We start from the raw sequence: 922746 nt of genomic DNA, 5'->3' as shown, positions 1-922746 counted from the left end.
CGAGGCCGGCCTTGCGGGTTCGCGCGAAGTCGAGCGCGGCCGACAGATCCTCGATCGATGATGTGATCCGGCCTGCAACCAGATGGGACAGGCCGCGGCTGGCCTGGGCGTAGACGCGCAGATATGGATTGCCGCTTTTGACCGCGAGCGCGAAGGCGCGATCGGCGTGGTGCTGGGCCAGTCCGACGTCGCCTTCGGACCAGGCGAGGTCGACATAGGCGAGGCTCGGAATGACGTAGTGAATGGCATCGACCTGGCTGCCATCCAGTTGCAGCACGCGATCGAGCAGCGGCCGGGCCTCGGACCCGCGCCCCAGCATCACGAGTGTTTGCCCGCGCATGGCGGTCAGCCAGATCTCGACGTCGAATCCAAGCGTCTCCCGGTCCGACTTCACGATTTCCGAGGCGCGCGCCGCCGCCTCCATGTTCATCTGCAGCGCCTCCGACATCCGGCCCGAGAGCCGGAGCGCGTGGCAGAGAATGGCCTTCAGCGTGACCTGGACGCTGGTGTCGGTGCCGGTGTCGGCAAGCGCCTTGGCTTCCAGCACTCGCTGGACATACTCGTCGGCCGAGCCGCCATTCGCCAAGATCCGGCCGTAGGCAGCGTGAATCAGCGTGTTGGCGCGCAGATCCCCCATCGCGAGCGCGAGGCCGCGAGCTTCCTCGAAATAGACCTGCGCATCGGCGGCCGAAATTCCCTCGCGCCAGCCGAAATTCACGATCTGGCCGCAGGCCATCATCTTCAGATAGTCGGTCATTTGCGACGGGGGCTGGTGCATCAGGAGTTCACGCACCTTCTTCCAGCTTCGCAAAGCCTGACTGGGATCGTTCGCGCCGACCCAGACCGCCGCGCGCATGTGCTGCTGCGCCGCCTTCAAATGTTCGCCGGCATGCTCCCAGTGGTAGGCGAGAAGCGATGCCCGTTCCTCGGCGCGATCCTTGAACAGCTTCTCGATCGCCTGCGCGACGGCGGCGTGAAGCTCGCGGCGCCGTTCGTGCAACAGCGACAGATAGGCGACTTCCTGGATCAGCGGGTGACGAAACGCGATCAGCCGCTGCTCAAAGGGAGGCACGTCGTAGAGCAGTTCGGCGCGTCGCAAATGTCCTACGGCTTCCAGCAGTTCAGGCTTCGCCAGTCCGGCAACGGCGTCGAGAACGGGTAGCGAAATTTCGCGCCCGGCTACCGATGCGACCTCGAGGGCTCGTTTCGCGTGTTCGTCGAGGCGATCGATGCGCGCCGCGACCACCGCCTGCACGGTCGTCGGAAGCGGGATTGTGTCGATGCCGCCCTTCAGCCGGTACGCGCCCTTCTCGCCCTCGAAGTCGCCGCGCTCGACAAGGGCGCTCATGAGCTCTTCCAGGAAGAACGGATTGCCGTGCGCGCGCTCGACGATGTTCCTGCTCAACAGCGCCAGCGACGGGTCGGTACCAAAATGATCGCGCAAAATCGATTGCGCCTCCGCCGGCCCAAGCGGAGCCATGTTGATCTGGCGATAATGCGATCGCTGCATCAGCGGCGCGGTCAATCCGGCCCTGAAATTGACCAGGAGCATCGTCGTGGTTCCGACCACGGCGTCGGCAAGTGCCTCGACGAACTCCTCGCTCGCCGGATCGATCCAGTGCAGATCGTCGATCAGGACGACCGTCACATTGTCACGAGGTGCGGCGCGCACCAGTTCGCCGACGAAATCGAGCAATTGGGCCTTGCGGGCCTTGGGATCCAGTTTCGGCGCGGGCCGGTGCGGGTCCGCCAGGCCGAGGAATTCCAGCAACACGGGTGCCAGATGATCGGAGACGGGCATTGCCGCCAACCGGTCGAAGACACGGCGGCGCGAAACGTCCGGCGGTTCTTCCTTGATGCGAAGGCCGAAAATATCCCGAAGCAGCGCCAGCACCGGCTGAAACGGCGTTGCGCGGCCATGCGCGAGCACACGCGCCTCAAAGACGCGGATGCCCTTGCTGCGACAACTCTCGGCAAATTCAAAGCAAAGGCGACTCTTTCCAATGCCGGCTTCGCCCACGACGCCGATCACCCGGCCATCTCCCTTGCGGGTGTTCTCGAGCTCGGCCGTCAGCGTCGCAAACTCGTCGGCGCGGCCGGTCAAGGGGCTCAACCGTCGTCCGGTCCGGAATACACCGCTCGACGGCGCATGCTGCAGGCCCCTCAGCCTGAGCACCTCGACGGGGGCCGCGAGCCCCCGAATGGCCTGCTCGCCGAGTGCCTCCACCTCCACGAACTGTTTCGCGACAGCGTAGGTTTCCCTCGAGACCAGAATGGTGCCGGGCTCGGCAAGGTGCTCCAGTCGACTGGCGAGGTGCACGTTCGCGCCCGCGGCGTCATAGGTTTGATAGATGCCGTGCTCGATGGCCTGGAAGACGACCTCACCGGTGTGGACGCCGACGCGAATTTGCAGATCGACGTCATGCAGCCGCTTGACGTCATCCTGCATCGCCAACGCCGCGAGACAGCCCCGAACGGCGTGATCCTCATGAGGCTGCGGGGCGCCGAACATCGCCATGACGCCGTCGCCCTGGGCCTTGTTGACGACGCCGCCGTAGCGGTGAACCGCCTCGTTCATCAGGTCGAGCACCGGCTGCAAACGCCGCATGCCCAGTTCGGGGTCTCCGAGGCTATCGATGATGCCCGTCGAGTTGCTGATATCGGCGAAAAGAATCGTGAGGCGCTTCCGCTCCCCGCCCTTGGCATGCAGGCTCCTCAGGGAATGCTCGTGCGACGGCTGAGCCTGGGTCGCGTCAATCGCCGTCGTCAGCGCAGCGCCGCACTTTCCGCAAAATCGGCTGCTCGATCCGTTGAGGTGGCCGCAAGCTCCACACGTAGTTCCGAGAGAGGCGCCGCACCCTTCGCAATACTCATTGGTCGCCCTGTTCTGACAACCGCAACGCAAACATTGCATCGTAGGCCTCTTGAAGAGAGCTGCAGACGCAGGCAACCGCAACAAGTCTTAAAAACAACGCGACAATAATCCACAATCGGGTATCGCTGTGAAGCTTAGCAAAGCCGCCTGCACCTGTCGTGCCATTTTATGGCGCACGTGCAGATTGCGCCACAATGGCAGCCGACGCGCATCCGATCACAAGTTGCGCGGCTGCTGGCGTCGAGCACACAGGTTGTATTGGCTAGGTCTGCAACGCGTGGCTCTCATGACCGAAATAGGCGCGCTCGAGCCGGTGCGCGAGGTCGCTCTCTCCGGTCGGCGCCTCCAGCGCGATCGCGCCCTGCACCAGCGCGTAGACGCGATCGGCACAGGCGAGCGCCTTCTCCAGCAGCTGCTCGACCAGCAGCACGGAGGTGCCCTGCTCGCGCAGCCGGCCGATGACGTTGAGGACCCGATCGACCAGCACCGGCGACAGCCCCGCGGACGGCTCGTCGAGCATCAACAGCCGCGGTCGGCGGACCAGGCCCTGCGCCACCGTCAGCATCTGCTGCTGGCCGCCCGACAGCGCGCCGCCGCGTTCATGCCGCTTCTCGGCGATCTCGGGAAAGAACGCCAACGCCTCCTCGATGCGCACGGCGCGCTCGGCGCGAGGCAGGTCATAGCCTGCGAGCAGCAAATTGTCGGTCACGGAAATCTGCGTGAACACGCGATGTCCCTCGATCACATGCACCAGCCCGGCCCGCGCGGCATCGCGCGGCGTCGCGTTGGTCATGTCGCGGTCGCCGAACCGGACCTGCCCGGCAGTGACGGGCAACAGTCCTGACATCGCGCGCAGCAGCGTGGTCTTGCCGGCACCGTTGGGCCCAAGCAGCGCCACGACCTCGCCGGCGGCAATCGTGACGTCGATGCCGTGCAGCACACGGATCTTGCCGTAGCCGGACTCCAGCCCATTGACCGCGAGCAACGGTTCAGCCGCCGAGATAGGCACTGACGACCTCCTTGTGGACGCGAATCTCCGCCGGGGTTCCCGCCGCCAGCGTCCGGCCCAGATTGAGCACGGTGACCTGGTGGCAGATGTCGAAGATCAGATCGGCATGGTGCTCGACCAGCAGCACGCCGGTGCCGCGGCCGCAGACCGCCTTGATCAGGCTGGCGAGCCGCTCGATCTCGTCGTTGGAAAGACCCGCTGCGGGCTCGTCGAGCAGCAGGAAGTCCGGATCGAGCATCAGCGCCCGCGCGATCTCGATGAAGCGCAGCTCGCTGTGCTGCAGGCGATCGGCGCGTATGTCGGCGAGCGCCTCGAGGCCGACGACGCCGAGCAGCGCGTGCGCCTTGGCGGCGAGCAGACGCTCGTCGGCGCCGTTGCGCGGCAGTGCGAGCATCGCCTCGACGAAATTGGCCCGGCCCTCGATCGAGCCGCCGATCATGACGTTCTCCAGCACCGAGGCTTCGCCGATCACCCGCGGCGTCTGGAAGGTGCGCGCGATGCCGCACGCGGCGCGCTTGACCGGTTGGCCCGCGGCCAGGACTTCGCCGCCAAGCGTCATGGTGCCGGCTTTGGCGGCATAATAGCCCGAGATCACGTTCAGCGTCGTGGTCTTGCCGCTGCCGTTCGGTCCGATCAGCCCGTGGATCGCGCCGGGCGCGATATCGAGATCGAGACCGTCGATCGCCTTCACATTGCCGAAGCTCAGCGCGATGCCGCGCAGTTGCAGCGTCTTGCCGCCGTCCCTGCGGCGCACGATGTCGGCGAGTGCAGCCGGGCGCGGAACGATGGCGCGGTTGCTGGCGAGCGGACGGCGGTTGCGGAAATCGAGCAACGCCGCGATGCCGCCCGGCATCACCAGCACGATCACGAGCAGCAGCACCGCGTAGAGGAAGGTCGACCAAGCCGCCAGCGGCGCCGCGATCTCGGGCAGGATGGTCAGGATGATGGTGCCGAGCATCGGGCCGAGGATCGAGCCGCGGCCGCCGATCAGGATCGCGATGAAGAACAGCACCGAGAGATCGAAGGTGAAGGCATCGGGCGTGATGTAGGTCTGCAGGGTCGCGAACAATCCGCCGGCGATCGCCGCCAGCGCGCCGGCGAACAGGAAGATCGCGATCAGCATTTTCGGCTTGGAGATGCCGCTGGCCTCGGCGGCGACCTCGGCGTCGCGCACCGCGATCAGGGCGCGGCCGAACCGGCTGCGCGCGAGATTGGCGCTCATCCAGGTGGTCAACGCGGCGAAGGCGATGCAGAGGGCGTAGAAGCCCCACGGCGTGTTGAACGGCGCCGGGAATTCCGGACCGGCAATGCCGATGCCGCCGCCGGTCACGCTCTGCCAGGCCAGCGCGATCTGGGTCACGATGGTCGCAAAGCCGAGCGTCGACATGGCGAAGTAGAAGGTGCGCAGGCGGAGGGCGGGCAGACCGACGACCACACCGAAGATCGCGCCGATCAGGCCGGCTATCGGCAAGGCGACGAACACCGGAATCGCCGGCATCACGTTGCCGGCAACCAGCACGCTCGTCGTGTAGGCGCCGAGCGTCAGCAGCGCGACATATCCGATCGCAAGATGGCCGGCAAAGCCGACCACCAGATTGAGGCCCGACACCAGCACCCAGTAGATCGCCATGCGGGTGCCGATCAGCACCCAGTAATCGTTGCTGACGAACGGCAGCAGCACCGCCGCCACCAGAATGCCGAGGAACGGCAGGACGTGCGGCAGCGCGGCGCGCCATGCGCCGCTGTCGGTTCGGGACGGAGCGGCGGCGACCGTGGTCATCACACCCTCCGCGCGGTCGAAGCGCCGAACAGCCCTTGCGGCGCGGCGAGCAGCACCACGATGAACAGCGTGAACACCGCGACCGAGGAGAAGATGCCGCCGACCAGGAAGTTCGCGGCCTGCTGGAACAGACCAAGCGCCAGCCCGCCGATGATCGCGCCTCTGTTGTTGCCGAGCCCGCCCAGCGCCACCGGCACGAAGCCGTAGAAGTTGAGCAGCGCGCCATTGGCGAAGAAGGCGAGCAGCAACTGGCCGCCGGAAAATCCGGCGATGCCGCCGACCACGCCGGCGAGCGCGTAGCTTGCGACGCGCAGATTGCGCTCGGGCAGGCCGAGCGCCCGCGCCGCAAAATTATCCTCCGCGATGGCGAGGAACGCGCGGCCGACCAGGGTGCGGCGGTAGAGCCATTCGAGGCCGATGATGGTGACGGCGCAGGCGAGGACCGGCAGCCAGAACTTCTCATCGAGAACGCCCTCGCCGAATCCTGCGATGCGCGGGAACGGCTGCGGCTCGGTGCCCCATTTGATCGCGGTGATCTGCTGGATCATCAGCGCGACCGCGAGGGTCGAGAGCACGTAGAGATGCTGGTCGAGGCTCTTGAGCACCGGCCGCACCGCGACGAATTCGGTGATGATTCCGATCACCGCGCAGCAGAGCAGCGTCAGCACGAAGCCGACGGCAATGGGCAGGCCGAGCTTCAGCGTGAACATCGAGCCGAACACGCCGCCCAGCATCGCGAGCTGTCCGGCGGTGAAGCTCATCACCCGCGAGGTCGAGAACATCGTGTTGTAGGTGACGCCGACGAGCGCGTAGATCGCGCCCGCCGCGAGACCGGATGCAAGGATCGAGGCCAGCATCGGCTGCGCCCCCCGCCCTTCTATGTATACCCCGGCGCCAGCGCGAAGGTGCCGTCCTTGGCGGTAGAGGCTTCCGACATCACGATCTCTTCGGTCAAATAGCCGTTGTGCTCGGTCGGCGAGAAGCGGTAATTGCCGAAATAGCCGGGATAGGTCGACAGCGTGTTCCAGTACTTGATGATGCCGGCGCTGTCGGTGGAGCCGCTTTCGGCGACCGCCTTGGCGATCAGCTCGATGCAATCGATGCCGCCCGCGACCCACCACAACAGCGTGTCGTTCAGCGCGATGTTGGCCTTGGTCAGGCGCGCGACCAGGTCCGCGCTCTTCGGCGGCAGCTTGCCGGCGCCGTCATAGCTGCAGCTCTTGTAGCCGATCGCGTAGACCTTCTTCCAGTTCTCCGGCTTGGCGACCAGGCTCGCAAGCTCGCCCGACGCCATCGAGGGATGCCCGACAAAGGGCACGTCCCAGTTCATCGCGGCGCGGGTGTTGAACATGCGCGCCTCCATGCCGGTCGAGACGCTCCACACCACGATCGCTTCCGCGCCGGCATTCTTGGCGCGCAGCATGTCCGGCGTCATGTCGGGCTGCGTGGCGTCGATATTGGCCTGATAGGCCACCTCGGCGCCGTCCTTCTTGAACGCCGCGACGGAGGCGCCGACCGCGGTGACGCCATAGCCGGTCGTATCGCCGATCACGGCGACCTTCTTCACCTTGAGGATCTTGAGACAGTAATTGCGCACGGCGTCGTCCCATTGGTTGTTCGACGGCGCGATGCGGAACGCGTTGGGGAACTTGACCGGGTCGATCAGGGTCTCGACCACGCAGGGATGCAGATCCGGCATCTTGGCGCGCGCCATGATCGGCGTTGTGGCCAGCGCCTCGCCCGAGTTCAGCGGGCCCCAGATCGCGTGCACCTTGGCCTGGCTGATCAGCTCCTGCGTGGCGTTCACCGCCTTGGTCGGATCGCCCTGGGTGTCGCGCATCACGAGCTCGATCTTGCGGCCCTTCACCCCGCCGGCGCCGTTGATGGCGTCGACCGCGAAGTTGACGCCGCGGTTGAAGCCGACGGTCGGCGCCGAGCTCGGACCGGTGATCGCCGCGAGACAGCCGATCTTGATCGGTTCTGACTGTGCGATGGCTGGCGCCGGGAAGGAAAATGATGCGGCGCCCAATGCACCGGCGCTGCCCAACAAAACGTCACGGCGTGAAATAGCCATGTGATGCCTCCCTGTTCCCTCTCGGCGCCCGTCGTTTGTTGCGGGACCGTTCATTGATTGTCCGCGCGCTCAGGGGCCGCGGTTATGCGGGCCAAGTCTGGGCCGGATGCGAAGCTCTTGTCCAGCCCCGCGGGCGACATTGGGCTTCGCCAAACTTTCATGGCCGAGGCCGCCGCGTCCAGTGGCCGGCATTGGCCGCGCCGACGGGTATCTCGCCGGCAACGATCTTCGCGACCTGGCGTACCGTCTCCGATGACTGATGCTCGATCGCCTGCGGCGTGAGGCCGCCGACATGCGGCGTTGCGATCACATTATGCAGCTTCGCAAGCTCGGGCGTCGGCATCTGGTCCGGCGCGCGGCCGACATCCATCGCGGCACCCGCGATACGGCCGTCGCGCAGCGCGGCCGACAGTGCCGCCTCGTCGACCAGGTTTCCGCGCGAAAGGTTGATGAAGAATGCGTGCTTCGGCATTCGCGCCAGTGCGGCCTGACCGATCAGGTTCTCGGTCTGCGCGTTGGCGATCGCGAGACAGACAACGTAGTCGGCGCGCGCCAGCAGATCGTCGAGCGTCAGATGCCGGATCGCCGCATCATCGATCGTTACGTAGGGATCGGCGACCAGCACATTCATGCCGAGCACTTTTGCGATCGCGGCAAGATAGCGCCCGATGCTGCCATAGCCGATGATGCCGATCGTGCTTCCCGCAAGCTGGCGGCCCATCACGACCTCGGGCGCCTTGCCCGCATGATAGTCTGCGGTTGCCCGTGAGACGCCGCGCGACAGATCGACCATGAAGCCGAGCGCAAGCTCGGCGACCGACTGGACGAAGCCGGCGCTCGCCTGCGTCACCAGCACGCCGGCGGCGGAGGCCGCGGCGACGTCGATCTTGCGGATGTCGACCGCGCAGCGCACGAAGGCGCGCAGCATCGGCAGCTGCGGGAAGATCTCCCCTCGCCCCTGCGTCATGCGGTCGGCGACGATGATGTCGACATCGGCCGCGGCCCTGACCAGTGCGGCCGCGTCGAGCGCCTCCTCGCCCTCGTGCAGCTTGACGTCGGCGACCGCGCGCAGGCCGTTCAGGCTGCGCTCGCCGTAATAATCGCGGCGCATCTGCGGGGTATGGGCGAGCAGCACCTTCACGTTTCCATTCCCCTAATAGCCGAGCGCATGCGGCAAGGCCGTGCTGATCGCCGGCACGAAGGCGATCACCAGCAGGCACAGCAACAGCAGGCCGAGATAGCCCGCGATCGGCTTGATGGTCTGTTCGATCGGCACGTTGCCGATCAGGCAGGCGCCGTAGAGCCCAAGGCCAAGTGGCGGAGCAAAGAGCCCGAGCCCCATCGCGATCACAAGCACGACGCCGAAATGCAGCGGATCGATGCCGAGCTTGACGGCAACCGGCAGCAGCAGCGGGCCGAAGATGATCAGCGCCGCGGCGCCTTCGAGCACCGAGCCCATCACCACCAGCACCAGGATCGACAGCAGCATGAACAGCCAGACCCCGTGGCTGCCGGAGATCGCCAGCATGAGGTCGCCGACGGCATGCGGCACCTGCTGCAGCGTCAGGATGAAGGCCAGCGACTGCGCCGCGGCGACAATGAACAGCACCAGCCCCGAACGCACAGCCGACTGCACGAAGCAGTGCGCGAGGCTCTTCACACCGAGCTCGCGAAACAGCAGGCTGCCGACGGCGATGGCATAGACCGCGGCGAAGGCGGAGATTTCGGTCGCGGTGGCAAAGCCGCTCTTGAAGCCGAAGAAGATCATGAAGATCAGCCCGAACGAGGCGATCGCACCGGTCCAGAGCCCCGATACCGCGGCGCGCGGCTCGGCTTCCACGTTCGCGGCGGGACGCTTGCCGAAGATGATCGACACCGCAATCAGCGCCAGCGCCATCAGCGCGGCCGGCAACATGCCGGCGACGAACAGTCCGCCGATCGAGAGGTTGGCGACGAAGCCGAGGATGATCAGGTTGATGCAGGGCGGAATGGTCTCCGCCATGACAGCGGAGGCGGCGAGCAGCGCCACGGCCCCGCCCGGGCTCTGCCGCGAGCGCCGCGCCGCCGGGATCAGCACCGAGCCGACCGCGGCGACGTCGGCCATCTTGGAGCCCGAGATGCCGGAGAACAGCACCATCGACATCACCATGACGACGTTGAGCCCGCCGCGCATCCGTCCGACCGCACGCTGCAACAGCTCGATCAGCCGGACCGACATGCCGTTGGCTTCCATCAGGTAGCCGACCAGGATGAAGAACGGGATCGCCAGCAGCACGAAATTGTCGATGCCGCGCGCCATCTGCTGGGCGAAGATCACGCCGGGCAGCGTGCCCTCGACCCAGATGAAGATCAGCGCCGCCAGCGCCAGCGCAAAGCCGATCGGCAGTCCGCCGAACAGCGTGAGGAAGAATCCGATCAGCATCAACGCCTGCGACGACGGCACGGACGATGGTGCGAATGCATCCCAGGCCAGATAAAGGCCGACGATGACGGCGGGCGCGACGATGGCTGCCGCCATGTCGCGCAGCGGCCGGCCACAGAACGTCTCGAACGCGAAGACCGTCATGAACGCCGCGCCGATCCCCATCGGATAGAACGTCCATTCCAGCGGCAGGCCGGAGCCGGAGGTCTGGCCGGTGGTCAGCCAGCCCATCTTGACGGCGTTGAACGCGACATAGCCGGCGATGATGGTGACGAGCAGCGCACCGACCGCGTCGACCATCCGCCGCAGGGCGTGCGGCAACATGTTGACGAAGAAGGCGACGCCGAGATTCTCGCTGCGCGCGAGCGCGCTCGCCGCGCCGAAGAAGCTCGACCCGACCATCAGGCCGCGGGCGACGTCGTCGGACCATTCGACCGGCGCGTTGAACAGGAAGCGGGCCAGCACCGAGACGCAGACCACCACGAGATCGGCGGCAAGCAGGAGCGCGGCGATCGCGTCACTGACCGCGAGCAGCGGCGCCGTGATCCGATCAGCGCTGCTTCTCGCCTCGACTGCGGCGACTGACATGCGCCGACCTCAGGCCTGCGTGGCGCGGATCAGGTCGACGACGGCCTTGGCCTCGGGCCGCGCCTTGATGAAATTGTCGGTCTGCGGCAGCACGCGCTTGCGGAACGCCTCCTTGTCGCATTCGACGACGGTGACGCCCTTCTCCACCAGCGCCGCCAGCGCCTCCTTCTCCACCGCAAGGCCGTGCGCGCGGGTGTCGGTCGCGGCCTTGTTCGCCGCGTCGAGGAAGCCTTCGCGCAGCTTGGGCGCCATGCGGTTGAAGCTGGTGTCGCTGAAATAGACCGCGAGCGGCGAGAAGATGTGCTGGGTCAGCGCATAATGCTTCGCCGTCTCGTAGAACTTGCTCGCCAGGATGGTCGGCGGATCGTGTTCGAGGCCGTCGAGCACGCCGGCCTGCAGCGCCGTGTAGATCTCGCCGAACGCCAGCGGCGTTGCGGCGGCCCCCATCAGCCGCAGGCACTCGGTGATGATCGGATTGGGCAAGGTGCGGATTTTCAGGCCGGCGAGATCCTCCGGCGTCTTCACCGGCTTCTTCGCCAGCACGCTGCGCGCGCCGAAATTATAGGCCCAGCCGATGATGTGAATGCCGGCGCCCTTGAGCAGCGCAGCCTCGATCGGCTTCGCCGCGCCGGCGTCGAACGCCTTGGTCTGCTGCTGGAAGCTGGTGAAGAGGTAACCGAGGTCGAAGGTGCCGACCAGCGGCACGAGATTCGCCGAGATCGACGAGCCCGACACCATCAGGTCGATCACCCCGAGCTTCACCGAGTTGATGACGTCGATCTCCTGGCCGAGCTGGTTGTCGGGAAAGAAGGTGACCTCGATCTGCTCGCCGAGCCCGTTCGCCTTCAGGCTCTTGACCAGATTGTCGTAGTAGACGCGGCCATTGGCATATTTCGGATCGTTCGGAAGCGACGACGAGCATCGCATCTTCATCACCGCGGCCTCGGCGCGGCCGATGATGGCGGGCGCGGCGGCAAGCCACGCGGTCGCGGCGACCGACGACTGCAGCACAATGCGGCGGCTCACGCGATTCGACGTCATGATGGAGCTCCTCCCGGGAACGGATCTTTATTGTGTTGGCCGCCCGCCTGACGGCGTGAGCTTGGCAGCCCATTTGTCATAATGTATGACAAATCGGATACGGTTGTGCAAGGGCGCGGCTCGGCGGCGGCGCAGGCTGCAACCGCAGCGAGGCCCTCGATGTTCCAGACATCCAACGCGTTGCGTCGGAGCGTGCACAGCCAGGTCACCGACCGCGTCGGCAGCAGCATCGTGCGCGGCGAGATCGGCGTCGGCGAAACGCTGCCGCCGGAAATCCGGATCTGCGAGATGATGGACGTCAGCCGTACCGTGGTGCGCGAGGCGATCCGAACGCTGACCGGCAAGGGCCTGATCGAATCCCGACCCAAGAGCGGCACGCGGGTCCGGCCGCCCGAGCAGTGGAATCAGCTCGATCCCGACGTGCTGCGCTGGCACCTCGAGAGCGCGGAGATCGACCGTTATCTCGCCAAGCTGTTCCAGCTGCGCGCCGCGGTCGAGCCGGCCGCGGCAGCGCTCGCGGCGACCCATGCCGAGGAGGTCGACGTCGCCCGCATCCGCGCCGGATGCGACGGCATGGACGCGGCAAAGACCAACGAGGAGTTCGTCGCCGCCGACATCGCGTTCCACCAGGCGATCTATTTCGCCACCCGCAACGAATTCTTCTGGCCGATCGCGCAGATGTTCGAGATCACGCTGCGCCAGAGTTTTACGATCGCAGCGCCGGGCTCGCACCGTCCGCGGGCGCTGCGCGAGCACCGCGCGGTGCTGGACGCGATCGCCGCCGGAGATGCGGAGACGGCGCGCGCGGCTACCGTCGTGCTGCTGACGAATTCCGCCGACGATCTGGTGCGCATTCGCGGCCGGGAGTTCGAGACGCCGGCGAGCCGACCCGCGCGCAAGCGGTAGCGAGCGGGCAGCTCCCTCCCCGTCGTCGTCCCGGCGAAGGCCGGGACCCATGCGCCGCAGCCGCAACGATGTGCAGCGGTGGTCATGGGTCCCGGCCTCCCGCACACGACCCTGTGACCATAGTTGAAGGCTGCGACGACGAAACTTCTGGATTGTTGGCGGCGTAGACGCCAAGACAGGAGCGCTATTCTGCGAAGGTTTCATTGATGCACGACGTCTCGATCCCGGCGGCCCTGATCGCCGGTCTGGTCAGCTTCCTGTCGCCCTGCGTGCTGCCGCTGGTGCCGCCCTATCTGATCTATCTGACCGGCGCGACCATCGAGCAGGTCAACCAGGACGGCGCCACCGCGGCCTCCAAGCGCGCGGTGATGACGGCGGCGCTGATGTTCGTGCTCGGCTTCTCCACCGTGTTCGTCGCGCTCGGCGCCAGCGCGTCCTTCGTCGGCGGGCTGGTGCGCGCCTGGTCGGCCGAGCTCTCGATCCTGGCCGGCATCGTCATCATCATCATGGGCCTGCACTTCCTCGGCGTGACCCGGATCGGCCTGCTGATGCGCGAGGGACGGCTGACCGCGCCGAAACCGGTCGGGCTGTGGGGCGCCTATGTCATGGGCCTGGCCTTCGCCTTCGGCTGGACGCCATGCATCGGGCCGATCCTGGCCGCGATCCTCTCGATCGCGGCCGCGGAGGCCACGGTGACGAAAGGCGCCGGCCTGCTCGCGGTCTATTCCGCCGGGCTCGGCATCCCGTTCCTGCTTGCGGCCTTCATGGTCAAGCAGTTCTCCTCGCTGTTCGCGCGGATGAAGCGCCATCTCGACACGGTCGAGCGGGTGATGGGCGTGCTGATGGTGGTCACCGGCATCGGCTTCCTGACCGGCGCAGTGTCCAGCGTCAGCGTCTGGCTGCTGGAAACCTTCCCGGCGCTGCAAAATATCGGCTAGGTCTTCGCGCCGACGCAGGCTGCCGTCCGCTGGATTTTGGCCGCGCGATGTCGGACTATTGCGGAATTGCGGCAATCCTCATGAGACACCGATGGGCCAGGATCGTCAGACCCACGCCAGCTGGCCGATCTTCCGTTCGCTCAGGGCGTTCCGGCCAAGCGACCTGCCGGGCGACCTGATCGCCGGGCTGACGCTCGCCGCGATCGCGATCCCCGAGCAGATGGCGACCGCGCGGCTTGGCGGCTTCTCGCCGCAGATCGGCTTCTTCGCCTTCATGGCCGGCTCGCTCGGCTTTGCGATGTTCGGCGCCAACCGCTTCCTGTCCTGCGGCGCCGACTCCACGATCACGCCGATCTTCGCCGGCGGCCTCGCGCTGATGGCGACCGCCGGCTCGCCGGACTATCAGGCGCTGGCAATGGCGCTGGCGCTGATGGTCGGCGCGATCATGATCGCCGGCAGCCTGTTCAAGCTCGGCTGGATCGCCAATTTGCTGTCGACGCCGGTGACGGTGGGCTTCCTCGCCGGCATCTCGGTCCACATCCTGGTCTCGCAATTGCCCGGCGTGCTCGGCCTGACCACGCCGGACGGCCCGACGCTCTACAAGCTCGGGCTGCTCACTGAAGAGATCGGCCGAACCAATCTCTACACGCTGGCGATCGGCCTCGGCGTGCTGGCGCTGGTCGCCGGATCGGAGAAGATCAGCGCACGCATTCCGGGCGCGCTGATCGGCCTTGTCGTGGCCACCGTCGCCGTGATCGCCGGCCATCTCGAAAGCAAGGGCGTCAAGGCGGTCGGCACCGTGCCCGGGACGCTGCCGACGCCATCGTTTCCGGACATCGCGCCGGAGCGCTGGATCAAGCTGTTGTCGCTGGCGATCCTGATCGCGGTCGTCGTCATGGTGCAGACCGCCGCGACGACGCGCTCGTTCCTGTCCGATCCGGACAAGCCGGCCGACGTCGATCGCGACTTCCTCGGCGCCGGTGCCGGCAGCGTGCTGTCCGGGCTATTCGGCGCCTTTCCCGTCAACGCCAGCCCGCCGCGGACCGGCATCGTGTCGGAGACCGGCGGACGCACGCAGCTCTCGGGGCTGTTCGCCGCGGCCATCGTGCTCGCGCTGCTCGCGTTCGGCGCGACGCTGCTGCGGCACGTGCCCGACGCGGCACTCGGCGGCGTCCTGCTGTTCGTGGCGCTGCGCATCATCCGCGTGAAGCAGATCGTCGCGATCTTCCGTCAGTCGTTCTATGAATTCCTGCTGGTGGTGGCGACCGCGGCCGCGATCATCGTGCTGCCGATCGAGCAAGGCGTCGCCGTCGGCATCGCTTTGTCGCTGCTGCACGGCATCTGGACCACGACGCGCGGCCAGCTTGCCGAATTCGTCCATGTGCCCGGCACCACGATCTGGTGGCCGACGGGCCCGCACGTCACAGGCGAGCGCACGCCCGGCATTGCCGTCGTCGGCCTGCAAGCCCCGCTGTCGTTCCTCAACGCGGAAAGTTTCCACAGCGGCGTGCTCGAGGCCATCAGCGGGGCGACACCCAAGCCGCGGCTGCTGGTGATCGAGGCCAGCGGCATGATCGAGATCGATTTCACGGCGGCGCAGGCGCTGCGCGATCTGTTCCGCGAATGCTGCGATGACGGCGTGACGGTGGCGGTGGCGCGGCTCGAATCCGAGCGCGCGCAGGACGCCTTCGAGCGCTTCGGTCTCTACGAGGTGTTGCCGCGGGACCACGTCTTCCGCAGCGTCGACGAAGCGGTCCGCACGCTCGGCGGGCAGGCGTAGAGATTGATGGGATCGGTCCGTAGCCCGGGTGAGCGAAGCGATACCCGGGAAACCGTTCCCGCATATCGCTTCGCTCATGCGGGCTACGCACTATCCTCCGTCATTGCGAGCAAAGCGAACCAATCCATCGTGTAGCATGCGGAAGCATGGATTGCTTCGTCGCTATCGCTCCTCGCAATGACGGAGCTACAAATTTGGGGCGACTCAGCTGCGTAGCCCGGATGAAGCGAAGCGCAATCCGGGATCTTCTCGCGCGTTGATGAACCGTCCTGGATTTCGCTTGCGCTTCATCCGGGCTACGGGCACTCGCCTCGCCCCGACGACCTCAGGCCTGCTCGCCCTCGAGCGTCGGATGCTCCCTCAAAACTTCCGCCTTGATCGAGCCGGCGTGGATGGCACGAAACAGCGCCCGCCCCGTCTTGATGTTATTGGCCTTCATGCAGAGACCGACGATCTCGCGCACCGCGGAATCCCGCACCAGCTCGTCGGAGATCTTCATCGCGGTCTCCATCGCGACCTTGGCGGCACGCTCGTAGCGATCACGCTCGATCTGCTGCTTGTTCGGAGGACGCTTGTCGGGCGAGCCGACCGCCTCGGCACAGCCGGCGGCATCGCGGCAGATCGCACGAATCCGCTGCGCAGCCTCGATGTCGCCGAGCGGACGCTCGACGGGATCGTCCCAGATATCCTTGCGCCCGGCCTTGTTGAACCACCACATCGCCGCACCTTGAAAAAAGCACGGCAAGCATAGCTGGCTTAGGCGCAACCTGTGAACCGCGGAGGCCACTCGGTGCCGAGCAAGAGGTGCACACTATGGCCCGGCGGCCACACCGGCCGCCGATCCCCGCGCGAATCGATGTCGAATTCATGGAATAAAGCCCGTTTCGGTTCTGATTGCGTCAGAGCCGAGACTGCTGGACTCTCGCTTGCCGCGTTTTCGCGCGAACCGACAGCACTCTACGCAGATCGTTTCGGCCCGATCGCCTCGAACTGCGCCTTTTGCTCATCGCTGAGCGTGGCATAGAAATTCTCAAGCGCGGCGCGGACATCCTTGACCGCCTGCAGCATGACGTCGAGCCGCTTGGCAACGAAGGCAAGACGTGCGGGCGGGGTCATCGCCTCGTTGGTCTGGCACGCGGCCTTCAGCTTCCGCGCGGCGTCGGCGCTGGCGTCCTGCAGCACCTGAAGCGCACCGCGCTGGGTGTCGCTCAGCTGCAGCCGCGCGTCGATCTCGCCCGTCGGCCATTCCTGCATCGCGGGCTGCGCGGCGCCGCAGCTCTGGGCGACCGTCGCGTTCGGATCACGGGCCGCGGCTTCCTTGCGCTGGTTCTCGGCGAGCGCGTTGAGCCGCGCTTTCTGCTCGTCATCGAGCAGGCCGTAGAATTTCTCCAGCGGAGGCTTCACGATTCCGACCGCGGTGACCATCGCTTCGATCCGCTGCTGCATGGCGGCGAGGCGGTTCGGCGCCGTCAACACCACCTGCGCTGGACATGCCGCGCGAATGACCTGGGCAGCCGCGAGCGACGCGTTGCCGAGCTCGCCGAGCGCCGCCGATTGCGCTTCGGTCGGCTGCACCGTATCCGCGATCTGATCCACCGGCAGGCCGGCGACCGAACGGCTGTCATTGCCGCACATCTGCTCGATGCGCCCGCCGCCGCGGTAACGGCGGCCCGTCCGGCGCTCCGGTAGATAGCCCCTGAGATCGTCATATCCATAGGGCCCGAAGATGCCGGCATAGATGTCCGGATAGCCGTAGCCCCAGAATCCGATGTCGTCGCCCCAGATCGCGTAGTCGTAGATGTCGTTGTACGCGAACGGCCAGAACAGCGGACCGACCCAGCCATAGCCGCCGCCGGGATGCTGCCACCAGCCGTTGGCCACCGCCCCGCCGTGCCAGCCGGCGAGCGCCGCGGCCGCGGCGATCTGCGCGCGCGCCGCCGGGTTGCTCAACAGCCGGCCGTTGCGCAATGCGCCGCTGCGCGACAGCGAGTTGAACGTATTGCGCATATGGCCTGGTACGATCGCGGCATTGCGCATCCGGCCGAAATTGCCACCCCCGCGCGATGCGAAGGCGCCGTGGCCGGCGAAGCCTGATCGCGAGATCGCATGCGAGCGGCCGAACCCGCCATGATGGCCGCCGCCGAAATGCATGTGGCCGAAGCCATGCCCGCCACGTCCATGGCCACCACCGTGCCCATGGCCACCGCCATGTCCATGGCCGCCGCCATGCCCTCCGCCATGGCCGCCGCCTCGGGCAATCGCGTCGCCCGACAGCGCCATCGCAAGCACCACGACCGCAATTCCGATTGCCCGTCCGATCACAGCGTTTTCCCTCCGCGCACCGCACACATCGCGGCAATGCAAGAGAGACGCCGGGCGGGCGAAAAAGTTCCACGCACAACGCGCGCCGCGCGGGCGTTCGCGGCCCCTGCGCGGCGTGACGACGCCTCAGGCGGCCGGGACGATCTTTCCGGGATTGAAGATGTTCTGCGGGTCGAGCGCATGCTTCAGCGCCCGCATCGCGTCGAGCGCCTCCGGCCCGAGCTCGGCCTGCAAATATTTCTGCTTACCCTGCCCGATGCCGTGCTCGCCGGTGCAGGTGCCGTCCATGGCCTGGGCGCGTTCGACCAGGCGGTGCATGAACTCCTCGCCGCGCGCCATCTCGTCCTTGTCGTTGACATCGCAGAGCAGCGAGCAGTGGAAATTACCGTCGCCGACATGACCGACGATCGGCGACAGCAGATTGAGCCGCTTGAGATCGTCCTCGGTCTCGGTGACGCAGTCGGCAAGCCGCGAGATCGGCACGCAGACATCGGTCGCGACGACGCCGATGCTATCGCCGGGACGCAGCGCCTTGACGGACCAGTAGGCGTCGTGCCGGGCCTGCCACAGCTTGGTGCGGTCCTCCGGCTTGGTGGTCCAGGTGAAGTCGCCGCCGCCGCATTCGGCGGCGATGTCGCGGAAATTCTTCGACTGCTCGGCGACCTCGACCTCGCTGCCGTGGAATTCCAGCAGCAGCAGCGGCGTCTCGGGCAGCGACAGCTTGGAGTAGCTGTTGCAGGCTTTCACCTGCGCGGCATTGAGCAGCTCGATCCGGGCGACCGGAATGCCGGTCTGGATCGCGAGGATCGTGGCCTGGCAGGCGCCACGCACCGTGTCGAACGAACAGGCCGCCGCAGCGATCGTGTCGGGAATGCCGCGCAGGCGGATGGTCAGTTCGGAGATGATGCCGAGCGTGCCTTCGGCGCCGACGAACAGATGCGTCAGGTCGTAGCCGGCCGACGACTTCTTGGCGCGCGTGCCTGTCGTGATGATCTCGCCGTCGCCGCGCACCACCTTCAGCGCCAGCACGTTCTCGCGCATGGTGCCATAGCGCACCGCGTTGGTGCCGGAGGCGCGGGTCGAGGTCATGCCGCCGAGCGAGGCATCGGCGCCGGGATCGATCGGAAAGAACAGGCCCTGGTCGCGCAGATGCTCGTTGAGCGCCTTTCGCGTCACGCCGGGCTGGATCACGCAGTCGAGGTCCTCGGCATGCACCTCGAGCACCTTGTTCATGTCGCGCAGATCGATGCAGATGCCGCCCGCGGGCGCGTTGACCTGGCCCTCGAGCGAGGTTCCGGTGCCGAAGGCGATGACCGGCACGCGATTGGCGGCGCAGATTCGCACCACGTCCTGGATGTCGGCGGTTTCCTGCGCCATCACGACCGCGTCCGGCGGCTGGGTCGGCAGCCATGTGGTGGTATGGGCGTGCTGTTCGCGCACCGCCTGCGACGTGACGAGCCGGTTGCCGAACCGCGCCGCCAGCGCGTCGATCGCGCGCTTCAGGGCCTGCGGCTCAGGTCGCGTCACAGTGCTCGAAATCGTTGTCGCCACGTCAAATTTCCTCCCACCTTTAGCCGACCGTGGCAAAGCTTGTATAAGGGGTCAAGAGAGCCTGACTTGAAAAAGTGGACGCCGGAGTCACAGAAAAGCTCATGCTCGAACGCCAACGAACCGGGGATGGATCATGACTTCAGCGACTGCCACCAGCGAGATGCCGCTTCCATCGGCCCCGTTCGGATCCTCGGTGATGCAGATCGAGCCGCAATGGATCGACTACAACGGCCATCTCAACATGGCCTACTACAATGTCATGTTCGACCGCGCCATCGACGAGATGTGGCTGCAGCTCGGGATCGGACCGGCCTACATGAAGACGCGGCACTGCTCGACCTTCACCGCCGAGTGCCACGTTCGCTACCTCCGAGAGATTCATCTCGGCGATCCCGTGCAGGTCCAGGTCTATCTTCTCGGCGCCGACGAAAAGCGGCTGCACACCTTCGAGGAGCTGCGTCATGCCACCGAAGGCTGGCTCTCCGCGACCTCGGAAAACCTCACGCTGCACATCGACATGGAAGCGCGCAAGGTGGCACCGTTTCCGCCCGATATCCGCGCCCGCGCTCGCGCGATCGTCGACAGCTATGCGGGTGTACCACGTCCCGAGGGCATCGGCCGCAACGTGGCGATGCCCTCGAAGTAGGCTGTTTGGAGTAGATCTCGCCGCGGACTCTTCACCTCTCCCAGAGGGAGAGGTTTGCGCTGTCACTGCGGCAGGCACGCAACCGATTGCCTCGCTAGACCCTTGTGCGGCCGCGCACCAATCCGACCACCGCCGACACCAGGAATAGAATGACAGCGATGAAGAAGATCGCCTTGGCGATTTCGACGGATGCGCCGGCGATGCCGCCAAAGCCCAAAATGCCCGCGATCAGGGCGATGACCAGGAACGTGACGACCCAGCTCAGCATGATCAAAACTCCGCTTCGTTTCCCTGCTGTTTCCTTGGCGCGGACCTCCGTCCGGCGCGCACCTGTTGAAACAATCCGGCCGGGAAACGCATGTTCCTGAGCGTGAAACCGCGAAATTTTCGCCGATTTCCGGAACCAGGATTGAGTGTGGGCTGCTGCCAAAAGCGTTCCCGTCAGCCGCGATAAAACCTGTCAAAACGGCCGATCAGGCCCTATATGGCCTTCAATCCCTGTTAAGAAGGCTCCCCTTCACCGTCCCGCGGTGCCATCGTGGGGCCGAGACGATTCGCCAATGACCGAGCCGAGCAAATTGCCCCATCACGGCGTTCCCGAGCACCAGCCGGCGGCTGGCGGCATCGCCGCGCGTGCGCGTGCGCGGGCGGCGGCAGGCGGCCCGCAATATCTGAACGGCCTCAATCCGGAGCAGCGCGAGGCGGTGGAGACGCTCGACGGCCCCGTGCTGGTGCTTGCCGGCGCCGGCACCGGCAAGACACGCGTGCTGACGACGCGGATCGCGCATATCCTGAGCCAGGGCCGCGCGCGGCCGCACGAAATCCTGTCGGTGACCTTCACCAACAAGGCGGCGCGCGAGATGAAGCTGCGGCTCGGCCAGATGCTCGGCCAGGCGGTCGAGGGCATGCCGTGGCTCGGCACCTTCCACTCGATCGGCGGCCGCATCCTGCGCATCCATGCCGAACTGGTGCAGCTCAAATCCAACTTCACGGTGCTCGACGTCGACGACCAGGTGCGGCTGCTGAAGCAATTGCTGCAGGCCGAGAACATCGACGACAAGCGCTGGCCGGCGCGGATGCTGGCCGGCCTGATCGACGGCTGGAAGAACCGCGGCCTGTCGCCGTCGCAGGTGCCGGCGGGCGAAGCCGCCTCGTTCGGCAACGGCAAGGGCGGCAAGATCTACGCGACCTATCAGGAGCGGTTGAAGATCCTCAACGCGGCCGATTTCGGCGACCTGCTGCTCGAGAACATCCGGCTGTTCCGCGAAAATCCCGACGTGCTGCGGCAGTACCAGAGCCGCTTCAAGTTCATCCTGGTCGACGAATATCAGGACACCAACGTCGCGCAGTATCTGTGGCTGCGGCTGCTGTCGCAGGCGCCGTCGCGGCCGGGCCAGCCACTCTCGGCGGTGATCCCGGGCGAGCTTACCTCGCCCCGCTTGCGGGGAGAGGTCGGCGCGCAAGGCGCGCCGGGTGAGGGGGACTCTCCGCGGGCTGAGCTCGAGGATAGAGCCCCTCACCCCGACCCTCTCCCCGTGAAGGACGGGGAGAGGGAGCAGACCGCTCTCAAGAACATCTGCTGCGTCGGCGACGACGACCAGTCGATCTACGGCTGGCGCGGCGCCGAGGTCGACAACATCCTGCGCTTCGAGCACGACTTCCCCGGCGCCAAGGTCATCCGCCTCGAGCGCAATTATCGCTCCACCGGCCACATCCTCGCCGCGGCCTCGCATCTGATCGCGCATAATGAAGGCCGGCTCGGCAAGACGCTGCGCACCGAGGATGTCGACGGCGAGAAGGTCACCGTCACCGGCTCCTGGGATTCGGAGGAGGAAGCGCGCGCGATCGGCGAGGAGCTCGAGGAGCTGCAGCGCGCGGGTGAAAACCTCAACGACGTCGCCATCCTGGTGCGCGCCTCGTTCCAGATGCGCGAGTTCGAAGACCGCTTCGTCACGCTCGGCCTGCCCTACCGCGTGATCGGCGGCCCCCGATTCTACGAGCGCGCCGAAATCCGCGATGCGCTGGCCTATTTGCGCACCATCAATTCGCCGGCCGACGATCTCGCCTTCGAGCGCATCGTCAATGTGCCCAAACGGGGGCTCGGCGACGCCACCGTGCAGCTGCTGCACGACCATGCCCGCAAGCGCCGCATTCCGCTGTTCGAGGCGGCGCGCGCCGTGGTCGAGACCGACGAGCTGAAGCCGAAGGCGCGCGGCTCCTTGCGCGATCTCGTCATGCAGTTCGACCGCTGGCGCGCCCAGCGCGAGGTCACCTCGCATACCGAGCTCGCCGAGATCGTGCTCGACGAGAGCGGCTACACCGAGATGTGGCAGAAGGACCGCTCGGCTGATGCCGCTGGCCGGCTGGAGAACCTCAAGGAGCTGGTGCGTTCGATGGAGGAATTCGAGAACCTGCAAGGGTTTCTCGAACATATTTCGCTGGTGATGGACCGCGACGGCGAGGCCGGCGACGAAGCGGTGTCGCTGATGACGCTGCATTCGGCGAAGGGGCTGGAATTCGACAACGTGTTCCTGCCGGGCTGGGAGGAAGGCCTGTTCCCGAGCCAGCGCACGCTGGACGAACAGGGCCGCGCCGGGCTCGAGGAGGAGCGCCGCCTTGCCCATGTCGGGCTGACCAGGGCGCGCCGCCGCGCAAAAATCTATTTCGCCACCAACCGCCGCATCCATGGCACCTGGTCGACCACGATCCCCTCGCGCTTCCTGGACGAGCTGCCGGCGCACAATGTCGAGATCACCGAATCCAAGGGCGGATCGGGCTGGGGCGGCAGCGGCGGCTATGGCGCATCGCGCTTCGACAACCTCGAATCATTCGGCTCGAGCTATTCGACCCCGGGCTGGCAGCGCGCCCAGGCCAACCGCAACCGCGGCGGCGGGGGCCGCGGCGGCAGCGGCTTCGAGGAGCGGCAATCGTCCTTTTCCTCCGAAAGCTTCAATCGCAGCAAGCGCGGCCCTGTCGTGATCGAGGGCGAGCTGGTGGCGAAGTCCACCGGCACGACGTCGGATTTTTCGCTGGATGACCGGGTGTTTCACCAGAAATTCGGCTACGGCCATGTGGTGAAGATCGACGGCAACAAGCTGACCATCGCCTTCGAAAAGGCCGGCGAGAAGAAGGTGGTCGACAGCTTTGTGGAACGGGTGTGACACAGCGACCTTCTTTGGCGGTCTTCTCTGTTGGTAGCCCTTGACCCCGGTTGAATTCACGGGTTGAGATGGCCCCATGGTCCGGGGGAGGTTTTTCTTTTTTGTCATCGCGCTCACCGCGCCGTCGCTGGCGGTCGCGGAGACGATGAGCTTTGGCGATTCTGCAGCGCAACTGGCCAAGGCCTGCGGCGCCGACATCACCGCCAACTGCCGCGGCGTCAATCTCGACTCCAACCGCCTCAAGGAATGCCTGTCGCGCAACCGCGACGTGATATCGCCGCAGTGCAAGGAGAGCTACTTCTCTACCCTCGATGCGATCCAGAAGCGGATCGCGGCGCGCGTCACCGTTGCGAATGCCTGCACCCGCGAGATCGTCAAGGTCTGCGGCGGCTCGACCAAGGAGACCAGCAAGTCGGTGCCCTGCCTCGTCAGCGCCAAGGGCCTCAGCCGCAACTGCACCCAGGCGATCAATGACGCGGGGTATCAATGATGCGGCTGTCGGCACGAGGCACGCGCGAGATCAGTCTGTCGGGTTTGCTCGGCGCGCTGCTCGTGCTGGCGATGCCGCTCTCGCCGATGCAGGCGCAGACCGCCGTCACGCGCGACGACATCATCGCCAAGCTCAATCATTTCGAGACCGACGCCGCGATCGATGTCCCGGCGTTGCGCCTGCAGACGCTGGAACGATCGAAGTCGCGATCGAGGAACGAGCCACCGCCCTCGAGCCGGCCGCCGATCGCCCCCGACCTGACCAAACTGCCGGCGTTCAATGTCGATGTCAGGTTCGACGTCGACACGCCGATCGTGATGCCGGAGTCCTATGCGACCGTCGGACGGATCGCCGACGCGCTGACGCATTCCGCGCTGCTGCCCTACACTTTCCTGATCGTCGGCCACATCGAATCGGGCGGACGGCGCGACAACAACGTGCTGCTGAGCCAGCGGCGCGCCGACGCGATCCGCGACATCCTGGTCAACACCTACAAGATCGCGCCGAAACGCCTGCAGTCGATCGGGCTCGGCGAAGAGCAGTTGCTCGACCCCGCCCGTCCCAACGCGCCGGTCAACAGCCAGGTGCAGATCATGCTGGTCGCGAAGCTCGCCGACGCCGAGCCGCCCGCGCACCCCGCCCCGGCGGCCGCCGCCAAGAAGCCGGCGAAATCGGCGAAGAAGCACTAGCCGGATCCCGCTCACTTAACGCGGTATGATTCGGACCATCATGTCCGGATTGCTTGGTTCTCGGAATTGCCATGTTGACCAACAGCCGCGATATCATTCGGCGCCTGAAGCGAGAGGGATGGAGCCTTGTCCGGGTTGCCGGTTCTCACCACGTCTTCAAGAATCCCCGGTCGGGCGAAACGCTGGTCGTTCCGCACCCCAAGAAGGACTTGGGAAAAGGCTTGGTGCGTGCCATTTATAAGGGAGCGGGTTGGAAACCCGATTGAGGCAGACCTTGGCTCACTACGTTGCCATCATTGAGGACGCCGGACCGGACTACGCCGTAGGCGTCTGGTTTCCGGACCTGCCCGGCTGCACGTCCGCGGGCGATGATATCGACGAGGCTTTGCGCAATGCCCCTGAGGCGCTGAAGCTCTATGCCGAGGGCCTAAGGGACGATGGACAGGAACTGCCCCGCCCCCGGACATTGACCGAGTTGAAGGCAGACCCCGAAGTCGCCGACGACCTGAAAACCTACATGGTCGCATTGGTCGAACTGCCCGTCAGAGCGCACGCCGCGGAATAAGTTTCTGCCCCGGCGGGTGATTGCAGAACGGATCATGCGTCCCTATCTGCGCTTGACCCGCCATCGCCCGGCCCCCAATCCGCGCGCCCCCTCCCTCACGCTTCCGACTCTTCATGTCGCCGATCATCTCCGTATCCAATCTTTCGAAGACCTATGGCTCCGGCTTCAAGGCGCTGAAAGGCATCAATCTCGATATCGTCAAGGGCGAGATCTTCGCGCTGCTCGGGCCGAACGGGGCCGGCAAGACCACGCTGATCAGCATCATCTGCGGCATCGCCAATCCGAGCGAGGGCCGCATCACGATCGGCGGGCACGACATCATCGCCGACTATCGCGCGGCGCGGTCGATGATCGGGCTGGTTCCGCAGGAACTGCACACCGACGCGTTCGAGTCGGTGTGGGCGACCGTCAGCTTCAGCCGCGGCCTGTTCGGCAAGCCGAAGAACCCCGCCCATATCGAGAAGGTGCTGCGCGACCTGTCGCTGTGGGACAAGAAGGACGACAAGATCATCACGCTGTCCGGCGGCATGAAGCGCCGCGTGATGATCGCCAAGGCGCTGTCGCACGAGCCGCAGATCCTGTTCCTCGACGAGCCGACCGCCGGGGTCGACGTCGAATTGCGCAAGGGCATGTGGGAGGTGGTCCGCACGCTGCAGGCTTCCGGCGTCACCATCATCCTGACCACGCACTACATCGAGGAAGCCGAGGAGATGGCCGACCGCATCGGCGTCATCAACAAGGGCGAGATCATCCTGATCGAGGACAAGGCGACCTTGATGCAGAAGCTCGGCAAGAAGGAGCTGACGCTGCAATTGCAGAACAAGCTCGAGGCCATTCCCGATGTTCTGTCCGCCTACAATCTCGAATTGTCCGACGACGGCCGCACCGTGACCTATGACTACGATACCAAGGGCGACCGCACCGGCATCACCAGCCTGCTCAACGATCTGCGCAATGCCGGCATCCGCATCTCGGACCTCGATACGAAACAAAGCTCCCTCGAAGACATCTTCGTCAGCCTCGTGAGGGCGCCATGAATTATCGCGCAATCCGGGCCATCTATCTGTTCGAAATGGCGCGCACCTGGCGCACGCTGCTGCAGAGCATCGTCTCGCCCGTGGTGTCGACCTCGCTGTATTTCGTGGTGTTCGGCGCCGCGATCGGCTCGCGCATCACCGAGGTCGAGGGCGTCAGCTACGGCACCTTCATCGTGCCGGGCCTCGTGATGCTGTCGGTGCTGACCCAAAGCATCTCCAACGCCTCGTTCGGCATCTACTTCCCGAAATTCGTTGGCACGGTCTACGAGATCCTGTCGGCGCCGATCTCCTATTTCGAGATCGTCATCGGCTATGTCGGCGCCGCCGCCACCAAGTCGATCATCCTCGGCCTGATCATCCTGGCGACGGCCGGGCTTTTCGTGCCTTTGCATATCCAGCATCCGGTGTGGATGCTGACATTCCTGGTGCTGACGGCGGTCACCTTCAGCCTGTTCGGCTTCATCATCGGCATCTGGGCCGACGGCTTCGAGAAGCTGCAGATGATCCCGATGCTGGTGGTGACGCCGCTGACCTTCCTCGGCGGCAGCTTCTATTCGGTGAACATGCTGCCGTCGGGCTGGCGCACCATCACGCTGCTCAATCCTGTGGTCTACCTGATCTCCGGCTTCCGCTGGAGCTTCTACGAGATCGCCGATGTCAGCGTGCCGCTGAGCCTCGGCATGACCGTGGGATTCCTGGTGGCCTGCATGGCCATCGTGGCGTGGATCTTCAGGACCGGCTACCGGCTGAAGAACTGAAAAAGCTTCAGTGGCCCGGATGGAGCGAAGCGCAATCCGGGACCCTATCGCCAAACCTGCAGAACCCGGATTTCGCGGAGCCTGTCATCGGGCGCGCGTTCGCGCGACCCGTTGGCTCCATCCGGGCTACAGGTTCTTCAACGATCAATAGCAATGGAAATGGCCGTGGCGGTAATAGCCGCGGCAGCGGTGGCCACGGCGGTAGCCGCGATCCGGGATGCCGAACACGCCCTTGACCGCGCCCATGGCGCCACCGACACCGGCGCCGACGGCGCCGCCGACCACGCCGCCCACCGGCCCAGCAACCCGGTTGCCTTCATAGGCGCCCTCATGCGCGCCGCGGACGATGCCCTGGGCATGGCCGGCATGGGGGACTGCGACCAGCGTCAAAGCGAGGGCTGCGGCCGCAAGCAGGAGCCGCGCGGAGAGGCCGGCTGGGACGACGGCCGCGGTCTTCACCTTGGTGTTGTTCATCTGGATTCCTTGATGCGCGGAGCGAACGCGCCGCCAAGCGGGGAATTTGTTAAACGCCCATGCGGCCAAATGGTTGCGTGTCGGAGACCAATTGGGCCGCCGTCGCGGCCTGCTCGCGAAAAAGTCAGCCCGCCGTGACAGGGCAGGCCCGGCTTCGGCCTTGTTTGCGCCGCGCGCGGGATTAACCATGGCGATGATCACGGCCTTGGCCCGCCACTGGAACCAAGTTCGGATTCCGTGCATATTGTTGCCGGGGACGGAGAGCCGCGGCTTCGCGAGCAGGCCTGGAGGCCAAAGGTAAAATGCGTTCGTTCCTCATTGCGCTCACGTCCGTGATGCTCTTCACCGCCGGCGCCGCACAGGCCAAGGTCGATATCACCATCGACAAGGACAACCAGCAGATGACCGTCGCGGTCGACGGCGTCGCGCGCTATCACTGGCCGGTCTCGACCGGCATCCCGTCGCGCGAAACGCCGAACGGCAGCTTCCGCGCCTTCCGCATGGAAGAGGATCACTATTCCAAGGAATTCGACGACGCGCCGATGCCGCACTCGATCTTCTTCACCAAGATCGGGCACGCGATTCACGGCACCGACTCGGTGAACCGCCTCGGCTCGCCGGCCTCGCATGGCTGCGTGCGGCTGTCGCGCGACAACGCAACCACGCTCTACGCGCTGGTCCAGAAGGAAGGCGTGCTCAACACCACCGTGACGCTGACGGGTTCGTCGCAGGTCGCGCTGGCGCGCAATCCGCGTGGGCGCAATGGTACCGCCGTCGCCCGCCGCGCGCCGCAGCAAGACGAGCAGTACGGCACCGCCGCCGCCGGCGACCCGGTCGTGCTGACGCCGCAGCCGCGCGACTATCCGGCGCAGGCCCGCGCCGACGACGGCTACATCTATCCGGCCGACGGCAGCTCGACCGATCGCCGCTATCCGGCACCGCCGTCGAGCCGCCGCGTCTACGACGCGCAGGCCTATGGCCAGCAGCAGCAGTACTACGGCAATCAGGGCTACGCGCCGGCGCCGCAGGGCTACTACCAGCCGCGCCCCGCCTATCAGCCGCGCGGCTTTTACGGCAACACCTATCAGGACTGAGACGCTCTCGTGGTCCAATGACGGCGCCGCAGGCAGCGCGCCGTCAGTTCACGCTCCCCTCACCCGCTTGTGACCGTCGCAAACGGCGCGCGTCATCGTGCGCCGGGGCCCGTCGTCGCGTCGTCATCTGATTGTAAAACTAGCCCGATATTCGGCGGCACAAGCGCCCGCCTGGCCCCTGGAGGCCGATGCACGCGGCATGCCCGATGAAATCAGGGCGAGAAGCGCGGGTCACGTAGGCAAGATCAGAGGTCGACATGAAACGGGGCATCATTGTCCTTTGCCTGTGCATCGTGGCGATGGCCGCCTATTTCACGACGGACAGATGGGCCATCCGTCACACGACGCTGACGTTCCACGACGTTCTGCGCGACGACCGCAACGTCACGGTCGAGGTCGCGGTGCGCCGCGACCGGCAAATGCAGGCGATGGCCGAGATGATCGAGCTGCCGGTCGCGATCCTGAGCCACGGCAACACCGTCAAGAACACCGAGTACTCGTTCCTTACCAATTTGTTCGCGTCGCGCGGCTACCTCGTGATCAGCATTCAGCATGATCTCGACACCGACGCGCCGATGGTCACCAAGGTCGGCGAGGAATATGTCGGCCGCCGCATGCAGTACAATCGCGGCGTCTTCAACATCATGTATGCGGTCGACGAGCTCAAGAAGCTCTATCCGAACGCAAACTATCGCCAGCTGACGTTGATCGGCCATTCCAACGGCGGCGACATCTCGATGTTCTTCGCCAAGCAGCATCCCGACCTGGTCAAGAAGGTCGTCACGCTGGACAATCTGCGCGTTCCCTTCATCACCGACGGCAAGATCAAGATCCTCTCGTTCCGCTCCAGAGATCCGGTGTTCAAGGCCGATCCGGGCGTCGTGCCCGACGACGAGACCTGCGCGAGACTCGGCATCAAGGTGGTCAGAACCGAATTCCAGCACAACGATCTCAGCGACCGCGGCCCGGGCAGCGCGAAGTCGTCGATCCAGGCCGGCGTGGAGCAATTCCTCGACGAGGACGCCGGCGAGAGCACGCCGACGATGCCGCTGCTCGCCGCCTCGACGCCCGCCTCCGCGAGTGCAGCGCCGCCAGAGAACAAATAGTCGCGTCGCGCGGAAGGCGAGCTCGCGCTCTCCGGTGCTGCCGGACAGCTCTCCGAACGGAGCCCTGGCTTCTCGCTTTGACCCTAAGCGCGCGCGTGGCGATAGCCGGCGGCTACGAGCCAGATTGCGGAAAGCAGGAAATAGAACGCGCCGAAGCCCGCATAGGGAGCGACGTCGAGAATGGTCGGCGCAACGGTGCCGATGGACTGGCTGATCATGTAGCCGCCGGCGAGTGCCGACTGTGCGCCACTCAGGATCATCGCCCATTGCGCGCCGTAATGACGCCAGCGCCTGACGCCGGTGGACAATTGCAGCACGCCCGCGAGAATCGCCCAAGCCCCGAACACGGCCAGGACGGCATAGCTGCTGTGGTTGAGCGCCGCGATCACTGCGAGCGTCGTGATCGCGCTGACCGCGACATTCAGAGCCTGGGACGGATTGGCCTTCAGGCCGCCATTGACCCGGGCGTCGGCCAGATTGGCGATGCCGTCCCACGCCGGGTAGATCACGAGCAGAAGCGCGGCAGGGCCGGCTTGGCCGCTGAACAGAACGGCGGCGGCGACCCAGGCGACCGAGAAGATGGCGCGCCCGAGATAATAGGATCGCAGCCAGGCGGATTGGGTCGAAAGGTGGCTTTGCATTGACAGGCTCCTGTTGGTCTTCCTACTAGTAGGTAGATGACAAATCCGAGTCAACCTGGCCGTCCGACGTGCTGTGAGGAGAGGAAGGTCTTGATTTGCCTCTGGAATTTACCTACTGGAAGGTAGGTATGACGTGAACGTGATGATCTCGACTTCTGAAAAAATTCTCGCCGTCGCTCAGCCCCTCATCGTCGCCGGCGGCTACAATGGGTTTAGCTATGCCGACATCTCGGATGCCATCGGCATCCGGAAGGCCAGCATCCACCATCACTTCCCGACCAAGGCCGAGCTGGTTTCGACGCTGGTGGATCGCTACCGGCAGCAGACTGAGCTGGGCCTGAAGTCGCTTCAGGAGCAGTTCGCAAGCCCGGCCGACCAACTGCAGGCTTACGTGAACTTCTGGCAGGCGTGCATCGGCGATGCCTCGCTGCCGTTCTGCGTCTGCGCGATGCTTGCCGGCGAGATGCCGATGTTGCCGGACGAGGTCGCATCGCGCGTCCGCGCCCACTTCCACCACCTTGCGGAATGGCTCGCCTCGGTGCTGCAGGCCGGCGCGGAACAGCATCTGTTCCGGCTGGACCAGCGGCCGCACGAGGAGGCCCAGATGCTGATGGCATCGGTTCACGGGGCAATGCTCTCGGCGAGGGCTTTCGACGATCCCGGAGTGTTTGCCGCGATCGTCAAGCCCCAGTTCGCCAGACTGCTGGTGGCCGATCGCTAGAGAATTATCGCGCGGAAGCCGCCGCGATTGGCTCGGCTTGCAGGTCCTATTGCTCGCCGTCGCGCAGGCGGCGGTACACCGCGCCCAGCACGTTCGAATAGTCGTCTGTCCAGACCCGCTGCTTCTCATCGGCTTCGGTCTCGGTCCAGACATCAGACGATGCGAGCTTGCCGACGTCCTCCTCCTCGCGCGCGGAGACGACGACCGAGGTCGAGAAGATGTACTCGTTGTCGCGGCCGGAATCCTCGCTGTAGACCCAGCTCTTCATGTCGTTGGCATCCGCAATGCCGACCACGACGCTGGCGAGTTCGAGATGCCGGTTGGAGACGTGCATCACGACCGCGCCCTGCGGCGCCAGCTTCTCCTTGTAGATCGCCATCGCCTCCTCGGTCGCGAGATGGATCGGGATCGCGTCCGACGAATAGGCGTCGACGATGATGAGATCGTAGGCGCCGTCCGGCTCCTTGGCGAAGGTCAGCCGCGCGTCGCCGATCACGGGCTTGAGGTTCGGCTCGCAGTTCTGGATGTAGGTGAAGTATTTCGGATCGCGCGCGGTATCGACCATCGACTGGTCGATCTCGAAGAAGCGCCAGTCCTCGCCGGGGGCCGACGCGCAGGTCAGCGTCCCCGAACCGAGTCCGATCACCGCCACCTTCAGCGGCGCGCCCTTACGCTCGCGAATCGCTGATATCGCCCGCCCGATGCCGCCGTCCTTGTGATAATAGCTGATCGGCTCGGGCGTTCCGGCGACCGGCGTGCCGTCATCGTTCTTGAACTTCTCGGCGCCATGGATCGTGGTGCCGTGCATCAGCACGTGATACTGCCCGTTCGCCGTCACCACGATCTTGTGCACGCCGAAGAAGCTGCGCACTGTTTCGACGCGGCCGTCGTCGGATGGATAGGCGCGCAGCACCACCAGCGCGACCACGACGGTGGCGAAGATCTTCCAGCGATTGGCGTTGAGCGCGAGCGCCAGCAGCGCCGAGAGCACGCCGACCGCGCCGATCACCCAGACCCGGTGCACGTCGAACCAGTTGAAGATGTCGCCGGCCGAATAGCTCGGCGCGATCAGCGCCACCGCCAGCACCGCGAGGAACGGCCAGTACCAGGCGCTCCAGCGCGGCAGCCGCTCCGCGCCGCCGGGCGGACGGCACAGCGCCGCGAGCGCCAGCAGGATCGGATATTCGGCGACCCATGAGAAGGTAAAAGGCGCGATCAGCCCCGCGAACAGGCCGCCGACCATGCCGCCGAACGACAGCGCGACGTAGAAGCCGGTGAGATATTTCGCCGCCGGGCGGGTGCGCGCGAGCTCGCCATGACAGGCCATCGCGATGATGAAGAAGCAGAGCTGATGGCCGCCGAGCGTGAGCAGCAGGTTCTGCTCGCCGCCGACCGCAAGCAGGATCACGACGCCGGCAATCGCCAGCGGCTGCGCCCGCAGCATCCATTTGTGCGGCAAGAGCGGCCGCGACTGGAACACCAGCACCCAGGTCAAGAGATACAGCGACAGCGGCAGCACCCACAGCAAAGGCGCGGCGGCAACGTCGGTCGAGATGTGCGCCGTCACCGCGATCAAGAGGCCGGACGGCACCGCGGCGAGGAAGATCCAGCGCGCCCGCAGCGGCGAGGACGGCGCCGGCGCATTGGCGTCATCGACCTGCATGTTGAGTGCGGCGGCATTGGCCGGCGACCGCAACAGCAGCACGCCGCACCCCGCGATCAGCACGATCAGCAGACCATAGCCACCGGTCCAGATCAGGTTCTGGGTGCGCAACGTGAACATCGGCTCGAGCAGCACCGGATAGGACAATAGCGCGAGGAAGCTGCCGATGTTCGAGGATGCGTAGAGAAAATACGGGTCGGGCCCGTTGGGATGTCCGGTGCGCACGAACCAGGCCTGCAGCAGCGGATTGTTGGCGGCGAGCGCGAAGAACGGCAGGCCGATCGAGACCGCGAACAGGCCGAGCAGCCAGACCGCATAGCCGGACGTCGGCGGCTCGCCCCAGCCGCTCCTGATCGCCAGCGGCAAGGTCACGAGCGCGACGACGAGCAGCACCAGATGCACCACGACCGGCACGATGCGGCCGTTCAGCTTCATCAAGAGATGCGCATAGGCGTAGCCGCCGAGCAGCAGCGACTGGAAGAACACCATCGCCACCGACCACACCGCCGGCGAGCCGCCGAGCCGCGGCAGCACCATCTTGGTGAACAGCGGCTGCACCGAGAACAGCAACAGGGCGCTGACGAAGATCGCGGCGGTGTAGACAACCAGCACCAGCCGGTTGCGCGAGGCGGTCGGCTCAGACGTCATGAAAGCTCCGGCATGGACCCGGCGGGCGCCGGAGGCGGACAGTCCGGTGGCACCCCACCGGAGGATTTCAGTTGAGCATACGGCACTATCACGGACAAGAAACGGCGGTCACGCGGACTTGACGACGCGGCGCTGCGGCGCCACAGCACATGCTCTAATCACTGCTTCTTGAAGCGGACATGAACGAAACAGACGTCGTCATCATCGGTGCGGGGCACAACGGCCTCACCTGCGCGGCCTATCTTGCGATGGCCGGGCTGCGGGTGAAGGTCGTGGAACGCCGCAAGGTGGTCGGCGGCGCCGCGGTCACCGAAGAATTTTGCCCGGGCTTCCGCAACTCCGTCGCCGCCTACACGGTGAGCCTGCTCAATCCGCAGATCATGTCTGACCTGAAACTTGCCGATCACGGCCTCAGGATCGTCGAGCGGCGCGCGCAGAATTTCCTGCCCTCGCCCGACGGCAGCTATCTTTTGACCGGCGAAGGCCGAACCCGGGCGTCGGTCGAAAAACTCAGCCGCCAGGATGCGGCCGCAATCGACGCGTTCTCAGGGGAACTCGAAGCCATCGCCGACGTGCTGCGGCAATTGGTGCTACGCGCGCCGCCGAACCTCGTCGAGGGTTTTGGCATCGGCGCGATCAGCGAGGCCTTCAACGCGCTCGGCACCGCCAACATCCTGCGCCGGCTGTCGCTGGAACAGCAGCGCAATCTGCTCGACCTGTTCACGCGATCGGCCGGCGAGATGCTCGACGAGCGCTTCGAGAACGATCTCGTCAAGACGCTGTTCGGGTTCGATGCCATCGTCGGCAATTATGCCAGCCCCTACGCGCCGGGCTCGGCCTATGTGATGCTGCATCATGCGTTCGGCGAGGTGAACGGCAAGAAAGGCGTCTGGGGCCACGCGATCGGCGGCATGGGTGCGATCACGCAGGCGATGGCGCGTGCCGCGCGCAGCCATGGCGTCGAGATCGAAACCGATGCTGCCGTCCGTGAGGTGATCGTCGAGAAGGAGCGCGCCGTCGGCGTCATCCTCGACAATGGCAAGACCGTGCGCGCCAAATACGTCGTCTCGAACGTCAATCCGAAGCTGCTGTACACGCGCCTGGTGCCGGAAGGCGCATTGGCGCCCGCGTTTCGCGCGCGCATCTCACGATGGCAGAACGGGTCCGGCACGTTCAGGATGAATGTGGCGCTCAGCGCCCTGCCCTCGTTCAGCGCGCTGCCCGGCCTGGGGGATCACCTCACGGCGGGCATCATCATCGCCCCGAGCCTCGGCTACATGGATCGCGCCTGGCACGATGCGCGCGAATTCGGCTGGAGCCGCGCGCCGGTCGTCGAGGTGCTGATCCCCTCGACGCTCGACGACAGCCTGAGCCCGCCGGGCCAGCATGTCGCGAGCCTGTTCTGCCAGCACGTCGCGCCGCAACTGCCCGACGGCAGATCGTGGGACGATCATCGCGAAGAGGTCGCCGATCTGATGATCGCAACCGTCGACCACTACGCCCCCGGGTTCGCAGGCACCGTGATCGGCCGCCAGGTCCTGTCGCCGCTCGACCTCGAGCGGGAGTTCGGCCTGCTCGGCGGCGACATCTTTCACGGCGCGCTGACACTGAACCAATTGTTCTCGGCGCGGCCGATGCTCGGCCATGCCGACTACCGCGGACCTCTGAAGGGTCTCTACCATTGCGGTTCCGGCGCCCATCCCGGCGGCGGCGTCACCGGCGCCCCCGGCCACAATGCCGCGCGGGCGATTTTGGCCGACCATCGGGCGCTGTTCTCGTAGCGCGGACGAGACACCACGCGCCGCGCTCATCGCACGGCAAGCTGTGGACAGGCGTGTTGAGAAGCTGTGGGTCCGCGGTGGACAGCGGCCTTGTCCAGGGACGGGATAACCGGTGGACGGTGCTGTGGACCGGCTGTGCGACGGACGCTGACAATCCCGGGAAAACGCAGTTGACGTCTTGTCGACAAGCTGCGTGTGGCTCTGTGGACAACCGGTCAAAAAGAAAACACCGGGCGACATGTCGCCCGGTGCTTCCCTGAGAACGCCGTTCGAGAGATTACTTCAGCGAGCCGCTGATCGAGTTGAAGGTCCCGCTCAGTGCCGTGCCGACGCCATTCACCGCAGCGATGATGGCGATGGCGATGCCGGTCGCGATCAGTCCGTATTCGATGGCGGTCGCGCCGGATTCATTCCGCAAAAACTTAACGATAAAAGCCTTCATTGCAGCCCTGCCCTTGGTTGTGATGCCTTGGAACGAAGGGTGTTCCCAGTTCCGCCACCGTACTAGTACGGCAACATCTAAGGTTGTCTGAACCGGGAACCTCTCAATTCTCGCGATATTCGATTGAATCCGGCTTGAAATTTTAACAAAAACCGCGCTACCGGCCTGCGATGACCCCATCCACACACCGCGCCAGCGTTACCCTTCCAGATGAATCGACCGCAAAGCGCGTGGTAGACGCGCTTTCCGAGCTGTTTTTCGAGGATCAGACGGCGTTTGCGGCCTTCGAGCGGCCGGATGGCCGCTGGGACGTCACCGTCCATTTTGCCGAGCCGCCGGACCAAAATTTACTCCGCGAACTGGTTGGCCAAGTGGTGCGGCAGGATGTCGCATCAACTTTAGTTTTTGATACCGTGGAGGCCAAGGACTGGGTCAAGGCCAGCCTGGAGGACCTTGTCCCGGTCGCGGCCGGCCGCTTTATCGTCCACGGGCAGCATGACCGGCACCGGATACCCCCCAACAAGCTCGGGATCGAGATCGAGGCGGCGCTGGCCTTCGGCACCGGCCATCACGGCACCACGCGCGGCTGCCTGCTGCTGCTCGACCACGTGCTGAAGGCGTATCAGCCCCGCCGCGTGCTGGATCTCGGCACCGGGACCGGCGTGCTGGCGATCGCCGCCGCCAAGGCGCTGCACGGCAAGGTGCTGGCGAGCGATATCGACCCGCCATCGGTCAGTGTCGCCGAGGAGAACGCCCGGCTGAACTGCACAGGCGATCTGGTGGACGTGATCCGCGCCACCGGCTTTGCCGCACCGCGCTTTGCCGAGGACGGTCCGTTCGACCTGGTGCTCGCCAACATCCTCGCCAATCCGCTGCGGCAGCTGGCCGGCCCGATGGCGCGCCACCTTGCCTCGTCGGCGCAGGTCATTCTCTCGGGCCTGCTGACGCACCAGGCGCCGGCGGTCATCGCCGCCTACCGTGCCCGCGGGCTGGTGCCGCTGCGGCATCTGAAGATCGAGGGCTGGAGCAGCCTGCTGCTGCGCTCCGTGAAGTGACGACGACCGGCAGACAGTGCGGCGACTGCACGCTCTGCTGCAAGGTGATGGCGATCGAGGAACTGGCAAAGCCCGCCAATACGTGGTGCCCGCATTGCGAGCCGGGGCGCGGCTGCCGGACCTATCGGAGCCGGCCGGCGGAATGCCGCTCGTTCAGCTGCGTCTGGCTCGCGAACGAGCTGCTGGAGGAGCACTGGAAGCCTTCCAGGTCGAAGCTCGTCCTGACCACGTCCGAAGATGGTCTTGAGGTCAGATGCGATCCGGGCTTCCCCGACGCCTGGCGCAAAGAGCCGTTTCGCAACGAGCTCAGGGAATGGGCGATCTCCGGCGAGACGCTCGACATGACCGTCGTCGTGATCGCCGGCCAGCGCATGACGCTGCTGACGCCCGATCGCGAATTCGATCTCGGCATCGTCGGCCCCGATGAGCGAATCGTGCGCGAGCTCGAGGACGGCAAGGTCGTCAGTGTGACAGTGGCGAAGGCGTCGGATCTGGAACGGTAGCCGATCCGTGGATTAGCTATTCGGGTGTTGGAGAATCGCTGCGGATAGTCTCGACCTTGTCCTGGCCGGCCGCACGCCTGGCGCGCGCCTCCACCAGACGGTCCAGCATCTGGACGATGACGCCGCGCTGCTTCTGTTCGACCGGCGCAATCGGGCCGCGGCGGACCGGCGGCGAGATCTTCTCAAACGTGAATGCAGGCATCGTGCATCTCCTCACCGTTGAGTTGAGACACTCCTGGACACTCCCCATACGCTTGACCGTTGACGTGCAGTGGACATCGTCCGGTCAATTCCACTATGCCATATTCAAGCATAAGTTATGCCAAAAATATGGTCATGCTTGACCGCGCTCGCGCGACGGTCATGCTTCCATCCGAAGAGAGTGCGACGGCGATGTTCGAAGCCCATTTCCAGACGTTCGAAGAGCCCGAAGGCGGCGTGGCGCTGACCGCGCGCTTGAGCGCGCTGCGCGAGGAGCTGGCGCGGCGCAAGCTGACCGGATTCGTGGTTCCGCGCGCCGACCAGCAGCAGAATGAATATGTCGCAGCCTCCGAGGAGCGGCTCGCCTGGCTGACCGGCTTCACCGGATCGGCCGGGCTCGCGATCGTGCTGAGCAAGGAAGCGGCCCTGTTCGTCGACGGCCGCTACACGCTGCAGGCCGCCAAGCAGGTCGACCGCAAGGCCTGGCAGGTCGAGCCGCTGGTCGAGCCGCCGCCGGAGCACTGGCTGACCCGGCATCTGGCGGCCGGCGACCGCCTGGGATTTGACCCCTGGCTGCACACTTCTGCGGCAGCCGAACGGCTGGCAGCGGCCTGCGCCAAGGCCGGCGCGGAACTGGTCGCCGTCGACAGCAATCCGGTCGATGCGATCTGGCACGAGCGGCCAGCACCGCCGCTCGGCCCGGTCACGATCCACGGCGCGCAGTTTTCCGGAGAGATCGAAGCCGACAAGCTCAAGCGCATCCGGCTCGAGATCAACAGGCTCGGCGTCGACGCGCTGGTGCTGTCCGACAGCCACGCGGTGGCCTGGACCTTCAACATCCGCGGCGCCGACGTCTCGCATACGCCGCTGCCGCTGTCTTATGCGCTGGTGCCGAAGGAAGGCCGGCCGCTGGTGTTCATCGATCAGCGCAAGCTGTCCAACTCGACGCGCGACCATCTCGAGCAATCCGCCGATGTCGAGCAGCCGGCGGCGCTGGCGGCAAAACTCACCGAGCTCGCCAGGCGCGGCGCCTCGATCGCGCTCGACAGCGCGACCGCAGCCGACGCCTTGAGCCGCCTGATCGCGGGTGCCGGCGGCAAGCCGGTGCGCGGCAGCGATCCGGTCAGCCTCTTGAAGGCGGTCAAGAACATCACCGAGATCGAGGGCACGCGCACGGCGCATCAGCGCGATGCGGTGGCGCTGGTGCGTTTCCTCGCCTGGATCGACCGCGAGGCACCCTCGGGCAGCCTCACCGAGATCGACACCGTCGAGGCGCTGGAGACGTTCCGCCGCCAGACCGGCGCGCTGAAGGACGTCTCGTTCCCGACCATCGCCGGCACCGGGCCGAACGGCGCCATCGTGCACTACCGCGTGACGCGTAAGAGCAACCGCCGCATCGAGCCCGGCGACCTCCTGCTGATTGATTCCGGCGCGCAATATGAGGACGGCACCACCGACGTCACCCGCACCATCGCGATCGGCAAGCCGACCGACGAGATGCGCGACCGCTTCACCCGCGTGCTGCGCGGCCATATCGCGATCGCCCGCGCGATCTTCCCCGACGGCACCACCGGTGCGCAGCTCGACACGCTGGCGCGGCAATATCTCTGGCAGGCCGGGATCGATTTCGAGCACGGCACCGGCCACGGCGTCGGCAGCTATCTCAGCGTCCATGAAGGGCCGGCCCGGATTTCCAAGCTCGGCACCACGCCGCTGAAGCGCGGCATGATCCTGTCCAACGAGCCCGGCTACTACAAGACCGACGCCTTCGGCATAAGGATCGAGAACCTCGAGCTCGTGATCGGCACCGACATTGCCGGCGCCGAGAAGCCGGTCAACGCCTTCGAGACGCTGACACTGGCGCCGATCGATCGCCGCCTGATCGAGGTCAGCATGCTGAGCCCGGACGAACTGGCCTGGCTCAACGACTACCACGCCCGCGTCGCGCAGGTGGTGCGCCCGCATCTCGACGACAACGCGACGAAGCTGTGGCTGGATGAGGCGACGGCGGCGCTGAGATAGCGGCGCCGAGTTTACCGTCATCCTCTCCTCGCACTCGCTGTCATCCCCCGCGAAAGCGGGGGATCCAGTACGCCGCAGCCTATCAATTCAAATACGCCTGCCTCTGGAATACTGGGTCCCCCGCTTTCGCGGAGGACGACAGCGGAATTCGGCTGACGACAGTGTGTTTATTGCGCGAGACGAAACATCGTCGCTGCGTCTCCTGAAATCGCATGGGCGTATGCCGAAACACCCGTATTCCGCGCGGACGGGCACGCTACAGTCTTTCCACAATGCTGGATCGGACCTGAATGCACGGCGTGATGGGCAAGCCGCCCGGCGCGGCCAAGGACAACATCGCGACATCGAAGGTCATGCTGCTGATGCTCGTCGTGATGACGGGCGTGGCGCCGATCTCGCTCTACATGCTGGTGCCGGCGCTACCGGTGCTGGCGACCACCTTCGGCCGCGACATCTCCATCGCGCAGATGACGGTGTCGCTCTACATGGTCGGCATCGCGCTTTCACAGCTGATCATGGGGCCGCTGTCCGACAGGTTCGGCCGCCGGCCGGTGCTGCTCGCAGGGCTCGGCCTGATGGTCGTGGCCGGCGTCGGCTCGGTGTTCGCCGAGACCCTGCCGCAACTGATCGCGGCGCGCTTCTTCCAGGCGCTCGGCGGCGCCAGCGGCATGGTGATCAGCCGTGCCATCATCCGCGACCTCTATCCGCGCGAGCGGGTCGGCGCCATGATCAGCCTCGTCGTCGCCGCGCTGATGATCGCGCAGATGGTGAGCCCGCTGACCGGCGGCCTGCTGGAGACCACATTCGGCTGGCGCGCGATCCTCTATCTCATCACCGCGGCGTCGCTGAGCACCACGATCTTCATCGCGCTGGCGCTGCCGGAAACCCGCCGTGACCGCGCCGACAGCTCCAGCTTTCGCGGCGACCTCGGCAAGCTGATGACGAGCCGCGCCTTCGTCGGCTACCTCTTGTGCCAGGTGCTGGCGTCGCAGATCATCTTCGCCTTCGCCGGCGGCGGCCCCTACATCGTGGTGACCCAGATGGGCCGGACCAGTGCCGAATATGGCGCGTGGTTCGCGATGACGGGGTTCGGCTACTTCGTCGGCAATCTCTTGTGCGTGCGCTTCGCGCCGCGGCACTCGCTGGAGAAACTGATCTGGTTCGGCCTCGCGCTGCAGGTCGGCGGCAGCCTGTTGAACCTGGTCTGCAGTTTTGCCGGAGTAAACCAGGCGCCGCTCTGGCTGTTCGGCACCCAGATGATCGTGATGATCGCCAACGCCTTCGTGATGGCCAATTCCGCCGCCGGCGCCATCAGCATTCGTCCCGAAGCCGCCGGCACCGCCTCGGGTGCCATGGGCTTCCTGCAGCAGGGCATCGGCTCGCTGATCTCGCAGTTCGGCGCCTATCTCGGCGGCCACTCCACCACGACGCTGCCGTTGACCTCGGCGATCTTCGCGATCTCGATCGCCTGCGCCTGCACCATGATCTTCGTCGTGCCGCGGCGGCAGGTGGTGGTGAGCGAGGAACTGATCGCGCAGGCCGAGGAGGATGAGCAGGGGATGATGTGAGGCGCGGCGCTGGCGCCACACCTCAGCTCGTCATCCCCGAGCATGCGGGGATCCAGCACGCCGCGGCCCATCCGCTCAACAATGACTGTCTCTGGAATACTGGGTCCCCCGCTTTCGCGGAGGACGACAGTGGAGAACGCGGCGCGCCTACTCCCCGATCAGCTTCAGCCACTCGTCCTCGGTCAGCACCTGGACGCCGTGCTTCTGCGCTTCGGCAAGCTTCGAGCCGGCGCCCGGCCCCGCGACGACATAGTCGGTCTTCTTCGACACCGAGCCGGCCGCCTTGGCGCCCAGCCGCTCGGCCGTCGCCTTGGCCTCGTCGCGCGTCATCTTTTCCAGCGATCCGGTGAACACCACGGTCTTGCCGGCCACCGCCGAATTGCTCTTCGGCTTCTCGGCGTCGATGATCTCGTCGAGCTCCCCGGTCAGCCGCTCGACGATGCCGCGATTGTGGCTCTCGCCGAAATAGTCGGCGATGCTCTTGATCACGGTGTCGCCGATCTGGTCGAGCGCATCCATCTCCGCCATCGCTTCCTCGTCGCCCTTGGCGACCTTGAGGCAGGCATCGTGGAACGCGTCCCACGAGCCATAGCCGCGCGCCAGCGCCAGCGCGGTGGTCTCGCCGACATGGCGCATGCCGAGCGCGTAGATGAAGCGCTCCAGGCCAATCCTGCGCCGGCTGTCGATCGCGGCGAACAGATTGCGCACCGAGGTCTCGCCGTAGCCTTCGATGTCCTCCAGCTTCAGCTTCGCGTTGCGCTTTTGCAGCGTGAAGATATCGGCCGGCTCCTTGACCCATCCCTCGTCGAAGAAATATTGCAACTGCTTCACGCCGAGACCGTCGATGTCGAAGGCGCGGCGCGACACGAACAGAATGAGGTGCTCGACCTTCTGGAACGGACAGGCGAACTCGCCGGTGCAGCGGGCGCGCGAGCCCTCCTCGCCGGCCGCGGTCTCCTCGCGCACCACGTCGGTGTGCAGCGGGCACGGGCATTTCTTCGGGAAGTGGAATTCCTTCGCGCTCTTCGGCCGCTTGTCGATCACGACGTCGACGACCTGCGGGATCACGTCGCCGGCGCGCTGGATCACCACGGTGTCGCCGATCCTGATGTCGCGCCCCTCGCGCAGCACCTCGCCCTTGTTGCCGATGCCCTTGATGTAGTCCTCGTTGTGCAGCGTGACGTTCTGCACGATCACGCCGCCGACACCGACCGGCTCGAGCTTGCCGACCGGCGTGAATGAGCCGGTGCGCCCGACCTGGATCTCGATGTCGCGCAGCACCGTCATGGCGCGCTCGGCCGGGAATTTGTGCGCGATCGCCCAGCGCGGCGTGCGCGACACGAAGCCGAGCCGCTCCTGCCAGTCGATGCGATCGACCTTGTAGACGACGCCGTCGATGTCGTAGTCGAGCTCGGCGCGCTGCTCCTCGATCTTGCGATGGAACGCGATCAGCTCCTCGACCGAGTGGCACAGCTTGGTCAATGGATTGGTCTTGAAACCACACCGCTCGAACCAGTGGATCATGCCGGTCTGGGTATCCGCGGGCATGGCGCTCATCTCGCCCCAGGCATAGGCGAAGAAGCCGAGCGGCCGCGAAGCGGTGATGGTGGGATCCTTCTGCCGCAGCGAGCCGGCCGCCGAATTGCGCGGATTGGCGAAGATGGTGTCGCCGGCCGCCTTCTGCCGCTCGTTGAGCGCGAGGAACGCCTTCTTGGTCATGTAGACCTCGCCGCGCACCTCGCAGATGTCGGGCACGTTGCGGCCCTTCAGCTTCTGCGGCACGTCCTCGAGCGTGCGGATGTTGGCGGTGACGTCCTCGCCCTCGGCGCCGTCGCCGCGGGTTGCCGCAGTGACGAGCTCGCCGCCCTCGTAGCGCAGCGACATCGAGAGCCCATCGATCTTCGGCTCGGCCGAGAAATCGATCTTGTCATCCGGCAGCTTGAGGAAGCGCGTGATGCGTCCGACGAAATCGACCACGTCGGCTTCCGCAAACGCGTTGTCGAGCGACAGCATCGGCAGCGAATGCCGGACCTTCCTGAAGCGCCCCGACGGCGCGGCGCCGACCTTCTGCGACGGCGATTCCGCGGTGACGAATTCAGGGAAGCGCTTCTCGATCGCATTGTAACGCTGCCGCAGCGCGTCGTATTCGGCATCGGTGACGCTGGGCGCGTCGTCCTGATAGTAGCGCTTGTCGTGGCCCTCGAGCTCGAGCGCAAGCCGGGTCAGCTCGACCCTCGCCTGGGCCTTGGTGAGCTTGTCGACGTCGACCAGCGCTTTCTTGGCTTTGGTGGCCATCGGCGAACTAACTCGCCGCCCGGAGCAGGCGTTCCGCCGCCGCCCTCGCCTCCGCGGTGATCTCGGCGCCGGCCAGCATGCGCGCGATCTCTTCGCGGCGGTGGTCGGCGGCGAGCGCGTTGACGCGGGTGGCGACCCGCTTGCCCTTGTCGAGCGCGTCCTTGGAGATCAGGAGATGCTGGCTGGCGCGGGCCGCGACCTGCGGCGCGTGCGTCACCGCCATCACCTGCACCTTGCCGGCAAGGCGCGCCAGCCGCGAGCCGATCGCATCGGCCACCGCGCCGCCGACGCCGGTGTCGATTTCGTCGAACACCAAAGTCGGCGCCGAGCCGCGATCGGCCAGCACGACCTTCAGCGCCAGCAGGAAGCGCGACAGCTCGCCGCCGGAGGCGACCTTCATCATCGGCCCCGGCTTGGTGCCCGGATTGGTCTGCACCCAGAACTCGACACGGTCGATGCCCTGCGGCCCCGGCGCGGCCGCGTTGCTCTCGACCTGGGTCATGAACTTCGCGCGCTCGAGCTTGAGCGGCGCAAGCTCGGCGTTGACGGCCTTGTTGAGCTTCTCGGCGGCCTTGGTGCGCGCCGCCGACAGTTTGGCGGCAGCCGTCGCATAGCGCTTGTCGGCTTCAGCAGCGGTCGCTTCCAGCTTCTTCAACTGGTCGGCGCCGGCATCGATCAGCGCGACGTCGCCGGCGTATTGCGCCGCCAGCGCGGCCAGCAGATCGACCGGCGTCGAATATTTACGCGAGGCGGCGCGCAGCGCGAACAGCCGCTCCTCGATGCGCTCCAGCTCGGCCGGATCGAAATCGGTCGCCGCCAGCGCGGCGTTGAGATGCTGGTCGGCCTCTTCCAGCGCGTTGATCGCAATATCGATCGCCTTGACCGCTGGCTCGATCAGCGCAGGCGCATTGGCCGCGCGCCGCTCCAGCCGCCGGACCGCGGCCGACAGCGACGCCACCGGCGAATGCGAGCCGCCGATCGCCTCCTGCGCCTCGCGCAGATCGGTTGCGATCTTCTCGCCCTGCATCATGGTGGTGCGGCGACCCGCGAGCTCGGTCTCCTCGCCTTCCTTCGGCGCCAGCGTCTTCAATTCCTGCGAGGCGTGGCGCAGATAGTCCGCCTCGCGCGCGGCGCGCTCCATGCCGGCGCGATGCTCGTCGAGATCAGCATTGGCGGTCCGCCTGATATCCCACAGCGCTTCCAGCGCCGCGACGTCCTTCTCGTGTCCGGCGAAGGCGTCGAGCAGCTGGCGATGGGTGGAGGCATCGACCAGCGCGCGCTCGTCATGCTGGCCGTGGATTTCGACCAGCGCGGCACCGACCGCCTTCAGGGTCTGCACGCTGATCGCCTGATCGTTGATGAAGGCGCGGGTGCGGCCGTCGGCGAGCTGCACGCGGCGCAGGATCATCTCACCGGTGTCGTCGAGGCCGTTCTCGGCCAGGATCCCGGCCGCCGGATGCCCCTTCGGGACATCGAACATGGCGGTGACCTGCCCCTGTTCGGCGCCGTGGCGCACCAGTCCGGCATCGCCGCGGCCGCCGAGCGCCAGCGCAAAGGCATCGAGCAGGATGGATTTGCCTGCGCCGGTTTCGCCGGTCAGCACCGCGAGGCCACGGGAAAATTCGATATCGAGCCGTTCGATCAGGACGATGTCACGGATCGACAGACGCGCCAGCATGCGAGGACAATTCCTAGCCGAGACCTATCTTCTTGAAGGTCCTGCTGATCCAGGAACCCTGATTCTCGCTCGGCTCGAGACCGCCGGACTTTACTAGATTATATGCGTCCTTGTACCAGCGGCTGTCTGGAAAATTGTGGCCGAGCACCGCGGCTGCGGTCTGCGCCTCGCCGGCGATGCCGATCGCCATGTAGGCCTCGGTGAGGCGGAAGAGCGCCTCCTCGACGTGACGCGTGGTCTGGTACTGCGTGACCACGGTCTTGAAGCGGTTGATCGCGGCGGTGAAGTCGCGCTTGCCCATGTAATAGCGCCCGACCGCCATTTCCTTGCCGGCGAGCTGGTCGCGCGCAGCCTGGATCTTGGACTTGGCCTGGGTGGCGTATTCCGAGGTCGGATATTTGCGGACCACCTCTTCGAGCGCCGCGATCGCCTTCTCGGTGCGGCTCTGGTCGCGCGAGATGTCCGGGATCTGGTCGAAATGCGATGCCGCGATCAGGTACTGGGCGTAGGACGCGTCCGGGCTGCCGGGATGCAGCGTGACGTAGCGGGTGGCGGAGCCGATGCAGCTGTCGTAGTCGCCCGCCTGGTAGAACGAATAGGCCGACATCAAGAGCGACTTGCGCGCCCAGTCGGAATAGGGATGCTGACGGTCGACTTCCTCGAACTTCTTCGAGGCGGCCTTCAGGTCCTTCTTCTCGTTCATCATGTACAAGCCCTCATTGTAGAGCTTGTCCGCGGGCTCATCGACGAACGTGTCGTCCTTGGCCATGAACTTGTCCCACAGCGCGCCGGTGCCGCAGCCGCTGAGCGGCATGGCCAGCACAATCAGGCCCGCCGCAAAACGCAGCGTGCGCGCGGCCTTGGTCAGGCCGGAGACGTCAGAAGAATTGCGTGATTCGAGCGCCATACGCATTGCCGACATGAATTTTAGAACCTGACGCCTTTGATGCGGTTAACGGCGACCCCACTCCACCCATGAACCGCGGTCATGGATGCAATATTTCCAGTGCCTTGACTGCCGTTACTCGCAACCGCAGGCCTGCTTAGCCGAAAAATGACCGTGGACCAACCGAATACGGAGCCATTCCGCCGGGAATAAGGCGACCCGACGAAGCTCACAGCCTGCTGTGGTTATTACGGAAATTGGGCCCGACCGGCCAAGCGATCAGGACTTGGGCGATCAGGACACGTCCGGGCCATAGGCCGGGGCGACGAGGCCGCCCACGGTGCCTGCACCGGCTTCGAGATGGCCACGGAGCGGCCGCCGAGCGGTGTCCGATTCGACCACCCGCCAGGCGCTGCGGTCGGCGAGCAGCGCCTTCAGCACCGCGTTGTTGAGCTTGTGGCCGCCCCGTACCGAACGGTAGCTGCCGAGCAGCGGCAGGCCGGCCAGCGCCAGATCGCCGATCACGTCGAGCACCTTGTGGCGGGCGCATTCGTCGGCGTAGCGCAGGCCCTCGGCATTGAGCAGACGGGCCTCGTCGAACACCACGGTGTTGTCGAAGGACGCGCCGAGCGCGAAGCCTGCACCCCACAGCCGCGCCACGTCGCTCATGCAGCCGAACGTGCGGGCCCGCGCGACCTCGCGGCGGAAACCTTCCGGCGACAGATCGAAGGAGAAGGTCTGGCGGCCAATCACCTGGTTGGTGAAATCGATCTCGACTTCGGTGCGGAACCCGCCGGCGAACGGACGCAGCTCGCCAACCGATTCGCCGATCTTGACGTGCACCGGCTTCAAAACCTGGATGAAGCGGCGGACGCCGGGCTGGGTCACAATGCCGGCCTGATCGATGGCCGCGACGAACGCTGCAGCGCTGCCGTCCATGATCGGAACTTCGGCGCCATCGACTTCGATGGTGGCGTTGTCGACGCCCATGCCGCGCAGCGCCGCGAGCACGTGCTCGGCGGTGGAAACCAGCGGCCCTTCGCGGTCACCCAGCACCGTCGCGAACTCGGTCGCGATCACCGCATCGGCGGTGGCCACGACTTCGCGGTCGGAACCGTCGAGACCGGTGCGGACAAAAATAAAACCCGCATCAACAGGTGCAGGTCCCATGGTGAGACTGACAGGAAGACCGGAATGAACGCCTACGCCAGTCACGGTGGCTTGCGACCGAAGCGTTGTTTGACGGCTGAACTTCATTCGATAATGCCCACTACCCGACTTCACTCAATTCAAGTGGCCAAATTTCCCCAAGGCCGACTCGCTTGAGCTCCCCAAGTCACGGCAGACCATAGTGATTGCCCTAAACTGCGCCAACTCACGCTTGTTTACCGATTGTTACCCCACCTCTGCCGCATTCGCGCCCAAGGTTAACCAAATTGCGGCAGCGAAAACGGCCCTCGGCAAGCCGCCATCTGATCACCGAAAGAATAATTAATCATTTAAAATCAGTTGCTTGTTTGTCCGGCGCAATCGCCCGCGCGCGCCAAGGAAAAGGCCCCGGCGGTTCCCCGCCGAGGCCTTCTTCGTCGCCAATGTTGTAACAAACTTCAGTTTGCCTGCCGGCGCAGGAAGGCCGGGATATCAAGATGGTCGTCGCCCTGTGGCGTTGGGGCAACAGGTGCCTGGCGGCCATGAGCGTCCAACCCCTGCGGCGCAGGGCGCTTTGCATATTCCGATACCGGCGATTCGTTCGCCGAGATCTGCTGGGCGACGCTGCGGGCCGGCTTGCGCTCGGGCAGCGGCGGCATCGTCGGCATGGCCGGACCGGAAGCACGGGCCGCGATCGGCGGCTCGGTCTCTTCGTCGCGGCGGCCGAGGCCGACATTGGCCAGCCGCTGCAGCAGCGACAGGCGGGTCTTCTGCGGGTGTTCCGGTTCGCCCTCACCGCTGGCCTGGCGGATTTCGGCCTGCGCCGGCATCGGCAGATCCTCGAACTTCGGCATCCGCGGAGCACGGACCGGCGACCGTTCCGCCGCTTGGGGGATGAAGGTCTCGGGCGGCATCGGCTCGTGCTGCTCGGCCCGGGCGGCCTCGTGGTCCGGGAACAGCGAGGGCTTCTGGGCAATCGGCCGCACGGTGACGTCACCGTAGGAGGCCGGCTGCATCGGCGCCTGGGCAGAAGGCGAGCCGTCGGGAGCAACCGCGGCGGCGATCGCCGCGAGCGCAGCGCGCTCGACGGCCGGACGCTGCTGCGGTGCGGCGGCGGGAGCCGCGATCGGAGCGACCGTCACGCCGGTCGCCGGTTCCAGCTTCTGGGCACGCTCGGCCATGCGCTGATTGTCGGCACGCAGGCGGGCGGTCAGATCGGCCAGCCGGCTCTCCGGCGAACCGCCCGACTGCTGCGCGGCCGGAGCCTGGGCGCGGGAGGCGATGGCGGCCTGCTCGATACCGGTTGCGACCACGGAGACGCGAATGACGCCGTCGAGCGATTCGTCGAAGGTGGCGCCGACGATGATGTTGGCGTCGGCGTCGACCTCTTCGCGGATGCGGGTGGCGGCTTCGTCGACCTCGAACAGGGTCAGGTCCTTGCCGCCCGTGATCGAGATCAGGAGGCCGCGGGCGCCCTTCATCGAGCTGTCGTCGATCAGCGGGTTGGCGATCGCGGCTTCCGCGGCGGTCAGCGCGCGCTTCTCGCCGGTGGCTTCGCCGGTGCCCATCATCGCCTTGCCCATTTCACGCATCACGGCGCGGACGTCGGCGAAGTCGAGGTTGATCAGGCCTTCCTTGACCATCAGGTCGGTGATGCAGGCGACGCCCGAGTACAGCACCTGGTCGGCCATCGCGAAGGCGTCGGCGAAGGTGGTCTTCTCGTTGGCGACCCGGAACAGGTTCTGGTTCGGGATGATCAGCAGCGTGTCGACCACCTTGTGCAGCTCGGCGATGCCGTGCTCGGCGGTGCGCATGCGGCGCTGACCTTCGAAGTGGAACGGCTTGGTCACCACGCCGACAGTGAGGATTCCCATCTCGCGCGCGGCCTTGGCGATCACGGGTGCAGCCCCGGTGCCGGTGCCGCCGCCCATGCCGGCGGTGACGAACACCATGTTGGCGCCGGTGAGGTGATCGCGCAGCTCGTCCATCACCTCCTGCGCGGCCGCAGCGCCGACGTCGGGCTGCGAACCGGCGCCGAGGCCTTGGGTGACCTGGGTGCCCATCTGCACGATGCGCTGCGCCTTCGACATGGTCAGCGCCTGCGCGTCGGTGTTGGCGACGACGAAGTCGACGCCCTGCAACCCGGCGGTGATCATGTTGTTGACGGCATTACCACCCGCGCCGCCGACGCCGAAGACGGTGATCCGCGGTTTCAGCTCGCTGATGTCAGGGGGTGTCAGATTGAGTGCCATGGTTGCCTCTCTCGATTATGCGCGCGTTGGTTCGTCCCGGCCGCTGGCCGCCGGAGCTGGTGAAAATGCTGTGAGCCGGGGTGCGGTCATCAGAAGCCCTCGCGAAGCCATCGTCCGACCTTTCCGAAGTAACCGTCTGTCCCTGTCCTGAGCTGCCGCGTGCGCCGCGGTTCGACATGTTCAAGATGTGCGTATTGCGGATAGACCAGGAGGCCCGTCGGCACCGAGAACGAGGCGCCCTTCGCCTCGTTCGGCAGCCGGCCGAAGCCGAGCGGACGGCCGATGCGGACCTGACGGTTCAGGATGCGGGTGGCAAGCTCGACGGTGCCGGTGAGCTGCGAGGCGCCGCCGCTCAACACGACGCGCGCCCTCGGCTCTGCCGCAAAGGGGGAATCCGCGAGCCGGTCACGGACCATTTCGAAAATCTCCTCGGCGCGATGCCGGACAATGTTCGCAATCGTGGCGCGGGACACGATTTGCGGTGTGTCCCGATCATCGCCTGCAGTGGGAACGGACATCAGCTCGCGCGAGTCCGAACCGCCGGTCAGCACCGTGCCGTATAAGGTCTTGATTCGCTCGGCATCCGCAATGCACGCGCCGATGCCGCGCGCAAGATCCATCGTGATGTGTTGCCCGCCGAGCGCGAATCCGGATGCGTGCACGAGACGTCCGCCGGAGTATGTCGCGATCGTGGTCGATCCCGCGCCCATCTCGACGACGGCAGCGCCGAGATCGGCTTCGTCGTCGGTCAGCACCGAGAGGCCCGCGACATAGGGGCTCGATGCCATGGCTTCGACGTTGAGATGGCAGCGCTCGACCACCAGCATCAGGTTCTTGGCGACCGTCGCGTCCGACGTCACCACGTTCATGTCGACGCCGAACTGTCGCGCCACCATGCCTCTGGGATCGCGGATGCCCTTGACGCCGTCGAGCGCGTAGCCGACCGGCAGCGCGTGCAGCACGGTGCGGCCTGCGCCTGCGGCGTGGCGCATGCCGGCTGAGGTGACGCGGCTGATATCGTCCGAGGTGACCGAGCCGCCGCGGATATCGGCCGCGGCTTCGACCAGCTGGCCATGCTGCCGGCCGCCGGAGACCGAGAGCAGAACGGATTCGACACGGACCTTGGCCATGCGTTCGGCCAGCGCCACCGCGTGGCGCACCGCCTTCTCGCATTCGGCGAGATCGACGACGGAGCCGGCCTTGACGCCGCGCGACTGGATCTGGCTGTAGCCGATCAATTCAACCGCATGGGTGCGCCCGCGCAGCGCCTCGTTCGGCGGCGACGGCCTCAGCCGCGCGATCATGCAGGCGATCTTGCTGGAGCCGACATCGAGCGAAGCCACCATCGCGGTGCGCTTCTGCATCGGGCGGGTCTTCGGGGTCAAATTGCGATCGAGGCCGGTCATGCGGAGTCACCGGCCTTCTTCTTGGACTTCTTGTCCTTGAACAGTTCGTCGCGCGCCTTGCCGGCATCCTCGGACAATTGCACGATCAGCCGATCGGGCAGGCGCATGTCGACGGCGACAATGTCGCGCGAGAACAGCTTCTCGTCCTTGTCGAGCCTGGAGAGCGCAGCGAGCGCGTTGCCGACGTCGTTCTCCGGCAGGCGGACGTCGAGACCGTCCTTGAGGCGCAGGTTCCAGCGCCGCTCACCGACGAAGATCGCGGCCTTGGTCACCGAACGGACCTGCGGGTAACGGTCCAGCAGCGCCAGGAAGTCGTGGGCTCTGACGTCGGCGCCCTTGCCGACCACCAGCGGCAGATTGAGGAAGCGGCGCGAGACGTAGGGCTCGAGCACTGCGCCGTCGGAGGCGATCACCGACAGGCGGCCGTTCTGCTGCCACAGCGCGAACGCCGTGCGCTCGACGATGTCGATCTGCAGTCGGCCCGGATAGAGCTTCAGGATCGTGGCATCCGCGATCCAGGGATTGGCCTTCAGCTTGGCGCGCACGGTGTCGGCGTCGAGGAACAGCAGCGAGGAGCGGCCATTGACGCCGCCGATCGCGAGCACCTCGTCCTGGCTGAGCTGCTTGCGGCCGTTGATGCCGACGGTGGTGATGCGGAAGCCGGCGGTGTTGGCCAGCGCGTTGCGGGTGTCGCTGAGCGCGGCGGTGAATTCCTCGACATGGCCGCCTTTGACGATGCCGAGGCCCAGGCTGCCGAACAGGATCGCGAGCGTCGCAACCAGCCCGATGCGGCGCGGCAGATAGCGTTCGACCATCAGGATGTAGCGGTTCGGCGGCTCGCGATCGATGATGACTTGCGGCCGCTTGGCGGGACGCCGCCTGCGGCGCGCGAGATGGGCGCCGACACACTCGCGCAGCAGCACCGCCGCTCCAATAGCGGCTGCTCTCAGGTCAGCTTGAGGCCCCAGCGATCGCAGCGATCGGGTGAGGCGTCCTGCACCATCCATTGCACGAGCTCGTCACATGTTGTGCCCGCAAACCGCGCGGGTCCCGGCACAAATCACGTCTCGGCTAGACCGGTGGGATTAGAGTGGCCCCCTGTTCCCTGGTTGCGATCCTCGAAGCGGTAATCCGCGACAGCTCACGCCCCGGCAGCCAAGCGCTACATGCGCCGCCAGCGTTAACCTTCGGGCTTCCTGGTAAACAAACGGTAAACGACTTCGGCCTGGAGCGTGTTTTGATCAACGCTCTGAGTACTTTGCCGCGAACTCGTTAGCATTTTAGCAACAGCGCCCGGGTTCCATCCGGCCGACCAGGCGGGTTCCCGCCCGGCCGGGCATTAACGTCGGACGCGGCGGCGGGCGAGCTCGATCTGGTCGTTAAGGAAGTCGGCAAAGGCGATGCCCTGTGCTTTCAAGGCCTTAGGGTACAGTGATGCCGCGGTGAGCCCCGGCAGGGTGTTGGTCTCGAGGTAGACCGGGCCATTGGCCGAGACGATGAAATCGCTGCGCGAGTAGCCGGCGCAGGACAGCGCGCGGTGCGCCCGCAGCGCATGGTCCATGATCGCGGCGCTGACCTCGGGCGCGAAGCGGCCGGGACAGATCTCCTGGGTCGACTTCAAAAGGTATTTGGCTGTGTAGTCGAAGGTTCCCTCCCCCGGCACGATCTCGATCGGCGGCAGCGCGAACACGGAGCCGTCGGACTGCTCGAGCACGCCGCAGGTCGCCTCCACGCCCGACACGAACGGCTCGATCAGATATTCTTCATGCTTCGCGGCATTGCGGACCGCGACGAGGTCCTGCTTCGCGTTGACGAAGATCAGCCCGTAGCTCGATCCGTCCTTGGCGGGCTTTGCAATCAGTCTGCCGTGTTTCGCGAAGGCCTCGTCGATCTGCTCGACGGTGATGCCCTGCGGCGCGTTGAGGCCTGCGATCGCGGCGAAACGCTTCGCCGACGGCTTGTCGAACGCCAGATGCGACGACGCCGAGCCGGAGCCGGTGAACGCGACGCCGCGCAGCTCGCACATCGCCTGCAATTCGCCATTCTCGGCGCGGCCGCCATGCAAACCGAACACCAGCACACGCTGCTCGGCGCTCGCCTTGTCGAGCGCCTGGTCGAGCGCGATGCCGCGACCATCAGGCTTGAAATCGACCTCGAACGGCCGCGTGTGGCCGAGCAGTTTTTCCGACGTCACCGCGTGCACGGTGTCGTCGACATCCCAGAACCAGAGATCCGCGTCGGGCAGCGCGCGGTGCAGCGCCTGCGTGCTCGCCACCGAGACCAGCCGCTCCTTGTTGGTGCCGCCGAACAGAATGGTCACCTGCATCAGCTTTTCCCGATCCGCTTGATTTCCCAGTGTAGCTCGATTCCGCTGCTTTGCCTGACCCGTTCGCGCACCGTCTCGCCGAGCGTCTCGATGTCGTGCCCGGTGGCGTTGCCGGTGTTGATCAGGAAATTGCAGTGCATCTCCGACACCTGCGCGCCGCCGATTTTGAGGCCGCGGCAGCCGGCGGCGTCGATCAGCTTCCAGGCGCTGTTGCCGGGCGGATTCTTGAAGGTCGAGCCGCCGGTCTTCTCGCGGATCGGCTGCGCGGTCTCGCGATGGGTCTGCACCTCGTTCATGCGGGCGCGGATCGCCTCGGCATCGGTGATCTTGCCGCGGAAGCGCGCCGAGGTGAAGACGATGGACGGATCGACGCCGCTGTTGCGGTAGACGAACTTCATGTCGGCATTGCCGAACGTATGCTTCGTGCCGTCGCGGCCGATGCCGGTGGCCTCGATCAGCACGTCCCTGGTCTCGCCGCCATTGGCGCCGGCATTCATGCGCAGCGCGCCGCCGACCGTGCCGGGAATGCCGAAGAAGAATTCCATGCCGCCGATATCAGCGGCCGCCGCCGTCTCGGCGACGCGCTTGTCGAGCGCCGCAGCACCAGCGGTGACGACGTCGCCGGCCGCGCTGGTCTCTCCGAAGGCGCGCGGCGCGAGCCGGATCACGACGCCGGGCATGCCGCCATCGCGCACGATCAGATTGGAGCCGACACCGACGACGTAGACCGGCAGCTCCGGCGGCAGGCGCTTCAGGAAATAGGCGAGGTCATCTTCATCGGCCGGCGTGAACAGCACCTGCGCCGGCCCGCCGACGCGAAACCATGTCAGCTCCGCCAGCCGTTGGTTCGCCAGCAGCCGCCCGCGCAGCTCCGGCATCGCGGCTTTCAGGTCGGACGTGATGTCGGGGAAGGTCATGGGCGACCTCTCCATCCGTCATGGCCGGGCTTGTCCCGGCCATCCACGTCTTGCAGTATCCCCACATGGCAGGGGGATACGTCTATTTTCTGACCAACCGTCCGAACGGCGTGCTCTACGTCGGGGTAACGAGCGATCTCGTCCGCCGGATATTCGAGCACCGTTCCGGCTTCGTCGATGGCTTCACCAAGCGATACGGACTGAAGCGACTCGTCTACTTTGAGCACTTTGACGACATCCGTACAGCCATCCAGCGCGAACACACCATCAAGCATTGGCCGCGCGCTTGGAAGATCCGCAAGATCATCGCAGCGAACCCGAACTGGGACGACCTGTACGACACGATAGTGCAGTGAAGACGTGGATGGCCGGGACAAGCCCGGCCATGACGTGGATGGATACGAGGCCATCATCACCCCAGCGCCTTCAATTCGCCGGGCAGCGCGTAGGCCCATTGCGTGATGTTGCCGGCGCCGAGGCAGACGACGAGGTCGCCGGGCTTGGCAAGGCCGTGCACGATCTTCGCGAGCTCGCCCGCGTTCGGCAGCGGGACAACGTTGCGATGGCCGTGGGCGCGCAGGCCGGCGGCGAAATGGTCGCGATCGATGCCGGCGATCGGCGCCTCGCCGGCCGGATAGACCTCCGCAACCACGACCGCATCGGCATCGTTGAAGCAGGTGCAGAATTCCTCGAACAAGGATTGCAGGCGGGTGTAGCGATGCGGCTGCACCACGGCGACGATCTTGCCGTTGACGGATTCCCGCGCCGCCTTCAGCACCGCTGCGATCTCGACCGGATGATGACCGTAATCGTCGATCACGGTGATGCCGTTGGTCTCGCCGGTCTTGGTGAAGCGCCGCTTGACGCCGCCGAAGCCGGACATCGCCTGGCGGATGACGTCGTCGGACACGCCGAGCTGGTGCGCGACCGCGATCGCCGCCGTCGCATTCGATGCGTTGTGGCGCCCCGGCATCGGCAGCATGATATCGGCGATCTCGTGGACCGCGCCGGACTTGCGATCGCGGATCGCGACCGAGAATTTCGAGCCGCCGCCCGTCGGCGTCAGATCCTTGAGCTGCGCGTCGGCCTGCGGATTCTGGCCGTAGGTGATGATGCGGCGATCTTCGATCTTGCCGACGAGAGCTTGCACCACGGGGTGATCGGTGCACATCACGGCAAAGCCGTAGAACGGGACGTTCTCGACGAAATTGCGGAACGCGTCCTGAATCGCCTCGAAGGTCTTGAAGTGATCGAGATGCTCGGGGTCGATATTGGTGACGATGACGACATCGGACGGCAGCTTCAGGAAGGTGCCGTCGCTCTCGTCGGCTTCGACCACCATCCAGTCGCCGGCACCGAGCCGCGCGTTGGAGCCATAGGCATTGATGATGCCGCCATTGATCACGGTCGGATCGAGCCCGCCGGCGTCGAGCAGGGTCGCCACCATCGTCGTCGTGGTGGTCTTGCCATGGGTGCCGGCGATCGCGACGCAGCTCTTCAGCCGCATCAGTTCCGCCAGCATCTCGGCGCGCCGCACCACCGGAATGCGCCGCGCGCGGGCCGCCATCAGTTCGGGATTGTCGCGCTTGATCGCAGTCGAGACCACGACGACATCGGCGCCGTCGACATTCTCGGCGGCGTGGCCGACCGAGACCTTGGCGCCCTTCTTGCGCAAGCGGTCGAGGTTGTAGTTGTCCGAAGCATCGGAACCCTGCACGGTGTAGCCGAGATTGATCAGCACCTCGGCGATGCCGCTCATGCCGATGCCGCCGATCCCGACGAAGTGAATGGGTCCGATCTCGCGCGGCAGTCTCATGACGATAGCACCTTCATCGTGTCCGGCCTCATCCGGGGATTCACCGACTTATGAAAGACTGATATGGCCGGGACAAGCCCGGCTATGACGTCTCACGGCCTAAAATTCCTCGCAACGGCCTAAATTCCAGCCACTTTCGCAACCAGATCGGCCAGCCGCTCGGCGGCATCGAGCCGGCCGACGCCGCGCGCCGACGCCGCCATCGCGGTCAATTTCGCGGGCTCGGCGGCGAAGGCCGAAATTTCAGCGGCCAGCCGCTCGGGCGTGAAGTCGCTCTGCGCGATGCGCAGCGCGCCGCTCGCCTGCGACAGCACGCCGGCATTGGCGAACTGGTCCTGATCGATCGCGCCCGGCAGCGGCACCAGGATCGAGGGCCGGCCGATCGCGGCGAGCTCGGCGACGGTCCCCGCGCCGGAACGCGAGATCACCAGCTGGCTCGAGGCGAGGCGCGCCGGCAGGTCGGCGAAGAACGGCGCGAGCTCGGCGTTGATCTCGAGCCGGTCGTAGACCGCGCGCACCCGATTCATGTCCTCTTCGCGCACCTGCTGGGTGATGACCAGGCGGCTCCACAGCGCGGGCGCGAGCTGCTCGATCGCCGGCGGCACGATATCGCTCATCACCCGCGCGCCCTGGCTGCCGCCGACGACAAGCAGGCGCAGCGGCCCGTTCGCCTCGGGTGCCGTGTATTTCACCGCGGCCGCGGCGAGGATCGCCGGACGCATCGGCGTGCCGACGGTGGTCGCCTTGCCCGCGAGCGCGGGATCGCGATCGAGCACGCCGGGCAGCGAGGTCGCGATCGCGTTGACGCGGCCGGAGAGGAAACGGTTGGCGCGGCCGAGCACCGCATTGGCGTCGTGGATGATGCCGGGGACGCCGAGCAGCCGCGCCGCCATCAGCGGCGGCAAGGTCGGATAACCGCCGAAGCCGACCACGGCCGCGGGCTTCAGCCGCCGCACCAGATTGGCGGCGACCAGCGTGCCGTAGCCGAGCATCAACGCGGTCCGCGCCAGCGAGATCGGGTTGCGGCTGCGCACGGTCGCGCTCGGCACGAGGTCGATGCTCTCCCGGCCGAACAGGCCGGAATAGCGCAGCGCGCGGCCGTCGGTGGCGAGCCGGACGCGCAGGCCACGCCTGATCAGTTCCACGGCGAGCGCTTCGGCCGGGAACAGATGGCCGCCGGTGCCACCGGCCGCCAGCAGAATCAGGGGCGCGTTGTCCATGGTTTCCAGATAACCGACACGACCGTCACAGTCACCTACGCGTAGGCGCGCTGAGCGCTGGCGCCTTCCATCGATTCGATTTCGGTGCGCGGCCGCTGCCGCGTCAGCGCCAGCATCATGCCGACGCCATAGGCAAGCGACACGAACGAGGAACCGCCGTAGGAGATGAACGGCAGCGTCATGCCCTTGGCCGGGATCAGTTGCAGATTGACCGCCATGTTGATCGTCGCCTGCACGCCGAACAGGATCGCAAGCCCCGACGCCGCAAAGCGCGAGAACATGTCCTCGGTGGCATAGGCGCGGGTCAGCGTGCGGATCACGATGAAACCGAACAGCGCGACCAGCATCAGACAGAGAATGATGCCGAACTCTTCCGCCGCGACCGCGAACACGAAGTCGGTGTGGCTGTCCGGCAGGCTGCGCTTGGCGATGCCCTCGCCCGGCCCCAGCCCGAACCAGCCGCCGTTCCAGAACGCCTCCATCGCGGTGTCGACCTGGAAGGTGTCGCCGGAGGCGGGGTTCATGAAGCGCTTGATGCGGCCGGCGACGTGCGGCACCAGAAGATAGGCGCCGAACAGGCCCGCGCCCGCCGCGCCGGCGAGCCCGAACACCCAGATCATCCGCATGCCCGCGATGAAGAACAGCGCGCCCCAGACGGTGAGGATCAGCATGGTCTGACCGAAGTCGGGCTCCATCACCAGCAGCGTCACCAGCGTCAGCAACAGCACCAGCGCCATCGAGGTCGCCGGCATCTCCGGCCGCTTGGTCGATTCCGCGAACAGCCAGGCCGCGACGATGACGAAGGAGGGTTTTGCGGCTTCCGAGGCCTGGATGTTGACGCCGAGCAGCGTGATCCAGCGCCGCGAGCCCTTGACCTCGGGCCCGACCAGCAGCGTCAGCACGATCAGCGCGATCGAGACCGCGAACACGATCAGCGCGGTGCGCCGGATCTGCCGCGGCGTCATGAACGAGACGCCGATCAGCACCATCAGCGACGGCACCAGGAACATGACGTGGCGGTTGAAGAAGTGGAATGGATCGAGCCCGATCCGCGTCGCCACCGGCGGGCTCGCCGCCAGCGACAGGATGACGCCGGCCAGCATCAACGCCGCGATCGCGACAAGCAGCAGCTTGTCGACGGTCCACCACCAGTCCGAGAACGGGGTGCGTTGGTCACGGGCGAGCATGGGCGTCCCCAGATGGCAGAGATAACGTCCATTCGTGGCGCAGGATGGTTTCCAAGGGGTTAACGGGACGGGTAACTTTTGAGGGAGGTGGATGAGCCCCCATCCCGACGTCGTCCTGGCGAAAGCCAGGACCCATAACCACCGCACTTGATAATGGACGCTACCGCGGCCCCAGCGTCGCGCAACGATTGAGATTTGGGGTAATGGGTCCTGGCTTTCGCCAGGACGACGATGAGGATGGTTCTCGCGCGATACGACGCACCGTCACTGCGTACTTCATCTCGGTGTCATCGCCCGGCACCGAACGGCGGATTACGCTGTGCCAATCCGCCCTACACTGCCTCGTCACACCACCGGCTTGACGCCGGGCAGCGCCTGGACGATGTCGCGAAACGCCGTGCCGCGGATTTCGAAATTGCGGTACTGGTCGAACGAGGCGCAGGCCGGCGACAGCAGCACGACGGCCTCCGCGAGCCCCGACGCCTCGGCATCGCGCGCGGCGCTGGCGATCGCGACGTCGAGCGTGCCGGACATCTCATGCGCGACGCGCTCGCCGAGCGTGCCGGAGAATTCGGCCGCCGCCTCGCCGATCAGATAGGCCTTGCGGATGCGCGGGAAATATTCGGTCAGGCTGGTGATGCCGCCGGCCTTCGGCTTGCCGCCGGCGATCCAGTAGATGTCGGCGAACGACGACAGCGCATGCGCGGCCGCATCCGCGTTGGTGCCCTTGGAGTCGTTGACGAACAGCACGTTGCCGCGGCGACCGACCTGCTCCATGCGATGCGCGAGACCCGGGAAGCTGCGCAGGCCGTTCTGCAGCACGTCGGTCGCGATTCCCATCGCCAGCGCACAGGCCGAGGCGCAGGCGGCGTTCTGCGCATTGTGCAGGCCGCGCAGCGAGCCGATGCCCCCTAACCGCGCGATCTCGCTGCGCGCCGCGCCAGATGCGCGCAGGATGGTCTCGTGCTCGACATAGAGACCGTCGGGCAGCGGGTTCCTCACCGAGATGCGGACCACGCGCTTGCCGGCGCGATCGAGCCGGTCGGCGATGTTGCGGCTCCAGCCATCGTCAACGCCGACGATCGACGTGCCGCCCTGCTGCACGCCGGCGACCAGCCGCTCCTTGACCGCGGCGTAATGCTCGAGCGTGCCGTGGCGATCGATGTGATCCTCGCTGATGTTGATCAGGATGCCGACCGACGGATCGAGCGACGGTGCGAGGTCGATCTGGTAGGACGACATCTCGATCACATGGACACGCCCCATGCGCGGCGGCTCCAGCGACAGGATCGCGGTGCCGATATTGCCGCCCATCTGGGTATCGTAGCCGGCAACCTTCATCAGATGCGCGATCAGCGCGGTGGTGGTCGATTTGCCGTTGGTGCCGGTGATGGCGACGAACGGCGCGTTCGGCGCGTGACGGCGCCGCTCGCGGCAGAACAGTTCGACGTCGCCGATCACCTCGACACCCGCCTCGCGCGCCTTCAGCACGCTCCAGTGCGGCGCCGGATGGGTCAGCGGCGCGCCGGGGGTCAGGATCAGCGCGGCGAAATTCGTCCACGACACGGTGCGCAGATCAGCGGTGGTAAAGCCGGCCTGCGCCGCCTTGGCGACGTTGTCGGCATTGTCGTCGGCGGCGATCACCTCCGCGCCACCGGCCTTCAGCGCGTGGCAGCTCGCGAGCCCGGAGCCGCCGAGCCCGAACACCGCGACCGTCTTGCCGGAGAAGGAGGTGACCGGGATCATGATGGCGCTCAGCGCAGCTTGAGGGTGGAGAGGCCGGCGAGCGCCAGCATCACCGAGATGATCCAGAACCGGATCACGATCTGCGGCTCGGTCCAGCCCTTCTGCTCGAAATGATGGTGTAGCGGCGCCATCCGGAACACGCGCTTGCCGGTGAGCTTGAACGAGGTGACCTGGACGATGACCGAGACCGCCTCCAGCACGAACAGGCCGCCGATCACGGCGAGCACGATCTCGTGCTTCACCGCAACCGCCGTCGCGCCGAGCATGCCGCCGAGCGCCAGCGAGCCGGTGTCGCCCATGAAGATCGAGGCCGGCGGCGCGTTGAACCAGAGGAAGCCGAGGCCTGCGCCAAGCACCGCGCCGCACAGCACCGCCAGTTCGCCGGTGCCGGCGACGTAATTGATCTGCAGGTAATCCGAGAACACCGCGTTGCCGGTCAGGTACGAGATCATGCCGAAGCTTGCGGCGGCAATCATCACGGGCACGATCGCAAGACCGTCGAGACCGTCGGTGAGATTGACAGCATTGCCGGCGCCCACCATCACGAAGGCGCCGAAGATCACGAAGAACCAGCCGAAATTGATCACGAGGTCCTTGAAGAAGGGAATCACGAGCGAGGTCGAGGACACGTCGCGCCCGAGCCGGACCAGCGCGTAGGTGGCGGCGAGCCCGATCGCCGCCTCGATCAGCAGGCGGAGCTTGCCGGCGAAGCCGCTGTGCGATTGCTTGGTGACCTTCAAATAATCGTCATAGAAGCCGACGAAGCCGAAGCCGAGCGTCACCGCCAGCACGATCCAGACATAGGGATTGAGCGGATTGGCCCAGAGCAGCGTCGACACCACGAGCCCGGACAGGATCATCAGCCCGCCCATGGTGGGCGTGCCCTTCTTGGAGATCAGATGCGACTGCGGGCCATCGGTGCGGATCGGCTGGCCCTTGCCCTGCCGCAGCCGCAGGTGATCGATGATCCAGGGCCCGAACAGGAACACGAACAATGCGCCGGTCACCATCGCGCCGCCGGTGCGGAAGGTGATGTAGCGGAACACGTTCAAAGCGCTGCGGAACGCCCCAAACCCCGGAACGGTGTTGGACAGTTCGATCAACCAGTAGAACATTCAAGGAGTCCTATACCGCTTCTTCGTGCGCGGCCTTGTCGGGGAAGCGTTTTTCCAGCGCGCTGACGATAAGCTTCATCTTCGATCCCAGCGAGCCCTTCACCATGATCACGTCACCGGCACGGACCGCGGCGACCGCCTGCGCTTCGAGCGCCGCCGAGCTCTCGGCATAGCCTCCCCGCTTGCCGGTGGAAAGGGCATCCCACAGATTCCGCATCAGCGGACCACAACAATATACGAGGTCGATGCGGTTGGCGGTCACGGCCTCGTTGAGGCCGCGGTGCAATTCGGGCCCGGTCGGCCCGAGTTCGAGCATGTCGCCGAGCACGGCGATGCGCCGGCCATGCGGCCCGGTCCGGGCCTGGCCGAGCACGTTGAGCGCGGCGCCCATCGAGGCCGGATTGGCGTTGTAGCTCTCGTCGATCAGCATCGCCTCGCCATGGCCGACCTCGAGGGTGCGGCGGAAGCCGCGGCCGGTCGGCGCCTCGAGCTGCGACAGCGACAGCGCCGCGCGCGCGATATCGGCGCCGAGCAGCGAAGCGCCGGCAAGCACCGCCAGCGAGTTCATCGCCATGTGCCGGCCGGGCATGCCGATCTTGTAGGTGATGTCATGATCCAGAATATCGGCATGCACCGCCGAGCAGGTCGCGTGCAGCGACAGGTCGAGCAGCCGCGCCTCGGCGCGCTTGTCGGTGCCGAACGAGACGATGCGCGAGATGCCGGCCTGCCTGGCCTGCTTTTGCAGCCGCGCGAATTGTCCGTTGTCGCGGTTGAGCACGACGGCGCCATCGGGCTCGAGCCCTGCGAAGATCTCCGCCTTGGCGTCGGCGATCGCCTCGATGCCGGCGAAAAATTCCAGATGCACCGGCTCGATCGTGGTGATGATTGCGACGTGCGGGCGCACCATCTTCACCAGCGGCGTGATCTCGCCTGCATGGTTCATGCCGATCTCGAACACCGCAAAGCGCGTGCTGGCCGGGCAGCGCGCCAGCGACAGCGGCACGCCCCAGTGATTGTTGAACGACGCCACCGACGCATGGGTCTCGCCCTGCGCCGACAGCACGCGGCGCAGCGCCTCTTTCGTCGAGGTCTTGCCGACCGAGCCGGTCACCGCGATGATCTGCGCGTTGAGCCGCGCGCGCGAGGCATGGGCGAGCTCGACGAGGCCGGCGAGCACGTCGTCGACCACCAGCAGCGGCGCATCAGTGGGAAACTTTGCGCGCTGCGCGGTCTCGACCACCGCGAGCCCGGCGCCGGCCTTCAGCGCCGCCTCGACAAAGGCATGGCCGTCGTGGACGTCGCCCTTGATCGCGAAATACGCCTCGCCAGGCGCGATGGTGCGGCTGTCGATCGAGAGACCGGTGACGCCGTCCGGCAGCGTGCCTTGCGTGGCGGCGCGCATCGCCGTCGCCATCGCATCCGAGGTCCACAACATCGTGCTCATGCGCCCTCCGCAGCCAGTGCACTGGCGACCGCTTCATGGTCGCTGAACGGCAGCGTCGTGTTGCCGACGATCTGCCCGACCTCGTGGCCCTTGCCGGCAACGACCAGCGCATCGCCCGGCGCGAGGCCGGCAATTCCGGCGCGGATCGCCGCGGCGCGGTCGCCGATCTCGCGCGCGCCCTTCGCCGTCGCCATGATCGCGGCGCGGATCGCCTCCGGCTTCTCGCTGCGCGGATTGTCGTCGGTGACGATGACCTGATCGGCATTTTCGGCCGCGATCGCGCCCATGATCGGACGCTTGCCGGCGTCGCGGTCGCCGCCGGCGCCGAAGATCACGACCAGCTTGCGCCTGGCATAGGGCCGCAGCGCCTGCAGCGCCTTGGCGAGCGCGTCGGGCTTGTGGGCGTAGTCGACGAAGATCGGCGCGCCATTGTGCTCGCCGACGAATTCCAGCCGGCCCTTGGCGCCTTCGAGATGCTCGAGGCAGCCGAACACGTCGTCGGCGGCGCTGCCGGTGCCGATCGCAAGGCCCGCCGCGACCAGCGCGTTCTCGATCTGGAATTCGCCGACCAGCGGCAGCCGGATCGCGTGCTTGCGCCCGCGGTGCTCGATCAGGAGCCTTTGGGCAAAGCCTTCGATGGCGGCATCGAGGAGCTTGATGCCATCGCCTGCATCGGCGTTGCGCCCGACCGCGATGATACGCAGGCCGCGCGAGCGCGCCGCATCGATCACCTCGCCCGAACAGTCATGGTCGGCCGAGATCACCGCGGCGCCGCCTGGCGCGACGAGATCGCGGAACAGCCGGAGTTTTGCGTTGAGGTAATGCGCGACATCGGGATGATAATCCATGTGGTCGCGCGACAGATTGGTGAAGCCGCCAGCGGCGATGCGCACGCCGTCGAGACGATACTGGTCGAGGCCGTGCGAGGACGCCTCGAACGCCAGGTGCGTGACGCCGTCGCTCACGATCTCGTCGAGCTGGCGATGCAGCGCGATCGGATCCGGCGTGGTCAGCGAGCCGTAGACCGTGCGCTTGTCCGAGACGAGGCCGATGGTGCCGATGCTGGCGGAGGAATGACCGAGCCGCTGCCAGATCTGGCGTGTGAACGCTGCGACCGAGGTCTTGCCGCTGGTGCCGGTCACCGCCGCGATCGTCGCCGGCTGGCGGGGAAAGAATTTGGCCGCGGCGCGCGCCAGCGCGCGGCGCGGATTGGGCGTGATGACGAAGGGGGCGCGAGCGTGACCTTGCGGCAGATGGTCGCTGGCGACCGCGACCGCGCCGGCGGCGATCGCCGCATCGACGAAGCGCGCGCCGTCGGTCCTGCTGCCGGCAAGTGCGAAGAACAGGTCGCCCGGCTTCACCGCCCGGCTGTCGACCGCAAGCCCTCCGACGACGATGGTGTCGGCACTTGGATCGATCGTGGCATCGGCGTCGAAGAGGTCGCGAAGTCTCATGATCTTCCAGTCTGGCCGGCGCTGTTCTGGCACCGTCGCTTGAGCATGATCTATCCGGAAAGCCGCTTCACACCTTTCCGGATCATGCTGTGAATATACGCCTTACTGGGTTGTTCTGGATGCCGCAAGAATAAGGCGGTCGGACGGCGGCAGGTCGAATCGCGGTTCAACGCCCAAAAGCGGCGCAATTCGGGCGATCACATTGCCGCCGGTCGGCACCGCATTCCAGCCCGAGGTGATGAACCCGTAGGTCTCCTTCAGGGGCTGCGGCTCGTCGAGCATGATCAGGAGCTGGTATTTCGGATTGTCGGCGGGCAGGATCGCGGTGAAGGCGTTGAGCACGCGCTTCTTGGCGTAGCGGCCGTTGATCACCTTCTCCGCGGTGCCGGTCTTGCCGCCGATATAGTAGCCCTTGACGTCGGCCTTCTTCGCGGTGCCGATCTCGGCATTGAGCCGCATCAGATAGCGCATCTTGTCCGAGGTCTCCGGCTTGATGACGCGCCTGGCGAGCGCCATCGCCTCCTGCTCGGTGCGCTTCAGGAAGGTCGGCGGAATCAGGTAGCCGCCATTGACCAGCGCGTCGATGCCCATCACCGCCTGCAGCGGCGCCACCGCGATGCCGTGACCGAACGAGATGGTGACGGTGTTCAACTCGCCCCACTTCTTCGGCACGATCGGCGACGCGCTCTCCGGCAGTTCGGTGCGCAGCCGCTCGAGCTGCCCCATCTTGCGCAGGAAGGCCTTGTGCGCGTCGACGCCCATCGCCAGCGCAATGCGCCCGGCGCCGATGTTGGAGGAATAGTAGAACACCTCCTTCATGTTGATCATGCGGCCCATGTTGTGATCGTCATGGATCGCGAACTTGCCGTAGTGCAGCGGGCCGCGCGCATCCCACATCGAGTTGAGATCGAACCGGCCGCTATCCAGCGCCATCGCCAGCGTGAACGCCTTGAAGGTCGAGCCCATCTCGTAGACGCCGGTGGTCAGGCGGTTGATGCGATCGGGATCGTGCGCCTCCTTCGGATTGTTCGGATCGAAATCCGGCAGCGACACCATCGCCACGATCTCGCCGGTGCGCACGTTGGAGACGAGGCCGGAGGCGGCCTTGGCCTTGAACTTCTCTTTCGCCTTGAGCAATTCGTCGCGCAGCGCGTGCTCGACGCGCAGGTCGACCGACAGCTCCACCGGCTTCTGCAGCCGGTCGGTGGCGAAGCCCGCGCGATGCAGATCGGCCAGACCGTTGCTGTCCAGCCACTTCTCCATGCCGGCGATGCCCTGGTTGTCGATGTTGACGAGGCCGATCAGGTGGGCGACCTCGTTGCCGGTCGGATAGACGCGCTTGTTCTCGCGCAGGAAGCCGACGCCGGGAAGGCCGAGGCGATGGATGTCGCTCTGCTGCTTCGGCGTGATCTCGCGCTTCAGCCAGACGAAGCCCTTGCGCGACGACAGGCGGTCGCGCACCTCGCTGGTGTCGAGATCGGGCAAGGCGCCGGTCAACAACTCGATCGCCTCGTCCTTGTCGATCAGGCGGCGCGGCTCGGCGAACAGGCTCGGCGCCTTGACGTCGGTCGCGAGGATTTCGCCGTTGCGGTCGGTGATGTCGGGCCTCGCGGTCGCGATGGCATCCTGCGAGGCGGTGCGGCGCGCGCCATGGCTGTCGGCGCCGACGGCGAACAGCACCAGCCTCCCCGCCAGCACGCAATAGACCGCGGCGAAAGCGAGGATGGCGAGGCCAACGCGCGCGCGCGCCTTGGCGGCGCGGTCGACATTGCTGCCATACAGCAGCGTGCGGATCAGCCGCTGGTTCCAGGGCTCGGCGGGTTTTGCGGCCGGCGTGTTGGCGGGTGCCGGATCGGTCATGGCTGGTCCCGTCATTGCTGGTCTCCCCCGCCCTGCCCGGAGTCATCGAGCGCAGGCTGGTCGGCGGCCGGCTGGTCGGTCGCCGCCTTGTCGATCGATCCGGTCGTGCTGTCGGGCGCCGCCGCGGCCTCGATGGTGTCGATCATCGCGCCGATCGGATCGCGCGAACCGGGCCGCGTGAAGCTCGGCGGCCGCTCCGGCAGGTTCTTCAGGGAATCGTACTGGTTGGCGTTGATCGGCTTCAGCGGCAGATGGCGCTCGGCAAGCCCCTGCAACCGGAGCGGCGCGTCGAGCTTGGCCCATTCGGCGCGCAGCCCGGCGATCGCGTTGCGCTGCTCGCGGATCTCGGCATTGAGCTGCAGCACGCGTTCGACGCGCGCGGTCGATTCCATCTTGATGCGGTAGACATAGGACGCCGCGAAGATCAGCATGCCGATGACGAGGAGATGGAGAAGGCGCATCGTCACCCTCCCCGCTTCAGGTCGGACAGGCGCGGCCATGACGGCAGGTCGTCGTCGGCGTGCACCGGCGCCGCGGTGCGTTCGGCGGCACGCAGCTTGGCCGATCGCGCGCGCGGATTGGCGGCAAGCTCGGCCTCATCAGGCGTCACCGGACGCTTGGTCAGGATCTGAAAGCTCGGCGCCGAGTGCGCTACCTCGGGCAAATGCCGCGAGCCGGCGGAGACCTTGCCGCGCAGGCTGAGGAAATTCTTGACGATGCGGTCTTCCAGCGAATGGAACGAAACCACGACCAGCCGGCCGCCCGGCTTCAGCACGCGCTCGGCGGCTGCGAGCGCCAGATAGAGCTCATCGAGCTCTTCATTGACGAAGATGCGCAGCGCCTGAAAGGTCCGCGTCGCCGGATGGATCTCGTTCGGCTTGGCGCGCACGACTTTCGCGACGATATCGGCAAGCGCGTCGGTCGTGGTGATCGGCGCGTCCTTGCGCGCGGCGACGATGGCGCGGGCAACGCCGCGCGAATGGCGCTCCTCGCCGAAGACATAGATGATGTCGGCGAGTTGTTTCTCGGAAGCCGCCGCGACCACATCGGCCGCGGTCGGGCCGCTCTGGGCCATCCGCATGTCGAGCGGACCGCCGAGGCGGAACGAGAAGCCGCGCTCGGCCTGGTCGAGCTGCATCGAGGAGACGCCGACATCCATTACGACGCCGTCGACCGCACCCACCCCCTGCGACGCGCAGACCTCGGCGAGATTGGAGAAGCGATCCTCGACCAGCGTCAGCCGACCGCCCGCGCCGTCGACCAGATCGAAGCCGCCGGTTATCGCGGTGCGGTCGCGGTCGATGCCGATCACGCGGGTCTCGGCGACATCGAGGATCGCCCGGCTGTAGCCGCCGGCACCGAAGGTCGCGTCGACATAGATGCCGCCGGCGCGCGGATCGAGATACGCGACCGCCTCGCGTCCCAGCACCGAAATGTGACGCGGCGCACGCTCGCTCATGCGCGGCCCCCGGGCGGGGCCGCGTAACTGGCATACAAGCTGGGTGCGCGCCGACTCATTGCGCCTCGAATCCTCGCGCCCAGAGCCTTCTTCGTTCCGATTGGATCGGAACGGAGCTCCGGATTCCTGTCTTGACGCGCTTTCTTCACGCGAACCGGTATCCACTTCGCTCGAAAACGCGTGAAAAAGCCGCTGCGTGACGCCAGCGCCAACTCCCGTCCTCGGCCGCAAATCCTGATATCCGACCGGAATTGGGAGGGTTTCCATGGGATTTCGCGCAAACAGCGGGGCTCAGCGTCCTTTGGCCGTCCCCCGAAACCGGTTCGGCACTTCACCTCTCAGTAACGGCACTTAACGTTAAGAAAACGTTGATGATCGGTTAGCGGAACCGCGCGCCTTTGAGCCGCATTCGAGTGATACCCTTAAGACTCACTCCAGGCATAATGACGCGGCGCATCGTGCGGATCGCGGAACCGGCAGCGGTCATTGCGCGGCCCGCACGGTAAAGGAATAGTAAACGCCTATTTGTTTATCCATATGTCAAAATGCTTTCTCCTGGTTCGGGTTTGAGTGATTCGTATGGCTTCAAGTTCGTCTTCGTCCGGCAACGCTGATCCGAAGCGTCAGCGCGCCCTCCCTGTTCCAAAGGGGGTGGCGGACGCGAAGACGTTCACGCCGGATTCCTCGATCGCCTCCGACGTGATCCCGTCGGCGAACTTCGGCGATCGCGCCAATGGCCGGCAACCCGACATGATCGTGCTGCACTACACCGGCATGCCCGACGTCGAAGGTGCGATCACCCAGCTCTGCACGGCCGGCACCGAGGTCTCGGCGCACTACATCGTGCTCGAGGACGGCCGCATCGTGCAGTGCGTGCCGGAGAGCAAGCGCGCCTGGCACGCCGGCGTATCGGCGTGGGCCGGCGATGACGACATCAACTCCTGCTCGATCGGCGTCGAGATCGTCAATCGCGGTCACGATTGGGGCTATCCGGACTTTCCACTGCGCCAGATCGCGGCCGTCATCGCGCTGTGCCGCGGCATCATGCTTCGCCGCAAGATCGTCTCGCATCGCGTGCTCGGCCATTCCGACGTGGCGCCGGCGCGCAAGAAGGATCCCGGCGAGAAATTCCCATGGCACTCGCTGGCCAATTCCGGCGTCGGGCACTGGGTGCAGCCGGCGCCGATCGTGCGCGGCGACGCGCTGCAGCTCGGTGCGATCAGCGACAGCGTCTCCAACATGCAGGCCGCGTTCCGGCGCTACGGCTACAACATCCCGACCAACGGCAAGTTCGACGGCCCGACCATGGAGGTCGTCACCGCCTTCCAGCGCCACTTCCGCCCGGAGCGCATCGACGGGATCGCCGACCGCTCCACCATGGCGACGCTGCATGCGCTGCTCGAGAGCCTGCCGCCGGATGCGGCGACGGCGGTCGCGTCGAGCTAGGCTCGCCTCCGTCGGTCACTGCGAGGAGCCGTGCATTTTCCGGCCAAGTGTGCATGCACGTTGGAACTTTTCGGCATATGCGGTCTTTGTAGCTGGGGCGGTCCGAGTGGAGATTCGTCCATGTTCAAAGCACTGATCGCAGGAGCTGCCGCCGTCGGCCTCATTGTCGCTCCGGCAGCCGCTGGCGCTATGTCGACCCAAAGCAAGACGATGTCGTCGACCCATCACAAGACCCAGAAGGTCCATCACGCGCAGAAGAAGATGGCACCCGGCACGACGACCGGCATGTCGAAGGGGACGACGACCGGGCAATCGAGCACCGGCGCCAAGGCAAAGACAGGGTACTGAGCACGCTCAACGCCGCACGGCGCGCTAACCATCGTGGATGAATCGCGCGCCGCCACTGGCCACGCACGAGACGGGGTGCGTCACCCCATCTCGGCGATCCGCCGCGCATAGAGCCGCCGCAGCGGTTCGAGTTGCGTGGCTGCCGTCGCGGCGAGATAGGCCTGCCGCGCTTCGTCCTTGCGGCCGAGGCGGCGCAGCAAATCGGCGCGGACCGCGGGCAGCTGGTCATATCCCTTCAATGTGCCGCGCGCGTCCAGCGCGTCGATCAGGTCGAGCGCGCGCGCCGGGCCGTCGACCATCGACACCGCGGCGGCATGATTGAGTTCGATCACCGGCGACGGGCTGATGCGCAGCAGCACCTCATAGAGACCGGCGATCTGCGGCCAGTCGGTGTCCTTGTAACTCGGCGCCCGCGCGTGCAGCGCGGCGATCGCGGCCTGCACGGCGTAGGACTGCGGCCGGCCCGGCATCCGCAGAGCCTCCTCGACCAGTTCGAGGCCTTCGGCGATCTGCCGGAAATCCCACAGCGAACGGTCCTGCTCCTCGAGCAGCACGATATCGCCGCCGGCGGTCTGGCGGCCGGCGCGGCGCGCATCATGCAGCAGCATCAGCGCCAGCAGCCCCTTGATCTCGCCGCGTGCCGGGATCAGCGCATCGATCAGCCGCGCCAGCCGGATCGCCTCGCGCGCAAGATCGGGCCGCATCAGATCCTCGCCGGCGGTCGCCGCATAACCTTCGGTGAAGACGAGGTAGATCACCGCGAGCACGCCGGTGAGGCGCGGCTCCAGCGCCTCACGCTCCGGCACCTCATAGGGAATGCCGGCGAGTTTTATCTTTTGCTTGGCGCGCAAGAGGCGCTGCGCCATGGCGTCCTCGCTCACCAGGAAGGCGCGCGCGACCTCGACAGTCGTCAGCCCGCACACCGTGCGCAAGGTCAGCGCGACCTGGACCTCGGCGGCAAACGACGGATGGCAGCAGGTGAAGATCAGCCGCAGCATGTCGTCGTCGAGCGTTGCGTCGGCCGGCTCGGGCGAGGACTCCGCATCGAGCAGGATTTGATGCGTCAGCTCCTGCTGCTTGCCGCGAAACGTCGCCGCGCGGCGGACGCGGTCGATCGCCTTGTTGCGGCCGACATTGACCAGCCAGGCACGCGGATTGGAGGGGAATTCGCCGATCGGCCAGCGCTGCAGCGCCACCGCAAAAGCATCCTGAAGCGCATCCTCGGCCAGGTCGAAATCGCCGACGAGACGGATCAACGTTGCGAGCGCCCGGCCCGCCTCGTCGCGAAACACTTTTTCGATCTGGCTCGGGGTCATGACGATCGATCGTTGCTCAGCGGCCGCGCCAGGCGACGCGGCCGCTACATCCATCTGGCGATGATGCCGCTATCGCGGGTTGTCGTAGATCATCACCGGCCTGACTTCGATCGAGCCGGTCTTGGCGCCGGGAATCCGCGCCGCGAGGCCGAGCGCCGTGTCGAGATCCTTGGCATCGACGAGATAGTAGCCGCCGAGCTGTTCGCGGGTTTCCGCAAACGGCCCGTCGGTCGTCAGCGTCTTGCCGTCGCGCACCCGCACGGTGGTCGCGGTCGACACCGGCTGCAGCCCGTCTCCCGCCTTGAAGTGTCCGCTCTGGATGATGGACTGGGTGTAGACCGCATATTCCGCCGACAGGGCCTTGCGGTCGTCGGCATTCATACGGCCATACTCCGCGTCGCTTCGGTAGATCAGCAACAGATATTGCATCTTATGGACTCCTCTTGATCGGCTGGATCGCCGACCCCCAGTCGAACGGGCGACACGCAGGACGACATCGTCAGGATAAATTATTTTGGCCGCCCGGCGTGAATGCCTCGCCTGCCCGGCGGGGGTCGCGGGCTTATATCGGATTGCCCGATAGTAACCGCCATTATTATTCGTTTGTTAAATTCATGGCAGCGCGTAGCCTTGGGTGGCGATAACCTGGAGGGCTTCGCAATGACACCACTGCCGCAAACAGGACCGCGCCTTTCCCGGTTGCTGCTGTCGATGCTGTACCGGATCCTGCGCAGCCGGATCGTGGCGAAGCCGCGCCACCACGCCAGTCAGGTCGCCTCCACCATCGCCGCGGGCGGCAATCCGCTCGGCGTGTGAGCAGGCAATGCAACGGGGCACCACGCGCCTGAAGGCGCTGCGTCAGCTGATCGCCGACGAAGGGCTGACCATCGCGATCCTTGCGACGGTCGCCGCAGCGACGGTGGTCGCATTTGGTTTCGGTGCGGAAGCCGACATCGTCGCCTCGCTGCTGATCATCGGCCTCGTGACCGCGCTGGCGGAAACCCGCATGCGATCGGGAAAGTAGCGGTCATCCCACCGCCGGCGTCATGACGATGTCCCGGCCTGCTGCGCGGCGCGGCGCCGCAACTCCTTGAGCTCCTCGAAACGCCTGGTCACGTCGCGCATCACGGCGACGGTGCCGGCGACCTTGTGCGCCGCATCGTGCAGCATCGCGATGGTGAATTCGACGGAGATGCGCGTGCCGTGCCTGGTCAGCGCCGGCACCGACAGCAGATCGCCCTGACCGTAGCGGCTCGTCCCGGTCGCCATCGTGTGCCGGAAGCCGGCCCAGTGACGCGCGCGCAGATTCTCCGGAATGATCAAATCGAGCGATTGTCCGATCGCCTCCTCGGCGCTGAAACCGAACAACCTGACCGCGCCGGGATTCCACAAGGTGATGCGGCCTTCGGCATCGGTCGCAACGATCGCGTCGGAGGCGCCCTTGAGCAACGCGTCTCCCACTTCTGCCGCAATATCCATCGTTTGACCTCCCGCTGACGCCATCCTGCTGTGAACGCGGATGTCTGCGCTGACAAGCGAAGAAAGCCGATGGAACTGATCGGTGATGCCGATAGCAATCGCGGTCAGCGTCGCCGCCGCGTGGCGGGCCTCGGCCGCGGGAGGTCCGCGCTCGTATTCACATGCGACGCGGCGAGCCGATGCATGGTCTCGACCGCGCGCGCCAGATGATCGTCCTGGCTGTCAGCCGGATAGGCGACATAGGCCGGCATCGCAAAGCCAGGTGCGCCGGCGACGGCGTGCAGCCGCCGCGCCTTCAGGAGCGGCTCCACGATACGGCGCGCAAAGAATCCGGAGCCGCCATTCTCCAAGAGATGCTGCAATCCGAGCCAGCCGATGTTCACCGTCAGCGCGGGGCCGGCGAAATTCGGAAACAGCGTGGCGTGGCGCGCGTAGAATTCGGGTCCCCAATCGACATAGACATAGCCCGGCCCCGGCTCCGGCGCGCTCTTCGGATCGGTCGACACCAGGATGAGCTGCTCCTCGAACAGCTGCTCGACCTTGAGGCCGGGGCGGCTCTGCGGCGTGTACATCACGCCGATATCGATGCGTCCCTCGACCAGCCCCTGCATCAGCTCGGGCTCGAGCGCGCTCTCGGCGCGGATCGAGATGTCGGGATGCGCGCGCGTCATCAGCGGCAGCCAGCGCAGCAGATACTCTTCCCAAAGGCCGATGCGGCCGCCGACCACCAGCGTCGCGGAAAATCCCTTGGGGATTCCGACGTCATGGCGCGCCTGCTCGACGGTGCGGACCAGCACCGAGGCGTGGCGCTGAAACTGCCGGCCCGCCGGCGTCAGCGTGGTGCCGGCCTTGTTGCGCACGAACAGCACGCAGCCGAGCTGCTGCTCGAGCGTGTGGATGCGGGTGCTGACGGTCGACTGGCTGACATGGAGCCGCTCCGCCGCGGTGATGAAGTTGCCGGCGCTCACCACCGTCAGGAACGTCCGGGCCAGTTCGGTATCCATGGCGCCTCGAGCTTTGGATCGATCAAATCGATATCAAAGGCCTCTCCTCCGCGAATGTCAAAATCGAGAGCCAGCGGGCGCCAGGCCAAGGTTAACCATCGCAATCGCTTGACGCGGGCGGCCAAAGCCCGCATGCGTACGCCGTCAGTCGGCCGGACGGCCGCTCCCGCAAGCGCCGAAAGGCCGCGGGGGAGGAAAGTCCGGGCTCCATCGACATGCGGTGCCGGATAACATCCGGCGGGGGCGACCCCAGGGAAAGTGCCACAGAGAACGAACCGCTCCCTCCTCGGAGGAAGTAAGGGTGAAAAGGTGCGGTAAGAGCGCACCGCGTTTCCGGCAACGGAGACGGCATGGCAAACCACACCGGGAGCAAAACCGAATAGGGACGGCAACGCGGTTAGTTCGCGCTTGCGCGATAACACCGCAGGGCGATGTCAGGCCCGCTGTCCGGGTAGGTTGCCCGAGGCAAGGTGCGAACCTTGTCCCAGAGGAATGGCCGTCGCGCATCATTCGCAAGAATGGTGCCCTACAGAACCCGGCTTACAGGCCGGCTGATATTCTAAAGCGTTTTCGAGCGAAGTGGAGTTCCGGTTCACATCAAGAAAACGCGTCTTGCTTAGATGGACCATGAGGGGCTCGGCGCAACACGCCGGGCCCCTCGCCATTTTCAGGTGACCGTCATTCCAGCCAGGCTCGCCTTGCGGCCAGCAGAGCAGACCCATCACCCTTGCGTCAGAACGACCCGAAAGCGGTGCCGATCGCAATCACCGCTACGAGCGCGATAACTGAACTCGCAATGCCGACCATGACAATGTCGAGATAGCTTTCGCGATGCTTGAGCCCACAGATCGCAAGCAGGCTGACGACCGCGCCGTTGTGAGGCAAAATGTCCAGTGTTCCCGAGCCGATCACCGCGACGCGATGCAAGAGGCCGGGGTCGATACCCGCCTCCGCGGCAAGGTGCATATAAGTCTGGCCCAACGCATCGAGCGCGATCGTCAAGCCGCCGGAAGCCGACCCCGTCAGCGCGGCAAGGATGTTCGTCGCGACCGCGAGCGACACCAATGGGCCGCCCTCAATTTGTAATACCCAGTCCCGCACCACGCCGAAAGCGGGAAGCGAGGCGATAACGGCGCCAAATCCGACAAGGCTTGCGACGCTCAGCGCCGGCAGGACCGACGCGTTGGCACCCGCATCCATGGTTCGTCGGAGTGCGGGCAGCCGCGTCCAGTTGCAGAGGATGACCGTCACGATCGCTCCCGCCAACGCCACGACAACCGACCAGACACCGGCCACGGCAGCCAGCGATGTATTGCCCCACCGCTGTTCGGCCAGGAACGAGAAATCAAGCCGAGGCAGCACAACCAGCGACATCACCAGATTGACGGCGACGACGACGATCAGGGGAAGGATGGCGTTGAAAATCGGGACGGCGGCGCTGCTGTGATGTCCGTGGCGGAGCTCCGCCGGGTCGAATTCTCGCGCCGTCGTAGCCCGCTCGCGCAACAGCTCATCGTCGGCGGCATCCGCCGGAACCGGCGGCTCGTCGCCATAACCCTCTTTTGCCCGATGCGCTGCCTTCTCCGCGCGAAGAAGCCACCACAGCCCGACGCCCAGCATGATGATCGATGCGACAACGCCGAGGCCCGGTGCGGCAAAGGGGGTCGTGCCGAAGAAAGGCATCGGTATCGCATTCTGTATCGACGGCGTGCCCGGCAGCGCCGACATGGTGAAGGTCGAAGTCCCGAGAATGACTGCCGCCGGTACCAGACGACGTGGAATCCCCGCGCTGCGAAACAGCGACTGCGCCATCGGAACGATGACAAAGAAGGCGACGAACAGGCTGACGCCGCCGTAGGTGACCAGCGCGCCTGCGAGCACGACCGCGAGGATGATCCGGCGTTCGCCCAGGCACCGGGAGATGAAGCCCGCGACCGCAGCGACCGCGCCGCTGTCGTCCATGAGCTTTCCGAACACGGCGCCGAGCAGAAAAATAGGAAAGAACTGCGCGAGAAACTCCGACGCACTACCCATGAAGGTCTGCGTCCAGTTGGCAAGCAGTGGCTCGCCACCGAAGGCTGCGGCCACCAGCGCACAGAGCGGCGCGAGCAGCAGCACGCTCCAGCCGCGGAAGGCGAGACAGACCAGCAGTCCAAGCCCGACGAGAATGCCGAGAAGACCCATCGTCTCAGCACTCCGCCAGCAGAATATCGAGATCTGCCGTCGAACGCTCACCGAGATCGGCGCCATGCGCGTCGAGGAATTCGCCGGCGGCTCGCCGCCCCTCCTCGTGCAGCTTGGCCACGAACGCCCATTCGGCATTAAGCTTGGATGACGAACCGAACGTCGCAAGCATGTCGCTCTTGATCCGGTGCGTCTTCATCTGCGCCCAGCGGGCGCCCTCCCCGGTACCGGGGTCGGCGACCTGGCGAAGCAACGCGATCATCCGCAGCTCCTTTGCCAGCGGCGAGTTGAATGAGATCTCGTTAAGCCGGTTGAGAATGTCAGCGGCCGTGCGCGGCTGCTCTGGACGCTCGGTCGGGTTGATCTGGACGACGACGGTGTCGCGCGCGTCGGTCTCGCGAACGAGCGGCGTAATCGTGGGATTACCGGCATAGCCGCCGTCCCAATAGGGCTCGCCATCGATCTCGATCGCGCGAAACATCGTTGGCAGGCAAGCCGACGCAAGCAGGACATCCGCGGTAATCTCCGCGTTGCGAAAAATCCGTCCGCGGCCGGTACGCACGCGTGTCGCGGTGATGAAGAGCTTGATCGGCGCGCGTGCAAGACGCTCGAAATCGATGCTGTCGTTCAATATGTCGCGGAGCGGATTGAAGCCAAGGGGATTGAGGTCGTAGGGTGAAAGCATCCGCGACATCAAATCGGTGAAGAGATAGGCCGGGGAGCTGTCAAGCGACCAGCGTCCCATCAGGCGGTCGAGCGGCGACCGTTGCAACGGACTGAATGCGGCGGCGCGCGAGACGCTTCGCCAATATTTTTCAAGCGCTTCGCGTGCGCCGGCAGCGCCGCCCGCGGTCCAACCATCCGCCAGCACGGCTGCGTTCATCGCTCCGGCCGATGTCCCGGATATGCCCGCAATCTGAAACCATGGCTCTTCGAGAAGCCGATCCAGGACACCCCACGTGAACGCACCGTGCGATCCCCCACCTTGAAGCGCCAAGTCTACGAGCACGGGGCTGCGGTTCATGAATCCATGCTCACCAGCACGCGAGACATGAATTATGTCGCAGTTTAACCGAACATGCGAGACAAAATTGCGGTCGCAGCCCAGTTCCGATGGCGAACTTCGAACGAAATTGTCTCAACTCGGAGCGAAGCCAACCGATCGCTTCAGTGCAGCCGCAGGCTCGCATTTCTTGGAAGGCGACATGCATGGGTGGCGGGCGTAGAGTATGTCCCTCGCGGAGGAGCACAAATGGACCTTCAGAAGATCATGGCGAAGGCAAGGGACATCGCCAGGAGCAGCGGCACGATCACAACCGAGCAACTGAACGGGATGTGTCCCAACAGTATGGAGCCTGAAGATATCGCGGCTCTCTTTGCGGCTCTGCGGACTGAGGGGATTCGTCTCAAGGACGACGAAGCAGAAAAGTAGCAGCCACTGTGCTTTGACGCCATAGCAAGGCAATCGATCGCTGCGATCGAAGCGCTGGCCGAGTTTGCATAGTGGCGGATTAGCCATCCGGCGGCATTGCAGCTATGATCCGCCAGAGCCGGACGTGTCCTTCTGCCCCGAGATTCAAGAAGATCAAAAGGAGGAATAGGAATGTCGGTCGCCTGCAAGTTCGAACGCAGCATCCTCAGCCATGAAGAATATGAGGCGATCCGCCTGACGCATCATCCCGCCATCTACAGCGTCGAGGTGGCTGAGCTCGAGGCCATGCGACCCCGCTTGCGCAAGATGCGCGACAAGGAGCGAACGGTCGGCCGCCAAAAGCAACGAGAGAGCCGCGGAAAGGCCGAGGCTCGCGGCACGAGCTTTCCGGGAACCGCCAAGCATGCTTCGGAGCGTAAGCAGGTGTTCGCGGCAGCGCTGAAACGGGTCAACACGGAGCTCCGGCGTCAGCACAATTTGGCAGCCCGGACGGCACATGTCGAAGCGGCTCGAAAGGCCCTCGCACTGCACCGGGCCGCGAACTTCACGACGCGTCCCCCGGCTGGAGCCACCGCGAGCGAAGGCATGGCGTCGAAGCCGAGCGAACGCCGACGAAAGATCGTTGCAGGCGCGAAGATCGGACGCGTATCGCAGGCGACAAAGGTCGCTCAGGCCGTGCGCGACGCGCGCGGTGCATGACCCGGGCAACAACCGCGTCTGATTGATTTCGACGCGGCGTCGGCATCGGCGGGATGCGCCAGCTGTCGCGGTTGCGCGCGGCCTCCCGCATGCTGAAACGGACGCGCGGCGCGGCATTTCGCCGGCATTGGTCAATGCCGCTGACCTGGCCGGGATCAGCCCAATCTCCACCCGCGCTTTCCCGGGCTTGACTTAGATCAATGTTGCAACGGCGTAATAAGTGACGCTGCCCATATTTTTTGAATTGGGAGCGTCACCATGCATTGCCCGAAAGCTGTGTCGGCTCTTACCCTTGGATTGCTCATCTCCACTTCGGCGCTAGCCCAGCAAAACACCGCTGCACCCGGCTCGCCCAGCGCCACGGCAGCGATCGACGGAAGGCAGCTTCCGCCACCCGATCCCAAGTTCGGCGGCGTTATCAAGGACGGCGCCCTGCAATCGAAGCCCTGGTGGCCGCCGCGTGTCGCCCCGCCCAAGGACGCACCGAACGTGCTCCTGATCATCACCGACGACGCCGGCTTCGGCGTGCCGAGCACCTTTGGCGGCGTCATCCCGACGCCGACGATGGACCGCATCGCCAATGAGGGCCTGCGCTACAACCGCGTCTTCTCCACCGCACTTTGCTCGCCGACCCGCGCGGCGCTGATCACCGGACGCAATCACCATTCCGCCGGCTTCGGCGTGATCTCGGAGCAGTCGACCGGCTTCCCCGGTTACAACAGCATCATTGGCAAGGACAAGGCGACGATCGGACGGATCCTGCTCGACAATGGCTACGGCACGTCCTGGTTCGGCAAGGACCACAACACGCCGGTCTACACGGCGAGCCAGGTCGGCCCGTTCGACCAGTGGCCGATCGGCATGGGCTTCGAGTATTTCTACGGCTTCGTCGGAGGCGACGCCAACCAGTGGGAGCCCAATCTCTTCCGCAACACGACGCAGATCTATCCGTTCCAGGGCAAGCCCCCGGGCACCTGGAACCTCGTCACCGCGATGGCGGACGACGCCATCGATTGGATGACACGGATGCACCAGACCGATCCGTCGAAGCCGCTCTTCATCAAATATGCGCCGGGCGCGACGCATGCGCCGCATCACCCGACCAAGGATTGGGTGGACAAGATCAGCGCGATGCACCTGTTCGACGACGGCTACGAGAAGGTGCGCGAGCGCATCCTGGAGAACCAGAAGCGGCTCGGCGTGGTTCCGAAGGACACCAAGCTGGCACCATGGCCCAAGGAAATGCTGAAGCCGTGGGACCAGCTTAGCGCCGATGAGAAGAAACTCTTCATCCGCCAGGTCGAGGTCTTTGCCGCCTACGCCGCTTACAGCGACCACGAGATTGGCCGCGTGATCCAGCAATTCCAGGACCTCGGCAGGCTCGACAACACGCTCGTCATCTACATCAACGGCGACAACGGCACCAGCGCGGAAGGCGGACCGCTCGGCACGCCAAACGAAGTTGCGTTCTTCAACGGCTTGAATGAACTCCCGGTCGATGTACAGATGAAGTTCTACGACGTCTGGGGCACCGAACAGACCTACAACCACATGTCGGCCGGCTGGTCATGGGCATTTGATACCCCGTTCGACTGGTTCAAGCAGAACGCTTCCAGGCTCGGCGGCATCAACCAGAACATGGTGGTGTCATGGCCGGCACGCATCAAGGACAAGGGAGCCTTGCGCGAGCAGTTCGTGCATGTGATCGACGTCGTGCCGACGATCCTCGAGGCCGCCAGTATCCGACCGCCGGAAATGGTGGACGGCATCAAGCAGGCGCCAATCGAAGGCACGAGCTTTGCCTACACCTTCGACAAGGCGAACGCCAAGATCGCGTCCCGCCACAAGACCCAGTACTTCGAGATGATGGGCCAGTGGGCGCTCTATGACGACGGTTGGATGCTGTCCACCAAGGTCAACCGTGCGCCGTGGGAGGCGTTCGGTCCGGCGAACCCGGATCCGCTCAACAACCAGGTCTTCCAGCTCTACAACCTGAACAAGGACTTCAGCCAGACCGACGACATCGCGGCGCAGAACCCGCAAAAGGTAAAGGAGATGCGGCAGAAGTTCGTTGCGGAAGCCAAGAAGTACCAGGTCTTCCCGCTCGATGCTTCCGTCGCGGCCCGCATCGTGGCACCGCGCCCGAACATCACCGCCGGTCGCAAGGAATTCGTGTACACGCGGCCGATGACGGGATTGCCGCAGGGTGACTCGCCCCTGCTGCTCAACGCCTCCTACACGATCACCGCCGACATCGACGTGCCGCAAGGCGGCGCCGAGGGCATGATCCTGACCTCCGGAGGCCGCTTCGCCGGCTATGGCTTCTACCTGCTGCAGGGCAAGCCTGTGTTCCTATGGAACATGGTCGACCTCGAACGCATCAAATGGGAAGGTCCGGATGCACTGTCGCCAGGCCGACATACGGTCGAGTTTGATTTCAAATACGAAGGCATCGGTGCTGGCACGCTGCAGTACAACAACTTCAGCGGCCTGGCACAGCCCGGCACCGGCACGCTGAAGGTAGACGGCAAGGAAGTCGCCACGAAGCGAATGCAGAAGACCCTGCCGATGATCCTGCAGTGGGATGAGAGCTTCGACGTCGGCTCCGACACGCTCACGGGCGTGAACGATGCAGACTACAAGCCCCCATTCCCGTTGACGGCCAAGCTCAACAAACTCACGATCGAGGTCGACCGGCCGCAACTCACGCCCGCGGACATCAAAAAACTGCAGGCGGCGATGCAGGAAAAGGCCAGCGCCGACTGATCTCACAGCATGCGTGCGGGCCGCGCCACCCGGCGGAGAGCCCGCACCTGCGGTCCATCGCGCGGCGGCGTTTTCAAGAGCAATGCGCCGCCGACTAGGCGGCAATCTCCATGAGCATCGCCATCAGCGCCTCCGGCGCGGTGACGTTCGGCGAATGGCTGGCGTCGATCTCGAAATAACGCCAGCCGGCTTCGTTCTTGATGCGGTTGGCGAACTGGCGGAACGTGTCGGCCTGCGTGGCGCGGGTGGCGTAGATGTAGCTGCGTGGCAGGCTCGTCTCGCCGTGCTTCAACCTCAATTTCTGCTCGAAGCATTTGATCGGCATGTCGACGCGCCGCGCGGTCAGCCATTCGACGTCGGCGGCGGACGTGTCCGGCGGCACCGGCATCGGCGGAATACGCCAGCCGTCGCCATCGCTCGCGAACTCACGCATGGTCTCGATGGCCGATTCGTTGAGATCGAACAGCGACTGGCCGTCGCGCGGCACGAAGGCGTCGATATAGATCATCTGCGCGATGCGCTCGCGCACCCGGTCGGCGACGCCGGTCGCGACCATGCCGCCATAGGAGTGCCCGATCAGCACGATGTCGTGCAGGTCCTCGTAACTGATGACGCTGAGCACATCCTGGATATGCGCTTCGAGGTCGAGCCCTTGATGCGCAAGGTGCGCGCGCTCACCGAGCCCGGTGTAGCTCGGCGTGACCAGCCGATGCCCGGCGGCCTGCATTAGGGAATGCATCTTCTTCCATGCCCAGCCTGCCGACCAGGCGCCGTGACAGACCAGAAAGGTTTTTTGCGAATTCGCAGTCATGGGATGCTTCCGTTCCGATTATCGTTGATGAGCCGCGATTTTGAAGTGTACCCACAGCTTGCGTCGTGTAAACGTCCCGGCAACGATCATAAGAACGAGATGAGGATGACTCCGGCAAGCTATGCGATCCTGTTCTTCGGCGCGCTTGCCGGCGGTTTCGTCTCCGGCCTTGCCGGCTTCGGCACCGCGCTGATGGCGCTCGGCATCTGGCTCTATGTGCTGCCGCCGACGCTCGCGGTGCCGCTGGTGCTGGTCTGCTCGGTCATCGCGCAACTCTCGACGCTGCCGTCGATCTGGAAGAGCATCGATTTCCGTCTGGTCTGGCCGTTCGTCATCGCAGGCCTCGCGGGCGTGCCGATCGGCATCCTGCTGATCGCGCGGGCCGATCCTGAAGTCTTCAAGCTGACCATCGGCGTCTTCCTGCTGGTGTTCCCGACCGCGTTGTTCCTGCAGCGCAAGCCGATGTCGATCGCCTTCGGCGGCAAATGGGCCGACGGCGCGATCGGATTTGCCGGCGGCATCCTCGGCGGCCTCGCCGGACTGTCCGGCCCGCTGCCGATCCTGTGGGCCAGCGTGCGCGGCTGGGGCAAGCAGCAGCGCCGCGGCGTGTTCCAGATCTTCAACTTCACGATCCTGGCGGCCGCGCTTTGCGTGCAGATCGCCAGCGGCCTCGTGAAGCCCGAGCTCATCTGGCTGGTGGCGTGCGCGTTTCCGGGGACGCTGCTCGGCGCCTGGCTCGGCGCGCGGCTCTATCACGCGCTCAGCGACCGCAATTTCTCCGACGTCGTGCTGCTGCTGCTGTTCCTGTCCGGCGTCGCGCTGGTGTGGAACGGACTGGCGCCGAAATAATGCATTCGCGCGTGGCTGAAGGACAAATGTCCATCAGCCACGCGCTTTCGCTCACTCAGCCGCGGCCTGACCGAACTCGGTCGCCTGGCGCTCGAACAGGCCGCGATAGATGCCGCCGGGACGCGCGGCCAGCACCTCATGCGTGCCCTGCTCGACGATCTCGCCGCGGTCGAACACCAGGATGCGATCCATGCTGCGCACCGTGGAGAGACGGTGCGCGATCACGATCGAGGTGCGGCCCTTCATCAGCCGTTCCATCGCCTGCTGGATCAGCGCCTCGGATTCCGAATCGAGGCTCGAGGTCGCCTCGTCCAGGATCAGTATCGGCGCATCCGCCAGGAAGGCGCGCGCCAGCGCCACGCGCTGCCGCTCGCCGCCCGACAACTTGACGCCGCGCTCGCCCACCAGCGTGCCGTAGCCCTTCGGCAGCCGCATGATGAAGTCGTGCGCATTGGCAAGCCGCGCCGCCTGCTCGATCGCCTCCATGCCGGCGCCCGGCCGGCCATAGGCGATGTTCTCCGCCAGCGTGCGGTGGAACAGGATCGGCTCCTGCTGCACGATCGCGATCTGGCTGCGCAGCGATTGCTGCGTCGCCTTGGCGATGTCCTGACCGTCGATCAGGATCCGGCCAGCGGAGACGTCGTAGAGCCGCTGCACCAGCTTGACGAAGGTCGTCTTGCCGGAGCCGGAGCGCCCGACCAGGCCGACCCGCTCGCCGGCGTCGATGTCGACCGAAAGCCCGTCATAGAGCGGCCGGCGATGGCCGCCATAGTGGAACGTGACGTCGTCGAACACGATTCGGCCGCCCTGGATGTCGATCGTCCCGGCGTCATCCGCATCGACGATGCCGAGCGGCTCGCCATGGATCTGCACCAGTTCCTCCATGTCGTTGACCGAACGCTGCAGATTGTTGATGTGCATGCCGACATCCCGCAAGTACGCGTGGATGATGTAGTAGCTGGTCAGCACATAGGTGACGTCGCCCGGCGTGGCGCGGCCCTGCGCCCACAGCAGGATCGCACCGCCGATCACCGAGGCGCGGAAGCACAGCAGCACCACGAGCTGCGCCGTCGAGGTGTGGTTGTAGCGGAACCAGGTCCGCCGCACCCGCCGGCGCCAGCGGCTGATGACGCCATCGAGCCTGATGTCCTCGCGCGTCTCCGCGCCGAACGACTTCACCACCGCGTTGCAGGTCAAGGCGTCGGCCAGCGTGCCGCCGACCTTGGTGTCCCACGCATTGGAGACCCGCGCGGCCGGCGCGACGTAGCGCACCTGGAACACCATGGTCATCGCGACATAGATCACCGAGCCGACCGCGATCACCGCGCCGAGCTGCGGCCAATGCACGCCGAGCAGGATCATCGAGCCGACCAGCACCACGACCGACGGCAGCAGCGCCATCAGGATGGTGTCGTTCAGCAAATCGAGCGCCCACATGCCGCGCGTGATCTTGCGCACGGTGGAGCCGGCGAACGAATTGGCGTGCCAGTCGGTCGAGAAGCGCTGCACCCGCATGAAGGCCTGCTGCCCGACATCGGACATCGTCTTCAGCGTGAATGGCACGATGGTCTGGATGCCGACCAGCCGCAGCACCAGCGACAGCGCGCCGAGGCCGACGATGGCGCCGAACGCCAGCATCGCCGCATGGCGCGCGGCCGCATCAGTGGCGCCCGCGGTCAGCGCGTCGACCAGATGGCCGGAAAACACCGGCATGAACAGGTCGGCCGCGGTTGCGCCGAGAAATCCCGCCGTCACCGCGGAGGCACGGAGCGGCTGTTCCAGCCAATGGCGGAAGACAAAGGGAAGCACGATCCGGATCGCGGCCGGCCGCTTGGTCGTCAGAGAGGTCATGGCACATTCCGGCCGCGCCTTTGCAGCGCGAGCCGGCTCCATCTGAGGCGACGTGCGGGCGGAATCCGACCGCGAGCGCCGCTGGAAATTGTCGATAGATTGTTGGGAAGTTTTGCTGATCGGGGATCAGGCCCGATCAGCGCCGGGAGCTAACGCGTAAAAGCGTCCAGCACCGTCGAACGCGGGCGCGCGATCTGCGAAATAGGCGACTTCATGCGCATCTCCCCGGTTCGAGTAAGGAAGCGCTGCTTATAAATGCATCACGCGCGATTGGCAAGGTAACATCGGCGTGAGTGCGTCAATGTGTCGACGATATCAGCTATTCACGCGACCGGGCGCAGCCCGCGGCCGATGCGATGCACTCAACCCGGCGACATCGGCACACTTTCGTAGCCCGGATGAGCGAAGCGATATCCGGGGCCGCGTCACGTTCGGTGATGAACTGCTGAGATCGGTCCCGCATGTCGCTTCGCTCATGCGGGCTACGAAAACAGATGACACCACCTAATGCGCGTCGCCGCCGCTCGCGGTCATCGACGGCGGCTTGTTGACGAACAGCACCAGAAGGCTGAGCGCGACATAGAACAGCGACAGCATGAAGAAGGCGTCGCCATAGCCCATCACCGCGGCCTGGCGGTGCACGATCTGCGAGAGCTGCTTCATCGCCATGACGGCGGAATCGCCCATGCCCTGCATGCGCTGGGCGAACATGTTGAGGGTCTCGACCGCGGTGGTGTTGCCCCAGGTCACGCGGTCATGCAGCCGCGAGATGTGCAGGTCGGTGCGGTCGTTGAGCACCTCGTTGATGACGGCGAGCCCGACCGCGCCGCCGAGATTGCGCATCAAATTGAACAGGCCGGAGGCGTTCTTGACGCGATCCTGCGGCAATGTGGCGAGCGCGATGTTGTTGGTCGGCACCATCGCGCACATCATGCCGATGCCGCGCAGGATCTGCGGCAGCAGCAGCTCGTAGAAATCATAGTCGCGGGTGATCCAGGTCATCTGCCAGGAGCCGAGCGCGAAGGTCACGAGGCCGAAGGCGATGATGTAGCGCAAATCGACCTTCTGCATCAGCCGTCCGACCACGGGCGCCATGAAGAACATGGTGACGCCGGAGACGAACATGGTCTCGCCGATCATCAGCGCGCTGTAGCCGCGGATCTCGGCGAGATAGCGCGGATAGACATAAGTCAAGCCATAGAGCCCGATGCCGATGCAGAACTGCAGCACGCAGCCGACCGCGAAGTTGCGGTTGGAGAAGGCGTAGAGATCGACGATCGGCTCCTCCGCGGTCAAGACGCGCCAGAAGAACGCGACCGCCGAGACGAAGCCGACCGCGGCGCAGATCGCGACCGAAGTGTCCTGCAGCCACTCATACTGCGGACCCTCCTCCAGCACATATTCGAGCGAGCCGAGGAAGCCGCCCATGAAGATCAGGCCCCACCAGTCGAAGCGCTCGAGCAGCGCGAAATTCGGCTGATCGAAATCGACCAGCGCCAGCACGCCTGCCGTGATGATGACGCCGGGCACGATGTTGATGAAGAACAGCCAGTGCCACGACATCAGGTCGGTGATGTAGCCGCCGACGGTTGGGCCAACGGTCGGCGCCAGCGTCGCGACGAGGCCGATGATCGGCGCCACGATGTGGAATTTGGTGCGCGGGAAGATCGTGTAGGCCGAGGCGAACACCGTCGGGATCATGCCGGCGCCGAGAAAGCCCTGCAGCGCGCGCCACAGGATCATCTGCTCGATCGAGGAGGCGAAGCCGCAGAGCAGGCTCGAGGCGGTGAAGCCGAACGCCGAGATCGCAAACAACAGCCTTGTGCCGAGCGCGCGCGACAGGAATCCGGACAAGGGAATCGCGATCACTTCGGCGATCAGATAGGCGGTCTGCACCCACGACACTTCGGTCGAAGAGGCCGACAGGCCGGCCTGGATCTCGGACAGCGAGGCCGAGACGATCTGGATGTCCAGGATCGACATGAACATGCCGAACACCATGATGATGAAGGCAACCAGCCGCTTCGGCTGGATGCGCTCGGACTCCGGGGCGCCGGTCATCATTGAGGGCGAAGCAGTGGTCGTATCAGCCATGGGCTATGAGCTCGCTGCTTCCTAACACCTCTCCCCGTTGGGGAGAGGTCGCGCCGAAGGCGCGGGTGAGGGGTCGCAGGTCCCACGAGAGGCCGGAACCCCTCACCCGGATTGCATCTGGCGATGCAACGTAGCCGAAGCTTCGCTTCGGCGTTCTTGGAGACGGCCGCCAAAGGCGGCCTATGCCTCTCCCACAAGGGGAGAGGTGGACAGTTGATGCGGCAATTCTCCGATCAGACGTCATATGCCGCCTGCTCTCAAGACATCACTGCGGATGGATCATCATCGGCGCGTCGAGATCGGTTTCGGCATCGGCGTCCGCCGCGCCCTCGCGGGTGTCGACGGTGGTGTAGACCGACATGCCGGCGCGCAAGAGGCCCTGCTTGGCGACGCTGGCAGGCACGCGGATGCGGACCGGCAGGCGCTGCACGATCTTGGTGAAGTTGCCGGTGGCGTTGTCGGGCGGCAGCAGCGTGAACACCGAGCCCGCCGCCGGCGAAATGCTGTCGACGAGGCCGGTGAACTTGCGGAAGCCGTAGGCGTCGACCTTGATCGTCACGCGCTGCCCGGTGCGGATGCGCTTGAGCTGGGTCTCTTTATAGTTGGCGTCGATGTAGACGCCGTCGAGCGGCACCACATTGCCGAGCCGCTGGCCGACGTTGATATAGTCGCCGGTGTTGACCAGGCGGTTGGAGAAGGTGCCGTCGACCGGCGCGCGGACGTTGGTGAATTCGAGATCGCGCTCGGCCTTGGCGAGCTGGGTCTGCAATTCGGCGAGCTGGGCACGGGCCTCGGCCTGCTGCGCCTTGGTCACCTCGACATTGTCCTTGGCGGCATCATAGGCCGCCTGCGCGGATCGCACGCTGGCCGCGCCCTGATCGCGGCCGGCCTCCGAGACTTCAAACGTCGCACGCGAGGCAAAACCCTTGGTGCTGAGCGCCTGCTGGCGGTCGAAATCGAGATCGGCGCGCTTCAGGCCGGCCTGCGCCGACACGAGCTGGGCCTGCGCCTGCTCGACCGAACTCACCGCCGCCGCAACCTGGCGGCCGATGCGCTCGATCGTCGCCTGCTGGGTGGCGATCCGGGTGCGCGCGGCGTCGACCGCAATGCGGTAGTCGCCGTCATCGATCCGGAAGATCACGTCGCCCGCGCGCACCAGCGCGTTGTCGCCGGGCAGGATCGCCGCGATATGGCCCGCGACGCGCGCGCCGAGCATGGAGTTGTTGGCGCGGACATAGGCATCGTCGGTCGAGACGTAGAAGCGCCCAACCATCAGGTAATAGGCGGCATAGCTTGCTGCGGCGAGCGCGAGCAGGCCGACCACGCCCATCATCACGAATTTGCGTTTGCCGGATTTCGGCGCCGGCGCCGCAGCGGACGAAGCCGCCGGCTGCTCGGGCGCAGAAGCGGGCGGCGCCTCTGCGGGACGCTTGGCTTCATCAGCACGGCCCTGCTCGCCGAGATCGGCGGATGCATCGCGCGCGATCGCGTCCTCGGCCATCTCGGGCCCGGAACGAACAATGCGTGCAGCCTGATCCCGTGCTGCGGCCATAGCCGAGGCTCCCCAAAAAAATCTCGACGCGCGCGATGGCGGAATAAGGGCCGTGCGGCGCATCGTCACTCCCAAGATACCATTGACCGAACGGTTCGGTCAATCTATATTCCCATCTGCCAGATTATAAGGCTTCGATTCTTCCCTTTCCTACTATGGGTTGAGTTCTTTCCCGAGAAGCTAAATCAATGGTTGCAGCGCCCCAAACCTCCCTCCAGTCCGTCGGCGAGGAGGAATCGTCGAAACGCCGCCAGATCCTGGACGGCGCCCGCAAGGTGTTCCTGGAGCTCGGCTTTGACGGCGCGAGCATGGGCGAGATCGCGCGCGCTGCCGGCGTCTCCAAGGGCACGCTCTATGTCTATTTCCCCGACAAGGCCGGGCTGTTCGCGGCGATCGTCGAGGAGGAAAAACTCGAGCAGGGCCAGGTCGCCTTCAATTTCGATCCGGCGCGCGACGTCGACACCACCCTCCCCGAGTTCGGCCGCGCCTATGTCGCGGTGTTGTGCCGGCCCGGCGGCGGCTCGGCGATCCGCACCGTGATGGCGATCGCCGAGCGGATGCCCGAGCTCGGCAGCCGGTTCTACACCCACGTCATCGCCCACACTGTCGACCGCTTCGCCGCCTATCTCGAGGCGCGCGCCGCGCTCGGCGAGCTCGTGATCGACGACTACCAGCTCGCGGCCTGGCAATTCATGCAGATGTGCCAGGCGACGCTGTTCCAGGCGTTCATCTTCCAGGCCAAGCCGTCGCCCTCGCCGGAGCGGATCGCAACCGTCGTCGACAGCGCGACGCGCGTGTTCTTCGCGGCGTACCGGCCGAAGCAGGCGAGCTGATCGCGCACCGTCATTGCGAGGCGCTCGCGACAAAATTGCAAAGCATTTTTGCGCTGAAGCGACGAAGCAATCTATTCTTCTTTCTTGCGGCCCGATGGATTGCTTCGCCTCGCTCGCCATGACGAGGAGACAGCGGCGCGCTACCATGGCAAATCGAAGGTAATCATCCGCCATGAATGACCTCAGCATCCGACACATGCGGCCGGACGAGATCGCGCTCGCGGTGGACTGGGCCGCGGCGGAGGGATGGAATCCGGGTCTCGCCGATGCGCCCTGCTTTGCCGCCGAGGACCCGCAGGGTTTCTCCATCGGCGAGCTCGATGGCGCGCCTGCCGCGGTGATCTCCTGCGTCAATTACGGCGCGCAATTTTCCTTCCTGGGCTTCTACATCGTGCGCCCGGACCTGCGCGGCCGCGGCCACGGCCTGAAGATCTGGAATGCGGCCATCGCACATGCGCGCCCGCGCGTGATCGGGCTCGATGGCGTGGTGGCGCAGCAGGCGAACTACCAGAAGTCCGGCTTCGCGCTTGCCTACGCCAATGTGCGCTATGGCGGCACCGTCGCCGCACCATCTGCGCCGAAAGCCCGCATCGTCGCGCTGAGCGATGTGCCTATGGCGCTGATCGAAGCCGATGACGCCACGGTGTTTCCGGCCCCGCGCCCCGCCTTCCTGCGCAGCTGGATCAATACGCCGGGACATGTCGGGCGCGCGCTGATGCGCGACGGCAGGCTGGCCGGCTGGGGCGTGATCCGCCCCTGCCGGACCGGCCGCAAGATCGGCCCGCTCATCGCCGATGACCGCGCCGGCGCCGAGGCCATCCTGTCGGCATTGCTCGCGAGCGCAGGCGGCGGCGAGATCTTCCTCGACGTCCCCGCGATCAACCGCGACGCCGTCGCGCTGGCGCAAGACCTCGGGCTGTTACCGGTGTTCGAGACCGCACGGATGTATACCGGCGCGATCCCGCCATTGCGGATCGATCGCGTGTTCGGCGTCACGACGTTCGAGCTCGGCTAGGGCATGACGCGACGACGTCGCACGGCAAGGATGCGGCATTCCGGCGCGTCCGCATAGATTTCGGAATATTGGAAATATGCCCCTGAGTTGCCCGACGTGTCAAGTCGCCTGGTCGAGCGCCAGCCGCCGCCGGCTACTTTGCATGGGGTTGTTTTCGATATTTTGGCGGAACGCCCCCGCGACAACAGGTGGATGCCCGGGACAAGCCCGGGCATGACGCGCCACCTGATCACATTCCCGCACTAGTTCGCCGCCGCGTTGACCTCCGGCGTCGCAACGTTGTCCTGCTCGATCTCCTCGGGCAGGCCGGCGAAGCGCCGCAGCGCCTTCGCCATCTTCACGCGGCCGCTGACGCCGGTGATGATGACGTCGACCATCACGAACGACGAGTGGAAGTGGCCCTGCGCCTTGAGCTGCTCGACCTTGACGCCAGCCTTGGCGAGCGCGTCGCCATAGGCGATGCCCTCGTCGCGCAGCGGGTCGAACTCGCTGGTCGCGATGAACGCCGGCGGCAGGCCTTCGAGCTTGCCGCGCAGCGGCGCGACGCGCGGGTCGGTGCGGTCGGCCGGCGAGCAGTACAGGTCCCAGAACCAGTACATCAGCCCGCGGGTCAGGAAATAGCCGGTCGCGTTGTCGACATAGGACGGCCGGTCGAATGTGGAGTCGGTGACCGGACAGATCAGGAGCTGGCCCGCGATCTCGGGCCCGCCGCGATCGCGCGCGAGCTGGCAGGTGACGGCCGCGATGTTGCCGCCGGCGCTCCAGCCGGCGACCAGCAGCGGCCCTGCCCTGCCGCCGAGCTCGGCGGTGTGGGCCGCGATCCAGCGCGCCGCTGCATAGCCGTCCTCGGCCGCGGCCGGGAAGCGATGCTCGGGCGCGTGGCGATAGCCGACGCTGACGATGATCATGCCGGTGCGACGGCACAGGTCGCGGCAGAACGGATCGTCCGACATCTCGTCGCCGAGCACCCAGCCGCCGCCGTGGAAATACACCGCGATCGGATGCGGCCCCGGCGTCGCCGGCCGGTAGAGCTTGTACGGCAGCGGACCGTCCGCGCCCTGCAGCATGCCGCTGCCGACCTCGCCGACCGGGCGGCCGGCAGGACGCCCCTTGTTGAACTCGGTGAGGAAGTCGCGCGTGCCCTGCGCCCCCATCGTCTCGAGCGGCGGCAGATTCATCTCGCCGAGCAGGTTCAGCACCAGCCGCACATCCGGCTGCAAGCGCACGACCTCGCCGTCATTGCATTGCTCGGCAACGCCGGGACCCGAGAGCTTGAAGCCGAGCATGCCGCGGCCGACCACCTCGTTGCAGATGCTGCGATACGGACCGACGCCGCCCGTATAAGGCATCACGCCTTGCGGCTTGCCGGGTACGTTGGCGCCCGTGTACCAGGTATTGGCGAGCCGGTGCAGCGTCAGCGTCGCGCAGTCGGCCATGTGCCGTTCCCAGCCGGCTTGCGCGGTCTCTGTCGCTTCCATCGTGGTGAAGCCGGCGTCGCGAAGCGCGGCGATCCGTTCCACCACCCAATCGACATGCTGCTCGATCGAGACAGCCATGTTCGACAGCACCGACGGGCTGCCGGGACCGGTGATCATGAACAGATTGGGGAAGCCCGCGACGGTGACGCCGAGATAGGTCTGCGGTCCATGCGCCCAGACGTCCGACAGCGACTTGCCGCCACGGCCGGAGATCGGATGCACCGCCATGATGGCGCCGGTCATCGCGTCGAAACCGGTGGCGAACACGATGACGTCGACATCGAAGCTGCGCTTGTCGGTCGAGATGCCGCTGGCGGTGATCGCCTTGATCGGCTCCTGCCGCAAATTCACCAGCGTCACGTTCGGACGGTTGTAGGTCGCGTAGTAATTGGTATCGAGGCACGGACGCTTGGCGCCGAACGGATGATCATGCGGGGCAAGCGCCGCCGCCGTCTCCGGATCCTTGACCACGGCGCCGATCTTCTCGCGGATCAGATCGGCGACCAGTCTGTTGCCGTCGACATCGACGGCCTGGTCGGCCCAGAGCTGGGTCAGGATGTGGACAAGGTCGCCCGCCGCCCACGCCTTCTCGAACCGCTCGCGGCGTTCGGCATCGCTCAGTTGCCAGCTCACCACGGTCTGCTGCGGATAGGGCACGCCGGCCATCGACCAGCGCGCCTGCTCGCGATAGGCGGCGCGGTCGCTCTCGAAATAGGTCTTGCGATCCTCCGGCGCCGGGCCGTTGCCCGCAGGCAGCGCGAAGTTCGGCGTGCGCTGGAACACGGTGAGTTGCGCGGCCTGCTCGGCGATCAAGGGAATCGACTGAATGCCCGACGATCCGGTGCCGATCACGGCAACGCGCTTGCCCTTGAGATCGACGCCCTGATGCGGCCAGCGGCCGGTGAAATAGATCTCGCCCTTGAAGTCCTTGACGCCGTCGATCTCCGGCGGCTTCGGCGACGACAGGCAGCCCGTCGCCATGATGTAGTAGCGGCACGAGACGTTGGCGCCGTTGTTGGTCGCGATCTGCCAGCGTCCGGTCGCATCGTTCCAGGTCGCCTGCGTGACTTTGGTGCCGAACCTGATGTCGCGACGCAGATCGTAGCGGTCGGCGACGAAGCCGAGATAGCGCAGGATTTCCGGCTGGGTGGCGTATTTCTCCGACCAGGTCCAGGCCTGATCGAGCTCGGGATCGAACGTGTAGCTGTAGTCGATGGTCTGGATGTCGCAGCGTGCGCCGGGATAGCGATTCCAGTACCAGGTGCCGCCGACGTCGGCGCCCTCTTCGAGCGCAACCGCCGAGAAACCCGCCTTGCGCAACCGATGCAGCAGGTAAAGTCCGGCGAAGCCGGCGCCGACCACCGCAACGTCGACCTGCTGCGTGGTTCCGCTCTGCGTGGAGTCTGAAGCGCGTGCTGCAACTGCTGCGTCTGGCATGCCATTCCTCCCGTATGTTTTGATTTGACGGAAGGCTAGCCCTGCGCTTTCAGTTTGTCATCACGACAAACGCAATCAGAGGTCGCCGCAATTGTGACGCCCGCGGCCTGGAGCGCGCCGCGCAGCGCGTAGACGCAAGTGGTGACGTACGTTGTGGCGACGCAACGGGTACGAACGGCGCCGCACACTTTGATGTCGTCCCGGCGAACATTTGGTGCCGCTTGTGAGTCACAAACTCACTTGCCTTGAAGATGACGGGTTTACCAGTTGCCTCAAATCGACCGCATCAAACCGCCGTCGACGCGGATGTTCTGGCCGGTGATGTAGCCCGCTCCGTCGGAGACGAGGAAGCTGATGGTTGCGGCGATCTCTTCCGCCTTGCCATAGCGCTTCATCGGCACGCTGTCGCGCCGCTCGTCGGTTGCCGGCAGGCTGTCGATCCAGCCCGGCAGCACGTTGTTCATGCGCACATTGCTGGCGGCGTAGCTGTCGGTGAACAGTTTTGTGAACGCGGCGAGCCCGGCGCGGAACACCGCCGAGGTCGGAAACATCGCGCTCGGCTCGAACGCCCAGGCGGTGGAGATGTTGACGATCGCCCCCGACTTCTGCGCCTGCATGTGAGGCGCGACGAGACGCGTCGGGCGGATCACGTTCATCAGATAGACGTCGAGACCGGTGTGCCACTGCTCGTCGGTCAGTTCGAGCACACCCGCGCGCGGGCCGTGGCCGGCGCTGTTGACCAACGCATCGATGCGGCCCCAGCGCGCCACCACGCCGTCGACGGCGCGCTTCAGATCATCGTTGGAACGGTTCGAACCAGTGAAGCCGAGGCCGCCGAGCTCCTTCGCCAGCGCCTCGCCCTTGCCCGACGACGACAGGATCGCAACGCGGAAACCATCGGCCGCGAGGCGCCGCGCCGCCGCCGCTCCCATGCCGCTGCCGCCCGCGGTAACTAGCGCGACCTTCTCTGCTGCCATGATCCGATATCCCTTCTTATTGCTTCGTTCGGGGCGACCCTAGCACCGCCAATCGCAGCGCGCGACATCGCGCCTGCTTTGCGTCACCGGACGAAATGCGGCAAGGTGACCGACATCATTCTCCGATAAGCAGCATTCACATGGCATCGTTCGTTCGAAACCTCCTGATCGCCGCCGCGCTGTTGTTCGCCGGCCCGACGCTCGCGCAGACCCGGTCCATCATCGTGGCCTCGACGACATCGACCGAGCAGTCCGGCCTGTTCGGCTATCTGCTGCCGCGCTTCTCGGAGGCCTCGGGCATTGCCGTGAAGGTGGTCGCGGTCGGCACCGGACAGGCGCTCGACATCGGACGGCGCGGCGATGCCGATGTCGTGTTCGTGCATGATCGTGTGGCCGAAGAGAAGTTCCTGGCCGAGGGCTTTGCGACCAGGCGATATGACGTGATGTACAACGACTTCGTCATCGTCGGCCCGAAGGCGGCCGATCCGGCGCATATCGCCGGCGACAAGGACGTCGCGGACGCCCTGCGTAAGATCGCCGCGACCAAATCGGCCTTCATCTCGCGCGGCGACCACTCCGGCACGCACGAGGCCGAGCTGCGGCTCTGGAAAGCGGCCGGCGTCAATCTCGGCTCAGCGAAGGGCCAGTGGTATCGCGAGATCGGCCAGGGCATGGGTCCGGCGCTCAACATGGCATCCGCGTCGAATGCCTATGTGCTGTCCGACCGCGGCACCTGGCTGTCGTTCAAGAACCGCGGCGAACTCGCCGTGCTGACCGAAGGCGACCGGCGGCTGTTCAACCAGTACGGCGTGATGCTGGTCAATCCGGCGAAGCATCCGACGGTGAAGGCCGCGGACGGCCAGGCCTTCATCGACTGGCTGATCTCGCAGGCCGGGCAGTCGGCCATCGCCGGCTACAAGGTCGGCGGCGAGCAGCTATTTTTCCCCAACGCCGCGCACTAGCAGAAACGCGATCGTGCTGACGCTGACGCTCAGCGCAAGCAGGATGACGCCGAGCCCGAGGCCGAGCGCCAGCTCGCCCTTGCTGGTCTCGAGCGCGATCGCGGTCGTCATCGTTCGCGTATAGCCGCTGATATTGCCGCCCACGATGATGATGGCGCCGACCTCCGCGATGGCGCGGCCGAACGCGGCGAGGAACGCGGTGAGCAGCGAGGCGCGGCCGAGCGAGAACACCAGCGCAAGGCTGCGCAGGCGGGACAGGCCGTCGGTGCGGATCAGGTCGGCATATTCCGCCCACAGCAGCGCGACCGGACGATGCACCAGCGCAACCACGATCGGCGTCGCCAGGATGACCTGCGCCACCACCATCGCCGTCGGCGTGAACAACAGCCCGGCGAAGCCCAACGGTCCGGATCGCGACAGCAGGAGATAAAGCCCGAGGCCGACCACGACCGGCGGCAGGCCGAGACAGGCATTGGCGAGCACGATCACCACCTGCCGTCCGCGAAACCTCGATATCGCAAGCCAGCCGCCGATCGGCGCGCCGATCAACAGCGCGAGCAGGCTCGCCAGCAGGCTGACACGCAACGACAATGCGACGATCCCGAGCAGGACCGGATCGCGACCGGCTATCAGGGAAGCTGCCGCCGTGATCGACTGTGCGAAGTCATTCATGCCGGCCTGGAAAACACGTTTGCCCCGTCCAACGTCCGCATCGCCGATTTCGCGCGGGCGATCAATCGCTGAGGCCTACGCGGCATTCTCGAGCAGCTTCGCCACGGCCGCAACCAGTTCATCGGGCGAGAACGGCTTGTTCAGCAGCACGCTGTCCGGCACGCCCCTGGTCGGCCACTCGTCGCCGCCGCCGCCGGTGATGTAGAGCACCGGGAATGACGGATCGATCTCGCGCGCGCCGCGCGCCACACGCCAGCCGTCGAGCCGGCCGAGCAGGCGAATGTCGGTGACCAGTGCACTGTATTTGGTGCGGAACGCCTTCAGCAGCGTCAGGGCTTCCTCGCCCGAACCTGCGATCGCCGGCTCATAGCCGCCGTCTCTCAGGGCGTCCTCCACCATCATCTGAAGATCACGATCGTCTTCGATGACGAGAATGATCGGCGCGTCTTGCAAAGCTATCCCCCAAACAATCAGCCGGGTGCGCCCGACTCAGCGAGCATATGCAACAAAAGTGGCTACCGTTTGCACGGTGTCACCCAGTAAAAATACGGGTATCAGACGCGCCCCTATTCGTCGGCGAATTCGTCTTCTTCGTTGACCCCCGCCTTACCCCGCGGGGCCGGCTTTCTGCCGCCGAGCGATCCTGTGACATAAGGTTCGCGCGTTGCATAGGGGTTACGGCCGCCGGCACGCGCCGCGACCTCCTCGCCCGAGACGGCGGCGGGCTGGCAGATCAGGCGCCGGCTGGCCCGGCGCATCAGATCCACATGGATGTGGTCGTAGTGATAGACGTTGGACCCCGGCGCCAGCACCGTGGTGAATTGCTGGCAGGCGGCGGCCTGGACATCGCGCAGAAAGCCCTGCTCTTCCGGCAGGCCCTTCCAGCCATCCTTCACGGTGATGCGGCGACCGTCAGCCAGCGTAAAGGCTGCGATGTCGAGCGCATTGCCGAAGGCGTGCTCGGAAATATGCGCGTGCGAATTGCCGTTCATGCCGCGGCAGGAATAGGCCGAGATCTGCTTGATCTCGACGACACGCGCGCCGAACCAGCGCTGCGCCGCAGGCTGCACGGAATCGGCGAGCCAGCGCTCGAGCACCGAGACGATCGGGCACGCCAGCGTTGCCGCCGGCTTCACTGCGACCGGGCCGACCGTCACCACCGCATTGCCGCTCGAGGGACCGAGCCGCGGCGGCGGTGGCGCGCCGGGCGGCTGCTGGGAATACGGTGCCGGTGAATAGGGCGCGGCCGCGCTGTCGCGCTGCGGATTGGAGGGCAGGCCCGGATAATAAGGTCGCTCGCCCCTGGCGTCGGGCGAGCCATCCGGCGGCAAATCGATCTCGTCCTGCTGCGGCGGAACGCCGGGCGCCGACAGCGAGACCGGCCCATTCTGACGGTTGCCATAGCTCGGCTCATTGCCATAGCTCGGCTGGCCGACGGCCTGATTGGAATACGGCGCCTGCGCGGGCGGCGGAGACGGCTGGCGGTTGATCGGCCAGCGCGGCTGGTTGCCGACTGATGCCGGCGGACGCAGGCTGTCGTCGGCAAATCCGTAAGCTGAACTGGCTTCACCGAGCGCGGCGACCTTGAGCGGGAACTCGGCGCCGCAGACGCCGGGACCGGAGATCGGATCAATGCGGACGAGATCGGCGCTCTCCTTGACCGCGCCCGACTTCAGGCATGCGGCCTCGGCCTCGGCCCGCCACGGTTCGCGCTCGGCAGTCTGAAACAGACCGCGACCGCAACCAGCAAGCGACACAAGGACAAGGGAGCCGACGAGATACAAACGAACTCCACGCGTCATGGCGCGGAGGTTCTGCGAATTTGATTAAAGACTCTTCAACGCATTTCGATGCGTTGTTTTCAGCTGTCCTTAACCATGCGGCGGAACCCGGCAGGGTGACGCGCGCCCTGCCGAGAATGATCGTCATCACCACGTGTAGCGAACGACACCCTTGCCGCCATAGGACGACGTGACATCGGAGAACTCGCCTTCGAAGGTGAGCGCCGCCGACCAGCCGCTGGTCCAGTTCATCGCCGCGCTCGCGGTGGTGAGCACCGCATCGCTCGCCGGCGCCGCGCCGTTGACCACGAAGGACGCGCCCGGCAGCGTCTGGAATGTCGCGGCAACGCTGCGATCGGTGTTGTAGTCGTGCGCCCAGGCAAGGCGGCCGCGCAGGCTGAGAATGCCATCCTGCAACGCGATCGAGCGATCGCTGCGGACGCCGAGTTCGCTGCGCGTGGCGGTAACGGTCTTGGCGCCATAGGCCACCGCGAACGCGCTCGATCCCGACAGCACCAGCTCGGCATAGGACGGCAGATCGTAGGTCGTGAACTGTCCGGCGGCATAGGGCGTCAACGCCAGCGACCACGGCGTGATGAAGCGATAGCCGCCTTCGATCCGGCCAGAGAGCGCATTGGCGTTGAACTGCGCGCGCAGCCGGTCGATGCCGGCGATCGTCACGGTGCGATCGGTGGTGACGTCCTGCCAGCCATAGGCCAGCGCGCCCAACAGATAGGCCGGCCCGAATCCATGACGGATGAAGGCGCCGGTCTGGAACAGGTCGGAGCGTCCGCCGCCGAGTGCATTGGCCACGGTGAAATTGGTACCGCCGCCGGCGAGCGCAAGGCCCGCGATCGTGTCGGGCGAGATCCGGTAGTCGGCGCCGACGGCGACACCGAAAATGCGGCTCGTCGTCGAATTCGATCCGACGGCGGTGCCGCCATCGGTGCTCTGCCCGCCGCCGAAACCCGCCGCCCAGACGCTCCAGCGCTGCTCGAACGTCTGTTGCGGCGGCGCCTTGCGATAGATCGCGGCATAGGCATCGCGCGCGGCCTTCGCACGCGACATCCCGGTCGATGCGTAGCTCATGGTGTCGCCGGCGAATTGCGACGCGCCGCCATTTGCAGACATGCCGCCGCGCCCTTCGGTGAAGGAATCCGTCATGACGCCGAGGAACATGTTCATGGCATCGAAGGTGGTCTGCTGCGAGCCGGTGCCGAGTTCGCCCGACGCCTGCGTCAGCCCGGCCGGAGTCAGCACGCCGAATGCGGCGGTAACGCTGCCGGTGCTGTTGAACGAGTTGGTGATCGCATTGCCGACCGCGGCCTGATTGCCGCTGAGCTTTCCGGTTGCGGCAAAATTCAGCGCCAAATTGAGATAGACGTTGTTGGCGTCATAGCTCAGGCTGGAGATGAGGTTCGATGGCAAATTGCTGTTGACCGGCCCGGCAAAGCTGCCGCTGACACCGCCGGCCGCGTTGAGGATGGTGTACTGCTTCTGGAACGTGGTGCCGGTGAAGGACGCGTTGACCGCGGCGCCGCCGAGCGTTGCCGCGCCTGTCACGTTGGTGCGATCGGACGCCGCGGCCGACACTTCGACCAGATAGGTGGATGCGGTGGTGAAGGTCAGGCTGCCCTGCACCGTGAGCGTCCCGATCGAATTGCCCGGTGACAGCGTGCCGCCATCGACCAGGACATTGCCGACGCTGCCATTGCCGCCGAGCGTGCCGCCGGCATTGACGGTCACGGCATTGCCAAGCGAGCCATTGACCAGCAGCGTCGCGCCAGAACCGATGGTGGCGCCGTTCTGGTAGCTCTGCGCGTCGGTCACGGTCCAGACGCCGCCCTGCACGTTGAGCACCTCGAAATTGATCACGTTCGAGAGCGTGCCCGTGCCCGGACCGAACAGATTGAGCGTATCGGCGCCGACCCCACCATCAATCCGCCCGGTGATGGTCGAGCCGCCATAGAGATTGAGCGTGTCGTCGCCGCCTTCCATGCTGATCGCGCGGCCGGTATTGCCGATGATGGTGCCGTAGTTCGACAGCACGTCGGCGCCCTCGCCGGTCTGGATCGCTGCGCCGTCGCCGCGGATGAAGCGGGTCGAGCCGGTACCGGTATAGGTCACGCCGTTCAGCGTACCGACCGAGCCGGTATCGGGCGTGCCGTTCTGCAGCAGCGTAACGCCATTGGGATCGGGAATCGTGCCGTTGCCGATGATGGTGCCGTAGTTGACGATCCTGTCGTTGTCGACGGCGGCATTGCCGGTCTTGTTCTCGGAGCGGATCGCATAGCTGTTGTTGCCGACGATGGTGGCGCCGGCATAGTTGATCAGGTCGAGCGCCACCGATCCGCTGCGCGAATGGTCCGGATTTGAATCGTTGTTGACGACGATGCCCGCCGCGGCGCCGCTGATGGTGCCGTAGTTGCGGATGGTGCCGCCGCCGATCGCAAGGCCTTCGCTGTTGTTGAAGCGGCCGCCGTCGTCGGCGCCGGTCGCGCCGGTGCCCTGCACGATGCCGTAATTGGTCAGCGTCAGGACATTGTCGATATCAATGCCGTCGCCATCGCTGCGCGTCGACACGCCGTCGATCGCCCCGGTGATGGTGCCGTAATTGGTGACAATGGCGTTGCCGCCGCCGACGCCCGCACCGTTGCGGCCGATGATGGTTGCGCCGGCAAAATTGTTGACCGTGATGGTGCCGGCGTCGCCCGCGGTGCCGTTCTTGGCACCCGAGATCAGGCCGCCGGCATAGTTGTTGACGGTGCCGTTGTGGCCGCCCTGAAGATCGATCGCATCGGCGCTGGGCCGGCCGGTTGCCGGATCGATCGTGCCATTGGCGATGATCTGGCCGTAATTGTCGATCGTGAAGTTCTCGCCCGGACGGATCGCATCCGCATTGGCCGCGGTGATCAGGCCGGTCGCACGGTTGGTGATGTGAAGGCTCGCGGCGGTCGAGGTGAGATTGTCGAAGTCGATCGCCTGGCCGGTCGCCGATTTGATGGTGCCGGCATTGTCGACCGAGAACCTGGCCGCCGTCGTGCTGTTGCTGCCCGACGCGCCGTTGATCTGGATGGCGTCGTCCGCCGACTGGATCGTCGCGCCCGCATTGTTGACGACCGACAGCGAGATCACGTTGTTGAGATTGGTGGTGGCGCGGATCGCGCGAGACCCGGCCGTATTGGTCGCGTCGATCAGGCCGGAATTGGTAATCGTGGTGGTTCCGCCGCCGATCCGCATCACGTCGCTGCCTGATGACCTGATGGTGCCGCCGCTCTGGTTGGTGATCGAGAACACGGTGGTGTTCGACGTCGCGTTGACGAAGTCGAAGACGCGGCCGTTGCCCGTCGACTGGACGGTGCCGGCATTGTCGACGGTGACCGACCCGCTGCTCAGGCCGCCATTGATCCGGAATGCATCGTTGGACGCGGCGAAGACCGCGCCGGCATTGTTGATCAGCGTGAGATTGCCGCTGATGGCGCTGCTCGAGGTGTCGATGCCGCGCGAGGTCGCCGAGATGGTGCCATTGTTGGTGATGACGACGCCGGGCGACGACAGGCCGGTGATCCAGGTGATCGCGGTGCCCGTCACCGACAGGCTGCTGCCGGCGGCGACCGCGCCGGTGTCATTATTAGAGACGGTCTGCGCCGTCGTGCTGTTCGGAGGAGTGCTGAAGCTTGCGGCCAGTGCCGGAGAGGAGAACCCCAACGAAGTCGCAGAAATAGCCAGCGCAAGCCGGCTTGCGCGGCTCAGAAACTCAGATTTCACGTAACGCCCCCAAATACGTTACCGGGGGTGAGCCCCGGTCATTCCGGCGGCAATCTGGGTATGGTTTGTGACAGGCGCACAACAAATGACGATGCTGCCTTGCGGCGCAACGACACAGGCTCACGATGCGTACGGCAGAAGCGAGAGCAACCGACGGACATCCGAACGGTACCGTTATCCGGCGCCTGGAACCGGCACCGCCGCCGAATATATTTGCGGCGCGTCAACGCCTTGATTCGGCGGCTATTTGAGCCGCGCATCGCAATGCGGCATTGCCGCGAATAGCGGGCCTGACAACAAGACTGACTTTTTCGGCCTGGAACCCCTTGCTAACTTTGACGTTAATCGGGCAGCGTTGTGAACCGAGGGAGTTTCCCCAATGGATTTCGCGAGTCCTCTGCTGAGCAAGCTGAGCATTGTGGCCGCGTACATCGCGTTAGCCTTCGTCGGCGCCATTATTCTCGGCGTGTTCTAGAACATTCGACCAGGCATGAGTTCAGCGCCCGGCGGCCGCTCCCGCCGGGCGCTTTACTTTTTTGCGTTCACTCCGGCCGCAACCACGACGCGACGATCGCGATGAGAGGGCTCGCATGCGATGCGCGCGCAGGGCCGCGCCTTCAGTGGCGTGTTCTGCATTGGTCAGACCTGGAAGCGGCCGGCTCGCCCGCGAGTACGACCTGATGTCCGCTGCTGTGCAACGGCCGGGCGGACATCGAGTTTGGCGAGTCGCCTCCAGGTAATGGCTTGTATCTGCCCGGCGGTCGCTTCATGTGGGTCGCCGGACCCGCTATAAGAGCCGCATTGTCGAAAATGAATTGAACCTGCGGGCGATTGGCAATCAATGAAGCACTTCCTCACCGCGGCAAGGCTGTTGGCCCTCGATCTCGCCTCGACGCTTGTCTTTCTGGTGCTGTTCCTGCTGACGCACAACACCGCGCTTGCGGTCGGCCTCGGCGTCGCATTCGGCGTCGTGCAGATCGGCGTCCAGATGGTGCGCGGCAAGCGGATCGACACCATGGAGTGGCTCAGCCTGTTCCTGGTCGTCGCCGCCGGCACCGCCACGTTGCTGACCCATGACCCGCGCTTCGTGCTGTTCAAGCCGAGCGTGATCTACGCCATCGTCGGCATCGTGATGCTCAAACCCTGCTGGCTCAACCGCTACCTGCCCGAGATCGCGCAGAAAGTCGTGCCCGATGTCGCAGTCAGGGTCGGCTATGCCTGGGTCGCCCTGATGTTCGTCTCCGCCGGTGTGAACGCCTTCGTCGCGCTGACCTGCGAGATCACGACATGGGCTGTCGTGATGCCTATCTTCGGCATCGTGAGCAAGATCGTGGTGTTCCTCGGCGGCTTTGCCGCGCTCCGCCTCACCGCGAGGCGCCGCATCCGCGCCATGCCGGAGGCCCAGCGCGAGGCCGTGCTCGCGCTCGAAGGGGCAGCGGCGCCCGCGGCGCCGTAACCCCCGATCGGGGTGTGGTTGACGAAACAAACGGCCCGCGCGACGAAACCATTTTGCCCTGGCGACGAAGAATTGCCGAAACCAAGCCTGCCTAGTGATGGCTTCGACAACGCGCTGCTTCGGCGCGATCACAAGGGGGACATGATGGCTTTCACCGCTTCCGCGCTTCGTCACGGCAAATTGCTGGCGGCAACCGCGCTCACGCTCGGTCTGCTGACCTCGGCGTCCTTTGCCTACACCGACGAGCAGCAGCAGATGTGCACCAGCGACGCCATGCGGCTGTGCAGCTCGGAAATCCCCGATGTCGATCGCGTCACCGCCTGCATGATCCGCCAGCGCGCGCTGCTCAGCGACGGCTGCAAGGCGGTGTTCCACCACGTGCCGCCGGCGGCTGCGCAACCCGCGAGTTATGCGCCCGCGACCAAGCCGGCGAAACCGCTCAATCTCACTCCTCACAAGCGCGGCTAACCAAAACCCCAACAGCGACCAGGCACCGCGCTTCCGGCAAAGGAGCGCGGTGCTTGATCGTTTCGGTCCGCCATGACAACAAGGCGGGATCGTTCATCCGGCATTCAGCCTGACGCGGCTCAATTGCCGTCCCCACTGCCTCCCCGGGAATCGATGGTGATGCGCCGCACCTTTCTCTTCGCGCTGCTGCTTGGCGCCGGCGTCACGATCGGTTGGCAACCAACGGCCAATGCCGCGCCGGACCTGACGCGGCTCGCACAAGCGCAGCCTGCACAGGCGCCCGCCCCGGCGCCGAGTCCGACGCCGGCAACACCTGCTCCTGCTACGCCCGCTCCTGCAACGCCGGCGCCGGCCGCGAATGCGCAGCCCGCGGCGCCGGAGCCGATCGGCAACGTGGCAACACTGACAGGAACCGCGACCGTCACGCGCAAAAACACCGCGACGCCGCTGCAGATCCGCGACGACATCTTTGCCAATGACGAGGTCGCGACATCGGCGACCTCCTCGCTCGGCATCACCTTCAACGACGGCACCACCTTCAACCTGCGCGCCAATGCCAGGATCACGATCGACAATTATTTCTATGAGGACGGCGGCCAGCAGAACAGCGCGCTGTTCAACGTCACCAAGGGAACGGCGGCCTTCGTCGCCGCCGCGGTCGCCAAGACCGGCGACATGAAGATCTCGACCCCGACCGCGACGCTCGGCATCCGCGGCACCACCGGCCTCGTCGAAGTGCCCGAAGGCGCCACCGCGACCAGCAGGAATGTCGGCATCAAGCTCTATCCCGACGCCGACGGACATGTCGGCCGCATCGAGGTCAACGACCGCAGTGGCGCTTCGCTCGGCGTGCTGACGCGCGGCGCGAGCGGCTTTGCGATTCGTCCGGGCACCGGCGGCGCCCGCTTCGCAGCGGTGCCGCTGACGATCTCGCCGCAACAGATCACGCGCGACCAGGGCTTTGTGCGCCAGGTCCATAGCGCGCAGACACTGGGCCGTCAGGTCGTGACCGAGCAGCGCGACTTCCGCCGCGCCAATCCCGACTTCCGCAGGGCGAATCCGGCCGCGCCCTATCCGAACCGCGGCCAGCCGGTGCAGCCGAACCCGCAGCGGCAGAACGGCCTGCCGGGCCAGAACCGCAACGCCCCGCAGCAGCCGGGTCAGCAGAACCGTCCCGGCCAGCAACCGGGCACGCCTGGCCGGCAAGGCTCGCAGCAGCCCGGCACGCAGCAGCAAGGCGGCGCACAGCATGCGCTGCCCGGCCAACCCGGCGGCGCGACGCTGCCGCACGCGACCGGCGTCCAGACGCCAGCCGGACAACAGCCGGCGGGACAACAGCCCGCGCGCCAAGGCGGCGCGACGCAACCCGGCGGACAACAATCGCCGGCACGGCCGGGCGGCCTGCAGCCCGGCCGCACACAGGCGCCGGGCGGCGTGCGCCAGCCAGGATCACCAGCGGCCCAGCCGGGTCAATCGGGCGCACCGCGACAAGGCACCGCACAGCCCGTGCCGCAGGCGCCCGGCCAGATGCGACCCGGCGTCCAGCAGGCCGTACCGGGCGTGCGTCCGGGCATGCAACGGCCCGCCGTGCAGGCGCGTCCAGGCTTCCAGCAACGGCGCGCGCCGCCTCCGCCGCGCGGCGCGAAGCCTCCGCCCAGGGACAAGCGTCAGTAACCGAGCGATCGCATCAATGTCGATCAAACGTGCGAATGGCGCCGGCGAGAACGCCGGCGCCACGCGCAGATCGACCGATGGCGAGCGGCAGATCAGCCCCGCCTGGTGATCACAGCCTCCAGATACTCACCCGGGATCACCAGCGTGCCGTCCCTGGCGATATTGAACTGGTCCATCAGGCCGAACATGTCGGCGGCGAGCAATTGCTGCTTGACCGGATCGATCGCCCCGAACGCCTTCAGCACCGGACCGTAATAGGTGCGAAAGATCTCGAGGAAATGCTCGCGCGACCTGTAACGGAAATTGAAGTGCCTGCGCTTGGCATCAAGCCTCGCCTGCGGGCCGAACAAGGCGCCGAGATGCGCCTCGGTGCCCCACAGCGCGGGAGACTTCACGCCCGGCGCCGGCGGCACATATTTGCCGATGGTCTTGAACACCTGGCCGATGAACCCTTCCGGCGTCCAGCTCGCAAGGCCGATCTTGCCACCGATGCGGCAGACGCGGCGCAGTTCATTCGCCGCTTGCTGCTGATCGGCGGTGAACATGACACCGAAGGTCGACAGCACGACATCAAAGCTGGCGTCGGCAAACGGCAACTTCTCCGCGTCCGCTTCCTGGAACGTGACGGGCAGACGCTCCGCGGCTGCCCGCTCGCGGCCGCGCTCGAGCAACGCTGCGACGTAGTCGGTCGAGACCACGTCGGCAAAGCGCCGCGCCGCGGCCAGCGTCGCATTGCCGTTGCCGGCGGCGACGTCGAGCACCATTTGATTGCTGCGCAGGTCGACTGCCTCGCAGAGCATCTCGCCGACGATCTGGAGCGTGGTGCCGACCATCGCGTAGTCGCCCGAACTCCAGGTGGCTTGCTGGCGCGCCTTGACGGCGGCGAGATCGACAGTCGGCATTTCGGTCTGAACGTTCATGTGCATCTCCTTTGAAAATGTGATGCGGCTCGTGGCGAGGCCGCCGGCTTCGCCGAAAGTCCGCGAGTTGCGCCAAAACGGCGTCGAGCAGTGCAATGACTTCAAATGTGCTGCGCGCTACGTGCGGCGGTCGAGCAGGACCGGGATGGTCGATGCGGCGACGATGCTCCAGTCCGAGCGATGCCTGCAGCCGTGGCTGCTACGCTGAGTCGAGGCCTCCTGCTGCGCCGGAACTGCACGATGCTCCCGAGCGACAGGTTCCTCCGCTCTGGTGAACACGGGTGAGGACAAACCCGCGATCACGAGCCCGAGCAGTGCGCTTCGGCCGACCGGCCGCGAGCAGCGGCTGCCGGCGCCCTTCGACTGACGGCCGCCGGCCTCGCGCGGCATCAGGCGACTGGCTTGCCGCTCGCGATGTGCGAGCATGCCTGCGACCGATTGATTGACGATCCGGCGGATACGCAAAAGCAGGAAGGAAAAATACCTTCGTACCGGACTTGAAATGGATTCCATGAATGAAATCGACATAATCGTTTCCTTGATCGAAGTGTGATGGCGCCCCGGATCAGGTTTGGCCGGGATACGCCATGCGACGCCGCGCAGGCGTCATTCGGCTGCAATGGGCGGTTGGACCGGATCACCACGCACCACCACGGTTGCCGCGACCTTGTAGAATTCCTCGCCCGGCATGCCGACGCAGCGCGCATGCTCCCGGATCGAGTCACCGTCACGCGCCTCGTATATGCAGAATGTGCCGATGCGACCGTCCGCCTCATGCACCACATAACTGCGGATCCAGCGGACGCGGTCCGGCATCTGCTCGTCGCCGATCCTGGCGGATGTTGCGCCGGCGAGTTCCAGCTCGCCCATGTTCGCCCAGGCGCTCGGGCGGCGAATGACATAGAGTTCCATCGAAATCTCCTCGGTTGCGACCGTTGAACGGCAGGCTGCGCTCATGGCGAGCCATGATGAGCTATAGACGCCGTCGATGCCGACTGTCCTTACCGCGGACTGATCATTGCCTGATCTTTGTCTGATCTTTGCCTGAACCTTTTCCGCCGAGCCCGAACTCATACACATGGCATTCTCATTCGGACTGTTCGAGCTTGATGAAGCTGGACGCGTGCTGCTGTGCGCGCGCCAAGAGGTCCCATTGCAGCCGCGTGTGTTCGATCTGCTGATCTATCTGGTTCGACACCGCGAGCGGGTCATCTCCAAGGAAGAACTCCTCGAAGCCGTCTGGCCGGATGTGACGGTCACCGACAACTCGCTGCAGCGGGCGGTGAGTGCGTTGCGCGCCGCGCTCCGCAACGGCGGCATGGACGGCGCGATCCGAAATCTGCCGGGCAAAGGCTATCGCTTTTTCCTCGAGTCCGAGATCAGGCAGCCGGAACGCATCGACCCCAAGCAAGTCGATGGCACCGTCGGTGCGATCGGTCTCGCCCGCCGCGCAGCGGCCGGACAATTGTGGTTGCAGGCAGCGACGCTGTTCGCGAGCGCGGATGAAGGCAGCCAGCTCAACGCTGAAGATTTCCACGATTGGGCGCTTGCCCTGCAGTGCCTCGGCAGGGCCACGGCAGCGATCCCGATTCTGGTTCGCGCGGTCGCCGCACGCAGCCAGGCCGGTGACGCGGCAGGCGCCACGGTCGACGCGATAGCACTCTCGGCCCTGCATTTCGAAAGCGGCCAGGCCGCGATCGGAAAGGGCTGGCTCGCGCGGGCGGAGGATTGGGCTTCAACGCTCGACGATCCCCCGACGACGGCCCTGGTGTTATGGATGAAGTCGAAACTGGCTGCTTTCGATGGCGAGCCGGAACAGGCACTCGCGTTGGCCGACGCCGCCTACACCGCCGTCAGATACAAGGACGCGATCAATATCGAAGCGCTGAGCCTGGCCTATCGCGGCTTCTATCGGCTATGCCTCGGCGACACACACGGAGGACTGTCCGATCAGGACCATGCCGCCGCAGTTGCCCTGTCCAGCAATAATCTGGACCCGATCATGGGCGGCAACCTCTATTGCAACATCCTCTGGGCGGCCCGGATGTTCGGAGATTGGGCACGCGCCGACCAGTGGACGCGGAGCTACCAGAATTTCTGCTCGGGCAGCGGCATGGAGTTGACGGGCTCATGCCAGCTGCACCGCTCCGAGGTGCTCGGCATCAGGGGCTCGCTCGACGAAGCGCTGGCGCGCATTCAGGATGCGCTCGCGCGCCTGACCAGCGATGCGCCCTGGTCGCTGGGCGATGCCAACCGGGTGCTGGGCGATATTCAGGCGGCGATCGGCAATGACGACGCAGCGCTCGAAGCCTATGACAGGGCTTACACGCTGGGCTGGTGCCCGGAACCGGGCCGCGCCATGCTGCTGCTCGCAAGAGGCGAAGCGGAAGCCGCCTATGCCAGCCTCGAGCGGAGCCTGATCGGCAAGACCTGGTGGACGCTGCAGCGGCGCGGAATCCTGCTCGCGCATCTGGCGCTGGTTGCCGCACACACGCATCGGACCGCTCGAGCGAAGGCATTGATCTGCGAACTTTCGGGAAGTCCGGATCGCTGGCCGATGCCCTCGATCCGTGCGCTGACCAACGAAGCGCAGGCGATCCTCGCGATTTCCCGGCAGGATCATGAAACAGCCATGCGGCATCTCCATCTCGCTCGCCAGCTGTGGTCCAGCATCGAAGGGCGGGTTCAGATCGTGCGGCTGAGGCTTCAGATCTCCAGCCTCCAGCTGCAGCATGGCGACGTTCGCGGCGCCATTGCCGAAGTTCATGCGGCACAGCTTCTGGCGCGCGACCTGGGTTCACCCAAGCGGCTTGCCGAGTGTCTTGCCTTGCAGCGCGACATCGACGCCTGGCAGCCAACGGCGCGACGTCAGATGTGCGGATGATCACGCCGCGCGACGCAGCCAGTCGCGCACGCGTTCGATCAGATTCTTGCGCGGCGCGGGCTGAGGTGCCGCGCCGGCCGGCGCGACCTCGTGCATCAATGGCGGCGCTTGTTCAGGGATCACCGTCTCGGCGCCCCGCTCGGTCTCGGCAGCTGCATCGGGTGCGGCCACCGGAACGTCGTGCGGCGCCATGGCCGGCGGATCGGGTTCGCCTTGCGCCAGCGGCGGCTGATCGATGGCCGGCGCCTCTGCCGGGGCGGCCGCATCGGCAACATCCGGCGCGTCGGCAACCTCCTGCTCGTCGATGACCTGTGGCACTGCGGCTTCGCGACTCCGCCGGCGCTCTGCGGCCACGGCCCTTGCCCGCGCGCGCCGCTCGCGCTCGGCGAGCGCCGCGGCCTGCAACGCGATCGGTCCGACATTCTCCAGAAACGCGCGCTCATAGCCGCGCGACAGACGCTCGAGCGCCGCGTCGAGCGGCAGCCAGTCCACTTCGCGGATGTCGTTCATCAGCGCCCGCACCGGCTTGCCGCCGGCATCCATGCGCCAGTAGTGCACCACCTTGGAACGGCCGCCTGAATCATAGACCAGCGTGCCGAGGAATTCGTGCACGTCGACGTCGTGGCCGGTTTCCTCGAGCACCTCGCGCTCGGCGGCGGCGCGCGGCGTCTCGCCGTCGTCGAGCTTGCCCTTCGGCAACACCCACTCATTGCGCTTGCGCAGGCGCACGACGGCAAAGCGCGGCGGTGTCTCCCGCCGCAGCACAATGCCTCCCGCCGCCAGAACAGGCGTCCGCGCCATCTCGTGTCCATCAGGTTTGCGATTTAGGATCGTCGCACGACGATCCTGACTATTCTAAGCATGATCTCGAAAAGTGGAAGCCGGTTTCATGCTCAAACGATGAGCGCGATGGAAACAAGGCTATAAAGGCTTTCGCAGCAACGGTTCGCCGCATTTGATCCGCGTTCCCTCCGCGACATTGTCGCAGAATTCGAAATTGCCGGGCGCCAGCACGATAATGGTCGAGCCGTGCTCGAACCAGCCGAGCTCATCGCCCTTCTTCACATGCGCGTCACAGGAGAAATCCACCGGGCCTCGCGACTGCGCGTTCAGCGTGATATCGAGGAAATGCAGGCGGAGGCTCGCCACCAGGATGGCGGCGACCGGAACCAGCGTCAGTGCTTCGCCGGTTGGAAGCTTCGCGCGCAGCACCGCGCGCTCGTTCTTGCAGAACAGCCGCTCGATCCGCTTCAGCGCGATCGGATTGACGTTCCAGACGTCGCCATGAATGAACGTCACCTTGTCGATGGCAAGATCATAGGGCGCGTGGAAACGGTGATACATGCTCGAGGTCAGCCGCAGCGTGACGAAGCTGCCGTTCCGGTGCTGCTCCACCAGCGCCGGATCGCCGACCAGATCGAGCAGAGAATAGGGCGCGCCCTTGACCTGGAACAATTGCCCGTCCTCGATCCGCCCATGCGCGCCGATGATCGCATCCGACGGGCTCGCGATGATGGCCGGATCGGCCGCCGCCGGACGCAGGCCGGGCTTGAGCTCGCGGGTGAAGCAATCGTGCAGGCTCCTGAACTCCGTCTTCTTGGCCTCCGACAGATCGAGGTCGGAGAACAGCTTCCAGCAGGCGATCGAGGCGTCGCGCACCAGGGGGTTCTCGACCTTGGAGAACCAGCCCATGAAGCGGGTCAGCGCGGCCCGCGGAATCCGGTTGGTTAGCAGGAAATTGAGGTCTTCCTGCTGGGTGAACGCCGAGATCAGGCCCTTGACTGTCATGAATCTGTTAGGTGCTGAGGCTAGCGCTTCTGTCATGGAAACATCCCTTCCGATTCTCTCGCTGTCCGCCGCCGCGCTTGCCGGCGCCGCCGCAGCTTTCCCCAAAATTCAGGCCCGCATCGCGCTGTCGCGCGCCAAGCACCGCTCGCTGACCGGACATTCCAAGATGTCCAAGATGGTCGCGCGGATGGTCCCGCACTACGAATTCGACATCGACGACTTCTTCCGCTCCGACGGTGCGCCGAAGGACATCGCGATGCAGCGCCAGGACGGCTTCTTCCGCCTCGCCGGCCTCTACGGGGATCGCTACCCCAAGGGCCGCGCGCTGACCGCCGAGGTGACGGAGCGCATCTCCGATCTGCGGTTCACCGAAACCTACCGCGTGCCGTTCCAGTACAGCCGCCTCGTGCGCGAGCATCTCGGCACCTCGGCGTTCGTCGAGGCTTCCAGCGGCGTCACTGTCACAGACGTCGACGGCAATGTGTTCTACGACCTGACCGGCTCCTACGGTGTCAACATCTTCGGCAACGACTTCTACAAGGAGTGCATCGCCGAGGGTGAGAAGCGCGCCCACGCGCTTGGCCCCGTGCTCGGCCCCTATCACCCGGTCATTGCCGACAACGTCAAACGGCTCTGCGAGCTGTCCGGCCTCGACGAGGTCTCGTTCCACATGTCCGGCACCGAGGCCGTGATGCAGGCGGTGCGGCTCGCGCGCTACCACACCAAGCGCACGCACCTGGTCCGTTTCGCAGGCAGCTATCACGGCTGGTGGGGCGAGGTGCAGCCCGGCGTCGGCAATCCGGTGTCGCCGCACGAGACCTTCACGCTCGCCGACATGTCGGAGAAGACGCTGCACGTGCTGCGGACGCGCAATGACATCGCCTGTGTGCTGGTCAACCCGCTGCAGGCGCTGCATCCGAATTCCAACGCGCCCGGCGATTCCGCGCTGGTCGACTCCTCGCGTTCCTCCAAATACGACCGCGCCGCCTACACCGAATGGCTGAAGAAGCTGCGCGAGGTCTGCACCGAGCGCGGCATCGTCCTGATCTTCGACGAGGTGTTCGTCGGCTTCCGCCTCGCCGCCGGCGGCGCCCAGGAATATTTCGGCGTCAAGGCCGACATGGCGACCTACGGCAAGAGCCTGGCCGGCGGGCTTCCGGTCGGCGTGGTGTGCGGCCGCAAGGACCTGATGCGCCGCTTCCGCGACGACCGTCCGGCCGACATCTGCTTTGCCCGCGGCACCTTCAACTCGCATCCCTATGTGATGACGGCGATGGACGAGTTCCTGAGCCGGCTCGCCAGCCCGAACTTCCGCTCGATTTACAACGGGCTGGACGAGACCTGGAACGGCCGCGCCAGGGCGCTCAACGAGCGGCTCAAAGCCGCGGGCCTTCCGGTTCGCGTCGGCAACATCTCGTCGATCTGGACCGTCTATTACACCGAGCCGTCCCGCTACAACTGGATGCTGCAATACTATCTGCGGGCCGAGGGACTGGCGCTGAGCTGGGTCGGCACCGGCCGCCTGATCTTCACCCTCAACTACACCGACAACGACTTTGCCGAGGTCAGCGACCGCTTCGTCGCGGCGGCCGAGAAGATGAAGCGCGACGGCTGGTGGTGGCACAAGGCCGGCCTTACCAACAAGAACATCAAGCGGCAGATCCTGAAGGAGATGGTCGCCGTGAGGTTCGGCCGCTGAGCCAACGCGCCGTTCCTCCGCCCCCTCGCCCCGCTCTTGCCTCTTCGCCTCTCCCGCTTGCGGGGGAGGCCAGATCGCATCGCAAGATGCGATCTGGGTGGGGGCTCTCTCCACGCAAAGGTTCCGACTCGCGGCAACCCCCTCACCCCAGCCCTCCCCCGCAGGCGGGAGAGGGAGCGTAGTCCGGTTGTGGCCAGCAGCGCGGCGTAAAATCTTCACGAGAATCCTAAGAACGTAGATGCCCGGGACAAGCCCGGGCATGACGCAGTTTGAAGACGCTGGGAGCAACGATCAGGCGTGCTTGACGTGCTTCTCGAGACCCGGATCGATCAGTTCGCCCTTCATCAGGAACAGCGGCGCCTTGTGATAGAGCTTCAGGTCGTTGAAGGGGTCGGTGATGATCTTGGTCATCCAGACGAGGCCGGTCTCGACGTCGCGAATGAAGAACAAATGGATGGTGCGGAACAGGAGGCCGCCGACGCCGACCACGAGCCAGATCTTGGCCACCTGGCGGGTGAAGTCGCCCATCGTGACCCAGGGCTTGAACAGGCCGAACAGGGTCGGATCGAAGTACAGCACCATCGGCGACAGCGCCCAGATCGCCATCAGCACGACCTTGCGCTGCAGATTGTAGCCGACCTTGATGTCTTCCTTGTGCTCGTGGGTCGCCTGGTTGACGTGGTCGTAACCCTTCGGCTCGAAGAAGAAATGACCGGCCTGGCGCGAGGTCATCGAGACCAGCCAGCCGACCAGTGCCGATACGACCGGATCGAAGAACAGCATCACATAGGCGAACAGGAAGCTCAGCGCGCTGACGAAGTGCAGGCTCTGGTTGATCCGGCTGTGATGATAGAAGCGATGGTCATCCCAGCGCTGGGTACGCAGCTCTTGCAGGAAATTCTTGATCATTGGTTCCCCCAACATCTTTCGGGACAGGATTTACAGGGATTCGATGTATCGCGTGTGACATCATCATAATGACATATGACAATGCGGAGCGACGCCTTGACGCAACCGGAGCAGGGTTTTGCCTCATCCCGACGAAGTCTGCGGGGATAAGGCGAAGGAGATCGTAGCCTCCCGGTTCGGGATGCGCTGTGCGCTACCTCAGCCGGGAGGAGCGGCGGGCTGGGCCGCCTGGCCGGGCCGCCTCAGGCGGCTTTGGCGACATCCGCCTTGCGGAAGCGGACCAGCGAGAAATGGCCGAGCGGCGGAATCAGGCGGCGCTCCGCGAGCTCCATGCCGCGCGCGCCCGCGAGCCATTTGGTGTAGCGCGACCAGGCGAATTCGGCGGTCCGGAACCCGAGCGGGCGCACCACCGGCTGCAGCTTCTGCTCGATGAAGCGGCGGACGCCGGCGTCGGCGCTGACGCGGGTCAGGATGATCAGTTCGCCGCCCGGACGCACCACGCGGGCGAACTCGTCGAGCGCGGCTTCCGGGTTCGGCACCGCCGACAGCACATACTGCGCCATCACCACGTCGAACGAATTGTCGGAGAACTCGAGCTTCTCGGCGTCCATCACCGCGAGGCCCTCGACATTCTTCAGGCCCTGCTCCGCAACCCGCTTCTTGGCTTTCTCCAGCATCGCTTCCGAGATATCGGTGCCAAAGATGCGGACGTTCTGGCTGTAGAGCGGCAGCGAGATGCCGGTGCCGACGCCGACCTCGAGCACCCGGCCACCGATCTTGTTGGTGGCCTGGATCGCGGCCTGCCGGCCCTTGCTGAACACACCGCCGAACACGAGGTCGTAGATCGGCGCCCAGCGGTCATAGGCCTGCTCGACCGTCTCGCGGTCGAAATCCATGGAACGGTCGGCACCCAGCTTGATGATTTCAGCCATAGATCGTCTCTCGTCTCTCGTTCGATTGAGCTGTTAATTCGGAACCGCACTGCGGCCGGCAACGCGGCGGGCGTGCCGCGGCGCGCGGCTCGGCTGCAGCGTGGCCAGATTGCCGATGAACTGACGCGCACTGTTTTCCCAGGAACGCTCCAACGCAAAATTGCGGCAGTCCGTGCGCGACATCGTCAGCGCGCGCAGGCAGGCGTTGCGCAGGTCGTTGTCGATCGCGCCGATGGGATGGTTGGCGATGACATCCTTCGGGCCGGTGACCGGGAATGCCGCGACCGGCGTGCCGCAGGCCAGCGCCTCGAGCTGCACGACACCGAAGGTGTCGGTCAGGCTCGGGAACACGAAGACGTCGGCGGCGGCAAGGTGCGAGGTCAAATCCTGCCCCTTCTTCTCGCCGAGAAAAATCGCGTCTGGATATTTCTGTTCCAATGCCGCCCTTTGCGGGCCGTCGCCGACCACGACCTTGGAGCCCGGCAGGTCCAGCGACAGGAAGGCGTCGAGGTTCTTCTCCACCGCGACGCGGCCCATGGTCATGAAGATCGGCCGCGGCAGATCGAGCAGCGCCGGCTGGTCCGGATTGAAGATCCTGGTGTCGACGCCGCGGGTCCAGAAGCCGAGCCTGCGGAAGCCGCGCTCGGCGAGCTCTAACCGCAGCGAGTCGGTCGCGACCATCGTCATCGAGCCGGCGGCGTGGAAGTGGCGCAGCACCGCATAGCCGACACTGTCGGGAATGCCGGTACGAACAGAAACATATTCCGGGAAGCGCGTTGTATAGGATGTGGTGAAGGCCAGCTTGTTGCGCCGGCAATAGCCGCGCACCGCCCAGCCGATCGGCCCTTCGGTCGCGATGTGGATCGCCTCAGGCGCAGCCTCCTCGATCCGGCGCGCGATCTCGCGGCGGTTCGGCAGCGCCACGCGCAGGCCCGGATAGGTCGGCACGCCGACCGAACGGAAACCGTCGGGAGTGAGGAATTCGATCTCGGCGCCGAGTCCGGCTGCGCTGCGCGCAAGCGACGTCAGCGTCCGGACCACGCCGTTGACTTGCGGATGCCAGGCATCGGTCGCAACGAGTATGCGCATTGCAGGAGATCCAAATCGTTAATCTTGATTCTGCTCGCACGACGTTCTGACATGGATGTTTCAAACGTATGACGTCATCGAAATGTTAGGTTGTTTTTCCCGGCAAACGGCCGGTTTTTCGTGTAACGTGACAGTCAGATGTCAGAGCAGAGTGAAAATCCCGGCGCCAAGCGCCGCAGGCTCAGGCGACGAAATTCGTCGCTGCTGATCCTTGCGGCCGGCATGCTTGTGTTCGGTCTCGCCGCCGGCGCGCTGTATTACGCGCTGCGTCCGGTGACGCTCGCGATCGCGGTCGGCCCGACCGGCAGCGAGGACGTCAAGCTGATCCAGGGCTTCGCCCAGGCCTTTACGCACGACGGCAGCTCGGTGCGGCTGAAGCCGGTCACGACGCAGGGGTCCGCCGAGAGCATCGCGCTGTTCACGGCAAACAAGGTCGACCTCGCGGTGGTGCGCGGCGACCTCGATCTGCCCGCGAGCGCCGAGTCGGTTGCGATCCTGCGCAAGAATGTCGTCGTGCTGTGGGCGCCCTCGGGCGCCAAGGGCAAGCGGCGGTCCGCGAAGATCAAGAGCATCGATGACCTCGCCGGCCACAAGGTCGGCGTGGTCGGCAGCACGCAGGCCAACGTCACGCTGCTGCGCGTGATCCTGACCGAGTCCGGCGTCAACCCCGACAAGGTCGCGGTCAGCCAGTTCGCCGTCAACAAGATCGCCGACCTCGCGCGCGATCCCTCGCTCGATGCCTACATGACCGTCGGCCCGCTCGACAGCAAGGTGACGGCGGAAGCGATTACGGCGACGGCGGCGGCGCGCGGCGAGCCGGTCTTCCTCCCGGTCGACGTCTCGGAAGCGATGGCACAGAAACATCCGCGCTATGAGTCCGAGGAGATCGCCGGCAGCATCTTCTCCTCGTCGCCGGCGCGGCCCGAGGACAAGGTCGAGACCGTCAGCGTCAATCACCTCATCATCGCGCAACATGCGCTGAGCGAGGCGACTGTCGGCGCGCTCGACCGGCAGCTGTTCACGCTGCGCCTCCAGGTCGCGCGCGATCTGCCGGCGGCGGCCAAGATCGAAAAGCCCGACACCGACAAGGACGCCGCGCTGCCGGCGCATCAAGGGGCGGCCGCCTATATCGACGGTACCGAGCGCACCTTCCTCGAAAAATACTCCGATTACATCTGGGGCGGCATCCTGCTGCTTTCCGGCCTCGGCTCGGCGGCCGCCTGGCTGCGCCACTACATGAAGCGCGACGAGCGCGAGCACTACGTCACCCATCGCGACAATCTGCTGACACTGATCTCGCGGGTGCGCGGCGCCGAGACGCCGGAAGAACTCGCAGCGATGCAGGCAGATGCGGACGGGCTGTTGCGCGAGGCGCTCGATTGCTACGACGACGGCGCGATCGAGGACGGCGATCTCTCGGCGATCGGGCTGACGCTCGAGCAATTCCATCACGCCGTCTCCGATCGCCGCGCCGTGATCAATGGCGACAAGCCGGGCCTGCCGCGGATGCGCGCCGGCTAGGCCGCGTGCACGCCGAATTGCACCGAGAGCAATGTGCACCGAGAGCAATGTTTCGATTGCGCGTACAGGCGCGCGTGGCCATGTTGAGTACCACCACAACGCCTCGCACGACACCATGATCACGTCCATCGTCGCTGACCTGCCCGCGCCGTTTGTGCTCGCGGTCGCGCTGGCCGGCGTCTTCCTGATCGCCTTCATGAAGGGCGCGTTCGGCGGCGGCTTTGCCATCGTCGGCATCCCGCTGCTGTCGCTGGCGATGGACCCGATCGCGGCGGGCGCGCTGCTGGCGCCGTTGTTCATCGTCATGGACGTCACCGCGCTGCGGTTCTGGCGCCCGAGCACATGGTCGCGCATCGACCTCGCGATGCTGCTGCCGGCGCTCGTCGTCGGCATCGGCCTCGGCTACTTCGTGCTGCGCGATCTCGACCGGCATGCCGTCGAGATCGTGATGGGCGTGGTGACGCTGGTGTTCGCCGCGCTGTGGTTTCTCGGCGGCGGCGAGATCAAGCCGCGTCCGCGCTCCGCGTTCAAGGCGACGTTCGCCGGCTTGTCCTCCGGCGTCACCACGATGGTGGCGCATTCGGGCGGGCCGCCGCTTGCGATCTATCTGCTGCCGCTCGGCATGCCGAAGGCGCTTTACGCCGGCACCACCAGCCTGTTCTTCACGGTCGGCAACCTCTTGAAGGCAGGCCCGTGGCTCGTGCTCGCCACACCGTCACACAGCCTGTGGATGCTGATGGCGCTTTGCGTGCCGGCGGTGCCGGTCGGCGTCTGGGCCGGATGGCGGCTGCACGAACGTCTCGACCAGCGCGCGCTGTACCGCGCCTGCTACGCCATTCTGGTCATCACCGCCGCCAAGCTGCTGTGGGACGGATTGGCCGGATATCTCAGCTCCTGAACCGCGAGAGTGCTGGCTCCTCGTCAGGAGGACTGCCTGCTTCGGACGGCGTTCGCGGCAACGGCAAGCGGCGCAATGTCCTGGCGCGTCCCGGCCGCGTCGTCCGGCGCAAGGCGCTGGCGCGCCACGAACGAGAAGCGGCTGCGCAGTTTCAGGATCGGCTTCTCGATCCAGTGCCAGGAGAACGCGGCGAACAGCGTGATCAGCAGCAGTGCGATCGCGAACTGAACGATCACGGGCGCGTGCGGCAGCCATACCCGCACCACCTGCTGCACCGGAAATCCGTAGAGATAGATGCCGTAGGAATAGTCGCCGCGCGAGACCAGCGGCAGCCGCGGCAGCTTCGAGACGCCGAGATATGCGGTAATGTAGACCAGCGCCGGGGCGATCAGGAGATTGAGCACCGGCTGGCTCATCCAGTCCGCCGGACCGAGCAGCGCGGCGCCCGCGCAGAGCGCGCAGCACGCGGCGAGAAGCCATCCGTTGTAGGGAATGCGGTCACGATAGAGATAGATCGCGATGCCGAGCATGAACGCGACCGGCAGCTTCGCGCCGCGTCCGAGGAACGGCGCCGTGCTGAAGATCCTGTCATGCAGCGTGCCGGCGACGCCGGCGGGCAGTTGCGACGATTGCGCGCTATGCCCGGTGAGTGCGAGCGCAAGGCCGATGCCGACCAGCACGAGCGCACCGAGCACGATGAGCGGCGGCTTGCGCAACAGGCCGAACAGGATGAACACCGTCATCAGCGCGTAGCAGCCATATTCGAACGGCACCGTCCACAGCGAGCTGTTGACCTCCGGCGCGGGATTGCCGCTGAACACGCCGGGCAGGACGTAGTTCACGAGGCCGATGATGTTGGTGAAGTATTTGTAAGTGCCGAAGTTGGTGAAATAATCCGACAGCGGCAGCGCGGTGAAGATCGGCCCGAGGATCAGCGCCGACAGCACGATCTCGACCGCAAGCGCCGGAATGATCCGCATGCCGCGATTGGTGAGAAATTCCTTCAGGGAAAGCCGCAGGCCGCTCGCCGCGATCAGAAAGCCGCTCAGCGCGAAAAACATCACGAGAATGGCGTAGTGCGGAAACCAGGAGATCCACGCCTGCTCGCCGTCGCCACTACCGCTCGCGACATAGGGCGCGTGGGCGGCGACGACGGAAATCGCAAGTGCAATGCGGAGGAAATCGAACCCGGGGCCAAAGCCCTTCTGCCGATCCAGCATGCTGCCGATCGTGTGCCCCAGCATCATTTCCACTCCATTCCGAAACAATGCGCTGGGACAGCAAGCGCCGTGCCAGGAAGACTGTCTTGCGGCGGTACACCCCCTTCCCGGCAACTTGGCCTTAACCGTGCGACGAAACACGCACGAAACAATTCCCTAACGGCACGAAACCATTTTGGCGATTTCGTGCAAACGTCCTGAAACGCCTCACCTGTACTGCTTTGACCCAACGACGCGCCGGAACTGGCGCGCAGGGCGCAAACAACAGGGGTCGACAATGTTCAATTCCATCAAGCTGAACTCGCGTCTCGCTGCCGCCGCCTTCGGTGCGCTGGCGATTGGCACCGTCGCATTCGTAAATACCGCCGCGGCCGCTCCGCTGCCGATCTTCCCCTTCATCCTGACGCCGCCGACCGAGGCCGTGCAGCCCCCGGTGCAGTCGATGCCGCAGGCGCAGGAGGAAGACCGTTCGGTCGAATTGCCCGCCCGCCTGCGCCGCCAGGTCGTCGCCTATCCGACGCGCGAGGCGCCCGGCACCATCATCATCGACACCCCGCACACCTATCTCTATCTCGTGCTCGGCAACGGCCAAGCCATGCGTTACGGCATCGGCATCGGCCGCGACGGTTTCACCTGGTCGGGCACCCAGACCATCACCAAGAAGGCGGAGTGGCCGGATTGGACGCCCCCGCCGGAAATGATCGCCCGCCAGCCCTATCTGCCGCGCCACATGGCCGGCGGCCCCGGCAATCCGCTCGGCGCCCGCGCCATGTATCTCGGCGGCACCATCTACCGCATCCACGGCACCAACGCGCCGGAGACGATCGGCACCCGCGTGTCCTCCGGTTGCCTGCGCCTGACCAATGCAGATGTCTCCGACCTCTATTCGCGGGTCAGCGTCGGCACCAAGGTGATCGTGCTGCCGATGACCGACCGCCGCGCCGATCTCGGCTCGGCCGTCCGCTAAGCCCCTCCCCTCCAAGGCGTCCTTCGTAAAGGCGTCCTCGACGACGGCTCCGGCACTTCGTGCCGGGGCCGTTGCCGCGTTCATCAACCTTAACGCCTTCCGCCCCTGAAGCAGCTTGATCCCGCCACACTGGCGCCCTCGTCGGGGGGCCTGTACAACCCGTCAAGTTGATTTTCATCCGGGGGAATGATGCGTCTACCGATGCATCCAAGGACGATAGCGCTCGGGACCGCGGTGGTGCTGGTCTCGTTCGTGATCAGCCTCAAGGCAATGGACTGGCTCGCGCCGAGCGTCACCGTACAGAAGCCGAAGCTCGCAGAGCTGCCGCCGCTGCCGCAGGCGCCGCGTTCCTCGACGATCGTGGCGCAGGTCTCGGTCGCGCTGTCGGCGATCCGCGACGCTGCCGAACGTGGCGCGCCGAAGACCTTCGGCGGCAAGGCCGACAACCCGGTCCAGCAAATCCTGCAAAATGCCGACATCGGCTGGACCGCATCGCGCGGGCCGATCGCGGCCACCGGCGCGCAGGACGTGCTGACGCTGACCACCCCGATCAACGGGACGCTCAAGGTTACCGGCGCGCTATCCGCCAAGGCAACCGGCGCGGTCAGCGACGCGCTCGGCAGCCTGCTCGGCGGCAATGTCGCCAAGCAGATCGGCGCCGTGAACATCAAGAACATCAACGCCAACGCCGAGATCAAGGGCAACGTCACCCTCACTGCGCGGCCGAAGCTCGGCGCGTCGTGGCGGATCGAGCCGAACCTGCAGGCACAGGTCAATCTCGGCGACACCAGCCTGTCGACGGCCGGCGTCCGCATCAGCGTGCCGGCCCAGGTCAAGCCTGTCATCGACAAGGCGGTCGCCGACCAGATTTCCGTGGTCGAGGCCCGCTTGCACGACGACCCGGTGTTCCAGAACAACGCCCGCGCGCAATGGGCCAAGGCCTGCCGCTCGATCCCGCTGCAAGGCACCGGCGGCACCACCTCGATGCCGCCGATGTGGCTCGAGCTGCGACCGACCCGCGCGATCGCCGCGCAGCCGAAGGTCGATGCGTCCTCGCTGATCCTGACGATGGGGATCGAGGCCGAAACGCGGATCACGGAGGCGCAGACCACTCCGAACTGCCCATTCCCCGAAAAACTCTCGATCGTGCCGCCGATGGCGAGCCAGGTCGCGATCGGCCTGCCGGTCGACCTGTCCTTCACCACGCTGAGCCAGCTGGTCGAGGCACAGCTCAAGGGCAAGACCTTCCCCGAGGACGGCTCCGGTCCGGTCGACGTGACCGTCAAGAGCGCGAGCATCGCCGCCTCCGGCGACCGGCTCCTGATCTCGCTCCTGGTGCACGCCAAGGAGAAGGCCAGCTGGTTCGGCCTGGGCGCCGAGGCGACCGTGCACATCTGGGGCCGGCCGCGGCTCGACCAGCCGTCGCAGACGCTGCGGCTGACCGACGTCGAGCTGGCGGTGGAATCCGAGGCCGCGTTCGGCCTGCTCGGCGCCGCCGCGCGCGCCGCGATCCCGCACATGCAGCAGACCCTCAACGACCGGCTGGTGGTCGACCTGAAGCCATTCGCGACCAACGCGCAGCGCAAGGTCGCCGCCGCCATCGCCGACCTGCAGAAGAACGAAGAAGGCATCCGCGTCGACGCCGAGGTCAACAGCATCCGGCTGGCCGGGATCGACTTCGATTCCAAGACGTTGCGGGTGATCGTGGAAACCGACGGCACCATCAAGGCCGCCGTCACCGCCTTACCGGCGCTCTGACCGCCGCAGCAGGACCTGTACCCTCACCCGGATTGCCTCGTAATCCGACCTCTCTGCGCGAGCGGGGCGAGGTAAAAGCGCGCCGGCGATCAAGCCGGGTTCCGGCGCATGCTCAAAAAGTCGTCTTTGCGACAGCTTGTCGCAGCGGCTAGAACGCCCCGGTGGAAGCAACCCTCAATGAAAAAGTCAGGGAGAAAAACACGATGAAAACACTCTTGGCCGCAGCGGCGGCCGGCCTCGCGCTCACGGTTTCAGCGACCGCGGCGAACGCCCAGATCTCCGACGACGTCGTCAAGATCGGCGTGCTCACCGACATGTCGAGCCTCTATGCGGACGCCACCGGCAAGGGCTCGGTCGCCGCCGTCGAGATGGCGGTCGCCGATTACGGCGGCAAGGTGAAAGGCAAGCCGGTGCAGGTGATCGCAGCGGATCACCAGAACAAGCCCGACGTCGGCGTCAACATCGCACGCAACTGGTACGACAACGACAAGGTCGACGCGATCCTCGACGTGCCGACCTCGTCGGTCGCATTGCCGATCTCGGCGCTGACGCGCGAGAAGAACAGAATCCACATCAATTCCGGCGGCGGCTCCTCCGATATCACTGGCACCGCCTGCTCGCCCAACACGGTGCACTGGACCTACGACACCTATGCGCTGTCGAACGTCGCCGGCAAGGCGATGGTCAAGCGCGGCGAGGACACCTGGTTCTTCGTCACCGCCGACTACGCCTTCGGCATGGCGCTGGAACGCGATGCCGCCAATGTGGTCAAGGAAAGCGGCGGCAAGGTGCTCGGCGACGTGCGTCATCCGCTCAACTCGTCGGACTTCTCGTCCTTCCTGCTGCAGGCGCAGGCCTCCAAGGCCAAGGTCGTGGCGCTGGCGAACGCCGGCGGCGACACCACCAACGCGCTGAAGCAGGCTTCCGAATTCGGCCTGACCCAGGGCGGCCAGAAGATGATCGCGCTGCTCCAGGAGATCACCGACACCCATTCGCTCGGCATCAAGGCGACCCAGGGCCTGATCGTCACCGACGCCTTCTACTGGGACATGAACGACGAGACCCGCGCCTTCTCGAAGCGCTTCAACGAGAAGGTCGGCCACATGCCGACCATGATCCAGGCCGGCCTCTACTCGGCGACCATGCATTACCTGAAGGCGATCGAGGCCATCGGCACCGACGAGGCGCCGAAGGTGATGGCCCAGATGCGCGCCACGCCGGTCAACGACTTCTTCGCCAAGAACGGCCATATCCGGATCGACGGCCGCATGGTGCACGACATGTATCTGTTCGAGGTCAAGAAGCCCGAGGAATCCAAGGGCGAGTGGGATCTCTACAAGCTGATCGCCACCGTGCCCGGCGACGAGGCGTTCCGCCCGCTCGACAAGGGCGGCTGTCCGCTGGTGAAGTCGAACTGACGGCTAAAGCGCGATGTGATTAGGTTGAATCGTCATCGCGCTTTAGCTCCTTGTTTGAGCATGATCTCCGCGCAAACGCGTCCCGCGTTTGTCGCGAGGGAAAACCGCTTCGCACTTTTCCGGATCATGCTTTAGTCCACACCGGATCGCGTCCAGCGATGCGATCCGGCCTCCGGGCGGGGCGAAAGTTCACTGCAAGCATTACGCCTGGAAGATCCGCAGCGTTGCGATCTGGAATGGACGCAGCGCCAGGCGGTACCGCCGACCCTCGGTTGCCAGGGCCTCGATGCGGTCTTCCAGGGTGTTGCTCATCCACACCGACGCGATGTCGACGCCGAAATCGAGCGTCGCGGCGGCGCGAATGCCTGCGCTCTCGTAGAGCCGCACCACCCAGCCGTCGCCATCCTCGGCGGGCTTGATCGTATCGACGATCACGTTGGCCGGCGACGCCGTCAAAAGCGAGTGTCGCAACGGCGCGCGCGGTTTTCCCTTCGTCCACAGCACCGGACGCTCGAACCGCAAGGCGCGCCCGACCGTGTCCGCGCGGCGCCAGTCGCCGTGATGGGGATAGATCGCATAGCGCATCCGGTGCCGCCTGATATCGGCCTGCGGATCAGGCAATTCGGAGCCGCGCAGCAGCGTCAGCGCGAGCTGGCTGCCGAACGCCGAATAGCCGTGACGGCAGTCGCTGAACAGCGACACGCCGAAATCCGGCTCGGCGAGATCGGCCCAGCGATGGCCGGGCACCTCGTACTTGGCCGCATCGGCATCCGTGTTGGCATGCGTCGGTCGCTCGGTTGCGCCGAACATGGTTTCATAGGTTGCGTTGGATGCACGGCACGCGACGGGGAACATGACCTTCAGCGCCGTCTTGCGCTCCTGCCAATCGACCGTGGTTTCGAATTCGAGATGATCGGCGCCGGCATCGAGGCGGATCACCTGCGCGAGCCGGCTCGCGCGTCCGAGCCCGCGCTCGAAACGGACCTCGCCGCGCAGTCCGCCATCCGACAGCACGGCGCAGCTCACCTCCCCTGCCACCTCGCGCGCGGTCTCCAGCGCGAACGGATCGATATCCCATGCCTCGAAATCGAGCGGCCGGTCATCGAGCAGCAGCAGCCGGGCTGCCGGTGATGCGAAGGTCTCGCGGCCGCTCGCAACATGCAGCAGCGACCGAACAAGCCCGCTGCGATCAGTGCGCGCTTCGAGCCGCGCGTTCGACAGCACGAAGCCGTCCGCATCGGCGGCGACCACGACGCGATCGTCGGTCGTCGTCGTTTCGCCCGCCGCAAACGGCGCGGCGACGATGTGACGAAGCTCGCCGTCGGGGTCGGACGCGACCTCGGCGCGCGCGCAGCCCAGCGTGTTGATGGCTGTCCAAGTGCCGTCTTCGGGATCGCACAGTGTCTCCAGCACGGCTTGCGTGCGGCGCCCGGCCTCCTCCGCCACGCCGGCGAGTTCGACCTCCGCACGTTCATAGACCTCGCGAATGCTGCTGCCGGGAATGATGTCGTGGAACTGGTTGACCAGCAGCGTGCGCCACAGCGCTTCGATCTCCTGTGCGGATGGTGCCGGTTGCCGGCAGGCAGCCGCGACAGTGGTCACGAATTCGAGCGCCTGAAGGCCGGCCTCGCAAGCGCGGTTGAGGCGCTTGGTCTCGGCCTGGGTGGTGTAGGTGCCACGATGATATTCGAGATAGAGCTCGCCTTCGATCGTCGCCAGATCCGGCGTCGATATCGCCAGGCGGTCGAAGAACTCGTCGACGGAGCGAATCTGGATCCGCGGCAGCCCCTGCAAGTCCCTTGCGCGCTGCAACGTCTCGAGCATCGTCTCGTCGGCACCGCCGCCGCCGTCGCCATAGCCGAACAGATAGAGTGCGTCGGACGAACGGTCGGCGTCCTTGTAATTGGCGGCGTGATAGCGGAGCTCCGCGACCTGCGCCGATCCGTTGTAGGTGTCCGCCGGCGGGAAATGCGCCAGCACCGTGCTGCCGTCCAGTCCGCGCCAGTGGAAGCTGTGATGCGGCGGTGAGGTGAACTTGTTCCACGACAGCTTCTGGGTCAGGAAGCGCGACATCCCCGCCTGCTGCATCAGCTGCGGCAGCTGGGCGTCGTAGCCGAACACGTCTGGATTCCAGAACACGCTGGAGCGCGCGCCGAACGTCTGCTCGAAATAGCGCTGACCATAGAGGAACTGACGGCAGATCGACTCGCCCCACGGCAGATTGCAGTCCGGCTCGATCCAGCTGCCGCCGACCGGAATCCATTGGCCGGCGGCGGCCTTGGCGCGAATTCGGGCGAACAGGTCAGGGTCATTCTGTTCGATGACGGCATACTGATAGGCCTGCGAGCAGGCGAACTTGAAATCGGGATAGCGCTCCATCAGCGCCACCGCCGTGGAGAAGCTGCGTTGCGCCTTGCGGCGGGTTTCCACCAGCGGCCACAGCCATGCCGTGTCGAGATGGGCGTGGCCGATCGCCGACATCTCGTGGGTGATGCTGCCGTTTCGTGCCGCGAGCAGGCCGTCGAGGATCGCCCGCGCCGCCGGCCATGTCGCGCGATCGTCGGGGTCGGTGATGTTGCAGATGCGGTTGAGATCGTGCAGCAGGCGCCCCGCCCAGGTCCGATCCAGCGCCGGCTGCGCCGTCTCTCCGACAGCTCCGTATGACCTCGGCTTTGTCGTGGGATCGCGGTCAGCCTCGAGCTGGCGCAGCACTTCGTAGTCGAAATAGAATGCCGAGGCCTCGGGATCGAAGCGGCGCAGCTCGCAGGCGACCAGCGCGTAGGCCTGCGGATCGCTCCAGAAGGCACCGAACAGGCCGTTGCAGGCCACCTCCACATGGAAGCTGATCGTCTCCCCGCCGCTCGCCGACTGAACGAGCGGCGCGGTGTGGCGGCCGGGATTGAGACCCTGCGAGGAACATCCGTTGAGCCAAAGCAACGCTTCCGAGCGGCTGTCCCAATACAGATCCACGCGCGAGCCGGCCCAGGCCTGCGGCACCTCGGCCATGACGTGCACCCAATAGGTCGCCCATAGCGGTCCCAGCGTCTCGCCCAATGGGGCCGGCCGATAATCGAGCTTGAGCGCGTCCTCGAGGCTGATTCGCTCGGTGGGACCGGCAAGCGCGAGCGAGGTGACCGGCACGCGGTCGGCATGAATCTTCTGTTGCAGCCGCTCCGCAAAGCCTTGCAACCGGCGCCGCGTGTATTGCGGGTAGCGGCCGCGAATCCGGGCTACCGCGGGATCGCCGCTCTCGCGGTCCTTGTCATTCATCAGGTTCAGCCATTTGAAGAATGATTGCGTAAGCTCAATCGGTTGATGATGATTGAAACGGGTCGCTTCGCGGACCTCACCTCTCCAATGCCTGGAGACGCGCTGTCCGAACTGGATTGCCCGACCTGATCCTTACACTCTTCCCGGATTTTATCCATCGGCCAGCAAGAAGCGCGCCCGGCAGCAGCCGGACGCGCTTTTTTCCTGCAGGTCGCGATATGCCTTAGTCGGTCGAGTACTTGAACTCAGGCATCGCCTTCAGCTCATCCTTGGACGCGTTGAACACGGCGTGATCCGGATACCAGGGATTCGGCTTCGCCGCCGCCGCCGGGGCTGCGCCCGTGGTGGTGTTCGTCTTGGCGGTGCCGCCGGTACCGTTGGACGCGCCGGTATAGGCGATCGGCTCGCTGACGAACTTCACCTTGTCGAGCGGCACGGCGACCAGATGCTCGCCGACGCCAAGGAAGCCGCCGACACCGATCACGACCGCCTTGATCGTACCGCTCTTGTCCATCAGCAGATCGTTGATCGACCCGACGCTCTCGTTCTTGTCGTTATAGACGCTGAGTCCGGCGACCTTCGACGCACGCCAGTTGCCCTTGAACTCGGTCGGCGACGTCGCTGACGTCGATGCCGCTGGAGCCGGCGACGTGGCCGCAGGAGACATCTTGTCGCCCTTGTCGGTTGGCGTCTGCGCAACGGCGACGGTTGCAAGCAGCGCGGTGCCGGCGAGGCCGGCGATGATGGATTTGACCAACATTGATGGCTCTCCTCTCGCAAAATCGATGCTGGGAAAACCCGTCATCTTCGCAACCGTTCCTAACGGACCTGCGATCAAAAGCCGCTTGGATGCCGAGGAACACGATAAGGCGATGCGGCCGACTGGAGCGGGGCTTTTCAGCGCATGGAACGCTGAGCCGCTTGACGGAAGCGATCGTGATCTCTCAACTAAGCTTGCGGTTGAGCCTTACGACTGCGCCGGACGCGCAGTCCATGATGTGACGATGTTTGGCTCACTAAGTCGTCCCGGCGAACCGCGCTGCACACGCCGCGTGCTCGTCCCAGCGACCGCATCATCGATCGACGTGCGCTGTCATTCGCGCATGTTGCCGCGCGATCAGAAGCCGCCCCAATAGGGCGGCACGCCGTAGAAGCGATGCAGCTCGACTTCCTGCGAGCGATCGCCCCAATCGAAATCCTTGTCGGCACGGAACGACGGCGCGCGCTTCAGCTCCTCGTCCTCGATGTCGAGCTCATAGGCCTCGAACGTCGGGTTGTAGTGCAGCCGGCCCCAGGGCAGCGGGATCAAATTGGTTCCGATGCCCAGGAAGCCGCCGAAGCTCAACACCGCGTACGATACCTTGCCCGAGATCTTGTCGATCATCAGCCGCTCGATATGGCCGATCATGTCGCCATTGGCCCGGCGCACCGCCGTCCCCTCGACCCGGTCGCTTGCAATGAGCTGATGCGGCCTGGTCTCGACCTCGACAGCCATCTCACCCTCCCTGACTTGAAAGGGAAATAACGCGTCGCAAGGGGGACGGGTTCCGCCCCTGGATATGACAGCCGCCCTGCCCTTCCTCGGGCTGCGATGGCGACCAGGGACCGGTGCGCTGTCCCGGGATGGTTCTGCCTGCATTTCAGGGCATCAGGATTGATGACAGAACGATAACTTTTCTCCCTGCCGCCGACCTGTTAACCGGGATAGCCGGGCAAGATTTCAGACACATACTGAAACAAGATTCCTGAGCCGCTTTCCCCGAATCACGGACAAAAGATCGGTATGACCCAGGCTGCGCCCAATATCCTTGTCGTCGAGGACGACCGCGAGACGCGGTCCCTTATCGCAAAATATCTCCGTACCAATTCCTGTCATGTCACGACCGCCTCCGACGGCCGCGAGATGGCCAAGGCGATGACCGACCACCGAGTGGATCTCCTGGTGCTCGACGTCATGCTGCCCGGCGAGGACGGCCTCAGCCTGTGCCGCAAGGTGCGGGCGGAATCGCAGACGCCGATCATCATGCTGACCGCGCGCGGCGAGGACGTCGACCGCATCCTCGGCCTCGAGATGGGCGCCGACGATTACCTGGCAAAGCCGTTCAACCCGCGCGAGCTGCTGGCGCGGATCAACGCGGTGCTGCGCCGGCAGGCCGCCGCGCGCAACGCCAGCGCGATCGAGGGCGCGACCACGCTGACCTTCCTCGGCTGGCGTATCGACATCCGCCTGCGCGAGCTACGCAACCCCGAAGGCGCGCGCGTCGCCATGACCAGCGCCGAGTTCGACCTGCTGCGCACCTTCTGCGAGCGGCCCGGCCGCGTGCTGTCGCGCGACAGCCTGCTCGACCTGACCCAGGGCCGCAGCGCCGGCTCGTTCGAACGTTCGATCGACGTGCTGGTCAGCCGCATCCGCCGCAAGATCGAGCCCGATCCGCAGGAAGCCACCATGATCAAGACGGTGCGTTCCGGCGGCTATGTGTTCACGCCGAGGGTGGAGGCGGTTGCCGCCACGAACAACTGACCATGAAGCTGCTGCGCGTGCTGAGTCTGCGGGGAATCGGCGCCCAGATGGCGGCGCTGGTCGTCGTTTCAATCGTCGCGCTGCATTTGATCATCACCGCCACCTTCCTGATCCATCGCCCTGATCGGCTGGAGCCTTCGGACCGCTGGCACACCCAGCTCGCCGCGGCCGCGCAGCTGCTCGGGCATGCCCCGGCGTCGGAGCGGCCGCGGCTCGTGGCCGACGTCGCCCGTGCCTTCCCGCAACTTGCGATCGGCGACCTGCCGGCCGATGCCGGCGCGCTCACCGAAACCGACACGCCGAGCCTGCACGCGCTGCGCCGGCTCGGCGCCGGCTATCGCATCTTCCTGCTGCCGCGCGAGGCCGGCGGCACGCCGCATGACGGCGAAATTCGCCGCGTCGCGATCCGCCTGCCCGATGGCGCCATGTTCGCCGCCAACCTGACGCCGGATCAGCACATGCGGCCGTTCTGGGGCGGACCGTGGATGATGACGGTGCTGTTCGCCGTCATCAGCGTTACCCTGCTCGGCCTGTGGGCGGCATGGGCGCTGACCGCGCCGCTGTCGTCCTTCGTCAAGGCCGCCGAGACCTTCAGCCTCAACGGCGCAGCCGCGCCGCTGCCCGAGCGCGGTCCGGAGGAGATCCGTTCGCTGGCCCGGGCGCTGAACCGGATGCGCGAGCGCATCACCGCATTGATCGACGATCGCACCAAGATGCTGGCCGCGATCAGCCATGATCTGCGCACGCCGATCACGCGGATGCGGCTGCGCGCCGAATTCATCGAGGACGAGACCCATCGCCACCGCATGCTGCGCGACCTCGACCAGATGCGCTCGATGCTGGAATCGGTGCTGTCGTTCCTGCGCAACGACCGCAAGCTCGAGGAGATGACGCTGGTCGACATCGCGAGCACGCTGCACCTCGTCATCGATCAGTTCGCCGACATGGGACACAAGGTCAGCTACGCGGGCCCACAGCACGCGATGGCGACCGCGCGGCCGGCCGACCTGCATCGCTGCATCACCAATCTGGTGGACAATGCCGTGCGGTTCGGCCGCGAAGTTGCCGTCCGCCTCGACGTCAAGCCCGACCGCCTCGTCGTCGACATCGAGGATGACGGGCCCGGCATTTCGGATGCGCACAAGGCGAGTGTGCTGCAGCCGTTCGTGCGCGGCGACCAGGCGCGCAACATGGATGAGGCCGAAGGCTTCGGCCTTGGTCTGTCGATCGCCAACGCCATTGTGCTCGCGCACGCCGGCACGCTGTCGCTGCACGATCGCAAGCCGCACGGGCTCGTGGTCCGGATCGAATTGCCGACGCGGCAGCAACAGTTGCAGCCGCGGCAGAAATCCGCGGCCTGATCAGCCGAAGCTGATGCGATGAGGAGACGTCAGGCGGCGAGCGGTGTAATAAGCTCCGCTTCTTCGTAGATCGCGATGGCCTCGAAGCGGTAATTGCAGGCGCGGCAATTCCACAGGAATGACGTACGGCCTTCGCTGTGCTCCACCCAGTCGGGGCGGGCGATCGGCTTGCCGCATTGCGCGCAGGGATTTTCGCGAGGCAAATAGCCGGTGTCCTGACGGACCATGGCGCATCTCCCGAATGTTGTTTCTTGCGTGCTTGCAATGGACAGAGCCGCTGATTGAACGCTCGCACGCTCTGTCGTGGATTAAAGTCTAGACCCTCATTGATTCGTTTGCACGACAAACTGCTGTGGATAGCGTGCGGCAAAATTAGTCAGGAAAATTGCGAGGAAATTGCAGGCCAAGACAATTTTCGGCTGAGACGGTTGAAGCGAACAATTTGAAGCATCATTCGCGCAATCGTCGGCCGGCCCACCGGCATCCGGACAATCACGGACGCATAACGTTCGCTGATGCGAAGGTTTTGCCACATTCCTGCCCGGTCGCCGTACCAATGAGACCGCAGAACCGACGCGCATCTGAAGGCCCCGAGCGACCGAGATGAAGACCGTACAAGCCCTTGGCTGCCTTGCCGCGATCGCGGTGCTGGCGTCCTGCGCGAGCGCGCAGGCGCAATCGCGCGCGCAATATGAGGCGATGGTAGCGGCCGAGGCCCAGGCGAACCTCGTGCCGGAAGAGCTGGTGCATCGCGTCATCGTGCGTGAGAGCAAGTACCATCCGCAGCTGATCGGACGTGGCGGCACCATCGGGCTGATGCAGATCAAGCTCGGCACTGCACGCGGCCTCGGCTACACCGGTACCGCCGAGGGTCTGCGCGATCCGCAGACCAACCTCAAATACGGCATCAAGTACCTCGCCGGCGCCTATCGCGCCGCCAATGGCAATCACGATCGAGCCGTGCGTTATTTCGCGGGCGGGTATTACTACATCGCAAAGCGCCAGCGCGGCGATCGCCTGAAGGAAGCGAAGCATGGCGGCGCGGGTGCACCGCCGAAGGAACTCGCCAAGTCGGAGCAAATGACGACCGATACCGTCGAGCCGAAGCCGGAACAGGCCGAAAAATAGCGCCACATAGCGTGGCCGGCCTCCTCGACATCGCCTCTCAACGCAGATCGCGCGATCGTTCCGCTAGCACCTGATGTGAAGAGGTGCGGCACCGCAGGGCGCCCGCGTCTGGCATACAAGTTGACACACAAGCCTATCCGCCTACATTAGGGGCGTTCCGAGGGGTGCTCCGAAGGAGGAGCTGAGATACCGCAAGCTTGGACTAGCCAGTAGGCGAATAGTCCGGGACCGCGGTGACCCTTTGAACCTGATCCGGGTCATGCCGGCGAAGGGACAGGGATGTATCAGACGTCAAGACTGCGGGGGGATTCCCCTGTCACCATCATCGGCGCAGGCATAGCCGGCGCCTGGCATGCGCTGTTGCTCGCAGAGGCCGGACGTGCCGTCACCCTGCATGAGCGCAGTGACGCCGCGATGACGGAATCCACAAGCTACTTCGCCGGCGGGATGCTGGCGCCGTGGTGCGAGGCGGAGGCCTCCGAGCCCGTGATCTCCCGGCTCGGCATCCGCTCGCTCGAGCTCTGGCGGCAGCACGTCCCGGAAACCCCGTTCAACGGCTCGCTGGTGGTGGCGCATCCGCGCGATCGCGCCGATTTCGAGCGCTTTGCCCGCCTCACGTCAGGCCATCGCCGGCTCGACGCCGAGGGCGTTCGCGCGCTCGAGCCGTCGCTCGAGGGCCGTTTCCGTGACGCCCTGTTCTACCCCGACGAGGGCCATGTCGAGCCGCGCCGCGTGCTGCCGCGGCTGCATGCCGCGATCGCCAAGGCCGGCGGCGCCATCAAGTTCGGCAGCGACGCCGAGGCAACCGATCTCGACGGCCTCGTGATCGACTGCCGCGGCTTTGCCGCGCACGACCGCGAGCCGAGCTTGCGCGGCGTCAAGGGCGAAATGATCATCATCGAGACCTCCGAGGTCGAATTGGCGCGTCCCGTGCGGCTGATCCATCCGCGCTGGCCGCTTTACGTGATCCCGCGCGGCGACGGCCGCTTCATGCTGGGCGCGACCTCGATCGAGGCCGAGGACAACGGCGTCAGCGTGCGCTCCGCGCTGGAGCTGTTGGGCGCGGCCTATGTCGTGCATCCGGCGTTTGCCGAGGCGCGCATCGTCGAATTCGGCGCCGGGCTCAGGCCCGCCTTTCCCGACAATCTGCCGAAAATCAGGATCGAGCAGGAACGCATCACGGTGAATGGACTCTACCGTCATGGTTTCCTGCTGGCGCCGGCGCTGGCCGAGCTGACGCTCGCCTATCTCGCGCGCGGCGAAATCGACAATGAGGTGATGCAATGCGCGTGATCGTCAACGGCGAGCAGCGGGAGATCAGCGCGGGCAGCGTCGATGCGCTGCTGGCCGAACTCGACTACGAGGGCACGCATTTCGCGATCGCGCTGAACTACGACGTGGTGCCGAAGGGCCGCTGGGCCGACACCGCGCTGAAAGCCGGCGACGAGATCGAGATCATCACCCCGCGGCAGGGAGGGTGATGATGGCTGGCGCACACACTCTCCCCATGTCGTCCCGGCCGAGTGCGCGCTTGCGCACGGAGCCGGGACCCATACGCCGCGGCCCTTCATTGATGCACGCGGGGCGACGTCCCATCCGACAATTTTCGGTCGTGGTTATGGGTCCCGGCCTTCGCCGGGACGACGGCATAGTTTGAGGAGACACATGGTCACCTTCTACGGCAAATCCTTCTCGTCCCGCCTGCTGATCGGCACGGCGCTGTATCCCTCGCCTGCGATCATGCAGAACGCGATCCGCGCCTCGGGCGCCAGCATCGTCACGGTGTCGCTGCGGCGCGAGGCGGCGGGCGGCAAGACCGGCGATGCGTTCTGGTCGCTGATCCGCGAGCTCGGCGTCACCGTGCTGCCGAACACCGCGGGCTGCCGCAGCGTCAAGGAGGCGGTGACCACCGCCAAGCTCGCGCGCGAATTGTTCGGCACGCCGTGGATCAAGCTGGAAGTGATCGCGGACAATGACACGCTGCAGCCCGACGTGGTCGGCCTGGTCGAGGCGGCCGGCATCCTGATCAAAGACGGCTTTGAGGTGTTCCCCTATTGCACCGAGGATTTCTCGGTCGCCTCGCGGCTGGTCGACGCCGGCTGCAAGGTGGTGATGCCGTGGGCCGCGCCGATCGGCAGCGCCAAGGGCATCACCAACCGCGACGCGCTGAAGCTGTTGCGCGACCGCCTGCCTGACATCACCCTGGTGGTCGACGCCGGCCTGGGCGCGCCGTCGCATGCCGCCGAAGCGCTCGAGCTCGGCTATGACGCGGTGCTGCTCAACACTGCGGTCGCCAAAGCCGCCGATCCCGTTGCGATGGCCAATGCCTTCCGCCTCGGCGTCGAGGCCGGCCGCACCGCCTATGAAGCCGGGCTGATGGAAGCCCGCGACTTCGCCTCCCCCTCCACCCCTGTCGTTGGGACCCCGTTCTGGCATGCCGTATCCTGATCCGTTCTATCCCGTCGTCGACAGCATCAAGTGGGTCGAACGACTGACCAAACTCGGCGTCGGCACCATCCAGCTGCGCGCCAAGGAGCTCGACGATGCCGGGGCGCTGCAGATCGTCAGCGACGCGCTGGCGGTGACCAAGGGCACGCCGACCAAGCTCGTCGTCAACGATTACTGGCGCGCGGCGATCGTCGCCGGCGCCGAGCATCTGCATCTCGGCCAGGAAGACCTCGCTGAGGCCGACCTCGCCGAGATCCGCAAAGCGAAATTGACGCTCGGCATCTCCACCCATGACGACGCCGAGCTCGCCACCGCGCTCGCGGCAAAGCCCGACTATGTCGCGCTCGGCCCGATCTTCTTCACCACGCTCAAATCGATGCGGTTCGAGCCGCAGGGCATTCCGAAGATCACCGAGTGGAAGAAGCGGATCGGCGCGATCCCCCTTGTCGCGATCGGCGGCATCAAGTTCGAGCACGCGGCCGAGATCTTCGCCGCCGGCGCCGATTCGATCGCCGTCGTCAGTGACGTCACCCAGAACCCCGACCCCGACGCGCGCGTGCGGCAATGGCTCGGCCTCAGCGCGGAGGCCGCGTGATGCACACAATACCCTGCCCATTCCGTCACCCTGAGGAGCGCGGCACGCGCGTCTCGAAGGGTCGACGGCCCGGCTCGTTCATCCTTCGAGACGCGCTTCGCGCTCCTCAGGATGACGAGGTCAACATTTCGCACACGAATTAAAACGGAGGATCCCTCATGAACATCCGCTCCAATCCCGACACCACCCGTCCCGCCGTCACCACCGGCGCGCTGCCCGCCTCGCGCAAGATCTTTGCGACGCCGGAGGCCGCGCCCGATCTGCGCGTGCCGCTGCGCGAGATCATGCTGTCGGAGGGCGCCGGCGAGCCGAACCTGCCGGTCTACGACACCTCGGGCCCCTACACCGACCCGAACGTGACGATCGACGTCAACGCCGGCCTGCCGCGCAATCGCCTCGCCTGGATCAAGGAGCGCGGCGGCGTCGAGGAATATGAGGGCCGCACCATCAAGCCGGAGGACAACGGCAATGTCGGCGCCGCGCACGCAGCCAAGGCGTTCACCGCGCACCACGCGCCGCTGCGCGGGCTCGACGGCCACAAGATCACGCAGCTCGAGTTCGCCCGCGCCGGCATCATCACCAAGGAGATGATCTACGTCGCCGAGCGCGAGAATCTCGGCCGCAAGCAGCAGCTCGAGCGCGCCGAGGCCGCGCTTGCCGACGGCGAAAGCTTCGGCGCTGCGGTGCCCGCTTTCATCACGCCGGAATTCGTCCGAGACGAGATCGCGCGCGGCCGCGCCATCATTCCCTCCAACATCAACCATGCCGAGCTCGAGCCGATGATCATCGGCCGCAACTTCCTGACCAAGATCAACGCCAATATCGGCAACTCGGCGGTGACCTCGTCGGTCGAGGAAGAGGTCGACAAGATGGTGTGGGCGATCCGCTGGGGCGCCGACACCGTTATGGATCTCTCGACCGGGCGCAACATCCACACCACCCGCGAATGGATTTTGCGCAACTCGCCGGTGCCGATCGGCACCGTGCCGATCTACCAGGCGCTGGAGAAGTGCGACGGCGATCCGGTCAAGCTGACCTGGGAGCTCTACAAGGACACCCTGATCGAGCAGTGCGAACAGGGCGTCGACTATTTCACGATCCACGCCGGCGTGCGCCTCTCTTACATCCACCTCACCGCCAACCGCGTCACCGGCATCGTGTCGCGCGGCGGTTCGATCATGGCGAAGTGGTGCCTCGCGCATCACAAGGAGAGCTTCCTCTACACGCATTTCGACGAGATCTGCGATCTGATGCGCAAGTACGACGTCTCGTTCTCGCTCGGCGACGGCCTGCGTCCCGGCTCGATCGCCGACGCCAACGACCGCGCGCAGTTCGCGGAGCTGGAAACGCTCGGCGAATTGACAAAAATCGCGTGGGACAAGGGCTGCCAGGTCATGATCGAGGGCCCCGGCCACGTGCCGATGCACAAGATCAAGATCAACATGGACAAGCAGCTCAAGGAGTGCGGCGAGGCGCCGTTCTACACTCTCGGGCCGCTGACGACCGACATCGCGCCGGGCTACGACCACATCACCTCGGGCATTGGCGCGGCGATGATCGGCTGGTTCGGCTGCGCGATGCTGTGCTACGTGACGCCGAAGGAGCATCTCGGCCTGCCCGACCGCAACGACGTCAAGACCGGCGTCATCACCTACAAGATCGCGGCCCACGCCTCTGATCTGGCCAAGGGCCACCCCGCCGCGCAGCTGCGCGACGATGCGCTCAGCCGCGCCCGGTTCGACTTCCGCTGGGAGGACCAGTTCAACCTCGGCCTCGATCCCGACACCGCGAAGAACTTCCACGACGAGACCCTGCCGAAGGAAGCCCACAAGGTCGCGCATTTCTGCTCGATGTGCGGCCCGAAATTCTGCTCGATGAAGATCACCCAGGACGTCCGCGACTACGCCGCGACGCTCAACGACCCGACGGGCGTTGGGATGTCGGTGTCAGCCACCATCGAGGACGGCATGGCGACGATGAGCGCCAAGTTCAAGGAGATGGGATCTAGCGTGTATCTCGATGCGGACAAGGTGAAGGAAAGCAATCGGGTGTTGTGAGGGCTCGCCCTCACCGCTTGTCGTGCCGGGCAACAGTGCGAAGCACGTCTTCGCGCGAGATGACCCGGGCATCCATCGAAAAACGAAAGGCCGGGTGAAAGCCCGGCCTTTTTGCGTCTGGAGCGTTTTCGAGCGAAGTGGATACCGGTCGCGTGAAGAAAACGCGTCAAAACAAGAATCTAGAGCCCCGTTCCGATTCCATCGGAATGGGAAAAGCTCTGGACCATTCACTTGTAAATCCAAGTGCGTGTGTGCGGCTTGTAGAGGGGCCGGTCACGACAGCAACCGGCCCAGGACGCCAAGCGTTTTGAAGAAACCATTGACTTGGATCAACGAAAAATCCGCGATCTCATCGCTTGCTATGACGCTCAAAAGCGATAAAGGTCGCGTCGGGGATATTACCCCTGCCCTCAAATAGACGATTGAGCGCCAATTCCACATTCGCTTCGCAGAGGGTCCAGTAGCTTAGTGACCATTTAATTGGAGAGTTTCATGAGAACCTTCAATGCAGTGCTATTCATACTTCTCGTTGCACAAGCGGCCTCGACTCAGGCTGCGGATTTGAACGGAGCCTGGACGATCGACGCCTCGGCTTGCAACCAGGTCTTCACCAAGGAGAACAACAAGCTCGCGTTCAGGAAAGATGCCGATTTCAACGCGGGTGGCTTGATCGTCCAGGGCAAGCAAATCACCGGCACGTTTCAAAAATGCACTGTTAAATCGTTGCATGATGACGGGCAGAATGTCCGCGTGATTGCGGCGTGCTCGGACGGCGTCGCGGTTTCGGACGTGGCATTCGACATAAAGCTCTCTGGAGAGAACAAGATCATACTCAGCTCAAAGGAACCGGTGCCGGTGGAGACGCCGTATGTTCGCTGCTCGATGTGATAGCGGTGCCGACAGCCTGAGAGCAACGCGGATGATCGGCTAGCGAAGGTCCGACGCCGCGCTTTGCGTGGACCCGTCGGCTAACCCTACCCTATGACGCCGTCGCGCCAACGGTCGCTTGCGCGCCACCCCGCGCCCCCACCCCAAACTCAATCTCCCGATACCCCTCCGCCGCCACCCCGTTGATGATCCCCAAAAACTTCGGCGTACCGCCGTTGTAGACGAAGTAGCGCACGGTGCCCTCCTCGTGGCCGGCGACGTTGGAGTTGTAGCCGGTGAACCACGACTTGGCTTTGCGCATCAGCATGATCTCGTACATCTTGACGACATGCGCGGTCCAGCGCTGCTGCGCCTCCAGCGTGGCGTCGGCGCGGGTGAGGCCGCGGTCCCACATGTATTGCAGCAGATTGGTGCACCAGTTGACGCCGTTCTCGATGCCGCGCGGGAAGTTCGTCGACGCGGAGGCGCTTTGCGGGCCGGTCGGCATCAACAGGTTCGGGAAGCCGTGCACGAGCATGCCGAGGAAGGTCGACGGCGCGTGCTTCCATTTGTCGGCGAGGCGCTCGCCGCCGATGCCCCTGATATCGATCAGGTCGTAGGCGCCGGTGATGGCGTCGAAGCCGGTGGCGTAGACGATGATATCGAAGTCGTAGTCGCGCGCCGTGGTGCGCAGGCCTTTCTCGGTGACGCGGACCAGCGGCGTCTCGGAGAGATCGACGAGCTGCACGTTGTCGCGATTGTACGCCTCGAAATACCGGGTCTCCAGCGGCAGGCGCTGCACGCCGAAGCCGTGATCCCGCGGAATCAGCTTCTCGGCGACATCGGGATCGTTCACGCGTTGGCGGATGCGGCCCGCGATATATTCCGAGAGCTCGGCATTGGCGGCTTCATCCATGAAGATCTCGCGGAAGTTCGCGAGCCAGATGCCGAAGCCGGGCTCGTCGTAGAGCTTGTCCCACAGGTTGAGGCGCTCCTCGCGGCTCACCTCGTAGAAGCCGCGCTTGTCGGGGCCATGGACAAAACTGCCCGGCGTCAGCGCGCAGGCAGCAAAAATCTCGTCATAGCGGGCGCGGATGTCGGCCATCTCCTGGTCGGAGATCGCGGAGTTGTTGAGCGGCGCGCTCCAGTTCGGCCGGCGCTGAAACACCGTGAGCTCGCCGACCTTGTCGGCGATCTCGCCGATCAATTGGATGCCGGTCGCGCCGGTACCGATCACCGCGACCTTCTTGCCGGCGAGATCGACCGGCTCATGCGGCCAGTAGTAGGTGTGGAACGAACGGCCCTTGAAGTCATCGATGCCGGGCACGCGCGGCATGGTCGGCGCCGACAGCAGCCCGATCGCGAGCACCACGAAGCGGCAGGTCAGTTCGCGGCCGTCACCGATCCTCAATTGCCAGAGATCGCGCGTCTCGTCGAACTGCATGGTCTCGACCTTGCAATTGAACTGCATGTGCTTGCGCAGGTCGAACTTGTCGGCGACGTAGTTGAGGTAGCGCAAATTCTCCGGCTGGCCGGAGAAGCGCTCCTTCCAGTGCCATTCGTCGAGCAGTTCGCGCGAGAACGAGAAGCCGTAGGTGTAGCTCTCGGAATCGAAGCGGCAGCCCGGATAGCGGTTCCAGTACCAGGTGCCGCCGAGATCGGGCGCGGCTTCGAGCACGGTGGCGTCGATGCCGAGATCGGCCAGCCGCTTGATCTGGTAGATGCCCGCGACGCCGGCGCCGACCACGATCACCTCATAATGGGTTTTCGCCTCTCCCGTCATGTCCGCTCCGAATTCTTCTTGATCTGTTTGGCTGGATTACAGACCCTTTTGCACCTGCAGGCAACCGCGCGCGAGCGGGCGCGACTTGCGTTGAGGCGCTGCCTGCACCACATCGATCACTGCAATTCACCAAACGCAGTCCGGGCAAGCGACATGACCGACAATCTCACCGGCGTCTGGGACGGCAGCTATGTTCAGCCGAGCGGCATGGTCACGTTCCTGGCGACGCTGATCGACGCCGGCGGCGCGCTCGGCGGCAGCGTGACCGAACCTTGCGTGACGCCGGGCTGTCCGATCAGCACGCACAACGCCTCGCTCGCGGGCCATCGCTCCGGCAGCGCTGTTACGTTCGTCAAACGCTACGAGCCGCCGGGCTACGGCTATGACACCGTGCACTATGAAGGCGCGGTCAATGCCGACGCGACCGAGATCGACGGCCGCTGGAGCATCCGCGGCACGGCGTTCTCGGGCACGTTCCTGATGGTGCGCGCGACCGGACCGTCGCAAGCGGTCACGACGGAAGAAAAGATCAAGGAGCCGGTACGCTAGCCCGTGACGAAGTTTGGTTGAATGGGTCTTGCGGAGAGAGCCGCCACCCCAGCCCTCCCCGCGGAGAGGGAGCGCAGCTCGTTCGCGGCTGCTACTCAACTCTGTCTCATCAATGCTCTATTGGCCCTTCCGAGATGCCCGATCACAACCGCCACCGCCTCCCCGACCAGCTCCGCGCCAATCTGCGCCTGGTGTTCGTCGGCACCGCGGCGAGCACGCGGTCAGCCGCCGTCGGGCACTACTATGCGCATCCTGGCAACCGGTTCTGGCGCGCGCTGCATGAGGCCGGCATCACGCCGCGACGCTATCGGCCGGACGAATTCGCCGCGCTGCTCGCGCTCGGCATCGGCTTCACCGATCTCTCCAAGACCGGCGCCGGGATGGATCACGAAATCAGCAGGCAGTCGTTCGACGTCGTCGGCTTCAGGGCGAAGATCGCGACCTACCGGCCGAAGACTGTCGCCTTCACCAGCAGGAAGGCGGCGAGCCTGTTTTACAGCAGGCCGACCACCGCGCTCGTGCCCGGCCGGCAGCCATCAATGAACGGCTTTCCCGAAGTGTTCGTGCTGCCGTCGCCATCAGGCGCGGCCTCGGGGCATTGGACCTTAAAGCCGTGGCGCGAGCTCGCCGAGTGGATCACGGAATCGGATGGGTAGAGCCCGCGGACGAAGCCCGCGCCCCCTACTCCTTCAACGTGATCGCAAGCCCGCTGAGGTCGACATTGGCCATCAGGCCGACCTGCTTGCCGCTCAGCTCGAGCACCGCGCCGTTCGGGTTGGTCAAGAGGATGCCGCGCACGCCGGCGCCGAGCGCAACGCCCATGCCCGCCGCGGCATAGACGCCGTTGATGTCCTGCGGACGGCGGATATTGCGCACCCGGCCCTGCAACGTGGTCTGCGAGCCGCCGAACACGAGGCCATAGTCCAGCCCGCCGGCCGTGAGCCCGTAGGTCTGGCCGTGGAAGGTCATGACGCCCTTGCCGGCGGAGCCGCCGAACACCCAGCCGCCCTTGAAGATCACGAGCGTCACCGCGCCCTCGTCAGCCAGGGCGGCGGACGTTCCGGTGAGCATCGCCAGCGCGAGCAGCGCGGCGCGGGCGACGGATGGCAATCTCATGGGAGTTCTCCGGACGAAGTGAGAGCGAATCGCGGCAACCCAACCGACCGGCGGCACCACTGAAATGCCGCGAAACATGCGGGATTGCGCTTGTTCCTGATGGCGCGGAGTCTATCATCGCCTCCGCAGCCGCGCGACCACTGGCGCATGCGCGCCCACCGCTTTGCCGGTTCGCTGAGGAGTTTGCGCAACAGGGATCTGCATCGATGCACGATTTCACCCCACTTTCCGGCCTTGCCGGCGGCGCGCTGATCGGGCTTGCCGCCGCGCTCTTGATGCTGCTGACCGGGCGAATCGCCGGGGTCACCGGCATCGTCGGCGGCGCGCTGCAGGCCGATACCGCCGACCGCGCCTGGCGCATTGCGTTCATCGCGGGACTGATCGGAGCGCCCCTGATTGCGGCGCTGTTCGGCGCGCCGCTGCCGCGGCCGGCGATCAACGCGAGCCTTGTGGTGGTCGCGATCGCGGGACTGCTGGTCGGGTTCGGGACAAGGATGGGCAATGGCTGCACCTCGGGCCACGGCGTCTGCGGCTTTGCGCGGCTGTCCGGCCGCTCGATCGTGGCAACATGCATCTTCATGCTGACGGCGATCGCAACGGTCGCATTCGTCAGGCACGGGATCGGAGGCTAGCGATGGCACCTCTCGTAAGCTTTATTTGCGGCCTGATCTTCGGCGCGGGGCTTCTGATCTCCGGCATGACCGATCCGCAGAAGGTGCTCGGCTTCCTCGATCTGTTCGGCGCGTGGGACGCGACGCTCGCCTTCGTGATGGCGGGCGCGGTTGCGGTCGCAGCAACCGGCTTTGCGATCGCGCGGCGGCGCACGACACCCGCCTTCTCGGCGCGCTTCCTCTGGCCCGACCGCAACGACATCGATGCGCCGCTGGTTGCCGGCGCGGTGCTGTTCGGCATCGGCTGGGGCCTCGTCGGCATCTGCCCCGGGCCGGCACTGGTCAATCTCGCCGGCCTCTCGCTGCCGATCGTGGTCTACGTCGTCGCGATGCTCGCAGGCATGATCGGCCAGAATCTCTTCGGCAGGAACCTTTGGCGCCGGCGTGCAGCGGCGCCGCGCGCCATCGAAACTTCTCCCCTTCCATCTCGCGCAGACGGGTGACCCAATGACTGAAAAGACCGCAATCAAGCACTTCCCTCCTCCGCCCGGCATCCAGGCGCCGCCACTCTCGTTCGGCGCCCGCGTCGGCGATTTGTTGTTCATCTCCGGCATTCCCGGCTTTGACGCCAATCGCGAGCTGCCCGACGGCTTCGAGGCGCAATTCGCCAATGTCGTGACCAATTTCAAGCGCGTGCTGAATGAAGCGGGCGCGACGATGCGCGATCTCGTCAAGGTCAACGTGCTGCTGACGCGCGCCAGCGACGTCGCGACGATGAACGCGCTGTATGCCGGCGCGTTCGGCCCCGCGCCCTACCCCGCGCGCACCACCTGCGTGGTGATGGCGCTGCCCAATCCGAAGATGCTGATCGAGATCGAGGGCGTGGCGTCGGTGAAGGGGTGATCTCTGGCTCTGTCATGCCGGAGCGTGCCACTTGGCGCGAGCCCTCAGGTGCGCAATTGCGCACCGGTTGAATCGAGGTCCATCTTCATCGTCGTCCTGGCGAAGGCCAGGACCCATTACCCCAAATCTCAATTGTCGCGCGACGCTGGGGCCGCGTTCCCGTTCACAAGCAAATTCGGTGGTTATGGGTCCTGGCCTTCGCCAGGACGACGATGGGGAGAGAGCTGACGCAAATCCGCGCTGCATCACGCCGGTTCAGTGAGCCCTCAAAACAACGATCCCTGCCCGTCGTCCTCGCGCATAGTCGGCTTTCTTGGCGCGGCCTTCTTCTGCTGCGGCGCGTCCTCCGCGGCGATCTCCTCCGCGGTCATCGGCAGCAGCAATTGCGCATCGTCGTTGGCGACGGCGTTGACGCGCATCGTCACCTGGTGCCAGGCGAACTCGCCGACCTCGGGGCCCTTCAGCATCGGCATCACGTCGTCGACATCGTTCGGCAGGCAGTCGAGCCAGCGCGCGAATTGCTCGGGCCTGATCGTGACCGGCACGCGGTGATGCAGCTGCGCGAGGTCGGGGCTCGCGGGCGCGGTGACGATCGCAACCGTGTCCTGCTCCTCGCCGTTCGGTCCCATCCAGGTCTCGGCGAGCGCGGCGAAGGCGAGCGGATGGCCGTCGCGGCGATGGATGAAGAACGGCCGCTTGCGGCCGCCGGCGTCCTGCCATTCGTAGTAGCCGTCGGCCGGGATCAGCGCGCGGCGCCGCTTGATCGCGTTCTTGAATGCGGGCTTCTCGCGCACCGTCTCGGAGCGCGCGTTGATCAGGAGCGAGAAGGTCCTGGGGTCCTTGACCCAGGACGGGATCAGGCCCCAGCGCATCAATTGAAAATGCCGGCCGCCATTCTGCAGCAGCACCACCGGGATCGGCTGGGTCGGCGCAACATTATACCGCGGCGGAAAATTCGGCTGCTCGATATAGCCGAACATTTCGCGCAAGGCCGCCGGCGGCGAGGTAATGACAAAGCGTCCGCACATTTGCCGTCCAGAGTGGTATCCGTTTATTCTGCCTTAACTTGGACCGTTAAAGACTGCGATCAATGACCTCAACGGCCGCCATAGCGGGCTCTTCCCCGCGACCGACGTATCCCGACGAGGCGCGGGCGGCGCTGTTGCGCGCCGCCAACATCAATCCCCGCACCGGGCTTGCCACCGACTACCTCAATCACTTCAACGAAGCCATCATGCTGCTGGAGATGGTTCCGGACCTGCCGGAATGCGCCAGCGATTTCCTCGAATGGCAGCCGCTGTCCTATGCCGAGCATTTCACCGCGTCCAATTTCCGGGCACGCGATCTCGCGATCGAGGCCTATGAGACCGCGGATACCGCAATCCGGGCCGAATTCGACCAGCTCACCGACAGCATGACGAAGATCCTGACCGAGGTCGGGGTGGCGATGCGGCAATTGCAGCAGGACAAGAGTCGGGTCGCGCTCGCCGAGCAGGCGATCGTCTGGGTCAAGCCGCTGGTGATGCTGACCGCCGGTATCATCAACGGCGCCGCAGAGGCCGATGTCGACAGCATCATGGCGGGCGCCTGAGATATCGGGCATGATGGCCTTCACAACCGGCTGCCAATCACCTTGACCTCTCCCGAACCTCCGATCCGCCCGCAGCTCGCCGTGTCCGGCGTGATTTTCCGTGACGGCAAGGTGCTGCTGGTGCGCCGCGCCCGCTCGCCGGGCAAGGGCTTCTATTCGCTGCCCGGCGGCCGGGTCGAGTTCGGCGAGACGCTGCACACCGCCCTGCACCGGGAGATCGACGAGGAGACCGGCCTGAAGGTCGAGATCCTCGGCCTCGCCGGCTGGCGCGAGGTGCTGCCGGCCGGCCCCGGAGGCGGGCACTATCTGATCATGACCTTCGCCGCGCGCTGGGCATCCCGCGAGCCTCACCTGAACGACGAGCACGACGATTTCAAATGGCTGGCGCCGGAGGAGATCGGCGACCTCAAGGTCACCGGCGGCCTGCATGAGGTCATTGCGGCCGCCCGGCGGCTGGTTTGAGGCCGTTTTGGCGGCTTTGGCGGATCCTGCCGCCTTGCCTCGGGCGCATTGAGGGGGCATACCACCGCCATTCCGGAACCCCTGATGATCAGAGCCTTTCTCGCCGTTGTGATCCTGATGTCGGCATGCCTTTTGACGCCCGCCCGGGCGCAGGACGCGGCTGCGCCGTTCGACGGCGATTTGCAGCGGCTGGCCGAGATCCTCGGCGCCCTGCACTATCTGCGCGGCATCTGCGGCTCCAACGAGGGCGCCAAATGGCGCAACGAGATGCAGGCGCTGATCGATGCCGAGACCCCCTCCGGCGACCGCCGCGCCCGCATGATCGCGGGCTTCAACCGCGGCTACAACGGCTTCCAGCAGACCTACCGGACCTGCACGCCCGCGGCCACCGTGGCGATCCGCCGCTACATCGAGGAGGGCTCGAAAATCTCCCGCGACCTGACGGCCCGCTATGCCAACTGAACGGGCCATCTTCTTCGACCTCGACGGCACCCTGACCGACCCGAAGCCCGGCATCACCGGCTCGATCCAGTACGCGCTGGAAAAGCTCGGCCGTCCGGTTCCCTCGCAGGATGACCTGACCTGGTGCATCGGGCCGCCCTTGCGGGCGAGCTTTGCGATGCTGCTCGGCGGCGAGGAGCTCGCCGACCGCGCGGTCGCGCTGTACCGCGAAAGATTCGGCGATGTCGGGCTGTTCGAGAACGCGGTCTATCCCGATATCGCGGAGGTTCTGGCGGCGCTGCGCCAGCGGCCGGGCCAGATGTTCGTGGCGACCTCGAAGCCGCATGTGTTCGCGACGCGGATCATCGCGCATTTCGGCCTCGGCGGCTATTTCGACCACGTGTTCGGCTCGGAGTTCGACGGAACCCGGGTCAACAAGGTCGACCTGCTCGCCTATGCGCTGGCGCAGACCGGGGCCGATCCGGCCGAATCCCTGATGATCGGCGATCGCAGCCACGACGTGATCGGGGCGAATCGAAACGGCATCCGGGCGGTCGGCGTCACCTATGGCTACGGCACGCCGGAGGAGCTGACTGAGGCCGGCGCCAGCCATCTGTGCGCCACGCCGCGCGCGGTGCTGGACCATATCCACAGCTCATTCGGCTGATCGCGGCCCGGCTATCCGGAATTCCCCTTTAAATGCCGGGTTGGCCGTTAACCTTTTCGAAAGATGTGGGCTAGGCGGTACCCGCATGCGTGATACATCTCGCACGTCGCAGTGGTTCGCTCCTCGGACCGCGCGCAGTCAATTTTGCAGAGTTTCATGCGCCATCCAGCGTCCTTCCCCCATCACCAAGACCCGCGACCCGACCACGAGCAGAAGCAGGCCGCGCTGGGCTACCTGAACGAGGCCTGGGCTGAAGCACGTCACGACGGCGTCGATGGCGACTGCCTCGCGCAGGCGAGCCTGTTCGCGGCGCTGGCCGAGCTCGTCGGCACCTATGGCGAGGACGCGGTGGCGACATTCGCCGAGGGCCTCGCCGCGCGCGTGCGCAACGGCGAGTTCTCGCTGGCATTGGCCAAGCAGTAAAACGATAGCGTTTTCGAGCGAAGTGGGCCGCCGGTTCGCGTCAAGAAAACGCGTCAAACGCGAACCTACTGCTTCAGCGTCTCGAGGAACCGGACCGGTTCACCGGTGGACGGTGTCGTGACTTCGCCCTGCCACATCACCCGCCTGCCGCGCACGAAGGTGCCGACCGGCCAGCCCTGCACCCGCACGCCGTCATAGGGCGTCCAGGCGGCGCGCGAGGCGATCCATTTGTTGGTGATGGTCTCGCTGCGCTTCAGATCGACGATGGTGAAGTCGGCATCGTAACCCGCCGCGATGCGACCCTTGCAGGCGATGTTGAACAGGCGCGCGGGCCCCGCGCTGGTGAGATCGACGAAGCGCTGTAGCGACAGCCGCCCGGCATTGACGTGATCGAGCATCAGCGGCACCAGCGTCTGCACGCCGGTCATGCCCGACGGCGAGGCCGGATAGCTCTTGGCCTTCTCCTCCAGCGTATGCGGCGCGTGGTCCGAGCCGAGCACGTCGATGATGCCCTGCTCGATGCCGTACCAGATGCCGGCGCGATGATCGGCCGAGCGCACCGGCGGGTTCATCTGGGCCAGCGTGCCGAGCCGCTCGTAGCACTCCGGCGCGGCCATGGTGAGATGGTGCGGCGTCGCCTCGCAGGACGCGACATCCTTGTGGTCGCGCAGGTACAGAATCTCTTCCTTGGTCGAGATGTGCAGCACGTGGATGCGCTTGCCGGTCTCACGCGCCAGATTGACCAGGCGCTCGGTCGCCATCAGCGCCGCGGTCTCGTCACGCCACACCGGATGCGAGCGCGAATCGCCCTCGATCCGCCGCGGCTTGCGCTCGTTGAGGCGATATTCGTCCTCGGCATGGAACGCGGCGCGGCGCCGGATCACCTGGAAGATCCGGCGCAAGCTTTCGTCGTCCTCGACCAGCAGAGCGCCGGTGGAGGAGCCGATGAACACCTTGACGCCGGCGCAGCCCGGCGCGCGCTCGAGCTCCGGCAGGTCCTGCACGTTCTCGCGGGTGCCGCCGATGAAGAACGCGAAATCGCAATGCATGCGATGGCGGCCGCGCTTGATCTTGTCGGTGAACGCCTCTTCGGTGACCGTCAGCGGATTGGTGTTCGGCATCTCGAACACGGCGGTGACCCCGCCCATCACGGCGCTGCGCGAGCCGGTCTCGAGGTCTTCCTTCTGGGTCAACCCGGGCTCGCGGAAATGCACCTGGGTGTCCATCACGCCGGGCAGGATGTGCAGGCCCTTGCAGTCGATCACCTCGCCGGCCGAAGCCTGACCGAGCGAGCCGATCGCGGCGATGCGGCCGCCCGCGATACCGATATCGCGCACGCCCTCGCCGTCCTGATTGACCACGGTGCCGGATTTTAGAATGGTGTCAAAATGCTGATTCATCGGTCCTCGACGCCCGCTTTCGGCTGTCGCCCGGGCCTTGTTCGGCGCACTCTAGCGCCTTAGCTTGGCAGGGGATATCGCGGCCTGCGCGTTTCCCAAGGAACTTGGAAAAAGAGCCAATTTTGCGAATGAAAGCAGCGTTTCTTCCAGATCGGGGCGTAGTCAAGGTCTCCGGCGAGGACGCCCGCAACTTCCTCAACGGCCTCATCACCGCCGACATCGCCGAGTTGCGCGCGGGACAGGCCCGGTTTGGCGCGCTGCTGACGCCGCAGGGCAAGATCATCGTCGATTTCCTGATCACCGAGATACCTGCCGGCCATGGTGGCGGCTTCCTGATCGACGCGCCGCGCGCGCTCGCCAAGGGCCTCGCCGACAAGCTCGGCTTCTACAAGCTGCGCGCCAAGGTCGTGGTCGAGAACCTTTCCGACAGCCTCGGTGTGCTGGCAGCCTGGGATGGCGAGCCGGTGGCGACACCGGATCTCGCGTTCGCCGATCCGCGCACCCCCACGCTCGGCTGGCGCATCCTGATCCCGGAAGATTTGAAGCAGAAGCTCGCTGAGCTGATCGGCGCCGATCTCGTCGACCCTGGCGCCTATGAGGCCCATCGGATCGCCACCGGCGTGCCGCGCGGCGGGCTCGACTTCATGTATGGCGACGCCTTCCCGCACGAGACCAATATGGATCGCCTGAGCGGCGTCGATTTCGACAAGGGCTGCTATGTCGGCCAGGAGGTGGTGTCGCGCATGCAGCACCGCGGCACGGCGCGCACTCGCACGGTGAAGATCATTCTCGATGGCCCCGCGCCAGAGGCTGGCGCAACGATCCTGGCCGGCGACAAGCAGGTCGGCACCATCGGCTCGACCGCCGGCGAGAAGGGTCTCGCGCTGGTGCGCATCGACCGCGTCGCCGACGCGCTCGACGCTGGCCTCGCGCTGACCGCGGGCGGGCTGTCGCTTCACCTCGCCGAACCTGACGCCGTCCGCATCACACCCAAGCAGACCGTCGCATGAGCCGTACCGCGCAACTGCACCCCGACGGCAAGACACGCTGCCCCTGGCCGGGCGAGGATGCGTTCTACGTCGCCTATCACGACAATGAATGGGGCGTGCCGGAATATGATGACCGCGCACTCTATGAAAAGCTGATCCTCGACGGCTTCCAGGCCGGCCTGTCCTGGATCACGATCCTGCGCAAGCGCGAGAATTTCCGCAAAGCCTTCGACGATTTCCAGCCCGAGAAGATCGCGCGCTACAACGACAAGAAGGTGCACGCGCTGATGAATGACGCCGGCATCGTCCGCAACCGCGCCAAGATCGAAGGCGCGGTGGCGAGTGCGAAGGGTTATCTGGAGATCATGGAGAAAGGCCCGGGCTTCTCGAAATTCCTCTGGGACTTCGTCGACGGCAAGCCGAAGGTCAATCAATTCAAGACCACCGCGAGTGTGCCGGCCTCGACGCCGGTCTCGATCAAGGTCTCCAAGGAGCTCGGCGCGCGCGGCTTCAAATTCGTCGGCCCCACCATCGTCTACGCCTTCATGCAGGCGACCGGCATGGTCAACGACCACCTCGTCACCTGCTTCTGCCACGAAGCCTGCAGCGGCAAGCTCCGCACGCCGCGGCTCAAGAAAAAATGACGGCGCGCAAATCGACGGAGGCAACCCGCGCCTGGCAGCGGATGTTGTCCGGACGCCGGCTGGACCTGCTCGATCCGTCACCGCTCGATATCGAGATCGTCGACATCGCGCACGGGCTGGCGCGGGTCGCGCGCTGGAACGGCCAGACCAGCGGCGCGCACATCTTCTCGGTGGCGCAGCATACGTTGCTGGTCGAGGCGGTGATGCGCCAGCAGATGCCACGCGTCGATATCAGCCATCGTCTCGCCGCACTGCTGCATGACGCACCCGAATATGTCATCGGCGACATGATCTCGCCGTTCAAGGCGGTGCTGTCAGGCGAATACAAGACGGTGGAGAAGCGGCTGTTGTCGGCGATCCATGTCCGCTTCGGCCTGCCCGCGGTGCTGGCGGACGAGATCACCCAGCAGATCAAGGCCGCCGATCGCGGCGCCGCGTATCTGGAGGCGACGCATCTGGCGGGATTTTCGCAAGCCGAGGCCAAGCGGCTGTTCGGCCGCGATCCGGAACTGCCCGAAGCGACCGAACGCGACTATCTGACGCCGTGGACCGCAGCGCGGGCCGAAAAGCAGTTTCTCGAGCGCTTCAAGGCATTGCACGCGTCATAGGAGCGGCACACGTGCCGCCGGTTGCGCCGCAAAACGCAGAATCGGCATAGCACCCCCACCTTTGCCCGTTCGGGAGCAGCCGTTATAATCCGGCGTACCCGATAGAAGGACCATCATGCTTCACGTCTGCTCGCTTGCCGCACTCTCCGACACGGTTCGCGCCACCGGCGCCAGCCATGTGCTGACCGTGATGGCCAATGTCGACCAGGTTCAGCGGCCGCCCTCCGTGCTGCCGGCCAACCACCTGAAAGTGTCGATGGACGACATCATCGAACAGATGGACGGGTTCGTTGCGCCCAACGAGACGCATATCGAGAAGGTGCTGAGCTTCGTGCGCGGCTGGGATCGCCAAGCACCGATGGTGGTGCATTGCTACGCCGGCATCAGCCGCTCGACCGCGAGCGCATTTGCCACGGTCTGCGCGCTCAACCCGCACCGCGACGAAATGTCCATCGCCCGGATGATCCGCGAGGCCTCGCCGATCGCGGCCCCCAACCGGCTGATCGTCAGCCTCGCCGACAAGGCGCTGGGGCGCGAGGGCCGGATGCTGCGCGCACTCGACGCGATGGGTCCCGGCAGCATGAGCGTCGAAGGGCGGCCTTTCCACATCGATCTGGACTAAGCGCGGCCGGTGACGGCCGATCGCTTGAACTTCCGGTCCTCCTTACTGCACTACTAGGTTGCGACGGGCCGCCGGCTGGCCAAGTCCGGCGCGTCCTGCCGGAGGCCCGATGTTCGATTCGCCGTTCGACTTCCTGACGCTCGTCCTCGCCATCGTCGCGATCATTTTCGCGCGCAAGGCGCTGGGCCGGATCGACCTGCTGCAGCGACGGCTGGATGCGATCGAGGCCGCGGGCGGCGCCGCCGCGCGGACGGCCGTGCCGCCGCCGCTGGCCCCTATGCAGGCGTTCGAGCAGACGCTGCCGACGGCGCCTTCCATCACGCCGCCACCGCTCCCGGAGGCCGCTCCCGGCGAGCCAGCCGCGCAGAGCGAGCCAGCCGCGGACGCTGTAGGCGCCGCACCGCCGCCCCTGCCGGAACCGCCGGCGCCGCCGCAGCCGGCGCCTGGCTTCGAGGAGACGCTCGGCACGCGCTGGGTGGTTTGGATCGGCGGCCTGACGCTCGCGCTCGGCGGCTTCTTCATGGTGCGCTATTCGATCGAGGCGGGGTTGCTCGGCCCCGGCGTTCGCACGATGATCGGCGGATTGTTTGCGCTGGCGCTGCTCGGCGCCGGTGAATGGACCAGGCGCCAGGAAGGCATCTCCAATATCGCGGCGCTGCCGATCGCCAACATCCCGGCGATCCTCACCGCGGCCGGCACCGCCGTGGCATTCGCCACCGTCTACGCCGCCTACGCGCTGTACGACTTCCTCGCGCCCGCAACCGCTTTCATCCTGCTCGGCATGGTCGCGCTCGGCACGCTGGCCGCCGCGCTGCTGCACGGACCTGCGCTGGCCGGGCTCGGCATCGTCGGCGCCTTCGTCACGCCGCTGCTGGTGTCGTCAGACAAACCCGACTTCTGGTCGCTCTACATTTACCTCGCCATCGTCACGGCGGCAGCCTTCGCACTTGCCCGCATCCGGCTGTGGCGCTGGCTCGCGGTCACGACGATCGCCTTCGCGCTGCTGTGGACCTTCCCATGCCTGGCGTGCGGGCCCGAGATGATCGTGCCGCACGTCTTCCACGTGATCGCAGGCTTCGTGCTGGCGGCGCTGCTCGTGGTCTGCGGCTTCATGTTCGGCCCCGACGGCGATGGTGAGGAGATCGAGCCGATTTCATCTAGCTCGCTCGCCGCCTATCTGCTTGGCGCGATGCTGATCGTGCTCAACAGCGCCCATGCCGACACCGCGATGATCGGCTTTGCGCTGCTGACGGCGGGCAGCCTTTTTGTTGCCTGGCGCGCGCCCGCCGCAGCAGCAGCGATCGGCGCCGCGTCGATCTTCGTGTTCATTGTGTTCGGCGAATGGGCCGTCCGCCGCAACGTCGACATGCTGGTGCTGCCGGGCGGCGCGATCCCCGGCATCGGTCCGTCCGCGACTGATGGCTCGGTCTCGCTGCATCTCGTCACCGCGGCGCTGTTCGCAGCCGCCTTCGGCATCGCCGGCTTCCTCGCGCAATTCCGTTTTGCCACGACGAAGGTCACGGTGACCTGGGCCGCGGCGGCGGTGTTCACGCCGGTCGCGCTGCTGGTCGCGCTCTATGCACGCATCGCGCATCTCGACCGTTCGATCCCGTTCGCGATCCTCGCCGTGCTGCTGGCGGCGGCCTACGCAGCCGCGACCGAGGCGCTGACCCGGCGCGGCGAGCGGCCGGAGCTGTCGCCGTCGATTGCGTTGTCCGCCACCGGAGCCCTCGCCTCGCTGGCGCTGGCGCTGACCTTCGCACTCGACAAGGGCTGGCTCACCATCGCGCTCGCGCTGGTGTCGATGGGCACGGCGTGGCTGTCGGTGCGGCGGCCGATTCCGTTCCTGCGCTGGCTTGCCGCGATCCTGGCCGGCATCGTGATGCTGCGCATCGGCTATGAGCCGCGGATCGCGGGCGACGCTGTCGGCACCACGCCGATCTTCAACTGGCTGCTGTGGGGCTATGGCGTGCCGGCGCTGTCATTCTGGGCGGCAAGCCATTTCCTGCGCCGCAGCGGCGACGACGTCCCGCTGCGCATCGTCGAGGCCGCCGCGATCCTGTTCACGGTGCTGCTCGCCTTCATGGAGATCCGCCACGCGGTCAACAGCGGCGATGTCTATTACGCCAGCGCCGGGCTGACCGAGGTCGCACTGCAGATCGGCGTGACGCTTGCGATGGCGATCGGACTGGAGCGGCTGCGCCTGCGTAGCGGCAGCATCGTGCACAATGTCGGCGCGATCCTGCTGACCGCGTTCGCCGGGCTTGCCAGCCTGTTCGGGCTGCTGGCGCTGGAGAACCCGATGCTGTGGTGGCAGGACGTCGGCGGCAGCTTCATCAACCTGCTGCTGCTCGGTTACGCGCTGCCGGCGGTGCTGGCGCTGCTGCTGTCCTATGCGGTGGCGCGCCACCGTCCTGCCGGCTATGCCAACACGATCGCCGCCGGCGCGCTGGTGCTTGCGCTCGCTTACGTCACGTTCGAAATCCGCAGGCTCTACCATGGACCGGTGCTGACGCGCGGCGAGACCACGGGCGCGGAGCAATACACCTATTCGATCGCCTGGCTGATGTTCGGCGTCGCGCTGCTCGGCATCGGCGTCATGGTCAACTCGCAGCGGGCGCGCCTCGCGTCTGCTGCGGTGATCGGGCTGACGATCCTGAAGGCGTTCCTGATCGACATGTCGACGCTCACGGGTGTCTACCGCGCGCTGTCGTTCATGTGCCTTGGCATCGTGCTGGTCGCGATCGGCTGGTTGTATCAGCGGATCCTGTTTCGCAGGCGAACCGCTCCGCCGCTCGCGGAGGCTGAGGGTTAGGACCTGCCGTCCCGAAAGACAGCCTTCAGTCGACGGACTCGGCGACCAGTCGAATCCTGAACACGGGTTTTCTGCCCTCGTCGAGCAGCTCCATGTGCCATTCGCTGTTCTGCTTCAGATTGCGCGAAATGCTGCCGAGAAAATTTCCGCAGACCTTGGTCATCTCGGCCCAGGCCACGTCGCGGCTTTCAAACTCCGTCGCGTGGTCGGATGCACCAGCGTAATCGCCGTCACTGATTCGAAAAAAATATTGCGCCATATGACTACTCAAAATCAGAGTCCCCAATGTCCCGCCTCGCGGCGAACGCCAGGTATTGAGTAGCGAGCAAGGCGTGGCGACCGCCATCCGTATGACTACGGCTTGGCGGCGCTATTCCCGCTAGCGCGCAGATGAAAGGTTAGTCGGTGGAGCGGCGCAATTCCGGCGCGCTCTCGACCTTGGCGGGCTCGGCCTTGACCGGCTCGAGCTTCGCGCTTCCGACCTGCGGCGTCTCAACGCGCGACACTTCGGTCTGCGAGGCATCCGCGGATCGGGTGCGCGGATGCAGCGAGCGCGGCCGCGCCGCCGCGCGCGCCATCAGCATCTGCTGGCCGCCCTGGTGATGGAAATCGCAATAAGCAAAGCCCATACCGGAGACCGAGCCGCGGAACGAGCGGTCGTCCTGCTTGTCGAGATTGAAGCACGGTTCGAACGGAATGCCCTTCAGCGACGCGCAAACGCTCTGACCGCGGATCTGCAGCGTGTTGCCGGGCAGGCGCAGGTGACGGATCGGCCCCGAGCCGGAGAACTGGACCGAGCCTGCCGCGCCCAGATCGTCGAGGATGCGGCCGGCACCGCGGGTGCCATCGAAACAGGTGAACGCGAACACCTTGCCGGCGACGAACCTGCGGGCCTCATCGGCGTTCATCTGGCCCGCGAATGCCGGCACGACCATCGCTCCGGCCGTGACGGCCCCCAACACCAAACGCGCAAGCATGAGCTACTCCACTGACGAGCGCGGGCACTCGCTCCTTGTTGCGCATGACCCCCGCACCAACGCTTTTCGGCGTCTGCGCGAGGAAACCCGGCCCCCCGGGATCATGCCGCAAGTCTCTTTACCCGCTGCTTACCATACCAACAGTGGCAACATTGGAGCAGCTTGGTTGGTAAAGTCTGAACGTCCTCAGACTATTTTGACCACGATGCGGCCGCGGACCTGGCCACCGAGGATTTTCGCGCCAAAGCCCATGACTTCGTCCAGGGCGATTTCGTGAGTGATATCAGCCAGTTTCGCCTTATCCAGGTCGCTGGCAAGACGGCGCCAGGCAGTCCTCCGCAGCTCGATCGGACACATCACTGAATCGATACCGAGAAGGCACACACCCCGCAAAATGAAGGGCGCGACCGACGACGGCAGATCCATACCGGCCGCCAGACCGCAGGCCGCGATGGCTCCGCCGTACTTGGTCATCGACAGCAGGTTGGCGAGCGTGGTCGACCCGACGCTGTCGACGCCGCCGGCCCAGCGCTCCTTCGCCAGGGCCTTGGGCGCACCTGACAGTTCGGCGCGGTCGATCACCTCGGTGGCGCCGAGACCCTTGAGATAATCGGTCTCCGACATCCGCCCGGTCGACGCGATGACGTGGTAGCCGAGCTTCGACAGCACGGCGATCGCCACCGAGCCGACGCCGCCTGCGGCACCCGTGACCACCACCGGGCCGCTCTTCGGGGTCAGACCGTGCTTCTCCAGCGCCAGCACCGAGAGCATCGCGGTATAGCCGGCGGTACCGACCGCCATCGCATCGCGGGCCGAGATGCCGTCGGGCAGCCGCACCAGCCAGTCGCCCTTGACGCGGGCCTTTTCGGCGTAGGCGCCGAGATGGGTCTCGCCCATGCCCCAGCCGTTGCAGACGACCTTGTCGCCCGCCTTCCAGTCCGGATGGCTGGATTGCTCGACCGTGCCGGCGAAATCGATGCCGGCGATCATCGGGAACCGGCGCACCACCGGCGCCTTGCCGGTCAGTGCGAGGCCGTCCTTGTAGTTCAGCGTCGACCACTCGACGCGGACGGTGACGTCGCCGTCCATCAGTTCGGCTTCGTCGAATTGGGTGAGCGCGGCGGTGGTACCCTTGTCCGCCTTGTCGATCCTGATTGCCTTGAACGTTGCCACGATGTGCACTCCCCGTAATCTTGGTTTCGGGGAATGGTTTACCCCATCAGGCAGGCTGCGCAACCGGGCGGACGACGGGCTTTTCGACGATCGGCAGGTTGATCAGCGCCGACAGCACGCCAAACAGCACCGACAGCCACCAGATCGGGGTGTAGGAGCCATACTGCTCGAATACGATGCCGCCGAGCCAGACTCCGAGGAAGCCGCCAACCTGATGGCTGACGAAGGCGAAGCCGTACAGCGTCGCAAACCAGCGCGTGCCGAACATCAGCGCCACCAGCGCCGAGGTCGGCGGCACCGTGGAGAGCCAGGTCAGGCCGGAGATCGCGCCGAACGCAATCGCCGAGAAGGTCGTGATCGGGAACGAGATGAAGGCGATGATCGACAGCGCGCGGGTGAAGTAGATCACCGACAGAATGTAGCGCTTCGGGAAAACGTTCTGCAGCCAGCCGACGCTGAGCGAGCCCACGATGTTGAACAGGCCGATCGCCGCGATCACCCAGCCGCCGGTCGATGCCGGAATGCCGCGGTCGGCGAGATAGGCCGGCAGATGCACGGTGATGAAGGCGAGTTGGAAGCCGCAGGTGAAGAAGCCGAGCACCAGCAGCACGTAGGAGCGATGGCCGAACGCCTCCGCCAGCGCGGTCTTGAACGACTGCTGATCGGCCGGCGCGTCGTCATTCGTCTCCGCCGGCGGCGTCGAGAGCGCCAGCGACAGCGGCAGGATCAGCAGCATCAGCGCGCCAAACACGAGGAGCGCGGTCTGCCAGCCGAAATTGTCGATCATCGCGACGCCGAACGGCGCGAACAGGAATTGGCCGAACGAGCCCGCGGCGGTGCCGGCGCCGAGCGCGATGCCGCGCTGCGCGGGCGGCAACAGCTTGCTGAATGCCGACAGCACCAGGTTGAACGAGGAGCCCGACAGGCCGAAACCGATCAGGACGCCGGCGCCGATATCGAGCGACAGCGGCGTCGTCGAATAGCGCATCAGCAACAGACCCGCGGCGTAAAGCAGTGCGCCGACGACCATGACGCGCAGCAGGCCGAAGCGGTCGGCAATCGCACCGGCGATCGGCTGGCCGAGCCCCCACAGCAGGTTCTGCAGCGCCAGCGCGAGGCCGAACACGTCGCGGCCCCAGGTGAATTCATGGCTCATCGGCTGCACGAAGAAGCCGAGGCTGGAGCGCGGGCCGAAGCTCAGCAGCGCAATCGCGCAGCCGCAGACGATGATGACAAGCGGCGTGCGCCACGTGCCCGACGTCGGTCGAAGATCCCCGGTGGTAGCGGCCATCTTGTCTTCCCCCGCAACTGCTGCGCGGGGAGCCGCCCCGCCGAACGTTACGGGGAGTTAATGCAGGTGCATGAAAACCCCAAGAGGGGCCGGAGAAAAATATTCGCCTGCAGGGCTGCTCTGCAGAATCGGAGAGGATGATGACCGTCATTCCGGGGCACGTCCTGCGGACCATCCCGGAACGACGTCGTGAGGTTGCGACGCGTCCGCCCCGAATATCGCGACGGCTCAGGCCGAATGGCGGGAAACGTTGCCTCCTCCTTCCCCCTGAAAGGGGGAAGGTCGGGATGGGGGTCAGCCACGAGCATCGCCGCTCGTGGAGGGACCAGATCCCCACCCGCTTTGCTCTGACGAGCAAAGCGACCTCCCCTTTTCAAGGGGAGGTTAGGTTGACAGCCCTATCGCCGGGCGCTGGCCTGCTCGGCCGAGCTCTGGGCGGCCTCGGCGAGTTGCGCCGAGATCTTGGCGGTCTCGGCCGGGTTGCCCCAGCTCGGCGCGTCGCTGCCGTCGCCCCAGGCGCGCGGGCGATAGAAGGTATGGACGCCGAACTTGTACATCTTCTTCATCTCGCTGACCCAGGACGGCCGCACCCAGTAGGCGTGGTAGTGGGTCGAGCGGTTGACTTCCGGCAGCCACAATTCGCCGTCGAGCATCGCCTTCGCGATCTTCCTGGCGCGATCCCACATGTCGGGCTCGCGGACGACGTCGGGGATGTTGTCGCAGGCGAAAGTGAACTGACAGGCGTAGTGGCGGTTCTTGTTCTGGTAGACCACGCCGCACACCGTCTCCGGATATTTGCCGGAGAAGGCGCGGTTCAGCACCACCTGGGCGACCGCGATCTGGCCACGCACCGCTTCGCCGCGGGCTTCGAAATAGACCGCCTCGGCGAGGCACTTCTCCGACTTGGCGCGCGACTTCTCGTCGAACAGGCCGAGCCGCTCCGCCGGCGTCTTGGTGTGCTGGTCGTCGGCATTGACCTCGCCCTTCGGCGCGATGCTCTCGCCCATCTCGCCGGCCTTGACCGGACCATCGGCATCGACCGGCAACGATGCCATCACCTTCATGTCGGGATCGGACGTTGCTGCCGGCGTCACGACAACCGGCGCCTCGCCTGGCTGCCAGCGCTCGAGAGTCTCCGGCGTGCCGAGCGACGAGCCGAAGAACAGGCTGGCGGTCTGGAATGCGAACGGGTCGCGCTCGCGCGCCGCGTCGGCGGGCGCAGCCGCGGGCTTCGCGGGCGCGGGCTTCAGATCGTCGAGCGGATTGGCCTCGAGCGAGAGCGACACGTCGTCCTGCTGCGGCGACGGCTTAGCATATTGCGGCAAGGGCGGCGCGCGCAGCGCCTCCTGCAATTCAGGATCGAGCGGCGCGCTGTCGGCGGGCGCGGTCGCGGTCTTCATGCCCTTGACCGACGAATTCGATGTCGCGGGATCTTCGTTCGCCGGCGCCGTATTTGCAGGCTCCGCCGGTTCGACCTGATCGGGCCGCCGGACGACGAGGCGATCGCCCTTGAGGGTGCGATCGACCTTGGGAAAATCGGATGCCTGGTAGCGCGGCGGCGGGGCTGCGATCGGATTGCGCGTCACCGTTCCGGTAATGTCGAGGTTCGAACTGTCCAGTCTGGCGAGCAGGATTTGCGGGGCTTGCGGCGCGGACGTGCCGATCGGACGGCCGAAGCTGTAGGTCGCGACCTGGATGGAGCCGACGGCGGAGGCGAAGACGCGCTTCTGCCAGCGCTCGGCGACGCCGGGCTGCCGGGCCAGGAGCGAGGCAATATCCTGATATCCGATCTCGGTCGGCATCAGTGCGAAGATGCCAAGACCGAGACCGAAGAGCGCAAGACGTGCGCCCTTCGGCTGGTTACGCGACACAAACATCGTACGCTCACGCAACGCTTACTGAGTGCAATCGAACGCGGTACATCCGCGCAATTCGACCTTTCTCGTTGCTAAACCGTTTAGGTTGCCGCGGAGTTAATCGGCGTTGCTCGCGCGCTACACTCAAGCGATCGCGCATCTTTCGCATGTTGCATTGCGCGCTTTGGTAAACGCGCGGCGCATGAAAGTCGTAAACGACAGGTCAACGAAGATGGTGAACAAGGTGTTACGCGCCACCGTCGCTGCGTGCCGACGACAGCGCACGCAAGAAGCAAAAATGGCCGGGACTTGGTCCCGGCCATTGCACTTCTTTGAACTACATAATCGCTCACGCCTGGCTGGCGATCTCCTTGCCGAGCGCGGCCTGCGCTGCGGCGAGACGCGCGATCGGCACGCGATAGGGCGAGCACGAGACGTAGTCGAGCCCGACCTCGTGGCAGAACGCGACCGACGCGGGATCGCCGCCGTGCTCGCCGCAGATGCCGACCTTGAGGCTCGGCCGCGTCTTGCGGCCGCGGGTGACGCCGATCCTGACGAGTTCGCCGACGCCGTCGCGATCGACCGAGATGAACGGATCGATCTCGAGAATGCCCTTGGCGACATAGGTGCCGAGGAAGCTCGCGGCGTCGTCGCGACTGATGCCGTAGGTGGTCTGCGTCAGGTCGTTGGTGCCGAAGGAGAAGAACTCCGCGGTCTCGGCCACCTCGCCCGCCATCAGGCAGGCGCGCGGCAGCTCGATCATGGTGCCGACCTGGTAGCTCAGCTTGACGCCGGTTTCCTTCATCACCGCATTGGCGGTCGCATCGATCCGCGCCTTGACCAGATCGAACTCGGCCTTGGTCGCGATCAGTGGCACCATCACCTCGAGACCGACCGGCTTGCCGGTGCGCTTGCCGGCCTCGACGGCGGCCTCGAAGATCGCGCGCGCCTGCATCTCGGCGATCTCCGGATAGGCGATCGCAAGACGGCAGCCGCGGAAACCGAGCATCGGGTTGAACTCGGAGAGTTCGCGGGCGCGGTCGGCGAGCTTGCGCGGATCGGTGTTCATGGCGCGCGCCACTTCCTCGATCTCGGCCTGGGTGTGCGGCAGGAACTCGTGCAGCGGCGGATCGAGCAGGCGGATCGTGACCGGCAGGCCCTGCATGATCTCGAACAGCTCGACGAAGTCGGCGCGCTGCATCGGCAGCAGCTTCGACAGCGCGGCGCGGCGCGACTGCTCGTCCTCGGAGAGGATCATCTCGCGCACGGTGCGGATGCGGGTCTCTTCGAAGAACATGTGCTCGGTGCGGCAGAGGCCGATGCCTTCGGCGCCGAACTTCACCGCGGTGCGCGCGTCATCGGGCGTATCGCCGTTGACGCGAACGCCGAGCTTGCGGACCTCGTCGGCCCAGCCCATCAGCGTGCCGAACTCGCCGGACAGCTCCGGCTCGATCATCGGCATGCGGCCGGCCAGCACCTGGCCGACCGAGCCGTCGATCGTGATGACGTCGCCGGTCTTGAAGGTGCGCGAGCCCACGCTCATGGTGCCGCGGCCGTAATCGACGCGGATGGTGCCGCAGCCGGAGACGCAGGGCTTGCCCATGCCGCGCGCGACCACCGCCGCGTGCGAGGTCATGCCGCCGCGGGTGGTGAGGATGCCTTCCGCGGCGTGCATGCCGTGGATGTCTTCCGGGCTGGTCTCGATGCGGACCAAAATCACCTTGCGTCCGTCGGCCTGCAGCTTGGCCGCTTCGTCCGACGAGAACACGATCTCGCCGGAGGCAGCGCCGGGCGAGGCCGGCAGGCCGGTCGCGATCACGTCGCGCTTGGCGGCCGGATCGATGGTCGGGTGCAGCAGCTGGTCGAGCGAGGCCGGATCAATCCGCGTCACCGCGTCCTTGCGCGAGATCAGGCCTTCATTGGCGAGCTCGACCGCGATGCGCAGCGCCGCCTTCGCGGTGCGCTTGCCGCCGCGGGTCTGCAGCATCCACAGCTTGCCCTGCTCGACCGTGAACTCCATGTCCTGCATGTCGCGGTAATGCTTCTCGAGCAGCGTATAGATCCGCGTCAGCTCCTTGAACGCGACCGGCATCGCGGCTTCCATCGACAGCTTGTCGGAGCCGGATTCCTGGCGCGCTTCCTCGGTGATGTCCTGCGGCGTGCGGATGCCGGCAACGACGTCCTCGCCCTGCGCGTTGATCAGGAACTCGCCGTAGAGCTTGCTTTCGCCGGTCGAGGGGTTGCGGGTGAACGCGACGCCGGTGGCCGAGGTCTCGCCCATGTTGCCAAACACCATCGCCTGCACGTTGACGGCGGTGCCCCAGGATTCCGGAATGTCATGCAGCTTGCGATAGGTCACCGCGCGGGCGTTCATCCAGGATGAGAACACCGCGCCGATCGCGCCCCACAGCTGGTCGTGCGGATCCTGCGGGAAGTCGTGGCCGGTCTCCTTGGCGACCGCCTCCTTGTACTTGCCGACCAGTTCGACCCAGTCGTCGCCGGTGAGGTCGGTGTCGAGCGAATAGCCCTGGCCGTCCTTGAAGGTATCGAGGATGTCCTCGAAGTGATGATGCTCGAAGCCGAGCACCACGTCCGAATACATCGTGATGAAGCGGCGATAGCTGTCATAGGCGAAGCGGCGGTCACCGGAGAGTTCGGCGAGCGCCTCGACGGTGCGGTCGTTGAGGCCGAGGTTGAGCACGGTGTCCATCATGCCCGGCATCGAGGCGCGCGCGCCCGAGCGGACCGAGACCAGCAGCGGGTTCTTGGCGTCGCCGAACGTCTTGCCGGTCAGCTTGCCGACATAGTCGAGCGCCTTCTCAACCTGTGCTTTCAATTCCTTCGGATACGTCTTGTCGTGCTCGTAGAAATAGGTGCAGACCGAGGTCGGAATGGTGAAGCCGGGAGGCACCGGCAGGCCGAGATTGGCCATTTCCGCCAGGTTGGCGCCCTTGCCGCCGAGCAGATTGCGCAAGGTCGCCTGGCCCTCGGCCTTGCCGTCGCCGAACGTATAGACCCACTTGCCGGCCTTGATCGCAGCCGGGGCCGCCTTCTTCGCAACGGCCTTCGCCGGCGCCTTGCTGGCGGGCTTTGCGGCCGGCTTTGCAGCCGATTTGGGGACGGCTTTCGGCGCCGCCTTCGGGGCGCTCTTCTTCAGCGCCTTGCGCGCTGGTGCGGCCTTGCGGGCTGCGGCGGAGGGCTTTGATTTCGCTGCTGTTTTCTCGGCAGTTTTCTTGGACTTCGCGACGGCTTTGGCCATGTCAGACAACAATCCGAAAAGAGGGGTCGAAGATGCGCGCCTTACACCATTTTGAGGGGTTCCGCGCAAGCCGCGAAACCCTGCTTTCCCGCTAGAGGTGCAGCCAGCGCAGCAGACCCATCCCCACGAGCCCGACGAAGATCAGATAGATCGCGACGATGTAATTCAGGAGCCGCGGCATGATCAGGATCAGGACGCCTGCGATCAGAGCCACGATAGCAGGCAGATGCCCAGCGGTGATGGTCATTGAAGTTTTCTCCGGGGGTTTCTTGGAAGAGCGAATCGAGCGGCAGTTTATCCGCTGAGGGGGTTCCCACATCAAGACGCCCGCACGGCCTGAGAGTTCCCGCAACTCACGAAAATTGCTCCAAATTGCCGCGTATATGGCGGCGGTTTTCCGGAACATCACCGCAGCCGATGCATTGGCTCGCCGTGCGCATCGGCGAAGGCTGGCGCGCACCGAAAAAGAATGGAGCGAGCCATGCGAAACAGAATACTTGCCGTTGCAGCGGTTGCTGCTGCGATCACGGTGCCGGCTGTTGCCGCACAGGCCCAGACCGTTGGCGTCGTCCGCGGTGGCCCGCCGGTTGCAGTCGATGATGACGAGGGCATTGCTGTCGAGCAGCGTCCGGCCTTCCGTGAGTACATCGTACGCGAGCGCGTGCCGAACTACACGGTTCCGGATCGCATCGTGGTCGGCACCGTGCTGCCGGACGCCGGCGTGACCACTTACGACGTGCCGCAGCGGTTCGGCGCGACGCCCTATCGTTACACCGTCGTGAACGGTGAGACCGTTCTGGTCGAGCCGCGTTCGCGACGGATCGTTCAGGTGGTCGACTAGATCAACGTCAGCACGATCGCCTGAACGACAGTCCGGGCGCCGCGCAAGCGGATGTGCGCGAGGATCGACCGGACCAGAAAGCCCCGTCCGGTCTCCCCTCCGGGCGGGGCTCTTCCGTTCTAAAGCATGATGTCATGTTGAATCGGTGTTGCGGCGGACTGGCTCACCTCTCCCGCTTGCGGGGGAGGTCGCCTCGCATCGAAGATGCGATGATGCGGATGGGGGCTCTCTCCGCGATGTGACTCGCGTGTTCAACCGGCATGATTCCCGACATTTTGGGCCGGCATGATCCCCGACAGTTTGGGTTAAGCGGTCTGTTCACCCGGTTCGCGCAGCCCCTCACGCGGCGGAGCGAACCGGGTGAACAGGCCGCGGCGGTCGATGAGACCGACGTCGAGGTCGCAGAAGCGGACGACGTGGTCACCGGTATCGAGTTCGGCGATGCCGACAAGTTCGTTCACCAGCGCCTGACCGATAAAGACGAACTTGCCTTTCCATTTGATCTCCCCGTTGCCGCGAACACGGCGGGCCTGGTGATTGGCGTCATACCAGGGGTCTTGCTCGCGATCCGGCATGGTGCGTTGAGATGCTCGATAGGCGTCTTCCGGCGGCCGTTGGCCCAGCGCTTCGTGAGGACGTTCCCTATTGTAATGCTCTCGGAAGGCGTCAAAGCGGGCCTGTTGCTCCGACGCATTATCTGCCGGCGGGCTCGATGTTTGCGCCTTCAAGGTGCGATGCATGCGCTCATGGCGACCGTTCTCCTGCGGCGAGGCCGGACGGATGAAGTGCGGCGTAATGCCGAGCTTCAGCCACCAGACCGACAATGTGGTGAGACCGCCGGCACCGCGCGAGCCGAACGGCGAACCATTGTCGCAGCGGATTGCCCGCGGCAGGCCATGCTCGCGGAAAGCCCTCTCGAAGCGGGGGCGGACGCCCTCGGTCGTCGGTGCGACGATCTGCAGTTCGATCAGGAAGCGGCTGTGGCTGTCGGCCACTGTCAGGGGATCGACCCGGCACTGGTCGCGGGTGCGAAACCAGCCCTTGAAGTCCACGCTCCACTCGTCGTTCGGCTCCTGCACCGGCGTGCAGGGACGCCGCTGGTCGAGCGGACGGCGACGGCGCTTCACCGGCGAGATCAGCCCCGCGCGCTTGAGAATGCTCCCAATCGTCGACGCCGCCGGCCAATCGATCTCCGGCGCCTGGCGGTCGAGCAAGGCGAGCAGCTTGCGCGGTCCCAGATAGGGAAAGCGCTGCCGAGCCGCGATCACCTTCTCTGCAATCGCCGCATCGGTCGTTTGTCGGCATTGCTGCGGCGCGTGCGAACGGTCCCTGAACCACTCCGGATCGCCGCTCTGCTTCCGCTGGCGCCATGCGTAAAACGTGTCGCGGCAGATACCGTGACGGCGGCACAACTCCGACACGCTCCAGTTCCCGCTCTCGTACTCCATAAACATCCGGATACGCTCTTCCATCCGACTGGTCTCTCTGAACGGCATCGTCGGGCCCTCCCGCCGATGCTTCTAGAAACCTGTCGGCAATCATGCCGGTCTAAACTGTCGGGTATCTATCCGGTCTGTACCGCGGAGAGAGCCCCCACCCCCACCCTCCCCCGCAAGCGGGAGAGGGAGCGAACCGCCTTCGCGGTGCTATTCGATCTAATCTTATCTCGTCTCGATCTACGACTTCAGGATCGAGAGCAACGTCGAGGTCGACTTGTAGCTCTTGATCGCTGCGTCTTGGAAATCCTGCGTCCAGTTGGCCGCCTGGCGCTCCTCGGCGCTCATCGAGGAGTATTGCTTGAGGATGCCGAGGCTGAACTGGCGCGGATCGCCGGCGGTCTGGCTCTGCTTCAGCGCGTCGAGCACGGCGAGACGCGTCCGCGTGTTGAGTTCCTGCTTGGCCGCGAAGATCTCCTCGGTGGAGAACTTCTTGTCCTGGTTCAGCGAGATCGCCGAGAGCGAGCGGTTGTCGAGCGAGGACAGGTCGGCGAGCTGTCCGGTCTTGCGGCGGGAATCGTAGACCAGCTCCTTGCCGCTCTTCGCCGCCTCGCCCTTCTGCCGATCGAGGAAGGCGCGCACGTCGCTGGCGATGCTGCTGATGTCGCGCGTGGTGCTCTTCGTGGGAGGCGCCGTCCCCGCCAGCGCGGCCGCGACCGGATCGCCGGAAATTCCCGATGGCGCCGTGTTGGGATCCTGCTGCGTCGTCTGAACACCCTTCAGCACCGCGGCGCGCTGGCTGGCCCAGGTTGCGGTGGCCTTCTCCTCATCGCTCGCACCATCGAGATAATCGAGCGCGGCCTTGTAGCTGACGCTGTAGTCGCCGGTCAGGCGCGTGGTCGCCAGCGACGGTTCCAACGCCTTGTCGAAGCGCTGCTTCAGTTCGGTGGCGGCAACCGCCTGCTCGTCCGGCGTGAACTTGCCGCCATTGTTGGTCGAGATCGCAAACAGCGAGCGACGGTCCAGCGTCGAGAGATCGATGGTAGTCTTGCCGTCGACGATTGGTGCCTTGACGCCGGCGACCGTGTAGAGCCGGTCGAGCGTGATGCGTGCATCGCTGGTGACGGTGGCAAAATCCGGCAGCGGCGCCTTGGCGAGCCGCGCGCGGGCGGCGTCCGACAGCGTGAGGTTGGTTGCGGCGTTGGACGTCGAGGACGCCGACAGATCGCCGGCGGTGCCGTCGCCCGACAAGGTCGCCGCCAGCGAGGGCGTCGCTGCTGCCCGCGCATAGGCCGAACCATATTGGGCGTAGGGATTGGGCGTGGTGCCGATCGAGGTCATCGGGCGGTCCCTGCATTGGCGCGAGGGGCGATGTCTTAAGAAATCGTTGCTTCGTCAGGACCTTCGCAGGGCATGGTTAACAAATCGCAAATCGTGTCGAAATATTTCAGCAGGCCGGATCAGTCCCGTCTTCGCGCGATGATGCGGTGAATAACCTTGCCGGACGAGGCGCTGACGACCTCGGCATCAAGCAGCAATTGGGCCGCGGCCAGTTCGGTCCGCACCAGTGCGGCATCGAACGCCGCATAGAGCCGGCCATGCGCATCGCGCGCATCGTCACCTCTGGTGACGCGCCAGCTCAGATAGAACACGCCGCCGGGCTTCACGAGTTCGAACATGCGACGCACCGACGGCGCGATCAGCGCGTGATCGAGATGCATGATCACGGTCTCGCAGAGCACATTGTCGAAGCTGCCGGTAGCGATGCCGGACAGGTCAGGCAGCTCGGCGCGCGCAAAGCGCGGCATCGGATAGCGAGCGCGGGCCTCCGCGAGCAGGCCCTCGGAGGCGTCATAGCCTTCGGCCGGAAAGCCGTGGGCATTCAGCCAGGCCACCTCGCGGCCGCTGCCGCAGCCGATATCGGCGGTCGCGCCGCCCCTGATGAAGAAACGCGCGACGATGTCGTGCAGATCGACCGGGGCCGGCTGGTCGTGCCAGTCCTGCGCAAACGCCGCCGCATCCTTGTCGTAAGCGGCGAGCGTCGCGCGGTCCATCGATCAGCCCTCGATCCGGGAGAAATCCGCCACCGCGCGCGTCGCGGCACGGATCTCGTTGAGCAGCTTCAGGCGGTTTTCGCGCACCTTCGGATCGTCGTCATTGACCTTGACCTTGTCGAAGAACGCATCGACCGCCGGGCGCAGCTTCGCCATCGCGCTCATCGCGGCGGCGAAGTCTTCCTTGGCGACGGCGGCGGAGGCCTCGGCCTTCACTTGGTCGATCGCCACAGCCAGCGCCTTCTCTTCGTCGAGCCTGTAGAGCGCGGCGTCTGGCGCGCCATCGAAGGTCCGCTTGTCCTTCTTCTCCTCGATGCTGAGGATGTTGCCGGCGCGTTTGGTGCCCGCGAGCAGATTCTTGCCGTCGTCGCTGTCGAGGAATTTGCCGAGCGCCTCGACGCGTCGAACGACGAGCAAGAGATCGTCCTGGCCGCCGAGCGAGAACACCGCATCGACGAGATCGTGCCGCGCGCCCTGGTCGCGGAGCTGAACCTTCAGGCGGTCGGCGAAGAAGGCAAGCAGATCTTTCGGCAGTGTTTCGGCATCGGCCTTGACCGACAGTCCGACCAACGCGGATTTGGCCGTCCTCAGGATCGGCAGGCGCAGCGTGTTCTCGACGATCAGCCTGATCGCGCCGAGCGCCGCCCGGCGCAGCGCGAACGGGTCCTTCGAACCCGTCGGCTTCTCATCGATCGCCCAGAATCCCGCGAGCGTATCCATCTTATCCGCCAGCGCCACCGCGACGCTGACCGGATCGGTCGGCACCCGATCGGTCGGCCCCTGCGGCTTCCAATGTTCCTCGCTTGCAGCCGCAACGGCCGCGTCTTCACCCTGCGCCAGTGCGTAATACTTGCCCATCAGGCCCTGCAACTCGGGGAATTCGCCGACGACTTCGGTCAGCAAATCCGCCTTGGCGAGGCGCGCGGCGCGCCTGGTCTTCTCGACGTCGGCGCCGACCAGCGGCGCGATCTCGGCGGCGAGCCTCTCGATGCGCTTGATCCGTTCCGCCTGGGTGCCGAGCTTCTCATGGAACACGATCTGCTCGAACTTCGGCAGCCGGTCCTCGAGCTTGGTCTTCAGATCGGTCTCGTAGAAGAACTTCGCGTCCGACAGCCGCGGACGGATCACGCGCTCATTGCCGGCGACGATGGTCTTGCCGCCGTCGGGCGCCTCGATGTTGGCGGTCAGCACGAACTTGTTGGTCAGCTTGCCCGTCTTGGGGTCCCTGACCACGAAGCACTTCTGGTTGTTGCGGATGGTGGCGCGGATCACCTCATCCGGGATCGACAGGTATTGCTCCTCGAACGATCCCATCATCACGACCGGCCATTCGACGAGGCCCGAGACCTCGTCGAGCAGCACCTGATCCTCGACCAGTTCGAGGCCCTGCGCGAAGGCCAACTGCTTGGCGTCGGTCAGGATCGTATCCTTGCGGCGGTCGGGGTCGAGCACGACCTTGGCGTCGAGCAGCTTGGCCTCGTAATCCTCGAAGCGGCGCACCGAAATCGGACCCGGCGCCATGAAGCGATGGCCATAGGTGGTCTGCCCGGTCTCGATGCCGTCGACGGAGAACTTGACGATGTCAGGCTCCTCGGTCTCCAGACCGAAGGTCGCGGTGATGGCGTGCAGCGGGCGCACCCAGGTGAGCGAGCCTGATTTGGCCGAGCGCGCGCCCCAGCGCATCGATTTCGGCCAGGGGAAGGTGCGGATGATCACCGGCAGCATTTCCGCGATCACGTCGATCGCGGCGCGGCCGGGCTTTTCGATCAGCGCGATGTAGAAGTCGCCCTTCTTGTCGTGCTGGATCTTTGCCTCGCTGATTGAGGACAGGCCCGTGGCCTTCAAAAATCCCTGGATCGCGGGCTCGGGCCCGCCGACGCGCGGGCCGCGGCGCTCGTCCTTCAAATCGGGCTGGCGCGCGGGAATACCGTGCACGGTCAGCGCAAGGCGGCGCGGGGTCGCGAACGCCTTGGCGCCCTCATAGACGAGGCCTTCGGCGACGAGCCTGTCAGTCACCATGCGGCGCAGATCGTCCGCCGCCTTGGCCTGCATGCGGGCGGGAATTTCTTCGGAGAACAGTTCGAGGAGAAGATCGGGCATCAGATCGCCCTGCCCGTTTCAGTGTGGATCCATGCCTCGCCGCAGGCCTTCGCCAGGTCGCGCACGCGGGCGATGTAGCTCTGCCGCTCGGTCACCGAGATGACGCCGCGGGCATCGAGCAGGTTGAAAACGTGGCTCGCCTTGATGCACTGGTCGTAGGCCGGCAAGGCCATCAGATGTTCCTTACTGTTGCCACCCTCGCGCCAGCCGGCGGCGAGATACTTGCGGCAGGCCTCTTCCGCCATCCTGAATTGCTCGAACAGCATCGCGGTGTCGGCAACTTCGAAATTGTGCCGCGAATATTCCTGCTCGGCCTGCAGGAAGACGTCGCCATAGGTCACCTTCTCGGCTCCCTGGCGGCCGTTGAAGTTGAGGTCGTAGACGCGGTCGACGCCCTGCACATACATCGCCAGCCGCTCGAGCCCGTAGGTGAGTTCGCCCGCGACCGGTGCGCATTCGACGCCGGCGACCTGCTGGAAGTAGGTGAACTGCGACACCTCCATGCCGTCGCACCAGCATTCCCAGCCGAGGCCCCAGGCGCCGAGCGTCGGGCTCTCCCAGTCGTCCTCGACGAAGCGGATGTCATGGACGGCGGCGTCGATCCCGATCGCGGCCAGCGACTTCAGGTACAGGTCCTGAAGGTTCGCCGGCGACGGCTTCATGATCACCTGGAACTGGTAGTAGTGCTGCAGGCGGTTGGGGTTTTCGCCGTAGCGGCCGTCCTTCGGCCGCCGCGAGGGCTGCACATAGGCCGCGTTCCAGGGCTTTGGCCCCAGCGCACGCAGCGTGGTCGCGGGATGGAAGGTGCCGGCGCCCATTTCCATGTCGTAGGGCTGCAGGATGACGCAACCCTGCTCGGCCCAGAACCGCTGAAGGGCCAGGATGAAGCCCTGGAACGAACGTTCCGGGCGCATGTGGTCAGGCAGGGCGTCCATCGTTGGAATCGATCTCGCGAGGGGGTGTGAGGCGCGCGGGACCGTATCGGCGGCAGCCAATGGAATCAAGGCGATGCCGGAAAGGAATCAAGGCGATGCCGGAAATCCGGCACCGCCATTTTGCGGATTCTAGAGCTGGTTAGCCCGGGCGATAGGCCCCGGTCACGGGGTCGCGGCGCAGGGTCTTGATTTCGCCCGCGCGGGTGGCCTCGGCCACACGGGACAATCGCGCCTCTTCGAGTTCCTGGTTGATCCGGACGGCCGTCTTGTACGCCCAGCGGACCACGGCCAGGCTTCCCAAGACGCCTGCGAATGCAATCAGCGGCGGCATCGGTCGATCCTTGTCGTTCACGTCTGTCAGGCCCCCAATGACAGGCATTCTCGCGCAAGGCGGCCTGCGCCGCAATCGCGGTTTTGGGACTAAATGGCGCGCTCACATCCCTGTGTTCACAGCCCGAATCTGGCCCAAATTGCACGGGTTTCCAGCGCCGAGATCACCTCGTCCGGCAGCGCGGCCAGCCCATCCAGCGCCGCCATCGACCCCGCCCCCGGCGCCCGCCGGCCGAGCAGGCCGGACAGCAAGCCGCTGGCCGGCGCAATCACCGGGGTCAGCACCTTGTCGCCATAGCGGGCCCGCAGCGTGGAGCGGATGTCGCCGATGCCATCGGCGAGCCCGAGACCGATCGAGGTATCGCCGGCCCAGTATTCACCGGTGAACAGCACGTCGTCGGCGCCCTTGAGACGGCTGCCGCGGCTCTGCTTGACCAGCGCGATGAAGATCGCATGGATCTCGCGCTGGATCGCCTTCAGCCGGGCGACGTCGTCGGGGTTCTCGGGAAGGAAGGGGTCGAGCATCGCCTTGTGGTTGCCCGCCGTATAGAGCCGGCGCTCGACCCCGATCTTCTTGATCAGCCCCTCCAGGCCAAAGCTGCCGCCGACCACGCCGATCGAGCCGAGGATCGAGGACGGGTCGCAATAGATCTCATCGCCCGCGCAGGCGATCATGTAGCCGCCGGAGGCCGCGACGTCCTCGACGAACACCAATACCGGCAGCTTCTTCTCGGCGGCGAGTTGCCGGATGCGCAAATAGATCTGCCGCGACTGCACCGGCGATCCGCCCGGCGAATTGATCACCAGCGCCACCGCCTTGGCATTCCGCGTGCCAAAAGCGCGCTCCAGCATCTTGGCGACGCCGGAGAGTGTCATGCCGGGCCGCAACGGCGTCACCGCGCCGATCACGCCTGCCAGCCGCACCACCGGCACGACGGCCGCGCCGCGCCTGAAGCGCGCCGGCAATACTGCCTGCACGCGTTCGAGCAGTCCCGAACGTCCAGCGTGATCACTTATTTGTTCACTCATGCCGTTACCTCGAATTAACCACTTTTTATCACGCCACTGTCATTGGAATCCGTGGAACGCGTTTTGCATTTTGTCATTGGGGCTGCAATGCGCGGGCGGAGAGGGACTCATGAAAATCTATCTGCTGATTTTGCTGATCGGTACACTCCTGGCGGCGATCCACTTCACGTCCACGCCGGACCGCCAGTCGGAAACGGCTTCGCAGTGATTTAGTGCCTCTGACGACGTGGGCAGCGCCCTGCCCGCTAGCGCCGCGCCAGCGGCAATTCCCCCTTCCCAGCCAACACCTCCTGCACCCATTTATTGGGCACGCCTGACTCTTCATTGAGCAGCAGTGCGGCATGCAGCCGCGTCGGTGCCCGGCCGCCCTTGGTCGCCCGCACCAGGATTCGGATCGCCGGCGACGTCCCGTCGCCGTGAACCGGCAGGATCTCGAGACTGCCAAAACCGCGGTCCAGCGCGGCCAGCACCTCGGCAATGCCGTCGGCCCGCCAGATCAGCGCAAGCTGCCCGTTCGACTTGAGAATCCGCCGCGCCGCGTGAACCCAGCCGGCCAGCGTGGTCGCGGTCGCGACATGGGCGCGCTCGCGCACACCGTCCGGCGAGGCGCGGTGCCGCGACGGATCGTTGAACGGCGGGTTCATCAGCACGACGTCAGCGCTATCGGGCCCGAGGCCGGAATCATCGAAGGCCGCGGCGCCGGCTTCGACATCAAGCACGATCACCTCCGCCATGATCGCGTTGGTGCCGGCATTATTCCGCGCAAGCTCGGCCAGGGCCGGGTCGATTTCGACCAGAACGAGATCGATCCCCCTCACCCGCCGCGCCACCGCCAGTCCGGCCGCGCCGACACCGGCGCCGAGATCGACGACGCGGTCACCGGGGCGTGCCGGCGTCGCCGCGGCGAGCAGGATCGCGTCATGGCCGGCGCGGTGGCCGCTGCGGGGTTGCCGCAGGCGCAATTGGCCGCCGAGAAATCCGTCTTCGGTGATCCCGGCGGCCGGAGACTCCTTTTTTGACGCGTTTTCTTCACGCGAACCGGGGTCCACTTCGCTTGAAAACGCTCTAGTCATCGGCCCGCAATTCGTGGCCGAGGCCGGCATCGGTCAGGAGCTGGCGGGCCTCGTGGTTGTCGTCCTCATGCACCAGGATCCGCCGCGGCAGCACGCCGAGCGAGCCCTCGATGATGCTCATGTTCTGGTCCAGCACCAGATGGTGGATGTTAGCGCTGTCGAGCAGCGCGCCGATGGCGGAGACCAGCACCATGTCATTGGTCCGTACCAATTCCCGCAAAATACGCTCTCCTGTCGCCCCGCCTGTGCGGCACTTGCGCCACATGTCAATAACTTGATGGCCTTGCCGCTGCACCGCGCAGTTTCTATTGTTATAGCTGAGCATAGTGCGTATTCGGCAAAATTGGAGACCAGCGTGGCGGTTATTGTACCCTTCGAAAGCCCGTCCAATGCTTCGATCGACGGGCTGGTGGGACTTGTCGCCGCCGACATGGAGCGCGTCAACGCGACGATCCTTTCGCGGACCGGCTCCGAGGTCACCATGATCCCCGAGGTCGCCAACCACCTGATCTCCTCCGGGGGCAAGCGGTTGCGCCCGATGCTGACGCTGGCGATGGCCCAGCTCGCCGACTATTCCGGCGACGGCCATATCAAGCTCGCCGCCGCGGTCGAGTTCATGCACACCGCGACCCTGCTGCATGACGACGTGGTCGACGAGAGCGAGTTGCGCCGCGGCAAATTGTCCGCGCGGATGCTGTGGGGCAACGAGGCCAGCGTGCTGGTCGGCGACTTCCTGCTCGGCCAGGCGTTCCGGATGATGGTCGAGGTCGGCTCGCTGCGCGCGCTCGACATCCTCTCCGCCGCCGCCGCCACCATCGCCGAGGGCGAGGTGATGCAGCTTGCCGCCGCCAAGAACACCGCGACCACCGAGGACGAATATCTCGCCGTGATCCGCGGCAAGACGGCGGAGCTGTTTGCCGCGGCCTGCGAGGTCGGCCCTGTGATCGCCAACCGTCCGAAGGCCGAGCAGACCGCGTGCCGCTCGGTCGGCATGAATCTCGGCATCGCCTTCCAGCTCGTCGACGACGTGCTCGACTATGGCGGCAAATCCGCAAAACTCGGCAAGAATGTCGGCGACGATTTCCGCGAGGGCAAGATCACGCTCCCGGTGGTGCTCGCCTTCCGCCGCGGCAACGACACCGAGCGCAAGTTCTGGATCCGCGCGCTGGAGCGCGGCGAGATCGGATCCGCCGACCTCGACCACGCCATCGGGCTGATGACCAAGCACCGCGCCCTCGAAGACACCATCAGCCGCGCCCAGCACTACGGCGCGATGGCCGTCGACGCGCTGGCGCTGTTCCCGCCCTCGCCGATGAAGACGGCGCTGGAAGAGGTCGTCGCGTTCTGCCTGGCGCGCTCGCATTGATCTTGGCACTCGCGAGCAACAGAGGCGATGTCGTCGCTGCGAAAGCAGGGACCCATACTTTGCGGCCGAAGTTGTGACGCGGACTCGTCGTTCCAACATCGCACAAGCAGCATCGGTGGTTATGGGTCCCTGCTTTCGCAGCGACGACACCAGGGTTTGCTGCACCGGCGCCCGCTACTCCTTCACCGGCACCCAGATCTCCAGCCCGCCATTGCCGGTGCTCGCGTCGAACTTCTCGTCGTAGCGCTCGAAGTTCGGCGCGTCCGCGACCTTCATGCCGGATTGCGGCAGCCAGCGATTCCAGATCGTGTTGACGGTGCGGCGGATGGTCGAGATGTGGTCGGCGTGGGTGAACACGACGTATTTCTGCTCGGGTATCCGGACGCGCGCGAACTCGCGCGGCAGGTCGGAGAAATCGCCGACCTCGACGCCGGCGATGTAGTCGAAATTGCCGGCATCGTCGCCGTTGCAGCAGACGCCATAGGCGATGTTGCCGACCTGACGGGGGATGTGCGCGCATTGCTGGTGGAAACTCTGCCACTGCTTCGGAATGCCGGCACCCCTGCCATTGTCGTGGTTGTAACGCTCGCCGATGCCGGCGACGAGGAACGCCTTTCCGGTGGCAATGCGCGGCGGATCGATGTGATCGAGAGCTGTCGAGATCATGGTGATCGGCTCCTGGAGATTGAGCGTCGTCAGGCACGTTGTCGCGCGCACCGTCTCGGGCGTGACGCCGAAATGGTCGCGAAACGCGCGGGTGAATGCTTCGTGGGAGCCGTAATCCGCATCCAGCGCGAGGCTGAGAATATCGGGCGCACCGGCCGCGAGCTCGCGCGCGGCTTCGCTGAGCCGGCGCGCCCGCACATAACGCATCACCGAGAACCCGGTCGCCTCCGCGAACGCCCGCACCAGATGGAAGCGCGAGACGCCCGCAATGGCGGCAATCTCGTCGAGCGTCAGCGGCGCGCCGAGATGGCTTTCGATGTACCAGAGCGCCTTCTGGGCTGGATTCATGGATCACGGCTTTCCTGCAAAGCTCGGCCATCATGCACGGCTGCCGCGCGCGGCATTTGACAGTCCTTGCTGCCCGGCGGCGAAACCGTGGTTCCGCTCCACGGAAATTTACCCGCAAAGCCGTCGCTGGCAACAATGTTGCAATCGTGCATACTCGCCGACGCATCGATCCGACGGCTCATCAAGCTGCCCGATAATCAAGACTGCAAGAGCCGCGGCCAGCATGTCAGGGAGGACAATGATGCACCACCAACGCTTGAGCTATGCCAACTGCGTCAAGTCCGCGGCGCTTGCGGGGCTTTTGACGATCGCCGTCGCAAGCGCAGCCAACGCGCAGAAGAAATACGATCCGGGCGCAACCGATGCCGAGATCAAGGTCGGCAACATCATGCCCTATTCCGGTCCGGCGTCCGCCTACGCCACGATCGGCAAGACCGAAGCCGCCTATTTCAACAAGCTCAACAGCGAAGGCGGCATCAACGGCCGCAAGGTCAACTTCATCTCCTACGACGACGCCTACTCGCCGCCGAAGATGGTCGAGCAGGCCCGCAAGCTGGTCGAGAGCGACGAGGTGCTCCTGATCTTCAATCCGCTGGGCACGCCGGGCAATACCGCGATCCAGAAATACATGAACGCCAAGAAGGTGCCGCAGCTGTTCGTCTCCACCGGCGCGGCCAAGTGGAACGATCCGAAGAACTTCCCGTGGACCATGGGCTGGCAGCCGAGCTACCAGGTCGAAGCGCGCATCTATGCCAAGTACATTCTGCAGAATTATCCGGGCAAGACCATCGGCGTGCTTTATCAGAACGACGATTTCGGCAAGGACTATCTGATCGGCCTCCACGACGGGCTCGGCGACCAGGCCAAGAAGCTGATTGTCGTCGAATCCTCCTACGAGACCTCGTCACCGACGGTGGATTCGCAGATCGTGCAGATCAAGGGCGCCAACCCCGACATCTTCGTCAACATTGCAACGCCGAAATTCGCGGCGCAGGCGATCAAGAAAGCCGCCGAGCTCGACTGGCATCCGGTGCAGTTCCTGACCAACGTCTCCGGCTCGATCGGCGGCGTGATGAAGCCGGCCGGCTATGAAGCGAGCCAGGGCGTGCTGTCCACGGCGTATCTCAAGGATCCCAAGGATACCGAGTGGAAGAACGATCCGGCGATGACCGAGTGGCGCGCCTTCATGACCAAGTGGTATCCCGAAGGCGACCTCGACGACGCCGCGACCGTATTCGGCTATGGTGTCGCCAAGGGGCTCGAGCAGGTGCTGCGGCAATGCGGCGACAATCTTACCCGCGAGAACCTGATGAAGCAGGCGGCCAGCCTCAACTTCGAGATCGGCATCTATCTGCCCGGCACCAAGATCAAGACCGGGCCGGACGACTATGCGCCGATCGAGCAGCTGCAGATGATGCGCTTCAAGGGCGAGAGCTGGGAGCGGTTCGGCCCCATCATGAGCGGCGAGAAGAGCAGTTGAGGGCTTTCCTCCACAACTTTGCGGTTCGTGATGCCCGGCCGCGCGCCGGGCATCCACGTCTTCGACATGATTCACGAGCAAGATTTGTCGCAAGCAAGACTCGTTACAAGCAAGATTTGCGATGGCCGGAACCCAGACCAGCCGAAGCGACGTCGTTCTTCAGGCTCAAGTGTCCGGCCACCACGAATTCCAGGCACATCCTGCGATCGGAAGGACAACAACAATGAAAATCACCGACGTCCGCGCCCACCATATCCGCATTCCCTTTGACGCCGGGCCCGCGAGCTTCCGCCAGGGAGCCTCCGCGATCTCGGCGCTCGACATGGTGCTGGTCGAGGTTTCGACCGATGCCGGCTTCACCGGCTGGGGCGACGCCTTCGCCTATGTCTGCCCGAAGACGAGTTGCACGGCGGTGGCCGAGATGATCGCGCCGCAGGCCCGCGGCCTCGAGGTGCCTGACGCCGCCAGCATCCCCGCCGCGATGGAGCAGATCCAGCGCAACCTGCATCTGTTCGGCCGCTACGGCATCACGATGTTTGCGATCTCGGCGCTCGACATCGCGCTGTGGGATCTCGCCGGCAAGGTGAAGGGCGTACCGCTGCATCAACTGATCGGCGGCGCGAAGCGGAGCACGATCCCGGCCTATGCGAGCCTGATGCGGATCGGCAATCCGGCGCATATCGCCGCCGAATGCAAGAAGGCGATCAAGCTGGGCTATTCCGCGATCAAGCTGCACGAGACCACCGTGCCTGCGGTGGCCGCCGCGCGCGAGGCGATCGGCCCCGGCGTGCCGCTGATGGTCGACATGAACTGCCCGCTGGACGGACCCGCGGCGATCCAGTTCGCGCGCGACTGCAAGCAGGCCGCGCCGCTGTTCCTGGAGGAGCCGGTCTGGCCGCCGGAGGATTTTGCGACACTCGCCGAGGTGCGCAGAGAAGGCCGGCTCGATATCGCGGCCGGCGAGAACGCCTGCACCGTGCATCAATTCCGCCAGATGATGACCGCGGGCGCGGTCAGTCACGCGCAGCCCTCGGTGATCAAGGTCGGCGGCATCACCGAATTCCTGAGAGTGGCCGTCCTCGCCGACGAGTTCGGCGTCCAGGTGATTCCGCACTCGCCCTATTTCGGGCCGGGCTTCCTTGCCACGCTGCATCTGATGGCGATCCGCGACGCGGGGCTGATCGAGGTGTTCTTCATGAAGCGTCCCGCCTGCCTGTGGGGCGACCGCATCGACGTCGACGCCAACGGCCATGTCGCCGTGCCGCAGGGCCCCGGCCTCGGCTACGAGCCGGATCGCAACGTGATGGAGCAGTATCGGGTGGCGTGAGTCGAGCCGCGCCGCGAAGGCAGTGCACCCCCTCTCCCGCTTGCGTTGGGCAATCGCATCTGGGAGCTTGAGGCGATCGATGTTCGCGCAAACTCATGCCCGGGCTTGTCCCGGGCATGACGGTGCGGAAAAATCATATGCGATTGCCCTGCCCCGCAAGCGGGAGAGGCGAGACAATTCGCAGATCGACCTTTGCTACTTCGTCCCGTCCTTCGCGGCGGGCGCGGCATCCTTCGCCGGCGGCGCGTCGGCCTTCTTCTTCATATCCTCGGTCAGCTTGACCTGCTCGGCCCGCAGATCGGTGACGAGCTTCTGCAAGCTCGCGATCTGTCGGTTGGCGGCGTCGAGCTTCTGCTGATGATCCGATGTGAGCTTGTTGATCGTCTTCTGCAGGAAATCGACATTGCTCTGCAGACAGCTCGTGCGCCGCTCCATGGTTTTCTCGACGGTGCAGATCTCGATGCCGGGAACGTCCTGCGCATGCGCGGTTGCGGCGACGCCGAGTGCAAGCGGCGCCAGCAAGGCGAGAACAAAACGAGCGGTCATCGGCGTCTCCAGGCAAGTGCGTCATTCACAGTTTTGTGCTCGCGACGCTGAAAGCAAGGCAGACATACCACACTGAAACCGCATTCGAGCGGTGTGCTTCACCCATTACGGGGACTACTCGTGGGGACGGGGGCCTTCGGAACTTGTTTGGTTCGATCCCTTTTGGCTCGACCTTGGGCAGTGGAGACAGATCGCATGGCAACGCGCGAAAAACGGTTGGCGCAATTCGATGGCAATGGCGAACCTGCGCCGGAACAGCGCGTGGAAGTGCTTTGTGAGGATCATAGCGGAACGTATCAGCTGCCGTTCGCCTGCCGCTTCGTCAACGGCCAGTGGCGCAATGACACCACCGGCGGCGCGCTGGAAGCCAACGTCATCGCCTGGCGGATGCCGCGCGAGAAGCAGGCGGGCATCGCCTGAGGCCGGCATCGGCGCGCGCTGTCTCAAAACGCGACGCGCGCGCGCCGTGTCTTAAGATTTGGAACGCGGGTGGAACGAACCGCGTCCGAATCATTGATCGAGCAGCGTACTGCGTTGTTCACGGCTAGATGTGGTCATCAGCCCGAGGCTGCGCACCACATACAGAAGCATGACGATCGGCCGCAGCCAGCGGCCGATAACAAAGGTTAACTCCTCCGCAGACGACATCGCGATCCCTCCTCTCTGTCCCCCTGACGATCATTTCCAAGGCGTGATCGGCGGCACCGTTTCGGTCGCCGGAGGCACATCCACGGTCTTGAAATCGGCGGGGCTGACGATCTCGAGGTATTCCATGTCCTTCGAGTAATCGAACAGGTAGTGGGTGATGCCGGGACGCTGATGGATGACGTCGCCGGCCTCGACCAGCGTCTCCTTGTCCTCGTACATGAAGCGCGCCCAGCCCTTGGTCATGATGACGATCTGAAAATCGCACAGATGCTTGTGCCAGCCGGTGCCCTGCTCCGGCGGCATGTCGGGATTGGCCTTGACCAGATGGCAGATCACCTGCCCGCTGGTGGCATCGGCGATGCCAAGATCGCGATACAGGAAGAAGTCGCGCAGACCTCCGCCCTTGAACTCGGTGTCACCGGGTTTGACGTGGGAGAATTTGCTGACGACGGCGTGCTGGTTCATTTCAAGCCTCCACGGTTCTCGTGTTCGCGAGATCGCGGCGCGGCTCAGCGTCCAAATTTTCGGCAGCGTCGCATCGTCGCGGTCACAGCTCGGTCATTGCCATGCGAAATCCTTGCCAGCCGGGTTGGGCTGCGGCGAACCGTCTCGCCCTGCGCTGATATCGCCGCGGAAGCATTTGGAGCGAGGCGCGAATTTGCGCCTCAGTGGCTGTCGCGCGCGTTCGTCGCGCATGGCCGGAGCCCGGTGCCGACGGCACGTCCATTGAGCAAGGCTTGCCTCGTGCTTGAGCCGCCGATGCAGGCAGGCCGGGCCGGGCGCTGCCTAATATTCGACCTCGAGCTCCTCGACGTCGGCCGGCTCCGCCTTCGCGGCCTCGATCCATTCCTGCATCTCGGGCATCGTCATGATGGTGCTGGCATACACCGCAAGCGCAGGCTCGAGCTTGACGTCATAGGTCATGAAGCGGGTCACGACCGGCGCATACATCGCGTCCGCCATGGTGCGGCGTTCGCCGAACAGGAACGGACCGCCCGACGTGCCGAGGCAATCGCGCCAGATGGTGCAGACGCGATCGATGTCGGCCTGCGCCCGCGACCAGATCTTGAAGCCGGGGAAATGGCCCTTGAGATTGACCGGCAGCGACGACCGCAGCGTGGTGAAGCCGGAATGGATTTCGCCCGAGATCGAACGGCAATGCGCGCGCCGGATCCGGTCTTCCGGCAACAACCCGGCATGCGGCATGAGCTCGTTGAGATACTCGCCGATCGCCAGCGTGTCCCAGACCGTCGCACCGTCGTGGCGCAGGCACGGCACCAGGATCGAGGACGACAGCAGCAGTAGCTCGGCGCGGGCGGACGGGTCGTCGGGCGCGGTGACCACCTCCTCGAACTCGAGCCCGGCGAACTTGGCCAGCAGCCAGCCGCGCAGCGACCAGGAGGAGTAATTCTTGCTGCTGATGGTGAGTGTCGCTTTCGCCATATCGGTCCCTCACGCCTGAACGCGTCCTCAGCTCCCGGACATCGCGCGCCGGTTCAGCCGCCGCGCACCCGGCGCCATCGGTTTTTGCAGCAAGCCACGTGCCAATTTGCCGGGCGGCCAGCCCCGCCTCTGGCGTCGATATTGCATGGCAAGCCCGGCCACGGGTGGATGCGTATGATGTCAATGCTGTACCAGGCCTATCAGAACCATATGGACCTCACGGCGCCGTGGCGGACCGGCGCCGCCGCGGCATTGCGTTATCTCAATCTGGTGCCGCGCGGCGCGTCGGACCGGACGTTCGGCCGGCTCGCGGCCGCGCTCGAGCTGATCTCGCGCTCCAGCCTGAGCTATGCCCGCCCCGACTACGGCATCGGCAGCGTGACCGTCGGCAACAGGGAATTGGAGGTGACCGAGGAGGTCGCCTATGCCACGCCGTTCGGCTCGCTGCTGCATTTCAGGAAGGTGGACGGCCCGGAGCAGCCGCGGCTGTTGCTGGTGGCGCCGATGTCCGGGCATTTTGCCACGCTGCTGCGCGGCACCGTGAAGACGCTGCTGCAGGACCACGACGTCTACATCACCGACTGGCACAACCCGCGCGACATCCCGCGCAGCAAGGGCCGGTTCGGGCTCGAGGACTACACCGACCATCTGATCGACTTTCTCGGCCAGCTCGGCCCGCGCGCGCATATGGTGGCGATCTGCCAGCCCTCGGTGTCGGCGCTGGCCGCCGCCGCGATCATGTCGGAAGACAATCATCCGGCGCGGCCGGCCTCGCTGACCTTGATGGCCGGGCCGATCGACACCAGGATCCAGCCGACCAAGGTGAACGAATTCGCCAAGAGCAAGCCGATCAAATGGTTCGAGGACAATCTGATCAACTACGTGCCGATGCAGTGCAAGGGTGCGTTGCGTCAGGTCTATCCCGGCTTCGTGCAGCTCACGGCGTTCGTGTCTATGAACCTGGAGCGGCACATCAAGCAGCATATCGATCTCGCCGACCATCTCGCCAAGGGCGAGACCGCCAAGGCCGAGGTGATCAAGACCTTCTACGACGAATATTTCGCGGTCATGGACCTGCCGGCGGAGTTTTACATCGAGACGGTGCGCGATGTGTTCCAGGAGCATCTGTTGCCACAGGGCATGCTGATGCATCGCGGCCGCCCGGTGAACCCGGCGGCAATCCGGCGCATGGGGTTGATGACGGTGGAAGGCGAGAAGGACGACATCTGCTCGATCGGCCAGACGCTCGCCGCGCAAGACCTCTGCACCGGGGTCCGCACCTATCGCAAGGTGCATCACATGCAGGCCGGCGTCGGCCATTACGGCGTGTTTTCCGGCAAGCGCTGGAGCAACGAGATCTACCCGCTGCTGCGCGATTTCGTGCATGTGAATTCGTGAGAGATTCCCCGTAGCCCGGATGAAGCGAAGCTCAATCCGGGAAGGTGTTTCCGCGGAGAAGCCGGTCCCGGATTTCGCTCCGCTTCATCCGGGCTACGAAGTCTCGCCTTCCGACACTGCTCCATCTGCATCGTTGCGCACCTCGCAAAGACGCTGCGGCTAGCCACGCATCCCCTCAAGCAGTAGTCTCCCCGGCCACGACGACCCGCTTCCGAAGAATCGTCCAGGGAGAAACTCCATGCGAGCCGCCACCGCCTTCCGTGCCCTCACGCTCGCCGTCATCGGCGCCCTCGCCTTCACCTCAGCCATATCCGCCGCCGAAGTCCATGTCATGATCTCGGGCGGGCTGACAGCAGCCTACAAGGCGCTGGTGCCGGAGTTCGAGCGCAAGACCGGGCACAAGGTGGTGACCGCCTTCGGGCCGTCGATGGGCACCACGACCAATGCCATTCCGGTACGGCTGGAGCGCGGCGAGCCGGCCGACGTGCTGATCATGGTCGGCTATGCGCTCGGCGATCTCATCAAGCAGGGCAAGATGGTGGCTGATAGCCGCGTCGACCTCGTGAAGTCGCCGATCGGGATCGCGGTGAAATCCGGCGCGGCGAAGCCGGACATCGGCTCGGCCGCCAGCGTCAAGCAGGCGCTGCTGGCGGCGAAATCGGTCGCCTATTCCGACAGCGCCAGCGGCGTCTATGTCTCGACCGAGATGTTCGCAAAGCTCGGCATCGCCGATCAGATGAAGGACAAGGCGCGGATGATCCCGGCGACCCCGGTCGGCGAGATCGTGGCCAAGGGCGAGGCCGAGATCGGCCTGCAGCAGATCTCCGAGCTGAAGCCGGTGACCGGGATCGACATCGTCGGCCCATTGCCGGAGCCGTTGCAGAAGATCACGGTGTTTTCCGCCGGGATCGCGACGGTTTCTAAGGAGCGTGATGCCGGCAAGGCGCTGATCAGCTTCCTCGCCTCATCAGATGCGCGCGACGCGCTGGTCAGGAGCGGGCTCGATCCGATCGCCGCCGGCGCGACGCATTAGCGAGGCATCGCCAACTCTATCTCCGTCATCCTGAGGAGCGCGTAGCGCGTCTCGAAGGATGCACGGCGCGGCTGGTGGCCGTCGCCCCTTCGAGACGCGCGCAAGAGCGCGCTCCTCAGGGTGACGGGCACAGGCCGGCGGATTTGGTTTTCCCTACCGCAAATGATGCGCGCCGTAGGCGAGCAGCAGTACCACGACCAGCGCCAGCAGCAGCGTGGTCGACTTCCAGAACAGCACCGGGTTGCGCTCGATCAGCGGGGTCGATGACGTCGTCAGATATTTCGCGTTGGGATTGCGCAGGTCGAACAAGAACTCCGAAAAGCTCTCGTAGCGCTTGAGCGGATTGGCGTGCACGGCCCGCTCCAGCGCGCCGTCGACCCAGGTCGGGACGTCGCGACCGCCATGCGCGGCCGGTCGGTAGACCAGCCGGTTGAAATCGGATCGCGTCCGTGCGCGCGCGATCTGCGCGCCATAGGGCAAGCGCCCCGTCAGCATCTGGTAGGTAACGACGCCGAGCGAGAACAGATCGGAGCGCGCGGTGCCGCCCTCGCCCAAAAAACACTCCGGTGCGGTGTATTGCTGGGTGCCCAGAATATCCTCGACGCCCGCCGGCACCGCCTCGGCGACACCCGAGATCCGCGTCGAGCCGAAATCGATGATCTTCACCGTGCCGGTCCTGTCGATCATGATGTTGTCGGGCCTGACGTCCTGATGCAGCATCTCCTTGCGGTGGAAGGCGCGCAGCCCTTTTGCAATTTGCTCGGTGATGTCGCGCACCGTCTCCAGCGCCGGTGCGGGATTGTCCGTGATCCACTGCGTCAGGGTCTGACCGTCGATATATTCCATCGTGACGTAGAGGAAGTTGCGCTTGCGCTGCGGCAGAAACGGCTTCAGCACATGCGGGCTGTCGATCCGCCGAGCGACCCACTCCTCCATCACAAAGCGCTTCAGATAGGCCGGATCGTCGCGCAGGTCGATCGAGGGGATCTTGATCGCGACCGTGGTGGCGCTGTCCTCGTCGACAGCGAGATAGATGTGGCTGCGGTGCGACGCGTGCAGCTCGCGCACGATGCGATAGCCGTCGAACAGCATCCGCGCCTCGAGCAGCGGCGGCAGCGGCAATTCGGTCGGCTGGCCGAACACCTCGCTGGCATCGCCGTCGGGCAATTCGTCGATCCGGACGATCTGCACGGTGAGATTGTCCGGGCTGCCGTTCTCATAGGCCTGCTCGACGATCGACTTCGCGGCAACATCGAGATCGGCGGCGCCGTCTTTGATGGTCTTCGCCAGCTGCCGCGCCGGGACATGCTCGTAGATCCCGTCGGTCACCAGCAGGAAGACGTCGCCGCGCTCCAGCGGGAGAGCCTGGTAGTCGATCTCGAGCTGCGGGTTCACGCCGAGCGCGCGGCCGAGATAGCTCTGCTGCGAGGAGATCACGACGCGGTGGTCGTTGGTCAGTTGTTCGAGGCTGTTGCCGGCGACGCGGTAGATTCTCGAGTCGCCGACATGGAACAGATGCGCGGTGTTCGACCGGACGACCAGGGCGCTCAGCGTGCAGACGTAACCCTTGTCCTTGTCGTAGGGATTCTGGCTGCGCCTTGTCTGCGCGTGCAGCCAGGAATTGGTCGCCTCCAGCACGCGCTGCGCCGAGCTCTTCACCGACCAGGATTCCGAGGTGCAGTAATAGTCGATCAGGAAGCTCTTGACCGCGGACTCGGCGGCGACCCGGCCGACGCTGCTCGAGGAGATGCCGTCGGCGAGCACCACGGCGATCCCCTTCAGGCCGAGCAGCGGCTCGTCGGGGATCAAGACGCCGTGGAAGTCCTGATTGGCGTCCTTGCGGCCCTGATCAGAGAATTGTCCGACCGATATTTTCAGCGCGCGCGGCATCGACCGTCCCAAAGCGAATGGGGCCCTCCACGACAGGAGAGCCCAACCAAAGCGCGATGAGATTATGTTGAATCGTCATCGCGCTTTGGCTTCTTGTCTGAGCATGATCTCCGCGCAAACGCTGCGCGTTTGTCGCGAGGGAAAACCGCTTCACACTTTTCCGGATCATGCTCTAGCCGGCCAGGATCAAGCCGCGAGGCGCTGGCGCTTCGGCGCCGTCTTCACATGCGTCGTGTAGAGCGTGAGCCCGGTGAAGGCGAGGCCGCCGGCGAGGTTGCCCAGCACGGTCGGGATCTCGTTCCAGATCAGGTAATCCATGATCGAAAACTTCGCATGCAGCATCAGTCCCGACGGGAACAGGAACATGTTCACCACCGAATGCTCGAATACCATGTAGAAGAACACCAGGATCGGCATCCACATCGCGATCACCTTGCCGGGCACCGTGGTGGAGATCATGGCGCCGACGACGCCGGTCGAGACCATCCAGTTGCAGAGCATGCCGCGGATGAACAGCGTGGCCATGCCCGCCGCGCCATGCGCCGCGTAGCCCAGCGTCCGCCCCTCACCGATGTTGCCGATGGTCATGCCGACCTTGTCGGGCTCCTGCGTGAAGCCGAACGTCGTCACGAACGCCATCATGAACGCGACCGTGAGCGCGCCGGCGAAATTGCCGATGAAGACGAGAGCCCAGTTGCGCAGCACGCCGCCGAGCGTGACGCCGGGACGCTTGTCGAGCAGCGCAAGCGGCGAGAGCACGAACACGCCGGTCAGTAGATCGAAGCCCAGCAGATAGAGCATGACGAAACCGACCGGAAACAGCAATGCTCCGACAAGCGGCTGACCCGTATTGACGTTGATCGTCACGGCGAACCAGGCCGCCAGCGCGAGGATCGCGCCCGCCATATAGGCGCGGATCACGGTGTCGCGCGTCGACATGAAGATCTTGGATTCGCCGGCATCCACCATCTTGGTGACGAATTCGGACGGAGCGAGATAGGCCATTCGTAAAATCCCCTTGCGCAATTCGGCCGCGCCGGTTGCCTGCCGGAAGCGACGCGGGTTGGTTGAAATGCTCGTCCGGGGAAATGGGGCTGCAACGATTGCACGAGACGCCCGGGCCGGGCGCCTTGATCCCCTCGCCTCGGCCAGCACTGGCCTCCGCAATCCGGAGAACGGCAGTCGTCATTGACTGGTGCAATCACAAGCAATGCATATGCCAACCGGAGACGCTGGCATCATGCCTGAAATTCGTTTTAATACAATGAGTTAGACAGCCAGCACAGGAACCGCGCGGCGCGATGGCGCGGAATTATGCAGCATGCCCAGATGTCGCCCAGAGGATGCGCCGCCCCTCCATGACGGAGAAAGAGTCGATACGCGCGCTACTTCACTTCACCTCGGTGCGGACCGGCGAGCCCTTCAGCCCGTTGTTGTCATAGGCCTTGCGCAACGTGCCGTTGGCGACCGCCTCGGTCATGAACCCGGTGGCAAAGGCCGCGGCGAGCGGATGGTTGAGCGGCACCGCGACCGCGGTGACGGTCTGCTTGAAGGTCTCGTCCAGCACGTGCGTGCCCGGGATCTTCTTCGCCATCGCATTGAGCTGATCGCGCGACAATGCGAAGGCGTCGATCTCGCCGCTCTTCAGCAGATTGAATATCTCGTCATAGGTCTGATAGCCCGTGACCTTGGCGTGCTTGAGATGGGCGATCGCGCCGCGCATCGTGGTGGTGGCATTGACGGCGGCGACCTTGACGCCGTCCTGGTCGAGTGTGGCGAAATTCGTGATCGTCGAGCCGGGCTTGACGATATAGGTGGCGTCGGCAACCTCATAGATCGGCCCGAACGTCATCTTGGTCTCGCGCTCGGGATCCTTGGGCAAGAAGGTGATGTCCCAGGTGTTCTTGGCCGCCGCGTCGGTGATCTGGCCGGAATTCTGATGCACGACATATTCGACCGGGATGCCGAGTTGCGCTGCCATCTCGCGGCCGAGATCGACGGGAACGCCCGCATAGCCGTTCTCGGTCTTGGTCGACCAGAACGCGCCGCCAGCCGGGCTGATCGCGATCGCGACCCGGAGCTTTCCGGTCGGCGCGATCTGATCCTTCAAGGCGTCGGCATCCGCTGATGTGGCCATGACAATCACTCCCAGAACGAGGCCAGCCAGACGCAGCAGTCGAGACGACATCGGACGTCCTCCACGCCGAATCTCGCTGTCCGGCAGGCGCGCAACAAACCGCACGGCGCGGCCTTGTGCAAGCGCCGGTTCTCGCAAGGGAGCTATCCGTATCAGCCTATCTGACCCGGATGGTGATCTTTTCGGAGACGACCGGCGGGCTGAATGGATAGTGCTTGGCGTCGCCCAGCACCAGCTGCAGGGTGTGCTTGCCGGGCGCCAGATCGAGCTGCGTCTCGGTCTGGCCCGCACCGAAGTGCAGATGAGACTTGTCCGACGGAATCGGCTCATTCGGGTTCAACGGCTCATTCACGTCGATCAGAAGATGGTGATGGCCGCTGTTCGGGTAGTCGTCGCCGGCATGGGTGACGCCCATGTTGCGCAACCCAAAGCGGCACCAGAACGGGCTCTTGAGCTTGGCGCCGTCACGCGGCCAGATGAAATACAGCTTGGTGTCCTTGCCGGCCGGCTTGTTCTGCGCGACGGCCGGGGCGGCGAACAGCGTCAGTGCCGCAGCGAGCATGATCAAGCCTGCAGTTTTCATAGCCCCTCCATGAAGCCCGGCGATCAGGGATGACCGCTCAGGGAGACAGCGCGACCCGGAAACCGTGGGTCGGATAACGAACATTGGTGTCGTAATTATCGCGATTGGCCGGACGCACATAGCGTGCGTCATTCTTCCACGAGCCGGAGCGGATCACATGCGAGGCGCAGTCGCCGGCGGACCAGACCACACCGTCGGTCGGCGCGCCCTGGTAATTCCTGTGCCAGCAATCCTCGACCCACTGATCGACCCCGCCGCCCATGTCGTAGAGGCCGAACGGATTCGGCTTGTAGCTGCCGACCTTGACCGGCTGCTCGGCCGCACTGTCGCCGCCGCAATCCTTGCACCCGGCGTGACCCGATTGCATCTGGTCGCCCCACCAGTACTTCGATTGCGTCCCGCCGCGCGCCGCATATTCCCACTCGGCTTCGCTCGGAAGCCGGTAGGGCTTCTTGGTGCGCTCGGCGAGCCAGGTCACATATTGCTTCGCATCGCTCCAGCTCACATTGGTGACCGGAACGTCGTCCTTGCCGCTGGCCGTGAAGCCACAGGCTTTGGCCGCCGCGCAGGCATTCCATTCGCGGATCGTCACCGGATATTTGCCCATGGCAAACGGCTTGACCGTTACCCGGCGGATCGGCCGCTCGGAAGGATCGTCATTGCTTCCCATCGAGAAGCTGCCAGCTTGAAGCAAGACCAGTTCGGGTTCCGGCAGGTCCGGGGTGGGGCTCGCGGAGGGCGCGGGTTGAGGCGACGCTTGCTGCGTCGGTGCCGCCGGGGTCGGACTTGCGGTTTGCGTCGGAGCCGGGCTTGGTGCCGGCGGCTGGACGGCAGGCGATGCCGTCGGTGACGGAGGCGCCTGTGCCACGTCGGCCGGCTTGCCGCGCGGTTGGGCGAGCAGATACCACAGCACGCCACCCGCGATGATCGCGATCGCCAATCCGAGCAGCGTGAGCAGAATGGACTCGCGGCGCCTGCGTGTCCTCTGATACGCGGCGGCGTCCGGCAGCACGCGATAAACCCGGACCGGATCGGTGATATTCTTGACCTTGCGGTCGCCGAGCGATTCGTATCCGCAGACCATCTTGTGCTTGATCTGCTCGTAGATGCCGCCGGAGATGAAGACTTCACCCGGCGCTGCGATCCCTTCCAGGCGCGAAGCCACGTTGACGCCGTCGCCATAGATATCATCGGCCTCGATGATGACGTCGCCGAGGTTGACGCCGATCCGGTACTCGATCCAGCGATCTCTCGCGATCGCCGCGTTGCGGCCGATCATGTTCTGCTGAATCACGATGCTGCACCGTACGGCTTCGACCGGACTGTCGAATATCGCGATAAAGCCATCGCCGGTGGTCTTGACCAGCTTGCCATGGTGCTCGGCAATGGTGGGCTCGATCAGATCGCGCTCGGCCCGCTTGACGCGGGTATGCGTACCCTCTTCATCGAGTTGCATCAGCCGGCTGTAGCCGGCGATATCGCCGACAACGATCGCCGCCAGGCGCCGCGGCATCGAAGTGCCGGGCGGCTGTGTATTGTCGGACTGTGACCGGCCTGACTTGAAGTCGCGAATTTCGCCCATGGCGCTCTGGCTGCTCCACAATCACGTGTTCGCGGCGCAATCGGCGCCTTCGTCCCCGAGGCCCGCTTGAACTTACCACACCTTCGGGTTGGAACAAAGTTGGCGAACCGTGACCAGGTCACGGTTTGCCGGCGATGCCCAAGCGGCGCACCGCAGGTCGGCGCACGCATTGCCTCAACGGCAGATAGCGCAAAACGCCCCGTGTCAGCCCGCCTGCGTCGCTGGCGTCCGGATCTCGCGCGGCAGGATGATCGCGGCCGCGATCGCCAGCAGGCAGAGTGCCGCGAACGCGCGCAGCATCATCGAGAAGCCGCCCTGGTCGTACAGCCAGGCCACCAGGCCGACGGAAGCGCCGGCCGCGGTGAAGCCGACGAAATAGCGCACCGCATAGGCGCGCGAGCGCCATTCCTCGGTGGTGTACTTGCCGACCATGGCATCGTTCACCGTGACCTGGCCGAACGCGCCCATCACGATGCCGATCGAGACCACGATCAGCGGCAGGTTGGACAGGCTCGCCGCCAGATAAAGGAACGGCGCCAGCAGGAACGACAGCGGCAGCGCCACCGTCTTCAGCGAATATCTGTCGAGCAGCTTGCCGATGGTGTACTGCGTCATCGCGCCGAACACATAGACCCCGGCCGCGATCACGCCGAGCAGCGCCGGGCTCCTGGTCAGATCGGCGAGCCGTTCGGCGAACAGCTTCGGCAGCGCCACCGTCACCGCGTTGAAGGTGGTGGAGATCGCGATCACCACGATCAGCAGCGACAGCACCACCCGCCACATGTCCTCCTTGGCGACCCGCACCTGGGCTGCGGCCTGCCTGGAGCCCTTGCGGTCCTCATGCACCACCGTCATCGCAAAGACGATGCCGATCAGCACGGTGACCGTGCCGGGCACGATGAACGCCCAGCGCCAGCCGAGATACTGGCCGATCACGCCGGTGACCAGCGCCGAGGAGGCGACGCCGAGATTGCCCCAGACGCCGTTGATCCCCATCTGGGCGCCGAGCTTCTCGGCATAGGAGACGATCATCGCGGTGCCGACCGGATGATAGATCGAGGCGAAGATGCCGATCGCCAGCAGCGCGGCGCCGAGCTGCAGCGGCGTCTGCACGAAGCCGACCGAGATCATCGACAGGCCGATGCCGACGAAGAAGATCACCATCATGTGGCGGCGGCTCCAGCGGTCGCCGAGCCAGCCCGTGACCAGCGAGCCGGCGCCGAAGGCGATGAAGCCCGGGGTCGCATAGGGCAGCAGTTCCGAATAGGCCATGCCGAGCGCCGGGCCCATGATGATGACGGCGGCCGCGAAAATCAGCATCGCGTAGTGATCGATGAAATGGGCCGCGTTGACGAAGGTGATCACCCGGCTGGGACTGTTGCTTGGACCGTTCATCGGCACGTCTCTCACGCGATTCTTCAATTGCTCGAAAATAGGTTATAGGTGCTTGTCCTGACGGGATGTCGCCAATGACTATCGCTGAGCCGCCAATAAGAGCCCTCCACCAGGACCGGCGCGTCACCGGGGACGGCGTGCATCTGGTGGCGCGCAGCTACCGCAAGGGCGTCCGGCTCGACCCGCACATGCACCGCGAGGCACAGCTGGTCTATGCCGCCAGCGGCACCATGCAGGTGACGACGCCCAAGGGGCGCTGGCTGGTGCCGCCGGACCGCGCGGTGTGGGTCCCTGCCCTGCTCCCGCACGCGATCGACGTGCTCGCCGACATCGAGATGCGCACGCTGTATTTCGACCAGGCCTGGCTTGCGCGCGAAAAGCGCAGCGACAGCCTCGACCACGAATTCGTGGTGCGGGTGTCACCGCTGGTGCACCAGGCGATCCTGGCACTGTTCGACGCCTCATGCGGACGCGAGCGCACCGCTCTGTTGATCCGCCTCGTGATGCTGGAGCTGCACCAGGCCGAGGATTCCGCGACCTTCATCCCGCTGCCGCAGGAGCCGCGCTGCCGCCGCGCCGCCGACATCGTGCTGGCCGATCCGACGAAGGACCACGACATCGATGCACTGGCGCGCACGGTCGGCACCTCGGCGCGGACGCTGTCGCGGCTGTTCTCGGCGGAGACGCAGCTCTCGTTCAAGAGCTGGTGCCAGCGCGCTCGCATCGCGGCCGCCATCGAGCGCCTGTCGAGCACCGCGAACGTTTCGGTCAAGCAAGTCGCCTCCGACCTCGGCTATGCCAGCGTGCCGGCATTTTCCCACGCATTCCGCCAGGTTACCGGCAGGACACCGACCGCGTTCGCGGAGAAAACGTGAACGGGATTTGCCACCGGGCGCAGCGACGACGAATTATACCGCTGTCGCGCTGCGACATATTTCCGTACGATCCATGCGCTTGATTGCAGTGCTCCCGACCTTAAATCCCGTGTAAGGTCCGGCTTCACTGGATACGACCTGCTGGATACGACCTGCTCATGGCCAATGCCTTCTTCTCCGATCTGCTCTCGACGATTTCCGAACGCGGCCGCGTCCTGCTCGGCCGCGCCAGCCCGGCCAACGACAAGCAGGATGCTTCCGAACTGCTGGAATTGTGCGAGGCGCTGCTGTCCGGCCGGGGCGAAGCCTCCGGCACCGCGATGGCACGCGAAGTGCTCGACCGCTACCACCACCTCGATGCCGCCGGGCGGCTGTCGTTCTTCCAGACGCTGGCCCGCGATTTCGGCCCCGATCGCGCCAAGCTGGCGCAGGCGATCGAAAGCTGGCGCGCCAAAGCCAATGGCGACGACGCCAGCGACCTGCATTTCGCCTCCGAGCCGCGCCGCCAGGAATTGATCCGCCGGCTCAACCGCGCGCCGGGCGGCACCGGCGAGCTGGTGTCGATCCGCTCGGATCTGCTTTCACTGATGAAGGGCAACAAGGACCTTGCCGCGCTCGATCGCGACGTGGTGCATCTGCTCTCGTCCTGGTTCAACAGGGGATTCCTCGTGCTGCGCAGGATAGACTGGTCGTCTCCGGCCAATATTCTGGAGAAGATCATCCGTTATGAGGCCGTGCACGAGATCCGCGATTGGGACGATCTGCGCCGCCGCATCGATCCGATCGATCGCCGCTGCTACGCCTTCTTCCATCCGGCGCTGGCCGACGAGCCGCTGATCTTCGTCGAGGTCGCACTGACCGAAACCATCCCGGGCGCAATCGCGCCGCTGCTTGCGGAAGAGCGCGAGCCGGTTCCGGTCGAGCGCGCCCGCACTGCGGTGTTCTATTCGATCTCCAATACCCAGCGCGGCCTTGGCGGCATCTCCTTCGGCAGCTTCCTGATCAAGCAGGTGGTCGAGGAGCTGCGCCGCGAATTGCCGAAGCTCGACAACTTCGTGACGTTGTCGCCGGTGCCGGGCTTCATGCAGTGGGTTAAGCAGGCCGACGACGTGCCGCTCACCGATGAGGACCGCCAGCTGCTGGAAAGCCTCGGCAAGCCCGACTGGTTGGAGAACGCCGAGCTCGCCACCCAGCTGCGCGCCGTGCTGGAGCCGCTTGCCGCCTACTATTTCCTGAAGGCGCGCACGCCGAAGGGACGACTGATCGATTCAGTCGCGCGCTTCCATCTCGGCAACGGCGCACGGCTGGAGCGGATCAACTGGCTCGGCGACCTCTCGCCCAAGGGCCTGCGCGAATCCGCAGGCATCATGGTCAACTACCTCTATCGCCTCGACGACATCGAGAAGAACCACGAAGCCTACGCCAACAACGGCGAGGTGATCGCCTCGAGCGCGGTGAAGAAGCTGTTGAAGGGCGAAGGCCGGCGGCTGCTGGACATGCGGTTGGGGTAGGCAAGCCGAACTCCATCCCCGTCATTGCGAGCGCACCTCTCTATCGTTGTCATGGCCGGGCTTGTCCCGGCCATCCACGTCTTTCTTGTAGGCCGCGGCAAAGACGTGGATGCCCGGGACAAGCCCGGGCATGACGGTGAAAGCTAGAACCTCGCCCTTGCCATCAGCCGCACCGTGCGCCCCTGTCCCGGCGAGATGTTGTTGTTGCCGTCGGCCGACGCCCAATAGCCCTTGTCGAAGATGTTCTCGACGTTGAGTTGGGCGCTCCAGGTCTCGTCGATCTTGGCGTAGACCGCGGCATCGAAGCGCACGAAGCCCGGCAGCCGCACCGTGTCGTCGGACGAGGCGAAGGAATCGCCGAAATAGATCACGCCGAGCGCGGCCGCCCACGTCGGCGTGAACTGATACTTGTTCCACCAGGCAAACTGATTGTACGGCACCAGCTGGACGCGGTTGCCGGGCACGACGGTCGTCGAGGTCGCACCGGTGATCTTCGCGTCGGTGTAAGCATAGGCCAGCGACGACTGCCATTGCTCGGTGACATAGCCGGTCAGGCTTGCCTCGACGCCTCGCGTGAGCGTGCTGCCGGAGGGGAAGAAGAAGCCGGGATTGTTGCCGTCGGCGATCGGCTGGTTGGTGCGGTTCAGATTGTAGACCGCGGTCGAGAAGAGCAGCTTCGGATTGATGTTCCACTTCATGCCGAGCTCGACATTCTCGAAGCGCTGCGGCTGCAGGATCAGGGTGCCGTCGTTCAGCGCGCTGAACTGGTCGCCCGAGGCCGGCAGGAAGGAGATGCTGTAGGCAGTGTAGACCGACATCGAATCGATCGGCTTGATGATCAGGGCGCCCTGCGGCGACACCAGATTGTCGACGCGATTGCGATTGATGTTGGTGTTCATGTCGGTGGCCGACATGTCGTAGCGATCGAACCGCGCGCCGGCGATGATCTGCACGGCGCGCGAAATCTCGATGGTGTCCCTGAGATAGCCGGACTGGATGTTCAGCGCGTAGCGGCTGTTCGAATCGGGCGTGGTGACGCCGTCGCTGTTGGTGCCGGTGAAATGGTGAAGAAACGTCACCGGGCCGAAATAGGTCGGCGCGAACGGGTTCTGCACGATGGTGTTGGTGCCGTTCGGAAACACGCCGGTGTTGCGGATGTCGACGCCGGTCTGCCGGCCGAACTCGGTGCCGAAGCCCACCGTGTGAAACAGCGGCCCGGTCCAGGTCTTGTAGGTGAAATCGGTCTGGTTGAAGACATTGTCGCGGTTCGTCGTGTGCTGATAGGCGCCGAGATTGACCGCGGTGTCGGCTGGATTGACCGCGCCCGCGAGCGGGCCGCCGGTCGGATAGACGTTCTGATAGAACTTCTGGTAGTCGGCGGCGATGGTGCCGTTGCGCACCGTCACCCCGTTCTCGAAATCGTGCTCGATGATGGCCATGCCGGTCTGCACCGTCGCCTGCGCGGTGTTCAGGCTGGGGCTGCCGAAGAAGGTCGACAAGTCGCCGCTCGGCGCGAACGGCGTCGTCGGGTTGAAACGGGTCGCGCCACCCGGCAGCCCCTGCGAGGGATTGCCGCGATCGGCGGTGCGCTCGTCTTGGAAATATTCGTAGCTCAGTTTGATTTTGGTGTTGTCGTCGGGCTTCAGCGTCACCGTTGGATTGATGCCGTAGCGCTCCAGGTGATTGAAATCGCGGAAGGCATCGGCGCCTTCGTAGAACACGTTGAGCCTTGCTGCGACGTTGTCGTTGATCGCCTGTCCGGCATCGAGGCTGACGCGGCGATCGCCCCACGAGCCGGCCTGCGCCGTCGCCTCGTAGACACGGTTGCCGTCGGCCTCCTTCAGCGTGCGGTTGAGCAGGCCGCCGCCGGCGCCGCGGCCGAAGGTCAGCGCGCTCGGCCCCTTCAGCACCTCGATGCTCTGGGCGTTGTACATGTCGCGGAAATACTGCACGTCGTCACGAAAGCCGTTGACGAAGAAGTTGGCGCTGGAATCGACGCCGCGGATCACGAGCTCGTCGCGATTGCCCTCGCCCTGGTGCACGGCAACGCCGGGGACATAGCGGGTGACGTCGGTGAGGCCCTGGTAGTTCTGGTCGCGGATCTGCTCCCGTGTGATCACGTTGAGCGATTGCGGGATGTTGACGATGGCGGTGTTGGTCCTGGTCGCAACTGACGTACTGTTGGTGAAATAGCCTGAAGTGCCCGTGCGCGCGTCCTGCGATTCCGCGAAGGGTTTTGCCGCTGCCGCGGGCGCGATCCGCCGTGCCGTCTGGGTGCGGCGGCCTCGTGCCACGGCGGTGTTGTGCGACGTTGATGGCGCGCTGCGGCGACGTCGCGTGGCCGGCGGCGTGACGGTCACCGGCGGCAGCGACGAGGCGCCGGCCTGCGCCGACTGCGCCTGTGCGGCAGATGTTGCGAGCGGAACGCCCAGCGCGAGATAGCTCGCCGTAAGCAGCGACAGCTTCGCAAGCAAGGCAATGCGACGATGGGCTTGTGTTCTTGATGTCATGACGTCGTCCCCAAGCAACTCTCGCCTTCGCTGAAGGCGATGCGCCGTCCTCTAGTGAGGTGAGGCGCTGTGCGTCCAGACGACGGGCGCGAGAAAATTTTTGCGTGACGACGGAATAAAATCGCGACGAATGGACGCGGATACACCTCGCGGCGAGCGCAGGGTTGGAAAAGTCAAGGATGCGAATGGTTTCTGTCGGCTTCCGGATTGGCGTCTGGAAACGAAGAGCGGCGCTTGCGCGCCGCACTTCTTGTAGCGATTCCAGATTGTAGCGGTTCTAAAACGATCGGGACGTCGCGGTCACGCGGGTGCGGACCGCGGCCGCAACCCCGCCGGCAGATGCGCGTCGATCCAGCCGGTGATCGCACGCTCGTTGCGATGGTAGAGCAGGCCTGCGGCGATCACGGCAATGCCGATCAGCGACAGCGAGAACGGAAACCACAGCGAGTCCTTGAACACGACGTCGGCGAGATGGCCGAGATAGAGGCAGATACCGAACGCGCCGAACACCGCATAGGCGCGCCGCGACAGGATCACAGCGATCGCGATCAGGCCGACATTGAGCAGGCAGTAGACCGCTTTGCCCAGTTCGGTCGCGCCTTCGGACGCGGTGATTCCGCCCCAGAACGCCATCAGGCCGAACAGATGCAGCCAGAACGCAAAGTCGCCGTTGCGGCTGCGATAGTCCACGATCCACGCCACCGCGAGCACGGCCAGCCCGAACCAGATCGACACCCTGCGGCGCATCTCGAAATCGGCGTGAGCCATGCCGCTGAACCACGGCGCCAGGTCCATCGACATGAACCACAGCGCGACCGAGATGATCGCAACGATGAACGCGAAGCGGTAGTAATGCAGCGCGACGATGCCGGCGGCGACGGTCGCAATCTCCATGAATATCCAACTGCCCTTCACCCAGACGTAGAAGTCCTGCACGGTTCCCGGCTTGCCGAACTTGCCCCACCAGCCAAGCTCGTCCTGGATGCCGTAGACCGCGAGCGGCGCCATCGAGACCGCGATCGCGATCAGCAGGCCGCCAGGAACCCGCAGATTCTTCCGGTGCCAAAGATGGTGTCCTGCGAAGGTGAAACCGGTGGCGTAGGCCATCGCACAGATCGTCAGCGCCCGGCCGCCCATCTGGGTGAAGGCCAGGGTCGAGAACAGGCCCATGGCGCCGATCACAATGAGCGCGCCGGCGAACCAGAGCACATGCGCTGCATCGAACTTGGCGGCGGGACTTGCATCGCCCGCCGGACCCTGCCCCCCGCTGCTCGCCAGGAACGTGAGCAACCGTTCCAGATCAGCCGGGCTGATCACCCCGGCATCGGCGGCTTCCCGGAGATCCTTCGCTGAATATGGCATGAGCACTCCTCGCCGCCGGTTCCGCGCCTGCTCCCGATCATCCGGGAGAAAGACGCTCTGTTCTCATGAGTATATCCAGAAATGAGCAACGTTCAATAATTTCTTGAGCGTCGCTCACAAAATTTTGCAAGCGAACTCAAGCCCGCCCCGCACCGAGGGGATCGCGGTCGCTGGCCGGACTTAGTCCGCCAGCGCCTTCATCTCCTTGTAGAGATCCGACTTGCCCTCGAAGCCGATGCCGGGAAGGTCGGGCATCACGATGTGGCCACCCTCGACGCGCACGCCGTCCGGGAAGCCGCCATAGGGCTGGAACAGGTCGGGGTAGCTCTCATTGCCGCCGAGGCCGAGGCCGGCCGCGATGTTCAGCGACATCTGGTGGCCGCCATGCGGGATGCAGCGGCTCGGCGACCAGCCGTGGGTCTTCAGCACCTCGAGCGTCCGCTGATACTCGCAGAGCCCGTAGGACAGCGCGCAATCGAATTGCAGCCAGTCGCGGTCCGGCCGCATGCCGCCGTAGCGGATCAGGTTCCGCGCATCCTGGTGGCTGAACAGGTTCTCGCCGGTCGCCATCGCACCCGGATAGAACTCGGCCAGCGCGGCCTGCAGCGCGTAGTCGAGCGGATCGCCGGCCTCCTCGTACCAGAACAGCGGGTACTCGCGCAGCATCTTGGCGTAGGCGATCGCGGTCTCCAGATCGAAGCGGCCGTTGGCGTCGACCGCAAGCTGCGCCGCGCTGCCGATCTCCTTCAGCACCGCCTCGATGCGCTCGCGGTCCTCGGCGAGCGGCGCGCCGCCGATCTTCATCTTCACGACGTTGTAGCCGCGGTCGAGATAGCCGCGCATCTCCTTGCGCAGCGCGCCGAGATCCTTGCCAGGATAGTAATAGCCGCCGGCCGCATAGACGAAGACGCGCGGATTGGCTGATAGCCCGTGGCGCTCGGCGAGCAGCCGGAACAGCGGCTTGCCCGCGATCTTCGCCACCGCGTCCCACACGGCCATGTCGATGGTGCCGACCGCGACCGAGCGCTCGCCATGGCCGCCCGGCTTCTCGTTCGACATCAGCGTCGACCAGACCTTGTCCGGATCGAGATTGCCGCCATCGGCATCGAGCAGCGATTTCGGATCGGCTTCCTTGAGGCGCGGCGCAAAGCGCTCACGGATCAGACCGCCCTGCCCGTAGCGGCCGTTGGAATTGAAGCCGTAGCCGACCACCCGCTTGCCGTCGCGCACCACGTCGGTGACCACGGCCACCAGGCTCGAGGTCATCTTGGTGAAGTCGATATAGGCGTTGCGGATCGGCGAGGAGATCGGTTTTGTGACCTCGCGGACGTCGACGATGCGGGCGGACATGGTGTTTTGGTCCTTGATGTTCGTCATGGCCGGGCTTGTCCCGGCCATCCACGTCTTACTTCTGTTGTACCGTCAAGACGTGGATGCCCGGGACAAGCCCGGGCATGACGGTGTTTGATGCGTGAAGTGCGCCCGAGTCAGGACTTCGCCTTATCCCGGAAATACGGCTCGACCGGCCCGTGCACCTTGATGGTGAGCGGATTGCCGTAACGGTCCTTGGCGTTGCCCGCGGTGACGCGGACCCAGCCTTCGCTGATGCAGTACTCCTCGACATTGGTCTTCTCGGCACCCTTGAATCGGATGCCGACATCGCGGGCGAGAATATCCGCATTGTAGTACGGGCTGTTCGGATCGACCGAGAGGCGGTCGGGGAATTGGTCGTTGGTGTCGTTGTCGTCGCTCATAGCAGCGCCTCGATTTCCTTCCTCAATCCTTCGGGCCGGGCGGTCGGCGCATGCCGCGCCACGACCTTGCCGACGCGGTCGACCAGGAACTTGGTGAAGTTCCATTTGATCGCGGGCCCAAGCAGGCCCGACTTCTCACGTTTCAGGTGTTCGTACAATGGATGCGCGCCGCTGCCATTGACGTCGATCTTGGCGAACATTGGAAACGTCACGGCGTAGTTGGTCTCGCAGAACGCGGCGATCTGCTTCGCATCGCCCGGCTCCTGCGCGCCGAACTGGTTGCAGGGAAAGCCGAGCACGGCAAAGCCGCGCGCCGAGAGGCCGGCGTGCAGCTCCTGCAGGCCCTTGTATTGCGGCGTGAACCCGCAGGCGCTCGCGGTGTTCACGATCAGCAGCACCCGGCCCTCGAACTGCCGCAGCGGCATGTCCTCGCCGGCGAGCGATTTTGCGGTGAAATCGTAGACCGTCGCCATGTTAGACCACCGGATCGATCGGCGACGACGGCGTGCCGCCGGCCTCGACCGCCTCGCCGGCGGCAAGGCAAAGATCCTCGCGGTAGCGTCCGGCCACCAGCTGCACGCCGACCGGGATCCGTCCCACGAGACCGGTGGAGACCACGAGCCCGGGAAGCCCCATGAACGGGATCGCGATCTGCGGCAGCTGTGCGTGCCACACCCGCGCGAACGACGCCTCGTCCTTGCGATCGAGATGGTCGGGGAACGGCAGCTCGCCGGACACCGGCATCAGCAGCACTGGATATTTCTCGAAGAAGGCGAACCATTCGCGCGTCAAGGTCGCGCGGCGGGTCAATGCCTGCGACAGGTCGAACGGATGCACCCGGGCGCGGACGCCGCGCAGGCAGGCCAGCGCGCCGGGATCGCCCTCGCGTTCGGCGAAGGCGAGCTGGGCCTCATAGCCGTCGCCGAGCCAGAGCCGGGTCTGGATCTCGGCCGCCTCGCGCAAGGACGGCGTGTCGGCGATCTCCTCGACGATCCAGCCGGCCTTCTGCAATCGCTTGCCGGCGTCGGCCACCGCGGCGACCACTTCCGGCACCGGGTTGAGACCATCGGGATTGAGGCACATCGCAACGCGCTTCTCGCGCGGCGGTCCTTCGAGCGGCACCGGCGCATACCAGGGGTCGCGATAGTCCGGCGCCGACATCGCCGCGAGCGAGATGCGCAGGTCGTTGACGGTGCGCGCCAGCGGGCCCGACACCGCGCTGATCTGCGGGCCGATCGGACGCTCCGGCAAAGCCGAATTGAAGGCCGGGATGCGGCCCATGCTCGGCCGCAGGCCATGCACGCCGCAGGCATAGGCCGGATAGCGGACCGAGCCGGCGATATCGGTGCCGTGAGCGATGTGGCCGATGCCGGCCGCGACCGCCGAGCCCGCGCCGCCGGACGAGCCGCCCGGCGTGATGCCGCCATCGCGCGGGTTCTTGGTGTCGCCGTGAATGAGGTTGGTGGTGAACCAGCGATAGGAGACCGCCGGACAATTGGTGCGGCCGAGCAGCACCGCGCCGGCCTTGCGCAGATTGGCGACCACCGGATTGTCGACCTTGGCGATGACGTCGCGCTGCGCCTTCAACCCGTTGGTGGTGGCGTAGCCCTCCTGGTCGACATTGACCTTGATGGTGACCGGCACGCCGGCGAGCGGCCCGACCGCCGCGCCGCGCGCAATGGCCGCATCGACCTTGGCGGCCTGCGCCAGCACGTCGTCCGGCCGGTGGTCAACCACCGCGTTGAGCTTCGGGTTGACCGCGTCGAGCCGGGCGAGCCCGGCCTCCGCCGCCTCCTTCGCCGACACCTTCTTCGATTTGATGAGGCTGGCGAGCTCGGCCGCCGACAGACGCCAAATATCCTGCATGTGCAACTCCGTGTGACGCTGCGTTTTAGCGCCGCGCGGAGAACATGACCAGCGGCCCGCCGCCCGATGTTTCAGCGGACATGCGCGATGTAATAGGCAAGATCGCCGATCTGCTCCTTGGTGACCGTCTGCATCACGTCGGCCATGGTGGCGTCATAGCCGTGGCGGCTGTTGTCCTTGTATTCGGCCAGCGTCTTGGCGAGGTAGTCCTCGCGCTGGTTGGCGATGCGCGGGACGTTGTCCTTGCCGGAGAAATCGGTGTTGTGGCAGCTGTTGCAGCGGTTCTGCTGCGCCAGCGCCTGGCCACGCGCCATCCGCGCGGGATCGCCGGCGTCAGCTGGCGGCGTGGGCTTCGGCAAGGTCGCGATGAAATCCGAGAAGGCGCGCAAATCGTCGTCGGTCAGCGGCTTCGCCATCTCGTTCATCGGGTCGAACACCCGCAGCTTCTCGCGGAACATGAAGAGCTGGATCAGCGCATAGGGCGCCGTCTGGCCGCCGAGCGACGGCGTGTTCTCGGTCTCCGACGTGCCATGCTCGCCATGGCAGGCAAAGCACGCCGCGGCGCGCTCCTGGATGGTCTCGGCATTTGCGGAGAAGCTGAGAGCGGCGAGCGCCGCGACGAGTGCGAACTTACGCATCGGTCCATCCTTACATGTACTTCAAAAGAAAATCGGGGGCAGCGGACGCTGCCCCCGATCCGTGGCTGCAACTTACTGATTGGCGACCTTCGGCTTGCCGTAGCTGACGCGATAGACCGCGCCGTTCCAGTCGTCGGAGACCAGCAGCGAGCCGTCCTTCAGCAGCATGACGTCGACCGGGCGGCCGACATACTTGTTGTCCTCGAGGAAGCCGGTCAGGAACGGCTCCATCGACTTCACCGTGCCGTCCTTGTTCAGCCTGACGGCGACCACGTCACCACCCTGCTTCTGCGACTTGTTCCAGGAGCCGTGACGCGCGACAAAGATGACGTTCTTGTAGCTCTTCGGGAACATGCTGCCGGTGTAGAAGCGCATGCCGAGCGACGCGGTATGCGGGCCCATCAGGCCGACCGGCGCGGTGTAGTCCTTGCAGTTCTTGCCCCAGCCGAGCTCCTGGTCGATGATGTTGCCCTGGTAGCAGTACGGCGCGCCGAAATCCTCGCCCGCCTTGGTGATGCGGTTGAGCTCGTCTTCCGGCACCGTCTCCGACAGCCAGTCGCGGCCGTTGTCGGTGAAGTACATCTGCTTGTTCTCGGGATTCCAGTCGAAGCCGACCGTGTTGCGCACGCCGAGCGCGTAGACCTCGGCGCCGGAGCCATCGAGATTCATGCGGCGGATCTGGCCGTGGTCGGCGTCATGCAGCACGTTGTTGCCGGGCTGGCCGACCGGAACATAAAGCTTGTTGTCGGGACCGATGGCGATGAACTTCCAGCCATGCGCCTCGTCCTTCGGCAGCTTGTCGTAGATGACGGTGGGCTTCGGCGGGTTGTCGAGATTGTCCTCGATCTTGTCGATCTTGGAGACCTTCGAGAGCTCGGCGATGTAGAGCGTGCCGTCCTTGAAGGCGACGCCGTTCGGGCGGTAGAGGCCGGAGGCGATCACCTTGACCGAGCGCTTGCCGTCCTTGTTGACGATCGCATAAACCTTGTCGACGAGCCGGCTGCCGACGAACACCGTGCCCTTGTCGCCGAGCGCCAGCGAGCGCGCATTGGGCATGCCGGCCGCATAGACCTCGACATTGAAGCCGGCCGGCGCCTTGAGCTTGGCGAGCGGCAGCTTGTCGGTCGCGGACGGCAGCGGCGGCGGCGCCACCGGCGCGAGCTTGGCGGCGGCCTCATTGTCCGGACGCCCGATCAAGGGCGAGCCCGGCGGCAGCGGCTGGGCGGCGGGGGTGGCACCTGGCGCCGGCGCGACCGGCTGCTGCGCCGCAGCAGAGAGCGTGAACGCCCCGAGCATGGCCCCCGCGAGCAGCAAGCTGCGCGCTGCGAACGAATGTTTTTTCATGAAGATCTCCCCTGGGTGGAAGCCGTTGTTGATTGCGCCATTGATGTCGCCCGGCGCCGTTCGGCTTTCCGTTCATAGTCTTGTGAATTTGTCCGGACAATTGCAATCGGAAACATGCTGGCATCGGCCAACGCATGGTTGTGACCACGCGGGCGGGCCAGCGCGCGTCAGTGCCTTGTCATCGAGCGGTCCGGGCGGTCGAGGATCGCCTCCGTGAATGGAAACTCCAGCACGATCTCGCCCTCGTCGTCGGTCACCTCGATCACGGCGCTGAGCAGCGCGCCGTCGGCGCCCTCGGTCTTGAGCAGTTCGCGAATCATCGCGCGCGCCATCTCCCACGCGCGATCGGGATCCCGCAGGATTTCGCCGTCGGGATCGGAGATCAGCTCGTCGCCGATACGGGTGTTGAAGAAATAGCGTGGCATCGGCTGAACTCGGCTCGGTTAGTCGCCTCCCATCACGGGGAGGCGCAGGATCGTCACAGGACCTTCGGAGGACCACAGGGCCCTGTCTACTTATTCCAAGATCACCATTCACCGTGTGGCGAACAACAGGAAAAAGGTCTGATGCCACGGGCTTTTGACGGGAAACGCGCGCACAAATTTGTGAGTGGGCAGAACTTGCCTGCCGCAGTGCAGCATGCCCTTCGAGGCGGCACCTTACAGAAAATTTAACTGGCGAACTTTTCCAACCACAGTACTTTACTCTGCAGGGCGGAAAGTTCGTCCGGTTGCAACAAGGAGAGCCAAATGGCCTGGAAAGCACCGAAGATCGTGGAAGTGTCGGTCGGCATGGAAATCAACATGTATATGTGCGCAACCCGCAAGTAAGCGGCAGCGCCCCATACACGTTTAGCGTTTTAGCGCAGGTGGACATCCGGGCGTAACGCGCTCCCGAGAGAGGGAGTGTGTTTCAAATCCGGGGTCCACCTCGTAACGTTTTTGGGTCCACAAACTTCTCCAGGGCCAAGCTTCTCCAGGGGACGGATCATGCTTCGTGTCGTCGTCCTGGGTGCCGCGGCGGGTGGCGGCGTTCCGCAGTGGAACTGCGGCTGTGCCGTCTGCAGGACGGCGCGAAGCGGCCACCCCGAACTGCAGAGCACGCAAGCCTCGATCGCCGTCAGCGGCGACGGCGTGCACTGGTTCCTGGTCAATGCGTCCCCGGATCTGCGCCAGCAGTTGATTGCCACGCCGCAGCTGCATCCGAAGCACGGCGCACTGCGCCATAGCCCGATCGCGGGCGTCATCCTCACCAATGGCGAGATCGACGCGGTCGCCGGGCTGTTGTCGATGCGTGAGGGTTCGCCGTTCACGATCTACGCGCATGAGCGGGTGCTTGCGATCCTGCGCTCCAACAGCATCTTCAACGTGCTCAGCGACAAGAACGTCGACCGCCGGCCGATCGCGGTCGACCAGGCCTTCGAACCGGCCCTGCCCGACGGATCGCCGTCCGGGCTTGAGGTGCTGCCGTTCGAGGTTCCCGGCAAGGGCGCGTGGTATCTCGAGGGCAAGGCGCATCCGGCGGGCGCCGACGGCGTCGGCGATACGCTCGGCCTGCGTATTGCGGACAGGCGCAGCGGCAAATATTTCTATTTCCTGGCCGCCTGCGCACGGGTGACCGACGACCTGAAAGTGCGGCTCAAGGGCGCCCCGCTGGTGTTTTTCGACGGCACGGTGTGGCGCGACGACGAGCTGATCGCGGCGGGCCTTGGCAATAAGACCGGCCAGGGCATGGGCCATATCGCGATGTCGGGCGATCAGGGTGCGATCGCCAGCCTCGCCGGGCTCGACATCGGACGAAAAGTGTTTTTGCATATCAACAACTCCAACCCGGCGCTGCTTGGGACCTCGGCCGAACGCAAGGCGGCCGAACAGGCGGGTTGGCAGATTCCCGCCGACGGAACGGAGATCGTGCTGTGAATGTCGTGCCTACCACCGGAATGACCGCGCTCTCGATCGGCAAGGGCATCACGCTCGACAGTGCCGAGGAGATGGAGGCGACGCTGCGCACGATCGGTGCCACGCGCTATCACAGCCTGCACCCGTTCCACCGCCTGCTGCACGGCGGCAAGCTCAACAAGGGCCAGGTCCAGGCCTGGGCGCTGAACCGCTACTACTACCAGAGCACGATCCCTCTGAAGGACGCGATGGTGATGACACGCTTCCGCGACCGCATGACGCGGGTCGAGTGGCGACACCGCATCGAGGACCATGACGGCGATCTCGGCAGTGAGGGCGGCATCGAGCGCTGGCTGAAGCTGACCGAAGGGCTCGGCCTCGATACCGCCTATGTGGAATCGACTGAAGGCATCCTGCCGGCGACGCGCTTTGCCGTGGAAGCCTATGTGCATTTCTGCCGCGACCGCACGCCGCTGGAGGCGATCGCCTCCTCGCTCACCGAATTGTTCGCGCCGAACCTGCACGAGGAGCGCATCTCCGGGATGCTGAAGCACTACGACTTCGTCAACCCCGACATCATGAGCTATTTCAGCCGCCGCCTGACCCAGGCGCCGCGCGACGCCGGCTTCGCGCTCGACTACGTCAAGCAGCATGCGAAGACGCCGGCCGAACGCGAGGCGGTCTGCAACGCGCTGATCTTCAAGACCAACGTGCTGTGGGTGCAGCTCGATGCGCTCTATCACGCCTATGTCGACGGCCAGATTCCGCCCGGCGCCTTCGTGCCGAAGACAGGCTAGGGACAAGATCATGGCCAGCCGCAACATCAGCGTCAGCGAGACCAGCCGGCCAAAACTGCCGCGCCATACCAAGCTGAAATTCGACGAGACGCGGCAGGTCTGGGTGATCCTGGCGCCGGAGCGCGTACTGGCACCGGATGACATCGCGGTCGAGGTGCTGCAACTCTGCGACGGTGTGCGCAGCGTCGCCGCAATGGTGGACCAGCTTGCGGAGAAATATGCCGCCCCGCGCGAGGCGATCGCGACCGACGTGATCGCCATGTTGCAGGATCTGGCCGACAAGGGCTTTCTCACCGAAGCGCGCGAGAGCACAGCATGAGTGACACGCTCGCCGACAACAAGACGACGACAGCAGGCCCAACCGACGGGCTCGCGGTGCTCGAGCAAACGCGCTCGGCGGCTGAGACCTACGGCATTCCCCTTGCGGTGCTGCTCGAGATCACCCACCGCTGCCCGCTGCAATGTCCCTATTGCTCCAACCCGGTCGAGCTCGACCGCGGCTCGACCGAGCTCACCACCGAGGAATGGAAGAAGGTGCTGAGCGAGCTCGCCGAGCTCGGCGTGCTGCAGGTCCATTTCTCCGGCGGCGAGCCGACCGCGCGCAAGGACATCGTCGAGCTGGTGCAGCGCGCGTCCGATGTCGGGCTGTATTCCAACCTGATCACCTCGGCGGTGCTGCTGACGAAAGACAAGCTTTCGGCGCTGGCCGACGCCGGCCTCAGCCATGTGCAGATCAGCTTCCAGGGTAATGAGCCCGTTGTGGCGGACCGCGTCGCAGGTCTGAAGGATGCGCATCGCAAGAAGCTCGAAGTCGCGAAATGGACGCGCGAGCTCGACATGCCGCTCACAGTGAATGCGGTGATGCACCGGCAGAACCTGCATCAGCTGCCGGACATCATCCAGATGGCGGTCGACCTCGACGCCGACCGGCTCGAGGTCGCCAACGTGCAGTATTACGGCTGGGCGTTGAAGAACCGCGCCGCGCTGATGCCGACGATCGAGCAGATCGAGGAGACCAGCCGCATCGTCGAGGAAGCCCAGGTGCGCCTGAAGGGCACGCTCGCGATCGACTATGTGGTGCCGGATTACTACGCGCTGCGGCCGAAGAAATGCATGGGCGGCTGGGGCCGCCAGTTCTTCAACATCTCGCCGGCCGGCAAGGTGCTGCCGTGCCACGCCGCCGAAAGCATCACCGGGCTCGAATTCGAATCGGTGCGCTCGAACCATTCGATCGCCTGGATCTGGCAGAACTCCGAGGCCTTCAACCGCTATCGCGGCACCGGCTGGATGCCGGAGCCGTGCAAGAGCTGCGAATTCCGCGAGGTCGATTACGGCGGCTGCCGCTGCCAGGCCTTTGCGCTGACCGGCGATGCCGGCAACACCGACCCGGCCTGCGCGCTGTCGCCGCGACACGAGGAGATCTTCAAGCAGGCCGAGCGGGAATCCGCCGGCACGCAGAACCGCTTCCTGTATCGTAACTTCGCCGGCGGCACGCTGGAGACGGACGAACCCCGGAGCGAATCCCAGGACAAGCGCAATGGCGCCTGACGCCGATGTCGGCAAGGTCGCGAGGCGTGCCGATCCCTTTGCGCCGCTGACGTCGGAATGGCTCGACGTCGGCGATGGCCACGATCTCCATGTCGAGAGCGTCGGGCGCGAGGGCGGCATTCCCGCGGTCTATCTGCATGGCGGCCCCGGCAGCGGCTGCCAGCCCGATCATCGCCGGCTGTTCGATCCCGAGCGCTTTCACGCCGTGCTGTTCGACCAGCGCGGCTGCGGCCGCAGCCGGCCGAAGGGCAGCCGCGACAACAACACGACGCAGCACCTGATCGCGGACATGGAGAAAGTCCGCGAGCGGTTCGGCTTCGCGCGCTGGATGGTGGTCGGCGGCTCCTGGGGCGCGACGCTGGCGCTGGCCTATGCGCAGGCCCATCCCGAGCGGGTCAGCGGGCTGGTGCTGCGCGCGACGTTTCTCGGCACCGCGGAGGAGCTGGACGACGTTTTCCTGCGCGCCTTGCCACGCTTCTATCCCGCCCTCTCCGAGGACTTCCTCAACTTCCTGCCCGAGAGCGAGCGTGCAGCGCCGCTTGCGGCCTATTATCGCCGCATCCTCGATCCCGACGCCGCCGTGCATGCGCCGGCCGCGCGGGCCTGGCACGACACCGAACGCGCGTTGTCGGAGCATACGCCGAAGCAGACGCGGCTCGACCTCAAAGCCTCAGGCGCCCTGCCCTCGACGCCGTTCATGGAGGCGCACTACTTCGCCAACAATTGCTTCATGCGGCCGCATCAGTTGATGGACGAAGCCGGCAAGCTCGCCGGCATTCCCGGCATCCTGGTGCAAGGCCGCTACGATCTGTTGTGCCCGCCCGCGACATCGCACGCGCTCGCTGCGCGCTGGCCGGGCAGCGAGGTCCGCATCATCGATGGCGCGGGCCACATCCTCTACGACCCCGGCATCCGCAACGCCGTGATGAAGGCGATCGCCGACCTCGCGGCCAAGCGCTAAGGCCTGATTGTGAGATTGGGGTGAATCGGCTTGCCGCGATTTCGATCCACCTCTCCCCACCGGGGAGAGGTCGGATTGCGAAGCAATCCGGGTTGAGGGCTCTTGTTCTCTCGATAGACCGTAACCCCTCTCCCGATTTGCTGCGCAAATCGACCTCTCCCAAGGGAGAGGTGAACCTTCGATGCCGCTCCAGCTCAACCTGATCTCATCGCGCTTTAGACCGCCGCGGAACACCCTCGACATCAGGAGCCGGTGAAGAACTCGACCGGCTCCCTTGCTTCCCTCAATGTTTGCACTTGCCCGGAGGACAAGCCGGCGCTGCCCGTGGCGCGGGCGCGGGCCTTGGCGGCGCCGCCATTCGCGGCGGCGGTGCTGCGCGTTGCACCTGCATCGCCGGCCGTGGCGGCGGCGCAACGTGCGGAGCCGGTGCCGGTGCAGGACGCGGCGCGATGGCGGCGGCGCGCGGCGGCGGAGCAACCGGCCGCGGCGGCGGAGCTGCGGCCCGCACCGGCGGAGCTGCCGCATGCGCCGGCGCGGGCCGGGAGACCGGCGGCGGCGACACCGCGGCGCGGGCGGGTGCCGGGCGCGCGGCCGGCGGCGGCCGTGTCGACATCGCGCGGTTCGCCGGTGAAGGTACCGCCGAGGGCTTCACGTTTGCGGTCGGAGTGGTCGCGGCATGCGGGAGCGGTTGCGCGCCCGGCTTGCCGGCGGCCGTGGGTGAGGCGGGCGCGTTTGTCGCCGGGGCGGCACCGGGCTTGGCCGGAGGAGCAGGCTGCGCATTGGCAGGCGCCATGGCAGTCGCCGGCTTGCCCGGCACCACCGTATTCGGCTTTGCCCCAGGTTGCGCGGCGCCGGGTTGTGCGGCTCCCGGCGGCACAGCGCCATGCTGCATGGCATTGGCCGGTGCGGTCGCCGACTGCGGCAGCGGCGGTCCATTTTTCGCGCCCGGCAGGGTATGGGCACCCGGTGTGCCCGGCGCGCCCATCGCATTCGGAGCGGCGGCAGCATTCGGAGTGGCAGCAGCGTTCGGTGCCGCGGCCGCGTTTGGTGCGGCGCGTGGAGCTCCCATCGCCGCACCTTGCGCGGGCGTCACGCCTTGCGGAGCGCCCGGCAGGTTGGCGCGCTGCATCGCCGCAGCCGGCAGTCGCGGTGCCGCCGTCACCGGCGCGCCGCCCATCGCCGCCGTCACCCCGGCCGCATGGAGCTGCGCCGGCGTCGGGTTGGGATTGTTGATGACCGTGTTGATGACGGTGGTGTTGTGGATGTTGTTGAACACGATGTTGTTCTGCGGCGGCACGACATAGGCCGGTGCGGCGACATAGGCCGGCATCGCCACGAACATCGGCGTCGGCAGCACGTACAGGCCGATCGGCGGCGGCGGTGGCGGCAGCACGACGAAGTCCGGCGGCGGCGGCGGCAGGAAGACCACCGGCGGCGGCGGGGGCGGCGCGAAGTCGAACACCGGATCGCTGTAGTACAGCACCGGACGGTCGACATAGACGACCTCGTCGGGCGGCGGCGGCGGCACGTCATAGTCGAGCGCGGTGAACTGCGGCGGCGGCTCGAGCGCGGCCGACAGATAGGCCAGCCGGCGCCGGGCGTCGTATGCATGCGGCCCGCGCGGATAACGCCGCAGGTACGACCAGTACGCATCAGGCGTGTCGGCGTTGTAGGTGCGCCGCCAGGTGATGGCCTCGCGCCGCGCCGCCACGATCGCGCGCACGCGCCTCGCCAGCGGATCGTTCGGATAGGCCTGCAGGTAGTCCTCATAGCCCTGCAGCGTGTCGCGCTCGAGCGCCGCGGCGTAGGCATCCTGCGCCGAGAAATCGCGGATCGGCTTGGTGCGCAGCCCGGCATCGACCTGCTGCGGCGGCGCGTCCGGCTTGCGTTCGAAGAACATGAAGGGCGCGTCGACCTTGTGCGCATCCCACGGGATCTCGGCGCCCTTGGTCATCTCGTTGACGCGCAGGCGGACGCGGTCGAACACCTCGGGCAAGGTCAAGCCGCCGGTGCGGATCATTTCCGCCAGCGCTTGCGCGTAAGGCCCGTAAGGCGGCGCCCCGTCGGGGGCGACGGTGCCGGGCGCGGAGTTGAAGGCGATCAGCAGCTTCGGATCGGGGTCGACCAGCGCAAGACCGCCGGCCAGCGGCTGGCCTTCCTTGGCGAAGGGATTGCTGCGCGCCGCATCGAGCACGATCACGCCGGCCTTGATCGGCAGCGCCGAGAGCTGATGGCTGTAGTCGGAGATACGGATCGCCTCGACCGGCACGTCGGTGTCGCGGGCGATCTTGGCGTCGACCGGCACGAAGTAGTTCTCGCCGGTGAGCTGCACGCCGTAGCCGGCGAGATAGACGAAGGCGACGGCATTGGGCCCCGCCTCCTGCACCTTCTGGATGAAATCACGGAACGATTTGCGCAGCGTCTCGCCGTCGAGATCGCGTGCGCCGATCACGTCGAAGCCGGCGGCCTGCAAGGTCTGCGCGATCAGGCCGGCATCGTTCGCGGCGGTCTGCAACGCGCCGGCCTCATAGGCGCCGTTGCCGATGACGAGTGCGAGGCGCTTCTCCTGATCCTGCGCGTGGACGGGAAGCGATGCGAGCGACAGCATCCCGACGATCAATGCCCACAGAATGCGCGCCATGGCGGCCGTTCCTTTTCTTCTCGAGAGTTGGCGAAACGAATGAAATGCTACCTCTGTGAACCGGTGCTGAACAGGCTTGCAGCAATTGTGGCAATCCTTGGTCTACGGTGCCGGGAACCGGCTTCCCTGGTCCGCGCGATCAGGCGATATTGCTCGGATAAAACAGGCAAAAAAGGAGCACTCGATGCCAATCGCCGGACAAGGCATGCTGCTGACCTCGATGGATATCGACAGCTTGCACGAAGCTGAATTCAATCGCTGGTACGACCGCGAGCATCTCGAGGAACGGGTCGCCATCGACGGCTTCCTCGAAGCCCGCCGCTACGTCGCCCATGACGGCAAGCCGAAATATCTCAGCCTCTACTCGACCGCGACCTTCGATGTGCTCGACAGCCCGGCCTATCGCAAGGCGCTCGCCAACCAGACCGACTGGTCGAAGGCCAATATCGCGCGCTTTCAGAACATGATCCGCGGAGTCGCGCGGATCACGATCAGCCGCGGCGTCGGCAGGGGCGCAGCGCTCGGCATCATCCGCCTGCGCCCGCCTGCCGAAGGCGCGGACAAGCTTCGCGCTGCATTGCGGGAGCAACTCGATCCAGCGTCGCGCGACGGCATCATCTCGATGCACCTCCTGGAGAACGACGCTGACCTGTCGAAACCGCTCACGCCGGATGCGCAGAAACCCGATCCCGGCGCCGGCGACTGGTTCGTGCTGATCGACGCCACCGACGTCAGCGTAGTCCCCAACGCCGCTGCAGGCATCACCGGTAACGCAGCCCTGAAGCCGCTCGTGGTCAGCAGCGGCGTCTACAGGCTGTTGTGGGATATCGCGAAGAGCGACCTTCCGCGCCCATAAAGCATGATCCGGAAACGTGCGAAGCGGTTTCCCGAAAACATATTCTCAAGCAAGCGTGGCGTGCAGATCATGCTGCACCGCCACATAACGCAATCGAGATTAACGCTACACGCGCATCAGCCGCGCGAAAGCTGATGATCGGACAATTTAGCCTTTGCCTTCTCTGGAACGGCTCTAATAAGATAAGCCTATGATCCAATTCAAAAACCAGAACAACGCCACGTGAGCGTTCGTCGTCAACGATAAGGCCGCGCGGGTCTGGCATTTTCGCGCGGGTCAAAGGTAGGAATGAAACCGACTGATATCTCGGCGCCGGATTACTTTCATAAAGTAGTCGATTGCCAATGGGCCTGTCCCGCACACACCCCTGTTCCCGAGTACATCCGGTTGATTGCTGAGGGGCGTTACAGCGACGCCTACATGATCAATTGGAAGTCCAACGTGTTCCCCGGCATTCTCGGGCGCACCTGCGACCGTCCATGCGAGCCGGCATGCCGCCGCGGCCGTGTCGAGGACAATCCGGTCGCGATCTGCCGCCTGAAGCGTGTCGCCGCGGACTTCAAGGACGACATCAAGCATCGCCTGCCGAAGCCCGGGCCGAAGAACGGCAAGCGCATCGCGCTGGTCGGCGGCGGCCCTGCCTCGCTCACCGTGGCGCGCGATCTCGCGCCGCTCGGCTATCACTGCACCGTGTTCGACGGCGATCCCAAGGCCGGCGGCATGATGCGCAGCCAGATTCCGAAATTCCGCCTGCCCGACAGCGTGATCGACGAGGAGACCGACTACATCCTGGGTCTCGGTGTCGAGTTCAGGGGCGGCCAGCGCGTCGACAGCCTGAAGCAGCTGCTCGCCGAGAACTATGACGCGATCTTTGTCGGCAGCGGCGCGCCGCGCGGCCGCGAGCTCGACATCCCCGGCCGCAAGGAGGCCGCCGCCAACATCCATATCGGCATCGAGTGGCTGGCCAACGTGTCGTTCGGCCACGTCGACAAGATCGGCCGCCGCGTCATCGTGCTCGGCGGCGGCAACACCGCGATGGATTGCTGCCGCACCGCGCGCCGCCTCGGCGGCGAAAGCGTCAAGGTGATCGTCCGCTCTGGCTTCGAGGAAATGAAGGCCTCGCCGTGGGAGAAGGAAGACGCGCTTCACGAGGACATCCCGATCCTCAACTACATGGTGCCGGTGGCATTCAAGCATGTGGCCGGCAAGCTGATCGGCGTCACCTTCCAGAAGGTGAAGGCGGAGTATGACGCCAAGGGCCGCCGCAATCTCGTGCCCTCGGGCGAGCCTGACGAGACCGTGCCCTGCGACGATGTGCTCGTTGCGGTCGGCCAGGAGAACGCGTTCCCCTGGATCGAAGCCGATTGCGGCATCGAATTCGACAAGTGGCACATGCCGAAGGTCGATCCCAAGACGTTCGTCTCGACCAATCCGAAGGTGTTCTTCGGCGGCGATGCGGCGTTCGGGCCGAAGAACATCATCTGGGCGGTGGCGCATGGCCACGACGCCGCGCTCTCCATCCACCGCATGCTGTCCGGCGAGGACATCAACGAGCGCCCGCTGCCCGAGGTGCACGTCTCCTCGCAGAAGATGGGCATCCACGAGTGGAGCTACGACAACGACATCTCCGCCGACAAGCGCTTCAAGGTGCCGCATCGCGACAAGGTGGTCGCGCTGAAGGACATCCGCGCCGAGGTCGAGCTCGGTTACGACCTCAAGCTCGCGCTCGGCGAGGCGCAGCGCTGCCTGAATTGCGACGTGCAGACGGTGTTTTCCGCGCCGCTCTGCATCGAGTGCGACGCCTGCGTCGACATCTGTCCGATGGACTGCATCAGCTTCACCGAGAACGGCGAGGAGGATGATTTGCGGCAGCGGCTGAAAGCGCCCTCGCCGCATCACGACCAGGCGCTCTATGTCTCCGGCGACCTCAAGACCGGCCGCGTCATGGTGAAGGACGAAGACGTCTGCCTGCATTGCGGGCTGTGTGCCGAGCGCTGCCCGACCGGCGCCTGGGACATGCAGAAGTACCTCATCGATATGGTTCAAGCGGGATCAACATGTCAGTCCAAAGCCCGATCAGCAGCGTAAACGACTTCGTCGTCCGCTTCGCCAACGTCAACGGTTCGGGCTCGGCTTCCGCCAACGAACTGTTCGCGCGCTCGATCCTGCGCCACGGCGTGCCGGTCTCGCCACGCAACATCTTCCCGTCCAACATCCAGGGCCTGCCGACCTGGTATGAGGTGCGCGTCACCGAGGACGGCCATCTCGGCGCCCGCGGCGGCGTCGACTTGATGGTGGCGATGAACCCGCAGACCTGGGACAAGGACGTCGCCTCGATCGAGCCCGGCGGCTATCTGTTCTACGATTCGACCAAGCCGATGCCGTCGTCGAAATTCCGCGAGGACATCACCGTCATCGGCGTGCCGCTGACCGCGATCACCAACTCGACCTACACCGATCCCAGGCAGCGCCAGCTGTTCAAGAACATCATCTATCTCGGCGCGCTCTGCGCGCTGCTCGACCTCGATCCCAAGCTGGTCGAGCAGCTGATCGGCGAGCAGTATAAGGGCAAGGAGAAGCTGCTCTCCTCCAACGTCCATGCGCTGCATCTCGGCCGCGACTGGGCGCTGCAGAACCTGAAATGCCCGCTCGGGCTGCGGGTGAAAAAGTCCGACAAGGTCGGCGACCGCATCTTCGTCGAAGGCAACAGCGCGGCCGCGCTCGGCGCCGTCTATGGCGGCGCCACCGTATGCGCCTGGTATCCGATCACCCCGTCATCGTCGGTGGCGGAAGCCTTCACCAGCCACTGCAAGAAGTATCGCCACGATCCCGAGACCGGCAAGGCGAAGTACGCCATCGTGCAGGGCGAGGACGAACTCGCCTCGATCGGCATCGTGATCGGCGCCTCCTGGAACGGCGCACGGGCCTTCACCGCGACCTCGGGTCCCGGCATCTCGCTGATGACCGAGTTCATCGGCCTGTCCTATTTCGCCGAGATCCCGGCCGTGATCATGAACATCCAGCGCGCCGGCCCCTCGACGGGCATGCCGACCCGCACCCAGCAATGCGACGTGATCGCCTGCGCCTATGCCTCGCACGGTGATACCAAGCACGTGCTGCTGTTCCCGGAGGATCCGGCGGAGGCGTTCGAGTTCGCAGCGGCCGCCTTCGACCTCGCCGAACGGCTGCAGACCACGATCTTCCTGATGCTCGATCTCGACATCGGCATGAACCACCGGCTGTGCCGCCCGCTGAAGTGGGACGACGCCAAGCAATACGACCGCGGCAAGGTGATGACTGCGGAGATGCTCGAGGAAGGCCGCGACTTCGGCCGCTATCTCGACGTCGACGGCGACGGAATCCCCTATCGCACCTATCCCGGCACGCATCCAACCAAGGGTTCCTACTTCACCCGCGGCACCTCGCGCGACCGCTACGCGCGCTATTCCGAGGAAGGCGCGGTCTACGCCGACAACATGCAGCGCCTGGTGCGCAAGTTCGAGACCGCGCAGGACATGGTGCCGCGGCCGCTGCAGGCCAATGCGGCGAAGCCGACCAAATACGGCGTGATCTATTTCGGATCGACCTCGCCCGCGATGGACGAGGCGATCGGGATTCTGGAGGCGCGCGGCCATCAGCTCGACCGCATGCGCATCCGCGCCTTCCCGTTCCACTCCAGCGTCGCGAGCTTCATCGCCGACCACGACTTCGTCTACGTGGTCGAGCAGAACCGCGACGCGCAGCTTCGCCAGCTGATCGTCAACGAGAACGGCATCGACCCCGTCAGGCTGGTGCCGATCCTGCACTATGACGGCACGCCGATCACCGCGCGCTTCATCGCGGGCGCGATCGGCGACCACCAGGATCATCTCAAGGTGACCCCTCTCCGCAAGGCCGTGACATGATCGATCAGTTGACCTCTCCGGCGTCATGCCCGGCCTTGTGCCGGGTATCCAAGACTTCCTTTCTCCTGGCCAAGACGTGGATGGCCGGGACAAGCCCGGCCATGACGTCGTCGGGATCGCAGGTGCAGTCATGACCTACATTGCAAAGCCGAAGTTTCATCATCCCGGCCTGAAGAAGAACGAGCTGGGCTATACCCACCGCGACTACGAGGGGAAGATCTCGACCCTGTGCGCCGGCTGCGGCCACGATTCGATCACCGCCTCGATCATCGAGGCCTGCTACGAGCTCTCGATCGAGCCGCATCGGGTGGCGAAGATTTCCGGCATCGGCTGCTCGTCGAAGACGCCGGACTACTTCCTCGGCAATTCGCACGGCTTCAACTCGGTGCACGGCCGCATGCCGTCGGTCCTGACCGGCGCCAACCTCGCCAACCGCGACCTGATCTATCTCGGCGTCTCCGGCGACGGCGATTCCGCCTCGATCGGCTTCGGCCAGTTCGCGCATTCGATCCGGCGCGCCGTCAACATGACCTATATCGTCGAGAACAACGGCGTCTACGGCCTGACCAAGGGCCAGTTCTCCGCCACCGCCGACCGCGGCTCGAAGTCGAAAAAGGGCGTCACCAACACCGACAATGCGATCGACCTGGTCGCGATCGCGCTGCAACTCGGTGCCACCTTCGTGGCGCGCAGCTTCTCCGGCGACAAGACCCAGCTGGTGCCGCTGATCGCCGCCGCGATCCGCCACAAGGGGGCGTCCTTCATCGACGTGATCAGCCCTTGCATCGCCTTCAACAACCACGCCGGCTCGACCAAGAGTTTTGACTATGTCCGCGAGCACAATGACGCGGTGAACCGCCTCGACGTGCTGGTCGGCCGCGATCCGATCAGCGTCGACTATGCGCCGGGCAGCGTGCAGGTAGTCGAGCAGCATGACGGCTCTCGGCTCGCGCTGCGCAAGCTCGACGCCGACTACGATCCGCACGATCGGCTCGGCGCGATGACCTTCCTGCAGAAGCACGCGGCCAAGGGCCAGATCGTCACCGGGCTGCTTTACGTCGATCCCGACGCCGAGGATCTGCACACCCATCTCGACACCGTCGAGACGCCGCTCAACACGCTGGACGAACAGGCGCTGTGCCCTGGCTCAGCGGTGCTCGACAAGATCAACGCGAGCCTGCGCTGAGCACTCATTCTCGCCGTCACAATGACGTGGCGAGGACGTGCAACGAACTCTATGTCGTCCCTGCGAAAAGCAGGGACCCATAACCACCGATGCAGATTGTCTAACTACGCTGGGACGACGAGTCCCGTTCACAAAAGAAGGCGCGGCGGCGGATGGGTCCCTGCTCCCGTGCGCAATTGCGCACTAGGGGCAGGGACCACAGCGGAGTTGGTGACCGCTACTTGTCGCTCAGCACGTCGCCGAACAGCGCCCAGGACTTGCCGTCGAACCGCGCCATCTGGATCTGGCGGATCGGCGTCACGTTGTCGGGCTCGGTCTGCACCTTGATGCCCGGCAGCAGCATCGGCAGTTCGAGCGCCTTCAGATTGGTCGCCTGCTTGATGATGTTGTCGCGGCTGTAATCGCCGTTGCAGTTCTTCAGCACCGCCGTCATGACCTGCGCCACCGTGTAGCCCTGCACGTTGAAGAGGTCGCCCGGGCTCGCATTCGGCTGGTACTTCTTCATCCAGGCCGCAAACTCCTGCTGCGCGGGATCGTCGGCCCAGCGCGGATCGGTCGGATCCTTCAGATAGAGCCCGGTCACGACGCCGATCACGTTCTCGAGGCCGGCCGGTTCAAGCACCGCGGAGACGGAATTGGAGACGGTCGGCAGGATGGTCAGCGGCTTCCAGCCCATGCTCGCCGCCTTGCGCAGCGCCTGGGCCGCGAATTTCGGCGTCGCCTCGGCGAAGAACACGTCCGCGCCGGACTCGCGCATCGTCACCATCTGGGAATCGATGGTAGGATCGGTCGTCAGATACGTGGTCTCCGCGACGATCTGGCCGACATGCTCGCCAAGCCCGTCCTTGAAACCCCTGAGATAGTCCTTGCCGGCGTCCTCGTTCGGCGTGATGACGGCGATCTTCGCATCCGGCTTGGTCTTCAGGATGTATTTTGCGTAGAGCCGGCCTTCGAGCTCGTAGGTCGGATTGAAGCCGACCGTCCACGGGAACTGCTTTGGATCGTTCCAGCGCGTCGCGCCGGAGGACACGAACAGCTGCGGCACGCGCTTGATGTTGAGGTACTTCTGCACCGAGATGTTCGGCGCGGTGCCGACCGCGCTGAAGACCGCGAGCACCTCGTCCTGCTCGACGAGCTTGCGGGTCTGCTCGACGGTCTTCGACGGCGAATAGGCGTCGTCGAGGCTCTCGAAATCGATCTTGCGGCCGTTGATGCCGCCCTGGTCGTTGAGCATCTGGAAATACGCGGCTTCGGCGCGCGCGATCGTGCCGTAGGCCGACGCCGGGCCGCTATAGGGCGCGGTGTTTCCTATCTTGATCGCGGTGTCGGCTGCAACGGACGGCGAGATCGAGGAGGCCGTCAGCGCGGTGAAGGCGAGAAAGCCCGCCAGGCGGGAGCGAGTTGACAAGAGCGCATCCTTTTCTTGGTTTTCTTGACGCGGCGCACATTATCCATCGCGTCCGCGCAGGCAACACCAAGAACGTCTCGCGAGATTTCCGCATGCCGGCAATCGCGTTCGCGCATAGAACGCCATGCGCTTTCAGAGTCGGAATGTTGCCGGGATGTTCATGATGTGAGCCTTCGATAGTCACGAAGGTTCACCGAGCAAGACTCGCATTCCGCACGGCGGTGTGCGCCGCGCTCATGTCAGCGAGAGCGTGATCCTCACGCCGCGACCGCAGCCGCGCGCGGGCTGACGACGTATTCCTTCAGCACCTTGTCGCTGCCGTCGATTTCGGTCAGCGCGACGTCGTAGGACCACAGATCGGCGAGGTGTTGCAGCACGCGCCGCGCGTCGGTCTCGTTGAGTTGCGCGCCCTTCACGGTGGTGTGACGCAGCATCAGGCGGCGATCGCCGTCGAGATCGACATCCACGACCTCGATATTGGCGTCGACGAAGCCGACGTCGTATTGCCGCGCCAGCTCGCGGCGGACCCGGCGGTAGCCGCGCTCGTCGTGGATCGCGTCGACCTTGATCCCCTGGCTTTCCGCGGGGTCGTCGTGCAAATGGAACATGCGGAAGCGCCGGATCAGCGCCGGGCTGAGGAACTGGTTGATGAAGCTCTCGTCGCGGTAGTTGCCCCAGATCTCGCGCAGCACGCCCTCGACGTCGCCCTTGCCGGCGATGTCGGGGAACCACTCGCGGTCCTCGTCCTCCGGATTTTTCACGATCCGCTCGATGTCCTGCATCATGGCGAAGCCGAGCGCGTAGGGATTGAAGCCGGAATAGCGGCGGTCGTCGAACTCGGGCTGGAACACCACGTTGGTGTGCGACTGCAGGAATTCGAGGAAATTGCCGTCGGTGATCCGGCCCTGCTGATGCAGCCGGCTCATGATCCGGTAATGGACGTAGGTCGCGGTGCCCTCGTTCATCACCTTGGTCTGGCCCTGCGGGTAGAAATACTGCGCGATGTGGCGAACGATGCGGATGAGCTCGCGCTGCCAGGGTGCAAGGCGCGGCGCGGTCTTCTCGAGGAAATAGAGGATGTTCTCCTGCGGCAAGCCGAGCAGCGCGCGGCGGCGCTCGGCCGTGAGCGCAGCCTTGCTCTTGGCCTTGGTGTTCGGCACCGTCCGCCACAAATCGTTGAACACGCTTTCCTCGTGCTGCCGGCGCTCGCCGGCCCGCTTCTCCTCGGCACGCAAATCGAGCGTCTTCTTTCCGGGATAGCGGTCGACGCCATGCGACATCAGCGCATGCGCGGCATCGAGCGTTCGCTCCACCGTCTCGCGGCCATGGCGGTCCTCGCAGACCGAGATGTAGCCCTTGGCGAATTCCAGATAGTCGAGAATGCCGTCGGCATCGGTCCACTGCTTGAACAGATAGTTGTTCTTGAAGAAGTGATTGTGCCCGAACGCCGCGTGCGCGATCACCAGCGTCTGCATCGTCGCCGTGTTCTCCTCCATCAGATAGGAGATGCACGGCGAGGAATTGATCACGATCTCATAGGCGAGGCCCATCAGGCCCTTGCGATAGGACGCTTCCTGGAACGCGAACTGCTTGCCGAACGACCAGTGCTTGTAGAACAGCGGCATGCCGACCGAGGAATAGGCGTCGAGCATCTGCTCGGCGGTGATCACCTCGATCTGGTTGGGATAGACGTCGAGCCCGAGCTCGGTGCGCGCGATCTTCTCGCAGGCGTCGTGGACCCGCTGCAAGGTCTGGAAATCCCAATCGGCGCCCTCGAACAGCCGTTCCCCGGAAGAACCCATCACGCTACACCCTTTCCTGCTTGCTGCGGCGCTTGAACAGGTCCTGGAACACCGGAAAGATCTCGCCGCGCTCGCTCACCTTGCGCATCGACAGCGGCGCGCCCTCGTTGCGCAGACGCTCATAGAGCGTCCAGAGCGAGGAGTCCGGCATGTCGAAGGTGTAGTTGGCGGCTTCACCGACCTCGAGATAGGCGAAGAACTGGCAGACCGGCAGGATCTTGTCGGTCAGGAGGTGACCGGTCAGCGCGCTGTCGGAGGTCATGTTGTCGCCGTCCGAGGCCTGGGCGGCGTAGATGTTCCAGTCGGCCGGACGGAAGCGGGTGCGGACGATATCGTTCATCGCGACCAGTGCGCTCGACACCAGCGTGCCGCCGGAAGCCGGTCCGTGGAAGAAGGTGTCTTCGTCGACCTCCTCGGCGCGGTCGGTATGGCGGATAAACACGATCTCGACGTGCTTGTAGCGCCGCTTCAGGAACACGTAGAGCAGCATGTAGAACCGCTTCGCCAGATCCTTCATGTGCTCGGACATCGAGCCCGAGACGTCCATCAGGCAGAACATCACGGCCTGCGCCACCGGCTTCGGCACCGTCTCGAAGCGGCGGTAGCGGATGTCGATCGGATCGATAAAGGGAATCCGTTTGGCCTTCGCCCTCAGCGCTTCGAGCAGCGCCAGCAGCTCGCGGCGGCGCGTGGCGTCGTCGCATTCCGCAAGCTCGGCCTCGAGCGCCTCGATCTCTTCCTTGCGCGGCCTGCGCAGCGCCACGCGTCGCGCAAGCGCCCGGCTCACCGTGCGGCTGATCGAGATGTTGGCGGGCGATCCCGAGGTCGCATAGCCGGCGCGCTGGATGCCCTCGCTCTCGGTCTCCGCCAGCTTGCGCTTGGCAAGATCGGGCAGTTCGAGGTCGTCGAGGAAGAGGTCGACGAATTCCTCGCGGCTGAGCACGAAGCGGAAGGCGTCCTCGCTGTCGCCCTCGCCTGCGCCGGAGCCCTTGGCGCCGCTTTGGTTCGGGCGCTGCAGCCAGTCGCCCTCGACGAATTTCTTGTTGCCGGGCAGCACCATGTCACGCGTGCCGCCCTCGCGCCGGAACCGCGGCTCGTCCATGCCGTCCAGCGGGATTGTCACTTCGCCGCCCTCCAGGACATCCTTGATGTCCCGGTCCTGTGACGACTTCTTGACGGCTCCCTGCACCAGCGCCTTGGCGCGCCGCAGGAAGCGCTGGCGGTTCTCCAGGCTCTTGCTACCCGGATTCAACCGCCGATCGACGATATGCATGACCACGTTGCATCTGCCTCACGCCGGATGCGATCATGACCAGTCGCATCACATTTTTCTTGGACGAGACGGGACGGGACGAAACGGAAAGCCGGAGCCGGCTTTCCGGATCGCGCGTTAGCCGGCCTGCTTCACCCGCATGTACCACTCGACGAGCCGGCGGACCTGGCGCTCGGTATAACCGCGCTCCACCATCCGCTCGACGAACTCGCCGTGCTTCTTCTCGGTCTCGCCGTCCTTCTTGGAGCCGAACGAGATGACCGGAAGCAGATCCTCGACCTGCGAGAATATCCGCTTCTCGATCACGTCGCGAACCTTTTCGTAGGAGGTCCAGCTCGGATTCTTGCCGCCATTGTGCGCCCGCGAGCGCAGCGAGAACTTGACGACCTCGTTGCGGAAGTCCTTCGGATTGGCAATGCCGGCCGGCTTCTCGATCTTGGTCAGCTCCTGGTTCAGGAGCTCGCGGTTCATCAGCTGGCCGGTGTCAGGATCCTTGAAGTCCTGATCCTCGATCCAGGCGTCGGCGTAGTCGACATAGCGGTCGAACAGGTTCTGGCCGTAGTCGGCGTAGGATTCCAGATAGGCCTTCTGGATCTCGTTGCCGATGAACTCGGCATAGCGCGGTGCGAGGTCGGCCTTGATGAATTCGAGATAGCGCTTCTCGGTCTCGTCAGGCAGCTGCTCGCGGCGGATCGCCATCTCCAAGACATACATCAGATGCACCGCATCGGCGCCGACCTCTGTCGTGTCGTGGTTGAAGGTCGAGGCCAGCACCTTGAAGGCAAAGCGGGTGGAGACGCCGTCCATGCCCTCGTCGACGCCGGCCGCGTCCTTGTATTCCTGCACGCTGCGCGCCTTGGGATCGGATTCCTTGAGGCTCTCGCCGTCGTAGACCCGCATCTTGCCGAACAGCGTCGAGTTCTCGTGCTTGCGCAGGCGCGACATCACCGAGAAGCGGGCCAGCGTCTCCAGCGTCGCGGGCGCGCACGGCGCGGCGGCGAGCTCCGAGCTCTGGATCAGCTTCTCGTAGATCTTCTGCTCCTCTGTGACCCGCAGGCAGTACGGGACCTTGATGACGCAGATGCGGTCGATGAAGGCCTCGTTGTTCTTGTTGGTCTTGAAGCTCTGCCACTCGGCTTCGTTCGAGTGCGCCAGGATGATGCCGGTGAACGGGATCGCGCCGATATTCTCGGTGCCGATATAGTTGCCTTCCTGCGTCGCGGTCAGCAGCGGGTGCAGCATCTTGATCGGCGCCTTGAACATCTCGACGAATTCGAGCACGCCCTGGTTGGCGCGGTTGAGGCCGCCGGAATAGCTGTAGGCGTCGGGATCGTTCTGGGCGTAGGTCTCGAGCTTGCGGATGTCGACCTTGCCGACCAGCGAGGAGATGTCCTGGTTGTTCTCGTCACCGGGTTCGGTCTTGGCGACCGCGATCTGGCGCAGCCGCGAGGGCTGGATGCGCGCAACGCGGAATTGCGAGATGTCGCCGCCGAAAGCCTCGAGCCGCTTGTAGGCCCAGGGCGACATCAGCCCGCTCAGCCGGCGGCGCGGAATGCCGTACTTCTCCTCGATCATCGGCCCGAGTTGCTCCGGATCGAACAGCCCGAGCGGGCTCTCGAACACCGGCGAGAGCTCGTCGCCCGCCTTCAGCACGTAGATCGGATGAATTTCCATCAGCGCCTTGATGCGCTCGGCGAGCGATGACTTGCCGCCGCCGACCGGCCCGAGCAGGTAGAGGATCTGCTTGCGCTCTTCGAGGCCCTGCGCGGCGTGACGGAAGAAGCCGACGAGGCGCTCGATCGTATCCTCCATGCCGTAGAAGCCGGCGAAGGCCGGATACGACCTGATCGTACGGTTCAAAAAGATACGGCCAAGGCGTGGGTCCTTGGCCGTGTCGATCATCTGGGGCTCACCGATTGCCGCCAATAACCGCTCGGCTGCATTTGCATATCGCATCGGATCGCCTCGACACGACTCCAGATACTCGGCCATCGACATGTCGGTCTGGCTTCGCGCTTCAAACGACCTTGCGAAGGCGTTGAACAAAGAATCGTTGTACATGATCCCTCTCTCCACGATATGTATCGCCGCACGACTGACACGAGTCGTAACAAGAGCGTCCTAGGATCGAATCAGCGTCGGCACGCTGGGTCTATTGGACACTCGACCGACTCAGTTCGGCAATGCACGGCGCGTGCAGCCTCTGCCTTATCAACAGGCAGGAAGCTTAATGGTTCATCAATATCCCCTTGTTTTTGGTGGCTGTAACCCCCTCGCCACATCCGTGGTTTACCGGGGCCCAGGCCTCCGAAGCGGACATCCGGAGCGGGGCAACTTCCCGTCCGGCGATGGACGTTGGGCTTCCCTGAAAAAGTGTGACCGTTCAGCCGTGACGTCAAGATGCACGCGCAACAGACTCGCATGAACAAACGTTCAGCCGCCGTTGAACGTGCCTCCTTGTCGCCGCGACTAAGGCAACGAGCCCGCGCAGTTCCGCGCGGCACCATTGCCGCGCTTTAAAGATGACACCTTGGAGGCGCCGGCTATTCCCGAGCCGGTCATGAAGCAGGCGCTCCTTGTTGTCGCACTCGCAGCCGCCGCCTATGCCGGCGCGCCGTTAACCGTTCAGGCGCAGGAGGGCGTCGACAAGGCCGCGGCGGCCGCCTTCGACAACCGGATGTTCGCGGGCCCGCCCGGCGCGAAAGCCTATGCCTGCTTTGTGCGGCGCTACGATGCAAATCATCTGGCGCAGCATCCGAAGCAGAAGGTCAGCGCGATGAAGCTGCTGGTGTCAGCGGAAGACGCTCCGGAGGACAAGGCTACCAACTATTCGTTCCGGCTCGGCGTCGCGTATCGCCACCGCCCTGGCAATTTCGACTCCAGCGGCTACTGCAATCATGCCATCGCGGCCGAATCCGGCCGCGAAATGCGCTTCGAATGCGGCGTGGATTGCGAGGGCGGCGGGATCACCGTGGCGTTGTCCAAGGACAATAAATCCGCGATTGCGCGCCTTGGCCGCATCATGGTGTGGAATCGCAACAAGCCCGACGACGATGCGGGCGAAGCGCTGTCCGCCGGCGCCGACGACAAGATCTTTCGCGTCGATCGCGCGGACTTGGGCGAATGCGCCGAACTTGTGACCGACCGCAAGGAACTCGCTGCGCTCCGCCACAAATGATAGGTTTGCCCAAAGGGACAACACTGGATCAACAATAATTGCGCGAGAGACGCCATGCGCCGACGCAGCATCCTCTGGGGCACGCTTTCAGCGATCGGCGCCGTCTTGGCAGCGTCCCGGGGCCGGCGCCGCCACCGAAGCACCGCCGCAAAAGCTGAAGGTGGTCTATCACCTTGATGACCTCGACAAGGTCAATTTCGTGGTCGGCAACATCCAGAACCATCTCGACGGCGTCGGCGGCCCCGGCAATGTGACGATTGCGCTGGTGGTGCACGGCCGGGCGCTGAAGGCATTTCATTCAGCAGCCGCCAATCCCGAGCTGTCAAAACATGTCGCGCGGTTCACCAAGGATGGGATCGAGTTCGCCGCCTGCGGCAACACCATGAAATCGCAGAACATCGGCCTCGCCGACTTGCTCCCCGGCTTCGTTGCCGCCGAGCGCGGCGGGGTGGTCCGCCTCGCCGAGCTGCAATCCCAAGGTTACCTCTACCTGCGGCCCTGACGCGCGGTCCTGCGCCGCAACGCGTCATAAAAATGTGCTGAGATGGGGGTCTGCTCGCAGCTGCGTCCGAGGGGATCGAACTGTTGTGAATGGCGTTATCCCTTGGAAATGCTGATATTCCGCCCGGGGCTCCCGCCATGTTGACAATCCCCCTCCGCCCCCGAAAGCTGCCCGGGAACCCAAAAATCGACCCTCGACCGAACGAGAACAGGCACCCATGAACCCCGTCAAAGCACTCGAAAATCACCGCCAGGCCGTCTGGCTGGACTTCCTCGCCCGCGGCTTCGTCGCCAACGGCGACCTGAAGCGGCTGATCGAGACCGACGGCGTCAAAGGCGTGACATCCAACCCCTCGATCTTCGAGAAGGCGATCGGCAGCTCCGACGAATATGACGGGGCGATCGGCAAGGCCCTCAAGAGCGGCGACCGCTCGGTCGCCGACCTGTTCGAGCACCTTGCGGTCGAGGACATCCAGCGCGCCGCCGACGTGCTGCGCCCGGTCTACGACCACAGCCACGGCGGCGACGGCTTCGTCAGCCTCGAGGTGTCGCCCTATCTCGCGATGGACACCAAGGGCACGATCGCGGAGGCCGAACGGCTCTGGAAAGACGTCCACCGCAAGAACCTGATGGTCAAGGTGCCGGCGACGCCGGAGGGCCTGCCGGCGATCGAGTACCTGATCGGCGAAGGCATCAGCATCAACATCACGCTGCTGTTCTCGCAGAAGGTCTATCGCCAGGTCGCCGAGGCCTATCTCAAGGGCCTGGAGAAATACGTCGGCAAGGGCGGCGATCCCTCCCACGTCGCGAGCGTCGCGAGCTTCTTCGTCAGCCGCATCGATACCGCCGTCGACAAGCAACTCGACGAGAAGATCGCGAAGGCCAACGATCCGCACGAAAAGGAGCGGCTCGCCGCCTTGAAGGGCAAGGTCGCGATCGCCAATGCAAAGCTCGCCTATCAGGACTACAAGCACCTGTTCGCAGGCAGCCGCTGGGACAAGCTGACGGCCAAGGGCGCCAAGCCGCAGCGGCTGTTGTGGGCTTCGACCGGTACCAAGAACAAGGACTATAGCGACGTGCTCTATGTCGAGGAGCTGATCGGCCCCGACACCGTCAACACCGTGCCGCCGGCAACGCTCGATGCCTTCCGCGACCACGGCAAGGTCCGCGACAGCCTCGAGGAGAATGTCGAGGACGCCCGCCATGTGCTGGAGGAGCTGGAGAAGTCCGGCATCTCGCTCGATGCGATCACCGAGGAGCTGGTCAAGGACGGCGTCAAGCTGTTCGCCGACGCGGCCGACAAGCTCTACGGCGCGGTCGCCCACAAGCGCGCCACCTCGCTCGGCGGCGGCATCGACCGCCAGAAGCTCGCGCTCGGCGCCGCCATCGAGAAGGCGGTCGAGAGGAGCACCGAGGAATGGCGCGCCTCGGCCAGGATCCGAAGGCTCTGGCACAAGGACAAATCGGTCTGGACCGGCGACGACGAGGACAAATGGCTGGGCTGGCTCACCAGCGCGGCCACCGCGAACGTCGCCGACTACGAGGACTTCGCCCAGCGCGTGAAGGGGCAGAACTTCACCGACGCCGTCGTGCTCGGCATGGGCGGGTCGAGCCTCGGGCCGGAGGTCTTGGCCCAGACCTTCCCGCACCGGTCCGGTTTCCCGCGGCTGCACGTGCTCGACTCCACCGATCCGGCGCAGGTGCGCGCGATGGAGGAGTATGTCGACATCGCAAGGACGCTGTTCATCGTCTCCTCCAAATCCGGCGGCACCACCGAGCCGAACGTGATGAAGGACTACTTCTTCGATCGGGTGGCGAAGGCGATCGGCAAGGACAAGGCCGGCCACCGCTTCATCGCGGTGACCGATCCCGGCTCATCGCTGCAGAAGGTCGCGATCAAGCAGGGTTTTGCCCGCATCTTCTACGGCGACCCTGCGATCGGCGGCCGCTATTCCGTGCTGTCGCCGTTCGGTCTGGTGCCGGCGGCCGCTGCCGGCATCGACGTCCGCAGCCTGCTCGGCCATACGCTCGCCATGGTGCGCTCCTGCGGTGCCGACGTGCCGCCGCAGGAGAACCCGGGCGTGCAGCTCGGGCTCGCGATGGGCATCGCCGGGCTCGAAGGCCGCGACAAGGTGACGATCTTCGCCTCGCCGGACGTTGCCGATTTCGGCGCCTGGGCCGAGCAGCTGATCGCGGAATCGACCGGCAAGGACGGCAAGGGCCTGATCCCGATCGAGGGCGAGACGATTGGCGAGGCGGCGGTCTACGGCAACGACCGCTTCTTCATCGACCTGCGTACCGATAGCGAGAACGACGCCGCGCATGAGGCCAAACTCGCGGCGCTCGAGGCCGCCGGCCATCCTGTGGTTCGGATCGTGATGCAGTCGATCGACCATATCGGCCAGGAGTTCTTCCGCTTCGAGATCGCGACCGCGGTGGCCGGCTCGATCCTCGGCATCAACCCCTTCAACCAGCCCGACGTCGAGGCCGCCAAGATCAAGACCCGCGAGCTGACGGCCGCGTTCGAGAAGACCGGATCGCTGCCGGCCGAACAGCCGGTGGTATCGGCGGACGGGGTCGATCTCTACACCGACGCGCAGAACGCCGAGGAGCTGCGCAAGGCCGGTGCGAACGGCGATCTCAACTCCTGGATAAGAGCGCACCTCTCGCGCTCCGGCCGCGGCGACTATGTCGCCCTGCTCGCCTATATCGAGCGCGACGGCGACACCATCGACGCCATGCAGGCGATGCGGCTGAAGCTGCGCGACGCAAAGCACCTTGCGACCTGCGCCGAGTTCGGTCCGCGCTTCCTGCATTCGACCGGGCAGGCCTACAAGGGCGGGCCCGACAGCGGCGTGTTCCTGCAGGTCACGACCGACGATACGCAGGACCTGCCGGTGCCCGGCCAGAAGGCGAGCTTCGGCGTGATCAAGGCGGCGCAGGCCCGCGGCGATTTCGACGTGCTCACCGAGCGCGGTCGGCGGGCGCTGCGCGTGCATCTCAAGGGCGATCTCACCTCCGGGCTCGCGGCGCTCGATGCCGCGATCTCGGCTGCACTGAACTGACGGAGGCGAGGGATGCAACTCGGCATGATCGGCCTCGGGCGGATGGGCGGCAACATCGTGCGCCGCCTGATGACCCAGGGCCACACCACCGTGGTCTACGACAAGGACCCGAAGGCCGTCGCGGCGCTCGTCGCCGACAATGCCACCGGGTCCTCGTCGCTGGAGGATTTCGTCCTCAAGCTGGAGGCGCCGCGCACCGCCTGGGTGATGCTGCCGGCCGGCAAGATCACCGAAGCCACCATCGAGGCGCTGTCGAAGCTGATGCAGCCGGGCGACGTCATCATCGACGGCGGCAACACCTTCTGGCAGGACGACGTCCGCCGCGGCAAGGCGCTCAGGGAGCGCGGGCTGCACTATGTCGATGTCGGCACCAGCGGCGGCATCTGGGGCATCGAGCGCGGCTACTGCATGATGATCGGCGGCGACAAGAAAGTCGTCGACCGGCTCGACCCGATCTTCAAGACGCTGGCGCCAGGGATCGGCGACATTCCGCGCACCTCCGGCCGCGAGGGCCGCGATCCGCGCATCGAACAGGGCTACATCCACGCCGGCCCGATCGGCGCCGGGCATTTCGTCAAGATGATCCATAACGGCATCGAATACGGCCTGATGCAGGCCTATGCCGAAGGCTTCGACATCCTGAAGAACGCCAATATCGAGGCGCTGCCGGCCGAGCATCGCTTCGACCTCGACATCGCCGACATCGCGGAGGTCTGGCGGCGCGGCAGCGTGATCCCGTCCTGGCTGCTCGACCTCACCGCATCGGCGCTGGCGCAGAACCACACGCTCGACAACTATTCCGGCTTTGTCGAGGATTCCGGCGAAGGCCGCTGGACCGTCAATGCCGCGGTCGACGAAGCCGTGCCGGCCGAGGTGCTGACGGCCGCACTCTACACGCGCTTCCGCTCGCGCAAGGATCACACCTTCGCGGAGAAGATCCTCTCGGCGATGCGCGCAGGTTTCGGCGGCCACAAGGAGCCGCCGAAAAAGGCATAAAGCGTTTTCAAGCGAAGTGGGCACCGGTTCGCGTGAAGAAAACGCGTCAAACAAGAATCGAGAGCTCGGTTCCGATACAATCGGAACGGAGCTCTAGAGAGAACCGCGGAAGGTCACGTGCAGAAGAAACCCGATCCTTGCTCCTTCATCATCTTCGGCGCCACCGGTGATCTGACGCACCGGCTGGTCATCCCGGCGCTCTACAATCTCGCCGCCGGAAATCTGCTCCCGGACAGATTCTGCGTCGTCGGCATCGCCCGCAAGGGCATGTCGAGCGACCAGATGAAGGACAGCCTGATGCAAGGGCTGCGCAAATTCGCGACCCGGCCGCTCGATGAGGCGGTTGTCACGCGGCTGTTCGAATGCGTCACCTCGATCGAGGCCGATCCGAGCGATCCGCCCTCCTTCGATGCCATGAACGAACGGCTCGACAAGCTCGAGACGGCGCGCGGCACCGGGGGCAACCGGCTGTTCTATCTCGCGACCCCGCCGCGAGCGTTCCTGCCGATCAGCCAGCAGCTCGGGCGCACCGGCATGCTGGAGGAGAACGGCGCCTGGCGCCGGCTGATCGTCGAGAAGCCGTTCGGCACCGATCTGGCATCGGCCAAGGCGCTGAATTCAGCGCTGCTGAAGCTGATGGACGAGCACCAGATCTACCGGATCGATCACTATCTCGGCAAGGAAACCGTCCAGAACATCCTGGTGCTGCGCTTCGCCAACGGCATGTTCGAGCCGATCTGGAATCGCAACCACATCGACCACATCCAGATCACCGTGGACGAGAAGCTCGGCGTCGGTCATCGCGGCAGCTTCTACGACGCCACCGGCGCGCTGCGCGACATGGTGCCGAACCATCTGTTCCAGCTGCTGTCGCTGGTGACGATGGAGCCGCCGGCGCGGTTCGACGCCCACGCGGTGCGCTCCGAAAAGGCCGAGGTGCTGAGCGCGATCCAGACCCAGAGCGAACAGGAGGCGCTGCACAATTCGGTGCGCGGCCAGTATCGCGCCGGCCGGATCGGCGACACCGAAATCGAGGACTTTCTCAAGACGCTCGACGTCAGGCCCGACAGCTCGACCGAGACCTATGCCGCGCTGAAGCTGACCATCGACAATTGGCGCTGGGCCGGCGTGCCGTTCTACCTGCGCACCGGCAAGGCGCTGACCACCAAGCGCACCGAGATCGCGATCAAGTTCAAGCAGGCGCCGTTCGCCATGTTCCGCGACACGTCGGTCGATCGCCTGTCGCAGAACTACCTCGTCATCTCCACTGAGCCGACCGAGGGCATCGAGCTGCAGTTCAACACCAAGGTACCCGGCCCGACCATCAATATCGACGGCGTCGAGATGAAGTTCCGCTACAAGGACTACTTCAAGGCCGAGCCGTCGACCGGCTACGAGACGCTGATCTATGACTGCATGATCGGCGACAACATCCTGTTTCAGCGTGCCGACAGCGTCGAGGCCGGGTGGCAGGCGGTGCAGCCTTTCCTCGACGCCTGGAAGAGCGCCGGCGGACGCGGTTTGCAACCCTACAAGGCCGGCAGCGAAGGCCCGGAGGCCGCCAACGCGCTGCTGACGCGCGACGGCCGCAGCTGGCGGAAGCTGGGCTGACATGACCGCGACCGGCGAGCGCAGGATCATCACGGTCGCCGATCCGGCGGCACTGGCGCAGGCGGCCGCCGAGCGGGTGATCGCCAGGACCGACCAGAACAGCGGCCGGATCGCCGTGTGCCTCACCGGCGGCTCCAGCCCCAAGGCGCTCTATCAGTTGCTGGCGACGCCCGACTATCGCCAAAGGATTCCGTGGGACCGCGTCGACTGGTTCATCGGCGACGAGCGCCTGGTGCCGCGCAAGGACCCGCTGCACAACATGAGCATGGCGCGTCAGGCCTTCCTCGACCGCTGTGCGCCGGCCGCGAATGTCCATCCGATTGCGACCGACACCGCCGATCTCAGGGATCCCGACGTCAGCGCGGCGCTGTATGAGAATGAGTTGATGGCGTTCTACGGCGCCGAACAGCTCGATCCGAAGCGTCCGCTATTCGACCTGGTGCTGATGGGCATCGGCCCCGACGGCCACACCGCTTCGCTGTTTCCGGGTTATCCCGCGGTCGAGGAAACCCAGCGCTGGGTGGTCGGGGTGCCCAAGGCCAATGTCGAGCCGTTCGTGCCGCGCGTGTCGCTGACCTTGCCCGCCCTCGCCTCGTGCCGCGAGATGCTGTTCGAGGTGGCGGGCGAGAACAAGCGCGCGATCTTGACGCGCCTGTTCGCAGGCGAGAACCTGCCGGCAAACCGCGCGCGATCGCAGGGCGAGACCGTCTGGCTGATCGATCAGGCCGCGCTGCCGGAGGACTTTCGTGGGTGACGAACAAAACCCCTGCGCACTGGTCGTGATGGGCGTCTCCGGCTCGGGCAAGAGCACCATCGCCGACCGCCTGGCGATCAGGATCGGCTGGCGCTTCGAGGACGGCGACAGTTTTCATCCGCCTGGCAATGTCGCCAAAATGCATTCCGGCCAGCCGCTCACCGACGAGGATCGCTGGCCCTGGCTGCACGCGATCGCCGACGAGATCGACCGCACCTGCGGCGTCCGCGAACGCGCCGTCATCGCCTGCTCCGCGCTGAAGCGTGCCTATCGCGACATCCTGGTGCATGGCCGGGACGATATCCGCATCGTCTTCCTCGACGGCTCGCAGGAGTTGATCGCCACGCGGCTCGGCGCGCGCAAGGGCCATTTCATGCCGCCGGGGCTGCTCGCCAGCCAGTTCAAGACGTTGGAGCCGCCGACACCGGAGGAACGCCCGATCACGGTTGCGATCGACCGTCCGGTCGAAATCATCGTCGAAGACATCGTCACTCAACTGAAGCTGGACCGCCCATGACCCGCATCGCCCTTGTCGTATCCGATGTCGACGGCACGCTGCTCACCAAGGACAAGACCTTGACCGACGGCGCCAGGGCGGCAGTGCGCAGGCTGCATGAGGCCGGCATCGGCTTCACCATCGTGTCCAGCCGGCCGACGATCGGGATGGGTTTCCTGATTGCGCCGCTTGCGATCACGCAGCCAATTGGTGCCTTCAACGGCTCCTCGATCGTCGATCCGCAGCTCAAGCCCCTCGAGCAGCATTTGATCCCGGCAGCGGTCGCAAAACGCTGCATCGACATGCTGCACGAGCGCGGCGTCGATATCTGGCTGTTTACCAACGATCGCTGGCTGACCCGGAATCCTGACGGCGAGTACACCGCTCACGAGCAGCACACGATCAAGCATGATCCGACCATCGTCGGCGACTTCACTCCCTATCTCGACCAGGCCTGCAAGATCGTCGGCGCCAGCTCGGATGCAGCCCTGCTGCGGCGCTGCGAGGTGGAGATGCAGCAGATGGTCGGACGCGATGCCACGGCGGTCCGCTCGCAGACCTACTATCTCGACGTCACCCCGCCCGGTCACGACAAGGGCACCTTCATCGAGGGCATCGCGAAGCGCCTTGGCGTGCCGCTGGAGAATGTCGCCACGATTGGCGACATGCAGAACGATTTGCCGATGTTCGCGCGAAGCGGCGTCTCCTTCGCGATGGGCAATGCCAGCGATGACGTGAAGGCGCGCGCCACGCATGTCACCGAAACCAACGAGCAGGACGGTTTCGCGCGCGCGATGGACACGGTGTTGCAGCTTCGCTGAGGTGTGCGGACGTTCGCCCCACCCGTGATCGAGCGCGGGCCGCAGCGTGATCGTCGCCCGCACAATTTCTGATTATTGGAAATATACTCCTGATTTGCCCGACATGTCAAGTTGACTTGTCGAACGCCGGCAGCTGCCGGCTCCTTTGCATGGGGTTGTTTTCGATATTTTGGCAGCGCGCACCTGCGGCGGTCCGCAAGCGGAAGACGGAGGGCGGCATCGCCGCGGTGGTTTAAGTCGAACGCTGCACCGCGGGCTTCTCGGCGTCGGCCCTGGCAGCGCTGAGATTGTGCGCGGTGTTGATCAACGCGATATGGGTCAGCGCCTGCGGGAAATTGCCGGTCTGCCGGCCGGCGCCGGAATCGAACTCCTCGGCCAACAGTCCGAGATCATTGGCGACCGCGACCACGCGGTCGAACATGGTCTGCGCCTTGCCGACATCTCCCGCCAGCACATGGGCGTCGGCCAGCCACAGGCTGCAGGCCAGGAACGCGCCCTCGATCGGCTGGATCTCATCGGAGACCTCGCGCGGATCGTGGCGCAGCACGAAACCGTCGGGCATCATGTGCCGCTCGACCGCCTCGATCGTGCCGCGGATACGCGGATCGGCGGACGGCAGGAAGCCGACCGACGGCAGCAGCAGCAGGCTGGCGTCGAGCAGCTTTGAGCCATAGCTCTCGACGAAGCTGTTGAGGGTGGGATCGAAGCCGCGATGGCAAACGTCGCGATGGATGGCGTCGCGCAGCACCCGCCATTTGACCAGCGGTCCCTTGAAGCCCAGCCGTTCCGCGCTCTTGATGGCGCGGTCGAAGGCGACCCAGCACATCACCTTGGAGAACACGTAGTGTCTTGGCGTGCCGCGGCGCTCCCAGATGCCGTGATCCGGCTGATCCCAGACATCGGCGAGATGGGCGACGACGGTGCATTCGAGCGACCAGTTCTCCTTGTCGAGCTTCAGCTTGGCCATGCGGGACTGGTGGAAGGCATCGATCAGCTCGCCATAGACGTCGAGTTGCAGCTGCGCATGCGCGGCGTTGCCGACACGCACCGGCTGCGCCCCTTCATAGCCGGGCAGCCATCCGGCCTCCCATTCCAGCAGGCGCCGCTGGCCCAGGATGCCGTACATGATCTGCATGTTGGCCGGCGCGCCGGCTGCGGCTCGCAGCAGCCAGTTGTGCCAGGCCGCCGCTTCCTCGGTGTAGCCCGAATTCATCAGAGCCAGCAGCGTAAAGGTGGCGTCGCGCAGCCAGCAGAACCGGTAGTCCCAATTGCGCGCGCCGCCGAGCTTTTCCGGCAACGACGTGGTGGGTGCCGCGACGATGCCGCCGGTCGGCCTGAAAGTCAGCGCCTTCAGCGTGATCAGCGAGCGCATCACGAGGGCGCGTTGATAGCTGCCGTCATAGGTCGAACGGCTGCACCATTCCCGCCAGTATTCCTCGGTGTCCTTCAGCGCAGCCTCAGGGTCGATCGGCTCCGGCACCGGGTGATAGGACGGTCCATAGGTCAGGACGAACGGCACCGTGTCGCCCTCGCCGACCTCGAAATCGGCGATCGTGGTCAGATCCTTGCCGCGGGTTTCGACCGGCGTGCGCAGCACGGTCATGTCCTGCCCGCTGATCGCCAGAAGTCCGTCGCCATCCGGATTCTTCCTCACCCAGGGGACATCGACACCGAAGCCGAAGCGGATCACCAGCTCCATGCGCATCTTGACGCGGCCGCTGATGCCGCGAACGAGGCGGACCACATCGGAGGCGTTGCCGCGCGGCGGCATGAAGTCGATCAGCGCGACCGCGCCGCCTTCGGTCTCGAACCGGGTCTCCAGGATCAGCGTATCGTCCCAGTAGCGCCGCGCGGTCTGCTTGATCTCGCCTGTGGGCGCCAGCAGCCAGCGACCATTCCTCGACGTGCCAAGCAGCGCCGCGAAGCAGGGGTCGGAATCGAACGCGGGCCAACACAACCAGTCGATCGAGCCGTCGCGGCCGACCAGGGCTGCGGTCTCGCAATCTCCGATCAGTCCATAGTCTTCGATACGAGAGGCCACGCGCTGCGCTCCGCGTTACCCGGTGTGGGAGCGCTCGCGGGTCGCGCGCTTGAGCGCGTCGACGTCGATCGCCGACGCGAGATGCTCGATCGAGACCGGGAGCCGCCGCTTCCAGTTCGGATGCTCGTAGACGGTGCCGGGGATGTTCGGCTGCTCGACAATGCCGAGCAGGTCCTCCATCGACACCGCCATCATCCGCGACCGCGTCCGTGCCAGCAAGTTCGCCACCGAATAGAAATCGTTCGCATGGATGTCGTGCCGGCGCAGCACGTCGTCGAGTTGGCCGAGCGCGTGCCAGCGCCCCTCTTCGGTCTCGCCAGGATCGATCCCGAGCGCACGCTTGGTCTTGAGGTCGCTGAACGAGCGCCAGCCCGCATAGGTCGAGAGGTCGTGGGTGTTGAAGGTCACCAGCGCATCCGGCAAATAGTAGTCGGCGTTGCGGAAGACGCCCCGGTCGTCGGTCTCGAACATCATCACGAGATAGGACCAGATGCCCCAGCCGTTCATCTGCTCGCGGAACCCCGGAGGTACGGTGCCGAGGTCTTCGCCGATCACGACGCAGCGGCTCGCCACGCTCTCCTGCGCGGTCGCCGCCAGCAGCGCCTCGAACGGCATCAGCACATAGGCGCCATTGGCCGGGCCGAAGCCGCGCGGCACCAGATAGAGCCGCTTCAGCCCGAACGCGTGGTCGAGCCTGATTGCGCCGGCGTGGTGCATCGAGGCGCGCAGCATCTGCCTGAACGGCTCGAACGAGCGCTGTTCAAGGCCCGCGGCATTGAAGCCGGCAAGCCCCCAGTCCTGGCCCGCCGTGTTGAGCGGGTCCGGCGGCGCGCCGACGCCGAGATGGCGCGAGATCGCGGTCTGCTCATTCCAGGCGTCGAAACCGTCCGACTGCACGCCGACGGCAACGTCGAGATAAAGCCCGACCCGCATGCCGAGCTTGTGCGCAAGCGCCTGGCAGGCGCCGAGTTGACGGTCTGCGGTCCATTGCACGAATTCGACGAACTCGACCTCGGCGGCAGAGTCGCGCGCACGGCGCAATCTGGCGCAAGCTGCATCGCTCGGCTGCCGCCATTCGTCCGGCCATTCCCACCACGGCGTGTTGAATTTGTGCCGCATCACCTCGAAGCAGGCGAAGCGCGACAGCAGCGTGCCCTGCTCGTTGCGATAGGCCTCGAAATCCTGCCAGCGGCCGAGGCCCGGGTTGGCCTTGAAGGCTGCGAACGCCGCGCGCAGCGCGGGCCATTTCTGCGCCGCGACGCCGACATAGTCGACCATGTCGTGGCTGCGGAGCTGCGCCAACGTGGCCTTGGTCTCGGCATCGGTGCGGAATTCGGGAATCTGCTCGACGTCGATGTAGAGCCCATTGAGGAACAGCCGGCTGTTCGGTGAGTACGGACTGCAATCGCCGGGCCGATCGTCGAACAGCGCATGCAGCGGATTGAGCCCGACGCCGTCGGCGCCGAGCCGGTGGGCGAATTCGAGCAGGTGCTGCAGGTCGGTGAAGTCGCCGATGCCCCAGTTGCGCGCCGACCGCACGCCGTAGAGTTGCACCGCGATCACCCAGCAGCGGTCGAACTCGCCGCCGAACGCGCCCTGCGGCGCCACCAGCAGCGGCAGCTCCTCACTGCCCGATGCGTCCGACAGCTGCAGCCGATGCACGCCTTCGGGCAGACCGGACGGCCACGTCACACTGCGCTCACGCGCCTCGCCCTGCGCGAGCACCCCGGTGCCATTCGCAAGCTTCCATTGCACCGGAAGCCGCGCCGCCTCGGAGAGCCGCGTTTGCGCAGCCTGGCCGCCTCGGATCACCACGGGATCGGCGATGATCCGACGGGGCGCCTGCGGCGGCAGCGCGTCGAGGATCGCCGTGAGCGCCTCGGGGGTTGTCACACGGCGGTGACCGCTGCCATCGATATACTCGGTCTGGATTCCCAGGGTCTGGGCTTTGGCGTAAAGGTCCATTCGGCACGCTGCCTGCTCGCAACGGTAGGTGGATCGTTGCTAAATTGTACAGATACGGGAAAGGGATAGTTGATGTTCAACGCTCTACCCTATCCGGCGTTCCCACCGGGAACCATTGCCCGGCGAGCGGCTTTCTATATGGGTCTGGCGCGCCTCCTTCCCGGCGCCGGGACGTCATTTGCATTTTTAATGGCGGCATCACCGTGAACAAAACCCTCCGGCCTGTCGAGAGTGCCAATGGCACTTTTCATATCACCGATGTCTATCCGTCGGTTGATGGCGGCCGCTTTCCAGTCAAGCGCATTGTGGGCGAACCTGTCGAGGTGTGGGCCGACATCTACCGTGCCGGACATGACGTGATGTCGGCGGCATTGGTGTGGCGGCGCGAGGGCGACGACGAATGGCAGGTCGCGCCGATGACGCCGCACAGCGATGACCGCTGGGGCGGCGCCTTCGTGCCCGACCGGCCCGGCCGCTACGCCTTCGCGATCGAGGCCTGGACCGATGAATTTGCCAGTTGGCGGCATCGCTTCGAGCAGAAGCCGCACGATGGCAGCGACCGCACGCTGGACGCGCTCGAAGGCGCGGGCATGCTGACCCGGGCGCAGGCCGGCAGCCCGTCGGCGGCGGCCGTCATCATCAGGCAGTGCGAAATCTTTCTGCAGACCGGCGAACCAGGTGCGCTGCTCGCGCCCGAATTGCGGGAGGCGATGGCCGGCAGCCAGTTTCGCCGCGATCTGATGCGATCGCAACTCTACCCGCTCACCGCGGACCGCCCGCGGGCACGCAGCAGTGCGTGGTACCAGATGTTTCCGCGCAGCCAGGGCAAGACGCCGGGCATGCATGCAACCTTCAACGACTGCATCGCGCGACTTCCCGACATCGCCGCGATGGGCTTTGACGTCGTCCTGCTCGCGCCGATCCATCCGATCGGCCGGCAGCATCGCAAGGGCCGCAACAATGCCGCGATCGCACAGGCGGGCGATCCCGGCAGCCCTTACGCGATCGGCGCAGCCGAGGGCGGCCACGACGCCGTGCATCCGGAACTCGGCACGCTCGACGACTTCCGCGCCTTCGTGGCGGCAAGCCAGGCGCATGGCCTCGAGGTCGCGCTCGATTTCGCCGTGCAGTGCTCCCCCGATCATCCCTGGCTGAACGAGCATCCGGAGTGGTTCAAGCGGCGCCCGGACGGATCGATGCGCACGGCCGAGCATCCACCGCAGCGCTGGGATGATGTCGTCAATCCGGATTTCGGGTCCGAAGACGCCGGCGCGTTGTGGCGCGCGCTGCGCGACGTCGTGCTGTTCTGGATCGAACAGGGCGTCAGGATCTTCCGGGTCGACAATCCGCACACCAAGCCGCTGGCGTTCTGGGAGTGGCTGATCCGCGAGGTGCGGGACCGCGACGCGGACGTGCTGTTCCTTGCGGAAGCCTTCGCGCGCCGGAAACTGATGAAGGGCCTCGCCAAACTCGGCTTCACGCAATCCTACAGCTATTTCACCTGGCGGACGCAGCGCTTCGAGCTCGAACAATATCTCGGCGAATTGACCTCCTATCCCGAGCGTGACTTCTTTCGGCCGAATTTCTTCGTCAACACACCGGACATCCTGCCCTTCCACCTGCAAAGCGGCGAATCCTGGATGTTCAAGTCGCGTCTCGCGCTGGCCGCGACGCTTTCAAGCAGCTATGGCATCTACAGCGGCTTCGAATTGCTCGAACACACGCCCATCCCCGGCCGCGAGGAATATCTCAACTCCGAGAAGTACGAGATCAAGGTTCGCAACTGGGAGCAGCCGGGGAACATCAAGCCCTATATCGCAGCCCTCAACCGGATCAGACGCGGCAATCCGGCCCTGCAACAATTCGCCAATTTGCGCTTTATCAGTGTCGATGACGGCGGCGTGATCGGCTTCATCAAGGAGGCGGCCGATCAGGGCAATGTGATCGCGGCCGCGATTGCATTGTCAGCCGAGCCGCGTGAGGTCTGGCTGCCGCTCGGCGACGTCATGGTCGGCCGTGGCGATGCCCACCGCCCCGTCTCGGCAGTGGAAGACCTTGTCACCGGAGAGCGCCACGCGCTCGAATGGGGAGGCATCCGTCTACGTCTAGATCCTGCGCGCGATCCCGCGTTGCTGCTGCGCTGTGTCGCCTGAAGGAGCCGTCATGAACGTATTCTCCTCCGTCAATACCCAGGAGAAGGTCGCAACCGAGACTGCGGACCAGCTGTGGTACAAGGACGCGATCATTTACCAGCTGCATGTCAAGGCATTTGCCGACAGCAACAATGACGGCATCGGCGACTTCGCGGGGCTGACGGAGAAACTCGGCTATCTGCAGGAGCTCGGCGTCACCGCGCTGTGGCTGTTGCCGTTCTATCCCTCGCCCGGCCGCGACGACGGCTACGACATCGGCGACTATGGCGACATCAATCCCGATTTCGGGACGATGAAGGACTTCAAGCGCTTCATCCAGGAGGCCAAGAAGCGCGGCCTGCGCGTCATCACCGAGCTGGTCGTCAACCACACCTCGGACCAGCATGCGTGGTTCAAGCGCGCGCGCCGCAGCCCGCCGAATTCGAGCGCGCGAAGCTGGTACGTCTGGAGCGACACCGACCAGAAATACCTCGATACAAGGATTATTTTTACGGATACGGAGAAGTCGAACTGGACCTGGGATCCGGAGGCGGGTCAGTTCTACTGGCATCGCTTCTTCTCGCACCAGCCGGACCTGAATTTCGACAATCCGCGCGTGGTGCGCGCCATCGTGCAGGTGATGAAGCGCTGGCTCGACACCGGCGTCGACGGCTTCCGGCTCGACGCCATTCCCTATCTGTGCGAGCGCGACGGCACCAACAACGAGAACCTGCCGGAGACGCATGCCATCATCAAACGGCTGCGCCAGGAGCTCGACGCCTATGCCAAGGGCAAGATCCTGCTGGCCGAAGCCAATCAATGGCCGGAGGACGTGCAGGAATATTTCGGCCATGGCGACGAATGCCACATGGCCTATCACTTCCCGCTGATGCCGCGCATCTACATGGCGATCGCCCAGGAAGACCGCTTTCCGATCACCGACATCCTGCGGCAGACGCCCGACATTCCCGCCGCTGCGCAGTGGGCGCTGTTCCTGCGCAATCACGACGAGCTGACGCTGGAAATGGTCACCGACGTCGAGCGCGACTATCTGTGGTCGACCTACGCCAACGACCCGCGCGCCCGCATCAATGTCGGCATCCGCCGCCGCCTTGCGCCGCTGATGGACAACGACCGGCGCAAGATCGAGCTGATGAACTCGCTGCTGCTGTCGTTCCCGGGCACGCCGATCATCTATTACGGCGACGAGATCGGCATGGGCGACAACATCTATCTCGGCGACCGCAACGGCGTGCGGACGCCGATGCAGTGGTCGCCGGACCGCAACGGCGGCTTCTCGCGCGCCGACCCGGCGCGGCTCTACGCGCCGATGATCATGGATCCGGTCTACGGCTATGAATCGGTCAATGTCGAGGCGCAGTCGCGCAGCCTGTCCTCGCTGCTTTCGGCGACCAAGCGGCTGATCGCAGTGCGCAAGTCGACGCTCGCCTTCGGGCGCGGCACCATGACCTTCATCCGCCCGGAGAACCGCTCGGTGCTGGCCTATGTGCGCCAGTACCAGGGTGAAGCGATCCTGTGCGTGGCCAATCTGTCGCGGTCGGCGCAGGCCACCGAGCTCGATCTGTCCGCCTTCAAGGACCGCATTCCGCTCGAGATGCTCGGGCGCACGCGGTTTCCGGCGATCGGCGAGCTGCCCTACATGATCACGCTCGCGCCGTACGGCTTCTACTGGTTCCAGCTGCAGGAGCGCGACAAGTCCGAGCCGGTGACGCCGCGCGCGGTGCCGGAATTCGAGACGCTGGTGGTGCCGCTGAATTCGACCTGGATGTCGTTGGCACGCACCCGCGGCGTGTTCGAGCACGACGTGCTGCCCGGCCACCTCGCCCGCACGCGCTGGTATCCGGAGCGCTCGGCCAGCGCGATCCAGCCGATGCTGGTCTCTGCGATCCCGTTCTGCGACATCGGCGACAACCGGCCGTGGCTTGCCTTCTTCGAGACCACGCAACGCGGCACCACCAGCCGCTACGTGCTGCCGATGCAGATCGAGTGGGTGCGCTTCGACCGCGAGCGCTACAACCCGCGCGCGTTCGCCGCCGTGCGCCAGGGCGCGCGCGAGGGCACCTTGCTCGATGTCGCCACCGACCAGATCTTCACCGGTCTGTTCCTGCGCAACTTGCGGGAAAACCTCACGGTCGACGAAGGCGAGCAAGGCCTCAAGCTCGAATTCCGGCCGACCAGCCGCTTCTCCGACCGGCCGGTGCGGCAGCCCGAGCGCATCCGGGTGTTCGAGAACGATCAGCCGCATTCGACCGCGCTGGTCGACAACGAATATGTCACCAAGATCTACCGCAAGCTCGAGGTCGGCATCAATCCGGAGATCGAGATGGGCCGCTTCCTCACCGAAGTGGTCAATTTTCCGAACACTCCTGCCCTGCTCGGCACCGCCGAGCTGATCGAAGGCGACAAGCGCAGCGCCATCGCCGTCCTGCATGCGATGGTCGTCAACCAGGGCGACCTCTGGACCATCGCAGGCGCACACCTCGACCGCCTGGTGGAACGGCAGCGCCTGCTCACGGTGAGCGAGCACCCCGTGGAGAACGGCGACCAGGCGACCTATCTGCGCCACATGTCGCATAGCGGGAAGCGGCTCGCCGAGCTGCATATGGCGCTCGCCAGCAACCGCGACCTGCCGGACTTCGCGCCCGAGCCGACCAAGCCCGACGACCTGCAGCGCTGGGCCGACGAGATCATGGCGCGGGCCGAGCGCGTGTTCGATACGCTGAAGCAGCGGCGCGGCTCGCTGAAGGAGGCCGACCGGCTGCTGGCCGATCAGTTGCAGGCCCAGCACGACACGCTGCCGGAGCGGCTCAAGGCACTGCTGCCGCGCGAGACCGACGGCTTCAACATCCGCCATCACGGCGACCTGCATCTCGGTCAGCTGCTGGTGGTCAAGGACGACGTCTTCATCATCGATTTCGACGGCGGACCGGGCCGCACCATCGCCGAGCGGCGGCGCAAGGCACCGCCGGCGCGCGACGTCGCCGGCCTGATCCGTTCGATCGACTATGCGGCGACCGCCGCGCTGGAACGCACGCTCAAGGTCTCCCCCGACGAGAGCGGCCGGCTGAGCCTCGCCCTGGCCGAATGGCGCGACCAGGCCGCGGATACCCTGCTGGCGGCCTATCGTGAGACGATGGCCGGCCAGCGGCTGTGGCCCGCCGACGCCAAGACGGCCGATCGCCTGCTCAATTTTTTCCTGCTTGAGAAAGCCTTCTATGAGATCGAGTATGAGCTGGCCAACCGGCCGGATTGGCTGCGGGTGCCGCTCACCGGCCTGCTGAGGATCCTGGCGCAACAGCCGCATGAGGTTGCATGAGCAAACTGCCCGCCGAGGCCTATGCCATCATCGAGGGCCGCCACTCCGACCCCTTCCACTATCTCGGGCTTCACCCCGAGGGGGACCGCAACGTCGTGCGCGCCTTCCTGCCCGATGCCAGCAATGTCGAGGCGATCGGCGAGCATGGCGAGACGGCGCCGCTGGCGCGGATCCATGACGCCGGCCTGTTCGCAGGTCCCCTGCCGAACGGCTCGACGCGCTACCAGCTCCGCGCCCGCTTCGGCGACAACGTCGTCGAGCTGGAGGATGCCTACCGGTTTCCGCCGATCCTGAGCGATTTCGATCTCTATCTGCTCGGCGAGGGCACGCATCAGCGCGTCTACGACACGCTCGGCGCGCATCCGATGACGCTCGACGGTGTCGACGGTATCGGCTTCGTGGTGCTGGCGCCGAATGCGCGCCGGGTCAGCGTGGTCGGCGACTTCAATTTCTGGGACGGACGGCGCCATCCGATGCGCGTGCGCGGCCCTGGCTACTGGGAACTGTTCATCCCGCGTGCACGGGTCGGCGACCACTACAAGTTCGAGATCATCGGGCGCAACGGCCAGCATTTGCCGCTGAAGTCCGATCCCCTGGCGTTCGCCGCCGAGGTGCGCCCGAAGACCGCCTCGATCGTGATCGACGAGCGCAGGATCCCGCATCCGCGCCCGGCGCCGGATCGCGCCAATGCGCTGAGCTCGCCGATGTCGATCTACGAGGTCCATCTCGGCTCGTGGCGGCGCAAGGGCCGCAACGAGTGGCTGACCTATCGCGAGATGGCGGAGCAGCTGCCGGCCTATGCCAGCGACATGGGCTTTACCCATGTCGAATTCCTGCCCATCACCGAGCATCCGTTCGACGGCTCCTGGGGCTACCAGCCGACCGGCATGTTCGCGCCGACCAGCCGGTTCGGCTCGCCGGACGATTTCGCCGCGCTGATCGACGCCTGCCACGGCGCCGGGCTCGCCGTGCTGCTCGACTGGGTGCCCGGGCATTTCCCCGACGATCCGCACGGGCTCGGCAATTTCGACGGCACCGCGCTCTACGAGCACGCCAATCCGCTGCAGGGCCGGCACCTCGATTGGGGCACGCTGATCTACAATTACGGGCGCACCGAGGTCACCAACTTCCTGGTGTCGAACGCGCTGTTCTGGCTCGATCGCTACGGCATCGACGGGCTGCGCGTCGATGCCGTCGCCTCCATGCTCTATCTCGACTACAGCCGTCCCGCCGGTGGCTGGATTCCGAACAAATATGGCGGCCGGGAAAACATCGAGGCGATCGACTTCCTGCGCCGCTTCAACACCGAATTGTTCGCGCACTTCCCGCAGGCGACGACGGCGGCGGAAGAATCCACGGCGTGGCCGCAGGTGTCGCGTCCGGTCGAATATGGCGGGCTCGGCTTCGGCTACAAGTGGAACATGGGCTGGATGCACGACACGCTGAAATATATCGGCAAGGATCCGATCCACCGCAAATACCATCACGGCGACATCCTGTTCGGCCTGCACTACGCCTTCTCGGAAAATTTCATTCTGCCGCTGTCCCATGACGAGGTCGTGCACGGCAAGCGTTCGATCCTCGGCCGCATGCCCGGCGACGACTGGCAGCGCTTTGCCAATCTGCGCGCCTATTACAGCTTCATGTTCGGCCACCCCGGCAAGAAGCTGATGTTCATGGGCTGCGAGTTCGGCCAGGAACGCGAGTGGAATCACGACTACTCGATCGATTGGCATCTGCTGCAACAGCCGAGGCACAGCGGCATCCAGAACCTGGTCCGCGACCTCAACCGGCTCTATCGCGCGCTGCCGGCGCTGCACGAGCTCGATTGCGACCAGGCCGGCTTCGAGTGGGTCATCACCGACGACGCCAACAGCAATGTGTTCGGCTGGATTCGCAAGGGCAATGCTGAGCGCGCACGCTGCCTCGTCGTCGCGAATTTCTCGCCCAACATCTACCGCGACTATCGCGTCCGGGTGCCGTTCGCGGGCAAGTGGCACGAGGTGTTCAACTCGGATTCCGCGCATTACGGCGGCACCAATGTCGGCAATGTCGGCGAGGTGCGCGCATCGGAGGGCCCCACGCCCGAACTGAGCCTGACCATTCCGCCGCTGGCTGCGATCTTCCTCGTACCGGAAAGCTGATTGATGCGACTGACCGGGGGTACGTCCGCACGGCTCGGTGCAAGCTGGGACGGCAGAGGCACCAATTTTGCGCTGTTCTCGGCGAATGCGGAGAAGGTCGAGCTGTGCCTGTTCGACGGCCAGGGCCGCCGCGAGCTCGAGCGGATCGAGATGCCGGAGCGCACCGAAGACGTCTGGCACTGCTACCTCAACGACGTCTCGCCGGGCCAGCTCTACGGCTATCGCGTTTACGGGCCCTACGCGCCGGAGCGCGGCCACCGCTTCAACGCCAACAAGCTGCTGCTCGATCCCTACGCCAAGCGGCTCGCCGGTCGGCTGGTGTGGAGCGATGCGCATTTCGCCTATCGCACCGGCAGCGCGCGCGAGGACCTCTCCTTCGACCGCCGCGACAATGCCCGCGGCATGCCGAAGGCGGTGGTGGTCGACGAGAGCTTCAACTGGGGCCGCCGCGAGATCCGGCCGCACATTCCCTGGGAAGACACCATTATCTACGAGGCCCACGTCAAGGGCCTGACGCAGAGGCGCGAGGACGTGCCGCCGAATCTCCGCGGCACCTATGGCGGCCTGTCGTCGCCGGCGATGATCGACCATCTCAAGCGGCTCGGCGTCACCACCATCGAGCTGTTGCCGATCCACGGCCTGATCGACGACCGCATCCTGGTCGAGAAGAAGCTGGCGAACTACTGGGGCTACAACACCATCGCCTTCTTCGCGCCGGAGGCACGCTACGCCCAGGACAATGCGCTCGATTCCTTCCGCACCACGGTGGCGCGGCTGCACGATGCCGGCATCGAGGTGCTGCTCGACGTCGTCTACAACCACACCGCCGAGGGCAACCATATGGGCCCGACGCTGTGCTTCCGCGGCATCGACAATGCCTCCTATTACTGGCTGAACCGAGAGAACCCGCGCTTCTACGACGACTTCACCGGCTGCGGCAGCTCGGTCAACCTCACCCATCCGCGCGTGCTGCAGATGGTGATGGATTCGCTGCGCTACTGGGTCGAGGTCTGCCATGTCGACGGCTTCCGCTTCGATCTCGCCACGACCCTGGCGCGCGGGCCGAACGGGTTCGACCGCAACCACCCCTTCCTCACCGCGATCCGCCAGGACCCGGTGCTGGCGACCGCCAAGATGGTCGCCGAACCCTGGGACCTCGGTCTCGGCGGCTACCAGGTCGGTGCGTTTCCATCGCAATGGTCGGAATGGAATGACCGCTATCGCAGCGCGATGCGGCGCTACTGGAGCGGCGAAGGCAGCCTGATCGGCGATATCTCGGGCCGCATGACCGCGTCCTCGGATCTGTTTCACCACGACAACCGCGCGACCCGCGCCAGCGTCAACCACATCACGGTGCATGACGGTTTCACGCTCGCCGATCTCTTCAGCTACAACGAGAAGCACAACGAGGCCAACGGCGAGGACAATCGCGACGGCTCCAACGACAATCACAGCAACAATTGCGGCCATGAGGGCCCGACCGACGATCCTGCCATCATCGCGCTGCGCCGCCAGCTCAGGAAGAATGCGCTGGCCTGCCTGCTGCTGGCGCAAGGCACGCCGCTGATCCTCGCCGGCGACGAGGTCGCGAACACGCAAGACGGCAACAACAACGCCTATTGCCAGGACAACGAGACCGGCTGGATCGGCTGGGAGAACCTCGGCACGGACGATAACGCCATCGATTTCATCGGCCACCTCACCGCGCTGCGCCAGCGCTTCGGCCAGATCCGCTGCCAGCGCTGGCTCGACGGCCGCCGCACCGACGGCAGCTACGGCGTGCTCTGGCTGACGCCCGCGGCGGAAGAGATGAAGGAATCCGACTGGAAATTCCCCGAGAGCCGATTCCTCGCCTATGTGCTGGGACCGATGGAACCAGGACAGGCGCCGATCTTTATCGTTCTCAATGCCGCACCGCAGGAGATCGTGTTCAGGATGCCGAGGATGGCGGAATACAAGAACTGGCAGCAGGTCCTGAACACGACCAAAGCCGAGCAAACGGCTGAGCAATTCGCATCCGGCGCCGATACCACGGCACCCCCGCGCTCCGTGCTGGCATTTGCAGGCTCCGCATGAACAGACAACATTTCGGCGCCGAGCTGACACCTGACGGCACGCGCTTCCGGCTCTGGGCGCCGGCGGCCAAGCGCGTCGACCTCTTGATCGACGACCCGCATACGCGAAGCCGCGATGCGCACGCGCTCACGCGCGACGCCGCCGGCTGGTACGTCGCCGAAATCGCAGGCGCGCGCGCCGGCACGCGTTACAAATTCCGCGTCGATGACGAAGTCGGTGTGCCGGATCCCGCCTCCGCATTCCAGCCGGACGACGTGTTCGGCCCGAGCGAGGTGATCGATCACGCCGCCTTCAAATGGCGCGCCAACGAGTGGCGCGGCCGTCCCTGGCACGAGGCCGTCGTTCTCGAAGCCCATGTCGGCACCTTCACGCCGGAGGGCACCTACCGCGCCATGATCGACAAGCTCGATCATCTCGTGGCGACCGGCATCACCGCGCTCGAGCTGATGCCGCTGGCGGATTTCGCCGGCAAGCGCAACTGGGGCTATGACGGCGTGCTGTGGTACGCGCCCGACAGCGCCTATGGCCGGCCCGACGACCTCAAGACCCTGATCGACGAAGCGCATCTGCGCGGGCTGATGGTGATGCTCGACGTGGTCTATAACCATTTCGGCCCCGAGGGGAATTATCTCGGCCGCTATGCGCCCTCGTTCTTCAGCGATGCCCATACGCCGTGGGGCAGCGCGATCGACTATCGCGTGCCCGAGGTGCGCGCGTTTGCGATCGGCAGCGTCGTGAGCTGGCTGCGCGACTATCGGTTCGACGGGCTGCGCTTCGACGCGGTCAACACCATCGTCGAGGCCGGCGAGATCTCCGTCCTGCATGATTTCAGCAGGGCCGCCGGCAAGCTCGCCACCGAGACCGGCCGCGACATCAACCTCGTGCTCGAGAACGGCGACAACATTGCAAGCCTGCTCGATGCCACCGAGGATCCGCCGCACGGCAAATTCCGCGGCCAGTGGAACGACGACTATCATCACGCCTGGCACGTGCTGCTGACCGGCGAGACGCAGGGCTATTATGGCGACTACCGGGCGCCGAAGCAGGACCTCGCACGCGCGCTGTCGTCCGGCTACATCTACCAGGGCGAAATCTCGGACTTCTGGGGCGGCAAGGCCCGCGGCGAGCCAAGCGGCGCACTGTCGCCGACCTGCTTCATCAACTTCCTGCAGAACCATGACCAGATCGGCAACCGGCCGCTCGGCGATCGTCTGGTCAGCATTGCAAAGCCACAGGCGGTCGCGGCGGCGCTGGCGGTGACGCTGATCGCGCCGACCACGCCGATGCTGTTCATGGGCGAGGAATGGGGCGCGACGACGCCCTTCCCGTTCTTCTGCGATTTCAAGGGCGACCTCGCCAACGCGGTCCGCGCCGGACGGCGCAAGGAATTCGCCTGGGCCTATGCCAAATATGGCGACGACATTCCCGACCCGCTTGCCGACGAAACGGTGCGGTCGGCCGTGCTCGACTGGGCGGCGCTCGGCCATGATCCGGCGCGCGCACGGCTTGCGCTGGTGCGCGGCCTGCTCGCCGTACGCCGGCAGGAGATCATGCCGCGGCTCAGAGGGTGCCGCTTCGGCGATGCCGTCGTGACAGGCGACCTGTTGACGGCGCATTGGCAGATGGGCGACGGCGGCACGCTGCGGCTGACCGCCAATTTGTCCGATCGCGACATCGCCGATGGACCGGAGTCGAAGGGAACTGCGATCTGGGGCGGCGCGTTGTCGAGCCGCCTCCCCGGCTGGGCGGTGCGCTGGCACATCGGATAGCACAATGCCTCCGGCGATCCCGATCGCGACCTACCGTCTGCAACTCACTGCCGATTTCGACTTCGATGCCGCCGCCGGCGTGGCGCCGTATCTGAAGGCGCTCGGCATCAGCCATGTCTATGCGTCGCCCTTCATGAAGGCGCGCAAGGGCTCGACCCACGGCTATGACGTCGTCGACCACACCAAATTCAACCCGGAACTCGGGGGCGAAGAGGGCTTTGCGCGGCTGAGCGACGCATTGAAGCGCCATGATCTCGGCCTGATCCTGGATTTCGTGCCGAACCATGTCGGCGTTCATTTCGCCGACAATCCGTGGTGGCTCGACGTGCTGGAATGGGGACCGGCGTCGCCGCACGCGGTCTCCTTCGACATCGACTGGGACCAGCTGCCCTATCGCGCACGCGGCGGCGTGCTGCTGCCGATCCTCGGCTCGTCCTATGGCCAGGCGCTGGAGCGCGGCGACATCGAGCTGCGCTATGACGCGAACGAGGGCAGCTTCTCGGCCTGGTATTTCGAGCACCGCCTGCCGATCGCGCCGGAGCGCTATGGCGAGGTGCTGCGCACCACCGTCCGCGAGGCCGCCGCCGAACAGAGCACCGCCGGACGTGCGATGCTCGAGCTCGCCGCGCAATACCGGGGGCTGCGTCACCCCAACCGCCTCGAGGCGCCGGCGCTGAAGGCGGCGATCAAGGCGATCGAGGGCGGCGCCGACATCATCGCAGGCGGTATCGATGCCTATCGCGCCGGCGAGGACCGCCCGACCCAGACGCTGGCGCTGCATCATTTGCTGGAACGCCAGCACTACAAGCTCGGCCACTGGCGGCTGGCGTCCAGCGACATCAACTATCGCCGCTTCTTCGACGTCAACACGCTGGCCGGCCTCAGGGTCGAGGACGCCGCCACCTTCGAGGCGAGCCATGGCCTCGTCAAGCGGCTGATCGCCGAAGACCGGCTGCAGGGCCTGCGGCTCGACCATATCGACGGCCTGCGCGATCCCGCGCAGTACTTCCAGCGGCTGCGCCGCCTGATCCGCTCCGCGCAGGGCGCGAAGGCCAGACCGTTCTACATGGTGATCGAGAAGATCCTCGGCGAGGACGAGAAGCTGCCGAGATTCAGCGGCGTTCACGGCACCACCGGCTATGAATGGATGAACACGATCAGTCAGGCACTGGTCGACGGTCGCGGCCTCGATCCGCTCAACGAGATCTGGCGCCAGATCAGCAACCAGTCGCCGAACCTGACGCCGGTGTTGCGCGAGGCCAAGCAGCGCGTGCTGGAGACGCTGCTCACCAGCGAATTCACCGTGCTGGCGCGGCTGCTCGCGCGCATTGCCAGCGGACACTACTCGACCCGCGACTTCTCCGGCGACAGTCTGCGGCAGGCGCTCGAGCTCTATGTGCTGCACTTTCCGGTCTATCGCACCTATCTCACCGCCTCGGGACCGGCCGCACATGACCGCGCGCTGATCAGCGAGACCATCGAGCGCGCCCGCGCCGACTGGTTCGCCGCCGACGAGGGTATCTTCGATTTCCTGCGCGATGCCTTGACCATGGACCTTTTGCAGCCCGGCCGGCCGCCGCATGGCGCGCCGCGAGTCCGGCGCTTCGCGCTGAAGGTGCAGCAATTCACCGGGCCGATGATGGCGAAGTCGCTGGAGGACACCGCCTTCTACCGCTATCACCGGTTGCTGGCGCTCAACGAGGTCGGCGGCGATCCGGCGGCGAGCGCGATCGCGCCCGAGACCTTCCACGCCATGATGACCGCCCGCGCCCGCGAATGGCCGCACGGCATGACGGCGACCGCGACCCATGACACCAAGCGCGGCGAGGACGCCCGCGCCCGCATCATGGCGCTTGCGGAGATCCCCGGCGAATGGACCAGCGCGGTGGCGCGCTGGAAGGTGCTGAATGCGCCGCATCTCGTGCTCGACCGCGAGATGCGCGCGCCGTCGGCGACGTTCGAATACATGCTGTATCAGGCCCTGCTCGGCGCCTGGGATCCCGATGATGCGTCGCTCGTCGGTCGCATCCAGGCCTACGCGTTGAAGGCGGCGCGCGAGGGCAAGCAGGAAACCAGCTGGCTCAATCCGCACGAGCCTTACGAAGCCGGCGTGAAAGCCTTTATCGAGCGCATCCTCGATCGCAAGACCTCGCCGGAATTCCTCGATGCGCTGGGGACGCTGGCGCAGCGCACCGCGTTGATCGGCGCGCTGAATTCGCTCAGCCAGATCACGCTGAAGGCAACCATGCCTGGCGTGCCGGATTTCTACCAGGGCACCGAACGCTGGGATCTTTCGCTGGTCGATCCGGACAACCGCCGCCCGGTCGACTTCGCCGAACGGGCGGGAATGCTCGCCGCCCTGGACACGCCGGATTGGGACGCACTGGCGCAAAACTGGCGCGACGGCCGTCTCAAATTCGCATGGACTCGGCATCTGCTACGGCTCCGTAACGAGATGGCCGATGTGTTCACCAGCGGCGACTACGTGCCGCTCGCGGTCAGCGGCCCGCACCGCGATCACGTTATTGCCTTCGCGCGGCGCCATGGCCGCGAGGCGGCCATCGTTGCGGTGGCAAGATCATTCGCCCCGTTTACGCAGGGCGGCCGCAACTGGCCGCGCCCCGAAGCTTTTGAGGGTGAGATCGACGTGACGGGATATGCACTGCCGGATGGAGCCACCAGGATTCAGCTCCCGGCGCTGTTCGCCAATCTTCCGGTCGCGGTGCTAAAGGCCAAGGCCGCAACGGCGTCGAAACCAACCTCAAAACGAGCGCGCTCGCACGCCTGACGTCCTGCATCAGCGCTTGGTCAGCAGCAACTTCCCGCGCTTCTGGATCGCCACCTGCGCGACCTCGGCGAACCGTTGCAGCAGCCACGGCAGCGTCACCTCGACGCGCACATGGGCATCCTCGACATCGACATGCCCGGCCGCGACCTGTCCCAGCGCGCGGACGCGAAAACTCATGCGGTTGTCGTCCCAGCGCTCCTCGTCGACGCTCAGCACCGGCAGGTTCGCCGTCGCGCGCGACAGGCCCGTTTTCAAGCGGCGCATCGCCTCGTCGCGGCCGAGGCTATGGGGTATCGAAACGATCAGCGGCGCCGACATTGCGATGCACTCCTCTGTGGATTTCGTTGATGTAGTTCTGTTCCAAGGCAAACGGAAGAACCACACAGTTTTATCGCACCGCCAACTCCGGAACCTTCACAGTTACGGGTTGTTTTCCTTCCCGAAGGGCAGAAACGAGACGAGCCCGCGGGGCTGAGGAGACGCTAGATGTCAATTGGAACGATCCTTCTCATCATTCTGATCATTGCGCTGCTTGGTGGCTTCAGCGGCATCGGCGGCGGACCGTTTTACGGCACCGGTTATTACGGCGGCGGCGGGCTCGGTCTGGTCATCGTGATCCTGCTGATCCTGCTCCTGATGGGACGACTGTAGCGCGTGGCGGCACTGTACCCGATCCACCATCAACGACTGTCATCACCCGCGAAAGCGGGTGATCCAGTATTCCAGAGACGCTTGCGATTGAACCGATAAGCCGCGGCATACCGGATACCCCGCTTCCGCGGGGTATGACGAACCAAGCCCGGCGGCACGAGCTTGCCCAACAGTTTCTACTGCGCCGCGAGCTTCTTCATCGCCGACTTGATCGACGACGCTGCGTCCTCGTAGCCATCCCAGGCTTTCGTCTTGGCGAGCAAGGCCGGCACGGTGCGTAGCGTGAATTTCTTCGGATCGAGATCACCGCGCAGCTGCGGCCAGGTCAACGGCATCGACACCGTCGCTCCCGGACGCGCCCGCGGCGACAACACCGCGACCGCCGTCGACATCCTGTCGTTGCGCAAATAGTCGAGGAAGATCTTTCCCGTGCGCTTGGCCTTGGACATGTTGATCAGATAGCGCTCGGGATCGTCCTGGGCCATCCACTGGCAGACCGCCTGCGCGAACGCCTTGGCCTCCTTCCACGTCACCTTGTCCCTGCTGCCTGCGAGCAGCGGTGCGACGACGTGCAGCCCCTTGCCGCCGGTGGTCTTGCAGAAGCTTTCGAGGCCGACCGCGGTCAGCCGCTGCCGCATGTCCTTGGCGGCGTCGATCACGTCGGCGAACGCGACATCGGGCGCGGGATCGAGATCGAACACCAGCCGGCCCGGCGTGTCATAGGCATCGGGCGCGCAATTCCAGGGATGCAGTTCGAGGCCGCCGGCCTGCGCAACCGCCGCCAGGCCCTCGACCTGGTCGATCTGCAGATAGGGTTTGCGGTCGCCCGAGACCTTCGCAAGCTTGAGCAGTTTCGACGTGCCGGCCATCGCATGACGCTGGAAGAAGGTCTCGCCCTTGATGCCGTCGGGCGCACGCACGATCGAGCACGGCCGACCTTTGAGATAGGAGATCATCCATTCGCCGACCGCCTCGAAATAGTTGGCGAGGTCGAGCTTGGTCACCGGCTCGCCATCGCCCGCATCAGGCCACAGCGCCTTGTCCGGATGCGAGATGACGACGCCCATCACCTCGCTGGACGCCTTCCCGGTGCCCTTCTTCGCCACGCCCTTGGCCATCGGCTTCACCACTTTGGTTACAACCGGCCGCTCGGCCACGACCTCGTGCGCCGGCTTGTCCTGGCGCAGGCCCTTGAAGGCGGCCTGGCGGATATTTCCGGCATCGGTCCAGCCGGCGAATTCGATTTCGGCGACCAGCTCCGGCTTCAGCCAGTGCACGTCGCGGATCTTCTTCGGCGCGTCCTTGCCGCCGAACGGGCTCTTGTCCGCCTCCGCCGCCTTCAGCGCCGGCATGATGCGGCGGACCGTGTCCTGGCCGAAGCCCGTGCCGACGATGCCGACAAACGCCAGATGATCGCCGCGATAGACGCCCGCCATCAGCGAGCGGAATTTGCCGTTGGTGGTCTTCCAGCCGCCGAGCACCACCTCATGGCCGGCGCGAACCTTCGCCTTGGTCCAATCATCCGACCGGCCGGAGCGGTAGGGCCTGTCCAGCCGCTTGGAGACGATGCCTTCGAGGTCGAGCTTGCGGGCCGAATCCAGCACGGTCTCGCCGCTTTCCTCGAAATGCTCGACGTAGCGGATCAAAGGGTTATTCTTGCGCACGGCGAGCAGCTTCTTCAGCCGCGCCTTGCGCTCGATGAGCGGCAGCGGGCGAAGATCTTCGGTACCGGCGAACAGCAGGTCGAACGCGTAGAAGATCAGCCGATCCGTCTGGCCGTCGGAGAGCGCGGCCTGCAGAGTCGAAAAATGCGGCGTGCCGTACTTGTCGAGCGCGACGATCTCGCCATCGATCAGCGCGTTGGGCAGCTTCTCCGCCTCCTTCACGATCGCGCCGAACTTGGCGGTCCAGTCGAGCCCCTTGCGCGTCTTCAGCACGGCCTCGCCGTCTTCGACACGGAGCTGCACGCGGTAGCCGTCGAACTTGATCTCATGGCACCAGCCGGCGCCGCCGGGCGGCGCTTCGACGGCCCGGCACAGCTGTGGCGCGACGAAATCAGGCATCTCCGATACCTGCTTCGGTTTCGCCTGCCGCGCCACTTTCAGCCGCTCCTTGGGCGCAGGCGCCTTGGTCCTGGCACGCGCGTCCGCGGCCATGCCGTGGTTGGACTGCCAGACCGCGTCAGCTTTGGCCTTGCCGTTGCCCTTGGCCAGCATGAACGGCTTCGGCGCCCGGCCCTTGCCGGCCGCGATCTGCGCCATCGAGCGTCCGGAGGCGACCGAACGGTCGTCGTCGAGGATCTCCTCGCCGTTGCCGTCAACGGCATATTCGTCGCGGTGCTTGATCAGGAGCCAGTTGGTGCGCTTGCCGCCGAAACGGTCCCCCTTCATCCGCACCAGCACCCAGCTGCCGTGCAGCTTGTCGCCCTCGAGCGTGAACTTCAGGTCGCCCTTTCTGAAGCCGCGCTCGGGATCGTCCGATTCCCAGGTGCCGCGATCCCACAGCTGCACCGTGCCGCCGCCATACTGGCCTTCGGGAATGGTGCCTTCGAAATCGCCATAGTCGAGCGGATGATCCTCGACCTCGACCGCCAGCCGCTTGTCATGCGGATCGAGCGACGGCCCGCGCGTCACCGCCCAGGACTTGAAGACGCCGTCGAATTCGAGCCGCAGATCGTAATGCAGCCGCGTCGCGTCGTGCTTCTGGATGACGAAGCGCCGCTGCTTGCTGGGTGCGACCTTGACGTCGCCCGACGGCTCGCTGGTCTTCTCGAAGTCGCGCTTCTTGCGATAGGTGGACAGGTTTCTCAGCGACACAACAAACCTCGGAAAACCCTCGGCGCAAACGACGGCCGCCGCCTCCGTGCGGCCATCAGGAACCAAAACCCACGGTATCCGTTCAAGTTCCAAACTCAAGCTGTTTGGAGGCGATCATGGCCGCTCCCCGCGCCTACTGGAAAGGCACGCTCAAGCTCTCGCTGGTGTCATGCCCGGTGGCGCTCTACCCGGCCTCGACCGCGGTCGAGAAGACCCGCTTCCACATGATCAACCGGGAGACCGGCAACCGGCTGAAGCAGCAGATGGTCGATACCGAGACCGGCGACGTTGTCGAGGGCGACCAGAAGGGCCGCGGCTACGAGGTCAGCAAGGGCAAATATGTCGAGATCGAGAAGGACGAACTCGAAGCGGTCCAGATCGAGAGCAACCATACCATCGACATCGACAGCTTCGTGCCCGAGGGCGAGATCGACAAGCGCTATCTCGACCATCCCTATTACATCAGGCCCGACGGCAAGGCCGGCGTCGACGCGTTCGCGGTGATCCGCGATGCCATGAAGGATCAGGACCGCGTCGCGCTGGCGCGGATCGTGCTGACCAACCGCGAGCATGTGATCGCGATCGAGCCGCTCGACAAGGGTATGCTCGGCACCACCTTGCGCTACCCCTACGAGCTGCGCGATGCCGACGATTATTTCGACGACATCAAGAGCCCGAAGGTCACGAAAGACATGATCGAGCTCGCCGGCCATATCCTCGACAGCAAGGCTGCGCATTTCGATCCGTGGAAATTCAAGGACGAGTATGAGACCGCGCTGAAGGCCCTGGTCCGCCGCAAGGCGGCCGGCAAGCCGATCAAGGCCGCCGAGCGCGAGGAGAAGCCAAGCAACGTCGTGAGCCTGATGGACGCGCTGCAGCAGAGCCTGAAAGGCGGCAAGAGCGGCGCAAGGCGCTCGCGCTCCACCGCACGCCGCCCGACCGCGCATCGCCGCGCCGCCAAGAAGGCGCACCGGTCAAGCGCGCGGCGACGCAAGGCGGGGTGAGATCTCTCGTCCTTGCGAGCGCAGCGAAGCAATCCATCTCTCCACATACGCGGAGGGATGGATTGCTTCGTCGCTACGCTCCTCGCAATGACGGATGGATGCAACTCGTCCGCTACTTCTTCTTCGAGCTCTTCCGCTTCTTGGCAGTCTTGCGCTTCTTCGCCGTCTTCTTCTTGGACGCCTTCTTCGGCACCTTCCGCCCCTTGGCACGCGCCTCGGATAGCCCGATCGCGATCGCCTGCTTGCGGCTCTTCACCTTCTTCTTGGACCGGCCGCTGCGCAGCGTGCCGGCCTTGCGTTTCTTCATCGCGCGCTCGACATCGCGCGATGCCTTCCGCGAATACTTCCTTGCCATGGGTTGTCTCCCGCTAACGGAAAACAAGCCTCGATGGCAGCGAAAGTTCCGTTTGGTGTCGTCGGGCGACGGCACCAACGTAGCCCGCATGAGCGCAGCGACATGCGGGAGATGCCCCGGATATCGCTTCGCTCATCCGGGCTACATGTCAGTCCGCCGCGCGCAGCCGATAGCCGATGCCGGTCTCGGTCAGCACGAATTGCGGACGCTCGGGGTCGGCCTCGATCTTCTGGCGAAGCTGGCGCACATAGACCCGCAGATATTGCGCGTCGGTCAGCTCGTCCCACAATTCCTTCAAGAGGAAGCGGTGGGTCAGCACCTTGCCGGCATGCTGCACCAGCACGCGCAACAGGTCATATTCCTTCGGCGACAGCTTGATCTCCCTGTCGCCGACCTTGACGATCCGGCGCACCAGGTCGACCGAGAGATCGCCGGAGCGGAACACCGGCCGCTCGCCCTGCACCTGCAACTGGTGCCGCAGCGCCGCGCGCAACCGCGCCAGCAATTCGTCCATGCCGAACGGCTTGGTCAGATAATCGTCGGCGCCGAGGTCGAGCGCCTGCACCTTGCCGGCCTCGTCGCCGCGGCTCGACAGCACCACGATCGGCACGCTCTCGTTGCGGCCGCGGATCATGCGCAGGAGATCGTGGCCCTGGATGTCGGGTAAGCCGAGGTCGAGGATGATCAGCGCCGGCCCCTCGGCCAGCATCTCCAGCGCCAGCTTGCCGTTGGATGCCTCGAGAATGTCGTAGCCCTGCGTGCTCAGTCCCATCCGCAGCAGCTTGCGGATCGGCGGCTCGTCGTCGATGATCAGGACCTTGATCGGCGTGGCGTTCATGCAGCAGTGTCCAGCGCGTTGGTGTCGGCGGGGATCGGCAGGCGGATGGTGATGACGGCGCCGCTGCGGTCGGCGCGGTTGGCCGCCGCGATCGTGCCGCGCATCGCCTCGACGAAGCCGCGCGAGATCGCAAGCCCGAGGCCGGTGCCGGGGCGGACATGGTCGCCCTTTTCGGCGCGATAGAACTTGTCGAACACGCTTTCGAGCTCGGCGGCCGGAATGCCGTTGCCTTCATCGAGGACCTGCAGTGCGATCGTGTCGCGGTCGCGGGCGCCGCGGATCGAGATCGTGGTGTCCGCTGGGGCGTATTTGGCGGCGTTGTCGAGCAGGTTGAACAGCACCTGCTCGAACAGCACGGCGTCGAGCTCCAGCATCGGCAGGTCGGCCGCGAGCTCCAGCGACACCCGGTGATGCACCAGGATCTTGCTCGCCCGGCGCAGCGCGCTGCCGACGATCTCGCCGACATCGTGCCGCGCCGTGTTGGGCACGATCGCGCCGGATTCCAGCTTGGTCATGTCGAGCAGATTGGCGATGAACCGATTCAGCCGCTCGGACTCGTCGATCACGGTGGCGAGCAGATCGTGCTTCTGCGCATCGCTCAGGTTGGCGCCGAGGTCGCGCAGCGCCGAGGCCGAGCCGAGCACCGAGGCCAACGGCGTCTTGAGGTCGTGCGAGATCGAGGTCAGGAGCGCGCCGCGCAGCCGGTCGGATTCCACCGTGCGCTTGACGCGGTCCATGTCCTCGACCAGCAGCACCCGCTCGATCGCGAGCGCGCCCTGGTCGACCAGCGCATCGAGCAGCCGGCGCTGGTCCGGCGTCAGCAAGGGCCCGGTGCGGTCGTCGTCGATGCCGATCACCCCGATCGGGCCGCGGCCGGTGCGCATCGGCAGGAACAGCCGTTTTCCCCCGGGCAGCGTGTCGGAGCCGCGGCCGGCCGGGCGATCGTTGCCCCAGGCCCAGTTGGCGGCGGCGAGATCGGCCTGATCGAGCTGATCCTCCGGCGGATAGCCGCTCTTGACGGTCAGCATCCCATCCTCCGGCAGCAGCAGCACCACGCGCACCTTGAGCATCAGCGCGATCTGGTAGGCGGTCGCCCACAACACGTCGTCCAGCGTCGCGGTGCCGGCGAGCTTGCGGCTGAAGGCATAGAGCGATTCGGTGGTGCGGACGCGGCTGATCGCGGTGTCGGCCTGGGTGCGCACCCGCGCCGCGACATTGGAGACCAGAAGCGCGATCAGCATGAAGAAGAAGAACGCCGCGACATTGGTCGGGTCGGTGATGGTGAAGGTATAGACCGGCGGCAGAAAGAAGAAGTTGTAGCACAGCGAGGCCGCGACGCTCGCCAGCAGCGACGGCCCGAGGCCGTAGCGCGCCGCGGCGCCGACCACGGCGGTGAGGAAGACGAGGTCGACATTCTCGATGCCGAAAAACGGCTGGATCAGCTTGGCCGCGCCGAGCCCGAGCGCCGCCAGCAGCAGCGCCATCAGATAGGGCCGCGGATTGAACGGCTCCTGCCGCTGCGCGGTCTGCACCGCCGCCTTGCCGACCGGCAACTCGTCGCCGGCGATCACGTTGACGCTGATATTGCCGGCGCGCCGCACCAGATCGTGCACCACGGATCCATGCGTCAGCTCGAACCAGCGCGAGCGCGTCGACTTGCCGATGATGATCTGGGTGACGTTGTTGGCCTGGGCGAAATCGATGACGTCGTCGGCGATGCGGCGGCCGACGCCGGGAAGCGTCAGCGCCTCGCCGCCGAGCGATTCCGCGAGCCGCATGGTGTCGGCCAGCCGGTCGCGCTGCTCGTCGCTCAGCTGCAGGCTGCGCCGCGTCTCGATGCTGACCGCGGTCCATTGCGCATGCAGCCGGTCGGCGAGGCGCTTGGTGTAGCGCACGAGGCCGGCCGCGCGCGGATCCTCGCTCAGGCACACCAGGATGCGCTCGCCGGCGGCCCAGGGCCCTTGGATCGCATTGGCCTGCATGTGGTTGAGCAGCTGCTCGTCGACCCGCTCGGCGGTGCGGCGCAGCGCCAGCTCGCGCAGCGCGGTCAGATTGCCCGGCGAGAAATAGTGTTCCAGCGCCCGTTCGGCCTGCTTGGGCACATAGACCTTGCCCTCCTTGAGCCGCTGGATCAGATCGTCGGGCGTCAGGTCGATCAGCTCGATCGCATCGGCGCGATCGACCACCGAGTCGGGCACCGTCTCGCGCACCCGCACATGGGTGATCTGCGCGACGACGTCGTTGAGGCTCTCGATGTGCTGGATGTTGATCGCGGTGTAGACGTCGATGCCGTGCGACAGCAACTCCTCGACGTCGAGATAGCGCTTGGGATGCCGGCTGCCCGGCGCATTGGTATGGGCGAGCTCGTCGACCAGCGCGAGCTGCGGCCGTCGCGCGATCAATGCATCGAGGTCCATCTCTTCGAGCGTCTGGTCGCGATAAGCCAGCCGCTTGCGCGGTATCACTTCGAGGCCCTTGAGCAGGGCCTCCGTCTCCGCCCGTCCGTGGGTTTCGACGACGCCGACCACGACGTCGACGCCCGCCTTGAGGCGGGCGTGGGCGCTCGAGAGCATCTCGTAGGTCTTGCCGACGCCGGGGGCGGCGCCGATGAAGATCTTCAACCGGCCCGATCGATCGGTCTCCCGGCGCGCCGCCTCCAGCAGCGCATCCGGCGAGGGTCGTTTGTCAGGGTCGCGCTGATTGGCCATACCGCAATATAGTCATCCTGCGAGAGACAGCCTACTCCCCTATTTTGCGTTTGCCGCGTCGAGCGCCAGGTTGAGCGCAAGAACGTTAACGCGGGGCTCGCCGATGACGCCGGCGAAGCGGCCTTGCGTGTTCTGCGTCACCAGCTCGCGCACCGCGTCCTCGGACATGCTGCGCGCCTTGGCGACCCGCGGCACCTGGAACAGCGCGGCGTCCGGCGAGATATCCGGATCGAGCCCGCTGCCCGACGTGGTGACGAGATCGACCGGCACGCTGGCGGACGGGTTCTCCGCCTTCAGCTTCTCGACATCCTCCTTGACCCGGTCGTTCAGCGCCTTGCTGGTCGGACCGAGGTTGGAGCCGCCGGAATTGGCCGCGTTATAAGGCGCCGGCACGGTCTTCGTGGAGTCGTTCGGATCGGGCGCGACCGTTGCCGACGGCCGGCCGTGAAAGTATTTGTCTTCCTTGAATTCCTGCCCGATTAGGGTGGAGCCGATCACCTTGCCGTCCTGCTCGATCAGGCTGCCTTGTGCCTGCCGCGGGAAGATGACGCCGGCGATCCCGGTGATGGCGAGCGGATAGGCAAGGCCCGTGATCGCGCTCAGCAGGACCAGCACGAGGATGGCGGGGCGGATTTCTTTCAGCATGATTGCGGCTCCTTAAGCCAGGCCCAAAGCGGCGACGACGAGGTCGATCGCCTTGATGCCGATGAACGGGATGATGATGCCACCCACGCCGTAGATCATCAGGTTGCGGCTGAGCAACGCGCCGGCACCGACCGCGCGGTACTTGACGCCCTTCAGCGCCAGCGGGATCAGCGCAATGATGATCAGCGCGTTGAAGATGATCGCCGACAGGATCGCGCTCTGCGGGCTCACCAGATGCATGACGTTCAGCACCTGAAGCTGCGGATAGAACGCGAGGAACATCGCCGGGATGATCGCAAAATACTTCGCGACGTCGTTGGCGATCGAGAACGTGGTCAGCGCGCCGCGGGTCATCAGCAGCTGCTTGCCGATCTCGACCACCTCGATCAGCTTGGTCGGGTTGGAATCGAGGTCGACCATGTTGCCGGCTTCGCGGGCGGCCTGCGTGCCGGTGTTCATGGCGACGCCGACATCGGCCTGCGCCAGCGCCGGCGCGTCGTTGGTGCCGTCGCCGCACATCGCGACCAGCTTGCCCTTGGACTGCTCGTCGCGGATCAGCTTGAGCTTGTCCTCGGGGGTTGCCTGCGCCAGGAAGTCGTCGACGCCGGCCTCGGCCGCGATCGCAGCCGCGGTCATCGGGTTGTCGCCGGTGATCATCACGGTGCGGATGCCCATACGACGCAATTCGGCGAAGCGCTCGCGGATACCGCCCTTGACGATATCCTTGAGGTGGATCACGCCGAGCAGGCGGCCGTCCTTGGCGACCGCCAACGGTGTGCCGCCGGCCTTGGCGATCTCATCGGATATCGCCTGCAACTCGCGTGCGGCATCCGTGTTGACATTCGCCTGGATGGCACGAACGGTGCTGCCCTCGGTCGTTGTCGATGCGCTGCCACCGTTGATGTGGTTCAGGATGGCGTCCACCGCGCCCTTGCGGACCGAAGATGAGCCGGCATCGATACCGCTCATGCGGGTCTGCGCCGTGAACGGCACGAAGGTCGCGGCAAGCTCGTGCATGTCGCGGCCGCGGATGCCGTACTTCTCCTTGGCGAGCACCACAATCGAGCGGCCCTCCGGCGTTTCGTCGGCGAGCGAGGCAAGCTGCGCCGCGTCAGCCAGCTCCTGTTCGGAGACGCCGCGGATCGGACGAAACGCGGTCGCCTGGCGGTTGCCGAGCGTGATGGTGCCGGTCTTGTCCAGCAGCAGCGTATCGACGTCGCCGGCGGCCTCCACCGCGCGACCGGACATCGCCAGCACGTTGAAGCGCACCAGGCGGTCCATGCCGGCGATGCCGATCGCCGACAATAGCGCGCCGATCGTGGTCGGGATCAGCGTGACGAACAGCGCGACCAGCACCACGACCGAGATCGAGCCGCCGGCATAGGCCGCATAGCTCGGAATCGTCACCGTGGCGAACACGAAGATGATGGTGAGACCCGCCAGCAGGATGTTGAGCGCAATCTCGTTCGGCGTCTTCTGCCGCTCGGCGCCCTCCACCAGCTTGATCATGCGGTCGATGAAGGTCGAGCCTTGCGCCGCGGTGATGCGGACGCGGATCCAGTCCGACAGCACCTGGGTGCCGCCGGTGACCGCGGAACGATCGCCGCCGGACTCACGGATCACAGGCGCGGATTCACCCGTGATCGCGGCTTCATTGACCGAGGCCACGCCTTCGATCACCTCGCCGTCGGAGGGGATGTTGTCGCCGGCCTCGACCAGCACGATGTCGCCGACCTTCAGCGAAGTGCCGGGCACCATGCGATAGGTCCGGTCGGTGCCGGTCAACAGCTTGGCCTGGCTCTCGGTACGGGTCTTCTTCAGCGACTCCGCCTGCGCCTTGCCACGGCCTTCGGCGACGGCCTCGGCGAAGTTGGCGAACAGCACCGTGAACCAGAGCCAGAGGATGATCTGGAAGGTGAAGCCCAGGCTGGCGCCGCCGGTGACGAGATCGCGCACGAAGATGACGGTGGTCAACGCGGCGACGATCTCGACCACGAACATGACGGGGTTCTTCACCATCAGCCTCGGATCGAGCTTGACGAAGGCCGACGAGATCGCCGGCACCAGGATCTTCGGGTCGAGCATGGTCGACGCCTTCACCTGCTTCTGCAGTTTCATGGTTTCCATGGATGTCACTCCAATCTAATTCGATCAGAACAGGTTGTTGGCGTTCATCGCGAGGTGCTCGACGATCGGTCCGAGCGCCAGCGCCGGGAAGAAGGTCAGACCGCCGATGATCAGGATGACGCCGACGACCAGGCCGACGAACAGCCCGCCAGTCGTCGGGAACGTCCCTGCCGACGGCGGATGGGTCTTCTTCTCCGCCAACGATCCCGCGATGGCCATGGCCGGTACGATCATGAAGAAGCGGCCGACGAACATCGCGCATGCGCCGGCGAGATTGTAGAAGAGAATATTGCCGGTGAGGCCGGCGAAAGCCGAACCGTTGTTGGCGGTCTGCGAGGTGAAGGCGTAGAGTACCTCGCTGAAGCCGTGAGGGCCGGCATTGGCCATCGATGCGACTGCGGTCGGGTACACCACGCCAACGGCGGTCCAGCCGAGATACATCAAGGGCAACACCAGGATCGCGAGCATCGCCATCTTGACTTCGCGCGCCTCGATCTTCTTGCCAACGTATTCCGGGGTGCGGCCGACCATCAGGCCGGCGACGAAGATCGCCAGCACGACGAACAGCAGCATCCCGTAGAGGCCGGCGCCGACGCCGCCGACGATGATCTCGCCGAGCTGCATGTTGATCAGCGGGATCATGCCGCCGAGCGCGGTGAAGCTGTCATGCATCGCATTGACCGCGCCGCAGGAGGCGGCGGTGGTGATCACGGCAAACAGCGAGGACGCGACGATGCCGAAGCGGACCTCCTTGCCCTCCATGTTGCCCCCGGTGAGGCCGAGCGCGTGCAGCGCCGAGGTGCCGTTGGCCTCCGCCCAATAGGTGACGGTGACGCCGGCGACGAACAGGATGCCCATCACGGCGAAGATCGCCCAACCCTGGCGCTCGTTACCGACCATGCGGCCGAACACGTTGGTCATGGCGGCGCCGAGCGCGAAGATCGAGACCATCTGCACGAGGTTCGACAGCCCGGTCGGGTTCTCGAAGGGATGCGCGGCGTTGGCGTTGAAGAAGCCGCCACCATTGGTGCCGAGCATCTTGATCGCAACCTGCGAGGCGACAGGCCCGAGCGCGATGGTCTGCTTGCCGCCCTCCAGCGTGGTGGCGTCGATATAGGCGTGAAGCGTCTGCGGCATACCCTGCCAAACCAGGAACAGCGCATAGACGATGCAGATCGGCAGCAGCACATAGAGCGTGCAGCGGGTGACATCGACCCAGAAATTGCCGACGGTGCGCATCGACGAGCGGGTGAAGCCGCGGATCAGCGCCATCGCCAGCGCGATGCCGGTAGCGGCCGACAGGAAGTTCTGGTGGGTCAGGCCCAGCATCTGGACCAGATAGGACAGCGTGCTCTCGCCGCCGTAGTTCTGCCAGTTGGTGTTGGTGATGAAGGAGATCGCGGTGTTGAAGGAGAGGTCCTCGGCAACCGCCGACTGCCCGGCCGGATTGAACGGCAGCACCGCCTGCAGCCGCATCAGGCCGTAGATGATGGCGAAGCCGCCGACATGGAACAGCAGCATGGCGACCGTATAGGTCAGCCAGTGCTGCTCGCGCCGCTCGTCGACGCCGCCGACCCAGTAGATGCCGAGCTCGACCGGGCGCAGCACGGGCGACAGGAAGGTGCGCTCGCCATTGAACACGCGGGTCATGTACCAGCCGAGCGGTTTGACCAGCGCGGCAACGATCGCGCAAAACAGAATAATTTGAATCCAGCCGATGACGGTCATTGCGTCAAACCTTTCGAATGGGAGCGAAGCGCAGCATCGACGCGAACACGCCGAGCAACAGCCCGGTCAGCACCGCGTCGGCCAACAGAATTGTGCAAAGCGCAAGCATCGCCGACCGCCTAGAAGCGTTCGGGCCGCAGCAATGCGTAGGTGAGGTAGAACAGCAGGCCGAGCGAGACGAGGCCGGCGAGCGAATAATCGAAGATCATCGCCGCCTCCGTTACAGTCGTTCACAGGCGTAGGCGTAGCCGATGCCGGCCGCGAAGAAGCCGATCGCGAGCGCCGCCATGAGAATGTCCATCATGAGAGACTCCTATGCATCCGAGGGGGCGCGGGGCGATCGTATAAGCGCTCGCGCCGGATGGCCGTGAGGTGCCATCCGGGGCATAGGTTTTCGAGAGGTGGCGAATAAGGACGTTATAGGAATCGTATAAGTGCCACGACCTGCGCAGCCGTCGTCCCGGGGAAGGCCGGGACGACGTGTCTTTATGGAATCCCTATATCTCCGCCCCTCCCCTCATCTCGTTTTCAAATGGCACTCCGGCCATTTTGAGCCTGCGGCCAATGCCTTGAGCTTGGCTTTCTTGGGCCGCGCAAGACGAGATGACGCCATGTCAGTGCTTTCCCAAAACACCTCGACCGATCTCGGCGAACGGCTGCGCGATGCCTATGCGGTGACAGCCGAATTCATGGCCGACATCATCACCCAGACCTGCCGGCGCTTTCCCTCGGTCGGACAGAGCGGCAAGACCCGCCGGATCGAGCGCCTGATCCAGTCAGGCGCCTGGACCGACGCCGCGATCGCGCTGCTCGATCTCGAACTGCCGCAATGGCAGATCCGCCGTCTGGTCTATGACGAGGGCGAGTGGCACTGCGCGTTGTCGCGCGAACGCGAGCTGCCGGACTGGCTCGACCAGTCGATCGAGTCCCGCCATGCCGATCTTGCGCTCGCGATCCTCAGCGCCTTCGTCGAGGCGCAACGGATCTCGACGCCCGATAGCCGAACCAGCGTGCCGACCGTCCGTCGCGACACGCGCGCGCTATACGAGCCGCTGTTCGTCGACAATATCGGCTGAAGGCGGCGCCGCCGTGGACACCAAACAACTGCCGCGACAGCTGCAGTCGGTCCAGGTCATGGTCCGGTTCGGCTTCCGGCTTGCCATCATGATCGGCTTTGCCGTGTTCGCCGGTGCCGGGTTCGGCAAGGGCCTCGTCACGCTGTTGTGGATGTCGGCCGTGATCTGCGCCTTTGCCGGGATCGCCAGGCGCGAAATGCCGTTTGCCGCAAACCTCAACCACTGGGATGAGATGACCGCCTACGTCGCGCTGTGCGCGCTCGGTACCGGCATCGTCCAGCGCCTCTGAAATCACCCCACAAATCCTATGCCGCTCCTATGACGTCGCTGCTTGTACGCGCTCGATTTCATATCCGGCAAATCAGACATTGATCGCGTGACTTCCACTGTAGCGTTTTCGAGCGAAGTGGATACCGGTTCGCGTGAAGAAAACGCGTCAAAAATAAGAGAAGGACTACCACCGTGAAATTCGTCGAGCCTCCCTCGTGTAGCGCAGCGTCCACCATCGTCTTCATCGGCCGCAATCATCGCGGCCAGTGGGTCGCCCAGCAACAGAACGGCCTCTATGGCGGCCTGTTCGTCAACCGCGCCCAGGCCGTCAAGTACGCGCTGTTCGAGAACGGCCAGCATCCCGAAATGATCGTCGAGCTGTCGCGTGAGATCGAGCTCGATATGCGCGGCGAGACCGCGAGCCTCCCCGCAAGCCGCGTGGCGTGAGCCGCCCATGACCTGGCAAACGGCTGCGAAAGCCGACACGGCCGCATGGCTGTCGGGCTTCATCCCCGATCTTCCGACCCCCTTCAGCCTTCGGGGCGAAATCGACGCGGACGCGTTCGGCCGGCTGTGCGAGCGCCAGATCGCGGCGGGTGCCACCGCGCTGGTGGTCGGCGAGACCGCCGGTGAAAGCGCGACGCTCGAGACCGCGGAACGCGCGCAGCTCGTGCGCATCGCCGCAAGCGTCGCGCGCAAGCGGGTTCGCATCATCGCCGGCGCCGGATCGAATGCGACCGATCATGCCGTCACGCTGGCCCGGGCCGTGGAAGCGGCCGGCGCCGACGCCGTCATGTCGGTCGTGCCGTATTACAACAAACCGATGCCACGGGGCACGGCGGCGCATTTCCGCGCCGTCGCCGCGGCCACCACGCTGCCTGTCATCCTGCACGACATTCCGTCGCGCACGCTGAAGGGCCTTGCCGACGAGACGCTGCTCGAGCTCGCCGCATCGCCGCGCTTCGTGGGGTTGCGCGACGGCAGCGGTGACGTTGCCCGGCTGGCGCGCCTGCGCTCGCGCCTGCCGGCGACATTCCGGATGCTGACCGGCGACGACGCCTCCTCGCTGGCCTGGCTCGCCGCCGGTGGCGATGGCTGCATCTCGGCCGTGACGAACGTCGCGCCCGATCTGTTTGCGGCCGTTCACAGGCATTTCCGCGAGGGACGGGTGTATCAGGCGCGGGAGTTGCACCAGCGGCTGGTGCCGCTTGCGACTCTGCTGGAGCGCGAGCATCCCGCCGCATTGAAGTTCGCGCTGGCGCTGCTGGGATTCATGCAGCCGGCGACGCGGCTGCCGATCGTGCAATTGAACGGGTCGGCAAAGGCCGAGGTCTCGCAGGCGATGGCTGAGCTTGCCGACGAGTACCTCGCAGCCGCGCATTGAGATTTGCTGACCCGACATAAGCCATCGCAATGCACAATGCGATCAGCACACGGTGCCCGTGACACCGCGCCAACTTGAGGTTCCGAAACGGCGCCCCATATCCACGGCAAGGGAGTGCTTGCCGTGCACACCACCTTCAAGGCGGCCCTCGTTGTTGCGACCATCCTGGTCGCTCTGGTTGTCTCCATCCGTCCCGGTCCGGCCGCGGACAACAGCCATCTTGCCCTGACCATTTCAATTGACGGGGCAATCGGGCCGGCAGCGGCCAGCTATGTCAAGGACGGCCTGGCCAAGGCCGCCGAGCGCCACGCCGAAATTGTCATCCTGCGTTTGAATACGCCGGGCGGCCTCAGCACCAGCATGCGCGAGATCATCGCCGACGTGCTGGCCTCGCCCGTTCCCGTGGTCGGCTATGTTGCGCCCTCCGGCGCCCATGCCGCGAGCGCCGGGACCTATATCCTCTATGCGACTCATCTCGCGGCCATGGCGCCCGGCACCAATATCGGCGCCGCGACGCCGGTGCAGATTGGCGGCCCGATACCGGGGCTGCCGGGCAGCACCCCGGACAAGGGCGGCAAGGACCAGAAGGACGGCGGTCATCCGTCCGAAACCAAGGATGCCATGACGGCGAAGGTGACGAATGATGCCGTTGCCTTCATCCGCAGCCTCGCCGAATTGCGTGGCCGCAATGCCGACTGGGCCGAGAAGGCGGTGCGCGATGCCGCTACCCTCTCCGCCAACGCTGCGCTGCAAGCCAACGTCATTGATCTCACCGCGCGTGATCCGGCCGACCTGCTCAGGCAGGTCGATGGCCGGACCATCGAGCTGCCCGGCGGCAAGACGCAACGCCTGGCGACCAGGGACGCCGCGATCGAGGCCATCGATCCCACCTGGATCGCGCGCGCGCTTGCGGTCATCACCGACCCCAACATCGCATTCATTCTCCTGATGGTCGGCATCTACGGCCTGATCTTCGAGTTCATGTCGCCCGGTGCCGTGGCGCCGGGGGTTGTCGGGACGATCTGCCTGCTGCTCGGTCTCTACGCGCTCAACATGTTGCCGATCAACTACGCCGGCTTCGCCCTGATGCTGGTCGGGATCGCGCTGCTCGCAATCGAAGCCTTCAATCCGACCGTCGTGATCGGCCTCGGAGGAATAGTCGCTTTCGTGCTTGGAGCCGCCATGCTGTTTCGGATCGAGGCGCCCGGATACCGGCTGTCATGGCCGGTCATCGGCATCGTCGCCGCGATGTTCACGGGGCTCATTCTCGTCGTGCTCGGCGCGCTCCGCCGCGCGCGCAAGGGCCCGGTGCGGATCGGTGCGCAAGCCATGCGCGGGCTATCGGCCGAGGTGCTCGACTGGTCCGAGACCACGGGTCACGTCTTCACCAACGGCGAACGCTGGCAAGCGCGCAGCACCGAGACATTCACGGCGGGAGACACGGTCGAGGTCGCCAACATCATCGATTTGACGCTGGTCGTGCGGCGTGCGCCGGCATCCGCCGGCGAAGGAGGTACAGCATGATGCTTGATTATTTCACCTATGCGGCGATCGCGCTGCTGGTCGTCATCTTCCTGACCCAGGCGGTGCGCGTGCTGCGCGAATACGAGCGTGGCGTCATCTTCACGCTCGGCCGTTTCACCGGGGTGAAGGGCCCGGGGCTCATCATCCTGATTCCGGTGGTGCAGCAGCTGGTGAAGGTCGATCTCAGGGTGGTGGTGCAGGTGGTACCGCCGCAGGACGTGATTTCGCGCGACAACGTCTCGGTCAAGGTCAACGCCGTGCTGTACTTCCGCATCGTCGATCCCGAGCGCGCCATCATCAAGGTCAGCGACTACATGGCCGCGACCAGCCAGCTTGCGCAGACCACGCTGCGCTCGGTGCTCGGCAAGCACGAGCTCGACGAGATGCTGGCGGAACGCGACCGGCTCAACGCCGATATCCAGGAGACCCTCGACAAGCAGACCGACGTCTGGGGCATCAAGGTCACCGCGGTCGAGATCAAGGATATCGATATCAACGAGACGATGGTGCGGGCGATCGCCAAGCAGGCCGAGGCGGAACGGCTGCGGCGCGCCAAGGTGATCAACGCGATGGGCGAGCAGCAGGCCGCCGAGAAGCTGGTCGAGGCCGGCCGGATCCTCGCCCAGGAGCCGCAGGCGATGCAGCTGCGCTACTTCGCGGCGCTGCACGACATTGCCGGCGAGCGCTCCTCGACCGTGGTCTTCCCGCTCCCGATGAACCTGCTCGATCATCTGGCGCCGCGACGCGAAGCGACATGAGCTGGTTTGCCAAAGCTTGATGAGATTGGGCTGTGCAGCGACTACGACGGCACCGCGCTCCCTCTCCCCGCGCTTGCGGGGAGAGGGTTGGGGTGAGGGGCCGTCTCCGCTTACACAGTGATAGCTGCGTTTGCGGGGGCTCCCCCTCACCCGGAACGCATCTAACGATGCGTTCCGACCTCTCCCCGCACGCGGGGCGAGGTGAAGCGGAGTCCGTCGCCGATTCCGAGTAAAGTCATCTCGTTCTAATCTAACTCCCGGGATGCTTGGCCCGCCACGCGGGTCCCGGACCGCGCATGTAATGCGCCTCCGGCCGGTAGCCGCCGATCGGCTCTTCGCCGATCCAGGCGAGGAATGTGAGCAGCCCTTCAGCGGCGCGGCGCGGCAGGGCAGCGATGAACGAAACTGCGCGCATCTCAGTAGTCCCACTTCTCGCCGAGCACGACCGGCGCCCGCGGATATCTCTCGGCGGCGCCGCCGAGCATGCCGACATTGAGATGGATCCGCGCCCAATCCTGCTGGCCGCGATGCAGCAGCAGCTCATTGCGCAGCCGATGAATCTTGGCGGCGGCGACCGCGCGGTGAACAGTCCTGAAGACGAGGCCGATCCGCCTGACGGTCCGCCGCAGCATCAAGGGCATCGCGCCGGCCGAACCGTGCGGCCGGGCATCGTGGTAATGGAGCAAGGTCATGTGCCACCTTCCCGTTTGGCAGCGCGCGCGAGCGCACCGCATCACGGCAAAAGATGCTGGGAAGGCCGTAGGAATTCGAGAGCAGCCGCAGCCCTGTCACATAGCCGCGGCATAAGCGTCCGGACGCGGTCGGTGCATCGCGACCATGCCGCAAATCGCGAGATTTCGGACAGTTTTACCCCCGATCAGCGGCGCAAGGGGCCGGTTTACGGTCGGCAGCAAGACCGGTAACCTCGCCTCCCAATGCGACGTGGAGAGTGCCCATGCGGCCCAAGGATCAGATCAACTGGATGCTGTCGGATGCGATCGAGGCGCTCGCCCGCGCCGAACGGTTGCACCAGAGCTTCCTCAATTTGCACCCGCGCGCGGGAAGCAGCGAGCCGAGCTGGGAACCGCCGACCGACGTGATCGAGACCGAGGATGAAATCCTGATCCTGGTGGCGTTGCCGGGGGTCGATCCCGACGAGGTCGAGGCCGCGCTCGACGGCGGCACGCTGGTGATCTCCGGCCGCCGCACCCTGCCCCCTGAACTCCGCAACGCCCGCATCCTGCGCCTCGAACTGCCGCAGGGCCGGTTCGAGCGCCGCATCGCGCTGCCGACCGGCCGCTACACCATCAGCCGTTTTGCCGCGCATGGCTGCGTCGGCCTGCGGCTCGGAAAGTCGAGCTAAAGGATTTCGACATGGCTACCTCAGACGTTTCAAGCCCAGCGTCGACTTCGACGCCGATCCCGAGCGACGCGCTGATCATCGTCCCGGTGCGCAACACCGTGCTGTTTCCGGATGTCATCATTCCGATCACGATCGCCCGCGCGACGTCGATTGCCGCGGCCCAGCAGGCGGTGCGCGAGCAGCGGCCGATCGGCATCCTGCTGCAGCGCGATCCCGAGACCAACGATCCCGGTCCGGACGGGCTGTACCGCGTCGGCACCGTCGCCAACATCGTGCGCTACATCACCGGCGCCGACGACACTCATCACCTGGTCTGCCAGGGCGTGCAGCGCATGCGCGTGCTCGACTATCTGCCCGGCACGCCGTTCCTCGCGGCCCGCGTGCTGCAGATCCCGGAGCCGACCACCACCTCGCCCGAGATCGAGGCGCGCTTCCTCAATCTGCAGCGCCAGGCGCTGGAGGCCGCACAATTGCTACCGCAAGTGCCGCAGGAGCTGATCGCAGCGCTGCAGGGCACCACCTCGCCGGCAACCCTCGCCGACCTTGCGACCTCCTACATGGACATCAAGCCGTCGGAGAAGCAGGACATCCTGGAAACCATCGATCTCGTGGCGCGGATGGACAAGGTGTCGCGTCACCTCGCCGAGCGCATCGAGGTGCTGAGGCTGAGCCAGGAGATCGGGCAGAAGACCAAGGCCGTGTTCGACGAGCGGCAGCGCGAGGCGATCCTGCGCGAGCAGATGGCGACGATCCAGCGCCAGCTCGGCGAAGGCGACGGCAAGGCCGCGGAAGTCGCCGAACTGACCAAGGCGATTGCAGAAGCCAAGATGCCGCCAGAGGCCGAAAGCCAGGCGCAGAAGGAACTGCGCCGCTACGAGCGGATGCCGGAGGCCGCGGCCGAGTCCGGCATGGTGCGCAGCTATCTCGACTGGCTGATCGAGCTGCCCTGGAGCCTGCCGGAGGAAAAGCCGATCGACATCGCGGAGGCACGCAAGATCCTCGACCAGGACCATTATGGCCTCGAGAAGATCAAGAGCCGCATCATCGAATATCTGGCGGTGCGCAAGCTCGCGCCCGGCGGCAAGGCGCCGATCCTGTGCTTCCTCGGCCCGCCCGGCGTCGGCAAGACCTCGCTCGGCCAATCGATCGCACGCGCGATGTCGCGGCCGTTCGTCCGCGTCTCGCTCGGCGGTGTGCATGACGAGGCCGAGATTCGCGGCCATCGCCGCACCTATATCGGCGCGCTGCCCGGCAACATCATCCAGGGGATCAAGAAGGCCGGCGCGCGCAATTGCGTCATGATGCTGGACGAGATCGACAAGATGGGCCGCGGCATCCAGGGCGATCCGTCGGCCGCGATGCTCGAGGTGCTCGACCCCGAACAGAACTCGACCTTCCGCGACAATTATCTCGGCGTGCCGTTCGACCTCTCGCGCGTCGTGTTCATCGCTACCGCCAACATGCTCGACGGCGTTCCCGGGCCACTGCTCGACCGCATGGAGCTGATCAGCCTCGCCGGCTACACCGAGGACGAGAAGCTCGAGATCGCCAAGCGGTATCTGGTGCGGCGCCAGCTCGAGGCCAACGGGATCAAGGCCGAGCAGGTCGAGATCGATCCGGATGCGCTGCGGCTGATCATCCGCAGCTACACCCGCGAGGCCGGCGTGCGCAACCTGGAGCGCGAGATCGGCAAGGTGCTGCGCAACGTCGCGGTGCAGATCGCCGAAGGCAGCACGAGCCACGTCACCATCGCGCCGAAGGAGATCGTGTCGCTGCTCGGCCAGCCGAGGTTCGAGAACGAGATCGCGATGCGCACCAGCATCCCGGGCGTTGCCACCGGACTCGCCTGGACGCCGGTCGGCGGCGACATCCTGTTCATCGAGGCGTCGCGCACCCCGGGCCGCGGCGCGCTGATCCTCACCGGCCAGCTCGGCGAGGTGATGCGCGAGAGCGTGCAGGCCGCGCTGACCTTGGTGAAGAGCCGGGCGTCCCAGCTCGGCATCGATCCCGGCGTGTTCGAGAAGAGCGACATCCACGTCCACGTTCCCGCCGGCGCGACGCCGAAGGACGGCCCGAGCGCAGGCGTTGCGATGTTCACCGCCCTCACCTCGCTGTTGACCGACCGCACGGTGCGCAGCGACACCGCGATGACCGGCGAGATCTCGCTGCGCGGCCTCGTGCTGCCGGTCGGCGGCATCAAGGAGAAGGTGGTTGCGGCCGCGGCCGCCGGCCTGACCCGTGTGATGCTGCCGGCGCGCAACAGGCGCGACTTCGACGACATCCCCGCCGGCGCCCGCGCCAAGCTGGAGTTCATCTGGCTCGAACGGGTCGACGAGGCGATCGCAGCGGCGCTGGAGCCCGCCAAGACGACGCCCGCCGCCGCAGAGTGATCGCGTCCCAAACCCAACAAGAGGGCGTGACGGCGATCGCCGTCACGCCCTCTTGCGTTGCAGATGGCGGAGCGATGCCGCTCAGCTCTTGCCCATGCATTCTTCGATGTAGAACCAGCGGTCGTCGCCGGTCAGGCCCTTCGACTTCACCTCGGCGCGGCAGACCTTCAGCTTGGGCTTGTTGGCCTTCCACTGCGCCTTCATGTCCTTCAGCTTCTGCATGGTGAGCTTGACCTTCGACGGCTTGGCCTCGGTCGTCTGGGCTGACGCGGTGTGCAGCGAGCCGGCGAGAAGCAACGCGGCCACAAGACAGCTTGCGGTACGAAACATGACTGAAATGTCCTTGATTATCTGTTGAATTGAACGGCGTAGAGCTTCTTGTTTGACGCGTTTTCTTCACGCGAACCGGCATCCAATTCGCTGGAAAACGCTGCAGGCCGCGTGCGGGATGCCAGATGTCCCGCGCGCGGCCCGGTCTGCGATCAGAGGATTTTGACCGCGCTGAGCAGCGTCATGTAGACGCCCCACGCCAGCGGAATGCCGACGAACAGCCAGAACAGCGCCGCCTTGGCGTCGAGCCCGCCAAACCCGATCCCGTAGGAACCGTGCGGTCCGGCCGCCGCGGCGCTGGCGCTCGCATCCTGCAGCTTGGCGACCTCGGCGTCGCTCATATGCCATTTCGGATCGACCGGCTTGATCAAATAGTTGCAGATCAGGCCCGCGATCAGCATGGCGCACAGGATGTACATCGTGGTGTTGTAGAGCTGGTCGCGCGGCACGCCGGCGGCCAACTGGAACTCGCGGATGTAGTTCACCACGACGGGACCGATGATGCCGGCGGTCGACCACGCCGTCAGCAGACGGCCGTGGATGGCGCCGACGAACTGGGTGCCGAACATGTCGGCGAGATAGGCCGGCACGGTGGCGAAGCCGCCGCCATACATCGACAGGATGATGCCGAAGCCGAGCACGAACAGAAGCTTCGATCCCATCGCGGCGAAGGTCGGCGCCAGCGCGTAGAGCGCGATGCCGAGGATGAAGAACGTGTAGTAGGTGTTCTTGCGGCCGATCTTGTCCGACAGCGACGCCCAGAAGAAGCGGCCGCCGATGTTGAACAGCGACAGCAATCCGGCAAAGCCGGCCGCGATCGCCGCGATCTGCGCCTTCTGTCCGGCATCGAGCTGGTTGAAGCCGACATTGGGCAGGCCGATCAGCTTGCCCGCGAAGATCTCCTGCAACATCGGCGAGGCCATGCCGATCACGCCGATGCCCGCGGACACGTTCAGGCAGAGCACCCACCAGATCAGCCAGAATTGCGGCGTCTTATGCGCGTTGTCGAGATGGACGTGCTTGCTCGAGATCATCGCGTTGGCCTTCGCCGGCGGCGTCCAGCCCTCGGGCTGCCAGCCGGCCGGCGGAATGCGATAGCGGAACGCGCCGATCATCATGAACACGAAGTAGATCGCGCCCATGGCGAGGAAGGTCTCCCAGACGCCGACCGAGGTCGGGGTCTTGAAGTAGTTCATCAGCTTGTCGGCGAGCGGGGCGCCGATCATCGCGCCGCCGCCGAAGCCCATGATCGCCATGCCGGTCGCCATGCCGCGCCGGTCGGGGAACCATTTCACCAGCGTCGACACCGGCGAGATGTAGCCGAGGCCGAGGCCGACACCGCCGATCACGCCGGAGCCGAGCCACATCAGCCAGAGCTGGTGCGTATAGACGCCGAGCGCGCCGATCACGAGACCGCCGGCCCAGCACAGCGCCGCGACGAAGCCGGCCTTGCGCGGACCGACCTTCTCAAGCCAGCCGCCCCAGATCGCGGCGGAGACGCCGAGCAGCACGAAGAACAGCGTGTACATCCACCCGAGGCTCGCGACCTTCCAGTCGCAGGTGGTGGTGAACAGCTCCTGCACCAGCGAGATGTCGGGGCACGCCTTCGGCGCGGTCAGGCCGATCGCGCGCGACAGCGGCAGCCAGAACACCGAGAAGCCGTAGGCCATGCCGATGCACAGATGGATGCAGAGCGCGGCCGGCGGCACCAGCCAGCGGTTGAAGCCGGCGGTCGCGATTGTATGTTCCTTGTCGAGGAAACCTGCACCTGACGCAGATACGCGTCCGGCGCTGCTCACTGTGGTCATTGACACCTCCCCTGCAGCCGCCATTACGACAGGCGCATCTGCGTCTTCGATCCCGTCTCAGCCCATTGCGGCCAGCGTCAGCCGGCAGCTCCGCACATTTCCTCAATGCGCCGGGACCAACCACGCACATTCCGGAAATGCTAACCCCCAATACGACCGGATATGCCCGGCCGTGCAGCCCGTGATCTGGACACAGGCCCAGTCGTTGTCCGTCGCTGCGCCCACGCTCGAGCACAACTCCAGCACCACAACCCGGCGGACATTATCAATTCGCGCAGAATGGAAAATAGGTGTCGATAGGCAAAAGGTAGATATCAAGCTGCATCTAGCGCGTACGCGGCAACGCAGCATTTGAGTTATCTATCGCTCCATTGGTCTTCTCGATCAAGAATACGATCCTTGCATCGCTTCGTTCGGTGATCTCGACCTTGTCGCCGGTCTCCTGGATCAGGGCCGGGATATCGATCACCGAAAGCGGATCGGTGCAATGCACCTCGAGGAAATCTCCCGCCGTCACGCTCCTGAGGGCCTTGCGCGTCTTCAGCGCCGGCAGCGGGCATTTCAGGCCGGTGAGATCGAGCTTCGTCGTTGTCATGGTTCGACCATGGCGAAGCCGTCCTGCATCGTCAACGCCGCCTCCTCATCCACTTCAGCCTTCGGCCGGAGCCGACGCGAGCACGTCGTCGACGGGGATCGCGGCGCGCAGCATCAATTTGGCAACGTCCTCGATGTCGTCGAGATGCGCGACCGGCAGCGTGGTTGCAACGGCGACGTCGCTGGCGATCCCGACCACGCGCGGGTCGTCGGGAAACAGCAGCGGCTTGCCGTTGGCGGCGCGGTACACCTCGATCTTGTTGACCGGCTCACGCTTGAAGCCTTCGACCACGACCAGATCGACCTGCGCCATCTTGGCGAGCAGCTCCGGCAGCCGCGGCTCGTCGGCGCCGCGCAGCTCGTGCATCAGCGCCCAGCGCCGCGTCGAGGACACCAGCACCTCGGTCGCACCGGACTGCCGGTGCACCCAGGAGTCCTTGCCGGGCACGTCGACATCGAATTCATGGTGGGCGTGCTTGATCACAGAGACGCGCAGGCCGCGGCCCAGCAGGCAGGGGATCACCCGCGACAGCAGGGTGGTCTTGCCGGCACCGCTCCAGCCCGCGAGGCCAATCACTTTCATACGCGTCTCCGAAGACATACCGATCGTTAGGGCATCGACGCCTGCGGTTCCGCCCGACATGGCCGGGACCAGCCGTGACGACGGAAAGCCGCGACTTGCGCCCAACGCTGCTTATATCAGCCTTGGAGCAATGTCATGCCAGGCTTGCCGGCGGACGAGGATCGACTGGCTCGCTAGAGGACGGCCCTCGGTAACTCCTGCAGCAGCTGTGCCCACAGCACCGCGAACGCGATCACGCCACAGACCCCAAGCGCCGCGGTGAATCTCGGCAATCGGCCGATGGCGACGAGCAGCCAGGCCGGCAGGAAGAACAGTCCGAACACCATGCCGAGCGGAAACACCGCCAGCCACTGGAAGCCGGTGCCGTCGCCAGGCGGCACGTGGGCGATGGCGTAGAAGGTGTAGAGCCAGAACAAGGTGCCGGCCGCTGCGATGAGCGCGGCGATCCTGCGAAAATTGACGGTGTCGAGTGCCATGATGGGTTGGTCGCCGCGATCGGCGAACCCGTTCACGGGCCACCGCGCAACTCGGGCTCGGCGCGCTATTCCGCAGGGTCAGTCGGTCCGTTGACTGACCGGCCGCCCCGGCTTGGCAAGCCTTGCCGATCGGCTCTCTCTCGGGGGCTGGTCACGCATCCGCAGCCTCTTCCGCGGCCGCTGCGTATCGACTGCCAGCACTTCTTCCAGCGTTGTATTCCTAAAACGAAGCCTTCTTAACATCGCTCCGCTCCTCGAGCGGGTGGGAGCCCCATCGGTCGCTCAACCACCGACATCCACAACAGGGCCCATGTCGGTGACAAGAGATAACCAGCGACGGGACGGTTTGCTCCAATGCATGTTGCAGCCCCCGCTCACGTCACGCGCGATCCCGCTATCCAGCGGATATACCTCGAAATTTCCAATACGCAGGGCGAACGGAACACGATAATGTGCACCATGGAGGACTATGTATGCCTCGCTCGCCTTCGATTGTGCCGCATTCAATCGATCACGACACCTATCTGGTGCTGAACGATTTTGGCCGACTGGGCCGCGCCTGGAGCGAAACCGACGAAGAAGGCACCGACCGGAAAACGCTGATCCGGCGCCTGCTGGATGACCAGTACAGCCGTCCGGTCCGCATCGTGGCCTTCAATACCAACGAAGGATGGTCGCGCGACGTCACCACCGACATTGCCGACGAGCTTCGGCGCCGTTTCGTCGAATACGAAGAGGTCCCGCGCTCCGTGCTGGAGTTCGTGGAGACGGCCATGCGGCACTGAGCCGGATCCGCAACGCACAGGCCCTCTCACAGCGCGATCGTCGGCCCCGGCAAGCATCCGCCAAACGACAATTTTCCTAGCAATCTCAATGCGATTCGGCTGCCGCGCAGCGCCGCTCCGCCATAAGGCAATAATATAAGAGCATTTGCCTTACCTGTTCTCCCGTTCAACGGGAGACCGGTCCAGTGCGCAATCGTGATGGCGTTCGAGACGCCGTAAGCCTGAAAAACCGGGTTCTGGTCACGGCGATCTTTTGGCGTCGGGCGCGGCATCGCTGATCCTGCAGGTTCTCTGGTTCAAGCAACTGCAATTCGTGCTGGGAAGCGCGACCGTCTCCGTCAGCGTCACGGTGGCAAGCTTCTTTTTCGGTCTCTCGCTGGGCAGCGCCTTGGGAGGCCGGATCGCACTATCCCATTCTGCTGCACCAGGGCCCGGTTGAAACGGCTGTCGTCATTTGCATCGGGACCGGAACCACGGTGGGAGCGGTCAGCACCCATGAGGAATTGCAATCCATCGACGCGGTCGATCTGGCGTCGACGGTTTTCGAATTCGCGCCCCACTTCGTGCCGATCAACAAGCAGTTCTATCAAAACCCCAAAGTCCATCAGATCGTCGCGGACGGGCGCCACTTCCTGCTGGGGACCAAGGAGACATTTGACGTCATCACGCTCGAGCCTCCGCCGACTCATGATGCCGGCGTCATCAACCTCTACACGGAGAAATTCTATGCGTTGGCAAAGCAGAAGATGCGTCCCGGCGGCGTTCTCGCGCAATGGGTGCCGCTGGATTTCAACCGCGGCATTCTTCCGAAGATGATACTCAAGGCCATGATGGGCCAGTTCAGGCATGTCTCGCTGTGGCTGCCGTCCAGAATGGAAGGCGTGGCGATCGCCTCTGATGAACCGTTGAACATCGATCCGCGCGAGCTCGCCATGCGCATCTTCGCCTGGCCGTCAAACTGGACCCGGACAATTCCTACGTCGACTTCCTGGACCGCAAGCTGAGCGAGTGATCAGGGTGCCTCCGGCAGGACAATTCATGTCGCGAGAATGCGGATGTGTGACCCTCTGGCCGCGCAACGCATTCAGTGTCGTCCCTGCCTAATGCGCAATTGCGCACGGGAGCAGGGACCCATAACCACAAATGCAAATTGTTACGCGATGCTGGGACGACGAGTCCCGTTTCTCAAAACCCGCCGCGGCGTATGGGTCCCTGCTTTCGCACTAGGGCATGCACATATTTGGTGCGGCGGATTGACTCGGGATGGAGACAGGGGATTCCAGAATCGGCGATCCGTGTGATTTCTATTGCGACGCTCCAGGTTGGACGGGGGTGTCGGGTGTTGTTACGAATTGACTGGACGTTAGGACGGTTCGGGGATCGTCGTCTCGATAAAGGGGGGCGGCGCTCGTCGAACGCATGGTTGCGGGCAAGACGGTCTGCCTGCGGCGGCTTTCCAGGGGTGATCGTGCGCTGGAGGTGCGGTTCAACCGCTTTCTCGGCCACGACAAGGTGACGGCGGAGCGGATCATCGAAAGCTGGGGCGACAGCACGGTTGCCGCGGTAGAGGGCCGCCATGTGCTGGCGATCCAGGACACCAGCGAGATCCACTTCAACACCACGCCGCAACGCCGGCGCGGGCTCGGCGAAATCGGCAAGGGCAATAACCACGGCGTGCTGCTGCATCCGCTGCTGGCCGTGGATGCCGACGATGGCAGCTGTCTTGGACTTTTGAGTGGGCAGGTATGGACGCGCCAGGGGCGTCGCACCACGACGCATGACGCACGTGACTTGTCTGACAAGGAATCGCAACGCTGGATATCCACCGCCATTGCGGCCAAGCCGCTGCTCACCGCTGCCGGAACGGTGACGGTCCTCGGTGATCGCGAGAGCGATATCTTTGCCCTTTATGCCAGCTCGGCCGAGCAGCACTTCCATGTCATCGCGCGCAGCATGCATGATCGCAAGCTTGCCGACCGCACCGGCCTGTATGAGGCCACCGACGCCATGCCTGTGGTGGATCGGAGGGCGATCCAACTGCCTGCGCGCGCGGCGCGACCGGCACGTCAGGCCCATCTCGAACTCCGCTTTGGCGCAATCGAGCTTGCCCGCCCGCAGAGCAAGTTCCTGCGCCATTTGCCGAAAAGCTTGCCGCTGGCGGTGGTCGACGTGTGCGAGATCAATGCCGGGCCCGGCGCAGAGCCGCTGCACTGGCGTCTGATCACCTCTCACGAGATCGCCACCGTCGACGACGCCTGGCGTATCGTCGAATGGTACAAGCAGCGCTGGATCATCGAGCAGTTCTTCCGCGTCCTGAAGACGCAAGGCCTCAAGCTCGAAGACAGCCAGATCGGAACCGCCGATCGTCTCCTCAAACTGGTCGCTATCGCCGCCAAGGCAGCCGTCATCACCATCCAGCTTCTGCAAGCGCGCGATGGCGGTCAGCAGCCCATTCGCGTTGCCTTCAACGACAACGAGATCAACGCGCTTGCCGCCCTCAACCGGAAACTCGAGGCCAGGAGCAAGCGACTGAAAAACCCACATCCGCCCGACAGCCTCACCTGGGCAGCCTGGATCATCGGCCGCCTTGGCGGTTGGGACGGCTACCCGTCGTCTAAACCTCCAGGCCCCATCACCTTCAAAAATGGCCTCGAATACTTCCTGGCCGTCGCAGCAGGATGGAGCCTCAGAGATATGTGCATGCCCTAGTGCTTTCGCAGGGACGACAGCTGTGATGGTGCGGCAGAGCGGCACACCGGCTACGCCGGCCTGAACCCCGCCTTCGTCAATGCAGCCCGCCCTTCGTCCGACGTCAGCGCATCGAGAAAGGCCCGCACTGCCGGCCGCTGCTTGCGCGCCGTCACCAATGCGAAGTCATAATGCTCTTCGGCAAGCGGTATGAAGCCGAGTCCCGACGCATCGGCGACCGGTGCGATGGTCATGCCCCAGTCGGCGCGGTGCTGCGCCACCGCGGCCGCAACCGCATTGTGCGAGCGCGGCTGATTCCAGTAACCGTCGGGCCGGCTGCCCGCGAGCAAGCGATCGATCAGGATGCGGGTGCCGGCGCCCTGGTTGCGGTTGACCATGATGCAGGCGGGATCGGCGAGCGCGGCGCGCACCGCCTGCTCTGCGCTCAGGCCGGCAAAGCGTGTGTCGTCCCTGCGAAACACGATGCCCTGCATGCGCCGCCAGCCCGGCACCAGCTCGAGCCCGTCGGCCAGATACGGCGTGTTGTAGGTCTCGGTCTTGTCGTCGAACAGATGGATCGGGGCGAGATCGCATTCGCCGCGCTTGGCGGCAGCGAGCCCGCCGAGGCTGCCGACCGCGATCGAACGCACTACAAGCCCGGCATGCGCCAGCGGCGCGGTGACGAGATCGAGCCCGGTGCAATGGCTGCCGACGATGACGAGATCGGGCACCCGCACATGCGGCGTGAACAGCGTCACCTCGGCCTCGCTGCCGGCCGGCAGCTGGTCGGCGAGCGCCTCGATCTTCAGGAAGCCGTCGGCCTGCGCGAACGAGGTGATCGCGCCCGAACCCTTGCCGCTGGGGTAGGCGATCAGCCCGTCGGCGCCCTCGACCAGCGACACCATAACGAACTCGGTACGCCCGAGTTCGGAGGCGATGCGCACCGGCACCTTCGCCGCCACCGTGGCATCCGATCGCGGCGGCAGCCCGGCCATCCGGCGCAGCGCCGGCACGATCATGTCGTGGAAGGTGAACATCGCCGAGGTCGGAAAGCCCGGCAGGATGACCACCGGCTTGCCGTCGCACACCGCAAGGCACAGCGGCTTGCCGGGCTTCAGCGCCACGCCATGCGCGATGATGCCGGGCTTGCCGAGGCGAGTGATGATCCGGTGCGAGACGTCGCCCGCGCCCTTGGAGGTGCCGCCCGACAGCACCAGCATGTCGCTGTCCGCCAGCGCCTTGCGCATCGCGGCCTCGAGCATCGCCTCGTTGTCGGCGATCGCGCCAAGGAACGCCGCGTCACCGCCGTTCTCGGCAATCGCCGCGGCGACGATCGCACCATTGGTGTCGTAGATCGCTGCCGGCCGCAGCGTCTCACCCGGCTGCACCAGTTCGTCGCCGGTCGAGAGGATTGCGACGCGCGGACGACGCACCACCTGAGCGTCGGCGATGCCGCAGGCCGCGAGCATGCCGATCTCGCGCGACCCGATCATCGTTCCCGCGCGCAGCAGGGCCTCGCCGCGCGCGATGTCGGAGCCGGCATAGGACACGAACTGGCCGGGCGACGCCGCACGCCGGACCTCGATGGTGCCGTGGCCAGCAGGCTGAGTGTGCTCGACCATCACGATGGCATCCGCGCCGCGCGGCACCGGACCGCCGGTCGCAATCGCAGTTGCAGTACCCGGGAGCACCGGCAGGGTGGGCGCAGTCCCGCACGAAATCGTCTCGTCGTTCAGCGCGAGTTGCACCGGCGCGGCCTCGCCGGCGCACGCCAGATTGGCCGAGCGCACCGCAAAGCCGTCGACATTGGAGCGATCGAATGGCGGCACGTCGATCGGCGCCACCACGTCCTCCGCCAGTGTACGGCCGAGCACATCGGCGAGCAGCCGTCTCTCGAACGGCAATTGACGCGGGAACAGCGCCGCCTCGAAGCGTTCGAGCGCCTCCTCGCGCGACAGAATGGTCAGGAACTGGTCCTGCTCGACGGATGGATTGGGTTTCGGCGTGAAACTGTTGCTCATCTCGGGAACTCACTCCCGCAATATATAGGCATCGACCACCGTGCCCGCAGCGAAGCCCTCGGCGGCGCCGGGCACGATCAGCAGGGCTTCGGCGCGCGCGATGGCATCGAGCGACAGGTCGCCGGTCGCAAGTGCCGCCCAGGAACCTTGCTCGCGTATCAGCAGCACGACCTCGGCAACGCCGACGCCGGAGGCGATCTTGCGTTCCAGCGGCAGCGCCAGCGTTTTGCGCGAGCGCCGGCCCGACAGGCGGTCGAGCAGGGGAAGCGCAATCGCCCACCAGGCCGCGAAGGCCTGATCCGGCGCGCCAGGCAGGGCGACCACCGGAGTGGTATGGATCCGTCCGATCGCCGTGGTGCGCCCGGGCTGCAGCGCGATGCCGTGCGCGATCAGCGTGCCGCGCGTTGCCAGCGCATTCGCCACAGCATCGGTGTGACCGACGCCGGTGCCGCCGATCGTGACCATCAGATCGCAGCCGTCGGTATCGAGTGCGTTTGCAATCGCCGCCACATCGGGTGCCGACTCGATGACGACGACCGCAGCACCGGCGAGGCGCGCGGTGTCAGCGATCAGTTGTGCGGTCAGCTCACCATTGGCGACGTTGACGATGCGGAGTCGCGGCCGTCGCACACGCAACACCTGCAGTCCGGCCGCGCGCGCGAGCAGCTGGCCGCGCGGCAGCAGCGGCTCGCCTGCTGCGATCACGGTGCGCCCAACGGCGATGTCGCTGCCGGCACGCCTGACGCCCTGCCCCGGGATTGCTTCGGCGAGCACCTGCGGAAGCGGACCGGAGGTATCGACGGCATCCGCATCGACCACGCAGTCGGTGCCTTCAGGCATCGCGGCGCCTGCCGCGACCCAGACCGGAGGTTCGGCCAGCGGAAACGGCGCATAGGACGACGCGCCGACCAGGTCATTGGCGCGCATCGCCCACCCGTCGCTGACCGCGACATCGTGCGGCGGGTAGGCGCGCAAGGCCGGCATCTCGGCTGCAATGCAGCGCAAGGCGTCGGCCGGCGGCAACACGATCGGCTGGACCGGTCCGACGTCGCGCAGCACGGCAGCCAGTGCCGCATCGAGCGGGATGAGCGAAGGCGGAAGGCGCTGGGCGGTGACCATGGCCCGCTATGGACTGAATCGGCCCCGAAAGAAACTGCCTCTCGCCACACCGGGGCTGCGTCATTAGACCGATGGCGCGTTGACGCGGTCCCCAATATAGTTGCAAAAGAAACCAATATGACCGGTCCCCGAAGGCCCGGCACAACCAATAATGGCCAATGCGCCAATTCAGGAGGGAGACAGAATGAAGGCCACCAGACTAGCCATGTTCGGGACGTTCGCAGCCGCGCTGCTGGCCTCCCCGACCGTATCGGCGCAGGTATCCGACGACACCATCAAGATCGGCGTGCTGACCGACATGAACGGCCCCGCCTCGACGCCGACCGGCCAGGGCTCGGTCACCGCCGCGCAGATGGCGGTCGACGATTTCGGCGGCAAGGTGCTCGGCAAGCCAATCTCGGTGATCGTCGGCGATCACCAGCTCAAGCCCGATATCGGCGCGACCATCGCGCGACGCTGGTATGACGTCGATCAGGTCGACCTCATCGTCGACGTGCCGGTCTCGGCGGTCGGGCTCGCGGTGCAGAACATCGCGAACGAGAAGAAGAAGCTGTTCATCACGCACTCGACCGGCGCGACCGATTTCCACGGCAAGTTCTGCTCGCCCTATGCGATACAGTGGGTATTCGACACCAGGGCGCTCGCGGTCGGCACCGCGCAGGAGGTGGTGAAGCGCGGCGGCGACAGCTGGTTCTTCATCACCGACGATTATGCGTTCGGCCACTCGCTGGAGAAGGACGCCTCCGCGATCGTGACCAAGAACGGCGGCAAGGTGCTCGGCGCGGTGCGGCCGCCGTTTGCGACGCCCGATCTGTCGTCCTTCATCCTGCAGGCGCAGGCCTCGAAGGCCAAGATCATCGGCATTGCCGGCGGACCGCCCAACAACACCAACGAGATCAAGACCGCCGCCGAGTTCGGCGTCTTCGCCGGCGGGCAGCAGATGGCGGCGCTGCTGGCGCTGATCACCGACATCCACTCGATCGGGCTGTCGGCCGCGCAGGGCCTGCTGCTGACCACCTCGTTCTACTGGGACATGGACGACAAGACCCGCGAATGGTCGAAGCGCTATTTCGCCAAGATGAACCGGATGCCGACGATGTGGCAGGCCGGCGTTTACTCCTCCGTGACCGCCTATCTGAACGCGATCAAGGATGCCGGCACCGACGATCCGCTCAAGGTCGCGGCCAAGATGCGCGAGAAGCCGGTCGAGGATTTCTTCGCCCGCAACGGCAAGCTGCGCGAGGACAATCTGATGGTGCACGACCTCTGGCTGGTGCAGGTCAAGACCCCGGCCGAGTCGAAATATCCGTGGGACTACTACAAAATCCTGGCCAAGATCTCCGGCGAAGACGCGTTCGGCCCGCCGGACCCGGCCTGCGCGATGGCGAAGAAATAGGATAGGCGAATGGCGAATAGAGAGTAGCGATGGCGATAGATCGGAATTTCCATTCGCCATTCGCTACTGGCTATTCGTCCTCATCATTTCGCCACATCAATCTCGCGGAAATATCTCAGCACGCCGGGGTGGATCAGGTTGATATCAGGCGCGGCGGCGACGGTGTTCGCCGCCGTGGTCTCGCACGCCTGGGCCAGCTGGTTGCAGAAGGTCGCCTCGATACCGTGCAGCGTCTTCGCCAGCCGGTAGGCGACGACGTCGGGCAAGGTCTCGCGCACCAGGATGTAGCTCCAGGAGCCGACCGAAGAGATGGCTGCGGTCTGGTTAGGATAGCTGCCGGCGGGGATCGTCAGAGGCTTGAGGAAAGTGTGCTTGGCGCGGATGCGGGCGATCTCGTCCGTGGTCGGCGCGATGAAGCGCGCGCCGGTGGCGCTCTCGGCCATCTTGGTGAAGCCGGGCCAGCCGATGCCGGCGCCCCACAATGCGGCGGCGCGGCCGTCCTCGACCATCGCCGGCCCGTCGCCGGCGCGATCGAGATAGATCGACTTGAAGTCCTCGTCCTGCTTCAGCCCGATGCCGTCGAGGATGTAGCGCGACAGGATCGGCAGGCCGGAACCCTTGGCGCCGAACGCGACGGGCTGGCCGACGAGATCCTGGATCGTCTTGTACGGGCTGTCCGCCCGCACCACGAACATGCCCGGGCTCGAATACATCGCGGTGAGGATCTTGAGCTTCGTGGCCTTCGGCCGGCCGATGCCCATGAAAGCTTCGTAGGACGGCTCGCCGGCGACGGTTGCGATATCGATGTCGCCGGCCTCGAGCAGCGGGATGTTCTCATTGGAGCCCTTGGTGTTGCGCGGCTCGATCGATAGCGTCGGGTCGGCCGCATTCATCACCTCGGCGAAGGCATTGCCATACAGCGGAAACCCGCCACCCGGCGTCGCCGTGGCGAAACTGATCGTGGTTCTGGAAATGGTCTTGCTCCCCTCCTGCGCCGCCACCCCGCCCGCGAGCAGCAGCGCGCCGGCGCACACCATAACAGCGAATTTCATCCCGAGCCTCAAGCATTCCACACGAGCCCGACTATCGTCGCACGAGCGACGTCGTAGGCAAAGCCAGCGTTTTGTGAAACCATGCCGGCAACAGTCACAAGAAAATGACGGGAGAGACGATGATCCGGTTCGTGCGTGCTGCCTTGCTTGGTTTGATTTGCTGCCTCGCCTCGATTGCCCCCTCATCCGCATCCGACTATCCGAACCGCCCGGTGCGCTGGGTGATCGGGTTTGCCGCCGGCGGCCCGGTCGACATCGTCGCCCGCATCATGAGCCAGTGGCTGTCGGATCGTTTCGGCCAGCAATTCATCGTCGAGAACCGCACCGGCTCGGGCGGCAACATCGCCGCCGCCGCCGCGATCAACTCGCCGGCTGACGGCTATACGCTGTTGTTCGTCGCGCCCAACAACGCGATCTCGACCTCGCTCTACAAGAAGCTGCCGTTCGACTTCCTGCGCGACACCACTCCGGTCGCGAGCATCATGCAGCTCACCAACATGCTGGTGGTCTCGAACGCGATGCCGGTGAAGACCGTCCAGGAGTTCATCGACTACTGCAAGGCCAATCCCGGCAAGATCTCCTATGCCTCTTCGGGCAACGGCACCTCGGTGCACATGTCGGCCGAGCTGTTCAAGGCGATGACCAAGTGCGACATGCTGCATGTGCCGTATCGGGGATCCGCGATCGCCTTCCCCGACATCATCTCCAACAAGGTACAGCTGATCTTCGACAATCTGCCGTCTGCGCTGGAGCAGGCCCGCGGCGGCAACGTCCGCGCGCTCGGCGTCACCTCGCCGAAGCGCTGGGCGGGCGTGCCCGACGTGCCGGCGATCGCCGAGACCGTGCCGGGATTCGAGGCGGTCGGCTTCTACGGCATCTCGGCGCCGAAGGGCACCCCGCCGGAGATCGTCGATGCGCTCAATGCGGCGGTCGGCGAAGCCTTGAAGGATCCCAAGCTCGTGGCGCGACTTGCCGAAGTCGGCGGCATCCCGAAGCCGATGGCCCCGGCCGAATTCGGCAAGCTGGTGGCCGACGAAACCGAGAAATGGCGCAAAGTCGTCGAGTTTGCCGGCGTCTCGGTGGATTGAGGCGCCGGTCGCCAGCGAGACGGAGGCCTAGGCAAGATGGCTGCCCGGCCGCTGTTCCAGCATGCCGGCCGCAAGACGTGGCTGGCCCGGCGGCGACGGCACAGGGACGCGGGGGCAGCATTGCCGAAACCGCAGTCACCCTGTAAACGGAGCCCGCACCGTTGCCGGCCGCGCCCCGCGGCCCGCAAGGCGGCGGGGCCTGTAGCTCAATGGTTAGAGCCGGCCGCTCATAACGGTCTGGTTGCAGGTTCGAGTCCTGCCGGGCCCACCAATGAGATCAATATCTTACGGGGTTCTCATTGCCCCTAGCGCGACGACTGCACCAGAAACCGCACCAGATACGTGCTGTTTTCGTTCACACGAAAGTTCGCAACGACGCCAGGCAAGCTCACCTGCTGATGAGTGGACGCGACAGTGCCATCCACGATCGTCGCCTTCGGCCGACGCAGAGGCACAGACAGAAGGAGTCTCTCCCTTTGGCGGTGAAGTCGGCTGCTCCGGCAAAGCGGAAGTCAGCCATAACGCCAATCAAGTCCGCTAAGGGCCCAGTAGCGGACCTTCGGCTTCTACTGGGCCATGGTTCGCGCGGACTGGCTGATTTGAGCTGAATCAAGGCAGAATTTCAGGCTGGCCATATTCTTGCCGACGTGGCGATAAGTCCGCAAAGTGTGCGGAGCTCTGCCTATCCTTGCTCTGGACTACGAGAACGCAAGGAGATCGCTTATGATTGAGCCCCGCAATCGAGTTGTTCAAGTCAGGAGCTTCGGTGATCCCGAGACGCTGGAGGTCGTCGACGCTCCCCTGCCGTCCGCCGGACTGGGCGAGGTGCGGGTTCGTGTACTCGCGTCGAGCCTCAACTACACTGAGGTGTTGATCAGGCGCCACTTATACCCTCAAACGATGCGCCTCAGGCCGCCGTTCGTGATGGGCTACGACGTCGTCGGGGAAATCGATCAGCTCGGCGAAGGCGTGCGCAACCTTCAGATTGGCAACCGCGTGGCCGACATGACGGTGGTCGGATCCAACGCCGACTATCGTACGCTCCGGGCAAACGACGTGGCCCGCGTGCCGGAGGGTCTCGACGCGGCGGAAGCGGCCACGCTGATCTTGAGCTGGACGACCGCATACCAGCTTCTGCACCGTGCCGCCCGGGTGCGGCGAGGCCAGCGCGTGCTCGTGCATGGCGCTGCCGGCGCCGTCGGGCAGGCGCTGCTCGTGCTCGGGAGGCTGGCCGGCCTCGAGCTGTGGGGCACCGCTCGCGGCGAACACACAGCGCTCGTCCGCGAGCTAGGCGCAACGCCGATCGACTACCGGCGCGAGGACTTCACGCGCGTGCTGCCGGGCGGGTTCGACATCATCGTCGACGGCGTTGGCGAAGACGGCTATCGCCGCTCATACGCGGCGCTCAAGCGCGGCGGTCTGCTCTGCGCCATTGGCTTCTCCGCGAGCGTGCAGGCACAGCGTCGCATGCTTCCTATCGTGATGGAGATTGCGCGCCTGTACCTGTGGAGGCTGTTGCCTGGTGGCAAGCGTGCCCGCTTTTACTCAGTCAATGCGATGCGAGCGCGACATCCCACCTGGTTCAAGGAGGACTTGCAGCGATTATTCGAGCTTCTGGCAACGGGTGCCATCCGGCCGCGCGTTGCCGGGCGGATCTCCTTCGACCAGGTCGCCGAGGCTCACCGTCGCCTCGAAGCAGGCGGTCTTGAGGGCAAGCTCGTCCTTTGTCCTGACCTCCCATCACGGAGCCATCGAGCGCCTCGGCAGGAAACGCCCACAGCTTCCTCAAACGAGGGGCCGCATCCGACGGTGCAAAGAGTATCGCAAGGCCCCACCTATTTCGGAGTCGCGCGTTACTTTCGCTACCGGCATGCTAGGACTCTGCCGTGCTAAGCACGCGCGTAGCGGCGCAGCGAAGTCTGCATGTCCGAGTTGGGTCACAAGCGGACCGCGACGCCCGCTCGACCTTGGTCGGCTTTCCTCCCGACAGCGGACATAGCGGCATTCTGAGCAAGCATCGGCTGAGGGCAAGAAGCAGTCATTCAATCGCCTCGTCCATCCTGCGCAGCGAGCTATTCGGGCAATCCGGCTTTCCGAAGACCCTCAACAAACCGTTTTGAGTGTTTGGGGACCTGGGCGATCCACGCCGATACTGTAAAGGCGGGATCGATCTCAAGCACGCGCGCCGCCGCCTCGTGCGCCTCAGCGTCGCGTCCTAGCTGGGCGAAGGCGGACGCGAGGCCGCGGTAAGCTGGCATGAAGGAGGGATTGTGCCGAAGCGCTTTCTTAAATGCTACGATCGCCTCGTCAAGGCGGCGAAGCCTCATAAGGGCATTCCCAATGCCGATAAACGTCATGTGCAGCAGCGGGTCCACGGGGCTCATGCGAATGGCGCGTTCAAAGCTTCGCATTGCTTCCTCTGGAAGTCCCGCCAATACATAGACCCAGCCTCTGTTATTCCAAGTGCGCCATGAGTTTGGGTTGAGCGCGACCGCCCGGTCAGCCATTTCGATCTCGGCTTCGCTATCGCCGACCGTGCCCGCCAAGATTACGGCAATCCTTGACAGCGTGTCCGGATCACCATCATCGATCCTCAATGCCAAACGAGCGAGCCGCACTGCCTCCTCGCGGTCGAACTGGGGATCGTTGGCATAGCCTAGAGCGACGTTGCTCGCATGACAGTCACCTGCCAAAGCCGCCGCAAAGCCGAACCTCGGGTCTAGCTCCAAAGCGCGATGAGCCAGCTTGATCGCCTCGGCCAAACTTTCGCGGGTCGTCAGGTGGTATTGGTGCATGGCTCGGAGAAAACAGTCATAGGCAGTGAGGTTCTCCGGTCGCCGCCGCGTCGCCATTGCAATTTCTGTTTGAAGCATCTTTGGCTGAATAGCCGAGACGACGGCGATGGTAACTTCGTCTTGAAGAGAGAAGACGTCGATCAGGTCACGCTCAAACCGGTCCGCCCATAGATGCGCGCCAGTAACCGCATCGATCAACTGTCCTGTGATGCGAACTTTCCCCGACGCCTTCCGCACAGCCCCCCCGAGGACATACCGCACGCCGAGCCTTCGCCCGACTTCCTTGATATCGACCGCCCGGCCCTTGAAGGTAAAGCTCGAATTGCGCGCGATGACGAACAGCGACTTGAAGCGCGAGAGCGCAGTGATGATCTCTTCCACCATGCCTTCGGCGAAGAATTCATGCTCTGGATCGCCGCTCATGTTCTCAAATGGCAGCACAGCGATGGAGGGTTTGTCGGGGAGCGCAAGGTCGGGTTGTTGAAGTTCTACCTGCCGGTTTTCGGTAACTTGCTGCGTCCCCAACGGGTCCAGCGCTTCCTGGACTGCTCCGACGAAACGGAAGCCCTTGCGCGGCAGTGTCTTGATGAAGCGCTGTTCCTCGCCGGAATCGCCGATCGCAATCCGGGCGGCATTCAGGCGGGTTGTCAGAGCCGCGTCGGATACGCTGCGCCCATTCCAAATGGCTTTGATGAGGTCGTCTTTGCTGACAACTCGTTCCCGGTTGCGGAGTAGGTAATTGATCAGATCAAAAACCTGGGGCGCGACGGAGACGATGTCTGCCCCACGATGTACCTCGCGCCGGTCGACGTCGAATGCGTACTCCCCGAAAAGATAGCGCACTGCCAATCCCTTTAGGCGGTCTACGGTCATCGAACCCTAGCAACACTTGGAGCACGAAGAATAAGCCGCCGGTAAGGAAAGTAAAAGCAACACATCAAGTGTGCTCGCCGGGTCCTGGTGGTCGACGGTCTGAGTTGGACACGGCCAGCCGCGTCGTAGCACAGATGCCGGCTTCCGGTATGGGTCAAAAGCGACAGTGTCCGACCAAGGGCGGTTGTCCCCTATCGCTCGATATGCAGACATGTAGCTTGGCACTCAGTCCCTTTTCACCGTCGCTCAGACGTATCAAGCGGCCACATCTCGGGCGTAATTCTGAGCCGAATGTTCGGCCGGTGTGAAGCCCATTAGCGGCAACGTATCTGCGCTTTGGATTATGGCGCGCTCGGAGGGCGGACGCTTTTGCCGTGATTTCAAAGAGTTACGGCGAAGGGCAAAGAGTTTTGGTGCATTTCACCCGAAGGTGCCTTTGGCCGAACCGCTGAGGAAGAGCCCTGCCCTATTCGAGGTCAGGTTAGCTCCCGCCGCTCAACCAAAACGCAGTTTGCGCAAAACTTACCTGCCGACAGCAGACGCTGAATCGCAACAAGTGTAGCAATCCGACATCCATGTTCATTGCGCGTGTCCATGAGGCCTATAGCGAAGCAGCAGCACCTTGCATAGGATCAGAATCGGTGCAGCGCCGAGAAATAATAGGGCGACCGCAAGGAAACACTCGTTGAACGATAGTGTCGCAACCTGCTGCGAAAGATGCTGCTGGATGATGGCGACGGCAGCTTCTGCGACACTTTCCGGGTTGAATCCTCTCGCGATCAGCGTCGCCTCAATGGCGTCCCGGTGCTGAATGAAAGCCGGATTGGCCGCATCGATGTGCTGAGACAGGACCGTGCGATTCAGCGCGTTCTGATGATCTAGGTACGTTCCAAGCCAGGCGATGCCGATTTGCCCGCCCAGTTGACGAGCCATATTGAACACGGCAATGCCATGGGCGAGCGCAACGCCGCTGAGTCCGTTCAACGTCACGAGCGTAAGGGATACGAACAGGAGACCGAGACCAAAACCGCGTAGGAGAAGGTCAGGTACGAGATCGGGCAAGCCGCTTTGGGACGTCGATCCCGACATCATCCACATCGCCACCATGAAGCACAGAATGCCGATCGGTATCGGCCGCGTCGGATCAAGCGAGAAGAATTGAATGGTCGAGCCGGCAAGGAGTAGGCCGCTGCATACGAGCAATCCGCTCGGCAAGAGCAGAAGGCCTGCGTAGGTTGGAGACATCGCCAAGACGTTCGTCGCGAAGGCCGGAATGATAGAAGCACTACCGAACAGCGCGCATCCGGCAACGAAACTCACGAGGAAGCCGAAACTGAAGTGTTCGTCGCGGAATGGTGCAAATTTAATCAGGGAACCACGGTGCTGTAATGCAAATAACCATCCAATGAAGGCGGTCATTGCGATCGCCCCGGCGATGGTGACCTTTACGATTTCCGGCTCGTCAAACCAATTGTGTCGACTGCCCTCTTGGGTGACAAACACGATGGCGGTCATTCCAGCCGCCAGGAGACATACGCCCATCCAGTCAAATGGCTCCTTTTGATCGTCGGCTACCCGATCGGATGGCAATAGCAGCGGAGCGGCCAAGCCGCACAATCCGAGCGGAATATTCGCGAGGAAGATCCAGGACCAGTCTCCTGTATCGACGGCCCAGCCCTGCAGTACAGGTGTCAACGTCGTGGGAGCCATAATGACGCTGAACGCAAAGAGCGCTTGGACGACGCCTTGCTGTCGCCGCGTGAACAGTTGGAAAAGGAGGAGTTGGCTACAGACAAGAAGGAGCGCACCAGCGAGCCCCTGGATGATGCGCCACACGATGAGTGTGCCGAGATGCTCGGTCAACGCACAGCCCACGGACGCAGCTAGTAAGACTGAAGTCGCGGCAAGAATTTGAGCGCCCGAAGAAACGCGTAAGCATATCCATGCAGCAACGGGAAATCCGGTGAGTTTTGACGCGAGGTAGGCCATATTGACCCATGCGACCTCATCGGGCGTAGCGTGAGCGGTACCCATGATGTGGCCGCGAGCTATCACCAGCACCGAGCTGTTGATCGCGTCCATCGCGGTGGCGAGGGTCAGTAGAAAAAGTACGATCCAAGCCTGGGCGGAGCCTTTAGCTAGCGGCACGACGCCGACGGTTCTGCTCGTACTGCTCATCGCTAGTTCGCCCCGCGAAAGAGCGATACCACAGGATCTTGAGCCGTCCGCTCCACAGATGCTCGCGCCGGCAGCTCCACCGTTACATCGACAGACATCCCCGGTACGAGCCGGCCGAGAAGGGCATTCTCTCGATCAAGACGGATCTTGACTGGGACGCGCTGAACAACTCGAACGAAATTTCCGGTCGCATTATCTGGCGGAATAAGACTGAAGGCCGCACCACTGCCTGGCGAGAGACTGTCGATCGTGCCGCGAACCCTTGCGCCCGGATAGCCGTCGACTGTGACTTCGGCCTGCTGCCCAACACGCATGCGCGAAATCTGCGTTTCCTTGAAGTTCGCAACGACCCAGACGCTATCCACCGGCACAATCGAAACTAGGCCTCCTCCAGGGCGCACGAACTCACCAACCCTCACGCGGCGATTGCCAACCACGCCTGCGATGGGCGCGCGAATGACGGTCTCGGAAAGAGCAATTTCGGAGAGAGCAAGGCCGGCTCGCGCTTCGGCCAGCCGCGCTGAGAGCTGACCAGATTCCGATTCTAGGACGGTCTGCTGCTCGCGGGCGGCTGTGATGGCGGCCTGGCTGCGTGTCAGCGCGGCTCTCGCTCTGCTCTGACCGGCGACGGCGGCGTCATGTACACTTTCGGACGTTGCGCCTGTTTGCATGAGGCGGCTCGTTCGCCCGAACTGGCGGTCCGCAAGCTCAAAGTCCGCCTGCGCCATCTGTGATGAGGCCTCGGCTTCTCGAACGACGGCGCGCTGCAGCGCTTTGCGCCGCGCAAGGTTCTCGATCGCTGCCTCGACCTGAGCGACTGCGGCGGCGGCGCGATCCCGCTGCGTGCGATAATCCCTGTCGTCGATGCGGACAAGTATGGCTCCCGCCGCGATGGACTGATTATCCTCGACGAGAACCTCGGAGACATAGCCTGAGACCTTTGGGGCGATCGCAGTAATATCTCCATGGACATAGGCGTTGTCGGTGCTCTCCCGGGAACGCGCGTTTTCCCACCGAACCCAACCAAAGCCAGCCGCAACCGCAAATGCGGTCGCTCCCATTGCAATCTGGCGCTTTCCCATTCGGGCCATCCGAGGCTTCCTTGCTTTTGTCATCAGATATGCTACGGTACGGTACCGTACCTAACCGATGAAACACGGTCAAGTTAAGATCGATATGGTTCGAAGTTCGAGCTGCGAGTCAGAGGCGGGGTAGAAAGGTGTACGATTTTGACTGAAGTTGATGGTCCTCAGAGTGCTTCCGGGAAAAAGGACGCGCGGCGCGCGGAGTTTCTCGAAGCCGCAACGGAAGTCTTCTTCCGCTCTGGCTTTGCCGGAGCGAGCATTGACGAGGTCATTACGAAGGTCGGAGGGTCCAAGCGGACGATCTATAGCTATTTTGGCAACAAGGAGCAGCTGTTCGCGACGATAGTGGAGGAGATCACGGCTCGCGCCATGGCACCGCTAGCGGAGGGAAGCTTCCGTCGGCACGACCTTGCATCGACTCTTTACGAGGTCGGCAGCCGGTACATTGACGTTGTGATGTCTCCTGAAGCGCTTCAGCTCTATCGCACCGTGGTGGGCGAAGGCGCGCGTTTTCCAGGACTCGGTAAGACCTTCTTCGTTGCGGGGCCAGGGCGGGCGAGCGCAAGGCTTGGAGCTGTCCTTCGCGAGAACGCGAAGAAATGGGGGCTGGTGGAGGGCGAGTGCGAGAGGCTTGCTGAGCACTTCCTCGGGATGATCCGCGACGACCTCCATCTTCAGGTAGTGTTAGGATTGCGGTCTCGTCCCACTCCCGCCGAAGCCGACGCGGCTGTGCGCTCTGCTGTCAGCATTTTCATGGACGGTGCGCGGCGCGATGAGCGAGCTTCGTGAGGATCGGTCTCGACCATTTCTTGCGCTTGCCAAGTGTTCAAAAAGTAGCGGCCGGCCATGATCGGCGCAAGCTTAGCTTGCGCTCACGCGGAGCACCGTGTCGCGGTCATTGCGCTTCTGTCAACGATCAACCAAATGTCAGGACGAGTTTTCCAATGTGCCCGCCCCGTCGCAAGCTATCCATCGCCTCCCCGTGGTTCTGGACAGGAAAACGCTGCGCGACCAACGGATGAATTTCTTCCAGCTCGAGTACCCTAACGAGCGCCTCGAAGCTTGCTCGGCTGCCCGCTGCGGCGACAAGGAATTTCGCAGCTCTGCGAATAGCCTCGAAGATGTCGAATGTGATTATCTTGCCGGAGGCGTATCCGACGAGGTGAATTGTCGCTGCGCCAGAAGCGGCCAGCAGACTTTTAGACACTGTCTCCCCACCTGCCACATTGACGATGACGTTGGCGCCGATGCCGCTCGTGAGCTCAAATACTTGGCGATGCCAATTTGGGTTTCCGGAAAGCAGCACGTCCGACGCTCCGAGGCATTGCAGGGCTTCCCGGTGCTTTTCGTTTCGAACAACCGAAATGATCCGCGCGCCGGCCGATCGCGCCAGCTGGATCGCTGCAATCGAGACGCCGCCAGTCCCCTGCACAAGTACGTTGTCACCAGGCTTCACTGATCCATTCACAAACAAGGACTGCCAGGCGGTCACCGAAGAAACCGGAAGCGTTGCGGCCTCTTCGAACGAAAGATGCCGGGGCGCCATGACGAAGTCCTCCTCGGACGCGCACATCAGCTCTCGCAGAACACCGCTGCTGGGTCCCCCTAGCCGCCGGGCTGCCGCCTCTCGCCGGATCGGACCATCCTTCCAGTCCGGAAGATAGGCGGCACACACCCTGTCCCCGACGCGGAAGCGCCGGACGGATTTGCCGACCGCAACGACTTCGCCGGCGCCATCCGACACTGGAATGAGCGGCGGCCGCACTTCGATGTGATAGTCGCCGTCGGCGATGGCGAGGTCGCGATAGTTCAAGGCCGCAGCCTTCATCGCGACCACAATGTCGAACTCGCCAGGCGCGGGATCCGGCTGATCAATCTCAACCAGGCTTTCGAGCGCAATGCGGTCGACGTAGGCGTAAGCTTTCATGTTTGCCTCACACGTGCCCAGTCAGGCGGTCGCGGCTTCGACAAGCAGCTCGGCCGTTTCCTTCGGCCTCACGACCATGGTGTCATGACCGCAATCAATGGATCGGAACCGCCAATCGCCTCCGCGCTTTGCGCGTTCGGCCTGTCTCGGATAACCCATGATCTCGGCGGCCGGGTTCGTCGCCAGGATATAGGTTTTCGGAATCCCTGCGGCCCCTCCGTTCCGCAGCCGTACCGGTTGCAACCACGTCGCAACCGGATGCGGCGTCAACATCCGCTTCAGCCAATCGACGTCGGTCGGCTCGCTGACGCCGGCCAGGTTGGGATCGGGCGGCCCGATCCACACGCCGTCTTTGGCAAGTGACATGAACCACTCGCGCTTCTTCGCGGCCTCTTCCGCCGTTGTTCCAGGAGCATGTGATGCGAAGTCATCCCCTTCTTCTGGTACCGCAGCATCGAGATAGACGATGTGCTTTAGGCGTGGACCAAGGAAATCCGCAACCCCTGTCACTACCATGCCGGCATAAGAATGGCCGACCAGGACCACGTCGTGCAAATCATTGTAGGTGATTACACGAACAATGTCCTCGATATGGGTATCCAAGGTGGGTATCGGCGATGTCAGATGCCCCCGTTCGCCCAGACCAGTCAGCGTTGGCGCAAACACTGCAAATTCGTTGTATGGATTCAAGCAGTCGACGGTTCGGCTCCAGCACCACCCGCCATGCCAGGCGCCGTGCACAAGAACAAAGTTCTGCTTACGCATGTCGCTCTCCTGTGATGACCGATAGAGCCAGGTTCACCTTGATTCGATGGCAAGCGCCAACTGCATTGCGGGCAGCGATTCCACCCGATGATGAAAATCCTTCAAAGCCGGGCTGAGCGGGATGCGAAGCAATCCGACCCATCTCGTGAAGACAAACAGGTAGAAGTCGATGGCCGTCCTGCGATCCAGAACCCAATCACGTTGCGCCAAATGGCTTTCGATCACCACAAGAACGCGGAGAAGGTATTGCCGCGTCTGCGCCCGCGCGCTCCCCTGATCCTGCTCCTCGTTGCCGATGAACCGGTCAGGCCTGAACAACAGCCTGAAGAGCGGATGCACTGTTCCGCCCAGAAACCCGATCCAGTGCAGCGCGGCGATCCGCTCGTCAGCCGTTCGCGCGAAGCACGCTGAGCCCCTGTGCTGGAGTGAGAGGTACTCAAAGATCGCTCCAGTCTCTCGCACGACGGTAGCCCCGGCATGAAGAACCGGCACCTGTCGAAGCGGACTGAGAGCGGCAAAGCTCTCCTCGCCCGCGCCTTCCGCGGTCATCTGCAGTCGAACCGGCTCGAAAACATGCTGACACTCGATCAATAGCGCCAGTGACGCAATCGAGCACGAGAAGCTGGTGAAATAGAACCTGTCCATCGACCCGCTCAGCCGCACTGGTTCAGGCGAAGAAGGCGGAAGACTGGTCCGCAAATTCCGTGACGGTTCGCCGAAACACCCGTCTGACATATTCGAACGGCCAGGGACCAAGGCTTACCCTCGAGACACCCGCAGATGCGAGTTCGGCTACGGACGGGCCGCCCGGCATCATCATGATGTTCAAGGGCAGGTCGATCGAGCGGGCAAGCCTTTGGATGAGCGGTAGCTCTGTCAATCCGGGTACGAAAAGTCCGCTTGCGCCTGCCGTCTGATAAAGCCTGGCGCGCCTGATCGCTTCATTAATCAGGGTGTCTGTCTGCTTCTTTTCGAGCAAGACTCCATCAAAGCGAGCGTTGATGAACAAGGGTAGACCGCGCTGGTTGGCCGCGGCTAGCGCCTGCGCGATCTTTTCACAGTGCTGTTCGGCGTTCACCAGAACGCGTTCGCCTCGTGACAGTCCGTCCTCGATATTGATACCGATCGCCCCCGCTTCGATTACGCGCCCCACGGCATCACCGATCTGCTGCGGCGTATCACCGAAGCCCGCCTCGAAATCGACCGTTATCGGAACCGATACCGAGCGGCTGATCGTCTCGACAGCGGCGAGCAGCAGTGCAAGTGGTACATTCTGTCCATCCTTGAACCCTAGTGATTCCGCAATCGAGAAGCTGCTCGTCGCAACCGCCTGATGGCCCGCGGCCTCACAGACATTCGCTGACCAGGCATCCCAGGCATTCACCAGAACCAGCGGATTGCTCCCCCGATGCAGTTGCGCGAACCTCTCGGCCAGGCTCCTCGCGTCCTTTGTCTTCATTTTTCGCCCCCTTGCTTCCTATCGATAGAGATCAGTTTCCATAAGAGAACCGGCCGCCGGTTCACCAGAGCGGCTGCATTGCTGAAGCAGTCTCGCGAATGCGTCAGCAGTCTCGTTCAAGGCCTGGCACGAGGCACCCGCGCGCGCCTCCACAGCCAGCCAGTAAATCATGCCGATACACACGTTGGTGAGGATTGCGGCCGTCGCCTTGGAGTTTGCAGCGCGCATGCGCAGCGTTACCGCATCACGAATCTCAAGCTGCACTTTTGCAATTGCAGCGCCCACCGTTGGATTTCGGCCGCCAACTACCGGCATGAGGACGACAAGCAGACACCCGGCTGCCTTTCCCTCCGACAAGTAAATCGACACAAACCGTCGGAACATGGCTTGTACCGCTCCCTCCAGCGACGCCCCGGAAAGCTGGCGTAGGGCTGCGTGAATCCTGCATCGATACTGCTCGACGGCAGCACAAGCGAGGCTTTCTTTGGCTCCGAAGGCGAGACGTAAGCTCGGCCGATTGATACCTGACGCCCGGCTCAACTCGGCCATAGTGGCTCCTTCGAGGCCGCTCGTCAGGAACACATCGATGGTACGGTCCAGAACCTGCGCACGATCATACTGACGCGGTCGCCCACGCGCGCGCTTCGCGGACCACTCATCTGCCGTGAAGTTAGTTGGTGCCATGGTTATCGATTGACTCGGATCGTGGTTGTCTTGCGTTGAGCCGGCAGAACCTATGGAGCCACGCCAGCACAAGCCAGATTTCGGCTCCGTCAGTTTCGAGCACGCTGCTATCATTCAAACGGTCAGCACGACCTTTCCGGTCGACCGCCGTCCAGCGACTCGCTCCATGGCTTCGACTGCGTTCTCCAGCGGATAGCTCGCGGTCACTTCGACCCTCAGTGAACCTTGCTCGGCCATTTGCGCCAGCGCTTCCAAACCGACATGGTTAGGCTCGACAAGATACCAGGAGGTTCTGACCCCAAGCTTCTCGGCTTCGTTCTTGAGCTGCGGCGCCCACGCCGACTGCGCGCTGATAAGCAGCCCGCCGCTGCGCAGCGTCTTGAGCATCTGCAGGCAGATTTCACCCCCGACGAGCTCGATTACCACGTCAGCATCATCGACGTGATCGGAAACCGCGCCGGTCGTGTAGTCGATCGTTGCATCAGCTCCAAGCTCTCGAAGAAACCCATGCTTTGCGCCACTTGCCACGGCGACGACGTGAGCGCCCCGCGCTTTGGCGATCTGAACCGCGAGATGACCTACGCCGCCTCCTGCGCCATTGATCAGCACCCTGTCGCCACGTCCGACGTTGGCAATGTCAACCAACATTTCCCATGCCGTGAGCCCGGCAAGCGGAAGTGCGGCGGCCTGCTCGAAGCTGAGCTGCTTCGGTTTGAGCGCAAGATGCCGAGCCGGTGCTACCAGATATTCGGCGTATGCGCTTGCTGCCCGCGGAAACCAGGGCATCCCAAAAACTTCATCGCCGACCTTGAAGCGGGTGGTGCCGTATCCCACCTGCTCGACAATACCGGCGACGTCCCACCCGGGAACGTAGGGAAGATTGAGCGCGCGCATGTAGGCCTTGCCTTGCGCGGTGTAGACGTCGACTGGATTGATTCCCGCCGCCTTCACCTTGACCAACACCTCTGTCGGCAAAGGGATGGGGCGAGACATTTCGACAAGTTTCAGCCGGTCCACACCTCCCCACTCATTCTGCTGGATGGCGTGCATCATCAACTGGGTCTCGGGCAAGGTACTACTCCATGTTCGGTTATTGACAACGATACGGACCTGTCTGTATCGTTGTCAAGTGCAACCTTGGAGGAACATCCATGCTGACGACCACACCGATGACTATCGATCACCAACCGAGTACTCCGACCATCGATGAAATGAAGCGGATTGTTTCGGAGCTCGCGCGAGTGAAAAGCGAGCAAGATATTGAGGCGGCGCTCGCGATCTACCACCCGGAGGGGATTCTTCAATCGCCGCCCATGGGCGCCCGTTCTCGGGGAGCCGACGAACTCCGCCGCAGTCTCGAGATCTTTTTCAAGTTTGCGCCGGACTATTCGGTGCAGCTGACCGGACAGGCAGCAGACGGCGATACGCTCTGCAGCTGGGGCACGATCAGCTTCACGCCTGCCTACACCTTTCGCGGGGAGAAGCCGAACGGCGCCCGCGTGACCACGCCAGTCTTTATCCTGTTCCGGTTCAAGGATCGAAAGATTGTGTGGGAGTCTTTCCACTTCGATCTGGCGGATGTGGCTCACCAGGCGAGTGTCCCCGCTGAAGCTTACCGGCGGTCGTAACCGGATGACGGCCAGTCCCAAAGACTGGCCGTTGCCCGCCGTTGATAGGTTGCGAGCGAGGCGGCAAGCGATTAACACATTCGCAGCAGAATGACGGATTGAGCAACATGTCATCTCCCCAGAAGCGCGGGCTTGCGGTTCGCGACAAGATCCTGAATACCGCCGATGAGCTGTTTTACCGCGAGGGCATTCGCGCGATCGGCGTCGATACCATCGTTGAGAGATCGGGAGTGGCGAAGACCAGCCTTTACCGCTGGTTTCCGACCAAGGACGACCTAATCGCCGCCTTTCTGCAGCGACGAGATACGCTGTTTTGGGCGCAATGGGACAAGAGCGCTGAGAAACATCAAGGCGACCCGAGGGCAGAACTGCTGGCGCAGCTGCGGTGGATCAGTCAATACGTCGCCAACCCGGGGTACCGCGGCTGCCCGTTCCAGATCGCCGCGACGGAATTCCCGGACCTCGGCCATGCCAGCCGGGCGATCTGCATCGGCAACAAGCAGGAACTCAGACGACGATTGATCGACCTTGTGCGGAAAATTGGCGTCGATGAACCTGGAACGGTCGCCGATCAGCTCCTTCTGCTTATCGATGGCGCTTTCATCAATACCCTGCTGTTTGCCAAATCGGGGCCGGCGAAGCATCTCGTCAAGGCAGGCGAGCACTTGATCGGCGCTTCCGCGTGATGGAGCAATTCCGATTCATTTTGGACGTATCGGATTCCCCGCGATCTGCAGGCTCGTAAACCAGCCGGCGATTGAGCCCAAGAATTCCGAAGACGAGAAAATTTCAGCCGATGTGACGACACCGCCGCCTCCAGTTTGAAGCCGAAGCAGACGATCGACCGTTTCTCCCACGATAGGCGCCGTGACTCCATAGATATCGCGGCCGGTCGCCACCGCGCGCTTTGTGACCGTGGCGCCTGCCACTTCTGCCTCAATCAGAAAATCAGTACTGTCGAAGCCCTCGCGCTCCGACTTGCTATTAGCAAAAGTTGCTGCACTCATCACAGCCTTGACCTCCTGCACGCCCAAATGCCGCGGCAACAGGATGATCTCCGGGGCCGGATAGTGATCGATAACCGAGACATCCCCCACCGCCGCAGGAAAAGAATGGCGTGACATCACCGGCGGACCTTCAGTCTTGATGACTTCGCCTTGCTCAAACCGGAATTGCCGCCCGCGAAGCCCTGCGGCAGCGAGCCCGGAGCCGCGCGTCATCTTCCAGGAACTCAGATAATAGGCGATCTTGACCCGTTCTGCGTCAGGCACTGCTCCCAGAGCGGCAGTTGCAAGGAGGTCCGGAAGCGCGCCGAAAAAACCGGTTGCCGGGATGATGTAGCTATTGGCAGCAATTGCGGAGTCATGCAGCTCTTTGCAGAGGTCCTCAATCACTGGCGGCTCACCGGTTATGTCGACGTAATGAATTCCCCGCTGCACAGCCGCTCCGGCAAGGACTGGCGCTGTCGCTCCAAATGGCCCGGCACAATTAACGAGAACTTCAACCCCTTCCAGAAAAGACGTTAGACCCGCCTCGTTCGACAGATCAAACACGACAAATTCATAGCTCAACGTAGTTGCAGATCCAGCATTCGCCGCGCGCGCGCCCAGTCGGGCCCGTATCCCGCGCCGGTGGAGATCACGGGCAATCAGCTGGGCCGTATGTCCGGAAGCTCCATAGATTGCGACGACTGCTGGTTTCCTCACGTTGAACATCTCCTAGACATGTAACGCCAGAAACGATACAGACCTGTCTGTCTTTATGTCAACCATGATTATTATCAATGACCCATCTCACGCTCTATAGTCATCCACAATCCGGCCACGCGCACAGGGTAGAACTCCTGCTTTCGATGCTAGACTTGAGCTACCGACTGCGTGACGTCGATCTGGCCAAACGCGCCCATCGCACTCCGGAATTCCTACGATTGAATCCTCTTGGCGAGGTGCCCGTGTTGGTAGACGGCGAGCGGCCACTCGCCGAGTCCAATTCGATCCTGATCTATCTAGCACGGCGAGAGAACAGGACTGATTGGCTTCCCCTTGATCCGGTCGGCTTGGCAAGTGTCGCGACCTGGCTCAGCCGTGCCGCAGACAAGCTTGCTTCCGGAATAGCAAAGGCGCGCAGCATCAAGCTGTTCGGCTTGCAATCCGATTTGTCGGAGGCCCAGAGGCTCGGAGTCCGACTCCTTAAGTCCATTGACGCCCATCTAAGAACCCAGCCCTATTTGGCGGGCGCGAACCCGACGATAGGAGATCTTGCTATCTACAGCTACGCTGCGCTTTCAGACGAAGCCGGCATAGAGCTGTCCAATTTCCGGCGCGTTGTGGACTGGATAACTCGGATTGAGTCCCTACCGAAATTCGTTCCGCTGCGACGCGCAGCTTTCGTTCCGTGGTCCGGATAGTCGAACTTGACGTGGTACCAGTCGGCATTCCGTTTCGCGATCTGGAGGCGAACCACGGAGTTGCCCCGGCAGTCACCCAGTCGGTCACCTACTACGCGGACGATAGCTCGGACTTTGCTCGTAAGGCCGAGGAACGGCTCAACGACCAGTTCTGTGCCCGCCATGGCAATCTCACGAGCTCACGGATTGCAAAGGTCATCGCCGATCTGGAAGGCGCGGAAGCCGGCATGATGTTCGGCTGCCGGTGTCGATCGCTGAGCCGGCAATTCTCGGGCGATCAAAGATTTCGATCACACTGGCTCCGGCTGGACATGTCGAAGTAGCGGCTGGCGGGTTGGCCGCGAACGAACCGATCGACGATCTGGTTGCTCGAATGGTCACTCAAGCAAATCTTCGTATGGAAGAGGCGACGGCCTCGGATTTGGAGTCCTTCCTGCACCGTCTTGAGCGGTCACATTCCCTTGTGCGGGAAGCAATCGCACGGATGCCAACGTCCTCCTAAAAGGGCTTCGGAAAGATCGGCCCTAGACCAGTATTTGCGCTGATCGAATGTGTTCTGTGCTCCAGCCAGTTGGAGGCGATAGCAGCAAGGGCATGCATCGGGCCTCTTTCGGACTCGCGAAGAGTACTGCCAACCCCTTCGTCCATCTGACCTAGCGGATAGTATCTGCTGGGTACGGATCGACGCCAGAGGAGCAAGTACATCATGACCATCCGTAAGACCGTCACTCTCATCGAGGAGATCCACAGCGAGTACGGCGCGCCCGCCACTCCTCCGCTGCGACGCATTGCGATTGCCGCGGTGTTCGATAACCCGCTCGCTGGCGCGTCGGCCGGTGCCGATCTCAAGCCCCTGATCGAATACTCGCTCGAGCTTGGGGCTTCGCTCGCCAGGACGGCGCTGGCGACACTTGGCGCGAGCCCAGCGCAGTTGCGCGCCTACACCAAGGCGGCGCTGATAGGCATCGGAGGAGATCTCGAGCATGGCGCCGCGATGATACATCCGAGGCTCGGCATGGCGATGCGTCGCGCGATCAAACGCGGTCGCGTTAATATTCCAGGCCACGCCAAAGTAGGTCTGCCGGGCACGAGCGTCGATCTGATCTATGGGCCCTTGGACGAGGGTTGGGACCTCGATGCCTTTGACTCGACCCCGGTGCTCATCCACGACGCGCCGCGGCCGCACGAGATCGTACTATGGATCGGCTACGCCACCGGTCCGCGCGTCAACGCTCGCTGCAAGGGTCCGGATCAGAGGGAAGTCGACAAACTCGTCGCATCCTTCGGCAGCAACCTATAGCATCCCAGTCTACTCGCCCGCAACGATTGCGCTCCATCGTTCACCGGACCACGAGTATCGTCGACCGCCGGCCCCGCGGTTCAGACCGGAGAGGTGCAGCATGCCTTGGAAGTCAAACACGCTTCTCGAGGCCCGTAGCGAATTCGTGCAACTGGCGCTCGCCCCGGATGCCAACGTTCCGAGCCTCTGTCGGCGCTTCAATATCAGCCGGCAGACGGGCTATCGAACGCTGGAACGTTATCGGATAGCCGGCGCGAGAGGCCTGGAGAGCCAATCACGACGGCCGCACCATACGCCCCATCGCTGTCCGGAGGCTATCGAAACGGCCGTTCTAACCGTGCGCGCCGACCACCCAACCTGGGGCGGACGAAAAATAGCATCCCATCTTCGATAAGTGGGCTGCGCCGGAGTGCCCGCGGCATCAACCATTACGGCGATCTTGGCCCGCCATAACCAATTGAGAGCCTCTCTCGACCCAGGCAGGTTTTTGGGTCTGCTCAGGCAGTTGCACCCCCCCTAAGTGAACAAGATCTGCCGGCTTCTCTTGAAAGTCATCCCGATCTCACGATCCTAGTCGAGAAGCTCGAAAATGGCCGCCCCGTTGAGCGGCGTCGCGCACTCGCAGTAGTCGCGTCACGGAGTGGGCTGCGGACAAGCGTGGCTTGCCGCATTCTCAAGCAGAGCCGGTCAAGCTACGCACGTTCGGTTCGTCTGTTCGAGGAAGGGGGAGCCGAACGCCTGTTCGCCCCTCGCATTAACCCCCATCGCAAGTTCGACAGCGAGCAAGTCAAAAAGGGCGTTGTTCAGCATCCTGCACCAGCCGCCAGCCAATTTCGGCGTCAACCGTACAACTTGGAAAATGGCTGATCTGGTGCATGCGATGCGCGAGAAAGGGCAGCCAACCTGCGAAGATGTAATCCGCGCGATCGTGAAAGGTGCCGGCTACCGCTGGCGCAAGGCGCGGATCGTTCTGACCTCCAACGATCCCGATTTCTCGCAGAAGCTCCAACGTATCCGTTCCATCCTCGCCGATCTCAAGGCCAGGGAAGCCTTCTTCTCGATAGACGAATTCGGCCCCTTTGCGGTCAAGGCACAACCTGGACGCATGCTGATCGGTCCCGGCGAACAACATTTTGTAGCGCAATGGCAGCAATCGAAGGGCTCAATCATTGTCACCGCCGCCATTGAGTTGGCATCCAACCAGGTCACCCATTTCTACAGCCTAAAGAAGAACACCGACGAAATGATCCGCATGCTGGACGCACTCGTTGCCAAGTACGGCGATCGCACCAAGCTTTATCTTTCTTGGGATGCTGCCTCCTGGCACGTCTCTAAGAGGCTGTTCGAACATATCGATGCCCATAACGCCAGTATTGGGAGCAACGGCCCACAGATTGACACGGCACCGCTTCCGGCCCGCGCGCAGTTTCTCAACGTGATCGAGTCGGTCTTCAGCGGCATGGCTCGGGCCATCATTCACAACAGCAACTATGGATCGATCGACGAGGCTAAAGCGGCTATCGACCGATACTTTTGCGAACGCAATGCTCACTTCAAGGGCAATCCACGGCGCGCGGGCGGCAAGCTCTGGGGCAAGGAACGGGAGCCGACCGAGTTCTCTCCTTCAAACAACTGCAAAGACCCTCGGTTTGGATAAACGGTGGCGGTACTCCCTTGGTCAAGGCGCCACGGCATTTAGGAAAGGTCGCCTCGGTAAGACGGAAGGCGGCCTCTACCGACGACATGGCCACGATTGGCCCTTAGCGTGAGCCTCCGTCATGGCCGTTCCGCGATGCATGCCCCCACCGTGTCTTCAGAGGGGCTCGGGAGATTCATACTGGCGCGCCACCGCGACAACGACGTCGTGCGACTTCTCTCGGCCAAACGGGCGGTTCGGGGACGGGCGGAGCAGGTCTGCTTGGGTTTCCGAACATCAACGCGTTCGATAAGAAACCATGGTCTGCTTTCGTGTTGGCGACGATGCTTCCGAGCAGCACGAAATTCCTCAGCAATGTTTCGCGCGCTCCTTCCGATGCGCTCGCAACGCTTAGAATCTCCCGCGATCCGATGCAGACGTTATTCTTCAGCGAGACAAGGCGTTTAGCAGTTTGTAGCGACACCATGACCACAGCTATCTCCAACTCTTGGATGTGCAGACAACCACTTAGCCAGCCTTCGGCGACAGTGCTTTTATCTTGCCCTACACCTTACCCTGCTCTGTCCTCATGCCTGATTGGACCGGCTTTGCTCAAATCGCCAGGTCGACCCGTCGCGTGTTCGATCGAAGCAGTCTGAAACAGCGTCCTTTCGCTCAACAAACTGACGGCAATTGAAGCTCCAGGAGCACGCGCGGAGACGTCATTTGTCCTCGCGAAACCGGCACAATTTCACGCCTGCCGATCGAAATTCGAAGCTCACTCCGACGCGAATTCCCGTTCGCCGAGCCTAAAACACCGCGCCAAAATCCGTCGAACCGATCGCATTTTCGGCCCGCGGCGAAGCCCGTTTCCGAACTCAAAATGCTTTTGGGCTCTCATCAGAGCGACGCAAGAAACGCAAAAAAAGCCCCGCCTCCGAAGAGGCGGGGCCGATGATTCCGGATGATCAGTCGCCGTTGCGGCGCGACCAGATCAGGCTGAATCCTTCCTCGCCTTCGACCTTCACCAGCGAGGCGTAGATCGGGGCCGGGAAGCTCGGATCGTCGAGCTTGAGCGAGAGATATTCGCGCTCGCTGTCGCGGGCGGTCTTCTTCCAGGCCGCGCCGAACTCGGTTGCGCCCGCGAAGATGCGGTAGTCGGGAGCCTTGTCGTTGTCCTTCTCGGCTGCGACGAGCTTGGCCTTGATGTTGAGCGTCAGCGTCTTGATCGAACCGGTGTAGCCGGTGTCGGAAGCGGTGAAAGTGCCGATGGTCGCCATGATGATCTCCGTCTGTTTTGCTCGGGCCGCGTCCATCGCAGCCTCGATGGCGATCCCTGGCCCGGGGAGCGATCGGCCCGCAGCCTTTAAGGCCCGAAGCGCCAGCGAAGGACGGCGAAAGCCTGCTTTTTTGTCTTCCCGCGAGGAATGCCGCCCCCCTTTGCGGCAGGGGAAAAAAGCAGGCGTGAGCTGTTGCGGGAAGGCGATCGAGGCCCTTGCCGGCCCCCGGGCTTGATCAGCCCAATCGTGACTGCGTTGGACGCGAGCCCATGACCGAACTGGCGGAGATTTTCATGACGACCGCCCACGTCACAGCATCGAACAAGGCCGGATCGGTGGAAGATAAGCCGATGTCCGTGCACCAATCACGGAGAGGACGAACCCGGATCAACGCAAGGAAACTGGGCAACATGTACGCACAGGACACCGTCGCGCCGTCAGAATTATCCGCCCCAATGCGCGCTGGATGCGCGCGGTCAAGCCCAGGATCCATGCTTCCCGGCCCCGGCCTATGCCTCGCTGGTCAAGATCGAACGAGGTGCAATACGGCCACCCTGGGTACAGCAATCGGCGTTGATCGAACGAATCATGCCCTCGATCGGAGTGGGCGTTTGCGTAGCGGAATCGCGGCTTTGCATACATGGAATCGGCCGCGCACCATCAGGTGCGCGGCCGCAATTTTGTGGCTCGCCGGGGCCGCCTAAGCGGCCCCGACGTTGGCTTCACTCTGCAGCTACCGCATGAGGCTCGCCACCTTGCGTCTCGCTTTGGAGATCGGTTTGCGCGTGCAGCGCAGCCATCCGCAGCAGCGACGGCAGCTCGTCGCTCGTGGCCTCGTCGTCCTCGCCATCCAGCGCCCCCTCCTCGCCGTCCCGGTCCTCTTCATCTCGCGCGTCGGCGTCGCTGTCAGGCCCGGTTTCGGCCTCGGGCTTCTCGTCCTCCGGGCGGATGAAACCCCGCTCGATCCGCACCGTGCCATCGTGATTGAGGACCACGAACGCGCCGCCGCGCGCGACGTCGGCGGGATCGTAGGCCTGCCGTTTCGCCTCCAACCGCTCGATTTCGGCCTCCAGCTCGCCGAACCGCGCGTCCACCTCGTCAGGCAGTTCCTCGGCCGTCTGGTGCTGCTCGGTCAGCCGGTCGAACTCGGTCTGAACCGCCTGAAGCGCGGCCTGATCTCCGCCGAAAGCTCGACCGGATGCGGGTAGACGCGGCGCATGCCGTGGGCATGCGGAAAGTCGAGATGGGCTTCCGTCCACTTCCATCCCTCGGCCGCCCGCAGCGTATCCGCCTCGCGGCCGAGCCTTGCGGTCACCAAGAGATCGAGCAGCGAGACGTCTTCCAGATAGCCGCCGCGATCCTCGGTGAAGAGGTCGCGCAGGATAGTGCCGCCCGCTTCCGCATAGGCCTCTAGCCCGACAAAACGCGCGCGGCGATCCGTGGCGGCGACATGGGTTTCGGTGAGCAGACGGCGGATGGTCGAGGCATCCGGATCGAAGGGCAGGCGCTCATAGACAGCTTCCTGCCGGGCCGGATCATCCGTGATGGCAAATGCCATCAGTTGCTCAAGGGTCAGCTCGCCGTCGCGATAAAGCTGTACCAGTTTGGGCGAAACCGATCCCAGCCGCAGCCGCTGCCGCACCACATGCGCGGTGACGCCGAAACGCGCCGCGATCTCCTCCGCGCCGAACCCTCGCTCGTCTGCAAGCTTCTTGAAGGCCTCGAACTCGTCTGCCGGATGCATCTTCTCCCGGGTGACGTTCTCGTCGAGACTGATCTCGTGCGGATCGTTCGCGGTATCGACGATGCAGCGGATCGGCTCGTTTTTCTTGATCTCCTTGCGCTTGACCCGCAGCAGCTGGGCCAGCCGCCTGCCCTCGCCGATGGTCACACAAAAAATCCCCGTGGCCGCCCCCTCGCCATCGACCTCCGGTTCAACGACCAGATTCTGCAGCATGCCCTTGGCTGCAATGCTCGCCGCCAGGGCCTCAATCGCCGCATCGCTGTGCGGCGTCTTGCGGGCATTCCTGGGGGACTTCTTGAGCTTGCCGAGCGGAATGAGAACCTCCGTTCCGTTCAGTTGTTCAACTGACTTGGCCGACATGATCGATCTCCTTTTTGGCTTCATGGGTGCAAGGCGCACTCCGCGCCTGCGCCCCCTGCCCGTCGGCGAGACCGGGGCTAGCAAGTGCCAGGGCGACCCGAGTGGAGGGGGTTCGCCCGCCCGATCAGGGCCGCTTCACGAGAAGCGGGTCTGCACAAGCGCGTCCCAATTCGTCCAAGGTCGGCAAATGAGCGAAGCGCGGAAGACCGGGGAGACCGCTCGGGTCGGTGCCGGCTCCAGCCGGCGCTTTACCCTGGCGCGCGCGAGGGGCAGCGCCCCGTAGCTCTCGACGATGAGAACGCTGAGCAACCCGGAAGAAGTGAAATCAAACCAAGAGTGACAAGATCAAAGAGGCAGCCGCCGACAGGGCAGTGATAGCGACGCGGGCATGCAATGCCCGCGGGCACCGAGGCGACTGCAGTCGCGAGACCGGTTAACAAGGCACCCGAACGCGGGACAGCGATAGCGACGCCGGCATGCAATGACGGCGGGGCCCGCGGGCGAGTGCCTCCGGCGAGCGACACATTATATATAGCGACATGTTGCATATATAGCGAACCGATCGCGCTCATTAAAGCCTTGGATGGCGCCACCGGATTGCGCTGGTTGGTATTGAGGCCTGCCCTTTGTCAGAATGGCTCTACGGTGCTCTGGTCGAGAGCGGCTTTCAGATCGTTTGCGTGGAAGCGCGCCAGCGTTTTCTGTCCTCTCGGCCCAACAAGTGATGCGCACGGCATTGCCGAGATGATGCGACTTGGCCACTACCGGGAGGTACACGTCAAGAGCAAAGGCCTCGCAGATTCTACGGACGATCTTGATTGCTCGTAGGAAGTTCGTTGATCACATGCTGGCGATCGAAGACACCATTCGCGGCTTGTTAAAGGTGCATGGCCTCAAGCTGGGCTTGTGCATCGTGCCCGCTTCGCCACCAAGGTCGAAGCCTTGCTCGCGCACGCACCAGAGTTACGATTGGCAATCGAACCCTTACTCGACGTGCGTAACGCTATGCGAGTGAAGAAGGCTTTATTGGACCGGCAGCTTTCGCAAATGGCGCGTAAGGATGAGGTCTGCAGGCGTTTGATGACAGTCTCGGGCGTGGGCACAATCGTGAGCCGGTCCTTCAAGGCGACGATTGACGATCATGCACGGTTCAAGGACCCGAGGGCCGCGGCGCACTTGGGACTGACGCCTCGCGCCTATCAGTCTGGCGAGATCGACCCATCCGGCAATATCTGCAAGTGCGGTGATAAGCTGATGCGCCACGCTCTCTACGAAGCTGCGAACTCGCATCTTCGGATCGCGAAGAAGTGGTCCGTTCTGCGCGCATAGGGCATAAAGCTCGCCAAACGCGTAGGGGCGAAGAAAGCATGCGTAGCAGTAGCCAGGAAGCTGGCGATCATCATGCACCGTATGTGGGTGGCTGGTACAGACTTCCGTTTCGGTCAGCCGTCAGCTTCGAGCGCGACTTAAGGATCGTTCCGGCGTAGCCATCTGCTCTGCCGAGGACGTGGGGAAGGTCAGTCCGTTTCGATCCCTGTGCGTTTCAGCAGGTGCTGTGAGCTTGGACGACCTCGCCTCGCCGGACCCCATCATGGAGCGAACTTTTTGGGTCGACTCCGAACAGAGGAGCGGACCAGGCAGAAGCGATAGGCGGCAACCATCGTGACTCAAGGGGCGGAGACGCATTGCGACTGCGGTCGCGGGCGCATGCCCGCGGGTAGAGCGTGACACGAACGGCGGGCGGCCAAGGCAATGTACGTCTTCATCTGGCTCAAAAGGCGACATTGGCCAGCAAGCCACGGATGGCCGCGATGGGCCAGAAGCAGCCATAACGGCTTGCGTAGCAGACCGCGATGGTTTCCGCGCATTGCACTAGCGAGGTTGGGTGCGTGTTTCTGAGAGGTGCTTGTCCCAATGTGGGTGGATCTGGCCGTCCACTGTTGGCAGGCATTGGACCCATTCGGCTCGTATGCCTCGCGGGTCGATATCTCTGTTCGATACGACGTAGTCAATCTCGCCTCGCGTCGTGCCAATATCCATCAGCTCGCGGTCCGTCAGGCGGCATAATTCCGTTTGCAGCCTCCGGCGTTTGCGCCACTCCTGAAATGCCTTCCAATATGCTTCGAGCGGACTATAGACCGGCCGGTCGGTAGTTGCTCTGTGCTGCAACTTGGTGATCTCTTGGACTGTGCTCATTGCCGTGTGTCCTGTCGACTTTTCACAGGACGAACATGCTGTACGACGAGCCACCGCGCCTGACATCCGGCTTACATTTTCCTTACCAGCGGCTTATTCTTTGCGTTCGAGGGCGTTAAAGCCTGAAAATCGAAGGCCCTAAGGGATCGTCAGATGCGCTATTTCTTCGAGGAGTACGCATTCGATACTGACCGTCGCGAGCTACATCGCGGAACCATCCCTGTTTCCATCACGCCGCAGGTCTTCGATCTACTAGACTATTTGATCCGGCACAGGGAGCGCGTCGTCAGCAAGGACGAAGTCATAAGCGCGGTTTGGAACGGACGCATAGTCTCAGATGCCGCGTTGACGACCCGCTTGAATGCCGCTCGCGCCGCAATCGGTGACGATGGTGACAAGCAGTGCCTAATCAAAACGTTGCCGCGCAAAGGCTTTCGCTTCGTTGGCGTAGTGCACGAAGGGCAGAGGCCCGAAACTGCGTCGGCAAGTTCGGCGGCGCAGAACGACGGCACGGCACAAAGGTCGCTTTCACCGCCTCGCCTCTCCATCGTTGTGTTGCCCTTCGCCAACCTCAGCGGCGACCCAGAGCACGACTATTTCGTCGATGGTGTGACGGAAAGCCTCACTACGGACTTGTCGCGGATCAGCGGCTCATTGGTGATCGGGCGACACACCGCATTCACCTACAAGGGCAAAGCGGCTGACCTCAAGCAAATCGGTCGCGAGTTGAACATCCGGTATGTGCTAGAAGGCTCCGTACAGCGCCACGAAAGCCGACTTCGCGTCAGCGTGCAGCTGGTAGACGCTGAAACCGGCACGCATTTATGGGCGGACCGCTTTGACAAACCCGTCACCCATTTGTTCGATATGCAGGACGAGATCATATCTAGGCTAGCTAACTCCTTAGACGCGCAGCTCGTCGCAGCCGAGGCCGTGAGAGCACAACGTTCGGCGCATCCCAATTCAATGGAGTTGTACTTCCAGGGCAGAGCTAAGCTCAATATGGGGTTGACTCCCGAATATATCTTGCAGGCGCGCCACTTTTTCGAGCGCGCCCTGACGCTTGATCCCGGCAATATCGAAGCGCGTCTGGGCTTAGCGCATGTTGATGGCATTGTTGGTGCCGGCTACATGACCGACAATCGGATAAAGTACCTTACCATAGCGGAAGCGGCCGTTATGCATGTCCTGACCCTCGCGCCGAACCACGCCTTGGCTCACTTACATTTGGGAACAGCAAAAATTTTCACGAACCGCGTGTCCGAGGGCATTGACGAACTACAACACGCTTTGGCGTTGGACCGAAATCTGGCCCATGCGCACGGGTTAATCGGTCAAGCCAAGATTTTCCTCGGTCGCGGCGGGGACACTGAGGCGCATGTCTTAGAGGCACTCCGCCTGTCTCCCCGCGACATTCATGCCTTCATGTGGATGCAGTATGTCGGTTTCGCTAAGTTGCAACTTAGTGCCGATAGGGAAGCCGTCTGTTGGCTCCGCAGGAGCATCGACGCCAACCGAAATTATCCGTTTGCGCATCTTGGGCTCGCCGCTGCTCTAGCACTGCTTGGAACACTCGATGACGCGCGGGCCGCTGCGCAAGCGGGGCTCGCGCTTCAACCTAATTTCAGCATCCGCCGCTTCCGCGCCAGCCCGTCGACCGATAATCCAGCTTACCTCGCCAAACGTGAGCGCATTTATGAGGGCATGCGATTGGCAGGAGTACCGGAGGGGTAATGTCGCAGATGGGTCAGAGACGCCGTTCTGGCAGTCAGTCGGGTACTTCCGGTCTACCCCAATGAACGGACATCTTCAGAGCTGGTCGCCATATCTCAAAGGTGCCACTTACAGGATTCGCAGCACGCCTCAGAAGTAGACGTTCGCGTTATCCGGATCGGCCGTAACACCACCTGTTGCCAGGCCCTGCCGCAGCGCTACTCACGATGAACATGCTGCCGCTCGGCGGCCCGCGCTTGAACTCCTAAGCCGTCCCTGCCGGCCAGGCTGGAGACCCAGCTTGCGCACTTTCAAGATTCCAGCCTACACTCTTAGACAGTATCGACTCGATAAAGTATCCACAAGTTGTGCACCGCAATTAACGGGACATTGACCTGCGGCTCAAGCGCGTACCGTGGCTTTGTCGGACAGGAGTGGACCAGCCCCATGTGGAAAGACCCCATCAAGAGCACGCCTTCGATCATCCAGACCGATTTCGGGCCCTTCGGGCAGAGCCTGCCCGGGGACGGTGAAGCCTATTGCGGCCCGACGTCGATGGTCATGGGCCTTTACTGGCTGTCGGCAAACGGCTTCACGCAGGTTGCTCCTGTGGTCTACAACGGCGAGGACGACCCCGTGGCAATCAACCTGGAAAGGGTGGTCGCGGGCTTGATGCGGACGTCGAGCGAGAGCGGCAGCTTCGTGGACGGTATGACGAACGGGATGGCCGACTATCTGTCGGCCTGCGGAATCGGGCCTGATCTCTATAATTTGACGAGCACTTCTAATCCGGACCTCGCGTGGCTCGCCGATCAGTTGGCCCCGAACGTGTCCGAGAGTCCGCAGACGATCGTCTTGGCCAATTTCGCGGTTGGCTGGTATTCCGTTTCCCAGACGACGAAGGGATACATGGAGAATTACGGCGGCCATGTCCTCGCACCGCTCACGGTGAACCTGACGGGCGGCACGATCACCATCAACAACGCTTTCCCCGCCTCGTTCGAGAACGTACCCAACCTCCCGTCTAGCAATCCGCAGACCGTCCAGATCGCGCAGATGCCCAGCGGATGGACGCTGGAAAATCTGCCGCAGCCTTCCGAAGACTACAGCCAGGTCGTCACCGACGCGCTCACCGGGTGGGGCGTCTACGCCGTGCTCTGGCAGGGGCAAGCTTGGGCGATCTCGCAGTCGGCGCTGCCCTCGACATCCGGATATGAACCCAGCACATGGACGATCAACCAGCCTAAGGTCATCAACACGAACGGCGGCACGCTGACCGTCGTCGCGCCGATCTCCGGGCTGGGCGGCCTGCACAAATACGGCGAAGGCACGCTCCTGCTCACCAACACGAACCAGCTGATAGGACACAACACCGTAGGCGCGGGGACGCTGGCAAGTACCCGGACATCGGGCACACCATTTGGCAGCTTCAGGGTGACGGTGACGAACGGCGGAATACTCGAGCTTCGTTCGGACGGCGCGACGGTCGATGTGCAGATCGCCTCGGGATCTCTGGCGACGTTCGTCATCGGCTCTACGGGAGGCGCCTTGCAGCTTTCCGGAAGCGGCAACTATCGCGTCGTAATCGGGGGCAATGACGACGGTACCCTGACGAACATTGTCCGCAACTCCGGCGGAACGCTTGTTATCGTGCCGGGCGGCGGCATGGCCCAGCTTGGGCTGACGCAACAGGTGTTCGTGGCAGGAACGGGAGCAAACCTGCCCATCGTCATGAATGGGATCGTCGCTCCCTACATTCTCGGAGAGGACGACGACGCGGCCAGCTCGGGCAAGTTCCTGACCTATTCGCCCTCCGGGGGCTTCGCGAGCGCGGCCACCGTGTCGTCGACGGATGTCAGCATCAACGACGTTCCGGCCGATGCCGTCTACGAGGTCGTCGACAGCCAGGCGGTCGAGAGCGGCGGTGTGCCGCAGGTGGCGGCGCTCGAAGTGAACGGCGGAGCGATTACGGGCGGCGATGCGAGCATTCTGGTCGGAAGCCAGGCGAGCGGCGACGCCGCGGGCCTCATCATGAACGGCGGCAGCATCGCTACTGCGAGGCTTTCGTTCGGCGCGGCAGAAGGCCTGATCTACACCAATGCTAGCGGCGGTAGTTCGCAGATCACAGCCGCCATCGAGGGATCGGCGGGCCTGACGATCTTCGGTCCCGGCACGCTGACCTTGAGTGCAGACAGCAGCGGTACGCTTTCCGGTCTGGTCAGAATCAATGGGGGTACGCTGATTGCCGGCGGTACCGGTGGATCAGCAACGGGTGCCGGCGAGGTGCTGGTATCCTACGCGGCGACGCTGGAGGTCGCCGGCACGGTGACCGGCGCGGTTGTTGTCGGCGAGTCGGGTACACTGTTCATGAACGGTGGGACGGTCTCGGGCCCGGTCACCATTGCAGCGACCGGCACCGATTCGCCTGCTCCCGGCGGCATACTACAAGGGAGCGGAACAATCAGCGGGACCACCTCGATCAGCGGCATCATCCAGTCAGGCCCGCAGGCTGGCCTGATCACGTTCACCGGCGAGACCACTATGACCGGCGACGCGAGCTTCTATTGGCAGCTGCAGAAGCTCGTGGACGATGCTGATCCCCGAGCCGGACCTGGGATCTACTGGAACGCGCTTCAGTTCAACTCGCCGGATACGAACCTCGGCGCCAAGAATGCGCCTCTCTGGCTCTTCCTCGACTTCAGCGCCCTCGACGGGGACCCGGACGGTGGCAACGCGTTCTGGAAGAAGCCCCATACCTGGACGCTCTTTACCTACGCAGCCGATGCCGGCTACTTTTGGCTGGCGGGCGAGAACTTCTCGTACCAGTCCGGGAGCTTCAACACGGTCTTCGACAACTGGGTCGTGTCCCTGGAGTGGAAACCGGCCGCCTCGCCGCAGAGCCTCCCGGAGCGATGGCGCGCGAACGCTCGTGCGAGAAGCCGGTAACCGAGCCGCGGCAACTGGATAGCTGTGCCAGTCTGCGCCCAAGATTGTGCGCGCCGGAGGACTTCCGCTTTCCCCCGATAGCGGCCACAGCGTGCAACGAGCGCATCGGACGTCATCATTGAGTTCGGATCGTCGCAAATCCCAGCCATGTGCTAGGAGGGGAACGAATTGCGGGCAGAGCGATTCGTCTGTCAGGAGCGATTTCAGTGCTGATGACGAGGGAACGAAGGCCGGCGATAAGGACGCTGCGCGGATGGGCGATCCATGTGCTTCAGGAAGCGGGTGCGATCCGCGAGTGCGAGGAGCACGGCTGGATGCAGGATCGCGCCGATCCGCATGCGCGGGATCGGGCCTTCGATATCGCCCATAACGACCGACCGGTAGGCATCTCCACTGATGAAGCGGTGGCCGAGATTCGAGAGGTGCTGGATTCGATCGGCGATACCTGCCCCGAATGCCCCTGATCAGGAAACGCGGGCTATTTGAGGGTGCGGGACATTCGTCGCATGGCCCCGTTCTCGAGATACACAACACCATCGTGGGCCGCGCTATCCACGAACTCCGCGACAAAGGCGCGAGCGATATCGTCCTGCTCGATCACGCCAAACCGCCCCGGAATCAAGCGGTCGAGCCAAGTGACATAGCTCGGCGTATGAACATTGCCCGCGATGATTCCCGGCCGAAAAATCGCGAGGCGTTGGAAGCCGACCGCTTCAACCGTCTCTTCCTTGAGCCCCATGATCCGGACATAGCGGATTCTGCTTTTCGAAGTGCTTCCCACGGCCGACAGCAGAGCAAACCGTGTGATACCTGCGGCGCGGCAACCGCGGGCAAAGCCGCCGACCACGCCGATCTCAAGCGCCTTCAGCTCCTCCTCGCTCCATTTCAGGCTACCTTGACCGACACCGACACAGCATGCCGCAAAGACGGGATCGCCCTGCGCAATCAAGCTCCGGGCAAGCTTGGTTACCTCTGACAGAAATTCGGCAGCTGCGGTATTCAGGACCACCTGCCGCACTCGGGGATCAGCGGTCAGAGCAATCGCCCGGCGATTGACCATCACGACTTCGGCGCAGGACGGCTCCGCCGCCAGGGCACGCACCACCGCAGCGCCCACCTGCCCCGTGCCGCCGATGATCAAGACACGGAATGCCATGCCATCACTATATCAGCCCGGATCAGCCGGACCTAGGCTGACTTCCGCTGCGGCCTTGCTGCCGGCTTCTTTGCCGCAGCTTCCTTCGCGGGTTTCTTGCCGGCGATCGGCATCAGCATTTCCTTTTGACCGCTTGCGGCCTTGCGCGGCTTCCTGGCCGGCTTGGCTGCTTGTGCGGCCTTTTCGCCGCCAATGCTCTTGCGCAGCGCGTCCATCAGATCGACGACGTTCTCGCCACGCGGCCGCGCTTTCGCGGTGATGGGCTTGCCGGCGCGTTTCCTGTTGATGAGATCGATCAGGGCGGTTTCGTACTGGTCTTCGAACTTCTCAGGTTCGAAGTGACCCGACTTTTGATTGACGATGTGCCTGGCGAGATCGAGCATGTCCTTGGTGACTTTGACATCCTGGATGTCGTCGAAATACTCGGCAGCTGAACGCACCTCGTAAGGATAGCGCAGCAGCGTTCCCATCAGACCCTTGTCCATGGCATCGAGCGCGATGATGTGCTCGCGGTTGGTCAGCACCACGCGCCCGATCGCGACCTTGTTCATCTCGCGGATGGTTTCGCGGATCACGGCGAACGCATCGTGCCCGACCTTGCCGTCAGGACACAGATAGTAGGGCCGGATCAGATATCGCGGATCGATCTCGCTCCGATCGACGAACTCGTCGATCTCGATGGTTCGCGTCGATTCCAGTGCGACGTTCTCGAGCTCCTCCCTGGTCACCTCGATGAAGGTGTCGTCGTCGACCTTGTAACCCTTGACGATGTCCTCATTGGCGACCTCTTCGCCGGTGTCGGCGTCGACCTTGGCGTATTTGATCCGGTGGCCGGTCTTGCGGTTGAGCTGGTTGAACGAGACCTTCTCGGATTCGGACGTTGCCGGATACAGCGCGACCGGACAGGTGACGAGCGAGAGCCGCAGGAAGCCTTTCCAGTTAGCGCGGGGGGCCATGGGAACTCCGATACTGATGCCGGATTCAAGACGATCCGCAGGCCCTGGTTCCGACAGCACCGCCTCCCCAACAGGACAATTTTTTCTCCGTCACTGCCCGGGGCGACTCGACATTTGTTCTTGTTATGTTCTAATTCGGCATGACCGACCGACCCGCGAGCTGGCGCAAGCCGACCCCGAAGCAGATGGAAAAACTGGCCGCCGAGGCCGTCCACAGGCCGGCTCCGCCCGCCGCGGCTCCGGATGCACCGCTTCCCGCCGAATACTGGGAATCGGTGCTCAAGGATCCTCGCGCCGATACGACCGACGTCCAGATACGGCAACGGCGTCTGTCTGACATTCGGCGTCACGTCCTTCGCGTATCGTGCCGCCGCTGCGAGCGGATCGTCGAAATCCAGACAGCCGATGCAGTCCGATTGTATGGCCGCAACGCAATCTGGAAGGACGTCGCGCAGCGGCTGCTCGACAATACCTGCCGGCAACGAACCGGCAGGCATGAGGAAGACGGTTGCTGGCCGGCGTTCGAAACGCCGTAGCGAGCTCCAGGTCGCCGACCCGATCTCTTTGTACCGGGATGTCTGGATGGCCCCAAAATACCACCCTACACCCTTGTCAGGCAGCGGCCGCAAGGCACTGACGAAGGAGCTCGGCAAGGCGCGCGCAATGGCCAGCATCCTGGCCGCCCGATCCGCGGAGTTGCGGACAAAGGGGGAAGCACTCATCCGACAGGCAAACAAGCTGCTGTGCGAGAGCTGGAACGAACGCATGTGGTCCGACGGAGAGCCGATCGCCCCGTCCCCGGCGATCGACCAGGCCGTGAATGGAGGCTTCCCCTGGCTCGAGATCATGTGCGAACGTTGCAAGACGTCGAGTGACGTCAACCTCGCGGCGTTCAAGCATCCGCGAACCCACTTCGTGCATGATCTCGCCACCCGGCTGCGCTGCCGAAAATGCACCAACGCGAGCGGGCGTCCCTCCACGACTTTGTTACAACTGGCCGGGCAGCCGCGCCACCCTCGGACCGGACCCTGACCGATGTGCAATCTCTACTCGATCACGACCAACCAGGCCGCCATCAGCGCGCTGTTCCGCGTCGTCAACCGCTATGTTGGCAATCTTGCGCCGATGCCGGGGGTCTTTCCCGATTACAAGGCACCGATCGTGCGCAATGGGCCCGGCGGCCGCGAACTCACGACGGCCCGGTGGGGAATGCCGTCATCGCAGCACGCCCTGATGGAGGCGACCAAAAAGCGCGCAGCAAAGCTCGAGGCGAAAGGCAAGGCGGTCGATTTCAAGGAGCTGCTGCGGATGGAGCCGGACGGCGGCACGACCAACATCCGCAACGTGAAGAGCAAGCACTGGACGAAATGGCTCGGCGTCGAAAACCGCTGCGTGGTGCCGTTCAACTCCTTCAGCGAGTTCAACAAAGCCGAAGGCGGTGATATCTGGTTCGCGCTCGACGAGAGCCGTCCCCTCGCCTGCTTCGCCGGCATCTGCGCCAGCTGGACGTCCGTTCGGAAGGTCAAGGAAGGCGAGACAACCAACGACCTCTACGCGTTCCTCACAACGGAGCCGAACGCCGAGGTCGGCGCCATCCACCCGAAGGCGATGCCGGTGATCCTGACATCGCCGGACGAGGTAGAAACCTGGATGACGGCACCTCCCGATGAGGCCCTGAAACTACAGCGGCCGCTCGCCGACGAAACGCTCAAGATCGTTGCCCGCGGCGTCAAGGAAGATACGGCTGGGCTAGCGCCGTGACCATCGAGAACGATGACGAACCAGGCAACTGCGTCGGTTCAGTAACACCGGATCATCCAGATCGATATGGACGCCCTCGATGCGTCCGTTAAGCGGCGGGACAAGCCGTCGTGGCCATGCGCAACGACAATCGACCGCTGTCCTCCCTGGTGACAAGAAAGGCTCCCGCGCGCAGCGCGGGAGCCCAATATCCCGGCCTAGTCTCCCGGATTCCAGATCAGGAAGAAGCCGTTGTCATCGCCCAGGCCGGCGGCTCGGCCGAGATTGGCGTAGAGCTTGCGAGACCCAAGTTCGGGTGCTGCGAGTGACAGGCTGACGTAGTCCTTGCCGCTGCTCTCCCCGCGCCGGATCCAGCCGGCGCCGATCTCAACTCCCTGGGCGATGATGCGGAAATCCGGCTGAGCCTCAGTCGACTTGCCGCTATTGGGAACGATGTCGATGTGGGCGCGGATCGACAAGGTCTTGAGCTCGCCCCTGTAGCCGCCGTTGTCCGTGCGGGTGACGAATCCGATTGCAGTCATGTGGTCTGTCTCCTTCGCTGCCGCAGGGCCGATCCCCTGCGTTGGCGAGACCGTCATGGGAAGCGAGACGGCATTGAACCCGCCGGGGCGAAGCGCAGCGGCGCACCCGAGACAGCACCTTTTTTGCAGCGGAGCGATCGCGAGGAGACGGCTTGCCGGCGGGGAAAAAAGGAGCCGGCGAGGGTTTCGGATGGCGTCTCGCTTCCCATAGGTCGTCACGTCCACAAGCAGGGAAGTCGTCCGCGGAAGGAGCCAAGGATGAACACTGATCGCATCGAAGACTCCGAACCGAGCGTCTCAGGCGGCGCGGCAGGCCAATGCACAACCTGTCAGATCTGCCAGTATCGGCGAGACACCCAGCCCGGTAAAATCGTTCGAGGCATATCGAGCAGCCGACGCGAGCAGCCGACGAAAGTCATTGAGCGGTGAGGACGGTCGGTCAGTGAGGGAGTCGACCGCCTCGCTTAAGCCAGCCGACTTCGCGCACGTGATAAAGGAGGAGCAAGCGTCACCCAGTCAAAGCTGAACTGGCCCAAAGCAGATGGAGCATATCGCAAAAGTGATCGACATCCGCATCTAGGACAATGTTGGCGCGCCTGCCCCGAGCCTTCTTCGCAGCCGCCCTAGCCTGCCCAAACTGCCGCTTGTCGCAATTGAGCTGCCGTCCACGAGCCGATTGTATGTGCCGATGGGCACCGATGACCTCGAGACGTCTAGCTCGCGTGGAAGAACGCCTCCTGGCGATTGCGCTGAGGGGCGCGGTACTCCCGATCATTGCGGGCGAGTACCAGCTCCTCCGATCCTCGTCCGGCAATTCAGGCCAAGCACAAGCTTCAGGGGACCAGAAAAAAAACAACGGCGTCCGCGTGAAATTCGATCACAGTTAGTGCTTCGCAGATCGCGATTTCGCTAACATGGCCGACCTCTCAAATCGCCGGGAGAACATTGGCCCGAACGAGCCTCTCCGGCTTTCTGTGGCGGCGGCCGTGGCATTCCCGGATGGTTCGATGACCGCTTCCGGATTGCGCCGAGAGAACGCTCGCGGGCGACTCATCATCGAACGCATCGCGGGCAAGGACTACACGACACTTTTTCATATTGAGCGAATGAGGGAATTATGCCGCGTCGAAGCAAGGGGGCCAGGCTCCAGCTCAAAGCCGCCCGACGAGACAAGAGCGGCAAGATCACCCACAGAGCAACCTGGATCATCCGGGACAACGGCCGGGATATCGGCACAGGCTGCGTTGCAGATGAAATTACGGCCGCCGAGCAGGCGCTGAAGGATTACATTGCGTCGAAATACATCCCCAAGCGTAAGGCCCAGGACATTGAATCGATCCCCATCGGGGATGTGCTCTCGATCTACCTTGACGCCGAGCTCGCCAAGCTCCGCGATCAATTCAAGGTCGCTGAAGATCAGGAAGAGACGATTCCCGGCATACGCAAGTTCAAGAAGCGCATCGGACGGCTGAACGATTGGTGGGGCGCCAAGATGCTCGCCGATGTCGATGGCGAGCAGTGCCGTCAATTCGCAAAAGAGCGCGGCAACAAAGGAGGCTCACGGCGCGACCTCGAAGACCTGCGCGCGGCCATCAATCATCACGCTGCAGAGGGCTATCATCGAGGGATCGTCAAGATCACGCTGCCCGCCAAGGGCGAGCCGCGCGATAGATGGCTCACGAGATCCGACGCCGCCAAGCTGATCTGGACGTGCTGGCGCTACCGCGAGATGCAGAAAATGTTCCGGGGTCCGCTCAAAGGCCAAAAGGTCGCGACCGGGAAGCGGCCCTTACGCCATCTCGCACGGTTCATTCTGATCGGCGTCTACAGCGGATCCCGAGCCGGCGCGATCGCAGCAGCCTCACCCATTCCGGCGGTCGGCCGCGCTTTCGTCGATCTGGATCGCGGCATCTACTACCGACGCCGCCAGGGCGACGCAAAGACCAACAAGCGGCAACCGCCGGTGCCGATCCCGCCGCGCCTGCTTGCCCATCTTAAGCGGTGGCATCAGATCGACCATCACGCAAAGCACTTCGTGGAATTCAACGGAAAACCCGTCACCTCGGTAAAGACGGCTTTCAAGACCGCCGTCGGACTGGCCGGTCTCGGCGCGGGCGTCTCGCCTCACACACTCCGGCATACGGCAGCAACCTGGCTGATGCAGCGCGGCGCCGATCCGTGGCAGGCGGCGGGCTATTTGGGCATGTCGCTTGACGTTCTGCTCAATACCTACGGTCATCATCACCCGGATTATCTTGCGGACGCTGTCGAGAAGATTGCCAAGCGAGACAGAAAGGCCGAAGGAAATCGGGACAGTTTCGGGTCGGTCCTGCCATTGCGTAGATAGAAGACGCAGCTGAATTTGGATTGTTAGCGCGGGTTATGACTACCAAGTTCACCTGAAGTCCCAGGAGCTTCCTTTTGCGGCGGAGAGAGTGTCAGTCAATCACTATTGAATGATAACGCACTTTCGAGCTTTCTAACCAAAACCCACCGTTGGAGCTACGGCCGAAAGGGGGTTGTGTCCGACAAAACTCAATTCCATACCCACCGCTCCGAACCTCACGAGGTCGTGTCCAAAGCTCTCACGGATCGGTAGGATTGGCGGACGTGACGTCGCTTGGCACGCGTCGGGCGCCTCAGGGAGAAGGAATCGGGGGTTTGAGTCAGGGGTCCGTTACTCCGCTAAATCGCTGCTTAGCCGGCTTTCAGTCCACAGCCTGTTGGCGACCGCGCCGGAAATACCTCTCTTCGTTGCTCTGGACCGCTCGACTTTCTCGTCAGCCCTCTCGGCGAACGCGCCAACCACGCGGACGTTCGCCGCTTGCGGCATTTGAGGAACTCACCTGAGAGCCCTTGGGGTTGCCCTCGAACGGCTCGTATGCGCGTCGTCCGTAAGACTAGGCCGACTGCATCGCGACGCCGACGGATCATACGGCAGGGCCCGACGTCTCCGGCAGCGTTTCGAGATGACACGCCACCCATTGACCGCCGCCAGCCGATCGAAGTGTCGGCTCCTCTGATTTGCAGCGATCGAAGACGAACGGGCACCGGGTGTTGAAACGGCAACCGCTCGGCGGATTGATCGGGCTTGGGACGTCGCCCTTCAGGACGATTGGGTTTCGGACCGCGCCGGGCTTCGGCACCGGCACCGCCGAGAGCAAAGCCCTGGTGTAGGGATGCGCCGGCGAGGCGAAGATCTTGTGGCTCGGCGCCATTTCGACGATCTTGCCAAGATACATCACAGCGACACGGTGCGTCATGTGCTCGACAACAGCCAGATCATGGCTGATGAACAGCAACGCAAGCCCGAACTGCTGCTGCAGATCCTGCAGCAGATTGACGATCTGCGCCTTGACCGAGACGTCGAGCGCCGAAACCGCCTCGTCGCAGACGATCAGATCCGGCTCCGCCGCAAGCGCGCGGGCGATGCCGATGCGCTGGCGCTGACCGCCCGAGAATTCATGGGGCCGCCGGTTCAGCGCGTCATGCGGCAGGCGCACGGTGTCCATCAGTTCCGCGACCCGCGCCTCGAGATCGGCGGCGGATTTGGCGAGACCGAAATTGCGGATCGGCTCGGCCAGGATGTCGCGCACCCGCATCCGCGGATTGAGGCTGGAGAACGGATCCTGGAACACCACCTGCAAACGACGGCGAATGGCATGCAGCCCGCCGGGCGAGAGATCGTCGATGCGCTGGCCATCGAGCACGACCTGGCCGGCGGTGATGTCGAACAGCCGCAGGATGGCGCGGCCGACCGTCGACTTGCCGCAGCCGGATTCGCCGACCAGCGAGAGGGTCTCGCCGCGTCCGACCTCAAAGGACACGCCATCCACGGCGTGGACCGCGCCGGAGCTGCGGCCGAACAAGCCGCCGCGAACCGGAAAATGCTTCTTGAGGTCGTTGACCTGGAGCAGCGGAGCACTCATGCCGCGGCCGCCTCCTTGGCAGAATAATGGCAGGCGGCGATGTGGCGGGGCCCCTTCTCTTCGAGGCCCGGCGCGACCTGACGGCAGAGATCGGTTGCAAGCGCGCACCGCCCGGCAAAGGCGCAGCCCACGATCGCCTGCTTGAGGTTGGGCACTTGCCCGGGAATTTCGGCAAGCCGTCGCGCCGCGCCGGTGAGGGACGAGCCGAGCCTGGGCACCGCGCCGAGCAGGCCCTGCGTATACGGATGACGCGGAGATCGGAACAGCGCGGCCACCGGCGCTTCCTCGACCTTGCGGCCGGCATACATCACCATGACGCGCTCGGCGATCTCGGCGACCACACCGAGATCATGGGTGATCAGCACGATCGCCGCGCCGACGCTACGCTTGAGCTCCAGCATCAGTTGCAAGATCTGGGCCTGGATCGTCACATCAAGCGCCGTGGTCGGCTCGTCGGCGATCAGGAGCTTTGGATTGCAGGCCAGCGCCATCGCGATCATCACGCGCTGGCGCATGCCTCCCGAAAGTTGATGCGGATATTCGCGCACGCGCCGTGCCGGCTCCGGGATGCCGACCAGATTGAGCATCTCGACGGCGCGCGCCTCCGCGGCCTGCTTGTCCAGTCCTTGATGCAGCCGCAACGTCTCGCCGATCTGGCGACCGACGGTCAGCACCGGATTGAGGCTCGACATCGGCTCCTGGAAGATCATCGAAATGTCATTGCCGCGAATGCCGCGCATCTCGCGCTCGGACAGTTGCAGCAGGTCCCTGCCCTGGAAACGGACAGCGCCCGCGATCCTGCCCGGCAGCTCCGGAATCAGCCGCATCAGCGACATCGAGGTGACCGACTTGCCGCAGCCGGATTCACCGACGATGGCCAGCGTCTCGCCTTCGGCGACCTGGAAGGACACGCCGTCGACGGCGCGGTTGATCCCGTCGGGAGTGCGGAAATGGGTCTGCAGATTCTCGACTTCGAGCAGTGCCATCGGATCGAAACCTCGTCTGTCCTACAGGCTCTTGGCCAGGCGTGGATCGAGCGCATCACGCAGACCGTCACCGAGCAGGTTGACGGCGAGGACGGTGACGGAGAGGAACGCTGCGGGAAAGAACACGATGTAAGGCTTGACCTGCCACAGCGCCCTGCCCTCGGCCATGATGTTGCCCCAGGACGGAATCGTCGGCGGCGTGCCGGCGCCGATGAAGGAGAGGATGGACTCCACGATCATGGCGCTGGCGCAGATGTAGGTGGCCTGGACCAGCATCGATGCCAGCGTGTTCGGCAGGATGTGGCGCAGGATGATCATCGGCGTTCGCGTGCCGGATGCGACGGCGGCGTCAACATAGGGCTGCTCTCGCAGCGACAGCACGACGCCGCGCACCAGACGCGTCACGCGCGGAATTTCGGCAACGGTGATGGCCAGGACGACGTTGCCGACGCTGCCGCGCGTCAACGCCATCAGCGCGACCGCGAGCAGGATCGGCGGTATCGACATCAACCCGTCGATGAACCGCATCAGGATGCCGTCCGCCCATCGCACGAAGCCCGAGACGAGGCCGATGGCAAGGCCGGCGAGCGAGGCGAGAGCCGCCACCGAAAGGCCGACGGTGAGCGAGACCCGCGCCCCGTAAAGAACGCGCGAGTAGATGTCGCGGCCCAGCATGTCGGTGCCGAACCAGAAGTGCGCCGAGGGCGCGCGGGTCCGCTTGGCGGGCGCCAGCGCGGTCGGGTCGACGGTTCCGAGATAGGGCGCGAAGATCGCGATCAGGATCAGGCACAGCAGCAATGCGCCGCCGATCGCAACCGTCGGATGACCGCGGAGAAAACCGATCAGACCGTGCCGGATCTTCACCGGCCGCAGCAGTTCAGGCAGTTGCGGCGCGATAACCAGGCCCGGTGGCAGGGCCGCAGTGCTGGTGGTGGATATGGTCAATAGCGGATCCTCGGATCAACCAGGGTGTAGACGACGTCAACCATCAGATTGACCAGCACGTAGAGGAAGCTGAACAGCAGCACGATGCCCTGAATCACCGGGTAGTCGCGCCGCAGGATCGCATCGATCGTCAGTCGGCCGAGGCCCGGAATCGCGAACACGCTTTCAGTCACCACCGCGCCGCCGATCAAGAGGGCGATGCCGATACCGATTACAGTCACAATCGGAACGGCGGCATTCTTCAGCGCATGAACGAACAGGATGTTGCGCATTCCAAGGCCCTTGGCGCGGGCGGTACGGATATAGTCCTGCTGCAGCACTTCGAGCATGGAGGCACGAGTAATGCGCGCAATCAGCGCGATGTAGACGCAGCCGAGCGCGACCGCCGGCAGGATCAGATTCTGCAGCCACGGCCAGAAGCCTTCGCTGAGCGGCGTGTAGCCCTGCACGGGAAGCCACTCGAACTTGAGCGCGAACACGTAGGCGAGCACGTATCCGACGACGAAGACGGGAAGCGAGAAGCCGAACACGGCAAACGTCATGATGGTGCGATCCAACCAGCTTCCCGCCTTCCACGCCGCCACCACGCCAAGCGGGACTGCGACCAGGATCGTCAGCAGCAGAGTGAGCACCATCAGCGAGAGTGTCGGTTCGATGCGCTGCGCAATCAGCGTCGAGACCGGCAGGCTCGTGAAGATCGAGGTGCCGAGATCGCCGTGGAGGATGTGCCAGAGCCAGGACCCGAACTGCACCAGGAACGGCCGGTCGAGGCCGAGGGTCTGGCGTATCCGTTCGACGTCGGCGGGGCTCGCCTGATCGCCGGCGATTACCACCGCAGGGTCGCCGGGCGCAATGTAGAGCAGGCTGAAGACGAACAGCGCGACGATCGCCATCACGGGCAACGTCGCGAGAATCCGCCGCAGGATATACGAGACCATGTCGGTTTACCGTGCCGTCATGCGGTCTTCGACACGCCCCAGAAGAACGGCAGCGGCCCCTTCACGATTCCGGAGACGTTCTTGCGCCACGCCGTATAGCCGAGGAAGAAACCGGTCGGCGCATAGACCACGTCGTCGAGTGCCGCCTTGTTCAGGCGATTGATCGCCGCCTTCTCTTCATCGAGATTCTTGGCTCCGAACCATTCCACGACTTCCTTTTCCGCGGCATCGCTCGAAGGCCAGCCGAACCACGCCTTGTCACCATTGGCGCGAATGGCGTTGTAGGGGGCGGGGTTAATGCAGTCGGCGCCGGCGTGCCAGGTGTGGAACATCTGCCAGCCGCCCTGCCCCGGAGGCGTCTTCTGGGCGCGACGGGAACCGACCGTGCCCCAATCGGTCGCGACGAAGTCGACATTCATGCCGAGTTTCTTCAACAAATCCGCCGTGACGTCGCCCTGCGCCTTGGTGATCGGTTGATCTTGCGCCACCAGGCAAGTCACCGGCTGGCCCGAATAACCGCTCTCGGCCAGCAGCTTCTTGGCCGCGTCGAGATCGCGCTTGCCCTTGAGTATCTCGCCGCCCGCCTCCGAATAGAGTGGCGTACCCGGCGTGAAGAAGCCCGGCAGCGGCTTCCAAAGCGAGGTGTCATCCCCCACCAGCGCCCGCATGTAATCTTCCTGGCTCATCGCCATCAGCACCGCACGCCGCGCTCTCACGTCGTTGAAGGGCGGGTAAAGGTGGTTCATCCTGAACGAACCCACGTTGCCAAGCGGATCGGCGATGTCGACGCTGATGTTGCGGTTGCTCTTGAGCACCGGCACGAGATCGGTGATCGGGCTCTCCCACCAATCGACCTCGCCGTTCTGCAGCGCCGCCGCCGCCGTGGCCGGATCCGGGATCACCACCCATTCCAGACGATCGATCAGCATCTGCTTGCCGCCGGCGAGCCAGGACGCCTTCTCCTGCCGCGGCACGTAGTCGGTGAATTTCTCGAACACCGCCTTGGCGCCGGGCACCCATTCGGCCTTCGCGAACTTCATCGGTCCCGAGCCGACATAGTCCGTGATCTGCTTGAACGGATCGGTCTGCGCGATACGCTCCGGCATGATGAAGGCGATCGGCGTATTGTTCTTGCCCAGTGCGTAGAGCAGCTTCGAGTAAGGCTGCTTCAAGACCAGTTTGAAGGTCCTGTCGTCGACGGCGGTCAGTTCCTGCTGAAGCGCCTTGATCATGAGCCCCATCGGATCGCGGGCCGCCCAGCGCGTGATGCTCGCGATCACGTCCTTGCTGCGCACCGGCTCGCCGTCGTGGAACTTCAGCCCCGACCGGAGCCGAAAGGTCCAGGTCAGGCCGTCATCGGTGACCTCCTCGGACTCAACCATCTGGCGCTGCGGCTGCAGCATCGCGTCGACGCCGTAGAGGGTGTCCCACACCAGTGCGGCGGCATTGCGCACCACGTACTGGGTCCCCCAGATCGGATCGAAATTCGCGAGATTGGCCTGAGGCACGAAGCGCAAGGTGCGCGCCGCCGCGCCTTGGGAAAGGGCCGGCATCGAAACACCGCCGGTCGCCGCCAGGGCGCCTGCCCCGGCCAATCCTTTCAACAGAGTCCTGCGATCCATGAAGTTCTCCAAGCGTCGGGGTGTTGCGGCGACTCCGCCCTGCTTCGGCGGCGGGTTTCGGTACAGGTGAGGTCAAACCGGCGGTCGGACCGATGATGAGTGATTATTTTGCGTGCAAATGGTATGCCAGCGCAGTCCACCTGAGTTGGGACCGGATCGGATAGCAGCGGCTTTCGGACAGACGCATTTTCAACGTGAATCACAACCGGCTTGCGGGCGCCGGTCAGGTACCTGCCAAGAATTTCGACATGGTCGTGATGTCGATGCGGGCGTTATCCGCAAGGATCGACGCTGACGACGCCGTCGATCAGATTGAGGCCGAGCAAAAATTCAGGGCTGAGATGCACACGCAATAGCCGCTCGGCGACAATGCCCCGCGCCAGCGCGGGCCTCTTGGCGACGCGCAGCGACCGCTTCCTCGATCGATACCGCCTCGAAGCGGAACGTCGTTCCGGGCCTCGCCTGGGCCAGCCGACCGAGATCGGGACCGATGACGGTGGCGATCTTCGGATAGCCGCCGGTTGATTGACGATCGGCCATCAGAACGATCGGACGGCCGTCCCCCGGCACCTGGATCGCACCCATCGCGATGCCGAGATCGTAGGAATTGTTGATGATGTCGGCAGCCGTTTCGCTGATGCCGGCCGTGCTCTGCTTCAATCTGCTGGGCGACGGGATCCGCGGGCACGGCGACGTCGATTGACGGCAGCGTGGCCCCCGTCGCCTCCACTTCGCTGCTGCCAGCGGGAAAATCGACCGCGCAGTCGTTCAGACGTTGAAGAAGCTGAACGGCGCGGCATTGACCTTGCCGTTGTCGTCAAGCGTCGTGACCAGCGCAATCGGCCTCGGTACGACGATCCCGCACAACAGCTTGTATCGGGCCTGCGGATCAAGCGCGTTGAAGGCGATGCCCGACATTCAGTTTTCCGGAGGCGGCTGTGCGCCGGTACGACTGGTGATGAGGCCGTAATGCTCGATGCGGCGATGTTGGGCGAAGTTGAAGATCGTGCTCTTGCCGAAGGCGGTGGCGTCGAGATCGCAGGAGTGAACCAGCAGTTCGTCCTCCTCGGTCTTGGCTTCGACCACGATCTCGCCGTCGGGATTGACGATCAGCGTGCCGCCGATCAAGGGGTGACCATCCTCGACGCCGGCCTTGGCGACACATACGACCCATGTGGAATTCTGATAGGCGCCTGCCTGCACGGAGAGGCGGTTGTGGAACAGCCGCTTCGCGGGTCCCTCCTCGCTCTTTTCGGCGTTCACCGAGGGGGTGTTGTAGCCGATCATCACCATCTCGACGCCCTGCAGACCCATCACGCGATAGGTCTCCGGCCAGCGCCGGTCGTTGCAGATCGCCATGCCGAGGATCCCGTCAAGCTCACGCCAGACGTTGAAGCCGAGATCGCCGGGCTCGAAGTAGCGTTTCTCCAAATGCTGAAAGGCGCGCTCGGCATCGAACTCCGCATGACCGGGCAGATGAACCTTGCGGTACTTGCCGACGATCCGGGCGGACTTGTCCGTCAGGATGCTGGTGTTGAAATGGTGTCCGTCCGGCGTCAGTTCAGCGTAGCCGAAGTTCATCGCGATCTGGTGGAGGGCCGCGCGCTCGAACAGCGGCATGGTCGCCGCATTGGGCATCTCGCGCTCAAACCAGCGGTCGACTTCGGACTGGTCCGTCATGTACCAGCGCGGGAAGAATGTGGTGAGCGCCAGCTCGGGGTAGACGATCAGGTCGGCGCCGCGCGCCTTGGCTTGATCCATCAGCGCGATCATGCGCTTGACGACCGCCTCGCGACTGTCGGCCTTCTGGATCGGACCCATCTGGGCGGCGGCAACATTGATGACGCGCATGAGTTTTCCCTGGTTGTTTGACCTGGTGTTGCGTTGGAGCATCGTCGAAGCCTAGGTGCCGGCGCGACGGCCGCTGCCCGCAACAGTGAACCACGGTAACAAGCGCTCCTGGCGGCCCGGCGGAGGCACACATCGGGGATCGGCTATCGTCCTCGTGCTTCCGAAAGATTCGTCGCGATCGCACTGAGCGCGGTCGGCTCGATAACACCAGCGCGTTCAGTGATGACGGAGTACTGCTCGGGCCGTCGATGAGTGGCAAAATTGAACATCTTGTCCTTGCCCTGGCGACAAAGGTCGAGATCGAGGTCAGCGACGACGACTTCATCCGCCAGCGTCTCCGCTTCGGCGACGATGCGGCCATTCGGATCGACGATGCAGGAGCCGCCGATCAATCCGGAACCATCCTCGTCACCGGCCTTGGCAACCGCGATTGCCCAAGTCGCGTTCATGTAGGCATTGGCCTGCGTCACCGGCTTTGAATGGAAGGTGCGCAGCGCGGCATCTTCCGTGGCGCCGCCGTTGAGGTCGTAGGCCGCCGAATTGTAGCCGACGCAGACCAACTCGACACCCTGCAAGCCCAGCACGCGCCAAGCCTCGGGCCACCGGCGATCGTTGCAAATCATCATGCCGATGATCGCGTGACGCCAATCCGCTCCGGCGCGGAAAGCCGGAAATCCAAGGTCGCCATACGTGATGTTGCGCTTTTCAAGCTGCTGGTAGCGCGCGCCGGCGCGCGGTTCAACTGAACCCGGCAGATGCACCTTGCGATAGCGACCAAGGATCTTACCGTCACAATCGACCAGGATCGAGCAGTTGTAGCGTCGTTCATCAGGAGTCTGTTCGGCGTAGCCGATATAAAATCCGACGCAAAGCGCCCGAGCACGATCAAACAGGCGCTGCACGGCCGGATTGGGCATGCCGCGCTCGAAATACTGGTACAGCGCGCCGTCTTCGAGGTACCACGGCGGGAAGAAGGTGGTGAAGGCCAACTCGGGAAATACGATTAGACTCGCGTCGCGCGCGGCAGCCGTCTCCAGAAGCTCCAGCATCCGGCCAAGCGTATGCTCTCGCGAATCCGCTTTCTGCGTCTGCCCCATCTGGGCGGCCGCGGCGCGGAGTATGCGTGCCAATACTGCCTCCAATCTGTGCGAATTGCTTATGCGGGAGGCGGAGGGCCCACTCTGTCAGCGCTCCGCTGTGTCGTTGATTAGGTGAAAACGGCCCACAAATTGCAATCACCCGTGCTATGATATTTCGGGTGAGACCATAATCGGCACTTATATGAACCTTCGCCAGTTGGAGATCTTGCGTGCAGTCATCCGCCATCGAACCACAGTCGCGGCGGCGGACGAACTGGCGCTGTCGCAGCCCGCGGTCAGCAATGCGCTGAAGGCAATGGAGGCGCAGGCCGGCTTTTCCCTGTTCGAACGGGTCAACAACCGCCTGTTCCCGACATCAGAGGCTATGGCGCTTTACAAGGAGAGCGAGGCGATCTTTGCGCTTCACGCCAAACTTGAAAATCGGGTGCGCGACCTGCGTGAATGCCGTTCGGGACTCCTGTCGATCGTGGCGACCCCGCCGCTCGCCTACGGCATTATTCCGCCCGCACTATCGGACTTCCTGCGTCAGCGGCGGCAGACCAGGGTCTTCTTCGACGTCCGTCGCTATGAAGGAATTATCGAAGGGGTGACGAGCCGGGTCGCCGAACTTGGCTTCGTGCTCGGCCTGTCGCATCATCCAGGCATCGCGCATGAGGTGGTCCACACCGGCGAAATGGTTTGCGTAATGCCGCCGAAGCATCCGCTGGCCGAACGTCCCGTGATTTCCGCCTCCGATCTGGTCGGCCTGCCCTTCATCGGGCTGGAGCGTGGAACACGATTGGGCGAAGCCATACGCGAGAGCTTTGCCCAGGCCGGGGCGCCGTTCCAGCCGACCGTGGAAGTGCGATACTGCAAAACTGCCTGCGTGCTCGCGGCTGCCGGCGTCGGCGCTGCCGTCGTCGATCCGTTCTCTCCGCGCCAGGGCGGCAGCCACGACCTCGTTATCAAGCCTTTCACACCCAGGACGCCGGCAGTAGCCCACATGCTTTGGTCGGAGGCCGAACCACTGTCACGCCTGGCGGAGGCGTTCCTGGACGAAGTTCGGCAGGCGAGCCGGGCGCTCGGCCCGGCCGAAGCGGGCCGTGCGCAGATTTCTTGACATCTTCTCGATGCCCAGCAGGCTGGAACGCGCCCCAGGAATTCTGACACGTTGTTGAGCCTGAAGTCGGCTTGCGTGCGCACAGCGCCATTGTCCACCCGAAGGGCCCATGGCAAGGCTTCGAGGTGGAATTGAAGGGAAGTTCGCCGCGCTCGTGAGCAGAGGGTCTTTCCGGATTCTCTCCGCGTCGATTGACTGATGTGGGCGAACGCCGCCGTGTACGAGGACGGCCGCGTTCATTCAATTCGGCACGTGTCCGATCCGGCACACTCATGTGCGGTCTCAATGACGGCCATTTTCTGAGAACCACCAGCCTCGCGATGAAGCCCGGGCGAGCGCCCTATATTGTTAGCGATGTTGCTTAGCGCCTCGCCGCCGGAAGAGGCCGCCACGATCGACGCATGATCAGTCGGCGAACTCTGTCGTAGGAAATCGTAGTTTGGCCTGCAAAAAGTTCTGTGCGTCAAGTTCAGCAAAATTGATCATGGGGTCCGGCCGAGCCATCCCCTCGGAGCCGCCGTCGCTCGCTTGCCCAAAAGCGCAGCGCTGGCGAGCGACGGCGGCGGAGAGGGGTGGCGTCCATCCCCTTGGTGGGCCTGAGCATCGTCAGGCCGCCTGGCGTAACGCCTCCTTCTTGTGCTCCTTCAACAGATCCATGTTGAGATAGCGATGGTCCTCGAGCCAGGCCTCGTGACGCTCGACGGTCAGCGCCCGCACCAGCCTTAGGCAGCTCTCGGCGTTGGGAAAGATTCGCACCACGTAGGTGCGCCGCCGGATCTCCTCATTGAGACGCTCCAGCATGTTGGTCGACTTCAAGTGCTTGCGGTGCGCCAGCGGCAGCCGGAAGTAGGTCAAGGTCTCCTCGATGTTGTCCTCGACCCAGCCGGTGAGCTTGGGGTACTTGCCGCCCCATTTGGCAAGCCACGCCGCCAGATCGCGCCGCACCTCGCCAAGATCGCGCCGGTCGTACATCCAGCGCAGCTCGAGCAGGCAATCGTCATCGACCTTGCGCGGCACATAGTCGAGCGCGTTGCGCAGGAAGTGCACGTAACAGCGCTGCCAGAACACCCCGGTGAGGACCTCCGGTATCGCCTTCTTCAAGCCGGGATGATCATCGGAGACGACGAACTCCACGCCATGCAGGCCGCGGGCCTTCAACCCTTCCAAAAACTCTTTCCAGCTCGATCGGCTCTCCCGGTTGGCGAGTTCGACCGCGAGCACCTGACGTCGGCCCTCCCAGTCAACCCCAATCGCGATCAGCACCGCCTGGCTTGCGATGATGCCATCGTCCCTGATGCGCTCATAGCGCGCGTCAAGGATTAGATAAGGGAACGGCTCCTTGAGCTTGCGTTCGCAGAACGCCTTCAGCGACGCATCCAGCCGCTTGTTGATCGCGCTGATCGCCGAGGCCGAGAAGGCATGGCCCACCAGTTCCTCGGTGACCTGCTTGACCTTCCGCGTCGAGACGCCTTGCACGTACATCTCGGCCAAGGCCGCAACCAGCGCCTTCTCCGAGCGCTGATAGCGCTCGAACAGCTCGGTCGAGAATCGCCCCTGCCGGTCCTGCGGCACCTTCAGCTCGATTTTGCCGACCCGGGTGATCAGCGAGCGGGGATAGTAGCCGGAGCGATAGCCAAGCCGGCCCTCGCTGCGTTCCCCTTTCTCCGCACCCAGCGTCTCCGTCATCTCGGCTTCGAGAATGTCCTGCACCGCACTCTGGATCAGCGGCTTCAGGAACTCCTTGTCCGACCTCAACAACTCTTTGACTGCAGAGACATCCGTCCTAATCTTTGTCACGGTCATGGCGGGTCCAAGCTCCTCTACGAGCGGTGATCTTCGCAATCACCGGACTTACCATGACCGCTTCAGCCTCTCAGCTTTTGCAGAACCTCCCGCACACTACCCTGCAAAATCGTGCAAATGGCGGAGAGAGTGTCAGTCAATCTGCATTGACGTACAAGCAGTTTTTCATCTCAGCAAGTGGGCACCTACGGTCCTCGCTACCAGTAATTGGCTCATCAGTGCGCCCGCTTGCTGCCTCAAGCATCTGTAGGATCGCGTAAGAATTAGTGAGAAGGCATAGCAGAAGTCTGCAACTTCGCTTAGTCCGCTATGGATTTACTCACCGGCGGGCGGACGCATTAGGCATGAATGCAGCACACCGCCTAGCCGGAAGCATTTCAGCAACCGCGGCAGATATTCTTTATCTTGGCAGCTGTCCGAGCTTCTTCTGCTGCAAACGGGTCTTTGTATGAAGGTCGCCCTGCGTCGCTTTCAACGATTGCTGGTTTTTCCAATTTCGGAGGATAGGCCGCGTCGTAGCAGGCCAGGCGTGCGGTCGCGCCTCCGATGGCGCGACAGTCCGGCCCCTTAGCGATGGCGCTTTGCACACATGTAAACAAAGCCAACGCTGCAATAATTCTTCGCATCGAATTTCCCTTTTTTACGCATATGGTCGATTGGTGCATAGTTACGAAACCAAGATCTACTTCCAGGAAGGCCACTCCCATCCGACACTTTCCGAGAAGATCCAACGGGCAAAAAATGTCACTTGTCCCGTCCTAGTCTCCTGCACTGATCGTTGCGCCAGCGTCTCGCTGAAATCGAGAGTTTGCTGCCATGGCCCGATCTTTCGGCTCGGCCGCAATTGTCTTGATCTTTCAGGCAGAATGCCCGCCAGTCTTCATTGCTAAAAACGCAGTGAGGCAAAATAGATATCAAGGCATTGAGTCGAATTCAGCAGGCACCCTACCCGCTCGAAAGAACACAGTGGGCTGGTCGTCGTAGTCGCCCGTCTCGGTATCCGAGTTTGTCGAGAAGGCAACGACGCCTGCCTTGCTCATGGCAAGCCTTTCGGCAGTTCGACGCGCACTTTCCTCGCTCCGGCACGCAATTGGCGCATCGGCCTTTAACTGATCGCCTTTCGCAGGGTCAAAGGACTGAACGAGAAAGTGCGTCTGGCGCGACATCGTGACCGCTCTTCAGGACCGTCGTCCATATTCTACCGACCAGCTATGCATGTCCTGACGCGCAGTCTCGATCCGACCAATTGAGCTCAGATTGACGCACCTGCGGTTCGTCACGTTTCGGCTTCATCGGTTGCCGTCGCGGGTGCCTCCGCTTCGTTGGCGCACAGAACCGAGCCGGCGTCATCCGCACCTCATGAGGCACGAATGGCAATCTCGGGTCGCGCAATCCTTGACCCGGCTTGCTGGTACGCTCGTCAACTCTTTGTCGCTGCGTTTGCGAGCTCCGTTTCGATCCCGGTGGCACAAGCCTTTGCGAACGAGTAATCCATGCTCGTGGACGCCACATTCTTCACGAATTCGCTGACGACGCCTTCTTTGGAATAAGCGCTTGCCGCCTTGAATTTAGCGAGAGCGCCGTCGGCGGCTGTGAACTGAGCGACGCAAAGCGGTACCAGAACAGACATCCGGCCGCTGGTCTCCGCCGTGGTGCGCATGATTCTGGCGCTCTCCCCCGTGACCCAACCGCCCCAGATAAATCCAATCGCCATGGTTGTCACCGCGCCGAACGCAATTCCTTGAAGGAAGTGGGTCCGTGCCTCACCTTGCAAGATTGCAGGAAGCTTCATGAAGGTCGCCTTTGTTGAGCGCGCGCGGACACGCATCTGCGACGCTGACGCGCTGTGATAAAACACAATGTTATGATTGCGCCTTCCGATGGCACGTGAGCTGCTGCTACGACGACTGGCGGCGACTTCGGAAGTCGCTACTTCATGAGCAGCTTCGAGGTGAGCATTTTGCTAACCTGTACACCGACGCTATATGGCTAGCTTGATGGTGTAAAGGGCGTTCTGCTCTGCGGCGGGCTACGCACGCAGATTGTCGCTCGTTTCGTGAACGCTACTGGAGAGGGATTGCGACAGTTGGCTACTTCCACTGCTTATCGGATAAAGTCCTCGACGATTGGCCCGCTTTGCGAAGCGCGATGTGGCATGCCCCGTCACCGCCGGTCAGCGCGACGACCAACCCGACGAAACAATCCTCCGCAGTGTGCAATTCGCGAAGAATAGCGATGGCCCGCTTGTCGCTCATTCGCGGCAGCAACATCACGGTATTAGCACCTGACATTTCGAGCACTGAAAGCTGCTGGTCTCCGGATCAATGCAGGCAAACCCGGCCGGCACATGATCGGCGCGTGTAGCGGTGTCGCCCCTCACATAAGCGTAGCCATCGGCCTGTGAGAGCCGTGCCACGTCCAGCATCCCACAACGTGGACACTCAAGGTCTACGGTCCATTCGTCGCGCGTGGTCATTCGCTGCTTTTCGGGACGGAACCACGCGACCCCAGCTCATCGGCCTGGCCAGAATCAATGAATTCCTGGGCCTCCGTCTCAGTAGCGAAGGTGATGAGTCCATTACCGACTACGCCACCATCGAGGAGTTCAGCCACTGCGTATGCGCCGCCAATGGAGAGGCACGTCGTCCAACCGATGCGGTTCTTCATTCATTGAGTATGCGCCGTGGCCGGTCAACATGCCAGCCCAAACCTCACCACAATCGAACTGGCTCATTGTCTAAGTTTGAGGAATGTTTGGAAGTCGGCTAGCTTGGCACCATCACCGATCCGATCTGGGCATTTTCCGGTGACAGAGAGACGCTACAGCGCTCCCGCCTAATTCGGGAGCAATTGCATGCGTAGGTACTTTTTCGATCAGCGCGAAGGTGACGAGATGATTCCCGACGAACAGGGGATAGATCTCGTTTCGCTGGAGGCTATGCAGCACGAAGCAACCTTGGCGCTGGCACACTTGGCCAAGGATGAAGTTCGACGCTGCACTGTCGATGCTCCCGCACGCCGTCTTGCAACCAACGTTCGTGACGAAGATGGACCGGTTTTACGGGCGACGTTCACCTTCGAGATCAGACGTTTCCAGTGAGGGCCATATTCGCCTCGCTCGGCGCGAGAGGTCGCCAACGCCCGATGCGCCCGCAATAGAGCCATCACAGTAATCAAAAGCAGGAGAAACAGTGGAGCACCCCACCGGCGGCACAATACAGTCGACCAGGCCAAGCTAGGAAATGGAAAGCTCCTCGCTTTTGGCGGAAGCGCACTTAACTCTCAGTGACCGATAGATGCCGACGAATGGGCGGTTATCGGGCATCATCATGCGTTCGCCGGGCGGAACAGGGATCGCTTGAGGCGCCCCGGCCGCGACAACGGACCGCGAGAAAGCGGTAGCTAATGCGGTCGAAAGAGCGCATGGTGGCTTATGGGCGAGCCGACATCGGCGCCCGAGCATTGGCAAAGGGCGGGCGTACATGAAAACTCGCTCGCGACGGGAAGTCGTCACCTTCAAGCATTCGTTCCAGATCAGAGGCATCGATCACCCTCTCCCTGCCGGGCGCTACGAGGTCATCACTGACGAGGAGATGATCGAAGGACTTTCCTTCGCGTCTTATCGCCGTGTTGCGACCATGATGATCGTGCCGGCAGCCTCGCACGGCGCCAGGATGGAGATGTTTTCCATCGGCCCGGTCGATCTGGCGGACGCCCAACGGATCGACGCGAGCATGCCGGATGAGTGACGAACCGCTCGATCTGGACAAACATCGCGGAATTGCAGCGCAGAAGGCGACCGAAATCCGCCGCGCAATGACGGATGTCGAGAGCCGTGCGCGGGAGTTGCGCGAGCGGCAAAGCGTGCTGGAAAGCGGACTAATGTCGGTCGCCGCGACCTCTTGGCCGGAAGCCGCCGCCAAGGCGCGGTACGTGCTGAATATCTACGCTGCGAGCCTGTCGCCTGACGACACACGGCATCGCGATCTCGTCGCGGCTATTCTGGCGGATTTTGCCCGGCTCGATGGGCAGGGCTGAAACTGTGCCGGCTTCGGCCAACGGAAACGGATTAGTCGCATGGCACTTGAACAAGCCTGTTTCACCAGTTTCGAGTACGACCGCATGATCGTCCAATTCTCGATGCGCGACGGCGCGAAGGTCATCCCGTGCGCGATCTCGACCTCCGCAATGGATGAGCTGGAAGGTGCGGGACGCGCAGCATCGAGCGAGCGCGAAGCACAGTTCATGCGACTCCGGGCGCGCATTGAAGCCCGCGCCACCGTCAAATACACGGCGGGCGAGTTCGAAGGTGTGCCCGCCGGGATCATCCTGAGAAGCATCGACTTCAGGACGCCGCGATAGTCGCACACCACTAAGGTAGTCCAAAACCAGGGAGGTCACGCTTGAAGGGCGACATAGTCAACAGTGATGGCGTGCACGTCGCCGTGGTGATCGATTCCGCTATTTTCGACCTTAAGGGCCGGAAGCTTTACGATCTGAAGGGCAGCAGGATTTATCGGCTCTCCGGTGAACTGGTGGGTCACCTCGACGAAGCCGGTGGCTCCTTGAGACGGCTCGACAAGTCGGCGGACAGTTTGTTCTAGCAACTTCAGCACGGAAGCACTGTCGCGAGGAACCGGAATGACACCAGGACGTTTCGCGAAGGCGGCGCGAGGTCATGAATCGCAAGACCGCCGCCAGCAGCGGACGAACAACACGAGGCCTAACCCGAAGTCGTGTCTCCCGAGACCCGCCTCTTAACTTAGGGAGGATCGAGTGCCAGGGATGATCAGAGACCGAACCCTCAGCCGCCAGGGCACAACGGCCGCGGCGCGAGAAGCCAACAAGATGTTCCGAAAAGTGGAGGCAGCGCCGAGCGAGCATGCCAAAGCCGACAAAGCGTTCCAGGCCAACCGCGAGCGTCTCAAGGCCGAGCGATTGGCGCGAGAATCCAAGAATCCCGTCGAACCGACAAGAAAGCCCGCTAGATGACGTCGCATGATCGCGAAGCGAGGCAGGCGATCGTTCGCGAATGGGACCACTGGATCAAGACGCAGCCGCTTGATGGAGAAGCCTGCGCACGCGACGCGCGGCGATTTTTCCTCGAAATCAAAGCCAGACGCGAGCCAACACTACTGGATTTTCGGTCAGGCGCCGAGGACAAATGGGAGATCGTACATCAATGGCTCATGGCGGAGCGGCGGATCTCATGCTAGCCAATTGTGTCGAGGCGGAGAACCGAAAGCGAGAAAGGCCGACAGCTGCAGCGCCGTTACTGCTTTGTCTCGCTTCTGTCGAAAATGAGAGCGGCTTGGAATACGCGTCCAACAACGGTTCTCACCTCAACCGAGAGGTCCGGTCGATCGTCCAGAGTGGCAAGGTCACGCGCTAGGCCTGCCAACGATTCTGCTGCCTCGACTTCAGCTTCACGCTGCGTTGCAAACTCCATCCCTTCCTCATCGGGATAAATTCCGCTGTGTTCTCTGATGTCGAAGTCGTAGCGGATCATCCGCGGTTCCTTTCGGCGGCAGCAGATGGAAGGCGGATTTCGTTCCTCGTACTGACACGCTCCTCCCTCGCAATGCCATTTTCAATGGATCTGGCGTGCTGGTCGGGATCCTGGACGCTTGTCGGTCATTTGACAGCGCCCACAGAGAGCATAGTGAATAGAGCGTCATCACCCTCAATCTGCGCTGTTTCTCGGCTGGTCGCGTACCCGTGGGCCAGCTCAACGTTTGCTTCGGAAACGTGCCATCTCCAGCGCGTCGGCGCTTGAGGCGTCACGGTGACCTCTAGCAAGCGAGGTGTGAAATAGGTTTTCATTTCCTCAATATGAGCCCTAACCCATCCGATTCCTAGGTATATCCAGCTGCCACAATCTAACTAGGCAAATTGAAAGCTCTGCGTCCGCTGAAACCATCCGGCTTCGATAAAGTTTCACGCGACATTCAGACCCGTCGCTTTCCCTCAGCCGAGTCAAACCGGCCGATATTCTTGCTAGGTGACGGAGATCTGCGGCAAAGGCGGCTTGCGCTCTGGCAGCTTTTTCTTAGGAGGCGCCGGCAGCAATCCTTCGCGGATCGCCTGCTTCCGAGCGAGCTTGCGTGCCCGACGAATGGCCTCCGATCTTTCACGCGTCTTTCTTTCCGAAGGCTTCTCATAGGCGCGGCGTTGCTTCATCTCCCGGAAGACGCCTTCGCGCTGCATCTTTTTCTTCAGGACTCGAAGTGCTTGGTCGATATTGTTGTCGCGAACAAGGACCTGCATCAAAACTCCTCGGTGGCTGCGAACTTGAACAGTCCTGCACGCAGCCTTCGCGCAGGGGAGGTTCACCAATGTGAGGATGAGAGTGACGGCGAAATTCTTCGCCGGCTTCGAATAAGCCAGCCTACTCGCCACGCCGATACGTTGGTAAAATAAGCGGATCACTACCGCACGGCCGTGTCAATCGATTAGGCTTCCCTCGGTGGGCCAATTCGAAGCTTTCGATCGGCGGTGGAGGCCGTCTGAAACAAATCAGCACTCTCCCTTGTATATGGGCCGCACATAGCGTACATATGAACTGCATTCGATTAGCCGCTGTGCCTTGTTGAACGTGCCCGCGGGCTCCTTTTCCAAAGACATCGACAAAGTTGAAATCACCGCGTGACTGTCACGCGGCACGCGCTCGTGCGCTTTGGAGAACAAGATGACGACAGGTACTGTTAAGTGGTTCAATAGCCAAAAGGGCTTCGGTTTTATCCAGCCAGTAGACGGCAGCAGCGATGTGTTCGTTCACATCAGCGCGGTCGAACGGGCCGGTCTTTCGAATCTCGCGGAGGGCCAAAAGGTCCGCTACGAGGTCAAGACCGACAGGATGCGAGGCAAAGTCAGCGCCGAGAGCCTCTTGCTGGCGTGAGTTTCGCCTGGTCGTTTCACGGATGTACTGAAACGACCATGCTGCCCGCTCGATCTCCGGATTGAGCGGGTTTTGCCCGTTGAGCGGTGGTGAGCATGAGCGTCAAGAAGCCGGCAGAACTATCACCGGAAAGCATCGCGCGTGCCAACCGAAAGCGATTGGCCGCTGAAGAAGGAGCGCGCGCGATGGTGGATGTCGGAAGGCACGCCATCGAGGTTCGCAAGAACATGGCGCGACTTCGAGAACTCCGCGAGACCAGGGAAGCCGCCGCTGCAATGCGTCTGGCACCGTTGCCGGCGCCTTCGCCAAAGAAGCGCACCAGGAAGTTGCCGCGATAGTCAACTTCGGCAGTGGTCGACGATTGTGTCGAGGACCAAGCCTCACCAAGCCGGAGCATGCAGATCATGCGTAGAGCCAAGTCACTCGGCGACGGAACAATAACGTTCTCTCTTGCGCTCGGCGCAGCTCGACAGGTGTGCCGGCTCACGACGACATTTCAGACGGACAAGCAAGCCCTTAGTTATCTTCATAAATACCGGACGGAACTGGAGCAGATGGCGCGGGCGCGCCTTGCGTCGGGGCAGCTTGAAGACGGGATCGTGGTGCTCTCGATGCTCTAGCTTTGGCCGGCACCGCGATGCGACGCTATCTTTCCTATCCTCCCAGAGGAAGACGCCTAGCCCTTTAGTTGAACGAATTTCATCATGGTACGTTGTTCTCCATCACCGGCTGAGGCTTTGCCCCTGGGCGTCGGTGCCTGTACGGAGCACTCATGTGCAAGCAGTGCGACGAGCTCCAGATGCAGATCGACATGTTTCGACGCGCACTCGGTCAGCGTTTTGACCCGCTCACCACCGACCGCCTCAAGGTTGGCCTTGCTGAGATAGAAGCGAAGAAGGCTGCGCTGCATCCGGAGACGACGGGCGTCGATTGGGAAAATCATAGAGCACCTTGAATCTGACATTGAGCTTCGTTCGAAATGCTTGCTTCGCTGTGCTCCAGAGGTGGCGACGCAGCCAACCCGGTACAAGGCTTTCACGGTGGGCAAGACAACGGGATGAATTCATTACTGTGCGATCAGGACTACATGACGCAGCGTTTGTTCCAGGTCTTCGCTGCGCACTGACTTTAGCATCGCTACCGGCACACGGCGTTTTAGTGCTCGCTATTGGCCAGCCACAGGCGTACGGTGGTACGCATCACCGTATCATCAACGGCATCGACCGGTGACTGAGGGTCACGTGCGCTCCCGCCAATGAACTAGCAGGAGCGTTCGATGTCGCGTTTTCGTGCCTCGGAGTGGATCGTCCCGCCCGTGATCGTGCCGCTGTTTCTTCTGCTTCTCGTATGTGCGGCGGCCATCCTCAACGGCTAGCACGGTTCTGTTGGTCTGCTCGGTCACAGGGAGAACCTATCACGTAGACGCCACTTTCGGCGCGGCGCGGAAAAGCGGTCATGATGCGCCTTGCTCGAACTCGGCACGAGGGCAACATGGGCGTCCGCATCGTTATGTCGCCCGCAACGCATATTCCAGCCGAGACTGGAAGAACTCAGACCCCAATTGGAGATAGACATCATGGCCAAGGGACAGCAACGCGGCAATCGCGAAGCCAAGAAACCGAAGAAGGAAAAGGCAAAGGTGATCGCAGCGGCGCCGAGCCGCAAAGAGGCCGCCTGGCAGCCGGACTTCGGTCCTGCAAAGAAGAAGTAAGCAGAGGTTGAAGCTTTAGCTCTATGACTTCCAACATCCCGAGCGAATGGCGCTGGAATCAGTTCGTCGATTCCCTTTATCGATCCCGGATAGTCATTTTCGTCATCACGAGCGGCACAACGCCGCCAGGCGTTGAAGCGATCGCTGAAGGCACTGAGCTTCTCCTTGATGAATATCGACGGCCGCACTGAGGACGACAGGCGCTCGCGCCTTCTAGCCGGAGACTCTCCATGTGCGAGAAGTGCATCGAACTCGACAGGAGAATTGAGCATTACCAAAAGCTCTCAGGCTACGTAACCGACCAAACCGCGCAAGAGGGACTCCGATTTCTTATTGCAAAGTACTGCGCGGACAAGAAAGCAATCCATCCGGAGCAGGGATAAGGCCGGCTTCAACTGCCGACGAGGCCGTGTCCTCCGCGCTGCATAATTTTGCGACCGAAGGCTGACGGCCGAGCGATCGAAGAGCATCCGGCCGCCTCCCACGATGCCGTCTTCGCCGCGGCGGAAGCCCGAAAAGCGGAGGCCACAGCGGTGGCGCAAAACGCTCGGCGTTCGTTCGCCATTGAGGGCTCGAAATCGTGGTTTGGCGTACAAAATCGTGCAAATGGCGGAGAGAGTGGAAGTCGAACCTACGAGCCAGGCCGTTCAGCGGTCGGGATCGAAAGCCAGGCCAACCGCACCAGTTTCGCACCAGAAACGATCCCTCCAAGAGCGATAAACGCGGTCAAACATCACGAAAAATGCTGAAAAATCAACGACCGCATCCCTTGTCCCGCCGCTCATAACGGTCTGGTTGCAGGTTCGAGTCCTGCCGGGCCCACCAAAGGAAATCAAATACTTATAGGTCATTGTCCTCAGTGCTAAAGCCTACCCCGAAACTGCAACGGTCTGCTCACACGTTGAATTGAGGGAATCCGTTGTGCGTGTCACGCGACCGAAAGAATCAATCTTTGCGTCTAAGCGAGCGCATCACTTCGCCCGTGATCCCGGACATTCGAGCAGCGCACCGTTGAGTCAGGTACGGACCAAGAACGGGAAGTCGCTCAGGCTGCAATGAAGCTAAGCGACCGCTCGATTAGCCAGAAGCCTGCGATCATGCCGATCCCGTAGGTGACGACCTGTCGGGCCCTGAGGAGGATTGGTTCACCATGCGGGATTCGCTGAACGATGTGGGCTCCGCCCAGTAGCGCGGCAATGAAGATGAGTTGTCCGCATTCGACACCGACGTTGAAGGCGAACAGGGCCAGGGGCACGTCCTGTTGAGGCAGACCGGTGTCCAGTAATGCGCCAGCGAAGCCGAGCCCATGCAGGAGTCCGAAGGGGAAGACGACCGCCCACGGGTAGCGGACAGTGATCCCGATTTCACCTCGAGACATTTTGACCACCTCGGTGGCGACGATCATGATGCTCAGCGCAATCATGGCCTCGATCGGCGGCCGCGGCAGGTTCACGACGCCCAGCGACGCCAGCGCCAGCGTGATGGAGTGCGCAACGGTGAACGCAGTAATCGTGCCAATCAGACGGCGCAAGCCGGGTACGATCATCATTATCCCAAACAGGAACAGCAGATGGTCGTAGCCGGTCAAGATATGCTCGATACCCATTCCGACATAAGTCATTGCGATGGTCAGAGCAGTTTGGCGCGGCTCAAGCTGGAAGGCGGGCCGCGCTGGCGTGAGGCGCACGACCTGGCTGCCTCCGCCGCTCCACTCGATGCGGACGAGGGCATCCGTCAACGTGGATTGCAGGCCGGAGATTGCGATGGTTTTGCCAGCGAGCAAGCCAGGGTGGCTAACTTGCCAGCGGGTGACAAATGAATTGTTGGCAAAGGTCGAGCGTGGTTCAGTCACCACGACGGTGTCGTCAGGCAGTTCGACATCAAGCGCTAATCGAAGTTGATCGCCGAGAGCCGGCACTTTCCAGAGAATGTCAAAGACGTCATTCCCGCTCTGTCTGATTTCGAGATATGCAGGGCGCAGCTCGTGCGCGCTGCCCGAAAGGCACATCCAGCCAAGCAGGATAGCGATGGCGCAAACCAGACGCATCATGGTTACTGTCTACGTGACGGCTCGGAAGCCTGTTCAATGACGATGCGATAGCGGCCGCGAAGCCGGGCGAACGCCTCCGCATTGGCCTTGATACGTTCGCGTTCATTCCATTCGCGCAGGAGTTTTTCTCTCGCTTCGTTGAGCGAAGGAAGCCGCGCTTGATCCCGGCCTGTCAGTCGGATGAAATGGAGCCCGTAGGAGGACTGAATCGGCCCCTCCCAGGAGCCCAGCGGGATTTGGGCAAGTTGTTCCGGAAAATCCTCACCGAACAAACGGCTCAGCTCATTGGCCGGCACATCGGCAAACGATTGGCCGAGCAGGAAACGGTCGCCGAACTGGGATGGATCGAGGCCCTCATCAGGTTCCTTGAGCGCTTTCCGCAGAGTGCTCTGCTGGTCTGCCAGATCGTCGCGATGACGGCCGGGATCCAGAAAGACATGCGAGAAAGAATAGCGGCCGTCGGTTCTGAACCGCTCGGGTTCGCTCTGCAGCAGTCGGTTCAGCTCGTCATCGGTTGGTGCGCGCTGTGTCGCGACGTTTTCGGCCAGGAATTCGAGTTTTTGGCGAAGTCGTCTCCGGATTACGGGGTCGTCGTTGTCGAGTCCCATCGCCTTGGCTTCGCGATAGAGGACTTCCTCGTGGACATAGTCATTGACCAGCTCGTTGAGTTCGTCCGGATTCGGCTCGCGGCGCCAGCTGCGGCTGAACATACTTGCCAGATGTGTGATACGGCTCCGCGAGACGATGATGTCCTGGACGGGCGCACTCCCACTCCGGGTCACGCCGGCATGAACGGCGAACAGGATTGTGCCGAGAATGACGAAGTGAAGCAGGGGTTCGCGAAGAATCCGCCGCATGACTGAACTCTCGCGCTATTTCTTCGGCGTGTACCAAATCGGGGATGTATACGCCCGCTCCGTCACGGTCATGGTCGTCCCCGGCAGCGGGGTGACGCTGAACCGCTTCGCGTCATAGGCCGTCCACCGCGGAGTTGGAATCTCGATGACCCGACCGTAATAGAAGGCTCGCAGCGCCGGATCGAACTCAGGGTCCTTCCAGACCGTAATCAACTCTGGCGCCCCGATCGTGTTGGTCCAAGTAGCGTTGGCAAGATCGACCGTGCTGCCCACCGAAGGCAACTTGCCGATCTTAGCGTCGGGCTTGCGGTCGCCCGCCCAAGTGACGTCATACACCTTCTCTTGAGCATTGCCGTCCTTGTCGAGCCATCCCTTGACGATCTGGTAGCGGTCCAGATTGGCGCCGATCGGATCCTTCAGCGCCGCGACAAGGAACGTCGGGGCCTTGCCTTGCGGCGCGGCAGCGAGGTCGCCGCCCATCGGCACCCCCTTGGTGTAGCCGATATTGGCCGGCAGGCGATTGTCGGCATCACCCGGCGCGAAATCCCAGCCGCCGAAAAAGCGAACGATCATACGCGAGCCAGTGGTCGCGTATGTCTCCTTGCGCTCCATCGCGTCCCACAATGAAGCCCGCGTATTCTCCTTGGCCCAGACCGCCGCGTAGCCGGAGGCCGACACCTCCCAGTCCATGACGTTTATGCCGGTCTCCTTGTTGTCAATGAAGGTCGACAGCATCCGCTTGGGGCTCGGCTCTTGGGGTGCAGTCTTGCCGAAGAAGTTCTCTTCCTCGATCGCGACGAGGCCCGTGTGAGCATCGGTGCTTCCGACCATTCCAAACTTGTACGGATTGACGCCCAGTGACTGCTCCAGTTTGAGGCCGTTCTTGAGAGCCGACCGGGCATATTCAAACTCGAGCATTTCCTTCTTCTTGGCGACGCTCCCGTCAAGGTTGCCCTTGTCCCATCGTTCAAAATTCGCGAATTCGTCGTTCGGCGACAGGAAGGGGTGCGTTTCGCTATCACCTTTGGTCTGAGTGGTCTCGTAGAGTCGCTCCCACTTCGCGCGGGTCTCGGCATAGTCTCGGTCAACCTTCTTGCCGAATGTCTCGACGGTTGGGAACATCAGACCGTTGCTGAGATTGCCGTTATGGCTGATGGCGAGCACACTGCCACCAGTCTTCTTCTCGTAGTTGTCCATCCACTTCCAGAGCTCGGCGGGATTGTCGCTGCCGAACGGAGGCGTCACCGTGAACGGATCGACCTGACTCGCCTTGTCACCATTGTCACGGAAGATGACGTTGCGGTGCAGGTTGTTTCCGCCGGTGTTGGAGGTCCACTCGTAACCGATGAAAGCCGTGAAGCGCCCAGGATCATTGTACTGTTCTGCCGCGGCGATATTGTCGAGCCAGGTATTGTGATAGGCCCGGGTACCCGGGAAATAGATGAGGTCCTTTGGAAAAGTTCCGTGAGAGAAGGCGATAATGATCTCGATGGCCGCCTCGTCGCCCTTGCCAGACTGGATCATGTCGTACCAGCGTCGCCCAGTCGGATCGGCCAGGATTTCCGGTTTGCCCGCCATCATGTCAGTGAAGAAACCCATGTTGTCGGAATGGTCGGCGACGACGAGAAAATCGAGCGGACGCGATAGCTTCACGGGTTGTCCGCTATTGGATGTGATTTGTTCGCCCCGTGCAAAGCGGTAGGCATCCCGCGGCTTCAGGCGAGCGCCGAATGCACCGGCATCAAAGGATATCGCCGTGTGCAGATGGGTATCCCCGAAGAACGGTCGAGTAGGGAAATCGCGATCAGCGTAAGGGGAGTAGTTGGCAGGCTTCTTGAAGACTGCTTCCGCTTTGTCCTTGGTGAGAGAACCCGTATCGTCCGCGGTCGCAGGCAAGATCGTCCCTAGCATCAGGGTCGACACCAATGCGTACATCACGCTTCGAGACGTCATGACAATCTCCCCCTCAATCCCCATGCAGATTCAGTAATCTTGGCGATCAATCAACAACCATATGATTGAGAGCGTCCAAAACCCTTGATCCAGCTCAAAGCGTAGGTCTGCTTCCGGCCATTGCCGACATGGCGTCTAGGGACGGCATAATGGACCTTGGCCCAACAGCGCGCTTTGCGCGCTCGGGGAGCCATGCGAGATCTATGCTGATCCGCCGCCCACCAGAAATCCCACAGAAACCCCGTGAACGAACGTGCATGAAAACGAACAAATGAGCACGAAAATCGTTGAAAACGTTCAGATTTGCCGGATGCGCGCTGCGCTCATAACGGTCTGGTTGCAGGTTCGAGTCCTGCCGGGCCCACCAAGAGGATCAATATCTTACTGAGTTCTCGTTGCTCCTAGGGCCACTGCCGCACCAGATACGTGCAATTTTCGTTCGTGAGCAGGCTCGCACACCATGATCATTTGACGGCGTCAGACAGATAGCTGATTTGGCACTCGAGATTTCCACATGCCGCTCACTTCGAGACAATTGCAGTGACGTTTTCGCCCGACGGATAGTCCGTTTGGGCCATGATCCTTTGGCCACGGAGGGTGCAGACTTCGAGCCGTCAGGATTTTGCATCACCTTCCTGGGCCTGGAGCCAATGGCCGCCCGCACGCATTTTAAGCGGGCCCCGCTGTGCTGACGAACCAACGGCCCGTTGCAGCATCCCGCTCCCGCGCACGGAGGGCCGGGCCGTCATGGACAGACAGCCGATACCCATCGGTGAACAAATCATCACCATCGTCTTGCTGGTGATCTTCGCGCTCGTGATTTGGTACGGCGCCATGATCTGAGACTCGGGCGCATTTTTATTCACGGGGTTCGCATTCGCGCCCGGCCGGCCGTATCGAACAGCGCTTCATTCAAAGGTGCCTTGGTGACCATGGGTATATTGCACCGGCTTTCCCACTTCGAAGTCACCACGGTTGTGCCCCGACCTTTCCATCTCGGCACTGAGGCCGAGACACCGCCCTGTTCGGTCCCAGCCGATTAGGACGGGATTCCGGATCTGGAAGTCTGGAATCGCCGCTCACGAGGCTAACCACCTGCCTTCCAGCAGTTCGGCGCGCTGCTGTCTCTGTGCCTCGCGTTCGGCTTCGGAACCAAAAATGCCCTGCCCGGCTAGCCACCGCAACAAAAACACCAAGGCGGGCAATGGCGCCATTCAGACGGCTTATCCAATGCACATCATTGAATTCGCTCAAGATATCCCTCCTGCCGGGATCGCCGCGTCATTTCCCGCTGCAGTGTTTTCAATGTGTTAAGCCTCAATTTGGCTCGCTGGGTGAGAAGATGAGCCAACAGCGGAAGGACTTTCAGCTCGGGGATATTCGGTAGGAAGGCCCAGCTTGTGCAGAACGAGCAGCCTCATGAAGACTGGACCAAAGCAAAGCGTCGAAAGCTGAGAGAGCCAGTGAGCCGTCCGTTGCCGCGCATTCGCGCCGCCTCATGCGCACGGCTCGGCCAGCCCTTCATGTGCACGTCAACATGAAAACACCGAGCCTCCTCAAGCACCACATCCGCTCGGCGCGTGAGTGGCAAGTCATCGCCTGTGGTCGCGCTCTTTCCGGATCACGGACGGACCCAAGGTTTGACGATCATTGTGAGCCACCCCACAGCTCGCATGCCACCAAAGTGATAAAAGGCATTTTAGACATAAAGGCATAGTGTCGAGCAATTGGACAAGACCGCTGACGGTCTCCCGGCGGTCCGCGAGCCGCTTGGTTTGTTGATTTTCTCTCCAAGACAGGGTTCCATTCCGGCTCCATTGAGCCGAGGTCGTGCAATGCCTGCCGGAGCTGTCGCAAGGGAGCAAGCCGCCCACACGCCAAAATGGGTGAATGCACGCCTCCAGTCTCAGGACTGGTCAAACAACCCTCGCGCGGAAGCCCGGACCGCGGCAGTACTGCTTATCGACATTGCTGGCTTCACGGCGAAGACCGACCGCGCTGCCGGCGACGGCGCCGAAAGCCTTACCTACTTCATCAACGATTGCTTTGCGATACTGGCCGACGTGATCGATTCAGAGGGAGGCGACATCGTCGCTTTCGCCGGCGACGCCATTCTCGCGATTTGGGTCGATCCGGACGCTGCAGTCGCTACCGCGCAGGCCGTACGCTGCGGCCTTGCGCTGCGACAGGCCATGACCGCCGGGCCGGGCCGAGAAGCGATCAATGCGCGTACGGCAGTAGAAACCGGCGAAGTGTTCTTCTGCAGGCTCGGCGGTTGGCAGGACAAATGGCACTATGTTGCAGCCGGTGCCCCCTTCTACAGCATCGGCCTCGCTTATCAGAAGGCCGAGATCGGCGACATCGCGTTGTGTGCAAACGCCGCGCGGCTGTTGGCGGGCTCGGGCTCGTGCGAACTCGAACCCATGCCCTATGGGGCGCGGCTCCTTGGAATGAACTCGCCTAGTGCCATGGCACCGATAAACGGCACTATCTTCGGAAGCCACACGGACAAGGCCGACGCCAGCGACTGGGTCGGCGAGTTTCGCACGCTCACAGTGGCGCGGGTCGGCCTTCCCGATTTCATTTTCGATGATGATTTCTTGACGAGACTGCAGGCCTTCGTCGTTGACGTCCAGCAAATCGCCGAACGGCTCGAGGGAACCGTTCATCAGGTCCTGATGGACGACAAGGGCCTGACTCTCACGCTCGTCTTCGGATTGGCTCCGCTTGCCCACGAAGACGATCCCTTCAGAGCCGTCGAGGCGTGTCTGCGCCTCCGTCGCCAGCTGGAAGCGAAGGCCATTCCTATTTCTGTCGGCATGGCGACGGGCCGCCTGTTCTGCAGCAATTATGGCGGCCTCCATCAAAGGACGTTCGGGATTTTTGGGCAGGCGATCAATGTGGCCGCGCATTTCGCCGAGGCCGCACAGGGCGACATCGTCTGCGACGCCACGACGGCCCAGGCCGTCGGGCGCAGGATCGTGTTCAACCTGCTGCCACATCTCCAGGTCAAGGGGACGGGCGCATCGATGTTGGCGTTCAGCCCGGCGGCAGTGTCCGACGATTTCCATGCTCCGCCCCGGCGCACCATCATTGACCGCGTCAGCGAAGCCGCGATGCTCAGGAGCTGCCTCGACGGTCTGAAGACGGGAACCGGTAAGCTCGTCCTCATTGCAGGTGAAGCCGGCATCGGAAAATCGCGCCTGCTCGAAGACTTCATCGGATCGGCGCAGGCCGACAATCACGCCGTCCTGATCGCAAATGCCACGGCCATCGAAAGATCGACGCCCTATTTCGTGTGGCGCGCCGTGTTGCGGCAGATCTTGCAGTTTGAAGGACCGGGCGACGGACTGCGGGTCCGACGCGAATTGTCGGAAGCGCTGCTCGAAAACGAGCCGCTGCTGAATTGGCTTCCGCTGCTCGAAGAAGTCATTCCACTGGGATTTTCCGAATTCGCCTTCACCGAACAGATCGTCGGCTCGGCTCGCGCGAGCGCGATCGAAGAACTCGTGATCTTCATCCTACGCCGATCGAGCGTTCGCATCCTCCTGATGGAGGACGTCCACTGGTTCGACGGCCCCTCGATCGAACTGCTCGGCGCCGTCGCGCGCCGGCTTTCTGACTTCCTGATCGTGGTTACCCAGCGGACCCAGACGACTACGATCGCAGAGCAGCGCCTTGCCGTCGAACTCGCCTCGTCGCTGCAGCTGCGGCTCGACCGGCTGTCGCGCGACGACGTGCGGCTGCTGGTGAAGCGGCGCCTGAGATCGTCCGAGGTTCCGCCGGAATTGGTGCGATATGTCTACGGTCATGCCAGCGGAAATCCGTTCTTCAGCGAGGAGCTCGCGCTCGCGCTCAGGGATACCGGAAAGATTTGGAGTTGTCCGCTGCCACCAAGGCGGAATGCATCCGCCGACTGATCGACTCCGACTTCCTGCAACTCGATCGCGAGACGAATCCACTGTCCTTTGTGTTTAGGCACTCCATAACGATGGAGGTTGCCTATCATGTCTTGTCTGTTGCGCAGCGAAGGACCCTCCATCGGCGGATTGCCGGCTTCATCGAGCAGCATCACGCCGAGGAGCTGCAACCGAATTATGCGCGCCTGGCAAGGCATCTCGAGCTTGGCGGTGAGCCGTTGCGGGCGATCACTTACCTCGAGCTTGCGGCGCAACAGTCGCGCAACAACTCGGCAAATCGCGAAGCGATCCGTTACGTGGAGAAGCTATTCGATCTCACGCAGCGCGAAGCGATCCAGATCGGAAGCAGCCGCAAGGCGGCTTGGGAGGTCATCCTCGGCGATGCCTGTCACGAATTGTCGGACTACGAGAGCTCGGCCAACCACTACCAACGCGCGATGGAGTTGCTTGGTCATCGTCTTCCGGCGAGCAAGACCGAACGAATCGGCGCGCTTGTTCGCAACGCCGCAACCCAGTTGAGGTTACGATTTACCTCGTCGAAACAAGTGGACCTGGCTGAGCAGGACAGGTCCGACATGCAGCGCGTCGCTCATATGCACGAATTTCTGTCGGAGCAGTATTTTTACCAGAACGACTCGCTGGCCGTGCTCAACGGAACCCTGGCCTCGTTGAACCTAGCCGAAAAATGCGGCGCGACCCCAGAGACGATTCGAGGATACAGCGCGCTGGCCCTCGGAATGGGGATGTCCGGCATGGTGGGGATCGGCCGCACCTACGGAGCGCGCGCGATCCAATTGGCGGAAGATTACGGCTCGCTGCCAGAGATCGCGCGGGTCCGACTCGTTCTCGGCGTTCTCTCTTATGGCCTCGCCGAATGGGACAATGCCGAGGCGCATGGCGAACATGCAAGACGTTGTTACGAGCGCTTGGGAGACCGAAAGCGTGCGCAGAACAGCGAGACGATGTTGATCTTCATCGCGCTGTTGCGGGGATATATTTCGCTCGCCGACGAGCGGCTTGCCAGGCTGTTCGCGGAACTCTCCGACGATTCCCCGCCGCAGATCCGCGCTTGGAGTCTTTCCTTGCGGGCATTGATCGACATCACCCGGGGCGGGGCCGATAACGGATGCCTCGACAAACTGAAAGCGCTGGCGGGTCAGCGGTTGATCCGCACGGAACAATTGCTTTGCACGGGCGTGGCCGCTGCCGGCTATCTCGAGCGCGGCGAGGTCGCAGTCGCCCTTGAGCTTGCGGAACGGGGACTTCCGATCTTGCGCGAATGCGGCGTTGTGTGGGGCGGATATGCCTTCGGACCGGCAGGAATCGCCGATGTCTTACTGAGCCATTGGGAGCCAGCTTCCGGCTCGGTCTCTCCGAACATTCAAAGCCAGGCGAAGCTGGCGTGCCGGGAGCTTTCCCGGCTCGCTCGAACATCGCCGATCTGCCGTCTCTACAGTCTGTTAATGAACGGCCGATTGCGCTTCCTGACCGGTCAACCGGCGCGGGCGCTCGAGAATTGGAAGCGCGCCGCCAAAATGGCCGAGCTGCTGCAAACCCCCCGCGAGCAGGCGCAGGCGATCTATCGAACCGGCCTTGCGATCAGCGCGAGCGATCCTGAGCGTGAGTCTCGCCTGCGGCAGGCGGCTGACATCTTTGAACGCCTCGGCGCCGCCAAGGAACTCGCCGAACTGAAACGTGTCCATCCATCGCTGTCGTCGCAATGGAGACAGACTTGAGTCAACGCCGCATCATCATCGTGGGCGGCGGAATGGCGGGACTTTCCGCCGCCTATCAGCTCAGCCTTACCCCGGAATTGCGCAAGCAGTATCACGTCACGGTCTACCAGCTGGGATGGCGGCTCGGAGGCAAGTGCGCCAGCGGGCGCGATGCGCAGGGCCGCAACATCGAGCATGGCCTGCATATCTGGTTCGGCCACTACCTGAACGCTTTCCAGATGTTGGCTGAGGTTTACCGAAACTTGCCGCGGAAGGGAGCGAAAGTCGATTTGAACACCTTGATTCTCCCACAGGCTTACACGCCGATCGGCGATCCCGATGGGGCCAAGCCGACCGTGTATGACGTCAACTTCCCGACATCGAAGAAAGTCGGTATACCCGGCAGAGAACCGGCTGACCTCAGCATCGCCAATTGTCTGTCGCACGCGATAGGGCTGTTGATCGACTTCCACGACTATGCGCTCGGGTCAGACTCGCCGATCGTCAAGCTCGACGAAGTTTCGATCGAAACGATAAAAATGCGCGACGACCCGCGGTTTCCTCCCTCAAGACTGCTCGGTGTGGTGACGGCAAGGACCTGTCTGGAGATTGCCTCGGCATGGCTGTTGCATCTCGACGAAGACATGATCTCGTTTGGCCCCGCGGACATGGAATTAGTCCGCCGGGTGCTTCAGGGCGCTGCTGGCGCCAGTTGTCATATGACCTTTGCGAATACCGCAGCCGGTCACTTGTTCGACCAGGCCTTGCGACTAGCGTGGCCGCTGGTGGACGGCATTTTCGACGACATCGTGATTGAGCAACGATCCATCCAGCAGATGGACGGCGAGGACTTTCGCCGCTGGTTGGTTCGTCATGGCGCCGAGCCCTTACTGGTCAAGCAGTCGCCAATGGTGAGAGCGCTCTACGACACAATGTTTCAGTATCCGGACGGAGACATCGCCAACGCGAGCTACGGCGCAGGAACCGCGGTGCAGGTCCTGCTTCGAGCACTCGGAACCTATCAGGGAGCCGTGGCGTGGGAGCTGCAGGCCGGTGCAGGCGAAGTGATCGTCGCTCCCCTGTTCGAGATACTCAAGCAGCGAGACGTCGAGTTTCGGTTCTTTCACAAACTGACCGATATCAGGGTCTCGTCGGACGGGCGATCTGTCGATTCACTGCACTTTGACGTGCAGGCGATACCGAAGTCCGGCTATGAATGGACCGTGCCGATTGGCGATGGACTGTCCGGCTGGAGCAGCCAACCCGACTGGCTTCACCTCGACGTGCCCCCGAACGGCTGCGTTGATTTTGAATCGTTCTGGTGCAACGAGCGGGTCGGCACCGACGTAAAGACACGAGTCGACGATTTCGACGATGTCGTCCTGGCGATACCGCTCGGCGCTTTCAAGAAGTTCACGGGTAACAAAAGTGTCGAGCGACCGCCCGGACCGGGCCTATCTAGCATTGAAGCAAAGCACGAGCCGTTCGACGACCTTTACAACCACAGCACCGGCTTCTGGAATATGGCGGCAAAGCTTCGCCTGGTGCCCAGCATCGCAGTTCAGCTCTGGAGCACGCGCTCGCTTGCCGACCTCGGCTGGTCCGGACAAAAGCCCGCGCTGGTGTCAGGCCCCAATCCTCTCGACATCTGGGCGGACATGTTCCAGCTCCTGCGGTATGAGCGCCGCGACCCTCCCTACTCGCTTCACTACCTCTGTGACGTCTTCCCTTCGAAATTGTACGCAGCGCCGCAGACAAGCCGGCATGCCCAGGAGGTGGCAAATCTGCTCGCCTATCTCAAGACGTTGGATTGGCTCGAGCACAAGGCCAAATTCATCTGGCCGAAGGTGATGACGAATGGTGCGTTTGACTGGACCGTGCTTTACGACGATCAGGATCGCCACGGCTATCGCCGGATCAGGGCTCAGCACGTCAAAGCCAATGTCAGTCCCTGGGATTGCTGTGTCGCGACGGCGGCCGGCACCAGCGCCTGGCGCCTGAAGACCGACGAGTCCGGCTTCAAGCACCTGTACCTCGCCGGAACCTGGATCGACACCGGCTTCAACACCGAATGCGTTGAAACAGCCGTGATCTCGGGAATGCAGGCGGCGCGCGCGATCACCGGCGCAGAGCTCGAAATTCCCGGCGAGCGTTTTCTTCACGCGACCCGACAATATCTGTCTCTCTGTGATGTTATGCGCAGCTGCGCGACCGCTCCCGCTGAATGAGGATTGGCTGCATGGCGCGCAGAAAGATTGCAATCCTGGGAGGCGGTGTCGCGGCGCTCAGCGCGGCGTTCGAGCTGACGGAGCAGGATCCCCTGCATCAACTGTTCGACATCACCGTCTACACGATCGGCTGGCGGCTTGGCGGCAAGGGAGCGGTCGGCCGCGACAAGGAAAAAGGGTATCGCGCCGAGGAACACGGACTTCATGTCTGGACCGGCTTTTACGATAACGCATTCGAACTGGTCGACCGGCTTTATGCCGCGATGAACGATCTCGATCTCAGCCCGCCGTTCGGATCACGCGAGAACGCCTTCGAGGGCCTCGATCGATCCGTGCTCATGGAGCCGTTCAATTCCGGTTGGGCTTCATGGACTATCGACATTCCACCCCATGAAGGAATTCCGGGCACACCGCGTCCCGCATTCTCGCTCGTCGATTTTCTGCGCTCACTGCTCGAATGCTCGGTGCAGCAGAGCCAGTCGATCGCTGGCTTCACGGACCAATGGCCGGAGGGGACCCAGCACTCCGCTGTGGCGGCCGGAGCAACCGACGGTCCTTTCAGAACGGCGCGGGCGAAGGTCGATATCCTGCCGCAGAATCCCAGGGCGGTCAGCCCAAGTGACGCCGCCGAACTACAGACGATACTAAGGCATGCGCGGACTCAGCTCTGCGGCAAGCCGGCGTCGGCCGCCATGTCTCGCGACCCGCGCGAGGTCGTGGCGGAGGTCGCGCTGACGATCGCGATCGGCATGTTGAGCGACGGCGTGCTGTGGCAGGGCTTCGACTGCATCGACCATCAGGAGTGGACCGATTGGATGAGGTCGAACGGCTGCTCGGATTCGGCGCTGGATTCCGCCATCGTCCGTGGCTGCTATGATTATGTGTTCGGGTTCTTCGGTAGCCACACGGATGAACGCGGGAATGTCATTCCCTGCAGGAATGTGGCGGCTGGCACCGGCACCCGCATCCTATTGAAGCTGCTCTTCACATATCGCGGGTCGTTCTTCTACCTTCTCAAGGCGACCATGGGCGAGCTGCTGTTCGCTCCGCTCTACCAGGTTCTCACGAAACGCCACGTCAAGTTCGAATTCTTTACCAAGGTCGAGCACATCGGACTGTCTCAAGACAAAGCTTCGATCGAATTCATCGACACCACCGTTCAGGCGACCACCCACTCCGGCAATTCTTACGATCCGCTGATCTGGATCGGCGCAGATGGCACAATCCCGAGCTGGCCTTCCCATCCAGACTACCGTCAGCTGGTCCAAGGGCAGGATCTGCGAGACCAAAGAATAGACCTGGAATCGGCGTGGACGAAGTGGCCCGGCGTCGACCCTCCCCGGAAGCTGCTGCGAGGGAGGGACTTCGACGATGTCGTGCTCGGCATCGGCATCGGCGCATTCCGCACGATATGCAAGGACCTGATCTGCCACATGCCCGGCTGGCGAGAGATGGTCGATGCCATCAAGACGACGGCGACGGTAGCCTTTCAAGCATGGACAAACGTCGGCATGCGAGAGCTCGGTTGCAAGCAGGATCGAACGGCCCTTTCGGGATTCGTATTGCCGCTCGATACCTGGGCCGACCTGAGCCTGATGTTGCCGCTGGAAAAATGGCCTCAACCGCCTCCCAAGGGGTTGGCATATTTCGTCGGCTCCCTGGTCGACGATCCCGCGGATCCGCCGCCCCCGTTCTGCGAACACAGCTATCCGGCCAGGATGCTCGCGCGGCAGAGGCGAAGGATGCTGCACTGGGTCGAGAACAACCTTCACTTCTTGTGGCCCGGAATTGAAGGCCCCGGCCATGCCATTCGTTGGGAGCGATTCTTCGACTATCGTGCTTATTGCCCCCCGACTCGAAGGCGGTTCTTCGCGCAATATCCGCGGGTGAACATCAATCCCTCGGACCGATATGTGCTATCAGTTCCCGGCAGCGTGTTCAAACGCATGGAGGCCGGCAATTCGGGGGTCGATAATCTCTTTCTCGCCGGCGACTGGGTTCGTACCGGTATTAATGCGGGTTGTATTGAAGCATCGGTCATGGCGGGCCGCTCTGCGGCAGCCGCAATTGCAGGAGTAGATATTGCCATGCCAAACGCCAACGACTTCGACGACGTTTCGCTACCAACCGCCTTATTGCCGGCATTGGACCTGCTGCGCAAGCTTGCCACAAACGCCGTCGCCGGCACCGGCGAAATCGAGGCGTTCTGCGTCGTCCAACAACGGTCGCGCTCCGAACTCGAGAAAATGCTACCCGATGGGCTGACACTCCTCGAACCTCCAGCGCCCCACAGCACGATCAAGACAGCGCATTACGGCGCGTCGCCCGATGCAGAGGGCAACACGGAAGAGACACCGGAGCATATCCCCGAGCCACCGCATCATGTCGTCCTGATCTTTGCCCGGCAACGCAACGTGCGTCCGGGACCACTACCCTTCGGCGGCGCGCACTACCTGGAAATAGCCCAGCTGATTCCCGACGTTATCCATAAGAACGCACCTTCATTGCAGAACGTCCTGTTCAGCTACATGCCGCATTTGTTCGTGAGCTCGCTGGCAGCCACGTTGATCGGCCAGAATCTTTACGGCTTCAACAAACAGGTCGCACGAATCCAGGATGACAATGACTCCTTCTCCATGCGAAGCTCATCCGGCACCATAAGAACCTGGTTCGAGCGCGACGGCGTGCCCGGTGGCATCGACAGCTATCTCGTCATCAAGCAAATCCGCGACAAACTGGATCAGCCTCTGGTCGGCGTCCAGCCGGATGGCAATTTCATCTACTCGATGCTGAAATACGGTCTTGGCGGTGCGGTCGTTCAACCCATCAAAGGCAAGATCGCGCTATCCTCGCCTTTCGCCCATAAGGCAGAGGAGATCGAACTCGCACCGATCTCAAAGCCGCCGCAAAAGGACGACGCTTGGGGATTCCGGTTCATCGCGCCTTGGACGCTCAGCCTGCCCTTCAACTTTCCGGCCGGGCGGCCGAGTTCGAGCGCAAGAAATCTGGCGAGGGCCACCGGCGAGTACAGCACGACATTGCTGGGCCGTATCTTGGTACGACGCTGACGGCCTGGAAGCCTGGCGCCACTAATTCGCTCAATGGTCGCCAAGACACCGCGCTCGTACGAAGCTCTTAGGATGACGACCGCCATCAAAACGGCGAGAGTCGACCAGCTTTGGTCGTGGCTGTACCTGCCGCTCGTACTCGAACGAGGTCTCTCCCGACCTCAGCACCTTCCGGACCGTGTTCCGCGACACCTTCAGGTCGCGGACGATCTCCTTGATCGTCTTGCCCTTGATGAAGTGCTCACGCCGTATCCGCGCAATCGTCTCCACGACCAGCATCCCCGACCACCTGCTTCATTCCAAAGCAGGCAGCGCAACAGCCCGACCTTAGGGAGGCTGCTTCGGAGCAGGGCAGCGCAGGATGATGCCGCACGACACGTGATCGCGCGAGCCGTTACCATTTCAATAGGCGCGCGCGAAGTCGCCCTCCTGTTTGATATCGGTGAATACAGGAAAGCGCGCCTTCCACGGCGTGCCCTTGGCCGTCGTCAGCTTGTTGAGCCGCTCAAGCACGCCGAGGCCATCCTTGCGCAGGCTCGCCGAAACCGCCGTAAGGTCCGGGAAATTCTTCAGGACGGCATCGAGCCAGATGGTGCGGCCCGCGAGGAAACCGCCCGCGCCCGCGGCATAGGCGAAGTCGAGGACGCGCTCGAATTTTTCCGGCGCGGCGCCGCCCGACAACAAGACCCAGGGAATGCTCCGCTCACGGCAGATATCGCCGATCGCATCGAATTCCTTCTGCGCGGCCCGGGCTTCGGTGCTGCCGTCACGGGCCGGCAGGCTGTTGGCCGCGAGAGGGCTCTCAAGCTTCAGCAGATCGACGCCGTATTCGGGCTTGGCAAACTCGCGCACGCTGTCGATGACGAGGCCCGGGAGCTTGCCAGGCGATTCCACATAATCGGCGGTGTGATTGGCGCTACCAAGGAACGGATAGACCAGCAGTTCAAGAACATAGGGAACGTCGTGGCGGGCGCACTCCTCGCCAATCTCGCGCACGAAGCGCTTCTGATGCTGGTTGACCGCGGCGTCCGCATCCGGCCGATACCAGGCCAGCACCTTGACGGCGTCGCCGCCCATGGCGCGAATCTTCTCCACACTCCAGTTGGCGATCGCGCGCGACTTGCGACCGCCCGCGGTCTCCTCGACGCGATGCTCCTCCAGCGTCATGATCAGGCCGCAGCGCGGCGGCAACAGATCGATCGCGGCGGGCACGGCAAAATTCGGGTCGAACAGCATCGAACTGCAATGCGGCGCGAGGTTTTCCACGAGGAGCCGCTTGGCCGCAGTGACGTCGGAATATTCGACCTGATCCCGCGTGATGCCCTTCGCCTTCGCAATGGCATCGAACAGCGGCGGCCGCTGATCCAGCGCGACCATGCGAAAGTGGCCTTCCGCGTCAGCAAGGCGTCCCAGCCCGCGGTTCTTTCCAATCGTCCTCATGGCTTCGTCCTCATGAATGCAAGACAGTCGTTGATGGTGGGGATTCCGTTGCGGCCACCGGCGTGGCGACATTTCATCGCGGCCGTGGCTGCAGAAAACGCCATGGCGTTGCGCACATCGAGGCCGACGCCGATCGCAAGGGCATAAGCGCCGTGGAAGACGTCGCCGGCACCGGTGGTATCGACGACATCGACGGCATAGGCGGCGCGCCGGTGCAGCTGGCCATTCTCGTACCAACTGACGCCACCCTCGCCGCGCGTGACGGCGATGACGCTGCAGCGGAAGCGCGCCAGTGCTGCGAGAGATTCGTCTTTGGCAGATCCGGCGAACGAAGCGAGCGCGGGCTCGGAGAAGATCGCGTGGTCGGTCAGCGGCAGCAGTCTCTCGAATACCTCGGCATCAGCCATGTCGCCGTCGAGCACCGTCGGTATGCCGCGCGCACGCGCCTCGCGAAACAGCGTCGCGGCGCCCTCCACCCAGCGCGGATCGGCCAGCACCGAGGATGCGCGAGCGACGGCTTCAAGCGGAAGCCAATCGGCCGCTTCCGGAAAGAGACCACGGAAGTTCACGATCTGCCGCTCGCCCGAACTGTCGACAATGATCCCTGAGACCGAAGAACGGCCATCGGGAAACAGCCGAAAATTCTCGACCTCGACACCTTCGGCAGCAAAAGCCGACCGCATCTCGTGCCCGGCGGCATCGTCCCCTGCCCGCCCCCAGAACGCGACGGAGGCACCGAGCCGTGCGACCGCGACCGCGGCATTGGCGGCCATTCCGCCGCCAAGGGTACCGTAGTCGATGGCCTTTATCTTCTCGCTGTTGCCCGCAAAGAGCCGATCGACGCGCCAGACCTGATCGAGCGCGGATAGCCCAAGGCAGATTACCTGGACACACCTGGCTCCGGACGCCACATCCGCGAGCGCCGAAAGATCTTCGATATTCGCCGATGCGCTCACCGCAAGACCTGCCCGTTCGCTGCATCGAACAAATGCGTCTTGCCCGGCTGCGGCCGAAGGCTGAGGCGATCGCCGAGCTTGGGCCGCAACGACGGATCGACCCTTGCAATCGCGGAGACGCCGGCGAGATCGAAATGAATCAGGGTGTCCGAGCCGAGCGGCTCGACGAGCTTGACGTTGATCGCAACGCTATCGGCCGTATCAGTGGCCGCGACGAAATGCTCGGGACGAACGCCGAGGATCGCGCTGCCGGCCCGGCGCAGGTGGCTTGCGGTCTCGCCGTCCAGCGGCACCGCGGTTGCGCCTTGCGAAAGGATCGCGCGCTCCTCACGCCATTCGACCGGGAAGAAGTTCATGGCGGGCGAGCCGATGAAGCCAGCAACGAACTGGTTGGCCGGCCGCTCGTAGACCGTCTCCGGCGTGTCGTATTGCTGGATCGTCCCGCCCTGGAGCACCACGATCCGGTCGGCCATCGTCATGGCCTCGATCTGGTCATGGGTCACGAAGACCATGGTGGTCTTGAGCTCCTGCGATAGCGCCTTGATCTCGGCCCGCACCTGCCCGCGCAGTTTTGCGTCGAGGTTGGACAACGGCTCGTCGAACAGAAACGCCTTGGGATTGCGCACAATCGCACGGCCCATGGCGACGCGCTGGCGCTGTCCGCCGGAGAGCTCCTTCGGCTTGCGACCGAGATAGGGCTCGATGTGCAGGAGCGCGGCGGCACGCTTCACGCGCGCATCGATCTCCGCCTTCGGCGTTCCCCGCAACTCCAATGCGAACGACATGTTGTCGTAGACGCGCATGTGCGGATAGAGCGCGTAGTCCTGGAACACCATCGCGATGTCGCGCTGTGCCGCTTGCACGCCGTTGACGCGCTTGTCGCCGATGTAGAGGTCCCCGGACGTGATCGGCTCGAGACCCGCGATGATTCGTAGCAGTGTCGACTTGCCACATCCGGATGGCCCCACAAAGACGACGAATTCATGGTCCGCGATCTCCAGATTGAGATCGGGGATCACGGTGAAACTGCCGTAGCGCTTGACGAGGTTGCGAATCGAGATCGAGGCCATGATCGCTTAATCCAGCGCCAGTACCGGCTTGATCAGCTCGCCCCTGGCAAAGCGGGCGAAATTCTGAGGCAGGGCCGACAGGCCGAACTCGCCGTCGACGAGGACGCGGTATTCGTCCTTGAACTTGCGCAGCAGCTCGATGTTCGGCTCGAAATCCGAGACCGGGAAGTAGAAGGTCCGGATCATGTAGAAGTCCTTGCGGCGGAACACTTTGCCTTCCTCGATGGTCCAGGGCGCGGCGTTCTCGCCGACCAGCACCAGCGCACCGCGCGGCAGGACAAGCTCGATGCCGAGATTGCGCGCCGCATGCGCACCGGAGCATTCCATGATGAGAGCGAAACGCTGCGATGTGTCGCCGACGGGATGCGCCTTCGCTCCGAAGGATTGCGCGATCGTCAACCGCGTCGCATTGGGGTCGGCGACGTGGATGTCGTTGTAGCCGAGCGCGCGGAGCGCCAGCACGACGCCGAGACCCACTGGCCCGGCGCCCATGACAAGAACAGGTCCGGCCTCACCCGGCGGCACCACGCGGCTGACGAAGCGGACGGCGTGGCCCGACGTGCCGATGGTGTCGAGCAGCAGCGGCGCGAGGCTGTCCTCGATATCGTCAGGCACCGGCAGCAAACAGTTTTCCGGCACCGGAACATATTCGGCATAGCCGCCCGGCCGGTTCCAGCCGATCAGGCTCGAGACCTCCAGGCACATCTGGGTGTCGCCGCGCTTGCAGGCGGCGCAGTGGCCGCAATGCAAGGGAATATAGACGGCACAGCGCCGACCATGCAGCCGGTGACCGGGCTGCTCGACGACGCCAAAGATTTCGTGTCCGGCAGTGAACTCTGCGCCCTTGTGCCAGAGCTTGAAGTCCGAACCACACAGCGCGGTGCGCGAAACGCGCACGAGCACTTCACCCGTGCCGACGTCGGGCATTGCCACGCGCTCGATGGTGATGCGGTCGTTGCCGTGGAAGACCGCGGCCTGCATGATCGAATTCGGACGGGGTGACACGTTCATCAGATACTAACCTTTCACCGCGCCGAGCGTCAGTCCGGACACCAGCCAGCGCTGCACCAGAGCCGCCAACACCAGCGGCGGCAGCGCGATCAGCGTCGCCGCGGCCATGAGGGCGCCCCATTGCGTCGAGCCTTCGCCGATGAAGTTGAAGGCCGCCGCGATCAGCGTCTTGGTGTCGCCGTTGGAGAGCACCAGCGCAAACAGGAAGTAGTTCCACGAGAAGACGAAGGCGAGGATCGCCGAGACGGCGACGCCGGACGCCACCAGCGGCAGCGCGATGCGCCAGAGGATGCGCGTGACGCTGCACCCGTCGACCTGCGCCGCCTCGAAGACGCTGCGCGGGATGCCGTCGAAGGATGGCAGCAGCACCCAAATCACGATCGGCAGCGTGATGACTGCGTGGCTCAGGATCAGCGCGGTGTAGGAGCCGATCATGCCGATTTGCCGGAACATGACGTACCACGGCAGCAGGAACAGCGTGCCCGGCGCCATGCGCGCGGCGAGCGTCAGGATCGCCGGCCACGAGATCCGTGTCCAGGACACGGCGAAAGCAGCCGGGATGCCGAACAGCAGGCCGAGCGCTGTCGAGCCGACGGTGACGATGAGGCTGTTGAGCGCATAGCTGAGGAACGGCGTGGTCTTCGTCAGCTCGACATAATTGTCGAGCGTGGGCGTGAAGATCAGCGTCGGCGGATAGGCCGTCACCTCGAACGACGGCTTGAACGAGGACAGCACCATCCAGACGGTCGGGGCCATGATGAGCACGCCGGCCACCACGAGCTGCGCGGTGTTGAGCCAGCGGATCCAGCGGTCGGTGTTGGCGGCATCCGTCATGACATCACCACGCCACGGCGCCGCGCAGGCGGTTGAAGGCGAGCACGGCGCCGAACACGATCGCCGTCAGCGTCAGCATCAGGGCGCTGGCATAGCCGATGTTGAAGAACTCGAAACCCACCCGGAAGCCGTAGATGTTGAGCGTGTTCGAGGCGTTGGCGGGGCCGCCCTGGGTCGTGATGTAGATGATGTCGAAGAAACGCAGGAGATCGACGCTGCGCAGGATGGCCGCGGTGACGATGGTCGGCAGGAGCAGCGGCAGAGTGATGCGCTGGAAGGTCTTGAACGGCGAAGCCCCGTCGATCTGCGCGGCCTCGTAGACGCTCGGCGGCAGGGATTGCAGGCCGCCCAGCACGATCAAGGCGACGTATGGCGTCCACTGCCAGCTGTCGATCAGAGCGACGGTCGGAATGACCCAGGTCGGCGACGCCAGCCAGTCCGACGGCGGCAGGCCGAACGACTGGAGGATGTAATTGGTCGCCCCCAGCGAGGGATCGAGGATCACCAGCCACATCATGCCCGCCACCACCGGCGGCATCATGAACGGTGAGATGAACAGCGAACGCACGATTCCCGGCAGGCGCTTGGCGTGAAACAACACCAGAGCCAGCCACACGCCGAAGACGAGCTGGAGCACCAACGACAGCACATAGAGCGCTATGGTGACCCACAGCCCGTGCCAAAACTCGTAATCGGAGATCAGCTTTGAGTAATTGGCGAGACCCGCGAAGGACTGCTTGCCGGTCGAGGAGAAATTCTGGAAGCCGAGCCAGATCGTATAGACGACCGGAAACGCGATCATCGCGACCGTGAAGATCACCGCCGGCGCCGAGAGCGCCGACATCTCCAGCCTCTGCCGATCCTGCGTGAGTGTCGCAGCCGTATCCGACATGCGTCCATGTCCTTGATCGAATGAGATGCCGACCGGCGCGAAGCCGGCCTCGGACCTTTACTTCTGCGCGATCAGCGCATCGAGCGCCTTGTCTGCGTCGGCACAGGCCTGATCGACGCTCTTCTGCTTCAGGATCAGATCTTGTACCGCCTGACCGATGAATTCGCGCGATTCCGGATTGGCAATGATGGGATAGCCGACTTCCGATGAACCCTTGGTCGCGAGCACGTCGAGTGCGCCCTGCCATTCCTTGCGCACCGGCTCCTCGTCGATCCACTTGCGATACTCGGGATCCTTGGCAACCGACGGCCGCGGCGGGGCAATGCCCTGGAGCGCCATTTTCTTCTGCACCCCGGGGCTGGTCGCCCACTGCACGAAGTACCAGGCCGCGTCCGGCTGCTTGCTGTGCGAGGACACCGCCATGCCCCAGCCGATCGTGGTCGGCACCTGGCCGGCCTCGCCTGCCGGGAACGGCAACAGGCCGGTGTCTTTGAGCCGCGCGCCGCCCTCCATCACAGTGCGCAACTCATTCGAGGATTCGAACGCCATCGCGGCGCGGCCGCTGCGGTAGAGCGCCGAAATCTGCTGGAAGCTGTAGTTGACCACACCCGGCGGACCGAAGTCGCGCAGCAGCCGGCTGTAGGTGTCGAGTGCTTCCTTGCCCTTGGCCGAGCAGAGGTTCGACTTGCCGCCTGCGATGTAGCTGCCTCCGATGTTGTGCAGCATGTTGCTGAAGGTGTAGGTGACCGCGGGCTTGAGGCCACGCGAGACGAAGGGCGTGACGGCGCTGTCGCAGGTCTTGATCTTCTCGGCGGCCGCCTCGACATCCTTGATGGTCTTTGGCGCCTCAATGCCGCACTTCTTGAAGATGTCGGTGCGGTAATAGAAGATCGGACCTTCGATGTTCATCGGCATGCTGGTCAGCTTGCCGCCGAAGGTCGCGGCCTTGAGCAGGGCCTGGCTCAAGCCGGCCGGGTCGTATTCCTTGGCCACCTCGTTCTTGGCCATCGCAGTGAGATCGCCGTACCAGCCGGCCGCGGCGAACTGCTCGCCCTCGCGCGAAGGCAGCGTCATGAACACGTCAACCTCGTCGCTGTTCGCATTCATGACGGTGACCAGACGCTGGCGCATCTGCTGTTCCTGATAGCCGTCGACCTTCAGGGTCATGCCGGTCAGCTTCTCGAAATCGGCCTTGTAGGTCAGCAGCGCCTGCGCGACCGGATTGTTGTTGGCGAGAAAGGTGACGGTCCTGCCCTTGAACTTCATCCAGTCGAAATCGGCCGCATGAGCCTGCGCGCTGACGGCGACAATCGCGAGAGCGGGCAACGCGACGTGCGTCGCGAGCATCCTGGCCTTCATCGAACTCTCCTCCCGGCTGGCCGCCTTAAGCTGGCGGGCCATTTGAACGCGGCTTGAAAACGGTTACAATTTAGACCTGACATCGGTCGTGTCAAGCAATGGACAAACTGCATATTCTGCGGCAAATTTACAAGATTACCGCTACCATGCGGTTTGCCTCATCGAATGTAACGTTACTTTGATGCGATTGACCAACGCCAAATCCCTGAAACAGGGCATCCGCGCCGTCGCAGCCCGCGCCGGCGTCTCCACGGCCTCGGTGTCGCGCGCACTCAACAATCCCGATGCGGTAAGCCCTTCCTTGCGGGCGCGCATCGAACAGGCCATCGACGCGCTCGGCTACATCCCGCATGCGCCGGCGCGCATCCTGTCGTCACGGCGCTCGCGCACGCTCGGCGCGATCGTTCCGACAATCGACAATACGATGTTCGCGCGCGGCATCGCCTCGCTCCAGCAGTACCTCTCCTCGGTCGGATACATGCTGTTTCTCACCACGAGCGGTTACGATCTCGACGTCGAATTGCAGCAAGCGCGCAATTTGATCAGCCGCGGCGTCGATGGACTTGTGCTGCGCGGCGATTGCCATCACGACGGACTGCGCAAGTTGCTTGCGGACAATGCGGTTCCCTTCATCAATGTCGGCATCTACCAGCCTGATCGACCCCACCCTTGCGTCGGAACTAACAACGAAGCGGCCGCCCATCGCGCCGCCGCGCACGTCATCGAACTTGGCCACCGCCGCATCGGGATCGTCTCGGCGCTCCAGCGCAACAACGACCGCGCCAGCGCTCGCGTCGCCGGCTTTCGTCGCGCCCTCACCGAGAACGGCCTGGAGCTTCCTCCACAATGGCATGTCGAGGTACCCTACACGCTGGACGACGCGCGCGAAGCGGCCCGCTATCTCCTCAACCTGAAGGATCGTCCGACCGCCGTCGTCTGCGGCAACGATGTGATCGCCTACGGCGTGTTGCTCGAGGCGGAGCGCGACGGATTTTCGGTGCCGCGCGACCTGTCGGTGGTCGGCTTCGACGATCTCGACTGGAGCCGCCATTTGCGGCCGAGCCTGACCACGATCCACGTACCGACCGGAGAAACCTGGCAGCGCGCCGGGGAATATCTGGTGCGCAGCCTCGCCGGCGAGCAGACCATCATGCATCGCGAGATCGACTTCTCCCTGGTGGTCCGTGAATCGACGGCTCCCCCTCTCAAATCCTGAAGCGAGACCTATCCGATGCGCTCAAATTTCTCTCTTGCGCCCGACTTCCATGCCGTGGTGATCGGCGGCGCCGGAGACATCGGCGCCGCAATCAGCAATCAGTTTTGCGACCTCGGCGCGACGGTGACCGCAACGGCGGCCAACGAGACCGATCTGGCGCGCACTTTGCTGAAATCGCGCGCCAGCCTCACACTCGCAACGCTCGACGTCACGAACGACGACGCTGTCGCCTCTTTCGCCCGACAGCAAAAGCGCGTCGATGCGCTGGTCAACTGCGCGGGAATCCTTGCCCGCGACAAGGAATACGAGATCGAAACCTTCATGAAGGTTCTCGACGTCAATCTCACGGGCACCTTTCGAACCTGCATGGCGTTCCGTCCGCTTCTCGCCGAGAGCAAGGGCTCGATCGTCAATCTTGCCTCGATGAACGCGACATTGGCGCTGCCGCGAATCCCGGCCTATTGCGCCAGCAAGGGCGGTGTCGTGATGCTGACCAAGGCGCTCGCCCTGGCATGGGCCGAGCAAGGCATCCGGGTCAATGCGGTTGCCCCCGGCTATATCGAAACGGCGATCAATGCAGCCGGCCGCACCGATCGCGCGCACTATCAGCGCATCGCCGATCGCACCGCGTTCAAGCGCTGGGGTCAGCCGGAGGACATTGCGGGAGCCGTCGCGTTCCTCTGCATGCCGGCATCACAATATGCTACCGGCACCGTCGTCGCGGTGGATGGCGGGTTTCTTGCCGGATGAGCCAGGAAAGCAACGGATACGGCCTGCATAATGTCGCCGGAAATGTTTGGGAATGGTACGAGGACCGCCTCGCACCGTCGGGAGTCCCCTTGAATCGCGAGCCTGCACCGAACCGCTCGACGCGCGATGGATCCTTCCTCAGCGACGAGTCCTGCGGCAGCCGCCGCTTCGCAGCGCGATGCCCGAACGCGTCGGTCGGCCCGTCGAGCAAGATCGGCTTCCCTGTCGTGCGCACCGAGCAGCTACAGGATCCGGCATAGGATGACGCTGGCGACAAATGCCGCGAAGCCGGCCGCTGCTCCCGGCACCCGTCTGTTGCCGCAGTTCTTGCGCAATTTCGTGCGCAATCGCGAGACTGGCCTCGTGCTGGTCGGCATTGTCGTCGGGTTGCTGAGCGGCGTCCTCGTTGCGGCGATCTCGGGCCTCAGCCAGGCCTCGCACGCGCTGCTGTTCGACATTCCCCTCGACGCACATCTCAGCGCCACCGGCGTGATTTCCTGGCAGCGCACCCTGCTGATCCCGGCAGTTGGCGGCCTGGTCCTGGCGCTGATCGGGCTGTACTTCGCGCGACGCGTGAAGGGACAGCAGCTCGCTGACGCCATCGAAGCCAACGCGCTCTATGGCGGCCGGGTGTCCTTCCGCGGCAGCCTGCTGATCTCGATCCAGACGCTGTTGTCCAACGGGTTCGGTGGGTCGGTCGGACTGGAAGCGGGATACACGCAGATCTGCTCGATGTTTGGCTCCCATGTCGGCCAGCGCCTCGCCGCCCGCCGCAACGACATGCGGCTGTTGGTGGCCTGCGGCGCGGCGGGGGCGATCAGCGCAGCGTTTTCGGCTCCGCTGGCCGGCGCCTTCTATGCCTTCGAGGTCGTGCTGGGAGCCTACACCTCGGCCGCTCTCGTGCCCGTCATCGCCAGCGCCGTCACGGCCTGGCTGGTGGCACGGGAGTTGACGCATCAGTCGTTTCTGATGGTGCCTGGCTTCCCATCGCCCGTGTCCGTCGAGATGATCGGACAGACCGTTCTGATCGGCATCATTTGCGCATTCGTCAGCATCCTCGTCATGCTCGCGGTCGCATTCTCAGAACGTTGCTTTCAGCGCGTCAGCCTTTTCAGCGGCTTCATGCGTCCGATCCTTGGCGGCCTGCTCCTCGGCGGCCTCGCCCTGCTGACGCCGACCGTGCTCGGCGCCGGCCATGGCGCAATGCAGATCCTGCTGGTCAGCAATCCGACCTGGCTCCTGCTCACGACGACCATCGTGCTCAAGATCCTGGCATCGGCCGTCTCGCTCGGCTCCGGCTTTCGCGGCGGCCTGTTCTTTGCCTCGCTGCTACTTGGCGCGCTGATCGGCCAGCTCTACAGCGTCGTGCTGACCGGCCCCTTCCCCACACTCGCGCTTCAGCCCGGCACCGCCGCCATCGCGGCTCTTGCCGCGCTCGGAACCGGCGTGCTGGGCGCACCGTTCAGCATGGTTTGTCTCGCACTCGAGATCACCGGCGATTTCTCCGTGACCGTCGGGGCGGTGGTCGCATCATCGGTCTGCGCGCTGATCGTCCGCGAGTTGTTCGGCTACAGCTTTGCGACATGGCGCTTCCACCTGCGCGGCGAGGTGATCCGCGGTCCGCAGGACATCGGCTGGGTCCGTCAAATGAGCGCAGCCTCCCTGATGCGTGCCGACTTCGAGAATGCGCTGACCACAATGCCGATCGGCGAGGCGCAGAAGCTGTTTTCGCCGGCGCAGGTCCGGCAGGTCGTGCTGCACGATCCGAACGGCAGCTATGCCGGCATCGTTGCGTCGGCGACGCTGCATTCCGTCACCAATCGGGACGACGATCCGCTCGGGTCGCTGGCCCAGCAGCAGGATGAGTACCTGCTTCCGACCACGTCGGTTCGCGAGATCCTGAAGGCCTTTGAACGGAGCGAAGCCGACGTTCTCGCGGTCATTGACCGTGCCGACCATCGCGTCACGATCGGCACCTTAAGCGAATCCCATGTGCTGCGCACCTATGGGGAAGAGCTCGAACGCCGGAACCAGGAGCTGTTTTCGCGGTGATACTTGCGCGCTATGGCCTTAGATCCATATCGATCCGCACAAAATCGCCGCGATAGGTGACTTCACCGAGATAGATCACGGTGCGATCGCTCGCCGTGAAGACACGGCGGACTTCGGCAACCGGCGAGTTCAAAGGCACGCGCAGCAGCCGCGCGGCCTCGATGTCTGCGGTTCCGATGGTCAATGTCTGGCGTGCGCTGGCAATCGCCGGATCCCTGAGATCGTTGAGGATCGGTATCACCGTCTCGTTGCGAAAGCGCTTTGGAGACCTGCGAAAGATCTTCTCATCGAGATAGATGGAAATGACGCAGTAAGGCTGCTTCTGGCGCGAGTGCAGACGGCGCATGAAGACATATTTCTCGGCCGGCTTGCCGTCTTCGGGAAGCAGCGGCGCATCGCTCCGGCTTTCCGAGATGTTGATGATCTCCGGAGAGGTGTCGCGGTACATGTCCGCGAGATCGGCCAGGGTGGTCTCGACCTTGAGCCAGCGGTCCTGCCGTACGGTCCCGGTGACGAAGGTGCCGCGGCCCTGCTGCGCCTCGATGACACCGTCGCGGGCGAGCAGTTCGACGGCCTGCCTGATGGTGACGCGCGAGACGCCGAACTCGGCCGCCAGCTCCTCATTGGCCGGCAGGCGAAAACCTTGACTCCAGACACCGCGCGCGATCCGCTGGCGAAAAATATCGGCAATCTGCGCATATTTGGGGACGTGACTGTCGGAACTCAATTCCATCTCGCCCTCCGGAAATCAAGCGGCCCAATCACGGCATCACAAGGGCTGCACCGCGTTCGCCGATCATCAGGCTCGTCGCATTGGTGTTGGCCGAGGTGATCTGCGGCATCACCGAGGCGTCGATCACGCGCAGCCGCTCGACGCCGCGCACCCGCAGCTGCGGATCGAGTACCGCCCGCGCGTCGCTACCCATGCGGCAGGTCCCGACGCAGTGAAACACCGTGCCGCCGGTGTTGCGCGCGAAATCCCACAGCCCGGCATCATTGCTTGCGGCCTCGCCCGGCACCATCTCGACATCCCAGAGCGGGCGGAACGCGTTTTGCTGATAGATCTCGCGCAAGATCTTGAGGCCGGCAACAATGGTCTTGCGGTCGATCTCCTCGGCGAAATAGTTGGGCGCGATCAGCGGCTGCTCGAACGGATCGGCCGAGCGGATCGCGAGCTGTCCGCGCGACCGGCCGTGGCATTGCCAGACCGAGGCCGTGAAGCCGGAATAGCTGTGGAGGGGTTCGCCGGGCTTGTCGACGGACAGCGGCATCACGTTGAACTGCACGTCCGGACGCCCACCGACCGCATATTCGCTACAGGCCGCTCCGCCCACCTGTCCCGCCCCCACCGTCAACGGCCCCCGCCCGGCCAGCATCCATTGCAACCCCATCTTCGCGAGCTCGACAGGATGGCGGACCTGGTCATTGAGCGAGATCCGCTCCTTCAGGCGCACGATCAGCCGTCCCTGGTAATGGTCCTGCAGATTGGAGCCGACTTCGGGCGAGTCGGTGACGACGGGAATACCGTGCTTGCGAAGCAGGTCGGCCGGACCGATCCCGGAAAGCTGGAGGATTTGCGGCGATTGCAGCGCGCCGCCGGACAGGATGACCTCGCGATCGGCTGTCGCGCGATGAACCTGCCCCTTGCTGATCCACTCGACGCCGGTCGCGACGCGGCCGTTGAAAGTGACTTTGCTCACCTGTGCATGCGTGATGACAGTCAGGTTGGGCCGGTCGGCAATCGGTCGAAGAAAGGCGGATGCCGAGCTGGTCCGCCAATGCCGCCCGATGCCGAGCTGATAGGACCCGACGCCAAGCGTCGTCGCGCCGTTGAAGTCGGGATTGCGCGGCAGGCCAAACTGCACGCCCGCCTCCACCCAGGCCCTCGTCGCCGGATTGTCGTTCCGCAGGTCGGAGACCTCGAACTCTCCGAGGCCGCCGTGAAACTGGCTCTCGCCGCCGCGATAGCGCTCGTAGCGCCGGAAGTAGGGCAGGACGTCGCGATAGCTCCAGCCGGCGGCGCCGAGACGTTCCCAGTCGTCAAAATCCTCGTGCTGGCCGCGGATGAAGATCAGGCCGTTGATCGACGACGATCCGCCGAGCACGCGGCCGCGCGGCCAGACGATGGCGCGGCCGCCGCTTCCTTCCGACGGCTCGGTCCTGAACAGGCGCGAGAAGCGCTCGTTGTAGATGGTCCGGTAATAGCCGACCGGCAGCTTGAGCCAGAAATTCCGGTCCGATCCGCCGGCTTCGAGCAGCAGCACGCGGCAGGCAGGATCAGCCGACAGTCTGTTTGCGACCACACAGCCGGCCGACCCCGCACCGACAATGATGTAGTCGTAGCCAAGTCCCGACATCAGGCGGTCCGGTATCGTTCGATCGAGGCAAGATCGGGCGTGATGCCGAGACCCGCCCCGTCGCCGAGCTCGATCATGCCATCGCTGACGTCCAGCACGGGGCCGCAAAATTGATCCCGCAGCGGGTTCTCATTGCTGTCGACCTCCAGCAGTCCCTCGCCGCCGACGCCCGCCAGCAGATGCGCCGACGCCAAGAGGCCGATGCCGGCGCCGAGATAGTGCGGACAGAACATCTTGCCTGACGCCAGGATGTCACGGGCGATGCCGGCGCAAGCCGAGAGCCCGCCCCACTTGGCGATGTCGGGCTGGACGATACCGAGAACCGGCTCGCTCAGCACCTCGGCAAAGCCGGCGTGGCTCGCGATGTTCTCACCGGCCGCGAGCGGAAAACGGATCGTCTCGTGCAGCTGCTTCCATTCCCGCCGCGGACGGTCCGCGCGGATGGGCTCCTCGAGCCAGGCAAGGCCGAACGGCTCGAGCTGCGGCGCACGCTCGAGCGCCTGCGCGATGGTCCAACCCTGGTTGACGTCGGCTGCAAGCATGCCATCGCCGACGAGGCGGCGCAGCGCGGCGAGATTGGCCCGGTCGTCTGCCGGATCGAAACCGATCTTCAGCTTCAAGGCGCGATAGCCGCGGCCGAGGGCTGCTTCCGCCGCCCGCTCCGATCCGACTGGATTGATGCCGCTGGCATAGACCTTGATCCGCTTCCGCGATCCGCCGAGCAGTTTCCACAACGCAACGTTCCGGCGGCGCGCATGGAGATCCCAGACGGCGAGATCGATGCCGGCGATCGATTGCGCGAACGGGCCTGCTTCGCCGGATTGCAACGCGAGCACCGAAGTTCCCCGCGTCAATCGCTCGAATGCGGCATCAGGTTCGCTTGCCCTGAATCCGACAAGCGCCGGTGCCAGAACCTCGTTGACCAGCCGAACACGATGCTCGGCACCCGGCGAGGGAAAGTTGCACCAGACCTCGCCCCAGCCCGCGTAACCGTCCGTGTCCTCGACCCGAACGAACACGGCAGGCCGGTCCCCCATGCGCCCGAACGAGGTGATGACCGGTGTCGTCAGCGGATAGCGGAAGCCAAAGGCCTGGACGCTCCGGATAGTGAAAGGCGGCGATGTCATGCGCGGAAAAGCCTGCGGCGCCTGCGACCAAGGCGGCGCTTGTATGGTCATCCTATTTATAATATGACTTGGCCAAACATCAACTGCAATCTGGGTGGATGCGTCGAATGGACGGAGCTGGCGTGAGACGCCTTGGTCTCGGATTGATACCTTGGGTCGGTGCGATCCTGCTCTGGTATGCCGTGCGCTGGAGCGGCTTCGTCAACGCATCGCTGATCCCCGCCCCGCATCAGGTCGCCGCGAAGTTCGTCGAGCTTCTCACCAAGGAAGGCCTTTTGATCGACATCTTCGCCTCGACCAGGCGCGTCTTTTTCGGCGTCTCGCTTGGAATTCTCGTCGCGGTGCCGGTCGGCTTTCTGCTCGGATGGTATCGCCCGGCCCGCACCTTCGCCGACCCCATGATCAACTTCTTCCGCGCGCTGCCGCCGATCGCGCTGATCCCGCTTGTCATCGTCTATTTCGGCGTGGACGAGCTCGCAAAGCTCGTCATCCTGTTCTACGCCTCGTTCTTCTCCGGCGTGATCGTCATGTATGAGGGTGTCTCGCAGATCACGCCGCTCTATATCCGCGTGGCGCAGACCCTCGGCGCCAATCAGGCGGAAATCTTTCGCAAGGTCATCATTCCTCTCACCGTTCCGCACATCCTCACCGCGCTGCGGGTCGCGCTTGGGGTAGCCTGGGCGACGCTGGTGGCATCCGAACTGATCGCGGCCCAGCGCGGGCTTGGCGCCATGATCCAGAATGCGTCGACCTACTTCCTGCTCGACGTCATCTATGTCGGCATCATCTGCATCGGCCTGATCGCGCTGATCATGGACATGATCCTTCGCAAGATCACGGCCCGGTTGCTGGTCTGGCAGGATCGGGCCATCGCATGACCACGCGCGCACGGTTCGACAAGGTTTCGCTTGCCTTCGAGACCCCGAAGGGACGCCTCAACGTCGTCGAGGATGTCAGCTACGATATCAACGATGGCGATTTCATCGCGGTGATCGGGCCTTCAGGCTGCGGCAAGACCACGATGATGAGCATGCTCGCCGGCTTCCAGAAGCCGACGACCGGAAGCGTGCTGTTCGACGGACAGCCCGTCACCGGTCCCGGTCCCGAGCGCGGCGTCATCTTCCAGGAATATGGCGTCTTCCCGTGGCTGACGGTGAAACAGAACATCGCTTTCGGCCTGACGCTCCGGGCCAATCACGTCGCCGCCGGCGAGCGCGATTCGATCTGCGATCACTATCTCGGCCTGATGGGGCTGTCCGACTTCGCCAACTCCTATCCGAAGCATTTGTCCGGCGGCATGCGGCAGCGGCTCGCGATCGCGCGGGCTTACGCCGTCAAGCCGCAGTTCCTGCTGATGGACGAGCCGTTCGGTGCGCTCGACGCCCAGACCCGTTCCAACATGCAGAACCTGCTGCTCAAGGTGCTCCAGACCGAAGGCAAGACGGTCATGCTGATCACCCATTCCGTGGAGGAGGCGATCTATCTCGCGTCCCGCATCGTGGTGGTGACCGCGCGGCCGGCGCGGATCAGGCAGATCATCGACGTGCCGTTCGCCTATCCGCGCGACGAATCGATCCAGGAGCGGCCCGAATTCGGCGAGTTGCGAAGCCATATCAAGCATCTGGTGATGGACGAGTATCGCGCCCAGCAGGCGCAGATGCGTCCGGTCTCATTCTCGGAATAACAACACAGCGGAGGACGACCTATGGATCGGCGACAATTTCTGACCACGACGGCCGGGCTTGCCCTGGGGTCCTTCACCGCCGCAGCGCCTGCGATTGCGCAGGCAAAAACAAAAGTTCGTGTCGGCTATCTGCACACCGTTGCCGTCGACGGCCAGATCTGGACCGGCATGGACCGCGGCTCCTTCGAAAAGCAGGGACTGGATCTCGAGCTGCGGCAGTTCAATACCGGCCTCGAAATCTTCCAGGCGCTGATCGGCGGCAGCCTCGACGTGCTGGCGACGGGCGCCGTGCTCTCGAACTTCCCCGCCCGCGGCCAGGGCAAGGTCTTCCTGATCAACGACATCGAGGTCGCGACCGCGCAGCTCTGGGTGCGCGGCGATCAGGGCATCAAGTCATTCGAGGATCTGAAGGGCAAGCGGATCGCAACTGCGACCGGCACCACCGCGCATGTGTTCCTGGACACCGCGCTACGCGCGAACAAGGTCGATCCCAAAGAGGTCGAACTCGTCAACCAGACCATGCCTGCCGCCGTAACGGCCTTCATTTCAGGCGCGGTGCCTGCCGTTGCGCTCTGGGTGCCCTTCAACGTGACGGTTCGCGACAAGGTGCCGGGCGCGGTCAAGCTCGCCGACGCCTCAGCCTATTATCCAAAGGCCGCGATCATCGGCGGCTGGGCCGCGGCCAACGACTATTACGAGCCCAACAGGGAAACGCTGGCGAAGCTGATCCGTGGCTGGGCCGATGCCAATGACTACATCATCGCGAACAGCACCGAAGCGATGGAAAAGCTGCACAAGGGCCACTACAGCCAGACGCCGATGGCCGACATCGACGAATCGTTCAAGGCGCAGAAGATGTTCTCGTCGCGGGACTGGAAGCGGATGTATTCCGACGGCACGGTCACCAACTGGCTGCAGCAATCGACCGACTTCTTCATGGCCAATGCCGGCATCAAGGACTTTACGCCGGCAAGCAAGTATTTCGATCCGAGCCTGTATTTGAAAACGATTGCGTGACGCATCTGGATGCGGATGCCGTCCTAGAGAAAGCTCTCGAACGCGAGGCGCTGCGCCGGCGTCAAATGCAGGCCGTGCTTGGTGCGCCGGTCCAGGAAGTCGGCAGGCTTCCTGGCCCACTCCTTCTCGCGAAGATAGACCGCTTCGCATTCATAGAACTCACCGCCGAAATGACAGCCGAGGTCGACGGCGCTGCGGACCGGACCCAGCAGTTGGCGCGCGCGCGTCCCATAGAGACGGGCATAGTGATGGATGAGCGTTCGCGGCAAATCGGGATAGTCGCGTGCCAGCCCATTTGCGAATTCGTCGAAGCTGCCGCTGATGTCGCCACCCGGCAGCGGCCGATGCGCGGTCCAGGCCGACGACAGCTTCGGAAACCACGGCGCGAGGCGCTGCAGCGCCTGCTCCGCCAGCCGGCGGTAGGTCGTGATCTTGCCGCCGAAGATCGAGAGCAGCGGCGGCACGCCCTCGGCGCCGTGAACCTCGAACACATAGTCGCGCGTCACGGCCGACGGATTGTCGGCGTTGTCGTCATAGAGCGGCCGGACCCCGGAGAACGCGTGCACGATCGCGCTCGCCTGCGGCGGCGTCTGGAAATAGCGGCGCAAGACCTGCAACAGGTAATCGGTCTCGTCCTCGCCGATCGCGACGTCCTCGGCGCGGCCGTGATAGGGAATGTCCGTGGTGCCGATCAACGCGAGACCGTCCTCATAGGGGTTGACGAAGATCACCCGGCGATCGCTGTTCTGCAGCAGATAGGCCTGCGGCCCGTTCCAGAATTTCGGCACCACGATGTGGCTGCCCTTGACCAGCCGTACGCTCTGGGCGGAGTTCAGGCCCGCCACGCCCTGGATGACATCCTGAACCCACGGCCCGGCGGCGTTGACCAGCGCGCGCGACCGCACGACCTGCGTTGTGCCGTCATCGCCGTGCATCTCGAGCAGCCAGTTCTCGCCGTCACGGCGCGCACGCACCGCCCGCGTGCGCGGCAGGATGCAGGCGCCGTTCTGCGCGGCATCGATCAGATTGAGGATCACCAGCCTGCTGTCATCGACCCAGCAGTCCGAATATTCGAAGCCTCGCCGGAACTCCTGACGCAGCGGCGCGCCCTCCGGAGCGCGCGACAGATCCAGGCTGCGGCTCGCCGGCAGCTGCTTGCGGCCACCGAGATGGTCGTAGAGCAACAGCCCGGTGCGGACCAGCCACGCCGGCCGCTGCTCCGGCGAATGCGGCAGCACGAAGCGCATCGGCCAGATGATGTGCGGCGCCGACGCGAGCAGCACCTCGCGCTCGATCAGCGCCTCGCGCACCAGGCGAAATTCGTAATATTCGAGATAGCGCAGCCCGCCATGGATCAGCTTGCCCGAGCGCGACGAGGTGCCCTCGGCGAAATCATCCTTCTCGCAGAGCAGCACCTTCAGCCCGCGGCCGGCGGCGTCGCGGGCGATGCCGGCGCCGTTGATGCCGCCGCCGATGACCGCGATATCGACCAGCCCGTGATCTTTACCTGCGACCGGCGCAGTGCCCGTCATCGCTTGCTGCTGCGCCGTTTCTCGGCGCGGCGCGGCGCTGCCTTTGCCGTTGCGCGGGCCTTGTTCGGCTTCGGCGCCTGCAGACCGTAAGTGGAGAATCCCTTCGCGGTGTCGGCAATCTCCTCGTCGGTCAGGATGACGCGCGAATCGAGCGCCAGCGAGAGGTAGTACTGCCGCGCGATGGTCTCGAGCTCGACCGCGAGCCACATCGCCTTGTCGAGATTGGCGCCGAGCGCGATCATGCCGTGATTGGCGAGCAGGCAGCCGTTGCGTCCTTCGAGCGCCGTGATCGCATGGTCGGACAATTCCTTGGTGCCGTAGCGCGCATAGCCGGCGCAGCGGATCTCGGTGCCGCCGAACGCCGCCATCATGTAGTGGCAGGCCGGGATCGGCTTGCGCGCGATCGCGAGCACGGTCGCGTAGGTCGAATGAGTATGGACGATGGCGCCGACATCGGGCCGGGCGCGCGTGATGTCGAGATGGAAGCGCCATTCGGTGGACGGCTGCAGCGGCCCCTCCCACGCGCCATAGTCACCCTCGAGCGGCATCGATGCGATCATCTCCGGCTTCATCGAATCGTAGGGCGTCGCCGACGGCGTGATCAGCATCCGGTCCTTGTAGCGGGCGGAGATGTTGCCCGACGTCCCCTGGTTGAGACCCGACGCGTTCATCCACCGGCACTTGGCGATGATCGCCTCGCGCAATTGTCGTTCCTCACGGGTCATACGAACTGCCTTTCTCTTCAGCACGGATTGCCTCTTCAGCACGGATTGCGTGGCGGCTCGCCGGCCAGGAAGCGGCGAACCTCTTCGGCCGCCTGCACGGCGGCGACGGTGACGGTACGAACGGAGGCGCCGGCGATGTGCGGCGTCAGCGTGACGTTGGGAAGTCGCAAGAGCGGCCAGTCCGCCGGAACCGGCTCGACCGCGAAGGTGTCGAGCATGGCGCCGCCGAGATGCCCCGATGCCAGCGCATCATGCAGCGCATCGTAGTCGACCAGCGGACCGCGCGCGGTGTTGATCAGGAACGCGCCCGGCTTGATCCGCGTCAGCGCCTCGCGCCCGATGAAACGGGTGGTCTCCGGCGTCACCCGGGCGTGCAGCGTGACGACGTCGGCGCGGCCGAGCAATTCGCCGAGCGCGACATGCTCGACGCCGTCATTGCGGTCCTGGGCGCTGAGCTGGACATAGGGGTCGGCGACCAAAATCTTGCAGCCGAAGGCCTTCAGCAGCTTGACCACGCGGCTGCCGATCGCGCCATAGCCGACGATGCCGATCGTCATCTCACCCAGCTCGCGCCCGGTACGGTCGGCGCGATAGAGATCGCCCCGCCATTCCCCACCTCGCAGCGCCTCGTGACCGCTGCGGATAAGGCGCGTCTCCGCCAGAATGGCGCCGATGGTGAACTCTGCGACCGCACCCGCATTGCGGCCGGGCGTATTGACCACCAGCACATCGTGGTCGCGCGCCGCCTGCATGTCGATGTTGACCGGGCCGCCCCGCGACACCGCGATGAACCTCAGCTTGGGCAGCCGCTCCAGCATCGACCGCGAGATCGGCGCCAGATGCGTGACGAGCAGTTCGGCATCGCCGATGAAGCCGATGATCTCGTCGGGCTGCCCCATGAACTCCTTCAGGCCATCGAGCTTCGAGCCGGCGTAACCGTGCTCCATCGGCTCGTCCGGCCAGGGCTGCTCCAGGGTGCGGATATCGACGCCATCGCCGCAGGCTGATCGGATGTGCTCGGCGAACACCGAGGGCAGCATGAAGCGGTCGCCGACGATGGCGATGGACTTAGACATGATCGCCTCCGGCGCGCAGCGCGGCGAGTTGCTTCCAGACCGGCCGCGACGCCAGCCTTGCCTCGAGATAGGTCGGGAAGATGCTGGCATAGCGCTTCGCCAGCGCGGCGTCCGGCGATTGCGGCGCGCTGAGATGCGGCGCGACCCACCGCTCGGCGCAGGCGCGCATGTCGGGATAGGCATCGATCGCGACCGCCGCGATCATCGCAGCGCCCGCCGCCCCGGCCTCGGCGCGGCTGCAGATCCGGACGTCGCAATCCAGTGCGGCGCCGAGGATGGCGCCGAGCGCACGGCTCTTCGCCGCGCCGCCTGTGATTCTGACATCGCGCGGCAGCGACCCCATCGCCGCGTAACAATCCCGTGCGGCGAAGGCCAGGCCCTCCATCACGCCGCGCATCAGGTCGCCATAGCGGTGGCGCGAGCGCAGGCCGAAGAATTGCGCGCTGGCCTCATGCGCGACGAACGGACCGCGCTCGCCGGCATCGGAAATGAACGGATGGAACAGCACCTCGCCGGGCCTCGCCCGCAGCACCTGATCGTCGAGCCGGCGGATCAGCTCGGCGCGCGTGCGCGTCACGCCTTCCGCCGCCAGCAGGTCGCAGGCGAGATCGAGCATCCAGTCGATATTCAGCGTCGCCGCCATGTTGGACTGCATCTGGGCATAATGACCCGGCACCGGGAACGGCATGGTGTAGCCGGTTGCCTCCCGATTTAGCGTCACCGCGTCGGCGCTCGGAACCAGTCGCATATGCATGCCGGTCGAGCCGATGATGGTGCAGCCGACATCGGGTGACGGATCGTAGAGCCCGGCGCCGAGCGCATTGCAGATCACGTCGACATAGCCGAGGCAGACCGGCACACCTTCCGGCAGGCCGATCTCGATGGCGGCGGCCGCTGTCAGCGGATGCGTCATTACCGCGCCGTCGACGACCGGCGGGAACAGGCGCGTCAGGTCGGCGATACCGATCAACCGTGCGGTCTCCGCATCGAACGCTCGCCTGCGGAAATCGCCGCAGGAGAAGGTGGCTTCCGACGGATCGGTTGCGCGTTCACCGGTGAGCAGGAAATAAAGCCAGTCCTTGCAGTGGAAGGCCGTGGTCGCGCTGGCGATCGTGTCGGGCATATGGGCCTGCAGCCACGCCAGTTGCGGCCCCTGCTGGCAGGCATTGAGCCCGGAGCCGGTGCGGCGGTAGAGGGCCGCGTTGCGCTCGCCGGCGCGAATCTCCTCGACCAGTCGGCCGGCGCGCGAATCCAGCCACAGCAGCGCCGGCGCAACCGGCCGACCGTCATCGTCGATCAGCCAGGTGCCGTCGCCCTGCCCGGTCACCGCGACGGCCGCGATCCGCGCCGACAGGTCAGGCACTGACTTCGCCAGCGCGCGAATAACCGCGACCGTGTCGCTCCAGGTCCGCGCCATATCCTGCTCGACATGGCCGCCGGCCAGGCTGCTATACGCATTCGGCCGCGAGACATCGGCAAGCTGCTCGCCGGTCAGCGTGAACGCCACCGCCTTGATCAGCGAGGTGCCGGCATCGATGCCGATGATGACGTCGCGGCTGGCCGAAGCGGTCATCGTCACGCTCCCTCCGCATGGCGAATGCAGGTCCCGTCGCTGCCAAAGATGTGCAGGTGACGCGGCTCCAGCGCGAACGAGATGATCTCTCCCGGCCGCGCGGCGACGCGGCCCGGCGTGACCGCGATCAGCATGCGGCCGCCGCAATCGCCGGCGACATGCGATTGATCGCCGAGCCACTGGTTGGAGACGACCTTGACCCTGACGTCACCGGTCCCGACCGCGATCTTCTGCGGACGAATGCCGATCCGCACCTGCGGCGTGGCCGCGAGCGTCTTCGCCGCCTCAACCTCAAGCCCGGCGCCGGCAATATCGAAACGCATGTCGGTTCCGACCGACAGGCGGAAGCCGCCATCCGACCGCGTCACATCGGCGTCGAGCAGGTTCATCGGCGGCTCGCCGATGAAGCTCGCGACGAACAGATTGGCCGGCCGGCCCTTCAGCTCCTTTTCGCTGGCGAATTGCTGCAGCACGCCGCCTTCCATGACAGCGATGCGGTCGGCCAGCGCACTCGCTTCGGTCTGGTCGTGGGTGACGAAGATCGCGGTCATGCCGCGCTCGGCAAGCAGGCTCTTGATCCGGCCGCGCAACACCGCGCGCAGCTGCGGTTCGAGCTGCCCCATCGGCTCATCGAGCAGATAGAGATCGGCGTCCCGCACCAGCGCCCGCGCCAGCGACACGCGCTGCTGCTGGCCGCCTGAGATCGCGCGCGGATAGCTGTCGAGGATGTCCTCGATCTCGACCAGACGGGCAATCTCGTCGACACGGCGCGTTACCTCAGCGCGCGGCAGCTGCGCGGATTTCAGCGCAAACGCGATGTTCTCGCGAACCGTCAGCGGCGGATAGAGCGAGTAGCCCTCGAAGGCCATCGCGACCTTGCGCCGCGCCGGCGGCAGCTCGTGGATCCGCCGTCCGCCGAGCGCAATCGATCCGGCCGAGACGTCCTCGAAACCTGCGATCATGCGCAATGTCGAGGTCTTGCCGCAGCCCGACGATCCCAACAGCGCGACGATCTCGCCCTTCTCGACCGCCATGTCGAGCGCGCGCACCGCATGCACCGGCTCCTTGCCGCGGCTGCGATAGACCTTGTCGATGCCTCGTAGCTCGAGCATGTCCATGACTATCCGCTCCTATGCCGCCTTGAGCCGCTGCGACGCCCCGATCCGCAGCCCGGTCGCGCGATCGAACAGCATCGCCGCGTCGGGCGCGAAGCGAACGAAAACGGCATCGTCGGCCGCGCCTTGCGGCGCATCCGGCGGCAGCGCCGCCAGCCATTCCGTTCCGTCGGCCAGACGGAGCAGCAGCACCGCCTTCTCGTGCATCGGCGTGATCGCGAGAATGCGCGCCGGGACGGCGTCATCGGTGGACGCGGAGGAGACCGCGAGATCTTCGGGCCGGACGCCGAGCCAGCATGCACCGGCAGGCGCCGCGCCATCGACCGCCCCGAGCCGCATCCTGGCGCCGGCGACCGTGGCCGACAACGTGCCGTGCTCCGCCACCGGCGATACCTCGGCGAGGTTGATGGTCGGATCGCCGAACAGGCGCGCGACCGCGACCGATGCGGGTTGGGCATAGATATCGGTCGGCGTCGCGACCTGCGCGAGCCGGCCGTCGATCAAGACCGCGATGCGGTCGGCGATCGCCATCGCCTCGCGATAGTCCTGGGTCACGTAGAGCACCGCCGCAGTGCCGCGGCGCAGCAGGTTCGGCAGCTCGAGCCGCATCTCGTAGCGCAGCTTGGCGTCGACATTGCGCAGCGGATCATCCAGCAGCAGGACATCCGGATTGCCGATCAGTGCCCGTGCCAGCGCGGTGCGCTGCTTCTGTCCGTTCGACAGTTCGCGCGGCGCGTGGCCGAGCACGTGCTCGATCTTGAGCAGCCTGCTGATCGCGGCAACCCGTCCGGCGACATCGCCGCCGCCGGCCCTGGCGCGCAGGCCGCTTGCGATATTGTCGCGGGCGGTCATGTGCGGGAACAAGGCAAAGTTCTGGAATGCCATGCCGATCCCGCGCCGCTCCGGCGGAGCACCGACGACCGAGCGGCCGCCGATCAGGATGTCGCCGTCGTCGGGCTCGAACATGCCCGCGATCATGCGCAGCAGCACGGTCTTGCCGCTGCCGGACGGTCCGAACACCGCCACGATCTCGCCGGGCTCGACCGCCAGCGACAATCCGTCGGCGGGCCGTGCCGCACCGAATGCCTTGCTCACCGAGTTGATCTCGAGACGCGCCATCGGATCAGCCTTTCACCGCGCCGAGCGAGAGACCCTCGACCAGGTAGCGCTGCGCATAAAGCGCAAGCAACAGCGTCGGCGTCACCGACAGCACGATCGCCGCCGCGATCTGGCCGTACTGGATACCGGACGCAGTGACGAAGGCGAGCGCGCCGACCGTCACCGGCTGCTTGTCGGCGGAGGCCAGGATCAGCGCGAAGACGAAATTGTTCCAGCAGAAGATGAACGACAGCAGCCCCGCCGCGGCGATTCCCGGCCCTGCCAGCGGCACCGCGATTCGGGTGAAGGCCTCGCGCCAGGAATGCCCGGCGAGCCGGTAGGCATGCTCGATATCAGGGCTGATATCCTCGAAATAGCCGCGCACGATCCACAGGATCAGCGGCAGCGCGATCAACTGATAGACCCAGACGATCCCGAAGTAGGTGTCGTTCAGACCGAGCTCCTGGTAGTACAGCGACAGCGGCAGAAGCACGAGCAGCGGCGGCGCAAAGCGGAACGACAGCAGCGTGAACGCGATGCTCTCGCCGAGACGGAATTTGAAGCGCGCAAAGGCGTAGGCCGCCGGCACGCCGAGCAGCAGCGCCAGCAGCACCGCTGCGCTCGACAGCACGACGCTGTTGAAGAGATTGCGCATGAAGGAGATCTGCAGATTGCCGGCCGCGGTGCGCAGCTGGCCGGAGATCAGCGCCTCGTAGTTCGCAAGCGTCGGCTCGAACAGGATCCGCGGCGGGATCCGCAGGATCTGCTCGTTGGTCTGGAACGACATCAGGAAGATCCAGACGATCGGAAACATGAAGAAGATCAGGATCAGCGTGAGCGCCACGCCGCGGAAGATGCGACCGGCAAGGCTGGAATGTTCCATCGCGCCCCTCCCCGTCACGCGTGGCCGTGCGCACGCGCGCGCAACCGCAGCCAGTTCTTGATGAAGATATTCGACAGGATGTTGGTGATCAGCCAGAGGATCATCAGCAGCGCCGCCGATCGGCCGACATTGGTGTACTGGAAGAATTCCAGATAGGCCTGCACCTGGAACACCATCAGCCGGTCGCCCGGCCCGCCCTGCGTCATCGCATAGATGATGTCGAACTGCTGGATCGAATCGAGCAGGCGGAACAGCGACGCCGTGATGATGTAGGGCGCGAGCATCGGCAGCGTGATCCGGAAGAAGACAAAGCTAGCCGGCACGCCGTCGAGCGCCGCGGCCTCGAACGGCTGCCGCGGCAGCGAGCGCAGGCCCGCCAGCAGCAGGATCATGATGAAGGGCGTGTAGACCCAGACGTCGACCAGCACGACCGTGAACAGCGCACTCGACGGATCGGAGGCCCATTTGAAGTCGGTGACGCCGAACAGACCGACCAGATAGGACAGGATGCCGAAGCTCGGATTGGTCATCAGCTTCCACATCAGCGCGGCGATCGCCGGCGCCGTCATCAGCGGCAGCAGCAGCATGATCGACACGGCGTTGTGGAAGCGGGTCGGCCGGCGCAGCAGCAGCGCGATGCCAAGACCGAGCAGCAGCTCGAGCACGACCGTGAGCGCAGTATAGGTGATCGAGACGCGGAACGTATTCCAGAACGCCGGGTCGGACAGGAAGTCGATATAGTTTCCGGCGCCGATGAAGCCGCGCAGATAAGGCAGGTTCAGCCGGTAGCGCTGCAGCGAGTAGACCGCCGCGGTCACGAACGGAACCAGGATCGCCACGCAGACGAGTAGCGCCGGCAGGCTGAGCAAATAGGGCAAGAGGCGCACGCGCGGCCTTGGTTTGGCCGGCGCTGCCTGCGCGTTCGTCTGGAGAAGTTGGACCATGCTCATGATGATAAGAGATCGCGTTCGGCTGGCAAACGCCGCCGGCTCGGATGGGACAAGGGTCCGAGCCGGCGGATGGGTGCGGTGCGGGGGATCAGGCACCGCACAGTTGATCCGTCAGCCGAGACCGGCCTGCTTGAGCTGGCGGTTGATGCTGTCGGCGAGCTTGTCGAGCCCCTCGTCGACGCTGACCTCCTTCGCCACCATCTTCTGCAGCGAGGCGGCCCATTCGGTCGTCAGGTCGAAGAACAGCGGCTGCGCCGTGAAGTAGATCTTGGCGCCGGGCGACGACATGTCGTGCTGCTCGAGATAGCCGGGATAGGATTTCGCGATGCGGTCGCGGAATTCGCTGTCCTTCCACACCGATGCGCGAACCGGATTGACGAAGTCCATCTTGCGCGCGCCGAACAGATCGTGCTCGACGGATGCCGCCCACTGCATGAACAGCCAGGCCGCCTCCTTCTGCTTGGAGAAGCTCGACATCGCGAGCGACCAGATCCAGACGTTCGGGGTCGGCGCCTTGGCGGCCGGATTGGCCGCGAACGGCGCGTAGCCGAGATGCCCCTTCTCCTTGTTGTCGCCGCCGTTCATGAAATAGCCGAGAATGTCGGCGTCGAAGATCATGCCCGAGGCGCCGGCACCGAGGTCGGTGCCGACCTGATACCAGGTGTAGGTCGACCAGTTCTTCGGGCCCGAGGTCTGGATCATCTTGACCCATTTGTCGTGGAAATCCTTCGAGGCCTTGGTGTTCATCGCGGCCTTCAGCTTGCCGCCCTCAATCACGAAATCCTTCTGACCGAAGTTCGAATAGGCCGACAGGAAGCCGGGATGGATGGTCGCCCAGGAGCGCGAGCCGCGCACGCCGACGCCGTAGGGACCGCCGGCGTCCTTGGTGATCTTGGCCGCGACCTCCAGCATCTCGTCGAGGTTCTTCGGCGGCTTGACGCCGACCTTGTCGAAGACGTTGCGGTTGTAGGTGATGTTGTTGAGCTCATAGCCCCAGGGGATGCACCACTGCTTGGCCTTGCCCGAGCCGAGCTCGGAGCCGGCGACGCCGTCCCACGCCGTCGAGGCCCGCAGGCCCGGCAGCACGTCGTCCCAGGCGAAGGCCGGACTGGTCTTGGCCGGATCCTTGATGTAGGTGTTGAGGTCTTCGATCCAGCCCGCCGGACCATAGGTCCAGGTCATGTAGGCGCCGGTCATGAAGGCATCGTACTGGTCCGACTTCGACGACAGCGCCGCCGTCACCTTGTCGAAATAGACGTCCTCCGGGAAGATGTCGTAGGTGACGTTCATGCCGGTGAGCGACTTGAACGCCTCGATGTCGCCGATCATCGCATCGACGTAGGGGTGCTTGTTGAGCAGCAGCTTGACGCTCTTGCCGCTCTGGGCCTTCCAGTTGAAGTCGGCGGCCATCGCCTTCGACATCGAGGAGGCGAAGGCGGCGTTGGCGGCGATGCCCGCGATGCCGAGCTTGGCGGCGCCGTCCAGGAGATCGCGGCGGCTGATGCGTTTGGCAGCGTAGGAGTCGAACAGATTCTTCTCGCGATCGAACATGTATTTCCTCTCCTTGTTGACGCTTTGTTTTATGTGTCCTTCCGGGTCTTGCTTCTTGTCTTGCCGGATGTGGTCTCCGGCTTGTCGGTGGCGAGCGCCTTTGCGGTCGCTTCGTCGATGATGAGGCCGTGCAGCACGCCGCTGCGCAGCACGCCGCGCAGCGCGGTCACCTTGGCCGGCCCGCCGGCGATGGCGACGATCCGGTGCTTCCTGAGATCCGCCATGCTCATGGAGGTAGCGCGGGCCGACAGATCGGTGTCCAGCACCGTTCCGTCGGCGCTGAAGAAATGTCCGAGCAGGTCGGCGCAGGCACCGACGCGCTTCAGCTCGACGACCTCGTCGGGCTTGATCATGCCGCTCGACACCAGGAAGCCGTCGCGGCTGACCTGGCCGATGCCGACGAACAGCAGCGAGGCCTTGCGCGCCAGCGCGAACACGTCGGCGATGCCGAATTGCTGCATCAGCACGGCGCGGTCGGCGACCGAATTGGCGAACACCGGCACCGGCAGCAGATAGGCTTCCGCGCCGGTGCGCTCGGCGAGCTTGTGAATCACGTCGAACGGATTGGCGGCAAATTTCCGCGTCAATCCGCCGAGCAGCGACACGAATTGCGCGTCGCGCGCCGGCGTCTGCGGCATCTGCTCCACGACCGCCGCGAGCGTGCGGCCATGGCCGAAGCCGATCACCTTGTCCTGGCCGCGCTCCAGGATCTGGCGCAGGAAGCTCGCGCCCTCCAGCGCCAGCGCCTTCAGCGGCAGATCGCCCTCGCCGAGATCAGGCGCAACGCGGCAGAGCGAGAGGCCGAAGCGCTGCGCGAGATCGTTCTCGAGCGCGACGCATTCGGCGACCGGCCCCTCGACGAACACGCGGATCATGCCCTCGCGGCTGGCGCGCGCGATCAGGCGATGCGCCTTGGTGCTCTGGATGTTGAGGCGGTCGGCGACCTCCGACTGGGTGAGCCCCGCCGCGAAATACAGCCACGCCGCGCGCGTCGCGAGCGACGCCTCGCCGTCGATCACCGGCAGCCTGTCGGGCGGGGGTGCCATATCAGGAAAAGTCCGCTTGCAAATTTCTTCACGTCCTGCAAAAAATTGCAGAGGCCGAACGGGGCGTCAATCCCCCAAACGTGCTGCAGCGCAACCAACATCGACGCGCGCGCACCAGAGAGCGATGAGGTCGCATGGGAGGTTTGTATCTCGGCATCGATGTCGGAACCGGAGGCGTGCGCGCCTGTGCCATCGATGCGCAGGCCGGCATCCGCGGCTTCGCATCCGTCGCGCTGCCCGCACCGCGCGTCGACGGCAACGCCATCGACCAGACACCGGAGCTGTGGTGGCAGGCCGCGTTGGCGGCCATCCGCAAGCTCGGCGACACCGTCGGTCTCGGCGACGTCACGCGCATCGTCGTGGACGGCACGTCGGGCACGCTGCTGCTGGTCGACGCCGCCGGCCGCCCCTGCTCGCCGGGTCTGATGTACAATGATGCACGCGCCACGCGTGAGGCGACGCGCGTCGCGGCGGTCGCCCCGCGCGAGAGCGGCGCGCATGGCGCGAGCAGCGCGCTGGCCAAGCTGCTCTATCTGCTGAGCCATGACTATATCGGCGATGCGCGCCACGCCGTTCACCAGGCGGACTGGATCGCCGGCCGGCTCGCGAGCCATCACGGCATCAGCGACGAGAACAACGCGCTGAAGCTCGGCTACGACCCGGTCGCGCGCGCCTGGCCGCCCTGGCTCGACCAACTCGGCGTGCGCGACGATCTGCTCCCGGAAGTGCTGACGCCGGGCACGCCATTTTCCGAGATGGATCCGCAGGTCGCGCGGTCGCTCGGACTGCCGCCCACAGCGCAGGTCGCAGCCGGCACCACCGATGGCGTTGCGGCCTTCATCGCGACGCGCGCCGACCAGCCGGGCGATGCTGTCACCTCGCTCGGCACCACGCTGGTGGTCAAGCAGCTTGCGACCCAACCGATCTTCGCGGCCGATCAGGGCGTCTATTCGCACCGGCTCGGCGAGCGCTGGCTTGCCGGCGGCGCCTCGAACTCCGGCGGCGCCGCGCTGCTGGTGCATTTCACCGCCGCCGAGATGGAACGGCTGGCACCGCAGCTGACGCCGGACCAGCCGACCGGGCTCGACTACTATCCGCTGCCAAAGCCCGGCGAACGCTTTCCGATCGCTGATCCAACGCTGGCCGCGCGGGTCACGCCGCGTCCAGTGGAGGATGGCCGCTTCTTCCAAGGTCTGCTCGAGGGCATCGCCTCTGTGGAAGCCCTCGCCTACCGCCAGCTGGCGCGGCTCGGGGCGCCGCGCCTGCGCCGCGTCATCGGCATCGGCGGCGGCGCGAAGAACGACGCATGGACCCGGATCCGGCACCGCGTGCTCGGCGTTCCCGTCTCGGTCGCCGAGCAGACCGAAGCCAGCTACGGTGCCGCGCTGCTGGCGCTGAACGGAAGTCCGCCATGAAGGCCGACGCGACCGCGATCGCCGGCCTTCACGCCATCGCCGACCGCTTCGATCATGTGCTGCTCGACCAGTGGGGCACGCTGCATGAGGGACTTGCGGTGTTCCCCGCAGCGCTGGAATGCGTGGCGCGGCTGCGCGAAGCCGGCAAGCGCATCCTGATCCTGTCCAACTCCGGCAAGCGCGCCGCCAGCAACCAGCGACGGCTCGCGACGCTCGGCCTGCCGACCGATGCCTATGACGGCGTGTTGTCCTCGGGCGAGGTCACCTGGCGCGGCCTGCATACGCGCGAGCAGGCGCCCTTTGCCGAACTCGGACGCGCCTGCTTCCTGATCTCGCGCGACGGCGACCGCTCGATCGTCGACGGCACCGACCTTGTGGTGGTCTCGAACATGCGCGAGGCCGATTTCATCCTGCTCGGCGGGCTCGACGATGATGCAGCAGAGCCCGAGCGGTGGCGTGCGCAACTGACCGCGGCCGCCGCACGCCAACTGCCGATGCTGTGCGCCAATCCCGATCTCGTGATGTTTGGCGTCGCGGGCCTGATCCCTGCGCCGGGCGCGCTCGCCGCATTCTATCATTCGCTCGGCGGCACCGTGCTGTTCGTCGGCAAGCCGTATCCACCGATGTTTGCCGCCGCGCGCGATCAATTGGGACGGCCGCCGCCGGGCAGGATCCTCGTCATCGGCGACTCCCTCGATCACGATATCGCCGGTGGACGGACCGCCGGCATGCTGACCCTGCTGATCGGCTCCGGAGCCCACCGCGCGACGCTTGCGCAGGCAAGCGATCTGCCGCGGGCGATCAAGACCGTGGCCGGCACGGCGGCGCGGATGCCGCACTGGACGATGGACCATCTGACCTGGTGAGAACAGCCCCGATGCGACCGCCTCAAATGCTGGATGAACTGCGCCGCATGTCGGCACGCGTCGGCAGGAATATCCTGCTGGTGCAAGGTGCCGGCGGCAATTCGTCGGTCAAGGATGGCGACGTGCTGTGGGTGAAGGCGTCAGGCACCTGGCTCGCCGATGCCGAGGACAAGGAGATTTTCGTCCCGGTCGCCTTGTCGGCCGCGCGCGCGGCGCTGATGCATGGCGACGAACGCGTGCCGCTGGCGCCGAGCGCCGGGACAACGCTGCGCGCCTCGATCGAGACCTCGCTGCATGCGCTGATGCCGCAGCGGATCGTGCTGCACGTCCATTCCGTCAACACCATCGCATGGGCCGTGCGAACCGACGCCCGCGACGAATTTGCCCGGCGCCTGGACGGACTGGCGTGGCGTTATCTCGACTATCATCACCCGGGGCTGCCGCTCGCGCGCGCGGTCAGCGAAGCGATCGCGCAGGATACGGTCGACGTCCTGATCCTCGGCAACCACGGATTGGTGGTCGGTGCGGCCACCTGCGACGCGGCGGAGGCATTGGTCGCCGAGGTCGAGCAACGCCTCGCGCTGGAGCAGCGCGGCGCACCGGCGGCAGATCATGACGCGCTCCGCACGATCTGCGCCGGCACCAATTATCGCCTGCCGCGGGATCCTCGCGGCCACGACATCGCCACCGACCGCTACAGCCGCGCGATCGCGACCAGCGGCTCGCTTTATCCCGATCACGTCGTCTTCCTTGGCCCAGGCCTGCCGATCCTGGAGCATCGCGAGAAGCTGAGCGTCATGATCGCGCAGACCACCGCGAACGGCCTGCCGCCGCCGGTGGCCCTCCTCGTCCCCGACCTCGGCAGCCTGATCCGCGAGGATGCGAGCGACGGCGCGGAAGCCATGCTGAGCTGTCTCGCACTGGTCACCTGCCGCCTGCCCCTGACCACACGGGTCAATTATCTGACCGCAGAGAGCGAGCATGCACTGCTGAACTGGGACGCCGAGCGCTACCGCCAACAACTGACCGCCGATCGCTGACCGTCGGTCCACCGAAGCGCTCGGTGCTTCATCCCTCCTCGGCGGAGAGAAACAGGCGATAGGCCGGATTTTCGCTCTCGTTCCAGTAGGGATAGCCGAGCGCATCCAGCGCCTGAACGAACCGGGTGCGCTCGCGAGGCTTGACCTCGATGCCTGCCAAAATGCGTCCGTAGTCGGCGCCGTGATTGCGGTAGTGAAACAGCGAAATATTCCAGTCGGGCGCCAGGCTCTCGAGGAATTTCAGCAGCGCGCCGGGACGCTCCGGAAACTCGAAGCGGTAGATGACCTCGTCCTTGAGCAGCGGCGCGCGACCGCCCACCATGTAGCGCACATGGTCCTTGGCCATCTCGTTCTCGCTGAGATCAAGGATCGGATAGCCTTCGCGCCGAAGCAGCTCCATGACTTCCCGCTTCTCGACCTCGCCGCGGCTCAGCGCAATGCCGACGAACAGTTGCGCCGGCGCGGTGGTCTCGGCAAAGCGGTAGTTGAACTCCGTGATCGCGCGCGAGCCGAGGGTGCGGATGAAGTGCCGATAGCTGCCCGGCTTCTCCGGCACGGTCACGGCAAGCAACGCCTCGCGATGTTCGCCGACCTCGGCGCGGTCCGCAATGGTGCGCAGCCGGTCGAAATTCAGATTGGCCCCGCTGTTGACGGCAATCAGGCTGCCGTCACTGAGCGCGCCGCGCTCGGCGTAGGCCTTGAGGCCGGCGAGCGCCAATGCTCCGGAGGGTTCGGCGACCGATCGCACGTCGTCGAAGATGTCCTTGATGGCGGCGCACATGGCGTCGGTGTCCACCGTCACGACCTCGTCGAGCAGGTCGCGGCAGAGCCGGAAGGTCTCGGTTCCCACCTTGCGGACGGCGACGCCGTCGGCGAACAGTCCGACCTGATCCAGCGCGACGACGTTGCCCTTGGCAAGCGCGGCCGCCATCGACGCGGCGTCCGCCGGCTCGACGCCGACGACCTTGATCGACGGGTTGAGGAATTTCACGAAGGCGGCCACGCCGGCCGCCAGTCCGCCTCCGCCGATCGGCACGAAGATCGCCTCGATCGGATCGGGATGCTGGCGCAGGATCTCCATCCCGACCGTTCCCTGGCCGGCGATCACATCGGGATCGTCGAACGGATGCACAAAGGTCAAACCACGTGCGGCCTCGATCTCCCTGGCCTTGGTCTGCGCGTCGTCGAACGTATCGCCATGCAGGACAACGTCACCGCCCAAACGCCGGACGGCCTCGACCTTGATGGCGGGCGTCGTCCTCGGCATGACGATCGTCGCCGGAATCCCGAGCTTGCGCGCCGACAGCGCGACACCCTGCGCATGATTGCCCGCCGAGGCGCAGATGACGCCCAGCCTGCGCTGCGCGTCCGGCAGCCTGACGATCTTGTTGTAGGCGCCGCGAAGCTTGAACGAGAAGATCGGCTGGAAGTCTTCCCGCTTCAGCAACACCGTGCGCGACAATCGTTCGGAGAGCCGCGGCATGGGATCGAGCGGCGTCTCGACGGCCACGTCGTAGACACGGGCGGTCAGGATGCTTTGGGCGTAGTCACGGAGCGCGTTGGCGGCGGTGGTCATCGGGTCGCTGCTGTCGATGGGGAGGCAATCGATATCGGTTGCACCTCCCCATCGTCGGCGCCGACCCGGCGAGCGGACGGCACGAAGCCGGTCGCAGGCATCCGGTTCGAAGCATCGCATGACCGGAAGCTGGAGTGAAGCAAAAGACCGCCGGGTCAATCGCCTGGCCGAGCGCATATGAAGCCGCTGCAAAAATATCGAAAACAACCCCATGCAAAGTAGCCGGCGGCGGCCGGCGCCGACCGGGCGACTTGACACGTCGGGCAACTCAGGGGTACATTTCTAGTATTCCGAAGTTTACTGCCAAACGCCTCCGGCATCGCCGGTGAATCGGCGACCCAGCCAAAGATGCCGCCCGGGCGTTGACCGCTTCACGCGGTGAGAAGCGACGAATTCCATTGCCGACCATGGTCTCCCGGCGCCTCCCAGCCCGATTCCGTGACGATCAGCGTGTCCTCGAGCTTGATGTAGCCGCGCGCTGGATGCAGCAGCGCGGTTTCGATCGAGATCACCATCCCGCATTCGAGCGGCCGGTCGGCGTCGTACGGCGCGTAAGGGACCGGGCCGATCGCGGTGAGGCGCGGCGCTTCGTGACTGACAAGCCCAATGCCATGGGCGGTGAAGTCGAGCACCGCGCGATGCGGGGAAGCTTTGACGGCCGCCTCGCCCGCCGCGATGATGTCGCCACCCATGGCGCCCGGCCGGATCGCGCGGCGGGCCACCTGCTGGATATCCTCGATCTCTTGCAGCAACTCGCTCAGCTCGCTGTCAGGCTCACCCAGGATACCCATGCGGCTGAGGTCGCCGATATAGCCCCGGTAGTTTCCTCCGGAATCGATCGAGATCACGTCGCCCTCAGCAAGAAGCTGGTTCGACGGCGCGCGGTTATGGCTCTTGCCTGCGGCGATCAGGCAATATTCGAAGACCAGATCACGTTCCTGCTCCTCACGGCGCAAACGAGCGACGACGTCGTTCTTCGTCATACCGGGTGCGCACCCCTTGAATGTGGCCATCATCGCGTCGACGACCCGTTCGGAAGCCTCTCTGATGAGGTCCAGTTCGGCGGGAGACTTGACGGCACGAAGGCGTTCCAGCGTGAAATGGGCCTCGCGGAACTCGACGTCGCCAAGGCCGGCATGCAGATGATCCCTGGCGTCGGCCGGCAGGAAGCCTGCCTCGATGCCGATGCGCCTGGCCGAGCCCGCGAGCTTCCTCACATGATCGATGGCGAGGCCGATCGCATCGATCGTTCCCCATGCCTCCGCCTTGACAATCGGCGTCCATATCCGTCCGAGCGCGTGCTCGAACTTTTCCATCCGGTTGCCGATGTAGGCGGAATTCTCCGGGTGTCCCTTCTGATAGACGAACACCGGCAGATAGCGGCTGGTGCCGATCGCCTCCATCACGTCGAAAAAGAAGAAACGATATCCACCGAGCAGGTACTGCACGTTGTGACGCGAGGTGACGATCAGGATGTCAAGCCCTGCCTCATCCATCACCCGATCGAGCTTTGCAGTATCGAACGGCGCTGCCGTTGCGATTGTATCGAGCGCATGATCCATCGTATGCCCTTTCGTCCTTCACTGTCCCGCTGCCGCTTTTGCGGCCAGCGAGTTCGGTGCGGCGCTCGCTCCCGCTTTTTCGCCGAACAGGGCGACCGGACGTCCGTGCGGTTCGACGCCGAGGAACGTAAAGGCGAGCCCGATCAAGAGGCCTGCGCCGGCAAGAAAGCAGAACGCCGGCATCACCGCCGCGGCGGTCGCGCTGGGATGCACGAGATTGTCCGCACCAGCGATCAATGCGAGACACAGGGGACCTACGATCTTGCCGATCCCGTTCGAGAGCTGGGCAAGGCCGACCGCGCGTCCCGAAAGCTGAACCGGGAAGATTTCCGCCGGATAGGGCCCGATGTTCGAAAACCCACCGTCGAAGAACACGGCGCCGACGATCAGGAAGACCAGAAACAACGGTACCGTGCCGGCAAAGTCGTTGTGAAAATAGGCGGCGAGCGCCAGCGAAACCGCGGTGCCGTAGCCCATCAACTGGCCACAGGGCTTGCGACCGATCCGATGGGCGAGGAAGGCGAAGCCGGTCCGGCCGAACACGCCGGCGAGGCTGACATAGATGAACATCTTGGCTGCATCCTGGGGAGAGACGCCAAGCAGCAGCGCCACGATCGTCGGTCCCCACAAGAACACACCGTAATTCGCCGTGCTGGCGCCGAACCAGATCAGGACGGTCAGCCAGAAGCGCCGCTGCTCGGCAAAGAGATCGACAAATGTCGCGGAGCTCACCGGCGGCAGTGTGGGCAGGGCGAACGCATCGCCGCCGACCCGATAGAGTTTCCGGATGCTGGCCTGTGCCTCGCGCACGCGACCCTTGCTGATGAGCCAGCGCGGCGATTCCGGCATGATGATCATGGTCAGAATCCCGAGGATGATCGGCAAGAAGCCGACCGCCGCCAATCCACGCCAGCCAACCAGCGGCAGCAGGAAGCTCGCCGTCACCGATGCCGAAAGCACGCCAAGGGCGACCGGAACGACCACGAGGCTCGTGACCAGCGTGCGATGACGGGTCGGCGCAAATTCGACGATGGCAGGAACCGCCGCCGCCGCGCCCGCGGCAAGGCCGAAGCCGACGAAGAAGCGCAGGATCGCAAACGCAACCCAGCCGTCTTCCGGAATGAACGCGATCGCACCCGAGGTCAGGCCGCAGAGCAGAACGCCTGATATCGCCAGCGGCTTGCGCCCGAAACGATCTGCGAGGACGCCCGCGACGAACGCTCCCAGCATCGCCCCGATGCCGGCGCTCATCAGCATGATCGAGGTCTGCCCGAACGTCAGGTGCCATTTCGGCGCCAGCACCGAGACCAAAAATCCGACCACAAAGAAGTCGAAGAAATCGACCACGCCGGTGACGGCGAAGATGATGATCGATAGCCAATAGCGCGCCGTCACCGGCGCTTCATCGAACGGCACTGCGTTCGCTTGCTCAGCCATGGTTTCCCCCTGTTGTTGTCAAGCCGCCTTCTTGTTTGAATTCAGAAATGCCGTCACCGCCTCCGCAACCCGCTCGGGGGCCTGGATCGACGCGACGTGACCGGCGTCCGCGATCGCCTTCATCTCGACGGAGGCAAGGTCGCGGGCGAGCGCAAATGTCTCTGGATTCGGGATCAGCCGGTCGTCGCTGCCCACGAGCAGCAGCGTCGGGCGATCGAAGCCGGTCAGATCGGCAGCGACAGGCTGTGCGAGCAAGGCGCCGCGTCGTGCCTTCTGACCCTCGTCGCGGCTGGAGCCGCGGAAGATGTCGATGAGTTCTGGCCGCGTGCGCAGATAGTCCGGCGGGAAGAAAAACTCGGCGATCTTCGGTGCGTTGCCGGCGGTGTCCGCGCGCCAGGAAGCGAGCGTGCGGAAGGCCTCCGCATTGACGTCGAGCGGGCTTCTGTTGACCTTCCATGTGCTGCTCAGGATCAGGCGATCGATGCGGCCGGGATGGCGAGCCGCCAGCACTTGCGCGATCTGGCCGCCCAGCGAGGTGCCGAACACATGGACTCGATCGTAGCCGAGGCCCGTGATCAAGGCCGCGGCATCGTCAGCCAGATCGGCCAGCGAATAGGCCGACGCAGGATTCCTGGTGGTGCCGGAGTCGCGCTGGTCATAGGCGATCACCGTGAAGTTCGCCGCAAGGACAGGCGCGAGGCCGTCAAACATCGAATGATCGGCCTCGCCGCCATGCAGCAGCACAATCGGTTCGCCATGTCCGGTCTTCTCAAACGCCGTGACGACGCCGCTCGCTTCGAACGATTGCATCGGAGCCTCCGTCAATGCAGCAGCGTTGACAGCGCGCCGGCCAACTCCTTCGCCGGATCCGACGGCAGCCACGGCATCCGCCACGCCACATGTCCATCGGGGCGCACCAGCACGGCGCCGCGCATGCCCAACTGGAATCCGTCCGCCGGATCGGCTGAGGGCAACTGCTTCAGCGACAGCGGCAAGGCGGTCTTCTCGGATACCTGTTTTCCCGCTTCCAGCCACTCGCTGCCGAGCGGACCCGCGACGACGGTGAACGCCTTGTCGAACCAGTCGAGCGTCGATTTCTTGCGCGAAGGCTCGAGCCACAAATGCGGAAAGCGCGCGCCGGGACGGTCGGTCGGCGTGTAGTAGCGCGAGTTCAACGCCTTCGCGACCGTGCCATCGGGGATCACCGCGCCCTCCTCGTAATTGTGGCCGAGGTTCTGGCCGATGCTGTGCAAATGATTGTCCATATCGTTGATCCAGAACCTGATCCGGTCCGGATCGCGCGACCGCACGGCGTCGTCGGTCAGCCCGAAACGCAGCCTGTTGCCGTAACTGAAATTGGCATTGGACTGGGCGATCGGGCGGCGTTCGCTGGAATAGCTGTCGAGCAGCTTTTCATCCGCCAGACCCTTCAACACGAAGGCGAGCTTCCAGGCGAGATTATGCGCGTCCTGAACGCCGGAGTTCAGGCCGAATCCGCCGGTCGGCGGAAAGCGGTGCGCACAGTCGCCGACGAGAAACACCCGGCCCTTTCGAAAACTCTCGGCCACCTGCATGCTGACACGCCAGATCGAGCGGTTCAGAAGCGTCACATCGAGGTCGGGAATGCCGACATGGCCGCGCGCGATCTCGATGAATTCCTGGTCGGTCCACGGCCGCTCGCGATCGTCCTTGGTCAGGCCGATTTGGGTCACGGTCAGCCAGCGATCGCGGCCATTGGTGTTCAGGATGCCGGCGCGCGGCAGATCGGGCTTGTCCGGGACGATGATGAAGCCGGCGGCCTCGCGCGCGATCGGAAGCCGCGAAAGATCGGCACGCCAATACTCGTTCGACATGACCGCCAGCGTGGACGGCCCGACCATCTCGATGCCGGCGCTGCGCCGCGTCTGGCTGCCCGCGCCATCGGCTGCGATCAAATATGTCGCCGTCCATCGCGTCACCTCGCCGGTCTTTTCGCAACGCATCGTGACGTTGACCCCGCTGTTGGTCTCCTCGAACGATTCACAGGCCGTGTTGAACAGGACCGTGGCGTGTTTGGACTTTTCGACCACCCGCAGGATTTCCTCCTCGACGGCGTCCTGGGCGACCAGACTCTTCCAGGCGGGGGTATGACCGACATTCGGTTCGGGACGGGTGCGGCCGAATTCGTGACCCGCGATGCTGTCGAGGAACACGAACATGTCGGAGTTGTCCTGCAGGCCGCGGTCGCGGATCGCCTGCTCGATCCCCCATTGCCGGAAGATCTCCATGGTGCGGACCCAGCAGCCGCGCGACTTGGGATGATCCGTCGTCGTCGGGCTCTTCTCGACCACCACGCAGTCGATGCCAAAGCGATCGAGCAGCAGCGACATCGCAAGGCCGACCGGCCCGCCGCCGGCGATGAATACGGACGTCTGGCGTGCCTCATCGGTGGCGATGCCCATCCTCGTCTCTCCTCCGTTTGATCGTTGCGAGGAGACTGCTCCTTTTTTGGTATCTCACAAGAATATGTTTGATATGGTATCCATCTCGATTTGAGATGGAGTGCCCGTCATGGACCTGCGGCAGATCCGCTATTTCGTCGCCGTCGCCGAGCGTGGCGGCTTTGCCGCGGCGGCGAGCACGCTGAATGTCGCCCAGTCGGCGCTCAGCCGCCACGTCAAGGAACTCGAAGACGAACTCGGCGGCGCCTTGCTCGAACGCGGCGCACGCGGGGTCTCGGTCACGGAATCCGGCAAGGTGCTGCTTGCGCGCGGGCGCTGGCTGCTTGGGACGATCGACGACATCAAGGCCGAGGTGCGCACGGAAAATCGGGAGCCGAGCGGTACGGTGCGGATCGGCGCGCCACCAAGCCTCGGCGATATCCTCTACCCGCCGCTGGCCCAGACCTTCGTCAAGCAATTTCCACGCGTGCGGCTCGAGCTGAGCGAGGGCCTGACCGAGAGCGCATCCGAGCGCCTGCTGCGGGGTGAGCTCGATCTGGCGATCGTGACGACGCCGCCGCCCAACGACCACCTCGACTATGAATTGCTGATCGTCGAGCAGGTGTTCCTGATCGGGCCGTCGCGCGACCCGCTGCTGAAGCGCGGCCGGCTGACCCGCAAGGAGTTCGACGCCTTGCCATCCGCCGTCGCCCCGCTCAGCCGCAACCCGTTCCCGTCGACCATGCTATGCGCGGTGCGGGTCGACAACAGCACACCGATGAAGCGCATGGTGGCCGCAGGCCTCGGCTATGCTTTGCTGCCCTTCTCGGGCATTCACCAGGAAGTGGCCGCCGGCGCGCTGTCGGCGGCGCTGTTGCCCTGGATGCGCGCCGAGCGCGTGCTGGCGCTTCCGCGCGGGCGGCCGGTGAGCCGGGCAACGCGTGAAGCAATTGCCGTTCTTAAGAAAATCTGCCGCGCCCTGATCGATGAGGGAATTATCCTGACGGTGGCGACGCGCAAAGCCTGAACGCGCCGCTCCACGCCAAGCGGTCTGCTCATTCCTCGCTGTAGTCCGACGCGCGAGCCGTATCCGTTGCGTCCGGCTCCAGCTTCCGATCAACCAATCGGCTTGACCATAGTTGTCATGACAACTATAGAGTCATTCCAAGATTGGCGATCAAGCCGGCTGTTCCCGCCGTGAGAAGACGCGAGCCGTGATGCGGCTCTGCGGCGACTTTGCACGGCCGGCGGTTAGTCGAAGGGAGGACGTTATGAACGCTGCTTCGCAGACCCACGCGGCAAGGCTGAGCGAGATTTCCCGGCTCATCGACGACCGCCCCGGCGAACGCATCTTCGAAGTCGATCGCCGGATCTTCACCGATCCCGCGGTGTTCGACGCCGAACTCCGGCATATCTTCGAGGCCACGTGGAATTTCATCGGCCTGGAATCCCAGATCGCCCGGCCCAACGACTTCGTCACCACCCATATCGGCCGCCACCCCATTCTGGTGATGCGGAGCACTGAGGGCAAAGTCGGCGCCTTCCTCAACACCTGCCGGCATCGCGGAACGATCGTCTGTCCGTTCAAGCAGGGCCGGCAGAAATTCCATGTCTGCCGCTATCACGGCTGGGCCTACGATTCGGGCGGCCGCAACATTTCGGTGACGGAGGAAGCGAGCGGGCAATATCCGGCGTCGTTCTCGAACAGCAATCACGACCTTCTTCCGGTCGCGCGGCTGGGTTCGTATCGCGGATTCCTGTTCGCAAGCCTCTCGGCCGACGTTCCGCCGCTGGAGGAATTTCTCGGCGACACCCGCGCGTTCCTCGACCTCATCATCGATCAGAGCGACAGCGGCGAGGTCGAGTTCGTGCCGGGCGCCAGCACCTACACGTTCGATGCAAACTGGAAGCTGCAGTTCGAGAACGGTCTCGACTATTATCACTTCGCGACCACGCACAGCTCCTACGTCGATATCCTGAAGAAGCGCAATGCCAGCGCCGGACCGGATGCCGGATTCACCGTCGAGCCGGAAGGCGAGCAGGAAGGGCAAGGCAGCTTCAGCTTCGATTACGGCCACGCCGTCAACTGGTCGATCAAGCACACGCAGCTCTATGGCCGGCCGCTCGGCATGGACCCGGCGCGTCTCGACGCCGTGCGGCAGCGCGTCGGCAGCACGCGCGCCAAGTGGATGCTTCGGCAACGCAACCTCACGATTTTTCCGAACCTGCAGGTCATCGACATCCTGTCGGCGCAGGTGCGCACCTGGCGGCCGCTGGCGCCCGACAAGACCGAGATGGTGTCGCATTGCCTTGCTCCGGTCGGCGAAAGCGCCGCGGCGCGCACGCTTCGCATTCGCAACTACGAAGACTTCTTCAATGCCTCCGGGCTGGCAAGCTCGGACGACAACGTCATGTATGAGTTCTGCCAGACCGGCTACGAGGCGACCACCGCCGCGCCCACGCAAGGTTATCTGCGCGGCGTCGCGGAGGTCGGCCACGGCGAGAGCGCACACACGCGCGAGCTCGGCATAACCCCTTCCGAATGGTCGTTCGGCCCCACCAGCTTCGGCGGCGAGACGAACTTCCATCCCGGCTATCGCGAGTGGCGCAGGCTGTTGCAGCACGCCGCCGGGGAGACGGCGTGATGGCTGCCAGCGCAATCAGGCAAACCGATGCCCACGCGGTCGCGGCCGCAACCATCTTCCGCGAGGCCCGCCTGCTCGATACCGGCGAATGGGCCGATTGGGTCGCGATGTACAGCGAGGATGCGGTCTATTGGGTGCCGGGATGGCTCGACGAGTACACCACCACCAATGATCCCGACACGCAGGTCTCGCTGCTCTACCACGATGCGCGGCGCGGGCTGGAAGAGCGGATCGCAAGAATCGAGTCGCGCAAATCGATCACCGCGCTGCCGCTGCCGCGCACCGTGCACCAGATCTCGAACCTGGAAGCGTCCGAAACCGGGCCCGAACAGATCACCTGCCACTCGGTGTTCTCGGTCCACGTCTACGACCCGCGCGTAGCCAAGGAGCATCTGCGGCACGGGCGCTACGAGCACACGCTGCGGCGTGACGGCGAGACCTGGAAGATCGCGCGCAAGGTCATCACGCTGGTCAACGACCGCGTCCCGACCGTGCTCGATTTCTACAGCATTTGAGAGGGCACATGACAGATGATCAGGGGACCTGGCACGAAGCGGCCGCACTCAGCGCGTTGAACGAGGGCGAGCCGTACGGCATCGAAATCGGCCGCCACCACGTCGCGCTCTATCGCGTCGGCAATGAGTACTACGCCACGAGCAACATCTGCACCCATGCGGAGGCGCTGCTGTCCGACGGCATTCTGGAGGGCTGCGAGATCGAATGCCCGCTGCACATGGGCCGCTTCGATATCCGCACCGGCGAGGCGCTGACCAATCCGGTCGAGATCGACATCCGGACCTATCCGGTACGCGTGGCGGGCGACAGGCTCGAAGTCTGCCTGCCCGCATAGGACGACCATCAAAAATCAAGAATCGGGGGAAACAGGGATGACCGAAGTCGTGATGGACAAGGCGGCGATAGCGACCGCCGATCCGGAGATCGAGCGCAGCACGATCCGCAAGGTCGCGCTGCGCCTGATGTGGTTCGTGATGGCGATGTACTTCCTCGCCATTCTCGACCGCGGAAACATCTCCTTTGCGGCGCTGCAGATGAACAAGGAGCTCGGGCTCAATGCCGAGAAGTTCGGCATCGCGGTCGGCATCATGTACTTCACCTATTCGATCTTCGAGATCCCGAGCAATCTCATCCTCAGCAAATACGGCGCCCGCGTCACGCTGACGCGGATCGCGATCCTGTGGGGCATCGCCACGGTGCTGATGGCATTCACGCAAGGCCCGCTCAGCCTCTATGCATTCCGCGGCTTCCTCGGCTTTGCCGAGTCCGGCCTATTTCCCGGGGTGATGCTGCTGCTGAGCCTCTGGTTTCCGTTCAGCTACCGCGCCCGCTACAACGCGATGTTCAACTATGCGGTGCCGATCTCCTACATCTTCGCCTCGCTGATCTCCGGCGCCATCCTCGAGCTGAACGGGGTGTTCGGCATCTCGGGCTGGAAATGGCTGTTCATCCTCGAAGGGCTGCCGCCCGTCATCCTCGGGATCGTCGGCATCTTCTATCTGACCGACCGCCCGCAGCAGGCGAGCTGGCTGTCGACGGCGCAGCGCAACTGGCTGATCGGCGCGCTGGAGCGCGACGCCAAGGCGACCGGGGTGGTGCATGCCGAAGGCGTGCTCAGGACCATCACCAAGCCGATGGTGCTGCTGTTCGGCCTGTGCAATTTCGGCCTGTTCTGCGGTCTGGCTTCGCTGTTTCCCTGGCTGCCGCAAATCATCAAATCGTTCGGGCTGCCGAATTCACAGGTCGGTTTCGTGACCGCGATCCCGCCCGTCGCCGGCCTGATCGGCATGATCGCGCTGTCGCGGCACTCCGACCATGTCGGTGAGCGCTTCTATTATGCTGCGATGACCTTCGTGATCGCAGCGGCCGGCTTCGCAATAGCGGCCTTTTCAACATCGCCGGTTTGGATCATCATCGGATTCATGGTTGCCAATGTCGGTGTCTATGGTACGCAGGCCGTGTTCTGGACCATTCCGCAGTCCTACATGTCGCGGCAGAGCGCGCCGGGCGCGATCGGCCTGGTCAGCACCATCGGCAGCATCGGAGGCGCGACGATCCCGATCGTGATCGGACGCGCCAAGGATGCCTCGGGCAGCTTCACCATCGGATTCCTCGTGGTGACAGGCGTTCTCCTGGTCGCGGCGACGCTGGTCTTGATCGCACGCACTCAACTCGTGAAAGAATGAGCAGTCGCACCGCCACAAGTCGTACCAAGACCCCTGCCCCGCGCCGCGCCGCGCAAGAGGATGCGCGCTCGGAACTGGTGATTGATTTCGAGCGCTACGTGCCCACGGTGCTGTCCAGCCTGGTCGCGAAGCTGCGCGCCAACGCCAATGCCTTCTTCCCGCAGGCCTATGGCGTGTCGCTCGCGGAATGGCGGGTGCTGTCCTTTCTCAGGGAGCACGAACCGGCAAGCGCCTACGACATCTGGACCAACGCGCAACTGGACAAGGCCGTCGTCAGCCGCGAGACGACCTCGCTGAAGAAAAAGGGCCTGATCGAGCTGACGCCGGTGCGAGGCAGCGCCCGGAACCGGACCGAGATCCGGCTGACATCGCAGGGCGTCGCGCTGCTCGACCGCAGTCTGGATGAAATCCTGCGCCGGCACAGCAACCTCACGGCCGGCCTCGACGCCAAGGCGCTGGACGGCTTCTTCCGCGTCGTGGCGCATATCGAGCACCGCATTCCCCACATGGCCGACCAGACCTCGAATGCCGTGCCGGCCCATGCGCCGGTCAAGCGCATCACGAAGCGGAGACCGCCGACCGGCGCCTAGAGCTTTTCCCGTTCCGATGGAATCGGAACGGGGCTCTAGATTCTTGTTTTGACGCGTTTTCTTCACGCGAAGCGGTATCCACTTCGCTCGAAAACGCTCTAGCGACACTTGTCCGGTGAGGAACCCGCGTAATTTATGTTTCAGTAAGCAAGTTGTAGCTAGGATCGACCAGTGAGTTGCGTATGGGAGACTTCCAGTGATCGACTTTGACGAACTTCGTAGTATCGCCGCGGATGTTCGTATCTTTATCGACGCGTCGGAAGACAAGGGCGGCGCCTTGAAGGCCATCGTCGAGGCCTACGACGTCGTTCTGGGGATTTTCCCGGCCGGCCCGGGAATGGATCTTCACGTGGTCAAGGGCACTGAGGTGCTCAATCACATCGCGCAGACCCAGGCCTCGTCGGGCTTTACCCACACCGCCATCGCATTCCAGACCCGTGAGCAGGCTGTTGCGCTTCAGCAACTGATGGCGGCCTAGCCACCGGCGTTGCGCTCCCGCATTTGCGGGGCGGCTGAAGCGATCGCATCGGCGGATCGCAGGGTCCCGATCGATGACCGAAGCGACTTGGACCGTCGAGAGCTCGAGGGTCGGATCAAAATTCCTCACCCTGCATCTCAGGGCACGGGTAGATCAAGCAGCGGCTGCTGAGCGGCATTGCGCAGTCGTTCGGCATGGTATTGCGCGACACAATCCCAGGGGTACTCGACCAGGAAATCGGCGATGCGCAGCACCGCCGCGGCGGGCTCCGCGTACCGGATCGAACTGTAGACGTCTTCCCAGCGCGCGCAGAACGCCAGCTCCGAATCGCCGCGTTCGCCGCACAGCTCGTAGACCGTGATGGCGTCGGCAAAGCCCTTCGGCCGGATCTGGTCGACGCTGCGGAACGCAAATCTGTGTTCGGCACGCGCCCTGACGGCTGCGCTCACCAGGACCTGCGTGCCGTAGTTCTTGTTGAGGCCTTCGAGACGCGAGGCCAGATTGATGGTGGCGCCGAGCGCGGTGTAGCTCATGCGGGCGGCGGAGCCGACATTGCCGACCACGGCATCGCCGAGATGCAGGCCGAACCGCGTGCCATAGGCCGGCCAGCCTTCGCTCCGGAACGCCCGGTTGAGCTCGGCGTTGCGGTGAATGCAGTCCAACACGGCCTCGCAGGCATGAACGACGTGGTCGGGGTCCTCGTCCGGCGCATTCCACAGCGCCATCACCGCATCGCCGATGAACTTGTCGATGGTGCCATGGTGTTTCATGATCGCCTCCGACATCGCGGCGAAATAACGCGAGGTGAAGATCATGACCTGTGACGGGTCCGCCTTCTCGGTCTTCGCAGTGAAGTCGGCGACGTCGGTGAAGAGAACCGTGACCTCGCGCCTGATGCCGCCGAGCTGCAGCGAGGCTCCGGACTGCATCAGCTGACGGACGATCGGCTGCGGAATGAACCTTGAGAAGTTGCGTACGACGGTGCGCATCGTAAACACCGAGCGCCCCAGTTCATCGATCTCGTCGATGGCCGATTGCATCCGCGGCCGGTCGGCGAGCTGAAAGCGCTGGATCTCGTCGGTCTGCCGCGCCAGCTCGCGCAGCGACCGGGCGAGCAGCGAGCCGAGCCAGAACGCGAACGGCAGCATCGCGATCACAAAGCCGAGCGCGATGGCGAACAGCGCGCGCCGCTCCGAGATGATCTTGGCAAAAAACTCGTCGAGCGGGGCGACCACCGCGAGGTGGATGTTGGCCGCACCGGCCGTCTCGATGCGGTGAAAGGCCGCGACAAGGGTCCGTCCGTCGGCGTCGGTGAAGAACTGCTGGGCGAGCCCGTCGCTGCGCCAGGACTGGATCGCCGCGGACAGGCCGGGAAGCTTGATGGCATCGATCCGGGGCAATGCGTCGCTGCGTTCCGTCATCAGCTCGCGCATCTCGGGATGGCCGACGATGCGGTCGGCGTCGTTGAACAGGAAGGCCAGCCCGGATTTTCCGAGCTTTTGCCGGCTCAGCATCTCCTCGAGGCGATTGAGCAGCAGGTCGGCGGCCACCACCCCGCGGCGGCCCTCCCCAAGCGGCGTGCGCAGCGTGTAACCGGGCTCCCCGGTCGCGTAGAACACGTAGGGCCCGGTGAGCAGCGTCTTGCGATCCTTGAAGGCGTCGACATACCAGGGACGCTGCCGCGGGTCGTAGCTGTGCGGCCCCGCCACCTTCGCGACCTGAGTCAGGTTTTCCGACAGGAACAGCGTCACCGGCGCCGCGGTGGCCGCGCCGGAGCGGGCAATGACGACGACGCGGTAGACGGCGTCGGGGGCGACATTCAGCGCCGTGCGGAATTGCGGCTTGGCGCGATCGATGACGTCCATCTCCAGGAAGGAGCCGTCTTCATATCCGACATAGAGATTGAAGATCTGCGGATTGTTGCGCAGCATCGAGGCCAGCAGGGCGTAGAGCCTGACATTGTCGGCGACGTCGGCCTCCTGGATGGCCGGTATTCCTGCCAGGATCTCGAGGCTGTCGCGCACATTCTTGAACTGCGCGTCGATGCGATCGGCGCCGATCTGGCCTACCTTGTCGATGAAGGTGCTCGCAGCCATCTGCGTGATCGACGAGACCCGCCTGAAGCTGAGATAGACCAGCGTCAGTCCGACCACCAGCACCGCGGCGATGACCACCGTGACGATCGAGGTGCGGAAGCCGATACGAACCGGCCCCCGGCCGGCCTCGCGCGCATCACTCATCGAGCTCGTCGTTCGCCTCCGCTAATATTTGCGCACGATCGGCTTCGCCGAGGCCGGCGCGGGTGGCGCCGGCGAGATCGCGAAGGTGACCCAGGTGTTCCAGCCTTCGGGACGGTTCTCGGCCGCGAACTCCTTGTAGCCCTTGATGTTGAGATAGCCTTGCATGTCGCCCACCGGGAACATGAAGCCGACCTGCGGTCCGACGCCGGCAATGCGCGAGCGGAAGCCTCCAAGCGTGGCGCCCGGGCCGGTGTCGTCGGAGATTTGCTGCATCACGTAACCGACGAGGCCGAGCTGGACGTTCGGCGTGAAGAAGTGCGACGCGCCCCAGTCGAAATGGAAGTCGACGCCGCTCTGGTATTGGGTGTCGGGATTCTTGAAGTTGTAGGTGAAGCCGACAACGCCGGAGAATTCGTTGCCGCTGTGCGGGTCGAAATAGGTGTAGCCGCCGCCAAAATCCATCGCACCATGTCCGATGCCGATATTGGCAAGGCGCACCGGATCATAGGCCCCGACCGGGACGTCGCCGGTCGCATAGACCATGATGTTGTTGACCCCCTTGTTCCACTTCAACGTGACTTGCGGAATGACGTCGCCGATATCGGTCAGCGCCTCGGAGCGCGACAGGTTGATCGTGTTGCCCAGCGGCCCGGTCAGGGACGCCGCGACCGAGGCATTGTTGCGCCCGCCGAAGCCGAGCAGGCTGACCGAGCCGACCGCGCCGAGGCCCGGCACCGCGAAAGTATAGGTAGGTCCGAAGATCGCCAGATCGCCCTGCCCGCCGATGCCGAGATCGATGCGCCCACCGCGCGGAAAGCGTGCCCCGGCGGCAGAGGAGACCTCGGTATGGTAGTAGACCGTCGCCCACGACCAGCCCGGCGTTCCCGGCACCGCGGCGAGACTGCCGAAATTGCCAGGCAGCCAGAAGCTGATGCCGCCTTCGTCGGCGAACGCGGCTTGCGGCGTCGCCGACAGCGCGATTGCGCCAGCCATGCCCAGTGCGGCGCGCTTGCGATTCTTGACGGTCTTCATCCCGAGCTCCCCATTTCGTTCAAGACATCATAGCGGATTCGCGGGCGTCTCAGTTCACCGCCTGCGCCTCCGGGAATTTCCACTTCCCGTTCAGGATCTCCGGGCGCGGCCGATAGAGCCGGACCGTGTAGTTCCAGCCCTTCATGATCGGCAGGCAGTTCGGGATCTTGTCGTCGCAGCCGCCGAACTGGATCGCGATCGACCCATCGGCGGATTTCTTCGCGGTGATGTTGTTCAGCGTATACGCGTCGTAGGGATTTTTCTCGAAATATCCCTTCGCGTCGTACACGCTGATCGACCAGAATGCATCGACCGGCACCTCCCTGACGGTCAGCTTGTAGACCGTGGTGCCGTCGTTCCGGGAAGGCGTGATGCTGAGATAGGACGCGTCCTTGTCGGGATTGCCGCCCCAGCCGGCGGCGGTGCCGATCAAGTGCCTGACCGGATCGACCTGCCCTTTGGCCCCGAACGCGTGCGCGAAGCCGCCGGTGTAGTCGTTCAGCACCAGAAGCGCATCGCGGATGCTCTTCTGGCTGGCCTGGTCCCAGTTCGGCACCTCGAACTTGCCTTGTGCCTTGCTGACCTTGATGGCGTCTTGCAGCGCGTGAACCTGAGCCACATCCTTTGAATCATTGGGATCGACCAGCGTGCGCAAAGCGAGCAGCAGGTAGCGCGTGCCGGCCTTCGCCTTGTCGTAGGTGAAGCTACCCGCGCGATATTCGATGTTGCCGACCACATAGTGATCTTCATTGACCGCCATCAGCGAACGGAAGCGCTTGCCTGCATCCGGCAGCGTGATGGTCACCGGGCCGGCGTCGAGGTCGAAGACACCAGAGGAATAAAGCGTATCGCGATTCGCCCGGATCACCGCCTGCTTGTCGATCGACATCGGCTCGCGGTGATGGAACAGCTTGCCGGTCCCGCCCGCATCCTTGACGTTGCCGCCGAAATAGAGATCGGATTCGGCGCGGGCGAAATTGTCGACGGTGACCGGCACCGTGCCGCCAGCGGGTGATTGCGCGTGTGCGCTCGTGACCACCGCAAATGTTACCAAGCCAAAAGCAATTTCTCTGATCATCATCTGTCGGCTTCCCCTACGAAATCTGCTGGATCGGCGGCGCTTTCCATTGCCCGGACAGCGCCGTGGGCTTCGGCCAGTACAAGCGCATCGCCGCGAAGAACGGCCCCTTTGGCGCCGGCAGCCAGTTGGCTTCCTTGTCCTGACCAGGCGATTCGTTCTGGACATAGAGCGTGATCCCGCCGTCGGCATCGCGCTTCAGGTTCGGTAACATCGGCGAATTGATCAAATAGCGGTTGAGCGGGTTGGCGTAGAGCAGGCTCGCCGGCAGCTGGTACATAGTCAGCGACCAGAACGCGTTGACCGGCGGCAGCTGACCCGGCGCAAAGCGCATCGTGTAGCGATTGGCGCCGTCGAGCTTCCGTTTGGCAGCATCCACGAAGTAAGCGGGATACATTGCCTCCTGCTTCGAATTTCCATAGATACCGAGCACCGCCGCCGACATCCGCTGCATATAGTCGTTCTTCAGATACTCTCGTGTTCCGAACCCGTCGGCGCTCGACGATTTCCCGGTATCGATCTTCGTCTCCTTGAACTCGGCAAAAGCCTTCCAGGCATCGGCCATGCCGTCCTGCAAAGCCTTGCGGGTCTCCGGCGACAGCGAATTAGCGTCAAACGGTTTCCCCGCACCGATCCCGATCCTGGCAAAGCGCGCCATCAGCGCTTTCTCGCTCGGATGCGTCGGGCAGAACTGGAGGAGGAAGTTGAGGATGCCGAAGAATTCGAGCGAGTTGCGCTCCTGCTCGGCAGTGATCGGCTTGATGAACGCAACCTCGGGCGCAGCCGCGGGCGCCGGCTTGCCAAGAAACTGCGACAGCGTCTGCACCTTGTAGCCGGCCTGAATCTTCTTCACATTCTCGATGTCGCCAGGGTTGAAGAGCTGGGTGCGATAAAGCACGAAGGCAAACTGGGTCTCACAGCGAATGACCTTCCTGATCCCCTTCGGCTTTTGGCCCTTCCAGGTCGGCCCCGCCAGCAGGTAGCTCCCTGCGCCATTGCCGGTGGCGCGGCTGCCGACATAGGCGAAGTCGAACGTGTACATGTCGATGAATTGCAGAGAGTAGTAGCGACCCTTCTCGACGGCCGGCACCGTGAACACGATCGGCTCGGCACGCAGGTCCGCGCCGACATAGGAATACGGGGTGTCCGAATTGGGGGTCTGGATCGCCTTGTCGTCGGGCGTGTAGACCCGCGCGTTGTTGAAGATCGTGTTCCACGGCGCCTTGTATTCGGCACCGCCACGATCGACGAAGTAGGAGTATTGGATCCGGTAGCTGTCGACGAGCGGGAAGCCGTAAATGTAGGCATCCTTGGCGATCGCCCGCGCATCGTCTGCCGACACGGATTGAGCCCAGGCGCGAGACGGCGCGAGCAGCCCGCTGGTCAGGAGCGCGGCAGCGCCGAGCAGCGTCTGCCGCCGGTTCACGACGCCTCGCCCGTCGCGCCGCGGCAACGCTTCGTCTTCAGCAAATGACCTCTTCATCGATATCGTGCCCCTTCCTGCTCACTCAAAACGGATTGACATAGTTGATGATCGCAACCTGCCGCAGCAGCACGCGGCGGACCACATGCGTCGGCTTCAAATGCTCCGTATAGATTGCCGCCGTCCCGGCGCTGCCCGCAGGCAGCCGATTGACGAAGGTAGCATCGTCGAGCTTTACACGCACGACGAAAGGTGCCGCCTCGATCGCTTTCGGCGCCACGGCGGTGCCCGAGGTCTGGGCCTGGCCGGTCGCGATCGCCTGCAGCACGCTTTCGACCTTGCCGGAATAGATCTGCCCGGGCGCGAACTTGAAAGTGACCTCGACCTCCTGCCCCGGCGCGACGTAGCGGGCATCGATCTGGTTGATCTCGACCCCGATGATCGTGTTCGAGGTATCGATGAACGCCATCACCGGCGACAGCGGCAGATTGGCTACCCGCGCGCCCTTGCGCAGCGCAACATTGGTGACGTAGCCGTCGGCCGGCGTCTTCACCACCGTCTTGTCGAGATTCCACTGCGCGGCCTCGAGCTGGCCGCTGAGCTGGTCGACCTCGGACTGCCGCTGCTCGACGTCGAAGCCGCGCCCGGCGTCGCGCTCGAAAAGCGTCGTCATCTGCGCCAGCCGCGTCTTCGACAGCTTGAGCTGCGCCGTGATCGCCTTGACCTGCGCATCGTAGGGGGTCGGATCGATCTTGAACAGAACATCACCAGCCTTCAGCGGCGCGTTGGCGACTACGGGCACCTCGGTCACTTCGCCCGCGACGCTAGGCACGATCGACACCGCGTTGCGCACCACCAGCGCCGAGCCCTGCGGCGCACCCCAGTTCATCGGGACCAGGAGACCGAACAGCACCAGGACTAGCACGATGAACGGCGACAGCTTCCAGAACAAATTGAAGCGCACGATCTTGAAATGCACCAGCAGGAACAGCAGCACCAGATAGGTGTTGATGATCGCGACACCCATCACACCGCTCCGCTCTTGCGTTGAGGCACGTCGACATAGGCCCAGATCAGCGCGATCGGCCACAGCGCGAAGCCGAACAGCAGCGTGACCCAGCCGGCCACCGTCACGGCCTGCGCGTAGGGATGGTTGCGCGACTTCGCGATATGCCCGGGCAGCCAGCCCGCGATGCAGAACACACCGATCGCGCTGGCCAGCAGGATGACCAGCACGATCCAGGCGAAGATGTCGTATCCGCTCATCGTTATTCCCCGCTGCTGGCCGACCACGCGGGACCAGAAGTCCCGCGTGGCTGCGCCACCTACTTCGCTTCGTTCTTCAGCAGAAGGTCGATCGCCTCGATGATCTTCACGCCGGGATGGGCCTTGCAGTAGACGATCAGTTGGTGCTCGCCTGACTTCGCCCGGGTGATGTGTGCGTAGTGCTTCTTGGCGAGGCCATTGTACCAACCGCTATACCAGGCGGTCAGCATGTCGGCGTCTTCCTGATAGGTGCCGGCGAGCTGAGCGCAGGTCAGCGTCTGCACGTCAATAAAGCCGTTCGCGTCCGTATAGGCCGACAGTGGGGTTTGCGCTTTCGCGGGCGAAAGCATCAGCAGACAAGAAACGACCGCCAGGCCCGTGTAACTTCCGATTTTCATGTTTTATCCTCCGTTTTGAAGTCGCTTCGACGCGCCGACAGCTCTCGTCGGCAAAATGACCGGCACGATCCAGGCGTAGATGTCATAGCCGTCCATGGCGCCGCCTCACATGACATCAGACCGACCAGACAGGCCGTCGTCCACACTTGCCCCTCAATTCGACTTGGCCACGTCGGGTGGTGTCCACTTTCCTTGAAGGAATTCCTCGCGCGGCGAGTATAGGCGCATCAGCAGCGTGAACGGCGCCTTGCCGACCGGGAGCCAGTTGGCTTCCTTATCCTTTCCCGGCGAGTCGGCCTGGAGGTAGAGATCGAGGGAGCCATCGGCGTTGGTGATGAGCTTGTCGCGATCGCCGATGGCCTGACGCTTGATCGGGTTCGGGATGAAATAGCCCTCGATGTCATAGGCCGTCACCGACCAGAACGCGTCCACTGGCGGCAGCTTACCCTTGTCGAAGTGCAGGACGTACTTGTTGGCGCCATCCAGCGCCCGGCCATCGCTGTCGGTTGACAGCGCGGGGTAGACCGCGTCCTGCGGCAGGTTCTCGCCGAGACAGCACTGGGCGATCGCGGCGCGGTAGAGATAGTCCACGCCATAGGCGCCGCTGCGGGTCGTGTAGATCCAGCCTTTGCCGCCGATGCCGCCCGCCTTCCTGCCCTCGGCCAGCACCAGGGCCTTGCCGTCGGCATAGCCGCGATTGAATGCCTGCTGGATGCTTGCCGGCGCTTTCGCGAGGTCGAAGCTTTGGCCGACCTTGAAGCCCACGCGTTCGAGGCGGTGGATCATCGGGTAGTCGACCTGGTTCGGAGGATTGTCCTTGAGCAGTTCGGCAAAGCGAGCGAAGTAGGCCGCCGTGTCCATCTTGTCGACCACATCCGGAGGCTGAGCCTTCATGTCGATGCCCGGATCGACCACGCCCTTGGGCGGCACGTAGACTCCTTTGCCCCAGGCGGAGAGCGGCGTGAGCTTCATGCCGTCCTGCACCTTGTGCACATTCGCGTAGTCGGCAGCGCCATTGGTCTGGGTGCGGCCGATGATCCACACATTGCGGGTGGGGCTCCTGATCACTTCCAAACCCGCCGGTGCATCGCCGCGCCATTGCGGATCAACGACGAGGAAGTCGCGCGCGGTGTTCTTGCCGGTCGTGCGCGTGCCAGGCACGTCGAACACGTCCGACCACAGACTGAGCATCGGCAGCATGAAGTAGCGGTCAGCCGCCGGCACCGAAAGCACCATCGGCTCGGCCTTCAGGTCGAGCGTGGCGGCCGAGTACAAGGTGTCCGTATTCATGCGGATAACGACCTTGTCGTCCGCATTGGGAAACGCACGCGCATGATGAAACTGGTTCGGCGGACCGAAGGTGTTGCCCGGGATGGGTTCGGCGAAGTTGCTCAGCTGCTGAAGCGTGGCGTTCGTCAGCATCAGCGGGTAGGCGTAGACGTAGGCGTCCTTTGCGACGGCATACGCCTCCTGCTCGGACGCGCTCTGGGCGGACGCATCACCCATCAGCACCATGAGTGCAAACGGGACCAGTTTAAGAGTTGCTCTGACCATGGTCTTCCTCCCTTGCCGCTTCAACTTCACTGCATCCGCTTCACAGCGGGCGGGACCCACTGACCATCAAGCACCTCGGGCTTTGGCGCATAGATGCGGAGCGTTGGGCCGATCAGCCCGGATTTCGGCGCCGGAAGCCAATTCGATTCCTTGTCGGCTCCAGGCGAGTCCGCCTGGATGTAGATGTCGAGCGAGCCGTCCGCGTTGAACACCAGCTTGTCGCGATCGCCGATCGCGAACCGATTCAGCGGATTGGGCACCTGGAAGCCCTGATTGTCGTACATGGTGAGAGACCAGAACGCGCCGGCGGGAGGCGTCTTTCCCTTGTCGAAGTGCAGGACGTACTTGTTCGCGCCATCCATCGGCTTCCCGTCTCCATCGAGGAAGGCCGTCGGGTAGACCGCGTCGGCTGGAAGATTGGCGCCAAGGCCAGCCAGCGCGACAAGCGCGCGCTGCCGGTAGGACGTGCCATAGGTCCCGATATTGTCGGTCGTTATGTTCCAGCCGTTGACGTGGTTGCCGGCAGTCTTGACGCCCGCAATCATGTCTTCCAGAGCGTCCTTGGCACCCGCATTGATCGCCTCGAGCGAGGCTTCATCAACCTTGCTGCGGTCCCAGCTCTTGCCGGGTTCGAGCCCGATCGCCTTCATCCGGAAGAGAACTGGATAATCGTTCGGATGCGGAGGGAATTTCTGCATCAACTCGGCGAAGCGCGTGAACAGCTCCACACCCGTCATCTTGCCGACCTGCACAAGAGGTGGCGTCTTGGCGTCCACCTTCGCATCCACCGCCGCCGTCGCGGGTGGCGAATAGCTCTTGCCCCATCGGGCCAGCGGCGTGAGCTTCAGTCCGTCCTGGATCTTGTGAACGTTGTCGTAGTCCGAAGGCCCGTTGGTCTGGATGCGGCCCATCACCCAGATCATGGACGTCGGCGCGTCGATACGTTGAACGCCCGCCGGCAACTTGCCCTTCCAGCCGGGTAGGCAATAGGCAAAATTCCCAGCCTTGGTGCCGGTCGTGCGCGATCCGATCGACGAGAACACGTCCGTCCACATGTCGAGAGTCGGCACCAGATAGAAGCGCCCGCCGGTATCGGGGACGGACAGGATCATCGGCCCCTTGCTCAGGTCGGTCCATGCGAAGGAATACAGGGTGTCGAAGTTGAAGCGGACCACATCCTTCGCATCCGCATCTGGATAGGTCCGAAAATAGGCAAACTGATTGATCGGAGCACGGCCTCTGACGGCGGTCGCGTTCGCCACTGCGGTTGATTGCCGCATCGTCACATCCATCAGCACGATGGGATAGGCGTACTGATAGACCTCACGCGCGATCTCGCGCGCCTTCTGCCGTTCCGCCTGCGCGGCGGCCCCCGTTGCTGCAGACTGTCCCCTTGCTTGGGTGAGTGCCGCATAGAGCACACCCGCGGCGAGAATCGTCGCGACAGCGATGAATCCGACCCAGTTTCGCTGCATTTGAGCTCCTCGGTTAAATCGCGGCGCACGTCACCCAGGCCCTCGTCCCTCGCGACGATTGGCCGGTTCGGAAGAAGAAATGTCCGCTGTACGGTACGCCCTTCTGCCCATTTTCCGTGCCGACGCGCTCGTCCTTCAAGCGCTTACGGTCGACCCGACGCTCTATTTCTCGTTGAATTTCAACGATAAGGGAATTCCTGCGCGATGTGACGTACAGTTTGTGCCAAAACGCGTTGTGCGGTCTTGCTGAGTGACATTGGCCCCCTGTTCGATGACGAGGCATCACTGATCCCGCCCGACTTTAGGCAAATGTGTCCAATCGGCATGACGTCGCCGTGAACGATTCATCGCCCCCGCAGGTTGGACTTTGAACAAGGGCGCTTTGGGCTTCACACTGGAAGACTGGAAGTTAGAATAGATCGCGGAGCGTTTGATCTTCGAATTGTGAGGGTGGTTTTGACGACGCGTTTCACGGCGTTCGAGCGGCGGCCAATTACGGGTTTCGATCAACTGAGCCAAGCCATCGTCGGCACGCGCGCCGAGATCGTCCAGATCGAGCCGGGCAAGCTCCGCGGGGAGGTGCTCCACGCGGAGATCGCCGGGCTTCCGATTAACGTCGCGACCTTCAATCTCGGCTTGCGATCGAAGGGCGGCTCGAACAAGGAGCGCATCACAATCGGCGTGCTGGCGGAGAGCGCCGGGCGCGTGACACGCGCCTCCTATGAATCGCGCCCCGGCGACGTGCTGGTGACGCCGCCCGGTTCGGAATATGAGAACCGGTACTATGGCGGCGCGTCCATCCTCACGGTCATGCCGTCGGCCGCGGAGCTCGAATTTGCGCTGGGCTGTGACGCGCGTCTGGGTGCTCCATCTCGCTGGGCACGGAGCCATTTCAAGGCCAACAGCGGCACCGTTCATTTGATCATCCCGCGGTTACGGCTACTCCTCGCACGCCTGGACGCCGGCGATCTGACGCTCACGGCGCACGCTGCCGAGTTTTGGCGACGCGCCATCATCGAAGCCCTGACTGCCAGCATCATGGAACGTGAGCCCGCAGAGCGCGATGGCCCGCTGCCGTCCGCTCTAAAAACCGTAAGACAGGTGGAAGACTATCTGGCCGCGCAAGACGAAGGACCGATCCACATCTCGCATATCTGCAACCGCTTGCGCATCTCGCGGCGCTCCTTGCACCGCGCCTTCCACGAAGCACTGGGGATCGGCCCGATCTCATATCTCCGCAGTCAGCGGCTCTGCGCGGTGCACGCCGCCCTGCGCTCAAGTCCCCCGGACAAGGCAACCATCGGCGACATTGCGATTCAGCATGGCTTCCTGAATGTCGGCCGCTTCGCCCAATACTATCGCGAATTGTTCGGCGAGCTTCCTTCCGAGACCCGACGAGGCGACGGCGATGATCGCCGGCGATGGAGCCAGCCTCCCCTCGACATGCTGTCGGCATAACGGCGATCATTTTGGAAAGATCTCCTTCCAGTCCTGCTTCATGTCGACCACGGTCCAGCCGCCCGCGGCGGCGGCGTCGAGCGCCTTGTCGAGCTTGCCGACCTTGGATTGACGGTCGTAGGCGTATTCGCGAACCTCGTCGGTGTGGTGCACGATGCCGGCGAAGCGCGCGCCCGGCCCCGCTGCGGTCCATTGCAGCATCTGCAGATCGCCGTCCGAGTTGCCGAACGCGAAGATCGGGCGGCGGCCGATGAAGCGGTTGATGCCGACCGGCTTGCCCGGGCCGTCATCGATGAACTCGACCTTGGCTTGCTTCATCAGGACCGGCTTGCCGTCGGGGCCGATCTGGAATTTGACCACGCCGGACGAGCCGACCACCTGTTCCGGCGGGATGCCGTAGACCTTCTCCATCCACGGCCGCATGAACTCGACGCCGCCACCGGAGACGACGAAGGTTTTGAAGCCGTTGGCCCTGAGATAGGCCAGCAGTTCCAGCATCGGCTGGTAGACCAGGCTGTCGTAGGGCCGGTTGAAGCGCGGATGCCTGGCGGAAGCGAGCCAGTCGCGGACGGACTGCGCGAACGCATCCGTGGTGATGCCGGCATGCGTCGCCGCCACGATCTGCAAAAGGCCCTTCTCGCCGCTCGCGGCCAGCGCCCTGGTGTCCTTCTCGAGAAGCGCCTTGAACGGTTGCCGCATCTTCCAGTCCGGGTGCTGCGGCGCCATCGCCTTGACGCGGTCGAACGCGAAGGCGAGCTGGAAGTAGAACGGCTGCTCGGTCCACAGCGTGCCATCATTGTCGAACGTCGCGATCCGCTCGGCCGGCGGCACGAAGTCGCGCCCGCCTTCCGTCGTGACGCGCGCGACGAAATCGACAATCGCCGATTTCGCCGCGCCGTCTTTCCAGGATGGCAAGGGATCCGCCGGCTGCGCCACCGCAACGGTGATGGCCACAAGACACGCAAGCAGCACAGCGGCAAGCCGAACCATCATCGCACTTTCCCTCTTTCTGTCCGTTGCTCTTGCTGCATCACTGCGGCTTCAAGCGTTCGAGGTCATTGAGCCGCTTCAATGCCGCCTGCTGCCGAAGCAGTCCGTAATTGATGCCGCCCGCGTTCAGCGAACTGCCCTCCTGATAGGGGAACTGGTCGAAGTCGGAGAAGAATTCCTTGATTTTTCCCTGCACCGGCACGATCAGCCACATGTTCTGGGCGAGGAATTTTATCGCCTCGCCGCCTTCCTCCAGGCCGCGCTCATAAGGATCCATGCGCAGATTGGTGATCAGCGACCACGCCGTGACCTCACGTGTGCCGGTTGCGATGTTTCCCTTTGACGAGGCAAAGCTCAGCTTCCAGTCGTTCCACCGGATCGCATTGAGATTGCCGCCCTGGTCGAAGTAGTAGATCGAGTCGCGCGGCGGCTCCTTTGCCTCTCCCTTGAAGAACGGCATGAAGTTGTAGCCGTCGAGATGAACCTTGAAGGTCTTGCCGCCTGCGCCGGCAAATCCGGTCTTCATCTTCTCCTTGACGTCATTCATCCCCGCCGCGGCGCAAAGCGTCGGAAACCAGTCGATCAACGAGATGATCTCGTTGTACTCGGTGCCGGGCTTCACCACGCCCGGCCATCGCACCATCATCGGAATGCGCATGCCGCCTTCCCAGGTCGTGCCCTTCTCGCCGTGGAACGGTGTCATCGCCCCATCGGGCCAGAGCGCGATCTCCGCACCGTTGTCCGTGGTGTAGAGAACGATCGTGTTGTCGGTGATGCCGAGATCGTCGAGTTGCTTGAGCAATTCGCCGACCATTCCGTCATGCTCGACCATGCCGTCCGCATGGATACCCTTGCCGGTCTTTCCGAGCGACGCCGGCTTGAGATGCGTGAAGACGTGCATGCGCGTCGAGTTGAACCAGACGAAGAACGGCTTGTCCGCTTTGGCCTGGCGGCCGATAAAGTCCTTGGCAGCGCCCAGGAATTCCTCGTCCACCGTGGGCATGCGCGCAGTGTTCAGCGGACCGGTGTCCTCGATCTTTCCATCCGCGGACGATTTGATCACGCCGCGCGGGCCGAACTGCTTACGGAAGTTCGGATCCTTCGGATAGAAATAGCCTTCCGGCTCCTCCTCGGCGTTGAGATGATAGAGGTTGCCGAAGAACTCGTCGAAACCGTGCTTGGTCGGCAGATGCTCGTCGCGGTCGCCGAGATGGTTCTTGCCGAACTGGCCGGTGGCATAGCCCTGGGTCTTCATCGCATCGGCGATGGTCGGCATCCAGTCCTGGATGCCGTGGGGATCGCCGGGCATGCCGATGGTGAGCAGGCCGGTCCGGAACGGCTCCTGGCCGAGGATGAAGGAGGCGCGGCCGGCGGTGCAGCTTTGCTGACCGTAGGCGTCGGTGAAGATGGCGCCCTCGCGCGCGATCCGGTCGATATTGGGCGTGCGATATCCCATCATGCCCATGGTGTAGGCGCTGATCTGCGGGATGCCGATGTCGTCGCCGAAGATGACGAGGATGTTTGGCTTGCGGCCACCGGCCGGCGCCGCGGCGGGCGCGGCCTTCTGGGCCTGCGCGAGAGCCTGCGACGTCAGCGCGGCAGTAGCAGCAAGCGATGACGTGCCGAGCAGCACGGCCCGGCGATCAATGGTCGAGGCACCGCAATCGGAGTTGGCGCCGGCGTCATGTTTCTTCGTCTCACTCTTCATTCGACACTCCTCAGTTACTCCAGGGTTGCTCGCTCTAGTGATTACGAATCATGCGTTCTGCTCGATCGGTCTCAATGTGCTTCGTTCATCTGGCGGGCTTTGGTCGACCAAAGGACGTGGTGGAGGAAGGCCCGACCGGATTCAGGTTTTGAAGTAAACGCGTGTGTTCGTGGCGTCTCGCGCGCCGACTCAAGTTGCGCCGGGCACCGCCGACCTGGCGCAGCAGCCGGTGCGGTGACCAGCGCGCCGCGCCGGCAGACGGTGCGAACAGCTCGCGCTCGACCGCGCCGATCTCGTCATCGAGCGCGGCATCATGGGCGACGGCCCTGAACGCCTCGAGCGTGTGCTGCGGCGCGACCGGCTCGAACCGTCGCAGCCAGTCGAGCAGCGCGAAGTAGACCGCCTTGGCATCGCCATGGCGCGCGGCGCGGCGCAGCTTGCTGAAGGCGAACGCTTCCGAGCGCAGATAGGCCTCGCGATGCCGGCGATGACGCGCCGCGATCGCGCGGATCGTCCGCGGCATCAGCCAGCCGAGCCCGGCAAGCGCCAGCAGCACGAGCGCGATCGACTTCCAGCGATCGGCGATGACATCGCGCAGCGCGCCCCATGACCGGCGTGCGCCGGACGTGCCGATTGACGATGCGTCGCCGGCTGCGGGGTTCGCCTCCGCGTGCAGCGTCACCGGGTCGAGATGCGCCACATCGATGCTTTGCGCGCCGGTGTTCCACCAGCGCAGGTCGATCGGCGGCAGCACATAGTCGCCGGCCTTCTCGAGCATGTAGACGCCGCTGTCGGTGCGCGCCGAGGACAGCACATCGGTGCGCCCGTCGGTCTTGTCCTGGAGCGACGGCTGCGCGGGATACAGCTTGAGCCCGTCGAACGCGGCGAACTTCACCGGCGGCAGCAGCATCGCAGGAATGCCTTCGGCCTTGATGGTGACGGTTCGCGTCACGGCATCCCCGGTCTTGAGCTGATCCGACGATCGGTTGACGGTCTGCTCGATCGATAGATTGCGCGCGGCCAGGAACGGCTGCAGGGCGGAGGCCGCGTCCGGGATGAAGGCCTCAAATGCGATCGGCGACAGCGCGAGCGTGGCCTCGCGCGTCGCCGGCGGCTCGGCGGCGTATTTGATGGTGATCGCCTGGCCGGCGATCGCGTAGCTGCCCGGCTCCTGCGGGTGGATGGCAAATTCGAACCGGACGCCGGCATAGCTGACGCCGTCCCGCTGCTCGTTCTCGTTGACGCTCCGCAACTGACGGGTCACGGCATTGCGGACCTGGAAGTCGGGCAACTCGGGCGGCGCCGTCATGTAATTCGGCGCCAGCAGGTCGATCCGAAGCGTGGCCGCCTGCCCAACCACGACGCGCGGCGGATCGATCGCCATCCGCAGGATCGGCTCCGGCGGATTTTGCTGGGCCAGCGCCGCGCAGGGTATGAGCAGTCCGAGCATCAGGGCTACGGCGGCGAGCGGATGCCTCATGGCTTTGCTCCCGCCGGTCGCGACGCATCCTGGATCGCGAATTTCAGCTTGAGGAAGTCGGCCGGCGTGGTCTGGACCTGACGCATCCAGGCTTCGGCGGCGCCGGCCGTGGTGAGATCCGTCGGCTTCACCTGGATCCGCTTGCCGCCCTTCTGGGTCGGGTCGACCCGCATCTCGTCCGCCTTCTCGTCCGGCGGCGCGCTGTCGTCCTGCTCCTGCTTCTTCCGCTTCTCTTCCTTCGCCTGCAGCGCCGCCACCACGATGGCACGGTTGGTCGTCGCGGCGACATGGCCGGGCGCGATCTTCAGGACCTCGTCATAGGCGGCGATCGCCTTCTCATAGGCGTGGTTCTGCGCCTGGGCATTGCCGAGCGCGAAGCGTCCCTCGAGCGTATCGACATGCGCGAACTCCTGCGCGGCGGTCAGGAAGTCGAACGCCCGATAGGCGGCGATGCCGCGCCACATCGGATCGGAGAAGCGCTTGGCCGCGGTCGCATAGTCGCCGCGATCGAAGGCGATGCGTCCTTGCTGATCCGGCGTCAGCCACAGGTCGGCAAACCGGCGCGGCTCCTCCGCCCTCGCGGACGACACGTGCGACAGGCAGACAAGGGCGACAACCCAGGCCACCGTCGTGCCGCGCCGGAACCAGAGCAGGCTGAGCAGTGCAATCGGCAGCAGCAGCCAGAAGCCCTCGTCGCGCCATTGCGTACCGAACGCGTCACCCTGCGCGGCCTGATAGCGGGTTTCGATGCGGCGCTCGAGCGCCGCGATATCGGCGTCGTCGATGCTGACCTGGACGACGTCCGAACCGAGCGCGAACCTTTCGCCCTTGTTCGGCGTGACGCTCAGCTGGACCAGACCGTTCCGTCCGGCGGCCAGACGAGCCGCTGCTTCCTCGTCACCGGGATCGTCGGCGACGAGCAGGATCGTCCCGGGTACCGTTTCGGTCGCGAGCGCCTCCGCGGCGAGCGCCGCCGCCGCGACCGCGTTCTTCCCGGGCGACGGCATCAGGCCCGGGGCAAGCGCGGCGAGGAAGGGTTCGATGACGGCGCGATCGTCGGTCAGCGGCATCACCAGATGCGCGGTGCCCGCGTAGGCGATCAGCCCCGTGCGCGCGCCGGCGCGCGCCGCAAGCAGATCCCTGATCTTCTGCTTGGCGCGTTCGAGCCGCGTCGGCGCGACGTCGCTCTGCCCCATCGTTGCATCGAGCGACAGCGCGATCATCAGCGGCGCCTTGTCCTCGACGAAGGGCGGCAGCTCGCGCCGCCAGGTCGGGCCCGACAACGCGACGATGCCGAGCGACATCGCGGCGGCGACCAGATAGAGCGGGCTGACGCCGCGTCCCGCCCCCGGTTGCACGATGAGATGGTTGAGCAGATGCGGCGCGATCACCCCGCCCCATTGCGCCTGCGGGCTCTGCCGCCGCCGCACCCATGCGAATACGGCGGCGACAGGAATCAGCGCGAGCAGCCACAGCGGCCGCAGCAGATGGAACGGGATGGCGGCCGCGTCATGCATGGTCGAGCGCTCCCCTTCGTCCCAGCCCGCTTTCCAGCGAAAGGCCGAGCCACAGCAGCAGCGACAGCACCACGGCGGCGCCGAGCGGCCACTGGAACAGCGGCTGCTTCGGCCGCCATGACAGCGTATCGAGCTTGGCCGGCGCGAGACGGTCGATATCCGCGTAGATCGCCTGCAGCTGCGCACCGTCCTCGGCACGGTAGAAATGGCCGCCCGTCGTGGCGGCGACCGACCGCAGCACGCCGAGATCGACGCGGTTCTCGCCGGTCGCGGCCGGATCACCGACGCCGATCGTGTCGATCACAACGCCGTTCTGGTGTGCGATGTCTGCGGCATGCTCCGGAGGCACGCGGCTCGCCGTATCGTTGCCGTCGGTGAGCAGGACGAGACGCTTCTCGCGCGCCTTGCTTGCCTCGAAGGTCTTGATCGCAAGCCCGATGGTGTCGCCGATCGCGGTCTGCTGTCCGGCCATGCCGACCTCGGTCTGTGCCAGCAGCGCGATCGCGGTCTGCAGATCCTGCGTGAACGGCACTTGCACATAGGGCCTGGTGCCGAACAGCACCAGCGCGACGCGGTCGCCATGCCGGTGCGCGATGAAATCCGCCACCACGCGCTTGACGCCGTCGAGCCGCGTCAGCATCGCGCCATCGCTGTTGCGGAAATCGCGCTGGTCCATCGAGCCGGAGATATCGATCGCGAGCATCAGATCGCGCGCCGAAACCTCGCGGGTGACGGGATCGCCGACCCATTGCGGCCGCGCCAGCGCCGCGACGACCAGCGCCCAGATCAATGCGGCCGTCACCATCTGGATGCGCCGGCGCTGCAGCACGACGGCGCCGCGCTGCGGGGTCTGTCCGGTTGCCGCCGCAAGGCGGTCGAAGAACGGCACCATCACGGAGGCCTGCCGCGCGCGATACGGCGGCAGCAGCCACCACACGAGGATCGGCAGCGGCAGGAGCGTGAGCATCCAGGGCCATGCGAACTCAAACATGGTGCCCCCTGATCCAGCGCCGCACCAGATCCTGCAGCGCCGTTAGATCGCCGGCATCGGCCGTCGTCCGCCCGTACGGCGCCGTCGCGAGCAGCCGTCCGGCGCCTTGCGAGAATTCGTCCCCGCCATAGCTGCGGTCGAGGAACGCAAGCCAGCCCGCGCCGGCAAGCGGCGCGATGGTTTCGCGCGGAAAGGCATCGAGCGCAGTCTGCCGCACCAGCAGCGCGAGGCTCGCGGCCATTCCCTCCGGGACGCCGCCTTGTGTCTGCAGCAGCCGGTCAAGCTCCGCGAGCGCCGCGCGCCGATAGCGGTTGGCGCGGAAACGCCGCAGCAGGCGCCACGCCGCAACGGCGACCCCCGCGGCAACCAGCACGATCACGATCCGCGACGCCCATGTCGCCGGAAGCAGGCTCACCGACGGCGGCAGCGGGATATCGATCAGGCCCGCGACGGGATCCACAATGACCGGCTGGGTGTCAGCCAAGGGCCGCCTCCGCTCTGGCGTGACTGCCACCGCGTCCGTGCCGGGCCGGCAGCCCGCCCAGGAGACGCCGGAGTTGCGGCGCCGTTTCCTCGGCCGTGCTCAGCGGCAGCACCGGAATGCCGAGCTCGCGCGTCCACGCGAATACGCCGCGCAGCCGCTCCTGCGACGCCTGCGCGATACTCTTGCGGACACTCTCGCGGCCGACCTCGAGCTGAATCTGCAGCTCGCCATCGGTGACGGTCATCCGGCTCGAGGCCGGCAAATCGCTTTGCAGGGGATCGTGGACCAGCACCGCGACCACGTTGTTGTGCCGGGCGATCGCCCCGATCATCCGGCGCGTTGCGGCATCGGCGCCATCGAAATCGCTGATCAGGATCACGGTGGCGTCGTGCATCGTCCGCCGCTCGGCACGTTCGAGCGCCCGGTTGAGCATACCCGACGCCGGGACGAGGCCGCGGCCGACGCCGAGCGCCTGGTTCTGCGCGACGATGGTGGACAATATCTGCAACACCGTCGCCCGGCTGCGCCGCGCCGCCAGCTCGACGACATCGCTGTCATTGAACACGATCGCGCCGACCCGGTCGCCGACGCCGAGCACACGCCAGGCGCCGATCGCGGCGGTCTCGGCCGCGGTGACCGACTTCATGGCGCGCCGGCTGCCGAAGAACATCGACAGCCGCTGATCGACCACGAGCAGGGCCTGGCGGTCGCGCTCCTCGTTGAAGACGCGCACATGCGGCTTCTGCAGCCGCGCCGTGACCTTCCAGTCGATCTCGCGGACATCGTCGCCCGGGCGGTAGTCCCTGATCTCCTCGAAGTTCAGCCCGCGGCCGCGCATGCGCGAGGCGAACCGGCCCGACAGCAGACTATGCACCGGCTGGCGCGGCAGGAACGAAACCCTGCGATCCCTGAATTCGAGCGCGATCAGATCGTCGAGACTGACGTAGACACCGGGCGTTCTGGCTGATGTCTCCGTCATCACGGCCCTCACGCTGCAGCGACAAGCTCGGTGATCTTGTCGATCACCTGGTCGGGGCTGATGCCCTGCGATACGGCCTCGTAGCTCAGGATCAGCCGGTGCCGCAGGCAGTCGTGGATGACGGCGCGGATGTGGTCGGGCGTGACGAAGTCCTGCCCGTCGAGCCATGCGCGCGCCCGCGCGCAGCGGTCGATGGCGAGGCTGCCGCGCGGGCTGGCGCCGATCTGGATCCATTTGCTCAGGGGCTCGCCGTAGCGGCCGGGAAACCGCGTCGCGTAGATCAGGTCGACGATGTATTTCTGTGCGAGGTCGGAGACGAAAATGCCGTCGAGCTCGCCGCGCGCATCGAGGACCGCCTGCTGCGGCACCGGCGGCGGCTCGGCAGCACCGGCTTCCGGCTTCCGCGCATTCTCGGCGCGGTTGAGCTTGATGATCTCGCCTTCCGTCGCCTCGTCGGGATAGGTGATCACGACATGCATCAGGAAGCGGTCGAGTTGGGCCTCGGGAAGCGGATAGGTGCCCTCCTGCTCGATCGGATTCTCGGTCGCGAGCACCATGAACAGGTCAGGCATCTTGTAGGTCTTGCCGGCAACGGTGACCTGACGTTCCTCCATCGCTTCCAGCAGCGCCGACTGCACCTTGGCCGGCGCGCGGTTGATCTCGTCCGCCAGCACGAGGTTGGCGAAGATCGGCCCCTTCTGGAATTGAAACTGGCCGCCCTTCTCGGTCTGCAGGTAGATCTCCGCGCCGGTCACGTCCGACGGCAGCAGGTCCGGCGTGAACTGCACGCGCGACAGGTCCGCGGCAAGGTTCTTCGCCAGCGTCTTTACCGCGCGCGTCTTGGCAAGCCCCGGCAGGCTTTCGATCAGGAGATTGCCGTTGGCGAGTAACCCGATCAGCATGCTCTCGACCAGATGATCCTGCCCGAGTACCGACTTGCCGATGCGCGCCTTGAGATCGAGCACCGCATCGCGGGCCGCCGAGCTCTTTGCGCCTTCCTGCTCCGTCGCGGCTTTCAACTGACTCGATCGAAGATCCGGCATGTGGACTGAACCTGAAAAAGGATCCGGCCGCCGGCGAGCGGCGGCCGGATCCGCGCATTGCTCGCGCTATTTTGCACCCGGTTGCTTGTCCAGCGTCTTCATCAGGGCATCGACCATCTGGTCGATGCTGAAGCTTGCCGACCGCTGGCTCGGCGGGAATTCCTTGAAGGTCTGCAGGAACGGAGCGACCCGCCATACGCCGTATTGAATGAGATAGGCGTTCTTGGCCAACCAGTCGTAGTACTGGTCGGAGACCACATCGGCGCGTTCGAAGGGATCCATGCGCAGGTTGAACACTTTTGGCGCGCGCAGGCAGGTGAACGGATTCGCCCAGACGACGAATCCGCCGGGTTCACGCTGCTCGCAGAACACGATCTTCCAGTCGTTATAGCGGTACGCAACGACCTGGCCGTCGTCGTTGAAGTAGTAGAAATCGTTGCGCGCGGACTTCGGCTGTTGGCCGGTCAGGTACGGCAGCTGGTTGTAGCCGTCGAGGTGCACCTTGAACGACTTGCCGCCAATATCGGAGCCCTTCAGCAGCTTATCCTTGACATCGGACTCGCCCGCCGCAGCCAGCAACGTCGGGAACCAATCCAGGCCCGACATCATTTCGTTCGACACTTCACCGGCCTTGATGTGGCCAGGCCAACGAACCATCGCCGGCACCCGGAATGCGCCTTCCCAGTTGGTGTCCTTTTCGCTGCGGAACGGCGTCGTGGCCGCGTCCGGCCAGGACCACTGGTTTGGACCGTTGTCGGTCGTGTAGACGACAATGGTGTTGTTGGCGATCCCGAGGTCGTCCAGTGCCTTCAGGAGCTTTCCGACATCGCCGTCGTGCTCGATCATGCCGTCGGCATATTCGTTGCCGGGCATGCCGCTCTGACCTTGCATGGATGCGCGGACATGCGTGAACGCATGCATGCGCGTGGTGTTCATCCAGGTGAAGAACGGCTTGTTCGCCTTCGCCTGACGTTGCATGAAATCGATCGCCGCCGCCGTGGTCTCGTCGTCGACGGTCTCCATCCGCTTCCGGTTCAGCGGACCCGTATCTTCGATCTTGCCGTCGGCGGACGCCTTCAACACGCCGCGCGGGGTGTTGCTCTTCGTGAATGCGGTGTCGTTCTTCGGATAATACGGCCGCTCCGGCTCCTCCTCGGCGTTGAGGTGATAGAGATTGCCGAAGAACTCATCGAATCCATGCTTGACCGGGAGGTACTCATCGCGGTCGCCGAGATGGTTCTTGCCGAACTGACCGGTCGCGTAACCGAGCGGCTTCAGCGCCTGTGCGATGGTGACGTCGCGATCCTGCAGGCCGACGGTCGCGCCGGGAATGCCGACCTTGCAGAGGCCGGTGCGCAGGCAAGCCTGCCCGGTGATGAAGGTGGATCGGCCGGCCGTACAGCTGTTCTCGGCGTAATAGTCCGTGAACATCATCCCTTCATTGGCGATGCGATCGATGTTCGGCGTCTTGTAGCCCACCACGCCGCGCGTATAGGCGCTGATGTTGGACTGGCCGATGTCGTCGCCGAAGATGACGAGGATGTTCGGCTTCGCCGTGCCCGGCTGCTGCGCGAGCGCGGGCGACCTCGCCAATGGCGACAGGCTTGTCGCGACCAACGCTGCCGCGAACAAGCTGCGAAGTAACGAACCGCGGCTGTTACCATTGAGTTTGGCCGCCCCATTGTTCCTTAATTCGGCTTCATCACTCATTCGTCGCTCCCTACTCTCTAAGCTGGCTGAGACGTTCGCGACCGCACCACGCATCTGAACCCGACATGGCTGGTCGACGTATCGACCGGTTCGGCATGCCGCGCGGCGGGGCGATAGCGGCGGCAATAGTTCGGGGCGCAGAGATGCGAGCCGCCCTTCAGCACCTTCCGCGGAATCTTGATCGCGGGCTGGGCGGGGTCGTAGCTCGCCTCCTCGCGACCGCCGCGCGGATTCTGCGGGATGCAGCAGGGCTTCGCGGCGTCGGCCTCATGACGGGCGGACCACCAGTCGGCGGTCCACTCCCAGACATTGCCGATCATGTCGTGGACGCCATAGCCATTCGGCGGAAACGCGGTCACCGGCGAGGTCCGGTCGAAGCCGTCCTCGCAGAGGTTCTGAATAGGGAAATTGCCTTGCCATGTGTTGGCCATGTGCTTGCCGCCGGGCGTCAAGGCATTGCCCCAGGCGAACTCCTCGGCCTCGAGCCCGCCGCGCGCCGCGAACTCCCACTCGGCTTCGGTCGGAAGTTCCTTGCCGGCCCATTTGGCGTAGGCGAGCGCATCGGCATAGGCGACGTGGACGACCGGGTGGCTGCCGAGCACGTTGATGTTGCTGCGCGGGCCGTAGGGGCGGCGCCAGTTCGCGCCCTTCATCAAGGTCCACCATTGGCTCCAGTCGCGCAGGGTGGTGACCCGGCGCGGCGGCTGAAACACCAGCGAGCCGGCGTAGAGCATATGCGGCAGCGCGCCCGGATATTGCGCAGGATCCGGCGGTCGCTCGGCGACCGTGATGTGCCCGGTCTCCCGCACGAATTCGCGGAATTGAGCGTTGGTCACCGGGGTGCGGTCGATCCAGAAGCCGTCGACCGACGCGCGATGCGCCGGCGCCTCCTCGGGATAGTGATGGTCGGAGCCCATGCGGAACGTGCCGCCGGGAATCCAGACCATGTCGTCGGTCTGGACGCGGTCCTCACCCTCTCGTTCGGTCGAGGTGATCTCTACCCGGGACATGGCGATGCACCTCTTCGCGCATTACCGCGAGCAGTAGTCCCAGAAGCCCTGTGTTCGCGACGGGTCGGTGTAGTACCAGCACATGCCCGCTGCCGGCGGCGGTCCAGCCCAGGCGGCTGCGGTCGCCGCGGTCACGACGCCGATCGCCGCGCCGGCCGCGACCGCCCCCCCGATCGGCCAGCCGTACCAGCCGGGCCGCGCCCAACCTCCCGGCCGCGGTCCAACCCAGCGCGTGCCGCCGCCGTGCCAGCCGGGCCTCACTCCCGGGCGCACCACCGTCCGGCTACGATAGGCAACCGCACCGCCGCGCGGTCCGACGGCAACGCCGCCCCGGCGCGCGACGGCGCGCACCTGCACAACGTTACTGCTGCCTTCTTGCTGTTGAACGAGCGGCAATGAAGCGGAAGAGCCGATGCTGACCGCCGACGCCGGGCCGGCTTGCGCGAGGATCGCGGCTGCTCCAACGAGCGCCAGACGGAAAATCCTGTTGAAGATCGCAGCCTTACGATCTCGGTGACCGAACGTCGTGCATGATTGCGTCTTGCCTGAGTGCATTGTCGCGCCCTTCCATTTTTCTGTGCTGCACTTTTCGGCAGCGTTGATCCGTCAGGCCTTCTTCCCTTTTCTCCTCCGTTGCCAATCCATGTGCACACTTGCGTGCACAGGATTTCTCCATCGTGACTCGTTCCACTGGACGTTGTCACGAGCGAATTCTGCTGTCAGTTCAAACGATAGCGGAACGCACTATACAAGTGATGTGCACTTTGTGCCAATCTCAACCCCGAGGCGTGCAGGCTTAACGAAAGATGCTCCAATTCGATCAATCCGATCCGGTCGGCCTTATTGCTTTCTCGGAAAAACAAGCGAAAATCCGTGCGTTAGCAAATCCACCACCACGATCTCGCCATGCGAATCAAACCAATTTAGGCACATTGTCGCGGCCGCACTTTTTGTACCGACTTCAAGCATTTGGTTTTAGTGGATTAATCGCGCTACAGTTGTGAACGTGGATATGGGCCAGCACCTGACGGTCAGCACCGGCGAGCTTGATGGCTTCGAGGGTCTCCACGATGCCGTCAAAGGTTCGCATGTCGAAGTCATGCAGCTTGAGCGCGGCAAGCTGCGCGGCACATTGTCTCACGTCGGGATCGGTGACTTTTCGCTCAGCATCGGCGCGTTCAATGTCGGGGTCCGCACCCAGCGCATCTCGACTGATCCCAAGCTGATCATCGGAATGCTGCTGAACGCGACCGACCGCGTCACGCATTGGGCGTTCGACATGCAGCCGGCCGATGTGCTGGTGATCCCTCCTTCGGTCGAGCATGACGGGGTCTTTCACAGCGCTTCGTCCTACGCGGCCATCCGCTTCGACCTGGCCGATCTGCCCGACATATTCGGCGGCGAGCCGCGGCTCGCCGACGCCGAAACCTGGCAAGCGAAGAACCACTTTCGCGCCGACCCCGCGATCGGCATGGGCGCAGCAGACAAACTGCCGCGGATCGTCGCGCATCTCGCGCGCTATCCGGACGCCTTGACCGACGCGTCGGCCGACTTCTGGAAGCGCGCGATCATCGATTGCGTGACCGCGACGGTCGTCACATCGCTGCCGCCCGATGGAACGAGCTACCTGCCGTCGGCGATGCGACTGGTGCGCCATGTCGAGGACTATCTGCACGCCGCGGGCACGCGCCCGGTCCATGTCTCGGAAATCTGCACCGAGCTTCGGCTGTCGCGACGCAGCCTGCACCGCGCCTTCCACGAAGTGTTCGGGGTCGGCCCGGTGACGTTCCTGCGCTACAAGCGGCTTTGCATGATCCGTTCGATCCTGCGCGAAAGCACCCCGGACCAGACCACCGTCTCCAAGGTTGCGATCGAACAGGGCTTCATCGAGCTCGGGCGCTTCTCGCAATATTACCGCGCGATGTTCGGGGAATACCCGTCGCAAACGCTCGGCTACGCCGGGTAAAGCGGGATGAGTTTTGGTTGAATCGGCTTGCCGCGCTTTCGGTTCACCTCTCCCCGTTGGGGAGAGGTCGGATTGCGTCTGGCGATGCAAAGCATCGTCCAGTGCAATCCGGGTGAGGGCTCTTGCTCTCTCGATAGACCGTAACCCCTCACCCGATTTGCTGCGCAAATCGACCTCTCCCAAGGGAGGGGTGAACTTTCGACGCCGTTCCAGCTCAACCTGATCTTATCAGGCTCTGGCGCAAACCAGCCGCTACGCCCGCGCAAGTTCATCATTTCGGTCGCCCCGGATCGCCATTGCCCGACAGCACCTGCGCGGCGCCGCCGATGCCGCGGCGGAAGGCTTCATCGAAGGTGACGCCGCGAAACTGCCATTTGTAATCCTTGCCGTGCCAGGCCATCCGCCATTGCGTGGCCCAGCCGAGATCCTTGTCGTCCCAGACCAGCCGACCGAGCAGAGTGGCCTCGCCGCCTTGCGGCGCGACGATCGAACTCAGCTTCGCCGGCGGCGTCTTCAACAGTTCGGCGGCGGTGACGCTCGCGCTCGTCAACGCCGCTGTATCGGGCAGCACGAAGCGCATGCCGCGTTTGGCGGCCGCAGCCGCAAGCGCGTCGCGTTGCAGGTCGGACTGCGTCCCGTCGGATGTGACGATGTAGTCCGTGGGACCGTGCTGCATCTCGGCGAAGACGCCGAGCACCGGCCGCTGCGACCGCCACGGCTTGAGACCGAGCCTGGCGAGAATGCCGTCGATCTTCCTCTCGTCGAAATCCACCGTCAGGTCGTAAGGCCGGTCGCGGGTGCCCTGCTCGTCATGATGCGGTTTGCCGGCATATTGATCGTGATAGTCGAACCTGCTGACGAACGCCTTGGCTTTCGATCTGTATGCGGCAAGCCGGCGGTCGCCTGCCAGCATTGGCTGACCGGATACCTTGATCAGGACGTCCTCCAGACATGCACCGAAGCCAATGATGCGGTTCGGCTCGCCCTGGCCGGTCACGACGGTCTGCGCGCGGTAGAGGCTGTCGTCTGCTGCGGCCATCGCACCACCGCAAGCGATCCATGCAGCGGCAAGCAGCACGCGAACCGCGCCGCGTGCGAGCGTTGCGATCAGATCGCGCCTCGTCTCAAGCAAGGCAGCCATGGTCACCTCCGCTCGGTCACTTCATTGACGACACAGATTGGCGGTATTTTCGGGCAACGCCAGCACGTTCGGACATGGGCGCCATTCCATCGGCCCCGCTACGCGCTATGGCCGCGCGCGGCAGGCCTGACATATGCTCGGAGCATGCGCGGCGGCGCCGCAAGCGCTGCCCAACACAAGAGCACCGAGCAGGAGACGTTCCGTGAAATGCTATGAGTTGCAAGGCCCCGGCGGCGTCGACGCGCTGGCGCTGGTCGACAAGCCGGTTCCGCAAGCCGGCCCCGGCGAAGTCCTGGTGGGGCTGAAGGCGGCGACGCTGAATTATCGCGACCTGCTCACGGTCAAGGGCGGTTACGGCTCGCGCCAGAAATTTCCGCTGGTGCCGGTCTCCGACGGCGCCGGCGTGGTCGAGGCGGTCGGCGCCGGCGTCAGGAGCTTCGCACCCGGCGATCGCGTGATCGGCAGCTTCTTCGAAAGCTGGCTCGGGGGCGAGCCGAGCGAGGCGCGGATGCGTGCGGCGCTCGGCGGCAGCGTCGACGGTGTGCTGACCGAGTACCGGGTCTTCCCCGCGCATGCGCTGGTGCGCACGCCGGATCACCTCAGCGACATCGAGGCCGCGGCACTGCCGTGCGCCGGCCTCACGGCGTGGAGCGCGGTGGTCAAGCTCGGCGACCTCAAGCCGGGACAGACGGTGCTGACCCAGGGCACCGGCGGCGTCTCGCTGTTCGCGCTGCAATTCGCCAAGATGTGCGGCGCCCGCGTCATCGCGACCTCCTCCAGCGACGCCAAGATCGCGCGGCTGAAGCAGCTCGGCGCCGATGTCACGCTCAACTACAAGACCACGCCGGACTGGGGCAAGAAGGCACGCGAGCTGACCGGGCACGGCGTCGATCTCGTCGTCGAGGTCGGCGGCGTCGGCACGCTGAACGAATCGATCCGCGCCACCAGGATCGGCGGCACCATCGCCTTCATCGGCGTGCTCGCAGGTCCCGCCTCGTCCGACACGCGGCTGCCGCTGATGGTGATGCAGCAGCAGCGGCTGCAAGGCGTCACCGTCGGCTCGATCGAGGATCTGCAGGCGCTGTGCGACGGCATCAGCCTGCACGGCGTCAAGCCCGTGATCGACAAGGTGTTCGCGTTCGACCAGGTCAAGGCCGCGTTCGCCCACATGGCGAGTGGCGCGCATTTCGGCAAGGTCGCGATTGCGATCGGCTAGCGTGCCTGCGATCAAGGATTACCGTCCCGTGAACTGGGCCTTGCGTTTCTCGACGAAGGCCTGGCGGCCTTCCTTCGCGTCGGCGCTTTCGCGGATCACCTGCTGCAGCTCGATCTCGCGGCGGAACTGATCGGCGTAGCTGGCGTGCTCGCTCTCCTCGAGCAGCTGCCGCGTCGCGACCAGCGCGCGCGTCGGTCCGTCGGCGAGACGGCCGGCGAGCGCCTTCGCCTCGTCGAGCAGTTTGGCATCATCGACCACATCGCGCACCAATCCCCACTCCTTGGCCCGCTCGGCGGGCAGCGGCTCGTTCAGCAGCATCAGGTCGAGCGCGCGCTGGCGGCCGATCAGGCGCGGCAACAGCCAGGTCGAGCCGAGATCGGGCACCAGGCCGATCCGGCTGAACACCTGGATGAAGCTCGCCGAGCGCGCCGCCAGGATGATGTCGCCGGACATCGCGAGGCTGAAGCCGCCGCCGGCCGCAACACCGTTGACCGCGACCACGACAGGCACGCGGCATTCGCGCAACGCCTGCATCGCCGGCCAATAATGCCTCATCACGCCGGTGTAGATGTTGTCGCCGAGCGACTGGAACGCCTTGAGGTTCTGCCCGGAGCAGAAGCCGCGTCCCTCCCCGGTCAGGACCAGCGCGCGGATGTCCGGGTCGAGGCTCATCTCGCCGACGGCGCGCGCGAGATCGCCGAGCAGTTCCGGCGTCATGGCGTTCAGGCTCGCGGGATCGTTGAGCGTCAGGATGCCGACCTTGCCGTCCCGTTCACGCTTCACACCAGTCATTTTCCGCTCCCTGAAATTGGTTCTTGTTGTTGCACTGACAGTGCCATGCTTGGCATGCTACGCCAACGTGCCCCACCCGCAACAAGAACAGCGAAAGCAACGCCATGTCCGACCAGTTCTCCAACTCGCAAGTGATCCGCAAGCCGGCCGTCAGCGCCAAGGGCGGCATCGTCGCCGCACAGTCGCGCAAGGCGGCCGAGATCGGCGCGGAGGTATTGGCCGCGGGCGGCGATTGCGTCGACGCCGTGATCGCGACCACCTTCGCGCTTGGCGTCGTGGAGCCGTGGATGAGCGGCGCCGGCGGCGGCGGCGCGATGGTGCTGTATCGCGCCAAGGAGAACCGCGTCGAGGTGATCGACTACGGCATGCGCGCCCCTGACGGCCTGCGCATCGAGGATTATCCGCTGACCGGCGGGGCGGCCTCCGACCTGTTCCCCTGGGCGCGGGTCAAGGACGACCGCAACCTGCACGGCCCCGGCTCGATCGCGGTGCCCGGTGTCGTTGCCGGCATGGAGGAAGCGCATCGCCGCCACGCCAAAATGCCGTGGAAGGACCTGCTGGCGCCGAGCGTCAAGCTCGCCGGCGAAGGCCTTCTGGTCGATTGGTGGACCACCGCGATGATCGCAAGCTCCGCCGCCGATCTGCGGCGCTATCCCGCCAGCGCGGCGGCGTATCTGCAGGATGGCCTGCCGCCGAACGCGCAATGGGGCATCAGGTCGGTGGTCCGCATGCCGCAGGACAGGCTGAAGGCCACGATGGCGCAGCTCGCTGCCGCCGGTCCGCGCGATTTCTACGAGGGCGATCTGGCGCGCAGCATCGCCGACGACATCCAGGCCGCCGGCGGCGCGCTGTCGGTGCGCGACCTCGCCGCCTTCCGCGCCCATCTGCGCGAGCCGCTGAAGATTCCTTACCGCGGCGGCACGGTCTATGCGACGCCGGAGCTGACCGCGGGTCCGACCATGGCGCGCACGCTCGGCCTGCTGCAAAAGGCGCTGGCGCCCACGCAGGGCGGTCCGGATGCGGCGGCCTACGCTGCCTATGCCGAGGCGCTGCAAGCCGCCTATCGCGAACGGCTGAAGGACATGGGCGATGTCGACGGCCGCCGCGCGCTCGGCGCCGAAGCAATCGCGCCAAGCTGCACCACGCATTTCTCCGCGGTCGACCGCGACGGCAACATGGCCGCGGTGACGCAGACCTTGCTGTCGACCTTCGGCTCCAAATTCGTGACGCCGAACACCGGGCTGACCATGAACAACGGCATCATGTGGTTCGATCCGACGCAAGGCAATCCGAACTCGCTTGCGCCCGGCAAACGCTGCCTGACCAACTACACGCCGGTCGTGGCGCAGGCGGCCGACGGCCGCACGCTCGCCGCGGGTGCATCGGGCGGCCGCCGCATCCTGCCGGCGGTGTCGCAACTGCTCTCCTTCGTGATGGATTTCGGCATGGATCTCGACGCCGCGATCCACCAGCCCCGGATCGACGCCAGCGAGGGCGCCGTGGTGATCGGCGACAAGCGCCTGCCCTCCAGCGTGCGCGAGGCGCTGCGCGGCCGCTTCGACTTCGAGGAGGCCCGTATCCAGACCCTGCCGATGAAGTTCGCCTGCCCGAGCGTCGTGCTGCGCGACGGCACCACCAACAGCGGCGTCACCGAGCCGTTCCAGCCCTGGGGCGACGCGATCGCGGAAGGGTGAGATGTGCTCACGACTCGCTTCCCACCGTCGTCCCGGCGAAGACCGGGACCCATACTCCGGGGCGGGCGTTGTGAAGGGGCTCGTCGTTCCAGCGTCGTTCAACAATGACCATTTGTGGTTATGGGTCCCGGCCTTCGCCGGGACGACACTGAGTTTATTGCATGACCCGAACGGGCTGATACATTTGGACCGACAACAATTGCGGTGACCGGCTTGAGTGAAGCAAGCGCAGACATGCCACCCGGCGCGCAACTTCTTGGACGCGAGTGGCTGGGCTTCGACGGTGAAATCGCCACAGTCCGTTTCGAGGCGCAACCCTTGTTCACCAACCGCCATGGAACGATCCAGGGTGGTTTCCTTGCCGCGATGCTGGATTCAGCGACAGGCCTCGGCGCTCTCGCAGCGCTGCCCGCAACGCGGACCGTCGTGACCAGGACGCTGACCACGCGGTTTCTCAAACCAGCGCGCATCGGCCCGATCACGGCCAAGGCGAAGGTCATCTCGCAGACCGACCGCGACATGATCGTGGAAGCCGATCTGATCGACGCCAACGATGTGACGGTCGCCAGCGCCACGGCCGAGTTGCGGGTTCTGGACAAGCGATAGTCCGCAGTTCGATCAGCAATCCCTGCATCGCGCCAGCAGGGTGACTTCGTTCATTCCGTAGCCGTCGACGGTCTCGACGGTGCAGCCCAGCTCGCGTTCGCAATACTGGATCCACGGCTCGGGCCTCGTGCAGTAAAGCTGGTGCGCCGGCACTGCATTGGCGGCTGCCGTGGGGTCCGCCTCCCCGGTGACGAAGTTGACGCTGAAGCCGCGCAGGCTGGCGCGGCGCAGGTCGGCCAGCATCCCGGCGACGAATGCCTCCCAGGATCGGCGGCAACCGCCGACATCGACATTCATGATGCCGCTCGCGACCGAATAGGTCGCGCGGCGCGGGCTGCCCTTGCCGACCTTGAAGCGGCGCCCCGGCGCCGAGAAACGGCGGCGCGCGCGGCTGATCATGGCGCGCGACAGGTCGATCCCGAGATAGTCGATCTCCGCTTGCGGATGGCGCCTTGCGAGATAGGCGCACAACGCGCCGTATCCGCAGCCGATGTCGTTCAGGCTGAACGGCGCGGAGAAGTCGCAGAGCTTCAGCAACTGGACGAAGCGGAGGTCCTGGGTGGCCTGGCAGGACCAGTCCACCCCGCGCGGGGTGGCGCCGTATTTGGCGACCCGCGCGCTGTAGTAGGATTCGACATCGGCATAGAGGACGGAGAACCGCGCCCGGTCGCCTTCGGCGCCGAAACCTGCGGTCTCCGCTGCAATGCTCACGTCTTGCTCACTTCTTGGCCTTGGCCCGCCGCTGCTTCGCCATCGCAGCAAGCTCCTTGCGGGCGACCTGGCTTGGCTTGGTCGGGATCGACAGAACCCGATACGACTGGGTCGAGTAGATCAGCGGCGTATGGCCGTCGGCCGCAAACGTCACCTTCGGATTTTCCTTCATGGCGTGAACGCTAACCAGCACCGGCAGATACGGACCCTGCGTGAGCGCCTGGCGGAACGCCTGGACCACCCGCTTGTATCCGCTCACATTGGGCTGATCGGAAGGATAGTCCTTGAGCGTGCCGAGGAAGGTGTACCAGCGCTTCCGCTCGGCCCGGTCGGCCGGCTCGATCCCGATCAGCCTGAACGACTGCTCGAGGGGATGATTGGGAGAGAAGATGTCGAATTCCTTTTGCAGCTCGACCATCTCCATGATCCCGCCGGGACCAAACCGCTTGTTCAGCAGATCCAGAACATCGCGCGTCGTATCGTCTTGAATCATCCGTCCCATCAGAACCCCCTCAATACCTTGTTTCCAGAAATGAAAAAATCGTCGCGTCTAGCGACGTCGCTCAAGATGCAATCGAAGCTGATCGAGTTGTGGCGTGAAGTAGACTGCCCCCGAGACATCGAGCAAATTCTGAGCGCCGCCGACAATCTCGTCAAGCTCATCATGTGACGTGCTGCCCAAAGCGCAAATGATCAGGCCGCGCAGCACGGTCGCGTGCAGCTCGGCGACGCGATCGGTCCTTCGCCGCGCGACCATCAGCGCCTCGTCCACCGCTTGCAGGGCCGCATGGTGGTCGGCGGCGCGATAGAGCGCTTCGGCCAGATCCGCGAGCATGCGCGCCTCGAATTCGAGGCCGGCTCGCGCAGAGCGCGCAAAGTCGATCGCCTCCTGAAGCTGGGCGGCGGCAACCTTGAAGTCGCCCGCGGCGCCGCTGGCGAGGCCGGCGCTGGCGAGCGCCGCGACCCGCAGATAGGGCGTGCCGGACTGCTCGGCCAGTTCGGCGATTCTCGCCGCATGCGGCTTGGCGAGGTCCGGCCGGCCGCGGCTCCAGCCCATCTCCACCATCGCAAAATGCGGAATGAACTGCACGACGGCGGCGAAGCGCTCCGGCTCGGCCCGCAGCACCTCGGCGATCCCCCGCTCGGCCTCGTCGAACCGGCCCAGCCGCACCAGAATTCTGGTGCCGAGACACCTGATCCAGTGCTCGACGTCGAAGCCGAGAATCTGGTTCGGGTTGAGACCGAGTGTGACGTTGTTGTGAAAACCGCCCTGCTCGGCAATCGCGGCAACCGCCACCTGCCCGGCGTCGAGCGCCTCGGCAAGACGGCCCGACAGGAAGAACGCCTGGCTCAGCATGGCATTGACCGTCGCAAACCGTCCGACGTCCCCGGTGCCGGAGGTGAGCTTCAAGGCGTCCTGCACGAGATTGACATAGTCGTCGGCCGCCGCGGTCGCGGCCAGGATCCTGCCGTAGGCTCCGAGCAGGATCGGCTCGTGCACCGGGTCCGCCGCGCGTGCGTATTTGATCGCCTCTTCGGCGTAGGGCTTGACCTCTTCGGCGGACATGCCTTCACGCCAGCCGAAGTTGAGGATCTGGCCGCTCGACATCGCCCGCAGCCGGTCGACATATTCGGACGGGGGCTGGTCCTGCAGCAGGGCGCGAACCTTTTTCCAGCTCTTCATTGCCTCGGCGGAGTTGGTCTTGCCGATCCAGCGCGCCGCGCGCTGCAAATGGGTCACCGCCTCCAGCGGCTGGCCCGCGGCCTCGTAGTGATAGGCGAGCAGCCCGGCAAACTCGTCGAGCTTGCCCCAGTCGAAGCCCTCGATCGCCTTGGCGACGGTCGCATGCAGCGTGGTCAGCCGCGACCGCAACTGGGTTGCATAGGCGACCTCCTGGATCAACGGATGGCGAAACGCCAGCAGTCCCTTGTCGTAGGGCGGCAGGGCGTACAGCAGCTCGGCCTGGCGGAGCTGCGCGATGGCGTTCTGCAAATCGTCGTTCGGCAGCGCCGCGACCGGACGCAGCACCGACATCGCGACCAGCCGGCCGATCACCGCCGCCGTCTCGAGCACCTGCTTGGCGATATCCTCGAGGTGATCGATGCGGGCGGCCACGACGGCCTGCACCGTTGCGGGCAGCGGCACCGCATCGACGCCATGCTTGAGCCGGTAGTTGCCGCGTTCGCCCTCCACATTGCCGCGCTCCACGACGGTGTTGGCAAGCTCCTCGATGAAGAACGGATTGCCCTGCGCGCGTTCGATGACATTGCTGCTCAGCGAGGCCAGCGAGGGATGCCTGCCGAAATGCTCGCGGAGCAGCTCGTTCGAATCGGACCACGGCAGCGGCGGGATTGCGATCTGACGATAGTGCGACCGCTGCATGAAAGGTGCCGTGAAGCCCGGCCTGAAATTGACCACAAGCAACGTCGCGGTGCCGACGATGGCATCGACCAGCGTCTCGACGAACTCTTCGCTGGCGGCATCGATCCAGTGCAGGTCCTCGATCATGACGACCGCCGGCGTGTCCCCGGGGCGCGCGCGCACCAGCGTTCGAACGAGATCGAGCAGCTGCAGCCGCAGCGCGCGCGGATCGAGCTTCGGGGCCGGATGCTCCGGATCGGCAAGGCCGAGGAATTCGAGCAGCACCAGCAGCTCCTGCTCCGACGCGGCCATCTCGGCGAAACGATCGATGACGCGACGCCGGGATGTTTCGATCGGCTCCTTGACGCGGATGCCGAAGATGTCGCGCAACAGCTCGAGCACGGGCTGGAACGGCGTTGCGCGGCCATGCGCCAGCACGCGCGCCTCATAGACGCGAATGCCCTTGCGGCGGCAATTTTCGGCGAACTCGAAGCAAAGCCGGCTCTTGCCGATGCCGGCGTCGCCGACCATGCCGACGACCCGGCCGTCGCCGCCAACCGCACGCGACAGCTCATGCTCCAGCGCCGCCATCTGCTCGGTCCGGTTGACCATCGAGGTCAGGCGGCGGCCGCTGCGGAAAACGTCGCTGGCGGGCGCGCTGAGCAGCCCGGTCAGCTTGAAGACCTCCACCGGCATGGAGATGCCGCGAATGGTCTGCATGCCGAGCGGCGACACCTCGACGAATTGCCTGGCGCCGACATAGGTGTCCCGCGTGATGAGGATCGCGCCCTCATCGGCCATCTGCTCCATCCGGTTGGCGATATGGACGTTGGCGCCGGCGGCGTCGTAGGTCTGGTAGATGGTGTTTTCCACCGTTTGCACCACGACTTCGCCGGTGTGCAGCCCGACCCGGATCTGCATGCCGGGATCGGCGAGCCTGGCGACCGAATCCTGCATGGCGAGCGCGGCGAGACAGCCGCGGACCGCATGGTCCTCGTGCGGGCGCGGCGGCGCGCCGAACAGCGCCATGACGCCGTCGCCCTGGATCTTGTTGACGATGCCGTCATAGCGGTGGACGGCTTCCTTCATCAGGTCGAGCACCGGCTCGAGGCGCCGCATGCCGAGCTCGGGATCGCCGAGGCTGTCGATCAGATTGGTCGAGTTGCGGATATCGGCAAACAGCAAAGTGAGGTTCTTGCGCTCGCCGCCCTTGGTGCTGAGCGAACGCAGCAGCCGCTGCGAGGGCGCATCGGGACGGACGCTGCCCGTGGCGAGCGCGGTGCCACAGCGGCCGCAGAAGCGGCTGGAGGGCCCGTTCACATGCTGACAGGAGTCACATTTGAGGCCTAACGGCGCACCGCAATCTTCACAATAATCGTTGCCAGCCCGGTTCGCATGACCGCATCGCTCGCACTGCATGAACAGCCTTTCAGTAAAGACTGCGAATATATCCGACGCACGAGATTAGCCCAGCACATTCTGTAATTGTGTTAAATGCCTCACACACCAAACCGGTCCCGCACCCGGCCGGTCAGCACGGCCGTGGTGACGCCGACCCGCCAGAAGGCGTGCATCGGGATCGGTTTGATACCGGTCACGGGCATGTCGATCCCGGCCTTGGGGCCGCCGATCAGGCGGCGGGCCAGCTCTGCGCCCATCGCGGTCGAGAGCGCGACGCCGCGGCCGTTGCAGCCGAGCGAGATCAGCAAATTCTCCGCGGGCTCATGGACATGCGGGTAGTGATCGGCGGTGATGGCAAGACGGCTGTTCCAGCCGTGGGTCCAGCCGACGCCCCTGAGCTGCGGCCACAGCCGCTCGGCGTAGCGGATCAGATAGGCGACGTCGGTCGGCTTGCTGATCCAGCGCATCGGGCCGCGGCCGCCCATCAAGAGCCGGTTGTGCTGGTCGATGCGGTAATAGACCGTGATGTGGCCGCTTTCGTAGAGCACCGGGCGGGTCGGCATGATCGCGCGCGCGATCTCGTCGGACAGCGGCGCGGTCGCCGCGATCGACGAGAACACCGGCACGATGCTGCGGCGAAGCGCCGGCCAGAGATCATCGGTAAAGCCGTTGGTCGCGAGCAGCACCTTGTCGGCGAGCACGACCGCGCGCGGCGTCGCGATCCGCCAGCGGCCGCCGTCGCGGCGGAGCGACAGCGCCGGGGTCTCGCCATGGACGGCGACGCCGGCCCCGATCGCGGCGCGCGCAAGACCCCGCGCATAGCTCAGAGGATGCAAATCGCCGCCGCGCGCATCCAGCATGGCGCAGAGGTAACGGTCGCTGCCGGTCATCGCCCGCATTTCGGCGGCGTCGAGCAGCTTCACCGGCATGCCGCGCCGGATGCACTGCTTTGCCGTGGTTTCGATCGCCGCCGCGCTGGCTTCGTTGTAGGCGGCGCGCAGCGTGCCGTTCTGCCTGGCCTCGCAGGGGATCTGGTAGCGGCGGATCAAATCATGCGTGAAGTTGGTGGTGCCGTAGGAGAATTCGATCATGCGGCGGCCGAGATCGGCGCCGAAATCCGCTTCGATCTGATCCGGGTCGTGCTTCAGTCCCGGATTGGTCTGTCCGCCATTGTTGCCGGAGGCGCCCCAGCCCGGCTCCTGCGCTTCCAGCACGGTTGCGAGCACGCCCTGCTCGGCGAGGTGCAGCGCGGTCGACAGGCCGGTGAAGCCGCCGCCGATGATCGCGACCGGCACGCTCTTGTCCGACGTCAGCGGAGGCGTCGACGTCGCCTCCACCGCGGTGTCGGCATAGAGACTCGGTGGCAGCGGCAGGCGGGTGGAAGAGGTCATTGTAGGATACCGAACTAGAATGGATGTTGTGCCGAACGGCGCGTCCACAGACTCACTCACCTCTCCCGCTTGCGGGGGAGGTCGGATTGCATCGTAGATGCAATCCGGGTGGGGGCTCTTTCCACAATGCGACTCGTGGAGAGACCCCCACCCCAGCCCTCCCCCGCAAGCGGGAGAGGGGATGCAGTGCCGGTGCAGCTACAGCTCGACCGAGCAACGTCATGATGCTCACAGCGGATGCAGCACGCGGCGCAGGAAATCCTGGGTGCGCGGGTGCTGGGGTTGGTTGAGGACGGATTTGGCGGCGCCCTGCTCGACGATGACGCCGCCATCGATGAACAGCACGCGGTCGGCGACGTCGCGGGCAAACCCCATTTCATGGGTGACGACGACCATGGTCATGCCGTCGTCGGCGAGCTTGCGCATCACCGACAGCACTTCGCCGACCAGTTCCGGATCGAGCGCGGAGGTCGGCTCGTCGAACAGGATCGCCTTCGGCTGCATCGCCAGCGCCCGCGCGATCGCGACGCGCTGCTGCTGGCCGCCGGAGAGTTTTGGCGGGTGCACCTCGGCCTTGTCGGCGAGCCCGACCTGCGCGAGCAGCGCGCGGCCGCGGGCGATCGCCTGCTCGCGCGGCTCCTTCTTCACATAAAGCGGCCCCTCGATGACGTTCTCGAGCGCCGTGCGATGCGGAAACAAATTGAAGCGCTGGAACACCATCGAGACCTGGGTGCGGATCGCCACGATCGAGCGGTCATTGCTGTCGACGCGCGCACCCTCGACGCTGATCTCGCCGCGATCGTAGCTCTCGAGCCCGTTGATGCAGCGCAGGATGGTCGACTTGCCGGAGCCGGACGGGCCGATGATGCACACCACCTCGCTCCTGGCGACGGAGGCGGTGATGCCCTTCAGCACCTCGACCTTGCCAAAACTCTTGTGGACGTCGTGGAGCTCGATCATTTGCGGTTCGCCTTGTTCTCGAAGTGCCGAACCAGCAGGATGAGCGGAATGCTCATGGTGAGGTACATCAGCGCCACCAGCGTGAACACGCTGGTGTTCTTGAAGGTCGAGGAGGCGATCAGCTTGCCCTGCAGCGCGAGCTCGGCGACCGTGATGGTGGACGCCTGCGAGGAATCCTTCAGCATCATGATCATGATGTTGCCGTAGGGCGGCAGGATGATCCTGACCGCCTGCGGCAGCACCACGCGGCGCATGGTGAGCCACCAGCCCATCCCGATGGTCTGCGCCGCCTCGATCTGCCCCTTGTCGATCGCCTCGATGCCGGCGCGGAAATTTTCCGCCTGATAGGCTGAATAGGCGATGCCGAGCCCGATGATCGCGGCCTGCAGCGCCGATAGTGCGATGCCGAAATCGGGCATCACGAAATAGATGTAGAACAGCAGCACGATGATCGGGATGCCGCGGATCACATTGATCAGCGCGGCGCTGAAGCCGACGAGGATGCGAATTCCGGACACCCGCATCAAGGCCCACACCAGCCCGAGCACGGTCGACAGCAACAGCGAGCCGACGGTGACGACGATGGTCAGCCAAACCCCCTGCAGCAGGATCGGCACGAACTCGACGGCGTCATGGAAGAATTTTTGCATCGGCTAAATTTATCCCGCCGTCACCCGCTCCCGTCATCCTGAGGAGCGGCGTCTTCGCCGCGTCTCGAAGATGAATCGGCCCGGCTGGTGGCCGTCGACCCTTCGAGACGCGCTACGCGCTCCTCAGGATGACGGGTCACTGAGCTTGCGTGGCCCGGCAAGTCCAATAGCAGCACACGCGCGTCACGACGCGCCGGCCTTCTGGCCCCACTTTTCCAGGATCTTGGCGATCGTGCCGTTCGCCTTCAGCTTGGCGAGCGAGGCATTGATCTTCGCGAGCAGCTCGGTGTCGCTCTTGCGGACGCCGATCGCGACCGTGCCCACCGTGACCGGCTTGTAGCCGTCGACCAGCCGCACGTCGGCGAAATTGCCCTGCTGCAGATTGTAGGCGAGGATCGGATAGTCGGCGAAGCCGGCCTTGAGGCGGCCCGCATTCACGTCGCGCAGGATGTCGGGAATGGTATCGTAGACCTTGACCTCGCTGAACAGCCCGGTCTTCTTCAGCGCATCGACAAAGGCAGTACCGACCTGGGCGCCGACCACGGTGCCCTTCAGATCCTCCTGCGAGGCATAGGCCTTGGTGTCGGCCTTCGGCACCACGAGGCCCTCGCCGTAGGTGTAGACTGGATCGGAGAAGTCGATCACCTCCTTGCGCGCGGCGGTGGCGAACATCGCAGCCGCAATGATGTCGATCTTGTTCGCGGTCAGCGAGGGGATCAGTGCCGAGAACTGCATCGGCTCGATCTGCACGGTAAAGCCGGCGTCCTTGCCGATCTCGGTGGCGAGATCGACCATGATGCCCTGGATCGAGTTGGTCTTGGTGTCGAGGAAGGTGAAGGGAATGCCGGTCGGGGTCGACCCGACCTTCAGCACCTGCTGCGCCCCTGACGGCGCGGTCAAGGCAAGGGCAAGGGCGGCCACCGCGGCCTGGACGAGACGCTGAAACGACATCGCAACACCTCCCGAAGCTGGCCCTGGCGCCGCATCGCCCGCGCGTTTCGGGCTTTTGGTTGCGGTCGACGCCGTTCCGGCCTATTTTCACCAATATGAAATTGTGGTCACGAAACCGCGGCCAATGCAAGCGGTTTTCATGCACATGAAGGAAGCGGACTGACGTGAGCGGCGGCAACAGAATGCGCAAAGGCACGGCAGCAAGGCCCGCGACGGCACGCCGCGCGGCCAGGACTCCGGCGAAGAAACCGGCCAAGAAACCGGCCGGCAAGCCGGCCGAGCCCGCGATGGATCTCGCGGTCGGACGCCGCATCCGCGACCTGCGCCGCAGCAAGGAGATGTCGCTGGAGGTGGTTGCCGCGCGCACCGACTTGTCGATCGGCTTCATCAGCCAGATCGAGCGCGGCCTGTCGTCGCCCTCGCTGCGCGTGCTGGCGACATTGGCCGACGTGCTCGGCGTCGGCATCGCCGCGCTGTTCGGCGCGACGCCGAAAGATGACGGCGCCGGCGGCGTCGTGACCCGCGAGGTGCAGCGCGCCGAGCTGAAGCTTTGGCGCACCGGAATCTCAAAGCAGCTGCTGAGTCCGGCCGGCAGCGAGAGCCGGCTCAATCTGTTCCTGGTGCATCTCGAGCCCGGCGGCAACACCGGCGACGAGTTCTATACCCATGACGGCGAAGAAGCCGGCCTCGTGCTCCAGGGCGAGATGACGCTGACGGTGGACACCGAGACCTGGACGCTGAAGCAGGGCGACAGCTTCCGCTTCGCCAGCCGCCGCCCGCACCGGTTTTCCAACCCGGCGCGCGATGCGAAGGCTATGGTGCTGTGGGTGAACTGCGTGACGGCGGCGGGGTGAGGCCCCGCTCTCTCCATTCGTCGTCCCGGCGAAGGCCATCCCGCGTCGTCCCGGCGCAGGCCGGGACCCATTACCACAGGGTTGTGTTGTTGAAGACCGCTGCGGCCCCAGCGTTGCATCACAACTTACATTCGTGGTTATGGGTCCCGGCTTTCGCCGGGACGACATCGATGGTTACATCGAGCAGTGTCAACTTAACCCCATCACCACTTCCTCGATCTTGATCGGGAAATTCCGCACCCGGATGCCGGTGGCGTGGAAGACGGCGTTGGCGACGGCGCCGGCGCTGCCGGTGATGCCGATCTCGCCGACGCCCTTGATGCCGAGCGGATTGACGTGCGGATCGTGCTCGTCGACCGTGATCACCTCCATCGACGGCACGTCGGCATTCACGGGCACATGATACTCGGCAAGGTTCGCATTCAGGATGCGTCCGGACCTCTTGTCCATCACCGCCTCCTCGTGCAGCGCGAAGGAAAGGCCCCAGATCATGCCGCCGCGCAGCTGGCTCTGCACCATCAACGGATTGATGATGCGGCCGGCGGCGAACGCGCCGACCAGCCGCGTGGCGCGGATCTGGCCGAGCTCCGGATCGACCTTCACCTCGGCAAAGACGGCGCCATGCGCGTGCATCGCATATTGCGATTGCGCCGCGGAATCAGCCGCACCCGTGCCAGAGGCCTCGACCTCGGCAACGCCGGCGCGCGCCAGGATCTCGGCGTAGCTTTCGCTGCGCGCGTCATCGTCGCGGCGATAGAGCCGCCCGGCCCGCGCCACCACGCCGGCATTGCCGGCGCCGAACAGCGGCGAGCGCTGATCGGAGGTCGCAAGTTCGGCGAGCTTTGCGATCACCGCCGCGCCGGCATTGTGGATCGCGGCACCGACCGTTGCAGTGTGCGCGGAGCCGCCGGCGATGCCGGCATCCGGCAGGTCCGAGGTGCCCGACAGGAACGAGATCTGCTCGAGATCGAGCGCGAGCGCGTCGGCCGAGATTTGCGTGAGCGCGGTCCAGGCGCCCTGCCCCATATCGTGCGCGCCACTCTCCATCACCCCGCGTCCGTCGGCGCGGATCACGGCGCGGGCATTGCCCTGGAACATCAGCGCCGGGAATGTCGCGGTGCCCATGCCCCATCCGACGAGGAAGCCGTTCTCGTCGCGCATCTGCCTTGGCTGCAGCGGACGCCCCGCCCAGCCGAAACGTTCGGCGGCCCTGGCGTAGCACTGCCGCAGCGCCTTGGAGGAAAACGGCTTGCCGGTGATCGGCTCGACCTCGGCGTAGTTCTTCAGCCGGAATTCCAGGGGATCGATGCCGCAGGCGAACGCCGCCTCGTCGATCGCGCTCTCCAGCGCGATCGATCCGGTGGCCTCGCCCGGCGCGCGCATGAACAGCGGCGTGCCGGTGTCGACGCGCACCGCCTCGTGCGCGGTGCGGATTGCCGGGCTCGTATAGAGCGTGTGCGAGGCGTCCGCCGCCGGCTCGTAGAAATCGTCGAAGCTCGATGTCGTGACGCGCGCTTCGTGTTCGAGCGCGGTCAGCAGGCCGTCGTCACCGGTGCCGATCCGGATGCGCTGGCGGGTCTGCGGTCGATGGCCGACCGGGCCGTACATCTGGCTCCGCCGCAGCACCAGCTTGACCGGACGTCCGACCAGCTTCGCCGCCATGATGCCGAGCACCTGCGGCCCGGAGACCAGGCCCTTGGAGCCGAAGCCGCCGCCGAGGAACGGGCTGTTGATGTGGATGTTGCCGGGCGGAACGCCGAACAGGCCGCCGATCCGCATCTGCGCCATCGCCATGCCCTGGCTCGGCGTGTCGAGGAACAAGCGGTCGCCGTCCCACACCGCGACGATCGCGTGCGGCTCCATCGCGTTGTGATACTGCGCCGGCGTCTCGTAGGTTGCGTCGATCCGCTTCGATGCCGCGGCAAGGCCCGCATCGATATCGCCGTGGCGGACCTCGGCGGGATTGCCGATGCCGACCACCGGCGGCGCATAGGCCTCCCCGGCGTCGAGGCCGACGCGCGCGATCTCGACCTGATAGCGCGGCGACAGCAGCGCGGCGCCTTCGGTGGCGGCCTCCAGCGTCTCGGCGATCACCACCGCGATCGCCTGGTTGGCGTAGCGCACCTCGTCGCTCTGCAGGAGCTCCATGCGGAAGGCGAACGGATTGCCCTTGGCGTCCGGGTCCTCCGCGAGCTCCGGCTTGTGCGCCGGCGTCATCACATCGATGACGCCGGGGTGGCGCCTGGCGGCAACGACGTCGAGCGCGGTGACGCGGCCGCGCGCGATGCAGCTGGTCGCGATCACGGCATAGACCATGCCGGGCGGATGATTGTCGGCGGCATAGCGCGCCTTGCCGGTCACCTTCAAGGTGCCGTCGGTGCGGGTCAGCGGCTGGCCGATATTCGAGCCGTGCCTGACATGGGCGGGGTCGCGGGTCAGATTGAGTTCAGCCGTCATGCGTTACGCTCCTGCAACGGATGAGAAGGGAGAGCCCGGCAGCGCGGGAATGCGATCCGGCGTGCCTGCGGCAGCAAGGGTGAGCGCGCGCGCGACGATGCGCTGCGCGAGCTCGATCTTGAAGGCGTTGTCGCCGGACGGTTTTGCGCCCGCGAGCGCGGCGCGCGCCGCCTCGCGATAGCTAGCCGCATCCGGCGCGGCGCCCGCGAGCACCTGCTCGGCCTCGCGCGCCCGCCACGGCTTTGCCGCGACGCCGCCGAGCGCAAGCCGCGCCTCGCGGATTTTTCCATCCTCGATGCGCAAGCCGGCCGCAGCCGAGACCACGGCAAACGCATAGGAGGTGCGCTCGCGCACCTTGATGTAGCGCGCATGCCCGGAGAAGCCTTGCGCTTCGGCCGGCAGCCGCAGCGCGACGATCAGGTCGCCGCGCTCCAGCGCGGTCTCGCGCTCCGGCGTCTCGCCCGGCAGACGGTGCAGCGCCTCGAGCGGCAGCTCGCGCCGGCCGGTCTTGCCCTCGATCTCGACGACGGCGTCGAACGCGACCAGCGGCACGCAGAAATCCGACGGATGGGTCGCGATGCAGCCCTCGCTCCAGCCGAGCACCGCGTGCAGGCGGTTCTCGCCCTTCAGGGCGTCGCAGCCGGCGCCCGGCCAGCGCCGGTTGCAGGCGCTGCCGGCGTCGTAGAAATAGGCGCAGCGTGTCCGCTGCATCAGATTGCCGCCGACGGTCGCGGCATTGCGCAGCTGGGCGGACGCGCCCGACAGCAACGCCTCGGCAACCGCCGGATAGTTGCGCGCAAACTCCGCGTCATGCGCGAGATCCGCATTGCGCACCAGCGCGCCGATCCGCAGGCCGCCGTCGGCCAGATGCTCGATGCGGTCGAGCCCCGGCAGACGCGTGACGTCGACGAGAAGGCTCGGCCGGCTGACGCCGCCCTTCATCAGGTCGAGCAGATTGGTGCCGGAGGCGAGATAGCTCGCGCCCTTTTCGGATGCCGCCGCGATCGCGTCCGCGACGCTGGCCGGCCTGACATAATCGAAGTTCATCATGCGGAGCGCCTCTGTTTGGTCGCGTTGATGCCGGCCTGCGCCTCGAGCACGGCCTCGGTGATTCCTTGATAGGCCCCGCAGCGGCACAGATTGCCGCTCATGCATTCGCGCACGCGCTCCGGATCGTCGCCGGCCTGGCCTTCCTGGATCAGGCCGATGCCGCTCATGATCTGGCCCGGCGTGCAGAAGCCGCACTGGAAGCCGTCATGGGCGATGAAGGCGGCCTGCACCGGATGCAGCTGGTCGCCGCGCGCGACGCCTTCGATGGTTGTGATCTCGGCGCCGTCATGGCTGACGGCGAGCGCGAGGCAGGAATTGATGCGGCGGCCGTCGACCAGGACGGTGCACGCGCCGCACTGGCCGCGGTCGCATCCCTTCTTGGTGCCGGTGAGGTCGAGGCGCTCGCGCAACAGGTCGAGCAGGGTAACGCGGGGGTCGTCGAGGACAATTTCCCGGCGGACACCGTTGATGGTGAGGCTGAGAGGGAGATTCATGCAGGGCTCCGATCCGTGTATGGTCGGGTTGAATCGAGGCAACGGAAACCCGTGGCCGCCGATGCAGGATCGGCGCGCCTTGTCAGGTCCGGTGCTGGTCGCCATATACGGAGGCATCCTCCGTTTACAAGGGAGGGTGAAAAGAAAAAGCCAATGAAAAAACTAATGGCCGCTCGATCACCAGAAATTGCGCGCAAGCCCCGCGCCGACGCCGTGCGCAACCGCGAGCGCGTGCTGGAAGCGGCCAAGGCCGTGTTCTCGGCCGGCGGCAGCGAGGCGAGCCTCGAGGCGGTGGCGCGCCATGCCGGCGTCGGCATCGGCACGCTCTATCGCCACTTCCCGACCCGCGAGGCGCTTTATGAGGCGGTCTATCGCCGCGAGGTCGAGCAGCTCGGCGATCTGGCCGAGCAACTGCAATGCGCGCCCGAGCCGGTCGAGGCGCTGCGGCGCTGGCTGCGCGCCAATGTGGAATTCGTCGCCACCAAGAAGGGCATGGTCGCGGCACTGGCGCTGGTCGCGCACGGCTCGACCGAATTGCACGCCTATTCGTTCGACCGCCTGACCAGGGCGATCGGCACCCTGCTCGCGCGCGCGGTCGCGGCCGGCGCGATCCGCGGCGACATCAGCGCCGAGGACGTGCTGCGCGCGCTGATCGGCATGTGCTACATGCACGACCAGCCCGGCTGGCAGACCACCGCGCTCAGGCTGTTGGACGTATTCGTGGATGGCCTGCGGGTGCAGCCGGTCGGCACGGCAGCCTCCGCGGCAAAGCCTGCGAACAAGGCCGCGCGAAAAGCCCCGCGCAAGGCATAGTTACTGGCCAAGAGCGGTCCGATACAATCGCCGGTTCTGCCGATCGCCTCAGTTCTTTGGCTTGAAGATATCGGCCGTGACGAAGATGACGGCATCCTTGCCATCATTGCGGTGCCAGTGAATTGTCGTTCCAGGCTCGCCCGTCACATCCCCAGCCTTGAAGGTCTGAGAGGTGCCGTCGTCCCGAATGACGGTGTCGTTTCCCTGCAAGAAATATACAACGGCAGGCCGTTCCTTGTGATCGTGCAGGCCGATGTGGCCTCCCGGCTCGATCGTGAGCAGACGGAGCCTCAGTTGCCGACCTTCCATGCCTGGAAATTCGGGGCCCAGTTCGACCACTGTCGTTTTGCTCGTTGTGTATCCCTTGTTGTCCTTCGGTGCATCTGCGGCCAGCGAGACAGCGATCTCTACGCCAAATGCAAATAAAGAGATTAGGAGGCTATAAGAGAGATTGCGCAACGTCATGCCAATACTCCTTTCTTGCCAATAGCAGGAGCTTCATTACGTGCTCGATAAACATCAATCTTAGCGCAATATGGATCACCTTTGGCGTTTTGTCGCTACGTCCATTGTTGGTCTTCGCGATCCGGGGCGTAACGAAAAGCCCCGCACTGAGGCGGGGCTTTCGCGATCATCGCGGATTGGTCCGCGTTCCGCTGTTGTTGCCGGGCAGGTTCGAGGTCCCGGTCGCCGAATTGTTGTTCGGGTCGGTCGAGTAGTTCGGCGTCGAGGTGCCTGGGTTGTTCATGTTGCCAATCGTGCTTCCGGGCGGATTGCTCATTCCCGAGCCGGTTCCCATCCCGGTGGTGCCGCCGGTGCCGGTTCCTGTGCCGGAGCTTCCGGTCCCCGCGCCTGCACTCGCGCCGCCGGCCGATCCGGCGCCGCCGCCACCCTGCGCGAAGGCGAGCGATGTCGACAGCATCATGGCCGCAGCCAATCCGATCGTTGCCAGTTTCTTCATGTGAGGTCCTTTCCTGGTTCGACCGGAAGCAACGTGGACCGCAAGGCGGACGTTCCAGGACGGCGGGACACGCATCCGGCGCGGGCTCGCGAGGAACATGATGCTGGCTGTCCTGTTGAGCGGGATAGCGTTCCCGGAGATGCGCGATGAAGACACTCCAGATGCAGCACGAGATCACTGCCGAACTGGAAAGAAGGTCGGGTGTCACGGGCCTGAAGCTGATCCGGCTCAAGGGCTATACTCCGAGCTGGGATCTCGGCGGCACGCGCGAGACCGCACTGGATGAGGCGAAGGAAAAAGAGCTTCGCGACATCGTGACCAGGATGCAGGACGAGTTCGACATCGCCTAGGACCGCCGCACGAGCACGTTGCACCGGACGAGCCGCGCCTGAACAATCATGACGCCCCTCGTGGCGTCGAGCCAACCGCGCGTGCAATAATATATCGTCCCACGATATATTCTGCGCCAAGGGACATGTTTGACGCTTCCCAAGCGGCGATAACAACACGCGAATTCCGGCCATTGAACGAACGTCGAATGCGCGATCCGACGATTCCATTCGCGCGGCGTGCTCCAGAATGATTATGCTGGCAAAAAACAGGTAGGCGCGGAGGCAAACTCCGCGATCTGCCGATTGGCCATGGCGAGGAAAACGCGCGTTCGCGCTCGAGCTTTCGAGGACGACTCCCGACTTTCGGGAAAAGATGCGCCTGCCGTTCATTTGGATCGCAGAAATGAACGAGAGCATCTCATCTCCGTTTATCCGCTACCCGATCGGCACCTCACTGCTGATGGCCGGCCTCCTGTTCGTCGGAATGGTCGCCTATCCGCTGTTGCCGGTCGCACCGCTGCCGCAAGTCGACTTTCCGACCATCCAGATCTCCGCAAGCTTGCCTGGCGCCAGCCCGGAAACCATGGCGTCCTCCGTCGCGCAGCCGCTGGAGCGGCAATTCGCGCAGATTCCGGGCATCGCTCAAATGACCTCGACGAGCTCGCTCGGCTCGACCGCGGTCACCATTCAGTTCGATCTGAACCGCAGCATCGACGGAGCCGCCAATGATGTCCAGGCGGCGATCAATGCCGCAGGCGGTCAGTTGCCCAAGAACCTGCCGACGCCCCCGATCTACCGCAAGGTCAACCCGGCGGACTCGCCCATCCTCATATTGTCGGCGACCTCAGACACCCTGCCGCTGATCAAGGTGAGCGATGCGGTCGACGCCCAGCTCGGGCAGCAGATCAGCCAGATTTCGGGCGTCGCCCAGGTATTCATCGGCGGACAGCAGAAGCCCGCGATCCGCGTGCAGGTCGATCCCGCCAAGCTGGTCGCCAAGGGGCTCTCGCTGGAAGATATCCGCAGCCAGATCGCCATTACGACGGTCGATGGTCCGAAGGGCAACATCGACGGCGCGACGCGCGCCTACACGATCTACGCCAACGATCAACTGGTGGAGGCAAAGGACTGGAATGACGTCATCATCGCCTACCGCAACGGCGGCCCGTTGCGGATTCGCGACATCGGTCGGGCGGTCGCGGCGCCGGAGGACATGAAGCAGGCCGCCTGGGCGGATGGCCAACGCGGCGTGTTCCTCGTCATCTTCAAGCAACCCGGTGCCAACGTCATCGGAACGGTCGACCGGATCAAGGAGCAACTTCCGAGACTCATGGCCGCCATCCCGCCCGCCATCAAGATCAAGATCATCAGCGACCGGTCATTGACCATCCGCGCCGCCGTCGAGGACGTGCAGATCACGCTGCTGATCACCATCGTCCTGGTCGTCATAGTGATCTTCCTGTTCCTGCGCAGCTTCTGGGCTACGGTGATCCCGGCCGTGACAGTGCCGCTCGCGCTGCTCGGCGCCTGCGCACTGATGTGGGTGTTCGGCTATACGCTCGACAATCTTTCGCTGATGGCGCTGACGATTGCGGTCGGCTTCGTGGTCGACGACGCCATCGTCATGCTGGAAAACATCACGCGATACGTCGAGCAGGGTGCCCGGCCGCTCGCCGCGGCGTTCCAGGGCGCCGGCGAGATCGGATTCACGATCCTGTCGATCAGCATTTCATTGGTCGCGGTGCTGATCCCGCTGCTCCTGATGGGCGGCGTCATCGGCCGGCTGTTTCGCGAGTTTGCGGTGACCCTGGCGATGGCGATCTTCGTCTCCCTGGTGGTGTCGCTGACGCTGACGCCGATGATGGCATCGCGCTTTCTGCGCGCGCACGGCGAAACCAGGCACGGCCGGCTCTACCAATGGAGCGAAGCGGCATTCGACAGGATGCTGCACGGCTATCAACGGGGCCTCGATCTGGCGCTCCGCTGGAGCAGGACCACGCTATGCATCTTCTTCGCGACGCTGGCACTGTCGGTCTACCTGTTCGTGATCATTCCCAAGGGATTCTTCCCGCAGCAGGACAACGGATTCCTGATGGCCGTGTCGCAGATGGCCCAGGACATCTCGTTTGCCGACATGAAGCGGCATCAGGAAGAACTCAGCAGCATCGTCCGGGCTGATCCCGCGGTCGAGAGCATGGCCGAGTTCATCGGCGGCGGCGGCACCGCGCTCAATTCGGGTCGCATGTACATCACGCTGAAGCCGCGCGAGGAGCGCGACGCGAGCGCGCAGCAGATCATCGAACGGTTGCGGCCGAAGCTCGAGGCCGTCGAGGGAGCACGCCTCTACATGCAGGCCTCCCAGGACGTCCGGCTGGGCGGCCGCGCCACGCGGACCCAGTTCGAATACACGCTGCAGGACGCGAAGCTCGACGAGCTGAACGAATGGGCGCCGAAGATTCTGGCCAGGATGAAAACGTTGCCGGAACTGCGCGACGTCGCCACCGACCAGCAGACCGAGGGAACGACGCTGACACTGACCATCGATCGCGACACCGCGTCGCGCTTCGGCATCCAGCCGCAACTGATCGACGACACCCTGTACGACGCGTTCGGCCAGCGCCAGGTGACCCAATACTTCACCCAGCTCAACAGCTACCACGTTATCCTGGAGATCCTCCCCGAATTGCAGGGCAAGCTCGATACGCTCAACAAGCTCTACATCAAGTCGCCGACCACCGGGGACGAGGTGCCGCTCTCCGTGTTCTGCAAGTGGACCACGATTCCGGTGCGCCCGCTCGCGATCGCGCACCAGGGGCAGTTTCCTGCGACCACGATCAGCTTCAACCTCGCGCAAGGAGTGGCGCTCGGCCAGGCCACCGACGCGATCCAGAGTGCCGTCGCCGATCTCGGTGCTCCAGCCACGCTCAGCTCGAGCTTCCAGGGCACCGCGCAGGCCTTCCAGCAATCACTGAGCTCGGTGCCGCTGCTGATCCTGGCCGCGCTGGTCGTGGTCTATCTGATCCTCGGCATACTCTATGAGAGCTACATCCATCCGCTGACGATCCTTTCGACGCTGCCGTCGGCCGGGGTCGGCGCGCTGGCGATCCTGATGGCGTTCGGGTTCGATTTCAGCCTGATCGCGCTGATCGGCATCATCCTCCTGATCGGAATCGTGAAGAAGAACGGCATCATGATGGTCGACTTCGCGATCGCCGCCGAACGCGAGGAGCATCTGTCGCCGCGTGAATCGATCCGGAAAGCGGCTCTGCTGCGCTTCCGCCCGATCATGATGACGACGATGGCGGCCTTGCTCGGCGGCGTCCCGCTGATGCTAGGCACCGGAACGGGATCGGAAATCCGCCAGCCACTCGGCTATGCGATGGTCGGCGGCCTGATCGTGAGCCAGGCGCTCACGCTGTTCACCACGCCGGTCGTCTATCTCTACCTCGACCGGTTCTCGAATGCGCTGTCGAACTGGACGGCTACGAAGCGAGACGACGATGTCGAATCGCCCGTGAAGAACGCCGCCGAATAGGAGCTCGCGTGCGACGATGAGGTCTAACCGAACCGGTGGTCGTAGCGCTTGATCGACAGCTCCTTGGTGTCGATCTCGGGCTTTTTGCCGGAAAGCATATCCGCCAGCACCCGGCCGGAGCCGCAGGCCATGGTCCAGCCGAGCGTGCCGTGGCCGGTGTTGAGGTGCAGATTGGCAAAGCGCGTCGCGCCGATTACCGGCGGGCCGTCCGGCGTCATCGGACGCAGCCCGCACCAGAAGGTGGCCCTGGGAAGGTCGCCGCCGCGCGGAAACAGGTCGGTCAGCGAATGATCCAGCGTCGCGCGGCGCGCGGCGTAGAGCTTGGTCGAATAGCCCGAGATCTCCGCGGTGCCGCCGACCCGGATGCGATCGCCGAGCCGGGTGATCGCGACCTTGTAGCTCTCGTCCATCACGGTCGATTCCGGCGCGCCGGACGCGTCCTTGATCGGCACGGTGATCGAATAGCCCTTGACCGGATAGACCGGCAGCGAGATGCCGAGCGGCCGCAGCAGGATCGGCGAATAGCTGCCGAGCGCCAGCACGTAGGCATCCGCCGTCATCATCCCGGCGCTGGTCGCGACGCCGGTGATCCGCGTCGTGTCCGCATTCAGGGCGTCGATGCCGACATTGAAGTTGAAGCGCACGCCGAGCTTCTCGGCTTCCAGCGCCAGGGCCTGCGTGAACATATGGCAGTCGCCGGTCTCGTCATGCGGCAGCCGCAGCCCGCCGGCGAACTTTTCCTTCACGCCGGCCAGCGCGGGCTCGGCGGCGATGCAGCCCTCGCGGCCGAGCACCTCGAACGGCACGCCGTATTGCTTCAGCACCGCGATGTCGTCGCCGGTGTGATCGAGCTGGGCCTGCTCGCGAAACAGCTGCAGCGTGCCGCGCGCACGCTCGTCATAGCGGATGCCGATCTCGCTGCGCAGCGCCTGCAGGCAGTCACGGCTGTATTCCGCGATCGGGATCATCCGGCTCTTGTTCACCGCGTAGCGCGCCGTCGTGCAGTTGCGCAGCATCTTCAAGAGCCAGAGCCACATCACGGGATCGAGCTTGGGGCGGATCACCAGCGGGCCGTGCTTCATCAACAGCCACTTCACCGCCTTGACGGGCACGCCGGGGCCGGCCCAGGGCGATGAGTATCCGGGCGACACTTCGCCGGCATTGGCAAAGGAGGTTTCCAGCGCGGGCTTCGGCTGACGGTCGATCACCGTCACCTCGTGGCCGGCGCGCGCAAGGTAATAGGCAGTGGTGACGCCGATCACGCCACTGCCGAGAACAAGGACCTTCACTTTTCCTCACATCCTGCAGCGAAAACGCAATCGCCGCTGCGAAACCACTCTGCTTCGCAACGGCGACAGCAATTTGTAGAGCCAGCTAATATCTAGCTAGCAATTATCAGGCCACGCGCTTGATGGAGTCGCCGAGGATCGAGACGATGTCGTCGATATGCGACTTCTCGACGATCAGGGGCGGCGACAATGCCAGCGAGTCGCCGCTCATGCGGAAGTAGAGGCCGCGGTTGAAGCAATCGACCATAATGTCGTAGCCGCGCGCGCCGACGACACCATCGCGCGGCGCGACTTCGACCGCACCCATCAGGCCCTGGTTGCGGATGTCGACCACATTCGGCAGCCCCTTCAGCGAATGCAGGGCATCGCGCCAGTAGTCGGCGAGCGAGGCGCCGCGGGTCAGCAGAGCTTCGTCCTTGTAGATGTCGAGCGTGGCAAGACCCGCCGCGCAGGCCACCGGATGCGCCGAATAGGTGTAACCGTGGAACAGCTCCATGGCGTTGTCCGGGCCAACCATCAGCCCGTCGTGGATCTGGCGGCTGGTGAACACCGCGCCGCACGGCACGGTGCCGTTGGTGATGCCCTTCGCGGTCGTCATCATGTCGGGCGTCACGCCGTAGAAGTTGGCGGCGAACGGGGTGCCGAGTCGGCCGAAGCCGGTGATGACCTCGTCGAAGATCAGCAGGATGCCGTGCTTGGTGCAGAGCTCGCGCAGGCGCTGCAGATAGCCCTTCGGCGCCGGCAGCACCGCGGTCGAGCCCGGCACCGGCTCGACGATCACCGCCGCGATGGTGTCGGCGCCATGCAGCGCGACCATCCGCTCAACGTCGTCGGCGAGCTCGGCGCCATGGTCCGGCTGGTCCTTGGCGAAGGCGTTGCGGGCGAGATCGTGGGTATGGCGGATGTGGTCGACGCCCGGCAGATGGGTCGCGAACTGGCGGCGGTTGGCGACCATGCCGCCGACCGACATGCCGCCGAAGCCGACGCCGTGGTAACCGCGCTCGCGGCCGATCAGCCGGGTGCGGCTCGCCTGGCCGGCGGCGCGGTGATAGGCCAGCGCGATCTTCAGCGCGGTATCGACCGATTCAGAGCCCGAATTGGTGAAGAAGACGCGATCCAGCCCCTTCGGGGCGATCTCGGCGAGCCGCTCGGCGAAATCGAACGCCAGCGGGTGGCCCATGTTGAACGAGGGCGCGAAGTCCAGCGTCGACAGCTGCCGCTCGACCGCGGCCGCGATCTGCGGGCGGCCGTGGCCGGCGTTGACGCACCACAGACCGGCGGAGCCGTCGATCACCTGCCGGCCGTCGACCGAGGTGTAGTACATGCCCTTGGCGGAGGAGAACAGCCGCGGCGCTTTTTTGAACTGCCGGTTGGCCGTGAATGGCATCCAGAACGAGTCGGTCTTGATGGTGTTCGGAATCTGATGAACGGTCACGGCGGCGCTCCATTGCTGACTGATGCTAGTCGGACCACTCTTCCAGGCACTCAACAAGTCCTTTTCTGCCGCACCGCAAGCCATTGATCTTGTTGAAGCGGTCTGCCAAGATTTGTTCGATCCGCAACACTTGCAACAGGGATTCGTCATGAGCGTCGACATCGGCGGTCGGCTTCGATTCATCCGCGCGCGGCACAAGCTGTCGCAGCGCGAACTCGCCAAACGCTCCGGCGTGACCAATTCGACGATTTCGCTGATCGAATCCAACCAGATGAACCCGTCGGTCGGCGCCCTCAAGCGCATCCTCGACGGGATTCCGATGGGGCTCGCCGAATTCTTCGCAATCGAGCCGGAGCGGCCGCGCAAGGCGTTCTATCGCGCCGACGAGCTGACCGAGATCGGCAAGAAGCCGATCTCCTACCTGCAGATCGGCGACAGTCTGTTCGGCCGGGCGTTGCAGATCCTGAAAGAGCGCTACGAGCCCGGCAGCGACACCGGCCGGGTGCCGCTGGTGCATGAGGGCGAGGAAGGCGGCATCGTGGTCTCGGGCCGGCTCGAGGTCACGGTCGACGACGAGCGGCGGGTGCTCAACGCCGGCGACGCCTATTACTTCGAAAGCCGCCGTCCGCACCGCTTCCGCTGCATCGGCGCCAAGCCGTGCGAGGTGATCTCGGCCTGCACGCCGCCGACATTTTGAACCCGGCGCGCGCGGCGGGCGACGTCCAACCGGCCGAAACCGGCGTGTGCTAGGATACGTATCTGCTGGTATCCGAGATGGAGCCGCGCATGCGCGCGATCGCCTTCATTGCCGCCATCCTGTTCGCCCTCGCCTCGCCGGCAGCGGCCGATGACGTCGGCGCCGCGCAGGCCGTGATCCGCGCGCAGGAGCAGGCGTTCGGCCGCGACGACGCCGCGGCGGCCTATTCCCATGCCGCGCCCGCGATCCGGCAGATCTTTCCGCAAGCCGACATCTTCATGTCGATGGTGCAGAACCAATATGCGCCGGTCTATCGGCACAGAAGCTTCGAGTTCGGCGAGGCGCGCAGCGACGGCGACCGGATCGCGCAGCGCGTCCATATCGTCGACGCCAAGGGCGAAGCGTGGGAGGCACTCTACACGCTGGAGCGGCAGGCCGACGGCAGCCTGAAGATCACCGGCTGCTCGTTGCTCAAGGCCGGCCAGTCGGTGTGACCGAGAATCATGCCAGCGCCACCCGCTGCCGCACCCGCATCATGAGCAGCAGGATGATGCTGACATTGAGCAGGTTCCAGGCGAGGCCGTTGGCGAAGGCGGCGGCATAGGAGCCGGTGGCGTCGAAGATCACGCCCGAGATCCAGCCGCCAAAGGACATGCCGAACACCGAGGCGAAAATCACGATGCCGATCCGCGTCGCGGCCTCCGACGCCGGCATCGCCTCACGCACGATGATCGCGTAGCTCGGCACGATGCCGCCCTGGAACAGGCCGAACATCGCCGAGATGATGTAGAGCGAGGTCAGGCTGTCGAAGAACAGATAGAACAACAGCGCCGCGCCTTGCGCGATCGAGCCGATCAGCAGGGTGCGGATACCGCCGATCCGGTCGGCGAGGAAGCCGGAGCCGATCCGGCTGATGATGCCGAAGCCGAGCATCAGCGACAGCATCTCGGCGCCGCGCGCCACGCCGTAGCCGAGATCGCCGCAATAGGCGACGATATGGACCTGCGGCATCGACATCGCCACGCAGCAGGAAATCGACGCGAGCGACAGGATCGCGGTCAGCGCGTTGGTGGAAAGCTTGAGGTCGACCCGGGGCGGTGCCGCGTTGCCATGGCTGCGCCTGGTCGCTGCGCCCATCAACACGCGCAGCACCATGAGTGCGAGCAGCATCGCGATCGCGGTGAAGATGCCGATTGCAATATGGGTGGTGCGCCAGCCGACACTCTGCATGCCGAAATTGACCAGCGGCGGCCACACCGTACCACCGACGTAATTGCCGCTCGCGGCGATCGCGACCGCGAGGCCGCGGTAGCGCTCGAACCAGTGCGACGCCTCCGCCATCAACGGGCCGAAGGTCGCGGCCGACGACAGGCCGATGGCAAAATGCAGCAGGATGAAGGCCCAGATCGACGGCGCGTAGCCGGCGCCGACATAGCCGAGGCCGAGGATGCCGATCCCGGCGCCGATCGCCGCGACGATGCCGTAGCGGTCGCTGATCTTCCCGGTCACGACCTGGCCGAGGCCGAAGCCGAGCATCACCATGGTAAAGGCGAGCGAGGCCGTCCCGCGGGTCGCGCCGAAGTCGGTCTGCACCACGGGCAGCGCCACCACGACCGACCACATGCCAACGCTGCCGAGCGAGCCGATCACCACGGCCACGACAAGGCGCAGCCATGCCCGGCGCGAGTCGGGAATGAACATAGCGACTTCAGGGGAAAATTCAGAAGAAATTACCACGGCAGGCGGAACTTCGTCGGCATTTGCCTCCGGGTCAAGCCACATTGCCGAGAGATTAGGCATGCGCGAACAACGGGACGCGCGTTCTGCGACAGTAAAATGGACCGAATCAATTGCCGAAATCGGGATCCTGCGACTGGAACGGGCCGCACTTCGCGTGCTTTGCGAACCGCTGGTCGAAATCGACGGTGCCGCCGGTGACCGGAATGCGGGTCGGCGGCAGGCTCCGGAGGTATTGATCGACGGTCACGGTCTTCTGGTCGGTGCTCAGGGTGACACGCACCGGCTCGAGCGGCTTGCCCTTGTTCACGTCGGTCAGATCGAGCGTGTAGTAGCCGATGACGGATTGTCCGCCCCGCATATGGCGATCGACCGAGAGCGGCAGATAGACCTCCATCCGGACGCCCTCGCCGTCGCAGGTGATCATGCGGATCATCACCGCCTCGGCGCCGGGCGGCTTGGCGGCCGCGGCTGTCGCAAGGCAAATCGAGCAAACGGAAATGGCTGCGACAAGGCCGCGTCGCACCAACGTGTATCCGTCAAGCACTGCAATGCTGCGAAGCATCGGTTCTGACATCAGGCATCCCTGACCAAGACGTTCAATTTGCGTTTGGTCGGACGCCGGTCCCGGCAAGTTCAACCTCCGGCGCGGTTCCTGGCGAACCCGGGAATACCGGCCGTCGAACGGTGATCCATGTTGACGAAGAAACTGCTACAATGCGAGCCGGTTCACACTGGCGGCCCGCCATCCGGACCTATCATTCCGCCGGATGGCGCGCAGTTCGCAAGGTTGCAGTTCACAAGGTTAAAGGATCGAAGCGCATACTGTCGGAGGGTCATCATGCATTCGTCGTCAGCAGAGTGGTTACCCGTTGCATCAGCGCCCTCGGACCGCGAGCTCGAGGTCTGTGTTCTCGATTATGATGGCATGGTCCACGCGCTCATGTTCCCGTGCCACCGCGACGGCGCCGAATGGGTCGACCATGCCGGCAGCAGGCACCTCGACATCCAGCCGACGCATTGGCGCAGATGGACGCAGTCGGCCAACTAGCGCCGCTGCGATCGGCCGAGGCGGCCGGCGCCGATCTCGCGCCGGTCCGCACCTTGGGCTAGAATGGTGACGTGGGTTCAGGGTGGGCCAGGAGGCTCGTCATGAAATCGCACGTGGTCCCTTTCGAAAATCGCTGGACCAACGGCAAGCATGCCTGGGAATGGCACTGCGAGCTCGAGCGGCTGGGCGTGCCGACGGTCCGGACGATGTACTGCGAGCATGAAACGCATCGTCGCAACAAGTCGGCGGTGGTGTTCGACATCCCCGCGGGCTTTGTCCACGACTGGCTGGCCTTTCATGACCGGCGCGCCGCCCGGCAGCAGTTCTTGTGGCGCGCCAGCGTCATCACGCTCGGCATCATCGCCGCATCGGGCGTCGTGCTCGGTGCGCTCAGATAGAGGCTGCAAGGCCGGCGGCGTCATCCGTGGCCATCCTTCGAGACGCCCGCCTTTGGCGGGCTCCTCAGGATGACGCCGTGTTGCTCGGCAAAATCGTGGTCTGGATCCTCATGGTGAGCGCGGCGCGTCTCGAACCACGAGGCCTTATCACCCCTGCTCCCAGCCGCGAATCCCCCTGCCCGGCGCCTGCGACGACCCGTGCGGCCGCCCGAAAGCACTTATTAACCCTTTGCTAACCATACACCCGGCAAGAATTGCCGAGTGAAGTCGAGTGTCGTCGAACGCGTCTAACGGGCGGAGATCCCCGTGAACGCCAGCGCGGTGCCTCACTTTCGGAACGGCGGCCCTGCGGCCGTCGCGCAGACGCTTGGCGGCCGCAGCCGCCAGTCGCGGGGGAGAGCGGCTACCATGGTCGACGTCACGGCGGGTCAGGGCACGGCAGGCAAGAGCGGATTGCCGAGCCTCGGCGAGATCGGCGACATCCTGAAGCGCGGCGATATCGCGCTGGCGATCGGCGTCCTCACCATCCTGGTGGTGCTGATCCTGCCGCTGCCCTCGATCGTGCTCGACCTCTTCCTGGCGGTCTCGATCACGGTCTCGATCCTGATCCTGATGACCTCGCTGTTCATCCAGGCGCCGCTGGAATTCTCGTCGTTTCCGACCATCCTGCTGATCTCGACCATGCTGCGGCTGTCGCTGAACATGGCCTCGACCCGGCTGATCCTGAGCCACGGCCATGAGGGCACGGCGGCCGCCGGCCACGTCATCGAGGCGTTCGGCAACTTCGTGATGGGCGGCAACTTCGTGATCGGCATCATCGTGTTCGCGATCCTGGTGATCGTGAACTTCGTGGTCATCACCAAGGGTTCGGGCCGTATCGCCGAAGTCGCGGCGCGCTTCCAGCTGGACTCGATGCCCGGCAAACAGATGGCGATCGACGCCGACCTCTCCGCCGGCTTGATCGACGAGAAGGCCGCCAAGGAACGCCGCAAGGCGCTGGAGGACGAGAGCGGCTTCTTCGGCGCCATGGACGGTGCCTCGAAATTCGTCCGCGGCGACGCCATCGCCGGCCTCCTGATCGTCGGCATCAACATCGTCGGCGGCATCATCATCGGCGTCGCCCAGCAGGGCCTCTCCTTCAGCGAAGCCGCCCGCACCTACACCGTGCTGACGGTCGGCGACGGCCTCGTCACCCAGGTGCCCGCGCTGATCGTCTCGACCGCCGCCGGCCTCCTCGTCTCCAAGGCCGGCATCACCGGCGCCGCCGACAAGGCGCTGATGCGCCAGCTCTCCGGCTATCCGCAGGCGCTCGGCATGTCGGCCGGCGTGATGCTGGTGCTGGCGCTGCTGCCGGGCATTCCGACGCTGCCGTTCCTGGCGCTGGGCTCCGGCGCCGCGGTGCTGGCCTGGAACGCACGCAAGCAGAAGCGGGCTGCGAAGGCGGCCGAAACGGCGGCAGCCGCCGCCCCGACTGCTGCCGCGGCCGCCGCCGCTGCAGCCGCGGAGGAGCCGATCGCCGCCGCGCTGAAGATCGACGACCTCAAGATCGAGCTCGGCTACGCGCTGCTGCCGCTGGTCAACGGCCCCGACGGCACCGACCGCCTGACCGAGCAGATCAAGGCGCTGCGCCGCTCGCTGGCCATCGAGATGGGTTTCGTGATGCCGGCGGTGCGCATCCTCGACAACGTCCAGCTCGAAGCCAACAGCTACGTCATCAAGATCAAGGAAGTCGACGCTGGCACCGGCAAGATCTGGCCGAGCCAGTTCATGGTCATGGACCCGGCCGGCAACCAGGTGCAGCTGCCCGGCATCCACACCATCGAGCCGACCTTCGGCCTGCCGGCGACCTGGGTGGACGCGGGCCTGAAGGAAGAGGCCGCGCTGAAGGGCTACACCGTGGTCGACGCCGCCACGGTGCTGTCGACGCATCTGACCGAGCTGCTCAAGACCAACATGGCGGACCTGTTGTCCTACGGCGAGGTGCAGAAGCTCTTGAAGGACCTGCCGAAGGAGCAAGGCGAGCTGATCAAGGACATCGTGCCGGGCCAAGTCACGGTGTCGGGCATCCAGCGCGTGCTGCAATTGCTGCTCGCCGAGCGCATCTCGATCCGCGATCTCTCGACCATCCTCGAAGGCATCGCCGACGCGCTGGCGTTCTCGCGAAATCCGGCCACCATGGTCGAGCACGTCCGTGCCCGGCTGGCCCGCCAGATCTGCGCGCAAAACACCTCGCCGAACGGCTATTTGCCGCTGATCGCGCTGTCGGCGCGCTGGGAGCAGGCGTTTGCCGAGTCGATCGTCGGTCAGGGCGACGACCGCAGCCTGGCGATGCAGCCCTCGAAACTGTCGGAGTTCATGACCGCCGTGCGCAACGCCTTCGAACAGGCGGCGCGCGAGGGCGAGGCGCCGGTCCTGGTGACGTCGGCCGCGATCCGGCCGTTCGTTCGCTCACTGGTGGAACGGTTCCGCTCGCAGACCACCGTCCTGTCGCAGGCCGAGATCCATCCCAGGGCCCGGCTGAAGACGGTCGGCAGCGTTTAGAGTCTCTTGTTCGAAAGCGTTTTCTGCACGCGAACCGGGCGTCCACTTCGCGCGAAAACGAGCTAGGGGCCGCAAATCACTTGCGTTTTCGTCTGTGTTTTCTCGCCACAGGCAACTGATTTATGCGGAACAGGCCGGAATGGCCCTATCTGGGATGCAGCATTCCAGCACGAGCTCAAGATACTGATATTCAACAACTTTAATGCGTCACAGGTTACCAAAGGGTCATTTTTGATCGCGCCAGATCACGTCTCATCACGGCCTTGTGATGGCCTCTAGGGAACGGAATCGGCAAATCCTACGTTAGCGGGGCACGAGACGTTGAACCGGACAACAGACCGAACCGACAGATTTGCTGAGAGCAGGAAGGCGGCAGGAGACTTCCATGAACCACTCGATCTACAGCGCCGATCGTATGACGCACCTGAAGATTGTGGTTGTGGCGTTGTTCGCCGGTATCCTGGTCGCGGGCTTCGGCATCGCGGCACATAATTCGTCGGATGAGGGATACACGCAGACGGCGCGGGTCATGAAGGCCGGCAAGCCCGTCGCGATCACCAGCTCCAGCAACTCGCTGGTCCGCTAACAGGAGAATTTCACGAATTCACGTAGTGTTCTTTACAGCCCCCCAAAGTCGCTGCGTGGATATTTAAGACCCCCAACTACCCCCAAGTTGACTATCGAAAACGCCCGCTCCCCACGGGCGTTTTCTTTTTTTGCGCTACGCATCACGGTCGTTTGGACGAACAAATCGGCAGGCCCGATCGGCGCGAACTCTGCAATTCGTCATGCCCGGGCTTGTCCCGGGCATCCACGTCTTCGGCCCCGATCTCAAGAAAGACGTGGTGGCCGGGACAAGCCCGGCCATGACGAGAAATGTCGGCATCTGCCGAGAACGACGAAGGCCAAGGCTTTTATCGCGGCGTCGAACCCGACGCGCCCGGCACGGTCTCGATCAGCTTGCCGGTGAAGATCGGCGCCGAGGTCGGCTGGCCGTTCGGCGAACCGCCGGCCTGCTCGACGGTCACCGCATAGGTGGCGCCGTTGATCACGTCGGGATCGTAGCCCGACAGCACCGGGCGCGCGGTGAAATCATCGGCGCCGATCACGCCGAGCGAGCGCGGCTGCGGCAGCTTGTCGGAGATCAGCCAGAGCTCAAAGCTCTTGCCGGGCTCCGACGGAGCGCCGACCTTGCGGACGGTAAAATTCTTGGTGGCGCCGTCGATGGTCATGATGAAGGCCGGCCCGCCATTCGGCCCCTGCAGCAGCGCGACATATTGCGCCGACGGCGTCAACGCCGGCGCCGGCGTCTTCACTTCGACGGTCTGGATGCGCGGCTTCGGCCGGATCGCATTCGGCAGAGCATCGGGCTTGTAGATCTGCAGGCCGAGCGTGATGAGCAGCGCGGCCGCGATCGCGGTCGCGGCCGACGCGATGCCACGCCAGCGTTTCACGCGGCCCGTCAGCGCGGTCACGTTGCGTTCGTCGAAGATGACCCGTGGCGGTCGGGCCTCGGGCAGCCTCCGGGGCTCGGGCGACTGCGCAGGCTCCGGATCGAACGCCGAGCCGAATTCGGGATCGTCGGTGATCGGCGGCGGCGTCACCGTCGTGGCCGGCGTCTCGGGCAGCACCAGCGGCGCCTGCGGCGCGCTCGTGGGGCCGATCGCCGCCTTGATGTTGTCCCAGACCACCGGACGCGGCTCGACCAGGCCGACCATCTGGTTCAGCGGCCCGAGCCTGAACTGCCAGGCCTGCACCAGCGCGGCGAACTCACTGTCGACGGCCATCATGGTCTCGACCTGCGCGCGCTCCTCGGCATCGAGCGTACCGAGCGCATATTCCGCGGCGAGCGCGATATGGTCTTCGCTATAGGCCATCAATCAGAGTCCAAGACACTCCCGGATATCCATCAGGCTGCGGCGCAGCCAGGTCTTCACCGTGTTCACCGGCGTCTCGAACTTTGCGGCGAGTTGCTCGCGGCTCCAGCCGTTATAGTAGGCGAGCAGCACGAGCTTCTGACGATCCGGCTCCAGACGACCGACGCACTCCAGCAATCGCTTCAACTCTTCCGTCATCTCCCGTCGCGCCAGCGGATCGGGCTGGTCGGCGGCGACCTCCATCGCGGCCGGCTCGTCTTCCAGCGATGCCTCGCCGCGCTTGCGCACCACGTCGATGGCGCGGTTGCGCGCGATCGACGTCATCCACGTGATCGGGGACGACAGGGCTGGGTTGAACTGCCCGGCGCTGTTCCAGATCTTGACGTAAGCCTCCTGAATGACCTCCTCGGCGAGGTCCTGTCGCCGCAAGATACGGAGCACGACGCCGAAGAGTTTCGCGCGGGTCGCGGCGTACAGCCGCTCAAAGGCGGCCTCATCCCCCTTGGCGACGGCGGCGATCAGCCAGACCAGCTCAGCCGGCGTCAGCACTTTGCGCCCTCCAAGCCTCGATCCCCCATCGCGTCATTGCCACCGTGCCGCCAATCGTCCCGTCCGGACCGGTGGTAGCATATTTTGGGACACCACGATCCGCCAAATGGCCGACAGGCCGCCGGCTTGTGGACAGCGCCCAGCAAAAAGCCCGGGCGATCGGCCCGGGCTCTCAACCTGGTCAGCGGAGGGAGCGAGGATTCAGGCGATGACGCCGAGACGGGCCCGCATCAGGCCGATCGAATCCATGTCGGCTTGCTCTCGAGCGCTCTCCTCCGCGCGTTCGCGCGCCTGGTCGCGCTCGTCGAGCAGCTCGACCTTCTTCAATTCCTCGAATGCCTCCGACAGCAGCGCCTTGGCGTCGTCGAGCTGGGCGCGCAGCTCGTCGGCCGAACGGGTCAGGTTCTCGCGGCGCTGGATCGCGGCCTTGGCATAGGTCGGATAGGCGAAGTGCGTGGGGTCGTTGATCCCGGCGCGCTCCTGCTCGGTCTGGATCTCGCGCTCGAGCTCGACCGACATGCGCTGGAAGTCGGCGATCATGCCTTCGATCTGGGTAACCCGACGGCGTTTTTCGTCGACCTGAAATTTCTTCAGGCGGATCAGCGTTTCACGTGACTTCATCGACTCATACTCCCCAGAAGTCCCAGATCTGAACGCGGGACAGAGCCGGCTCCCCCCTGGGCCCCGCCGGCATAGCTATGGTGTGCCGGCGATGATGGCCTGACAAAGTTAGCGTTCCGTTTCCAAACCCGACAGGATTTGAGCCAGTTGCCGGTAGCCGTCGGAAAGGCTGGTCGCCTCGTCCTTGGCCTGGCGCAGGTAGGCCTCCAGCGGCTCATGCAGCCGGATCGCCTCGTCGACCTCCGCGCTGGAACCCGGCCGGTAGGCTCCGAGCCGGATCAATTCCTCCATGTCGGCATAGGTCGCCATCACCTGCCGCGCCTTGTTGATGTAGGGCAGGAAGTCGGGGTCGGCCGACCGCGGCATGGTGCGCGACACCGACTTGAGGATGTTGACCGCTGGATAGCGGCCGCGCTCGGCGATCGCCCGCTGCATCACGATATGACCGTCGAGGATGCCGCGCACCGCATCCGCGATCGGCTCATTGTGATCGTCGCCGTCGACCAGCACGGTGAAGATCGCGGTGATGGTGCCGTCGCCGGTGCCCGGCCCTGCCCGCTCGAGCAGCTTCGGCAGTTCGGTGAACACGGTCGGCGTGTAGCCCTTGGCGGTCGGCGGCTCGCCCGCCGAGAGGCCGATCTCGCGCTGCGCCATCGCAAAGCGCGTCACCGAGTCCATCAGGCACAGCACGTCCTGGTCCTCGTCGCGGAAATATTCCGCGATGGCGAGCGTCAGATACGCCGCCTGGCGCCGCATCAGCGCCGGCTCATCCGAGGTCGCGACCACCACGACCGAGCGCGCCAGCCCCTCCTCGCCGAGATCCTCCTGGAGGAATTCCTGCACCTCGCGGCCGCGTTCGCCGATCAGTCCGATCACCGAGATCGCGGCATCGACATTGCGCGCCAGCATCGACAGCAGCACCGACTTGCCGACGCCGGAGCCGGCAAAGATGCCGAGCCGCTGGCCGCGGCAGCAGGTCAGGAAGGTATTGAGACCGCGCACGCCGAGATCGAGCGGCGGGCCGACTCGCTTGCGCGAATGCGCCGGCGGCGGCGAGTTGCGGTAGGACATCGGCGAGGCGCCCTGCACCAGCGGGCCCTTGCCGTCGATCGGCTCGCCCATCGCGTTGACGACGCGGCCGAGCCAGGCCGGCGACGGCCGCACCTGGCTCGCCGCATTGGCGATCACCGCGCGGCAACCGCGCCTCACGCCATCGAGTCCGCCGAACGGCATCACCACCGCGTTCTCGCCGGAGAAGCCGATCACCTCGGCCGGGATGACGCGGCCCACGCCGACATCGATCACGATGCGGGCGCCGACCGACATCGCGTGGATCGGGCCGGCGATCTCGACCATCAGCCCGCGGACGCCGACCACGCGGCCATAAATATTGACGCCGTCGATGTCGCCGATCTGCTCCGCGAGCGCCTTCATTGCGAAAACCTTAAGTTTCCACGATTTTGCTCCGGCCGCTTAACTTCGTGTTTACCCGCATCATTAATCATTGCGTCACTGTCTTTGGTGACTGAGGTCGCTTGCCCATCAGAAGAAGGGCGAGTCGCGAGAGTCGGTTAGGCCCGGCTCTTAATGTGGAAACTGAACGAGCGCGGTTAGGAAAAGCTTCTTCTACGCAATATCTTAGGGCGATTCGACAAAAATTGCACGGTTAGAGCTTGCGTCGAGGAATCAGTTTTTGTTAACCATATCTCGTCAGGATCCGAATCAGTTGTTCAAAGGCGTTTTGTGAGTGCCGCAAGTGCGGCCGACCTGACGCCCGGAGCGGCGACTATAGGGGACTGGCATGCGCGTTTTGCTGATTGAAGATGATAGCGCCGTCGCGCAGTCGATCGAATTGATGCTCAAATCCGAGAGTTTCAACGTCTACACGACGGATCTCGGTGAAGAAGGCGTCGATCTCGGCAAGCTTTACGACTACGACATCATCCTGCTCGACCTCAACCTGCCCGACATGTCCGGCTACGACGTGCTCAAGCAGCTCCGGGTCTCGAAGATCAAGACTCCCATTCTGATCCTCTCCGGCCTCGCCGGCATCGAGGACAAGGTCAAGGGTCTCGGCGTCGGCGCCGACGACTACATGACCAAGCCCTTCCACAAGGACGAACTGGTCGCCCGCATCCACGCGATCGTGCGCCGCTCCAAGGGCCACGCCCAGTCGGTCATCCAGACCGGCGATCTCGTGGTCAATCTCGACACCAAGACGGTCGAGGTCGGCGGCCAGCGCGTGCACCTGACCGGCAAGGAATACCAGATGCTGGAGCTGCTCTCGCTCCGCAAGGGCACCACGCTCACCAAGGAAATGTTCCTCAACCATCTCTACGGCGGCATGGACGAGCCGGAGCTGAAGATCATCGACGTCTTCATCTGCAAGCTCCGCAAGAAGCTCGCCAACGCCTCCGAAGGCCGCAACTTCATCGAGACCGTGTGGGGCCGCGGCTACGTGCTGCGCGAGCCACACGAGGCCGACGAACGCATTCCCGCCTGACCTTCTTGGCCCGCAGAGAACCGCAAGGTTCGCTCCTTTCGACCTGAACCCCGCCGTAAATGGCGGGGTTTTTGTTTGGGATTGAACCGGCTGTCGGCATGCGCCGACCAAGGGAACGTGCAATCCTGCCTCGCGCGAATCCCGACGAACTCCCGGACCGCCCCGACATGATCCTGCAATCCCTCGCCGGGCTGCCGGCGTTCCTGGTCTATTTCTGCACGGCGCTGATCGCCGTGGTCGCCTACCTCTTCGTCTACACGCGCGTCACGCCGCATGACGAATTCCAGCTGATCCGCGACAACGATCCGGCGGCGGCGATTGCGCTGGGCTTGAGCCTGCTCGGCTTCGTGCTGCCGGTGGTCAGCGCCATCGCCCATTCCGCCAATGTGGTGGACTGCCTGATCTGGAGCATCATCGCGCTGATCGTGCAGATCATCGTCTATTACATCGTGAAGATCCCGGTGCCGAACCTGTCGGCGCGGATCGCCTCCGGCGAAATGGCGCCGGCGATCTGGCTCGGGCTGTCCTCGCTGGCCGCAGGCGCGCTGAACGCGGCCTGCATGATCTACTGAGCCGTTGAGCCAAACCATGGCGCGCAAACCGAACCCGGACTTCGGCAAACGGCGACCGGTCGTGCCGGCGGCGCCGACGCCGCCGCGGCCGGATGCGCCATCCAAGCGCTCCAACCACGTCGCGCTGCTCTTGATGGGTACGCTCGCGGTCGGCGGCAGCGCCTACGCGCTGATGCCGCGGCCGAATTGCCAGCCGGTGCCGCCGACGCCGCCGGGCGTCACCGCACCGGGCGTCGCCACGCCGGTCCCGCCACAACCCGGCGTCGACTGCACGTCGCGCAACTCATCGTCCGGATCGGGCGGCGGCGGCGGCTCGCGCAGCAGCTTCTACAGCGGCAGCTCGTCGTCGAGCGGCTCCTCCGCTTCCTCGAGCTCGTCGTCAAGCTCGTCGGTGAGCCGCGGCGGCTTCGGTTCATTCGCGCATGCGTTCGGCTTCAGCGGCGGCTGATGCATGTTGCCGTGTCATCGCCGTGTCATCGCGCTTTCGCTTGCCCGGCGAACGCAGCTGATGGAAACTCGGCATGGCTCCGCAGACGGCAAGGCAGGGATTGCGTCCATGAAACGCTCGCGCCGCGTATGGCTGAAATTGATGGGAAGTATCGCGATCGGCGCGGCGTCGATCGGCCCGACGCCAAGCCATGCCCGCAGCGACCACCATGCAGGACACGGAACAAAGGGAAAATCGGCGGAACGGTCACCCTCCGGCGGCTTCGGCGGCGCGCCGCGCACCATCGCGCGCTACGGCGATGACGATCCGTCGCATGGCGGAAGCTGACACCAGGCTGACGAGCGAGCACGGTTTTCCCTCATGCAACGCATCGCATGTCCCGAACGCGACGATTGGCGGACGACTGCCGAGAACGCCGGCTTCACCTTCCACACCATCGACGGCGAACGGTACTGGGACGAGCGCGCCTATTACGCCTTCACGCTGGACGAAATCGAGCGTTCGATCGAGGCGCCGACCGGCGAGATCGACGCGATGTGCCTCGAGCTCGCCGGACGCGCGGTCAGGGACGAGCGCTATCTGCGCCGGCTGAAGATACCGGATGCGTTCTGGGATCTGATCGCGGCAAGCTGGCGCCGCAAGAATCCGAGCCTGTACGGCCGCCTCGATCTCACCTTCGACGCCCGCGGCCCGGCCAAGCTGCTCGAATACAATGCCGACACGCCGACCTCGATCTTCGAGGCCGCGGTGTTTCAATGGACCTGGCTCGAACAGGCGATCCAACGCAACATCATCCCGAAGCGCGCCGACCAGTTCAACTCGATCCACGACCGGCTGATCGAGGCCTGGAAGAGGATCGGCGCGACCCACCCGCTGCATCTCACCGGACTGACCGGAAATCCCGAGGACGCCGGCACGCTCGCCTATCTCAAGGACACCGCGGCGCAGGCCGGGCTGAAGACCACGCTGCTCGACATCGAAGAGATCGGACTGCGCGACGACGGTCAGTTCGTCGACCTCGACGAACGCCCGATCGCGCTCGCGTTCAAGCTCTATCCATGGGAATGGATGTTCCACGACGCGTTCGGCAAGAATCTCTCGAGCGCGCCGACGCAGTGGATCGAGCCGCCATGGAAGGCGATCCTCTCCAACAAGGGCATCCTGCCGCTGCTCTGGGAGATGTTCCCGAACCACCCCAATCTGCTGCCGGCCTATTTCGAGGACGATCCGCAGGCCGCCCAGCTCGGCACTTCGTTCGTGCGCAAGCCGATCTATTCGCGCGAGGGCGCCAATGTCGAGCTGGTCAGCGCCGGCGTCACGCTGATCGCCGAGCAAGGCCCCTACGGCACCGAGGGCTTCATCCGCCAGGCACTGGCGCCGCTGCCGAATTTTTCCGGGCAGTACCCGGTGCTCGGCAGCTGGCTGGTCGACGGCACGCCCTGCGGACTGTCGATTCGGGAAGACGAGAATCCGATCACCGGCAACACCTCGCGCTTCCTGCCGCACGCGATTTTGTAGCGCGTTGACGCGGTTGCGCTTTCAACCCCGTCATCGTGAGGAGCCGCGAAGCGGCGTCTCGAAGGATCGACGGCCCGGCTGGTGGCCGTGCATCCTTCGAGACGTGCGCAAGAGCGCGCTCAGGATGACGGACGAACAATTGACGATCGTTCAGGAAACGCACTCACCGCGCAGCGGACGCGACCGCCTTCAGCACATGCAGCGCGGCGCCGGCGCGCGCGACTGGCGCAGTGTTCGGCTGATACAGCCCGCGCCGCTCGGGATAGGGCCTGAACAGGTTGGTGATGCCGACCACGGATTCCGCAGCGCCAAGCGCCAGCACGCCGTCGGGCTCGAGCATCCGGGCCACCTTGCCGAAGACACCGGCCTTGGTCTGCTGATCGAAATAGATCAGCACGTTGCGGCAGAAGATCACGTCGAAGGTGCCGAGATGCGAGACGTCCTGCAACAGATTGAGCTGGCGATGCTGCACCATCCCGCGGATATCGGCGTTCAGCTGCCAAAGCTCGCCCTTCTGCACGAAATACTTGACCAGCAGCTGGATCGGCAGGCCGCGCTGCACCTCGAACTGGCTGAACAGGCCGGCCTTGGCCTTTTCGAGCACCGCCTGCGACAGGTCGGTGGCGACGATCTCGATGCGCCAGCCGGCAAACAGCGCAGTCATCTCCTTCAGCAGCATCGCGATCGAATACGGCTCCTGCCCGGTCGACGACGCCGCGCACCAGATGCGCAAGCTGCGGCGCGCCGCGCGCGCCTGCGCGAGCGCGGGCAGCACCGCTTCCTTCAGATGGTCGAACGGGATCTTGTCGCGAAAGAAGAAGGTCTCGTTGGTGGTCATCGCTTCGACCACCTCCGATGTCAGCAGCTCGGCGCCACCCTTCATCCGCTGCACCAGCTCGGGAATCCCGGCGAGATTCGACCTGCGCGCCAGGGGCAGCAGGCGGCTCTCGACGAGATATTGCTTGTCGGCGGAGAGATCGAGGCCGGAACGCTCCTTCAGCAGCTTGCGCAGATACTCGTAATCCAGCGGCGTCACGAACGGTCTCCCGCAAATACCCGAACAAGCTTCGGTGCGATCTGGTTGAGCGGCAGCACCGCGGCGCAGATGCCGGCATTGACCGCGGCACCGGGCATGCCCCACACCACGCTGGTTGCTTCGTCCTGGGCGATCACGCTGCCGCCGGCGGCGACGATGTCCTTGCCGCCGCGCATGCCGTCGGAGCCCATGCCGGTCAGGATCACCGACATGATGCTGCCCTGCCAGACATCGATCGCGGAGGTGAACATCGGATCCACCGCGGGCTTGCAGAAATTGACCGGCGGCCCGTCGTCGAGCGCGATCGTGGCATCGACGCCGTGGCGCGCGATGCGCATGTGGCGCCCGCCCGGCGCCAGATAGATCTGGCCCGGCTTGATGCTCTCGCCGTCGATCCCCTCATGCGCCGGCCGCTTGCTGGTGCGCGCCAGATGCTCGGCGAGAATAGTCGTGAAGGTCGGCGGCATGTGCTGGGTGATCAGCACCGGGAAGCGATCGATCACCGGACCGATCTCGGCGACCAGCGTCATCAGCGCCTGCGGTCCGCCGGTCGACGAGCCGACCAGCAGCACCTTGGGCGGCAGCAGGCCGAACGAACGGCGCGTGGCCTGGGCCGGCGCCGGGTGCGCGGCAGCGGGAGCCAGCGGACGCGGTCTGTCATGACCGGGCGCAAGCGGCGGGCTTGCCGTCGTATGCACCGGGCTGCGCCGCGCCTTGGCGCCGAGGTGACGGATCTTCTGGATCAGGTCATGGCGGAAGGTTTCCGCGGCGGTGGCCTCGCGCGTGCTTTCCGGCTTCGGAATGTAGTCGGACGCACCGAGCGAGAGTGCCTTCAGGCTGATCTCCGCGTTGCGGCGGGTCAGCGTGGAGGCCATGATGACGACGAGATCGCGCTTCTTTGCCAGCAGCTGCGGTAGCGCCGAGATGCCGTCGAGGTCGGGCATCTCGATATCGAGCACCGCGACATCGGGGTTGATGCGCTCGAGCTGGTTGACGGCGTCGAGGCCGGTACGCAGCGAGGCGACGACCTCCATGTCGGGCTCGACGCCGATCCAGCGCGAGATCATCCCGCGGATCACCACGGAATCGTCGACCACCATCACCCGCACCTTGTCGGAACGGGTCGATGTCGGGACCGCAGTACTTGTCAACGCAACACTCATGACTTCACCAGCGACGCAACACGACGCACAACAACCGTTGAGCCGAAGGCTTCTGCCGCCGGACCGAACGTAGACCTAAATGAGTCCGACTTCCTGGAACTTCGCGGTGACGATGTCCCGGTCGAACGGCTTCATGATGTACTCGTTGGCACCGGCATGCAGCGCGCGTGCGATATGCGCGACGTCATTCTCGGTGGTGCAGAACACGACCTTGGGCTGATCGCCGCCGGGCATGCGGCGGAGATTGCCGAGAAACTCGTAGCCGTCCATGACCGGCATGTTCCAGTCGAGCAGCACGGCTTCCGGCATCGCGCGCTTACAGGCCTCGAGCGCCTTGGCGCCGTCCTCGGCCTCGACGATCTGGAAATCGAGCCCTTCCAGGATGCGGCGGGCGACCTTGCGAATGACGCTTGAGTCATCGACAACAAGACAGGTTCTCATCTGCGACCTCTACTTCCTCATCCCCGGTGGGATGTTTCAGTTCTTCAGTTCGGGCGGCCCTGTTCACGCCGCTTTGGCATCGGGCACCAGTTCGAGCACGCGATCGACATCGAGGACGACCATGAGCTGGCCGTCGAGGCGGTGGACGCCGCCGGCGAGCTTGGCCATGCGGGGATCGAGGTTGACCGGATTGTCCTCGCGGCTGTCGTCGGGCAGCCGCAGCACCTCGCCGATCTGGTCGATCAACAGGCCATAGGATTCGCCGCGCTGGTCGACGCCGACCGCCATCGGCAACTGGCCGTCGTCGGCCTTCGGCAGCCCGAGCCGGGCGCGCATGTCGACCACGGTGACGATGCGGCCGCGCAGATTGAGCACGCCGGCGATCTCGCTGGAGGCCAGCGGCACCCGCGTCAGCCGCTCCGGCATGAACACGTCCTGCACCCGCGAGATCGGCAGCCCGAACAGCTGGCCGCCGATCACGGCGGTGACGTATTCGGCCATCGCGCCTTCACTGGTTTCGGTCTTGCTGGTCATCAATTCTGTTCCTTGCATCCGGTCAGGCCGCGCGGCGCAGTTCGGCGGTCTGCTCTTTCAGCGCCGCGATCAGCCCGGGACGATCGAACTTGGCGACATAGTCGTGGAAGCCGGCCTGCCGGCCGCGCTCGATCGCCGCCGGCGACACCATCGCCGACAGCGCGATGATCGGCAGCTGGTTGAAGTTGTGGTCGCTGCGGATGTTCTCGGCGAACTCGAAGCCGTTCATCTCGGGCATCTCGATGTCGGTCAGCACGACGTCGAAGCTTTGCCCCGAACGCAGCGCGGCGAGCCCTTCCTGCGCGCCGCCCGCGGTCCGCACCTTGTAGCCGGCGGCCTTCAAGACCGGCGCCAGCATGTTGCGGAAGAACGCACTGTCATCGACCAGCAGCACCGACTGCGCCGAGGCCGACGGGCGCATCTCCTTGCGCGAGAACCAGTCGGCGAACGCCATCGGCAGGAAGTGGCCGACGTCGATCACCTCGGTGGCCTGGCCCTTGATCACCGCCGAGCCGAGGATGCCGTCCTGGCTGCCCGCGACCTCGATGTTGAGCCGCTCCTCGACGATGTCGATGATCTCGTCGACCACGAGCCCCATCGAGCGGCCGTCGTCGGCGAACACCAGGATCGGCTGCGAGCCCTGGTTCTGCACCTCGACCCCGGCCATCTGCACCAGCGGCATCAGCTGCTCGCGGTACTGCACCATGTAGCGGCCGTTCGAGAGCTCGATCTTGTCGGTTGCGATCTCTTCCAGCCGGGTGACGAGGCCGAGCGGCACCGCCTTGGGCTGGCTCGAGCCGGCGCGGAACACCAGCAGCGAGGTCAACTGCTCGCCGCTATTGGCGTGCGCGCTCGCGCTGTCGTCGGCCAGGTCATGGGCCGAGGAGCCGGACGCGCCGAGCGCTTTCGCGATGCCATTGGGGTCGATGATCATGATGACGGCGCCATCGCCAAGGATGGTGTTACCGGAGAACATGTCGATGTGCCGCAGCTTGGTCGACATCGGCTTGACCACGATCTCCTCGGTGTGGAACACGCCGTCGACCACGATGCCGAAGGTCTGGCTGCCCACCTGCGTGACCACGATGAAGCCGTTCTCGGCGTCGGTGGAGGTCGCGCCGTCGTCGATCTTCAAGAGCTTCTTGAGGTGGATCAGCGGCAGCAGCTTGTTGCGCAGCCGCAAGACCGCGGTGTCCTTGATCCGCTCGATGCGGTGCTCGGAGTTGGCGCGGGCCCGCACCAGCTCGACCACAGACAACTGGGGAATCGCAAAACGGTCGCCGCCGGCTTCCACGATCAGCGCGGAGACGATCGCCAGGGTCAGCGGGATCTTGATGGTGACGGAGGCGCCCTCGCCGGCCACGCTCTTGATGTCGATGGTGCCGCCGATCTGGTCGATATTGGTGCGCACCACGTCCATGCCGACGCCGCGGCCGGACACCGAGGTCACCTGCGCGGCGGTCGAGAAGCCCGGCGCGAAGATGAACTTGTGGATCTGGGCCTCGGTCATCTTCTCCAGCTCGGCCTCGGTGACGAGACCGTTCTGGAGCGCCTTGGCCTTGATCCGCTCGGTGTTGAGCCCGCGGCCATTGTCGGCGATGCAGATGATGATGTGGCCGCCCTCGTGATAGGCGGAGAGGCGAATGGTGCCCTGTTCCGGCTTGCCGGCGGCGACCCGCTCGGCGGTGGTCTCGAGCCCATGATCGGCGGAGTTGCGCACCATGTGCGTCAGCGGATCCTTGATCAGGTCGAGCACCTGGCGGTCGAGCTCGGTGTCGGCGCCGTGCATCTCGAGCTCGATCTGCTTGCCGAGTTCGCCGGAGAGATCGCGAACGATGCGCGGCAGCTTCTGCCAGGCATTGCCGATCGGCTGCATGCGCGTCTTCATGACGCCTTCCTGCAGCTCGGCGGTGACGTTGGAGAGCCGCTGCAACGGCACCTTGAACTCGGTGTCCTCGTTGCGGCGGGAGATCTCCAGCAGCTGGTTGCGGGTCAGCACCAGCTCGGAGACCATGGTCATGAGGTGTTCGAGGGTGTCGACATTGACCCGGATCGACTGGTTGGCGATCTTGTCGCCTTCCTGGACATCTTCACCGGCGGCCTTGCGGGCCGGCTTCTTCACAGCCTCAGCGGGCTCGGCGGCGGGCGCCGCGGCGGGCTTGGCGGCCGGTGCCGGCGCGGCGACTTCGGTCTCGGTCTCGCGGAAGGCGCGCTCGAGCTCGTCGAGCGAGACCTCGCCCGGACGCAGCGGACGCTCCAGCGTCTGCACCACCAGGGTGCCTTCGGTCATTGCCGCCTGCACCGACGGAGCTTCGACGACCGGCACATCTTCTTCAGCAGCAGACATCGCCGCCATGCCGTGCTCGACCATCGCCTCGAGCTGATCGATCAGGTCGCGGTCGTTGCCTTCAGGCTCGGCCTCGGTCGCCTCAAGGCCGCCAAGGATCTCCTTGATGCGGTCGATCGAGGACAGGATCAGCGTCACGGCTTCCGCCTTTACCGGCATGCCGTCGCGGAATTTGCCCATCAACGTCTCGCCGGCATGCGCCAGCGCCTCGAGCCGCGGCAGCCCGAGGAAGCCGCAGGTCCCCTTGATGGTGTGCACCAGGCGGAAAATGTTATCCAGGATCTTCGCGTTGTTCGGATCCTGCTCGAACTGCACCAGCTGGTTGTCGACCGTATCCAGGCTCTCGCTGCTCTCCGTCAGGAACTCGCGCAACAGATCGTCCATGAAACCAACCTTCGAAAAACGCCGAAAACGCTGCGGCGCGCGACATCGACGCGCCTGACGGGAACCCGGTCAGCTTCTCCGCAAAGCGTTTAAGTTTGGTTGAGCAAATGGAAAGGAACGGGATCAACAAAGAGATAAGGCCGCGCGATCGAATCGCGCGGCCGGTCGTAACCTTTGATTAATGATGTCGGCGCGGTCGCGTTCAGGACGCGACGACGATGACCTTTTCACCGTCGAGCGCGAGCGTCACCTTCAGCCCGCAGGCTTCCGCCAGCAGACGGGTGTAGTGCGGCTGCACCGCATGCGCATCGACCGTGTTCGACGAGCTTCCATTGAGGAGGTCGACGATGTTCTGCGGCACGCGCGCATTGAGGCCCGCAGCCGTGATGCGGAAGCTCATGGCCTCGCCTTCGCCGACCGGATCGATCGTGAGCGTGCCGCCGCGCGGGATCGTCTGCTGCGCGATGACCAGCATGTTCAGCAGCAGCTTGACCCGGTTCTTGGGCAGGAGCAGCCGCGGCAAATTCCAGGTCAGCGTCACCTTGCCGTCCTCGATATGCCCCTTCGCCATGTTCTGGGCATCGCCGAGGTCGATCTGCGCGCCGGAGGAACCGGCCGCGCCGAACGCCAGCCGGCAGAACTGCAACCGCGCCGAAGCGGTCTTGGCGCTCTTGCGAATCAGATCGAGCGCGAAGTCGCGGTCTTCCGGCTTGGGATTGTCGTCAAGGACCTCAAGCCCATTGACGATAGCGCCGACCGGACTGATGAGATCGTGACAGACCCGCGAGCACAACAGCGCCGCGAGTTCGAGCGCATCGGGAGCGGGACCGGGAGACGAAGTGCCAGACATCAATTGTTTCCTGGAAAGCCGCACGCCGACCGAGGAGTGCGAATCACGCATGCCTGTCGGCTTGATACACCGCGCAGACGGATGCTGCCAGCTTGCGGCGGGGCTGATAAGGGAACACAAACAGGATATGCGACCCGCTGATATGAGACCCGCACATGAATAAGGCACAGCCGCCCCTGATCGGCTGCGAGGGCGCCACGACGCTGCTCGAATCACTGACCGAACTGGTTATCCGCGCCGGCGAGGCGATCCTTGCGGTCAATCGTTCGACGATGAATGTTGCCGGCAAAGGCGACGGGTCGCCGGTCACCGAGGCCGATCTCGCCGCCGACCACATCATCGTCGAAGGCCTGACGCGGCTCGCGCCGCAGGTGTCGCTGCTGTCGGAGGAGCGCGTCGATCTGGCGACGCCGCCCTACAAGGACAGTTTCTTCCTGATCGATCCGCTCGACGGCACCAAGGAGTTCGTCGCCGGACGCAATGAATTCACCGTCAATGTGGCGCTGGTTACGCAAGGCGTGCCGCTGCTCGGCATCATCGGCGCGCCGGCGCTCGGCCTGATCTGGCGCGGCATCGTCGGCAAGGGCGCGGAACGGTTGACGCTGCAGGGCGGCGCGGTTTCGCAGGCGGTGCCGATCAAAACCCGCCCCTGCCCGCCGCGCGGCGCGCCGTGGACGGTGGCAGTGAGCCGCTCACATGGCGATGCGCGCACCGAAGCCTTCATCGACGCGCGCGGCGGCGCGGTCCGCGCCGTGCTGGGCTCGGCCGTCAAATTCGGCCGCGTCGCCGAGGGCGAAGTCGACATCTATCCCCGCCTGTCGCCGACATCAGAGTGGGATGTGGCGGCCGGTCACGCGGTCGTCGTTGCGGCCGGCGGCAAGGTCACCGATTCGAAGGGAAGCCCGTTGCATTTCGGGCTGGGCCGCGAAGACTTTCTGGTGCCGGAATTCATTGCCTGGGGCGATCCGGCCGCGGCGCCGTGATCACTGCGCGAGATTGTCTTCCAGCTCCGGCCAACGCGCCGCGGCTTCCTTCAAAAAGCGCGCGGGATCGGCGGCGAACGCGTCACGGCTGCGTTCCCGGTTGAACAAATAAAGCCTGTTCCCGACCACGGCCCAGAATCGCGGATTGCCCGCGCAGGTGACGCCCCGCACCAGATCGGTCGGATCGTAGCCGCCGAATTGCGGGCCATAGATTTCCGGATGCGCCACGAACGAGGCGCGGTTGCCCTCGTTGCGGAAACGCCAGACCACGCCGCTCTCGGCGGCCTCGAATTCCGGCCGCCCCTGGGTGGCGGCGGCGTCGGTGAAATAGGCGACGGGATCGAATCCCTCGATCGCCAATCCGGAGTAGCGGTTCGTCACCACGCGCTCGGTTGTGGTGGCCTCGACAGGCAAAGAGGGCCAGACGGCCGCCAAAATGCCCGCCAACAGGCCGAAAAACGCCATCCCCCGGCGCGATCCATATCTTTCCTGCCGTTGTGCCGTCATAGTTGATACCGATAACATCCGAGTCGAGGGGACACCGGGCGCAACCTAGAGCCGTGCCTGTTGGCATCAGGTTAAAGGGCAGCGCCCGGATTTCGATAGCAGGGGTTCTTAATGACTTTCGCATCACGCCTTGCCGCGGTCGCGTTTGCCGCGCTGATGTGCTGGAGCGCAGGGGCGTCCGCGCAGCAGGGCCCGCCACCGCAATATCCGCCGCCACAGCGTGAACCGACCCCGTATACTTACGGGCCCGACGAACTGGTCAATGCCGGACACAAGTTCTTCGGCAATGTCTCGCGCGGACTCGCCTCGGTCATCGAGCGCGCCGTCAGCCAGTGGGGCCTGCCCAATGGTTATGTGCTGGGCGAGGAAGGCTCCGGCGCCTTCGTGGCCGGGCTGCGCTATGGCGAGGGCACGCTCTACACCAAGAACGCCGGCGACCTCAGGGTCTACTGGCAGGGCCCCTCGGTCGGCTTCGACTGGGGCGGCGACGGCGCGAGGACCATGACGCTGGTCTACAACCTGCCATCGACCCAGGCGATCTATCAGCGCTTCGTCGGCATCGACGGCTCGGCCTATATCGTCGGCGGCTTCGGCATGACGGCGCTGACCGCCAACAACATCGTGCTGGTCCCGATTCGCTCGGGCATCGGCCTGCGGCTCGGCGCCAGCGTCGGCTATCTCAAATTCACCCCGCGCGCGACCTGGAACCCGTTCTAGAGCGTTTCCAGCGACGCGGACGCCGGTTCGCATCACGAAAACGCGTCAAGACAGAATCCAGAGCCTCGTTCCGACTCAATCGGAACGAAGCTCGAGGTCGCAGCCTGATCGGGCGATGAGGCCGGCGCTCCGGCACGGTTGGCAATTCAGGTTAACGCGGCAATCGGGCTGGCCTTCGGCCGGCCCGCCGTGGCATTGTGATTAACAAATTCCTTCTTTCCTTGGAGTGACCCTTCATGATCGAGCCGATCATGTACGCGGCGATCGGTTTCCTGATCTCGATGCTGTGCGGCCTGATGATCGTTCCGCTGGTGCATAACCGGGCGGTGCGGCTGACCACGCGTCGCATGGAGGCGGCCACCCCGCTGTCGATGGCCGAGATCCAGGCCGACAAGGACCAGCTCCGCGCCGAATTCGCCATGTCGGCCCGCCGGCTCGAGATGAGCGTCGACCAGCTCAAGAGCAAGACCACGAGCCAGCTCGCCGAGCTCGGCAAGAAAACCGATGCGATCAACCGCATGAAGATCGAGCTCGGCGAGAAGAATGCCGCGATCTTCGCGCTGGAAGCACGCGAGAAGGCGATGAAGGAGCAGCTTCGCGCCACCGAGGAAGAGTTCTCGGCCAAGACCGAGCTGTTGCGCAACGCCGAGCAGGCGCTGACCGACAAGCAGGGCGAGCTTGGCAGGATCAACGCCGAGCTCAACGACCGCGCGATGACGGCCGACAGCCGCCAGATCGAACTGGTCGCGGTGCGGACCCAGGTCGAGGAGTTGAAGAACCGGGTCGGCGATGCCGCCAGGGAATTCGCGGCAACCGAAGCCCGCCTCGCCCAGGAGCGCAGCCAGTCGGAAACCGCGACGCGCGATCTCACCGACGCGCGCGGCCGGGTCGAGAATCTGAGCCAGCGGGTCACCGACCTCGATCACCAGCTCGTCGCCCAGGTCAAGGAAGCCGAGATGCTCGGCAACCGGGTCAACGACCTCGAGACGCGGCTTGCGACCCAGGGCAAGCTGCTGGCCGAGCGCGAATTCGAGAACGGCCAGTTGAAGCAGGCCAACGCCGCCGCCGAGCGCACCGTGCAGGAGCTGCGCGAGGAGATCTCAGCAGTGGGCGGCGGCAAATCCTCCGCGCTCGACAAGCTGCGCCAGGAGAAGGCTCAAGTCGAAGAGCAGTTGCGCACCGTCAGCGACGAGCGCGGCAAGCTGCAGCGCGACATCAACGCGATTCAGCAGCAGGCCGAGAGCTCCTGGGCGACCGAGCGGATGGAGAATGCGCTGCTGCGCGAGCGCATCAACGACATCGCCGCCGAGGTGGCCAAGCTCGCAATCCAGCTCGAGGGCCCGAATTCGGCGATCGAGGCCATGCTGGCGGCGGAGCCGACGGTGCCGGCCAAGGCGGCGGCCAAGCCCGCCAACGGCGCCTCGCCGGGCAGCGGGATGCCCGAGGGCGGCGGCACGCTCGCCGAGCGCATCCGGGCGCTGCAGTCGCATGCCTCGCGCGCCCGCCAGCAGGGGGCGTGATTCCCGCAGGGTTTGGCTTGACACCCCTGCCCGGCACTTCGTAAATCGCACGCTCTGACGAAGCGCCGCACTCGACCGGCCGCCGACCAGCGGCCTTTGGCACGTCACATCCCGGACGCATAGCTCAGCGGGAGAGCGTTCCCTTCACACGGGAGAGGTCCAAGGTTCGATCCCTTGTGCGTCCACCATTCCCCTTCGGGACCGCCTCGTCAAAAATATCGAAAACAACCCCATGCAAAGTAGCCGACGCCTTAGCGGCGGCGGCCCGGCGTTTCCGGCTCACTGCCGGCGGCGCTGCGGCGCGGATGACGGCTTGGCGGAGCGCCGGCTGAGTTCGCCGAGCAGGTCGCGAACCGCGCCGTCGAGTTCATCGGGCGGCGGGATGGCGTGATCGGTGGGCTGCGTGCCGGACGGCCGATACCAGCCGCGGGCGGAGCTGTCGTCATTGGCGGCGCGAACCCGCGGCGCGCGAATGCGAACGCGCGGGGCAGACCGCCGCCGGCGGCGCGAGATCAGCTCGCGGACGCCGTACCCCGATACGAACCCGATCCCGGCGACGAGCACGACAATCAGTAATTCCAGCATTGTGCTGCCCCACAATCACCCTGCTGCGATGCAATAAGCGCGACAATGCGGCGGCGGCTTGACCGGGACGGTTCCTTTTCACGGTGTCGAGCAGAACGCCGCCCCACGGAGTCCTACGGGGTTTTGTTTGCGGGCCTCCTCGGCTACCTTCCGGGAACTCGCGGGGGCCGGGAGTCTCGATGCGCAAGGGCAACGACTACATTTTGAAGCTGCGGCCATGGTCCTTGTCGACATTCGTCGTCGCCCTGCTTGCGGTGGTGCTGGCCACCGCGACCCAGGAGATGTTCGCGAGCTTTGGGATGCAGTTCTATTTCGCGGGCTTCGTGCCGGCGATCCTGATCGCCGGCCTGATGGGCGGCGCACCCGCCGGCGCCTTTGCCACGATCATCACGGTTCCGATCGTCTGGTGGGCGTTCATGCCGCCCTATTTCGAGTTTTCCTGGCCGACGGCCGACGACTACGACAGCCTAGCGATGTTCCTGCTGTCGAGCGCGCTCTTGGTCTGCTTCTCGCAGCTCTATCGGGAAGCGCTGGCAATTCTGCGGAAGTAACGGAGGGTGCAGGCCGCAACCGCCCCGCCGGCGGTGCCGGGCCGGTTGCCTGGCGTGGATCGTTCGCCCTCAGATCCCGAACATCCAGATCGCGACGATGGTGGCCAGCGTCGCCACGCCGCTGATGGTCCAGCCCACCGCGTAGAAGCTGTCCTCGGGGGCGGTGTCGAGCACCGTATTGGTGGTTTCCGTCATTGACCGCCAGCGCATGGCGTCTCTCCTCGGAACTCCTGCCCGGCCAGATAACGCGGCGCCCGGTTCCCGGTTCCGCCGGCCTCGCGGCGGCCATGCCGTTCACGCACAGCTCACGGACTGCTGATCGGCGCCGCGGAACCCTGCGACATTCTGTCCCGTTGAGGCTCGCCGGAAACCAACTTGGGAGAATATCCGATGCGAACACTGATCCTCGCCGCCACCGCCCTTGCCTTCGTCTCGTCCACCGCGCTCGCGCAGGACAAGGCGGGCGGCAGCCCGGCCCCCACCGCGCAAAGCGGCGACACCGCGACCAAGGGCGAGGCCGCCAAGGCGCCGAAGAAAGCGAAGAAGACCGCCAAGAAATCGAGCACCAAGACCGGTGCCAAGACCGGTGCCGCCACAACCGGCAGCGATGCCACCAAGCAATAAACAGAAACAATCGCGCTCGGTGATCCACTTGTCGAGCACGGACTTGTCGAGCACGGACTTGGCGATCACGGAAAAGGCCGCCCGAAGGCGGCCTTTTTACTGTCTCGGTGCGGATGCTGCCTCGGCCTGTCACGTCGCAATCAAGTGCGCCGACCACCTCGGGCAGTGCAAGTTGGATCAGTGGAAATTTGGATCAGTGCAAGCTGGACCAGCGAGAGTTGGACCAGCGAATTCAGGTGCGGGAGGGGGAGCGAAAGAGTTGCGGAGCTGATAATCCGCACCGCCATCGGATCGTTCTGAAAATTGACCACCAGCTCCAGTAATTGCTCCACCTCCCGCACTTCTGTTGTGCCGCGCGTGCAGGGGCCACGCATGATCCAAACGGGCTATCACTGCAACGCGGAGCAAGATTCATCGATAGACTTAATGCGGAGCGCCATGGTCGCGCCCGCTCGCGAGCCCGCTCTCGCGTAGCCGCTCGGCAAACCAGAGCGATGTCGCGCTATCGATGGCTCCGCCAACATAGACCTCGGTAAAGCTCACCCCGCTTTGTCCGACGATCACCAGCACACCCATCGCATAGGCAAACCAGACATTCGGATCGGTCAGCGCCTGCAGCTTGCGCTGATCGTGCTCGATCGGCTGGTGATTGCTGTCCTTGCGCAGTTCGATGGCCAGGAGATTGTTCGGGATGTCGCGCTGATGCACGACGATATCGGGATAGATCGACTTGCCGAGATGGTCGTCGGTCGAGCTCCCCGAGCCGCGCGGCAGCCGCAGCGTGCGTTCGCCGAGCCGGTCGTAGTTGCAATCGACCTGCCAGCCGGAAAATTGCCGCTCGACATAGACCGCCAGCCGGTGAGTGAGCGTTCGCTCGCCGAGATCGCGCTCCAGCAGGAACATCTCCTGCGCATAGAATTCCTCCACCGCGGCGATCACCTTGTTCAGCTCGGTCTGCATCGACGCCTCCGACTGGACTGGGCCGCCGCCGCGGCCTTTCAACTACGCCCTTACATCTGCACTTCGATCAGCCGCGGTCCCGGCTCCGCAACGGCTTCCGCGAGCGCCTTGTTGAACTCGTCGGCCGTCGTCACCGCCCTGCCCGGCACTCCCATACCCTTGGCGAGCGCGACGAAGTCGAGCGTCGGCCGGTCGATCTTCAGCATATCCTGCGCCCGCTTGCCCGGCTCGCCGGCGCCGACGCCGTCGAACTCGCCGCGCAGGATCTGATAGATGCGGTTGGCGAACACGATGGTCACCACGTTGAGCCCTTCGCGCGCCTGGGTCCACAGCGACTGGATCGTGTACATCGCGCTGCCGTCGCCGACCATGCAGATCACCTTGCGGTCCGGACAGGCGACCGCGGCGCCGGTCGCGACCGGGGTCGAGAAGCCGATCGAGCCGCCCATGTTCTGCAGCCAGTCATGCGGCGCGGCCGCCGCGGTCGGCGGGAAGAAGCCGCGGCCGGTGGTGACGGATTCATCGACCATGATGGCGTTCTCGGGGATCGCGCAGGCGATCGCCTGCGCGATCGTGGCATGGTTGAGCGCGCCGGTCGGCTTGACCAGTTCCTGGTGCTGCTGCGGCTTGACGTCCTGCGCGGTCGCATGCAGGGCACCGGCGAGCGCCTCGAGCGCCGCGACCGAATTCTCGCCCCAGGCGGTCATGCGATGCACCTCGCAGCCTTCCGCCTTCAGCATGCTCGGCTTGTTCGGATAGGCGAAGAACGCGACGGGATCGTTGGCCTCGACCAGCACGATGTGACGGAAATTTTTCAGGATCGGCAGCGCCTGCTCGATCACATAGGGAATCCGGTTGACCGAGAAGCGGCCGCGGCCGCGCGCCATGCGCGGGTGATAGGTCTGGCCCATCACCGTGCAGCCGGTCTTGCCGGCGATGCGCTCGGCGAGCGCCAGCCCGTGCTCGGTCAGCGCGCTGCCGGTGACGAGCAGCAGCGTATGCGCGGCATCGCCGTGCAGGATCTTCGCCGCGGTATCGACCGCCTGCGGCGAGTAGCTCGGGCGCTGCGTGTCGACGGGCACCTCGGCGATGCCGTCGGCTTCGTTCCAGGCGGTGTCGGCCGGCAGGATCAGGGTTGCGATCTGCGGCGGCGCGCTCCTGGCGGCGGCGATCGCGGCCGCGCCGTCGGCGGCAACCGACCTGGCATCCGGCGAGGTGCGCACCCAGGACGACATCGGCCGCGCCAGGCCCTCGATGTCCGATGTCAGCGGCGCGTTGTAGCCGATGTGGTAGGTGGCATGCTGACCGACGATGTTGACGATGCCGGAATGCGCCTTCTTGGCGTTGTGCAGATTGGCAAGGCCGTTGGCGAGGCCGGGCCCGAGATGCAGCAGCGTCGAGGCCGGCGTTCCCTTCATGCGGAAATAACCGTCGGCCGCACCGGTCACCACGCCTTCGAACAGACCGAGTACGCAGCGCATGCCCGGGACCTTGTCCAGCGCCGCGACGAAATGCATCTCCGAGGTGCCGGGATTGGTAAAGCAGACATCCACGCCGCCTGCGACCAATGTCCGCACCAGACTTTCCGCACCGTTCATGCTCTCGCTCCCGTTTCGAGATGTTCTTGAGGTCGCTTCCGAGCATGATCCGATCCGACTGGATCGGATCATGCTCGTATCCTTTTGTTTGGTCGCGTTTTCTTCACGCGAACCGCTGCCCACTTCGCTTGAAGACGCTCCAGCTTTTGTTTGGTCGCGTTTTCTCGACGCGAACCGGTACCCACTTCGCTTGAAGACGCTCCAGATCAACCATTCTTCATCCGCTTCGTCAAAGGCTTGGCCGGACAATGCAGGTATCGCTTCCGATCTGTTGCCTTTTTAAACCGTGTTGTTCGAAAATGCCTGAGGTCACGGCTTCGTCGCTTGCGAAACGCCGGCAATTATGGCCTCTCTGACTGCATATTTGATTGTTCGCGAGGACGACGACCATGCGCCCGATTGCCTTGATGTTTGCCGCGCTCACGATCCTGGCAGGTGCCGGCCAGGCCCACGCCCAGTTCTTCGACTCCCGCGGCTACCAGGCCGAGCCCCCGAGCTTCTTCGGCGGCGGCGGCGCAAGCCCGATCCCGCGCACGACCGTCAACTACCCGACCAACTACGCCCCCGGCACCATCGTGGTGAACACCGCCGAGCGCCGGCTCTATCTGGTGCTGGCGAACGGCCAGGCGCTGCGCTACGGCATCGGCGTCGGCCGCGACGGCTTCCGCTGGGGCGGCGTCCACCGCATCTCCGCAAAGAAGGAATGGCCGTCGTGGACGCCGCCGTCGCAGATGCTGCGCCGCCGCCCCGATCTGCCGCGCCACATGAACGGCGGTATCGAGAACCCGCTCGGCGCGCGCGCGATGTATCTCGGCTCGACGCTCTACCGCATCCACGGTTCGAACGAGCCGGAGACGATCGGCCAGGCCGTCTCGTCGGGCTGCTTCCGCATGACCAACGACGACGTCACCGATCTCTATGGTCGCGTCTCGGTCGGCACCACCGTGGTGGTGAAGAACAACTGATCGCGTCGATTTCAACGGAACCAGGCGCCGCCATTCGGGAAGATCGCTGATCCCGCCTTGCGCTGCCGCAAACCTTGCGGCAGCGTTGTCATAATGCCCCAGCACCGTCCCTCGATCCTCGTCCTTCTCGCCGCAGCGCTCGCCGCTTGCCTCGCTGATGCCGCGGTGCCCGCGGCTGCCACCGAGGTACCGGCGATCGCCGCGCGCCAGCGCAACGAGAAGAAGGTCTTCACCGACGCCGAGATCGTCGAGGGCTTTCTGAAAACCGCGTTCGGCGCCGAATATCATCTCGCCGGACGAGTCGACCGCATCCGCAAATACGACAGTCCGGTGCGCGTGTTCGCCGACGGCAGCCGCGCCGACCGCAAGACCCAGCTCGCCAAGGTCGTCGCCGACATCCGCGCCAAGGTGCAGCATCTCGACATCGCGATGACCGAGAACAGCGAAGCGGCCAATGTCGTGGTCAAGCTGGTGCGCGACCGCGAGCTGTACCGCACCATCGCGACCTTCTACGGCCAGGAGCGCGCCAGGGAGATCCGGTCCTCGCTCGACCCGCAATGCCTGTCCGGCTTCCGCAAGAACGAGAACTACGAGATCGAGCATTCCGACGTGATCCTCACCGTCGACAACGGCGATTTCGTCTTCCTCGACTGCGCCTATGAGGAGCTGTTGCAGTCGCTCGGCCCGATCAACGACACCGCCACCGTGCCCTGGACCATGTTCAACGACAACGTCTCGATGGGCTATTTCGACGTCTACGACCAATATCTGCTCAACCTGCTCTACGACCCGCGCATCAAGCCCGGCATGACCGTGCAGGAGGTCAAGGCCGTGCTGCCCGCCGTGCTCGCCGACGCCCGCGCCTGGGTGGCGAAGGTGAACCATCTGGAGTGAGGGGGCGGCTTTTTTGTGTGCAAATGCTCGTCGCACACAACACCGTCGTCCCCGGCGAAGGCCGGGACCCATCACCACAGGGTCGCGTTGTTGAAAACAGGCAGTGGCCCCAGCGTCCTACAACAATTCGCATTCGTGGTTATGGGTCCCGGCCTGCGCCGGGACGACACTGAGTTTGTTGCGCGACTTGTGAGTCACTGATCCGCATTCTCGCGACATAAGCGTGCGATCTCCCCAATCGTCGTCCTGGCGAAAGCCAGGCCTGCGCCGGGACGACATCGAGTTTGTTGCGCGAGCTGTGAGTCAGACTTCCGCATTCTCGCGCGGACTCAACCGCGTAACGGACGCACCGGCAGCAGGGTTCCCTCTCCCCTTGCGGGAGAGGGTTAGGAAGAGGGGTGCCACACGACGTGAGCTCTCCGAATGCGTCTCGACGACGAGCGAACAAGTTGCGAGAGCGACGCACCCATCGATCATCGCGCCCGGGGCTCACCCCTCTCCCCACCCTCCCCCGCAAGGGGGGAGGGCTATCGCATATGGGAGGAAATGGATTTGTCCGCACCGTCATGGCCGGGCTTGTCCCGGCCATCCACGTCGTTCTTCACCTGGAAACAAAGACGTGGATGCCCGGGACAAGCCCGGGCATGACGAGTTTGTGGAGCGACCGAGCTCATATGCGATAGCCCTGCCGCAAGGGGGGAGGGAGCCTGACCGGCGTGCTCACCTCACTGCTCACACCCAGGATACGGGATCACCACCCGCCCCGCTTGACCTTGCCCCTGCGGCCGCCTCCATAGAGGCGCGGTCAGACGATGCGAGGTGATTCGATGAATGCTGCTGCCGCCCGTTTCTTCAGCCCGTCCGAAGCTGCAAGGCAGCTCGGCATCTCGGCGAAAGCGCTGCGCCTGTACGAGGAGCGCGGCCTGATTGCACCCGGCCGCACGCCGGCGGGATGGCGCGCCTATGGTCCGGCCGAGATGGCGCGCGGCGCCGAGATCGTCGAGCTGCGCGCGCTCGGCCTTGGCGTCGGTGAAGTGGCGCGGATCCTGAACGGCGATGCCGTCGTCCTCGGCCGCGTGCTGGCCGGGCACGAGGCCGCGCTCGAAGCGCGCATCCGCCAATGCGGCGACAGCATCGCCAAACTGCGCCGGCTGCGCGCCGACCTCGGCGGCGGCAGGATGCCCGCGACCGGTGACATCATCGGTGCGGTCCGGACGCGGCCGGCGATCGGCGTCGCGTTCGATCTGCCGTGGCCGTGGGGCGGCGAGCGCTTCGAGCTGCGCGACATCAAACGGCTGAACTACATCGTCGGCCCGCTCGGCAGCGGCAAGACGCGCCTTGCGCAACGGCTCGCCGAAGTCCTGCCCGGCGCCAGCTTCGTCGGGCTCGACCGCGCGGCCGATGGAGGCGCGGCCGTGCGGGCGCGCCTCGATGCCGATCCGGCGCACAAGTCCAGGGTCGCGGCCAACCTTGCCACCCTGCTGGCTGACGGCGCCGCGGACTCGCCGGCGCTGACCGCCCTGCTCGCGGCGCTCGAGGCCGGCGACGACGCGATCCTCGTGATCGACATGCTCGAGCAAGGGCTCGACGCGGCGAGCCAGGAAGCGATCATCGCGCATCTGCGCCGCCGCGGACCCGAGGCCCGGCCGCTGTTCTTCCTGACCCGCTCCAACGCGATCCTGGATCTCGACGCGGTCGGCGACGATGAAGCGATCATCCTGTGCCCCGCCAATCACAGCCGGCCGATCTGCGTGACGCCCGTGCCCGGCGCGGCGGGCTATGAAGCGGTCGCGACCTGCCTCGCTTCGCCCGAGGTCCGCGCGCGCACCGAAGGCACGATCGCGTGGCGGCCGTCCTGACTTCTCGCATTGGTTGTACTATAATCGCATGACAATGCACGACGCAGGTCGGATGCGCGCCGGAAAAGTGTGCTATAAGCACGCGCGATGATCGAGCTTCCCCGTACCCAGGCCTTGCGTTGCTTCATCACGGTTGCCCGTGAGGGCACGGTATCGCGCGCAGCGGCGATGCTGAAACTGACCCAGCCCGCGGTCAGCCTGCAGCTGAAGGCACTCGAGGAAAGCACCGGGCTGCAGCTGTTCAACCGCACCCCTGCCGGCTTCACCCTGACCGAGGCCGGCGCCGCGCTGCTGCCGCTGGCGCACCGGGCGGTGGCGGCGGCCTCCGACTTCAAGGCGATGGCGGACTCGCTGAACGAGGCGCAGCGCGGCACGCTGCGCGTCGGCACCATCCTCGACCCCGAATTCACCCGGCTCGGACCGTTCGTACGCAGCCTTGCGATGTCCTCGCAGCGCACCGAGGTCTTCCTGCGGCATGGCGTGAGCGACGACGTGCTGGCGCAGATCGGCCGCGGCGAACTCGACGTCGGCTATTATGTCGACGCCACGCCTCAGGACCAGCTCGCCCATCACAGCTTCACCGAACGGACCATCGCCGACGGCCGCTACCAGCTCGCCCCGCTGCTTTGCTACGACTACCGGGTGATCGCACCGATCGCCTGGCGCGACCGGGTGATGGGCAAGGGCTGGGCCGAGCTCGCCGAGCTGCCCTGGCTCGCGACACCGCCGCACTCCGGCCACCGGCGGCTGCTCGATGACATCTTCCGCCCGCTCGGCGCATTGCCGAAGCGGATCGGCTACACCGACCAGGAAGAGGCGATGATCGACTTCGTCGAATCCGGCCTCTGCCTCAGCCTGGCACGCGACAACGTGCTGGCGCCGCGGATGGCGCGGCCGCATCAGTTCGTGGTCGCCGACAAGGTGAAGCTGACCTGCGATCTCTCCTTCGCCAGCCTCGCCGCCCGCCGCCAGGAGCCGGTGATCGCCCACGCCTTCGCAAGCGTGCGCGCGGTATGGAATATCAAGCCGGCGATCGCCGGCGCCGGTCCGACGCGGACACGGAAGGTCGCAAAGAACGTTTAAACCGCGCACGGACCTGCCAGGCTGGCACCGCAGGATGCTGCCTCTGGAAGACTGCGCCGGTCGAAGACGACGCACGTCGGCGGCGCCGCGATTCAGCTACGAGCCAATTGCGGACAAACCAATGGTGGCTGGCCCCATCAGAACTCCCCGCTTCTTGTCGAAACAAGCCGTACTGAGGCAGGACCTGCCATATTGGCGCCGATATATTCTTGTGCAGCCGAAATGAGAGTTTGCACCGCGGATTGATCGTACGCAGGATGCTGCGGATTCAGGTGCAAGTCAGTTTCGACGATCATCACCTGAATCGTCCCGGAGGGTAGAACTTCAATGGCGAATGATACGAAGGATACGTGCGGCGGAGCTTTGAAAGGCATTTGGGGCCGCTCTCACTGACGTCGAGCGTAGGCGACACCCCAGCCAAGACCGAGTACGCCGGCGACAAGCGAGGCGAAGAGTACGCCCAGTTTCGCGGCCCGCAATGCTCCCTCATCGGAGAAGGCGAGCATCGCGATGAAGATTGACATGGTAAAGCCGATGCCGGCCAGCAGGCCGACCAGACAAACTCCGCCCCACGAAACGCCAGGAGCAAGGCGACACCAGCCCAGCCGCACGGCGACCCATGTCGCGCCGACGATTCCGAGCGGTTTCCCGGCGATCAGGGCAAGCGCGGTGCCCAGCATGACCAGGAGGCCCCCAGCGGAGAGGTCCGCGCCGTTCAGGCCGACGCCGGCATTCGCCAGCGCGAAAGTCGGCATCACGCCGTAGGCCACCCACGGATGCATCGCCATCTGAACCCGCGACACCGGCGGCAATATTTCGCGATGCGCGACGCGAAGCTCGCGCAGCGGCCGCTCCAGTCGGTGCGAGTCTCCTGCACTCACCGCATCACTGCTCCGCAACTGCTTGAGCACGCGCGACACCACGTCCAGCGGCTGTTCCCGCATGGGTAGCGGACGCGCCGGAGTGATCAGCCCGAGCACGACACCTGCGAGTGTTGGATGGACCCCGGCCATCATGAACCCGATCCAAACCAGGGCACCCGGCAGGAAGTAGGGAAGAGCAGAACCGATTCCGATTCGCTGAAACCCGAAGACAGCGAGAGCGCCAAGCAACGCGACGGCGAAGCCGCCGAACTGAAGGCTGGGCGTGTAGAACACGGCAATGATCAGCACCGCGATGATGTCGTCGATGATCGCCAGAGCAAGCAGGAAGACTCTCACGTTGACCGGGATCGATCGTCCAAGCAGCGCGAGCACCCCGACCGCAAAGGCGATGTCCGTCGCGGTTGGCACAGCCCAGCCCTGTGCATGGGCCGGATCGCTGTTGATGCCGAGATAGATCAGCGCGGGGACGATGACGCCACCGGTCGCCGCGATCAAAGGCAGAATCGCCTGGTCGAATTTGCTCAGTGCTCCCTCATGAATCTCGCGCCGTATCTCCATGCCCACAACGAGGAAGAAGGCTGTCATCAGCACGTCGTTGACCCAGAAATGCAGCGACCGTGAAAAGACGTAATCCCCGACCCCGATTGAGAGCGGCAGGTTCCAGAAGGCGTGATAGTCATGGGCGAACGGGGAGTTGGCCAGGATCAGCGCAGCCGCGGCGGCGGCAAGAAGCGTGGCGCCGCTGACGGCCTCGACATGCAGGAAGCGTTGAAGGGTGTTGAGGGCCTGTTCAGCCAGCCTCTGGGCTCGCGGCAGGTCGTCAAATGAGGGGTGATCGTTCACGGGGCGCACGCTCTCCGCGTGGCGGCCCGACCATCGCTTGACCTGTCGCCGCGCAATGCGGCAAGCACCCGAGCAGCGTTATACATCGCGTCCGCGACAATTCAACCGTGCAGGAATGAGCCAACGCGAATATTTGCCCTCGGCCAAGGTGACATCCGTTCCGCACTGCCGCGATGTCGGCTCGGGGCCATTATGCCGCCCTGGACGTTGGGACATGCGTTGAACATGGAGCGGAGCGAGGACCTAGGCCGCGACGACCAGCGGTCTCGTCATCGCCGCCATCGTGGGCACCTGCGATGGCGCCTCGCAATCCTGCAGAGCGAGCTCGTCGACCAGCGCGCGCAGCCTTGGCGGCAGATCGGCGTAATCGCCGCGCAGGGCAAGGCGCAGCCGCTCGCCGATCTCTTCGCAGATGGCGCGCGCGTGCTCGGACGCAATCGGATGAGGCTCAATCATGGACGTGGACCGCTGGCGATGGCCGCGCGCCGCCCCACTGCACTTCCGCAACCACGGATCCCGCATGTGCACATGCGATCAAGACGAGGATCCGAACAATGCTGAACATGGTTCGTACTCCCTTTTCCGGTTCTTCAATAACAGGAGGTCGTTGCCGCCCGATTAGGGAAACTGGTTCTCACGGCCTTTAAGGGATTGGTAAACGCGAGGTTCACGACCGGCGGAGCCCGATCAGGTGCTCCGGACGGCGTCGGCCTCGCCATCTCCGTTCGTCGTTCCGGCACCTCTATGTCCCCAATCAGGGGGACAGACGGATCGGGCGGAATCGATATGATGCGCGACGGGACGGCGGTCGGCTGTCATCGGCCGCAGATAAAAAGAACCTGCTGGGAGGATTTGCAATGAAGCTGGCCATGGCCGGACTGTTGACATTTGCGAGCGCGATCCTGATTGCGCCGGACGCGCGTGCCGACATCAAGGTCGGCGTCGTGGTGTCCGGATCCGGACCGGGCTCGGCGCTCGGCCAGCCGCAGATGCGCACCATCGCCGCGCTGCCGAAGGAGATCGGCGGCGAGAAGGTCACCTATATCGCGCTCGACGACGAGTCCGACCCGACCAAGGGCACGCAGAATGCCCGGCGCCTCGTGATCCAGGACGGCGTCGACATCCTGATCGGCTCCTCGCTCACCCCGGTGACCATGCCGATGCTCGACGTCGCCGTGGAGAGCAAGACGCCGATCATCTCGCTCGCGGCGGCGACCGCGATCGTGCAGCCGATGGACGACCGCCGCCGCTGGGCGTTCAAGGTGGTGCCCAATGACGACCTGATGGCGGCGGCGATCCTGAAATACATCGCCAAGTCCGGCATCAAGACGCTCGGCTATATCGGCGTCTCCGACGGCTATGGCGAAGGCTATTACAAGGAGGTGTCGCGGCTCGCCCCTCAGCTCGGCCTCACCGTGACGACGCATGAGGTCTATGCGCGCGCCGACACCAGCGCGATGGGCCAGGCGCTGAAGGTGATCGCGACCAATCCGGAAGCGGTGTTCATCGCTTCCGCCGGCACGCCCGCCGTATTGCCGCAGGAGGCGCTGCGCAGCCGCGGCTATGCCGGCAAGATCTTCCAGACCCATGGCGTGGCGTCGGAGGAGTTCATCAAGCTCGGCGGCGCCAATGTTGAGGGCGCGATCTTCACCGGCGAAGCCTTCACCATCGCCGACGATCTGCCGGCGAACGATCCGTTCCGCCAGGTGCGCGACGAGTTCGTGTCGTCCTACGAGAAGGCCAACGGCGCGAGCCCGAACATCTTCGGCGCGCATCTGTGGGACGCCGTCACGCTGTTCAAGCGGGCGGCGGCGAATGCGCTGAAGACCGCAAAGCCCGGCACGGCGGAATTCCGCGCCGCGCTGCGCGACGAGCTCGAACGTGGCAAGGACGTCTACCTCAACAACGGCCTCTCGACGATGAGCCCGACCGATCACAACGGCTATGACGAGCGCTCGGCGTTCCTGATCAAGGTCGAGGGCGGCAAGTTCCGGCTGGTGAAGTAGCGAGGGACCGTCGGCGGCTGCGCCGTCACACCTTGCCGGCGCCGCTGCAGATGCCCTTCAGCGCCTGCCATTCGGCGGACGACAGCAGCGGCGGACCGCCGGCCGGGCGGGCGGCATCGGCCTTGTCCATGCGCGCGAGGCGGTCCTCGGTCAAGGGATGGCTGGAGACCAGCGAGAGCCCCGTGCCGCCCTCCTTGCCGGTGACGCGGAACATCAGTTCGCCCATCGGCTTGGCCGGACGGCCGAGCTTGTGCATGGTCTCGATCGCGAAGCTGTCGGCATTGGTCTCGGCGTCGCGCGAAAAGGACGACGTCACCAGCGAGCGCGAGGCGAAGATCAGCGCGCCGGAGCCGGTGACATCGCCGAACAACAGCCCGATCAGGAACGAGGTGCCGCCGTTGTGGATCAGTTCGCGCATGCTGTCGCGGTGGCGGAGATGGCCGAGCTCATGCGCCAGGACGCCGGCGATCTCGTCGGGGTTCTCGGCTTTCTCGAGCAGCCCGTCGAACAGATAGACCTTGCCGCCGGGCAGCGCGAAGGCGTTCGGCACCGACGTCGCCAGCACGCCCGACTGCACCGACGTATCGAAGCCCGCGGACTGCCGCAACTTGCCGACCAGCTTCGCGAACGCCGCCTGGCCGGCCGGGTTACTGCAGGGCTTGCCGTCGAACAGCACCTTGACCTGCGCCTCCGCGACATCGCCGATGCGGCGCTCGAACGAGTCGGGCACCAGCGGCGTCAGGCGCTCGGCGGCGAGCGGCACGCCGAACAGCACCACCAGCACGATCGACACCGCGGCCGCGAGCGACCAGCCGACGATCGCGGCGACGCCCCTGCGGTTCGGCAGCCCTTCCTCGAGCGTGTCGCAGCGCGCAATGAGCGCGGCGATCAACCCGGTGTCGCGGATGTCGAGCCGCGCCAGAGGCGGCGCGGTCAGGCAGCTCAGCCGCAACAGGCCGGACGGGCTGTCGGCGCGGCGGATGTCGTGAAACGCCCAGCGCGCGAGCAGCGCGCCGTCCTCCCTGATCTCCAGCGCATCGGACAGTCTAAGCGCGACGATGCGCCGCCGATTCGATGCACCGTCGAAGAAGACGGCGCCCGGTGCCGGCGTCGCCGCGGAGCCTGACTCGCTGGAATCGGATTCCATGTGGCTAGAAACCCCCGACGTCGAGGCCGTCGGCAAAGCCTTCGCCGAGCGCGTTGGCGAGCTCGCCGCGCGCGGTGACGTTGGCGGCCGCGCCGATGTTGTGCACGATGGTCGAGGACAGCACCCGGACCCAGAGATCGCGCATCAGATAGACGCGCAACACCACGTTCAGCGCCAGCGCGAAGGCGAGATAGCCGATGCCGAGCAGCACGATCAGCGGAATGCTCTTGGCGAACGCCTCGGTCCTGAAGAAATCCGCGATCGAGGAGCCGTCCATGCTGGCGACCAGCAAGGTGCAGAGCGCGAGATAGGCCGCGAACACCAGGCCGAGCAGCACGACCCAGCCGATCACCTTCCAGTACAGGCCGATCAGCGCGCCGCGGCGGAGGGTGGATTCCAGCCTCACTTCGCCGAAGCGGATGCCCGACAGCCACCAGCGCCACTCGACCGCCTTGAACGCGGCATAGGCGAACGGGGCGAAGATCGTGCTGTAGAGCGCGAACGGCATCAGGACCCAGAGCCACCAGCCCCGCTTAAAGAACTCCCAGCCGCGGCCCTCGAACGAGCCTTGCAGGTCGCCGTAATAGGAGTGCCGCATCTTGTAGCGTTCGAGCGCCGCCTCGCGCCACGGCAGCGCGAGGCCGAGCGTGATCACGACCAGCACGCCCCAGAGCGAGGCCTTGAGCGCATAGACCCAGCCCGAGCCGCTCATCCAGAAGCGGACGCCGCGCCACACCGTGCGGGTCAGCCGGTAACGCCGCGCCCGATAGATCGCGAACTGGCCGAACAAATAGAAGAAGGCGACCAGCGGCAGCGAGGCGAATGCCTTAAGATGCTCCGCCTCGATGCCGATCAGGAAATAGCCGAGATAGATCGGCACCAGGATCGCGAGCGCGACCAGGAAGCCGATCAGGAGCTCCTTGCCGCGGCCGGTATATTCCGGCGCGTCGCCATCGATCTGGCTGTTCGACCAAAGATGACGGCGGATGTCGGTGGTGAGCCAGAACCGGTAGAAGCCGACCGTGACCAGCTCGAGCCCGGCGCCGCGCGCGACGAGGCGAAAGAACTCCTTCCGGTTCCCTGAGAACGCCACCGGCATCGGCGGCGGGGCCGGCTGCGGCGGCCCCAGCGGGGTCCAGCTCATGTCGTTCACGGGATAGCTCCTGGACGGGACAATCTCTGGGTATCAAAAGCACAGATTTGTCGTCGCGAGTGTGATCCAGGTTTCACACAAGGTCGAGATCGCGGGGCGATTTTTGGCGGGGTGCGGTTGGCTTTGCCTTAACGGGATTGCCGGAAACCGCGCAGGCCTCGATCGACCGCCGGCGTCGAACCCCGGGGCGGCAATGACATACTTAACGATCAGGCGATCAAGGCGAAGACGCCACCGCAAAGCGAGGAAACCGCAGCGATGAACAGATGGATCCTGTCGGCATGTCTTCTGGCTCTCACGGCCGCTCCGGCTGCTGCCGTCGACGTGCGGCTGGATTCCTATCGCAATCCAAAGAATGAGAACTTCCGCGTCTTCAATCATATGTACCTCGACGGCGTCAGGGGCGGCCTGATGGCTTCCAATGCCTGGCTGAAACGGCATGGCGGCCAATTGTTGTTCTGCATGCCCGACGACCTTGCACTGAGCAGCGAGCAGACCGAAGAGATCATGCTGAAGTCGGCCGACAAGCGGTCGGCGAAAGGTGAGACGGTGATCGCTCTCCTGCTGCTGTGGGGCATGCAGGACACCTATCCCTGCGAAAAACCGGCCGGCGAGAAAACCGGCAGTCAATAGACCGCGCCAGCACCGTTCGCACGCCGCCGCCCGACCAAATCAAACGCCGTTTCAAACGAGGCGTAGTCGCGGCCGCAGCCCCTTCGCCACCGGAAAGGCCCGGATTCGGCCGCTTTGGCCTGACATCAATGCGGCCAAATGCGCGTCGAGAGCCCTTGCGCAAATCGCCGAATGGGAATGTAATTCGGTAAAACATGCCGCGCCGGCCATGCCCCGGCAGCTCAAACGGTTGAGGAGCCGCTCATGCACGGGACCATCGATCTCGTCGACAACACGAATCTGGACGCCGCACGCGAACGCGCCAATTCGCTTGCGCTTTCGGACTACGATCCCGGCAATCCCGAGCTGTTCAAGACCGATACCTTCTGGCCGTATTTCGACCGGCTGCGTCGCGAGGATCCGGTGCACTACTGCAAGGACTCGATGTTCGGTCCGTACTGGTCGATCACCCGCTACAACGACATCATGGACATCGAGACCAACCACTCGGTGTTCTCCTCGGCCGCCTCGCTCGGCGGCATCACCATCCGCGACGTGCCGCCGGATCTGCGCCGCGAAAGCTTCATCGCGATGGACCAGCCGCGCCATTCCGCGCAGCGCAAGACCGTGGCGCCGATGTTCACGCCGACGCACCTCGACGAGCTCGCCACCAACATCCGCAAGCGCTCGACCGAGTGCCTCGACAATCTGCCGCGCGGCGAGGTGTTCGACTGGGTCGACAAGGTCTCGATCGAGCTGACGACCCAGATGCTCGCGGTGCTGTTCGACTTCCCCTGGGAAGACCGCCGCAAGCTGACGCGCTGGTCCGACGTCGCGACCACCCTGCCCGGCGCCGGCGGCCTCGTCGCCACCGAGGACGAGCGGCAGGCCGAGCTGATGGAATGCGCGGGCTATTTCGCACGGCTGTGGAAGGAGCGCGCGAACCAGCCGCCGAAGAGCGATCTGCTCTCGATGATGGCGCACAGCGATGCCACGCGGAACATGGACCCGAAGAACTTCCTCGGCAATCTGATCCTGCTGATCGTCGGTGGCAACGACACCACGCGCAACACGCTGTCCGGCAGCATCTATGCGCTGAGCAAGCATCCGGAGCAGTACCGCAAGCTGCGGGAGAACCCGGCGCTGATCGACAGCTTCGTGCCCGAGGTGATCCGCTGGCAGACGCCGCTCGCCCATATGCGGCGCACCGCGCTCGCCGACTACGAGTTCCGCGGCCGCCAGATCAAGAAGGGCGACAAGGTGGTGATGTGGTACGTCTCGGGCAACCGCGACGAGGAAGCGATCGAGAAGCCCTACGAGTTCCTGATCGACCGCGCCCGGCCGCGCACCCATATCTCGTTCGGCTTCGGCATCCACCGCTGCGTCGGCCTGCGGCTTGCCGAGCTGCAGCTCAAGATCATCTGGGAGGAGATCCTCCAGCGCTTCGACACCATCGAGGTGGTGGACGAGCCGCAGCGGGTGTATTCCAGCTTCATCAAGGGCTACGAGACGCTTCCAGTGCGCATCGCCGCCTGACGCATGGAAGGTTTACCCCCTCTCCCGCTTGCGGGGGAGGGTTGGGGTGGGGGTGTCGCCGCAAGTGACACTCTTCGTGTGGAGAAAGCCCCCACCCGCATCGCATCTTCGATGCGATGCGACCTCCCCCGCAAGCGGGAGAGGTGGAAGTCAGAACATTCACTGGAGCTAGCTGAGATGAACGTCCAGACCGCCATCCGTGCCGACCGGGCCGAGCTGCTGCGCCAGGCCCGCGAGGAAGCGTATTCGACACCGCTTAGGGATTTTCATCCTGGCGCGCCAAAACTGTTCCAGAACGACACGCTGTGGCCGTGGTTCGAGCGGCTGCGCAAGGAAGAGCCGGTGCACTACTGCACCAATGCGCCGATCGAACCCTATTGGTCTGTCGTGAAGTACAACGACATCATGCATGTCGACACCAGCCACGGCATCTTTTCCTCGGACTCCACGCTCGGCGGCATCTCGATCCGCGACGTGCCGCCCGGCTACGACTATCCGAGCTTCATTGCGATGGACCAGCCGAGGCACGCCCATCAGCGCAAGACCGTGTCGCCGATGTTCACGCCCACGCATCTCGACGAGCTGGCAAAGCTGATCCGGCAGCGTTCGGCCGGCGTGCTCGACAATCTGCCGCGCAACGAGACCTTCAATTTCGTCGAGCGCGTCTCGATCGAATTGACCACCCAGATGCTGGCGACGCTGTTCGACTTTCCCTGGGAGGAGCGGCGCAAGCTGACGCGCTGGTCCGACGTCTCCACCGCGCTGCCGAAGAGCGGCATCGTCGACTCGCCGGAGCAGCGCCGGCAGGAGATGGACGAGTGCTACGCCTATTTCTCCAAGCTCTGGAACGAGCGCGTCAACTCGGCGCCGCGCAACGACTTGCTGTCGATGATGGCGCATAGCGACGCCACCCGGCACATGGACCCCGACAATCTGATGGGCAACATCATCCTGCTGATCGTCGGCGGCAACGACACCACGCGCAACACCATGAGCGGCTCGGTGCTGGCGCTGCACGAGCACCCCGATCAGTTCAGGAAGCTGAAGGACAATCCGACGCTGATCGACACCATGGTGCCGGAGGTGATCCGCTGGCAGACGCCGCTGGCGCATATGCGGCGCACCGCGCTTCAGGACACCGAGATCGGCGGCAAGACGATCAGGAAGGGCGACCGCGTCGTGATGTGGTACGTTTCCGGCAACCGCGACGACGAGGTGATCGACCGCCCGAACGAGTTCATCATCGACCGCCCCCGGCCGCGCATCCACCTGTCGTTCGGCTTCGGCATCCACCGCTGCGTCGGCATGCGGCTCGCCGAGCTGCAGCTTCGGATCGTTTGGGAAGAGATGCTGAAGCGCTTCGACCGCATCGAGGTGGTCGGCGAGCCGAAGCGGGTCTATTCCAGCTTCGTCCGCGGCATCGAGAACCTGCCGGTGCGGATCCCGGGCTGAAGCCTAGATTGTCCTTGGCCACAAGCGCGATCGGCCCTATGTCTTTGCCGGGCGTAGGGGGTCGATGCACCGCGTCTTGCAGTTTGGGCCAGTTGACGGAACATGAACCGAAAAGAGCGGCGGGCGGCTGGTAAGCGACGGGACGAGTCCGCCAAGAACGCACCAGCCTTCGCCTCTGCAGGCGTCAGCATTGCTGATCTCGCCGTGGAGGCCAGCCGCTTCTACGGGATGCGCCGCTTCAACGAGGCGCAGCAGATCTGCCGGCAGATTCTCGCGCGCGAACCTGGCCATGTGCAGGGCCTGAATCTCCTCGGCCTGATGGCGCAGGCATCCGGCGATCACCGGGCTGCTGCGAAGATGTTCACGAAAGCGATTGCTGCGGACGACGTCAACGCCGCCTGCCACTACAATGCCGGCAATTCGTACCAGGCGCTGGGCAATCGCGCCAAGGCGGCCGCGCATTTCAGCAAGGCGCTGGCGCTCGGCATGGATGCGAAGGCGGTCGGCTTCATCCTGCAAAGTCCTGTCGTCACCAGCTATGCAGGGCGGATTGCAAGCAAGTGGCCGCTGCCGGTGACAAGCTCCGAATTGTTCGGCAGCGAGGGCGTCGCTCCGCTCGCGAACGACCTGTTCCTGCGCTCGGCGATGGAAGCGACGACGCTGGCAAGCATGCAGCTCGAGGTGCTGCTCGGATATGCGCGGGCCGAGCTGCTGCAGCTCGCGGGCGAGCAGGGTCAGGATGAAGTCGACGACGAGATCGTAGCCTTTGCCTGCGCGCTCGCACGGCAATGTTTCATCAACGAATATGTCTATGCGCAGACCGCGGCGGAAAGCGAAGGTGCCGGCGCGCTGCGCGACCGGTTGCTGCAGGACCTGACATCAGGCGCCGCGATCTCGCCGCTCACGCTGGCCGTGGTGGCCGCCTATTTCCCGCTTCATGCCCTGCCCGCGGCGGACGCGCTGCTGCGCCGGGATTGGCCCGCGACGGTCGCTGGCCTGTTGCGGGTGCAGCTTCGCGAGCCGCGCGTGGAGATGGAGGAGCGCAGCGCTATTGCAGGGCTCACACCGATCAAGAACAGCGTGTCGGTCGACGTGATGCGCCAATACGAGGAAAATCCCTATCCGCGCTGGACCGTCAACCCATTGACGGCCTTCGCGGCCGATCGGGCGCGGGGACGAACCGTCGCGACCGCGGACCAGCAAGCCGAGCGGGATATCCTGATCGCCGGCTGCGGCACCGGCTCGCACGCGATCCAGATCGCGCAGGTCTATCCCAATGCCCGCTTGCTCGCCGTCGACATCAGCATGACCAGCCTCGCCTATGCGCGCCGCAAGACCCGGGAGCTCGGCTTGCGCAACATCGACTATGCGCAGGCGGACATCCTGGAATTGGGCTCGATCGGGAGGACCTTCGACAGCATCGAGTCGGTCGGCGTGCTGCATCATCTTGCCGAACCCCTGGCCGGCTGGCGCGTGCTGGTCTCGCTGCTGCGGCCGGGCGGCACGATGCGCATCGGGCTCTACAGCCATCTGGCGCGCCGCGTCATCGTCGAGGCCCGCGATCGCATCGCGGCGCGCAATTATCGCGCCACCACTGAGGACATCAGGCGTTGCCGGCAGGACATCTTACGCGAAGCCGACAAATGGAAACCGCTGATCGGCGCCAAGGATTTCTACAGCATGAGCGGCTGCCGCGATCTGCTGTTCAACGTCATGGAACACCGGCTGACGATTCCGGAGATTGCGGCATTCCTCAGCGAACACGGCCTGACGTTTGGGGGCTTCGAGCCGTTTGACGATCCGGCGGTGCTCGACCGATTCCGCAAACAGTTTCCGGGCACGGCGGACGAGACCGATCTGGATCAGTGGCACCGCTTCGAGCTCGATCATCCAGAGACGTTCTGGGACATGTACGTGTTCATGGTGGGCAAGAGCGCGCGCTGAGAGCCAAGGCCCGGCCTATAGAGCGCGGCCAACAAGATAAGGCACTTTTGGCTAGCTCGTCATGCCCGGCCTCGTGCCGGGCATCCACGTCTTTGCTTCGGCCACGCAATAAAGACGTGGATGGCCGGGACGAGCCCGGCCATGACGGAGAGCTGAGCCAACACGGCAAAACGCTAGCGCGCGTGCTGGCCCTTGCTGGTCGGCAACGGGCAGTTGGTGCAGACCCGGTCGTCGCACATCCGGCAGATCGTGAAACGATCCATCTCGGAGGTGTCCTGCCTTGCCAGCAATTCGTGGATCAGCGTCGCAAGCTGCTTCCTCTCGGCGGCCGACAGCACGTCGAGCAGCGACGTCACGGCGGAAATCCGCGACGCCAACAATTCGTTCCGGGACGCGGCGCCTGACGCCGTCAGGTGCAGGGCGACCTCGCGGCCGTCCTTGCCCGCCCGGCGTTCGACAAGCCGATCCGAAACCAGCCGATCCACCAGCCGAACCGTTCCGGAATGCGATAGGCCGAGGATTCGCCTCAGCTTGTCGTTGGTCATGCCCTGGCCATAGCCGATGACGATCAGCGCCGCGGGCGTTTCGCCGCCGCGGCCGACCACCTCGCGCGCGCCTTGCTCGATCCGATCCATGACAGCGAGCGACAGCGCGCCCAGCAGATTGGCGATTCCGTTTTCCATGCGCCGAATAATATGTGCGCTGCGCACAAAAAACAACTTGACCAGATATGTGCGCTGCGCACATATTTAACCGGGAGAGCAACGACGACAAAAAATGGAGAGCAGCGATGACGATCCGAAGCGCCGCACTGGCAACGCCTGACGCATCCGGCAGCGAACCCGCCCTGAAATACGTGCAGGCCAACGGCGTGCGGTTTGCCTATCTCGAACAGGGCAGCGGGCCGCTTGTCATGTTCATGCACGGCTTTCCCGACAACGCCTGGTCGTACCGAAAGCAGCTGCAGGTGTTCGCAGATGCCGGATATCGCGCGGTCGCGCCGTTCCTGCGCGGCTATGCGCCGACCGAGATTCCGGCCGACGGCATCTTCGATCCGATCGCGCTGGGCCAGGATCTCGAAGCGCTGATCGCGGCGCTGAGCGACGACGGACGGGCCTGCGTCGTCGGTATGGATTGGGGCGGCACCTCGACCTTCCAGGCGCTGGCCACGGCACCTTCGGCGATCAAGGCCGCGGTGGTGATGAACACCGCACACCCGATCACGATCCCGAGCCTCAGGAGCGATCCCGATGCCGTTCGATCGGTCTTCCATGTCTATTTCTTCACGGTGCCTGGCGCTCACTCGGCGGTCAACATCGAGGGGCTTCCCTTCGTCGACTACCTTTGGAAGTTGTGGTCGCCAACCCTGCAGAACGACGAGCATCTCCGCTCGGTCAAGCAGACGCTCAGCTCTCCCGGCACCATGAAGGCGGCGCTGAAGTACTACAATGGCCTGATCGATGCGGGCGTTGCGGGCCGGCTGCCGATCAACGACATGCACACACCGACAATGACGATCTATGGCGGCAACGATCCGACGGCGCGGTATTCGATCAAGGAAGAGCCGCTCTTCAAGGGGCCACATCGGCGCATCGTCCTGCCCGATGTCGGGCACTTCCCGCATCTCGAGCGTGAGGCCGAGGTCACAGGTCTGATCATGGACTGGTTCACAACGCACGCCGCCGGCTGAACGGCCGCGCCGCAAGCAGCGGCTACGTCAGTCAATCTATCAATTTTTCTGAGAGGGAGTGCGCGCAATGGACGCCACGACACAGCAGCAATATGCCGAAGCCTTTCACACTCTGCACAGAACGGGCGATCCGCTCGTCCTGTTCAACGCCTGGGACGTCGCCACCGCCAAGGCCATCGCAAAGAGTTCGCGAGCGATCGCGACCAGCAGCGGCGCGGTCGCGGCCGCGCTCGGCTACGCCGACGGCGAAAATGCCCCGCTCGAGATGGTCGAAGGCCTGGTCTCGCGGATGACCGCGTCGGTCTCGATTCCGGTATCGATCGATCTGGAGGCGGGATATGGCGACACTCCGGACGCCGCCGCGCATTCGGCGGCGAGGATCCTGAAGGCCGGCGCGATCGGCATCAATATCGAGGACGGACTCGTTGGCGGAAAGCGGCAGCTCGCCACTCCCGAGCAGCATGCCGCGAAGATCAGGGCGGTGCGGGACGCCGCGCAACAACTCGGGATTGATCTTTTCATCAATGCGCGAACCGATCCGTTTCTGCTGAAGTTCGGCTCACCCGAGCAATGCCTGACCGAGGCGGCAAGGCGTGCGAAGGTCTATGCCGAGGCCGGCGCTGACGGAATTTTTGTGCCGGGGCTGACCGACCTCGCGCTGATCGAGAGGTTCGTTCAACTGACGCCGCTGCCGGTCAACATCATGGTGACGCAAGGCGTGCCCGAAATCGGAGAGCTCGCCCGTGCCGGTGTTCGCAGGGTGAGTCTTGGTCCGTGGCCGATGATGGCGGCAATGCGCGTCATCGGACAGGCGGCAGCCGCGGTCGCCGCCAGCAAGCAATACGGCCCGTTTCTGCAGCCCAACGGTTGAGCCCGTGAGGGCACGCGATGCCACCGTCCGGCCGGACCATTCAGTCCGTGCCGGCCGGACTACCGGGTTCATGAACGGATGCCTCACTCGATCACTTCGTCTGCGCCGCTGACGACTGACGCAGAGAACTCGTGGCCGAGCAGTTTGGCGGTCTTCAGGTTGATGACGAACTCGACCTTGGTGACCAGCTGGACCGGAAGATCGGCGGGCTTCTCACCCTTCAGAACCCGGCCGGCGTAGACGCCCGCGCGTCGATGCGACTGCACGAAATCTCCGCCATAGCTCATCAAGCCTCCGGCCGTCGGAAAATCCCGGGTCTGCGTGATTGCGGGCACACGATACTTCAGCGCGAGATCGGCCAAGCGCCGGCTGCGGAATGCAAAATAGGGATCGGAGGTGAAAACGAGCGCGTTTGCCGACTCTCTCGCTACCGAAGAGAATACGGCTTCGAACTCGTCCTCCTTGCTTGCCCTCAATATCTGCAGATGGACCCCCAAGGTTTCGGCAGCGGCCTGAAGCCTCTGCAGTTGCGAGCTGGCGGTTGGACTTGTCGGGTTGGTCACGACCCCCAACGTCGTCGCCGCCGGCAGGAGTTCGTGCATCAACTCGAGCCGCTTCGGCGACACGTCGACGCTCAGGCTCGAGATTCCCGTGATGTTGCCTCCCGGCCGCGACAGGCTGTCCACCACACCCAGCTGAACGGGGTCGCCGCCCATCTCGAAGACGATTGTCTTGGTGACGCCGGCAGCTTTGGCGGCAAGCGCGACGGGCGCGCCGCCGGGCGCCACCACCACATCGACGTTACGCGCGATCAATTCGCCGGCCAGCGCAGGCAACTGGGCATATTGCCCATTGGCCCATCGATACTCGATCGCAACATCGCGGCCCTCGACAAAGCCGGCCTCACGAAGTCCCTGATGGAAAGCCTTCAGCCGGCTGCCAAACAACTCCGGCGATTCCGGACAAAGATAGCCGATCACAGGCATCGACGGCTTCTGCGCGTGCGAGGATGTGGTCCAAGCCGCGGCGGCGGCCATCCACAACAGGACCTCGCGCCGGCCGGCGCGTCCGTGCGATGTTGCTGCACCAGAGTGAGCGCAACTCATGCTCTACCGATCCGCTGGCGTTCGCCGTCGGCGCAAGTATATCCCACGATCCGAAACCAGTCGCCAATGGACTGCACCGAACCGCTCCGGTCGGCATCGGCCAACGCACATCAAAACGATATTCCGAACACCGGAATGGCGTCATCGAAGCCCTTGATTTGTCGACTCCCGATATCCTCCACGGCGCGCTTGCCTCTGACGCTTGCGGCGGTCCCTGCGTCCATCAGGATCTCCCGATCTGCGGCAGATGCGCACAGGCGGGCGGCGAGATTCACGACACTGCCGATGGCCGTGTAATCGAGCCGGTCGTCGTAGCCGATCCGCCCAACCGTCGCCGATCCGCTGGCAAGCCCTATTCCAAAGCCAACCTGGTAGCCCCGCGACCGCCAGCCGCCGATCAAGCCTTGCACGTGCTTCTGCATTTCGGTCGCAAGGTCGACGGCTCTCAGCGCCGGCTCCTCGACCGGCACGGGTGCGTTCACCAGCACCATCAGCCCGTCTCCCGAAAAGCTGATGAGCGTTGCTTCGAACCGCGCAATGACCCTGCCCAGAACCTCATAATATTCGGACAGCACGCTCATGACTTCCTCGGGAGTGACGCCCGCGGAAAACGCGGTGAACCCGCGCAAGTCACAGAACACGACGACCACGTCGGTGCGGCGGCCATCCAGCACGCTGTCATCGCCGGCACGATCGACGAGATCGGCGACTTGAGGCGCAAGAAACCGCTTGAGCTTCGCGATCCGCTCCTGGTGCTGCTGCGCCAGCGCGAGTTCGCCGGCCATCCTGTTGAAGCTGTTTGCCAGGCGCTGAAATTCGTCCCCGGTCTGGATCGCAATGCGGTGCTCGAATGATCCGGCACCGATCCGCTCCGTCCCCTCCTCGAGCAGCCTGATCGGCTCGGTCATCCGGTGCGCGAATGCATAGGCGAGCAGCCCTGCAAATACGGTGCTGCCCGCGAGAAGCACTGTCGTCCGTCGCAACGCGGCATAGATCGGGGCGTAAGCCTCTGAGAGCGGCTGTGCCACCACCACGGTCCAATCGGGCCCCGCCACAGGAGCCGCGCTGGCAGCAACCCGACGTCCCTGTCCGTCCCGGCCGGTTGCAACGCTCGCTCCCGGGCCGATTGCGTCGCGTATGGCGCGAAACGGCTGGGAGGTTGTTTCTTCCAGCCCGCGGAGCACAAGGCTGATGTCGGGATGGGCAATGAGACGGCCCGGCCGGTCCAGCACGAAGGCGAAGCCGGTCTCTCCCACCTTAATCGCCGATACGACATCCCAGATCAGCTTGAGATTGACTTCGGCGACGACTGCGCCGACCGCGGATCGGTTACCCACGAGCGCAATTGTCAAATACGGTTCCGAGCCTCTGTTGTAGCTGACATCGCTGAACCAAACTTGGCGCGCGTGGGCGCCGACCAGCGCAGGTTCAGCCGATCGGTCGATACGACTTTCAATTCGATTGAGACCGACCCGTGAGACGTAGAGACGCTCCAACCCATTGTTGTCGATGAGTGTCAGGCTGACCACGGCTGGCGCTTGACGAAACAGACGCAACGCATCGGTTCGGCGTCCCTCATCGGCCTCGTCGGTCCAGGGAAGCTGGACCAGCCAGCCAAGCTGGCTTGCGATGTCGGAGATGAAGTTATGAATTTCGGCGGCCGCGGACGTCGCCTGAACACCAAGCAACTGGTCCAGCCTCGCGCGCTGATCGCGGTAACCGAACCAGGCCTCGATCGACCCGTTGATCACGAGCGGAAGCGCGACGGCCAGGAACAGTGCGAGAAAATACTTTGGGAAGAGGCCGCGAAACCGATCTCGGACAATCATGCCCTGATCCCTGAAAATGCGACGGATATATCGATATGCGAAATGAAGCCTTGAAAATGAAGCCCCGGCGCTGCCGCCAACCGGCATCTTCCAGCATAGAGCGTCGTTTTAGGCCGTAATGGGGCTGTTGTTCGACCCGGCCAAAGGACGCAGTCGGCTCCGGCCGCCATTTCGCCTGCGTTGGCCCCGCAAACCTTGGCCCTATAAAATTCCGGCATAGCTGGGCGAGCCAGATGCGAAGAGAACTAAGCCCCCGCCTGCCCTAAGCCTATCGGTGTGAGGACACGCCAATGCGCGTCCCTTGTATTGACGCGTTTTTCTTCGCGAGCCGGTACCCGGTTCGTTCGAAAACGCTACCGCCGAGGCCATGATGGACCAGATTGCCGTTCACCAGGACAGCGCGACCAGCCGGGACTGGCCGGTTGCGATCTACCGCACGCTGAAGAGCTTTGGCGTGGCGCAGGTGTCCTACGTTCCCGATGCGGGACATTCCAAGCTGATCAAGCTGTCGCACGCCGATGCCGACATCAAGACCACGGTGCTGACGACCGAGGAAGAAGGCGTGGCGATGGCGGCCGGCGCCTGGCTCGGCGGCGACCGCGCGGTGCTGTTGATGCAATCGAGCGGCGTCGGCAATTGCGTCAACATGCTATCGCTGATGGCGAGCTGCCGCTTCCCGCTGCTGACGCTGGTGACGATGCGCGGCGAATGGGCCGAGTTCAATCCCTGGCAGATCCCGATGGGCCGGGCGACGCCGCAGGCGTTCGAGATCATGGGCACCACCGTGCTGCGGCTGGAGAACCCCGACGATGCCGAGGAGGTGGTCTCGGCGGCCGCCTCGCTCGCCTATGACGGCGACCAGCAGGTCGCGGTCTTGATCTCGCAGCGGATGATCGGTCGCAAGAAGTGGACCAAGGAGACGCATTGATGTCAGCATCGACAGGGACTCTCGATCGCCGCGCCGCCGTGAAGGCGCTGCTTGCCGACCGCGGCGAGCTGCTCGTGATCTCCGGGCTCGGCTCCTCCTCTTACGATTTGTTCGACGCCGGCGAGCATCCCGGCAATTTCTATCTGTGGGGCGCGATGGGCGGCGCGGCGATGGTTGGGCTCGGCCTCGCGCTGGCGCAGCCGAAGCGCCCGGTGCTGGTGATCACCGGCGACGGCGAGCAGCTGATGGGGATCGGCAGCCTGCTGACCATCGCGACCAAGCAGCCCGGCAATCTCTCGATCGCGGTGCTCGACAACGGCCATTTCGGCGAGACCGGCATGCAGCCGAGTCACTCCGGCCTCGGCGCCAGGCTCGAGGTGATCGCTGATGGCGCGGGCATCGGCAACGTCTCCGAGATCGCCGACATGGCCGGCATCGAGAGCTTCCGCAACAGCCTGCGCGATCTCGGCGGCGGCCCGCGGCTGGCGCGCATCCGCATCGCCGCCGGCGAGGTCGAGCGCGCGCTGCCGCCGCGCGACGGCACCTATTTGAAGAACCGCTTCCGCGGCCATCTCGGCTTCAAGGTCAGCTGATGCGAAGCCGCGCTCAGGCGAGTTGGATATCCCAGAGCCCCTCGGCGCGCAGCGCGGCGACCTCGTCGCGCAACAGCTTCGCGATCAGCGTCATCGCGTTGGAGCCGGGATGCTCGACCGGCGAGGCCAGAGTCAGCTCGCGCCGCGGCGCCGGCCGCCCGATGGCGGCGGTCTCCAGCCGGCCCTCCGCCACCTCGGCGCGGACCGAGGACGGCGGCAGCAAGGTATATCCGAGTCCCTCCTCGACCAGGCTGGTCAGCACCCGAAACGAATCCGCCTCGAGCTTGACGTCGAGATCGATCTTCTTCTTGGCCGCGGCATGTTCGAGCAGCGCACGGAGGCCGTGCGAGTGACTTGGCAGCACCAGGCGCTGGCGCATCAGCCAGCCGAAGTCGACCTGCTTCTTCGGCTTCAGCCCGCTGCCGCGCGGGCCGACCGCGACGATGCTGTCGCGGCCGAGGCTCTGCACCGCCAGATGCAGATCGACCGATGGCCCGTAGATCACGGCAAGGTCCATCTCGCCGCGATGCAGCCACTCGATCAGATGGCCGCTGTAGCTCTCGACGATGCAGAGCGAGATGCCGGGATAGCGCTCCACCGTGCGCCGCGCCAGCCGCGCCGACAGCACGCAGCTCACCGTCGGCACCAGCCCGAGCACGACGCGCCCGGACGGCGCGCCCCCGGCGGACTGGATGTCGTCGCGGATCTGGTCGATCTGCCGCACGATACCGCTGGTGCGCGCCAGCAGCAGCCGGCCGGCGTCGGTCAGCACCATGCCGCGGCCGTTGCGCGTGAACAATTCGGTGCGCAGCTCGTGTTCCAGCAGCTTGATCTGCCGGCTCAGCGCCGGCTGCGCGACCCGCAAGGTATCGGATGCCTTGCTCAGGCTCCCGAGTTCCGCGACGCACGCAAAGGTCCTAAGCTGGCGGAAATCCATACTTGCCAATCCTGGAAGGCAGGTTCATACGCTATAACAAAACAGCATAGGGAGTTTACCGGGGCCCCACAACAGCGGGCGTTTCGTCCGCGGCGCATGATCCGGAAAAGTGCGAAGCGGTTTTCCGAAAGAGATCATGCTCAAACAAAGTGCTGAAGCGCGATGGCGATCCGACATCGCGCTACAGGCGCAACCTCTCGGCAAGACGGAACTCGGCAAGACGAAACAATGACCGCACACGATCAGAACATCGACGACCATTCCGACATCCGCGACGCGGTGGCAAAACTCTGCGCGCAGTTTCCCGGCGAATACTGGCGCAAGCTCGATCGCCAGATGGCCTATCCGAAGGAGTTCGTCGATGCGCTGACGGAGGCCGGCTATCTCTCGGTGCTGATCCCCGAGGAATATGGCGGCGCCGGCCTGAAGCTGTCGGCGGCGGCGGCGATCCTGGAAGAGATCCAGCGCGCCGGCTGCAATGGCGGCGGCTGCCACGCCCAGATGTACACGATGGGCACCGTGCTGCGGCACGGCAACGACGCGCAGAAGGCGAAGTATCTGCCGAAGGTCGCGACCGGCGAATTGCGGCTGCAGGCGTTCGGCGTCACCGAGCCGACCAGCGGCACCGACACGTCGTCGCTAAAGACCTTCGCGCGCCGCGAGGGCGACCATTACGTCGTCAACGGCCAGAAGATCTGGACCAGCCGCGCCGAATATTCCGACCTGATGGTCCTGCTGGCGCGCACCACGCCGAAGGAACAGTCGAAGAAGCGCACCGACGGTCTCTCGGTGTTCATCGTCGACATGCGCGAGGTGAAGGGCAAGGGGCTGGAGATCCGCCCGATCCGCACCATGATGAACCACGCCACGACCGAAGTGTTCTTCACCGACATGAAGGTGCCGGCGGAGAATCTGATCGGCGAGGAAGGCAAGGGCTTCCGCTACATTCTCTCCGGCATGAATGCGGAGCGAATCCTGATCGCCGCCGAATGCGTCGGTGATGCCAAGTGGTTCATCGCCAAGGCCACCAGCTACGCCAAGGAGCGCAGCGTGTTCGGCCGGCCGATCGGCCAGAACCAGGGCATACAGTTCCCGATCGCAAAGGCCTACGCCTCGATGCGCGCAGCCGAATTGATGGTGAAGGAAGCCACCCGCAAATATGAAGCCGGGCTCGACTGCGGCGCCGAGGCCAACATGGCCAAGATGCTGGCGGCCGATGCCTCCTGGGAAGCCGCCAATGCCTGCGTGCAGACCCATGGCGGCTTCGGCTTCGCCGAGGAGTACGATGTCGAGCGCAAGTTCCGCGAGACCCGGCTCTACCAGGTGGCGCCGATCTCGACCAATCTGATCCTGTCCTACGTCGCCGAGCACGTGCTCGGCATGCCCCGCTCCTACTGAGTTGCTTGATCATGCTGCCGCTTGAGGGATTGACCGTCATCGCCGTCGAACAGGCGGTTGCCGCGCCGTTCTGCTCGTCACGCCTCGCCGACGCCGGCGCCCATGTCATCAAGATCGAGCGGCCCGAGGGCGATTTCGCCCGTGGCTACGACGCCGCGGCGAAGGGCCAGAGCAGCTACTTCGTCTGGCTCAACCGCGGCAAGGATTCCGCCGTGGTCGATCTCGCCACCAAGGAAGGCCGCGCGCAGCTCGAGGCGCTGATCGCCGGCGCCGACGTGCTGCTGCAGAACCTGAAGCCCGGCTCGATGGACAAGCTCGGCTTCTCGCGCGAGCGGCTGCGCAAGGACTATCCGAAGCTGATCATGTGCACCATCACGGGCTATGGCGACACCGGGCCCTATGCCGACCGCAAAGCCTATGACCTGCTGATCCAGGCCGAAAGCGGCCTCGCCTCGATCACCGGCGGTCCTGAAGGCGCCTCGCGCGTCGGCATGTCGATCGTCGACGTCGCGACCGGCGCCACCGCGCATGCCGCGATCCTCGAGGCGCTGATCGGCCGCGGCCGCACCGGAGACGGTGCCGATATCCGGATCTCGATGTTCGACGTGATGGCCGACTGGCTCACCGTGCCGCTGCTCAATGCCGAGGACGGCAAGTCGCCGAAACGGATCGGCCTCGCCCATCCTTCGATCGCGCCCTATGGCGTGTTCCGCTCCAGGGACGGCAAGGAGATCCTGATCTCGATCCAGAGCGAGCGCGAGTGGAAGACGCTGTGCGCCAAGGTGCTGGGCCAGCCCGGCCTGCCCGACGATCCGCGCTTTGCCAACATGGTCGAGCGCGTGCGCAACCGGGTGCTGACCGACGGAATCGTCAGCGACAGCTTCGGCAAGCTGACGCGCGAGGAGTTGCTGGCGAAGCTTGCCGAGGCCGACATCGCCTTTGCCGAGGTCAACAGCATGGACGACCTCGCGAAACACCCGCATCTGCGCCGCATCGAGGTCGACACGCCGAACGGCAAGGTCAGCTATCCGGCGCCGGCCGCGATCGTGGTCGGCGAGGACAGGCACTACGGCAAGGTGCCCGCGATCGGCGAGCTCATTAAACGTTAGGATGCGATGAGATCAGGTCAGATCGTAACCGCGAACGAGCTGCCCCCCCCCTCTCCCGCTTGCGGGAGAGGGTTGGGGTGAGGGCTCTCTCCACGAATCCCACCGTGGAGAGAGCCCCCACCCGACGCTACGCGCCGACCTCCCCCGCAAGCGGGAGAGGTACACCGAGCCTGCCGTCAGACCGACGCCGTCGTGCTTCGACATCTCTCACCCGGGCAACACAATCATGAGCGACAAACTCGACCTCGATCATCTCCGCCAATGGATTGGCAAGACCACGGAGGCCTCCGACGTCGTCACCAAATATCTCGTGATGGGGCTGCGCGCGACGCTGTTCCAGGAGATCGGCGAGCCGAAGGCCGGTGACGCCGCGCCGTGGACCACGCATTGGTGCCTGGCGCAGCCGGTGTTTCCGATGTCGCAGCTTGGCCCCGACGGCCACCCGACCCGCGGCGGCTTCCTGCCGCCGGTGCCGCTGCCGCGGCGGATGTGGGCCGGCGGCGAGCTCGAATTCTTCGACAGCTTGCGCATCGGCGACGAGGCCAAACGCACCTCGAAGATCGCCGACGTCACGGTCAAATCAGGCTCGACCGGCACGCTGTGCTTCGTCTCGGTCAATCACGAGGTCACGACGTCGCGCGGGCTTGCGGTGCGCGAGCGGCAGGACATCGTCTATCGCGAGATGACGAGCACGCAAGGCGCAGCGCCGGCCAAGGCGCCGCCGCCTCCCCCGGTCGCGCAGCATCGCGAGAGCCACGTCTCCGATCCGGTGCTCTTGTTTCGCTACTCGGCGCTGACCTTCAACGGCCATCGCATCCATTACGACCGCGATTACGTCACCAAGGTCGAGGGCTATCCGGGCCTGATCTTCCACGGCCCGCTGCAGGCTTCCTTCATCGTCGAGTTCGCCGCCAGGCTGCGCGGCGGCAAGCCGCCGAAGAAGCTCGCCTATCGCGGCGTGCAGCCGCTGTTCGAGGGCAGCGAGTTCTCGATCAATGCCAGCGACAAGAATGGCGGCATGGAGCTGTGGACCGCGAATGCCGAGGGCCAGCCGACCATGAAGGGCACGGCGACCTGGTAACGCGCGAGCACGACGCGCGTCATGATGCGAGGGAATAAAGAGGCGCTTTCATCAGCGCCTCGTATTCCCTATTGTGATCGCGTTCATCCCTGGATCGCAGATCATGAGTCGCTTCTGGAGTTCGGTCGTCCACAATCTGTCGCCATACGTGCCCGGCGAGCAGCCGAAGATCGACGGCCTCATCAAGCTCAATACCAACGAGAATCCCTACCCGCCGTCGCCGCGCGCGGTGGCGGCGATCACGGCGACCACGGATCGCCTGCGGCTCTACCCTGATCCGCGCGCAACCGCCCTGCGCGAGGCAATCGCGAGGCGCTATGGCGTCACGGCGGACGAGGTGTTCGTCGGCAACGGCTCGGACGAGGTGCTCGCCCACTCGTTCCCGGCGCTGCTGAAGCACGATGCGCCGCTGCTGTTTCCCGACATCACCTACAGCTTCTACCCGGTCTACTGCCGCCTCTATGGCGTCAGCTACGAGACGGTGCCGCTCGACGCCGCGATGCGCGTGCAGCTTGCCGACTACCGGCGGCCCGGCAGCGCCATCCTGCTGTGCAATCCGAACGCACCGACCGGCACCTCGCTGCCGCGCGCCGCGATCGAGGCGCTGCTCGCCGAGCATCCCGACCGGCTGGTGGTGGTCGACGAGGCCTATGTCGACTTCGGCGCCGAGAGCGCCGTGCCGCTGGTCGCACGCCACGACAATCTGCTCGTCATCCAGACGCTCTCCAAGTCGCGCGCGTTGGCGGGATTGCGGGTCGGCTTCGCCATCGGCCAGCGCCCGCTGATCGAGGCGCTGGAGCGGGTCAAGGACAGTTTCAACTCCTATCCGCTGGACTGCTTCGCGATCGCGGGCGCGGTCGCCTCGATCGAGGACGAGGCGTGGTTCGAGGAGACGCGGCAGCGCATCATCCGGAGCAGAGAGGCGTTGGTCCGCGGCCTCATCGAACTGGGCTTCGCGGTGCTGCCGTCGCAGGCGAATTTCGTGTTCGCCCGCCATCCCAGCCATCGCGGCGCCGACCTCGCCGCGAAGCTGCGCGAGCGCGGCGTGCTTGTGCGGCATTTTCAGAAGCCGCGGATCGAGGACTTTTTGCGCATCACGGTCGGCACCGACGATGAGTGCGGCCGCCTGATCGGCCTGCTGCGCGGCATGGTCTGATAGCCGTTCACAAGCGACGCAACTTGCGATCGACGGCGCCAACCTGCATAGTGACTGCGCGTTGGGATGCACGGTTCTCCGGGAAGGAGCGGTCATGCAATTTGCGATCGGCGACGCGACCGTCGACGTCATCGTCGACGACGACGATTTCGGCCTTCCGCTCGCCGAATTCCTGCCCGGATACGATCGGGGGTTGATCGAAGCGCATCGTGCCACGCTGGAGCCGGTGTTCATCGACCTCGCCCGGGGCGTCGCGAAACACGCGATCCAGAGTTTTGTGGTGCGAACCGGCGGCCGAACGCTGCTGATCGACGCTTGCATCGGCGAGCACAAGGACATCCCCGAGATTCCCGCCTGGCATCGGCGGCGCGGCAGCGGCTTCCTCGATCGGTTGCGCACATGCGGCGTCGACCCGGCCGGCATCGACGTCGTATTCTGCACCCATCTGCATGTCGATCACGTCGGCTGGAATACGCGCCAGGACAACGGCCGCTGGCAGCCGACCTTTCCCAACGCGCGGTATCTGTTCGGCCGCCGCGAGCTTGCCGACTGGATGACGCAGCATGATGCCGGGCGTGCGCCGCCGATCCACGCCCGCGCCCTCGAACAGAGCGTCATACCGATCGTCGATGCAGGCCGTGTCGATCTGGTCGACGATGGCCATCAGTTGGGACCGGGCCTGCGGCTGGTCCCGCTGCCGGGCCACACCAGCGGCCAGATGGGGCTGATGGTAGACTACGCACAACATCGCGCGATCTTTTGCGGCGATGCCGTGCACAACCCGGTGCAGATCTTCCAGCCCAATCTGTCGACATCATCCTGTGCCGACCCACAGCTCGCCGGCGAGACGCGCGCGAAGATCCTGGCAGAGGCGGCGGACAGCGGCCGTCTCGTCATACCCGCCCACTTCCGCGGCCCGCGCTGTGCCCATATTCGTCGAGACGGCGGTGGCTACGCGCCGGTGTTCGACGCCCGGCATCGGTAAGATGCAACACCCTGCGCCGCGGCTCACCAGGTGAAAGCCGGGCGTATCATCCAGTCCATTGGAACCGAAACCCGGCTTGCGCGTTCCCCGCCCTGACGGAGGACGCCATGCTTAGAGACGAACAGGTCGCGGTTCTCTGCGACATCGCCCAATCCATTGCCTTCGCCGACGACGTGCAAGGCGAGGTCGACCGGCTGATCAGGGAGGGATACGTCGCCAAGGACGGCGACCTCTATGAGCTGACGCCGAAGGCCGAGAAGGTTTTGTCCGAGCGCGGCGCCAGCCTCAGGGCGTGACGCCGCTAGCGGCAACTCCCTACGCGGCAGGCGTGCACCGCGCCGCTGATATCTTGATGCCGAGCCCTGCGCTCTCCTCGCGGAACTGCGCGATCGATCGCGCATTGCGGTGCGCCTCGAACGCAGCGTCATTCTGATAGACCTCGTAGATCAAGAGCTTTGCGGCATCCTCGCGCGGCACCAGGATCTCGAAGTTCAGCGTGCCCGGTTCATCCCTGAGCGATCGGGCGCCATGCGCCGAGAGCAGCGACAGCGCCTGATCGCGCTTCTCCGGCGCGACCTCGACGGTGGCAATGAGGGCAAGTTTGGGCATGATGGATACTCCTTCAGTTGTCTTGAATGTTCAGATCAGCTGCGGAGCGTCCGAAATGCGTCCCGAATCTCTCTGCTGAAGATGTCGGGCTGCTCCCATGCGGCGAAGTGGCCGCCGGCTTCAGCCTGATGGAAGTAGATCAGCTTGTGATAGGCCTTTTCCGCCCAACTCCGTGGCGCCACAAAGCTCTCGCCGGGAAATGCGGTCACCGCGGCGGGGATCGCGACATTGGCGGGCAGATAAAGGTTGGTCTTGTTTTCCCAGTAAAGACGTGCCGACGAAATCGCGCTGTTGGTGAGCCAATACAGCGTGATGTTGTCGAGCACGTCGTCGCGGGTCAGCGCACCCGCGGAATGGCCGTTGACGGCATGTCCGAGCACCGCCGACGTCATCGCCGAGGCCGGCTGGGCGTAGCCGTCACCGTGATCGAGCAGCCATGCGGCCAGTCCCGCCGGCGAATCCGCAAACGCCGCAAGCGTCTGCGGGCGGGTGCCCATGATCTGCGCGTAGGCACGCCGTTTCGCGAACTGAAGCTTGATCTGGTCGTAGGCGTGCTGCTCCTCCGCGGACAGATTGTCGGGCACTGGACCGCCTGAGGAGACCGCCTTGAAGACCTCGGGCGGAACGACGCCGGGCAGGTTGACGTGGATGCCGAGCAACTCCGGCGCACCCAGCTTGGCCATTTCATTGGAGACCGGCGACCCCCAGTCGCCGCCTTGAGCGACGAACTTGCTGTAGCCGAGCCGCTTCATCAACTGGACCCAGGCCCGCGCGATGCGCTGGGGATCCCAGCCGACCGTGGTCGGCTTGCCGGAGAAGCCGTAGCCCGGCATCGACGGGATCACGAGATGGAACGCGTCCGACGCGCTGCCGCCATGCGCGGTGGGATTGGTCAGGGGATCGATGATCTTCATCTGCTCGATGACCGAACCCGGCCAACCATGCGTGACGATCAGGGGCAATGCATTGTCTTGCTTCGAGCGGACGTGAATAAAGTGGATGTCCACACCGTCGATTTCGGTGATGAATTGCGGCAGGGCGTTGAGCCGCGCCTCCACCTTCCGCCAGTCGTAATCGGTTTGCCAGTAGCGGACGAGATCGCGCAGCATCGTCTGCGGAACGCCCTGGGAGTCGTCATTGACGGTCTCCTTGTCGGACCATCGGGTTGCGGCCAGACGGCGGCGAAGGTCGACAAGGTCTTCCTCTGGAATGTTGATGTGGAATGGCCGGATCGCATCATTCTCTGCTGCCGCGGCGAGATGCGCGGGGAACACGCTGGTCGCACTGGCAGCAGCCAGGCCGAGCGCCGCGCCCGTCAGCAGCTTGCGCCGGGTTTGGTCGATGGCCTCCTGGGTCGATTGGCCTATTGCGGTTGCAGCTGGTGTCTTCGGCGTCGTGGTCATTTGACTGCCTCCTTGGAATGAGAGGCCGCCGGCAACGCCGCGATCACCTGCGTGGTCGTCAGGATGGAATGGGCGTAGGTCGGGCCATTCAGCTCGTGAGCGGCGTACATCATGTCGTGCGAGAAGGCGGCGGTGGCATCGCGCACCAGCGTCACGTGGTAGCCGAGCTCCATCGCGAAGCGGGCGGTCGATTCGATGCAGGTGTTGGCCAGCAGCCCGACCACGATCACATGCGTGATGCCCTTCTGCTTGAGCAGGAAATCCAGGTTGGTGTTGGCGAACCCGCTCTGCCCCCAATGCTCCTGGGCGACCAGATCGCCGGGCTTGGGCGCAAAGTCCGGATACCAATCCCCGCCCCATTCGCCGCGCGCAAAGCTATGGCGCTGCATGATCAAGCGCTGAGTCGGATTGGGATGATCCCAATCCTCATAATCGCCCGGCTCCCAGCGGCGGTGCGGGACGATCACCACCTGGATGCCAGCGGCCCGGACCGCGCCGTCGAGCTGGCGCAGATTGTCGAGCAGCCCGACCTCGTCGGCGATCGGCTTGATGCGCGGAAAGACCATGCCGTCCTCGGAGAGGAAATCATTGTAGGGATCGACGAGAAGCAGCGCAGTTCGCTCGCGTGGATAGATGATCTGGGTCATCGATCGCTCCTTGGCCATCAGGCGCCCGGTTGGATTTGCTTCAATGACGCGCTCCGTTCACTCGGGCAGCGGCTTGCCGGCCTGTTCGCGGACGATGTACTCGGCGTACCAATCGGGCCAGTTCGCATCGTGGCCACCGGTCCGCTTCTCGTGCTCGCCATGGGCCATAGCCGCGCGGCGCAGTGCGGCGGCGAGATCCGCCGATGAAGAGAAATTCGTGCTGTTGCCGTCGACCCGCCCGGGCAGGCGTTGCGTCACCTGCTGCAGCAGCCAGACGTTTCCGTCGGGATCGTTGAAGGTGGCGAGCGACCCGTAGCTCGGCCGCTCCGGATCCGGCCCCTTGATGCGGCCTTCCGCGCCGCGGTGAAACACCTCGCTGACATCGGCGCCGCGCGCGATCAGCTCGGCGCGCGCCGCTTCGATATCACTGACGATCAGAAAGCGCGGCAGCGCGGGTCCCAAGCCGAGATGGATCGAGGTCGGCGAGCCCGGCGGCGTCAGCTGCAGGGCGCGCGAACCGTCGGGCCTGACGAAGTCGGCATCAAGCCGCCAGCCCAGGCCCTGATAGAAGCGCTTGGCGCGGTCGACATCCGAGACCGGAATGACGACGACTTCGAGCTTCAAATCGACTTTGGCCGCTGTCGGCCCCTGTTCGGTGGTCATGACCCGCTCCTTGGTGATGCAGACCGGGCCATCAGCGGCCCATTGCATTTGCGATGATGTCGGGCCATATTGCTATGAAAATCATAGCAACAAGCCTGATGAAGAAAACGTGATGACCAAAATGAAGGACAACACGGCTGACCAAACGCTGTGCCCTGTCGCTCGCGCCGAAACCGTCGTAGGCGACCGCTGGACAGTACTTGTTATGCGCGAACTGTTCGCGCGGAATCATCGCTTCGAGGAGATCCAGGCACAGTCGGGCGGCACGCCGCAGATGATCACGGCACGGCTGAAAAAGCTGGAAGCGGACGGTCTGGTGACGCGGCAAGTCTACAACAAGCGCCCGTTGCGCCACGAATATCACCTCACCGAGAAGGGCGAAGCGTTCTTTCCAGTGCTGATGGCGCTGCGCGCCTGGGGCGAAACCTGGTGCAAGTCACCGCGGGAAGGCCGCGCAATGAGCTACACCCATCTCGTCTGCGGCAAGCCGGCCGGGCTCGGTCCGGTCTGCGAGTCCTGCGGCGAGCCGGTCCATCGCGCCGACATGGTGGGCGAGCGGACGCCCAAATACCAAAGAGAGCGCGATGAGCGCTGGGAGGCCTTCAAGGCGACCCGCTGAATTCTTCGACGCCGCCGGCGCAAGCGGACGACGCGAGAGCCTTCGCACCGTCGCAACGTCTCGATCACACGGGGTCGATCCGGCCGAGCCCCGCACAACACAGGAGACCACCATGCCATTCGTTCGCATCGACCTGAAGCGCGGCAAGTCCGCCGAATATCGCAAGACGCTGGGCGAGATCGTCTACAAGGCAATGCGCGAGGTGATCAACGTCCCCGAGAACGACAAGTTTCAGGTCATCACCGAGCACGACCGTGGCGATCTGAACTACGCCGACAACTATCTCGGCAATACCTACAGCGACGATCTCATCTTCATCCAGATCACCATGAATGCCGGGCGCACCGTCGAGATGAAGAAGGCGTTCTACAAGCGGATCGTGGACGACTATCAGAGCCAGCTGCAGGGCCGGCCGGACGATGTCGTCATCAACCTCGTCGAGGTCGCCAAGGAGAACTGGTCGTTCGGCCACGGCATCGCCCAATACGCGAGCTGAACGCAGAACAGGAATGCGCCGGACGGACGGTCGCCTGCCCGGCGGCTTGCCGTCCGCAGCTTGCAGTCGGCGTTGCCAGCACGCATAGTGCCGCCCATGCACGAACAACAACAAGCAGGGAGGCAACCATGAGGACGATCGCAGCCGCGCTGTGCGCGCTCACGCTGATCGCAACCGGTGCGCAGGCACAGACGCTCAAGGATTTCATGGCTGTTGTCATGAAGAAATGGACCGCGCCGTTCGAACCGTTCCAGCTCATCGACAATATCTACTACGTGGGCACTGACGGGATCGCGGTCTACGTCATCAAGTCCTCGCAGGGGTTGATCCTGATGGACACGGCGATGCAGCAGTCGACCGGCATGATCAAGGACAACATCGCCAAGCTCGGCTTCAAGGAGGGCGACATCAAGATCATCCTCAACACCCACGCCCATCTCGACCACACCGGCGGCTTTGCCGAGATCAAGAAGGAGACCGGCGCGCAACTGATCGCCGGCGAGCGCGACAAGCCGCTGCTCGAGGGCGGTTACTATCCTGGCGACGAGAACAACGCCGATCTCGCCTTTACGCCGGTGAAAGTCGACCGCACTGTCAAGGAAGGCGACAAGGTGACGCTCGGCGACGTCACGCTCACCGCGCACACCACGCCCGGCCATTCGCCGGGCTGCACCAGCTGGGAGATGACGGTCAAGGACGGCAGCCAGGCGCGCAACGTGCTGTTCTTCTGCAGCGGAACGGTGGCGCTGAACCGGCTGGTCGGCCGTCCGACCTATCCCGGCATCGTCGACGACTACCGCTCGACCTTCACCAAGGTCAAGGCGATGAAGGTCGACGTGTTGCTCGGGCCGCATCCGGAGGTCTACGACATGCAGGCCAAGCGGGCGCAGATGAAGGACGGCGCGCCGAACCCGTTCGCCAAGCCGGGCGAGAATGCCACCTATGTGGCGGGGCTGGAGCAGGATTTCGACAAGCAGCTGGCCAAGCAGACCGCGGCGCTGCAGAAGGCCAATTAGGTAGTCACCCCGTCATCCTGAAAAGCGCGTAGCGCGTCTCGAAGGATGAACGGCCCGGCCGTGGCCGTCGATCCTTCGAGACGCGCGCAAGCGCGCTCCTCAGGATGACGGGATAGCCGCCCACTCAAACTTGCAGCCGTTGCCGCGGCAACTATGGGCCCAGCGGCTTGACATCGTCGGGCAATCCATCGACAGGTGAATTGCCTTTCCGCTTTTGCCGCCCGCAATGACGGAACGTAACAAGACAGAAATGGGAGCCGCCCGATGTCCTCGCGCAAACCCGCCGCCAGCAAAGGCAAGACCGTCACCGTCAAGGACGCCACCTTCGGCCTGCTGCGCGCATGGGGCATCAACAAGGTGTTCGGCAATCCGGGCTCGACCGAGCTTCCGTTCCTGAGCGACTGGCCCGACGACATCGACTACGTGCTCGGCCTGCAGGAGGCTTCCGTCGTCGGCATGGCCGACGGCTATGCGCTGGCGACGCGCAATGCCGGTTTCGTCAATCTGCACTCGGCGGCTGGCGTCGGCAACGCGCTCGGCAACATCTACAACGCGTATCGCAACCAGACCCCGCTGGTGATCACCGCGGGCCAGCAGGCGCGCTCGATCATGCCGCTGCAGGCCTTCCTCTATGCCGAGCGGGCCTCCGAATTCCCGCGGCCTTACGTGAAATTCGCGGTCGAGCCGGCGCGCGCCGAAGACGTGCCCGCCGCGATCGCGCGCGCCTATTATGTCGCGATGCAGCCGCCCTGCGGGCCGACCTTCGTCTCGGTGCCGATCGACGACTGGGCGCATGCGACGCAGCCGCTCGACGCGCGCCAGGTCAGCCGCGAGATCGGCCCCGATCTGTCGGCGATGCAGGCGCTGGTGGCCGCGCTCGGCGAGGCCAAGCGCCCTGCCCTCGTCGTCGGCCCGGCCGTCGATCGTGCCGAGGCGGTCGACCTCATGGTTGACGTCGCCGAGAAGTCGAAGGCCGCGGTCTGGGCCAGCCCGTTCTCGGCGCGCTGCTCGTTCCCCGAGCGGCATCCGCAGTTCGCCGGCTTCCTGCACGCCGCACCGGGCCAGCTCTCCGACGCACTGCGCGATCACGATCTCGTCGTCGTGGTCGGCGCGCCGGTCTTCACCTTCCATGTCGAGGGCCATGCCGCGATCTTCGACGGCTCGACCACGATCTTCCAGATCACCGACGATCCGGATGCCGCCGCGATGACGCCGACCGGCCACAGCATCGTCGCGACGATGAAGCCCGCGCTGACGGCGCTGCTCGAGATGCTGCCCGAGACCAGGCGCACTGCGCCGGCCGGCCGTGTCCTGCCGCCGGCGCCGGCGGCCGGCGACCCGATCCCCGCCGAATATGCGCTGCACGCGCTCTCGGCCGCGATGGGCCCCCACGATGCGCTGGTCGAGGAAATTCCGTCGCACCGCCCGCTGATGCAGAAGGCGATGCCGATGCACGGCCAGGACAGCTTTTACACCATGGCGAGCGGCGGCCTCGGCTACAGCCTGCCGGCCGCGGTCGGCATGGCGCTCGGTCGACGCCAGGGGCGCACGGTCTGCCTGATCGGCGACGGCTCGGCGATGTATTCGATCCAGGCGCTGTGGACATCAGCGCAGCGCAAGCTGCCGCTGACCGTCGTCGTACTGAACAATTCCGGCTACGGCGCGATGCGCTCGTTCAGCCAGGTGATGCAGGTGCGCGACGTGCCGGGCCTCGATTTGCCGGGCATCGATTTCGTCAAGCTCGCCGAAGGCATGGGCTGCGACGCCGTGCGGGTGACGAAATCAGCCGAGCTCGCCGGCGCCTACCAGCGCGCCCTCTCGCATCAAGGCACCAGCCTGATCGAGGTGATGGTGGATTCTGCGGTGCCGCTGCTCTACGCGCAGAAGAGCTGAGCGGCGATCTCGCCACGACTGGTAAGGAAGGCACTGGCGGCCGGATTCCCTCCCCCCTTGCGGGGGAGGGTTAGGGAGAGGGGTGCCATACGGCACGCTCTCTCAACACGAGTCTCAACGTAACGCGGTCGAAGTTGCGAAAGCGAGACTCACTTCAGTCATCTCGCCCGGGGCTTACCCCTCTCCCCAGCCCTCCCCCGCAAGGGGCAGGGCAATCGCATATGGAATGAACCGATTCTTCCGCGCAGTCATGGCCGGGCTTGTCCCGGCCATCCACGTCTTTTCTTCGCGTGGAAACGAAGACGTGGATGCCCGGGACAAGCCCGGGCATGACGAGTTTGTGGGAACTCCGATTACCTCAAACGGCCATATGCGATTGCCCTGCCGCAAGGGGGGGAGGGAGCCTGATGAGCGTGCTCACCTCACAAGAGCGATTCCGCCGCCGACGGCGTCGGCACCTCACAGCCGGTTGCGCAGCAGCGTCCGGGCTGCTTCGACACCCGTTGTCCCTGGTCGACGAGGTCGCGGCCGAGCAGATTCTCGACCAGCTCGGCCTTCTCCATCACCGGATAGTTGCGCCAGATCTCGCGCTTCATCGCCTCCGGCGAGCCGCCGCCGTGCAACGAGATCACCGAATACCAGCCGGCCTCGTGCGAGACGGTGAGGTCCTCGATCAGCCGCGCCACCTCGGCGCGCTGCTCTGCCGGGATATCGGGACGTCCGCCCATGACAGCGGCAAGCGAGGCGCGCGTTTCCGGATTGTGATCCTCGTCGGGACCCGGCAGCGCGACGATCAGGCCGCCGGACACGTAATGCGCGACGCGGTGCATGTCGTAGATCTTGGTCGCCAGCAGCAGCTTGCCGATGTTGGAGAACACCGCATCCGGCATCACCGAGCCCGCCGGGTCCTTCGTGCAGTAGACCGAGGAGGCGACGCCGCAGGCGTAAAAGCTTTCGGTGATGGTGATCAGCTCGACCATCGCCTCGCGGATATGCGCGTGCTTCTCGGCATCGAGCCCGTTGGCCTCGATCATCAACGCACCGGCGCCGATCAAGAGATCGCCGAAGCCGGCACGGGCGCCGATGCAGGAATGCCGGTGATGCGTGGCGTAGGACGTGGTGAGGAAGCCGCCCTCCTCGGTCTCGCCGGCGAGGAACACGCGATCATGCGGCACGAACACGTCGTCGAACATCACGACTCCGACCGACTGGCCGTACTTGGCGGAAAATTTCGCCGCGGCATCGCCGGGCCGGCCGGCCGGACGCGCGACGATGGTGACGCCGGGCGCATCGACCGGCACGGCGCAACAGACCGCAAAATCCTTGTCGGCAGGCACATGGGTGCGGCACGGCATGACGAGGAATTCGTGCATGTAAGGCGCGCCGGTCACGATCGCCTTGGTGCCGCGGATCACGATGCCGTCGGGCCGGCGCTCCCTGATATGGACGTAGACGTCCGTGTTGGCCTGCAGGCCGGGACGCTTCGAGCGGTCGCCCTTCGCATCGGTCATGGCGACGCCGAGCGTCAGATCCTGGTCCTGCACCTCGTGCAGATAGTTGAGGAAGCGCTGGCTGTAATCGGTGCCGTGGCGATCGTCGGTCAGCCTGGTCGCCTGATAGAGACCGTTCAGCGCATCATGGCTCAGGTAGCGCTGCGCGCAGCCCGACGTTCTGCACACCAGCCGCACCGCCTCGAGCTTGTCGAGCAGGTCCTGCGAGCTCCGATTGATGTGGAGCATGCGGTTGACGGTCTTGCCCGAGGTGCCCTGCCGCGCCGTCATGATCGGGACATGCTCGGGCTGCAGCGCGAAATCATAGGTCACGCCGACGCCCGCCACGCCGGGCGCCAGCAACGGCTCGTCCGCAACGCTCGCAACGGCCGCGCCGTTGACGAACACACGCGGCTTGTAGCGGCGCAGGGATTCCCGGTAGTCCGCAGCCGTCATCAGCATGGCGCTTCTCCCTTGCTCATTTATTCTAACACTGTTAAACTATCTAACGCTGTCAGAATTGAGTCAAGAACGGATTCGCCGGGCCATGCAGATGCGCGAGAGCAGGAAGGAAGCGGTCAGCCGCCACAAGCGGGAGCTGATCCTCGACGCCGCGCGCAGCGTGTTCGCGGAGGAAGGCCTCGAAGGCGCGAGCCTGCGGGCGATCGCGACGCGGGCCGGCTACACGCCGGCGGCGCTGTATTTCCATTTCGATTCCAAGGAGGCGATCTACGCCGAGGTGTTGCGGCAATCGCTGGTCTCGCTCGGCGAAGCCGTCAGTGCAGCAGTCGCGACGACGCGCGGCGCCAAGCAGAAGCTGCACGCCGCAGGCATGGGCTTCTTCCGCTACTACGCCGAGCACCCGCGCGACCTCGATCTCGGCTTCTATTTGTTCCGCGGCGGCATGAAGCCGGCTGGGCTCGGCCATGACCGCGATCACGCGCTGAACGCCGCGCTGGAGGCGGCGCTGCATCCGATCGCCGAAGCCGCTGAAGCGCTCGGCGCCTCCAGGCAGAAGGCGAACACCGTGATGGTCGACTGCTTCGCGCATGCGACCGGCCTGCTGTTGTTGCTGCACACCGGCCGCATCAGGATGTTCGGCGCGTCCGCTCCCGATCTGATGGACGCATATCTGCGCGACAGGATCGCGCAACTCGCGAAGGTGTGACGTCTACCTCATGTGAGGAAGGCACCGGCGGAGGGGTTCCCTCCCCCCTTGCGGGGGAGGGTTAGGGAGAGGGGTGCCACACGGCGTGCTCTCTCAATGTGCTCGAACGGAGCGTGACCGAAAATTGCGATGGCGAGACTCGATCAATGATCTCGCCCGGGGCTTACCCCTCTCCCCAACCCTCCCCCGCAAGGGGGGAGGGAGCCTGACCAGCATGCTCACCTCACATCGCAGCGACATGCGCGGTCAGTCTTTCCCGCGAGTCACTTCCCGTGCGCTTCCCGCATCTTGGCCTGAATCTTGGCCATGCCGCCGATCCAGCGGTCGTAATTCTCGGTCTTCTTGCGCATGTAGCCGAGCACCTGCGGGTGCGGCAGGATCAGGAAGGTCTCCTGCTCGATGCCCCTCAGCGCATCCTGCGCGACCTGCTCGGCGGAAAGATCGCCGTCACCGGATTGCGGGCCCTTCGGGATCGCGCGCAGCATGTTGGTGTCGACGCCCTGCGGGCAGAGGATCGAGACCTTGATGTTGTCGGCGCGGTGCGAGATCGCGAGGTTTTCCGCAAAGCCGACCGCGGCGTGCTTGGTGGTCGAATAGGCCGGGCTGCCGACCTGCGACAACAGGCCCGCGGCCGAGATGGTGTTGAGGAAGTAGCCGCCGCCGCGCGTCTTCATGCGCGGCACCAGATGCCGCGCCGCGTAGACATGCGCCATCACATGGATCGCCCAGCTCCGCGACCACGGCTCGTCCGAGGTGCCGCCGGCGTTCACCGACAACGGATCGAAGCCGCCGCCGATGCCGGCATTGGAGCAGAACAGCGCGATCGGGCCGAACATCCGCTCGGTCTCGTCGATCACATGCAGGATGTTCTTCTCCTGCCCGACGTCGCATTTGAAGGCGGCACCGCCGACCGTGGCCGCGACCTTCTCGGCCGCGCCGTGATCGAGGTCGACGACCACGACCTTCGATGCGCCCGCGGCGTGGAATGCCTCGCACAACGCCTTGCCGATGCCATTGCCACCGCCGGTGACCACCACAACCTTACCTGCCACCTGCATGGCCATCCTCCCGATATCTCTGCTTGCACACTGTCGCTTTACCCACTCGCTCCTGCGTGCCCCGTCACCCCCGCGCAACGGCGAAGCCGTTGTCGCTGGAGGAGCGCGGCACGCGCGTCTCGAAGGGTCGACGGCCACCAGCCGGGCCGTGCATCCTTCGAGACGCGCTCCGCGCTCCTCAGGATGACGGGACAAAGCGCAACGGGCGTATCACGAAACATGATAGCTCATTCGCCGCGGATGGCGAGAACTTCAGCTCGCCAGCACGACGTCGAACACCGCCGTATAGTGACAGGCGGCCCCGAGCAGCACGAAGCAGTGCCAGATCGCGTTCTGGAAGCGCAGCCGGCGCCAGGAGTGGAAGATCACCCCCAGGCTATAGAGAATACCGCCGGCCAGCACGAAGCCGAGCGCCATCGCCGGCAGCGCCTTGACGACGGCGTCGTAGAGCATGATGCCGCTCCAGCCCATCGCGAGATAGAGCCCGACCGAGAGCCGGTCGAAGCGGCCCGGATAGCGCAGCTTCAGCCAGATCCCGACGATCGCCACGCACCACACCCCGGCCAGCAGCGCGATCGCGAAGGTGCTGTCCTTCAGTTCCACGATGAACGGCGTATAGGTCGCGGCGATCAGCAGATAGATCGCGGAGTGATCGAAGCGCCGCAGCACCCATTTGGCGCGCGACACCGGCCACAGATTATAGGTCGCCGACAGCACCAGCATCGCGAGCAGGCCGGCGACATAGACCGAGACCACGGCGATGTCGAACGGGCCGGCATAGACCGCGGTCAGCACGATCAGCGCGGTGGCGGCCACGAGCCCGAAAGCGACGCCGACGAGATGGACGACGCCGTCGGCGATCAGCTCGGCGCGGTCGTAGTTCCACAGCGCGGCGCCGGCAGCGTGGATCGAGGTCGAGGCAAGTTGCTTCAGGCGGAAGACCGTCATGCAGGCTTTCCCGTGGGCCGATGGACGATGGGTAGCGCGGGCATGGTGAGGCGTTCAATTCCCTTGCACCCCCGACAATCCCCTCGCCTGCAAAGGCGCCGGAAATGTGAAGCTTGATTTTGGCCCGATAATCGCCACCTTGCGGGTGATCGCCCGCCACTTTTGGTCCCTCCTGCCGGGTTTTTCGTTACCCCTCCATGCCCCCCAGCTTCACTGATATCGTCGAGGAAGCCCGTCTCTCGGCGCGGGCGCTGCTCGACTATGGCGAGGGCTTCTTCAACCCGACGGTGCGGCTCGGCGTCACCGGCCTGTCGCGCGCCGGCAAGACCGTGTTCATCACCGCGCTGGTGCACGGCCTGACCCGCGGCGGCCGCTTCCCGGTGTTCGAGGCCTACGCCTCGGGGCGGATCGGGCGCGCCTATCTCGCCCCGCAGCCCGACGATGCGGTGCCGCGCTTCGCCTACGAGAACCATGTCCGGACATTGGTCGAGGAGCGGACCTGGCCGAGCTCGACCACCGACATCTCCGAGCTCCGTCTCGTGATCGAGTATCAGCGGCAAAATGGCGCGGACCGCACGCTGACCCTCGATATCGTCGACTATCCCGGCGAGTGGCTGCTCGACCTGCCGCTGCTCAACAAGAGCTACGAGCAATGGTCGGCGGAGAGCCTTGCGCTGTCGCGCGAGCCGCTGCGCGCCAAACTCGCGACGCCCTGGCACGCCCATCTCGCGACGCTGAAGCCCGAGGCCAGGGAGGACGAGCAGGCCGCGCTCAGCGAAGCAAGGCTGTTCACCGATTATCTGCGCGCCTGCCGCGACGAGCGCTTCGCGATGAGCCTGTTGCCGCCCGGCCGCTTCCTGATGCCCGGCAATCTCGCCGACACGCCGGCGCTGACCTTTGCACCGCTCGACGTGCCCGCGGGCGGCAGCGCGGGTGACGGCTCGCTGTGGGCGATGATGCGGCGGCGCTTCGAGGCCTACAAGGACGTCGTGGTGCGGCCGTTCTTCCGCGACCATTTCGCGCGGCTCGATCGCCAGATCGTGCTGGCCGATGCGCTTGCCGCATTCAACGCCGGCCCCGAGGCGCTGCACGATCTCGAGGCCGCGCTCGCCGGCATCCTCGACTGCTTCCGGATCGGCCGCAGCACGATCCTGAGCACGCTGTTCCGGCCGCGCATCGACCGCATCCTGTTCGCGGCGACCAAGGCCGACCATCTGCACCACCTGAGCCACGACCGGCTGGAGGCCGTGCTGCGGCGGATCGTGGCCAAGGCCGCCGAGCGCGCCGAATATGCCGGCGCCGACATCGACGTCGTCGCGCTCGCCGCGGTGCGCGCCACACGCGAGGCGCAGGTCCAGCGCGGGCGCGACCGGCTGCCGTCGATCCTCGGCACCCCGGCACCGGGCGAGGTCGCCAATGGCGAGCGGCTTGACGGCGAGACCGAGGTCGCGACCTTTCCGGGCGACCTGCCCGACAATCCGGAGGAGCTGTTCAACGGCGGATTCCGCGGCCTCTCAAACTCAGACACAGAAGCCGCAGACTACCGCTTCCTGCGCTTCCGTCCGCCGAAGCTGGAACGAAACGGCGATGCAGAGCCGGCGCTGCCTCACATCCGCCTTGACCGCGCCCTCCAGTTCCTGATCGGAGACAAACTGCAATGAACGAGAAGACGCCCCCGCGGCGGCCGGCGACGTTCAAGCTCGACGATCCCGGCGTGGTCGTGATGGATCCGGACGACGGCGGCCGCCTCACCCGCGGCACGATCCAGATCGTGCCCGAGGCCGAGCCCGCGCAGCTTCCGGTCCCGCTTGATACGCCGCTGGTGCCGGCGCGCCGCGGCTTCCGCTGGGGCACGCTGTTCTGGAGCGCGGTCGCGGGCCTCGTGGTGCTCGGCACCGGGCTTGGCGTCATCAATCTGGTCGAGGATCTGTTCGCGCGCAATGAAGGCCTCGGCGTCCTCGGGCTGGGACTGGCCGTCATCGCCGCGGTGGCGCTTGCGGTCGTCACCACGCGCGAGCTGGTCGGTCTGGCGCGGCTGGCGACCATCGAGAAGCTGCATCTGCGCGCCGCCGAGGTGCTGATCAGCGACGACCGCGCCGCAAGCCGGGTGATCGTCGCCGATTTGCTCAAGCTCGCGCACCAGACCCCGCAGCTCGCCCGCGCCCGCAGCACGCTGCAGAGCCATACCGACGACATCATCGACGGCGCCGACATGATCCGCCTCGCCGAGCGCGAGTTGATGACGCCGCTCGACGAGGAGGCGCGACGGCTGGTATCGACCGCCGCGCAACGCGTCTCGGTCGTAACCGCGGTCAGCCCGCGCGCGCTGTTCGACGTGCTGTTCGTGTTCGTGGCGAGCTTGCGGATGATCCGGCAGCTGGCGCGGCTCTATGGCGGCCGGCCCGGCGCGCTCGGCATGATCCGCCTGCTGCGCCACGTCATCGCGCATCTCGCCATCACCGGCGGCATGGCCGCCAGCGACAGCCTGATCCAGCAGATGCTCGGTCACGGCATCGCGGCAAAACTGTCGCAACGCCTCGGCGAAGGCATGCTCAACGGCCTGTTGACCGCCCGCCTCGGCCTCGCCGCGATCGACGTCACCCGCCCGCTCCCCTTCAACGCCCTGCCGCGCCCGGCGCTGACCGATCTGGCGAAAGACCTGATCCGCAAGCGCGAGGAAGAGGAATAGCGCGCGTCGCGCTTGTGCGCGCCACCTTCTCCCACAAGGGGAGCCTTTAAGGGTCGTTAGGCTGTACACGCCCCGTCATCCTGAGGAGCCGCGAAGCGGCGTCTCGAAGGATGCACGGCCCGGCTGGTGGCCGTCGATCCTTCGAGGCTCGCTCCGCTCGCACCTCAGGATGACGGGGTGGGAGACGGCTGCACGTTTCCGTCCGTCGTCCTGGCGAAAGCCAGGGGAGCAGGAAGACGCATCGCCAGCACGCGCCAGCGGAAGAAGGTGGTGTCCGGCGGCGGCGACAGATCGGGCGTCCAGCCGCTGATCTTCTCCAGCGAATAGGTGTCCATCACCATGCCGCGCCAGTTCCGCGTCACGCGCTCCAGCGGCTGGCGTACCGCCGTCGTCTCGCTCCACAGCGGCAGATTGTTCTCGGGCTCGCGCCCGACATAAATGCCGGCGTTATCGCGGATCTTGCTCATGCCGGGATCGGCAAAGCCCTGGAAGCGGCCGCGCTCGTTGATTTCGATGACCGTCACCTTCCCGCGCAGCAACCAGCGCAGCATCGCATAGGTGCGGTAATCCGTGGTCGCGACCCAGGTCGCGCCGGTCGCCTCAACCTGCGCCAGCGCGCGCGCAGCCACCACATCGTAGCCTGCCTCGGTGCCGATCGGATCGGTGCGGCCGATCAGATTCCACGGCGCGAACATGTAATAGAGGAAGACGCAGACGACGAACACGATGCCGGTGGTGATCGCGGTCCGCGCCCAATAGACCGTCGATTTGACGAGCCCGACCGACCAGCCCTCGAACGGCATTCGCGTGACGTTGATGGCAATTGCCGCGAGGCCGGCCGGCCACAGGAACATCGGCCAGGTGTCGCCGACCCGCAGCGTCAGGGACTTCCAGAGGAAGTAGATGAACGGCACCAGCACCGCGGTCGCCAGCAGGATCGCGACCGGCTCGCGCTTGCGATAGCCACGCCATGCCGTCAGCGCGGTGCCGAACAGCGTCACCGGCAGCAGCACGAAGCCGACCAGGCCGAACTGCATGCCGACGAACTCGCCGACGGTGCGCAGCGTGAAGGCGCGCTCGGCGGTGGCGCGCACCGCCTGGAAGCGGAACGAGGCCCAGTCGTGCCCGGCATTCCAGATCAGCACCGGCGCGAACACGACGATCGCGATCAGCGCGGCGAGATACGGATACGGGCTGCGCAACCAGCGCCAGCGCCAGTCCGGCACCAGCGCAAAGGCGAGCACTGCCGGCGCGAACATGATCGCGGTGAATTTCGACAGCAGCGCCAGCCCGGCAAACAGCCCCGCCGCGAGCCACCAGCGTCCGTCACCACTTTGCGCAAGCCGCACCAGCGACCACAGCATCGCCACCGAAAACGGGATCAGCGCCGTATCGGGCGCGACCTTGGCCATCAAGAGGCCGTAATACAGCGCCGCCTCCGGCAGCAGCAGCGCCAGCATCACGGCGCGGACGTTGTTGGCCGTCACGCGGCGGACGATGTCGGCGAGCAGGAGCTGGGTGGCCAGCATCGCCACGATGCCGCCGAGGCGGACGCCGAGATTGGTGTCGCCGAGGATCGCGGTGCCGAAGCGGATGAACCAGGCGACCATCGGGGGATGGTCGAGGAACGACAGCACGTTTTCCTTCGACCAGGTCCAGTAATAGGCCTCGTCGGTGCGCAGATCGAGCGCATGGGCGTAGACCAGCCGCATCGCGGTCATGGCAACGATCACGGCGATGACGCCCCGCCAATCCGGCGCGCGCGAACGGGCCGGCTTAACGCTGTTGTTATCGGCTCCAGGTTCGGCTTGGGCTATCGTCACGGCGCGCTTTTTGTTCGACTCTTAACGGGGTGTCAACGTGCCGCGCGGCCCGCTCTCGCGGCTGGTCCGGACCCGCGGTGGTGTTCAGCGCGGGAATTAACCACTAGACTTGCCGATCATGAATCACATGGCCTCCCCCTCGCGCGAGCACTTGCAGGACATGGCCCGCGGTATCGGCCTGCGGCAGGTCCGCATCGTCACGGGGGCGATCATGTTCGCCTACCTGATCAGCCATTTCCTCAACCACGCGCTCGGCAATATCTCGACGCAGGCGCTGGCGATCGGGGTCTACTACCACACCGAGTTCTGGCAGTTCCTGCCGGTCGCGATCGTGTTCTACAGCGCCTGCCTGGTGCATACCGGGCTCGGCATCTGGGCGCTCTATCAGCGCCGCGAGTTCCACTGGAAGGCGATCGAGCCGCTGCAGCTCACGCTCGGCCTCAGCATCCCGATGCTGATCGTCGCGCACGTCGTCGGCGTGCGGCTCGGCCAGACCCTGTACGGGCACGAGAAGCTCTACCCGCAGGAGCTATACACCTTCTTCATCGCAGCGCCGAACCGGCTGTGGACGATGCTGGCGGTGCTAGTGATCGCCTGGGTGCACGGCTGCATCGGCCTGTATTTCTGGCTGCGGCTGCGCCCGTTCTTCCAGCGCGCCGCGCCGTTCCTGCTCGCGACGGCCGTGCTGATCCCGACACTGGCGATGCTCGGCATCTATCAGGGCGGCCGCGCCACGATCGCCGACTATCAGGACGCCGACTGGCGGCGCGAGGAGCTCTCGGTACAGAAGCTCGGCACCGCGGCGCAGGGGACCACGCTCGAGAAGATCACGGATGACCTGACGATCGGCTATCTCGGCCTGCTCGGCCTTGTGCTGCTGGCGCGCGGCGCGCGGGCCCTGCTGGAGCGCCGCGGCGGCATGATCGCGCTGTCCTACGGCAACGGCCGCACGCTGCGGGTACCGAAGGGACTGAGCGTGCTGGAAGCGAGCCTGCGCTACAACGTGCCGCATGCGAGCGTCTGCGGCGGCCGCGCGCGCTGCTCGACCTGCCGCATCCGCATCATCGGCGATCACGCCGGATTGCCCGAGCCCTCGCCGCGCGAAGCCTTCGTGCTGCACCGGGTCGGCAATGACGATCCGTCGATCCGGCTGGCCTGCCAGTTGCGGCCCACCGCCGACCTGAATTTCTTCCAGCTGTTCCTGCCGAGCACGACATCGGCCAACGCGCACGCCGCCAATCCGGCACGGGTCGGCCAGGAGCGCTATCTGGTCAGCATGTTCGTCGACATGCGCGGCTCGACGCAGCTTGCCGAGAAGCGGCTGCCGTTCGACACCGTGTTCATCGTCAACCGCTTCCTCGGCGCGGTGTCGCAGGCGGTGCTGGAGGCCGGCGGGCGGCCCAACCAGTTCATCGGCGACGGCATGCTGGCGCTGTTCGGGCTTGCCACCGACCGGCAGGTGGCCTGCCGCCAGGCGTTGCGCGCGGCGGCGCTGATCGCAACCCATATCGACGAGCTGAACCAGTTCCTGAGCCACGATCTGCGCGAGCCGATCCGCTTCGGCATCGGCATCCATGGCGGCGAGGTGATCGTCGGCGATATCGGCTATCGCGACCACATGGTGTTCACCGCGCTCGGCGATGCCGTCAACGTCGCGGCACGGCTGCAGGACATGACCAAGGCGCTGGCCTGCGAGGCGATCATCTCGGACGAGGTGCGCGTCACCGCCGGGCTGGCCGACGATGCCCTGCCGGCGCAGGAGGTCGCGATCCGCGGCCGCAACGAGCCGATGACCGTGCGCACGGTCGAAAAGACGCAGCTCCTGTCAACGCTGGTCGACGACTGGCGTGCCGTCGCGGCCTGACCGGTTCATCTCCGCTCCAACCCAATGTGACCTGCCGCACATCCGACGGCGCGTTCAGCAGGGATGCTCGAACGTGCCCGGTGCCGGATGCGACTGACTGGCGATGGGTAACACTGCAACCGCGCCGCGACAGAGCTCAACGCGCATCCGAAGGAGAAGACCATGCTTCGCAAAGTCACGCTCGCTCTCGCCACTGCCGCAACCCTCGGTGCCGCCGCGCTGGCGCCGACCGCAGCTTCCGCCAAGCCGTTCTTCTGGCATCCGCATCACCATCACTTCTGGGGTGGCCCGGGCATTGCCGTCGGCTTCGTCGACTCCGGCTGCTACGCCACCCGCCTGGTGCTGACGCCCTACGGCTATCGCTATCGCACCGTGAACGTCTGCTACTGATCGAACCTTCTACTTGGATGGAAACGCCCCGGTCGTCCACGCGACCGGGGCTTTTCGTTGTTGCGACGCAACGCTGCGAAAGCTCAATTGACTCGCGGTTGTCAGGTGCGACATTTGGACCGCGCGCATTCCATGATGCGAAGGCGCGCAAGGCAATCTGAGCCTGGTGATGACCGGCTCACGACAGAACAGCTTCGGAGGAAGCGGAATGCTCGATCGACGAGACTTGATGAAGCGTGCCGGATTGGCCGCTTTGGTGACGGGGCTGGGATCAAGGGGCGCATTCGCCCTCGACACCGTGACGCTGCCCTTTGGCAATGGCGAGCGCCCGCTCGTGCGCTACCCGCAGAAGCGCCCGATGATCGGCCTGACCGCCCGCCCGCCGCAGCTGGAAACGCCGTTTGCGATCTTCAACGACGGCCCGATCACGCCGAACAATGCGTTCTTCGTCCGCTATCACCTCGCCGACCTCCCCTACAATCTCGATCCGGACAAGTTCACGCTGGAGATCAAGGGCAAGGTCGACAAGCCGCTGAAGCTGTCGCTGAAGGACATCAGGAAGCTGAAGGCGACCGAGATCGTGGCCGTCAACCAGTGCTCCGGCAACAGCCGCGGCTTCTTCAGTCCGCGTGTCGCCGGCGGCCAGCTCGGCAACGGCGCGATGGGCTGCGCGCGCTGGCACGGCGTGCCGCTGAAGACCGTGCTCGACATGGCCGGCGTGCAGGCCGGAGCCAAGCAGGTCACCTTCAACGGCATGGACGGCCCGGTCAGCGACAAGACGCCGGATTTCGTCAAGGCGCTCGACATCGACCACGCACGCGACGGCGAGGTGATGCTGGCCTGGGGCATGAACGGCGAGGACCTGCCGTTCCTCAACGGCTTCCCGCTCCGCCTCGTGGTGCCCGGCTATTACGGCACGTATTGGGTGAAGCACCTCAACGAGATCACCGTGATCGACAACGTGTTCGAGGGCTTCTGGATGAAGTCCGCCTACCGGATACCGGATACGCCGAACAATGCGGTCGAGCCCGGCACCGCACCGAAGGCGACGATCCCGATCAATCGCTTCACGGTGCGCTCGTTCATCACCAGCGTTGCCGACGGCGCCAAGCTGAAGGCCGGCCGCACCATGCTGCGCGGCATCGCCTTCGACGGCGGCAAGGGCATCAAGGAGGTGATGGTCTCGACCGATGGCGGCAAGAACTGGACGCCGGCCAAGCTCGGCAAGGACCTCGGCAAATACGCCTTCCGCGAATGGAAGCTGCCGGTGAAGCTCGCGGCCGGTCCCGCAGAGCTGAAGGTGCGCGCCACCAACAAAGCCGGCGACACCCAGCCGATGGATCCGTTGTGGAATCCGGCCGGCTATCTGCGCAACGTCGTCGAAACCGTGCGCGTCACCGCGGCGTGAGGAGAAGCATCATGACCAGCAAGCTGCTTCCATCCCTCGCCACGATCGCCGCGCTGTCGATCGGCGCCGCCGTCGCCGCGCCCGTGAACTACACGGTCCCCGAGGAGACCGCGGCCTTCAAGCCGGGCCCCAACCTCGAGGTGGTGCAAAACAACTGCACCGCCTGCCACTCGGCCGACTACATCAAGACCCAGCCGCAGGGCGAGAAGTTCAAGAAGGATTTCTGGCAGGCCGAGGTGACCAAGATGATCAAGGTCTACGGTGCGCCGATCGACGAAGCCGACGTCGGCAAGATCGTCGAATACCTCTCCGCGACCTATTGAGACGGCCGGTCGATCCCCGCGCGCCGGCCGGAAAAGCCGCGCGCGGGACGATCGATCCAATTCGGTACACCGGAACCGATCCGTTTTTGCAGCGCATCAATTGACCACGAAACGGGCAATCCGGCGTCAAACCCCCGCAAAGCGGGTTGTTTCCGGCCAAAAACACACCGTCGTTTGATCTACCCAGCTTTTTTCAAACTGCTATCCTGTCGTCGCGGACAAGCCGGTTTGTGCGGGGGCCGGCTGGTCTGTTTTCGATTGCTTCCGCGGAGACGACTGGAATGCCCAAAGGTACAGTGAAGTGGTTCAACCCGACGAAGGGCTATGGATTCATCCAGCCCGCAACGGGCGGCAAGGACATTTTCGTGCATATTTCAGCAGTTCAGAAGGCTGGTCTTCAGACCCTGAACGAAGGCCAATCCGTCGAGTACGAAGAGATCGCTAATCGCGGCAAGACGTCAGCCGAGAATCTCAAGGTCTAGCGTATCAGCGCCAGATCCGGCGGCGCACTCTCGGATACCGTCCGGGAGTGGGGGCCGACCCAACATCAGACAACGTGACGTTCGGCGGGGCGGGCACGATGCCCGCGCGCCACGCCGTTGAGCTTTTTTTCGGCCGCCATCGCCAGCGCGCGCCGACGTTCATCCTTTGCTCCAGCAAAGCGCGCGGCCGCTGAGTTGCCGCGTCACAGGCAGGTGCCGCTCTGGCCGTTGCCGCACGGCACCCGCTTCGACAGCTCCTGAACCTTGCGCTTCGACTCGGCCTGCGCCAGCACGTCGAACACGCTTGCCGGCGTGAGCTGCGTTGCCTTGCGGAAGTCCTCGGTCGCCTTGTCGGCATGGTTGAGCGCCTCCTGCGCCTTGGCGCGGGCGAACAGGCCCTCCACCGTCTCCTTCTGCGCAATCGCCCGGTCGAGATCCTCGACCGCCTTGTCGTAGTTGCGCAACGCCGACCAGGTGATGCCGCGCAATGTCAGCGCCGGCTGATAATCGGGCCGCGCAGAGAGGATGAAGTTGAGATCCTTCATCGCGTTATCCGGCTTCTTCAGCCCGAGATAGGCCCGGGCGCGCAGCACATGCGGGAAGGCATCGTTGGGCGCCCGCGTGATGATCTGGTCGAAGGCAGCGATGGCGCGGTCGTACTGTGACGAGGTCAGCATCGCGAGCCCGCGGCCGAGTTGGGCCGTCGGATTGTTCGGGCTTCGCTCCAGCACAGCGTCGATATCGACCAGCCCCTCATCGGCACGGCCCTTGAGCATCAGCGCGAGGCCGCGCCACGATTTGGCGACCAGATTGGTCGGCACCAGCGCCAGGGCCTGATCGAAATCCAGCAGCGCCTTGTCGAGCTGGTTGAGACCGATATGGGCGAGCCCGCGCTCGGTGAAGGCGAGCGTCTCCTTGGGATTCAGCGAGATCGAATGATCGTAGTCGGCGAGTGCGTCCTGCACCTTGCCGGTGCCGGCCTTGACGAGGCCGCGCGCCAGATAGGCCAACGAATTGTTCTGATCGAGCGTGATGGCACGGCCGGCATCAGCCATGGCCTCATCGAACTGCCGCATGCCGGCGGCATTGAGCGCGCGGGACGCCAACAGCTGCGGATCGTCCGGCTTGAGCTTGAGCAGGGCATTGAGATCGTTGCGCGCGTCCGCCAACCGGCCGAGCCTTGAATAGGCCAGTGCACGCAGGCGCAGCGCAGCCTCGTTGCGGGGGTCGCCGCCCAGCACCTGGGTGAGATTGGCAACGGCGCCCGCGTTGTTACCCTGTGCGACGAACTGCTTGGCCTGCTCGACCTGCTGGTTACCCGCCGCCGGCGCGGCTGGCCGCCCCGCCATTGCACCTGGCGGCGGTGCGGCCTGTGGCGGCGCGGCGCCGCCTGCTGCCTTGGCGAGTTCGGCCTGCATCGCGACCGCCTGCTGGCGCTGCTGCTGGATTTCCTTGTTGTCGGGAAGAACCGTCAACAGCCGGTCGAAGTCGGCAATCGCGCGGGCATAGTCGCCCTTGGCGCTGTAGAGCTGGGCACGGGCGAAATAGGCGTTGCGCTCGGCCTGCGGCGCCTGCGCGATCGCGCGCGAGAAATCTTCGATCGCGCGATCCATGTCGCCCTTGCGGCGATAGGCCTGACCGCGCCAGTAGAACGCATTCGGCGTGCTCGCGTTGACGGCAATCGCGGTGTTGGCGTCGGCCAGCGCCGCATCTGGCTGTCCGGATTCGACATGAGCCCGCGCGCGCCCGACATGGGCAGCGGGGAGATCCGGCCGCAACGTGATCGCCTGACCGTAATCCGAGATCGCATCGCTCCAGGCGTGCTGGTCGGCGCGAAGATTGCCGCGCGCCAGGAAGCCGAACGGGTTCTTCGGCTCGAGCTCGATCGCGCGATCGAAATCGGCGCGGGCCTGATCCGGGCTGCCCTTGCGTTGCTGGACATAGCCGCGCGCGATCAGCGCCGGCACGAATTGTCCATTCAGCTGCACCGCCGCATCGGCATCGCTGAGGGCCTGATCGATCTTGCCGCGCGCGATGTTAAATCGCGAGCGGCCGGTGAAGGCCTTGGTGCGATCCTCCGTGGAGCGTGCGGTATCGTTGATGATGCCCGAGCACGCCGCCTCGGCCTTGTCCGTCGGCGGCCCGCCGCAATCCTCGACATCGCTCGCGCGGGCCGGGCCGGCGAACACAGGCCCAAGCAGCAACGCAAGCGCCAGCAGCTGTGGGAAACGAACGCCGCCGGCGGCGGCATCAATGCAGATCGAGCGTGAACGCATGTGGTAGCCTCGGGTGACCGAATGCTGCCGGTGTTAACGCGTCACTTGGTTCTTATGGTGATGGGCGCTGAACGTATTTTTTGGAACCATATCGTTCGAAGCTTACTGTTCGAATCCTGACGTTCGGTTCCAGCGTCACGCGGAACGCTATCCCTGCGATCAATGAGGATGGAACAGCGCGGAACGCGCAGCTGCAATGCGCAGCCGTTCAATCTTCCGTCACCCATTTGGCGACGGTCATGACGTCAGGCGGTTGCAGATAGCCGCGGGGCCACAGATCGACGGCCCATTCCACCTTGGTCGCGCGTTCGACGAGAACGGCGGTATTGTGCGGCGTTTGCGCCAACGAAAATCCGCGGTAGTGGGGATCCCCGACGTCGTGAAACCTGAACAGGTTCCACGCCTGCATCACCAGCATCAGGCTGGTCGTGTTCCGCGTGGTGTCCCAGCAATCATAATTATGCTTGTCGTCGTTGGCGCGAAAATCCGCTTTCGCCACGCGCTTGTCGGTGCCGAGGATCGGCCCCATGCGGCGGTCGAACCAGATCACGGCCTTTTGCACGGCCGCGCGTTCGGCAGCGGCATTGGCGCGGCCCGCGGCCATGATCTTGGCCAGGGCCGCTCGGTCGGCTGCGCTGAAGTCGAGCATCTCGCGACGTCGGCAGACGAAGCCGTAACAGACCGTCATCCCCGTCGCCGATGGCGGATAGATCGAGACCGAGGTGTAGAGCTGCATGATGCCGGAGCTGAGTTCGGCCGCGCGGGCCGGCATGGCTGACGGCAACGACAGCATGAGCACAGCAAGCGCGCCGGCAAATCCGGCCCGCTTCATTCGTATCGGCTGATCGGCATCTTTCATGAACCACTGCCCCAACTCGACCAAAGGATTATCGCGGGTGCGTCGCGATGCCAAGACATCCGGCGCATGGCTGTGGATCGGACCGGGCGCATGTCAGCCGACCGGCAGCGGCGCGTCGCGCTTGACTTCCTCCATCACCGCGTAGGTTCGCGTCTCGCGCACGCCCGGCAGCGCCAGCAGGGTCTCGCCGAGAAACCTGCGATAGGCGGTCATGTTGGCGACCCGCGCCTTGACCAGATAGTCGAAGCCGCCGGCCACCATGTGACATTCGAGCACTTCCGGCGCGGTCTGGACCGCCCTGGCGAACTTCTCGAATACGTCGGGCGTGGTCTTGTCGAGCAGCACCTCGACAAACACCAGCAGGCCAAGCCCGAGCCGGTGCGGATTGAGCCGCGCGCCATAGCCCTCGACGAAGCCGTCGCGCTGCAGCCGCTTCAGCCGTTCGCCGACCGAAGTCGGCGACAGGCCGATCCTCTCGGCCAGTTCCACATTGGCAATCCGGCCATCCCCTTGCAGGATCGAGAGGATTTTGCGGTCAGTCTTGTCGATTTCTGTCATATCTACGGCAACTCTCGAATTGATCCTGATTTTCTAAGACAAATCTGCTAATTTGTCTATCGAACTACGGTTCGCTAGCGCGTACGTGTTCCCACACAATCTCAAGGAACCGCCATGCCAGACCCGTCGCCGCTCCCGTCCCCGTTCAGCGCGCCCTACGCGCCCGACGACGCCGCCATCGCCGCCCGCCTGCGCCAGGACGCGAAGCTCGGCGCGGAGGCGGAGGCACGGATCGACCGCACCGCAACCCGCCTGATCGAGGCGATCCGGGCCAATGACGATCCGCTCGGCGGGGTCGAGGACATGCTGCGGGAGTTCGCGCTTTCGACCAAGGAAGGGCTGGCGCTGATGGTGCTGGCGGAGGCGCTGCTGCGGGTCCCGGACGCGCGCACCGCCGACCAGTTCATCGAGGACAAGCTCGGCCAGGGCGACTTCGTCAATCACGAGACCAGATCGAGCGCATTCCTGGTCAACGCCTCGGCCTGGGCGCTCGGCATGTCGGCGCGCGTGATCCAGCCCGGCGAGACGCCGCAGGGCACGATCGGGCGGCTGACCAAGCGGCTCGGTGCGCCGGCAGTGCGCGCCGCGACGCGGCAGGCGATGCGGCTGATGGGCAGCCATTTCGTGCTCGGCGAGACCATCGAGGCGGCGCTGTCGCGTGCGCAATCGCACACCGCACGCGGCTCGCGCTATTCGTTCGACATGCTCGGCGAGGGTGCGCGCACCGCCGACGATGCCCACCGCTATTTCGAATCCTACGCCCGCGCCATCGAAGCGATCGGCAAGGCGGCCGGCGATCAGCCCCTGCCCGATCGGCCCGGCATCTCGGTGAAACTCTCCGCGCTGCACCCGCGCTTCGAGGCGGTGAGCCACGCGCGGGTGATGACCGAGCTGGTGCCGCAGCTGATCGATCTCGCGCGCCGCGCCAAGGCGTTCGACCTCAACTTCACCGTCGATGCCGAGGAGGCCGACCGCCTGGAGCTGTCGCTCGACGTCATCGCCGCCGCGTTCGCCGACCCCTCGCTCGCCGGCTGGAGCGGCTTTGGCCTCGCCATCCAGGCCTATCAGAAGCGCGCCGCCGACGTCATCGACTATGTCGATGCGCTGACGCGCGCGCTGGACCGCAGCATGATGGTGCGCCTGGTCAAGGGCGCCTATTGGGACACCGAGATCAAGCGCGCGCAGGAGCGCGGGCTCGACGGCTATCCGGTGTTCACCCGCAAGGCGATGACCGACCTGAACTACGTCGCCTGCGCGCGCAAGCTGCTGGCGCTGCGGCCGCGGCTGTTTCCGCAATTCGCCACCCACAACGCGCTGACGGTCGCGACCATCCTCGACCTCGCCGACGATCCCTCGAGCTTCGAATTCCAGCGGCTGCACGGCATGGGCGAAGCGCTCTACGCCCAGCTCGGCGAGGACCGGCCCGAGATCGCCCACCGCACCTATGCGCCGGTCGGCAGCCACCGCGATTTGCTCGCCTATCTGGTGCGGCGGCTGCTCGAGAACGGCGCCAACTCGTCCTTCGTGGCGCTGGCCGCCGACAATCGCGTGTCCATCGTGGACCTGCTGCGCCGCCCGGCCGAAATCGTCGGCGCCGACGACAAGGCGTCGCACGCCGCGATTCCGTTGCCGGCCGAGCTTTATCGGCCGCAGCGCGAGAACTCGCACGGCATCGAATTCGGCGAACGCAAGGCGCTCGACACGCTGACGTCGGCGATCGCGGCCGAGCGGAAGGCCCCACCTTCCGTCACCCCATCAACAACCGAGCAGGCGAATGTTGCGGTCGCCGCGGCGCGCCGGGGCTTCAGGGCCTGGAACGCCACGCCGGCCACAAAACGTGCGGCGATCCTGGACAAGACCGCGGGCCTGCTCGAGCAGCGCCGCGCCCACTTCCTCGCTTTGCTGCAAAGCGAGGGCGGCAAGACGCTCGACGATGCGCTATCGGAAGTGCGCGAGGCGATCGACTTCTGCCGCTATTATGCCGCGCTGGGGCAAAAGCTGTTCGGTGAAGGCGAGACGATGCCGGGTCCGACCGGCGAAAGCAATGTGCTGGAGCTGCACGGCCGCGGCGCGTTCGTCGCGATCTCGCCGTGGAATTTCCCGCTGGCGATCTTCCTCGGCCAGGTGACGGCGGCATTGATGGCCGGCAATGCGGTGATCGCAAAGCCGGCCGAGCAGACGCCGCGCATCGCAGCCGAAGTGGTCGCGCTGCTGCATCAGGCCGGGGTGCCGCCATCGGCACTGCATCTGGTCCAGGGCGACGGCGCGGTCGGCGCCGCGCTGGTGGCGCATCCCGCCATCGCCGGCGTGGTCTTCACCGGCTCGACGGAGGTCGCGCGGTCGATCAACCGCACGCTCGCCGCCAAGGACGGCCCGATCGTGCCGCTGATCGCGGAAACCGGCGGCATCAATGCCATGATCGTCGACGCCACCGCGCTGCCCGAGCAGGTCGCCGACGACGTCGTGACCTCGGCGTTCCGCTCCGCCGGCCAGCGCTGCTCGGCGCTGCGGCTGCTGTTCGTGCAGGACGACGTCGCCGACCGCATGATCGAGATGATCGCGGGCGCCGCGCGCGAATTGAAGATCGGCGATCCCTCGGAACCGTCGACGCATATCGGACCGGTGATCGATGCCGAGGCCAAGCAGCGGCTCGACGCGCATATCGCGCGGATGAAGCAGGAGGCGCGGGTGCATCTCGCCGGCGAGGCGCCATCAGGCAATTTCGTCGCGCCGCACATCTTCGAGCTGTCGGCGGCCGGGCAACTGAAGGAAGAAGTGTTCGGCCCGATCCTGCACGTGGTGCGCTACCGCGCCGACAAGCTCGGCGAGGTGCTGACCGCGATCGAGGCGACCGGGTTCGGGCTGACGCTCGGCATCCATTCCCGCATCGACGACACGATCGAGCACGTGATCGACCGCCTCCAGGTCGGTAACATCTATGTCAACCGCAACATGATCGGCGCCGTGGTCGGCGTGCAGCCGTTCGGCGGCAGCGGCCTGTCCGGCACCGGCCCCAAGGCCGGCGGCCCGCATTACCTCGCGCGCTTCGCCACCGAGCAGACGATCACGATCAACACCGCCGCCGCCGGCGGCAATGCGGCGCTGATGGCGGGGGTGGAGTAAGCGCTTCACCCTCCCCTGGAGGGGGAGGGTCGTGTCGCATCGCGCGAAGCGAGATGCGGCGCGGGGTGGGGTGAAGGTCCCTCCACGCGAACGCTGCCCGTGTTGAGAGATTCACCCCACCCCGTCTCACATTCGCTTCGCTCACTGTGAGCCGACCGTCCCCCTCCAGGGGAGGGTAAGAAAGTGCCGTTGCATCGTGCCCCCCAGATGGGTCAAATGGCGGTCCGATCGGGATCATTGCTTGCGATAATTCCAGCTACCGGAAAAACACCAACAAGCGCCACGGGAGCGACGGCACGATGGAAAAAGGCATTTTTGACGGGCTCAAGGTCCTGGACTGCGCGAGCTTCATCGCGGCGCCCGCGGCCGCCACCGTGCTGTCCGACTTCGGCGCCGACGTTATCAAGATCGAGCCACCCGGCGCCGGCGACCCCTATCGCAATCTGCCCAACCTGCCCGGCTATCCATCGAGCGAGCACAATTTCGCGTGGATGCTGGAAGCCCGCAACAAGAAGAGCCTCGCGCTCGACCTCACCAAGCCCGACGCGCAGCAGGTGCTGTACAAGCTCGTCGCCGAGGCCGACGTGTTCATCACCAACATGCCGCCGCAGGTGCGCCAGAAGCTCGGCATCACCCACGACCATCTTGCCCATCTCAACGACCGGCTGATCTACGCCTCCTTCACCGGCTATGGCGAGAAGGGCGAAGAGGCCAACAAGCCCGGCTTCGACTCCAACGCCTACTGGGCCCGTTCCGGCCTGATGGATCTGGTGCGCGCCGACGAGGAGACCACGCCGGCGCGTTCGGTCGCCGGCATGGGCGATCACCCCTGCGCGATGGCGTTCTACGGCGCGATCGTCACCGCGCTGTTCCAGCGCGAGAAGACCGGCAAGGGCTCGCACGTCTCGACCAATCTGATGGCCAACGGCGTCTGGGCCAACGGCGTGCTGGCGCAGGCCAAGCTCGCCGGCGCCAAGTTCAAGAAGCGCAAGCCGCGCGAAGAGGCGCTGAACGCGGTCACCAACCACTACAAGTGCAAGGACGGCCGCTGGCTGATCCTGTCGCTGCTCAACGAAGACCGGCAATGGCCGACGCTGGCGCGCTGCATGGGCCGCGAGGACCTCGTCGCCGATACCCGCTTCGCCACCAAGGCCGACCGCCATGCGCGCTCGGTCGAGCTGATCAAGATCTTCGACGAGGTGTTCGCCGGCAAGGACCTCGCCGAATGGCGCAAGATCCTCGACGGCAACGGTCTCGTGTTCGGCGTCGTCGGCATCCTCGACGACATCCCGAACGACAAGCAGATGATCGAGAACGAGGTGCTGGTGCGCTTCGAGAACGACACCATGCTGACCGTCAACAGCCCGATCTTCATCGACGGCGCGAGGAAGGTGCAGCCGCGCAAGCCGCCCGAGGTCGGCGAGCATTCCGACGAGATCCTGCGCCAGGCCGGTTACGACGAAGCCACGATCCAGAAGCTGCGCGCATCCGGCGCGGTGGCGTAGCGGACGATCCCCGACGAGCGTCGCTTCAGCGCGTCATCCAGGCCCAGACCAGGGCCACCGCGATGATGCCGACGATGACCGCGAGCCCGATCGCCCAGCTGCTGACGCGGACGGCGCTGACCGCCTGACGCTCGGCCTCGTTGGCCGCGATCTCGCGGTCGCGCTGCTTGTCGTCCTCGGGAGCGCTCATCGGCCGGTCTCCGCTCAAGGCTGGGCTGTTCGGGATATGGTCGCGACGCGGAATGTAGCATCGAATAATGACGCGCAGCCGCTTCGGTTCCGACCGAAATCACCGGCCCTTCACGAAGCACATCCCGATGCGCGAGGCCTTCCCGGCCACCTGGCAGGCAAGGCCCTCGGCACAGGTCCAGCCGCGGAAGCTGCGGTCGCTCTCGGCCGGCCTCGCGCCCGGCAGATAGCAGTGCGCGCCCCAGCCGTCGCTGTATTCGGTGCCGGCAAGCTCGGTGCTGCCGCGCGGCTGCGGCCGGTTGGAGAAGCCGCGCGAGAAGTCCGGCGCCTTGCCGTCGCGGAAGCTTGCAAGGATATCGCGGCGGCGAGGCTGGTCGCCGAAGAAATGCGGCGAGGCCGGCACCACGGTGGAGTTCGACGGCTTTGCCGCCATCCAGTCGACGCCGGGGAAATGGAAGCCGCCGATGCCACGGGTCTGGTGGCAGCCGGCGCAGGTGACATCGTTGAGGCGCCGCTCGAAGCCGGCCAGCGACTGGACGTTTTGCAGCTTCGTTCCGTCGGCCGCAGCCTTCTGCAGGGCGCCGACGACGTCACCGTCCGAGAACACCGCATTGCCGGCCGTGCCCTCGCCCTGCACCATGCCGAACTCGGGCTCCAACTCGCTGACATCGAAACCGGTCGGCGTCGGCGCGACCGCTGCGGTCGCGAGGAAGCGATCGGGGATCAGCAAGGTGCCGCGATCGAGCTCGGCAAAATGTTTGGGATCGAGCAGCCACGCCTTGAAGTCGCGCCTCAGCGCCTCGTCGGCCAAGATGCGGTCGCGATCGATCTGGTTCTCCAGCGGCGCTTCGGCAAAGCGCTTTGCCGCGCCGTCATAGTCGAACACTTTGAGCAGATAGTCGGTGCGGAAATCGCGCACCGCGGATTTCGGCGCGTGCGCGATCTGCAGATTGGTCTCGATGCGATCGATATTGCGCGCATCGATCAGGTCGAGCGGACCATCCTTGCCGGACAGTTTCTCCATCGCCGGCGGCGCGCTGCCGGTCGCGAGCCAGCGCCGCGCGATGTCGCGGCAGCCGAGCGATGCGTCGTTGCCGTCGCCCTTCGCCTTCAGCACAAGGTTCAGCGTCATCGGCAGCCGCTGCGACACCGCGTTCTCGCCGATCGGCGGCACATCGGTGCGGGTCAATCGGTAGATCAGCCGGATCTCGCCGCAGTCTTTCGGCGCCACATAGGCACGGTCCATGCGGTTGACGATGCCTGACAGCACGAAGCGGACGTCGGCGGATTCAAGCAGCGCGCGGTCGAACAGCTGAAACGCGAAGCCGTCGCCGACACCGATGCTCTCATTCGGCAGGCTTGACTTATGCTTTGCGACGTAGCGATCGAATTCGCGATCCAGCGCCTCGCGCACCGGCACCATCGCAGGCAAAGCGAACAGATCGCGGTTGGACGGCGGTGTGTCGGCGGAACGCTCGGGTGCGAGCATCCGGCCGAGGTTGAAGCGGCCGTGATCGAGCGCGCGCAGGATGGCGGGATCGATCACCGCCGCGCCGCGCTCGAGCGCGCGATCCTCGGCGGCACGCGCGGGCACGGCGCCGCAGAGCAGAACGGACATCAGCAGGAGGCATTTCAGCGCGCGGCTCATGCCCTCACTAACACCGCGCGGCAAACCCTATTCAAGAAAAAAGGCGCTTCACATCGTGGTGAAGCGCCTTGGTGTTGTCGTGTTGCGGAGATCATAGCGTTTTCGAGCGAAGTGGACCCCGGTTCGCGTGAAGAAAACGCGTCCAAGCGACGAGCTAGATCTTCGGTTCTGATTCAATCAGAATCGAGAATGCTCTAGCGCGAAACGATCAGGCCCTTGCTGGTGATGACCACCCAACGCCCATCCTGCTTGCGGATGGCGTCGACACGGCCGAGGCCCGGGACGGGGTCGCCGGCGTAAACCTCGTAGATGCCGCCGCGGCCCTCGATCAGCGCGCCGCCATTGCCGACGTCGCGCAGCGCCCAGCCGTCGACCACCGGCAGGCGGCCGACCTCGGGCCTGGGCGCGGCGGGCGCCGCCGCGGCAGTCGCCGGGGTGACCGAGCCCGTGACCTCGCGGGCGGGCGTCGCCGCGGCGACGGTCGTCTGCGGCGTGGCGCGAAGCTTGTCGACCGCCTCGCTGAGCTTGTTGAGCTTGGCCATCGGCTCGGCCTGGGCCTTCTCGACCTTCTCGATCCGGTCGCTGGCCTTGCTGAACTGGGCCTGGCCGGCCTTGGCGGTCTGCTCGACGCTGGCCTTCAGCGCGGCGATTTCGGACTCGATCCGGGCGAGCGCGGCATCGGCCGCTTCCTTCGCCGCCGCGTCCCTGGCAGCCGTATCCGTCGCGGAGGCGACGGCGGGGGTGGCAAGATGGCCGAGCCCCGCGGTCGCGAGCGCACCGCCGATGGCGCCGGCCACGGTCGCCAGCGCGATCACCGCGGCCATTGCCCCGATCCGGCGCGTGCCGGCCGGCTTGCCTGCCGCCTTGGCCGCCTGCTCGGCACCCGGCCTGGATGCGGTCGCCTCATGGTCCCAGGTGCGGTCACCCGGCGCCATGATCATCAGCTTGCCCGGAAAATGCGGCTCTTCCCGCTTGCCGGTCTCGACCTTGGGCACGTCCATATTGGTCGGCTCGACCTTGGCCTCGACCTTCGGCTCGATCATGGACTCGAGCTTGGGCTCGATCTTGGGCGGTTCAACCTTCGAGGGTTCAATCTTGGACGCGTCCATCCGGGGCGCGTCCGCCTTCGGCGACGTCTCTTCCTGCTCGGGCGCAAGCCGGGGAGCTTCGACACCGGCCGCGGCCGTCACGGGCTCGCTTTTCGCCGCCATTTCGGCGCCGGTTTGACCGCTGACCGGCTCGCTCTGCTGCTCACTCACGTTCAAAGTCTCCAGACTAGGTTGACAATTCGGTAACTTTTATTGCTTGCGAAATGGTTACCCCGCTCCGCCATTACCTAAATTTTAGGGAGTTTTCCGGGCCGGATTTGGGCGATGCTGCCCTGCGGCAATCTGCGCCACTTCCGTTTGCGCGCGGCGCTTTCCCGATTAACATACCGCCATCTTCCAGCCAGAAGGCAGGAGAGCGCCATGACGATCGAGAAATGCATCAAGGAATTTGGTGTCGATGACGTCATCTTTGAGGAAGGCTCGACCGGCCGCGAGCTGTTTGTCGTGCTCGACGGCAAGGTCGACATCGCCAAGATCGATCGCGGAAACAAGACTGTTATCGTCAGCCTCGGCAAGGGCGAATTCTTCGGCGAGATGGCCGTGATCGACGGCTCGGCGCGCTCGGCGACCGCAATCGCCTCCGCGCCCGCAACGCGGGTGATGCGGATCAACCACGCCCGCTTCGTCTATCTGGTCAGCCAGCAACCGGCGTTTGCGCTGATGGTGATGGATGCGCTCTCGAAGCGCCTGCGCGCATCCAACGCGGTCACTTACCGGACGGCGGCAACCCCATGAGCGACCGCAAGCCAAGTCCGTTCAAGACGCTGTTCGACGCCGAGGTCGCAACGCTGATCCAGGCCGCCGACGACGTCTATCAGATCCGCTTCAAGAACCGTGCGGCGAACGCCTATCTGGTGCGCGGCAGCAAGCGGACGATCATGATCGACGTCGGACTGTCGAGCAATTATCCATCGCTCGTCGCCTGTCTCAACCATCTCGGGATGACGCCCGAGATGATCGACATGGTGGTGCTGAGCCATGAGCATCTCGACCACATCGGCGCGGCCTATCATTTCCACGGCAGCGCCTATATCGCCGCGCACCGGCTCGCCGCCAACAAGATCATGCTGCGCGACGATTTCTCGATGCTGCGCAAGATGTTCAACGAGCCGAACGTGCCGATCGATATCGACATCTGGCTCGAGGAAGGCAACCTGATCGACCTCGGCAATTTCCGCCTCAACGTGATGTACACGCCCGGCCACACCTCGGCCTGCATCACGCTGTTCGACCAGGACAAGGGCCTGCTGTTCGCCGCGGACACGCTGATGCCTGGCGGCGTGATGGGCGGCGTGTTCGGCTCCGGCTCGATCGCCGACTACATCCAGTCGCTGGAGCGGCTGAAGGGCCTCAACTCGAAGATCCTGCTGTCGGGTCATGGCCGGCTGTCCGATACACCGCAGGACGATGTGCGGATCGCGCTGCAGCGCTCGCACGGCCTGCTCGAGGACACCGCGCAACTGTTCGACGCGCTCGATGCGCGCTCGAATTTCGAGCCGATCATGCAGTCGGTGCGCGACCTCAACAAGCTTGACGATTGAGCTCAGTCCTTCCCCGTCGTTGCGAGCCAACGGGTCGCAATGACGTTCGGGCGACCGAGCACCTTCACATTTGACAAATCCGCGCGCGGCCTGTTCAACAGCGGCAACAACAACGCTGAAGAAACAGGGAGCGAGGACCATGAAGCTTTACGACTCGATCGGACCCAATCCGCGCATCGTGCGCATGTTCATGGCGGAGAAGGGCATCGAGATACCCAAACAGACCGTCGACCTGCGCAAGGGCGAGAACCGCGAGACGGAACACCTGAAGCGCAATCCGCACGGCCAAATGCCGGCGCTCGAGCTGGACTGCGGCAACTACCTCTCCGAGATCACCGCGATCTGCGAATATCTCGAGGAGAAGCACCCCTCGCCCGCGATGATCGGCACCACGCCGGAAGAGCGCGCGGAATGCCGGATGTGGACGCGCCGCGTCGATCTCAACATCGCCGAGCCGCTCGCCAACGGCTACCGCTTCGGCGAAGCGCTGAAATTCTTCGAGAAGCGCATTCCCGTTGCGCCCGAAGCCTCGCCCGGCCTGAAGATGATCGCCGCCAACCGCATCAAGTGGCTTGATGACCAGATGGGCGACGGCCGCGACTACATCTGCGGCAAGCGCTTCACGCTCGCCGACATGCTGCTCTATTGCTGGCTCGATTTCGGCAACCAGGTCGGCCAGCCGCTCGACCAGTCGAACGCCAACATCGTCGCCTGGTTCAACCGCGTCGGCGCGCGGCCATCGGTGAAGGCGTAAGCGCGCCACTCGTCGTTGCGGGAATCCTGATGTTGTAGCGCGAGATTCGGGGTTCGATGCTCTCGCATCGCCCCGGAATGACGCGCTCAAATCACCACCGGCTTATCCGGCAGCTCATTCGGGCCGGCCGGAGGCGGAAAATATTTCGCCAGCTCGCGCGACACCGCCTCAATCCCCTTGATCACGCCCTGCTCGAAGCGGCCTGCCCGGAAATCCGTTTCCATCGTGCGGCAGATCGCCTCCCAGCCGGCATGGCCGACCTTCGCGTCGACGCCGCGGTCGGCGACGATCTCGACATCGCGGTCGGCGAGCAACAGATAGATCAGGACGCCATTGTTGTGATCGGTGTCCCAGATCCGCAAATGCGAGAACACGTCGAGCGCGCGCTCCCGTGCAGGCTGGTTGCGGAACAGCGGCACGCCGTCGAGCGCGCCCTCGACGACGAAACGGATCTGGCCGGAATGAGTGGCCTCGCCGGCCTTGATCGCCCGCTCGATGGCGTCGAGCACGCACGGCGGAAAATCACGCCGCACCCGCCAGCGGTGTTCGAGCAGATGCTTGCCGATGCGCTTGATGCCCATGCCTACCAGCTCCCCGAGGCGCCGCCGCCGCCGAAGCTGCCGCCTCCGCCGCTGAAGCCGCCGCTGTCGCTCGAGCTCGAGCCGCTGCTCCAGCCCCCGCCACCGGACCAGCCGCCGGAATAACCGCCGCCGCGCCGGTACGGTCCCGAGCCTGCCGCCGGACCGCCAAAGTTCAATCCGCCGAAGATCAGCGCCGCAACGGCGGCGAACAGGCCGACCACCAGCGCCGTGGCGAGCGAGCCGGCCATCATCCAGGTGAAGACGCCGACGATGCCGCCGGTCGCGACCGAGCCCAACAACCGCCCCAGCAGGGCGCGCAGGAAACCTGCCACAATGATGACGCCAAAGATCACGACCGGATTGGCGAAATCGACCAGGTTCGGCGCCTGCCAATGCTCGGGCTCCGGCGCCGGCAACTGCTCGCCATTGATCAGGCGGATCATCCGGTCGACGCCGGCCGAAATGCCGCCGGCGAAATCGCCGGCCTTGAATTTCGGCGTGATGTCTTCGTCGATGATGCGGTGGGTGACGGCATCGCTCAGCACGCCTTCGAGGCCGTAGCCGACCTCGATGCGCAAATGCCGGTCGTTCTTGGCGACGACAAGAAGCGCACCATCATCGACTTTCTTGCGCCCGATCTTCCAGGCCTCGGCCACGCGGATCGAGAACTGCTCGATGGTTTCTTCGCCGGTGGTCGGCACGATCAGGACCGCGATCTGGCTGCCCTTGCGGGCCTCCAGGTCCTTCAGCCGGTCGGTCAGCGATGCGATATCGCCGGCGGACAGCGTCCCGGTCTGGTCGACGACGCGGCCGGTGAGCGGAGGCACCGCGACCTCGGCCCATGCCGGGCACACGAAGCCCAGCAGGAAGGCGAGCAGGATAACGCGTGCGGCGGTCATCGCGATGCGCGCACTCCGGCGTTATTTCGACGGCGCCGGTGACGGATTATTGAAATCGACCTTCGGCGCGGTCGATATTTCCTTTTCATTGTCGACCGTGAAGTTGGGCTTCTCCTTGTAGCCGAACGCCATCGCGGTCAGATTGTTCGGGAAGGTGCGGATGCCGACGTTATAGTCCTGCACCGTCTTGATGTAGCGATTGCGCGCCACCGTGATGCGGTTCTCGGTACCCTCAAGCTGCGCCATCAGGTCGCGGAACAGCGCATCCGATTTCAGCTGCGGATAGTTTTCGGTGACGACCAGCAGCCGCGACAGCGCGCTGGTCAATTCGCCCTGCGCCTGCGTGAACTTCTGGAACGCTGCCGGATCGTTGAGCACCTCGGGCGTTGCCTGGATGCTGCCGACCTTGGCGCGCGCGTTGGTGACGCCGAGCAGCACGTCCTTCTCCTGCTGCGCAAAGCCCTTCACCGAGTTGACCAGGTTGGGCACGAGATCGGCGCGCCGCTGGTACTGGTTTCACCACCTCCGACCAGCTCGACTTGACCTGCTCGTCGTTGGTCTGGATCGCGTTGTAGCCGCAGTTGGTCAGGCTCAATGTCGCCAGCGCTGCGAGCACGGTCCAAAGCTTGCGCATGAAGATGGTCCTCCCCGGTGGATTCTGCATCAGCTTAACAGATTTTCGCCGGATAATCCCGTGCGGCGGATTTCGCGGCTTCTTTTGCGGATGATGACGCTTGCCTATCCCTGCCCGCGCCGTTCATCATGGCAAAAAAATCGATCGCGGGAGGATCCATTGGCGTCTGAACAATTCGAGACGATTGTCGTCGAACGGCCCGAGCCCGCGATTGCGCGGATCGTGATGAACCGCCCCGAGGCCCGCAACGCCCAGAACCTGCAAATGACCTACGACCTCAACGCTGCCTTCGACCGGGCGGTGCAGGACGACGCGGTCAAGGTCATCATCCTCGCCGGCAACGGCCCGCACTTCTCGGCCGGTCACGATCTCAGGCCAGGGGCCAAGAACCAGGCGGGTGTCGATTTCCCGCCAGTCGGAAATTGGGGCGGCTTCGCCGAGCCGAACGCCCATGGCCGTTTCGCGCGCGAGCAGGAGATCTACCTGCAGATCACAAGGCGCTGGCGCAATCTGGCAAAACCGACGATCGCCGAGGTGCACGGCAAGTGCATTGCCGGCGGGTTGATGCTGGCCTGGGCCTGCGACCTGATCGTTGCCAGCAACGATGCCGAGTTCTGCGACCCCGTGGTGACGATGGGCGTCTGCGGCGTCGAATGGTTCGTGCACCCCTGGGAGCTCGGCGCGCGCAAGGCCAAGGAGATGCTGTTCACCGCCGACGTCTGGAGCGCCGACGAGGCGCATCGCCTCGGCATGGTCAATCACGTGGTGCCGCGCGGCGATCTCTCGTCCTTCACGCTGGCGCTGGCGCGGCGGATCGCGGCAAAACCCGCCTTTGCGCTGAAGCTTGCCAAGGAAGCGGTGAACCGCTCGATCGACATCATGGGGCAGCCGGCCGCGATCGATCAGGCCTTCGCGCTGCATCAGCTCTGCCATGCCCATAACCTGCAGGAATTCGGCATGGTGGTGGACCCCGCGGGTCTGCATCCCTCCGTCAAGAAAACCGCCAACGTGTAGTCAGCCAGATGGACCTCACCCTCAGCGACGAGCAGCGCCTGCTGCGCGAAAGTGCCGACCGCTTCGTGGCGGAAACCTTTGACCCCGAACATCGCAAGAAAGCGGCGAACGATCCGCTGGGCTATTCGCCCGCAATCTGGAAACAGTTCGCCGAGCTCGGCTGGCTGGCGCTCCCGATCAGCGAAGCCCATGGCGGGCTCGGCGGCGGCGCGATCGAGATCGGACTGTTGATGGAAGCGTTCGGCCGCGGGCTGGTGTCCGAGCCGTTCCTCTCCACGGTCGTGATCGGCGCCGCGCTGGTCGCCGAATGCGGCACCGAGGCGCAGAAGCAAGCGACCCTGCCCAAAATCGCCGAGGGCGCGCTCACGCTCGCCTTCGCGCATTCCGAGCGCGCCGCGCGCTTCGACCTCGGTTATGTCGACACCACGGCCGGCAAGACCGCCGATGGCTGGCGGTTGAACGGCAGCAAGATCGCCGTGCTCGACGGCGCGGCGGCCGACCAGATCATCGTCTCGGCCCGTATCGCCAACGCCAATGGTGCATCCGGCAAGCAGGGCCTGTTCCTGGTGCCGGCGGGAACGCCCGGACTCACCTTGCGCGATTACGCGCGGCTCGGCGGCGGGCGCGGCTGCAATCTCGATCTCAAGGACGTGCAGTTGCCCGCCGATGCGCTGCTCGGCGACGGCACCGATGCGCTGCCCGCGATCGAAACCGTGGTCGACCGCGCGATGGCCGCGCTCGGCGCGGAGGCGGTCGGCATCATGCAGACGCTGCTCGACACCACGCTCGAATACACCAAGATCCGCAAGCAGTTCGGCCGGCCGCTATCGGCCAACCAGGTGATCCGCCATCGCCTCGCGGACGTGGCGATGCAGGTCGACGAGGCGCGCTCGATGGCGTTGCGCGCCGCGCTGATGGCCAATGCCGAGCCCGGGGCCCGCGGCCGTGCGGCGTCCGGCGCCAAGGCGAAGATCGGCAAATGCGCGCGCTTCGTCGCCGAGCAGGCGGTGCAGCTGCACGGCGCGATGGGCGTCACCGAAGAGCTCGACATCGGCGCCTATTTCAAGCGGCTGCTCGCCTTCGACACGCTGTTCGGCAACAGCGCCCATCACTATCGCCGCCACGCCGCGCTGAGCGGCCGCGCCCACGCCTAACGGAGAGCGCACCATGGATCTCACCTTCAGCGCCGAGGAACGCGCCTTCGAGCAGGAAGTCCGCGATTTCATTGCCGGAAGCCTCACGCCGGAGATGAAGCGCGCCACCGCGCTGACGCCGTCGGTGTTCTCCGACCCCGATATCGGCATGGCCTGGCAGCGCGCGTTGCACAAAAAGGGCTGGGGTGCGCCGGGCTGGCCGGTGGAGCATGGCGGACCAGACTGGACGCCGGCGCAGCGCTGGATCTTCGAGGCCGAGTGCGCACGCGCCGGCGTGCCCAATGTCAACGTGATGGGGGTGAAGATGGTCGGCCCCGTCATCATCGGGTTCGGCTCGCCCGAGCAGCAGAACTTCTACCTCCCGCGAATCCTCTCCGGGGAGGATTACTGGTGCCAGGGCTATTCCGAGCCGGGCTCGGGCTCCGACCTCGCCTCGCTGAAGACCCGCGCGGTGCGCGACGGCGACGACTACATCATCAACGGCACCAAGATCTGGACCACGCATGCGCATCACGCCAACCGCATGTTCGCATTGGTACGCACCAATGACGGCGAACGGCAGCAGGACGGCATCAGCTTCATCCTGATCGACATGAAGACGCCGGGCATCACCACGCGCCCGATCCTGACCATCGGCGGCGACCACGAGGTCAACCAGGTGTTCTTCGACGACGTCCGCGTGCCCGTCGCCAACCGCGTCGGCGAGGAAGGCAAGGGCTGGACCTATGGCAAATATCTGCTGGAATTCGAGCGCGGCTCCGGCATCGCGTCGGCCAAGCTACGCGAGGCGCTGAAAACAATCTCCGATCTCGCGGGCTCCGACGTCACCGGCCGCGCCATCGAGGATCCCGATATCGCGATCCGGATGTCGGAGGCCGAGGTCGATATCGATGCGCTCGAGATGACCGAGCTCAGGGTGCTGTCGGCGCTGCAGACCGGGCAGAATCCGGGCGCGGTGTCGTCTCTGATCAAGCTCCGCGTCAGCGAGATCCGTCAGGCGGTGACGCGGCTCGGCGTCGACGTGATCGGCCAGGACGGGCTTGCGGTCGAGCCGGCGCGACCGTTCTACCGGCTCAACCACGAGCCGGCGATCCCCGAAGAACTGCTGCCGGTGGTGCCGGAATATCTCAACGGCCGTGCCTATACGATCTTCGGCGGATCGTCCGAGATCCAGCGCGACATCATCGCGAAGATGGTGCTGGGGCTGTAGGGCACCGTCGTTCCGGGGCATCGCAGAGCGATGAACCCGGAACCTCGATGTTGTGGCGAGATTCCGGGTTCGCGCTGGCGCGCGCCCCGGAATGACACTACGCCGCCCCCACCTTGGCGTCGCGGATCGCCTGCCATATCTTGGCCGGCGTCAGCGGCGTATTGAGCTGCGTGATCCCGACCTCGCTCAGCGCATCCATCACGCCGTTGGTGATGCAGGGCGGGCCGCCGATCGCACCGGACTCGCCGCAGCCCTTGGCGCCCAGCGGATTGGTCTTGCACGGCGCGGAGCCATCGAGCGTCACCGTGATCGGCGGAATGTCGTCCGCGCGCGGGATGCAATAATCCTGATAGCTCGCGGTCAGCAGCTGGCCTTCTTCGCTATAGGCCACGCCTTCATACAACGCCTGGCCGATGCCCTGGACAACGCCGCCATGCACCTGCCCCGTCACCAGCATCGGATTGACCGCGACGCCGACGTCGTCGACCGTGGTGTAGCGCACCACCCGCGTGACGCCGGTCTCGGGATCGATCTCGACCTCGCAGATATGCGTGCCGTTCGGCCAGCTCGGCCCGTCGACATTGCCCTCGCTCTCGACCGAGAGCTTTGCGCCGTTCTCCTTGGCCGCGATCTCGAACAGGCTGATGCGCCTGTCGGTGCCGACCACCGTGAGGAAGCCGTCGCGATACTCGATGTCCTCGACGGAGGCTTCCAGCAAATTGGAGGCCTTGTCGCGCGCCTTGTTGATCATGTCGTTGGTCGAGACCGCAACCGCGGTGCCGCCGACGAACAGCGAGCGCGAGCCGACGCTGCCGAAGCCGGTGGCGAGGTCGGTGTCGCCCTGGACGACGTCGATCTTGTCCATGGAGATGCCGAGCGTATCGGCAACCATCTGGGTGTAAGTGGTCGCGAGGCCCTGCCCCATCGCCATCGTACCGGACCAGAGGATCACGCGGCCCTCGGCGGTCGCGTGCAGCGAGACCTTCTCGGTGTGGGCGCGGCCGCCGGTCCACTCGATGTAGCTGGTCAGGCCGCGGCCGTAGAGCAGGCCCTTCTTCTTCGCCGCCTTCTTGCGCGCGGCAAAGCCGTTCCAGTCGGCCAAATCGGACGCGCGCTCCAGCATATGCGCGAAGGCACCGGAATCGTACACCTGGCCGACCGCATTGGTGTAGGGCAGCTGCGCCGGCTTGATGTAGTTGACCTTGCGGATGGTGCGCGGGTCCATGCCGATCTGGCGCGCGGCGGCGTCGAACAGCCGCTCGACGATGAACACCGCCTCGGGCCTGCCGGCGCCACGATAAGCGCCGACCGGCGCGGTGTGGGTCATCACCGACTTCACCTCGAAATGCACCAGCGGGAGGTCGTAGACGCCGGTCTGCACGAACGGGCCGAGCACCAGCGGGATGATGTTGGCGGTGCCCGACGAATAGGCGCCGGTGCCGCCGATCGAGCGCACCCGATAGGCCAGCACGCGGCCCTTGGCGTCGAGCGCGAACTCGCCGGTCGAGGTGAGGTCGCGGCCATGGGTACCGCCGACGAACTCGTCGGTACGGTCGCCGCGCCAGCGGATCTTCTCATTCAGCTTGGTCGCGGCATAGGCGACGATGCCGTCTTCCGGATACAGGCTGGTTTTCTGGCCGAAGCCGCCGCCGATGTCGCCGACCAGCACGCGCACGCTGTCCTTCGGACGCTTCAGGATCGATTCCGCCAGCAGGTCGCGGGTCGAGCCGGGGGTCTGCGATTGCACGTGGAGGATCAGCCGCCCGGTCTTCTTCTCGATCTCGGCAATGGTCGAGCGCGGCTCCATCGCCGACGGCACCAGGCGCTGGCTGACCAGATCGAGCGACACCTTGTGGGCGGCATTGGCGAAGGCTTCCTCGACCTTGGCGGCATCGCCATAGCTCATCGCGGCCACGATGTTGTCGGGCGCCTCCGGCCAGACCGCCGGCGCGCCCGGCTTGATCGCCTCGACCGGATCGACCACCGAGGGCAGCACCTCGTAATCGATCTCGATCGCTTCGGCCGCGGTCTGCGCCAGCACGCGCGAGGTCGCGACCACGGCCGCGACGCCCTCGCCCGCGTAACGCACCACCTCATGCGCCAGCAGGCGCCGCGGCGGCACGGTCATCGGCGAGCCGTCGGGCCGCTTGAAGATCGCAAGCGTCGGCAGCGTGCCGATATCGTCCTTGACGAGGTCGGCGCCGGTATAGACGGCCTTGACGCCGGGCATCTCCAGCGCCGTCTTGGCGTCGATCGACTTGATGTTGGCGTGGGCGTGCGGCGAGCGCAGCACGTGCAGCCACAGCGCGCCGTCCTGCGGCTTGTCGTCGATGAAATGCCCCTTCCCGGTGACCAGCCGCTGGTCCTCCAGACGCTTGACTGGCTGGCCCGCACCAAAACGCATATTGCCGGGAAGAATGTTCATCAGAGGGTCCTTCGAGCTTCCAAGAATTTCCAGAGAATTTGGCGGGGGTTTTAGCGGATTTTGGCGGCCTGACAACCACGCGCCGGCCGGAGGACAGGCGCCTCGTCGCGCGGCGCGCGAAAGCACAATCCGGTGGCACGCGTCAGGCCAGTGACGACATTATTGCGCCCGGCCGATATCGACGATGGCGACCTCGACATCGCGCGCCGAGCCGTCGCGGTTCACGCTGAGCCGCACCTTCTTGCCGACCCCGATCTGCTCGAGCTGGTCGGCCAGATCGGAGAGCCGATGCACCGGCTTGCCGTCGACCGCGGTGATCACGTCGCCGAGCTCACCGGTCGACATGTCGACGCCGCGTATCCCGGCGCGCTCGGCCGGCGACCCCGGTGTCGTGCGCACCACGATCAATCCTTCGGCACCGATACGGGTGGCGACCGCCTCATTCGCGGTCACGATGCCGATTCCCGGCGTCGGCACGCGGCCGTTGCGGATCAGCTCGGGCACCACGCGATTGACGATGTCGACCGGGATCGCGAAGCCGATGCCGGCATTCGAGCCCGACGGCGACAGGATCGCCGTGGTCACGCCGATCAGCCGGCCGGCGGAATCGAGCAACGGGCCGCCCGAATTGCCCGGATTGATCGCGGTGTCGGTCTGGATCACGTTGGAGATCTCGCGGCCGCTCGAGGTCGGCAGCCGGCGCTTGAGCGCGCTGATGATGCCGCTCGACATCGATTGATCGAGCCCGAACGGGTTGCCGATTGCATAGGCAAACTGGCCGACCTTCAGATCGGACGAGCTGCCGAGCGCCAACGACGGCGGCAGCTTGCGCGCACTGCGGATGCGCAGCACGGCCAGATCGTAATTCGGCGCCGTGCCGACGATTTCGGCGCGTACCGCCTCGCCGGAGGCAAAGCGGATCGCGACCTGGCTTGCGTTCTGCACCACATGGTTGTTGGTGACGACGTGGCCGTCATTGTCCCAGACAATGCCGGTGCCCGACGCCGCACCGCCCTCCTGCTCCTCGCTCAGCGGATTGGCAGCGTTTTGCGTCACCACCTGCACGACCGACGGCGAGACCTTCTCGAAGATCTCGACATTGGCCTTTTCGGCATCCGACAGCGCGCCGCGTTCGGCGACCGCGCGGGCAACCGGGCCACTCCACGGCGCCTGTCGGATGCTGCCGGCCGCGAATATCAGCAGAACGGCCGCAATCACGGCCAGGACAAGGACGGTACGCCGATTCATTGGTGTGCTCCACGCAACAAACGCGCTGACCAAGCGGAGGTTTCCGGAATAGCCAAGGCGGATTGCCCGGCATTTTGCCGCGCAGCCCCCGACGGCTTCAGGCCAGATCGCGCAACGCCGCCTCGACCACCTTGCGCTGCTCGGCCGTGAGCGGCGCCTGCGGCGGCACGGGATCGCCGACGTCGTAGCCCTGGCTCGCGAGCCCGGCCTTGATGCAGGCGGCGAGGTTGAAGCGGGCAAACGCCTCGTTGATGCGCCACAGCTTGCGCTGCAAGGTCATCGCCTCGTCCCAGCGGGTGCGACGGCACAGATTGTAGAGCTCGACGCTCTGCCGCGGGATGATGCAGGCCGGGCCCGCCATCCAGCCGTGGCCGCCGATCAACATCACCGCGGCCGGAATATGGGCCGAGGCCGAGAACACTTTGAGGCTGTCGCCGCAGCGGTTCATGATCGACAGCAGCCGCCCGGTGTTGGTCGAGGCGTCCTTGATGTAGCCGATGCGCGGATGCCCGGCGAGCCGCGCGATGACGTCGAGCGTGAGGTCGGAACGCTGGAAATTCGGATTGGTGTAGATCACGACCGGAATGTCGACGGCATCGGCGATGGCGCGGAAATAGGATTCGACCTGTGCATCAGCGACCGGGAAATAGGCCTCCAGGATCGCGAGGATGCCGGTCGCGCCGCGCTTCTGGTAGGCCTTGGCCTGCGCCACCGCATCCGCCGTCGAGGTCGAGGCAACGCCGGCGATCACAGGCACGCGGCCCTGCGCGGCCTCGATCGTGGTCGCCACCACCTGCATGCGCTGCGCATTGTTGAGATAGGCGAACTCGCCGGTCGAGCCGAGCGGCGTCAAGCCGTGGACGCCGGCCTTGATCAGATCGTCGCAGAGCCGGCCCAGCACCTCGGTGCGGACATGGCCGGCGGGGTCGACCGGGGACACCAGGTACGGAAAGACGCCGTGGAAATCAGCCATTTGCGAGCCTCGTTGACGGCGAGACATAGTCGGGATCGTGCGCAAAGGGAAGCGGCGCACCGCTGCGCAAGGCGCCGAGCACCGCTGCGAAATCCGTGCCAGCGCGGAAACCGAGCAGGCGCTCGGCCTTGCTCGCGTCGTAGATCCGGCCGATCGATTTCGGCAGGTGCCAGCCGCGCCGCGCGAACAGCGCCGGCGCATCGGGGAAGGTGCGCCCGATCACCCCGGCCGCATCCGTCTTCAGGTCGGCGACATCGCTGCGCGCAAACGGCGTCGGCGCGCTGATCACAAAGACCTCGAAGCCGCGGATCTTGTCCAGCGCCACGACATGGGCATCGGCGGCGTCCTCGACGGTGAGGCGGCGGTACAGCAGCTCTGTCGCCTTCAGGTTCTCGCCATGGATGTCGCGGATGGTGTCGTCATCCTCGGGGAAGAAGCGGCTGGTGCGCAGCACCGCGCAGTTCAGCCCGTGCTCGCGGCTATACAGACGGCACAGCCCTTCGGCGGCGAGTTTTGTCACTCCGTAAATGTTGCGCGGCTCGAGCGGTCCTGTCGTCTCGTCGAGCCACACCGCAGCATGGCCTTCCTCGTCGCGGATCGCCTGCGAGATCATTAGCGAGGTCGTGGAGGTGAAGACGAAACGGTCGTGGCCGGCAGCCACTGCTGCCTGCAGCAAATTGAGCGTGCCTGTGACGTTGACGTCGACAAAGGCCTGCGGCGCGAACCGCGCGATATCGGGCTTGTGCAGCGCGCCGCCATGGATCACGGCCTCGATGCCGCGATCGGCGAACACGCGATCGACCACCGATCGTTCGGCTGCCGAACCTGTAACATCGGTCGCCTCGCCCGGGACGACGTCGAGGCCGACCACGTCATGGCCGGCCTGTCGAAGCCGCGGCGCGAGGAAACGGCCGAGCCAGCCGGAGGAGCCGGTCAACAATATTCGCATGAATTCCGCCCGGCCCGCGCCTTTCAGAACACCTTGGCGATCGCGGCCTGCGCATCGCGCTGGATCTGCTTCAGATGATCCGGCCCGCGGAAGCTTTCGGCGTAGATCTTGTAGACATCCTCGGTGCCGGAGGGACGCGCGGCGAACCAGCCCGCCTCGCTCTCGACCTTGATGCCGCCGAACGGCTGGTCGTTGCCCGGCGCCCTGGTCCTGACCGCGCGCACAGCATCGCCGGCGAGCTGCGTCATGCTGAGCTGCTCGGGCCCGAGCGCCTTCAGCGCGTTCTTCTGCTTCGGCGTCGCCGCGACATCGATGCGCTCGTAATAGGGAACGCCGAGTTCGGCGGTCAGCTCGCCAAACAATTCGCTCGGATCGCGGCCGGTCTTGGCGATGATCTCGGCTGCCAAGAGGCCGAGGATGATGCCGTCCTTGTCGGTGGTCCACACCGAGCCGTCGCGCTTCAGGAACGAGGCGCCTGCGCTCTCCTCACCGGCAAAGCCGAAGCCGCCGCTGCCGAGCCCGTCGACGAACCATTTGAAGCCGACCGGCGTCTCGACCAGCTTGCGGTTCAGCTTCTTCGCCACGCGATCGATGATCGAGCTCGACACGATGGTCTTGCCGATCGCGGCGTCCTTGCTCCATTGCGGGCGGTGCGCGAAGAGATAGGCGATCGCGGTGGCGAGGAAGTGGTTCGGGTTCATCAGCCCGTTCGAACGGGTCACGATGCCGTGGCGGTCGGCATCGGTGTCGTTGGCGAAGGCGACGTCGAACCGGTCGCGCATCCCGATCAGGCTCGCCATCGCATAAGGCGACGAGCAGTCCATCCGGATCTTGCCGTCCCAGTCCGCGGTCATGAAGCGGAAGGTCGGATCGACGGCATCATTGACGACGGTGGCATTGATGCCGTAGCGCGCGATGATCGGCTGCCAGTAGTGCACCGCCGCGCCGCCGAGCGGGTCGATGCCGATCTTGACGCCGGCAGACTTGATCAGCGCGAGATCGACGGTGTTGCCGAGATCGGCGACATAGGGCGTGATGTAGTCGTGCAGATGCGTGGTCGCTGCCTTGCGCGCGCGATCATAGGGCAGCCGCGCGACGCCCTTGAGGCCGGCCTCGATATAGCGATTGGCGTTCTTCTCGACCACAGCGGTGACGTCAGTGTCGGCCGGACCGCCATGCGGCGGATTGTATTTGTAGCCGCCGTCCTCCGGCGGGTTGTGTGACGGCGTGATGACGACGCCGTCGGCAAGGCCCGTGCTGCGGCCCTTGTTGTAGCTCAGGATCGCGTGCGAGATCACCGGCGTCGGGGTGTAGCCGCCCTGCGCATCGATCATGATCTCGACGCCGTTCGCCGCGAACACTTCGACCGCGCTGGCCAGCGCCGGCTCGGCCAGCGCATGGGTGTCGATGCCGATGAACAGCGGCCCGGTGAGGCCCTTCTCGCGCCGGTAATCGCAGATCGCCTGCGTGGTGGCGAGGATATGGTCCTCGTTGAAGGAATTCTTCAGCGACGAGCCGCGATGGCCCGAGGTGCCGAACGCAACCCGCTGGGTAGGATCGGTGGCATCGGGCTTGCCGGCAAAATAGGCCGTGACCAGCCGCGGCACATTGGCTAGCGAGGCGGGATCGATGGGTTTGCCGGCGGCGGGATTTGGTGCAGTCACGTGACCTCTCAGATCTGGTATCGCCGACCATCTGCGCAATGGTGATGCCATTGCGTGATATCTTGGCGTGCTACCATGGCGGCTGACGTTCAATCAAGCCGAGGGCATTTCGTTCCGTGCCGTCAGCGACAATCCGCTATTCGACATCGATCTGCTGCACCTTCTCGCGCAATTCGTCGACCAGCACCCGCTTGTTCTCGGTATAGTCGATCGGCGCCACGACAAGATGCACGCCGCCGCCGGAAAACGCCCGTTCCAGGGTCGGGACGATCGCATCCGTGCTCGTGATCCGCGAACCCTTGGCGCCGTAGCTTTCGGCGTATTTGACGAAATCCGGATTGCCGAAGGTCAGGCCGAAATCCGGGAAATGATCGACCGCCTGCTTCCAGCGGATCATGCCGTAGGCGGAGTCCTCCAGGATCAGGATCACCAGATTGAGCTTGAGGCGGACCGCGGTCTCCATCTCCTGCGAGTTCATCATGAAGCCGCCGTCGCCGCACACCGCGAGCACGCGATTCTTCGGATACAGCATCGCGGCCATCATCGCCGACGGCAGGCCGGCGCCCATGGTCGCGAGCGCGTTGTCGAGAAGCAGCGAGTTGGCAAGCAGCGTGCGGTAGTTGCGCGCGAACCAGATCTTGTACATGCCGTTGTCGAGCGCGACGATGCCGTCCTCGGGAATCACCTGCCGCACATCGTGCACGATGCGCTGCGGCGTCGGCGGCCAGCGGCCCTCGGTGGCGCGATCGGTGATCTTCGCCAGAATGCCCTGGCGCAGGCTGAGCAGCGCGCTGGCATGCGGCAGCTTTCCCTCGACCCGGTCGGCCAGCAGCTCAAGGCTCGGACCGACGTCGCCGATCACCTCGCATTGCGGGAAATAGACCTGCTCGACCGTTGCCGGCATGTAGCTGACATGGATCACCTGCGGGCCCTTCGGACCCATGATGAAGGGCGGCTTCTCGACCGTGTCGTGACCGATCGCGATGATGAGGTCGGCGCGGTCGATCGCCTCGTGCACATAGTCGCGCTCGCTCAGCGCAGCGGTTCCCATATACTGATTGGTGCCGCCGGATACCGTGCCCTTGCCCATCTGCGTCGTGAAGAACGGGATTTTCGTGCGCTGCACGAAATCGCCGATCCCGGCGGTCGAACGCGGACGCGATGCCGCCGCACCAAGCATGATCAGCGGGCGCTGCGCCTTCAGGATCATGTCGGCGGCGCGGTCGAGCGCGGCCGCGTGTGCGATCGGAATCTCGATCGGATGCGGCGATATCATTTCGACCGGCGCAATCTCCTCGCCTGCGATATCTTCCGGCAGTTCGAGCAGCACCGGCCCCGGCCGTTCCTGCGTCGCAATGCGGAAGGCATCACGGACCAGCGTCGGAATGGTCGCGCCGCTGACGATCTGCAGCGACAGCTTGGTCAACGGACGAAACGTGTTGGCGATGTCGACAATCTGGAACTTGGCCTGCCGGCTGCTCAAAATGCCCTTCTGTCCCGTCAGCATCACCATCGGCATCGCGCCGAGCAGCGCGTAGGCGGCGCCGGTGGTCAAGTTGAGCGCGCCGGGGCCGAGCGTCGTCATGCAGACGCCGGGCTTACCGGTCAGCCGGCCATAGGTCGCCGCCATGAACGCCGCGGCCTGCTCGTGGCGCGTGACGATCAGTTTGATCGAGGATTTGCGCAGGCTCTCGACGACGTCGAGATTCTCCTCGCCCGGGACGCCGAACACCCGCTCCACGCCCTCGTTCTCGAGGGCCGCGACCAGCAAATCGGAACCTTTGACCATCTCAGCCTCGCATCGTTGATTGCATGCCGCGCACGGAGCATAGCCGCATCGCGTGCCGCCGGAAACTCCCTCGCGATCTCACGGCTTGTGCGCCCTGATCCAGTCATCGGCGGCGGGCAGCACGCGCGCGGCAAGATCGGCCGAGATCGCGATCGCCTGAACGGATCGCGCCACCATCACCCGTCCGCCGGTGGTTGATTGCGACGGAGCAAACGCGGCCAGTTCCGCCGCGTGCGCCTCATCGGTAAAATTGGTCATGAAGTTCGGCACGAACTGGTCGCGGAAGTTCGGCCCCTGCCTTGCCAGCAACGTATCGAAGTTGGTCCGGACGAAGTCCCAGGCAAGCTGCGGCTGCTCGCCTGCGGACGCAACCGCGTTGATCATCCCCGTCACGATCGTGTCGGGCAATTCGCCGGTCAGCGTCAACGCCAGCGTCGCCCGCGCCAGTTCGGCATCGCGGGCGCTTGCCGCCGCGAGATAATAGCGCAGCCGTTCATTGGTCGCCGTGCTGTTGCGCGCGAGCGCCAGCAGCTGGTCGTAGGTTGCCCGATCGGCGGTCACACCGACAACATGCGTGACGGCATCGCGCAATGCGGTCGGAAGCGAATTGGGATCATCGGCGAATGCCGCAAAGCGCCGCTTCGCTTCCGCCACAATAGCCGCATCCCCGAGGTCGCCAAGCGTCGAGATCAGGCTTGCGCGCAACAACGCAGTGTCATCGTCGCCTGAACCGGCGCCGTCCCATCCGATCCGATCGAACACCGGGCGCAGCCTGGCGCGGGCATAGGCCTGGATCACCGGCCGCTCGGTGCGGCCGCGCGACAGCCGGTCCAGCGTGGCGAATGTCGAGATCACCTGGTCCCACACCGCGCGATGGTCACCGGCATCGAGCGCATCGAGCAGCGCGAGATAGGACGGCGCCTCCGCGCGGCCCGCCTGCACCAGCGCCCAGCTGTCGGTGACGACATTCAGACGGTCGGCGACCTGCATTTGCGGGAATGCGTTCAGCAGCGCCGCACGGTTCTTCGGGCCGTACTCGACCCTGAAGTAGCCGACGTCGCCGAGGTTGACCTTGATCGCATCGCCGCACGCGCCGGCCGGGATATTGGTGCTCTTCTTGAGCAATATCTCGTCGAACGGCTTGCCATGCGACGGTCCGACCGCGACCGGGATCTGCCAGTTGCGGGCCGGCAGCGGCGGATCGTTGGCAGGCGCGATCACGAAGCGATCCTGCCGCAACGTCAGGCGCTGCGCGGCGCCAACACAGTCCGCCTCGGCCACGACCAGCGGCACGCCGTCCTGCTCGGTGAAGGAGGCGGCGATGCCGGTGATGGTCTTGCCGCCGCTACTCTCGAGCGCCTGCCAGAGATCAGCGGTCGTCGAGTTGCTGTAGGCATGCGCGGCCATGTATTTGCGGATGCCGTCGCGAAATGCCTGTTCGCCGAGATAGGTCTCGAGCATGCGGATCAGCGCCTGCCCCTTGTTGTAGGTGATGGCGTCGAATGCCGTGACTGCTTCACTGTGATCGGCAATCGGCTGCTGCACCGGATGCGAGGTGCGCCGCGCATCGAGCGTCATGGCGAACTGCTTCGCGCCGTAGCCGTTCAGCCAGCCCTGCCACTCTGGATAGAACTGCTCAGAAGCCTTGGTTGCCATCCAGCTGGCAAAGCCCTCGTTGAGCCAGAGATTGTCCCACCACGCCATGGTGACGAGATCGCCGAACCACATATGCGCCATCTCGTGCGCGATGATGGCGAAGATGCCGCGCCGCGCGGTCTCCGCAGAGATCGCGGGGTCGAACAGCAGCCGGCTTTCGAAGAAGGTGATGCCACCCCAATTCTCCATCGCGCCGCCGAACCCGCCGGGAACGGCGATCAGGTCGAGCTTCGGCAGCGGATATTTGACGCCGAAATAGTCGTTGTAATAGGCGAGCAGCTTCACCGCGCTGTCGAGCGCGAACCGGCCCTGCCCGCCCTTGCCCTCCGTCGTCACCACGCCGACCGTGACGCCGCCAGCATCCGCTGTGACGCGCTCGAGTTCGCCCACCGCGAGCACGAACAGATAGCTCGACATCTTCGGCGTCGGCGCGAACGCAACCTTTTTGAGGTCGCCGGCGACCGGCTCTTCGTCCGTCACGGGCATGTTGCCGACCGCGAGCAGGTTGCGCGGAATGACGACGGTCAGTGCGAAGCTCGCCTTGAACGACGGCTCGTCCCAGCACGGGAAGATCCGCCTCGCATCGGCCGGCTCCAGCTTGCTGGAGATCATCCGCTTGATCCCGGTCCTGGTCGGGTAGTCGACCGAGAACAGGCCGGTGCCGAACTTATTGATCTGCGCCGCGAAGACGATGCGCAGCTTGTGGCGGCCGGCCGCAAGCGGCTTGGCGAAAGTCAGCGTTGCGGTCTGCGCGGTGGCGTCGGTCGCGACCTCCGCGCGCTGCGCGCTGTCATCGATCGTGACGTCGGTGAAAGTCGTGTTGACCGCGTTCAGCGTCAGCTGCGCGGTCGCCTCGCGCACCTCGATGTCGACGGTCTCCACCCCAGGCAGAGCGAGGCTCGTGATGTCAGGCCTCAGCTCGATCGCGTAATGCAACGGGACGACCGTCTTCGGCAGCTTTCCGGGCGTGCGGTCGAACGAAAATGTCTGCTCGGCCTGCGCGCCCGCGGCCATTGTCAGCAGCAGGCCGATCGCAGTGGCAAGACGACGCAGCAGCGCCCTTCGGACATGGGTTGCAGGCTTGTTCATCGCGCCCAGCTCACGGGAATCTCGGGGATATTCGGATGTCATTGCGGAAGGACGTAGCAGGCAATCTAGTAGAGAAAATGTCGCCACAAAACTGACAACTCCGCGACATTGACATCACAATGGTTCGCATTGATTGGTACGCCGCTCGCCACGGCGCTTGGGCCCGCCGCCCCTTGTTGCTCAACGGCGGGATGGAAGGTTAACCTACGGTCCGCATTCCAGCCGCAACGTCCGCGACGGGAGACAACAATGTTCGGAAAGTTCTCGCGCCGGCAGTTTGCGGGCCTTGCAGGCCTCTCGGCGCTCGGTTTGACCGGCCCCGCCGAGGCGGCAAACCGTGCGTCGCGGCCGGACGGCACGAACTTTCCCACGGGCTTCGTCTGGGGCACCGCGACCTCGTCCTACCAGATCGAGGGCGCCGTCAATGAGGACGGCCGCGGCCCATCGATCTGGGACACGTTCACCCATACATCGGGCAAGATCGAGGACGGCTCGACCGGCGACCGCGCCAACGACCACTATCACCGCTACAAGGAGGATGTCCGCCTCATCAGGGAGCTCGGCGCCAAGGCCTATCGCTTCTCGATCGCCTGGCCGCGGGTATTTCCCGACGGCACCGGCGCGCCGAACCCGAAGGGCCTCGACTTCTACAACCGCCTGGTCGACGAGCTGCTGGCGAACGGCATCGAGCCCTACGCCACGCTCTATCACTGGGACCTGCCGCAGGCGTTGCAGGACCGCGTCGGCGGCTGGCGCTCGCGCGACACCTCGAAGGCATTCGGCGACTATGCCGGCTACGTGGCGCAGCGACTGACGGACCGCGTGAAAAACGTGTTCACCCTCAACGAGGTCGGGCGTTTCCTGCCGTTCGGCTATGCGCTCGGCGTCGACGCCCCGGGGCTGAAGCTGCCGGCGAGCGAGGTGAACCAGGCGCGCCACCACGTCGCGCTGGCGCATGGCCTTGCGGTGCAGGCGATCCGCGCCAAGGGCCGCGCCGGCACGCGGGTCGGGCCGGCCGAGAACATCACCGCCTGCGTACCCGCCTTCAACACGCCGGAGAACATCCGCGCCACCGAGATCGCGACCCGCGAGCTCAACGCAGGCTTTCTCGGTGTCGTCCTCGAAGGCAAGTACACCGAAGGCTTCCTGCAATATGCCGGCGCGGATGCGCCCAAATTCACCGCGGACGAGCTGAAGATCATCTCGCAGCCCAATGATTTCGTCGGGCTGAATATCTACGCGCCGCAATGCTACGTCCTTGCCACCGACCATGCCCCCGGCTGGAAGCCGCTGCCGATGCCGGCTTCCTTCCCGCATATGAGCTCCGAATGGCTGCGGATCGCACCGGAGACGATCTATTGGGCGCCGCGGATCGCCGCCAAGCTGTGGAACATCAAGAGCATCTATATCAGCGAGAACGGCACGTCCGGCGAGGACAAGGTGCATCCGGACGGGCAGATCTACGACCTCGACCGCATCATGTTCCTGCGCAACTACCTCGCGCAGTTGCAGCGCGCGACCGCCGACGGGGTCCCGGTCCACGGCTATTTCCTGTGGAGCCTGATGGATAATTTCGAATGGATATTCGGCTACGAGAAGCGCTTCGGCCTCTACCGGGTGGATTTCGAGACCCAGGCCCGCGTGCCGAAATTGAGCGCGGCGTTCTATCGCGACGTGATCGCGCGCAACGCGATCGGGGTGTGATCATCCGGCTTGCGGCCGCGACCCGGACCACGCACGCTTCAGCAGATCGCGGATACCGCTCTCCTCGATCGGCCGCGGATTCCAGTAGGGATTTTTGGTGGCGAGAGCGGCCGCCTTTGCGATGCCGTGTTCGGGCATGCCGATCTCGGCGAGCGAGCGCGGCGCGCCGAGCCTTGCCGACAGATCGAACAGGCCATCGGCGGCGTCAGCCGTCCCAAGCGCCCTCGCCGCGCGGCTGACTGAATCGCGCGCGGCCGGCTCGTTGTAGGCGATGGTGTGCGGCAGGAGCACCGCATGGGTCTCAGCATGCGGCAGGTCGAACAGCGCGCCGACGGTGTGGCAGAGCTTGTGATGCAGCGCCATGCCGACGGTGCCGAGACAGACCGCGCACAGCCACGCGCCATAAAGCGCGTCCGACCGTGCCTCGAGATCGCGCGGCCGCGCGATCACGTCGGGCAGCGACGAGGCAAGCTTCGCGATCGCCTCCTCCGCCATCAGCGAGGTGATCGGGTTGCCGTCCCGCGCGTACAGCGCCTCGGCCGCGTGCGCGATGGCGTTGAGGCCGGAGATCGCCGAGAATTTTTCCGGCATCGAGACGGTCAGGTTGACGTCGTAGATCACGGCCTCGGGCAGAATCTTCGGCGACGATTGCGTGGTCTTGACGCCGTCGACGGTCTCGCCGAGTACCGGCGTCATCTCGGAGCCGGCATAGCTGGTCGGCACGATCAGTTGCGGCAGGTCGGTGCGTAGCGCAATCGCCTTGCTGAGGCCGGTCGCAGCGCCGGCACCGATCGCAACCACGCCGTCCGGCTTGAGCTCGCGGACGATCTCCATCGCACGTTCGGTCACCGCGACCGGCGTGTGCACCACCGCGCCGTCGAACAATCCGGCCACACGGCCGCCGGTCAGCTCAGCGAGATCGCCGAGCTCGGCCTGCTGCCGCCGGCTAGCCAGCACCAGCGCGCGGCTGATGCCGAGCCGGTCGAGCTCGTCCGCCAGCTGCGCGACGGTGCCGACCCCGAACACGACCCGCATCGGGCTGACCTGGTAGGTGAACGGCTGCGCCATGGCGATTTCCAAGCGTTGGTCAGCCGCGGCGCCAGTCGCGCGGCGTGCAGCCGAAGCGATGCCGGAAGCGCCGCGTGAAATGCGACAGGTCGGAAAAGCCCCAGTCGAACGCGATGTCGCCGATCGCGCGCCCGGCGATCACGGGGTCTCTCAGATCGCGCGCCGCGCCGTCGAGGCGGCGATCCATCACATGGCTGGCGAATGTCGTGCCGGCGCGCTCGAACAGTTTGTGGACATAGCGTTCGCTGATGCCGATCGCAGCCGCAATGGCGGCAACGCCGAGCCCGGGCTCGCGCAGCCTGCGGTCCACGGCGCGGCGCAGCGCAAGCCACGTCGCATCGGCAAGGCCGGCGCTTTCGGCAACGCCTGCACGACCGCTGCGCGACAGGCTGAGCGCGACCAGATCGAGCAGCACGCCGAACAGCCGGGCGTTGTCTATATCGGACGCGCGGAGCGCCGCCGTGTTCAGGACCTGCGCCGTTTCTGTGATGAGATGGCCGACGAACGGATCATCCGAGACCCGCGCCGGCGCGGCCTCGGGCGCCGACGGCAGCCGTTCATCCAGCGCCTCGGCCGGCACCCAGAACGAGGCGACCTGCAGCGCCGGGCCGCGGTCGTGCAGCAGCGCAAAGCGCTGGCCGCTGTCGAAGATTCCGACCTGTCCCGGCGACAGGCTGATCTCGCGTCCCGCCTGCTGGATCCGGCAGCGGCCGGCGAGCTTCAGATTGAGGTAGTAGCAGCGCCGGCTGGACGCGGCGATGTCGGCAGCGGAGCGCCGCACGACATGCTCCGGGAAGCTGACCCGGTTGACCGCGCCATCCCCGAGTCCAACGGTCTCGACGCGGGCGAGGAAGCCGGGCGTCGCCGGCGGCTCCGGCGTCAGGTTCATGAAGGCCTGGCAGATCGCCTCGCGATAATAGGCAAACTGCTCGCCGGGCCTCGTGTCCGCGGTATTCCAGCTCAGCCTGCGCGAGCGATCCGCGGCGGCGATTTGCTGCATCAGTTCACTCCGAGCCCAGTCCGGTTCGCTCACAGCCAAGCGCGTTCCGCGGGTCCAGGTCAATATCCAGGTCAATATCCATCAGCAACCGGATGAAACTTGCATGTATCCCGGGCCGTCCGGACGCGGCAATCGATCTAACCAAAGCAGACAGGGAGGTACACATGTCGACCTATGTTCTCGTCCATGGCGCCTGGCATACCGGCGCCGAGTTTGAGCCGGTTGCGGCTGCCATCCGCAAGGCCGGCCATGTCGTCCACACCCCGACCGTCAGGGGTAACCGGCCCGGCGACCGGAAGGACTCGGGCCTTGCCGAGGCGATCCAGTCGATCGTGGATTATCTCGCCGAGCATAATCTGAACGACATCGTGCTGGTCGGCCACAGCTATGGCGGCATGGTCATCACGGGCGTCGCCGACGCCGCCATGAACCGCATCCGCCGCCTCGTCTACTGGAACGCGTTCGTGCCAAACAATGGCGAGTGCCTCAACGACATGGTGCCGCCGCACTATCGCGGCCTGTTCGATGCGATCCACGCCGAGCGCGGCGACGGCTCGGTGGTGCTGCCGTTCCCGATCTGGCGCGAGGCCTTCATCAACGACGCCGATCTCGAGACGGCGCAGCGGGCCTATGACAAGCTCAACCCGCACCCCCTGAAGACCTTTCAGGACAAGATCGCGCTGCGCACCAATCCGGCCGAGATGCCCATCGCAAAGTCCTACGTGAACTGCACCGAGGACACCGCGATGCCGCACAGCCTGCCCTGGCATCCGAGGTTGTCGGAGAAGCTCGGGCTGTTCCGCCTGGTCCAGGTGTCCGGCAGCCACGAACTGTGCTTCTCCAATCCCGAGCGCCTGGCGCAAGCCTTCCTCGACGCCGGCCGCGATTGATCGATGCCGGCGAGAGAGCGGCTGCACCTCTCCCCAACGGGGAGAGGTCGATTTGCGTAGCAAATCGGGTGAGGGGCGGCAGTTCCAACGAGAGACCGTAACCCCTCACCCGGCGCTGCGCGCCGACCTCTCCCAAGGGAGAGGTAAACCCTCTGATGCCGCATCAGCCCAATCTAATCTTATCGCACGCTAGGCCACCGCCCTGTATGCCGGCGCGGTCGCGAGGAAGCGGGCATAAGCGTCCGCGTCCGGCGGCGTGAACTTTTCGACCAGCGGGTTGCGGCGCGACGCCTTGGTGCCGATGTCCGCCAGCAGCTCGTCGAAATGCTTGAAATGATACGGCGCGACGCACAGCCCGCCATAGACGCCCGCTGCCGGACGCTCGACGCGCTTGAAGTTCAGCATCATCGCGATGTTGCTATTCATCTCGGCCGCGCTCGGCTGCCGTGCCAGCTGGCCATCGGCGTAGCGCACCAGCCAGTTCGCGGCGAGATCGGCGCACAGCACGGTGCAGAAGCTCGAATTGAAGCCGACAAAGCCCATGTCGGGCAGATCGGGATTGGCGATCAGCCGGTAGAGCCGGTACTGCCCGTCGGGCTCGACCAGCTTGTTCTGATACTCCTCGGGCAGGAACGGCACGCCGAGCTTGTAGCCGATCGCGAGCACCGCGATGTCGGCCGCGACGCGCTGGCCGCCGCTCATCACGATGGTCTTGCCGTCGTAATGGTCGAAGGTGCCGCGCACCGCCTTGATCCGGCCGTCGGCGACCATCGGATAGAAACCGGGTGTTGCGATCGGCACCGAGCAGTTGACGCCGTCCTCGATCCGCTCCTTCGGCACCATGCCGCATTGCTTCAGCTTGAGCTGCATCTTCAGCATGCTCTCGAGCCCGCGCCAGTTCGCCCAGACGAACGGCTTTGCCACGACATGCGCGAGGCGTGCCATCGGCCCGATGCCCCAGCTCGCAAACATCTGCTCCTGGGCGCGGATGTAGAGGATGCGCTTGAAGTTGACGAGGCCGCCGACGAAATAGGGAATACGCCAGACCGGCTCTCGAAACACGATGGTGACTTCGCTGGCGCCGGAATTGACCGCATTCACCGCGATGTCGGTCGCCGATTTGGAGCCGCCGAGCACCACCACCTTGCGACCCTTGGCGAGCGTTGGATCGCTGTATTGCGATGAATGCAGGATCTGCCCGCCCTGCGCCTTGAAGCCGTCCTCTCCGGCCAGCGGCAAGGTCTGCGGCTCGTTAAATTGCCCGGTGCAGACCGCGACGAAGTCGAAATCCTCGTGGCCGGTCGCGCCGTCGGTCGAGCGCAGCGCCAGCGTCCAGCCCGGCCTGCCGTCGGCACGGCGCTTCATCCCTTCGACCTTGGTGTCGAATCGCATCGCGCCGTCGAGCCCGTGGCTGCGGGCGTAGTCGCGCAAATAGGCATGGACCTGCGGACCCTTCGGCCATTCCGGATAGGACTCCGGCATCGCCTTGTCGGTGTAGCGATAGAGCTCCTTCGGGCTCTGGGTCTGGACGTCGGGATAGGAGCGCGCCGGCTCCCAAACCCCGCCGAGATCGCCGCTGCGCTCGATGACGGTCACCTTGTGGCCGCGACTGGCAAAGGCCTTGCCGGCGGCGAGCCCGGAAATGCCGGCGCCGATGACGCACACATGCTTCTGCTTGACCATGAAACCGCTCCGAATTGAATGAACAGGTCCAATTTCGTTAGGCGCACGCGTCCCCGTCATCGCCGGAGTCCAGCTCCGGCGATTGCCGCCTCGCCTGCGTATTGTCTGTTTGGCCGCCGGCTAGTCGTTGGCTTCCGGCGGCAGAAAATCCACCTCGTGCTCGGCGGAGATACGCACCACTTCGACGGGGTCCTGCAGATTGTGCAGCTTCTCGAACAGCGCCTCGAGCTTCTGCATCGGCGACACCCAGAACAGCGCCCGCGCCGGCTTGTCCGACTTGTTGAAATAGCCGTGCGGGATGCCGCGCGGCATGCGCACCAGGTCGCCAGCCTTGGCCTGCACCCAGACGCCGTCGAGCTTGAGGTCGAGCACGCCCTCCTGCACCAGGATGAACTCGTCCTGGGTCGGGTGGATGTGCACCGGCACGAACTGGCCGGGGTCGCTGTTGGTCTCGAACGCGAAGGTCGAGTCGGTGATCGCTTTCGGATAGTAGACCTGGCCCAGGATATTCCAGGTCTTGCCGCCGTAGCCGGTGCCGGTTCGGGTAATGCCTTTTTCGAGCGTGCCCATGTCAGCCTCTCCAGTTTTGATGCGCATTGCCGGCACGGAGCCTGTCGCCGGCCGGTGAGGCTGTCTAGCCGATAAACGAATCCGCACCCGGCACCTCATGCTGCAATGCGGGAGCGCGGCGCCGAGCAGCGTCCGCCCAATGCCGCCGCATTCGCCTGCGCTCAGATCGGGCAGATTGCACGACGAAACGGCGTTCCCCTTTGCCGCGGGATGCTCTAGGCTGCACGATGTTTTAGACCTCAAACAACTCCGGACGGCCGGCGTGACTGCTGTTGGCAACGAGGTTTCGGCAAGGGCAAGTTCGGCAAGGCTCAAGGATTTCGCGCGCGTGGCGACGGCGCGCGTCGATGACGCGGCGGAAGCGATCGGCCGCATCTTCTGCCCGCACGATCTGACGCCGGTCGATCATTCCGCGAGCGATTTCTCCGCGCATCACAATTGCGCCGGCTTCGACGGCTTCTCCGTCAACTATGTCGCCTATGGCGGATCGGTCGCGATCAATCCCGGCTGCCTCGACCGCTTCTTCCTGTTTCAGATGCCGCTGTCCGGCTCGGCCTCGGTGCGGACCGCCGCGCGCGAGCTCACCACCGGACCACGACACACCGCCTCGCTGCTGTCGCCGACCATTCCGACCGAAATGACCTGGCGCGGCGACTGCGCCCAGCTGATCTTGCTGCTCGACCGCAAGCTGGTCGAGCATCGCGCCGCGGCGCTTGGCGGCGTGACGGTGAGGCCGGTCGAGTTCGATCCGGCCATCGCGCTGAGCGGGCCGCTCGGGCAGACGCTCTCGGCCAGGATCGAGCATCTTGTCACGGCCGCCGAGCAGCTCGGGCCGCGCAAGACCTTGTCGGCGGTCGCGGCGGCCGATTGGCGCGAGTCGTTTCTCAATGTCCTGCTCAACGGGCAGCGGCACAGCCTGAGTTCGGCGATCGATGTCTTCAACGGCCGCACTGAGGCCCAGCCGGCCGCCTTGAAACGCGTGCGCGCCTTTCTGGAGAGCCGGGCGACCGAGCCGCTGGACCTCGCCGAGCTTGCGGAGATCGCGGGCACCGGCATCCGCGCGCTGCAACTCGGCTTCCGCCGTCACTTCGGCACCACCGTGTCCGAGATGTTGCTCGACATCCGCCTCGCCCATCTCAACGCCCGCCTCAAGACGGCGCGGCCGGGCGAACGCATCGTCGATATTGCATTCGACCTCGGCTTTACCCATCTGAGCCGGATGGCGAGCGCCTACCGCGCCAAGTTCGGCGAGAGCCCGAAGGCGACCCTGCAGCGGCTGAGCTGAACGGCAGTTCCGGGCGGCCGGCCACGCCCTGCCCATCCGGCCAGTATCGCCGTCAGCCGCGACATCCCAGATTGAGGGAAGCCAACGGAGTTTCCCATGACCGAACCGAATATCCTGTCCTCGCTGTCGTCAGCCCTTGCGGAGACCATTGCGCGCGCTGCGCCCGCAATCGTCTCCGTGCATTCGCATCGCGCGCGCGCCACGGGCTTTGTCTGGAAAACCGGCCTCGTCGTCACCGCCGACGAAGCGCTGGCCGACGAGGGCGAGATCGAAATCCAGTTCGCCGACGGCAGCCGCCGGCAGGCGACCGTCGTCGGACGCGACCACACCACCGACATCGCGCTGCTGCGCGTCGATGGCGCCGCCGCCCCCGTCAAGCTGTCGACCGGGAGCCCCGCGCTGGGATCGCTCGCGGTGATCGTCGCCGCCGACCGCGGCGCGCCGACCGCGCGGCTCGGCATGGTCGCCCTGTCGGGCCCGGCTTGGCGCAGCCTGCGCGGCGGCGAAATCGATGCACGGATCGAGCTCGATGTCCGGCTGCGGCACAGCCAGCAGGGCGGCCTCGCGCTGGACGCCGCGGGCGAGCCGTTCGGCATGGCCGTGCTCGGCCCGCGCCGCGTGCTGACGATCCCGGCTACGACCATCGAGCGGGTCGCAACGCAGCTCGAGAAGAGCGGCCGCATCGCGCGCGGATATCTTGGCGTCGGCTTGCAGCCGGTCCGGCTCGACGACGGCCTCGGCGCGATGGTGATGAACGTCGACAAGGCCGGCCCCTCGGCCGCCGCCGGCATCCGGCAGGGCGACGTGATCATTGCCGTGAATGGCGAGAAGCTGTCCGGCGTGCGGGCGCTGTCGCGCGGCCTCGGACCGCAGAGCGTCGGCACGGTGGTCGAGCTTACCGTGCATCGCGGCGGCGAGCCGCTGAATTTCAAGGTGACGGTCGGAGAGAGGCCCGAGACGTGAGCAGCGAGCCGGCCAACGACATCGTCATCGCGCTCGAGGTCGACGACGCCGTCCTCGCCGACCGGCTGGCAACCCTGCTCGGCAGCGTCGCCGGCCTGCGGCTCGCCGCGCCGGGCGAACAGGCCACGGCGGCGGTCGTCGCACGCAACCGCGAGGCCGCGGGCGCCGGCGACTTCGAGCTGACGCCGCGCGAGCTCGACGTGCTGGCGCTGCTGGCCGAAGGCGCATCCAACAAGATGATCGCACAGCGGCTCGGAATTTCCGTCCACACCGCCAAGTTTCATGTCGGCTCCCTGCTCGACAAGCTCGACGCCACCGGCCGCACCGACGCCGTCGCCCATGCCGCGCGGCGCGGGGTGATAAATTTGTGAGGTAGACTGCGGGACTTGGTGGAGATGGGTTGACCTTTCCTTCGGCCGTCCCTGCGAAAGCAGAGGCCCATACGCCGCGGCGGATGTTGCAGGCGAGACTCATCATTGTCGTCCTGGCGAAAGCCAGGAGCCATAACCACCGCATTTGATTGTGAACGAGATCGTAGCCCCAGCGTCGCGCAACAATGCGTACTTGGGGTAATGGGTCCTGGCTTTCGCCAGGACGACTGCGAATCTTGGTGCGCACTCGTCTGTTTCACGCAGCCACTGCACAGCGACCCCAAATCGGTGATTTGGAAAATTCCGCCCTGCGGACACCCGACTCAGTATTCGACCGGATACAGACGCCTTCACGATCTGGCTATGCAATCTTCAGCCAACAAGAAGAAACGGCATGAAGAAGCTGATCGGTCGTCATCGGGACATTCAATACACACTCACCAACATCGAACCCGACCTCTGGGCCTGGTCGTTCGACATCAACGGCAAGACCAGGCAAGGCACCACGCGCGCGCGGCTCGACCTGCTGGCGCGGCGGCGCGTCTGCACGCTGATCGATCGCGAGTTGAAACGCGCGGAACGTGCCAGGCCCAACCAGCCTGACTGATCGCTTGCCCCGGTGAACGTCCACTGGACGGGCCGCGCACCTATGAGAAATGAAAACTCCCGCAGCGCCGGCTGCGGGAGTTGTTGGCATCGGTGGCCGCGGGGAGGTCCAACCACCGATACCGACCTTCGCTGACCCTGGTCAGGCTGTCTTGGCGAACATCGTCAGCACGCCATCGGCAATGTTGATGGCGACGACCTGCGACGAAGTCAGGCCCTTGGCCTTGAGCGCGGAGACCGCCTGCGGTGTCGCGTCAATCGACTTCCGAAGCGACTGGATGTCGTCCTCCTTGGTCTTTGCCATCGCATCCTCGATCTTCGATCGCATCTCGGGCTTGAGGTCCTTGATGTCGACGACCTGTATGCTCCGGATGACAGTGGATTGATCAGATGACTGCGGCGGCGCCTTGGGTTGCGCGCCTTGCGCTTGCACCAAGGCGGGCGTTCCGAGGACGAGCGCGGCGACAGTGACGAATGCTGTGAGATTGCGCATGGTCGATTCCTTTTCGAGGTCAGCAAGCGATAAAACCTACGCGCGAAGTTTGGCTGGCGTCTGATTTTTCCGTGGCTATTCATTGGAGCCAATGCGACCGCAATGCGGGCATCGACGCGCGCCCGGCCGCCGCGCCGACGTCCAGCGCGTGTCACCGCCGCGCCGCCATGGCAGGTCGGCCGATCCCATGTCCGGTATGACCGCCGATCTGCACGGTGGTCATATGCCTTGTATCTCCGAAGGCACGCCGATCGCTCAAGGCAGACATTCGCAGGCGCAAGGTTGCAGGCAGCCGGGGCTTTTGGGATCGTGCACCGCGCATTGCATCGTCCATGACAAGGAGTTCCGGCGTGGCCATCCTCAAGGACTTCAGCATCGGATTCTACAAGATCCCGCTCCCGGTGATGCTGAGCGACAGCACGCATGGCGAGATCAAGGCGTTCGAGCTCGTCACGATCCGCGCCCGCGATGCCGACGGTGCGGAAGGCACCGGCTACACCTACACAGTCGGCCGCAATGGCGGCGCCGTCGCCGATATTCTGAGCCGCGAAATCGGCGACATCGCGCGCGGGATGGAGGCCGACGACACCGAGCAGCTTTGGCACAAAGTGTGGTGGGCGCTGCATTATGGCGGCCGCGGCGGGCCGGCGGTGCTGGCGCTGTCCGCGCTCGACATCGCGTTGTGGGACCTCAAGGCGCGCCGGTCATCGCTGCCGCTGTGGCGGCTGCTCGGCGGCTTCGACCGCCGCGTCCCCTGCTATGCCGGCGGCATCGATCTTGATCTGCCGCTGGATGGTTTGCTGAAGCAGACCGACGACAATCTGGCCAAGGGCTTTCGTGCCATCAAGATGAAGGTCGGCCGGCCGAGCCTTGCGTCCGACGTGGCGCGCGTGAAGGCGATGCGCGGTCATCTCGGCGACGAATTTCCGCTGATGGCCGACGCCAACATGAAATGGACCGTCGAGGAAGCGATCCGCGCCGCGCGCGCCCTGCAACCGTTCGACCTGACCTGGCTCGAGGAGCCGACCATCCCGGACGACGTCGCGGGACACGCCCGCATCCTGCAAGCCGGCGGCGTGCCGATCGCGGCCGGCGAGAACCTGCGCAGCCTGTGGGAGTTCAAGCCCTATATCGCCGGTGGCGCGCTATCCTACGCCGAGCCCGACGTCACCAATTGCGGCGGCGTGACCAGCTTCATGAAGATCGCGCGCCTCGCCGAGGCCTTCAATATTCCCGTCACCAGTCACGGCGCGCATGACATCACCGTGCATCTGCTGGCGGCGTGCCCGAACCGGTCGTATCTCGAGGCGCACGGCTTCGGTCTCGATCGCTATATCGAGCATCCACTGGTTCTGGAGCAGGGCATGGCGATCGCGCCGGATCGCCCGGGGCACGGCATCGCCTTCGACTGGAAGGGCCTGGAGCGGCTCAGCGCCGCCTGACGCAGAAATATTTCTGCACACCAAGACGTGACATTCGGAAAAGCAGGTCTGCCGCGGCGCGCTAGGCGGCGTCGCGGCAAGCTGCTAGCGTTTCGCGCTTCAGATTGCCCTAGTTGAGGATCGGAGCAAATGGACAACCGTAGTGATGTTTGGCGCGGCGTCGACGCGATCAAGCCGCGTTTCATCGAATTGAGCGACCGGGTCTGGGCGATGCCCGAGGTCTGCTACACCGAGGCGCGCTCATCCGCCGAACATCTGGCCGAACTGCGCCATCAGGGATTCCGCATCACCGAGAACGTCGCCGACATCCCGACCGCGGTAATGGGCGAATGGGGTGAAGGCGGCCCGGTGATCGCCTTCCTCGGCGAATATGACGCCCTGCCCGGTCTCAGCCAGGAGGCCGGAATCGCCGAGCATCGCCCGGTCGAGAGCGGCGGCCACGGCCATGGCTGCGGACATAATCTGCTCGGCTCCTCCGCGCTGCTCGCCGCGACCGCGGTGAAGGACTGGCTTGCGGCCAACAAGGTGCCGGGCCGCGTGCGCTATTACGGCTGTCCCGCCGAGGAAGGCGGCGCGGCAAAGGCCTTCATGGTGCGCTGTGGCGCGTTCGAGGACGCCGACATCGCCATCACCTGGCATCCGCACAGTTTCTGGGAGGTGGCGGTGACACCGTCGCTCGCCAATACCCGCGCCGACTTCATCTTCACCGGGCGCACCTCGCATGCGGCGGCCTCGCCGCATCTCGGCCGCAGCGCGCTCGATGCGGTGGAATTGATGAATGTCGGCGTCAACTACATGCGCGAGCACATGCCGAGCGACGCCCGCGTGCACTACGCGCTGCTCGACACCGGCGGGATCGCGCCCAACGTGGTGCAGGCCCATGCCCGGGTGCGTTATTCGATCCGCGCCCGCGACCTGCCCGGCATGAACGAGCTGGTCGAGCGCGTGCACAAGATCGCGCAGGGCGCGGCGCTGATGACCGAGACCAAGGTGGAGATGAAGATCATCTCCGCGGTCTCCAACATCCTGCCCAACACGCCGCTGGAACAGACGCTGCACCGGATTATGGAAGAGCTCGGCCCGCCGCATTTCGACGATGCCGACAAGGATTTCGCCGGCAAGATCCGCGCGACCCTGACTGACAAGGACATCGCCTCGGTCTATTACGCGATCGGCATGGAGCCGACCGACCGGCCGCTCGCCGATTTCCTGGTGCCGATCGACGCCAAGCGCAATCCGCTGATCGGCTCGACCGACGTCGGCGACGTCAGCTGGGTGGTGCCGACGGTGCAGGTTCATGCACCGACGGTTGCAATCGGCACGCCGTTCCACACCTGGCAGGTTGTGGCGCAGGGCAAGACGCCGGCCGCGCACAAGGCGATGGTGCAGGCCGCCAAGGCGATGGCCGGCCTCGGCGTCAAGGCGCTGATGGAGCCGGAACTGATCGCGGCCGCCAAGGCCGACCTCAAGAAGCGGATCACAAGAACGCCCTATGTCAGTCCGCTGCCGGCGAATGTTGCACCGCCGTTGGACATGTCGATCGCCTGAGAGCCGCATTGAGGCCGGACCTGCTCTCCGGGATCAAGCAATCGCATATCCGCATCGTCATGGCCGGGCTTGTCCCGGCCATCCACGTCTTTCTCACGCGGAAACGGAGACGTGGATGCCCGGCACAAGGCCGGGCATGACGGGTTGGGGAGGGATCGCTTCAGACGCGGACTCCGGCCTGCGTGGCAAAAAAGCATCTCGGAACAAAGGATAACGAACAAATTTTCCGCACTGCGAGGCGCGCCAGGGCGCGCTTTTGGCGCCGATCTGCTGAACCGATGTGCGGCGGGGGGAGGTTCTGCACAAGCGATAGCCAAAAGACCTAGGCGCTGAAGGGCGGGAGGCGTTGACCTTCGCGATCATTCGGTGTGCCATCCTGCCGCCAACACGGCGGCCGGTTCCACGGCCCGCCGCAATAGCCAATTGAGCCGGACCGAGGGGACAATGTTCGACAAGAATCTGCGTGGCATGATCGACGACGTGAAGGACGGGCGGATGGATCGCCGCGCCTTCGTCAAGCGAATGATTGCCGTCGGCCTCACCGCGCCGATGGCCAACCAGATTCTTGCGATCGGCGGCGTCGCGATGGCGCAGAGCCCGAATCCCTACAAGCCGACCAAGCGCGGCGGCGGCGGTCCGCTGAAGCTGTTGTGGTGGCAGGGCCCGACCTTGCTCAATCCGCACTTCGCCACCGGCACCAAGGACCAGGACGGCTCGCGGCTGTTCTACGAACCGCTGGCAAGCTGGGACGTCGACGGCCATCTCAACCCGATCCTCGCCGCCGAAATCCCCTCGATCCAGAACGGCGGACTTTCCAAAGATGCCAAGACGGTGGTCTGGAAACTCAAGCCCGGCGTCAAATGGCATGACGGCAAACCCTTCACCGCCGACGACGTCGTGTTCAACTGGGAATATGCCACCGACCCCGCGACCGCGGCGGTCTCGAGCGGCACCTATTCCGGCATGACCGTGGAGAAGGTCGACGACCTCACGGTCCGCATCAAGTTCAAGGATCCGACGCCGTTCTGGGCCAACGCGTTCGTCGGCGCCTATGGCTGCATCATCCCGAAGCATTTGTTCGCCGAGTACAAGGGCAGCAAGTCGCGCGAGGCGCCGAACAACCTGAAGCCGGTCGGCACCAGCCCCTACAAGTTCGTCGAGTTCAAGCCGGGCGATCTGGTGCGCGGCGAGATCAACCCCGATTACCACATGCCGAACCGGCCCTATTTCGACACGATCGAGATGAAGGGCGGCGGCGATGCGGTGTCGGCGGCGCGCGCGGTGATCCAGACCGGCGAATATGATTTCGCCTGGAACATCCAGGTCGAGGACGAGGTGCTGCTGCGGCTGGAAAAGGGCGGCAAGGGCAAGACGCTCTATGCCGTCGGCGGCGACATCGAATTCATCGCCATCAACTTCACCGACCCGAATACCGAGGTCGACGGCGAACGCTCGTCGATCAAGACCAAGCATCCGATCCTGTCGGATCCGGCGGTGCGCAAGGCGCTGGCGCTGCTAGTCGACCGCGACTCCGTCAAGAAGGTGATCTACGGCCGCGCCGGCCGCACCACCGCCAATTATCTCAACGGCCCCGAGGAGTTCGTTTCCAAGAACACCAAATGGGAGTTCTCGGTCGAGAAGGCGAGCGCGCTGCTCGAACAGGCCGGCTGGAAGGTCGGCTCCGACGGCATCCGCGAGAAGGACGGCAAGAAGCTGAAGCTCCTGTACCAGACCTCGATCAACGGCCCGCGGCAGAAGACCCAGGCGATCGTCAAGCAGGCCTGCCAGAAGGCCGGCATCGACGTCGAGCTGAAGTCGGTGGTGGCCTCGGTGTTCTTCTCCTCGGACGTCGCCAACCCCGACACCTATTCCAAGTTCTACGCCGACATCGAGATGTTCCAGATCCCGATGACGCAACCCGACCCGGGCCTGCACATGCGCCGCTATCTGTCGCGCAATGTCGCGACCAAGGAGAACAAGTGGCAAGGGCAGAACTTCCCGCGTTGGGTCAACAAGGATTTCGACGCCGCGATCGAGGCGGCCGATACCGAGACCGATCCGATCAAGCGGGCCGAGCTCTACATCAAGTGCAACGATCTGATGTGGCAGGACACGGTGGTGATCCCGGTGATGCACCGCCTCGCAGTGGAAGCCTGCTCCAACACGGTGCGGCCCGCGCTCTCCGGCTGGGCCAACCAGACCGACAATCTGCAAGACTGGTATCGTGAAACCTGAGATGTGACGTGCTCGGAATCGAACGGGCACTCTTCTCCCTCTCCTCGTTCTTACGGGTCGAGACGAGCGGAGCTCGCTCTTGGAGGGTCGGGGTGAGGCTCTATCCGCAAATGCGTTGGAAGATGAGTTCGTGGAGAGTCCCCCTCACCCGGAATTCAAGGTGCGCTTGAATTCCGACCTCTCCCCGCACGCGGGGCGAGGTGAAGCTCGCCTTTCGACTGGAAGCAAGATCAACGTGCTCAAGGTGCGAGCGTAAGTTAGATGATCTCTCGATGAGTCAATATATCCTGCGTCGCCTGATGATCGCGATCCCGAGCCTGCTCGGAATCTCGCTCGTGCTGTTCGTGGTGCTGGCGCTCGCGCCGGGCGATCCGTTCAGCGAGCTCGCGACCAATCCGAACGTTCCGCCCGAGGTGCAGGCCGCGCTGCGCGCCAAGTTCGGCCTCGACGACCCGATCTATCTTCGCTACCTGCACTGGCTCGCGGCGATGGCGCAGGGCGACTGGGGCTTCTCCTTTGTCAGCCGGATCAATGTCGACACCCTGATCCTGCAGCGGCTGCCGACCACGCTCTACGTGATCGGCTCGGCCCAGCTGCTGGCGTTGCTCATCGCGATTCCGGTCGGCGTCTATGCCGCCACCCGGCCCTACTCGATCTTCGACCAGCTCGCCAACACCTTCGCCTTCATCGGCTTCTCGCTGCCGACCTTCTTCACCGGCATCCTGTTCATCCTGGTGTTCTCGGTGAAGCTGGACTGGCTGCCCTTCGTCTACACCGACGTGCCGGGCAGCGGCATTCCCTGGCTGCTGGAGATGATCCGGCAGGCGATCATGCCGGTGATGGTGCTCGGCCTGTTCCAGGCGGCGTCGATGACCCGCTTCGTGCGCTCGGCAATGCTCGACGTGATCCGGCTCGACTACGTCACCACCGCCCGCGCCAAGGGGCTCGGGCAGGCCAAGGTGATCGTCAAGCACGTGATGCGCAACGCGATGATCCCGGTCGTCACGCTGATTGCGCTGCAAATGCCTGCCGTGTTCGGCGGCGCCATCGTCACCGAGCAGATCTTCCGGATTCCCGGCATCGGCTCGCTGCTGATTTCCTCCATCCTCGCCAATGACACGCCGGTCGTGATGGCCGTGACCTTCGTCTTTGCGTGTCTCGTGGTGCTGTTCAACCTGATCGCAGATGTCCTCTATGGCTGGCTTGACCCTCGTATCTCCTTCCGCTGAGCGGCGCGGCTATTCGCCCTGGCGCGAAACCTGGCGGCGCTACCGCCGGCACCGGCCGGCCGTGGTCAGCGCCGTGCTGCTGCTGCTTTTGATCGCAGCCGTCGTGATCGGCCCGTTCGTCTGGCGCGTCTCGATCAGCGACATGGACGTCGTGGCCGGCCTGCAGGGGCCGTCGCTGGCGCATCCGTTCGGCACCGACGATCTCGGCCAGGACCTGCTCGCCCGCATGATCTATGGCGGGCGCATCTCGCTCGCGGTCGGCCTCGCCGCGATGCTGGTCTCGGTGTTCGTCGGCACGCTGATCGGCGCGCTCGCCGGCATGTCGCGCGGCGCGCTCGGCTACGCCCTGATGTGGCTGACCGATCTGTTCCTGTCGCTGCCGCAACTGCCGCTGCTGTTAATGCTGATCTATCTGTTCCGCGACGGGCTGAAGGCGATGTTCGGCCCGGAGGGCGGCATCTTCATCCTGATCGTGCTGGTGATCGGCGGCTTGCGCTGGATGCCGGTGGCGCGCCTGGTGCGCGCCCAGTTCCTGTCGCTGCGCGAGAAGGAATTCGTCGAGGCGGCGCGCGCGCTCGGCGCGAGCCCGGTGCGCCAGGTGGTGCGCCACATCCTGCCCAACGCGCTGGGACCCGTGATCATCGCCGGCACGATCGACGTCGCCGCCGCCATCATCGCGGAATCGACACTGTCATTTCTCGGCCTCGGCTTCCCCCCGGACACCCCGACCTGGGGCCGCATCCTCTATGACGCCAAGGACTTCCTCGACATCGGCCCGCATTGGGCGCTGTTTCCGGGCGGCGCGATCTTCATCGCGGTGGTTGCCATCAATTTCATTGGCGACGGGCTGCGCGACGCGCTCGACGCGCGCAAGGTGATCTGATGGCGCTGCTCGACATCAAGGGCCTGAAAACCCATTTCAGCACCGACGACGGCATCCTCCAGGCGGTCGACGGCGTCGACATCAGCATCAACCGCGGCGAGACGCTGTGCGTGGTCGGCGAATCCGGTTGCGGCAAGACCGTCACCGCGATGTCGATCCTGAAGCTGATCGCCATGCCGCCGGGCAAGATCGTCGAAGGCGAGATCATCTTCGAGGGCCGCGACCTGGTGCCGTTGACCAGCCATCAGCTCGACGACATCAGGGCCAAGGAGATCGGCTTCATCTTCCAGGAGCCGATGACCTCGCTCAATCCGGTGCTGACCATCGGCGAGCAGATCGCCGAGAGCCTGCACCGCCACGAGGCGGTGACCAAGAAGCAGGCGCTCGAGCGTACCATCGAGATGCTGAAGCTGGTGCAGATCCCCAACGCCGCGGGCCGCGTGCATCATTATCCGCACCAGTTCTCGGGCGGCATGCGCCAGCGCGTGATGATCGCGATGGCGCTGGCGTGCCGCCCCAAGCTCGTGATCGCCGACGAGCCGACCACCGCGCTCGACGTCACCATCCAGGCGCAGATCCTCGACCTGTTGCAGGACATGAAGGAACGCTTCGGCATGGCGGTGATGCTGATCACCCACGCGATGGGCGTGGTCGCCGAGACCGCGCAGCGCGTCGTCGTGATGTACGCCGGCAAGGTGGTGGAAGAGGCGCCGGTCGACGAACTGTTCGGCAATCCCGGCCACCCCTACACCCAGGGCCTGATCCGCTCGATCCCGCGCATCGATCTCGACGCCGAGCACAAGACGCGACTGGAAGCGATCGGCGGCTCGGTGCCGATCCTGATCAACCCGCCGCCCGGCTGCCGTTTTGCTGCCCGCTGCAAATACGCCATGAGCATCTGTACCGAAAAGGAGCCGAGGCTGCGCGAGATCGCACCCGGCCATCGCATGGCCTGCCACCTCGGAGACGCGTCATGAGCGAGCCGCTGCTGCGGGTTTCCAATCTGAAAAAGCACTTTCCGGTGCTGGGCGGCCTGCTCTCGCGCGAGGTCGGCCAGGTCTATGCGGTCGACGGCGTGTCGTTCTCGGTCAACCGCGGCGAGACACTGGGGCTGGTCGGCGAATCCGGCTGCGGCAAGTCGACCACCGGCCGCTGCGTGTTGCGGCTGATCGAGCCGACCTCGGGCGAAATCGTGTTCGACGGCCGGAGCGTGACCGGCCTCGGTGGCGGCGACCTGCGCGCCATGCGGCGCAACATGCAGCTGGTGTTCCAGGATCCGTTCGCCTCACTCAACCCCCGTATGACGGTCGGCGCGATCCTCGGCGAGCCCTTCATCATCCACAATCTCGTGACCTCGGCCAGCGAACGCGAGGACCGCGTCGCGAGCCTGTTGGTCAAGGTCGGGCTGAAGGCCGAGCACATGCGCCGCTACCCGCACCAATTCTCCGGCGGCCAGCGCCAGCGCATCGCGATCGCCCGCGCGCTGACCTTGGAGCCGAAGCTGATCGTGTGCGACGAGCCGGTCTCCGCGCTCGACGTCTCGATCCAGGCCCAGGTCATCAATTTGCTCGAGGATCTGCAGGCCGAGCTCAACCTCACCTATCTGTTCGTCGCCCACGATCTCTCTGTCGTGGAGCACATCTCCGACCGCGTCGCGGTGATGTATCTCGGCCGCATCGTCGAACTTGCCAAGGCCAGCGATCTCTACCGCAATCCGCAGCACCCCTACACCAAGGCGCTGCTCTCGGCGGTGCCGGTGCCGGATCCCAAGGCGAAGCGCGACCGCATCCGCCTGAAGGGCGACGTGCCGAGCCCGATGAATCCGCCCAAGGGCTGCCACTTCCACACGAGATGCCCGATCGCCGAGGAGCGCTGCCGGCAGACCGCACCGGAACTGCTGGAAGGCAGGAACGGGCATTCCGTGGCGTGCCATCTGGCGTAAGGCGCGCGCCAGATGCGATAGCCAGCCGGCGCGGGAGCGCACCGCCAAAAATATCGAAAACAACCCCATGCAAAGTAGCCGGCGGCTGCGGGCGTCCGACACGGCACTTGACATGTCGGGCAAATCAGCGGCATTATTCGATAATTCCGAAATAGTGGCGACGATAGTTGAAATTACGTCGTCAGACGTTATCGCCGCTTGGTCCTGGTCCGCGGCTTTGGTCTGGCCTTTGTCTTGATCTTCCGCCGCGGTGCAGGCGCAACGGCGTCCTCCACCTCGCTCGCCTCCGTCCGCAGCGTCTCGAGCAGCCAGTCACGAAACGCGCGCATGCCCGGCGTCACCTCGCGCGACTTCAGCCAGGTCAGCCAATAGGATCCCGCCGGGACCTCGGCAGCGAACGGCCGCAGCAGCCGGCCGGAGGCCAGCTCATTTTCGAACATCGCGATCGGCACCAGCCCGACGCCGACGCCGCGCGCGGCGGCCTCGGCCATCGCCACCGAGCTGTCGAAGATCGGTCCCTGGATTTTCGGACACGGCGCGCCGGCGACCGCAAACCATAGCGGCCACTCCTCGGCGCGGTAGGAGCGCAGCAAGAATTCCTGCGCGAGATCGGACGGCTTGCGCAGCCGATCGGCCGCGTCGGGGCAACACACCGGCGAGAGCGGCGCGGACAACAGATGGATCGCCTCGGTGCCGTGCCACGAGCCGTCACCGAAGCGCAGCGCGAGGTCGAGCCCGTCGCCCGCGATGTCGACGCGGTTGTTGTTGGTGAGCAGACGCAAATCGATATAGGGATGCGCGCGCTTGAAGCGGTCGACCCGTTGCAAGAGCCAACCGGTCGCGAACGTCGTGACGCAGCCGACGGTGACGACTTCGCGCGTGCCCTTGGCCTCGATGCGGTCGATCGCGGCCCCGATCCGGTCGAGCGCGTCTGACAGCACCGGCAGCAGCGCCAGCCCTTCGTCGGTGAGCACCAGCCCGCGCGGCAGCCGGCGGAACAGGCTCGTGCCCAGGAGATCCTCGAGCTGCTTGACCTGATGGCTGATCGCGGTCTGCGTCACACGCAGCTCCATCCCGGCGCGGGTGAAGCTGAGCAGCCGCGCGGAGGCCTCGAAGGCCCGCAGCGCGTTCAGCGGGAGATGCCGGCGCACGGCGTCATGACCAAGTTTTCCTCATGTCTCGCTGTATAAATGATTGTTTGTGCGCCGTCACGCCGCCAGGCAGGTTCGCGCCGCCAACGGGAGATTCGACATGCTGACGAGACGGACATTTGGATTGCGCGCGCTGGGCCTTGCGGTGTCCTGCACTTTGCCGCGGCAAGGCGCAGCGGCAGGACCAAGCGAGCCGGCGCAGCAGCTGCAGCAGGAGTTTGCCCGCATCGAGCTGGCGACCAGCGGCCGGCTCGGCGTCGCCGCGCTTGACATGGAAACGGGATTGCGCGCGAGCCGGCGCGGCGACGAGCGGTTCCCGATGTGCAGCACCTTCAAGGCGTTGGCCTCGGCTGCGGTGCTTCACCGGGTCGACCGCGGCGAATCCAGCCTCGATCAGCAAATCCGGTTCGAGGCCAAGGATATCTTGGCCAACTCGCCCGTCACCAAGGAGCACGTCGCCTCGGGCATGACGCTTGCCGAGCTTTGCGAGGCCGCCATCACAAGGAGCGACAACACTGCGGGCAACATGATCCTCCGCGAGATCGGCGGGCCAGCCGGCCTGACCGGCTTCTTCCACACCATCGGCGACAATGTGAGCCGGCTCGATCGCTGGGAGCTGGCGCTGAACGAGGGGGTATCAGGCGATCCGCGCGACACCACGAGCCCGGTGGCGATGCTGAAGAACCTGCAGCGCGTCGTGCTCGGCGACGTTCTGCAGACCGTCTCGCGCCAGAAGCTGGTGGACTGGATGGTCGCCAACAAGACCGGCGACGCAAGGCTGCGTGCCGGCGTGCCCCGCGACTGGCGGGTTGCCGACAAGACCGGCACCGGCGAGCGCGGCACCTACAACGACATCGGCGTGTTCTGGCCGCCCGGCCGCAAGCCGATCGTGGTGACGGTTTACCTGACCGGGGCAAGTGCCCCCATGGAGAAGTGCAACGAGGTGATCGCCAATGTCGCGCGCGCCGTCGCCAATGCGAGCACCGGGCAGACCGGCTGAACCGGCGACGATCAGCGTCGCCGACAACATCAGGCCGGCCAGCGACCAAGCAAGTCGCTCGCCGCCTCGAACAACGCTGCAACGCGCAACAGTTCGGCATCGGCCCGGAAGCGGCCGGCCAGGTGCAGTCCGATCGGCAGGGCGTCGCGGCCGAAACCTGCGGGGATGCTGACGGCGGGATGACCGGTCATGTTGAACAGCATGGTCCAGGGAAACCAGTGCGGCCGCACGCTGTCGAAACTCCGGCCGTCGATCTCGATCGTGCCGAACAAATCCTGGTCGATCGGCAGCGCCGACCTGGTCAAGGTCGGCATCGCCAGGAGATCGCCGCGCGCGAACAACGACTGCACCCGGCGGAACAGCGCGGTGCGCTCGAACATCGCCCGCTGGTAGTCGACACCGCTGACCTGCGCCGCCACCGCGAGCTGCTTCAGGAAGGTTGCGCTGAGATCATTTTGATGATCGGCCGCGAGCTTCTCGAAGCGGGTGCGCCAGACGGTGTGATTGATCGCACGCCAGATCGGCTCGATGTCAAAGCCGTCGCCGGAAAACTCTTCGAGCTCAGCGCCGAGGCTCGCCAGCCGGTCGAGGCTTGCCTTGAACGCCGCAGCCACATCTGATGTGACCGGACGCCCCGGCGGCGACACGCAGAACAGCACCCGCCGGCCCTTGAGGTCGCCGCGCGGCGCGGCAAGCCCGAGATAATCGGGCGCCGGCACCCCGATCGACCAGGGGTCCGACGGATCCTCTCCCGCCATCGCCTGCATCATCAGCGCCGTATCGGCAACGGTGCGCGTGGTCGGCGTGACATAGGTCTGGTTGCCGAACGCGTCCTGCACCTGGCTATGCGGGATCACCCCGTTGCTCTGCTTGATTCCGACCACGCCGTTGCAGGCGGCGGGAATCCGGGTGGAGCCGCCGCCATCGGTCGCAACCGCCAGCGGCGCGATGCCGCTCGCGACGGCCACCGCCGCGCCGCCGCTGGAGCCGCCACTGGACCGCTCGGCACTCCATGCATTGCGCGTCCGCCCGAACAGCGGCGAATCGGTCAGGCACTTGCTGCCGAACTCCGGCGTCGTGGTCTTGCCGATCAATATGCCGCCCTGGGCACGGAGGCGGGCCACCGCGACGGCGTCATTGTCGGGCACGTTGTCCCGGTACGGCACCGCGCCGAAGGTCGTCCGGATGTCTTTGGTGTTGACGATATCCTTCACGGTGAAGGGGATGCCGTGGAGCAGACCTAGCGGCTCGCCAGCCGTGATTTGCCGCTCGGCGGCTTTCGCCTGCGCCATCGCCGCATCGCCGCACAGCGTGATGAAGCAGTTCAATTCGGGTTGCAGCCGCTCGGCACGGGCAAGCACCGCGCGCGTAACCTCGACGGGCGAAACCTCCTTGCGGGCGATGCGCCCACGAAGCTCAACGGCAGACAGCAGACACAGATCGTCGCTCATTCGGGCAAGGACTCGCGTCAGACATGGTCGACGCCCGCATCGTGCCGCGCGGCATGCGGCAAGTCCATCGGCTCGGACGCATGGCGCAACGCCGCGGCGCCGCGACGGCGCATGGCCTGCCGCGTGCCGGCAGTCAGTTCCCGGCCGCGCGGCTTGGCAGCGACGGAGGATCATGCGACGCTCGATTCCCCATACGGAGGAGCATGTCTTGTATCGCCGCATTGCCCTCGCCGCGCTGATCGTTGCCGGCAGCGTGCACGGCAGCCTCGCGGCGGCCGATCCGGCGCGGTGCCGCGAGCTGATCCGCAAATACGAAACCGACAAGGCCCGGCTCAGCGCGATCGAGATCTCGCTGTCGCTGTTTGCGGCCGCCAATGCCGATTGCATCAACCTTGTCACCGAGCTGCTCGATCACGGCGCCTCGGTCGATGCGCGGGACCGGCTGGGCGCAAGGCCGCTGAGCCACGCCGCCCGCTCCGGCCATCTTGCGATGGTCGACCTGCTGCTGGCGCGCGGCGCGCCGGTCGACGCGCGCAACCTCGCGGGATCGACCGCGCTGTATTTTGCCGCCGAGCGCGGCCATGTCGCGATCGTGCAGCGGCTGCTCGACCGCGGCGCCGATGTCAATCTCACCGGACGCAGCGGCGCCTCCCCGGTCGCGGCCGCGGCCTATGCCGGCAGGGACATGGTGGTACGCATGCTGCTGGCGCACGGCGCCGACGGCCGCAAGGCCGACGACACCGGCAAGCCGCCGGTCGTCTATGCCGCGGCCGGCGGCCAGCTCGGCATCGTCAAGCAACTGCTCGCGCGCGAGATCGACGTCAATGCGCGCTACGCCAACGATCTGACGCTGCTGATGTGGGCGGCCGGGCCGGATGAGACCGTGCCGGAGGCGCAGGCGCTGGAGGTCGTGACGTACCTGCTGGAAGGCGGCGCCAAGGTCGACGACCGCGATGCGCGCGGCCGCACGGCGCTGATGATCGCCGCCGAAGGCAATCATCCGGCGATTGCCAGGACGCTGCTGGCACATGGCGCCGACCCTGCGCTGGCCGACAAGGCCGGCAAGCACGCCGCCGATCTCACCATCCTGTCGGCGCTGCGCGAGGAGCTGACGCCGCGTTAGCTGACGCGAGGGCAGTGCGCCCCCTCTCCCGCTTGCGGGGGAGGGTTGGGGTGGGGGCTCTCTCCACGAATCATTTGGTGGAGAGAGCCCCCACCCGCATCGCATCTTCGATGCGATGCGACCTCCCCCGCAAGCGGGAGAGGTAAACCTGCCCGCCGCTCACAGCCCCGCCAGATAGTCCACCAGCGCGGCAAGATCGTCGGGCGACGTTGCCAGCATCAGGTCGGACATGCCGGGATTGTTGCCGCGCGCACGGGTGCGGAAATCGGCGATGGTCTTGGCGAGATAATCCCGTCCCATTCCGGCCAGCCGCGGCACCGTGCCGTCGCCCTGGAAGCGATCGAGATGGCAGGCCGGGCAGCCGACCGAGCGGCTGGCACTGACCGCCTTCTCCGCCACGTCCTTGGGCGCGCGCGGCTGGCCGAGGTCAGGCCACGGCTTCTGCGAGAAATATTCCGCGATCGCCAGCATGTCGTCGCGCTCGAACTGCGCCGCGATCGGCTGCATGATCTCGCTCTTGCGATCGCCGCGCTTGAAATCGCGCAGCTGGATGTAGAGATAGCCGGCCTGCTGGCCCCAGATCGTCGGAATGGTCTTGTCGACCGGCTTGCCATTCTCGCCGTGGCAGGCGGTGCAGACCTGCACCTTGTCTTCAATCGTCTCCGCGCGCGCCTGTACCGCCATCAGCAGCAGCGCGACGCCGCAAATCATCAATCTACTGAACATCTGCTCATCCGTAGAAAACAGAAGCGGGACCGAACCGGTCCCGCCTCGCCGTCAATGTTCGCACGCGTGCTGATGCATCAGGCCCGGGCTCAGTCGAGCGTGAAGGCGATGATGTTGTTGCCACGCTTGTAGTCGAGCTGGGTGTTACCGCCCGCGCCGACCACGACATATTGCTTGCCGCCGACCATGTAGCTCGACGGCGGCGCGTTGACACCGGCGCCGGCCCGGAAGCTCCACAGCTCCTTGCCGTTCGACGAATTGTAGGCCGCGAACTTGCCGTTTCCTTCACCGGTGAAGACCAGGCCGCCGGCGGTGGCGAGGATGCCGCCGATCATCGGCTCGGGCGTGTTGACCTGCCATTTGATCTTGCCGTTGTTGTAGTTCACTGCGGTGATGTTGCCCGCCTGCTTCTCGCCCGGGATCACCTTGAAGGCGCCGCCCAGCCACAGCTTGCCGTTCGGATAGGCCGAGCTCTCGACGTGGTAGGTCATCGGCTGGTGCAGGTTGATGGCGTAGGCCAGCTCCTGTCCCGGATCGGTCGCGATCGGCGACCATTCGACGCCGCCATTGGCGCCGGGCAGCATACGCGCACCTTCCTTGGTCGGCAGCACCCACATGTTCTCCTGCGGCACCATCGCCTCGGAGAAGCGGATCAGGCTGCAGTCCTTGCGATCGTGCACATAGATGTGCCCGGTCTTGCCGGCATGAATGACGCCGGGAATCGTCTTGCCGCTCTTGTCCTTGACGTTGACCAGCACCGTCGGGCTGACCGCGTCGAGGTCCCAGACGTCATGGGCGATGTACTGGAAGTGACAGACATACTTGCCGGTGTCGAGATCGAGCGAGACCAGCGAGTTGGTGTAGAGGTTGTCGCCGGGCCGGTTCGAGCCGTCGAGGTCGGGCGACGGGTTGCCGACGACGAAGTAGATCCGGTTGGTCGCGAGATCGACCGACGGGTTCTGCCACACGCCGCCACCGAGCTTGGCATAGGGATCGCCGATCTTGGCGAGCATGTCCTTCTCGGCCTGGATATTGCGATGCATGTCGCGGCCGGTGGCATCCTTGGTCGCCCAGACACCAACGGAATTCTCCGGAATGGTGTGGAAATTCCAGAGCTGCTTGCCGGTCTTGGCGTCGTAGGCGCGCACGAAGCCGCGGATGCCGTATTCGCCGCCATTGGTTCCGATCAGGACCTTGTCCTTCACCACGGTCGGCGCCATCGTCTCGCTGTAGCCGAGCTCTGGATCGGCGATGTTGGTGGTCCAGACCACCTCGCCGGTCTTGGCATTCAGTGCCATCAGCTTGGAATCGAGCGTCGCCAGATAGACCCGGTCGCCGAGCACCTGCACGCCGCGATTGTTGGGACCGCAGCAATAAACCGTAATCGGGCCCATCTTGTGGGCATAGTGCCAAAGCTGCTGACCGGTCTTGGCGTCGAGTGCATAGACATGGCTGAACGACGTCGTGACGAACATCACGCCGTCGACGACGATCGGTGATGTCTCAAGCGATTCCTTGACGTCGGTCTGGAAGATCCATGCGACGTGCAGGTCCTTCACATTGTCCCGGCTGATCTGCTTACCCGGATAGAATCGCGTCTGGGCGTAGTTGCCGTTGGTGAGGAGGAAATCCCTGGTGCTCTTGTCGGCGGCGTTGAGCTGCTCCTGGGTCACCGGAGAAACATTGGCGTTACCGAGGACCGACTGCTTCTCCTGCTTGACTTCCTGCGCGATGGCGGCGCCCGACAACAGGCCAACGCCGAGCGCGGCGGCGAATGCCGCAAGCCCTTTCACATACATGTCTTCCCCCGTTATTTCTTGGTTGCAATATTAGGGATGCGTATCTGCTACTTCCCTTCGAGGCCCGGTCGCCCTGGCGAGCCCGCAACCCGTTGCGTGGCCTGGTTGCGCTGCAATAGACGATCAAAAAAGACGACGACAGGTATCGATGGATGGGTTCGATGTTAGCGCGGTCTTTCACAAAGACAACCGATGCGCTCAATGCGAAGCCGAAGCAGCATGACTTCGTATGCTCGAAATGCAGGGATCGCGGGTTGGCGTCAAATCCGAGCGATATCGGGTGCTTCGGACGCCTTCACGCATCGCCGGGCAGATTTGCCTTCGCAGGCGCAGCACGCAAAATGAGACTAAGCGTCAAGCGACGGCATCGCGCGAGACGCCGCGCCGGCTGAGGCCGTGCATGCCCTACCAATAGTCGGCCGGCAATTCCCGGCTCCGCGGCGGATCGGCGCCGGGCCGCGTGCAGGTGAAGGCGGCGCATTTGCAGGCAAAGGACAGCGCACGGGTCAGCTCGGCCGCAGAGACGTCGCCCAGCCGCGGTCGCGCGATCCGGCCCAACCGATGCAACGCGGCGAGCAGCGCGGCCTGAAAGCTGTCGCCGGCGCCGATCGTATCGACGACGTTCACCACCGGCGCTTCGGCCGCGATCGGTCCGGTCTTGCGATGCCAGGCGCAGGCGCCATCATTGCCGCGCGTGATGACGACAAGCGATGCGCCGCCCGACATCAGGGCCTCGGCCCTTGCAGCGTAGGCCTCGTCGCCGAACAGATAAGCGAAGTCGACGTCGGACATTTTCACGATGTCGGCCTTGCCGCAGAACGCCAGCATGCGCGCGCGATAAGCGTCCTCGTCCCTGACGAGATTCGGCCGGCAGTTCGGATCGAGCGAGATCGTCACGTTCGGCCGCGCATCCTCGATCAAGGCCAGCGTCTCCGCCGCACCCTTGTCATGGACTAGCGTGGTCGAGCCGGTGTGGAGGCAGGTGATGCCGTCAAGCGCGACCGCATCGCGTCGGTAGGTCCAGTTCCGCGATGCGGTGTCGGCGTCGTAGAAGGCGTATTGCGTCTCGGTGCCGGTGACGCGCGCAAAGGCCAGCGTGGCCTGGCGATTGCTGCGCGTGGCGCGGCTAAGATCGACGCCGGACTCTGCGGCATGATCGGCGATCATCCTGCCGAAGGTGTCGGTCGAGATGCCGCCGACAAAGCCGGTCGGAACATCGAGCCGCGCGCTGCCGATCGCGATGTTGAGGCAGGAACCGCCGACCGCGGGCGTCAGGGCCTCGCGTCCATCCGCCGTCTTCGACGGCAGGAAATCGATCAGCGCATCTCCGCAACTCAGCAGCATGGGACAAACCTTACGTCGGCGCTTCGCCGGGCGCACGCCTCATCGCCTCGCGGCTGTCGCGGTCCAGCTCTCGCAGCATTTTGTGCACGCGGCGCTTCTTGCGGTGGAAATCGGCGAGCTCCGGCCTGGTCGGCTCGCTCAACCGCCCGAGCGCCGACATGCCTGCCATCGCCGCATTGATCGAGTTGTACGCACCGCTGGCGACCGCGCCCAGCATCGCGGCACCGAGCAGCACCGGCTCCTGGGTCTGTGGCAGCGCCACCGTATAGCCGGTCGTGTCGGCCATGATCTGGCGCACCAGGGGGCTGCGGCTCGCGCCACCGCCGATCACGATGGTCTTGCCGTTGACGCCATGCGCCTGCAAGGCATCGATGACGTCGGCAAGGCCATAGGCAAGCCCGCACAGGCCGGCAATGAACAGGCGCTCCAGCGCTGACACGTCGGTGTCGAGATCGAGCCCCGCGATCGCCGCGCGCGAGCCGGGATCGGCATAGGGCGAACGGTTGCCGAGAAATTCCGGCAGGACGTGAACGTCGCGCGCAAGCAACGCCGCGGCACCGGCATTGCCGCTGCGCGCCAGGATCCGCCTCTCGAGGTACTCGATGACGTCGACGCCCTCGCGCTTCGCCGCGAGCACAACCTCGGCATGCGCCGGATGCGACTTGAGCAGGTGATCGATCGCAGCGCCCGCCGCCGATTGGCCGCCCTCGTTCAGCCAGAAGCCCGGCACCATGCCTTCGAAATACGGCCCCCAGACGCCGGGCACGAAGCAGGGATCGACCGTCGTCGCCATGATGCACGCCGACGTTCCCATGATGTAGGCGAGCCGTTGGCAGACCTCGACCTCGGCGCCGGAGCCATCGCGGCCGCCGATCGCGCCGACGCCGCCGGCATGCGCATCGATCAAGGCGGCACCGACCGCGGTTCCCGGCAGCAGGCCGAGATCGCGCGCGGCATCCTCGGACAGCCCGCGGCCGAGCGGCGAGCCGGGCGGCACGATCTCGCTGCCGATCCGCCCAAAGCGGTCGGCCGCGAGCGCCTCGAGGCCGACCCGCCCGAAAAAGGAATCGCTCCAGCCGCCCTCGCCGGCGACATAGGTCCATTTGCAGGTGACGGTGCAGGTCGAGCGCGCCAGCGAGCCGGTGGCGCGGAACGACAGATAGTCGGCAAGATCGAAGAAGTGCCCGGCGGCGTCGTAGGTCGCGGGCAGATGCCGCTTCAGCCAGAGAATCTTCGGGATCTCCATCTCCGGCGAGATGGCGCCGCCGACATAGCGCAGCACCTTGTCGCCGGTCGCGTTGACGAATTCGGTTTCGTCCATGGCTCGGTGATCCATCCAGACCACGACATTGCGCGCGGGATCGCCGGACGGGCTGACGGTGAGCGGCCGGCCTGCCCTGTCGAGCACGACGAGCGAACAGGTCGCGTCGAAGCCGATGCCTTTGATGCTTTCGGCGGCAACCGCAGCCTCCCGCATCGCATGGCGCACCGAGGCGACGCAGGCCGCCCAGATGTCGTCGGACGAGTGCTCGACGATATCGCCGGGCTCGTGCCAGACCCGGATCGGGTGCCGGGCCGAACCCAAAAGCTTCCCCGACTCGTCGAATACGCCCGCCCGGGCGCTGGTGCTTCCGACGTCCACCCCGATATTGGCTTGCCGCATGACCGCTCTATCTGCTGTTGAGCACGATCGCCCCGCGCAAGCCTACCAGCAAGTGTAGCCGCCATCGACCAGAACGATGCTTCCGGTCATCAGGCTCGCGGCGTCGGAGGCCAGGAACAAGACGACGGAGGCGATCTCGTCGACCTGCCCCATCCGCGCCATCGGGGTTCCGCCGATCCAGGCGTCGTACATTTTGGGGCTGTTCTTCACGAAGGCGTTCAGCGGCGTCTCGATATAGGTCGGCGCCACGGCGTTGACGCGAACCCCGCGCGCGCCCCATTCGGCCGCGAGCGATTTCGTCAGGTGATGCACCGCGGCCTTGGAGGCGTTGTAGAAGCATTGTTCCTGCGGCTTGTTGACGATGAAGCCGGACATCGAGCCGACATTGACGATGGTACCGGACTTTGCCTTCAGCATGTGATTGCCGAAGGCGCGGCAGCACCAGAAGGTGCCGTTCAGGTTGACGTCGATGACGTTGAGCCAGTGCTCGTCGGTCACCGTTTCCGCCGGCGTCTCGCTGCGCGCGATGCCGGCATTGTTGACGAGGATGTCGACCGTGCCGTACTTGCGCACCAGCTCGTCGGCGACCGCGGAGACGCGGCCGGAATCCGTCACGTCCATCAGCGCGATGTCGGCGTCGAAGCCCTTGGCCTTCAGCGCAGCTGACGCGTCATTGGCGACCTTGGCGTCGCGGTCGCCGATGATGACCTTGGCGCCGGCTTCGGCGAGCGCTTCGGCGCAGGCGAGCCCGATGCCCTGACCGGCGCCGGTGATGATGGCGGTCTTGCCGCCGAGCCTGAATTTTTCGAGATACATTTTCTTCTTCCTTACGCGTGAATCGATTTTCCGCTGTCCTCGAAACGGTGGATGCGCGCCGGATCCGGGATCAGCGACACCCGGTCGCCGGGATGCAGGTCGAGCTCGCCGACATAGCGCGCGGTCAGCATTCCCAGCGGTCCGGCGTCGACATAGAGGAAGGTGTCGCTGCCGAGATGCTCGGCTACCGAGACGGTGCCGTGCCAGCCGCCCTGCCCGTCGCGCTCGACCTTCAAATGCTCGGGCCGCACCCCGATGGTCGCGGCGCCCTGCTGCTTCGCGATCTCACCGGTGACGAAATTCATCTTCGGCGAGCCGATGAAGCCGGCGACGAACAGGTTGGCCGGCCTCTCATAGAGCTCGAGCGGTGAACCATATTGCTCGATCTTGCCGCCGTTCAGCACCACGATCCTGTCGGCCATGGTCATGGCCTCGACCTGGTCGTGGGTGACGTAGATCGCCGTGGTGCCGAGCTGCTTCTGCAACCGCGTCACCTCGAGCCGCATCTGCACCCGCAGCGCGGCATCGAGATTGGACAGCGGCTCGTCGAACAGGAACGCCTTCGGCTCGCGCACGATGGCGCGCCCGATCGCGACACGCTGGCGCTGGCCGCCGGAAAGCTCGCGCGGCTTGCGGTCGAGATAGGGCGTCAGGTTGAGCGTCGCCGCGGCGGCCTCGACCTTGCGGTTGATCTCGTCCTTGGCGATCCCGGCCATCTTCAGGCCGAACGCGATGTTGCCGCGCACGCTCATGTGCGGATAGAGCGCGTAGGACTGGAACACCATCGACAGCCCGCGCTTGGCCGGCGGCACATCGACCACGTTGCGTCCGTCGATCAGGATGGCGCCGCCGGTGACGTCCTCGAGCCCCGCGATCAATCGCAGCAGCGTGGTCTTGCCGCAGCCGGAGGGACCGGCGAAGACGACGAAGGAGCCGTCGGCGATGTCGAGGTCGGCGCCCTTGATGATGTGGACCGGCCCGAACGATTTTTGCACACCCTGCAGCGTAATCTGACCCATGGGACAAGCCTTTCTGCTACCTGACCGCGCCGAAGGTCAGGCCGCGGACAAGCTGCCGCTGACTGAACCAGCCGAGCACGAGAATGGGCGCGATCGCGAGCGTCGACGCCGCCGACAATTTCGCCCAGAACAATCCTTCCGGGCTGGAATAGGACGCGATGAACACGGTGAGCGGCGCGGCCTCGAGCGTCGACAGATTGAGGGTCCAGAACGCCTCGTTCCACGCCAGGATCAGATTGAGCAGCAACGTCGAGGCCAGCCCCGGCACCGCCATCGGCGTCAGCACGTAGATCAGCTCGCGCCCGATCGTGGCGCCGTCCATCCGCGCCGCCTCGAGGATGTCCTTCGGGATCTCCTTGAAATAGGTGAACAGCATCCAGATCACGATCGGCAGATTGCCGAGGCACAGGATGAAGATCAGACCGGAGCGGGTGTCGAGCAGGCCGAAGGTGCGGTAGATCAGGTAGATCGGCACCAGCACGCCGACCGGCGGCATCATCTTGGTGGACAGCATCCAGAGCAGCACGTCCTTGGTCCGCTTGGTCGGCGAGAATGCCATCGACCATGCCGCCGGGATCGCGATCAGCATCGCGATCAAGGTCGAGCCGCCGGCGATGATGATCGAGTTGAGCGCGTGGTGGAAATAGTCGCTGCGCTCCTGCACCGTGGCGTAGTTCTCGGTGGTCCAGTGGAAGAACAGGAACGAGGGCGGGATCGCGAACGCCTCGAGCTCGGTCTTGAAGCTCGCCAGCACCATCCAGAGGATCGGGAAGAAGATCAGGAAGCCGACCAGCCAGGCCGCCACCGTCGAGATCACCTTGCGCCGTGTCGTGACCATCCGCGCCATGACGTTACGCCTCCAGATTCCGGCCGACGATACGGACGAGGAAGAAGGCGACGATGTTGGCGAGCACCACCGCGACCAGGCCGCCCGCCGACGCGCTGCCGACGTCGTACTGGATCAGCGCCTGCGAGTAGATCAGGAAGGCGATGTTGGTGGTCTGCAGGCCGGGGCCGCCGCCGGTGGTGACGAAGATCTCGGCGAACACCGTGAGCAGGAAAATGGTCTCGATCAGGATCACCACGGTGATCGGGCGCGCCAGGTGCGGCAGCGTGATGTAGATGAAGGTCGAGATTGCGCGCGCGCCGTCCATTTCGGCCGCCTCCTTCTGCTCCTCGTCGAGCGATTGCAGCGCGGTGAGCAGGATCAGGGTCGCGAACGGCAGCCATTGCCAGGAGATGATCAGGATCACCGAGAACAGCGGCGCGTCGTTGAACCAGTCGATCGCCGGCAGCCCGAACAGATGCGCGATCCAGGCGAACAGGCCCGACACCGGATGCATCAGCAGGTTCTTCCAGACCAGCGCGCTCACCGTCGGCATCACGAAGAACGGCGCGATCACCATCAGGCGGACGATCGAGAGCCCGACCACCTGCTGGTCGAGCAGCAGCGCCAGCGGCACGCCGAGGATGATCGTGATCGCGAGCACCGAGCCGACCAGCACCAGGGTGTTCTGCAGCGAGGCGAGGAATGCGGGATCGGTCAGGAAATAGCGGAAATTCTCCAGGCCGACGAACGATTCAGACCCGGGATCGAGCAGATTGTAGCGCAGGGTCGCGAAATAGATCGTGAGGGCAAGCGGCACGATCATCCAGATGAACAGCAGCGCCACCGCGGGCGTGAGCAGCGTGCGTGCGAGCAGTTGGGTCTGCTGGGTCGCCATCCCCGCCTCCTTCTCAAGGAAAGGAGCGACCATCCCGCTGCGGGACAGGATGGTCGCAAGTACCCAGCTCGGGAGGTCTAAGCTGGTCGGGCGGCCAGGGCGGCTGTCGCGCCCTGGCTTTGGTTCAGGCGCGCTCTACTTGATGTAGCCGGCGCGCTTCATTTCGCGCTCGGTCGCGGACTGCGCGGCGGTGAGCGCCGCATCGACGGAGGTCGAGCCGGACAGCGCCGCGGAGAACTGCTGGCCCACCTGGGTGCCGATGCCCTGGAATTCAGGGATCGCCGCGTATTGCACGCCGACGTAAGGCACCGGCTTCACCGTCGGCTTGTTCGGATCGGCGGCATCGATCGAGGCCAGCGTCAGCTTGGCGAAGGGGGCGACTTTCAGATAGTCAGGGTTCTTGTACAGCGAGCTGCGCGTGCCCGGCGGCACGTTGGCCCAGCCTTCCTTCGACGCGACGAGCTTGGTGTAATCCTTGCCGGTCGCCCAGGCGATGAACTTCTCGGCCGCGTCGACCTTCTTCGAACCGGCAGGAACCGCGAGACTCCACGCCCACAGCCAGTTGGCGTTCTTGCCGAGCCCGGTGTTCGGCGCCAGCGCGAAGCCGACCTTGTCGGCGACCGTGGATTCCTTCGGATTGCTCACGAACGACGCCGCCACCGTGGCATCGATCCACATCGCGCATTTGCCGGCGTTGAACAGCGCGAGGTTCTCGTTGAAGCCGTTGGAGCTGGCGCCGGGAGGGCCGGCCTGCTTCATCAGGTCGACATAGGTCGTGAGCGTCTTCTTCCATTCCGGCGAGGTGAACTGCGGCTCCCACTTCTCGTCGAACCAGCGCGCGCCGTAGGAATTGGCCATCGCGGTCAGGAACGCCATGTTCTCGCCCCAGCCGGCCTTGCCGCGCAGGCAGATGCCGTAAACGCCGGCGGACTTGTCGGTCAGCTTCTTGGCGGCGTCGACCACGAAGTCCCAGGTCGGGCTCTCCGGCATCTTCAGGCCGGCCTTGTCGAACAGGTCGGTGCGATACATCACCATCGAGCTCTCGCCGTAGAACGGCGCGGCATAGAGCTTGCCGTCGACCGAGACCGCATCCTTGATCTTCGGCAAGAGGTCGCCGACGTCGTAATCGGCGCCGAGCTTGTCGAGCGGCACCAGCCAGTTCTTCTTGGCCCAGATCGGCACCTCATAGGTGCCGATGGTGAGGACGTCGAACTGGCCGCCCTTGGTGGCGATGTCGGTGGTCACGCGCTGGCGCAGCACGTTCTCCTCGAGCGTCACCCATTTCACGGTGATATCGGGATTCTTCGCGGTGAATTCGCTGGTGAGCCCCTGCATGCGGATCATGTCGCCATTGTTGACGGTCGCCACCGTCAGCGTGGTCTGGGCGATCGAGGGGGCAGAGATCAAAACAGCAGCCGCGCCCGCTACGGCGCAAAGGACGTTTTTCAAGGTGACCTCCCTTATGTCACGTTGAGCATATGCCCACGTGTTGAGCGTATGTTCACTCTGTCGCCAAATTTTGTCAAGCGCGCCGGGACGCCGTCCCGCGCGATTGCGGGTTCCACCACAGCCTGAAATGGAGGTGTTTGCGGAGGCGAAGACAACGGTTGACTGGAATTGGATTGAGCTGGAGCGACACCAAAGGTTCACCTCTCCCGCTTGCGGGGGAGGGAACGCACCCGACTCGTGGCTTCTAGCGATCCAGCACCGCGCGCGCGGTGGCCTCATCGGTGATGAGGCCGTTGATCACCCGGCCCGCCAGTGCGGCCTTGATCGACGGCACCTTGGCGGCGCCGACGGCCGCGGCGATCGTGGTCGCTTCCGCGGGGATCTGCGGCGGAATGCTGGTCAGCCGCTTGTTGGTGCCGCCCTTGATCAGCTTGCCCTTGGCGTCATAGGCCCAGCCGGTCACCTCGCCGACCGCACCGAGCCGCATCATCTCGAGCAGCTCCTCGCGGGTGACGAAGCCGTCGACATGGACCTGGGCCTTCTGGTCCATCTGGCCGATGCCGATCAGCCGCAGATCCGCCTTGGCGGCGACCGCCCTCACCCGCGCGATCGGGTCGATGCGCACCATGCGGTTGCGCTCGTCCTCGCTCGACATCAGGAACGGCAGCGGCATCGGGTAATGGCGCGCACCGGTGCGGTCGGCGAGCCGCCCCACCGTGTCGTAGAAGCTCGCCGAGCCGTCGGCGGAGATGTTGCCGACCAGCGAGACGATCTGGTGATCGGGCCGCTCGATCGGCGAAACCCGCTCGACCGCGGCGCGCACGGCGCGGCCGGTGCCGAGCGCGACGATCACGGGCGTCTCCGAGCGCAGCGTCGTCTCCAGCAGATTGGCGCTGCGTTCGGCGATCCCTGCATTCGACAGCGGCGCCGCCGGATCGGTCGGCACGACGTCGCAATGCACCAGATCGAACCGCGCCTTCAGCCGCGACGCCAGCTCCATGCAGGCCGCGATGGGATGCTCGAGGCGAAACGTGATCAGCCGCTCCGCGAGGCACAGCGACACCAGGCGCTGCGCCGAGGCGCGCGACACCTGCAGCATTTTGGCGATCTCATCCTGGGTGTGGCCCGCGATGAAATAGAGCCAGCCGGCGCGCGCCGCATCGTCGAGGCGAGACTTTTCGTTGTCGGGCGCAGCCATCGTCTTGCGTCAGCCTTCCATCCAGAAATCCGTCATCGCGGCGAAGATTCGATCCGCCCCGGCCTGCCGCAGCAGAGCACTGCCATCCGCCAGCCGATAGTGGGCGCCGCCGACAAATCCCCACACTTTCATGCCGGCCGCCTTCGCGGCCATCACCCCGCTGACGCTGTCCTCGATCACGAGCGTGCGGCGCGGCGCGGCGCGCATCGCGCTTGCCGCATGCAAGAACAGATCCGGCGCCGGCTTGCCGTGCTTGACCATCTGCGCGGTATAGAGCCGCGGTCCGAAGCTGGCGGCGAGGCCGGTCAGCTCCAGCGAAAACTTCACCCGCTCGAGATCGCTCGATGAGGCGACGCAATATGGCAGCCGCAATTCCTTGAGCACCGCCGCGATGCCGGCGATCGGCCTCAGCCGGGAGCGGAAGGTCTCACGGACCTGCAGCGCCAGATCAGGCAGAAACGTCTCGGGCAACGGCTTTCCGACGCCCCGGCAGTAGTCGACCAGGGCCGCGGTGCTGCGGCCGAGGAAGAGTTCGAGCGCCCGTTCGGTGCTCATCTCGATGCCGGCCTGCACCATCGCCTCGGCAAGGCAGCGGCAGCTCAATTCCTCGCTGTCGACGAGCACGCCGTCGCAGTCGAAGATGACGAGATCGGTCCCGGGAAGCCGCGGATTCATCCGGACATGAGATCATATGCTCATGACATGAGCAATAGATCACAGTTTCGCGCGGAATGCCGCGCCTCAAATGGTCGCGGTGCACCGCCAGGGATGCTGTGCGACAAGGCGAAATGCCGCATGACACACCTCTGATCGCGACCGTCGTCGCGGGTCTCGGATTGGCCTTCGTGTTCGGAACCATCGCCCAGCGCTTTCGGGTTCCGCCACTGGTCGGTTATCTGCTCGCCGGCGTGGCCGTCGGTCCCTTCACGCCCGGCTTCGTCGCCGATCAGGCGCTGGCAACCGAGCTCGCGGAGCTCGGTATCATTCTCCTGATGTTCGGCGTCGGCCTGCACTTCTCGCTGAACGATCTGTTGTCGGTGCGCGCGATCGCGGTGCCCGGCGCGATCGCGCAGATTGCGGTCGCCACATTGATGGGCCTCGGCCTCGCGCTGTTGATGGGCTGGACCGTCGGCGCCGGTCTGGTGTTCGGCCTCGCGCTGTCGGTCGCAAGTACCGTCGTGCTGTTGCGCGCGCTGCAGGAGCGTCGCCTGATGGACACCGAACGCGGCAAGATCGCGGTCGGCTGGCTGATCGTCGAAGACCTCGCCATGGTGCTCGCGCTGGTGCTGTTCCCGGCGGTGGCGAGCTTGCAGGGCGGCGATGGCGCAGCGCTCACCTCCGACCCGCTCGCCGCCCGTTTCGGTCTCGGGCTGACCGGCGTGCTGGTGCTGACGCTGATCAAGATCGCCGTGTTCATCGCGCTGATGCTGGTGGTCGGGCGCCGGCTGATCCCGTGGGTCCTGCACTACATCGCGCATACCGGCTCGCGCGAGCTGTTCCGGCTGACCGTGCTCGCGATCGCGCTCTGCATCGCGTTCGGCGCCACCAAGCTGTTCGGTGTCTCGCTGGCGCTCGGCGCCTTCTTCGCCGGAATGATGCTGCGGGAATCGCCGCTCAGCCAGCGCGCGGCCCAGGAAACCCTGCCGCTGCGCGATGCGTTCGCGGTGCTGTTCTTCGTCTCCGTCGGCATGCTGTTCGATCCACTCAGCGTGGTACGCGAGCCCTGGCCGTTCGCAGCGACTTTGTTCGTCATCGTGGTCGGCAAGTCGCTCGCCGCCCTTCTGATCGTCGTGCTGTTCCGTCACCCGATGGCGACTGCCCTGATGATCTCGGCGAGCCTCGCCCAGATCGGCGAATTCTCCTTCATCCTGGCCGAACTCGGCGTTGCGCTCAATCTGCTGCCGAAGGCCGGCCGCGACCTGATCCTGGCGGGCGCGATCGTCTCGATCATGCTCAACCCGCTGGTGTTCGCGGTGCTCGACTGGCTGACGTCGCGGCTCGAGAAGCCGCAGGCTTCCTCGCCAACCGCCGCAGCTTCTGAACCAATCCCGGTCACCGAATTGCAGGATCACACCATCCTGGTCGGCTACGGCCGGGTCGGCAGCATCGTCGGCGATGCGCTGCATCAACGCAGCGCGCCGTTCCTCGCGGTCGAGGCGTCCGACGATATGGTCGCCAAGCTCAAGGAGCGCGGCATCGAAGCCCTGATGGGCAACGCCGCGCGCGCCAGCGTGCTGCGCGCGACCAATCCGGCCGCCGCGCGATCGCTGGTCATCGCGATTCCCGAAGCCTTCGAGGCCGGCCAGATCGTCGAGCAGGCGCGCGTCGCGAATGCCGATATCCAGATCATCGCTCGTGCGCATTCCGACGCCGAGGTCGATCATCTCAAGGCACTTGGCGCCGACATCGTGATCATGGGCGAGCGCGAGATCGCCCGCGGCATGATCGAGGAGCTCGACAGGGCGCGTCCGGGGACTGTGCGAGCGGCCGAGCAGGATTCAGCGGCCTGAGACAGGCTGCGCCCACGAGACCGATGCACGCCGCGCATCACGCGATGAGGGGAGATCAAAACATGGCCTTCAAGAGCCCGCATGTTTCGCTGGTGTCGTTCTCCGTCGAGATCGGCGCCGCGGACACGACAAACGTCATGCAGGTCGAGACCGACCTGCATCTGAACACCCGTCATCCGAGCTATGATGCGGCCGCCGTGGAGCGGCTGGTGCGCGACGCACAAGCCTATCTCGCCGGCAATGCCGGTCAGGTCACCCGGATCCGACTGGTCTCCACCCGCAGTGGCCAGACCTGACGCCTCCTTATTTGAGCATGATCTCCGCGCGCACGCTTCGCGTTTGTCGCGCGAGGGAAAACCGGCTTCCACTTTGCGCTAACGCGGCCCTCCGGGTCCGGATCGTGCTCTAGCCGCCAAGGAATGCCGGCGCCAGATCTTCCTGCACGATGATGTTGGCGGCTTCCGTCGTCAGCTCGCTGCCGACCAGATCGAGATTCTTGGCAGCCTCGAACAGCATCGAGCGGACGTCGTCCGGCGTCAGCACGCCTTTCGCGATCAGCTTGCGCACCAGCGCCTGCAGGATAAGAACGTCGATCTCGCCATGCGCCAGCGGCGTCGGCTTGTCCGTCATGATCGTCTCCCAGGCTGATCCCAAGGCTGAGGTTCGTCGTAAGTGAGGCGCCTAGAGCGTTTTCGAGCGAAGTGGATACCGGTTCGCGTGAAGAAAACGCGTCAAAACAAAAATCTAGAGCCCCGTTCCGATTCCATCGGAACGGGAAAAGCTCTAGCGCGGCGGTGACGCCATATCCTTGTGCAATTGCTCGAACGCGCGGCGCAGGCCGTGCAGCTGGTCGACCAGATGCAGGATGACGTCGATCCCCTCGTCGTTGACGCCGAAGTCGCCCTTGAGATCCCGGATCAGATGCGCACGCGCCACGTCGGTGTCGGAGAAACTGGTCTCGTGCGCCGTCTCTTCCGGCACGAGCCATTGCTGCTCGATCCAGAACTCCAGGGTCTGCACCTCCAGGCCCGTATCGATGAGGAACTGCTGCTTGTTCATGATGCACCATCCTCACGTGGATTGAATCCCTTGCGATCCCAGTTCGAGACGAACGCCTCGAGCGTGGGATCGGGTCCCTTGGGCAGAACCACCTTGAGCTTGACGAACTCATCGCCATGACCGCCGCCGACCCTTGGCGCGCCCTTGCCGCGCAACCGCATGGTCGTGCCGGTGTTGGAGCCCTTCGGAACCGTCATGGTGACCGCGCCGGTCGGCGTCGGAACCTGGACCTTGCCACCGAGCACAGCCTCCGACAGCGAGATCGGCAATTCCAGCGAGATGTCGTCGCCATCGCGGGTGAAGCGCGGATCGGCGCGAACGTCCACCTCGATCAGAGCATCGCCGGGACCGCCCTTGCCGCTGCCGGGCATGCCCTTGCCGCGCAGACGAATGACCTGTCCGTCGATCAGCCCGGGCGGGATCGTCACGTCGAGCGTGCCGCCGTCGGGAAGCGTCAGCCGCTTGCTCGCGCCGGCGATCGATTCCGCGAAGTCGATCGCAAGGCTATAGTGCAGGTCGCGGCCGCGCCGGTTGGCGCGCGCCTGCTCAGTGCGCCGAAGCAACTCGGCAAACGCGTCGTCCTGGTCCATATAGTCGGCATAGCCGGAACTATCGGCATAGGGATGCCCCTCACCCGCGGTGGCGAAGTCGCGGTAATAGCGGTGCTGCGGCCGCTCGGTGCCATCAGCATCGATCTCGCCGGCGTCGAAGCGCTTGCGCTTCTCGGCATCCGAAAGCAGATCGTTCGCAGCCGCGACTTCCTTGAATTTGTCTTCGGCCGCCTTGTCGCCCGGATTGAGATCCGGGTGCAGCTTCTTCGCCAGCTTTCGATAGGCCTTCTGGATATCGGCCGAGGACGCCGTCGGGGCAACGCCAAGGACCTCGTACGGATTTCTCACAACCTGCTCCGCAACACCGTGAGTGCACCTGCAATCATCAGGGCGCAAAAGCAGGCGATTTGCAAGTGCGCAGGCGCGCCGCTGGGCAACGGCCGACGCAGCGTGCGCTCACGTCACATGACGAGTCAGGATGTATGTCCGGGGTCCAGATAGTTCGGCATGTTCTTTTGCTGCTGCGGCGTCATCTTGGCAGCATCCGGCTTGCCGGGCACGCCCCTCGGACCGAGCAGGGCGCGCTGCATGTCGTCCTCGCTGAGGCGCGGCTTGCCATCGTCGAGCTGTCCATCGCCACCGTGACTCTGTGCCATGACCAACCTCCAGTGATGATCGCTTGCGCACAGGCGGCACAATACCGCGCTCCGCCGGAACGAGCCAGCGGAGCGCGGACGTGCCTTAGTGTTGCTCCTGCCGCTTCTCCTCTGCGGGATGACCGGCGGGCGCACCACGCGGCGCGGCCTGACCATGCGGCGCGGCCTGAACGTGCGGCTCTGGCCGCGCCGCCGGCTGCGGATGCGCCTCAGGGCGCGCCATCGTCTCCGGATGCGCTTGCGGCCTTGCCGCCGGCTCCGGCCGAGCTTCGGGCCTTGCTGCCTGCTCGGGCCGCGCGACAGGTTTCGCCGCCGGCTCTTCGGGCCTCTTCTCCGGCACAGCGGGCCGCACTGCTTCCTGTGCAGGGTGCGGCTCCACCTTGGGTGTCGGTGCGGGCGCTGCGTGCTTCTCCTCGACCGCAGGCCTGTTCTCCTGCGTGGGCGGATGCGCCGCAGCGCCCTTCTCGGGAACCGGAAGCGCGTGGGATCCGGCAGGCGCCGGCGTAGCAGGATGCGGCTCGGCCTTGGTCTCGGGAGCAGGTGCCGCGCGCTTTTCCTCGGCCGCCGCAGGCTTGTTCGCCTCGGCGGGCGGATGCGCCGCCGGAAGCTCCTTTCCCGGGACCGGCAGCGCGTGGGAAGCAGCCGGTGCTGTTGCGGGTGCGGCTGCAGCACCCGGATGCCCCGGCTCCGCGGCCGCCGGCCGCGCGGCGTTGGCAGGCACCGCCTCGCCGGCCGGCCGCGCGCGAACCACGCCCGGTCCCTTCAACTCGCCGGGACGCGCCGTTGCGGCGACAGCGGGCACGCCATTGTTGGTCCGCTTGAACAGGCTCGGATCCTGGCTTGCGGTCTCGACCTGCTTGCGTTGCAACGGCGTCGCCGCGAAGTGCTGCTCCTTGGCGACCGCGCGCTCGGCAGCCGTCGGCCGCACCTCGATGCCGCCGCGGCCGCCATTGTAGCTGACGTTGTTGACGGTGGTCTGATTGATCGTGACGTTCTTCTCGTAGACGTTGGTGATCCGCGCGCCCTGCAGATTGTTCACGGTGCGATTGTAGAAGAACGTGCCGTGATCCCAGCGGCCGCCTTCATAGCCTGCTCCGCCATAACCGAAGCCGTAATTGATGCCGCCGTAGAAGCCGACGCGATCACCCCAATAGCCGGGATGGAAGATGAAGCCGCCGCCGAACGCACCCCAGTAACCTGGCGTCCACAGCAGTCCCACCCGCGGCGGCTGCACCCAGGTGCCCGGCACCCAGTAGTAATCGCCGCGCTCCTCGTCCCACGACCAATTGCCCGGCGACCACATATAGCCGGGACCAGGCACCGGCGGCTGATCGTAAGTCGGCAACGGCGGCGGCGCGGTCTCGACGGCAGAGACCGGCGCGCATGCTGCATCCTGCGCGATTGCGGGCACCGCAGTCGCATAGAACAGCGCCGTGGCAATCGCTGCGCACGACACGGTCGAAAGGAGAGGAGTTGTCATTGGGAGCCTCTTCGATGAGCACGTTCAACGTGAGACGGAACAAAAGTTCCGTGCATCGGCAATGCACCGACACACTGCATCGCTAGCGCCTTGACCTTACACCAGCCTGAAACGCAGCGACGCAAACGGAAGCGCGCTCATGCGGCCATTCATGGTCGGTTCAGAGTGCGCCGTGATGCAACGTTGCGCGATTCAGCGGAACATCGCGCGTCGCTTCTCTGCATCATCGAGCGAGCTACGCGAAACGCGACGTGATCGATTCCGATAGTGTGTCCCGATCATGACTTGGGCCTCTGTACGATCACAGCGATCCGTGCCTATCCAGCGCGCGCTTCGCGAGCACAGCGAACCATCGAACCGCAATCAGCGCGATGCGTGCATCCGGCTTGCCGGCGCGGCCGTAGCAGTGCCCCCGGATGAGTGCCAAAGACGAACGTCAGCCCTCGCAACGGCTTAACTGCAGCGGCCCAGCGTGCGCGCTCCGCGATTGACACTCTCCTGAAAGGACCACACGATGCGAGATGCGGCGGCCTCAGGCCCGCGGTATTTCCGCCGGCGCAATTGCACGGGGCCGTTGCATGATGGATGTCATCGTTCCGCCATCTGTCGCCGGCGGGACTGCGTGGCTGACTTGATCTCGACGAGCCTGCGTTGCCTTGAGGTGCCACGATGAACATAGAAAAATATACCGATCGCGTTCGCGGCTTCATTCAGTCGGCGCAATCGCTCGCGATGCGCGAGGGGCATCAGCAGTTCTCGACGCTGCACATCCTGAAGGTGCTGCTCGACGACAATGAGGGCCTCGCGGCCGGCCTGATCGACCGTGCCGGCGGTAACTCACGCGCGATCCTCAAGGCGACCGAAGACGCGCTGGCGAAAGTACCGAAGGTGAGCGGCGCCGGCTCGGGACAGATTTACCTGGCGCCGGAGACCGCGCGCGCCTTCGCCGCGGCGGAACAGGCCGCCGACAAGGCCGGCGACAGTTTCGTCTCGGTCGAACGCCTGCTGCAGGCGCTCGCAGCCGACAAGGACAGCGAGGCCGGCAGGCTGCTCGCCAAGGGCGGCGTCAATCCGCAGAACCTGAATGCGGCCATCAACGCGCTGCGCAAGGGCCGCACCGCCGACAGCGCGTCGGCCGAGAACGCCTATGACGCACTGAAGAAATACGCCCGCGACCTCACCCAGGCCGCGCGCGACGGCAAGCTCGATCCGGTGATCGGCCGCGACGAGGAGATTCGCCGCACCATCCAGGTGCTGTCGCGACGGACCAAGAACAATCCCGTGCTGATCGGCGAGCCCGGTGTCGGCAAGACCGCGATCGTCGAGGGCCTCGCGCTGCGCATCGTCAATGGCGACGTGCCGGAAAGCCTGCAGGACAAGGCGCTGCTCGCGCTCGATCTCGGCGCGCTGATCGCCGGCGCAAAGTATCGCGGCGAGTTCGAGGAACGGCTCAAGGCGGTGCTGCAGGAGGTGACCTCGGCCGAGGGCGGCATCATCCTGTTCATCGACGAGATGCACACGCTGATCGGCGCCGGCAAGGGCGACGGCGCGATGGACGCATCCAACCTGCTGAAGCCCGCACTCGCCCGCGGCGAGCTGCATTGCATCGGCGCCACCACGCTCGACGAGTACCGCAAGCATGTCGAGAAGGATGCCGCGCTGGCGCGGCGCTTCCAGCCGGTGTTCGTGTCGGAGCCGACGGTCGAGGATACCATCTCGATCCTGCGCGGCCTCAAGGACAAATACGAGCAGCATCACGGCGTGCGCATCGCGGATTCGGCGCTGGTCGCCGCTGCGACGCTGTCGAACCGCTACATCACCGACCGCTTCCTGCCCGACAAGGCGATCGACCTGATGGATGAGGCGGCGGCACGGCTGAAGATGCAGGTCGATTCCAAGCCGGAAGAACTCGACTCGCTCGACCGCGAGATCATCCGGCTCAAGATCGAGCAGGAAGCGCTGAAGAAGGAGACCGATCTTGGCTCCAAGAGCCGCCTGCAAACGCTCGAGAAGGATCTTGTCGATCTGGAAAAGAAATCGGCGGACATGACGTCGAAATGGCGCTCGGAAAAGAGCAAGCTCTCCGACGCGCAGAAGATGAAGGGCGAGCTCGAGCAATTGCGTACCGAGCTTGCCAATGCGCAGCGCAAGGGAGAATTCCAGAAGGCGGGCGAGCTCGCCTATGGCCGCATTCCCGAGCTGGAAAAGAAGCTCGCGGCGGTCGAGGCCAGCGAGACCTCGTCCGCCAGCGAAACCGTGACCGCCGACAATATCGCGCAGGTGGTCTCGCGCTGGACCGGCGTGCCGGTCGACAAGATGCTGGAGGGCGAGAAGGACAAGCTGTTGCGCATGGAGGAGATGCTGGGCAAGCGCGTCGTCGGCCAGGCCGAGGCGGTCCGCGCGGTGTCGACCGCGGTGCGCCGCGCCCGCGCCGGCCTGCAAGACCCGAACCGGCCGATCGGCTCCTTCATGTTCTTGGGCCCCACCGGCGTCGGCAAGACCGAGCTTGCAAAAGCGCTTGCCGAATATCTGTTCGATGACGAGACCGCGATGATCCGCCTCGACATGTCCGAATACATGGAGAAGCACTCGGTCTCGCGGTTGATCGGCGCCCCGCCCGGCTATGTCGGCTATGACGAGGGCGGCGCCCTGACCGAAGCGGTGCGGCGGCGGCCTTATCAGGTGGTGCTGTTCGACGAGATCGAGAAGGCGCATCCCGACGTCTTCAACGTGCTGCTGCAGGTGCTCGACGATGGCCGCCTGACCGACGGCCAGGGCCGCACCGTCGACTTCCGCAACACACTGATCATCATGACCTCGAACATCGGCGCCGAATATCTGGTCAACCAGCCGGAAGGCCAGAGCACGAGCGCGGTGCGCGAGCAGGTGATGAACATGGTGCGGGCGCACTTCCGCCCGGAATTCCTCAACCGGATCGACGAGATCATCCTGTTTCACCGGCTGCAGAAGAGCGACATGGGCCGCATCGTCGAGATCCAGTTCTCGCGGCTGCGCAGGCTGCTGGAGGATCGCAAGATCGAGCTGGAGCTCGATCCGAAGGCGCGCGACTGGTTGGCGGACAAAGGCTGGGATCCGGCTTACGGCGCCCGTCCGCTGAAGCGGGTGATCCAGCGCAGCGTACAGGACCCGCTTGCGGAGATGATCCTTTCCGGCGACGTGCGCGACGGCTCGGAGGTGAAGCTCTCCGCCACCAAGGCCGGCCTCACCTTCAACGGCAAGAAGCCGGAGAACGCGGCCGCGGACGAATTCGAACCGGTGTGAGACAGCCCGGATCGCCCACGACGCGCTGTCATCGCCGCGTCGTCCGCCGGCATCATATGCAAGCCGACTATACAAGCTGACCTGCAACCAGGGAGAGCGCCATGACGCAGCACGAGATCAAGGACAACATGGAGGTCATCGGCGCCGATGGCGTGCATGTTGGCACCGTCGATCACGTCGAGGGCAACCGCATCAAGCTCAAGAAAAACGACAGCGACGGCTTCCACAAGGGCCATCACCACTTCATCGAGCTCGGCTTCGTGGCGGGTGTCGAAGGCTCCAAGGTTCGGCTCTCGGCCAACGCCGCGATTGCGGTGACCCTTGAGGAAGAGAAGTCCGGCAAGCCCGTCGATTGAGGCAGGCACCTCTGCAAGCGCGTGAGCCATTCGAGCCCTTGTAAAGGCTCCACCGGCATGCTCCTCTGCCTCTGTCGTCTGGACGCCGATCCGGCGTCCAGCGCCTGCCTTTTGTCCTCGTGGAATTGCCGTTTTAGTCAAGGAGACCTGCGTGCCCTCAGCCGTTCCGCAACCGGTCGCTGCGAAGCTGACGCGCGCGGCCATCTTCCTTGCGGTCACGCTCAAGCCCAATCCGGAATATGATGCGGTGGTGCGGTCGCTATGCGCCGACCTGGGCGCGCTGCTGCGTGCCGTGGGCTTCCGCGACCTCGAGGGCCGGCTGTCATGCGTCATGGGCATCGGCTCCGACGCATGGGACCGGCTGTTCGGTGCGCCGAAGCCGAAAGGCCTGCATCCGTTCCGCGAGATCAACGGCGTCCACCACGCCGTCGCAACGCCGGGCGACCTGCTGTTTCACATCCGCGCCGTGCCGATGGACCTGTGCTTCGAGCTCGCGACCCAGATCATGACGCGGCTCGGCGATGCGGTTGCGACCTCCGACGAGGTGCACGGCTTCAAATATTTCGACGAACGCGACCTGCTCGGCTTCGTCGACGGCACGGAGAATCCTGAAGACCAGGCGGCCACCGATGCCACCATCATCGGCGACGAGGACGCGGCGTTTGTCGGCGGCAGCTATGTGATCGTGCAAAAATACCTGCACGACCTGAAGAAGTGGAACGAGCTGCCGGTCGAGATGCAGGAAAAGATCATCGGCCGAACCAAACTGTCCGACATCGAGCTCGACGATGCGGTGAAGCCGAGCTACGCGCACAACGCGCTGACCACGATCGTCGAGAATGGCGAGGAGCTCGATATCGTCCGCGACAACATGCCGTTCGGCAATATCAGCAAGGGCGAGTTCGGGACCTATTTCATCGGCTATGCCAAGTCCCCGCAGCGGATCGAGCAGATGCTGGAGAACATGTTCGTCGGCAAGCCGCCGGGCAATTACGACCGTTTGCTCGACTTCAGCCGCGCCGTCACCGGCATGCTGTTCTTCGTCCCGTCGGCGACCTTCCTGGAGGATGTCGCGAGCGAGGCGCCGGCAGCTTCGCCCGCCGAGCCGTCTCCGGATGACGCCGGGGCGGGCGACACACCTGCACCAGGAATACCGCCGTCCGACGGCTCGCTCGGGATCGGCTCACTGAAAGGAGAGGCTGGACATGAATAATCTTCATCGGGGACTCGCCCCTATCTCGGATGCGGCATGGGCCCAGATCGAAGAGGAGGCCTCGCGCACGTTGAAGCGCCATCTGGCGGCGCGCCGTGTCGTCGATGTCGACGGTCCGAAGGGAACGGATTTCTCCGCGGTCGGCACCGGTCATCTCAAGAAGATTGCGGCGCCGGGCGACGGGGTCGAGGCGACGCAACGCGACGTCCGCGCGCTGGTCGAGCTGCGCGTGCCGTTCGAGCTCTCGCGCCAGGCGATCGACGATGTCGAGCGCGGCGCCAATGATTCCGACTGGGATCCGCTCAAGGAGGCCGCGCGCAAGATCGCCTTCGCCGAGGATCGCGCGGTATTCGACGGCTACGCGGCCGCCGGCATTGAGGGCATCCGTCAGGGCACCAGCAACCCGGTGCTGACGCTGCCGTCGAGCGTCAAGAACTATCCCGCCGTGGTCGCCCAGGCGGTCAGCCAGCTGCGGCTTGCCGGCGTCAACGGTCCCTATACGCTGCTGCTCGGCACCGAGCCCTATACCGCGATCGGCGGGGCGACCGACGACGGCTATCCGGTGCTGCAGCACATCCAGCGCCTGATCGACGGCAAGATCATCTGGGCGCCCGCGATCGAGGGCGGCGTGCTGCTCACCACCCGCGGCGGCGATTTCCAGCTCTCGATCGGCCAGGACCTTTCGATCGGCTATCTCAGCCACTCGGCGAAATCGGTTCAGCTGTATTTCCAGGAGACCATCACCTTCCTGATGCTGACGAGCGAGGCGTCGGTGGTGCTTGCGCCGGAGGCGAAGAAACCCGCCTAGTCTTACCGGCGTTGACTCATCCGGGAAGTCTCCGGCCGTGGCCGGAGCTTCCGTCGAACTGCAACGGAGAGGAGGCGCGCAATGGACTACGATCTCTACATCAATCCGAAGAAGACATCGGTCGGTCTTTATGTCCGCAAGGGCGCGGGTCTTCCCGACCTTGCCGATGCCAAGGACTGGGTGTTCGACGGCACCTCGGCGCAGGCCAATCTGCCGCCGCAGCTCGTGAAGGAAATCGAGGCCAACGGCCACGCCTTTCGCGACATGAATTAAGCGCGTCTGCCGGCGTTACTTCTCGCCGACCTTCACCGGGGCGGTCTCGGGCATCAGGCTCATCGCCACGATGCCGACCGCGGCCGCGAGCAGAAGATACCAGGACGGCGCCCGCGGATCTCCGGTCACGTGCAACAGCCACGTGACCACGAGTTGCGCGGTGCCGCCGAACGTCGCGATGGCGACCGCGTAGATCGTGGCGAACACGCCGCCGCGAATGCTCTGCGGCAGCGCTTCGGTGAACGCGGCATAGAACGCCGTGAACGGCAGCGATCCGATGAACGACAGGATGCCGAAGCCGAACAACAGCGACCACGCACCGGGGTCCTGGACGATCCACAGGAAGGCCGGATAGGTCAGCACCAGCACGACCAGCTGCGGCCAGATCATGATCGGCTTGCGTCCGAGCCGGTCGGCAAGCCAGCCGCCCAGCACCGCGCCGATGATCTGCAGTCCGTTGCTGACCAGCGATACCGTGAACGCCAGCGACGGCGACACATGCAGCGTGTTCTTGGCGTAGGTCGTCATGTATTGTGTCACATAGGTCGAGATCGTGCCGCTGGCCAGGATCATCACCGCCAGCACGATGACGCGAAGATGCCGACGCGCCAGCGCCACATGGCTCGAGCGTTCGACCTGCCCGGCGACGTGCTCCCCATGCGAGACCGTTTCCGGCAGCGTGCGACGCATCCAGATGCCGAACGGCAGACAAACGGCCCCGAGCAGGAACGCGATGCGCCATCCATAGGCCTGCAGCATGTCGGGCGCCATCGCGCTGCTCAGGATGACACCGACAAGCGCGCCGACCGTCGCCGCGATCTCCTGGCTGGCGGGCTGCGAGGCGACCACGAGGCCGCGGTTCCTCGGTGCAGCGATCTCGATCAGATAGGCCGTGGTCGGCCCGACCTCGCCGCCGAGCGCAAACCCCTGCACCATCCGCGCCAGAATCACGATAACAGGCGCCACAATGCCGATCGCGGCATAGGATGGCGTCAGCGCGATGGTCAGGATCGCGCCGCCCATCAGGGCGAAACTCAGCAGCATCGCCGGCCGCCGCCCGACCCGGTCGGAGAAGATGCCAAGCACGATGCCGCCGATCGGCCGCGTCAGGAAGCCGGCGCCGAACGTCGCAAGCGACAGCATGAGGCTGCCGTATTCGCTATGCGCGGGGAAGAAGGTGCGTCCGATCTCGGTCGCAAAGAAGCTGTAGGTGATGAAGTCGTAGAACTCCAGCATGTTGCCGATGGTCGCGGCAAAGGCTGCGCGCTTGACGTCGAACGGTTCCCTGCTCGCAATCTCCGGCAACGCTCTCGGTTCCTTGTCTGCTGGTGCGAGCGGAGTATTATTCCTCCGACCATGTTAGGCAAGGCATGGAGAACCGCGCGATCTGCATGCGACGCAAGCGACAAGAGGAACAGATCCGATGCCAGCCGACAAACTCTTCATCAATGCCAGGTTCGGTGACGGCACCAGCCGCAATCTGCTGGTCCGTGGTGGCCGCATCGTTGCGATCGAGGCGAAAGGCGAACGGCCGAGCGGGATCGAGATCGTCGATCTCGACAATGCGCTGGTCGTGCCCGGCTTCGTCGAAGGCCACATCCATCTCGACACCAGTTTTTACGGCGACGCCTGGCGGCCGCACCGTCCCTGCACCAACGGATTCGACGTCCATGAGCGGGTGGCGTTTCAGGCCGAGAACCTTGCCGCCGCCGCTCCGATGGACGTGCGCGCGCGGAACCAGCTCGACCTCTGCATCGGGCACGGCACGACGCAGATGCGCAGTCACGTCATGGTCGACGGTTCGGTGGGGCTGAAGTCGCTGGAGACCATCCTCGGGGTTCGCGAGGAATACAGGGATTTGATCGATATCCAGCTCGTGGCGTTTCCCCAGAACGGCATCCTCACCAGCCCCGGCACGCCGCAGCTGCTCGACGAGGCCATCAAGCTCGGCGCCAACGCCGTCGGCGGGCTCGATCCGGCAAGCTTCGACCGGGACGTCGAAGGGCATCTCGACGTCGTGTTCGGCGTCGCGCAAAAGCACGGCGTCGATGTCGATATCCATCTTCATGACGGCGGCATGCTCGGTGCCTTCGAAGTCGAGCAGATCGCGGCGCGCACCCGTGCGCTCGGCATGGCGGGCCGCGTCACCGTCAGCCACGCTTACGGGCTCGGCGACATTCCCGCCGACGCGCTGAAGAAGACCGCCGACAGTCTGGCGCGCTCGGGCGTCGCGATCATGACGAATGCGCCGGGCAGCCGGCCGTTCCCGCCCGTCGCCCTGTTGCAGAAAGCCGGCGTCACGGTGTTCAGCGGCAACGACAACATCCGCGACTCCTGGTGGCCCTATGGCGACGGCGACATGCTGGGCCGCGCCATGATGATCGGATACCGCTCGGGTTTCTACACCGACGAGGAGCTCGCGATCGCGTTCGACATGATCACCGCGGCCGGCGCCAAGGCGCTCAGGCTCGAGCACTACGGCCTGCATGTCGGGGCCAAGGCCGATTTCGTGACCCTGAACGCCGTGCATATCCAGGAGGCCGTGGTCGCACGGCCGTCCGGGCGTTCCGTCTACAAGGGTGGCGTGCTCGCCGCGCGCGACAATCGCGTCGTCAAGGCCGCCGGCCGATCCTGAATCGGACGCGGCGTGCAATCGAAGGGCTTAGCGGACCGGAGGGATGATCGCGCGGAGAATGTCCGTCTTCCAGCGTTGCCGGGCGCCGTCGAATGCCGCAAAATCGTGGTCGAACTGCCAGTAAGCCCACGCCCAGCCATTTCGTTCCGCGCGTCTCGCCATGAACGACAGATACGTCGCGCGGCTCTCCGCGGGAGCACGTTCATAGACACCGAACTCGCCAAGATAGATCGGGCGCTTCTCTTTCTCGGACCAGGATCGGATCTTGTCGAAATCGGCCGAGGCCTTGGCCAAGTCTTCCGCAGAGCCCCAGCGCAATGGACCGATCTTCGAGAAGGTCGGCGACCACGGCGCGCCCTGATGGGTGAATTGCAGCGGCAGGTAATAGTGGAATGTGACGATCAGGTTTCGGTCGCCGGCCGGCAGCGCCAGCTGATCGATCGGCAGCTCCTCGGTGTTCAGGATCGCGACCACGACATTGCGCTTCGGGTTGGTACCCCGGATGATGGCAAGACAATCGCCGAGCAGCTCATTCCATTCGGCCGAGGTCATGTTGCCGCCGGGCTCGTTCAGGATCTCGAACACCAGCGCCGGGTATTTCCCCGCGTAGCGCGATGCGATCTGGCGCCAGAATGCCTTGAGCTTCACGCCGCATTCGGCCACGTCGCGTTGGCAGAGATCGGTGTCGTGCTCGTCGAGGATCGGAACGAGCCTGCTCGCCAGCACCTGCTCGATCACGGCATCGAGTCGCCGCAGGACGGCATCATCGAGGATGTTGCCGGAATCCATATGCCTGAAGCCGAAGAAGTTGATCCGGACATGGGAAAAGCCGGCCCTGCGAATCGCGGCGAGGTTTTCCGGGCGGAACGGCGCGTTGTGGTAGCCCTCCCAGATGCCGTCATAGCCGAGAATATTGATGCCGCGCCCCAATGCCGCGGCGTCCGGCGATGCCCCCTGCCCCGCGGCATTCGCCGGCGCGATCAGCGGGACAGCAAGCCCTGCCGCCGCCAGCATGACGAAGGCTCGTTGCAGAAGTATCCGGAACGCGGTCATGGCTGCTCCGGCTCGCGCGGCTGCGCGCGCGATGACGGCACCGGCCGGCAAATGGCGAGGAAGAAGGCGATCAGCAACACCGACGTGAACATCGTCGAGCGAAGGAAGACCGTCTCGGTGAAATTGGTCTGGCAGTTGAGGAAGACAAACCCGATGATCAACGCGCAGTGCAGGCGGTCGATCGCCCGCCCTGCGATCAGGCAGAGCACCTTGTAGGAGAACAGGAAGACGCTCGCCGTGAACAGGAAATAGCCCAGGAATCCGGTCTCGACGAGAATGGCGATATAGCCGTTGTGGTAATTGTCGAGCACCCAGCCGTGGTTCTGGTTGAAATAATCGTAGATCGCCGGATTGGTCCAGAATCCGTTGATGCCAAATCCGAACAGCGGCGCGTCATCGAAATGGCTGATGGCGTACTGCCAGATGAAGGTCCGCTCGGTGAAGTCGATCGTCGTGTCGAAGGCATGAATCGAGTCGTATCCGGTCGTGTAGAAATACAGGATCAATAGCGCTGCCGCGACGCACATGACGGATGGCAGGATCGCGTAGACCTGCATGCACCGGACCGACCACAGGGAGGTGAGCAGCAGCGCGCAGGCAACCAGCGACAGGGTGCCGGCGCCGCGCGACTCCGAGAGCATGACGCAGGTGGAGGCCAGCACGAACGTCACGAGGAACGGCAGCCATCCTTGTCCCGTTATCTTTCGATAGCAGGCGAAGAACATGAGATAGGCGCCGGCGAAGCCGAGGGTTTGCTTCGACTCGAAGACGCCCTGCCACTGTCCCTTGTGCATCCAGGTCTGATCGATCCCGATGTCCGGGAGGATCACCGCACAGAGCGCAGAGGCCGCGATCAGCACGAACAGGCCGCGGGTGGCCGATGTCACGATGTCATCGATATCGACGCGGGTGATCATGCAGAACGCGCCAAGCGTCGTGATTACGAGCGCCGCGGCCTTCATCAGGGCTGCCACGCCGAGGTTGGTCCACAACACGGAGATCGTGGCGAATGCGTAGAACGCGACGATCACGAGCGTATCGAGATTGAGGGCCAGCCGCAGGCAGGGACGGATGAACAGGCTTGCGTAGATCAGAACGCCCCACATCAGCAGGGCGACGGCCTGTTGCACCAGGGTCAACTCGGTCGGAAGCAGCGCGGCGTGGAAGGTCCCCATCGACATGATCACATTGATGGTGATCGACCAACCGACGACGGCCCTGGCGAAATTCTCCGCCCCGACGCCGGGTGCCTGCCAGATCGAACCGTCGATCGCACGTCCGTCCATTCGGTTGTACTCCGCTCATGGAATGAGCCTGCTGCTCCGGTGGATCGGAGCCGCACATTGCACTCGTTAGAGGCGTCAGTCTTTCGTCGACGAGGATCGGGTCCGGTTGAACAGCAGATAGAGCGCGTGCGGATTGGTCGTCAGATAACGCCAGAACAGCCGCCGCGGCTCGAGCCATAGGCGCCAGGCCCATTCGAGGCCGACGATCTGCATCCATCTCGGCGCACGCGGGCGCGAGCCGGACAGGAAGTTGAACAGCCCGCCCGAGGTCTTGATGACGCCGACATTGCCGAGCCGAGGCATGAATTCGTCGACGAAAGCCTGCTCATAGGGCACGCCGAGCGCGACCCAGAGAAAATCGGGCGCCAGGGCATTGATCTCGTCGACCTTGGCCCGCAATGCGTCGCCGCGCAGATAGCCGTGCGAATGGCCGACGATCTTGAGTGCCGGATAGGCCCGGCGGACATTGGCAATGGCAGCCTTGTTCTCGGCTTCGTTGGCGCCGAACAGATAGAAGGTCAGCCCGAGCTCTTCCGCCTTGCGCGCGACGTCGTGAAACAGATCCGTGGTCGCGACGCGCTCGGGAAGCGGATTCGGCGACCGAAGCTTGGACACCATGACCAGCGGTTGCCCGTCGGCGTTGATCAGGTCGGCGGTACGGAACAGCCGGTCCGTCATCGGCTCGGTCGAGCAGCGCGACAGCACCTCGCCGTTGGCGGAGGTCAGATACAGCGGACGATTGGCACGCCGGTTCGGATGCACAGCCTCGACCATGAACTCGGCGGTCTGCTCGCGATCGAGCACGGCGAGCCGTAGCCCACCGACGGTTGCCCGGGGAACACCGGCCGTCGCAGCCCTGCCGACAGGATTGATGCGCCGCTCCCGCGCGCCGTGTGGCAATGATCCGATTTGCGCCGGAGCCGAGGACATCTGCTCGGCCCGCGATATGTCGCAAATCCGGACAGGCGGCGCAGCCATGTCCGAATTGGGACGCCGAGGCGGCTTGCGGTCGGCCTGCGGGAACGAAATTGCGTAGGAAGCGCGGGTTTTTTGGCTGTGACTCAGCATTTCGGCGGGACTCCAGGACTTGCGAGCCCTTAACTGCAATATCCGGTCCAGACCGGGTGCGATATCTCACCACGGCGCGATTGAGCTGAGCCTTAAAGGATTGTTAACGATGCAGATCCCTCGGACGCGGCGACGTTCAGATGACGGCCGACCGCAGCCGATGCGATGAAGGCAATGGCTCGACCCAGCAACAATGTGCAAAGGTCGAGGCATTGCATTAATACAAATCGTATTCTGCCGCTGCCCGAGCCGATCGACCTTTGCTATAAGGGCGGCGTGCCGGATTCAATCGGCGCTTTGAAACTGTCGATTTGTTTGGTCTCACATGAATAAGAATGATGACGCGTTCGATGTCAGCATCGACGACGCATTCGACTTCCTGTCTGAAGAGTACGTGAAGTTATTTGAAGGCTCGGACGCGACCGCCTTCCAGCATCCGATATGGCTGGACAGCCTTTATCGCAAGCTCGCTCCCGCCGCGTCGGCCAAGCCGCTGGTCGTCGCCATCCGCCATCGTGCGAACAAGTCGCTTGCGGCCGTGCTGCCGATGCTGCGCGTGCGGCGCGGCCCGATGCGCACCATCGAATTCGCCGATCTCCGCGTGTCCGACTATTTGTCGCCGGTGTGCAGCATCGCGACCTTCGCCGACCTGCTGCAAGACCGGCGTGCCTGCGAAAGGCTTCGACAGCTGCTGCGGCCGTTCGACCTGCTGCGCATACCCAAGCTGCTCGATGCGAGGATGCCGATCGAGAATCTGCTCGGAGCGCCCCATCGCAGCCTGATGGATACCAATGCTTACGCGACGGTCCTGGTTGCGCCGTTCGAGCAATGGCAGATCAATGCAATGGGAAAGTCGTACCAGAAGGAGCTGGCAAAGAAATGGCGCCAGATCCACAAGAAAGGCACGCTCACCTTCTCATGCTGCGACGATAGCGCCTCCGTCGGCGAAGCCATGGAGACGATGAGAAAGTTTCGGGGTCCCCGGTTTCACGAACAGGGTGATGGCGATCTGTTGCAGCGACCGGAGTATTTCGATTTCTACTCGAGCGTGGCGCTTCGCGGCATGGGCTCGTTTACCCGGCTCTACGCCATGAAGATGGACGGCATCGTCATCGCCACCGCGCTTGGGCTGGTCCACCGTGGCAGCGTCCTCGTCGTCATGACGGGGTTCGATGTCGACGGGTACAAGAGCCAATCGATCGGCGCGCTGACATTCGAGGGTGTCGCCAGGGATTGCATCGAGCGCGGCGACCGGGTGCTCGATTTCACCATCGGTGACGAACCCTACAAAATGCAGTTCGGCGGTCAGCCGACGCCGATGTCTGCGGTGACGCAGGCCGGCAGCGCGGCCGGCTCGCTGGCGCTGTTTGCCTTGAAGCAGGCGCCCTGGATCAAGCAGGCCGCCAAGCGTGTGACCGACATCAGGCCGATCCGCACCTCGACCGGCACGCGCTAAAGCGCGATGAGATCGGGTCGGATCATCATCGCGCCTCAGCTCATTGTGAACATGATCTTGGCGCGACCACTCGCCTAGCGGAGCGCGCTGCGGACGCGCATCACCCATCCCGGATGAATGCGGTCGACCCGGTGGGTGATCATGCGGCGCAGGAAGTGCAGCTTTCGCCGCAAGTTCCAGCGCATATCGGTGTTCAACGTCAAGGCCTGGCGGAAGCTCGCCAATTGCAGCGAGTGCTGATCGGCGGCGAGCTTGTCCCGATCGGAATAGAACTGCGCAATCTTGTCCACGCCCATACCGGCGGTCTCCAGCCAGCGCGGCACATAGTCCGTGCAAAGACGTTCGACGTCCACCAGCAGTCGGCCGACGCCGGTTCCGGCTGCGGGACAATTGGTCTGAAACGCATCGCCGATCAACACGACGCCCGGCCGCAGATGGCCCTCGGTCACAGTCAGATCCATGACCCAGTTCTGCACCTGGCCGACCACCTCGAAATCGCCGAGATAGGGCTGCAATCCCGGCATCAGGCGAAGCAGCGTCCGTCTGGTGTCGCGGCGCAGCTCGCGCATGATCGGATCGGTCGGATCGCGGAACATGAACAGGTTCGCCCGCATGCCGCCCGACATCGGAAACAGGCTGAGATAGTCGACACCGTCAGTCGCCTCCTCGCCATAGCAGGTCAGCGCATCGAAATCGAACGGCGCATTGTCCGGCCGTGCGATCGTGAAGCCGAACGAGACCGAGTGGCGCGCAGCAAGCATCCGCCGACGAATTCCGAGACTGTGGCCGAGCACGTTCGTCATGCCGGTCGCCAGAATGACCAGACGCGAGACGACGCGCCTTCCGGAGGCCAGCGTCAACTGCTGACGCTGCTCGCTGCAGCTGACATTGGTCACCTGGTCGAGCAGGAAGCTCGACGCATCGGGCGTCAGGCCGCGTGCCATGTTGACGAGGTTGGCATAGGAAATCCCGTAGGACCGGCCGACGCCGATATCGACCAGCTTGCCGCTCCTGATGTTGAGCACCCGGTCATAGGGCGCGGCAATGGCCTCGACGTCGTCGATGAAGCCGAGGCGGCGCAGAATATCGATCTGCCGTCCGGCGATCTTCTCGACGCGGAATTCATCCGGCGGGATCGAACGCTTGTCGATCAGGATGACCCGGTACCCGGCCCGGGCGAGCACAGCCCTTGCCAGCGAACCTGCCAAACCGGCTCCGACAATTGCGACGTCCGCTTCGATGACTTCGGCCTCGCAGGCCACGATCGGCTTGGTCGCACTTTTCTCGGCAATCATGTTTGTCCGCTCCGACGGCTAGAGCGTTTTCGAGCGAAGTGGATACCGGTTCGCGTGAAGAAAACGCGTCAAAACAAGAATCTAGAACGCCGTTCCGATTCCATCGGAACGGGAAAAGCTCTAGTTGGCCGCAGAACTGCAAATTCCTTGCCCGCAGTGCCGCCTTGCCGATCGAGTACGGCGAGTTCGAGAATCGAGGTTAATGAAAACGTCCGGACCACGATCAGCGGTCTCTCGGCACACGGCTTGCACGACGGTCGGCCATGAAACTGAACCTTTGCAGGCTCCGCAGCAGGATGGCGAGGCAATTGCCAGGCCATCAAGCTGCGACAGATGGCGTTGACGCGCAAGCCCAGTCGCATCCGGCAAGGTCCGCGCCACTGGACCGCGCTCCGGAGGCAAATCCAACCTGCGCCGTTTGGAGACAGGGCAGACGGCGCCGTTCCAGAATGGAGCAACGCGACCTGGCCCCGTTCACAACTGCGTTGGACCCTGAAGCCATTCGAAAGGAACGGAATCTTAGCAAGAGAACATTAACACTCCAGGCTTCACCGATTGCTACGGTCGACAGCCCGACTGGATATTGAGACGTCTCTGGTGATTGCCTCTGTGCTCCAATTGTTACGGCGCGACGTCACGCGCGGCGTTGCCGGGACCATCCTGCTCAAGGTTGGTAGTGGCGGGCTCGCATTCGCGTTGTTCTCGCTCGCCGCGCGGGCGATGACGCCCGACGCGTTTGGAAACTTCGCAACCCTGCTCTCCGTCGCCCAGATCGCCTCGGTCGTGGGCCTGGTCGGCCAGGAGCTGCTCCTGGTTCGGTTTCTCAATGAATATGAAGTGCGCGGCCAGACCGAGTTCACCAAGGGTGTGCTGCTGTCGAGCCTGAAGAACTCGGCGATCGGGATGCTGATTTCGATCGCCGCGATCGCCGCGGTGGCCAGCCTTCGCGGCGAGTGGTGGCTGTTGATCCTGTCGGTCTCGGCGTTCACCGCGGTCAACGCAGGGCTCATGCTCGGCAGCCAGATCGCGCGATCGCTGGTCAGCATCCTGATGGGCGAAGGCAATCGGGAGTTCTTCTGGCGCGTCGCCGTCGTCCTGTTCCTGATCGCGGTGCTGTTCGGCCACCGGCAGCTCACCCCCACCGAGCTGTTCAGCGCGATGTCGGCCGCGATGGCCCTCGGGCTCGTCGTGCAGATCGTATCGATCGTACGGGTGCTGCCGAACCTGCGGTCGGTGACGGCGCGCTTCGAAGCCTCGCGCTGGAACAAGAGCGCATTCCGGTTCTGGCTCGCCTCCATTCTCGAAGCGGCAAACCAGTATTTCGACGTCATCCTAGTCTACTGGATGCTGGATCCGGCCACCGCCGGCGTCTATTTCGCCGCCTCGCGGCTGGCCAACATCTTCGCCATGCTGTCGGCTGCGCTGTACACGTTCGGCGCGCGCCGGCTCCCCTCGCTGTACTTCAGCAAGAACCATGGCGAGCTCGAACATACGCTGAAGCTGATGGCCGAGGTGACCGCGCTCTGCGTGCTCAGCGGCCTCGTCATTGTCTGGGTGGGCGCCCCCCATCTGCTCGGCCTGTTCGGACCGCACTTTGCGGCGCAGCAGTGGGTGTTGATCGTGCTCGCAATCGGAACGGCCTTCCAGGCGGCAGGCGGGCCCTCTGCTGCTGTTCTGCAGCTGACAGGCCATGAGCGCGATTACGTTCCCGTTGTCGCAGCCAATGTGGCGCTGCGGCTGCTGGGATTTGTCGTGCTGATTCCCTGGCTTGGCGTGCTCGGCGCCGCGATCTCTGCGACGGGTTCGCTGGTCGTCGCCACCGTCGCGCTCAACGTGCTGTGCCGGCGGCGGACCGGCGTCGACCCATCCATTCTGGTGCTGTCGCACCTGTGGCCGTCGAAAGGCGACGCCTACGCGGTCCGCGTTGCGGACAGCAACGACTAGAGCGTTTTTCGAGCGAAGTAAGATTACCGGTTCGCGTGACGAAAACGCGTCAAAACAAGAATCTGGAGCCACGCTCCGATCCTATAGGAACGAAGAAGGCTCTAGCTTCAGCCGAACCGCCTTCAGCTCGCCAGGCCCAGCGTCTCGCCCTGGGCACCGCGAACGGTCGCATCGACCGCTACGCGATTGACGACCAGCGCGGTCGGGACCGAACCATACCCGGATAGATCGGCGCGCGCCTTGCCGATCGCAGCCGAGTTGGCGGCCCCTTCGCCAGCCACGAGGATCACGAGGTCGGCATGGGCAGCCAGCGCCACCGCGGCCGGCTGCAGCGCAAGCGACGACGCGTCGACGATGATCAGGCCGAAATCGGCGCGAATATCGTCCGGCGGATAGGGCGGCGACTTGCTGCTGGCGCCCAGCAGCTCGACGATGGACGGCAGATCGGCCTTGATGATACCCGATCCTTGCCGCGGCGCGGCCTCGGCGCGTCTGGATTCCATCTCGATCAGGACGCTGAGGATGCCGTTCTTGACGGCGGATCGGTTCAGCGACCGTGCGACGGTGCTGCCGCCGGCACCGCCCTCAACCGACAGCAGGAGCGCCACCTTGCCGTGGTCTCCCGGAAGTTGCTCGATGTTCTCGATCAACAGCCGAAGATGCGGACCGAGATCGGGCTCGGCCGTCGTCGAGATCGGGGTCTGCCAGACGCTCCTGACGGCATCCGGCGACGCCATGTTGGGAATGCGGGCCAGCACCGGCAATCCCGGCGGCAGCGCCGGTTGCGGCGCGGCAGGCGCCGGTGGTGCGGGCGCCTCGGCCCGACGAAGCGGCGGAATGGCCTTGATCGGGAGCTGCTTCAGATTGAGACCAGGAACGGCGACGATCGCCGTCGACGTCAGCAGCGAGACGATCGCGAGCGCGACCAGCAACAGCGGAAGCGGCGGCAGCGTCGAATGCACCGGCGGCGTCGCAGGCGATGCGACCTTGGTCTGCGAGCTCTGCAGCAGCCGCTGCTCGTCGGTGGTCTTGTAGCGCGAGAGGAATTGCTCGTAGATATTCTTGTTGGCATCGGCGTCGCGCTGCAATTCCTGCAGCTTGACGAGCGCCTGACCGTCGACAAGGATCTGCTGTTCGACCGCCTTCTGCTGATCCTCGAGCGCCTTCTGCTGATCGCGCTGCGCCTCATATTCCGACTTCGCGGTGTCGATGTTCTTCTTCCGCTCGATCTCGATCTGCCGATTGAGATCGCCGAGCTGGCTGAGAGCCATCACGAGATCCGGATGACGGTCGCCCAGCACCCCGCGCTTCTGTGCAATCTGGTCGTTGAGCGCCGAGCGCTGGGCGCGCAGCGCACTCAGCAGGTCCTGCTTGACCGGCCCGTCGACATTGGCCTTCAGGTCGCGTTGCAGCTGCTCATAGCGGACCTTGGCCTCCTCGGTGCGGGCGCGCGCGGCGGCGACCTGCTGGGTCAGATCGGTGACGCGCAATTGCTGCGTCGTCGATTCCTTGCCGGCATTGACGATCCGGTGCTCGAGCTTGAACTTCGCAACGGCGTCTTCCGAAGACCGCAAGCGGTCGTTCAATGTCTTCAGCCGGCTCTTCAGCCAGTCGGCAGCTTCATCGGTCGCCACGCTGCGCGTGCCGCGCTGGCTGGCGACGAACGCCTCAGCCACCGCATTGGCGTAATACGCCGCGCGCCGCGGGTCGTTGGACGTGAACTTGATGGCGATGACATAGGTCAATCCGCGCCGGGAGATGTCGAGCCGGTTGCGAAACCGGTCGAGCAGGCGCGTGGGGTCGGTCCTGCCGCCGGAGATGTCGCTGTCCTCGGCGACCTTGAGCTGCTCGATCACCGGCCCGAGAAATCCGTCGGATTTGGCGATCTCGACATAGCTCTGCAGTGCTGCGGCATCCTGGCCGATCCCCGGCAGGACGTCCTGATCGGTGGTCACGCGCTGTTCGCGCGGGTCGACCACGACGAGCGCGGTCGCGGCATAGCGCGCCGGAATCAACATCAGCAGAATGACGCCGACCGCGAAGATCACCGCGGCGAGCATCAGAATGCGTTGACCGTTCTCGCGGAAAAAAGCCACCACGCCGGCAATGCTCAGCACGCCCTTGGTGGTTTCCGCAGAGGATCGGCTGGCCGGCACGCCGGCAGTTTCCCACGACGCGGCGGGTTCCGTGGCTTCGGAACGTCTCGAGCCTACGCGGTTACCGAACTTCATGAGGCTGTGACTCGAATTCAACTGACAGTACTGCTCCAACGTAAATATCTATGGTTAATCCACGGTTACCCCCTCTCGACGCGGGCGTAACCAATTAGTTAACGAGCCGGCTGTACCCTTTGTGTGAGACAATGGCTCTCGATTGCTGGCGATGTCTGACCGCACTAAATGAGCAGTAACCTCAACACGCGCTACTCGGTGTACGAGCACGCTTCGCGTGATAAGCACGCGCGCAATCTCGAGGGAGACGACTCCATTCCTTCGACGGGTGAGGAAGCCGTGCTCCATTACAGGCCAAGCACAGAATTGCGCGAGGCATCGACCGCATCGCGCAATCAATCGAACCAGAGCAAGCCAAAGCTGCGTGTCGTCCTGGTGCAGACCCAGGCCGAGAACGCCGGCGCGCAGGAGATATCGCGGCTGCTCGGTGCGGGCCTCGCCGCGCGCGGCTACGACGTCGCCAACCTGTTCTTCTTCCGCAAATCGGATTCCTTCGACGAGCCGCCCAATACATTCTATTGCGCGCCGAGCCGCCCGGGAAATCCGCTGGCGCTGCTGCGGATGCTGTGGACGCTCGCCGGCCATCTCAGGACCATCAGGCCCGATGTCGTGCTGACCTTCCAGCACTTCGGCAATGTGATCGGCGGAGGCGTGTCGCGCTTCGTCAGCCGCGCTCCGGTGATCGCCAATCAGGTGTCCTCGGCGATGTCGATGAGCATGCCGGTGCGCGCCGCCGACATCATCATGGGCTCGACCGGCTTCTTCCAGTGCATCACGCTGAATTCGCGCGACATGGAACGGGAATACGCGCGCTATCCCGCGCCCTATCGCGCGCGCATGACGCACGTCCCGCATGGCTTCGACGACAAGTCGCACAGCCTGCCGAAGGACGTCGCGCGGCAGCAGCTCAAGCTGCCGCCGGATCGCACGCTGCTCGGCTGCGCGGCAAGGCTGCATCCGCACAAGCGGCTCGATGCGGCAATTCGCCTGCTGGCCGCCGATCAATCCTGGCATCTTGCCCTCGCCGGACAAGGCGCGGATGAGGAACGGCTGCGAGCCCTGGCGAACGAGCTGAAAGTCGCGGACCGGCTGCACTTCATCGGCGAAATTCCGCCGCGCCAGATGGCCGATTTCCTGGCCTGTCTCGACGTCTTCGTCTTCCCGACGCAGGCCGAAACCTTCGGCCTTGCCGCGGTGGAAGCCGCGAGCGCCGGCATTCCCTGCGTCGTCAACGATCTTCCCGTGCTGCGCGAGGTACTGTCCTACCAAGGGCAGCCGGCGGCGGTTTTCGTCGACGCTTCTGACGAGGCCGAGTTTTCGGCCGCCGTGTCGAAAGTCCTGACCGATCGTTCGTTGAGCGACCAGCTGCGGCAAAGCGCCGTGGGTCTGAAGTCGCGCTATTCGTTGGATGCCATGATAGAGGAATACGTCCGCATTCTCGGCAATGCCGTGGGAGTGGACGCGCACTAGGAAATTGGGCTGGACATGATTATCGAGTTTCGCTGCGATCGTGCGCAGGCGCGGCTCTGGATGCGTCGCGAGATGCTGCGCGTCAGCGATCAGGATATTCCCGTTCAAATCGCCTGGACTACGACGCCGGGGCCGAGGCTCGCCGGCCTCGACATGCTGTTCGAGCTCGAACGCATCGTGCTGCGCAAGGGCAAGGCGGGCGACGCCGACAGGCTGAAGACGATTGCGGAACGGCCGCGCATGGGCAACCCCGACGTGGTGGTCGACTTCACCACGGCCGAGCGGGACCCGAACTGCTCCCCTAGGCTCTATCTCCGTCCACGCTTCAACGGGCAGGTCGGAGAAGTCGCCGCACTGGCCGCCATTCTCGCCGGCGACCTGCCGGTGATTGAGATCGTCAACGAGCTCGACGGCACGGTGATGGACCGCGGCCATCCCTCAGCGGAAATCGCCGCCGGCCTGAGCGGCGGGCTCGAAACGGTGATGGCGCGCACCCTGTCCATGCTGCCGCCGATCCTGTCGGGCGCTCCGCGGCTGGTCCCGCAACTGGCTGTGCCGGCGGCCGGCAGCGCGCCGCGAAATCCCGTGCCCTTTGTCCTGCGCGGCGTCGCGACCTCGATCGCGAAGGAAATCTACCGTCTCTGCTGCTACGCGCCGCATTGGCATGTCGGTTGGCGCTACGCCGACAACGCGGATGTCTGGCGGACCGGCGACCTGTCGGGACCTGCCTGGAACGTGCTCGGCGATCCCGGCAATCACTTCTATGCCGATCCCGTCCCGGTGAAGTGGCAGGGCAGGACCTTCGTGTTCTTCGAGGACCTCGACCACCGCACCGGCAAGGGCATCATCTCCGCGATCGAATTCGACGGCAACGGACCGGTCGGCACCGTGCTGCCTGTGCTCGAGGAACCCTGGCACCTGTCCTACCCGTTCCTGATCGAGAACAACGGCGAACTGTGGATGATTCCGGAAAGCACCGCGCATCGGGATGTCCCGATCTACAAATGCGTCCGCTTTCCCGACAAGTGGGAACGGCAAGGCACGCTGCTGGCCGGGCTCGAACTCGCCGACGCGACCATCACGCGGCATGACGGCCTCTACTACATGTTCGGAGCCTGGCGCGACGGCACCGGCGGATATTCCGACACGCTGGCGATCTATTACGCCGAGCAGTTGTTCGGCCCCTGGCGGCCGCATGCAAGCAATCCGATCCTGATGGATCGCGCGACGACGCGGCCGGCCGGCAATTTCGTGACCATCAATGGCAAGCTGTGGCGGCCGGTGCAGGACTGCACCAACGGATACGGCGCGGCGCTCGGACTTGCGGAAGTGCTCGAACTGTCGCCGACGACCTACCAGCAGGCCGTGCGCCATCTGCTCAAACCCGGGCCGCTGTGGACCGGACGCAAGCTGCACACGCTCAACCGCTGCGGCCAGCTCGAGGTGATCGACGGCTCGCGGGTCCAGCCGAAGACCGCGGCCTTGCTGAACAGCCTGCGGTCAAGCGACCAGTCATTGCAGCGGGAGTGGCAAGGCACGCTGGCGAAGCCGATCGCACGTCGGCTCCACTAGCGCCTCGGCCGGCCCGGTTCAGTTCAGGTCGGCACTCAGCACGCCGCCGAACTGCTCCCACGAGCTTCCGGTCCAGCGTTGCAGCTGCAGCTGCGTATAGGCCATGCTGTTGTCCGGACCTGTGTTGATGGTGATGCCCGGCATCAGGGTCGGCAGCACGAGCCCCCTGATGTTGCGCGCCTGCTTCACGATGTTCTCGCGCGACAGATCGTCGCCGCACTGCTTCAGCACCTGTTCGAGGATCTGCCCCTGCTGGGTGCCGAACAGATAATTGTTGTCGCCGATGTCGGCGCCGGGAAGATATTTCTCGAAATGGGCGCGATACCATTTCATGCCGGAATCGTCGGCCCACTTCCTGTCGTTCGGATCCTTGGTGATGGTCGCCACGACAACGCCCACCGCCTTGTCGGCTCCCGCCGGCACGATGGTCGCGGAAACCGAGCTCGACACGTAGTTGACGATGGTCAGCGGCGACCAGCCGGTCTCGTTCGCTTTCTTGATCGCCTGGGCCGCGAATTTCGGCGTGCCGGCGATCAGGAACGCCTGCGCGCCCGACGCCTTCAACGTCACCACGCGGGATTCGATGGTCGGCTCGGTGACCTCATAGGGCGACGTCACCACCTTCTTGTCGAAATCGGCCTTCAGCACCTCCTTGAACGCGGCCACGAAATCGCGGCCGAGATCGTCGTTCTGGTAGAGGACCGCGATCTTCGCATCGGGTGCCGTCTGGGTGATGTACTTTGCGTAGATCTTTCCTTCGGTGTTGTAGCTCGGCAGCCCCGTGGTGGTCAGCGGAAACTCGGTGAAGTTCGCAAACTTGGTCGCGCCGCTGACGACGAACAGATGCGGCACCTTCTTTGCGGTGACGTATTTGATGGTCGCGCCGATGCCGGGCGTGCCGAGAGGGCTGAACAGGAACGCCACCTCGTCGCTCTCGATCAGCTTGCGGGTCTGCTCCACGGCCTTGGGCGGCGTGTAGGCATCGTCATAGGTGATGAGGTTGATCTTGCGGCCGTTGACGCCGCCGCGGTCATTGACGGAATGGACGTAGGCGATGAGGCCCTTGCCGGTGTTGCTGAGCGGAGACGCCGGGCCGCTGAACGGGAACGTCGCCCCGACCTTGATTTCCGACTCCGACACCCCCGGCGTTTCGGCGCGGACTGGAGCCACGGCAAGCGCCGCGAGCATCGCAACGGACACGGCAAACGTCTTCAACAGCATGAAATTCCCCCTGAGCTTTTATGAATTGACCAACTCTCGCGACCGGCGCGCGGCGCTACCAGACTTCGCCGAACGGCCTGATCTCGACATTGAACGACCACGCGCTGCGATCCTGATGGGCGACGTGCCAGACCTCGTCGGCGATCGCTTTCGGCTTGATGAAAAAGTCGTCCGGCCGATCCGGCCAGCGCTCGCGCGTCCACTCCAGATCGATCACCGCATCGATCACGAGGTAGGCGACATGAACCCCTTGCGGCCCGAGATCGCGGGCCATCGCCTCGGCGAGGATCCGCTGCGCTGCCTTGGTCGGCGCGAACCCCGCGAAGCCGGCCTTGCCGCGCAACGCCGAGGTGTTGCCGGTCGCGACGATGGCGCCCTTGCCCGCACCGATCATCGCCGGGGCAAATCGCCTTGCCAGGTACAACAGTCCCATCGTGTTGACCTGGAAGTTGCGATTGAGAATCTCCGGATCGATCTCGCGGAAGGTGCCGAACGCCCCGCCGACGGCGTTATGAATGACCACGGTGGGATCGCCGAGATCGCGCTCCACGGCGGAGGCCACCGCCTCGACTTGCGCGGGATCGGACACATCGCATCGATAGGCCTTTGCGCCCGGCAACTGCTGCTCGAGCGCGGCAAGACGCGCCTCGTTCCTGGCGAGCAGGGCGACGCGATAGCCGCCCTCGGTGAATCTCCTGGCGAGCGCCGAGCCCGTGCCGGGACCAACCCCGGATATCAGGCAGACGGGTGCGGTCATGCGATCAACCCTCCGCTTTGCGGCCCATGGCCTTCATGGTCAGGCGGCCGCCTTCGACAGCAACTTCTCGACATAAGGCTTGAGGTCCGGCCTGACATGCTCGTGCGCGATCAGCCGGTCAAAGTGGGCAAACATCAGCGGATACTCATCCCGCACGCCCGGGTGCAGGATATTCGCCAATCCCTGCTTGCGCAGTTGCTCGGCCCGCGCGTGTTCGTTCATGAACAGCGCGAGTTCAGCGGCAAAGCAGATGTCGGCAATCGAGATGCCGTTCCCGACCAGCGCCTCCCGCCGGGGCGACAGCGCCTGCTCGATCCCCGAGGCGTAGATCGCGAATGCATCCTTGGCCCGCGCATGGATGGCCGCATCGGCGGTGCCGCCCGACAGCGCCAGCAGATAGATTTGCGAGTCCCGCGCAAACACCAGGCTGACATCGAGAAAGCTGTCGATCCTCGACGCCTCGTAGGCGTCGCGTCCGTAGAGCGGGAACGCTGCCTCGCCGAGCCGCGCCACCGCGCGCATGATGCTGTTCGATTCGAAGATCCCGACCTTGCCGTCGGCGCCGAATGCCGCCGGCACATTGCCGAACGGCTGCGCCGCCATGAACGCATCGGTCTTGAAGAGCTGCGCGCCGGTCAGTCCGACCCGCCCGGTCCGCGCCAGCGACGACAGCGAGGCGCGCTCGTGCTCCGCCAGCGGGCGGGCATCATAGTCCCACAGCCAGTCGCGCAACTCCTTGCCGGAGGCGCCCCTGACCTCGACATCGACACCGCAGAACCGCGCCGCGATGGTCGCCTTCCAGACCCGCGGGTTCGGCAAATAGGAGAAGATGCGCAAGGCGGCCATGGTGGACTGCTCCGGTGCTAATGCCTCAGGCGGCCAGCTTCAGGATCTTGACGACGTCGCCGGGTTCGCGGATCGGCTGCGGGTTGGCGCGCGTGAAGATCGACAGCATGGCGTTCCGGCCGATCAGCTCAAACCGATCCTCGCCGACGCCGACATCGGCAAGCCGCCGCGGCAGGCCGAGTTCCGCGATGAACGCCGCGAAGGCTTCGCCGGCATCGCGCCCCGGCGCGCCGAGCGCGGCGGCGATCGATTGCTGGGCTGCCTCCGTCGCCGGGCGGTTGTAGCGGAGCACGCTCGGCATCATCACCGCCGTGCAGAAATAATGCGGCACGTCGCAGGTGCCGCCGAGCACATGGCCGATGGCATGACTGGCGCCCATCGGCACCCGTGACTGCAATCCGAACGCCGACAGCCAGGAGCCGAGCTGGCAGCTCAGCCGCGCCGCCGCATCGTCGGGGTGGGCCTTGGTGCGCAGCAGGCCGTCGTGCAGATAGCGCAGCCCCTGCCGGCACACCGCGTCGACCAGCACATTGGGGCGGCTGGAGCAGATCGCCTCGATGCCGTGATCCATCGCCCGCGTGCCGGAACCGAGCCAGAGCTTCTCGGGCGTATATTTCGTGATCGCGGGATCGAGGATGATGCTGCGCGGCATCATCATCGGATGGTTGAAGATCTGCTTCAGCTTGCGGCTGGTATCGGTGACCAGCGCGCCGGAATTGTATTCGCCGCCGGAGAGCGTGCTGGGGATCGCGATCATCCGGACCTTCGGCGTGCGGAATGGCCCGAAGCGGCGGTCCGGCGTGGTCTCGAAGCCGTCGAGGCCATCAGGCTCGAAGATCTCGTGCTCCATGCACATCAGCACGATCTTCGCCGCATCGACCACCGAGCCACCGCCGATCGCGACGACAAGGTCCGCCCTGGCCTCGCCGGCTTGCCGCGCGATCTGCGTCACCACGTCGCGCGTCGTATGCTGCGGCACACCGTCGAAGGTCGCGGCATGGCGGTCGCCGAGCGCTTGACGGATTTTCTCGATCTCGTCGGTCGTGGTGTTCAACGTCCGGCTGGCGATCAGATAGACGCGCCTGGCGTCCAGCCGCTCGGCCTCCTCGCGCAGCGCTTCGGCCGCCGGCTTGCCGTAGATCACGGATTCCATGGTCGGGTATTGATGGCTGCCGGTGACGCGCATGCTTTCACTCCCTCGATGTGTCCGTGAATTCCCGGGGTCAGGCCGACAGCTTGGTGAAATCGGGCTGACGCCGTTCGGCGAAGGCGGCGAAGGCCTCGCGCGCCTCCGGCGTCGTCAACCGCTCCTTGAACAGCACGCCTTCCTCGGCGATCTGCGCCGCGATCTTCTGCTGCTCGCGCATCAGCTTCTTGGTCATGCCGAGCGACCCTGCCGGCCGCCTGGTCAGCGCGACCGCCGCGTCATGCGCCCTCTTGCGCAGATCGGGCTGCGGCACCACGGCATTGGCGAGGCCCGATGCCAGCGCGCCTTGCGCATCCATCGGCTCGCCGAGCGCGAACATCGCATAGGCGCGCGCGTGCCCGATCCGAAGCGGCAGCAGCCAGCTCGACGCCGCCTCTGGCACCAGCGCGAGGTTGACGAACGGCGTGATCAGCCGCGCGTTCTCGGCGAGATAGACCAGGTCGCAATGCAGCAGCATGGTGGTGCCGACGCCGACCGCGTTGCCCTGCACGGCCGCGACGATCGGCTTGCCAACCTTGCTGATGGTTTCGATGAAAGTGTGGGCCGGACTGTCGACCGCGCTTTCACCGCGCGCCTGGCTTGCGAAGTCAGCCAGATCATTGCCCGCGGTGAAGCTGTCGCCGTCGCCTTGGAACAGGATCACCCGGACGGAGGCATCCGCCTCCACCTGCTTGAGCGCCGCGGACATGACATTGTACATCGCGCCGGTCAGCGCGTTCTTCTTTTCCGGCCGCTGCAAGGTCAGCGTCATCACGCCGGCGGCGATCTCAACCTTGACATGCTCGGTCATGGCACTCTCCCGTCAGGCGACCGCGCGGGCCGGCGTGGTTTCGAACTTGCCGTCGAGGAAGCCGGTCAACCGCTGCCGGATGATCGCTTCGGCCTCGGCCATGATGCGGTCGATCAGCTCCTTGACGGTCGGGATGTCATTGATCAGGCCAACCACCATGCCGCAGCTCCAGGCGCCGGCATCCATCTCGCCGTCGATCATCACCTTCGGATAGACGCCGGCAACCTGCTCGTGGATATCCTCGATCTTCAGCCTGGCGCCCTTCTCGCGCTCGATCTCGAGCAGCTCATCGACGCCCTTGTTCTTCAGCACCCGCTCGGTGTTGCGCAGCGCGCGCATCACGAGGCGCGTATCGAGCTCGTCGGCGTCGAGCAGCGCCTGCTTCACATTGGGATGAACCGGCGCTTCCTTGGTCGCGATGAAGCGGGTGCCCATGTTCATGCCGGCCGCGCCCATCGACAGCGCGGCGACGAGGCTGCGCGCGTCCGCCATGCCGCCCGAGGCGACGAACGGGATCTTCAATTCGTCCGCCGCGCGCGGCAGCAGGATCATGTTCGGAATGTCGTCCTCGCCGGGATGGCCGCCGCACTCGAAGCCGTCGACGCTGACCGCGTCGCAGCCGATCTTCTCGGCCTTCAGCGAATGCCGCACCGAGGTGCATTTGTGGATCACCTTGATGCCGGCCGCCTTCAGCGCCGGCATGTACTGCTCCGGGCTGCGGCCCGCGGTCTCCACCGCCTTGACGCCGCCCTCGCGGATAACTGCGATATATTCCGGATAGGGCGGCGCGGTGAAGCTCGGCAGGAAGGTCAGATTCACGCCGATCGGCTTGTCGGTCATGTCGCGGCAGCGCGCGATCTCCTTGGCCAGCAGCTCCGGCGTCCGCTGGGTCAGGCCGGTGATGATGCCAAGGCCGCCGGCATTGGACACCGCCGCCGCCATCTCGGCGAAGCCGACATAGTGCATGCCGCCCTGGATGATCGGATGCTGGATGCCGAACAGTTCAGTGATTGCTGTCTTCACAAGTCTCTCCCGCGTTGCCGCTCAGTGGACGATTTCGAACAGGCCTGCCGCGCCCATGCCGCCGCCGATGCACATGGTCACAACGCCGTATTTCGCCTTGCGCCGCCGGCCCTCGATCAAGAGGTGGCCGGTGAGCCGCGCGCCGGTCATGCCATAGGGATGGCCGATCGCGATCGAGCCGCCGTTGACGTTCAGCTTCTCGGGATCGATGCCGAGCTTGTCGCGGCAATAGATCACCTGCACCGCATAGGCCTCGTTGAGCTCCCAGAGGTCGATGTCGGCGATCTTGAGGTTATGCCGCTTGAGGAGCCGCGGGATCGCGGCGACCGGGCCGACGCCCATCTCGTCCGGCTCGACGCCGGCGGCAACGAAGCCGCGGAATATGCCGAGCGGCTTCAAGCCCTTCTGCGCGGCGATCTTGTCGCTCATGATCACGCAGGCCGATGCGCCATCCGAGAGCTGGCTGGCGTTGCCGGCGCTGATGGTCTTGCCCTCGAACACCGGCTTGATCTTGGCGAGCCCGTCCGCCGTGGTATCCGGCCGCGGGCCCTCATCCTTCGCCAGCGTCACCTGCTGGTAGCTGACTTCCTTGGTGTCCTTGTTGACCACAGCCATTTTTGTCGTGATCGGCACGATTTCGTCGTTGAAGCGCCCGCCCTGCAGCGCGGCGCCGACGCGGCGCTGGCACTCCAGGCTGTATTCGTCCTGCTTGTCGCGCCCGATCCCATAGCGCTCGGCGACGACCTCGGCGGTCTCCAGCATCGACATGTACATCTCGGGCTTCATCGCCATCAGCTCGTCGTCGACGGCATGGAACCTGTTCATGTGCTCGTTCTGCACCAGGCTGATCGACTCGATGCCGCCGCCGATCGCGATCTCGACGCCGTCAAGCATCACCGAGCGGGCGGCGACCGCAATCGCCTGCAGGCCGGAGGCGCATTGCCGGTCGATGGTGGTGCCGGCGACCGTCACCGGCAGCCCGGCGCGGATGGCACCCTTGCGTGCGACGTTCATCACCATGGTTCCCTGCTGCATGGCGCAGCCCATCACCACGTCCTCGACCTCGCCGGGCGCGATGCCGGCGCGCTTCACCGCCTCGGCCATCACATGGCCGGCCAAAGTCGGGCCGTCGGTGTTGTTGAGCGCGCCGCGATAGGCCTTGCCGACGCCGGTGCGCGCGGTGGAAACGATGACTGCATCCTGTGACATGCTTGCCTCTCTGGCTTTAAGCGACCGCGTCGAGCTGCGCATAGCGCAGCACGTGGTAGGCGGGATCGCCGAACTGGATGTTGATGGAGGAAATCCGCTTGAAGTAGTGGCCGACATTGAGCTCGTCGGTCATGCCCATGCCGCCATGGAGCTGCACCGCCTGGTCGGCGACGAACTTGCCGGCATAGCCGATCTTCGACTTGGCGCCCGAGGCGAGCCGGGAGACGCCGGCCTCGTCGTCACTGAGACTGAGGCTGAGGTGCTGCATCAGCGACAACGCCTCCTGATGCGCGATGAACATGTCGACCATCCGATGCTGCAGCACCTGGAAGCTGCCGATCGTGACGCCGAACTGCTTTCGCGTCTTGGAATAGTCCAGGGTCGCCGCGTTCAGTTCGCCGATCGCGCCGACCGCCTCGGCGCAGAGCGCGCCGATGGCGCGGTTGCGGCAGGCCTCCAGCGCGGCGACGCCCTCGCCCTCCCTGCCGAGCAGCTCACCGCGTACGCCACGCAGGCTGATCTCGGCCGCCCGGCGGCCGTCGATCGTCCTGAAGCTCTGTAAATCGAGATTGGCGGCGTGGCGATCGACCACGAACAGGCTGACCCCGCCACGATCATGGCGATGACCCGAGGTGCGCGCGGAGACGATCAGATAATCCGCCCACGGCGCGGCCAACACCGCCGTCTTCTCGCCGGTGAGCACATAATCGTTGCCGTCGCGGCGCGCCGTGGTGGTGACGGTCGCGAGATCGAAGCGCGAGCCCTTCTCGGTCCAGGCCAGCGCCCACAGTTTCGTGCCTGCGATGATGTCGGCAATGAGGGCTTGCTTCTGCGCGTCAGAGCCCGCCTGCTCGATCAAGCCACCCGCCACGACGACCGTCTCGACGAACGGCTCCACGACAAGATGCCGGCCGAACTCCTGCATGATGATCATGGTCGACAGCGGCCCGCCGCCGAGCCCGCCGACCGCTTCCGAGAACGGCGCGGCGAGCAGGCCGAGCTCGGCGAATTCGGCCCATTGCCTGCGGCCAAAGCCCTCCTCGCTTGCGACGATCTTGCGGCGGGCGTCGAAATCATACTGGTCGCGCAGCAGCCGCTGGACGCTGGACCGCAACAATTCCTGCTCTTCCGTGAACTGGATATCCATCCGATCCTCTCGCGCGGTTGCTAGAGCCCAAGCACTGCCTTGGCGATGATGTTGCGCTGGATCTCGTTCGACCCGCCGTAGATCGAGAGCTTGCGCGAGTTCAGATATTTCTCAGACGCGGTGTGGCCGTAGTCGGGGCCCGGCATGAAGTGGTTGGCGCTGACCGGATGCTCGCGGATCGCAAGCCCGTAATTGCCGATCGCCCGATGCGTCAGCTCGGTGATATCCTGGAAGATTTCGGTGCCGCGGATCTTGAACAGCGAGGCCGCCGGTCCCGGGTCGATGCCGCGCGCCATCTGGGCGACGACACGAAGCTCGGTCGCCTCCAGCGCCAGCACGTCGAGCTCGACGCGGGCGATATCCCTGATGAACTCCAGATGCGCCGGATCGTCTTCCGGAATCTCCGCTTTGACGATCCTCTTCAACCGTTCGAGATAGCGTGTCGAGCGGCCGATGCCGGCCATGCTGGTGCGCTCATTGCCGAGCAGGAATTTGGCGTAGGTCCAGCCCTTGTTTTCCTCACCGATCAGGTTCTCGGCGGGGACACGCACGTTCTCCAGGAACACGTCGTTGACCTCGTGCGAACCGTCGATCGTGATGATCGGGCGCACCGTAACGCCCGGCGACTTCATGTCGATCAGGAGAAACGAGATGCCGGACTGCGGCTTGGCCGTGGGATCGGTGCGGACCAGGCAGAAGATCCAGTCGGCGTGCTGCGCCAGCGTGGTCCAGGTCTTGTGGCCGTTGACGATATAGTGGTCGCCGTCGCGCACCGCCTTGGTGCGCACGGTGGCGAGGTCGGAGCCGGAGCCCGGCTCCGAATAGCCCTGGCACCACCAGTCCTCGCCGGACAGGATGCGCGGCAGGAATTTCCTTTTCTGCGCGTCGTTGCCGAAGGTGTAGATGACCGGGCCGACCATGGTGACGCTGAACGCCAGCGGCGGCATGGTGCCGGCGCGCGTCGTTTCCTGCTCGAAGATGAAGCGGCGGGTGATCGACCAGCCGGGCCCGCCGTATTCTTTTGGCCAGAGCGGCGCGATCCAACCCTTGTCGTGCAGGATGCGATGCCACAGCAGCATCTGCTCCTTGGAGAGATCGGTCTCCGGATTGGCGACGCGCATCTCCGCCGGATAATTGTCCTTGATGAAGGCACGAACCTCGTCGCGGAACGCCGCATCTTCAGGGGATAGCGCGAGCTCCATCTGCCGTGCTCCCTACCACTTCTCGCCGAAGGGCCGGATTTCCAACTCGAAGGTCCAGGCGCTCTTCGGCTGCTGATAGAGCTGCCAATAGGCGCCCGCGACCGATGCCGGCGGCATCAAGAGATCGGGATTGTCGAGCGCGTTCGGGCCGAGCGCCTCGATACGGCGCTGCCGCACCCATTCGGTGTCGACGCCGGAATCGATGATCAGATGCGCGACATGGATGTTCTTCGGCCCCAGCTCGCGGGCCATCGCCTGCGCCACGGCGCGCAAACCGAACTTGGCGCTGGCAAAGGCGGCATAGCCGCTGCCGCCGCGGAGCGAGGCGGTGGCGCCGGTGAAGAAGATGTTGCCCTCGCCGCGCGGCATCATCAGCCGCGCCGCTTCGCGTCCGGCGAGGAAGCCGGAGTAGCAGGCCATCTCCCAGACCTTGCGGAACACGCGCTCGGTGGTCTCGAGGATCGGGAAATTGACGTTGGCGCCGATATTGAAGATGCAGACCTCGAGCGGCGCATGCTTGTCGGCATCGTTGAGGAAGGCCGTGATCTCCTCCTCCTTGCGCGCATCGAGCGAGCGCGCGTGAATCTCGCCGCCTGCCGCCTCGATCTCCTTGACCAGCGGCGCCAGCTTGTCGCCGTTGCGGCGGCCGGCGAAGATCGTGAATCCCTCGGAGGCGAACTTCTTGGCGATCTCGCCGCCGATGAAATCACCGGCACCAATGACGGCCACCGTCCTGTTTCGCTTCTGCATGGTGTTCTCCGGTCTTGTTTGAGTGGACTGGCTTGCGGCGACGGCTCAGCCTCAGCCGCGCAGCGATTCCGCCAGCTTGTGCTTCAGCAGCTTGCCCGTCGATGTCGCGGGCAGCGCGTCCATCAGGATAATCTCCGACGGCCGCTTGTACGAGGTGAGTTGCGGGGCAATATGGGCCATCAGGTCCTGTACCGTGGCGGTCGAGCCCTTGATCAGCTGCACGAAGGCGACCACTTCCTCATTGCCCTCGACCGGCCGGCCGACCACGGCGCACTGCACCACGGCGTCGTGCGTGCTCAGCACCGCCTCGATCTCGGCCGGATAGACGTTGAACCCGGAGCGGATGATCATCTCCTTGGTTCGCCCGACAATGTAGAGCGCATCATTCTCGAAGCGGGCCAGATCCCCGGTGTTGAACCAGCCGTCGGGATCGATCGCCTTCGCGGTCAGGTCGGGCGCGCGGTAATAGCCGCGCATCACGTTCGGACCGCGAACGTGCAGCTCGCCGACTTCCCCTGCCCCAACCGGCTTGAGGTCACGGCCGACCAGTTTTGCCTCGAGGCCCGGCATGACGGTGCCGACCGCATGATCCGCGCGCGGATTGTCGGGCCGGACGCCGGAGATGCCCGGCGAGCATTCAGTGATGCCATAGCCGTTGAGCAGCGGCAGCCCGAGCTCCTGCTCGACCCGTGATTTGAGATCGAGGTCGAGCGGCGCGCCGGCCACCGAGATCACCCGCAACCGGCCGCGATCGAGCTTCGGCAGGCCGGCATTGCGCCGGTATTCGAGCAGGCGCTGATAGGTCGCGGGCACGCCGTTCAGGATCGTGATGCCCTCTTCAGTCATCGCCTTGACCAGCGCGGCCGGATCGTATTTCGCCACCAGACGCACGGTGGCGCCGATCATCAGGGTCATCGTCAGCAACGAGATGCCGACGATATGCGAGATCGGCAGCACGCAATACTGTACGTCATCGGCCGCCATCTTGCGGAAGCTTGCCGTCGCCCGGGCGCTGAACAACAGATTGCGATGGGTCAGCATCACGCCCTTTGGCGTGCCCGTGGTACCGGAGGTGTAGATGAGGACCGCGACCTGATTGGCGCCGTCGGCCTCGACCGGCTCCGCCACGGTTGTCAGGTTCAGGCCGGTGACGGCGATGCCGCGGAGCGGGCCGACATCCTGCACGGTCGCCTCGTAACGCGCGGCATGCGTGGCCGCCTCCTGCGAGACCTCGGCGGTCAGCAGCACGCGGCGGGCGCCGCTGTGATCCCTGATCTGATCCAATTCACGCGGCGACAGCCGCGGATTGACCACGATGGACCAGACATCGAGCCGGCTCGTCGCCAGCAGCAGGCAGGCCAGCGGAATCGAATTCTCGCTCACGATCATCATGCGGTCGCCGGCGCGGATGCCGAGTGCCCGCAACGCCTCGGCGACGCGACCGACCGTTCGATCGAGCTCGCGGTAGGTCAGCCGCGTCTTGTCGTCGATCAGCGCCGGATGATCCGGCGTCGCCCCGACGTGGTGATCGATCACCTCGTGGATGCGGTTCGGCAAGCCTTCCACACTTCCTTCAAACTGGGTCGACGCCTGCACTGAAACCTCCCTGTGACAGCCCTTTGGGCCTGATTTGTCGTCTTGAGGAACTCCCGCTCAGGCGGTCTTGCGCCGCCCCGCGGCCAGCTGCGCGACGATCTCGTCCTCGACCTCGCGCAGCTTGTCCTTGCCGAAGAAGATCTCGTCGCCGACAAAGAAGGTCGGCGAGCCGAACGAGCCGCGCGCCACCGCGTTGCTGGTGTTGTCGATCAGCTTCTTCTTCACCTCGTCCTGCTGGGCGCGGGCGATGATGCGGTCGATATCGAGGCCCGAGGACAGGAATGCTTCGCGGAACACCTGCGGATCGTCCATCTTCTTGGGCTCGGACCACATGTGGTGATAGGCGGCGCGAAAGTACGGCTCGAACAGCCCTTCGAAATCGGCAGCGACGACGCCGCGCATCAGCATCAGCGTGTTGACCGGAAAGAACGGGTTGGTCCTGAACGTCGTGATGTTGTGGCGGCGCAGGAAGCGCTCGGTCTCGAGCGCGTTGTATTCGGGCTTGTTCTTGATGCCGCGCAGCGACTCGCCGGGCGACATGTTGCCGGTCGCCTTGTAGACGCCGCCGAGCAGCACCGGGATGTAGTCGAATTTCACGCCGGTGCGCTTCTCGATGCCGGGCAGCGCCAGCTCCGCCAGGTAGGCGTTCGGACTTCCAAAATCGAAATGGAATTCGACCTCGAGCGGAGCAGCCATGGAACGCCCTTCCCTTCGATTGCCGGCGGCCGTCAGCCGCAGCGTTGATCGTGTCGGGACCTTAAGTTCTATTTTAGAACTGTCAATATGATATTTGTCATCCAATCGCCATGTCACGGCTGCCATCGAGGCATCCTATTGAAATGACATTAGTTCTGTTTTAGAATTTAAGCAGCAATGTCGTCGCCGACCGCAGGAGATGCTGATGAAATGGGATGCCCTCGAGGAGGAGCCGTGCTCGGTGGCCCGCACGGTGGCTGTCATCGGCGACCGCTGGAGCCTGCTGGTCCTGCGCGAATGTTTCCTGCGCATCCGCAGGTTCGATGACTTCCAGGCGTCGCTCGGAATCACCCGGCATCTGCTCGCCGACCGGCTGAAGAAGCTGGTGCGGTTCGGCGTGCTGCGCAAGATCCCGTATCAGGAGGCGCCGAAGCGCTACGAATACATCCTGACGCAGAAGGGGCTCGACCTCTATCCGATCATCATGTCGATCGTGCACTGGGGCAACGTCCACATGGTCGATTCGCGCGGCCGGCCGATGCTGCACGAACACAAGACCTGCAAGAAGATGTTCGATCCCGTCATGGTCTGTTCGGAATGCGGCGAGCCGTTGAGCGCGAAGGCGGTCCACGTCCATCCGGGCCCCGGTGCGCGGAAATCCTCACCGGTGCACGCCAAGGCGCAGGAGCGGGCCAGGCGCGCCGCTGATTAGACCTGGATCCTGTTTACGAAGCCGGCTCGCCTTGCGCTGGCCGCTGCTCAGTGTGACGGCGCGGCCATCAGCGCGACATTGCCGCCAAGCAGGCAGCCGACGGGACGGCCGCCGGCGAAGCCGATGCGGACGCGAATCTCGGACAGTCGCCCCATCGCCCTGCCCTGCAGGATTCGGATCTCGTCGTCATCGGGAGCGACCAAGCCATAGTCGAGCAGACCGAACGCCAGCGCCGCGGCCGCAATGCCGGTTGCGGCATCCTCCCGATAGCCGGAGGAGCGCGGGAATTGCCGCGCCTCGAACAGGCGAGCCTTTCGGTCGATCACGGCGAATGGATAGAGCCCGGTCGATCCGATCCGGCCGCAGACCGCCTCGACGTCCCCTATGGCGGGATCGAGCGCATTCAGCGCTTCGGGCGAGCGCATCGGAACGAGCGTCTTGATCCGCGATGTGACGGCGTTGCACGGTGTTGCCGCGTCGTTCGCTTGCGGCCCGACCGCGAGCGCCCGCAGGACATCGTCGCGCTGCCCCGTGGTGAGCGGAACGGTCTTCCCGACCGGCTGGGTGATCTCGACACGCGGCTCGCCACCACGATCACGGCTGATGAAGCCGGTGACCGGACCGCTGCGCGTCGAGATCCGGACGGTGTCGCCCGGCAACTTTCCCTGGCGCGCAAGCAGCCAGAGCGCACCGATGGTGGCGTGGCCGCACATTTCCATTTCGTGGTTCGGCACGAAGAAACGGAACGTCGCGTCGAAATCGTCGCTCTGCGCCGGCAGCACGAAGCCGGACTCGTGGCCATTGCGGCGGGCGACGTCCTGCATCTCGGACGCGCTCATGCCGCTTGCATCCACCACGATCGGACAGGGATTGCCGCCCTGCCCATCCACCGTGAACACGCTGACCAGTTCGGCTGTCGTCATGATGTCGCTCGCTTGTTTCGCCGTCCCTACTTGACCAGCGTCGCGCCGGTCTCCGGATGCTGCAGCCAGCCGAGCAGCGCCTCGTGGAAGCGCGCCGGCGCCTGGATCTGCGGCGAATGGCCGAGGTCGGGGAATTCGATCAGCTGCGCATGCGGAATCCGCTTCGCGGCCTCCTTGCCCAGCACCGGATAATTGCCGAGCGTCTTGCGGATCTCCGGCGGCGCGGTGTCCTTGCCGATCGCGGTGGTGTCCTTGTCGCCGACAAACAGCAGCGTCGGCGGCTTGATCTGCTCGAACTCGTAGAACACCGGCTGGGTCGCGATCATGTCGTAGAGCCGCGCCGAGCTTGACGCCACGGCGGCGCGGCCCGGACCGCGATACATGCCGGCCAGCATCTGCACCCACGTCTCGTAGGACGCATCCCAGGTGTCGGCGTAATAGGTGGCACGCTCATAGGCGCGGATGCTGTCCGCGGTGACGCGCGTCTCGCGCTGCATCCAGCCGTCGAGGCTGAGCCACGGCACGCCCTTGGCCTTCCAGTCCTCCAGGCCGATCGGATCGACCAGCACCAGCTGGTCGGTGGCCTCCGGATACATCAGGGCATAGCGCATCGCGAGCATGCCGCCGGTCGAGTGGCCGACCATGATCGCATGCGCGATTCCGAGCGAGGCGAGCAGCGCGCGGCTGTTGCCGGCGAGCTGCTGGAAGGTGAACTGATAGCGCTCGGGCTTGCTGGACTTGCAGAAGCCGATCTGGTCGATCGCGATCACGCGATAGCCGGCGCCGCTGAGCGCCTTGATGGTGCCGTCCCAGGTCGCGGCACAGAAATTCTTGCCGTGCAGCAGCACCGCGGTCTGCCCGTTCGGCGTCGCCGGCTTGACGTCGAGATAGGCCATGTCGAGCTCCTGCCCCTGCGAGCTGAAGCGATAATGCTCGACCGGATAGGGATAGTCGAAACCCTGCAGTTCCGGTCCATAGGCCGGCTCGGCGGCCGATTGCGCCAACGCGCTGGACGATCCGAGCGCGACGGTCGCAGCGACGGCAAGGTGAAACAGGGTTTTCAGGTGCATCTGGACAGGTCCGAAAATCAGGGTCGATCTCGTGATGCCGTAGCCGAACGGCTGAACGCCATCCAGCGCCCAGCGATGATTTGTTCGTGATCTCCCGCGTGAAATTACGCCGGATCGAACGCACGGATCGGCGGCAGATTGCCGTTGAAACGCTCGACCTCGACGCTCGTGAGCTGGCCGGTGCAGCCCTGCGCGAAGGATGACGTGCCGATGTCGCGCGTCAGCACGTTCGGATTGCCGTGCACGCAGAGCGGCGCCTCCTCCTCGGGGTCCATCGGGTCGTACCAGGCGCCGGTCGGCAGCTGGACCACGCCGGGCGCGATGCCGTCGGTGACATGCACCGCGGCGAGGCAGGCACCGCGCGCGTTGAAGATGCGGATGATGTCGCCATCGGCGATGCCGCGCGGCTTGGCGTCGCGCGGATTCATGCGCGCGACCTCGCGGCCGCGATGCTTGGCGTCGAGCGAGTGACCGCCGAAGTCGAGCTGGCTGTGCAGCCGCGTCACCGGCTGGTTGGCGACGAGGAAGCACGGCGCGCCAGATGTCGGCGTGTCGGTCTTCTCGAGCCAGACCGGATGGCCCGGACAATCCGCATCGCCGTGGCTAGCGATCTTCTGCGAAAAGATCTCGATGCGCCCGCTCGGCGTCGGCAGCGGCCGCGCGAGGGGGTCCTCGCGAAAACGGCGCAGTGAGCCGCCGTCGTCGAGATGCTGCGGCACCACCAGGCTGCCGCGCGCCCAGAACTCCTCGAAGCTCGGCGCTTCGAGCCCGCGCGCGGCGAGCGCCTTGCGGGTCGGTTCGAAGAGATGTTCAAGCCATTGCCGCGACGTGCGCCCCTCGGTGAACGGCTCGCGGGCCCCCAACCGCTCGGCGAGATCGGCGAAGATCTCGTAGTCGTCGCGGGCGAGGCCGAACGGCTCGGCGATCCGGTGCATCGCGACCATCAAGGGATCGTTGCTGGAATAGCCGATGTCCTCGCGCTCCAGCGTCATGGTCGAGGGCAGCACGATGTCGGCGTGGCGCGCGGTGGCAGTCCAGGCCAGCTCATGCACCACCAGCGTGTCGAGCCGCGCAAACGCCTTGCGCAGGCGGTTGAGGTCCTGATGATGGTGGAACGGATTGCCGCCGGCCCAATAGACCAGGCGGATATCCGGATAGGTCCGCGTCTCGCCATTGTAGCGATAGGTGGTGCCGGGATTGAGCAGCATGTCGGCGATGCGCGCCACCGGAATGAAGTCGGCAACGCCGTTGCGGCCCTGCCCGAGCGTCGGTCCGGGCACCGCATTGACGCGGCGGCCGTAATAGCCGATCGCGCCGAGCGAATAGGCGTAGCCGCCGCCGGGCAGGCCGATCTGGCCGAGCGCCGCCGCCAGCACCATGCCCATCCACACCGGCTGCTCGCCATGCTCGGCGCGCTGCAGCGAATGCGACACGGTGATCAGCGCACGACGCCCGGCGAGCCGCCGCGCGAGCGCCCTGATGATGCCGGCCTCGATGCCGCAGATCGCCGCGGCCCATTCGGCGTTCTTGGACACACCGTCGCTCTCGCCGGTGAGATAGCGCAAAAACACCGGCCAGCCCTCGGTGTAGCGATCGAGGAAGGCCTGATCGTGCAGGCCTTCGCTGACCAAAGTGTGGACGATGCCGAGCATCAGCGCGGTGTCGGTGCCGGGTGTGGCCGTCAGCCATTCGGCGCCGGCCTCGACCGGGAGATCATCGCGCAGCGGACTGACCAGCACGAATTCGCAGCCGCGCCGCCGCGCGGCTGCCATCGCGCCGCGCTCGACATGCTTGCTGATCGAGCCGCCGGCCACCATCGAGTTCTTCAGCGCCATGCCGCCGAACGCCAGCACGATGTCGGTTTCGGCCGCGATCTGCTCCCAGGTGACGTTGCGCTTGGTGATATCCTCGTAGCCGGTCAGGATCTGCGGCAGCAGCACCGAGGACGCGCCCGAGGAATAGGTGTTTACCGAACGGACATAACCGCCCATGGCGATGTTGAGGAAGCGATGCACCTGGCTCTGCGCGTGGTGGAAGCGGCCCGCGCTCGACCAGCCGTAGGAGCCGCCGAACACCGCGCCGGGGCCGATCGTGTCGCGGATCCGCGTCAGCTCGCCGCCGAGCAGATCGAGCGCCTGCTCCCAGCTCACCGAGACGAACTCGTCGCGGCCGCGGCGGTCATCGGGACCGGGCCCGCGCTCGAGCCAGCCGCGGCGGATCGCAGGCTGCGCGATGCGCGCCTGGTGGCGCAACGCGCCGGGAAAATTGTTGATGATGCGGTTCGGATCGGGATCAGCGGCATAGGGCCTGACTTCGAGACCCGCTCTGCCGAGCCGCGCCGAGAACACGCCCCAATGCGAGGTGTGCGGCTTGAACCCGTCGGACAGATCGAGGCCGGGATCGGGGTGGCCAATGGTCTCGCTCATCGATGCTCCTTCATCCCAGGCCGGCGCCTCGCCACGCCTTCGCAACGTTCCGGCCAGTATAATGATCCAATCGGCGCACGGTACCCGCTAACACGGATCGCACCGTGCCTTGCCGGCATGACTGCGGGCGACGGCGGCGGAACTCCCCGCCGGGCGCTTCGCCAAAATATCGAAAACAACCCCATGCAAAGGAGCCGGCGGCTGCCCGGCGCCCGACAGGGCCGCTTGACGCGTCGGGCAAATCAGGGATACATTTCCAATATTCCGAAATCGTGCAAGCGCCCCCCTCGCCCGCAACCGCGGGCGCGACGGATGCACGTGCGACCGAAACCCCTCCCCACAATTGACATCGCCCCGGCCGGCGCAGCGAGCGATCGCCTGCGCGCTTGCCGCGCGCGTTCCAGGAACCATCGACATGACACCTGCACCCGACATCACCGTGCCGACGATGGCCGCCGCACCCGGCCCGACCCAGGCTGCCGCACCGCCGCGGATCAAGTTCTCGCCGCACGGCTTCTGCATCGACCATCCTGATCCCGAGCTCGGCGCGCAGCTGATGGCGAACGCACTGGGGGTCGCCGATCGCGCCGCGATGGACGGCATCCTGCGGCAATTGGTCAAGGCCAGCGTGAGCGGCGGCAAGCCCTGCGAGGTCAACCTCGCCTTCATGATCTCGATGGTGAGGAGCCTTCGGCCGCGGGATTCCGTCGAGGCCATGCTGGTGGCGCAGATGGTGTCGGTTCACGTGATGGCGATGCGATGCGCCCATCACCTCGCGCATGCCAAGGACCTCGCCCAGCACGACAGCGCCGCGCGCGCGCTCGGCCGGCTCGCCCGCACCTTTCCCGCTCAGATCGAGGCGCTGAACCGCCACCGCAGCCATGGCGAGCCCGCCATCACCGTGCAGAACGTCAAGGTCGAGGACGGCGGCAACGCGATCGTCGGCAACGTCACGCAGCATGCGAGCGTGATCGTGTCCGACAACACCCCGGCATCCGCGGCGCGGACTGCGCCGAAGGCTGCGGGTTCGAGCCGACGGCGGAATTCCGCCGATGCCGGGCGGGACGCACAGGCATGAGCGGCCACATCCAAACGCCCGGCCCGATGCTGGCGAGCCCACGTTGCGGCGCCAGGACCCGCCGCGGCGGTTCTTGCCGCGCGCCGGCAGTGCGCGGCAAGACGCGCTGCCGCATGCACGGCGGCGCAAAGGGATCCGGCGCGCCACGGGCGAACCGGAATGCGCGCAAGCACGGCCGGTTCGCGGGCGATGCGATCGCCGAGCGAAGGCAGATCCGGGCGTTATTGAGGGAGGTGCGGAAGCTGCTGGAGGGGATGAAGTGACTGCGTTTCGCAAATGGCCGCGCGCATACGCGCGAGCGGATCAGGCAGGCGCGATCGGCTTCGGGGCAAAGGCATGATCTGGAGACAGGCCGCCGCGCGGCGCGAAATCCCGGTGGCCCATTCCTGCTAATGGATCATGAGGGCTGCGGCGATGCCGAACGCCGTGAGCGTTGCAACGGCCAAACTCATCAGGGTTATCGCTACAGGCCTCGGCATGAATATTAAACCCGCTGACGCAGTAAAAGGTTGCCGGTCGCCGACATTGCCGCGTTCCGCGAAGACGACAACACACCCGTTGCGGCCCCTCCGGATTCCCGGCGGTCAGTGCACGAAAGCCAGCATCAGCGCAAAGGTGACCAGCGCGTAAGTGCTGGTGACGGTGATGCCCAAGTACAGACGCTCCATTGCGGCCTCCTGACCTCAAGGCGCCGCCCCCGCGCTATCAACCTAGCGCCCGCTCCGGCGCCGGGCAGCTGGAATTCCGGGTCATGGTAGAACTACGGACCGTCCATCCGGGCTAGCCCCTGTAAGCTGCCGACGCCAACCCTAAGGGCATTGCGTCCGACCGAAGAAGTAACCCTCTCTTTCCAATTGCCGGCCTGTCGGACTTATCACCGTTCAGAACGTGAAGGCGGAGGGCGGCGGCAACGCCATCGTCGGCAAACGTCATCCGGCATGCGAACGTGATCGTGTCGGACCAGGAGCCGGCATCCGCGGCGCGGCGCCGAAGGCTGCGGGCGTCAGGCGAGCGCGTGATGCCGCCGATGCCAGGCAAGACGCGCAGGCACGAGCTATCACATCAGAATAGCCGGCCCGATGCTGGCGAGCCCGCGCTGTGGCGCCAGGACCCGCTGCGGCGGATCTTGCCGCGCGCCGGCGGTGCACGGCAAGACGCGCTGCCGCATGGCGGCGCAAGGGGATCCGGCGCGCCATGAGCAAACCGGAACGCGCGCAAGCACGGCCTGTTCAGCAGGGATGCGATCGAGGAGCGACGGCAGATTCGGGCGTTGTTGGGGGAGGTGCGGAGCTACTGGAAGAGATAAAGTGACTACTTGAACCGAAGGCGCGATTGGGATGGATCGCAGCGGCGGACAATCGAAAGAGGCCAACAAATACAACCGTAAGCGGCTTCGCTGCGCTGTGAATCCTACCAACTTAGCCTCCTGCTCGACCAAGTTTATGGGCCTCGCAAGCCGCGGTTTCACGCCGCCTAGGGCTCAAGCAAATGTGTCAGTGGTCTAAGTCGCCCCAAACTAAGCAGTAAATCGCGACGGAAGTTGTAATGCGGCAGTTTGGCACTCCGGACAACTGCGGGTTGACTCTGCACCTAGGGGAGTATTCCACTCAGGGTAGCGCAACCGCTGATGGAGAGCATCTATGCCGACACTTGCGGACATTCACCAAGAAACTAGAGCGCTATGTGATATGAAGTTTGGCTTTGGCGTTAGCTTCGAATTCCTCCAGCACGCAGTCGACTTTGAGATCCAGAAGGTTGCCCAGGGGTCTTTCCTAAAAAACATGCCGTTTCCCTATTCGGGTCTTGCCGTTACCGCTGAAATTCCTTCCGGTTCTATCAAGGTCCGCATTGCAGGTGGAAGTACCGAGTTCACCGTCGACGCAGAAATTCGGATAGCCATTCACATCGATGGTGATCGAAACGCCTTCCTCGCTGAGGACGTAATCACCTATACTAACGGCAAAGCAACGGTTGTGCCCAACCCCAACGGCACAAGGCTGCAGTACTCTGCAGGGGCTCATGGCAAATTCACCGTGACTCTTGGCCCCAACCCGGCGAATCTCGATGCACTGCTGACCCAAATTGGAATGGTCGACAGCAATGGGAATCCCGACGTCAATCAGTTCAACCTTTTGCGTACTGGCGCACTTTACACTAATTTCCGAACTTTCTTCGTTTTCCTTGTTAATTCATTACCGTTCCCGGATCTGCTAGGAAGTCTCGCCAGCTTCAAGCCGCTGCAACCATTGCTCGTTGGCTCAACTAGCTCTCATTTCATAGTCTATTCGGAAAACGTTGAACTACCTGGAGGGCTCTGTCCAAAGGGCGGAAGCGCGCTTCATGAACTCAGTTGGACACAAAGGGACAACAAGACTGGAACGGCCAGTTTTAGCCAAGACAATGTTGCCAAAGGCAAAGTTGCGGACGATATTCTGAAGTCTCAAACACCCAACAAAGACGTTAAGATCCTAAACGGGAATGCTTTCCTCTATTATTTCCCGCGGAAGGTTTTGTTCGACTACACTTTTGGGAAATTGAAGCCGTCGGTTACTTTTAGCGATTCGGGAACCTTCTGCGGCATCAGCTGGTACTTCGCGCTCACTGCAGCTTTAAAGGGAGTAACGGTTTCGTTCACGGCTGTCAGCCCAACTGAGGGGCGAATCGTGGTGGACGTGCCCTTTCAGGCATTCGGCCAAGCTGGTGCGAGCATCACGGTGGGGTGCGTCGACTATACGCGCGCCAGCTTGGGCGGTCCTGTTGAGCTTATTCTTCGCATCAACCCAGTCGAACGCTGAGCCAATCTTTGAAGTCATCTTCAATGATCCTGCCTGCAAAGCATATCAATACCAGACACCGGTTTATCCTTACAAGCTTATCGCACAGCATCTCCAGCCCGGTAGCGTTACGCCACGGACAGAAAAAACTCGAAACATCTACTGTCGACCAACTGATTTTCCCGAAACGCAGATAGTTGCTTCCCCGGCATTTGCGCGCATCGCCGATCTTATGAAGCGAGGCGCAATCATCGAGGTGCAAGCTGCTTTCTTCATATTCGACAATATGCAGTTTGCGAACTCCATTTGCGAAGCGCACGCAAGGAAGCCGTTCAAGATGCGCCTCGTTCTGCAGAAAGGAGGACGATCAAAATCAACTGAGGCGTTAGAGCAGTGCATGGGAGCCAATTTTGAGATTTCCGAGCTTGGATGCAATTGGCGACAGGCTGCATCTTCATGTCACACGAACTTAGTCAGTACAATGCATGCCAAGCTAATGAGGGTCTCGTATGGATACTCCGAACTCAGCGTCGTTATCCGTCGACGTTCGAGGTTAGATATTTGGAAACTGACAACACAGCGGAGTTTCAGACAAGCTTGCATCACAAGTTTATCATCTTCCAGGGCGGCTCACGTGACGCTGTGCTGTTCGGCTCTCCCAACCTGAAGGACGGAGCGCTTCTCAAGAATATAGAGAATGTATATGTAGTTCGAGATTCAGATGTGGTTCGACGCTTTGTGCAGTTTGCAGAGGATAGCTGGAGCAAGGCGCTTCCGGATCTGGAAATGCCAATTGTCGATAGTAATCAGTTTAGGTGATTCCGTCGACCGGAGCGTTGAGAGCGAAGTCAATCCCTTGACGGCCGGCCGGTCGAGACAATAGATGACAATCATCATATAACGACCCGACGCCCGGGCGGTTTCGAATCCCGGCCATGCCGGTTCGCATCAGGGGCGCGACAGGAGCACCATGCGTCGAATTGTTGTGACGGGCCTCGGGACGGTGTCCCCGCTAGGCTGTGGCACCGAACTGGTGTGGTCGAGGCTGCTTGCAGGGCATTCCGGGCTTACGGCATTGCCGGAGTGGGCGGCGGCGCTGCCGGGGCGCGTCGCCGGCATGGTGCCTGACAAGGCCGGGGATGCCGAGGGCGGCTTCGATCCGGATTCCGCGACCCCGCGCAAGGACCAGAAGAAGATGGACCGCTTCATCCTGTTCGCGCTGCTCGCAGCAAGCGAGGCCGTGACGCAGGCCGGCTGGATGCCGGCCGGGGCGCGGGCCGAGGTGCGCACCGCTACCGTGATCGCATCCGGGATCGGCGGGTTTCCGGCGATCGCGGAGGCCGTGCGCACGGCGCAAAAGAGCGGGCTGCGCCGGCTGTCGCCGTTCACCATTCCCTCCTTCCTGGCAAATCTCGCGGCCGGACACATCACGATTCGATACGGCTACAAGGGGCCGATCGGCGCGCCGGTGACCGCCTGCGCCGCCAGCGTGCAGGCGATCGGCGACGGCGCGCGCCTGATCCGGTCCGGCGAAGCGGACGTTGCGATCTGCGGCGGCGCGGAGGCCTGCATCGATCCGGTGAGCCTCGGCGGCTTTGCGGCAGCGCGGGCGCTGTCGACGTCGTTCAACGACACGCCGGCGCGGGCGTCGCGGCCGTTCGACCGCGACCGGGACGGCTTCGTGATGGGCGAAGGCGCAGGCGTGCTCGTGATCGAGGAGCTCGAACACGCGCTTCGGCGCGGCGCGAAGCCGATCGCCGAGCTCATCGGCTACGGCACGACGGCGGACGCCTATCACATCACCGCGGGTCCCGAAGACGGCGACGGCGCCCGGCGTGCGATGGAGGCGGCGCTGCAGCAGGCCAGCTTGCGGCCCGGCGAGGTCCAGCATCTCAACGCGCATTCGACATCGACCCCGGTCGGCGATCTCTCCGAACTGGAAGCGATCAAGCGCGTGTTCGGGCGCGCGGGAGGAATTGCCGTCAGCGCGACCAAGTCGGCGACAGGACATCTGCTCGGCGCCGCCGGCGGCATCGAGGCGATCTTCACCATCCTGGCGCTGCGCGACCAGGTCGCGCCGCCGACGCTCAATCTGGAGAACGCCGATTCCGCAGCACAGGGCATTGACCTCGTCGCGAACGTTGCGCGGCCGATGGCGATCGAGCACGCGATCTCGAACGGTTTTGGATTTGGCGGCGTCAACGCCAGCCTGGTGTTTCGACGGTGGTCCTGAGGCGGCCGGGCCTTGCGCGCAATGGAGAGACACCGCGCGTGTCGCGTCATCGACAGATGAAATACGGAGCTGTCGATCGATTCAAATTGCTCAGCCGCCCGCCGCTGCGCTGCGCACGCCAATTCGTTCCCCGTCCTGCTTGCGGACGTAGAGATGACGTTCCAGCACGGATTGCATGTTCTCGAACATCGAATAGAGATCGTCGCAATAAACCGACGGATTGTCGAAACCGTTCTTCCTGGAGAAGCGGTGCGGAAGGTAGCCTCCGCCGCAGGCGTTCATGAACTTGCACTGCCGGCATTTCTCGCAAAGATTGACCGAGGCATCGCGTGCGGCCTTCCAGCGCGGCTCGTTCCTGACGTCGTCGATCGCGTGATCGAAGATGTTGAACCGCGTGTTGGTGAAACCGTCACCCGCGATTCGCAGCACGTCGTGGGCCTCCACCGTGCCGTCGGTCATGACCGTGCAAAGCTCGACCGGCTTGTGGCCGACGCCTTCGGTCGGCGCGTTGTTGCCGATCAGGGCAGCGACCATGTCGGAAATGATGCGGACATTCGATGTCGGCGTCGTGCGATTGGCTTCCAGCCACAGGTCGAAAAGACCGTTGTAGAACGGGGCAATGGACGACGGCTTCTCGTCCACCGTCGCGTCGGGAATCATGATGTCGTAGTTGGCGATGCCGCACGCCGCGAAAAAATCCGCATATTCCTGCGGCGTGTAGGCCGGGTTGCAAACCGCGAGGGCTATCACGCCGATGTCGCGCGATACCAGCATGCGGGCGGCACGTTCCACGGCGGCATGGGTGCCGGTACCCTGAAACGTCTTGCGGTGAGCGTCGTGAATATGTGCCGGCCCATCGATACTGATCGCCACCGAAATATTGCGGGCCTCGAAGCAGTCGAGCCATTGATCATCGATCAGGACGCCATTGGTCGTCACCGCGATGGGGATCTCGCAGCCGGTCCGGGATGTAACGCCCTCGCAGGCCTCGGCAAAACGGTGAAAATTATCGACGCCCCAAAGCAGCGGCTCACCGCCGTGCAGGATCACGGGGAAGTCGACGAGGGAGTATCTGGCGACGTGTTGTTCGAGGCGCAGCAACAGCTGCTGCAACACCTCCGCACTCATCAGCTTGGGCTTGTCGTAGACCGCCGCATCGCGAAACCAGTAGCAATAGGAGCAATCGATGTTGCACCTCGCCGCTACCTTGACCAGCAACTGCGTGATCGGCTGCTCCTGGAACGCGACGGAATTTGAAGCGTCAACCGACATGCGGATACCGGCAAGCTGCGATCGGGCCAGATCATGATGCGTTTGCACGGAATCGCATCATGATCTCATTTGTTTGCTTGAGCATGATCTCCGCGCAAACGCGTCCCGCGTTTGTCGCGAGGGAAAACCGGTTTCCACTTTTCCGGATCATGCTCTAGTAGCCCCTGACGAAGCCACCTCGTCGGAACGCGCCTGCTCCGGGATAATATCCGCCGGCCCTGCGAAATGCGCCGGCGCCCGGATAGTAGCCGCCGCCTCTGCGAAAGCCGCCCGCATAGGGCCCTCTGGCAAAGGCCCCGCGCCTGAAATAGACCTGAGTTGCCTCAGGCTGCTCGGAAACCACCCCCAGCTGCAAGACGTCCTGAGGGCTCTGTTCCTGAAAGCTCTGTTCTTGAGGGCTCTGTTCCTGAGCGCTCTGTTCCCGAAGGCTCTGCTCGCGCACACCACTCAGCAATGCGTCGATACCCTGATGATCGCTTTCGATTGTCGCACCCGGCCCGTGCAGTTGCAGCAGGCTCGCCAAGACCGTCAGCGTAATCGCCATCGTCGAGCTCCTTTTCGCGATATGACAATCGAACGAAATGTCGGCGCGTGCCTTACGCCGGTCGAGCAACTGAAAGTATAGCAGCGGATTTGCGGCGGAGTCTAGCTATCGCGTCCGCGCCGCTCGGTTCGCACGGGGTGAACGACCAGGGCACGCTCGCGCGCGAGCCCGTTCCGAACGACCTGCGCAATCGCTCATGCCGGTGATCGCGGCCCCCGGCACCGCGCAATCTGAATCGAGAGCCGTAGGCACGTGCTCGAAATCGCCGCTTTTGCGCGCCCAAGCGGGTCAGTTCCTGGTTTGCGGATGAGGGCTCAATGGCGCGCCACTGAGAATAAAACTGCGAACTCTTATATCATTGAAATTGCGATATAAAATTCGAGCGGCCTGGCCCGCTGGCTTTGCCGCAGGTCACCGGGCCTTCATCCACCTCACGCCTTCAGGCTCGCATCGATCAACAGCTTGGCCACCGTGAACGCCGACTGCGCCGGCCCCTCTTCCGACTGCTGGCCGGTGACGTAGATGCCTTCGATCAGCAACAGCAGGGCGTCGCCGAGCACGGCCGGGTGACGCGCGCCCATGCTAGCTGCGAGCTCGCGCAGGCGCTTGCGAAAGACCTTCTTGTGCGCTTCGGCGACCTGGCGCCGCGTTCGTGATGCGGTTGCGCACTAATGGCCGACCGGACGTCGGTTCATTTCCTCCAGGAGCTCGCGCATTGCGTCGAACTGCGTGCCAAAGCCTTTCCAATCGCCGGAGCGCAATCGTTCAACGGCCTGATTGTAGCGATCGAGCGCCTCCCTTGCCTGACCTGTCGACGGGCCTGCGACAGGCGTTTCCCCATTTGTGCTCGAGACCGGCCGCGCCCCGCCAGGCTCGATGAACAACGCGGACAAGGCCTCGCCGAGCGTCTCCTTCATCACCACATGTTCACCATAGGCTGCGATCACGCGCTTTAGTTCCGGCAGGTGTCCGTGCTCCGCGCGCAAATAGAGCGGCGATACATACAGGATCGAGTTCTCGATCGGGATCACAAGCAAGTTCGCGCCGCGTATCACCCGCGAACCCATCTGATTCCATAGCGTGATTTGTTGCGATATCTCGGTACTCTGGTTGATCCGCGCCTCGATCTGGAACGGCCCGTAGACGAGCTTCTCCTTGGGAAATTCGTAGACGATCAGCTTGCCGTAGTCGGGCGCGTCACAGCGCGCGGCGAGCCACGCGATCATGTTGTCGCGGCGGCTGGGCACCATGGGAAGCATGAGGAAGAACTCGGCCTGCGGCTCTCCGGGCAGCCGCATGACGATGTAGTACGGCGCCATCGTTGCAATGCCGCCGCCGCCTGGCTGGCGCGGGAATTGCCACAGATCCTCGCGGTTATAGAAAACGTCCGCGGCCTCCATATGGTAGGTCTGATAGAGCCGCGCCTGGATCAGGAACAGGTCCTCCGGATATCGAATGTGCTTCTGCAAGTCCGCAGGCATCGCCTCGAACGGCTTGAACAAGCCCGGAAAGATACGCTGATAGGTCGCCGCGACCGGGTCGCCGGTGTCCATGAGGTAAAAATCGACGGTCCCATGATAGGCATCGATGATGATCTTCACTGAATTGCGAATGTAGTTGAGATCGAAATCTTGCGCTGGCTGGGAAGCGGGGAAATAGGAACTGACCGTGTAGCCGTCCTGCATCCAGAACATCCGCCCATTGCTGATGACCAGATAGGGATCGTGATCGAGCCTGAGGAACGGAGCGATCGTTTGGACCCTTTCCCCGATATTGCGGCGGATCATGATCCGACTGTCGGTGGTGATGTAGCTTGAGAGCAGCAGGTTCGGGTCATTGAAATAGTAGGCAAACAGGCCTCTCCACACCGCCGCTCCGATCGGAATGCCACCCGTGCCGTCATAAGCCGCGTAGACATTGTCTTTTCCCTTCGGATAGTCGAACTCAGGTGTGCTCCCCTTGACGATGACGTAGTTGTCGCTCTGTTCGCTGTAGTAGATGCGCGGCTCGTGGATCTTGGGGCCTCCATCCGCGACGGGAGGGATATCCCGCAAATAGAGCAGCGGCAGTCCTTCAGTGCTCTTGCGCGTGACCGGGCTCATCACCGCGCCATTGCCATGAGTAAACAGCACGTGGCGGTTGACCCATGTCTGGGCGTTCGGCGGCAGCAGGGAGGGCCGCAGCTCGCGTGCCGAGAGCATCACGCTTTGATAGGAGCCGTCGAGCCAGTAGCGATCGACGTCAAGATCATGGAATTTGTAGTAGGTGCGGATCTCCTGCAGCTGCGCGTAGGTGTCCGACAGGGGCAGCCAGTCCCACAGCCTGATATTATCGATTGTCGCCTTGTTGGCGTCGAGCGTCTTGGAGGTAAGCTTCTGTTCGGCGGCAAACGGCCTGGCTGCAATCTTGTCCAGATTGTAGGCCTGCCGGGTGAGCGCAATGTTGCGCTCGATGTAGGGCTTCTCCAGATCCAGCTCGCTTGGTTTGACGAAGAATTGCCGGACCAGAACGGGAGCCAAGCCGGACAGCACGGAGGTGCCGATGACGACGAGCAGGAACGCGGCGACAGGAAGCCGGTAGCTGCGAGTCCGCAAGTTCGCCCATGCGGCGAGAGCCGCGACCGTCGAAAGTCCGATCATCAGCCACAGGGCCGGCAGCCCCACATGGACATCGGTGTAACTTGCGCCGACGACCACGCCGTTGTCGCCGTAGAGCAGCAGATAGCGATCGAGACCATAGGACCAGGCCTTCACCGCGAAGAAGAGACCGAGCAGCGCCGAGCCGTGGCCAATCACGGTCGGCGACATTGAATGGTGGTGAGGGTCGTATTCGATATCGCCGTGAGCCCAGTAGATCGCTCCGGCGACAAGCGCACTCAGGGCGAGCGTGAGCATCATCCAGTTCTTGATCAGGATATAGGCGGGCAACGAGAACAGATAGAAGCCGATATCCTTGCCGTAGAGCGGATCGTCAGCGCCATATGGCACCTGATAGAGAAACCGCAGGAAGGTGTCCCAGTTGGCCGCTTCGGCCGCTGCGACGAGAAAGGCGAGCAGGACAGCCCCGCCCGCGATCATCGAGCGCCACGGCAAGCGATCGCGCCACTGTGCAAGCGGATCCGGCGGCGCGCTGCCCGCGGCCGGCCACACCGCAGCCGCCGCAAGCTGTGTCGACCGCTTGCCGGCGACACGCAGCGCGAGCCACCCGTTCACCCAAAGTACGAGAGCAGTTGCTGTCCAGATCGCGACAAAGACGGCGGCTTTGGCGCCGATCGTTATCCAGAACACCTGCAGATAGCCGACCGACGAAAACCATAGCCAGTCGACCAGGAAATCGCTCGCGAGCGCGAGCAGGATCAGGCAAATCGTCATGACGACAGCCGCAACGATCAGCCCGACCACGCCGCATAGCCGTGGTGCCTTGCGTTGGGGTCCGGCAATCCGGATTGTCATGCGCCTGATCATAGCGGAAATGACGGGCATCCGCCGCTTGATTCGGGCCGGGATTGCCCCCACGGCGAGGGACGCATGTGGGCGAAGCCCCGGCGCGCGCGGAACTACGCAAAGCGGAAAGCTCGGCTGATGCTGCCGACCCAATCAGTCAATCATCGCCCGAGATAGCGCTGCGGCTGCGCAGCCGTATCGTACAATGTGGTGCTATGGCGCCAGACTTGGCGCTCCCTAGGGGAATCGAACCCCTGTTTCAGCCTTGAGAGGGCTGGAAACAGTTTCCGCCGGAGTTCGCAGTCGTTCGTCATAATATAGCCTTTTCAATAGTTTAGATAGACATCGTTCTTCGTTGTTCGGCTTTGTACGCCGATGCTTATTCGACGGATATTCGACGACTCCGGGTTCGTATGCCATGACAAAGACGCTCACTGAGGCTCAGATCACGACTGCCAAGGCGCGCTCGAAACTGGAACTTGGCGTACATTGGCGCCGCCTCGATGCCGGGGCGCATCTTGGCTATCGCAAGGGCAAGCGGAGCGGCGTTTGGTTCGTGCGCTGGCGCAATCACCATGAAGGAGCCAACTACAAGCAGGCGCCGGTCGGCATCGCCAACGACGTCAACGACAAACTTGCCGAAGGCACGCTGACTTTCGAGCAGGCGGTGACACAAGCGCGGGAACACGTCACCCGGTCCAGAACAGAAGCGGCGGCCCAAGCCGCCGGACCGGCACCCACCGTGCGGACGGCTGTAGAGACATACATCAGGGAACGTAATGCCCGTGATAGCCGACGGGCCGGTCGCGAGGTTCGATCCGATGCTGGTCACCGCTTACGGCGTTACGTTCTTGGTCAAGAGCAGCGTGGTAGCCAGGAAGCCGTTGAGGCCGCCTCTCTCGCCGCAGTCCATCTACACGCGCTACAGGAAGATGATCTTTTGACGTGGCGCGAGGGCCTTCCTGTAGAATTAAAGGCGACGACAAAACAGCGGCTCATAAACGACCTGAAGGCCGGGCTGAATGCAGCATGGCCTCGCCTGTCGGCGGAACAAAAGAAGCTGAACCCGACATTCCCTTCGATTGTGAAAGACGGGTTTAAAGCTGAGCGCATCGATGATGATGATGAGGCATCAGTCGCCCGAGATAACCAGGTCCTTACGGATGCGCAAATCGGCACCCTACTTCGAGCCGCGCGCGAGATCGACGATGAGCAGGGATTTGAAGGCGACCTACATCGCATTGTCGTGTGCCTTGCAGCCACGGGTGCGCGATTTGCGCAGGCGAGGCGGATGCGCGTCAGTGATGCACAACGGGAAGAGCAGCGCTTGATGGTACCAGGTTCCTACAAGGGACGTGGTGGCAACGGTGGCTCCGTTCCAGTTCCGGTGGGCGAAGATGTCATCGAACTCCTGTCGCCAGTCATTTTAGATCGCCCAAAAGAGGCGCCGTTGTTCGAGCGATGGAGCTACGAGCAGGAGGCCGGCAGCATCGTTTGGAGAAAGTCAGAACGCGGTCCTTGGAAGACGGCAGAACTTACTCGTCCGTGGCACGCCATCCGCGATCGCGCAGCGCTACCAGGGGCCATTCCCTATGCGTTGCGACATTCCAGCATCGTTCGCGGCTTACGAAACCGGCTCCCTATTCAACACGTTGCTAAGCTGCACAACACTTCCGTGAAAATGATCGAGCGACATTACGCGAAATATATCTCAACGGCGTTGGAAGATCTCGCGCGGGCGGCAGTTGTCCCCCTAGTACCGCGGCACGCCGAAAATTCGGTTGGGCGTGGATGATCAATGAGACGCGCTCGCCGGCGAACGCTCACTCTTAGTGGCTTCCACCACACGCCTGATAGTATCAGGCTTCAAGACTCGCGGCTTTTCGGACTGAGCCAGTGTAGTCGTCCGTGAAGATCGGCTAAGCGATTGAGGCAGAATCGCATTTGCTGGTGTGGACTGTTTTTGGATTGCAAGGTTTTGATGTTTCGAGCCTCGGAACCTTGCAATTTCATTTTCAGGATTCAGTCGAATCGCCAGTCATGATTCCGTGGTCGCGTCGGAGGTGACGATGCGACCGAAGAAGCAAAGGACGACGGGATCTGGCGATCTGTTCCGGGCCAGGCTGGACCAGATCATCAACATGAAGCACGAGCTGGTTCAGCTCGCCGGCAAGGTCGATTGGGACTGGATCGACGGCGAGATCGCGCCGCTCTACAGCGAGAACGGTCGGCCGGGGATCGCGACCCGCTTCGTGATCGGGCTGCTGCTGCTCAAGCAGATTTACGGCCTGTCCGATGAGGGGGTGTGCGAGCGCTGGGTCCACGACCCGTATTTCCAGTACTTCACCGGCGAAGAGTTCTTTCAGCACGCGTTTCCGCACGAGCGCTCGGACCTGAGCCACTGGCGCAAGCGGCTCGGCGACAAGCTGGAGCTGTTGCTGGCCGAGAGCCTGCGGGTGGCGCACGAGGCCGGCGCGTTACGCAGCCAGGACCTCAAGCGGGTCACGGTCGATACCACCGTGCAGCCGAAGGCCATCGCCTTCCCGACCGATGCCAAGCTGCTGCACGCGGCGATCAGGGGGCTCAACCGCCTGGCGAGGAAGCACGGGGTCAGGCTGCGGCAGTCCTATCTTCGCATTGCCAAGACCGCGGCCATGATGGCGGGACGCTACGCCCATGCCAAGCAATTCAAGCGGCATCAGCGGCAGTTGCGTATCCTGCGCAGCCGGCTGGGCCGGATCATCCGCGATATCCGCCGCAAGATCGAAGGTCAGGCCGTGCTCGAGAACGCGTTCGCCCTCCCGCTCGGCCGGGCCTCGCAGATCCGCTCGCAGCAGCAGCGCCAGCGCGGCTGGAAGCTCTATTCCTTCCACGCCCCGGAGGTGGAGTGCATCGGCAAGGGCAAAGCAGCCGCGCCTTACGAGTTCGGTGTCAAAGCCTCCATCGTCACCAACAACCGCCGTGCTCCCGGTGGCCTGTTCGTGCTGCACGCCAGGGCGCTGCCCGATAACCCCTACGACGGTCATACCTTGCGCGACGTCATCGACCGCACCGAGACACTCACCGGCTGCGCGATCGAGCGGGCCTATGCCGACAAGGGATATCGCGGCCACGACGCACAGAACCCGCGCCGTGTCTTCATCTCCGGCCAGAAGCGCGGGGTCTTCGGTATCATCAGGCGCGAGCTGCGCCGCCGCTCCGCCATCGAACCCATCATCGGACACCTGAAGACCGATGGTCACCTCGGCCGCTGCTACCTCAAAGGCCGCGCCGGAGACGCCGCCAACGTCATCCTCTCAGCCGTCGGCCACAACTTCCGCCGCATCCTCGCCTGGCTGAGGGGTCTTTGGCGCCTCTTCCTGGCCACCCTCATCGCAGCCATCAGCGACCGTTCACCGCTGCAATCGGCTTCTTAACGGACGACAGTGTAGGAGCCAATTCGCGATCGATACGGTAGCCGTGCCATAGTATCAGCTTCCGCACCTGCTCGCGTGGCCGTCATGAGGAGCTGCGAACCTGTCCAGTGTCGGCTGGTATCGTATCGACACCCACCAGAGCCAACAGAGATTGCACAATGACCAGACGACGGCGACCGACCGTCGTCGTGGTAACTCGACCATCCCCGATTAGTTCATAGATCTTGGTCCGCCCAAGACCTGTCGCTTCACAGGCCTCCGCGACGGTGCAGGTCAACCGCTGCGCAAACGGGAGGCGACGCAGATGGCTAGGCGCCGGCATATCTGCGACCGCACTACGTTCAACTTGGACACTGCTTTCGAAGTCCTGACCACGCCGTATCAAGATTACGTCTCCTCCATAATAGAACGAGCTAACCTGAGGCGCGCCGCATTCCACGTCAACGGAAGCAAAGGAGCAGAAGGGAGGGCATTAGCGAACGTCAGGAAGTGTCAGAAAAGACTCGGCTACGAAAGGCAACGTAGACTTTTTTCGTAACTAACATTGCAGGAATCAGTGGCGGCGACGGGTCGCATCGCCCAGTTCTTGCTTGCTCGACACGGCGTCCTTTTGCGCGACGGCGCGCAGGTGAGCGCGGGCAAAGGTACCATCGTCACTCCGCGGCTTGCGTAGGGCCGCATCGGCGAACGTGGCAGACTTTTTGGCGTGATCGCGGGGCCGATACGCTCGATATGCGCGAGAGCGCGACCGGCGTCGCCGCTCGCCCTATCCCGTACCGCCTTTAGCTCGGCGATTCAATCCTTGAGCGACAGATCACTCACGCCATTCTCGATCCCGTCATAGAGGCGCTTCAACTTCGCTTCGGCCTCGGTCGCCCGCCGCTCCATTTCAGCGACGTGCTGACGGAGCCGCTCAAACCTACTTTCCCGATAGCTGGCGGCCCCTAGGCCTCGTCTCGGTGAACGTGTCCGACCGCCGATATCGGATCGGCGGTCGATTTCAGGAGCGAGGAATCAACGCCGAGGGCGCGAAGTGCTCGCGCGGCCACGCCATGCGACATTCCAGCGACGATTCCGGCGACATGAGCACCAGCAACGGACCATGGTTTTTCCGGATTGCGGCCAGCTCTTGCATGATCTCCCGACCAGAGGGGGCGGCATCATAGATACCGGGACTTGCCGGCATCGGCATATCGCGCGGGGCATCCGCTTTCAGACCGATTGAACGAAGGGCTTCGCCGTACTGCCGTTCGATCGCGCCCTTCAGGGCATCGGGCTCCCCCCGCCCAGGTGCCGTCCGGAAGATCGAGTGAGGCCAGCAAGAAGTGTTCGGCCCCAGGCTCCCGCTGCTGATCCTGCAAGGCGTAAGTTTCCGCCCTCTCGCAAAGAAACTTAATGGTGCCCATGTCGTTGAGCTTCGATCCGATGCCTTTGAACATGACAATCCTCTTATATAGAGCTGTTGCGTGTCGCCACGTCTGAAAGTCGTTTGTCGGCGGCCTGTTTGGTGATCCCTAAAGCTTGGGCGATCGTCGACCACGACAAACCTTGGCGTAGGGCCGAGCGGACGGCTTGGCGTTCGATCCTGTCCGCCAGTCGGCGCAAAGCTACGACACCGGCGAGCGCTTCCTCAGGGTCGGTCGGGAGAGAGGGAGGGAGATGTCGCGGCGATGTAGCCACGCGATTTCAAAAGATTCTCTGCCGCCGCACGGACTGGGGCGTGGTTGTCAACAACGGAAATCACAGGCATGGGTAAGACGAGCCTCCTGAAGGAGGAATAGCGGCTGCAAGCATTAGCCGCCTTCGGCGAAAATGGGCTCGACTGATGAAATTGTAAAATCATACTTCGGTTTGTTCAGGACGATTGGCGCGAATTCCCAACGTCCCAGTCATTCTGATCAAGTCGGCCAGCGACCGTGCACGCATCTTCCTCATTACGTGTCCCCGGTAGATCTTGACCGTAATCTCGGCGAGCCCAAGCTCGGCGGCTGCCTTGTTCATCATGCCGGTAGCGACCAGTTTCATCACCCCCTGCTCGCGCGGGGCTTGAGCTCTCAAATCGAGACTGGAGGTTCGCGACGATCTGCTGAGCCTCTCGTCTTTTGCGATCGCGTTCGGTCGCTGCAACCACGGCATCAAGCAGTTCCTGATCGCGAAACGGTTTGCTGAGAAAATCGACCGCTCCTTCCTTCATGGCCCTGACGGTCATGGGAATGTCGCCATGGCCGGTAATGAAATGATCGTAATATGTATGTTCAACCTCGCTAGCTCGGTCTGGTAGTCAAGGCCGCTCAAGCTCGGAAGCCGGACATCGAGAACTAGACAGCTAATAACGTCCGGAATTGTGCTCTGCAGCATTTCGCGCACCGATCCGAATGCAAGACGCCTAACCCTACCGATTGAAAAAGGTTCGTAAGCGAGCGACGCATGGAGATGTCATCCTCGATGATGAAGACAACCGCCTTTGTCGAGGACTCGGCATTGCTGACTTCACCCGGCGAGTCAAATCGTCCTGTCACGAGACGGCCTCCTTATGCAGCGGTAGGGCAAACTGGAAGGTCGCGCCCGGTCCATTTTTGTGGACCATTGACAGCCGTCCGCCATGAGCTTCCACGATCGACCGGCAGATCGAAAGACCCATTCCAAGGCCACTCGATTTAGTGGTGAAGAAAGGATCCAAGACGCGGTCCGCGTCGATCTCGGCGATGCCGACGCCGCAATCGGTCACTGCAAGCTGGATGTGCCCCAGATCGTCCTTTGATGATTGAATCAGCAGTTCGCGCGTCCGGTCGGTAACTGCGTCCATGGCTTCGATTCCGTTCATCACTAGGTTGATGATCACCTGTTGTAGCTGAATCCGGTCGCCGAGGATCGTAGGCAACCCTGCCGTCAACTCGGTGCGTAACGTCACTCGGTGGCTCACCAGCTCTCGTGTTACCAGCGCAATGACCTCCTTAACGAGCTCATTGATGTTGAGCGGCACCATCTCAATGTCGCCTTTCTTCGCGAGCGCGCGAATACGACGGATCACCTCGCTTGCCCGGATTGCGTCTTCGATGATCCATTCCACCGAAGAGCGCGCAGCGGAAAGATTAGGAGCTTCCCGCCCCATCCAACCGAGGCACGCATCGGCGTTGCTGATAATAGCGGCGAGTGGCTGGTTTACTTCATGGGCGATGGAAGTTGTTAGCTCTCCTAAGGTCGTTACACGCGTTACATGCGCAAGCTCCGCTTGTGCCTTTCGTAGTTCTTGTTCGGCTTGATCGGCGCGAATGGTCGCGGTGATGTCAGTGCTGACGCCCCGATAGCCGAGAAAGTTCCCCTTTCCATCGAAAAAAGGCTTGCCACTCGTGCGGACGTAGATCGGAGAACCTGTCCGATTCACGGTGCGGTAGACGAGATCCCGAAACGGAAGATGGGCCTCCAATGTCGCCCGATGCTGCCGCCGCTTCTCGGGCTCCTCTTCGACGTCGCACGCAAGGTCACAGCGAAGCAGGCCGATCAATCCTGTCGCCAAAAGTCCCGCAGCGCTGGTGTGCTCGGATAAGCGAGTGACCTGAAGATCCGGCCCAGTTTCCCAGAGCCAATCGGAAGCTGTTTCGGCGTAGTCGCGAAAGCGCTGTTCGCTTTCGCGCAGCGCGGCAAGTGTGTTTTCCAGGCGTTCCCTAGCTGCGTGTTGCCCGGTGACATCCATATGTGTTCCGATCAGCTCGCTGACTTTACCATCGCTGCCGACCACCACGTGCGCAACGGAGTGTATGCGTCGTATCCCGCCATCTGGTAGAAGGATACGAAAATCATATTCGAACCGCCCCTCCTTGTGCTCAATCGCCTGGCGCTGCACCTCCTCCAGCCGTGGCAAGTCGTCCGGATGGATGCGCGATCGGATGGTCTCGATCGATACCGGCTCTTGTGGGCGAAAGCCAAACAGACGATCGACCTCGGCGGAGCGATACACGAAATCTAGACCGTAGACGTCCCAGGACCAGCTGCCCGTGTGACTGAGATGCTGAGCTTCGGCTAGATAAGCCTCGTTGCGGCGCAGCTGTTGTTCTGCTCGCCTAGCCGCCGTAATATCCGTAGCTGCCCCAACAAACTCGATCTCACCAGAGGCTGTTCTCGTCGCTCGCGCCTGCGCATGGATGTGCTTTACCGAGCCGTCCGGTAGCAGAAGCCGGTATTCGTGCTCGAAATCGCTCGGGTCTCGCATCGCGCGATCAATAATTTCTTGAACCGAAGCCCTATCATCTGGATGAGTGCGCTCAACGACGAGCTGCGGCCCCAGCGGCACTGTCTGGCGATCTAATTGGAAAATCCGAAATGTCTCCTGTGACCAGAAGGCTTCGCCCGTAGTGGGGTTCCAGCTGAAGCTGCCTGTGTGACTCAACTCCTGCGCCTGGGCCAAATGTGCTTCGCTCCGCTGCAGGGCAAGTTCGGTCCGCCTTCGCTCCGTGATATCTTCGCAGGCGATAAGGACAATGGGCTGCTTATCCGCCCAGAGCATAGCTTTGGCGCTTTCACGTACCCACAAGACCGAGCCGTCCTTCCTGACCTTCTGGACGTCCCAAGTGCGCGTTTGTCCGACGTCCTTCAGGCACGTCCGAACGCACGCGCGATCCTCCTCGAGAAATACCTCCAGCACGGACTGACCGATCAGTTCAGCACGAGCATAGCCGAGTTGTGTCGCGCCGAATGTATTGACGTCGAGGACAGTGCCGGCTTCATCGACCATGAAGTACATGGCTGGATTGTGCTCGAAGATGGCGCGCCACCGCTTTTCGCGATCCTCCAAATCGGCCGCACTCCGCTGAAGCTTGGCCGCAATCACACGCGCAGCCTCTCTTTCCTGACGGAGCGTACCGATCAAGTGCGCTCCCACAATCGAGGCAATAAAGAATGCAACAACCACGGGCAGATCTCGGGGGGCATCGATTCGCAGGCTGAACGCCGGCGGCGCAAAGTAATAAGCGAGAGCAGCAATGGCTACGATGCAAAGCGCGGACGACGCGACGAAGCTGCCCATCAGCGAAAACAGCAAGACCACTAACAAATAGGCGAACGCCGTCGCGGCGAAATGCGCCTGAAGGTACAAGCAGGCTAGTGTTACCACGGCGAGCGTTATGCTGCCGGAGGTAAACTGAAGGGCTGAACGTTCTAAACTGCTGATTTGGCTACGCATTGTGATACGTCCGGCCTATTCTCCGGCGGGAGAGCTATAAGATTTTAGGGCGCGTACTCATAAAGCCGGGACAATACCGGGCGTCAGGTCGGTTGTCCGCGCAGTTCCGGTTCAGGTGATTAAGCGGGTTTGCGGCGCAACCATCCCTTCATTTTGAGACCGTCCCGCCCGTTGAGAGCAAGAAGTGTAATGTTTGTTGCGCCCGCGATGAGCTCGATCGCCTGCACAGCATAGAACATGGCATCGAATTCTGCCGCCTGAGCCTTCGACGCAAGGAAGAGCGCAGACGGAATAAGAATCAGGATGCCGTTTCCTGCAATGAATGGCATGCGCTTGAATTTGGCCCCGATCGGTCCGGCCCGGCGCCCCATTGCCAAGATGACACCTGTACCGCCGGTGGCAGCGAGCGCCGGAATCAGCAACAAGAAGCCCCACGGTATGGTGCTCTTAACCGCGGCAACTGTGGCATGGGACGCGAACAGCTCGCTGAGTACCGTCGATAGCCAAAATGTGCCGATCGTTGCGATAGCCAAGGCACCAGCGATAGGATGGATCAACTTGATCATGAGTATCTTCCCTTCCTAAAAACAGCAGGGCTAGGCAACGCAGATGCCGCGCACGGCAACTTTCTGGAACAGATGAGGGGAAGCTATCGCGGAGGCCGGATAGCTGGCTATTTTTGCTAGAAAGTCAGGATGGGTGAAGGCCGCGCGGAAGTGTGCGGTGGATTCCCAGACGGCGTAGTTCAGATAGGTCGAGCTGTCGCCGAGAGCTCTGTGCAGCTGAGTGGAAATGAAGCCCGGCTGTCGCTTCATGAACGCTGCGTCGTCCTGCCAGGTTTTGAGAAAAGCCGCCTCATCGGCTTTGTCGAGAGTGAATGGGTTCACCAGGACGACCGAATTTGCCTCAATAGCGATCTGGCGGTCGATCGGGAAGGAAGGGTCGAGTGCGCGTAGCAGCGACATGAGTGGCTCCATTGCTATTTAGCATGCGATACCTAATTGGTATTATGCCTACATGACAGATTGACATTATAATGTCAATATAAAACAATGGTGACAAATGAAAAGAGCCAAGCGAACCCCCGAGGGTGACGCCCTGACCGACCTTGTTCTCGATCTCTTCAGGCTCGACAGCCTACTTCTGACGGCCGGCGACCGTCTGGTCGCGCCGCTTGGCCTAACAAGCGCACGCTGGCAGGTGCTTGGCGCCATTGTGTCCGCCGAACGTCCCCAACCGGTCGCTTGGCTCGCACGCGACCTCGGCGGCAATCGTCAAAACGTGCAGCGGATTATCAATGATCTACACAGGGAGGGCCTCGTATCTTTTGAGGTCAACCCGCATCACCGACGGGCGCAGCTCGTCGTGCTCACTGCGAATGGACAGCGCGCCTTCGAAGCCGCAATGGAATTGCAGGCTCCCTGGATCAACGATCTTTCAGAAGGGCTGTCGGTCAAGGATATAAGGATTGTCCATCGCGTGATCACGGCCTTGCGAGATAAGCTTGAGGGCGGCCGTGAGGACAAGTTGGCCTGACATGGCAAAAGCATTGTGCTCGGCCCGGCGCCCGTGATTCAACTTCCCAAACTGGGGCTTCGAATCATTGCGCCATGACCTAAGGGACTACGAATGGGCACTTATCAAGTCTATGCTACCAAACAAGACGCGTGGAGTTCCTCGGGTAAACGACTGACGCGTCCTCATCTTCTGCGTCGTGCGATCTGGGGCACCTTGGCGCGATTTGCCGGATCATTTTGGTCCTTACACTACCTGCTATAACCGCTTTGTTCGCTGGCGTGGGCCGGTCTCTGGAGCCGAATCATAGATACACTCGCCGCTGCTCACGATGCGGCGGTCCAGATGATCGACACTTCTATTGTCCCCGTTCATCAGCACGGAGCGTGCATCGCCAAGAACCAGAGGCAATCGATAGGACGGTTACGGCAGACCAGCAAGATTCGTGCGCTTGTAGATGGCAATGGCCTCCCCGTACGGCTGCCACTGACGCCTGCCGTCGTATTCGGTGGCCGGCATGACGCCGTATCCGCCCCTGCCGGTGCGGAAGATAACGACGCAGACCATGAGGGTGGGCGAGGTTCTATGCATTGGCGAAGGCAAGGCTTTGAGACATCTATCCGGCTCCTGTTCTTAGGCGGGGACCATCCCCGCCCGACAGGCACCAGTCGCGTGGTTGTCAGGGCTGCATGGCTCTCGGCTGGAACGTCGTTGCCGTCACAGTGCGGTGGCTGATCGGCTAGAATGGATTGTAAGTCGATGTGCGGTTGGGAGGTCGACACGGCGGAGTTCAAAGGGCCGCCGACCGTTCACCGATCGCACCACCATGCTGGACATTGGCCTGTAGGAGCGGTGGATAGGAAGTTACTGCAAAATCTATTTCGATCGGACCGAGGTCTATGGCGCAAAGTCCGTCGTTCCCGATCATTTCTGCGCTCTTCTAGGAAAGCGACCGAGCCATCAGGCCGTCGGTCGATGAAGAGGCGGAAAGTTCCAACGTCGTCTACAAGGCGCCCAGAGCGGTCTTGTCGCGTTTGGATCTCTTGGGCTGCCACGGCCAGTACGGCGCGTGAACGGCTGGAGGCTTAGCTCGCAGCGACGCGCGAGACTGGGACGAATACTGCGCCGATGGCGATTGGGCAGAGGAGACGGCCGCGGCACTGCGCTCATTCTTTGTCGAGGATTGGTATCGGCGCGGGCACCCGAAGTGCTGGCGACCCTCTACACGCGCGAGGAGGCGACGGACGAGATCGATCGCCGGATGCGTGATCGCGACGGCGAAGGCCGGCTTTGGTTCGACGGCTATGGATCCTTGATGAGCCTTCGGGCTTTGTTGGATGCCTGCGCTGACGTGCGGCACGTCATCACGGCGCTGATCGGCGGCGGTTGGATCTAGTCGGGCGCCAGCATTTGCGCTGACAAGAGAGCTTCCGCTCCCCTTGATCCCCGTCGGCTGGCAACAACGGTCATTCTTGCCGAGGGCAGCACGGACATTCGGATATTACAACGCTCGCTCACGGCGCTATTTCCAAGCGAAAAGATTACTTCTCGTTCTTTATCCATGCCAAACTGAGCGTGGATGGCGGCGCTGCCTATCTTGTGAAATTCCTAAAGGCATTTGCGGCAGCGCGGGCACCGTTGGCCTCGTAGCCGTATTCGAGAACGACACCACTGCACGTTAGACGTATCGGCAGGCCACCGCCTTGGGACTGCCAGACAACATGATCGTGGTGCTCCCGGACACGGAGCGGAAGAGATACGCTCTTCCTGCACGAGGCCTTCGCCTAGAGAATCGCCCCAATGCCGATTTTTTAAGATCACGTCGCGCGCCTTCTATTGCGCGGCGCATACTCAATTGGCAGCTTGGGCCAATGGCGATTTCCTGGTAGCAGCAGAATTCGTCGGCTCTGGTCTCGACAGCCTTTAGTCGGGAGTCTTTCAATCACTCGGGATCGATCCCGACCACAGCGGCTGCTGACGTTGGTTCTGTAGGAGACGCTGCGGCGATCGAGCACGTTGCTGTAGTCGGAGTAGGCGCGCGCCAATGAGCGAACGGAATGTCGCCGTCTGATCGTCCGGTGCGCTTTGGAGGACGGCGTAGAGCTCCTACGAGGCTTTGATTACATACCGATGTACTTGCGGTGCATCTTTGTCGTGCCCCACCAAATATGGATATCTGGCATCTTCGACGAGGTCGGAACGGTTTAACTTGCCTGCTTTGGCGTGAGACTTTTTCGTAGCCATCGGCTGCGCCCTCGGGACCTCTAACCTTCGGCCGAAAATCCTTTCGGACCCAGATCTTTCATATATGGCGACAGGCATCGCTATCTCCTCGACAGGCCAATTCTCGCTCGTCCCAGGCTATCAAGGAGCCGTTAAAAAGATTTTTCCGGAGCTCGATTCATAAGGATAATTAATTGATCTGATTATATTTTTCTAGTCTAGGCACAAACCTGCGCGTGTTACCGAACGATGACATTTTCAAAAGTCGACGTTCGCTGACATTTTCAGTTGTCGCCGAACGGTGACATATGGTAATGTAAGCGAACGTCAACATTCTGAATTGCCATGCTCATACGCACGTCGGCCGATCTCGGGGCCATCATTCGAGGCACACGCAAACGCCTCAAGCTCGACCAGTCGAGCCTCGCCAAGCGCATTGGCGTCAGCCGTCAGTGGGTTATTGAGGTTGAGCGCGGCCACGCGCGCGCTGAACTCGGCCTAGTGCTCCGCGCTCTTGACGCACTCGGCATCCGTCTAGACGCAGGCAGCGAACAACCCCATGGCCGCGGTTTAGAAAAGCCAGTCGTTGATATCAACGCAATCGTGTCAAAAGCCAAAAAGAGCAGGCCATGACCAACGAACTCATCGCGCTTCTGGACGGCAGGGAAGTCGGCCGCGTGCACAACGACGCTCGTGGCCGTCTCACCTTTGTCTATGACAGCGATTGGCGGCAAACGAGGGACGCATACCCCATTTCGCTCTCCATGCCACTCGCGGCCGAGGAACACGGCCCCGCCGCTGTTCAGGCCTTTCTATGGGGACTGCTCCCGGACAATGAGCGCGTTCTCGATCGTTGGGCGAAGAAGTTTCAGGTCTCGGCCCGCAATGTGTTTGCCCTGATTTCTCATGTCGGCGAAGACTGCGCCGGCGCCATTCAATTCGTCACGCCCGATCGTTTGGAGAAATTGCAAAGCGGTACGGACGACAAGGTTGAGTGGCTTGACGAAGCAGCCGTCGCAAAACGTCTGCAAGCATTGAGAGAAGATCATGCCGCGTGGCGGCTGCCGCGTGATACGGGGCAATTCAGCCTCGCCGGTGCACAGCCGAAAACCGCACTGCTTCTGCAAAGAGGACAATGGGGTATACCGTCCGGACGCATTCCGACAACGCATATCCTGAAGCCGCCGACCGGCTATTTCGACGGCCATGCCGAGAACGAACATATCTGCCTCAATCTCGCGCGTAATCTCGGCTTGCCTGTCGCCGAAACAAAGGTCATGCGGTTTGAGAATGAGGTCGCCATTGTCGTCGAACGCTACGATCGGCAGTTCAGTGGCAATCACGTCATTCGCGTCCATCAAGAGGACGTGTGCCAGGCACGCGGCATCATGCCAACCAGGAAATATCAAAGCGAAGGCGGCCCGTCCGCCACGGATATTATCGAACTCTTACGTACCCATTCCACCGAGAGCGTTGATGATATCGATACGTTCATCGATGCTCTCGGCTTCAATTGGCTCATCGGGGGGACCGATGCGCACGCCAAGAACTACTCATTACTGCTAGCCAACGGCCCAACGGTGCGGCTTGCGCCACTCTACGATATCGCCAGCATCCTTCCCTACGACGATGTTGATCTGCAAAAGATGAAGCTCGCGATGAAGATTGGTGGGGAATACAAGCTTGGTCAAATAGGTGCGCGTGAATGGCGGAAATTCGCCCGCGAAATCCGTTTCGATGCGGAAAAAGTCATTGCGGGACTGAACTCCTTGGCCGATCTGCTTCCGGACAGCGTAAGCGGCGTGTGCGCTACCGCGCAAGCGGAAGGGCTAGATAACGCCGTTATCCAGCGCCTTGCCGCAAAGCTGATCGAGCGAACCAAAGACTGCCAACGCCTTCTGAAAGGCCTCTAAGCTTGCACAACTCACGGTTCGCGGTCGACTAGCGACGGTAGGGAACGGTATTTCCGAGCCTGTGGAGTGCAGGCCGCGAGGCTTTACTCTCCGCCCTCGTAGAACAGTTCCAACGGCAAGCCGACCAGCGCCTTGCCGATCCAGTCGCGTGCGATCACATTGGATGGGCCCATCGCGATCGCGGCGCGCGCGTCTCGATAGGAGCGCTCGATCGGACCGCGATGGTAGCCATAGCCCCCGGTCACGGTCAGCGCGGTGGCCGCGACCTTGTTGGCGACCTCGGCGGCGTGCACCTTGAATTCGGTCAGCGGAATCAGGATCTCGCTCTGCGGCCTGCCGGCGCGCCACAGCACGTCGAGTCGCGCTGCGAGCTCGTTGCGCCACGGCCGCAAGGTCTCGACCAGCACCTTGGCGGCGCCGAGCTCCTGCCGGATCGCCTGGTAATCCGATAGGCTCTTATTCCGATCCTTGTGCACGAAGCTCGTGGTGTGCGCCACCGCCGCGTTCAGCGCTCCGCGCGCCACGCCTTCCCAGACCGCGCCGAGCCCGATCAGATAAACCGGCGACACGCCGTCATAGATGATCTCCTTGCCCTGCCCCTCGGTGCCGAGCCGGTCGCGCTGTGGCACCCGCACATTGCTGTAGCGGATCGGACCTGAATGATTGGCCCGCACGCCGAGCGCATCCCAAGGCCGTGATTCGATCCCTTGGGCCTTGCCGTCGACGATGAAGAACACGATATCGGCCTGGTCCTTTGCGCCGGGCGTGCGCGTCTGTACCACATAGTAGTCGGCCTGACCCGAGCTGGTCGTGAACGACTTCTCGGCATTGACGAGATAATCCTCGCCGTCGCGCGAGGCTTCCGAGAGATTGTACCACCAGTGCCCGCCGGTGGCGCGCTCGCTGGTCGAATAGGTGCCGAGCAGACCACCATTGTTGGATTTGAGCCAGCGCTCCTTCTGGTCGGCGCTGCCGAACAGATTGATAGTTTGGGCCGCGCCGACATGCATCACATAGACGAGGCCGGTCGAGGCATCGGCTTGCCCGATGCGATACGCGGCTTCGGCGAAGTCGACGTGAGCGAGACCGAGCCCGCCATGCTGCACCTCGTTCAGCACGCCGGTCCATCCGGCCTCCGACAGCGCGCGCAGATTCTCGCGCGGAAACCGGCTCTCCTTGTCGTTGCGATCGGCGTTCACCTTCACGGTGGCGTCGATCGCGGCGTCGAGTCTTGCATAGACGTCGTCGTCGATCTTTCGGGCGAGATTTTCTTGGGCCATGGTCGTTCTCCTGTCCGGGTTGATGTCAAGCGACAGCCTGGGTCGGCTGCCGGCTCGGATCGACTTGTGACGATCCGCCGAGATAGAGCGTCTTGATGTCGCCGCGCCGCCGCAGCTCGGCGGCGGCACCCGCGAGCACGCTGCGGCCGTTCTCGAGCACGACAGCGTGGTCGGCGAAGCGTAGCGCCACCGTCGAGTTCTGCTCCGCGACCAGGATCGACAGACCCTGCTCGGCATTGAGCTGTTTGAGCGCGCGAAGAATCCCCTCCACGACGAGCGGCGCCAGCCCCATCGACGGCTCATCGAGCACCAGCAGCCGCGGCCGCGACATCAGGGCGCGGCCGATCGCTGTCATCTGCTGCTCGCCGCCGGAGGTCAGCCCGGCCAGCGAACGGCGCCGCTCCTTCAGCCGCGGAAACAGCGTGTAGACGCGGTCGAGATCATCTGCGGTCTCGGCGCGGGTCGCATCGCGCCCGATCGCGCCGGTGAAGAGGTTCTCCTCGACCGTCAGCGACGCAAAACAGTGCCGCCCTTCGAGCACCGGCACGATGCCGGCCCGCACTAGCGCGGCGGCCGATATGCCGGCAAGATCGTGGCCCTCGAACAGGATGCAGCCCGCAGTGATCTGGCCGCGACGGGCGGGCAGCAGCGCCGACACTGCCTGCAAGGTGGTCGATTTGCCGGCGCCGTTGGCGCCGAGCACGGCGACAATTTCGCCCGGCCGCACCACGAGCGACACGTCGCTGACGGCGCCGATGGCGTGATTGTAGGTCGCGGCCAGGCCGTCGACTGAGAGCAGGACTTCACTCATGGTTCGATCCGTCGAGTTACCGGCTGCGGGAGGCACAAGGCTCCCGCAGCGGCGCGATCGATTACTGGCTGACCGGATCGTCGCCGGAGGTGCGGGGCGTGATGCCATGCTCCTGGGCATAGGCGGCCGCGGACTTCTCGATGATCGGCCGCAGGGACGCCCAGTCCGGCGCGATCCAGTCCGACACCACCTTCCACTTCGCGCCATCCCACTGCTGGAAGGTGACGCGGCCGTCGCCCTCGTGATTGTCCCAAGTGACGTTGATCGAATGGAACAGCCCCTTGGCGCCGAGCGCCTCGACCCGCGCCGGATTCAGTTGCAGATGCTCAAAGCCCCAGCGCACCTCGTCGCCGGTCAGCGTGCGCTCGCCGAACTTGGCCTGCGCGATCCTGATCGCCTCGACGTTGAGGATGCCGTTCACGATGCCGAGGTTGTGGTAGACGCTGCCGATCCGCTTCTTGTCGTCGAGATTGCCCTTCCCTGCGCCATAGACGGTCTTGATCACCTCTTGCAGCACCGGATATTCGGCACCGGAGGCTTGCGTGGTGATCGCGATATAGCCTTTGGCTGCGTCGCCCGCTGGGATCACGTCTTCCTCGGAATTGGACCAGACATTACCGATGATGTGGTCGGCCGGGAAGCCGACCTTCTGCGCGGTCTTCAGCGCCACCGGATTCATCACGCCCCAGCCGCGCAGCACCACATAGTCGGGCTTGGCGCGCCGGATCGAGAGCCACTGCGACTGCTGCTCGTTGCCGGGATGCGGCACCTCGATCTGCTCGACGCTGAAATGATACTTGTCCGCGAGGAGCTTGTAGATCGGGATCGTCTCCTTGCCGTAGGGCGAGCCGTGATAGAGCACGACGATTTTCTTGTCCTTGAGCCTGTCGACGCCGCCTTCGCGGCTCGCGATGTAGTTCACGATACCCGAGGTCTCGCTGTAAGGATTGAGCAGCAGCGGGAAGACGTAGGGAAAGACGCGACCGTCGGTCGAATCGGTCCGGCCATGGTTGACGGTGATCAGCGGCACCTTGTCCTTGGTGATGCGGTCGATCATGGCGTAGGCGATGCCGACCGACAGCGGATTCCAGGCAGCGACGCCGAGCCGGTTCTTCAACCGCTCATAGACTTCGACGCCGCGCTCGACCTCGTACTGGGTCTCGCCCTCGTCCCAGGTCAGTTTTACGCCGTTGACGCCGCCGTCGCGGATATTGATTAGGTTCAGATAGTCGATGAAGCCGCCGAAGAAGCCGGTGCCGCCGGCGGCATAGGGGCCAACCCGATAGCTTTGCAGCGGAAAGAACTGCTCGTCGGCGTGGACCGCCGGTGCTCCAGCAAATGCAAGGACGCCCACTACCCCCAGCGCGAATTTCAAGTGTCGAAACCTCATCGTCAGCTCCTTGATGTGTCAGTTGCAGGAAACGTCTTGCGGAGGCCGGTCCACGCGGCCGACGCCGCGCGAAACCGGTCCCACAGCGCGATCAATCCGCGCGGCTCCGCGATCAAAAAGGCGATGATCAGCGCACCGATCACGATGCGCTGGCTCATCTCCAGCACGCCGGAGTCGAACACGCCACCGAGCAGAGCCGCGCCGAGCCGCGACAGGATCAGCGGAAACACCACGATGAAGGCCGCGCCGAGGAACGCGCCGCGCAGCGATGCCAATCCACCGATGATGATGATGAAGAGGATCTGGAACGAGCGATCGAGATTGAAGCCGGCCGGCTCGACTGTGCGCAGGTAGGCAAAGGCCCACAGCACCCCAGCGACCCCGATCAGGAACGAGGATACGCCGAACGCCAGCAGCTTGGTCCGTAGCAGCGGCACACCGATCACCTTTGCCGCGATCTCGTGATCGCGGACCGCGATGAAGTTGCGGCCGGTCTGCGATTGCAGCAGCAGCAAGGTCAGGATCGTCGCCACCGTCACGACGGCCAGCGAGAACAGGTAGCGGCCCGCCGCGCTGGTGAAGGAATAGCCGGCGATGGTCAGCGCTGGCGCATCGATCACGCCGGACGGATTGTCGTTGGAGAACCAGCCGAACTTGGTCAGCGCCCATTGTACGAAGAACTGCGCCGCGAGCGTCGAGACCGCGAGATAGAACCCGCGCAGCCGCAGGCTCGGCAGCCCGAACACGATGCCGATCGCGGCCGCGACGAGGCCGGCCAGCACCAGGTCGAGCAGCAGCGGCAACTCGGGCAAACGGAGATGCAGATTGTAGGCGGCATAGGCGCCGACCGCGAGGAACGCGGCCGAGCCGAGCGACACCTGCCCGGCATAGCCGGTGAGGACGTTGAGCCCGACCGCGGCGAGCGCCAGCGCGAGGAACGGCGTCAGAACCGCGTCCATCAAATAATCCGAACCGGCGAGCGGGATCACGCCGAACGTAATCACTGCGCCGATGCCGATCAGGATGCGGTCGATGACGGGGAGGGTCTGGCGCGGGTTCGAGGTTGCGTCCATGTGCTAGACCCTCTCGACCAGCTTCTGCCCGAACAGTCCCGAGGGCCGCACCAATAGGAATACCAGCGCGACGACATAGCCCGCCCAAGCCTCGATGCCGCCGCCGACCAACGGGCCGACATAGACCTCGGCGAGCTTCTCGATCGCGCCGATTAGGAGGCCCCCGACGATGGCGCCGGCGATCGAATCGAAGCCGCCGAGCACGAGCACCGGCAGCGCCTTGAGCACCACCAGCGACAGCGAGAACTGCACGCCGAGCCGCGCGCCCCACAGCAATCCGGCGACCAGCGCAACGATGCCGGCGACCGTCCACACGATGGCCCACACCCGCGGCAGGCGAAGGCCGACCGCAAGTGCTGCAAACGGATCGTCGGCGACGGCGCGGAACGACAGCCCTGTCCGCGTGGTGCGGAAGAACAGCGCGAACAGCGCAACCAGGCTGCCCGCCACCGCCGCCGCGAACAGATCGAACCGGCTGATGAAGACGCCGACGATATCGAGCGGCACGTCGCTGATGCCGATGTCGAGGCCGTGGACTTGGGTGCCCCACAACAGCTGCGCCGCGCCTTCGATCACATAGGACAGCCCCAGCGTCGCCATGAACAAGGTGATCGGCGGCTGGTTGACCAGCGGCCGCAACACCGTGCGCTCGACCGCGACACCGAGCGCGACCATGATCGCGAGTGTCGCCAGCAGCGCAAGCGGAAGCGCGACGCCGCGCTCGACCAGACTGACGAAGGTCAGCGCCGCGAACAGCAGCATCGCGCCCTGCGCGAAGTTGAGCACCCCCGAAGTCTTGTAAATCACCACGAAGCCGATCGCGACCAGCGAATACATCACGCCCGACAGCAGGCCGCCCACCAGCACTTCGATGAGGAATTGATAGTCAAACATCAAAGTGCGAGCTCCGTTTCGTCCGCATGCGCGACGCCGAGATAGGCATCGACCACCGCCTGGTCGGACCGCACCTGGTCCGGCGTGCCGTCGGCGATTTTGCGGCCATAGTCGAGCACCGCGACGCGATCGGACAGCCCCATCACCACACCGATGTCATGCTCGATTAGGACGATGGTGGCGCCATAGCTGTCGCGGGCGTTGCGGACATGCGCGGCCAATTCGTGCTTCTCGCCGAGCGTGACGCCCGCAAAGGGCTCGTCGAGCAGCAAAAGCGACGGCCGCGCCACCGGCGCACGCGCCAACTCGACGCACTTCTGCAAACCATAGGGCAAGGTTCCGGCGGCGCGGTCGCACACCTCGCGAAGGTGCAGGAAGCCGATGACGTCTTCTGCGGCGGCGCGGTTCTCCGCTTCGATCCGCCGTGCCAGAGGCGAGCCGGCGATCTGGCGCAGAAAGCCGGCGCGGACCCGGTGCGCCACTCCCATCAGGACGTTGTCGCGCACCGAGAGGCCCTTGAACACAGCGAGATTCTGGAACGTCCGCGCCACACCATGCTGCGCCAGCCGCGCCGTAGGTACATGGCCGAAGGAATGCTCGCCGAGCCAGACCCGGCCCCGGTCCGGCCGGTAGAGCCCGCTGATGACATTGAGCAGCGAGCTCTTGCCGGCACCGTTGGGGCCGATCACCGCGCGGATCTCGCCTTGTGCGACCTCGAGATCGATGTCGCGCAGTGCGGCGACGCCGCCGAACGAGAGCGAGATGTCAGCAAGCGCGAGCACCGGCTGGATCTCGCCACTGCCTCGTTTCACGAGCGCACGGTCCGCGACGTCCGCGCGCGCGGACAAGGGCGCAGAGAGAGCCGGCTCGACAAGGGCGCCATCCAATGGAAGCACACCCGCGCTTGCTGCGATCATGGTCACGCCAATGTTTCCCGAATCACTCGGCGGCCTGGACGTGCCGCGCCGCGTCCGCTTCCAGTGCACGCACCAGCGGAATGACGCGGCGGCCGAAATACTCGACCTCTTCCTGGAAATGGAGGAAGCCGAGCAGCACCAGGTCGACCCCGATCTTCTTGAGCGCGATGATGCGCTCGGCGATCTGCTCGGGCGTGCCTATCAGGTTGGTCTTGAAGCCGTCATTATACTGGACGAGATCCTCGAAGCTCGATTTGGCCCAATTGCCCTGACCTTCCGGTGAGGCTTTGCCGGCGTTCTTAACCTCGTGACCGAAGGCGTTGACGGCCTCCGGATCGGCCTTGGCGATGATCTCGTTGAGGACGCTGCGCGCCTCAACCTCGCTGTCGCGCGCGATCGCGAACGCATTGACGCCGATCCTGACCGAATGGTTGTTGGCCCTTGCCTTGGCCCTGATGTCATCGACCTGCTTCTTGATCTCATCGACCGAATTGCCGTTAGTGAAGTACCAGTCCGACACCCGCGCGGCCATGTCGCGCGCCGCGCGTGAGCTGCCGCCCTGGAAGATCTCGGGCAGCGGCTGGGCCGGCTTCGGCTTCAGCGTGTAGTCGCTGAAGCGATAGAAATCGCCGCGGAAGGTGAAGCTGTCCTGGGTCCAGATCCCGCGCAGCGACCGGATGAACTCTTCCGAGCGCCGGTAGCGTTCGTCGTGATCGAGCCAAGGTTCGCCGATCGCGGTGAACTCGCCACGGAACCATCCAGAGACGATATTAACCGCAACGCGGCCCTCGGTGAGCTGGCTGATGGTGGCAATCTGCTTGGCGGCAACCGCCGGATTCCAAGGCCCGGGCAGCAGCGCCGCGATCACCTTCAGCTTCGTGGTCGCCGCGAGCAGCGCGTGGCTGAAGGCGACCGGCTCGTGCTGGAACTCGGCGCCATAGCCGGCCGTGAAGCGGATCTGGCTCAGGGCATAGTCGAACCCCGCCTGTTCCGCGATCTGCGCCAGTCGGCGATTGTAATCGATATCCCAGCCGGTTCGCTGCTCGAGCTTGCTGATCACGAGGCCGCCGGAAACGTTCGGCACCCAATAGGCGAATTTGATCTGATCATGGTTCGCGGTCATAGGAATGTCCTTCTGAAGTTTGGATTTGCAGTGTGACGCAAGCAGCACGATGCATTCACGCTGCGGCTGGTCAGCGGGTTACGACACAGCTCGTTCAAGCCGTCACTGAGATCGGGATGATGGGAAACTTTGCGCGATCAGCCCTGATCCGCGCCGGCGCGCAATCGGTGCGTCAACAACACGGTGCGCGATACGACATCAGCTGCGCAACGCAGGTTCGAGATCGGTCAAAGAGGCCCCTGAAAGTCATCCGCGTTCCCCTCGCAAGCATCATCGGCGAGCAACCAATACTGTCAGAGAAAGTTGGGACCAGCGAGTCCAAGCCAAACTCTTTTTCAGCGCGTCCGGGAAAGCGGTATTCTTTTGTTGACGCGAAACGCGACGATTGTTGCCATGCGGGCGAAAACTCGGCTGCGAATACTCACCTGCTGAAGTTAATGGCAAGCGGTTTTGATAGCAAAATCGAGAGCCGTCCAACAAGTGTATCGCTGGACCTCCATTGCATCAGCAGTTGAATTTCCTGCCGTCGGAATAACACAAGCGCGAAGACTGTGGTTATCCATTTGCCAAATCCAAGCAGTTCCTTGCGATGCGGTGTCGCTGGCATAGTTTATCCAATAGGAGGTTGCGGCCGCCGTCGATCGATAGGTTGGATTGGACAGATTACGTTGCCCCCCTCTATTCAGAAACGAAATGATCGGCGCCGTCGGGCAGCGAGGGTCTACTTCGCCGCTGAGTCTCCCTCATAAAGCGAGGCACGTTTGTTTTTCATTTGGTATGCTATCTCGCGGTGAGATCCTTCTCCGTCGAGGCTGGTTCGAAGAACGCCTTTGCCTTTAGATGATTTCGCAGAGCGACTGGCCTGTACGGGCCAAAGCTCGTAAAGTTGCGGACCGAGCTCATCGCAAGCCTTTGATAGGCCGTCTCGTGAAGTAGCGCGTTTTCTAGCACGTCGCGGATCACTTTCGACCAACGGAATGCGGTTCGGTGTTGAATTCCACCATCCAGTCGAGTGTGATGTCAGACAGCCGAGAGGAAAGCTTCGGCTGTCACAGGTTGTTGAGATTGCAGAACCTGCGATAAGGCGGCGCCACCTCAAGCTCGAATAAGATCCTCCCGCCTATTGAGCTGCTCCCCACTGTCCCCGGAGCAAAGGGCCGCCGCCACTCCACTGCGCTTCAGGGCTGCAAGCAAAATTGTCCGATTCGCAGTCGTAAGCCGCCGATTACCCCATCCACGCGCCGGTAGGACTGCTCGACGAGTGGTTTTCGTCTACACTTAGGACCTAACGCTCTGATCCAAAGGCAGCGCCCCCCCACGAGCAACGCGTTCAAGGAATGCCGAAGCGCAAGATCGACAAGCTCGCTCGCGCAAAAGCGCGGCCCGATCCTGCCCAATGGGGTGAGGATGAAGTAATGACCCTTGTCGAGGCCGCGGCAGTGTTCTTCCCACTCGGTCCGTTGACAATATCATCGTTGCGCAGAGCCGCGGCCACCGGGACTCTTGAAATCGCCAAAGTTGCGGGCAAGGATCTGACAACCCCTCGAGCGATCTGCAAATTGGTCAAGCCGTCATGCCGGGCCGCAGAGCCAAGCCGCCACGACTCTGGTTTAGAGAGGACGATGAAACCTGGATCATCCTCGATCGTGGCCGGCAAATCCGCACAGGCTGCAGCCGCGACGACATTGACGGAGCTGCGAAGGCGCTCGAGACCTATATCGGCGAGCGACATACCAGCACCATCGGGGCAACTGACCCGAACGTCCTCGCGATAGCCGACGTCCTCACAGCCTACGAAATTTCAAAGCGGCCCAAGGACACGAGCGATGAACGCGCGTGGGCACAACATGACCTGCTGCTCATTCGCTTGCTCGATCTTAACAACTTTTTTGGCGATAAAACCGTCAGTCAGCTCAAAGCTCAGCTTTGTCGCGACTTTGTCGATTGGTCCACCGGTACTGCGAACGACAATCATAGGAAAGCCGGCATCAAGCCACGCAACGGGACAGTCTCTGATCAAACCGCACGACGCCGACTCGAAGATCTACGCGCTGCCGTGAACGCCTACCACGCCGAGCATACGCTCACCGTCGTTCCAAAGGTCACTCTTCCTCCTAAAGCCGAAGGACGACACCGATGGCTAACGCGCAACGAGGCAGCGCGCCTACTCGGAGCAACAATCGGCTACGTGTGGGACACGGAGCAGGAAACGTGGAAGCGCAGCGAGGATGGCGAGCTCGCGCGCCGGGAGCGGTGGATCATTCGTCGTCGCTATCCCGCGGCGCGCTTCTGCCTGATCGGTATCTACAGTGCTCGTCGCGAAGAGACCATCCGGCGCACCCAGTGGCTGCCAACAACGACCCATCCATGGATGAACCTTGACGCGATGGTCTACCAGGGCAAAGGGACGCTGGAGCAGTCGACCAAGAAACGGCGGCCGCCGGCAAAGATCGCTAGCCGCCTGCGTCCGCATCTGATTCGATGGCGCAGGATCGACCAAGCTCGATCTGCAGAACTCCGCGCCTCAGGGGTTATGAGAGACGGTGAACAAATCCGGTTCGTCGTGAACCGCCTGCACGACGGCCAGCCGCTTGCCGGCAAGATCAGGTCAGCCTGGAATGGTATTCTGGAGGACGCCGGGCTGGGCGACGACGTCGTCCGGCATTCACTGCGCCATACAGCGGCGACATGGTTGATGCAGGCGGGCGTCGACATGTGGGAAGCCGCTGGCTGGCTCGGCATGACCGTTGAGCAATTAGAGGCCAACTATGGCCATCACCACCCGGACTTTCAGGAAGAGGCGGCGGAAGCTTTTGGGGCAAGGCGCTGAGCTGACCACTACTCTGCGCGAGCTATTCGTGCTTTGATATCCGCCAAATCAGCTCGTAGGTCCGAAGGGAGGACTTGTGGTGCTCGATGGTGTTCGATGTAACATCCCGACAGGGGCTAGTTCCCTCGCACTTCCCGATCGTCTTTTTTCCGATTTAGAACAGTACAAGCCCGCCGCGGACCGCTGTTCGACGTCCTTGACGGGTGCTTCGAGGGCGACAGACATGGCTGCCGAGCTTCAAATCGTTGCGCATTTCGTTGCGCACAAAAAACACAGAACCTATAAGTGCTTGAAAGAATGGTCGGAGTGGCAGGATTCGAACCTGCGACCCCTGCGTCCCGAACGCAGTGCTCTACCGGGCTGAGCCACACTCCGACTGAGAGCCGGGCTTATAGCGTCGGGTTTCGGGGACCGCAAGGGACCACGAGGCACCCAATTGAGGAATCTAGTCACAGTGGATACAGGTCTGAAAACGCACGTTTTGTCCGCCGGCGCCGCCGCCACGGCGACCGCCGCCGGGGTCCTGGCCGAGGGCGGCCTGGTGGCGTTTCCGACCGAGACCGTCTATGGCCTCGGCGCCGACGCCGGCAACGCCGCCGCGATCGCCCGCCTCTACCAGGCCAAGGGCCGGCCGGCCTTCAATCCGCTGATTGCCCATGTCGCCGATCTTGGCGCCGCCCGCCGGATTGCCCTGTTCAACGGGCAGGCCCTGCGGTTGGCGGAGGCGTTCTGGCCCGGTCCCCTGACCCTGGTGCTGCCGAAGGCGCTCTCCTGCCCGGTTGCGGAACTCGCGACCGCCGGGCTTGATACGGTCGCCATCCGCATCCCGGCCCACAAAGTGGCGCGCGATATCATCAAGGCTTTCGGCGGTGCCGTGGTAGCGCCGTCGGCCAATCTCTCCGGCCATGTCTCGCCGACCACCGCCGAGCATGTGAACGGCGATCTCGCGGGCCGCATCGACCTGATCGTCGACGGCGGACCGGTCGAGGTCGGCGTCGAATCCACCATCGTCGGCTGCTTCTCCGATCCGGTGCTGCTGCGGCCGGGCGGGCTGACGCGCGCCGAGATCGAGCGTGTGCTCGGCCAGCCCTTGCAGTCGCCGCCGCAAGACGCGGAAACCGACGCCCAGCCGGTTGCCCCCGGCATGCTCGCCTCGCATTACGCGCCGCGGACGCCGGTCCGGCTCAATGCCAGCGACGTCCATGTCGGCGAAGCCTTGCTGGCGTTCGGGCCGGCCAAGGTCGCACGCAGCGAATGCGCCTCCGTGGTGATGAACCTGTCCGAGCGCGGCGACCTGGCCGAGGCCGCCGCCAATCTGTTCGGCTACCTCCGCACCCTCGACAAAAGAAACGCGGATGCGATCGCGGTGACGCCGATTCCCGAGGAGGGATTGGGTGAAGCCATCAATGACCGGCTGCGCCGCGCGGCCGTTGGGCGGTAACCAGCATGACCCGGACCGGAACGGCCGCGTTAGCGCCAAGTGGGAACCGGCTTTCCCTCGCGACAAACGCGAAGCGTTTGCGCGAAGGGCACGCTTAGGCAAAGATCCCCGACTGAGTGAAAGACCAAGAAAAAATGAATATCGTCCAATCAGCGGTGCCGCCGCTTCCGCCCGAATTGCTTGAAAAATTCCGCGCCATCGTCGGCACGAAATATGCGGTGACCGACGCCGCCGACATCAAGCCTTACGTCACCGAGGAGCGCGACCTGTTCCACGGCCGCTCGCCGCTGGTGCTGCGCCCCGGTTCGACCGCCGAGGTCGCTGCGATCTGCAAGCTTGCGACCGAGCACAGGATCGCGCTGGTGCCGCAGGGCGGCAACACCGGCCTGGTCGGCGGCCAGACCCCGCACAATGGCGAGGTCGTGGTCTCGCTGCGGCGGCTGGACAAGATTCGCGACATCGACGTCGAATCCAACACCATGACCTGCGAGGCCGGCGTGGTGCTGCAGATCGCGCAGCAGAAGGCAGCCGAGGTCGACCGGCTGTTTCCGCTCTCGCTCGGCGCCGAGGGCAGCTGCACGATCGGCGGCAACCTCTCGACCAATGCCGGCGGCACCGGAGCACTCGCCTACGGCGTGGCGCGCGAAATGGCGCTCGGGGTCGAAGTCGTGCTGGCTGACGGGCGCGTGCTGAACGCGCTGTCGAAGCTGAAAAAGGACAACACCGGCTACGATTTGCGCAACCTCTTCATCGGCGCAGAAGGCACGCTCGGCATCATCACCGCGGCAACGCTAAAGCTGTTTCCGCGGCCGCGTGCGGTCGAGACCGCCTATGTCGGTCTGAAGTCGCCGGCGGCCGCACTCAAGCTGCTGTCGATCTCGCGCGATCAAGCGGCCGGTGCACTGACGAGCTTCGAGCTGCTCGCCGACGTTGCGGTCGACTTCTCGATCCGCCACGGCATCGATATCCGCGATCCCCTGACCAGCAAGCATCCCTGGTACGTGCTGATGGAATTGTCGTCGTCGCGCGACGATGCGCGCGACACGCTGGAGGCGATCCTGGCCCAGGGCATGGAGGACGGCATCGTCGACGACGCTGTCATCGCCGCCAATCTGAGCCAGCGCCAGGCGTTCTGGAAGCTGCGCGACGAGATGTCGGCGGCGCAGAAGCCGGAAGGCGGCTCGATCAAGCACGATATCTCGGTGCCGGTCGCAGCCGTGCCCGCCTTCATCGAAGAGGCCAATGCGGCGGTGGTGAAGCTGATCCCGGGTTCGCGGCCGGTGCCGTTCGGCCATCTCGGCGACGGCAACATCCACTACAATGTCAGCCAGCCGGTCGGCGCCAATGCGGCCGACTTCCTGGCGCGCTGGCACGACGTGAATGCCGTCGTGTTCGAGATCGTGCTGCGGATGGGCGGCTCGATCTCGGCCGAGCACGGCATCGGCGTGCTCAAGCGCGACGAACTGCCTGACGTCAAGGACAAGGTCGCGATCGAGCTGATGCGGCAGGTCAAGGCGATGCTCGATCCGCTCGGCATCATGAACCCGGGCAAGGTGCTGTGACCGCGCAGGCGACGATGCCCTCCTCCCCTGCCTCCCTCGCCATTGCAGAGATCACCGATAACGACATCGCCGATGTCGTCGCGCTGTGGCAGGCCTGCGGCCTGACGCGGCCGTGGAACGATCCTGCTGCCGACATCGCGCTGGCGCGGCGCGGACCGAACTCGGCCGTGCTGGTCGGCCACGACGCCAATGCGATCGTCGCGACCGCGATGGTCGGCCACGACGGTCATCGCGGCTGGGTCTATTACGTCGCGGTCGATCCCAACCGCCAGGGCAAGGGACTTGGCCGCAGCATCATGGCGGCGGCCGAGGACTGGCTGCGCGCCGCCGGCGTGCCGAAGCTGCAACTGCTGGTGCGGCGGGAGAATGCCAAGGCCGGCGCGTTCTACCAATCGCTCGGCTATGACGAATCGACTTCGGTGATGCTGGCCAAATGGCTCGACGGTCGCGAAGCGACGCCGTGAGAGGGTTGAGGATCAACGCATGAGCATCGCCGACCGCGTCCGCGTCAAGGACGTCGAGCTGCTTTCGAAGCGCCGCTACGAGCTGAAGAGCGCGACGTTCGATTACCGGCGCGCCAACGGCGAATGGCAGACCCAGGTGCGCGAGGTCTACGACCGCGGCAACGGCGCGGCGCTGTTGCCCTACAATCTGACGACCCGAAGCGTCGTGCTGGTGCGCCAGTTCCGCTACCCCGCCTTCGCCAACGGCTATGACGATCTCCTGATCGAGGCTGCCGCCGGCATGCTCGACGATGCCGAGCCGGAAGCACGCATCCGCGCCGAAGCGGAGGAAGAGATCGGCTACCGGCTCGCGCATGTGCGCAAGGTGTTCGAGGCTTTCACGTCTCCGGGCGCGGTGACCGAGAAGCTGCATTGCTTCGTCGCCGAATACGACGCCGCGATGCGCGTCGGTGACGGCGGCGGGCTCGCCGACGAGGGCGAGGACATCGAGGTGCTCGAGCTCTCGATCGACGACGCGCTCGCCATGATCGGCGACGGGCGCATCGTCGACGCCAAGACCATCATGCTGCTGCAATACGCCGCGCTGCATCTGTTCAGGTGAACGCGGCTTTGCCCCAGCTGGCCCCGTCATCCCCGCGCAAAGGCTTGGCCTTTGCGCGGGGATGACGGGGATAAACTGAACGAAATGCTCTACCGCATGGTGATCGCAAGGCCGCTCAGATCGGCGTTGGCCATCAGACCGACCTGGTGTCCGGTCAATTCCAGCACCGCGCCCTTCTGATTGGTCAGCACGATCGCGCGCGCGCCGCGTCCGACGGCAAGCCCCGCGCCGGCCGCACCGTAGACGCCGGCAACGTCGGACGGACGGTTGATGTTGCTGACGCGGCCGCGCAGCACGGTCTTGGAGCCGCCGAATACCAGGCCGTAGTCGAGGCCGCCGGTGGAGAGCCGGTAGGAGCGGCCGCGGAAGGTCAAGACGCCGCCGCCGCCGGAGCCGCCGATGATCCATCCGGCCTTGTAGATCGTGAGCGTCACGAAGCCGCTGTCGGCACGGGCGGCGGAGGAGAACGCAAGGCCGGTGAACGCCAGCAGCGCCACCAGCGCGGCGCGAAGGGTGGATGAAGGTTTCATGTTCGGTCTCCCCAGGAATTGCTCACGTCGGTTTGCTCTCGTCGATTTGCTCGCGTCGCGACACGGCTGCGAATCGCGATGCGCCGACTGTAGCAAGCGCGTAAACAGGCGCAATTTGGCACAGCGATGGCCGATTTGTTGACGGGTGCTTTCGCAGGACCAGTGTTGAACCTGTTCCCGGGGTTGCAACACTCACTGCATGTCCGGGGCGATCGGCCCCTGAGCTCCAGGATTTCCCGTGGAGCATTCATTTTTCAAACCGGAGATTTGCCATGCGACGTCTTGCGATTGCCTGTGCCGCCATTGCCGCCACCGTGTCCGTGCTTGCCGCGGCAAGCCCGGCCAGCGCCACGCCCTATCATCTGATCCGCTGGCAGGACACCGGCTTCTGCCAGATCTGGGACCAGAGCATCCCGACCACGCCGTGGCCGGCGAACTTCTCCATCGTCAGCGAGGAGCTGCCGACCTTCGACGCCGCGTTCAGCTACAAGACCGGCCTCCTGAACAACGGCACCTGCTCGTTCTGAGCGAACGCCATTCGATCACGCAAAGGGCGGACACGCGGCAACAGCGCGGCGTCCGTCCTTGTGCTGTCAGGTAGTGACGCGATCCAGCGTCAGTGATGCTTGATCAGGGCGTCGCGCGCGGCGGCGAGTTCGAGGAATGCCGCGCCGTTGCCGCCACCGTCGGGATGCACCGTCTTGGCGGCGCGCTTGAAAGCCTGCTGGACTTCGGTCGCTGCGAGCCGGCGGCCGAACGGCAGGCCGAGCAATTGCCGGTACTGCTCCTCCTGCGTCAGCGCTTTCGGCGTCAGGCCGCGCCGGCCGAACCGCGGTGCCGACAGCATGTGCAGCGCATCGCTGACGATGCCGAGACGGCGCAGCGCCATCGCTTTGGTGCGGCGGTCGGCCGATTTCAGCGCCGCCTGGCGCAAGATCGGCAGCACCTGTGCGGCCGCATGCCGCAGCGTCTCGTCGATGTCGGTCGCGGCGATCTCGGCGACCATCTTGGCGATCTCGCGATAGTCAGGGTCCGGCGCCGCGCAAAAGCGCTCGATCGCAACTTTCCAGTGTCTGATATGCGGGTCCATGATCGGTCCGTGCTGTCATCCGAATCCGGATAACAGCAACGCGCAAACGCGGCTTGGCGTTTCGGTTGGCGCAGTTTTGAATAGTGTTGTCGACAACGCTCACAAATCAGAACGAGGAAACGCCATGGCCCTTCTCGACAATCACATCGCCGTCATTACCGGTGCAGGCTCGGGCATCGGGCGTGCCATCGCACTCGGCTACGGCCGCGAGGGCGCGCGCGTGGTGCTGCTCGACATGAACGGCGATGCGGCGGCGGAAGCGGCCAGGGAGATCCGCAATGCCGGCGGCAAGGCGGAGAGCTTTGCGCTCGACGTGACCAATCGCGACGCCTGTGTCGCGATGGCAAAGCGAGTGGCCGACAAGGTCGGGCCGGTCTCGATCCTGGTCAACAATGCCGGCATCGCGCGCCGCAACGGCATGCTCGGCACCGACGAGGCCGTGATCAAGGATTGGGAAGACATCATCTCGATCAATCTCACCGGCGTGTTCAACGTGACGCATTCGTTCCTCGCGCCACTGCGCAAGAACAAGGGACGCATCGTCAACATCGGCTCGATCCAGTCCTTCGTGCATCTGCGCACGCCGAGTTCGCCGGCCTATACCGCCTCCAAGCACGGCGTGCTCGGCTTCACCAAGGCGTTGGCCGCCGAGCTCGGCAAGGATGGTGTGCGCGTCAATGCAATCGGGCCGGGCTTCATCGAGACGCCGTTGAACGAGAAGGTGCGCGCCACCAATCCCGACCTCGTCAAGGTCTTCATGGACCACACCCCGCTCGGCCGCGCCGGCAAGCCGGAGGACATCGTCGGCCCCGCCATCTTCCTCGCCTCGGACCTGTCGGCCTATGTCTCGGGATCGATCGTGATGGTCGATGGCGGATACCGCACATTGTGACGGATGGAACCGCAATCGTGGCGATTTCTGGGTATTTTGCTTACAAAGCAGGGAGTTAGGAGCGCGTTAAGGGCTTGTTAACCAAACCGGCACACCGTGGATCTACGGGGTAGTTGGTTCTCGATGTCTTCGCTTCACCGACGAAGCGGGCGTTGATCGGGAGGAGTTCATGTCTTACGCGTCCACCGTACCGTCGCCGGAAGCGCTGCTGCCGTCGCTGGCTCCAAATGAAATCGTCCCACTGCTGATCGGCGCGACCGTCGATGAAGTCGAGCGCGAGCTCGTGCTGCAAACGCTTGCGCGCTGCGACGGCAATCGCACCCGCGCAGCGCGCGTGCTCGGGCTGTCGGTCCGGACGTTGCGGAACAAGATCCGCGAATATTCGGCCGACGGCATCGACGTGCCGCTGAGCGAGCACGCTGCAGCCTGACCGCACGTCGACGCTAGATCGGCGGGTCGATCGCAAGCCGCCGCCAGCGCGACAATAGCTCGCTGCCCTCGGCGTCGAGGCAGCGAGCCAGACGCACTTCGGTCATCGCGGCCCGTTGCAGCGTCTGCGCGACCAGCGCCGTCGCATAGTCCCAATAGTCGCGCCGCCCATTCGGATCGTCGTCGACCAGGGATTTTGCGAGGATCTCGACATAGATCGCAGCGACGGCTCTTTGCCAGAGCTCACCCCCGCGCTCGCCCTCCACCGACGGCGCGCCGGTCCGCGACTGCCAGGCCAACCAATAATTTTCCTCCGCGCCGACCCAAGCGGATGGCAACAGCGATGGATCGAGGCATGGCGAGCGACACACAAGCGGCTGCATGTCGCGCGCGTCGCAGAAGAAGCAATAGCCGAGCTTGTCGTACCAGCTGACGCGCAACAATCTGCGAATCCCGGTCTGTTGATCCGCGGCGAGTTGCCTCACGCCCGTTCGTTCGAGATCACCGATGACCGCCGCCAGGCGATCGCGATCATACGGCTCGACCTCGAGCACCACGCCGATATTGCGTGGAAACAGGGCGTCGAGCATCTCGATCATCTCGCGATAGAACCGGCCCGCCAGGCCGCCGCCGCGCCACGCCTTCGCGACGCCGACATAGTTGCAGTAGATCAGCTCGCTTGCGTGATCGTAGGTGAAGAAACCGAGGCCGATCGCGCGCCCCTCCGCGCGCAAGATGAAGCACCGCGAGTCGAGACAATATGACAGCTTCCGGCCGCCGACGCTGAACTCTCGTCGCTCGCCGACATCGTCTGACAGCACCCAGCGCACAATGTCGTCGGGGGCGTCGCGCTCGTTCGGAGGAAATAGCTCGGCATAAAGGTCGAGGACGCCGGTGTTGCGAAACGCCGCTTCATCGCGCAGATCGTGCCGCGTCACCACGATGTCGAACGTCAGCGCCTTTGTTGCGTCGCCTGCAACTGCCCCGCGCCTGTCGTTCAGAATCCGCAACGCGTCCTCCCGTCACGATCTTCGCATCGAATTATGACTGTTGATCGCTTGCATCAGCGGCGCCGGGCAGAATTGAAGCCGTCATCCAACCTCTGTTACAAGCGGCTTGAAATCGCGACGGAGCATATCAGTGGCTGACGAGACAATCTCCCGCCAGGGGTCACGAGGGGCGCAGGGGCCGCAGGGCCGTCAGGGCGAGCCGGGTCGGCCCGGTCCGCAGGGACATCCGGGGCGGCCGGGGCCGGAAGGTGCGCGCGGCAAGCCGGGTCCGCAGGGCAAGCCCGGACTGGTTGGGAAGGCGGGTCCCCAGGGCAAGCCGGGAGCGCAAGGCAAGGCGGGCGTGCAGGGTCCGCGCGGCGAAGCTGGTCCACAGGGACCGCAGGGACCGGCCGGCCCGCGCGGTGAAGCCGGTCCGCCCGGACAATTGCCGTCGATCGAGCAGGTGATGCCGTGGCTGCACATGATCTTCGACGCCTGGGAAGACTACAAGCGCACCAAGGAGCGTGAAGCCGCCGAGTTCGCCGAGCGCGATGCCGCCGAGCGCGCGGCAGCGGAAGCGATCGCGCTTGACGTCGACGCCATCGACTTCGCTGATGATGACGACGAGGACGACGATCACAAGAAAAAGAAGAAGCACCGCAAGAAGGACAAGAAGTAACCCTTTTGTCCTCGCGCGACGACACGGCCAGCTCGGTCCGTGTCGCGCCCGATGCCTACCGCTCCGCGCCCGGATTGGCCGGAGGATCGGAGGGCCGGGCGAGGTGCATGAGCTGGAAGACCCAGCGCATCGCGTAGTACCAGGCAACGCCCGCGAGCGCCCCGCAGGCCGACAGGATGATGACGTTGGCAAGGTCGATCTTCCCGCTCGACCACAGCATGCCGCAGGTCCAGAGCACGGCGAACGCAATCGAACAGAACGTGAGCAGGGCAGGCTTCATGGCGTCGCTCCAGGATCGGGTGAACGGCACCGATGCCCGGACGCGCGGCGCCGTACCGTGATCTGCATCACGGTACGCCCCGCCCTCAGCCAAACCGCAGGCGCGAACGCTCCCTCGCCTTCTCCGCCTCCACCTCGCGATCGCGCGCCGGTGCCGTGGTCTGCAACGAGATCAGGAGCTTGCGCGCGGCGGTCGAGACCTCGGCCACGGCCAGATTGAATGCAGCCTCATTGGAGTGCGACGGCTTGTTGAAGCCGGACAGTTTGCGCACGAACTGCAGCGCCGAGGCGTGGATCTCGTCCTCGGTGGCGGGCGGCTCGAAGTTGAACAGCGTCTTGATATTGCGGCACATGTCGGTCTCCCTCGCCCGCGGCAACGGGGCGGCTCTCTCAAGGACGATCGGCTGCTGCAAAATACGACATCGTGGTCTATTCTGGCAGTGTCATCGTCCACGGTGGAGCGAGGTTCCTGATGAGCCACGTGATCTACAAGGTCGTCCAGCACGACGGCGGCTGGGCCTATACCGTCAACGGGGTGTTCTCGGAACCATTTCCTACCCACGCCGCGGCACTCGCCGCTGCCCGACGCGCCGCCAACGAGCAGCGCGTCCCCGGCCGCACCGAGGCGATCCAGTACGAGACGTCGGACGGCAAATGGCTGACCGAAACCGCCTCCGGCAACGACCGCCCGGAGACCGAGGTCGAGGACGGCCGCTAGTTCACCTCGTCGCCTTCAGAACGGAACCTGGACGCCAAGCCGGTCGAAGAACGCCCGCCCCCGATCGGTGATCCGCAATGCGCGCGGAATCCGATGCGGCGCAACGCCGCGCATCTCGACCAGCCGCGCCAGCACGGCATTGGCAAACGGACCGGCGAGATGCGGCACGCGCTCGGTCCAGTCGTTGCAGAGCCGCAGATGCGGCTGCCGCGCCGGATCGAAATCGATCGCCTCGGCCCGGCACCAGGCCAGCCCCTGCTCGGTCACACGACCATCGCGGCCGTCGATCACGACGAGGCGGCGTCGGATCAGCGCATTCGACAACAGCACGCCGAGCTGACCCGCAAGGTGGTGGTAGCAGGTGCGCGATTGCCTGAGCTGCTCGGCCGGCATCGCACGCCGCGGCCCCACGGTGGCCTTGGCCGCAAGATCGACGAGGCTCTCGATCAGCGCCGCGACGTCGTCGTCCCTGATCCGGTAATATCTGAACCTGCCCTGTGCCCACACCGAAAGCACGTGGGCGTCGACCAGCTTCTGCAAATGCGCGCTGGCGCCTTGCGGCGAAATGCCGGCGACCGCAGCAAGCTCGCCCGCCGGCAACGCCTTGCCGTCGGCCAGCGCACTGACCATCGCCTCGCGGACCGGATCGCCCAATGCCTCGGCGATCCGCGAAAATCCTGGCTGCAGGGCTTGGGATGATCCCACCGCATCGTCCTCCAGATCGCGCCGAAACGTCCTACCCGCATTCGCCGTGCCGCGCAGCTCATTTCAGATTTTCCTGAAACGTCGCGGCGGCCTCCTCCGTTCAAATGGGCGGCAGTCGACCAAACTCAAGGGAACAAGCATGACAGCCGGCAGCAACGACGCGGAACGCATCTACAGGCTCTGGGATGAAGCGCTCGGCAACAAGGACCTCGAGGCGGCGCTCGCGCTCTATGCAGCCGACGCCTCGATCGAGAGCCCGCTGGTCCAGCATTTGATGCAGACCAAGGACGGGATCGTCCGCGGCCGCGACGAGCTGCGCGCGTTCATCGCGCGCGTGTTCCGCACCAACCCGCCGCAACGGCGGCGCTTCAAGCAGGGTTTCTTCAGCGACGGCCGCGTCCTCACCTGGGAATATCCGCGGCAGTCTCCGGACGGCGACCAGATGGATCTGGTCGAGGTCATGGAGATCGAGGACGGCCTGATCCGGCGTCACCGTGTCTATTGGGGCTGGTACGCACTCAACGTGCTGAAGGCGAGTTAACCGGACACTTCTGCGTCAGCCGCGTGGACGACGTTTTCCGTCATGCTAGGCTTGCACCGACGCGGCTGGACAAATGCGCCGCGCGTGGGGAGAAGCACCATGATCCGTTTGTGCGCGGCGCTTGCGGCCGCTCTCGTCTCGATGTCGGTACCGGCCATGGCTGCAGATTACCCCACGCCGCAGGATGGCGAGTGGACCGGGAAGGACTTCAAGTTTCACAGCGGCGAGGTGATGCCGGAACTGCGGCTGCACTACACCACGGTCGGCGCGCCGACCGGACAACCGGTGCTGGTGCTGCACGGCTCCGGCGGCTCGGCCGCCAGCATGCTGACGCCGACCTTTGCCGGCCAGTTGTTCGGCCCCGGCCAGCCGCTCGACGCGGCGAAATACTACATCATCATCCCCGACGGCATCGGGCACGGGAAATCGTCGAAGCCGTCGGACGCGATGCGGACCAGCTTTCCGAAATACGACTACAACGACATGGTCGACGCGCAGTACCGGCTCGTCACCGAAGGGCTCGGCATCAAGCATCTGCGGCTCGTGATCGGCAACTCGATGGGCGGCATGCACACCTGGATCTGGGGTGTGCGCTATCCGCGGATGATGGACGTGCTGGTGCCGATGGCCTCGCAGCCGACCGCGATGGCGGCACGCAACTGGATGCTGCGGCGGACGATGCTGGAAACGATCCGCAACGATCCCGACTACAATGGCGGCAACTACACCAGCCAGCCGCGGATGATGAAATACGCCATCGCCGCCTATCGCTTTGCCAGCGCCGGCGGCACGCTCGGCTACCAGACCCTGGCGCCAACCGCAGCGCAGGCCGACAAGCTGGTCGACGATCAGCTGGCGCTGCCGGTCACATCGGATGCCAACGACTACATCTATCAATGGGAGGCCTCGCACGACTACGATCCCTCCGCCGGACTGGAGAAGATCGAGGCAACCCTGCTTGCCATCAACGCCGCCGACGATGAACGCAATCCGCCGGAGACCGGCGTCACTGAAGCTGCAATGAAGCGGATCAAGAACGGCAGGATTGATCTGATCCCGGCAAGCCGCGAGACACGCGGCCATCTCACCACCGGCGATGCGAAGTTCTATGCCAGGCAGTTGCAGGAACTGTTGCAGACGGTGCCGACGATGTAGCCATCGAGGCCGGGGCGATGTCCGCTGATCGCTTCCGCCGCCTTGCGCTGAGCCTGCCCGAGGTCGTTGAAGGCGCGCATCACGGCACAACAGATTTCCGCGTCGGCAAGCGCATCTTCGCGACGCTCGGCTATCCCGACCAGGATTGGGGCATGGTGAAGCTGACACCCGAGCAGCAGGCGATGGTGGTCGAGGCCGAGCCGGAGATTTTCCGGCCGGTGCCGGGCGGCTGGGGCAAGAGCGGCAGCACCAATGTCCGCCTCGCGAAGGCGGATCAGGTCACGCTGCGCAGCGCGCTGAAAATGGCACGGGACAATATCGCAGTGAAATCCGCGAAGAAGGCGCGCGCGAAGCAATCATCCTGAGCGCAACCATCCCGCACTGCATCACGCCTGACTGCGCGGCTTCGCCGATTCTTTGAGCATGCATCCCGCGCGCGGTTCGTGCCTAATCGCGCAAACACCGGATTTGCGCGACGCTATGCGCGGGTCACGTAGAAGTTTTCGCCGGAGGAAGGCAATGCGAAGGCTCGCGCATGTCGCGGTGCTTGCGTGGCTCGCCATGATGGCGTGCGCTGCACTGGCGTTCGACAACGGCCAATACGACAACGTGCCGCCCGAGATCCGCGCCTGGTTCAAGAGCGTGATCGCGCCGAATGGCGTGCCGTGCTGCGACATCTCCGACGGCCATCGCACCAGCTACGACGTTCGGGGCGGCGCCTATTGGGTGCCGATCGAGGGCGAGTGGATGATGGTGCCGGAGCGCGCCGTGATCCGCGATCGCGGCAATCCGGTCGGCGAGGCCGTGGTGTGGTACGTGCACCACCGCGGCAGCATCATCATCAGCTGCTTCGTTCCGGCGGATGCTGTCTGAACGGCGCCCGCCATCTGCGCGGGAGGTCGCGTCAATTTGAAACAGTTACTCTCTGTTAACCTTACTTGTTAACCAATAATTAAGGATGAGTTTGCGGGCGCCATGAGGCGCGGCCTAGCGTCTGCAGAAATGCTCCGTAACCGCGAGTTGGTGCGTGCCATGGCTCTTCGAAGAATGGCGTATCGAACAACTGGGGCGCTGATGGCGTCCCTGATGGCTTCTCTTGGCGTCGCAGCGCTGCTGCTGGCTTCCCCGACCGAAACCTATGCGAGATCCGGATCCGCGGCGCGCGGCACGTTCTCCTCGCACCATCCGGCCTTCCGCCATCATGTGCGGGTGCCCGGCATCGTGTTGCCCGACGCGGGCGGATATTATGATGGTGCGGCGAGCGTTCCCTTCGCCGCCGAGGTCCCGGCGCCGGTCTCGAATGACGTCCGCTACACCTACACCCAGGATGTGCCGTGGGATTGGGCGCATCGCTATCCGCCAGCCGTGGTGCCGTCGGATCGCCCCTATGTGTCGAGCTGCCCCACCGAGAGCGTCACGGTGCCCGGCCGCGGCGGCGACCGCACCGTCAACATCACGCGGTGCTACTGACGAATAGCTCGATCCCTTTCGCAAAAGCAAAAGAGGCCGCCCGCAAGGACGGCCTCTCGTATTTTGGCCGACGCTCGGCGCGCCGGCAGACAGCCGGTCAGGAATCCTCGCCCTTCAGATGTCCGACGTGCTTCTGGGTGTAGAGCTCAAGGCCGATGCGCTTGATCAGGTCGAGCTGGGTCTCGAGGAAGTCGATGTGGTCTTCCTCATCCTTCATCAGCTGCTCGAACAGGTCGCGGCTGACATAGTCCTTGACGCCGTGGCAGTAGGTCGCCGCCTCCTGGTAGAGCGTGCGGGCGCCGATCTCGGCGGCGAGGTCACACTCGATGATCTCCTTGACGTCCTGGCCGATCTTCAGGGGATCGAGCACCTGCAGGTTCGGGAAGCCGTCGAGAAACAGGATGCGATCGACGAATTTGTCGGCGTGCTCCATCTCCTCGATGGACTCCTTGCGCCAGACCTTGGCCATCTCCAGGAGGCCCCAATTGTTGAGCATCCGGTAGTGCAGCCAGTACTGATTGATGGCGGTCAGTTCGCTGCGCAGCCCCTTGTTCAGATAATCGATGACCTTCGGGTCGCCTTGCATGATCCACTCCACCTGTCGCGGCCAACCTTGGCCGGCGCTAAATTTAGAATGCTTCTAAATCAGATTACCGACAAGAGCAACCCTTCGCAGAAGCGGCGCCTGGACAACCGGATTCGGAGGGATTTGGTGAGATCAGCAGGCCGCGAGCGCGAATTCGGCCGGCTCGGCGTCCTCGTTGGCGGCGTGCGGATGGCCGCTGTGGGGGCAGCCGGAACAGCAGGCCTTGGCGCAAGGACCGAGCGCCTCGTCGATGATCGCCTTGATGGTGCGCGCACAGCGGCCGCATTCGGCACTGCAGCCGAGGCAGCCGTACACCTGCTTGGCATTTCGTGTCACGGACCCACCGCCGTTGACGGCATTGCGGACATCGTGGTCGCTCAGGACGTTACAGGAACAGACAATCATCGGAGAAAGGCGGGGTCCAACGGTGATGCTTCCCAGTATGGATATTGTCGGCTCCCGCGCGATGCAAAAGGAAAAAGCTGTTTTTGTAGCAATTCCAAACTGATGCGGGATTCATATTGGAATGAGTCTAAATCGGTCAGAGGTCGAACCCGCCGGGTGGCTTAAGGGGCCAATAAGCGCTTCCCTCGCCGCCGAAATGAGCACGCGCCTTGCTGCGGTGCTATCGGGCTTGTGCGTTGCAAGATGCTCGAAAAGCTGCAAGCATTTCGTCGCGAATACGGCAGCGTCGTTCATTGATCATTCAAGCTGAATATGGAACCCTTCGACGAGACAGGTCGCCAACGCACGCTGTCCCTGCTGCCGTGAGAAAGGTGAGGCCATGAAGAAGACATTGCTGGCGCTTTGCGCCGTTGCCGCTGTGGCGGCTTCGACTGTGGCGGTGCCCGCCCCCGCCCAGGCACAACGCGGTGTCGCCGCCGGCGTCGCTGCGGGGTTGATCGGTGGCGCTATCGTCGGTGGCGCGATCGCATCGCAGAACCGCTATTACGGTCCCGGATACGGCTACTATGCGCCCGGCCCGGCCTATGTCGCCGAACCCGGCTACGGCCCCGACTGTTTCTGGCAGCGCCAGCGGTTCTGGGACGGCTACACCTGGCGCGTTCGCAGCGTCCGCGTTTGCGACTGATCGCCGTTCATCTCGATTAAATCGAACCAGTTGTCCCGGAAAACCGACCGTTTCTCCGGGACATCTGCTGTAGATGGCCAGAAAAAACCGCTTTTCTGCGCGATCAGCCTGCGAACGTTTACTTTCGGTTGACTGTTCTGCGCTGTTTAGCAAGACAGCAGTTCGAGATCAGCGTGCGAGTCACCTCAACCCGGCGCCGGACCACGACGCCACCACCTTCCAGGAGAGCCAAAGACATGAAGAAGACTTTAGCTGCCCTTGTCGCCGTTACCACGATTGCCGGTTCGCTGGCCGTTGCTCCGGCTGCCAAGGCTGGTGACGGCGGCGCCGTCGCAGCCGGCGTTGCCGGCGGCCTGATCGGCGGCGCCCTGCTGGGCGGCGCGATCGCAGGCGCTCGCCCCGCCCCGGTCTATGTCGCACCGGCGCCGGTTTACGTCGAAGAGGCCCCGTGCCGCATGGTTCGTGAGCGCTTCTGGGACGGCTACGGCTGGCGCTTCCGTCGCATCCAGGTTTGCGACTGATCGACCGACACGCTTTTCAGCATCACGCTCGAAAACCCGGCCTCGCGGCCGGGTTTTTGCTTTGCGCCATCAGGCGGTCTTCCGAGCCAGCCCGGTCAGCGCTGCCCGTTCATCGCGCGCAGCACCGCCTCGCTCGGCCAGCAATCGACCTTCAGCCCGGCCTGCTTCTGATAGGCGCCGAGCGCCGCGCGGGTCTGCATCCCGGCCTTGCCGTCGAGCTTGTCCTTGTAGAGACCGATCTTCGTCAGCTGCTGCTGCATCGCCTCGACATCGGCGGAGCGCAGCTGCTTCGATGCCGACCATGGCGTCGCGAATGGCTGCGGGCTCGTCATGCGGTCGGCGAGGTGGCCGACGAACAGCACGTAGAGATCGGAGAAATTGTATTCCTTGATCACGAAGTAGTTCGGCGTGGTCAGGAAGGCCGGACCGTAGCTGCCTTCCGGCTGCAGCAGCGACGCCGATTGCGCCTGCTCGGCGGCGCTGAGCTTCTGCCCGCGCACCGGCACGAAGCCTGCGCGCAGCCACTGGCTGATCGGCTTCGTCACTTCAGGCACGCCCATCGTGCAGTCGGCATTGGCCGGCGCCTGCACCTCATAGGCCCAGCGCACGCCGGGCTGCCAGCCCTTGTTGACCAGCTGCTGCGCAGCGGAGGCGAGCGCGTCCGGCACCGAATGCCAGATATCGACGCGGCCGTCGCCGTCGAGATCGACGCCGTGCTTGTAATATTCCGACGGCAGGAACTGGGTGTAGCCGGTCGCACCGGCCCACGATGAGCGCATCTCCTTGCGCGTCACCGCACCCTCGCCGAGGATTTTCAGCGCGAGGATGAACTCGGTGCGGTACTGATCCTTGCGGCGGCCGACATAGGCCTGCGTCGCCACCACGCGCAGCGTGTCGTAGGGCAGCAAATAGCGCCCGTAATCGGTCTCGCGGCCCCAGATCGCCAGCACGACGGTGGCCGGGACGCCGAACCGCTTCTCGATCGCATCGAGCGAGGAGCGATACTTCTGCATCAGCCGCTGCCCTTCGGCGGCGAGCCGCGCGATCGAGGCTTCCCTGATGTAATCGGCCGGCACCTGCACGAACTCGGCCTGCGCCGGCGCGCCGGTCTTCGGACGTCCGGGCAGGATCAGGTCGGGCAGCTTGTAGTCGGGTTCGAGCGAGCGCGTCTCGCGATCGAAGGTCTCGCGCGACACGCCGGCGGCCTTGGCCTCCGGCCACAGCGAGGCGATGAACTGGGTGAACGCAGCATCGGCGGCGAATGCCGGCCGCTGCAGCGGCGCGCAAAGCAGCAGCGCGAATGCGACAATGGTGGCTGGCCATTTCATGATCGATCTCACCCTGCGGAAACGGTCATTGCAACGCGGATTCGGCAATTGTCAGAATTCAATTCTGGGTGGTAAGTTTTGCCATGCGCATATTTCTGTCATTTCCCTCCGAACTGGAATCGCAGGCTGACAGCATCGCCCAGTCCCTGCGCAATTGCGACCATGACGTTTTCTTTTCGCACGACGATCTTCCGCCGGGCGACAGCTTCGATGCGCGCGTCGAAAAAGCCATCGAAAGCAGCGATTTTATGGTGTTCCTGATCAGTCCGGAATCGGTGACCAGGGGACGCTACACGCTGAGCGAGCTCGCCTTTGCCCGGAACAAATGGCCGAATCCAAGCAACCGCGTGCTGCCGGTGATGATGGCGCCGACCCCGCTCGAGCAGGTTCCGACCTATCTCAAGGCGGTCACGATCCTCGAACCCCAGGGCAGCGCGGCCGCCGAGACACGGGCCGCCGTCGATCGCATGCTGGAGGCCAAAAGCGAGCAGTCGCGCGACCGATCGATTTTGCCCTTCGCCGTGCTGTCGCTTGCGTCGGCCGTCCTGTGCAGCCTGGTCGCGACCTATGCGCTCAACGTCCTGCAATATTCGTTCGTCGTCTCCGACGCCGGCGGCATCACGATCCTGCCCGGCGTGATATTCGGCGCGGCGATCGCGGCCTGCAACGTCATGTTTGGCGCCAGGGACCGGTTTCAGCTGGCGCTGGTGGTCGCGATCACGACGGCGGCGTGGATCGCGGCCTACGATGCCAGCGCCGTGACGCTTCAGGCGCTCGGCCAGTACGCGAGAACCGTGCCGATCGAGGGCAATGCCGCGAACCCGGCCCAGATCACCGAGACGCTCGGCAACAATCCCTACATGGGATTTTTGATCGGCGGCATCGGCGGCGCCGTCGGCGGAGCCATCACCATTCTCGGCGTGCTGCTGACCAACCCCGCGTTCAGGCGGATCGACAGCGTCGTCGTGACGTGGATCGCGGCCATCGCAGCCGGAACGGTTTACGGCGCGATCGTCAGGTTGCCGACCTTGCTGGGCTGGCTGGTGCTGTTCGGCGTCTGGCAGACCGCGTTCGTCCTCGCGATGGTGCGCGGATTTCCGCGCGGCGCGGCGCAGATCCCCGAATGGCTCGGCAGATCCGCGCCGGCATTGTTCGGCTCACGCGCAGCGCGGTGACGCCGCGCCGCCGTTCATCCCTAGTGCCCAACCTGCTGCTTGGCGCCTTCGATCGAGTCGTTCGACAGCTTGTCGACGATGGCGATGCCGATCGCCGACAGGATGAAGACGCAGTGGATGATGGTCTGCCACATCACGCCGGTCTCGGTGTAGTTGCCCTTGCCTGACGACAGTGCGCCGGCCTCGATGAAGGTGCGCAGCAAATGGATCGAGGAGATGCCGATGATCGCCATCGCCAGCTTGATCTTCAGCACGCTGGCATTGACGTGGCTCAGCCATTCCGGCTCGTCGGGATGGCCCTGCAGATTGAGGCGCGAGACGAAGGTTTCGTAGCCGCCGACGATCACCATCACCAACAGGTTCGAGATCATGACGACGTCGATCAGGCCGAGGACGGCCAGCATGATCTGCTGCTCGCTGAAATCGAAGGCATGGGCGAACAGGTGCCACAATTCCTTCAGGAACAGCACGACATAGACGCCCTGCGCGATGATCAGGCCGACATAGAGCGGCAATTGCAGCCAGCGCGATCCGAAGATCAGCATGGGAACGGGACGCAGCGACCGGCCCTTTGCGGGGGCGCGCGCCTCGGAAAGTGCGGACATGGTGGAGTGCTCGCAGAATTTGATTTGCGGGAGCGCTCTATCTACGCAATCCCGCGCGCTTGAAAAGCGACAACTGGCCGCAGATTGCGCCGCGATGCCGTCACGATCCTGCAAATCAGGAGACGGCCGACGTTGTGAGAGACGCCATCAACTCGTCATGGCCGGGCTTGTCCCGGCCATCCACGTCTTTGCATCCGGAAAGCAAAAACGTGGATGCCCGGCACAAGGCCGGGCAAGACGACATCTTGAATCAGCGCGTCAGCTTCTTGTACTTCACGCGATGCGGAATGATGCTGTCCTGGCCGAGCCGGCGCATCTTGTCCTTTTCGTAATCCTGGAAGTTGCCCTCGAACCATTCGACATGGCTGTCGCCCTCGAAGGCGAGGATATGGGTCGCGATGCGGTCGAGGAACCAGCGGTCATGGCTGATGATGACGGCGCAACCGGCGAAGTCCTCCAGCGCCTCTTCCAGCGCGCGCAGCGTGTCGACGTCGAGGTCGTTGGTCGGTTCGTCGAGCAGCAGCACGTTGGCGCCCGACTTCAGCATCTTGGCGAGATGCACGCGGTTGCGCTCACCGCCCGACAGCGCGCCGACCTTCTTCTGCTGGTCGGCGCCCTTGAAGTTGAACGCCGAGCAGTAGCCGCGCGAATTGACTTCCTTCTTGCCGAGCAGGATCAGCTCGTTGCCGCCGGAGATCTCCTCCCACACCGTCTTGTTGCCCTCGAGCGCGTCGCGCGACTGGTCGACATAGCCGAGATGCACGGTCTCGCCGACCGTGATGGTGCCCTTGTCCGGCGTCTCCTGCTCAGTGATCATCTTGAACAGCGTGGTCTTGCCGGCGCCGTTGGCACCGATCACGCCGACGATGCCGCCGGGCGGCAGCTTGAAGGTGAGATCGTCGATCAAGAGGCGATCGCCAAATCCCTTGCTGAGGCCTTCGAAGTCGACGACGTTGGCGCCGAGCCGCTCGGCGACCGGAATGATGATCTGCGCGGTCTGGGTCTGCTTCTCGCTCGCCTTCTTGAGCAGATCCTCATAGCGCTGGTAGCGGGCCTTCGACTTGGCCTGGCGCGCCTTCGGCGAGGACGCCACCCATTCCTGCTCGCGGGCCAGCGTCTTCTGATGCGCGGCGTCCTCGCGGCCTTCCTGCTCGAGCCGTTTCTGCTTCTGCACCAGCCAGGACGAGTAATTGCCCTCGTAGGGGATGCCGCGGCCGCGGTCGAGCTCGAGGATCCAGCCGGTGACGTTGTCGAGGAAGTAGCGGTCGTGGGTGACGATCAGGATCGCGCCGGGGTAGTTGCGCAGATGGCCTTCCAGCCACGACACCGATTCGGCGTCGAGATGGTTGGTCGGCTCGTCGAGCAGCAGCAATTCCGGCTGGTCGAGCAGCAGGCGGCACAGCGCCACGCGGCGGCGTTCACCGCCGGACAGTTTGGTGACATCGGCATCGTCGGGCGGGCAGCGCAGCGCGTCCATCGCCTGGTCGACCTTGCTGTCGAGATCCCACAGGCCCTGGGCCTCGATCTCGTCCTGCAGCTTGGTCATCTCGTCGGCGGTCTCGTCCGAATAGTTGACCGCGAGCTCGTTGTAGCGGTCGAGGATCGCCTTCTGCTTGGCGACGCCCTGCATGACGTTTTCGCGCACCGAGAGCTTGGGATCGAGATGCGGCTCCTGCTCGAGATAGCCGACGCGGGCGCCCTCGGCGACCCAGGCCTCGCCGTTATACTCCTTGTCGAGACCGGCCATGATCTTGAGCAGGGTCGACTTGCCCGAGCCGTTGACGCCGAGCACGCCGATCTTGGCGTCCGGGTAGAAGCTCAGATGGATGTTATCGAGCACCTTGCGGGTCGGGTACGCCTTGGTCAGACCCTGCATGAAATAGATGAACTGGCGCGCCATCCGCTGTCCCTGGAATTGATCCGATTTGTGGAAATTTTGCTGCCGCCGATGTAACGGCCGGCCCCCGAAAGCGCAACCGCGGGACCTCTGTTTTCCGTCCGTTCACCACGTTTCGCGGCTTCACCACGGGTGATTACGGGTTCGACGCCATGTGTGCGCCGAATCACGACAATTGAAACCATCTTTTAATAAATCAGGCCAAAACTCGTCCTCAACGTCGAAAAACGGCGATTTTCGCGGCAGAACCGCGGCCAAAACAGTTGAGGCCACGTCATGGCTACCATCATTTCAGCACCCCTTCCGCGCCCGACGACCAAAGGCGAGGCGACGCTGTTCGCCGAATTCCGCGCCTTTTGGCGCGCCTTCGTCGCCAAGGCTTTCAATCCCTACCGGCCGGAACTGCACTATATGCGCGGCCCAGGTCCGGCCTGCCGCGCCAAGCAGATGGCGCTGTCGCCGGCGGTCCGCTCGATGCTCGCCGATATCCGCTCCGCGAAGAAGCCGTCTCCGCGCGTGTGACAATCGCCGCTTTTTGAAACCGCGGCCGCTTGCGCGCCTGCCGATTGCGCGCGACCATGACGGGTATCCCGACGGTTGATCTCCCGCCGTCGTCCTCACCCTGAATGGACCTTTCCCGATGACGCGGCTCCGCTGTGCAATCCTCGACGACTATTTCGACATCGCGCTTTCGGTGGCGGACTGGCCAAAGGTCAAGGACCGGGTCGACGTCACGGTGTTCGACAAGCCGTTCGCGAGCGAGGCGGAAGCTGCGACCAAGCTGAAGGATTTCGAGGTCATCTGCGCGATGCGCGAACGCACCCCGTTCCCGAAGAGCCTGCTCGACGCGCTGCCCAGGCTGCAGCTCCTGATCACGTCAGGCATGCGCAACGCGGCGATCGACATGGAGGCCGCGAAGAGCCGCAAGGCGGTGTTGTGCGGCACCCAATACGGCCGCGATCCCACCGCGCCCCTCACCATGGGCCTGATCCTGGAACTGACCCGCGGCATCGGCCGCGAGAATGCGCGCATGCACGCCGGCGAGGCCTGGCAGACCTTTGCCGGCACCGAGATCGAGGGCAAGACGCTCGGCATCATCGGCCTCGGCAAGCTCGGCAGCAAGGTCGCCGGCATGGCCAAGGTGTTCGGCATGAACGTCATCGCCTGGAGCCCCAATCTGACGCCGGAGAAGTGCAAGGAGGCCGGCGTCGGCTATGCCAGCAAGGACGAGCTGTTCGCGACATCAGACATCATCACCATCCATGTCGTGCTGAGCCCGCGCTCGCGCGGACTGGTCGGCGCCGCCGATCTCGCCCGCATGAAGCCGTCGGCCTATCTCGTCAACACCGCGCGCGGGCCGATCGTAGATGAGGACGCCCTGTTCGCGGCGCTGCGCGACAAGACGATCGCCGGCGCCGGCATCGACGTGTTCTCGGTCGAGCCGCTGCCGTCGGATCACCCGCTGCGCAAGCTCGACAATGTCGTGATCACGCCGCATCTCGGCTATGCCACGCGCGAGAGCCTGCAGGCGCATTATCAGCAGATGGTCGAGTGCATCGACGCCTTCACCAAGGGCAACGAGCCGCCGCGGCGGCTGGCCTGAGATCGGACATCGATCGGCAAACAAAAAAGGCGCGCCGTTGGCGCGCCTTTTTCAATGATCAGTTTGCCTGTTGGCCTAGCGCACCGTCACCGGTGCGGGCAGCGGCTGCACCGTGGTCGGCTGCGTGCCGGGCAGCGGCGCGGCCGCCTGAGCCTGGGCCGCGGAGGGAGCCATCGGGTTCGCAGGCGCGGCAGAAGCCGTCGCCGTTCCCGGCGGCGGACCACCGGGCAGCACAACCACGCGGGTGCCGACCTTGGCGCGTTCGAAGAGGTCGGACACGTCTTCGTTCAGCATGCCGATGCAGCCCGACGAGACGAACTTGCCGATGGTCGACGGCTGGTTGGTGCCGTGAATACGGTACACGGTCGAGCCGAGATACATCGCGCGGGCGCCGAGCGGGTTGCCGGGTCCGCCGGCCATGAAGCGCGGCAGATAGGGCTGACGCTCGATCATCTCGGTCGGCGGGTGCCAATCCGGCCACTCGGCCTTGCGGGTGATCTTCTGCACGCCGGTCCAGGTGAAGCCGTCGCGGCCGACACGGACGCCGTAACGGACCGCCCGGCCATTGCCCAGGATGTAATAGAGATAGGTGTTCGACGTATCGACAACGATCGTGCCTGCCGGCTCCTTGGTCGCGAACGACACTTCCTGGCGACGCAGATTCGGCGGCAGTTGCGCCGGGGCGTCTTCGGGCTGCTCGTCCGGCGGCAGCGCCGCGATCTGTACCGGCTTGCCATTGGCATCGACCGGCGCCTGCTGCTGCGGCACGGCTCCGGTAACGCCCTCGGGCGGACGCATGCCGCCGCGGTCGTCGCCATAGGAAACGCCGGCGGCCGGAACGCCATTGTCGCGATTGGCTTGTTGCGCACCCGGACGGTCACCGTAAATCACGGGCGGCGGCCCCATCGGCCGGCCATAGCGGGGATCATCGGGCGACATCACCGGGCCAGTCGGCGCGCCACGGCCGGAATAGACCGGAGGAGCATTCATCGGGCGGCCATAGCGCGGATCGTCCGGCGACATCACCGGACCGGTCGGCGCGTCACGATCGGAATAGGTGGGCGCATTCGCCGGACGGCCATAGCGCGGGTCGTTCGGCGACAGCACCGGACCAGGCGGCGGCAGTGCAGCCGAATCCTGCCCGTCATCGTCATTGAGAGCGTCGAAATCCGGCATGCTGCCCTGGGGGTAGGGCTGGGGCGCCGTCGAATAGGCCGTGCCCTGGGGTGCCGGATAACCCTGCTGCGCATGCGCAAGCGAGGTTCCTGCCACGCCGAGAGCCGCGGCAGCGCAAATCGTCAGAATGCGGTTGATCATCATTGCTCTATTATAGTCCCCAAGCCACACCGGACTGTTAACGGCCCAATGCAGGAAGATAGCGGCGCATTCAAGACAAATCCGCGAAACCCGGGCTATTCCGGGCCTTTTGTGATTTCGCGTCAACGCTGCGGCAAAGATGTCTCACGGGCCCGGAATGTTTGTCCACGTGGCCAAAGTCTTCAATCACCCGCATTTTGTAACAAACAGTCCCGGGACGTTGCGATATCTTCGAATCGGCCTGATTCGCGCTCGCGACGCCGGCTTTCTTGTGTGGTCACCGCGTTCCCTCGACATCGAAGACCCTCCCGCAGAAGGGGGAACCGCGCCCATGCTCCCCGGCCTTCGTTTTCTGTTCGCCGCGATCGTGCTGGCGACCTCGCTGCTGGTGTTCGGGTTAGGGGCAGCCGCGCTGTTTCGCGCGGCGCATGAAGAGTTCGCCAGCATTCCGGCCGTCCGGGCGCCGCCCGAGCCGCAATTCGCGCAGCAGCCCGACGCCCCGCCAGTGCTTGCCATGGTGCGGGTCGACCCGCCCGCCGACAAGGTGACGACCGATATTCCGGCGGCACCCCCGCCCGAGCCAGCCGCGTCCGAACCGGCTGCTCCCGCTGAGATCACCCCTGCAGCCGAGCCGGAGAAGGTTGCCGCCGTGACGGCGGATGATCCGGTCCCGCCCGCTCCGCCGAAGCCGGAAGCCCAGGCCGCGACGACCCCAGCGCCGGCCCAATCCGCCGACACTGCGGCTCAGACTCCGACCGCAGATCCCTTGCCGGCATCGGAGCCGACGCCCGCTGGCGCCGAAGCTGCAGCGGCGGCCACCGAGGCCAAGGTCGCCGCCGTCGCCGATCCGCCCGTCCCCAGCGAGCCCGCACTTCCTCCGCCGGCACCCGCGATGGCAGCGCCCGAGCCGGCACCGCCTCCGTCACCCGAGGCGGTCGCAGCCGCGACCAAGATCGCGACGCTGGGCGGACCTGAAGTTGTTGTCGAAGCCCCGGCGACGCCGAAGGCTATTAAGGCGAAGAAGCCGGAGCGCAGCGCGGTCAGCAAGCCGGCCCACCGCAAGGAGCGGCGTCGGATTGTCCGCGCGCAGCCGGTTCGGCAGGTCGTTCAGCAGCAGCTCGATCCGTTCGGCCAGCCGACGCTGGTGCCGCTCACCCGACGCTAGCAAGCAGGGATTACCCTGTCAGGCCGGTCCCGTCGCGATCGGCGGGCCGCTCGCCTGCGCCCATTCCGACCATGAGCCGTCATAGAGCGCGCTCTCGGTGATGCCGAGCCGGTAGAGCGCAAGCGTCAACACGCCGGCCGAGACGCCCGAGCCGCAGCTGGTCACGATCGGCGCATCGAGCTTCACGCCGGCGCCCGTGAACGACTTGCGCAGATCATCGAGCGGCTTCATCTCGCCGGTCGCGGCATCGAACAGCTGGTTGTAGGGCACGTTGCGGGCGCCGGGGATGTGGCCGGCGCGGATGCCCGGCCGCGGCTCCGGCGCGCGGCCTTCGAAGCGGTCGGCGGCGCGCGCATCGATCACCTGCTCGGCACGGCTTTCGACATTGGCGATCATCTGCTCGATGCTGCGCACGCGCTGCGGATCGTAGCTCGCCTTGAAGGTCGCAGGCTTCGGCTTCACCTCGCCGCTCTCGACCGCCCTGCCCTCGGCGCGCCACTTCTTCAGGCCGCCGTTGAGGATGCGCACGTTGCGATGGCCATAGGACAGGAACATCCACCAGGCGCGCGGCGCCGCGACCCAGCCGCCGGCATCATAGATCACCACGGTGTCGGCATTGCCGATGCCGAGTCCACCGATGTCGCGGCCGAACTGCTCGGCGCTCGGAAACATGTGCGGCAGCGGATTGGAATGGTCCGACACCGCGTCGACATCGAAGAACACAGCACCCGGCAGGTGCGCGGCGAGATAATCGTCCTTCGGCAGCGGCAGCACGCCCGGCAATTTGAAGGTCGCATCGAGCACCTTGACGTTGGCATCGCCAAGATGCGCAGCCAGCCATTCGGTCGAAACGAGCGGATCGTCGGTCGTCGTCATCTTGCATGTCTCTCCATCGTCATTGCCGGACTTGATCCGGCAATCCATCCTGCTGTGAAGCGATGGACACGCGGGTCAAGCCCGCGCGTGACATCCTGCCTAGCCCTTCTTCTTCGGCTCCCACGCCTCGATCGGCCCGCCGGCCTCGCGCCAGGCGGCAAAGCCGCCGCCCATATGCGCGACCGGCTTCAGGCCCATGTCCTTCGCGGTCTTGGCGGCGAGTGCCGAGCGCAGGCCGCCGGCGCAGTGGAAGATGAACTTCTTGTCTTCCTGGAAGATCGGCTTGGCGTAGGGGCTGTTCGGATCGATCCAGAACTCGAGCATGCCGCGGGTGCAGGAGAACGCGCCGGGGATCTTGCCGTCGCGCTCGATCTCGCGGGGATCGCGGATGTCGACGATGACGACGTCGTTCTTGCCGATCAGCGTAATCGCATCGGCCGCGCTGATGGTCTCGATCTCGGCATTGGCCTCGTCGATCATCACCTTGATGCCGCGGTGGATGTTCTGGGGCATGGAGCTCTCCCTGGATGTTGTTGGCGCGCCCGCCGGCACGCGACGCGTTGTGCGTTTACCGCACCAGCTCCCGCATCGCGTTCTCCAGACCTTCGATCGTGATCGGATACATGCGCTCGGAGAACAGGCGGCGGATGATGGTGGTCGATTCCGAATAGTCCCAGTGCTTCTGCGCCACCGGATTCAGCCACACCGCGTGCGGATAGGTGCGGATGATGCGGTCGAGCCAGACCGAGCCGGCCTCTTCGTTGACATGCTCGACCGAGCCGCCGGGAACCATGATCTCGTAAGGCGACATCGAGGCGTCGCCCACGAACACCACCTTGTAGTCGTGCGGATACTTGTGCAGCACGTCCCAGGTCGGCGTGCGATCGGTGAAGCGCCGCTTGTTCTGCTTCCAGACGCCTTCATAGAGGCAGTTGTGGAAGTAGAAATATTCCATGTGCTTGAATTCGCTCTTGGCGGCCGAGAACAGTTCCTCGACCTGCTCGATATGCGAATCCATCGAGCCGCCGATATCGAAGAACACCAGCACCTTGACCGCGTTGCGCCGCTCGGGGCGCATGTGCACGTCGAGATAGCCGTGGTTGGCGGTCTCCTTGATCGTGGTGTCGAGGTCGAGTTCATCCGGCGCGCCGGTGCGCGCGAACTTGCGCAGCCGCCGCAGCGCCACCTTGATGTTGCGGATGCCAAGCTCGACATTGCCGTCGAGGTCCTTGAACTCGCGCTTGTCCCACACCTTCACGGCGCGGTTGTTGCGGTTCTTCTCCTGCCCGATGCGCACGCCCTCGGGATTGTAGCCATGGGCGCCGAACGGCGAGGTGCCGGCGGTGCCGATCCACTTGCTGCCGCCCTGGTGGCGGCCCTTCTGTTCCTCGAGCCGCTTCTTTAGCGTCTCCATGAGCTTGTCCCAGCCCATGGCCTCGATCTGCTTCTTCTCTTCCTCGGTGAGATATTTCTCCGCGAGCTTCTTCAGCCACTCCTCGGGGATCTCCGCCTTGCCCATGGCGGCGAGCAGGCTCTCGAGCCCCTTGAACACGGTACCGAACACGCGGTCGAACTTGTCGAGATTGCGCTCGTCCTTCACCAGCGCGGCGCGCGACAAATAGTAGAAGTTCTCGACCGTCTGCTCGGCGAGATCGGCGTCAAGCGCTTCCATCAAGGTCAGATATTCCCGTAACGTCACGGGGACCTGGGCGTCGCGCAGCGATGTGAAAAACTGCAGGAACATATTTACTTAAATCGCCCGCCCTGCCGGTGCCGTCAAGGGCCCCTCCCCCGGTTGCGGCTGCGGATCAGCCATTCACTTTCACTTAACCACCCCGGCCGGCTTCGGCTCCCGGCGGCGAAACGTGACATTAAGATCGGACGTTGATCGTTGCAGCAACACGCGCCAGTGGACCCGATCGACGTGCCCGATAGCCCCGCCAAGCTGCCGAAACTGTTTTCGCCGACGGCGATCGTCGCCGCCGTGGTGGCGGCGATGAGCATATTCGTGCTGGGTCTTTTGATCTGGAAGGCGGTCGAGGCGCGCACCACGGCACTGGCCCAGGGCGAGCGCGACATCCGCAACCTCACCCACTCGCTGGCGGAACACGCCTCGCATTCGGTCCAGGCGATCGACGTGGCCATGAACGCCATGGTCGACCTGCTGAAATACCAGAAGCCGCGCGTCGATCGCTTCAACGCGGCGCTGCGCAAGACCGCCGACGCGCTGCCGCAGATCAAGGAGATCGGCGTGATCGACCCCGACGGCAACCGGATCTACTCGTCGGCCGCGGAGCTGCCGGCGCACAACAATGCCGATCGCGGCTATTTCATCGGCCATCGCGACTCGACGGATGCATCGCTGCATATCAGCGAGCCGTTGCAGTCGCGCCTGACCGGTCAGCCGACCATCGTGCTGTCGCGACGCGTCACCAGGGAGGATGGCAGCTTCGGCGGCGTGCTGTTCGCGACCATCGAGACAAGCTATTTCGACAACTTCTATCAAGCCTTCAAATTCGGTCCGCACGCCGGAATTACCCTGCTTCGGCTCGACGGGATCGTTTTGGCGCACTGGCCGGCGGGCAAGTGGAACAAGGAGGTTTCCGCGGCATTCAAGGCGAAGATCGAGCAGGACCGAACCGGCTACACGAAAACCACATCGCCGTTCGACGGACGCGTCAAATATCTCGGCTTCGAGCGCGCTTCGCAATATCCGATCGTGGTCACCGTCGCCTTGCCCGAAGCCCAGGTTCTCGCCGCATGGCATGACGATTTGCGCAACGACCTGCTTGTCGCCATCATCCTGATGGGAAGCGTTATCCTGTTCGCGATCCTGCTCGGCAAGGAGTTTGCCAAGCGTACCAAGGTCGCGCGGATGCTCCGGGAACGCGAGGCGCGCTACCGGCTGCTTGCCGACAACATCGCCGATGTGGTGATCCTGCTGGACCGCAACGGTCGCTTCCTGTTCGTGTCGCAGTCGGTTGAGACCATCCTCGGCCGAAACCCGGACGATCTGATCGGTAAATCCTGCTTCGAGTTCGTGCACTCCGATCATCTCGCCGACGTCGCCAGGGCGACGTCGGAATTGACCAACTGGACCACCACCAAGACCGTCGAATTCAAGACCTTCCGCGCCGATGGCAGCGAGGTCTGGGTCGAGATCAACTTCAAGCTTGCCGGCGCGGCGGAAGACCACCATGCCATCGAGGTCGTCGGCGTGCTGCGCGACGTGACCGAGCGCCGCAAGATGGAGGACGAGCTCAACGCACTGAACATCCGCCTGTCCGAGCTGGCGACGACCGACGGCCTGACGACCCTCGCTAACCGCCGCAGCTTCGACAGCGCGCTGCCGCGCGAGTTCCGCGACCGGGAGCAGATCTCGCTGATCATGCTCGACATCGATCACTTCAAGGGTTTCAACGACACGCAAGGTCACCAGGCCGGCGACGAGTGCCTGCGGCGCGTGGCGCGCGTGATCGCGGACGCCACCACCAACACCACCGCGCTGGCGGCGCGATATGGCGGCGAGGAATTCGCGATCATCCTGCCCGGCGTCGGCGAGCAGGATGCACTGAAGGTCGCTGAAGCGATGCGCCTCACGGTGCGGTCGCTGGCGATCGCCAATCCGGCCGCCCGCCGCGGCGTGGTTTCGATCAGCCTCGGGATCGCCAGCCGGTCGGCCGCGACCGCGAGCGAGACCGAGCTGCTCGGCCGGGCCGACCTCGCGCTCTATGAGGCGAAACGTTCGGGACGCGACCGCACGGTGCTGGCCTCGTCGCTCGCGGGTGACAATCATTCCGCGGGACGGAAACAGTACGCCTGACATACTATGCGCCCGGCGCTGTCCGGGGTACCGCTGCGCTGCGGAATCCGCGCTAGACCGCCCGGCTTTTTCAATTAGAATTGTACCGGACAAGATATCGGAGAGGACATGCGACCGCTGCGAGAGCGGTCGTTTCGTGTGGGGGCCCGGGCCGCCGACGAACGAAGCAAGGCAAACAGATAGATGAAATTCACGGGTACCAAGGACTACGTCGCCACCGATGACCTCAAGGTCGCCGTCAATGCCGCCATCGTGCTCGAGCGCCCGCTGCTGGTGAAGGGCGAGCCCGGCACCGGCAAGACCGTGCTGGCCGAGGAAGTCGCCAAGGCGATCGACGCGCCACTTTTGACCTGGCACATCAAGTCGACCACCAAGGCGCAGCAGGGCCTCTACGAATACGATGCGGTGTCCCGGCTGCGCGACAGCCAGCTCGGCGACGCCCGCGTGTCCGACATCAAGAACTACATCAAGCGCGGCAAGCTGTGGGAGGCCTTCACCAACGAGAAGCGCCCGGTGCTGCTGATCGACGAGATCGACAAGGCCGACATCGAATTCCCCAACGATCTGCTGCTCGAACTCGACCGCATGGAATTCCACGTCTACGAGACCGGCGAGACCATCAAGGCGAAGCTGCGCCCGATCGTGATGATCACGTCGAACAACGAGAAGGAACTGCCGGACGCCTTCCTGCGCCGCTGCTTCTTCCACTACATCAAGTTCCCCGACAACGAGACGATGGGCAAGATCGTCGACGTGCACTTCCCCGGCATCAAGAAGCGCCTGGTGGAAGAGGCGCTGCGGATCTTCTTCGAAGTCCGCGAGGTGCCGGGCCTGAAGAAGAAGCCCTCGACCTCGGAGCTGCTCGACTGGCTCAAGCTGCTGTTGAACGAGGACATCACGCCGGAGATGCTGCGCGAGCGCGATCCGCGCAAGCTGATCCCGCCGCTGCATGGCGCGCTGCTCAAGAACGAGCAGGACGTGCATCTGTTCGAGCGGCTGGCTTTCCTCAGCCGCCGCGAAGTCTAGCTCCGATATCGGCAAACGCCGGGGCGACGGCTCCGGCGTTTTGCTTCTGCAGCTCAACAAACAAGCCAACAAGCAAGAAGACCAGGGAAGATGAACGTCCAGACCCAGATCCGCGCCGCCGAGCCCGTCACCACAGAGCATTTCGACGTCCTGATCGCAGGCGCCGGCATCTCCGGCGTCGGCGCCGCCTACCACCTCACCACGCAATGCCCCGGCACCAGCTTCGTGGTGCTGGAGACGCAGAAGACTTTCGGCGGCACCTGGTCCACCCACCGCTATCCCGGCATCCGCTCCGACAGCGACCTGCACACCTTCGGCTATCGCTTCAAGCCGTGGACCAGCGCGCCGATCGCGACCGCGGCCGAAATCCTGAAGTACATGGGCGAGGTGATCGAGGAGAACGACCTCGCCCGCCACATCCGCTATCGCCACACCATCACCGCGGCGAAGTGGTCGAACGAGACCAATCTCTGGACCATCGATGCGACGCGCATCGATACCGGCGAGCGGCTGCGCTTCACCACCAACTTCTTCTGGATGTGCCAGGGCTATTACCGCCACGACGCGGGCTATACGCCCGAATGGACCGACATGGCGAAGTTCAAGGGCACGGTCGTGCATCCGCAGACCTGGCCTGACGACCTCGACTACAAGGGCAAGCGCGTGGTCGTGATCGGCTCCGGCGCCACCGCCGCGACCCTGATCCCGGCGATGGCCAAGGACGCCAGCCATGTCACCATGCTGCAGCGTTCGCCGACCTATTTCCGCACCGGCCGCAACGCGATCGAGATCGCCGAGGAACTCCGCAGGCTGCAGGTCGACGAGCACTGGATCCACGAGATCACCCGCCGCAAGATCCTGTTCGAGCAGGACGCCTTCACCAAGCGGACCTTCGCCGAGCCCGAGGGCGCCAAGAAGGACCTGCTGGCAGCGGTCGAAGCCGTTCTCGGCAAGGACTACGACATCGCCACCCACTTCACGCCGAGCTACCGGCCGTGGCGGCAGCGCATCGCCTTCGTGCCGGATGCCGACCTGTTCCACGCCATCAAGGGCGGCAAGGCGTCGGTCGTCACCGACGAGATCGACCGCTTCACCGAGACGGGCATCCTGCTCAAGTCCGGCAAGCAGCTCGAGGCCGACATTATCATCACCGCGACTGGCTTCCACCTCTCCGCCAATGGCGGCATCGACTTCGAGATCGACGGCAAGCCGCTCGACTTCGCCGATACCGTGACCTATCGCGGCATGATGTTCACCGGCGTGCCGAATCTCGTCTGGGTGTTCGGCTATTTCCGCGCCAGCTGGACCTTGCGTGTCGACCTGGTCGGCGACTTCGTCTGCCGCCTGCTGCAGCACATGAAGGCGACCGGCGCGAACAAGGTGACGCCGGAACTGCGCCCCGAAGACCACAACATGCCGCTGCTGCCGTGGATCGATCCGGAGAACTTCAACCCCGGCTACATGATGCGTGGCATGCACCTCTTGCCGAAGCGCGGCGACAAGCCGGAGTGGCAGCACAACCAGGATTACTGGGCCGAGAAGGACGAATTCCCGGCGATCGACCTCAAGGACAAGGCGTTCGTCTACGGCTGAGCTCCTGATATTAGTCCCGTCATCCTGAGGAGCTAACGGCCACACACTCTGCTGTCGTCCCGGCGAAAGCCGGGACCCATACTCCGTGGCGGATGTTGTGGACGGGACTCGTCATTCCACCAGCGCGCAACAATGACCATCGGTGGTTATGGATCCCGGCCCCCGTGCGCAATTGCGCACTAGGCCGGGACGACGCTGAACGATTATCGTCGTACGCATTAGTCCCCTCACGCATACTCCGGCAGCTTCGCGGCCGCCTCCGGCGCCTTGCCGCGGATCATGTCGGAGGCCTTGTCGGCGATCATCAAGGTCGAGGCGTTGAGATTGGCCGAGATCATCCGCGGCATGATCGAGGCGTCGATCACGCGCAGGCCCTCCATGCCATGGACCCGAAGCTGATCGTCGACCACGGCCCACGGCGCGTCGGCCGGACCCATCCGGCAGGTGCAGCCGGGATGGAAGGTGGTGGTGCCGCGCTGGGTCGCGGCCGCGAGCAATTCGTCGTCGCTCGTGACCTTCGGACCCGGAAAGTCCTCATAGGCGTAATACGGACTGAGCGGCTCGGAGGCGAGCAGCCGGCGCGCCAGCTTCATGCCGGCGACGACGACGCGGCGGTCGATCTCCTCGGCGAGGTAGTTGGTCTGGATGATCGGCGGCGCGAACGGATCGGCCGAACGGATCCGGACATAGCCGCGGCTCTCCGGCCGCTGCTGCCATGACGCCACCGTCATGCCGGGCTCGTCCTCGAGCTGGCCCTGCACGCCTTCCTTGTAGCTCGCCGGCGTGAAGGTGAGCTGCAGGTCGGAGCTCTCCGTGGTCTCGCCGGAATGCCAGAAGCAGTAGACCATGGTCGGCGACAGCGACAGCAGGCCGCGCCGTGTCGTCGCCCATTTGATCGCCTCGCCCCACAGGCTGAAGCCGCGGCGAAGCTCGTTGATGGTCCTGATATTCTTGACCCGCGCCACCGAGCGCGGCGCGTAGTGATCCTGCAGGCCCTCACCGACGCCGGGGAGCGCGTGGCGCACCTCGATGCCGTGCGCCTGCAACAGCTCGGGCGCGCCGACGCCGGAGAGCTGCAACAGTTGCGGCGAGTTGTAGGCACCGCCGGAGAGGATGACTTCCTTGGTGGCGCGGATCTCCAGGGGATCGCCGTGCTTGCCGCCGCGGTTGTAGCGCACGCCGACCGCGCGCTTGCCCTCGAAGATGATGCCGGTGACATGGGCATGCGTGCGTACGTCGACATTGGGCCGCCGCCGCGCCGGATGCAGGAAGGCGGTCGCGGCGCTGACCCGGCGGCCGTTCAGGATGGTGCGCTGGCAGTACGACACGCCCTCCTGGATCTGGCCGTTGTAATCGGGATTGCGCGGAATGCCGAGGCTGACCGCGCCCGCCATGAAGGCCTCGCAGAGCGGGTCCTGCCAGTCCATCGTGGTGACGGTGAGGTTGCCGTCGCGGCCGCGATAGGTGTCGTCGCCCTCGCCGACCCTTCTCTCCATGCGCCGGAAATAGGGCAGCACGTCGGGATAGCCCCAGCCGCGATTGCCGAGCTGCGCCCAGGTGTCGAAATCCTGGCGCTGGCCGCGATTATAAATGTGGCCGTTGATCGAGGACGAACCGCCGAGCGTCTTGCCGCGCGGCGCATAGATGCTGCGCCCGCCGGTGTAGGGACCCACCTCCTGCTGATAGGCCCAGTTCACGCTCTTCATATGGAAGGTCTTGATGAAGCCGGCCGGCAGATGGATGTAGGGATGCCAGTCGCTCGGCCCCGCCTCGAGCACGCACACTCTGGTGCCCGCGTCTTCACTCAACCGGTTGGTCAGCACGCTCCCGGCGGAGCCTGCGCCGATGATCACATAATCGAACGTTTCCATCGTCTCGTTTCTGGCGCCGACTATCGTGTCAGCGCGGCTTTTCGTTGAGTTGATAGGTCAGATGCGCCTTCACCGTCGGCCATTCGCTGGCGATGATGCTGTAAACCACGGTGTCGCGCAACGTGCCGTTGGGCGCGATCTGATGGCTGCGCAGGATGCCATCCTGCTTCGCACCCAGACGCTCGATGCCGCGCCGGCTCTGGTGATTGAAGAAATGCGTGCGGAACTCGACTGCGATGCAGTCGAGCTTCTCGAAGGCATGGGTGAGCAGCAGCAATTTGCACTGCGTGTTGACCGCGCTGCGCTGCACACGCTTGGCGTACCAGGTCGAACCGATCTCGACGCGACGGTTGGGCGTGTCGACGTTCATGTAGGTCGTCATGCCCGAGATCCGCCCATCGGCGTCGAACACCGTGAACGGCAGCATCGATCCGGCCTTTTGCAGGCCGAGCCGGCGGTCGATCTCCTTGGCCATGTTCTCCGGCTGCGGGATCGCGGTGTACCAGAGCTTTGACAGCTCGCCGTCCTTCACCGCGTCGACCAGCCCGTCGCAATGATCGTGTGACAACGGCTCCAGCCGCGCATGCGCGCCGCGAAGGGTGACCGGTTCAAGCCAGGGCATTCGAGATCTCTCCATCTTTGTCATTCCGGGGCGATGCGCAGCATCGAACCCGGAATGACGACTGCGCTTTTGCGCAATCGTCACTTGTTCAGAAAGTTCAGCGGCAATCCCGGCCGCGGCCAGTCCATCGCGATCAGCTCGCCCTTGCCCGACAGCGTGATGTAGGCGGTCTTCAGATCGGGGCCCCCGAAGGCGATGTTGGTGGTGACGCGGTCGCCGGTCGGCACCTGCTCGACCACGGTGCCATCGGGCGCGATTACCGAGATGCAGCCCGAGACCAGCGTCGCGACGCAGACATTGCCGTTCGCTTCAACGGCGAGCGAGTCGAACATCTGGTAGCCGCCGAGGCCGGCGATCGGCTTGCCGCGTTCGCCGCGATAGATCACGTCGCGCGGCTTGACGGTGCCGGGCTCTGAAACTTCATACGCCCACAGCCGCGCGGTCGGCGTCTCCGCGATGTAGACGGTCTTCTCGTCCGGCGACAGGCCGATGCCATTGGCCGGCAGGATGCCGTGCACGGCCTCGACGATCTCGTTCATGCCGGGCTTCAGATAATAGAACGCGCCGACATCCATGTCGCGGGCGCGGCGCTTGCCGAGATCGGAGAACCACAGGCCGCCCTGCCTGTCGAACACCAGATCATTCGGCCCGCGCAGCTCATGCTCGCCGCATTTCGTCACAACTGTTTCGACCTTGCCGGACTGCAGATCGACGCGCTGGATCGAGCCGCCGAGATAATCCTCCGGCTGCGGTCCCGGCATGATCATGTTGCGCGTCGGAATCCAAGAGAAGCCGCCATTGTTGCAGATGTACATCTTGCCGTCGGGACCGAGCGCCGCGCCGTTCGGGCCGCCCGGCACCTTGGCGACGATCTCCTTGCGCCCGTCGGGATAGACCCGCGTCAGTCGCTGGCCGCGGATTTCGACCAGTACGACCGAACCGTCGGGCATGACGACCGGACCTTCGGGAAACTCCAGATCGGTGGCGAGAACTCGGATATTGGCCATGGCATCCTCCCGGCTCTTCGGCTGCAGGCGGATTCCGAACGGCCCCGCACGCGCAACGTTGTTGTTTCATGCTGTTATGGCAAACGGGGTCTGGCTTGCCAAGCAATGGCCCCGCAAGGCTGCCCGGCGTTGAGGCGGGATGATGCCGCAAATGCCCTGCGAAAGCAGGGACCCATACTCCGCGGCGGATATTGTGAACGGGACTCGTCGTTCGGGCGTCACTCAACAATGACTGCCTGTGGTTATGGTCCCTGCTCCCGTGCGCAATTGCGCACCAGGCGGGGACGACACCGAATAGGTGGCACGGTCAGTGAGTCAGACTCCGTCGTCATTCCGGGGCGTGCGGAGCACGAGCCCGAAATCCATCGGGCCGCAAAACTGATGGTGAAATGGATTCCGGGCTCGCGCTCCGCGCGCCCCGGAATGACAGAGAGAGAGAGAGAGAGAGAGAGAGAGAGAGAGAAAGAGAACGAGTACCCTAGCTCAACGCACCCGCATGCACCCACCAGCCGGGATGCGCGGCGCGGAGCTGTTCGCCGGCGGCCTCGGCGTCGGCGTCGGTTCCGAACACGGCAAAGCAGGTCGCGCCGGAGCCCGACATACGCACCAGACGAACGTCCCTGGTCTCACGCAGCGCGAATAACACATCACTGATGACGGGCTCGATGCGCGCCGCGGGGCCTTCGAGATCGTTGGTGCCGCGCTCCAGCGCCGCGATCCAATCGTCGATCGCGCGGCCGGCTTCCGGCCATGACGGCGCCTGCATCACGACATCGGTGGCGCCGATCAGCAGCTCGCCATTGCGCAGGCCGAGCGCATTGAAGACGTCCCTGGTCGCAACCGGCACGCGCGGATTGACCAGCACGCACGGCATTTTCGGCAGGTCGAGCGGCAGCAAGCCTTCGCCGACGCCGGTCATGTCGCAGGCGCGCGAGGCGACGCATACCGGCACGTCGGCGCCGGTCTGCAGCGCGACCTCCATGATCCTGCTATCGTCGAGCGAGAGCTCGTTGAGCCGCGCCAACAGCCGCAGCGCCGCCGCGGCGTCCGCCGAGCCGCCGCCGATGCCGGCCGCAACGGGCAGCACCTTCTCCAGCGTGAAGTGGCCGACCTCGAGGTCCGCGACCCGCTCGCCGAGCAGCCGCGCCGCCTTGAGCACCAGATTGTCCGATGTGTCGCCGCAGGCATCGGCCAGCGGCCCCGCCATCGAAAGCGACAGCTCGGGTCCCGGCTCGAGCGTCAGGCGGTCGGCGCAATCGGCAAACGCGACGACGCTCTCGAGGTCATGAAACCCATCGACGCGCCGCCCGACAACCTTCAGCGTCAGGTTGACCTTGGCACGCCCTTCTTCAATCAGCGCCGGCACGGCGATAAACCCCTAAAAAACAAACATCGTGTTGCGATTAGCGTAAATCGCCTCACGATCCTATCCCTTTGTTTGCATGGAAATTCCGGGATTTGGGGTGCCGTATCGGCCTGCCTTCACCTCTCCCGCTTGCGGGGGAGGTCGGATCGCATCGAACGATGCGATCCGGGTGGGGGCTTTACCCACGGAGAGAATTTCTTTGCGGAGGTATCCCCACCCTGGCCCTCCCCCGCAAGCGGGAGAGGGAACGGTGGGAGCTCAGCAAGCTGACGTGAGGTCTAGCCGCCCTTGCCGTCGTCGTCCTTCTTCTTGTCGGCGGCGGCGGCGTTGGAGGTGTCGTCCGGCAGGCCGTTGTCGATCTTGGCCTGGATCTTCGGCAGCTCTTCCGGCTCGGGCTTGAGGTCGCGGGCATGCGCCCACTGGAACTTGGCTTCCAGGGTGCGGCCGACGCGCCAGTAGGCGTCGCCGAGATGGTCGTTGATGGTCGGATCTTCCGGCTTCAGATCGATCGCGCGCTCGAGGTTCTTCACCGCCTCCTCGTAATTGCCGATCCGGTAATAGGCCCAGCCAAGCGAGTCCACGATGTAGCCGTCGTCAGGGCGCTGATCGACGGCACGCTTGATCATCTTCATGCCTTCGTCGAGGTTGATGCCCTGATCGATCCAGGAATAGCCGAGATAGTTCAGCACATGCGGCTGCTCGGGCTGCAGCTCGAGCGCCTTGCGCATGTCGGCCTCGGCCTTGTTCCACTGCTTGGAGCGCTCCTCGCAGATTCCGCGATAGTAATAGGTGACCCAGGCGTTCTTGTCGCCGCCGGCCGGCAGCGCGTCGATCGCCTGCGAATAGGTGGTGGCGCAGTCGGCGAACTTCTTGCGGCCGCGCTCGATATTGCCGAGCGCCAGGATCGCCTCGATGTCCTTCGGCTGATCCGAGGTCACTTCCTTGAGGATCTTGATCGCCTCGTCGCTGCGGTCGGCAGCGTCGAGATTGGTCGCGAGCTGGATCTGCGCGTTGCGCTTCAGCGGCGAGGACGCCGGCATCCGCTCGTAGACCTTGATCGCCATCTGCGGCTTCTTGACCGATTCATAGAGATCGGCGAGCGACAGCAGCGCCAGCGGATGGTTCGGTTGCAGATAGAGCGCGAGCTGCAGATAGACCAGCGCGAGGTCCTCGCCGCCGCGGCGGGTCAGCGTCGCGCCGATGCCGTAGAGCGCCTCGGCCGCGCCGGCCTGCGGTGACTCGACCAGCGGCGGCAGCTTCTTGCCGGCCTTGGTCTCCTTGATGCCTTCCAGCACCAGCGGGTGACGCGGCAGCTTCTTGTCGAAGGCCTCGTACATCGCGGTCGCGGCGGCGGCGTCCTTGTTGCGCGAGGTCCAGCGCGCATATTCGTCGACCGTGCGCAGCATCGAATCGTCGAGCTTGTAGACGCGCTCGAAGCGGGCGCCGGCATCCTTCTCCTTGCCGGACAGCTCGTAGATCATGCCGGCATGCAGGTCCTTGAAGATCGGGTACCATTCCGGGCCGGTCAGCTTGTCGATCGAGGCGACCGCGGCCTTGCTGTCGCCGGCGCCATAGGCGGCCCAGGCCGACAGCAGCGTCGCGACGAGATCGGTGATCGGGCCGCGCACCGACTGGTTGATGTTGGACTGCGCGGCGGCATATTTCTTCAGCTTGAGATCGCGCACGCCGACGACCAGGCGCGCGACGCGGTTGGCCTTGTCCTGGGTCAGGATGCGGTCGGCAAGCTTGACCGCCTCCTCGATGTCGCCGTCGGCGAGCGAGGAGATGAAGGCGCGGTCGAGCAGCTCGGAATTCTTCGGGTCGGTGCGCAGCGCCGAGCGGTAGAACGCCGCGGCCGAGGTCGCATCGCGCTCGACGCTGGCGTGGCGGGCGGCGAGATAGCTGCCGGCGGTGGTCAGCGACTTCAGGTCGTTCTTGGACGGGAATTGCGCGGTATTGTCGGTCGGATGGTCCGGCGTTTGCGCTGCAAGCTGCGCAGGCACGGCAAGCGCCGCGGCAGCGAGAACGGCAATCGTCAGGCGGTGGAATCGGGTGGACAGCATCACGGTCGCCTTGCTCCAGGGATTTACGCCAAGATGGATTTTATGGCCAAGATCTTGCGATCAGTCTCAAAATGCGAACCCAAGCGGCGGCATCACGGCGAGGGACAATGCCGCTTTTGGCGCTTATCCGCAAGGATCGCCCAAAGGCAATCCATGACGAATCAATTGGCAGATTAGGCCTTTAGGCCCGCCGATCCAGCCAGCCTCCGCAAGACGCTTCCACTATGGCGGTATCGTGACAGGCCCAGGCATATTCGCACGCGGACGCAAAAAGCGCACCGGGAGGCTCGCCACGCGGCCAGTTCCACCTCACCCCTTGTGGGAGAAGCCGGAATTCAAGCGAAAGCTTGAATTCCGGGTGAGGAATTCAGGTCCATCCGTCGATCGAAGTCCCTCGATGGACCGGTACCTCTCACCCGGATTGCATCTGTCGATACAATCCGGCCTCTCCCACAAGCGGAGAGGCACAGCGCAGGTTGCGGCGCAGACGGAATCTACCTCACGCAAATGTGGTCGGCCGCCTCGAGCTCACCGTCGCCTTACATCGCCTCGTAGTTCGGACCGCCGCCGCCCTCCGGCGGAACCCAGGTGATGTTGCCGTTGGGGTCCTTCACGTCGCAGGTTTTGCAGTGGACGCAGTTCTGGGCGTTGATCTGGAAGCGCGGGCCTGACGACTCCTCGACCCATTCATAAACGCCGGCCGGGCAATAGCGGTTGGAGGGACCGGCGAACACGTCGTGCTCCGAGGTCTTCTGCAGATTGAGGTCGGCGACCTTGAGATGGACCGGCTGGTCCTCCTCATGGTTGGTGTTGGACAGGAACACCGACGACAGCTTGTCGAACGAGATCTTGCCGTCCGGCTTCGGATAGGCGATCGGCTGATGCTGCTTGGACGGATCGAGCGTCTTGCGGTCCGGCTTGGCGTGCGACTGGGTGCCGAACAGCGAGAAGCCGAGCGTGTTGCACCACATGTCGAAGCCGGAGAGCACCGTTCCGAGCAGGTTGCCGAACTTCGACAGCAACGGCTTGGCATTGCGGACCTTGAACAGGTCCTTGCCGATCGCCGACGAGCGCCAGGCGTTCTCGTACTCGACGAGCTCGTCATTGGCGCGGCCGGCGCCGAGCGCGGCGGCGACATGCTCGGCGGCGAGCATGCCGGAGCCCATCGCATTGTGGACGCCCTTGATGCGCGGCACGTTGACGAAGCCCGCAGCGCAGCCGATCAGCGCGCCACCCGGGAACGAGAGCCGCGGCACCGACTGGTAGCCGCCCTCGGTGATGGCGCGCGCGCCATAGGCGAGCCGCTTGCCGCCCTCGAACAGCTCGCGGACTTCGGGATGGGTCTTGAAGCGCTGGAATTCGTCGAACGGCGACAGATACGGATCGTTGTAGTTCAGATGCACCACGAAGCCGACCGCGACGCGGTTGTCGTCGTAGTGATAGAGGAACGAGCCGCCGCCGGTCTTGTCGTTCAGCGGCCATCCGAGCGTGTGCTGAACCCAACCCTTCTTGTGCTTCGCCGGGTCGACCTGCCAGACCTCCTTGAGGCCGATGCCGAACTTCGGCGGCTCGGAGTTGGCATCGAGATTGAACTTCGCGATCAGCTGCTTGGACAGCGAGCCGCGTGCGCCTTCGGCGAACAGCGTGTACTTGCCGAGCAGCTCCATGCCGCGGGTGTAGGAATCCTTGTGGCTGCCGTCCCTGGCGATGCCCATGTCGCCGGTGGCGATGCCGCGCACCGCGCCCTTGTCGTCATAGAGCACTTCGGCAGCGGCGAAGCCCGGATAGATCTCGACGCCGAGCGCTTCCGCCTTCGGTGCCAGCCAGCGGCAGACATTGCCGAGCGAGCCGATGTAGCAGTGATGATTGTTCATCAGCGGCGGCATGATGAAGTTCGGCAGGCGGAACCAGCCTTGCGACGTCGTCCAGTAGAAACGGTCCTGCTTGACCTGCGTCTTCAGCGGACAGTCGGCATCGTCGCGCCAGTCGGGCACCAGCTTGTCGAGGCCGGCCGGATCGATCACCGCACCCGACAGGATGTGCGCGCCGACTTCGGAGCCCTTCTCCACCACGACGATCGAGAGCTCCGGATTGAGCTGCTTCAGCCGGATCGCAGCCGACAGGCCCGATGGGCCGGCGCCGACGATGACGACGTCGAATTCCATAGACTCGCGCGGAGGAAGGTCTTCAGCACTCATGATCTTTGGTCTCAGCCCATTGAGAACGCTTCTAAGCTTTTCAGAAGTCGTTGTTTCCGATTTTTGGCGGAAGGACAACCATGGAATTGCGCTTCCATGGATTTGCACGGCCCGGATACCGCAGAGAATAATCTTTTCCGAAAACCGGCCTCCACTTTTCCGGATCATGCTCTAGATTGCAGCCATGATGGCCCTGCCGCCCGAGCCCACCCCTACACTGCAGCAATTGCTGGCCTTTTACCTCGAGGCCGGGGTCGACTGCGCGCTTGGCGATGCGCCGATCAACCGGCTCGAGGAGCCGGAGCCAGTTCCCGCCCCTGCCGCACCGCGCCCATCAGCTGCGCTCAATCCGCTGCGTCCGCCGCCGATGCCGTCAGTTCCGCGCAGCGAAATCACCGTGGCGCCGGATGCCGCGATCGCTTCCGCGCGCGAGGCTGCGCGGACTGCGCCGACGCTTGAAGCCCTGCGCGCGCTGATGGAGAATTTCGACGGCTGCGCGTTGAAGCACACCGCAACCAGGCTGGTGTTCGCCGACGGCAACCCGCAGGCGCGCGTGATGTTCGTCGGCGAGGCGCCGGGCCGCGACGAGGACATCGAGGGCCTGCCGTTCGTCGGCCGCTCCGGCAAGCTGCTCGACCGCATGATCGCCGCGATCGGGCTCGACCGCAGCAAAGCCTATATCGCCAACGTGATCCCGTGGCGGCCGCCCGGCAACCGCACGCCGACGCCGCAGGAGACGCAGGTGTGCCTGCCCTTCATCCAGCGCCATATCGAACTGGTGAATCCCGACGTGCTGGTGACGCTCGGCAATCCCTCGACCCAGGCGCTGCTCGGCACGCGCGAGGGCATCATGCGCACGCGCGGCAAATGGATCGACTACGACACCGGGACCCGCACGATCCGCGCCGTCGCCACCTTCCATCCGGCCTATCTGCTGCGCTCGCCGTCGTACAAGCGGCTGTCGTGGCAGGATCTGCGCGCGATCGCGAAGGTGCTGCAAGCGGCGATAACTTCGTAGCCCGGATGGAGCCAACGGGTCGCGCGGACGCGCGCCCGATGACAGGCTCCGCGCAATCCGGGTGGATCAAGTGAAAGAGCGGCCCCGGATTTCGCTGCGCTTCATCCGGGCTACGGCTCCACATCAAATCACGTCCCCTTCGGTCGCACGATCGCCCAGCCGATCCGCAGCACCGGCTGCCGTCCGTTGACCAGCCGGTCGAACGAACGCGGCACTTCGGGCACGAGGCCGGGGAAGCGCTGCGCGATGTCAGGCGGCGGCGTGCCGGCGGTGTCCTGTGCGCGCCACACCACGACGCCGCCGGTCTCGTTGAATTTTGCGACCGACAGCCACGGCGTCCGCTGCGGCGTGGCGTCGAGCAAAAGATGCGGGCGGCGGCGGTTCATCGCAATCAGGCTGGCAAGTTCGGGATCGCCGGCCACCGCGCGCAGGCGCTGGTTGGTGCGGCGCTCATAGCTGTCATCGAAGAAGCGGCCCATCGCGGCTGCCGGCAGCGAGGTGGACGCCTCCGTGGTGCTGGTCCAGGGCAGGAACAGGGCCGCCGCCAGCGCCAGCGCGGCGGGCGCTGCGACCGCCAGGGCCCAGACCGAACGCAGCAGCCGCTGCCGCCTGAGCGGGATCAGATCGCCGGTCGCAACGACGACGGCGAGCCCGGACATCAACAGCGCCACGCCGGCGCCGCCGAAGGCGCGATCGAGATTGAACAGCCCGGAGACGAAGCTGCTCGCGATTGCCGGCGCGAACGCGAAGAAATACACGAATTGCCGCGCCAGCGGACTGACCGGCGGACGGTAGATGATCGGGGCATCCTCGGTCTTGCCGGCGAACCAGCGCGAATTGAGGATCGCCAGCAGCGCGATCGCGGCGGTCGCCACGATCAGCCCGCCGAGCACCACGCCCCAGCGCAGGGCGCGCGCCTTGAGATCGGCCAGTGCCGGCAAGGCCGGCAGCGCCAGCACGTCGGCACGGACCAGCCAGATCAGGTAGGGCAGCGCCAGCACGATGATGACCAGCAGCGCGTAGATCGGATCGACCGATTTGAGCATGCGCCGGCCGCGCTCGGTTGCGAGCGCAAAGCCTGTCACGAGCAGGATCATGCCGATCGCCGCCGGCGTCGTCAGCAGCAGGAGGCCGCAATCGATCGACCAGGCGAACCAGGCGCTGCGCCGGTTCTGCCCGATCAGTTGCCAGGAATGCAGCAGCAGCAGCGCCCAGAGCGGGCGCGCCAGGATCAGCGGGCCGAACTCGACGCTCGGCGAGGAGAACACCACCACCGTCATCGACAGCAGCACCGCCAGCACGCCCTGCGGGCCGCCGACGATGGCGCGCGCCAGGGCGTAGAAGGCGATGAAGGTGACGATTTCGCAGACCTGCGCCAGGAGATAGACGCCGAACACGTGATTGCCGACGGCGCGGAAGGCGATGTCGGCGAGCCAGAACGCGAGCGGCGGCCCCATGTCGGTGCCGACCTGGTATTCGCGGCCGAAGGCGAGGATGGCGGCGAGGTTGCCGGGCGGGCTGCCGTAGAAGATGGCCGGCAGGAACAGCCAGATCGCGGCCTGCGCCAGCACCACGATCCAGACCACGAGGCGCGGCCGGGCGCGGATCAATTCGACAACCAGGGAGGTAAACCGCATGAAACGCCTGAAATGCCCCAGCCACCCCTATCAAGCGGCGCCATCTGATCCCGAGGGTTTTTGATAAACGGCGGCGGCGGTGGAGGCAACGGTGTCGCGCCAGACTGCACTGTAAAGTCAGTCTCCGCTGTCATCCCCCGCTTCCGCTGTCATCGCCCGCGAAAGCGCGTGATCCAGTACGCCGCGGCCTCTCGATCAAAAACGACTGCCTCTGGAATACTGGATCGCCCGCTTTCGCGGGCGATGACAGCGTCGCGTGGTTGGAGACGGTGCGCTTTACGCCGCTTCGGATGCCGCGGCTTCGCTTTCCGCGTCGACCGTGAACAGATCCGGCTCCGCCGCGACGGGGAAATGCTTCAGCCGCGCGGCGACGACGGGCGCGAAGAAGCTGCGGTGATGGCTGCTGGGGCCGAGCCGGTCGAGCGCCTCGAGATGCTCGGGGACCGCATAGCCCTTGTGCTGCTCGAAACCGTAGCCGGGACAATCCAGCGCCAGCGCGCACATCAGGCGATCGCGCGTCACCTTGGCAACGATCGAGGCCGCCGCGATCGAGGCCACGATGCCGTCGCCGCCGATCACGGCGTCGCAGTCGCAGGGCGTGGCGAGCTTGTCGCGGCCGTCGACGAAGACGTGCTTCGGCATCTCCGGCAGCGCATGCACGGCGCGCGCGAGCGCCCACAACGAGGCGCGCAGGATGTTGTCGCGGTCGATCCGCGCCCGTGACGCCACCGCGACCGAGAACGCCGATGTGGCGCAGATCTCCTCGAACAGTTCCTCGCGGCGCTCGACGGTCAGCCGCTTCGAATCATCGAGCCCCTTGGGAATCCGATTTGGGTCCAGCACCACGGCGGCGGCGACCACGGGACCCGCCAGCGGCCCGCGCCCGGCCTCGTCGCAGCCGGCGACCGGCCAGACGCCGCGCTTGATCAGCGCGCGCTCGCGCCGAAAGCTCGGCCGCGTCACCACGATGACGCGCTTGTCCGGCCTAGCCGGCCCGGCCGCTTTCTTCTTCGACGCGGTCTTTGGCGTGCCGCTGGACTTGTCCCGAATCATGCGGGGATCGTGATCAAGCCCGGCCCGTGGCGCAACCTGGAACCTGGCCCTTCCCCGTTATTCAATTCGCCGCTCTAATGGGGATCGGCGCTCTAATCGGGAATTGACACCCGGCGGTCGTCGCGAACCTCAAAGCCCGGCGCGCGCACCACCTCCCAGGCGTGGCCGTCGGGATCGCCGAAATAACCGCAATAGCCGCCATAGCTGGTCGGCTGCGCCGGTTTCAGCAGCCTGGCGCCTTTCGACAGCGCAAACGCCATCACACGATCGACCTCGGCGTCGTCGTTGCAGTTCCAGGCGATCGCGACGCCGCGGAACGCTGACGGCCGTGGCTGATCCGGCAGCCCGGCATCGGCAGCGAGCAGATGCCACGGGAACAGGCCGAGCACGGTGCCGCCGGTCTCGAAGAAGGCGACCTCCTCGCCGGTCGCGCGCATCTTCCTGGTGAAGCCGAGCGATTCATAAAAGCCGATGCTGGCGCGCATGTCGCTGACGCCGAGCGTGAGGACGGTGAAGCGCGCGGTCGGGGTGTTACTCATTGTTGCACTCGCTGTTTGACGTCTTCGTAGCCCGGATGAGGCGAAGTGCAATCCGGGAAGTCTTTGGCCAGGGGTCGACGAGCCCCGGATTTCGCTGCGCTCCATCCGGGCTACGCGCCCTCACCTAGAATAGACTGAGTTGCTGTCCGTTGCGCTTCGGCTTGGCGAAGTGATCGGTGGTCAGCTTGGTCCGCCGCTTGTTGAGGCCGAGCTTTTCGCAGGCGATCTCGAAGCGTCGGCCGATCATCCAGGCCATCGGGCCGGTGCCCTTCATCCTGGTGCCCCATTGCGAGTCGTAGTCGCGGCCGCCGCGCATGTCGCGGATCAGCGTGAAGACGTGACGGTAGCGGTCGGGATAGTTCGCCATCAGCCATTCGCGGAACAGATCGCGCACCTCGAGCGGCAGGCGCAGCAGCACGTAGCTCGCCTCCCTGGCGCCGGCATGTGCGGCGGCATCGAGGATACGCTCGATCTCAGAGTCGTTCAGCGCCGGGATCACGGGCGCGACCATCACCGTGGTCGGGATGCCGGCATCCGCGAGCCGCTTGATCGCCTCGAGCCGCTTCGGCGGGGTCGAGGCCCGCGGCTCCATGGTGCGGGCGAGTTTCGGGTCGAGCGTCGTCACCGAGAGCGCGACCTTGGCGAGATTGCGCTTGGCCATCCGCGCCAGGATGTCGATATCGCGCACGACCAGCGCCGATTTGGTGACGATGCCGACCGGATGGCCGGCGCGCTCGAGCACCTCGAGGATGCCGCGCATGATCTTCCGGTCGCGTTCGATCGGCTGATAAGGATCGGTGTTGGTGCCGATCGCGATCATCCGCGCCTCATAGTCCGGCGCCGCCAGTTCCTTCTCGAGCAGCGCGGGTGCGTCCGGCTTGGCGAACAGCTTCGATTCGAAGTCCAGCCCCGGCGACAGGCCGAGATAGGCGTGGGTCGGCCGCGCGAAGCAATAGACGCAGCCATGCTCGCAGCCACGATAGGGATTGATCGAGCGGTCGAAGCCGATATCGGGCGAGTCGTTTCGGGTGATCACCTTGCGCGAGGTGTCGAGCGCCACGCTGGTCGTGAACGGCGGCAAATCTTCGAGGCTTTGCCAGCCGTCATCGAAGGCGACGCGGGCCTCCGCCTCGTAGCGGCCGCTGGCGTTGGACTGCGCGCCGCGGCCGCGCCGCCGCTCGCGCTCGATCGCGACCGCAAGCTCGGGAAAAGGGGCCGGAATATGTGAAGGTGCACCCGCCGGGTTATCGGAGGGCGCCGTTACCGGCGGGTGCTTGAGGGCATGAGAGGATGCTCGGCTCATGCTTTGAAGCTAACACAGCCCGAGAACAAATCAAGAACATGAACGGAGAAATTCCACAGAACCTTGCTTCAAAATTCTGCAGGCGAACAGGCTGCTTTGAATATGACAAGGTGATAACACGGCCGGAGTTTCTCCATCGTTTGAGCCATCGAAGCCTCAAAATCATGCTGAGCGTGATCATTCCAACCGACGGCGTCGAGCGCACCGCGGTCGCAACCCTGGCGGCGCTGGTGCCGGGCGCGGCCGCGGGTGTCATCCGCGAAGTGCTGCTGGTCGATCGCAGCAACAGCGATGTGATGGAGCGCGTCGCCGACGTCGCCGGTTGCCGCTTCCTGCGTTTCGAGGGCACGCGCGCCGCGGCGCTTGCGGCAGGCGCGCGGCAGGCGCGGTCGCCCTGGCTGATGTTCCTGCATCCGGGCGCGGTGCTCGATGCCGGCTGGATCGAGGAAACCACCCAGTTCATCCAGATGGTGGCGGCAAGCGGCAAGGACCGCGCCGGCATCTTCCGCTACGCCCGCGCGCCCTACACCGACCCGGGCCTGCGCGACGGCCTCAAATTCGTCGCCCGGATGATCACCGGGCCCTCGGCCGAACAGGGCCTTTTGATCGCCCGCGAGCATTACGAGCGGATCGGCGGCTATCGGCCCGATGCCCGCCGCTCCGAGGCGCGCCTGCTGCGCCGGCTCGGCCGCTCCTCGCGCACCATGCTGCGCAGCCGGATCATGGTGGCATAAGGCGTCAAGCGAAGCGGCACTGTTCGCGTGAAGAAGGCGCACCAGAAAGCGCTTGCGGATTATTTGATTCCGTCAAATAATATCTTTGATGAAATCAAATTCCCATGATACCGCCCTCGAGAGCCAGGTCGCCGCGGTCCGCGGCTTCAGCCGGTTCTATACCCGCAAGCTCGGCATCATCGAGCCGAAGCTGTTGCATTCGACATTCACGCTGCAGGAAGCGCGGATCATCTACGAGCTCGCGCATCGCGAAAATTGCACCGCGACCGACTTGGTGCGCGATCTCGATCTCGATGCCGGCTTCGTCAGCCGCACGCTACAGGCGCTGCAAAAGCGCCAGATTGTGACGCGCAAGCCGTCGAAAGCCGACAAGCGCGTCAACGAGGTGGCGCTCACCGCCAAGGGCTGCACTGCTGCCGCCGACCTCGACCGCCGCTCGCGCAGCGAGGTCGGGGCGCTATTGAAGCAGATGGACGGCGACCGTCGCGCGGCGGTGGTGCGCGCGATGGGCACGATCGAGCAATCGCTGGAGCCTGCGGCCAGGAAGCCGGTCGGCTTCCTGCTGCGCAGCCATCGCGTCGGCGACATGGGCTGGGTGATCTCGCAACAGGGTCGCGTCTACGCGGAGGAGTATGGCTGGGACATCAGCTACGAGGCCTTGGTGGCCGAGATCTGCGCGCAGTTTCTGCGATCGTTCGATCCCGCCCGCGAGCATTGCTGGATCGCGGAGGTCGACGGCGAGCCGGTCGGCTCGGTCTTCCTGGTCAACGGCGGCGATGGGGTCGCCAAGCTGCGGCTGCTGGCGGTGGAGGACAAGGCGCGCGGGCTCGGTGTCGGCCGCGCGCTGGTGGAGCAGTGCATCCGCGCCGCACGCGAGATGGGCTACAAGAAGATGACGCTGTGGACCCAGAGCATCCTGGTCGCTGCGCGCGGCATCTACGCCCGCGCCGGCTTCCAGCGGGTCAAGGAAGAGAAGCACCACAGCTTTGGCGTCGATCTGGTCGGCGAGACCTGGGAGCTGGAGCTTTAGGACAGCCCCTCTCGTCATTCCCCGATGCGCAATTGCGCATCTGAGGGCATCGCGTAGCGATGAGCCCGGAATCCATCGGGCCACAGAACCTGCGGCAAAATGGATTCCGGACTCGTGCTTCGCACGCCCCGGAATGACGGGGATAGAGGGTGGCTACGCGCTCGAGCCCTTCGCCTTCGGGCGGCGCAGATGTTCATCGAGCCGCGGCATGATCTCGACGAAATTGCAGGGCCGCGTGCGGTAGTCGAGCTGCGCGGCCAAAATGCCGTCCCAGCCGTCGCGGCAGGCGCCGGGCGAACCGGGCAGGCAGAAGATGAAGGTCGCGCCCGCAACGCCAGCGGTGGCGCGGCTCTGGATTGTCGACGCCCCGATCTTGGCGTGGCTCAGCATGTGGAAGGCGATCGAAAAGCCGTCCATCCGCTTCTCGAACAATGGCTCGACCGCCTCCGGCGTCACGTCGCGGCCGGTGAAGCCGGTGCCGCCGGTGGTGATGACGGCATCGACGGCGGGATCGGCGATCCAGCGCCGGATCACGGCCCTGATCGCCTCGACATCGTCGGTGACGATCTCGCGTGCAGCGAGCTTGTGGCCGGCCGCGGTGAGTCGGTCGGCCAGCGTGGTGCCCGACTTGTCATCCGCCAGCGAGCGGGTGTCGGAAATCGTCAGCACCGCGATGTTGAGCGGGATGAATGATTTGGATTCGTCGATCGAAGACATGGTAGTGCGCTCCTTCCGCACATTCCGCCGTCATCCTGAGGTGCGCGTAGCGCGCCTCGAAGGATGGGGGCCGCGGGCTCCGTCATCCTTCGAGGCTCGCCGAAGAGGCGAACACCTCCCGAGTGAGCGCAGTCGCGCTCATCCGGGGATGACGCTCCCGGTACACGCTACAAGCTACCGCCGAACGTGTTGCAGGCCTGCACTGTGCCCTGCTGGTAGCCCCTCATGAACCACTCCTTGCGCTGCGCGGCGGAGCCGTGGGTAAAGGAGTCGGGCACCACCCTGCCCGTAGCCTGCCGCTGCAGCGTGTCGTCGCCGATCGCGTTCGCGGTGGTCAGCGCGGCGTCGATGTCGCCGGCCTCGAGGAAGCCCGGCCGCTTCTTCTCCTCGCGGTTGACCCAGACGCCGGAAAGGCAATCGGCCTGCAGCTCGACCTTGACCTGCAGCGCGTTGGCCTCGGCCTTGCTGCCGGCCTGCTGCTGCAGCCGGTTCACGCGCGGAATGATTCCGAGCAGGTTCTGGATGTGATGGCCGGCTTCATGCGCGATGATATAGGCCGCGGTGAACTTGCAGGCGTTGCCCGAGCAGCCGCGGAAGCGCGTCTCGACCTCGCGGAAGAAGCCGGTATCGAGGAAGATGGTCTTGTCCGGCGGGCAGTAGAACGGTCCCATCGCCGACTGCGCCATGCCGCAGCGGCCGCCATTGGTGGCGTTGCGGAACAGCACGATCTTCGGACCGGTGTAGGTCTGGCCGCCGGCCTGGAAGATCTCGCTCCAGCGATCGTCGATCTCGCCGAGGATGCCGGCGATCATGCTGCCCATCTCGTCGGTCGGCGCGCCGCGCTTGGCCTGCCCGCCCGACGACTGCCGGTCGGTCTGGTAGGTCGGCGCCTGGCCGCCGCCGGTGAGAATCTCGGCGCCGCCGATCAGGATGCGCGGGTCGATGCCGAAGGCGTAGCCGAGCAGGCCGAGCACGATGATGGTGCCGATGCCGAGCCCGCCACCACCCATCGGAATGCCGAAGCCGCCGCCGCCACCTCCGCCCATCCCGCCTTCATCGCGACGGTCTTCGATGTCGTCGCTGCGGCGGAAATCATCATAGCGCATGGCGGTTTCCCTTCATTCCAGTCGGCGACCCAACGCGGGACACTCCAACTTAAAATTTCCATTCTGTTAATCAATATCCTGCCCGGCAATAATTGCCTAGTCCGGAAGGCGCGCATCCTTGCGGTGCAAACGGCTGCGAATGAGGGCGAATCTACCGCGCGAATCGTGCCGGTTTGATGATCCGCAAATTTTTTCGCCGAACGCGCTGATGTTGCAGCACAACGCCGACGGCACCACGCCATGCCGCGCAAAAGATGCTGCAATCTTTAGCATGAAGATTTCCAATTAAGTCGATTTTTACTTTGCCGGGTCAATGTGGCGCCAGTCGGTTGTTTAGTCCCGCGTCGCCGACAGCGTCGCCTGAGTCAGAGTTCTTGAGTCATGGTAGTGTCGCGTCGCGGGGCGTCTGCAAGGGCGCCCCGCACTAAATTTGAGAGTGCCCCATCGAGCCACATCGTCATTGGCGATTGCGTGGCCGAATTGTCGAAGCTTCAGGCCGGCTCGGTCGACCTGGTCTTCGCGGATCCTCCCTACAATCTGCAGCTCAAGGGCGACCTCAAGCGCCCCGATGAGTCGCATGTCGATGCCGTCAACGACGACTGGGACAAGTTCTCGTCGTTCGCTGCCTATGACGATTTCACCCGCGCCTGGCTGCTTGCCTGCCGCCGCGTGATGAAGCCGTCGGCAACGCTGTGGGTGATCGGCTCCTATCACAATATCTTCCGCGTCGGCGCCATCATGCAGGACCTCGGCTTCTGGCTCCTGAACGACATCGTGTGGCGCAAGTCCAATCCGATGCCGAACTTCCGCGGCCGCCGCTTCACCAACGCGCACGAGACCATGATCTGGGCCGCGCGCGACGAGAAGGCCAAGGGCTACACCTTCAATTACGAAGCGCTGAAGGCGTCCAATGAGGACGTCCAGGCACGCTCCGACTGGCTGATCCCGCTGTGCACCGGCGAGGAGCGCCTCAAGGACGGCGACGGCAAGAAGGTGCATCCGACGCAGAAGCCCGAGCAGCTGCTCGCCCGCGTGCTGCTGTCGTCGTCGAAGCCCGGCGATCTCGTGATCGATCCGTTCAACGGCACCGGCACCACCGGCGCCGTCGCCAAGCGCCTCGGCCGCAGCTATATCGGCTTCGAGCGCGACAGGACCTATGCGGCCGCCGCCGAGGCGCGCATCGCCGCGATTGAGCCGCTGCCGGACGCGACGCTGGCGCCGTTCATGACCGCGCGCGAGGCGCCGCGGGTGGCGTTCTCCGAATTGATCGAGCGCGGCATGATCGTGCCGGGCGCCAGGCTGGTCGACGCCAAGAAACGCCACGGCGCCCTGGTGCGCGCCGACGGCGCCATCATGCTCGGCGACAAGGTCGGTTCGATCCACCGCATCGGCGCCGTCGCGCAGGGCTCGGGCGCCTGCAACGGCTGGACCTACTGGCACATCGAGACCAAGAGCGGCCTGCGGCTGATCGACGAGCTGCGCGCCGAGATCCGCTCGGAGATGGCGGCGGGCTGAGGCAAGCCGACTGATCTTCCTCGTCATTCCGGGCCCGCCGCTTCGCGGCGCCCTCAGATACGCAATTGCGCAGCTGAGAATGACACGTCGGGAAAGATGACGCCGTCTTGAATGCGGGCCGCCTTGATGCTCCGGCGAAGCGGGCCTACGCTCGGCCCCGTCACTTGCCGCTTCGATTGGTCGCCGATGCGAAGACAATCCGAGACCTTGCTGCTGGTGCCGCTGCTGCCGATCTTCCTGCTCGGCATGTTTCCGATGCTGTTGATCGGCCTGCTCGGCTTCTTCGGCCTGATCATTTTCGGCATCCTGCTCGTCTGCGTCGGGCTGACGCTCGCGCTCGAGGCGCATGGCGAGTTCAATGAAGAGATCATCGTCCATGGCTACGCGCGGGAATCAGAACGCGCGACGCAGGCGTCCCGCCTGCATGCCGCGACCCGCTCCGCCGCCGTGCTGGACGTCGCGGGCATCGCGCTGGTCGTCGCGGGTATCCTGGGCTTTTTCTGGGCCGGCTGACCAGCGCGCCACGCGACCCTGATTCACAAACTCGTAGCTTGCGCAGCGCAGCGAAATTTGCGCATGAGGGGATCGTCTGCGGCCTTCCCCGCCGCGTCCCGTCCTCGCCGGCTAAAAGAACCAAGGGAGTCCCTTCATGATCAAATTCTATTTCAACGGTGCACCGAACCCGAACAAGGTCGCGCTGTTCCTGGAAGAGTCCGGCCTGCCGTTCGAGGCGATCCCGGTCGACACCCGCAAGGGCGAGCAGTTCGCGCCGGAATTCCTGAAGGTCAACCCGAACGGCAAGGTGCCGGCGATCGACGATGACGGCGTGCTGGTGTTCGACTCGAACGCGATCCTGCTCTACCTCGCCGAGGAGCACGGCAAGTTCCTGCCTGCCAATACGCCGGCCAACCGCGCCGCGACGCTGTCCTGGCTGATGTTCATCGCGACCGGCCTCGGCCCCTATTCCGGCCAGGCCGTGCACTTCAAGCACTTCGCGCCGAAGGATCTCGACTACGCCAACAACCGCTACCAGTACGAGGCGCACCGCCATTACAAGATCCTCGATGATCACCTGGCGAAACAGCGCTACATGGTCGGCGACAGCTACACGATCGTCGACATGGCGTTCTGGGGCTGGGCGCGGATGGCGCCGTTCATCCTCGGTGAGGAAGGCTACGCCAAATATCCGAACGTCAAGCGGCTGGTCGACGAGATCTCGGCGCGGCCGGCGGCGGCGCGCGCGATCGCGCTGAAGGACAAGCACACCTTCAAGGCCGAGATGGACGACGCAGCCCGCGACATCATGTTCGGCCACCTCAAGTCCAAGGTGGCGTAAGCCGATCCACACGACGGCAGGACGACGGCGCCCGGACGGGCGCCGTCTTCGTTTGTGCCGCCCGTTAGCGGCCCGCCGCTACACTGGAAACGCGCCGAGCGCCTTCTCGGTCAGGACCGAGTCGCAATATTCCCGCACCTCCTTGATCCGGCCGCCGTCGAAGCGGAACACCAGGCAATAGTCGTTGTCGTAGCGCTGGCCTTGCTTGGTGAGGTTGTTGCCCTTGGCTTCGACCACGACGATGTCGCCGTCGGCGAGGATGCGATGGGCGACGGTTCGGCCGCGCTCGGCCAGCTTCGAGCGGACATGGCCGTGCAGATCGTTGATGATCGATTGTTTGCCGGTGAAGGTGCGCGACCAGGAATATTGCCCGGTCACGGTCCAGATCGCGTCGTCGGCAAGCGTTGCCATGAACAGCGAATTCTCGCGCACCGCAGGATCGGGACTGCCCGCGATCACGAACATCTCCTGCACCAGTTTCTTGTTGTCGGCTGCGCTCATGGCGCGTCTCCTTGCGATTGATGGACCCTGATTTCAGGCGTCTCCTCGCGCGATGCGGCCTTCGGCTCGCGTGAAAACGCCTTGGCCCAATCCCTGCGGCCTGGCTGCGCATTCTTCCAATCGATAGGTGATATGATATATATTCACCCGATGAATTTGAATTCGGTTGACCTCAATCTGCTGGTCGCGCTCGACGCCCTGCTGCGCGAAGCCAATGTCAGCCGCGCCGCGATGCGGCTCAATCTGTCGCAGCCGGCGACCAGCCACGCGCTGCAGCGGCTGCGCGACCTGATCGGCGATCCGCTTTTGGTGCGCAACGGCGCGCGGATGGAGCTGACGCCGCGGGCGCAGGCGCTGCGCTCGCCGCTGGCCAATGCGCTCGACCAGGTGCGCGCGCTGTTCGTCTCCGACGATTTCGACGCCGCGCGCAGCGACCGGCACTTTCGCCTGATGATGCCCGACCTCGCGGTCGAGCTCCTGATGCCGCCACTGATGGAGAAGGTGACGCTGATCGCGCCGAACGTCACCATCGACGTGGTGCCGTGGCGGGGACCTGCGATCTTCACGCCCGAATTCGCCCGCACCATCGATCTCGTGATCTCGATCGGCGACTCCTTCAAGGGCTTTCACCGCCAGCGGCTCTACACCGACAGCGATGCGCTCGCGGTGCGGCGCGGCCACGGCGTCGGCACGAAGCTGAAGAAGCGCGAAGCGTTCCTCGCCGCGCGCCATGTCGCCGTGATCATCCGCGGCCAGAACGAGGACCTGATCGACACCTGGCTGCGCGCCAAGGGCATCGAGCGGCGGATCGCGCTGGTGGTGCCGGGCTATATCGAGGCGCTGCACGTCACCGCGCGCACCGACCTCGTCGCCTTCGTGCCGCGCCGGCTGATCTCGGCACTGTCGAAGCAATTGTCGCTGATGACGGTGACGCCGCCGCTCGATCCAGGGATCGACGAGCAGCACATGTTCTATCCGACGCGCGCCCAGATGGATCCGGGCTCGCTGTGGCTGCGCAAGCTGATGCTGGAGACGGGACGCGAGCTGGAGGGAAGAAAGGCGTAACGCGACACTCTATCCCCCGTCATTCCCCGTCGTCCCGGCGAAGGCCGGCACCCGATAACCACAGTTGAAAATTGGGAGCGAAGGGCTGTAGCCCCAGCGTCGTGCCACAATTGAGATTTGGGGTTTTGGGTCCCGGCTTTCGCCGGGACGACGCCGAGTTGTTGCCGGCGTTACGCCTTCTGCTCGGCCAGCACCTTCTGCACCGCTGGGCGGCTCTCCATCGCCGCGCGATGCGCCTTCACCTTGGGCAGCGTTGCGATGTCGACCCCGTCGCCGTCGAGCCACAGGGTCAGCGTGTAGAGATAGGCATCGCCGACGGTGTAGTTCTCGCCCATCACCCACGGGCCCTTCAGCATGTCGCGCTCGATCAGGTTGAAGCAGGCGCCCATGGTCTTCGGCACCATCGCCTTCATGTCGGCGAACGAAGTCTCCTGCGTCGCCCAGCGCGCGCCGCGCATCTTGTGGGCGTGGCAGATATGCACCGTCGAGCACAGATAGGAGTTGAAGGCCTGCAGCCTGGCGAATTCGAAGGCGTCGTCGGGCGCGAGCTTCGCCTGCGGAAAGGTCTGCGCGATGTAGGCCAGCATAGCCGGCGTCTCGGTCAGCACGCCGCGATCGGTCACCAGCGTCGGCACGCGGCCCTTCGGATTGATCTTCAGGTATTCCGGGCTGTTCTGCTGGTTGGTCTTGAAATCGATCTTCTCGGTCGTGTAGGGCGCGCCGGCCTCGGCCAGCGCGATGTGGGACGCGAGCGCGCAGGTGCCGGGGGCAAAATAGAGCTTGAGCATGTTGCTGTCCTCTCCGAGCCTTGTCGGTTCGTTGCGAACCCGGCTCTGGTTCTTGTTTAGACGGCGCGGAGGTTAACGGCAGTGCCATCGGCCGTCCACCCCTCGCCCGCCGCGGACCTTGCCCACGGCGGTGCCGTCGTGCGATGACCATGCCAATTGAGGGGATTTTTCATGACTGTGCTCATTGCAGGTGGCGGAATTGGCGGGCTGACGCTGGCGCTCAGCCTGCACCAGATCGGCGTGCCGGCCCGCGTCTTCGAGAGCGTGCCCGAGCTGCGGCCTCTCGGCGTCGGCATCAACGTGCTGCCGCATGCGGTACGCGAACTGATCGAGCTCGGCCTGCACGATGTGCTCGACGCTTCAGCGGTGCGCACCCGCGAGCTCGCCTATTTCTCCAAGCACGGCAAGCCGATCTGGAGCGAGCCGCGCGGGCTCGAGGCCGGCTACAAATGGCCGCAATTCTCGATCCATCGCGGCCGGCTGCAACAGCTGCTGCTCGATGCCGCGACCGAACGGCTGGGAACTGCGAACATCCTCACCAGCCATCACCTCACCGGCTGGACCGAGACCGCGGACGCCGTCCGCGCCGATTTCATCGACCGCGCCACCGGCAAGCCCGCCGGCAGCTATGACGGCGCGGTGCTGATCGCCGCCGACGGCATCCATTCGGCGGTGCGCGAGAAGCTCTATCCGCAGGAGGGGCCGCCAATCTGGAACGGCCGCATCCTGTGGCGCGGCATCACCCGCGGCGATGCCTTCCTGACCGGCCGCACCATGATCATGGCCGGCCACGAGATCCTGAAATTCGTCTGCTACCCGATCTCGAAGGAGGCCGGCGCCGACGGCAAGTTCGACATCAACTGGGTCGCCGAGCGCCACATGCCGCCGACCTATCAATTGCGCCGCGAGGACTACAACCGGACCGCCAAGCTCGACGAATTCCTGCCGTGGTTCGAGAGCTGGAATTTCGACTGGCTCGATGTCCCCGGCCTGATCCGGAACTGCCCGCATGCCTACGAATATCCGCTGGTCGATCGCGATCCGATCCCGCGATGGACGTTCGGCCGCGTCACGCTGATGGGCGACGCCGCGCATCCGATGTATCCGATCGGCTCCAACGGCGCCTCGCAGGCGATTTTGGATGCGCGCGTGCTGACGCGCGAGATTCTGGCGCATGGCCCGACGCAGGCGGCGCTCGCGGCCTATGAGGCCGAACGGCGGCCCGCGACCACGGACCTCGTGATGCTGAATCGCCGCAACGGCCCTGAGCAGGTGATGCAGCTGGTCGAGGAGCGCGCGCCTGATGGCTTCAAGGTCGTCACCGACGTGCTGTCGCAGCAGGAGCTGGAAGACATCGCCGCCAACTACAAGCGCGTCGCCGGTTTCCAGGTCGAGGGACTGAACGCCAAGCCGCCGATCGTGCAGCGGTCGGGCTAAGTTGTAGCGCGGCGCACGATGTATCACCGTCACCCTGAGGAGCCGCGAAGCGGCGTCTCGAAGGGTGCACGGCCCGGCCGGTGGCCGTCGACCCTTCGAGACGCGCGCGAGATGCGCGCTCCTCAGGATGACGGATCGGGCTGGCGCGCAAGCGGCGCTACCGCAGCGCTCGCGCAGCTTCCACCAGGCGGATGCTGCTGCTCGCGGTCGCGAGCAGCGTGCCGTCGGCTGAAGTCAGCCTTCCCTCGACAAAGGCGATGGTCTTGCCGAGTTGCTTCACCGTCGCCTCGCCGGTGATCGGCCCGGGTTTTGCCGGCGCGAGAAAATTCACGGTCATCGTGATGGTCGTGGTGAAGAGCCGGCCCTCGGTCATCACGAACACCGCCGGCCCCATCGTGTCGTCGAGCATTGCCGAGAGCATGCCGCCCTGGACGAAGCCGGCCGGATTGCAGAACTCCTGCTTGCCGTCGAAGGCCATCTTGATCCAGCCCTCCTGCGGACGTGCGTCAACGAGGCGCCAGCCGAGCAATTTTGCGACGGGCGGCATCGGGATGTGGTCGAGCGCGGTTGCGATCATGGCGGGCCTCCGTTGTGCCGGAGGTGATAGCCGAGCGCTGCTGCCAGCATGGTGTCAGCATGATCCGAAAAAAGTGGAAACCGGTTCTCCGAAAAGATCATGCTCAAGAAAATGAGCCGATGACGTGATTCATCGCATCGTCAGAGATCGAGCCCATGCGCGACGACCTTGCGCATCACGTTCGGGAACGCCTCGCCGTCCAGCGTCGCCACCGGCACCCAGCGCATGCCGTCCGGCGCGCGGCTCCGCGGCGGAACGCCGGCGGTGTAGACGACGAGCTCGAGCGGAAAGTGCGTGAACACGTGGGTAACGACGCCGACCTTGCGGTGCCAGCGCGTGACGCCCTTCAGTTCCGGCGCCTGTGCCAGTGCCGCCGCGTCCTCCTGCCCGGCAAGCCATTGCGATCCCGGCACCTCGGTCATGCCGCCGAGCAGGCCTTTTTCCGGGCGCGAGCGCACCAGGAGCTCGTCGCCGCGTGTCACCACGAAGGCCGCGCCGCGGCGCAACGTGCCGCTCTTCTTCGGCGCCTTGCGCGGGAACGTTTCCTGGTCGCCGCGCGTGCGCGCCGCGCAGTCGTCGTTCAGCGGACACAATGCGCAGGCCGGCTTCTTCGGCGTGCAGATCGTGGCGCCCAAATCCATCAGCGCCTGGGCACTGTCGCCGGCGCGAGAGTTCTCGTCGCCGGCGCGGGACGGGCCGAGCAAAGTCGCCGCCATCTCCTTGATCAGCGGCTTGGCCTGCGGCAGCGCCTCCTCGATGGCGTAGAGCCGACTGACCACGCGCTCGATGTTGCCGTCGACCGGCATGGTGCGGCGGTCGAAGGCGATGGCGGCGATCGCGGCCGCGGTGTACGGCCCGATGCCGGGCAGCGCGCGCAGGCCGTCCTCGGTGTCCGGAAACACCCCGCTGTGGTCGCCCATCACCGCGACCGCGCAGGCGTGCAAATTGCGCGCCCGCGAATAATAGCCGAGCCCGGCCCACATCCTTAGGACGTCGTCGAGCGAGGCGCGGCCGAGCGCGGTCACGTCGGGCCAGCGCGACACGAATTTCTCGAAATACGGTCCGACCGCCCTGACCGTGGTCTGCTGCAGCATGACCTCCGACAGCCACACACGGTATGGATCGACGTGTTCCCCGGCGGCCGCGCGCCACGGCAGCGCCCGACGATGCCGGTCATACCAGGCGAGCAGCCGCGCCGGGCGGTCGGCGGCGTCTTCGGTCAGTTTGGCTTTGGCGGCTGCACGAGAACTCATGGACGTATCTTAAGGCAAATCCCGCCGCGGGATGCCCGGGCTTGACCCGGGCATCCACGTCTTTCTTTGTCCAGGACCGACGCCTGTCCTATAACCCCCTGATGTCCAAACCCGGTCCGATCAGCGCAAAGCCCCTGTCGATCCTGCTCAGCGACGTCTTCACCGACGCGTATGCCAAGCAGGGCTTTGCCGCGCGCGAATTGGTGACGCGCTGGACCGAGATCGCGGGCGAGCGGATTGCTGCCTATTGCGAGCCGCTGAAGATGCAGTGGCCGCGACCGGTGGAGGGGCAGCCGCAGGAGCCGGCGACGCTGGTGCTGCGGGTCGAAGGCCCGATGGCGCTGGAGATCCAGCACTCCTCCGACGTCATCCTGGAACGGGTGAACCGCTTCTTCGGCTGGCATGCGGTCGGCCGCCTGACCATCCGGCAGGCGCCGCTGTCGCGCCGCAGCCGCCCCAGCCGGCCACGCCCGCCCGATGCCAAAACCGTGGCCCGAGAGGCGGCCAACCTTGCCGCCGTCGAGGACGACGATCTGCGCGCGGCGCTGGCCCGTTTGGGTGCCTCGATCAAGCGAAATTGACGCTTTTCGGCAGGCCGGCCGCGAGACCGCGGCATTGCCACAATGGCCGTTTCAAGCTAGCGAAGGCTTCTTTTCGGAACCCCCTTCATTGTGGCGTGAATGCGCCAATCCGGGAGCTGACCTTGATCATCACGCGCCGCGCTTTCACCACCGCTCTCTCGCTGACCGGGCTCGCCGCCCTCGCCGGCCTGTCGCCGCTGCGCCTGATCACGGACGCGTTCGCGCAGACTGCCGCCGAGGTCGCCAAGCCGCAGTCGCTGCCGGACATGGGGCTCGGCCCGCAGGATGCCAAGGTGACGATCATCGAATACGCCTCGATGACCTGCCCGCATTGCGCCAATTTCAACGAGACCGTGTTCCCGAAGATCAAGTCGACCTACATCGACCCCGGCAAGGTCCGTTACGTGTTCCGCGAATTCCCGCTCGACATCAAGGCCGCCGCCGGCTCGATGCTGGCGCGCTGCATCGCCAAGGACGACGCCCCGAAGTTCTTCGCCGTGATCGACTTGCTGTTCCGCCAGCAGAACGACTGGGTGGTCAAGAACACCACCGAGACACTGACGCGGATCGGCAAGCAGGCCGGCCTCAGCCAGCAGCAGGTCGAGGACTGTCTGAAGGATCAGAAGCTGCTCGACAAGATCGCGGCCGACCAGAAATACGCCAACGAAGTGCTGAAGGTGAACTCGACGCCGACCTTCTTCGTCAATGGCGAGATGCTGAAGGGCGAGACCTCGTTCGAGGAATTCAGCAAGCACATCGACCCGCTGCTGAAGAGCTGATCGGGAGCCTTTGAGCCTAGCGTCTTCGCGCCTGGCTTTCGAGTCGAGGCACGATAATTGTGGATGATTTGCGATCACGGCACGCGACCGTCGCATCATTTGGTTGTTGAAAACCTGATTCGCACGATGCGAATCGTCGAGGACATGCAAGGGCCATAAAACCCTGCAAATCCCTTGCAAATCCCTTGGGAAAAGCTTGCTCAAGCGGTTGCTCTCACGCGCTCGCATCGCCATTGTCGCCGCTCATGAGAGCTGCACGCAGCAACTCACCCACACACCGACATTGCCTTCCATGGTATTGTCGCGGCAGGGAGATTCGCGCCCGGCCAAACGAGATTTGTGTACATGAAGCTCACGCGCCTCCGCCTGCACGGTTTCAAGTCGTTCGTTGAACCCACCGATTTCATGATCGAGCCGGGCCTGACCGGTGTCGTCGGACCGAACGGCTGCGGCAAATCCAATCTCGTCGAAGCGCTGCGCTGGGCGATGGGCGAGACCTCGCACAAATCGCTGCGTGCCGCTGACATGGACGCGGTGATCTTCGCCGGTTCGGGCAACCGTCCGGCGCGCAACCACGCCGAAGTCGTGATGACGATCGACAATTCCGATCGCTCGGCGCCGGCCGCGGTGAACGACAGCCAGCTATTGGAAATCTCCCGCCGCATCGAGCGCGAGGCCGGCTCGGTCTACCGCATCAACGGCCGCGATGTCCGCGCCCGCGACGTGCAGATCCTGTTCGCCGACGCCGCCACCGGTGCGCGCTCGCCGGCGCTGGTCCACCAGGGCAAGATCGGCGAGATCATCCAGGCCAAGCCCGAGCAGCGCCGCCGCGTGCTGGAAGACGCCGCCGGCGTGGCCGGCCTGCATGCCCGCCGTCACGAGGCGGAACTGCGGCTGAAGGCGGCCGAAACCAATCTCACCCGCGTCGAGGACGTGATCGGCCAGCTTACCGGCCAGATGGAAGGCCTGAAGAAGCAGGCGCGCCAGGCGATCCGCTACCGCGAGGTCGCGGCCAAGGTGCGCAAGTCCGAAGCCATGCTGTTCCATCTGCGCTGGATCGAGGCCAATGCCGACGTCAACGACGCCGCGCAGACCCATGATATCTCCGTGCGCGAGATGGCCGAGCGCACCCGCGAGCAGGCCGAATCCGCCCGCATCCAGGCGATCCGCGCCGCCGAATTGCCGGCGCTGCGCGACGCCGAGGCGCGCGCCGCCGCCGGCTTGCAGCGCCTGACCAACGCGCGCGAGATGCTCGACCGCGAGGAGCAGCGCGCCAAGGAGCGCGTCGGCGAGCTCGATCGTCGCCTCACCCAGTTCGCCCAGGATATCGCGCGCGAGCAGCAGCAGACCTCCGATGCCGACATCGCGCTGCAGCGGCTCGACACCGAAGACGCGGAGCTGAAGGAAGAGATCAAGTCGCGCGTCGAGAAGCGCTCCGGCGTCGATGAGCGCGTCGCCGAGGCCGAGGAGATCCTGGCCGCGACCGAGCGTCAGTTCTCCGAACTGACCACGCAGCTCGCCGATCTCACCGCCAAGCGCAATCAGCTCGAGGCCGGCGTGCGTGCGCATCGCGACCGGTTGGCCCGGCTCGATCAGGAGATCGCCAACGTCCAGGCCGAGGAAACCAAGCTCGCGCAGGAGACCGGCAATCTCGGCGACATCGACGCGCTCGCCGCCGCCATGGAAATGGCGCAGCAGACGCTCGCCGAGTCCGAGGCCGCCGTGCAGACCAGCGAGGCGCATCACGCCGCCGCGCGGCAGACGCTGGAAGCCTCGCGCAATCCGCTCACCGAAGCCGAGAAACGCGTGCAGCGGCTCGAGACCGAAGCCCGCACCATCTCCAAGCTCGTCACCAGCGAGACCAAGAATCTGTGGCCGCCGATCATCGACGGCATCACCGTCGCCAAGGGCTATGAGAAGGCAATCGGCGCGGTGCTCGGCGACGACCTCGATGCGCCGGTGGATTCCTCCGCGCCGATGCGCTGGACCAATATCGGCGTGGCCGGCGAAGATCCGGCGCTGCCCGATGGCGTCGAGCGGCTGGCCGACCATGTCCAGGCGCCGCCGGAACTGGCACGCCGCCTGGCCCAGATCGGTGTGGTGGCCAAGGAACGCGGCGCCGCGCTGGTGTCGCAGCTGAAGACCGGTCAGCGGCTGGTGTCGCTCGAAGGCGACGTCTGGCGCTGGGACGGCTTCGTCGCCGACGCGCATGCCCCGACCGGCGCCGCCCGCCGCCTCGCCGAGCGCGCCCGCTTGGTCGACATCGAGCACGAGCTGGAACAGGCCCGCATCGATGCCGCCGCGAAGCGTCAGGCGCTGGAGACGGCAGAAGAAGAGTTGCGCTCGGCGTCCGCCGCCGAGGGGGCCTCGCGCGAAGCCGTGCGCGCCGCCCGCCGCGAGGCCGACGCCGCGCGCGAACGCCATGCCGCGACCGAGCGCGAGATCAACCGCCACGGCGCGCGCAAATCGGCGCTGACCGAGGCGCACAGCCGCGTCGCCGCCGACCGCGCCGAGGCCGAAGCCGCGCATGAGAGCGCGGCTGCCGCGCTCGCCGAACTGCCGCCGGGTGTCGAGACCGAGGCCCAGCTCGCCGCGGTTCGCGCCGAGATCGACAATCAGCGCCGTGCCGCGGCGCAAGTCCGCGCCGAGGCGCAGGCGCTGGCCCGCGAGGCCGAGCTCGCCGACCGCCGCGTGCAGGCGATCGTTGCCGAGCGCAATGAATGGCAGAACCGCAAGACCAGCGCCGCCTCGCAGGTCGAGACGGTCGAGGCACGCATCGCCGAGGTGTCGGCCGAGCGCGAGGAACTCGCCAATGCGCCGGAAGTGTTCGCCGAGAAGCGCAGCGCGCTGATCACGGAGATCGAGCACGCCGAGGGCGATCGCCGCATCGCCGCCGACGCGCTGGCAACCGCGGAAGCCGCGATGGCGGAAACCGATCGCCTCGCCAAGGCCTCGCTCGAAGCGCTCTCCTCGTCCCGCGAAGCCACCGCGCGCGCCGAGGAGCGCATGGAAGGCACCCGCCGCCGCCTCGCCGATATCGAGCGCGAGATCCACGACATGCTCGAGGTTGAGCCCAGCGCGGTCGTCGGCATGGCCGAGATCGAGCCCGGCCAGGAGCTGCCGCCGGTGGCGCAGGTCGAGGAAGAGCTCGAAAAGCTGCGCCGCGATCGCGAGCGGCTTGGCGCCGTCAATTTGCGCGCCGAGGAAGAGCTCAGGGAAGTCGAGACCCAGCACACCGCGCTGACCACCGAACGCGACGACCTCGTTGAAGCGATCAAGCGGCTGCGACAGGGCATCCAGAGCCTCAACCGCGAGGCGCGCGAGCGCCTGTTGACCTCGTTCGAGACCGTCAACAACCACTTCAAGCGGCTGTTCACCGAGCTGTTCGGCGGCGGCGAGGCCGCGCTGCATCTGATCGAGAGCGACGATCCGCTCGAGGCCGGCCTCGAGATCATCGCCAAGCCGCCCGGCAAGAAGCCGCAGACGCTCTCGCTGCTCTCGGGCGGTGAGCAGGCGCTGACGGCGCTCGCGCTGATCTTCGCGGTGTTCCTGACCAACCCGTCGCCGATCTGCGTGCTGGACGAGGTCGACGCGCCGCTCGACGACCACAACGTCGAACGGTTCTGCACCCTGCTGAACGAGATGACCGGCTCGACCGAGACGCGCTTCATCATCATCACGCACAATCCGATCACGATGGCACGGATGAACCGGCTGTTCGGGGTCACCATGGCCGAGCGCGGCGTGTCGCAGCTGGTGTCGGTCGACCTGCAGGGCGCGGTCGACATCCTCGACCAGAACGTGGCGTAACGCACTCAGGCGTCATCCCCGCGCAAAGGCTTCGCCTTTGTCGCTGGAGGAGCCGCGCATTCGCGCGGCGTCTCGAAGGATGGGTCACGACTCGTGATCGTCATCCTTCGAGGCTCGCAAGCGCTCGCACCTCAGGATGACGGCAGACGATGACCTCACCCGACCTTCCCGCCGAACTGCGCGCGGCCCTCAACGCCAGGCTCGAAGGCCTGTCGCGCAGCGACGCCGCCGGCCGCGCGGCGGTGATCTCGCAGACCTATCGCGAAGGCGGCGGCTCCTCGACGATCAGGACCGAGACCGATGCGCTGGCCTATGCGTTGGCGCGGATGCCGGCGACCTATGCCGCCGTGGTGGCGAGCCTCAATGCGCTGACGGAGATCAGGCCCGACTTCGCGCCGGCGCGCCTGCTCGATGTCGGTGCCGGTCCGGGCACCGCGACCTGGGCCGCCGCGGAGGCGTTCACGTCGCTGCGGGCCTTCAGCCTGCTCGATGCCAACAGCGCGCTGCGGTCATTGGCCGAGGACCTGTTTCACGGCAGCATTCGCCTGCACGACACCAGCTACGAACTCGGCCAGGCGCGTGCGCTGCTCGACAAGGCCGAGCCCGCCGACCTCGTCGTCGCCAGCTACATGATCGGCGAACTCGGCGACGCGGAGCGCGGGGCGCTGGCCGATGCGCTGTGGTCGAAAACCAGCGACACGCTGCTGGTCGTCGAGCCCGGCATGCCCGCCGGCTATGCGCGGATCATCGCATTGCGCGCACGCCTGATCGCCGCCGGGGCGCATGTCGTGGCACCCTGCCCGCATGACGGCGGCTGTCCGCTGGTCGCGCCTGACTGGTGCCACTTCTCGCAGCGCCTGCAGCGCTCGCGCGCGCACAAGCAGGTCAAGGGCGCGGAGCTACCCTTCGAGGACGAGCGCTTCGCCTATGTCGCGCTGAGCCGCGCGCGCGTTGAGAACAGGCCATCGCGCGTGCTGGCGCAGCCGGACGTCGGCAAGGTCGAGATCGCAGCGAAACTGTGCACGCCCGAGGGCGTATCGGTTGCGAAGATCCCGCGTCGCGCCAGGGCCGAATACGCAAGCGCCCGGCGCTGGCGCTGGGGCGATGCGGTCTAGATATTTACTTCCGTCGTCCCGGCGAACGCCGGGACGACGGAATAAGTTGAACCGATGTCGGCCAACCCTCGACTAACGCTTGCCCACCTTTCCGCGGCGGGCTGCCATGCGCCCCGATCTTGGGCTACGGTGCCGCCGTCTCGTCCATCAGGAGCTGCTCCGTCATGTCGACCAGCTGGATCGTTATCGGCGTCATCGTGCTTCTCGTGCTGTTTGCATTCGGCGCCTACAACCGCCTCGTGGCGCTCAGCCAGCGGGTCGGACAGGCCTTTGCCGACATCGACGTGCAGCTCAAGCAGCGTCACGACCTGATTCCGAACCTGGTCGAGACCGTGAAGGGCTATGCTGCCCATGAGCGCGGCACGCTCGACGACGTCATCAAGGCGCGCAATTCGGCGATGTCGGCGCAGGGTCCGGCCCAGGTCTCTGCGGCGGAGAACCAGCTCTCCGGCGCGCTCGGCCGGCTGATCGCGCTGTCGGAGGCCTATCCGGACCTCAAGGCCAACGCCAATTTCCAGCAACTCGCCTCCGAGCTTTCCGATCTTGAGAACAAGATCGCCGCCAGCCGCCGCTTCTTCAACAACGCGGTCCAGGAATACAACACCGGCATCCAACAGATGCCGGCCGCGCTGTTCGCCGGCATGTTCGGCTTCACCCGCAAGGATTTCTTCGACCTCGGCGCCAGCCGCACGGAGGTCGAGGCGGCGCCCAGCGTGAAGTTCTGAGGCGCAACGCGCGCCGGCGAGAGGCCGCTCCGTCATGGCCGCCTATGGTCTCTACACGCATATCGCATCGAACAAGTTTCGTTCGATGCTGCTGCTTGCCGGCCTGTTCCTGCTGATCTACGTGCTGGTCTATGCCGGCGCGCTGGTCGCGGAGGTGATGATCGATAGCGGCCGTTCGGTCGACTATTACCTGACGCGGGCCTTGCGCGACCTGGTCTCGGCCTTGCCGTGGGCGACGATCGCGGCGGCGGCGTGGATCGTGATCGCCTATTTCTTCCACCAGAAGATGATCGACGCCGTCACCGGCGGCGAAAGCGTGACGCGCCAGCAAGAGCCGCGGCTCTACAATCTGCTGGAAAATCTTTGCATCTCGCGCGGCATCCCGATGCCGAAGCTGAAGGTGATGGACAGCCCGGCGCTGAATGCATTCGCGACCGGACTGAACCGGAGCCAATACGCCATCACGGTCACGACGGGTCTGTTGCAAGCGCTGAACGACCAGGAGATCGAGGCCGTGCTCGGCCACGAGCTCACCCATATCAAGAACGGCGACGTGCAGCTGATGGTGATCGCCGTGATCATCGCCGGCGTGGTCGGCTTCTTCGGCGAGCTGTTCTTCCGCCTGTTCACGAACCTGTCGTGGAATTCGAGCGGCGGCGGTGGCGGCTGGTCGTCATCCTCACGATCGTCGTCATCCTCCTCGGACCGCGACAGCAAGGGCTCGGGCGGCGGCGCGATCATCGTGATCATCATCGCGGTCGCGTTGATCGTGCTGGCCTGGCTGCTGTCGCAGGTGGTCAAGCTCGCACTGTCGCGCTCGCGCGAATTCCTCGCCGATGCCGGATCGGTCGAGCTCACCAAGAACCCCGATGCGATGATCTCGGCGCTGCGCAAGATCGAGAACCGCGGCGAGCTGCCAGATGCCACCTCGGCCGTGATGGAACTCTGCGTCGACAATCCGCGCGAGGGGTTCGCCGACCTGTTCGCCACCCATCCCTCGGTGAAGTCCCGGGTCGATGCCCTGGTGAAATACGCCGGCGGCCACGATCCCGGACCGCTGGCGCTGCCGGACGAGACGGAGCCGCAGGATGAGCCCCCCGCGGCGGGCGACCAGCCTCCGCCCGCGACCCATGGGCCGTGGGGCGACAAGCCGCGTGCACCGGCGAACAATCCGCCAGCGCTGCCGGGCAACAACCCCACGCAGGGACCATTGGGTCCTCTCCAGGGCCCTTGGGGACGACACCGCTAATCGCGCCCTAGCCTACTCAGTCCATTAAGGAAATTCCCACCAAACCGATCGTGGACGCCTTAAGGAATTGAATTCTCCCTCGTTTCTGCCATGTTCGCGCCCAAAGCAGTGTGGGGACTTGCCGATCGCCATCGCGGTCGGGAGCGCGCTTAAGGGACTTCCATGGCAAAGCCGGTTGTGATCGTGGTGGGCGCCGACAAGGGCGGGGTCGGCAAGACCACCGTCTCGCGGACGCTCCTGGACTATTTCAGTGCCAATAACGTGCAGACCCGGGCGTTCGACACCGAATCGCCGCGCGGCACGCTGAAGCGCTTCCATCCTGACATCACCGAGATCGTCGACATGACGACGACCGCGGACCAGATGAAGATCTTCGATACGCTGAACTCGGGGCCCTCGGTCACCGTGATCGACGTCCGCGCCGGCCTGTTGTCGCCCGCGCTGGCCTCGCTGCGCGATATCGGCTTCCTCGACGCGGCGCGCTCCGGCCAGATCACCTTCGCCGTGTTCCATATCCTCGGCCCGTCGATCGCCTCGCTGGACGAGATCGCGGAAACCGCCAACTTCATGAGCGGCGCGAAGTATTTCCTGGTGAAGAACTTCATCAACGACACCCAGTTCTTCCAGTGGGACCAGGCGACCTACAATTCCTACTTCCATCGCATCAAGGACGCCGTGGACCTGACGATCCCGAAGCTCAACGAAATGGCCTATGAGCAGGTCGAGGTCTCCTCGGTTCCGTTCCTGAAATTCGTCGCCAACAAAGGCATCAACGACGACGCCGCCAACTACTCCTTCGTGCTGCGCGGCTATGTCCGTCACTGGCTCGCCAATGTCTGGAGCGAGTACGACCGGATCAAGCTGACCGACCTGGTCGGCGCCAAGTCGGCCAAAGGCGAAAAATAGTCGCACCTTCGACCTTGATGGGGCTGGATTAGGCGAAAATTTGGCCTGATATAGCGGGCGATGTCATCGACGCCCGTTTACATCATCTGCTCGCCCCGCCCGCAGGTCGGCAAGACGCTGATCGCGCGGCTGCTCGGCGAATTCCTGCTGCTCAAGAACGGCGACGTGGTCTGCTACGACATCAATCTGAAGGAGCCGTCGCTGCTCGACTACCTGCCGCGGATCACCGAAACCGCTGACGTGATCGACACCTACGGCAAGATGCAGCTGATGGACCGCGTCATCGCCAATGACGGCATCGGCAAGGTGATCGACCTCGGCTACCACGCCTTCGACGAATTCTTCAAAATGTGCGACGAGATCGGGCTGATGAAGGAGGCGCTGCGCCGCCGCGTCGCGCCGATCATCCTGTACGTCGCCGATACCGACCGCGCCTCGGTGCGGGGCTACCAGACGCTGCACGGCATGATCCCGCCGAATGCGCTGTTCGTCATCGACAACGAGTTCGTGGTGCGCGGCGAGCTGCCGCCTGTCATGACCGCCAGCCGGGTGCTGCGCTTCCGCGCGCTGCCGGTGTTCCTGAAGACCTATATCGACCGGCTGAACTTCTCCTTCACCGGCTATCTGCGCCAGGAAAAGGATTCATCGACTGAGCTGCATCAATGGATCCGGCGGAATTACACCACGTTCCGCGATCTTGAATTGAGCGTGCTGTTGCAGCGAGGATGACTGTCGTCCCAGCCTAGGCGCGATTGCGCACGGGAGCCGGGACGACCATGTGGAGGGATTTGCGCTAATGCCCCTCGAACGCCATCAGCGTGCGCACCGGAACGTCCATCGCGCGCAGCTTGGCGGCGCCGCCGAGATCGGGCAGGTCGACGATGAAGCAGGCCGCGACCACATTGGCGCCGATCTGGCGCAGCAGCTTCACCGCGCCCTCCGCAGTGCCGCCGGTCGCGATCAGATCGTCGACCAGGATCACGCGCTCGCCGGGCTGCACGGCGTCGGCATGCATCTCCATCTCGTCGATGCCGTATTCCAGCGAGTAGGCGATCCGCACCGTGGTGTGCGGAAGCTTGCCCTTCTTGCGGATCGGCACGAAGCCGGCGGAGAGCTGATGCGCGACCGCGCCGCCGAGGATGAAGCCGCGGGCCTCGATGCCGGCGACCTTGTCGACCTTCGCGCCCGCCCAGGGATGCACCAGCTCGTCGACCGCCCGGCGGAAGGCCCTCGCATCCGCGAGCAGCGTCGTGATGTCGCGAAACAGGATGCCCTTCTTCGGGTAGTCCGGGATGGTGCGAACGGTCGCCTTGATGTCGTGGTCGAAGGTCATTGGTCTCGCAATCCTCAATTGGCCGGCGGGTTGAGCCGGAATGCATTCTCGACAATGCGCAGGCCGACCTCGTTGCCGAGCGACATCAGCGATTCCGGATGGAATTGCACGCCGCCGACCGGCAGGGTCTTGTGCTCGATCACCATCGCGACGCCGTCTTCGGTGGTCGCGGTCACCGCCAACACCTCGGGCACGCTGTCGCGCTCGACATAGAGCGAGTGGTAGCGGCCGATCACGATCTCATTGGGCAGGTTCCGCATCAGCCGCCCGCCGCGCACCTGGACGCGCGACGGACGGCCATGCGCGGGCTGACCGAGCTGGCCGAGCTGGCCGCCGAAATATTCGCCGATCGCCTGCACGCCGAGGCAGACGCCGAAGATCGGTAGCTGCTTCTCGAGCGCGGTATCGATGGTTTTCGCGATGCCGAAATCCTCCGGGCGACCCGGCCCGGGCGACAGCACCAGGAGGTCCCAGCCCTTCTTCTTGAGCATGTCCTGGGCATGGACGTGCCTGACCACGGTGACGTTGGCACCGACCTGGCGGAAGTAATCGGCCAGCATGTGCACGAAGCTGTCGTCGTGATCGATCAAGAGCACGTTCTTGCCGGAGCCGGTGGCGTCGGGCGCGAAATCCGACAGCGGCTTCGGCGGATCGCCGCGCAGCGCCTGGAACAGCGCCGCGGCCTTGACCTGGCACTCGCGATCCTCGGCGGCGGGATCTGAATCGAACAGGCAGGTCGCGCCGACGCGCACCTCGGCAAGCCCATCCTTCATGCGGATGGTGCGAATGGTGAGCCCGGTGTTGATGCTGCCGTCGAAATTGACGCAGCCGATCGCGCCGGCATACCAGCGCCGCGGCGACCGCTCGTGATCCTCAACAAATTGCATCGCCCACAGTTTCGGCGCGCCTGTCACCGTCACGGCCCAGGCATGGGTCAGGAAGGCGTCGAGCGAATCGAAGCCCGGCCGCAGCATGCCCTCGACGTGATCAACGGTGTGGAACAGCTTTGAGTAGGTCTCGATCTGACGCCGCGCCAGCACCTTGATGGTGCCGGGCACGCAGACGCGCGCCTTGTCGTTGCGGTCGACATCGGTGCACATGTTGAGCTCGAACTCGTCCTTCTCCGAGTTCAGGAGCTTGCGGATCTGCTCGGCATCGCCGATCGAGTCCGAGCCGCGCGCGATGGTGCCCGAGATCGGGCAGGTCTCGACCCGGCGGCCGTCGGAACGCACGAACATCTCGGGCGACGCGGAGACCAGGAATTCGCCGTCGCCGAGATTCATCAGCGCGCCATAGGGCGACGGATTGATGCGGCAGAGCCGCTGGAACACTTCCGCCGGCGAGCGCTCGCAGGGCTCGGCGAACAGCTGCCCGGGCACCGCCTCGAACAGGTCACCGCGGGCAAACGCCGCGCGCGCGACCTCGACGGTCGCCTGATATTCGCCGGGCGCGTGATCGGCATAGCCCTGCCGGCCGTTCCGTGCGTAGAGGCTCGGCGCGGTCTCCTGCGGCAGGCCGGCGGTGGATTTGCCCTTCCAGGAGAATTCGTAAGTGAGCGCCACGCCGCGGCCGGTGGCGCGGTCATAGGCCAAGAGACGGTCCGGCACGTAGAGCACGATGTCGCGCTGGTCGGCCTCGCGGGCGCGCTTCTGCACCAGGTCCTCGATCTGGAACACGAGGTCGTAGGCGAAGGCGCCGAACAGGCCGAGCAGCGGATCGGCGTTGGAGGTGAACGCCGCCACCATGTCGCGCACCAGCGACATCACGCTGGCGCGGCGGGTGCGCTGGTCTTCCTCGACCGGCGCGGCGCCGCGGATGATATAGCCGGCGAGCCGCGTTGCGCTCCGCTCTGAGATCACGACGCAGGGCTCGCGCAGCACGTCGCCGAGGAAGGCGATCAGGACCTCGCCGCGCGGGTTCAGCGCCTGCAACGAGAAGTTGGTGCCTGACGTCTCCAGCACCAGCGGCGGATCGGCGAAGCCGAGGTCAAAGCTCTCGTAGCGGCCCGGTACCGTCGTGCCCGAGGACAGCACCACGCCGCGGCGGCGGTCCAGCAGCGCGATCAAATCGTCGAGGCGGTTGGCGCCGCCGGTGAACTGCTCGACCACGCGCGCGACCGCAAGGCCGCCATTGGTCAGATATTCGCTCTTGGCCGGCAGGGAGAAGACTGTCCTGTTCATGTGATCCTCTTACGAGACTTGCCGAGAGAGCGCCACACAGGACAAACGAAGGGCAAATAAACTAACCATCGGTCGCACTGCGATGGCGACCTTCGACGTTTGTGAAAAAAGAAAACGCACCGGCCACCTATGAGAAGGTGGGCCACCAACGACGGGATGGGCTGGCAACGGTGCTCATGGCCCGTTACTCACCACCCGGCGCGGGCCGTGTCAAGGGATGGCCTGACAGCCCTGCCCCAGGGCGGGACGCCCTTTCGGCGGCATTTTCGGGGTTTGAAGGGGCGGGAATCCGCGTAGGATTTGCTGAAATGGCGGCCGGCTGGCCGCCCAAAAAACAGACAGATGGCGGAGGCGCAGATGGCGATTTTGGGTCTCGGATATGCTGGCTTCGGCTCCGACGCGCTCGACGACTGGCGGCAGTTCGGCACTGGCCTCGTCGGGCTGCAGGCAGTCGAGCGCGGCAATTCGCTGCTCGCGTTCCGGATGGACGACCGCAAGCAGCGCATCGTGATCGACCGCGCCCAGGGCGAAGGCACAAGGTTCTTCGGCTGGGAGGTGGCCGACCGTGCGGCCCTCGACGCGCTGGCGGCACGGCTGGAGCGCGCCGGCGTCGCGGTGACCGCGGAGCCGCAGGCGCTCGCAGATAGCAGGCGGGTGCGTGGCCTGATCTCGTTTCGCGACCCCGCCGGCAACCGCCTCGAGGCGTTTCATGGCGCCGAGATCGACGACACGCCGTTCAGGCCGGGGCGCTCGATCTCCGGCTTCCGCACCGGGCCGCTCGGCCTCGGCCACGCCGTGCTGACGGTCGAGCACATCGCCCCGGTGATGAGCTTCTATGTCGACGTGCTCGGCTTCGGCTTAAGCGACTACATCGAAAAGCCGTTCCGCGCCTATTTCTTCCACGTCAATGCCCGCCACCACTCGCTGGCGCTGATCGAGACCGGCACGAACGGCATGCACCATCTGATGGTAGAACTGTTCTCGCTCGACGATGTCGGCCAAGCCTATGACGTCGCGCAGCAGGAAGACCGCGTCAACGTCACGCTCGGCCGCCACACCAACGACCTGATGACATCGTTTTACGCCAGGTCGCCGTCCACCTTCATGGTCGAGTGCGGCTGGGGCGGCCGCGAGATCGATCCGGTGAACTGGACGCCGTTCGAGATGCATGACGGCCCGAGCCTGTGGGGCCACGAGCGGGTCTGGCTGTCGCCGGAGGACCGCGCCGTCGCGCGCGAGATGCGGATGCGCGCCGCCGCCGAGGGCAAGCGCGCACCGGTGCAGGTGATGGAAGGCAATTTCAAGCTGATGTCGGGGACCTGCCCGTGGTGGGACGGGGTGAAGGAAAGTTAAGTCTCGCCGTCGTCCCTGCGAAAGCAGGGACCCATAGCCACAGGGCGTAGTTTATTTGACGATATGACTGCCACTGTGCCGATTGCCGCGGCCGCAGCGTATGGGTCCCTGCTTTCGCAGGGACCACATCTCGCTTGAGGATGCCTCTACCCCAGATGCTTCTTGAAGAAGTCCGTGGCGCGGCCCCAGGCGAGTTCGGCGGCCTCGCGGTCGTGCACCGACTGGCGCTGCTCGTTGACGAAGGCGTGCTCGGCGTCATAGCGGAACAGCTCGAGCGACTTGCCGGCGGCCTTCATCGCCTTCTCGAAATTGCTGACGAGCTCGGGCGTGCACCAGTCGTCCTTGTTGGCGAAATGCGCCTGCAGCGGGATCCTGACGTCGGCGGGCTTGGCGGCCTGCTCCGGCGGGATGCCGTAGAACACGACGCCCGCGGTCAATTCCGGCACATGCACCGAGCCGATGATGGTCACCGCGCCGCCGAGGCAGAAGCCGGTCAGGCCGACCTTGGCGCCGTTCTTGGCGAGATACTGCGCGGCGCCGCGCACCGTCTGCGTTGTAGCGTCCATGAAATCGAGCGAGTTCATCTCTTTGCCCGCGGCATCGGTGTCATGATAAGGCACCACCTTGCCCTTGTAGAGATCGGGCGCCAGCGCATCGAAGCCGGCCACCGCGAAGCGGTCGCACAAGCCCTTGATCTGGTCCGACAGGCCCCACCATTCCTGGATCACGACGACGCCGGGCGCGTTGCCGCGCGCTGCATTGGCGAGATAGCCCGACGCTTCCTTGCCGTCCGGACGCTTGAAGCTGATGCTGGTACCCATGAGTTCCTCCGCAATGTTTGCCGGCTGATTGGCCGGCATCTTGTCCGCACTCGGCGGCCGACGCAATTGACGACACTGTCATTCCGGGTTCGATGCTACCGCGTCGCCCCGGAATGACGGAGAGATTGCAAACAAAAAAGCCCCCGAAGGGGCTTTTTCAAATTCGCTATACCGTACCCGAGATCAGTGGGCGTTGGCCCAGACCTTGCGCTTGGTGAAGTACATCAGGAAGGCAAAGACAACCAGGAAGAAGAACACCTGCATGCCGATCCGCTTGCGCTCCTCCATGTGCGGCTCGGCGGCCCACATCAGGAACGTGGTGACGTCATGCGCGTACTGCTTGACCGTCGCCGGCGAACCGTCGTCGAAGGTCACCTGACCATCGGACAGCGGCTTCGGCATCTTGATGGCGTGGCCGGGGAAGTACTTGTTGTAGTACGAGCCCTCCGGGATCGTGACGCCCGCCGGAGCCTTGTCCTCGAAGCCCTGCAGGATGGCGTCGACGTAGTCGGGTCCCTGCTCCTGGTACTGGGTGAAGAAGTCGATCGCGAACTGCGGGAAACCGCGCTTGTAGGACCGCGCCTTGGTGATCAGCGAGAGGTCGGGCGGCGCCGCGCCGCCATTGGCCGCGCGCGCGGCCTGCTCGTTCGGGAACGGCGACGGGAAGTAATCCGCCGGGCGGCCCGGACGCTCGAACATCTCGCCCTGGTCGTTCGGGCCGTCCTTGATCTTGTACTCGGACGCGAACGCCGCCGCCTGCGCCGGCGAATAGCCGGGGCCGCCGGGATCGGCGAGGTTGCGGAACGCGACATAGGACAGGCCGTGACAGGCGGCACAGACTTCCTTGTAGACCTTCAGGCCGCGCTGCAGCGAACCACGGTCATAGGTGCCGAAGGGACCGGAGAACGACCACTTCTGGGCCGGCGGCGCGTTGCCACCCTCCTCGGCCTTGGCGTTCTGGGTGCCGCCGACGAGCAGGCTGCCGGCCACCACCATCGCGAGCATCACAGAGGCCGCGGTCGCGGCCCTGCCCTTGCTCTTCGCCAGCACGTCGTCGGCGATCGAGTTCGGCACCGGACGCGGGGTCTCGATGCGGGCAAGCAGCGGCAGCACGATCAGGAAGTAGGCGAAGTAGCAGACCGTCAGGATGCGGCCGGCGATCACATAGATGCCTTCCGGCGGCTGCGAGCCGAGGTAGCCGAGCAGGATGCAGACCACCACGAAGATCCAGAAGAACTGCTTGGCCAGCGGACGATACTTCGACGAACGGGTCCGTGCGCTGTCGAGCCACGGCAGGAAGCACAGGATGATGATGGCCGAGAACATCGCCACGACGCCGGCGAGCTTGTTCGGGATCGAACGCAGGATCGCGTAGAACGGCAGGTAGTACCATTCAGGCACGATGTGCGCCGGCGTCACGCCCGGGTTCGCCGGGATGTAGTTGTCGGCGTCGCCGAGATAGTTCGGCATGTAGAAGATGAACCAGGCGAAGAAGATCAGGAAGCAGGACACGCCGAACATGTCCTTGATCGTCGCATACGGCGTGAACGCAACGGTGTCTTTCTCGGTCTTGGCCTCGACGCCGGCCGGGTTGTTCTGACCCGCGACGTGCAGCGCCCAGACGTGCAGCACGACCACGCCGGCGATCACGAACGGCAGCAGGTAGTGCAGCGAGAAGAAGCGGTTCAGCGTCGGGTTGCCGACCGAATAGCCGCCCCACAGCAGGGTCACGATGCTCTCGCCGAAATAGGGCACGGCCGAGAACAGATTGGTGATGACGGTGGCGCCCCAGAAGCTCATCTGGCCCCATGGCAGCACGTAGCCCATGAAGCCCGTCGCCATCATCAGGAGGTAGATGATGACGCCGAGGATCCACAGCACCTCGCGCGGCTCCTTGTACGACCCGTAATAAAGGCCGCGGAACATATGGATGTAGACGGCGAAGAAGAACATCGACGCGCCGCAGGCATGCATGTTGCGCAGCAGCCAGCCGTAATTGACGTCGCGGACGATCAGCTCGACCGACTTGAAGGCGAGGTCGGCGTGCGGCGTGTAGTGCATCGCCAGGATCACGCCGGTCAGGATCTGCAGCGCCAGCATCATCGACAGGATGGCGCCGAAGGTCCACCAGTAGTTCAGGTTGCGCGGCGTCGGATAGGCCACGAACGAGGAGTGGATCAGGCCGAAGATCGGAAGGCGCCGTTCGATCCACTTCAAGGCGGGGTTGCTCGGTTGGAAATCAGATGGTCCGCTCATTGATGCGATCCTGAAGAAGAAAAACGACGCGATGGGTCCAAGTGGAAGCCGAAATCCCGGAGGGGCCGGGACTTAGCCGATCTGGATTTTGGTGTCGGAAAGGAAGGCGTAGGGCGGCACCGCCAGGTTGGCGGGCGCCGGCCCCTGGCGGATACGACCGGAGGAGTCGTACTGCGAGCCGTGGCAGGGGCAGAAGAAGCCGTCGTAATTGCCTTCATGCGCGATCGGGATGCAGCCGAGATGGGTGCAGATGCCGATCACGACCAGCCACTGGTCGTGGCCGGCCTTGACGCGGGCCGAGTCGGGCTGCGGATCGGGCAGGCTCGACAGCGCCACGCTCTGGGCCTCCTGGATCTGCTTCTTGGTGCGATGGCTGATGTAGATCGGCTTGCCGCGCCAGAAGACCTTGATGTCCTGGCCCTCGGCGATCGGCGTCAGATCGACCTCGATCGGCGCGCCGGCCGCGATCGTCGCGGCATCCGGGTTCATCTGGGCAACCAGCGGCCAGACGGTGGCGGCTGCGCCGACCGCGGCGGCAGCTCCGGTTGCAACAAAGAGAAAATCACGGCGTGTCGGATGGTCCGCCGAAGACGCTGTCGTCACGATTCCTAGCCCTTTCTTTTCTGCAGCCGGTGGAACCGCCTCGGAGACGCAGGACGCGCCCCAAGAAAGGCTGCCGGCGCCCGCGGCCCCCGCGGCGGCAGAAAACCGCTATTCCCCACCCCAAATGGCGGAACAGCAGTCCAGAATCGTTCTATTGGCACCCTTGCCGGACGAGCGCAAGCCCGCTATCGGCTCGCACACGTGCAATGCACGAAATCCGCGCCGAGCGATGTCTTATTGAGACAATTTCATCCGGATTTCACAGGCCGCCCGCACCATGCAGATCGCGCTGTTCCAGCCCGACATTCCCCAGAATACAGGGACGATTCTGCGCCTCTGCGCCTGCCTGGACGTGTCAGCCCATATCATCGAACCGGCAGGATTCGACACCTCGGACCGGAATTTCCGCCGGGCGGGTATGGACTATCTCGACCATGTGCGGTTGAAGCGTCACGACTCATGGTCGAAATTCGAGGAATGGCGGGCCGAGGCCGGATGCCGGCTGGTGCTGTTCACGACCAGGGCGGCGAAATCCTATCTTGATTTCGCCTATACGGCCTCCGATGTCCTGCTGTTCGGGCGCGAGACGGCAGGGGTGACCGACGCGGTGGTGGCCGCCGCGGATGCGCGACTGGCGATTCCGATCCGGCCGACCATGCGTTCGCTCAATGTGGCCGTCACGGCGGCCATGGCCGTCGGCGAGGCGCTGCGGCAAACCGGTTCAGGAAACGCCGGTTCAGAAATTGCCGGTTCGGCAACTTAAGGGACTTTTTGGTGAGCTACGCGGTCAAGGAGATCTTTCTCACCCTGCAGGGCGAAGGCGCCCATGCGGGCCGAGCCTCCGTGTTCTGCCGCTTCGCCGGCTGCAACCTCTGGAGCGGCCGCGAGCAGGACCGCGCCGGCGCGGTCTGCAAGTTCTGCGACACCGATTTCGTCGGCACCGACGGGACGCTGGGCGGCCGTTATGCGACCGCAGAAGAGCTTGCCGGCGCCATCGCCGCGCAATGGACAGGAGGCGAGGCTGACCGCTACGTCGTCCTGACCGGTGGCGAGCCGCTGTTGCAGGTCGACGCGGCCCTGATCGAGGCCCTGCACGGCCACGGCTTTGCGATCGCGATCGAGACCAACGGCACCATCGCCCCGCCCGACGGACTCGACTGGATCTGCGTCAGTCCCAAGGCCACAGCCGAGCTCGTGGTGCGCAAGGGGCACGAGCTCAAACTGGTCTATCCGCAAATGGAGAACACACCGGAGGATTTCGCGGGCCTCGCCTTCGAGCGCTTCTCGCTGCAGCCGATGGACGGCCCCGATGTGATGGAGAATACCGAGCGGGCGATCGCCTATTGCCTGAAGCACCCGCAATGGCACCTTAGCGTGCAGACGCACAAGACGCTCGGGATTAGATGAACTGACAGAATCGGATTGTTGAACGAGATGTGGGAATTGACGAAAGCGTTTCGGTTCGAGGCTGCGCATGCGCTGTCCGGAACGACATTTGGCACCGCCAGCGAGGAGATTCACGGCCACTCCTTTCGCGCCGAAGTCACCGTGCGCGGCACGCCCGACCCGAAAACCGGCATGGTGATCGATCTCGGCCTGCTCGAACGCGCGATGGCCGAGGTGCAGAAGACGCTCGACCACAAGTTCCTCAACAAGATCGAGGCGATCGGCGTCCCGACGCTGGAGAATCTGTCGCGCTTCATCTGGGAGCGGTTGCAACACGCAGGCAGGCTGACCCGCGTCAGCGTCCATCGCGACAGCTGCAACGAGAGCTGCACCTATTTCGGCCCGCAAGGTTAGTCATGCTGCCAACAGACCCCGCCATCATCGAGGACCGCAAGGCGCGTGCGCGCGGCTGGTTCGAGGCGCTGCGCAACGACATCTGCGCGGCCTTCGAGAAGCTCGAGGACGACGCCCCATCCAGGCTTTATCCCGGCGCCGCCGGCCGGTTCGTGCGGACCCCCTGGGACCGCACCGACCACACCGGCAAGCCGGGCGGCGGCGGCGTGATGTCGATCATGAAGGGCCGGCTGTTCGAAAAGGTCGGCGTGCACTGCTCGACCGTGCACGGCGAGTTCGCCCCCGAATTCCGCGCGCAGATTCCAGGTGCCGCCGACGATCCACGATTTTGGGCCTCGGGCATTTCGCTGATCGCGCATCTGCGCAATCCGAACGTGCCCGCCGTGCACATGAACACCCGCTTTGTCGTGACCACCAAGGCCTGGTTCGGCGGCGGCGCCGACCTGACGCCGGTGCTGAACCGACGGCGCACCCAGGAGGACCCCGACACGGTCGCCTTCCACGCCGCGATGAAGGAGGCGTGCAGCGGGCCGAACGGCGTCGCCGACTACGACAAGTACAAGAAGTGGTGCGACGACTATTTCTACCTGCCACACCGCAAGGAAGCGCGCGGCATCGGCGGCATCTTCTATGACTGGCACGACAGCGGCGACTGGGAGGCCGATCTCGCCTTCACCCAGGACGTCGGGCGCAGCTTCCTGAAGATCTATCCCGACCTGGTGCGGCGCAATTTCGAAGCCGCCTGGAGCGCCGAGGATCGCGACGAGCAGTTGGTCCGCCGCGGCCGCTATGTCGAATTCAACCTGCTCTATGATCGCGGCACCATCTTCGGCCTGAAGACCGGTGGCAATGTGGATTCGATCCTGTCGTCGCTGCCGCCGGAGGTGAAATGGCCGTGATGAACCTGCCGCGCGCGATGCTTATCGACATGGATGACACCATCCTGTCGGCCTATGGACGCCCCGAGATCGCCTGGAACACGATCACCACGGAGTTTGCCGCGGAGCTGGCACCCCTGCCCCCGGATCAGGTCGCGACCGCGCTGTTGGCCTATGCACGGCAATTCTGGTCGACTGCCGAGCCGATCTGGCGGATCAGGCTCGGCGAGGCGCGGCGGCTGACCGTGAAGGGCGGCTTCGCGGCGCTCGCGGCGGCCGGTCACCGTGCGCTGCCCGACGAGCTCGCGGACCGCATCGCCGATCGCTTCACCGCCTATCGCGAGGAGGAGATGTTCGTCTTCCCCGGCGCGCATGAAGCGATCGATGCGTTCAAGGCGCTCGGCATCAAGCTTGCGCTGGTCACCAACGGCGCCGCCGACATGCAGCGCGCCAAGGTCGAGCGCTTCGCGCTCGGCCATCGCTTCGATCACATCCAGATCGAGGGCGAGCACGGCTTCGGCAAGCCGGAGGAGCGCGCCTACCTGCACGCGATGCAAGCGCTCGGCGTCACCGCATCCGACACCTGGATGATCGGCGACAATCTCGAGTGGGAAGTCGTGGCGCCGCAGCGGCTTGGCATCTATGCGATCTGGATGGACGTGCACGGTGTCGGGCTGCCGCCGGGATCGACCATCAAGCCCGACCGCATCATCCGCTCGCTGAGCGAACTAGTTCCTGCCGCGCGCAAATAGCGCATCGCCGCCGTTTTCCACGTCAATTCCATTGAAGCTGACGCCGGCCGTGATTTGGCTGTCGTCACCGGTCGCTAGCCTGCCGTCCGCGTCATCCAGCGCGGAGGGAAAATCATGGAACTGAAACCAGGCGATGTCGTCATGCTGAAGTCCGGCGGCCATCCGATCACGGTCGTCGAAATCGACGAGGACAAGGTCGCGTGCCTGTGGATGGGCACGGACGGCGATCTGTTTCGCGAAACCTTGCCGCTCGTCGCACTCGAATCGACCGAGCTCGATCCGGAGGACGATGAAGAGGAAGACGACGACGAAGACGACGACGGCGACCGCAAGAAGAAGCGCAAGGCGGCGTGAGATCCGTTGGCGCGATGCTGACTGGCAGTGCCGGCAGCATCGCCTCCGCTTCCCGTCAGAGCGCGCTTGCAATCATCACCACGCCGCCGGTGACCACGGCGGCATCCAGGATCGCGGTGTGGATATGCACCGGCATCCGCGCGACAAAGGCCTTGGCCAGGAACGCGCCGGGGATGGCGACCAGGCCGATCAGCAGCGCAAGCGCCAGCACCTGCGCGGTGATGACGCCGGTCAAGCCGAACACCGAAATCTTGACCGCGGCACTTGTCAGCGAAATCACCGCATCGGTCGCAACCACAGCGGCGCCCTCGAGCCCCGCCGCCATCAGCAGCGACAGCAGGATGACGCCCGAGCCCGCGGTGCCGCCGACCACGACGCCATATCCGACGGCGCCGACCGCAAGGCCCCGCTCACCGATCCTGACCCTGTGCTTGCGCAACAGCCGCCTGAGCGGCACGCTCAGGATCAGCATGCCCCCGATCACCAGCGACGCGCCGGCACTGGTCAGCCTTGTATAGCCGTAGGCGCCGAGCGCCGTGGAGAACAGCGCCGCCGCGATCACGATGATTGCCTTGCGGCGGTCGGCAAACCTGACGAAGGCAACGAAGCGGCTGGAATTGGTGAAGATCGACGAGATCGCGATGATCGGCACGACCGGCTCGGCGCCGACCATCGGCACCAGCACCAGCGGCATCAAGGCGCCGGTGCCATAGCCGGCAAGACCGCCGATCACGGAAGCAAACAGCGCAACGGCTGCGACAAGCAGAATTTGCAGGAGCGAGATATCTGCGAAGCCGGAGAGGAAATTCAAAGCCGATGATCGCGGGTGAAGCGGGAAACGGTCTGGTCGGCGATGCCAGACAACACCTGCGGATCCAGCGGGAAATCCGCGGCTAGCCAAGCATCCTCGGCCAGGGTCAGTACATGCCCCAGTGCCGGTCCCTCGGCAATGCCGCGCGCGACGAAATCCGACGCCCTCAAGGGAAAGTGAGGCGCGCGCCAGCGCTCCGGCAGCGTGGCGAGCGCGCGCCATTGATCGACATCCTGGCCCGCACCGGTGCGCGCCCAGGCGAGCAGCAACCGGTCGCGATAGGGCTCCTCGTCGAGCCGGTAGAGCCTGCGCTTGGCATGGGCCTCGTCCATGCCGGGCAAGCGCCACCAGCGATGGCCCATCGAATCGAGCGCCTTGGCTTCGGCATTGGAGAGCCGCAGCCGGCTGGCGATGCGCCGCGCGTCCTCGGTCACGGCGACCGTCAGCGCGGCGAGCCTTCGCATCGCGCTTGGCGCGAGCTTCATCAGTTGCTCGATCTCGATCATCGCCGCGAACGGGCCGGTATAAGCGATGCCGCCGAACAGCGGCTGCAGCAAGCCGCCGTCACTCATCGCGACCACTGCACTCGCGGCGCCGTTCGCGACCACGAGCTTGAGCATCTCCATGCGAATCCGCTCGGCCGAGAGGCCGGCCAATCCGGCGCGCCCACTGACGCAGGCGAGATAGCCGGCGCGATCGACCTCGCCCACGCCATAGGCGGCATGGAAACGGAACAAGCGCAGGATGCGCAGATAGTCCTCGGCAATCCGCTGCGCGGGATCGCCGATGAAGCGCACCCGCCTCGCCTCGATGTCGGCAAGGCCGCCAACGTGATCGTGCACGACGCCCGAGGCGTCGACCGACAGGCCGTTGATGGTGAAGTCGCGTCGCTCGGCGTCGCGCACCCAGTCGCGACCGAACGCCACCCTGGCCTTGCGGCCATAGGTCTCGGTATCCTCGCGCAGCGTCGTCACCTCGAAGGGCAGGCTGTCGACGACCAGGGTCACCGTGCCGTGCTCGATGCCGGTCGGCACACTCTTGATGCCCGCCCGCTTGGCGCGGCGGATCACCTCCTCCGGCAGCGCCGTGGTGGCGATATCGATGTCGGCGAGCGGAATCCGCATCAGGGCGTTGCGCACGGCCCCGCCGATCACCCGCGCTTCCTCGCCGTCGGCATTGAGCAGGCCGAGCACGTGCGCCGCGGGCCCCGAAGCGAGCCATGGCGCGTCGGACAACAGGCGCACCTCGCTCATTTCTCAACTCCCGGCACCAGCCTGCCGTTTTCGATATGGGCGGGAACGTAGGTCGAGTTCGGCGGCGCGCCGGTCAACTCGGCCAGCAGCACGAAGCTCACGATGACCATCACCAGCGCCACCAGCGTCAGCTTCGCCAGCATGTCGAGCGGCCATGACGCCGGCAGCGTCACGCCGGACCGCGTCGCGATGAGGAAGATGGCATAGACCGCGAACGGGACCAGAAAGATTCCGATCTCGGTCAATACCGTGCGGATCATGACAGATAGATCCGCTCATACAACACGCGCAGGATGCCCGCGGTCGCGCCCCAGATGTAGCGCTCGGCGAACGGCATCGCGTAATAGGACCGGTCCATGCCTCGGAATTCCTTGGTGTGAATCTGATGATTCTCCGGATTCATCAGGAAAGCGAGCGGCACCTCGAACGCATCGACCACCTCCGCCTCGTTGATCGCAAGCGTGAATCCCGGCTTCACCTTGGCGACCGTCGGCAGGATGCGGAAGCCGAACGCGGTGCCATAAAGGTCGAGATAGCCGACCGGGTCGATGAATTCCCGCCTCAGCCCGACTTCCTCGCAGGCCTCGCGTAGCGCGGCATCGAGCGGCGATGCGTCGGTGGCGTCGATCTTGCCGCCGGGAAACGAAATCTGGCCCGCATGGCTCGACAGATTGGGCGAGCGCTGCGTCAACAGCACGGTCGGTTCGGGGTGATCGACCACCGGGATCAGCACCGCGGCCGGCCGCACCGGCTGCTCCTGCGCCACGATCTCGAGCATGCGGTCGTTGCCGGAGTCTCCGGTGCGCGGAATGACATTCGGATCGACCAGGCCCGGCGGCACATCGAAAGTGAGCCGCGTGCGGGCCCGCGCGAAGAATTCCGTCGAGCTGATCGTCGCCGGCTCCACCTTCAGCAACGGCTCGTTCAAAGTGCGTCCCTCACCTGACTGGCATCGGCCATCGCGAAGAACTCGCCGCCGGACTCGATGCCGAACATCTCTTGACCATCGACCATCCGCTGCTCGCCCATGTCAACCAGATCGTAATAGAGCGCGCGGGTGACCTTGGCCCACAAATCGGCGCGGACATGCAGATAGGGCGTCAATCCGCCGTCCTCCGCCGCCTCGAATCTGAGGCCGTGGCCTTTCTCGCAATCGACCCAATCGTCGACATTGGTGCGGAACCTGAGCAGGCGGCCGCGCGCGTCTTCCCCGGTCTGCATTTCCACGGCAAGGAACGGTGCGTCGTCGACGCGGATGCCGACCTTCTCCACCGGTGTCACGAGAAAGTGCTTGCCGTCCTCGCGCTTCAGGATCGTGGAGAACAGCCGCACCAGCGCAGGGCGGCCGATCGGCGTTCCCATGTAGAACCAGGTGCCGTCAGGCGCGATTCGCATGTCGAGATCGCCGCAGAATGGCGGATTCCACAGGTGGACCGGCGGCAGGCCCTTGCGTCCGGCCGGACCCGATGTCGCAGCTTGATTGGCGGCCGTGGTGAGCCCTTCGAGACCCTTGCTCCCGAGGCCCGTAGTTTCCCTGCCGGAATCGCTCTGCCCTTGCTTCGCCATTGTTTGCCTTAAAGTTTCCTACCTTCAATCTGGCACGTTTGGTGCACATATCCTGAGATGTGGTCGGGATGTCATTCTCGCCACATCGTGATGCCGTTCATACCCTGAAACACCGATAAGGTGGGGATAGTTTAATTCAACGAATACATGGCCTTCGCTCAGGTTTAGCATGAGGGCCAAGATGACGACAGATGATGACGACAGATGACGGCGCGCCAATGTATGTGCGCGCATCGTCAAGAAGGAGCGGATCGAATGGCTGGTGCAGACAGCGTCGAGAAACTGGAGGATGTGATCGTCCGTTCGGCCGAGCAGGTCGCGGGCCAGATCAAGGCCGCCAAGGAAGCGGTCTCCACCGTCATCTTCGGCCAGGACCAGGTGATCGAAAACACCCTGGTGACGATCCTGTCCGGCGGCCATGCGCTGTTGATCGGCGTGCCCGGCCTCGCCAAGACCAAGCTGGTCGAGACCCTCGGCGTCACGCTCGGCCTCGATGCCAAGCGCATTCAGTTCACCCCGGACCTGATGCCGTCGGATATTCTCGGCGCCGAAGTGCTCGACGAGAGCTCGGCCGGCAAGCGTTCGTTTCGCTTCATCGCAGGTCCCGTGTTCGCGCAGCTGTTGATGGCCGATGAGATCAACCGCGCCAGCCCGCGCACCCAGTCGGCGCTGCTGCAAGCCATGCAGGAGCAGCACATCACCATTGCCGGCGCGCGGCATGATTTGCCAAAACCGTTCCACGTGCTCGCGACGCAGAACCCGCTCGAGCAGGAAGGCACCTATCCGCTGCCCGAAGCGCAACTCGACCGCTTCCTGATGGAAATCGACGTCGATTATCCCGATCGCGACGCCGAGCGGCGCATCCTGTTCGAAACCACCGGTGCCGAAGAGGCCGCGGCCAAGCCGTCGATGGACGCCGAGACGCTGCTCACCGCGCAACGCCTGGTGCGGCGCCTGCCGGTCGGCGATTCCGTGGTCGAGGCGATCCTGACGCTGGTCCGCGCCGCGCGTCCCGGCACCGAGGGCGGCGAGGCCGGCAAGCTGATCGCATGGGGACCGGGTCCGCGCGCCAGCCAGGCCTTGATGCTCGCGGTGCGCGCCCGTGCATTGCTCGACGGGAGACTCGCGCCGTCGATCGACGATGTGCTCGATCTCGCCGAGCCCGTGCTCAAGCACCGCATGGCGCTGACCTTCTCGGCGCGCGCCGAGGGCCACACCATTCCCGACGTGATCAAGCAACTGAAGACCCGGATCGGTTGATGGCCGCAGACAACAGGCACCAGAACGAGGAGATCCTTGCGGTTCGACGTGCCGATGGCGAAAGCCGAACGCTCGCCGCATCGCTGCCGCGTCTGGTGCTTGAGGCCCGCCGTGTCGCCGCCAACGTCATCCATGGCCTGCACGGCCGCCGCCGCGCCGGCTCGGGCGAGAATTTTTGGCAATACCGCCGCTTCGTCTCCGGCGAGCCGTCGCAGCGCGTCGACTGGCGCCGCTCGGCACGCGACGACCATCTCTATGTCCGCGAGCAGGAGTGGGAAGCCGCGCACACGGTGTGGATCTGGCCCGACCGCTCGCCCTCGATGGCCTTTGCCTCGCGCGAGGCGCGCGACAGCAAGCTGGAGCGTGGACTGATCGTAGCCTTCGCGCTCGCCGAGTTGCTCGTTGCGGGCGGAGAACGCGTCGGCATTCCCGGCCTGATGAACCCGACCGCAAGCCTCAACGTGATCGACAAGATGGCCGAAGCAATGTTGCACGACGAGAAGACGCGCGCGAGCCTGCCGCCGTCCTTCGTGCCGTCGTCGCTGGCCGAAGTCGTCGTGTTGTCGGATTTCTGGTCGCCGATCACAGAGATCACGACGATGCTGGCCGGGCTTTCCTCCTCTGGCGCGCACGGCACCATGATCCAGGTCGTCGATCCCGCCGAAGAGACCTTCCCCTATTCGGGCCGTGTGGAGTTCGTCGAGCCGGAGGCCGGCAGCGTCATCACCGCGGGCCGCGCCGAGAGCTGGGCGAGCGATTATGTCGCCCGGGTCGCGCTGCATCGCGACCAGATCCGCAATGAGACCAACCGACTCGACTGGCTGTTCTCGACCCACACCACCAGCCGCTCCGCGGCCGAGCTGCTGTTGTTCCTGCATGCCGGCATGATGGTGAGCAAGGGCGGCGGCCGCTCAACAGTCAAGGCGGGACGCAGCGCATGATCGCAGGCCTCCCCCTCTCTTTTGCCGAACCGCTGCTGCTGCTGGGGCTGGTCAGCCTGCCGGTGCTGTGGTGGCTGTTGCGCGTGATGCCGCCGCGGCCGCGCCGGATCGAATTCCCGCCGACGCGGCTATTGTTCGACATCGCGCCGAAGGAGGAGACGCCGTCGCGCACGCCGTGGTGGCTGACGCTGCTGCGGCTCGCCGCCGCCGCGCTCGTCATCTTCGCCGCCGCCGGCCCGATCTGGAATCCGCAGACCGGCGTCGCCGCCGGTAAATTGCCGCTGGTGATCCTGCTCGACGACGGCTGGAGCGCGGCGTCGAGCTGGGACGCGCGGATCAGGGCCGCGGACGAACTGATCGCCAACGCCGACAGCGACCGCCGCGGCGTCGCGCTGGTGCCGCTGTCAGAGCCCGCGCGCGACATCACGCTGATGCCGGCCGGCGCCGCGCGCGTCGCGCTGCGCCAGTTCGCGCCAAAGCCCTACTCGGTCGATCGGGTTGAAACCCTCGGCGCGCTTGGACGTTTCCTCAAGTCGACCGGCGACTGCGACATCGCCTGGCTGTCCGACGGCGTCGACACCGGCCGCGGCAGCGAATTCACCGAGGGGCTCGGCAAGGTGATCGAGAGCCGCAATCTGACGATCTATGCGGGCGGAGCGCAGTCGGCGCAGGCGCTGGTCGCGGCCGAGAACGCCGCCGCCAAGATGACGGTGAAGGTGCTGCGGACCGAGAGCGGCATCGCGGCGGGAACGGTGCGCGGGGTCGACGCCAAGGGCTCGCCGATCGGCGAGGCCCGCTACACATTCGGACCGCAGGATCGCGAGACCGAAGCCGCCTTCGATCTTCCGGTCGAGTTGCGCAACGACATCGCACGGCTCGAAATCTCCGGCGAGCATTCGGCCGGCGCCGTGCAGCTGCTCGACCGGCGCTGGCGTCGCCGCGCCATCGGCGTGGTCTCGGGTGCGAGCAACGACACCGCGCAGCCGCTCCTGGCGTCGACCTTCTATCTCTCCCGCGCGCTGTCGCCATTCGCCGATGTCAGGCTCGGCGATCGCGGCGCGCCGCAGCAGGTGATCGGGCAATTCCTCGACCAGCGGCTGCCGATGATCGTGATGGCCGATGTCGGCACGCTGTCGCCGGAGATCCGCGACCGGCTCAATGCCTGGATCGAGCAAGGCGGCGTGCTGGTGCGCTTCGCCGGTCCCCGCCTCGCCCAGGCCGATGACGACCTCGTTCCCGTCAAGCTGCGCCGCGGCGGACGCACGCTCGGCGGCAGCCTGACCTGGGAGAAGCCGCAGCACATGGCCTCGTTCGCCGCCGATGGCCCGTTCTCGGGCCTCACCGTGCCGAAGGACATCACCGTCAACCGCCAGGTGCTGGCCGAGCCCGACGCCGTGCTCCCGACCAAGAGCTGGGCCTCGCTGGAGGACGGCACGCCGCTGGTCACCGGCGAGCGTCGCGGCAAGGGCGTGGTCAGCCTGTTCCATGTCGGCGCCGACATGCGCTGGTCGGATCTGCCGATGTCCGGCACCTTCGTCGAGATGCTGCGCCGGCTGATCGACATGTCCGGCTATACCTCGAAGCCCGGCCCCGGCGTCGCCAGCGATCCCAATGCCGAGACGGTTGCGCCGCTGCGCACGCTCGACGGCTTCGGCGTCTTCGGCCCGCCGCCCTCGAGCGCCAAGCCGATGTCGGCAGACTATCGCGATCGCGGCACGGCCGACCATCCGCCCGGCTTCTACGGCACTGCCGAGAGTCCGATCGCGGTCAACACGCTCGCCTCCGCCGATCGCATCGCGCCGCTCGACACCTCGGCCCTGCGCGCGACGCGCGCGAGCTACACCAACGCCGAGCCGCGCGACCTGCGCGGCATCATGCTGTCGACGGCGCTGGCGCTGTTCCTCCTCGATGCGATCGTGGTCGCCATGCTCGGCGGCGGCCTCGCCGCGCTGATCCGGCGGCGCGCGGCACCGGCCGTGCTCGCGTTGGCCTTCATCCTTGCGACCACGATGGTGCCCTCGCCGAGCCGCGCGCAGAACAGCGGCAGCGACGACTTCGCCATCAAGGCGGTGTCGCAGACGCGGCTGGCCTATGTCGTTACCGGCAATGCCGACGTCGATTCCATCGTCAAGGCGGGGATGTCCGGACTGACGCTGTTCCTCGGACAGCGCACCGCGCTGGAGGCCGGCGATCCCGTCGGCATCGATCCCGCGCGCGACGAGCTGGCGTTCTTCCCCCTGATCTACTGGCCGATCGTGCCGGGCGCGCCGAAGCCGCCGCAGGACGCCATCAACAAGATCGACGCCTACATGAAGCAGGGCGGCACCGTCATCTTCGATACCCGTGACGCCGTCGAAGCGCCGCCGGGGGACAACGGCCCATCGCAGACGCCCGGCATGCAGACGCTGCGCGAATTGCTGTCGACCCTCGACGTGCCCGAGCTCGAGCCGGTGCCGCGCGAGCACGTACTGACCAAGACGTTCTATTTGCTGCGCGACTTCCCCGGCCGCTTCAACTCAGGTCAGACCTGGGTCGAGGCGCTGCCGCGCGACGACGACGACGAGGCTGCGCAGCGCCCGGCGCGCGGCGGCGACGGCGTCTCGCCGATCATCATCACGTCGAATGACCTCGCCGGTGCCTGGGCGATCCGCCCCGACGGCCAGCCGATGCTGCCGCTGACGCCGGGCGAGCCGCGCCAGCGCGAATTCGCCTTCCGGGCCGGCGTCAACATCGTGATGTACACGCTGACCGGCAACTACAAGGCCGACCAGGTGCACGCGCCTGCCTTGATCGAGCGGCTGGGACAGTAGAGATGCGAGTGATTCAGCTGCCAACACCGTCATTCCGGGGCGATGCGAAAGCATCGAACCCGGAATTTCGAGATTCCGGGTCTGGTCCTTCGAACCATCCCGGAATGACGGAGTGACGCCATGAACTACGGTATCGCGTTCACACCGCTGGTTCCTTCGCTCGTGCTGTGGCTCGCGCTCGGCGCGATCGTCGTCATCGCCGTGCTGCTGCTCATGTCGCGCGCGCGGGGCGCCGCGGTGCGGGTCGCCGCGCTGGCGCTGATCCTGCTGGCACTGGCCAATCCCTCCTTCACCCGCGAGGACCGCGAGCCGCTGTCCTCGGTCGCGGCCGTCGTGGTCGACAAGAGCCCGAGCCAGAATTTCGGCACGCGCAACCAGGAGACCGACAAGGCGCGCCAGGCGCTGGTCGACAGCCTGAAGCAGATCAAGGGCCTCGAGGTCCGCGTCGTCGAGGCCGGTCAGGCCGATGGCGAGACCGACGGAACGAAGCTGTTCGGGGCGCTGACGTCGGCGCTGTCGGACGTTCCGGTCGAGCGCGTCGCCGGCGCCTTCATGATCACCGATGGCCGCGTGCACGACATTCCCGCCAACGCCCAGGCGCTCGGCTTCCAGGCGCCGGTGCACGCGCTGATCACCGGCCGCAAGGACGAGCGCGACCGCCGCATCGCGATCACCGCCGCCCCGCGCTTCGGCATCGTCGGCCAGACCCAGACCATTACCTTCCGGCTCGACGACCAGGGCGTCACCGGCGAGCGCGCCAAGGTCACGATCCGCCGCGACGGCGAAGTGATCAACGAGCGCACGCTGACCAGCGGCCAGACCTCGAGCGTCGACATCGACATCAAGCACGCCGGGCCCAACATCGTCGAGATCGAGGCCTCGCCGCTCGAGAACGAGCTGACGCCGGTCAACAACCGCGCCGTGGTCGCGATCGACGGCGTGCGCGACAAGCTGCGCGTGCTGCTGGTGTCCGGCGAGCCGCATTCCGGCGAGCGCACCTGGCGCAACCTGTTGAAGTCCGACCCCAGCGTCGATCTCGTTCACTTCACCATTCTGCGTCCGCCGGAGAAGCAGGACGGCACGCCGATCAACGAGCTGTCGCTGATCGCATTTCCGACCCGCGAGCTGTTCCAGCAGAAGATCAACGAATTCCAGCTGATCATCTTCGACCGCTACGCCCGCCAGGGCGTGCTGCCGATCGCCTATTTCGACAACATCGCGCGCTATGTCCGCGCCGGCGGCGCGGTGCTGGTCTCCGCGGGTCCCGACTACGCCTCGACCACCAGCATCTGGCGTACGCCGCTGGATTCGGTGCTGCCGGCCGAACCGGTCGGCGTGACCGAGAAGCCGTTCTACGCGCATCTGAGCGATGCCGGTAAGCGCCATCCGGTGACGCGCGGGCTGGAAGGCTCGAATGCCGAGCCGCCGCATTGGAGCCGGTTCTTCCGCACCGTCGATACGCGCAACGCGATCAATCCGCCGGTCATGACCGGCGCCGACGGCAAGCCGCTGCTGCTGCTGTCGCGCTTCGGCGAAGGCCGCGTCGCGCTGCTGCTCTCCGACCACATCTGGCTGTGGGCGCGCGGCTACGAGGGCGGCGGCCCGCATCTCGATTTGTTGCGGCGGGTGTCGCACTGGCTGATGAAGCAGCCCGACCTCGACGAAGAGGCGCTGCGCATGCAGGTGCAGGGCAAGGATCTCATGGTGGTGCGCCAGACCATGGCCGACACCGTCGCGCCGGTCACCGTGACCTCGCCGAGCGGCACCACGCGCGAACTCACTCTCACCGCCGGCGATCCCGGCGAGTGGCGCGCGACGCTGGCCGCCAACGAGCTCGGCCTGTGGCAGGCCACCGACGGCACGCTGAAGGCGCTGATCAATGTCGGCCCGACCAACCCGAAGGAATTCTCGGAGGTCACCTCGACCACCGACATGCTGAAGCCGCTGGCGCAGGCGACCGGCGGCGACGCCCGGCGCATTGTCGACGGTTCGAGCCTCGACATGCCGCGCGTCGTGCCGGTGCGCTCCTCCTCGATCTTCCGCGGCGATGGCTGGCTCGGCGTCAAGATGCGCGACGCCAGTGTCGTGAAGGGCGTCGGCGTGCTGCCGATGTTCGCCGGCCTGGTCGGCCTGCTGCTGTTGCTCGGCGCATTCGCGGCAACATGGCTGCGCGAGGGACGCTGAGCCCGACCAGGCTCAGGTCTGCGTTGCATCAAGCACACACAGGCAACGCATCGACACGGTTTGTCTGAACGCTGGTTGACATCGCGCACGCCATCCGATGTTATAATATAACATCGGGGCGCTGGGGTGTTGATGCGCTCCCGACGGGTGGGCGTTATCGGCATGCAGTGGTTCCGGCGACACATCAAGACTGGCTCGCGGCTGGCGCTGTTCGCGCTCGCCGTCCAGTTCATGCTGTCGTTCGGGCATTTCCATCCGATCGCGGCCGCGCAAGCGGCGCCCGGGCTGTCGCTGGTCGATCTCGCCTATATCGGGACCTCGGCGACGCCGGACCTCGCGGTCCAGGTGACCGGGACGCCACAGCCCGCCAATCACGACAACGACCGGCATCCGGCCGACAACTGCGCGATCTGCGCCGTCATCTCGCTCGCGAGCAGCATGCTGTTCACGGCGCCGCCGGTGCTGTTGCTGCCGGAAGCCATCGAGCTTCTGTTCCGCACCACCAATGCCGAATTCGCCCATCTGAAATCGGCGCCGGCGGCCTTCCACTCCCGCGCACCTCCCCTGTCCTGACATCGACTGATTGCTGCACGCCCTGAGCGGACGGCCGCGTCACATGTGCGGCCCGCGCCAGCGGGGCAAATCGGAATCGATCCGTCATTTCGACGGGCCTGGATTGGGACAATGACACTTCAGAAGAAACGAGCACTCCACATCGGGAACGTGAGCTGGCTATTGCTGGGCGCGATGAGCCACAATGCCCTGGCCGACGACACGCCGACGCAACTCCCCGACATCACGGTGACGGCACCGAGCCCGATCCAACGGCACCGGACGGCGCCAACGCGCACGCCGAGCCATGTTGTCCGGGCCGCGCCGAGCCGCAACCGCGAACGCGCCGCGGCCGTGCAACCGGCGCCTGCGGCGCCGGCACCGCAGCAGGGCGTGCTGCCCGTGGTTACCGATCAGTTCGCCACCGTCACCGTGATACCCAACGAGGAACTGCGGCGCTCGGGCGCCGCCACGCTTGGCGATCTGCTGTTCTCCAAGCCCGGCATCACCGGTTCGAGCTTCGCGCCGGGCGCGTCGAGCCGGCCGATCATCCGCGGCCTCGACGTCAACCGCGTCGGCATCGTCGAAAACGGTCTCGGCGGCGGCGGCGTGTCGGATCTCGGCGAGGATCATTTCGTCCCGATCGATCCGCTCTCGACCAACCAGATCGAAGTGGTGCGCGGCCCGGCAGCGCTGCGCTACGGCTCGACCTCGATCGGCGGCGTCGTCAGCGCCACCAACAACCGGATTCCCGATGCGATGCCGACCTGCGCGGCGGCGCCGTTCCAGAGCTACGGATTGCCGGTGAAGGCTCCGCTGGCCGGCGCCGGCGCGCCGGGTTGCCTCAATGTCGAGACCCGAACCTCCGTGAGCTCGGTCAATCGCGGCGTCGACGGCGGCATGCTGCTGGACGCCGGCGGCAACAATGTCGCCGTGCATGCCGACGTCTATGGCCGTACCACCAGCGACTACAGCATCCCGAGCTACCCATATCTGTTCGTGCCGGGCCAGCCGTTTAATAGCCGCCAGCCGAACTCCGCGACGCAGTCCGACGGCGCCTCGGTCGGCGCCTCGTATTTCTTCCAGGGCGGCTATATCGGTGCGGCGATCACCCAGAACGACTCATTCTATCATATCCCCGGCATCGACGGCGCCGATCACCAGACCCGGATCGACGCGCATCAGACCAAGATCGCCGTCAAGGGCGAGTACCGGCCCGATGCGGCGGCGATCGACGCGGTGCGGTTCTGGGTCGGCGCGACCGACTATCGCCACAACGAGATCGGGCTCGCCGATCCGGCCGACCTGTCCAGCGACGGCGTGCGCCAGACCTTCACCAACAAGGAGCAGGAGGCCCGCGTCGAGGTGCAGATGATGCCGTTCAACGCGCGCTTCGCCACGGTGACCACGGCATTCGGTCTGCAGGGTGGGCACCAGGAATTGACCGCGCCGAGCCCGGACGATCCGACGAGCCCGCTCAACGGATTGTGGGACCCCAACAAGAACAACAGGGTCGCTGGTTACGTGTTCAACGAGCTGAAGTTCACCGACACCACCAAGGCACAGATTGCCGGGCGTATCGAACACGTCGATCTCTCCGGCACAACGCCGGCCTTCATTCCCCCCATCTTCGACGTGGCCACCGATCCCGCAAGCATCGGTCCAGCGACACCGCAAAGTGCGCACTACACGCCCAAGAGCGGCAGCCTCGGCTTGATCCAGAATCTGCCGTGGGATCTGGTAGCAAGCGCGACCGCCCAATACGTCGAACGCGCGCCGAAACCGGCCGAGCTCTTCTCGCGCGGCCCCCACGATGCGACCGGCACGTTCGACATCGGCAATCCCAATCTCGGTATCGAAACCGCAAAATCGATCGAGATCGGACTACGGCGGGCGACCGGACCGCTGCGGTTCGAACTCACCGGCTACTACACCAGGTTCGACGGCTTCATATTCCGCCGGCTGACGGGCAACACGTGTGACGAGAGCGCGTGTCAGCTAGGCCCCGGCCTCGAACTGAACCAAGCGCGCTACTCGCAGCGTGACGCGATCTTCCGCGGCGCCGAATTCCAGAGCCAGTTTGACATCGGCCCGCTCAACGGCGGCATCTGGGGCATCGAGAACCAGTTCGACGTGGTGCGCGCCACCTTCACCGACGGCAGCAACGTGCCGCGGATTCCACCGGTGCGGCTTGGCGGCGGCTTCTATTGGCGCGACAGCAACTGGCTGACCCGCATCAATCTGGTGCACGCCTTCGCGCAGAACGACATCGCTGTCATCGGCGAGACCCCGACGGCGGGCTACAATCTCTTGAACGCGGAGATCACCTACAACACCAAGCTGAATTCGTCATGGATCGGCGCGCGCGAGATGACGCTTGGTCTGGTCGGCAACAATTTGCTCAACCAGAACATCCGCAACTCCGTCTCCTACACCAAGGACGAGGTGCTGATGCCGGGCCTCGGCGTGCGGGCGTTCGCCAACCTGAAGTTCTGAGCCAAGCGGGTCCCTCTGCCGTTCGCGGCAGAGGGATCAAACTCCAACGCTTGAGTCGTCAGTGGCCGACGACGACTTCGCTGATCTGGATCACCGGCTGCAGATCGGTGTAGTTCGGGATGTCGCCCATGATCTCCTGGGCGTGCTTGCCCATGCCGGCCGCGAAGGCCTCAACCGAGTCGCAGAAGATGTGGCACATCCCGACATAGGTGGCGGGTTGCCCCGGTGCGCCGCCGGCGAGACCCTTGTCGACGGTGTAGTATTTGCAGGCGTCGCCGAGGCGCGCCTTCACTAGCGGCATGTGCTTGTCGCGATAATAGTCGTGATCAAAGCGTGCGCCTGGATTGTTCGGATACATCACACTGACCTTGATCATGACGCGCACTCTCCCTGTTGATATGACATGCGCCGGTCTTGTCCCGGCGCTTGTCTCAACTGTGCTTTAGTTTCCGATAGCGCGCAACAGTTCCGGCGGCGCCCGCGCGGATGTCAGATCGCCTTGCTCCAGTCCGGCTGGATCGGCCCGGAGACGCCCTCGGCCGCGCCGTCGACCAGTTCCATGACAAGCAGGCGACTGTAATCGACCGGGCCGGGCATGGTCATTCGCCCCTTCGGGACCGGCTTGAAGCCGACCCGCGAATAGTATGGCTCGTCGCCGACCAGCACGATCAGCCGGTGGCCCTTGGCGCGGGCGTCGTTGATCGCACGCTCTAGCAGCGCACGGCCGACGCCGCGGCTGCGGAACGGCGGCTCGACCGTCAACGGCCCGAGCATCAGGGCCGGCGTATCGCCGATCGTGATCGGCAGCTGGCGCACCGAGCCGACCAGCAGCGTGCCGATCCGCGCCGTGAAGGAGACATCGAGCAGATGATCGACATGCTCGCGCAGCCGGTAGGCGCTGAGCACGAAGCGGCCGGGCCCGAAGGTGCGCTCGTGCAGGCGCTCGATCGCCTGGGCGTCTTTCGGGGTCTCGGGCAGGATGGTCAGGGACAATTCGGTCATTGTGGGGCGCGGGATAGCATCTGGCGCGGGCGCGGTCCATCACCGCCATGTCGCCGTGGGCGGCTTGCCTTCGAGCACCTCCGCGATCCGCAGCCGCGTGCCGGGGGTGGTCTCGTCGGGCAGATCAGCCGGATCGAAGAAGCCGCAGGCCACGATCTCACGATTCGGCTCCGGCAGGCGGTCCTGCCGGTAGTTCCTGACGACGTAGACCGCGACATGATCGCGCGGCGAGACGTGGCTGTTGTGGAAGATGCCATGCAGCACCGGCTCGCCCTTGAGCTCGATCCGCCCCTCCTCCTCCAATTCGCGCCGCAGCGACTCGATAAAGCTTTCGCCGACCTCGACCCCGCCGCCAGGCAGATACCAGCCATGGACGTAGCTGTGCTTGACCAGGAAAACCCTGTTGTCGGCATCGAGCACGACGGCACGGACCCCCAGCGTCATGCTGCGGACCAGCCGCCAGTAGAAATGAAACACCCATCTGATCTGCGGCTCGTAGCGCTTGCGTAAATCGAGCAGGACCGTCACTGAACCCTCGACATCATGGTGTTTGATCCGTGCTTTGATCCTTGCGCGCCTGCGCAGCTCTTGCCAATACAGGCAGGACGTTCGGGATAGCACGACATGACCGGCTGCCGGCCACTTTTCGCGGACAATCCGAAGGGAATCGCATGATGGCGCCGTTTCGCCTCGCGCATCTGTCGGACCCGCATCTGCCGCCGCTGCCGGCGGCGCGGCTCCGCGATCTGGCCGGCAAGCGCGCCTTCGGCTACCTGAACTGGACGCGCAACCGTCACAAATATCACCGCCGCGACGTGCTCGACGCGCTGGTGTCGGACATGCAGGCGCAGCAGCCGGACCATATCGCCGTGACCGGCGACCTCGTCAATCTGGCGCTGGATGCCGAGTTCAATCCGGCCCGGCAATGGCTGGAGGGCGTGGGTTCGCCTACCGACGTCACCGTGATCCCCGGCAACCACGACGCCTATGTGCGCGCGACCCGGCATCGTTTCGTCAGTCACTTCGGCGACTATCTGCGCGGCGACGCCGATGGCGCGGCAGCGCATTTTCCGTTCGTGCGCCGCCGCGGGCCTGTGGCGCTGATCGGCGTCTCCTCGGCGGTGCCGACGCCGCCGCTGATGGCGACCGGCTGGCTCGGCCATCCCCAGCTCGATGCGCTTGATGCGATCCTCGCGCAGCTGTCGCGGGAGGACGCCTTCCGCGTCCTCCTGGTGCATCATCCGCTGCACTCCGACGGCCGCGCCAAGCGCCTGACCGATTCGCATCAGCTGCTGGCGCTGCTCAGGCGCCACGGCGTCGAGCTGGTGCTGCACGGCCACGACCACATCCATTCGACGATGTGGTTCGACGGCCCCGAGCGGAAGATCCCGGCGATCGGCGTGCCGTCGGCATCGGCGCTGGCGCGCAAGCACTATCCGGCCGCGGCCTATAATTTGTTCACGATCGAGCGTGACGGCAACGACTGGCGCTGCGAGCAGACCGTGCGCGGCCTCGGCGATCACGCCGGCATCCGCGAATTGAAGCAAGTACGACTGTCCTAATCGCCGCCCCCGCCGCCACACCCACCGCCGCAGCCACCACCGCTGTCACCGCCGCCACCATCGCCGCCGCCGTCACCGCCATCGCTGCCACCGCTCCCGTCGCTGCCGGCATCGCCGAAACCCGCTGACGATCCGTCGATCGACGAGTCGGAGAAATCGCCGCCGCAATAGGGACTGCTGCCGCCGATGCCGCTGCGGCGCAGCGTCTCGCAGTCGGTGTGATAGATGAAGCCGTTCGCAATGTTCAGCTTGGCGTCGAGCGCGAACAGCAGCGGCAGCCGGGTCGGCCTGACCGGATCGATGTTCTCGTATTTGCAGCAATACCACCAGACCCGCCGCAGCCCCTCATTGCTCCTGCGCCGCTCCTTCACCAGGACGACCGCGGGGGTGTGATGCAGGAAGCCGCCGAAGGCGCGGCGGCAGAACGCATCATATTCGCGGGTGTAGAGAATGAATTCGTGCCAGAGGTCGTCGGCTGCCTGCGACGGCATCGAGACGTAGCGCTTGCCGCTCATCAGATAAGCGAGGAAGAACTGCCGCAGGCCGCGCGAGACCAGCGCGCTGTCCTTGCGGGTGAAGCCGGGATGACGCTTCTCGAGCCGCGCCAACAGGCCCGCCGGCCAGTGAAACGTGCGGATGTATTCGGCGCGCCGCAATGTCTGCCACTTGCCGAACAGCACGGCGCTGCCGACCACCGCGGCCGCCGCCAGGACGCCGAAAAATGCCGAGGCGGGTGTTATGACCACGATGCCCCGCCCCTTGAGCGGCTAGTAGTTTTGCAAGCTCGCAAACAGCGCGAGACCGAACAGCGCGAGCGCACCCATGACGAAGCCGAACACGAACATGACGATCCCGCCGCGGCGCTTCGGCGCCACCACCGGGACGGGCGTCGGCGGCTCGGCAACCGGAAGCGGCGTTGCCACCATCGCATGCTCGCGCTCGATCAGGCGGCGCGCGACATAGTCGGTGACGGCATCGACGATCGCGGCCACGTCATGCGATTCGGCGAGCACGATGCGGCCGAACCTCGTGTCCTGCACGAAGCGGTAGATGCGCTTGTCGCGCCCCATCAGCACATGCGCGACGACGTCGATCCACAGCCGCGGCGTCTCGCCCTGACTGATGCCGCGGTCGAACAGATCGACCTTGTCCGGCACCTGCGCGAACAGCGGATCGAGCGCATCGTTGAGGATCTCGAGCCGCGCCACCTCGGCGTCGCGCAGCTCGACGACGACGCCGGTGCGATCGGCCGCCTCGATCCGCGCCCGCCGCAGCGCCTCTCGCAGCGTCGGCCGCATCTCGCGCGCCTCGCTGCCGGTGTTCTGCGGATCGGACATGCCTTGCGGTCTCGTGGTGACGGGTTTCCTGCGCATTAACCTATCAGCAACCAAGATGTCCGCAAAGGGCGTTGGTTCCCAAGCACTTAGGCCGCCACTTATCCCCAGATCAAAGGCCTGACGCTGTCCCAAGAGCGGTCGACCCCACCCGGATGAAACCGGATGGGGCCGCCGTCCTTGGACGTTTTCTTGGCTCTGAAAATCTTGAACGTCAGGCCGAAACCCGCGACGGCTCCTCGACGATGGAGAAGCGCACGCCGGCCTTGTGGCGGCTCTCTTCCGAAACTTCCTTCCAGCACTCCTCGGCTTCCTTGCGGGTCTTGAACGGACCGCGGACCTGGGCCGAGCCTTCGACGAGCTTGTGGAAGTTCATCGACCCGAACTCGCCGCCGATCACCCAGAAATTGCTGCCCTTGCTCATCGTCAGTCTCCTTCAAAAATCGGGCTGCCTTTGCCCAGCCGCCTGCACCTTGATCTCCGCAGCCTGCTCGCCGGATCGACATTATTGACAGAGCATTGCGAATTGCGTGTCAGGAGATAAACGCGAAAACGCGAAGTTCGTATAGATACCTTGTTTTTTATTTGTGATGTCATGTAACATCTGAACTTGTAATAAATGTCGATTTGTCAATTTTGTCACAGTATAGGTCAGGAAGCCTGCCATGCCCGGTGAGTCCGGAAAGAAGCTGTTCGTCGGTCCGCGCTTCCGGCGGATCCGCCAGCAATTGGGGCTGTCGCAGACCCAGATCGCCGAGGGGCTCGGCATCTCGCCCTCCTACATCAACCTGATCGAGCGCAACCAGCGCCCGGTGACGGCGCAGATCCTGCTGCGGCTGGCCGAGACGTACGACCTCGACTTGCGCGACCTCGCCACCGCCGACGAGGACCGCTTCTTCGCGGAACTCAACGAGATCTTCTCCGATCCCCTGTTCCGCCAGATCGACCTGCCGAAGCAGGAGCTGCGCGACCTCGCCGAGCTCTGCCCCGGCGTGACGCATGCGCTGCAGCGGCTCTATGCCGCCTACACCGAGGCGCGCCGCGGCGAGACGCTGGTGGCGGCGCAGATGGCCGACCGCGAAGGCTCGCAATTCGACGCCAATCCGATCGAGCGGGTGCGCGATCTGATCGAGGCCAACCGCAACTATTTTCCGGAGCTCGAGACCGCCGCGGAGAATCTGCGCGACGAGCTCAACGTGCCGACCGAAGGCCTGTTCACGGCGCTGACCACGCGCCTCCGCGAAAGGCATTCGATTCTGACCCGCGTGATGCCGGTCGACGTGATGCGCGAGACGCTGCGCCGTTTCGATCGGCACCGCCGGCAGCTCTTGATCTCCGAACTCGTCGACAGCTCCGGCCGCAGCTTCCAGCTTGCGCTGCAGATCGGCTTTGTCGAGTGCGGCGCCGCGATCGACGCCATCGTCAGCCGCGCCGGCCCGCTCGACGACACCGCGCGCCGGCTCTACCGCATCACACTCGCCAATTACTTTGCAGCCGCCGCGATGATGCCCTACCAGGCGTTTCATTCCGCAGCCGAAGCCTTGAGCTACGACGTCCATGTGCTGGCGCAGCGTTTCAACGCCGGCTTCGAGCAGGTCTGCCACCGCCTCACCACGCTGCAACGGCCGAACGCGCGCGGCGTGCCGTTCTTCCTGCTCCGCGTCGACAATGCCGGCAACGTGTCGAAGCGGTTTTCCTCCGGCACCTTCCCGTTCTCCAAGTTCGGCGGCACCTGCCCGCTCTGGAACGTGCACTCGACCTTCGACATGCCGGATCGCCTGCTCAGCCAGGTGATCGAATTGCCGGACGGCACGCGCTATTTCTCGATCGCGCAGATGGTGCGCCGGCCGGTGGCGCCCTACCCGCAGCCGCAGCCGCGCTTTGCGATCGGGCTCGGCTGCGAGATCCGTCACGCGGCCAAGCTCATCTATGCCACCGGCATGGATCTGGAAAAGGTCGAGGGCACCCCGATCGGCGTCAACTGCCGGCTCTGCGAGCGCGAGAATTGCAGCCAGCGCGCCGAGCCGCCGATCACGCGCACCCTGATCCTGGACGAGACGACGCGGCGGGTGTCCTCGTTCGCGTTCTCGAATGCGCGGGAGTTGTGAGCCAAGGATCAATCCACCGATCAATCCACCGCGGCAAAGGCCTTGGCACCAGCCGTCCTTGCTGATCGCGCCCTCGACCACCTTGCAGCCATCGGGTGCGACGAACAGCGTGCACATCTCCTGCACGAGGCGCTGTCCGGCGCGGCGCCTGGCCGCCGAAAACGGAGGAGGATTCGACCGAGGACGACGTGCGCTAAAGCATGATCCGGAAAAGTGCGAAGCGGCTTTCCCTCGCGACGCGTTTGCGCGAATCACACACCAAACTAAAGCGCGATGACGATTCGACCCAGCGCGTGTACTCGACGCGACTAATCCGTTGACGTCGTGACCTGACCGCAGGTTCACCCAATGAAAACGGCGGGAGGAACTTTCGGTTCCGCTGCGAGTCATATTGTGACGCGATGTGGCCTGGGCCGCCAAGGGAGAGACCGAAGGAGAGATCATGTCAAAGTCCCGCCTTGGAATGGCTGCGGCCGGCGTTGCAATTGGCGTTCTGGGAGCGCTGCCGAGCGCGGCCGAGGCGGGTTTCCGCCTGCGCGTTGGCGGCCCCGTGAGCGTCGCGCGCTTCGCGATGGCCGGCGTGCTGTCGGTCGCAGGTCTCCGCCACGCACGCATGGCGGCGCGCCACAGCCGCGTCCGCATGGCTGCCCTAAGACCGCAAGATCTTCGCCCCGCCGCCGAGTCGATCGGCCCGAGTGAGCGCGCGCAGCTCACTGCCGTCGCCGCGCTGGCCGGCTGGCACGGCGGCCGAGCGCAAGGCTGGTGGCAGCACTCCGACGGTTCATACGGCTGGGTCGGTCCGCTCTTCTGGCCGTTTGCCTATAGCGATCTCTATGACTACGCGCTTCTCAATGATGGCAGCGGCTTCTGGGCCTATGGCTACGGCGATCTCTACGCTGCGATCTTCTCGCCTTACGCTGCGAGCGATCTCTCAGCGTTTGCGGCCGAGCGCCCCGCCGGGAGGCGGCATCGCAAAGCGCCCTCGGTGCAGGAATTCTGTAGCGGCGACACCGCCGAGACGACCGGCCTTCCCCTCGAGCGGATCGGCCTGGCGGTCGCGGCGAACGAGGCGCAGCGCGCAGCCTTCGACGAGCTCGCGAGCGCCTGGATTTCCGCCGGCAACACCATCCGCGCTTCCTGTCCAGCACAGACCGCAACCACCGCGCTGGAGCGATTCGCGGCCATGCAGAGCCGCGTCAACGCGATGCTGAGCGCAGTTGCGACCGTTATGCCGCCATTTCAAAAATTCTACGATCTCCTAAGCGATGAACAGAAGGCCCAGCTCAACACGCCCGAACGCGACCGCCGCGCTAACGCTGCGGCCGCGAAGCTGAAGGAGATGCAGGACGCCGCCTGCCAGGCGAGCCGTGAACCGCAAGACGAGCAACAGGCCGAAAAGCAATACCGCCAGCTCGTCGCCCAGCAATGGCCCCTCGACGACATCGTCGCCAGCCTGAAATTGAACGATACGCAACGCGCCGCGCTCGAAGTGGTGCAGGATACCACGATGGGCACCATGGAAGCCTTAAACCCATGCCCGCCAAAGGACGCGCTCACCCCGCCGGCCCGCCTTAAGGCCGCAAAGGCGCGGTTGGAAGCGATGAGAGAGGCGATCATCAGCGTGAACGACGCGGTCGACGATTTCCGTTGGAACCTGAGTGACGAGCAGAAGACGCAGTTCGAGGGGCTCGGTCTGAAGAAGCGGGGGGCGTAATTTTTCCATCCCCAAGCGGCGCTGGTCGGCCAAGGCGATACTTCGCATCCCCTGTCGCATTTGCTAGTCGTCCGCCAAGAAGGGCTGGACATGCGAGCATGCGTTATAGGGGCGGGCTCTAAGTAGTTCGGTCGCGCGACCGAGACGCCGTTCAACATGAACTTTGAGGCCCGCACGTAGTCAACTGAACTTCTTTGGATGTTGCTTATTGGCCCAAGGCCGACATACGGCGATGTCGGCCTCAACGTCAGCTTCCGAGATCAAAGCGGACGCGAAGAATTCATGAGGACACGCCCTGATCTCATCGCGCCTTAGCGCGTACTGCGCTCGTCTTGCCGAAGCGGAGGCCCGAGCGAGGCGGCGGACGTCATGCGACGGCACAACCGGCCGGGGCTGTGGCCGGCATGCACGTAGCCGGGACATCCGCCTGAGCTAATGCCCATCCGTTGACGCCCCGGATCAGCGGCGCGCAACGGCCCCCGCCTTCGCGCGCGACGCCGGCTAGCGCCGCCGCGCGAGAGTGACACCGGCCATCAGATCAATCTGCGCCGTTCTGGATCGCTCGGCCTGCTAACCGCCAGGCGGCGTGTAGGCAGCCTTGAGCTTGGTCGCGTGCTGACGCACCACCTTGATCTCGTCCTGGGTGAAGAGCCGGACAAGCTTCACATTCTGCATCGCGCCGGCGGCCACGACCACGCCGCTGATGGCAGGCGCGAAGCTCGGATCCGGCACGTCGAAGATCACCATCACGCCGGGGCCATCGACCGCCGTGCTGTACATCGAAATCAGTTTGCCGCCGGCCGACTCGATCAATTTTCTGGCCGCCTCATATCGATTGGTCGCCGGGTTCTCCATGATGCTGTTGAGGGAACGCGGCGTGTATTCACCAGAGAAGCAGAAATGCATGGCAATTGCTCCATTTGGCTGGAATGAAAAAGGATTCACCCGGGCGCTGCGCGGGCAGAAGCAGATTTCGTATTGGAATGAGGAAAAGACGGCCTGCCGATGGCCCTTTGCGCTGCCGCTCATTCTCCGGATTTCGGCGCGACCGGTGGCAGCTCGCTTGGCAATTTACATCAAACGTCCGGCAAATGAAATCGCATTCCGGCGCTTCGGAAAATTGCTCCATGATCGACTCGGCGCCGAAGGACAGCCCTGCTGACGGGTAGATCGAATCCCGGGTGTCCGACCATGACCCGGATCGGGCATCGCTGCGATGCGGGCCCCTGTTGCCCCTTGATCCATCGCAAACAGTTTAATCTGCCAGCTTGGTAGTGAATGATAAAATTATATCGTTGACACGGAATGATCGGACGACGGTGACGCTTCTGAGGAGGTTTCAATGTACAGGCACATCCTGGGACTGACGGCGTCTGCCCTCATACTGGCCTATGGCACCGTCGGTGTCTCGGCACAGGATCAGATGTCGCACCAAGGGGATCACCAACAGATGCAATTCCATCCCGCGAGTCAGGACGGCGGCGGCATGATGGAGCACGGAGGCATGATGGGTGGCGGCATGATGGGACATATGATGGGCCGCGGCACGATGGGGCCGCCTTTCATGATGCGCATGATGTTTGCCCTGATGGATGCCGACGGTGACGGGACCATCTCACTGCAGGAATTCCAGGCCGCTCACGAACGAATCTTCAAGGCAATGGACACCAACAGGGACGGCAAGCTTACGCCGGAGGAGATGCAAGCGTTCATCCACGGGGGCAGATGATCGGTTCGCCGCAGCTGAAAGTGCAGCCGGAACAGCAGCCTCGCGTGCGCCGCTTGCCCGGATCAATTGCCTGAACCGGCTCCGGAGAGACGAATGTTCGCCAGTTTGCACGAGGCTGGGTGACATTGACTGGCTTCTCGGCCGTGCCGAGGGACACGTCATCTTGCAAACGAGGCCGATCTGCCGCAGTGTCCGGCGCCTCCCTTCAAGAACAAGAGAAGGAACAGTCATGAAGCATCGCGCGCTCGGCCGCTCCGGCCTCACTGTTCCTCCCCTGTGCTTCGGCTGCAATGTATTCGGCTGGACCGTGGACGAGACGTCGTCGTTTCGCCTGCTCGACACCGTGCTCGATCAGGGGCTGACCTTCCTGGATACGGCGGATGTCTATTCACGCTGGGTGCCGGGCCACAGCGGCGGCGAATCCGAGACCATCATCGGCAAATGGATGAAGGCGCGCGGCAACCGCAACCGCGTCATCCTCGCCACCAAGGTCGGCATGGACATGGGAGGCGGCAATGTCGGACTGAAGCCGGACTACATCGCGCGCGCCGTCGAGGACTCGCTGCGGCGGCTGCAGACCGATTTCATCGATCTCTACCAATCCCACAAGGATGATGAGACGACGCCGCAGGAAGAGACGCTCGCGGCCTACGACAAGCTGATCAAGGCCGGCAAGATCAGGGCGATCGGCGCCTCGAACTTCTCGGCGGAGCGGCTCCAAGGTGCGCTCGATATTGCCAAGGCAAACGGGCTGCCGCGCTACGAGAGCATGCAGCCTGAATACAGCCTGGCGGAGCGCTCAAGCTACGAAGGCGCGCTGCAACGCGTCTGCGAGGCGAACGACGTCGGCGTGATCACGTTCTTCTCGCTCGCCGCAGGATTTTTGACCGGCAAATATCGCTCGGAGAGCGACTTCGCCAAGAGCCCGCGCGGTGCACGCAGCATTCCAAAATACATGAACCCGCGCGGCATGCGCATCCTGGCCGGTCTCGACGAGGTCGCCGCGGAAACCCGCGCCGAGCCGGTTCGGTCGCGCTCGCCTGGCTGATGGCAAAACCCTCCGTCACCGCGCCGATCGCCAGCGCCACCAGGCCCGAGCAGGTCGCAACGCTGGTCGCGGCGACCAAACTTGAGTTGAGCAAGGACCAGGTCGAACGGCTGGACGCCGCGAGCGCGTAGCAGCGGCTCCACTTCACCTCGCCCGCGTGCGGGGGGAGGCCGGAACGCATCGCTAGATGCGTTCCGGGTGAGGGGGAGCCTCCGCGAATGCAGCTATCGCCGGATCTGCGGAGACAGCCCATCACCCCAGCCCTCTCCCCGTAAGAACGGGGCGAGGGAGCACACCGCCTTCGCGGCTGCCGTTCAATCCCGCCTCACCTCGCCTAACCCCACGGTCCGCGCTGGCCGGACGATCCGCCCCACGGGCTGCGCGGCGGATAGCTTCCACCGGCCGGGCGCGGCGCGGTCTGGGTGCCGAGCTCGGCGGCGAGCTGCTGCAGCGCGGCGATGCGGTTCGCGGTCGAGGGGTGGGTTGCGAACAGGTTGTCGACGCCGTGGCCCGACAGCGGGTTGATGATGAACATGTGCGCAGTGGCCGGATTGCGCTCGGCCTCCATGTTCGGCACCTGATGCGCGGCGTTCTCGATTTTCGCGAGCGCGGAGGCAAGCCACATCGGCTGGCCGACGATGCGCGCGCCATAATTGTCGGCGGCGTATTCGCGGGTGCGGCTGATCGCCATCTGCACCAGCATGGCGCCGAGCGGCGCCAGGATCATCATCGCGATCGAGCCGACAATGCCGGGACCGTTATTGTTGTTGCGATTGCCGCCGAAGAACATACCGAACTGCGCCAGCATCGAAATCGCACCGGCGATCGTCGCCGTGATCGTCATGGTCAGCGTGTCGTGATGCTTGATATGCGCAAGCTCATGCGCGATCACGCCGGCCAGCTCCTCGCGGCTGAGCTGCTGCATCAGGCCCGTGGTGACGGCGACCGCCGCATTCTCCGGATTGCGGCCGGTCGCGAACGCATTGGGCTGCGCCTCGTCCATCAGGAACACGCGCGGCATCGGAAGAGCGGCGCGCTGCGCCAGCTCGGCGACGAGATTGTAGAGTTCGGGCGCCGAGCCCGCATCGACCTGATGGGCGCCGTACATCGACAGCACCATGCGATCGGAATTCCAGTAGGTGAACAGATTTGTCGCAGCCGCGACGATCAGCGCGATCACCGCGCCGGTGCCGCCGCCGATCAGATAGCCGACCCCCATGAACAGGGCGGTGAGGCCGGCAAGCAGGAGCGCGGTGCGAAGATAGTTCATCGTGGTTCCCTGACGGCAGACGGAATGCTGCCACAACTGACGCCGCTGAGGTAGGGATTTTGCCGCTGAAGCCGCAAGGGGAACCAGTGCGTCGCAGCGACGCGGCGGGGGTTAACGATTGGTTATGTGTCGCGGCGATCGGTAGCCCGCATGAGCGAAGCGATATGCGGGGTCGGTCCCGCATGTCGCTTCGCTCATGCGGGCTACGATCTTTCGCTACGCCGCCGGCTCTTGTGCGATCGCCGCTTCGTCCCCGCGCAGCGCGACGCGCAACATGCGGGCGAGCTCGGCGCGGCTGTAGGGTTTTGCCAGGAACAGGATGCCCTGCTCGAGCTTGCCTTCCTGGTCGATGGCGTCATCGGTATAGCCCGATGTGAAGAAGACGCGGAGACCGGGGCGGCGCTTCCGCGCCTCGGTGGCGAGGTCGCGCCCGGCGCTACCCCGTTGTTGCCCGGTGTCGCCCTGGTGTATGCAGATCGGGCATCAATTCCTCTTTTTTCCAGCCGGTGACATCGATGCCAGCCTCTCCCCTCCGCGCCCCGATCATGATCGCAGCGATCGCGGGGGCGCTGGCGCTCTCTACCCTCGCCTCGGCGCAGCAGCCGCTGCCCAGCCCCTTGAATCCCGCGCCAGTCAGGCCGCGCCCGGCCGCCGTCGCTTCGCCGCGAGCTGCGTCCTGCCACAACGGGCAAAACTTCGATCGCTTCCTCGCCGAGCTGAAGCAGAAGGCGGTCGCCGCCGGCGTCTCGCAGCGCACGATGGCGGAGGCCGCGCCTTACCTGATCTACGACCAGGGCATCGTCAACCGCGACCGCGGCCAGCGCGTGTTCGGGCAGATCTTCACCCAGTTCGCGGGCCGCATGGCCGCGAACTATCGCATGCAGCAGGGCCAGCAATACATCCGGACCTATGCCGCCGCGTTCGCGCGCGCCGAGAAGGAGTATGGCGTGCCGCCGGCGGTGATCGCCGCGTTCTGGGGACTGGAGAGCGATTTCGGCGTCCAGATGGGCAATCTGCCGACGCTGAAATCGCTGGTGTCGCTGGCCTATGATTGCCGCCGCTCCGAAATGTTCCAGGGCGAGACCATCGCCGCGCTGAAGATCATCGAGCGCGGCGACCTGACGCCCGACGAGATGATCGGCTCATGGGCCGGCGAGCTCGGCCAGACGCAATTCTTGCCGACGCACTATTTCAACTACGCGGTCGACTATGACGGCGACGGCCATCGCAATCTCCTGCAAAGCGGCCCCGACGTGATCGGCTCGACCGCGAACTACATCGCCACCGGATTGAAGTGGCGGCGCGGCGAGCCGTGGCTGCAGGAGGTGCGCGTGCCGCAGGCGGCAAATTTCCCTTGGGACCAGGCCGACCTCACCATCAAGCTGCCGCGCTCGAAATGGGTGTCGCTTGGCGTTACCTCGACCGATGGCAAACCGCTCGCCAATGACGAGATGCCGGCCTCGCTGCTGCTGCCGATGGGCCGGATGGGTCCGGCGTTCCTCGCCTATGCGAACTTCGCCGCCTACACCGAATGGAACAACTCGCTGATCTATTCCACCACCGCCGGCTATCTCGCCGGCCGCATCGCGGGCGCACCGCCGATGCAGCGGCCGCACGCGCCGGTCGCGCAATTGCCGTTTGGCGAGATCAAGGAGTTGCAGGGATTGCTGGCGCGTGCCGGCTACGACGTCGGCAAGATCGATGGCGTGCTCGGACAGGCAAGCCGCAGCGCGGTGAAGGCGATGCAGATGAAATACGGGCTGCCGGCGGATTCCTGGCCGACCGCCGAGCTCCTGGCGCGGATGCGCGGCGGCGGTCGGACGCAGCCGGCCGCCGATGCCGCGGCACTGCCGACGCGATGAAATATCATCGTAACCGTCTCAGCGCGCTGTGACGTCAGATGCGCGGGTGAGCCGCAAGTGTCGCCTCATGGCGTGGGCGGCTGATCCTGGTCCAATGCGAGCAGGAGTGATGCGACCCTGTTCGCCGAAGCGGCCCACTCTGCGAGCTTGGCATAATTGTCCGTAAACCAATTGAACGCGGTCTGCACGACAACGAACGCAGCCGACGCCTGGACCACTTCGCCGAGCGTCATCATGCCGGCGAGATACTTTGGAAGGCACAGCAGAAGGCCGATGACCGGGGTGATCAGAAGACTGGTATAGGTCACGAGCGTCATTCGCATCAGTTGCCAGCAATAGATGCGCCAGACGTGGATCACGGCCTTCAGGGCCGCGCCGATGACATGTCGGCCATCTGTGTTGGCCGCAAGCGTCACCTTTCCTTCGCCGCTCTCCCGTAGATGCGTCCCGATCGCCCTCAGTTCGGCTTCCATGCGCTTGTTTTCTTCGATGACGCGGGTCAGTCGACCGGCAGCCAGCCAAATAAAGGTCGCGAGCAGTGACGAATACGCGATCACCGCAACCACGAGGTAGCCGGGAACAAGCAGGGCGAAGCCGCCAACATGAATTGTCAATCCGCCGCCCACCGACCAGAGCACGCCAATGAAGGTTGCGATCGTGAGCAGCGACTGCAGCAGGCCGACCGCGAGGTCGATCGGCAGGTCGGTTGCAACCTTGGCATCTTCAGCGATGCGATACTCGGGAGCCTCGCTGTCTCCTGGTATGAAGCGCAGCCTCTTGTAGCGGTCATCCTTGAGCCAGTAGTCGTAGAGTCGGCTGCTCAACCACGCGCGCCATGAGCGCTGCAAGGTCATGCGTACCCACACCGAGCTTACGTCCAGTGCGATGCTGGCCCCCGCGAGCGGAACAAACCGCAACGCCTGATGGATGAGCTCCGGCTGATTTTTTTGTTCAACCGCATTAAAGAAGTCGCGGTTCCAGAAGTTCAATCCGTATTGGGTCAGAAGTTGCAGGATGACGTTCGCGATCAGCAGGACCACCAGAAACCAGCCGAGCCAGCCCGATGAGCCTCGCCAATATCCGGAGGCGCTCTGCCAGAAGCGAAGCAGCAGCTGCTTCTCTTCCGGAGCGAAACGGGTCCTTGTCAGCATTGGCTCGAGGTCGATCGTCGTCGACCGGTGTTGGCGTTGATCATGCCGGATACCCGCGTATCCGGACCTTTGCCTGAACGATCATCGGTTCGGTCAATCTGCCGCCCCAAGCCCGCCGTCCTATTGATCCTCATCAATGGCGAGGATCGTGATCCCTCTTGACGGCACTGGCGACCGGTCAACCGACCAGCAGATCTCGGGATGACGGGCTTCGGAGGTCGCATACAGAACATTTGACCAAGTGTTACAGCCGCCCGCAGTTGTATTCTTCCCCTTGCCGCCCCATTTGCAGCATCGCCGTTCGGCAACATCCGGATTTCATCAGAACAGGGAGCATCACATGTCCTTTCATGACGCCGTCGTCCCCGCCTACCTGCAGATCCTCAACAGCCTCACCGGCGAGCTGACCAAGGCCGAGGCGCATTGCGAGGCGAAGAAGATCGCGCCCGAGGTGCTACTGGGATCGCGGCTCTATCCCGACATGCTGCCGCTGACCAAGCAGGTGCAGCTGGTCTGCGATCACGCCGCACGGGGCTGTGCGCGACTGACCCATAGCGAGGTGCCGTCAACGCCCGACACCGAGAAGAGCTTCGGTGAACTGAAGCAGCGGCTCGCCAAGACCATCGACTATGTGAAGTCGTTCAAGCCGGCGCAGTTCGACGGCGCCGACGCCAGGGACGTCACCTTCCCGATCGGTCCCGATCGCACCATGACCCTGAAGGGCCAGCAATTCCTCAGCGCGTTCTCGTTCCCGAACTTCTACTTCCACGCCGTGACCGCACACGACATCCTGCGCCACAATGGTGTCGAGATCGGCAAGCGTGATTTCCTCGGCGTGAGCTGACGCGCTTCGTCCCTCATGGTGAGGAGCGCGTCTTCGCGCGTCTCGAACCATGAGGCTCCACTCGGGCCGCATCCTTCGAGACGCCGCTTCGCGGCTCCTCAGGATGAGGACTTACAAGGGTCGGGGTGATCGATATTCCCCGCGACGGGATTTTCGCTTCACGCCCTCGCCCGTGCTACTGCTCCCTGACAACAACAAGACGTCAGGGAGCACGCCATGTCGACCACAACCCACGCACCGAAAGCCATCGATCCGTCCGCCTCGCTGCATGCCGAAGCGCTGGGGCTGGCGAAGAACCACAGCCGCCTCGCCGGGCGGCGCATCATCGTGGTCGGCGCGGGACAGCGCACAACCGTCGATGAAGCGCCGCCGATCGGCAATGGCCGCGCCATGAGCGTGCTGTTCGCGCGCGAGGGCGCGTCGGTCGCCTGCCTCGACGTCAACAAGGACGCGGCCGACGACACCGTCGCGCAGATCACCAAGGAAGGCGGCAAGGCCTTCACCGATGTGGTCGATGTCTCCGACGTCGCGGCGATCGTGCCCGCGGTCGAACGCTGCGCGCAAAGGCTCGGCGGGCTCGATGGGCTGGCGCTCAATGTCGGCATCTCCTCCGGCCTGTCACTGCCCAAGATGACCGCCGAAGCCTGGGACCGCGACTATGCCGTCAATGTGCGCAGCCACATGCTGTTCGCGCAGAAAGCGCTGGAGGTGATGGCGCCGGGCGGCGCGATCATCCTGATCTCGTCGATGGCGAGCCAGCGCGCCGGCGGCCGCAACCCGGCCTATGAATCATCCAAGGCGGCGCAGATCGCGCTGGGGCGGGCGATCGCGCGGGCCGGCGAGGACAAGGGCATTCGCTGCAATGTGATCGCGCCCGGCTTCATGGACACGCCGATGGGCCGCGACGCCAGCCGCAGGCGATCGGACCGCGCCGTGACAGTGCCTTTCGGCCGTCAGGGCACCGGCTGGGAGGTCGCCTATACTGCGCTGTTCCTGATTTCGAATGAATCCTCCTACGTGAACGCGCACACCCTGTTTCTCGATGCCGGCCACATGGGCGGAATTGTGCGCAGCTAGCCTGCGGAGCGCGAATGCCTCGGGCATTGCGCTCGTCGCGGCAATGCACAATTCTCCTCCATCAGTCATTCTCTGGAACATTTACATGAGCCAATCGACCAAACTTCTCGAGCCCTACAAGCTCGGCCCGCTGACGCTGCCGAACCGCCTGGTGATGGCGCCACTGACGCGCAACCGCGCGGTGCCGCCCGGCATGGTGCCGAGCCCGCTCGCGGTGGACTATTACGGCCAGCGCGCCTCCGCCGGCCTTCTGATCACCGAGGCGAGCCAGGTCTCGCAGCAGGGCCAGGGCTATCAGGACACGCCCGGCATCTATTCGAAGGAACAGGTCGAGGGCTGGCGCAAGGTCACCGATCGCGTGCATGAGCGCGGCGGCCGCATCTTCATCCAGCTCTGGCATGTCGGACGCATCTCGCATGTCGCACTGCAGCCGAACGGCGGCGCACCGGTGGCGCCGAGCGCCATCAAGGCCAAGACCAAGACCTTCGTCAACGGCACGTTTGCCGATGTCTCCGAGCCGCGCGCGCTCGAACTGTCGGAGATTCCGGGGATCATCGAGGACTTCAAGCGCGGCACGGCGAATGCGCTGGCGGCCGGCTTCGACGGCGTCGAGATCCACGGCGCCAACGGCTATTTGCTCGACCAGTTCGCCCGCGACGGCACCAACAAGCGCACCGACGCTTATGGCGGCGGAATCGAGAACCGTGCCAAGCTGATGCTGGACGTGTCCAAGGCGGTCGCCATCGTGGCCGGCGCCGATCGCACCGGCATCCGGATCTCGCCGGTGACGCCGGCCAACGACATCACCGACTCCAATCCGCAAGCGCTGTTCGACTACATCGTCGACCAGCTCAGCGCGCTGAAGCTGACCTATCTCCATGTCGTCGAGGGCGCGACCGGCGGCCCGCGCGATATCGCGCCGTTCGATTACGCCTCGCTGCGCAAGCGCTTCAAGCAGGCCTATGTCGCCAACAACGGCTACGACTTCGCGCTGGCGGAGAAAGTGCTGGAGGCCGGCGCGGCCGACCTGATCGCGTTCGGCAAGCCGTTCATCTCCAACCCCGACCTGGTCGAGCGGCTCAAGGCCGGCGCGCCGCTCAACGAGTGGGACAAGGCGACCTTCTACGGCGGCGGCGCCAAGGGCTACACCGACTATCCGACGCTGAAGGCGACCGAGGCGGCGGAGTAAGGTGGACCAAAGACTGTCATGCCCCGCGAAGGCGGGGCATCCAGTATTCCAGAGACGCCAGCGATTGATCGCGACGCCGCGGCGTACTGGATCGCCCGGTCAAGCCGGGCGATGACAGCGGAGAAAACCAAAAGGCCGGGATCGCTCCCGGCCTTTCGTCGTCTTCGGATGGCGTGGGCTGGTACGCCTTACTTCGCTTCGGCGCGCTTCGGCGGGTTGGCCGGCCACGACTTGATCAGCGTGTCGTAGTCGATCGTCTCGCCCTTCGGCTTCTCGTTCGCGAGCTTGCGCTGCGGAGCGATGGTGCCGTCCTTCTCGGCCTTCTTGTACCAGAACTCGGCGGATTCCTTCTTGTTCAGCTTCGGTCCGCAGGCGCCCTGCACACCGGACTTCTCAAGACGCTCCATCACCGAATCCTGGGCCGCGGCCAGCGCGTCCATCGCCTGCTGCGGCGTCTTGGTACCGGACGACGCATCGCCGATGTTCTGCCACCACAGCTGCGCGAGCTTCGGATAGTCGGGCACGTTGTTGCCGGTCGGAGTCCACTGCACGCGCGCGGGCGAGCGGTAGAACTCGATCAGGCCGCCGAGCTTCGGCGCACGCTCGGTGAACGACTTGTCCCAGATATCGGACTCACGGATGAAGGTGAGACCGACATGGCTCTTCTTCAGCGACACCGACTTGGAGATGATGAACTGCAGATAGAGCCAGGCTGCCTTGCGGCGATCCGGCGGGGTCGACTTCAGGAGCGTCACGGAGCCGGCGTCCTGATAGCCGAGCTTCATGCCTTCCTTCCAGTAAGCGCCGTGCGGCGACGGAGCCATACGCCACTTCGGCGTACCGTCCGCGTTCATCACGGCGATGCCCGGCTTCACCATGTCGGCGGTGAAGGCGGTGTACCAGAACATCTGCTGGGCGATGTTGCCCTGCGCCGGCACCGGACCTGCTTCCGAGAAGGTCATGCCCTGGGCCTGCGGCGGGGCATACTTCTTCAGCCAGTCGAGATATTTGGTGATCGAGTAGACCGCGGCCGGGCCGTTGGTGTCGCCACCACGCTCGACCGAGGAGCCGACCGGGCGGCAGCCTTCCATGCGGATGCCCCACTCGTCGACCGGCAGGCCGTTCGGGATACCCTTGTCGCCGTTGCCGGCCATCGACAGCCAGGCGTCGGTGAACCGCCAGCCGAGCGAGGGATCCTTCTTGCCATAGTCCATATGGCCGTAGATCTTGACGCCGTTGATCTCCTTGATGTCGTTGGTGAAGAACTCGGCGATATCCTCATAGGCCGACCAGTTCACGGGCACGCCGAGCTCATAGCCATACTTGGCCTTGAACTTGGCCTTGTACTCGGGGTTGGTGAACCAGTCATAGCGGAACCAATAGAGATTCGCGAACTGCTGGTCGGGCAGCTGGTAGAGCTTGCCGTCCGGCGCCGTGGTGAACGACTTGCCGATGAAGTCGTCGACGTCGAGCATCGGGTCGGTGACGTCCTTGCCCTCACCCTTCATGTAGTCCGACAGGATGATGGTCTGGCCGTAGCGGAAGTGGGTGCCGATCAGGTCGGAGTCGTTGATCCAGCCGTCATAGACGTTCTTGCCCGACTGCATCTGGGTCTGCAGCTTCTCGACGACGTCACCTTCCTGGATGATGTCGTGCTTGAGCTTGATGCCGGTCAGTTCGGAGAACGCCTTGGCCAGCGTCTGCGATTCATATTCGTGCGTCGTGATCGTTTCCGAGACGACGTTGATCTCCATGCCCTTGAAGGGTTCGGCGGCCTTGGCGAACCACTCGAGCTCCTTCTTCTGGTCTTCCTTCGACAGCGTCGAGGGCTGGAATTCCGCGATCCACTTCTGGATCACGGCATCGTCGGCGGCGCGGGCCGGCGTGGCGACCGCGAGCGAGGCTGCGATCAGCGCGGCGGCGCTGGTCATAGTCAAAAGACTATCCTTTGTCGTTCTCAAATGTCGCATTATGATTCCTCCGGTTGCAGCGACAAACAAAACCCCAGGCCCGGGTAGACCCCGGATCTGCTCTTCTTCGCTTTCGTCAGACGGTGCGAAAGATCGCCACGGCTGAAAGAAGCGAAATCAGCGTTGCGAGCCACAGGCTCGAAATTTCCACGCCCTCGCCGATCGGCAGGGTGAGGATCGGATCGGTGCCGACGAGGCCGATCCACACCAGGTGGATCACCGCCGCCAGCACCAGCGAAATGAACAAACGATCGCCGCGCGTGGTCGGGATGCGCAGCACGCCGACCCGCTCGGCCTCGGGATAGACAGCCGCGAGCCAGGTCATCACGCCGAGCGTCGAGGCCAGCAGCACGAAGAAGATCGCGGTCGGCAGCGTCCAGGCCATCCATGCGATGGATTCCATGATCGCCTCCTAGACCCGGCCGAGCGCGAAGCCGCGCGCGATGTAGTTGCGGACGAACCAGATCACCAGCGCGCCCGGAATGATGGTGAGCACGCCGGCGGCGGCGAGCAGGCCCCAGTCCATGCCGGCCGCCGAGACCGTGCGCGTCATGATCGCCGCGATCGGCTTGGCCTGCACCGAGGTCAGCGTGCGCGCGAGCAGCAGCTCGACCCAGGAGAACATGAAGCAGAAGAAGGCGGCGACGCCGATGCCGCTTGCGATGAGCGGCACCAGGATCTTGATGAAGAAGCGCGGGAACGAATAGCCATCGAGGAACGCGGTCTCGTCGATCTCGCGCGGCACGCCGGAGACGAAGCCTTCGAGGATCCACACCGCCAGCGGCACATTGAAGATGCAGTGCGCGAGCGCGACCGCCCACGGCGTATCGAACAGGTCGATCGCCGAATAGAGGTTGAAGAACGGCAGCGCGTAGACCGCCGCCGGCGCCATGCGGTTCGACAGCAGCCAGAAGAACAGGTGCTTGTCGCCAAGGAAGCGGTAGCGCGAGAACGCATAGGCCGCCGGCAGCGCCACCGCGATCGAGATGATGGTGTTGAGCACGACGTATTCGAGCGAATTGATGTAGCCGGAATACCAGCTCTCGTCGGTGAAGATGCGCTTGTAGTGCTGCAGCGTCGGCGTGTGCGGCCACAGCGTCATCGTCGAGACGATCTCGGCGTTGGTCTTGAAGCTCATGTTGACGAGCCAGTAGATCGGCAACAGCAGGAAGATCAGGAACAGCGCCATGATCAGGCGGCGGCCGGGGATCGAATGCATCACGCCGCTCCTTCCTTGGCCGGACGCTCGGAGCCGGCATTGACCATCACGGTGTAGAACACCCAGCACACGATCAGGATGATCAAATTGTAGACCAGCGACAGCGCCGCGGCCTTGCCGAGATCGAACTGGCCGAGCGCGATCTTGACGAGCTCGATCGAGACGAAGGTCGTCGAATTGCCGGGGCCGCCGCCGGTGACCACGAACGGCTCGGTATAGATCATGAAGCTGTCCATGAAGCGCAGCAGCACCGCGATCAGCAGCACGCGGTTCATCTTCGGCAGCTGGATCGCCTTGAACACCGCCCAGCGCGAGGCGCCGTCGATCTGCGCCGCCTGGTAATAGGCGTCGGGGATCGACTTCAGGCCGGCGTAGCAGAGCAGCGCGACGAGGCTGGTCCAGTGCCAGACGTCCATCACGATCACCGTGACCCAGGCGTCGACCTCGTTGGACACGTAATTGTAGTTGAGGCCGAGGTGGTTCAGCACATAGCCGAGCAGGCCGATATCGGGCCGGCCGAAGATCTGCCAGATGGTGCCGACCACGTTCCACGGAATCAGCAGCGGCAAGGCGAGGATGACGAGGCAGGCCGCGACGCCCCAGCCCTCCCGCGGCATCGACAGCGCGACGATGATGCCGAGCGGCACCTCGATCGCGAGGATCACGGCGGAGAAGAACAGGTTGCGGCCGAGCGAGGCCAGGAAGCGGCCGCCGAGATCGGTCGATGGATCGAGCAGCTCCTTGAACCAGCCGACACCGTTCCAGAAGAACTGGTTGTTGCCGAAGGTGTCCTGCATCGAATAGTTCACGACGGTCATCAGCGGCAGCACCGCCGAGAACGCCACCACCAGGAACACCGGCAGCACCAGGAACCAGGCTTTTTGGTTGACCGTCTTGTCCATCAGGCGACCCCCTCCACCAAATGGCTGTCGGCATAGACGTGGACATGCGCGGGATTGAAGATCAGCCCGGCGGTGTTGCCGGAGACCGAGAAGCCCGGCGGCACGCGCGCGGCGAATTTGGTATCGCCAACCCGCACGCGGGCGAACTGGATGCGGCCGAGATCGTCGATCCGCTCGATGGTGGCCGACAGCAACCCTGACGCCGGTGCCGCGACATCGACGAATTCCGGCCGCACGCCGATCTCGATCTTCTTGCCCGCAGGCAGCACACCATAGTTTCGATGCAGGCCGATGACATGGCCGTCGATCCGCGCCTCGTGACCACTGACCTCGGCGGGCACAATGTTCATGCCGGGCGAGCCGATGAAATAGCCGACGAAGGTGTGCGCCGGCTTGTCGAACAATTCGGCCGGCGTGCCGCTCTGCACCACGCGGCCGTCATGCATCACGACGACGGTGTCGGCGAAGGTCAGCGCCTCGGTCTGGTCGTGGGTGACGTAGATCATCGTGAGGTCGAGCTCGCGATGCAGCGCCTTCAGCTTGGAGCGCAGCTGCCATTTCAGCTCGGGATCGATCACCGTCAGCGGTTCGTCGAACAGGACGGCCGCGACGTCGGAGCGCACCAGGCCGCGGCCGAGCGAGATCTTCTGCTTGGCGTCGGCGGTGAGCCGCGTCGCCTTGCGCTTGAGATAGGGCGTGAGGTCGAGCAGGTCGGCGATCTGCCTGACCCGCGCGTCGACCTCGGCCTTGGCGACGCCGCGATTCTTCAGCGGGAAGGCCAGGTTCTGGCCGACCGTCATGGTGTCGTAGATCACCGGGAACTGGAACACCTGCGCGATGTTGCGCTTCTGCGTCGACAGCGGCGTGATGTCACGGCCGTCGAACAGGATCTTTCCGCGCGACGGCGTCACGATGCCGGAGATCAGGTTGAGCAGCGTGGTCTTGCCGCAGCCGGACGGCCCGAGCAGCGCGTAGGCGCCGCCCTGCCGCCAGGTCATGGTGACCGGCTTCAGCGCAAAGGATTCCTGCGGCGCGTCGTTGCCGCCGTAGGAGTGCGCGAGATCGACGAGGTCAATGCGGGCCATGAAGCATCTCCCTCACTTGCCGTTGCCGGCTGACGCGTTTGCTGCACGCGCACTGCGATGCACGTTGCCCGAAAACGCGGTCGCGGGCGACGCGACAAGGCGGTCGGCCGCGTCGAACACGAAGATGTTGTCCGGATCGAGCGCGGCGTCGAGCACCTGCCCGGGTTCATATTCGTGCACGCCGTGCAGCACCGCGACCCAGTTCGAGCCGTGGACATGGACATGCACAAAGCTCTCCGACCCGGTGATCTCGGTCACCGTCACCGCGGCGGAAAATTTGTGGCGGCCGGCCGCGACATTCCCGACCTCGAGCTGGTGCGCGCGGAAGCCGGTCCGGTAGCGGCCATCGGGCAGATTGGCATAGAGGCCGGCCGCGGGCGCCTGCTCGCCGCCGGCATAGATCACTTGCGCGCCCTTCTTCTCGATGCCGATGATGTTGAGCGGCGGATCGGAGAACACCTGCGCGACACGCAGCGTGTCGGGATGGCGGTAGACCTTCGGCGTCGCGCCGGTTTGCAGCGCCTTGCCCTGCCACATGCAGACCGTGTCGCCGCCGAGCAGCAGCGCTTCCGACGGTTCGGTGGTGGCGTAGACGAAGATCGCGCCGGAGGCCTCGAAGATGCGCGGCAGCTCGGCACGCAGCTCCTCGCGCAGCTTGTAGTCGAGATTGGCGAGCGGCTCGTCGAGCAGCACGAGGTCGGCGCCCTTGACCAGCGCCCGCGCGATCGCGGTGCGCTGCTGCTGGCCGCCGGAGAGTTGCAGCGGCGTGCGCTTCAGGAACGGCTCGAGCCGCAACAGGCTGGCCGCTTCCGCCACCCGCCGCTCGATCTCGGCGCGCGGCTTGCCCTGCACGCGCAGCGGCGAGGCGATGTTCTCGTAGACCGTCAGCGAGGGATAGTTGATGAACTGCTGATAGACCATCGCGACCGAACGCTGCCGCACGTCGGCGCCGGTGACGTCCTTGCCGTCGACCAGCACGCGGCCGGTGGTCGGCTTGTCGAGGCCGGCGAGCAGCCGCATGATCGAGGTCTTGCCCGACAGCGTCGGCCCGAGCAGCACGCTCAGCGTGCCACGCTCCAGCGTCAGCGACACATCGCGGATGGTCGGAATGCCGTCCACGGTTCGCGTGACATTCTGCAGTGTGACGCTCATGCCCGTCCTCCCGCTTCGCGGAGGGGACGTTCACCGGACACGCGGTTGGCGAGCATCCACTCGTCGAGCGCGGCGATTTCACCCGCCGTCATCCGCAAGCCCAGCTTGGATCGTCGCCAGACGACATCGTCCGCAGTCCGAGCCCATTCGTTCGCCATCAGGTACCTGACTTCGCTTTCCGTCAAGGTGGCGCCGAAGGACCGGCCGAGATCGGCCGTCGATGTTGCGTCGCCCAAGACTTTGCTGGCGCGCGTGCCATAGGCATGGGCGAGACGATTGGCGTGCGATTGCGCGAGAAACGGATAGTTGCGGATCAATTCGGCGCTCAGCGCCGCGACCGCAGATACATCCATGTCGCCGCCGGGCAGCGGCGCCTTGCCGGTCCAGCCCTCCTGCGCCTTTGTGCCGCGGAGATAAGGCGACAGCCGCTCCAGCGCCTCTTCGGAGAGGCGGCGATAGGTCGTGATCTTGCCGCCATAGATCGACAGTAAGGGCGCACCGCCGGGCGTATCGAGCTCGAACACATAGTCGCGGGTCGCGGCCTTGGCTTCGCTCGCGCCGTCGTCATAGAGCGGACGCACGCCGGAGTAATTCCAGACCACGTCCTCGGGCTTCACCGGCTTGGCGAGATACGCGCTGGCGGACGCGCAGAGATATTCGATCTCCTCCTGCGTCGCCTTCACCTTGGCCGGATCGCCGTCATAGTCGCGATCGGTGGTGCCGATCAGCGAGAAGTCGTCCTGATAGGGAATGACGAAGATGATGCGGCCGTCGGCATTCTGGAAGATGTAGGCACGGTCGTGGTCGTAGAGCTTCGGCACCACGATGTGCGAGCCCTGCACGAGGCGCACCTTGGCGCGCGCGTTGACGCCGGCGCCCGAGGCCAGGACCTGTTCGACCCAGGGACCGCCGGCATTGACCAGCACGCGTGACTGGATCGTGTCGCGGGCACCCGTGACGCTGTCCTCGACCGTGACGTGCCAGACGCCGTCGACCTGCCTGATCTCGACCGCGCGGGTGCGGGTGCGGATCTCGGCGCCGCGGTCGGCGGCATCGCGCGCGGTCAACGCCACCAGCCGGGCGTCGTCGACGAAGCAGTCGGAATATTCGAAGCCCTTGGTGTAGCGGCCCGGGATCAGCGGCTTGCCGACCACGTCGCGCGTCAGATCGACCGAGCGCGTCGCCGGCAGCAAATGCCGGCCGCCGATATGGTCATAGAGGAAGAGGCCGAGCCGCAGCAGCCAGGCCGGACGCAGGCCGGCGTGGTGCGGCAAAACGAAACGCAGCGGCCGAATGATGTGGGGCGCGATCTGCCAGAGGATTTCGCGCTCGATCAGCGCCTCGCGCACCAGACGAAACTCGTAATATTCGAGATAGCGCAGACCGCCATGCACGAGCTTGGTCGACCAGGACGACGTTCCGCTGGCCAAGTCATTCATTTCACAGAGGAAAACAGAGTTACCCCGGCCCGCCGCATCGCGCGCGATGCCGCAGCCATTAACGCCGCCTCCAATGATGGCGAGGTCGTAAATTCGGTCCAAAGAACGCTTCCCCCGGCAACCGCCTTCGCTTTGACGGTTTTACTTTCGGATTGGAGTAAATCACAACCAAAAACGAAAGCAAAGTGAAAACGGGGAACTTTTGCTGCGGATTTCTTGGGCGGGTGATTGCGGGCGAGGGCAAACAGGTCTGTCGCCGTCACCTCCGCGCCGATGCCCACCTGTTCGACCCGTCACCCCCGCGCAATGGCGTAGCCATTGTCGCTGGAGGTGCGAGCGTGAGCGAGCCTCGAAGGGTGCGCGGCCCGAGTGTGGCCGTCGATCCTTCGAGACGCGCGCAAGAGCGCGCTCCTCAGGATGACGGTGAGAGAGTTGCGTGCAGCGGCTTCGTCGCATTCCGCTGTCATGCCCCGCTTCAAGCGGGGCATCCAGTACGCCGCGGCGTCGCGGCTCAAGCACGAATGTCTCTGGAATACTGGATCGCCCGGTCGAGCCGGGCGATGACTGCGAGAAGATGCGGAATTACGCGCTGCGCAGCGTCGCGGCTGCCGCGTCGGCGCCGTTGTCGTCGAGATCGACTTGCGGCTTGTCCATCGCGACGACCACCTCGATACCGCGGCTATGGCAGATATTGGCGAGGGCCGCGGGGAGCGGTGAATCGGTGACGAAGGTCTGGATCTGGCTCATATGGGCGATCCGCACCGGCGCGCTGCGGCGGAGCTTGGTCGAGTCCGAGACCAGCATCACGTTGCGCGCATTGGCGATGATCGCCTGCGCGACCTGCACCTCGCGATAGTCGAAGTCGAGCAGCGCGCCCTCCTCGTCGATCGCGGACGCGCCGATAATGGCGTAGTCCACCTTGAACTGGCCGATCAGCTGCGTCGCGGTGGAGCCGACCACGGCGCCGTCGGCGCGGCGCACCGTGCCGCCGGCCACCACCACCTCGATGCGCGGATGGCGGTACAGCAGCATCGCGACGTTGAGGTTGTTGGTGATGACGAGCAGGTCCTCATGTGAGGTCAGCGCGCTCGCGACCTCTTCCGTGGTGGTGCCGATATTGATGAACAGCGAGCAGCCGTTCGGAATCCGTGCCGCCGCGGCAGCGCCGATCGCCTTCTTCTCCTCGGCGGCGACGAAGCGGCGCGCCTCGTAGGCGAGGTTCTCGACGCCCGAGGCGATGATCGCGCCGCCATGGATGCGGGTCAGCGAGCGTTGGTCGCAGAGATCGTTGAGGTCCTTGCGGATGGTCTGCGCCGACACCTCGAATCGCTTGGCGAGGTCTTCGACCATGACCCGCCCGAACGCGCGCGCGATGTTGAGGATTTCAGTCTGGCGATGGGAGAGTCCGGCCACGGCGGCCCCCTTGAAACGGCGAGTCGCCCATGGTGCGACCGTTCGGCACGGAGGTCAACGTGCAGTGCCGGGTCGGGGACGGCCGGGGCGAAGGTGGACGCTTCGCCCGGGCCACGCGCAATGACGCGATGGCGCGTTCTACGACGCCATCTGCATGGACTGACCGGTGAGCAGCCGGCGCGCCGCGCGCTCGGCCTCGCGGGCATTGCGGAAGATCTGGCCTTCAAGGCGGTCGAAAAGGTGCGATGCAGCAAAGAACTGATAACCACGCGCATCGCGCACCACGATACCCGCCGTCTGCGAACTCACTTCGATCACGTAACTGTCGGACATTGTCAGCCTCGGTTTGACTCCGGCCCGACAACGGAATCGCTGGCTGTTTGTTCCTCAATTATTTTTGCGCGGCGAAGCGGGTTTTTGCAGTCAAATCACGCTCCGGACTCAGTTTCGACGCGTTTGCTCCCGCCCCGAATCAGCGGCACTGGCGCGCGAAAGATGTCAGGTTTCGATCGTCGCGCCGTCGCGCTGGATCGGTTGCGGATGGCCCTGCTCGTCGATCGAGACATAGGTGAAATTGCCGTCGGTCACGAGGATCGACTGCTGCTCGCGACGGCGCAGCACCCAGGCCTCGAGATGCACCGTGATCGAGGTGCGGCCGATGCGCACCAGATTGGCATGGACGGAGACGAGATCGCCGACATTGACCGCCTTGCGGAAGTTCATTGCGTCGATCGCGACCGTCACGGTGCGCGACTTCGCCACCTTGGAGGCGAACACGCCGCCGCCGAGATCCATCTGGCTGAGCAGCCAGCCGCCGAAGATGTCGCCATTGGCATTGGTGTCGGCCGGCATCGCCAGCGTGCGGATGCAGAGATCGCCCTTCGGCCCGGCGTCGGTGCTCAGCGGCGCGTGAACGTGGGTGTCGGTCGCTTGTGAGTCGGTCACTTGCGAATCGGTCACTTGAATGCCTCCCAGCCGGGATCCGGCGCAAATCGTCCGCCGAACTTGCGCATCAAGGCCTGCATCGCCGACACCACATGGTCGACGCCGCGGCTGCGCGCATAGTTGAGCGGGCCGCCGCGGAACGGGGCATAGCCGGTGCCGAAGATCATCGCGCCGTCGACCATGTCGGGATTGTCGACGATGCCCTCGCGCAATGCGGCGACGCAGACGTTCGAGATCGGCAGCACCAGGCGGTCGATCATCTCATCGGTGACCCGGGGACCGGTCTCCGGCAGCGGCGCCTTCTCCGCCTTGCCGTCCTTCCAGGTGTAGAAGCCCTTGCCGGTCTTGCGGCCGAGCTCGCCCCTGGCGACTTTTTCGCGCAACCATGCAGGCGTCGGCGGCAGCGTATCGCCGAACTTCGAGCGCAGCATCTCGCCGACATCGAGGCAGATATCGAGGCCGACCTGGTCGGCGAGCTCGATCGGCCCCATCGGCATGCCGAACTCGACCGCGGCCGCGTCGATCAGGCGCTGATCGGTCTTCTCGTCCAGCATCATCATCGCTTCCAGCATGTAGGGCGTCAGCGCGCGGTTGACGAGGAAGCCCGGCGAGCTCTTCACCGGCAGCGGCAGGCGGTCGATGGCGCCGACGAAGGCGAGCGCCTCCTTGAGCAGGCCGGTATCGGTGCCGTCATGGCTGACGACCTCGACGAGTTGCAGCCGCGACACCGGGTTGAAGAAGTGCAGGCCGAGCAGCCGCTCCGGCCGTGCCAGCGTGGTGCGCAGATCCTGCAGCGGGATGCTCGAGGTGTTGGTGGCGAGGATCGCGCCGGGCTTCATCCTCGGCTCGAGGGAAGCATAGACGTTCTGCTTCAGCTCGAGCTTTTCCGGCACCGCCTCGATGATCAGATCGGCATTGCGGACGCCCTCGCCGTCCATGTCGGGAATCAGGCGGTCGAGCGCGTCGCGCTGGTCGATCCGCTTGCGCATGATCTTGCCGTATAGCTCCGCGGCGCGCTTCATGGCGCCCGCGACCGGCTCGGCCTTCATGTCGGCCAAGGTCACCCGCATGTCCTGGTTGGCGCACCAGGCCGCGATATCGCCGCCCATCGCGCCGGCGCCGATGACATGGACATGCGCAACCTTGTTGCCGCTGCCCGCCAGCTTCTTCATCTGCTCGCGCAGGAAGAACACGCGGATCAGGTTCTGCGCGGTCGGCGTCACCATCAGATTGGCGAACGAGGCCTTCTCCGCATTCAGCATCGCCGCGCGGTTGCCGGCGAGCTTCTCCCACAGCTCGATCAGCGCATAGGGCGCCGGGTAATGCTTGCGCGGCGCCGCCTTCTCGGCCTCGCTGCGCATCCGCGAGGCAAGGAAGCCCCTGACCGGACCAAGATTGAGGATCGAGTTGAGCGCGCCCGGCCTGGCGCGTTTCAGCCGGCCGAACACCGCATCCTTCACCGCGTTGCGGACATGGCGCTCCTGGGTGACGGCGTCGACCAGGCCGAGCGACTTGGCGCGGCGCGCGTCGATCGTCTTGCCGGTCAGCATCAAGGTCATCGCCTGCATCGGGTTGACCAGCTCGGTGAAGCGCACGGTGCCGCCGAGACCGGGATGCAGGCCGAGCATCACCTCCGGGAAGCCGAACCGCGCGTCGTCGATCGCGATCCGCATCTGGCAGGCCAGCGCGACCTCGAGGCCGCCGCCAAGGCAGAAGCCGTGGATGACCGCGACCGAGGGCACGCGCAGCGCCTCGAGCCGGTCGATCACCGCATGGGCGCGGCCGATCGCGGTCTCGACCGGGCTGGAATCGCTGGCGCCGCGAAACTCATTGACGTCGGCGCCGGCGATGAAGCCGCTCTTTTTCGCGGAGCGTACCACGAGACCGGTCGGCCGCTGGTTCTCCAGCGCCGCGACGATGGCGTCGAGCTCTTCGAGCAGATCGGCGGACAGCGTGTTGGCGCTGGCACCGGCGCGGTCGAACAGCAGCCAGGCGATGCCGTCCTCGTCACGCGTCAGCTTGAAATTCTTGTAGGGACCGTCGGCGGCGGGCTTCGGCCCGAGTTCGAGCACGCGATCGGCGAGAAGGTCCATGATCCGTGAATCCATGATCACACCGTCTCTATCAACATCGCGCCGCCCTGCCCGCCACCGATGCATTCGGTGGCGACGCCGCGCCTGGTGCCGAGCCGCTTCATCGTATTGACCAGATGCAGCACGATGCGGTTGCCGCTGGTGCCGACCGGATGGCCGAGGCTGATCGCGCCGCCGTCGACGTTCAGTTTCGCGCGATCGATCTCGCCGGCCGCGCCGTCGAGCCCGAGAATCTCGCGGCAGAATCTCTCGTCGTTCCACGCCGCGAGGCAGCCCAGCACCTGGGTGGCGAAGGCCTCGTTGAGCTCCCAGGTCTCGACGTCCTGCAAGGTCATGGCGTTGCGCTTGAGCATCGCGCTCGCCGACCGCACCGGACCGAGGCCCATGATCGAGGGATCGAGCGCCGACCACTGGCTGTCGAGGATGACGGCCTTCGGCGTCAGCCCATGCTTGGCCACCGCCGTCTCCGACGCCAGGATCACCCAGGAGGCACCGTCGGTGATCTGCGAGGAATTGCCGGCGGTGACCTGGCCCCACGGACGCTCGAACACCGGCTTCAGCTTGGCCAAGGTCTCGGGCGTCGAGTCCGGGCGAACGCCGTCGTCATGGTCGTAGAACTTGCCGTCGCGGGAGAACGCGGTCTCGACCTCGCCCTTGAGAAAGCCTTGCTTCTGCGCGTTGGCCAGCCGCTGATGGCTCTCGGCGGCATATGCATCGGACTGTGCGCGGGTGATGCCGAAGAGATGACCGACCTTCTCCGCGGTCTGCCCCATGTTGAGCTCGGTGATCGGGTCGGTCAGCCCGCGCTCGAGGCCGATGATCGGCTTGAAGTAGCTCGGCTTCACCTTCAGCGCCGCGGCGATCTTGGCACCTAGCCCCTTGGCGCCGGCAAAGCCGGCAAACCAGCGCACGCCGGAATTGGGCCAGACCAGCGGCGCGTGGCTCAACGCCTCGGCGCCGCCGGCAAGGATCAGGTCGGAGGTGCCCTCGCGGATGTAGCGGTAGCCGGTGTCGATCGACTGCATGCCGGAGCCGCAATTGATCTGCACCGTGAAGGCGACCATCTCTTCGCCCATGCCAAGCCGGAGCGCCGCGACGCGCGCCGGGTTCATCTCGTCGGCGATCACATTGACGCAGCCGAGGATCACCTGGTCGAAGGCGGTGGGCGCGAACGGCTGCCGCGCCAGCAGCGGCCGGCCGCATTGTACGGCAAGATCGACCGGGGTGAACGGGCCGGGACCGGAGCGCGCCTTCAGGAACGGCGTCCGGCTGCCGTCGACGATAAAGACTGGTCGCGCCATCAGCTCGCCGCCCTCTGCTCACCAAGCTCCTGGAAGAACTGATGCACGTCGGCGGATTTCTTGTAAATCGGGGACAGCGCCTCCGGCGCAAAATCGTCAACCTCGATGATTTTGGCGACGGCGTCGTGAGCGGCCGCGAGCTTCTCGCCGTCGGCCTCGGTGATGACGCCTTTCTTGACCGCCTCCCTCCAGTCGTGCAGGCGCGCCGCGCGCAGCTGCTTGGCGGCATCCTCGGCTTCGGTGACGAGGCGGAAGGCCTTCTCCAGCCGCGCGATGCCGCCGTCATCCTCGACGAAGGCGAGGTCCGGCGTCAGGCGGTCGCGCGCCGCCGAGGGCGACAGCACGAGCTGCGCACAGAGATGCACGATGCGATCCGTCGGGCCGGTGACGCGTGCGCCGAACGGCTGGATCAGGAATTTCAGCAGCCAAGCCACCGGGCGGTTCGGCAGATTGGCGAAGATTTCCGCAAAGCGGTTCTCGATGGTCTTGAAGCCGGACGCCATGCACCATTCGAGCGCCGGAAGATCCTCCTTCTGCCGGCCCTCATCCTGCCAGCGTTTCAAAGCAGCGGAGAGCAAATACAGCTCGGACAGGATGTCGCCGAAGCGCGCCGAGAGCATCTCCTTGCGCTTCAGCGCGCCGCCGAGGGTGAGCAGCGCCATGTCGGCGCACAGCGCGAACGCCGACGAATAGCGCGACAGCTGGCGATAGAACTCGGTGGCGTCACCGGCATCCGGTGCCGGCGCGAACAGGCCGAAACTCCAGTTGCGGCCCCAGGCGCGGAACATGGTCGCGAAGCTGTGGCCGACATGCTTCCAGAACGCGGTGTCGAACGCGGTGAGGCCCTTGTCGCGATCGGGCTCGCTGAGCGCGTTCATCTCCTGCAACAGATAGGGATGCGCGCGGATCGCGCCCTGCCCGAACACGATCAGGTTGCGGGTCAGGATGTTGGCGCCCTCGACCGTGATGCCGACCGGCACCGAGCGGTAGAGCCCGCCGAGATAATTCTGCGGCCCGTCGATCACGGCCTTGCCGCCATGGATGTCCATCGCGTCGTCGATCGCGATCCGCATCCGCTCGGTGGCGTGCAGCTTCATGATCCCGGAGATGACGGCGGGATGATGCCCCTCGTTCAGCGCGGCGCAGGTCAGCCGCCGCGCGGCGTCGAGCAGATAGGCCGTGCCGGCGATGCGCGCGAGCGGCTCCTCGATGCCCTCGAATTTCGAGATCGAGATGCCGAACTGCTCGCGGATGCGGGCATAGGCGCCGGTGGTGCGCGCGGCATAGGCCGCGCCGGCCGCCGACAGCGACGGCAGCGAGATGCCGCGGCCGGCGGCGAGCGCCGTCATCAGCATCTTCCAGCCCTGGCCGAGCCGCTCCTGGCCGCCGATGATGTAGTCGAGCGGGATGAAGACGTCCTTGCCCCAGTTCGGGCCGTTCTGGAACACCTGCATCGCCGGCAGATGGCGGTGGCCGATCGAGACGCCGGGCAGATGGGTCGGGATCAGCGCGACGGTGATGCCGAGCTCCTCCTCGCTGCCGACGAGGTGATCGGGATCATAGGCCTTGAACGCTAGCCCAAGCAGCGTTGCGACCGGGCCGAGCGTGATGTAGCGCTTGTGCCAGTTGAGCCTCAGGCCCAGCACCTCGCGGCCTTCGAAATTGCCCTTGCAGATGATGCCGGTGTCGATCATCGAGGCGGCATCGGACCCTGCCTCCGGGCTGGTCAGACCGAAGCAGGGAATGTCCTGGCCGGAGGCCAGGCGCGGCAGCCATTTGTCCTGCTGCTCTTTGGTGCCGAAGCGCATCAACAGTTCGCCCGGCCCGAGCGAGTTCGGCACCATCACGGTGACGGCCGCGGTCAGCGAACGCGACGAGATCTTGCGCACCACTTCGGAATGCGCATAGGGCGAGAAGCCGAGCCCGCCGAATTCCTTCGGGATGATCATGCCGAAGAATTTCTTGGCCTTGATGAAGGCCCAGACCTCGGGCGGCAGATCGCGCCATTCCCAGTTGATCTTCCACTCGTCGAGCATCCTGCAGAGCTCATCGACCGGACCGTGCAGGAAGGCCTGCTCTTCGTCGGTCAACCTGGCCGGCGCGAACGCCAGCAATTTCGACCAGTCGGGATTGCCGGTGAACAGATCGGCGTCCCACCAGACGTCGCCGGCTTCCAGCGCCTCGCGCTCGGTGTCCGACATCGTCGGCAGCACGCCACGCGCCCAGGAGAAGATCGGTTTTGTCATATAGTCGCGGCGGAAGCTCATGGCGGATCCTCATGAAACGGCAGCGCGGATGGGTGATCCTATCGGAAAGTGCCGTTCACCGGTGAACACTTCGCTGTTCAAATAAAGCGAAATTGACGCGGCCCAGGCGCCATTCTGTTAACGGCAGGCCACGCGTTCAGTTCCGAAAGCTGAGCTGCGACAATCAGGTAGCAGGGGATGGCGCAGACGCCATCCCCACGCAGGACGAGCTAGGCGGGCCCCGCTCCCTGCGTTGCCGTATAGACCGCGTAGAGCGACTGGCTTGCGGCCATGAACAGGCGGTTGCGCTTGGGGCCGCCGAAGGTGATGTTGCCGCAGACCTCGGGCAGCCGGATGCGGCCGAGCAGCTTGCCTTCGGGCGACCACACCGTCACGCCGCTGTAACCGACCGCGCGGCCGGCATTGCTCGCGCACCAGACATTGCCGTTGACGTCGCAGCGGATGCCGTCCGGTCCGCACTTCACGCCGTCGATCGTGAAATCGCTGAACCGCTTGCCGTTGGAAAGCTTGTTGTCGGCGCCGACGTCGAACACGAAGACGTCACCCTTGCCGCCCGGGCCGCTATCGCCCGGTCCCTTGCCGGTCGAGACCACGTAGAGCTTCTTGTAATCCGGCGAGAAGCAGAGGCCGTTCGGATCGGGCACCTGGTCCTCGCTCACCACGAGATCGACGCGGCCGGACGGATCGATGCGATAGCAGTTGGTCGGCAACTCGCGCTTGAACGGCACGAAGCCCGCCGGCTGGCCGATCCGGGGATTGAGCTTGCCGGCCGGATTGACCGGGCCGCCGGCGGCATCGGGCTCACCCTCGTAGAGCTGGCTGCCGTAGGGCGGATCGGTGAACCAGTAGCTGCCGTCGGGATGCGCGACGATGTCGTTCGGCGAGTTCAGCCGCTTGCCTTGATAGTTATCAGCGAGCACGGTCGCGGTGCCGTCATTTTCGTAGCGCGTCACACGGCGGGTGAGATGCTCGCAGGACAGCTGGCGGCCCTGGAAGTCGAACGAATTGCCGTTCGAGTAGTTCGACGGCATGCGGAAAACGCTGACATGGCCGTCATCCTCCGACCAGCGCATCTGCCGGTTATTGGGGATGTCGCTCCACAACAGATAGCGGCCCTGCGAGCTCCAGGCCGGGCCTTCCGCCCAAAGCACACCGGTGAAGAGGCGCTTGATCGAGGTGTTGGGCTGGGCAAGGTCGTTGAAGGACGGATCGACCGCGATGATGTCGGGGTCCCAGAAATAGGTGGTCGGCGCACCGCGCGGACTGAAATCGCGCGGCGGGCTGGTGATCGTCGTCGGCGGCCCGACCGGCGCGGGCGCATTCTGGGCCAGCGCGCTGCCGATGCCCGCGACGGCGGCGGCGGCGGCGGAAGCCGCCAGCCCCTGAACCAGCGTGCGTCGTGAAACGTTCGGATCACGCCGCGGTTCTTTTTGATTGTTCCGCTGTTGGCGAGTCATCGCATCCTCCCACTCTGTTGGCCGGCCGTTGATCCGGCCTGGCGGGTGGAGGTTAGACTGCTCTCGGAGAGGTTGCGAGTGACGGTTTTTCATCACTGCGCGCGGAAATTTCACATTGTTGTGGTGTCATGATCGGTCGCTCCACAAACTCGTCATGCCCTGCCTTGTGCCGGGCATCCACGTCTTGGGACCTCGCGAGAACGAAGACGTGGATGGCCGGGACAAGCCCGGCCATGACGATACGGAGACATAACGCTGAAAAGGTAAAGCTAATCCGGCCGGATCATCTCGAACATGTTTTCCGGCTTGATCTCGAAGTAGTCGCCGCGGCGGCCGGCGCGGACGATCGGGTGCGCGAGGCCGGTCTGGTAGACGCCGTCCTTGATGAAGGCCTTGTCGATGTGGACGGCGACGACCTCGCCGAGCGTCAGCCACGCCTCGGCCTTCTTGCCGTCGGCGGCCTGGAGCTGGACGATCTGGCTCACCTTGCATTCGAACGACACCGGGCTTTCGGCGACCCGCGGCACATTGACGAGCTTGCCGGCGACCTGCGTGAGCCCCGCCAGCTTGAACTCGTCGACCTCGCGCGCGACATGCGCCGCCGTCGCGTTCATGTGTTTGGCGAGATCCATCGTCGCCAGATTCCAGACGAACTCGCCGGTGTCCTGGATGTTGGCGACGCTGTCCTTCCAGTTGGTGGAGGAGAAGCCGATGATCGGCGGCACGTAGCAGAACGCGTTGAAGAAGCTGTAGGGCGCGAGGTTGACGTTGCCGCCCTTGTCGCGCGAGGAGATCCAGCCGATCGGCCGCGGCGCCACGATGGCGTTGAACGGGTCGTGCTTCAGGCCGTGGCCGTTCTTCGGCTCGTAGAAATGCAGGTCTTTGGCGGTCACGGCTAGCCCCTCTCGCGTAGCCCGGATGGAGCGCAGCGTAATCCGGGACAGTCTCGCAAGCGGAAATGGCCCCGGATTGCGCTACGCTCCATCCGGGCTACAACTCGATTTGCCTGCAATGACGGGAGAGTCAACTGACGAAAATGTCAGGGCTGGCGCTCAATTGGCGCGGCTGCGCGGCGACAGGCCGGCGATCACGAAATCGATCATCTGGTCGATGGTCGGGCCCGGCTTGGTGGCACATTGGGCGATCATCTGCGGGTGGAAGAACCGCATCATCGCGGTGCAGGCGCACAGCGAGGCGAGTTGCAGGTCCTTGATCTCGAACTCCCCCGTCGCGGCTCCTTGCGCGATCACCTCGCCGATAATGGAGGCGATACACTCCATATGCGCGACGCAGACGTCCCAGTCCTCCTGCATCGCGATCTCGACCATCTCGTGCATCTTGGAATCGCCGACATAGCGTTCGGTGTTCATGCGATTGATGGTCGTCATCATCTGGCGCAAGCGCGGCGCGGCCGGCCCTTCCGAGCGCGCGATGCGCTGGGCCTCGATCTCGACCTCGCCCATCAGGCCGCGGGCCACGCCCTCGTGGATCGACTTCTTCGAATCGAAGAAGCGGTACACGTTGGCGGGGCTCATCCGCAGCTCTTTGGCGATGTCGGCGACCGTCGTCTTCTGATACCCGATCTGCCGGAACAAGCGCTCCGCCACCACGAGAATCCGCTCGCGGGTGTCGGTTTCGCTATGTTCCGAGATCAGTGTCATGTTGGCCTGCTCAATCTTCAATTATTCGGCCGCCTCAGCAAGCGGAAATGCGCGTTGCGCATCGCCGGCATGCTGCGGCGCAGTATCGGTTTGCTCGGAGCCGCTTTCCTCGAGGGTCTTGCGGAACCAGAGGGCGTAAAGGCCCGGCAGATACAGCAAGGTCAGGAAAGTCGCAACAAACAAACCGCCCATGATGGTGATCGCCATCGGACCCCAGAACGCCGAGCGCGACAGCGGGATCATGGCGAGGATGGCGGCCAGGGCCGTCAGCACCACCGGCCGGGCGCGCCGGACGGTGGCTTCCACGATCGCCTCGCGCCGGGTCAGGCCGGACGCCACGTCGCTCTCGATCTGATCGACCAGGATCACGGCGTTGCGCATGATCATGCCGGCGAGCGCGATCAGGCCGAGCAGCGCCACGAAGCCGAACGGCTGGTTGGCGACGTTCAGCCCCAGCGAGGCGCCGACGATGCCGAGCGGCGCGGTCAGGAACACCAGGAACAGGCGCGAGAAGCTCTGCAGCTGGATCATCAGCAGCGTCAGCATCACCATCACCATCACAGGGAAGAGGATGAAGATCGACGCATTGCCCTTGGCGGATTCCTCGAACGCCCCGCCCGGCTCGATCCGGTAGGCCGGCTCGAGATGGGCCTGGATGTCCTTCAGCTTCGGCGAGATCTGGTTGGTGACGTCAGGCGCCTGCACGCCGTCGACGACGTCGGAGCGCACGGTGATCGCCATGTCGCGGTTGCGCCGCCACAGGATCGGCTCCTCATGCGCATATTCGATCTTGGCAATCTGCTGCAGCGGGACGGCGACGCCGTTGCGCGTGGTGATGGTGAGATCGCCGACGCGGCCGAGATCAAGCCGCTCGGACGGCACCGCGCGGGCGACCACGCCGACCTTCTCGATGCCGTCGCGGATCGTGGTGACCGGCGCGCCCGAGATCAGCATCGCCAGCGCCTGCGAGACGTCCTGCGGGGTCAGGCCGAGCGCGCGCGCCCGATCCTGGTCGACGGCGAGCTTCAGGTAGGGCGACTGCTCGTTCCAGTCGAGCTGGACGTCCTTGACGTTCTTGTTCTGGCGCATGACGTCGCGCACCTGGTAGGCGATGTCGCGCACCTTGTTGGCATCGGGGCCGATCACGCGGAACTGGACCGGGAAGCCGACCGGCGGACCGAAATTGAAGCGGTCGACCCGGACCCGCGCCTCGTTCAGCGCGCCATCGGCGGCGGCCTGCTCGATCTTGGCCTTGACGCGCTCGCGCGCCTCGACGTTCTTGGCGAGAATCACGATCTCGGCAAAGGCCTCGTTCGGCAGCTGCGGGTTGAGGCCGAGCCAGAAGCGCGGCGAGCCCTGGCCGACATAGGCGGTGTAGGTCTGGATATCGTCATCGCCCTTCAGCAGCCCTTCAGCCTGCTTCACCGCCTTCTCCGTGACGTTGAAGGCGGTGCCCTCGGGCAGACGCAGTTGCAGGAACAGCTCGGGCCGCTCCGACAGCGGGAAGAACTGCTGCTGGACGTGGCCGAACGCAACGATGGAGGCAACGAAGACGCCGACGGTCGCCGCTACCACCTTGATGCGGTGATCGACGCACCACTGCACGACGCTGCGCAGGCCGCGATACATCCGCGTCTCGTAGATCGCGTGCGGATCGTGGTTCTGGTGCACCTTGACGTTGGGCAACAGCTTGACGCCGATATAGGGCGTGAAGATCACCGCGACGAACCAGGAGGCGACCAGCGAGATCGCCACGATCCAGAAGATGCCGCCGGCATATTCGCCGACCGCAGAATTGGCAAAGCCGATGGGGAGGAAGCCAGCGGCCGTGACCAGCGTTCCCGTGAGCATCGGAAACGCAGTGGATTCCCAGGCAAAGGACGCCGCCTTCATGCGGTCCCAGCCCTGCTCCATCTTCACCACCATCATCTCGACCGCGATAATGGCGTCGTCGACCAGAAGGCCGAGCGCAATGATCAGCGCGCCGAGCGTGATGCGGTGCAGGTCGAGCGACATCGCGTTCATCACGATAAAGACGATGCCGAGCACCAGCGGCACCGACAGCGCGACCACGATGCCGGTGCGCCAGCCGAGCGCGACAAAGGAGACGAACAGCACGATCGCGAGCGCCTCGACGAAGGAGTGCACGAACTCGCCGACGGCGTGCTCGACCACCTTGGGCTGGTCGGCGATCTGCTGGATATCGACGCCCTGCGGCACCGCCTTCAGGAACTCGGCGGTCGCCTTCTGGACTTCCTTGCCGAGCTCGAGGATGTTGGCGCCCTTGGCGGTGACGACGCCGATACCGAGCGCCGGCTTGCCTTCCTGACGCACCACGAAGCTTGGCGGATCGACATAGCCGTGGCTGACGGTCGCGATATCGCCGAGGCGGAACACGCGGCCGTTGCTCTCGACCGGCGTCTCGGCAACCGCCTTGACGCCGTCAAGCGCGCCGGTGACGCGCAGCGGCACGCGCTGCGAGGAGCTCTCGACGGTGCCGGCCGGGGTGACGTTATTCTGCTTGGCGAGCGAGTCGAACAGCGCCTGCGGCGTGATGCCGAGCGTCGCCAGCTTGGCATGCGAGAACTCGACGAAAATACGCTCGTCCTGGGTGCCGTAGAGATCGATCTTGGTCACGCCGGGCACCTTCAGCAGGCGCTGGCGAAAACCCTCCGCGACCTTCTTGAGCTGCGCATAATTGGCGCCGTCGCCGGTCATCATATAGAGGATCGAATCGACGTCGGAGAATTCGTCGTTGACGACGGGACCGAGGATGCCGGAGGGCAGCTCGCCCTGCACATCGACCAGCTTCTTGCGCAACAGATAGAAGAGATAGGGCACATCCTTCGGCGAGGTCGAATCCTTGAAGGAGACCTGCATCGCCGTGAAGCCCGGCTTGGAATAGGTCTGCACCTTGTCGAAGAACGGCAGCTCCTGCAGTTTCTTCTCAATGGGATCGGCGACCTGCATCTGCATTTCCTGCGAGGTCGCGCCCGGCCACATCACCGAGACGTTCACCACCTTGACGGTGAAGAACGGATCCTCGGCGCGGCCGAGCTTCTCGTACGAGAAGAAGCCGGCGGCGGCGAGGATGATCATCAGGAACAGCACCAGCGTCGGATGGCTGACCGCCCAGGCTGAAAGGTTGAAGCGCTTCATCGAACTCTCCAAGTTCTAGACCAGTCCCAGAACCGTTTCCGCTGCTATGCGAGGGTTAGAACGACAGCGACGACACGACCCGCACTTTCTGGCTCGGATCGAGTTTCTGCACACCGAGGGCGACCACCGTGGCGCCATCGTCAACGCCGCCGGAGATAACGACGGAGTTGCTCTCATAAGCCTTCACCTTGACCGGCTTCAGCACGATGTCGCCCTTGTCGTCGACGATGTAGAGCGAGGGATCGCCGCCCTGGCTGTACAGCGCCGACAGCGGCAACTTGGCGACGCGCTCGCTCGCCTTGTCGGCCAGCGTCAGCGTCGCGGTCATGCCGAGCGAGACCGCCTCGTCGGCGTCCGGCAGCGAGAATTTTGCGAGATAGGTGCGGGTGGCGGGATCGGCCTGCGGCGCGACCTCGCGCAGCCTGGCGGCATAGCTCTTCTTGGCGTCCGACCACAGCGTCACCGTGGCTACGCCCGACCTGGCACGAGCGAGAAGCGTCTCGGGGATCGCGACGACAGCTTCCTTCTCGCCAAGTCGGGCGACACGGATCGAAGCCTGGCCCGCGGCAACCACCTGGCCGGGCTCGATCATGGTCGCTGTGACGACACCCCGGGTGTCGGCCACCAGCGTTGCGTAAGAGAGGGAATTCCTGGTCAGCTCGACCGAACGCTCGGCGCGGTTCAGCCGGGCGCGGGCCTCGTCGCCGGCGGCCTTGGCGGAGTCGAGCGCCGCGTCGGTGGTCCAGCCCTTGGCCTTCAGATCCTTGGCGCGCTGCTCGGCGGCCGCGGCCTGCGCCAGCACGCCGGTGGCGGCGCGGAATTCCGCCTCCGCCTGCTCGGCCTGCAGCTTCAGGTCGACCTCGTCGAGGGTGGCCAAGGGCTGGTCGACGTCGACTGTCTGTCCGACCTCGACCAGCCGCTTGGCCACCTTGCCGGCAACCCGAAAGCCCATATCGGCTTCGATACGGGGCTTGATGGTGCCGACAAAGCTGCGCTCAGGGGTTTCGGCTTCATAACGGACGGTCGCCACCAGGACGGGGCGTCCCGGATCGGCGTTTTCAGCCGCCTTTTCATTGCAGCCGGTCAGCGCGAACACCGCAAAAGCCAACGATGCTCCCGTCAAGAGCCTGTAATAGCTCGAGAAAACGGAACGAACGAACATCTGAAATCTCCATCGGGCTGACGACTGATGAAGAGTATCGATTTATCACTGACGATTGTCAATATTCGTCAGTGATAACCAATTCGTGAGCGGGGTCGGATTTGGCGGGTGCGTGTTCGGAAAATGCGTAGCCCGGATGAAGCCAACGGTCGCCCGAACGCGCGCCCGATGACAGGCTCCGCGAAATCCGGGACCGTGCCGGTGGCGGGTCCCCGGATTGCGCTGGCTCCATCCGGGCTACGGGAGCAGGTGATTTGAGGGCGAGCTACTTCGCGCCGACGAACTCGGTCTTGGTCTCGTGGCTGCCGAGGAAAACCAGCAGGCCCGCGGCGAGCGGCAACAGCGACAGCACCAGCAGACCGGTCGACGTGCTGCCGGTGGCTTCCTTGACCCAGCCGATCAGATAGGGCCCGCCGAAACCGGCGAGGTTGCCGATCGAGTTGATCAGCGCGATCGCGCCGGCGGCGGCGGTGCCGGAGAGCCAGGCGGTCGGCAGCGTCCAGAACACCGCGAAGGTGCAGAACACGCCGATCGCGGCGACCGTCAGCACCACCATCGTCATGACCGGATCGGTGATGTAGCTGGAGACGCCGAGCGCCAGCGCGGTCAACAGCAGCGGCGCGCCGACATGGAACACGCGGTCGCGCGTGGCATCGGAACGGCGCGCCCACAGGGTCATCGCGATCGTGCCAAACAGATAGGGAATTGCGGTGACGAATCCGGTCTGCGCATTGGTCAGCCCGAATGCCTTGACGATCTGCGGCAGCCAGAACTGCATGCCGTAGAGCGAGGCGACGAAGCCGAAATAGATCGCGCTGAGCGCCAGCACCTTCGGCGAGGACAGCGCCTCGCCCAGCGTGAAATGCTTCGCCGCCTGCTTGGCCGCGACTTCGGCGTCGAGCTTCGCCTTGAGCCAGGCCTTCTGCTCGGCCGAGAGCCACTCGGCCTTCTCCGGCCGGTCGGTCAGATAGAACCAGGTGACGATGCCGAGCAGCACCGAGGGAATGCCCTCGATGACGAACAGCCACTGCCAGCCTTTCAAGCCCATCACGCCGTCGAGGCCGAGCAACAGGCCGGAGATCGGCGCGCCGATCACGGTCGAAATCGGCACCGCGAGCGCGAAGGCGGCGAGGAAGCGCGCACGATACTCGGCCGGGTACCAGTAGGTCAGATAGAGGATGATGCCGGGGAAGAAGCCCGCCTCGGCCACCCCGAGGAAGAAGCGCAGCGCGTAGAAGCTGTGCTCGTCATAGACCGCCGCCATCAACGCCGAGAGGATGCCCCAGCTCACCATGATGCGGGCGATCCACTTGCTGGCGCCGAACCGCTCCAGCGCCAGGTTGCTCGGCACCTCGAAAATGAAATAGCCGATGAAGAAGATGCCGGCGCCGAACGAGAACACCACCGGCGAGAACTTCAGCTCGCTGTTCATGGTGAGCGCGGCGAAACCGAGATTGACGCGGTCGAGATAGGAGAAGAAGTAGGCCAGGATCAGGAACGGGATCAGCCGCCAGGAGATCGCGCGGATCGTCGACGTCTCGATCTCGCTGCGGGCGCCGCGATCAGGCGCGATGGTGGCTGTCTGGCTCATAAGCGTCCCCCCGGGTGTTGCTTGCCGTGAGGATTATTGGCTGGCTCCGCTTTGAGCAATGGCAAAAACTCATAGCTCACAGCGCAAACGGGAACCTTGTGCGTTTTGTGCACGGCGTCATTGCGAGCGAAGCGAAGCAATCCACTTATTCGCGTGTGGCGCGATGGATTGCTTCGCGGAGCGTGTCATCGGGCGCGCGTTCGCGCGACCCGTTGGCTCGCAATGACAGAGAGCCAGCCCTATTCAGCCAGCTGGAAGCGCTCGAAGCGGTCGAGCTCTTCCTCGATGCGGCGCTTCAGCTCCTTGCGTGCCGCCTGCTTCTTGCCGGTGCCGACCCAGCTCCATTTCTGCATCAGGAGCTTCTTGTTCTGCCGGTCGGTCTTGAGGTCGAGGGCGGCGACGATGTCGTCGCCGACCAGCACCGGCAGCGCGAAATAGCCGAACAGGCGCTTCTCCTTCGGCACATAGGCCTCGAAACGGTGGCCATAGCCGAAGAACAGCTCGGTGCGCTTGCGCTGGATGATCAGCGGATCGAACGGCGAGAGGATGTGGACCAGGGTGGGATCACCCTCGCCGGTCGCTTCCAGCACCTCGGGCCGCGCCCAATGCTCCTGCTTGCCGGCACCCTCCAGCGCGACCTGCACCAGCTCCTTGCGGCGCAGGCGCGCCTCGATCAGGCTGCGCACCGCCTTCTTGCTCGGCGCGTCGAGGTGGCAGATCGAATCCAGGCTGACGATGCCCTGCGAGCGCAGCGCGCGGTCGAGCAGATAGGCGGTCCTGGCCGAGGCCGGGGCCGGCTTCGGCGGCTTGTCCCAGCCGAAGTGCCGGGTCATCAGCTCATAGGTCTTCAGCATGCCGGCACGCTCGCTGATCGTAACCACGCCGCCATAGAAGGCGAGCTGCAGCGCGCGCTTGGAGGGCTTCCGGCTCTGCCAGAGATGCTCCTTCTCGGTCAGCACGTCGTCATCGATGTCGCGGATGGTCAGCGGACCGGCACGGAGCAGCCGCAGCACCTTGCGCGTATCCGCCGGGGTCACCGACGAGAACCATTTGTGGCCCTCGCGCTTGTGCGCCTTCATCGCCGGCAGGAAGATGCCGATGTCCTTGGACGGCACGTAGGACAGCGCGTGTGTCCAATACTCGAACACACTCTTGTCCCGGCTCTGCGCCTGCTTGAGGTCGGCGCGGCGGTAGTCCGGAATGCGGGTGAACAGGATGTGGTGATGGCAGCGCTCGATCACATTGATGGTGTCGATCTGCACATAGCCGAGATGATCGACGGCGGCCGCCACCGCTGACGCCCCCTCGCCGAACGGCGCCTTTGTATCGAGCCGCTGCGCGCGCAGCCAGATATGGCGGGCAGGGGCATTGTTCAACGAAAGGGGTTCGGCGGCGCGGGACATTGCCCCGCCAATGTAGTCAGATTCGCGCCGGTGTGGAGGGCGGGCCGGCGATCAATCGTGACCCAGATCACATTCCGGGCGTTGAACCCGTTCTAGGCTCCCAGCATCAAAACGACAGCAGCCGGATTGGCTAGCCAGACATTTGAGGACGAAAACCATGACCCGCTCTTTTTCCTGGTCTTTTCTGACAATCGGCGCCGCGCTGTCGATGACGGCGGGCGTTGCACTGGCCGGCAGCGAGGCCGTTCCGGCCGCTCAGATCCTCAATGCGCTGAAGCCGAAGCCGGCCACCCGCAGCCTCGCCGCCGGCACGCAGGTCGACCCCGCCGCTTCCGCCAAGGAGGCGAGCTTCCTCAACACCGTCCGCAACCGGCAGACCCGTTCGTTGTCGCGCGTTGAACGCCAGGAGATCGCCGACATCGCGGCGAACAAGCCGAAGATCGATCTGGAGATTCACTTCGACTACAACTCCGCCGACATCAGCAAGGGCTCGACCCAGGCGGTGCAGGAGCTCGGCAAGGCGCTGTCGGATGCCAGCATGAAGGGCTCGACCTTCGTCGTCGCCGGCCATACCGATGCGATCGGCGGCGAGGCCTATAACCAGGACCTGTCGGAGCGCCGCGCCGACACCATCAAGAAATATCTGGTCGAGCATTACGGCCTGAACGGCTCGGATCTCGTCACCGTCGGCTACGGCAAGACCCGGCCGAAGGACCCGAGCGCGCCGATGGACCCGACCAATCGCCGCGTGCAGGTCGTCAACATGGATACCAAGACTGCGTCGCAGTAATCTCTTTGCATACTCGATCCGCCTGCCAGTGCGGCAGGCGGATCAATCATATCCAGCCCTGAAACAGCATCAGCCGGTTGAATGTCGCCATCGACGTCTCGATGACAGCGGCCGTCACGGGCAGCATCGCAACGAACCCTGCGCATCCAACCGCGACGAACGTCCAGAGCAGCCATCGCGGCGCCCCCTTGCGTGTCAAGGCGTAGACCAGCACGAAGCTCGCGGTGGTCGCCGCGGGCAGATAGTAATAGATGAAACCGAGCGTGCGCGGCAGCAGCGCCCAGGCCAGATACGGTCCGAGGTAGAACGCCAGCACGAGAAATGCATCACGGCTGCGCCCGACGATCCAGTCGCGCAGCGCAATGATCAGCGCGATCAATGCCGGCCACAGCACCAGCGGGTTGCCGAGGAACACGATCGCGGCGAACCTGTCGTCGCCGACCTTCTCGAACAGGTACCAGACCGGGCGCACCAGGAACGGCCAGGACGGCCATGAGCTCATATAGGTATGGCCCGCGATCGCGGCCGTGGTGTTGTCGGCAAGGATGCGGCGCTGCGCCTCCATGATGTCCGTGAACGAGAGGCCGTAGAGCGGCACGAAGGTCGCGAGATAGACGGCCGCCGGGATCAGCACGAAACAGACGATGACGTGCGGAACACGAAAGTCCGGCCACAGCTCCGGCCGGTACCAATCCTCCGCATTGGCGTCGGCAAAGCGCGTGCGCCAGCCCTGCATCAGGAGGATCACCGCGACGATCGCGATGCAGGTCGCGAGCACGAACAGCCCGCTCCATTTGCAGGCAGTGGCAAGCCCCGCGAAGAGTCCGGCCAGCGCAAAGGCGGATTGCGGTCTTGGTTGCCTGAAGCCGTGGACGAACGCCGCGATCGCGAACAGGCCGAAGGCGAGCGCGAAAATATCCAGCATCGCGATCCGCGACTGCACGAACAGCATCTGGTTGAAGAAGGCGAGCAGCACGGCCGCGATCGCGCGTTGCTGCGACGCGAACAGCGCAAGCCCGCCGAGATAGACGCCGACCAGCGCCAGCGCACCGAACAGCGCCGCGGGATAGCGCCATCCCAGCGGCACGTCGCCGAACGCCTTGATCGAGAGGGCGATGATTTCCTTGGCGAGCGGCGGATGCATCGGGTTGAGGATCGGACCCTCGCGCACCGGCAGCAGCATCTGCCGCGCCGCCGGCACGTAGTGCACCTCATCGAAATAGAGCTTGTCCGGCGCGGTGATCCCGAGCAGCAGCACGACGTGGGCGACGATGAAGATGATGGCCGCGACGATCGCCCTGCGCGCGGCGGGACGCTCGGGAGCAGAAGGAGATTTGGATACGATGTTCAAAGGGCAAGCACGGTGCGAGGGGAACGCAGCTTGCGACAATTATACGATATCAGCTGCGTCCGCGATCCGTCACTACGGTCATGTGACGGAACCATCGTGCCCACATGGTCATGCCCCGCTTCATGCGGGGCATCCAATCCGCCGCGGCCTGTCGGCCGAGCACCGAAGTCTCTGGAATGCTGGATCGCCGCCGGGCGATGCCAGCGAAGCCCTACCTTACGCCGCCGCCTCGCCCTCATAGGCCCGGCGCAGACCTTCGATATCGAGCTTGATCATCCCGAGGACGGCCTGCATCACGCGCGCGGCGCCGGCGGCGTCGGACCCGCCGAGATATTGGCGGACCGCCGCCGGCACGATCTGCCAAGCGACGCCGTAGCGATCCCGCAGCCAGCCACACTGCTCGGCCGTGCCGCCGGCCGCGAGCAACGCGTCCCACAGGCGATCGACCTCGGCCTGGTCGACACAGTCGATCGCGAACGAGACCGCGTGGGTGTGCTCCATCCTCATCCCGCCGTTCAGCGCCATGAAGCGCTGACCGGCGAGCGTGAATTCGACCAGCAGCACCGTGCCGGCCGTTCCGCCGGGGCTGTCGATGACGTTCTTCTGGACGGTCTCGATCCGCGAACCGGGCAGCAGCGAGACGTAGAGGTTTGCGGCCTCCTCGGCCTCGCCGTTGAACCACAGGCAGGGAGATACCTTGGACATGCTGAGCTCCTCGTGATGGCAGGATGCGATCAGGCGGTCGCCGCGGCGGACTGCGCCTTCATCGCCGCCTCGACATCCATCCACATCACCTCCCAGATGTGACCATCGGGATCCTCGAAGCTGCGGCCGTACATGAAGCCGTAATCCTGCTGCGGCGACGGATCGGCGTTGCCGCCCGCGCCCTTCGCCTTGGTGACATAGCCGTCGACGGCGTCGCGGCTGTCGGCGGACAGGCAGATCAGCACTTCGCTCGTGGTCTTGGTGTCGGCAATTTTCTTCGGGGTGAACTCGCGGAACTTGTCGTGCGTCAGCAGCATCACGTGAATCGTGTCCGAGATCACCATGCAGGAGGCGGTGTGGTCAGAAAATTGCGCGTTCTTGGTCGCGCCGATCGCCTCATAGAAGGCGGTCGCGTGGGCGAGATTGCTGACCGGCAGGTTGACGAAGATCATTGTCGGCTTGGCCATGAAAGGCGCTCCTTTTCGCGGGGTTGCGCCCCGAGGACGAACCGCCTCGCCACGTCCCGACATCGCCGTGCGAATTTTTCTTGCGGCGTCCTGCCGCAGGGTGACATCAGGTCACGATCGGTGTCGGCATGGTCAGGAATGCCCGCGTCACATGCCAGAACAGCTCCCGATTGGTGGCAAGCGCCACCGAATGGGCGGTGCCGGGCAGAATGACGAACTGCCGGTCGCCGTTCGGCAGCTTGTTGAAGAACTCCTCGATATCCGGAACCGCGGCGATGCCGTCATATTCGCCGCGGACCAGCAGCACCGGCGCCAGCACCTTCTCCGGATGCACCACCGGCAAATTGGCGGTCATGTCCAGATAGGTGCCGGTCGGGATCTGGTCGCCGAACTGCATCTCGACATCGGCCAGCACCTCGACCACGGCAGGATCCGACGTGCCGGGCCTGTCGCGGGTTGCGATCGAGCGGATCATGTCGCGGTCGCGCTTGCGCATGTTGTGGCTGCGGTAATAGGCGAGTTGCTCGGCGCGCTTCGCCAGCGTCGGCGAGCCCTCGCCCTTGTAGGTGAAGGCCGCGAACACCAGGCGGTCGATGCGCTCGGGCGCGGCCATTGCGAAAGCGCCGGCCCGCAGGGCGCCCGAAGATTCGCCGACGAAGTGATAGCGCCGCTGCCCGGTCTCATGCGCGATCACCTCGACCGCGGCCTTCAGATCCTCGACGCCGCTCGCAATATCCGCGTTGCCCGACGTGCGGCCGGACTTGCCGTAATTCTCGTGGTCCATGGTCCAGCAATCGAAGCCGTAGCGGGCAAATGTGTTGAGCAGCGAATACTCGCCCTTGCCGGGCACCGTGAGGTCGAACACCCTTGCTGTCACCGACGAGCCGTGGACGAAGAACACCACCGGCCGCGCCGGCTCGCCCGGCTTCGGTGCACCGATCCGCTTGCGGAACATCCACAACGGTATGTCACCCTTCTTCGCCCAGTATTCGTTGCTCCATATTTCCCCTTCGGCAGGAACCGCGGTCGCGGCCTGCGCCGTCGCGGTGCCGAGCACGCCGGCGGCCGTTGCAATGCCGATGCCTTTGATCATGGTGCGCCGCGAATGGTCAGATGACATCATGGGTCCGCTCCCTTCCGGATTTCTTCGTTTGATCCGGTGCGATCGAGCATAGCAGCGCGCATGTTCGGTTGCGCAACGGGCGCATCTCGCGTCCGCCAATCCGATGCACGATTTTGTGAACGCGGTTTCCGGCAAACGGCGCGGACGACAGACGGACTTGGTCCTAGTCTCCGCCGCGATCCGACCGGAAAAATCCGGCGAGAAGCGGGAGCGAAGAATGAGCAGCAATCTCACCGACGAAGAACTTGCCGCCTTGATGCCCTCCGAACTGTGCCGGCACCAGACACCGATCCCGACCCAGATCGTCTCCAGCGACGAATTCTATCCCGACCCGCAGAACGAACGTCAACGCGAGGTCGAGGCGCGGCTGCTCGCGATGGCCGACGATCTCGGCGCCAAGCAGGGCCTCGATCGCCGCAGATTCTTCCAGACCGCGGCCGGCATGGCCGCCTCCTTCGTCGCGATGAACCAGGTTTACGGGGAGCTGTTCGCCGTGACGCCGGCGGAGGCCGCGACACCGGCGATGGCGCAGGAGCGCGCCAACTCCCTGAAAGACCAGTTCATCATGGACATGCACACGCATTTCCTGCGCGACGACACCCGCATCATGGGTTTTGTGGAAATGCGCAGGGCGGTCGGCAAGGCCGGCTGGAACAAGGAGCTCAACGATCACGAGCAGACCATCGAGGATCTGAAGTTCAACAACTACAAGAAAGAGATGTTTCTCGATTCCGACACCAAGATCGCGCTGATCTCCTCGGCGCCGTCGGATATCGAGCAGGACTGGTTCCTGACCAACGCGCAGATGGCCGACGCGCGCAAGAAAATGAACGACGAGGCCGGCTCGCGGCGCGTGTTCTGCCACGCCATCTTCACGCCCGGGCAGCCCGGCTGGCTCGACAAGCTCGACGCCGCATTGGCGCTGAAGCCGGAATCCTGCAAGGGCTACACGATCGGCGACAACACCCACAAGGAGATCAGCCGCTACCCCTGGCGGCTGGACGACGAGAAGGTCGCCTACAAGGGTTATGAGAAGATGGTGAAGGCGGGCATCAGGAATGTCTGCGTGCACAAGGGACTGTTTCCGCCCGGGATCGAGAAGCAGTATCCGAACCTGCGCGGCTTCGCCGACGTTGCCGATGTCGGCCAAGCCGCCAAGGACTGGCCGCAGCTCAACTTCATCATCTACCATTCGGCCTATCGCCATGTCGGCGGCGATCCGAAGGTCGCGCTCGCCGAGTTCGAGCGAACCGGGCGCATCGCCTGGACCTCGGATCTCGCCGACATCCCGGCGCAGTATGGCGTCAACAACGTCTATGGCGACGTCGGGCAATTGTTTGCGACCACACTGGTCGCCGAGCCCAATGTCTGCGCCGCACTGATGGGCACCCTGATCAAGGGCCTCGGCGTCGACCATGTCTGCTGGGGCACCGATGCGCTGTGGACCGGCGCGCCGCAATGGCAGATCGAGGGCCTGCGGCGGCTGGAAATCCCGGAGACGATGCAGAAGAAGTTCGGCTATGCACCGCTCGGCCCCGCCGACGGGCCGGTCAAGACGGCGATCTTCGGCGACAACAACGCCCGGCTCTACAACATCCAGCCGAAGCGCGCGATGCTCGACCTCAAGGGCGATCGCTTTGCGATGATGAAGGCGCAGTATGAGAAGGCCGGCCCCGAACCGTCGAACACGCGTTACGGCTATGTCGTGCCGAACGGTGTAATCGATCACCGGGTGTTTGCCTGAGCCCGTCGTTCCGGGGCGACGCGCGAGCGTCGAACCCGGAACCTCGAGATTCCGGGTTCTCGCTTCGCGAGCCCCGGAATGACTGCGTCACTTCCCCGTAAACCTCGGCTTCCGCTTCTCGCTGAATGCCTTCACGCCCTCCTTGAGATCCTCGCTGTCCTTGACCTCGTCGAGCAACCGCCGCACGTCAGCCACCGTTTCCAGCGGCCCCTTCGGCATAGCTTCACGGGCCAACTTCTTCAGCGCGCGAACCACCAGCGGCGCATTGCCGGCGATCTTCGCGGCCATCTCCTGCGCCAGCGCGAGGTGCTGACCTTTCGGCGCGACCTTGTTGACGAAGCCGATCTGGAAGGCACGCTCCGCCGACATTTCCTCACCGACCAACAGAAACTCCATCGCGATCTTGTGCGGCATCCGCGCCATCACCGACGAGACGCCGCCCGCGGTGGTGCCGATCTTTCCCTCCGGGTAGATGAAACGCGTCGTCTCCGACGCCACGCATAGATCGGCCATCTGGACCAGCACAAAGGCGCCACCCACGACCCAGCCGGACGTCGCCGCGATGACCGGCTTGTCGAGCTCGACGCCGAGGCCGGGCACCGCGTGCCACATATTGACGGGAAGATCGGCTACATCGGCACCGACGGAAAAATACTTCTCCTCCGCGGAGGCCAGCACCGCGACGCGATCCTCGCTGTCGCGGAAGCGCTGCCAGGCATCGCGCAATTCGCTGCACAGCGCGTTGTTGAGCGCGTTGTGCTTCTCGCGACGGTCCATCGTGATGGTCGCAACGTGGTCGGCGCTCTCGTAGCGAACGAGCGTCATGCTGGCCTCCCTGCTTTTGTTATTATGTTTCGTCGCGGCCAGGCCGCGACGTTATTTCTTCTCGTCGGGATGCCGGTGCACCGGGTCGACCCACAGCACGTTCTCCGGCTTCTCGACCGGCTCGATGTCGAGGTTGATCGCCACCGCCTCGCCGTCGGAGCGCACCAGCACGCATTCCAGCACTTCGTCGGGACTGGCGTTGATCTCCTGGTGCGGAACGTAGGGCGGCACGAAGATGAAATCGCCGGGACCGGCTTCGGCGGTGAATTGCAGCTTCTCGCCCCAGCGCATCCGCGCCTTGCCCTTCACGACATAGATGATGCTTTCGAGATGGCCGTGATGATGCGCGCCGGTCTTGGCGTCCGGCTTGATGCTGACGGTGCCTGCCCACAATTTCTGCGCGCCGACCCGGGCAAAATTGATCGCGGCCTTGCGGTCCATGCCGGCGGTCGACGGCACATTCGGATCGAGCTGGTTGCCGGGAATCACGCGGACGCCGTCGTGCTTCCAGCGCTCATCGTCGTGATGGTGATGATCGTGGGAATGGGTGTGATCGTGGGAACCGCTCATCGTTCTTGCTTTCGTTGGTCAGGTTTCGTGCGTGGAACGCTACCGAAAAGCGCTCCCGCAAGCGAGCGCAAAATCGGAACATCGCCAAATCGGAACATCGCCATGTTCCGGCGCGTTGCCTCAGCGTATTCCGAAGGAGTAATTTCATGGGTAGCACGACCGATAGGATCAAGGGCACGGCCAACGAGGCGATCGGCAGGTTCAAGCGGCGTCTTGGCAAGGTCACCGGCTCTCCGGCGATGCAGGGCAGAGGCGCGATCCTGGAAGCCAAGGGCAAGGGACAGAAGGCACTCGGCGGCATCAAGAGGATCGTCGGCAGGGTGACCGCAGCGGCTCACTGGCCTCGCTGAACGGGAGATGACGCGGCCGCCCCATCGAGCCGGCCGTTCGAGCATGAGCGATGCTGGTCAGCCGCGCGGGCGCGCATGCGCCAGCACATCCGGATGTGCCAGCACATCCGGATTGACGACGTTGGTCGGCGTACCGGCCGTGTAAGCCAATATCTGATCGAAGATGTCGGTGAACTGGATCTCGTACTCGTCGCGCGAGACGTAGCCGAGATGCGGCGTGCAGACCACATTGTCCATGTTGAGCAGCGGGTCCGCCGGGTCGCGCAGCGGCTCCTTCTCGTAGACGTCGATCGCGGCCATCCCGGGCCGGCCGGCACGCAGCGCGTTGACCAGCGCGCCGGGCTCGATCAGCGGCGCGCGGCTGGTGTTGACGATCAGCGCGGTCTGTTTCATCCGCGCGAGGTCTTCCGCCTTGACGATGCCGCGCGTCGCGTCCACCAGCCGCATATGCAGCGACAGCACGTCGCAGCGGGCAAAGAAATCCGCCTTGCTGGCTGATGTCTCATAGCCGTCGGCGCGCGCCTTCGCCATCGCCGGCTCGCGCGCCCAGACCAGCACGTTCATGCCGAACGCCTTGCCATAGCCCGCGACCACCGCGCCGATGCGGCCGTAGCCATAGATGCCGAGCGTCTTGCCGCGCAGCGTATGACCGACGCCGATCTGCCACTTGCCCGCCTTCAGCGCCGCCATCTGTTGCGGGATCGCGCGCATCGCGGCGAGGATCATGCCCCAGGTGAACTCGGCAGTGGCGTAGGACGGCGTATCGGCATGCTGGCTCGACGACACGATGATGCCGAGCCGCGTGCAGGTGTCGATGTCGATATGCGGATAGACGCTGCGCTGGCTGATCAGCTTCAGCTTCGGCAGACGTTCGAGCAGCGGCGTGCGGATCTGGGTTCGCTCGCGGATCAGGACCAGCGCGTCGGTATCGCGCAGCCGTTCGGCGAGTGCATCGACGTCCTGGACATGATCGTTCCAGATCTTGACGTCATACCCGTCGAGCTTGCGATAGCAATCGAGGGTGCGCAGCGTGTCGAAATAATCGTCGAGGATCGAAATCTTCATCGCTGCGCCCCTGTTGTTATGGGCCGGTTACCTGACGCCCATCAGCTTATTTGACGCCAAGCAGTTCGACGTCGAACATCAGCGTGGCGTTCGGCGGGATCACGCCGCCGGCGCCGCGCGCGCCGTAGCCGAGGTTCGGCGGGATGATCAGGGTGCGCTTGCCGCCGACCTTCATGCTGGCGACGCCCTCGTCCCAGCCCTTGATCACGTGACCCTGGCCGATCGGAAACTCGAACGGCTCATTGCGATCGACCGAGGAGTCGAATTTCTTGCCCTTCTGGCCGTTCTCGTAGAGCCAGCCGGTATAGTGCATGACGCAGGTCTGGCCGGTCTTCGGCGAGGCGCCGGTGCCGACCTTGCTGTCGATGATCTGGAGGCCTGAAGCTGTGGTCATGGGCTTTCCTGCAGTTTGGGCCGCTGCCGTCCTGCCAGCAACGGATGTGGAGACTGCCGCCGCAAGGCCGGCGAACGCAGTCGTGATGATCGTGCGTCGTGAAGATTGCATTCTGGACGTCCTTCCTTGATTGATCTCGATCCAATCAGTAGCCGAGCGCGCAGCCGTCCTTGCGCGGGTCGGAGCCGCCGGTCAGCGTCCCCTTGTCCCAATCGATCCAGATACCCTGCCCGCCGCCGAGCGGCGCGACCACGCTGGTGGTCTTGTGACCGATCTTCTTCAGGCCTTCGACGATCTCCGCCGGCACGCTGTCCTCGAGCTGGTAGACGCCTTCGTAGTGCAGGCCGCGCGGCATATCGATGGCTTCCTGAATGTCGCAGCCATAGTCGAGCATGTTGGTCAGCACACGGGTCTGGCCGACCGGCTGGTACTGACCGCCCATCACGCCGTACGGCATCACCGCACGGCCGTTCCTGGTGGCCAGCGCCGGGATGATGGTGTGCAGCGGACGCTTGCCCGGTGCGATGCAATTCGGATGTCCGGGCTGGATGCGGAAGCCGCCGGCGCGGTTCTGCAGCAGGACGCCGGTCTTGTTGGAGACGATCGCCGAGCCGAACGAATGCGCGATCGAATTGATGAACGAGCAGACGTTGCGATCCTTGTCGACCACCGTGATGTAGACCGTCGACGGGTTCATCGGCGGCGCAACGTTCGGCAGTTCGAGCAGCCGGTCCATCCGGATATTCTTGATGTGCTCTTCGGCGAATTCCCTGGCGAGGATGCCGACAACGTCGACATGCACGTGCTGGGGATCGCCGATATGCTGCTCGCGCATCATGTAGGCGATGCGTGCCGCCTCGGCCTCGAGGTGGAAGCGCTCGATGCTGAGCGGCTTGAACTTGGTCAGGTCGAAGCGCGACAGGATGTTGAGCATGACCAGCATGGTGATGCCGGGGCCGTTCGGCGGGCACTGCCAGACGTCGTAGCCCTTGTACATCGTGCCGATCGGCGAGGTCGCCTCGGTCGAGTGCGCGGCGAAGTCCTCGAGCGTGTGCAGGCCGCCGATGCCGCGCAGCGTGTCGACCATGTCGGCGGCGATTTCGCCGCTATAGAAGGCGTCGCGGCCCTTTTGCGCGATCGCGCGCAGGGTCTTGCCGAGCTCGGGCTGGCGGATCACGTCGCCGGCAACCGCAGGCTTGCCGTGCGGCAACAGATAGCGCTCGGTGTTGGTGCCGTTCTTTAGCTTCTCGAAGCCGTTCTTCCAGTCGAACGCGATACGCGGCGCGACCACGTAGCCCTCTTCGGCGGCTTTGATCGCGGGCTGCAGCAGCCGGTCGAAGCCGAACTTGCCGTGATCCTTCAGGATCACGTCCCAGGCATCGACCGCGCCGGGAATGCTGACCGCATGTGCCGAGGTCAGCGGCACCGAATGGATCTTGCGCTCGAGATACCAGTCGGCGGTCGCCGCCATCGGCGCCCGGCCGCTGCCGTTATAGGCGGTGATCTTGCCTTCCCCCCTCGGCTGGATCAGCGCGAAGCAGTCGCCGCCGATGCCGGTCGATTGCGGCTCGATGACGCCGAGCAGCGCGCAGGCCGCGACCGCCGCGTCGGCGGCCGTGCCGCCCTCGCGCATCACCTCGATGGCCGCGAGCGCCGCTTCCGGATGCGACGTCGCCACCATCGCGTTCTGGGCGTGGACCGTGGAACGGCCGGCGAAATGGAAATTCCTCATGACGGAGTGCTCGCTTGATCGTGATGGTCTGATGCGGCTGCGGCGGATGATGCCAAGGGAGTACAAAGTACATGGCACACTCATCCCCGGCTGAGCAATGCCTGGCATGCCAGGGGAATTATCCCGACAATGCATGGCTTTGCGGGTTTCGCCGGCCCGGCCGGCCTGATAAACCCCGGCGATGCGCTTCAAGGTTGCCGCCTTCTACCAATTCGCCGCGCTGCCCGACTTCCGCGCGCTGCGCGAGCCGCTGCGCGCGTTCTGCGCCGGGCTCGATCTCAAGGGCAGCGTGCTGCTCGCCCATGAGGGCATCAACGGCACGATTGCCGGCACCGACCAGGGCATCGACGACTTCGTTGCGGAGCTCAGGCGCGGGCCGCTGTTCGGCGGCCGCCTCGACAATCTCGAGCTGAAGTTCTCCGAAGCCGCGCAAATGCCATTCCAGCGGCTCAAGGTGCGGCTGAAGAAGGAGATCGTCACGCTCGGCGACACCACGGTCGATCCGACGCGGCTGGTCGGCACCTATGTCGATGCCGCCGACTGGAACGAGTTGATCGCCGCGCCTGACATCATGGTGCTCGATACCCGCAACGCGTTCGAGGTCGCGATGGGCACGTTCGAAGGCGCGGTGGATCCCGGGATCGCGAGCTTTGGACAATTCAAGGAATTTACGGCGCGAAACCTCGATCCGACGAAGCACCGCAGGATTGCGATGTTCTGCACCGGCGGCATCCGCTGCGAGAAGGCCAGCGCCTATCTGCTCGCGCAGGGTTTTGCCGAGGTCTATCACCTCAAGGGCGGCATCCTGAAATATCTCGAAGAAACGCCGCAGCAGGACAGCCGCTGGCGCGGCGACTGCTTTGTGTTCGACGAGCGTGTCGCGCTCGGTCACGGCCTGCGCGAGCGCGCGGGAGCGCGTTCGAGCGGCGTGGAGCGCGCGGATGCCCCTGCGAGGCTGCCGTCCATGAATGACACGGCCAAGCTGAGCGAGCGGATCGATGCACTGGAGGTCCGCCTGACCTATCAGGACGAAACCATCGAGACGCTGAACCAGACCATCACGGCACAATGGAAGCAGATCGACGCGCTGACGCGCCAGATCGCCGAGTTGCGCGACCGGCTTCAGGAGGCCGAACGCCAGGCGCCCGGCCCCGCCAACGAGCGCCCACCGCACTATTGATCGGCGCCGCCGGACCGCGGCAGCACCGGCTACATGTTGCTCACCTGACGCATCGGCTTCGTGCCGCTGAAGAACAGGCTGGACAACCGCTGCACCATCGCCGTGGCGCGGCTTCCTTCGAGACCAGGGCGAATGCACAGCAGGCGCTTCTGCATCGGAAGCTCCGGAAGATAATAGTCCTTCGCGGAAATCAGCGAGGACGGGATCATCCGCTCGGGGCACGCCGTCAGGCCGTATCCGGCCCGTGCGGCTTCCAGACGCAGCTGATGGTTCGGGCTCCTGAACACGATCTTGTACGTGATGTTGTGCTTGGTGAGCGTCCGGATCATCCAGTCGTCACCCGGCCAGGCCAGGATCGGGATCGGGGCGCCCGGCCGCAGCACAAAATCACGAGATCGCACCCACACCGACCGCTCGGCAGCCTCGGCGGCGATCGTCACCTCGTCTTCGTTCTCCTGCGAAGGGTTGCTGTAGACGAACGCGATGTCGATGTAGCCGTCGATCAATCCCCTGATGACGACCGGTGACATGTCGGCGTGAAGCAAAACGTCGGCGAGTGCATCGGAGGGATGCAGCTTCAGGAATTCCTCGGCGAGCATCGTGCTGATTCCCAGCCGCAACGGCTGGGGTCCTTCATGATTGCCGCCGAGCCGAAGCAGTTGATCGTTGGCTTCGAGGATGCGCCTCGCCTGCTGCACAGCGACCTTGCCGAGCTCTGTGGTCGTGGTGCCGTTTGCGGTTCTGACGAAGAGTGCGCCACCAATCAGGCTTTGCAGGCGCTTGACCTGCGAACTGATCGCCGGCTGGCTGAGGCCGAGACGCTCCCCGGCTTTCGACAGGCTGCCTGTCTCCGCGATCGCAACGACGGTGCGAACGATTTCAGTAGGAATATTCAAATGTTGACGCGGTCTATGCATCGCGAGCACTCCAATCTCAGCACGGGACGCAATTCCAATCTCCACAGTATGTGATCAGGCTATACTAACATTTGGTTGCACTTTCGTTTAGCTACAATTACCGCCAAGGCACTGATATTGCAGGCCATATGTATTGTTACGTGCATTGCTCCGCATATCACGGTATTCAACAACTGCATCTCCACACGCTGCAGCAGCTCAACCGCACCACACCCCGGGTTTTTGCGGATATCGCATCAAATATTCTGATCGCCCCATAACGTTTCACTGACCCGATAAGTCTGAATTGGCGCCGCTGATTCGCGAAAGCGTTTTCATAGTTTTCCTTAATCAAAGCCTCGCAACGTGACGTCGTAGTTGGCGTTTCGAGGTGCGTTGCAATGACCAGTTTTTTTCGCTGCCGAAGCGGTGCGTCTGCCGTCGAATTCGCGCTGATGCTGCCGCTGTTTCTTGCCTTCATTTTCGGCATCATCGTCTTCGGCTCGTATCTCGCCATGGTGCATGGCGTTCAGCAACTCGCCGCCGAAGCGGCGCGGTCATCCATCGCGGGAATGACCGACACCGAACGCAACAGCCTCGCGACGAACTACGTCACCGCCAACGCGTCGACCTATCCGTTGCTCGTTGCCGCCAATCTCACGGTCAATGCCGCGCCGTCTCCATCGAATGCCAACGTCTACGTCGTGACGGTCAACTACAACGCGGCCGGCAACTTCATCTACAAGCTGCCCTTCGTCCCCGCGCCGGCGAGCACCATCGTCCGCTCCGCGGCGATTCAGTACGGGGGATTCTAGGATGAGAGGCGTCCTCACGCTGATGCGGCGCTTTGGCGCCGACGAACGAGGAAACTTCGCGATGATCAGCGCCGGCCTGATGACGCTCCTGATCGGGTGCGCCGGGCTTGCAATCGATCTCGGCACCATCTTCGCCGACCGGCGCAAGACGCAGAGCACCGCCGATCTCGCCGCGATCGTCGCCGCCGCCAACCTGAACAATCCGGTCAACGCCGCCACCGCGACCGTGACGCAGAACAAGTACCCGGCCAGCGCGCTGGTCAAGGTCGAGACAGGAACCTACACCGCAAACAGCGCCATCGCGCCGCAGGCCCGTTTCGTGACCCCGGCGGTTGGCACTCCCAACGCCGCGCGGGTCACGCTGAACACCCAGACCCCGCTCTACTTCGCGCGCTACCTGACCGGCGCGAGCAGCTTCACCATCAAGACGACCGCCACCGCGACATCGACCGAAATGGCTTCGTTCGCGATCGGCTCGAGGCTGCTCTCGGTCAACGGCGGCGCGCTCAATGCGCTGCTCGGCTCGATGCTCGGCACCACGCTGTCGCTCTCGGTGATGGACTACAATGCGCTGATCAGCGCGAAGATCGACGCACTGGACTTCCTGTCGGCACTGGCAACCCGGGTCAACCTGACCGGCGTCACCTATAGCGACCTGCTGAGCAGCAACATCAAAGTCGGCGACATCGTCGCGTCCGCGCTGACCACCCAGCAGATCACCAACGGCGCCAACGCAGCGACGACCGCGCTGTCGACGATCTCCCAGGCCGTCACCGGCTCCACCACCAAGATTTCGCCCGGCACGCTGGTCGACCTCGGTCCCTTTGCCAATCTCACGGTGGGGCAGAAACCCAAGGTCGGCGCCAGTGTGTCGGTGTTCGACCTGATTTCCACGGTGGCGCAGATCGCCAACGGCAACCATCAGATCGCAACCTCGGTCAACCTCGGCCTGCCGGGCATCGCCAACGTCTCCGTGCTCATGACCATCGGTGAACGGCCGGTCGGCTCGAGCTGGATCGCGATCGGCACCCAGGGCGTGAGCGTCCACACCGCTCAGACCAGGATCCTGGCAACCATCAACGTTCTCGGCTCCGGCAGCATCGCGTCGATCAATCTCCCGGTCTATGTCGAGGTCGCCTCGGGGACCGCGACGCTCAACGCGGTATCCTGCGGCCATCCGAACATCAACACCTCGCAGGTGACGGTCGGCGTGACGCCGGGGATCGTGGATGCATGGATCGGCAACGTCACGGTCGCCGACATGACCAACTTCACGACCAAGCCCAATCCGCCGCCGGCGACACTGGTCAACCTCGGTCTCGCCACCGTCACCGGCCTCGCCCATGCCGGCATGGGCAACACCACGCCGACCAATGTCAATTTCAGCTACAGCGATATCCAGGCAGGGACCAAGAAGACTGTGACGACGACCAACTTCCTTTCGTCGCTGACAGGAAGCCTGCTCGGCGACCTCTCGATCAACATCGCCGGCATTCCGCTTCCCGGATTGGGCGCGCTCGTCATGAGCATCCTGAACGGCGTGACGAGTTCAGTCGATCAGGTGCTGGCGTCGCTGCTCGCGACGCTCGGCATCGGGCTCGGCCAGGTCGACGTTTGGGTGCTGGGCATCCGCTGCGACGGCGCCGTGCTGGTGAACTAGAGGACCGGTCGGGAATAGGACACTGCCGTGAGCACAACAATAAGATACAAGACCGACAGCCAACGAACGATCCTGTTGAAGCGCGGGACGATCTTCTTCCGCAACACCAGTGTCGGATGTCTTGTGCTCAACATCTCGACCGGCGGCGCGGGGCTCGCCGTGGAAAGCGACGTCACAATCCCGTTCGCATTCGACCTCGAGATCGAGAGCGAACCGATCCGGCGGCACTGCATCGTGGCCTGGCGCCTGGAGCGGCGGCTCGGCGTGACCTTCGACTCTGACCGGATGCAGCGCCCCGCAAGCGGCCCCGTCTAGTTATCCCGGCAATCAGGCTACGCGGACGGGCTCGGTCGCTCCGAGCCACCGCTCCGCGGCGAATAGGTCGCCGCATGTTGAACTCAGTTGGCATTGTGGTTAGCAGCCGCTGGGATATACCGGCTAATTGTCCCGATTGCCGTCGTGCTTCGACGGCGCGGGCTGCGTGGCGCTGACCGGATCGGAGGCCGGGAAGGTATCCTCGAGCCCCTCCTTCAGCCGGGAGCGAGCCTTGCGGTCGGCGGCCTGCGCCTCATGCGGCTTCTCGGCATGCTTGTCGTGCGGGGCAGGATCGAATTTGTCGGCCATGTCGTCCCTCCATTCCGGGGACAACGCGGCCACGCAAAGAGGGGTTCCAGAACCGCCTTGGCCCATTGCGCTGCAGCGTGTATCAGGGGCGCAAATTTTGATCGTGATCAGGAACCATCCGCGTGCCCCAGGATCCCACCAAGAAGCCGCTCATCGACGTGCTGTCGGGCCACCGGCAGGCCGTGCCGCCGCTCTGGATGATGCGCCAGGCCGGCCGCTATCTGCCGGAATATCGCGAGCTGCGCGCCAAGGCCGGCGGCTTCCTCGATCTCTGCTTCACGCCCGAATTCGCCGCCGAGATCACGCTGCAGCCGATCCGCCGGTTCAACTTCGACGCCGCGATCATCTTCTCCGACATCCTGGTGATCCCCTACGCGCTCGGCCGCTCGGTGCGCTTCGAGGCCGGCGAAGGGCCGCGGCTCGATCCGCTGGCAACGCCCGGCGAGATCGCGACGCTCTCGACCCACGCCAATTTCGACCAGCTCGAGCCGGTTTTTGAAGCATTGCGCCGCGTCCGTCGCGAACTCGCCCCCGAGATCGCGCTGATCGGCTTCTGCGGCGCGCCGTGGACGGTCGCGACCTACATGGTGGCCGGACAGGGCACGCCGGACCAGGCACCGGCGCGGATGCTCGCCTACCGCCATCCGGACGCCTTCGCCAAGATCATCGACGTGCTGGTCGAGAACTCGATCCATTATCTGGTCGGCCAGTTGAAGGCCGGCGCCGACTGCCTGCAGATCTTCGACACCTGGGCCGGCGTGCTGCCGCCGCGCGAGTTCGCCCGCTGGGCGATCGAGCCGACCCGGCGCATCGTGGCCGGGGTGCGCAAGCAGGTCCCCGAGGCCAGGATCATCGGCTTCCCGCGTGGCGCGGGAGGCATGCTGCCGGCCTATGTCGAGCAAACCGGCGTCGATGCGGTCTCGATCGATTGGGCCACCGAGCCGTCGATGATCCGCGAGCGCGTGCAGAACCGGGTCGCGGTGCAGGGCAATCTCGATCCGCTGGCCCTGATTGCCGGCGGCGCCGCGCTCGACCGCGCGGTGGACGATGTACTGGAGAACTTCGGCAAGGGGCGGATGATCTTCAATCTCGGCCACGGCATCCTCCCGGAAACGCCGATCGCCCATGTCGAGCAGATGGTCGCGCGGGTGCGCGCGTATAAGGGCTGAGGCCGTAGCCCGAGTTACGGACCTGTCACCGTCACCCTGAGGAGACCGCGCAGCGGTCGTCTCGAAGGGTCGACGGCCCGGGTCTGGCCGCGCGCCGACAGAGCGGGGCCATCGACCCTTCGAGATGCGCTACGCGCTCCTCAGGGTGACGGACTCAACAGCGGCGGCTACCGCGCATCCTCCAAAATCATGTCCGACGCCTTCTCCGCGATCATGATCGTCGGCGCATTGGTATTGCCCGACATCAGGTCCGGCATGACGGACGCATCGACCACGCGCAGACCTTCGATGCCGCGCACCTTGAGCCGCTGGTCGACCACTGCGAGCGGATCGTTGCCCATCCGGCAGGTCGAGGTCGGATGATAGACCGTGCTGCCGGTGCGCCGGCAGAAATCGAGCAGGTCGTCGTCGCTGACCACCTTGGCGCCGGGATCGACCTCGCCCACTGAATAGGATTTCAGCGCCGGCGCGGCCAGGATCTTGCGCAGGATGCGGATGCCGTCGATGAAGGCGCGGCGATCGGTCTCGGTCGCCAGATAGTTGATGCGGATTTCCGGCGGCACGCCCGGATCGGCGCTCCTGATCTTCAGCGAGCCGCGGCTCTCCGGACGCAGCTGGCAGACCGAGGCCGTGAAGCCCGAGAACGGATGCAGCTTCTCGCCCATCTTGTCGGTCGAGAACGGCAGGAAGTGGATCTGGATGTCGGGCGACGCCAGCCGCGGGCTGGTCTTGAAGAACGCGCCGGAGGTGCCGGCGGCGATCGTCAGCGGCCCCTTGCGCAGCGCCGCATAGCGCAGGCCCGCCATGACGCGGCGTACGGGATGATTGATGACGTCGTTCAGCGTGACGGTCTGCGCGCAGCGCGTGACGATGCGGACCTGCATGTGATCCTGCAGATCGTTGCCGACGCCGGGCGCATCGAGCACCATGTCGATGCCGTGCTGCTTCAACAGATCGGCGGGGCCGACGCCGGAGAGCTGCAACAATTGCGGCGAGTTGTACGCACCGCTCGATACCAGCACCTCCTTGCGCGCCTTGGCCTTGCGCAATTGCCCGTCCTGCTTGTAGGCGACGCCGCTCGCGCGCTTGCCGTCGAACAGGATGCGCTGCGCCAGCGCCGAGGTCTCGACATGAAGATTGCCGCGCGTCAGTGCCGGCCGCAGATAGGACCGCGCCGTCGACGCGCGCCGGCCGCGCCGCGTCGTGGTCTGGAAGAAGCCCGCGCCCTCCTGGGTCGCGCCGTTGAAATCCGGATTGGTGGGAATGCCGACTTCGGCTGCGGCATGCACGAAGGCCTCCGACAGCGGATCGTGATGCCGCCAATCCGACACCGGCAGCGGGCCACCGGCGCCGTGATAGGTGTTGGAGCCGCGCTGCTGATCCTCCGCCTTCCTGAAATAGGGCAGGACGTCGTCATAGCCCCAGCCGGCATTGCCGCGCTGTCGCCAGCGGTCGTAGTCCTCGTGCTGGCCGCGCACATAGAGCAGGCCGTTGATCGAACTGGAGCCGCCGAGCACCTTGCCGCGCGGCTGGAACACCTGCCGGCCGTTGAGGCCGGGCTCCGGCTCGGTCTGATACATCCAGTTGACGGATTTTTCCTTGAACAGCTTGCCGTAGCCGAGCGGGACATGGATCCAGATGTTGCTGTCCTTCGGTCCGGCCTCGAGCAGCAGCACCGAGTGCTTGCCGTCAGCGCTCAGGCGGTTGGCGAGCACGCAGCCGGCCGAGCCGGCGCCGACGATGATGTAATCATACTCCGCCGCATCATTGCTGTTGTTCACTGGTTTCCCCCGGAATTTCTTTCTTCCGGTGGTACAGACAAAGCGGCGCCTTGAAAAGGCTAGCGCCCTGCGCTGAGGTTCTGGAGCAGTTGCCCAACAAGCATATTGAGCTCATCGGCGTTCCCTGCGGCGCCGAACACGTAGCGGTCGGGCCGCACGATCACCGCCGCGGCGCCATGTTGCCGCATCCATTCGGCGAACAGCCCGTCGCGCTCCACCACGCTCAGGATACCGCCTCGATCGGCACTTTCGCCCGATGTGGCGATGACGACGCGCTCGCCTGACAGACGCTGCCAGGCGCTCGAGGACGCCTCCGACAGCCACGCCATCGGGTCCGCCGCCGTCGTCACGATCGCGAATTCCAACTTCAGCAGATCGTCGAGCCGGCACGTCCGCCCATCCGGCGCGCGCACATGCGGCTGCACGAACAGCCGCCCGGCAAGCGCAGCATCGCGCGCGATCAGGCCGGAGACGAGATCGGGGATGAATTTCTGCCTGATGGTTTCGGCCTTGCCGGCCTTCAGGTCGGCGCGCAGCCGCACGTCGCGTTCGACGGCGGCCACCGGATCGAGCTCGCCGATGATCTTGCCGAACTCCTTGGCGCTGGCGACGACGGCGCGGACATGCGGCTTGCGCTCGATCTCGTAACTGTCGAGCAGCGCATCGCCCGCATCGCCGCGCAGCACAAGGCGGAGCTTCCAGGCCAGGTTCACCGCATCGCGGATACCCGCGCACAGCCCTTGCCCGAGGAACGGCGGCGTCTGGTGCACGGCATCGCCCATCAGCAGCACGCGGCGGTCGCGCCAGCGCTGGCCGAGCAGCGCATGAAAGCGATAGACCGCCGAGCGCCAGATCGTGAGGTCGGAGATATCGGTGAAACCCTTGAGCAGATTCACGACGTTGTCAGGCGCGCCGGCCGCCTCGGGATCCTCGCCGGGCAGCAACTTGATCTCCCAACGCCGCAAATTGCGCGGACCCGGCACGAAGGTGCCGGGTCGCGACGGCCAACAATACTGAAAGCTCTTGGCCGGCCGCCTGGCGGGCTCGCTGGTCAGCGTGTCGATCACCATCCACCATTCATCGAAGGCGAGGTCGTCGAGGCCGATGCCGAGCTGCTTGCGGACGAAGCTGTTGGCGCCGTCGCAGCCGACCAGATAACGCGCGCGGATCAGGAGCTCCTCGCCGGACTCGCGGCGCGCGGTCAGCATCACCGCGCCGTCGTCCTGCTGCAGCGCCACGCCCGTGGCCGCAAGGAAAATATCGGCATGCGGATAGCCTGCGAGCTTGTCGCGCAGCGCCTGCTCGACGTCCGGCTGCACGAAGGTCACGTTCGGAATCCAGCCGAGCGGAAACGGCGGCGGCATCGGGTCGAAGATCTTGATGATCTCGCCGTCGACGCCGAGATAGTGCGAGCCGTTATGCGGGGCGATCGCCTGCTCCATGAAATCGCCGAGCCCGACCGCCTGCAGCACGCGCAGCGCTTCATGATCGAGCGTGATTGCGCGCGGCTTGTCGTAGATGTCGGCAACGCGTTCGACGACTGCGACCCTCAAGCCGGATTTCGCGAGCAGATTGGCGAAGATGGCACCGACCGGCCCGAGGCCGACGATGGCCACGTCATGGATGGGATTGTCGGCTGACAATGACATGCTACTTCGCGAGGTAGCTCTCGAGCGTCAGCGGCTTCGGCTTCATTTGCGGCTCGCGGATCGCGACACCTTCGAACGGCGTCGCCTCATCGAACCAGGCCTGCCGCGCCGGCAGTCCCCATGGAAACGAGATCTTGTGGTCGGACGGATCCCAGGCGACCGGCTCGTTCTCGATGTCCATGATCTGGTAGTGCGTGTTGAACAGCTCGACGCGATGCCCGTCGGGATCGCGCATGTAGACATACATCGCGTGTCCCGGCCCATGGCGCCCGGGGCCGCGTTCGACGGACGCGCCATAACCGAGCTCGCCGGCGATATCGCAGGCGTTGAGTAGATGATGGACCTCGGGCGCGAGAAACGCGAAATGATGCAGCCGCGGTCCGGCGCCGTTGAAGAACACGATGTCGTGCGGATTGCCCTTGCGCTGCAGGAAGGCGCCGCGCAGATCGAAGGTATCAGCCGGCGCGATATACTCGCTGAGCCGAAAGCCTGCCGCGGTGTAGAACTCGCACGCCTTGCGCACTTCGGGCGTCAGGACCTGGTAGTGATCGAGCCGCAACGCCGAGCCGCCGGCATGGCGGGTGAACTTGGTGATCATGCGCGGCTCGACCGGCATGGTCGCGCAGAACTCCAGCGGCGTGCCGGCCGGATCGGTCGCATGCAGGGTGCGGCCCTGATGCGGCACCTCGGCCCAGGCGGCCCGGCAGCCATGGGCTTCGAAAAAGGCCTTGAGCCGGTCGAGGTCCTCGTCCTGGAAGACCCGCAGGCCGAGCCGCGCACAGGCGGCGCCCTCCCCTTTGCGCAACACAAGGCTGTGATGACAGGCCTCCTCGACGCCGCGGAAATAGAGCGCGCCACCCTCCTCCGCGGTCAGGATCAGCCCGATCACCTTTTCGTAGAACTGCCGGCTCGCCGCGAGATCACGAACGGTCAGGACGACGTGGCTGGCCCGCGTAATCCGGAACCCGGGATCGTGGTTCGTGATCCGGAGGCTCATGCGCACCTTCTGGTTTTTGCCGTTCGCGGGAACCCAACTCATTGCGAAAAACCCGCGGGGGATCAAGCAGCGCAGCGTCGGGCAAGCTTTGCCGCTCCGTGACCTCGCATCACGTATTTGTATCGATTTGTTAGCAATGCCCGCCGGTGGAACCGAAGGAGGGGCCCGCCGCGGCACGGGCCGTTCCAATAGTTCATAGTTTGTCAAAGGTTTGCAGAGAATTCTTCGCCACTGCGCCATGGCCAATCCGGGCAGGCAACGTAGTGATGCGTACCCATCTGAGATCATATTTCGCGACCCTGTTCGCGGGCGACCTCGCGGCCTTCGGTGCACCGCCGGCGGATGAAGCGCTTGCCGGCCACATCCGCGCCGAACAGGTCTCGCTCGTGCTCGGCTACTCCTTCGGCATCATGCTGGCCAACGCCTGCAACGCGCTGGTGCTCGCGATTGCGCTGTGGCAATCGCCGGACTGGGCCTTTGCGCTGGTGTGGGCGGCCGCGGTCGGCAGCGCGGCGCTGTTCTTCGGCTTGCAGGCGCGGGCAGCGCGCCGCATCGCCAAGCCGCAATTCGTGTCGCGCCGAACCATGTACCGGCTGGTGCGCAATGCGCTGGCGCTCGGGACGGCCTGGGGCGTCGTCCCGGTCGCCTTCTTCGCCAACGCATCGAGCGGCGCCCAGCTCGTCATCACCTGCCTGTGCGCGGGAATGCTGGCCGGCGGCGCCTTCGCGTTCTCCACCATCCCGATCGCCGCGATTGCTTTCACCGCGCCGATCTTCGTCGGCACCGCGATCTGTCTCGGCCGGGACGGCGATTTCGTCTACCTCCTGATGGCGGTGCTGGTCCTGGTCTACGGTTCGGTGCTGCTGCGCGGCGTCTTCGTCAACGCGTTCGAGTTCAGGCGGCGGATCATCGCCCAGCACGAGGCCGAACGGACGGTGCGGCAGGATCCGCTGACGCATCTGCCGAACCGCGTCGCCTTCAATGAGGCGCTCAACGGCGCACTGAACCGACTGGCGCGGTCGGGTGAGGAATTCGCGGTGCTGCTGCTCGATCTCGACCGCTTCAAGGAGGTCAACGACAGGTTCGGCCATCCGGCAGGCGACGAGTTCCTGGTGCAGGTGGCGGCCCGGTTGCAGCGCTGCACCCGCGCGGCCGAACATGTCGCACGGATCGGCGGCGACGAGTTCGCCCTGATCATGTCGAATCTGACGCGGCCCGAGGATGCACTGGCGATCGCCGAACGGTTCGTCGCGGCCTTTGCCGAGCCGTTCCCGATCGACGGGCTGGAGGTCAACCGCACGATCAGCATCGGCATCGTGCTGGCGCCGCGGGACGGCAGCACGTCCCACGACCTGCTCAAGCATGTCGACATCGCGCTTTACCGGGCGAAGAAATCCGCTCCCGGCACCATCTGCTTCTTCGAGGCCAGCGACGACCGGTCGGCGCGCGACCGCCGCGCGCTGCAGCGGGATCTCGAGCATGCCATCGAGGCGGACGAGCTGTTTCTCGTCTACCAGCCGTTCCTGGACATCCGCAAAGGCCGCGTCACCGGCTTCGAGGCACTGCTGCGCTGGCAGCATCCGACGCGCGGCCTGATCCCGCCGACCGTCTTCATCCCGATCGCCGAGGAAAGCGGACTGATCCACCAACTTGGCGAGTGGGTGATCCGCCGCGCCTGCACGATGCTGTCGCGCTGGCCGGACGACATCCGGATCGCGGTCAATTTCTCCGCGGTCCAGTTCCAGAACGTCGGCATCCTGCAGACGATCGTCGACGCGCTGGCCGAGGCGAATGTCGCGCCGAACCGTCTCGAGATCGAGATCACCGAGTCGATGCTGATCTCGAAATATGGATCGGCACCCGCGATCCTGCACGCGCTGCTCGAGCTCGGCCTGACGGTGGCGCTCGACGATTTCGGCACCGGCTTCTCGTCGCTGACCTATCTGCGCAAGCTGCCGTTCAGCCGCATCAAGATCGATCAATCCTTCATCCGGGACATGCTGACCCAGCCGGATTGCGCCGCGATCGTCAAATCGGTGATCGGCCTCGCGCAGGAGCTGCGGATCGGCGTGGTGGCCGAAGGCGTCGAGACCGCGGATCAGCTCGAATATCTGCGCCAGACCAGCTGCGACGAGGTCCAGGGCTATCTGATCGGGCGGCCGATGTCAGGCAGCGAGATTTCCGCACTGCTCGATCACAATCCGCAGCACTCGGTGCACGCGGCGTAGCCCTGATCGAACGCCGCCCGAGCGCCGCTCGGTTGGGTCAGAGCGCGTCCGACCGATGCAGGGTGTCGACCGTGATGGTGCCGCGGGCACGCGAGACGCAGGCGCAGATCTTGCGACTCTCCTGCTTCTGGTGATCGCTGAAGAAGACGTCGCGATGGTCGATTTCGCCGTCGACATCGACCACGTCGAGCGCGCAGACGCCGCATTCGCCGCGCCGGCAGTCGCTCATCACCTCATGGCCGGCTTCGTTGAGCACGTCCAGCATCGACCGGTCGCGCGGGATGACGAACTCGGTCCCCAGTTCGGTGCCTTGGCCCCTGAGCCGCACGCGGAACGGCTCGGTCGGCAGCAGCCCGCTCGATCCAAAGGTCTCGTAGCGCAAATCGGAGAGCGGGCGGCCGGATGCCTCCCAGGCGCGCCGCGCCGCGTCCAGCATCCGCATCGGGCCGCAGAACAGCGTCATCGTATCCTGCGGCAACCCCTCGAAGACGCCGTCGAGGTCGAGCCGCCCGCCCTCGTCGCCGGCATGGACGATGAGGCGATCACCGAGCAGACGCTCAAGCGGTTCGAGGTAGGCCGCATCGCCGCGCGTGCGCACGGCGTAATGCAGCGCGACGGCGGCGTCGCGGCGGGCGAGCGCCTGTGCCGCGCCGACGATCGGCGTGATGCCGATGCCGCCCGCGATCAGGCAATAGTGCCGCCGCGTCCAGTCGAGCTGCACCAGCGAGGTCGGCAGCGTGATGTTGAGCCGCGCCCCCGGCGCGAGCGACCACATGTAGCGCGAGCCGCCGCGGGAATCCGCTGCGCGCCGAACTGCGATCCGGTAACCCTGCGGATCGGCTTCGCCGACCAGCGAATAGGAGCGGGTCTGCGGCTGGCCTTCGATGGTGACGCCGACATCGATATGGCTGCCGACGGGATAGGGCGCACCCGTGAAATCGTCCGGCCGCAGCAGGAATTCACGGATGCCGGGCGTGAGGTCGCGCACGGCGAGCAGCGTAGCGGATGTCCAGGTCTCGATGAATCGCATGGCGTTCTCCGCTCAGCCGGCTGCCGAATTGATCAATGCCAGCGCCGGCAGCAGATCGAGATGGCTGCGGTTGCGCAGCGCCAGCCGCAGATTGCGTGCCGCAAGCCGGGCATGCTCGCGCATGATCGCCTCGGCGCGCGCGCCCTCGCGGTTCTCGATGGCGTCGACCACGATGCGATGGTGATCCTGCGCGATCAGCAGGATCTGGCGCGCCTCGGGCAAGGCCGATTGCGCCATCACGAAGCCGCTCGGCGAGGCGAATGGCAGCGCCGAGGCGCGGTCGATCTGCCGGATCAGCGGCGGGCTGCGCGACAGCTCGGTGAGCAACGCGTGGAAGCGCGCGTTGAGCGCGACATAGGACGAAAAGACTTCGACCGAAATCGGATCCTGCCGCACCAGGCCATCGATCTCGTTCAGGCATTCCTTCAGCGGCTCGAGATCGCGCGACGAGACGCCGCGCTCGGCGGCGAAGCGCGCGGCCAGGCCCTCCAGCGTGCCGCGCAGCTCGATCGAATCGAGAATGTCGCGCTCGGAAAACGCCTTGACCATGAAGCCGCCGGAAGGGATCGCCTCCAGCAGGCCTTCCTCTTCCAGCCGGACCAGCGCCATCCGCACCGGCGTACGCGATACCCCGGTGAACTCGACCGCCTGCAGTTCCGAGATGCGCTCGCCGGGCCGCAGGCCGCCGGAGAGAACGAGGTCACGCAGCGCAAGCTGCGCCCGCACGGTCTGCGACACTGAACGATCGGTTTCGCGTTCCGCCATGGCTCGCCCCTCGCCTATTCGGCAGCCTGCAGCTGCGGCGGCGGATTTTCCTTCGCCACCATGCGGTCAATGACGCGACGCGCCCACATTGCGCCGGCGTCGATGTTGAGATTGTAGAACACCCGGTCCGGATTCTCGTCCATCGCGCGCTGCTGCGCTTCCAGGATGATCTCGTCCTCATGGAAGATGCCGGCGACGCCGTCGCGGATTTCCGAGGTCAGCCGCTGCTCGGTGATGCGGTGATTGCGGACGAAGGCCCAGAAATAATGGCAGGTCTTCTCGGTCTCGGGCGTGATCGTGTTCAGCACATAGCCGTTGACGCCCTGCGAACGATCGCCCTCCGGCGCGCCCGAACCAGCCGGCGCGACGCCGACGTCGATGTTGACGGTGCACGGCGCTTCGAAGCGGATGATCTGCCAGCGATCGACCGGGCCCGGCTTCTGCAGCTGCTTGGCCCAGAACGGCGGCGCCTCGATGCCCTTCATCCAGCGCGTCACGGTGACCGTCTTCTCGCCATGGGTGACGTCGAACGGCGCCTCGGCGACCGCATCATTGCCGATGCTCGAGCCGTGCACGAAGGTCTCGTGCGTCAGGTCCATCAGATTGTCGACGACGAGGCGATAGTCGCATTTGACGTGAATGGTCTTGCCGTCGCCTGCCCAGGCCGGATCGTGGTTCCAGTGCATGTCGGGCACCAGCGCGGGATCGGCGAGCGCGGGATCGCCCATCCAGAGCCAGATGAAGCGGTGGCGCTCGACGACGGGATAGGCGCGCACGCAGGCCGACGGATTGATCGTATCCTGCGAGGGCATGAAGGTGCAGCGGCCCTGCGCATTGTATTTCAGGCCGTGATAGCCGCAGACCACGGCATCGCCGTCGAGCCGGCCCTTGGAGAGCGGCACGAGGCGATGCCAGCAGGCATCCTCCAGCGCCACCACCTCGCCGTCGCCCTTCCGGTACATCACGACATGCTTGCCGCAGATCGTCCGCGGCAACAGCGCGTGCTTGATCTCGGCATCCCAGCCGGCCGCGTACCACGCGTTCATTGGAAAGGGTTTTGGCACTGGTCCGCCTCTCAGCGTGAATGAATACGAAATGTATACAGTACATGCTGAGAAACGACAACGATCATCTATATCGGTATTATAATCCGATTATAAGTATACAGAAATTCAGATCTGGTAGGGATGACCATGTCAGCGTCGCCTCCAGGGCGAGTTGGCGACGACGTGGCGCGATTTTCCGCGACGATGGGAGAAGCAGCTAGGCCGCGCTGGAGGCGGTCAGCGGATCGAAGGCTGGACTCTGCAAGAGCCTGCGCAATTTGCTGAAGGCGCCGGCGGTCGGCTTATGAGTTCGACGCCGCGCGGGTCGAGGCCGACTGGACATCCTTGATGTTGATGACGACGGCGATGCGCTTGATTATGCCGCTGCGGTAGGCCTGCAGGAACTTGTCGTAGTGCTTGACCGAAATGCAGCCGTTGGAGTCGCCGTTCGGCCCGAGCATGTAGCTGTGGACCAAGAGGCCAACGCGCCCGAAGGTGTCGCTGCCATCGACCGGGGTCATGCGCAGCGCGGGCACGCCGTGGAACAGCTTCTCGCGCGGCTTCATCTCATAGATGCCGGGCGGCGTCGCACCGGCGTTGCGGGCATTCACATGCGCGGGATCGTCGAGCAGATTGCCGAGGCCTGAATGCGCCTCGAACTTGGTACCGTCGGGCATGTACACGATGCGGCCGGTGATGTCGTAGACGGCCGTGGTGCTGTCATAACCGAGCTTGCCGAGATCGGGGCTCGGACCGGACAACAATCCGTCATTCGGATCGAGCGAGGCCAGCTGCAGCTTGCCCGGCATCATGTCGGCAACCTTCTGCAGGAACGTCCGGTTGTCGCCCTGCTGCACCGGCGGCTGTGGCGGCGGCGGCTGATCGTTACGTGCAAGCAGATTGGCCTCCGCCGGCCGCGACCGCGGCATCGGCACGGTGGACGTCGTCGCCGTGGTCGTGGCAGCGACGGACGCCGTCGCCGACTGGCTGGTCGGCAGTTCGGTCTGCGTGTCGCGCAACTGGCCGGCCAGCGCGTCCTCGATCTGGCCGAACTCGGAATTGAAATCGCCGCGGCTCGAACGGAACCCGCGACGCAGTGGATAATAGAGTGAGGCCGAATTGATCGTGGAGCGAGAGCCGAAGCGATCGTCGAAGTTCAGCGAGGCGGTGGTGTTGGCGAGCGCCGGACCGTGAAGCCATGCGGTGGGGTCGATGCCGACCATCCAGGCGGCAAGGCCAGACGACAGGGCAAGCGCGCTCACGGCAAACGCCGTGCTGCCCACCAGAGACATGCCGCGGCTCGACTTACGCCGGGCAGGTTTCGTCGTTCGTTGACCCATCAATCCCCAAGTTCGGTGCTCTGGGGCCTGTTACCCGGCCCACCGGGATTCACCGATCACTCATCATATCAGGGAATTAGAGTAAGGCATAATCGAGACAAAACGGACAACGAGAGGTTTTTTAAACGTTTTTCGGATTGAAAGTGCCAGAGAATCAGCCTTGGGCGGGCCGAATTGACCAAAAAGGTCCCGATTCGGGACGATTTCGGCCGCTCAGGCGATCTTTTCTTCCCAGAGGGTGAGCACCGGAACCGGCTTTCCGATGGCGTAACCCTGGGCGTAGTCGACCCCGATCTGGCGCAGCTCGTCCAGGATCGCAAGGTTCTCGACGAATTCCGCGACCACCTGCTTCTGCATGATCTTCGCGGTCTTGGTGATCATCTCGACCATCGCCCGATCGACCTTGCTGTTCGAGATCTCCTTCACGAACGAACCGTCGATCTTGATGATGTCGACCGGCAGGTGCTTCAGATAGGCGATCGAGGACATGCCGGTGCCGAAATCGTCGAGCGAGAAGCTGCAGCCGATCTCGCGCAGCCGCGCGATGAACTTCTGCGCCTCGTCGAGGTTCGAGATTGCGCTGGTCTCGGTGATCTCGAAACACACCGATGCCGGCGAAACGTCGAGCTGTGCGAACAGCCCGGCGACGAAGTCGACGAAGTCGCTGTCGCCGATGGTGGCGCCGGACAGGTTGATGGCGTAGCTGGCAATCTTGCGCGGCTGGTGCTTGCGCTCGGCGATGATCTCGAAGGCGCGGCGAACCACCCAGCGGTCGATCAGCGGCATCAGCCCGTAGCGTTCGGCGGCGGGCAGGAAACTGCCGGGCGGCACCAGCGCGCCGCTCTCGTCGCGCAGGCGCAGCAAGAGCTCCCGCCGGTCGTTGCCTTTCAGCGCGCCGTTCACCGGGCGGATCTCCTGCTCGTAGAGGCAGAAGCGCCCCTCATCGAGTCCCTTGCGAATGCGATTGACCCAGCTCATCTAGGCAACACGCACGGCCATGCCGGTGTCGGACGGGCGGTGCTCCTGGACGCGGTTGCGTCCCTTGTCCTTGGCAAGGAAACAGGCGACGTCGGCAAGCCGCAACGCGTCCTGCACGCCGGCGCTGTCGGCCAGCCCGACCAGGCCGATGCTCGCGCTGATCCGGAAGCTCGACCCCTCATAGACGAAGTTCGACTGCTCGATCACCGCCCTGATCCGCTCCGCGACGTCGGCCGCGACGTCGTGCGTCGCGGAGCCGTCCTCATGCAGCAGAATGCCGAACTCGTCGCCGCCAAGACGCGCGACAAGGCCGCTGCCGCCGACTTCGGCCGCCAGCAGCCTCGCCACCTGCTTCAGCAACCGGTCGCCTGCCATGTGGCCGCAGGTGTCGTTGACGATCTTGAACTGATCGAGATCGATCAGCATCAGGTCGGCGCCCATGGCCGGCGAGCCCGACATCGCCTTGTGCAGTTCGAACTCGAACTGCCGCCGGTTGGCAAGGCCGGTGAGCGCGTCATGCGAGGCAGCCCACGCCAATTCCTCGACCAGCCGCCGCTCGGCGGTCATGTCGTGAATGATCATGACGCGGCCCGCCGGTTCTCCGGCATGCACGATCGGGGTCTCGACCACCGAGACCGGCACGCTGGAATGGTCCGGCCGCACCAGTAGCTGCGGCCGGCTTTCGTCGTCGGCGTCGAACGATCCGCGCACCGGCTGCTCGGCAATGTTGAACAGCGACGCCAGCGGCCGTCCCGTCACCTCCTGCCCTGCCGCGATGAGCCGCTGCGCGGCGGTATTCATGTAGTCGACCCGATCGTCCTGCGTCATCACGATGACGGCGTCGCCGATCGACGCCAGCGTGAGCTGGGCGCGTTCCTTCTCGACCGCGAGTGCGGTCTCGGCAAGCCAGCGCCGCCACAGCATCCGCCGCGTGTGGACCAGCACGATGCCGGCAAGGCAGGCCGCGATCACGAGGTTGACCAGCAGCAGCAGCGCGGAGACCTGGCGCGACGCCTTGCCCAGATGATCGGAGAAATCGACCGCAAGCGTGCTCAGCGCGGCGTCCACCACACCGATCCGCTCGGCCCAGTGCCTGATGGTCGCAGCCGACGGATCGTGCAGCGCGACGTCGTTCGCAGCCTCGTTCCGGATTTCAATCAGCTGATCGAGCAGCGCATCCGAATTGCGCCATGCCGTCACCGCGCCGGCCACGTGGTGCATCTTGCGGAAATATTTGAACAGCCAGATCAGGCCGCCGATGTCGTCATCATGATTGCCTGCCCTGGCGAAGCCGGCCCTCGCCACGGCGTCATTGTTGCCGGGCGATTCCAGGGCGCGCCGCGCCGTACGATCGGCCAGCGGCACCGCGATCGCGGCATCGAACTTCTGCAGATAGAGCGGCGCGCCGGTGCTGACATAGGTCTGCAGGTCGTGAATGGCATCCTTCTGTCCCTTCGACCACATGCTTTCGCCGGCCACATAGGCCCTGACTGCAGACATCACCTGCAGGCTGCCGGCAGACAGGCCGCCCAGCAGCAGCACGATGGCCAGCAGAGGTCCAACCACCCGCCACAGTGCCCAGCTTCGAAACGAAAAGAACATGCCCAATGCGCCCAACCCTCAAATTCATCGGGTAAGCCTAGGAACCGTGACTTAACCTCACGTTGCAAAACGCGATGAGTTTGAAACGACTCGGCTGCGGCACAATTGCGTCAAACTTTACCCATTCCGGATAACCTCAGGGCAATTGCATATGGAAAGAAATCTGTCGGGCAGCGTCCTCGCGGCCATCCTTCGAGACGCCCGCCTTCGGCGGGCTCCTCAGGATGAGGATCTTGTTTGGCGGCACAATAGTAGACCCTCATGGTGAGGAGCGCCGCTTGCGGCGCGTCTCGAACCACGAGGCCGAGTTACTTCCACAGCCGCCGAAGGGTCATATGCGATTGCCCTGCGGCCAACCCGGAGGACGCTCACGGGTGCAGTGTCGGCGACGTGTTCGGCGCCGGCGCCTGCTCCATCTCGGCCTCTTCGGGCAGCTTGTCGGCATGGACGGCGAGCGGCGTGCCGATCCAGAGCGGATCGTCGTGGTGGTCGCGGCGCGGATTGGTGGTGTTGGGATGGACCAGGATGCTCAGGCTGCCGTGGTTCAGCATCAGCCACGGCACGAGGGTCGGAAACAGCTCGGCCGCAAACGCCACCTGATACATCGCCTGATCATGCGGGCCGACCTTGACGTCGTGCCAGCGTCCGAGCGTGACCAGGAAGCGCTCGCCGATCCAGTTGCGCAGCCGTTCCGCCTCGCCCCGGCTGGTCGCGGGGTCGTAATAGACATGGGCGTGGTAGCTGGCGATCTCGCCGATCATCCGTGGCGCGTCCGTCATCTCAGCTCTCCTTCTGGCCGGTCATTTGCGCCGCAGCACACTGAACTGGAACGACTGCGTCGCGCCCCAGGGCGTGACGTGCCGGTGCGCCTCATGCGCGATCAACTCGAATGCCGGACCGATGGTCCCGCTGAGCGTCGCGGGGTCATAGCGCTGCACCGGCAGGCCGCTGCACTTCTCCGGGCCGTCCAGCGCGAAGGTGCCGATCACGGCGTGGCCGCCTGCTTTCACGCCGCGATGCAGCCGGTCGAGATAGGCCGCGCGGTCTGGTTCCTCGACCAGGAAGTGAAACGCCGCGCGATCGTGCCAGATGTCGAAGGCTCGCTGCGGCTGCCAGACCGTCGCATCATCAGCAACCCAGCGCACCCTATCGCCCGGTGTGCCGATCCGTTCCCGCGCACTCGCCAGCGCCGCTTCGGAGAGGTCGAGCACCGTCAGATCGTGGAAACCGCCCGCAAGCAACGCATCGACGAGGCGCGAGGCCCCGCCGCCGATGTCGATGATCGACGCGTCGCGGCCCGGTGCGATCGATTCGATCAGACGCAGCGATGGCTGCGGATCGGCCTGCGACCAACTCACCTGCTGCTCTCCCTTGGTCAGATAGACGGTCTGCCAATGCGATTGCCGATCGGAAGCGGTCATGGCGATAGGTCCCGAAAGCGGCAACAACCTGCGTTGCGCCATTAACCATCAGCTAGGCGCGGCGGTCTCTCGCGTCAACCGGCAGCGGCGGGCACGCACGGCGGCGCAGCAGCAAATGCCGCATTTGCTTCGCCGCATTTTCCAACTAACCTGATGACCGGGTTGAGATCAGGGCGTCCGGGGATGGCCAACTTCGGCTGGACACGCGGCAACAAGCCTGCACAAGCGGAGGACGCCGCCAGCGACTTGCGCGGCCTTACCGATCCATTGGCGTTTCTCGCCGCGCTCGACAAGGTGGTCCCGCGCTATCTCGATCTCGCCGACAATGGCGTGCTGGTCTATCCGGCCTGCAAACGCAAGTCCGGCGATCTGCTCGGCGACATCGGTGCGATCTGGGAGCACACGCGGCTTGAAGCGATGCGCTATGTCCCGATGGTGCCGCGGCAGGACATCTCGCTGCTGGTCGATCCGGCCCGCCAGGCGGAGATGATCGATGCTTTCCTGCGCCAGCGCGCGCACGACAAGACCGTCGTCGATTTCACCGGCACTGCGATCGAAGACTACGGGATCGCGATCTACGCTGGCCTGAACTGGCTGAACCATTGCGGCGCCCTCGTGGGCGCCGATCCGCAAAAGTTCTCCGGCACATTGCGGAGCTTCCGCAGGGTCATGGTGGTCGCCCAGCAGTGGTGGGCGATCGACGGCGCGGCCGAGCGCTGCCGGCAGCTGCTCGAAGCGCGCGAACGGCCGCCGCTGGTGTTCTTCCTGCTGTGGGCCGAATGCACCAATTTGGCGCGCGAGATCGCGATCGCGGCGGCCGGTCCGAATGCAACCGAGGACACTATCTCGCGGATGCGCGCGGCCGAAGATCCGGAACAGCTGACCTAGGGAAGCAGGCGGAGCCCGGCCATCAGGCGACAGGGTCCGCGTCGGCGGACACCAACTGCAGTTCCTTGGATTTGCGCGAGATCAGGCGAGCCAGCTCGCTCTGCTTGTAGGTCTCGACGAACTTGATGGCGAAGCCGTTCGGCAGATGCCGGACCACCCGCCCGACGCAGGCGCCGATCGCAAGCGGCATACCGATCGGCGGCTGCGCCTCGGAGGAGACCGCCGCGCCCGACAGCGACATGTCGATGATGAAGCAGCTCTGCATGGTGCCGTCCGCCAACGTCAACATGGCATGCGGCGCGACGGGAACGAAACGCGGGTTGTTGCGCGCCTCGCGGATGCTCGGATCCTTTTGCTTCTTCTCGATCCAGGTCAGCTTGTCGGCGAACTTCTCGCGCATGGCATGCGTCATCTCGAGCTCGAGCAGGAAGCTGCCGCTCATGGTGTCGGTGATGCAGCCGTCGAACTTGCCGAACTCCTCGAAATACGAGGTCAGCCGGTCGCCGACCTTGCCGACGACGGGCACGTCCACGATCATCCGGAACGGCGAGACGCGCGTGGTGCGGCAGGCGAAGGTGCGCAATTTCCCCTGCGCGTCGTACCAGTTCGGCAACGTGTAGCTGCCGTTGACGGTGATCTTGACCGCGCGTTGCTTGAGAAACTTTTCGACGGACACGACTGAACCTCGCCCGAGGCGATGTGAGTGCACGGAGGGCTGGATTGGCCGGCTTCACTGCCGGTCCGGTGGTGGGGAAGTTCGCTACCGACGCGATGGCAGCGAGGGGCTGCGGCACGCATCCCAGCGCGTGGCGGAATGGTCCTGGCGCGCAGGTGCGTACAGCCATACCGTCGAAAAACTAGCAAAAAGTTAAACCGGGACGGAGTGCGGGCGGCGCACTCTATGGCGCAACCGTTTCGCGTCGGTTTATTTTGCGAACCGTACAACTACCGGGAGAGTTGCCGCCCGGCAATGCAATCGCGCCGTGCTCCAAACCGCCTGCCCCGGCTGTCGGCCGGGTGCTAGCCTTCGCCGAAATCAGACCGGACCCCTCATATGCCAAACATGTCGAACAAATCGCTTGCCGACGGCAAGATCCTGCAAGACGTCGTCGACGGCGTCGGCGTCATCACCTTCAACAATCCCGACAAGCGCAATGCGATGTCGCTGGAGATGTGGGAGGGGCTCGGCGAGGCGCTGACGACGTTGCGCGACGATCCGGCCGTCCGCGTCGTGATCCTGGTCGGCGCCGGCGACAAGGCTTTCGTATCGGGCGCCGATATCAGCCAGTTCGAGAAGACCAGGCACAACGCCGAGGCTTCCGAGGAATATTCACGGCGCAGCGCCGCCCAGCGCGCCCTGCTCGCCGACTATCCGAAGCCGACCATCGCCTGCATCCGCGGCTTCTGCCTCGGCGGCGGCATGCAGGTCGCGATGCTGACCGATATCCGCATCTCCGGCTCGAGCGGCCAGTTCGGCATTCCCGCCGCCAAGCTCGGCATCGCCTATGGCTATGACGGGCTGCGCCATCTGGTGTCGCTGGTCGGCCCGTCCTGGGCGCGGCTGATCATGTATACCGGCATGCGGATCGACTCCGCCGAGGCGCTGCGGATCGGCCTCGTCGATCGCGTGCTGCCGGACGCCGAACTCTGGGACGCGACCATGGAGATCGCGCGCACCATTTCGGGCAACGCGCCTCTGGCGATCAAGGCCGCCAAGATCACCATCGCGCAGGCGCTGAAGGATCCCGCCGATCGCGACATGGCCGCGATCAAGCAGATCGGCATCGAATGCATGGACAGCGCGGACTTCCGTGAAGGTCGCAGCGCCTTCATGGAGAAGCGCAAGCCGCAGTTCAAGGGCCGGTAGCGGCGTCCTCATCCGCACCCGTCATCGCCCGGTTTCAACCGGGCGATCCAGTACGCGGCGGCCCATCGGCTCAAGCACGGCCGCCTCTGGAATACTGGATCACCCGTATGCGCGGGTGGTTATTGCGAGATTTCTGAATAATCGAATAATACCACCGATTTGCCCGACGCGTCAAGTGGCCTGGTCGAACGCCGGCCGCCGCCGGCTACTTTGCATGGGGTTGTTTTCGATATTTTGGCGGTGTGCGCGCGATTGAACCAGCCCCTACTTCTTCTCGCTGACTGGCACCGTGTAGTTCAGGATCAACCGGCCGCCGTCGGGATAGATGGTCTGGCCGGTGATGTAGGAGGCATCGTTGCTGGCGAGGAATGCGACGACGGAAGCGACCTCGCTCGGCTCGCCGCAACGGCCGGCGGGGGTGCGCGAGAGCACGCTGCGCCGCGCGTCCTCCGACGAGAAGATCGCCGTCGCCACCATCTCGGTCAGGATCGTGCCGGGCCCGACCGCCACGACGCGAATGCCGTGCGGCGCCAGCGCGACGGCCGCCACCGAGGTGAGCTGCTTCAGCGCGCCCTTGGACATCGCGTAGGTCGCAAGCGAGGGGATCGCGAGCAGCGCGTTGACCGAGGACATGTTGATGACGACGCCGCCACTGCCCTGCGCAATCATCTGGCGCGCCGCGGCCTGGACGCCGAAGAACGCGCCCTTGAGGTTGATCCCCATCACGTCGTCGAATTCGGCCTCGCTGATGTCGAGGAAGTCGCGGTTGCGCGCGACGCCGGCATTGTTGACCATGACGTCGAGCCGGCCGAACTCCTTCACCGCGTGAGCTACGATGCGGTCGACATCGGCGCGCTTGCTGACGTCGGCTTCGACCGCCCGCAGCTGATCGATATGTCCGAGTTCCTGGGCGGTGTGGACGAGCCCTGCCGCGTCGACATCCGAGATGACGACCCTGGCGCCATCGGCCAGGAAGCGCGCCGCGCAGGCCTTGCCGATGCCGCGTGCCGCGCCGGTGATGGCGACGACCTTGCCGGAATTCTTCATGGGACTGCCTCCAGAACAAACTGTTCATGGAGCAATAGCGCATTGCGCGCCGGCAGGGAACGCGGCGGATTCTCCGGGCGAGAGCTCAGGACTTGATGCGCGCGAGAATCCGGTCGGCCTCGGTACGCCAGTCGGCGCAGCGGGCGAAGTCCGGCGTTCCCCTGGGGCCGAACACGCCCTCATCGGCAAGGTCGGCGATCCAGCCCTGCCGCTCGGGGGTGCCAGAGGCGCCCGGCCTCGCGCACGATCTCAGCCACCTCGCGGACCTCCTCGGCGCGCCGCCGGCCGTGCTCGATCACCCGCTGAAAGAAAGAGGCGCCCTGCTTCTCCCAGTCGATCGACGGAAAGGTCTCCTTGAGCGAGGCGAGCACCGCATCCTCGACGCCATAGCCGCGTGCGGTGGTGAAGCTCTCGATCACCATGGCCTCCAGCCCCGAGATTGTCATCAGTTCAAGTCTCGTGTTGTGCCGTCGAACAGCTCGTCGACCGTGACGCGCCGGGGGATCAACGCCTGCTGCACGCTATAGTCGATCATCAGTTCGAGCGGCTTGCGGTTCGCCGCGACGCCGAACGGCACCAGGTCCGGCATGCCGGGCGGGCCAGCCTCCGCCTTGCCGCGCTTGAGCAGATCGTACAGGCTCCGCACCACGTCCGGCCGCGATGTCGCGAGCCGCGATGTCACCACCACCAGATGATTGACCGGCACGACGCCGTGCCGCGCATACCACCGCGCCGCCTCAGCGGCCGGATCGGCAAACAATGGCTTGAACGCCGGATCGCTCGAGGTCTCGCCCAGCACGGCATCGAGCTCGCCGTCCCTCAGCATCTGGATGATGGTCTTGCCCTTCGGCGCGCGCTCGGTGCTGTCGACATATTCCGCGACATGCGGCTCCTCGAACGTGACCCAGTTGATGCTGTCGAGGTTCATGCCATGGTCGTTGGCAAGGATGCCGCGCATCCATGCCCCGGTCGTGGTCGTGAACGAGCGGATGCCGACCCGCTTGCCTTCGAGATCGGCGGGCACGAGCGTGCCGCGGTCGGCGCAATAGAGCGCGTGGCCGTGCTGGAAGCGGCCGACCATCGCCGCCGGCAGCAGCACCAGCGGCTTGCCGTGTGCCCTTGCCATCAGATAGGTCACGATCGCCATCTCGCAGACGTCGAATGCCTGCTCGCGCACCATCGGCTTGAACGCGGCGTTAGTCGGCGTGAATCCGGTGAAGTCGAGATCGAACAGCTCAGAGCGAAGCTCGCCGTTCTTCACCGCCCGGATGTGCGGATGATTGCCGAGCACGGCGCGTAGCCGAAGTTTCTCCATCGCGACAGGCTCCGGAGTTTCAGGTCACCACTCGCCCTGGATTTGCGCTCGGCACCATGCGCGGCCCGGGCGCCCCTGCGTCGAGCGGCGCGGCCTGCAACGCCGCGACGGTGGCGCGCACCAGTTCCTCGATGGCGTGGCCGGCATCGGTGCCGTCGGCGCTGCCGCGCGACAGGCGCGTGACGCGCTCCGGCGTCACCAGCGTGTAGTAGAGCGCGCCGAGCAGGAAGTGGCTGCGCCAGACCAGATCGGTACGCGGAATATGCGGCAGGCTTTCATGAATCGCGTCGATGAAGGCATGGCTGGTGTCGTCGAAGGTCTGCGCGATGATCTTGCGCACGACCTCATTGCCCTCGGCCGACATGATCGCACGCAACCGCGTGAACCGCGTTCCGCCGCCGGCAAGATCGCTGCCGGACGTAAAGGCCGGCAACACATAGGCGCGCACGATCGCCTCGAGCCGGTCCTGCAGATCGCGCACCCGCCGCGCCGCCGCCAACAGCTCGGAGCGCCGGCGGTTCATCGGGCCGCAATGGCGCCGATAGATTTCCAGCAGCAGGCCGTCCTTGGTCCTGAAATGATAGGTCACGCTGCCCGGATTGGCGCCGGCGGCCTGCGCGATGTCGCGCACCGAGACGGCGTTGAAGCCGTAGGTCGAGAACAATTCCTCCGCCGCGGCGAGGATCGCCTCGCGCATGTTCGGCTTGCGGCTGGCGGCGGCCTTCACGTCAGACCTGGCAGGTTTGCGGACCATATTTGTACTATCGTCCAAACAATCCGGTCGCGTCAACAACGCCGCGCTGCACGCATCCGTCAGGATAGTTTGACGTCAGGCTCGGCACGACCCCGCGCGGCCGCCTCGAGCAGGAACGTCCTGCCATGCTCGGGATCGGCCGCACGCTGCGCCTCATCCATGTCCTGCCAGGCCGAGGTGACCAGCACGCGCGAGAAGTCGCGGCCGACGAATGCCGGGCAGCTCGATTGCCTCGCCGGTACGCGCAGCGAACGCAGATGCCGGCCGGTGGGATCGTAAACGTCGACGCATCCGTCGCCCCAGCGCGCGTTCCAGATCATCCCGTCGGCATCGACGATCGCGCCGTCGAGCCCGCCGCTGCCTCGATGCCTGATCAATTCGGTGGCCTCGCCGACCGGCAGTCCTGTTGATGGATCGAGCGGCACGCGATGCAGCACGTTGGTCGCGGTATCGGCGAAATAGCCGATGTCGCCCGCGGGCGAAAAGCAGATCGCATTCGGGATGGTGATCCCGGGATACAGCCGCACGATGCGGCCCCGGTGCAGCGCATAAATCGCGCCGGCCCCCTGCTCGGCATGGCGCCCCATGGTGCCGAGCCAGAACGTGCCCGACGGATGCACACGCGCATCGTTGGAGCGCGTCAGCGGATTGTCGGCCTCCAGCGCGGCGAACAGTTCCAGGCGGCCGGCGGCAACGTGCCGGACGTAAAGTCCATCTTCGGCAAGGATCAGCTGCCGCTCGCCGTCGATCCGCGCCAACGCACTCGCCATTTTCGGCAATGCGTGAATGACGGTGCGGCCACCTGCAAATCGATGCTCGAACAGCCGGCGCTCGCGGATATCGAACCACCAGGCGGTGTCGGTCGCCGCATTATAGGTCGGGCCTTCGCCGAGATGGCAACGCTCCGCCGACAGCACCGATGTCGGCACCTCTTCCGTCAGCGGCTCGGCGGCACGGTCGGTCATGGCGTCATTCACGCGGTTGAGAAGCGGTAGACGATGCTGCGCCGATAGAGCTGCCCCGGATCGAGACGCGCCGACGGGAAGTCGGGCCGGTTCGGCGTATCAGGCCAGGCATGCGGCTCGAGACAGAACGCGTCGGATTGCCGGTACAGACGACCGCCTTTGCCGGCGGTCGAGCCGTCGAGGAAATTGCCGGAATAGAACTGCAGTCCCGGCTGATCGGTGAAGAGCTCCATCACGCGGCCGCTGTGCGGCGCCTCGAGGCGAGCAGCAAGGCGAAGGCCCGCCCCCGAGGCCAGGCAGAAATTGTGGTCATAGCCGCGCCCGAGCCGCAGCTGCTCGTCATTCATCCTGATCCGCGCGCCGATGGCCGTGGGCTCGCGGAAGTCGAACGGCGTACCGTCGACCTGCCGCGGCGGACCCGGTAGCGGGATCGCCGTGGCGTCCACCGCGAGGAAATGGTCGGAGGCGATCGTCAGGCGGTGATCGAGGATCTGCATGCCCGAGCGCGCGCCCTCGAGATTGAAGAAACTGTGATTGGTGAGGTTGAGGCAGGTCGGCCGGTCGGTCGTCGCCTCGTAGGTGACCGAGAGCTCCATCGGACTGCGCACTCTGTAGGTCACTCGCGTCTGAAGGTTGCCGGGATAGCCCTCCTCGCCATGCGGGCTCTCGCACTCCAGCACCAGCGTCGGCCCCGGATCGTCAGATAGTTCGACGATCCGCCACAGCTTGCGATCAAAGCCCTGCACTCCGCCATGCAGCGCGTTGGGGCCGTTGTTGGCCTCGAGCCGCACGGTCTCGCCATCGAGCACGAAGCGCGCGCCGGCGATCCGGTTGGCGTAGCGCCCAATCGTCGCGCCGAAGAATTTGCGCTGTGCGAGATAGCCGTCGAGCTCGTCGTGGCCAAGCACGATGTCGTCGCAAGTCCCGTCACGATCCGGCGCAAGCAGCGCCAGCAGTGTGGCGCCGAAGGGAAGGATGGCGGCCTCAAAACCATGTTCGCCGCGCAAGATCACGCGCTCGACCACGGTGCCGTCGTGCAATTTGCCGAAGGGGGTGCGACCGATGCTGGCTGATGTCATTGTCAGTCCTCGAACGCCTCGACGAGGCGCCGTCGCCCCAGCATGAAGCTATCGGCGACAAGCCGCAAGGGCGCGAGGTCGACATCGGATTTTCCTTCCGAGGTCAGCGCGACGAAGCGGCGGTACAGCGCGGGATATTCCTCATCCGGCGCATCGACCACCAGCCTGCCGCCATCGCGCAGCTGCCTTCCACCTTTCGACAGCGTCACAGGCCCGGCATCGGTCTCGCACAGGATGTCCCAGCTCGGCGATCCGGTCTGGCGGAAATCGAATTCGGCGTGAATTGGCAAGCCGCCTGCGTCGGAAAGTTCGATCTCTGCCGCAATCGGCGCCTCCCGATTGGAGGGAAAATCCAACGCAGCACTCCTGACAAAGACCGCACGCGGCAGGATCTCGGTCAGGATCGACAGCGCGTTGATGCCGGGATCGAACACGCCGAAGCCACCCGCCTCGAAGATCCAGGCCTGGCCCGGGTGCCAGACGCGCACGTCTTCCTTCCAGATGATGGTCACCTTGTTGATGGTGCGTCCCGCGAGCAATTGCCGCGCCGGGCCGACCGCGGCCGCATAGCCCGAATGCCATGCGGCAAACAACGTCCGGCCCGCCTCCTGCGCGGCCGTGATCAGCGGCGTGAGTTCGCTTAACGTCGTGCCCGGCGGCTTCTCCAGCAGCACATGCTTGCCCGACGCGAGCGCGGCGGCGGCCTGCGCATGGCGCATCTGCGGTGGCGTACACAGCGCGACCGCGTCGATCTCCGGCCCGTCGCGCAACAGCTCCTGCAAATCGCGGAAATGCGGCAGGCCGGGCGGAGTCTTCACGGGATCAGCCACCGCAACGAGAGCCACGCCTGACGTCTTCGCGATCGCAGGCACGTGCTGCCGGCACGCGATCTCGCCATAACCGACGATGGCGATGCGAAGCAGGTCACTCATGGCCGTCCTCGCGTTGCGGTCCACCTGGCCGGCTGAAGTCGCCAGGCAGAATCATAAGCCAGCGCCGAATGCCGATGGCATGATGTGATTTTGGTTGCCGACACGCAAGTCCACGACGCTCTGTTGCGCGCCTCGCGGCCGGGGCATCGGCTTTGATCAATCAAGGCCGATGCGCCAGATTCCCGTTTTGACGGGCTTTGTTCGCGCGGACCGGTCACCGCTTCGCCCGAAATTGCGCTAGCGTGCGGCCTCAAACCCGCCGAGCACCGCCGTCAGATTGGCACCGAGGATGTCAGAGAGATAGCCGCCCTCCTGCACCAGCACCGTCGGCAGCCCGAAGCGGGCCAGCCCCTCGCCGATGCGGCGGAAGCCGCCGGTGGTGACGGCGAGACCGGCGAGCGGGTCCTTCTCGGAGGCGTCGAGACCGAGCGCTACCACGAGCGCGGTCGGGGCGAAGGAGCGGATCGCCTTCTCCGCCGCTGCGAGCGCCTTCATGTAGTCGTCGTCACCGGTGCCCTTGGCGAGGGGAATGTTGAGATTGGTGCCGAGGCCGCCTCCGGCGCCGCGCTCATGCGCATGGCCCCAAACGAAGGGGTAGAAGAACGACGGATCGGCGTGGATCGAGACGGTGAAGACATCGCCCCGCTCATAGAAGATGCCCTGCGTGCCGTTGCCGTGATGCACGTCGACGTCGAGGATCGCGACGCGCTCATGCTTCTGGCGCAGATGCTCGGCCGCAATCGCGCTGTTGTTGAGGAAGCAGAAGCCGCCGGCGAGGTCGCGATAGGCGTGGTGGCCGGGCGGACGGCACAGCGCGTAGACGGCGTCCTCGCCGTCCAGCACCATCTGCGCGGCGCTGACCGCGACGTCGCTCGCGGCGCAGGCGCCGGCCCAGGTGCCGGGACCGATCGGGGCCGCGGTGTCCATCGTGTGCCAGCCGAGCTTGCCGACGATATGAGCAGGGTACGTACCGGCATTGCGCACGGGGTGGATGTTCGCGATCATCTCCGGTCCGGCATTGCCGAGCGCCGACCATTCGTCCCAGGCGTCCGCGAGAAAGCTCAGATATTCCGGACTGTGCACGCGCGCCCGCGGCCCCTGCCCGAATCTGGTCGGCTCGATCAGCGTGTGCTTGCCGGCCTTCAGGCCCGCCAGCAGGCGGTCGGCGCGTTCGGGCTGCTCGGTGGTACGCTGGACCACACCGCGGACCAGGAAGAATTGCGGATCATGGCTGCGGTGCAGATCACTGTAGACGGCCTTCACGGGGACACTCCTGTTGGATCGGCGGCTGAGCTGGACAGAGCGAGGGCAATGTGCCGCACGCAAGCTTTGGCTTGCGCGTTGTACACTATCAGCGACGGCGACGGTCTGAAACCGAGCGCGATTTCATGCTATGCCCGCATGCAGCGCAATGATTGAAAGACGCAGGACGCGAAGTCCGGCCATGGCCAGCGGCAAGACGGAGACAGAGGAAGCGGCAACGGGGCGGCGCGGGCGGCCGCGCTCCGCCGCGACCACGGCCGCGATCCTGGAAGGCGCCTATCAGCTGATGGCGACGACCGGCCTCGCCGCGACCACCATCGACGCGATTGCCAGACATTCCAACGTCTCGAAGATGACGATCTACAAATGGTGGCCGTCGCGCGAAGCGTTGCTGATCGATGCCTTCCTCGACCAGGCCTCACGGGCCGTGCCGCTGCCTGAGGCGGGCAATCCGGTGGCCCGCATCCGCCGCCACGTTGCGACCTATGTCGAGGCGTTGCAGGGCGAGTTCGGCCGGGTGCAGCTCGCCGTGATCTCGGAATGCATCTCGAAGACCGGCACGGCGGAGCTGTTCTACGAGCGTTACCTCGGCCTGCGCCGCAGCAAGATGCTGGAGATCATCGCCGCCGGCCAGAAGGACGGCAGCATCGGCGCGCCGGGCGTCCCCGGCGATATCTATGACGCAATCTACGGCAGCCTGTTCTATCGCTACGTCTTCGGCATCAAGCCGTTGACGCCGGCCTACGCCCGCAATCTCGTCAATCTGGTGCTGCGGCCCCGCGCGGACGCTTGACTATCAAGCAGAGCGCTGGCGCTGACGGCGGAACCAGGCCCAGGTCTCGCGCGTGACGGCCCGGTAACTGCTGCCGCGATACACGATGTGGCCATCGACGATGGCGTTCAGCTTCGGCAGCGCATGGAACGGCACCGTGGGATAGGCGTGGTGCTCGACATGGTAAGGCATGTTCCAGGCGAACCATTTCATGATCCGGCCAGTCATCGTTGTGCGCGTGTTCTCGAACGCGCTCCGCGTCCGCTCGCAGCCGGTGTGCTCGGCATAGAGATAGGGGCGCAGGATGAGCTGACCGGCCAGGAGCGGCACGATCCACACCCAGAGCAGGATCGCACTGTGCAGCGCGAACGATGCCGCGAGCAACAGCAGATAGCCCGCGAGATAAAGCCGCGCCTCCAGCACGATCGAGGCGCGCTTGGGCTCCGGAATCCACGGCACGACCACCTTTCCGGTGAGTGCATGCCAAAACATCAGGCGGATGCGAACCAACACCTGCAGCAGTCCCGAATAGGCGATCGCGAGCTGGGTGTCCGACGCGGGCTTGGGGCCGACGATCAGCTCCGGGTCTTTCTCCGGATCCTGCGTGTAGCGGTGATGGTCCCAGTGAAACAGGCAGTAATATTGGTAGGGCAGTCCGATCATGAAGGCGGACAGATTGCCGACGACAAGGTTGAGCACTGGACTGCGGAACGCCGTCTTGTGCGCGGTCTCATGCACCACCATGAACAGGAACGCGACGAAGTAGCCCTGCACGGCAATCAGCGGCAGCGCCCATGGCAGATCGTAGCGCGATGAGATCAAGGAGATCAGCGCGCCGACGATGACGATCATCCCGTAATGGCTTGCCGCGCGCACCGCGCCGGCAAGGTTCGACTTTGTCGACAGATCGCGCAAGGTTAGCGGGCTGAGCGGCTTCAGGCGGGGTCCGACGTCACTGGTCTCTGCGGTGCTCATGGTCGTCTCACCTGTCAGCGTTGCAGCAGCGCCGAGATTTCGGCGTTGATGAAGGCGCGGTCTGCGGCGTTGTTGGCGGGATTGCCGGCCCGGTGCCCATGGATCGACGGAATCGCGTGCAGCGCGGCCGAGCGCGCGTTGACCAGGCGGCCGAGTTCAGCCTCGTTGTCGCGCGGGTCGAAATAGCGATCGGTACGACCCGGCATCAGCAGGATATGCGCCTTGATCGCGGCCAGCGCCCGGTCGAAGTCGCCGCCGAATTGATCGCAACGGCTGATATCGCCGGCCTGCCAGATCGCGATCTGCGCCAGCAGATCATTCGCATCGCGCCGTGCGAAGGCACCGTCCCAGGATCCCGCGAGGTAGTCTTCCAGCGAGTTAAAGCCGGCCGCGCGCCAGACTTCCTCGCGATAGAACTCATGCGACATCGCCCAGCCGGCATAGACGCGCCCCATCGCACGAAGGCCCGCCGCGGGCTTGCTGACGAAGCGGCCGTCCCGGTAGGCCGGGTCGGCGGTCAGCGCGGCCTTCACGCCTTCGAGGAACACATGATTATACGGCGAGCACCGCGCGCTGCCGCAAACCACGGCTGCGCGCTCGACCATGTCGGGATATCGCGCGACCCAGTGATAGGCCTGCATGCCGCCCATCGACCAGCCATAGACCAGCGCGAGCCTGGTCACGCCGAAGCGCTCGGCCAGCAGCCGCCGCTGGATCGCGACCGCGTCATGATAGGTGAAGGCAGGAAACGGCGCGCCGCCGAGCACCTCGGCCGAATTCGACGGCGAGGACGACAGGCCATTGCCGAACAGATTCGCGATGACGATGAAGTAGCGCCCGGGATCGAGCGCGCCGCCCGGCTGCACCAGCCATTCGATGTCCGCGTGCTGTGCGGCAAACGACGTCGGATAGAGGATGACGTTGTCCCGCGCCGCGCTCGGCGTGCCATAGGTCTTGTAGGCGAGCCTCAGTTGCGGAAACACGGCACCGCCCTGCAGCGTCACATCACCTGCCTCGAACACCTCATAGTCGCGCGGCGTGGTCATCGGCATTCGACCTCGAGCAGCCGGGCGCAACGCTGCGCCCAAAATAACTGTACTAATAGTACAGTAAATACGAAGCCCTGGCAATAGCGGCAAAGGTGGAATGACACCGGGCCGATCCATTCAAAATCGGTATGGATCAATACCCGTTTCGGCTTGGACCCATTGTCGTCATCTCTCTAGGACAAACCCCGAGGAAATTTTCGAGGAGGCGCTAATGAGCGCAATTGTGTCCGCCGCAGACACGCGGCGATCCCGCGTCCGGCTCTTGATCGTGACGATGCTGTTTCTCGTCACCACCGTGAACTATGCCGATCGCGCCACGCTCTCGATCGCCGGCCCCGCCCTTTCCAAGGAACTGCATCTCGATCCCGTCGCGATGGGCTACGTGTTCTCGGCGTTCGGCTGGTCCTATGCGGTCGCGCAGGTGCCGTGCGGCTGGCTGCTCGACCGCTTCGGCTCCAAATGGGTCTATGCGCTCAGCATCATCGTCTGGTCGATCTTCACCGCGATGCAGGGCCTGGTCGGGTTCCTCTCCGCGGGCGCGGCCGTGGTCCTGCTGTTCGGCCTGCGCTTTCTGGTCGGCATCGCCGAGGCGCCGTCATTCCCGGCTAACGCCCGCATCGTCGCCTCCTGGTTCCCCGGCAATGAGCGCGGCACCGCCTCGGCCTTTTTCAATTCGGGGCAGTATTTCGCCACCGTGATCTTCGCGCCGCTGATGGGCTGGATCGCCCATGAGTATGGCTGGCGCCATGTGTTCTACGTGATGGGTGCGCTCGGCATCGTCATGGGCATTGCCTGGATCAAGACCATCTACGAGCCGAAGGAGCACCCCGCGATCAACGAGGCCGAGTTCGACTACATCAAGCAGGGCGGCGCGCTGGTCGACATGGACGCGACGAAGGACGGCAAGGCCCATGACGGCGGCCCGCGCTGGGACCACATCCGCCAGCTGCTCGCCAACCGGATGATGCTCGGCGTCTATATCGGCCAGTACTGCATCAACACCCTGACCTACTTCTTCCTGACCTGGTTCCCGGTCTATCTGGTGAAGGAGCGCGGGCTGTCGATCCTGCAGGCCGGCTTCGTCGCGACCTTGCCGGCGCTGTGCGGCTTTATCGGCGGCGTGCTCGGCGGCGTGATCTCGGACCATATCCTGCGCCGCACCGGCTCGCTGACCATGGCGCGCAAAATCCCGATCGTCGGCGGCATGCTGCTGTCGATGTCGATTATCGCCTGCAACTATGTCGACGGCCAGGCGCTGGTGGTCGGCTTCATGGCGCTCGCCTTCTTCGGCAAGGGCATCGGCGCGCTCGGCTGGGCGGTCGTCTCCGACACCTCGCCGAAGGAAGCCGGCGGGGTCTCCGGCGGTCTGTTCAACACCTTCGGCAATCTGTCCTCGATCACCACGCCGATCATCATCGGTTACATCCTCGCCGCCACCGGCTCGTTCAACGGCGCGCTGGTGTTCGTCGGTGCCAACGCGCTGGTCGCGGCGATCGCCTATCTGTTCATCGTCGGCGAGATCAAGCGGGTGCAGCTGAAGGCGGCCTGAGCCGGGCCTGAACGCGCTTCACCTCTCCCCGCCCTTCCGCGGGGAGAGCTCGAAATTCGCACAGCGAATTTCGGGTGAGGGGCGAAGCAACTCTCCGCAAAGACAGTCCTTCCGACTCGTTCGGATCAATTGAGGCGGCCGTTGCGCAGAGAGAGCCCCTCACCCCAACCCTCTCCCCGTAAGAACGGGGAGAGGGAGCAGAAAACCAAACGGCGGCTTCGGCCGCCGTCTTTGTCTGCTTTTGTCTTCTTGGCCAGTGGGAGGCATCGATGCTAGAACGCACAAATCCCCGTTCGATCCATTCCGGGTTAGCATCGATGTTCGACCTGAGCCAGCTCCGCTGCTTTGTCACGGTGGCCGAGGAATTGCACTTCGGCCGCGCCGCGGCGCGGCTCAACATGACGCAGCCGCCGCTGAGCCGGCAGATCCAGGTGCTCGAGCACATCATCGACGCGCCGCTGTTGGAACGCACCAGCCGCTCGGTGCGGCTGACGCCGGCCGGACGCAGCTTCCTGCCCGAGGCGCGGCGCATCCTCAAGCTCGCGGAATCCGCCTCGCAGGTTGCCCGCCGCATCGCGCTCGGCAAGACCGGCTCGCTCAAGATCGGCTTCACCGCCGCGGCCGCCTACGGCTTCCTGCCCGACCTGATCGCGGCCTGCCGCTCGCGCCTGCCCGAGGTCGATTTTTCGCTGAAGGAGATGGTCTCCGGCGATCAGTTCGAGGCGCTCACCACCGGGCAGATCGATGCCGGCCTGCTGCGTCCACCGATCGCGCGGCCGGAATTCGCAAGCCGGCGCGTCGTGGCCGAGCCGTTGCTCGCCGCGATCCCGAAGAAGCATCCGCTGGCCGCGGCCGAGACCGTCAGCATCAAGGATTTCGACGACCAGCCTTTCGTGATGTATTCGCCTCATGAGGCGCGCTACTTCCACGATCTGCTGGTGTCGATGTTCACGCGCGCCGACGTGCTGCCGCGCTATGTCCAGCATCTCAGCCAGATCCATTCGATCCTCGCCATGGTGCGCGCCGGGCTCGGCGTTGCGATCGTGCCGGAAGCGGCCGCGAGCCTGAAGATCGCGGAGGTCAAGCTGAAGCCGCTGAAGCTGCGATCACCCGTGCCGGTCGAGCTGTTCATGGTGTGGCGGCGCGATCACGAGAACCAGCTGCTGCCTTCACTGATCGAGATCGCAACCGAAATCGCAGCGCCGCATCTGCGCGGCGATTGATGCAGATTGCGCATCGCTCGATACCGCGTTTGGCTTGGACGCGCATCGAACCATTCCCTAGAAATTCCGCCATGGACGCGCGCTGCTCGCGCATCCCGTTCCCAGAAACATTCAAGGAGTGGCGCCATGAGCAAGATGACCCCTCAGGAGATGGCCGCCAGAATCGGTGGCGGCCTCCTGTCCTTCCCCGTGACCCCGTTCAACGCGGACTATTCGTTCGACGAGGCGACCTATCGCGCCAACATGGACTGGCTGTGCGGCTATGACGTTGCCGGCCTGTTCGCCGCCGGCGGCACCGGCGAGTTCTTCTCGCTGACGCCGAGTGAAGTTCCCCACGTCGTGAAGATCGCGGTCGACGAGACCAAGGGCCGCGTTCCCGTGCTGGCCGGCACCGGCTACGGCACCGCGATCGCGCGCGAGATCGCTGTTGGCGCCGAGCAGGCCGGCGCCGACGGTCTACTGCTGCTGCCGCCCTATCTGACACATGCCGAGCAGGACGGCCTTGCGGCGCATGTCGAGGCGGTGTGCGCGTCGGTCAAGATCGGCGTCATCGTCTACAACCGCGACAATGCGATCCTGCAGCCCGATACACTGGCGCGCCTCTGCGAGCGCTGCCCGAACCTCGTCGGCTACAAGGACGGCATCGGCGACATCGAGCTGATGACCCGTGTCCATACCCGGCTCGGCGATCGCCTGACCTATATCGGCGGCCTGCCGACCGCGGAGACCTTTGCCCTGCCCTATCTCGACATGGGCGTCACCACCTATTCGTCGGCTGTGTTCAATTTCGTGCCGGAATTCGCCACCAAATTCTACGCCGCGGTGCGCCGGCGCGATCATCAGACCATCCATGCAGGGTTGAAGGATTTCGTCCTGCCGCTGATCGCGATACGCAACCGCAAGAAGGGTTATGCGGTGTCGATCATCAAGGCCGGCATGAAGGTGATCGGCCGCTACTCCGGCCCGGTGCGGCCGCCGCTCACCGATCTCACCGCGCAGGAGACCGCCGAGCTCGCCGCACTGGTGGCCAAGCTGCCGCGGGCCGCCGCGCAGCAGGCGGCAGAATAAGCTGAACGGCCGCGAAAACAGCAAAGAACGAAGGGAGGAGCAGATGATCCAGGACACGATCCGCACCGGCTTTGCCGGCGCACCTGTTGTCACGGCGATGGAGGTGATCCCGGTCGCCGGCCGCGACGGCATGCTCCTCAATCTGAGCGGCGCGCATGCGCCGTTCTTCACCCGCAACCTCGTTATCCTCACCGACAACTCCGGCCACACCGGCGTCGGCGAGGTGCCGGGCGGCGAGAAGATCAAGAAGACGCTCGAGGACGCCCGCGACCTCGTCGTCGGCCAGACCATCGGCGCCTACAACAACATCCTGGCCTCGATGCGCCAGGCCTTCGCCGACCGCGACGCCGACGGCCGCGGCAAGCAGACCTTCGATCTCCGCGTCACCATCCATGCGGTCACCGCGGTCGAATCCGCGCTGCTCGATCTGCTCGGCCAGCATCTCAATCTCCCGGTCGCAGCGCTGCTCGGCGAAGGCCAGCAGCGCACCAGCGTCGAGACGCTCGGCTACCTCTTCTTTGTCGGCGATCGCAGGAAGACCAGCCTTCCCTACGTCGAGGGCGAGACCGGCAAGCCCGACTGGTTCAATCTGCGCCATCAAGTCGCGATGACGCCGGAGGCGATCGTGCGCCTCGCCGAAGCGACGCAGGCGCATTACGGCTTTGCCGATTTCAAGCTCAAGGGCGGCGTGCTCAGGGGCGAAGAGGAGATCGAGGCCGTCACCGCAATTGCAAAACGCTTCCCGAAGGCGCGCGTCACGCTGGACCCGAACGGCGCCTGGTCGCTCGACGAGGCGATCCGGCTGTGCAGCAACATGCATGGCGTGCTCGCCTATGCCGAGGACCCCTGCGGCGCCGAGGCCGGGTTCTCCGGCCGCGAGATCATGGCCGAGTTCCGCCGCGCCACCGGGCTGCCGACCGCGACCAACATGATCGCGACCGACTGGCGCCAGCTCTCGCACGCATTGCGGCTTGGCGCGGTCGACATTCCGCTCGCCGATCCGCATTTCTGGACCATGCAGGGCTCGGTGCGGGTGGCGCAGACCTGCCGCGACAACGGCCTGACCTGGGGCTCGCACTCCAACAACCATTTCGATATTTCGCTGGCGATGTTCACCCATGTCGGCGCTGCCGCGCCCGGCAAGGTGACCGCGATCGACACCCACTGGATCTGGCAGGACGGCCAGGCGTTGACGCGCCAGCCGCTGCAGATCAAGGGCGGCAAGATCGCGATCCCGGATCGGCCGGGCCTCGGCATCGAGCTCGATCGCGGTGCCATCGAGGCTGCGAACGCGCTATACAAGCAGCATGGTCTCGGCGCCCGCGACGACGCGCTGGCCATGCAGTTCCTGATCCAGGGGTGGACCTTCGACGACAAGCGTCCCTGCCTCGTGCGCTAAAAAAAGAAAGGTTGGAAACATGACCGCTCACCAGAAGAACTTCATCGCCGGCGAATGGGTCGACGGAACAGGCATCACGCGGGACATCAACCCGTCCAACACCAAGGATGTGGTCGGCGAATACGCCAAGGCCGACAAGGCGCAGACCGAAAAGGCGATCGCCGCGGCGAAGGCCGCATTCCCGGCCTGGGCGCGCTCGACGCCGCAGGAGCGCTTCGACGCGCTGACCAGGATTTCCGTCGAAATCCTCGCCCGCAAGGAAGAGCTCGGCCGCCTGCTCGCCCGCGAGGAGGGCAAGACGCTCCCCGAGGGTATCGGCGAGGTGGCGCGCGCCGGGCAGATCTTTGCGTTCTTCGCCGGCGAAGCGCTGCGGCTGATGGGCGAGAAGGGCGCATCGGTGCGCCCCGGCCTCGACGTCGAGATCACCCGCGAGCCGGTCGGCGTCGTCGGTATGATCACGCCGTGGAACTTCCCGATCGCGATCCCGGCCTGGAAGATCGCGCCGGCGCTCTGCTACGGCAACGCCGTCGTGTTCAAGCCGGCGGAGCTGGTGCCGGGCTCGGCGCACGCGCTGTCCGAGATCATCGCGCGTTCCGGCATTCCCTCCGGCGTGTTCAACCTCGTGGTCGGCTCGGGGTCGGTGGTCGGCCAGACCCTGCTCGATCATCCCGACGTCGCCGCGATCTCGTTCACCGGCTCGGTTCAGACCGGCCGCAAGATCGCGCAGGCCTGCGTGCTCTCCAATCCCATGAAGAAGTTCCAGCTCGAGATGGGCGGCAAGAACCCGCTGGTCGTGCTCGACGACGCCGACGTGAAGGTCGCGGTCGAGGTCGCGGTCAACGGCGCCTATTTCTCGACGGGACAGCGCTGCACGGCGTCTTCGCGCCTGATCGTCACAGCAGGAATTCACGATCGCTTCGTCGCCGCGATGACCGAGCGCATGAAAGGGCTCTCCGTGGACGACGCGCTGAAGAGCGGCGTGCATGTCGGCCCGGTCGTCGACCAGAGCCAGCTCGACCAGGACCTCCGCTATATCAAGATCGGCCAGGACGAAGGCGCCCGCCTGCATTGGGGCGGCGAGCTGCTCAACCGCGAGACGCCCGGCTTCTATCTGCAGCCGGCGCTGTTCACCGAGGCGACCAATCAGATGCGCATCGCGCGCGAGGAGATCTTTGGCCCGGTCGCCTGCGTGATCCGCGCCAAGGATTATGAAGAGGCGCTGGCGATCTCCAACGACACCGAGTTCGGCCTCGCCTCGGGCATCTGCACCACCAGTCTGAAATACGCCTCGCATTACAAGCGCAACAGCGAGGCCGGCATGGTGATGGTCAACCTGCCGACCGCCGGCGTCGACTACCACGTCCCGTTCGGCGGCCGCAAAGGCTCGAGCTACGGCGCGCGCGAACAGGGCGCCTATGCCCGCGAGTTCTACACCACGGTGAAGACGGCTTACACCTTCCCGGGCTGAAGCAGTTGAAACAGAGTGCAGCCGCGTAAGACGCTGCGCCCGTCCTGCTTGCGGGGAGGGTCGGGGTGGGGGCTCTCTCCACGAATCATGCAGTGGATGGAGCCCCCACCCGGATCGCATCATTCGATGCGACACAGCCGAAGCTTCGCTTCGGCGTTCTTAAGGACGGCCGCCGAAGGCGGCCTACGCCTCCCCCGCAAGCGGGAGAGGTGAAACAAAGTCAGGAGAAGCCTCATGGACCAGTCGATCGGCGCGCAGGAGCAGCCCCGCTACATCAAGCTCAACGAGCGCGACAACGTCGCGATCGTCGTGAATGATTTCGGGCTGCCCGCCGGCTCCCGCTTCGCCTCGGGCCTGACGCTGCGCGCCTTCGTGCCGCAGGGCCACAAGACCGCGCTGGAAGACATCGCCGAGGGCGCACCCATTATCCGCTATGGCGAGGTGATCGGCACGGCGCTGTCGCCGATCCTGGCCGGCGAATGGGTCGACGAGGCACGCATCCGCATGCCCGACGCGCCGCCGCTCGATCAGCTCGAGGTCGCGACCGCGGTGCCGCCCGCGCTGCCGCCGCTCGAGGGCTTCACCTTCGAGGGCTATCGCAATCCCGACGGCTCGGTCGGCACCAAGAACATCCTCGGCATCTCCTCCTCCGTGCAATGCGTCAAGGGCACGATGGAATATGCGGTCAAGCGCATCCGCGCCGAGCTCTTGCCGAAATATCCCAATGTCGACGACGTCGTGCCGCTGACCCACGCCTATGGCTGCGGCGTCGCGATCACGGCGCCCGATGCCGTGGTGCCGATCCGCACCCTGCAGAATCTCGCGCTCAATCCGAATTTCGGCGGCGAGATCCTCGTCGTCGGGCTCGGCTGCGAGAAGCTCGCGCCGGAACGGCTGGTGCCGGAGGGCGTCGGCGATGCCATCGTGCGGATGCAGGACGAGGCCTTCGATGGCTTCGGCGCCATCGTCGATGCCATCATGACCCAGGCCGAAGCCCGGCTGAAGGTGCTCAACACGCGCAAGCGCGAGACCTGCCCGGCCGCTGACCTTGTGATCGGCCTGCAATGCGGCGGCAGCGACGCATTCTCCGGCGTCACCGCGAACCCCGCGGTGGGCTTTGCCGCGGATCTTCTGGTGCGTGCCGGCGCGACCGTGATGTTCTCGGAAGTGACCGAGGTGCGCGACGCTATCGCGCTGCTGACCCGCCGCGCCGTCAACGAGGATGTCGGCCGCGCGTTGATCCGCGAGATGGAATGGTATGACGCCTATCTCGCCCGCGGCGGCGCCGACCGCAGCGCCAACACCACGCCGGGCAACAAGAAGGGCGGTCTCGCCAACATCGTAGAGAAGTCGCTCGGCTCGATCGTCAAGTCCGGCTCAGGCCCGATCGCTGGCGTGCTGTCGCCGGGCGAGAAGGCGCGGCAGAAGGGCATGCTGTTTGCGGCGACGCCCGCCAGCGATTTCATCTGCGGCACGCTGCAGCTCGCCTCCGGCATGACCTTGCAGGTGTTCACCACCGGCCGCGGCACGCCCTATGGCCTGGCCGCCGCCCCGGTCATCAAGGTCGCAACCCGCAGCGAGCTGGCACGGCGCTGGAAGGACCTGATCGATTTCGACGCCGGCTGCATCGCCACCGGCGAGAAGACCATCGAGGAAACCGGCTGGGACCTGTTTCGTCTGATCCTCGACGTCGCGAGCGGGCGCACCAAGCCGTGGTCGGACCGCTGGGGCATCCACAATGATCTGACGCTGTTCAACCCGGCGCCGGTGACCTGAGCATCCGCAGCTCCTTAACCATCCGTTAGCCACGTCCTGACCCGCCGGGGAACGTCGCAATTCGATTCAAATTGTCTGGGCATGGAGGCACACATGACCCGGACAACCGATGATCTCAGAGATCAGGCCGACCGCGCCGAGCGGCTGGCACGCACCGGCATGGACTCGTTGACGGCCGAGCGCCTGCGTGCCTACGCGGAGGAATGTCGCAGCCAGATCGCAGCCGCCGAGCGGGAGAGGCAATCGGGGGCATCACCAGCGGCATAGATGTCCGGAGTTCGCCGCCAGACGCTTGTCAAAATTTTTCGAGTCCTCGCACTTCCTTGGCGGCGACCTTGATCAGCGGCTTGACCGCCTGTTCCTCGCGGCCAAGCACAACGCCCGAGGCAAAGGCGCTGGCGCGCTCCTTCCGATGCGGGGCCTTCAGCGCCGCATCGACCGCCAGCTTGCGGTGCGCGACAAAATCGTTGAGCGAGCCGAGCGCATCCTGGACCCGCTTCAGGTGCCTGGACAGCCGCGCGAGCTGCTTGCGCTCACCCTTGCGCGGAAACAGGCTTTCGAAGAAGTCGATCGCGTATCTGAGCTTCTTGGCCCCGATGCGCACCTTGTGCCGCTGCCGGGCCGACAGCGCGTCGAGACGCCGGCCATTCTTGCGCAGCTTCCTGATGCGGCGATGCAGCAGCGCGGCGGCGAATTCCTCGATCGGACCGCCTTCGTCCTCCGCGGCAACGGTCTGCTTTGCCTCGATCCATTGCAACGTGTCGATCAGCATCAACCGATAGCGCCGCGAATTGACCGCCTGCCGCGCGCCGGCAAATGCGCGGTCGCGGCGGTCGGAGAATTCCTGCCGGATCGCTTTGCCGCCTCGCCGCAGCAGCGCGTCATGCGATGCAGGCTCGATATCTTCCTTGACGAACACATCAAGCTCGCGCGCCGGCGCGAGCGCGTTGGTGAGCCACTTCAGCTGCGTCTTGACGTCTTCCGTCGGGGCTACGGTGAGGATCTTCGAGAACAGCGAGATCGCGGCGCGCAGCCGCCGCAACCCGACCCGCATCTGGTGAATGCCTTCCGCCTCGCCCTCGCGGACGGCATCGGCATTCGACGAGAAGTGACGAAGCGCGGCGCGCGCGATCACCCGGAACGCCCCGCCGGCGGTAAGCCCGGCGTCGAGCACGATGCTCCCGGCGGAGACCACGACATGCTCCTCACCGCCGGCGAGCTCATAGCCATGTTCGGCTTTCGAGCGCAAATCGAGCTCTGCCGCCGCCTTCCGCTCCAGCGCCCTGGCGATCCGGAACAGGTCGAGCGGGCGGCCGCTCTTGAGTTCGAGTTCGACCTCGTCGATTCGGCGTGAACGGCGCCCGGCCGTGGTGTAGCCGCGATCGATCGCGAGCTCGATCTCGCTGCGCTTCGTCCGCAGCGGCACGGTAATACGCCGCACTGACGTCGCGAACATCGGCTTCAGCTTGTGGCGCAGTCTGTCAGACGCGAGCTTTTCGAGCGGTGTACCTTCGGCGTTGTCGAGGTCGAGGTGTCCATCCGCAAGGTCGGTCTCCCATTCACCCCGTTCAAACTGTGGGCCCGCCCCGGACTTGATGGTCTGAACATAGTTGGCGCCATCCCGCCGCACACGCAGCGTCAGTCCGTGTCGCCTGAGCTTGTGCTTCGTCGTGTCGAAATAGGTCGAGACGAGATCGCTCTCGGATGGTGCGCCGCTTTTGCTGCCGGCGATCCGCGGCTTCGTCAGTCCCTTGAGCTTGCGCGCGGGAACCCGGAATTTGAGCTCCGTCTCGGCCGCCATCGTCGCTCCGTGGCCTGGGGCACCAAGCAAACGTCCGCCGTGACGAGGTCAGCGGCGGACGTTCATGCTAACACAAGATCGTCTGAGTTGGCGTCAATCGTCGTCGTTGTGGATGACGGTCTTGCTGCGATTGCCGAACTCGTCCTGCTTCTTGATGACCGTGGTCCGGTCACGGCGCGGCTCACGCTCCCTGATCACGGTGGTGCGATCACGATCGCGATACTCAGGCGCCCGACCAACCGTTACGCCCGCGCCGACGGGGCCAACCCTAACACCGACATCATCGGCGAACACAGGCGATGCGATCGCGGTCACCATGGCCGCAGCCAACAGATACGTCCTCATGCCGTCTTTCCTCCTCCAGTTGCGACGTGAAGGAGGAACGTCGCGTGCGACCTACCGTTCCTGTATCGAATGCGCTGCAGTTGCTCACGCGTATGCGAAACATCGCGCGCGGAACTCGCTGAACAGGCATTCATCTGTGTGGCGAAATACCCGTGTTCCACGCGTTGAATAGCCTGAATTGATGTCCCACGTCCCTATTAACAGGAGGACGTTCCATGAAACAGTCACAGCACTTCCTCGACAATGCGGAGAACTGCGCGCAGCTTGCCGAGCGTGCCGACGACGAGCCGACCTACAAGCGCTTCAAGCGAATGGAGGCGGCTTGGCGCGCGCTGGCAAAGGAACAGGACTGGCTCGACGGCGAGACTTCGCCAGCGGAAAATGCAGCCTAGATCCAGCCCGGCCGTGGCGGCAAATGCGACGTCGCCACGGCCCGCGGCCTACTCGGCGCTGCGCTGCCGCTGCCAGCGCAACAGATAGGCCTGCAACCGCCAGATGATCGCCGACAGCACCACACCGACCAGCATCAGCACCACGACAGCAACCATCATGCCCGAGGCCTCGCCGCGCGCCTCCGATTCGATGATGAGGCGGCCGATGCCGCGCTCGGCGCCGATGAACTCGCCGACGATCACGCCGATCAGCGCGAAGGAGATCGCAGGCGTCAGCGAGGCGAACACCCAGGCCATCGTCGAGGGGATCACCACCGTCCGGGTGATCTGCCACTCGCTGGCGCCGAGCAGCCGCGCGGCATTGGTGAAACCCTCGTCGATCGAGCGCGCGCCCTCGAAAGTGTTGAAGAACACCAGGAACACGACGACGATCCAGGACGTCACGATCTTCGACATGTCGCCGATCCCGAATGCCAGCACGATGATCGGCGCCAGCGCGATCCGCGGGATCGAGTTCACCGCGGTGATGAAGGGCTGAAAGATCGCGCTCAGCCGGTCGGATCGTCCCAGGATCAGCCCGGCGACGAAGCCGCTGACCACGCCGGTGACGAAGCCGAAGAAGGTATTCTTCAGGGTGATGGCGGTCGCGGCCCAGAGATTGTTCTCGTTGCGCGCCAGACACTTTCCGAAGTCGCCGTTGAACCAGCTGTTGAAGGCGCCGAGCTTCGAGGTCAGGCAGCTCTGGATCAGGAAGTTGTCGAAGATCATCGACGGCTTCGAGATGAAGTAGGGATCGAGCAGGTCGGGCACCAGCCAGGGCAGTCTGGTGCGGAGGTCGTAGCCCCATTGCCAGACCGACAGCACGACGGCGCAGATCAGGACCTGCCAGCCGACCGTGCCGAGCGTGCCGTACCTCTTCATGCGCTGCGGCCCTTGACGAATTCCTCGCCCAGAGAATGCCAGATGTGCTGGAACAGCTCGGCATAATGCGGGGTCTCGCGCACCTTCACCGCATCGCGCGGGCGCACGAAGTCGACCTCGAACATGTCCTTGATGCGGCCCGGCCGCGCCGAGAACAGGATGATGCGGTCGGCCAATGTCAGCGCCTCGCCGAGATCGTGGGTCACGAACAGCACGGTCTGCTGCTCGCGTTCCCAGATCCGAAGCAGCACCTCGTGCATGTCAATCTTGGTGTGGGTGTCGAGCGCGCCGAACGGCTCGTCCATCAGGAGAATCTGCGGCTCGACGATCAGCGTCCGCATCAGCGCCGCGCGCTGCCGCATGCCGCCCGACAGCGCCGACGGATAGGCGTTCTCGAATCCCTTCAGGCCCGCTTGCGCGACGCATTCGGCGATGCGCTCCTTCCGTTCGTGAGCCGGCACGCCTGATAGCTCCAGCCCGTAGCCGATATTGTCGCCGACGGTCCGCCATGGAAACAGCGTGTCGCGCTGGAAGACATAGCCGACATTGGGCGTCGCCTTGCCGGCGACGACGCACTTGCCGTCGATCAGGATCTCGCCGCCGGTGGGGCGGATCAGCGAGGCGATCATGTTGAGCACCGTGCTCTTGCCGGAGCCCGACGGCCCGAGCAGCGCGACGAACTCGCCGCGGCGGACGTCGAAGGTCACGTCGCGGACCGCCTCGATCGTCGTTTTGGCAAGCTGGAACGACTTGCTCAGGCCCTTGACCTCGACGCGGCGATCGGCCGGGGCGCGCGGCGACACGGTTGCGCTTGTCTCGAGCGCGCTCAACCCGGATAGGCCTTTCGCGCCGCTTCGATCAGGCTGGAATTGACCACGTCGGCGATCTTGAGCGGCTTGATGCCGGTCATCTCGCGGAACCAGACTTTCTCGCCGCGCGCGAAGCTTGCGGCGTCGATCGAGCCCTCATAGTCCGCGACCTTCTGGATCGACGTGATCTCCAGCAGATTGGCCTCGCGCGAGGTGCTGCCGACATAGGGCTCGATGGCGTCGTAGACCTCGGTCGGCTTGTGGGTCTTGATCCACTGCGAGGCGCGCCACAGCGCGGTGACGTAGGCCTGCATCTTGGCCGGGTCCTTGTCGATGGTGGCCTGCAGCGTGAAATGCGCGGTCACCGGCACCTTGCCGCCGATATGCTTGTTCCAGATCGCCTCGTCGGTGCCGTCGAACAACAATTCGCCCCAGCCCTGCTGCTGCGCCTCGTTCAACAGCGACAGCGAACTGACGAGGATATCGACCTGCTTCGACTTCAGCGATCCCAGCATGGTGTCGACATTGCCGGTGCCGATCCAGGTCACCTTGTCGTCGAGCCCCATGGTTTCCATGTAGTAGGACGACCAGACATGGTTGGTGCCGCCGAGCGAGGAGACCGAGACGATCGGCTTGCGGCCGTCGGGCCGCTTCCATTGCGTGAAGGCCTCCAGCGAGTTGATGCCCTGGTCCTTCAGATCCTTGCGCAGGATGAACATCACCGAGTTCGATCGCGTGTCGACCGGCAACAACACGCGCGCGGCGCGGCCGTGATTGGTCAGCTGCATCGGATGGGTGACGTCGCCGATGCCGATATCGCCCTGCGACGAGGCGATGATCTCGCGGGTCTTCACACCGCTGCCGCCCTGCACCAGCTTGCAGTCGAGCCCGGCCTCCTTGAAGTAGCCGATACGGTCGGCAACAAATTGCGTTTGATAGACCGGCACCGCGACCGGATAGATCGCCCGGCCCGCGGCCGCCTGCGCCAACGCACGCCCGGTCGCCAGCGCCGCGCCACCGGCGGCGATCACCGTCAGCGCCGATCGCCGCGAAATGTGGGGCATGGTGACGCCAGCCATCACGCGTGCTCCTTGGCCGAGATCTTGTCGAGCGCGCCGAGCACCGCATCGCCCATCTGCACGGTCGACAGCTTTTTCGCTCCGGCCTCGGCGATATCGGCCGTGCGCGCGCCGGAGGCCAGCGCGGTCTGCACCGCCTTCTCGAGCAGGTCGGCATCCTCAGGCCGGTTCAGCGTCAGTCGCAGCAGCATCGCAACACTGAGGATCGAACCGAGCGGATTGGCGATGCCCTTGCCCGCGATGTCGGGCGCGCTGCCATGCACCGGCTCGTACAGCGCCTTGCGCCGGCCGAAGCGATCGACCGGGCCGAGCGAGGCCGACGGCAGCATGCCGAGCGAGCCTGAAGCCATCGCCGCGCAGTCGGACAGGATGTCGCCGAAGATATTGCCGGTCACCATCACGTCGAACTGCCGCGGCTCGCGCACGATCTGCATCGCGGCGTTGTCGACATAGAGATGGGTCAGCTCGACATCGGAGAACTCCTCCTTGTGCAGCTTGATCACCTCCTCGCGCCACACGACGCTGGTCTCGAGCACATTGGCCTTGTCGACCGAGCAGACCTTGTTGCGCCGGGTCCGCGCCAGCTCGAAGGCCGAGCGCGCCACGCGGCGGATCTGGTTCGTGGTGTATTGCTCGGTGTTGAAACCGCGGCGCTGGCCGTCGGGCAGCGTCTCGATGCCGCGCGGCTCGCCGAAATAGATGCCGCTGGTCAATTCGCGGATGATGACGAAATCGACGCCGTCGAGCACCTCGGCCTTGAGCGGCGCGGAGGCCGACAGTGCCGGGCTCGCCACGATCGGCCGCAGATTGGCGTAGAGATCGTATTTGCTGCGCAGGCCCAGCAGACTGCCGGCCTTGCGTGCCGCGGCCGGCACTTCGGTGGTCTCCGGGCCGCCGGTCGCGCCCCACAGGATCGCGTCAGCCTCGTCCATCGCCTCGGCGGTATCTTCGGGCAGCACCTTGCCGGTCGCCAGATACGGGATCAGGCCGTATTGCGCCTCGCGCAGCGTCATCGGCACGTTACGCTTCGCCGCGAACCAGTCGAGCACCCGGCGCGACTGCGCGGTGACCTCGGGGCCGATGCCCTCGCCGCCGACCACGGCGACCTTGACCATGTTGGATTGCGTGCTCATGCCGGTGTCCTCGAAGCGGGTGTCGTTGTCGAATGAATCCATGGCCGCGCCGCGCGGTCGGAGGCCTGGAAGGCGTGGATCTCGTCGTCGCGCTGCAGCGTCAGCGCCACCTCGTCGAGCCCCTTCAGCAGCCCCTCGCGCCGCCGCGGATCGATCTCGAACGAATGCCGCGCGCCCGACGGCGAGACGATGGTCTGGGCCTCGAGGTCGATCGAGACCTTGCCCGCGCCCTGCGTCGCCTCGATATCGGCGGCAAGCTGATCGACCACCGCCTTGTCGACGATGACGGGCAGGATTCCGTTCTGGAAGCAGTTGGCGAAGAAGATGTCACCGAAGCCGGAGCCGATGATGGCGCGGATGCCGCGCTCCTGCAGCGACCACACCGCGCCCTCGCGCGAGGAGCCGCAGCCGAAATTCGGCCCGGTCACCAAGATCTCCGCCTCGCGATACGGCTCGCGGTTCAGGATGAACTCCGGATTCTCCGAGCCGTCGGGCAGATAGCGCAGCGAGCCGAACGCCCATTTGCCGAGCGTGCCGCGGATCGAATTGCCGACCAGGCGCTCGATGCGGATGATGACGTCGGTATCGATATTGCCGCGCATGATCGGCGCGGCGGTTGCGGTGAGCTTGTCGAACGGTTTTGGCATACTCTAGCGTCCCATCATCCTGACATCGGCGATCGCGCCGGCAATGGCGGATGCCGCGGCACTCGCGGGGCTCGCCAGATGCGTCCGCGCGCGCGGCCCTTGCCGGCCGACGAAATTGCGGTTCGAGGTCGAGACCGAGCGCTGCCCGGGCGCCACCACCTCGCCATTGGCGGCAAGGCACATCGAGCAGCCCGGCTCGCGCCACTCGAAGCCGGCGTCGATGAAGATCTTGTCGAGCCCTTCGGCGACCGCCTCGCGCTTGACGTTCTCCGAACCCGGCACCACCCAGGCGCGGACCCCGGCCGCGACCTTGCGGCCGCGGGCGACCTCGGCCGCGGCGCGCAGATCGCTGAGCCGGCTGTTGGTGCAGGAGCCGATGAACACCCAATCGACCGGCGTGCCCGCGATCGGCGCCCCGCCCTGCAGGCCCATATACTCCAGCGCGGTCTCGATCGCGGCGCGCCGCAACGGATCGTCGACCGCCTTCGGATCGGGAATCATGCCGTCGACGCCGACGACGTGCTCGGGGCTGATGCCCCAGGTCACTTGCGGGATGATCTTCTCGACGTCGATCACGACCTCGCGATCGAATACCGCGTCGGGATCGCTCGGTAGTTCGCGCCACGCTTTCACCGCGAGATCCCACATCTCGCCTTGCGGCGCATAGGGACGGCCGCGGAGGAATTCGAACGTCTTTTCGTCCGGCGCCACCATGCCCATCTTGGCGCCGAGCTCGATCGAGAGGTTGCAGATCGTCAGCCGGCCCTCGATCGGCAGCGCGCGGATCGCACTGCCGGCATATTCGACCGCATAGCCGGTGCCGCCGGCAGCGCCGATATGGCCGATCAGCGCCAGGATCATGTCCTTGGCAGTGACGCCGAGCGGCAGCTTGCCCTCGAAGCGCGCGCGCATCGTCTTCGGACGGCGCTGGATCAGCGCCTGCGTCGCCAGCACATGGGTGAGCTCGCTCGACCCGATGCCGAAGGCGAGCGCCCCCAAGCCGCCATGGGTGCAGGTGTGGCTGTCGCCGCAGACGATGGTGGCGCCCGGCAGGCTCAAGCCAAGTTCCGGACCAATGACGTGGACGATGCCCTGGCCGGGCTGATCGACATCGAACAGCGTGATGCCGCTCGCCGAGGTCTCGACCCGCAGCGCCGCCAGCAATTCCAGTCCGATCTTGCTGGTTCCGGCGCGGCCGGGCGCCGTGGACAGCGCGTGATCCGGCGTCGCAAAGGTCAATTCGGGATTGTGGACCTTGAGGCCCCGGCTCTTGAGATCGAGCAGGCCGCGCGAACCGCCGAGATCGTGCAGCAGATGGCGGTCGATATGAAGGAGGTCAGTGTCCTCGCTGAGGCGAGCAATGACGTGCTGGTCCCAGATCTTCTCGAGCAAACTTCGGCCGGGCATCCGCCTTCCCCTGCTCTGTGCGTTTCCATGCGGCTTGATCTTATTGACGCCAATCTGAGCCAAAGTTGTCGTCAAGTGAAGCAGTTTTGCCCTAACATCACATATGTGATGGAGGTGCGGTACTTGACCCGCCGAGGAGCCAGCCATGCCGAATCCGAATAAGACGGCCATCGTCAAATCGGCCATGCGGACGTTTGCAGTTCTGGAGTTCTTTCGGAAAACAAAGCGGGCTGCTTCCGTGACCGAAATATCGTCCGCGTTGGAGATGCCCCAATCGAGCACGTCGGTGTTGCTTCGATGTCTCGTCGAATTGAACTACCTCGAATACGAGCGAAAGACCCGGCTTTTCATCCCGAGCTACCGGGTCAATCTGCTGGGTGACTGGATCCGTCGTTCCCCGTTCCGTGATACCAAGCTCACCGATCTGATGGAGGAACTCTGGACCGCGACGGGCGGCGAAACCGTCATGCTCGGACAACAGGCCGGCGCCGCCGGGATGCAATATCTGCACGTTGTCCCCGGCGGCTCTCAGCTTCAGTACACAGCACAAGCCGGTCAAATACGGCCGATGGTGCGGACCGCGCTCGGACATGTGCTGCTGAGCCAAATGCCGAACACCAAAATTCGCGGCATTATCCGCCGCAACAATGCCGAGGAGCCGAGTCAATCGGCGCGCGTTCGCGAATCCGCCTTTCTCGAGGAGGTCGAGCGCATTCGCCGCCGCGGCTATTCCGAGTCAGGCGGCCGCACGACGCCGGGCGCAAGCACGATAGGCATGCTCGTTCCCCTGCCGAAGCGACGCGCTCCGCTGGCTATCGGCATTGGCGGCCCGATCGAACGCATCGCGGCAAAGCGCGCGCACATCATCGAGGTGATGCAGAGCCGGCTGAAAGAACTGACAAGTGAAGCGCCGTAGCCCGGATGAAGCGAAGCGAAATCCGGGGTCAGTCTCCCTCCACGAAGAGATCGGCCCCGGATTTCGCTTCGCTGCATCCGGGCTACGGATACTGAATGTCTGTCTTCTCCTTCCCCCTGGAAGGGGGAAGGTCGGGATGGGGGTCCGCCACAGGCGGCGCTCTATGTGGAGAGAGCAGATCCCCACCCGCTTTGCTCTGGCGAGCAAAGCGACCTCCCCTTTTTCAAGGGGAGGTTGGACCCGCTGCAATTAGATCTTTCGGATTTCGCCTTACGACGCCAGCGCTTCCTCCGGCATCACGGCCGACAAATGCTGGCTCTCGGCGACGGCGCGGTTGGTGATGCGGCCGCGATGCACGTTGAGGCCGGCGCGCAGATGCGGATCCTCGACCAGCGCGCGCAGCCCCTTCGCGGCCAGCGCCAGGCCGAACGGCAAGGTGGCGTGGTTGAGCGCGTGGCTCGAGGTCACGGGCACCGCGCCCGGCATGTTAGCGACGCAATAATGCACGATGTCATCAACGAGGTAAGTCGGCGCCTGATGCGTGGTCGGCTTCGAGGTCTCGAAGCAGCCGCCCTGGTCGATCGCGACGTCGACCAGCACCGCGCGGCGTTTCATGCCTGCAAGCTGCGCGCGCGACACCAGCTTGGGCGCGCTGGCGCCCGGCACCAGCACAGCGCCGATCACAACATCAGCCGCGAAAACCTCCTGCTCGATCGCTTCCAGCGTGGCGTAACGGGTGCGGACGCGGCCGAGGAAGAGGTCGTCGAGCGCGCGCAGCCGCGGCAATGAGCGGTCGAGGATGGTGACGTCGCTGCCGAGCCCTGCCGCCATCCGCGCCGCATGGGTGCCGACCACGCCGCCGCCGATGATCGCAACCCGCGCCGGCGGAACGCCGGGCACGCCGCCGAGCAGCTTGCCCATGCCGTCGGCGGATTTGCGCAGCGCGGCGCCCGCGGCCTCGATCGCGAGCCGGCCGGCGACTTCGCTCATCGGCGCGAGCAGCGGCAGCCCGCCATGCGCATCCGTGACGGTCTCATAGGCCACCGCCGTGCAGCCGGAGGCGATCAGCCCCGCGGTCTGCGGCACGTCGGGCGCGAGATGCAGATAGGTGAACAGGATCTGTCCCTCGCGCAGCCTGATCCATTCGGACGGCTGCGGCTCCTTCACCTTCACGATCATCTCGGCGACGGAGAACACCTCTTCGGCGGTATCGGCGATCCGCGCGCCGGCCTGGGTATAGACCTCATCGCCGGCACCAATGCCGTCACCGGCGCCGCGCTGGACCACGACCTCGTGGCCGTGCGCCACATATTCCCGCACCGAGGCGGGCGTCAGCCCGACCCGATATTCCTCGACCTTGATCTCCTTGGGCACGCCGATGCGCATGGTCCGCTCCTTGAGGATTCGTTTCCGCCAGCCTTAAGGCTATGCCCCGTCACATGGCGTTTCTCAGCGATTTCCGGCTTGCTCACAGTCAAATACGCTCATATCCTTCGCATTCAGCTCAGCTCTTGAAGGAAATCTGCGTGGACGGTCTCGATCGTATCGACCTCAGAATCCTCGCCGAGCTGGTCGCTGATGCCCGCGCCAGCCAGATCGAGCTTGCCGAGAAGGTCGGGTTGTCGCCGACCGCCTGCGCGCGGCGCATCCGCCATCTCGAGGAGATCGGCGTGATCCGCGGCTACCGCGTCGACCTCGAACCATCAGCGCTTGGCCTCGTGACGACCGTCGTCGTCACCATCACGCTGGAAAAGCAGAGCGAGGATTATCTCGCAGCCTTCGAGGCCGCGATCGCGCGCTGCCCCGACGTCGTGTCCTGCCATCTGATGTCGGGCAGCGACGACTATCATCTGCAGGTGATCGCCCGCGACATCGCCGACTTCGAGCGCATCCACAAGCAGCATCTGTCGCGGATGCCGGGCGTCGCCCGCATCCATTCCAGCTTCGCGATGCGCGAGGTGGTTCGTCGCACCATTCCCGAGACCGCGCTGCGCGGCTGACGGTCACGCATCACCGCGCACTGTCACAATCGCACACTGTCACAATCGGGCACTGTCATAATCGGGCACTGTCACAATTGGATCTGCCCCGCTCGCTCCCACACGCAATTTTTAGTCGTGATTCGCTGTCTTCTATGACAGAATTGCTACAGTTCAATATCAATTCGGTTACACGCGGAGCGGTGAATGAGCATGGAGTGGCGGGCGCGGCCGGTTTCGCTGGCTTGGTCAAATCCAGTGGTCCGGTGGTGGGGCTTCTTGAGCCTCGTCAGCGCCGCCAACATCGCGATCTGGTTCGCGCTCTATCGCCAGTTCAATGAACAGGCCAATGGCAGCTTCAGCAACACCTCGGGCATCGGCCTGATGATGCTGCTGTGCGCGGCCTATGTGTTCGGCTGCGCCTTCCGCTCGGTCCTGCCGCGCGCCGACGTGCAGCGCATCTGCCTGTTCGACACCTGGCTGTCGAGCGTCATGGTCGGCCGTACCGTCGCCACCGTCGCCGAGGTCTGCTTCGCCGCGCAATGGGCGATCATCCTGCATCAACTCGGCAGCATGACCGGCGCCGAAACCACCGTGAACATCGCCTGGATCATCGTGCCGCTGATCGTGATCGCGGAATGCTTCTCCTGGTATGCGGTGCTGACCACCCATTATCTCTGCAATGCGATCGAGAACTCGATCTGGGCAGTGGTGTTCTTCCTGGTCGGGATTGCGCTGTGCCGATTGCTGCCGGAGTTTCACGGCCCGGTGCGCTGGGCCTTCATCGTCGCGATCCTCGGCATCGCCGCCTTCCTCGCCTTCCTGATGACCGTCGACGTCCCGATGTATCTGAACCGCTGGCGCGCCAACCTCGCCGCCGGCGGCACGCTGCTGCATCCGCTGGACGGCCTGCGCGATGTCAGCCGGCGCTGGGTCGTGACCCACGACATCGCCGAGTGGCGCGAGGAGATCGCCTGGATGTCGCTGTATTTCAGCATGGCGGTCTGGTCGAGCCTCGCACTCTGCGTCGGCTACTCGCTCGAGGATCAGCTGCCGCGCTACCGCACCGAGCCCGCGATCGTCGCGACGACACCGGCGCCGACAGCGCAGCACACCGCCACGATCGACGCGGCGGTGCCGTCGCGGAATTGACCGGTGACCGCCGCGCGCGGCTTGTCGCCATTGGCGCTTTCGGAGTAAAGGCAGGGTCATCCTCCTTCATCCGTCCGCGCGTTCCATGCCCCGCATCACCATCATCGAAACCGGGCTCGTCAGTCCGCAATTCCGCGAGCGCCACGGCAGCTATCCGCAGATGTTTCAGCGGATGGTAGCCACCTCCGATCCGTCTGTGGCTTGCGACGTCGTCAGCCTCGCCAATGGCGAGACACTGCCGGATCCGGCGGCATTGGATGCGATCCTGATCACGGGATCGGCCGCCGGCGTCTATGACGATGTCGAATGGATCGCACCGCTCGAAGCCTTCGTGCGCACGGCCCATGACAAGCGCATTCCAACCGTCGGCGTCTGCTTCGGCCATCAGCTGATCGCGCAGGCGCTCGGCGGCACGGTGCGCAAATCCGAGAAAGGCTGGGGCATCGGGCGCCATGTCTATCGGATCGCGCCGGACAACGGACTGATCGACGGCGAGACGATCGCCGTCGCCTGCTCGCATCAGGACCAGATGATCACCCCGCCCGCCTCCGCGCGCACCATCCTGTCGTCCGGGTTCACGCCGCATGCCGGCCTGCTCTATGCCAACGGCACGACGCTGTCGGTGCAGCCGCATCCGGAATTCACCGCCGACTACGCCGGCGCGCTCTGCGATCTGCATCGCGGCCGCGCGCCGGATGCCCTGATCGAAGCCGCCAAGTCCTCGCTCACCGAACCGCTCGACCACGCCACGCTTGGCGGTGTGGTCACGCGCTTCCTCGTGCACGGGGGCAGCTAGCCCTTGCGCCACTGCGTGGCGGCGTCGCGGGCGAAATCGCGATAGGCCCGCGGCGCGCGGCCGAGCAGCTTCGTCAGGCGTGCCAGTTCGTCGGCCGTCGCGACCGCGCCGTCGCTCTGGTACCGGCCAAACATGAGGCGCATGTCGAGCGCGAGCCATGCCGGCATCGCCGCCTTAAAACGCTGCTCCATCACCGCGAGATCGTCGCCGCCATAGCTGACCGCGCGGCCAAGCTCATCGCGCCAGATCGCAGCCGCGCCCGCGCCGGTCACGACGTCGGGGCCGACCAGCGCGTAGGTCTCGCGGCCCAGCGGGGCGGACGCGCGTTCGCGGCGCAGCAGCTCGATCGCGGCCGCCTCGCCGATGTCACGGATGTCGACCATCGAGATGCCCTTCGCGCCGATCGGCATGCCGTAGGCGCCGAAGTTCAGCAGCGGATCCTTCAGCCGAAGATCGTTCTGGATGAAATAGGCCGGACGCAGGATGGTCGCGGGAAGATCGAGCGCCTCGATCATCCGCTCGACCGTGTGCTTGCCGGCGAAATGCGGCACGTCGGCATAGGCCTCGCCCTTGAACACCGAGAGATAGACGATGCCCTTGACGCCGGCCTCGCGCGCAGCGGTCAGCGTCAGCATCGCCTGCGTCAGTTCGTCGGCGGCGTTCGGTACCAGCAGGAACAGCGTGCTGACGCCAATGAGCGCCGCGCGGACCGAATCCACGTCGGCAAGATCGCCGCGAACGGCCGTCACGTGCTGCGGAAATTGCGCCTTGCCGGGCGAACGCGTCAGGGCCCGAACCTCGACGCCCTGACCGGCGAGATGATTGAGAACCTGGGTGCCGATGGTGCCTGTGCTGCCTGTCACCAGAATAGCCATGTCGAATACTCCTTCTTTTCGGCAGACCGTCTGCCGTCGCCGAGAAGCTATCCGTTCCAATTTTACTTTGAAGATGCCACTATTTGGACATACCGTCTCGAATATGGAACAGAACCGATGGACCTTCAGGCACTCGCCGATTTCAACCTGGTGGCCGCGCATGGCGGGTTCGGCCGCGCCAGCCGCGCTTCCGGACGAGCCAAGGCCACGCTGTCCCGCCGCGTCGCCGAACTGGAACAGAGTCTCGGCGTCCGCTTGATCGAACGGGGTTCGCAGAGTCTGCGATTGACCGACGAGGGCCGCGCGCTGCACGAGCGCACCAGCGGTCCATTGTCCGACATCGCGGAGGCCGGCGAAGCCGTGGTGCTCGGCGCGTCGACGCCGCGCGGCCGCTTGCGGGTCAGTGCGCCGGTCTTGCTCGCCCATGTCGCGTTCGGCCGGATCGGTGCACGCTTTGCGCACGCCTTTCCCGACGTCCAGCTCGAGATCGTCGCCGAGGATCGCCTGGTCGATCCGGTGGAAGACGGCTATGACCTTGTCATCCGCATCAACCCGTCACCGGACGAACGTCTCGTCGGCCGCCGCTTCCTGCATGACGAGCTGCTGGTCGTGGCGCATCCCGACCAGCAACGACCGACGGCCTCCGCGCACGATCCGGATGGCGTCTCCGTCGATGCTGTTGTGATGTCGCCGACGCCACCGGACACGGTCTGGCGCATCCGACATGAACACGATGGGCTGATGCTCAAGCCGCGGCCGATGTTGCGCCTCTCATCCATGCTGATGATGCGCGATGCGGTGCTTGCAGGCGCCGGCGCGGCCCTGCTGCCCAAGCTGCTGGTCGACGACGACATTGCCGCGGGGCGCCTTGCCTATTGGGGAACGGATACCCGACCTCCGGTCGAGATCTGGGCGCTGCAGAGCTCGCGACGGCTGGTCGGTGCAAAGGTTCGCGCGTTTCTCGACGTCGTCGAGCAGGCATTCCCGAACCGGGTCTTCGTTCCGCCGGCCTGAGTTGCAGTCCGGATAACGTGCCTCAGGTCATGCTGCCCGGCATGAAGCAGCGCACGCGCGGATGGCCGTCGATATAGTGCTTCCACACCATGGTGCGCCCGACTTTGTTCGGCTCGGTGATCACGGCCTCGTTCGGCACGACAACCCATTCATTGTCGATGAGCACGCGATAGTGGCCGTGATCCGACTCCCAGTCGGGATCGGCGACCACATAGCCGTCGGCATCCGAGCAGCATTGTCCATAGCCGCTGCGCAGGCTCTCGAACCAGGGCTTTAGCGGTGAATTGGCGTAGCGGCCGTCGTCGCGCGCCAAGGCCGGTGATGCGAGGCAAATCGTCCCAAGCAGCAGTGCCGCACGTGTGATGACGTGCATGTCGTCTCGTCTCCGCAGATTTTGATCCAGCTGCGGGCGCGCGTCACGCATTGTTCGCCCGCGACATGACCGTCGCGGGCGAGAACACGGCACAACCGCGCCCCCGCACCTGACACTGAACGATGCAAGAGCAAGGCCAGACTGGATGCCGGAAGACTACGGTCAACGAAAGTATAGGGCGTGCAGCACGATCAACGACGCACTGCTGCGACCTCGGGGACGAGCGGCGGTACGCTGCGCGACGCCGCCTGCAGCGCGCATTCGACGAACCGGCGCGGCAGCAGCGAGGCGCTGGAGCGCATCGCCACCAGCATGCGGCTTTCCGCATCCGGCGTGTCCAGCGGCTTCGCCACCACATTCATCACGCCGGCCTGCTGGTAGCAGGACGGCAGGATCGAAAGCCCGATCCCGGCCGCAACGAGGCTGAGCACGGTGCGCAGCTCATGCGCCTCCTGCACCACGCGCGGGGCAAAGCCCGCCCGCCGGCACAGCATCGCGGCCTGATCGCCGACGCCGCAACCGCTCTCGGCCATGCCGACGAATTCATGCTCGGCAAGGTCGGCCATCTCAAGCGCCCCCTTCGCGCCGGCCAGCGGATGATCCAGCGGCAGGAACACCATCAGCCGGTCGCGCCAAACCACATGGACCTGCAGATCGGCCGCCGGTCTGAAATCGAGCGGCGGGCGCATGATCGCGACATCGAGCTCGGCGTCGGCAAGCGCGCGCAGCTGCGTTGCCGTCGACATGTGCCGGAGCTCGATCTTCACCCGCGGATAGCTGGCGCGAAAGCTGCGGAATAGCTCGGCGAACATGTCGAGCATCGGGACCGAGCCGGTGAAGCCGACGCGGATCATGCCGGCCTCGCCGCGCGCCGCACGTCGCACCGTCTCCGACGCCAGATCAAGCTCGCTGACCGCGCGCCGCGCATGTTCCAGCAGCAATTGTCCGGCCTGCGTCAGTTCCACCGCGCGCCGCGTCCGCGCCAACAGGCGCGTGCCGAGCTCTTCCTCCATCGCTTTGATCTGCGTACTCAGCGGCGGCTGGCTGACATGCAAACGTTTCGCTGCGCGGCTGAAGCTGAGCTCTTCGGCCACCGCGATGAAGTAACGAAGCTGCCTGTAATCCATCGCTTATTCCGATTCCCTATAAGTCGGGGGTCAACAAGGTATTTGACCTCACGGGGCCGTTTTCTGATCTTCGCGCGAAATCACCTGTCCTCCAAGGGAGAAGAAGGGAGAAGCGCGCGAAATGCGTCAGGTTCAGGCAGAATGGCGCGGCGCGCGCAGCGGGTCAGCCATGCAATTTCGCAGCGGACGATAGCAGATGACCGCTTCGTTTCGCGTTCTCGTCACCGGCGATAGCCTCGCGCCGGCCGCCGTCAATGTCCTCAGCGAGATCGGTGCAGATGTCGTGCTGATGCACGATGCCGTCACGCCCGAACGTCTCGCGCACGAGATGGCGCGGGCGCCGACGCAGGCGATCCTGATGCGCGGCAATCCGGTGTTCTCCGCCGCCACCATCGCAGGCAATCCGCATTTGCGCGTGATCGCAAAGCACGGCGCCGGCGTCGACAGCGTCGATATCGATGCCGCGACTGCCAGTCGCGTGCTGGTGATGGTCGCGGGCGACGCGAATGCGCCTGCGGTTGCCGAGCACACCATCGCATTGATCCTCGCCCTCGGGCGCGACGTCGTCAGCCTGAACACGCGAACCCGTACCGGCGCCTGGGACCGCGCCACCTATCGCGGCCGCGAAATCCGCGGCCGCACAATCGGCCTGGTCGGCTTCGGCCGCATCGCCCGCCATGTCGCGCGCACGGCGGCCGCGCTCGGCATGAGCGTCGTCGCGCTCGGCCGGAGCAAGGGCCGCGTCGATCCGGCGCTGGCGCGCGAAGCCGCCGATCTCGGCGAGTTGCTCGCGGTTTCCGACATCGTCAGCCTGCACGCTCCGCTGACCGATGCGACGCGCGGTATGATCGATGCCGGGCGGCTCAACGCCATGAAGCCCGGCTCCCTCCTGATCAACACCGCGCGCGGCGCGCTGGTCGACGAGGATGCGCTGTGCGCGGCGCTGCGAAGCGGCCATCTCGCCGGTGCCGGCCTCGACACGCTGGCGGAGGAGCCGCCGGCGCAGGACAGGCCGATCCTGCAGGCGCCGAACCTGATCGTGACGCCGCATATCGCAGCCCAAACCGGCGCATCGATCACGCGGACCGGCGTCGAGGCCGCACGCAACATCGTGGCGGTCCTCACGCGACGCGACATCGATCGCGCCAATGTGGTCAATCCGGTCGCGCTGGACCCACCTTAAATCTCGCAGCCAACGGCCCGGCAAGAGGCTGCGATCAACAGGGGAAACGAACATGAATCTGGGGTGGCTGTCGAAGCTGTCCGCCGTCGAACGCAAGACCTTCTTCGCCGCCTTCGGCGGCCTTGCGCTCGATTCGATGGACACGACGATCTACGCACTGGTCACACCAGCGCTGATCGCAACGCTGAGCCTGTCGCGGCCTGACGCCGGCATTCTGGCTTCCAGCTCGTTGATCGGCACCGCCCTGGGCGGCTGGGTCGCCGGAATTGCCGCGGACCGGTTCGGCCGGGTACGCGTGCTGCAATTCACCATCCTCCTGGTCGCGGTCTCGACCTTTGCCGCCGCCTTTGCCGACGGCTTCTGGTATCTCTTGGTCGCACGCGCCGTCCAGGGCATGGGCTATGGCGGCGAGGCCGCGGTCGGCGCCGTGCTGGTCGCCGAAGTGGTTTCGGCCGGCATGCGCGGCCGCGTCGCCGCTGCGATCCAGAGCGGATACGCCGTCGGCAATGCGCTGTCGGTGGCGCTGTTTCCCGTCATCTTCGGCTGGCTGTCGCAGGACATGGCCTGGCGCGTGTTCTTCGCGATCGGAATCCTTCCCGCGCTGCTGGTCTTCTTCGTCCGCCGCTTCGTGCCGGAATCCGCGATCTTCGTCGAGGAGAAGGCACAGCGCGCCGCCTCGCCGACGCACAACTTCTGGACCATATTCACCGGTGAGCATCTGTTCAAGACGCTGGTCGCAACCTTCTTCACCACAGGCACGCTCGGCGCAGCCTATGTGATGATCACCTGGCTGCCGACCTATCTGCAAACCGGGCTGCATCTGCCGGTCACGCACACCGCCGGCTATCTCGCCGTCAACATCTTCGGATCGTTCGTCGGACCGATCGCCTTCGGCCTGATCGCCGACCGCATCGGCCGCCGCAAGGGTTTCATGCTGTTCCTGGTCTGCCAGGCGTTGAACGTCGCGGTCTACACCCAGGCGCCGATCGGCCAGGGCATCACCGTCATCCTCGGATTCTTCCTCGGCGCGCTGCAGGCCGGCCTCGCCTCCGGCCTGATGCCGACTTTTGCCGAGCTGTTTCCGACCAGCATCCGCGCCAACGGCGCCGGCTTTGCGCTGAGCGCAGGACGCGGCCTCGGCTCGATCGTGCCGGCGACCGTCGGCATTCTCTCGACGCGGATGCATCTCGGCGACGCAATGGCGATCTGCGCCATCTGCGGCTACACCGCCGCCTTCTGCGCGGCATTGCTGCTGCCCGAGCAGCAGGGCATCGATCTCAGAACAATGGCGACAGGCGCCGCTTCGGACGGCGCCGAACGGCTGCCTGCCGAACGAGAGGTAGAGCACCCCAACAACATCCGAAATGGCGTCGCGACCCAATGAACGCCATCACAATGAACGGGAGGATTGCAATGACTGGTGCGTCCGTCACTGAGCTCGAACAGCAGACCATCCGCCGCGTCTATTGGCGGCTGATCCCGATCCTGTTCGTGATGATGTTCTTCAACTATCTCGACCGCATCAATCTCGGCTATGCCGGGCTGACGATGAACAAGGACCTCGGCCTCAGCCCAGCGATCTTCGGCTTCGCGGCCAGCATCTTCTTCCTCGGCTATATGGTACTCGAGGTGCCCAGCAACCTGATGCTGCACTGGCTCGGAGCGCGAATCTGGCTGGCGCGGATCCTGATCACCTGGGGCCTCGTCGCCGCGCTTACAGCCTTTGTCTGGAATCCGCTCAGCCTCTACGTCATGCGATTCGGCCTCGGCGTCGCGGAAGCCGGCTTCATGCCCGGCGTGGTGCTTTACCTCACCTACTGGTTCCCGGCGCGCTATCGCGCCCGCGCGGTGGCGGGATACATCATCGCCGGCTCGTTCTCGGCGGTTTTGGGCGGGCCGATCTCGACCAGCATCATGACCTGGTTCGATGGCACTGCCGGTCTCCACGGCTGGCAATGGATGTTCCTCGCCGAGGGCGTGCCGACCATTCTGTTCGGCCTGTTCACGCTCTATTATCTCACCGACCGCCCGGCCAAGGCGAGTTGGCTCACCAAAGAACAGGCGGCCTGGCTGGAAGGCGAACTCGCCGCCGAGCGGGCCGAGATCGAACAACAGGGGCAGCACAGGTTGATCGAATGCGTCCTCGATATCCGGGTCTGGCTGCTGGCGGCGCTGTTCGGCTGCGCATTGGTCGGGATCTACGGCCTCTTGCTCTGGCTGCCGCAGATCATCAAGGGCATGGGCAATCTCAGCAACATCCAGGTCGGCTTCCTCTCGGCGATCCCGCCACTGCTCGGCGTCATCGGCACCATCGTGGTCAGCCGCAGCTCGGACAAGACCGGCGATCGCAAGTTTCATCTCGCGGCGGTCTATCTGCTGGCCGCCGTTGCGATGCTCGGCAGCGCCTATGTGGCGAGCCCGGTGCTGGCCTTCGTGTTCCTCTGCATCGTCGGCTTCAGCCTCAATGCCGGCAACCCGCTGTTCTGGAGCATCAACGCCTCGCTGCTGACCGGCGCGGCCGGAGCCGCCTCGATCGCGCTGGTCAACACGCTGGCGCAGTTCGGCGGCCTGATCGGGCCGTGGTGCATCGGCCTGATCAAGGACTCCACCGGAAGCTTCTCCTGGGCATTGGTCGGGATCGCCGGCTTCCTGCTCGTCGCCTCCGCCATCGCCGCCACCATGCGGGTCAAGCCGCGCGAGACGGAATTGACGGGCGCGATCCCGTCATCCGTCGCACACTGACACCCCTACCAAGGAAGCAACCATGATCATCGATTGTCACGGCCATTACACCACCGAGCCGGCCAAGCTGCAGATCTTCCGCGACAAGCAGCTCGCCGGCCTTGCCGACAAGTCGCGCCGGCCGCTCACCACCAATCTCGGCATCACCGACGACGAGATCCGCTCCAGCGTCGAGGGCGCGCAGCTCCGCCTCCAGAAGGAACGCGGCACCGACGTCACCATCTTCTCGCCGCGCGCCGCCGGCATGGCGCATCATGTCGGCAAGGAAGCGACCAGCCGCGAATGGACCACGATCTGCAACGACCTCGTGCACCGGGTCTGCACGCTGTTCCCGCAGAACTTCGTCCCCGTGTGCCAGCTGCCGCAGAGCCCGGGCGTCAAGCCTGCCAACTGCATCGAGGAGCTGGAGCGCTGCGTGACGCAGCTCGGCTTCGTCGGCTGCAACCTCAACCCCGATCCCGCCGGCGGCTATTGGTGCGATCCGCCGCTGACCGACGAATGGTGGTATCCGCTGTATGAGAAGATGGTCGAGCTCGACGTGCCGGCGATGGTCCATGTCTCCTCGTCCTGCAATCCCTGCTTCCACGGCACCGGCGCGCACTACCTCAACGGCGACACCACCGCCTTCATGCAGTTCCTGACCTCGGATCTATTCAAGCGCTTCCCGACCCTGCGGTTCATCATCCCGCATGGCGGCGGCGCGGTGCCCTATCACTGGGGCCGCTACCGCGGCCTGGCGCAGGACATGAAGCTGCCGCCGCTGTCGGAGCATCTCTTGAAGAACGTGTTCTTCGACACCTGCGTTTATCACCTCCCCGGCATCGAGCTGCTGACCAGGGTAATTCCGGTCGAGAACATCCTGTTCGCGTCCGAGATGGTCGGCGCCGTGCGCGGCATCGACCCGGAGACCGGGCATCATTTCGACGACACCCGCCGCTATATCGACGCGCTGCCGCTGAGCGCGGCGGACAAGGCCAAGATCTTTGAAGGCAATGCCCGCCGCGTCTATCCTCGCCTCAACGCCCATCTCGACCGCCGCGCGCATTGAACGTTGCCGAGACAAGCACTCCAACTCTCGATCCTGAGGAGCCCGCGAGGCGGGCGTCTCGAAGGATGCAGGCCCCAACCGGGCCACATGGTTCGAGACGCGCGTTCCGCTCCTCACCATGAGGGTCCAACCAAGCAGCAAGACCGACAATCGACTTCAACCAATCAATCTCGGAGAAAACCGATGGCCATAGGATTTGCAATTCACAAGGCGAAGCGGAAAGTGTCGCCCGATCTCGTCGCGCGCTACCGCACGCTGCCGGTCGCCAATATCAGCGATTCGATGTCGCGGATCGCGGGCACTAACCGGCTGCGGCCGATGCACGCGGGCGGCTGGCTCGGCGGCCCGGCGCTGACCGTCAAGACCCGTCCTGGCGACAATCTGATGGTGCACAAGGCGATCGACCTGGCGCAGCCCGGCGACGTCATCGTGGTCGATGCCGGCGGCGTGCTGGTCAACGCCATCATCGGCGAGATCATGTCGACGCTGGCCGAGAAGAAGGGCGTCGCGGGCTTCGTGATCGACGGCTCGATCCGCGATGCCGGCGCGATCCGCGCCGGATCATTCCCGGTGTTCGCTGCCGGCGTCGCCCATCGCGGCCCCTACAAGGACGGCCCGGGTGAGATCAATTGCGCCATCTCGATCGACGGCATGATCGTCGAGCCCGGCGATCTCGTCGTGGCCGACGACGACGGCGTGCTCTGCGTGCCCTATGACGACGCCGAGGCGATCTGCAAGCTGACCGAGGCCAAGAAAGCCACCGAGGAAAAGGCCATCCAGCAAATCCTCGCCGGCACCAGCGACCGCCGCTGGGTCGATGAGGCCCTGCAGCGCCTCGGCTGCGAGTTCGAGGACTAGCGATCGGCGGTCCCAAAGGGCGGAGATGCCCGCCTTTTGGGCACCAATTTGCGCCAAGTCGGCCGGAATCGTCCTGCCCTTATCGGGTTCGCGTGCCCGTCCATCAAAATCGGGAATTTTTCCCGATTCCAGATGGAAAAGAATCCCGATCCCGCGGGATTGATCTCGTTTGCCAAAGCAAGGGCGTTCCCGCAGTCTCCGAGCCAAGGTTCGTCGGGGGATCAAGCCGAACCGCGGCTTAGGGGTGGGCGTCATGGTTGGTGCGTTGTTGCGTGCGGCAACACGTTTTTTGTCTTCTTCGGTCTATACGCACGGCGCTGCGGCCGCGCTGGCCGTTATTGGCTCTGCACTGCCATCGACTGTCCTGCACGCTCAGACGGCCGATCCGGTCCCCACTGAACTGCCGCCCGTCAATGTGATTGCGCCCACACCTCTGGCCGGCACCCGCAGCGCAAGGCCGGCGGCACGGCCGGTGGTTCGGACCACGCGAACCGCGCGAACCCGAACCGGACCTGCTGCTCCGGCAGCGGGACCCGATGTCGGCACCGCTGCACCCGGCCCCTCCGACCGCGACTCCACCCTGATTGATCGCGACAAGGTCCCGTCCAACACCGCGGTGATGACGACGCAGGATTTCAGCCACAACTACTCGACCAACTTCCTCGATGCTGTGAACCGCAAGCTGCCCGGCGTCACGCTCACCGACCAGACCGGCAATCCGTTCCAGCGCAATCTCGACTACCGCGGCTTCACCGCCTCGCCGGTGCAGGGCACGCCGCAGGGCATCGCGGTCTATCAGAACGGCGTGCGCATCAACGAATCCTGGGGCGACGTCGTCAATTGGGATTTCATCCCGGAAAAGGCCATCGACAGCGTTGCGCTGTTTCCCAACAATCCGGTGTTCGGCCTCAATGCGATCGGCGGCGCGCTGAGCATCCAGATGAAGAACGGCTTCACCTATCAGGGCTCCGAGGCTGAACTGTTCGGTGGCTCTTACGGGCGGGTGCAGGGGAGCGTGCAGGCCGGCGGCCAGAGGGACAACATCTCCGCCTACGCTGCGTTCGAATCCGCCTACGATCGCGGCTGGCGCGACTACGCCAATTCGTCGCACATCAACCGCATGTATATCGACGTCGGCGCGCGCAACGACCAGACCGAATTCCACATCAATTTCACCGGCGCCAGCAACCTCCTCGGCAATGTCGCGGCAACGCCGGTGCAGATGCTCAATCAACGCTGGTCGAGCGTCTACACCTGGCCGCAGACGACGCTGCTTCAGCTCGCCTTCGTCAACGCGACGTTGAACCACAATTTCTCCGACACGTGGTCCTTCCAGGGCAACGCCTATTTCCGCGGCTTCCGACAGACCCATGTCGACGGCAACGGCACCGACGTGCATGCCTGCGACGGGGGAGACAGTTTGTGCATCGGCGACGACCTGCCGATTTTCGGTCCGGCGGGAGGTCCCTCGGTTCCGAACACGCTGGGCAACGCCTTCCTTGGCGAAGTCGACCGCAACCGGGCCGCGACCAACAGCTTCGGCGGCACGGCCCAGCTGACCAACTCGGACAAGCTGTTCGGGCACGACAACCACGTCGTGATGGGCGTCAGCGTCGACCACGGCAATACGAAATTCACGGCGACCAGCGAGCTCGGCACCATCGATCCGAACAACCTGTTCGTGACAGGCACCGGCATTTTCATCGACCAGCCCGACGCCGGTCTCGCCCCGGTCGACCTGCGCGCCACCAATACCTACACCGGCGTCTATCTCACCGATACCTTCGACGTGACGAACAGGTTCTCGGTCACCGGAGGTGGACGATTCAACTATGCCGAGATCGATCTCCAGGACCAGACCGGGACCAACCCGCAGCTCAACAGCAACAATCGCTTCCAGCGGTTCAACCCGGTGATCGGCGGCACCTACAAGATCACGCCGAACCTCACCTTCTATGCCGGCTATTCGGAGGCCAACCGCGCGCCGACGCCGCTTGAGCTCGGCTGCTCCGATCCGGCACGCCCCTGCGTCATCGATTCCTTCCTGGTGTCCGATCCGCCGCTCAAGCAGGTGGTGTCGCACACTGTCGAGGCCGGCTTCCGCGGCAGCTGGGGCCGCGATGCCAGGACCGGCATGCTGAGCTGGGGCATCGGCGCGTTCCACACTCTGTCCGACGACGACATCATCCGGGTGCAGAGCCCCATCGGCACAGGCAATTTCGGCTATTTCCAGAATGCGGGGCAGACCCTGCGGCAGGGCATCGAGGCCAAGCTCGACTACCGCGTCGATCGCTGGAACGCCTATGCCAACTACACCTTCATCGACGCGACCTATCGAAGCGCAAATACGTTGCCGGCTCCCGACAACCCGAACGCCCTGACCGACCCGAACAACGATGACGTCCGGTTCATCAACGTCAAGCCGGGCGACCATATCCCGGGCATTCCTGCGCACCGCTTCAAGGCCGGTGTCGAGTACCTCGCCACCGACGCATGGAAGATCGGCGCCGACGTCAACGTCGTCGGCAGCCAGTGGCTCGTCGGCGACGACACCAACCAGAGCCAGAAGGTCCCGGCCTACGCGGTCGTGAACCTGCACACCTCCTACAAGATCACGCCGAATATCGAGGTGTTCGGCCTGATCAACAACGTCTTCAACCAGCATTATTATCTCGGCGGCGCGTTCTACGAGACCGGCGGCTTTGCCAGCGCCGGAGCCGCGCCCAATCTGATGGCCCAGCTGACCGATCCGCGCACCTTCGTGCCCGGCATGCCGCTCGCCGCCTATGCCGGCATCCGGGCGAAGTTCTAGGTAAGTCGCCCGCTACGCCACCGTCCCGCCGTCGACCGGCATCGCGATGCCGGTGACGAACGACGCCTTGTCCGACAGCAGGAACACCGCGACCTCCGCGATCTCCTCGGGGCGCGCCGCGCGGCCCATCGGATTGCGGGTGACCGCGGCCTTGATCAGTTCCTCCGCGTCGGCCTCGTTGTGGCCCGGCTGGTCCGGCCGGTTGACGAACACCCGCAGCATCGGCGTGTCGATCGCACCGGGGCAGATCGCGTTGACGCGGACGCCGTCCTTGGCGTGGCGCTTGGCGAGCGCGCGCGCAAGGCCGATCACGCCGGCCTTGGCCGCGGAATAAGTCGGGCTCCACGGCGAGCCGACCAGGCCCGAGGTCGATGCGGTGAACAGGATGCTGCCCTGGCGCCGCGCGGTCATCTGGCCGAGCGCCGCGTTGGTGGTGATCAGCTGCGAGCGCAGATTGAGATCGACGCTGAGATCCCAGCCTTCCAGATCGTCGATCACGGACGGACCGGGAATGCCGAGATGATTCCACACGCAGTCGAGCGCGCCGAATTCCTTCACCGTCGCAGTGACGATATCGCGCGCAAAGCCGTCGTCGCGCAGATCGCCGGTCAGCGCCAGCGCGCGCCCGCCGCCCTTTTTGATCTCGTCGACCACCGCCTTCGCGCCGGCCTCGTTCTGGTCGACCACCGCGACTGCCGCGCCCTCGCGCGCGAGGATGCGCGCCCCGGCGCGGCCGGCGCCCGACGCTGCGGCGGTGACGAGTGCGATCTTGCCCTGCATGTCCATGTTTCGATCCTGACTGTGCCCGTGACTTCGAGCCTTCTTGGGTGCTGAAGGTTTGGGTTGAATCAGGACCGCCGCGCCGCGGTCTTGCGCTAACGCGCTAAAGCATGATCCGGAAAAGTGCGAAGCGGTTTTCCCTCGCGACAAACGCGGGACGCGTTTGCGCGGAGATCATGCTCAAACAAAGAGCTAAAGCGCGATGACGATTCTCATCGCGCTTTACCGGCCGCCGAACAGGACCGGAGACTGGCCGGGCAGCAGCTGCGAATGGATGTCGCTGTCCATGCGCTCCGCCCCCTGCTGGGTAAAGCTCGCGCCGAAGGACAGGCTGAGATTCGAAGTCGGCCGGAACTCGAGGCCCGCGCGCGCAGAATAGCCGGCGTTGACGCCGGGATTGCCGCTGAACGGCGCCAGCGGCCCGCCGGCACCGGGCGGATTGTATTTCAGGGTGTCGAAGCCGGCGAAGAAGGTCACGGGCGTATTGCCGACACCCCTGAAGTTGTAGCCGAACTGCGCGCCCTGATATTCCAGCGAGCCGAACGCCGCCGATTGGCCGAGCGCGTTCCAGCCAACGCGACCGCCTTCGCTGCCGGCGAACCAGCCGTCGGGCCGGCCGTTCAGATATGAGAAATCGCCGCCTTGCGCGCCGGCGGCGTCAAAGCTCGGAAAGTTTCCGTAAGTATCCGCCTTCTGGCCGTCGGCGAGGCTGCCGCCGAAGCCGAACAGCGAGCCCGGCGTCCAGTAGCGCACCGGGCCGGCCTGGGCATTGGCCTGTTGGCCGCTCAGGCACAGCGCCAACACTGCGATTGCGGGGCCGAGTTTACTTACCAAAGTGGTCATCAGGTTACCGTCACGAGCGGCGGGATTATACGTCCCACCGACCGGGAACGCCAGCCTGCGCCCCCTACTCCGCCGCGAGCAGCTTCTGTTTCAGTAGATCCGTCAGCCAGTCGGCAAACACCTGCAGCCGCCGCGACAGATGCTGACGGTGCGGATAGAGCAAGGTCATCGGCATCGGCGCGGCGCGGTGCCGCGGCATCAGCTCGACGAGCTCTCCTGCATCGATATGCCGCTTCACGTCGTAGACGGGAATCTGGATCAGCCCGAGGCCGGCGAGGCAGCAGGCGATATAGGCCTCGGCGCTGTTGGCGGTGACGCGGCCGCGCATCGCGATGCTGCGCGACGCGCCCTGCTCGCTCCACTCCCACTCCTCGATGCGGCCGGTGGAGGGCGAGGCGTAGTTGACCGCCCAATGCGCGCCGAGATCGTCGGGCGTGCGCGGCGTGCCGTGGCGCGCGAGATATCCGGGGCTTGCGACATTGATCAGCGTCAGATTGCCGAGCGGCCGCGCGATCAGACCGGAATCGCCCAGCGGGCCGACGCGCACGACGCAATCGACGGAGTCTTCGATCAGGTTGATGGCACGGTCGGTGACGCCGAGATCGATGTCGATCTGCGGATAGCGATCAAGGAAAGCCGGCAACGCCGGCGCGATGATCAGGCGGCCGATCCGCCCGGGCACGTCGACCCTGAGCCTGCCCGACGGTTCAGCGGCGGCATGGCGGAACAGGGTCTCGGCCTCCTCGACATCGGCAACGACGCGCAAGGCTCGCTCGTAGAAGGCCGCGCCGTCATGCGTGGGCGACACCCTTTCGCGTCGTGCGATGCAGCAGCCGCGCGCCGACGCGCTGCTCCAGCTCCGCGACCGCCGACGAGACCGATGAGCGCGGCAGGCCCAGCGTGTCGGCCGCCCGCGTAAAACTCGCGCACTCGACGACGCGGGCGAAGATACGGAACAGGTCGACGCGGTCCAAAATCGTCCCCGATTGTTCGCCATTTCTGACAAGTGAGATCAGAATGCATGGCTTTATCGGCAAATCCTAGACGATATCGTCGTCTCCAGAAAGCGGCCGCAGGGCGCGGCCGCGAGACCTGGAGAGGCGAATGCCATGACCGACCACAGCATCAAGGACAAGACCGTCATCATCGCCGGCGGCGCCAAGAATCTGGGCGGCTTGATCGCGCGCGATCTCGCCGCCCACGGCGCCAAGGCGATTGCGATCCACTACAACAGCGCGGCAACCAAGGCCGATGCCGACGCGACGGTGGCGGCGCTGCAGGCCGCAGGCAGCAAGGCAGTCGCCTTCCAGGCCAACCTCACGACATCGGGCGCGATGGAGAAGCTGTTCACCGACGCGGTCGCCGCGATCGGCCGTCCCGACATCGCGATCAACACCGTCGGCAAGGTGCTGAAGAAGCCGATGGTCGAGATCTCGGAGGCTGAACATGACGCGATGAGCGCGGTCAACGCCAAGTCCGCGTTCTTCTTCCTCAAGGAGGCCGGCCGTCACGTCAACGACAACGGCAAGATCTGCACGCTGGTGACCTCGCTGCTCGGCGCCTACACGCCGTTCTATGCCGCCTATGCCGGCACCAAGGCGCCGGTCGAGCACTTCACCCGCGCGGCATCGAAGGAGTTCGGCGCGCGCGGCATCTCGGTTACCGCGATCGGCCCCGGTCCGATGGACACGCCGTTCTTCTATCCGGCCGAAGGCGCGGACGCGGTCGCCTATCACAAATCGGCGGCGGCGCTGTCAGGCTTCTCCAGGACCGGCCTCACCGATATCAAGGATATCGTGCCGTGGATCCGCCTGCTGGTGTCGGACGGCTGGTGGATGACCGGCCAGACCATCCTCGTCAACGGCGGCTACACCACGAAGTGAGGCGCGATCTCGGTCACCTTTACCATTCGAATCGCGTGCCGACTCCGACGGATGTCGAGCCCTTCGCATCGACATCCGACTCGACGCGGATATGGCGCGTCACGTCGACATTGGCCGACACTCCTGACTGACTGGCGCTCGCGCCCGTCCGCACACCCACGCTCAGCCTGTCGCCGATCGCGCGCGAGGCGCCGACCATCGGACCGCCCGCCCCGGCGCCGACGTCCAGATTGTCGACCCCGAGCGAGCGGCGCATGCGGTCCACCGTTCCCTCGCCACCGCTGGCGAACTGAGCCGCGGCCCCTGCGAGCTGCACGGCCTGCGAGGTCGTCAGGCTGCCCGAAGCTTTCTGAAAGAGAATGCGCGACAGGATCTCGTCCTGCGGCAACTCGGGCTGCGAATGGAAGGCGAAGGCCGGCGCGGCCGCCGGGCCCGAGATTCCGACCTGCGCGGTGATGTCGGAGGCCTGTATCTCTGCCGCGAAATCGAGCTCGGGCGCGAGATCGCCATTGAAGGAGAGATTGCCCTTGGTGAAGGTCAGCGTCTTTCCGAGCACCACCAGCTTGCCCTGATAGAGCGAGAAGGCTCCCTTCGGAACCGGCGCATTGCTCGTGCCGCCAACATGAACGGAGCCGCCGAGTTCCGCGGTTACCCCGCGGCCATGGATGAAGACGTGGTTCGGCGCCGAAACTGTCACGTCGAGCGCTGCGTTGAAGAGCGCCGGACGCTTCATGTTGCCTTTCGGCGTCTCGGCCTTGCGCGCAGCCGCGAGCCGTGCAGCGGCCTGTCCCGAGGCGTTCACATGGTTGATGCCCTCGATCGGCTTCAGCGTCGACGGCAGGCGATCCGGGATATCGACGTTGACGCGGGTCAAGTCGACGCGACCGACGATCCGCGGATCGCGCGCCAGGGCGCCTGTGACGTCAATGGCGAGATTGGCCTGCGCGGTCGCCAGCGCGCTGGAGGCAAGCGTCGCCTGCTGACCACGAATCGAGACCGTGCCTGGAAAGCCTGCATCCGGAGCGACCCGCACCTGACCGGAGCCGGACAACGTGCCGCCGTTGGGCGTCACCGCGGCCAGGCGCTCCACCACGACGCGCTCTCCTTCGGCGGTGATTTTCGCCTCGACGGCGTCGAGGCGCGTGCCGAGCATGCTGTCGCGGAAGGTACCCCCGCTCAAGTTGGCGACACCGCCGATCTGAGGCTTGGTGCGCGTGCCGCCGACATGGGCATCGAGCGCGACGCTGCCGGATACGGTACGGCCGGAGGCGGAAAGCGCGGCATTGGCGATGGCGGCATCGAGGCGGCCCTTCGCGGTCAGCGCGATCGGACCCGTGGCGTCGAGCGGCACCGTGCCCGACGCCGTGATCGCGCCGGCTCTTCCCGCGGCAATTGTGGTGTTCAGGCTCGCGCGGCTGCCATCGAGCCGTCCGTCCGCGGCAACGTCGATCGGCGGCAGGCCGGCGCTTCTGGTCTGCGGCGCGGCGAGCTGCCTGACCGCGACCTTGTACTGGCCGATCGGCGCGCTCATGGAGCCCGCGATCGCGGCTGACGCGTCGAGGCTCCCGCTCAGGCCCAAACCGGGTATCGCGACATCGGCCTCGCTGAGCGGGATCGCGGTGGCCATGGCCTTGAGGTCGAGCACCTGGCCGGCTTTGCCATCCACCGTGAAGCGGCCACGTCCAATCGCGAGCGCCAGATGCTCGATCAACACCGTGCCATCGTCGAGCGTGAAGCCCGCGGGGCCCTGCAGCGCGATTCCCTTGGCGCCACGCCGCGCAGTGAAGCGGTTGAGATCGAACCGCACCCGCTCCCTGGTGGTCAGTGCACCCGCGGCATCGAGATCGAAGCCGGCAGCCTTGGCGGACAGACCGATCGTGCTCGCATCGGCATTGCCCTTGGCCGTTAGCGTGACATTTGAGACCGTCTGACCGCCGAACTCGGCACCGTTGACCTGCGCATCAGCATTGAGCACCGGATGGCCGTAGAGATCGGCGCCATCGGCGCGCAGATCGAAACTGCGGACGGCCGTGCCCGCGGCGCGGATTCCGGCACCCTTACCGGCAAGCCGAACCGACTGCTGGCCGCCATCGGCCGAAGCGGCAAGATCGAGTGAGGCCGAACCGGCGAGCTCTGTGAGGGCAAGCGGCGAGAGGTCGGCGAGCGCCCCGGCTGCCAAGCGAATCTGCCCGCTGCCGAATCTCTGTGCGTCGATCGTTGCTGCCCCCTTCAGGGATACCGATCCGATCGCGATGTCGATGGTCTCTGCGTGCCATCCGGCAAAGGCGGGAGCTGCGCGATCGTCGGGCTCCGACGATCGACGGCTCACCTGGACAATCCCGCGCGCCGGCTTGCCGTCGACGGAGCCGTCGAGCTTGGCCTCGACAGCACAGACCCCGTTGATGTCGTTGACTGTCGCGGCGAGCGCCAGATGCGGAATCGGGCGCCGCATGGCGGTGGCGCGATCCACCGAGGCCGCGAACGAAACCCCGGGATGCGCGAGCCCGCCGGTGAGACCGACGTCGAGAGCTCCCGTACCGGTGAGGCGCGCATCGGCCGCCGCGAGATCCGGCAAGTCCACACGCACCGACAGGTCGCTCGAGTCGCGCGTCACTGTTCCTTTGGCGCGAACCGCAACATGGGCACCATCGATCGACGCGCCGCGGACCGTGTAAGTGTCGCGGCCGTCGCCAGAGATGTCGGCTGCGAGTGCGAGCCGCGCCCCCGCGAGCCCATCGAGCGGCGCAAGTCCCGTCGCAAGCTTCTCGCCGGCACCTGACATCCTGATATCAAAGCTGCCACGCTGGAGATCCGTGTCGAGATCGAGGCCGAACGCCACCGAGCCCTTGAGCTTCAGCCCGGCAAGGTCGGCAAAGGCGCCGAGGTCGGGCACCGTTCCGGTTGCCCGGCCATTCAGGCGACCGGCGCTGACATCACCTGCATAGGTTGCCTGAACCGTTGATGTGCCGATCTCGAGACGCTCGATCCTGGCGCGGCCGCCCAGGTCCGTATCGCCGTGGAGCACGAGCGACGCGGTGTCGCCGATCGCGGCCGCCAAACTCGCGTCGCGTGGCGCAATGCCGGAAGCGCGCAGGTTCGCGTCAAGGATGATGCGCGTTGCCGGATCGCTGGCCTCGGCACGAGGAACGGCCGTGATGGAAGCATCAAGCGCCTCGACGTCTCCGTCCGGCAGATGAGCACCCGACAGCGTGAGCTTGATCGATGCTGCGGGAGCCTTGATTGGGCCGTTGACGCGGCTGTCGAAGACGAGGCTGCGGATCGAGCCTTGGTCAGTCTCGGTCACGTCGCCGTTGCTTGGCAAGGCGCGGATGGAGGCCGCGAAATCCACGACCTTGTCGGCTCGGAGCAGACCTTTCGCGTCGAGCCGCGCGAGGCGGCTCGTCAGCGTCAGCCCGTCCAGGGCGACGCTGCCGTCGTCACCAAAATGCGTCGTACTGTCGAGATGGGTTTCACCGGCGAAAACCGGCGCGGCGATCGCCGGCAACAACGGTTCGAGATGGCTGGCAAGGCGCGTTGCGAGCACTCGGCCCGGCCCGTTTCGGTCAAGCGTAATCGTGCCGGTCGCATCGATCGTGGGGCCGGCCTGCAACTTCAGGGCACCACGAAAGCTGTCGAGCGTGCCCTTGCCGCCCAGTGCGAATGTGACGGGCGGCTCGCCCGGCAGATGGCCGAGCTTCGACATGAGTCCGTGGGCCGGCTCGTCGAGCGTGACGTCGAGGGTAAGCGCATTTCCCTGCGGAACGTAGGCGAGAGCGGCCTTGAAGTGGCCCGGGAAATCCTTGCGGGTGGCATCGAGGTTGAAGACGAGCCCTTCCGAGGGCGAGCCGAGCTCGGTATTGCCGGTCGCCGCGACACTCAAGGCTTCACCCAGAATCGACTGTCCCAGCGTCAAGGCCCGCAGGTCGAAAGCCCTCACCTGCACCTTCACCGGAAGGTCGGGCAGGATCGGCTGATCGGACTCGGCGGCAGGCTGGTCGGACGGAAGTGGTTTTCGCTTGATCTCGAGCGTGCCGATCTCGAGGCGGTCGATTTCCAGCCGCCCCAGCAACAGTGCGCTGCGTCGCCAGACGAGGCGCGCCTTGTCGAGCGTCAGCCAGACGCCGTCCTTGTCGGTGATGCTGACGTCGCGGACCGTGGCATCCGAGGACAGCACGCCATCGACGGCGCCGACATGGACCTGGGTCGCCGGCGTCGAAAGCGTCCGCGAGACAAGACTAGCCAGCACATCCTGCTGGTTCTCGCCGCTCCCGCCCGCCATTCCGTAGAGAACGATACCGAGCACTGCGGCAGCGATGAGGCCCAAGGCCGCGACGGCGGAACCGACAATGAACAGCCGTCGGATGCGCATCAGAAGGCCTGCCCAATGCTGACATAGATCGCGTAGCGGCTGTCGCCGGGGCGAGGGTTCAGCGGTGTTGCAACGTCAAGGCGGATCGGGCCGACCGGCGTGAGATAACGCAAGCCAAGTCCCGCGCCGTAGCCCACATAATCGTCGAAGCCCGGCAGGGACGATCGGGAGGCGGTGCCAAAGTCGAAGAATGGCACGAGACCGATGGTGGGCGTGATCCTGACCCGCACCTCGGCGGAGCCCTCGATCAGGCCGCGACCACCGGTGATCTGACCGAACATCATCGGCGAAATGGTGTTGAAGCCGTAACCGCGCACGGATCCGCCGCCGCCGGCGAAGAAGCGATGTGCATCCGGAATCTGGTCGAGCGGCGCGCCCGCAAGCGAGCCTGCGGCCAACCGACCCGCAAGCACGTAGTCGGCCTGCTCGTCGAGCGCATAGTAGGCCGAGCCCGCAACCCGCGCTTCGAACAGATCGATCGTGGAACCCATCAGCTTCGGATAGGCATTGACGGTCGCCGAGAGGCGCACACCGCGCGTCGGGTCGAGCGGATTGTCTGTCGTGTCGTAGCGGCCGGTCGCCGTGAAGCCGATCAATGTCGCATCGACCCGCCCCAGCACGTCCTGCGATTTCGATTGCTCGACCTGGAGACCGGCCTGCAGCGAAGCCGCCTCCGAAAAGCGATGGATCACGCCGAACGTGCCGCGCACCGTGTCGTCAGTGTAACCGCCGAGGTCGTTGTTGCCGACACGCTCGCGGAACGCGGTGGCCTCGATCAGAAGATCGTTGGCCGTACCGAACAAGCCTGGCTTGATGAAGGTGCCGGTAAACCGTGCGCCGAAATCCGAGCCGCTCAGATTATTGAAGCCGGTAAAGGACGTGCCGTCGATCCGTTGCAGGAGTGAGGCGGACGCTTCGAGCCTCAGGCGCTCGCCGCCGCCGAATATGTTCCGATCCTCGTAATAGCCTGCAATGCCGGGACCATCGACAGTGGAATATTTTGCCGAGAGGCCCACCGCGTGCCTGGGCCTTTCCGTCAAATCGATGAAGACCGGCAGGTTGCCATTGGCGTCGAGCTTGTCGGCCTCGCGGACGCGAATTCCCCCGATGGCCGGGATCTTTGCGATCGAGGTTTTCGCCAAGACGAGCCGCTCCGGCGAATAGGGCTCGCCCTCCCTCAGGTAAACGTGCGTGGCCACCACTCGCGGATCGACATCTCCGCCCGAGATCGTCACGGCGCCGATGCCGGCCTTGGGGCCCGCTTCGACCCGCAACCGGAGGTCCATCGCGGCGGCGGCATGATCGACGGTGGCCTTGACGTCGGCGACCTTCGCGAGCGGATGTCCGTTGCTGCGGAACCAGTCGACGAGCTTCACCTGCGCGGCGCGCAGGTCGGCAGAGATCGCGGGATCGCCGAACTTCAGCGCAAACGCGCGGCGCGGCAATCCCTGCGGCGCTTGGTCGCGCGGATAGTCTACATCAACGGCGCGCAGCTTGAACAACGGACCAAGTCGCGCGATCACCTTGACGGGCACAACGGTCCGATTGCGAAAGCTGTCGGCCCGACGCGCCGCCGCGGCAAGCCCGATCTCGTCGAGGGAGATTGGAACTCCATCTATCGTCACATCGATCTGGGCGTTGTAGCGGCCAAGCCCCCAAAGGGCATCGAGCAGCGGATTGATATCCGCCTGCAGCCGGCGCGCGAGACCTTCCCCGTCCGGCGGCGGTTCCTGTCGGAGGCGATAGGTGCCGGCGGCATCGCGCAATGCCTGTTCGGCGTCGCTATCGTTCTTGCCCTCCGGCGTCTTGGCTTCGATCTCCAACCGATAGGACAGCGTCGTGGCGCTGACCGGCGGCGGATCGTCGGAACCGAACAGACCAAAGAAATCGAGCGCGTGGGCCTGCTCGCACAGCGAGCAACCGACGACAGCGACGCACGCTGAACGCAGAACGCGTCGCGCTGCAGCGATGAAATACCTTTGCCTTGCCCGCCCCAGCAAAGATGGCAGGCATCGTCGCACCACAATTTGCTTGATTGTTCCGCTCCGCCTGCCTGTTGACACGACCCGAGTCTTTGCACCTCGGGTTCCGGCGATCCCCTGTCTCCGCGTTCAACAGGCACCACACGCGAAGTTGATAGACTCATGATGGACAATGTTGGGCAAACCCAAGGGAACCTCGATGTTCGTCGCAGTTATCCAATCTCCGATGCGCGCCACCATCGGTTCCGGCAACCACATCTTGCAAACAATCCGTCACACGCGTCGCGCCATCAGCATCGCCTGGCACTGACGCTGGAACCGTCGGCAGATCAGCCGAGAGCCGCGTCATCGGGCGAAATGTTGTTCCAACGGCTGATCGAGTTCTTGCTCAGCCTGGCGGAAGAGTGCCTGCTTCGCTTCCGCCAGGATCATCCGTCGACGGCGGTCTCGCGCACCGCTTTCGGCAGCGCCTCCCAGATCCGGATGAGGTCGCCGATCGAAGTGGCCTGCAGCTTGCGCATGACGTTGGAGCGATGCAGCTTCACCGTCACCTCGCTGATCCCGAGCTCGAAGGCGATCTGCTTGTTGACGCCACCATGCGCAACCCTGTGAAGCACTTCGCGTTCGCGCGGCGTCAGCGTCCTGACGCGTTCGAGATATCCCTTGACGACCAGGGCCTGCTGTCGGCGCGCCGCATCCATCGTGATGCCGGCGAGCACGGCGTCGAGCAGCGCCTGGTCCCGCACCGGCTTGGTGAGGAAGTCGATGGCGCCGGCCTTCATCGCTTGCACGGTCATCGGAATGTCGCCATGTCCGGTCAGGAAGATGATCGGCTTGGGATTGCCGTTCTGGACCAGATCGGCTTGCAGGTCGAGACCGCTGGAACCCGGCATCCGCACGTCGAGGATGAGGCAGCCGGGGCGTTGCAGGACATCCGCCTCGAGCAACTCCCTGGTGGAAGCGAAGCCGATCGACTGGAAGCCGACCGACAGGATCAATTCGGATAGCGCCTCCCGCACCGACGCATCGTCATCGACGATCAGGACGACGGGTTGCGCGGCATTGTCGCCCGACAGCGGCCGGGTTGACGGCGGTCGTCGTTGCAGCGGCGCATCAATCCTCATTCTTCTCCTCCCCTCCGCCGCGCAGGGCATCATCCACCGCGGCGAGCAGCGCCCGGCCATCGAACGGCTTGCGGAAGAATCCGCTCAATCCCTGCGCACGGCTCTGATCCGCCACCTCATGGCGGCCGCTGATCAGGAACACCGGCAGGTCCGGCCGCTGCTTCAAGGCGCGCCTGCGAAGCTCGAAGCCATCGACACCGGGAATGCCGACATCGGTGATGAGCACGTCCATGTTGGCAAAGCCGGCAGCGAGCAGCGCCTGCGCCGACGAGAAACAGCATGTCTGATAGCCCGCGGATTCCAGCAGCTCCGCGAGCGATTCAACCAGCCTCGGATCGTCGTCGACAACTGCGACAACCCGCCCACCCTTACTCACGATCGGTCCCTCCGCCGCGCCGGGAGTGGGTGACGGGAATTTCCAGCCGTTGCGCACTGCGCACGAGGTCGGCGAGCGATGCCGCCGCCATTTTCTGCATCACATTCCTTCGATGGATCTGGAGCGTCACCTCGCTGATGCCGAGTTCCGCCGCCGCCTGCTTGTTCATGAGGCCGCTGACCACGAGCGGCAGCACGTCACGCTCGCGCGGCGTCAGGCTGAGGTAACGCTGCCGCAACCCGCAGAGTTCGGCGCGATCCGCCCTCCTGACCCGGTCCTGGGCGATCGCCACCCGGATCGCAGCCATCACGTCGTCATCGCTGAACGGCTTGGTCAGGAAATCCAGCGCGCCATGCTTGATGGCACGAACCGACGACGGGATATCGCCATGCCCGGTGATGAACACGATCGGCGGATGATCGCCCTGCGCGATCTGCCCCTGCAGATCGAGCCCGTTGATGTCGGGCAGCTCGACGTCGAGCACCAGGCAGGCCGGCAGGTCCGGCTTCTCGGCATCGATATACGCCCCGGCCGAAGCGAACGTCGCGGTCTCGACGCCATGCGAGGCCAGCAGCTCACTCAACGCCTCGCGAATGCGCTCGTCGTCGTCCACGATGAAGACAATCTGCTCCTCGGCCGTCATGTCACCCTGTTCGCCTCGATCGGCAATGTGAAAATGAAGCTGGCGCCGTGCGGCTCATTTTCTTCCGCCCACAAATGCCCGCCATGCGACTCGACGATCGAGCGGCAGATTGCGAGGCCCATGCCCATCCCGGACTCCTTCGTCGTGAAGAACGGCTGAAAAACCCGGTCAGGGAATTCGACGCCCGGACCGCGGTCGCTGATCCTGACCCGAACCGCATCCTCGATCCGATCGAGGCGGATCCGGATCGATCTGTCGCCGACGGCCCGCTCCATGGCCTCCATGCCGTTGCGGATCAGGTTGCTCAGAACCTGCTGGATCTGGACGCGATCGACTTTCACGGGCGGTATGGCGGATTCGACATCGATATCGAGCCGGATGCGGCGCCGCACGGCCTCTTCGGACATCAGCTCGCGCACTTCGGCGATGATGCTACCCAGCTCCGCACTGTTTCGCTTGTCGAGCGATTGCCTGAACAACGCACGGATGCGGCTCACGACTTCGGCGGCGCCGTTCGCATCGCGGATGATCCGTTCGACCGTCTTGCGCGCCCGCTCCAGGTTTGGCGGGTCCGCTGTCAACCAGCGCTGGCAGGCGTGCGAATTGGCCACGACGGCGGCCAGCGGCTGGTTCACCTCGTGCGCGATCGAGGCGGAGAGCTCCGCAAGGCTCGCCGCCTGGCTTGCACCGGCAAGCTCAGCCTGCGCCATTCGTAACTCTTCCTGTGTCCGCACCTCGGCGTCGATGTCCAGACAGATCACGTTCCACTGCACGATGGCGCCATCGGCGTTGCGCATCGCGCCGGCGCGGGTCTCGACCCAGCGATACTCGCCGTCGAAACGCCGCAGACGGTGCCTGCGCGCATATGGCTCGCCCGACGCCAATGAGTGCGCGTATCGCTCCTTGACGCCGTCAAGGTCGTCGGGATGGACGCCGGCGTCGAGCGTCGCTTCGAGGCGCCCCTTCTCATTGCCGTCGAGTTCCTCGAGATTGTATCCGAGAAACTCGCGGAGCTGGCGGCTGCGATAGATCGGCTCGCCATCCGGCGCGGCGCAATCGATCATGGCCGGCAATGTCTCGACGAGTTGGCGCAGCGATCGCTCGCTCTCCTTCACCGCTTCCTGCGCCGTCACCAGGTCGTGGATATCGACGCTCACGCCGTACCACTGGATGATATCGCCGGCATCGTCACGTAGCGGCTCGGCGCGGGTCTCCGTCCAATGGTAGGCACCCCCGGCGCGGAGCTGGCGATAGATCATGACGTAAGGCTCGCCCGTCCTGAACGAGTGGGTGATCGCCGCAATCGCGGCCGCCCTGTCGTCCGGGTGAACGACACTCAGCGAGGGCGATCCGTCGGGCGCCGTGATGTCTTCGAGGGAAGCACCGGTTGCGACCTTGAACCGCTTGTTGACATAGGTCGGTGTTCCATGCGGCGTCGTGCTCCAGATCAGCGCGGGCACCGCGTCGATCAGTTGCTGAAGCTGGCGTTCGCTCTTGCGCAGCGCGTCCTCCGCCTGCTTCTTCGCCTCGATATCGATCATCGTGCCGTACCAGCCGGCCAGCTCGCCCTGCTCATCGCGCGACAGCGAACCGAACGACCGAAACCAGCGATAGGTCCCGTCCGAGCCGCGTACCCGATACTCGGCGTCGAACGGGAGACCGGTCTTCAGCGAATGGCGGCGGATCTCCATCACCTGCGCATAGTCGTCGGGATGGATCGCGCGCCGCCAGCCGGCATTGTCCAGAATGTGAAACAGCCCGGTCTTGTCAGCGAGCTCGCCGAGATAGGACAGCGTACTCGCACTCACATGGGTGATGTGACCATCCGGGCTTGCCGACCAGGTATAGGCCGGCATGCTCTCGATGATCCGCATGGCCTGTACCGCATCGGCGCTCAGCTTTGCCGACGACGGGATCGCGACGATCTCGCCGATGCAAAGCGCGAGGACGGCAAACAGCGCCAGCGATAGCGCAGCGCTCTGGGGGTCGTGCGCATGGAAATGCACGGCAATCGCCCCGACGAACGCGAGGCCCCACGCGACACGCAGCAGCAGGGCGGCCCGTCGGTCGACATGGAGGTAGAGAGCGGCAACCACGGCCAGCAGGCCGAAGGGCGATTTCGTGAGCCAGCTTGCGGTAGCGCCGGCGAGGCAGGCCGCGATCGCAAGCAAAGCGCGCTGCGTGTTGGGCTGCCCTGTCCGCAAAAGGTAAGCCTTGGGATCAATCTTGGGCTCGACCTTGGGCTCAATTCTGGGACCAGCCTTAAGATCTGCAGCGTTGTGTTTGGCGCTATTGGTCAAATGAGTGCCGGAGTTGAGGAGCTGGGCGGTTTACGCCCCGATTGTACCCCCGCCGCGCCCCGGCCGCACCTCATGGAAACCCATGTACGCCGGCGTCTCGTTCGCAATCCGGACCAATCGCCACAGCGGCGGACGCGGGACGACCTGACGACTGGCGAACAGAGACTATCCCGCGGCACAGTATCGCCGTCTCGGAAACCGTGCCTTTTTCCCCGCATCGCGGCCGACTGGCATGCCGGCCGCGCACTCACGATCCGGGAAAGCCGTCATGCTCGATATCACTGGCACAGTCAGCGGCGCGAAGGCAAATCCATGAGCAAGCCTGTCCCGCACAACCTTCCGAACGATCGGCCGGCTACATCGGACGACCGCCCGGATGGCTCGCCGCTTCCCGGCCAGCACTCGGCTAATACCGAAATGGCACGCGTGCTGAAGACGAGGCCGGTTCGCTTTGCGCTGGAGCCGTCCGGCGGCTCGATCGCATATTGGCAACACGATCCGGTGCATGAGATTGTCAAGCCGATGGCCGACCATGTCATCATGGCCTATCCCGCCGGCATTCAACGGCTCGAGCGCCGGAGTGGAAAATCGGTTGCGATCGGCACCGCGCGCCCCGGGGTGGTGACGGTCATTCCCGCCGGCGCGACCTCGCGGTGGGATGTCGTTGCGGCCGGTTCGGCGGGTCGAGCAGATTCGCCTCAACTGCTGAATCTGATCCAGCTCTATCTTCCGCACACCACGCTTGAGCGCATCGCGAGCGAAGCCGATCTGGGTGCTCCGGCTGATCTGACCGAGCGGATCGGACATCCCGACGCCATCACGGCGCGATTGCTGACCAGCGGGGCCGATCTCCTTGAGAACAACACCGCTCTGGATACCCTGTTCAGGCAACAGCTGACGGACCTGCTGGCAACGCGCCTGCTGGTCGCGCATTCCGGCTCGGCTATCAAGGTACCGCCGGCGGTCGGCGGGCTGTCGCCCGCGGTGCTTCGTCGCGCCATCGAGCGCTTGCGCTCGGACAGCGATACGGACGTCTCGCTCGCTGCGCTGGCGTCCGATGCGGGGCTGTCACGCTTCCACTTCTGCCGCGCCTTCAAGGAAAGCACCGGGCTCTCGCCGCATGCCTTCCTGCGCCAGCACCGGCTCGAGCAAGCCATGAAGATGCTGCGCGACACCGAGGCGTCCGTCGTCACGGTGTCGGCCGCGCTCGGCTACGCCTCCCAGACCGCGTTTGCTGCGGCCTTCAGGCGGTTGACCGGCGATACGCCGAGCAGTTGGCGGCGCCGCATGCGCTAGCAGCAATTGCGCTGCAACGGTCTCAATCGCTCTGGGGCAGCGGCGCAATTGACGGCGTAAATCAGCAGCATGCCCACGCCAACAACACGGAGACGAACAAGATGGTTTGGAACAACTCGGTCGCCCGCCTCGCGCGGACGTCGCGACGAAAGCTGCTCACGGCTTCCATCATGTCGGCAATGTCGCTGACAATTCGCTCGACATCCGCCGTCGGCAAGGAAACAAAAGCTCCGACCGGCACCGGCGAAACGACGCCGCCCGTCACCTCGATCATGACAAGGGATGGCGTGCACATCTTTTACAAAGATTGGGGACCGAAATCTGCCCAGCCGATCGTCTTCCACCACGGCTGGCCGCTCAGCTCCGACGACTGGGATGCCCAGATGCTGTTCTTCCTCAGCCGGGGCTACCGCGTCATCGCCCATGATCGACGCGGCCACGGCAGGTCGAGCCAGGTCAGCGAGGGGCACGACATGGATCACTACGCGACTGATGTCGCGGCCCTCACCGAGCATCTCGATCTTCGCAATGCCATTCACATCGGCCACTCCACGGGCGGCGGCGAGGCCGCGCGTTATGTCGCGCGGCACGGCAAGGATCGTGTGGCGAAGCTGGTCCTGATCGGTGCGGTGCCGCCGCTGATGTTGAAGACCGAGACCAATCCCGGCGGCCTGCCCATCGAAGTCTTCGACAACCTGCGCAATCAGCTCGCCGCCAACCGCGCGCAATTCTATTTCGATTTCGCGTCCGGCCCGTTCTACGGCTACAATCGTCCCGGTGCCGAAACATCGCAGGCGGTGATCTGGAATTGGTGGCGCCAGGGCATGAGCGGGAGCGCCAAGGCGCACCTCGACTGCATCAAGGCCTTTTCGGAAACCGACTTCACCGATGACCTGAAGGCCATCGCCGTTCCCACGCTCGTTCTGCATGGTGGCGACGACCAGATCGTGCCGGTCTCCGATTCCGCCGTGCTGTCGGCCAAGCTGCTGCAACACAGCCAGCTCAAGATCTACGACCTGCTGCCGCACGGCCTCTGCACCACGCAACCCGGCATCGTCAACGCCGACATTCTCGCGTTCATCTCGGCCCGAAGGGCCTGATGATGAATCGGGTGTCGAGCCCGGCCTAGGCTTACCTCTTCTCGATGGGGAGAGGTGAACCTCTCTTGCTGCTCGCGCTCGACTTCACCTCAATCGCAGTTTCGTAAGGACAATCACATGAACGACAAGGTCATCATCCTGACCGGTGGCACCTCCGGCATCGGCCGCGCGGCCGCGCTCGCCTTCGCACGGCAAGGCGACAAGGTGCTGGTCACCGGCCGCCGGCCCGGCCCTCTTGAGGAAACGGTTGCCGAGCATCCGAACATCGCGGGCCTGATCGCGGATGCCGCCTCCGCCGATGACGCGCGGCGCACGGTCGCCAAGGCGATCGAGGCCTGGGGCAGGCTCGATGCCGTCATCAACAATGCCGGCGCCGGTGCGATCCTGCCGCTGGAAGACGCGACGGCCGACCGGATCGCGGACATCTTCGCGGTCAATGTGGTCGGGCCGAGCCTGCTCGCCGCAGCCGCGCTTCCGCACCTGAGGGCGACGCGCGGCGCCATCGTCAACGTCTCCAGCACCTACGGACACAAACCGGCGGCGGGCCTGTCGCACTATGCGGCGAGCAAGGCGGCGCTGGAGCATTTGACCCGCTGCTGGGCGCTCGAGCTTGCGCCGCTCGGCGTGAGAGTGAACGCGGTTGCGGCGGGGCCCACCGAATCCGGCGCACTCACCGGCATGATGGGTCTCAGCGACGAGCAGGCGGCAGCCGTCAAGGAGCAGGAACGCGCACGCATCCCGCTTGGACGACGCGGCCTTCCGGATGAGGTCGCCGGATGGATCGTGCGGCTCGCCGGTCCTGCCACGCAATGGATGACCGGTCAGATCATGACCGTCGACGGCGGATTGGAGCTGGCGTGAGCGTGCCCCTTGCCACCGATTTGCCCGACGACGCAAGCCCCACAGCAAAAAATATTTCGCTTTATCCGAAGAGCAACTCGGTGTATGGTTTCCCCGTCTCACCCGATCGAGGGGCGCTGCGCATCGTCACGGGTGTTGCGGTGAGATGCGGTGGACGCCGAGTGTGCAACTGACGAGTGCGCATGCGGCGGACGGCGAAGTCGTGCAGACCTGACGCCCTAGCGGCAGGTGTCTTTTCACAAAACGCGAGTGCGTCTTGTGAAGACGGTGACAAAAAAGCCCAGTCTCACCGGGGCGAGCACGTATAAGCCGAAAACCATCGCGCAGGGAAAGCCGGGTTGTTTCCGGTTACACCTGTGGTCCTACCCCCGAGCTTTCTACCTTTTGCTCGGGGCCCATGGGTGCGATCGGCACCCGGCTTTCCCTGCGCCCTCTGCTCTCGGAGCGGCGAAACGAAATCCAAAGCTCGGGCAATTCATGTCGCGAGAATGCGCATCTATGACTCACCGGCAGCGCAATACTGCTTTCGCAGGGACGACGCGGGGAGGGAGTCGTATGCTCTCATTCTCCCCGGTATCATGCCCGAGAAGACGGGCGATCCAGGACGCCCCAGCCTCTCGGCTCCAGCACCGCTGTCTCTCGAATACTGGATCACCCGCATGCGCGGGTGATGACGCTGAACAAGCTCCGCGGCATTGCGTCGCGAACCGCGCTGCGGCGCAACAATCAAAATGAGACTGCCCGTTAAGCGATTGCGCGCCGACGACATCCGCGCCGCGCCCGCCTTCGGCTAGCTTTGCCGGCAACAACCGGACGCCCATCAGCCTTCGCACGCCAAGTGGACGCCGGCGACAACACAGAGGGAGGAGCGCGATGTTGAAAGGCAGTTTGGGACTGATTGCGTTGAGCAGCCTGTTGCTTTCGGGCACGGCGTTCGCTCAGGAGAAGATCAAGGTCGGCGTCACCGCGACGCTCGAGGGCACCTATACGGTGCTCGGCGAAGATGGCATGCGCGGCCACCAGACGGCGCTCAACGTGCTCGGCAAGAAGATCGGCGACAAGGAGCTCGAATTCGTCGTCGCCTCGACCGATGCGACGCCGGATTCCGCGGTGCGCGCGGTGCGCAAGCTGATCGAGCAGGACAAGGTGCAGATCCTGCTGTCGCCGCTGTCCGGCGACGAAGGCATCGCGGTGAAGAATTTTGCAAAAACCCATCCGGAGCTGACCTTCGTCAACGCCGCCTCCGGCGCGCAGGAGACGACCTATGTCGATCCGGCGCCGAACTTCTTCCGCTTCAACATGGACGGCGCGCAGTGGCAGGTCGGCCTTGGCAAGTACGCCTATGAGACCAAGGGATATCGAAAGATCGCGACCGTCGGCGAAGACTACTCCTTCATCTACACTCAGGTGTTCGGCCTGGTGCTCGAATTCTGCGGCGCCGGCGGCCAAGTCACCAACCGGCAATGGGTGCCGCTCGGCACCAAGGACTTTGCCTCGGTGATCGCCGCGCTGCCCGACGACGTCGACGCGATCTATCTCGGCCTCGGCGGCGCCGATGCCGTCAACTTCCTCAACCAATATCAGCAGGCCGGCGGCAAGGCGCATCTGATGGGCGGCTCGATCATGATCGACCAGACCATCCTGTCGTCGAAGGGCAACGCCAAGAACGCGCTGATCGGCACCATCGCCGCGAGCGGCCAGGCCGATACCTGGGAGGATCCGGGCTGGCAGAAATTCGTGAAGGCTTATCAGGATGCCTTCCCGCCGGCCAAGCGCTTCCCGAGCCCGTCGCTGCTCGCCACCAACTATTACGGCTCGACCATGGCGCTGATCCTGGCGCTGCGGCAGGTCAACGGCGATCTTTCCAACAACCAGGCCAAGCTCAAGGAGGCGCTGGCCAAGATCGAGATCGACGCGCCGAACGGCAAGATCAAGCTCGACTCCAACCGCCAGGCGATCGGCACCAATTTCGTCACCGAGGTGGTCGATGACGGCAAGGGCGCGCTGTTCAGCAAGGTCGTCAAGGTGATCCCGAACGTCAACCAGACGCTGGGCTACGATCCGGCGGTGTTCGCCAAGATCGGCCTGCCGAGCCGCACGGTCCCGGAGTGCAAGAAGTACTGACGTATTTGCTGCAGTGCAAGCACGCGACCGTGGCGACGGCGCGCGGTTGCATGATGCGCCCTGCTCGCCCTTGCTTTCCGCGGGCGGATGATGAACGCTTGTCGAAAAGACAAGAACATCCCGCGGGAGGGGAGGCATGAGCAGGGCGCTTGCCGTCTTCCACGGCCGGTTCGGTCGCGCGACGGTCTATCAGTTGAACCGTCCCTTCAACGTGCATGCGCATCGCGAAGGGCATCTGATCTTTCATGTCGGCGGAACGCCGGCGCAGATCGACGTCTCGGAGCAACGGCTGCTGCTCAAGGACGATACCGTGGTCGCGGTCAACCCGTGGGAACCGCACAATTTTCTGCCGACCGACATGGACCACGGCGCGATCTTCTTCGTGCTCTATGTCAACGCCGAATGGTTCGCGCCGCAGCCCGCGACGGCACAGGGGCTGCGGTTCGGCCGCACCTTCTTTCCGCGCACCGAAGCGCTCGACCGGCTGATCCGCCGCACCGCAGCACTGGTGTGCGGCGCGCCGTCGCTGCGCAGCCTCGATTGCGAGCTCCGGCAGCTGATCGACTCCTGCTACGAGGAGAGCTGGCAGGCGGCGCAGGACGCGCGCGCGGCGGCCGCGGTGACCGATTTCAGGGTGCGCAAATCGATCAAGCTGATGTCGGAAAGCCCCGGCGCCGAGATCGAGCTCGATGCGATCGCGCGCGAGGCCGGGCTGTCGCGGCCGCATTTCTACCGGCTGTTCCGCACCCAGACCGGCGTCACCCCTCACCTCTACATGAACACGCTGATCATGGAACAGGCGCTGGATGCGCTGGTGGCGACCGAGACGCCGATCGCCGATATCGGCTTCGACCTCGGCTTCTCCTCGCAGAGCGGCTTCACCCGCTTCTTCGCCGCCAATGTCGGCATGGCGCCGACCGACTATCGCCGCGCCGCCAAGGTGTTGCGGCCGTGAAGCAGTTCCGGAGCACACGATAAAAGATACTGTCGATCAAATCCTGAGCTTTCGCCCTCGATAGGATATTGGACACGCGGCCCGGCAGACGGCCGCGACCAGTGAGGGAACGCGACGGAGATGGCTAGGTTCATCGAACGCCATCCGGCCTGGGCGCTGATCGTGATCATCGCGGTCGCGGTGCTCGCGTGGCTGGTGGTCGCGATCTGGCCGCCGGGGCTGGAGGCCGCGATCGGCCGCAAGCGCGTGTTCCTCAACGCGGTGCTGAACGGCATCACGCTCGGCGGGCTGTACTTCCTGGTGGCCAGCGGCTTCACGCTGATCTTCGGCCTGATGCGCAACGTCAACCTTGCGCACGGCTCGCTCTATCTGTTCGGCGGCTATGTCGGCTACGCGATCAGCAGCTGGACCGGGTCGTGGCTCCTCAGCTTCATCGTCGCCTTCGTCGCGGTGGCGCTGGTCGGCGTGATCCTGCAGCTCGTGGTGTTCCGGCGCATGGAGGGTCAGGACCTCAGGCAGACCATGGTGACGATCGGGCTCTCGATCGTGTTCGCCGATCTGATGCTCTGGGTGTTCGGAGGCGACTTCTACCAGATCCAGACCCCGAGCTGGCTGATCGGCCCGATCCAACTGCCGTTGCTGACCGCGATCAAATCATCGGGCGAGCCGGTCTATCTGCAATATCCGCTGGTGCGGCTGGTGATCTTCGCGGCCTCCGTCGTGATCGGAATCGCGATGTGGCTGGCGCTCAACCGCACCCGGATCGGCATGATCGTGCGCGCGGGCGTCGACGACCGCGACATCCTGGCCGCGACCGGGGTGCGGATCCAGCTGGTGTTCGTGCTGGTGTTCGCGCTCGGCGCGGGCCTTGCCGGCATTGCCGGCGTGGTCGGCGGCACCTTCCAGTCGCTGTCGCCGGGCGAGGATACGCGGTTCCTGCTCGCCTCCCTCGTCGTCGTGATCGTCGGCGGCATGGGCTCGATCCCGGGAGCGGCGCTCGGCGCAGTCATCATCGGCCTCGCCGAGCAGCTCGGCTCGGTCTACATCCCGACCTACGCCATCGTCGTCACCTTCCTGATCATGGTGCTGGTGCTGGCGCTGCGGCCGCAGGGCCTGCTCGCGAGGCGATGACCGATGTCGCTGCTCCAGAGCACCCAATTCCGCCCCGATCCATCCGCCAACGCGACCCGCCGCGCCTTGGTCCGTGCCTGGCCGGAATTCCAGAACCCTGTGGCCTGGCTGGTCGCGCTGATCCTCGTGATCATGCCGCTGATCGCCAACGGCTTCTTCCTGATCGAGATCTTCGCCACCACGCTGATCCTCGGCATCATCGCGCTCAGCCTGATGTTCCTCGCCGGCTATGGCGGCATGGTCAGCCTGATGCAGCTCACGATCGCGGGCTTCGCCGGCTACATGGTTGCGGTGTTCGGCGTGAGCGGCAACGCCAATATCAGCCTCGGCTGGCCGTGGTGGCTGGCGACCCCGATGGCGCTGGCGCTGGCGACGCTGTTCGGCACGCTCGGCGGCGCGCTCGCGGTGCGCACCGAGGGCATCTACACCATCATGATTACGCTGGCGATCGGCGCCGCGTTCTACTACTTCACCAACCAGAATTGGGCGATCTTCAACGGCCACACCGGCATCAACACCGTCGCGACGCCGTATTTCTGGGGCGTCGACTGGCGCGCCGATATCGCCTTCTATTATGTCACGCTCGGCGTCGCCGCGATCTGCTACTTCGCCGTCCAGTATGTCTCGCGCGCGCCGTTCGGCCTCGCGTTGCAGGGCGTCCGCGACAATTCCCGCCGCATGGCGGCGCTCGGCTTCAACCCCAATGCGCACCGCATTGCGGCCTACGCCTTCGCCGCCTTCATCGCCGCGCTCGGCGGCGTGCTGCAGGTCTGGAACTACCGGCAGATCTCGCCCGGCTCGGTCAGCGTCGGCGCCTGCATCGACGTCCTGATCATCGCCGTGGTCGGCGGCATCACGCGGCCGATCGGACCCTTCATCGGCGCGCTGATCTTCGTGCTGCTGCGGACCTTCGCGCTCGACGTGCTGATCAAGTTCGGCCTCGACGGCAACCGCTTCCGGCTGCTGATCGGGCTCGGCTTCCTCGCCATCGTGTTCTGGTCGTCCGACGGCGTGATCGGCCTGTGGGAACGCTGGCGGCGCCGCAGCGCGTCCTCGACGAAACGTTCAGGCGGAGGCGGCCATGGATAGCGTCGCGCAGCGGCTGTCCGTGGTCGGCGCCGGCGCGGCGCTCGAGCTGCGCGGCGTGACGCGGCTGTTCGGCGCGCTGGCGGCGCTGACCGATGTCACCATCACGGTGCGGCC

General features: G+C 64.8%; 828 protein-coding genes, 4 tRNA genes, 1 other RNA gene, 13 pseudogenes and 1 riboswitch (2 of these 847 cut by a window edge). Of the genes and pseudogenes, 377 read left to right on the top strand and 469 right to left on the bottom strand.

Going from position 1 to position 922746, the window contains the following annotated elements:
• The 8 genes from JEY66_RS14255 to JEY66_RS14220 all read right to left on the bottom strand — a co-directional run.
• Positions 1-2914, bottom strand: the 5' portion of a protein-coding gene (locus tag JEY66_RS14255; protein WP_026193128.1) for an AAA family ATPase. The gene continues 326 nt to the left of window position 1, outside the view; only the first 2914 of its 3240 coding nucleotides appear in the window; its start codon is at positions 2912-2914; its stop codon lies beyond the left edge, outside the window.
• 223 nt (positions 2915-3137) lie between these two features.
• On the bottom strand, positions 3138-3884 hold the full coding sequence (locus JEY66_RS14250; RefSeq protein WP_018273003.1) for an ABC transporter ATP-binding protein: 747 nt from the start codon (positions 3882-3884) through the stop codon (positions 3138-3140).
• Positions 3865-5664, bottom strand: coding sequence for a branched-chain amino acid ABC transporter ATP-binding protein/permease (locus tag JEY66_RS14245; protein ID WP_016846716.1), 1800 nt, complete (start codon positions 5662-5664; stop codon positions 3865-3867). Before JEY66_RS14245 ends, JEY66_RS14250 begins: the two co-directional genes overlap by 20 nt.
• Positions 5664-6521, bottom strand: a complete 858-nt coding sequence (locus JEY66_RS14240) for a branched-chain amino acid ABC transporter permease (RefSeq protein WP_018273004.1) — start codon at positions 6519-6521, stop codon at positions 5664-5666. The genes JEY66_RS14245 and JEY66_RS14240 overlap by 1 nt, the downstream gene beginning before the upstream one ends.
• Positions 6522-6541: 20 nt before the next feature.
• On the bottom strand, positions 6542-7738 hold the full coding sequence (locus JEY66_RS14235) for an ABC transporter substrate-binding protein (protein ID WP_225164325.1): 1197 nt from the start codon (positions 7736-7738) through the stop codon (positions 6542-6544).
• A gap of 157 nt (positions 7739-7895) precedes the next feature.
• The gene (locus tag JEY66_RS14230) at positions 7896-8879 is read right to left on the bottom strand and encodes an NAD(P)-dependent oxidoreductase (protein ID WP_016846713.1); all 984 of its coding nucleotides are present in this window, start codon (positions 8877-8879) and stop codon (positions 7896-7898) included.
• A gap of 12 nt (positions 8880-8891) precedes the next feature.
• Entirely contained in the window at positions 8892-10748 is a 1857-nt protein-coding gene (locus JEY66_RS14225; protein WP_016846712.1) for a TRAP transporter large permease, read from the bottom strand.
• A 9-nt stretch (positions 10749-10757) separates the two neighbouring features.
• On the bottom strand, positions 10758-11789 hold the full coding sequence (locus JEY66_RS14220) for a TRAP transporter substrate-binding protein (protein ID WP_018273005.1): 1032 nt from the start codon (positions 11787-11789) through the stop codon (positions 10758-10760).
• A 159-nt stretch (positions 11790-11948) separates the two neighbouring features.
• Between JEY66_RS14220 and JEY66_RS14215 the strand changes: the two genes are divergently transcribed.
• The 3 genes from JEY66_RS14215 (at position 11949) to JEY66_RS14205 (ending at position 15413) form a co-directional block, all read left to right on the top strand.
• Positions 11949-12695, top strand: coding sequence for a FadR/GntR family transcriptional regulator (locus JEY66_RS14215; RefSeq protein ID WP_240536896.1), 747 nt, complete (start codon positions 11949-11951; stop codon positions 12693-12695).
• A gap of 206 nt (positions 12696-12901) precedes the next feature.
• On the top strand, positions 12902-13633 hold the full coding sequence (locus JEY66_RS14210; RefSeq protein ID WP_016846251.1) for a cytochrome c biogenesis CcdA family protein: 732 nt from the start codon (positions 12902-12904) through the stop codon (positions 13631-13633).
• Positions 13634-13724: 91 nt separating this feature from the next.
• Positions 13725-15413 (top strand): SulP family inorganic anion transporter, encoded by a 1689-nt coding sequence (locus tag JEY66_RS14205; protein ID WP_018273006.1) that lies wholly within the window; start codon positions 13725-13727, stop codon positions 15411-15413.
• 325 nt (positions 15414-15738) lie between these two features.
• Here JEY66_RS14205 and JEY66_RS14200 read toward each other — a convergent pair whose 3' ends face one another.
• The 3 genes from JEY66_RS14200 to JEY66_RS14190 all read right to left on the bottom strand — a co-directional run bounded on the left by JEY66_RS14200 (position 15739) and on the right by JEY66_RS14190 (position 19286).
• Positions 15739-16131 (bottom strand): hypothetical protein, encoded by a 393-nt coding sequence (locus JEY66_RS14200; protein WP_016846254.1) that lies wholly within the window; start codon positions 16129-16131, stop codon positions 15739-15741.
• Positions 16132-16370: 239 nt separating this feature from the next.
• Positions 16371-17735 carry a Spy/CpxP family protein refolding chaperone gene (locus tag JEY66_RS14195; protein WP_016846255.1) on the bottom strand — a complete coding sequence of 455 codons (1365 nt, stop codon included), beginning with the start codon at positions 17733-17735 and terminating at the stop codon, positions 16371-16373.
• Positions 17736-17861: 126 nt separating this feature from the next.
• Positions 17862-19286, bottom strand: a complete 1425-nt coding sequence (locus tag JEY66_RS14190; protein WP_026193131.1) for an FAD-binding oxidoreductase — start codon at positions 19284-19286, stop codon at positions 17862-17864.
• Between the two features lie 160 nt (positions 19287-19446).
• Here JEY66_RS14190 and JEY66_RS14185 point away from each other — a divergent pair, with 160 nt between their 5' ends.
• Positions 19447-19932, top strand: coding sequence for a thioesterase family protein (locus JEY66_RS14185; RefSeq protein WP_016846257.1), 486 nt, complete (start codon positions 19447-19449; stop codon positions 19930-19932).
• 94 nt (positions 19933-20026) lie between these two features.
• On the opposite strand, the gene JEY66_RS14180 is transcribed toward JEY66_RS14185, so the two are convergent.
• Complete coding sequence (locus tag JEY66_RS14180) at positions 20027-20200, bottom strand: DUF1328 domain-containing protein (protein ID WP_016846258.1); 174 nt, start codon at positions 20198-20200, stop codon at positions 20027-20029.
• A 292-nt stretch (positions 20201-20492) separates the two neighbouring features.
• Here JEY66_RS14180 and JEY66_RS14175 point away from each other — a divergent pair, with 292 nt between their 5' ends.
• The 7 genes from JEY66_RS14175 (at position 20493) to JEY66_RS14145 (ending at position 26632) form a co-directional block, all read left to right on the top strand.
• Positions 20493-23093, top strand: coding sequence for an ATP-dependent helicase (locus JEY66_RS14175; protein ID WP_018273007.1), 2601 nt, complete (start codon positions 20493-20495; stop codon positions 23091-23093).
• A gap of 76 nt (positions 23094-23169) precedes the next feature.
• Positions 23170-23583, top strand: a complete 414-nt coding sequence (locus JEY66_RS14170) for a hypothetical protein (protein WP_016841558.1) — start codon at positions 23170-23172, stop codon at positions 23581-23583.
• On the top strand, positions 23580-24272 hold the full coding sequence (locus JEY66_RS14165) for an OmpA family protein (protein ID WP_016841559.1): 693 nt from the start codon (positions 23580-23582) through the stop codon (positions 24270-24272). Before JEY66_RS14170 ends, JEY66_RS14165 begins: the two co-directional genes overlap by 4 nt.
• 71 nt (positions 24273-24343) lie before the next feature.
• Positions 24344-24538, top strand: a complete 195-nt coding sequence (locus JEY66_RS14160; protein ID WP_016841560.1) for a type II toxin-antitoxin system HicA family toxin — start codon at positions 24344-24346, stop codon at positions 24536-24538.
• 8 nt (positions 24539-24546) lie between these two features.
• Positions 24547-24837 (top strand): type II toxin-antitoxin system HicB family antitoxin, encoded by a 291-nt coding sequence (locus tag JEY66_RS14155; RefSeq protein WP_026193132.1) that lies wholly within the window; start codon positions 24547-24549, stop codon positions 24835-24837.
• A gap of 113 nt (positions 24838-24950) precedes the next feature.
• Positions 24951-25874 (top strand): ABC transporter ATP-binding protein, encoded by a 924-nt coding sequence (locus JEY66_RS14150; protein WP_018273008.1) that lies wholly within the window; start codon positions 24951-24953, stop codon positions 25872-25874.
• Positions 25871-26632, top strand: a complete 762-nt coding sequence (locus JEY66_RS14145; RefSeq protein WP_016841563.1) for an ABC transporter permease — start codon at positions 25871-25873, stop codon at positions 26630-26632. The genes JEY66_RS14150 and JEY66_RS14145 overlap by 4 nt, the downstream gene beginning before the upstream one ends.
• A 144-nt stretch (positions 26633-26776) precedes the next feature.
• Here JEY66_RS14145 and JEY66_RS14140 read toward each other — a convergent pair whose 3' ends face one another.
• Positions 26777-27106: a hypothetical protein gene (locus tag JEY66_RS14140; RefSeq protein WP_018273009.1), complete on the bottom strand. Its 330-nt coding sequence runs from the start codon at positions 27104-27106 to the stop codon at positions 26777-26779.
• Positions 27107-27408: 302 nt separating this feature from the next.
• On the opposite strand from JEY66_RS14140, the gene JEY66_RS14135 reads away from it, so the two are divergent.
• Both JEY66_RS14135 and JEY66_RS14130 read left to right on the top strand, forming a co-directional pair.
• A complete protein-coding gene (locus tag JEY66_RS14135) occupies positions 27409-28200 on the top strand; it encodes a L,D-transpeptidase (protein WP_016841565.1) in 792 nt (263 codons plus the stop codon).
• A 257-nt stretch (positions 28201-28457) separates the two neighbouring features.
• On the top strand, positions 28458-29306 hold the full coding sequence (locus tag JEY66_RS14130) for an alpha/beta fold hydrolase (RefSeq protein ID WP_240536895.1): 849 nt from the start codon (positions 28458-28460) through the stop codon (positions 29304-29306).
• Positions 29307-29389: 83 nt separating this feature from the next.
• Here JEY66_RS14130 and JEY66_RS14125 read toward each other — a convergent pair whose 3' ends face one another.
• Complete coding sequence (locus tag JEY66_RS14125) at positions 29390-29947, bottom strand: DUF308 domain-containing protein (protein WP_016841567.1); 558 nt, start codon at positions 29945-29947, stop codon at positions 29390-29392.
• A 133-nt stretch (positions 29948-30080) separates the two neighbouring features.
• On the opposite strand from JEY66_RS14125, the gene JEY66_RS14120 reads away from it, so the two are divergent.
• Positions 30081-30668 carry a TetR/AcrR family transcriptional regulator gene (locus JEY66_RS14120; RefSeq protein WP_016841568.1) on the top strand — a complete coding sequence of 196 codons (588 nt, stop codon included), beginning with the start codon at positions 30081-30083 and terminating at the stop codon, positions 30666-30668.
• 46 nt (positions 30669-30714) lie between these two features.
• Here JEY66_RS14120 and JEY66_RS14115 read toward each other — a convergent pair whose 3' ends face one another.
• Positions 30715-32979, bottom strand: a complete 2265-nt coding sequence (locus JEY66_RS14115) for a spermidine synthase (protein ID WP_018273010.1) — start codon at positions 32977-32979, stop codon at positions 30715-30717.
• A 179-nt stretch (positions 32980-33158) separates the two neighbouring features.
• Here JEY66_RS14115 and JEY66_RS14110 point away from each other — a divergent pair, with 179 nt between their 5' ends.
• Positions 33159-34760: a phytoene desaturase family protein gene (locus tag JEY66_RS14110; protein ID WP_016841570.1), complete on the top strand. Its 1602-nt coding sequence runs from the start codon at positions 33159-33161 to the stop codon at positions 34758-34760.
• 277 nt (positions 34761-35037) lie between these two features.
• Here the strand turns inward: JEY66_RS14110 and JEY66_RS14105 are convergent, their stop codons facing one another.
• Positions 35038-35202, bottom strand: a complete 165-nt coding sequence (locus tag JEY66_RS14105; RefSeq protein WP_016841571.1) for a Flp family type IVb pilin — start codon at positions 35200-35202, stop codon at positions 35038-35040.
• 170 nt (positions 35203-35372) lie between these two features.
• Between JEY66_RS14105 and JEY66_RS14100 the strand changes: the two genes are divergently transcribed.
• Together JEY66_RS14100 and JEY66_RS14095 are read left to right on the top strand one after the other, a co-directional pair.
• Entirely contained in the window at positions 35373-36257 is an 885-nt protein-coding gene (locus tag JEY66_RS14100; protein ID WP_026193133.1) for a 50S ribosomal protein L11 methyltransferase, read from the top strand.
• Positions 36254-36760 carry a hypothetical protein gene (locus JEY66_RS14095; RefSeq protein ID WP_016841573.1) on the top strand — a complete coding sequence of 169 codons (507 nt, stop codon included), beginning with the start codon at positions 36254-36256 and terminating at the stop codon, positions 36758-36760. Before JEY66_RS14100 ends, JEY66_RS14095 begins: the two co-directional genes overlap by 4 nt.
• Positions 36761-36776: 16 nt before the next feature.
• Here JEY66_RS14095 and JEY66_RS14090 read toward each other — a convergent pair whose 3' ends face one another.
• The gene (locus JEY66_RS14090) at positions 36777-36962 is read right to left on the bottom strand and encodes a hypothetical protein (RefSeq protein WP_016841574.1); all 186 of its coding nucleotides are present in this window, start codon (positions 36960-36962) and stop codon (positions 36777-36779) included.
• A 191-nt stretch (positions 36963-37153) separates the two neighbouring features.
• On the opposite strand from JEY66_RS14090, the gene JEY66_RS14085 reads away from it, so the two are divergent.
• Together JEY66_RS14085 and JEY66_RS14080 are read left to right on the top strand one after the other, a co-directional pair.
• Positions 37154-38983: an aminopeptidase P family protein gene (locus JEY66_RS14085; RefSeq protein ID WP_026193134.1), complete on the top strand. Its 1830-nt coding sequence runs from the start codon at positions 37154-37156 to the stop codon at positions 38981-38983.
• Positions 38984-39273: 290 nt separating this feature from the next.
• Positions 39274-40551 carry a multidrug effflux MFS transporter gene (locus tag JEY66_RS14080; protein WP_018273012.1) on the top strand — a complete coding sequence of 426 codons (1278 nt, stop codon included), beginning with the start codon at positions 39274-39276 and terminating at the stop codon, positions 40549-40551.
• 147 nt (positions 40552-40698) lie between these two features.
• Here JEY66_RS14080 and ligA read toward each other — a convergent pair whose 3' ends face one another.
• The 10 genes and pseudogenes from ligA to murB all read right to left on the bottom strand — a co-directional run bounded on the left by ligA (position 40699) and on the right by murB (position 53460).
• Complete coding sequence (ligA, locus tag JEY66_RS14075) at positions 40699-42846, bottom strand: NAD-dependent DNA ligase LigA (protein WP_016846443.1); 2148 nt, start codon at positions 42844-42846, stop codon at positions 40699-40701.
• A gap of 7 nt (positions 42847-42853) precedes the next feature.
• Positions 42854-44524 (bottom strand): DNA repair protein RecN, encoded by a 1671-nt coding sequence (recN, locus tag JEY66_RS14070; RefSeq protein ID WP_016846442.1) that lies wholly within the window; start codon positions 44522-44524, stop codon positions 42854-42856.
• Positions 44525-44537: 13 nt separating this feature from the next.
• Positions 44538-45446, bottom strand: coding sequence for an outer membrane protein assembly factor BamD (locus JEY66_RS14065; protein WP_026193135.1), 909 nt, complete (start codon positions 45444-45446; stop codon positions 44538-44540).
• Positions 45447-45704: 258 nt separating this feature from the next.
• Positions 45705-46667 carry a UDP-3-O-acyl-N-acetylglucosamine deacetylase gene (gene lpxC / locus JEY66_RS14060; RefSeq protein ID WP_026193136.1) on the bottom strand — a complete coding sequence of 321 codons (963 nt, stop codon included), beginning with the start codon at positions 46665-46667 and terminating at the stop codon, positions 45705-45707.
• Positions 46668-47017: 350 nt separating this feature from the next.
• Positions 47018-48811 carry a cell division protein FtsZ gene (gene ftsZ / locus JEY66_RS14055; RefSeq protein WP_018273013.1) on the bottom strand — a complete coding sequence of 598 codons (1794 nt, stop codon included), beginning with the start codon at positions 48809-48811 and terminating at the stop codon, positions 47018-47020.
• Between the two features lie 89 nt (positions 48812-48900).
• A complete protein-coding gene (ftsA, locus tag JEY66_RS14050) occupies positions 48901-50217 on the bottom strand; it encodes a cell division protein FtsA (protein ID WP_018273014.1) in 1317 nt (438 codons plus the stop codon).
• Entirely contained in the window at positions 50214-51224 is a 1011-nt protein-coding gene (locus JEY66_RS14045; RefSeq protein WP_026193137.1) for a cell division protein FtsQ/DivIB, read from the bottom strand. Before JEY66_RS14045 ends, ftsA begins: the two co-directional genes overlap by 4 nt.
• Positions 51164-51458: pseudogene (locus tag JEY66_RS14040) on the bottom strand (D-alanine--D-alanine ligase); the annotation flags it as partial. The gene JEY66_RS14045 and the pseudogene JEY66_RS14040, both read right to left, overlap by 61 nt.
• Before the next feature lie 98 nt (positions 51459-51556).
• A complete protein-coding gene (locus JEY66_RS14035; protein ID WP_016846585.1) occupies positions 51557-52543 on the bottom strand; it encodes a D-alanine--D-alanine ligase family protein in 987 nt (328 codons plus the stop codon).
• Positions 52543-53460, bottom strand: a complete 918-nt coding sequence (gene murB / locus JEY66_RS14030; protein WP_016846584.1) for a UDP-N-acetylmuramate dehydrogenase — start codon at positions 53458-53460, stop codon at positions 52543-52545. Before murB ends, JEY66_RS14035 begins: the two co-directional genes overlap by 1 nt.
• 20 nt (positions 53461-53480) lie before the next feature.
• On the opposite strand from murB, the gene JEY66_RS14025 reads away from it, so the two are divergent.
• Positions 53481-53816: a GIY-YIG nuclease family protein gene (locus tag JEY66_RS14025; protein WP_018273016.1), complete on the top strand. Its 336-nt coding sequence runs from the start codon at positions 53481-53483 to the stop codon at positions 53814-53816.
• A 56-nt stretch (positions 53817-53872) separates the two neighbouring features.
• Here the strand turns inward: JEY66_RS14025 and murC are convergent, their stop codons facing one another.
• The 10 genes from murC to rsmH all read right to left on the bottom strand — a co-directional run bounded on the left by murC (position 53873) and on the right by rsmH (position 66761).
• On the bottom strand, positions 53873-55276 hold the full coding sequence (gene murC / locus JEY66_RS14020; RefSeq protein ID WP_016846582.1) for a UDP-N-acetylmuramate--L-alanine ligase: 1404 nt from the start codon (positions 55274-55276) through the stop codon (positions 53873-53875).
• Positions 55277-55395: 119 nt separating this feature from the next.
• Positions 55396-56496 carry an undecaprenyldiphospho-muramoylpentapeptide beta-N-acetylglucosaminyltransferase gene (murG, locus tag JEY66_RS14015; RefSeq protein ID WP_018273017.1) on the bottom strand — a complete coding sequence of 367 codons (1101 nt, stop codon included), beginning with the start codon at positions 56494-56496 and terminating at the stop codon, positions 55396-55398.
• A gap of 35 nt (positions 56497-56531) precedes the next feature.
• The gene (gene ftsW, locus JEY66_RS14010; protein ID WP_016846580.1) at positions 56532-57683 is read right to left on the bottom strand and encodes a putative lipid II flippase FtsW; all 1152 of its coding nucleotides are present in this window, start codon (positions 57681-57683) and stop codon (positions 56532-56534) included.
• Positions 57684-58028: 345 nt separating this feature from the next.
• Entirely contained in the window at positions 58029-59429 is a 1401-nt protein-coding gene (gene murD, locus JEY66_RS14005; protein WP_018273018.1) for a UDP-N-acetylmuramoyl-L-alanine--D-glutamate ligase, read from the bottom strand.
• Positions 59430-59437: 8 nt separating this feature from the next.
• Complete coding sequence (gene mraY, locus JEY66_RS14000) at positions 59438-60544, bottom strand: phospho-N-acetylmuramoyl-pentapeptide-transferase (protein WP_016846578.1); 1107 nt, start codon at positions 60542-60544, stop codon at positions 59438-59440.
• A gap of 10 nt (positions 60545-60554) precedes the next feature.
• Positions 60555-61988 carry a UDP-N-acetylmuramoylalanyl-D-glutamyl-2,6-diaminopimelate--D-alanyl-D-alanine ligase gene (locus JEY66_RS13995; RefSeq protein WP_016846577.1) on the bottom strand — a complete coding sequence of 478 codons (1434 nt, stop codon included), beginning with the start codon at positions 61986-61988 and terminating at the stop codon, positions 60555-60557.
• Positions 61985-63442, bottom strand: a complete 1458-nt coding sequence (locus JEY66_RS13990) for a UDP-N-acetylmuramoyl-L-alanyl-D-glutamate--2,6-diaminopimelate ligase (RefSeq protein ID WP_016846576.1) — start codon at positions 63440-63442, stop codon at positions 61985-61987. The genes JEY66_RS13995 and JEY66_RS13990 overlap by 4 nt, the downstream gene beginning before the upstream one ends.
• A gap of 102 nt (positions 63443-63544) precedes the next feature.
• The gene (locus JEY66_RS13985) at positions 63545-65302 is read right to left on the bottom strand and encodes a peptidoglycan D,D-transpeptidase FtsI family protein (protein ID WP_016846575.1); all 1758 of its coding nucleotides are present in this window, start codon (positions 65300-65302) and stop codon (positions 63545-63547) included.
• An 11-nt stretch (positions 65303-65313) separates the two neighbouring features.
• The gene (gene ftsL / locus JEY66_RS13980; RefSeq protein WP_038379031.1) at positions 65314-65763 is read right to left on the bottom strand and encodes a cell division protein FtsL; all 450 of its coding nucleotides are present in this window, start codon (positions 65761-65763) and stop codon (positions 65314-65316) included.
• A 2-nt stretch (positions 65764-65765) separates the two neighbouring features.
• A complete protein-coding gene (gene rsmH, locus JEY66_RS13975) occupies positions 65766-66761 on the bottom strand; it encodes a 16S rRNA (cytosine(1402)-N(4))-methyltransferase RsmH (RefSeq protein ID WP_018273020.1) in 996 nt (331 codons plus the stop codon).
• A 579-nt stretch (positions 66762-67340) separates the two neighbouring features.
• Between rsmH and JEY66_RS13970 the strand changes: the two genes are divergently transcribed.
• Together JEY66_RS13970 and JEY66_RS13965 are read left to right on the top strand one after the other, a co-directional pair.
• Entirely contained in the window at positions 67341-68207 is an 867-nt protein-coding gene (locus JEY66_RS13970; protein ID WP_026193138.1) for an N-acetylmuramoyl-L-alanine amidase, read from the top strand.
• 120 nt (positions 68208-68327) lie between these two features.
• Positions 68328-68555: a hypothetical protein gene (locus JEY66_RS13965; RefSeq protein ID WP_016840052.1), complete on the top strand. Its 228-nt coding sequence runs from the start codon at positions 68328-68330 to the stop codon at positions 68553-68555.
• Positions 68556-68635: 80 nt separating this feature from the next.
• Here the strand turns inward: JEY66_RS13965 and JEY66_RS13960 are convergent, their stop codons facing one another.
• Positions 68636-69871, bottom strand: coding sequence for an RNA polymerase sigma factor (locus JEY66_RS13960; protein ID WP_026193139.1), 1236 nt, complete (start codon positions 69869-69871; stop codon positions 68636-68638).
• Between the two features lie 69 nt (positions 69872-69940).
• On the bottom strand, positions 69941-70300 hold the full coding sequence (locus tag JEY66_RS13955; RefSeq protein WP_016840051.1) for a YciI family protein: 360 nt from the start codon (positions 70298-70300) through the stop codon (positions 69941-69943).
• A gap of 231 nt (positions 70301-70531) precedes the next feature.
• Between JEY66_RS13955 and JEY66_RS13950 the strand changes: the two genes are divergently transcribed.
• Positions 70532-70687 (top strand): hypothetical protein, encoded by a 156-nt coding sequence (locus tag JEY66_RS13950; RefSeq protein WP_157183471.1) that lies wholly within the window; start codon positions 70532-70534, stop codon positions 70685-70687.
• A gap of 7 nt (positions 70688-70694) precedes the next feature.
• Positions 70695-70895: a hypothetical protein gene (locus tag JEY66_RS13945; RefSeq protein ID WP_016840049.1), complete on the top strand. Its 201-nt coding sequence runs from the start codon at positions 70695-70697 to the stop codon at positions 70893-70895.
• A 20-nt stretch (positions 70896-70915) separates the two neighbouring features.
• Here the strand turns inward: JEY66_RS13945 and JEY66_RS13940 are convergent, their stop codons facing one another.
• Positions 70916-71350, bottom strand: a complete 435-nt coding sequence (locus JEY66_RS13940; RefSeq protein WP_018273022.1) for a PAS sensor domain-containing protein — start codon at positions 71348-71350, stop codon at positions 70916-70918.
• Between the two features lie 104 nt (positions 71351-71454).
• Positions 71455-72354 (bottom strand): LysR family transcriptional regulator, encoded by a 900-nt coding sequence (locus JEY66_RS13935; RefSeq protein WP_016840047.1) that lies wholly within the window; start codon positions 72352-72354, stop codon positions 71455-71457.
• A 144-nt stretch (positions 72355-72498) separates the two neighbouring features.
• Between JEY66_RS13935 and rnpB the strand changes: the two genes are divergently transcribed.
• Positions 72499-72913, top strand: an RNA gene (rnpB, locus tag JEY66_RS13930) — RNase P RNA component class A.
• Between the two features lie 173 nt (positions 72914-73086).
• On the opposite strand, the gene JEY66_RS13925 is transcribed toward rnpB, so the two are convergent.
• Entirely contained in the window at positions 73087-74538 is a 1452-nt protein-coding gene (locus JEY66_RS13925; RefSeq protein ID WP_018273023.1) for a GntP family permease, read from the bottom strand.
• A gap of 4 nt (positions 74539-74542) precedes the next feature.
• Positions 74543-75562: a patatin-like phospholipase family protein gene (locus JEY66_RS13920; RefSeq protein WP_026193140.1), complete on the bottom strand. Its 1020-nt coding sequence runs from the start codon at positions 75560-75562 to the stop codon at positions 74543-74545.
• A 228-nt stretch (positions 75563-75790) separates the two neighbouring features.
• Between JEY66_RS13920 and JEY66_RS13915 the strand changes: the two genes are divergently transcribed.
• From JEY66_RS13915 to JEY66_RS13905, 3 genes are all read left to right on the top strand, one after another.
• Entirely contained in the window at positions 75791-75970 is a 180-nt protein-coding gene (locus JEY66_RS13915; protein ID WP_018273024.1) for a hypothetical protein, read from the top strand.
• A 171-nt stretch (positions 75971-76141) separates the two neighbouring features.
• A complete protein-coding gene (locus tag JEY66_RS13910) occupies positions 76142-76669 on the top strand; it encodes a hypothetical protein (RefSeq protein WP_016840043.1) in 528 nt (175 codons plus the stop codon).
• Positions 76670-76927: 258 nt separating this feature from the next.
• The gene (locus JEY66_RS13905) at positions 76928-79435 is read left to right on the top strand and encodes an arylsulfatase (RefSeq protein ID WP_050994022.1); all 2508 of its coding nucleotides are present in this window, start codon (positions 76928-76930) and stop codon (positions 79433-79435) included.
• Between the two features lie 94 nt (positions 79436-79529).
• Here JEY66_RS13905 and JEY66_RS13900 read toward each other — a convergent pair whose 3' ends face one another.
• Complete coding sequence (locus JEY66_RS13900; protein WP_016840041.1) at positions 79530-80246, bottom strand: alpha/beta fold hydrolase; 717 nt, start codon at positions 80244-80246, stop codon at positions 79530-79532.
• Positions 80247-80351: 105 nt separating this feature from the next.
• Between JEY66_RS13900 and JEY66_RS13895 the strand changes: the two genes are divergently transcribed.
• Complete coding sequence (locus JEY66_RS13895; protein WP_018273026.1) at positions 80352-81095, top strand: sulfite exporter TauE/SafE family protein; 744 nt, start codon at positions 80352-80354, stop codon at positions 81093-81095.
• A gap of 51 nt (positions 81096-81146) precedes the next feature.
• On the opposite strand, the gene JEY66_RS13890 is transcribed toward JEY66_RS13895, so the two are convergent.
• From JEY66_RS13890 to JEY66_RS13880, 3 genes are all read right to left on the bottom strand, one after another.
• Complete coding sequence (locus JEY66_RS13890) at positions 81147-82946, bottom strand: ABC transporter ATP-binding protein (protein WP_026193142.1); 1800 nt, start codon at positions 82944-82946, stop codon at positions 81147-81149.
• A 504-nt stretch (positions 82947-83450) separates the two neighbouring features.
• Positions 83451-85040 carry a DHA2 family efflux MFS transporter permease subunit gene (locus JEY66_RS13885; RefSeq protein WP_026193143.1) on the bottom strand — a complete coding sequence of 530 codons (1590 nt, stop codon included), beginning with the start codon at positions 85038-85040 and terminating at the stop codon, positions 83451-83453.
• A gap of 265 nt (positions 85041-85305) precedes the next feature.
• Positions 85306-86592 carry an HlyD family secretion protein gene (locus JEY66_RS13880; protein ID WP_026193144.1) on the bottom strand — a complete coding sequence of 429 codons (1287 nt, stop codon included), beginning with the start codon at positions 86590-86592 and terminating at the stop codon, positions 85306-85308.
• A 188-nt stretch (positions 86593-86780) separates the two neighbouring features.
• Between JEY66_RS13880 and JEY66_RS13875 the strand changes: the two genes are divergently transcribed.
• On the top strand, positions 86781-87425 hold the full coding sequence (locus JEY66_RS13875) for a TetR/AcrR family transcriptional regulator (RefSeq protein WP_016845819.1): 645 nt from the start codon (positions 86781-86783) through the stop codon (positions 87423-87425).
• Between the two features lie 172 nt (positions 87426-87597).
• Positions 87598-88440, top strand: a complete 843-nt coding sequence (locus tag JEY66_RS13870; protein ID WP_016845818.1) for a GNAT family N-acetyltransferase — start codon at positions 87598-87600, stop codon at positions 88438-88440.
• 242 nt (positions 88441-88682) lie between these two features.
• On the opposite strand, the gene JEY66_RS13865 is transcribed toward JEY66_RS13870, so the two are convergent.
• Both JEY66_RS13865 and JEY66_RS13860 read right to left on the bottom strand, forming a co-directional pair.
• On the bottom strand, positions 88683-91355 hold the full coding sequence (locus tag JEY66_RS13865; RefSeq protein ID WP_026193145.1) for a flavin-containing monooxygenase: 2673 nt from the start codon (positions 91353-91355) through the stop codon (positions 88683-88685).
• A 272-nt stretch (positions 91356-91627) separates the two neighbouring features.
• On the bottom strand, positions 91628-92332 hold the full coding sequence (locus JEY66_RS13860; RefSeq protein ID WP_016845816.1) for an SDR family oxidoreductase: 705 nt from the start codon (positions 92330-92332) through the stop codon (positions 91628-91630).
• A gap of 140 nt (positions 92333-92472) precedes the next feature.
• On the opposite strand from JEY66_RS13860, the gene JEY66_RS13855 reads away from it, so the two are divergent.
• Complete coding sequence (locus JEY66_RS13855) at positions 92473-93294, top strand: ABC transporter substrate-binding protein (RefSeq protein WP_016845815.1); 822 nt, start codon at positions 92473-92475, stop codon at positions 93292-93294.
• On the opposite strand, the gene JEY66_RS13850 is transcribed toward JEY66_RS13855, so the two are convergent.
• From JEY66_RS13850 to JEY66_RS13835, 4 genes are all read right to left on the bottom strand, one after another.
• Positions 93268-93966, bottom strand: coding sequence for an ABC transporter permease (locus JEY66_RS13850; RefSeq protein ID WP_016845814.1), 699 nt, complete (start codon positions 93964-93966; stop codon positions 93268-93270). The two genes, JEY66_RS13855 and JEY66_RS13850, sit on opposite strands and share 27 nt — an antisense overlap.
• A gap of 75 nt (positions 93967-94041) precedes the next feature.
• Positions 94042-94419: a response regulator gene (locus tag JEY66_RS13845; protein WP_016845813.1), complete on the bottom strand. Its 378-nt coding sequence runs from the start codon at positions 94417-94419 to the stop codon at positions 94042-94044.
• Positions 94420-94532: 113 nt separating this feature from the next.
• Entirely contained in the window at positions 94533-95768 is a 1236-nt protein-coding gene (locus tag JEY66_RS13840; protein WP_026193146.1) for an extensin-like domain-containing protein, read from the bottom strand.
• 126 nt (positions 95769-95894) lie between these two features.
• Positions 95895-99515, bottom strand: a complete 3621-nt coding sequence (locus JEY66_RS13835; protein ID WP_244620841.1) for an autotransporter domain-containing protein — start codon at positions 99513-99515, stop codon at positions 95895-95897.
• 841 nt (positions 99516-100356) lie between these two features.
• On the opposite strand from JEY66_RS13835, the gene JEY66_RS13825 reads away from it, so the two are divergent.
• The 3 genes from JEY66_RS13825 (at position 100357) to JEY66_RS13815 (ending at position 103113) form a co-directional block, all read left to right on the top strand.
• On the top strand, positions 100357-100971 hold the full coding sequence (locus tag JEY66_RS13825; protein WP_016845807.1) for an inner membrane-spanning protein YciB: 615 nt from the start codon (positions 100357-100359) through the stop codon (positions 100969-100971).
• 141 nt (positions 100972-101112) lie between these two features.
• On the top strand, positions 101113-101439 hold the full coding sequence (locus tag JEY66_RS13820) for a hypothetical protein (RefSeq protein ID WP_063709277.1): 327 nt from the start codon (positions 101113-101115) through the stop codon (positions 101437-101439).
• Positions 101440-101598: 159 nt separating this feature from the next.
• Complete coding sequence (locus JEY66_RS13815; protein ID WP_370144321.1) at positions 101599-103113, top strand: FecR domain-containing protein; 1515 nt, start codon at positions 101599-101601, stop codon at positions 103111-103113.
• Between the two features lie 92 nt (positions 103114-103205).
• On the opposite strand, the gene JEY66_RS13810 is transcribed toward JEY66_RS13815, so the two are convergent.
• The 3 genes from JEY66_RS13810 to JEY66_RS13800 form a co-directional block, all read right to left on the bottom strand.
• Entirely contained in the window at positions 103206-104033 is an 828-nt protein-coding gene (locus tag JEY66_RS13810) for a class I SAM-dependent methyltransferase (protein ID WP_026193147.1), read from the bottom strand.
• Between the two features lie 117 nt (positions 104034-104150).
• A complete protein-coding gene (locus JEY66_RS13805) occupies positions 104151-104561 on the bottom strand; it encodes a hypothetical protein (RefSeq protein WP_075969278.1) in 411 nt (136 codons plus the stop codon).
• Positions 104562-104639: 78 nt separating this feature from the next.
• Positions 104640-104945, bottom strand: coding sequence for a nickel-binding protein (locus JEY66_RS13800; protein ID WP_018273035.1), 306 nt, complete (start codon positions 104943-104945; stop codon positions 104640-104642).
• Between the two features lie 166 nt (positions 104946-105111).
• Here JEY66_RS13800 and JEY66_RS13795 point away from each other — a divergent pair, with 166 nt between their 5' ends.
• The gene (locus tag JEY66_RS13795) at positions 105112-106917 is read left to right on the top strand and encodes a winged helix-turn-helix domain-containing protein (protein WP_016841630.1); all 1806 of its coding nucleotides are present in this window, start codon (positions 105112-105114) and stop codon (positions 106915-106917) included.
• Here JEY66_RS13795 and JEY66_RS13790 read toward each other — a convergent pair whose 3' ends face one another.
• A complete protein-coding gene (locus JEY66_RS13790; protein ID WP_018273036.1) occupies positions 106918-107718 on the bottom strand; it encodes an NUDIX hydrolase in 801 nt (266 codons plus the stop codon).
• Positions 107719-107838: 120 nt separating this feature from the next.
• Positions 107839-108705 (bottom strand): archaetidylserine decarboxylase, encoded by an 867-nt coding sequence (gene asd, locus JEY66_RS13785; RefSeq protein WP_016841636.1) that lies wholly within the window; start codon positions 108703-108705, stop codon positions 107839-107841.
• 34 nt (positions 108706-108739) lie between these two features.
• Between asd and JEY66_RS13780 the strand changes: the two genes are divergently transcribed.
• Complete coding sequence (locus JEY66_RS13780; protein WP_016841637.1) at positions 108740-110404, top strand: aminotransferase class III-fold pyridoxal phosphate-dependent enzyme; 1665 nt, start codon at positions 108740-108742, stop codon at positions 110402-110404.
• Between the two features lie 291 nt (positions 110405-110695).
• On the opposite strand, the gene JEY66_RS13775 is transcribed toward JEY66_RS13780, so the two are convergent.
• The 3 genes from JEY66_RS13775 to JEY66_RS13765 form a co-directional block, all read right to left on the bottom strand.
• Positions 110696-111313, bottom strand: coding sequence for a hypothetical protein (locus JEY66_RS13775; RefSeq protein ID WP_016841638.1), 618 nt, complete (start codon positions 111311-111313; stop codon positions 110696-110698).
• A gap of 242 nt (positions 111314-111555) precedes the next feature.
• Positions 111556-112245, bottom strand: a complete 690-nt coding sequence (locus JEY66_RS13770) for a class I SAM-dependent methyltransferase (protein ID WP_018273037.1) — start codon at positions 112243-112245, stop codon at positions 111556-111558.
• Positions 112246-112278: 33 nt separating this feature from the next.
• On the bottom strand, positions 112279-113334 hold the full coding sequence (locus JEY66_RS13765; protein WP_016841639.1) for a glycosyltransferase family 4 protein: 1056 nt from the start codon (positions 113332-113334) through the stop codon (positions 112279-112281).
• 138 nt (positions 113335-113472) lie between these two features.
• Here JEY66_RS13765 and JEY66_RS13760 point away from each other — a divergent pair, with 138 nt between their 5' ends.
• Both JEY66_RS13760 and JEY66_RS13755 read left to right on the top strand, forming a co-directional pair.
• On the top strand, positions 113473-114855 hold the full coding sequence (locus JEY66_RS13760; protein ID WP_016841640.1) for a TAXI family TRAP transporter solute-binding subunit: 1383 nt from the start codon (positions 113473-113475) through the stop codon (positions 114853-114855).
• Positions 114856-114970: 115 nt separating this feature from the next.
• Positions 114971-115753, top strand: coding sequence for a sulfite exporter TauE/SafE family protein (locus tag JEY66_RS13755; RefSeq protein ID WP_026193148.1), 783 nt, complete (start codon positions 114971-114973; stop codon positions 115751-115753).
• Positions 115754-115776: 23 nt separating this feature from the next.
• Here JEY66_RS13755 and JEY66_RS13750 read toward each other — a convergent pair whose 3' ends face one another.
• Positions 115777-116997: an acyltransferase family protein gene (locus JEY66_RS13750; protein ID WP_240536893.1), complete on the bottom strand. Its 1221-nt coding sequence runs from the start codon at positions 116995-116997 to the stop codon at positions 115777-115779.
• Positions 116998-117250: 253 nt separating this feature from the next.
• Here JEY66_RS13750 and JEY66_RS13745 point away from each other — a divergent pair, with 253 nt between their 5' ends.
• From JEY66_RS13745 to JEY66_RS13735, 3 genes are all read left to right on the top strand, one after another.
• Complete coding sequence (locus tag JEY66_RS13745; protein ID WP_018273039.1) at positions 117251-117940, top strand: L,D-transpeptidase; 690 nt, start codon at positions 117251-117253, stop codon at positions 117938-117940.
• Positions 117941-118129: 189 nt separating this feature from the next.
• Positions 118130-119698, top strand: coding sequence for a DUF4403 family protein (locus JEY66_RS13740; RefSeq protein ID WP_026193149.1), 1569 nt, complete (start codon positions 118130-118132; stop codon positions 119696-119698).
• Positions 119699-119901: 203 nt separating this feature from the next.
• Positions 119902-121116: an ABC transporter substrate-binding protein gene (locus JEY66_RS13735; RefSeq protein ID WP_026193150.1), complete on the top strand. Its 1215-nt coding sequence runs from the start codon at positions 119902-119904 to the stop codon at positions 121114-121116.
• Positions 121117-121317: 201 nt separating this feature from the next.
• Here JEY66_RS13735 and JEY66_RS13730 read toward each other — a convergent pair whose 3' ends face one another.
• Positions 121318-124386: an alpha-mannosidase gene (locus tag JEY66_RS13730; RefSeq protein ID WP_018273042.1), complete on the bottom strand. Its 3069-nt coding sequence runs from the start codon at positions 124384-124386 to the stop codon at positions 121318-121320.
• A gap of 223 nt (positions 124387-124609) precedes the next feature.
• Positions 124610-125146, bottom strand: coding sequence for a PRC-barrel domain-containing protein (locus JEY66_RS13725; RefSeq protein ID WP_016841647.1), 537 nt, complete (start codon positions 125144-125146; stop codon positions 124610-124612).
• Between JEY66_RS13725 and JEY66_RS13720 the strand changes: the two genes are divergently transcribed.
• Positions 125127-125522 carry a hypothetical protein gene (locus tag JEY66_RS13720; RefSeq protein ID WP_125459296.1) on the top strand — a complete coding sequence of 132 codons (396 nt, stop codon included), beginning with the start codon at positions 125127-125129 and terminating at the stop codon, positions 125520-125522. The two genes, JEY66_RS13725 and JEY66_RS13720, sit on opposite strands and share 20 nt — an antisense overlap.
• Here JEY66_RS13720 and JEY66_RS13715 read toward each other — a convergent pair.
• Positions 125504-125881, bottom strand: coding sequence for a PRC-barrel domain-containing protein (locus JEY66_RS13715; protein ID WP_018273043.1), 378 nt, complete (start codon positions 125879-125881; stop codon positions 125504-125506). The genes JEY66_RS13720 and JEY66_RS13715 overlap by 19 nt on opposite strands.
• Positions 125882-126169: 288 nt before the next feature.
• On the opposite strand from JEY66_RS13715, the gene JEY66_RS13710 reads away from it, so the two are divergent.
• Together JEY66_RS13710 and JEY66_RS13705 are read left to right on the top strand one after the other, a co-directional pair.
• Positions 126170-126907, top strand: a complete 738-nt coding sequence (locus tag JEY66_RS13710; RefSeq protein ID WP_018273044.1) for a response regulator — start codon at positions 126170-126172, stop codon at positions 126905-126907.
• A 2-nt stretch (positions 126908-126909) separates the two neighbouring features.
• Positions 126910-128268 (top strand): ATP-binding protein, encoded by a 1359-nt coding sequence (locus tag JEY66_RS13705; RefSeq protein ID WP_018273045.1) that lies wholly within the window; start codon positions 126910-126912, stop codon positions 128266-128268.
• A 29-nt stretch (positions 128269-128297) separates the two neighbouring features.
• Here the strand turns inward: JEY66_RS13705 and JEY66_RS13700 are convergent, their stop codons facing one another.
• Positions 128298-128495, bottom strand: a complete 198-nt coding sequence (locus JEY66_RS13700) for a hypothetical protein (protein WP_016840916.1) — start codon at positions 128493-128495, stop codon at positions 128298-128300.
• 376 nt (positions 128496-128871) lie between these two features.
• Here JEY66_RS13700 and JEY66_RS13695 point away from each other — a divergent pair, with 376 nt between their 5' ends.
• The 7 genes from JEY66_RS13695 to JEY66_RS13665 all read left to right on the top strand — a co-directional run bounded on the left by JEY66_RS13695 (position 128872) and on the right by JEY66_RS13665 (position 135384).
• On the top strand, positions 128872-129396 hold the full coding sequence (locus JEY66_RS13695) for a lytic transglycosylase domain-containing protein (RefSeq protein ID WP_016840915.1): 525 nt from the start codon (positions 128872-128874) through the stop codon (positions 129394-129396).
• A gap of 150 nt (positions 129397-129546) precedes the next feature.
• Positions 129547-129688, top strand: a riboswitch (TPP riboswitch).
• The gene (locus JEY66_RS13690; protein ID WP_016840914.1) at positions 129676-130689 is read left to right on the top strand and encodes an FAD-dependent oxidoreductase; all 1014 of its coding nucleotides are present in this window, start codon (positions 129676-129678) and stop codon (positions 130687-130689) included. Its footprint overlaps the riboswitch before it by 13 nt.
• Entirely contained in the window at positions 130680-130877 is a 198-nt protein-coding gene (thiS, locus tag JEY66_RS13685; RefSeq protein WP_016840913.1) for a sulfur carrier protein ThiS, read from the top strand. Before JEY66_RS13690 ends, thiS begins: the two co-directional genes overlap by 10 nt.
• A 184-nt stretch (positions 130878-131061) precedes the next feature.
• Positions 131062-131844 carry a thiazole synthase gene (locus tag JEY66_RS13680; protein ID WP_016840912.1) on the top strand — a complete coding sequence of 261 codons (783 nt, stop codon included), beginning with the start codon at positions 131062-131064 and terminating at the stop codon, positions 131842-131844.
• The gene (locus JEY66_RS13675; protein WP_018273046.1) at positions 131831-132439 is read left to right on the top strand and encodes a thiamine phosphate synthase; all 609 of its coding nucleotides are present in this window, start codon (positions 131831-131833) and stop codon (positions 132437-132439) included. The genes JEY66_RS13680 and JEY66_RS13675 overlap by 14 nt, the downstream gene beginning before the upstream one ends.
• Before the next feature lie 158 nt (positions 132440-132597).
• Positions 132598-134496, top strand: a complete 1899-nt coding sequence (gene thiC, locus JEY66_RS13670; protein WP_016840910.1) for a phosphomethylpyrimidine synthase ThiC — start codon at positions 132598-132600, stop codon at positions 134494-134496.
• 492 nt (positions 134497-134988) lie between these two features.
• On the top strand, positions 134989-135384 hold the full coding sequence (locus JEY66_RS13665) for a hypothetical protein (protein WP_018273047.1): 396 nt from the start codon (positions 134989-134991) through the stop codon (positions 135382-135384).
• 91 nt (positions 135385-135475) lie between these two features.
• Here JEY66_RS13665 and JEY66_RS13660 read toward each other — a convergent pair whose 3' ends face one another.
• On the bottom strand, positions 135476-137146 hold the full coding sequence (locus tag JEY66_RS13660) for a flavin-containing monooxygenase (protein ID WP_016840906.1): 1671 nt from the start codon (positions 137144-137146) through the stop codon (positions 135476-135478).
• A 153-nt stretch (positions 137147-137299) separates the two neighbouring features.
• On the opposite strand from JEY66_RS13660, the gene JEY66_RS13655 reads away from it, so the two are divergent.
• Together JEY66_RS13655 and JEY66_RS13650 are read left to right on the top strand one after the other, a co-directional pair.
• Positions 137300-137695, top strand: a complete 396-nt coding sequence (locus JEY66_RS13655; protein WP_016840905.1) for a hypothetical protein — start codon at positions 137300-137302, stop codon at positions 137693-137695.
• A gap of 134 nt (positions 137696-137829) precedes the next feature.
• A complete protein-coding gene (locus JEY66_RS13650; protein ID WP_016840904.1) occupies positions 137830-138351 on the top strand; it encodes a mismatch-specific DNA-glycosylase in 522 nt (173 codons plus the stop codon).
• 25 nt (positions 138352-138376) lie between these two features.
• Here JEY66_RS13650 and JEY66_RS13645 read toward each other — a convergent pair whose 3' ends face one another.
• Positions 138377-138811 (bottom strand): lipid-binding SYLF domain-containing protein, encoded by a 435-nt coding sequence (locus JEY66_RS13645; RefSeq protein ID WP_016840903.1) that lies wholly within the window; start codon positions 138809-138811, stop codon positions 138377-138379.
• A gap of 206 nt (positions 138812-139017) precedes the next feature.
• Between JEY66_RS13645 and JEY66_RS13640 the strand changes: the two genes are divergently transcribed.
• Genes JEY66_RS13640 through JEY66_RS13630 form a run of 3 tightly spaced genes read left to right on the top strand, consistent with a single transcriptional unit; the run spans position 139018 to position 140325 of the window.
• Positions 139018-139443, top strand: coding sequence for a YeeE/YedE family protein (locus JEY66_RS13640; protein ID WP_018273048.1), 426 nt, complete (start codon positions 139018-139020; stop codon positions 139441-139443).
• A gap of 2 nt (positions 139444-139445) precedes the next feature.
• Positions 139446-139925 carry a DUF6691 family protein gene (locus tag JEY66_RS13635; protein WP_016848216.1) on the top strand — a complete coding sequence of 160 codons (480 nt, stop codon included), beginning with the start codon at positions 139446-139448 and terminating at the stop codon, positions 139923-139925.
• Positions 139926-139929: 4 nt separating this feature from the next.
• Positions 139930-140325 carry a RidA family protein gene (locus tag JEY66_RS13630; RefSeq protein ID WP_016848215.1) on the top strand — a complete coding sequence of 132 codons (396 nt, stop codon included), beginning with the start codon at positions 139930-139932 and terminating at the stop codon, positions 140323-140325.
• Positions 140326-140591: 266 nt separating this feature from the next.
• On the opposite strand, the gene JEY66_RS13625 is transcribed toward JEY66_RS13630, so the two are convergent.
• A complete protein-coding gene (locus tag JEY66_RS13625) occupies positions 140592-141353 on the bottom strand; it encodes an SOS response-associated peptidase (protein ID WP_016848213.1) in 762 nt (253 codons plus the stop codon).
• A gap of 62 nt (positions 141354-141415) precedes the next feature.
• Between JEY66_RS13625 and JEY66_RS13620 the strand changes: the two genes are divergently transcribed.
• The 5 genes from JEY66_RS13620 (at position 141416) to JEY66_RS13600 (ending at position 143909) form a co-directional block, all read left to right on the top strand.
• Positions 141416-141916, top strand: coding sequence for a hypothetical protein (locus tag JEY66_RS13620; RefSeq protein ID WP_016848212.1), 501 nt, complete (start codon positions 141416-141418; stop codon positions 141914-141916).
• Positions 141917-141958: 42 nt separating this feature from the next.
• Positions 141959-142378, top strand: a complete 420-nt coding sequence (locus JEY66_RS13615; RefSeq protein WP_016848211.1) for an NUDIX hydrolase — start codon at positions 141959-141961, stop codon at positions 142376-142378.
• An 84-nt stretch (positions 142379-142462) separates the two neighbouring features.
• The gene (locus JEY66_RS13610; protein WP_016848210.1) at positions 142463-142840 is read left to right on the top strand and encodes a TIGR02301 family protein; all 378 of its coding nucleotides are present in this window, start codon (positions 142463-142465) and stop codon (positions 142838-142840) included.
• Entirely contained in the window at positions 142830-143486 is a 657-nt protein-coding gene (locus JEY66_RS13605) for an HAD family hydrolase (protein ID WP_016848208.1), read from the top strand. The genes JEY66_RS13610 and JEY66_RS13605 overlap by 11 nt, the downstream gene beginning before the upstream one ends.
• Positions 143487-143642: 156 nt before the next feature.
• Complete coding sequence (locus tag JEY66_RS13600) at positions 143643-143909, top strand: hypothetical protein (RefSeq protein ID WP_016848207.1); 267 nt, start codon at positions 143643-143645, stop codon at positions 143907-143909.
• A gap of 65 nt (positions 143910-143974) precedes the next feature.
• On the opposite strand, the gene JEY66_RS13595 is transcribed toward JEY66_RS13600, so the two are convergent.
• Complete coding sequence (locus JEY66_RS13595; protein WP_018273049.1) at positions 143975-145309, bottom strand: dihydroorotase; 1335 nt, start codon at positions 145307-145309, stop codon at positions 143975-143977.
• 128 nt (positions 145310-145437) lie between these two features.
• Here JEY66_RS13595 and ygfZ point away from each other — a divergent pair, with 128 nt between their 5' ends.
• From ygfZ to JEY66_RS13570, 5 genes are all read left to right on the top strand, one after another.
• A complete protein-coding gene (gene ygfZ / locus JEY66_RS13590; RefSeq protein WP_016844260.1) occupies positions 145438-146319 on the top strand; it encodes a CAF17-like 4Fe-4S cluster assembly/insertion protein YgfZ in 882 nt (293 codons plus the stop codon).
• Entirely contained in the window at positions 146316-146942 is a 627-nt protein-coding gene (locus JEY66_RS13585) for a DNA-3-methyladenine glycosylase I (RefSeq protein WP_016844261.1), read from the top strand. Before ygfZ ends, JEY66_RS13585 begins: the two co-directional genes overlap by 4 nt.
• Positions 146939-147550: a YfbR-like 5'-deoxynucleotidase gene (locus JEY66_RS13580; protein WP_016844262.1), complete on the top strand. Its 612-nt coding sequence runs from the start codon at positions 146939-146941 to the stop codon at positions 147548-147550. Before JEY66_RS13585 ends, JEY66_RS13580 begins: the two co-directional genes overlap by 4 nt.
• Before the next feature lie 115 nt (positions 147551-147665).
• Entirely contained in the window at positions 147666-148172 is a 507-nt protein-coding gene (locus JEY66_RS13575) for a tyrosine phosphatase family protein (protein ID WP_018273050.1), read from the top strand.
• Between the two features lie 109 nt (positions 148173-148281).
• Complete coding sequence (locus JEY66_RS13570) at positions 148282-150987, top strand: DUF2339 domain-containing protein (protein WP_018273051.1); 2706 nt, start codon at positions 148282-148284, stop codon at positions 150985-150987.
• Positions 150988-151012: 25 nt separating this feature from the next.
• Here the strand turns inward: JEY66_RS13570 and JEY66_RS13565 are convergent, their stop codons facing one another.
• The 7 genes from JEY66_RS13565 to JEY66_RS13535 form a co-directional block, all read right to left on the bottom strand.
• Positions 151013-151246 carry a DUF6894 family protein gene (locus JEY66_RS13565; RefSeq protein ID WP_016844381.1) on the bottom strand — a complete coding sequence of 78 codons (234 nt, stop codon included), beginning with the start codon at positions 151244-151246 and terminating at the stop codon, positions 151013-151015.
• Between the two features lie 139 nt (positions 151247-151385).
• A complete protein-coding gene (locus JEY66_RS13560; RefSeq protein ID WP_026193151.1) occupies positions 151386-151964 on the bottom strand; it encodes a hypothetical protein in 579 nt (192 codons plus the stop codon).
• Between the two features lie 186 nt (positions 151965-152150).
• Positions 152151-153137, bottom strand: coding sequence for an acrylyl-CoA reductase (NADPH) (gene acuI / locus JEY66_RS13555; protein WP_026193152.1), 987 nt, complete (start codon positions 153135-153137; stop codon positions 152151-152153).
• Between the two features lie 46 nt (positions 153138-153183).
• Positions 153184-154428: an MFS transporter gene (locus JEY66_RS13550; protein WP_016844378.1), complete on the bottom strand. Its 1245-nt coding sequence runs from the start codon at positions 154426-154428 to the stop codon at positions 153184-153186.
• Between the two features lie 398 nt (positions 154429-154826).
• Positions 154827-156305, bottom strand: coding sequence for a cell wall hydrolase (locus JEY66_RS13545; RefSeq protein ID WP_018273052.1), 1479 nt, complete (start codon positions 156303-156305; stop codon positions 154827-154829).
• Between the two features lie 328 nt (positions 156306-156633).
• On the bottom strand, positions 156634-159543 hold the full coding sequence (ppdK, locus tag JEY66_RS13540) for a pyruvate, phosphate dikinase (RefSeq protein ID WP_018273053.1): 2910 nt from the start codon (positions 159541-159543) through the stop codon (positions 156634-156636).
• A gap of 91 nt (positions 159544-159634) precedes the next feature.
• Positions 159635-159790, bottom strand: a complete 156-nt coding sequence (locus JEY66_RS13535; RefSeq protein WP_016844375.1) for a DUF3096 domain-containing protein — start codon at positions 159788-159790, stop codon at positions 159635-159637.
• A 234-nt stretch (positions 159791-160024) separates the two neighbouring features.
• Between JEY66_RS13535 and JEY66_RS13530 the strand changes: the two genes are divergently transcribed.
• The gene (locus JEY66_RS13530) at positions 160025-160384 is read left to right on the top strand and encodes a DUF1236 domain-containing protein (RefSeq protein WP_026193153.1); all 360 of its coding nucleotides are present in this window, start codon (positions 160025-160027) and stop codon (positions 160382-160384) included.
• Positions 160385-160689: 305 nt separating this feature from the next.
• Here JEY66_RS13530 and JEY66_RS13525 read toward each other — a convergent pair whose 3' ends face one another.
• The 9 genes from JEY66_RS13525 to JEY66_RS13485 all read right to left on the bottom strand — a co-directional run bounded on the left by JEY66_RS13525 (position 160690) and on the right by JEY66_RS13485 (position 169561).
• The gene (locus JEY66_RS13525) at positions 160690-161856 is read right to left on the bottom strand and encodes an integrase core domain-containing protein (RefSeq protein WP_240536891.1); all 1167 of its coding nucleotides are present in this window, start codon (positions 161854-161856) and stop codon (positions 160690-160692) included.
• Positions 161857-162060: 204 nt separating this feature from the next.
• Positions 162061-163161: a hypothetical protein gene (locus JEY66_RS13520; RefSeq protein ID WP_016841053.1), complete on the bottom strand. Its 1101-nt coding sequence runs from the start codon at positions 163159-163161 to the stop codon at positions 162061-162063.
• Positions 163162-163280: 119 nt separating this feature from the next.
• Positions 163281-163874 carry a class I SAM-dependent methyltransferase gene (locus tag JEY66_RS13515; protein ID WP_018273056.1) on the bottom strand — a complete coding sequence of 198 codons (594 nt, stop codon included), beginning with the start codon at positions 163872-163874 and terminating at the stop codon, positions 163281-163283.
• 3 nt (positions 163875-163877) lie between these two features.
• Entirely contained in the window at positions 163878-165974 is a 2097-nt protein-coding gene (gene glyS / locus JEY66_RS13510; protein WP_016848304.1) for a glycine--tRNA ligase subunit beta, read from the bottom strand.
• Positions 165974-166909 carry a glycine--tRNA ligase subunit alpha gene (locus tag JEY66_RS13505; RefSeq protein ID WP_018273057.1) on the bottom strand — a complete coding sequence of 312 codons (936 nt, stop codon included), beginning with the start codon at positions 166907-166909 and terminating at the stop codon, positions 165974-165976. The genes glyS and JEY66_RS13505 overlap by 1 nt, the downstream gene beginning before the upstream one ends.
• 139 nt (positions 166910-167048) lie before the next feature.
• A complete protein-coding gene (locus tag JEY66_RS13500) occupies positions 167049-167240 on the bottom strand; it encodes a hypothetical protein (protein ID WP_026193154.1) in 192 nt (63 codons plus the stop codon).
• 116 nt (positions 167241-167356) lie between these two features.
• Positions 167357-168268: a S49 family peptidase gene (locus JEY66_RS13495; RefSeq protein WP_026193155.1), complete on the bottom strand. Its 912-nt coding sequence runs from the start codon at positions 168266-168268 to the stop codon at positions 167357-167359.
• 245 nt (positions 168269-168513) lie between these two features.
• Positions 168514-169317, bottom strand: coding sequence for a tRNA1(Val) (adenine(37)-N6)-methyltransferase (locus JEY66_RS13490; protein ID WP_018273059.1), 804 nt, complete (start codon positions 169315-169317; stop codon positions 168514-168516).
• 16 nt (positions 169318-169333) lie between these two features.
• The gene (locus JEY66_RS13485; RefSeq protein ID WP_026193157.1) at positions 169334-169561 is read right to left on the bottom strand and encodes a putative signal transducing protein; all 228 of its coding nucleotides are present in this window, start codon (positions 169559-169561) and stop codon (positions 169334-169336) included.
• A gap of 135 nt (positions 169562-169696) precedes the next feature.
• Here JEY66_RS13485 and JEY66_RS13480 point away from each other — a divergent pair, with 135 nt between their 5' ends.
• Positions 169697-170707, top strand: a complete 1011-nt coding sequence (locus JEY66_RS13480; protein WP_026193158.1) for a polyprenyl synthetase family protein — start codon at positions 169697-169699, stop codon at positions 170705-170707.
• A gap of 174 nt (positions 170708-170881) precedes the next feature.
• Here JEY66_RS13480 and JEY66_RS13475 read toward each other — a convergent pair whose 3' ends face one another.
• Complete coding sequence (locus JEY66_RS13475; RefSeq protein ID WP_018273062.1) at positions 170882-171721, bottom strand: AraC family transcriptional regulator; 840 nt, start codon at positions 171719-171721, stop codon at positions 170882-170884.
• A gap of 238 nt (positions 171722-171959) precedes the next feature.
• On the opposite strand from JEY66_RS13475, the gene JEY66_RS13470 reads away from it, so the two are divergent.
• Both JEY66_RS13470 and JEY66_RS13465 read left to right on the top strand, forming a co-directional pair.
• The gene (locus JEY66_RS13470) at positions 171960-173201 is read left to right on the top strand and encodes an ABC transporter substrate-binding protein (RefSeq protein ID WP_018273063.1); all 1242 of its coding nucleotides are present in this window, start codon (positions 171960-171962) and stop codon (positions 173199-173201) included.
• Between the two features lie 223 nt (positions 173202-173424).
• Entirely contained in the window at positions 173425-174528 is a 1104-nt protein-coding gene (locus tag JEY66_RS13465) for a mandelate racemase/muconate lactonizing enzyme family protein (RefSeq protein WP_016848364.1), read from the top strand.
• Between the two features lie 195 nt (positions 174529-174723).
• Here JEY66_RS13465 and JEY66_RS13460 read toward each other — a convergent pair whose 3' ends face one another.
• A complete protein-coding gene (locus JEY66_RS13460) occupies positions 174724-175074 on the bottom strand; it encodes a hypothetical protein (RefSeq protein ID WP_016848365.1) in 351 nt (116 codons plus the stop codon).
• Between the two features lie 195 nt (positions 175075-175269).
• On the opposite strand from JEY66_RS13460, the gene JEY66_RS13455 reads away from it, so the two are divergent.
• Positions 175270-175494 carry a hypothetical protein gene (locus JEY66_RS13455; protein WP_016848366.1) on the top strand — a complete coding sequence of 75 codons (225 nt, stop codon included), beginning with the start codon at positions 175270-175272 and terminating at the stop codon, positions 175492-175494.
• 90 nt (positions 175495-175584) lie between these two features.
• Here JEY66_RS13455 and JEY66_RS13450 read toward each other — a convergent pair whose 3' ends face one another.
• The 3 genes from JEY66_RS13450 to JEY66_RS13440 all read right to left on the bottom strand — a co-directional run bounded on the left by JEY66_RS13450 (position 175585) and on the right by JEY66_RS13440 (position 177165).
• Positions 175585-175722 carry a hypothetical protein gene (locus JEY66_RS13450; RefSeq protein WP_016848367.1) on the bottom strand — a complete coding sequence of 46 codons (138 nt, stop codon included), beginning with the start codon at positions 175720-175722 and terminating at the stop codon, positions 175585-175587.
• Positions 175723-175752: 30 nt separating this feature from the next.
• Positions 175753-176187 carry a cupin domain-containing protein gene (locus JEY66_RS13445; protein ID WP_016848368.1) on the bottom strand — a complete coding sequence of 145 codons (435 nt, stop codon included), beginning with the start codon at positions 176185-176187 and terminating at the stop codon, positions 175753-175755.
• Between the two features lie 321 nt (positions 176188-176508).
• Positions 176509-177165, bottom strand: a complete 657-nt coding sequence (locus tag JEY66_RS13440; protein ID WP_016848369.1) for a glutathione S-transferase — start codon at positions 177163-177165, stop codon at positions 176509-176511.
• Positions 177166-177339: 174 nt separating this feature from the next.
• Here JEY66_RS13440 and JEY66_RS13435 point away from each other — a divergent pair, with 174 nt between their 5' ends.
• Both JEY66_RS13435 and JEY66_RS13430 read left to right on the top strand, forming a co-directional pair.
• Entirely contained in the window at positions 177340-178563 is a 1224-nt protein-coding gene (locus JEY66_RS13435; RefSeq protein ID WP_016848370.1) for a polyhydroxyalkanoate depolymerase, read from the top strand.
• 238 nt (positions 178564-178801) lie between these two features.
• Positions 178802-179596 (top strand): substrate-binding domain-containing protein, encoded by a 795-nt coding sequence (locus tag JEY66_RS13430; protein ID WP_016848371.1) that lies wholly within the window; start codon positions 178802-178804, stop codon positions 179594-179596.
• A 153-nt stretch (positions 179597-179749) separates the two neighbouring features.
• Here JEY66_RS13430 and JEY66_RS13425 read toward each other — a convergent pair whose 3' ends face one another.
• The 6 genes from JEY66_RS13425 to JEY66_RS13400 all read right to left on the bottom strand — a co-directional run bounded on the left by JEY66_RS13425 (position 179750) and on the right by JEY66_RS13400 (position 187183).
• Positions 179750-181486, bottom strand: a complete 1737-nt coding sequence (locus JEY66_RS13425) for a bifunctional protein-serine/threonine kinase/phosphatase (protein ID WP_016848372.1) — start codon at positions 181484-181486, stop codon at positions 179750-179752.
• Between the two features lie 186 nt (positions 181487-181672).
• Entirely contained in the window at positions 181673-182491 is an 819-nt protein-coding gene (locus JEY66_RS13420) for a formate/nitrite transporter family protein (RefSeq protein ID WP_016848373.1), read from the bottom strand.
• Positions 182492-182876: 385 nt separating this feature from the next.
• Complete coding sequence (locus tag JEY66_RS13415) at positions 182877-183623, bottom strand: transporter substrate-binding domain-containing protein (RefSeq protein WP_016848374.1); 747 nt, start codon at positions 183621-183623, stop codon at positions 182877-182879.
• A 157-nt stretch (positions 183624-183780) separates the two neighbouring features.
• A complete protein-coding gene (locus JEY66_RS13410) occupies positions 183781-184206 on the bottom strand; it encodes a DUF4399 domain-containing protein (RefSeq protein ID WP_016848375.1) in 426 nt (141 codons plus the stop codon).
• Between the two features lie 37 nt (positions 184207-184243).
• Complete coding sequence (locus JEY66_RS13405) at positions 184244-185788, bottom strand: SUMF1/EgtB/PvdO family nonheme iron enzyme (protein WP_018273065.1); 1545 nt, start codon at positions 185786-185788, stop codon at positions 184244-184246.
• A gap of 204 nt (positions 185789-185992) precedes the next feature.
• Entirely contained in the window at positions 185993-187183 is a 1191-nt protein-coding gene (locus JEY66_RS13400; RefSeq protein ID WP_018273066.1) for an MFS transporter, read from the bottom strand.
• A 74-nt stretch (positions 187184-187257) separates the two neighbouring features.
• Here JEY66_RS13400 and JEY66_RS13395 point away from each other — a divergent pair, with 74 nt between their 5' ends.
• Both JEY66_RS13395 and JEY66_RS13390 read left to right on the top strand, forming a co-directional pair.
• On the top strand, positions 187258-188058 hold the full coding sequence (locus tag JEY66_RS13395) for an AraC family transcriptional regulator (RefSeq protein ID WP_026193161.1): 801 nt from the start codon (positions 187258-187260) through the stop codon (positions 188056-188058).
• Positions 188059-188216: 158 nt separating this feature from the next.
• Positions 188217-189569, top strand: coding sequence for a malonyl-CoA decarboxylase (locus tag JEY66_RS13390; protein WP_018273068.1), 1353 nt, complete (start codon positions 188217-188219; stop codon positions 189567-189569).
• Between the two features lie 143 nt (positions 189570-189712).
• On the opposite strand, the gene JEY66_RS13385 is transcribed toward JEY66_RS13390, so the two are convergent.
• The 9 genes from JEY66_RS13385 to JEY66_RS13345 all read right to left on the bottom strand — a co-directional run bounded on the left by JEY66_RS13385 (position 189713) and on the right by JEY66_RS13345 (position 199468).
• A complete protein-coding gene (locus JEY66_RS13385; protein ID WP_050999363.1) occupies positions 189713-192079 on the bottom strand; it encodes a TonB-dependent receptor in 2367 nt (788 codons plus the stop codon).
• A 300-nt stretch (positions 192080-192379) separates the two neighbouring features.
• Positions 192380-193441 (bottom strand): hypothetical protein, encoded by a 1062-nt coding sequence (locus JEY66_RS13380; protein ID WP_016848381.1) that lies wholly within the window; start codon positions 193439-193441, stop codon positions 192380-192382.
• 180 nt (positions 193442-193621) lie between these two features.
• Positions 193622-194791, bottom strand: a complete 1170-nt coding sequence (locus tag JEY66_RS13375; protein ID WP_018273071.1) for a mandelate racemase/muconate lactonizing enzyme family protein — start codon at positions 194789-194791, stop codon at positions 193622-193624.
• 137 nt (positions 194792-194928) lie between these two features.
• The gene (locus JEY66_RS13370) at positions 194929-195195 is read right to left on the bottom strand and encodes a DUF3297 family protein (protein ID WP_016848389.1); all 267 of its coding nucleotides are present in this window, start codon (positions 195193-195195) and stop codon (positions 194929-194931) included.
• The gene (locus JEY66_RS13365; protein WP_016848390.1) at positions 195192-195668 is read right to left on the bottom strand and encodes a glutathione peroxidase; all 477 of its coding nucleotides are present in this window, start codon (positions 195666-195668) and stop codon (positions 195192-195194) included. The genes JEY66_RS13370 and JEY66_RS13365 overlap by 4 nt, the downstream gene beginning before the upstream one ends.
• Before the next feature lies 1 nt (position 195669).
• Positions 195670-197061 (bottom strand): amidase family protein, encoded by a 1392-nt coding sequence (locus tag JEY66_RS13360; protein WP_018273073.1) that lies wholly within the window; start codon positions 197059-197061, stop codon positions 195670-195672.
• A 71-nt stretch (positions 197062-197132) separates the two neighbouring features.
• Positions 197133-197699 carry a c-type cytochrome gene (locus tag JEY66_RS13355; protein ID WP_018273074.1) on the bottom strand — a complete coding sequence of 189 codons (567 nt, stop codon included), beginning with the start codon at positions 197697-197699 and terminating at the stop codon, positions 197133-197135.
• Between the two features lie 72 nt (positions 197700-197771).
• Positions 197772-199043 (bottom strand): PQQ-dependent sugar dehydrogenase, encoded by a 1272-nt coding sequence (locus JEY66_RS13350; protein WP_018273075.1) that lies wholly within the window; start codon positions 199041-199043, stop codon positions 197772-197774.
• A gap of 167 nt (positions 199044-199210) precedes the next feature.
• On the bottom strand, positions 199211-199468 hold the full coding sequence (locus tag JEY66_RS13345) for a DUF6894 family protein (RefSeq protein ID WP_016839844.1): 258 nt from the start codon (positions 199466-199468) through the stop codon (positions 199211-199213).
• A gap of 324 nt (positions 199469-199792) precedes the next feature.
• On the opposite strand from JEY66_RS13345, the gene pqqA reads away from it, so the two are divergent.
• The 6 genes from pqqA to pip all read left to right on the top strand — a co-directional run bounded on the left by pqqA (position 199793) and on the right by pip (position 204247).
• On the top strand, positions 199793-199873 hold the full coding sequence (pqqA, locus tag JEY66_RS13340; RefSeq protein ID WP_035635412.1) for a pyrroloquinoline quinone precursor peptide PqqA: 81 nt from the start codon (positions 199793-199795) through the stop codon (positions 199871-199873).
• A gap of 159 nt (positions 199874-200032) precedes the next feature.
• Entirely contained in the window at positions 200033-200962 is a 930-nt protein-coding gene (pqqB, locus tag JEY66_RS13335) for a pyrroloquinoline quinone biosynthesis protein PqqB (RefSeq protein ID WP_018273076.1), read from the top strand.
• Between the two features lie 20 nt (positions 200963-200982).
• On the top strand, positions 200983-201738 hold the full coding sequence (gene pqqC / locus JEY66_RS13330) for a pyrroloquinoline-quinone synthase PqqC (protein ID WP_016839840.1): 756 nt from the start codon (positions 200983-200985) through the stop codon (positions 201736-201738).
• Between the two features lie 10 nt (positions 201739-201748).
• On the top strand, positions 201749-202057 hold the full coding sequence (gene pqqD, locus JEY66_RS13325) for a pyrroloquinoline quinone biosynthesis peptide chaperone PqqD (protein ID WP_016839838.1): 309 nt from the start codon (positions 201749-201751) through the stop codon (positions 202055-202057).
• Positions 202054-203286, top strand: a complete 1233-nt coding sequence (pqqE, locus tag JEY66_RS13320) for a pyrroloquinoline quinone biosynthesis protein PqqE (RefSeq protein WP_018273077.1) — start codon at positions 202054-202056, stop codon at positions 203284-203286. The genes pqqD and pqqE overlap by 4 nt, the downstream gene beginning before the upstream one ends.
• Positions 203276-204247, top strand: coding sequence for a prolyl aminopeptidase (gene pip, locus JEY66_RS13315; protein ID WP_018273078.1), 972 nt, complete (start codon positions 203276-203278; stop codon positions 204245-204247). The genes pqqE and pip overlap by 11 nt, the downstream gene beginning before the upstream one ends.
• 283 nt (positions 204248-204530) lie before the next feature.
• Here the strand turns inward: pip and JEY66_RS13310 are convergent, their stop codons facing one another.
• Positions 204531-206888 (bottom strand): caspase family protein, encoded by a 2358-nt coding sequence (locus JEY66_RS13310; protein WP_018273079.1) that lies wholly within the window; start codon positions 206886-206888, stop codon positions 204531-204533.
• Positions 206889-207072: 184 nt separating this feature from the next.
• Here JEY66_RS13310 and JEY66_RS13305 point away from each other — a divergent pair, with 184 nt between their 5' ends.
• The 4 genes from JEY66_RS13305 to JEY66_RS13290 all read left to right on the top strand — a co-directional run bounded on the left by JEY66_RS13305 (position 207073) and on the right by JEY66_RS13290 (position 212835).
• On the top strand, positions 207073-207744 hold the full coding sequence (locus JEY66_RS13305) for a DUF4286 family protein (protein WP_026193163.1): 672 nt from the start codon (positions 207073-207075) through the stop codon (positions 207742-207744).
• A gap of 288 nt (positions 207745-208032) precedes the next feature.
• Complete coding sequence (locus tag JEY66_RS13300; RefSeq protein WP_026193164.1) at positions 208033-209832, top strand: FAD-dependent oxidoreductase; 1800 nt, start codon at positions 208033-208035, stop codon at positions 209830-209832.
• A complete protein-coding gene (locus tag JEY66_RS13295; RefSeq protein ID WP_018273082.1) occupies positions 209802-211649 on the top strand; it encodes a 2-oxoacid:acceptor oxidoreductase subunit alpha in 1848 nt (615 codons plus the stop codon). The genes JEY66_RS13300 and JEY66_RS13295 overlap by 31 nt, the downstream gene beginning before the upstream one ends.
• 130 nt (positions 211650-211779) lie before the next feature.
• Positions 211780-212835 carry a 2-oxoacid:ferredoxin oxidoreductase subunit beta gene (locus JEY66_RS13290; RefSeq protein ID WP_018273084.1) on the top strand — a complete coding sequence of 352 codons (1056 nt, stop codon included), beginning with the start codon at positions 211780-211782 and terminating at the stop codon, positions 212833-212835.
• A gap of 217 nt (positions 212836-213052) precedes the next feature.
• Here JEY66_RS13290 and JEY66_RS13285 read toward each other — a convergent pair whose 3' ends face one another.
• From JEY66_RS13285 to JEY66_RS13270, 4 genes are all read right to left on the bottom strand, one after another.
• A complete protein-coding gene (locus JEY66_RS13285) occupies positions 213053-214243 on the bottom strand; it encodes an ABC transporter substrate-binding protein (RefSeq protein ID WP_018273085.1) in 1191 nt (396 codons plus the stop codon).
• A gap of 257 nt (positions 214244-214500) precedes the next feature.
• Positions 214501-216045, bottom strand: coding sequence for a SpoVR family protein (locus JEY66_RS13280; RefSeq protein ID WP_018273086.1), 1545 nt, complete (start codon positions 216043-216045; stop codon positions 214501-214503).
• Between the two features lie 4 nt (positions 216046-216049).
• Positions 216050-217318, bottom strand: coding sequence for a YeaH/YhbH family protein (locus tag JEY66_RS13275; RefSeq protein ID WP_016844046.1), 1269 nt, complete (start codon positions 217316-217318; stop codon positions 216050-216052).
• Positions 217319-217435: 117 nt separating this feature from the next.
• Positions 217436-219379, bottom strand: coding sequence for a PrkA family serine protein kinase (locus tag JEY66_RS13270; protein ID WP_018273087.1), 1944 nt, complete (start codon positions 219377-219379; stop codon positions 217436-217438).
• A 499-nt stretch (positions 219380-219878) separates the two neighbouring features.
• Between JEY66_RS13270 and JEY66_RS13265 the strand changes: the two genes are divergently transcribed.
• From JEY66_RS13265 to JEY66_RS13230, 8 genes and pseudogenes are all read left to right on the top strand, one after another.
• The gene (locus tag JEY66_RS13265; RefSeq protein WP_026193165.1) at positions 219879-220496 is read left to right on the top strand and encodes a hypothetical protein; all 618 of its coding nucleotides are present in this window, start codon (positions 219879-219881) and stop codon (positions 220494-220496) included.
• 54 nt (positions 220497-220550) lie between these two features.
• Positions 220551-220998: pseudogene (locus tag JEY66_RS13260) on the top strand (DsrE family protein).
• A 217-nt stretch (positions 220999-221215) separates the two neighbouring features.
• Positions 221216-224062 carry a bifunctional transaldolase/phosoglucose isomerase gene (locus JEY66_RS13255; RefSeq protein WP_018273090.1) on the top strand — a complete coding sequence of 949 codons (2847 nt, stop codon included), beginning with the start codon at positions 221216-221218 and terminating at the stop codon, positions 224060-224062.
• Positions 224063-224074: 12 nt separating this feature from the next.
• A complete protein-coding gene (gnd, locus tag JEY66_RS13250; RefSeq protein WP_018273091.1) occupies positions 224075-225058 on the top strand; it encodes a phosphogluconate dehydrogenase (NAD(+)-dependent, decarboxylating) in 984 nt (327 codons plus the stop codon).
• A gap of 117 nt (positions 225059-225175) precedes the next feature.
• Positions 225176-226669: a glucose-6-phosphate dehydrogenase gene (zwf, locus tag JEY66_RS13245; RefSeq protein WP_018273092.1), complete on the top strand. Its 1494-nt coding sequence runs from the start codon at positions 225176-225178 to the stop codon at positions 226667-226669.
• A gap of 1 nt (position 226670) precedes the next feature.
• Positions 226671-227423 carry a 6-phosphogluconolactonase gene (gene pgl, locus JEY66_RS13240; RefSeq protein ID WP_018273093.1) on the top strand — a complete coding sequence of 251 codons (753 nt, stop codon included), beginning with the start codon at positions 226671-226673 and terminating at the stop codon, positions 227421-227423.
• A gap of 28 nt (positions 227424-227451) precedes the next feature.
• Positions 227452-227940 carry a gluconokinase gene (locus JEY66_RS13235; RefSeq protein WP_018273094.1) on the top strand — a complete coding sequence of 163 codons (489 nt, stop codon included), beginning with the start codon at positions 227452-227454 and terminating at the stop codon, positions 227938-227940.
• Positions 227937-228740, top strand: coding sequence for a Cof-type HAD-IIB family hydrolase (locus JEY66_RS13230; protein WP_018273095.1), 804 nt, complete (start codon positions 227937-227939; stop codon positions 228738-228740). The genes JEY66_RS13235 and JEY66_RS13230 overlap by 4 nt, the downstream gene beginning before the upstream one ends.
• Before the next feature lie 232 nt (positions 228741-228972).
• Here the strand turns inward: JEY66_RS13230 and JEY66_RS13225 are convergent, their stop codons facing one another.
• Positions 228973-230781 carry a glycoside hydrolase family 15 protein gene (locus tag JEY66_RS13225; RefSeq protein WP_018273096.1) on the bottom strand — a complete coding sequence of 603 codons (1809 nt, stop codon included), beginning with the start codon at positions 230779-230781 and terminating at the stop codon, positions 228973-228975.
• A 15-nt stretch (positions 230782-230796) separates the two neighbouring features.
• Entirely contained in the window at positions 230797-232746 is a 1950-nt protein-coding gene (gene malQ / locus JEY66_RS13220) for a 4-alpha-glucanotransferase (protein ID WP_018273097.1), read from the bottom strand.
• Between the two features lie 203 nt (positions 232747-232949).
• Here malQ and JEY66_RS13215 point away from each other — a divergent pair, with 203 nt between their 5' ends.
• Genes JEY66_RS13215 through treY form a run of 6 tightly spaced genes read left to right on the top strand, consistent with a single transcriptional unit; the run spans position 232950 to position 246992 of the window.
• The gene (locus JEY66_RS13215) at positions 232950-234899 is read left to right on the top strand and encodes an alpha-1,4-glucan--maltose-1-phosphate maltosyltransferase (protein WP_018273098.1); all 1950 of its coding nucleotides are present in this window, start codon (positions 232950-232952) and stop codon (positions 234897-234899) included.
• A gap of 10 nt (positions 234900-234909) precedes the next feature.
• On the top strand, positions 234910-238215 hold the full coding sequence (treS, locus tag JEY66_RS13210; RefSeq protein ID WP_026193167.1) for a maltose alpha-D-glucosyltransferase: 3306 nt from the start codon (positions 234910-234912) through the stop codon (positions 238213-238215).
• Positions 238212-240359, top strand: coding sequence for a 1,4-alpha-glucan branching protein GlgB (glgB, locus tag JEY66_RS13205; RefSeq protein WP_018273100.1), 2148 nt, complete (start codon positions 238212-238214; stop codon positions 240357-240359). Before treS ends, glgB begins: the two co-directional genes overlap by 4 nt.
• 3 nt (positions 240360-240362) lie before the next feature.
• Positions 240363-242435: a glycogen debranching protein GlgX gene (gene glgX, locus JEY66_RS13200; RefSeq protein WP_026193168.1), complete on the top strand. Its 2073-nt coding sequence runs from the start codon at positions 240363-240365 to the stop codon at positions 242433-242435.
• Positions 242432-244204 (top strand): malto-oligosyltrehalose trehalohydrolase, encoded by a 1773-nt coding sequence (treZ, locus tag JEY66_RS13195; protein WP_018273102.1) that lies wholly within the window; start codon positions 242432-242434, stop codon positions 244202-244204. The genes glgX and treZ overlap by 4 nt, the downstream gene beginning before the upstream one ends.
• A gap of 4 nt (positions 244205-244208) precedes the next feature.
• Positions 244209-246992, top strand: coding sequence for a malto-oligosyltrehalose synthase (gene treY / locus JEY66_RS13190; protein WP_018273103.1), 2784 nt, complete (start codon positions 244209-244211; stop codon positions 246990-246992).
• Positions 246993-247001: 9 nt separating this feature from the next.
• Here treY and JEY66_RS13185 read toward each other — a convergent pair whose 3' ends face one another.
• On the bottom strand, positions 247002-247310 hold the full coding sequence (locus tag JEY66_RS13185; RefSeq protein WP_016846775.1) for a polyhydroxyalkanoic acid system family protein: 309 nt from the start codon (positions 247308-247310) through the stop codon (positions 247002-247004).
• Positions 247311-247478: 168 nt separating this feature from the next.
• Between JEY66_RS13185 and JEY66_RS13180 the strand changes: the two genes are divergently transcribed.
• A complete protein-coding gene (locus JEY66_RS13180; protein WP_016846774.1) occupies positions 247479-247643 on the top strand; it encodes a DUF3309 family protein in 165 nt (54 codons plus the stop codon).
• Between the two features lie 176 nt (positions 247644-247819).
• On the opposite strand, the gene ligD is transcribed toward JEY66_RS13180, so the two are convergent.
• On the bottom strand, positions 247820-250459 hold the full coding sequence (gene ligD / locus JEY66_RS13175; protein ID WP_018273104.1) for a DNA ligase D: 2640 nt from the start codon (positions 250457-250459) through the stop codon (positions 247820-247822).
• 116 nt (positions 250460-250575) lie between these two features.
• Between ligD and ku (JEY66_RS13170) the strand changes: the two genes are divergently transcribed.
• The gene (gene ku, locus JEY66_RS13170; RefSeq protein WP_026193169.1) at positions 250576-251463 is read left to right on the top strand and encodes a non-homologous end joining protein Ku; all 888 of its coding nucleotides are present in this window, start codon (positions 250576-250578) and stop codon (positions 251461-251463) included.
• A gap of 112 nt (positions 251464-251575) precedes the next feature.
• Here ku (JEY66_RS13170) and JEY66_RS13165 read toward each other — a convergent pair whose 3' ends face one another.
• The 7 genes from JEY66_RS13165 to JEY66_RS13135 form a co-directional block, all read right to left on the bottom strand.
• Entirely contained in the window at positions 251576-251818 is a 243-nt protein-coding gene (locus JEY66_RS13165) for a DUF6496 domain-containing protein (RefSeq protein ID WP_018273106.1), read from the bottom strand.
• 148 nt (positions 251819-251966) lie between these two features.
• Complete coding sequence (locus tag JEY66_RS13160) at positions 251967-252656, bottom strand: response regulator (protein ID WP_018273107.1); 690 nt, start codon at positions 252654-252656, stop codon at positions 251967-251969.
• Positions 252653-255364 (bottom strand): sensor histidine kinase, encoded by a 2712-nt coding sequence (locus tag JEY66_RS13155; RefSeq protein ID WP_018273108.1) that lies wholly within the window; start codon positions 255362-255364, stop codon positions 252653-252655. The genes JEY66_RS13160 and JEY66_RS13155 overlap by 4 nt, the downstream gene beginning before the upstream one ends.
• Before the next feature lie 39 nt (positions 255365-255403).
• Complete coding sequence (locus JEY66_RS13150; protein ID WP_018273109.1) at positions 255404-256009, bottom strand: K(+)-transporting ATPase subunit C; 606 nt, start codon at positions 256007-256009, stop codon at positions 255404-255406.
• A 12-nt stretch (positions 256010-256021) separates the two neighbouring features.
• A complete protein-coding gene (gene kdpB, locus JEY66_RS13145; protein WP_018273110.1) occupies positions 256022-258136 on the bottom strand; it encodes a potassium-transporting ATPase subunit KdpB in 2115 nt (704 codons plus the stop codon).
• A gap of 24 nt (positions 258137-258160) precedes the next feature.
• Positions 258161-259864, bottom strand: a complete 1704-nt coding sequence (gene kdpA, locus JEY66_RS13140; RefSeq protein ID WP_018273111.1) for a potassium-transporting ATPase subunit KdpA — start codon at positions 259862-259864, stop codon at positions 258161-258163.
• A 119-nt stretch (positions 259865-259983) separates the two neighbouring features.
• Positions 259984-260073 (bottom strand): K(+)-transporting ATPase subunit F, encoded by a 90-nt coding sequence (locus tag JEY66_RS13135; protein ID WP_016846764.1) that lies wholly within the window; start codon positions 260071-260073, stop codon positions 259984-259986.
• Between the two features lie 402 nt (positions 260074-260475).
• Between JEY66_RS13135 and JEY66_RS13130 the strand changes: the two genes are divergently transcribed.
• The 6 genes from JEY66_RS13130 to JEY66_RS13105 all read left to right on the top strand — a co-directional run bounded on the left by JEY66_RS13130 (position 260476) and on the right by JEY66_RS13105 (position 264876).
• The gene (locus tag JEY66_RS13130) at positions 260476-260940 is read left to right on the top strand and encodes a hypothetical protein (protein WP_018273113.1); all 465 of its coding nucleotides are present in this window, start codon (positions 260476-260478) and stop codon (positions 260938-260940) included.
• A gap of 13 nt (positions 260941-260953) precedes the next feature.
• Complete coding sequence (locus JEY66_RS13125; protein ID WP_018273114.1) at positions 260954-261229, top strand: hypothetical protein; 276 nt, start codon at positions 260954-260956, stop codon at positions 261227-261229.
• Between the two features lie 173 nt (positions 261230-261402).
• Positions 261403-261657 (top strand): hypothetical protein, encoded by a 255-nt coding sequence (locus tag JEY66_RS13120; RefSeq protein ID WP_018273115.1) that lies wholly within the window; start codon positions 261403-261405, stop codon positions 261655-261657.
• Between the two features lie 7 nt (positions 261658-261664).
• A complete protein-coding gene (dapA, locus tag JEY66_RS13115; protein WP_018273116.1) occupies positions 261665-262594 on the top strand; it encodes a 4-hydroxy-tetrahydrodipicolinate synthase in 930 nt (309 codons plus the stop codon).
• Positions 262595-262708: 114 nt separating this feature from the next.
• Complete coding sequence (locus JEY66_RS13110; RefSeq protein WP_018273117.1) at positions 262709-264118, top strand: NfeD family protein; 1410 nt, start codon at positions 262709-262711, stop codon at positions 264116-264118.
• On the top strand, positions 264115-264876 hold the full coding sequence (locus tag JEY66_RS13105) for a slipin family protein (protein WP_018273118.1): 762 nt from the start codon (positions 264115-264117) through the stop codon (positions 264874-264876). The genes JEY66_RS13110 and JEY66_RS13105 overlap by 4 nt, the downstream gene beginning before the upstream one ends.
• Before the next feature lie 250 nt (positions 264877-265126).
• Here the strand turns inward: JEY66_RS13105 and JEY66_RS13100 are convergent, their stop codons facing one another.
• Together JEY66_RS13100 and JEY66_RS13095 are read right to left on the bottom strand one after the other, a co-directional pair.
• Positions 265127-265291 (bottom strand): hypothetical protein, encoded by a 165-nt coding sequence (locus JEY66_RS13100; protein WP_018273119.1) that lies wholly within the window; start codon positions 265289-265291, stop codon positions 265127-265129.
• A gap of 1 nt (position 265292) precedes the next feature.
• Positions 265293-265568 (bottom strand): hypothetical protein, encoded by a 276-nt coding sequence (locus tag JEY66_RS13095; protein ID WP_018273120.1) that lies wholly within the window; start codon positions 265566-265568, stop codon positions 265293-265295.
• Between the two features lie 263 nt (positions 265569-265831).
• Between JEY66_RS13095 and JEY66_RS13090 the strand changes: the two genes are divergently transcribed.
• Together JEY66_RS13090 and lon are read left to right on the top strand one after the other, a co-directional pair.
• On the top strand, positions 265832-266239 hold the full coding sequence (locus tag JEY66_RS13090) for an Hsp20/alpha crystallin family protein (RefSeq protein WP_016842263.1): 408 nt from the start codon (positions 265832-265834) through the stop codon (positions 266237-266239).
• 11 nt (positions 266240-266250) lie between these two features.
• The gene (gene lon, locus JEY66_RS13085) at positions 266251-268629 is read left to right on the top strand and encodes an endopeptidase La (protein WP_018273121.1); all 2379 of its coding nucleotides are present in this window, start codon (positions 266251-266253) and stop codon (positions 268627-268629) included.
• Between the two features lie 81 nt (positions 268630-268710).
• On the opposite strand, the gene JEY66_RS13080 is transcribed toward lon, so the two are convergent.
• The 5 genes from JEY66_RS13080 to JEY66_RS13060 form a co-directional block, all read right to left on the bottom strand.
• Complete coding sequence (locus tag JEY66_RS13080; RefSeq protein ID WP_026193170.1) at positions 268711-268959, bottom strand: hypothetical protein; 249 nt, start codon at positions 268957-268959, stop codon at positions 268711-268713.
• Positions 268960-269111: 152 nt separating this feature from the next.
• Complete coding sequence (locus JEY66_RS13075; protein WP_018273122.1) at positions 269112-270767, bottom strand: OFA family MFS transporter; 1656 nt, start codon at positions 270765-270767, stop codon at positions 269112-269114.
• Between the two features lie 325 nt (positions 270768-271092).
• Entirely contained in the window at positions 271093-271362 is a 270-nt protein-coding gene (locus JEY66_RS13070) for a sulfurtransferase TusA family protein (RefSeq protein ID WP_018273123.1), read from the bottom strand.
• Positions 271363-271416: 54 nt separating this feature from the next.
• Positions 271417-271962, bottom strand: a complete 546-nt coding sequence (gene mobB, locus JEY66_RS13065) for a molybdopterin-guanine dinucleotide biosynthesis protein B (RefSeq protein ID WP_125459319.1) — start codon at positions 271960-271962, stop codon at positions 271417-271419.
• Positions 271963-272117: 155 nt separating this feature from the next.
• Complete coding sequence (locus JEY66_RS13060) at positions 272118-272420, bottom strand: hypothetical protein (protein WP_129965178.1); 303 nt, start codon at positions 272418-272420, stop codon at positions 272118-272120.
• A 473-nt stretch (positions 272421-272893) separates the two neighbouring features.
• On the opposite strand from JEY66_RS13060, the gene JEY66_RS13055 reads away from it, so the two are divergent.
• Positions 272894-273205, top strand: coding sequence for a hypothetical protein (locus JEY66_RS13055; protein WP_016847487.1), 312 nt, complete (start codon positions 272894-272896; stop codon positions 273203-273205).
• Positions 273206-273231: 26 nt separating this feature from the next.
• Here JEY66_RS13055 and JEY66_RS13050 read toward each other — a convergent pair whose 3' ends face one another.
• Positions 273232-273477, bottom strand: coding sequence for a hypothetical protein (locus JEY66_RS13050; RefSeq protein WP_125459318.1), 246 nt, complete (start codon positions 273475-273477; stop codon positions 273232-273234).
• Between the two features lie 141 nt (positions 273478-273618).
• On the opposite strand from JEY66_RS13050, the gene JEY66_RS13045 reads away from it, so the two are divergent.
• On the top strand, positions 273619-274209 hold the full coding sequence (locus tag JEY66_RS13045; protein WP_080650407.1) for a spermine/spermidine synthase domain-containing protein: 591 nt from the start codon (positions 273619-273621) through the stop codon (positions 274207-274209).
• 415 nt (positions 274210-274624) lie between these two features.
• Positions 274625-275914, top strand: a complete 1290-nt coding sequence (locus JEY66_RS13040) for an IS4 family transposase (protein ID WP_209910253.1) — start codon at positions 274625-274627, stop codon at positions 275912-275914.
• A 50-nt stretch (positions 275915-275964) separates the two neighbouring features.
• Here JEY66_RS13040 and JEY66_RS13035 read toward each other — a convergent pair whose 3' ends face one another.
• Complete coding sequence (locus JEY66_RS13035) at positions 275965-277914, bottom strand: molybdopterin biosynthesis protein (protein WP_018273128.1); 1950 nt, start codon at positions 277912-277914, stop codon at positions 275965-275967.
• A gap of 9 nt (positions 277915-277923) precedes the next feature.
• Positions 277924-279033, bottom strand: coding sequence for a molybdopterin-binding protein (locus JEY66_RS13030; protein ID WP_018273129.1), 1110 nt, complete (start codon positions 279031-279033; stop codon positions 277924-277926).
• 184 nt (positions 279034-279217) lie between these two features.
• On the opposite strand from JEY66_RS13030, the gene JEY66_RS13025 reads away from it, so the two are divergent.
• A complete protein-coding gene (locus JEY66_RS13025) occupies positions 279218-280429 on the top strand; it encodes an ABC transporter substrate-binding protein (RefSeq protein ID WP_026193171.1) in 1212 nt (403 codons plus the stop codon).
• An 83-nt stretch (positions 280430-280512) separates the two neighbouring features.
• On the opposite strand, the gene JEY66_RS13020 is transcribed toward JEY66_RS13025, so the two are convergent.
• Positions 280513-281481: a TAXI family TRAP transporter solute-binding subunit gene (locus tag JEY66_RS13020; protein ID WP_026193172.1), complete on the bottom strand. Its 969-nt coding sequence runs from the start codon at positions 281479-281481 to the stop codon at positions 280513-280515.
• Positions 281482-281600: 119 nt separating this feature from the next.
• Here JEY66_RS13020 and JEY66_RS13015 point away from each other — a divergent pair, with 119 nt between their 5' ends.
• The 3 genes from JEY66_RS13015 to JEY66_RS13005 all read left to right on the top strand — a co-directional run bounded on the left by JEY66_RS13015 (position 281601) and on the right by JEY66_RS13005 (position 284462).
• Positions 281601-282569 (top strand): Bug family tripartite tricarboxylate transporter substrate binding protein, encoded by a 969-nt coding sequence (locus JEY66_RS13015; protein WP_026193173.1) that lies wholly within the window; start codon positions 281601-281603, stop codon positions 282567-282569.
• 195 nt (positions 282570-282764) lie between these two features.
• Positions 282765-282840 (top strand) — tRNA-Ile (locus tag JEY66_RS13010).
• Positions 282841-283292: 452 nt separating this feature from the next.
• Complete coding sequence (locus tag JEY66_RS13005; protein WP_018273132.1) at positions 283293-284462, top strand: medium chain dehydrogenase/reductase family protein; 1170 nt, start codon at positions 283293-283295, stop codon at positions 284460-284462.
• A gap of 179 nt (positions 284463-284641) precedes the next feature.
• On the opposite strand, the gene JEY66_RS13000 is transcribed toward JEY66_RS13005, so the two are convergent.
• The 3 genes from JEY66_RS13000 to JEY66_RS12990 form a co-directional block, all read right to left on the bottom strand.
• A complete protein-coding gene (locus tag JEY66_RS13000) occupies positions 284642-286237 on the bottom strand; it encodes a winged helix-turn-helix domain-containing tetratricopeptide repeat protein (protein ID WP_018273133.1) in 1596 nt (531 codons plus the stop codon).
• Between the two features lie 579 nt (positions 286238-286816).
• Positions 286817-288415: a DHA2 family efflux MFS transporter permease subunit gene (locus JEY66_RS12995; protein ID WP_018273134.1), complete on the bottom strand. Its 1599-nt coding sequence runs from the start codon at positions 288413-288415 to the stop codon at positions 286817-286819.
• Positions 288416-288417: 2 nt separating this feature from the next.
• On the bottom strand, positions 288418-289497 hold the full coding sequence (locus JEY66_RS12990) for an HlyD family secretion protein (protein WP_244620901.1): 1080 nt from the start codon (positions 289495-289497) through the stop codon (positions 288418-288420).
• A 147-nt stretch (positions 289498-289644) separates the two neighbouring features.
• On the opposite strand from JEY66_RS12990, the gene JEY66_RS12985 reads away from it, so the two are divergent.
• On the top strand, positions 289645-290289 hold the full coding sequence (locus JEY66_RS12985; protein ID WP_018273136.1) for a TetR/AcrR family transcriptional regulator: 645 nt from the start codon (positions 289645-289647) through the stop codon (positions 290287-290289).
• A 127-nt stretch (positions 290290-290416) separates the two neighbouring features.
• On the opposite strand, the gene JEY66_RS12980 is transcribed toward JEY66_RS12985, so the two are convergent.
• The 6 genes from JEY66_RS12980 to JEY66_RS12955 form a co-directional block, all read right to left on the bottom strand.
• Positions 290417-291427 carry a zinc-dependent alcohol dehydrogenase family protein gene (locus JEY66_RS12980; protein ID WP_018273137.1) on the bottom strand — a complete coding sequence of 337 codons (1011 nt, stop codon included), beginning with the start codon at positions 291425-291427 and terminating at the stop codon, positions 290417-290419.
• Positions 291428-291448: 21 nt separating this feature from the next.
• Positions 291449-292192, bottom strand: coding sequence for an alpha/beta hydrolase (locus JEY66_RS12975; RefSeq protein ID WP_026193175.1), 744 nt, complete (start codon positions 292190-292192; stop codon positions 291449-291451).
• 33 nt (positions 292193-292225) lie between these two features.
• Positions 292226-292837 (bottom strand): glutathione S-transferase family protein, encoded by a 612-nt coding sequence (locus JEY66_RS12970; protein ID WP_026193176.1) that lies wholly within the window; start codon positions 292835-292837, stop codon positions 292226-292228.
• Positions 292838-292859: 22 nt separating this feature from the next.
• Entirely contained in the window at positions 292860-293651 is a 792-nt protein-coding gene (locus JEY66_RS12965) for an isocitrate lyase/PEP mutase family protein (RefSeq protein ID WP_018273140.1), read from the bottom strand.
• An 18-nt stretch (positions 293652-293669) separates the two neighbouring features.
• The gene (locus tag JEY66_RS12960; protein ID WP_244620900.1) at positions 293670-294200 is read right to left on the bottom strand and encodes a hypothetical protein; all 531 of its coding nucleotides are present in this window, start codon (positions 294198-294200) and stop codon (positions 293670-293672) included.
• 249 nt (positions 294201-294449) lie between these two features.
• A complete protein-coding gene (locus tag JEY66_RS12955) occupies positions 294450-295406 on the bottom strand; it encodes an NADP-dependent oxidoreductase (RefSeq protein WP_198390643.1) in 957 nt (318 codons plus the stop codon).
• Positions 295407-295486: 80 nt separating this feature from the next.
• Between JEY66_RS12955 and JEY66_RS12950 the strand changes: the two genes are divergently transcribed.
• Complete coding sequence (locus JEY66_RS12950) at positions 295487-295963, top strand: ester cyclase (protein ID WP_198390644.1); 477 nt, start codon at positions 295487-295489, stop codon at positions 295961-295963.
• Positions 295964-296070: 107 nt separating this feature from the next.
• On the top strand, positions 296071-296649 hold the full coding sequence (locus JEY66_RS12945) for a TetR/AcrR family transcriptional regulator (protein ID WP_018273144.1): 579 nt from the start codon (positions 296071-296073) through the stop codon (positions 296647-296649).
• 15 nt (positions 296650-296664) lie between these two features.
• Here the strand turns inward: JEY66_RS12945 and JEY66_RS12940 are convergent, their stop codons facing one another.
• Positions 296665-297678 carry a saccharopine dehydrogenase NADP-binding domain-containing protein gene (locus tag JEY66_RS12940; protein ID WP_080650409.1) on the bottom strand — a complete coding sequence of 338 codons (1014 nt, stop codon included), beginning with the start codon at positions 297676-297678 and terminating at the stop codon, positions 296665-296667.
• 68 nt (positions 297679-297746) lie between these two features.
• On the opposite strand from JEY66_RS12940, the gene JEY66_RS12935 reads away from it, so the two are divergent.
• The 5 genes from JEY66_RS12935 to JEY66_RS12925 all read left to right on the top strand — a co-directional run bounded on the left by JEY66_RS12935 (position 297747) and on the right by JEY66_RS12925 (position 301327).
• Positions 297747-298370, top strand: a complete 624-nt coding sequence (locus JEY66_RS12935; RefSeq protein ID WP_018273146.1) for a glutathione S-transferase family protein — start codon at positions 297747-297749, stop codon at positions 298368-298370.
• Between the two features lie 706 nt (positions 298371-299076).
• Complete coding sequence (locus tag JEY66_RS12930) at positions 299077-299670, top strand: amino acid synthesis family protein (RefSeq protein ID WP_018273148.1); 594 nt, start codon at positions 299077-299079, stop codon at positions 299668-299670.
• Positions 299671-299770: 100 nt separating this feature from the next.
• Positions 299771-300064, top strand: a complete 294-nt coding sequence (locus JEY66_RS45420; RefSeq protein WP_157183474.1) for a helix-turn-helix domain-containing protein — start codon at positions 299771-299773, stop codon at positions 300062-300064.
• Positions 300065-300327: 263 nt separating this feature from the next.
• Positions 300328-300537 (top strand): hypothetical protein, encoded by a 210-nt coding sequence (locus JEY66_RS45415; RefSeq protein ID WP_369527299.1) that lies wholly within the window; start codon positions 300328-300330, stop codon positions 300535-300537.
• Positions 300470-301327: a transposase gene (locus tag JEY66_RS12925; RefSeq protein ID WP_157183475.1), complete on the top strand. Its 858-nt coding sequence runs from the start codon at positions 300470-300472 to the stop codon at positions 301325-301327. The genes JEY66_RS45415 and JEY66_RS12925 overlap by 68 nt, the downstream gene beginning before the upstream one ends.
• 947 nt (positions 301328-302274) lie before the next feature.
• Here JEY66_RS12925 and JEY66_RS12920 read toward each other — a convergent pair.
• Together JEY66_RS12920 and JEY66_RS12915 are read right to left on the bottom strand one after the other, a co-directional pair.
• Positions 302275-302586: a DUF736 domain-containing protein gene (locus JEY66_RS12920; protein ID WP_026193178.1), complete on the bottom strand. Its 312-nt coding sequence runs from the start codon at positions 302584-302586 to the stop codon at positions 302275-302277.
• An 815-nt stretch (positions 302587-303401) separates the two neighbouring features.
• A pseudogene (locus JEY66_RS12915) lies at positions 303402-304690 on the bottom strand (ParB/RepB/Spo0J family partition protein); the annotation flags it as partial.
• A 969-nt stretch (positions 304691-305659) separates the two neighbouring features.
• Between JEY66_RS12915 and JEY66_RS12910 the strand changes: the two are divergent.
• Positions 305660-306019 carry a transposase gene (locus tag JEY66_RS12910; protein WP_129965227.1) on the top strand — a complete coding sequence of 120 codons (360 nt, stop codon included), beginning with the start codon at positions 305660-305662 and terminating at the stop codon, positions 306017-306019.
• Positions 306020-306562: 543 nt separating this feature from the next.
• On the opposite strand, the gene JEY66_RS12905 is transcribed toward JEY66_RS12910, so the two are convergent.
• Positions 306563-306886 carry a DUF1127 domain-containing protein gene (locus JEY66_RS12905; RefSeq protein WP_018273155.1) on the bottom strand — a complete coding sequence of 108 codons (324 nt, stop codon included), beginning with the start codon at positions 306884-306886 and terminating at the stop codon, positions 306563-306565.
• A gap of 153 nt (positions 306887-307039) precedes the next feature.
• Here JEY66_RS12905 and JEY66_RS12900 point away from each other — a divergent pair, with 153 nt between their 5' ends.
• The 3 genes from JEY66_RS12900 (at position 307040) to JEY66_RS12890 (ending at position 312009) form a co-directional block, all read left to right on the top strand.
• Positions 307040-308620: a winged helix-turn-helix domain-containing tetratricopeptide repeat protein gene (locus JEY66_RS12900; RefSeq protein WP_018273156.1), complete on the top strand. Its 1581-nt coding sequence runs from the start codon at positions 307040-307042 to the stop codon at positions 308618-308620.
• Positions 308621-309046: 426 nt separating this feature from the next.
• Positions 309047-311545, top strand: a complete 2499-nt coding sequence (locus JEY66_RS12895; RefSeq protein WP_026193179.1) for an autotransporter outer membrane beta-barrel domain-containing protein — start codon at positions 309047-309049, stop codon at positions 311543-311545.
• Positions 311546-311751: 206 nt separating this feature from the next.
• On the top strand, positions 311752-312009 hold the full coding sequence (locus tag JEY66_RS12890) for a hypothetical protein (RefSeq protein WP_026193180.1): 258 nt from the start codon (positions 311752-311754) through the stop codon (positions 312007-312009).
• 14 nt (positions 312010-312023) lie between these two features.
• Here the strand turns inward: JEY66_RS12890 and JEY66_RS12885 are convergent, their stop codons facing one another.
• Together JEY66_RS12885 and ku (JEY66_RS12880) are read right to left on the bottom strand one after the other, a co-directional pair.
• Entirely contained in the window at positions 312024-312701 is a 678-nt protein-coding gene (locus tag JEY66_RS12885) for a Rossmann-fold NAD(P)-binding domain-containing protein (RefSeq protein WP_018273158.1), read from the bottom strand.
• A gap of 32 nt (positions 312702-312733) precedes the next feature.
• Positions 312734-313657, bottom strand: coding sequence for a non-homologous end joining protein Ku (gene ku, locus JEY66_RS12880; RefSeq protein ID WP_018273159.1), 924 nt, complete (start codon positions 313655-313657; stop codon positions 312734-312736).
• A gap of 140 nt (positions 313658-313797) precedes the next feature.
• On the opposite strand from ku (JEY66_RS12880), the gene JEY66_RS12875 reads away from it, so the two are divergent.
• From JEY66_RS12875 to JEY66_RS12865, 3 genes are read left to right on the top strand one after another with little or no spacing between them, the layout of a single operon-like run.
• On the top strand, positions 313798-314193 hold the full coding sequence (locus JEY66_RS12875) for a hypothetical protein (RefSeq protein WP_018273160.1): 396 nt from the start codon (positions 313798-313800) through the stop codon (positions 314191-314193).
• Between the two features lie 46 nt (positions 314194-314239).
• A complete protein-coding gene (locus JEY66_RS12870) occupies positions 314240-314689 on the top strand; it encodes a hypothetical protein (protein WP_018273161.1) in 450 nt (149 codons plus the stop codon).
• A 3-nt stretch (positions 314690-314692) separates the two neighbouring features.
• Positions 314693-315418 (top strand): SOS response-associated peptidase, encoded by a 726-nt coding sequence (locus JEY66_RS12865; protein ID WP_018273162.1) that lies wholly within the window; start codon positions 314693-314695, stop codon positions 315416-315418.
• A gap of 197 nt (positions 315419-315615) precedes the next feature.
• Here JEY66_RS12865 and JEY66_RS12860 read toward each other — a convergent pair whose 3' ends face one another.
• Positions 315616-315939 carry a DUF736 domain-containing protein gene (locus tag JEY66_RS12860; protein WP_018273163.1) on the bottom strand — a complete coding sequence of 108 codons (324 nt, stop codon included), beginning with the start codon at positions 315937-315939 and terminating at the stop codon, positions 315616-315618.
• Between the two features lie 1117 nt (positions 315940-317056).
• Between JEY66_RS12860 and JEY66_RS12855 the strand changes: the two genes are divergently transcribed.
• Positions 317057-318286 carry a site-specific integrase gene (locus tag JEY66_RS12855; protein ID WP_018273164.1) on the top strand — a complete coding sequence of 410 codons (1230 nt, stop codon included), beginning with the start codon at positions 317057-317059 and terminating at the stop codon, positions 318284-318286.
• 583 nt (positions 318287-318869) lie between these two features.
• On the opposite strand, the gene JEY66_RS12850 is transcribed toward JEY66_RS12855, so the two are convergent.
• The 9 genes and pseudogenes from JEY66_RS12850 to JEY66_RS12810 form a co-directional block, all read right to left on the bottom strand.
• On the bottom strand, positions 318870-319868 hold the full coding sequence (locus JEY66_RS12850; protein WP_018273165.1) for an ABC transporter ATP-binding protein: 999 nt from the start codon (positions 319866-319868) through the stop codon (positions 318870-318872).
• Positions 319865-320854, bottom strand: coding sequence for an ABC transporter ATP-binding protein (locus tag JEY66_RS12845; protein ID WP_018273166.1), 990 nt, complete (start codon positions 320852-320854; stop codon positions 319865-319867). The genes JEY66_RS12850 and JEY66_RS12845 overlap by 4 nt, the downstream gene beginning before the upstream one ends.
• A 21-nt stretch (positions 320855-320875) precedes the next feature.
• Complete coding sequence (locus tag JEY66_RS12840; protein ID WP_018273167.1) at positions 320876-321799, bottom strand: ABC transporter permease; 924 nt, start codon at positions 321797-321799, stop codon at positions 320876-320878.
• Entirely contained in the window at positions 321796-322737 is a 942-nt protein-coding gene (locus JEY66_RS12835; RefSeq protein ID WP_018273168.1) for an ABC transporter permease, read from the bottom strand. Before JEY66_RS12835 ends, JEY66_RS12840 begins: the two co-directional genes overlap by 4 nt.
• A gap of 17 nt (positions 322738-322754) precedes the next feature.
• Positions 322755-324359 (bottom strand): ABC transporter substrate-binding protein, encoded by a 1605-nt coding sequence (locus JEY66_RS12830; protein ID WP_026193181.1) that lies wholly within the window; start codon positions 324357-324359, stop codon positions 322755-322757.
• Positions 324360-324631: 272 nt separating this feature from the next.
• A pseudogene (locus JEY66_RS12825) lies at positions 324632-324953 on the bottom strand (5-oxoprolinase subunit C family protein); the annotation flags it as partial.
• 174 nt (positions 324954-325127) lie between these two features.
• Positions 325128-325277 (bottom strand): hypothetical protein, encoded by a 150-nt coding sequence (locus tag JEY66_RS12820; RefSeq protein ID WP_018273171.1) that lies wholly within the window; start codon positions 325275-325277, stop codon positions 325128-325130.
• Positions 325278-326210: an N-carbamoyl-D-amino-acid hydrolase gene (locus JEY66_RS12815; protein ID WP_018273172.1), complete on the bottom strand. Its 933-nt coding sequence runs from the start codon at positions 326208-326210 to the stop codon at positions 325278-325280.
• A 143-nt stretch (positions 326211-326353) separates the two neighbouring features.
• The gene (locus JEY66_RS12810) at positions 326354-327340 is read right to left on the bottom strand and encodes an N-carbamoyl-D-amino-acid hydrolase (RefSeq protein ID WP_080650411.1); all 987 of its coding nucleotides are present in this window, start codon (positions 327338-327340) and stop codon (positions 326354-326356) included.
• A 151-nt stretch (positions 327341-327491) separates the two neighbouring features.
• On the opposite strand from JEY66_RS12810, the gene JEY66_RS12805 reads away from it, so the two are divergent.
• Complete coding sequence (locus tag JEY66_RS12805) at positions 327492-328409, top strand: LysR family transcriptional regulator (protein ID WP_018273174.1); 918 nt, start codon at positions 327492-327494, stop codon at positions 328407-328409.
• 606 nt (positions 328410-329015) lie between these two features.
• Here JEY66_RS12805 and JEY66_RS12800 read toward each other — a convergent pair.
• From JEY66_RS12800 to JEY66_RS12780, 5 genes are all read right to left on the bottom strand, one after another.
• Complete coding sequence (locus JEY66_RS12800) at positions 329016-330212, bottom strand: IS256 family transposase (protein WP_026193182.1); 1197 nt, start codon at positions 330210-330212, stop codon at positions 329016-329018.
• A gap of 377 nt (positions 330213-330589) precedes the next feature.
• A complete protein-coding gene (locus JEY66_RS12795; protein WP_244620899.1) occupies positions 330590-330919 on the bottom strand; it encodes a type VI secretion protein in 330 nt (109 codons plus the stop codon).
• A gap of 207 nt (positions 330920-331126) precedes the next feature.
• Positions 331127-331378, bottom strand: a complete 252-nt coding sequence (locus JEY66_RS12790; protein ID WP_016841177.1) for a hypothetical protein — start codon at positions 331376-331378, stop codon at positions 331127-331129.
• Between the two features lie 254 nt (positions 331379-331632).
• Complete coding sequence (locus JEY66_RS12785) at positions 331633-332004, bottom strand: hypothetical protein (protein ID WP_129965232.1); 372 nt, start codon at positions 332002-332004, stop codon at positions 331633-331635.
• A 680-nt stretch (positions 332005-332684) separates the two neighbouring features.
• The gene (locus JEY66_RS12780) at positions 332685-332879 is read right to left on the bottom strand and encodes a hypothetical protein (RefSeq protein WP_018273178.1); all 195 of its coding nucleotides are present in this window, start codon (positions 332877-332879) and stop codon (positions 332685-332687) included.
• Positions 332880-333066: 187 nt separating this feature from the next.
• Between JEY66_RS12780 and JEY66_RS12775 the strand changes: the two genes are divergently transcribed.
• The 6 genes from JEY66_RS12775 to JEY66_RS12745 all read left to right on the top strand — a co-directional run bounded on the left by JEY66_RS12775 (position 333067) and on the right by JEY66_RS12745 (position 335428).
• Positions 333067-333312, top strand: coding sequence for a DUF6894 family protein (locus JEY66_RS12775; protein ID WP_018273179.1), 246 nt, complete (start codon positions 333067-333069; stop codon positions 333310-333312).
• A gap of 382 nt (positions 333313-333694) precedes the next feature.
• Entirely contained in the window at positions 333695-333961 is a 267-nt protein-coding gene (locus JEY66_RS12770) for a hypothetical protein (protein ID WP_018273180.1), read from the top strand.
• Positions 333954-334250 carry a hypothetical protein gene (locus JEY66_RS12765; RefSeq protein ID WP_018273181.1) on the top strand — a complete coding sequence of 99 codons (297 nt, stop codon included), beginning with the start codon at positions 333954-333956 and terminating at the stop codon, positions 334248-334250. Before JEY66_RS12770 ends, JEY66_RS12765 begins: the two co-directional genes overlap by 8 nt.
• Before the next feature lie 39 nt (positions 334251-334289).
• A complete protein-coding gene (locus JEY66_RS12760) occupies positions 334290-334574 on the top strand; it encodes a DUF1488 family protein (protein ID WP_016841188.1) in 285 nt (94 codons plus the stop codon).
• Positions 334575-334615: 41 nt separating this feature from the next.
• Positions 334616-334816, top strand: coding sequence for a hypothetical protein (locus JEY66_RS12755; protein WP_016841189.1), 201 nt, complete (start codon positions 334616-334618; stop codon positions 334814-334816).
• 384 nt (positions 334817-335200) lie between these two features.
• The gene (locus JEY66_RS12745) at positions 335201-335428 is read left to right on the top strand and encodes a hypothetical protein (protein WP_016841191.1); all 228 of its coding nucleotides are present in this window, start codon (positions 335201-335203) and stop codon (positions 335426-335428) included.
• Between the two features lie 56 nt (positions 335429-335484).
• Here the strand turns inward: JEY66_RS12745 and JEY66_RS12740 are convergent, their stop codons facing one another.
• Positions 335485-335721 (bottom strand): DUF6894 family protein, encoded by a 237-nt coding sequence (locus tag JEY66_RS12740; protein WP_016841192.1) that lies wholly within the window; start codon positions 335719-335721, stop codon positions 335485-335487.
• A gap of 488 nt (positions 335722-336209) precedes the next feature.
• Positions 336210-336479 carry a 30S ribosomal protein S21 gene (gene rpsU / locus JEY66_RS12735; protein WP_026193184.1) on the bottom strand — a complete coding sequence of 90 codons (270 nt, stop codon included), beginning with the start codon at positions 336477-336479 and terminating at the stop codon, positions 336210-336212.
• Between the two features lie 421 nt (positions 336480-336900).
• On the opposite strand from rpsU, the gene JEY66_RS12730 reads away from it, so the two are divergent.
• From JEY66_RS12730 to JEY66_RS12710, 6 genes are all read left to right on the top strand, one after another.
• Positions 336901-337110: a cold-shock protein gene (locus tag JEY66_RS12730; protein ID WP_026193185.1), complete on the top strand. Its 210-nt coding sequence runs from the start codon at positions 336901-336903 to the stop codon at positions 337108-337110.
• A 95-nt stretch (positions 337111-337205) separates the two neighbouring features.
• Positions 337206-337448, top strand: a complete 243-nt coding sequence (locus JEY66_RS12725) for a transcriptional regulator (protein ID WP_080650412.1) — start codon at positions 337206-337208, stop codon at positions 337446-337448.
• Between the two features lie 66 nt (positions 337449-337514).
• Positions 337515-337730 carry a hypothetical protein gene (locus JEY66_RS12720; RefSeq protein ID WP_026193186.1) on the top strand — a complete coding sequence of 72 codons (216 nt, stop codon included), beginning with the start codon at positions 337515-337517 and terminating at the stop codon, positions 337728-337730.
• A gap of 179 nt (positions 337731-337909) precedes the next feature.
• Positions 337910-338065, top strand: a complete 156-nt coding sequence (locus tag JEY66_RS12715; RefSeq protein WP_157183476.1) for a hypothetical protein — start codon at positions 337910-337912, stop codon at positions 338063-338065.
• A 621-nt stretch (positions 338066-338686) separates the two neighbouring features.
• Positions 338687-338821, top strand: coding sequence for a hypothetical protein (locus tag JEY66_RS45110; protein WP_016841200.1), 135 nt, complete (start codon positions 338687-338689; stop codon positions 338819-338821).
• Positions 338822-338844: 23 nt separating this feature from the next.
• The gene (locus tag JEY66_RS12710; protein ID WP_157183477.1) at positions 338845-339012 is read left to right on the top strand and encodes a hypothetical protein; all 168 of its coding nucleotides are present in this window, start codon (positions 338845-338847) and stop codon (positions 339010-339012) included.
• 456 nt (positions 339013-339468) lie between these two features.
• Here the strand turns inward: JEY66_RS12710 and JEY66_RS12705 are convergent, their stop codons facing one another.
• The 4 genes from JEY66_RS12705 to JEY66_RS12690 all read right to left on the bottom strand — a co-directional run bounded on the left by JEY66_RS12705 (position 339469) and on the right by JEY66_RS12690 (position 343681).
• Entirely contained in the window at positions 339469-339672 is a 204-nt protein-coding gene (locus JEY66_RS12705; protein WP_141381976.1) for a hypothetical protein, read from the bottom strand.
• 194 nt (positions 339673-339866) lie between these two features.
• Positions 339867-340871 (bottom strand): HupE/UreJ family protein, encoded by a 1005-nt coding sequence (locus JEY66_RS12700; RefSeq protein WP_016844827.1) that lies wholly within the window; start codon positions 340869-340871, stop codon positions 339867-339869.
• Between the two features lie 2 nt (positions 340872-340873).
• Entirely contained in the window at positions 340874-341728 is an 855-nt protein-coding gene (locus tag JEY66_RS12695; RefSeq protein ID WP_018273186.1) for a peptidyl-prolyl cis-trans isomerase, read from the bottom strand.
• Positions 341729-341743: 15 nt separating this feature from the next.
• Positions 341744-343681 (bottom strand): DUF3604 domain-containing protein, encoded by a 1938-nt coding sequence (locus JEY66_RS12690; protein ID WP_041482687.1) that lies wholly within the window; start codon positions 343679-343681, stop codon positions 341744-341746.
• Between the two features lie 1835 nt (positions 343682-345516).
• Here JEY66_RS12690 and JEY66_RS12685 point away from each other — a divergent pair.
• The 4 genes from JEY66_RS12685 to JEY66_RS12670 are packed head-to-tail and all read left to right on the top strand — an operon-like array spanning position 345517 to position 354612.
• Complete coding sequence (locus JEY66_RS12685; protein WP_026193189.1) at positions 345517-347601, top strand: AAA family ATPase; 2085 nt, start codon at positions 345517-345519, stop codon at positions 347599-347601.
• A complete protein-coding gene (locus JEY66_RS12680) occupies positions 347562-349337 on the top strand; it encodes an ATP-binding protein (RefSeq protein WP_020493782.1) in 1776 nt (591 codons plus the stop codon). Before JEY66_RS12685 ends, JEY66_RS12680 begins: the two co-directional genes overlap by 40 nt.
• Positions 349334-351544, top strand: coding sequence for an NAD(P)-binding protein (locus JEY66_RS12675; RefSeq protein ID WP_170198518.1), 2211 nt, complete (start codon positions 349334-349336; stop codon positions 351542-351544). The genes JEY66_RS12680 and JEY66_RS12675 overlap by 4 nt, the downstream gene beginning before the upstream one ends.
• A gap of 11 nt (positions 351545-351555) precedes the next feature.
• Positions 351556-354612, top strand: coding sequence for an NAD(P)-binding protein (locus JEY66_RS12670; protein WP_026193191.1), 3057 nt, complete (start codon positions 351556-351558; stop codon positions 354610-354612).
• A 105-nt stretch (positions 354613-354717) separates the two neighbouring features.
• Here the strand turns inward: JEY66_RS12670 and JEY66_RS12665 are convergent.
• The 8 genes and pseudogenes from JEY66_RS12665 to JEY66_RS12630 form a co-directional block, all read right to left on the bottom strand.
• A pseudogene (locus JEY66_RS12665) lies at positions 354718-354891 on the bottom strand (IS21 family transposase); the annotation flags it as partial.
• A gap of 123 nt (positions 354892-355014) precedes the next feature.
• Complete coding sequence (locus JEY66_RS12660; RefSeq protein ID WP_016848480.1) at positions 355015-356052, bottom strand: tagatose 1,6-diphosphate aldolase; 1038 nt, start codon at positions 356050-356052, stop codon at positions 355015-355017.
• Positions 356049-357008, bottom strand: coding sequence for a sugar kinase (locus JEY66_RS12655; protein ID WP_018273190.1), 960 nt, complete (start codon positions 357006-357008; stop codon positions 356049-356051). Before JEY66_RS12655 ends, JEY66_RS12660 begins: the two co-directional genes overlap by 4 nt.
• Positions 357005-358078 (bottom strand): ABC transporter ATP-binding protein, encoded by a 1074-nt coding sequence (locus tag JEY66_RS12650; protein ID WP_018273191.1) that lies wholly within the window; start codon positions 358076-358078, stop codon positions 357005-357007. Before JEY66_RS12650 ends, JEY66_RS12655 begins: the two co-directional genes overlap by 4 nt.
• Positions 358079-358084: 6 nt before the next feature.
• Positions 358085-359089 (bottom strand): zinc-dependent alcohol dehydrogenase family protein, encoded by a 1005-nt coding sequence (locus JEY66_RS12645; RefSeq protein WP_026193193.1) that lies wholly within the window; start codon positions 359087-359089, stop codon positions 358085-358087.
• Between the two features lie 6 nt (positions 359090-359095).
• Positions 359096-359923 (bottom strand): carbohydrate ABC transporter permease, encoded by an 828-nt coding sequence (locus JEY66_RS12640; RefSeq protein WP_018273193.1) that lies wholly within the window; start codon positions 359921-359923, stop codon positions 359096-359098.
• 4 nt (positions 359924-359927) lie between these two features.
• Entirely contained in the window at positions 359928-360815 is an 888-nt protein-coding gene (locus JEY66_RS12635; protein ID WP_018273194.1) for a carbohydrate ABC transporter permease, read from the bottom strand.
• Between the two features lie 57 nt (positions 360816-360872).
• Entirely contained in the window at positions 360873-362174 is a 1302-nt protein-coding gene (locus JEY66_RS12630) for an ABC transporter substrate-binding protein (RefSeq protein ID WP_026193195.1), read from the bottom strand.
• A 181-nt stretch (positions 362175-362355) separates the two neighbouring features.
• Between JEY66_RS12630 and JEY66_RS12625 the strand changes: the two genes are divergently transcribed.
• From JEY66_RS12625 to JEY66_RS12610, 4 genes are read left to right on the top strand one after another with little or no spacing between them, the layout of a single operon-like run.
• Complete coding sequence (locus tag JEY66_RS12625) at positions 362356-363390, top strand: LacI family DNA-binding transcriptional regulator (RefSeq protein WP_018273196.1); 1035 nt, start codon at positions 362356-362358, stop codon at positions 363388-363390.
• A gap of 15 nt (positions 363391-363405) precedes the next feature.
• Complete coding sequence (locus tag JEY66_RS12620) at positions 363406-364140, top strand: SDR family NAD(P)-dependent oxidoreductase (protein ID WP_016848472.1); 735 nt, start codon at positions 363406-363408, stop codon at positions 364138-364140.
• The gene (locus JEY66_RS12615) at positions 364137-364400 is read left to right on the top strand and encodes an SUMF1/EgtB/PvdO family nonheme iron enzyme (RefSeq protein ID WP_018273197.1); all 264 of its coding nucleotides are present in this window, start codon (positions 364137-364139) and stop codon (positions 364398-364400) included. The genes JEY66_RS12620 and JEY66_RS12615 overlap by 4 nt, the downstream gene beginning before the upstream one ends.
• Position 364401: 1 nt before the next feature.
• Positions 364402-366192, top strand: coding sequence for a chloride channel protein (locus JEY66_RS12610; RefSeq protein ID WP_018273198.1), 1791 nt, complete (start codon positions 364402-364404; stop codon positions 366190-366192).
• Positions 366193-366202: 10 nt separating this feature from the next.
• Here JEY66_RS12610 and JEY66_RS12605 read toward each other — a convergent pair whose 3' ends face one another.
• From JEY66_RS12605 to JEY66_RS12595, 3 genes are read right to left on the bottom strand one after another with little or no spacing between them, the layout of a single operon-like run.
• The gene (locus JEY66_RS12605; protein ID WP_016848470.1) at positions 366203-366925 is read right to left on the bottom strand and encodes a GntR family transcriptional regulator; all 723 of its coding nucleotides are present in this window, start codon (positions 366923-366925) and stop codon (positions 366203-366205) included.
• A 28-nt stretch (positions 366926-366953) separates the two neighbouring features.
• Positions 366954-368549, bottom strand: a complete 1596-nt coding sequence (locus JEY66_RS12600; protein WP_018273199.1) for a GMC family oxidoreductase — start codon at positions 368547-368549, stop codon at positions 366954-366956.
• Positions 368549-369676, bottom strand: coding sequence for a mandelate racemase/muconate lactonizing enzyme family protein (locus JEY66_RS12595; protein ID WP_026193196.1), 1128 nt, complete (start codon positions 369674-369676; stop codon positions 368549-368551). The genes JEY66_RS12600 and JEY66_RS12595 overlap by 1 nt, the downstream gene beginning before the upstream one ends.
• A gap of 122 nt (positions 369677-369798) precedes the next feature.
• On the opposite strand from JEY66_RS12595, the gene JEY66_RS12590 reads away from it, so the two are divergent.
• The 3 genes from JEY66_RS12590 to JEY66_RS12580 are packed head-to-tail and all read left to right on the top strand — an operon-like array spanning position 369799 to position 372377.
• The gene (locus JEY66_RS12590; protein ID WP_244620870.1) at positions 369799-370554 is read left to right on the top strand and encodes an ABC transporter permease; all 756 of its coding nucleotides are present in this window, start codon (positions 369799-369801) and stop codon (positions 370552-370554) included.
• Entirely contained in the window at positions 370551-371360 is an 810-nt protein-coding gene (locus tag JEY66_RS12585) for an ABC transporter ATP-binding protein (protein WP_018273202.1), read from the top strand. Before JEY66_RS12590 ends, JEY66_RS12585 begins: the two co-directional genes overlap by 4 nt.
• Positions 371361-371381: 21 nt before the next feature.
• The gene (locus JEY66_RS12580) at positions 371382-372377 is read left to right on the top strand and encodes an ABC transporter substrate-binding protein (RefSeq protein WP_018273203.1); all 996 of its coding nucleotides are present in this window, start codon (positions 371382-371384) and stop codon (positions 372375-372377) included.
• A 23-nt stretch (positions 372378-372400) separates the two neighbouring features.
• Here JEY66_RS12580 and JEY66_RS12575 read toward each other — a convergent pair whose 3' ends face one another.
• From JEY66_RS12575 to JEY66_RS12530, 10 genes are all read right to left on the bottom strand, one after another.
• Positions 372401-373909 carry a glycerol-3-phosphate dehydrogenase gene (locus tag JEY66_RS12575; protein ID WP_018273204.1) on the bottom strand — a complete coding sequence of 503 codons (1509 nt, stop codon included), beginning with the start codon at positions 373907-373909 and terminating at the stop codon, positions 372401-372403.
• On the bottom strand, positions 373906-374634 hold the full coding sequence (locus JEY66_RS12570) for a class II aldolase/adducin family protein (protein WP_026193198.1): 729 nt from the start codon (positions 374632-374634) through the stop codon (positions 373906-373908). Before JEY66_RS12570 ends, JEY66_RS12575 begins: the two co-directional genes overlap by 4 nt.
• Before the next feature lie 35 nt (positions 374635-374669).
• Positions 374670-375710, bottom strand: a complete 1041-nt coding sequence (locus tag JEY66_RS12565; RefSeq protein ID WP_018273205.1) for a 2-hydroxyacid dehydrogenase — start codon at positions 375708-375710, stop codon at positions 374670-374672.
• The gene (locus JEY66_RS12560; protein WP_026193199.1) at positions 375703-377283 is read right to left on the bottom strand and encodes an FGGY-family carbohydrate kinase; all 1581 of its coding nucleotides are present in this window, start codon (positions 377281-377283) and stop codon (positions 375703-375705) included. Before JEY66_RS12560 ends, JEY66_RS12565 begins: the two co-directional genes overlap by 8 nt.
• A gap of 2 nt (positions 377284-377285) precedes the next feature.
• Positions 377286-378401, bottom strand: coding sequence for an ABC transporter ATP-binding protein (locus JEY66_RS12555; protein WP_018273207.1), 1116 nt, complete (start codon positions 378399-378401; stop codon positions 377286-377288).
• Positions 378402-378413: 12 nt separating this feature from the next.
• The gene (locus JEY66_RS12550; RefSeq protein ID WP_018273208.1) at positions 378414-379517 is read right to left on the bottom strand and encodes an ABC transporter ATP-binding protein; all 1104 of its coding nucleotides are present in this window, start codon (positions 379515-379517) and stop codon (positions 378414-378416) included.
• Positions 379518-379521: 4 nt separating this feature from the next.
• Positions 379522-380379, bottom strand: a complete 858-nt coding sequence (locus JEY66_RS12545; protein WP_018273209.1) for a carbohydrate ABC transporter permease — start codon at positions 380377-380379, stop codon at positions 379522-379524.
• Positions 380380-380393: 14 nt separating this feature from the next.
• Complete coding sequence (locus tag JEY66_RS12540; RefSeq protein WP_026193201.1) at positions 380394-381323, bottom strand: carbohydrate ABC transporter permease; 930 nt, start codon at positions 381321-381323, stop codon at positions 380394-380396.
• A gap of 117 nt (positions 381324-381440) precedes the next feature.
• On the bottom strand, positions 381441-382880 hold the full coding sequence (locus tag JEY66_RS12535; protein WP_018273210.1) for an extracellular solute-binding protein: 1440 nt from the start codon (positions 382878-382880) through the stop codon (positions 381441-381443).
• A 29-nt stretch (positions 382881-382909) separates the two neighbouring features.
• Positions 382910-383926: a sugar-binding transcriptional regulator gene (locus JEY66_RS12530; RefSeq protein ID WP_016846934.1), complete on the bottom strand. Its 1017-nt coding sequence runs from the start codon at positions 383924-383926 to the stop codon at positions 382910-382912.
• A gap of 134 nt (positions 383927-384060) precedes the next feature.
• On the opposite strand from JEY66_RS12530, the gene JEY66_RS12525 reads away from it, so the two are divergent.
• Genes JEY66_RS12525 through JEY66_RS12515 form a run of 3 tightly spaced genes read left to right on the top strand, consistent with a single transcriptional unit; the run spans position 384061 to position 387247 of the window.
• Positions 384061-385341 carry an FGGY-family carbohydrate kinase gene (locus JEY66_RS12525; protein ID WP_018273211.1) on the top strand — a complete coding sequence of 427 codons (1281 nt, stop codon included), beginning with the start codon at positions 384061-384063 and terminating at the stop codon, positions 385339-385341.
• Positions 385338-386207 carry a TIGR01459 family HAD-type hydrolase gene (locus JEY66_RS12520; protein ID WP_016846931.1) on the top strand — a complete coding sequence of 290 codons (870 nt, stop codon included), beginning with the start codon at positions 385338-385340 and terminating at the stop codon, positions 386205-386207. Before JEY66_RS12525 ends, JEY66_RS12520 begins: the two co-directional genes overlap by 4 nt.
• Positions 386208-386218: 11 nt before the next feature.
• A complete protein-coding gene (locus tag JEY66_RS12515; protein WP_026193202.1) occupies positions 386219-387247 on the top strand; it encodes a class II aldolase/adducin family protein in 1029 nt (342 codons plus the stop codon).
• Between the two features lie 28 nt (positions 387248-387275).
• Here the strand turns inward: JEY66_RS12515 and ilvA are convergent, their stop codons facing one another.
• The 5 genes from ilvA to JEY66_RS12490 form a co-directional block, all read right to left on the bottom strand.
• The gene (gene ilvA, locus JEY66_RS12510) at positions 387276-388823 is read right to left on the bottom strand and encodes a threonine ammonia-lyase, biosynthetic (protein ID WP_018273213.1); all 1548 of its coding nucleotides are present in this window, start codon (positions 388821-388823) and stop codon (positions 387276-387278) included.
• 371 nt (positions 388824-389194) lie between these two features.
• On the bottom strand, positions 389195-390385 hold the full coding sequence (locus tag JEY66_RS12505) for a M24 family metallopeptidase (RefSeq protein ID WP_018273214.1): 1191 nt from the start codon (positions 390383-390385) through the stop codon (positions 389195-389197).
• A gap of 18 nt (positions 390386-390403) precedes the next feature.
• On the bottom strand, positions 390404-391822 hold the full coding sequence (locus JEY66_RS12500) for an MFS transporter (protein WP_018273215.1): 1419 nt from the start codon (positions 391820-391822) through the stop codon (positions 390404-390406).
• Positions 391823-391840: 18 nt separating this feature from the next.
• A complete protein-coding gene (locus tag JEY66_RS12495) occupies positions 391841-392632 on the bottom strand; it encodes an alpha/beta fold hydrolase (protein ID WP_018273216.1) in 792 nt (263 codons plus the stop codon).
• Positions 392633-392643: 11 nt separating this feature from the next.
• Positions 392644-394263 carry an FAD-dependent monooxygenase gene (locus tag JEY66_RS12490; protein ID WP_018273217.1) on the bottom strand — a complete coding sequence of 540 codons (1620 nt, stop codon included), beginning with the start codon at positions 394261-394263 and terminating at the stop codon, positions 392644-392646.
• A 109-nt stretch (positions 394264-394372) separates the two neighbouring features.
• On the opposite strand from JEY66_RS12490, the gene JEY66_RS12485 reads away from it, so the two are divergent.
• From JEY66_RS12485 to JEY66_RS12455, 7 genes are all read left to right on the top strand, one after another.
• Positions 394373-395269 carry a LysR family transcriptional regulator gene (locus JEY66_RS12485; RefSeq protein ID WP_018273218.1) on the top strand — a complete coding sequence of 299 codons (897 nt, stop codon included), beginning with the start codon at positions 394373-394375 and terminating at the stop codon, positions 395267-395269.
• A 244-nt stretch (positions 395270-395513) separates the two neighbouring features.
• Positions 395514-396887 (top strand): aromatic ring-hydroxylating oxygenase subunit alpha, encoded by a 1374-nt coding sequence (locus tag JEY66_RS12480; protein WP_018273219.1) that lies wholly within the window; start codon positions 395514-395516, stop codon positions 396885-396887.
• Entirely contained in the window at positions 396887-397402 is a 516-nt protein-coding gene (locus JEY66_RS12475; RefSeq protein WP_018273220.1) for an aromatic-ring-hydroxylating dioxygenase subunit beta, read from the top strand. Before JEY66_RS12480 ends, JEY66_RS12475 begins: the two co-directional genes overlap by 1 nt.
• 8 nt (positions 397403-397410) lie before the next feature.
• Positions 397411-397737: a non-heme iron oxygenase ferredoxin subunit gene (locus tag JEY66_RS12470; protein ID WP_018273221.1), complete on the top strand. Its 327-nt coding sequence runs from the start codon at positions 397411-397413 to the stop codon at positions 397735-397737.
• 37 nt (positions 397738-397774) lie between these two features.
• On the top strand, positions 397775-399088 hold the full coding sequence (locus JEY66_RS12465; RefSeq protein ID WP_018273222.1) for an MFS transporter: 1314 nt from the start codon (positions 397775-397777) through the stop codon (positions 399086-399088).
• The gene (locus JEY66_RS12460) at positions 399085-399678 is read left to right on the top strand and encodes a MarR family winged helix-turn-helix transcriptional regulator (RefSeq protein ID WP_018273223.1); all 594 of its coding nucleotides are present in this window, start codon (positions 399085-399087) and stop codon (positions 399676-399678) included. Before JEY66_RS12465 ends, JEY66_RS12460 begins: the two co-directional genes overlap by 4 nt.
• 196 nt (positions 399679-399874) lie before the next feature.
• A complete protein-coding gene (locus JEY66_RS12455) occupies positions 399875-400156 on the top strand; it encodes a hypothetical protein (protein ID WP_018273224.1) in 282 nt (93 codons plus the stop codon).
• 137 nt (positions 400157-400293) lie between these two features.
• Here JEY66_RS12455 and JEY66_RS12450 read toward each other — a convergent pair whose 3' ends face one another.
• From JEY66_RS12450 to JEY66_RS12410, 9 genes are all read right to left on the bottom strand, one after another.
• Positions 400294-402396, bottom strand: a complete 2103-nt coding sequence (locus tag JEY66_RS12450; protein WP_018273225.1) for an adenylate/guanylate cyclase domain-containing protein — start codon at positions 402394-402396, stop codon at positions 400294-400296.
• 21 nt (positions 402397-402417) lie between these two features.
• A complete protein-coding gene (locus JEY66_RS12445; RefSeq protein ID WP_018273226.1) occupies positions 402418-403428 on the bottom strand; it encodes a SphA family protein in 1011 nt (336 codons plus the stop codon).
• Between the two features lie 49 nt (positions 403429-403477).
• A complete protein-coding gene (locus JEY66_RS12440; RefSeq protein WP_018273227.1) occupies positions 403478-404509 on the bottom strand; it encodes a DUF1214 domain-containing protein in 1032 nt (343 codons plus the stop codon).
• Positions 404510-404522: 13 nt separating this feature from the next.
• Positions 404523-405989, bottom strand: coding sequence for a DUF1254 domain-containing protein (locus JEY66_RS12435; RefSeq protein ID WP_018273228.1), 1467 nt, complete (start codon positions 405987-405989; stop codon positions 404523-404525).
• Positions 405990-406014: 25 nt separating this feature from the next.
• Positions 406015-406956, bottom strand: coding sequence for an HlyD family secretion protein (locus JEY66_RS12430; protein ID WP_018273229.1), 942 nt, complete (start codon positions 406954-406956; stop codon positions 406015-406017).
• The gene (locus JEY66_RS12425; protein ID WP_018273230.1) at positions 406956-407195 is read right to left on the bottom strand and encodes a DUF3302 domain-containing protein; all 240 of its coding nucleotides are present in this window, start codon (positions 407193-407195) and stop codon (positions 406956-406958) included. Before JEY66_RS12425 ends, JEY66_RS12430 begins: the two co-directional genes overlap by 1 nt.
• A 59-nt stretch (positions 407196-407254) precedes the next feature.
• Positions 407255-407593: an HdeA/HdeB family chaperone gene (locus tag JEY66_RS12420; RefSeq protein ID WP_041482689.1), complete on the bottom strand. Its 339-nt coding sequence runs from the start codon at positions 407591-407593 to the stop codon at positions 407255-407257.
• Positions 407594-407746: 153 nt separating this feature from the next.
• A complete protein-coding gene (locus JEY66_RS12415; protein ID WP_248887602.1) occupies positions 407747-409177 on the bottom strand; it encodes a DUF1254 domain-containing protein in 1431 nt (476 codons plus the stop codon).
• Positions 409174-410622, bottom strand: coding sequence for a DUF1254 domain-containing protein (locus JEY66_RS12410; protein WP_018273233.1), 1449 nt, complete (start codon positions 410620-410622; stop codon positions 409174-409176). Before JEY66_RS12410 ends, JEY66_RS12415 begins: the two co-directional genes overlap by 4 nt.
• 456 nt (positions 410623-411078) lie before the next feature.
• Here JEY66_RS12410 and JEY66_RS12405 point away from each other — a divergent pair, with 456 nt between their 5' ends.
• Positions 411079-412080 (top strand): helix-turn-helix transcriptional regulator, encoded by a 1002-nt coding sequence (locus JEY66_RS12405; RefSeq protein ID WP_016846905.1) that lies wholly within the window; start codon positions 411079-411081, stop codon positions 412078-412080.
• Between the two features lie 6 nt (positions 412081-412086).
• On the opposite strand, the gene JEY66_RS12400 is transcribed toward JEY66_RS12405, so the two are convergent.
• The 11 genes from JEY66_RS12400 to JEY66_RS12350 all read right to left on the bottom strand — a co-directional run bounded on the left by JEY66_RS12400 (position 412087) and on the right by JEY66_RS12350 (position 424349).
• On the bottom strand, positions 412087-413073 hold the full coding sequence (locus JEY66_RS12400) for an HAD family hydrolase (protein WP_016846904.1): 987 nt from the start codon (positions 413071-413073) through the stop codon (positions 412087-412089).
• Between the two features lie 37 nt (positions 413074-413110).
• Positions 413111-414778, bottom strand: a complete 1668-nt coding sequence (locus JEY66_RS12395) for an arylsulfatase (RefSeq protein ID WP_016846903.1) — start codon at positions 414776-414778, stop codon at positions 413111-413113.
• An 85-nt stretch (positions 414779-414863) separates the two neighbouring features.
• Positions 414864-416258, bottom strand: coding sequence for a BatD family protein (locus tag JEY66_RS12390; RefSeq protein ID WP_018273234.1), 1395 nt, complete (start codon positions 416256-416258; stop codon positions 414864-414866).
• Complete coding sequence (locus tag JEY66_RS12385; protein ID WP_018273235.1) at positions 416255-417775, bottom strand: VWA domain-containing protein; 1521 nt, start codon at positions 417773-417775, stop codon at positions 416255-416257. Before JEY66_RS12385 ends, JEY66_RS12390 begins: the two co-directional genes overlap by 4 nt.
• A complete protein-coding gene (locus JEY66_RS12380) occupies positions 417768-418766 on the bottom strand; it encodes a vWA domain-containing protein (RefSeq protein WP_018273236.1) in 999 nt (332 codons plus the stop codon). Before JEY66_RS12380 ends, JEY66_RS12385 begins: the two co-directional genes overlap by 8 nt.
• Positions 418759-419250, bottom strand: a complete 492-nt coding sequence (locus tag JEY66_RS12375) for a DUF4381 domain-containing protein (protein WP_016846899.1) — start codon at positions 419248-419250, stop codon at positions 418759-418761. The genes JEY66_RS12380 and JEY66_RS12375 overlap by 8 nt, the downstream gene beginning before the upstream one ends.
• Positions 419243-420229: a DUF58 domain-containing protein gene (locus JEY66_RS12370; RefSeq protein ID WP_018273238.1), complete on the bottom strand. Its 987-nt coding sequence runs from the start codon at positions 420227-420229 to the stop codon at positions 419243-419245. The genes JEY66_RS12375 and JEY66_RS12370 overlap by 8 nt, the downstream gene beginning before the upstream one ends.
• A gap of 8 nt (positions 420230-420237) precedes the next feature.
• Positions 420238-421248, bottom strand: a complete 1011-nt coding sequence (locus tag JEY66_RS12365; protein ID WP_018273239.1) for an AAA family ATPase — start codon at positions 421246-421248, stop codon at positions 420238-420240.
• Positions 421249-421338: 90 nt separating this feature from the next.
• Positions 421339-422982, bottom strand: a complete 1644-nt coding sequence (locus JEY66_RS12360) for an arylsulfatase (protein WP_077231179.1) — start codon at positions 422980-422982, stop codon at positions 421339-421341.
• Between the two features lie 17 nt (positions 422983-422999).
• Complete coding sequence (locus tag JEY66_RS12355) at positions 423000-423992, bottom strand: formylglycine-generating enzyme family protein (RefSeq protein ID WP_018273241.1); 993 nt, start codon at positions 423990-423992, stop codon at positions 423000-423002.
• Positions 423993-424013: 21 nt separating this feature from the next.
• Positions 424014-424349: a hypothetical protein gene (locus tag JEY66_RS12350; protein WP_240536887.1), complete on the bottom strand. Its 336-nt coding sequence runs from the start codon at positions 424347-424349 to the stop codon at positions 424014-424016.
• A 655-nt stretch (positions 424350-425004) separates the two neighbouring features.
• Here JEY66_RS12350 and JEY66_RS12345 point away from each other — a divergent pair.
• Positions 425005-425958, top strand: a complete 954-nt coding sequence (locus JEY66_RS12345; RefSeq protein ID WP_016846862.1) for an AraC family transcriptional regulator — start codon at positions 425005-425007, stop codon at positions 425956-425958.
• A gap of 271 nt (positions 425959-426229) precedes the next feature.
• On the opposite strand, the gene JEY66_RS12340 is transcribed toward JEY66_RS12345, so the two are convergent.
• On the bottom strand, positions 426230-427099 hold the full coding sequence (locus JEY66_RS12340) for a DUF2066 domain-containing protein (protein WP_018273243.1): 870 nt from the start codon (positions 427097-427099) through the stop codon (positions 426230-426232).
• A 202-nt stretch (positions 427100-427301) separates the two neighbouring features.
• Between JEY66_RS12340 and JEY66_RS12335 the strand changes: the two genes are divergently transcribed.
• Complete coding sequence (locus tag JEY66_RS12335) at positions 427302-428315, top strand: zinc-dependent alcohol dehydrogenase family protein (RefSeq protein ID WP_026193207.1); 1014 nt, start codon at positions 427302-427304, stop codon at positions 428313-428315.
• An 18-nt stretch (positions 428316-428333) separates the two neighbouring features.
• Here JEY66_RS12335 and JEY66_RS12330 read toward each other — a convergent pair whose 3' ends face one another.
• Positions 428334-429107: an enoyl-CoA hydratase-related protein gene (locus JEY66_RS12330; protein WP_026193208.1), complete on the bottom strand. Its 774-nt coding sequence runs from the start codon at positions 429105-429107 to the stop codon at positions 428334-428336.
• A 104-nt stretch (positions 429108-429211) separates the two neighbouring features.
• Here JEY66_RS12330 and JEY66_RS12325 point away from each other — a divergent pair, with 104 nt between their 5' ends.
• The gene (locus tag JEY66_RS12325; RefSeq protein ID WP_018273245.1) at positions 429212-430801 is read left to right on the top strand and encodes a gamma-glutamyltransferase; all 1590 of its coding nucleotides are present in this window, start codon (positions 429212-429214) and stop codon (positions 430799-430801) included.
• 213 nt (positions 430802-431014) lie between these two features.
• On the top strand, positions 431015-431407 hold the full coding sequence (locus JEY66_RS12320; RefSeq protein ID WP_245163949.1) for a PaaI family thioesterase: 393 nt from the start codon (positions 431015-431017) through the stop codon (positions 431405-431407).
• Positions 431408-431419: 12 nt separating this feature from the next.
• On the opposite strand, the gene JEY66_RS12315 is transcribed toward JEY66_RS12320, so the two are convergent.
• The 7 genes from JEY66_RS12315 to JEY66_RS12285 form a co-directional block, all read right to left on the bottom strand.
• Complete coding sequence (locus JEY66_RS12315; protein ID WP_018273246.1) at positions 431420-432118, bottom strand: class I SAM-dependent methyltransferase; 699 nt, start codon at positions 432116-432118, stop codon at positions 431420-431422.
• A gap of 7 nt (positions 432119-432125) precedes the next feature.
• Positions 432126-432620, bottom strand: a complete 495-nt coding sequence (locus tag JEY66_RS12310) for a hypothetical protein (RefSeq protein WP_018273247.1) — start codon at positions 432618-432620, stop codon at positions 432126-432128.
• 48 nt (positions 432621-432668) lie between these two features.
• Entirely contained in the window at positions 432669-435899 is a 3231-nt protein-coding gene (locus JEY66_RS12305; protein WP_026193209.1) for an adenylate/guanylate cyclase domain-containing protein, read from the bottom strand.
• Between the two features lie 80 nt (positions 435900-435979).
• Positions 435980-437272, bottom strand: a complete 1293-nt coding sequence (locus JEY66_RS12300; RefSeq protein WP_018273249.1) for an NAD(P)/FAD-dependent oxidoreductase — start codon at positions 437270-437272, stop codon at positions 435980-435982.
• A 228-nt stretch (positions 437273-437500) separates the two neighbouring features.
• On the bottom strand, positions 437501-438232 hold the full coding sequence (locus JEY66_RS12295; protein ID WP_018273250.1) for an amino acid ABC transporter ATP-binding protein: 732 nt from the start codon (positions 438230-438232) through the stop codon (positions 437501-437503).
• Positions 438229-438882 carry an amino acid ABC transporter permease gene (locus JEY66_RS12290; RefSeq protein ID WP_018273251.1) on the bottom strand — a complete coding sequence of 218 codons (654 nt, stop codon included), beginning with the start codon at positions 438880-438882 and terminating at the stop codon, positions 438229-438231. Before JEY66_RS12290 ends, JEY66_RS12295 begins: the two co-directional genes overlap by 4 nt.
• A gap of 183 nt (positions 438883-439065) precedes the next feature.
• Positions 439066-439833: an ABC transporter substrate-binding protein gene (locus JEY66_RS12285; protein WP_018273252.1), complete on the bottom strand. Its 768-nt coding sequence runs from the start codon at positions 439831-439833 to the stop codon at positions 439066-439068.
• A gap of 164 nt (positions 439834-439997) precedes the next feature.
• Here JEY66_RS12285 and JEY66_RS12280 point away from each other — a divergent pair, with 164 nt between their 5' ends.
• Positions 439998-440687: a cupin domain-containing protein gene (locus JEY66_RS12280; RefSeq protein WP_018273253.1), complete on the top strand. Its 690-nt coding sequence runs from the start codon at positions 439998-440000 to the stop codon at positions 440685-440687.
• Positions 440688-440876: 189 nt separating this feature from the next.
• Here the strand turns inward: JEY66_RS12280 and JEY66_RS12275 are convergent, their stop codons facing one another.
• The 3 genes from JEY66_RS12275 to JEY66_RS12265 are packed head-to-tail and all read right to left on the bottom strand — an operon-like array spanning position 440877 to position 444688.
• Positions 440877-443144 carry a xanthine dehydrogenase family protein molybdopterin-binding subunit gene (locus JEY66_RS12275; protein ID WP_018273254.1) on the bottom strand — a complete coding sequence of 756 codons (2268 nt, stop codon included), beginning with the start codon at positions 443142-443144 and terminating at the stop codon, positions 440877-440879.
• A gap of 3 nt (positions 443145-443147) precedes the next feature.
• The gene (locus JEY66_RS12270; RefSeq protein WP_018273255.1) at positions 443148-444194 is read right to left on the bottom strand and encodes an FAD binding domain-containing protein; all 1047 of its coding nucleotides are present in this window, start codon (positions 444192-444194) and stop codon (positions 443148-443150) included.
• Positions 444191-444688 (bottom strand): (2Fe-2S)-binding protein, encoded by a 498-nt coding sequence (locus tag JEY66_RS12265; RefSeq protein WP_016844547.1) that lies wholly within the window; start codon positions 444686-444688, stop codon positions 444191-444193. Before JEY66_RS12265 ends, JEY66_RS12270 begins: the two co-directional genes overlap by 4 nt.
• 165 nt (positions 444689-444853) lie before the next feature.
• On the opposite strand from JEY66_RS12265, the gene JEY66_RS12260 reads away from it, so the two are divergent.
• Positions 444854-445501 carry a TetR/AcrR family transcriptional regulator gene (locus tag JEY66_RS12260; protein WP_026193210.1) on the top strand — a complete coding sequence of 216 codons (648 nt, stop codon included), beginning with the start codon at positions 444854-444856 and terminating at the stop codon, positions 445499-445501.
• Positions 445502-445549: 48 nt separating this feature from the next.
• Here JEY66_RS12260 and JEY66_RS12255 read toward each other — a convergent pair whose 3' ends face one another.
• Both JEY66_RS12255 and JEY66_RS12250 read right to left on the bottom strand, forming a co-directional pair.
• Complete coding sequence (locus tag JEY66_RS12255) at positions 445550-445966, bottom strand: cupin domain-containing protein (protein WP_016844549.1); 417 nt, start codon at positions 445964-445966, stop codon at positions 445550-445552.
• A gap of 166 nt (positions 445967-446132) precedes the next feature.
• A complete protein-coding gene (locus JEY66_RS12250) occupies positions 446133-446462 on the bottom strand; it encodes a hypothetical protein (protein ID WP_016844550.1) in 330 nt (109 codons plus the stop codon).
• A gap of 146 nt (positions 446463-446608) precedes the next feature.
• Here JEY66_RS12250 and JEY66_RS12245 point away from each other — a divergent pair, with 146 nt between their 5' ends.
• Positions 446609-446812 carry a hypothetical protein gene (locus tag JEY66_RS12245; RefSeq protein ID WP_016844551.1) on the top strand — a complete coding sequence of 68 codons (204 nt, stop codon included), beginning with the start codon at positions 446609-446611 and terminating at the stop codon, positions 446810-446812.
• 385 nt (positions 446813-447197) lie between these two features.
• The gene (locus tag JEY66_RS12240) at positions 447198-450329 is read left to right on the top strand and encodes a multidrug efflux RND transporter permease subunit (protein ID WP_018273257.1); all 3132 of its coding nucleotides are present in this window, start codon (positions 447198-447200) and stop codon (positions 450327-450329) included.
• Between the two features lie 23 nt (positions 450330-450352).
• Here JEY66_RS12240 and JEY66_RS12235 read toward each other — a convergent pair whose 3' ends face one another.
• Both JEY66_RS12235 and aptA read right to left on the bottom strand, forming a co-directional pair.
• Positions 450353-451618: a D-amino acid dehydrogenase gene (locus JEY66_RS12235; protein WP_016844553.1), complete on the bottom strand. Its 1266-nt coding sequence runs from the start codon at positions 451616-451618 to the stop codon at positions 450353-450355.
• Between the two features lie 106 nt (positions 451619-451724).
• Positions 451725-453053 (bottom strand): omega-aminotransferase AptA, encoded by a 1329-nt coding sequence (aptA, locus tag JEY66_RS12230; RefSeq protein ID WP_018273258.1) that lies wholly within the window; start codon positions 453051-453053, stop codon positions 451725-451727.
• Positions 453054-453201: 148 nt separating this feature from the next.
• On the opposite strand from aptA, the gene JEY66_RS12225 reads away from it, so the two are divergent.
• Together JEY66_RS12225 and JEY66_RS12220 are read left to right on the top strand one after the other, a co-directional pair.
• A complete protein-coding gene (locus JEY66_RS12225; RefSeq protein WP_018273259.1) occupies positions 453202-453750 on the top strand; it encodes a cupin domain-containing protein in 549 nt (182 codons plus the stop codon).
• Between the two features lie 89 nt (positions 453751-453839).
• Positions 453840-454244 (top strand): DUF4864 domain-containing protein, encoded by a 405-nt coding sequence (locus JEY66_RS12220; protein ID WP_026193213.1) that lies wholly within the window; start codon positions 453840-453842, stop codon positions 454242-454244.
• Positions 454245-454251: 7 nt separating this feature from the next.
• Here JEY66_RS12220 and JEY66_RS12215 read toward each other — a convergent pair whose 3' ends face one another.
• Positions 454252-455451: an MFS transporter gene (locus JEY66_RS12215; RefSeq protein ID WP_018273260.1), complete on the bottom strand. Its 1200-nt coding sequence runs from the start codon at positions 455449-455451 to the stop codon at positions 454252-454254.
• Between the two features lie 145 nt (positions 455452-455596).
• The gene (locus tag JEY66_RS12210; protein ID WP_240536885.1) at positions 455597-456064 is read right to left on the bottom strand and encodes a hypothetical protein; all 468 of its coding nucleotides are present in this window, start codon (positions 456062-456064) and stop codon (positions 455597-455599) included.
• 264 nt (positions 456065-456328) lie between these two features.
• Here JEY66_RS12210 and JEY66_RS12205 point away from each other — a divergent pair, with 264 nt between their 5' ends.
• The 4 genes from JEY66_RS12205 (at position 456329) to JEY66_RS12190 (ending at position 460063) form a co-directional block, all read left to right on the top strand.
• A complete protein-coding gene (locus JEY66_RS12205; protein WP_157183478.1) occupies positions 456329-456538 on the top strand; it encodes a hypothetical protein in 210 nt (69 codons plus the stop codon).
• 101 nt (positions 456539-456639) lie between these two features.
• A complete protein-coding gene (locus JEY66_RS12200; protein WP_016844559.1) occupies positions 456640-456936 on the top strand; it encodes a hypothetical protein in 297 nt (98 codons plus the stop codon).
• Positions 456937-457344: 408 nt separating this feature from the next.
• Positions 457345-459477, top strand: coding sequence for a flagellar biosynthesis protein FlhA (gene flhA, locus JEY66_RS12195; protein WP_026193215.1), 2133 nt, complete (start codon positions 457345-457347; stop codon positions 459475-459477).
• Between the two features lie 385 nt (positions 459478-459862).
• Complete coding sequence (locus JEY66_RS12190; protein ID WP_016848568.1) at positions 459863-460063, top strand: hypothetical protein; 201 nt, start codon at positions 459863-459865, stop codon at positions 460061-460063.
• 328 nt (positions 460064-460391) lie between these two features.
• On the opposite strand, the gene JEY66_RS12185 is transcribed toward JEY66_RS12190, so the two are convergent.
• The 4 genes from JEY66_RS12185 to fliI form a co-directional block, all read right to left on the bottom strand.
• Positions 460392-461354, bottom strand: a complete 963-nt coding sequence (locus JEY66_RS12185) for an anti-sigma factor (RefSeq protein ID WP_018273262.1) — start codon at positions 461352-461354, stop codon at positions 460392-460394.
• Between the two features lie 3 nt (positions 461355-461357).
• Positions 461358-461903, bottom strand: a complete 546-nt coding sequence (locus JEY66_RS12180) for a sigma-70 family RNA polymerase sigma factor (protein ID WP_016848566.1) — start codon at positions 461901-461903, stop codon at positions 461358-461360.
• A 201-nt stretch (positions 461904-462104) separates the two neighbouring features.
• Positions 462105-462524 (bottom strand): flagellar export protein FliJ, encoded by a 420-nt coding sequence (gene fliJ, locus JEY66_RS12175; protein WP_016848565.1) that lies wholly within the window; start codon positions 462522-462524, stop codon positions 462105-462107.
• Positions 462525-462632: 108 nt separating this feature from the next.
• On the bottom strand, positions 462633-463958 hold the full coding sequence (gene fliI, locus JEY66_RS12170; protein WP_018273263.1) for a flagellar protein export ATPase FliI: 1326 nt from the start codon (positions 463956-463958) through the stop codon (positions 462633-462635).
• Positions 463959-464325: 367 nt separating this feature from the next.
• Here fliI and ctrA point away from each other — a divergent pair, with 367 nt between their 5' ends.
• The 5 genes from ctrA to JEY66_RS12145 all read left to right on the top strand — a co-directional run bounded on the left by ctrA (position 464326) and on the right by JEY66_RS12145 (position 467565).
• Positions 464326-465027: a response regulator transcription factor CtrA gene (gene ctrA / locus JEY66_RS12165; protein WP_016848562.1), complete on the top strand. Its 702-nt coding sequence runs from the start codon at positions 464326-464328 to the stop codon at positions 465025-465027.
• 167 nt (positions 465028-465194) lie between these two features.
• Complete coding sequence (locus JEY66_RS12160; protein WP_016848561.1) at positions 465195-465599, top strand: DUF350 domain-containing protein; 405 nt, start codon at positions 465195-465197, stop codon at positions 465597-465599.
• A gap of 16 nt (positions 465600-465615) precedes the next feature.
• Positions 465616-466047, top strand: coding sequence for a hypothetical protein (locus JEY66_RS12155; protein WP_018273264.1), 432 nt, complete (start codon positions 465616-465618; stop codon positions 466045-466047).
• Positions 466048-466155: 108 nt separating this feature from the next.
• On the top strand, positions 466156-466374 hold the full coding sequence (locus tag JEY66_RS12150) for a hypothetical protein (protein WP_018273265.1): 219 nt from the start codon (positions 466156-466158) through the stop codon (positions 466372-466374).
• Between the two features lie 33 nt (positions 466375-466407).
• Entirely contained in the window at positions 466408-467565 is a 1158-nt protein-coding gene (locus JEY66_RS12145) for a glutathionylspermidine synthase family protein (protein WP_016848559.1), read from the top strand.
• A 163-nt stretch (positions 467566-467728) separates the two neighbouring features.
• On the opposite strand, the gene JEY66_RS12140 is transcribed toward JEY66_RS12145, so the two are convergent.
• The 6 genes from JEY66_RS12140 to chpT form a co-directional block, all read right to left on the bottom strand.
• Positions 467729-468601, bottom strand: a complete 873-nt coding sequence (locus JEY66_RS12140) for a CheR family methyltransferase (protein WP_018273266.1) — start codon at positions 468599-468601, stop codon at positions 467729-467731.
• Positions 468598-469764 (bottom strand): protein-glutamate methylesterase/protein-glutamine glutaminase, encoded by a 1167-nt coding sequence (locus JEY66_RS12135; RefSeq protein WP_026193216.1) that lies wholly within the window; start codon positions 469762-469764, stop codon positions 468598-468600. Before JEY66_RS12135 ends, JEY66_RS12140 begins: the two co-directional genes overlap by 4 nt.
• 75 nt (positions 469765-469839) lie before the next feature.
• Positions 469840-470205, bottom strand: coding sequence for a response regulator (locus JEY66_RS12130; protein WP_018273268.1), 366 nt, complete (start codon positions 470203-470205; stop codon positions 469840-469842).
• A 63-nt stretch (positions 470206-470268) separates the two neighbouring features.
• Positions 470269-470739, bottom strand: a complete 471-nt coding sequence (locus tag JEY66_RS12125) for a chemotaxis protein CheW (protein WP_038378930.1) — start codon at positions 470737-470739, stop codon at positions 470269-470271.
• A 22-nt stretch (positions 470740-470761) separates the two neighbouring features.
• Positions 470762-473470 carry a hybrid sensor histidine kinase/response regulator gene (locus tag JEY66_RS12120; RefSeq protein ID WP_209910425.1) on the bottom strand — a complete coding sequence of 903 codons (2709 nt, stop codon included), beginning with the start codon at positions 473468-473470 and terminating at the stop codon, positions 470762-470764.
• Positions 473471-473672: 202 nt separating this feature from the next.
• Positions 473673-474320 carry a histidine phosphotransferase ChpT gene (chpT, locus tag JEY66_RS12115; RefSeq protein ID WP_026193217.1) on the bottom strand — a complete coding sequence of 216 codons (648 nt, stop codon included), beginning with the start codon at positions 474318-474320 and terminating at the stop codon, positions 473673-473675.
• A gap of 155 nt (positions 474321-474475) precedes the next feature.
• Here chpT and cysQ point away from each other — a divergent pair, with 155 nt between their 5' ends.
• Positions 474476-475303, top strand: coding sequence for a 3'(2'),5'-bisphosphate nucleotidase CysQ (gene cysQ / locus JEY66_RS12110; RefSeq protein ID WP_018273270.1), 828 nt, complete (start codon positions 474476-474478; stop codon positions 475301-475303).
• Here cysQ and JEY66_RS12105 read toward each other — a convergent pair whose 3' ends face one another.
• Positions 475304-475768, bottom strand: a complete 465-nt coding sequence (locus JEY66_RS12105) for a YHS domain-containing (seleno)protein (RefSeq protein ID WP_016843675.1) — start codon at positions 475766-475768, stop codon at positions 475304-475306.
• 153 nt (positions 475769-475921) lie between these two features.
• Between JEY66_RS12105 and JEY66_RS12100 the strand changes: the two genes are divergently transcribed.
• The 3 genes from JEY66_RS12100 to JEY66_RS12090 all read left to right on the top strand — a co-directional run bounded on the left by JEY66_RS12100 (position 475922) and on the right by JEY66_RS12090 (position 478235).
• Positions 475922-476527 (top strand): DUF1134 domain-containing protein, encoded by a 606-nt coding sequence (locus JEY66_RS12100; RefSeq protein ID WP_016843676.1) that lies wholly within the window; start codon positions 475922-475924, stop codon positions 476525-476527.
• A gap of 236 nt (positions 476528-476763) precedes the next feature.
• Positions 476764-478047, top strand: a complete 1284-nt coding sequence (locus JEY66_RS12095; protein WP_016843677.1) for a coiled-coil domain-containing protein — start codon at positions 476764-476766, stop codon at positions 478045-478047.
• Between the two features lie 113 nt (positions 478048-478160).
• Positions 478161-478235: transfer RNA gene (locus JEY66_RS12090), tRNA-Val, on the top strand.
• A 91-nt stretch (positions 478236-478326) separates the two neighbouring features.
• On the opposite strand, the gene JEY66_RS12085 is transcribed toward JEY66_RS12090, so the two are convergent.
• Positions 478327-478632, bottom strand: a complete 306-nt coding sequence (locus JEY66_RS12085; RefSeq protein ID WP_018273271.1) for a hypothetical protein — start codon at positions 478630-478632, stop codon at positions 478327-478329.
• Positions 478633-478811: 179 nt separating this feature from the next.
• Between JEY66_RS12085 and JEY66_RS12080 the strand changes: the two genes are divergently transcribed.
• Complete coding sequence (locus JEY66_RS12080) at positions 478812-479183, top strand: DUF4118 domain-containing protein (RefSeq protein WP_016843685.1); 372 nt, start codon at positions 478812-478814, stop codon at positions 479181-479183.
• 69 nt (positions 479184-479252) lie between these two features.
• Here JEY66_RS12080 and JEY66_RS12075 read toward each other — a convergent pair whose 3' ends face one another.
• Positions 479253-479393, bottom strand: coding sequence for a hypothetical protein (locus JEY66_RS12075; protein ID WP_016843686.1), 141 nt, complete (start codon positions 479391-479393; stop codon positions 479253-479255).
• 180 nt (positions 479394-479573) lie between these two features.
• Between JEY66_RS12075 and JEY66_RS12070 the strand changes: the two genes are divergently transcribed.
• Entirely contained in the window at positions 479574-479807 is a 234-nt protein-coding gene (locus JEY66_RS12070; protein ID WP_240536884.1) for a hypothetical protein, read from the top strand.
• A gap of 423 nt (positions 479808-480230) precedes the next feature.
• Here JEY66_RS12070 and JEY66_RS12065 read toward each other — a convergent pair whose 3' ends face one another.
• Together JEY66_RS12065 and JEY66_RS12060 are read right to left on the bottom strand one after the other, a co-directional pair.
• Entirely contained in the window at positions 480231-480767 is a 537-nt protein-coding gene (locus tag JEY66_RS12065) for a hypothetical protein (protein ID WP_026193219.1), read from the bottom strand.
• 50 nt (positions 480768-480817) lie between these two features.
• On the bottom strand, positions 480818-482365 hold the full coding sequence (locus JEY66_RS12060; RefSeq protein WP_018273273.1) for an acetolactate synthase large subunit: 1548 nt from the start codon (positions 482363-482365) through the stop codon (positions 480818-480820).
• 389 nt (positions 482366-482754) lie between these two features.
• Here JEY66_RS12060 and JEY66_RS12055 point away from each other — a divergent pair, with 389 nt between their 5' ends.
• The 4 genes from JEY66_RS12055 to JEY66_RS12040 all read left to right on the top strand — a co-directional run bounded on the left by JEY66_RS12055 (position 482755) and on the right by JEY66_RS12040 (position 487166).
• Positions 482755-483330 (top strand): L,D-transpeptidase, encoded by a 576-nt coding sequence (locus JEY66_RS12055; protein ID WP_018273274.1) that lies wholly within the window; start codon positions 482755-482757, stop codon positions 483328-483330.
• A gap of 93 nt (positions 483331-483423) precedes the next feature.
• Positions 483424-484224: a DUF2927 domain-containing protein gene (locus tag JEY66_RS12050; RefSeq protein ID WP_016843691.1), complete on the top strand. Its 801-nt coding sequence runs from the start codon at positions 483424-483426 to the stop codon at positions 484222-484224.
• Between the two features lie 827 nt (positions 484225-485051).
• Positions 485052-486083, top strand: coding sequence for a MerR family transcriptional regulator (locus tag JEY66_RS12045; protein ID WP_018273275.1), 1032 nt, complete (start codon positions 485052-485054; stop codon positions 486081-486083).
• 87 nt (positions 486084-486170) lie between these two features.
• Positions 486171-487166 (top strand): LysR family transcriptional regulator, encoded by a 996-nt coding sequence (locus JEY66_RS12040; RefSeq protein ID WP_018273276.1) that lies wholly within the window; start codon positions 486171-486173, stop codon positions 487164-487166.
• 386 nt (positions 487167-487552) lie between these two features.
• Here the strand turns inward: JEY66_RS12040 and nhaA are convergent, their stop codons facing one another.
• Both nhaA and JEY66_RS12030 read right to left on the bottom strand, forming a co-directional pair.
• Complete coding sequence (gene nhaA, locus JEY66_RS12035; protein WP_016843693.1) at positions 487553-488893, bottom strand: Na+/H+ antiporter NhaA; 1341 nt, start codon at positions 488891-488893, stop codon at positions 487553-487555.
• 243 nt (positions 488894-489136) lie between these two features.
• Positions 489137-489349, bottom strand: a complete 213-nt coding sequence (locus JEY66_RS12030; protein ID WP_016843694.1) for a hypothetical protein — start codon at positions 489347-489349, stop codon at positions 489137-489139.
• 401 nt (positions 489350-489750) lie between these two features.
• On the opposite strand from JEY66_RS12030, the gene JEY66_RS12025 reads away from it, so the two are divergent.
• A complete protein-coding gene (locus tag JEY66_RS12025; RefSeq protein ID WP_016843695.1) occupies positions 489751-490899 on the top strand; it encodes an ABC transporter substrate-binding protein in 1149 nt (382 codons plus the stop codon).
• A gap of 25 nt (positions 490900-490924) precedes the next feature.
• Here JEY66_RS12025 and JEY66_RS12020 read toward each other — a convergent pair whose 3' ends face one another.
• Positions 490925-492046, bottom strand: a complete 1122-nt coding sequence (locus JEY66_RS12020; protein WP_018273277.1) for a M48 family metallopeptidase — start codon at positions 492044-492046, stop codon at positions 490925-490927.
• Between the two features lie 4 nt (positions 492047-492050).
• Positions 492051-493190 carry a DUF898 family protein gene (locus tag JEY66_RS12015; protein WP_018273278.1) on the bottom strand — a complete coding sequence of 380 codons (1140 nt, stop codon included), beginning with the start codon at positions 493188-493190 and terminating at the stop codon, positions 492051-492053.
• Positions 493191-493457: 267 nt separating this feature from the next.
• Here JEY66_RS12015 and JEY66_RS12010 point away from each other — a divergent pair, with 267 nt between their 5' ends.
• The 4 genes from JEY66_RS12010 (at position 493458) to JEY66_RS11995 (ending at position 498743) form a co-directional block, all read left to right on the top strand.
• Entirely contained in the window at positions 493458-493832 is a 375-nt protein-coding gene (locus JEY66_RS12010) for a hypothetical protein (protein ID WP_016843697.1), read from the top strand.
• Positions 493833-494075: 243 nt separating this feature from the next.
• On the top strand, positions 494076-495347 hold the full coding sequence (locus tag JEY66_RS12005) for a cytochrome P450 (RefSeq protein WP_016843698.1): 1272 nt from the start codon (positions 494076-494078) through the stop codon (positions 495345-495347).
• A 177-nt stretch (positions 495348-495524) separates the two neighbouring features.
• Complete coding sequence (locus JEY66_RS12000) at positions 495525-496799, top strand: cytochrome P450 (RefSeq protein WP_018273279.1); 1275 nt, start codon at positions 495525-495527, stop codon at positions 496797-496799.
• 102 nt (positions 496800-496901) lie between these two features.
• Positions 496902-498743 (top strand): class I SAM-dependent methyltransferase, encoded by a 1842-nt coding sequence (locus JEY66_RS11995; protein WP_240536883.1) that lies wholly within the window; start codon positions 496902-496904, stop codon positions 498741-498743.
• Positions 498744-498916: 173 nt separating this feature from the next.
• On the opposite strand, the gene JEY66_RS11990 is transcribed toward JEY66_RS11995, so the two are convergent.
• Positions 498917-499426: a MarR family winged helix-turn-helix transcriptional regulator gene (locus JEY66_RS11990; RefSeq protein ID WP_016848591.1), complete on the bottom strand. Its 510-nt coding sequence runs from the start codon at positions 499424-499426 to the stop codon at positions 498917-498919.
• 107 nt (positions 499427-499533) lie between these two features.
• Between JEY66_RS11990 and JEY66_RS11985 the strand changes: the two genes are divergently transcribed.
• Positions 499534-500433, top strand: a complete 900-nt coding sequence (locus tag JEY66_RS11985; RefSeq protein WP_016848590.1) for an alpha/beta fold hydrolase — start codon at positions 499534-499536, stop codon at positions 500431-500433.
• Positions 500434-500500: 67 nt separating this feature from the next.
• Complete coding sequence (locus tag JEY66_RS11980) at positions 500501-501304, top strand: isocitrate lyase/PEP mutase family protein (protein ID WP_016848589.1); 804 nt, start codon at positions 500501-500503, stop codon at positions 501302-501304.
• A gap of 83 nt (positions 501305-501387) precedes the next feature.
• On the opposite strand, the gene JEY66_RS11975 is transcribed toward JEY66_RS11980, so the two are convergent.
• Both JEY66_RS11975 and JEY66_RS11970 read right to left on the bottom strand, forming a co-directional pair.
• Complete coding sequence (locus tag JEY66_RS11975; RefSeq protein WP_016848588.1) at positions 501388-502341, bottom strand: ABC transporter substrate-binding protein; 954 nt, start codon at positions 502339-502341, stop codon at positions 501388-501390.
• A gap of 179 nt (positions 502342-502520) precedes the next feature.
• Positions 502521-504239: a cache domain-containing protein gene (locus tag JEY66_RS11970; RefSeq protein WP_016848587.1), complete on the bottom strand. Its 1719-nt coding sequence runs from the start codon at positions 504237-504239 to the stop codon at positions 502521-502523.
• A gap of 367 nt (positions 504240-504606) precedes the next feature.
• Between JEY66_RS11970 and JEY66_RS11965 the strand changes: the two genes are divergently transcribed.
• Both JEY66_RS11965 and JEY66_RS11960 read left to right on the top strand, forming a co-directional pair.
• Positions 504607-505167, top strand: a complete 561-nt coding sequence (locus JEY66_RS11965; RefSeq protein ID WP_016848586.1) for a thiamine pyrophosphate-binding protein — start codon at positions 504607-504609, stop codon at positions 505165-505167.
• On the top strand, positions 505167-505760 hold the full coding sequence (locus JEY66_RS11960; RefSeq protein WP_018273281.1) for a thiamine pyrophosphate-dependent enzyme: 594 nt from the start codon (positions 505167-505169) through the stop codon (positions 505758-505760). Before JEY66_RS11965 ends, JEY66_RS11960 begins: the two co-directional genes overlap by 1 nt.
• A gap of 13 nt (positions 505761-505773) precedes the next feature.
• On the opposite strand, the gene JEY66_RS11955 is transcribed toward JEY66_RS11960, so the two are convergent.
• Positions 505774-506697 carry a LysR substrate-binding domain-containing protein gene (locus JEY66_RS11955; protein WP_018273282.1) on the bottom strand — a complete coding sequence of 308 codons (924 nt, stop codon included), beginning with the start codon at positions 506695-506697 and terminating at the stop codon, positions 505774-505776.
• A gap of 228 nt (positions 506698-506925) precedes the next feature.
• On the opposite strand from JEY66_RS11955, the gene JEY66_RS11950 reads away from it, so the two are divergent.
• The 6 genes from JEY66_RS11950 (at position 506926) to JEY66_RS11925 (ending at position 512722) form a co-directional block, all read left to right on the top strand.
• On the top strand, positions 506926-508095 hold the full coding sequence (locus JEY66_RS11950; protein ID WP_016848582.1) for an acyl-CoA dehydrogenase family protein: 1170 nt from the start codon (positions 506926-506928) through the stop codon (positions 508093-508095).
• 11 nt (positions 508096-508106) lie between these two features.
• Positions 508107-509204: a CaiB/BaiF CoA transferase family protein gene (locus JEY66_RS11945; protein ID WP_016848581.1), complete on the top strand. Its 1098-nt coding sequence runs from the start codon at positions 508107-508109 to the stop codon at positions 509202-509204.
• Between the two features lie 226 nt (positions 509205-509430).
• Positions 509431-510285 (top strand): HTD2 family dehydratase, encoded by an 855-nt coding sequence (locus JEY66_RS11940; protein WP_016848580.1) that lies wholly within the window; start codon positions 509431-509433, stop codon positions 510283-510285.
• Between the two features lie 103 nt (positions 510286-510388).
• Entirely contained in the window at positions 510389-511441 is a 1053-nt protein-coding gene (gene hisC, locus JEY66_RS11935) for a histidinol-phosphate transaminase (protein ID WP_026193222.1), read from the top strand.
• A gap of 94 nt (positions 511442-511535) precedes the next feature.
• On the top strand, positions 511536-512426 hold the full coding sequence (locus JEY66_RS11930; RefSeq protein ID WP_016848578.1) for an MBL fold metallo-hydrolase: 891 nt from the start codon (positions 511536-511538) through the stop codon (positions 512424-512426).
• Positions 512427-512533: 107 nt separating this feature from the next.
• Positions 512534-512722 carry a Rossmann-fold NAD(P)-binding domain-containing protein gene (locus JEY66_RS11925; RefSeq protein ID WP_016848577.1) on the top strand — a complete coding sequence of 63 codons (189 nt, stop codon included), beginning with the start codon at positions 512534-512536 and terminating at the stop codon, positions 512720-512722.
• A 19-nt stretch (positions 512723-512741) separates the two neighbouring features.
• Here the strand turns inward: JEY66_RS11925 and JEY66_RS11920 are convergent, their stop codons facing one another.
• The 4 genes from JEY66_RS11920 to JEY66_RS11905 are packed head-to-tail and all read right to left on the bottom strand — an operon-like array spanning position 512742 to position 515748.
• The gene (locus JEY66_RS11920; protein ID WP_016848576.1) at positions 512742-513035 is read right to left on the bottom strand and encodes a putative quinol monooxygenase; all 294 of its coding nucleotides are present in this window, start codon (positions 513033-513035) and stop codon (positions 512742-512744) included.
• A gap of 35 nt (positions 513036-513070) precedes the next feature.
• Positions 513071-514438: an epoxide hydrolase family protein gene (locus JEY66_RS11915; protein ID WP_016848575.1), complete on the bottom strand. Its 1368-nt coding sequence runs from the start codon at positions 514436-514438 to the stop codon at positions 513071-513073.
• On the bottom strand, positions 514435-515085 hold the full coding sequence (locus JEY66_RS11910) for a cysteine hydrolase family protein (protein WP_026193224.1): 651 nt from the start codon (positions 515083-515085) through the stop codon (positions 514435-514437). The genes JEY66_RS11915 and JEY66_RS11910 overlap by 4 nt, the downstream gene beginning before the upstream one ends.
• A gap of 57 nt (positions 515086-515142) precedes the next feature.
• Positions 515143-515748, bottom strand: a complete 606-nt coding sequence (locus tag JEY66_RS11905) for a VOC family protein (RefSeq protein WP_026193225.1) — start codon at positions 515746-515748, stop codon at positions 515143-515145.
• Positions 515749-515869: 121 nt separating this feature from the next.
• Between JEY66_RS11905 and JEY66_RS11900 the strand changes: the two genes are divergently transcribed.
• From JEY66_RS11900 to mdlC, 4 genes are all read left to right on the top strand, one after another.
• Positions 515870-516367 carry a winged helix-turn-helix transcriptional regulator gene (locus tag JEY66_RS11900; RefSeq protein WP_026193226.1) on the top strand — a complete coding sequence of 166 codons (498 nt, stop codon included), beginning with the start codon at positions 515870-515872 and terminating at the stop codon, positions 516365-516367.
• Between the two features lie 112 nt (positions 516368-516479).
• Entirely contained in the window at positions 516480-516863 is a 384-nt protein-coding gene (locus tag JEY66_RS11895) for a tautomerase family protein (RefSeq protein ID WP_016848571.1), read from the top strand.
• 128 nt (positions 516864-516991) lie between these two features.
• On the top strand, positions 516992-517879 hold the full coding sequence (gene blaBJP, locus JEY66_RS11890) for a BJP family subclass B3 metallo-beta-lactamase (RefSeq protein WP_016848570.1): 888 nt from the start codon (positions 516992-516994) through the stop codon (positions 517877-517879).
• Positions 517880-518143: 264 nt separating this feature from the next.
• The gene (mdlC, locus tag JEY66_RS11885; RefSeq protein ID WP_018273286.1) at positions 518144-519772 is read left to right on the top strand and encodes a benzoylformate decarboxylase; all 1629 of its coding nucleotides are present in this window, start codon (positions 518144-518146) and stop codon (positions 519770-519772) included.
• 422 nt (positions 519773-520194) lie between these two features.
• Here mdlC and JEY66_RS11880 read toward each other — a convergent pair whose 3' ends face one another.
• Positions 520195-521724, bottom strand: a complete 1530-nt coding sequence (locus JEY66_RS11880) for a 4-hydroxyphenylacetate 3-hydroxylase family protein (RefSeq protein WP_018273287.1) — start codon at positions 521722-521724, stop codon at positions 520195-520197.
• A 91-nt stretch (positions 521725-521815) separates the two neighbouring features.
• Here JEY66_RS11880 and JEY66_RS11875 point away from each other — a divergent pair, with 91 nt between their 5' ends.
• Positions 521816-522430 carry a TetR/AcrR family transcriptional regulator gene (locus JEY66_RS11875; RefSeq protein ID WP_240536882.1) on the top strand — a complete coding sequence of 205 codons (615 nt, stop codon included), beginning with the start codon at positions 521816-521818 and terminating at the stop codon, positions 522428-522430.
• Between the two features lie 263 nt (positions 522431-522693).
• On the opposite strand, the gene JEY66_RS11870 is transcribed toward JEY66_RS11875, so the two are convergent.
• Both JEY66_RS11870 and trhA read right to left on the bottom strand, forming a co-directional pair.
• Positions 522694-523488 carry an SDR family oxidoreductase gene (locus JEY66_RS11870; RefSeq protein ID WP_018273289.1) on the bottom strand — a complete coding sequence of 265 codons (795 nt, stop codon included), beginning with the start codon at positions 523486-523488 and terminating at the stop codon, positions 522694-522696.
• 252 nt (positions 523489-523740) lie between these two features.
• The gene (gene trhA, locus JEY66_RS11865) at positions 523741-524436 is read right to left on the bottom strand and encodes a PAQR family membrane homeostasis protein TrhA (protein ID WP_016842436.1); all 696 of its coding nucleotides are present in this window, start codon (positions 524434-524436) and stop codon (positions 523741-523743) included.
• A gap of 197 nt (positions 524437-524633) precedes the next feature.
• Here trhA and JEY66_RS11860 point away from each other — a divergent pair, with 197 nt between their 5' ends.
• Both JEY66_RS11860 and JEY66_RS11855 read left to right on the top strand, forming a co-directional pair.
• A complete protein-coding gene (locus tag JEY66_RS11860) occupies positions 524634-526097 on the top strand; it encodes a YcjX family GTP-binding protein (protein ID WP_016842435.1) in 1464 nt (487 codons plus the stop codon).
• A complete protein-coding gene (locus tag JEY66_RS11855) occupies positions 526094-527125 on the top strand; it encodes a YcjF family protein (protein ID WP_016842434.1) in 1032 nt (343 codons plus the stop codon). Before JEY66_RS11860 ends, JEY66_RS11855 begins: the two co-directional genes overlap by 4 nt.
• Before the next feature lie 164 nt (positions 527126-527289).
• Here JEY66_RS11855 and JEY66_RS11850 read toward each other — a convergent pair whose 3' ends face one another.
• A complete protein-coding gene (locus JEY66_RS11850; protein WP_050999355.1) occupies positions 527290-528846 on the bottom strand; it encodes a glycosyltransferase family 39 protein in 1557 nt (518 codons plus the stop codon).
• A 220-nt stretch (positions 528847-529066) separates the two neighbouring features.
• Here JEY66_RS11850 and JEY66_RS11845 point away from each other — a divergent pair, with 220 nt between their 5' ends.
• The 5 genes from JEY66_RS11845 to JEY66_RS11825 all read left to right on the top strand — a co-directional run bounded on the left by JEY66_RS11845 (position 529067) and on the right by JEY66_RS11825 (position 533415).
• Positions 529067-530812 carry an adenylate/guanylate cyclase domain-containing protein gene (locus JEY66_RS11845; protein ID WP_370144315.1) on the top strand — a complete coding sequence of 582 codons (1746 nt, stop codon included), beginning with the start codon at positions 529067-529069 and terminating at the stop codon, positions 530810-530812.
• 162 nt (positions 530813-530974) lie between these two features.
• Positions 530975-531202 (top strand): hypothetical protein, encoded by a 228-nt coding sequence (locus JEY66_RS11840; protein ID WP_016842430.1) that lies wholly within the window; start codon positions 530975-530977, stop codon positions 531200-531202.
• 208 nt (positions 531203-531410) lie between these two features.
• Positions 531411-532610, top strand: a complete 1200-nt coding sequence (gene sorA, locus JEY66_RS11835; RefSeq protein ID WP_026193228.1) for a SorA family sulfite dehydrogenase catalytic subunit — start codon at positions 531411-531413, stop codon at positions 532608-532610.
• 11 nt (positions 532611-532621) lie between these two features.
• Positions 532622-532933, top strand: coding sequence for a SorB family sulfite dehydrogenase c-type cytochrome subunit (gene sorB, locus JEY66_RS11830; RefSeq protein ID WP_018273292.1), 312 nt, complete (start codon positions 532622-532624; stop codon positions 532931-532933).
• Between the two features lie 281 nt (positions 532934-533214).
• A complete protein-coding gene (locus JEY66_RS11825; protein ID WP_016842427.1) occupies positions 533215-533415 on the top strand; it encodes a cold-shock protein in 201 nt (66 codons plus the stop codon).
• 203 nt (positions 533416-533618) lie between these two features.
• On the opposite strand, the gene JEY66_RS11820 is transcribed toward JEY66_RS11825, so the two are convergent.
• From JEY66_RS11820 to JEY66_RS11810, 3 genes are all read right to left on the bottom strand, one after another.
• Positions 533619-535691 carry a tetratricopeptide repeat protein gene (locus JEY66_RS11820; RefSeq protein ID WP_016842426.1) on the bottom strand — a complete coding sequence of 691 codons (2073 nt, stop codon included), beginning with the start codon at positions 535689-535691 and terminating at the stop codon, positions 533619-533621.
• A gap of 208 nt (positions 535692-535899) precedes the next feature.
• Entirely contained in the window at positions 535900-536523 is a 624-nt protein-coding gene (locus tag JEY66_RS11815; protein ID WP_018273294.1) for a hypothetical protein, read from the bottom strand.
• Between the two features lie 120 nt (positions 536524-536643).
• Positions 536644-537108 (bottom strand): Lrp/AsnC ligand binding domain-containing protein, encoded by a 465-nt coding sequence (locus tag JEY66_RS11810; protein ID WP_018273295.1) that lies wholly within the window; start codon positions 537106-537108, stop codon positions 536644-536646.
• A gap of 114 nt (positions 537109-537222) precedes the next feature.
• Here JEY66_RS11810 and putA point away from each other — a divergent pair, with 114 nt between their 5' ends.
• Together putA and JEY66_RS11800 are read left to right on the top strand one after the other, a co-directional pair.
• Positions 537223-540231: a bifunctional proline dehydrogenase/L-glutamate gamma-semialdehyde dehydrogenase PutA gene (gene putA, locus JEY66_RS11805; RefSeq protein WP_018273296.1), complete on the top strand. Its 3009-nt coding sequence runs from the start codon at positions 537223-537225 to the stop codon at positions 540229-540231.
• Between the two features lie 299 nt (positions 540232-540530).
• Complete coding sequence (locus tag JEY66_RS11800) at positions 540531-541736, top strand: CaiB/BaiF CoA transferase family protein (protein WP_016842420.1); 1206 nt, start codon at positions 540531-540533, stop codon at positions 541734-541736.
• Positions 541737-541761: 25 nt separating this feature from the next.
• On the opposite strand, the gene JEY66_RS11795 is transcribed toward JEY66_RS11800, so the two are convergent.
• The 3 genes from JEY66_RS11795 to JEY66_RS11785 form a co-directional block, all read right to left on the bottom strand.
• On the bottom strand, positions 541762-541926 hold the full coding sequence (locus JEY66_RS11795; RefSeq protein WP_016842419.1) for a hypothetical protein: 165 nt from the start codon (positions 541924-541926) through the stop codon (positions 541762-541764).
• Between the two features lie 99 nt (positions 541927-542025).
• Entirely contained in the window at positions 542026-543573 is a 1548-nt protein-coding gene (locus JEY66_RS11790; protein ID WP_016842418.1) for a hypothetical protein, read from the bottom strand.
• Between the two features lie 194 nt (positions 543574-543767).
• Complete coding sequence (locus JEY66_RS11785) at positions 543768-544838, bottom strand: hypothetical protein (RefSeq protein WP_016842417.1); 1071 nt, start codon at positions 544836-544838, stop codon at positions 543768-543770.
• 204 nt (positions 544839-545042) lie between these two features.
• Here JEY66_RS11785 and JEY66_RS11780 point away from each other — a divergent pair, with 204 nt between their 5' ends.
• From JEY66_RS11780 to JEY66_RS11770, 3 genes are all read left to right on the top strand, one after another.
• Complete coding sequence (locus tag JEY66_RS11780; RefSeq protein WP_018273297.1) at positions 545043-545417, top strand: Crp/Fnr family transcriptional regulator; 375 nt, start codon at positions 545043-545045, stop codon at positions 545415-545417.
• On the top strand, positions 545414-546223 hold the full coding sequence (locus JEY66_RS11775) for an MBL fold metallo-hydrolase (RefSeq protein WP_018273298.1): 810 nt from the start codon (positions 545414-545416) through the stop codon (positions 546221-546223). The genes JEY66_RS11780 and JEY66_RS11775 overlap by 4 nt, the downstream gene beginning before the upstream one ends.
• Before the next feature lie 139 nt (positions 546224-546362).
• The gene (locus JEY66_RS11770) at positions 546363-546977 is read left to right on the top strand and encodes a glutathione S-transferase family protein (protein ID WP_016842412.1); all 615 of its coding nucleotides are present in this window, start codon (positions 546363-546365) and stop codon (positions 546975-546977) included.
• 86 nt (positions 546978-547063) lie between these two features.
• Here JEY66_RS11770 and JEY66_RS11765 read toward each other — a convergent pair whose 3' ends face one another.
• From JEY66_RS11765 to JEY66_RS11755, 3 genes and pseudogenes are all read right to left on the bottom strand, one after another.
• On the bottom strand, positions 547064-547558 hold the full coding sequence (locus tag JEY66_RS11765; RefSeq protein WP_016842411.1) for a TPM domain-containing protein: 495 nt from the start codon (positions 547556-547558) through the stop codon (positions 547064-547066).
• 2 nt (positions 547559-547560) lie between these two features.
• Complete coding sequence (locus JEY66_RS11760) at positions 547561-548457, bottom strand: TPM domain-containing protein (protein WP_018273299.1); 897 nt, start codon at positions 548455-548457, stop codon at positions 547561-547563.
• Between the two features lie 21 nt (positions 548458-548478).
• Positions 548479-549091, bottom strand: a pseudogene (locus JEY66_RS11755) (LemA family protein).
• A gap of 159 nt (positions 549092-549250) precedes the next feature.
• On the opposite strand from JEY66_RS11755, the gene JEY66_RS11750 reads away from it, so the two are divergent.
• The 3 genes from JEY66_RS11750 to JEY66_RS11740 are packed head-to-tail and all read left to right on the top strand — an operon-like array spanning position 549251 to position 552469.
• Positions 549251-550105 (top strand): enoyl-CoA hydratase, encoded by an 855-nt coding sequence (locus JEY66_RS11750; RefSeq protein ID WP_016842408.1) that lies wholly within the window; start codon positions 549251-549253, stop codon positions 550103-550105.
• Positions 550106-550113: 8 nt separating this feature from the next.
• Positions 550114-551259: an acyl-CoA dehydrogenase family protein gene (locus tag JEY66_RS11745; protein WP_016842407.1), complete on the top strand. Its 1146-nt coding sequence runs from the start codon at positions 550114-550116 to the stop codon at positions 551257-551259.
• Positions 551260-551272: 13 nt separating this feature from the next.
• Positions 551273-552469, top strand: coding sequence for an acyl-CoA dehydrogenase family protein (locus JEY66_RS11740; protein WP_018273301.1), 1197 nt, complete (start codon positions 551273-551275; stop codon positions 552467-552469).
• A 97-nt stretch (positions 552470-552566) separates the two neighbouring features.
• Here the strand turns inward: JEY66_RS11740 and JEY66_RS11735 are convergent, their stop codons facing one another.
• From JEY66_RS11735 to JEY66_RS11705, 7 genes are all read right to left on the bottom strand, one after another.
• Entirely contained in the window at positions 552567-554894 is a 2328-nt protein-coding gene (locus tag JEY66_RS11735; protein WP_018273302.1) for a xanthine dehydrogenase family protein molybdopterin-binding subunit, read from the bottom strand.
• Between the two features lie 159 nt (positions 554895-555053).
• Positions 555054-556142, bottom strand: coding sequence for a S1C family serine protease (locus tag JEY66_RS11730; protein ID WP_016842405.1), 1089 nt, complete (start codon positions 556140-556142; stop codon positions 555054-555056).
• 97 nt (positions 556143-556239) lie between these two features.
• Complete coding sequence (locus JEY66_RS11725; RefSeq protein ID WP_016842404.1) at positions 556240-557115, bottom strand: dihydrodipicolinate synthase family protein; 876 nt, start codon at positions 557113-557115, stop codon at positions 556240-556242.
• A complete protein-coding gene (locus JEY66_RS11720) occupies positions 557108-558064 on the bottom strand; it encodes an NAD-dependent epimerase/dehydratase family protein (protein WP_026193229.1) in 957 nt (318 codons plus the stop codon). The genes JEY66_RS11725 and JEY66_RS11720 overlap by 8 nt, the downstream gene beginning before the upstream one ends.
• A gap of 23 nt (positions 558065-558087) precedes the next feature.
• Entirely contained in the window at positions 558088-559728 is a 1641-nt protein-coding gene (gene pgm / locus JEY66_RS11715; protein ID WP_016842402.1) for a phosphoglucomutase (alpha-D-glucose-1,6-bisphosphate-dependent), read from the bottom strand.
• Between the two features lie 136 nt (positions 559729-559864).
• Complete coding sequence (locus tag JEY66_RS11710; protein WP_018273303.1) at positions 559865-561517, bottom strand: acetolactate synthase large subunit; 1653 nt, start codon at positions 561515-561517, stop codon at positions 559865-559867.
• 78 nt (positions 561518-561595) lie between these two features.
• Entirely contained in the window at positions 561596-564262 is a 2667-nt protein-coding gene (locus tag JEY66_RS11705) for a M1 family metallopeptidase (RefSeq protein ID WP_016842400.1), read from the bottom strand.
• A 249-nt stretch (positions 564263-564511) separates the two neighbouring features.
• Between JEY66_RS11705 and JEY66_RS11700 the strand changes: the two genes are divergently transcribed.
• Positions 564512-565966: a GH1 family beta-glucosidase gene (locus JEY66_RS11700; RefSeq protein WP_016842399.1), complete on the top strand. Its 1455-nt coding sequence runs from the start codon at positions 564512-564514 to the stop codon at positions 565964-565966.
• Here JEY66_RS11700 and JEY66_RS11695 read toward each other — a convergent pair whose 3' ends face one another.
• On the bottom strand, positions 565967-567034 hold the full coding sequence (locus JEY66_RS11695; RefSeq protein ID WP_016842398.1) for a maleylacetate reductase: 1068 nt from the start codon (positions 567032-567034) through the stop codon (positions 565967-565969).
• A 19-nt stretch (positions 567035-567053) separates the two neighbouring features.
• Positions 567054-568034: a helix-turn-helix domain-containing protein gene (locus tag JEY66_RS11690; RefSeq protein WP_016842397.1), complete on the bottom strand. Its 981-nt coding sequence runs from the start codon at positions 568032-568034 to the stop codon at positions 567054-567056.
• A 164-nt stretch (positions 568035-568198) separates the two neighbouring features.
• On the opposite strand from JEY66_RS11690, the gene JEY66_RS11685 reads away from it, so the two are divergent.
• Positions 568199-568924, top strand: a complete 726-nt coding sequence (locus JEY66_RS11685; protein WP_016842396.1) for an alpha/beta hydrolase — start codon at positions 568199-568201, stop codon at positions 568922-568924.
• Between the two features lie 189 nt (positions 568925-569113).
• Here the strand turns inward: JEY66_RS11685 and JEY66_RS11680 are convergent, their stop codons facing one another.
• Together JEY66_RS11680 and JEY66_RS11675 are read right to left on the bottom strand one after the other, a co-directional pair.
• Entirely contained in the window at positions 569114-570607 is a 1494-nt protein-coding gene (locus JEY66_RS11680) for a flavin-containing monooxygenase (RefSeq protein ID WP_018273304.1), read from the bottom strand.
• Positions 570608-570727: 120 nt separating this feature from the next.
• Positions 570728-571177 (bottom strand): cupin domain-containing protein, encoded by a 450-nt coding sequence (locus tag JEY66_RS11675; protein ID WP_016842394.1) that lies wholly within the window; start codon positions 571175-571177, stop codon positions 570728-570730.
• A 262-nt stretch (positions 571178-571439) separates the two neighbouring features.
• Between JEY66_RS11675 and JEY66_RS11670 the strand changes: the two genes are divergently transcribed.
• From JEY66_RS11670 to JEY66_RS11655, 4 genes are all read left to right on the top strand, one after another.
• Entirely contained in the window at positions 571440-572462 is a 1023-nt protein-coding gene (locus JEY66_RS11670; protein WP_026193230.1) for an AraC family transcriptional regulator, read from the top strand.
• Positions 572463-572558: 96 nt separating this feature from the next.
• On the top strand, positions 572559-573425 hold the full coding sequence (locus JEY66_RS11665) for a S1C family serine protease (protein WP_018273306.1): 867 nt from the start codon (positions 572559-572561) through the stop codon (positions 573423-573425).
• Positions 573422-573796: a response regulator transcription factor gene (locus JEY66_RS11660; RefSeq protein ID WP_018273307.1), complete on the top strand. Its 375-nt coding sequence runs from the start codon at positions 573422-573424 to the stop codon at positions 573794-573796. Before JEY66_RS11665 ends, JEY66_RS11660 begins: the two co-directional genes overlap by 4 nt.
• Before the next feature lie 394 nt (positions 573797-574190).
• Positions 574191-574403, top strand: a complete 213-nt coding sequence (locus JEY66_RS11655) for a hypothetical protein (protein ID WP_018273308.1) — start codon at positions 574191-574193, stop codon at positions 574401-574403.
• A 141-nt stretch (positions 574404-574544) separates the two neighbouring features.
• Here the strand turns inward: JEY66_RS11655 and JEY66_RS11650 are convergent, their stop codons facing one another.
• A complete protein-coding gene (locus tag JEY66_RS11650; protein ID WP_018273309.1) occupies positions 574545-574895 on the bottom strand; it encodes a hypothetical protein in 351 nt (116 codons plus the stop codon).
• Between the two features lie 404 nt (positions 574896-575299).
• Here JEY66_RS11650 and JEY66_RS11645 point away from each other — a divergent pair, with 404 nt between their 5' ends.
• The 7 genes from JEY66_RS11645 (at position 575300) to JEY66_RS11615 (ending at position 584174) form a co-directional block, all read left to right on the top strand.
• Positions 575300-576337 carry a mandelate racemase/muconate lactonizing enzyme family protein gene (locus JEY66_RS11645; RefSeq protein WP_240536881.1) on the top strand — a complete coding sequence of 346 codons (1038 nt, stop codon included), beginning with the start codon at positions 575300-575302 and terminating at the stop codon, positions 576335-576337.
• Positions 576338-576466: 129 nt separating this feature from the next.
• On the top strand, positions 576467-577885 hold the full coding sequence (locus tag JEY66_RS11640) for a M20 family metallopeptidase (protein WP_018273311.1): 1419 nt from the start codon (positions 576467-576469) through the stop codon (positions 577883-577885).
• A 444-nt stretch (positions 577886-578329) separates the two neighbouring features.
• Entirely contained in the window at positions 578330-580120 is a 1791-nt protein-coding gene (locus JEY66_RS11635) for a peptide ABC transporter substrate-binding protein (RefSeq protein ID WP_018273312.1), read from the top strand.
• A gap of 272 nt (positions 580121-580392) precedes the next feature.
• Positions 580393-581349: an ABC transporter permease gene (locus JEY66_RS11630; RefSeq protein ID WP_016842735.1), complete on the top strand. Its 957-nt coding sequence runs from the start codon at positions 580393-580395 to the stop codon at positions 581347-581349.
• Positions 581315-582232 (top strand): ABC transporter permease, encoded by a 918-nt coding sequence (locus tag JEY66_RS11625; RefSeq protein ID WP_018273313.1) that lies wholly within the window; start codon positions 581315-581317, stop codon positions 582230-582232. The genes JEY66_RS11630 and JEY66_RS11625 overlap by 35 nt, the downstream gene beginning before the upstream one ends.
• Positions 582229-583209 (top strand): ABC transporter ATP-binding protein, encoded by a 981-nt coding sequence (locus JEY66_RS11620; protein WP_085964974.1) that lies wholly within the window; start codon positions 582229-582231, stop codon positions 583207-583209. The genes JEY66_RS11625 and JEY66_RS11620 overlap by 4 nt, the downstream gene beginning before the upstream one ends.
• Entirely contained in the window at positions 583206-584174 is a 969-nt protein-coding gene (locus JEY66_RS11615) for an ABC transporter ATP-binding protein (RefSeq protein ID WP_018273314.1), read from the top strand. Before JEY66_RS11620 ends, JEY66_RS11615 begins: the two co-directional genes overlap by 4 nt.
• A gap of 188 nt (positions 584175-584362) precedes the next feature.
• On the opposite strand, the gene JEY66_RS11610 is transcribed toward JEY66_RS11615, so the two are convergent.
• Positions 584363-585325 (bottom strand): LysR family transcriptional regulator, encoded by a 963-nt coding sequence (locus tag JEY66_RS11610; protein ID WP_016842732.1) that lies wholly within the window; start codon positions 585323-585325, stop codon positions 584363-584365.
• Between the two features lie 100 nt (positions 585326-585425).
• Between JEY66_RS11610 and bla the strand changes: the two genes are divergently transcribed.
• Positions 585426-586325, top strand: coding sequence for a class A beta-lactamase (gene bla, locus JEY66_RS11605; RefSeq protein WP_063709273.1), 900 nt, complete (start codon positions 585426-585428; stop codon positions 586323-586325).
• Positions 586326-586354: 29 nt separating this feature from the next.
• Here bla and JEY66_RS11600 read toward each other — a convergent pair whose 3' ends face one another.
• The gene (locus JEY66_RS11600) at positions 586355-587776 is read right to left on the bottom strand and encodes an amidase (protein ID WP_018273316.1); all 1422 of its coding nucleotides are present in this window, start codon (positions 587774-587776) and stop codon (positions 586355-586357) included.
• Between the two features lie 208 nt (positions 587777-587984).
• On the opposite strand from JEY66_RS11600, the gene JEY66_RS11595 reads away from it, so the two are divergent.
• Complete coding sequence (locus JEY66_RS11595; protein WP_018273317.1) at positions 587985-588899, top strand: ankyrin repeat domain-containing protein; 915 nt, start codon at positions 587985-587987, stop codon at positions 588897-588899.
• Positions 588900-589058: 159 nt separating this feature from the next.
• Here JEY66_RS11595 and JEY66_RS11590 read toward each other — a convergent pair whose 3' ends face one another.
• The 11 genes from JEY66_RS11590 to JEY66_RS11540 form a co-directional block, all read right to left on the bottom strand.
• On the bottom strand, positions 589059-589625 hold the full coding sequence (locus tag JEY66_RS11590) for a c-type cytochrome (protein ID WP_125459396.1): 567 nt from the start codon (positions 589623-589625) through the stop codon (positions 589059-589061).
• A gap of 89 nt (positions 589626-589714) precedes the next feature.
• Complete coding sequence (locus JEY66_RS11585) at positions 589715-591424, bottom strand: pyrroloquinoline quinone-dependent dehydrogenase (protein WP_018273319.1); 1710 nt, start codon at positions 591422-591424, stop codon at positions 589715-589717.
• A 405-nt stretch (positions 591425-591829) separates the two neighbouring features.
• On the bottom strand, positions 591830-592768 hold the full coding sequence (locus JEY66_RS11580) for a carbohydrate kinase family protein (protein WP_016840871.1): 939 nt from the start codon (positions 592766-592768) through the stop codon (positions 591830-591832).
• Between the two features lie 10 nt (positions 592769-592778).
• A complete protein-coding gene (locus JEY66_RS11575; protein ID WP_018273320.1) occupies positions 592779-594431 on the bottom strand; it encodes an FGGY-family carbohydrate kinase in 1653 nt (550 codons plus the stop codon).
• 42 nt (positions 594432-594473) lie between these two features.
• Positions 594474-595247 (bottom strand): SDR family NAD(P)-dependent oxidoreductase, encoded by a 774-nt coding sequence (locus JEY66_RS11570; RefSeq protein WP_016840865.1) that lies wholly within the window; start codon positions 595245-595247, stop codon positions 594474-594476.
• A gap of 11 nt (positions 595248-595258) precedes the next feature.
• On the bottom strand, positions 595259-596266 hold the full coding sequence (locus tag JEY66_RS11565) for an ABC transporter ATP-binding protein (protein ID WP_018273321.1): 1008 nt from the start codon (positions 596264-596266) through the stop codon (positions 595259-595261).
• A 16-nt stretch (positions 596267-596282) separates the two neighbouring features.
• Complete coding sequence (locus tag JEY66_RS11560) at positions 596283-597113, bottom strand: carbohydrate ABC transporter permease (RefSeq protein WP_016840863.1); 831 nt, start codon at positions 597111-597113, stop codon at positions 596283-596285.
• 4 nt (positions 597114-597117) lie between these two features.
• The gene (locus JEY66_RS11555; RefSeq protein WP_018273322.1) at positions 597118-597990 is read right to left on the bottom strand and encodes a carbohydrate ABC transporter permease; all 873 of its coding nucleotides are present in this window, start codon (positions 597988-597990) and stop codon (positions 597118-597120) included.
• Positions 597991-598125: 135 nt separating this feature from the next.
• A complete protein-coding gene (locus JEY66_RS11550) occupies positions 598126-599439 on the bottom strand; it encodes an ABC transporter substrate-binding protein (protein ID WP_026193232.1) in 1314 nt (437 codons plus the stop codon).
• Positions 599440-599683: 244 nt separating this feature from the next.
• The gene (locus JEY66_RS11545; protein ID WP_016843349.1) at positions 599684-600637 is read right to left on the bottom strand and encodes a sugar-binding transcriptional regulator; all 954 of its coding nucleotides are present in this window, start codon (positions 600635-600637) and stop codon (positions 599684-599686) included.
• Between the two features lie 9 nt (positions 600638-600646).
• Entirely contained in the window at positions 600647-601312 is a 666-nt protein-coding gene (locus JEY66_RS11540; RefSeq protein ID WP_016843348.1) for an HAD family hydrolase, read from the bottom strand.
• A gap of 113 nt (positions 601313-601425) precedes the next feature.
• Between JEY66_RS11540 and ybaL the strand changes: the two genes are divergently transcribed.
• Together ybaL and JEY66_RS11530 are read left to right on the top strand one after the other, a co-directional pair.
• Positions 601426-603147 carry a YbaL family putative K(+) efflux transporter gene (gene ybaL / locus JEY66_RS11535; protein ID WP_016843347.1) on the top strand — a complete coding sequence of 574 codons (1722 nt, stop codon included), beginning with the start codon at positions 601426-601428 and terminating at the stop codon, positions 603145-603147.
• A 62-nt stretch (positions 603148-603209) separates the two neighbouring features.
• A complete protein-coding gene (locus JEY66_RS11530; RefSeq protein ID WP_016843346.1) occupies positions 603210-603443 on the top strand; it encodes a hypothetical protein in 234 nt (77 codons plus the stop codon).
• Positions 603444-603552: 109 nt separating this feature from the next.
• Here JEY66_RS11530 and JEY66_RS11525 read toward each other — a convergent pair whose 3' ends face one another.
• From JEY66_RS11525 to JEY66_RS11505, 5 genes are all read right to left on the bottom strand, one after another.
• The gene (locus JEY66_RS11525) at positions 603553-603777 is read right to left on the bottom strand and encodes a hypothetical protein (RefSeq protein ID WP_016843345.1); all 225 of its coding nucleotides are present in this window, start codon (positions 603775-603777) and stop codon (positions 603553-603555) included.
• Positions 603778-603930: 153 nt separating this feature from the next.
• The gene (locus JEY66_RS11520) at positions 603931-604206 is read right to left on the bottom strand and encodes a chaperone modulator CbpM (RefSeq protein WP_016843344.1); all 276 of its coding nucleotides are present in this window, start codon (positions 604204-604206) and stop codon (positions 603931-603933) included.
• Positions 604203-605105 carry a DnaJ C-terminal domain-containing protein gene (locus JEY66_RS11515; RefSeq protein ID WP_016843343.1) on the bottom strand — a complete coding sequence of 301 codons (903 nt, stop codon included), beginning with the start codon at positions 605103-605105 and terminating at the stop codon, positions 604203-604205. Before JEY66_RS11515 ends, JEY66_RS11520 begins: the two co-directional genes overlap by 4 nt.
• Before the next feature lie 125 nt (positions 605106-605230).
• The gene (locus JEY66_RS11510) at positions 605231-605413 is read right to left on the bottom strand and encodes a hypothetical protein (RefSeq protein ID WP_018273324.1); all 183 of its coding nucleotides are present in this window, start codon (positions 605411-605413) and stop codon (positions 605231-605233) included.
• Between the two features lie 85 nt (positions 605414-605498).
• Positions 605499-606893: a YXWGXW repeat-containing protein gene (locus tag JEY66_RS11505; protein WP_080586142.1), complete on the bottom strand. Its 1395-nt coding sequence runs from the start codon at positions 606891-606893 to the stop codon at positions 605499-605501.
• 669 nt (positions 606894-607562) lie between these two features.
• Here JEY66_RS11505 and clpB point away from each other — a divergent pair.
• The 5 genes from clpB (at position 607563) to JEY66_RS11480 (ending at position 612825) form a co-directional block, all read left to right on the top strand.
• On the top strand, positions 607563-610175 hold the full coding sequence (gene clpB / locus JEY66_RS11500; protein ID WP_016842718.1) for an ATP-dependent chaperone ClpB: 2613 nt from the start codon (positions 607563-607565) through the stop codon (positions 610173-610175).
• Positions 610176-610276: 101 nt separating this feature from the next.
• Positions 610277-610531 (top strand): DUF2171 domain-containing protein, encoded by a 255-nt coding sequence (locus JEY66_RS11495; protein ID WP_016842717.1) that lies wholly within the window; start codon positions 610277-610279, stop codon positions 610529-610531.
• 151 nt (positions 610532-610682) lie between these two features.
• Positions 610683-611744 (top strand): Dyp-type peroxidase, encoded by a 1062-nt coding sequence (locus JEY66_RS11490; RefSeq protein WP_016842716.1) that lies wholly within the window; start codon positions 610683-610685, stop codon positions 611742-611744.
• Positions 611737-612552 (top strand): family 1 encapsulin nanocompartment shell protein, encoded by an 816-nt coding sequence (locus tag JEY66_RS11485; protein WP_016842715.1) that lies wholly within the window; start codon positions 611737-611739, stop codon positions 612550-612552. The genes JEY66_RS11490 and JEY66_RS11485 overlap by 8 nt, the downstream gene beginning before the upstream one ends.
• A gap of 81 nt (positions 612553-612633) precedes the next feature.
• Complete coding sequence (locus JEY66_RS11480) at positions 612634-612825, top strand: hypothetical protein (protein WP_016842714.1); 192 nt, start codon at positions 612634-612636, stop codon at positions 612823-612825.
• Positions 612826-612840: 15 nt separating this feature from the next.
• Here JEY66_RS11480 and JEY66_RS11475 read toward each other — a convergent pair whose 3' ends face one another.
• On the bottom strand, positions 612841-614130 hold the full coding sequence (locus JEY66_RS11475) for an MFS transporter (protein ID WP_018273325.1): 1290 nt from the start codon (positions 614128-614130) through the stop codon (positions 612841-612843).
• Between the two features lie 118 nt (positions 614131-614248).
• Between JEY66_RS11475 and JEY66_RS11470 the strand changes: the two genes are divergently transcribed.
• Positions 614249-615460: an amidohydrolase family protein gene (locus JEY66_RS11470; RefSeq protein ID WP_016842712.1), complete on the top strand. Its 1212-nt coding sequence runs from the start codon at positions 614249-614251 to the stop codon at positions 615458-615460.
• A gap of 27 nt (positions 615461-615487) precedes the next feature.
• Here the strand turns inward: JEY66_RS11470 and JEY66_RS11465 are convergent, their stop codons facing one another.
• The 3 genes from JEY66_RS11465 to JEY66_RS11455 all read right to left on the bottom strand — a co-directional run bounded on the left by JEY66_RS11465 (position 615488) and on the right by JEY66_RS11455 (position 618729).
• A complete protein-coding gene (locus tag JEY66_RS11465) occupies positions 615488-616513 on the bottom strand; it encodes a glycoside hydrolase family 5 protein (protein WP_026193233.1) in 1026 nt (341 codons plus the stop codon).
• Positions 616510-617799 carry an O-antigen ligase family protein gene (locus JEY66_RS11460; protein ID WP_016842710.1) on the bottom strand — a complete coding sequence of 430 codons (1290 nt, stop codon included), beginning with the start codon at positions 617797-617799 and terminating at the stop codon, positions 616510-616512. The genes JEY66_RS11465 and JEY66_RS11460 overlap by 4 nt, the downstream gene beginning before the upstream one ends.
• Before the next feature lie 75 nt (positions 617800-617874).
• Positions 617875-618729 carry a WecB/TagA/CpsF family glycosyltransferase gene (locus tag JEY66_RS11455; RefSeq protein WP_018273326.1) on the bottom strand — a complete coding sequence of 285 codons (855 nt, stop codon included), beginning with the start codon at positions 618727-618729 and terminating at the stop codon, positions 617875-617877.
• A gap of 463 nt (positions 618730-619192) precedes the next feature.
• On the opposite strand from JEY66_RS11455, the gene JEY66_RS11450 reads away from it, so the two are divergent.
• A complete protein-coding gene (locus tag JEY66_RS11450; protein WP_018273327.1) occupies positions 619193-620323 on the top strand; it encodes a GNAT family N-acetyltransferase in 1131 nt (376 codons plus the stop codon).
• A 74-nt stretch (positions 620324-620397) separates the two neighbouring features.
• Here the strand turns inward: JEY66_RS11450 and JEY66_RS11445 are convergent, their stop codons facing one another.
• Positions 620398-621618 carry an FAD-dependent oxidoreductase gene (locus JEY66_RS11445; RefSeq protein ID WP_018273328.1) on the bottom strand — a complete coding sequence of 407 codons (1221 nt, stop codon included), beginning with the start codon at positions 621616-621618 and terminating at the stop codon, positions 620398-620400.
• Between the two features lie 597 nt (positions 621619-622215).
• On the opposite strand from JEY66_RS11445, the gene JEY66_RS11440 reads away from it, so the two are divergent.
• Positions 622216-623562 carry a lipopolysaccharide biosynthesis protein gene (locus tag JEY66_RS11440; RefSeq protein WP_026193235.1) on the top strand — a complete coding sequence of 449 codons (1347 nt, stop codon included), beginning with the start codon at positions 622216-622218 and terminating at the stop codon, positions 623560-623562.
• Between the two features lie 122 nt (positions 623563-623684).
• Here JEY66_RS11440 and JEY66_RS11435 read toward each other — a convergent pair whose 3' ends face one another.
• A complete protein-coding gene (locus JEY66_RS11435; RefSeq protein WP_026193236.1) occupies positions 623685-625793 on the bottom strand; it encodes a GumC family protein in 2109 nt (702 codons plus the stop codon).
• A 279-nt stretch (positions 625794-626072) separates the two neighbouring features.
• On the opposite strand from JEY66_RS11435, the gene JEY66_RS11430 reads away from it, so the two are divergent.
• Positions 626073-627263, top strand: a complete 1191-nt coding sequence (locus JEY66_RS11430) for a glycosyltransferase family 4 protein (RefSeq protein WP_026193237.1) — start codon at positions 626073-626075, stop codon at positions 627261-627263.
• Positions 627264-627278: 15 nt separating this feature from the next.
• Positions 627279-628835 (top strand): glucosamine inositolphosphorylceramide transferase family protein, encoded by a 1557-nt coding sequence (locus JEY66_RS11425; protein WP_018273331.1) that lies wholly within the window; start codon positions 627279-627281, stop codon positions 628833-628835.
• An 18-nt stretch (positions 628836-628853) separates the two neighbouring features.
• Here the strand turns inward: JEY66_RS11425 and JEY66_RS11420 are convergent, their stop codons facing one another.
• Genes JEY66_RS11420 through JEY66_RS11365 form a run of 12 tightly spaced genes read right to left on the bottom strand, consistent with a single transcriptional unit; the run spans position 628854 to position 641279 of the window.
• Entirely contained in the window at positions 628854-630056 is a 1203-nt protein-coding gene (locus JEY66_RS11420; protein ID WP_018273332.1) for an ABC transporter substrate-binding protein, read from the bottom strand.
• Between the two features lie 55 nt (positions 630057-630111).
• Positions 630112-630813 carry an SDR family NAD(P)-dependent oxidoreductase gene (locus tag JEY66_RS11415; protein WP_016842700.1) on the bottom strand — a complete coding sequence of 234 codons (702 nt, stop codon included), beginning with the start codon at positions 630811-630813 and terminating at the stop codon, positions 630112-630114.
• A gap of 39 nt (positions 630814-630852) precedes the next feature.
• Positions 630853-631659, bottom strand: coding sequence for a glutathione S-transferase family protein (locus tag JEY66_RS11410; RefSeq protein WP_018273333.1), 807 nt, complete (start codon positions 631657-631659; stop codon positions 630853-630855).
• Between the two features lie 25 nt (positions 631660-631684).
• On the bottom strand, positions 631685-632845 hold the full coding sequence (locus JEY66_RS11405; RefSeq protein ID WP_016842698.1) for an iron-containing alcohol dehydrogenase: 1161 nt from the start codon (positions 632843-632845) through the stop codon (positions 631685-631687).
• A gap of 37 nt (positions 632846-632882) precedes the next feature.
• Positions 632883-633656 carry an enoyl-CoA hydratase-related protein gene (locus JEY66_RS11400; protein WP_018273334.1) on the bottom strand — a complete coding sequence of 258 codons (774 nt, stop codon included), beginning with the start codon at positions 633654-633656 and terminating at the stop codon, positions 632883-632885.
• Between the two features lie 12 nt (positions 633657-633668).
• A complete protein-coding gene (locus JEY66_RS11395; RefSeq protein ID WP_016845330.1) occupies positions 633669-634679 on the bottom strand; it encodes an NAD(P)H-dependent flavin oxidoreductase in 1011 nt (336 codons plus the stop codon).
• Positions 634680-634700: 21 nt separating this feature from the next.
• A complete protein-coding gene (locus tag JEY66_RS11390) occupies positions 634701-635888 on the bottom strand; it encodes an acetyl-CoA C-acyltransferase (protein WP_016845329.1) in 1188 nt (395 codons plus the stop codon).
• A 16-nt stretch (positions 635889-635904) separates the two neighbouring features.
• Positions 635905-637035: an acyl-CoA dehydrogenase family protein gene (locus tag JEY66_RS11385; RefSeq protein WP_016845328.1), complete on the bottom strand. Its 1131-nt coding sequence runs from the start codon at positions 637033-637035 to the stop codon at positions 635905-635907.
• 20 nt (positions 637036-637055) lie between these two features.
• Positions 637056-638237 (bottom strand): acyl-CoA dehydrogenase family protein, encoded by a 1182-nt coding sequence (locus tag JEY66_RS11380; protein WP_016845327.1) that lies wholly within the window; start codon positions 638235-638237, stop codon positions 637056-637058.
• 12 nt (positions 638238-638249) lie between these two features.
• A complete protein-coding gene (locus JEY66_RS11375) occupies positions 638250-638987 on the bottom strand; it encodes an SDR family oxidoreductase (RefSeq protein ID WP_016845326.1) in 738 nt (245 codons plus the stop codon).
• Positions 638988-639038: 51 nt separating this feature from the next.
• Complete coding sequence (locus JEY66_RS11370) at positions 639039-640583, bottom strand: class I adenylate-forming enzyme family protein (RefSeq protein WP_100213824.1); 1545 nt, start codon at positions 640581-640583, stop codon at positions 639039-639041.
• Positions 640584-640640: 57 nt separating this feature from the next.
• Complete coding sequence (locus JEY66_RS11365; RefSeq protein WP_018273336.1) at positions 640641-641279, bottom strand: 2-hydroxychromene-2-carboxylate isomerase; 639 nt, start codon at positions 641277-641279, stop codon at positions 640641-640643.
• 205 nt (positions 641280-641484) lie between these two features.
• Between JEY66_RS11365 and JEY66_RS11360 the strand changes: the two genes are divergently transcribed.
• Positions 641485-641991, top strand: a complete 507-nt coding sequence (locus tag JEY66_RS11360; RefSeq protein WP_026193238.1) for a winged helix-turn-helix transcriptional regulator — start codon at positions 641485-641487, stop codon at positions 641989-641991.
• A gap of 47 nt (positions 641992-642038) precedes the next feature.
• Here the strand turns inward: JEY66_RS11360 and JEY66_RS11355 are convergent, their stop codons facing one another.
• The 3 genes from JEY66_RS11355 to JEY66_RS11345 all read right to left on the bottom strand — a co-directional run bounded on the left by JEY66_RS11355 (position 642039) and on the right by JEY66_RS11345 (position 646410).
• Positions 642039-642914, bottom strand: a complete 876-nt coding sequence (locus tag JEY66_RS11355; protein ID WP_018273337.1) for a PhzF family phenazine biosynthesis protein — start codon at positions 642912-642914, stop codon at positions 642039-642041.
• Between the two features lie 26 nt (positions 642915-642940).
• Positions 642941-643984, bottom strand: coding sequence for an alpha/beta fold hydrolase (locus JEY66_RS11350; RefSeq protein WP_018273338.1), 1044 nt, complete (start codon positions 643982-643984; stop codon positions 642941-642943).
• 104 nt (positions 643985-644088) lie between these two features.
• Positions 644089-646410, bottom strand: coding sequence for a molybdopterin guanine dinucleotide-containing S/N-oxide reductase (locus JEY66_RS11345; RefSeq protein WP_018273339.1), 2322 nt, complete (start codon positions 646408-646410; stop codon positions 644089-644091).
• A gap of 415 nt (positions 646411-646825) precedes the next feature.
• Here JEY66_RS11345 and JEY66_RS11340 point away from each other — a divergent pair, with 415 nt between their 5' ends.
• The 5 genes from JEY66_RS11340 (at position 646826) to fabF (ending at position 652495) form a co-directional block, all read left to right on the top strand.
• Positions 646826-647488, top strand: a complete 663-nt coding sequence (locus tag JEY66_RS11340) for a hypothetical protein (RefSeq protein ID WP_018273340.1) — start codon at positions 646826-646828, stop codon at positions 647486-647488.
• Positions 647485-647751, top strand: a complete 267-nt coding sequence (locus JEY66_RS11335; protein ID WP_018273341.1) for an HGGxSTG domain-containing protein — start codon at positions 647485-647487, stop codon at positions 647749-647751. Before JEY66_RS11340 ends, JEY66_RS11335 begins: the two co-directional genes overlap by 4 nt.
• A 1377-nt stretch (positions 647752-649128) precedes the next feature.
• On the top strand, positions 649129-650283 hold the full coding sequence (locus tag JEY66_RS11330; protein WP_129965238.1) for a hypothetical protein: 1155 nt from the start codon (positions 649129-649131) through the stop codon (positions 650281-650283).
• Positions 650284-650823: 540 nt separating this feature from the next.
• Entirely contained in the window at positions 650824-651081 is a 258-nt protein-coding gene (locus JEY66_RS11325; protein WP_157183479.1) for a phospholipase D-like domain-containing protein, read from the top strand.
• Between the two features lie 151 nt (positions 651082-651232).
• Positions 651233-652495, top strand: a complete 1263-nt coding sequence (gene fabF / locus JEY66_RS11320) for a beta-ketoacyl-ACP synthase II (protein WP_026193239.1) — start codon at positions 651233-651235, stop codon at positions 652493-652495.
• Between the two features lie 90 nt (positions 652496-652585).
• Here the strand turns inward: fabF and JEY66_RS11315 are convergent, their stop codons facing one another.
• From JEY66_RS11315 to JEY66_RS11295, 5 genes are all read right to left on the bottom strand, one after another.
• Complete coding sequence (locus JEY66_RS11315; protein WP_240536879.1) at positions 652586-653815, bottom strand: radical SAM protein; 1230 nt, start codon at positions 653813-653815, stop codon at positions 652586-652588.
• Positions 653816-653921: 106 nt separating this feature from the next.
• On the bottom strand, positions 653922-654311 hold the full coding sequence (locus JEY66_RS11310; RefSeq protein WP_016842059.1) for a hypothetical protein: 390 nt from the start codon (positions 654309-654311) through the stop codon (positions 653922-653924).
• Between the two features lie 431 nt (positions 654312-654742).
• Positions 654743-654892, bottom strand: a complete 150-nt coding sequence (locus JEY66_RS11305) for a hypothetical protein (protein ID WP_016842060.1) — start codon at positions 654890-654892, stop codon at positions 654743-654745.
• Between the two features lie 87 nt (positions 654893-654979).
• Positions 654980-657763 (bottom strand): UPF0182 family membrane protein, encoded by a 2784-nt coding sequence (locus JEY66_RS11300; protein WP_026193240.1) that lies wholly within the window; start codon positions 657761-657763, stop codon positions 654980-654982.
• 219 nt (positions 657764-657982) lie between these two features.
• Positions 657983-658054: transfer RNA gene (locus JEY66_RS11295), tRNA-Glu, on the bottom strand.
• A 118-nt stretch (positions 658055-658172) separates the two neighbouring features.
• On the opposite strand from JEY66_RS11295, the gene JEY66_RS11290 reads away from it, so the two are divergent.
• Both JEY66_RS11290 and JEY66_RS11285 read left to right on the top strand, forming a co-directional pair.
• Entirely contained in the window at positions 658173-659549 is a 1377-nt protein-coding gene (locus tag JEY66_RS11290; protein ID WP_018273347.1) for a site-specific integrase, read from the top strand.
• 274 nt (positions 659550-659823) lie between these two features.
• Positions 659824-661170 carry an IS5 family transposase gene (locus JEY66_RS11285; RefSeq protein ID WP_026191834.1) on the top strand — a complete coding sequence of 449 codons (1347 nt, stop codon included), beginning with the start codon at positions 659824-659826 and terminating at the stop codon, positions 661168-661170.
• 82 nt (positions 661171-661252) lie between these two features.
• On the opposite strand, the gene JEY66_RS45410 is transcribed toward JEY66_RS11285, so the two are convergent.
• The 6 genes and pseudogenes from JEY66_RS45410 to JEY66_RS11265 form a co-directional block, all read right to left on the bottom strand.
• Entirely contained in the window at positions 661253-661492 is a 240-nt protein-coding gene (locus tag JEY66_RS45410) for an excisionase family DNA-binding protein (protein ID WP_035632478.1), read from the bottom strand.
• Positions 661493-662170: 678 nt separating this feature from the next.
• Positions 662171-662305, bottom strand: coding sequence for a hypothetical protein (locus JEY66_RS45105; RefSeq protein ID WP_256438780.1), 135 nt, complete (start codon positions 662303-662305; stop codon positions 662171-662173).
• 704 nt (positions 662306-663009) lie between these two features.
• Positions 663010-663689: pseudogene (locus tag JEY66_RS11280) on the bottom strand (response regulator transcription factor).
• Positions 663686-666349 (bottom strand): PAS domain S-box protein, encoded by a 2664-nt coding sequence (locus JEY66_RS11275; RefSeq protein WP_018273349.1) that lies wholly within the window; start codon positions 666347-666349, stop codon positions 663686-663688. Before JEY66_RS11275 ends, JEY66_RS11280 begins: the two are co-directional and overlap by 4 nt.
• A 119-nt stretch (positions 666350-666468) precedes the next feature.
• Positions 666469-666915 carry a hypothetical protein gene (locus tag JEY66_RS11270; RefSeq protein WP_016848243.1) on the bottom strand — a complete coding sequence of 149 codons (447 nt, stop codon included), beginning with the start codon at positions 666913-666915 and terminating at the stop codon, positions 666469-666471.
• 30 nt (positions 666916-666945) lie between these two features.
• Positions 666946-667326 carry an antibiotic biosynthesis monooxygenase family protein gene (locus JEY66_RS11265; protein WP_016848244.1) on the bottom strand — a complete coding sequence of 127 codons (381 nt, stop codon included), beginning with the start codon at positions 667324-667326 and terminating at the stop codon, positions 666946-666948.
• 85 nt (positions 667327-667411) lie between these two features.
• On the opposite strand from JEY66_RS11265, the gene JEY66_RS11260 reads away from it, so the two are divergent.
• The 5 genes and pseudogenes from JEY66_RS11260 (at position 667412) to JEY66_RS11240 (ending at position 672000) form a co-directional block, all read left to right on the top strand.
• Positions 667412-667885, top strand: a complete 474-nt coding sequence (locus JEY66_RS11260) for a MarR family winged helix-turn-helix transcriptional regulator (RefSeq protein ID WP_016848245.1) — start codon at positions 667412-667414, stop codon at positions 667883-667885.
• Positions 667886-667952: 67 nt separating this feature from the next.
• Positions 667953-668368: pseudogene (locus JEY66_RS11255) on the top strand (IS5 family transposase); the annotation flags it as partial.
• A 703-nt stretch (positions 668369-669071) separates the two neighbouring features.
• Positions 669072-669260: a hypothetical protein gene (locus JEY66_RS11250; protein WP_016848248.1), complete on the top strand. Its 189-nt coding sequence runs from the start codon at positions 669072-669074 to the stop codon at positions 669258-669260.
• Between the two features lie 1172 nt (positions 669261-670432).
• Positions 670433-670720: a helix-turn-helix domain-containing protein gene (locus tag JEY66_RS11245; RefSeq protein WP_016848250.1), complete on the top strand. Its 288-nt coding sequence runs from the start codon at positions 670433-670435 to the stop codon at positions 670718-670720.
• Complete coding sequence (locus tag JEY66_RS11240; RefSeq protein WP_016848251.1) at positions 670717-672000, top strand: type II toxin-antitoxin system HipA family toxin; 1284 nt, start codon at positions 670717-670719, stop codon at positions 671998-672000. Before JEY66_RS11245 ends, JEY66_RS11240 begins: the two co-directional genes overlap by 4 nt.
• Before the next feature lie 83 nt (positions 672001-672083).
• On the opposite strand, the gene JEY66_RS11235 is transcribed toward JEY66_RS11240, so the two are convergent.
• From JEY66_RS11235 to sfnG, 7 genes are all read right to left on the bottom strand, one after another.
• Entirely contained in the window at positions 672084-673280 is a 1197-nt protein-coding gene (locus JEY66_RS11235; protein WP_016848252.1) for an acyl-CoA dehydrogenase family protein, read from the bottom strand.
• A gap of 25 nt (positions 673281-673305) precedes the next feature.
• Positions 673306-674091, bottom strand: coding sequence for an ABC transporter ATP-binding protein (locus JEY66_RS11230; RefSeq protein WP_016848253.1), 786 nt, complete (start codon positions 674089-674091; stop codon positions 673306-673308).
• Between the two features lie 61 nt (positions 674092-674152).
• Positions 674153-675481, bottom strand: coding sequence for an ABC transporter substrate-binding protein (locus JEY66_RS11225; RefSeq protein ID WP_035632474.1), 1329 nt, complete (start codon positions 675479-675481; stop codon positions 674153-674155).
• A gap of 2 nt (positions 675482-675483) precedes the next feature.
• Entirely contained in the window at positions 675484-676554 is a 1071-nt protein-coding gene (locus JEY66_RS11220; protein WP_016848255.1) for a branched-chain amino acid ABC transporter permease, read from the bottom strand.
• Between the two features lie 3 nt (positions 676555-676557).
• Positions 676558-677448 (bottom strand): branched-chain amino acid ABC transporter permease, encoded by an 891-nt coding sequence (locus JEY66_RS11215; protein WP_018273351.1) that lies wholly within the window; start codon positions 677446-677448, stop codon positions 676558-676560.
• Entirely contained in the window at positions 677448-678365 is a 918-nt protein-coding gene (locus JEY66_RS11210) for an ABC transporter ATP-binding protein (protein ID WP_018273352.1), read from the bottom strand. Before JEY66_RS11210 ends, JEY66_RS11215 begins: the two co-directional genes overlap by 1 nt.
• A 22-nt stretch (positions 678366-678387) precedes the next feature.
• Positions 678388-679488, bottom strand: coding sequence for a dimethylsulfone monooxygenase SfnG (sfnG, locus tag JEY66_RS11205; protein WP_016840953.1), 1101 nt, complete (start codon positions 679486-679488; stop codon positions 678388-678390).
• A 32-nt stretch (positions 679489-679520) separates the two neighbouring features.
• Between sfnG and JEY66_RS11200 the strand changes: the two genes are divergently transcribed.
• Positions 679521-680003, top strand: coding sequence for a hypothetical protein (locus JEY66_RS11200; RefSeq protein WP_125459244.1), 483 nt, complete (start codon positions 679521-679523; stop codon positions 680001-680003).
• 1058 nt (positions 680004-681061) lie between these two features.
• Positions 681062-682318 carry a site-specific integrase gene (locus JEY66_RS11195; RefSeq protein WP_018273353.1) on the top strand — a complete coding sequence of 419 codons (1257 nt, stop codon included), beginning with the start codon at positions 681062-681064 and terminating at the stop codon, positions 682316-682318.
• 298 nt (positions 682319-682616) lie between these two features.
• Here the strand turns inward: JEY66_RS11195 and JEY66_RS11190 are convergent.
• Positions 682617-682693, bottom strand: a tRNA-Pro gene (locus JEY66_RS11190).
• Positions 682694-682772: 79 nt separating this feature from the next.
• Here JEY66_RS11190 and JEY66_RS11185 point away from each other — a divergent pair.
• The 4 genes from JEY66_RS11185 to JEY66_RS11170 all read left to right on the top strand — a co-directional run bounded on the left by JEY66_RS11185 (position 682773) and on the right by JEY66_RS11170 (position 686386).
• Positions 682773-683759: an L-threonylcarbamoyladenylate synthase gene (locus tag JEY66_RS11185; RefSeq protein ID WP_026193243.1), complete on the top strand. Its 987-nt coding sequence runs from the start codon at positions 682773-682775 to the stop codon at positions 683757-683759.
• A 134-nt stretch (positions 683760-683893) separates the two neighbouring features.
• Positions 683894-685321, top strand: a complete 1428-nt coding sequence (locus tag JEY66_RS11180) for an FAD-binding oxidoreductase (RefSeq protein WP_018273355.1) — start codon at positions 683894-683896, stop codon at positions 685319-685321.
• 14 nt (positions 685322-685335) lie between these two features.
• Complete coding sequence (locus JEY66_RS11175; RefSeq protein ID WP_026193244.1) at positions 685336-685785, top strand: GNAT family acetyltransferase; 450 nt, start codon at positions 685336-685338, stop codon at positions 685783-685785.
• A 19-nt stretch (positions 685786-685804) separates the two neighbouring features.
• The gene (locus JEY66_RS11170; RefSeq protein WP_016840957.1) at positions 685805-686386 is read left to right on the top strand and encodes an NUDIX hydrolase; all 582 of its coding nucleotides are present in this window, start codon (positions 685805-685807) and stop codon (positions 686384-686386) included.
• An 89-nt stretch (positions 686387-686475) separates the two neighbouring features.
• Here the strand turns inward: JEY66_RS11170 and JEY66_RS11165 are convergent, their stop codons facing one another.
• On the bottom strand, positions 686476-686916 hold the full coding sequence (locus tag JEY66_RS11165; protein ID WP_016840958.1) for a hypothetical protein: 441 nt from the start codon (positions 686914-686916) through the stop codon (positions 686476-686478).
• Between the two features lie 272 nt (positions 686917-687188).
• Here JEY66_RS11165 and JEY66_RS11160 point away from each other — a divergent pair, with 272 nt between their 5' ends.
• Positions 687189-687443 carry a hypothetical protein gene (locus JEY66_RS11160; RefSeq protein WP_016840959.1) on the top strand — a complete coding sequence of 85 codons (255 nt, stop codon included), beginning with the start codon at positions 687189-687191 and terminating at the stop codon, positions 687441-687443.
• An 89-nt stretch (positions 687444-687532) separates the two neighbouring features.
• On the opposite strand, the gene JEY66_RS11155 is transcribed toward JEY66_RS11160, so the two are convergent.
• Positions 687533-688006: a hypothetical protein gene (locus tag JEY66_RS11155; RefSeq protein ID WP_016840960.1), complete on the bottom strand. Its 474-nt coding sequence runs from the start codon at positions 688004-688006 to the stop codon at positions 687533-687535.
• Between the two features lie 124 nt (positions 688007-688130).
• Here JEY66_RS11155 and JEY66_RS11150 point away from each other — a divergent pair, with 124 nt between their 5' ends.
• Both JEY66_RS11150 and JEY66_RS11145 read left to right on the top strand, forming a co-directional pair.
• Positions 688131-688898, top strand: a complete 768-nt coding sequence (locus JEY66_RS11150) for an SDR family NAD(P)-dependent oxidoreductase (protein WP_016840961.1) — start codon at positions 688131-688133, stop codon at positions 688896-688898.
• Between the two features lie 169 nt (positions 688899-689067).
• Positions 689068-689328, top strand: coding sequence for a helix-turn-helix domain-containing protein (locus JEY66_RS11145; RefSeq protein WP_016840962.1), 261 nt, complete (start codon positions 689068-689070; stop codon positions 689326-689328).
• Positions 689329-689341: 13 nt separating this feature from the next.
• Here JEY66_RS11145 and JEY66_RS11140 read toward each other — a convergent pair whose 3' ends face one another.
• Complete coding sequence (locus tag JEY66_RS11140; protein WP_016840963.1) at positions 689342-690337, bottom strand: hypothetical protein; 996 nt, start codon at positions 690335-690337, stop codon at positions 689342-689344.
• Between the two features lie 130 nt (positions 690338-690467).
• Between JEY66_RS11140 and JEY66_RS11135 the strand changes: the two genes are divergently transcribed.
• On the top strand, positions 690468-690995 hold the full coding sequence (locus JEY66_RS11135) for a collagen-like domain-containing protein (RefSeq protein WP_026193245.1): 528 nt from the start codon (positions 690468-690470) through the stop codon (positions 690993-690995).
• Between the two features lie 55 nt (positions 690996-691050).
• Here JEY66_RS11135 and JEY66_RS11130 read toward each other — a convergent pair whose 3' ends face one another.
• Complete coding sequence (locus tag JEY66_RS11130) at positions 691051-691275, bottom strand: hypothetical protein (protein WP_016840966.1); 225 nt, start codon at positions 691273-691275, stop codon at positions 691051-691053.
• Positions 691276-691360: 85 nt separating this feature from the next.
• Positions 691361-691627: a DUF2277 domain-containing protein gene (locus JEY66_RS11125; RefSeq protein WP_026193246.1), complete on the bottom strand. Its 267-nt coding sequence runs from the start codon at positions 691625-691627 to the stop codon at positions 691361-691363.
• A gap of 119 nt (positions 691628-691746) precedes the next feature.
• Between JEY66_RS11125 and JEY66_RS11120 the strand changes: the two genes are divergently transcribed.
• Positions 691747-691992 carry a DUF2188 domain-containing protein gene (locus tag JEY66_RS11120; RefSeq protein WP_016840968.1) on the top strand — a complete coding sequence of 82 codons (246 nt, stop codon included), beginning with the start codon at positions 691747-691749 and terminating at the stop codon, positions 691990-691992.
• 15 nt (positions 691993-692007) lie between these two features.
• Here the strand turns inward: JEY66_RS11120 and JEY66_RS11115 are convergent, their stop codons facing one another.
• The gene (locus tag JEY66_RS11115; protein ID WP_125459371.1) at positions 692008-692697 is read right to left on the bottom strand and encodes an ArsR/SmtB family transcription factor; all 690 of its coding nucleotides are present in this window, start codon (positions 692695-692697) and stop codon (positions 692008-692010) included.
• Between the two features lie 139 nt (positions 692698-692836).
• Here JEY66_RS11115 and JEY66_RS11110 point away from each other — a divergent pair, with 139 nt between their 5' ends.
• The 5 genes from JEY66_RS11110 (at position 692837) to JEY66_RS11090 (ending at position 695863) form a co-directional block, all read left to right on the top strand.
• Entirely contained in the window at positions 692837-693238 is a 402-nt protein-coding gene (locus tag JEY66_RS11110) for a nuclear transport factor 2 family protein (protein WP_026193248.1), read from the top strand.
• 99 nt (positions 693239-693337) lie between these two features.
• Positions 693338-694393 carry an alpha/beta fold hydrolase gene (locus tag JEY66_RS11105; protein WP_026193249.1) on the top strand — a complete coding sequence of 352 codons (1056 nt, stop codon included), beginning with the start codon at positions 693338-693340 and terminating at the stop codon, positions 694391-694393.
• A gap of 17 nt (positions 694394-694410) precedes the next feature.
• Positions 694411-694758: an MmcQ/YjbR family DNA-binding protein gene (locus JEY66_RS11100; protein ID WP_016843734.1), complete on the top strand. Its 348-nt coding sequence runs from the start codon at positions 694411-694413 to the stop codon at positions 694756-694758.
• Between the two features lie 154 nt (positions 694759-694912).
• Complete coding sequence (locus tag JEY66_RS11095) at positions 694913-695266, top strand: hypothetical protein (RefSeq protein WP_016843733.1); 354 nt, start codon at positions 694913-694915, stop codon at positions 695264-695266.
• A 174-nt stretch (positions 695267-695440) separates the two neighbouring features.
• Positions 695441-695863 carry a hypothetical protein gene (locus JEY66_RS11090; protein WP_026193250.1) on the top strand — a complete coding sequence of 141 codons (423 nt, stop codon included), beginning with the start codon at positions 695441-695443 and terminating at the stop codon, positions 695861-695863.
• Positions 695864-695960: 97 nt separating this feature from the next.
• Here the strand turns inward: JEY66_RS11090 and bfr are convergent, their stop codons facing one another.
• The gene (gene bfr / locus JEY66_RS11085) at positions 695961-696449 is read right to left on the bottom strand and encodes a bacterioferritin (RefSeq protein WP_026193251.1); all 489 of its coding nucleotides are present in this window, start codon (positions 696447-696449) and stop codon (positions 695961-695963) included.
• A gap of 132 nt (positions 696450-696581) precedes the next feature.
• Positions 696582-696854 carry a (2Fe-2S)-binding protein gene (locus JEY66_RS11080; RefSeq protein ID WP_016843730.1) on the bottom strand — a complete coding sequence of 91 codons (273 nt, stop codon included), beginning with the start codon at positions 696852-696854 and terminating at the stop codon, positions 696582-696584.
• Between the two features lie 379 nt (positions 696855-697233).
• Between JEY66_RS11080 and JEY66_RS11075 the strand changes: the two genes are divergently transcribed.
• Together JEY66_RS11075 and JEY66_RS11070 are read left to right on the top strand one after the other, a co-directional pair.
• A complete protein-coding gene (locus tag JEY66_RS11075; RefSeq protein ID WP_016843729.1) occupies positions 697234-697539 on the top strand; it encodes a hypothetical protein in 306 nt (101 codons plus the stop codon).
• Between the two features lie 236 nt (positions 697540-697775).
• Positions 697776-698060 (top strand): hypothetical protein, encoded by a 285-nt coding sequence (locus JEY66_RS11070; RefSeq protein ID WP_016843728.1) that lies wholly within the window; start codon positions 697776-697778, stop codon positions 698058-698060.
• A 95-nt stretch (positions 698061-698155) separates the two neighbouring features.
• Here the strand turns inward: JEY66_RS11070 and JEY66_RS11065 are convergent, their stop codons facing one another.
• Complete coding sequence (locus JEY66_RS11065; protein WP_016843727.1) at positions 698156-699388, bottom strand: lytic murein transglycosylase; 1233 nt, start codon at positions 699386-699388, stop codon at positions 698156-698158.
• Positions 699389-699471: 83 nt separating this feature from the next.
• Here JEY66_RS11065 and JEY66_RS11060 point away from each other — a divergent pair, with 83 nt between their 5' ends.
• Positions 699472-700563 (top strand): toll/interleukin-1 receptor domain-containing protein, encoded by a 1092-nt coding sequence (locus tag JEY66_RS11060; protein ID WP_016843726.1) that lies wholly within the window; start codon positions 699472-699474, stop codon positions 700561-700563.
• Between the two features lie 20 nt (positions 700564-700583).
• On the opposite strand, the gene JEY66_RS11055 is transcribed toward JEY66_RS11060, so the two are convergent.
• Complete coding sequence (locus JEY66_RS11055) at positions 700584-701168, bottom strand: TIGR00645 family protein (RefSeq protein WP_016843725.1); 585 nt, start codon at positions 701166-701168, stop codon at positions 700584-700586.
• 250 nt (positions 701169-701418) lie between these two features.
• Positions 701419-703068 carry an energy-dependent translational throttle protein EttA gene (gene ettA, locus JEY66_RS11050; RefSeq protein WP_018273360.1) on the bottom strand — a complete coding sequence of 550 codons (1650 nt, stop codon included), beginning with the start codon at positions 703066-703068 and terminating at the stop codon, positions 701419-701421.
• Between the two features lie 273 nt (positions 703069-703341).
• On the opposite strand from ettA, the gene JEY66_RS11045 reads away from it, so the two are divergent.
• Entirely contained in the window at positions 703342-703587 is a 246-nt protein-coding gene (locus JEY66_RS11045; protein WP_016843723.1) for a hypothetical protein, read from the top strand.
• A gap of 118 nt (positions 703588-703705) precedes the next feature.
• Positions 703706-704668, top strand: a complete 963-nt coding sequence (locus JEY66_RS11040; RefSeq protein ID WP_016843722.1) for a D-2-hydroxyacid dehydrogenase family protein — start codon at positions 703706-703708, stop codon at positions 704666-704668.
• 75 nt (positions 704669-704743) lie between these two features.
• Here the strand turns inward: JEY66_RS11040 and JEY66_RS11035 are convergent, their stop codons facing one another.
• The gene (locus JEY66_RS11035; protein WP_018273361.1) at positions 704744-705988 is read right to left on the bottom strand and encodes a L,D-transpeptidase family protein; all 1245 of its coding nucleotides are present in this window, start codon (positions 705986-705988) and stop codon (positions 704744-704746) included.
• 328 nt (positions 705989-706316) lie between these two features.
• Between JEY66_RS11035 and JEY66_RS11030 the strand changes: the two genes are divergently transcribed.
• A complete protein-coding gene (locus JEY66_RS11030; protein ID WP_018273362.1) occupies positions 706317-707150 on the top strand; it encodes a hypothetical protein in 834 nt (277 codons plus the stop codon).
• 18 nt (positions 707151-707168) lie between these two features.
• Here JEY66_RS11030 and sseA read toward each other — a convergent pair whose 3' ends face one another.
• The 3 genes from sseA to JEY66_RS11015 form a co-directional block, all read right to left on the bottom strand.
• Complete coding sequence (sseA, locus tag JEY66_RS11025; RefSeq protein ID WP_026193252.1) at positions 707169-708026, bottom strand: 3-mercaptopyruvate sulfurtransferase; 858 nt, start codon at positions 708024-708026, stop codon at positions 707169-707171.
• A gap of 99 nt (positions 708027-708125) precedes the next feature.
• Positions 708126-708539, bottom strand: a complete 414-nt coding sequence (locus JEY66_RS11020) for a rhodanese-like domain-containing protein (RefSeq protein ID WP_016847778.1) — start codon at positions 708537-708539, stop codon at positions 708126-708128.
• 55 nt (positions 708540-708594) lie between these two features.
• The gene (locus JEY66_RS11015; RefSeq protein WP_018273364.1) at positions 708595-709770 is read right to left on the bottom strand and encodes a vWA domain-containing protein; all 1176 of its coding nucleotides are present in this window, start codon (positions 709768-709770) and stop codon (positions 708595-708597) included.
• 180 nt (positions 709771-709950) lie between these two features.
• Here JEY66_RS11015 and JEY66_RS11010 point away from each other — a divergent pair, with 180 nt between their 5' ends.
• The 3 genes from JEY66_RS11010 (at position 709951) to JEY66_RS11000 (ending at position 714468) form a co-directional block, all read left to right on the top strand.
• Positions 709951-711849, top strand: coding sequence for a diguanylate cyclase (locus JEY66_RS11010; protein ID WP_244620835.1), 1899 nt, complete (start codon positions 709951-709953; stop codon positions 711847-711849).
• 183 nt (positions 711850-712032) lie between these two features.
• Entirely contained in the window at positions 712033-712875 is an 843-nt protein-coding gene (locus JEY66_RS11005; RefSeq protein ID WP_016847781.1) for an AAA family ATPase, read from the top strand.
• A gap of 90 nt (positions 712876-712965) precedes the next feature.
• On the top strand, positions 712966-714468 hold the full coding sequence (locus tag JEY66_RS11000) for a flavin-containing monooxygenase (RefSeq protein WP_016847782.1): 1503 nt from the start codon (positions 712966-712968) through the stop codon (positions 714466-714468).
• 227 nt (positions 714469-714695) lie between these two features.
• Here JEY66_RS11000 and JEY66_RS10995 read toward each other — a convergent pair whose 3' ends face one another.
• From JEY66_RS10995 to JEY66_RS10970, 6 genes are all read right to left on the bottom strand, one after another.
• A complete protein-coding gene (locus tag JEY66_RS10995; RefSeq protein ID WP_016844403.1) occupies positions 714696-716339 on the bottom strand; it encodes a GMC family oxidoreductase in 1644 nt (547 codons plus the stop codon).
• A gap of 28 nt (positions 716340-716367) precedes the next feature.
• Positions 716368-716961, bottom strand: coding sequence for a GNAT family N-acetyltransferase (locus JEY66_RS10990; RefSeq protein ID WP_016844404.1), 594 nt, complete (start codon positions 716959-716961; stop codon positions 716368-716370).
• A gap of 80 nt (positions 716962-717041) precedes the next feature.
• Positions 717042-717968 (bottom strand): SMP-30/gluconolactonase/LRE family protein, encoded by a 927-nt coding sequence (locus JEY66_RS10985; protein ID WP_018273366.1) that lies wholly within the window; start codon positions 717966-717968, stop codon positions 717042-717044.
• Between the two features lie 478 nt (positions 717969-718446).
• Positions 718447-719334: a 4-(cytidine 5'-diphospho)-2-C-methyl-D-erythritol kinase gene (locus JEY66_RS10980; protein WP_018273367.1), complete on the bottom strand. Its 888-nt coding sequence runs from the start codon at positions 719332-719334 to the stop codon at positions 718447-718449.
• A gap of 278 nt (positions 719335-719612) precedes the next feature.
• Entirely contained in the window at positions 719613-721397 is a 1785-nt protein-coding gene (locus tag JEY66_RS10975) for a tetratricopeptide repeat protein (protein WP_018273368.1), read from the bottom strand.
• A gap of 539 nt (positions 721398-721936) precedes the next feature.
• Positions 721937-723595: an electron transfer flavoprotein-ubiquinone oxidoreductase gene (locus JEY66_RS10970; RefSeq protein WP_026193253.1), complete on the bottom strand. Its 1659-nt coding sequence runs from the start codon at positions 723593-723595 to the stop codon at positions 721937-721939.
• Between the two features lie 193 nt (positions 723596-723788).
• On the opposite strand from JEY66_RS10970, the gene JEY66_RS10965 reads away from it, so the two are divergent.
• Entirely contained in the window at positions 723789-724613 is an 825-nt protein-coding gene (locus JEY66_RS10965) for a uracil-DNA glycosylase (protein WP_026193254.1), read from the top strand.
• Positions 724614-724741: 128 nt separating this feature from the next.
• Here JEY66_RS10965 and JEY66_RS10960 read toward each other — a convergent pair whose 3' ends face one another.
• From JEY66_RS10960 to JEY66_RS10945, 4 genes are all read right to left on the bottom strand, one after another.
• A complete protein-coding gene (locus tag JEY66_RS10960) occupies positions 724742-726250 on the bottom strand; it encodes a glycosyltransferase family 39 protein (RefSeq protein WP_018273370.1) in 1509 nt (502 codons plus the stop codon).
• Between the two features lie 276 nt (positions 726251-726526).
• The gene (locus tag JEY66_RS10955) at positions 726527-727303 is read right to left on the bottom strand and encodes a ribonuclease HII (protein WP_018273371.1); all 777 of its coding nucleotides are present in this window, start codon (positions 727301-727303) and stop codon (positions 726527-726529) included.
• A gap of 92 nt (positions 727304-727395) precedes the next feature.
• The gene (locus JEY66_RS10950; RefSeq protein WP_018273372.1) at positions 727396-727842 is read right to left on the bottom strand and encodes a VOC family protein; all 447 of its coding nucleotides are present in this window, start codon (positions 727840-727842) and stop codon (positions 727396-727398) included.
• 124 nt (positions 727843-727966) lie between these two features.
• Entirely contained in the window at positions 727967-729145 is a 1179-nt protein-coding gene (locus JEY66_RS10945) for a PA0069 family radical SAM protein (protein WP_016847291.1), read from the bottom strand.
• Between the two features lie 164 nt (positions 729146-729309).
• Here JEY66_RS10945 and JEY66_RS10940 point away from each other — a divergent pair, with 164 nt between their 5' ends.
• Both JEY66_RS10940 and JEY66_RS10935 read left to right on the top strand, forming a co-directional pair.
• Entirely contained in the window at positions 729310-729879 is a 570-nt protein-coding gene (locus JEY66_RS10940) for a glycosyltransferase family protein (RefSeq protein ID WP_018273373.1), read from the top strand.
• An 88-nt stretch (positions 729880-729967) separates the two neighbouring features.
• The gene (locus JEY66_RS10935) at positions 729968-730909 is read left to right on the top strand and encodes a bifunctional helix-turn-helix transcriptional regulator/GNAT family N-acetyltransferase (protein WP_018273374.1); all 942 of its coding nucleotides are present in this window, start codon (positions 729968-729970) and stop codon (positions 730907-730909) included.
• A 153-nt stretch (positions 730910-731062) separates the two neighbouring features.
• Here JEY66_RS10935 and moaB read toward each other — a convergent pair whose 3' ends face one another.
• The 3 genes from moaB to JEY66_RS10920 all read right to left on the bottom strand — a co-directional run bounded on the left by moaB (position 731063) and on the right by JEY66_RS10920 (position 733005).
• The gene (gene moaB, locus JEY66_RS10930; RefSeq protein WP_018273375.1) at positions 731063-731626 is read right to left on the bottom strand and encodes a molybdenum cofactor biosynthesis protein B; all 564 of its coding nucleotides are present in this window, start codon (positions 731624-731626) and stop codon (positions 731063-731065) included.
• 167 nt (positions 731627-731793) lie between these two features.
• Positions 731794-732732, bottom strand: a complete 939-nt coding sequence (gene ypfJ / locus JEY66_RS10925; protein ID WP_016840891.1) for a KPN_02809 family neutral zinc metallopeptidase — start codon at positions 732730-732732, stop codon at positions 731794-731796.
• Between the two features lie 96 nt (positions 732733-732828).
• Positions 732829-733005, bottom strand: a complete 177-nt coding sequence (locus JEY66_RS10920) for a hypothetical protein (protein ID WP_157183480.1) — start codon at positions 733003-733005, stop codon at positions 732829-732831.
• 108 nt (positions 733006-733113) lie between these two features.
• On the opposite strand from JEY66_RS10920, the gene JEY66_RS10915 reads away from it, so the two are divergent.
• From JEY66_RS10915 to JEY66_RS10905, 3 genes are all read left to right on the top strand, one after another.
• A complete protein-coding gene (locus JEY66_RS10915) occupies positions 733114-734247 on the top strand; it encodes a site-specific DNA-methyltransferase (RefSeq protein WP_026193255.1) in 1134 nt (377 codons plus the stop codon).
• A 186-nt stretch (positions 734248-734433) separates the two neighbouring features.
• The gene (locus JEY66_RS10910; RefSeq protein ID WP_016840894.1) at positions 734434-734760 is read left to right on the top strand and encodes a hypothetical protein; all 327 of its coding nucleotides are present in this window, start codon (positions 734434-734436) and stop codon (positions 734758-734760) included.
• A 136-nt stretch (positions 734761-734896) separates the two neighbouring features.
• Positions 734897-735583: a glutathione S-transferase family protein gene (locus JEY66_RS10905; protein ID WP_016840895.1), complete on the top strand. Its 687-nt coding sequence runs from the start codon at positions 734897-734899 to the stop codon at positions 735581-735583.
• 78 nt (positions 735584-735661) lie between these two features.
• Here JEY66_RS10905 and JEY66_RS10900 read toward each other — a convergent pair whose 3' ends face one another.
• Entirely contained in the window at positions 735662-736084 is a 423-nt protein-coding gene (locus JEY66_RS10900; protein WP_018273376.1) for a nuclear transport factor 2 family protein, read from the bottom strand.
• 150 nt (positions 736085-736234) lie between these two features.
• Between JEY66_RS10900 and JEY66_RS10895 the strand changes: the two genes are divergently transcribed.
• Positions 736235-737149, top strand: coding sequence for a LysR family transcriptional regulator (locus tag JEY66_RS10895; RefSeq protein WP_018273377.1), 915 nt, complete (start codon positions 736235-736237; stop codon positions 737147-737149).
• A gap of 170 nt (positions 737150-737319) precedes the next feature.
• Here JEY66_RS10895 and JEY66_RS10890 read toward each other — a convergent pair whose 3' ends face one another.
• The gene (locus JEY66_RS10890; RefSeq protein ID WP_016840899.1) at positions 737320-737937 is read right to left on the bottom strand and encodes a glutathione S-transferase family protein; all 618 of its coding nucleotides are present in this window, start codon (positions 737935-737937) and stop codon (positions 737320-737322) included.
• A 171-nt stretch (positions 737938-738108) separates the two neighbouring features.
• Between JEY66_RS10890 and JEY66_RS10885 the strand changes: the two genes are divergently transcribed.
• Positions 738109-739374 (top strand): flavin-dependent oxidoreductase, encoded by a 1266-nt coding sequence (locus JEY66_RS10885; protein WP_016840900.1) that lies wholly within the window; start codon positions 738109-738111, stop codon positions 739372-739374.
• A gap of 157 nt (positions 739375-739531) precedes the next feature.
• Here JEY66_RS10885 and JEY66_RS10880 read toward each other — a convergent pair whose 3' ends face one another.
• A complete protein-coding gene (locus JEY66_RS10880; protein ID WP_018273378.1) occupies positions 739532-739951 on the bottom strand; it encodes a PaaI family thioesterase in 420 nt (139 codons plus the stop codon).
• Between the two features lie 140 nt (positions 739952-740091).
• Positions 740092-741204, bottom strand: a complete 1113-nt coding sequence (gene mutY, locus JEY66_RS10875) for an A/G-specific adenine glycosylase (RefSeq protein WP_018273379.1) — start codon at positions 741202-741204, stop codon at positions 740092-740094.
• A 101-nt stretch (positions 741205-741305) separates the two neighbouring features.
• Between mutY and JEY66_RS10870 the strand changes: the two genes are divergently transcribed.
• The 8 genes from JEY66_RS10870 (at position 741306) to JEY66_RS10835 (ending at position 751098) form a co-directional block, all read left to right on the top strand.
• Complete coding sequence (locus JEY66_RS10870; protein ID WP_018273380.1) at positions 741306-741785, top strand: DUF721 domain-containing protein; 480 nt, start codon at positions 741306-741308, stop codon at positions 741783-741785.
• Positions 741786-741907: 122 nt separating this feature from the next.
• On the top strand, positions 741908-742564 hold the full coding sequence (locus tag JEY66_RS10865; protein WP_026193256.1) for a DsbA family protein: 657 nt from the start codon (positions 741908-741910) through the stop codon (positions 742562-742564).
• A 345-nt stretch (positions 742565-742909) separates the two neighbouring features.
• The gene (gene smc / locus JEY66_RS10860) at positions 742910-746374 is read left to right on the top strand and encodes a chromosome segregation protein SMC (protein WP_018273381.1); all 3465 of its coding nucleotides are present in this window, start codon (positions 742910-742912) and stop codon (positions 746372-746374) included.
• 149 nt (positions 746375-746523) lie between these two features.
• A complete protein-coding gene (locus JEY66_RS10855; protein ID WP_018273382.1) occupies positions 746524-747489 on the top strand; it encodes a small ribosomal subunit Rsm22 family protein in 966 nt (321 codons plus the stop codon).
• 164 nt (positions 747490-747653) lie between these two features.
• Positions 747654-748214 carry a LemA family protein gene (locus tag JEY66_RS10850; RefSeq protein WP_016839704.1) on the top strand — a complete coding sequence of 187 codons (561 nt, stop codon included), beginning with the start codon at positions 747654-747656 and terminating at the stop codon, positions 748212-748214.
• A 34-nt stretch (positions 748215-748248) separates the two neighbouring features.
• A complete protein-coding gene (locus JEY66_RS10845; RefSeq protein WP_016839705.1) occupies positions 748249-749463 on the top strand; it encodes a M48 family metallopeptidase in 1215 nt (404 codons plus the stop codon).
• Positions 749464-749625: 162 nt separating this feature from the next.
• A complete protein-coding gene (locus JEY66_RS10840) occupies positions 749626-750369 on the top strand; it encodes a P-loop NTPase family protein (protein ID WP_016839706.1) in 744 nt (247 codons plus the stop codon).
• A gap of 60 nt (positions 750370-750429) precedes the next feature.
• On the top strand, positions 750430-751098 hold the full coding sequence (locus tag JEY66_RS10835; protein ID WP_016839707.1) for a P-loop NTPase family protein: 669 nt from the start codon (positions 750430-750432) through the stop codon (positions 751096-751098).
• Between the two features lie 64 nt (positions 751099-751162).
• On the opposite strand, the gene JEY66_RS10830 is transcribed toward JEY66_RS10835, so the two are convergent.
• Complete coding sequence (locus JEY66_RS10830) at positions 751163-751702, bottom strand: adenine phosphoribosyltransferase (RefSeq protein WP_018273383.1); 540 nt, start codon at positions 751700-751702, stop codon at positions 751163-751165.
• A 14-nt stretch (positions 751703-751716) separates the two neighbouring features.
• Complete coding sequence (locus JEY66_RS10825; protein ID WP_016839709.1) at positions 751717-753882, bottom strand: anthranilate synthase component I; 2166 nt, start codon at positions 753880-753882, stop codon at positions 751717-751719.
• A 357-nt stretch (positions 753883-754239) separates the two neighbouring features.
• Between JEY66_RS10825 and JEY66_RS10820 the strand changes: the two genes are divergently transcribed.
• On the top strand, positions 754240-755235 hold the full coding sequence (locus tag JEY66_RS10820; protein WP_038378866.1) for a VOC family protein: 996 nt from the start codon (positions 754240-754242) through the stop codon (positions 755233-755235).
• 146 nt (positions 755236-755381) lie between these two features.
• Here the strand turns inward: JEY66_RS10820 and JEY66_RS10815 are convergent, their stop codons facing one another.
• The 3 genes from JEY66_RS10815 to petA form a co-directional block, all read right to left on the bottom strand.
• Positions 755382-756056 (bottom strand): dienelactone hydrolase family protein, encoded by a 675-nt coding sequence (locus JEY66_RS10815; RefSeq protein WP_026193257.1) that lies wholly within the window; start codon positions 756054-756056, stop codon positions 755382-755384.
• A 183-nt stretch (positions 756057-756239) separates the two neighbouring features.
• Entirely contained in the window at positions 756240-758312 is a 2073-nt protein-coding gene (locus JEY66_RS10810; protein ID WP_026193258.1) for a cytochrome c1, read from the bottom strand.
• 72 nt (positions 758313-758384) lie between these two features.
• Complete coding sequence (gene petA / locus JEY66_RS10805) at positions 758385-758915, bottom strand: ubiquinol-cytochrome c reductase iron-sulfur subunit (RefSeq protein WP_016839713.1); 531 nt, start codon at positions 758913-758915, stop codon at positions 758385-758387.
• Positions 758916-759192: 277 nt separating this feature from the next.
• On the opposite strand from petA, the gene JEY66_RS10800 reads away from it, so the two are divergent.
• The 6 genes from JEY66_RS10800 to JEY66_RS10775 all read left to right on the top strand — a co-directional run bounded on the left by JEY66_RS10800 (position 759193) and on the right by JEY66_RS10775 (position 762699).
• Positions 759193-759678: a tRNA (cytidine(34)-2'-O)-methyltransferase gene (locus tag JEY66_RS10800; RefSeq protein WP_016839714.1), complete on the top strand. Its 486-nt coding sequence runs from the start codon at positions 759193-759195 to the stop codon at positions 759676-759678.
• 11 nt (positions 759679-759689) lie between these two features.
• Positions 759690-760322, top strand: a complete 633-nt coding sequence (gene queE, locus JEY66_RS10795; protein ID WP_026193259.1) for a 7-carboxy-7-deazaguanine synthase — start codon at positions 759690-759692, stop codon at positions 760320-760322.
• Between the two features lie 27 nt (positions 760323-760349).
• On the top strand, positions 760350-760715 hold the full coding sequence (locus tag JEY66_RS10790; protein WP_016839716.1) for a 6-pyruvoyl trahydropterin synthase family protein: 366 nt from the start codon (positions 760350-760352) through the stop codon (positions 760713-760715).
• A 2-nt stretch (positions 760716-760717) separates the two neighbouring features.
• Complete coding sequence (gene hemF / locus JEY66_RS10785; protein ID WP_016839717.1) at positions 760718-761614, top strand: oxygen-dependent coproporphyrinogen oxidase; 897 nt, start codon at positions 760718-760720, stop codon at positions 761612-761614.
• Positions 761605-762345 carry an HAD family hydrolase gene (locus tag JEY66_RS10780; RefSeq protein ID WP_016839718.1) on the top strand — a complete coding sequence of 247 codons (741 nt, stop codon included), beginning with the start codon at positions 761605-761607 and terminating at the stop codon, positions 762343-762345. Before hemF ends, JEY66_RS10780 begins: the two co-directional genes overlap by 10 nt.
• 114 nt (positions 762346-762459) lie before the next feature.
• Entirely contained in the window at positions 762460-762699 is a 240-nt protein-coding gene (locus tag JEY66_RS10775) for a YodC family protein (protein ID WP_026193260.1), read from the top strand.
• A 55-nt stretch (positions 762700-762754) separates the two neighbouring features.
• Here the strand turns inward: JEY66_RS10775 and JEY66_RS10770 are convergent, their stop codons facing one another.
• From JEY66_RS10770 to JEY66_RS10750, 5 genes are read right to left on the bottom strand one after another with little or no spacing between them, the layout of a single operon-like run.
• A complete protein-coding gene (locus tag JEY66_RS10770) occupies positions 762755-763510 on the bottom strand; it encodes a sulfite exporter TauE/SafE family protein (protein WP_016839721.1) in 756 nt (251 codons plus the stop codon).
• Positions 763507-764763 carry a CCA tRNA nucleotidyltransferase gene (locus JEY66_RS10765; protein WP_018273386.1) on the bottom strand — a complete coding sequence of 419 codons (1257 nt, stop codon included), beginning with the start codon at positions 764761-764763 and terminating at the stop codon, positions 763507-763509. Before JEY66_RS10765 ends, JEY66_RS10770 begins: the two co-directional genes overlap by 4 nt.
• Complete coding sequence (locus JEY66_RS10760) at positions 764760-765023, bottom strand: DUF6111 family protein (RefSeq protein ID WP_016839724.1); 264 nt, start codon at positions 765021-765023, stop codon at positions 764760-764762. The genes JEY66_RS10765 and JEY66_RS10760 overlap by 4 nt, the downstream gene beginning before the upstream one ends.
• Positions 765020-765655 carry a CoA pyrophosphatase gene (locus JEY66_RS10755; RefSeq protein ID WP_370145980.1) on the bottom strand — a complete coding sequence of 212 codons (636 nt, stop codon included), beginning with the start codon at positions 765653-765655 and terminating at the stop codon, positions 765020-765022. The genes JEY66_RS10760 and JEY66_RS10755 overlap by 4 nt, the downstream gene beginning before the upstream one ends.
• Positions 765656-765687: 32 nt before the next feature.
• Positions 765688-766329 carry a DUF1285 domain-containing protein gene (locus JEY66_RS10750; RefSeq protein ID WP_016839726.1) on the bottom strand — a complete coding sequence of 214 codons (642 nt, stop codon included), beginning with the start codon at positions 766327-766329 and terminating at the stop codon, positions 765688-765690.
• Between the two features lie 255 nt (positions 766330-766584).
• On the opposite strand from JEY66_RS10750, the gene JEY66_RS10745 reads away from it, so the two are divergent.
• The 6 genes from JEY66_RS10745 (at position 766585) to JEY66_RS10720 (ending at position 776572) form a co-directional block, all read left to right on the top strand.
• A complete protein-coding gene (locus JEY66_RS10745; RefSeq protein WP_016839727.1) occupies positions 766585-767589 on the top strand; it encodes an AAA family ATPase in 1005 nt (334 codons plus the stop codon).
• Positions 767589-768530: a DUF58 domain-containing protein gene (locus tag JEY66_RS10740; RefSeq protein ID WP_018273387.1), complete on the top strand. Its 942-nt coding sequence runs from the start codon at positions 767589-767591 to the stop codon at positions 768528-768530. Before JEY66_RS10745 ends, JEY66_RS10740 begins: the two co-directional genes overlap by 1 nt.
• Complete coding sequence (locus JEY66_RS10735; protein WP_026193261.1) at positions 768530-771340, top strand: DUF4159 domain-containing protein; 2811 nt, start codon at positions 768530-768532, stop codon at positions 771338-771340. The genes JEY66_RS10740 and JEY66_RS10735 overlap by 1 nt, the downstream gene beginning before the upstream one ends.
• 120 nt (positions 771341-771460) lie before the next feature.
• The gene (locus JEY66_RS10730; protein ID WP_016839730.1) at positions 771461-773524 is read left to right on the top strand and encodes a membrane protein; all 2064 of its coding nucleotides are present in this window, start codon (positions 771461-771463) and stop codon (positions 773522-773524) included.
• Between the two features lie 162 nt (positions 773525-773686).
• Positions 773687-774097, top strand: a complete 411-nt coding sequence (locus JEY66_RS10725; RefSeq protein WP_026193262.1) for a DUF2946 family protein — start codon at positions 773687-773689, stop codon at positions 774095-774097.
• Positions 774098-774208: 111 nt separating this feature from the next.
• Entirely contained in the window at positions 774209-776572 is a 2364-nt protein-coding gene (locus JEY66_RS10720; RefSeq protein WP_026193263.1) for a TonB-dependent receptor, read from the top strand.
• Between the two features lie 58 nt (positions 776573-776630).
• Here the strand turns inward: JEY66_RS10720 and JEY66_RS10715 are convergent, their stop codons facing one another.
• The 3 genes from JEY66_RS10715 to JEY66_RS10705 all read right to left on the bottom strand — a co-directional run bounded on the left by JEY66_RS10715 (position 776631) and on the right by JEY66_RS10705 (position 778102).
• Positions 776631-776948: an EthD family reductase gene (locus JEY66_RS10715; RefSeq protein ID WP_016839733.1), complete on the bottom strand. Its 318-nt coding sequence runs from the start codon at positions 776946-776948 to the stop codon at positions 776631-776633.
• Positions 776949-777061: 113 nt separating this feature from the next.
• A complete protein-coding gene (locus tag JEY66_RS10710; protein ID WP_018273390.1) occupies positions 777062-777574 on the bottom strand; it encodes a GNAT family N-acetyltransferase in 513 nt (170 codons plus the stop codon).
• A 39-nt stretch (positions 777575-777613) separates the two neighbouring features.
• Positions 777614-778102, bottom strand: coding sequence for an NUDIX domain-containing protein (locus tag JEY66_RS10705; protein ID WP_016839736.1), 489 nt, complete (start codon positions 778100-778102; stop codon positions 777614-777616).
• Between the two features lie 146 nt (positions 778103-778248).
• On the opposite strand from JEY66_RS10705, the gene JEY66_RS10700 reads away from it, so the two are divergent.
• The gene (locus tag JEY66_RS10700; RefSeq protein ID WP_026193264.1) at positions 778249-779136 is read left to right on the top strand and encodes a metallophosphoesterase family protein; all 888 of its coding nucleotides are present in this window, start codon (positions 778249-778251) and stop codon (positions 779134-779136) included.
• Here JEY66_RS10700 and JEY66_RS10695 read toward each other — a convergent pair.
• The 3 genes from JEY66_RS10695 to JEY66_RS10685 all read right to left on the bottom strand — a co-directional run bounded on the left by JEY66_RS10695 (position 779133) and on the right by JEY66_RS10685 (position 780894).
• Positions 779133-779882, bottom strand: a complete 750-nt coding sequence (locus tag JEY66_RS10695; protein ID WP_018273392.1) for a glycine-rich domain-containing protein — start codon at positions 779880-779882, stop codon at positions 779133-779135. The genes JEY66_RS10700 and JEY66_RS10695 overlap by 4 nt on opposite strands.
• A gap of 21 nt (positions 779883-779903) precedes the next feature.
• Entirely contained in the window at positions 779904-780473 is a 570-nt protein-coding gene (locus tag JEY66_RS10690; protein ID WP_016839739.1) for a hypothetical protein, read from the bottom strand.
• A gap of 211 nt (positions 780474-780684) precedes the next feature.
• Positions 780685-780894: a DUF4170 domain-containing protein gene (locus tag JEY66_RS10685; RefSeq protein ID WP_016839740.1), complete on the bottom strand. Its 210-nt coding sequence runs from the start codon at positions 780892-780894 to the stop codon at positions 780685-780687.
• A 241-nt stretch (positions 780895-781135) separates the two neighbouring features.
• Here JEY66_RS10685 and JEY66_RS10680 point away from each other — a divergent pair, with 241 nt between their 5' ends.
• Positions 781136-782578, top strand: a complete 1443-nt coding sequence (locus JEY66_RS10680) for a helix-turn-helix domain-containing protein (RefSeq protein ID WP_016839741.1) — start codon at positions 781136-781138, stop codon at positions 782576-782578.
• A 463-nt stretch (positions 782579-783041) separates the two neighbouring features.
• A complete protein-coding gene (locus tag JEY66_RS10675) occupies positions 783042-784292 on the top strand; it encodes a Spy/CpxP family protein refolding chaperone (RefSeq protein WP_016839742.1) in 1251 nt (416 codons plus the stop codon).
• Between the two features lie 570 nt (positions 784293-784862).
• On the opposite strand, the gene JEY66_RS10670 is transcribed toward JEY66_RS10675, so the two are convergent.
• Entirely contained in the window at positions 784863-785321 is a 459-nt protein-coding gene (locus JEY66_RS10670; RefSeq protein WP_240536877.1) for a GYD domain-containing protein, read from the bottom strand.
• Between the two features lie 313 nt (positions 785322-785634).
• Between JEY66_RS10670 and JEY66_RS10665 the strand changes: the two genes are divergently transcribed.
• Positions 785635-786021, top strand: coding sequence for an EF-hand domain-containing protein (locus JEY66_RS10665; RefSeq protein ID WP_016839745.1), 387 nt, complete (start codon positions 785635-785637; stop codon positions 786019-786021).
• A gap of 229 nt (positions 786022-786250) precedes the next feature.
• A pseudogene (locus JEY66_RS10660) lies at positions 786251-787200 on the top strand (aldo/keto reductase).
• A gap of 203 nt (positions 787201-787403) precedes the next feature.
• Here the strand turns inward: JEY66_RS10660 and htpX are convergent.
• The gene (htpX, locus tag JEY66_RS10655) at positions 787404-788339 is read right to left on the bottom strand and encodes a zinc metalloprotease HtpX (RefSeq protein WP_016839747.1); all 936 of its coding nucleotides are present in this window, start codon (positions 788337-788339) and stop codon (positions 787404-787406) included.
• A 150-nt stretch (positions 788340-788489) separates the two neighbouring features.
• Between htpX and JEY66_RS10650 the strand changes: the two genes are divergently transcribed.
• Together JEY66_RS10650 and JEY66_RS10645 are read left to right on the top strand one after the other, a co-directional pair.
• Positions 788490-788849 carry a hypothetical protein gene (locus tag JEY66_RS10650; RefSeq protein WP_018273393.1) on the top strand — a complete coding sequence of 120 codons (360 nt, stop codon included), beginning with the start codon at positions 788490-788492 and terminating at the stop codon, positions 788847-788849.
• A 35-nt stretch (positions 788850-788884) separates the two neighbouring features.
• On the top strand, positions 788885-790201 hold the full coding sequence (locus JEY66_RS10645) for a lytic murein transglycosylase (RefSeq protein WP_018273394.1): 1317 nt from the start codon (positions 788885-788887) through the stop codon (positions 790199-790201).
• A gap of 65 nt (positions 790202-790266) precedes the next feature.
• Here JEY66_RS10645 and JEY66_RS10640 read toward each other — a convergent pair whose 3' ends face one another.
• A complete protein-coding gene (locus tag JEY66_RS10640) occupies positions 790267-791352 on the bottom strand; it encodes an SbmA/BacA-like family transporter (RefSeq protein ID WP_016839750.1) in 1086 nt (361 codons plus the stop codon).
• 340 nt (positions 791353-791692) lie between these two features.
• On the opposite strand from JEY66_RS10640, the gene JEY66_RS10635 reads away from it, so the two are divergent.
• The 3 genes from JEY66_RS10635 (at position 791693) to JEY66_RS10625 (ending at position 794462) form a co-directional block, all read left to right on the top strand.
• Positions 791693-792196, top strand: coding sequence for a DUF1993 domain-containing protein (locus JEY66_RS10635; protein WP_018273395.1), 504 nt, complete (start codon positions 791693-791695; stop codon positions 792194-792196).
• Positions 792197-792412: 216 nt separating this feature from the next.
• A complete protein-coding gene (locus tag JEY66_RS10630; RefSeq protein ID WP_018273396.1) occupies positions 792413-793273 on the top strand; it encodes an SDR family NAD(P)-dependent oxidoreductase in 861 nt (286 codons plus the stop codon).
• Positions 793274-793358: 85 nt separating this feature from the next.
• Positions 793359-794462 (top strand): alkene reductase, encoded by a 1104-nt coding sequence (locus JEY66_RS10625; RefSeq protein ID WP_018273397.1) that lies wholly within the window; start codon positions 793359-793361, stop codon positions 794460-794462.
• A gap of 188 nt (positions 794463-794650) precedes the next feature.
• Here the strand turns inward: JEY66_RS10625 and JEY66_RS10620 are convergent, their stop codons facing one another.
• From JEY66_RS10620 to JEY66_RS10520, 21 genes are all read right to left on the bottom strand, one after another.
• Complete coding sequence (locus tag JEY66_RS10620) at positions 794651-796393, bottom strand: ABC transporter substrate-binding protein (RefSeq protein ID WP_016846243.1); 1743 nt, start codon at positions 796391-796393, stop codon at positions 794651-794653.
• A gap of 115 nt (positions 796394-796508) precedes the next feature.
• Positions 796509-796835: a DUF2160 domain-containing protein gene (locus JEY66_RS10615; RefSeq protein ID WP_016846242.1), complete on the bottom strand. Its 327-nt coding sequence runs from the start codon at positions 796833-796835 to the stop codon at positions 796509-796511.
• Positions 796836-796844: 9 nt separating this feature from the next.
• Positions 796845-797651, bottom strand: a complete 807-nt coding sequence (locus tag JEY66_RS10610; RefSeq protein ID WP_026193266.1) for a carbohydrate ABC transporter permease — start codon at positions 797649-797651, stop codon at positions 796845-796847.
• A complete protein-coding gene (locus tag JEY66_RS10605; RefSeq protein ID WP_018273398.1) occupies positions 797651-798553 on the bottom strand; it encodes a carbohydrate ABC transporter permease in 903 nt (300 codons plus the stop codon). The genes JEY66_RS10610 and JEY66_RS10605 overlap by 1 nt, the downstream gene beginning before the upstream one ends.
• Positions 798553-799638 (bottom strand): ABC transporter ATP-binding protein, encoded by a 1086-nt coding sequence (locus JEY66_RS10600; RefSeq protein ID WP_018273399.1) that lies wholly within the window; start codon positions 799636-799638, stop codon positions 798553-798555. Before JEY66_RS10600 ends, JEY66_RS10605 begins: the two co-directional genes overlap by 1 nt.
• A 12-nt stretch (positions 799639-799650) precedes the next feature.
• Positions 799651-800790: an ABC transporter ATP-binding protein gene (locus JEY66_RS10595; protein ID WP_018273400.1), complete on the bottom strand. Its 1140-nt coding sequence runs from the start codon at positions 800788-800790 to the stop codon at positions 799651-799653.
• Entirely contained in the window at positions 800787-802331 is a 1545-nt protein-coding gene (gene glpD / locus JEY66_RS10590; protein ID WP_026193267.1) for a glycerol-3-phosphate dehydrogenase, read from the bottom strand. Before glpD ends, JEY66_RS10595 begins: the two co-directional genes overlap by 4 nt.
• A complete protein-coding gene (locus tag JEY66_RS10585; protein WP_162136730.1) occupies positions 802226-802510 on the bottom strand; it encodes a hypothetical protein in 285 nt (94 codons plus the stop codon). Before JEY66_RS10585 ends, glpD begins: the two co-directional genes overlap by 106 nt.
• Before the next feature lie 301 nt (positions 802511-802811).
• On the bottom strand, positions 802812-803642 hold the full coding sequence (locus JEY66_RS10580; protein WP_016846236.1) for a DeoR/GlpR family DNA-binding transcription regulator: 831 nt from the start codon (positions 803640-803642) through the stop codon (positions 802812-802814).
• Positions 803643-803780: 138 nt separating this feature from the next.
• Positions 803781-803975, bottom strand: a complete 195-nt coding sequence (locus JEY66_RS10575) for a hypothetical protein (RefSeq protein ID WP_016846235.1) — start codon at positions 803973-803975, stop codon at positions 803781-803783.
• A gap of 165 nt (positions 803976-804140) precedes the next feature.
• On the bottom strand, positions 804141-804602 hold the full coding sequence (locus JEY66_RS10570) for an acyl-CoA thioesterase (RefSeq protein ID WP_016846234.1): 462 nt from the start codon (positions 804600-804602) through the stop codon (positions 804141-804143).
• The gene (locus JEY66_RS10565) at positions 804599-806695 is read right to left on the bottom strand and encodes a 3-hydroxyacyl-CoA dehydrogenase NAD-binding domain-containing protein (protein WP_026193268.1); all 2097 of its coding nucleotides are present in this window, start codon (positions 806693-806695) and stop codon (positions 804599-804601) included. The genes JEY66_RS10570 and JEY66_RS10565 overlap by 4 nt, the downstream gene beginning before the upstream one ends.
• Positions 806696-806697: 2 nt before the next feature.
• Entirely contained in the window at positions 806698-807981 is a 1284-nt protein-coding gene (locus JEY66_RS10560) for an acetyl-CoA C-acetyltransferase (RefSeq protein WP_016846232.1), read from the bottom strand.
• The gene (locus tag JEY66_RS10555; protein WP_018273403.1) at positions 807981-810248 is read right to left on the bottom strand and encodes an acyl-CoA dehydrogenase; all 2268 of its coding nucleotides are present in this window, start codon (positions 810246-810248) and stop codon (positions 807981-807983) included. The genes JEY66_RS10560 and JEY66_RS10555 overlap by 1 nt, the downstream gene beginning before the upstream one ends.
• A 209-nt stretch (positions 810249-810457) precedes the next feature.
• On the bottom strand, positions 810458-811705 hold the full coding sequence (locus tag JEY66_RS10550; protein ID WP_016846226.1) for an SMP-30/gluconolactonase/LRE family protein: 1248 nt from the start codon (positions 811703-811705) through the stop codon (positions 810458-810460).
• 269 nt (positions 811706-811974) lie between these two features.
• On the bottom strand, positions 811975-812598 hold the full coding sequence (locus tag JEY66_RS10545) for a flavin reductase family protein (RefSeq protein ID WP_018273404.1): 624 nt from the start codon (positions 812596-812598) through the stop codon (positions 811975-811977).
• Positions 812599-812757: 159 nt separating this feature from the next.
• Positions 812758-813366, bottom strand: coding sequence for a TetR/AcrR family transcriptional regulator (locus JEY66_RS10540; RefSeq protein WP_026193269.1), 609 nt, complete (start codon positions 813364-813366; stop codon positions 812758-812760).
• Between the two features lie 21 nt (positions 813367-813387).
• Positions 813388-816525, bottom strand: a complete 3138-nt coding sequence (locus JEY66_RS10535; RefSeq protein WP_018273405.1) for an efflux RND transporter permease subunit — start codon at positions 816523-816525, stop codon at positions 813388-813390.
• A gap of 55 nt (positions 816526-816580) precedes the next feature.
• Positions 816581-817687, bottom strand: a complete 1107-nt coding sequence (locus tag JEY66_RS10530; protein WP_016846222.1) for an efflux RND transporter periplasmic adaptor subunit — start codon at positions 817685-817687, stop codon at positions 816581-816583.
• A gap of 265 nt (positions 817688-817952) precedes the next feature.
• A complete protein-coding gene (locus JEY66_RS10525) occupies positions 817953-819278 on the bottom strand; it encodes an MFS transporter (RefSeq protein ID WP_016846221.1) in 1326 nt (441 codons plus the stop codon).
• Between the two features lie 239 nt (positions 819279-819517).
• On the bottom strand, positions 819518-820681 hold the full coding sequence (locus JEY66_RS10520) for a winged helix-turn-helix domain-containing protein (protein WP_018273406.1): 1164 nt from the start codon (positions 820679-820681) through the stop codon (positions 819518-819520).
• A 157-nt stretch (positions 820682-820838) separates the two neighbouring features.
• On the opposite strand from JEY66_RS10520, the gene JEY66_RS10515 reads away from it, so the two are divergent.
• Positions 820839-821471, top strand: a complete 633-nt coding sequence (locus JEY66_RS10515) for an OmpA family protein (RefSeq protein WP_016846218.1) — start codon at positions 820839-820841, stop codon at positions 821469-821471.
• A 46-nt stretch (positions 821472-821517) separates the two neighbouring features.
• On the opposite strand, the gene JEY66_RS10510 is transcribed toward JEY66_RS10515, so the two are convergent.
• From JEY66_RS10510 to JEY66_RS10495, 4 genes are all read right to left on the bottom strand, one after another.
• On the bottom strand, positions 821518-822822 hold the full coding sequence (locus JEY66_RS10510; protein WP_016846217.1) for a phospholipid carrier-dependent glycosyltransferase: 1305 nt from the start codon (positions 822820-822822) through the stop codon (positions 821518-821520).
• Between the two features lie 216 nt (positions 822823-823038).
• Complete coding sequence (locus tag JEY66_RS10505) at positions 823039-823527, bottom strand: VOC family protein (protein WP_018273407.1); 489 nt, start codon at positions 823525-823527, stop codon at positions 823039-823041.
• 29 nt (positions 823528-823556) lie between these two features.
• Complete coding sequence (locus tag JEY66_RS10500; protein WP_016846215.1) at positions 823557-823994, bottom strand: VOC family protein; 438 nt, start codon at positions 823992-823994, stop codon at positions 823557-823559.
• 106 nt (positions 823995-824100) lie between these two features.
• Entirely contained in the window at positions 824101-825117 is a 1017-nt protein-coding gene (locus JEY66_RS10495) for an alpha/beta hydrolase (RefSeq protein WP_016846214.1), read from the bottom strand.
• A 217-nt stretch (positions 825118-825334) separates the two neighbouring features.
• Here JEY66_RS10495 and JEY66_RS10490 point away from each other — a divergent pair, with 217 nt between their 5' ends.
• Positions 825335-826861: an amidohydrolase family protein gene (locus tag JEY66_RS10490; protein ID WP_016846213.1), complete on the top strand. Its 1527-nt coding sequence runs from the start codon at positions 825335-825337 to the stop codon at positions 826859-826861.
• 87 nt (positions 826862-826948) lie between these two features.
• On the opposite strand, the gene JEY66_RS10485 is transcribed toward JEY66_RS10490, so the two are convergent.
• Both JEY66_RS10485 and JEY66_RS10480 read right to left on the bottom strand, forming a co-directional pair.
• Positions 826949-827686 (bottom strand): enoyl-CoA hydratase/isomerase family protein, encoded by a 738-nt coding sequence (locus JEY66_RS10485; protein ID WP_016846212.1) that lies wholly within the window; start codon positions 827684-827686, stop codon positions 826949-826951.
• A 51-nt stretch (positions 827687-827737) separates the two neighbouring features.
• Positions 827738-828256 carry a cupin domain-containing protein gene (locus JEY66_RS10480; RefSeq protein WP_016846211.1) on the bottom strand — a complete coding sequence of 173 codons (519 nt, stop codon included), beginning with the start codon at positions 828254-828256 and terminating at the stop codon, positions 827738-827740.
• Positions 828257-828402: 146 nt separating this feature from the next.
• On the opposite strand from JEY66_RS10480, the gene JEY66_RS10475 reads away from it, so the two are divergent.
• Positions 828403-828606 (top strand): CsbD family protein, encoded by a 204-nt coding sequence (locus tag JEY66_RS10475; protein WP_016846210.1) that lies wholly within the window; start codon positions 828403-828405, stop codon positions 828604-828606.
• A gap of 57 nt (positions 828607-828663) precedes the next feature.
• Here JEY66_RS10475 and JEY66_RS10470 read toward each other — a convergent pair whose 3' ends face one another.
• The 3 genes from JEY66_RS10470 to ggt are packed head-to-tail and all read right to left on the bottom strand — an operon-like array spanning position 828664 to position 831797.
• The gene (locus JEY66_RS10470; RefSeq protein ID WP_016846209.1) at positions 828664-829671 is read right to left on the bottom strand and encodes a D-2-hydroxyacid dehydrogenase family protein; all 1008 of its coding nucleotides are present in this window, start codon (positions 829669-829671) and stop codon (positions 828664-828666) included.
• A gap of 46 nt (positions 829672-829717) precedes the next feature.
• Positions 829718-830176 (bottom strand): FKBP-type peptidyl-prolyl cis-trans isomerase, encoded by a 459-nt coding sequence (locus JEY66_RS10465; protein WP_026193270.1) that lies wholly within the window; start codon positions 830174-830176, stop codon positions 829718-829720.
• 34 nt (positions 830177-830210) lie between these two features.
• Positions 830211-831797, bottom strand: coding sequence for a gamma-glutamyltransferase (gene ggt / locus JEY66_RS10460; protein ID WP_018273408.1), 1587 nt, complete (start codon positions 831795-831797; stop codon positions 830211-830213).
• Positions 831798-831978: 181 nt separating this feature from the next.
• Between ggt and trhO the strand changes: the two are divergent.
• Both trhO and JEY66_RS10450 read left to right on the top strand, forming a co-directional pair.
• Positions 831979-832704, top strand: a pseudogene (gene trhO / locus JEY66_RS10455) (oxygen-dependent tRNA uridine(34) hydroxylase TrhO); the annotation flags it as partial.
• Positions 832705-832761: 57 nt separating this feature from the next.
• Positions 832762-832977, top strand: coding sequence for a SlyX family protein (locus JEY66_RS10450; protein ID WP_057016935.1), 216 nt, complete (start codon positions 832762-832764; stop codon positions 832975-832977).
• Between the two features lie 29 nt (positions 832978-833006).
• On the opposite strand, the gene JEY66_RS10445 is transcribed toward JEY66_RS10450, so the two are convergent.
• The gene (locus JEY66_RS10445; protein ID WP_240536876.1) at positions 833007-833894 is read right to left on the bottom strand and encodes a LysR family transcriptional regulator; all 888 of its coding nucleotides are present in this window, start codon (positions 833892-833894) and stop codon (positions 833007-833009) included.
• A 380-nt stretch (positions 833895-834274) separates the two neighbouring features.
• Here JEY66_RS10445 and JEY66_RS10440 point away from each other — a divergent pair, with 380 nt between their 5' ends.
• The 3 genes from JEY66_RS10440 to JEY66_RS10430 are packed head-to-tail and all read left to right on the top strand — an operon-like array spanning position 834275 to position 836663.
• Positions 834275-834688 carry a TadE/TadG family type IV pilus assembly protein gene (locus JEY66_RS10440; RefSeq protein ID WP_016846204.1) on the top strand — a complete coding sequence of 138 codons (414 nt, stop codon included), beginning with the start codon at positions 834275-834277 and terminating at the stop codon, positions 834686-834688.
• A 1-nt stretch (position 834689) separates the two neighbouring features.
• Complete coding sequence (locus tag JEY66_RS10435; protein ID WP_016846203.1) at positions 834690-836348, top strand: pilus assembly protein TadG-related protein; 1659 nt, start codon at positions 834690-834692, stop codon at positions 836346-836348.
• Positions 836349-836375: 27 nt separating this feature from the next.
• Positions 836376-836663, top strand: a complete 288-nt coding sequence (locus tag JEY66_RS10430) for a PilZ domain-containing protein (protein WP_240536875.1) — start codon at positions 836376-836378, stop codon at positions 836661-836663.
• 123 nt (positions 836664-836786) lie between these two features.
• Here JEY66_RS10430 and JEY66_RS10425 read toward each other — a convergent pair whose 3' ends face one another.
• Positions 836787-836972, bottom strand: coding sequence for a hypothetical protein (locus tag JEY66_RS10425; RefSeq protein WP_016846201.1), 186 nt, complete (start codon positions 836970-836972; stop codon positions 836787-836789).
• A 122-nt stretch (positions 836973-837094) separates the two neighbouring features.
• Between JEY66_RS10425 and hemE the strand changes: the two genes are divergently transcribed.
• The gene (gene hemE / locus JEY66_RS10420; protein ID WP_016846200.1) at positions 837095-838141 is read left to right on the top strand and encodes a uroporphyrinogen decarboxylase; all 1047 of its coding nucleotides are present in this window, start codon (positions 837095-837097) and stop codon (positions 838139-838141) included.
• Positions 838142-838308: 167 nt separating this feature from the next.
• Here the strand turns inward: hemE and JEY66_RS10415 are convergent, their stop codons facing one another.
• Genes JEY66_RS10415 through JEY66_RS10405 form a run of 3 tightly spaced genes read right to left on the bottom strand, consistent with a single transcriptional unit; the run spans position 838309 to position 842568 of the window.
• Positions 838309-839922 (bottom strand): GMC family oxidoreductase, encoded by a 1614-nt coding sequence (locus tag JEY66_RS10415; protein WP_016846199.1) that lies wholly within the window; start codon positions 839920-839922, stop codon positions 838309-838311.
• A 59-nt stretch (positions 839923-839981) separates the two neighbouring features.
• Positions 839982-841571, bottom strand: coding sequence for a bifunctional 3-(3-hydroxy-phenyl)propionate/3-hydroxycinnamic acid hydroxylase MhpA (mhpA, locus tag JEY66_RS10410; RefSeq protein WP_026193272.1), 1590 nt, complete (start codon positions 841569-841571; stop codon positions 839982-839984).
• Position 841572: 1 nt separating this feature from the next.
• Positions 841573-842568, bottom strand: coding sequence for a VOC family protein (locus JEY66_RS10405; protein ID WP_026193273.1), 996 nt, complete (start codon positions 842566-842568; stop codon positions 841573-841575).
• Positions 842569-842834: 266 nt separating this feature from the next.
• On the opposite strand from JEY66_RS10405, the gene JEY66_RS10400 reads away from it, so the two are divergent.
• Positions 842835-844796 carry a putative bifunctional diguanylate cyclase/phosphodiesterase gene (locus JEY66_RS10400; protein WP_016846196.1) on the top strand — a complete coding sequence of 654 codons (1962 nt, stop codon included), beginning with the start codon at positions 842835-842837 and terminating at the stop codon, positions 844794-844796.
• A gap of 37 nt (positions 844797-844833) precedes the next feature.
• On the opposite strand, the gene JEY66_RS10395 is transcribed toward JEY66_RS10400, so the two are convergent.
• The 8 genes from JEY66_RS10395 to JEY66_RS10360 all read right to left on the bottom strand — a co-directional run bounded on the left by JEY66_RS10395 (position 844834) and on the right by JEY66_RS10360 (position 852978).
• Positions 844834-845826, bottom strand: a complete 993-nt coding sequence (locus JEY66_RS10395; protein ID WP_016846195.1) for a PDR/VanB family oxidoreductase — start codon at positions 845824-845826, stop codon at positions 844834-844836.
• Between the two features lie 12 nt (positions 845827-845838).
• The gene (locus JEY66_RS10390) at positions 845839-846591 is read right to left on the bottom strand and encodes a GntR family transcriptional regulator (RefSeq protein WP_016846194.1); all 753 of its coding nucleotides are present in this window, start codon (positions 846589-846591) and stop codon (positions 845839-845841) included.
• Between the two features lie 14 nt (positions 846592-846605).
• Positions 846606-847637, bottom strand: a complete 1032-nt coding sequence (locus tag JEY66_RS10385; RefSeq protein WP_016846193.1) for an aromatic ring-hydroxylating dioxygenase subunit alpha — start codon at positions 847635-847637, stop codon at positions 846606-846608.
• Positions 847638-847939: 302 nt separating this feature from the next.
• On the bottom strand, positions 847940-848929 hold the full coding sequence (locus JEY66_RS10380) for a DUF2778 domain-containing protein (protein WP_016846192.1): 990 nt from the start codon (positions 848927-848929) through the stop codon (positions 847940-847942).
• Positions 848930-849190: 261 nt separating this feature from the next.
• Positions 849191-849955, bottom strand: coding sequence for an EAL domain-containing protein (locus JEY66_RS10375; RefSeq protein WP_016846191.1), 765 nt, complete (start codon positions 849953-849955; stop codon positions 849191-849193).
• Positions 849956-851557, bottom strand: coding sequence for a diguanylate cyclase (locus JEY66_RS10370; protein WP_016846190.1), 1602 nt, complete (start codon positions 851555-851557; stop codon positions 849956-849958).
• A 368-nt stretch (positions 851558-851925) separates the two neighbouring features.
• A complete protein-coding gene (locus JEY66_RS10365) occupies positions 851926-852336 on the bottom strand; it encodes a DOPA 4,5-dioxygenase family protein (protein ID WP_016846189.1) in 411 nt (136 codons plus the stop codon).
• 21 nt (positions 852337-852357) lie between these two features.
• Positions 852358-852978 carry a class I SAM-dependent methyltransferase gene (locus tag JEY66_RS10360; RefSeq protein ID WP_016846188.1) on the bottom strand — a complete coding sequence of 207 codons (621 nt, stop codon included), beginning with the start codon at positions 852976-852978 and terminating at the stop codon, positions 852358-852360.
• 183 nt (positions 852979-853161) lie between these two features.
• On the opposite strand from JEY66_RS10360, the gene JEY66_RS10355 reads away from it, so the two are divergent.
• Positions 853162-853866, top strand: coding sequence for a hypothetical protein (locus JEY66_RS10355; protein ID WP_016846187.1), 705 nt, complete (start codon positions 853162-853164; stop codon positions 853864-853866).
• Positions 853867-853888: 22 nt separating this feature from the next.
• Here JEY66_RS10355 and JEY66_RS10350 read toward each other — a convergent pair whose 3' ends face one another.
• Positions 853889-854542: a PilZ domain-containing protein gene (locus tag JEY66_RS10350; protein ID WP_016846186.1), complete on the bottom strand. Its 654-nt coding sequence runs from the start codon at positions 854540-854542 to the stop codon at positions 853889-853891.
• 378 nt (positions 854543-854920) lie between these two features.
• Between JEY66_RS10350 and JEY66_RS10345 the strand changes: the two genes are divergently transcribed.
• Positions 854921-855733 (top strand): enoyl-CoA hydratase, encoded by an 813-nt coding sequence (locus tag JEY66_RS10345; protein WP_018273412.1) that lies wholly within the window; start codon positions 854921-854923, stop codon positions 855731-855733.
• A gap of 264 nt (positions 855734-855997) precedes the next feature.
• On the opposite strand, the gene JEY66_RS10340 is transcribed toward JEY66_RS10345, so the two are convergent.
• The 8 genes and pseudogenes from JEY66_RS10340 to JEY66_RS10305 form a co-directional block, all read right to left on the bottom strand.
• Complete coding sequence (locus tag JEY66_RS10340; RefSeq protein WP_016846184.1) at positions 855998-856780, bottom strand: SDR family NAD(P)-dependent oxidoreductase; 783 nt, start codon at positions 856778-856780, stop codon at positions 855998-856000.
• A gap of 85 nt (positions 856781-856865) precedes the next feature.
• Positions 856866-857220: pseudogene (locus JEY66_RS10335) on the bottom strand (DUF1932 domain-containing protein); the annotation flags it as partial.
• A gap of 5 nt (positions 857221-857225) precedes the next feature.
• Positions 857226-858095: a substrate-binding domain-containing protein gene (locus tag JEY66_RS10330; protein WP_016846183.1), complete on the bottom strand. Its 870-nt coding sequence runs from the start codon at positions 858093-858095 to the stop codon at positions 857226-857228.
• A 19-nt stretch (positions 858096-858114) separates the two neighbouring features.
• Positions 858115-858849 (bottom strand): TetR/AcrR family transcriptional regulator, encoded by a 735-nt coding sequence (locus tag JEY66_RS10325; RefSeq protein WP_016846182.1) that lies wholly within the window; start codon positions 858847-858849, stop codon positions 858115-858117.
• A gap of 59 nt (positions 858850-858908) precedes the next feature.
• Complete coding sequence (locus JEY66_RS10320) at positions 858909-859814, bottom strand: SMP-30/gluconolactonase/LRE family protein (RefSeq protein WP_038378846.1); 906 nt, start codon at positions 859812-859814, stop codon at positions 858909-858911.
• Between the two features lie 8 nt (positions 859815-859822).
• Entirely contained in the window at positions 859823-860893 is a 1071-nt protein-coding gene (locus JEY66_RS10315) for an aldose epimerase family protein (RefSeq protein WP_016846180.1), read from the bottom strand.
• A gap of 2 nt (positions 860894-860895) precedes the next feature.
• Positions 860896-861825 (bottom strand): Gfo/Idh/MocA family protein, encoded by a 930-nt coding sequence (locus JEY66_RS10310; protein ID WP_026193277.1) that lies wholly within the window; start codon positions 861823-861825, stop codon positions 860896-860898.
• A 237-nt stretch (positions 861826-862062) separates the two neighbouring features.
• Positions 862063-863088: a histone deacetylase family protein gene (locus JEY66_RS10305; RefSeq protein ID WP_016846178.1), complete on the bottom strand. Its 1026-nt coding sequence runs from the start codon at positions 863086-863088 to the stop codon at positions 862063-862065.
• A gap of 181 nt (positions 863089-863269) precedes the next feature.
• On the opposite strand from JEY66_RS10305, the gene JEY66_RS10300 reads away from it, so the two are divergent.
• Positions 863270-863881, top strand: a complete 612-nt coding sequence (locus tag JEY66_RS10300) for a TetR/AcrR family transcriptional regulator (RefSeq protein WP_016846177.1) — start codon at positions 863270-863272, stop codon at positions 863879-863881.
• Positions 863882-863884: 3 nt separating this feature from the next.
• On the opposite strand, the gene JEY66_RS10295 is transcribed toward JEY66_RS10300, so the two are convergent.
• Positions 863885-864835: a fatty acid desaturase gene (locus JEY66_RS10295; protein ID WP_016846176.1), complete on the bottom strand. Its 951-nt coding sequence runs from the start codon at positions 864833-864835 to the stop codon at positions 863885-863887.
• A 14-nt stretch (positions 864836-864849) separates the two neighbouring features.
• On the bottom strand, positions 864850-865881 hold the full coding sequence (locus tag JEY66_RS10290) for an alpha/beta fold hydrolase (RefSeq protein ID WP_026193278.1): 1032 nt from the start codon (positions 865879-865881) through the stop codon (positions 864850-864852).
• A gap of 214 nt (positions 865882-866095) precedes the next feature.
• Between JEY66_RS10290 and JEY66_RS10285 the strand changes: the two genes are divergently transcribed.
• From JEY66_RS10285 to JEY66_RS10255, 7 genes are all read left to right on the top strand, one after another.
• Positions 866096-867433, top strand: coding sequence for an MFS transporter (locus JEY66_RS10285; protein ID WP_018273414.1), 1338 nt, complete (start codon positions 866096-866098; stop codon positions 867431-867433).
• A 317-nt stretch (positions 867434-867750) separates the two neighbouring features.
• Positions 867751-868656, top strand: a complete 906-nt coding sequence (locus JEY66_RS10280; protein ID WP_018273415.1) for a LysR family transcriptional regulator — start codon at positions 867751-867753, stop codon at positions 868654-868656.
• 126 nt (positions 868657-868782) lie between these two features.
• Positions 868783-869724, top strand: a complete 942-nt coding sequence (gene kdgD / locus JEY66_RS10275; RefSeq protein WP_018273416.1) for a 5-dehydro-4-deoxyglucarate dehydratase — start codon at positions 868783-868785, stop codon at positions 869722-869724.
• A gap of 43 nt (positions 869725-869767) precedes the next feature.
• On the top strand, positions 869768-871123 hold the full coding sequence (gene gudD / locus JEY66_RS10270; RefSeq protein ID WP_016843487.1) for a glucarate dehydratase: 1356 nt from the start codon (positions 869768-869770) through the stop codon (positions 871121-871123).
• Positions 871124-871142: 19 nt separating this feature from the next.
• The gene (locus tag JEY66_RS10265; RefSeq protein WP_016843486.1) at positions 871143-872591 is read left to right on the top strand and encodes an aldehyde dehydrogenase family protein; all 1449 of its coding nucleotides are present in this window, start codon (positions 871143-871145) and stop codon (positions 872589-872591) included.
• Between the two features lie 234 nt (positions 872592-872825).
• Positions 872826-874367: a galactarate dehydratase gene (garD, locus tag JEY66_RS10260; protein ID WP_016843485.1), complete on the top strand. Its 1542-nt coding sequence runs from the start codon at positions 872826-872828 to the stop codon at positions 874365-874367.
• 93 nt (positions 874368-874460) lie between these two features.
• Complete coding sequence (locus JEY66_RS10255; RefSeq protein ID WP_240536873.1) at positions 874461-874634, top strand: hypothetical protein; 174 nt, start codon at positions 874461-874463, stop codon at positions 874632-874634.
• Positions 874635-874662: 28 nt separating this feature from the next.
• On the opposite strand, the gene JEY66_RS10250 is transcribed toward JEY66_RS10255, so the two are convergent.
• Together JEY66_RS10250 and JEY66_RS10245 are read right to left on the bottom strand one after the other, a co-directional pair.
• Positions 874663-876168 carry a CYTH and CHAD domain-containing protein gene (locus JEY66_RS10250; RefSeq protein WP_016843483.1) on the bottom strand — a complete coding sequence of 502 codons (1506 nt, stop codon included), beginning with the start codon at positions 876166-876168 and terminating at the stop codon, positions 874663-874665.
• A gap of 93 nt (positions 876169-876261) precedes the next feature.
• Positions 876262-876513: a hypothetical protein gene (locus JEY66_RS10245; protein WP_018273417.1), complete on the bottom strand. Its 252-nt coding sequence runs from the start codon at positions 876511-876513 to the stop codon at positions 876262-876264.
• A gap of 215 nt (positions 876514-876728) precedes the next feature.
• On the opposite strand from JEY66_RS10245, the gene JEY66_RS10240 reads away from it, so the two are divergent.
• A complete protein-coding gene (locus tag JEY66_RS10240) occupies positions 876729-876905 on the top strand; it encodes a hypothetical protein (RefSeq protein ID WP_016843481.1) in 177 nt (58 codons plus the stop codon).
• A gap of 48 nt (positions 876906-876953) precedes the next feature.
• Here JEY66_RS10240 and JEY66_RS10235 read toward each other — a convergent pair whose 3' ends face one another.
• The 6 genes from JEY66_RS10235 to leuC are packed head-to-tail and all read right to left on the bottom strand — an operon-like array spanning position 876954 to position 882901.
• Positions 876954-877826, bottom strand: coding sequence for an ABC transporter permease (locus JEY66_RS10235; protein WP_016843480.1), 873 nt, complete (start codon positions 877824-877826; stop codon positions 876954-876956).
• Positions 877823-878656 (bottom strand): ABC transporter ATP-binding protein, encoded by an 834-nt coding sequence (locus JEY66_RS10230; protein ID WP_016843479.1) that lies wholly within the window; start codon positions 878654-878656, stop codon positions 877823-877825. Before JEY66_RS10230 ends, JEY66_RS10235 begins: the two co-directional genes overlap by 4 nt.
• Complete coding sequence (locus tag JEY66_RS10225) at positions 878653-879714, bottom strand: ABC transporter substrate-binding protein (protein WP_016843478.1); 1062 nt, start codon at positions 879712-879714, stop codon at positions 878653-878655. Before JEY66_RS10225 ends, JEY66_RS10230 begins: the two co-directional genes overlap by 4 nt.
• On the bottom strand, positions 879714-880847 hold the full coding sequence (gene leuB / locus JEY66_RS10220; RefSeq protein WP_026193280.1) for a 3-isopropylmalate dehydrogenase: 1134 nt from the start codon (positions 880845-880847) through the stop codon (positions 879714-879716). The genes JEY66_RS10225 and leuB overlap by 1 nt, the downstream gene beginning before the upstream one ends.
• Positions 880844-881494, bottom strand: coding sequence for a 3-isopropylmalate dehydratase small subunit (gene leuD / locus JEY66_RS10215; RefSeq protein ID WP_016847649.1), 651 nt, complete (start codon positions 881492-881494; stop codon positions 880844-880846). The genes leuB and leuD overlap by 4 nt, the downstream gene beginning before the upstream one ends.
• Before the next feature lie 3 nt (positions 881495-881497).
• Complete coding sequence (gene leuC, locus JEY66_RS10210; protein ID WP_016847650.1) at positions 881498-882901, bottom strand: 3-isopropylmalate dehydratase large subunit; 1404 nt, start codon at positions 882899-882901, stop codon at positions 881498-881500.
• Between the two features lie 145 nt (positions 882902-883046).
• On the opposite strand from leuC, the gene JEY66_RS10205 reads away from it, so the two are divergent.
• Entirely contained in the window at positions 883047-883817 is a 771-nt protein-coding gene (locus tag JEY66_RS10205; protein ID WP_016847651.1) for an IclR family transcriptional regulator, read from the top strand.
• Positions 883818-884087: 270 nt separating this feature from the next.
• Here JEY66_RS10205 and ald read toward each other — a convergent pair whose 3' ends face one another.
• A complete protein-coding gene (gene ald, locus JEY66_RS10200) occupies positions 884088-885203 on the bottom strand; it encodes an alanine dehydrogenase (protein ID WP_016847652.1) in 1116 nt (371 codons plus the stop codon).
• Positions 885204-885328: 125 nt separating this feature from the next.
• Here ald and JEY66_RS10195 point away from each other — a divergent pair, with 125 nt between their 5' ends.
• The 3 genes from JEY66_RS10195 (at position 885329) to JEY66_RS10185 (ending at position 887744) form a co-directional block, all read left to right on the top strand.
• Positions 885329-885817, top strand: coding sequence for an Lrp/AsnC family transcriptional regulator (locus JEY66_RS10195; protein ID WP_016847653.1), 489 nt, complete (start codon positions 885329-885331; stop codon positions 885815-885817).
• 192 nt (positions 885818-886009) lie between these two features.
• Positions 886010-886948 carry a hypothetical protein gene (locus tag JEY66_RS10190; protein WP_038378840.1) on the top strand — a complete coding sequence of 313 codons (939 nt, stop codon included), beginning with the start codon at positions 886010-886012 and terminating at the stop codon, positions 886946-886948.
• Between the two features lie 85 nt (positions 886949-887033).
• Positions 887034-887744: a type 1 glutamine amidotransferase gene (locus tag JEY66_RS10185; RefSeq protein WP_016847655.1), complete on the top strand. Its 711-nt coding sequence runs from the start codon at positions 887034-887036 to the stop codon at positions 887742-887744.
• Here the strand turns inward: JEY66_RS10185 and JEY66_RS10180 are convergent.
• Positions 887741-888619, bottom strand: a complete 879-nt coding sequence (locus tag JEY66_RS10180) for an NmrA/HSCARG family protein (protein ID WP_016847656.1) — start codon at positions 888617-888619, stop codon at positions 887741-887743. The two genes, JEY66_RS10185 and JEY66_RS10180, sit on opposite strands and share 4 nt — an antisense overlap.
• 117 nt (positions 888620-888736) lie before the next feature.
• Here JEY66_RS10180 and JEY66_RS10175 point away from each other — a divergent pair, with 117 nt between their 5' ends.
• On the top strand, positions 888737-889633 hold the full coding sequence (locus JEY66_RS10175; RefSeq protein WP_018273420.1) for a LysR family transcriptional regulator: 897 nt from the start codon (positions 888737-888739) through the stop codon (positions 889631-889633).
• 22 nt (positions 889634-889655) lie between these two features.
• On the opposite strand, the gene JEY66_RS10170 is transcribed toward JEY66_RS10175, so the two are convergent.
• Together JEY66_RS10170 and JEY66_RS10165 are read right to left on the bottom strand one after the other, a co-directional pair.
• Positions 889656-890006 carry a hypothetical protein gene (locus JEY66_RS10170; protein ID WP_026193281.1) on the bottom strand — a complete coding sequence of 117 codons (351 nt, stop codon included), beginning with the start codon at positions 890004-890006 and terminating at the stop codon, positions 889656-889658.
• A gap of 191 nt (positions 890007-890197) precedes the next feature.
• Complete coding sequence (locus JEY66_RS10165) at positions 890198-891133, bottom strand: LysR substrate-binding domain-containing protein (protein ID WP_016847659.1); 936 nt, start codon at positions 891131-891133, stop codon at positions 890198-890200.
• A gap of 196 nt (positions 891134-891329) precedes the next feature.
• Here JEY66_RS10165 and JEY66_RS10160 point away from each other — a divergent pair, with 196 nt between their 5' ends.
• The 6 genes from JEY66_RS10160 to JEY66_RS10135 all read left to right on the top strand — a co-directional run bounded on the left by JEY66_RS10160 (position 891330) and on the right by JEY66_RS10135 (position 899776).
• Entirely contained in the window at positions 891330-892316 is a 987-nt protein-coding gene (locus JEY66_RS10160; protein WP_018273421.1) for a hydroxyacid dehydrogenase, read from the top strand.
• Between the two features lie 52 nt (positions 892317-892368).
• A complete protein-coding gene (locus JEY66_RS10155; protein WP_018273422.1) occupies positions 892369-893700 on the top strand; it encodes an MFS transporter in 1332 nt (443 codons plus the stop codon).
• Positions 893701-893729: 29 nt separating this feature from the next.
• Positions 893730-895058, top strand: coding sequence for an MFS transporter (locus tag JEY66_RS10150; RefSeq protein WP_016847663.1), 1329 nt, complete (start codon positions 893730-893732; stop codon positions 895056-895058).
• Between the two features lie 22 nt (positions 895059-895080).
• The gene (locus tag JEY66_RS10145) at positions 895081-896106 is read left to right on the top strand and encodes an amidohydrolase family protein (RefSeq protein WP_016847664.1); all 1026 of its coding nucleotides are present in this window, start codon (positions 895081-895083) and stop codon (positions 896104-896106) included.
• A gap of 183 nt (positions 896107-896289) precedes the next feature.
• A complete protein-coding gene (locus tag JEY66_RS10140; protein WP_016847665.1) occupies positions 896290-896964 on the top strand; it encodes an RraA family protein in 675 nt (224 codons plus the stop codon).
• A 472-nt stretch (positions 896965-897436) separates the two neighbouring features.
• Positions 897437-899776, top strand: a complete 2340-nt coding sequence (locus JEY66_RS10135) for a TonB-dependent receptor (RefSeq protein ID WP_259171286.1) — start codon at positions 897437-897439, stop codon at positions 899774-899776.
• Between the two features lie 12 nt (positions 899777-899788).
• On the opposite strand, the gene JEY66_RS10130 is transcribed toward JEY66_RS10135, so the two are convergent.
• From JEY66_RS10130 to JEY66_RS10120, 3 genes and pseudogenes are all read right to left on the bottom strand, one after another.
• Entirely contained in the window at positions 899789-900562 is a 774-nt protein-coding gene (locus JEY66_RS10130; protein ID WP_018273423.1) for an SDR family NAD(P)-dependent oxidoreductase, read from the bottom strand.
• A 216-nt stretch (positions 900563-900778) separates the two neighbouring features.
• Positions 900779-901399, bottom strand: a complete 621-nt coding sequence (locus tag JEY66_RS10125) for a hypothetical protein (protein WP_038376671.1) — start codon at positions 901397-901399, stop codon at positions 900779-900781.
• 64 nt (positions 901400-901463) lie between these two features.
• A pseudogene (locus tag JEY66_RS10120) lies at positions 901464-902373 on the bottom strand (LysR family transcriptional regulator).
• Between the two features lie 135 nt (positions 902374-902508).
• Between JEY66_RS10120 and JEY66_RS10115 the strand changes: the two are divergent.
• Complete coding sequence (locus JEY66_RS10115; RefSeq protein WP_016847669.1) at positions 902509-903282, top strand: SDR family oxidoreductase; 774 nt, start codon at positions 902509-902511, stop codon at positions 903280-903282.
• Between the two features lie 19 nt (positions 903283-903301).
• Here the strand turns inward: JEY66_RS10115 and JEY66_RS10110 are convergent, their stop codons facing one another.
• From JEY66_RS10110 to JEY66_RS10085, 6 genes and pseudogenes are all read right to left on the bottom strand, one after another.
• Positions 903302-907651: a translocation/assembly module TamB domain-containing protein gene (locus JEY66_RS10110; protein ID WP_018273424.1), complete on the bottom strand. Its 4350-nt coding sequence runs from the start codon at positions 907649-907651 to the stop codon at positions 903302-903304.
• Positions 907651-909651: an autotransporter assembly complex protein TamA gene (locus JEY66_RS10105; protein WP_018273425.1), complete on the bottom strand. Its 2001-nt coding sequence runs from the start codon at positions 909649-909651 to the stop codon at positions 907651-907653. Before JEY66_RS10105 ends, JEY66_RS10110 begins: the two co-directional genes overlap by 1 nt.
• Before the next feature lie 410 nt (positions 909652-910061).
• Positions 910062-910757: a response regulator transcription factor gene (locus tag JEY66_RS10100; protein WP_016847673.1), complete on the bottom strand. Its 696-nt coding sequence runs from the start codon at positions 910755-910757 to the stop codon at positions 910062-910064.
• Positions 910747-911133, bottom strand: coding sequence for a response regulator transcription factor (locus tag JEY66_RS10095; protein ID WP_016847674.1), 387 nt, complete (start codon positions 911131-911133; stop codon positions 910747-910749). Before JEY66_RS10095 ends, JEY66_RS10100 begins: the two co-directional genes overlap by 11 nt.
• The gene (locus JEY66_RS10090; RefSeq protein WP_016847675.1) at positions 911126-911776 is read right to left on the bottom strand and encodes a response regulator transcription factor; all 651 of its coding nucleotides are present in this window, start codon (positions 911774-911776) and stop codon (positions 911126-911128) included. The genes JEY66_RS10095 and JEY66_RS10090 overlap by 8 nt, the downstream gene beginning before the upstream one ends.
• A pseudogene (locus JEY66_RS10085) lies at positions 911773-913647 on the bottom strand (PAS domain-containing protein); the annotation flags it as partial. The pseudogene JEY66_RS10085 and the gene JEY66_RS10090, both read right to left, overlap by 4 nt.
• Before the next feature lie 741 nt (positions 913648-914388).
• Here JEY66_RS10085 and JEY66_RS10080 point away from each other — a divergent pair.
• From JEY66_RS10080 to JEY66_RS10045, 8 genes are all read left to right on the top strand, one after another.
• Positions 914389-915372 carry a helix-turn-helix transcriptional regulator gene (locus JEY66_RS10080; RefSeq protein WP_026193283.1) on the top strand — a complete coding sequence of 328 codons (984 nt, stop codon included), beginning with the start codon at positions 914389-914391 and terminating at the stop codon, positions 915370-915372.
• Between the two features lie 272 nt (positions 915373-915644).
• Positions 915645-916472, top strand: a complete 828-nt coding sequence (locus tag JEY66_RS10075) for an alpha/beta fold hydrolase (RefSeq protein WP_038376675.1) — start codon at positions 915645-915647, stop codon at positions 916470-916472.
• A gap of 117 nt (positions 916473-916589) precedes the next feature.
• Positions 916590-917333 (top strand): SDR family NAD(P)-dependent oxidoreductase, encoded by a 744-nt coding sequence (locus tag JEY66_RS10070; protein ID WP_018273426.1) that lies wholly within the window; start codon positions 916590-916592, stop codon positions 917331-917333.
• An 873-nt stretch (positions 917334-918206) separates the two neighbouring features.
• A complete protein-coding gene (locus tag JEY66_RS10065; protein ID WP_026193285.1) occupies positions 918207-919457 on the top strand; it encodes an ABC transporter substrate-binding protein in 1251 nt (416 codons plus the stop codon).
• Positions 919458-919593: 136 nt separating this feature from the next.
• Positions 919594-920412 carry a helix-turn-helix transcriptional regulator gene (locus JEY66_RS10060; protein ID WP_016847806.1) on the top strand — a complete coding sequence of 273 codons (819 nt, stop codon included), beginning with the start codon at positions 919594-919596 and terminating at the stop codon, positions 920410-920412.
• A 120-nt stretch (positions 920413-920532) separates the two neighbouring features.
• The gene (locus JEY66_RS10055) at positions 920533-921543 is read left to right on the top strand and encodes a branched-chain amino acid ABC transporter permease (protein WP_016847807.1); all 1011 of its coding nucleotides are present in this window, start codon (positions 920533-920535) and stop codon (positions 921541-921543) included.
• A gap of 3 nt (positions 921544-921546) precedes the next feature.
• The gene (locus tag JEY66_RS10050) at positions 921547-922632 is read left to right on the top strand and encodes a branched-chain amino acid ABC transporter permease (protein ID WP_016847808.1); all 1086 of its coding nucleotides are present in this window, start codon (positions 921547-921549) and stop codon (positions 922630-922632) included.
• Positions 922625-922746: the 5' end (the start) of an ABC transporter ATP-binding protein gene (locus JEY66_RS10045; RefSeq protein WP_018273428.1), read on the top strand. It continues 661 nt past the right edge of the window; only the first 122 of its 783 coding nucleotides appear in the window; its start codon is at positions 922625-922627; the stop codon falls past the right edge of the window. The genes JEY66_RS10050 and JEY66_RS10045 overlap by 8 nt, the downstream gene beginning before the upstream one ends.

The sequence above is a fragment of the Bradyrhizobium elkanii USDA 76 genome (genome assembly GCF_023278185.1).
In the GTDB taxonomy this organism is placed as follows: Bacteria; Pseudomonadota; Alphaproteobacteria; order Rhizobiales; family Xanthobacteraceae; genus Bradyrhizobium; species Bradyrhizobium elkanii.
Note: the sequence above shows the minus strand (reverse complement) of the source record. Positions and strands in the feature narration are given on the sequence as shown.

Bases quoted from the DNA above. Each gene is read 5' to 3' on its own strand.
- JEY66_RS14245 (WP_016846716.1), bottom strand. From the start codon at position 5,664: ATGACCACGGTCGCCGCCGCTCCGTCCCGAACCGACAGCGGCGCATGG.
- JEY66_RS14240 (WP_018273004.1), bottom strand. From the start codon at position 6,521: ATGCTGGCCTCGATCCTTGCATCCGGTCTCGCGGCGGGCGCGATCTAC.
- JEY66_RS14235 (WP_225164325.1), bottom strand. From the start codon at position 7,738: ATGGCTATTTCACGCCGTGACGTTTTGTTGGGCAGCGCCGGTGCATTG.
- JEY66_RS14225 (WP_016846712.1), bottom strand. From the start codon at position 10,748: ATGTCAGTCGCCGCAGTCGAGGCGAGAAGCAGCGCTGATCGGATCACG.
- JEY66_RS14220 (WP_018273005.1), bottom strand. From the start codon at position 11,789: ATGACGTCGAATCGCGTGAGCCGCCGCATTGTGCTGCAGTCGTCGGTC.
- JEY66_RS14215 (WP_240536896.1), top strand. From the start codon at position 11,949: ATGTTCCAGACATCCAACGCGTTGCGTCGGAGCGTGCACAGCCAGGTC.
- JEY66_RS14210 (WP_016846251.1), top strand. From the start codon at position 12,902: ATGCACGACGTCTCGATCCCGGCGGCCCTGATCGCCGGTCTGGTCAGC.
- JEY66_RS14205 (WP_018273006.1), top strand. From the start codon at position 13,725: ATGGGCCAGGATCGTCAGACCCACGCCAGCTGGCCGATCTTCCGTTCG.
- JEY66_RS14200 (WP_016846254.1), bottom strand. From the start codon at position 16,131: ATGTGGTGGTTCAACAAGGCCGGGCGCAAGGATATCTGGGACGATCCC.
- JEY66_RS14185 (WP_016846257.1), top strand. From the start codon at position 19,447: ATGCCGCTTCCATCGGCCCCGTTCGGATCCTCGGTGATGCAGATCGAG.
- JEY66_RS14180 (WP_016846258.1), bottom strand. From the start codon at position 20,200: ATGCTGAGCTGGGTCGTCACGTTCCTGGTCATCGCCCTGATCGCGGGC.
- JEY66_RS14175 (WP_018273007.1), top strand. From the start codon at position 20,493: ATGACCGAGCCGAGCAAATTGCCCCATCACGGCGTTCCCGAGCACCAG.
- JEY66_RS14170 (WP_016841558.1), top strand. From the start codon at position 23,170: ATGGTCCGGGGGAGGTTTTTCTTTTTTGTCATCGCGCTCACCGCGCCG.
- JEY66_RS14165 (WP_016841559.1), top strand. From the start codon at position 23,580: ATGATGCGGCTGTCGGCACGAGGCACGCGCGAGATCAGTCTGTCGGGT.
- JEY66_RS14160 (WP_016841560.1), top strand. From the start codon at position 24,344: ATGTTGACCAACAGCCGCGATATCATTCGGCGCCTGAAGCGAGAGGGA.
- JEY66_RS14150 (WP_018273008.1), top strand. From the start codon at position 24,951: ATGTCGCCGATCATCTCCGTATCCAATCTTTCGAAGACCTATGGCTCC.
- JEY66_RS14145 (WP_016841563.1), top strand. From the start codon at position 25,871: ATGAATTATCGCGCAATCCGGGCCATCTATCTGTTCGAAATGGCGCGC.
- JEY66_RS14140 (WP_018273009.1), bottom strand. From the start codon at position 27,106: ATGAACAACACCAAGGTGAAGACCGCGGCCGTCGTCCCAGCCGGCCTC.
- JEY66_RS14135 (WP_016841565.1), top strand. From the start codon at position 27,409: ATGCGTTCGTTCCTCATTGCGCTCACGTCCGTGATGCTCTTCACCGCC.
- JEY66_RS14130 (WP_240536895.1), top strand. From the start codon at position 28,458: ATGAAACGGGGCATCATTGTCCTTTGCCTGTGCATCGTGGCGATGGCC.
- JEY66_RS14125 (WP_016841567.1), bottom strand. From the start codon at position 29,947: ATGCAAAGCCACCTTTCGACCCAATCCGCCTGGCTGCGATCCTATTAT.
- JEY66_RS14115 (WP_018273010.1), bottom strand. From the start codon at position 32,979: ATGACGTCTGAGCCGACCGCCTCGCGCAACCGGCTGGTGCTGGTTGTC.
- JEY66_RS14110 (WP_016841570.1), top strand. From the start codon at position 33,159: ATGAACGAAACAGACGTCGTCATCATCGGTGCGGGGCACAACGGCCTC.
- JEY66_RS14105 (WP_016841571.1), bottom strand. From the start codon at position 35,202: ATGAAGGCTTTTATCGTTAAGTTTTTGCGGAATGAATCCGGCGCGACC.
- JEY66_RS14100 (WP_026193133.1), top strand. From the start codon at position 35,373: ATGACCCCATCCACACACCGCGCCAGCGTTACCCTTCCAGATGAATCG.
- JEY66_RS14090 (WP_016841574.1), bottom strand. From the start codon at position 36,962: ATGCCTGCATTCACGTTTGAGAAGATCTCGCCGCCGGTCCGCCGCGGC.
- JEY66_RS14085 (WP_026193134.1), top strand. From the start codon at position 37,154: ATGTTCGAAGCCCATTTCCAGACGTTCGAAGAGCCCGAAGGCGGCGTG.
- JEY66_RS14080 (WP_018273012.1), top strand. From the start codon at position 39,274: ATGCACGGCGTGATGGGCAAGCCGCCCGGCGCGGCCAAGGACAACATC.
- ligA (WP_016846443.1), bottom strand. From the start codon at position 42,846: ATGGCCACCAAAGCCAAGAAAGCGCTGGTCGACGTCGACAAGCTCACC.
- recN (WP_016846442.1), bottom strand. From the start codon at position 44,524: ATGCTGGCGCGTCTGTCGATCCGTGACATCGTCCTGATCGAACGGCTC.
- JEY66_RS14065 (WP_026193135.1), bottom strand. From the start codon at position 45,446: ATGTCGGCAATGCGTATGGCGCTCGAATCACGCAATTCTTCTGACGTC.
- lpxC (WP_026193136.1), bottom strand. From the start codon at position 46,667: ATGAAGTTCAGCCGTCAAACAACGCTTCGGTCGCAAGCCACCGTGACT.
- ftsZ (WP_018273013.1), bottom strand. From the start codon at position 48,811: ATGGCACTCAATCTGACACCCCCTGACATCAGCGAGCTGAAACCGCGG.
- ftsA (WP_018273014.1), bottom strand. From the start codon at position 50,217: ATGACCGGCCTCGATCGCAATTTGACCCCGAAGACCCGCCCGATGCAG.
- JEY66_RS14045 (WP_026193137.1), bottom strand. From the start codon at position 51,224: ATGGATGGTGCAGGACGCCTCACCCGATCGCTGCGATCGCTGGGGCCT.
- JEY66_RS14035 (WP_016846585.1), bottom strand. From the start codon at position 52,543: ATGCAGGTGACCATTCTGTTCGGCGGCACCAACAAGGAGCGGCTGGTC.
- murB (WP_016846584.1), bottom strand. From the start codon at position 53,460: ATGACCTTCCCCGACATCACGTCCGACCTGAAAGCCGCGATGCCGGAG.
- JEY66_RS14025 (WP_018273016.1), top strand. From the start codon at position 53,481: ATGGCCGGGCTTGTCCCGGCCATCCACGTCTTGCAGTATCCCCACATG.
- murC (WP_016846582.1), bottom strand. From the start codon at position 55,276: ATGAGACTGCCGCGCGAGATCGGACCCATTCACTTCGTCGGGATCGGC.
- murG (WP_018273017.1), bottom strand. From the start codon at position 56,496: ATGGACAACGCGCCCCTGATTCTGCTGGCGGCCGGTGGCACCGGCGGC.
- ftsW (WP_016846580.1), bottom strand. From the start codon at position 57,683: ATGCTCGCCCGTGACCAACGCACCCCGTTCTCGGACTGGTGGTGGACC.
- murD (WP_018273018.1), bottom strand. From the start codon at position 59,429: ATGATCCCGGTCACCTCCTTCTCCGGCAAGACGGTCGCGGTGTTCGGG.
- mraY (WP_016846578.1), bottom strand. From the start codon at position 60,544: ATGTTCTACTGGTTGATCGAACTGTCCAACACCGTTCCGGGGTTTGGG.
- JEY66_RS13995 (WP_016846577.1), bottom strand. From the start codon at position 61,988: ATGAGCACGATGTTGTGGACCTCGGATGCGATGGCGACGGCGATGCGC.
- JEY66_RS13990 (WP_016846576.1), bottom strand. From the start codon at position 63,442: ATGAGACTTCGCGACCTCTTCGACGCCGATGCCACGATCGATCCAAGT.
- JEY66_RS13985 (WP_016846575.1), bottom strand. From the start codon at position 65,302: ATGACCGATCCGGCACCCGCCAACACGCCGGCCGCAAAACCCGCCGAG.
- ftsL (WP_038379031.1), bottom strand. From the start codon at position 65,763: ATGCGCCTTCTCCATCTCCTCGTCATCGGCATGCTGATCTTCGCGGCG.
- rsmH (WP_018273020.1), bottom strand. From the start codon at position 66,761: ATGAGCGAGCGTGCGCCGCGTCACATTTCGGTGCTGGGACGCGAGGCG.
- JEY66_RS13970 (WP_026193138.1), top strand. From the start codon at position 67,341: ATGGCTTCAAGTTCGTCTTCGTCCGGCAACGCTGATCCGAAGCGTCAG.
- JEY66_RS13965 (WP_016840052.1), top strand. From the start codon at position 68,328: ATGTTCAAAGCACTGATCGCAGGAGCTGCCGCCGTCGGCCTCATTGTC.
- JEY66_RS13960 (WP_026193139.1), bottom strand. From the start codon at position 69,871: ATGACCCCGAGCCAGATCGAAAAAGTGTTTCGCGACGAGGCGGGCCGG.
- JEY66_RS13955 (WP_016840051.1), bottom strand. From the start codon at position 70,300: ATGCAATATCTGTTGCTGATCTACCGAAGCGACGCGGAGTATGGCCGT.
- JEY66_RS13950 (WP_157183471.1), top strand. From the start codon at position 70,532: ATGACACCACTGCCGCAAACAGGACCGCGCCTTTCCCGGTTGCTGCTG.
- JEY66_RS13945 (WP_016840049.1), top strand. From the start codon at position 70,695: ATGCAACGGGGCACCACGCGCCTGAAGGCGCTGCGTCAGCTGATCGCC.
- JEY66_RS13940 (WP_018273022.1), bottom strand. From the start codon at position 71,350: ATGGATATTGCGGCAGAAGTGGGAGACGCGTTGCTCAAGGGCGCCTCC.
- JEY66_RS13935 (WP_016840047.1), bottom strand. From the start codon at position 72,354: ATGGATACCGAACTGGCCCGGACGTTCCTGACGGTGGTGAGCGCCGGC.
- JEY66_RS13925 (WP_018273023.1), bottom strand. From the start codon at position 74,538: ATGGGTCTTCTCGGCATTCTCGTCGGGCTTGGACTGCTGGTCTGTCTC.
- JEY66_RS13920 (WP_026193140.1), bottom strand. From the start codon at position 75,562: ATGAACCGCAGCCCCGTGCTCGTAGACTTGGCGCTTCAAGGTGGGGGA.
- JEY66_RS13915 (WP_018273024.1), top strand. From the start codon at position 75,791: ATGGACCTTCAGAAGATCATGGCGAAGGCAAGGGACATCGCCAGGAGC.
- JEY66_RS13910 (WP_016840043.1), top strand. From the start codon at position 76,142: ATGTCGGTCGCCTGCAAGTTCGAACGCAGCATCCTCAGCCATGAAGAA.
- JEY66_RS13905 (WP_050994022.1), top strand. From the start codon at position 76,928: ATGCATTGCCCGAAAGCTGTGTCGGCTCTTACCCTTGGATTGCTCATC.
- JEY66_RS13900 (WP_016840041.1), bottom strand. From the start codon at position 80,246: ATGACTGCGAATTCGCAAAAAACCTTTCTGGTCTGTCACGGCGCCTGG.
- JEY66_RS13895 (WP_018273026.1), top strand. From the start codon at position 80,352: ATGACTCCGGCAAGCTATGCGATCCTGTTCTTCGGCGCGCTTGCCGGC.
- JEY66_RS13890 (WP_026193142.1), bottom strand. From the start codon at position 82,946: ATGACCTCTCTGACGACCAAGCGGCCGGCCGCGATCCGGATCGTGCTT.
- JEY66_RS13885 (WP_026193143.1), bottom strand. From the start codon at position 85,040: ATGGCTGATACGACCACTGCTTCGCCCTCAATGATGACCGGCGCCCCG.
- JEY66_RS13880 (WP_026193144.1), bottom strand. From the start codon at position 86,592: ATGGCCGCAGCACGGGATCAGGCTGCACGCATTGTTCGTTCCGGGCCC.
- JEY66_RS13875 (WP_016845819.1), top strand. From the start codon at position 86,781: ATGGTTGCAGCGCCCCAAACCTCCCTCCAGTCCGTCGGCGAGGAGGAA.
- JEY66_RS13870 (WP_016845818.1), top strand. From the start codon at position 87,598: ATGAATGACCTCAGCATCCGACACATGCGGCCGGACGAGATCGCGCTC.
- JEY66_RS13865 (WP_026193145.1), bottom strand. From the start codon at position 91,355: ATGCCAGACGCAGCAGTTGCAGCACGCGCTTCAGACTCCACGCAGAGC.
- JEY66_RS13860 (WP_016845816.1), bottom strand. From the start codon at position 92,332: ATGGCAGCAGAGAAGGTCGCGCTAGTTACCGCGGGCGGCAGCGGCATG.
- JEY66_RS13855 (WP_016845815.1), top strand. From the start codon at position 92,473: ATGGCATCGTTCGTTCGAAACCTCCTGATCGCCGCCGCGCTGTTGTTC.
- JEY66_RS13850 (WP_016845814.1), bottom strand. From the start codon at position 93,966: ATGAATGACTTCGCACAGTCGATCACGGCGGCAGCTTCCCTGATAGCC.
- JEY66_RS13840 (WP_026193146.1), bottom strand. From the start codon at position 95,768: ATGACGCGTGGAGTTCGTTTGTATCTCGTCGGCTCCCTTGTCCTTGTG.
- JEY66_RS13825 (WP_016845807.1), top strand. From the start codon at position 100,357: ATGAAGCACTTCCTCACCGCGGCAAGGCTGTTGGCCCTCGATCTCGCC.
- JEY66_RS13820 (WP_063709277.1), top strand. From the start codon at position 101,113: ATGATGGCTTTCACCGCTTCCGCGCTTCGTCACGGCAAATTGCTGGCG.
- JEY66_RS13815 (WP_370144321.1), top strand. From the start codon at position 101,599: ATGCGCCGCACCTTTCTCTTCGCGCTGCTGCTTGGCGCCGGCGTCACG.
- JEY66_RS13810 (WP_026193147.1), bottom strand. From the start codon at position 104,033: ATGAACGTTCAGACCGAAATGCCGACTGTCGATCTCGCCGCCGTCAAG.
- JEY66_RS13805 (WP_075969278.1), bottom strand. From the start codon at position 104,561: ATGTCGATTTCATTCATGGAATCCATTTCAAGTCCGGTACGAAGGTAT.
- JEY66_RS13800 (WP_018273035.1), bottom strand. From the start codon at position 104,945: ATGGAACTCTATGTCATTCGCCGCCCGAGCGCCTGGGCGAACATGGGC.
- JEY66_RS13795 (WP_016841630.1), top strand. From the start codon at position 105,112: ATGGCATTCTCATTCGGACTGTTCGAGCTTGATGAAGCTGGACGCGTG.
- JEY66_RS13790 (WP_018273036.1), bottom strand. From the start codon at position 107,718: ATGGCGCGGACGCCTGTTCTGGCGGCGGGAGGCATTGTGCTGCGGCGG.
- asd (WP_016841636.1), bottom strand. From the start codon at position 108,705: ATGACAGTCAAGGGCCTGATCTCGGCGTTCACCCAGCAGGAAGACCTC.
- JEY66_RS13780 (WP_016841637.1), top strand. From the start codon at position 108,740: ATGGAAACATCCCTTCCGATTCTCTCGCTGTCCGCCGCCGCGCTTGCC.
- JEY66_RS13775 (WP_016841638.1), bottom strand. From the start codon at position 111,313: ATGATCAAGAATTTCCTGCAAGAGCTGCGTACCCAGCGCTGGGATGAC.
- JEY66_RS13770 (WP_018273037.1), bottom strand. From the start codon at position 112,245: ATGGCTGAAATCATCAAGCTGGGTGCCGACCGTTCCATGGATTTCGAC.
- JEY66_RS13765 (WP_016841639.1), bottom strand. From the start codon at position 113,334: ATGCGCATACTCGTTGCGACCGATGCCTGGCATCCGCAAGTCAACGGC.
- JEY66_RS13760 (WP_016841640.1), top strand. From the start codon at position 113,473: ATGTCAGAGCAGAGTGAAAATCCCGGCGCCAAGCGCCGCAGGCTCAGG.
- JEY66_RS13755 (WP_026193148.1), top strand. From the start codon at position 114,971: ATGATCACGTCCATCGTCGCTGACCTGCCCGCGCCGTTTGTGCTCGCG.
- JEY66_RS13750 (WP_240536893.1), bottom strand. From the start codon at position 116,997: ATGCTGGGGCACACGATCGGCAGCATGCTGGATCGGCAGAAGGGCTTT.
- JEY66_RS13745 (WP_018273039.1), top strand. From the start codon at position 117,251: ATGTTCAATTCCATCAAGCTGAACTCGCGTCTCGCTGCCGCCGCCTTC.
- JEY66_RS13740 (WP_026193149.1), top strand. From the start codon at position 118,130: ATGCGTCTACCGATGCATCCAAGGACGATAGCGCTCGGGACCGCGGTG.
- JEY66_RS13735 (WP_026193150.1), top strand. From the start codon at position 119,902: ATGAAAACACTCTTGGCCGCAGCGGCGGCCGGCCTCGCGCTCACGGTT.
- JEY66_RS13730 (WP_018273042.1), bottom strand. From the start codon at position 124,386: ATGAATGACAAGGACCGCGAGAGCGGCGATCCCGCGGTAGCCCGGATT.
- JEY66_RS13720 (WP_125459296.1), top strand. From the start codon at position 125,127: ATGATGGATTTGACCAACATTGATGGCTCTCCTCTCGCAAAATCGATG.
- JEY66_RS13725 (WP_016841647.1), bottom strand. From the start codon at position 125,146: ATGTTGGTCAAATCCATCATCGCCGGCCTCGCCGGCACCGCGCTGCTT.
- JEY66_RS13715 (WP_018273043.1), bottom strand. From the start codon at position 125,881: ATGGCTGTCGAGGTCGAGACCAGGCCGCATCAGCTCATTGCAAGCGAC.
- JEY66_RS13710 (WP_018273044.1), top strand. From the start codon at position 126,170: ATGACCCAGGCTGCGCCCAATATCCTTGTCGTCGAGGACGACCGCGAG.
- JEY66_RS13705 (WP_018273045.1), top strand. From the start codon at position 126,910: ATGAAGCTGCTGCGCGTGCTGAGTCTGCGGGGAATCGGCGCCCAGATG.
- JEY66_RS13700 (WP_016840916.1), bottom strand. From the start codon at position 128,495: ATGGTCCGTCAGGACACCGGCTATTTGCCTCGCGAAAATCCCTGCGCG.
- JEY66_RS13695 (WP_016840915.1), top strand. From the start codon at position 128,872: ATGAAGACCGTACAAGCCCTTGGCTGCCTTGCCGCGATCGCGGTGCTG.
- JEY66_RS13690 (WP_016840914.1), top strand. From the start codon at position 129,676: ATGTATCAGACGTCAAGACTGCGGGGGGATTCCCCTGTCACCATCATC.
- thiS (WP_016840913.1), top strand. From the start codon at position 130,680: ATGCGCGTGATCGTCAACGGCGAGCAGCGGGAGATCAGCGCGGGCAGC.
- JEY66_RS13680 (WP_016840912.1), top strand. From the start codon at position 131,062: ATGGTCACCTTCTACGGCAAATCCTTCTCGTCCCGCCTGCTGATCGGC.
- JEY66_RS13675 (WP_018273046.1), top strand. From the start codon at position 131,831: ATGCCGTATCCTGATCCGTTCTATCCCGTCGTCGACAGCATCAAGTGG.
- thiC (WP_016840910.1), top strand. From the start codon at position 132,598: ATGAACATCCGCTCCAATCCCGACACCACCCGTCCCGCCGTCACCACC.
- JEY66_RS13665 (WP_018273047.1), top strand. From the start codon at position 134,989: ATGAGAACCTTCAATGCAGTGCTATTCATACTTCTCGTTGCACAAGCG.
- JEY66_RS13660 (WP_016840906.1), bottom strand. From the start codon at position 137,146: ATGACGGGAGAGGCGAAAACCCATTATGAGGTGATCGTGGTCGGCGCC.
- JEY66_RS13655 (WP_016840905.1), top strand. From the start codon at position 137,300: ATGACCGACAATCTCACCGGCGTCTGGGACGGCAGCTATGTTCAGCCG.
- JEY66_RS13650 (WP_016840904.1), top strand. From the start codon at position 137,830: ATGCCCGATCACAACCGCCACCGCCTCCCCGACCAGCTCCGCGCCAAT.
- JEY66_RS13645 (WP_016840903.1), bottom strand. From the start codon at position 138,811: ATGAGATTGCCATCCGTCGCCCGCGCCGCGCTGCTCGCGCTGGCGATG.
- JEY66_RS13640 (WP_018273048.1), top strand. From the start codon at position 139,018: ATGCACGATTTCACCCCACTTTCCGGCCTTGCCGGCGGCGCGCTGATC.
- JEY66_RS13635 (WP_016848216.1), top strand. From the start codon at position 139,446: ATGGCACCTCTCGTAAGCTTTATTTGCGGCCTGATCTTCGGCGCGGGG.
- JEY66_RS13630 (WP_016848215.1), top strand. From the start codon at position 139,930: ATGACTGAAAAGACCGCAATCAAGCACTTCCCTCCTCCGCCCGGCATC.
- JEY66_RS13625 (WP_016848213.1), bottom strand. From the start codon at position 141,353: ATGTGCGGACGCTTTGTCATTACCTCGCCGCCGGCGGCCTTGCGCGAA.
- JEY66_RS13620 (WP_016848212.1), top strand. From the start codon at position 141,416: ATGACCTCAACGGCCGCCATAGCGGGCTCTTCCCCGCGACCGACGTAT.
- JEY66_RS13610 (WP_016848210.1), top strand. From the start codon at position 142,463: ATGATCAGAGCCTTTCTCGCCGTTGTGATCCTGATGTCGGCATGCCTT.
- JEY66_RS13605 (WP_016848208.1), top strand. From the start codon at position 142,830: ATGCCAACTGAACGGGCCATCTTCTTCGACCTCGACGGCACCCTGACC.
- JEY66_RS13600 (WP_016848207.1), top strand. From the start codon at position 143,643: ATGCGCCATCCAGCGTCCTTCCCCCATCACCAAGACCCGCGACCCGAC.
- JEY66_RS13595 (WP_018273049.1), bottom strand. From the start codon at position 145,309: ATGAATCAGCATTTTGACACCATTCTAAAATCCGGCACCGTGGTCAAT.
- ygfZ (WP_016844260.1), top strand. From the start codon at position 145,438: ATGAAAGCAGCGTTTCTTCCAGATCGGGGCGTAGTCAAGGTCTCCGGC.
- JEY66_RS13585 (WP_016844261.1), top strand. From the start codon at position 146,316: ATGAGCCGTACCGCGCAACTGCACCCCGACGGCAAGACACGCTGCCCC.
- JEY66_RS13580 (WP_016844262.1), top strand. From the start codon at position 146,939: ATGACGGCGCGCAAATCGACGGAGGCAACCCGCGCCTGGCAGCGGATG.
- JEY66_RS13575 (WP_018273050.1), top strand. From the start codon at position 147,666: ATGCTTCACGTCTGCTCGCTTGCCGCACTCTCCGACACGGTTCGCGCC.
- JEY66_RS13570 (WP_018273051.1), top strand. From the start codon at position 148,282: ATGTTCGATTCGCCGTTCGACTTCCTGACGCTCGTCCTCGCCATCGTC.
- JEY66_RS13565 (WP_016844381.1), bottom strand. From the start codon at position 151,246: ATGGCGCAATATTTTTTTCGAATCAGTGACGGCGATTACGCTGGTGCA.
- JEY66_RS13560 (WP_026193151.1), bottom strand. From the start codon at position 151,964: ATGCTTGCGCGTTTGGTGTTGGGGGCCGTCACGGCCGGAGCGATGGTC.
- JEY66_RS13550 (WP_016844378.1), bottom strand. From the start codon at position 154,428: ATGGCCGCTACCACCGGGGATCTTCGACCGACGTCGGGCACGTGGCGC.
- JEY66_RS13545 (WP_018273052.1), bottom strand. From the start codon at position 156,305: ATGTTTGTGTCGCGTAACCAGCCGAAGGGCGCACGTCTTGCGCTCTTC.
- ppdK (WP_018273053.1), bottom strand. From the start codon at position 159,543: ATGGCCAAAGCCGTCGCGAAGTCCAAGAAAACTGCCGAGAAAACAGCA.
- JEY66_RS13535 (WP_016844375.1), bottom strand. From the start codon at position 159,790: ATGACCATCACCGCTGGGCATCTGCCTGCTATCGTGGCTCTGATCGCA.
- JEY66_RS13530 (WP_026193153.1), top strand. From the start codon at position 160,025: ATGCGAAACAGAATACTTGCCGTTGCAGCGGTTGCTGCTGCGATCACG.
- JEY66_RS13525 (WP_240536891.1), bottom strand. From the start codon at position 161,856: ATGGAAGAGCGTATCCGGATGTTTATGGAGTACGAGAGCGGGAACTGG.
- JEY66_RS13520 (WP_016841053.1), bottom strand. From the start codon at position 163,161: ATGACCTCGATCGGCACCACGCCCAATCCCTACGCCCAATATGGTTCG.
- JEY66_RS13515 (WP_018273056.1), bottom strand. From the start codon at position 163,874: ATGGACCGCGCGACGCTCGCCGCTTACGACAAGGATGCGGCGGCGTTT.
- glyS (WP_016848304.1), bottom strand. From the start codon at position 165,974: ATGCCCGATCTTCTCCTCGAACTGTTCTCCGAAGAAATTCCCGCCCGC.
- JEY66_RS13505 (WP_018273057.1), bottom strand. From the start codon at position 166,909: ATGGACGCCCTGCCTGACCACATGCGCCCGGAACGTTCGTTCCAGGGC.
- JEY66_RS13500 (WP_026193154.1), bottom strand. From the start codon at position 167,240: ATGCCGCCGCTGATTGCATTCGCAGGCGTCTTGGGAAGCCTGGCCGTG.
- JEY66_RS13495 (WP_026193155.1), bottom strand. From the start codon at position 168,268: ATGAGTGAACAAATAAGTGATCACGCTGGACGTTCGGGACTGCTCGAA.
- JEY66_RS13475 (WP_018273062.1), bottom strand. From the start codon at position 171,721: ATGAATCCAGCCCAGAAGGCGCTCTGGTACATCGAAAGCCATCTCGGC.
- JEY66_RS13470 (WP_018273063.1), top strand. From the start codon at position 171,960: ATGATGCACCACCAACGCTTGAGCTATGCCAACTGCGTCAAGTCCGCG.
- JEY66_RS13465 (WP_016848364.1), top strand. From the start codon at position 173,425: ATGAAAATCACCGACGTCCGCGCCCACCATATCCGCATTCCCTTTGAC.
- JEY66_RS13460 (WP_016848365.1), bottom strand. From the start codon at position 175,074: ATGACCGCTCGTTTTGTTCTCGCCTTGCTGGCGCCGCTTGCACTCGGC.
- JEY66_RS13455 (WP_016848366.1), top strand. From the start codon at position 175,270: ATGGCAACGCGCGAAAAACGGTTGGCGCAATTCGATGGCAATGGCGAA.
- JEY66_RS13450 (WP_016848367.1), bottom strand. From the start codon at position 175,722: ATGTCGTCTGCGGAGGAGTTAACCTTTGTTATCGGCCGCTGGCTGCGG.
- JEY66_RS13445 (WP_016848368.1), bottom strand. From the start codon at position 176,187: ATGAACCAGCACGCCGTCGTCAGCAAATTCTCCCACGTCAAACCCGGT.
- JEY66_RS13440 (WP_016848369.1), bottom strand. From the start codon at position 177,165: ATGGCGAAAGCGACACTCACCATCAGCAGCAAGAATTACTCCTCCTGG.
- JEY66_RS13435 (WP_016848370.1), top strand. From the start codon at position 177,340: ATGATGTCAATGCTGTACCAGGCCTATCAGAACCATATGGACCTCACG.
- JEY66_RS13430 (WP_016848371.1), top strand. From the start codon at position 178,802: ATGCGAGCCGCCACCGCCTTCCGTGCCCTCACGCTCGCCGTCATCGGC.
- JEY66_RS13425 (WP_016848372.1), bottom strand. From the start codon at position 181,486: ATGCCGCGCGCGCTGAAAATATCGGTCGGACAATTCTCTGATCAGGGC.
- JEY66_RS13420 (WP_016848373.1), bottom strand. From the start codon at position 182,491: ATGGCCTATCTCGCTCCGTCCGAATTCGTCACCAAGATGGTGGATGCC.
- JEY66_RS13415 (WP_016848374.1), bottom strand. From the start codon at position 183,623: ATGGCCACATCAGCGGATGCCGACGCCTTGAAGGATCAGATCGCGCCG.
- JEY66_RS13410 (WP_016848375.1), bottom strand. From the start codon at position 184,206: ATGAAAACTGCAGGCTTGATCATGCTCGCTGCGGCACTGACGCTGTTC.
- JEY66_RS13405 (WP_018273065.1), bottom strand. From the start codon at position 185,788: ATGGGCGAAATTCGCGACTTCAAGTCAGGCCGGTCACAGTCCGACAAT.
- JEY66_RS13400 (WP_018273066.1), bottom strand. From the start codon at position 187,183: ATGAACGGTCCAAGCAACAGTCCCAGCCGGGTGATCACCTTCGTCAAC.
- JEY66_RS13395 (WP_026193161.1), top strand. From the start codon at position 187,258: ATGACTATCGCTGAGCCGCCAATAAGAGCCCTCCACCAGGACCGGCGC.
- JEY66_RS13390 (WP_018273068.1), top strand. From the start codon at position 188,217: ATGGCCAATGCCTTCTTCTCCGATCTGCTCTCGACGATTTCCGAACGC.
- JEY66_RS13385 (WP_050999363.1), bottom strand. From the start codon at position 192,079: ATGACATCAAGAACACAAGCCCATCGTCGCATTGCCTTGCTTGCGAAG.
- JEY66_RS13380 (WP_016848381.1), bottom strand. From the start codon at position 193,441: ATGCCATATTCAGCGAAGGATCTCCGGGAAGCCGCCGATGCCGGGGTG.
- JEY66_RS13375 (WP_018273071.1), bottom strand. From the start codon at position 194,791: ATGTCCGCCCGCATCGTCGACGTCCGCGAGGTCACAAAACCGATCTCC.
- JEY66_RS13370 (WP_016848389.1), bottom strand. From the start codon at position 195,195: ATGAGCGACGACAACGACACCAACGACCAATTCCCCGACCGCCTCTCG.
- JEY66_RS13365 (WP_016848390.1), bottom strand. From the start codon at position 195,668: ATGGCGACGGTCTACGATTTCACCGCAAAATCGCTCGCCGGCGAGGAC.
- JEY66_RS13360 (WP_018273073.1), bottom strand. From the start codon at position 197,061: ATGCAGGATATTTGGCGTCTGTCGGCGGCCGAGCTCGCCAGCCTCATC.
- JEY66_RS13355 (WP_018273074.1), bottom strand. From the start codon at position 197,699: ATGCGTAAGTTCGCACTCGTCGCGGCGCTCGCCGCTCTCAGCTTCTCC.
- JEY66_RS13350 (WP_018273075.1), bottom strand. From the start codon at position 199,043: ATGAAAAAACATTCGTTCGCAGCGCGCAGCTTGCTGCTCGCGGGGGCC.
- JEY66_RS13345 (WP_016839844.1), bottom strand. From the start codon at position 199,468: ATGCCACGCTATTTCTTCAACACCCGTATCGGCGACGAGCTGATCTCC.
- pqqA (WP_035635412.1), top strand. From the start codon at position 199,793: ATGGCCTGGAAAGCACCGAAGATCGTGGAAGTGTCGGTCGGCATGGAA.
- pqqB (WP_018273076.1), top strand. From the start codon at position 200,033: ATGCTTCGTGTCGTCGTCCTGGGTGCCGCGGCGGGTGGCGGCGTTCCG.
- pqqC (WP_016839840.1), top strand. From the start codon at position 200,983: ATGACCGCGCTCTCGATCGGCAAGGGCATCACGCTCGACAGTGCCGAG.
- pqqD (WP_016839838.1), top strand. From the start codon at position 201,749: ATGGCCAGCCGCAACATCAGCGTCAGCGAGACCAGCCGGCCAAAACTG.
- pqqE (WP_018273077.1), top strand. From the start codon at position 202,054: ATGAGTGACACGCTCGCCGACAACAAGACGACGACAGCAGGCCCAACC.
- pip (WP_018273078.1), top strand. From the start codon at position 203,276: ATGGCGCCTGACGCCGATGTCGGCAAGGTCGCGAGGCGTGCCGATCCC.
- JEY66_RS13310 (WP_018273079.1), bottom strand. From the start codon at position 206,888: ATGGCGCGCATTCTGTGGGCATTGATCGTCGGGATGCTGTCGCTCGCA.
- JEY66_RS13305 (WP_026193163.1), top strand. From the start codon at position 207,073: ATGCCAATCGCCGGACAAGGCATGCTGCTGACCTCGATGGATATCGAC.
- JEY66_RS13300 (WP_026193164.1), top strand. From the start codon at position 208,033: ATGAAACCGACTGATATCTCGGCGCCGGATTACTTTCATAAAGTAGTC.
- JEY66_RS13295 (WP_018273082.1), top strand. From the start codon at position 209,802: ATGTCAGTCCAAAGCCCGATCAGCAGCGTAAACGACTTCGTCGTCCGC.
- JEY66_RS13290 (WP_018273084.1), top strand. From the start codon at position 211,780: ATGACCTACATTGCAAAGCCGAAGTTTCATCATCCCGGCCTGAAGAAG.
- JEY66_RS13280 (WP_018273086.1), bottom strand. From the start codon at position 216,045: ATGGGTTCTTCCGGGGAACGGCTGTTCGAGGGCGCCGATTGGGATTTC.
- JEY66_RS13275 (WP_016844046.1), bottom strand. From the start codon at position 217,318: ATGCATATCGTCGATCGGCGGTTGAATCCGGGTAGCAAGAGCCTGGAG.
- JEY66_RS13270 (WP_018273087.1), bottom strand. From the start codon at position 219,379: ATGTACAACGATTCTTTGTTCAACGCCTTCGCAAGGTCGTTTGAAGCG.
- JEY66_RS13265 (WP_026193165.1), top strand. From the start codon at position 219,879: ATGAAGCAGGCGCTCCTTGTTGTCGCACTCGCAGCCGCCGCCTATGCC.
- JEY66_RS13255 (WP_018273090.1), top strand. From the start codon at position 221,216: ATGAACCCCGTCAAAGCACTCGAAAATCACCGCCAGGCCGTCTGGCTG.
- gnd (WP_018273091.1), top strand. From the start codon at position 224,075: ATGCAACTCGGCATGATCGGCCTCGGGCGGATGGGCGGCAACATCGTG.
- pgl (WP_018273093.1), top strand. From the start codon at position 226,671: ATGACCGCGACCGGCGAGCGCAGGATCATCACGGTCGCCGATCCGGCG.
- JEY66_RS13235 (WP_018273094.1), top strand. From the start codon at position 227,452: ATGGGCGTCTCCGGCTCGGGCAAGAGCACCATCGCCGACCGCCTGGCG.
- JEY66_RS13230 (WP_018273095.1), top strand. From the start codon at position 227,937: ATGACCCGCATCGCCCTTGTCGTATCCGATGTCGACGGCACGCTGCTC.
- malQ (WP_018273097.1), bottom strand. From the start codon at position 232,746: ATGGACCTTTACGCCAAAGCCCAGACCCTGGGAATCCAGACCGAGTAT.
- treS (WP_026193167.1), top strand. From the start codon at position 234,910: ATGAACGTATTCTCCTCCGTCAATACCCAGGAGAAGGTCGCAACCGAG.
- glgB (WP_018273100.1), top strand. From the start codon at position 238,212: ATGAGCAAACTGCCCGCCGAGGCCTATGCCATCATCGAGGGCCGCCAC.
- glgX (WP_026193168.1), top strand. From the start codon at position 240,363: ATGCGACTGACCGGGGGTACGTCCGCACGGCTCGGTGCAAGCTGGGAC.
- treZ (WP_018273102.1), top strand. From the start codon at position 242,432: ATGAACAGACAACATTTCGGCGCCGAGCTGACACCTGACGGCACGCGC.
- treY (WP_018273103.1), top strand. From the start codon at position 244,209: ATGCCTCCGGCGATCCCGATCGCGACCTACCGTCTGCAACTCACTGCC.
- JEY66_RS13185 (WP_016846775.1), bottom strand. From the start codon at position 247,310: ATGTCGGCGCCGCTGATCGTTTCGATACCCCATAGCCTCGGCCGCGAC.
- JEY66_RS13180 (WP_016846774.1), top strand. From the start codon at position 247,479: ATGTCAATTGGAACGATCCTTCTCATCATTCTGATCATTGCGCTGCTT.
- ku (WP_026193169.1), top strand. From the start codon at position 250,576: ATGGCCGCTCCCCGCGCCTACTGGAAAGGCACGCTCAAGCTCTCGCTG.
- JEY66_RS13165 (WP_018273106.1), bottom strand. From the start codon at position 251,818: ATGGCAAGGAAGTATTCGCGGAAGGCATCGCGCGATGTCGAGCGCGCG.
- JEY66_RS13160 (WP_018273107.1), bottom strand. From the start codon at position 252,656: ATGAACGCCACGCCGATCAAGGTCCTGATCATCGACGACGAGCCGCCG.
- JEY66_RS13155 (WP_018273108.1), bottom strand. From the start codon at position 255,364: ATGGCCAATCAGCGCGACCCTGACAAACGACCCTCGCCGGATGCGCTG.
- JEY66_RS13150 (WP_018273109.1), bottom strand. From the start codon at position 256,009: ATGCTGAAAGAAATCCGCCCCGCCATCCTCGTGCTGGTCCTGCTGAGC.
- kdpB (WP_018273110.1), bottom strand. From the start codon at position 258,136: ATGGAAACCATGAAACTGCAGAAGCAGGTGAAGGCGTCGACCATGCTC.
- kdpA (WP_018273111.1), bottom strand. From the start codon at position 259,864: ATGACCGTCATCGGCTGGATTCAAATTATTCTGTTTTGCGCGATCGTT.
- JEY66_RS13135 (WP_016846764.1), bottom strand. From the start codon at position 260,073: ATGATCTTCGATTATTCGCTCGCCGGCCTCGTCTCGCTCGGCCTGCTG.
- JEY66_RS13130 (WP_018273113.1), top strand. From the start codon at position 260,476: ATGTCAGTGCTTTCCCAAAACACCTCGACCGATCTCGGCGAACGGCTG.
- dapA (WP_018273116.1), top strand. From the start codon at position 261,665: ATGACCTGGCAAACGGCTGCGAAAGCCGACACGGCCGCATGGCTGTCG.
- JEY66_RS13105 (WP_018273118.1), top strand. From the start codon at position 264,115: ATGATGCTTGATTATTTCACCTATGCGGCGATCGCGCTGCTGGTCGTC.
- JEY66_RS13100 (WP_018273119.1), bottom strand. From the start codon at position 265,291: ATGCGCGCAGTTTCGTTCATCGCTGCCCTGCCGCGCCGCGCCGCTGAA.
- JEY66_RS13095 (WP_018273120.1), bottom strand. From the start codon at position 265,568: ATGACCTTGCTCCATTACCACGATGCCCGGCCGCACGGTTCGGCCGGC.
- JEY66_RS13090 (WP_016842263.1), top strand. From the start codon at position 265,832: ATGCGGCCCAAGGATCAGATCAACTGGATGCTGTCGGATGCGATCGAG.
- lon (WP_018273121.1), top strand. From the start codon at position 266,251: ATGGCTACCTCAGACGTTTCAAGCCCAGCGTCGACTTCGACGCCGATC.
- JEY66_RS13080 (WP_026193170.1), bottom strand. From the start codon at position 268,959: ATGTTTCGTACCGCAAGCTGTCTTGTGGCCGCGTTGCTTCTCGCCGGC.
- JEY66_RS13075 (WP_018273122.1), bottom strand. From the start codon at position 270,767: ATGACCACAGTGAGCAGCGCCGGACGCGTATCTGCGTCAGGTGCAGGT.
- JEY66_RS13070 (WP_018273123.1), bottom strand. From the start codon at position 271,362: ATGACAACGACGAAGCTCGATCTCACCGGCCTGAAATGCCCGCTGCCG.
- mobB (WP_125459319.1), bottom strand. From the start codon at position 271,962: ATGTCTTCGGAGACGCGTATGAAAGTGATTGGCCTCGCGGGCTGGAGC.
- JEY66_RS13060 (WP_129965178.1), bottom strand. From the start codon at position 272,420: ATGGCACTCGACACCGTCAATTTTCGCAGGATCGCCGCGCTCATCGCA.
- JEY66_RS13055 (WP_016847487.1), top strand. From the start codon at position 272,894: ATGCCTCGCTCGCCTTCGATTGTGCCGCATTCAATCGATCACGACACC.
- JEY66_RS13050 (WP_125459318.1), bottom strand. From the start codon at position 273,477: ATGCCGCGCCCGACGCCAAAAGATCGCCGTGACCAGAACCCGGTTTTT.
- JEY66_RS13040 (WP_209910253.1), top strand. From the start codon at position 274,625: ATGGTTGCGGGCAAGACGGTCTGCCTGCGGCGGCTTTCCAGGGGTGAT.
- JEY66_RS13035 (WP_018273128.1), bottom strand. From the start codon at position 277,914: ATGAGCAACAGTTTCACGCCGAAACCCAATCCATCCGTCGAGCAGGAC.
- JEY66_RS13030 (WP_018273129.1), bottom strand. From the start codon at position 279,033: ATGGTCACCGCCCAGCGCCTTCCGCCTTCGCTCATCCCGCTCGATGCG.
- JEY66_RS13025 (WP_026193171.1), top strand. From the start codon at position 279,218: ATGAAGGCCACCAGACTAGCCATGTTCGGGACGTTCGCAGCCGCGCTG.
- JEY66_RS13020 (WP_026193172.1), bottom strand. From the start codon at position 281,481: ATGAAATTCGCTGTTATGGTGTGCGCCGGCGCGCTGCTGCTCGCGGGC.
- JEY66_RS13015 (WP_026193173.1), top strand. From the start codon at position 281,601: ATGATCCGGTTCGTGCGTGCTGCCTTGCTTGGTTTGATTTGCTGCCTC.
- JEY66_RS13005 (WP_018273132.1), top strand. From the start codon at position 283,293: ATGATTGAGCCCCGCAATCGAGTTGTTCAAGTCAGGAGCTTCGGTGAT.
- JEY66_RS13000 (WP_018273133.1), bottom strand. From the start codon at position 286,237: ATGACCGTAGACCGCCTAAAGGGATTGGCAGTGCGCTATCTTTTCGGG.
- JEY66_RS12995 (WP_018273134.1), bottom strand. From the start codon at position 288,415: ATGAGCAGTACGAGCAGAACCGTCGGCGTCGTGCCGCTAGCTAAAGGC.
- JEY66_RS12990 (WP_244620901.1), bottom strand. From the start codon at position 289,497: ATGGGAAAGCGCCAGATTGCAATGGGAGCGACCGCATTTGCGGTTGCG.
- JEY66_RS12980 (WP_018273137.1), bottom strand. From the start codon at position 291,427: ATGAAAGCTTACGCCTACGTCGACCGCATTGCGCTCGAAAGCCTGGTT.
- JEY66_RS12975 (WP_026193175.1), bottom strand. From the start codon at position 292,192: ATGCGTAAGCAGAACTTTGTTCTTGTGCACGGCGCCTGGCATGGCGGG.
- JEY66_RS12970 (WP_026193176.1), bottom strand. From the start codon at position 292,837: ATGGACAGGTTCTATTTCACCAGCTTCTCGTGCTCGATTGCGTCACTG.
- JEY66_RS12965 (WP_018273140.1), bottom strand. From the start codon at position 293,651: ATGAAGACAAAGGACGCGAGGAGCCTGGCCGAGAGGTTCGCGCAACTG.
- JEY66_RS12960 (WP_244620900.1), bottom strand. From the start codon at position 294,200: ATGGCCGAGTTGAGCCGGGCGTCAGGTATCAATCGGCCGAGCTTACGT.
- JEY66_RS12950 (WP_198390644.1), top strand. From the start codon at position 295,487: ATGCTGACGACCACACCGATGACTATCGATCACCAACCGAGTACTCCG.
- JEY66_RS12945 (WP_018273144.1), top strand. From the start codon at position 296,071: ATGTCATCTCCCCAGAAGCGCGGGCTTGCGGTTCGCGACAAGATCCTG.
- JEY66_RS12940 (WP_080650409.1), bottom strand. From the start codon at position 297,678: ATGTTCAACGTGAGGAAACCAGCAGTCGTCGCAATCTATGGAGCTTCC.
- JEY66_RS12935 (WP_018273146.1), top strand. From the start codon at position 297,747: ATGACCCATCTCACGCTCTATAGTCATCCACAATCCGGCCACGCGCAC.
- JEY66_RS12930 (WP_018273148.1), top strand. From the start codon at position 299,077: ATGACCATCCGTAAGACCGTCACTCTCATCGAGGAGATCCACAGCGAG.
- JEY66_RS45420 (WP_157183474.1), top strand. From the start codon at position 299,771: ATGCCTTGGAAGTCAAACACGCTTCTCGAGGCCCGTAGCGAATTCGTG.
- JEY66_RS12920 (WP_026193178.1), bottom strand. From the start codon at position 302,586: ATGGCGACCATCGGCACTTTCACCGCTTCCGACACCGGCTACACCGGT.
- JEY66_RS12905 (WP_018273155.1), bottom strand. From the start codon at position 306,886: ATGAGCACAGTCCAAGAGATCACCAAGTTGCAGCACAGAGCAACTACC.
- JEY66_RS12900 (WP_018273156.1), top strand. From the start codon at position 307,040: ATGCGCTATTTCTTCGAGGAGTACGCATTCGATACTGACCGTCGCGAG.
- JEY66_RS12895 (WP_026193179.1), top strand. From the start codon at position 309,047: ATGTGGAAAGACCCCATCAAGAGCACGCCTTCGATCATCCAGACCGAT.
- JEY66_RS12885 (WP_018273158.1), bottom strand. From the start codon at position 312,701: ATGGCATTCCGTGTCTTGATCATCGGCGGCACGGGGCAGGTGGGCGCT.
- ku (WP_018273159.1), bottom strand. From the start codon at position 313,657: ATGGCCCCCCGCGCTAACTGGAAAGGCTTCCTGCGGCTCTCGCTCGTC.
- JEY66_RS12875 (WP_018273160.1), top strand. From the start codon at position 313,798: ATGACCGACCGACCCGCGAGCTGGCGCAAGCCGACCCCGAAGCAGATG.
- JEY66_RS12870 (WP_018273161.1), top strand. From the start codon at position 314,240: ATGGCCCCAAAATACCACCCTACACCCTTGTCAGGCAGCGGCCGCAAG.
- JEY66_RS12865 (WP_018273162.1), top strand. From the start codon at position 314,693: ATGTGCAATCTCTACTCGATCACGACCAACCAGGCCGCCATCAGCGCG.
- JEY66_RS12860 (WP_018273163.1), bottom strand. From the start codon at position 315,939: ATGACTGCAATCGGATTCGTCACCCGCACGGACAACGGCGGCTACAGG.
- JEY66_RS12855 (WP_018273164.1), top strand. From the start codon at position 317,057: ATGCCGCGTCGAAGCAAGGGGGCCAGGCTCCAGCTCAAAGCCGCCCGA.
- JEY66_RS12850 (WP_018273165.1), bottom strand. From the start codon at position 319,868: ATGAGTGCTCCGCTGCTCCAGGTCAACGACCTCAAGAAGCATTTTCCG.
- JEY66_RS12845 (WP_018273166.1), bottom strand. From the start codon at position 320,854: ATGGCACTGCTCGAAGTCGAGAATCTGCAGACCCATTTCCGCACTCCC.
- JEY66_RS12835 (WP_018273168.1), bottom strand. From the start codon at position 322,737: ATGGTCTCGTATATCCTGCGGCGGATTCTCGCGACGTTGCCCGTGATG.
- JEY66_RS12830 (WP_026193181.1), bottom strand. From the start codon at position 324,359: ATGGATCGCAGGACTCTGTTGAAAGGATTGGCCGGGGCAGGCGCCCTG.
- JEY66_RS12820 (WP_018273171.1), bottom strand. From the start codon at position 325,277: ATGTCGGGCATCGCCTTCAACGCGCTTGATCCGCAGGCCCGATACAAG.
- JEY66_RS12815 (WP_018273172.1), bottom strand. From the start codon at position 326,210: ATGCGCGTCATCAATGTTGCCGCCGCCCAGATGGGTCCGATCCAGAAG.
- JEY66_RS12805 (WP_018273174.1), top strand. From the start codon at position 327,492: ATGAACCTTCGCCAGTTGGAGATCTTGCGTGCAGTCATCCGCCATCGA.
- JEY66_RS12800 (WP_026193182.1), bottom strand. From the start codon at position 330,212: ATGACCGTGACAAAGATTAGGACGGATGTCTCTGCAGTCAAAGAGTTG.
- JEY66_RS12795 (WP_244620899.1), bottom strand. From the start codon at position 330,919: ATGGGAGTGGCCTTCCTGGAAGTAGATCTTGGTTTCGTAACTATGCAC.
- JEY66_RS12790 (WP_016841177.1), bottom strand. From the start codon at position 331,378: ATGTCGCGCCAGACGCACTTTCTCGTTCAGTCCTTTGACCCTGCGAAA.
- JEY66_RS12785 (WP_129965232.1), bottom strand. From the start codon at position 332,004: ATGAAGCTTCCTGCAATCTTGCAAGGTGAGGCACGGACCCACTTCCTT.
- JEY66_RS12780 (WP_018273178.1), bottom strand. From the start codon at position 332,879: ATGAAGAACCGCATCGGTTGGACGACGTGCCTCTCCATTGGCGGCGCA.
- JEY66_RS12775 (WP_018273179.1), top strand. From the start codon at position 333,067: ATGCGTAGGTACTTTTTCGATCAGCGCGAAGGTGACGAGATGATTCCC.
- JEY66_RS12770 (WP_018273180.1), top strand. From the start codon at position 333,695: ATGAAAACTCGCTCGCGACGGGAAGTCGTCACCTTCAAGCATTCGTTC.
- JEY66_RS12765 (WP_018273181.1), top strand. From the start codon at position 333,954: ATGAGTGACGAACCGCTCGATCTGGACAAACATCGCGGAATTGCAGCG.
- JEY66_RS12760 (WP_016841188.1), top strand. From the start codon at position 334,290: ATGGCACTTGAACAAGCCTGTTTCACCAGTTTCGAGTACGACCGCATG.
- JEY66_RS12745 (WP_016841191.1), top strand. From the start codon at position 335,201: ATGACGTCGCATGATCGCGAAGCGAGGCAGGCGATCGTTCGCGAATGG.
- JEY66_RS12740 (WP_016841192.1), bottom strand. From the start codon at position 335,721: ATGATCCGCTACGACTTCGACATCAGAGAACACAGCGGAATTTATCCC.
- rpsU (WP_026193184.1), bottom strand. From the start codon at position 336,479: ATGCAGGTCCTTGTTCGCGACAACAATATCGACCAAGCACTTCGAGTC.
- JEY66_RS12730 (WP_026193185.1), top strand. From the start codon at position 336,901: ATGACGACAGGTACTGTTAAGTGGTTCAATAGCCAAAAGGGCTTCGGT.
- JEY66_RS12725 (WP_080650412.1), top strand. From the start codon at position 337,206: ATGAGCGTCAAGAAGCCGGCAGAACTATCACCGGAAAGCATCGCGCGT.
- JEY66_RS12720 (WP_026193186.1), top strand. From the start codon at position 337,515: ATGCGTAGAGCCAAGTCACTCGGCGACGGAACAATAACGTTCTCTCTT.
- JEY66_RS12715 (WP_157183476.1), top strand. From the start codon at position 337,910: ATGCAGATCGACATGTTTCGACGCGCACTCGGTCAGCGTTTTGACCCG.
- JEY66_RS45110 (WP_016841200.1), top strand. From the start codon at position 338,687: ATGGCCAAGGGACAGCAACGCGGCAATCGCGAAGCCAAGAAACCGAAG.
- JEY66_RS12710 (WP_157183477.1), top strand. From the start codon at position 338,845: ATGACTTCCAACATCCCGAGCGAATGGCGCTGGAATCAGTTCGTCGAT.
- JEY66_RS12705 (WP_141381976.1), bottom strand. From the start codon at position 339,672: ATGACCTATAAGTATTTGATTTCCTTTGGTGGGCCCGGCAGGACTCGA.
- JEY66_RS12700 (WP_016844827.1), bottom strand. From the start codon at position 340,871: ATGATGCGTCTGGTTTGCGCCATCGCTATCCTGCTTGGCTGGATGTGC.
- JEY66_RS12695 (WP_018273186.1), bottom strand. From the start codon at position 341,728: ATGCGGCGGATTCTTCGCGAACCCCTGCTTCACTTCGTCATTCTCGGC.
- JEY66_RS12690 (WP_041482687.1), bottom strand. From the start codon at position 343,681: ATGACGTCTCGAAGCGTGATGTACGCATTGGTGTCGACCCTGATGCTA.
- JEY66_RS12685 (WP_026193189.1), top strand. From the start codon at position 345,517: ATGCCTGCCGGAGCTGTCGCAAGGGAGCAAGCCGCCCACACGCCAAAA.
- JEY66_RS12670 (WP_026193191.1), top strand. From the start codon at position 351,556: ATGGCGCGCAGAAAGATTGCAATCCTGGGAGGCGGTGTCGCGGCGCTC.
- JEY66_RS12660 (WP_016848480.1), bottom strand. From the start codon at position 356,052: ATGAGGACGATTGGAAAGAACCGCGGGCTGGGACGCCTTGCTGACGCG.
- JEY66_RS12650 (WP_018273191.1), bottom strand. From the start codon at position 358,078: ATGGCCTCGATCTCGATTCGCAACCTCGTCAAGCGCTACGGCAGTTTC.
- JEY66_RS12645 (WP_026193193.1), bottom strand. From the start codon at position 359,089: ATGAACGTGTCACCCCGTCCGAATTCGATCATGCAGGCCGCGGTCTTC.
- JEY66_RS12640 (WP_018273193.1), bottom strand. From the start codon at position 359,923: ATGACGGATGCCGCCAACACCGACCGCTGGATCCGCTGGCTCAACACC.
- JEY66_RS12635 (WP_018273194.1), bottom strand. From the start codon at position 360,815: ATGTCGGATACGGCTGCGACACTCACGCAGGATCGGCAGAGGCTGGAG.
- JEY66_RS12630 (WP_026193195.1), bottom strand. From the start codon at position 362,174: ATGAAGGCCAGGATGCTCGCGACGCACGTCGCGTTGCCCGCTCTCGCG.
- JEY66_RS12625 (WP_018273196.1), top strand. From the start codon at position 362,356: ATGCGATTGACCAACGCCAAATCCCTGAAACAGGGCATCCGCGCCGTC.
- JEY66_RS12620 (WP_016848472.1), top strand. From the start codon at position 363,406: ATGCGCTCAAATTTCTCTCTTGCGCCCGACTTCCATGCCGTGGTGATC.
- JEY66_RS12615 (WP_018273197.1), top strand. From the start codon at position 364,137: ATGAGCCAGGAAAGCAACGGATACGGCCTGCATAATGTCGCCGGAAAT.
- JEY66_RS12610 (WP_018273198.1), top strand. From the start codon at position 364,402: ATGACGCTGGCGACAAATGCCGCGAAGCCGGCCGCTGCTCCCGGCACC.
- JEY66_RS12605 (WP_016848470.1), bottom strand. From the start codon at position 366,925: ATGGAATTGAGTTCCGACAGTCACGTCCCCAAATATGCGCAGATTGCC.
- JEY66_RS12600 (WP_018273199.1), bottom strand. From the start codon at position 368,549: ATGTCGGGACTTGGCTACGACTACATCATTGTCGGTGCGGGGTCGGCC.
- JEY66_RS12595 (WP_026193196.1), bottom strand. From the start codon at position 369,676: ATGACATCGCCGCCTTTCACTATCCGGAGCGTCCAGGCCTTTGGCTTC.
- JEY66_RS12585 (WP_018273202.1), top strand. From the start codon at position 370,551: ATGACCACGCGCGCACGGTTCGACAAGGTTTCGCTTGCCTTCGAGACC.
- JEY66_RS12580 (WP_018273203.1), top strand. From the start codon at position 371,382: ATGGATCGGCGACAATTTCTGACCACGACGGCCGGGCTTGCCCTGGGG.
- JEY66_RS12575 (WP_018273204.1), bottom strand. From the start codon at position 373,909: ATGACGGGCACTGCGCCGGTCGCAGGTAAAGATCACGGGCTGGTCGAT.
- JEY66_RS12570 (WP_026193198.1), bottom strand. From the start codon at position 374,634: ATGACCCGTGAGGAACGACAATTGCGCGAGGCGATCATCGCCAAGTGC.
- JEY66_RS12565 (WP_018273205.1), bottom strand. From the start codon at position 375,710: ATGTCTAAGTCCATCGCCATCGTCGGCGACCGCTTCATGCTGCCCTCG.
- JEY66_RS12560 (WP_026193199.1), bottom strand. From the start codon at position 377,283: ATGACCGCTTCGGCCAGCCGCGACGTCATCATCGGCATCGATGCCGGC.
- JEY66_RS12555 (WP_018273207.1), bottom strand. From the start codon at position 378,401: ATGGACATGCTCGAGCTACGAGGCATCGACAAGGTCTATCGCAGCCGC.
- JEY66_RS12550 (WP_018273208.1), bottom strand. From the start codon at position 379,517: ATGGCGCGTCTCGAGATCAACTCGGTGAGCAAGGCATTCGGTGCGGCA.
- JEY66_RS12545 (WP_018273209.1), bottom strand. From the start codon at position 380,379: ATGGAACATTCCAGCCTTGCCGGTCGCATCTTCCGCGGCGTGGCGCTC.
- JEY66_RS12540 (WP_026193201.1), bottom strand. From the start codon at position 381,323: ATGGTCCAACTTCTCCAGACGAACGCGCAGGCAGCGCCGGCCAAACCA.
- JEY66_RS12535 (WP_018273210.1), bottom strand. From the start codon at position 382,880: ATGTTCGATCGCGAGAAGAATCTGTTCGACTCCTACGCTGCCAAACGC.
- JEY66_RS12530 (WP_016846934.1), bottom strand. From the start codon at position 383,926: ATGGCACCCCCGCCCGACAGGCTGCCGGTGATCGACGGCGAGGCGTCG.
- JEY66_RS12525 (WP_018273211.1), top strand. From the start codon at position 384,061: ATGGGAGGTTTGTATCTCGGCATCGATGTCGGAACCGGAGGCGTGCGC.
- JEY66_RS12520 (WP_016846931.1), top strand. From the start codon at position 385,338: ATGAAGGCCGACGCGACCGCGATCGCCGGCCTTCACGCCATCGCCGAC.
- JEY66_RS12515 (WP_026193202.1), top strand. From the start codon at position 386,219: ATGCGACCGCCTCAAATGCTGGATGAACTGCGCCGCATGTCGGCACGC.
- ilvA (WP_018273213.1), bottom strand. From the start codon at position 388,823: ATGACCACCGCCGCCAACGCGCTCCGTGACTACGCCCAAAGCATCCTG.
- JEY66_RS12505 (WP_018273214.1), bottom strand. From the start codon at position 390,385: ATGGATCATGCGCTCGATACAATCGCAACGGCAGCGCCGTTCGATACT.
- JEY66_RS12500 (WP_018273215.1), bottom strand. From the start codon at position 391,822: ATGGCTGAGCAAGCGAACGCAGTGCCGTTCGATGAAGCGCCGGTGACG.
- JEY66_RS12495 (WP_018273216.1), bottom strand. From the start codon at position 392,632: ATGCAATCGTTCGAAGCGAGCGGCGTCGTCACGGCGTTTGAGAAGACC.
- JEY66_RS12490 (WP_018273217.1), bottom strand. From the start codon at position 394,263: ATGGGCATCGCCACCGATGAGGCACGCCAGACGTCCGTATTCATCGCC.
- JEY66_RS12485 (WP_018273218.1), top strand. From the start codon at position 394,373: ATGGACCTGCGGCAGATCCGCTATTTCGTCGCCGTCGCCGAGCGTGGC.
- JEY66_RS12480 (WP_018273219.1), top strand. From the start codon at position 395,514: ATGAACGCTGCTTCGCAGACCCACGCGGCAAGGCTGAGCGAGATTTCC.
- JEY66_RS12475 (WP_018273220.1), top strand. From the start codon at position 396,887: ATGGCTGCCAGCGCAATCAGGCAAACCGATGCCCACGCGGTCGCGGCC.
- JEY66_RS12470 (WP_018273221.1), top strand. From the start codon at position 397,411: ATGACAGATGATCAGGGGACCTGGCACGAAGCGGCCGCACTCAGCGCG.
- JEY66_RS12465 (WP_018273222.1), top strand. From the start codon at position 397,775: ATGACCGAAGTCGTGATGGACAAGGCGGCGATAGCGACCGCCGATCCG.
- JEY66_RS12460 (WP_018273223.1), top strand. From the start codon at position 399,085: ATGAGCAGTCGCACCGCCACAAGTCGTACCAAGACCCCTGCCCCGCGC.
- JEY66_RS12450 (WP_018273225.1), bottom strand. From the start codon at position 402,396: ATGAGTGATGCGCGCGAGGCCGGCCGGGGGCCGGTTCGTATCGGCTTC.
- JEY66_RS12445 (WP_018273226.1), bottom strand. From the start codon at position 403,428: ATGAAGACCGTCAAGAATCGCAAGCGCGCCGCACTGGGCATGGCTGGC.
- JEY66_RS12440 (WP_018273227.1), bottom strand. From the start codon at position 404,509: ATGATGATCAGAGAAATTGCTTTTGGCTTGGTAACATTTGCGGTGGTC.
- JEY66_RS12435 (WP_018273228.1), bottom strand. From the start codon at position 405,989: ATGAAGAGGTCATTTGCTGAAGACGAAGCGTTGCCGCGGCGCGACGGG.
- JEY66_RS12430 (WP_018273229.1), bottom strand. From the start codon at position 406,956: ATGGGTGTCGCGATCATCAACACCTATCTGGTGCTGCTGTTCCTGCTG.
- JEY66_RS12425 (WP_018273230.1), bottom strand. From the start codon at position 407,195: ATGAGCGGATACGACATCTTCGCCTGGATCGTGCTGGTCATCCTGCTG.
- JEY66_RS12420 (WP_041482689.1), bottom strand. From the start codon at position 407,593: ATGAAAATCGGAAGTTACACGGGCCTGGCGGTCGTTTCTTGTCTGCTG.
- JEY66_RS12410 (WP_018273233.1), bottom strand. From the start codon at position 410,622: ATGCAGCGAAACTGGGTCGGATTCATCGCTGTCGCGACGATTCTCGCC.
- JEY66_RS12400 (WP_016846904.1), bottom strand. From the start codon at position 413,073: ATGATGGTTCGGCTTGCCGCTGTGCTGCTTGCGTGTCTTGTGGCCATC.
- JEY66_RS12395 (WP_016846903.1), bottom strand. From the start codon at position 414,778: ATGAAGAGTGAGACGAAGAAACATGACGCCGGCGCCAACTCCGATTGC.
- JEY66_RS12390 (WP_018273234.1), bottom strand. From the start codon at position 416,258: ATGAGGCATCCGCTCGCCGCCGTAGCCCTGATGCTCGGACTGCTCATA.
- JEY66_RS12385 (WP_018273235.1), bottom strand. From the start codon at position 417,775: ATGCATGACGCGGCCGCCATCCCGTTCCATCTGCTGCGGCCGCTGTGG.
- JEY66_RS12380 (WP_018273236.1), bottom strand. From the start codon at position 418,766: ATGTTTGAGTTCGCATGGCCCTGGATGCTCACGCTCCTGCCGCTGCCG.
- JEY66_RS12370 (WP_018273238.1), bottom strand. From the start codon at position 420,229: ATGACGGAGACATCAGCCAGAACGCCCGGTGTCTACGTCAGTCTCGAC.
- JEY66_RS12360 (WP_077231179.1), bottom strand. From the start codon at position 422,982: ATGAGTGATGAAGCCGAATTAAGGAACAATGGGGCGGCCAAACTCAAT.
- JEY66_RS12355 (WP_018273241.1), bottom strand. From the start codon at position 423,992: ATGTCCCGGGTAGAGATCACCTCGACCGAACGAGAGGGTGAGGACCGC.
- JEY66_RS12345 (WP_016846862.1), top strand. From the start codon at position 425,005: ATGGGCCAGCACCTGACGGTCAGCACCGGCGAGCTTGATGGCTTCGAG.
- JEY66_RS12340 (WP_018273243.1), bottom strand. From the start codon at position 427,099: ATGGCTGCCTTGCTTGAGACGAGGCGCGATCTGATCGCAACGCTCGCA.
- JEY66_RS12330 (WP_026193208.1), bottom strand. From the start codon at position 429,107: ATGACTGGTGTGAAGCGTGAACGGGACGGCAAGGTCGGCATCCTGACG.
- JEY66_RS12325 (WP_018273245.1), top strand. From the start codon at position 429,212: ATGTCCGACCAGTTCTCCAACTCGCAAGTGATCCGCAAGCCGGCCGTC.
- JEY66_RS12310 (WP_018273247.1), bottom strand. From the start codon at position 432,620: ATGGGACGGATGATTCAAGACGATACGACGCGCGATGTTCTGGATCTG.
- JEY66_RS12305 (WP_026193209.1), bottom strand. From the start codon at position 435,899: ATGCAGTGCGAGCGATGCGGTCATGCGAACCGGGCTGGCAACGATTAT.
- JEY66_RS12300 (WP_018273249.1), bottom strand. From the start codon at position 437,272: ATGACCTCTTCCACCCGCCTGCCGCTGCCACCGAGTCTCTATGCCGAC.
- JEY66_RS12295 (WP_018273250.1), bottom strand. From the start codon at position 438,232: ATGATCGAGCTCCACGACGTCCACAAGAGTTTTGGCAAGGTCGAGGTG.
- JEY66_RS12290 (WP_018273251.1), bottom strand. From the start codon at position 438,882: ATGCAAAAATTCTTCCATGACGCCGTCGAGTTCGTGCCGATCCTGCTG.
- JEY66_RS12285 (WP_018273252.1), bottom strand. From the start codon at position 439,833: ATGTCGTTTCAGCGTCTCGTCCAGGCCGCGGTGGCCGCCCTTGCCCTT.
- JEY66_RS12275 (WP_018273254.1), bottom strand. From the start codon at position 443,144: ATGACGGCTGAACTCAATCTGACCCGCGACCCCGCCCATGTCAGGCAC.
- JEY66_RS12270 (WP_018273255.1), bottom strand. From the start codon at position 444,194: ATGATGAACTTCGATTATGTCAGGCCGGCCAGCGTCGCGGACGCGATC.
- JEY66_RS12265 (WP_016844547.1), bottom strand. From the start codon at position 444,688: ATGAATCTCCCTCTCAGCCTCACCATCAACGGTGTCCGCCGGGAAATT.
- JEY66_RS12260 (WP_026193210.1), top strand. From the start codon at position 444,854: ATGGCCGCTCGATCACCAGAAATTGCGCGCAAGCCCCGCGCCGACGCC.
- JEY66_RS12255 (WP_016844549.1), bottom strand. From the start codon at position 445,966: ATGACGTTGCGCAATCTCTCTTATAGCCTCCTAATCTCTTTATTTGCA.
- JEY66_RS12250 (WP_016844550.1), bottom strand. From the start codon at position 446,462: ATGAAGAAACTGGCAACGATCGGATTGGCTGCGGCCATGATGCTGTCG.
- JEY66_RS12245 (WP_016844551.1), top strand. From the start codon at position 446,609: ATGAAGACACTCCAGATGCAGCACGAGATCACTGCCGAACTGGAAAGA.
- JEY66_RS12240 (WP_018273257.1), top strand. From the start codon at position 447,198: ATGAACGAGAGCATCTCATCTCCGTTTATCCGCTACCCGATCGGCACC.
- JEY66_RS12225 (WP_018273259.1), top strand. From the start codon at position 453,202: ATGAGCGTCGACATCGGCGGTCGGCTTCGATTCATCCGCGCGCGGCAC.
- JEY66_RS12220 (WP_026193213.1), top strand. From the start codon at position 453,840: ATGCGCGCGATCGCCTTCATTGCCGCCATCCTGTTCGCCCTCGCCTCG.
- JEY66_RS12215 (WP_018273260.1), bottom strand. From the start codon at position 455,451: ATGTTCATTCCCGACTCGCGCCGGGCATGGCTGCGCCTTGTCGTGGCC.
- JEY66_RS12210 (WP_240536885.1), bottom strand. From the start codon at position 456,064: ATGTCAGAACCGATGCTTCGCAGCATTGCAGTGCTTGACGGATACACG.
- JEY66_RS12205 (WP_157183478.1), top strand. From the start codon at position 456,329: ATGCATTCGTCGTCAGCAGAGTGGTTACCCGTTGCATCAGCGCCCTCG.
- JEY66_RS12200 (WP_016844559.1), top strand. From the start codon at position 456,640: ATGAAATCGCACGTGGTCCCTTTCGAAAATCGCTGGACCAACGGCAAG.
- flhA (WP_026193215.1), top strand. From the start codon at position 457,345: ATGGTCGACGTCACGGCGGGTCAGGGCACGGCAGGCAAGAGCGGATTG.
- JEY66_RS12190 (WP_016848568.1), top strand. From the start codon at position 459,863: ATGAACCACTCGATCTACAGCGCCGATCGTATGACGCACCTGAAGATT.
- JEY66_RS12185 (WP_018273262.1), bottom strand. From the start codon at position 461,354: ATGGCCTATAGCGAAGACCATATCGCGCTCGCCGCGGAATATGCGCTC.
- fliJ (WP_016848565.1), bottom strand. From the start codon at position 462,524: ATGAAGTCACGTGAAACGCTGATCCGCCTGAAGAAATTTCAGGTCGAC.
- fliI (WP_018273263.1), bottom strand. From the start codon at position 463,958: ATGAAGGCGCTCGCGGAGCAGATCGGCGACATCGACGGCGTCAATATT.
- ctrA (WP_016848562.1), top strand. From the start codon at position 464,326: ATGCGCGTTTTGCTGATTGAAGATGATAGCGCCGTCGCGCAGTCGATC.
- JEY66_RS12160 (WP_016848561.1), top strand. From the start codon at position 465,195: ATGATCCTGCAATCCCTCGCCGGGCTGCCGGCGTTCCTGGTCTATTTC.
- JEY66_RS12155 (WP_018273264.1), top strand. From the start codon at position 465,616: ATGGCGCGCAAACCGAACCCGGACTTCGGCAAACGGCGACCGGTCGTG.
- JEY66_RS12150 (WP_018273265.1), top strand. From the start codon at position 466,156: ATGAAACGCTCGCGCCGCGTATGGCTGAAATTGATGGGAAGTATCGCG.
- JEY66_RS12145 (WP_016848559.1), top strand. From the start codon at position 466,408: ATGCAACGCATCGCATGTCCCGAACGCGACGATTGGCGGACGACTGCC.
- JEY66_RS12135 (WP_026193216.1), bottom strand. From the start codon at position 469,764: ATGAGTGTTGCGTTGACAAGTACTGCGGTCCCGACATCGACCCGTTCC.
- JEY66_RS12130 (WP_018273268.1), bottom strand. From the start codon at position 470,205: ATGAGAACCTGTCTTGTTGTCGATGACTCAAGCGTCATTCGCAAGGTC.
- JEY66_RS12125 (WP_038378930.1), bottom strand. From the start codon at position 470,739: ATGACCAGCAAGACCGAAACCAGTGAAGGCGCGATGGCCGAATACGTC.
- JEY66_RS12120 (WP_209910425.1), bottom strand. From the start codon at position 473,470: ATGGACGATCTGTTGCGCGAGTTCCTGACGGAGAGCAGCGAGAGCCTG.
- chpT (WP_026193217.1), bottom strand. From the start codon at position 474,320: ATGTCTGGCACTTCGTCTCCCGGTCCCGCTCCCGATGCGCTCGAACTC.
- cysQ (WP_018273270.1), top strand. From the start codon at position 474,476: ATGAATAAGGCACAGCCGCCCCTGATCGGCTGCGAGGGCGCCACGACG.
- JEY66_RS12105 (WP_016843675.1), bottom strand. From the start codon at position 475,768: ATGGCGTTTTTCGGCCTGTTGGCGGGCATTTTGGCGGCCGTCTGGCCC.
- JEY66_RS12100 (WP_016843676.1), top strand. From the start codon at position 475,922: ATGACTTTCGCATCACGCCTTGCCGCGGTCGCGTTTGCCGCGCTGATG.
- JEY66_RS12095 (WP_016843677.1), top strand. From the start codon at position 476,764: ATGATCGAGCCGATCATGTACGCGGCGATCGGTTTCCTGATCTCGATG.
- JEY66_RS12085 (WP_018273271.1), bottom strand. From the start codon at position 478,632: ATGCTGGAATTACTGATTGTCGTGCTCGTCGCCGGGATCGGGTTCGTA.
- JEY66_RS12080 (WP_016843685.1), top strand. From the start codon at position 478,812: ATGCGCAAGGGCAACGACTACATTTTGAAGCTGCGGCCATGGTCCTTG.
- JEY66_RS12075 (WP_016843686.1), bottom strand. From the start codon at position 479,393: ATGCGCTGGCGGTCAATGACGGAAACCACCAATACGGTGCTCGACACC.
- JEY66_RS12070 (WP_240536884.1), top strand. From the start codon at position 479,574: ATGCGAACACTGATCCTCGCCGCCACCGCCCTTGCCTTCGTCTCGTCC.
- JEY66_RS12065 (WP_026193219.1), bottom strand. From the start codon at position 480,767: ATGCAGACCGAGCTGAACAAGGTGATCGCCGCGGTGGAGGAATTCTAT.
- JEY66_RS12060 (WP_018273273.1), bottom strand. From the start codon at position 482,365: ATGAACGGTGCGGAAAGTCTGGTGCGGACATTGGTCGCAGGCGGCGTG.
- JEY66_RS12055 (WP_018273274.1), top strand. From the start codon at position 482,755: ATGCGCCCGATTGCCTTGATGTTTGCCGCGCTCACGATCCTGGCAGGT.
- JEY66_RS12050 (WP_016843691.1), top strand. From the start codon at position 483,424: ATGCCCCAGCACCGTCCCTCGATCCTCGTCCTTCTCGCCGCAGCGCTC.
- JEY66_RS12045 (WP_018273275.1), top strand. From the start codon at position 485,052: ATGAATGCTGCTGCCGCCCGTTTCTTCAGCCCGTCCGAAGCTGCAAGG.
- JEY66_RS12040 (WP_018273276.1), top strand. From the start codon at position 486,171: ATGATCGAGCTTCCCCGTACCCAGGCCTTGCGTTGCTTCATCACGGTT.
- JEY66_RS12030 (WP_016843694.1), bottom strand. From the start codon at position 489,349: ATGATTGAGCCTCATCCGATTGCGTCCGAGCACGCGCGCGCCATCTGC.
- JEY66_RS12025 (WP_016843695.1), top strand. From the start codon at position 489,751: ATGAAGCTGGCCATGGCCGGACTGTTGACATTTGCGAGCGCGATCCTG.
- JEY66_RS12020 (WP_018273277.1), bottom strand. From the start codon at position 492,046: ATGGAATCCGATTCCAGCGAGTCAGGCTCCGCGGCGACGCCGGCACCG.
- JEY66_RS12015 (WP_018273278.1), bottom strand. From the start codon at position 493,190: ATGAGCTGGACCCCGCTGGGGCCGCCGCAGCCGGCCCCGCCGCCGATG.
- JEY66_RS12010 (WP_016843697.1), top strand. From the start codon at position 493,458: ATGAACAGATGGATCCTGTCGGCATGTCTTCTGGCTCTCACGGCCGCT.
- JEY66_RS12005 (WP_016843698.1), top strand. From the start codon at position 494,076: ATGCACGGGACCATCGATCTCGTCGACAACACGAATCTGGACGCCGCA.
- JEY66_RS12000 (WP_018273279.1), top strand. From the start codon at position 495,525: ATGAACGTCCAGACCGCCATCCGTGCCGACCGGGCCGAGCTGCTGCGC.
- JEY66_RS11995 (WP_240536883.1), top strand. From the start codon at position 496,902: ATGAACCGAAAAGAGCGGCGGGCGGCTGGTAAGCGACGGGACGAGTCC.
- JEY66_RS11990 (WP_016848591.1), bottom strand. From the start codon at position 499,426: ATGGAAAACGGAATCGCCAATCTGCTGGGCGCGCTGTCGCTCGCTGTC.
- JEY66_RS11985 (WP_016848590.1), top strand. From the start codon at position 499,534: ATGACGATCCGAAGCGCCGCACTGGCAACGCCTGACGCATCCGGCAGC.
- JEY66_RS11980 (WP_016848589.1), top strand. From the start codon at position 500,501: ATGGACGCCACGACACAGCAGCAATATGCCGAAGCCTTTCACACTCTG.
- JEY66_RS11975 (WP_016848588.1), bottom strand. From the start codon at position 502,341: ATGGCCGCCGCCGCGGCTTGGACCACATCCTCGCACGCGCAGAAGCCG.
- JEY66_RS11970 (WP_016848587.1), bottom strand. From the start codon at position 504,239: ATGATTGTCCGAGATCGGTTTCGCGGCCTCTTCCCAAAGTATTTTCTC.
- JEY66_RS11965 (WP_016848586.1), top strand. From the start codon at position 504,607: ATGATGGACCAGATTGCCGTTCACCAGGACAGCGCGACCAGCCGGGAC.
- JEY66_RS11960 (WP_018273281.1), top strand. From the start codon at position 505,167: ATGTCAGCATCGACAGGGACTCTCGATCGCCGCGCCGCCGTGAAGGCG.
- JEY66_RS11955 (WP_018273282.1), bottom strand. From the start codon at position 506,697: ATGGATTTCCGCCAGCTTAGGACCTTTGCGTGCGTCGCGGAACTCGGG.
- JEY66_RS11950 (WP_016848582.1), top strand. From the start codon at position 506,926: ATGACCGCACACGATCAGAACATCGACGACCATTCCGACATCCGCGAC.
- JEY66_RS11945 (WP_016848581.1), top strand. From the start codon at position 508,107: ATGCTGCCGCTTGAGGGATTGACCGTCATCGCCGTCGAACAGGCGGTT.
- JEY66_RS11940 (WP_016848580.1), top strand. From the start codon at position 509,431: ATGAGCGACAAACTCGACCTCGATCATCTCCGCCAATGGATTGGCAAG.
- hisC (WP_026193222.1), top strand. From the start codon at position 510,389: ATGAGTCGCTTCTGGAGTTCGGTCGTCCACAATCTGTCGCCATACGTG.
- JEY66_RS11930 (WP_016848578.1), top strand. From the start codon at position 511,536: ATGCAATTTGCGATCGGCGACGCGACCGTCGACGTCATCGTCGACGAC.
- JEY66_RS11925 (WP_016848577.1), top strand. From the start codon at position 512,534: ATGCTTAGAGACGAACAGGTCGCGGTTCTCTGCGACATCGCCCAATCC.
- JEY66_RS11920 (WP_016848576.1), bottom strand. From the start codon at position 513,035: ATGCCCAAACTTGCCCTCATTGCCACCGTCGAGGTCGCGCCGGAGAAG.
- JEY66_RS11915 (WP_016848575.1), bottom strand. From the start codon at position 514,438: ATGACCACGACGCCGAAGACACCAGCTGCAACCGCAATAGGCCAATCG.
- JEY66_RS11910 (WP_026193224.1), bottom strand. From the start codon at position 515,085: ATGACCCAGATCATCTATCCACGCGAGCGAACTGCGCTGCTTCTCGTC.
- JEY66_RS11905 (WP_026193225.1), bottom strand. From the start codon at position 515,748: ATGACCACCGAACAGGGGCCGACAGCGGCCAAAGTCGATTTGAAGCTC.
- JEY66_RS11900 (WP_026193226.1), top strand. From the start codon at position 515,870: ATGAAGGACAACACGGCTGACCAAACGCTGTGCCCTGTCGCTCGCGCC.
- JEY66_RS11895 (WP_016848571.1), top strand. From the start codon at position 516,480: ATGCCATTCGTTCGCATCGACCTGAAGCGCGGCAAGTCCGCCGAATAT.
- blaBJP (WP_016848570.1), top strand. From the start codon at position 516,992: ATGAGGACGATCGCAGCCGCGCTGTGCGCGCTCACGCTGATCGCAACC.
- mdlC (WP_018273286.1), top strand. From the start codon at position 518,144: ATGTCCTCGCGCAAACCCGCCGCCAGCAAAGGCAAGACCGTCACCGTC.
- JEY66_RS11880 (WP_018273287.1), bottom strand. From the start codon at position 521,724: ATGCTGATGACGGCTGCGGACTACCGGGAATCCCTGCGCCGCTACAAG.
- JEY66_RS11875 (WP_240536882.1), top strand. From the start codon at position 521,816: ATGCGCGAGAGCAGGAAGGAAGCGGTCAGCCGCCACAAGCGGGAGCTG.
- JEY66_RS11870 (WP_018273289.1), bottom strand. From the start codon at position 523,488: ATGCAGGTGGCAGGTAAGGTTGTGGTGGTCACCGGCGGTGGCAATGGC.
- trhA (WP_016842436.1), bottom strand. From the start codon at position 524,436: ATGACGGTCTTCCGCCTGAAGCAACTTGCCTCGACCTCGATCCACGCT.
- JEY66_RS11860 (WP_016842435.1), top strand. From the start codon at position 524,634: ATGCCCCCCAGCTTCACTGATATCGTCGAGGAAGCCCGTCTCTCGGCG.
- JEY66_RS11855 (WP_016842434.1), top strand. From the start codon at position 526,094: ATGAACGAGAAGACGCCCCCGCGGCGGCCGGCGACGTTCAAGCTCGAC.
- JEY66_RS11850 (WP_050999355.1), bottom strand. From the start codon at position 528,846: ATGACCGCGATGCGGCTGGTCTACGCCCATGCGCTCGATCTGCGCACC.
- JEY66_RS11845 (WP_370144315.1), top strand. From the start codon at position 529,067: ATGAATCACATGGCCTCCCCCTCGCGCGAGCACTTGCAGGACATGGCC.
- JEY66_RS11840 (WP_016842430.1), top strand. From the start codon at position 530,975: ATGCTTCGCAAAGTCACGCTCGCTCTCGCCACTGCCGCAACCCTCGGT.
- sorA (WP_026193228.1), top strand. From the start codon at position 531,411: ATGCTCGATCGACGAGACTTGATGAAGCGTGCCGGATTGGCCGCTTTG.
- sorB (WP_018273292.1), top strand. From the start codon at position 532,622: ATGACCAGCAAGCTGCTTCCATCCCTCGCCACGATCGCCGCGCTGTCG.
- JEY66_RS11825 (WP_016842427.1), top strand. From the start codon at position 533,215: ATGCCCAAAGGTACAGTGAAGTGGTTCAACCCGACGAAGGGCTATGGA.
- JEY66_RS11820 (WP_016842426.1), bottom strand. From the start codon at position 535,691: ATGCGTTCACGCTCGATCTGCATTGATGCCGCCGCCGGCGGCGTTCGT.
- JEY66_RS11815 (WP_018273294.1), bottom strand. From the start codon at position 536,523: ATGAAGCGGGCCGGATTTGCCGGCGCGCTTGCTGTGCTCATGCTGTCG.
- JEY66_RS11810 (WP_018273295.1), bottom strand. From the start codon at position 537,108: ATGACAGAAATCGACAAGACTGACCGCAAAATCCTCTCGATCCTGCAA.
- putA (WP_018273296.1), top strand. From the start codon at position 537,223: ATGCCAGACCCGTCGCCGCTCCCGTCCCCGTTCAGCGCGCCCTACGCG.
- JEY66_RS11800 (WP_016842420.1), top strand. From the start codon at position 540,531: ATGGAAAAAGGCATTTTTGACGGGCTCAAGGTCCTGGACTGCGCGAGC.
- JEY66_RS11795 (WP_016842419.1), bottom strand. From the start codon at position 541,926: ATGAGCGCTCCCGAGGACGACAAGCAGCGCGACCGCGAGATCGCGGCC.
- JEY66_RS11790 (WP_016842418.1), bottom strand. From the start codon at position 543,573: ATGAGCCGCGCGCTGAAATGCCTCCTGCTGATGTCCGTTCTGCTCTGC.
- JEY66_RS11780 (WP_018273297.1), top strand. From the start codon at position 545,043: ATGACGATCGAGAAATGCATCAAGGAATTTGGTGTCGATGACGTCATC.
- JEY66_RS11775 (WP_018273298.1), top strand. From the start codon at position 545,414: ATGAGCGACCGCAAGCCAAGTCCGTTCAAGACGCTGTTCGACGCCGAG.
- JEY66_RS11770 (WP_016842412.1), top strand. From the start codon at position 546,363: ATGAAGCTTTACGACTCGATCGGACCCAATCCGCGCATCGTGCGCATG.
- JEY66_RS11765 (WP_016842411.1), bottom strand. From the start codon at position 547,558: ATGGGCATCAAGCGCATCGGCAAGCATCTGCTCGAACACCGCTGGCGG.
- JEY66_RS11760 (WP_018273299.1), bottom strand. From the start codon at position 548,457: ATGACCGCCGCACGCGTTATCCTGCTCGCCTTCCTGCTGGGCTTCGTG.
- JEY66_RS11745 (WP_016842407.1), top strand. From the start codon at position 550,114: ATGGACCTCACCCTCAGCGACGAGCAGCGCCTGCTGCGCGAAAGTGCC.
- JEY66_RS11740 (WP_018273301.1), top strand. From the start codon at position 551,273: ATGGATCTCACCTTCAGCGCCGAGGAACGCGCCTTCGAGCAGGAAGTC.
- JEY66_RS11735 (WP_018273302.1), bottom strand. From the start codon at position 554,894: ATGAACATTCTTCCCGGCAATATGCGTTTTGGTGCGGGCCAGCCAGTC.
- JEY66_RS11730 (WP_016842405.1), bottom strand. From the start codon at position 556,142: ATGAATCGGCGTACCGTCCTTGTCCTGGCCGTGATTGCGGCCGTTCTG.
- JEY66_RS11725 (WP_016842404.1), bottom strand. From the start codon at position 557,115: ATGGCTGATTTCCACGGCGTCTTTCCGTACCTGGTGTCCCCGGTCGAC.
- JEY66_RS11720 (WP_026193229.1), bottom strand. From the start codon at position 558,064: ATGCGAATATTGTTGACCGGCTCCTCCGGCTGGCTCGGCCGTTTCCTC.
- JEY66_RS11710 (WP_018273303.1), bottom strand. From the start codon at position 561,517: ATGGTCAAAGGTTCCGATTTGCTGGTCGCGGCCCTCGAGAACGAGGGC.
- JEY66_RS11705 (WP_016842400.1), bottom strand. From the start codon at position 564,262: ATGAACAAGCCTGCAACCCATGTCCGAAGGGCGCTGCTGCGTCGTCTT.
- JEY66_RS11700 (WP_016842399.1), top strand. From the start codon at position 564,512: ATGTTCGGAAAGTTCTCGCGCCGGCAGTTTGCGGGCCTTGCAGGCCTC.
- JEY66_RS11695 (WP_016842398.1), bottom strand. From the start codon at position 567,034: ATGGCGCAGCCGTTCACCTACCAGGTCAGCCCGATGCGGGTCGTGTTC.
- JEY66_RS11690 (WP_016842397.1), bottom strand. From the start codon at position 568,034: ATGCAGCAAATCGCCGCCGCGGATCGCTCGCGCAGGCTGAGCTGGAAT.
- JEY66_RS11685 (WP_016842396.1), top strand. From the start codon at position 568,199: ATGTCGACCTATGTTCTCGTCCATGGCGCCTGGCATACCGGCGCCGAG.
- JEY66_RS11680 (WP_018273304.1), bottom strand. From the start codon at position 570,607: ATGGTCAAGCAGAAGCATGTGTGCGTCATCGGCGCCGGCATTTCCGGG.
- JEY66_RS11675 (WP_016842394.1), bottom strand. From the start codon at position 571,177: ATGGGCACGCTCGAAAAAGGCATTACCCGAACCGGCACCGGCTACGGC.
- JEY66_RS11665 (WP_018273306.1), top strand. From the start codon at position 572,559: ATGACCGAACCGAATATCCTGTCCTCGCTGTCGTCAGCCCTTGCGGAG.
- JEY66_RS11655 (WP_018273308.1), top strand. From the start codon at position 574,191: ATGAAGAAGCTGATCGGTCGTCATCGGGACATTCAATACACACTCACC.
- JEY66_RS11650 (WP_018273309.1), bottom strand. From the start codon at position 574,895: ATGCGCAATCTCACAGCATTCGTCACTGTCGCCGCGCTCGTCCTCGGA.
- JEY66_RS11645 (WP_240536881.1), top strand. From the start codon at position 575,300: ATGCTGAGCGACAGCACGCATGGCGAGATCAAGGCGTTCGAGCTCGTC.
- JEY66_RS11640 (WP_018273311.1), top strand. From the start codon at position 576,467: ATGGACAACCGTAGTGATGTTTGGCGCGGCGTCGACGCGATCAAGCCG.
- JEY66_RS11635 (WP_018273312.1), top strand. From the start codon at position 578,330: ATGTTCGACAAGAATCTGCGTGGCATGATCGACGACGTGAAGGACGGG.
- JEY66_RS11630 (WP_016842735.1), top strand. From the start codon at position 580,393: ATGAGTCAATATATCCTGCGTCGCCTGATGATCGCGATCCCGAGCCTG.
- JEY66_RS11625 (WP_018273313.1), top strand. From the start codon at position 581,315: ATGGCTGGCTTGACCCTCGTATCTCCTTCCGCTGAGCGGCGCGGCTAT.
- JEY66_RS11615 (WP_018273314.1), top strand. From the start codon at position 583,206: ATGAGCGAGCCGCTGCTGCGGGTTTCCAATCTGAAAAAGCACTTTCCG.
- bla (WP_063709273.1), top strand. From the start codon at position 585,426: ATGCTGACGAGACGGACATTTGGATTGCGCGCGCTGGGCCTTGCGGTG.
- JEY66_RS11600 (WP_018273316.1), bottom strand. From the start codon at position 587,776: ATGAGCGACGATCTGTGTCTGCTGTCTGCCGTTGAGCTTCGTGGGCGC.
- JEY66_RS11590 (WP_125459396.1), bottom strand. From the start codon at position 589,625: ATGTTCAGTAGATTGATGATTTGCGGCGTCGCGCTGCTGCTGATGGCG.
- JEY66_RS11585 (WP_018273319.1), bottom strand. From the start codon at position 591,424: ATGTATGTGAAAGGGCTTGCGGCATTCGCCGCCGCGCTCGGCGTTGGC.
- JEY66_RS11580 (WP_016840871.1), bottom strand. From the start codon at position 592,768: ATGCTGCTGAGTTGCGGAGATGCGCTGATCGATTTCCTGCCGTCGAAG.
- JEY66_RS11575 (WP_018273320.1), bottom strand. From the start codon at position 594,431: ATGCGGCAAGCCAATATCGGGGTGGACGTCGGAAGCACCAGCGCCCGG.
- JEY66_RS11570 (WP_016840865.1), bottom strand. From the start codon at position 595,247: ATGTATCTCGAAAAATTCAGGCTCGGCGGCAAGACCGCCATCATCACC.
- JEY66_RS11565 (WP_018273321.1), bottom strand. From the start codon at position 596,266: ATGGGTCAGATTACGCTGCAGGGTGTGCAAAAATCGTTCGGGCCGGTC.
- JEY66_RS11560 (WP_016840863.1), bottom strand. From the start codon at position 597,113: ATGGCGCGGATGGTCACGACACGGCGCAAGGTGATCTCGACGGTGGCG.
- JEY66_RS11555 (WP_018273322.1), bottom strand. From the start codon at position 597,990: ATGGCGACCCAGCAGACCCAACTGCTCGCACGCACGCTGCTCACGCCC.
- JEY66_RS11545 (WP_016843349.1), bottom strand. From the start codon at position 600,637: ATGGCTGCGCCCGACAACGAAAAGTCTCGCCTCGACGATGCGGCGCGC.
- JEY66_RS11540 (WP_016843348.1), bottom strand. From the start codon at position 601,312: ATGAATCCGCGGCTTCCCGGGACCGATCTCGTCATCTTCGACTGCGAC.
- ybaL (WP_016843347.1), top strand. From the start codon at position 601,426: ATGCCGCATGACACACCTCTGATCGCGACCGTCGTCGCGGGTCTCGGA.
- JEY66_RS11530 (WP_016843346.1), top strand. From the start codon at position 603,210: ATGGCCTTCAAGAGCCCGCATGTTTCGCTGGTGTCGTTCTCCGTCGAG.
- JEY66_RS11525 (WP_016843345.1), bottom strand. From the start codon at position 603,777: ATGACGGACAAGCCGACGCCGCTGGCGCATGGCGAGATCGACGTTCTT.
- JEY66_RS11520 (WP_016843344.1), bottom strand. From the start codon at position 604,206: ATGAACAAGCAGCAGTTCCTCATCGATACGGGCCTGGAGGTGCAGACC.
- JEY66_RS11510 (WP_018273324.1), bottom strand. From the start codon at position 605,413: ATGGCACAGAGTCACGGTGGCGATGGACAGCTCGACGATGGCAAGCCG.
- JEY66_RS11505 (WP_080586142.1), bottom strand. From the start codon at position 606,893: ATGACAACTCCTCTCCTTTCGACCGTGTCGTGCGCAGCGATTGCCACG.
- clpB (WP_016842718.1), top strand. From the start codon at position 607,563: ATGAACATAGAAAAATATACCGATCGCGTTCGCGGCTTCATTCAGTCG.
- JEY66_RS11495 (WP_016842717.1), top strand. From the start codon at position 610,277: ATGACGCAGCACGAGATCAAGGACAACATGGAGGTCATCGGCGCCGAT.
- JEY66_RS11485 (WP_016842715.1), top strand. From the start codon at position 611,737: ATGAATAATCTTCATCGGGGACTCGCCCCTATCTCGGATGCGGCATGG.
- JEY66_RS11480 (WP_016842714.1), top strand. From the start codon at position 612,634: ATGGACTACGATCTCTACATCAATCCGAAGAAGACATCGGTCGGTCTT.
- JEY66_RS11470 (WP_016842712.1), top strand. From the start codon at position 614,249: ATGCCAGCCGACAAACTCTTCATCAATGCCAGGTTCGGTGACGGCACC.
- JEY66_RS11465 (WP_026193233.1), bottom strand. From the start codon at position 616,513: ATGACCGCGTTCCGGATACTTCTGCAACGAGCCTTCGTCATGCTGGCG.
- JEY66_RS11460 (WP_016842710.1), bottom strand. From the start codon at position 617,799: ATGGACGGACGTGCGATCGACGGTTCGATCTGGCAGGCACCCGGCGTC.
- JEY66_RS11455 (WP_018273326.1), bottom strand. From the start codon at position 618,729: ATGTCCTCGGCTCCGGCGCAAATCGGATCATTGCCACACGGCGCGCGG.
- JEY66_RS11450 (WP_018273327.1), top strand. From the start codon at position 619,193: ATGAATAAGAATGATGACGCGTTCGATGTCAGCATCGACGACGCATTC.
- JEY66_RS11445 (WP_018273328.1), bottom strand. From the start codon at position 621,618: ATGATTGCCGAGAAAAGTGCGACCAAGCCGATCGTGGCCTGCGAGGCC.
- JEY66_RS11435 (WP_026193236.1), bottom strand. From the start codon at position 625,793: ATGAAGTTCGGTAACCGCGTAGGCTCGAGACGTTCCGAAGCCACGGAA.
- JEY66_RS11425 (WP_018273331.1), top strand. From the start codon at position 627,279: ATGATTATCGAGTTTCGCTGCGATCGTGCGCAGGCGCGGCTCTGGATG.
- JEY66_RS11420 (WP_018273332.1), bottom strand. From the start codon at position 630,056: ATGCTGTTGAAGACGTTTGCCGTGTCCGTTGCGATGCTCGCGGCGCTT.
- JEY66_RS11415 (WP_016842700.1), bottom strand. From the start codon at position 630,813: ATGACCGCACCCGTCTGCCTGATATCCGGGGTTGGTCCCGGCACGGGC.
- JEY66_RS11410 (WP_018273333.1), bottom strand. From the start codon at position 631,659: ATGGCCGCCTTGCGCATCTTCTCCTATTTGCCGAACCCGCGGGTCTGG.
- JEY66_RS11405 (WP_016842698.1), bottom strand. From the start codon at position 632,845: ATGCGCGTCACCGGCAGCCATCAATACCCGACCATGGAATCCGTGATC.
- JEY66_RS11400 (WP_018273334.1), bottom strand. From the start codon at position 633,656: ATGACCGAGCATGTCAAGGTTGAGATCGCCGCCGGCGTGATGACGCTG.
- JEY66_RS11390 (WP_016845329.1), bottom strand. From the start codon at position 635,888: ATGTCACAGGATGCAGTCATCGTTTCCACCGCGCGCACCGGCGTCGGC.
- JEY66_RS11385 (WP_016845328.1), bottom strand. From the start codon at position 637,035: ATGGATATCCAGTTCACGGAAGAGCAGGAATTGTTGCGGTCCAGCGTC.
- JEY66_RS11380 (WP_016845327.1), bottom strand. From the start codon at position 638,237: ATGGAGCTCGCGCTATCCCCTGAAGATGCGGCGTTCCGCGACGAGGTT.
- JEY66_RS11375 (WP_016845326.1), bottom strand. From the start codon at position 638,987: ATGCAGAAGCGAAACAGGACGGTGGCCGTCATTGGTGCCGGTGATTTC.
- JEY66_RS11365 (WP_018273336.1), bottom strand. From the start codon at position 641,279: ATGGCTGCTCCGCTCGAGGTCGAATTCCATTTCGATTTTGGAAGTCCG.
- JEY66_RS11360 (WP_026193238.1), top strand. From the start codon at position 641,485: ATGAAATGGGATGCCCTCGAGGAGGAGCCGTGCTCGGTGGCCCGCACG.
- JEY66_RS11355 (WP_018273337.1), bottom strand. From the start codon at position 642,914: ATGACGACAGCCGAACTGGTCAGCGTGTTCACGGTGGATGGGCAGGGC.
- JEY66_RS11350 (WP_018273338.1), bottom strand. From the start codon at position 643,984: ATGCACCTGAAAACCCTGTTTCACCTTGCCGTCGCTGCGACCGTCGCG.
- JEY66_RS11345 (WP_018273339.1), bottom strand. From the start codon at position 646,410: ATGAGCGAGACCATTGGCCACCCCGATCCCGGCCTCGATCTGTCCGAC.
- JEY66_RS11340 (WP_018273340.1), top strand. From the start codon at position 646,826: ATGACACCTGCACCCGACATCACCGTGCCGACGATGGCCGCCGCACCC.
- JEY66_RS11335 (WP_018273341.1), top strand. From the start codon at position 647,485: ATGAGCGGCCACATCCAAACGCCCGGCCCGATGCTGGCGAGCCCACGT.
- JEY66_RS11330 (WP_129965238.1), top strand. From the start codon at position 649,129: ATGCCGACACTTGCGGACATTCACCAAGAAACTAGAGCGCTATGTGAT.
- fabF (WP_026193239.1), top strand. From the start codon at position 651,233: ATGCGTCGAATTGTTGTGACGGGCCTCGGGACGGTGTCCCCGCTAGGC.
- JEY66_RS11310 (WP_016842059.1), bottom strand. From the start codon at position 654,311: ATGGCGATTACGCTGACGGTCTTGGCGAGCCTGCTGCAACTGCACGGG.
- JEY66_RS11305 (WP_016842060.1), bottom strand. From the start codon at position 654,892: ATGGGCGCGCGTCACCCGGCCGTGCTCGGCGACGCCCTGCTGTTGCTG.
- JEY66_RS11300 (WP_026193240.1), bottom strand. From the start codon at position 657,763: ATGACAATCCGGATTGCCGGACCCCAACGCAAGGCACCACGGCTATGC.
- JEY66_RS11290 (WP_018273347.1), top strand. From the start codon at position 658,173: ATGACAAAGACGCTCACTGAGGCTCAGATCACGACTGCCAAGGCGCGC.
- JEY66_RS11285 (WP_026191834.1), top strand. From the start codon at position 659,824: ATGCGACCGAAGAAGCAAAGGACGACGGGATCTGGCGATCTGTTCCGG.
- JEY66_RS45410 (WP_035632478.1), bottom strand. From the start codon at position 661,492: ATGCCGGCGCCTAGCCATCTGCGTCGCCTCCCGTTTGCGCAGCGGTTG.
- JEY66_RS45105 (WP_256438780.1), bottom strand. From the start codon at position 662,305: ATGCAAGAGCTGGCCGCAATCCGGAAAAACCATGGTCCGTTGCTGGTG.
- JEY66_RS11275 (WP_018273349.1), bottom strand. From the start codon at position 666,349: ATGCGTAGCCAAATCAGCAGTTTAGAACGTTCAGCCCTTCAGTTTACC.
- JEY66_RS11270 (WP_016848243.1), bottom strand. From the start codon at position 666,915: ATGATCAAGTTGATCCATCCTATCGCTGGTGCCTTGGCTATCGCAACG.
- JEY66_RS11265 (WP_016848244.1), bottom strand. From the start codon at position 667,326: ATGGAGCCACTCATGTCGCTGCTACGCGCACTCGACCCTTCCTTCCCG.
- JEY66_RS11260 (WP_016848245.1), top strand. From the start codon at position 667,412: ATGAAAAGAGCCAAGCGAACCCCCGAGGGTGACGCCCTGACCGACCTT.
- JEY66_RS11245 (WP_016848250.1), top strand. From the start codon at position 670,433: ATGCTCATACGCACGTCGGCCGATCTCGGGGCCATCATTCGAGGCACA.
- JEY66_RS11240 (WP_016848251.1), top strand. From the start codon at position 670,717: ATGACCAACGAACTCATCGCGCTTCTGGACGGCAGGGAAGTCGGCCGC.
- JEY66_RS11235 (WP_016848252.1), bottom strand. From the start codon at position 673,280: ATGGCCCAAGAAAATCTCGCCCGAAAGATCGACGACGACGTCTATGCA.
- JEY66_RS11230 (WP_016848253.1), bottom strand. From the start codon at position 674,091: ATGAGTGAAGTCCTGCTCTCAGTCGACGGCCTGGCCGCGACCTACAAT.
- JEY66_RS11225 (WP_035632474.1), bottom strand. From the start codon at position 675,481: ATGAGGTTTCGACACTTGAAATTCGCGCTGGGGGTAGTGGGCGTCCTT.
- JEY66_RS11220 (WP_016848255.1), bottom strand. From the start codon at position 676,554: ATGGACGCAACCTCGAACCCGCGCCAGACCCTCCCCGTCATCGACCGC.
- JEY66_RS11215 (WP_018273351.1), bottom strand. From the start codon at position 677,448: ATGTTTGACTATCAATTCCTCATCGAAGTGCTGGTGGGCGGCCTGCTG.
- JEY66_RS11210 (WP_018273352.1), bottom strand. From the start codon at position 678,365: ATGATCGCAGCAAGCGCGGGTGTGCTTCCATTGGATGGCGCCCTTGTC.
- sfnG (WP_016840953.1), bottom strand. From the start codon at position 679,488: ATGACCGCGAACCATGATCAGATCAAATTCGCCTATTGGGTGCCGAAC.
- JEY66_RS11195 (WP_018273353.1), top strand. From the start codon at position 681,062: ATGCCGGGCCGCAGAGCCAAGCCGCCACGACTCTGGTTTAGAGAGGAC.
- JEY66_RS11180 (WP_018273355.1), top strand. From the start codon at position 683,894: ATGAATATCGTCCAATCAGCGGTGCCGCCGCTTCCGCCCGAATTGCTT.
- JEY66_RS11175 (WP_026193244.1), top strand. From the start codon at position 685,336: ATGCCCTCCTCCCCTGCCTCCCTCGCCATTGCAGAGATCACCGATAAC.
- JEY66_RS11170 (WP_016840957.1), top strand. From the start codon at position 685,805: ATGAGCATCGCCGACCGCGTCCGCGTCAAGGACGTCGAGCTGCTTTCG.
- JEY66_RS11165 (WP_016840958.1), bottom strand. From the start codon at position 686,916: ATGAAACCTTCATCCACCCTTCGCGCCGCGCTGGTGGCGCTGCTGGCG.
- JEY66_RS11160 (WP_016840959.1), top strand. From the start codon at position 687,189: ATGCGACGTCTTGCGATTGCCTGTGCCGCCATTGCCGCCACCGTGTCC.
- JEY66_RS11155 (WP_016840960.1), bottom strand. From the start codon at position 688,006: ATGGACCCGCATATCAGACACTGGAAAGTTGCGATCGAGCGCTTTTGC.
- JEY66_RS11150 (WP_016840961.1), top strand. From the start codon at position 688,131: ATGGCCCTTCTCGACAATCACATCGCCGTCATTACCGGTGCAGGCTCG.
- JEY66_RS11145 (WP_016840962.1), top strand. From the start codon at position 689,068: ATGTCTTACGCGTCCACCGTACCGTCGCCGGAAGCGCTGCTGCCGTCG.
- JEY66_RS11130 (WP_016840966.1), bottom strand. From the start codon at position 691,275: ATGAAGCCTGCCCTGCTCACGTTCTGTTCGATTGCGTTCGCCGTGCTC.
- JEY66_RS11125 (WP_026193246.1), bottom strand. From the start codon at position 691,627: ATGTGCCGCAATATCAAGACGCTGTTCAACTTCGAGCCGCCCGCCACC.
- JEY66_RS11120 (WP_016840968.1), top strand. From the start codon at position 691,747: ATGAGCCACGTGATCTACAAGGTCGTCCAGCACGACGGCGGCTGGGCC.
- JEY66_RS11110 (WP_026193248.1), top strand. From the start codon at position 692,837: ATGACAGCCGGCAGCAACGACGCGGAACGCATCTACAGGCTCTGGGAT.
- JEY66_RS11105 (WP_026193249.1), top strand. From the start codon at position 693,338: ATGATCCGTTTGTGCGCGGCGCTTGCGGCCGCTCTCGTCTCGATGTCG.
- JEY66_RS11100 (WP_016843734.1), top strand. From the start codon at position 694,411: ATGTCCGCTGATCGCTTCCGCCGCCTTGCGCTGAGCCTGCCCGAGGTC.
- JEY66_RS11095 (WP_016843733.1), top strand. From the start codon at position 694,913: ATGCGAAGGCTCGCGCATGTCGCGGTGCTTGCGTGGCTCGCCATGATG.
- JEY66_RS11090 (WP_026193250.1), top strand. From the start codon at position 695,441: ATGGCGTATCGAACAACTGGGGCGCTGATGGCGTCCCTGATGGCTTCT.
- bfr (WP_026193251.1), bottom strand. From the start codon at position 696,449: ATGCAAGGCGACCCGAAGGTCATCGATTATCTGAACAAGGGGCTGCGC.
- JEY66_RS11080 (WP_016843730.1), bottom strand. From the start codon at position 696,854: ATGATTGTCTGTTCCTGTAACGTCCTGAGCGACCACGATGTCCGCAAT.
- JEY66_RS11075 (WP_016843729.1), top strand. From the start codon at position 697,234: ATGAAGAAGACATTGCTGGCGCTTTGCGCCGTTGCCGCTGTGGCGGCT.
- JEY66_RS11070 (WP_016843728.1), top strand. From the start codon at position 697,776: ATGAAGAAGACTTTAGCTGCCCTTGTCGCCGTTACCACGATTGCCGGT.
- JEY66_RS11065 (WP_016843727.1), bottom strand. From the start codon at position 699,388: ATGAAATGGCCAGCCACCATTGTCGCATTCGCGCTGCTGCTTTGCGCG.
- JEY66_RS11060 (WP_016843726.1), top strand. From the start codon at position 699,472: ATGCGCATATTTCTGTCATTTCCCTCCGAACTGGAATCGCAGGCTGAC.
- JEY66_RS11055 (WP_016843725.1), bottom strand. From the start codon at position 701,168: ATGTCCGCACTTTCCGAGGCGCGCGCCCCCGCAAAGGGCCGGTCGCTG.
- ettA (WP_018273360.1), bottom strand. From the start codon at position 703,068: ATGGCGCGCCAGTTCATCTATTTCATGCAGGGTCTGACCAAGGCGTAC.
- JEY66_RS11045 (WP_016843723.1), top strand. From the start codon at position 703,342: ATGGCTACCATCATTTCAGCACCCCTTCCGCGCCCGACGACCAAAGGC.
- JEY66_RS11040 (WP_016843722.1), top strand. From the start codon at position 703,706: ATGACGCGGCTCCGCTGTGCAATCCTCGACGACTATTTCGACATCGCG.
- JEY66_RS11035 (WP_018273361.1), bottom strand. From the start codon at position 705,988: ATGATGATCAACCGCATTCTGACGATTTGCGCTGCCGCGGCTCTCGGC.
- JEY66_RS11030 (WP_018273362.1), top strand. From the start codon at position 706,317: ATGCTCCCCGGCCTTCGTTTTCTGTTCGCCGCGATCGTGCTGGCGACC.
- sseA (WP_026193252.1), bottom strand. From the start codon at position 708,026: ATGACGACGACCGACGATCCGCTCGTTTCGACCGAATGGCTGGCTGCG.
- JEY66_RS11020 (WP_016847778.1), bottom strand. From the start codon at position 708,539: ATGCCCCAGAACATCCACCGCGGCATCAAGGTGATGATCGACGAGGCC.
- JEY66_RS11015 (WP_018273364.1), bottom strand. From the start codon at position 709,770: ATGTTCCTGCAGTTTTTCACATCGCTGCGCGACGCCCAGGTCCCCGTG.
- JEY66_RS11005 (WP_016847781.1), top strand. From the start codon at position 712,033: ATGAAATTCACGGGTACCAAGGACTACGTCGCCACCGATGACCTCAAG.
- JEY66_RS11000 (WP_016847782.1), top strand. From the start codon at position 712,966: ATGAACGTCCAGACCCAGATCCGCGCCGCCGAGCCCGTCACCACAGAG.
- JEY66_RS10995 (WP_016844403.1), bottom strand. From the start codon at position 716,339: ATGGAAACGTTCGATTATGTGATCATCGGCGCAGGCTCCGCCGGGAGC.
- JEY66_RS10990 (WP_016844404.1), bottom strand. From the start codon at position 716,961: ATGCCCTGGCTTGAACCGGTCACCCTTCGCGGCGCGCATGCGCGGCTG.
- JEY66_RS10985 (WP_018273366.1), bottom strand. From the start codon at position 717,968: ATGGCCAATATCCGAGTTCTCGCCACCGATCTGGAGTTTCCCGAAGGT.
- JEY66_RS10975 (WP_018273368.1), bottom strand. From the start codon at position 721,397: ATGCTGTCCACCCGATTCCACCGCCTGACGATTGCCGTTCTCGCTGCC.
- JEY66_RS10970 (WP_026193253.1), bottom strand. From the start codon at position 723,595: ATGAGTGCTGAAGACCTTCCTCCGCGCGAGTCTATGGAATTCGACGTC.
- JEY66_RS10960 (WP_018273370.1), bottom strand. From the start codon at position 726,250: ATGCGGTTTACCTCCCTGGTTGTCGAATTGATCCGCGCCCGGCCGCGC.
- JEY66_RS10955 (WP_018273371.1), bottom strand. From the start codon at position 727,303: ATGATTCGGGACAAGTCCAGCGGCACGCCAAAGACCGCGTCGAAGAAG.
- JEY66_RS10950 (WP_018273372.1), bottom strand. From the start codon at position 727,842: ATGAGTAACACCCCGACCGCGCGCTTCACCGTCCTCACGCTCGGCGTC.
- JEY66_RS10945 (WP_016847291.1), bottom strand. From the start codon at position 729,145: ATGAGCCGAGCATCCTCTCATGCCCTCAAGCACCCGCCGGTAACGGCG.
- JEY66_RS10940 (WP_018273373.1), top strand. From the start codon at position 729,310: ATGCTGAGCGTGATCATTCCAACCGACGGCGTCGAGCGCACCGCGGTC.
- JEY66_RS10935 (WP_018273374.1), top strand. From the start codon at position 729,968: ATGAAATCAAATTCCCATGATACCGCCCTCGAGAGCCAGGTCGCCGCG.
- moaB (WP_018273375.1), bottom strand. From the start codon at position 731,626: ATGTCTTCGATCGACGAATCCAAATCATTCATCCCGCTCAACATCGCG.
- ypfJ (WP_016840891.1), bottom strand. From the start codon at position 732,732: ATGCGCTATGATGATTTCCGCCGCAGCGACGACATCGAAGACCGTCGC.
- JEY66_RS10920 (WP_157183480.1), bottom strand. From the start codon at position 733,005: ATGCTAAAGATTGCAGCATCTTTTGCGCGGCATGGCGTGGTGCCGTCG.
- JEY66_RS10915 (WP_026193255.1), top strand. From the start codon at position 733,114: ATGGTAGTGTCGCGTCGCGGGGCGTCTGCAAGGGCGCCCCGCACTAAA.
- JEY66_RS10910 (WP_016840894.1), top strand. From the start codon at position 734,434: ATGCGAAGACAATCCGAGACCTTGCTGCTGGTGCCGCTGCTGCCGATC.
- JEY66_RS10905 (WP_016840895.1), top strand. From the start codon at position 734,897: ATGATCAAATTCTATTTCAACGGTGCACCGAACCCGAACAAGGTCGCG.
- JEY66_RS10900 (WP_018273376.1), bottom strand. From the start codon at position 736,084: ATGAGCGCAGCCGACAACAAGAAACTGGTGCAGGAGATGTTCGTGATC.
- JEY66_RS10895 (WP_018273377.1), top strand. From the start codon at position 736,235: ATGAATTTGAATTCGGTTGACCTCAATCTGCTGGTCGCGCTCGACGCC.
- JEY66_RS10890 (WP_016840899.1), bottom strand. From the start codon at position 737,937: ATGCTCAAGCTCTATTTTGCCCCCGGCACCTGCGCGCTCGCGTCCCAC.
- JEY66_RS10885 (WP_016840900.1), top strand. From the start codon at position 738,109: ATGACTGTGCTCATTGCAGGTGGCGGAATTGGCGGGCTGACGCTGGCG.
- JEY66_RS10880 (WP_018273378.1), bottom strand. From the start codon at position 739,951: ATGATCGCAACCGCGCTCGACCACATCCCGATGCCGCCCGTCGCAAAA.
- mutY (WP_018273379.1), bottom strand. From the start codon at position 741,204: ATGAGTTCTCGTGCAGCCGCCAAAGCCAAACTGACCGAAGACGCCGCC.
- JEY66_RS10870 (WP_018273380.1), top strand. From the start codon at position 741,306: ATGTCCAAACCCGGTCCGATCAGCGCAAAGCCCCTGTCGATCCTGCTC.
- smc (WP_018273381.1), top strand. From the start codon at position 742,910: ATGAAGCTCACGCGCCTCCGCCTGCACGGTTTCAAGTCGTTCGTTGAA.
- JEY66_RS10855 (WP_018273382.1), top strand. From the start codon at position 746,524: ATGACCTCACCCGACCTTCCCGCCGAACTGCGCGCGGCCCTCAACGCC.
- JEY66_RS10850 (WP_016839704.1), top strand. From the start codon at position 747,654: ATGTCGACCAGCTGGATCGTTATCGGCGTCATCGTGCTTCTCGTGCTG.
- JEY66_RS10845 (WP_016839705.1), top strand. From the start codon at position 748,249: ATGGCCGCCTATGGTCTCTACACGCATATCGCATCGAACAAGTTTCGT.
- JEY66_RS10840 (WP_016839706.1), top strand. From the start codon at position 749,626: ATGGCAAAGCCGGTTGTGATCGTGGTGGGCGCCGACAAGGGCGGGGTC.
- JEY66_RS10835 (WP_016839707.1), top strand. From the start codon at position 750,430: ATGTCATCGACGCCCGTTTACATCATCTGCTCGCCCCGCCCGCAGGTC.
- JEY66_RS10830 (WP_018273383.1), bottom strand. From the start codon at position 751,702: ATGACCTTCGACCACGACATCAAGGCGACCGTTCGCACCATCCCGGAC.
- JEY66_RS10825 (WP_016839709.1), bottom strand. From the start codon at position 753,882: ATGAACAGGACAGTCTTCTCCCTGCCGGCCAAGAGCGAATATCTGACC.
- JEY66_RS10820 (WP_038378866.1), top strand. From the start codon at position 754,240: ATGGCGATTTTGGGTCTCGGATATGCTGGCTTCGGCTCCGACGCGCTC.
- JEY66_RS10815 (WP_026193257.1), bottom strand. From the start codon at position 756,056: ATGGGTACCAGCATCAGCTTCAAGCGTCCGGACGGCAAGGAAGCGTCG.
- JEY66_RS10810 (WP_026193258.1), bottom strand. From the start codon at position 758,312: ATGAGCGGACCATCTGATTTCCAACCGAGCAACCCCGCCTTGAAGTGG.
- JEY66_RS10800 (WP_016839714.1), top strand. From the start codon at position 759,193: ATGCAGATCGCGCTGTTCCAGCCCGACATTCCCCAGAATACAGGGACG.
- JEY66_RS10790 (WP_016839716.1), top strand. From the start codon at position 760,350: ATGTGGGAATTGACGAAAGCGTTTCGGTTCGAGGCTGCGCATGCGCTG.
- hemF (WP_016839717.1), top strand. From the start codon at position 760,718: ATGCTGCCAACAGACCCCGCCATCATCGAGGACCGCAAGGCGCGTGCG.
- JEY66_RS10780 (WP_016839718.1), top strand. From the start codon at position 761,605: ATGGCCGTGATGAACCTGCCGCGCGCGATGCTTATCGACATGGATGAC.
- JEY66_RS10775 (WP_026193260.1), top strand. From the start codon at position 762,460: ATGGAACTGAAACCAGGCGATGTCGTCATGCTGAAGTCCGGCGGCCAT.
- JEY66_RS10765 (WP_018273386.1), bottom strand. From the start codon at position 764,763: ATGAGCGAGGTGCGCCTGTTGTCCGACGCGCCATGGCTCGCTTCGGGG.
- JEY66_RS10760 (WP_016839724.1), bottom strand. From the start codon at position 765,023: ATGATCCGCACGGTATTGACCGAGATCGGAATCTTTCTGGTCCCGTTC.
- JEY66_RS10750 (WP_016839726.1), bottom strand. From the start codon at position 766,329: ATGGCGAAGCAAGGGCAGAGCGATTCCGGCAGGGAAACTACGGGCCTC.
- JEY66_RS10745 (WP_016839727.1), top strand. From the start codon at position 766,585: ATGGCTGGTGCAGACAGCGTCGAGAAACTGGAGGATGTGATCGTCCGT.
- JEY66_RS10740 (WP_018273387.1), top strand. From the start codon at position 767,589: ATGGCCGCAGACAACAGGCACCAGAACGAGGAGATCCTTGCGGTTCGA.
- JEY66_RS10730 (WP_016839730.1), top strand. From the start codon at position 771,461: ATGAACTACGGTATCGCGTTCACACCGCTGGTTCCTTCGCTCGTGCTG.
- JEY66_RS10725 (WP_026193262.1), top strand. From the start codon at position 773,687: ATGCAGTGGTTCCGGCGACACATCAAGACTGGCTCGCGGCTGGCGCTG.
- JEY66_RS10720 (WP_026193263.1), top strand. From the start codon at position 774,209: ATGACACTTCAGAAGAAACGAGCACTCCACATCGGGAACGTGAGCTGG.
- JEY66_RS10715 (WP_016839733.1), bottom strand. From the start codon at position 776,948: ATGATCAAGGTCAGTGTGATGTATCCGAACAATCCAGGCGCACGCTTT.
- JEY66_RS10710 (WP_018273390.1), bottom strand. From the start codon at position 777,574: ATGACCGAATTGTCCCTGACCATCCTGCCCGAGACCCCGAAAGACGCC.
- JEY66_RS10700 (WP_026193264.1), top strand. From the start codon at position 778,249: ATGGCGCCGTTTCGCCTCGCGCATCTGTCGGACCCGCATCTGCCGCCG.
- JEY66_RS10690 (WP_016839739.1), bottom strand. From the start codon at position 780,473: ATGTCCGATCCGCAGAACACCGGCAGCGAGGCGCGCGAGATGCGGCCG.
- JEY66_RS10685 (WP_016839740.1), bottom strand. From the start codon at position 780,894: ATGAGCAAGGGCAGCAATTTCTGGGTGATCGGCGGCGAGTTCGGGTCG.
- JEY66_RS10680 (WP_016839741.1), top strand. From the start codon at position 781,136: ATGCCCGGTGAGTCCGGAAAGAAGCTGTTCGTCGGTCCGCGCTTCCGG.
- JEY66_RS10675 (WP_016839742.1), top strand. From the start codon at position 783,042: ATGGCTGCGGCCGGCGTTGCAATTGGCGTTCTGGGAGCGCTGCCGAGC.
- JEY66_RS10670 (WP_240536877.1), bottom strand. From the start codon at position 785,321: ATGAGCGGCAGCGCAAAGGGCCATCGGCAGGCCGTCTTTTCCTCATTC.
- JEY66_RS10665 (WP_016839745.1), top strand. From the start codon at position 785,635: ATGTACAGGCACATCCTGGGACTGACGGCGTCTGCCCTCATACTGGCC.
- htpX (WP_016839747.1), bottom strand. From the start codon at position 788,339: ATGAACTATCTTCGCACCGCGCTCCTGCTTGCCGGCCTCACCGCCCTG.
- JEY66_RS10650 (WP_018273393.1), top strand. From the start codon at position 788,490: ATGAGCGAAGCGATATGCGGGGTCGGTCCCGCATGTCGCTTCGCTCAT.
- JEY66_RS10645 (WP_018273394.1), top strand. From the start codon at position 788,885: ATGATCGCAGCGATCGCGGGGGCGCTGGCGCTCTCTACCCTCGCCTCG.
- JEY66_RS10640 (WP_016839750.1), bottom strand. From the start codon at position 791,352: ATGCTGACAAGGACCCGTTTCGCTCCGGAAGAGAAGCAGCTGCTGCTT.
- JEY66_RS10635 (WP_018273395.1), top strand. From the start codon at position 791,693: ATGTCCTTTCATGACGCCGTCGTCCCCGCCTACCTGCAGATCCTCAAC.
- JEY66_RS10630 (WP_018273396.1), top strand. From the start codon at position 792,413: ATGTCGACCACAACCCACGCACCGAAAGCCATCGATCCGTCCGCCTCG.
- JEY66_RS10625 (WP_018273397.1), top strand. From the start codon at position 793,359: ATGAGCCAATCGACCAAACTTCTCGAGCCCTACAAGCTCGGCCCGCTG.
- JEY66_RS10620 (WP_016846243.1), bottom strand. From the start codon at position 796,393: ATGACCAGCGCCGCCGCGCTGATCGCAGCCTCGCTCGCGGTCGCCACG.
- JEY66_RS10615 (WP_016846242.1), bottom strand. From the start codon at position 796,835: ATGGAATCCATCGCATGGATGGCCTGGACGCTGCCGACCGCGATCTTC.
- JEY66_RS10610 (WP_026193266.1), bottom strand. From the start codon at position 797,651: ATGCATTCGATCCCCGGCCGCCGCCTGATCATGGCGCTGTTCCTGATC.
- JEY66_RS10605 (WP_018273398.1), bottom strand. From the start codon at position 798,553: ATGGACAAGACGGTCAACCAAAAAGCCTGGTTCCTGGTGCTGCCGGTG.
- JEY66_RS10600 (WP_018273399.1), bottom strand. From the start codon at position 799,638: ATGGCCCGCATTGACCTCGTCGATCTCGCGCACTCCTACGGCGGCAAC.
- JEY66_RS10595 (WP_018273400.1), bottom strand. From the start codon at position 800,790: ATGAGCGTCACACTGCAGAATGTCACGCGAACCGTGGACGGCATTCCG.
- JEY66_RS10575 (WP_016846235.1), bottom strand. From the start codon at position 803,975: ATGTCCGACAGTTACGTGATCGAAGTGAGTTCGCAGACGGCGGGTATC.
- JEY66_RS10565 (WP_026193268.1), bottom strand. From the start codon at position 806,695: ATGGATTCACGGATCATGGACCTTCTCGCCGATCGCGTGCTCGAACTC.
- JEY66_RS10560 (WP_016846232.1), bottom strand. From the start codon at position 807,981: ATGGCGCGACCAGTCTTTATCGTCGACGGCAGCCGGACGCCGTTCCTG.
- JEY66_RS10555 (WP_018273403.1), bottom strand. From the start codon at position 810,248: ATGAGCTTCCGCCGCGACTATATGACAAAACCGATCTTCTCCTGGGCG.
- JEY66_RS10550 (WP_016846226.1), bottom strand. From the start codon at position 811,705: ATGACTCGCCAACAGCGGAACAATCAAAAAGAACCGCGGCGTGATCCG.
- JEY66_RS10540 (WP_026193269.1), bottom strand. From the start codon at position 813,366: ATGACACTGATCTCGGAACATAGCGAAACCGACACCCGCGAGCGGATT.
- JEY66_RS10535 (WP_018273405.1), bottom strand. From the start codon at position 816,525: ATGAAGCGCTTCAACCTTTCAGCCTGGGCGGTCAGCCATCCGACGCTG.
- JEY66_RS10530 (WP_016846222.1), bottom strand. From the start codon at position 817,687: ATGTTCGTTCGTTCCGTTTTCTCGAGCTATTACAGGCTCTTGACGGGA.
- JEY66_RS10525 (WP_016846221.1), bottom strand. From the start codon at position 819,278: ATGAGCCAGACAGCCACCATCGCGCCTGATCGCGGCGCCCGCAGCGAG.
- JEY66_RS10520 (WP_018273406.1), bottom strand. From the start codon at position 820,681: ATGTCCCGCGCCGCCGAACCCCTTTCGTTGAACAATGCCCCTGCCCGC.
- JEY66_RS10515 (WP_016846218.1), top strand. From the start codon at position 820,839: ATGACCCGCTCTTTTTCCTGGTCTTTTCTGACAATCGGCGCCGCGCTG.
- JEY66_RS10505 (WP_018273407.1), bottom strand. From the start codon at position 823,527: ATGTCCAAGGTATCTCCCTGCCTGTGGTTCAACGGCGAGGCCGAGGAG.
- JEY66_RS10500 (WP_016846215.1), bottom strand. From the start codon at position 823,994: ATGGCCAAGCCGACAATGATCTTCGTCAACCTGCCGGTCAGCAATCTC.
- JEY66_RS10495 (WP_016846214.1), bottom strand. From the start codon at position 825,117: ATGATGTCATCTGACCATTCGCGGCGCACCATGATCAAAGGCATCGGC.
- JEY66_RS10490 (WP_016846213.1), top strand. From the start codon at position 825,335: ATGAGCAGCAATCTCACCGACGAAGAACTTGCCGCCTTGATGCCCTCC.
- JEY66_RS10485 (WP_016846212.1), bottom strand. From the start codon at position 827,686: ATGACGCTCGTTCGCTACGAGAGCGCCGACCACGTTGCGACCATCACG.
- JEY66_RS10480 (WP_016846211.1), bottom strand. From the start codon at position 828,256: ATGAGCGGTTCCCACGATCACACCCATTCCCACGATCATCACCATCAC.
- JEY66_RS10475 (WP_016846210.1), top strand. From the start codon at position 828,403: ATGGGTAGCACGACCGATAGGATCAAGGGCACGGCCAACGAGGCGATC.
- JEY66_RS10470 (WP_016846209.1), bottom strand. From the start codon at position 829,671: ATGAAGATTTCGATCCTCGACGATTATTTCGACACGCTGCGCACCCTC.
- JEY66_RS10465 (WP_026193270.1), bottom strand. From the start codon at position 830,176: ATGCAATCTTCACGACGCACGATCATCACGACTGCGTTCGCCGGCCTT.
- ggt (WP_018273408.1), bottom strand. From the start codon at position 831,797: ATGAGGAATTTCCATTTCGCCGGCCGTTCCACGGTCCACGCCCAGAAC.
- JEY66_RS10450 (WP_057016935.1), top strand. From the start codon at position 832,762: ATGAATGACACGGCCAAGCTGAGCGAGCGGATCGATGCACTGGAGGTC.
- JEY66_RS10445 (WP_240536876.1), bottom strand. From the start codon at position 833,894: ATGCATAGACCGCGTCAACATTTGAATATTCCTACTGAAATCGTTCGC.
- JEY66_RS10440 (WP_016846204.1), top strand. From the start codon at position 834,275: ATGACCAGTTTTTTTCGCTGCCGAAGCGGTGCGTCTGCCGTCGAATTC.
- JEY66_RS10435 (WP_016846203.1), top strand. From the start codon at position 834,690: ATGAGAGGCGTCCTCACGCTGATGCGGCGCTTTGGCGCCGACGAACGA.
- JEY66_RS10425 (WP_016846201.1), bottom strand. From the start codon at position 836,972: ATGGCCGACAAATTCGATCCTGCCCCGCACGACAAGCATGCCGAGAAG.
- mhpA (WP_026193272.1), bottom strand. From the start codon at position 841,571: ATGTCATTGTCAGCCGACAATCCCATCCATGACGTGGCCATCGTCGGC.
- JEY66_RS10405 (WP_026193273.1), bottom strand. From the start codon at position 842,568: ATGAGCCTCCGGATCACGAACCACGATCCCGGGTTCCGGATTACGCGG.
- JEY66_RS10400 (WP_016846196.1), top strand. From the start codon at position 842,835: ATGCGTACCCATCTGAGATCATATTTCGCGACCCTGTTCGCGGGCGAC.
- JEY66_RS10395 (WP_016846195.1), bottom strand. From the start codon at position 845,826: ATGCGATTCATCGAGACCTGGACATCCGCTACGCTGCTCGCCGTGCGC.
- JEY66_RS10390 (WP_016846194.1), bottom strand. From the start codon at position 846,591: ATGGCGGAACGCGAAACCGATCGTTCAGTGTCGCAGACCGTGCGGGCG.
- JEY66_RS10385 (WP_016846193.1), bottom strand. From the start codon at position 847,637: ATGAACGCGTGGTACGCGGCCGGCTGGGATGCCGAGATCAAGCACGCG.
- JEY66_RS10380 (WP_016846192.1), bottom strand. From the start codon at position 848,929: ATGTCTCTGGTGGGCAGCACGGCGTTTGCCGTGAGCGCGCTTGCCCTG.
- JEY66_RS10375 (WP_016846191.1), bottom strand. From the start codon at position 849,955: ATGAGCTGGGTCAATCGCATTCGCAAGGGACTCGATGAGGGGCGCTTC.
- JEY66_RS10370 (WP_016846190.1), bottom strand. From the start codon at position 851,557: ATGTTCTTTTCGTTTCGAAGCTGGGCACTGTGGCGGGTGGTTGGACCT.
- JEY66_RS10365 (WP_016846189.1), bottom strand. From the start codon at position 852,336: ATGACGGACGCGCCACGGATGATCGGCGAGATCGCCAGCTACCACGCC.
- JEY66_RS10360 (WP_016846188.1), bottom strand. From the start codon at position 852,978: ATGACCGCTTCCGATCGGCAATCGCATTGGCAGACCGTCTATCTGACC.
- JEY66_RS10355 (WP_016846187.1), top strand. From the start codon at position 853,162: ATGGCCAACTTCGGCTGGACACGCGGCAACAAGCCTGCACAAGCGGAG.
- JEY66_RS10345 (WP_018273412.1), top strand. From the start codon at position 854,921: ATGCCAAACATGTCGAACAAATCGCTTGCCGACGGCAAGATCCTGCAA.
- JEY66_RS10340 (WP_016846184.1), bottom strand. From the start codon at position 856,780: ATGAAGAATTCCGGCAAGGTCGTCGCCATCACCGGCGCGGCACGCGGC.
- JEY66_RS10330 (WP_016846183.1), bottom strand. From the start codon at position 858,095: ATGGAGAAACTTCGGCTACGCGCCGTGCTCGGCAATCATCCGCACATC.
- JEY66_RS10325 (WP_016846182.1), bottom strand. From the start codon at position 858,849: ATGGTCCGCAAACCTGCCAGGTCTGACGTGAAGGCCGCCGCCAGCCGC.
- JEY66_RS10320 (WP_038378846.1), bottom strand. From the start codon at position 859,814: ATGACCGACCGTGCCGCCGAGCCGCTGACGGAAGAGGTGCCGACATCG.
- JEY66_RS10315 (WP_016846180.1), bottom strand. From the start codon at position 860,893: ATGACATCAGCCAGCATCGGTCGCACCCCCTTCGGCAAATTGCACGAC.
- JEY66_RS10310 (WP_026193277.1), bottom strand. From the start codon at position 861,825: ATGAGTGACCTGCTTCGCATCGCCATCGTCGGTTATGGCGAGATCGCG.
- JEY66_RS10300 (WP_016846177.1), top strand. From the start codon at position 863,270: ATGGCCAGCGGCAAGACGGAGACAGAGGAAGCGGCAACGGGGCGGCGC.
- JEY66_RS10295 (WP_016846176.1), bottom strand. From the start codon at position 864,835: ATGAGCACCGCAGAGACCAGTGACGTCGGACCCCGCCTGAAGCCGCTC.
- JEY66_RS10290 (WP_026193278.1), bottom strand. From the start codon at position 865,881: ATGACCACGCCGCGCGACTATGAGGTGTTCGAGGCAGGTGATGTGACG.
- JEY66_RS10285 (WP_018273414.1), top strand. From the start codon at position 866,096: ATGAGCGCAATTGTGTCCGCCGCAGACACGCGGCGATCCCGCGTCCGG.
- JEY66_RS10280 (WP_018273415.1), top strand. From the start codon at position 867,751: ATGTTCGACCTGAGCCAGCTCCGCTGCTTTGTCACGGTGGCCGAGGAA.
- kdgD (WP_018273416.1), top strand. From the start codon at position 868,783: ATGAGCAAGATGACCCCTCAGGAGATGGCCGCCAGAATCGGTGGCGGC.
- gudD (WP_016843487.1), top strand. From the start codon at position 869,768: ATGATCCAGGACACGATCCGCACCGGCTTTGCCGGCGCACCTGTTGTC.
- JEY66_RS10265 (WP_016843486.1), top strand. From the start codon at position 871,143: ATGACCGCTCACCAGAAGAACTTCATCGCCGGCGAATGGGTCGACGGA.
- garD (WP_016843485.1), top strand. From the start codon at position 872,826: ATGGACCAGTCGATCGGCGCGCAGGAGCAGCCCCGCTACATCAAGCTC.
- JEY66_RS10255 (WP_240536873.1), top strand. From the start codon at position 874,461: ATGACCCGGACAACCGATGATCTCAGAGATCAGGCCGACCGCGCCGAG.
- JEY66_RS10250 (WP_016843483.1), bottom strand. From the start codon at position 876,168: ATGGCGGCCGAGACGGAGCTCAAATTCCGGGTTCCCGCGCGCAAGCTC.
- JEY66_RS10245 (WP_018273417.1), bottom strand. From the start codon at position 876,513: ATGAGGACGTATCTGTTGGCTGCGGCCATGGTGACCGCGATCGCATCG.
- JEY66_RS10240 (WP_016843481.1), top strand. From the start codon at position 876,729: ATGAAACAGTCACAGCACTTCCTCGACAATGCGGAGAACTGCGCGCAG.
- JEY66_RS10235 (WP_016843480.1), bottom strand. From the start codon at position 877,826: ATGAAGAGGTACGGCACGCTCGGCACGGTCGGCTGGCAGGTCCTGATC.
- JEY66_RS10225 (WP_016843478.1), bottom strand. From the start codon at position 879,714: ATGGCTGGCGTCACCATGCCCCACATTTCGCGGCGATCGGCGCTGACG.
- leuB (WP_026193280.1), bottom strand. From the start codon at position 880,847: ATGAGCACGCAATCCAACATGGTCAAGGTCGCCGTGGTCGGCGGCGAG.
- leuD (WP_016847649.1), bottom strand. From the start codon at position 881,494: ATGCCAAAACCGTTCGACAAGCTCACCGCAACCGCCGCGCCGATCATG.
- leuC (WP_016847650.1), bottom strand. From the start codon at position 882,901: ATGCCCGGCCGAAGTTTGCTCGAGAAGATCTGGGACCAGCACGTCATT.
- JEY66_RS10205 (WP_016847651.1), top strand. From the start codon at position 883,047: ATGCCGAATCCGAATAAGACGGCCATCGTCAAATCGGCCATGCGGACG.
- ald (WP_016847652.1), bottom strand. From the start codon at position 885,203: ATGCGCATCGGCGTGCCCAAGGAGATCAAGGTCGAGGAATATCGGGTC.
- JEY66_RS10190 (WP_038378840.1), top strand. From the start codon at position 886,010: ATGGAGTGGCGGGCGCGGCCGGTTTCGCTGGCTTGGTCAAATCCAGTG.
- JEY66_RS10185 (WP_016847655.1), top strand. From the start codon at position 887,034: ATGCCCCGCATCACCATCATCGAAACCGGGCTCGTCAGTCCGCAATTC.
- JEY66_RS10180 (WP_016847656.1), bottom strand. From the start codon at position 888,619: ATGGCTATTCTGGTGACAGGCAGCACAGGCACCATCGGCACCCAGGTT.
- JEY66_RS10175 (WP_018273420.1), top strand. From the start codon at position 888,737: ATGGACCTTCAGGCACTCGCCGATTTCAACCTGGTGGCCGCGCATGGC.
- JEY66_RS10170 (WP_026193281.1), bottom strand. From the start codon at position 890,006: ATGCACGTCATCACACGTGCGGCACTGCTGCTTGGGACGATTTGCCTC.
- JEY66_RS10165 (WP_016847659.1), bottom strand. From the start codon at position 891,133: ATGGATTACAGGCAGCTTCGTTACTTCATCGCGGTGGCCGAAGAGCTC.
- JEY66_RS10160 (WP_018273421.1), top strand. From the start codon at position 891,330: ATGACCGCTTCGTTTCGCGTTCTCGTCACCGGCGATAGCCTCGCGCCG.
- JEY66_RS10155 (WP_018273422.1), top strand. From the start codon at position 892,369: ATGAATCTGGGGTGGCTGTCGAAGCTGTCCGCCGTCGAACGCAAGACC.
- JEY66_RS10150 (WP_016847663.1), top strand. From the start codon at position 893,730: ATGACTGGTGCGTCCGTCACTGAGCTCGAACAGCAGACCATCCGCCGC.
- JEY66_RS10145 (WP_016847664.1), top strand. From the start codon at position 895,081: ATGATCATCGATTGTCACGGCCATTACACCACCGAGCCGGCCAAGCTG.
- JEY66_RS10140 (WP_016847665.1), top strand. From the start codon at position 896,290: ATGGCCATAGGATTTGCAATTCACAAGGCGAAGCGGAAAGTGTCGCCC.
- JEY66_RS10130 (WP_018273423.1), bottom strand. From the start codon at position 900,562: ATGGACATGCAGGGCAAGATCGCACTCGTCACCGCCGCAGCGTCGGGC.
- JEY66_RS10125 (WP_038376671.1), bottom strand. From the start codon at position 901,399: ATGACCACTTTGGTAAGTAAACTCGGCCCCGCAATCGCAGTGTTGGCG.
- JEY66_RS10115 (WP_016847669.1), top strand. From the start codon at position 902,509: ATGACCGACCACAGCATCAAGGACAAGACCGTCATCATCGCCGGCGGC.
- JEY66_RS10110 (WP_018273424.1), bottom strand. From the start codon at position 907,651: ATGCGCATCCGACGGCTGTTCATTGTCGGTTCCGCCGTCGCGGCCTTG.
- JEY66_RS10100 (WP_016847673.1), bottom strand. From the start codon at position 910,757: ATGAGGATTGATGCGCCGCTGCAACGACGACCGCCGTCAACCCGGCCG.
- JEY66_RS10090 (WP_016847675.1), bottom strand. From the start codon at position 911,776: ATGACGGCCGAGGAGCAGATTGTCTTCATCGTGGACGACGACGAGCGC.
- JEY66_RS10080 (WP_026193283.1), top strand. From the start codon at position 914,389: ATGAGCAAGCCTGTCCCGCACAACCTTCCGAACGATCGGCCGGCTACA.
- JEY66_RS10075 (WP_038376675.1), top strand. From the start codon at position 915,645: ATGACAAGGGATGGCGTGCACATCTTTTACAAAGATTGGGGACCGAAA.
- JEY66_RS10070 (WP_018273426.1), top strand. From the start codon at position 916,590: ATGAACGACAAGGTCATCATCCTGACCGGTGGCACCTCCGGCATCGGC.
- JEY66_RS10065 (WP_026193285.1), top strand. From the start codon at position 918,207: ATGTTGAAAGGCAGTTTGGGACTGATTGCGTTGAGCAGCCTGTTGCTT.
- JEY66_RS10060 (WP_016847806.1), top strand. From the start codon at position 919,594: ATGAGCAGGGCGCTTGCCGTCTTCCACGGCCGGTTCGGTCGCGCGACG.
- JEY66_RS10055 (WP_016847807.1), top strand. From the start codon at position 920,533: ATGGCTAGGTTCATCGAACGCCATCCGGCCTGGGCGCTGATCGTGATC.
- JEY66_RS10050 (WP_016847808.1), top strand. From the start codon at position 921,547: ATGTCGCTGCTCCAGAGCACCCAATTCCGCCCCGATCCATCCGCCAAC.